Genomic DNA, 805,750 nt, shown 5'->3' with positions numbered 1-805,750 from the left:
AAGGCCCAGACCACGGCACCCTTTGAGTATGGGGCCAGGCTCACCGAGACCATATTGTTGGGCACCATTGCCGGAAGGTTCCCCGGGGAGACCCTCCACTGGGACGCACAAGCGGCTAAGTTCAAGGAGGAAAAGGCCAATGCCTACCTTTCTGGAGACTATAGGGATTTTTAGAACTCCCCTATTATGAATAGGTCCGTACTGACCCTCCTGATCCTACTACCATTACTTTCGTTTTCGCAGAAGCGTATTCGGGATTATGGTGTTGAGATTGGAGTGCTCAGACCAGGACAATACAATGCAATTACCGACGTGCCTGGGGTACGGGTGGGACATGTTACCTTGATAAAAGGCGACAGCATCCGTACCGGGGTCACGGCGATTCTTCCCCATTCAGGGAATCTCTTCCAGGAAAAAGTCCCGGCAGCCATACATGTGGGCAACGGTTTTGGAAAACTGGCCGGCAGCACCCAAGTGAAGGAATTGGGCAATTTGGAAACTCCTATCATCCTGACCAATACCTTGAGTGTTCCCACAGCGGTCAATGCCGTTATCGGGTATACTTTACATCAAGAAGGCAACGAAACAGTGCGTTCGGTAAATGCCGTAGTGGGTGAAACCAATGATGGATACTTAAACGACATTCGAGGGCGCCATGTCAGCGAAACGAATGTACGGCAAGCCATTTCAAAAGCAAAAACAGGAGTAGTTCCCGAAGGCAATGTTGGTGCAGGGACGGGTACCATTTGTTTTGGATTCAAGGGAGGGATAGGAACCTCTTCCCGTATACTTCCCCAAAAACTGGGAGGATACACCATAGGTGTATTGGTACAGACCAATTTTGGCGGTGTTTTGCAAATAGCGGGGGCGGATGTGGACAAGCAGCTCGACCGTTATTCCGAAACGTTCAAATATTCAGTTGACGGTTCTTGCATGATGGTGGTTCTGACCGATGCTCCATTGGATGCCCGCAATTTGGAGCGATTGGCCAAACGGGCCATGCTGGGCTTGGCAAAAACCGGAGGGATTGCCAGTAACGGCAGTGGGGATTACGTGATTGCCGTTTCCACAGCAGAGGAATGTAGAATCCCGTATGAGAGTGAAAATCCCGTTCAAACTGTACCGACCTTGCGCAATGAGGCCATGACCCCACTTTTCTTGGCTACCATCGAAGCCACAGAGGAGGCCATCCTTAATTCTCTTTTCGCTGCGGAAACCATGACGGGTCGTGATGGCCATACCATTGAGTCACTTCCCAAGGAAAAAGTCCTTAAAATACTCCAAGCGGCCCATAAAATGGACTGACACTTCATTCCATCCTTTTTTCTTTGCATGTGGCGTAACATTCCCCTTGAATTTTACACTAACCTAATAGAAACTCTATAGTTTTTTTATAGTTTTAAAAGCATAATACCTAAAAAACACTACCATGGATATTTTTGGAAAGATCAAGGAAAAACTCACCAACGAGTTTATTGACATTATTGAATGGCTTGACTATACCGACGACACCATTGCCTATCGGTTTGAGCGCTATCAGAATGAAATAAAAAACGGCGCAAAGTTGATCGTTCGTGAAGGACAGACCGCGGTTTTTATCAACGAAGGTCAATTGGCCGATGTCTTTGAACCGGGCACTTACGACCTTACCACACAAAACCTTCCGATTTTGGCAACCTTGAAAGGTTGGAAATACGGATTCAATTCCCCATTCAAGGCCGAAGTGTATTTTGTGAACACCCATTTGTTCACTGATGAAAAATGGGGCACCAAGAGTCCCATCACTTTAAGTGATGACCGATTTGGTCTGGTTGAAATTCGCGCTTTTGGCACCTATGCCTTTAAAATTTCGGATGCAGGCAAATTCATCAAGGATATTGTAGGTACGGACAGCAACTTCACCAACTTTGAGATCAATGAGCACCTTAAAAGTTTGATTGCCACACGATTCACGAATACCGTGGGCCAAGCCAATTTGCCTATTGAATTGTATGCTGCCAATACCACCGAACTTTCAGACACCTGCCGTGAAGTGATGTCCCCTGAGTTTGAAAGTGTGGGCATTTCCTTGGAAAAATTCTACATTGAAAATGTCTCCATGCCCGAAGATCTTAAAAAGGAAATCTTCGAGTATAGTCGTATTGACAAGCTTGATCTGGACAAATTGACCAAGTTCAAAACCGCCAAGGCTATTGAGGCCGCTGCCCAAAACGAAGGCGGGACCGCTGGAGCCGGAATGGGCATGGGTATGGGCTTTGTTTTGGCTCAACAAATGGGTGGAATGATGGGTGGAAACACCCAAGCCTCACCACAACAAACCGCCCAACCCATTGGAGGAGCTGTTCCACCTCCTATGCCAACACAAACCCTATATTATTATGCCTCCAACGGGGTACAACATGGACCAGTGACCTTTGAGCAAATGCAATCTCTTTTTGCATCGCGGGCCATCAACCGAGATAGTTTGGTATGGAAGCAGGGCATGGCCGCATGGGCTTCTCTTAAAGAAGTGGAAGAATTGAAATCGTTCTTGGGAGGCAACACACCGCCGCCGTTACCAGGGCAATAATTCTCATTTTGTCATTTCGAAATGAGTTGCAAAGCAACGACTGAGAAATCTAAATAATTACACATTGAGATTTCTCAGTCGCCAGCTCCTTCGAAATGACAGTCCTTCAATTTTGATATAGATTTCCGCCAATTCGGAAATGGACTTATGGAAGAACAAAAAATCCAAAAAACCGAGCTTAAAAAAGCCTGTGCCAATTGTGGTGCAGAGCTCAAGTACAAACCGGGCACGACTAATATCAGTTGTGAATATTGCGGTTACGAGGAAGTCATCAAAACTGGTGATTCCGGGTTTGAGGAGCTGGAGCTGTATCCCTATCTCAAGGAAATGGGGGAGCAACGGAACAGTGAGGAAATTTCCGTGTTGCACTGCAAAAATTGTGGTGCCAATCAACATGTGGAAGAAAACTATAAGTCGCTTCATTGTGTATACTGCGGCATGCCTCTGGTGATTGAAGATGCTTATAAGGAAGATTGGATCTTACCCGGCGCGGTACTCCCCTTTCAGATTGATCAAAAGAAATCCTTTATCATTTTCAAGAATTGGGTAAAACGCTTGTGGTTTGCCCCAAATAAACTGAAGAAGGCCGCTTTGGACCCCCAATTTACCAAAGGGCTCTATTTACCGTATTGGACTTTTGATGCCCAACTTGCGGCAAGCTATACAGGTCAACGGGGCGAATACTATTACGAAACCCGAAGGGTCCGGAACTCCAACGGCAAAATGGTGACCCAACAAGTTCGTAAAACCCGGTGGTATCCTGCTTCAGGAGAGATTTCTGGATTTGTGGACGACACCCTTATCAAGGCATCCCAACAAAAATCAGGGAGGATTCCCCAAAAAATCGCCCATTGGAACCTTCAAAGACTGCAACCATTCAACAGTGGTTTTCTTTCAGGCTTTGTTACCGAAAAATATACCATCCCGCTGAAGGAAGGACACCTCCATTCCAAAGATGTGGCGCGTGACATTGCCATGCGCTGGTGCCGACAGGACATCGGTGGAGACACCCAACGGGTGACCCACATGGACATGCAGCTATCCGAAGAGACGTTCAAACACATTTTATTACCCGTTTATGTAAGTGCCTATCGCTATAAAGGCAAGGAGTACAATTTCTTTATCAATGGTGAAAATGGACAGATTTCCGGTACCCGTCCGTACAGTGCTTGGAAGATTTTCTTTGCCGTCCTATTCGGGCTGACAGTCATTGCACTGCTGATTTACTTTGCAGGGTAATTTTCCTTGCTTGGCATCACGGTTACAAAATCCGTATCTTTAAATATGTCCAAGCCTATTTCGCTGATATCGATTTTTGTGCTGCTCAATATGGGCATTGGCCGTATGTTCCAAGTAAGTTTGGGGGCCACCTGTTTTTCGGAATTGACCATTTTGGCTGTGACCAGTTTTGTCTTTTGGACCTTCTCTGCCCAATACATAAAAGTTTGGGCCCAAAACTGGGAGCAAAAGCCTGTTGGCAAAGCCTTGGTCCTTCAAGGAGGGTTGGGCATCACCGCCACGGCAACGAACATTCTTGTTGGACAGGCCTTGGTAGTCTTTATGATGACTGTGGTATTTCGTTGTGCTTCCCCCAATTTCAATCTATTGCATGCCGGGCTTACCAACAATATCGCCGTTAACCTATTTTGCTATTTTGCACTCCTATTTTACTTTGTAAACAAGGAACACAACCAAAAAATTGACACTCCAATCACACCCATTTCAGGAGCGAAAATTCAAATGGAAGTGTCCAGGAACGGTTCCCATTTTTTACTGGTTCCTGAAGAGATCCGCTATATTGAAACCAGCAATAACTGTATTGTACTTCATACAGAAAAAGGTGTTTTTGTAAAATACCAAAGCCTAAGCTCATTGGAGAAAATGCTGTGTCCAAAAACCTTTAAACGGGTACACCGTTCCTATTTGGTGAATATGAATTTTATGGATTTCCATCAGAAAAACAGTAGTGGCGATGGGGTGCTCCACTTAAAAAATGGGGACAAAATTAAATTCAGCAGGACCTACCGAAAGAACTTGGTGGAGGTTTAACGGCATCAACCTGCCCTTATTTTCCCGCAGCTTACCCAGTGTTGTTACATGTCTTGCATCACTCCTGCTACATTTGGGAAAACTAAACACATGAAGACTTTTCTAAGTGTCGCTATTGGATGTTTTATCCTATGGTCCTGTACCTCCAAAACGGAAGGTGAAACAGAACAAAACCATAGCACAGGGCAAGATCGCCAACTTCTGACCCAATTGAAAGAGGTGAAATGGCCCAAAGCCTATCGGGAACAGGATACTCTCTTGCTCGATTCTATCTTAGGGGATGATTTTCAAATGATCGACGACCAAGGAAACTGGTCCGATAAAAAAGGAGAACTCGCCTGGATCAAGGAACATGCCAGTACCCATGATTCCTTTTTTTATGAAATAAAACGCTTGGACATCCTGCCCAACGGCACAGCCATGATCTGTGGTACCGGGCATATCTTCAAGGACTCCGTTAAAACCATTTATCAGTCCAGCAATGTCTTAATAAAAAGGGAAGGGCAATGGAAGGCGATTGCTTCCCATGTATCCGGCATCAAACAGGTACCCTAAACCTTAAAGTTCTGGTAATGTCTCCCTAAACAAATCCATATTTTAGTATTTTCCCTAAAAATCCTTATTCAATGAAAATGGTTATGGGGCTTTTGCTGTTGGTCTGTACCCTTGCCGGCGCGCAAGAAACCCATTCCGTTCCACTTACATTCAAAAAGGATTTGATTCCCGAAGGCATCGCCATTGACCCTTCCTCCAAAAAGGTATACCTCAACAGTTTGAAGAAGGATAAAATTGTACGCTGTAATTTGGATGGGACCCATGCCGAAGACTTTATTGGAAGCAAGGAATATGGGTACCTCTCCGGTTTTGGGATGACCATTCAAGGAGACACCCTCTTTGCCCTGGGAAACAGTTTGCCCAAAAGCAACAATTCATCCGTTCTTTTGATGATGAACAGCACCTCCGGAGAATTCATAGCCTCATACACCCTAAACTCAGAGGAGGTTATCTATCTGAATGATATAGCCACAACGCCAAATGGGAACGCCTACATCACCGATTCGGAAAGTGATACCCTCTATGCCCTAACCGGGGCCAAAAAGGCCTTGGAGGTCTTCTTTACCCATGAAGAGATCAAACATTCCAATGGCATCGCAGCATCCGATGATGGCAAATACCTTTATTTGGCCACCTATACCTCCGGCATCCGCATTTTGGACATCGCATCAAAGAAGTTGTTGAACCCACCCAATGAGTTAAAGGGAATTGATGGAATGAAATTCCATAAGAACACATTGATCGCCATAGTCAATGGGAAAAGGGACTTGTCCCAAAATGGGGTCTTTCAATTTGAGTTGAATCCGGAACGCACCGAAATCCTATCCGAAAAGAAGATCATGTCGTTTTTCAATCCATCGGATATTCCAACGACATTTGCTATCTATGATGACCACATGTACTTTGTTTCAGATTCCCAGTTGGACAACTTTGATCAGGAAAAAAATACCATTATCCATCCTGACCAATTGAAGCAGTATACCTTGGTCCGTCTAAAAATCTAAGGTCTTCTTTCCTGATTAGCCCTGTAAACCCATTAAATGGACTCTAATTCAAAAAGGCAATACAAACCGGACTGCCCAAGTTTGTCTCGCTTAAGAATTGCAAGGTTCCTTTTTCGGCATCCCTTTTGAAAACAATGATGTTATTGCTCCTTTGGTTGGCCACCAATAAAAATTCACCTGTGGGGTCCAATGAGAAATTCCTGGGCCAGTCTCCACGAACCGATTCCCTACCCACCAAGGTCAGCTTTCCGGATTCTTGGTCCACGGCAAAGATTACAATGGTGTTCTCCCCTCGGTTGGAACCATACAAAAACTTACCATCAGGCGATAAGTGGATATCGGCGCAATAGCTTTTTTCAGCATAGCCTTCGGCCAATGTAGATTCTGTTTGAATTTCCTGGTAAGCCCCTTGGCTGTCTTTTTCAAAAACGGAAACCGTGCTGTTCAACTCACTGATCACATATAGGATGTTGCCATTCTTACCAAAGGTAAAATGTCTGGGGCCAGCCCCAGCGGCCAAATCGATTGAGGTTTGGTCACCAACCACGTATTGGTCCCCTTCCCTTTTGTAACGCTTTATGCCATCCAATCCCAAATCCGCTACAAAAAGTCCGTCTTTGGTAAACTTTGCCATGTGCGCGCGGGAGGTTTTAGTGGTATCCAAAATCTTATGATCGATTACCTGGGCTTCTCCGGCAAGTGATCCATCCCCATTCAATTGATACAGGGCCACATTGCCCCCACCATAGTTGGCAGCGGCCAAATAACCATCCCCTGACAAGGAAACGTGGCAAGGGCCATTTCCATGGGTCCCTTTGCTGTTCTGGACTTCCAAAACACCTTCATTCAAGCGGAATGCAGTGACTCCTCCCCCAAGACTATCAAAATCGCCGATCTCCTGTATGGCATATAGATTGTTCTTGTCCTCGGAAATCGTCAAATAGGAAGGGCTTTTCAATTTTGCGGCCAGTTCCTGACTTCCAAGCGCACCCGTAGTGGCATCCAAGGTATATTTATAAATTCCCTCACTATCTCCATTGGTATACGTTCCAACAAATAGGGTGTGGGTGGTTTTCTCTTCTGATTTTTTCTCTGCTTTTTCCTTACAGGCAATTCCGGCCATTAGTACTAGACCGAGCAATAGTGTTTTCTTCATGGATGATTAAAATGTTTGTCCCAAATTAAGCATTCTTATGCAACTAATCCAGACAACTTTGTTTTAATCTCTCGGACCAGATAAATCCCCGTGACAATGGTGGCAAGCACATCGGCTATGGGAAAGGATAGCCACACGCCCATCTCCCCCATAAATTGGGGCAACAACAAAATAAGCGGTATAAAAAAGAAGCCCTGCCTAGTAAGCGTGAGCAATAATGCCGGAATGGCCTTCCCTACCGCTTGAAAATATGCGGCACCTATCAATTGAAGGGCGATGATCGGTGTAGCCGCGAAGACCAATCGCATGGCCAAAGGGGAATGCTGCAACACAAATACATTGGTGGCCAATTCCTCTGCAGGCATATGGGGTTTGTTGCTCAGGAAAAGTGATGCGATCTCAGCAGGAAAAACCATGAGGACCACAAAGACCAAGGTTGCCACCAAAGCGGCATACTTGATGGCCGTATAAATGGATTCCTTGACCCGGTCATATTGTGCTGCCCCATAATTGAAGCCTGCAATGGGCAAAAACCCTTGGGTAACCCCAAAAACAGGAAAAAGGGCAAACATGAGCATCCGGCCAATAATGGCATAGACCGCCACCATAGCCTCCCCTCCCAAATTAAAGAGGATGTTGTTCATGAGCAGATAGGTGATACTGGTCACGGCCTGGCGCGCCAAGGTCACAAATCCTAGGGAACTGATTTCTTGAAGAATGGATTTATCCAACCCAAAATGGGAAAGACTAATCTTTAACTCGGAGTTTTTTGATAGAAAAAAGTAGAGAATATATCCAAAACACATTAAATACCCAACGGTAGTGGCCCAAGCGGCTCCGTGCATGCCCCAATCAAACACATAGATAAAAATGTAGTCCATAAGCAGGTTCCCCACCGAAGGGATGATCATGGCCACCATGGCAAATTTGGGTTTCCCTTCGGCCCTGATCACGGTATTTCCCATCATACAAAGCGCCAAAAATGGGACCCCGTACAGGATAATGGTATAGTAAATTTTGGCCGGGGCAAAAATGGAACCCTTTCCACCAAAAGCTGGAATCAAGGCATCCACAAAATAAAGTCCCAGAGCCACCATGACCACCGTAACCAAAAGGGTCAGCGTGATTTGGTTTCCAAAAGTCTTAAGGGCTTTTTCCTTGTTGTTGGCCCCCAAGGCTCGGGACACAATACTGGAACCTCCAATACCTATGGCCATTCCCAAAGCAGCAATAAAGAAGGAAACCGGCAACACCACATTAATGGCGGCAATGGCAATGGAGCCAATCCAATTGCCCACAAAGATGGAGTCGACCAGTACGTTCAAGGACATCACCAGAATGCCTATGGATGCAGGGACGGCCTGTTTGATTAATAATTTTCCGATGGGTTCTTTCCCAAGTGCGTCAGAGGTTGCTTTGGCCATGCCAATGGTTATTCTTTGGGTATAAGGCTTTGTGTGAGTGCTAAATCTGACCCAAATCTACAATGCCTCGATCAAATTACCTTTGTTCTCCCTTAGTTTTTTGGTGATGCTGTCCCATAAAGCCACTCGATACTCCAAAGCCTTTAGGCTATACTGTGCCACATCGGTCCATTTCTGCTCATCCTGACCGCAGAGCATCTTCATCATTTTCACCGCCATGGGTCCATGTTCATCCCCATCCAGTTCAATGTGCCGTTTTAGGTAATAGGAAAGCTTTGGATACTGCTCTGGCCCTTTTTTCCCAGATTGTTCTATAATGCCCAAGAACATGTCCGGGATCAATTCTTCCCTTCCAAAGGTAAAAGCCGCAGCAATAATATGGGGTTTTTGGGTGTTGATGACTTCAAAAGTGAAGCTTAGAAAGTTCTTTTCAGCCAGATTCAAATCCGCCTTTTTGATTTGCCCTGTAATTTCTTCAAGATTCCCAAAGTTTCCAATGACCCCCTTGACCTTAGAAGTATTGGCATTGACTTCCTCCATGGCATCCAGATACATTTCAAAATGGCTTTTGGCCACTCCTTCTTCATTGAAATCGCTTTCTTCTTCCAAGACAATCTCATTGATGAACCTTGCCACTACAGTATCCGAAGCGGGTTTCCAAGGAAGGTCCGTACAGGTAAGCTCTCGTTGCAGGGCCTTTAATAGCGACATAAAATCCCAAACGGCATACACATGGCTCTCCATAAAGGTCCTGATGTCCTCAACTGAATCCAGCTGTGCGTAAAGCTCATGGTTTTTGAGTTGTTCCCGTACTTCTTTGAGACTGTGCTCCAAGTTTTCAATGCTCATACACTTGATTTTCAGTACTCCAAAAATTATTGGATGTTATATTCTGGCAGGGTTTGATTTGCTGACCAGGTATTGATCCACTGTGCCATAAGGCCTGCCCAATCATCCCTATCGTTCAAACAAGGGACATGGATGTAGTCTTTCCCGCCGGCCTCTACAAATTGTTCTTTGCCTTCCATGGCAATTTCTTCCAAAGTCTCCAGACAATCACTTACAAAAGCAGGGGTGATTACCGCCAAACGCTCAATGCCCTCCTTGCCCAATCGTTCAAATTCATGGTCGGTGAAAGGTTGTAGCCAAGGGTCGCTTCCCAATCGGGATTGGAACGAAGTACTCACTTTATCCCTGGGCAATCCCAATTGTGCTATCACCAACTCGGTGGTATCATAACATTGATGTCTATAACAGGTATGGTGGGCCACCGAATTGGCCTTGCAACAGGCCCCATTCAATTGGCAGTGGAATTTTGTGGGGTCCGATTTTTTAATGTGCCTCTCGGGAATCCCATGATAGGAGAAAAGGATATGGTCATAATCAAAACCCTTTAGACCTTCCGCTATACTATTGGACAATATTTTGATGTAATCCGGATTGCTATAAAAGGCAGGCAAGGTGGTCAACTGCATATTTGGGAAATGCTCTTGTTGCACTTCCATGGCCTTCACCACTACCGTTTCGTATGATGACATGGCATAATGGGGATACAGGGGCACCAACAACACCTCATCCACTCCTTTGTCTTTCAATTCCTGTAAAGCGCTCTTGATGGTCATGGAACCATACCGCATACCCAAGGCAATGGGCAAGCTGGTTTGTTGGCTCACCTTTTCCATAAAACGTTCCGAGATAATAATCAGAGGAGAACCTTCCTCCCACCAAATCTTGGAATAGGCTTCCGCCGAACGTTTTGGACGCGTGTTGAGGATAATTCCCCGTACAATGATGTTTCGCAGAACGGGGTTCACGTCTATGACGCGTTCGTCCATGAGAAACTCATCCAAATATGGTTTAACGTCCTTGGCGGTAGGGCTGTCCGGCGAACCCAAATTGACCAATAAAACTCCTTTTGACACAGCTTTTTGTTTTAGGCCCCAAAAATACAACTTGGTACGGACTTGTTCTTTTTAGAACCCAATTACTTTTCTATGGTCCATAACTAAATTCAATCTTCATTTAGCATTCCGGATTTTAGCCCGTGTTCTTTTCTCCCTATTTTTGTTGCCATGGACCTTTTTATTGAAACAGTTTCCAAGGAATCGCTCATTTATCTGGGGATTGCCCTGTTTGTTTTGGCTCTGGCATATTGGGTGGTTTCCATCGTCTTAAAACGGTTGGGGAAAAATCCAAAATACCTTTTGCCCAACGGTTCATTTAGGCGATTGACAAAGCCCTTACTGTTGATTTTTCTTTCCATTGTATTGCGAATGAAATCGCTGCGGGATCTTTTGAACCTGGAAGAGCTGGGGTTTTGGTTCCGAAAGGCCAGTACCTTGCTCTTTATCTTGGCCATGACCTGGTTGATCATTGCCGTGTTGAAAATTGTGAAACAGATTATCATCAAAAACTACGATGTTGGGGAGGCCGACAACCTAAAGGCTCGTAAAATTTATACCCAGTTCACCATTTTGGAACGCATAGTGATCTTTATCGTCATTATATTGGCTCTTGGACTTGCCTTGATGAGTTTTAAGGAAATCCGTGAAATTGGGATCAGTATTTTTGCATCTGCAGGGGTTGCGGGGATTATTATTGGTTTTTCCGCCCAAAAATTCATCGGAACCCTATTGGCAGGCATTCAAATTGCCATTGCACAGCCCATAAAATTGGATGATGTGGTCATTGTGGAGGGCGAGTGGGGCCGAATTGAGGAAATTACCCTTACCTATGTGGTGGTCCGTATTTGGGACAAACGCCGGTTGATTGTGCCTACCCCCTATTTTATTGATCAACCCTTCCAAAACTGGACCAAAAGCTCCGCGGATATTTTGGGAACGGTATTTTTGTATGTGGATTATATGGTTTCCTTTGATGATCTTCGTGAAGAATTGACCCGTATTCTCCAAAATACAGAACTTTGGGATGGTGAAGTGAATATCCTTCAGGTTACCGATTCCAAACCCACCCATGTAGAGGTAAGGGCCTTGATGAGCGCCAAGGATTCCTCCACAGCCTGGGATCTTCGGGTTCATGTGCGTGAGAAATTGATAGACTATTTGCAGAAAAACTACCCTGAGAGCATAGCCCGAACACGGGTCATGCTCCAGCAAACCAATGACACCATAAATGATGAAATATAAAACCTTCTTGCCCATTCTGTTTTTAGGGTTGATGGCATCTGCCCAACAAATAACTTGTTCCCCAAAAGACAAATCCCTTTTTGAAGACAAGATCGCAGCTTTACAGAAGACCCAAGCCTCCTTTTTGGGCGATACCATTGTAGCGGTTGGGAAATCCTTCTTGGACACCCCTTATGTGGAAAAAACCCTTGAAGTGGGTGAGACCGAAAGCTTGGTAGTGAACTTACAAGGGTTGGACTGTACCACTTTTGTGGAAAATGTATTTGCCTTTGGAACCATGCTCAAGTCCAAACAAAGCTCTTTTGAAGACTTTACCAAAACATTGGAGACCATTCGGTATAGGGATGGTGATTTAAAAGGTTATCCTTCTCGTTTACATTACTTTACAGAGTGGATTCGAAATAATGAAAAGAAGGGATTGGTCAAGGACATTACTTCGGATTTGGGAGGAGTTGAGCTCAACAAGCCTATCAATTTCATGGGAACGCACCGTTCCCTGTATCCGTTTTTGAGCAATGACACCAACTTTGCCATCATACAACAAGCGGAAAAAGAATTGGCCAAGGAAAATTTGTGCTACCTGCCCCAAGACCAGGTTGAAAGTAACGAACAGCAAATACAATCCGGGGATATCATTGCATTGGCCACTTCCATTAAAGGGTTGGACGTTACCCATACCGGCATAGCCATACATCAACCGGATGGGCGGTTACATTTACTACATGCTTCAAGCAAAAATGGAAAAGTTGAAATCACCCAAGAGCCTTTGGTGGATTACCTTAAAAACATCAAGAGCAACATTGGGATCATTGTGGCTAGGCCCGTTTTACTTTCGTTTTAGGCACCATTCAATGGCCCCCAGAAGGTGTTGTCTGAAATCGGGGTCGTCATAAGCGGCATCGGTATGCCCCAAACCTGTATAAAAAGCACGGCCCCCATCATATTCGTGGTACCAGGCTATGGGATGGTTGGCTCCGTTCTTGCCACCTTTATAACTGGTTTCATCCAGTTTCATCAAAACAGAAACGCTAGGGTTCAATTGCTTAAAATTGTACCATTCATCAAAATGCATCCAAACATCCTTCAGGTGGGTGGTGGAGGGATGGGATGTATCGACCACATCAATTTTGGCTTCCTGTTGTTCTGGATGGCTCTCAAAATAACCCCCTACCAACTTTCCATACCAAGGCCAGTCGTACTCGGTATCCGCAGCGGCATGGATTCCCAAATAACTGCCTCCATTTTTAATGTACCCTTCAAAAGCTTTCTGTTGGGCATCATCCAAAACCTCTTCGGTGGTGCTCAGAAAGACCACCAATCTGTAGTTCCCCAGATTTTGAGGGTTAAAGTCCGTCCCTGAATCCGTTTGCAGGGCAACAAAGCCATTCTTTCTCCCCAATTCGCGCAAGGTCTTCATCCCTTTTTCAATGGAAGCATGCCTATACCCTGTTGTTTTGGTGAACACCAGGACCAGTTCGGGCATTTTCACATTCTGGGCTTCTTCTGGGTTCGGGGCGTCCTGCGCGGAAATCTGCAACGCAAAGCCTATGGCAAAAAGGGACAGTACAAGAGTTTTCATTTTTTGATTTTTATGCGTTTGAAGTTAAGTATTTTTTGGGGGTGGTGCCATACTTCTTTTTGAAAGAAGCAATAAAATGACTGGCGGTGCTATATCCCACTTTTAAGCCTACTTCATTGACGTTGTGCTTTCCGGTTTCCAACATTTTTCGGGCATACTCCATTTTATAGTCGAACAAAAATCCGTAGACCGAATCCCCATAAATCTGTTTGAACCCTTCTTTCAGCTTTTTCAAACTCAATCCAATTTCTTGGGAAAGCTCGGCCAAGGTGGGCGGCTCGGCCATCCGTGAAATCATGATTTCCTTGGCCATTCTAATACGTCGCACATTGTCCTCATCGGCCAAAAAGGGACATTGTTCCAGATCGGCATCCTCGGTTTTATTAAAATAAAGGGATATCAGCTCATATACCTTTCCTTTGATGTACAACTGTTTGATGGAAGGATGCAGATTGTAATTCATCAACTGACTGAGTACAACAGCAATGGCAGGTGATACCATTTCTTGGGAATAGTACTTTTTCTCCTTGTTCTCACCGCTTAAAAAAGGGATGTACTCTGCCTCATTGGAAAAAAGGGAGTGGAACTTACGTATGGTCATTACCACTGACAGCAACCATGAATTGGGAGACACAATAAGATTCAAAGGCAAATCCTTTTGTGTGTTGTAGAGCAATAGGGAGTTTTCTTCCGTTACTTCCAGATGATAATTTCCTTCGTTAAAATTGAAACGCGTTTTCCCTTTCAGGCAAAAATGGAACTGGATAAACGAGCTGTCAATCTCCCGCTCCACCGTCTGTAATTCTTTTGTATCGTTCTGAATCTTAAGGATATAAAACCCATCTTCAACCAGAATTTCCTCATAGGAACCTTTAGCGATATTTTTCATGAACAGTTTTGCTTTGATAAACGTTTTCCTTCAATTTAGAATGACTCTAAATTACGTTCAGTACAATCAAATTTATCAATAAAATTAGTGCATTGGGCGGTTTTTATTGAATTTTCACCGTAAAAATTTCTCACGGGTTATTTATAGTACCTCCAGCGTTATTTTTTAAAACACAGCACTGCTATTTTTGTGCTGCGATTTTTATCCTTTATGAGGAATTACAACATTTCCAAACATAATTCCTTCTACGCCATTGGGCTGAGCTATAAGAAGGCAGATGCTGAGGTACGTGGGAAGTTTAGCCTTGATGTTCCGGCCATAGACCATATTCTGGCAAAGGCCAAGGAGCTTGGTATTGATGGCCTATTGGCCATTTCCACCTGCAACCGGACCGAACTATATGGTTTTGCCCAACATCCCTACCAACTTATAAAATTGCTTTGTGATCAAACACAGGGCACCGTGGAAGAGTTTCAAGAGGTAGCCTATGTCTACAAAAACCATGAGGCCATTTCCCATATGTTCAAGGTAGGCACAGGATTGGACAGCCAAATTTTGGGTGATTTTGAGATTATAAGTCAAATTAAGCAAGGGTTTTATCGCGCCAAAAAACAAGACATGGCCAATCCCTTTTTGGAACGGCTCTGTAATGCTGTGATCCAGGCCAGTAAACGAATCAAAACCGAAACCGAACTCTCTTCCGGAGCCACATCGGTGGCCTTTGCCTCGGTAAAGTATATTTTGGATAACGTCCCCGACATTTCCGAAAAGAACATTCTACTTTTTGGCACAGGAAAAATCGGGAGAAATACCTGTGAAAACCTCATTAAGCATTCCAACAACCACCATATTACTCTGATCAACAGGACCAGGGCAAAAGCAGAGGATATTGCTGGAAAGTTCCATTTGACGGTAAAGGATTATGGCGATCTACAGACCGAAATACGAAAAGCGGATATCCTTGTGGTGGCCACCGGGGCACAGCTACCCACCGTGTCCAAAGCCTTGATCTATCCCAAGAAACCACTTCTTATCTTGGATCTGTCCGTACCCAAAAATGTGGCGGACGATGTTTTGGAGCTGGACAATGTTTCCTTGGTGCATTTGGACCAACTTTCCCAAATCACCGATGAAGCCTTGGCGAAAAGGAAGGAATATGTGCCCAAAGCCGAAGCGATTATTGAACAGGTGAAGAAAGACTTTTTAAAGTGGTTGGAAACCCGAAAGTTTGCTCCGGTCATCAACGCGCTCAAGGAAAAATTGAAGACCATGAAGGCCGAGGAAATTGACTTTCATTCCAAAAAAATGGATGACTTCAACCAAGATCAGGCCGAAATCATATCGGATAGGATCATCCAAAAAATCACCAAACAGTTTGCCAACCACCTGAAAAGTTCCGAAGTGGATACCGAGGACAGTCTGGAACTTATCCAGAAAGTCTTTCAGCTAGAAATCGATTCAAAATGAGCAAGATCATACGAATTGGGACCCGCGATAGTGAATTGGCACTGTGGCAAGCCACCACCGTACAGCAAAAACTCGAGGAATTGGGGTACGATACCTCATTGGTCCCGATAAAGTCCACTGGGGATGAAATATTGGACAAACCCTTGTACGAATTGGGAATCACCGGCATTTTTACCAAAACTTTGGATATTGCCCTATTGAAAGGGCAAATAGATATTGCCGTACACTCCATGAAGGATGTTCCCACCCAATTGCCAAAAGGTATCGTCCAGGTTGCCGTAATGGAGCGTGCCATTACCCACGATATTTTGGTGCACAAGGGATTGAACTTTTTGGAATCCGATACCCCTGCCACCATTGCTACCGGCAGTTTGCGTAGAAAAGCCCAATGGCTGAACAAATACCCTCACCATACTGTGGTGGATTTACGGGGAAACGTGAACACCAGATTGTTGAAACTGATTGAGAACGACTGGAACGGTGCCATTTTTGCCCAGGCCGGATTGGAACGCATCAAATTGCTGCCCAAAGATGCCCTTCAATTGGATTGGATGATTCCCGCCCCCGCACAGGGAGCCATGGTGGTCGTGGCCAAAGAAGAGGACACCTTTTCAAGAGAAGCACTCACCAAACTAAATCATATGGAATCTGAAGCGGCCACAACCATTGAACGGGAGTTTTTACGGACTCTGGAAGGAGGTTGCACCGCTCCTATTGGTGCTTTGGCACAAATAAAAGAACAAACGGTACATTTTGAAGGGGTTCTTTTTTCATTGGATGGAAAACAAAAAATCACCGTCAACAAAAGTGTTCCCTTGAACCAAGCCAATGGACTGGGAGAGCAATGTGCCAAAGAGGTCTTACAGCAAGGTGGAGATAAATTGATGCAGGAAATTAGAAATGAAAACAGTGCTCTCCACTAAAAAACTAAGCTCCCCGCAAAAGGAATTGTTCCTCAATTCAGGTTTGGGGTTGGTGGAGTACGATGCACTTCAAATTGAATTTTTGGATGTAAATATTCCTTTGGAATACACCCACTATATCCTTACCAGTAAAAATTCGGTCAAGGCTTTCGTTAAAAAAATTGAAAACCGGGACACCTCCAATTTTCAGGTCTTTTGTGTTGGTGAAAAAACCAAAGCCCTTTTGCAAGAGAGTGGACTGAGGGTGGTAAAAATGACCGAATACGCCTCGGAATTGGCCCAATATATCATAAAGGAGCATCACGATGATGCCTTTTTATTTTTATCCGGAAATCAAAGAAGGGATACCCTGCCAAAAGCACTAACTGAAAATAACATTCGGTATAAAGAGGTGGTGGTGTACAGAACCCATCTAATGCCAAGGGCTTTTCAAAGGGATTTTGATGGCATTTTGTTCTTCAGTCCAAGTGGCATTAGAAGCTATCTTTTGGAGAATTCCATTGGCAGTAGTACCCTTTTCTGTATTGGTACTACTACGGCCGATGAGGCCAAAAAACATTCAGACCATATTGTAATAGCCAATAAACCGACCGTGGAAAACGTGTTGGTCCAGGCCATAAACCATTTTGCAAGACATGATTAAAAACGATTTGTTCCTAAGAGCTTTGAAGGGTGAAACTGTTGAGCGTCCACCCGTATGGATGATGCGCCAAGCTGGGCGTTACCTTCCTGAATTTATGGAACTCAAACATAAATACGATTTCTTTACCCGATGCCAGACTCCCGAGTTGGCTTCCGAAATTACCGTGCAGCCCATTCGGCGATATGGAATGGATGCGGCCATCCTTTTCAGTGATATCTTGGTGATTCCACAAGCCATGGACATTGAAGTGGAGATGAAACCGAACTTTGGTCCCTACCTCCCAAACCCCATACGCTCCAAAGAAGATTTGGAAAAGGTTATCGTTCCTGATATTCAGGATACATTGGGTTATGTGATGGAGGCCATTACCCTGACCAAGGAAAAGTTGAATGATGAAATCCCTCTTATCGGTTTTGCCGGTTCTCCTTGGACCATTCTTTGCTATTGTGTGGAAGGTCAAGGAAGCAAAAGTTTCGATAAGGCCCGGGGACTCTGCTTTTCCCAACCGGAAGTGGCCCATCAACTGCTTCAAAAGATAACAGACACCACGATTGCCTACCTTAAGGCCAAAGTAGAAGCAGGTGTGAACGCTGTCCAAGTTTTCGATTCGTGGGGCGGCATGCTCTCCCCTACCGATTACCAAGAATTCTCCTGGCCGTACATTCAACAGATCGTTGATGCATTGAAAGATTTGGCCCCGGTCATCGTTTTTGGCAAAGGGTGTTGGTTCGCATTAAAAGAAATGGCGAAATCCGGTGCTTCTGCCGTCGGTGTGGATTGGACCTGCTCGGCCCAAAATGCACGTTACCTCACCGGAGGGAACATTACCCTACAAGGAAATTTTGACCCTGCTCGTTTGCTTTCCCCTCCAGCTGAAATCAAAAAGAGGGTTACCCAAATGATCAATGAATTTGGGAAAGACAAATATATCGTCAACTTAGGGCATGGCATCCTTCCCAATATACCATTGGAAAATGCCAAAGCATTCATAGATGCCGTAAAAGAATATAAGGCGTGAACCCAATAGCGGTACTGAAACGGGTAGACTTTAAAAATATACTGAAAGTTATATTCATTGGGATGAGTCACCCGTTTTTCATTGTACCTACTATTCGAGCCACCAAGGATTGCATCCGCATATCAGCGGACAACTATGGCCGATTACATCATGAAAATGGTCCAGCCAATGCATTCAGACATGCCCTTTGGAACTATTTGATTGCCAAAAGATGTTTTCGAATACGGCACGACAAGGATTCCGTTTTGCAGTGGGCAGAAAAAATTACGGATTGGCATGAACACGTTTTTCCAAATACAGAATTGGCCAAAACTATGGATTTTCATAACAATGCCGTGGGAAGGTTGGTATTTCGGGAAAATCCCGAAAAAACGGAAAGTGAAATCATTGAACTGTTGAAATCCATGACCCTGGTTTCGGTCAAAATCGATTCTAATACCAAGCTTGCAAGCTTAAAAACACAATTCATACATATACTCGATCAATGAAGGACAAATTCTACGATTATATCCAGAAACTACAAGATACCATCACCACAAAACTTGAAGAGGTGGATGGAAAAGCCAAATTTCAACAGGACATTTGGAAACGCCCCGAAGGCGGTGGTGGAAGGACCCGTGTCATTGAAAATGGAAATGTATTTGAAAAGGGTGGGGTGAACATTTCCAAAGTATACGGTGAACTTCCCAAAAGCATGCAGCAGTATTTTGGTGTGGAAGATGCGGATTTTTTTGCCTGTGGACTCAGTTTGGTCATCCATCCCAAGAGTCCCATGGTACCTACCGTACATGCCAACTGGCGCTATTTTGAGATGTACAATAAAAATGGGGACATCGTGGACCAATGGTTTGGTGGCGGTCAGGACCTGACCCCCTATTATCTGTTTGAGGAAGATGCCCAACATTTTCACCGAACCTGTAAAAATGCCTGTGACGCCCATAATCGAGAATTTTATCCCGCTTACAAAAAGAAATGTGACGAGTATTTCTGGAATGCCCATCGCAATGAGGCAAGGGGGATTGGCGGTCTCTTTTTTGACTATTGCAAAGCAACGGAAACCATGACCATGGAAGATTGGTATAACTATGTCACCGAGGTTGGGGATAGTTTTTTGGATGCTTATGTACCAATCGTTACAAAAAGAAAAGAGCTGCCTTACTCCCAAGAACAGCGAGATTGGCAAGAGATCAGACGTGGAAGGTATGTGGAATTTAATCTGGTTCATGATAAGGGCACCCTATTCGGCTTGAGAACCAATGGCCGTATCGAGAGTATTCTGATGAGCCTCCCTCCCCATGTGCAATGGAGGTATGACCACCATCCCGAAAAAGGGAGTCCAGAAGAGCAATTAATTGAGGTGCTGCAACATCCCAAAAATTGGGTTTAATGTGTAGCTTTGTTTGAAACCAAACCCATGAAGCAGAAAATATATCAAGTCGATGCTTTTACCGATCGTCCTTTCGGTGGTAATCCTGCAGCAGTTTGCATTTTGGATGCGTGGCTTGATACCACTCTTATGCAAAGTATTGCGGAAGAAAACAATCTGGCCGAAACTGCATTTGCTGTTCGTAAAGGTAAGGGGTATAAGTTACGTTGGTTCACTCCAGAAACCGAGGTTGATTTATGTGGTCATGCCACTTTGGCCACAGCATATGTACTGTTTAACTATTACGATCACAACGAAAAAACCATTCGGTTTTATTCACCCAGAAGTGGGGAATTGAACGTGGAAAAAACGGCCAATGGCTGGATGACCTTGGATTTTCCCACCGACCCAATAGTGGCCATTCGGAACAATAGGGAATTGGACAATGCCATTGGGCTGACTCCAATAAAAACCTTTAAGGGAAAAACGGATTTTATGATGGTCTACAGCTCCCAACAAGAAGTGGAGGCCATTACCCCCAACCTGCACCTTCTGAACCAATTGGATTGTAGAGGGGTAATTGTTACGGCACCCGGCCAAGAGGTGGATTTCATCTCCCGATTCTTTGCCCCACAATGTGGCATTCCCGAAGATCCCGTTACAGGGTCGGCACACACGTCCCTTACCCCGTATTGGTACGAAGTGTTGGGCAAAAGTAAAATGACCGCCAAACAACTCTCCAAAAGAGGAGGGGACTTAATCTGTGAATATTTAGGGAGCCGGGTGAAAATTTCCAGCAAAGTGGCTCCCTACCTAACCGGTGAAATTGAAATTTAAATATCAGTATGTATCCATTGATCAGAAATAGAAGACTACGCGCTTCCGAATCCATCCGAAGATTGGTTCGGGAAACTTTGGTGACCCCAGACGACTTTCTAGTGCCCCTTTTTGTGGTGGAAGGCAAAGGTGTCAAAGAAGAGATTGCTTCCATGCCCAATTATTTTAGGTTGAGTTTGGACAATCTGGAAAAAGAAGTCAAGGAACTTTGGAAAATGGGACTTTGCTCCGTGTTGCTTTTTGTTAAGGTCGATGAAAAGCTCAAGGACAACCAAGGCACCGAGGCCATCAACCCAAATGGATTGATGCAAAGGGCAATAAAGACCGTCAAAAATGCCTGCCCACAGATGTTGGTGATGACCGATGTGGCGTTGGACCCTTTTTCATCCTATGGCCATGATGGAATTGTGGCCGAAGGGCAGATCCTCAATGACGAAACTGCAGAGGTTTTGGCCGAAATGAGCGTATCCCATGCGCAGGCCGGAGCCGATTTTGTGGCCCCCAGCGATATGATGGATGGGCGTATCCTCACCATTCGGGAAGCATTGGAAGATGAGGGGTTCCAAAATACGGGGATCATGAGCTATTCCGCCAAATATGCCAGTGCCTATTACGGTCCGTTCCGGGATGCCCTGGATTCAGCTCCTGTGGATATTGCCAACGTACCCAAGGACAAAAAAACCTATCAAATGGATTTTGCCAATAGATTGGAAGCCATCCGCGAAACTCAAATGGACATAGATGAAGGTGCCGATATTGTGATGGTAAAGCCGGGTCTACCCTATTTGGATATTGTTCGGGATATAAAAAATGAAGTGGATGTGCCCATTGCCGTTTATCAAGTATCCGGGGAATACGCCATGATCAAAGCGGCCGCGGAAAAAGGCTGGCTGGACCATGATACCGTAATGCTGGAACAATTGACTGCCATTAAACGGGCGGGAGCAAGCATCATTGCCAGTTATTTTGCTAAAGACTTTATCCGTACCTTGGGATGATTCAAAAAATACGTACAACCAACCATACTAACTAACTCATGAAAAACCTCTTTGCATTCTGTTTTTGTTTTCTTTTTGTTTCAACCAGCCTCCTTGCCCAACAAAATCTAATTCATGCCCTTCCCTCAAAATTGGGATTGGATGAAGCCTACATCAACCAAAAAGTGGATTCCATCATGGAACTTGGTATAAAAGACCAAGCCTTTCCGGGCGCCCAAGTGTTGGTCGCCAAAAATGATACCGTTGTCTTCCACAAGGCATACGGATACCACACCTATGATAGCGTGCAGCCCGTTGCCCTGAACGATCTCTACGATTTGGCATCTGTCACCAAAATTTTAGGTCCATTGCCCGCTTTGATGAAGTTGGTGGACGAGGGCAAACTTGATTTGGACGCGCCCTTTAGCAACTACTGGCCCTCATGGAAAAAACATAAGGATAAAAAAGATTTGACCCTTCGTGAAATTTTGAGTCACCAGGCCGGTTTGGTGCCCTACATTGTCTTCTTGGAGAAAGTCATGCGGAAGAACGGGAAGATAAAGCGGCGATTTGTCAGGGACACCCCAAGTGAAAAATTTCAGCAACAAGTGTATGGGAACCTATTCATCAGCGATCGCTTTGAAGCAAAAATGAACCGCATGATCGATAGGTCTAAGGTTTCCGATGAAAAAAAATACGTGTACTCAGGGCTTACCTTCCTTATCTATCCGAGATTGATAGAACAACTTACGGGTACCGATTACGAAACTTATCTGGATCAGAATTTCTATCAACCTTTGGGCTGTTACACTTTGGGTTACAACCCTAGCAAAAAGAACTATGTCAATGACATTGTCCCTACAGAAAACGACAGTGTGTTCAGAAAAACCTTCGTCAAAGGTTGGGTCCATGATGAAAACGCCTCCCTTAAAGGTGGGGTATCCGGAAATGCCGGTTTGTTTGGCAGCGCGGATGACCTGGCCAAAATCATGATGTTTTATGAAAATTATGGTGCCATAGGAGACAAGCAAATTATCTCCAAGGAAGTGGTTAAAGAGTTTGGTAGGGTCCAATATCCGGATAACGATAACCGAAGGGGACTCGGTTTCGACAAGCCATTGTTAGACAACTCCGAACGTACTTTGGAAAAAGCCTATCCCTCTCCCCTGTCCAGTCCCAACAGTTTTGGGCATTCAGGATTTACCGGAACTTTCGTTTGGGCCGATCCTGACAACAAACTGGTATATATCTTTTTGTCCAACAGAGTGTATCCTTCAAGGGAACATCGCCAATTGTACCGGTTGAATATCCGTACAGCCCTGCAGGATGTATTTTATCGCGCATCATCTGTGGAGTAAGTAGCTTTAAGGAGTCAAGACCTCTTAACAATAAAGATCCAGAGCTTTTTACACTTTTTTGAATAGTTTTTGTAAGCTTTCCCACCTAGCGCTCACTAATAAAGGGCATTCCTTCAACAAAATTGAAAAATGTCCTTTATGGGTTTTACGCGTCATTTCTTTTGGGTCATCGTTGTCTTCATTTTCTCAAGTTGTATTGGTGAAGATTATGTGGATGACTTTGTGGAACCCACCATCCGTATAAACAACCCCATAACAGGCATCCAAATTTCGGGTAGCCATCCCTACTCCGCTACATATCTGAACCATATTGGACAACCTGAAGATGCTGAAGTCATTTGGTCCAGTTCCAACCCATCCATCGTTACCATAAATGATCAAGGTGTGGCAATGGCCATTGCGGAAGGAGAGGCCACCATAAGTGTGTCCGTGGTTATAGAAGGAAATACCCTAACGGCTGAAGACACCATAAGAATATCCGTAGACCCCGTGGAGAACAACATGGAGTCCAACGGAGATGGAACCATTGCCACCACGAGTGCCTACACCCTTGAGGGGACTTTTACCATTAGGGCAGATAGAGGCAACCTCATTCTGTCTTTCAATGCAGACTACAAAGCGTCATCCAGCTTGCCCGGACTTTACCTATACCTGTCCAACAATCCCAATTCTGTTAACGGTGCATTGGAAGTGGGCGCCGTGACCATTTTTGAAGGAGCACACTCCTACGTCATTGAAGGTGTGGGACTTAATGAATACCAATATATTTTGTATTGGTGCAAACCCTTTAATGTTAAAGTTGGGGAAGGCCTTATAAATTGAACCGCACATTAAACAACCCATGAAAATATACCAATTTGTTTTATTTGGATTTTTGGTACTTGGCCAGCTGACCTATGGTCAATGGACGCGCGAACGCGGGAAAGGATATTACAAACTGTCTGCATGGTACCTTGAGGCCGACCAACATTACACCGATACAGGGGCCATAGAGCCGAACGCCACCCGAGGGCAGTTCAACCTGAACTTGTATGCGGAATATGGTATTACCGATCGCTGGAATGTGGTAGGCTATGTTCCCTTCTTCTCTCGGACCTATCAAAACGATATTTTTTCAAAGACCACTGGGGAGCTCATCACGCCGGGGGAAGCGGTGAACTCCATTGGGGATATTGACCTTGGCATTACCTATGGACTTATTCAAAATGAAAAACTGGCCCTTTCAACCACATTGCTGTTTGGCATACCTTCTGGAAACGATTCTGGAGGCAGTGACGGCAGTTATCAGACTGGGGATGGGGAATTCAACCAAATGGTTCGAATAGCCGCAGGAAAACCTTTTACCCTAGCCCAACTGCCTGCCTATGCCAAAGCGTATCTAGGTTACAACAACAGAACCCAGAACTTCTCGGACGAATTACGGGCAGGCGCTGAATTGGGCTTGCAATTTTTTAACCGCCTATGGGTCGCCGGAAAACTGGATGTGGTACAATCCATGCACAACGGCACCCTTAGTGCCCAAAATAGCCAAGGGAGCATTTTTGCCAATAATGTGGAATTTATCGGTCTTGGGGCCGAAGCTGCCTATTATATTTTACCAAAATGGGGGATATCGGCAACCTATGGTGGGGCTCTGGATGGTCGTATTATTTATGCCGACCCTTCCTTTGCCATTGGGATTTTTCTGGATATTAAGTAGTCCGTTCATAAAATGAGCGCAACCAACGCTTTGGCTGTATAGAATTTTAGCTACTTTTGAATCAACACTTAGATTCATGGGACTACTACTATTCTACGCCCTCATTTCCATTTTCTTTTCCTTTTTATGCTCCATTTTGGAGGCGGTACTACTGAGCATCACCCCAACGTTCATCAACTTAAAAAAGCAGGAAGGCAAGGAATACGCCGGTACTTTGGAGGCTTTAAAGAAAGACGTGGACAAACCGTTGATCGCCATTCTTACCCTCAACACCATAGCCCATACCGTTGGCGCCATATTGGTGGGGGTACAGGCCAAGGTGGCCTATGCCGATATTTACGGGACCACAAAACGAACTATACTTGGGTTTCAATTCACCGAAGACCTCATGGTAGGAATTGTGTCCACCCTAATGACCATCTTGATCTTGGTGGCTTCGGAAATCATTCCCAAGACCATTGGGGCCACCTATTGGAAACAATTGGCCAACTTTACCAGCAAAGCCCTTAGCACCATGGTATTTGCCCTTAAATGGACCGGATTACTATGGATATTACAACTATTCACCAAGTTAATTGGAGCCAAGGGAGAGCATGGTAGTGTACTGAGCCGCGAAGATTTTACCGCCATGACCGAAATTGCCCATGAAGAAGGCGTTTTTCATGAATCGGAATCCAAAGTCATAAAGAATCTCCTCAAGTTTGATGAGATATTGGCCAAGGATGTGATGACACCAAGGACAGTTATGAAAATAGCATCCGAGGATATGACCATCAAGGAATTTTTTGATGCGAACCGTCCTTTGCGTTTTTCAAGGATTCCGCTCTACAAAGACCGCATGGACAACATCACGGGCTTTTTCCTTAAAGATGAGCTTATGGAAGCTATCATCAATAAAAAAGGTAGTCAGACGCTTTCAGAATTAAAACGCGAAATCTTGGTTACCAATAGAACCAAGCCCATTCCTGAATTATTTGACAGGTTGGTGAAGCAACGGGAGCATGTTTCCTTGGTGGTGGACGAATATGGTTCGGTAAGTGGGTTAGTGACCATGGAGGATGTGATTGAAACGCTTCTTGGATTGGAGATCATGGATGAAAGTGACAACGTGGAAGACCTTCAATCCCTCGCCAGAAAGAATTGGCATCAACGCGCTCAACGTTTGGGCATTATTGAAGATGAAGATGAGATAGAATAATGGAAGTTGCTTATTTACAAACACCTATTGGTTACGCTGAATTTCAAGGAGATGAAAATGGGCTGGCCTCCGTGTCTGTATTTGATGACAAAAAACCCATTGGTATAATTCCTGAGGTGTTGGAAGATGCGATCTACCAATTCAAGGAATATTTTGAGGGTTCACGAAAGGAATTTGATCTAAAACTGAACCCTTCCGGCACCGATTTTCAAAAAAAGGTTTGGGATGCCCTTCTTGAAATCCCATTTGGAAAAACCATTTCTTATTTGGAACTTTCCAAAAGACTAGGCGATGTAAAAGCCATTCGTGCAGTAGCCTCGGCCAATGGCAAAAATCCTCTTTGGATTGTGGTTCCCTGTCATCGCGTTATTGGGACCAACGGAGACCTCACTGGCTATGCAGGTGGCCTGCATAGAAAAAAATGGTTATTGGAACATGAGAGTCCTGCAAAGCAGACCACTCTTTTTTAATACGCTACCATGCTTTATAAACTTAACCTAGAGAATATCCTCTTTTTGGATATCGAGACCGTACCTCAAAATCCGAGTTTCCCCAATTTGGATGAAACCACACAATTGCTCTGGGAGCAGAAAACACAATACCAGCGAAAGGACGAAATCAGTCCCGAAGACTTTTATGAACGCGCCGGCATTTGGGCCGAATTCGGAAAGATCGTTTGCATTTCGGTTGGGTATTTTGTCATTAAGGGAGAAACCCGAAGCTTTAGGGTCACTTCCTTTCATGGGGGGGAGACCCAAATCCTGAAACAGTTCAAACAATTACTGAAAGACCATTTTAGCCAAACCAAACACGTGTTGTGCGCCCATAATGGCAAGGAGTTCGACTTTCCGTACATTGCCCGCCGCATGGTCATCAACAGCATCAATCTGCCCTATAAATTGGATCTGTTCGGTAAAAAACCATGGGAAGTACCCCATCTGGACACCATGGAACTCTGGAAGTTTGGGGACTATAAGCACTACACCTCCCTAAAATTACTGGCCCATATCCTCGGCATTCCGTCTCCAAAAGAGGACATGGATGGCAGTATGGTGAAAGATGTTTACTACAAGGACAAGGACATTGATAGGATCATCTCTTATTGCGAATTGGATGTGGTGACCACGGCCCAGGTATTTCTGAGGTTACGGAACGAGAAGTTACTTTCTGAGGACGAAATCAAGAAGGTCTAACGATGAGTGTGTTTTATTCAGATATCAGAAGTCCGATGTCCGATGTCCGATGTCTGATGTCAGAATATTAAACCTTGGGGCAAATCGTATCACTTTTTATAATATTCCATTCCCATTCTGAGTGGCGCGAGGAATCCCCTAAAATTTTATTTTTTGTATTTCAGAAAAGTATAATGGGCATCAAAAAGAGTTTGATGAACCACTTTGCCTTTCTTGCTTCGGAGCCTATCACCTGTATTGGAGTGGAAATGCCCATACCGGGTTAGTTTTTGTAAAACTTCGTGCTTCTGATTCCGGCATAATCCTGTACCACCAAAACATATAGACCGGAAGCCAGTGCAGATACATTGATGGTTCCTGCCACTTTTCCCCTTTCAATAATGTTCCCCGATGTGGTCACTATGGAATATTCGGCATCCGGGGACAATTCCGATTGTAGGGCCAAATAATTTACTGCAGGATTGGGATACACCTGTATTTGAAAATCTTGCGCATAGGTCAAAGGCTCATACACCATGGCCTCGGTATCTTCTCCATTGAATTCGAACTGGAAGAGTTCCGAAAATTCGGAAACCGCATTCTCGGTACAAATGGCACGGATTCGGGACTCATAAACCGTCCCAACTTCCAAATTGGAAAGTTCAAATTGATTGTCCCAAAGAAGTTCAGTGGTCCATTCATCCTTATCAATGGCCTTGTATTGTACTTCAAAAAGAGTTTCGTTGGCATTGGACCATGAGATGGTAGACCCTGTATCCGTGGATGAAATCAATTCCACATTGGATGGCGTTTCAATGGAACACTGGGAAACCTGCGCCCCGGAAACAATCAATGAGAAATCTTGGAACCCATTGGTCAGATTACCCTTATGGGTAACCGTGATGGTGTATTGTCCGTTGGCGTTCCCAATTTCAATTCGCTCATAGGGATCTACTTTATTATCTCCTTTTGTGGCCGCGTTGTTGGCCTTGGCAGGATTCAATTTCCAAGGATAGTAGGTTTCTCCAGACTTGGTGATCCTGATGTCCAAATCGTTGGTAAGGGCAGCGGTGGTATTGTTCAACTCTCCCCTATTGATATAGTTCCCTTCGGGATCGGTCCAAGAAATGGAAGCCATTAAAGGTTCCGTCCCATTGGCTGTAACCGTAATGGAAAAGGTTTCTCCATTGGTCAAGCTTTCTTCATTGATCAAGGCAGTAAACTCTTTATTCTGTAATACCTCAGCAGCCGTCTTGGCGTTCATTACCCCCCAGCCCATTTTGTAATCGGGACCTTGATCATTTACATCATCCGCAGTATGCAAGGCAAGACCTTTTAGGGTCGCCGCTTTCATGTAAGCGCCATAGAGCTCTTCGTGGTATTGCTGCAACAACAAAAGAGATCCAGTAACCCCTGGCGCCGCCATGGAAGTACCGGCAGAAAGTTGGTAGCTGGAATTGGTTTCCGAGCTAGTGGAAAGAATATTGGACCCATCCCCGGCCAAATCAGGTTTTATGCGTCCGTCATCCACAGGACCAAAGCTACTGTACCCGGCAACTGTAGCCTCCTTCAATTCGCCTTTGCTTCCAATTTCAGTATTGGCACCTGCTATGGTGAGCCCATTTTTGGCTACCGTGAATCCCAACAATAGGTCAAAGCCGTCCGCAGTTTGTCCAAAATTTGGAGTAGCGTTGTCATACGATTTCTGATTGTTCCCCGCAGCCGTTACCATTAAATAATACGGTGCGTTGTACATGATTCGGTCCCAATCCTGGGTCACTTTAATGTAAGACCCAAAGTACCAGTCTGGCACCCGGTCTGAAAGTATTCCGTAGGAGTGGTTGCTCAACAAAAGTCCATTGGCAGCCGCTTCGGCTACTTCAATTTTGTCACGGGTCCAATCGTGGGTCATGGCCTGTGCGCCATAGGCAACCCCTTTGGCACTAGGCTCCACCCCGGATGCGATAAGGTTTCCGGTCACCAAAGTGGCATGTAGGCTAACTTCGTCCGTGTTATCTGAATTCATAGCCCTAAAATCAAACTCTTGATGGCTGGTCAATGCCACCCCGGCATCCCAAACCCCTACTTGCATTCCAGTGCCGTTCAATCCAAGGTTCATAAGGCCATCTGTATACAACGTATAGGCCCTTGCTGTCTTGGTCGATGGATCGCTCAAGGTAGTATAGTAAAGTGGTGTTCCATCAGAACCGATATCCTTAAGGGCTATGTGGCCTCCGTTGGTCGATTTTTCAGATTTTTTCAATCCTTTATTGGATTGAAGAAGTTGGTTTATTTTCAAGGTCTTGGACTGATGCTCCTGTTCCATTTCGGAAATCAGCGTCGCCATTTTTCCATGGTTGTAGGTGGCTTTTATCTGTTCCTTTGCTTTTTTGGATTGCCCCATTACAATAGAAACACCTAGAAGGGAAAAGATAAGGGGGAGAAGAATTCCTGTAGCCCGAATAGGTCTTTTGTAGTCCATGTTGATTTTATGGTAAGATTTGGACTACGAATATATTGGCGTCGGCCCATATCCTCGATAAAAACCGTGGTTTTTTCGATGAAATGCACACTCCTTTTCGTAAAGGTGTTGTGAAAATTCACTTTTGCGTTGTGTAGTATTTTTCTTCGATGAATTATAGGTTTTCCTCCAATACCACATACACTGGAAAATGGTCGCTATACCCTCCCAAATATTTCTCCCCGGCATAGGTCCTAAATGGGTTGCCCTTGTACTTCCCTTTCCATTCCTGAAGGAATTTTGGAGCAAACACTTCAGCCTTTATGAAGCTATGGGTACCTACTCCAAAGTCCAAAAAAGTGTGCGAAAGTATTACCTGATCAAAGAGGCTCCATTCCCCCCTGTAGTTCGCACTTCCGGAAAAGGGAGATAATAGCTTTTTCATTGGATTGATAAACCGGCCTGTTTCCATCAAGGTCTGTATACTTTCGGAATTGGGGTCGTCATTAAAATCCCCCATGATAATACAATTCGGATTATCTTCTTCAAGAGTTTCCAATTTATGGAGAATGGTCTCGGCCGCCTTTATCCGTTTGTAGCTGGTATCAACATCACCTGTCCTTCGAGACGGCCAATGGTTTACAAAAACATGGACTTCTTCGGTATGCAGTCTTCCATGGACGTATAATATGTCCCTTGTATAGTCGCGTTCTCCATTAGTGTTGTCCACCAAAAGGGGAATGGTCTCGGCATCCAGCACCGTAAAGTGCTTGCTGTGATAGATCAGTGCCGTATCTATGCCCCGTTCATCCGGGGAATCAAAATGCACAAAATTGTAGTCCACTCCTTGGAGTTCCTTGGTATTGAGCAGGGTTTGGATGACTTGTTTGTTCTCCACTTCGGCAATGCCCAACAGCACCGGAGGAACATCGCTATCCTCCATACCTATTTCTGATATGGCCCGGGCTATTTTATGCGCTTTGTTGTTGTACTTGGATTCGTTCCATTCCCTATCGCCGTCCGGGGTGAAATCATCATCCAGCGAATGGGGATCGTTCTTGGTGTCAAAGAAGTTTTCCAGATTGTAAAAGGCTATGCTATATCGGTTCTTATGATGATACAATGAATCTTGTTTTTCTAGTGAAGGATAGTTATAACAAAACCCAAAGTACAAAACCGCTTCCAAAACATTGATTAGATTTGCACTTTAATTCATTGCATGCTAGAAAAGAAAACCATAGACTACGAAAAAGCGATACTCATTGGGGTCATCAACCAAAGTCAAGATGAGACCAAAGTGAACGAATATCTGGACGAATTGGAATTTTTGACCTATACCGCTGGTGGTGAGGTGGAAAAACGATTCATCCAACGGGTCGAGGTGCCCAATCCCAAGACCTATATTGGAAGTGGGAAAATGGAAGAGGTGGAGCACTATGTCAAGGAACATGAAATAGGTTCCGTCATCTTTGATGACGAGCTTACCCCTGCCCAGCAGAACAACATTGAGAAAATACTCAAATGTAAAATACTGGACCGAACAGGGTTGATCTTGGACATTTTTGCACAACGCGCCAAGACCAGCTACGCCCGTACCCAAGTGGAACTGGCCCAATACGAATATCTACTCCCACGACTTACGGGGCTTTGGACGCACTTGGAACGACAACGTGGGGGTATTGGTATGCGTGGACCTGGTGAGACCGAGATTGAAACGGATAGGCGTATCGTTCGGGACCGCATTGCGCTCCTAAAGAAGAAGCTTACCAAAATAGACCGTCAGATGGAGACCCAACGAGGAAACCGTGGGGCTTTGGTACGGGTAGCTTTGGTAGGATACACCAACGTGGGTAAATCCACCTTAATGAACGTGATCAGTAAAAGCGATGTCTTTGCGGAAAACAAGCTCTTTGCCACCTTGGACACCACAGTTAGAAAAGTGGTCATTGGCAACCTCCCATTCCTGTTGAGCGATACGGTAGGGTTTATCCGAAAGCTCCCCACCCAATTGGTGGAAAGTTTCAAAAGCACCTTGGATGAGGTTCGTGAGGCCGATTTATTGTTGCATGTGGTGGACATATCCCATCCCAACTTTGAGGAACATATCGCTTCGGTAAACCAGATTCTGGATGAAATCAAAAGTTCGGACAAAAAGACCATTATGGTCTTCAATAAAATCGACCAGTACCATCCAGAGACCATTGATGAGGACGATCTGGTCACCGAGCGTACCTCTGCCCATTTCACCTTGGAGGAATGGAAGAATACCTGGTTCAACAAGATTGGGGATAGGGCCTTGTTCATCTCTGCTTTGAACAAAGAAAATCTGGATGAATTCAGAAAGCGGGTGTATGACGAAGTACGGGACATTCATGTAACCCGTTTTCCGTACAACAACTTTTTATATCCCGAGCACTTGGATGAGTACTAAATCCATCAGGACAATGTGTTGAATTTCCCCGACCAACTACTTACCAAATAGCGTTCCACCACAGATTTTGGGCAGTTCACAACAAAAGTTTAAGGGATAACCACATAAGAACTACTTTCATCCTGTTTTTAAGTCATTTAGTGTCGACCCTTGATCTTCGCATGATCTTAACCTACTTAGACCATGGTCTTAAAAACTGAAAAATCATATTAGACCCCACAAAAAAGCCCTCGTTAAGAGGGCTTTTTTTATGTTTTGCATCTATCTGATTTCCTCTAGAACTTATAGCTCAATCCCAAGGTCCAATAGGTCTGTAACTTGTTGTCAATGGTATCAAAAGTGGCATTGGGGTCAGGTGTAGGGGCATTGTTGACGACATAGTTCAAAGTTTCCTGTTTGTTGTTCCTCAAACCAAAATCAAACCCAACCCCGATCATCTTCCATAAGGTATAGCCAAAAGAGTTGGTCCATGTCCAGTTGCTCAAATCGCCGCTCTCATAACTCTGAAAAAGGGACAGGTTACTCTTAAAGTTCACCGCTCCTATTTTCTTGGTATAATCGGCCACGATCTTGGCCCCCAAGGAGGATTCAAAAATGGTATCCTCACTACTGAACACAAAGTTGTAGTTGAGCGGATGGATCACTACCACCAAATCGGTAATGGGTGTCCATGTGGCCCCGATACCCAAATCGAGATACCCAGGGTCGTTAAAATTGCTCAAAAGGGTGGTCCTATATTCCGCCAAGGTAGATATGGCAAACTTCTCGCTCAGCTTTCTTCCGTACAATGACGAAATATTGAACACGTCAGTTGCCTGTCTGAAACTATCATCATCGGTGGGATCGTCCTTATCATCCAACTTTACCCAGGCAAGGTTTACCGTGGCCGCATTTCTCCAGAAGAATTTCTCTTCTTGAAGATTGGCATAGGCATTCACCGTAAAGCCAATATTCCCGGACGAGTTATTGGGAATGCCTTGGGCATACCAATTGTCAAAGTTGGAAAAGTTTCCCCCAATGGTACCAAAGGCACCTATTTTCCAACCGGGCAGGGCATCCAACTGGGCCTGCAAGGCATTTACGCGTCCCTGGATCGCGGCAATGGAATCTTTTTTAGGGGCAATCTGGGCTTTTAGTTCCTCTTCGGTCTGGGTCTGGGCCAGAGACGTGGCCAGCACAAAAAATGCCGATAGGGTAAAAAGTAGTTTTTTCATAGTGTATGGAGTTTACTGTTTAGAACCGCAAAAGTAAGAAATGTCACCTATAAATCCGTAGGCTCAAAACCATCCCGTTCATTCAAAACCTGCATCCATCAAGTCAAATATACCATGCGTCAATTCACCCCTCCTTTTTTGATTTGAATTGGCTTCCTTGCGCTTCAATGTAAGAGCTGTTCAATGACTTACATTATACCAATTTCATACAGTAAAGGTTTTTTTAGTTTTCATTTTCTTATTTTTTTGATTAAAGAGTCCCCGTATCCGCGGGGATTCTTTGTTTCTCACCAATAGATGGCTTTAAGAAAACAAAAAAGACCATTAGGCAAACGGACTTCTTGACATTACTAAAAACGATACTGTATTACTTCTTCTTGAAGATTGGCACCGAGGAACAGGCCTCCCCGTACATGACACTTTTGGCCACTTGTTGTATTTTGGCCATGGCCATGATATAGGCATTTTCAGGGACAGGTTTGTGCGAACAACCTTTAATGATCACGGGCTTGTCCACAAATGGGGAAACATCCAGCTGGTCCAAAAGGGTTTGGTAGAGCGCAGTTTCCAAGTCTTCCAAAGAGCCTACCACCACTTTTTTTGTATAGGGATTCAATCGTGAGGCCACCAACATAAAAGCCCAACCGGGCACAATGGCATCTGTGGAACATTGTAGGGCCACATAGGCATCTTGGTAGATAGACCAATCATGCTCTTCCACATGCATCCTGAATTCCTTCTCACGCAAAATAAAGCCTTCGTGCAACCAGTCTTTGATATCCAATATCCTTCTTTCCCCGGATGGATACAGATCCTCCAGATCAAAAGTGACCAATTTACTTTGGGCAACCCTATTTACAATTTCTTTTTCCATGCTGCCATTCCTGCGGAAGCAGGAATCTATTAATTTTAAGTTTGGATTCCGCATCAAGTGCAGAATGACATTCTTAAAGGAGCCCCAGTTCCAATTTAGCCTCCTCGCTCATCAGTTCTTGGGTCCAAGGGGGATCAAAGGTAATCTCCACCTCAACATCCTTCAGTTCGTCCAAAGACTTTACCTTTTCCTCCACTTCCATCGGCAAACTTTCCGCTACCGGGCAATTGGGCGACGTTAAGGTCATGAGTATCTTCACATCGTAGTCCTCGTTCACGAACACGTCGTAAATCAGACCCAGTTCGTATATGTCCACAGGAATTTCGGGGTCATAAATGGTCTTGAGTACCCTTACGATCTTATCTCCCAAATCTTGTGTATCTATGGTGGTTTCTTCGCTCATTTTCTGCTATTTTAATTGTGTTTGATACGCAACGGCATACAGTTTCAGTTGCTTTACCATACTCACCAAACCATTGGCTCGCGTTGGCGACAAATGTTCCTTCAATCCAATTTCATCTATAAATGCTGTGTCTGCATCAATAATGTCTTGGGGCTTTTGGTTACTGAACGCTCTGATTAAAATGGCAATGATTCCCTTGGTGATAATCGCATCACTATCTGCAGTAAACACCAATTTGTCACCATCCAAATCTGCATGTACCCAAACCTTACTCTGACACCCTTTGATAAGGTTATCATCCACTTTATATTGTTCATCGATAAGAGGAAGGGATTTTCCCAATTCGATCATGTATTCATAGCGCTGCATCCAATCATCGAACATGGAGAACTCGTCTATGATCTCTTCCTGTATTTCTTGTATGGTCATGCTTTGGTTTTATTCAAAAATACAACTCGGTCCGTGGCTTATCAAGTATTTAAGATAAAGATAACTACCGGACTACTGCAGCATCCCCTTGGCCCTTTTCACTCCTGCCACCAACTTATCCACCTCATCCTGGGTATTGTAGAAGCTAAAACTGGCCCGTACCGTACCCGGTATTTTATAAAAATCCATGATGGGCTGTGCGCAATGGTGTCCTGTTCTAACGGCAATGCCCAACTTGTCCAAAATGGTGCCGATATCGTAAGGGTGTATGCCTTCAATGTTGAAGGAAATCACCGAGGTCTTGTGCGCCGCCGTCCCATAAATTTTAAGCCCTTCAATGGAAAGCAACTGTTCCGTGGCGTAGTGCATGAGTTCATCCTCATATTGGGTAATGGCATCAAAACCGAGATGATTCATATAGTCCAAGGCTGCTCCAAAGGCAATTCCTCCACAAATATTGGGTGTTCCCGCTTCAAACTTATGGGGCAAATCAGCATAAGTAGTCTTTTCAAAAGTGACTTCCGCGATCATCTCCCCACCTCCTTGATAAGGCGGTAGTTTCTTGAGCCATTCCTCCTTACCATAAAGCATCCCTACACCGGTAGGTCCACACATTTTATGGGCTGAAACGGTATAAAAATCAACATCCAAGGCCTGCAGGTCCGGTTTGATATGGGCCGCAGCCTGTGCCCCATCGATCAACACCGCGGCGCCTACCTCATGAGCCGCATCAATAATCTCTTTAATGGGATTGATGGTCCCCAACGCATTGGATACATGGTTACAGAACACCAGTTTAGTTTTCTCCGAGAGAAGTGCATGGTATTCTTCCATGACCAATTCCCCATCCAAGTTCATGGGTATCACCTTCAATTGGGCACCGGTACGCTCGCAGAGCATTTGCCACGGCACAATATTGGAATGGTGTTCCATGGCCGATACCAATACCTCATCCCCTTTCTTTAAAAAGGAAGTGAACCCGGTAGCCACTAAATTGATACCATGTGTGGTCCCTGAAGTGAAAATCACCTCATAAGAATGGGCTATGTTGAAATGTTTCTGAATCTTGTTCCGGGCAATCTCATAAGCATCCGTGGCTTCCTGTGAAAGACTGTGCACCCCACGATGAATATTGGCATTGTAGTTCTGGTAATAGTCCACAATCACATCGATCACCTGTTGAGGGGTCTGCGATGTGGCCGCATTGTCCAGATACACCAAAGGTTGTCCATTGACTTCCCGGTTTAAAATGGGAAAATCTTTTCGGATGGCCGCTATGTCCAAAGAGGTCTCTATCATGAAAATTGCCTAAAGATTGTTATGGGTTACAGCTCAAATCCAACACGAACCCCCAATTTATTGGCGATGATCTTGTTGATTCTGGTCTTCACCTCTGGAATACGCACACTTTCCAAAACGTTGTTGGCAAAAGCGTACATCAGCAAGGCCGTGGCCTCTTTCTTGGGAATCCCCCTAGAACGCAGATAGAACAGTGCTTCCTCATCCAACTGACCAATGGTACACCCGTGGGAACATTTTACGTCGTCCGCAAAAATCTCCAGCTGGGGCTTGGTGTTGATGGTGGCCTTGTCACTGATCAAAATATTGTTGTTTTGCTGAAAGGCATTGGTCTTCTGGGCAATCTGGTCCACAATGATCTTCCCGTTGAAGACTCCTGTGGATTTCTCCCCAAAGATTCCTTTATAATCTTGATGGCTCTCGCAGTTGGGCTGGGCATGGTGCACCAAGGTGTGGTGGTCCACATGTTGCTTTTCGCCCAAAATGGTGACTCCTTTCAAAGTGGAATCGATTCGTTCCCCATTCTGATAGAAGTTCAGATTGTTCCTGATCAATTTGCCTCCAAAGGAAAAGGTATGCACCCGCACCACGCTATTGTCCTTTTGGGAAATATAGGTATTGTCCACCAACGAGGCCGTATTGGCATCGTTCTGCACTTTGTAATAGTCCACATTGGCATCCTTGGCCGCAAAAATCTCGGTAACGGAATTGGTAAAGACCTCATTCTCCGTTAAACTTTGGTGCCGCTCAATGATCTGTACCTCCGCATTTTCCTCAACAACGACCAAATTTCTGGGTTGCAACATCAAAGCCGCCTCATTCCCCGTGGCCAAATGCAAAATCTGGATGGGCTTCTTGGGCATTTTGTTCTTCGGGATGTAGATATAGGCCCCTTCTTTACAAAAGGCCGTATTCAAGGTGGTCAAGGATTCATCCTTGGAGGCCACTTTGTTAAAATACACATCTATCACCTGCCTGAACATTGGTTTGCTGAACGCAGAACTCATCAAACAGACATCCACCCCGTCATGGGTGGTTTCCGAAAGGTAGGAGCTATAGACCCCGTCCACGAAGACAATCTTGTAGGTGTCTATCTCGTGAAGGAAATACTTTTTGATGTCCTTATATTCCAAGGTGCTTTCCTCCTTAGGGAAAATACTGAAGTCCACCTTCTGCAAACTATTCAGGGAGGTATATTTCCAAGCTTCTTCCTTTTTGGAAGGAAATCCTTTTTCCTCAAAGTTCTTGATGGCCTCGGAACGTAAGTCATGAACCGGGTTCTCCAAGTCCACACTGTTCTCAAAAGCCAAGAAAGAGGAAAGTAATTTATCTTTTAAATCCATTTTATCTTTTCATTGTCATTCCTGAGCAGGCAGGAATCTCATTAATTAAGGTCTTTTCTCAGAATGGATTCCCATTTTCATGGGAATGACATAAGTTGCTATACCGTAGCTTCCTGCTTGATCCAGTCGTACCCTTTCTCTTCCAACTCCAAGGCCAATTCCTTGGTTCCGGATTTTACGATCTTACCATCATGAAGTACATGGACAAAGTCGGGAACGATGTAGTCCAACAAACGCTGATAGTGTGTGATCACAATGATGGCGTTGTCCTTGCTCCGTAATTTATTGACCCCATTGGCCACAATTCGAAGGGCATCGATATCCAATCCAGAATCGGTCTCATCCAAAATGGCCAATTTGGGTTCCATCATGGCCATTTGGAAAATCTCGTTTCGTTTCTTTTCACCACCGGAAAATCCTTCGTTCAAGGAACGGGACAAAAACTTTCGGTCAATTTCCAGCAGTTCCGATTTTTCCCGGATCAACTTGAGCATCTGATTGGCCGGCATGTCTTCCAACCCCCTTGCCTTTCTGGACTCATTGATGGCCGTTTTTATGAAGTTGGTCACCGTTACCCCGGGAATCTCAACAGGGTATTGAAATGACAGGAATATGCCTTTGTGTGCCCTTTCTTCGGGGGCCAGTTCTTCCAAATCCTCACCGTTCAGGGAAATGGTCCCTTTCTTGATGTCAAATTCTTCCTTTCCGGCAATTACGGAGGCCAAGGTACTCTTCCCGGAACCGTTGGGTCCCATAATGGCATGTACCTCTCCTGCATTCACCTCAAGGTTGATCCCCTTCAGGATTTTTTTATCCTCTATGCTTGCGTGTAAATTCTTGATCTCTAGCATTCTGTTCTTCTTCAAATATTATTGTAAATAGTTGGGTGCCTGGGGCAGTTTTTCAAAATCTTCCTTGGAGTGTTGCAAATACACTTTTGCCCCTTTTTCTTCGGCAAAAGCTTCAAACTCTCCCATACTTTTCTTGGTGAGGGCCACATCGTAATTAAAAATGGGCACTCTTCGGAACTCCCGGTTCTCGTAAAAATGGTACATGTCCCCAGAAAGCATCAACGGTCCGTGCTCAACCATATCCAAGTACAACACTTGATGGCCAGGGGTATGGCCTGGCATAAATTTCATTACCACACTTCCATCCCCGAACACATCGTAATCCCCATTGATTTTCTTCACTTTGGTAAGCTCTTTAATGGAATTGTAGATGTCCGGATTGCTCTTTTGGTTGTCCTCGCTTGTCACAAAGTCGTATTCCTTTTCCTGTACCAACCACGTGGACCCTGCAAACACGTTCGCATGGCCAATATGATCAAAATGGGTATGGGACAATGCGATAAAATCAATATCATCAACAGTCATGTCGATACTTGCCAATTGGTTGGCCACGGAATCTTTTCGGGAAACGGTAAATGCCCCATCGGGTGATGTAAAGGGCTCTGGAAGACCCACCAAGCTTTCGGGAAGACCTGCATCCCACATCAAAGTGCCCTTGGGGTGAACGATGACGTAAAAAGCATCGGCAAATTCCTTGGACTGACCCGTGTACGTGGTATCCTGTGAAAAGAGCTCCAACATATTGGCATTTACGGTACCTCCGCTAAAAGCATAGAGCTTTATCTCGGGTTTTGCTGCCTCGGTCACCGCTGTTTCCGATTCTGCAGCTTCCTTTTTGGCCTGCTTGCATGAAAATGCGCCAACAACCAATAGTAGTACAAGTAGCTTTTTCATATTCATTGTGTTGTTTGATTATCCTACCGATCCTTCCAAACTGATTTCCAACAATTTCTGGGCCTCCACAGCAAACTCCATGGGCAGTTTGTTCAACACCTCTTTGCTGAATCCGTTCACGATCAAAGCGATGGCTTTTTCGGTATCGATACCCCGTTGGTTGCAATAGAAAATCTGGTCCTCGCCAATTTTGCTGGTCGTGGCCTCGTGTTCTATTTGTGCCGTCTTGTTCTTGGCCTCAATGTACGGGAAGGTATGGGCCCCACATCGATTGCCCATCAAAAGGGAATCGCATTGTGAAAAATTCCGCGCATTCTCTGCCCGGCTGTTCACCTGTACCAATCCTCGGTAGCTGTTTTGCGATTGTCCGGCCGAAATTCCTTTGGAAATAATGGTACTCTTGGTGTTCTTGCCCAAGTGGATCATCTTGGTACCCGTATCCGCTTGCTGAAAGTTATTGGTCACGGCAATGGAATAGAATTCCCCGATGGAGTTATCTCCCTTCAGCACACAGGAAGGATACTTCCAAGTGACGGCTGAACCTGTTTCCACCTGTGTCCAAGAAATTTTGGCGTTCTTTTCGCAAAGCCCACGCTTGGTCACAAAGTTGAAAACCCCTCCTTTGCCTTCCTTGTCCCCGGGAAACCAGTTTTGAACGGTTGAATATTTTATTTCGGCATCATCCATTGCTATCAGTTCCACCACAGCGGCGTGCAATTGATTCTCATCCCGTGAAGGTGCGGTACAACCTTCCAAATAACTCACATAACTCCCCTCATCGGCAATGACCAAGGTACGCTCAAACTGACCTGTACCGGCCTGGTTGATTCGGAAATAGGTAGAGAGTTCCATGGGGCATCTCACCCCTTTCGGAATGTAGCAGAAAGACCCATCGGAAAAGACCGCTGAGTTGAGCGCTGCATAGAAGTTATCCTTTTTGGGAACCACTGTGCCGATATACTTCTTCACCAACTCAGGATGTTCCTGAATGGCTTCGGAAATGGAACAGAAGATAATCCCCTTTTCGGCCAAGGTCTTCTTGAAGGTCGTGGCCACGGAAACGGAGTCCATGACAATATCCACGGCAACACCAGCCAATTTCTTTTGCTCATCCACCGATATTCCCAACTTCTTGAAGGTGTCCAGCAACTCTGGATCCACCTCATCCAAGCTGTTGTACTTGGGTTTTTTGTTGGGTGCCGAATAATAGGAAATATCCTGAAAATCGGGTTTTTTATAAGTAACATTGGCCCATTCGGGCTCTTCCATTTCCTTCCAGGCCTTGAAAGCTTCCAAGCGCCATTCCGTCATCCAATCCGGCTCTTCCTTCTTTTTGGAAATGGCAATGACGATTTCCTCGTTCAAGCCCTTGGGCAGGGTGTCCGATTCTATATCTGTGTAGAAACCATACTCATATTCCTTGGTTTCCAGCTCTTTTTTTAATTCTTCCTCTGTATACGCCATGTTCTGTCAATAAGTCAATTGGCAATGGCCAATTATCAATTCAATTATAAAGAAAAACTCTCCCCACAACCACAAGTGCGCTGGGCATTGGGGTTGTTAAAAACAAAGCCTTTCCCGTTGAGTCCTCCTGAATATTCCAAGGTGGTGCCCACCAGGTACAAAAAACTCTTTTTGTCCACAATGATGCGCACGGCATTATCCTCAAAAACTTTATCGGTGTCCGAAGCGGTTTTATCAAACTTCAATTCATAGGACAAACCGCTGCACCCTCCACTTTTTACGCCTACGCGCACAAAGTCGGTATTGGCATCAAAACCTTCCTCGGTCATGAGCGTCACGACTTTCTGCTTGGCTGTTTCCGAAACTTTGATCATCTTAACTGGATTTGTTCTAAATAGCCTACAAATATACTGTATCTGTAGGGTTTTACCATACATCCTAACATTATAATAACGAATATGCCCATAGGGGTTTTCTATGGAACCAAAAGGCTTATTTTATTTTGATGACCACAAGATCGGTCATGCCTTTGGAATCAATTCCAGAAAAGTCGTTACTAGCCGCATCACCGACCAAGATCAACCCACCATCAGTGCTTTCCACGACGCTAAAACCAAAGTCCAAATTAGACCCGCCAAAGGTTTTTTGGTAGATGAGATTTCCCTGCGCATCGGTCTTAATGATCCAAACATCATTTTCCCCTTGGTTTTCAGTAGCATCGCCATCGGTGCTTTTTGAATTTCCAGCAATCACAAAACCGCCCTCTTTTGTGACCGCCAAACCATTGGCGTCATCAAATTCGGTTCCCCCAAAGGTCTTTTCCCAAAGCAAATTCCCATTATCATCTATTTTGATGAGCCAGACATCGGAACCTCCATTGTTGCGGGAAACATCTGTATCTGTGCTAAAGGTATGCCCCACGATGGCATATGCGCCATCTGGAGTTTTGACAATATCGTTGGATACTTCAATTCCTGTTCCCCCAAAGGATTTTTCCCATAGCAAGGTGCCATTCGCATCCACTTTTATCACCCAAAAATCATAACTGCCCTTGGTGTTGGAGATATCAAAATCATCACTTTCCGAAAAGCCGGCCATGACAAATCCACCATCATTGGCCTGGACCACCCCATGGGCCCGATCGTTATTGGTTCCCCCGAAATAGCGTCGCCATTGCAGGTTGCCATCCGCATCTATTTTTGTTCCCCAAAACTCACCCACTCCATGACGGGTAAGGTAGTTGCTCCCTTTTCCGAAGTTGCCCTCGCCATTGGATTGGGTCACATCCAAAAATCCAGCAAAAAAGAAACCGCCGTCATCGGTCTGGACCACATCATAGCAATGATCATGCCCTGAAAAACCAAAACTTTGTTCCCATAAAATAGAGCCGTTGGCATCCAATCGCAAGATCCAGTTGTCATGAAAGCCTTCGTTATTGCTCCCATCGCCATCATCACTCATGGCATAGCCCACAATGGCATACCCTCCATCCGTGGTCTGGATTACCGCCTGGCCAAGGTCATCCTTGCTCCCTCCGTAGGTCTTACTCCATTGAAGGTTGCCTTCAGCGTCCAATTTCAACAGCCAATAATCATTTACCGCCAAGCTCTTGCCTTCCAAATCCCCATCCGTGCTATTGCTGTATCCCAAAATGGCATATCCCCCGTCCATGGTCTGGATGATGGAACGCCCTGTATCTTCCCCAGAGCCTCCAAAACTTTTCATCCATTGTACTTCTCCCAAGAAAGGTGGCTCCATATTTTGGTCCATGGTGTAATCATCATCCAAGCAAGACCAAAAACACAGTACAAGAAAAAAAAGTAGAATGGGTTTCTTCATGGCCTAGTTTGATTTTTGAACCACAAACAATCCAGAATTGATGTCGTTGATAAGAATTTTACCGCTTTCAAAAAAGGGATAAACACTCCACACCCCATTGAACCCAGCAGTGTTATTGGAAGGGTAGGTGTCAAAAAAGGCTTTTTCGGTAATGGTTCCAGAAGCAATGGAAGTAATATCCAACACCCGCATTCCTGCTGTATAATTGGCCAAGAAAAACTCATCGCTCATTACATACCCGTTATGATCGATGGCTCCTGTCGGGCCCAAATAGGTGGTATGCAAGACAGGATTGTCCAAATCAGAAAAATCAAAGACAAGGGTTCTGGAATCGAAGCCAAAATCCACCTCATCCAACTCGTCCCCCAAAATAAAATAGCGCTGGTCCTCAGTAAACCAACCTTGATGGGTATATCCGATGTTGGGGTAGGTCAAGGTCCCTATTTCAACGGGGTTGGATTTATCCGTAATGTCCACTAGGGCAATTTGACTTTCATTGGCCCCGATAAAGATTTCGCGTCCCGCATAATCCATATCCGGCCCATTATAGGTAACCACCTGGGCGTCATGAGTGTACCCATTGGCTCCATAGCCTCCTACGCCGTTCGGGTTTAAGGGATTCTGTATGTCAATGAAATGCACTCCCCCGTTAAAGGCATCGTTTCGAGCGGTTCCCACGGGGTAGGCAAATCCCATGGTTTCATTGATCACCACATTGTGGGCATTTCCAATTCCTGTGTATCGGGCATCAGCGGTAAATTCAACCGGAGGTTCAGTCACGTCTCGCAATCTTTTCAAATCAAAAACCTGCATGCCGTGATTACTTGCTTCGGAAACGATAAAAACAAAATCGCCATATACTTTTAAGTCCCGCCAAGAACTTGCCACGGTAGCGGTCAACAGTTTTCCCAAATACAAAGGGTTTTCAGAATCGGTGATGTCCACAAATGCCGTACCATTGTCCAGACCCACCAAGGCATATTCATTTCCCGTGGTGGTGTCGGTCCAACCCCAAATATCGTTGCCCTTGGCGGCGGCAAAAGCACCTAAATCCATCTGAAAAAGTAGGTCGTATTCTTGGCAAGGATACACATCGGCCATACCTCCCTCACAAGCCGAAAAACTGCGGGTCACCACTCCGGTCCCAATATTTGGACCATCGCCCCCGTTTCCTCCATTTTGATCATTGTTGGGAATTCCGGTTCCATTGTCGCTGGAACACCCCATAAAAAATAAAATCGCCAAAAGCGGTAAAATAGCTTTACTGGCCATAACACAGCAATTTTAAGTCTCTACTAAAGATACAATTTATAATTATCCTGTTTACTTTTGCCCCATGATAGAAGATAAGAATCCGCAGCGCACATCCTTGGAGGAAATGGGAGAGTTTGGCCTCATTGACCACCTTACCCAAAATTTTAAACTGAACCAGCCTTCATCATTAATGGGTATTGGTGATGATGCCGCTGTTCTGGATTTTGCAGATAAAAAAACTGTGGTTTCCACCGATATGTTGGTGGAGGGTGTCCATTTTGATTTAAGCTATATGCCCTTGAAGCATTTGGGATACAAATCGGTGATAGTAAATCTGTCCGATATCTATGCCATGAATGCCATGGCCACCCAAGTCACTGTTTCCATTGCGGTTTCCAATCGGTTTCCTTTGGAAGCGCTGGAGGAATTCTATGAAGGTGTGGCCACGGCCTGTAAAATTTACCATGTGGACCTTGTGGGTGGGGATACCACCTCTTCCAATAAGGGTATGATCATTAGTGTCACTGCATTGGGTGTGGCCGATGATGAGGATATTGTTTATCGAAAGGGAAGCAAGGCCAATGATCTATTGGTGGTAAGTGGCGATTTGGGAGGAGCCTATTTGGGGCTGCAAGTGTTGGAACGTGAAAAAGAAGTGTTCAAAGTGAACCCCAACAGTCAGCCCGATTTGGAGCCCTACTCCTACATTGTAGAACGACAACTAAAACCTGAAGCCAGAAAAGACGTGGTGGAGCTGCTTAAAAAATTGGAGGTGAAACCAACTTCCATGATCGACATCAGCGATGGACTTTCTTCGGAAATCCTGCATTTATGCAAAAGAGGCGAGGTGGGTTGTAACCTTTTTGAAGACCAGATTCCATTGGATCCTACCGTAATTTCAACCGCTGAGGAGTTTAAAATGGACAGCACCATGATTGCCTTGGGAGGAGGGGAGGACTACGAACTGTTGTTCACCGTGGACCAAGGGGATTATCCAAAGATCAAGGCCAACCCCAACCTGACCGTGATCGGGCATATGACCCAAAAGAGCGAAGGGGCCCATTTGGTGACCCGCGCCAAAACTAAAATTCCATTGACGGCCCAAGGCTGGAACTCCTTCAATGGATAGTACAAAAAATCCCGAAAATCAAGGGTATCCACTTCATGGTCTTGGGGCACGCAACCGATAGCCGTAGGTACTTACTTAAGTTTCCGGGATAAGCAATGTTTTCCCTAAAAGAAAAAAGGGTTATGCCACTTGGTGCACCACCCTACTTCTTCTTTTTCTGTACATATCTTCCAATGTGCTGTTGATTTCCTGCATCTGGGGCGTAAGGGCCGAAAGTTTGCCGCTTACATCGGTAGTGACCTGTTTTTGGCAATGGATACATTTGTATTCCTTAATGTGTTGGGTCACTTTTTTGGAAACCGTGTAGTGGTGTCCAAAAAGGTTGCAGAAGAATGAGGAGAATTTGTTGCCATGTTGTGAGGAGGGAGTCTTCATAGTCGGTGTTGTTTGGTGAGCACATGCGATTTGGGGAATCGAAAAAATGCCGTAATTAGTTAACTGTAATTTTTTGTTATACGTTGGTTTTTAGTTGAACGGTTTTCTTTTTGAACGAATGTTGATAACTTTTTATTTCACGGATATTACGCCAAATCGTTTTTTTCGATGAAATACACGTTAATCGGCAAAAAGTCAGCTTATTTCGTTGAATTGCGTTTTCGAAATATAATACATTAAGAAAATATTATCAACACTTTATGAACAAAAAATCGTTAACGATCACTGCCTTTGCCCTTTTCTCGCTCTTTTTTGGTGCGGGTAACCTTATCTTACCCCCACAATTGGGATTCAACTCGGGGAATCTATGGTGGTTGGTCACTTTGGGGTTTTGTCTTTCCGCAGTCATCATTCCCCTATTGGGTATTTTGGCCCATGCCCGCTTGCAGGGCACCATGTTCGATTTTGCCAAAAAAGTATCTCCCGTATTCAGTTGGGTCTACTGCTATTTGGTCTATGCCATTGCCATTGCCCTTCCTTCTCCCAGGACGGCCGCAGTTACCCATGAAATGGCCGTTCAACCTATGTGGGACACCCCCAGTTGGATTACCAGTGTTATCTACTTTGCGTTGGTTTACGTTTTTGTGGTAAACCGGTCCAAAATTTTGGATTTGGTGGGCAAACTGCTCACCCCGGGCATCTTGGCCATCCTTCTATTTATTTTTATGGTGGCCACTTTTTCATTCGATTTTAATTTTAGTGCCTCCCAGATAACACATCCATTCAGTCATGGAATTTTGGAAGGTTACCAAACTTTTGATGCCATAGGGGCCGTTGTGGTCGGAGCCGTCATTATCATTTCCATCAATCTAAAGAATGCGGATGCTTCTTTCGAATCCAAAAAAAGTCTGATCCGAAAATCCGGATTTTTAGCTGGTCTGGGGCTGTTCCTGGTCTATGCCGGACTCATTTTTACCGGGGCCGTGTTTGGAGACTCCTTTGACCCATCCATTTCAAGGACTGCGCTTTTAAGTGGTATCAGTCTACAGACATTGGGTGGCACCGCCCATTGGTTCCTAAGTCTTTTGGTGAGTCTTGCCTGTTTCACCACTGCTGTGGGGATTGTAACGGGCACTTCGGACTTTATTAAGGGTCAATTCAACGATTCTGTTTTGGCCTATCGGATTATGGCCGTCATCGGGTGTCTTTTAGGGATTCTCATGGGACAGCTCAACGTGGATTATATCATCGCCGTGGCACTTCCGGCCCTTATGCTGATTTATCCCATTACGATTATATTGATTCTACTGAACGTTGTCCCGGAAAAACTTGCCACACCTTGGGTGTTTCGTTGGGTGGTGATCACCACCATGATTTTTAGTATTCCGGATTTTTTGGGAAGTGTGGGATTAAGTTCTACAATAGGGCCATACATTGAATGGTTGCCCTTGATCAACTATCAATTGGGATGGGTACTTCCCGCTATACTGGTTTTTGTGATATCCAATCTGTTTCAGAAAAAATTGAATGGTCAAAATTTCGTTTCTTAAAACGATGCGGATAATGCCACCCCAAACATTTCGCCGGCATGGAAATCTATCTTGATGCCTTTGAAGAAATCGTTGTCCCCAAACACTATTTTTTTTACAAAGGGAGCGATTTGATAAGCCAGTTTTGTGCTTAAAATCCCAATGCCAGCTCCAGTGACCACATCGGTGAACCAATGTCGGTTGTTGTACATCCGAAGAAAGCCGGTACATGCCGCCACCAAATATCCCGATATTCCATACCAAACGGACACTTCACCGAATTCCTGATTCAAAAATTCCGCAGCCATAAAAGCGGTTGCCGTATGGCCCGAAGGAAATGCGTTATACGCGGTTCCATCCGGTCTTTGAATGGCGGTGAGTCTCTTGAGGCCTTGTACCGTGGCCCCCATGATCACATATGCGGTGCCCAAGGCGATGGTCCTATCCTTAAAATTATGCTTCCCCTTGACCCCAATTGCATTCAAGGCATATACGGACACCATGGGAACGTATTGGCTATAGTCATCTATATATGTACTCCTGTCCCGGAGTGCATCCATCTCGCTCCTCATTTGTAGATTAAAGCGTTTGATGCCGTCACTTTCAAGACCTATAAACCCATAACTTATCAAAGCGGTAGGGATAATCAGCTTTTTGTAATTGAATTCGGAATTGATGTTTTGTTCTAGGGAATCTGGCTGTATGCGTTGTGCAAACAGATTCGGACAAAACAAACAGAACAGTACTGCCAGTTTTATAAAATCTGCCATTCTTTTTTAATTGTGCACGCCTCCAAGGCATGAAGTAGGTTAAACTTATCTGCGGCCAGAACGGGACGGTTCAGGCGTTAGAGCCTCGAAGTTCAGGGTTCCCTAGATAAGTTTGTGTGCCCAATTGACGAATGGCAGGTATGGGTTTACCAATCCCATAAAGTAATTGACGGGGGATTTCTGAAAACCCTTAAAAGGGAAGGCGAATCGGTTTTACTATACGAACAGGAAATTAAAGGTGAAGATGAAATGGTGTTATATTTCCCCTTGTGTTCAGCATCCAATATATGATTCATGTGGAATCTCCCTTAAATCAGATACGGTTACAAACTCAAATTCTGTTTAGTGCACATTGTAGCGCTAGCTTATATTAAAATAATAAGAGTATATTGAAGAATCTTATACTTTATTAGCGTGGTTTGTTAGGTATTGTAGTTGTTTTTCTTCTCTCATGGCTAATTCTTTGGTTAATTTCAAAAGAACACATCACTGTTTTGGGGATACAGCCAACCAAGAGGCGCTTGAAAGGGTTTTTTATTGGTTTGATTTTCATGGCGTTGTTTTGCACTATCAATTTACTGGGCCAGTCCTATTTTAAGGACATTGGCTATGTAAGAAACCCTGATTATGGAATTTGGGAGAGCATCAATGGGATATGGTGGGCGTTTAAGGCCGCTTTGCTTGAAGAACTTATTTTTAGAGGTGCATTGTTATACCTTCTCATCAAAAGGTTAGGAGTCAATTGGGCATGCATCATCAGTGCATCGGCATTTGGAATATACCATTGGTTCAGTTATCAAATGTTTGGTAGCGGTCTCATTCCAATGGCCTATGTTTTTCTATTGACCGGAGCAGGAGGTTGGATGTTTGCCTATGCCTTTGCCAAAACGAAATCCTTGTATACGCCATTGGGATTGCATTTTGGATGGATCGTGATCAGTATAGTTGTTTTTTCCGCTGGCCCATTGGGCAATTCATTATTCGTTCCGGATGGTGAAGGTGTGGATTTAGGTGGATGGGAACAATTGTCGTTTTTTATTTTGCAGACATTGGTCGTGCCAGGAATTGTAACTTGGTATCTTATCAAAAATACCCGTAAAACTAAATTAGAGTTCCCAAATCCCCCGGAGTGATCGACGGGGTTTTCCAAAACCCCGCAAAGAAGAAGAATAAAAGCTACGGAGACTCTACCGGTGCAGTTCGGATTTTAACTTTACCAGCTCGCCCAACAATCGGGTTTCCTTTACCCGATCGGATAGGTTCATGGCCTGGGCAATTCGGTAAATTTCAAAGTTCAGGGTGTCAATTTCCGTTTCCCTTTTGTTGTTGATGTCCTGCAAGGTGGAGATAAACTGCCCGTCAGACATTCGGCTTATGGTCAACACCTGGTCTTCCAATTCCGAAGTGCCCAAATCCACCCCTTTTCTGTTGGCAATGGTCACGCATTCCGTAATCACCCGTTGCGCAATAGCCAGCACTTCCTTATTTCTGTAAAAGATGCCATTATCCACTTCCAACAACGGACAAATGGAATTGAAGACACTATTGGCAATTGCCTTTTTCCAGATGGTACGCTGGATGTTCTTTTCAGTCACAAATCTGAAATTGGGCGTATCCAATAGGCCTACTACTGTTTCCAAATTGGAGGTCCCTTGCTGGATAACCCCAATGGGCGATTCCGCAACGGGTTTGTAACTAACAGTATTGGCATCGTTATGCTGGCTGGTCATGAAAAGGACACATCGGTACAGTTCACCAAAGCCTTTCTCCAAAAAAGGTTGCTCCACACCCAGTCCATTTTGCAACAAAACCAAGGGTGAAGTTTTGGCTTTGGATTGCAGTTTTTCGGCGAGTGCCTCATTTCCGAACGACTTGTTGGTGAGGACCACCAACCCATCCAAGGTTTTGTGATGGTCCAAGGTACTGATACTGATATTCGCCTCAAGCTGAGCTTCATTCTTAAGCTGTAAGGTAATCTTTTGCTGATGGGGTTTGCCCTGACCTTCGCGACCGCGGATCAACTCTACTTCCTTTCCCTGATGATGGAGACAAACGGCCAACGTCTTCCCTACAGACCCAGCTCCGATGATGTACGTTTTCATACGACCAAAGGTACCAAGATTCCGCCAGATACTTTTTAGAGTCCGTCTTCCCTATCGGAAAGCCAATCCTTGTATTTCAATTTTAATTCGTTTCGGTTTATGGTTATACTTACTGTTGTAAAACAGTTACTTAACTATCGTTCTATATTTATCGGGGATTTGAAAATCTTCATTGGCACAAGAATCAATATTAAACTTCTTTAATCTTCCCAATTTCTCCAAACCTTCCAGGGAACGGATGTTAAATGTGTCGTCTTCTCCATCCCATTGTGGATAAACACAATGTTGAATGTTACGTCCACCTCCTTCCCATTCCAGGCTTTCTATTATATCCAACTGCTTTTCGATATCAACCTGTAGTACCCTTTTAAGGTTAAAGACATCAAAGCAATACTCAGAGAAATAAAATAATTTAGGAAGTTCAATTTTGTCCTCATTGGACAATTTATCCAAAACCGCCAATTTTACATTCATGTCAGAAAATGGTTTTGCCCAATTTTCTAGATTGAATTCTAGGTCATCCATGAGGTCCACTGTAACATTGTTTTCCCTTAATTCCCAAATAACCGACATGTTTTTATCACTAATTTCACCATGAACAAAAAGTCTTTTCAAAGACTTCATTTCCAAAGTAGGATCTAGGGAGCACAAAGCAGAAATTCCAATGGCCAATCCTTCCAAATTGTTAAATTGGGAAAGTATGGCCAAATCGTCAACCTTTGATAATGGAATGTTTAAAATCCTTAATTCTTTTTGACAATCAATCCCATCCAATGATCGAATCAATCTTTCAGTATTTCGTTGGAAATAACCGGGATACTTATCTATATCGTAAAAGCTGTAAGGGAGATGGTTGTAATCCCAGATCAATTCACCATTGCCCCACTTACCTCCAATTTTTTCATTGACATCCATTGGTATGTCTCCTTTGTAGTTGAATTGTTTTAATTCTTGTATGATTGCCTTTTCTAAATTCTTATCCATATGCTTTTGAGTTAGGATATGATTGCATGTTTAACAACTAAAAAAGGATATGAGTCATTAAACCAGATTCATGTCCTCGATACCCAAACTTCGAGAACCCTATCCTAAAATGAAAAGCAAAATTGATGAATACCCTCTCTGAAGCAACAAATGGCCAAAACCAATTGACGTAAGTTTTTGAAAAAGAAAGAAAGGTTATTCCGAACCGCGTTTTTTCTTATTATAATAATACAGGGCATAGGCAATCCCCGCCAGCACAACAAAGGGCAAATAGCTGCCAATGACCACGCCTATTTCATAGGAACTGTCCGGGGCTTCCTGTATTTTCTTTTCAATATCGGCTTGTTGGAGTATGACGAGCAGTCCCATGGTTAAGCATTCATGAGTTCTTCAATCTCTTCAATCTCAATGGGGATGTTGCGCATCAAATTGAACGGTTCCCCTTTTTCCTGGATGACCACATCATCCTCCAAACGGATACCCATTCCCTCTTTTGGGATATAGATCCCAGGTTCCACGGTAAAGACCATATTGGCCTTCATGGGTGTTTTCAATGCTCCGTAATCATGGGTGTCCAATCCAATATGGTGACTGGTACCGTGCATAAAGTATTTTTTGTAGGCAGGCCATTTGGGGTCCTCATTCTGTACATCGGCCTTGTCCAATAGACCAAGACCCAATAATTCGGAAGTCATGATCTTGCCCACCTCTTTATGGTATTCGGCCCAAAGAGTTCCGGGCACCAACATTTTTGTGGCTTGGTCCTTGACCCTGAGTACCGCACTGTACACTGCCTTTTGACGGTCGGTGAATCTTCCGTTGGCGGGTATGGTCCGGGTAAGGTCACTGGAATAGTTGGCATATTCCGCGGCCAAATCCATCAGGATCATATCCCCGTCCTTCACCTGTTGGTTGTTTTCCACATAGTGGAGCACATTGGCGTTGGCGCCTGATGCAATGATGGGGGTGTAGGCAAAGCCTTTGGAACGGTTCCGTATAAACTCATGGAGGAACTCCGCTTCCATTTCATACTCCCAAACACCGGGTTTCACAAATCCCAAAATCCTTCGGAAGCCCTTTTCGGTGATGTCGCAAGCGGTCTGCATCAATGCGATTTCCTCTGGTTCCTTCACCCCGCGAATCTGTTGTAAAATAGTATTGCTCTTCGCCCATTGGTGGGCAGGAAAATCCTGTTTACATTTTAGGATGAAACGGTCTTCCCGGGTCTGGGTCTCCACCGCTTGGCGGTAATGTTCATTGGTGTTGAAGTAAATCGTATCCGCCTCGGTCATCAAATCAAAAAATACCTTGTCAAAATCCGTGAGCCAGTAGACAGTCTCAATCCCTGATACGGCCGTGGCTTGTTCCTTGGTGAGCTTGGCCCCTTCCCAAACGGCAATATGCTCATTGGTCTCCCTCACAAAAAGAATCTCCCTGTGTTTATTGTCCATAGCGTCCGGGAAAAGTACCAAAATGGTCTCCTCTTGATCCGCTCCGCTCAGGTAAAAAATATCCCTTGCTTGCTCAAAGGGCATGGTACTGTCCGCTCCAATGGGATAAATGTCGTTGGAGTTGAACACCGCAATACTTTTGGGCTTCATCTGCGCCATAAATTTCTTGCGGTTCTTTATGAATAGGTTTCGATCTATAGGGAAGTATTTCATGTCAAAAAATGATTTGTCCAAATGTAGGTAATTGTGTTCCCGAAGACAAATTCATACCTTCCGGTTAAAATAAAATCCATGCAGCTCAACCTAAGCATCCCGGCCCTATTGTTTCCGGCCATTTCCCTGACCATGTTGGCCTACAATGCCCGATATTTGGCCATTGCGGCACTGATCCGACAGTTGCACAAACAGTTTGAGGAAACCTCGGCCCAACCCTTGAAACAACAGATAAACCAACTCAGAAAACGTTTGGGTATCATCAAAAACATGCAGGCCACGGCCATCATCAGTTTCCTATTGGCAGCGGTGACCATGTTCCTCATCTATGTGGAACTGAACGTTTGGGCCAATGTCATCTTTGGGGTTAGTCTGGTCTTCTTGGTCATTTCCTTGCTCTTGTCCCTACTGGAAGTTCAGCTTTCCACCAAAGCGTTGGGGATTCAGCTAAAGAGTATGGAAAAATGATCTCTTGTTGATAAGGAAATCCTTCCTTTCTTGAAATAAAGCAATTTTCGGGTCTTTTCATCCATGGCTTTTGTGTAATTTGGTAATGCTAATATGCACTTGTACAGAAGGTTATTCCTTTTGATAAAAAACAACCATCAACACACATCATCATGCAGACCAACCGAAAAAACCGAATCAAATCCATTGACATGCTGCGCGGGCTTGTCATGGTCATCATGGCATTGGACCATGTGCGCGATTATTTTCATTTCGATGCCTATTTCTTTGACCCAACGGACATGTCGCAAACCAATGTCCCTTTGTTCTGGACCCGGTTTGTTACCCATTTTTGTGCACCGGTCTTTGTTTTCTTGGCCGGGACCTCAGCTTTTTTTGTAGGACAACGCATCACTAAAAAAGCCCTCTCCACATGGTTGTTGAAGCGTGGACTTTGGTTGTTGATTGCTGAGTTCACCATTATAAAACTGGCGTGGATGTTCAAACTGGACTATTCCACCATCCTTCTTCAAGTAATTTGGGTGTTGGGTATAAGCATGGTCTGTTTGGCCGGATTTATCCATCTTCCCAGAAAGCTTATGATAGCACTCTCTCTTATTGCCGTTTTTGGTCATAACCTATTGGACTCCGTTGCTCCGACCGACCCGGTGACTTCAGGGATATGGACCTTATTGCATGTTTTCAATTTACTGGATTTGGGCAGTTTTCAACTCTTTGTGGGATATCCTATGATTCCTTGGATCTTTGTAATGCCCCTTGGATATTATTTTGGCGGGCTCTACTTGCCTTCCTTTGATGCCAAGCTACGCATTAAAAGGCTGTTTCAAATGGGTGCTGGGATGGTCTTGGTGTTTTTTGCGCTGAGGGCCTTCAACACCTATGGTGACCCTAACCTTTGGGCAGATCAAGATAGTATTGGGTTAACCATAGCTTCTTTTTTCAACGTGACCAAATATCCACCATCCTTGCTTTATTTATTGATCACGCTTGGTCCGTCACTAATCTTTTTGGGCTTGGTGGAAAACTGGCAAAACTACTGGACCGAAAAATTGGTGGTCATTGGTCGGGTACCCATGTTTTTTTACATCCTCCACATTTATGCGATTCATGTTTTGGCGGTGTTTGCCGCCATCTTAACAGGATTCAATTTTTCCGATATGGTCATCGATCTATGGGTCACTTTGCAACCCCAGCTAAGGGGATATGGGTTTAGCCTGTGGGTGGTTTACCTCATTTGGATCCTGCTGACCTTGGCCTTGTATCCCATTTGTAGTTGGTATAATGATTATAAGACTACCCATAGGGAAAAATGGTGGTTGACCTATCTATGAAAGGCTTTTTGGATTAAAAAGTATAGATGTTCACAAAACGGTGTCGGAATACGTCTTGGGATTGATTAATTTTACGGTCCCAGTATTTTTGGCATGCAGAAGACCGTTAAGGACATTGACTTTTTTAAGAATATCCGTGAGATTCGGGAATGCGAGTTTGGGGTTTTCTATTTCTTTGATGGGTTGGTCATTTCCGAAATCAAGGAAGGAACCGTCTTTAACTGGTACATGGCTAAAAAAATCATAGACATTGCCTACGAGATCATTGGGAGGGATGAACCCGTTGCCTACATTTCCAATCGGATCAATCATTACTCTGTTGTCCCCACGGATTGGTTGAAATTTTATAGAAATCGACATCAGCTCAAGTACTATTCCATTGTAAGCTATGACAAGGGTGGGCTATCCAGTATTGTTTTGGAGCGACTGTTCTTCAAGGAAAAAATTCGCCAGTTCCAAGACTTGGAAAGCGCCATTGCCTGGAGCCTTTCCAAAATAGAAGAAGAGAAGAAAGGCCTAGCGCCCCAGATGAAATAGGGCATCGCCTTGGTTGACCACAGCTTGGTGGTTGATACAGAGCACATAACCATCAAATGGGGCCTTGATTTTTTTGTTCTTTTTTGCGTAGGTATCCGTAACCAAGCCCAAAACCTCTCCTTTTTTAATCGATTGTCCATTGGCAATCTGTGGTATGAACATCCCTGCCCTGGGCGCCCTGACCCATCGGGTATACTCCAAGTGGACCGATGCACTTTCCTCTTTTAGTTCACTTTTGGCAAACATGTTCAGGCCATTCATTACGTTTTGTATCCCCTGCATGGCAAATGCAATGGCATTTTCATCAAACCGCATACTTTCACCCGCTTCATACACCATGGTAGGTATGCCCATTTTAAAAGTCGTCTTCCGAAAAGACCCGGTTATCAACTTGGAAGCAAAATGAAATGGCGCCCCGAAGGATTCCGCCAGCATCTTACTTTTGGGATCTTCCTGGGTATATCGGGCTTGGGGATGGTTATGGCGTTGGCTTCCCCCGGTATGCAAATCAATTCCAAAATCCACTTGTGGCAATAGCTGGGAGGCATAGGTGTGGGCAATCCTGCTGGCCAGTGACCCTGTTTTGCGCCCGGGAAAACTGCGGTTCACATCCTTCCCATCCGGTACATCCCTTGAAAAATGGATAAATCCAAAAATATTGAGGATCGGGACCACCATTACCGCCCCTTTTTTGACATTGAACTTTTTTTCCTGAAGCATTCTACGCAAGGTTTCTACCCCGTTGATCTCATCGCCATGCAGTCCGGCTTGCACCAACACGGTTGGACCGGCCTTCTTTCCATTGAACACATGTACCGGGATATCGATCAGGGTTCCCGTAGGCAAACGGGCTATGCCCAACTCAACGGATTTTTGTTCCCCGGGAGCTATACTTTCCCCGTTTATGGTGATGGTCTTGTTATCTTTTTCTGCGTCCATTTTTTTCCACATATTGGATGATGTGTTTGGCCACGTTCACATTTGTGGCGGCCTCTATCCCTTTCAATCCTGGAGAGGCATTTACCTCTATCAACAAAGGCCCCTTTTTGGAACGGATAAGGTCCACCCCGGCAACTCCAAGACCCAGATATTTTGTTGCGTTCAGGGCAATATATTTTTCCTTTGGGGTCAACTGGACCGCTTCGGTTTCCGCACCACGGTGTACATTGGACCTAAAATCATCGATATTGCTGATCCGTTTCATACTGGCCACCACCTTGTTTCCCACCACAATGATCCGAAGATCCTCCCCATGGGCTTCCTCAATATATTCCTGCAATAAAATACTCGTGTTCATATTGTAAAGCGTATCTATAATGGACTTGGCCGATTTTTTACTCTCGGCCAGCATTACCCCTTTACCTTGGGTGCCCTCCTGCAATTTTATGATGACCGGACCGCCACCCAAAAACTTGATCTGCTCCTCAACGTTGTGGGGATTGATGGAAAATACGGTTTCGGGAATGGGAATACCCTTTCTGGACATGATCTGGAGGGTCCGCACCTTGTTGCGGGCCCGGGTTATGCCCAAGGACCTGGCCGTGCTAAAGATGTCGTTCATCTCAAACTGCTTCACAATGGCGGCACCGTGACGGGTCACTGTGGTGCCAATACGGGGAATAATGGCATCGAACTCATCGGTAATATCCTCCGCATCCAAATAAATTTTGGGTTTGTCCGTGCCCAACTGTACCGAACATCGGGTATGATCGATCATTTCCACATAATGTCCGGCATTTTGGGCCTCCTGTGCTATTCTTCTGGTGGAATGTACGTTGAGGCTAACGGATAAAATGGCAATGTCCATGATTAGGTTTCGGTTGGTAATTATCGGTAATATCGGTCAAAAATCCCAAACTTGATGCCCGATAAGGTTTTGAAAATAGGATCAAGCCTTATGTATTGACCAAACCTATTTCTTCCAAGGGGCACCCAACAGCTTAAAATCAATCTAAATAAGCTGTTTTCCAATATTGAAAGCTTGTTAAAAACTCGTCCGTGCTGTAAATTTGTCTCAAAACCAGCACTAATGAGTGGATTGATAAAATCTTCAATTGCCCGAAAAGTTGTGATGGCACTTTCGGGTCTTTTTTTGGTTGTTTTTCTTACACAACATTTTACCATTAACATTGCCTCGGTCCTAGACCCTGAAACCTTTAATGCTTGGTCCCATTTCATGGGATACAATCCATTGGTACAATTTGTTCTTCAGCCCGTTCTGATTGCGGGGGTGATCATCCATTTTGTCATGGGTTTTGCTTTGGAAATCCAGAACAAGAAAGCAAGGGGTGGCAGTTATGTGAAGTACAAGGGAAGCGCCAACGCACCATGGGTGTCCAGAAACATGATCTATTCCGGATTGGTGATCTTAGCTTTTTTGGCACTCCACTTTTATGATTTTTGGGTTCATGAAATGGCCTACAAATACATAGAGGTTTCCCCAGAGGACCCAACGCGTTATTACCATGAAACCGTAGAGAAGTTTGCTCCATTCTGGAGGACCATCATCTACATTGTTTCATTTTTCCTTCTGGGTCTTCACCTGTGGCATGGCTTTGCCTCTTCTTTCCAGAGTATGGGATTGAACAACAAGTACTCTCCAGGTATCAAGACATTTGCAAAAATATTTTCGGTGGTCATTCCTTTGGGCTTTGCTTTCATCGCCCTGTATCATCACCTTAACCCAGTAACACATTAAGTATGGGCATAATGGATTCCAAAATTCCATCCGGGCCTTTGGCCGATAAATGGACCAAACATAAGAACGACATCAATCTTGTAAATCCCGCCAACAAAAGGAACATCGATGTTATTGTGGTAGGAACAGGGTTGGCTGGAGGTGCGGCTGCCGCTACCTTGGCCGAGTTGGGTTACAACGTTAAGACCTTCTGCTATCAAGATTCCCCACGTAGGGCACACTCCATTGCTGCCCAGGGAGGGATCAACGCAGCCAAAAACTATCAAGGGGATGGGGATAGTAACTACCGTCTCTTTTACGACACCATAAAAGGAGGGGACTACCGTTCCCGTGAAGCCAACGTATACCGATTGGCAGAGGTATCCGGAAACATTATTGACCAATGCGTGGCACAGGGAGTTCCTTTTGCCCGTGAGTATGGTGGTATGTTGGACAACCGTTCATTCGGTGGAGTACTCGTTTCCAGAACCTTTTATGCCAAAGGGCAAACAGGCCAACAGTTGCTTTTAGGAGCCTATTCGGCCATGAACCGACAAATCAATCGGGGTAAGATCCAAGCCTATAACCGTCATGAAATGATGGACTTGGTCCTAGTGGATGGAAAAGCGCGTGGTATCATCGCCCGGGATTTGGTAAGTGGGGAGATTGAACGACACAGTGCCCATGCCGTGGTTTTGGCCACTGGAGGGTATGGAAACGTGTTCTTCCTATCCACAAACGCCATGGGAAGTAACGTAATGGCGGCATGGAGAGCACACCGTAAAGGGGCTTTCTTCGCCAACCCATGTTTTACGCAAATCCACCCAACTTGTATCCCGGTTTCAGGAGAACATCAATCCAAATTGACCTTGATGTCCGAATCCCTGCGAAACGATGGCCGTATTTGGGTGCCCAAGAAAATGGAAGATGCCGTGGCCATCCGTGAAGGGAAATTGAAGCCCACGCAACTTGCGGAAGAAGATCGTGATTACTATTTGGAACGACGTTATCCCGCATTCGGTAACCTTGTGCCCCGTGATGTGGCTTCAAGAGCTGCCAAGGAGCGTTGCGATGCCGGATTTGGTGTGAACAAGACCGGGGAGGCCGTGTATTTGGATTTTGCTTCAGCCATTAAACGTTACGGAAAAGAAAAAGCGTTGACCTCTGGACTTAAAAATCCTGATGAGGCCACCATTATAAAATTGGGAGAAGAAGTCATTGAAGCCAAATATGGTAACCTCTTCCAGATGTATGAAAAAATTGTGGATGAGAATCCATACAAGACCCCAATGATGATCTATCCTGCGGTGCACTACACCATGGGTGGACTTTGGGTAGATTACAACCTTCAGACCACCATTCCCGGTTGCTACGCAGCAGGCGAGGCCAACTTTAGCGACCACGGTGCCAACCGATTGGGAGCTTCGGCCTTGATGCAAGGTCTGGCCGATGGCTATTTTGTGCTGCCTTATACCATTGGTGACTACCTGTCCCATGATATCAGGACCGGAAAAATCCCAACCGACTCCGCAGCGTTCGATGAGGCCGAGAAGCAAGTCCGTGACCGTATGGAAAAACTGATGGGCGGTTCTGGAATCCATTCCGTGGATTACTATCACAAAAAGTTGGGCAAGATCATGTGGAACAAATGTGGTATGGCCCGAAACGCCAAAGAATTGGAAGAGGCCGTCAAGGAGATTTCCGACTTGCGCAAGGATTTCTGGGAAAACGTAAAGGTTCCCGGAACCATCGACTCCAAAAACCAAGAATTGGAAAAAGCCGGACGAGTGGCCGATTTCTTGGAACTGGGTGAACTGTTTGCCAAGGATGCCCTGCACAGAAACGAATCCTGTGGTGGACATTTCCGTGAGGAATACCAAACCGAAGAGGGTGAGGCATTGCGTGACGACAAGAACTTTAAATATGTGGCCGCTTGGGAATTTGCCGGTGAGCCCAAAGATGCCAAATTGCACAAAGAGGATTTGGTGTATGATAATATTGAACTGAAGACACGATCCTACAAATAAGAAACTATGAAATTATATTTAAAAATATGGCGTCAAAAAGACGCGTCCTCAGCAGGAAAAATAGTGGATTATACGCTTGACGGTGTAGAAGGGGACATGTCTTTCTTGGAAATGCTGGACATCTTGAACGAGGAATTGATTTCCAAAGGTGAGGAACCCGTAGAGTTCGATCATGATTGTAGGGAAGGTATCTGCGGAACCTGCTCTTTGCAAATCAACGGGGAACCCCACGGTCCAGACCGTTTGGTGACCACTTGCCAATTGCACATGCGTAAGTTCAATGATGGCGATACCATTGTGATTGAGCCATTCCGAGCAAAAGCGTTCCCTGTGATCAAGGATTTGATCGTGGATCGTAGTGCTTTTGACCGTATCCAACAAGCTGGAGGATATATTTCTGTAAATACGTCTGGAAACACCGTGGATGCCAACTGCATTCCCATCAACAAACACGATGCGGACGAGGCGATGGATGCCGCCACCTGTATTGGTTGTGGTGCCTGTGTGGCCGCTTGTAAAAATGCAAGTGCCATGTTGTTCACCTCTGCCAAGGTTTCACAATTTGCACTCCTGCCCCAAGGAAGGGTCGAGGCTGTGGAACGTGTCCAGAACATGGTACGCCAAATGGATTTGGAAGGTTTTGGAAACTGTACCAACACCGGAGCTTGTGAAGTGGAATGCCCCAAAGGGATTTCCTTGACCAACATTGCCAGAATGAACCGAGAGTATCTATCGGCTACCCTAAAGGGATAAGTCATAGACACCGTATATAGAAAAGCCCCCCACTCTTAAGAGTGGGGGGCTTTTTGTTGCTTTGGATATTGTCAGGTCGAGCGCATTAGAGACCATACTGACAAGGTTAAAATAACACACACCACTTATGTCATTTCGAAATGAGGAATGAAATGACAATTGAGAAATCTTTAATCCTTTTTGGGATTTATCACTTCGATTTGGACCGCGCTCAACCTGACAGTTCGAAATGACGCACCCGTGTCATGCTGGACTCGTTTCAGCATCTCATATGAGTGATTGGATTTTGCATTGTGTCTCGACTACGCTCGACATGACATATTCGTGTCAAACCATTTTGTTGTCCACTAATCGATTCTTCCATTTGCTCAGAATGATATTTCAACAGTTTATTTTTGATTGAAACCTTCGTATATTCCAAGATGTCCAAAAAGTATCCCACAGAACGTATCAAAGTGCCTAGGTTCAATGAAGAGAGTGGATTCTATACCACCCCGGAGCGCTCCAAGATCATGGGCAAGATCCGCGGCAAGAACACCAAGCCAGAGCTTGCATTTAGAAAGGCTTTGTGGGCAGCGGGATACCGATACCGCATCGATTACAAAAAACTCATTGGAAAGCCGGATATCGCCTTAAAAAAGTATAGTACGGTCATCTTTATTGATGGAGAGTTCTGGCATGGCTATAACTGGGAGGAGCGCAAGCATAAAATCAAGACCAACCGTGAATTTTGGATCGCAAAAATTGAACGCAACATCCAACGGGACGAGGAGGTCAACGAAGCCTTGGAAAAAATGGGCTATACCGTGTTTCGGTTTTGGGAGACCGAAGTAAAAAAAGACTTGGAAAGTTGCTTGCAAAAAGTGCTTGACACATTAAAAGAACATCGCTCCAATGATTGAACCATCCTCCAAATTGCCGCAGGTAGGCACCACCATTTTTACCACCATTGGCCAATTGGCCCAAGAGTATAATGCCATTAATCTATCCCAGGGATTTCCCAATTTTAACCCGGACCCCAAACTGTTGGAGCTTGTGGGTGAAGCTTTCAAAAAAGGGCACAATCAATATGCCCCCATGCAGGGCGTACTTTCCCTCCGGGAAGCCCTTTCAGAAAAAATTGAACATCTCTATGGGAACTATTACCATCCCGAATCTGAAATCACCGTTACGGCGGGGGCCACGCAGGCCATTTTTACAACGATTGCCGCCTTTGTGCGCCAAAACGATGAGGTTATCGTCATAGAACCCGCCTTTGATTGCTACGAACCGGCCATAACGCTTTTTGGGGGTAAAAGTATCCCAGTGGCTCTGGAGGGAAATGATTTTAAAATGAATTGGAGTGCTTTTAAATCAGCGATAAGTCCCAAGACCAAAATGGTCATTATCAACACCCCGCACAACCCCACGGGCACCATTTGGTCCAAAAGTGATATGATGCAGCTTCAGGACATTTTAAGGGATACCGACATTATCCTGTTGAGCGATGAGGTCTATGAACACATTGTTTTTGATGGTAACCCGCATGAAAGTGTGGCCAAATATCCCGATTTGGCCGCTCGAGCCGTCATCTGCTCTTCTTTTGGAAAAACGTTTCATGCCACGGGTTGGAAAATGGGGTATTGTGTGGCCCCAAAACCCTTGATGCAGGAGTTTCAAAAAGTACATCAGTTCAATGTGTTTTCGGTCAACCATGCCCTTCAGGTTGCTTTGGCCCAATATGTAAAGGACCCACAACATTATGTAACCCTTGGTAGTTTTTATCAGGAAAAGCGGGATGTTTTCCTAAAGGGTATTGAAGGCTCCAGATTCAAAATGATTCCTTCCAGCGGCACGTATTTTCAATTATTGGAGTATTCCGATATCACGGACGAAAAAGATACGCTCTTCGCGGAACGTTTGATCAAGGAACACAAGCTTGCCAGTATTCCGGTCTCTGTTTTTTGCAAAGCAGATTATGACCAAAAATTCCTGCGGTTTTGCTTCGCCAAGACCATTGATGTTTTGGACAAGGCTTGCGAAATTTTGAATTCAATTTGAGTAGCGTAAGGTTACAGCTGCTTTTTCACGATCTTAAAAACCTGTAGCACATCATCCAAGGACAGTTCAAAATCCTGATATTCGGGGGAGGTATTCAGATTATGGCATTGAACCGTTCCCTTTTTTGAATCGTATCCTGTAAGTTGTTTACAGATAATCCTGTCCTTGCAGACCAATATGTAGGATTTGTTCCATAAGCTTTCGTCCTTCTTGGCCAGATCTTCCTTTTTAAGGGCCAGCCCCAAAACAAAGGATTTGTTGGGAATGGCCTGTATACTGGAATCGTTCATGGAATTACCCGAAACCTCAAATATATAGTAGGGTTCTTTGGCCACTGAATCTATGATAAAAGCAGATTGAAAAGGCACTTTCTCCTCCCCTTTATTCAACATATCCAGGGCTTCAATATATTTTTTGTGCCATTCCAATAAGACTAGTGGAGCCATCACCAAATATTTTCCATGCTCCAAGGGATAAAAAACACTCCCATGTTTGGTAAAGGGCTTATCCTTGACATAGGGTTCGCCCAAATCATTGATTTCCCGCAGATGCAGTTCCGCGATGGTCATCTCAAAATACTGGGCAATCTTGGTTAGATTTTTAATGGGAATATTGGCATCTTTCCGCTCGTATAGCTGAATGGTACGAAGGCTAACCCCTATTTCATCTCCCAATTGTGTTTGACTAATCTTTTTTTTGCGCCTTAATTGCTTGATTATCACCATAAGTTTACTATATTGTGTAATATTATTACGCAACACACTATAGCTGCAGCAATTTCGCTACTTTTCTGTAATTGGGTTACAAGCCAAATATAGAAAATAGGAATTAACCCCAATAAAATAATTATTAATCCTTTAATCTATTATCTATGGGGTCCCCAGATTATTTCAATTATGTCCCTAAAAGTGAGTACATTTTTACTGACGAAGATTACGGCAAACCCATCAGTGAACGTCTTTCCGAAATTTTGCGTAGAAATGCTTCCAAGGACGATTTGGCAAACATTGCCATCAAGTGCAAAGTGAGCTTTTCTACCATCAGGGATGTAGTTTACAGAACCAACAGCCTCACCAAGGCCAATGCCACGGCCATTGCCCAACTGATCTATGTTGCTTTTGAAAACTCAATTGGGTACAAGATTCGCTCTGAAACCGATGTGATTTTCTTGGAGGAGCTTTTAAACTTCTAAGCGAAGTAACCAATCGGTCTGTTCATCGGTTCCAATATAGTAGGGGTGCTCCCCAAACTTTTGGAAACCATGGCGCTGGTAAAAGCGTATGGCCTTGGGGTTGTGTTCCCACACCCCAAGCCATAGATATTCCATTTTTTGTTCCACAACCAGTTGGATGATGTATTGAAGTATTTGGGCTCCTATCTGTTTGCCTTGATGTCCTTCAAGCACATAAATCCGTTCCAGTTCCATGGCCTTTTCATCATGGACATCGGTTTGGGCAGTACCCAAGTTCACTTTAAAGTAGCCTACCAAGGTGTTGCTTTCATACACAAAATGGAAGAGCGAGTCGGGATTTTCAAGTTCCCTTTCCAACCTTTCCCTGCTAAATGCTTTGTTGATATACTCCTGAAAGTCAGTGGGGTCATTATCCTGTTCAAAAGCGGCTACAAAGGTGTCCTTTGAGATTTTCACCAAAGTATCCAAATCTGAAACACTACATTGCCTGAAAGATAGATTTGCCGAGGTCATTGCTTAAAATTATTGCAAAAAAAAGAGCCTAACAAAATGTTGGCTCCAAAATTTTCAGGGGGAAATTATACGTCTAAAGCATAAAAAGCTTTTTGATCAGTAACATAAATCCTGTAAAAAAATCGTTTCGATAAACTTGGACGTTTTCGTCCATGGTGGTGTGGTTTAATTTGGCTGCCATGGTGTCGTTTTTACGGTTGTCAATTTGGGTAAAAAATTCGATATAACCAAATATATAATCGATGAATGACAATATAAAACTAATGTTGTGTAACCATTTCTTTTTGTTGTAAAAAAGCGAATGATATTTGCTAAATGCGCATCTCGGGCACCTCTTCCCCAACCATTAATTTTCCTTCCGTAGCCTTCACTATATCCTCAACGGTGACCCCAGGGGCCCGTTCAAGGAGTTTAAAGCCTTCCGGGGTGACCTCCAGAACCGCCAGATTGGTCACGATTTTCTTTACACAGCCCACTCCGGTCAAAGGCAGAGTACAGCGTTTCAAGAGTTTGGATTCCCCCGCCTTGTTGGTGTGCATCATGGCCACGATGATGTTTTCCGCAGAAGCCACCAAATCCATGGCGCCACCCATGCCCTTAACCATTTTACCGGGAATCTTCCAATTGGCTATATCGCCGTTCTCGGCCACTTCCATGGCACCCAAAATGGTCAGGTCCACATGCTTTCCTCTGATCATTCCAAAACTCAACGCAGAATCAAAAAAAGAAGCTCCGGGCAAGGTGGTTATGGTTTGTTTTCCGGCATTGATGATATCGGCATCCTCATCTCCCTCAAATGGAAATGGACCCATGCCCAATACCCCGTTCTCGCTCTGGAATTCCACACTGATATCGTCACGAACAAAATTGGCCACCAAGGTGGGTATACCTATGCCCAGATTCACATAGTATCCATCTTTGACCTCCTGTGCAATACGTTTTGCTATTCCGTTTTTGTCCAACATATAAATAATGCTCTAATGTTTTTAATGTAGTAATGAATTAATTTTTAAGATTTCGTTTGCTTGTACTTACAATCTTATACATTATTAATCCCAACTCGTTCGCATTATCCTTTAAACTTGGTTTAAAAGGATAGTTTTCTGCCTTTTCACAAAGGGTTAACCAATACTTCACTTCTTCAAGTTCTTTTAAGGCTATTTTTACTTTGTGAATAAAATCAGCTCTGCTTTCCGCATTTTGTGCTTCATGAATATTGGCACCAATACTTGTTCCTGATTTTAGCAACTGATTGGCAACAACAAATTTCCTTTGTTTTTCTAGGGTTTCACAAAAATCAATTATCCTCAGGGCAAAATCAACGGATTTGGTAACGATTACATTTTCCCTTTTTACCATTAATTCATTATTACATTGATTTCATTTTTCGAACTGTTCTTTGCTCAATTCGTTTCTCGTATTTTTCCCCCTGGAAAATGCGTTGCACAAAAATCCCTGGGATATGGATTTCGTTCGGGTCCAGACTTCCGGCCGGAAGCAACTCCTCCACCTCCGCCACGGTAATCTTGGCCGCCCCGCACATACAAGGATTAAAGTTTCGGGCCGTACCCTTGAATATGAGATTTCCAGCTTCATCACCTTTCCATGCTTTTACAAAGGAATAATCGGCTTTAAAGGCGGGTTCCAGGACGTACATCTTCCCATCAAATTCACGGGTTTCCTTTCCTTCGGCCACTTCGGTGCCATATCCGGCTGGGGTATAAAACGCAGGGAACCCTGCTTGGGCCGCCCTACATTTTTCGGCCAATGTGCCTTGAGGGGTCAACTCCACCTCCAATTCCCCACTCAGCATTTGGCGTTCAAACTCATCGTTCTCACCCACATAGGAGGATATCATTTTTCTGATCTGGCGCTGCTGCAAAAGCAGTCCAAGGCCAAAATCGTCCACCCCAGCATTGTTGGAGATACAGGTAATGTCCTTGATGCCCAATCGTACAAGCTCGGCAATGGCATTTTCGGGAATTCCACAAAGGCCAAACCCTCCCAACATAAAGGTCATCCCATCAGTTACACCACCAAGGGCCTTATGGACATTGGAAACCGTTTTTTTGATCATGAATATTATATTTTCTGATGCTTGAAAATACGATTTTAATAAAAAAGCCCCAAGACATTCTGCTTGGGGCCAACGCTTTTTTTATGTTTTTCAAGGTTAGAAATCGATATCCTCTAGGTCGTCTTCCGTATCCAACTCATCTTGAAGGTCTTCCAAAACTTTGGTACAATCCACATTGATTGACAGATTTTCGGGTTTCTCAAAGGCTTCTTTAGAGACCCCCAATTCCTCATTTTCGTAATTCTTTTTCATATAGATTGCCCAAATAGGGAGTGCCATGGCGGCTCCTTGACCATAAAGCAATCTGGAAAAGTGGATGCTCCTGTTGTCTCCACCTACCCATACGCCGGTCACTAAATTGGGTACCATGCCCATGAACCAACCATCACTTTGATTTTGGGTAGTTCCTGTTTTACCCGCAATGGGATTCGTAAGTTCATAAGGGTATCCCGTGATAATTTCTTTATACACGGTCTGATTCTTTCCATAAGTATGCCGTAACCTACCTCCTGAACCGTATAGGGTAACCCCCTCCATAAGGTTTACCATGGCATAGGCCACATCTTTGCTCAGCACATCCTTGGTCTCCGGGGTATACTCATAAAGAACCGTACCGTTCTTGTCCTCTATCCTAGTCACCATGACCGGTTTTACATATACGCCTTGGTTGGCAAAGGTGCCATAGGCCCCTACCATTTCATAGACATTGATGTCTTGGGTTCCCAAAGCAATGGAGGGGACTTCTGGAATATCGCGGGTAATGCCCATATTCTTGGCAATGGCCACAACCGATCCCGGCCCTACCTTATCGATCAACTGGGCGGTAATGGTATTTACCGAATTGGCCAAAGCACTTTTCAAGGTCAGGTTCTTCCCGGAATACTTTCCATCAGAGTTTTTGGGGCACCATGCCTCCATATTGCCATGTTTCAATGGCTCAATACAGTATTGGTTATCGGGTAACGAGTCGCAGGGTGAATACCGCAATTGATCTATGGCCGCTGCGTACACGAAAGGTTTAAAGGTAGATCCCGCTTGTCTTGCTCCCTGATACACGTTGTCATACTGAAAGTGTTTGTAGTCCACACCCCCAACCCATGCTTTTACATGGCCCGTTTGGGGCTCCATGGACATCATGGCCGTTCTCAGGAAGGTCTTGTAGTAGCGAATGGAATCCATGGGGGTCATGATGGTGTCCTTTTCATAGGAGTCACTGTTCCAATCAAAAACGGTCATTTCCGCCTTTTCATGGAAAGTAGCTTCAATCTCCTTTTCGGACAGTCCTTCCCGCTTTAAATGTCGCCATCTCGGGGAGGTTTTCATGGCGCTACGCATGATGGTATCAATAGCACCTTTGCTAATGTCCAAGAACGGTGCCGTTGGATTTCTATCCGGTGTGTTTTGATGGAAGAATTCGGCCTGTAGGTTTTTCATGTGCGCTTCTACCGCTTCCTCTGCATTTTTTTGCATACGGGAATCAATGGTGGTATATACCTTAAGCCCATCTAGATAAATATTGTATTTCTCCCCATCTGGTTTTGGGTGGCTCTCCACCCAATTACCCAACCAGCGTTGCATGTACATCCTAAAATAGGTGGCCAAGCCTTCTCTATGCGATTCTGGATTAAAGTTGATTTTCATCTTCAAAGCCTGCAAGGAATCTTTTTCCTCTTCAGTGATGTAATCATATTTGGCCATTTGACCAAGCACTGTATTTCTTCGGTTGAACACTAATTCTTCCCTCCGGATAGGATTATATAAAGATGAATTTTTCAACATCCCCACCAAAACAGCAGATTCTTCGGTACGAAGTTCATGCGGTTCTTTTCCAAAATATATTCTTGAAGCGGAACGGATACCATCAGCAGCATAACCAAAATCATAAATGTTCAAGTACATTGCTATGATTTCTTCCTTGGTATAATTTCGCTCCAGACGGGTAGCGATTACCCATTCCTGAATTTTTTGCAAAATGGCATTGGTAGTACTTTCCTTGTCCCTTACACCAATGAACAATTGTCTGGCCAACTGTTGCGAAATAGTACTCGCTCCCCCTTTTTTACCTAAATAGGCCAAAGCTCTGATAAACCCTCTTGCATCGATACCAGAATGATCATAGTATCTAGCATCTTCTGTGGCCACTAAGGCATTGACCAAGTTTTGAGGTAGTTTGTCAAATGAAACCGGGGTACGGTTATCGTCCAAGTATAATTTCCCAAGGGTTTCCCCATCAGAAGATATAAACTCAGTGGCCAAATTGGTTTCTGGGTTTTCCAGTCGCTCGAAGGTGGGCATCTCCCCAAACTTGCCCCAGGAGGCCAAGAGGAAAATCAAGATAGCGAAGAGAACGCCGGACCCAAAAAGAATCCAAAACCATTTGATGTAGGTAAAGAAGCCTTTTTGCTCCTTTTGTTTTGCTTTTGCCATTGTTATTGGGTGCTTTTTTCTATTTCCAAACCAACATCCGTGATACCCTCCAACACATGGAGGCCCTCTACATCCCCATTTCTGCGCATGGCATGGGAAATGTTCACTTTATATACGCCTGAATCGGGAAAAACGATGTTTTCCTGAAACCAAAGTTTACTTTCCTTGACACTTCCCAAACCGGTGCCCAACCATTCTCCTGTGGGTTCGGCCATTTTGTATTCCAAGGTATCCTTGATAGTATTGCCTCCCGGAGACTCCAATTCGGCAATCAAAAAAAGGTTGCTGAACGGAAAGGAGTCATCATTTCTAATGTTGATGAACATATTATGCGTAGTGGTGGAATCCAACCCGGAAAATTCAAATGCCACGGGGCCACTCATCTCCCATTGTCCATTTTTTATGGCCTCATATTCCGAAAAGACCAATTGATCGTTACAGGATGTGGCCATCAGCACCAACGCCAACAGGGCTAAAAGATTACGCATTGGAGGATGCTTTTGGGTTAGGTTTTTTTCGACGCTTCTTATTCCTTCTCTTTTTAGGCCTGTCAAATCGCGTTAAACTGTCTTGTCCCACCACATTTTCAAAGGTCGCCTTTTCCTCATCGATATTATCTTGGGCGTATTCTTCCAAGCTATCCACTTTCTCGTTCTTCTTGTTCAGTTCCAGGATTTCCAACACCTGGTCCTTGCTCAAGGTATGCCACGTGGCGGGGTCATCTTTATAGGAAAACCATAAGGTTTCTTTAAAAATATCCGCTTTCTGGCAAAAGGCAATTCCCTTTTTGGTCAGCAATTTGCTGTCTTGGGGCGGAAAGTTTTTCAATGCCTCCAAATACATGTCCAACTCATAGTTCAGACAGCATTTCAACTTTCCACATTGACCCGCCAGCTTTTGGGGATTCAAGGCCAATTGCTGGTATCTGGCCGATGCCGTACTTACCGACCTGAAGTCTGTTAACCATGTAGAGCAACACAACTCCCGTCCACAAGAACCTACACCGCCCAAGCGCTGTGCTTCTTGCCTATACCCTATCTGACGCATCTCTATACGAATACCAAAGGCCTTGGCCATATCTTTAATAAGCTGCCTAAAATCCACTCGGTCTTCCGCTGTGTAATAGAAGGTAGCCTTGGATCCATCGCCTTGGAACTCCACATCGCTCAACTTCATCTCAAGCCGTAAGGAAATGGCAATTTCACGGGATCGTTTTTTGATTTCCTCTTCGCGATCACGGCATTTTTGCCAAATATCAATATCTCGCTGGGTAGCTTTTCTATATACTTTGGGAAGGGTTTTGTCGTCTGCCGAGACCTTTTTGCGCTTCATTTGGATGCGCACCAGTTCCCCTGTAAGGGTCACCATGCCCACATCATGACCGGATTTGGCCTGTGTGGCCACCACATCCCCTATGGATAACGGAAGATTGTCCGCATTCCTATAAAATTCTTTTCTACTGTTCTTGAAACGTACCTCAACGCAATCAAAAGGTTTTTGACCGTTGGGCAACGACATATTGGAAAGCCAATCGAAGACCGTTAGCTTGTTACAACCATCAGTGCCGCAAGTCCCGTTGTTCTTGCAACCACGCGGCTGTCCATCCTTGCCGGTTGAACAACTGCTACACGCCATATTTTGTATCTTGATTGAGGTGCACAAAAACAAGTTGTCAGTTCGAGCGCAGTCGAGAACTCCTTAAAACAAACATTGTTTAACATACATCTCGACTGCGCTCGATGTGACATACAAACATCGTTTATCCTTTTTGGACAACCTCAATAGGGTTCATAAAAATTACTCAAATGTAAATATAGCACAATTTGTTGCCATCCTGAAACATAAGTGTGTGTCCCCAGTGTTTTCTTGAAAGGCACGACCCCGTCAATTTATATGTACCATCCGTCAACCGGGTTATGCCATTGGTTAGATCGCCCCAATATCATCTGAAGATTATGCACATCTTGAAGCCTAATCTTTTAACATCCCAAATTATGAAATTGAAATTGCTACTTATTGTTAGTATTATCGCTTTTGCCCTGCATTCCTGCAGCAAAGACGATGGACCAAAAGAGGAAGCGAACAATCCACCTTCCATCAGCGACAAGACCGTCTCGGTGAGCGAGGCCATAACCCCTGGCACCACGGTGGGGACCTTAACGGCCACAGATGCCGATGATGATACCTTGACATTTTCAATTACTGGTAATCCCGGCCCATTCAAAATATCCACAGACGGAGTCTTGACCCTTGCTTCCGGACAGACCTTGGATTTTGACGTTACCAACAGCTACACCATTACCGTAAGTGTCAGTGACGGAACAGACAGTGCCACGGCCACCATCACTATAAATGTGACCAACGTAAACGAAGCACCGGAAATTGCGGACCAAGGCTTTGAGGCCAGTGAAGATTCGGAATCCGGAGCAATACTGTACACCTTGCTTGATGTGAGCGACCCCGATGGGGACCCACTGACCTTTGAAATATCTGCAAACGACAATGGGCTGTTCGCCATCAATAACGATGGCGAAATCAGTTTGGCCGAAGGCCAGAGCTTGGACTATGAAACCGCCACATCGCACCAGATCACTGTTAGTGTTAGTGACGGAACCGATGCCACGGAAGCTACGGTAACCATTACCGTGACCAATGTGATAGAATCTCTTTTTGAAGATCCTGATTCATTTATTCTTAAGCTAGAAACCAGTACGGAAAATGAAAGTATGGAGATTGGTACATATTCCGAAGACCCTGACCTTGTCTATGATTTTGAAATCGACTGGGGTGATGGCACCCTAGAGCAAATCGTTTCGGCAGGTTCTGTGAATCATATTTATGCTAGTCCGGACACATACCTAGTAGCTATAAAAGGCATGTTCCCAAGAATAATGATGCACGCCGCCTCCGAGGAGGATCGACAAAAATTAGTGGGCATAGAACAATGGGGTGCCATTGAATGGGAAAGCATGTCTTATGCCTTTTATGGATGTTATAATCTTGAATATAATGCCACTGACAATCCAAATTTGTCGAAAGTAACAGACATGTCAAGTATGTTCCGAGATGCAACTGCATTTTATGGCGATCTTAGCAATTGGGATGTAAGTACGGTCACAAATATGTCATATATGTTTGCTGGAGCCGAATCCTATAACGGATATGGAATAGATGATTGGCAAGAAGATGTGGCCAATGTTACTACAATGGCACACATGTTTGATGGCGCAACTGCCTTTGCTGGAGATATTCGCGATTGGAATGTTGTTCTTCTTTCTGATATGAGTTCAATGTTTAAAAATGCGACTTCGTTTATCTTAAACTTGAGTAGTTGGAACTTGAATGATGGGATTAATATGTCCAATGCATTTGACAACTCAGGAATCCTCCCCAATAATTATGATGACATGTTGTTTGATTGGGCATTTAATGATAATACCCCAGATAATATAACCGTGGGCGTAGAGGGGTTAATCTACTGTGATAGTAATTCCATTTATGCAAGGAATCATTTAATTAATAATAAAGGTTGGACCTTTATAGGAGATCAAGAGTGCCAGAATTAGGCTAAAAGAAATAAGAACTTCTTATAAACACCCCCCTTATGTTTTCAGGGGGGTTATTTTTTTGGAGCACTATTTTTTATACTTCAACACCTCAGAACGTCCTTTTTTAAAAATCTTGTTGCTGACTTCCTTGCCTTTGCGAAGCTTCTTCTGTTCTTCATAAGGCAATGCATGAATTTCCTGGCATTCCGTGGAGCAACAGTTGTCCATGGCCGCTGCGCATTCCTCACATTGGATGAACAGCAAGTGGCAGGCTTCATTGGCACAGTTGACATGGGTGTCGCAGGGTTTCCCGCATTGATGGCAATTGGAGATGATATCCTCCGAAATGCGCTCCCCTCTTCGGTGGTCAAAAACAAAGTTTTTACCCAAAAATTTATTTTCAAGATTGTTGGCCTTCACCTGGCGGGTATACTCAATGATGCCCCCTTCCAACTGGTACACATTTTTAAACCCTTTGTGCTTGTAATAAGCACTGGCCTTTTCGCAACGAATTCCACCGGTACAATACATCACCAATTTTTTGTCTTCTTTGTGTTCGGCCAAATCCGCTTCAATAATATCCAGGGAATCCCTGAATGTGTCCACATCTGGGGTAATGGCGTTCTTAAAATGGCCTATCTCACTTTCATAGTGGTTCCGCATGTCCACCAAAACGGTGTCAGGGTCCTCGATAAGCTCATTGAACTGCTCCGCACCTACATGGACGCCTTTGTTCGTAACATCAAAGGTGTTGTCGTTCAATCCGTCTGCCACAATTTTTTTACGGACTTTGACCTTCAGCTTCAGGAAGGATTTATTGTCTTGCTCAATGGCAATGTTCAAGCGAACATTTTCCAAGAAAGTGATGCTGTCCAAATGGGTCTTGAACGTTTCAAAATTTTCAGCAGGAACGGAAAGTTGGGCATTTACCCCTTCATAGGCTACATAAATCCTACCCAGAACGTCCATTTCGTTCCAAGCCAAAAAAAGATGGTTCCGTAAAATGTGCGGGTTCCCAATGTGCGCGTACTTGTAAAAAGAGATGGTAAGCCGATCCTGCCCGGCTTCCTCAATAAGTTTTTCCCTTTCCCTTGCGCTTAACGTATTGTACAGTTGCATGCTATACCAATAATTTAAGTTAAAGAATAGTTCAAAATAAAAACGGGGCAAAGATACAAATTTCAAGTAGGGGAAAAAGAAAAGGGCTTCCATAGTCCAGAAGCCCTTTTTAAAACCACTTTGGTCTTTTTCATAGCTATATTTTCTCCCTACCTTGAATGTCGAACCAATGTTCGCCCTATGGATATTGAGTTAGTACCCCTTAGATTCATAACTTATAAAAAGGTTGCGTGGCCTTTGTGCCATGAAGAAAGAAATGGTATTTTAGCCTTCCTAATCCTTTGAACCATGAGCAACGAGAAAGAAGCAAAATTAAAAGCCCTTAAACTAACCCTGGACAAGTTGGACAAGACCTACGGAAAGGGTGCCGTAATGAAAATGGGTGATAGTGTGGTGGAAGATGTTGAGGTAATCCCTACGGGCTCGTTGGGACTGGATGTTGCTTTGGGCGTTGGTGGATACCCACGGGGAAGAGTCATTGAAATCTACGGTCCCGAATCGTCCGGTAAGACCACGTTGACCTTGCACGCCATTGCCGAAGCCCAAAAAGCTGGGGGTATTGCTGCCTTTATCGATGCGGAACATGCCTTTGATCGTTTTTATGCCAAAAAGTTGGGCGTGGATATTGACAACCTTATCATTTCCCAACCCGATCACGGGGAACAAGCGTTGGAGATTGCTGACAACCTGATTCGTTCCGGAGCCATTGATATTGTTATTGTGGATTCTGTTGCGGCTTTGACCCCAAAAAGTGAAATCGAAGGGGAAATGGGTGATTCCAAAATGGGACTCCATGCCCGACTCATGTCGCAAGCCCTTAGGAAATTGACCTCTACCATAAGCAAGACCAAGTGTACGGTAATCTTTATCAACCAATTGCGGGAAAAGATCGGGGTGATGTTCGGTAATCCGGAAACCACTACTGGTGGTAATGCCCTTAAGTTCTACGCTTCGGTTCGGTTGGATATTAGACGTTCCACCCAAATAAAGAGTACGGATGGGGATGTACAAGGAAACAAGACCCGTGTAAAAGTGGTCAAGAACAAGGTGGCCCCACCGTTCAAAACGGCTGAGTTTGATATCATGTATGGCGAAGGGATTTCCAAAGTTGGTGAAATCATCGATTTGGGAGTGGCCTATGAAATCATCAAGAAAAGTGGTTCTTGGTTCAGTTATGGCGATACCAAATTGGGCCAAGGAAGGGATGCCGTAAAAGCACTTTTATTGGACAACCCAGAACTCTCCGAAGAACTTGAGACCAAAATCAAAGAAGCTATTTCAGCTGTGAGCGCATAAATCTGCCGAAGCAGTAATTGGACAAGATTAACTTTTCCCTGTGAAAATCTTACGCAACCCTTGGCCACACTACACATCTAGGGTGTACAAAGCAAGGATTTTAAATGAGAAAAGTATTAGTTCCCCTACTATGGTTTTTGGCGTTTTCATGGCTCAGCTCATGCAGCTTGGACGATGACACCCCTAATTTTTATTTCACTACCTTGAAAACGGTGGAGGCTGAGATGCCCGAGTCTTTTGAACTCAATGAAACTTACGACATCAAAGTCACATATGTAAGGCCCAATGGCTGTACGTACTTTGAAAAGTTTGAGGTTTACAAAACGGGAGAGACCGATAGGGAGGTGTACCTACAAGGGTCCGTACTTACTAATGATGACACGGCGTGTACGGAGGCTCTTGAAGAGGTGATTGCCACCCTTAAGTTCAATGTCATTTTCACAGGTGAATACCATTTTAAATTTTATGCCGGGCAAGATCAAAATGATAGCCCCGTGTTTTTGGAATACAGCGTCCCAGTAGCAGACGCACAAACAAATTAGAAATTTTAGACAGTAACAATCCAAAATTGACCAACATTTGGATCTTGAAGAACTGATATATAATTGTAAAAAAGGGGAAAGGCATGCGCAGGCCGAACTATACCGGAGATATTCCGGTATTCTTTTCGGTATGTGCCTCAAGTACTCCAAGAATAGAACCGAAGCGGAGGATAACCTCCATGACAGTTTTATGACCATTTTCAGCAAGATAGATCAGTACAGTTTTCAAGGGTCCTTTGAAGGTTGGATCAAACGAATTACCGTAAATACCGTACTCCAGAAATATCGAAAGGAACAATATCTGGACGTGGTATCGGAAAATATGGGAGATGATCCCGACTTGGAATTGGATATAGAACAGGCAGACATAAGCCTGTCCACCCTACTGGGGTATATCCAAGAATTACCGAACAAATATAGGTTAACATTCAACCTCTATGTTTTGGACGGCTATAGCCATAAAGAAATCAGTGAGATGTTGGGGACATCCACAGGAACCTCCAAATCCAATTTGGCCCGGGCCAAAATGATTTTGAGGGAAAAAATTGAAAAAAAGAAAATAAACATTGCTTAAAGAACTTAACAATGGGGAAAAAGAATTTAGAGCAATTGTTCAAGGAGACCTTTGAAGGGTTTCAAGAGACCCCGGACGACAGAGTCTGGGAGTCTATTGAAGTTTCCTTGGACAAGAAGAAACGAAAAAAACGGATAGTGCCCATTTGGTGGCAATTGGGTGGTGTGGCCGCATTGTTGGCCATCTTGTTCTACATCATCAATCCGTTGGGCACGGAACAAGATGATCAAATCATCATTTCAGACACCGAAACTCCTGTACAGAAGACTGGTGCAGACGAGAATTCGTCCCATCAAAACAATTCTTCCACCAATGAAAGTGCACAAGGGTTGGTAGAATCCACTTCAGCAACTGAAAAAAGCAAACAAAATGGTTCGGAAAGCAACTTCAACCAGAACCAGAGTATGGCTTCCAAAGACCAATTGGCCAATACGGATTCTCCAAACAACAAAGCTGCCAAAGTTGATCAAGGTGTTTCTATAAAAAGCCAAAATCAGAAAGGTGCCGCTTTAGCCATGAACAAAAATGTATCGGATGACGTTGAAAGTACCATAACAGACAACAATACTACAGAAGCCATTGCCCAAAACAAGGCCCCTAACCAGAGCAATAAGGAGCAAATAATTTCCGAAGGTTTGGGTCAAGAAAACCAAGAAGAGAGCATCGCCACCAACCAAAACGAACAACCTGAAAAGAAATCCATTTATGACGCCATAAAAGAGCAGGAAGATGAAGAAGCGATCGTGGCCAACACCAACTCGGGCAAATGGTCTGTAGGACCCTCCGTGGCACCGGTATACTTTAATGCCACCGGAGGCGGTTCTCCCATTCATTCCGATTTTGCCAGTAATTCCAAATCCGGGAATTTCAATTTAAGCTACGGACTTACCGTTGCCTATGAAGTAGGAAAAAAAGTAAAGGTGCGTTCTGGGGTGCATCGGGTAAATTATGGGTACGATACCAACGATGTGGTCTTTTCCTCCTCTTCAAGAGTTGCCGCAGATGAGAAGTTGGACAATATCAACTACAGCCAAAAGTCACAGACCGTGGTGGTGCAGAGCAAGAACAACCTTCCGGATAACCTCCCAACTGACGCCTTTTTGGAACTGGCTTCCAATGCAATTCCTGTTTTTGATGGAAAAATGGTCCAACAATTGGGCTATATAGAAGTTCCTTTGGAAGTTGATTATGCCTTGATAGACCGAAAATTTGGTGTTGACCTTATTGGAGGGGTAAGTTCCCTGTTCTTGGTGGACAATTCGGTATTGTTGGAAGCGGAAGGATTGGTAACCGAAATTGGAGAAGCCACCAACGCCAACGATGTTAACTTCAGTGCCAATTTTGGGATGGGGTTCAATTATAAGTTTACACCCAAAGTACAGCTTAACATAGAGCCTGTTTTTAAATATCAGATGAACACTTTTTCCAAAACCGCAGGGCAATTTCAGCCTTTTTCCGTTGGTGTGTACAGTGGTGTCAGCTTTAAGTTCTAGCTATAAAGATGTTGGTTAGGAAGATTGCCCCTTTAGGCAATCACTTAAGTGCCCCGCCCTATGGTGGGGCACTTCTATTTCGCTTCAAAAATGTAAGGGATTTCCCAATTTTTATTTTTGTGTAATTTCCTTTATAAAACCATAGGGTATGTCTGTTTCTTTAATCAGACTTCTATTGACATGCGGTTTTATCTGCCTTATAATCAGTGAGCATAAGGGTCAAAACCGACAACCAAAATCCGATGTAGGGGATGCCATCCAGTTTAAGATATTAAAAACTACTGGGGATACATTGGATTTTGACCAAGCCTACCGTTCCATAGATAAATTTTCATTTCCAGAAGACGCTTTTAACAAGACCCGCCCCGAAGACACCTATTGGATACTGCTGGATTTTAAACGTGGGGCTACTTCCAAACTAAATGATAGCATACGGTATTTAAAACTGAACTATTTTGATTTTGGTGAGATTTTCTATCAAAAACTCGATTCAATCGTAACGAGGCCCATTGGACAGTTGGATGAAAACACCATCGCCAAAAGAATTACATCATCAAAATATCATTGCGAAATCCCTTTGGATTTTAAATCCCTTATACAAAATCGATACCTGTTCTTGAGGGTAAAGCGCATAAAGTTTATTGAACCTGTTACCAATTGGTCTTTTACCTATCAACAAAACTCGGAGTCCAACAGCTACACGTGGAGTGATATAGCGAAATCCATCCCCAATTATATTTATATGGGAATTGGCTTTACCATCAGCATCATCATGCTTGTTTATTTTTTCCATTTCAGGAAAATTGAGTTTCTTCTTTATTCGTCATTTGTCTTCTTTAAAATCATCTATCTGTTCCAAGAAGAAGTGATCCTGTTGGACAAGCTGCATGTGAACAATACCCTTTTAAAAAGTTGGCTACTGGAAACCAACTCAATACTCATAGGAATAGCTTACAATTTATTTATCCTATTCTACCTGAACGTAAAAAAAGAATACCCCCGGGTTTATTACTTTCTTAAAGTAGGTGTCTACATACATGTTCTGATGCTGGTTGCCGATTTGGTTTTCTTGCTCTTTACCTATCACTTGGGACATATTTATCTTATTCTGGTTTTACGCGTGGTTTCCTTTTTGATCACGGTTTCCTTTTTGGTGTATTTGTTCTTTTACAACAAAAACCGAATAAGCAAGATCTTTCTCATTGGATCCAGTTGTTTCTTTATAAGCATTATCGTTTACTACTACTTCAATCTTAAGGCTGGCAACGACCCCATGCTCTATGGCAACTCACTGTTCTTGGCCATTGGCTCCACCCTGGAAATGCTCTTTTTTGCCTATGGATTGACCTACAAGGCTTTTGATGAACATCTCCAAGGAATTTATTTTAAGCAAGAGGCCATTATCAATAAAAACAAAGCACTGCGCGCTCAAATAAACCCACATTTTATTTTTAATGCGCTCAGCTCCATACAACATCTTATCCTAAAGAAAAAGAACACAAGTGCGCTCAATTATCTTTCCAAATTCAGCCGTATAACCAGAAATGCGCTGGAAGCGTCCATAGATGGACAGGCTACCTTGGATGAAGAGATTAAAATGTTGAACGACTATTTGGAACTGGAGTCGTTGCGTTTTGACCATGCCTTTTCCTTCAGGGTGGAGGTAGAAGAACAGCTTGTGCCTTCGGAAATGGACATCCCGTTCATGATCACGCAACCCTTTGTTGAAAATGCAATACTACATGGCCTATTGCCCAAAACGTCTGGCCAAAAAGAATTGACGGTTGCTTTTGAAGAGAAGGATGATGATTTGATCTGCACAATCGATGATACGGGGATAGGAAGAAACAACCATCAAAATGCTACCGGTCCCGACCAAGAAAAAAGAAAGTCAAGAGGGTTGGAGGTCACCCTTTCAAGATTGGCTTCCTGGCCCTACGGCTCTGGCAAAGTGGAGATCATCGACAAGGTGGACAAGAACAATGTGCCTTTGGGCACCAAGGTAGTCATCGTTGTCCCTTTGGGGTCAAAAAAGTAGGTTGTTGTGAAAATTGTACCCTTCAGACGTGAGAGCTTTGTATAGGGAGTTTCTCATAAAAATTTCAGGAAATTTCATATATTCATCTTCCATGTTAAAGCTATCCTTTTGAAAAACAGTCAATTCGAAGACATCCTGATCTATTTTTCAAAGTCCTTGATGGGCAAAGTAAACGAAGAGGATATCTTGTGGGATTTGGCCAAAAACTGCATTGCCAAACTAGGGTTTGTGGACTGTGTGGTCTACCTCGTGGACCATGAAAACAATTTGTTGGTACAAAAAGCCGCTTATGGCCCAAAAAATCCTAAAGACCGGAAATTGTACAAGCCCGTTGAGATAAACATTGGCGATGGCATTACAGGGCATGTCGCCCAAAGTGGCCTGGCAGAAATCATCAAAGACACTTCAAAAGATATTAGGTATATAGAGGACGATGCCTTGCGCCTTTCTGAAATCTGTGTGCCCATCAGCTATGAAGGTACCATTTATGGGGTCATTGATTGCGAACACCCCCAAGCCAATTTCTTCACCGACCATCATCTTAAAATGCTTTCGGCAATAGCATCAATCTGTGCCATAAAAATGAAAAGTGTCAGGGACAATCTAGCCTTGATGGCAGAAAAGGACCGATTGTTGGAAATCAAGGAAGAAATGTTGGAGCTGAAGTTGAAAACCTTGAACTCCCAACTGAATCCCCATTTTGTCTTCAACTCACTCAATTCCATCCAGTACTTCATCACCACCGAAAAAAAGAAGTTGGCCTTGGAATACCTGTCCACCTTCAGTAAACTGGTCCGGTTCTATTTAAATCAATTGGAGCGGGATACGGTATCCCTTAGGGAAGAAATTGAAATGCTGAATGCATTCCTGAAATTACAAAAGCTGCGTTATGATGGTTCGTTCAATTATGGCGTTACCATTTTGGAGGGTCCGGACAAAGTGGATGAAGCCACCATCCCTTCCCTTGTGGTACAGACTCTTTTTGAAAATGTCATAGAACGGTCCATGTCCAAGCAGCAAAAGAACCAACTTTTTAATATTGATTTTAAGGTTTTGGACAACTCGGTCATCATGGAGGTCCAGCATAAAAGCCCAAATATGGATTCTTTCACGGAAAACCATCCCGAGCATCGGGAAAGCATTCTCCAATGGGAAGATCAAATCAATCTATTAAATTCAATTAAAAATTACACGATCACTTATTCGATTACGGATGCTTCTGGTGAAAAAGGCCACGTACGAAATATCATCTTGAAACTTCCCAACCTTATTTAGCCCCGATATCCTCCATCAATTCTTTGAGCATGATTTCCCTTACTTCTTCCCTTAAGGTCGATTTATCCTCTTCTGCCAATATGCCGGTTTCAAAAAAGTGGTGTACTTTGGCCCGTACCGGTCCTGGGGAACCACTTAAAAACGTAAAGGAAAACCGTTTTTTATTATCGTAAAAAGTAATGGGCACTATAGGAATTTTATGGGCGATGGCCATTTTAAAGGCCCCATCCTTGAATTCATCCAGAACAACATGTTCCTCTGGCACTCCCCCCTCAGGAAATATGCAAATGCTCAACCCCTGGTCCAATCTTCGTTGCGCACGGCGGTATACCCCGGTCCTGCTCCTCACATCCTCTCTGTCCACAGTAATGCAGACCCTTTTATAGAAAAATCCAAAAACAGGAAGCTTCTCCAGTTCCTTTTTACCCACAAACACAAATGGGTTCTTGCTCACCACCAACATCAACATAATATCCAACATGCTGGCATGGTTGGGCACCAACATATAACTCTTTCCTTTCTCCATTTGCTGCTCCCGGATAATTCTCGGAAAGCATCCCATGCCATACAGAATGGGCTTTGCCCATAAGTTTCTAGCCAGCCAAAAAAATTGGGGATAGGTACTTTCCGAAACCGTGGCCAACAGCAAAAAGGGAAAAAAAACTAGAATGGGAACGGCCACCAGCACGTAAAACCAAATCCGGTACAGGATATGTCCTGCATTTCTGATCATAGGAAGCATGTTATAAAAGTAGAATTTTTGAATATCTTTATAGGACTAACCATTAAAACTTGTAACAATGGGATTACTTTATGCATTATTGATAGGGGCACTTGCAGGCTGGCTCGCCGGAAAAATCATGAAAGGAGGCGGCTTTGGTGTTTTGTTGAACATTATTCTTGGTATTGTAGGCGGCATTGTGGGCAACTGGCTTTTTGGCACTTTGGGTATCCACATAGGCTCTGGAGTGATTGGTGATCTGCTTACCGGGGTCATTGGGGCCATTGTCCTTCTTTTTGTGGCCAGTCTATTTAAGAAGTAGCTTTTCCAAAGAAAATAAATTAGCGGCTTTTGCCGCTTTTTTTATCCCCCTCGGATACGTATTTTTACGGGCAAAAACGTAACATGGCCCGTATCCTCACCGGAATCCAAAGTACAGGAACGCCCCATTTGGGAAATATCTTGGGGGCAATCAAGCCTGCCATTGAAATGGCGCAAGATCCCAATAACGATTCCTTTCTTTTTATTGCTGACATGCATTCGCTCACCCAGATCAAAAATGGGGAGCTGCTGCGAAACAATACCTATGCCATTGCAGCGGCATGGTTGGCGTTTGGGCTGGACATAGACAAAACTGTTTTTTATCGACAGAGCGATGTGCCACAGACCGCCGAACTAGCTTGGTACCTTAGCTGCTTTTTTCCCTACCAACGACTTACTTTGGCCCATTCGTTCAAGGATAAGGCCGATCGTTTGGAAGACGTGAACGCAGGACTCTTCACCTACCCCATGCTCATGGCCGCAGATATTTTACTGTACGATGCCAATATTGTTCCCGTAGGGAAAGACCAACTGCAGCACTTGGAAATGACCCGAGATGTGGCCTCCCGTTTCCACAATCAAATGGGAGAGACCTTTGTAATACCTGAAGGCAAAGTCCATGAAGACACCATGTACGTTCCCGGCACCGATGGGGAGAAAATGAGCAAGAGCCGCGATAACCTCATCAACCTATTTCAAACGGACAAAAAGCTGCGCAAACAGATCATGGGCATCGTAACGGACAGTACACCCATGGAAGAGCCCAAAGACCCGAGCAAGGACAATGTTTTTGGCCTCTACAAACTTTTGGCCACTCCCGAACAGATAGAAGAGATGAGTGCCAACTATCTGGCGGGCAATTATGGCTACGGACATGCCAAACAAGCCTTGTACGAACTTATTGTGGAGAAGTTTAAAGAGCCCCGTGAAAAGTTCGACTACTACATGAACCACTTGGATGAGGTGGATGAAGCCTTGGCCATTGGCGCCCAAAAGGCCCAAAAAGTGGCCAATGGGGTTTTGGAACGGGTGCGGGAGAAGTTGGGCTATTGATCATTGGTCATTGCTTATTGTCCATTGTTTATTGTCCATTGTTTATTGATTAAGTCGCTTCGAACAGTTTTCCGGGCATTGGTCGGATCAGACCTTTCATTTCCAAGTTCAAAAGTGTGGATGAGGTTGTATGGATAGGCAGATTACACTCCAAAGCCACGGTATCCAACAACTGTTTTCCGTTCAACTGCAGGTAAGAATAGACAGACCTTTCTGTTGCATCCAAATCGATGAAAAGCTGCTTCTGTACTTGGGGGTTTTCCCTTTTTCCTCCAATTCCCATCCCAAAAGATAAATCAAATCCGCTGCTGAGGTAAGTAAATGCGCCTTTTGCCGTTTGATCAGGTCATTGCAGCCCCTACTAAACTTATCGGTGCTCCTCCCCGGCACGGCAAACACTTCCCGATTATACCCGTTGGCCAAATCTGCCGTAACAAGACTCCCTCCCTTTTCAGCCGATTCCACTACCAAAGTTGCCTCGCTCATCCCTGCTATGATCCGATTCCGTTTTAAAAAGTTTTCTCGGTCTGGATTGCTACTGCTCCAAAATTCCGTGATAAACCCACCATTCCGTTCCATTTGCGCCACATACTTTTTATGCGCCTTGGGATATATTTGATTGAGGCCATGGGCCAGGCACGCCACGGTCTGCAAACCCTTCTTCATGGCCGCCTTTTGAATGGCAATGTCCACCCCATAGGCAAAGCCACTCACCAAAATCGGGTCCAATGGGGCAATCTCTTCCACAAACGCCTCGCAAAAAGCAGTACCATGGCTTGTAATGTTTCGAGTTCCCACTATGCTGATGATCCTTTTCTCCCTCAAGTTGATCTTGCCCCTTTTAAAAATTAGAATGGGACCATCCACACAATGTTTCAAATAGGTTGGATAGTCTTCCTCCATAAAATAGGACGTCTGGATGTTCTCATCGGAAATAAATCGGTATTCGCATTCGGCTTCATCCAGATACATCGCATCGTGGAGTCCCTTCAAGGTAAACCGCCCAATCCCCTCAATCTTTAAAAGATGTTGCGGTTTATCTTTAAAAATGGCTGTTGGACTACCACAATGGGAAATTAATTTCTTGGCCGTGATATCGCCAATATTGGGAATGGCCTGCAGGCGGAGCGCCGCAATAATTTCAGGTTCAGTCATTTGATTTGGGTGTGATAATTGTTCACAAAATACAGATTTTCAAATGTTAATAAAAAGTTATCCCTCCTATTTTGTTCTCCTATATTTTTTGCAATATTTGTGGCCATGCGGATTGATTCTTACATAGAAAAATTGCTGTTCGATTACAATTGTGTTGTGGTACCCGGTTTTGGGGCTTTCCTCGCTCACGGAAAATCCGCAGGAATCGATGCAACGACCAACACCTTGGTCCCTCCTTCCAAGACCATTTCCTTTAATGCCCAATTGTCCAAAAATGATGGGCTTTTGGTATCCCATATTGCCAAGGAAAAAAAGTTGGGTTACGAGGAGTTGTTGCAAGAAGTGGAAGCTGTGTCCCACTCCTGGATGAAAAAACTGGAACAAGGGGAAAGCATTGAGTTGTTCGGTATCGGAAAGCTCTGGTACAACAATGAACGCCGTATCCAATTCCAACCTGAGAACAGAACCAACTTTTTGACCTCATCTTTTGGACTGTCCGCTTTTTCGGCCACACCCATCCAGCGTGAGGTGCTAAAAGAGGAAGTTGAGGAACTCGAAGAAAAAATTCCATTCATCATCACTCCCGAAAAAAGGGAGCAAACCTCGTTCAGGCCTTGGTTAAAGTATGCGGCTGTGCTATTTTTGGCCGTTTCCTTGGGTGTTACCTCCTACCGCACTTATGGTGATCTTCAACAGAAACAGGTCGCTGTGCAACAAGAAGCTCAGGAAGAGGTATCCCGTTTGATCCAAGAAGCTACTTTCTTTGAAAGTGATCCCTTGGAACTGCCCGCGATTAGTTTGGACGTTACCAAAAGGAAATTGGGCAAGCACCACGTCATCGCTGGTGCCTTCCGAATGGAGGAAAATGCCGAAAAACGCGTGGAGCAACTCAAAAGCAAAGGTTTCAATGCGATTTATTTGGGAGTCAACAAATACGGCCTACATCAAGTGGCCTATGATAGTTTTGAGGACCCCAAAGAGGCTCTAACTTTCCTTAAAAAGGTAAAAGCCTCCGAATCGCGTGATGCTTGGCTCCTTTCCGAGAAATAAGCCCACTTTTCTTTAAAACGATACCGTACTTCAATATCTTTGCGCAAAATTCAAAGGTATGCGCGCCAAAACTCCAAGCGAATCCAGAACCGTAATGACCGATTTGGTCCTCCCCAGTGAGACCAACCCCTTGAACAATCTGTTTGGCGGGGAACTCTTGGCCCGTATGGATCGGGCGGCCAGTATTTCGGCCCGTAGGCATAGCCGCAGGATTACCGTTACGGCCTCCGTGAACCATGTGGCTTTTAACAGGGCGGTGCCCCTAGGCAGTGTGGTGACTGTGGAAGCGGCCGTTTCCCGGGCGTTCAAGACCTCCATGGAGATTTTTATTGATGTATGGATCGAAGATCGCTTTACCGGTGAACGCACCAAGGCCAATGAGGCCATTTATACCTTTGTGGCCGTGGACGATACCGGAAAACCTACCGAAGTCCCGGAACTTGCCCCTGAGACCGATTTGGAAAAGGAACGTTTTGCCGCTGCTTTGCGAAGAAAACAATTGAGTTTGGTCTTGGCTGGAAAGCTGAAGCCCTCGGATGCTACCGAACTTAAGGCCTTGTTCCTGGGTTGATTCTCGATACAGCCTTTCTGGCTTCAACAAGTTTATCTGAAGGAAAAACCACTCGATTGATGATTTCCAAGCCGAGTGAAACCACGATTTAATTTTAAGATTATTGGATTCAGTGTCAAGCAAATAATGGCATTGGGGACGGACACTAATTGCCCCAAATTTCTGTGTCATTTCGACAGAGTGAGGTACGAACGACGAGAAATCTTATGATTGGGAGATTCTTCCTCGTTTCTCGTTTGAGAAATCCATGGTTGGGTGAGATTTCTCAATCGTCACTACGTTCCTCATATCGAAATGCCAATTGCAGATTTCCCGATGGGAGTGTTTGCCACAGGGTACAATTTTGTAGTGGCAGATCTACGGAGCCTAAAGCGCCCTTTCTTCAAGATTAAAACGTATACAATTTTATCCCTATGGAGGGTGCAAAAGTTTGTGTCCTCCCAAAAAAATTTTCAAGTTCGGGCGCAGTTGTCACTTCCAAGAAATCCCAATAGCTGTCCAATTTTAGATATACCCCAATACTTTTGGTGATTCTGTATGATGATGAAAGCGTGGTCGCAAGTGAAAAGCCATCATCCCTGAATCTTTTGAATTCTTTTATATGTCTATAGTTGGCATGCCCTATGCCCATGGCCATTTCAAGAAATATGCGATTGGCACCCGTATTTATGAACGAATACCCGCCCATGACATGGAGATGTGTAATTCCACTCTTGTCAATGGCCCCAACGGCTGCTACATTGGTGACCTCTCCTTTAAAATGACTCCCTTGACCCCCAACAAACCAATTGCTGCCCATCACCACAAATGCATCAATAGTAAATCCATTTCCCAAACCATACCCTTCTGAAAGGAAATTGTTACCATGCGCAAAGGGAACAACATAACAGACCCCTATTTCTCCAAAAATGGCACTCTCCAAGGTTTCATCTTGCTCCTGTCCATAAAGAAACGGCAGTGCCAAACAGCAAACCCCCCATAAAATCCCTTTTCTAAAATTCAAACTCATATGCATTTTCTGTTTTATTATAGGGTAATACTATGGTCTGTTGTTTTTTGACCAGGTCATCATTGACCAGTTTATATTGAAGTGCTATGGAATCCCCTTCTGGGACATAAATGGTCTGTTCTTCAAAGGAATCTTCTAAAAAAAGCTCTCCATACTTGCTACATTGCCACCTTTCACCTTCTTGTTCAGCCCCCGGCTCAAAACTGATTTCCTTCATCTTGGCGTTATACAAAATCTTATACTCAAGCCTATCCATCTGGTTTGTTACCCTATGAATCTTGACTTGCACTTCTTTCAATCTTCCCATTCGAACCCTATTGGGAATAGTATATTTTGAGTCTTCCATTATCAAGAAATTAACCCCCTGTAAAGTAATGGAAGGTCTATCTCCTTGGTAGCCATAGGTTCCTTCTTTATTGATGTATACCGAAATATTCTGGGAATTCTTGGCTGAAATGGTCGTGATCGCGTAATTCCCTTTGGCATTGGATTGGTCTGTGCCTATTAAATCGGTATCCGCATATACTGAAGCATAGGCTTCAATTGGAAAGGCAGGAAGTTCCTCGTTTTCAAAACCTACAACCTTGCCACTAATCAAAAGCCTTCTGTTGTCCTCATATTCCAATTGGCAGGACGAGAAGAGCATCAACATGAATAAAATTCGAATCTTGGACATCTGTATGGAACATGTTTGGTTTGAGAGATTAAAATCTCCTATAGAGAACCTGAACAAGAAGGGTTTAATGAATTGATGCGGTCTACAAACATCATTAAGACAGATACCCTACACTTTAATTTTCTCATATCTCTCAAAATTTTAAGTATTGAGAGACAATTTCACAGTTTAGGTCCAATGTACACCCCCTGAATTGACGGATACAGGGTTTGAGTTGACGGATGAGGGATAATGCTTAAAATCAGCACCCTACCGACACTTCTTCCGTATGGCAATCTGCCTAAAAGTCAAAATTATCCGGGTCCGGACCAAAACGTTTGCCCCGATCCAAGGCATCCAACCTTTGCATATCTTCCGGGCTGAGTTCAAAGTCGAAAATAGCGGCATTGGAGATGATCCGCTCTTTTTTAGAAGATTTTGGGATGGTGACCACGCCTTTTTGAAGGTCCCAACGCAGCACGATCTGCGCAACGGTCTTGTTGTACTTGGAGGCCAGCGCTTTCATAATCTCAAGGTCGAAGATGTTGCCTTGCATCATGGGCGACCAGGCTTCGTACTGGATGCCCTTGGCACGACAGAAATCCACCAAATCCTGCTGCACCAAATACGGATGGAATTCCATTTGGTTGACCATGGGGACAATCTCGGCCGAGGTCAACAAATCCTCCAAATGGTACTGTAAAAAGTTGCTTACGCCTATAGCCCGTATGCGCTTTTCCCTGTAGAGTCGCTCAAGGGCTTTCCAGGTTTCCTTGGATAGTTCTCCCTTGGGCCAATGAATCAGGTATAGATCCAGATAATCGGTGTCCAACCGTTGTAGACTGGCTTCAAAAGCTTTGAGTGTGCTATCGTAGCCTTGATCGGTATTCCACACCTTGCTCACCAAAAACACATCCCTTCGAGGGATTCTGCTTTCTTTGATACCGATACCCACACCTTCTTCATTGTCATAGATGGCAGCGGTATCTATATGTCGATAGCCATGGTCCAAGGCATCTCTTACCGCGTTGATGACTTCAGTGCCGTCTTTGGAGAGATAGACTCCCAACCCAAAATAGGGCATTTGGACTTCGTTATGCAATGTAAAAGTCCCTTGTAAATCTGTGATTTTTTCCATGTGTTATAGCTGATATATCCAATCCTCGGGGTTGAGTCGATTGGAATCCTGAAACAAATAAAACTTCAATTTTGTGGAGCCGTCCAACCGATTGGTATAAATTTCGCCCAAGGCTTCTTTGGCGGCCACTTTGTCGCCTTTCTTCACATATAATGTGGAAAGGTTGTAGTAGGTGCTGATATAGTTTCCGTGTTTGACTGTAACTCCCTTTCCTCCTCCGGGTACCGAGATAATGGCGATGACCTCGCCCTCAAAAATGGCCCGCGCCTGGCTTCCTTTATCCGTGGTAATGGTAACGCCATTGTTCTGGTGTTTTATTCCGGGATAGATTTTGTCCGCGTAAACGCCATATCCCTGACTTTTTATCCCTTTCTCCACCGGCCAGATGAGCCGCCCCTTATTTGATGAAAAGTTATCGGCCAACAACTTGGCTTCCGGGGTCAGCGCAAACTTTGTGGTACTGGTAGATTTTCCAGAGCTCTTATTGGAACTGGCTATGGCACTGCGAATCATTCTTTCAATCTCACGATCGATTCTACGGGCCTCCTTTTGCTTTTCGGCAATAGCAGCGGTATACTTGGCCTCATTCTGGCGAACGCTTCTTAAAAGGTCTCTTTGGGACTCCACTTCGCGGGAAAGTTCATTCTTGGCCTTGGTATTCTCCGCCAAGAGTTGCTCCTTTTCTTTACGCTGTACCACCAAATCTTGGTTGAGTTGGGCCAATTCCTCTGTTTTTTGGATGATCCCTTCCCCCTGTTTCTTTCGATGCTTTGCATATTGCTGCATGTACTGCAATCTTTTAAACGCCTGAAAAAAATTCTCGGCACTCAACAAAAACATCAATCGATTGTTCTGGGATTTGTTCTGATACGTCTTTTGAATCAGCTGGGCGTAATCTTCTTTCAATACTTTAAGATCTTCCCGAAGCTTGCTAATGTTCCTTATGTTGACATTGATCTGCCTATTGAGCAAATTGGATTGCTGATTGGTGACCCTGATCAGTTCTTGGCGCACATTGATCTTATTGTCCAAGGCCTCCATCTGGTCCAAAATGGTTCCCTTTTCCTTGCGTTCAGCGAAGAGTAATCGGTTGATTTCCTTGATTTCCTGTTGAAGCCGTTCCCGTTTGGCCTCCAAAGCCTTTTGCTCGCTGGTCTGTGCCACTGTTGGAGCAACAAAAAAAATGGTAAAAACCAGAAAACAAATGCAATATGAAATTTTACCTCTCATATTACTTTAATGTGATTTTATCAAATCCCTTAGGAACTTTGTATGGGAAATTCATGGGTTTGTTCAATTCCAGATTCCTAAAATTCAAATCTATGGTTGTTTTGTCCTTTGCCTCGGCCGCCACGATCTTAATGTCCTCGGGCAACACATTTCCAGAAATATCCTGATAGGTATATTTTATCTGTAACTGTCTTGATTTCTCGGGTTGGGATATTTCCTGAGTAGCAATCTTAAAGTTTTTGGGTTCCAATTGCAACAATATCTTGAACAGCTCCCTTGCCTTTCTGGGTTTCAACTCATAGTTCTCCCCGCTTACGGAAGAGGTGAACTTTTCCTTCCTTAAATCCAAAACCGAACTGCCCAACAAAAGGTTCTGAACTTTGTCAAAGTCCAAGTCGGTTCCCAATAGATCACTTAAATAACTGAAATCGCCTTCAAAGTACTCGTTGTCCAACTTGTTGTAAAAAGACACTTTCTCTGGCGTGATATGGGCCTTGACCACCCCCAAAGGAGCACTCATCCAAATCACCTTGTCCTTTTCCATCCGCAGACTCACATTTACTCCTTGGCTTCCATCCCCGTCGGAGTAATCTATCTTGACCCTTCCGCTCAAGGTTTTGAACTTGGGTTGATGGCTATAATGGTTATCAATGATGTTTTTTGCAGACATACGGGAATCCACTTCGCCTCCCGTAACCGACTTGGTGCCTTTACAAGAAGCCCCAAACACTGACATAGACAACAGTAAGATTACCGCCCTGTTCGTAAATATGTTCCTTATTTGAGTCCTCATAGTCCGGATTTAATCTTGTTCAAATATTCATTTGCCTTTGAGGTGTTTCCTATGTTGGTATACGCCTTCGACAATTCTTTATACAAAAGGTTTGCCAAAGGATCCGTTTCGTCCAACAAATAATCCAATCCGCTTTCCAAGACTTCAATGGCCTTGTTAGCGTTGGATGTGTTGTTCAGTGCAGCCCCATAAGCATAATAAAAATACGGCTGCAATGGATAGGTATCCAATGCTTCTTTAGATATGGCCAAGGCTTCCCGATAGTTGGATCCTACCAACAAATCATCTATTTGATCCCTGTATTCGGCAATGGGATCCTCCTCATTTGTTTGAGGTTCCTCCTTGGTCACCACTACCCTGGCTGACTTTTTCCCGTGCTCCAAAGAATCCTTGATTTTGGAGGTTAGTTCCATGGCAAAATTTGAATCTCCAAGCTCCTTAAGCACGTTAAGGGCATCCAAATACTTCTGCTTTTTGAAATACCCCAAGGCCAGATTCTGTTTTAATTGTCCATTGGAATATGGGATTTGCTCCTTTATGGCATCCCATGGAACTCCTTGTTTTTCCAAAACACTTAGCAGATTGTCCAAATACCAAAAGTCCGTAGGTTCTGCATTCAAGGCCTTAATGGCATATTCCTGGGCCAGTATGTATTGTTTGTCCAACACATACGCTTTGGCCAACTCGTAATCCACCACACTGTTTGAAGGGTCCAATTGCTTGCACTTTAGGAACAGATCAACGGCCCTGTCATAATTCTGAATCCCTTTTTGTTTGAGGGCCTCAAAAAAGTTTTCTTGGAACTCATCGGTGTATTCCTCCAAATAGACTTCGGAACTTTCTTGCTCTTCTTGGGCATGGCCTGTGCTCCATGTCATCGTGGACACTGCCAAACACATCCATAAAAGAGCTGTTTTATCCATAACTATCCAGTCCCCATCGAAAATCAAAAAAAGTCTTTATTCCAAAACGGAATAGTCCCCTATACTTATTGCCTCAAAGTTACCATTAAAAACCACATGATTGCCAATCATGGCATTGTCCAAATTGGCATTGGATATTTTGGTATTGTTCTGAATGAGACTGTTCTTAATGGTTGAATTTTCCAAAACTGTATTTGCCCCAACCGACACAAATGGACCTACAGTAGTGTTTTTGAGCACTACATTTTCACCAATAAAGCAAGGCTCTATAATATTTGCATTCTCAGTTTTCACTGAATCGGCTATTAAATTTTCCCCGTCTTTTTCCAAGAAGCCCAACATACGCTGATTGGTCTCTACGGTTACATTTTTGTTGCCACAATCCATCCATTCATCCACTTGACCTGGCACAAATTTCATGCCTTTTTCCATCATGCGTTTGATGCCATCATTGATTTGGTATTCACCACCATTGGTGATGTCATTGTCCAGCACATGCTGCAGTTCGTTCTTGAGCACGCCAACATCCTTGAAATAATAGATGCCTATCACCGCTAAATCGGATACAAACTCTTGGGGTTTCTCCACCAATTCCACAATGTGGTTGTCCTTACTCAATTTAACCACGCCAAAAGCTTCAGGACGCTCCACTTGTTTCACCCAGATAACGCTGTCCGCCGACTTGTCCAAATCAAAATTGGCTCGGATAAGGGTATCCGCATACGCAATAACAGCAGGACCACTCAAGGATTCCTTGGCACTCATAATGGCGTGTCCGGTCCCTAAGGGTTCATCCTGTCGGTAAATAGATCCTTTGGCTCCCAATTCTTTGGCCAGTTCCATCAAACTCTCAACCACATCGTCCCCAAAAAAGGCTGGATCGCCCAAAATAAAGGCAACTTCCTCAATAGGTTCTCCCAGTACTTTGGCAATATCACTTACCAAACGATGTACTATGGGCTTGCCTGCCACTGGTATCAATGGTTTTGGAACGGTCAATGTGTGAGGTCTCAATCGGGAACCTCTTCCCGCCATAGGGACAATAATCTTCATGCTTTTTGTATAAGGTTGTTCGTGTTTATTTTATTTTGTGCCTGTGCTTCCGAAGCCGCCTGCGCCCCTATCGGTTTCCGAAAGGGAATCCACTTCTTCCCATTCAGCACGTTCATGCTTTGCCAATACCATTTGGGCAATCCGTTCACCATTTTCAACAACAAATGCTTCAGAGGACAGATTCACCAAAATCACCCCCACTTCCCCACGGTAATCCGCATCAATGGTTCCCGGGGCATTTAGGACAGATATCCCTTTTTTGGCCGCCAAACCACTTCGGGGCCTTACTTGGGCTTCATAACCAACGGGGAGCTCCATAAAGATCCCCGTGGGCACAATGGCCCTTTCCAAAGGTTTCAATGTGATTGGGTTTTCCAAATTTGCCCTTAGGTCCATCCCTGCGGAGGCCAATGTTTCGTAATGGGGCAGCTTATGACTTGACTTGTTGATTACTTTTATTTTCACGCTTTAAAAATATGCTTCTTAGATTATCTCCTTCCATTCTATAAATCAGCATCAAAAATAACAAAAGAAGAAGGCTGCCGGCTATTAAATTTCTATTAAAAACATAGAAGGAGAGAACGGAAAACAGCAGCGAAACCAAAAGATAGAAGATTATCTTTCGCATATTATACGGTACCGGATAGTATTTCCTGCCAAAGAAATAGGACAGGAGCATCATACTCCCATACGCGGCCAACGTAGCCAAAGCGGATGCCATATATCCCATTTTTGGAATCAATGCAACATTGATGATTAGTGTGATCAAGGCTCCTATGGAGGAGATATAGGCCCCAAACTTGGTCTGGTCCGTGACTTTGTACCAAACGGAAAGGTTGTGGTAAATGCCCAAGCAAAAACTTCCCAAAAGGATTATGGGCACCACATTTAGCGCTTCCCGATATATGGCATTCCCCAACAGAATTTTGGCCAATACATCCACATAGACCACCACCCCAAGTAGGATGATACTCCCCAAGATTACAAAGTAATTCGTAATCTGGGCATAGGTTTTTTGTGGCTTTTCCGATTTGGCATGACTGAAGAAAAAAGGTTCCACCCCCATCCGGAATGCCGTTCCGAACAAGGTCATGAACAAGGCCAATTTATAACATGCGCTATACTTTCCCACTTCGGCCTCGGCGATATCCTGGGGCAACATTTCGGTCAGCAAAATCTTATCAAAGACCTCATTGATAGTAAAAGCCACCCCGGCCAACATTACCGGTCCTGCATATTTGAGCATCTGTTTCCAAAGCACTGAATCAAAGGTGTATGGAACTTTTATATAAGTGGGCAGTAAGATCAATAGGGTAATACCGCTGGCAATGACATTTGAGATCAGTACATAATGGATTTCCCAATCTGTTTTGTAAATGGAATGGAAGAAACCACTTTCCACTTCTTGGGCCATTTGGGGCAAAATGAGCAGAAAAAAAACATTGAAGGCCAAGTTGATGGCTACGTTGATGGTTTTCAACACAGCATACCGCATGGGTTTTTCCTGCGCCCTCAACAGGGCAAAAGGAATTATGACCAAAGCATCCAAAACTAGAATAAAGGCGGTGAACTTTATATAATCCGGATTGATGTTGGTTACCCCGGACAGCCATTGTTTTACGGACAGGGCCAAAATCAAAAACAGCAGCGATGACCCCAACAGGGAGATAAGTGAGGTGGAAACCACCTTTTCCTTATTCTCATTCTTATGATAAAACCGAAAAAAAGCCGTCTCCATCCCATAGGCCAAAAACACATTGAAAATGGCAATCCAAGCATAGATATTGGTGTATTGCCCATAGCCTGATGCATTTTCAAAGACTGAGGTATACAGGGGAAGCAGTAGAAAGGAAATAACCCTCGGCAAAACTGTGGCGAGGCCGTAGATAAAAGTCTGCTTAAAAAGCCTTTTTAACGGGTTCAATAGGTGTGTTCTTTAAAACCTTTTAAATAAAGTCACAAGTTACACAAAACCCTTTAGTCCACTGGTGCCAAAATTGACCAAACAAAAAAGGCCGCTTAAAGCGGCCTTTTTATATATAATTCTTATAAAGTCTAGTTGTTCAAAGCTTCGGCTTAATTGTTCAATGCCTCCGCACCACCAACAATCTCAAGAATTTCGTTGGTAATGGCCGCCTGACGTGCTTTGTTGTACGTAAGGGTGAGTTCGTTCTTCAACTCGCCGGCATTGTCGGTCGCTTTGTGCATGGCTGTCATACGGGCACCGTGCTCACTGGCAAAGGAATCACGAATGGCCTTGTACAGTTGTGTCTTCAAGGATTTTGGAATCAGTTGTTCCACAATCTCCGCTTTGGATGGCTCAAAAATGTAATCTGAAGCCACAGGAGCGTCTCCTTCAACAGAAATGGGCAAGAACTGTTCGGTCATGACAATCTGTGTGGCCGCGTTCTTGAACTTGTTGTATACCAATTCTATCTTATCATAACTGCCCGAAGCAAACTGGTCCATCAAGAAATCAGCAATGGCAGCAACATTGTCAAAGGTCAAATCGTCATAGACATCACTGTGGTTGGCCACAATAGTGTTCTTCTTCCCAAGGATGTCGTTCCCTTTTTTTCCTATCGTAACAAAGTCCACCTGCTTGCCCGCATATTTGTCGGCCACCAAATTATTGCTCTGTTTGATGATGTTGGAATTGAAGGCACCACAAAGACCTCTGTTGGACGTAATGGACACCAACAAAACTTTGTTTACGGGCCTGCTTTCCGCGAATTTGCTTCCACCGTCACCTTCCAAACTGGCACTGAGTCCTTGAAGGAGCTCCGTAAGCTTATCGGCATAGGGACGCATTGCGGTAATGGCATCCTGGGCTTTCTTCAACTTGGCAGCAGAAACCATTTTCATGGCACTGGTAATCTGCATCGTTGATGAAATGGATGATATCCTGTTCCGTATTTCCTTTAGATTCGCCATACTATTGTTTAGTATTGAGATTCCAGTATTGGGTATTGAGTGCTTTTACGAACCCAATACTAACTACTGAATACTTTGGACTAATTTTTATACTTACTTGAAAGGTCTTTACAAACCGCTGTCAAGGTTTCGGTTACCTCATCGGTCAATTTACCGGCTTTAAGGGCATCCAAAACATTTCTGTGCTTGGCGTTCAAAAACTCCAAGAAGTCCTTTTCAAACTCTTTTACCTTATCAACAGGAACATCCCTCAACAAGTTTTTGGAACCTGCGAAGATGATAGCTACCTGATCTTCCACGGTAAAGGGATCGTTCTGACCTTGTTTCAAGATCTCCACGTTTCTACGTCCTTTTTCGATTACGTTCAAGGTAGCGGCATCCAAATCGGAACCAAACTTGGCAAAGGCTTCCAATTCACGGAACTGGGCCTGGTCCAATTTCAAGGTACCTGCTACTTTCTTCATGGATTTGATCTGCGCGGAACCACCCACACGAGATACCGAGATACCTACGTTGATCGCAGGACGTACCCCTTGGTTGAACAAGTCTTGCTCCAAGAATATCTGACCATCGGTAATGGAAATTACGTTGGTTGGGATATAGGCGGAAACGTCACCTGCCTGAGTTTCAATAATAGGAAGTGCTGTCAATGAACCACCCCCTTTTACAATCGGTTTCAACGAATCGGGTAGGTCGTTCATGTTCTTTGCGATCTCATCATCGGCAATCACCTTTGCGGCACGCTCCAACAATCTTGAGTGCAAATAGAAAACGTCACCAGGGTATGCTTCACGTCCTGGAGGTCTACGCAACAACAAGGATACCTCACGATATGCAACGGCCTGTTTTGACAAATCATCATAGATAATCAAAGCAGGGCGTCCAGTATCCCTAAAATATTCTCCAATGGCAGCGCCAGCGAAAGGGGCATATACCTGCATTGGGGCAGGGTCAGATGCATTGGCCGCAACGATAGTGGTATACGCCAAGGCTCCTTTGTCTTCCAAAGTTTTGGCGATGGCTGCAACGGTAGATGCTTTCTGACCTACGGCAACGTAAATACAGTATACCGGCTCACCGGCATCGTAAAATTCTTTTTGGTTGAGGATGGTATCGATACAAACGGTGGTCTTCCCTGTTTGCTTGTCACCAATTACCAACTCCCTCTGTCCACGACCTACAGGAATCATGGCATCGATAGCCTTGATACCGGTCTGTAGCGGCTCGTTTACAGGTTGTCTAAAAATTACACCGGGGGCTTTACGCTCCAAGGGCATTTCATAGGTTTCCCCAGCAATAGGTCCCTTACCATCGATTGGGGCTCCCAAGGTGTCAATGACACGACCAACAATTCCTTCACCAACATTGATGGATGCGATACGCTCTGTTCTTTTTACAGTGGCACCTTCCACAATCTCTTTGGATGGGCCCAACAATACCACACCAACGTTGTCTTCTTCCAGGTTCAATACGATACCTTGCATACCGCCATCAAACTCCACCAACTCCCCATACTGGGCATTGGAAAGTCCATAGACACGGGCAATACCGTCACCTACTTGTAGCACGGTACCTACTTCGTTCAACGAAGCGCCTGCTTCAAAACCTGATAATTGTTTTTTCAAAATTGCTGAGACCTCAGCGGCTTTTACTCCTGCCATTTTTATAGACTATTTGTAAATTCTCTTTTTAATCCGTTCAATTTGTTGGCAATGCTCGCATCGTATTGGGTATCGCCAACCCTAAGCACAAATCCACCAATGATGGCTTCATCCACCTTGTTTTCAATGGTGACCTTGTTGCCTGTAGCTTTTTTCACTTCAGCCAAGATTTTCTTTTCCAAATCGGCTGTCAAAGGAACCGCAGTAGTTACATAGGCCACTTCCTCTCCCTTCATTTTTTCATGAAGGATGATGTATTTATAGGCCACTTCCTGTAGCATTGCAATCCTTTTGTTGTCTACCAAGGTCTGGATAAGTCCTTTGGAGATTTCGTTGGCATCCTTGAAAATTTCCAGCAATGCACTTTTCTTGAGCTCTGATTTTACGATAGGGCTTTCCAAAACACTTTGGAGCTCCCCGTTTTCAGATATCGTTGCAGCAATGTCACGCATGTCTTTCTCCACGGCATCTGCCGCTTTCTTTTCGACTGCGTAGTCCAAGGTTGCTTTTGCGTAGCGTATGGCTGCCCTGTTTTGGTTCATGCTCTAATTAGTTCAGTTTGATATCACCCAACATGTCCTCGACCAACTTCTGTTGTTTCTTGTTGTCGGACAACTCTTCTTTGATGATTTTTTCCGCGATTTCAACGGAAAGGTTGGCCACTTGGGACTTGATGTCGGCCACTGCCGCTTTTTTCTCCGCTTCAATGGCAGCTTGTGCTTGCTTGATCATCTTGTCACCTTCAACCTGGGCCTGTTCCTTCGCTTCGGAAATGATGCTTTCCTTGATTTCCCTAGCCTCCTTCAACAACACATCTCTTTCGGCTTTGGCTTCTTTCAACAGCTTTTCACTGTCTGCAGTAACATTCTGCATTTCCTTTTTGGCAGCCTCGGCAGCTTCAAGGGCATCCTTGATTCCTTCTTCCCTTTTCTCAACCGCACCTAGAATGGGTTTCCAGGCATATTTTCTCAACAACAACAATAGGCCCACGAAGAGCAACAACTGCCAGAAAAACAATCCGAAGGAAAACTGTTCGATTAACTTATCCATGTATCTTACTATTAAATCTTTACTATATCATTTAAATCAATGAAGGGCCATAGCCAACCGCTATGGCCTTCATCAATACTGTTACGGTTATTAGGCTGCAAAAAGAGCGGCGAAACCGATACCTTCAATAAGGGCTGCTGCGATCAACATAGCAGTTTGGATCTTACCAGAAGCTTCAGGTTGACGAGCAATGGCTTCCATTGCCTGACCACCGATTCTACCGATACCCAATCCTGCTCCGATTACGATCAAACCAGCACCTACGATGTTTGGAATTGTCATGATATATGAATTTAAATATTAAACGTTCTTCTTAATGGTGATCTTCTTCCACTGCCATTCCAAAATAAAGGGCCGACAACATGGTGAAAATATAGGCTTGCAATGCGGCAACCAACAATTCCAACAAGGAAAGTGCGAATGCCAATACAAACGATAATGGACTTCCTATCCAGTTCTTAAAAATGAACATAAGTCCTATGATACTCATCAATACTACGTGACCCGCAGTAATGTTGGCGTACAAACGAATCATCAACGAAAATGGCTTGATGAAGGTTCCCAACAATTCTATCGGTGCCAATATAATTTTCATGGGAGCAGGCACGCCCGGCATCCAGAAAATGTGTTTCCAGTAGTTTTTGTTCCCTGAGAATGTAGTAATCAAATAGGTGATCAACGCCAAGGCAAAGGTCACCGCAATATTGTTGGTCACGTTTACACCAAGGGGCGTAAGTCCCAACAAGTTGATGATCCACACGAAAAAGAAAACGGTAAGCAAATAGCTCATGTACCTTTTGTATTTGTGCTCACCAATGTTCGGGATGGCAATTTCATCCCGGACAAAAAGCACCAAAGGCTCCAACACCCTTCCCATTCCTTTGGGCAGGCTGTTCTTTTTGTAATTATTGGCAACGCCACGGAACATGAAGAACATCAACAAACCGACCAACATGATGAAGACCACGTTCTTGGTTATGGAAAAATCCAACGGCTTTACATTGGTAGGATGGGCATCATCCACTACCAAATTTTCACCAAAAGCATCCTCTTCATGGGTTTCCTCTTCATGATGCGCACCAAAGTTGATGGTGCCTTCCGCATCTGTCCTGTAAATTTTATTGTGATACAAGGTGTAGTAGTTGCCATCCACTTCGGCAACGCCCTCGCCATGCTTTAGTTTGGCGGAGGAAAAAACCTTGAGGCCATTGTCCCACAAAATCACTGGCAATGGAAAACCAATGTATTCGTGCTCCCCTGCATCCGTGGTATAGGAATACAGTGTAAAGTCATGGGAATCCAGAAGGTGGTGGTCAATGTATTCCTTGATTTCGGTCTTCAAATCATGGGCTCCGGTTTCAACTTCCTGTGCCCCATGATCTTGGGCCGATAAAATCCCCGCGGCCATAAAAACCACGGCGGTCAATTTTTTACTTAATAACGAATATCGCATATGATGCAACTATGGGTCCTCAAAAATCGGTGCAAAAATACATTGCTCATTCAAAAGAAAAAAGCTTTTACAGTATTATTTACAGTATTGATTTTTTTGTTGATTTTTTGGGCTTTATCTCACAGAATTAAGCAGTTTGCCCAAAAAGAGGGTTTCCAAGGTCAGGGAATAGAGGTACGGGACAAAAAAAGCAAGGAACTCTGCGCGTTCCAAAACACCATCTGCCTTATATCCGGAATAGAACGCCACGAAGAAAACACCGAATTTTAAAAGGCTCCCTATCAAAAAAAAGAACCCTAGATAATCGCGATACTTGTTTCGGTAAAAATAAATGGCAAAAAAAATGAGACAGGCCAATATGGAATTCAACAAATAGCTTTTTATCAACTGGTTCCCATAGGGTTCATAACCATACAAGATCTGCAACTTGGCATGGCCCAAAAAAAGAAGGATCGATCCAACGACCAACCCTATTGTAAAAATGATGGGAATAGACCTATTCTTCAATTGTTGATTCTTTTCAATTGCTGGACCACCAAATATATGGAAACCGCTACGCCAAACAAGGTACATATGGGCAAGAACACCTTTTCGGTCCCGTAATGGGTGTCCAACCATCTCCCTCCTTTGACCGCCAAATAGATGATGGCACCCATTTGTATGGCCATCCCCGACAAGCGGGCCGCCTTGTTTAAGGTGTCTCTTTGCTTGTTCTTATTAGGAAGCTTTTGCTGGCTCATTGCTCTTGGTGGACTGCAATTTTGGCGCCGATCCGGACGTACTTGCAGCTCCTTTGCCCATGGTACAGGCCGCATTGAAGGTAGCTCCTGGCTCCACGGCCAATTTGGCCACGGACACGGTGCCTTCAATAATGGCGGAAGCCTTTAATGAAAGTAGTTCCGCTACCGAAAGCTCTCCATTGAACTTTCCTTCAATATCGGCATTGACACACTCAACTTTACCATTGATGTAACCGTCCTTGCCAATTACAACTTTACCGGAGGTTTTTACATTGCCTTCCAGTTTCCCGTCGATTCTAAAATCGGCTTCAGAAGTAATGTCGCCTTTAATCTTTGTGTTCTTCTCAATTCTGTTGGGCTGTCCTCCAAATTCATTCATAGGTCGTGGTTTTTTGTTGTCAGAAAACATTGTGTTCTAGGGTTTTGGGGTTTAAAATTGTGCTTTGTAAGATTCTAAATTCTTATGTACTTGTATAATTTTATAGTTATCCGATAAAATTACGAAATTCTCATCGTTGATGCGGTAGTCCCTATTGTTTTTTATGAGTTCGGCGAAGCCCAAAGCAAAGTCCCTGGAACGGAAACCATGAACCACAACAAACTCATCTTCAAGGGTGTAGATATCTTTGGAAATAGCATTCCTGTAATTTAGTTCCTTAATGGCTTCCATAAGCCTCTCCTGAAGCTTTACTGCCTTTTCATCGTCTCTTATCTTAAATGGAAAGACCACTTTCCAATTTCCTGCCCCGCTGGACCCAGTTTCCGGCGAAAAGTCCTTTTTCTCCAATTTGGGAAGCTGTTGCTCCACCATTTCCTCGGCCTTCTTTCCTTCCGGATTGTTGGGATAGGTCAACGCCACATAGTTCAGGGCTTCCTTAAACGGTTCAAAGCCTTGCAGACGACCAATGGCATTGGCTTTCAGCATTTCAAATTTGGGTACAATGGGATCTCCCGTGAATTGGTTGATATATCGCTCCGACTGGGTAATGACTTGAAGGAACTCTTGCTTCTGATATAATTTAAAAAGTGCTGCGTAGCGTGCATCCGGACTATCGGTGCTTCCCTCCAGAACGGCCTGCGGATTCAACAGAATCTCTGCATACCGGGTGTCTGGGTGATTGGCAATGATGTCCTGTTTCATGTTCTGGGCCAAGGGACTGCCGCTCTCCTCATAAATCTTGAACAGGTTGTATTTGGAAGGCAGGATCAAACGCTCCTCTGGATTGGAGGCCAGTACCTTTTCCAATTTAGCCGCGGCTAAGAGGTTGTCCTTGAATTTTTCCTTATAAATAAGCCCCAATTGGTAGTTGGCAAAGTTTCTTTCGGTCCTAAGGCTATCAATCTCACCAACATCGGTGGGAATGCGGTCCAAATAATACTCCGGTGAATATCGTTGGTCTTCCGTAAGGTTTGCTCCGGATACGTCATTGCCCTCCACCAGTTCTCCCGTAGCTTCAGATACCAAAGTCCGGGATTTATTGCTCCAGCGCCAATCGTCCTCTAAAGTCCGGTCTCCCCAACGGGTCTTAAAATCGTTTTTACCATACCCCAAGCTCGTAACATTATAAAAATAGAACTTGCCCTGGTTCTGCTTCCCTCCCTTGCTCTTGGCAAAAGTGGCAAAACCTGCAGCTGCTTGCTGCTGTTTCTTCTCTTCCTCTGCTTCCGCTTTGCGCTTTAGTTCGGCGATATAGTCCTCAAAATACGCTTTGCGCTCCGTTTCCGGCATTTCGTATAGCGTAATGATGCTGTCCGTATGCTGCACAATATCTTCGTACTTGATCACATCTTCCAGATTGTCCAGCTTCTTTTTAATGTTCCTGAACTGTCGGGTATTCTCTTTTAGATTGGTCAACGTACTATCATAATATGCTCCAGCGGTTTTGTACGCATCCTCATCAAAATAATAATCGGCCAGGCTTTGGTAGTTAAGGGCATTGAGCTTCTGTTCGCCTTGGGTAGCCTTAAGTGATTTGTTGTAATACGCCAGTGCCAAACTATCCGATTCATTGGCCAAATGGAATTGGGCCACTTCACGATAAATTTTGTCCAAAAAGGGGCGGTTCTCACGGTTCTCCTCCAATTCGGTGAGATACTCTAGGAGCTCTTCCCTATTACTATCGGTAAGTTCCGTATTCTGGATTTTCTTCAGATGCGAGTTGATCATGTACACTCGCGGAGACCTGCGATTCAATGTAATCACTTTGTCGAAGGCGTAATTGGCACTGTCTTTATGCCCCAATTGGTCGTACAACTGGCCAATGATAAACAAATACCTTCCTTTCTCCGGGTTCTTTTTGGTATAGGCTTGGGCTATCTTTAGTTTTTGAATGGCGGTATCCGGCGCATTCAAATTGATGTAGCATTGTGCCAAAACAGCATTGGCATCGGCATATTCCTGATCTTTTAGCGACTCGTACTTGAACAACCGTTTAAGGTTCTTTATCGCTACTTCCGGATTGTCCAAACGCATGTTGGTCTTTTCCCTCCAAATAGTGGCTTCATTCAACTTATCGCTCTGCACATATTTTCTGAGGATGTAATTAAAAGATTCCAATGCAGGGATATACCGTTGATCAAAGTAGCGTGCCTTGCCCAAAAGCAAAAAGGCTTCATCCGTTTGCGGATTGCGCTCTTGGTCCTTAATGTCCATGCTATGCTTTTGGATGGCCTTGGTGGCCTTTTCCTCTGCAATGATGAAATTGGGGTTGTTGTCCTCGGAATCGAGTTTTATCTCATCGGTCACCTCCAAACGTTCCACGGGAAGAATTTCCCAATAATCGTCCCGATAGCTCTCATTGAGTTCCTCGCGGCCTTGTTCAAAGGCAATATTGCCATTGTACAGGGTATTGTACTTGGTATTGAGTGCGTGCCAGTTTCGGTTGATGAACTTGTCCTTTTGGGTAGAACAGGATTCAAAAATCAACCCGGCCAAAACTATGGTGATGAAAAGTATGTGTCGAAGCTTCAAAATTATCGATGATCTTGTGTAACCTTAACTGAAAAAAAACCAGATTATTATAAGGCTCATCGATAAAGTGTTGGATTTTTTATTTGCTCCTTGGTCAAAGGTGAAATCGTCCCCTTACCATGCCGTGGTCCGTTCGGGATTCAATACCGTCATATTGTATTTGGCCTTATAGGCTACGGGCGACAGTCCCACGTATTTTTTGAACACCGTCCGGAACGCCTTTTGATCGGCATACCCTACTTGATACATCACTTCATTTACGTTTTGCTGGGTGCTTTCCAGACTACGTTTGGCAGCCTCTATTTTTACTCGCTGTATGTATTCCAAAGGGGTGTTTTGGGTGGCTTTTTTAAACCTTCGGACAAAGTTCCTGCTGCTAATGGCCGATTTTCTGGCCAGCTCTTCAACCGATATCTTATCGGTTACATTGCTCTCAATAAAATTTTGCGCTTCCTTGATCGCTATATCATTATGCTCTTTTTGTCCCTGAAAAATGACAAATTGATTTTGGTCTTGCCGATCGATCTCGATCTCAAAATATTTTGAAATATAAATGGCCGCATCCCTACCGCAATATTTTCCAACAAGGTGCAGCATAAGGTTCAAAAAGGAGTAAGCCCCACCGCTGGTATAGATTCCATCCTCCTCAGTAACTATTTTATTGGAAACAAGATTGACCTTGGGATACATCTTCTTGAACATTTCCATGGCCGCCCAGTGGGTAGAGCATTGTTTGCCATCCACCAACCCTGTCCGTGCCAGAACAAAGGCACCCATGCACATGCTGGCCACCTCGGCATTGTGTATGTTCCGTTGTTTTAGGATCCAATCCACAAAGGGGTTGTTCTGTTCCAATTCCTCCAAGAATCTATCTGTTTTTAAAGCTGGAATAAGTATGATGTCTGTTTTTTCGACCTCATCAATGATTTTATCACAGTGGATGCTAAAAAGCCCATTGTACAAGGAATGATCTCGCTCCAACCCAACCAAATGGATATCAAAAAAGTCGTCGTTCCTCACCCCACTATTCTTTAGAAAACGGTTGGTGGCGGACAAAATCTTGTAGGGTCCCACCACACTGCTCAGTATGGTATTGCCTTTGGGCACCAATATGCTTACGTGTTTCATAATCATTGATTTACAAAGGATAAATGTAAGGCTTCTGTTTGGCAGAATCAACCCTTAAAAGTGTCCCATTTGCCCATAACTGTGCCTTTTTTCCTTTTGTAGCTTTGGTTCATGGAGTTTGAAAAATTCAGTGAAATACGGGAAAAATATTGCATAACCTATGTAGAGGTCACTGAAGGCAAAATGATGAGTTCCCCTGCCATGCATTATAAAAAGAAGGTATTTGCCTTCTTCTCCAAAAGCCACACCATGGTTTTTAAATTGGGCAAGGATTTTCCTATTGAAACTCTGGACATAACACTTTTAGAATTCAGTCCCTTCAAGACCAAAAAACCGTTTAGGGGTTGGTACGAGGCCAGTTTTGAAGACCATGGACATTGGGACGCCCTAACTGAATTGGCATTGAACCATATACAACAGGACATATGATCACAAAAGAGTACACTTTGTTTTTTGAGGAACTGGCCCAAAACAACCACAAGGAATGGTTCCATGCAAACAAGAAAAGATATGAGGAAAAGGTGAAATTGCCCTTTTTGTGCCTAATGCATGGGTTGTTGCAAGAATTGACCTCATGGGATGGACGCATTCCTGCCGATGCGAAGAATGCCCTGTTCCGCATCAATAAAGATGGACGCTTTTCCAAGGACAAAACTCCTTACCACACCGTACTTAAGGCGGGATTTTCTCCCCATGGTAAAAAATCCATGTTGCCGGGCTACTATCTTGGCATTGATGCCACGACCATTCATGTGGGTGGGGGCCTGTTCACCCTTCGCCCACCGGAGCTCCATCTGGTACGGGAACATATATCCAAGAATGCTTCTGCACTTGAGGATGTGGTTAACGATTTAACCTTCATTCAAAATTTTGGTCGCCTGAAAGGGGAAAAAAGCAAACGTTTGGACAAAGATCTCCTTCCTGTGGCCGAAAAAATAGCCCTGATCTATAACAAACAGTTTTACGCCATGGCCGAATTTCCACTGGAGCCTTTTTACAATTCGGAAGAACTACTGGATGAAATCTTGCTCCATTTTAAAGCCATTAGGCCCTTGAACAGGTATCTAAACGAAGCCTTTGATTGAACCAGAGTTTATTTAGTAATCATAAAAACGAAACAAACATGAGCACACAAGAAATTGCAGACAAATTGGTAGCCTTCTGTAGGGAAGGCAAGTTCAATGAAGCCTACAGCCTTTACGCACAAGATGCCGTAAGTGTTGAAATGCCCGGAATGCCCAATGAAATGACCCAAGGCCTTGACAACATTCTGGAAGGTTTTAAACAATGGGGTGAAAGTATTCAGGAAACCCATGGAGGTTCTGTTGGTGATCCCGTAGTGGTGGGCAATCATTTTGCCGTGGCCATGACCAGCGATGTTACCTTTAAGGATGGCAACCGTATGAACATGGAAGAAATTTGCCTGTACCAGGTGGGGGATGGAAAAATAAAGAAGGTCAGTTACCATTACGATACCTCGGCCATGTGTTAGAGCTTTCATCCCAAAAACTCAAAAAGCGCCACTTCTATGGCGCTTTTTTTATGGAATGGGCTTTCAAAATAAGCTGAATGCTTAATTTTGCAGCAAAATTGGTTTTTATGAGCGATTCCCACGCATTGCAGATTACCGCAGTGGATGCATTGACCCCAAACGCAGTAGCCCTCACTTTTGAAGTTCCAGAAAATCTTAAGGATGTATATGCTTACGAAGCTGGACAATACATTACCATAAAACATCAGCTCAATGGAAAGGAACTTCGCAGGGCCTATTCCATTTCTTCGGCCCCTTCTTCTGGAAAATTAACGGTGGGCATTAAAAAAATGCCGGAAGGTACATTTTCTGTCTACGCCAATGAATCCTTGAAAGCAGGAGATGTATTGGATGTTTTGCCGCCTGATGGCCGCTTTGTATTCCATAAGGATACACAACCAAAAAATGTAGCTGCTTTTGCCGCTGGGAGTGGTATAACCCCCATCATGAGCATCGCTCAAACCGTTTTGGAAAGCCATCCGGAAAATATTTTTGTGCTGGTTTTTGGGAATCAATCCCCCGAAGAGACCATGTACTTTCAGAAAATACAGGAACTGAAAGAGGAATATACCAACAGGTTTTTTGTTCAATACATTTACAGCCGCGCCAGGGAAAATGACGCCCTTTTTGGACGAATAGATACTTCTACCATAAACTTTGTGGTAAAGAACAAATTCAAGGATACCGCTTTTGATGCCTTTTATCTGTGTGGACCGGAAGACATGATCCATGCCGTTTCGGATACTTTAAAGAATAATGGTGTTGATGGCGACCGTATTCATTTCGAATTGTTCACCAGTACCGATACCGAGGATACCATGGCCGAAAACTTGGAGGGAATGACCCAAGTGGAGGTGATTTTGGACGATGAGACCTTTTCGTTCACCATGGATAAAAAGAAATTGGTGCTCGATGCCGTCCTGAACGAAGATATTGATGCTCCTTATTCATGCCAAGGAGGCGTGTGCAGCAGTTGCATTGCCCGCATCAAGGAAGGAAGGGCAGAAATGGTGAAAAACCAGATTCTTACCGATGGTGAAGTGGCCGAAGGCTTGATCTTGACCTGTCAGGCCCACCCCTTGACCCCTAAACTTGTGGTGGATTATGACGATGTGTAGTGTCGCTAATTTATTGAGTTGACAACATTCTCTCCATGGCCCTGCTGCCATGGTCATAACCTATCGTAAAGGCATTTTCTATGCCTTTTTTGTCCAAAACCCCAATTTTGTCCAACTCCTTGGGTTCGATGGAAATGTTGCATTCGGCCAATTTTGCCCTGTTGGAGGCATAGATCATCAAACTGGTGACCCTTCCGGCCAACTGCAGGGAGTTTTTAAGATCGTTCTTGTGTACTTCGGCCGCAATGGAGACATTACTCCCAATAACATAGGTAGCATGTTCATCCACATATTCCTTTGGAAAATTGTTCATGATGCCCCCATCGGCATAGAGTACCCCATCAATGTCCACCGGACTGAAAACCGGGGTCAGGGCCGCGGAGGCCAGAAGAGGTTTGATCAATTCCCCTTGGTGGAACATGCGCTCCTCTCCTTTTAATAAATCGGTGGCCACCACATAAAGAGGTTTATCCAAGCTTTCGAACGTATTCTCGGGAAAATAGCCCTTAAATATTTTGAAATAGCGTTCGGTGTCTATAAATCCGGGTTTGTTGATGGCAAAAAAGCTATACTGGAACAAGGGGGTCTCCCTAAAAAAACTCAGCATACTATCCACCGAATTCCCATTGGCATACAACGCCCCTACCAATGCCCCAACACTGGAACCGGCCACAAGGTCTGCCTCTACCCCGTGTTCCCGCATGGCCTTGATCAGTCCAATATGGGCCATTCCACGAACACCTCCCCCGGAGAGTACCAAGCCTACTGATTTTGTCTGTGATACATCCATTTTTAGCGCATTTTGGAGGTTAGTTTTCCAGATAAACAGGCCTTCACTTACCGACCCGCCAGTCTGTTTTTGCATTCAAGCGGCCTATTTTGGGTAGCTTGTCGAGGGTTTTTCGATTTTAATCCTCAAAAAGATAATGACCTGATTATCAAAACCGACTCCTTGGTCGGTTTGTTAAATTTCAATTTTCACACAAGAAAATGTAATCAAAAATAGTATCCCTCGACCAATTTCTATGCTAAGATTATTGTAAGTTTAGGATAATTATTTGGTTGATTTGTCCCTAAGGCCCATTCAAAATACCGCCATTCTTGTTTTTGCAAATTCTGCGAAAAAGGATGGTAGTGTCAAAAAAATAAGCGGCAACACCTTGCTATTTGAAGCTTTGACTGCCCAAACCCTAGGTATTGTCAAAGCTTCCGGTCTACCGTATTATCATTTAACAGAGAAGGAACAGCATGGCAACACTTTTGGGGAACGTTTTACCCATTCCCTCCAATCGGTTTTTGATAAAGGCTATGCCCATGTGATTGCCATAGGGAACGACAGCCCTCAATTGAAAACCCAACACCTGCTCGAGGCATCCCGATTACTTCAGCAAGGGAAGTCCGTTTTGGGCCCATCCATGGATGGAGGGTTTTATCTTATTGGGTTTCATCGTAGCCAGTTCAACCCAGAGCAATTTCAGGCCTTGCCATGGCAATCGCCTTCCCTGCTCAAGAAAACGCAGACCTATTTTGCCTCCAAAGGTGAGCCCGCTGCCTTGTTGAACGTATTGATCGATGTGGATTCAAAAAGGGACATCAAGCGACTTTTCAATTTTACCAAAACCTTGGCCAAAAGATGGCTGGCGCTTTTTTCCATCATCTTTCATAAAAAAATGGCTATTGACAATATCCACAAGAAGGTATTCAAAACCAATTTTCTGGACATTCCTTTCAACAAGGGCTCTCCTTTTTTTCCTTTCCCAACACCTGTTGTCCAAGTTTAACTACTTGGACACTCCTATTACCTTACTTTTTTATATCCATCCCAATTTATGGGAGGAGTACTTTCTTAAACCACTAAAAAGCAAAACATGGCAAACTCATATTACGACCCGGCTGACCTACGCAAATTTGGCAACATCACGGAATGGAGCGAAGAACTCGGAAGCAAATTCTTTGACTACTACGGAAAAGTCTTTGAAGAAGGGGCTCTTTCCGCCCGTGAAAAATCCTTGATTGCGCTGGCCGTGGCCCACGTGGTCAAATGCCCGTATTGTATTGATGCCTACACCAAAGATGGCCTGCAACGGGGTATTACCAAGGAAGAAATGATGGAGGCCGTACACGCCGGGGCTGCCATAGAAAGTGGCGCCACACTGGTCCACGGGGTCCAGATGATGAACAAGTACAACAAATTATCCATGTAAACCTATAACCATGGCGGAAAGCATAATGCCACAGCTTAAAAAAGCAGCGAAAAAATCCCTTAAGGCCCGTGAGAACGAACTGGCCCATACCGATCGGCAAATGGAAATTCTAAATGGAGAACTATTTGCCGATGGGGAGCTGCCCTATTTTAAGGATAAAATCACGGAAATTGGCCATTTCCCCCTCCGGCCCAAAGCGTTGGAGATCCTCCAGATCAATGTGGGGTACATGTGCAACCAAGTGTGTGAGCACTGCCATGTGGATGCCGGACCGGACCGCAAGGAAATCATGACCCGTGAGACCATGGAGCAGTGTTTGGAGGTCATCCGAAATACCGGGGCGCATACGTTGGACCTTACCGGTGGTGCCCCAGAGATGAACCCCAATTTTAGATGGTTTGTGGAAGAGGCCTCCAAAGCGGGCATAAAAGATTTTATTGTACGGTCCAATCTCACCATCATCCGGGCTAATAAAAAATACCATGACCTACCGGAGTTTTTCAAAAAACACAATGTACATGTGGTGTCTTCCATGCCTCACTATACCCGGGGCAAAACGGACAAGCAACGTGGGGATGGGGTTTTTGACAAATCCATTGAGGCCCTGCAGCAGCTCAATGCCGTGGGCTATGGCATGCCGGGCAGTGATTTGCGATTGGATTTGGTCTATAATCCCTCGGGGGCGTTTTTGCCCAGTGACCAAGCGGCCATGGAGCGTGATTTTAAAAAGGCATTGAAGGAGGATTTCAATATTGAGTTCCACAACCTGTTCGCGATTACCAATCTGCCCATTTCCCGGTTTTTGGATTACCTCATCGCTTCTGACAACTATGAGGATTATATGTATTCTTTGGTGGAGGCGTATAACCCTGCGGCGGTGGAAAATGTAATGTGCACCAATACCATCTCCGTAAGTTGGGACGGTTGGCTCTACGATTGCGACTTTAACCAAATGCTGGACCTAAAAGTGGCGAGCAAGGTAAAGCACATCAAGGATTATAATGAGGAAGTGTTGAACGACCGCAACATTGTGATCTCGCAACATTGTTATGGCTGTACGGCCGGAGCGGGAAGCAGTTGCCAAGGGACGGTGGCTTAACTGCGAGAATTGCTGTTGAATTAGTTGCCTTTGTCTTTGATTAAAAACTGCATGATCTGTATCATTTCCACCGCATAATTGATTTCGATGTTCAATTCATTGTTGCCATCGTAAGCTATTTGTATTTCTTCACTTTCCTTTGCTGGGCCTATGGCCAGTTCGGTTCCATCAATGTCCCACGAATAGTTGCCTTGCCTTTCCGTAAACAGGTTTTTCAAATACGGCTTTTTTATGTACCCTTCACTTTCCCATATCTCTTGTGCAATTTTGGTGAAAACTCCAATGATTTCGATAGTGTCCATTTTGGTCAAAAGACATTTCCCTTCGTTGCAGTTGTTCAACGACACGTGTAAATGATCTCCACTCTTGAAAATGACCAAGTCTCCTTCTTTTACAAGCCAATTATAAACCTCTTTACTCATCTTTATTGTTGTAATGTTTTGTTTCGTTTTCCATTTCAAGCGATTTGAACATACACTGGAACAGGTCTAAAACTTCCAATTTTTGTTTTAACCTGAAATCCGTTTTAAGCTTAATATGGATCATTTCCGATTTTTGTTCAGTATCGTACGCAAGTTGTAAATCCAAATGGTATTGTCGTCCATCAAAACAATGTTTGGCCCACATATCTAAATCGTCATTGGTTCCGGTCAAGGCCTGTTTGATGCTTTCCATTTCGGTTTCTTCCAAGTTGTAGTTGGAAAGTTGTGCCAACATATATAGAATCCCTTTCAGTTTATGACTCCAGAACCAAAAACCATATTCAATCTCTTCTTTCACCTTTAGTAATAGGGTTTACTTTCAATGGGAACCGCTGTGTTGTTCTCTATTTTGTAATACTCATACCCATCATAGGTATTGTAGGGAGGGTACGGCAGGCACTTGATATAGACTTCATGTGTCTGAAGGTCTCTATATGCTTGAACAGACTGGAACTTGGGGGGCAAAATGGTTTTTTTCTGCCCATCAGAAATTCCCAGTCCATAAAAATCATCCGTCCGGTCCACACCACCGCCAAAGCCTATGGCCCAAATATGTTTGGAATACTTGTATTTTTTAATGAGATAAAATGTCCCCTCTTCTTGCTGGTTCAATATAGATAGCTCCTCACTGTTTTCTATGTGGTCTGTCCCCATCAAGGCTAGTCTTGGGTAGGGGTTGCCAAAAAAACAATACACATATCCAACCACAAAGAGTATGACCACTCCTACTAGTATCATCTTTATTTTAAATCTTTTATGCATTATTTGCTATCTATCATCCCTCTGCATAAGCCAAAGGGATATCTGTTCCCTTGTCCAATCTTTTGGAAAATGTGCTCCTTTTCTGTTGGTATAATGCTTTAGGCTCTCCTTTGCTTGATTAAGACAGTGGACGAAATCTTTATCATTCAGTTGGTCAAAATACTCCGTTTGGATATACCATCCATCTACCAATTCAAATATTCTGCCCATCAACTGGTTGTCTTTTCTTCGATATATCGCAGATGAAGTAAACCCATCTTCGGGACTGCCCAAAACTTGGAAATAATATGTGTCCATCTTAAATCAATAGTTTTCTATTCATAGTTTGCGTTGTCCCAAATCAGTAATCCCTCAATATTTTCGATGTTGAGTCCTTTTTCTTCATTGACTTTGTTGAGGCGTTCCCCAAAGTATTTAAGTTCTTTCTTGGCTACTTCCACTGCTTTTTTTAGTTCTTTTCCGTCAACACATAATTTCAAGTGGGGCGGATTAGGTTGGAACGGTTCATCGAGCTCCCGAACCGAAAAATCAAAAGTGATCTTGCCTTCCTTAAAAGAAACTTGCGGTGCAGGGTGTCCTTCGCAGTATGAGTTTTCCTCCATGGCAATCCGTTCCCAATACCAGATATCGCTTAGTTCTCCGCAACACTGCGGAAAAAATTGATCTTGATGGCCAACCCGTAAAACATACCCGCCAAAAAACGAACACATTTGCTCCCTTTCAAAAATTCCTTCCCGCATTTCCTGTGTATGGTCCAGTATAAGCTTGGTGAGGTTTTCCCCTGAAACATCGGAAAGCTTGTAAAAAAACAATCCTTTTTTATAGGGCTTTAACCCTGCCTTTTTATGGCACTCATTGTAATATTGTTTCCATATTTCGGGGTTCTTATCGCTAGGAATTCCTATTTCCTGATCACTGCAACCAATTTCTAGGACCGGTATCAATTCAAGTGACATCCCGCTGGTTTTTTATGATGATCCATGAACAAATGCATTAAAAATTGTTTGGGGCCAATCAGACGCATATCCAATATCGGTGTGGAAGTTCATGTTTTTTTGACCCATTGGGCTTCAACATTTGACGAATACCCCTTGACAATTGACCATTATGCCTTATCAGTTGACAAATGATATCCATATTGCTTTTCAAAGCCTCTTTTTCAACCCCAAAAACCAACCCCTGAACCGACCCACCGGTCTGGTCCGTTTTTCAAGGATTCGGTTTTTTATCGGTTTTTGAACACTTCACCGATTTTTCGCACAGCTACGTCTTTAATTCTTTGGTAGGGCACTATTCCTTAAAATCTTTGTTACCGACCAAACAGTCTAAACCCAAATCTTATGCAAATGACCCTCAAACGTAGAGAGACCATGCACCGTCTGTGTGGAAAAGGCCTCGAAATCTTTAATGAAAAAGGCTATTACAACACCAGTTTGGATGACATCCTCAACGAACTGTCCCTTTCCAAAGGGGCCTTTTACCATCATTTTAAATCCAAGGAGGACTACTTCATCAATATTGTACAAAACTTGATCGTCCAGAAGGTATATGCCCTATTGGTAGAACCCTTGAACCATTGTGAAGATCCATTGCCCGCCATTTTGGAGAGCTTGGAAAATGCCTTGGAACCCGGCAAAAAGAATGAAATGGCCTATGGTTTTATGCTGAATGATTTTTTGACGGAGTTCAACAAACGTAACGAGGAGATCAGCAATCACCTAAAAAGTATCTTGAGTGTGTGGGAAGTAAATCTGGTATCTGTCCTGAAAAGGGGAAAAGTAGATGGCCATATTGCCCGTCATGTGGATTGTGAAGGTGCCGCCACCTATATTATTGCCTCTTTCTTGGGCATGCGTTCCCTTATGATGGATTCTACCAACGGACAGTTAAAATATCAGTACATTCAGCAATTGAAGCAGTATTTTAATGCCATAGCTGCCCATAAAGTGGCTGCTTAAGCTTCTAGAATCTGCAACAGTCTATCCACCACTTTTCCCGGCGCAATTGTCTCCATTACGGATTCGTACCCTTTGGGTACCTTGTTCCCATACACCGAGGTGGGTATTTGCGGATATCGTTCCCGGTCCGGCAAAAGCGCATTTTCCATGGGTTGGTTGAAGGGGTAAAATCCGGCATAGGGATGGGTAACTCCCCAAAGCGTCACTACGGGAATACCATAATTGGTCGCCAAGTGCGCATTGCCACTGTCCATGGAGAGCATGACATCCAGATTTGAAATAAGTTCCAATTCTTCCGATAAACTCAATTTTCCGGCCATATTCAAGGTATTGGTGAATGAGTTTGCCAATTCCTGTAATTTTTGCACCTCCATGGCGCCTCCTCCAAAAAGCAATATTTTATACCTATTGGTTTTATTTAATGATTGAATGATTTCCTTCATGAGGTTCAAAGGGTACATTTTGCCTTCATGTGCTGCAAAGGGCGCAATGCCCACCCATTTCTTGGTGTCTTGCTGAACCAAACCCAAAACCTTTTCCGAAAGTTGTAGGCGCTCCTGTGGCGTTGTTTTGGATAAATCAATGGAGAATCCCAATTTTTCAAACACATCGGCATAACGTTGATGGGTTGTCCTTAATGGTTTATAGACCTTGTTTTTGGGTCGGGTGAGTGCTTTCTTTTCAGCTCGTCCTTTGTCAATTTGTACAAACGGAATCCCTTCAAGGGCAAAGTATTTTTTCAACACCCTGCTCCGCAACACATTATGCAGGTCGACCACGGCATCAAATTTCAACGGTTTCAATTCTTGGTACAACCGCCATAACCCTAAGAGCCCTTTGTGCCTGTTTTTCACATCGGCTTCATAGACTTCCACTCGTTCCAAGCCTGAGAAAATAGGCTTGAACGCCTTTTTGGTAAGCACCGTGATCTTTACTTGTGGATTTTCATCCGTTAGGAAACGAAGCACTGGAACGGTCATGGCCACATCGCCCATGGCAGACAGACGGATAACAAGGATTCGGGTGTATTTACCCTTTTTGTCCACGGAGTACGGGGTTGAGTTCCTCATCGTTGTACATCTTCATCTGTTTGTAGACTTTCATGTACTTATTTCCGGCTTCAATATCAGTCAATAGCTGATCAATGGCGGTAGATAGGTCTTTTCTTTGTTCCAGGAGCACGCCAAGCTTTTCACTGCATTTTTTGATATGCTCCGAAGAAGCATCGGTTCGGTTGGCCTCCTCCTGCATGTGATAGATCTTTAGAGCCAAAATGGACAGTCGGTCTATGGCCCATGCAGGACTTTCCGTGTTGATCGTGGCATTTTCCTTGACTTGTACCGATTGGTATTTGTCTAGAAAGTAGCTATCAATATATTCCACAAGGTCTGTGCGGTCCTGATTGCTGGCATCTATCTTGCGTTTTAGGTCCAAGGCGGCCACGGGGTCAATTCCTGGGTCCCTGATGATGTCCTCGTAATGCCATTGTACCGTATCTATCCAGTTTTTCCTATAGAGCAAATGTTCCACTTTATCCTTTGGATAAGGATTGATGAACTCTTGATAAACATCATCTTTGATATGATAGGTGTCTATACTTTCCTGAAAAATTGTAAAGGCAAAATCACTGAACATGAACCATCGTATTTTGGGCAAAGATATTGGTTTATGGCTTACAAATTCAGGTGAAAACCAAAAAGCACTATGGGAACCAGTATGCAAAGAGCCAAAATGGCTTCTTTTAATTTTGTCCTCCTGATGGACTCTATATAATTGGCCATGAAGACCGCGGCCGGGAAAATCGTAAAAAGAACAACCGAGCTATCTTCTTCAGCAAACCAGCCTATGACCAACCCTAAGACAAAAGCCAGAAACACCACCCGTAGCTGAACCAACTTTCCACCCCCCGTTTTTCTCATTTTTAAAAATACCACAAAGACCGCCAACAAAGTCAGAAGCGCATAGATAAGCGTTTTTGCGCCGATATTTCCCAATGATGAAAGAGAAATTGTTTCCAAGGAAAAACGATAATGGTCCCAAAGAAAATCCATTGAACCGGATACCCGTAATATCGCAAACACAAGAATGAAAATAGTGCCAACACCCATGAAAGGAATCAGCCAATTTTTGAAATTCTTCCGATCATATACGTTAATGACCACAAATACAATCAATAAAAAGGCTAGGGCCCACTCATAAAAAAGGCTTGCGATGCAAATCAGTAATGAAGCATCAAAAATTTTGTGCTTTACATTTTTAATGGATTTAATGGACAACAGTCTCCAGATGGCCAAAAGGATAAAAAAGTTGGCAAAAATGATATTCTCCTGTTCATAAGTATGGGGGAAGACTCCCAAAAGCAACACAAAAAAAAGCATCCCATACGAATTGGAGTCCGTAACCTTCTCCATACGAACCATCTGTCCCATGGCAAATACCATTAGCAGTAAGGAGAAAAGAATCAACAACTTAAAGGGGATTTCCTTGCTGATCGGGCCTGTATCCAAAGCGAAAAAACTGCTCAGAACGTAAAAAAGAACCAAAAAAACAGATAGGACAATGTAATTTATGGGTTTTGTTTTGCCGAAAAAGCTTGAAATCATCCTTTCTTTTGCTACTTTTGTACAGTAAATATAGCCAAGATGAGCAAGTTTTTTTACGGTATAGAAGACTTATTTGTAAACCACCTTTTTGCCCCCTACGATTTTTTTCGCTTTACGCACAGCTGGTGGGGAGCCAATTCCATTAATTGGATTTTCTTCGTCATCGGTTTTATCGCCATGATCTATTGGATGAAGCAGTTGAAAATCTTCAATGACAATGGTGAGGAAGACAAGACCATAAGCTCCCATTCTTACCTATAGATCAAATCCTAGATCTTTTCTGTAGTACATCCCATCAAAATGGAGCTTTTCCATATTTTGATAGGATTTCTGCAATGCATCCCTAAAATCGTTCCCAAAGGAAGTGATGGCAATGACACGCCCTCCATTGGTGACCACTTTTCCATTAGCTAGTTTGGTCCCTGCATGGAATACGATTGAATCATGGATGTTTTCAGCTCCAGTGATTGCCTTTCCCTTTTCATAAGCCTCCGGATAGCCCCCGGAAACAGCCATAACCGTTGTAGCGGTCCTTTCATCAATCTGTAGGTCAATCTGGTCCAACGTTCCATTGGCCATGGCCGAAAGCACTTCAACCAAATCGCTTTTAAGGCGGGGTATAACGACTTCGGTTTCTGGATCTCCCATCCGTACATTGTACTCAATGACCTTGGGTTCGGCGCCTACTTTGATCAGTCCTATGAAAATGAAGCCCACATAGGGCAAATTGTCTTTTTTAAGCCCTTCTACAGTTGGTTTTACAATTTGACGCTCAATCTTATCCATAAAGACCGAATCGGCAAATGGAACTGGGGAAATGGCGCCCATGCCTCCCGTATTCAATCCGGTGTCCCCTTCTCCAATACGCTTATAGTCTTTTGCTGTGGGAAGAATTTTGTAGTTGCTGCCATCTGTGAGCACAAAACAGCTGAGTTCTATACCATCCAAGAACTCTTCGATTACTACTGTAGCACTGGCATTGCCAAATTTGGAATCTAGCAACATGGATTTTAGTTCATCCTTGGCTTCTTGCAAATCCTGAAGAATCAACACTCCTTTTCCTGCTGCCAGACCATCTGCTTTTAGCACATAAGGAGGTTTTAGGGTTTCCAAAAAGGCATAGCCTTCCTCCAGATTGTTCCCGGTAAAACTCTGATACGCTGCGGTGGGAATGTTGTGCCGCATCATGAACTCCTTGGCAAACTCCTTACTACCCTCCAAAGCGGCGGCCGCTTTTTGCGGTCCAATAACCGGGATATGATGTAATGAAGTGTCATTTAGAAAAAAATCATGAACACCGTTTACCAACGGATCTTCAGGGCCCACTACCACTAAATCAACACTTTCTTTGATCACCAACTCCTTGATGGCATCAAAATCGTTTACACCAACCTCAACGTTGGTGGCAATATTAGCCGTGCCGGCATTCCCCGGAGCGACAAAAAGATTTCCTGTGATTGGGCTTTGTGAAATTTTAAGGGCAATGGCATGCTCTCTTCCACCAGACCCTAGGACCAAAATGTTCATGAAAATAGTTTTGGCAAAAATAACCTAATTCAAATTGAATTTACGGGTTATTGGAAAATGATCTACAACTTACTGTTCGACACGAATTTCACGAATTCCCACTACTTCAATATTGAGATAACCCCAATAGATTTCTCAGTCGCTCCTCTTCATTGAAATGACAATAAGCCAATGATATTACGGCAAAAATTCCCTGTGAGATTCCCACAGTTGATCGTGTGGAAGTGATTTAAAATAATCAAACACCTTTTTAAGTCCCTCCGAGCGATGTACTTTGGGCTCCCAATTTAGAATTTCCTTGGCCCGGGATATATCGGGCTGTCTTTGCAAGGGGTCGTCTTGTGGCAAGGGTTTGAATACGATTTTCTGATCGGTTCCGGTAAGTTTGATGATTTCCTCTGCGAATTCCAGAATGGTGGTCTCATCTGGGTTTCCTATGTTGATGGGTTCTACATAATCACTCATCAGCAAGCGATAAATCCCTTCTATCTGGTCGTCAATATAGGTGAACGAGCGAGTTTGCGAGCCATCACCAAAAACGGTAAGATCTTCACCTCGTAAAGCCTGACCCATGAAGGCAGGCACTACACGGCCATCGTTCAACCGCATACGGGAGCCATAGGTATTAAAAATCCGCACAATACGGGTGTCCAGTCCATGATGTCGATGATAGGCCATGGTAATGGACTCCATAAAGCGCTTGGCTTCATCATACACTCCTCTTGGACCAATAGGGCTAACATTACCATAATAGTCTTCGTTCTGGGGGTGTACCAAAGGATCTCCGTACACTTCCGAAGTGGAAGCCACCAAGACCCTTGCCTTATGATCCCTTGCCAAACCCAAAAGGTTCAACGTGCCCAAGGAACCTACCTTCAAGGTCTCAATAGGAATCTTTAAATAGTCAATGGGGCTTGCAGGCGAAGCAAAATGGAGGATATAGTCCATTCTTCCCGGGACATGGACAAATTTGGACACATCATGGTGAAAAAATTCAAATCGCTTCAGATGGAAGAGGTGTTCAATATTCTTCAGGTCCCCTGTGATAAGATTGTCCATTCCAATGACATGGTGGCCCTCGGCAATAAATCTATCGCAAAGGTGTGAACCAAGAAATCCGGCTGCTCCGGTGATAAGGGTTTTTTTCATGTATACTTAATATGCCTTGGCCTCTCCTTTGAAGGCATTGATAATAGTTTGAACAATGATCTTAATATCCAAGAACATGGACCAGTTCTCAATATAAAAAATGTCGAATTTAATCCGGTTTAGAATATCGGTCTCAGTTTCGATTTCTCCACGGTATCCTCTGATTTGTGCCAATCCGGTTATGCCCGGTTTAACAAAATGCCTAACCATATATTTGTCCACACTTGTGGCATATTCGTTGGTATGTTTGACCATGTGGGGTCTTGGACCAACCACCGACATTGTTCCAAACAAGACATTATAAAATTGAGGCAGTTCATCAATACTTGTTTTTCTGATGAACTTTCCAATTTTGGTGATTCTCATATCATTTTTGGTCGCCTGGATGTTGTCCGCATTATGATTGGGGGCCATGGACCTAAATTTATAACAATAAAACTCCCGGTTGTCTATCCCATTTCTTGTTTGTCTGAAAAAAACAGGACCCTTGGATTCCAAGGTTATCAAAATGGCCAAAATGGGAGTCAGCCAAGAAAGAAGTCCCAGTATGATCATAAGTGAAAACACAATGTCAAAACTTCTTTTTAAGAAGGCATTGATCGGGTGTTCAAGAGGGATGTCCCGAAGGGACAATACGGGTATATAATCGTAATATTCAAATTTGAGTTTTTTGGCAAAGATGTTTTTATTGTCCGGGATAAACTTGAGCGTTTTCAGGTTATTATCCGCAAAGTTTATGAAATGTGCAATCTCATCATTCTTCAATTCAGAGACAGAGCAATAGATTTCGTCAATATTGTTTTCAAGAATATAATCGAAACAATTATGTATGTCAAACCCGGTTTCCTTCGGGGAAAATTGTTTTAGAAAGTTATACCCAAACTCTCTTCTTTCATTGAAGACTTTTTGGAGTTGGTCGGTTTTTTTGTTCTTGCCCACAATCACTACATTTCTCAGGTTTCCTTTTACCCGCTCCCTGTACTCCATCAACAAGAAATAGCTCAACAGTTTGATCAATGAAATGGTTACCAAAACAATCAAAAAATACTCTCCCAAGGCCAAACGACTGATAATCGGTTGCTTAAAGAACCCAATGAACGCATAAAGGGTCAAAAAGAAGAAAAAGAACTGCACAAAGATGAGCTTGAGGATATAGGTTACTTTGGAAAACCTATATATTCTATAAAACTCGTTCTTAATTGAAATAACCATCCAGGAAACAATAATATAACTATGAAAAAGTAGAGGTTGTTGAAACTGGATGGGCAAGGTTGAAGCAAGCACATTGATTATGGCCAAATCCATCAACAATGAAATTGGAGTTATCAAATTAGAGTATCTGTGGTGCTTGAAAAACATATCTTTTACTGAAGAACGAAATTAATCATAAAATTCCGCAGCCTTAGCCTTAAACTTCTCAATAAAAACATCTTCCCCAAATTTTCGCGCATGACTTCTTATCCAGTTTGGGTCAAAACGGTCTTCTACTTCCTCAAACTTGTCAATACAGTCTTGTACAGATTCCACAGTTTGCTCCTTAAAAAAGAGGCCTGAAGATTTTTCAATTTCATCGCTTTCAACGATGGTTTCCAATGCCCCTCCTTTTTTATATGCCAATACGGGTATTCCATAGGCCATTACTTCCAAGGGAATCATGCCAAAATCTTCCTCTCCTGGAAATAGAAGCGCTTTTGTCCTATATAAAAAAGTTTCAATCTCTTCCCATGCAAGGGAGCCCATAAACTTAATATTGGGGCGGGCCTTCTTGAGCAGCTTTTCCTTCTCGGAACCAGCTCCAATAACCACTAACGGTTTACCGTTCTCGTTGAAAGCGTCCACCAAAAGATCTATGCGCTTATAGGGGGTAATCGCCCCAAAGCTTAGGTAAATGTCCTTATGAGCATCTGTTTTTAGGGGTTTCTCAAAAAGACCTAGGTCAATTGGGGGGTATAAAACACTGGCCTTTTCGCCATAATATCTTTCTACCCTTTGTGCAACGTTCTGGGAGTTGGCAATGTAATGTGTAACGTTGCCAATAGTTGTCTTGTCCCAGTTTCGTAGTCTTTTAAAAAAAAACTTTGCCAATGGCCTTGCCACCTTTGGCATGCTTCTTAAATATTCGTCTGTAAATCCCCAACAATACCTCATTGGTGAATGTATATAACAGAGGTGCGGTGTATTGTCCTTTATTTGTATGCCCTTGGCCGGTCCCGATTCTGAGGAAATAATCAAATCATACTTGTCCTTAAGCTTTAACGACCTTATTCCAAAAGGATAAAGCGGAAACATTTTCTGGTAATGTTTTCTAAGAAAGCCATTATTTAAAATAGATGTATAAATCCTGCTCTTTGGCAAATTATCACCATAAGTCTCCTGGTCTAGGAAGAGCGTGTAAATATCTGCTTCCGGGTATACCTTAAGTATACTTTCCACCACCTTTTCACCTCCCCTTCTAGTGATCAACCAATAATGTATAATTGCTACCTTCATCTATTCAAAGTCTTCAGGGGAAATCGTTTTCCAATGTTTTAAGGCTGTTCGAAAATCATAATTGAATTCAAATTTACTATCAATTAAATATTGTGGCCTTATATTGGTTGGGAAACCTGCTTTTTTCACACGTACTGGATGAATATCTGTTTTTTTGCCAAAAAGTTTTAGCGCGCCCTGCAAAAAAAACGCCACGATCATCAAAAGTTTTGTTGGGACATTGGGCACCCATTTTTTATATCCAAATTCATCTTTCACTATACCCACCATCTCATTAAGTGGCACCAAAGGGTTTTCGGCATAATTGTATATGACCAATCTTTTTTCCTTTTGGTCCATGACATAAAGCATGCTCTCTACCAGCCCGTACACATAACCGTAAGCCTTGATGATTTTTCCTCCATTTGGCAAAATAAAGGTCCCTCCTTTTATTCCCTTTACCATTCTGTATACGTTGCCTGGGTCTTTTGGACCAAAAATTACACTTGGCCGAACAATTATAAGTCTTCTTGTTTCATCTTCAGCCAACCACTTTTGGTGGATTTGCTCCGCTAGTGCCTTGGATATGCCATAGGCTGTTTCCGGGTATAGATTGGATTCTTCTGTACGTTCTTCCATTGATCGCCCATATGGAGCAATACTGCTTGTAAAAAGTATGTTCTTTATTCCTGTCCTTCTTGCATATTCAATCACATTTTCAGCTCCCGGAATGTTGGTGTCAAAATATTCCTTGTACTCGTGCCCAGGTTCTCTATGGATTGCGGCAAAATTGAATATAAAACTATTGTCTTTGTCCAACTTTGGAAGAGATAGCTCAATGGGAAGTCTAACATCGCATCTCATGAAGTCAACATTTTCTCTAGAATGGGCTTCCAGGCAAAATTTTGGTCCTACTATGTCACAGACCATTATCTGATCAAATATTTTTTCCTCAGTCAGCTTTTCAACTAAATGAGACCCTATATATCCAGAGCCCCCAAATATTATTGCAAGTTTCTTCAAAACATCTTATTTATTGTTTTACGAACAACCATGGTGAGATGGAGGCCGTACCAAAATAACCTTGTAAAATTTCAATAATACCCATGTCCTGAACGGTCTCCTATAAATTCAAAGACGAAAACTCATACCCCCCCTCAATCAACTAGCTTTAACCAATTCATCCAAAAGGTTTTTTTTGAAAAAGACCATTGTTCCCGAAATAACATGGCATGGAACCCTTTTTTTTAAACACATTGAGGCCAAAGCCTATTTGGACGACCTAACCCAGAACTGTTGGCAATAACGGTAATTTAACCCTCCATAGCAAGTTCCTTATCCTAAATAATAGCCAAACCATAATTTTCACAAAAAAATAGTCCCATTACTTGGTCAAAAATATCCCGGGGTTTTATCTATTTTGTTTCAATTGAATTGTTCCATTACTTTTTTGGCGGATTTATCCCATGAGAATTTCTTTAAAATAGTTTCCCGCACTTCCTGTAGTTCTGAAATGCTCTTTGGGTTGGACAAGGCATATTGGATACTGTTGGCAATGGATTCCTTTGAGGTAGGATCAAAATAGTGTACACTGTTTTCAAACAACTCAGTAAAAACGGGTATATCGGATACCGCGCACATGGTTTCCATAGAAATTGCCTCGATAATGGGTATCCCAAACCCTTCATAGAAACTCGGATATACAAACAGTTTTGCATTTTGATAGAACCTGACCAAATCCTGGTCCCCAATATTTTCCAAAAAAACCACGTTTTTAAGCCACGTATTAGGTATATCAACGTTCGAATAATTCTTGTTGAAATCCCCAATCACATAGAGTTTTAACGAAGGGTTTTCCATTAAGCTAAAGGCCTTGATCAAGTTTTTAAAGTTCTTTCTTGGGTGATGGGAAGAAACAGTCAAAATATAGGCTTCTTTCAACAAATGCCCATATTCCGTGCTGTCCAATGGTTCATCTTGGATGGTAAAACCAGTAATCCCATTATATACCACCTCTATCTTGCTTTCCTCTACCTTGATAAGATCTACTATCTCTTTTTTTGAAAACTCACTCACCGTTAAAACCCTCTTCGCCCTTTTTATGATTCTGGGCACCAAAAAGGAGTAAACAATGGAAAAGCGTTTGGAAAACCAATCCGGGTGTCTTAAAAAAGATAAATCGTGTACAGTGACTATTTGGTCCTTAATAAATAATGGAGCCGTATTGCAAAAGGAAACTAGAGTACCTCCCTTTAACTTTGTGTAAAGTTGCAAAGTGACCTGTTCCCACAAATGTCCGCGAAATGGCCCAATGATCTTCACCTCCAATTCTTTGGCAACTCCTGGGTTCTTTATGTCTTCCGGACTTACAAAAATCAGTGGGACACCCATACGCTTGAGGCGCTTTGACACCTCAATGGCGAAACGTTGGACACCGGTTACCGATTGTGTCAAAAATCGTGCGTTAACAATTATTGGCCTCTTAAGTGTCCTTTCTTCCTTCATAAAAAATTATTGGTAAGATAAATGCATAAAGCACGATTCCATTTTGTCTTATGAGTATTGTTTCTGACACCGAAACCGCCAAAAAGAACAAAAGAACATAAATGAATGCCGTTTTATTTCCCCTAATTCCGACTACCAAGAGCATCAGTTGAAGAATATAGTAGGTTAAAAATCCGAAAAGACCAAAGGCCATGAAGACATAAAGCGGTAGGTCATGGGGGTTATTTGAATAAAAAGGTGTTGCGATTCCCCTTTCCGAATATTTTTTCTCCAATTCAGAGGAAACCCCAATTGGACTTACCCCCACAAAAAAATGGTCTTTTATGATGTTCATCGATTCCGTCATCATAATCATTCTTTCGCTCCCTTCCCCATTGGAATCAAACTGTTCCATCCTCCATCGGTTGTATGGCGAATAAAGGTATACCGCACCGGCTATCCCTATAGAAAACAGGAAAACAAGTATAGCCTTCAAATTAAGATTTCGCAACACGAAAAGCAACGCCAATGCGCAGAGGGCCAACAATGCCATTCTTTTTCCCAACAAGGTCATGAATACAAACAGAACTATGGCAATCAACAAATAGTAATATGATTTGGTTCTCTTAAAACTAAAAGCGGCCAATAACACATTTATCCCCAGTTGTATAGAAAAATAAACAGAGTGGTACTTGCCCGTGATGGTGTGAGGCAAATGAATGAATGAAAAATGTTCTTCGGGTCTTGTATAGAACTCTATCGCCGTGTAGGTTCCAAAAATCATTGCGCAAAGCGAGGAAACAGTAAGTATCATTGTAATTTCTTCCATCGAAATCCTTTTCCCTGACCAGCTACTGTATGCAATGGGAATCAAGAACAACGGTAAAAGGCGGAGCAAAAACCCCAGATGCTTACCCGCATCCAAAAAAAAGCCCCTTGGATCTAGGATCGTTAACAAAAAAAAGGCGCCAACGGCAACCACCAAGATTATTTCCGGCAAGCTTTTACGGACCCTTATTCCAGAACAGAAAAATACAAACCCAGCGTATACGCCTATTGCTATTGAATTTATTCCATTAAAAAAAGGTACCGTTACCATTACCACTGATAACAGTGCCAAATGATATTTATGCAACCATTCTTTATTGCACCTTAATGTTCTTCGCTCCTTCATAAAATAAGTACATCGCATTGAAAACCATAAAAGGCACTAAAAATCTAGTCAAAAAAATAGGATTGTATCTAGCAAGTTCAATTATCCAAACGAAAAAAAATGGATATATACTCCAGGCATATAAGCTTCCTTTTTTAAGTTTAAACCATAAGACAAAGAAACTGGTAAAGTAACATACAAAAAATCCTATTCCCATCAAAAGGCCAAAGTCTGTATAAATCATGGCCAGACCGCCCTTGTTCGTAAAATCCTTCCAAACGTATTCCCCATAATCAATCTTGTCCGTTTGCTTAGTGACGTCCAATCCCACTCTTTTCAATATTCTACCTCCCCAATCCAGATAGGATGTACTTGTAAAGGACATGTCATTTTCCAGGGCATAGTAAAACTTGTTCTGGGTGTCTCCATAATAGTCAAAAAACCGCTCAACGGTCCATGAAACCTTAAAGCCCAAATCCACGGCTTCGTCCTTGTACTGGTTTCTAAATTGTCTGGTAAGCTCAAATAAGACAAAAAAGCCCAATAGGATAAAAAAGTACTTTAGTAATTTGGTTAGCAACACCTTAGTCCCCTTGATGGTAACGAAAGTTATCACTATTGGAATCAAAAGCTCCAAGGCGGCCAAACGCTCGGCCATAAAGTAGGACCTAACCATCACGGATAAAAGCAATAATCCCAAAAACAGATACCCCCATCGACGTTTATTCTGTTCTATATAGATCAAGTAGGGAACCACAAAAAATAAACATAACTGGGAAATTATATTGATGCCTCCAAAATCTTCCAGCGATTTTTTTGATGAACTAAGGTTGCCCGTATAGGACGACATGGCGTTTATGTCCATCAAGACATTCATGAAAAAGGAGGCCAAGAGGAAAAGTGTGGCTATATAGAACCATGCTTTTGACACTTTAGGGACAACTATTTTTGATGACTCAAATTTGGGCAACTTAAGATGTGGATAGTGTGCCAGAAGCCTTGCCACAAGAATAAGTGTAAAAAGCACTAGACAAACCAAGGTGTGCTCCCAAAACCCATAAACTTTTTCAAAAGGAAAATGAAATGTTGGATACAAATAAGGCACATAAACAAAGAAGAGATACGCCGCAGTGGCGATAAAAGGAGACGATATTAAGTGCCTAATCTTCAATTTCATATTTCATTCAATATCTCATTGACCAGTTGTTCCCAGGACAAAACCTCATTTTTTAAATCAAGTCTGTTCGTGTTGTAAGCAATACATTGCCCAAGGGCTTTCTCGATGGATTCTGGAAACTCTGGGGAATAATAAAATGAATTTTTTCTTTTAGTCTCCAAAAACGTTGGGGCAACAATGGGTAGGCCACAATAAGTATATTGGTGAACCTTTAAACTATCTGAAAAAGATTCTGCCCCTTCGGAATAGCTCAAGGTGTGCATTCCAATATCGGCATGTTTAACATAGGGTACGGTATCTTCAAATGGCATTTCACCATAATATATAATGTTGTCACCTTTAACCTTGGGCTCTATGGGCCCAATGATGTGAAACAAAATATCACTACGCAACACAGAAGCCTTCTCCAGAAAGCTATAGTCAAACCTGGAGACCCCAATGAAAACAGCATTAACCGTTCCCTTTTGGTAAGGATTATCGTGCTCTGCATCATATAATGCTTTTTTTATTCCGTGGTACTGAAGTTTAAGGTTTTCTTTCCCTTGGGCCAATTTTCCCAATATTTTATCATAAATGTATTGGCTTGGGACACTTATCAAACTGAATTTAGACAAGACCTCTTCCTCATAATTGATCAAAGACGGGTGCACTCCCAAAAGCTCCAGATCGTCCGATACACGATAAACGTACTTGGCGTTAGGGTTGATCTTTTTAAACTTATCCAAAAGGAACAACCCTGGAGTAGACTCAAATATGAGTATATCTCCTTGTGCTACTTTTTGCTCCAACTCTTTTGCGATGGAGAATTTTTGATATACCCCATAAAGCTTGGCCGACATTTTATTCAGCGCTTTTTTTCTAAGATTGGCTATATGAAAAGGAGTGGCGTGAACATAGGAGGATATGTTGTTCCCTTGTGGGACCAACTGGCACTTTTTTACCTGTAGCTCATTGAAATAGTGCTTCTTAAGCTTGAACAATTTGCTATACGGGGCGGTTACAAAAATCACTTCATGGCCCATCTTGCCCAAAGATTCCGCAATTAGGTGAAACCCTGCCCTTCTTTTGGATTCAAACAAATGCCCTGATACAAGTATTATTTTTTTCAATTGGCCTTAAAATGTTTAATTCGTCACTACTAACCTTTAGGCTTGACTATGTTGTTAAACTCATCTCACGAAGCATCGATATTCGGTGCTCCTTTCAAAAAGAGCAATTTCTGATATAACTCAAAGTCTTTTTTTAAATTAAATGAAGAATTGTGCCAAAGTAAGGAGAAGTCATGGCGATATTTTTCTGTAGTGTTCTTTGTCTTTTCAATAATCAAAAAAGCTTCCTCATGGCTTAAGCCCATATAGTTTAAGTTGAATACTGAAACTTCCATTGCCAATAATGGGCGTATTCTCAGCTTCATGGGTTTCCTTTCGTGTGAATCATAAAAATTATACTCTTGGCCCGTTCCGCACCTAAAACCAACTGTTTCGGCAAACCCTAAAGTCGAATCATATTCGAGGCCTACAGTTTCCCAATTTTTTTCAGTAATTCCGGTTTCCCAGCGTAGGTAATGTTGCCTTCCTCCCTTTATATCCTCGGGATTACCCCCCGCTTTTTTAAAGACCTTTCTTAAAAGTGCAACTTCTTTTCTGGTCACCTCCAAATCAGAATAGGAGTAATAGCTAGCATGATATCCTACCTCGTGACCTCTAGCTATAATATTACGCATTAATTCCAAGATCTCATCACTTTCAATATCATAATCTCCATCTATGGGCAATTTATTGTTTCGGGGTATGAAATAGAAAGCCATTTTTAAATTATTACTTTCACATACATCCATCATGAAATTAAAAGTATTGAATGGGTCTTGAGTTTTATTTTTTAAAATGGACACCGTGTAAAATAGTTTTAAGGAACCTAAGAACTGTTTAAATGATTTCCTTTTTATTAAATCCCCCCCAAGTCTGTTGATTATTCCGGGAAACCTCACTCCTCTATCCTGAATAAAATCCACATCGCAGCTAACAAAATAGTTTGGTTTAAGTGCTTTGCGCTCTAAACTTGGCCATAATTTCTTCATATAAAACCATAGTACCTCTATGTATTCATCTACAATAGGCCTATCCAAAAATCCTCCCTTATATGCTACAGACGCCCTAGCTGGGAAGCGCCCATGGGTGTCTTTTTCATTTACTACCAATTCCTCATATCTCGAAAGCATAAAAAAACATGAGCCAAAAAGGTCAATACCTATATGAAAGGATTCTCTGCTTTCATCAATTTTATCATTTCCATAAAGGATTGGGATATTCCTTCTTTCCAAGATTTTCAGGGGCAACAATGGCAAGGATTCTTGAGACAACCATCTAACCTTATTTTCAAATTGGAAGAAAAAAACATCATTTATTTCCAGCTCACCAGCTCTACCTTCCATCGAAACCTTAATGCTTCCGGACATTTCAGAATAATGTACCTGAAAAGAAACACCTAGGAATCTTCCCAGTATCTGGTCGAAAATATATTTTTTCTCGCTAGCACAGTTGGCAGAAGTATAAATATTAAGCACTAGTCCGTCCTTTTTTTGATTTCTCTTGCAGGGTTCCCAACAACAATGGCATATTCATCCACATCTTTGGTAACCACAGAACCCGCCCCAATAACAGCCCCATCACCAATTTTCACCCCCTTGAGAATGATTGCTCCAGCTCCAATCCACACATCGCTCCCTATTTCAACAGGCTTGTTTAAGTGCGTTTGCTGGTTCATTGGCATACCCATTTCCATGCCATGGTCCCTTCCCCAAATCACTACTTTTGGACCCAACATAACATTATCTCCAAAAGTGATATCACCAAGAATATGACAATTGGCATTCATATAAAAGCCATTTCCCACCACTATTTTAGGGTCCCCCACTAATCTACAATAAGGCTCTATGGTTGCTCTTCCATTGAAAACAATATTTGAAAAGACCGTGTTGTTATATATCTTGACATTCTTTAGTCTTAACAACCTCCTTTTAACAACTAATCTTATTCTGTTTTTAAAGTTTTTGGGCATACCCTGTTATTTATCTACCTAGAATTTTTTTTGCCAATTTTCTAAGCAACGTAATCAATGTATAGAACTGATCTATATAAAATGGTTTCATATCGCCTTTTTCATATAGTGCCAATCCATTGATATCTCCTTTAAAAAGGTTGTTCTTGAAAAATCTTAAATAGCCTTTTCTTAAAATCAAATTTACTACCTCATGCTTAAGGTATGAAAAATGAACCTCTTTATTTGTCTGCTCATACTTAGGCACAGTCTCGCCCAACGCATCCAGCCATTGTGTTTGTTGAAGAAAAACACCCGATAAATTGCCCACTCTATGCCACATCATTGACCTAAGGTTAATTTCCATCAACTTATAGTCGCCATCTCTGGGATCATATTTAAATTCGGGTTCGCATATGCCATGTAAATCCATTCCGTTCAATAGCCTTTGTCCTTGTTCCCTGACAATTTCCGGAGCTTCATTTGAAGCAGAGGAGAAAACCCCATAATCATCAGGATATTGAGTCAATTTCCTGCCAATCCATTCATTTAAAATAGTTTTTGTTCTGGGAGACCTATACCCCACATAAGCATAAATGTTTCCGTTTGAGCTACCAGGAACAACTTCTGAAGCCAAAAAAGAGACACCTTTCCCATAAAACTCTTCAAGGCGGAATCTATGCGACTCAATTTCTTTTTTGGAAGAAATGAGAATGGACCTAAAAAGGTCAATCTTTAGATCTTCTCTCTTGTTTGGCTTAATGATTATTGGAAAACGTAATTCTTGTTCCAATTTAGAAATATCATGACGGGCTTTTAGCTCCAACGATTTGGGGTAGGGAATTCCAAGTTTCTCACAAAAATCATATTGTACTGCCTTATTGCTACAAGCGGAAATGTTTTCAGGATTGAATGGCAAAAATGCAAAACCCTTGATTTTTTCCTTAATTTTGAACAAGTTTTCAATAAATAAATCATCTGTTGGGAACAATACCAAATAACCATATAGTTCATTCAACCGCTCTAATTCCAGGAGCAAAGAATCCGGTGATTTATTGACGGTCACCTTTTTACAAAACTTATTGCTAAATCTTGCTATCTGATTGTTATATTGAACCAATACCAGTGGCCCCGACCCCATTTCATAAAGCTCTTGAGCTATAGAATATCCATTGACGTAGCCTCCTAAAACAACAGCACAGTTTTTTCTCATTTTAAATTACCAAGATGAATCACCTTTGTAGGGTCCTAATTTCTTTATGATTTTGGCAGGCACACCACCAATGACACAGTCGCCCTCAGGGAAACTTTTATTCACAACCGCCCCGGCAGCAACCACAATATGATTTCCAAGCTCTACTCCTGGTAAAATAACCACATTTGCCGCCAACCAACAGTTGTTCCCGATTATTATTGGTTTGGCATCGTCATGTATGTCATAATTATCTACATTATGACTTGCTGATATAACTTTTACTCCCGGTCCCAACCTAACATTTTTGCCTATTACAATTCCATTTTTTGCTTGAAAATATTGCCCCGAAAGGTATCCAGGATAAGGACGCCAAAATTCTCTTTTTATTCGCTCTGGGTAGCTAACCACCGATGCATGGTGCACGGGCCAAGGAACATGTGAATTTATCCTTAATATTCGTTGGAAAAAGAAATAATAAATGCTGTTCTTAATTCCAATATATTTTATCTTCCTTATGATTTTGAATATAAATCCCATCCTAATTTGTTCCCTTACTGATTTTATAGGCCCTATACAGCAATACTAAGTAAAAAACGGAAAGTGTACCTGAATATAGATACAGAAATAATGTCATTTCCATATTACATAAATATGAAATTATCATCGCAAATATGCTTGCCGCCACCAGTATAATATTCCAAATCAAGGATTCTCTTTGCTTTTCAAAAACACTGAAAGTTACACTCAAGGCAGTCACAACCAACCTAATGGCAAACAAGGGAATCAAAATTCTAGCATACTTTCCGGAAAATCTCCATTCTTCACCAAATACTATGACAAATACCTCTTCTACAAAGAACACTCCAATGATCAAAAATAAAAGGCTGACAACGCTTAGTTTTTTCAAAACTCCCAAAAACTCCTCTTTTGCATTACCCTTTTTCCTTCTACTTTCGGAAGCTTCAACCATATAAACCTGGGAAAATGCATTTCCAACCAATGTAGATGGCAATCCCAGATAACGATAAGCCAGAGAATAGAAGCCCACTGTACTTAGTGAAAATACCCTGGAAACAAACATATTAATTACATTGGCCGACAATGAATTTAAAAAAATTCCCCACATTGAAAACTTGGGAAAATCTATATATCGTTTTGCCAAATCTTTGAGTTCTGGTATTTTACTGTCAAGAATTGTCTTTTTGTTCTCAAGGAGTGTTTTTGAGAGCCTTATGTTTCCAAAAAAATGAGATAGTGTCTGCCCTAAAATCAAGCCTCCGGAAGTCAGTTTTAACCCTCCCAAAACCAATTGCACCACACCTCCTCCAGAGGATTTATAAATGTTGGCTCTTGCAATATTTTTAAATTTTTTGACTCGCGTATTGTAGTAATTCAGTGCATTAAAGACCCCTACCATCAACACACTCACTGGCACCAGGTAGAGCCAAACATCAAGTTTAGGGTCCCCAAGTAAAACTGCCAACTCTGTATTATATACTAAAACCACAATAAGTGAAATAAAGGAAACAACAACAGTAAAAAAAATGGAAATTAATGTCAACTGAACCCCCCTTTTTTCTTCTTTGGGCAAAAGAATCGCCAATTCATACCTACCTGTTGACAAAGAGCCCAAAATTTGGATTATTGCCAAATAAAGAGCCAATCGTCCAAACTCTTCAGGGGAATATATTCTTGACAAAATGGGTGCAATCATCACAGGAATCAACTGGGCCAAAGCAGTTCCCGATGATAAAATAAAAACGTTTTTAAAAAACTCAGAGGATTTTATCTCCTCAATAAAAGTCTTTAGTTTTCCCACATCCTAATTTAGTTGTCCAAAAAACTATGGTATTCACCCTTCAAACCTATTGGTTGTACGTTTCTTATATCATGGACAATCTCAATAGCAGTCCTTGCAGCTTCAAGGCCATATCCTTTTCCTTCCAATATATCTTTATAGACCATAGTGTGCAAATCCGTGAAACCGCCACTAAATTCCAGTTCATCCCCATTAATGGTTATAGACCTAAAGGTTGTTTGCCCCTTTTCCTTGATCTCTTGAGGAAGATACTTTGAGTTAATGGAAAGAAACCACCTGACCCTTGCATTTTCAAACTCCAAATACCCAGCAGCTCTATCCTTTTCGTGAATATGGACCACATTCTCCTGCACATCACCAAATATCCAAGAGAGCATATCGTAAAAATGCACTCCTATGTTTGTGGCTATGCCTCCTGACTTACTTACATCTCCTTTCCAGCTGGTCTGGTACCAATGCCCCCTCGATGTCAAGTAAGTGAGGTCCACATCGAATTTTGTTTTTTTATCTGCTTGGGCTACTTTTTCGCGTAAGGCAATTATGCTGGGATGGACCCTTAGTTGAAGGATGTTATAAACCTTCTTACCAGTGTTCTCTTCTACTTTCTTGAGTTTATCTATGTTCCATGGGTTCAGCACCAAGGGCTTTTCACATATGGCATCCGCCCCACTCCGCAGAGCAAAACGAATATGGGCATCGTGCAGATAGTTTGGCGAGCATATACTCACATAATCCAAAAAAACATTTTTATCGTATTTGAGCTTTTCTATATGTCGATCAAAACGCTCGAACTCCACAAAAAAGTCCGCATCGGGAAAATAGGAATCAATAATACCAACACTATCTCCTTTGTCAAAGGCGGCCAATAAATTGTTTCCGGTATCCTTTATTGCCTTCATATGCCTTGGGGCTATATATCCTGCTGCTCCTACCAATGCAAAGTTCTTCATAATAGTGTATTGAGTTTTGATGTTATATATTCAACTTCTGTGTTTTCTAAATAAGGGTTCATGGGAAGGCTCATCACCTCTTCGGCACATTTTTCGGATATTGGGAAATCCCCCTTTTTATATCCTAAATAGTCAAAACATTTTTGAAGATGCATGGGGATTGGATAATGTACCGCCGTTGGTATTCCATGTTTTTGTAATTCCTGTTGGATTCTATCCCTTTCTTGCACCCGTATGGTATATTGTGCCCATACTGATGTTCTATCTTCCTTTACAAAAGGTTTGATGATCTTATCATCAATTTTTTTGGAGTAGCTCTCGGCAACCTTCTGCCTTCTCTCTATATCCTTTTCATAGGTTTTCAGCTTTACATTTAAGATTGCGGCCTGTAAATTGTCCAATCGTCCCCCCATTCCAATATAGTGGTGGGTATATCGTTTTACTTGGCCATGTACGCGCATGGCTTTAATTTTCTGATAATCCTCCTCATTCGAGGCAAAGATGGCGCCCCCGTCCCCAAAACAGCCCAAAGGCTTGGCTGGAAAAAAGCTGGTACACCCAAAGGTCGAGACATTGCAGCTTCTCTTTCCGTTGTAGGTTGCCCCAAAACTTTGGGCAGCATCTTCAATCACCGCCAAACCATACTTTTCTGCAATTCCATTGATCTCATCCATATCAGACATTTGCCCATAGAGGGATACGGGCATAATGGCTTTTGTGTGCTTGGTGATGGCCTGTTCTATCTTACCAACATCAATGTTGTACGTTTCTTCGTCTATATCGACAAAAACTGGCCTTGCACCAAGGCAAGCAATGGTCTCTGCCGTAGCTATAAAAGTAAAAGGAGTTGTTATTACCTCATCCCCTGGTTTTAGTCCCATGGCCATCATGGCCAAAAGAAGTGCGTCGGTACCCGAGGAACAGCCAAGTGCATAGGTATTCCCTGTAAATTCCGCCAAGCCTTTTTCAAATTCTTCGGTCTCCTTCCCTAAAATATAATGCGCCGATGACATGACTTCAAGGGAAACCCTCTTAAATTCCTCCTCATGTTCCTTAAAAGCCTTTGTAAGATTGGCAAAATCTATGTTCATATTTTTCTGACCTTATTGTGTTCTAGAATATATTTTTCGTTGCTTTCCGAACAAACCGCGGTCCCAGTTTCATCAAAATTTAAGCGATGACCATATTCACTTACCCAACCTATCTGCTTGGCCGGATTGCCCACCAATAGAGCATAGGGAGGGACCGCCTTTGTGACCACTGCACCAGCTCCTATCAATGCAAATTCTCCTATATCGTTTCCGCAAACCACAGTAGCGTTGGCCCCTATTGTGGCACCCTTTTTAACGGTGGTCTTCATATACTCGTTTCTTCTATTGATGGCGCTTCGTGGATTGATTACGTTGGTAAAAACCATGGAAGGACCTAAAAAAACATCATCTTCACAAACTACCCCTGTATAGATGGACACATTGTTCTGAACCTTTACGTTATTTCCCAAAACTACCTCTGGCGAAACCACAACATTCTGGCCAATATTGCAGGATTCACCTATTGTACAATTGGGCATAATGTGTGAGAAATGCCATATTTTAGTTCCCTTGCCTATTACGCAACCGTCGTCTATTACGGCAGTTTCATGCGAGAAAAAAGGAGATGTTTTATCCATTAAAATTATTTGAAGCGTATGTTCTTGGTCTTGGTTTTTTATTCATTAAACACCTTTCAACAGGGGTCATATTTTACCCATATGTACAAATCTAAAACAATTCTGTAGGATTTTGCCGTCCGAAACCCTTCGGAAAATGTTTAATCCCAAAAACTTGGATGTACCCATACGCAGTAATTAATTTTAGCATATAGCCTTTCCACTATATTATCAGGTCTTTATCGGGGGAAGTGACCTATCTCTTTCGGATAAAATAAGATGGTCCATGGAAATGCCCCAGTCAATGCCCAAGGTTTCATCATCATATCGTATTCCCTCCTCCGACTCTTTGTTATAATAATTATCGCATTTATAAAAAAAACGGGCGGTTTCACTAAGCACCAAAAACCCATGGGCAAAACCTCTTGGAACAAACAGTTGTCTTTTATTTTCACTGCTCAGCTCAATGGATATGTGCTGGCCATACGTTGGGGAGTCCTTACGAATATCCACAACCACATCCTGCACCTTGCCCTCCAACACAGAGACCAATTTGGCCTGGGCATATTCTCCTTTTTGATAGTGTAACCCCCTTAAAACGCCTTTTTTGGAAAAAGAAAAATTGTCTTGGACAAAAATTACTTCCCTTCCAATGGCTTCGCTAAAAGACTTATGGCTGTAGCTTTCATAAAAGAAGCCTCTGTCATCCTCAAAAATTTTGGGTTCAAGGACAAAACATCCTTGAAGTTGGGTCTCCGTTACTTTCATCCTCTTTCTTTGTTCAGTATGCCCAACAATCTTTTTCCATAACCGCTTTTTATCAAAGGTTGGGCCAATCCCTCAAACTGTTTTCTGTTGATATATCCCATTTCATAGGCCGCTACCTCAATGGATCCGATTATAGATCCCTGACGTTCTTCGATTACCTCGACAAATTGTGAAGCTTGCATCAAGGCCTGAAAGGTTCCTGTGTCCAGCCAAGCGGTACCCCTGTCCAAAATACTTACGCGGAGCTTACCTCGCTTAAGATATTCTTTGTTCACATCGGTAATCTCCAGTTCGCCTCTGGCACTGGGCTTGATGTTCTTGGCTATCGAAACTACTTCGTTGTCAAAAAAATAAATACCCGGAACCGCATAATTGGATTTGGGATTCTGGGGTTTTTCCTCAATACTGATGGCCTTTCCTTCCTCATCAAATTCCACTACACCATACCGTTGTGGGTCATTTACTTGGTATGCATAGATAATCCCTCCTTCTGGATCATTATTGGATTGTAATAATTTTGAAAGCCCCGTTCCATAGAAAATGTTATCGCCAAGAATCAAGGCCACCTTGTCTTCTCCAATAAAATCCTCTCCAATGATAAATGCCTCTGCCAATCCGTTGGGTTCTTCCTGTATGGCATAAGAAAAGGAGCAGCCATATCTTTTTCCATCGCCCAATAGTTCTTGAAAAAGAGGAAGGTCTTTTGGGGTTGATATGATCAATATCTCCCTAATACCGGAATACAGTAAGGTGGACAAGGGATAATAAATCATGGGCTTGTCATAAATGGGCATCAGTTGCTTGCTCACCGAAAGGGTCAATGGGTGCAATCTGGTACCTGTTCCGCCAGCCAAAACAATTCCTTTCATGCTGCCTTATTGTTGATATTGTTTTTCATAATATGCTGTGTAATCGCCCGAAGTTACATGCTCCAGCCATTCCTGGTTGTTCAAGTACCAATCTATGGTCAATGCAAGTCCTTCCTCAAAAGTAACCGAAGGTTCCCAGCCCAATTCTTCATGGATCTTGGCGGCATCTATCGCATAGCGCAGATCATGGCCCGGACGATCCTTCACAAAAGTGATGAGTTTTTCTGAACTTCCATCGGCTCGTTTCAGCTTTACATCCATCAATTGGCAAAGTAATTTTGCCAAATCAATGTTTTTCCATTCATTAAACCCGCCAATGTTATAGGTTTCCCCTTTTTTCCCTTCGTGAAAAACCAAGTCAATGGCTGCTGCATGATCTTTTACATATAACCAATCTCTAGTATAGTTGCCATCGCCATAAATAGGCAGTGGCTTATTATGGATGATATTGTTAATGAACAGGGGAATCAGTTTCTCGGGAAAGTGGTTGGGCCCATAGTTGTTGGAACAATTGGATATCACGTAAGGCAATCCGTAGGTTTCCCCATAGGCTCTCACAAAATGGTCTGAACTTGCTTTTGATGCCGAATATGGGGAATTTGGGCTATAAGGTGTGGTCTCCGTAAAGAGTCCGGTGTCGCTCAAAGCGCCATAGACCTCATCCGTGCTAATGTGATAAAACCGAAAATCAGAATTTTTTTTGGCCAAATCCAATGAGGCGTTCAACAGGTTGACCGTACCCAACACATTCGTTTTTACGAACGACAATGGGTCGGTTATGGAACGATCCACATGCGATTCCGCTGCCAAATGGATCACCCCATCAAATTTCTTCTGCGAAAATAGTTGGCTTATAAAATCAGTATCGGAAATATCTCCTTTGATAAAAGAGTAGTTGGGAGCCGTTTCAATATCCCGTAGGTTTTCAAGATTTCCCGCATAGGTCAGGGCATCAAGGTTGTGGATGTGATATTCTTTATAGGTTTCAACAAACCGTCGTACCACATGGGATCCAATAAAGCCAGCTCCTCCCGTAATCAATATGTCCTTTTGGGCATACTTTTTCATTAAAGCGTATTTAACATAAGCCTTTTTAGTGCCATAGTGCACCAAGAGCCAACCTTTGGCTAAGACAGAACACTGTTCTTTGGTCTTTTTGCGAAAGTACGATAATTCCTATCCAATACAAGGTTGGCCTTGTCACTCAACCCATTTTCGTTCAATATCTTTTGGGCAAAATCGTACCAGGTCATGGGCACACCATCAGTGCAATGATAAGTGCCATACGGCTTCTTTCCTTCTATGATTTCATCTAAGATGAATTTGGCCAACGTCTCTGTGTTTGTAGGACAGCCTTTTTGATCATCGGTCACACGAAGATCATCGCCTTCCAATGCCTTCCGCAGAATGGTCCTATAAAAATTGTGCCCGTACTTTTTGCTATAAAGCCAAGATGTCCTAACAATGAAATGGTTGGGTAAAGTCTTTCGGATATATTCTTCCCCCTTTAATTTGGACTTGCCATACACATTGATGGGGTTGGGTTCATCTTCAACGGAATAGGGGGTTTCCTTCTCACCATCAAAAACATAATCTGTTGAAATATGAATCAATGTTATGCCATAGGCATCACAGGAATATGCCAAATTTTTGACGCCCACAGAGTTTACCCGATATGCGGCATCCGGATTCTTCTCGGCCTGCTCTACATTGGTGTAAGCCGCACAGTTGATACAGTATCGGTATTCTTGATTTTTGAAAAGGTCGGAAACTAGTTGCTCATTGGTTATGTCCAGATCCGCTGAAGTCTTAAAATCAAAAAGCGTGTTTTTTGCTTTTTGTGCAAATTCCTTGAGCGTTCTCCCCAATTGCCCGTCCGAACCGGTAACAACAATATTTTTCATTTTTTTGAGGCCTCTACTCTCTTGCTTCCATTTCGGTCGCCTTTTTATTAAGGTATTGAAGAAAGGAAAACAAAAAGAAACCTACCAGCAGAATAATGGGAATAAGGATTATCTTCTTGCTAAAAAATGCTTTGCTGACCTGATGCGGGGTTCCAAAATTTATTATGCCAATTGGATTGGTAAGTTCTGAAAGTTCAATCTTTCTGTCTTCAATATCCTTTATCAACTCCGTCTTTAAACTCAAAAGAGCTGCTATATTCACCCTTTCTTCATTTTGAAACACCACCTGACCTGAACCAAGTGTACCTTGCTGTTTGGTTAGATTTGTTGAATAATTTTGAATTATGGTGTCTATTTGGGCAATCAAAACCTCATTTTTCCGAATCCTTTCCTTTGAATTGGTGGCTTGAATTACCACAAGTTCCTTGAAATAGTCATTGGAATTTATATAGTCCATTAGTTTCTTGGCAATCTTTTCGCCCCCAATGTTCTTATATTGAAAGGTTATTCTATGGTTGAATTCTGTTTGGTTGAGCACTTCTTCCCGCAGAATGTCCGATATCAAATCAGTTTTTTCAAGCTTTTGCAAGACTTCCAGATATTGTAGTTCTTTCTTGGTGTCTTTCTCAACATCTTTTTTAACCGGTTCTATTGAAATTTGAAACCCTTTTAAGTCTTCACTTGAGATTCCCAATTCTTGGAAAAAAGCTTCATTTTGCACCTTTATATTGGCCTCAATTTCCGAAACTACATCATATAAGTAGTCCTTGCTGTGCAAATTGGGTCGAACAATGACATCGACCTTGAGCTTTTCAGTTGAAATAAACTTTAGACCGTATCCTATGGCTGCCCCTAAAATAACGAGTCCAAAAAGGACTATGGCATTCTTTTTAAGATACAGAAAAAGACGTAAAAAAATGGTCCCAAGCTTATTGAAACCCCTTTCAACTAGTTGAAGCAATTGCCTCAAATCTATTTCATCCGAATTACTCTGATTTACTGGTTGGTCCGCCATGTTATGAATTGAATATTTGTTTTAAAATCCTGTCCGTTATCAAATAAGTGGGTTTCACCCCTGTTGTCCCCAAACCTCCGGAGGCCAGGGTGCTCCCTGTCTCCAAGGGGTTGTCCGATGCATAATAGGCATATCTTACTTTCACATCCTTTTTTATGCTCTTCCTAATCTGGGAAGCGGATTGGATTGCCTTTTGGTAATGTACCCCCTCCATTTCCAATCCTATTACGTTCCATGTGGATTCATGAAAAAATCGAAGGATGTCCTTGTTTTGCAGGGATGTCCCTAAAACCGTTACCATGGCTCCCTCCAAAACTTTTAGGCCGTTTCCTTCAAAATCCGAGGCGCACAACTCATTGCGAAACGGATAGTTGTCTGCCGTTCCTTCAAAAATATGTGCCGATGGAATCATCAAATCACCCTTGCCCCCTTCCAAAATACCGGCCTTGCCCATAATGGAAACCGAGTCCACGTTCAAAAACCATTTTTGATCTCCTTGTTCAAAAGGTTTTAACAGTTCATCAATGGTCTCATACGCCTGCTCGCCAAAGGCATAGTCCATCACAAATATAACTGGTTTTTGTTCTTCCAAAATACCTTCGGGCAAATCATAGCAACAAGTGCCCATACCAAATTTGGCAGTGTCGAAAATCTGTACGTCTATATTCGCTCCAGAGGTATCATCCAAAAATAGCATGCCATTTTTCTCGGCGGCCGACTTCACTTTTTTGTTAAGGCTTTTGTTTTTTGCTGCGCTCAACGCTTCAAAAACCTCCAATGATTTGGTGTTTGGAAAATCCTTTGCCAATGCTTTTTTGGCAAAAAGGGAATTCATAACACTGTGCATATTAGCACTTATGATGTGAAGGGGTCTATTTAGAAGGTTATTGTCTTTTAAGGTCTGCTTTATCATGTCTGCCCATCGCTCCCCGTGAATATGATGTCCCAATCGTTCCCTGAGCAACGGGCTAAACGTAATGGTTCGCTTGTTCCCCGTGGTTTCTTCCTCTATGGCCAATTTCCCCAGCCAATGAATCACATTCAGGAATTGGTCCGGACTCTCAGGAGTGGCCAGTTTGTTCTGGATTTCCACAACCTCATCAAAGGTTCTTCCCAAAATATTGGCTGCATGGATCAAGGCCACTTCACGTTCGTCATCCCCTTTCTCTTCACTTAAAACAAAACTGGTCAGCTTGTCCCAATCGCGAATGGTGGCGTTTCCTTCATCTACCAAGACTCTTTTACAGATTTTCCCGGATTCGATGAACAAAAAGGTAAGATGGGTAAGAATATCATAGATGTCGCTACGGCCCCGTGTAATCTCAATGTTCATCTGCTCCTCGTCAATCCGGTAGCAGTTTCTTCTCCGTTTGGGAGGGACTATAGGTTCTAAATGTGATTTGGAGTACCCCTCGTCCGAAGTAAGGTTAATGAATCTACATTCCTCAATACCGTTTGGCAATCGTTCCAGAACATAGATAAGGCCGTTCAACTCCGCTTTATCTTCCGCAACGGTACCGTATATTTCTGGTCTTAATAGTAAAAGTGCGCTTCTGAGTGCATTGCCCGAAACCCCAGAAGGTTTATAAAATCCCCTATTGAGCAAATGTCGCATGGTAATGTACAATCGCTCAATGGCATTGGTGGACTCCTGGGCCCTGGTAGTTTGTTTTATTTCGGTTGCCATAATGAATTCTGGTAAAAATACATGAATTCCCACGAAAGTTGCATGCTTCCCAGAATCTATATTTTGAAGGGTTCCAGTCCATTGGCCACTTTTCTGTCGTTGGAAAGCCGCTGAACCTTGTTCTGACCCCCAAGCTTACCAAGGGTCTTCATGTACTCCTGAAAACCTCCTTGTTGTACTCGGGCAATTTTTAAAGGCTGCAGAATATTACCTGTTATAAGGTCGTCATAGTAACTGTTCTGCTTCCTCATACTTTCTTCAATAATCTTACAAAACTTTGAGGTGTCCGAAGGTTGCCTTTCAAACTCTATGAACCATTCATGATAGGGCAGCTCACCGTTCTCCGGGTCTGTTTGGGGTGCCACCGTGAATTCATTTACCAAGGCATCGGTTTGTTCAACGGCCAACCGAAGGGCCTCTTCCACCTCCTTGGCAATCACGTGTTCCCCAAAAGCCGAAATAAAATGCTTAATGCGACCTGAAACTATCACTCGATACGGGTCTTTAGAAATAAACCGAATGGTATCCCCAAGGTTATAGGCCCATAAGCCTGCATTTGTGGAAATGACCATGGCATAATCAACATCCAACGCTACGTCTGCTATGGTCAACCGCTTGGGGCTTTCGGAGAAAAATTCATCGGCCTTTATAAATTCGTAGAAAATTCCAGAATCCAGGAGCAATAGCATACCCCTTTCTTTTTGTGAATCCTGATATGCAAAAAAACCCTCGCTGGCTGGAAACAACTCAATACTGTCCACCTTTCTCCCGATCAGATTCTCAAATTTGGCCCGGTAGGGTTCATAGTTTACCCCGCCATAAATGAACAACTGAAATGCTTTGAAGAGTTCCCCAACTTTTTTCCCGGTCTTGGTGTTCAGTTTTTCAAAATACATTTGTACCCAAGACGGAATGCCCGCAATAACGGTCATGTTCTCATTTTCGGTCTCCTCAACAATCTTGTCAACTTTCGCCTCCCAATCCTCCATACAGTTGGTTTCCCAACTGGGCAAACGGTTCTTCTGCAGATAATTGGGCACATAATGGGCGGAAATCCCAGAAAGCCTTCCCAGTTTGATCCCGTTTTTTTCCTCCAAAATGGGACTTCCTTGGAGAAATATCATTTTTCCATCCACAAAATCAGCCTTTCCAGTTTCATGGATATAGCTCAATATGGCATTACGGGAGGCTTCTACTTGGTGCTTGATGGATCCTTTGGTAATGGGGATGTACTTTGCTCCAGAAGTAGTTCCCGAAGTCTTGGCAAAATAGATGGGTTTTCCCGGCCAGAGCACATCATCTTGACCATCCAGTATTTTTTGGACATATGGTTTCAGTTCTTCGTAATCCCGAACGGGAACCTTATCCAAAAAATCTTGATGAGATATAATCGTCCCAAACCCGTGATCCTTACCAAATTGGGTCTGGGCGGCTTGGGAAACAAGCTCTTGGAACACCTTGTTCTGGGTTTGTACGGGATGCTTTGCCCATTTTGCAGTTTTACGGACAATGCGCTTGGCAAAGAGTTTTGCGGCAAATGCTTTTAAGGACATTTAATCAAAATCGATATAGTTCAAAGGGTCAACGGGCTTGCCCTTTCTCCAAAGTTCAAAATGAAGGTGGGGGCCCGTGGTCAGCTCCCCTGTATTTCCAATCGTTGCGATTACCTCACCAGCTTTGACCAAATCGCCTTGGGACTTACTCAACGAACTATTATGTTTATAGACCGACGTAATTCCATCCTGATGTTCTATTATGATTACATATCCGGTTTCAGAGGTCCATTCCGCAAAGAGAACAATTCCATCCGCAATGGATTTTATGGGGGAGTCTTTGGGACCCAATACATCAACCGCAAAATGCTTGGCCTTGGGGTCAAAGGTCTGGGACAGCGTTCCGTTCAATGGGGAAAAGAGCAACGTGCCCACATTTTCCATGTTTCGCTCAAAAAGATTGTACTTGTCTTCCAGCTCCACTTCTTCCCGAAGCAATAGATCTTGACGAATGGGTGTCAGGTCAACCGTTGAGGGATCCAACTTGTATTGCTCAAAAAGTGAATCCCTGTTGGCTTCATTGTTCTCAATGTCACCTCGCAGGACCTTGCGGACATTTTCCAAATACCCATTGGTATAATTCAGGACATTCACCAAAGAATCTGTTTTATAAGTCAGTTCCGTGGCCTGCCGCTTCAATCGGGTTGACGAATACCCCGGGATGTACTCGCGAAGGGGGGTAAAAGCAATAATGAGTGTGGTAAGGCCTATCAGGACAATGATGAACAGCATCCCGGTAACAAATACGTTCAGCCTGCTGAGCTTGAAAGAAATCTTTTCCTCAAAGGTGCTTTCATTGAGAATGACCAAGCGATACTTGTGCAGTAGCTTCCGTTTGATCTCCTTTCTTTTCTTCTTGTCTTTAGCCATGATCAACAAAGATACTCTTCCATTTTAATTTTGATGTTAAGCTTTTTAAAATACTGCAACTGCTATAATGCTAACAATATCATGCTCATTTGCTAATTTTCGTTAATCCGATGGCTCTTACAGTTCTTTTTAGTAATTTTACGTTTCACTTTAAAGGTTTTGACATTATGATTGCTCAAACTATTTTTCTTGGTATGCTAGGTCCATGGCAAATTGTGCTTATCGTGGTCGTGGTTCTTTTGCTTTTTGGAGGCAAAAAGATTCCTGAACTGATGAGAGGCCTAGGCAGTGGTATCAAAGAATTTAAGGATGCGTCCAAAGAGGAGGAGAAGTTGGAAGGAGGAAACGAATCCAAATCATAAGCCTTTCTTCCCGCTTATTTTATGGGCGTGTAAACCCTTGTATTTAAAGGGCTTTTCGATAAAGAACCACATTTTTGTCGCCTACACGCCATAAATTCACTCTTTCACAACAAAAAGTTAGCCCAGCTTAATCCTTATTCTATTTTAGCGTTTGAAAACGACGTTAGGCTCTCTTTGCTTAGCCTCCAGTTGGTCATAACAAATCAACTGCGCAGACAGAGTGGAATGAATAAACTAATACTACCTTTTCTTCTTTTACTTACTCTTGGGGTACAATCCCAGGAAGTGTCCTTCGTGCAATTTGAGGAGGATGGGGTTACTCTTGCCCAAGAAGACCCTATTTCTGACACAAAGTATTTGGATGGCCTTGACAATAGGCAACTGGCCAACTATGCCCGGAAAAAAGGTATGGCCGCAAAGCTCATAAAAAAAGGGGATGAGTTCTTCGATAAGATGTGGTATGCCGAAGCAGCCCGATTATATGATATTGTTCTTGAAAAAAGTGGCGTAAAGCACACTTTGGAACTGCTTTCAAAAGCAGGGGATTCCCATTACTACAGTGGAAATCTGGAAAAGTCATATGTTTGGTACAATGAACTCTACCAATTATATCCCAATGATATCACCGAAGACCATTTTTATAAGTATGCCCATAGCCTAAAGGGCACCGGTAAATATCGTAGGGCGGCAAAACTCACCAAATTGTTTCGTCAGAAAAGGGACGAGCCCCTTAACGAATTGGAAAGTACCGTCACCAATACATGGAAAGGTCCCGCATCCGTAGAAATCAAAAACCTGGCAATAAACTCCAGGTACTCTGATTTTGCCCCTATGTTCCACAAAGATTCTGAAGTGGTGTTCGCATCGGCCAGGGATACGTCGTTCTTGACCACCAGAAGGTACAAGTGGAACAACCAACCCTTTTTGGACCTATATGTGGCCAAAACCAATTCCAAGGGAAATGATCTATTTGGAGCCCAAAAGCTTTCAAAAACGGTCAATACCAAATACCATGAGGCTTCCGTAGCTTTTTCCCCTGACCAAGAAACCATGTACTTTACGCGGAACAACTACGGTAAAAAACTAAAGCGCGGAAAAAACGGCATCAATCATTTAAAGATATACACCTCCAAATTTGTGGACGGGGAATGGACCGAAGCCAAGGAAGTGCCCTTTAACAGTGAAAACTATTCCACAGGGCATCCATCAGTAAGTCCTGATGGCAAAAAGATATATTTTGTTTCAGATCGCCCGGGAGGATACGGACAAACCGACGTCTATGTGGCGGATATTTTGGAAAATGGTATGTTTTCCGAACCCAAAAATCTTGGAAGAACCATCAACACGGGAGGCAAAGAGATGTTTCCTTATGTCACAGAGGGCTCTCTATATTTTTCATCCGATAGGGCTATGGGGTTTGGAGGGTTGGACATTTATAAATCTGATGTTGCCCAAGACAACTTCAGTCCGGCCTATAACCTTGGCCAACCTATAAACAGCAGCAGGGACGACTTCTCCTATATTATTGACAGCAATGGTGAGAAAGGATATTTTGCCTCAAACCGAAAAGGAGGCAAAGGGGATGACGACATTTATTCCTTTAGATATACCCTAAACCGAAACGTAATTGCGGGAATGGTGAAAGATTATCAAACGCAAGAGCCTATTTCCGGAGCCAGAATTGTTTTGTTCAATCAAGAACAGAACCAAATGGCCGAAGTTATCACCGATGAAGATGGCAGCTACCAGTTCAGAAACCTTGACCCAACATCCGAATATACAATCAAGACGAGCAAAGATGGATATTTTGAAGATGTGAGAAACGCCATTACCAAGAACAATGAGACCATTGAGGTTGCCCAATCCCTGAAAAAGCTCAAAGAACTCATCGATGAGGAAAAACAACAGGTAGTCTTGGAGCCTGAGGCCATCCATTTTAATTTTGACCAGTATAGTATACGACCCCAAGCGGCCAAAGAGTTGGACAAATTAGTGGCCATACTCCGTGAATATAAGGATATGGTCATCAAGATTGAGGCGCATACCGATGCCATTGGTCCTAGAGTATACAATAAATATCTTTCGGACAAACGGGCCAAATCCACTAGGGACTATATCATATCCCAGGGCATTGATCCTTCCAGGATTGAAAGCGCCATTGGCTACGGCGAGGAACGATTACTCAATAATTGCACCGATGGAATACGGTGTACACGGGAAAGACATCAACAAAACCGGCGATCGGAATTCATCATAGTTCGTCAGTAAACCATAGCGCCCTGACCATATCGGGGCTTTTTTTGCCCTTTTTCTTCCGGTTATTACCATACATCGACAATTTCCCTCGCCAAACAACACGCCTCTTTGGGTCATTCATCGATGAATGCAGATGTTTTGTGGATTCCCAAGGCCTGCACCTCACTTTTATCTTCCTTTTTTGGCATTTCGTCCCTTAGTTTTTAAATGGAGTGTGGAAATCCAAATCTTTGCTAAGTCTTAAATCTTAAAACCTTACTTATGAAAAGATTATTACTCGTTAAAGAAATTTATTTAGAAGCTTTTCGAAACCTCGGACACTTCCTTATAGAAAAATACTTTAGAATATTTGCCTGGTTTAGCTTTGTGATGTTCTTTATTGTTCTATATGCCTTTGTATATAGGATAGCCACTGGCTTTGCTTTTGACTAAGAATTCTCCCGAGAAACAACATACAAAAAACAGGAAGGCCCGAACCAATGGTTCGGGCCTTCCTGTTTAATGGATTAAACCTTTTTAAGGTGTTGGGTTGAAGTTGACCGTTTTTAAGATGGCCTCCAACTCGAACATATAGTTTCTTTTTTCAGCTGAAGGGGCGAATGTAAAGCCTTCCAAAACCATTTTTCTTTGGTTTTCCTCATCATTGATAATGTAGGTCAGGAAAGGCCCTGCCATGGGATAGCCACTGATCTCCCAAATGCCTCGTACCTCAACTCCTTTTTTTCCGCCAATTTCAGCAGGGAAAACATAGGGTGCAAAGGCTTTTTCTGTGATCATAAAGGTGTTTTCATAGGGGCCCGGAATATACTTTTCGCCTATGGAATCCCTCATCTTCACAATATCCTCCACAAAAGTGGAGTCGTTGGAAAAACTGTTCCAGGGCATTTCATAGGCAACAATGTTCATGGTTCCCTTTGGGATTTGGATATCCATCCAAACAAAGTTCTTCTCACGCTTTCCAACTTTATATAACGAAGGAACTTCCAGACTAAGCCCAAACTCATCCTGCATCGCCCTATCCTTGCTCAGGGAGCGTCTAAATCGGTTTTGAGCCTCTTCTATTTCCAACTGCTTGAAAGCGGCAACGGCCTTGGGTGCCAATGAGTCCAGATTTTGTATCAACTCGTCATGGTTTCTTCCCGTAACCACAGCAACTTTTTGAGGAGTGGCATAAACATTTGACTTGATATGCGCCACGGAGGTAGAGTCTTGTTCCACCACCAGTACGGACCTAGAATAGGTGGTAGCTCCTTTGAATACCCTGGGAGGTAATTGTGTGATCGTGAAAATGGGCTCTCTTTGGGGCACACCCAATACTTGGGCCGCAAAGTGTTCCCTTATCTTGTCCCCGACACCGCTCTGCCAAAGTTCAGTGTCCATCACAACCATTAAAGAATTGATACCTCCTGTTGACGGAGGAAGAAATTTTTGTTTTGATCCAGAGTCTTTACAAGACCATAGCACCATAAGGAATATGGCGCAACATAGTGTTCCAATTTTTTTCATCTCGAGTTAAATTTACGAAGAACAATCGCACAATTTAAGTTTTGTGCCCGGTTTTAGGTTATTACTGCTAAGACCGTTCCATTCTCGTAAATTTTCCACAGAAACCCCAGGATATTTTTTTGAAATGGTCCAGAGGGAATCCCCTGGTTGTACCGTGTGTACCTTTGAGTTGCTCGCCACACTTCCAGAAGATTGCTTTGAAGTGCTCGTTTTGGATGCCACTGTCTTGTTGGGGATATATGGTTTTCTTGGGAAGATAGTCAATCGTTGTCCTACCCGGAGATTGTTGCTTCGCAACCCATTCCAGGACTTGATCTGACTTACCCCTACACCATAGCGCTCGGCAATCTTACCCAAATAATCCCCACTCTTTACCTTGTACCGAATTTGATCGTTGGCCGTGATCATTTGTGGAAGAGGCTTTTCCGAGGAATCCATCTCCTTCTTCACATAGGTATAGATCTGTTCCTCATTGGCCACAAACTTGCCAATCTTAGACTTAGGCAAACGAAGGGCATAGTTTTTACCCTTGACCTTGGGTATGATGTTAAGCTTATATGCTGGGTTCAGCATTTCCAATTCTTCCGTGCTGATGTCCACCAACTTGGAGATTTGATCAAAGGAGATCAGGTTCTTTACATGGATGGTATCCGTTTCAAAATAGGGCCTGTCTGCCTTTTTGTATTGCAGCCCATGTTCCTCTGCGTATTCAAAAATATACATGGTCGCCAAAAATGCAGGTAAATATCCCGCTGTTTCACGTGGAAGGAACGGACGTATGTTCCAATAGTTTTCATATCCTCCCGATCGGCGAATGGCCTTGTTCACATTTCCGGGTCCTGAATTATAGGCGGCAAGGGCCAAATCCCAATCATCAAAAATATCATAAAGCTTGGAAAGGTACTTGCTGGCCGCCTTGGTTGCCATAATGGGATCATGGCGTTCATCCACATAACTGCTTACATCCAACCCATACATTTTTCCGGTACCATACATAAACTGCCACAAGCCCTTGGCGCCAACCCTAGATCGTGCCCTTGGATTCAATGCAGATTCTATGATAGCGAGGTATTTGATCTCCAATGGGATATCATGATGATCCAATTCCTGTTCAAACAATGGAAAATAAAATTGGCTTGCCGTGATCATGCGTTGCATCAAATCCCTTCTACGTGTCAAAAAAGATTTGATCACACTTTCCAATGATGGATTGTACGAAATATTGAAAGGCGTTTTTTCATTCATCAATGCCAAACGGGCCTTCAAGGTGTCCGTGGGCAGATCCACAACAACGATGGAATCGCTTCCCGGTCCGTTTTCAACTTCCAAAAGCATATCGCTGAACAACTGTGCGCTTCCATGAAGTTCTTTAAGCCAAAGGCTGTCATACTTTCGGGCAGCTTCCAAATCCTGTAATTGGATTTTTTCCTTGGAGCCCACTTCCAACGCCACCAAATTCCCATCTAGTGTCTTTTCCGCAACCGAAATGTTTTGGAGTTCCTCTGTTTTCACCTTGGAAGTGTCCAAGGTAGAGGTTGGAATGGAATCAACTTGTTGGGCATACCCCAAGGGAGCCGCAAAAAGCAGCGCTGCGCATGCCGCTGTTTTCAAAATTTGGTTCATTTGGACAGGATTTGAGTTGTAGGGACCAACGAAAATGGCGTTTTTTTCTGAAATACTAAAGTTTTTCAGCCCAAAACACAATTTTTGGGATAAGTCCCATTAATCCATAACGTATGGACTAGTCCAATATTGCAGCGATTCCTGGCAGGGTCCGCCCTTCAAGACTCTCCAACATGGCACCTCCTCCTGTGGATACGTAGCTCACTTTGTCCTCAAAACCGAATTGTTTTACGGCAGCCACGGAGTCTCCGCCCCCAACAAGGGAAAAAGCACCTTTCTGTGTGGCCTCGTCAATATAGTTTCCAATAGCGATGGTTCCTTGGGCGAAGTTTTCCATTTCAAACACGCCAACAGGACCGTTCCAAAGTATGGTCTTGGAGTTTAAGATCACTTCCTTGAAATTCTCCAAGGTCTTTGGCCCAGCATCCAAACCTTGCCACCCATCAGGGATTTTGTCCACGTCCACAAACTGGGTGTTGGCATTGTTGTCAAAAGCATCAGCAGCCAAAACATCCACTGGGATATGCACTTTGACCCCCTTGGCCTCTGCTTGTTTTAAAATGTCCAAGGCCAAATCCATTTTGTCATCCTCACAAATGGAATCGCCTACGCTGCCTCCTTTTGCCTTGACAAACGTATAGGTCATTCCACCTCCAATGATGAGATTGTCCACCTTGTCCAATATATTTTCAATGATAGTGATCTTGGACGACACTTTTGCTCCACCCAAGATGGCCGTTACCGGTTTTTCACCGGTCTGCATCACCTTTTCGATAGCCTTGATTTCCTTGGCCAATAAATAGCCAAAACACTTGTTGCCTGGGAAGAATTGGGCCACTATGGTGGTGGATGCGTGTGCTCTGTGGGCCGTTCCGAAGGCATCGTTTATATAAATGTCACCATGTTTGGCCAAGGCTTCGGCAAAAGACGTATCACCTGCTTCCTCTTCGGCATGAAACCGAAGGTTTTCCAACAAAAGAACCTCCCCGCTTTTTAGCTCGGCTACGGCATCATCTGCCACTTTGCCTACACAGTTCCCTGCAAACTTTACCTGTACACCAATAATTTCCGATACCGTTTCACAAATATGGGAAAGGGACATGTCCGGATTCACTTTTCCTTTTGGCCGTCCCAAATGGCTCATCAAAATGGCAGATCCCCCATCTTCCAAAACCTTGAGGATGGTTGGCTTTGCCGCCTCTATCCTACTGGTATCCGTAACGTTAAAGTCGCTATCCAAAGGCACATTGAAATCTACCCTGATCAATGCTTTCTTTCCGTCAAAATTGTAATCGTCTATCGTCTTCATGTAGTGTGTCTTTATAAGAAGTCCAAAAGTAAAGATTTCCTGCCTTTTGCCTTGGCCCCTGTTGTTATTTTTTGGTTGCCTATCCAAAAAAACGTGAAAAGACCAAGCCCCTAAAAACCTTATCTTTGGTGCATGTTGTTCAAAAATGTCTTGGGCCTGGAGCACATTAAAAACCATTTGGTGACTACTGCCGATTCTGGTAGGGTGGCACACGCCCAACTTTTTGTTGGCCCGGAAGGCTCTGGGGTACTTCCCATGGCTTTGGCCTATGCCCAATATCTGCTCTGTGGCAATACCGGAGGTGAAAATGATGGTGGCGATGCTGTTTGCAACACCAAATGTGCCTCTTTATCCCATCCCGACCTGCATTTTGCATTTCCCGTAGCGAGTTCGGACAAAGTGAAATCACATGCAGTAAGTGATCACTATTTGCAGGAGTGGAGACAATTTGTAAAAGAACAGCCCTATGGCAATCTTTTTGATTGGTACAGACATATCGGCATTGAGAAAAAGCAGGGACAAATTGGGGTGGATGAAGCCCAGGATATGGTCAAAAAGCTTGCTTTGAAATCGTATGAGGGTGGGTACAAGATCCTAATCGTTTGGATGGCCGAAAAAATGAACATCTCCGCCGCCAACAAACTGCTCAAACTTATTGAGGAGCCGCCTCAAAAAACCATTTTGCTATTATTGGCCGAAGAGGAGGAACAAATCATCAACACCATTAGGTCCCGGTGTCAGATTTTACATTTTCCCCCTTTGGCGGAACAAAATATATTGGACGAGCTCGTTAACCGTGGTGTGAGTCAACCTGAAGCCCATGCCATAGCGCAAGAGGCCCATGGGAATTTCAACAAGGCCTTGGATCTGTTGAACAAAGATTCTGAGGATCTTGTTTTTGAGCGTTGGTTTGTACAATGGGTGAGGAGTGCCTTTAAGGCAAAAGGCAACAAAGCTGCCATTCAGGAGCTCATCTTATGGAGTGATGAAGTGGCCAAAACAGGCAGGGAAGTGCAAAAACAGTTCTTGAACTATTGCCTGTCGCTTATGCGTCAGGCCTTGTTGCTGAACTACAATGCCCATGAGCTTGTCTATACCAAAATCCATATGGAGGACTTTGACCTCAAGCGTTTTGCCCCCTTTGTCCACGAAAACAATATTTTGGATATTGTAGAGGAACTGGAAAAGGCCATTTTTCACGTGGAACGCAACGGAAATTCCAAGTTGATCTTTACTGACCTATCCATAAAACTAACCCGGCTTTTGCATGCGAAGGCCGCATAAAAACCAACCATGGAAAACTTTACCAACAACGCCACCGAAATTCTACTGCTCATTTTTTTGACCATTACCTTTTTGCAAAGTGGGATAGACAAAATCATAGATTGGAGGGGAAACCTCAGTTGGCTCAACGGACATTTTGCCAAAACAGCTTTTAAAGGCAGTGTGGCCATTCTATTGGGCATAGTGCTTTTTATGGAGATGGTTTCCGGGATCCTAGCGGCTGTGGCCATTTTTCAATTTGTATTTGAAGATGAAAGCTCCATTGGGTTCCATGCCGCAGCGGTTTCATCAATCACGCTATTGCTCTTACTTTTTGGACAGCGTATGGCCAAGGACTATGAAGGTGCCAAAACCATTGTGGTGTATTTGATTCCCACCGTTTTCTTGGTCTATCTGTTGCAATAAATGATCTGTTTCAATCAATCTCCTTTTTAAAACATGAAGTTTAGAATCCCCTTTTGCTTGATCACTCTTTTGGTTTGTTCCTCAATCTTTGGACAGAAGAACACAGAACAGAACCCTGTAGTGCGCGTGCTCACTTTCAATATTCTCCATGGAGCAACTACCAAAGGAGACTTTAATCTGGATCTCCTCGCCAAGGTTATACAAGATGCCAATCCAGATTTTGTGGCCTTACAGGAAGTGGACTTCAAGACCAACAGGGCCAAAAAATACGATTTGGTGACCGATTTGGGCTGGCGCTCCAAGCTCGTTCCCTTATTTGGCAAGGCCATGACTTATGATGATGGGGAATATGGCGAAGGTGTTTTGTCCAAATACTCTTTTTTGAGTACCCGAAATATTGCTTTACCACATAGTCCAAAAAATGAACCTAGGGCCGCTTTGGAAGTGGTCACTACACTTCCCTCTGGAGATACCGTGGCCTTTGTAGGGACCCATTTGGACCATTTGAAAGATGCCTCTGACCGGATTGCCCAAGTAAAACGAATCAACACTGTATTTTCCCAAAACCGTTATCCCACCATTTTGGCCGGAGACCTCAATGATGTTCCAGGAAGCATGCCCATTTCCATTTTAGAGGAGGTTTGGGCCTCTTCGTACGACTCAAAAAACATTGCTTTCACCTACCCTTCCGACAAACCTGAAAAAAAGATTGATTATGTGATGTTTCTCCCCAAGAACAGATGGAGGGTTATTGAAACCAAAGTCATTCAGGATACGGTGGCATCCGACCACTGTGCCTACTTGGTTACACTTGAATTGCTTGAGGACAATTAACGTCAAATCAAAACCACCGCTTCATTCACCTTGTCGTCATTTTAAAAATTTAAACAAAAAAGGCCCATTTAAAAATGGGCCTTTTACATTCTTGTGACAGGCTATTATTTCTTGTACTTATCATTAAGTATTTTCAGCACGGTCTCTGTAAGGTCGTTGGTGGCCTCTCCATACAATACGGCACCGCCGTCTCCACCACCCAAGATATAGGTGTATCCGTTGGCCTTACCATAATCCTTGATTTCCTTTTTCACCTTTTTCACCAACGTGTCCATTTCTGCCTGACTCGTCAACTGCAATTGTTGCTCCTCTTGTTGCAACTGCTGCCCTACAAACTGACCACGCTGTTGCAACTGGCCATATTCTTCCTGAGCATTTTTTTGTGACATTTTTTGGGCCTTGGTCTGGAATGCCTGAAGTTCCAATTGAAAAGATTGTGAAATACTGTCCCTCTTTTTGGTCATCGCATCCGCCTTGGTCTTGAATCGGGCTTCCACATCAATTTTTTCTTGATAGCCGTCCATCAACTTCACGCTGTCCACATAACCAATCTTGTTTTGTTGACAGGCCATGGTAGTCAATACCACGGCAAGCATTATAATTTTTTTCATGTTTCACTTTTTAATGATGCGCAAAAATAGAAAAGCTTTTGGAATGCTGGCCATTATCTTTTTGTGAACCAAAATTCTCAAAACCATCGATATAAGAAATATCTATGCTTTTTGACAATCGGTATTGGTTCGTTCTATTTTATTTGACTTGTAGAAATGGGGCTCTCTGCACATTTTATTAAACTTTGAGAGTGTATCGTGTGTTGAGCGCAATACGGGCTGCAGAGGCTTCGAAAACGCCTAATTTGTTCTTTTAAGGATATAGATGATCGATGAATACTCTTTATTGAAACAAGCTCTTAGGTTTGACCATAGACCTATAAAAAAAGCACTAATCAGGTACAGTGGGTTTCCTTTGTATTTTTCGGAAAGCATAGAGACATAAAATGCATCAAACCACATAGGTTTGGTTTTTACAACTTCCATATCATGCTTTTGAAAAAGTGTATTTATGGATTTTCTAGAGAAATGCCATAGGTGTCTAGGCACATCGAATCCCGCCCAAAAGGATTTATAATGTTTGGCATCAAAAGATTTGTAGTTGGGAACCGCTACGATCAAAGTTCCGTTCTCCTCCAAAAGGGAAACCATCTGTGCAATTTGCTTTTCCAAACTAGGCAGGTGCTCCAAGACATGCCACAAGGTTATCACATTAAACCGTTGCCCTCCTAGGGCATCCAAATCTTCGTGTAACTGAATCCCTTTTTTATCCGCATTGATCCGGGCAATCTCGCTGGGTTCCACTCCATCCACGACAAAACCCTGAGATTTGGCCATTACCAGAAAATCTCCCGTCCCAGCACCAATATCCAGTAGTTTTATGTTTTTATTTGATTGATTATCAATAAGTTGAGTCTTGTTTTTAAGGTTTACTCGCTTTACTTTTTGATATATCTTGTCTGTGAATGATTTTTTTGCGTCAGTATGCGAAATATAATCCTCACTTTCGTAATAACGGGCAAGATTTTCCGGAACCGGTTGGGTAACCAACATATCCCGTTCTGCATCCTTATGCAGCTCGAAAGTTTCACCGGAAACAGAAAAATCCTTAGCCTTTAAAAACAACTTCATTGCCATTTTAGAAAGTAATATCGGGGTTTTGGAATAAAAAAACAGGCGTTTTTCATGCCTGAACTATTTTCGATTTGAAGGTTTACAGGAAAGCATTTTTTGATGTTTGTTCCACGTGGAACATCAAATCCCTATCTCCCTAGGTAGACCAACAACACACTAATATCCGCTGGAGAAACCCCACTGATCCTAGATGCTTGTGATATGGTAACAGGTCTTATGGATTCCATTTTCTCCCTCGCCTCAAAAGAAAGTGATTTTAGCTTTGAATAGTCAAAGTCATTCGGGATTCTAACATTTTCCAGTCTATGTAACTTATCTGCATTGCTTTTCTCCTTTTCAATATACCCGGAATACTTTACCTCTATTTCCGCCTGCTCCAACACATCCGAATTTAGGTCGTGTTCTTCAACAAAAGTCGAAACCGAATCCAGCTGAAGCATGTGCTCCATGGTCACTTTTGGTCGAGAAAACACCTTAAAAAGTTTATCAGACTGCTTTACCACCGCTGAATCCAAGGACTCCAAAATAGGATTTATCTCTTCCGGAACAAAGCTGGTTTTCTTGAAAAACTTAATGAACTCTTTGGATTTTGTTTGTTTGAGGTCCATTTTCTTCATCCGTTCCTCTTTGGCCAACCCTATTTCATATGCTTTTGGCGTAAGTCTTAAGTCTGCATTATCCTGTCGTAACAAGGTCCGGTACTCTGCTCTTGAAGTAAACATTCTATACGGTTCCTCGGTCCCCTTGGTAATCAAATCATCAATTAAAACACCAATGTACGCTTCATCCCTTTTCAGAATAAACGGTTCTTCGCCCTTAATTTTAAGGTGCGCATTTATCCCTGCCATCAAGCCCTGTGAAGCGGCTTCTTCATACCCTGTAGTTCCATTGATCTGGCCAGCAAAGTAAAGATTGTTCACCAACTTGGTTTCAAGCGTATGTTTCAACTGGGTGGGCGGGAAATAATCATACTCTATGGCATAGCCTGGTCTAAAAAACTTAACCCTTTCAAAACCTTTTACAGACCTCAGTGCCTTAAACTGAACATCCTCTGGTAATGATGTAGAAAATCCATTTACATAAACTTCCACCGTATCCCAACCTTCAGGTTCAACAAATATCTGGTGGGCATCCTTATCCGCAAACCGATTAATCTTATCCTCAATGGAAGGACAATAGCGAGGACCCAAACTTTGAATTCTACCATTGAACATAGGGGATCGATCGAAACCCTCACGCAACAAATCATGAACCAAGGCACTCGTGTGTGTCATGTGACAATCCCTCTGAACCTTTAAAACAGGTGTGTCCAAATATGAAAATTTCTCCGGCTTGGCATCACCGGGCTGAGGTATCATCAGGTCGTAATTCAAGGAGCGGCCATCCACTCTGGGAGGTGTCCCAGTTTTCATTCTGCCGCTATCAAAACCTAAATCCACCAATTGTTCGGTAATCCCTGTGGCGGCCTTTTCGCCTGCTCTTCCTCCTCCAAACTGCTTTTCGCCAATATGGATTAGACCATTTAAGAAAGTTCCATTGGTCAGGACTACTGCTTTACTTCTTACATCAATTCCCAAAGAGGTACGTACCCCAACCACATTTTCGCCCTCTATAAGCAATCCAGAAACCATCTCCTGATAGAAGTCTACATTGGGAGTAGCCTCCAAAGACAAACGCCACTCTTCCGCAAATCGCATTCTGTCGTTCTGCGCCCTGGGACTCCACATGGCCGGTCCTTTAGATTTGTTCAACATCTTAAATTGAATGGCGGATTTATCCGTAACGATTCCACTATAACCACCTAGCGCATCTATCTCACGGACAATCTGTCCCTTTGCAATACCTCCCATTGCCGGATTACATGACATCTGCCCAATGGTCTGCAGGTTCATGGTCACCAATAACGTTTTAGAGCCCATATTAGCCGCTGCCGCAGCCGCTTCAGCACCAGCATGACCTCCTCCAACTACTATAACGTCGTATTCTTTATCAAACATATCCTATTGTTCCACGTGGAACATTTTTATTTTTTCGTCTTCCTTACTCCTCATTAATACAACCTCTTCATCCTTCTTGTCTCCATAACCCATAAGGTGTAACAGGCCGTGGGACATCACCCTTAAAAGCTCATTGTTGACATCAACATCAAATCTTTGGGCATTATCCTTCACCCTGTCCACAGAAACAAAAATATCACCGGACACAACCTCTCCATTCGTGTAATCAAAAGTAATGATGTCCGTAAGGGTATCGTGATTCAAATACTTCTTATTAATTTCAAGCAGGTACTCATCTGTACAAAAAATATAATCGATCTGGCCTGCCTCAAAGCCCTCAGAAGTCAAAATTCTATTAACCCAATCGGAATACTTGGGTTCATTTATCAATTGAAAGTCCAATTCAAAATGAAATTCAATCATTCTTAAAATACCTCTTTACGCGTTCCTTAAAATTTTGGCGCAAAGGTAGTGCTTGCCTATTTAATATTTCAACATCATTTTGATTATCCCTCAGCAGCTCCGGTTTGGTTAAGATGGGTGCCGTAAAATCGATGCTGTTGGTTTCACTTTCCCGTTCCTTCTTCTCCCCTTGCTCCATAGCCGCATTCTCTAATTTTAATAGCTGATGCTGGATGGAATTGGCCTTAGTTCTTGTTCGTTCTGTAATTCCATTCTCCAACAGGTCGTTCTCAAAGTCCTCCATCTGCTGCATCAACTTTTTGGCTAAGTTTCTATCCGATGCGTTGAGCATATCCTGCAACTGCTTCTCCAGCATCTGTCGTAACATCTGCTGTTCCTTGTATATCTCATATACCTCACTCAACCCCATTTCACTTCCTTCCAATCCCTCATTGCCGCCTTGCATTTGCTCTCCTTGGCCACGCTGCTCACCCTTATCCCCATCATTGGAGCCCTTTTCTTTCCCACCATCTTCTCCTTGTTCCTGATCCTGTCCCTCCTTGCCGGAAGGTTTACCCTCCTGTCCAGAGCCATTCATCTTTTCCTGAATACTTTGTTGTCCCTTTATAATATCCGGCAATTGAAAATCCGATCCTTCGCCACCTCCTTGCCCAGGACTCATGTTTTGCTGCATATTGTCCAAAATAGTAGCCAAAAAGTCGGCAAGAGCATTGGTAGCATTAATCACATACTGCTGGTAGGAAGCTCCCTGGTACACCTGATTCTCCGCAATACTCTCCAAAGACTTATCAATGTTATAATACACCTCCGAAATCTGCTCATTGACAAACTCAGACAATTCAGCCCTGCGCAAAGACAAAGCGAACAAGCTGTCATCCACATGTTCAAAAAGCCTTCTAAGATCCTTTTGGTCACGGACCGTTCTTGAAAACTGTGAGATGTCAACATCTGCACTTTCCATATTGTCAAACAACCCTTCTTGCTTAAATGAAAACGTAACCAGGTTATCCAATATCTGTCGTAACATTTCAGCATCTTCTGTATCATCTGCCCCTCCGCCTGAAGCACTCTGCTGCATAGCCTCACTCATTTCCTTCATCTTCTGCGCCGCAGATTTTTGCTTTCGTTTGGCATTTTCTTGCTCACTATCACTATTGCTTTCAACGGACCCATTATCCTTCATCTGTTCAAGCGCATCCAAGGCATCCTTCTGATCTCGATCTACATCGTCCTGTTGCTTTTGGGTAACATTTATGTCCATTGGCTTTTGCAAAGCATCATTATCCTTTCTCAATTCATTCAATTCATCAGAAACCTCCTCAAACTGTTTGTTCAATTCCTTTTGATTCTCACTCTGATTGTCATCCCCAACAGCTTCAGACAACCTCTCCTGTTCTTTCGCCAAATCTTCCAATTCATTCGCTAACTGAGACATCTTTTCCGTGACATAATACCTCTTGGTGAGCTCCAATATTTGCTCAAGATTTCTTGCGCTTTTAGACTGATTCTTTCCAAGCTCCTCCAACCTTTTTTGGAGCTCTTCCTTATTCATCTTGACTGTGAGTTCTTTAAGTTCATTAAGCAACCGCTCATTCTTCTTGGCCTCCAGCTCCTGACGCTCAAGCCGTTCTTGAAGCATTCTTTTTTGCTCATTGCTTTGTTCACTCCTACTAACCCCTTCCTTTAACTCATTACTGAACTTCTGCATCAATTCTTCTTGCAACTGTTGCTTCTGTAAAAAATCCTTAATCTGTCTCTTATCCTCAAAAGTCAATGACCTTTCTTCCTTCTGTTCCTTAGTCATCCCACTAAGGACCTCTTGTTGTTCTTTATAGTCCTGCAAGGATTGATTCATTTTGGTCAGTGTAGAGTTTTGAGACTCTAACTTCCTTTTTTTCAGTTGTTTGTTGTCAAAAATAGCGGTGTTAAACACTTGGCTTTTTGCAATCTTTCCTCCTCTGATGCCATCATTATCAACCACCTCAAAAAATACTTTGTATTGCTTGCCTTTATCCAGTAGCAGTCCGGAAGGAAAGGTGTAGTAAAACTGATGCACATTAGATTTTGGGGAGTCCAAAACAATTCTCTGTTCTTTCTCAACATCATCTGCAGGGAAACAAACCAGTCGGATGGAAGCAATGCCATAATCATCGGCAGCTTGTCCACTAAAAAACGACTGATTCGGGTTAAGGGAATCCAAAACCTGATTGACCTTCACCGTAGGATTGGCATCCTTAACGACATCTATTGCGTACGCTAAGCGTTCAAAATCGGCAACATGTGAGTTTGAGGTACGAAGCTCATATCGCATATCATCAAAAGGCCTCATAGTCTGTATAAATTCATTCCCTTTCTTGGAAAAAGAATAAATACTATCCAAGGTCTCCAAAGCAATCCCATCAACATTCAGCCCCACAATATTCCAAGTCACCCTGGTACCCTCGGGTACCACAGCGTTTCCGGTAGCTGTGATGACTTCAGACCCCCGATTCAAGTATGAAGGATAATCCAACTGCATCCGAAAATCAACAAGTGCGGGTGTTTTGTGGCTTTTAATGGTAAAATTTCTAGAGTTCCAACCATTGGCGCTTAAGTAAAACGAGCTTTCTTCCACAGGTGCTTCAAATCGATAGGTATACACCCCATCTTGTTCTTGCAACAATAACGGCTCCCCGTTCAGCATTAGATAAACATCGTCCGGCTTCACATTGCCTTCGGTTGTAGCTCTGATAACCAAGGGCTCACTATCCAACACCTCCAAACTTTCATTCAATATCCTAAAGGTGAATGGAGCGGGGCGCTCATAGGCCAAATCATAATTCATTACCCTTTTATTGGAATTAAAGAAAGAAGCGATGTTACCACTCAACCAAATAAAACCAAGCAGAGCCACAGGAATTAAAATGTACTTTGCATACTTATACCCCTCCCTAAAATCCACCGCCTCAGTAAATGGGACGGCCACCAGACTTTTGGCACGTTGTTCTATACTGGCCAATAGCAGGTCGGTTTTTTTCTGACTTTCGGAAAGCTCAAGAAGATTCAACAATTTATCATCCACCTCAGGGAAGTGCTTTCCAACTAATTTGGAAGCTTCCTTATGACCTATTCCCCTTCGTAAACGAAACAAATACATTAACGGGATGGCAATAAACCTATAAAGCAAAAAGCACTCAACCAGTAAAAAAACAAGGAAAAACGTCAATCGCCATTGTTGGTCCATCCATAGCAGATACTCCACAAACATAACCGCCATCCAAAACAACAAACCGAGCGTCAAAAAAAGAATACTTCCCTTGATCAATTGTTTGGTATAATACTTTTTGGTAAAGCCACCCAGCTTCTGTAATATGTCCTGATAGCTACTCAAAGCAATATATTTTATTACCAAGATACCCGATACTGGTGAAAACCACCGCAAATTTTTGTTAAAGCTTGGTGTATCAATACTTTTCCGATACATACAAGCGTCGCACCTAAACCCTTTCAGGATCGTATAAGGCAATGTATCTTTGCACAACAATATTGTATGCCATGAGTGACACCATTAGGGTGCGTTTTGCCCCAAGCCCAACCGGACCATTACATATAGGAGGTCTTCGCACTGCCCTCTTCAATTACCTTTTTGCAAAAAAACACGGCGGAGAGTTTATATTACGTATAGAGGATACGGATCAAAACCGATTTGTGGATGGTGCTGAAAACTATATCATTGAAGCCTTGAACTGGTGTGGCATTCCCTTTGATGAAGGACCAGGGAAAGAAGGTACTGTTGGTCCATATCGTCAAAGCGAGCGCAAGGCCATGTACAAAGCTTACGCCATGGAACTTATTGAAAATGGCAATGCCTATTATGCCTTTGATACCCCAGAACGATTGGACTTTCATAGAAAAGACCACGAGGAAAAGGGCAAGACCTTTATCTACAATTGGCACAACAGGTTAAAACTCAATAATTCACTTTCACTCACCCAAGAAGAGGTACAGTCCAAATTGGATGCCGGCGAAGATTACGTCATCCGTTTTAAGTCCCCACAAGATGAAGAGCTCATTCTACAAGATATCATCCGCGGTAAAATTACCATAGACACCAACATACTGGATGATAAAATCTTGTTCAAAAGTGATGGTATGCCTACCTACCACTTGGCCAACATTGTGGATGACCATTTGATGAACATCAGCCATGTGATTCGCGGCGAAGAATGGCTTCCATCCCTAGCCCTACATACTCTATTGTATAAAGCTTTCGGATGGACCGCGCCAAAATTTGCCCACTTGCCGCTCATCATGAAGCCTGTAGGCAAGGGTAAACTAAGCAAACGCGATGGCGAAAAAGGGGGTTTCCCAGTGTTTCCCTTAACGTGGAACGAATCGGAAGGCTACCGAGAAGCCGGATTCTTTCCAGAGGCCGTGGTGAACTTTTTGGCCCTTTTGGGGTGGAACCCCGGTACAGAACAAGAAATTTTCTCTTTGGATGAGCTCATCCAATCCTTTTCTTTGGAACGGGTGAACAAATCCGGTGCACGTTTTGATCCAGAAAAGAACAAATGGTATAATCAGCAGTGGTTACAGCGCAAGAGTGACGAAGATCTTGCGGATTTGTTTCTAAAAGAGCTTTCAAAAAAAGAAAATCCGATAGAAGCCTCAAAAGATTATGTCCAAAAAGTAATATACCTCATCAAGGGACGGGCAAGTTTTGTTTCAGACTTTTGGGAATTGGGCGATTACTTTTTTGAAGCCCCCACCGAATACAATGAAAAAGCAGTGAAAAAACAATGGAAGGAAGATACCCCACAGATCATGGACCAAGTTCTTTCCATCCTAGAAAATATCGATGATTTCTCTTCCGCTATTATTGAAGAAAAGGTAAAAGCTTGGATTGCAGAGCAAGAACTTTCCTTTGGAAAGGTAATGCCTCCTCTTCGATTGGTCATTGTGGGCGACATGAAGGGTCCTCACCTATTTGATATTATCGAACTTATTGGTAAAGAAGACAGTATAGGGCGAATTAAAAACGCGATTTCTGTGTTTTCGCAATAAACATTCTGTAACAAAACTTCGTGGTTGTCTACTGATATGTTACAGAGTTTTGTAAATTTCATTTCTAACATAAAATCCGATCAGCATGGGCAATTACTTATTATTACCAATTGTATTTCTTGGGCTTATTGTTCTATTTAAGTTCTTCTTTATTGTAAAGCAACAAACCGCCGTTGTGATAGAGCGGTTCGGTAAATTCCAAAGTATTCGCAATTCCGGGCTACAAATGAAAATTCCACTAGTGGACCGCATTGCAGGAAGATTGAGTTTAAAAATCCAACAGTTGGATGTTATTGTAGAGACCAAAACTTTGGACGATGTATTTGTAAAGCTCAAGGTTTCAGTGCAATATGTAGTTATAAAAGACAAAGTATATGATGCATTTTACAAATTAGAGTACCCCCATGACCAGATAACTTCCTACGTTTTTGATGTGGTCCGTGCCGAAGTGCCCAAAATGAAATTGGATGATGTCTTTGTAAAAAAGGATGATATTGCCATTGCCGTTAAATCCGAACTACAGGATGCCATGTTGGAATATGGTTATGACATCATTAAAACCTTGGTAACCGATATTGACCCAGATGCCCAAGTAAAAGCTGCCATGAACCGCATCAACGCTTCAGAGCGAGAAAAGATTGCAGCCCAATTTGAAGGAGATGCAGCCCGAATCCTTATTGTTGAAAAAGCAAAGGCAGAAGCAGAAAGCAAAAGACTCCAAGGACAGGGTATTGCCGACCAACGTCGTGAAATTGCAAGAGGTCTTGAAGAATCTGTTGAAGTCTTGAACAAAGTGGGCATCAATTCGCAAGAAGCATCTGCCCTGATTGTGGTCACACAGCACTATGACACGCTACAGGCCATTGGTGAGGAAACCAATACCAACCTGATCCTTTTGCCCAACTCACCACAAGCAGGAAGCGACATGCTCAACAACATGGTGGCCTCCTTTACGGCAAGCAACCAAATTGGTGAAGCCATGAAAAAGCAAAACAAAAAGAAAGAAGAATAAAATCATTCTTTCATGAATTGAAAAAGGGAGCTAAAAAGCTCCCTTTTTTATTGTTACCCTAAATTTTCTCCTCTTTTTGTAAAAAACTCCATATAGTACTTTTCCAAGAAGATCTTTCCAACACAAAGGGAAATGGGTTACCCTGTTTCAAAAAGCCATTAAACACGCTTAAAACAAGCCTAGTTTAATAAGAAAACCAAATGGTATTTTGTTGTAGAATAAGAAAAAACTATGTTAGTCTTTTTGCTCCAATTTGGCCCAAGTGTCCCTTAAGGTCACCGTTCGGTTAAAAACCAAATTATTCGGAGTTGAATCCTTGTCAACATTAAAATAACCCAATCGTTGAAATTGGAACACGTCACCGATTTGAGCTTCTTGCAAACTGGGCTCCAAATAACCGGTGACTTTCGTCAAGGAGTCCGGATTGATAAAATCCATAAAATCTTTATCCTTATGGGCATCCGGGGTTGCGTCATTGAAAAGACGATCATACAAGCGCACTTCGGCTTGAATGGCATGGGGAATGGAGACCCAATGCAAGGTACCTTTCACCTTGCGCAAACTTTCTTCCGTTCCAGAACCACTTTTACTTTTAGGGTCGTAGGTACATTGCACCTCTATAACATTACCCGCGGCATCCTTGGTGCAGCTTTCTGCTTTAATGATATACCCGTTCTTCAATCTCACTTCACCCCCCAACTTCAACCTAAAGAACTTACGGTTTGCTTCTTCCTTAAAGTCTTCCTGTTCAATATAAAGCTCCCGGGAAAATGGAACTTTCCTTTCTCCTGCCGATTCATCTTCCGGGTTGTTCTCGGCATCCAACCATTCCTCTTTCCCTTCTTCGTAATTGGTGATGACCAATTTTAACGGGTTAAGTACCGCCATAACACGAGGGGCAACCTTGTTCAAATGTTCACGCACATAGAATTCCAACAAGGATACGTCAACCACATTCTCGCGTTTGGCTATGCCAATGGTATCGGCAAAGTTCCGAATGGACTCAGGAGTATACCCCCTCCTTCTCAATCCAGATATTGTTGGCATCCTTGGGTCATCCCATCCAGTCACCACACCGCTCTCCACCAATTGAAGCAGCTTTCGTTTACTGACTACCGTATGACTAAGGTTTCTACGGGCAAACTCACGCTGTTTTGGACGTAATTTGTCAGAATCTACCAATTGGTCCAAAAACCAATCGTAAAGCTCTCTGTGGGGCAAAAACTCCAGTGTACACAGGGAATGCGAGACTTGCTCGATATAATCACTCTCCCCATGTGTCCAATCATACATGGGATAAATACACCAATCGGTATTTGTTCTGTGGTGGGGCTTATGCAGAATTCGATACATGACCGGATCACGCATGAGCATATTGGAGGAGGACATATCAATTTTGGCTCGCAAGACATGTTCGCCTTCCTTGAAATCACCATTTCTCATGCCTTCGAACAGCTCAAGGTTTTCCTCCACGGAACGGTTACGATATGGACTTTCCTTCCCGGCCTCCGTTGGGGTCCCCTTTTGACTTGCTATTTCTTCAGAAGATTGACTGTCAACATAAGCCCTATTGGTCCTTATCAGCTCCACGGCCCAATCATATAATTGTTGAAAATAATCAGAGGCATAACATTCCGTATCCCACTCATAACCAAGCCAAGAGACATCCTTTTTAATGGCATCCACATACTCCTTTTCCTCCTTGGCAGGATTGGTATCGTCAAAACGAAGATTTACCGGTGCATTATAGCGTAATCCCAACCCAAAATTGAGGCAAATGGAGCTTGCATGCCCAATATGAAGATACCCATTGGGTTCCGGCGGAAAACGAAAACGAAGGCTCTCAGCATTGTACCCATTTTTTAAATCTTCCTCAACAATATGTTCAATAAAATTCAGCGATTTAACATCCTCGGCCATATCCAAAATTTGAAGCGCAAATGTAGTAAAAACGTGTCTTCGTAGCTAAAAATCACGCTTTAGTGTATACAAAGTACGCCATTTCACAACACTTTTGGTGCCACCTACAACAATATATTTCCATTCGACGAAAATAAAATCATATTTGTTAGTAGAAAGCTATATGAAAATGGGGCGCTTGAGAAACGCTCTAACGAACTAAAAGACATTAAGGGGCACAAACTAACTGGGCATTGTATGCCCTCAACCTCTTAAAACTAACGGTGATGAAAAAAAGTAGTTCAACGTATGGCCTTCTGGTACTGACCCTTATGGTGGTCATTTTGGGTGCGTCTACCATGCAAGCCCAAATCCTAAACAAACCAACCGCTGCGCCCAATCCCAATTATGGCAGTAGCGACCCTTGGACAGCAGCCTGTGCTTCAAGTAGTTTCAATCAATATTATGTGAATTTCACCTGGAACCTACCCTTGGTGAACTCAAACAATGAGTTTGTCTTGGAGCTATCCGATGCCAATGGAAACTTTGGTTCTCCCATAGAACTATCAAGGGTGAGCGATAAAAACACCGTTTTTGATTTCGAATTTCAGTTTTCCGTACCCAATTATGTCCGTGGAGAAAACTACAAATTCAGGGTACGTAGCACCAGTCCTTCAAAAACCAGCCCTGCCTCTGATGCTTATCCCATGTACTATATTGACTATAATTCGCCCTTGCTTATTAGTGAAAATGGCAGTGGAAGCATTCCATCCGGCGGAACCATTCAAATATGTGATGGTGGCACGGTAACCCTAAAACCACACAACATACCCAATGCCGGTACCTATAAATATAATTGGTACCGCAGCGGCACATTACTTCCCCAGAAGACAGAGAGCATCACCGTTTCTACTTCTGGGATGTATTATGTTGAGCTGGATTATGGTTCCATCTGTTCTGGATCGGCCAACACCCTGTCCAATACCATTGAAATCAATACCGGCAGTAGTCAGGGCATCGCCATAAATGGTTCCAGCAATGTTGAGCTGTGCCCAGGAGACCCTTATACCCTTCAGGCCAACATCACCGGAATGGGCCTTACCTACACGTGGTACAAAGATGGGACAAAAGTAAGTGGACCCACCTTGGAAGGTGATTCCTTTGCGATAAACTCTAATCTTGTTGGGTTTGAAGGAAGCTACGAAGTTGAAATTGAAGGGCCAAGTGCCTGTAAAGAACGTTCCGCAGCAGTTTCCGTACAGAGTGCAGGTTCTTTTGAAGTAGCCCTTAACAATGAAGAAAATATTGTGTTGCTGCCCTCACAGAACAAAACCTTATCGGTTTCCACAACCGCAGCCTCTCCATCCTACCAATGGTTCAAAGATGGTGGTGCCATCTCAGGAGAAACCACAAACACATTAAATATCAGCGAAGTAGGGGAGTATTATGTTACGGTTACCCAAAATGGTGGGTCTTGTTCCGTTTCTCCGAAAAACTCCGCAGTAACTACGGTAGTATCTCCAAACTCGTTTGAGTTTGTCATTGCCTACGTAGGTTCCTATACCTCATGCGAAAATACTGATGCCACATTGAGTTTAACAACCATCAATGCAGTCGGCGATGGTGGGGCAAAAACTAATGTAACATCGGACCTACAATCGTCATTCAGTTATGAATGGCTTAAAGATGGTAATACTATAGGAGGGGAAACCTCCAAGACCATAACCCTATCTGACCACGGGAACAATGGAAACTACAAACTAAATGGTTCCTTGGATGGGTTCAACGCATCATCCAACACCCTAAATGTCAAGCTTGTTGTTAATCAAGCTCTTACCATTTCAACTACGGGAACCGTATTGTGTGAAGGTTCAGAACCTATAGTGCTGAACAGCGCACAAAGTCTCGAGGGTGAAACTTTTGAATGGGTTAAGGACGGCACTGTTGTAGACACCTCATCTGAAAGCTATACCGTTTCTGAGGTTGGCGTATACCAACTTGTCATCAGGACCAACGATTGTCCCTTGACATCCAATGAAGTTACAATACGAGCCTTTGATGAATCATTATTGGTCTTGGACAAGCCTCAAGAACTTATCATTATTGAGGGCGAAACCATGACCATGACCGCAAGCGGTGCAGATTCTTATGAGTGGTTCGACTACAACAGCAATTTAGTATCAACTCAGGATTTCTTTGGTTTTCAAGAGGAAGGACAATACCTGTTGGTAGCCCATTTTGGTGGGTGTACCGTAAGCCGTGTCATTACCGTGGTATATAGGGACATGTTTGCCATTCCCAATGTAATCACCGCCAATGGCGATGGCATCAATGACCTATGGATCTTGCCCAATACCTACTCTAGGGACCAAGAAGTTCTAGTGACCATATTCAATGAAAGAGGGAAGGAGGTATTCAGCCAGACCAATTATGAAAACAATTGGCCGCAATCCACCTCAACGTTCAACAAATCCAGCATGATCTTTTATTACAAGATCAGCAAAGGAGGGAAAAGCCTGAAACAGGGCACCATAACTGTTATTAAATAAACAGAAATGCACACCAAAAAACCTTTACTACTACTCGTCTATATCTTGCTACTTGCTTCATCCGGGACCTACGGACAAGAGGAGGATCCTTTTGTGCCCTATAACATCCCATCACAGAACTTGTTGAAATTCAACAGGTTCTTGTTGAACCCAACATTTTCAACAGTGCGCGAAGACAAGTCCTATATCAATTTATTTCATAGAAACCAGTCGGTATCTTTTGACGATAACAACCAGGTATACTTCTTGAGTTATAGTGGTAGGGTGAGTGACAGAAGTGGTGTGGGTCTAAGCTTATTTACCAATAGGGAAGGGGTTTTCAACAACTTTGGTGTTCACGCCAACTACGCCTATGGTGTGCGATTGGCCCCAAAAAGCACCTTTACTTTCGGAGCCAACTTTTCATATTACCAAAGTGCCTTGAACCAAGACCGTGTCAATGCCATTGAAAACGATCCTTTTCTAAACACTTTGGAAAGTAGTTCCTTGGTGAGTTTTCAACCCGGTTTCAACTTTTCCATAGGGAATTTTGACATTGGTGGTTTTGCCGAAAACCTTTTTGATTACAACCTTAAGAACAGTGAATCTGTTACCGAATTCAACGAAAAAACCTATTCCGGACACCTACAATATACCCATCAGTTTAAAAATGGTGCGGGGCTTTTGGAACGCGCCAGATTGATGCCTATGGCGCGGGTGAGGAAAGTGGGTGAGGAAAACCTCGTATTGGGAGGAAACCTTATCCTTGATCTTCCCAAGCTAGGATGGCTACAAGCGGGTTATGACGATTTCTACGGCGCATCTGCAGGACTTGGGTTTAACTTGACCAAGAACATCTCCCTGGGTTACACCATGGAAAAAGGTCTCTCCAACAACTTTGAAAACTTTGGGGTAAGTCATGAGATTTCCCTTGCCTATTCCTTTACGCCGAACCTTACCGAGGACCGCGTAATGTTGGAAAAGGAAAACGAAGCCTTGGTGGAAAACGAAAATGTTCCACAAGATAGCTTGAGTATTACCGAAAAGGACCTGGAAATAGCACAACTAAAAGACAAGTTGGCCGAAAACGATGCCATTTTAGATGAGCTCCTCATGCGACAGGATTCAATAGAAACCACCCGTAGACAAGATCTGGAGAAACGTTTTGAAACGGTCATGAAAATGGTAAAACGTGAAACAAGAGGGCAAAATCCAGCGCTTGAAGAAAAGGCCAAGCAAGTATACTTCGCCAATATGGACAGTGCCGACCTTGTAACACAAACCAAGAAACAACCTATTTCAAATCACGGGCTTACCAATACCACGGCAACCAAAAAGATTATCCGTATCAACGAATCCAAAACCAATAACGCGGTAGCACATACCTCTTCGGTAAAAAGGGACAAAACCTCCAACACCAAGAAGATCAAATCTGCTCGTTTCAAATCAAATGCTATTCCCAATGTTCAAAGCGGACATTACTTAATCGCCAACGTTTTTAAAAATCCAGAAAACGTGGACGCCTTTATCCAACAACTCCATGAACAAGGTATTCTTGATGCCGGCTACTTTGAAAATCCAAAGAACGGTCTCAATTATGTGTATTTGGACGGATACAAGGACAAAAAAGAAGCTTTGGAGGCATACCATTCCAAACTCAATGGTTCATATAATGGTGATGCATGGGTGATGAATGTCAACGATGGTACTGCCACCATCCAAGGATTTGTAAAGAGCTCTACAACAACTCCTTCTAAATATGGAAACAACTCCTTACACAAGAATGTTAACAAAAGTAGTGCAGGCTCAGGCCGGGTAACCTACAAAACCATAAACGCAAACGGATTGCCAGAAGGCTTCTACATCATAGCCAGCGTATTCGACAATTCAACCAGTGCCAAGCAATTTGTAAAAGCACTGAATTCCAGAGGTTTAAATGCCAGTTATTTCATAAACCCAGAGGACAACCATAGATATGTGTACCTCAAAAAACATGAAACCTGGAACAACGCCCTAACCTCTTACTATTCCAAACTAAACGCTTCGTATGATGACCAAATGTGGATCATGCGCGTGAAACCAAACTACAATAGCTAACCATGGCCAAACCTTTACATAAAATATTGCTGTTCTTAGGGATGGCACTCATTTCTTGGGTGGGTACTTCCCAGGTCAAGAACACCTTTGACGTACGTTATGAAAACGAACTTAGGGGGGATCTTACCTTTATTGCCAACAATATAGTAAACAGGGATTCCGGAAGTACAGATCCTGAAGACCCTTACAATGCAACCGGTTCAAGCTCATCATATAATGATGACCTTAACATGCAATATATTGATATAGACGGGGATGGTTCCACCTTTAGTTCCAGTAGTGCCACCTTGGCCGTACCGGACCCTTCCTGTTCATTGATACGATATGCCGGGCTATACTGGTCCGCTGTGTACAAAGGCAGTGACAGGAGCGATTTTAACCAGGTCAAGTTTAGGGTCCCGGGAGGTTCCTACGTAGACCTGACCGCAGATGAAATCCTGTTTGATGGATATAACGATTCCGACTTTGGGAGCTATAGCCCCTATGCTTGTTATAAGGATGTAACTTCCATGGTATCCTCATTGGCCAACCCCGATGGGGAATACTTTGTGGCCAACGTCAGGGCCAGTTCCGGAAGCTCCATTACCGGAGGTATTTCTGGAGGTTGGACCTTGGTCGTAGTTTATGAAAACCCAACCCTTCCCGGCAAGTACATTACCACTTTTGATGGGTATGCCGGTATCAAATCAGGACAAACGGTTGATGTTCCCTTTAGTGGTTTTACCACATTACCCGCGCCCTTTCCCGTGCGTGCAAAATTGGGTGTGGCCACTTTGGAAGGAGACAACCGAATCTCTGGGGACAGGCTTGCCATTCGTGCGGACAGCAACGCCGGATTTACAACACTTGGAAACACAGTCAACCCTACCACCAACTTTTTCAATAGTAACATTACCATTGAAGACAATATTATCACCACTAGAAACCCCAACAGTGTAAACACTTTAGGTTGGGATGTGGATTTGTTTACCATACCTAACCCCAACCAGACGGTTATTCCAAACAGTGAGACCGGGGCGACTTTAAGAGCATCCTCAACCCAGGATAAATACGACATTTTCTTCACCTCTCTGGATGTGGAAATCATTGAGCCTAACATTGAGTTGACCAAAACCGTTGAGGATATCGGCGGTAACGATATTACAGGTCAAGGGGTTAACTTGGGACAATACTTGGATTATGTGCTCTCTTTTGAGAATGTGGGGAATGATGATGCCACCGGGGTTGATCCTGCCAGTTCAGACCCTTTTCAAAGATATTATACCATTCGAGATGTGTTGCCCATCAACGTAACCTTGGATGAAAGCAGCATTACCATGCCTGCAGGAGCTACTTACTCCTACGATCCGGCCTCACGAACCATATTCTTCAGTATTCCAGATGGTTTGGTAGAAGAAGGTGATCCCATGGCCTCCATCCGGATGCGGGTACAAGTGGCGGAAAACTGTTTTGACTTTATCGATGCCTGTACGGATATCATCCAAAACTTGGCCTATTCCACCTATAGTGGTGTCATTAACAATGCACAGATTACGGACGACCCCAGTGTGTCCGAATTTGACGGTTGTGGTTTCCCCACCCCCGGGGCCACCAACTTCCTATTGGATGACCTAAGTGCCTGTAACTTTAGCAGAACGGTACAACTTTGTGGTGATACCGTGCTTTTGGATGCCGGTGACAATTTTGACAACTATATCTGGTACCGTGATGAAAATGGCAACAACCAGATTGATCTTGGTACAGATACCGTTATTACCGATGCCGATGCCGACAACGACCCAAGCACTATTTTGGTAGGTGATACCGGAACTTATCTAGTAGACAAGCAAGTTGCCGATCCCTGTAAGGATTTTATGGAAATCATAGTGGTTGAATTGTTCGGTTCGGTTCAAAGCAACCCTATCACGGCGTTGATCAACAACACTTCAAATACCATTGATGGCGAGATTCAAATCTGCCCCAATGACGGTAGCGAATTGCCCGAAATCTTCTTGTGTGGTCTTAACGACACAGAACTTATACAAGTAAACATCCCTGATGCGCAGAGCATTGTCTGGGAACAATTGGACGAAGCTAGCTGTGGATCAGCTGTTTCAGGCTGTGCCAATACCAATGCAAGCTGTACTTGGAACACCGTGGATACCGGGAACGACTTCTTGGCTTCGGATTCAGGACAGTACCGATTGATCATCAACTATCAGAACGGATGTTTTAGCCGGTTCTATTTTAATATTTACAAGAACCCGCTCAACCCACAATACACCTCTAGCGATATCATTTGTGACACGGATGGAAACATTACCGTGACCAATATGCCTATTGATTACGAATATCAACTTTTGGATCAAACCACAGGAAACGTATTGGTTCCCTTTGGACCAAGTCCAAGCTTTGATATTACCACCAACGGTGCTTATGCTGTTGAAATGAGACAACAAGGCGTTACCGATGGTTGTGTTTTTCTTCTAGAGAATATTGGGATTCTGGAAAGAAATTTCCAAGTAGACATCACTCCACAAGACACCAACTGTTCTGGTTTGGGCGAGATTGCCATCTCTGTGCTCAATGTAGAGCCCCAATACTATTATGAAATATCCCAAGGTGGTACCGTAGTGGACACCCACGGACCATCCACAGACAATAATTACACCTTTGAGAACTTGAACGATGGGGTATACGATGTTACCGTAACTACCGATGACGGATGTACCTACACCGAACAAGTGACCATTCTTGACCTGGCAGACCTGGAGCTCACCGCAAGGGTTTCCCAACACATTACCTGTAAGGAAGGTAATATACTTATGGAATCTACAGGGGGTAAAACACCTCACTTGTACGCCATTTGGTCCTATACCGATGACTTGGGCAATCCTGTAATTTCATATCCAACGGTACAGGATATCCCTCCTTCAGAATTTCAGACCAGTCAGATTTTCGACATCTATGATCCAGGAGAGTACCTGTTCGTGGTTGTGGATAGGTTCAACTGTTATGATATCTCCAATCCGGTTACCATTGAATTCAGGCCAGCAGCGGACTATGATTTTAATACGATTGTTGATGTCCTTTGTTTTGGGGAATCAACAGGTTCCATTACCAAAAACCTTACGAACAGCAATGGGTATCAACTTACTTATTACCTGTTTGATGCCACTGGTTTTGATGAGGACAACTATGATTATGTAAACGCATTGGCCACCAATGAAACAGGTTTTTTCTCTGGTTTGCCTAGTGGGGATTATGTGATTGTCATCAACCAACGCAAGGGCAGTGCCTCTTGTGATTACTACGACTATGTTACCGTTGATGGACCTCCACAAGCCTTGGAAGCCGATTCCGCATTGGTTCAGAATTATACCTGTTTGCAAGATGGCATCATTGAAGCCCAAAATGTTTCTGGAGGTACTGCTCCCTATGAATACAGTATTGATGGGGTAAACTTTGTAAGTGGTCCCGGTGCTGAAACTTTCTCTGGATTGACAGAGGGAACCTATACTGTAACGGTTAGGGATGCCAATGGGTGTCTTATAGCAACGGACCCTATCACCATAGATCCCTTGAACCCACCAACAGATTTGGATTTTTCAGCCACAAATCCCATCTGTCCCGTATTTACTTCTGATGTAACCTTATCCGCAACAGGAGGAACCCCTAATTTAACCTATGAGATCATTGCCCCTGCCGGCAGCGTGGTCAATAATGGAAACAATGCCACTTTTGCTGGATTGGCTCCAGGAACTTATTTGTTCAGGGTTACCGACAGTTTGGGTTGTTCGTATGATGAAAGCTATACCATAGACCCCATTACCGAAATTTCCGTGACAGGCCAATTGTTGAGCAATATTACTTGTTTTGGTGATACCGACGGGGAGCTTCAGTTTAACGTAGCCAACTTCAATACAGATTATGATTATTCGGTTACAGGTCCTGCTACTTTCAACGGAAGTGCACAGACCAATGGAACCATTTCTTTGTCAGGATTGGCCGAAGGAACCTATACCATTACCGTTACCGACAACTACACCAGCTGTACCGATACGGCCAGTGTTACCATAAATGCACCACCTTCAGCATTGACCGCTTCCCACGTGGTTGCCCAGCCAAGCTGTATTGCAGACGGTTCGGTTACCATTACTCCAACCGGAGGATGGGGTGGCAACAGTTTTGAAATCACTGCAGGGCCTGTTGGATATGTACTTCCTGCCCCGCAATCAAATGGCTTATTTGCCAATCTTACCATAGGAGGAACCTATACGTACACCGTTACGGATTCCAATGGATGTGTTTTTACGGATACCTTTGATATTATTGAAGCCGTGGCCCCTGTTTTGGCCATTGTACCCAACGACATTTGTTATGATGATGCCGTAGGCCTCACCCTTACCGCCAACGTAACTTCTGGAGGGGATGGCAACTACGAATATAGCCTTAATGGTGGTCCGTTTGTAAGCGGCAATGTGTTCTCGGGTCTAGCTCCGGGAACCTACACCATTGATGTTAGAGACGGGAACAGCTGTACAGATTCAGCTTCCATTACTATTGATCCAGAGTTGAGTGTGATTGCTTCCGCCCCAAACATTATTGCTTGTGGAACGGATACCGATATTACCATTACCGCTGCTGGTGGCGATGGTAACTATGTATACGCTGTTGTGGGCAATGGGGTTACTCCTGCTGATGGGGATTTTTCAACCACCAACCCAGTTACCGTAACTAGTGCTGGTGATTACGATGTGTATGTTCGAGATAATAATGGTGCCGCAGGATACTGTGAGGCTTCCTATGATATTACGATAGCCCAAGATCCACCATTGGCCATTTCAGTGACCGACACAGGAATTTTGTGTAGTGGAGAGGCACAAGCCACCATTACCATTAACGCTTCAGGTGGTGAAGCCCCATATCAATATAGTATCAACAATGGTGCTACCTATCAAACTTCAAACACATTTGTGAACCAAGCTGCGGGCAGTTACAACATCCGCGTTAGGGATGCCAACAACTGTACCGTTGATGAAATTTATACCATAACCGAACCTTTGACCCTTTCCGCTTCTGCCGCCGTAACCCAATTGGCAGAATGTAACCCAGGGTTGGGTGCTGAGGTGCGTATTACCAATGCATTGGGAGGTACCGCTCCTTACGAGTACAGTTTTGATGGTGGGTCCACATATGGATCAAGCTCTATTGGGTATCTATTCCCAGGAACACATACACTTTACATCAGGGATGCCAATCTTTGTACCTATCCCATGACCGTGACCATTGATCCTGTTCCCACCCCACCCAATGTTACGCCAGCCATAGACTACGAATGTGATGGGGAAGGTATCATTACCTTGACCCCGGACAGCGCAGATTTTGATTACACCTATGAAATCGATGGTAATCCAAACTCTCCTGCTGACTCAAATATCTTTAACAATGTTCCTGTTGGATCACATACCATTACGGTAAACTATACCAGCAATTCCGCTCCAACTCCAAGTGTGTTGCTGTTGGAAACTTTTGGAGCCGGACCCAATACCAGCATTCCCGAGGTGGATCCTGCGTACTGTTACGAGCCTCAAAACGGAGCAGTGAACTCCTGCGGTTGGGCCATTGACACCCATATCCAAGACGGGGAATATTCGGTTACACAAACCATTGTAAACCCCTATGGTACATGGAGAAACCCCAATGATCACTCCGCCTTGGCCAATGGTAGATTTTTGGCCATGAATGTAGGTGGTGCCGTAGGGCCCAATGGGATTATCTATGCCAAAAGAGATATTGAAGTGGTCCCCAATCGGGATATCACCATTTCATTATGGGCTTTCAACTTGTTGAGAGTTGGTACCGGTGGTGCCGACCCTGATATCGATATTCAATTGGTTGACGGTGTAGGTACTGTTATTGCCAGTACCACAACAGGACAGGTTCCTAAAAACAATGATGCTGATGATTGGCAGAACTATACGGTTACCCTAAATCCAGGGGCCAATACCAATTTAGATATTGTAATTCGTACCAACTCTGCTGTTACGGGTGGAAATGACATCGCCATTGACGATATTCAGGCGTTCCAAACCCCTGAAGTTTGTTCCGGTTCATTGACCGTTGATGTCAATGTTGAGGATGGTCATGCCTTTGACGCGGCCATTACTGCCTTCACTGATATTTCTTGTAATGGTAGTGCCGACGGTTCCATTACTTTTGAAACGGAAAACTTTGACCTGGCCACAGGATTTACCTACCAAGTGGATGGTGGAGCGGTTTCTGCCCCTCAATTTGCAAGCCCTGTTACTGTTAACGGACTAACAGCAGGCAACCATACCATTACCATTGTAGACTTAAGAGACCCTGCGTGTTCAGTAATCTTGAATCAAACTTTAACAGAGCCTGATGCACTGGTTGCTTCTGCCTCTGTGACCAGTGTGATGACCTGTACAAACGGAGGGGCTACCATTACGGCTTCGGCCACAGGCGGAACCCCTGCCTACCAATATCAATTGGAAGACAATGTAGGGGGTGTGCTTGTTGCTTATCAATCTTCCAACATATTTACCGGTCTTTCCGATGGTGATTATATTATTAGGGTTATCGACACAAATCTTTGCGAAGACCCTGTTGATACGGCCATTACCATTGCACCTCCTTCCGATATCCTATTTGATGTTACACCCACTGCATGTTATAGTGGAAACAATGACGGTACTATCCAAGTGGATGTGACCAGTGGAAATGGCGATTATCAATTCAGTTTAAATGGTGGTCCTTGGATTACTCCAAGTCCTGCCTCGGCCACAACGCACACTTTCTCAGGATTGGCCGCTGGAAACTATACCATCAATGTAAGGGATGGTTTTGGTTGTACGGGTACCCTTCAAAATGTAACCATTGTAGATGCCCTGATCGCCAGTGTGGCTGTTGAGGACATTACCACATGTGCCGACGGTAGCATTACCGTTACTGCTTCAGGTGGTTCACCTACCTTGGAATATGCTTTTGTGCCCACAACTACTGATCCAACCGGATCTTTCTCTACAACCAATACCTATACTGTAACTGCTGGTAATGAAGGTACTTATGATGTATACGTTAGGGACAATTCCGCAACAGCTCCTTTCTGTGAGTTTATGGAAACCGTGACCGTTGACCCGGCCACTCCGTTGACCATGACGGCCACTCCAACAGACCCTGAATGTCATGATGGAACTGGCTCCATTTTGGTGGATATCACTTCCGGGCTTGCCCCATACACCATTCAAATCATTGATTTGGACAATGGAGGTGCCTCAGACCAAACCGATACCAACGTACTTTCTACAAGCAGAACGTATTATAACCTAATGCCTGGGGATTATACCATCAATATCACCGATGCCACAGGTTGTACCATTACCGATACGCAGACCATAAACAATCCAGATGAATTGACTGGTGTTGTATCTGGGGTTACACCAGCAACTTGTACGGGCGACATCAATGATTTTGGCTTTGAATTCTCTGGATATCCTACTACTTTGGGAACCATTCAATTCAGTGCCGATGGTGGTGCCACTTGGATTGGTGACAACTCCAACCCTGGAACTTCAGATCAGTTTACGGGTTATACTTCTGGTCAAACCGTTTATCCTTCCATGAGAACCGTGGATGGGTCCAACAATACCATTTGTCAGACAGACCTTCCTCCCTTCATCATACCATACCCATTGGATGACTTGGACATTACCATATTACCAATAATTGTCAATTGTAATGAACTACAAGTTACGGTGAGAGGACAAAACGGTACGGCGCCTTACGAATATGCCTATTCGGACGACCCAGCCAATTTTAACCCGGCTACTGCAGCATGGACCGCTCCTTTGCCTTTGGGAACAACCCATACCTTTGTCGGATTGGTCCCTGGTAGAACCTATACCTTCTACGTTAGGGATAGCGCAGGTTGTGTTCGTCAAAGTAACGTGAACGTGAACGATATCATCACGGTTCCTTTGGAAATTACATCAAGCATTACTCCAAGCTGTGATGGTGCCAACAACGGAAGCATTACCTACACAGTAACTGACAACCAAGCTCCTTTTGAAACACAGTTCAGATGGACCTTGTATGATATGAGTTCCGGTTCTGCTGTTTTTGTAACAGATAGTGGGGGAATAGTTCCCTTCTCTACTCCACAACAGGACATTACCATCAATAATTTGGCTCCTGGAAACTACTTCATCGAAGTTGTTGAAGTAGATGGTTCAAACAACGATAGTTGTGTTGGAGCCACAGAGAATGAATTATTGATAGAACTGGACCCGTTGAGTGGAACCCCTGTTGTCCTACAAGACATAAGTTGTAATGCCCCTGGACTCATTGAGGTTCAAAACCCTCTTGGTGGAGGCGGAATCTATACGTATACTGTTACTGGACCAGTTCCGTTTGTAACCATTACAACAACATCTGATAATCCTATTGAGATTCCGGCCAATTCACCTGCTGGAACCTATGCTGTCGAAATTCAGGATCAATTTGGTTGTTCCATGCCTTTAGGCACGGTGGACCTTGATTTGACACCAAACCCAACCATTACAGGCATCGCTGTGGATAACTGTACCGATCCTGCTACAGTGACCATTACAGCGACCACTACGGCCGCACAAATATTCTATTCATTGGATGGCGGTACCACCTATGTGGATAATGGTGGGGTATTTAACAATATCGCAGCAGGAACATATAATGTGTCCATCATTGATAGCAACGGCTGTATTGATACAGATACCGTTACCGTACATCCTGTGCTTCAGGCCAACGTAGCCCTTACCAAGCTTTTGGATTGTTCCATTAGCCCAGATGCTGAAATTACCCTTGAGGTACTTCAAGGCTCTGGAAGCTATGATTATGAAATTTCCGATGGTTCCGGAATTGTGGTCAGCAGAACAGGCTTGTCCACCAATCCGTTGGTGTTCAGTACCACAACGGTAGAGGACTACATTATCACCATTTATGACAACAATACAGCATCACCAGAATGTTCCAGGGTATTCAATGTCTCGGTTCCTCCGGCCATTATGCCTTCGTTCAGCATTACATCTTTCTCAGATGTAACCTGTAATGGCGATGCTGATGGTACTATCTCGGTAAGCGCCGTGGACAACGGTACCGGACCTTATACTTTTGAAATTATTTCTGGACCTGGAAGTTCTGCTTCCTTCCCAATTGCTCCAACGTCAAGCAATGCCACTACGGCTACCTTTACAGGACTTGAAGGAAGTATTGCCGGAATCACCTATACCATTGAAGTTACCGCGGCCAATGGTTGTACCACAACCTTGACCCAGATTATAAGTCAGCCAGACCCTATTGCCAACATCAATACCAGTGTTGTGGAATTTGGTTGTACCACAGGCAACAACATGAACAATGCCACTATTACAGTGGATACAGCTTCGATTACTGGTGGAAGTGGTACCTATGTGATTTATGAGTTCATCAACGACCAGGGTACGCCAGCCACTGGAGACGATGTTGTGGTTCAGTCCGGATCGAACAATGTGTACATTGAAACCAATACCGCAGGCGGAAGCTATATCATCAATGTGTATGACAACAATGGCTGTGTGGGAACCGCTACGGAGACCATCGCCCCATTTGATGAATTATTGTCAGCCTCTGTGGCCATTGATGCCGTTGCAACTTGTGTTACCGGTGAAAACATCACCATTACCGCCACAGGTTCCATCACCAATTCCATAACAGACCCTGCCAACTACGAGTTTAGGTTGTTGCCTTCCGGTCCATTCCAAGCTTCTGGAAGCTTTACCGGACTGGCCGTAGGCATCCATAACTTTGAAGTTAGAAATACCGTTACGGGATGTATCATCTCCGTTTCCCATACCGTGGCCAGTCCCGAAGTATTGGATTTGGATGTGGTAAGCACCACCAATATCACTTGCTTTGGTGGCACAGATGGCGAAGTGGAATTGAACTTAGTGGATGCATCTAGTATAACCTATGCCAGTGCAACAAGCTATACCCTATATTATGACATAAACAACACGCCCACCAACTTGGCCGATGATGTGATTACCACCGGTTCTGATGCCGATGGAAGTTTTACCATCACAGGTCTTGCTGCTGGAACGTATTATATTGAGGTTACCGATACCAATCCTCCTGGAGCGGCTTGTGTATATACCCAATCTTTCAATATTGCTGGTCCAGCTGCAGCTATTACCGCAGCTACGGCCATAACCGATATTACCTGTAACCCAGGGAATGACGGTATCATTGAAATTACCAATGCCCAAGGAGGATGGGGAGGCTATCTGTACTATGTGAGTACTGTGGCCAATCCTGATCCAAATGACCCATCAAACTACGTAGCCAACCCAAGATTTGAAAACCTTGTGGCCGGCACGTATGAAATCTGGGTAATCGATCAATTTGGTTGCGCCGTACAATTACCGGATGAAACCTTGGCCGATCCGCTGCCCATAGTGGCAGACCTTCAGGTCAACAATGAAAACTGTGTTAACCTACAAGGCGAAATCGAGGTTGTGGGCATCCCGGCCACTAACCCCATAACAGGTGGTCAGGGCAGCAACTATATGTATCAATTGATCCGTAATGGAGGCAATGTAGGTTCTCCACAGACCAGCACCATTTTCTCTGGCCTAGGAGCAGGTTCCTACGAGGTATATATTATTGACCAATGGGGTTGTGATACCACCGTTGGGCCCGTAGTCTTGAGCGAAGCCATGTCTGCAACTGCAACCGTGGTTAAACCAATAGATTGTACGGTAGATCCGGGAGGGCAGATAACCATCAATGTTTCTGGTGGTTCGTCCAACTTGTTCTTTGAGGTGGTTTTCCCTGACGGATTGACCACAGACAACAATACCACAGGGGTCTTTACCGGACTTACACAGCCTGGAACGTATACATTTACAGTTACAGATAGTGATACCACTACACCTTGTACGTTTACATTGACCCAAGAATTGGATGATAAGGTTGATCCTTCACTATTGGCTTCAACCATACAAAATGTAAGTTGTTTTGGTGGCAGTGATGGTAGTATCTTGGCCAATTTAGATCCTGCAACAGCTGCGAACCCAATATATAGATATGAACTTATCGGAATAAGTGTTGGGGCTCCAAGCAGACCATTGCAAGACACGCCATTGTTTGAAAACCTTCCTGCTGGGGACTACGAAGTACGTGTAGTTTCATCAAGGGGTTGTGAAGACACCAGACCGGAAACCATCACCGAACCAACGGCTTTAACGGCTTCTGCAACGGCTTCTGCCTTTGTGTGTAGTCCAAGCAATTCGGTCAATGAGTCTACTGTTACCGTAACGGCAAATGGCGGAACAGGCACTTACTATTATAGCTTCAATGGTAATGGCTTTACCCAAGATGCCACATTTGGTGTAACCGATAATGGTTCCGTACAGACCATCAATTACATTGTAAGGGATGTCAATGGCTGTGAGTATGTGGACAGTGTTGATGTTCAACCTTTGAACACCTTCTCATTGAATACAGCACAGGACATAGCCATTACTTGTAATAATCCTGAAAGGGTTACCATCACTGTTGTTGAAAGTATTGGTGGTGATAGCTATACCTTTGCATTGCTGCCCGTAGGAAACCCTTATGGAAGTGTGGTTTCCAGCACATCAACAACGGCTACTTTTGATTTGTCCATTCCTGGAAACTATACATTCCGTGCCACAAACGATACCACAGGATGTTATGAGGAAATCACCTATACGATAGCTCCTTATGATACCATTGATGTAGTAGCATCGGTTGTATCCCATGCCATGTGCTATGGTGAGGCAGGAACCTTGGAAATAGATGTTACAGGATATACCGGTGCCTACGATTATGAAGTGTTCCGTGCCGATGGTAGTTCATTAGGACTTACTGGAAGCGGAAACACCTCTGTGAATCCTTTCGAGATTCCTGATCCAACAAACCTTTTGGTGGGTGGAAGCTATTATATCCGAGTTACGGAAACCGGTGCCCCATTCTGTGTGGAAGATTCCAATACGGTACAGATCATCTCTCCAAGTGCGGCTTTGGATGCTACGCCAGTTGAAGTGGCCAATGTTACCTGTACCAATGACCAAGGACAGATTTATGTGGCCCCAACAGGTGGTACCGCTCCCTACAATATTGTATTGACCAATACGGATAGCGGTCAAGTGTACAATGCCAATAATGTGGCCAGCTTCCTGTTCACAGGATTGTCCGCTGGTGACTTTGATGTGGAAATCACCGATGCCAATGGTTGTCCTTTGACCAGAACCATAACCTTGGTTCGTCCAGATGACATTACAGCAAGCATCAGTGCTTCAACCACCATGTTGGATTGCTATGGTCAAGATGATGCCTCCATTACCGCTATTAATGTTTTGGGTGGTCAAGGCGTATATCAATACCAATTGAATGTGTATGATGCAACCGGAACAAACATTGTATTTACTTCCGGGGTACAAAGCAGCGCAACCTTTACCGGTTTGGGTGCAGGGTACTATGGCATCACCATATCTGACGACTGGAATTGTGGTGTAAATATTGGTCCTATTCAAATCCAAGAACCCGATGAAGTAGAGAGCAATTTGGTGCAGACTGCCGAAATGACCTGTACCATGGACGGTAGTATGCGTTTGTCTGCCACCGGAGGAAGTGGTTCCTATGAATATTACGATGTGAATACATCTACATGGCAAAGCTTCAACAATGGAAGTTACCATGATTTCCCTAACATGTTGGCCGATGCCTATCAATTCATGGTAAGGGACAGCAATGGTTGTACCGCTATGGTATCCAACCAAGTAACCATTGATGAGGTTCCTGAGCTTATCCTTACCATTGATGATTCCGCAGCGTTTATCAACTGTTTCGGAGAGCCTACTGGTACCATCATTGCACATGCAACGGGCGGTCTGGGCAATTATAACTATGAATTGTTCAGCGATGCTGCCCTGACCAACTTGGTGGCAGGACCAAATACCAATGGAGTCTTCAACGGTCTTTATGCTGGGGACTATTACGTAAGGGTCACCAGTCAAGATTGTGTTGAGGTATCCCCTGTTATCCCAATTGTGGACCCTGCACCATTGCAAGTGGATCGTGAGGAATCTACAGATGCGACCTGTTCTGGTATGAACGATGGTACCATCACCGTGGAAGTTTCTGGAGGAACGGGGCAAATTCTATATGCTATTTCACCTAACCTCGATCAGTTTGATACCGTAAATACATTTACCGATCTGGCACCTGGTACTTATGATGTCATTGCCCAAGATATAAATGGATGTTTCATGACCTTCCAGTTTACTATTGAACAACCTGAGCCTATTGAGGCAGAGGCCATCAATATTATGCACGAGGTTTGTTTTGATAGTGCCGATGGTTCCTTCGAACTTCAGATTACTGGAGGTACTGCGCCATACGAAACAGCTTTGGATTCCAATGCGGATGCCGATTTTGTTCCTGGACAGACCGTCTTCCAAAATCTAAGTGCCGGAACCCATGTGGTATTCATTAGAGATGCCGAAGGTTGTGATACCAACGTTTTTGTGGAAATTGAGCCTGGAGTAAACCTAGGGGCCACGGTAACCCCAATGTACGAGTGTACCGGAAATATCCCTAGCAACTCTTTGGACATCATCTTTGAAGATCCAACCGTATCTGCCGATGTATTGTACGCTTTGGATTCTACCGATCCAGCCGATATGCAGTTAAGTGCGGATTTCACCAACATGACTCCTGGCGATCACTACATCACCATTGCCCATGCCAATGGATGTATGACCACTTATGATTTCACCATAGAGGGTTATGAGCCGTTGACCTTGATTTTGGAAAACAACACCATTAACCAGATAACGGCCGTTGCCGAAGGTGGTGTGGCTCCGTATACCTTCTATTTTGATGATGTGGACAACGGTAGTGAAAACACCTTCTATATCAATAGAACAGATACCTATACCGTTACAGTGATCGATCAAAACGGTTGTCAGGCCACCGCAGAGATATTCATGGAGTTCATTGACATTGAAATGCCCAACTTCTTCACACCTGATGGTGATGGTCTTAACGATACCTGGATTCCTGACAACATTGAAGGCTTCCCAGACGTACTAATTAAGATTTACGATCGTTATGGTAGAGTAGTGGAAGAGATGACCCGAAATACCCAAGGTTGGGATGGAAATTATGACGGTAAACCTTTACCAACCGGTGATTACTGGTACGTAGTTCGTCTACAAGGCGAACAGGACAACCGTGAGTTTGTGGGCCACTTTACCCTATATCGACAATAAATGCTTAACCTACGCAACCCCATGCTAAAGAAAATATATCCCTCTGTCTTTCTGTTCCTCATGGCCTTTATGGCCAGAGGGCAGGAATTGACTATACCCCAGTTATCTCAATATATAGCTGACAACCCCTTTATCATGTCCCCAACCTATGCTGGGATTGGGGACCACATAAAGGTTCGGTTGAACGGGTTGACCCAGTGGGTGGGGATTGAGGATGCTCCGGATACCCAGACCTTGGCAGCGGATGCCCGAATAGGAAACCGATCGGGACTTGGAATGCTGTTGTACAATGATAGCAATGGTGAGACCAAACAAAGGGGGGCCAGGGTATCGTTTGCCCACCACCTTACCCTAGATCGTTATGATGATATTTTTCTCTCTTTTGGAATCTCCTACAACTTTAACCAGTTTCGGATAGATGTGGAGAACTTTACGGCAAACAATGGACAGCTTCCTACGGATGACAAAGCCACTACCAACCACAATTTTGATCTTGGGGTACTTTACCGGTATGATAAGTTCTATTTGAGTCTTAACGCATCCAACATCCTTAACAAGAATTTGGAACAGTTCAATCCGGTATTTGAGCCCAATACCTTGAGAAACTATTACCTATACACTGGTTATAGCATTTCCAAAAACAAAAACAGCAAATTGGAATTGGAACCCTCTGTTTTCTTTCAGTGGTTTGAAAGTGATAACCGTTCCGTAACAGACCTTAACGCCAAGTTCAGATTCCATGATTTTGAAGACTACTACTATGTAGGTCTCACCTATCGTTTTTTGAACGATCAATTCGGTTCTCCACTGTACATAGCTCCAATAGCAGGATTCAAAAAAAGCAATTTCTATTTTGGATATTCCTATCAGGTCATTACCAACGAAATTTTGGGATATAGTACTGGAACACATGTGCTTACCGTAGGTATGGATCTCTTCCAAGGGATAAGCAATTGTAGGTGTATGTATTGATTTAGCTTGTTTTGATTTACTTTTGCCCCTTAATCCAGTTCTTGTGGGAAAAATTAGGGTAAAAAATATCAGGATACATTCCAATCATGGATGTTTAAAGGAAGAAATGCTTATCGGTAGCGATTATCGCGTGGATTTGGAAATCACCGCTGATCTATCCTTACCTTCAGAATCCGACAAACTCAGTGAAACGGTGGACTATGTTCATCTGAACAATATTGTAAAGGAAGAAATGGGTATCCGTTCCAATCTTTTGGAACATGTGGCCAAACGCATTATCGATCGCATCTTTAAAGAAATCATTGAAGTAACCCATGTAATTGTAGAAGTCTCAAAAATTAACCCTCCAATTGGTGGTGATGTGGAAAGCGTTTCGGTGAAACTCGAATATAATCGATAAACCACTGTTTCCTAGCTTATCACAATGAATTACTTTTTTTAAATTTGTCCTTATTGATTACGGCATTGTGGTCGAAATGGATAGACAAAATCCCGCAAGGATTTTTATGGTGGTTCGAGTCCACCCGATGCCTCTAAGCTTTTTTTAGAAAACGCTGTTCACATTTGGTTTATATCAAACCAAAAATTCATAAAATATTTATAGCTTTGCGATCCAATTGGCATCGTGGCCGAGTGGCTAGGCACAGCTCTGCAAAAGCTTGTACAGCGGTTCGAATCCGCTCGATGCCTCAAAAAACCCAACAAATGTTGGGTTTTTTTATTCACTTATCCGTTCTATTTCCTGTTTTATATTGAACTCATCCTTGGGAAGAAACCCTTTGGTAATGAGTACAATACCACATATGACCAATACCAGTCCCAGTCCCTTTTTAATAAGGACAATCCTTTCTTGGGTCAAGTACTTTTTAAGTTGTTTAGCCAGTATGATCTTTAGTAAATCGGTACCAAAATATACCGCTATCACTGTTCCGAAGAAAACCAATATTCTGTTGGGATCATTGTCCAAACTTGGACCCACCACAATGAGCAGCCCCAACCAGAATGCCAATACCCCAATATTTATAAAATTCAATAAAAAACCTTTTGCCATAAGCACCAGATAGTTTCCTTTGGTGGCTTTTACATTGGCTTTTTTTCCATCCTTCTTCATAAAGAGTACAATGCCATACACCAACAAGATCATACCTCCAAAAACAAAAAGTCCCGGCTGGTTGCTCAAGTTTTCTAGCAATTTGAAACTACTGAAATAGGCAATGACCAAAAACACGATATCGGCAATAATCACCCCTACATCAAAACTTACTCCTGCCCTAAATCCCTTTGTGGCGCTGGTTTCCAACAGAACAAAGAAAACCGGCCCGATCATAAAGCTCAGTAAAAATCCCAAGGGTATCGCTGCTTGGATATCGTCAATCATATTGTATTATTCCACTCTCTTTATTTTTCCACCAAAAACGGTGGATTCATCCATTTTTACTGGATCACCGTACACAAGGACTTCACCTCCGGCCTTAACATTGGCCTTAACATAATCTGTGGCATGAATCTCGGCATTTCCACCTGCATTCACACGAATGGTAGTAAATTTTGTCTTAAAGGCTTTGGCATAATATTCCCCTCCTGTATTGATGATAATGTCCTGATTATTGGAAAAACCGGAAACCAATATTTCGCCTCCAGATACGGCCTTTATCAATAATTGGTCTACTTGACAAGCAATTTCAAGTTCTCCTCCCTCCTGTGCTTTCAATTCCAAAACATCCTGTATATAGGTTTCGTCAGAATACATTCTGGCTTCTTCATTCACATCAATCACATTTAGGGTTTCGGTATGGTACAAATCGATATAAGTTCTGTACCCACTAAAAATTTTATCGATTTCCATGCGAATTTTCAATACCCCTTCATTGTTCACAATAGCCACTTTATCGGTATTGGCACCAGTAATGACTGCTTTGTTTTCAGTGGATTTGATAAGATGTATGGATAGCCCATCGAAACCCTTGACCTCTGTAAACTTTTGAAGATCTTTTACAATCTCCCGGTCTTGCGCATTCAAGAACTGCAAGGAAAACAACAGTAAAACAATCGTAATTGGTTTCATGTGTCAAAAATTTGGTTCTCAATAGGATAACAAATTTTATTCCAAAATAGTATTATTCCTTTTTACCGATCAACGAAAAGTCCAAATGCCTTTTCATCAAATCGGTATCCTTGACCATTACATAGACCTCATCGCCCAGCTGATACATTCGTTTGGTCCGCTCCCCGATAATGGCATACTGGCGGTCGTCAAAAACATAGTAATCGTCCTTGATGTCCCTAATCCTCACCATTCCTTCGCACTTGTTTTCCACAATTTCAACGTAAATGCCCCATTCGGTAACCCCAGAAATCACACCCAAGAACTCTTGGTCTTTATGGTCTTCCATGAACTTGATCTGCATGTACTTCACAGAATCCCTTTCTGCATTGGCTGCCAAGAGTTCCATATCCGAAGAATGCTTACATTTTTCTTCATAAACCACGGATTTTGCCGACTTGCCCCCATCCAAATAATACTGCAACAATCGGTGGACCATCACATCTGGGTATCGTCTAATGGGCGAGGTAAAATGGGTATAGTAGTCAAACCCCAATCCGTAGTGGCCAATGTTCTCCGTGGTATAAATGGCCTTGCTCATACTACGAATGGCCAGGGTATCTACCAAATTCTGTTCCTTACTTCCCTTTACATCCTCCAAAAGCTGGTTTAGGGACTTGTTGACACTCTTTTTATCCTTAAGGTTTATACTATGTCCAAATCTGGAAATAACCCCGTTCAGGGCCATTAATTTTTCCTGATCCGGTTCATCGTGTACTCGGTATACAAAGGTTTTCTTTTGTTTGCCTATAAACTCGGCCACTTTCCGGTTGGCCAAAAGCATAAACTCCTCAATGAGCTTATTGGCATCCTTGGCCTCTTTGAAATAAACACTTTCCGGCTCATTCTTTTCATTCAGATTGAATCGTACCTCAATCTTATCAAATGAAATAGCGCCGGCATCCATCCGCGCGGTTCGCATGATCTTTGCCAATCTATCAAAGGTTAAAATAGCCTCTACGATCTCATCGGAAACCGTATACTCCTTTCCACGAATAGAAATATCTTCTGGAATTTGTGCTTCTCCGGTCTCAATAACATGCTGCGCCTCTTCATAGGCAAACCGTTCGTTGGAATTGATTGCCGTTCTACCGAACCACTGGTCAACCAACCGGGCCTTATCGTCCATTTCAAAAACGGCTGAGAAGGTATATTTTTCCTCATTGGGCCGTAGTGAACAGGCGTTGTTGGACAATACCTCTGGCAACATGGGAACCACCCGATCCACCAAATACACCGAAGTGGCCCTATTATAGGCCTCTTCTTCTAAAATGGTATCCGGGAGTACGTAATGGGATACATCTGCAATATGGATTCCAATCTCATAGTTTCCGTTCTCCAATTTTTGGAACGATAGGGCATCATCAAAATCCTTGGCATCCTTGGGATCTATGGTAAAGGTAAGTACCTCACGCATATCCCTTCGTTTGGATATCTCTGATTCCTTTATGGAAGTATCCAAGGTATTGGCAAACTGTTCCACCTCATACGGAAACTCGTACGGCAGCCCATATTCCGCTAAAATGGCATGGATCTCTGTATTGTGCTCGCCTGGTTTTCCCAAAACCTCAATTATTTCACCATAAGGTGAATCGGCATCACTGGGCCAGTCTCCTATTTGTACCAGTACCTTGTCCCCATCATTGGCCTTTTTCATCTTTTCCTGGGGAATAAAAATATCGGTATACATCCTAGAATCGGTAGGACGGACAAAGGCAAAGGTTTTCTGTTTGTCCAAAATGCCCACAAAGGAAGTTTTTTTGCGCTCCAACACTTTGGATATTTCCCCTTCCTGCTTTTTTCCTTTCCTTCTCGGTTTTAAAAACACTTCAACCGTATCGCCATGAAACGCTTTGTTCAATCGGTTGTAGGGTACAAAAATGTCATCTTCCAAATCATCAACGATAACATAACCGTTACCACTGGAGGTCAAATCCATTTTTCCCTTGAAATAGGTATGTACCGATGGTTTCTTTTTGTATTTTCCGCGTTCTTCCTCAACAATCCGATCACTGGACTTGAGCTGGCCCAATCGTTTAATGAGTTCATTACGGTCTTGGGTGTCCGTAATGCCAAGTTTGGAAGCTATTTGCTTGTAATTAAAGCTTTTGGATGGTTCTTTCTCCAGTACTGTGAAAATGCCTCTTGTAATCTCATTCTTCCGCTGACTTCTGGCCCTCTTCTTTTTCTTTGACATTTACATCTCTATTTTTTTGAAAAGTACAAATTATAATCCTTGAGGCACTATGATCTATGAACTAATCATAGTACTCAACCGCTTTTATCAACAATAATCAATATAATCTCTTTTCTTTCTTTTTTTAAAAATTAAAAATGGTGATTATGATAGTATGTTGAAATGTGGAATAATATTTCCGAAAAAAAATTGCTTTGAACAAGAAGAGAATTTTATTGACAATTTTTCAGTTATGAATATTTATAGAAATCAAAAGGTTATGTTTTTTATGAACGATTTTTAATAACCGTTTTCAACATGAATTTATTGAAAACTTAATATGTCTTTAATGTTAATTACGGTGAAATAATGTTTCCAATTGGTTGATTAATTTTTAATTGATTAGTGGTCGAACCAAAGGAAATTCTTCTATTGCAAGTATTTTTTAGAATTACAAAATTTAATTGCTCCAAGTTTTCTTAAAACGATCAACAAAATGGGTGAAATCGTAATTCCTTGTAAAACAATAAAATGCAAGAAGTGCGTGTTTTTTATCAACACACGCACTCAAAAAGAATCGTACCTTTGCAATCCACCATCTTAATACATGCACTATGAAAATTGCCATTGGAAACGATCACGCTGGAACCGACTATAAATTGGCCATTATAGGACTATTGAAATCCAAAGGTATTGATGTTGTCAATTATGGTACCGATGGTACAGACAGCGTGGATTATCCTGACTTTGCCCATCCTGTTGCGTCAGATGTTGAAGAAGGTAAGGTTGATATGGGAATAGTAATCTGTGGAAGCGGTAATGGTGCCGCCATGACCATAAACAAACATCAAAAGGTTAGGGGTGCCCTTTGTTGGAACAAGGAAATCACGGCCCTTGCGCGCGAGCACAACAATGCCAATATCCTAAGTCTACCTGCACGATTTATTGCCTTGCCACAAGCCTTGGACATGGTAGAAACCTTTTTGAACACAAAGTTTGATGGTGGTAGGCATGAACGAAGAATAGATAAGATTCCTTGCAGTTAAGAATTAAGGAAGTACCATTCGCATTGGTGCCGATCATTCCAAAATAGTATGGTCCAACATTCATGGAAATAGTTACCAAGACTTTTGACGAACTATCCAACATGGAACTCTACCAAATCATGCGTTTGCGAAGCGAGGTATTTGTAGTAGAGCAAGATTGTGTATACCAAGATTTGGACAACAAGGACCAAAAAGCGCTTCATGTGGTTGGATCAAAGGAAAATAAAGTGGTGGCCTATACCCGGATTTTTAAGCCTGGCGACTATTTTATAAATACCAGCATAGGTAGGGTAGTGGTAGCTGCCGATCAGCGTAAATATGGGTATGGCAAACAGATTATGGAGGCTTCTTTGGAGGTAATCACAGAAAGATTTCCCAACACCATTGTTGAAATATCGGCCCAAACCTATCTTTTAAAATTTTATACTGAATTGGGTTTTGAACGCATTGGGGACGAATACTTGGAAGATGGCATTCCCCATGTGAAAATGATAAAAAATTAGATCATACCAACCTTTTTGCAACCCCGATTTCAACTAAAAACTCCAGTCTTAGAACAAGATTTATAGGTTTTTCCACTTTGTTTGACGTAGAAAAAAAAAGAAATCCCTCTTTTTTGGGATGAAGGCTTTCCAAAATCAATTTTCCATTAGTTTGCGCGTTGTTTCGGATAACTTTGGTGAAATGCTCCTCTGTCAGATTTAAATCAACCAGATGGCCAATCAATTTTTTTCGGTTTACAAAGGTGATGTTGCATGAAGTGAACATCTTTTCTTCATCAGAAAAAATACTGGTGACCAAAGCATAAAAATGCGTTTTTTTGGAAGCATCGAACAGCCAACCTCGCTTTTGATCTCCATTTTTAAGATAAGAAAGCTCAAAAGCAAAAGTGGGCAAACTCTCGTTTACATAATCCAATTGGGCTTTCTCATCCACATAGAACAAATTTTTTGAGACTTTGTGCTCAAGGATAAGATCTATGCCCTGTCGCTGTTGTTTTAGATTTGAAACCCGCTTAAATGTATACTGCTTTAAGTGTTTTTCGTAATAGAAATCCAGTAATGGGGCCAGTTGTTTTTCTTTGGATAGATCGGATAGGAAATTACTTTTCAAGTTGGGATATTTTGTGGAACAGAGCAGAACCTATTTGTTCCACAATACCTACAACAAGGGCGTTACCCATAAAAAATGCCCGTTTGGCATCTGGGATTCCATCCAGTAAGGTGTGATTGTCGGGAAACATGTTCAACCGTTCCAGTTCAATGGGGGAGAGTCTTCGTAGTCCCTTGGAGGTTTGGACCACGTGCTTAAACCGGGAGGGCGACTTGCCCCCTTCTCCGGTTATAATGGTTCTGGAAGGTTGATCGAGTGCATCGGGAAACACCATGCTTCCCTCGCTATAATTGTATTCAAAACCTGTACTGGTCTTGCGTATTTCTTTTTTGGCCCCTTTTAAATATGTCCATTTTTCAAGATCATTTGTATTGATATACAAACTTGGGTCAGCCGACCCGTTCTCCAAAATATCTGAAAGCAATGTGCGATTCCCATCAAAGGAAGGAGCAGTTTTTTGGGTATATACCTTTCCATCAATACATAAACCAGTATTTAAAAAAGGAGATAATTTTTGCTCTGTGTTAAACTGTTGGGACAACGAAACCAAATCTTCATCCAAATCAAAAGAGACGAGGGGTTGATTTATATTTTCAATTGGAAAAGCGCTACAAACTACACCATCTTTGAACATCCAATCCTTTGGATTTGTCTTTTTGAGTGTGGAATAAAGAGGGGTGGATGTATGATAGGCTAGAAAAAAAACGCGCCTTCGGCGCTGTGGCATCCCGTAATCTGCGGCATTGATCACACGCCATTCCACAGCATAACCCAAATCGGATAAGCTGCGGAGCATAACCGCAAAATCACGCCCTCTTTGCGATGATGGAGACTTTAAAAGCCGATCCACATTTTCCAAAAAAAGGTATTTGGGCTTGGTCTTTTTTTCGGTCAGAATACGATGGATGGACCACCACAAGACCCCTTTTTTACCTAGCAGTCCTTTGGAATTTTTAAGTGAGGTGGCCACGGAATAGTCCTGGCACGGAAAACCGCCTACCAAAATGTCATGGTCGGGAATTTCTGTGGTGGGAACTTCCTCAATGTTGGTGTTGGAATGGTTTTCTGGACCAAAACGGGCCTCGTAGACCTTGGATGCATGCTGGGTCTTGGTCGAGGGTTCCCATTGATTGCTAAAAACTACTTTATAGTGTCCGGTTTTTTCCAGACCCAATCGAAAACCGCCCACCCCGGCAAAAAGTTCACAGACCTTGAGTTGTTGCATGCCCAAAAATAGGATTTATTCTATTTTTTTAAGGTCTGCATCGTATAATCCCACCAAAATACTGTTGCCCTTTTTATCCACTTTTACAGCGCCATATTCCGCAGATTCATATTTTTCCGCCTCTCCTTCTTGAAAAAAATAGGATTCCGCACCAATATTGATGTTCGATCGATTTTGGGAAGTGTATTCAATAAGATATTCGTTTTGGCCAAGCGGGGTCCTATCTTTTTGAAACCTTTTTTTCTGGGCAACCCCATGGGTATCCAAGTCCACTACGCAAAACCCGCGTTTGGGAATGCTGTCGCTGTTGATATCCTCTGAAAGGGTGTACCGCAACCGCATATAATCTCCCTGCATCAAGGACCGTGGGTCCACTGGGGCCAACTTCAAAAGAATCAGTTCACCCTGCTCCAAAAGTTGTTCTTTTTTGACAATGGAGTGATTGAAAAAGAAAAAAAAGGCCACGAGGTTGACCACAATGATGATTGTACTATACTTTTTCATTCCCACGGGACTTTTTGGTTAAAAACATATAAAACAGAAGAAAGACCACTCCAGATGAAAAAAGCAGCATGGATTTGACCAAGAGGGTCAAGTTAAGATCATAGTAATATTGTATGACGAAATAGATCAAGGCCACTACACCAATACCCAAACCTGTTTTGTGATGCACCCTAAAACTGAGTAATACAATTAAAAGCGCTCCCGAAATCGATGGGGCAAAAAGTGTGGGCAAAAGGGTTAGACCCGTGAGGGTATATATCCAAATCTTTGTGGTTTTGGAATCTACGCCAAGCGTTTTTGTAATAGGCCCAACCAGATATAATATGATTAAAATATGGACAAGGGAAGAAATCCAATTTAAGTTTTGGGATAGCGGGGCAAGTTGGTTGATACCCACAGCAACAAGACCAAACAGCAATGAAAAAATCAATCCTACGCGAAGCGGGCCATATACTTTGGACATCTTGGTCCCGGAAGTCAAGAATAGGGACTCATTAAAAGAACAATATGCCAAGGCCAGAGCGTAAAAGGCCAAGTAAAAATGGAGCAAATCAAACAAATCGTTGGAAAAAATCAAAACCAAAAAGCAAGAGGCAATGACCAATACCGATATAAAGGAGACGATATAATTTTGAACAATGAACAGGGAGCATAGGGCAATACTGATGACCAGAAGGGTTATAAGGTCTTCATGTAGATCAAATGAAGCCAAACCAAATGTTACCAGAACAATGCCAAGCACATAGATGGATGCCCCGAAGGTATCAATGAAAAGGGTGTCAAATTTTACATTCAATAGCAAGGACAGTGTAATAAGAATGCTTCCCAAAAGCAGCATTCCCAGTTCAGACTCATAGATGCCCAAAAGGGCCAAAAACCTAAAAAAAGCGAATGTGGCAAATAGGATTCCAAAAACAGAAAGCACCTTGATGACCAGATTGGACCTTCTTCTGTGCTGTTTGGTATATTCCTCTTTGATGGCATTTTCATCATATGAAAAAGAGGGGCCTTCATTAGCACCGATAGTATCCAAAAATCGTTTGATGTCTTTTACCTTGTCCATTTGCGCTGAATTTCCATTAAGGTTTTGATCAATACGGTGACACTGCCAATGATAAATAGGCCAATAATGAAAAACATTCCTGCCCCTTCCGAAGCATGTAAAAGCAAGTCGCAGATAATGAGGATTACACTAAAGCATATAATGGCCAAATAAAAGGTGTTATGAGCCTTTAATCCATACCAAACACCCAATCCATAAGAAATTCCTACCAATACAAACAGCATCCAAAACAAAGGTTCAGGATCTTCAAAAATACCCATTGAGACACCTATGGTCCCAATTACGGTTATGGCCAACGCAAGTAAGTGTGTGGACCACACTGGAAACCTTCGATCAGGCTTAAACTTTGAAATCAACAAAAAACCGATCAAGAAGAAAAGGTTGACGACAAACAGGAAGTTGATCACAAAAAGTTCTGACCAATCTTGGGCCACTTGGTCTGCATACAGAAAGATAGTGGTGTTGATCAGTGCAATATAGATGACCCACAAAGCGGCAAAGCGGGATATAATGACCCATAGCGAAATGAACAGGACCCAAGCCAAAAAGAAATCATACGCATTGGCCCCAGTTTGATAAACTTGGCCAAAAACAGCCAATGAGGCACCTACAAGTATTGCTGTTGCAGCAAGTAATACTTTTTTGACCAAAGGGTTTGTTTTGAAAAAAAGAACCCCAAGAGAAACCAAGAGCACCAAGCCCTCCAGTAACCCAAGCTTTATAAATTTATTGAGGTCGGCCCAATTGTAGGCAAAGAAAAAAATGATACCTGCAACCGTAAATGAAGCTCCAATGCCTAGGAACAAAATCCTTAAAAACGCAAGCCATGAGGATTTATCGGCATAAACAGTATCCGCCAAAGTTTTGGAAACATCATTTTCCGACCAATTGCTGCAACGGCCAATGATTTGAATATCTTCCCGTGTAATTTTAGACATATCTACTACAATATATTAAAAAAGGGATATGGACCATACATATGAGAGCCTATCATTTTTGGAATATATCCAGACAAAAAAAGGACACAACAATTACCGAAAAGACAAATAGACCTAATTTCATATAAAAACCTATAGTCTTCTGAGTGCCATGGTCGCCTAGATTTTCCAACATTCGAGAAATGGATGGATCATCGGGCAAATACATGATTTCCTTATCGCTCATCATGGATAGCTTGGCATTTTTCAATTTTTCCACCACTTTTTGATCTTTTCCCTTAACAATTTGTCCAGAATAATCCATAAAAGTGTAAAGAAACTCAACCTTCGGATTCTCATTGATCAATATTCCCGTATCCCTATATTCCTTGACTATTGCTGTGGTACCCAAACCTTTATAAAACAGGTCCCAATTTTGCAATTTGGTAGATTCTTTTACAAATAGGCCCATTCGTGTCAGAAGCCACCGAAGAACAATGGAAATGACCACAAAGGCAAGACCCAATTGCCAGACAGCTGAAGTAGCAAAAACCCGTTCGTATGTTTTGGGTAAAAGATAGATTCTTGAAAGGGCTTCGCCCACAAGAAAATAGCACCCAGCAATATATCCAATGGTGAGCAAACTGCAGAAGAGTACAAAAACCACGGAGGTCGGTTGCTTGATATACATGGGCAGAACTGGGTCGTGGGGTCGTTTGGTAAGGTCTAAGCCTACGTGGATTACTTTATCAGGCACAAACCGCTCCAATTGGGGCTGGTTGTCCCTAAACCTAATGGTCCTATGAATGGTATGACCCACGAAATTCTCCAAGACTATCTGGATTTCCAGCCAAGGATGTTTTCCGGGTTTTATGGTTTTTGCGGAGAGAATAGTGGCCTGCATTACAGGAACCAAACCGTTCTTTTGTGCGTTAAAAAATGAAAAATGTGTTCGAAAGCAATTTGATACCAAAACATAGAGCCAATAGAAAAGTATGAGGCCCACAAAAGCCAAGGTTATAAAGGTGTAGGTCATTGGGGTAAGATTTTGGGAAAAATACGGAAACAAGAACAAGAATACCCCCTGATCTGACCGTTGCGGGTTTTGAGTTGATGAAAAGGCCATTCTATTTGGCCTGTCGATGCGATATTACATCAAAAACAAAAACTTACCTCAGGATTTCCGAGTACTTGGAAGCATTGGAAAGAAGCTCCTTGGCGGTTAAAATGGCATCATCGTGCTGAAGATAGTAGGCATAAAGTCCGTCCTTGTAAAAATAACGGGTGATGATTTCATCTTCCAGATTCTTTTGGATTTCATTCTGATAGGTGTCCAAGGCCGATATTTTTCCGCGGTTTACAGCAAGGAGAAGGTCTTTGTATTTTTCCTGAACATCGGGACCTAGTAGGGTGTCATCAGCGTTGATGGATTGTTCCAATATGGACTCGGTTTCGGTTTGGAAGGAAAAATTCTGTTCCTGGGCGTATTTTTTGAAAGCAGTGTAATCTGAATCGGAGAAAGTAAAATCGTCTACCGAATCAAAAGAATGGTCGTAATAATAGTCCGTGGCAAAGTCAAAAACAATATTGTTTTGCTCCAAGGCATCTATAAGGGAATTGGTTCGTAGGGAATTGATGACCACATCGGGCATTACCCCGCCACCATCTTGGACCTTACGCCCGTTTCGGGTGGAAAACTCCTTAAAATTGGTGTTTCGCACGGCATTTCCTTCCTCATCCCTGTGCCAGTAATCCAAGGCTTGGATGCATCTGCCTGAAGGTGTAAAATAACGGGATATGGTGACTTTTAATTGGGTTCCATAGGTAAGCTTCAAAGGACGTTGAACCAGTCCTTTTCCAAAACTTCGGGCCCCCATGACCACGGCGCGGTCCAAGTCCTGTAATCCACCGGATACAATTTCACTGGCCGATGCGCTGCTACCATCCACCAAGACCACCAATGGAATATCTTCATCCTCAGGTTGATTTTTGGTACGGTATTCCTGATTGAACTTCTTGACTTTGGATTTAGTGGTGACAATGAGCTCACCCTTTGGGACAAAGAGATTCGTTACATTGATGGCTTCTGAGAGCAACCCGCCAGGGTTTCCACGCAAATCCAGCACCAATCTTTCGGCACCGCGGCCCTTTAGATCCTGCAGGGCAGATTTGGTCTGGCTGGAAGCCTTTCGGTTAAAACGGGAAAGTACAATATATCCGGTTTTCTCATCGATCATGTCGTAAAAGGGAACAGCATCCACTTCAACGCCTTCACGGGTAATGGTGGCTGTTTTGGTTTCCCCTTGCCTCACAAAGGTTACTTCCACACTTGTATTTGCCGCCCCTTTGAGAAGTTCTCCGGCATCATCGTCAAAATCGGAAACCCTGGTCTCCCCAATTTTTATAATTTCATCCCCGGCCTTTAGGCCGGCCTTGTCCGCGGCATACCCCTTATACGGTTCCACAATGAGCAGTTTGCTTTCATAGGACCGTACCACGGCCCCAATTCCTGAATATTCCCCAGCGTTATTGATTTTGTAGGCCTCTACATCCTGTTCGTTCAAAAACTGTGTGTAGGGGTCCAATTCGCCCAACATGTTCTTGATGGCAGAATCCATGAGTTCCGCGGGATTGGTCTCATCCACGTAGTTCATGTTCAGTTCCTTGAAAAGCGTGGTGAAGATTTCAATCTGTTTTGCGATTTCAAAAAAGTCACTCTTTACGGCAAAACCACTTGCCCCCACCAAAACGATTGCCGCCAAAATGGGAATGAGGAGCTTTTTTTTAGTTGTTGCTTTCATGGGATTCTTTTTTTAGAAAGGCTGCCAAAAGTTGTTTCATGGCGATGTCCAGCTCATCAAACGTGGGCTGTCTCTTGCCAAGGTATAAAAATAAGAACGCAAAGTTTCCCTCAATGTTGTTAAAAATGAGGGCTTTGTTAAGCCGGTAAGCCTCCCGTAAAAGTCGCTTTATACGGTTGCGATCAACGGCATGCCTAAACTTTTTCTTTGGTGCGACCACACCGACCTTGATTGATGCACCATCCTTAAAATTGGTGTTTCGGTAGATGAGCTTTATAGGAAATTCACTGATGTTTTTTCCATCCATAAAGAGGTCTTCAAAAACCTTTTTGCTTTTAAGTTTCTCTTTTCGTGGGAAAGTGTGCATCAGTATTTATCTAGAGCTTGGTCCAACAAAACAAATTGCCCTACCAAATTACTCAAATATACATTGGGAAAACCTATGGATTGGCTTGATATATATTGTTTTCAATATTTACATCGGCCATAAGCTGAGATGGATCTATGACCATGGCTTGGACATTTTCCACCGGCATGTCCAAAGTGAACTCATAGGTTGGATACGCCCAAGGCCAATCTTCCAAGGTTGTTCTTTTTAAATTTTGATAAGGGTTGTCCTTTTCACCGTACATCATTCGCAAGGGAATGTAATACGTGGTCTGGGAGCCGTCTGCCCCAACGACCAAAATATCCAAGGGCATGGGCATTTCACCAATGCGTTCCAAAGTGACCTTGGTTTTATCACCATCGGCCTCAACACTCTTGATGCCGTAATCGATGGTGTTGGTGGTCTGGGTCCAATCGGTGAGGTACCAACCCAATTGCATGCCCGATACTTTTTCGGCGGTTCGGATCACATCATTGGGCACGGGGTGCTTAAACTTGAAATCATCAAAATACTTGTGGATGGTCTCCATCAATTTATCCTGTCCGATGATATAGCCCAACTGCGAAAGAAAAACAGCACCTTTGCTATAGGCCGAAATACCATAGGCAAAATTGGTGGTATAGCGGTCGGCATGGGTGGATTGTGGCATTTCCAGACCAGAGTTCACCAAGGCGTAATACCCTTCATAGGAGCCCTTGAAAGGGTTTTCCGTGCTCTGGTCCATGATTTCACTCTTGCACAAACTACTGATAAAAGTAGTAAAGCCTTCATCCATCCACTCGTGTTTGGACTCATTGTTGGCCAATACATGTTGAAACCAAGAATGGGCCATTTCATGAACCATGACACTGACAAGGCCTCCAAAGTCCCTGCCCCCTGTGATCAAGGTACTCATGGCATATTCCATGCCACCATCGCCACCTTGAACCACGGAATATTGTTCGTAGGGATATTTACCGATGTTGTTACTGAAGAAACGCATCGCCTCTTCGGTTTTGGGTTGTAGTTTTTTCCAGTTTTCAATGATTTCTGGGTCATTTTTGTAAAAGAAATGAAGCATGGGCCCATCCTGCATTTTTAAAGTATCATGAATATATTCTGGGTCCGCGGCCCACATAAAATCATGTACGTTTGGCGCCACAAAATGCCAAGTGAGCGTTTTGCCCTTGGTCTTTACCTTGGTTCCGGGAGTTTCATATCCGTGCCCCACCTCATCAGGGTTTTGCAAATACCCCGATCCTCCTACGGTATAGGTTTTGTCCAAGGTGAGCTTTACGTCAAAATTGCCCCAGACTCCATGGAATTCCCGGGCAATGTACGGAGTGGGATGCCAGCCTTCAAAATCATATTCTGAAAGTTTGGGATACCATTGGCTCATGGAAAGGGCCACGCCTTCTTTGCTGTTTCTACCGGCTCTCCTGATTTGAAGGGGAACCTGACCTTTAAAGGTCATCTCCAAGGTGGTTTTTCCACCAGATGGTATAGGTTGGGCCAAATCTACCACCAATATGGTACCTTCCTCAACAAAGGAAACCGCTTGTCCGTCTTGGGTAAGACGTTCCACATGTAAATAACCCATTTCACTTTCCGAAAGGGAAGCAATGCGGCTTTTTCCGTTTTCCATCATTCGGTTATCGGGATCCTTTATGCTCTGCAGCCTCATATCCATTTCGCTCCCAGGTTGGAAAGCGTTATAATACAAATGATAAAAGACACGGTTCAATGCATCGGGAGAATTATTGGTGTAGACCAGTTTCTGTGTTCCGGTGTATTGATAGGTCTTTACATCCATGTTTACATCCATGGTGTAATCCACATGCTGTTGCCAATAGGCAGTATTCTGTGCAGAAAGGGTTGTAAGTGTCGTTACAACGGCAAAAAGAAATACGAGTAATTGTTTCATTTTATTTTGAATTGCTTTCCAGGGTCATTTTGCCTGTTGCAATGTTATCTGCCAAAAGTAGGGCATTGTAGGCATTGACCATTTTTCCAGATTTTGAAATATTGTTGAATGTGTCTGATTTTGAGGCATCACCGGCCAAGATTACGGAGGTTTTTGATCGAAGACCGGATTGCATGATGATATGCTTCACTTGTGTAGCTGAAAGATCGGGATAATACGAACGGATCAATGCGGCAACTCCGGCCACTGCGGGAGCGGCCATGGAAGTACCTCCCTGAAACTCATACGTGCCGTTGGGCATGGTGGAATAAATATCGTCCCCAGGGGCAAAAACATCTACGTTTTGTGCGCCATAATTGGAGAAAGTGGCCACCATTTTGGAACCATAACTGCTGGTAAGGGCCCCAACGGTGATGACGTTGTCAACGAATTCGGTAGCACCAAATCTATGGTCATTGGGGTAGTTGGGGTTTTCAGCGTTGTCCAGATTGTGCCCGTCATTGCCTGCGGCATGCACAATTAAAACATCCCTTGATGCAGCATATTGAATGGCATTGTACACCCATTCCGCTTTTGGGGAAAACGATTTTCCAAAGCTGCAATTGATAACCTTGGCCCCATTGTCAACGGCATATCGGATGGCCAAGGCAATATCTTTGTCATATTCATCCCCATTGGGAACGGCACGAACGCTCATAATCTCTACATTCTGTGCCACCCCATTGATTCCTTTTCCATTATTGCGTTCGGCGGCAATGATTCCCGCTACGTGGGTGCCATGGCTTTCGGAATCTACTTGGTTTTTTGGATTGCCATTGCCATAAGGCACATCGGCAATGTCATAAGGGTCATCGCCAACGGGAGCCCTACCATCAAAATCTTTGTTGAGGTTATAATTGACTTGATCGGCAAAATAGGTAATGCCTTCCTCAAGCTCATCCAAAACACTGGGAATGCTTTCACCATAGGTGAACATTTGGGACAAAATGGCAACACTCTGCTGCATTTGTTCAGTCTTGGCCTCTATGGCCAACAGCTCCTCTTTGGTATAGGTTTCTTTGCCAAGAGCTTCCTTAACGGTATCGTCCGCATTTTTAACCACTTGGAAAATCTGTTCGTACTGTTGTTTGTTCTGCAGGGCCTCTGGGTATTCACCATCCAAAAGAATGCGCGCCTTTGCCCTTTCGGAAGCATCACCCACATTCAACCGAAGCATTCTAACATACTCCAATTGCTCATTGTAGGCATTGCCAAGAAAGTTGTACCCGTGAATGTCGTCCACATATCCATTGCCATCGTCATCTTTACCGTTGTTGGGCTTTTCTCCCTTGTTGGTCCAGAGTACGCCACTCAGGTCTTCATGATCCAAATCGATTCCAGAATCCACCACGGCAACAATAACGGTCTTTCCTTTTTTGTTTTTGATGATTTCGTTGTAGGCCTTGTCCACGCTCATTCCGGGAATGGTATCCGTGATGAGGTCGGCATGGCCCCAGCTCTTTTTCTCTGCATCCGAAAGCTCAGAGATTTTTAAGGGGACGGTATCGATATTCTCCACAGGAGTGGAAACCAAGGTGGTGGTTGCACCACAACCCATCAAAAACAATGATGCGGAAAAGGAAGCAAGCGAAAGGATACGATAGGTACGGTTCATATATAAAAGTAAACAGTTATTGTTTGTTAAATATTTCATTGAAAGAGAACACTTCGTCCAATCGGACACCTTTCTCTGTCTGTTTTAAGGAGCAAAGCTGATTATGGGCATCGTGCTCAAAGAACAACAGCCAACCGTTCTCGGCAGCAGCATTTAAAAAGGCTGACTTTTCTTCAAGTGTCAACAATGGGCGGGTGTCATAACCCATCACATAGGGTAACGGAATATGCCCGATGGTGGGCACCAAGTCTGCCACAAAAACAAGGGTCTTGCCCTTATAGTTGATGTGAGGGAGCATTTGCTTTTCGGTATGACCGTCCACAAAGTGGATGCCAAATCCCAATTCCGATTTTTCCTGAAAGGATGCACTTGTCTTCTCTAGAAATTTAAGATGACCACTTTCTTCCATAGGAAGTAGGTTTTCCTTTAGAAAGGAAGCTTTCTCCCTTGCATTGGGTTCGGTGGCCCATTTCCAATGGGATTGGTTGGTCCAAAAAGAGGCATTTTTAAAAGCGGGCTCGTATCCTGTTCGGTCTTTGTTCCATTGTATGCTGCCGCCACAGTGGTCAAAATGAAGATGGGTCATAAACACATCGGTGATGTCATCCCTATGAAACCCCAATTTTTTCAAGGAGCCATCCAAGGAATGGTCTCCCCATAAATAATAATAGCTGAAAAACTTTTCAGATTGTTTGTTTCCCAGACCAGTATCGATCAAGATGAGTTTGTCACCGTCCTCAACCAAAAGGCAGCGAGCCCCCAAATCTATCATGTTGTTGGCATCGGCAGGATTGGTACGGTTCCAAATGGATTTTGGGACCACTCCGAACATGGCGCCGCCGTCCAATTTAAAATTACCGGTCTCTACAGGATATATCGTCATTCAGAAAACAAATGGCATGCAAAATAAGAAAAGCGCAATGCATATGGTTAAAAAATGCGGTTTTATTGGCCCTATTTTAACAAATCAGTGGAATTCAAGGGTTGTGCGAAATATACGCGAACAACAAAAAATTTATCCCATATGACAAATGGGATAAATTCTAAAAGAAAAGCAGTAAATTTCAAAAAAAACTAAGACCCATGCTTGAACTTGCGGGAATCATTATTCTTGGCATCATTGCACAGTGGGTGGCATGGCGGTTTAAACTTCCGGCCATTTTGCCCCTGATACTCATAGGATTGCTGGTAGGACCGGTATCCACCCTGTATACCGAAGACGGATCTAAGCTCATTGAACCTATATGGAATGGTGAAAAAGGGCTTTTCCCTGGAGACGGGCTCTATTATTTTGTCTCCTTGGCCATTAGTGTAATTCTGTTTGAAGGGGGTCTTACCCTAAAACGGGCCGAAATATCCAATGTGGGCCCGGTAATCACCAAATTGATCACCATCGGTACCATTGTGACATTTTTTGGAGCGGGAGTGGCCACCCATTATATTTTTGGACTTACATGGCAGATTTCGTTTCTTTTTTCCGCATTGATCATTGTTACGGGCCCTACCGTGATTACCCCAATTCTTAGGAACATACCTTTAAAAAAAGATGTCTCCGCCGTGTTGAAATGGGAAGGAATTTTGATCGACCCAATCGGAGCGTTGGTTGCGGTTTTGGTATTTGAGTTTATTAGTGTGGGTGAAGGGCATACTTTTACGCAAACAGCTTTGATAGAGTTTGGTAAGATTTTGTTGTTCGGAACCACCTTTGGGTTCACGTTTGCCCACGCACTGGCCTTTGCCATAAAGAAAGACTTTATCCCGCATTATTTGTTGAACGTGGTTTCCCTGTCCGCCGTTTTACTGGTGTATGTAGAGTCGGATATTTTTGCCCACGAATCGGGATTGTTGGCAGTGGTGGTCATGGGAATGGTGATGGGGAACATGAACTTGCCCAATCTTAAGGAGCTGTTGTATTTCAAGGAATCGTTGAGCGTACTGCTCATATCCATACTTTTTATACTGTTGTCCGCTAATATCAACATTGCAGATATGGAACTGATCATGAACTGGAACACGGTCGCTCTTTTTGCGGTGGTGGTATTTATCATACGGCCGTTGGGGGTTTTCCTGAGTTCACAGGGATCTAATTTAAAGCTCAATGAGAAACTCTTCATTGGTTGGGTGGGCCCAAGGGGTATTGTGGCCGCGGGCATTGCCTCCCTGTTTGGATCAAAGTTGTTGGCCAAAGGGGAACCCGGTGCGGAATACATCACCCCGTTGGTCTTTATGATTGTTTTGGGAACGGTATTGTTGAATGCCACTACGGCAAGGCTATTTGCCAAATTGGTGGGCGTATTCTTGAAAAAATCCGAAGGCATTTTGATTATTGGCGCCTCCAGGTTATCCAGGATTATTGGAAACTATCTGCGAAAGAACAACAGGCATGTAGTGCTGATAGACAACAACCAAACCAATGTGGACAAGGCACAAAAACTGGGACTGGATGCCATTACCGCCAATATATTTTCGGACACCCTAACCGATAACATTGAGTTGAACGACATGGGATATCTTATGGCCCTGACAGGAAACTCGGATATTAACGAGTTTGCGATATCCAAGTTCCAAAAACAGTTTGGGGAAAATGGTGCTTTCCGGTTGGTGAATACCGAAGAGGTGAACAACCCCGATGTCAACCCCAAGGAAGGATTGTTTTCGCATACGGATGATTTCATCAAACTCATGGACACGGTGCGAAAGTATCCTGCCATTCATGAAATTGATTTGAAGGACAAAGCGCATTACGACAGTTTGATAGACATTACCCAACAGGAAAATGATATCATCCCGGTATTTACCAAATCACCCAATGGAAGCATTGAGATCATCCCTGCCAACAGCAAAGACTTTGAACCCAAGGGAGAGGGGTACAAACTGGTGTATTTGGGGAAACGCTTTTCCACGGAAAAAGAACCGTCCTAAAAACTCATTTTAGGACATAAATACGGGCGAAATCCTTAAATTTTGCCCATCCGTCAATTCAAACGGGCCATCCGTCAATTCATAGACCTATTCTACGGCGGCTATGGATACCTTCCTCTTTGATTGTTAACCAATTAACAGGAACAATATGAAAACGGCACTATTTTCTGGTATTGTATTATGGGTTTTTGCATCTTGCTCTTTTGATGCAGAACGATTTATTGAAGAAAATTCAATTTTGGAAGAAGCTCCGGAAGTGAACAAGAATTTGGAGTGTTACTCCTGTATGGCCAAAGATGGTATTGAATTGGAGATTTGTGACCATCTGGACGGTACGTACACTCTATACCATGGCGACCTTGAAAAACCCCTTACCGAGGACGATTTGGAAGGACATTCCGCCAAGGACTTTGTGGGCATCGGATGCCAATTGGAAAACTTGGAACTATAGCATTGAACCTACTGAACATCAATTTTGAATATTTCTAAAGAATTATTTATTGACGGCACATGAAAATCAATGAAGCCTTAAAGGAGAAGAACAATCTTGTGAAAAAGCTCTTGGAGCTACAGAACAGGATAACCACGTATAATTGTATCATTGAAGGAAACCCGAGGGCTTATGACCCCAAAGAGGTGATGGAGGAGCTTAACAGCACCATGGAAAAGTTGGTGAACCTTAAAACAAGCATCACCCGGGCAAATCAACCGGTGCAGGATAAAATTTACCGCTTGTCCGAACTCAAAAGCCAAATACGCTTCCTGAAAAACATTCCGGTTACAGAAGGTAAGGCCCAGTCTGGAAAAAGTTATTATTCCCAACCCGAAACCTATGTCTGGGAATCAGCAATAAAAGCAAAAGAGCGGGACCAGCATATTTTGGAATTGGAAAAAGAAAAAGAAATTCTTCAAAAAGAATTAGACATTCATAATTATAATACCAGTATACAATAAAGTGTAGCATGGAAATGATACTGATATTCTATTCAAATCGAGTCAAATCAATATGAAATGATTGGGATATAAGGCAGATACGATTATGTTTCAAAATTTAATTATCAAGATTGCCGTCGTCATTGCTCAAAAGACATCAATCAAACTTCAGGATGCGAGTGATTGCTCGAACAAAATATAATGTTAATTCAAAGTACGTGCTACACCCCTTTTCTATGATATGCTTGCCCCTTAATCATTCAACTTTAAAACGGCCATAAACGCCTGTTGTGGAATTTCCACGTTCCCTACTTGGCGCATACGTTTTTTACCCTTTTTCTGCTTTTCCAACAGCTTTCGCTTTCGGGAGATGTCCCCACCATAACATTTGGCGGTCACATCTTTTCGCAATGCCTTGATGGTTTCCCTGGAAATGATTTTGGAGCCAATGGCGGCTTGGATTGGAATATCAAACTGCTGTCTTGGGATAAGCTCCTTCAGCTTTTCGCACATTTTCTTACCAATGGTATGGGCATTGTCAAAATGCACCAAAGCCGACAAGGCATCAACAGGCTGTGCGTTCAACAGGATATCTACCCGCACCAGCTTGGACACCCGCATACCAATAGGCGAATAATCAAAAGAGGCATACCCTTTTGAAACGGTCTTTAAACGGTCGTAAAAGTCAAAAACGATTTCGGCCAAAGGCATATCAAAAATAAGTTCCACCCGTTCCGTGGTCAAATAGGTCTGGTTAACAATCTGCCCACGCTTTTCAATACAGAGCGACATGACATTCCCCACAAAATCGGATTTGGTAATGATCGTGGCCTTGATGTACGGCTCTTCCACACGGTCCACGGTGGAAGGATCGGGCAAGTCCGAAGGGTTGTTCACAATTACAGCGGTTTCCCTGTCCTTGGTGGTAAAGGCATGGTAGCTTACGTTGGGTACCGTGGTGATCACGGTCATATCGAACTCACGCTCCAGACGTTCCTGGATGATTTCCATATGCAACATGCCCAAGAATCCACATCGGAAGCCAAAGCCCAAAGCGGCACTGCTTTCCGGGGTAAATACCAAGGAAGCATCATTGAGCTGCAGTTTCTCCATGGAGGAGCGCAGTTCTTCAAAATCTTCGGTGTCCACCGGATAGATTCCAGCAAAAACCATAGGTTTTACATCCTCAAAACCCTCAATGGCATTTTTGGTGGGGTTGGCGGCATCGGTAATGGTATCGCCCACTTTTACCTCTCGGGCATCCTTGATACCGGTGATCAAATAGCCCACATCCCCCGCGGAAATTTTATTTTTGGGCAACTGGCGCAATTTCAAGGTGCCAATTTCATCGGCCTCGTAGGATTTACCAGTGGCCACAAACTTAATTTTCTGTCCCTTTTTGATTTCTCCATTGATGACCCTAAAATAGGTCTCAACACCTCGGAATGGATTATAGACCGAATCAAAGACCAAGGCTTGCAAAGGCTCATCTATGTTACCTTTTGGAGCTGGAATACGCTCAATAATGGCATTTAGAATCTCCTCGATACCTATCCCTGTCTTGGCACTGGCCGGAATCACCTCTTCGGGTTTGCAGCCCAAAAGGTCTACAATATCATCGGTCACTTCTTCCGGATTGGCACTGGGCAAGTCCACTTTGTTGAGAACAGGAATGATTTCCAGATCGTTTTCCAGAGCCAAATACAGGTTGGAAATGGTCTGAGCTTGGATGCTCTGTGCGGCGTCCACCACCAAAAGGGCCCCTTCGCAGGCCGCAATGGAACGGGAGACCTCGTAGGAGAAATCCACGTGGCCGGGAGTGTCTATCAAGTTCAGGACATAGGTTTCCCCATTGTGCACATACTCCATTTGTATGGCATGGCTTTTAATGGTGATGCCACGCTCGCGCTCCAAATCCATATTGTCCAGCAATTGGTCTTGTTTTTCGCGTTCGGTGACCGATCCTGTAAAGTCCAATAAACGGTCGGCCAGGGTACTCTTACCATGGTCTATATGTGCAATGATGCAAAAATTCCTAATCTTCTCCATATCCATCGGTTGTCAATCCAAAAGCAGATTGATAGCAACTGCAAATATAGCTGTTTTAGCTGCCTGCAAATGCTTTTTTAAAAATAAGAAAATGTGGGCTGCGCAACGCTCTGAAATTATTTCTTAGATTTGAGGTTCAACCCCATCTGTAAATGAAGCACGTAACCTCTATTTTGTTATTGGTGTTTTTGGCGTCCAACCATCTCGTTGGGCAGACCTATCAGATTACGGGAAAGGTAGTGGACGAACAAAATCAGACCATTCCCTTTGCCAATATCTTGCTGCTACAAGCAACCGATACCACTTTTGTTAAGGGGACCTCGGCAGATGACAACGGTGCATTTGTACTTGAAGGGGTTGAACCGGACTTATATCTGCTACAGGCGAGCTATGTGGGAAGAGGTTCGGAGCCCAGGGCCTTGGACATTACCAAAGACATTTCCCTCGGTGCGTTGATTATACCACTGGAGACCAATTCCCTTGACGAAGTGGTAGTTACGGCCCAACGCCCAAAGCTTCAAAGATTGCCAGACAGACTGGTCTTTTCGGTGGAAAATACGGTTGTTTCCCAAGGAACGTCATGGGATATCCTAAAAAGTACACCGGGTGTAATCGTCAATCAAGACGAGTTATTGATCCGTGGACAAAACGCAACAGTTTACTTGAATGACAGAAAGGTACAATTGTCCGGACAGGAGGTTCAGGACTTGTTACAGGGCCTTTCGGGAACCAATATCAAGTCGGTGGAGGTCATTGCCAATCCTCCGGCACGGTATGATGCGGAAGGTGGTCCTATTTTGAACATTGTTACCAACAAGAATATTGTTCCCGGGTACAAGGGAAGCATCAATGGAACCTACACCCAAGCGGTATTCCCAAAGTTCAGTTTGGGAACGAGTCACTACTATAAAACAGACAAACTCCATTTGTTTGCCAATTACAGCATCAACCCCCAAAAGGAAGTACGAAAAACGGACAAGGACATCCATTTCATGGACGGTACCAATACCGTTTTTTCGCAATGGGATACCAAATACAACCAGACCAAAAAGACACAGTCGCACAATGCGAGTCTTATTTTGGATTATGATTTGGATGACCGCAACAGCTTAAATCTGACCTCCAACTTGGTGTTCAATCCCAACCAAGATCAGCAGACCCGGTTGGTAAATGATATGCGTAATGGAACGGGACAACTGGATTCCACGTTCACCACCCACAACAATGCCCTATTGGACAACACCAACTTGGCCTTTGACCTGACCTATGTACATAAGTTGAAAAAAGAAGGGGCCAGACTCAATGCCAACGGCCATTACACCAATTATAACGGAACTTCCTTTCAAAATTTGGCTTCGGACTATTATGATGCCAGCGGCACGTTTTTGCGCAGTTTTGGGTTTGATTCCGATTCGCGGCAGGACATTGAGATTTTTACCGGGCAGATGGATTATTCCACACCCATTGGCAATGCATCCTTGGAGACCGGAGCTAAAATTTCTTCCATTGCTTCGGAGAGCCAAGTGGATTTTTTCAACTTTTTGGGGAGCAGTAATACGGTGGACGCCACCTTGTCCGACCGATATCTGTATGATGAAAATGTATATGCGGCCTATTTGAGCTTTGTGAAGAACTGGGAAAAATGGTCCATGAAACTTGGGTTGCGCGGTGAGCTTACCGAAGCGGAGGGAAGGTCCCTGACCTTGAACCAGACCAACACCCAGGATTTTTTTGAACCGTTTCCGTCCTTGTACGTGTTGTATAGTCCTTCTGTGAACCATAGTTTTTCTTTTGATTACGGTAGAAATGTCAACCGGCCTAAATACAACGACCTGAACCCTTTCCGGTTTTTCTTCAATGAAAATGACTACGAAGAGGGGAATCCAAGGCTTACCCCAAGCTTCAGCAACAACTTTAACCTCAACTATACCCTCAACAGTGAATATTTCTTCGATATCTATTACCGGGACAACGGGAGCAATATTGCCGACCTTGTATTTCAGGACAATAACAACCAGACGTTAGTGGAATTAAAGCAGAATGTGTTGGAAAGCACCTCCTACGGATTGGACTTTACGCTGAGCAAGACCATTTTGCCCCCGTGGTTCATCTATGCCTACACCTCTTTTTTTCATGAGGAAGAGACTTTTTTGGCCGTGGAGAGCAACAATGCTGAATACACCAACGAAGTGGATGGGGTTTATGGGTACTTGGCCAACTACCTCACCCTCTCTAAGGACGGAACCTTCACGGGCGAGGTGACCTTTACCTATATCTCACAATTTTTGTTCGGGTCCTATATTTCCGATGAGCAGATGAACCTTACCCTTGGGCTTCGCAAGTCACTTTTCAACAACAGGGCCACCATTTCCATAGCGGCAGAGGATATTTTGGAGCAGTATGTGCCCACCTACCGATCACAGTATCTAAATCAGGACAATTTCTACCGAAGAAGACCCGAAACCCAGTTCATCCGAGTGGGCTTTACCTATAATTTTGGGAACTTCAGGTTGGAGGACAACCAGCGTGGAATCGATAAAAAGGAGCGCGATAGGCTCCAAGCCACGGAATAATACGTTGATTTTCGGGTATTTTGTACTTTTGCAGTCCAAAAAAGATAGGATTTGCCAAAAATTGGAAACATAGAACTGCCTGATTTTCCGTTGCTTCTTGCCCCCATGGAAGATGTGAGCGACCCTCCATTCCGAGCTTTATGCAAGGAACAAGGAGCCGATGTGGTGTACACCGAGTTCATTTCATCGGAAGGCTTGATCAGGGATGCCGCCAAAAGTGTCATCAAACTGGACATTTATGAAAAGGAGCGCCCGGTGGGCATCCAGATATTTGGCGCAGAGCTGGATTCCATGTTGCAAGCAGTGGATATCGTTGAAAAATCCAACCCGGATATCATCGACATCAATTTTGGCTGTCCCGTAAAGAAGGTGGTCTGCAAAAATGCAGGGGCCGGTATTTTGCGGGACATTCCGCTTATGGTAAAACTGACAGAGGAAATCGTAAAGCGCACAAAACTGCCGGTTACCGTGAAGACACGTTTGGGGTGGGACGCCAATTCCATAAAAATCGTTGAGGTTGCGGAGCGACTCCAGGATGTGGGCACCCAGGCCATATCCATCCATGGGCGTACCCGGGTACAGATGTACAAAGGTGAGGCCGATTGGAAACCCATTGCCGAAGTCAAGAACAACCCCAGAATGCATATTCCCGTTTTTGGAAATGGCGATGTGGACACCCCGGAGGCCGCGGTAAGAATGCGGGATGAATATGGACTGGACGGCGCTATGATCGGCAGGGCCAGCATAGGCTATCCTTGGTTCTTTAAAGAAGTGAAACACTATTTCAAGACGGGTACCCATCTACCGCCCCCAACCATGGAGGAACGTGTGGAAGCCGCCCGTAGGCATCTTCAAATGTCCATTGACTGGAAGGGTGAAAAATTGGGGGTTTTTGAAACCCGTAGGCATTATACCAATTACTTTAAGGGTATTCCACACTTCAAGGAATATCGGATGAAGATGGTCACCAGTGACGAATCTGCCGATGTGTTTGCCGCATTTGATGAAGTATTGGAGAAGTTTGGCGACTTTCAGTTTGCCTAGGCCGTTATCAATTTCTTGGTAATCCGGCTACTTGCAATTTTTGATGAGACAAACCCCAGAACCACAATCGTGGCCAGTACCAGGAACACATTCATGATGTTATATTCCACAGGATAGGCCAGGGAAGGGGTAATCTTCAGCCAACTGAAGGTCAGTTGCGAAGCAATCAACAAGGAACCAATCAACACCCCAATAAACCCACCCAAGGACGTTACCAACAACCCTTGTACAAAGTATATTTTACGGAGTTCACTTATAGTAGTTCCCAAACTGAACAGCGTTTTGGAGTTTTGCTGCTTATCCAAAATCATCATGATGATGGCCCCTACCACATTAAAAAGGGCAATAATGAGGACCAAGGTAAAAATAAGGTATGTGGCCAGGTTTTCGGTATTGAGCATGCGGTGCAGGGTGCTGTTCTGTTCTTGTCGGGTACGAATAAGCACAGCATCGCCCAAAACTGCCTTAATGGAGTTCTTCACGTCATCCACAGGAATACTGCCATCCAACTTAAAATTGATTCCAGAGATTTCCGTACTGTCCTTTTCCAATAATTTTTGAACCAAAGGAAGTTGCGCAAACACGTATTTCTTGTCCAAATGTTCCTCCACGGCATACACCCCGCTGAGCACCAAGGAAAGTTGGTTATAAGGTTTGGGATTGAACCCCTGCTGTGAAAAAGACCCTTTGCCCGGTTTAGGGGCCAACACGGTCATGGGATTTCGGTAATTGTCAATGGGCACCCCTAGTTGATTATAGATGCCAATACCCATAACGGTGCTATATTCCATATCGCCCCATGTGCCAAAATAAAGGGTGCTGTCCACGCCGGTAACCGCCCTATAATTGGCATCAATACCTTTAATGAAAGGAAAGAAACTCTTCTCCTTATAGGTAAGATAGACTTTTTCTTCCAACTCTTTGGAGTATTGCGTCAGTCCGGCAATATCCGTTAGGGCACTTTCTTGATCCGGGGTAAGGGAAAAATGTTTTCCAACGGCAGCTGAGGCCTTTAGATCGGGATCGAAGGTGTTGGAAAAGGAAAGACTGAAGGTTTTGAGTCCCGCAAAGGCCGAAAGCACGACAAAAAGGGCCGCCGAACCAATGACAATCACCAAGAATGTAATGAAATTGATAATGTTTACCGCATTTTGGCTGCTTCTGGATCGTAAGTAACGCTTTGCGATATAGAGAGGAAAATTCAAAATCAGGATTTCTTTCGTTTATCGAGTAGATCCCTGTTTTCAATGGGATTTTCTTCGCCCTTGAGCGATTTTTCAATTTTATCGATGTATTCCAAGGAATCATCAAGGTAAAAATTAAGCTCAGGAACCTTCCTCAATTGGTTTTTGGTCCGTTGGGCCAGTTCATAGCGTATGGCCACTTGGTTGGCCTTGATGCCCTCCAACAGCTTCTGGGCTTCCGTGTTGGGAAAAATGCTTACATATGCCTTTGCAATGGACAGGTCGGTGGTGACGGATACCTTGGAAACAGAGATCAAGATTCCCTTTAGGCCACCATCTGTTGCTGCTCTTTGTAGGATATCGGCCAAGTCTTTTTGGATGATTCCCGCTATTTTCTTTTGCCTTTGTGTTTCCTCCATGGTGCAAAAATAAGCGAATTAATGACCAACCGCACGAAAGCATAGGATAACAGTGTGTATTTTTGGGGAATAGGACTATGTTTTTAATTAAAAAGAAGAGCCTATGGACAAGATTGAGCATATTGGCATTGCCGTAAAAAATTTGGAAGCTTCCAATATTTTGTTCGAGAAGCTTTTGGGTGTTTCACACTACAAGATGGAGGAAGTGGCTTCTGAAGGGGTTAAAACATCATTTTTTAAATCGGGACCCAATAAGGTGGAATTATTGGAGGCCACAACGCCGGACAGTCCCATTGCCAAGTTTTTGGAAAAAAGAGGGGAAGGGGTACACCATATCGCTTTTGCAGTCGACGACATTGTTGCTGAAATAGAACGATTAAAAGGCGAAGGTTTTGTAATTTTAAATGAAACTCCAAAGAAAGGTGCTGATAACAAACTGGTTGCGTTTTTGCATCCAAAGGGCACCAACGGGGTATTGGTAGAGCTGTGCCAAGAAATAAAAGAAGAGTAGGGGCGTTAAAACCTTGCGGTGAAGCAAAATAAACACTAATATTGCATCCGCAAAAATGCGGGTCCTATAGCTCAGTTGGTTAGAGCACCTGACTCATAATCAGGTGGTCCCTGGTTCGAGCCCAGGTGGGACCACTTCCACAAAGATGAACCTCCCAAGCAATTGGGAGGTTTTTCTTTTTTTATTGGTACCACTTCGTGGTTGTTAAATCAAACTACGAACGAACAACTACCATCTATAACGGTTGACGGTTTTCAGTTTGTTGGACTCTCAATGATTTCTCTAAACTTTGGAATTTCAAATCTTTCTTTGTCAACGGCTATTTCTTTATGATCGACCATGATTTGTACGATGTGGCTCATAAACTTTTTTTGCTCCATTTTTAATGGAAGACATCCAATTTTGGCAAGTATCCGGTCCCAATGCCCGTATCTATGTTTTTTGTAATAGGATGGATCCATCTTAAAATAATCGGGATTGTACCACAGGGTCATTTCTCCCATATTGGATTTTACAACAATGCTTTTGCATGGAATCCCCATTATGGTATCCGTTTGCTCAGCGTCATATATCTCGATCAATGTATCGGTTTCCTTTTTTGTGTTTACCATGATGGCGGTATCCGAATCTTTTTGCCAAGAATATAGCAGCCCTTTTTTAGGGTCATAGGACTGAAAACCAGTTTCTTCCCCTGCATCAATTTCGGAAATATAGTTGGCATGCTTGTAGTGGTATTTCTGGAGCATATAGCCTCTGTCCCCAAATTGTGATTTGACTCCTTGTTGCCAAATACTATCGGGAATCATGGTTGGTTCGGGATTCAGGGCCATTATTTTGTAGGTGATGGAGCCTTCAAAGGTTTGACTGCTTACCGCATCGCCAAAAACCATCATCATAAGGATGAGGAGGTATCGTGTCATAGTTTTATGGGATAATATTAAAAGGTCTTTTTGAGGAGATAGAGTTTTCTCTATTGCCGGATCAAAGAAGCGAGGTTTATTCTGTTAAATCGACCCATTGGAAGCAGTGGCACCTATTTGGGTTTTGATTCCAACAAGGCTTTGGATTTTTATTTTGGGAGTGAAGCCCAGTTTTTTATCATTCCCTTGAAAGGAGAAGGAGAGGTATACTGCGGCACAAATTTTGGAGCTTTAGATCTTAAAACCAAGTTTAATTAACCTAGGTCTTAGGTTCGGCAAATCCGAAAAGGTAAGATACCAACGTTCAATTTAAAAACTGCATAAAAAATTTTTAGCCAAATGAGATTTATACATTTGTAGTTGATTTAGGATGTTTGTGGTTGTAAGATGAACCGGAACATTCCATGGAGTAGCCCAAACGGTCCATTTCTTGACCGACAAAACATAATTGCCGGACCCAGATGAAACTATTGGTCGATTTTATATTGGTAAGTGGTATTGTATTGACACTTATCATACTTTTTCTTTTGTTCAAGAAGAACCAAAAGGAGCAACTGCCCAATACCATATTGGTGGTGTTCTTTTTTCTGCTTTTGTTCGTTTCGTTGAGCTATTATGGGCAATTACATAGAATAAAATGGCTGTATGTCGTGAGCTTCTTGCCAGAGGATACCATCGTCTGGTTTGTGGGCCCTTTGCTGATGCTCTATATTAAATCGCTTTTTTTAAGACCCAAGGGATTGGTGAAAAGACACATTCTTCAATTTATTCCCTTTCTCATCTATACGCTCTCCATTTCTGTACCCTTGTGGCTATCCGTGATCAAAGGGGAGTATGTGTTTAAGAACTTGGGATATATGGAGGATCATATTGTTCTTCCTGTATTGATGGTTGGGAATATTTACCTTCTAGGCTATATGGTATTTTGCCTAAAACTTGTAAATCGCTACCAAAGTTTGATAAAGCACAACTATTCCACATTTACGGAACATGATTTTTCCTGGATCAAAAACCTTTTGATAGGTTCAATGGCCGTAATAAGTATTGATTTATTTACTGGCCTATATTATTTTATCACCGAAAAAGAACTTGTGATACTGGGCAGTTCGGATGGCCATCTTACCATTTTGGCCATGGTGATTTTGGTTGCCTATTTAGGGTATCATGGCGTAGGTCAGTCCAGAATGTTGCTCCCAGAATTTTTATTGGCCCAAAACGAAGAGCCATTGGAGAAGATGGTAAAAGAGGAGAAGAAATCAAACACACACCCTTTGCTTTCCGACGAAGAACTTAAAAACTTGGAAGGAAGGTTCCATACGGTCTTGGTGGAACAAAAGCTCTATTTGGATGAAAACCTGACGTTGGGGAAAATAGCAAGTTTAATGGATACCACTGATAAAAAGCTGTCCTTTTTCATCAACCACCATCTCCATACCACCTTTTATGACCTTATCAATAAAGAGCGGGTTGCTATGGTAAAGACCCAGTTACATGAAAAAGCACTCCAACAATACACCCTTTTGGGCATTGCCCATAATAGTGGCTTTAAATCAAAAACAAGCTTTAACCGTATCTTCAAAAAGGAGACCGGACTCTCTCCTTCCGAATATGTAAAGCAGTTTAAATTGAAGCACTGATGGTATGGGAACAACCCATGCCGTATTAAGATTCTCCAAATAAGTACCACTGCTTCCAATGGGTCGATTTAAGAAAACCGAGTCCGTTCCTTTGCGGAAAAAATAAAGCATGCACAAAAAACTTCGCCCCAAATTGGTACTGGCACTTGCCCTTATATTCAATTTATGGAGCTGTGATCCCCAGGATATTCCTCCTACCAGTACGGTTGACGAATTGGGTGAAAAAATAACCCAGTTGTTCAAAAGCTCCCGTCTGCCTGGAGTTTCCATGGTGGTATTGGACAACACGAAAATTCTGTACCAAAAATCCTTGGGATATTCAGATGTGGAATCGCAAAGGCCCTACGATGCGGAAACGGTACAGACCATAGGGTCCGTCTCCAAGACGTTGATTGCCTTTGCCATCATGAAGGCCCAGGAATTGGGTAAACTGGATATGGATGACCCCATAAACGATTACCTTCCCTTTGAGATCATCCATCCGGAATACCCAAATACCCCGATCACCATCAGGCATCTGGCCCAGCATACCTCTGGTATCAGTGATGAGGCCTCCTATTTAAAGGCGTACGTTCTGAAATACCCCGACCAGGATTATTCCCGTCTGCCAGAAACTGCCCAAGAATACATTGAGGTCATTAAAGAAAACACGGATATCCCATATTCCGAATATCTTGAGAACGTATTGTCTACAAATGGCAAATGGTATACTGGGGAGAATTTTACAAAAGACAAGCCAGGAACCCGTTATGCCTATAGTAACATCGGCGCCACATTGGCAGCCTTGGTTGTTGAAAACGCAACGGGCGCCTCTTTTTCAGATTTCACGGCACAGTTTGCCTTTTCTCCCTTGGGCATGAACATGACCAGTTGGGAAAAGAGCGAAGCCAACAAGACCCATTTTGCAACAAGATATTTCCCAGAGGGGACTGCCGTACCGGATTACCATCTCATAACCACCCCCGATGGTGGATTGGCAACCAACACCTCCGATTTTGCCCTATATCTTATGGAGATGCTCAACGGCGCCCAAGGTACGGGCAAATTGCTTACCCAAGCTTCGTACGAAGAAATGTACACAAGGACCAAAATTGGAAAAAGTTCGAGTGGCGTATTCTGGTCGGTTTCTGAAAAAGGAGTGCTTAGCCATACAGGTAGTGACCTTGGTATCCTGAGCTTGGCCGCCATCAATCCCAAAAAAAACGTCGCAGCCTTTTTAATGACCAATGTCTCCGCCGAGGATGACGATAATCTCCTTGAAAGCATAGAAGAATTATGGAATACGCTCAAGCGCCATCAATGGCCCAATGATCAAGTGTATTCTGCACATCAAAAACACCCTAACTAAAATTTATATTATATGAAAGTTCCCTTTTTGAACCCCTACCTACTTGGCCTTGTATTATTGCTCTTCTGTGGTTGTAGCTCCAGCTCAGGAGAAGATCCGGAGGTCATTGAAGAAATTGAAACCACGCAGGTAAAGATCCAATCTTTTTCTGGGGAATATGTTTATGTTGATAACGAAGCCACCCTTTTGGGAGAAAACTTTGGCTCGGACAAGAGCAAGATAAAAATCCAGTTGGATGGCGTTGCTGTGGAGATACAAACGGTGGCACCGAATAGGATCACGTTTAAGATACCTACGGGAACAAGCACTTTTCCCGAACTTAAAATGGAAATTCCAAATGCGTCCATTTTATTTGAGGAGACCTATGAAGGCATTACTGTATTGGAAAATGACAAAAACCAATGGATTGCGATGGAACATTCCTTTGGAGCCATTGAAAGCATCAAGGATTTCAAGGGAGTGTCAAAAGAACACATCTATTTTGCCATAAAGAGCAGTACATCCGACCCAAGTTCTTCGGCTCCTTATGAAGTAAAAAAGTCTTCAAACGGTGGAGCCAATATCTATGTGTTAAACCAAGACTATAATTTTTTTAGCGGGGGGGTCCATATAACGCCCGGTAATAAAGAATATTCCTTTAGGGGCGGGCATCTGTATCGCTATGCACAAGGAAACCCAGGCGATTGGCAACTACTTGACGATTTTTCGGGGAATTCTTCCTGGCCGCTTGATTTTTATGTGGACGATGAGGAGAAAAACACTGTTGTCGCCACTTCGGAAGGAAGGATTTATAGAAGTACAAACAATGGTGCCTTTGAAAAGGAATATGAAAAAATGCCAACTGGCAGGTATGAGTTTGATTCTTTCTTTGCCTTGTCCCCAAACCATATTTGGCTAGGCGGCTTTACGTTTCAAGAATCTACCTATGACTATAGCCCAGCCAAGATATTGCAGTTGAAACAAGATGGAAACTGGTATGGGAACACGGTGGAAGTGGAAATAAAGGACGGCAATTTTGAGTCCATCAAAAATATCCTTTTTGTAAACGAAGCCATTGGTTTTGGTATCGTAAAAATCACCAATTATATAGAGGAGAGCCAAAAATATGTCATCATCAGATCTGGAAGCAGTGGTGACTTTTGGAATATTGTTCACGAACATGATGGAAAAATAGAAGGGTTCACCTTCAAGGACGAAAACACAGGTTGGTTCATTGCCGGAAGGGACATTTATCAAACCGTTGATGGTGGCACTACATGGGAAGTGATGCATACGAGCAATACCGATTGTAAAGGGATCTTATATCATGAGGAGACCCTTTGGGTCATGGCCAATAATCAACTGTTGAAGTACTATTTCTAGTTGTGAACTAGAATGGATCACGACGGATTTATGGATCAAAAAAAGGAACAGATGAAATCAAAGATCATCATTGTTATCAGTCTTTTGTGTCTATTGAATGGAATGGGTATGGTTGCCCAAGAAGGCATTACAGGATATACCTTAAAAAAAGGGGAAGTTCTAGATGTACTTTTTCTGACCCAAAAACAAGAAAAAGATTCGCTGTTCAAAGACTATGTGAGGGTAGCTTTTCCCATTGCCATACAGATGGGCTACAAAAATTTAACAGGCCGGCAAATAGTTAAATCGACCCAAGGCAATATTGAACCGCAAAACGTAGTATTTGCAAAATGGGACAATAGGAACATTCGGGAGCGGTTTATTCAGGAAATAGAGACCCATGTGCCCGATTTTCATCAACAAAGGAGGAATATTTGGTCCATTTTCAACCTTACGTATTATGAGATGTCCAAGGATGTGTCTTTTGCAATGGACAAGGATAAGTATTATACCATAACGGCCTACTGGAAGAAAGATGAGGATAAGTTCAATGCGTTCGTAAACACCTTTGACAAAGTTGTAAAAAGGTTTGGGGGCACACACATTTTGGAGCTCCGGGATGGTATTTCACCCTTTATGTACCATTATCGGCCCGATTATTTTGTGATGACCGAGTGGGAAGACAAAAAGCAATTTGAGTTATTCTATCAAGAAAATCTCAAAATGGATACGGAAGGACTGTTGAACGTCAATCAATTTGTGATTGAATGAGTTGGCCAGGCCATAATTGCACAACCTTCAAATTACTATGACAACATAAAATTCCAAACAATGATTTTAACAAGAATCTGTATTGTGGCACTGCTCCTTTGCATCCCCAAAAGTAATCATGCACAACTTCAAATACCGGATATGAGTCCTCGGGCGGAACTATTGCAAACCATAGGCTATACCCAAATAAGGGTGGATTATTCAAGACCTTCCCTGCGCGGGCGAACACTCTTGGGAAATGATGGTATCCTGCCCTATGGACAGCTGTGGAGAACCGGTGCCAATGGGACCACGATGATTTCTTTCAGTTCAGAGGTTATCCTTGGAGATCAAAAGGTGAGTGGAGGCCAATATGCGGTGTTGAGTGTTCCGGACAAAGGCCGTTGGACCATCAACCTCTATCCATATTCCAGCTCCAACTGGACAGATTACGTGGATCGGGAGCCCTTGATTAGAATCAGCCAAGGGATTTCTGCCATTTCGGTTCCTGTGGAAAGTTTTGAGTTTTCGTTTCAGAATATTGGCATGGAAAAAATGGACTTGGTCATGGAATGGGGTACCATTTCAGTTTCTTTACCCATTATGGTCAATGCAAAGGAAGAGGCTTTAAATAAGATAGACAAAGCCTTGGCCGGCCCCAGTGATTTTGACTATTTTCTCGCAGGGCTGTATCTGCATGAGGCCAATCATGATCTTGAAAGAGCATTGGACTATGTACAAAAGGCCAGTAAAAAGGATAATGCACTCTTTTTTCAAGTGCACAGGGAAGCCCTTATTTTAAAGGATCTGGGTAGAAATTCAGAGGCATTGGTAGCTGCCAGAAAATCCTTGGAACTTTCCAGGAAAATTGAGAATCAAGATTTTATTCGGTTGAATGAAAAAATGATAGGCGAACTAATGAACTGATGCCTCATCGTTGTGCAATATATTACAATTGTGTAAAGACTTTTGTTCCGGTGTAGAGAAGATTTCATTTATTGTTGCCTATTTGATTTTCGGTATTTTTGAGGTTTTAACGTCTTTATGAAATATACTACACTCCTATTTGCATTGGCCATAAACCTTGGATACGCTCAGGTTGGAAACACCTATGAAGAAGGGGCCGAACTTCAAACGGGTACGATAAGCAACCCATTTTTAAGGGCAAGCACAAATTCTACTGGCGAGGTTGAGGGATCGGAATTCTTGAATGAAGAATGGGAACAAGCCACAGTCATTGACTTGAACATCAACAAAAAGGTGAGACTTTTGGCGCGCTTTAATGCCTATACCAAGGAAATAGAGCTCCTCAAGGAAAAAAGCATCATAGCGCTAATTCCAGCCAAAGGGGTATCGGTAATGTTGGGGGGAAAGACTTTTATTCCCGCCAAGTTGAAAAATTCCACCCATCCCATATTCGTGGAACAATTGGTTGCAGGACCCAACGGACTGTATAAATATTATGATGCCAAAATAGTACAAGCAGCTTCGGACGCCACTTTACTTAATCTTGAAAACAAGGACAAGATTGTTATCACGGAGAAACTCTACTATGGCGATACAGATGGGATTCAAAAATTACCTTCAAAGAGAAAATCAATGGAGAGCATTTTAGCTCCAGAGATTTTAAAAGCCGCAAAAAAGGAAAAGCTTTCCTTTAAAAAGGAAGCTGACTTAATACGTGTTTTTGGGATGCAATAGTCAACCATAATCTTTAACTTGTTAAAGATTATGGCTTTAAAGGCTATTTTGCTCAATAGGCATGCTTTTCAATATAATCGTCCAAATTGGAATGTTCGGGACCGCGATAATGGAAAGCTTCGGCATATTCGCAATTAAATTGACTGCCCAATTCTTTGTCCGAAGGAGTGCCCCTCAATCGCTTGGAGTCAATATCCAGCACAAAATGCTTGATATAATTTCGATTGGCGGTTTCTGCATCATTTCCAAGAATATCCAGCTTCTTTCCTTCCTTGAGAAGGCGCTCCCTTAATCTTGAACCGTTTTCCCCGGCAGGCCCTTGTGTAATGTTTACCCTATTGGCGGCCACCTTGGTATCTATATGATCGGAAATATCCACAATCCGATTTACAAGTTGGGGCCCACGGGCAAAATAGTAGAGTTCCTTGACCAAGTGCGGTTGGATTCCTGCATCCAGATGCTCAGGATAATCCCTGCCTCCTCCTGCCATCCACCTTGCAGCCTCAACCGCTCTGGCTGTAACATAATGGTCCGGGTTTTCCTCATAGTGGCCCCAAGGGTCATAGGTGATAATGGTATCGATTTTTAGCATTCTGATCAAAAAAACCAGTCTTGCCCTGAGTTCAACGGGGCTAATATTATCCATTCTGTGGTTTCGATAATGCAGGTCGTATGTCTTTTTCAGGCCCAAAGCTTTGGCAACGGCTTCGTTATCACGCTCATTGTTGCCGATAAGCTCGCCAAAGGTATCTCCCTTTCCTGCATGGTCATCATTGGTGGTTCGTATGAGATAGCCCGTATACCCCTCGTTGATGAGCTTTGCCACGGTGCCGCCGGCAAAGATGGGAACATCATCGGAATGGGGTTGGATTGCGGCCAATACTTTGCCCTCATGGGGGCGTCCTTTTTGGGACTTTTCAACGACCATGGTCTCGTCATCCACAAAAGTCCTACCCCCTAGACCCACATGAAGAAAGGGTAAGGCCATGCTACTGTTAAGAAAAGATCTTCGTTTCATAATTTTGGTTTGGTTATTACCTAAAAATAAGGAAATAACCAGCTCAGGTCAATAAATGACCTACGCAATTTATAACGCTATCCGGCATTTTTGTGGATTGTTGGGAACAACCCCGTAATGGGCAAACCTTTTCTAATTCATGGATTTGTATACCTATGGGAGGATACTGGAATTCCAGGGGACGATTTCTTGTTTGTGTAACGCATCCAATCCCATTTGGACGCATATGGCTGCCTTGGCCCCGCTAATTGCATTGGATTTTGGCATGGTGTTGTCCATAATGTTTGTTCTAAAGTCGAGCAAAGCCTGTTTGCTGGGGTCCAAATGTTCCACTTCAATGGGAATACCCTTGCTTTGATCCCATTTGATGGTGGCCCCTGAAACTCCATCAACCTCCCCAACTTCTCTGTATTCCTCCTTTTTTTCGGGATAAAACCAAGCTTTGGTGTAGTCAATAGTGATGGTACCTTTATCTCCCATTACTTTGATGAGATAATCGTCCTTGGAGTTGCTCGTGAGACAGGTATACTTGGCCCGGACTCCATTGGGGTACGTATAGATCATATGAACGTTGTCGAAGATATCCCGACCATCCTTCCAATAATCAATACCCCCGTCCCCCATAACCTTGATGGGTTCAGCATCCAGTAGCCAGTTGGCAAAATCGAGTTGATGGGAGCACAATTCGGCCAATAACCCTCCGGAAAACTCTTGGTACATGCGCCAATTTATAGCTCTTTCGTACTCAGGGCTTGGCACGGGTCTTCGCCAATTGCCATTTCGGTTCCATTGGCATTCAATGGCAGCAATTTCCCCAATTTTCCCGTTTTTTATTAAGTCCACCACATGGGTATATAGCCGGGAGCTGTGGTATTGGTGACCGGTTTGGAAAATCGTTTTTGATTCCGATGCTTTTTTTACCACGTTTTGTATGGCGGTATATCCTTTTACCATGGTCTTTTCACAATACACATGTTTTCCGGCATCAAGAGCATCAATGGCAATATGGGCATGTTCACTCAAGGGAGTGGCGATCAAGACGGCATCAATAGAGGGATTATCCAAAAGGGCCCTGTAATCGGAATATGGTTTTGCTTTGCCTTCAACTTTGGCCATGCCGCTTTCCAGTCTAAAGGGCAACACATCGCAACACGCGGCCACCTCAAGACCTTGAATGTCGTTGATGTGCGGAATGAGACCTCCGCCCCTAGAGCCCGTTCCAATAACACCAATGCGGACCACATCATTTTTTGAAGGATATAAGGGAGACGCTTGTATTGCGGATATTCCCGCTACGGCCATTCCGGTCTTTGCTACAAAATCTCTTCGTTTCATAGGTTACAATTTAGGTTCCCATCCTTTTGCATATTCCCGTTTCCAGCTTTTCTCCATAATGGCGTTGTCATTGAGTACTTTTCCTGTTTTGGTATCGATTTCCAAGGTACGCCCTGCATCTTGCGCCATATTGCCTAAATGGCAAAGCATGGTGGAAACACTGGCATCGTTGATGTCAGAGTTTAAAGACCCATCTTTTCTGATGGCATTGAAAAAATTGGCCACATGATCCACATCCAAGCCCCCGATGCCTTGTGTATTGGTGGTGGCACTTTGCGAACGTTCGTACTCAAGTTTTACGGGATTTCCTGCCAAATCGAATAGCTTATAGAAATTTCTGTCGAGCTGGATGGTTCCTTTGCTTCCGTAAATGGTTGCGCCTCTTCCTGGGCGTTCCGGTTTCATAATGCCTCGACTGTGTCCTGTCCAAGTGATAAACTTATTTCCGGGAAAGGTATAGGTCACTTGTTGATTATCGACAAACTCCCAGTCATCATCATAAGTATATTTTCCTCCAAAAGAGGTTACGGTCGAGGGTAGGTCCACTCCCAAGGCCCAACGGCAGATATCTATTTCATGGGTGCCATTGTTGTGTATTTCACCTGTTCCCCAAGTCCTGAACCAGTGCCAATTATACGGATGTACGTTGTCCCGATAGTCTTCTTTTGGGGCTGGGCCTTGCCACAATCCCCAATCCAAGGTAGTAGGGACACTGATTTTGTTCCCTTTTCCAATGGATCCCCGGTTATTGGAATAATAGGCTTCTCCTTTGTAGACCTCTCCGATGACCCCATTGCGGATATCCGTAATTGCTGATGCCGAAGTTTTGGCAGAGCGCTGCTGGTTACCCATCTGCACTTTCTTCCCGTACTTTTTCTGGGCAGCCACCAAAAGGTCATTTTCATAAGGATTATGGCTACAGGGCTTTTCCACATAAACGTGTTTTCCGGCTTGTAGGGCCATGATGGCCATAGGGGCATGCCAGTGTTCCGGGGTGGCAATGAACACGGCATCCACATCCTTGTCCTCCAATACTTTTCTAAAATCCTTTTCCACTTTGGGGATATAGCCAATGTTTTGCTGGCACCATGCATTGTGTTCCTCAATAATGGTGTCATCTACATCGCAATTGTACAGGATCCTTGCATTGGCATCTTGGTGGATGGCAATGACATGAGCCTTGGCCCTACTACGTACTCCGATTACAGCTACACCCAAGCGGTCATTGGCCCCTAGAATACTGGAAAAACCAGAGTTGGGCATCAAAATTCCAGCAAAGGCCAAACCTGTTGTCCCTGCTGTTGTTTTTTTGATAAAGTTTCTTCTCGTTCCCATACTGTTATGTTTAGAGTTGTCTGATTTTTATATTTCTGAACGATACTCGATCTCCGTGGTCCTGCAATAAGATATTTCCTTTGCCTGCTTCCCCAAATTGGGGCCAAGTAACATATTTGCTTTCGGAGACCAATTTTCTATAGGCATCGCTTTTGCGCTCATACTCCAAAACCTTCATTCCATTGAGCCAATGCTCCACATGGTTGTTGTTGGATTTGATGAGGGCTGTGTTCCACTCCCCAATGGGTTTTACGTATTTGTTGGGGTCGGCTTGGATCAGATCATAAAGGGAGGCCAGGGTTCGACTGCCTTCATGGTTTCCGAGTTTGGCATCTGGGTGACGTGCATCGTCCAAAATTTGGAATTCCAATCCAATGGAGGAACCTTCTCCCTTGTTCAAATCCGTATTCACATAATATTTGATGCCGCTATTGGCCCCTTCGGTAATCTTGAATTCCAGTTTTAGCTCAAAATTGTCATATTGCTTCTCTGTGACAATGTCCCCACCGGCTTCAGATTCACCTCCCCCTGTGGAAAGTACGGTCAATTCCCCATTTTCAATGATCCATCCCTTCTCGGGAAAATGGTCCAATTTTGCTCCACGCCATCCATTCGTGGTCTCTCCGTCCCAAAGCATTTCCCAATTGCTCTTCTTGTCCTCGGCAATAAGTTGATTTTTGGTAATGATGGGGGGTATGGGCGATTCCGTTGCGTATTTTTCAGGGTTTTCGGTTACGATCCGGATGTTTTTCCATTGTATCTCCGTGCCCGCTTTTTGGTTTTCACCAATACTGTGCACCTGAAGGGCGATAAATCCCGTGGCGGTGGCATCATCAATAAGATGGGCCGCAGGAACCCCATTGATCCATGTTTTTAGGGTATCGCCTATGGCCTCAATACGATAGTGGTTCCATTCATTCTGTTTGAAAGCTTTTTGTGCAGCCTCGTTTTCCGTAAGGGGGTTTAACCATCCTCTTCGGCCCTCATCATAGATACCTGCGCTCCAAGCTCGGTCGGAAGGATCAATCTCGATTTGATATCCATGGACACGTCCGTTCTGATACTCTGGAATGCTGTTACTGCGTATCTGGATGCCAGAGTTCATGGTAGAATCTACCAAATAGTCCAACTCCAAGATAAAGTCACCATATAAGGCATCCGTGGTGAGGAATGTATTGGGCGTGTTGTGTTTGGTCGTGCCCACAACGGCACCATTTTCCACCGAATACTCGGCAGTTCCTCCCTTTACGGTCCACCCTTCGAGGTTTTCTCCATCAAACAGGGGTACCCAGGGGGTATCATCCTTGGGTTTTTGGTTGCAACTGGCCATTAAGGCCAAGGTCAGCAGTACGGTTATCCTACTCAGGATTTTTTGGCTATTCTTCACTTTTCTAGAGTTTAAATGATTCATTTTTTCTTTTTTATACATCGAATAGGCTAGGCAACCACAAGGTCAGTTGAGAGACATAGGTAATCAACAACAGCGCGGCAATCATGGCCAAAAACAAGGGTAAAAGGGGCTTTATGACTTTTTGGATCGAGGTTTTGGCCACGCCTACGCCCACAAAGAGGACGGAACCTACGGGAGGCGTGCAGAGACCAATACATAGATTGAATATCATGATGATACCAAAATGGATGGGATCGATGCCCAATTTGGTAACAACAGGCAAAAAGATAGGGGTGAAAATGAGGACGGCCGGGGTAATGTCCATAAAGATGCCCACAAACAATAAAATGGCATTGATGATCAGTAGGACCACGACCACATTATCACTGATTCCCAAGAGCACATCGCTGGTGGCCTGGGGGATATTTTCATAGGAAATGGCCCATGACATGCCAATGGAAGCCGCTATCAACAACAACACCATAGCCGTGGTCACGGAGGAATCCAATAAAATATTGGGTAGGTTTTTAAAGGAAATTTCCTTGTAAACAAACCCGAGAATCAACGAGTAGAGCACGGCAATGGCCGATGCTTCCGTGGCCGTGAATATGCCTGCCACAATACCTCCGATAACGATGACCAATAACAATAGACTTGGAAAAGCATCCACAAAGGTCTTTACGACTGCCAGAATGCCTGAATCTCCTTTTTTGGCGTGTCCGGTATATCCTTTTCTTTTGGCCCAGATCATGGCCACGATCATCAAAAACACTCCAGCAAGAATGCCTGGGATGTAGCCTGCCAAAAACAAGGCCGCAATGGAAACGCCTCCACTGGCTAAGGAATACACAATCAGGATATTGCTAGGGGGGATAATCAGGCCCGTAGTGGCCGAAGTGATGTTCACTGCGGCACCAAATTCTTTGGAATAGCCCTCTTTTTCCATCTCAGGACCCAAAATACTGCCCATGGCAGAGGCTGATGCCATGGCAGAACCTGCTATGGCACCCATAAGCATGGCGGCGGTTATGTTGATCAAGGCAAGTCCGCCGGGAAGCGCACCTACCAAGGTTTTGGCAAAAGCAATCAAACGATGCGCCATGCCCCCTTTGTTCATTAAGTTTCCGGCAAGGATAAAGAAAGGGATGGCCAAAAGCGCAAAACTATCCAAGCCCACGCCCATCCGTTGGGCCAAGGTGGTCGTTGCCGGTAAAAAAGGAATGCTGACCAACATGGTCAGTAAAGCAGAAATGGAAATGCTCCAAGCCACGGGAACGCCTATGGCCAAAAGACCAATAAAGCTTATCAACAACACCAAGATGGGCAGATATTCCATTATTCGCTTTTATTTAAAATGTCCGTAATCTTATAGTAGACAATCAGCAGGCCGCTTATGGGAATGACCAAATACACGTAGGCCAATGGTATTTGAAGGGCGGGCGACAACTGTTCCAATACAAAAGTGATGTACACCAAACGAATGCCTCCAATCACCATTACCGATAACGCAAAAAGGATTACCGCAACTTTAACTGCAGCCGACAGTCTCTTCTGAATGGATTTGTTAAACTTTTGGGGCAGTACATCAATGGCTACGTGCATATCTTTCCCTGCCACATAGGCCGCTCCCAATATTCCGGCCCAGATCATGAGGTATCGTGCCAATTCATCCGTAAACGAGCTTGGCGTTCCCATTACAAAGCGGGTGAAAACTTGCCAAAGCACATTGAGGACCATGGCAGACATGATGATGATCAATGCACCGCCCAATACGTTATCTATGGTTTTCTTGGCATTCATGGTCATTCAACGGCTTTTATTTGTTGTATCAATTTAGACAGCGTCTCGTCTGCCTTATATTTTTCATACACCCTTTCCGTCTCTTTTGAAAAAAGGGACTTGTCTGGTTTAATGATTTTTACCCCTGCCTTTTGAACAGCATCCAGCGCTTCAGCCTCGGCTTTTGCCCACAACTCTCTTTGATATACTACGGATGCATCCACAGCCTGTTGCAGCCAGCTTTGTTCCTGTTCCGAAAGCTTGTCCCAGAAATGGGTGGCCACCAAAATGATATCCGGGGAAAAGGTGTGTTCGTTCAGGGAATAGTATTTGCATATTTCGTAGTGTTTGGAGAGGTAGAAACTGGGAGGGTTGTTTTCCGCCCCGTCCACAACGCCCTGTTGCAAGGAAGTATACAGTTCTCCCCATGAAATGGGTGTGGGTGATCCCCCAAACCCGCGAACCATCTCCATGGCGGTGACACTGGGCATTACCCTGATTTTTTGCCCTTTTAGGTCATCGGGACTTTCAATTGCTTTTTCCTTGGTGTAGAAACTACGGCTGCCCGCATCGTAAAAACCAAGTCCCTTTAGCCAGTATTTTTTACCATCGTTCAGTAATTCCTCGCCAATAGGGCCATCAAACACCTTAAAGGAATGTTCCCTGCTCCTAAATAGGTAGGGAAGTCCCAAAACCCGGGTCTTTGGTGCAAAATTTTCAAGCGTGGCGGCAGAGACCTTGGTCATATCCAAACTTCCAATCTGCAATAATTCAACAATTTGACGTTCGGTGCCCAATTGCTGGTTAGGATAGATTTCAACCGTCATTTTACCCTTGGAAATCTCTTCAAGGTCTTCACCCATCTTTACCAAGGCTTTGTGAACGGAATGATTGACATCCAAGCCGTGTGCCAGTTTTATGGTTTTGACCCCATTGTCTGCCTGACATCCCATCAGAAATAGCATAAGGCCTACCCAAAGCAATATGGAAGTGTAGAATCTCATTGTGTTTTCAATCCTTTCATATGGTATCAAAATTGAAATAGTCCTTGGCGTTGTTGTAGCAGATATCCTGCACAATACTGCCCAAATGCGATAGGTCTGCAGGCAATAATCCTTTTTGGATGTCATTCCCCAAAATATTGCAGAGCAACCGTCTGAAATACTCATGCCTTGGGAAGGACAACAAGCTTCTCGAATCGGTCAGCATACCTATAAAGGTGCTGAGCACGCCTAAATTGGATAGGGTGTTGATTTGTTTTTCCATCCCATCCAATTGGTCCAAATACCACCAGCCAGAACCGTACTGAATCTTTCCCTTGATTCCACCTCTGTTGAAGTTTCCGGCCATGGTGGCAAAAACCTCATTCTGTGATGGATTCAAGTTATATAAAATAGTCTTTGCCAGTTGATCAGTGCTCTCCAAAAGGTTCAAAAACTTACCTAAGGGATACGCTTGTTCCTTATCGCCAATGGAATCAAAGCCCGTGTCTGGACCCAATTTGTCCAGCATGCTTTGGTTGACATTGCGCAAAGGGCCCAAATGAAACTGTTGTGCCCAGCCCAGGGAGTGATATTCCCTACACAGAAAAACCAAAGTTTGAAACTTATAATAATGGAGTTCTCCTGTTCCCAAGCGTTGCCCTAAACCTATTTTTTTGAAAATGGCCTCAATATCATAGGTTCCTTCCTCAAAAAAATACAACTGTTCCAAACCATGGTCTGCCAATCGGCACCCGTTTTCATGGAAATGAGCAATCCGATTTTTTAGGGCTTCCAGCACATCGGAATAAGAAGATATGGTTATACCGGAAGCATCGGACAGTTGCTCCAAATAGCTTTTATACGCGGTAAGGTTCTCAATGGCATAAGCCTTATCCGGACGAAAGGCCGGCAACATTTTTGGGTGATGACCTGCTTTTCTGGATTTTTGGTGAAATCGCAAATCATCTATGGGGTCATCAGTGGTGCAGACCACCTCAACATTCATTTTTTGTAGCATTCCCAAAGCTGAACACGACTTCTCCTGTAGCTTGGCAGAAGTGGTTTGATAGATTTCAAGGGCGTTGTCCTTGGACAGTAAATCCGTGATTCCAAAAAAGCGTTGCAGCTCCAAATGGGTCCAATGGTAGAGAGGGTTCCGCACCAAATAGGGTACGGCTTCGGCCCATTTTAAAAACTTGTCTTGATCGGATGCATTGCCGGTGATGTATTTCTCCTCGATTCCCAAGGCACGCATGGCCCTCCATTTGTAATGATCACCGTCCAACCAGGCCCGGGCCATATTTGGATAGTGACCATCATTGGCCAAAAGCTCTGGAGTCAAATGGTTGTGATAATCAATAATGGGCATATTCTTGGCATAGCTGTGGTACAGCTCTTGGGCATATGGGGTCTGTAACAGAAAATCTTCGTGGATAAAACTCATATTCCCGATTTTTCAATGCCCAACATCAACCCCCGTAATTCGGCCAATCCCCGTAAACGACCTATGGCAGAATATCCAGGGTTGGTTTTTTTGCCCAAATCGTCCAACATCTGGTGCCCATGATCGGGCCGCATGGGCATACGCCGGTCGGGCCGGTTGGTCTGTGTTCTTTTGGCCTGCTCCGTCAATAGTTCTTTTAGCACACCGTACATGTCCACGTCACCATCCAAATGGTCTGCTTCGTAAAAATTTCCTTGGTCATCCCGTTTGGTGCTTCTTAGGTGGATAAAGTTGATTCGGTCAGCCAATTGGTTGGCCATGTTGACCAAATCATTGTCTTCACGAACCCCAAATGAACCCGTACAGAAACAAATTCCATTGTGCGGACTGTTGTGGGCGTTGATGAGATCTTTGGCATCTTGTAAAGTACTCATGACCCTGGGCAATCCCAAAATTGGGAAAGGAGGATCATCAGGGTGAATGGTCAGGAATACCCCGGCCTCTTCAGCAGTTGGGGCTATGGCTTTGACAAAAGCGTGCAGGTTTTCCCGTAATTGTTCTGGTCCGATGTGCTTGTAGGCGTCCAACACATTTTGGAATTGCTCCAAAGTATAGCCCTCTTCCGCACCGGGCAAGCCAGCAATGATATTACGGATGAGTTTCTCCTTGGAAGCTCCGTCCATTTTTTCGTAGGCTTCTTGTGCCAGTTTAATTTCCTCTTGGGTATAGTCTTCTTCCGCACCCGGTCTTTTAAGAAGAAACAGTTCAAATGCGGCAAAGGCAGCTTTGTCAAACCGAAGAGCCGATGATCCATCAGGCATTTGATGGGCCAAATCGGTACGGGTCCAGTCCAGTACGGGCATAAAATTGTAGCAGACGGTGTCCACTCCACATTGCCCCAGATTTTTGATGCTCTCTTTATAATTTTCAATATAGCGTTCAAAGTCTCCAGTGCGCTTTTTAATATCCTCGTGTACAGGGATGCTTTCCACCACGGACCACGTAAACCCATACGCTTGGAGCTGCTTCTTGCGTTCCTCTATTTCTGAAACGGGCCACACCTCCCCATTGGGAATATGGTGCAATGCCGTGACAATTCCTGTGGCACCTGCCATTTTTATATCCGCGAGGGTAACCGGGTCATTGGGCCCGTACCACCTCCATGTTTGTTCCAATCCCATATCTTATACGCCGCTATATGCACTGAAGCCCCCATCAATGGGCACCACAATTCCGGTTACAAATTTTGATCCATTGCCCATCAACCAAAGTACGGTTCCCACCAAATCGTCCGGTTCTCCAAACCGGTTCATGGGAGTATGTTTCAAGATGGTATTTCCACGGGGGGTAAGCGACCCGTCTTTTTGGGTCAATAAACTTCTGTTTTGATCGGTTAAAAAGAAACCGGGGGCTATGGCATTTACCCGAACCCCAACGGGAGCCAAATGCACGGCCAACCACTGCGTAAAATTGCTTACTGCGGCTTTGGCCGCACTGTAGGCCGGTATCTTGGTCAAGGGTCTAAAGGCATTCATGGAAGAGATGTTCAAAACCACCGTGTCTTTTTTCCCAACCATATCCTCTGCAAATACTTGGGTAGGTAAAAGGGTCCCAATAAAGTTAAGGTCAAACACAAACTGGATGCCTTTGGGGTCCAAGGTAAAGAAGGTCGTCAAGTCTTCAGGTGGATTTATATCCTCTTCAAAAAAATGGGTCTTTGTGGTAGTGCCCTTGGGGTGGTTACCTCCGGCCCCGTTAATGAGGATATCACAACTTCCCCATTGCTCTTTTATGATGTCCCTTGCTTTGATGAGGGATTCCTTTTCAAGCACATTGGCACCAACTCCGATTGCCGTACCGCCATTGGCGTTTATTTTTTTTGCGATTTCCTGAGCAGCCTCTTCCTTTAGGTCAAGGATGGCCACTTTGGTTCCCTGATCTGCAATGGATAGGGCCAAAGCACTGCCGAGGACGCCTCCTCCTCCCGTAATGACAACTACTTTGCCGTCTAATTCTCTATATTTAGGTTGATTCATGGGCCTTTTCTGTAATTTTAAGGTTTGATAGTGACCAAAACAATTTCTGTGTCATTTATACACAGTTACTAAATTAGAATTTTTTGGCGAAAAAAAAAATGAAAGAAGATTTATCGGAAGCAACACTCAATGGGCTCAATGATTATCAAGTAAACGAAGATTCCTATGAATGTTCCATGACCACGGACATTGCTGTTTTTGGATATGTGGACAACCGATTGAAGATTTTACTGACCAAAAGATCCGTGGGCAACTTTACCGATCATTGGATGTTGCCCGGAGGGGCCCTACAGGCCAATGAAACCCTAAAAGATTGCGCCCAAAAGATATTGTTTGCCCTAACTGGATTTGAAAATATCCATTTTGAACAGGTAAGAGCGTATTCTGATATAGAGCGCCACCCCACAAAAAGAGTGATCACCATATCCTTTTATGCTTTGGTAAAACCGGAGAACCATCCCTTGACCTTAAAACGGGGTGTGGAGCAGATTGATTGGTTTGATTTGGACAAAATCCCGGCCAATCTTGGGTTTGATCACAACCAAATTATCCGTGATGCGCATCAATTCTTTAAAAAGAACTTAAAGGATACCCTTGTGGTTGGCGAATTGCTTCCACAGAAATTTACACTGCCAGAACTGCAGAATCTTTATGAGAACATTTTGGGTCTGGAATTGGACAAACGCAATTTTAGAAAGCGCATTTTCCAAATGGATATTCTTAAAAATACAGGCGAAAAAAAACCTGGAGTAAAGGGGGGACCCATGTTATATTCGTATAAAGACCATGAGTAAGGTCATTTCCGTCTCCATTTCATAACAAAGACAACAATATATGTTGATTTTGCAACGGATTGAAAGAAAATTCAAGGCCAAATACGGGTAGTGAAACGAACCATTTTGGATTATACCAGTATCCGTATCTTTAGACAAAATTGTAATGTTTCAACTGATTTAATACACCAAAACCCATGAGAAAACTTAAAACTTCGGTCCGTTGGGCCAGCCTGTTTACCCTAACCATTCTTTTCAGTATGTGTAGTCTTGCACAAAAGAGCCCCTATAAAAGTGTTAAGGGAAAGGTAGCTGATGCGTCAATCGAGATTACCTATAACAGTCCTTCCATGCGAGGACGTGAAATTTTTGGAGGTCTTGTTACCTATGATAAAGTCTGGCGGGCAGGAGCTAATATGGCGACAACCTTTACCACGGACAAGGACATTACGGTTGGAGGGGAAAAGCTTTCCGCCGGCACTTATGCCTTGTTCTTTGTGCCCAGCAAAGGGGATTGGACCGTAATTTTTAATTCTAATCATGGACGCAGCGGCTCTTCTGTTGAAGGGTTGACTTTGACCGAATATGATAAGGAAAACAAGTCGACCGATGTGCTTCGGGTTAAAGCATCACCAAAGAAAGCTTCCCAAGCCAAGGAACAATTGACCTATACCATTACCAATGATGGATTTACCATGGAGTGGGCCAATGTGGCACTTCCCGTTGCCATTGATTAAATACAACAGAGTTTAAAAACATGGACCCATCTTCTTAAAAAAGAAGGTGGGTTTTTTGTTAAAATTTATCGGAACAATAAAAGCAAGGCCCCCAAGGCCGTAAGCACGAGAATCATTTTCCGGAAAAACCCCTCACGGATGATTTTTACCAGTCGAATTCCCACATAAATGCCCGCTAAAATGGCCGGGATGAGTTTTACATCTACCCACAAAGTTTCCATGGTAACGGTCTTCCACACAAAAATGTGAAAGGGAAGTTTAAAAAGATTGGTAATGAAAAAGAGCCATGCCGCGGTACCCACAAACTGGTTTTTGGGCAATCGCATAGCCAGGAAGAAGATGTTGGTGAAAGCCCCTGCCAAGTTTCCGATCATGGTACATATCCCCGCCATGATTCCCATGGAACCGGCGAACATCCAATGGGTGGGAACATGGGTGGATTTTCTTCGGTCCCACCAATATAAAAGGCCCAAACTGATAAAAATAACGGTGACCATGCCCCATTTGAACTCCACTTCCGGCAAGTCTTTTCCAACAAGAACACCAACAAGGATGCCCAACACCATCCACGGAATAAACTTGAGAATGTATTTCCACTGGGTATGTCTATTATAATAGATAACAGCAATAATATCACCAACAATCAATAAAGGCATGAATATTCCTGTAGAAGCCTTGGAGCCAAAGGCTAAGGCCATGAGGGTAACATTGAGTATGGACATGCCCTTGAGACCGGCTTTGGAAGCTCCCATTAAAAAAACTGCCGTGGCGGCCATGGCCCATGCCATTATAGAGATTTCGGAGGGAAGGGAGAGAAACATCCAAAACATTTGGTGGAGTACAAAAGTAACCTAAAAAAACTATCTTTGGTTCTTACCAAAACCAAACCAATGGATATACAAACCTTAGATTATGCCATAATCTTTACATTTTTCGCTATTGTCCTTTTCATAGGAATTTATGTTTCCAAGAAATCAGGAAAAAGCTCATCAGAATACTTTTTATCAGGAAGAACCATGCCATGGTGGTTATTGGGACTTTCCATGGTAGCAACCACATTTTCCACGGATACGCCCAATTTGGTGACCGATTTGGTCCGTTCCAATGGTGTTTCCGGAAACTGGGGATGGTGGTGTTTTCTGTTGACGGGAATGCTCACCGTGTTTGTATATGCCAAGTTATGGCGGAAATCCAACGTAAATACGGATTTGGAGTTTTATGAAATCAGATATGGCGGAAAGGCGGCAAGTTTTTTAAGGAAGTTCCGGGCCATTTACCTAGGGGTGTTTTTTAATGTGATCACCATGGCCTCCGTTACCTTGGCGGCCATTAAGATTGGTGGAGTTATGCTGGGGCTGGACCCTTGGGTAACCGTTGTCAGTGCTGGTCTTATAACGGTTATTTTTAGCGCCCTTGGAGGATTTAAGGGAGTGGTTTACAGTGATTTTCTACTCTTTTTTGTGGCCATGGGTGGTGCCATTGGGGCTGCCGTGTATCTGGTGAATCTTCCAGAGGTTGGTGGAATTCAATCCATTTTGGAAAATGAAAATGTACAAGGAAAGCTAAGTATCCTTCCCGATTTTAGTGACAAGAAAGCGTTGATAACGGCCTTGATCATTCCATTGGCGGTACAATGGTGGAGTTCGTGGTATCCTGGAGGGGAACCCGGTGGTGGTGGTTACATTGCACAACGGATGTTGGCAGCAAAAGATGAGAACCATGCCATTGGAGCCACATTCTTCTTCAATATCATGCACTATGCCTTGCGTCCTTGGCCATGGATTTTGGTAGCACTGGCCTCTTTGGTGGTATATCCGGACATTGCCAGTATCCATGAAGCTTTTCCAAATGTAACAGAAGATAAACTGGGACACGATTTGGCCTATTCAGCCATGATGACCAAATTGCCCACGGGTCTTTTGGGAATTGTTTTGGCTTCTTTGGTGGCGGCTTATATGAGTACCATCTCCACACAGTTGAACTGGGGCTCTTCCTATATTGTGTATGATTTTTACAAACAGCAGATAAACCCGAACGCTACGGAGAAACAAATGGTAAATGTGGGAAGACTATCCACGGTAATATTGATGGTGTTAAGTGCATTTTTGGCTTTGGCACTACAAGATGCCATGGGCGTGTTCAACCTATTGCTGTCTTTTGGAGCAGGAACGGGGCTTATCTTTATTCTACGATGGTTTTGGTGGCGTATCAATGCTTGGAGTGAAATCACGGCGATGTTTTCCTCAGGGATTTTAGCTGTTCTTTTGGAGACCACATCGTTGCGAGAAATCCTTTTTGCGCCTGAAACCGGGGTGTTCCCAGAATGGGCAGACTTACCATTTATTATGGTGGTCACATCAATCATTTGGTTAACGGCTACGTTTGTGACACAACCGGAAAGCAAAGAAGTTTTACGTAGTTTCTACCTCAAGATTCAGCCTGGAGGACCGGGTTGGAAAAAGATTGTGGATGAAGCAGACGCTGAGAATGTAGAAATCGTCAAGAGCAATGAAAAATGGAGTGTTCCTGCGGGAATCACGGCCATGCTGTTGGGTGTGGTTTTAATCTACTCCATTATGTTCGCAACGGGATATTGGATTTATCAAGAAACCCAATTGGCTCTCATTTTGACCGGTGTTGCCCTTGTTTCCGGATTTTTCCTGATTAAGGCTTGGGGTAGGATCAAGGATAACATCTTATAACAACAGCACTATGAAAAACAGGGTTTTATCCGTAGATATTTTTAGGGGAATGACCATCGTATTGATGATATTGGTGAATACCCCGGGAACATGGGGGCATGTGTATGCCCCATTATTGCATGCACAATGGCATGGGTACACACCAACGGATTTGGTGTTCCCTTTTTTCCTTTTTATTGTGGGAACCTCCATTGCGTTGGCCTATCAAAATAAAAAGACAGATTCCAGCACCTACAAGAAAATCACGATTCGAAGCTTAAAATTGATCGGGCTGGGTATATTCTTGGGAGCCTTTACTTTGAGCTTCCCTTTCTTCAAGGATTTTGAAAACATTAGGTTCCCTGGGGTTTTGCAACGGATTGGGGTAGTGTTTTTCTTTGCCTCCATCCTATTTATCAATTTGGACTGGAAAAAACTTGTTGCCGTTTCTGGAATCTTGTTGATCGGGTATTGGTTGCTCATGGTTTTTGTCCCGGTTCAAGGGGTGGCATCCACTTTGGAAAGGGCACCGAACAACTTGGCTAACTATGTGGACTTAAACGTGTTTGGCTCTCATATGTGGAAAACAGATTACGACCCCGAAGGACTTTTAAGCACCCTTCCGGCCATAGTGAGTTCATTGTTGGGGATTTTTACTGGATTGATATTGACGTCAAAACAAGAGAAGAAAACCACCATTTTATTCGGTTTGGGAGGCGCATTTTTGGTTCTGGGCCACGTTTGGGATTTGGTATTCCCCATCAACAAGGCATTATGGACCAGTAGCTTTGTGTTGGTAACGGCAGGATGGGCCAACATCGTATTGGCGATTATTTATCACCTCACCGACGTTAAAGGAATAAAATTCGGAAGTATCTTTAAATACGCCGGAGCCAATGCCATTGTGGTGTATTTCTTGTCCAGTTTCATCAGTAAACTGTTCGGGTTGATTAAGGTGGATGGTGAAAACTCCTTGCACGGATGGCTGTTCCAGACCATTTATGTGCACGATTTTATGTCCATGAAACTCTCATCCCTGTTGTATGGTTTGACGGTAGTTTCATTTTACTGCCTTTTAGCCTACGTATTGTACAAGCGGAAGATTTTTATAAAAGTATAAGGCGAGGATTTTTCAACATTATTGTCGAAGTTCCATCAAGCGGGCCACATATTTTCCAACCACATCGAACTCCAAGTTGACCGATGTACCTATTATATAGGTATTGAAACGGGTATGTTCAAAAGTATATGGAATGATGGCTACGCTAAAGCCGTCTTTTTTGGAATCAACCACGGTCAAACTTACACCGTCCACGGTTATGGAACCTTTTTCAATGGTTACATTGTTCAAGCTGGAATCGTACTGAAACCCAAAGACCCAGCTACCATCTTTTTGTTCCATGGAAGTGCATTGGGCAGTTTGGTCCACATGTCCCTGTACAATATGGCCATCCAATCGAGCCCCTAAGACCATGGCACGTTCCAAATTTACCACATCACCAGTCTTTAAGTCCCCTATATTGCTCTTGATCAAGGTCTCTTCAATGGCGGTCACGGTGTATAAGTTATCTTTTATGGCCACAACGGTAAGGCATACCCCATTGTGTGAAACGCTTTGGTCTATCTTCAGTTCCGATGTAATATTGGAGGACAGGGTAATATGCAAATTGCCCCCTTCTTTTTCAAGCTTTTCAACTTTCCCCAAAGTCTCTATGATACCTGTGAACATGTGTCTTATTAATTGACTAGTTTTGTAATGCAAAAGTAGCCATAACGGCAGTGATTATATGAAGGAAAATCAAAAAATAAAACTGGGGATTTCCATTGGGGACATAAATGGAATTGGGTGTGAAGTTGCCCTAAAAACATTTGAAGACCCACGGATGTTGGACTTCTGCACCCCAATTATTTTTGCATCGAACAAAACCGTTTCCCAGCAGAAATCGGATTTGGGAATCGAGATGACATTCAACGGGGTTAGGGATGCATCCCAAGCCGTGGAAGGAAAGATCAACATTGTGAATGTTTGGAAAGAAGTACCGAAAATTGAATTCGGACAGGCCACACAGGAAGGAGGCACCTATGCCATTAGATCACTTCGGGCGGCGGTTTCCGCTTTAAAGGATGGAAGTATTGACGTTCTGGTAACGGCACCCATCAACAAAAACAATATACAGTCCGACGATTTTAAATTTCCCGGGCATACCGATTATCTGGCCCAAGAATTGAACGGGGAAAGCCTTATGTTCATGGTGGCAGACACCCTTCGCGTAGGGTTGCTCACGGACCATATTGCCGTTAAGGATGTGGCTCAGGCCATAACTCCAAGTTTGGTGAGGCACAAGATAGCCACCATGGAAAAATCCCTAAAAATGGATTTTGGAATCCGTAAACCAAAGATTGCTCTGTTGGGCATAAATCCGCATAGCGGGGATAACGGTACCATTGGGGAGGAGGACGACAAAATTTTGAAGCCGGTGATCAAAGAGCTGTTCAATAAGGGAACGTTGGTGTATGGACCGTATTCCGCAGACAGCTTTTTTGGTTCGGACAACCATAAGAATTTTGATGCCATTTTAGCGGCCTATCATGATCAAGGACTTATTCCCTTTAAAACCCTTTCCTTTGGAAAAGGGGTGAACTATACCGCTGGACTTGACAAGGTTAGGACATCACCGGACCATGGCACGGCCTATGAAATTGCCGGAAAAGGGCAAGCGGACAACAGCTCTTTTAAAGAAGCGGTTTTTATGGCCATTGAAGTGTTCAAGAACCGTACAGAGTATATCGAATTGAGCAAAAACCCACTGAAAAAACAAAAGACCAAGCGTGCGAGCTAAAAAAGTTCCACAAAGATGGATATTTGTTGGTGTTGGAATTGCAGTTTTGTAAATAAGTAGTATCTTTGCACCCGCCTTTAGAGGCTGGTACACAAACCTTAAGTGTAGAAACAATGAAGCTGAAGGAGTTTTTTATCCCATTTTCAGGCTTGAAGTTGGGAAAACACGAATTTGTGTACGAGATTGACAATGCGTTCTTTGAATCTTTTGAATACCAAGAATTTAACGGAGCTTCCGTAAAGGTGACCGCCATATTGGAAAAGATGAGCAATATGATGGAATTGGGAATCGAGGCCAAGGGAACGGTGAATGTGGATTGCGACATGACCGGCGAACCTTTTGACCAACCCATCCATTCAGATTTGCACTTGGTCATCAAGTTTGGGGAAGAGTACAATGATGAAGATGATGAAATTTTGATCATTCCCCATGGTGAGTACCAAATCAACATTGCACAGTACATCTATGAGATGTTGGTGTTGGCCGTCCCTCAAAAAAGAGTACACCCCGGTGTATTGGACGGAACGTTGAAATCGGAAATCTTGGACAAGCTGGAAGAATTGCAGCCAAAAGAAGAAAAGAAACCATCAGAAAAAACAGATCCCAGATGGGATGATTTAAAAAAGTTACTAACGGACAAATAGGTTTATAATGGCACATCCTAAAAGAAAGACATCAAAGACCAGAAGGGACAAAAGAAGAACCCACTACAAAGCGGTAGCCCCTACAATTGCCAAGGATTCCGTAACAGGAGAAATGCACTTGTACCACAGAGCACACTGGCATGAAGGCAAACTGTACTACAGAGGTCAAGTATTGATTGACAAAACAGAGGAAGAAACTGCTGCCTAATGGCAAATCCCTCAAAATAAACCAACTCCCGTTCCAAACTAGCGGGAGTTTTTTTATGGACTGAAGTTAATTTCAAAAACGGCCCCGTTTTGATAAAAAAGTCATATAAAATGACTAATTTTCACCTCTTCTGGGTCAAATTTCAATGTTTTTGACAAAAAGAGACGCTAAAATGAATAAAACAACAGCAGCCATCACAGCTGTGGGAGGATATGTTCCCGATTTCGTACTATCCAACAAAGTGTTGGAAACCATGGTAGATACCAATGATGAATGGATAACCTCGAGGACCGGAATCAAAGAGCGGAGAATATTGAAGGAAGAGAACGCCGGAACTTCGTACATGGCCATAAGGGCGGCCCAAGATCTTATTAAAAAAGGAAATGTAGACCCTTCGGAGATTGATTTTGTGTTGGTGGCCACGGCCACTCCCGATCTTCCCGTTGCGTCGACCGCGGCATATGTGGCTTCGGAAATTGGGGCGGTCAATGCCTTTGCCTATGACTTACAGGCTGCATGCTCCAGTTTTCTGTATGGAATGTCAACTGCGGCCAGTTATATTGAATCAGGAAAATACAAGAAAGTTTTGGTGATCGGGGCCGATAAGATGTCGTCGATCTTAGATTATACCGATCGTACCACCTGCATTATCTTTGGTGATGGTGCCGGTGCCGTACTCTTTGAACCCAATGAGGAAGGACTTGGGGTACAGGACGAGTATTTACGATCGGATGGAATTGGACGCCAATTCTTGAAAATTGATGCAGGAGGCTCTATCTTGCCTGCGTCCGAAGAAACGGTGAAGAACAAACAACATTATGTATACCAAGATGGGAAATCCGTTTTTAAATTTGCGGTTTCCAACATGGCTGAGGTGTCCGCACTGATCATGGAGCGGAACAATCTTTCCCATGAGGATGTACAGTGGTTGGTACCCCATCAGGCCAATAAACGTATCATTGACGCCACAGCCAACAGGATGGGAGTGGATTCGGAAAAAGTGATGATCAATATTGACCGTTACGGAAACACCACATCGGCAACCTTGCCCTTGTTGTTGTTCGATTATGAAAAACAACTGAAAAAAGGAGACAACTTAATATTTGCCGCCTTTGGAGGAGGCTTCACATGGGGTTCCATTTATTTAAAATGGGCCTATAATTCTTAAACAGCACAACTAACAAAATCATATTCCATGGACATTAAGGAAATTCAAAGTTTAATCAAGTTTGTGGCCAAATCGGGTGCCAGCGAGGTGAAGTTGGAGATGGAAGACATTAAGATCACCATCCGAACCGGTAGTACAAGCTCAAGTACCCCAGAGACAACCATTGTACAGCAAATTCCCATGGCCCAAGCACCTGCCGCTCCTGTGGCTGCGGCTCCAGCCGCTCAAGAAACCGCGGCACCTGCAACGGAATCTGCTTCAAAATCCGATGACTCCAAATACATCACCATTAAATCACCCATTATAGGAACTTTCTACAGAAAGCCTTCTCCTGATAAACCCGCTTTTGTTGAGGTGGGTAGTACCATTAATCAAGGAGATGTGCTTTGTGTGATCGAAGCCATGAAATTGTTCAACGATATCGAATCTGAAGTTTCCGGAAAAATCGTCAAGGTATTGGTTGATGACTCTTCTCCAGTGGAATTTGATCAGCCATTGTTCTTGGTAGATCCATCGTAGTGAATTTTAAATGATAAATTTTAAGCAGCGATTCCTGTTGTTTAAAACCATTTAAGATTTAGAATTCAGAATTTAAGATTGTGTTCTATGTTTAAAAAAATATTGATTGCAAATAGGGGCGAAATCGCACTGCGAATTATTCGTACCTGTAAGGAAATGGGGATAAAGACCGTTGCCGTATATTCCAAGGCGGACGAGGAAAGTCTCCATGTGCGTTTTGCAGATGAAGCCGTTTGTATTGGTCCGGCCCCTAGCCACGAATCCTATTTAAAGATTCCGAACATCATTGCTGCGGCGGAAATCACCAATGCAGATGCCATTCACCCCGGATATGGGTTTCTTTCCGAAAATGCCAAGTTCTCGAAAATCTGTGCGGAGCACGACATCAAGTTTATTGGTGCTTCGGGGGAACAGATTGAAAAAATGGGGGACAAGGCTACGGCCAAGGAAACCATGAAAAAAGCAGGGGTTCCCACCGTTCCGGGATCGGATGGACTACTTAAGGATGTGGACCACGCCAGAAAGGAAGCCAAAAAAATGGGCTATCCCGTTATGATCAAGGCGACTGCCGGTGGTGGTGGAAAGGGAATGCGCGCCATTTGGTCCGAGGACGAAATGGAAAAGAATTTCGAAAGTGCCGTCAAAGAAGCCACAGCTGCTTTTGGCAATGGCGGAATGTACATGGAAAAGCTCATCGAGGAGCCACGACATATTGAGATTCAAGTTGTGGGCGATCAATATGGAAAGGCATGTCACCTTTCAGAAAGGGATTGCTCCGTACAACGCAGACACCAAAAATTGACCGAGGAGACGCCGTCACCCTTTATGACGGATTCCCTTAGGGAAGATATGGGTAAAGCCGCTGTAAAAGCCGCTGAATATATCAAATACGAAGGCGCGGGAACCGTGGAGTTTTTGGTGGACAAGCACCGCAACTTCTACTTCATGGAGATGAACACCCGTATCCAGGTGGAGCACCCCATTACAGAACAGGTGGTGGATTATGATTTGATCCGGGAGCAGATTCTGGTTGCCGGAGGTGTGCCCATCTCAGGGAAGAACTATTATCCAAAACTGCACTCCATTGAATGTAGGATCAATGCGGAAGATCCGTACAATGATTTTAGACCTTCACCAGGAAAGATCACGACCCTTCATACGCCCGGTGGGCATGGGGTCCGATTAGATACCCATGTGTACAGTGGGTACATGATTCCACCCAACTACGACTCCATGATCGCCAAGTTGATCACCACGGCCCAGACCCGGGAAGAGGCCATCAACAAAATGCGCAGGGCGTTGGATGAGTTTGTGATCGAAGGTGTAAAAACCACAATTCCGTTTCACAGACAGTTGATGGATCACCCAGACTATTTGGCCGGGAACTATACCACCAAATTCATGGAAGGGTTCAAAATGGATTCCAAATATCAAGACTAAATATAGCCCCGATTTTTTATCGGGGTTTTTGTTTTATGGAGCTAAGCTATTGGGAATATAAGACTTGGTTGTCCCATGTGGATTTTACCATCATTGGTAGCGGTATTGTAGGGCTTAACTGTGCACTCCGATTAAGGGAAAAATATCCCAGCAGCAGGATTCTGGTCTTGGAAAGGGGCAGTCTCCCTCAAGGGGCCAGCACCAAGAATGCTGGCTTTGCCTGTTTTGGGAGCGTTTCTGAAATTTTGGCTGATGTAAAGGCGCATACCGAGGAAGAAGTGGTGCAGCTGGTCCAAAAGCGATATAACGGCATTCAGGTACTGCGCACGCTTTTGGGGGACAAGGCCATCGGGTTTGAACAGCATGGAGGCCATGAACTTTTCTTGGGGGATGATTCCGAATTGTTTGCGTCTTGTTCGGACAGTATGGAGCACTTGAACCAATTGTTGCTTCCTGTTTTTGGAGCCCCACCTTTTGTGAAAACCAAGAATGAATTTGGGTTTTCCGGGATTCGTGACACCTATATTACCCATCAATTTGAAGGTCAATTGGATACCGGAAAAATGATGCAGGCCCTGCTCCAAAAATGCCATGAGAACCAGATTCCCATTTTAAATGGGGTTGAAGTCAAGGACATTGAAGATTCAGGAAGTAAAGTGATCATCCATGCAGAAGGCTTTGGATTTGATTCCAAAAAGGTGTTTGTGGCGACGAACGGTTTTGCCTCAAAACTGGTACAATCTGAAACGGTAAAGCCAGCAAGGGCACAGGTGTTGATCACAAAGCCCATCAAAAACCTAAAAATAAAGGGAACGTTCCATTTGGACGAAGGTTATTACTATTTTAGGAATATAGACGACCGGATTTTGTTTGGCGGCGGCCGAAACCTCGATTTTCAAACCGAAGAGACCATGGAATTTGGGGAAACCCATACCATTCAAGATGCATTGGAAAAATTGCTCAAAAAGGTAATCCTTCCCGATCAAGACTTCGAAATTGACCAAAGATGGAGCGGGATTATGGGTGTGGGTACCCAAAAAACCCCCATCGTAAAACAAATTTCCAATTCCGTATACTGTGGTGTGCGGCTCGGCGGAATGGGCGTTGCCTTGGGTAGCTTGGTGGGACAGGAGCTTGCAGATTTGATTTAGAAAGCTCAAGAACAAGCTCAAATACCAATGATCACTATCGTATTGGTTTCTTGAATACTTTTTTGAACTTGATGCTTGGGTTTGGACTTAATTAAATCATCCGCCCATCCAACAGATTGATGATTCGGGAACCATAAGCCGCATTTTTCTCTGAATGTGTCACTTGGATAATAGTGACGCCTTCGTCATTCAACTGTTTAAAAAGTTCCATGATTTCCTCCCCTTGCTTAGAGTTGAGGTTTCCCGTGGGCTCATCGGCCAAAATCAGTTTTGGATTGGAGATTAGGGCACGGGCTATGCCCACCAATTGCTGTTGCCCACCACTGAGTTGAGCAGGGAAAAGGTCTTTTTTGCCCACAATATTGAAACGATCCAACATATCGGCCACCATGGCCTTGCGTTCGGCACCTTTATATTTTTTGTAGAGTAAGGGCATTTCCAGATTTTCCTTTACCGTAAGTTCATCCAACAAGTGGTAAGATTGGAATACAAAACCAATGTACTCTTTGTACAGATTGGACCGGTGTTTTTCTTTGATGGAGTGCACGGGTTCATCCAAAAATTGATATTCCCCTTCGTCAAACCCGTCCAACATCCCGATGACATTCAACAAAGTGGATTTTCCGGAACCCGAAGGCCCCATAATGGAGATAAATTCACCTTCCTTTACTTCAAAATTGATGTCCTTTAATAAAAAAATACGCTGGCCTCCAGAGTTGACCCATTTAAAAATGTTGTTGAGTTGTAGTAGCATGATTGATATTTTTATTCTTCCCGCAAGGTTTCAACAGGATTGGCCGAAGCCGCCCGTACACTTTGAAAACTCACGGTAAGCAATGTAAGGAAAAGGGTTAAAAATCCGGTAAGTGCAAAAATCCACCAACTTATGGTGGTCTTATAGGCAAAGCCTTCAAGCCATCTGTTCATGGCGAACCAGGAAATGGGAACGGCAAAGATGAAGGCAAGTCCAATCCATTTTACAAAATCTTGGTTCAGCAAGGAAAGAATTTGTCCCACGGTGGCGCCGTTTACCTTTCGTATGCCAATTTCTTTTCTGCGTTGTAGAATGGTATAGGAAGTAAGCCCAAACAATCCCATCAAGGCAATCAGTATGGCAAGAAAGGTAAAGAAGCCGAATGCCTCACCAAATTTTTTATCATCGTTGTATTGGGCCTCAAAATTCTTGTCCAAAAAAGTATAGCCAAATGTACTCTCGGGGAAGACAGACTTCCATTTGCTTTGCAAAGATGCCATGGCCGACTCCAATTGGGTTGGGTTTAAGGCCGAATCATCTAATTTTACCAAAAGGGAACTGGTTGCAGTGCCTGGCCGAATAAGCATTGGTTGAATAACGGTTTTTAGCCCAAAGTGGTGATAGTTTTCCATTACCCCGACGATCTTCCAGGTCTGCCCCCAATACTTCACCTCTTTTTCCAAGGCTTCCGAAGCATTGGAGAACCCCATCTTTCTTGCAAATTGTTCATTGACAACAATGTCGTTCCCACCACCATTGGCATTGGCATGGAACACATCACCGGCCAAAAATGATATGCCCATTACTTTGAAAAACTCGGGTTCCACCTGATACTGATAATATACGGTCTGTTCTTCAAAAGAACCATCCGGTTTGGTTATTCCCATAAAAGAAGGAAGGTTGTTATAGCCGCCCCCGGGATAGGTTTGCGCGGTTGAAACGGCATTCACAAAACTTAGGTTGCCCAATTCCTTCTTCAGCACCTGAAAATCCTTGTTCTTTATAGAGTCCGAGGGTTGGTCCAATATTTGGCCCCTTAGGGCGACCACACCATTGAGCTGTGCCCCTATGGGTTGATCTTTTAGGAATCGAATCTGCTTGCCCACGACCAAGGTCCCTATCAAAAGTACAATGGTGGCCAAAAACTGAAGGGTTATCAATCCTTTCCGAAGCAGCAAGCCTTGGGAGGATCCTTGAATTTTTCCTTTCAATGTTTTTGCAGGACGGTAACCACTCAAGATAAATGCAGGATATAGGTTTGAGATGAACGTTCCCAATAAGATGAAAGCAAAAAACGGCCAAAGGGAATATAGGTTGGGGAGGGCAACCATCAATTCTTGTCCCATATAGCCATTGAACCAAGGCAATGTCAAGGCTACGAGGGTAAGGGCTATGATCAAGGCCAAGCCATTGATTAAGATTGATTCTGAAAAGATTTGCCAAACCAAATGGAGCCTTTGTGCACCAGCCACCTTACGGATTCCAATTTCCTTGGCTCTTTCCAAGGATTTTGCCGTGGCAAGATTTACATAGTTGAGCCATGAGAGCAACAATACGATCAAGGCTATGGCAGATAAAAAGTTGACCCGGTTTGCACTCCCGTTGGCTTCGGCCTCATACGGTTTGTTGGAGTGTAAATGAATACGTTCCAAAGCTTCAATGTCATGCCTTTCATCCACTTTTCCATCGGCATTGTTTTCTTGGATTTTTTTTCTGAGCGCAGCAATGTTGGAATTTTCAGCAACTTTCAAATAGGTGAAAAAGTTGTTGTTGGCCCAGTTCAATTCTTGTTGCCCCTCGAACATCTCCCACGTCCAGAGGGTATCAAATGAAATCAGAAAACTGTTTTTCATATGGGTATTCTGGGAGACGTCTTTCATGACCCCAGTAACGGTCATTGGAACGTCGTTTCCCCAAAAGGTGGACACTGTTTTTCCCAAAGGGTTTTCATCCCCGAACAGTTTATGCGCAAGAGATTCTGTCAATATAATGGAATAGGGCTCCACCAAAGCGGTGTTTTTGTCCCCCTTGATCAAGGGATAGGGAAAAATGTCAAAATAGGATGGGTCTGCCAAAGAACCTACATTTTCTCCCAATACGGTCTCTTTGTTTACCAAGGTAACGCCACCCATATGAAACAGGCGAACCTGCTCAAGTACTTCGGGAAATTCTTGCTTAATGGTGGGGCCGGATAAATTATAGACTTGGGCATCCCCTGGGGCAAAAACATCTCCCGTCTTATAATCCATATACACACGATACACATGCTCCGAACCGCTAAATGTGTCATAGCTGCGTTCATAGTTTACGTAGAGCATAATGAGAACAAAGGAAGCAATGCCCACCGTTAGCCCTAAGATGTTGATAAAGGAATAGAGCCTGTTTTTTAGGAGATATCGTAGGGCAATTTTTAGGAATATAGGATTCATCTTGACATCTTTAATGGGTTTTATTCTGTTCGTAAACTTTTTACGGGATTGGCCGATGCTGCCCTTACGGTTCTTGCCCCCACCGTCAAGAAAGCGATTAGCATTGCCAAAAAACCGGCCACTATGAAATACAGAGGATTCAAGGTGATGCGAAAGGGATAAGACTCCAACCAATTGTTCAAAAAGAACCAAGCCAAGGGTACGGCTATGATAAAAGCAAAGCCTACCAATTTCAAGAAATCTTTGGTCAATAATAAGGTAATGGAGGATACGCTTGCCCCGATTACTTTCCTAACACCAATTTCCTTGGTACGCTGGGTCACTACCAGTATGGACATGGCAAAAAGCCCAATACAGCTCAAGAGAATTCCCAGGACGCTACCGCTTGTGATAATGGTGGCCATGGTTTTTTCCCGTCGAAATGTACGATCTACATTTTCATCCAAAAACGACCCCAAAAACTCGGCTTGCGGCTCTACTTTTCCCCAAACAGCCTTTATGGCATCATAAGATTCGGCGATGGCCGCGGGACTCACTTTGACGTAGGCATAGTAGAGGTCCCTTTCTTGGTTCATGAAAAGGGTCAGTGGTTCAATTTCCCTGTTAATATTCTGAAAATGATAATCTTTCAATACTCCAATGACGGTATAAGGGCCTTCGTCTTCCTGGATTTTGACGGATAGGGGGTCTTTCTCGTTCAATTCCTTTGCCATGGCCTCATTGATCACTATACTGAGACTGTCTGCGCCGTATTCTTTGCTAAAAGACCTACCCGAAACCAAGGGAATATCCAAGGTTTTTAAATAATCGTGGTCAACAGTGAGGACATTGGTACCTATACTACGCTCTTTATAATCAAATCGCCATTTACTGGTGGACGAACTACCGTCCCTTCCCCGCCCCAAATTATTATCGGCACCGGTTACACTAAGTATGTTTGGGTTGTTTTTAAGTTCTTCCCGTAGGAGTTGTACCACTCGATAGCTATCCGTTTTGCCATTGAGTGGAATGGAAATCACCTGCTCCTTGTTATAGCCCAAGTCCTTGTTTCTCATATACTGGATTTGTCCATGAAGAACTATGGTGCCGCTAATGAGAACAATGGCAATGACAAATTGAAGCACAATAAGGCCGTTACGCAATCGGTTCTTCCCCATTTCCCATTTGCCCTTTAGGGCCCTAATGGCGTTGAGCTTGCTTAATATGAGAGCCGGATATCCGCCGGCAATGAGTGTAATGAACAATAGGGAAAGAAAAAGACCTACCAATATAGCCGGCTTGGATAGATTGGAAAGGGTTGCCTGTGTGTTAAAAAGAGACTTGAAAGGATCCAATAGCAAATGAGCGACTACCAGTCCCAATACAATGGAAACCACAAAAATCAAGATACTCTCCAACCAAAATTGTCCAAAAAGTTGGCGCTTAACTGCTCCAAGGGTTTTTCGCATACCAATTTCCTTGAGCCGTTTTTCTCCCAAAGCAATGTTCATGTTGATAAAATTGGCACAAGCGATGAAAATGATGAGCAAGGCAATCCCCATAATTAAATAGGGGAAGGTACGGTTGACTATGGCGATACCGGTTGCATAGGAGACAAAGGCAACGTCGGAATAGGGAAGGAGGTGAAATTGTTTGTATTGTCCGTTGGTATCGGGCAATGCTCCATCGCGAATCATATTTTGTATCTGATTTTCATAGTGTAGGTTGGCAAAGGAGCGAGTATTTTCTTCAAACCGGGATAGGGAAACACCTTCTTCCAACTCTAAGTAAACCAAATGGTTGTAAGAGTCCCATGTGTCGAGGTTTGGAAGATACTCCGTGTGGCTTTCAAATGGAATTACAATATCAAAGTCCACACTACTGTTCACGGGAGTGTCCTTCAGTATTGAGGCAACCGTGTAGGGAAGCTGCTCCCTGCCTTGTTGTAACAGGATAGTTTCTCCAACGGCATTCCCATCTCCAAATATCCTTTTGGCAGCACTTTCAGTCAGTGCGATGGAATTTTTGTTAGGAATAGGTTTTTGAGTGTTGCCCATTACCACAGGGTAACTGAAAAGAGTAAAAAAATCGTTGTCCACATATTCGGCATCCAGGTCAAAGTCTTTGTTTTGGTACGTGGCCAAAGCATCTTGGCTAAGGGAGCGGGAAATATGCTTTATTCCGGGCACTTCCTCCTTTAATGCCGGGGCCAAAGGAATAGGATTTACCACACTTATGGTTGTTCCTTTTGGGGTTTGATTGGACAGATATAGTTGATAGACCGAGTCCTTTTTTTTGTGGAATTGGTCAAAGGATAACTCAAACATGGCTGTCATGCCCAAAAGAATTGCTATTGCAAAAGCAGTGGACAATCCAATCAAATTGGCTGTTGTGAAGACTTTGTTTTTGAGAAGATTTCTCCAGGCTATTTTAATATAGTTTTTGAACATGGCTTTCCTCTATTATTGATGAATTACTCCGTCCGTAAACTTTTTACGGGATTGGCCTTTGCAGCCCTAATGGCTTGGAAGCTGACTGTAACTACGGTCACGAACATTGCCCCAAGCATAGCCAGGGCAAAAATCCACCATTTCAAAATCACACGATACGGGTACTCCTGTAACCATCCATTCATAACGTAATAGGCTATAGGCACAGCTATAAAACAGGAAATGATGACCAGTTTTAAAAAGTCTTTGGATAACATGTTCCACACGTTGAACACGGTAGCCCCCAACACCTTGCGAACTCCAATTTCCTTGGTTCGCTGTTCCGCTACAAAGGAAGTCAATCCAAAAAGTCCCAAACAGCTGATCAGGATAGCCAAGGCAGTAAAGATTCCCGAAAGACGACCAATACGCTCCTCGGCGGCAAATTTCTCACCGTATTCTTCATCCACAAAGTCGTACTGGAACGGGATATTGGGAAAGTGCTCCTTGAAGACCCGTTCAATTATGGCCAGATTTTGTCCGGCACTTTGTTTGGGATTCAACCGTAGGTTGTAAAAGGAAGCATTGCCGTATTTATCAAAGGTGTACATCCCTTGTTTTACAGGCTCATATGGGGATTGTGCGATCATATCCTGAACCACGCCAATAACCTTTAAAGGCTCACTCGGATTTTCAGTGTCCTTATCCTTTAAAAGTTTGCCAACAGGGTCTTTAAGCCCCATATATTTTACGGCAGTTTCGTTGAGCAGAACAGCATTGGAATCCGAAGGAAATTCCCTTGAAAAATCCCTGCCCTCCACAATTTTTAAATTGAGCGATTTGGCGTACTCGGGGGAAACCTCGGTATAGGCCAAATCTTCTTGGAACCCTTCAGGTTTGCCTTCCCAGGTCCACCCACTTCGATTGGACCAAATGTTGGTGGTTGGGCTACTGGAGGATGACATTTCCACAACCGCCCCGGAGCCGATGAACTCATCTCGCATCAACTCGTATTTTCCGGCAAAATCCTGACTCATGACCGGAACCTGCACCAAACCTTCACGATCGTACCCAATAGGTCGGTTTTTAGCATGGTTAATTTGTTGCATTACGATGACAGTTCCGATGATAAATGCCACCGAAACGGTGAACTGTAGCACGACCAAGATTTTTCTGGGCAATCCGGAATGCTTCCCTGCCTTGAAGGTGCCCTTTAGTACATCAATGGGCCTGAAGGAGGAAAGGTATAGAGCAGGATAACTGCCGGCCAATAGGGCTGTAGCCAGAATAAATAGAAGGGAGGCCGCCCAAAAACCGGGAAGTGTCCACGGAAAATCCATTTCCTTTCTGGCCAACTCATTGAATCCATTTAAGGATATGGCCACAATAAGAACAGCAATGATAAAGGCCAATAGGACCACCAAAAAAGATTCTCCCAAAAATTGGTTGATCAATTGCCCACGCTGGGAGCCAATGGACTTTCGGATCCCTACTTCCTTGGCCCTTTTTTCGGAACGGGCCGTGCTGAGGTTCATAAAATTGATACAGGCCAAAAGCAACACAAAGACCCCAATGATGCCAAACAACCAAACGTATTTGATACGTCCGCCCACCTGCTTTCCATTTTCAAAAAAATTGCGAAGGTGCCAGTCTTTCATGGGCAACAACATAAGCTGGGGGTTAAATTCAACGGTATCTTCGTTCAAATCTTTTTTTACATCCTTTATGGCCGATGTAACCCCTTCCATGGTGGTGTTGTCTGCAATTTGAACAAACATTTGGAAAGAATTGTTCCCCCATTGGTCCTCGGATTTCTGAAGCCATTCCGCTGTGGTGATATATTTGTCCCAGGGCATGAGATAATGCATATCATTAAAGGAGGCATTAAAAGGAATGTCCTCATAGACTGCGGTGACCATCATATCATACTGACTGTTGACCTTGATGACCTTCCCAATGGGTTCCTCATTGCCAAAAAGGGCATTGGCCGTAGAAACGGAAATCATAACGGAATTGATTTCCCTTAAGCCGTCCTTTTCTCCCTTTATAATATTTAGGTCAAGCATTTCAGGAGCCTCCTGTTGCATAAAGTTTCCGGTTCTTGAAATACTGGTTTCCTTATATTTTAAATATTGGGAATTGTTCCACGAGGCCATTACCAAGCGCTTGAAATTGTCCATATATCCATCGCGGAACGCTTTTTCCAAAGGACGGGGAATGGCAGGACCTGTACCGGTTTCACCATTAAAGGTCTGTGATTGGAATATTTGGGCAATACGGTCTTTATTGGAGAAATAATCATTGTGGGTGAGCTCATCCTGCATCCACAGGCCAATGATGAGGGCAACCGCCATGCCCAAGGCCAATCCACCCACGTTTATGATGGTGTACGCTTTGTGCTTAGTCAGGTTTCTCCAGGCAATTTTTAAATAGTTCTTTAACATGATGGTTTTGTTTTTTGATGTGATTTATTCGGCCCTCAAACTTTTTGCCGGGTTGACCAAACCTGCTTTTATGGCTTGGTAGCTGACCGTTAAAAATGCGACCGCCAAGGCCAAAAGACCGGACAGTAAAAAGACCCACCAAGAAATATTGATCCTATACGCAAAATCTTCCAGCCAACGGCTCATCAAGTACCAGCCAATAGGGGTTGCAATGAGTATCGATATCAAAATCAACTTTACAAAATCAAAAGTGAGCAATTGATATATACTTTTAAAAGGGGCTCCAAGAACCATGCGGATGCTTATTTCCTTTTTGCGTTGTTCAACCAAAAATGCGGAAAGGGCAAAGAGGCCCAAACAGGCCACAAGAATGGCAAATAGGGCAAAGCTGTTGAATATTTTTCCCATACGCTGGACATCATCATGCATTTGCGCAAACTCCTGATCTAAAAAGGTATACTCAAATGCTTGTTGGGGTACATAGTCCTGCCATATGGCTTCAATGGCATGGATTGCCCTAGTGGTTTCCCCCTTGTTCAGTTTTACGGAGACCATGCTTGGACTGTTGCCAATGACCAATGAGACCGGGCTAATTTCTTCTTTGAGATTTTTATAGTGGAAATCCTCAAGGACACCGATTATGGTCCAATCTTCACCATTATTGATCCGTTTGCCTATGGGGTTATCAAAGCCTAATTCCTTCGCCATGGATGAATTAATGACTATGGTAGACGAATCACTGGCATAATCCTCGGAAAACCCCCTTCCATTTTTAACCTGTAGCCCTAGGGTTTGTATATAATCATGGTCTACCCGCCATACTTGTGCGGGAACGGAAATTTCTTGCCCTTCATTACCAATCAAACCAAAAGTGTTCCCATTTCGTTTTGTGCCCTCTATGGGAAGGTAATCACTTATGGTCACCGATTTTACATTGGATGATTCAAGAAGCCTTTCCTTAAAGGACTCAGTATTGTTTTTTAATAAGTTGGTTCCCTTGATGACCAATACCTGTTCCTTGTTGAACCCCAGTTTCTTGTCCAAAATGAAGTTCATTTGCTTATAAATGATCAAGGTGCCAATAATCAACACTACCGAAGTGGTAAACTGAAAAACAACCAATCCACTGCGGAGTTTTCCACTTTTGCTTCCCGTACTCAGGGAACCCTTGAGCACGTTCACCGGTTTAAAAGCGGATAGGTAAAAGGCAGGATATAGCCCTGCAATGATTCCTATGATCAAGGCGGCCACCCCTATTATGGGTAGGAACCACCATGTTCCCCATGGCATTCCAATGTTTTTGGCGGCAATGGAGTTAAAGGTAGGGAGCAGCCCCCAAGCCAATAAGACCCCAATAACAAAGGAGATGATGCTAAAGATGATGGACTCGGTTAAAAACTGGCTCACTAAATCGCTCCGAAAGGCTCCTACCGTCTTTTTCAACCCCACCTCTTTGGCCCTATTGGCAGACTTGGCGGTAGACAAATTGATGAAATTTATTACTGCCAGCAATAAAACAAACCCCGCAATGGCAGCAAACAACCAAACAAAGCGAATGTCGCCATGTTTTAGCCCATCACCCATCTTTAAATCCGATTTTAGGTGAATGTCCCCAATGGGTTGTAGTTTGTACTCCAGGGTTTGTAACACTTCCATGAAGTTCTCTCCGCGCATTCTTTCGCGATAGGCGGGAATGACAAAATTATCTAGAATGGAGTGCATTTTCTTTTCCAAAGAGAAAACATCAACATTGTCATCAAGCAACACATAGGTAAAGTAATTGTTGTTGGACCAACTCATATTGGTGTCCTCAATCGCCAGAAGGAAATCAAAGTCCATATGCGATTTTTTCGAAAGATCTTCCTTGATGATTCCTGTCACCGTGTAGGGTCTACTGGAATTGTCGTCAAGAAAAACCGTTTTGCCCACGGCATTGCCGTCAGGGAAATATTTGGCCGCCTTGGAGGCCGTCAATACAATGCTACCGGGATTAACCAATAGATTTTCAGGATTGCCCTGTTCCAGTTCCAATTCCAATAGGTCAAAAACGGGCTGGTCCGCATATATAAAACCTTCTTCAAAGTTGTTTTGGGTGGTTCCTTCTGCCCGCAACGCCCTTCTTCCCGCACCAAAAAGTTCACTGGTGTTTATCTTTCCCGCTTTTTGGATTTCCGGAAAGGTAGATGCCAATGTTTCGGCAAAAGGAAGTTGAAAATGAACGCTTTTAAGCTGTTCGCCATTCATCATACCTTGCATGACCACGCGGTAGAGGCGATCTTTGTTCTTGTAATGGGTATCGTAGCCCAGTTCATTTTTTATAAAAAGGGCTATCAAAAGACAAGCGGCAATGCCTACGGCAAAACCACCGATTTTAATGGATGTAAACAGTTTGTCCTTTTTGATGTTGCGCCAGGCAATCTTTATATAGTTTTTGAACATGGCTTTTCGTTTTTTGATGATGATTATTCTGTTCTTAGGCTTTTTATGGGATTCACAATGGCCGCTTTTATGCTCTGATAGCCCACGGTAAGCACCGCCACGCCAATGGCCAAAAGGGCCGCCAAGGCAAACACCCACCATCCTATCTCTATCCGATAGGAAAAATCTTCCAACCACTTGTCCATGGCAAACCAGCCAATGGGCAAGGAGATAAGGATGGAAATCCCGACCATTTTTAGGAAGTCGGTGGTCAATCGGTAGGTAATCTGTTGTACACTGGCACCCAATACTTTTCGGATTCCGATTTCCTTGGTTCGCTTTTGTGCGTTGAAGGCGGCAAGCCCGAACAAGCCCAAGCAAGCAATCAAAATGGACAGTACCGTGAAGACCATGAATATTTTGCCCAAACGTTGTTCTGCATCATAGGTGGTATTGAAGGAATCGTCCATAAATCGATAGTTGAAAGGCTGCCCTGGAGCAAACCTGTTCCAAATTCCTTCGATTTTGGCAATGGCCGATGAAAAGTCACCAGCATTCAATCGTACTGCCAACATACCCGACGGTTGTCGGTCCAAAAAGAGACCCAATGCCCCAATATTTTCCCGCAAGGACTCGTAATGGAAGTTTTTGACCACCCCGATAATGGTGCTGAACCTGAGTTCTTCAACGGCTAGGTCATCGGTCATTTTAAGGCCCAATGCTTCTTCAGCGCTAAGACCAAGAATTTTTAGGGCAGCTTCATTGATGATCATCCCAGTGGAGTCGGTCCCAAATTCGTTGCTGAAATTGCGTCCGGCAATGAGCTCCATGTCCATCGTATTTATGTAATCTTCATCAACGGCCCATGTTTGCATTTGAACGGCATTTTCTTGACTCAAAGCCCCTTCTTTGACAAAGGATCCGTTGGAACGGGATGAAGGTGTGGGGAAATAAGAGCTTAGGGTGGCATTTTTGGTCTGACTTAGTTTGAGAACTTCTTCTTTAAGGGCCTCTACCTGCGATCCGGCGGAAAAAACATCGTCTATCAGAACCACTTGATCTTTGGTAAAGCCCAAGTCTTTGTTTTGAATGAATGTCAGCTGCTGAAAAACAACAATCGTACTGACAATCAGAAATACCGAAATGGCAAACTGGAACACCACCAATGCATTGCGTACATTGCCACCTCCCACATCACTTTGCCCTCCGCCCTTAAGGGTTTTCACGGGCATAAACCGCGACATGAAAAAGGCAGGATAGCTTCCAGAAAATATCCCCAAGATAATAGTGGCCAATAGTAGAATTCCCCAAAATATTGGATTTGTATAGGGTATGGCAATCGACTTTCCGGCAAGTTCATTGAAAAAGGGAAGTACTGCTGAGGCAATGATCAGCGCTACCAAGAGTGAAATGAATGAGATAAGCCCCGATTCGATCAAAAACTGGCGTACCAAGTCTATTTTATTGGACCCCAAGGTTCTTCTTATCCCCACTTCTTTGGCCCTTTTCAAGGAATAGGCCGTGGAGAGGTTCATGAAGTTCACACAGGCAAGAACAATCAAAAACAAGCTTATAAAAGAAAGGATGTACACATTTTGCATGGTACTGTTGGAGCTCATTTCGGATTGCCTATTTGAATGGAGGTGAATGTCCGTCAAGGGCATGGTATGATAGTTGACGAAGTTCCCCGAAGCAAGGAAGGATTCCTTGGTGATGCCCGGAAAATAATTTTGCGCCCAAGGCAGTAAATAGTTGTCGAAGAGCGTATTCAATGGAACTTGGAAATCTGCCACGTTCGCCGAGGGAATGAGTTTGACGAACGTATAGTAATTGTGACTGCCCCAATCGGGTGACCGGGAATCCGCAAAACCGCTCATGGCCATAAAAACGGAATGGTCCCTCAAGAACGAATTTTTTGGAAGGTCATCAATGATTCCCGTAACGGTATAAGTGTCCGTATTGTTCAGCAATAGACTTTGCCCCAAAGCGTCTTTGATCCCAAAATGCTTTTCAGCGGCAGTTTTTGTCAGGATCAAAGTGTTGGGTTGGGTCAGGGCTGTTTCGGAATCGCCCACCAAGAGGGTTATCCCAAAGAAGTCAAAGAAGGTAGAATCGGCAAAAGCAACTCTGGGCTCCTTGGTGTTCGCAGAGGTTCCACTTTTTCTCAAGAGCAGGCTGCCCCGGTCCCGAAACCGCATGGCAGATTCCACCTGTGGAAAATCCCTGAGTATGACTTCGGCCATGGGGGCTGCAGACTCGGAAGCTTTGATTTCGGCTCCGCCGAATTTAATGTCCGTGTCAATCCGGTAGATGCGTTCGGCATCCGCGAACATTTTGTCATAGCTCAATTCGTCATGGATAAAAAGACAGATAAGCAAGGCACCCGCCATTCCAATGGCAAGGCCAAAAGTGTTGAGAAACGTAAAAAAGGGTTGCTTTTTCAGATTCCTCCAGGCAATTTTTATGTTGTTCTTAAACATGACGTGTTGTTTTATTGATTTAGCTTATTCGGTTCGCAGGCTTTTTACAGGGCTCGCCAAAGCCACTTTTAGGGTCTGGTAGCTTATAGTGATAAGGGTGATTGCCATGATGGATATGATGGCGAGGGCAAAAATCCACCAATGTATTTGGGTTCTATAGGTATAGCCTCGGAGCCATTGCTCCATAAGATACCAAGCAATTGGAGTGGCCAAGACCCCGGCAATAAGAATAAGTTTGAAAAAATCCATGGAGAAAAGGGTCAAAATGTTGGCCACATTGCTTCCCAATACTTTTCTGATTCCGATTTCCTTGGTGCGTTGCCCAACAAAGAAGAGGATAAGCCCATATAGACCAAGACAGCCAATCAATATGGCCAATGCCGAGAAGACTTTGGATAGGGACAGATAGCTTTGTTCCGCTTCATATTGTTCCGCAACCCTTTCATCCAAAAAGTGGGGTTCAAAAACGTACCCTTCAAAGGTGTTGGACCATTTTTCATTGATTTGGTCCAGAGTGGACCGTGTATTCTGTGTACGTAGTTTCAGGGCGATTTGCGAAAACCAATAGGGGTGATAGGCTACAAAAATAGGGCTGATGTCCTGCGTGAAATCACTGTCATGGAAGTTGGCCATAACCCCAACAATGGTGGCCTTGGTTCTTCCACCATTAACCTCAATGCGTTTGCCCAATAGTTCCTCCGAAGAGGCCAGCCCGAGTTTTTCTCCCAGTTTTTCATTTACGAGGACTTCGGTAATGGAGTCATGCTCAAAAAAGTTTCTGCCGGCCACCAATGGAATATCAAAGGTTTCAAGGTAATCCTTGTCGGCAAGTTTGGCCTGAATGCTGAACTCCTCATCTTCTGGGCGATTATGGAATTTTATATTGGTACCCCAATTGCTGTGCGCTGCCCCAGGGCTGTCCAGGCAATTGGAAATATGCTCTACCCCGGAAATTCGGCTCAATTGGTCTTTTAGGGACAACAATTGTACGGGTTCTACTTCTGTGGGAATGTCGACCATGACAATGGATTCCCGATCAAACCCCAAATCGGTGTTAACGGCATAATCAATCTGTCTGGAAATGATAAGCGTTGCAGCGATCAAGGTGATGGAAATGGCAAATTGCGCCACGACCAAAACCTTACGGGTCGTTGTACCACCGGTATCGTTATGGCTAAGCTTGCCCTTAAGGGCAAGTACAGGGACAATGCGGGACATCAATATTCCAGGATAGCTTCCGGATAGGAAAGAGACAAAAAGCAAGACCGCGGTCAGAAATGCGAAAAACCGAACATTCCAAAGGTTGGTCATGGAAAGCTCCAGTTCAAACAGATGATTGAACGAGGGAAGAAACAATACGGCCAATAATATGCCCAATCCAATGGCAAAAAGACTGATTACAAAGGTTTCCGACAAAAATTGCCAGAACAAATGGTGCCTAAAGCTTCCCAACACCTTTCTAACCCCAATTTCTTTTGACCGGTAGAATGCCTGCGCCGTGGAAATGTTGATGAAATTTATACAGGCAATCAAGACCAAGAACAAGCCAATAATGGCAAAAACCCACATCAGGGTCGGGTTGGCACCCCCGTACTGTGGATTGAAATGGATATCGGAAAGCGGCTGTAACTTATATATGTGCTTGTTTTTGCTGTCCGGGCGATGCTTTTTTGGAAGTTCCAACAGCGCATTTTCAATGTCGGCGATATTCTGGTTGGGGTACAAAAGAACAAAGCACTGCAGATGGGAACTGATGCCCCCCCAAGTTTCCTCCGCCACAAACTCATCGGAATTTTCCAAGGTCTTGAATGAAATGAACAATCCTTGGCCGATCAACGAGGTTTTGGGCAGATCTTTGAGAACACCTATGATCTCGATGGCCTCACTATTATCATACAAGAGGGTTTTGCCCAATGCATCCGGGGAGCCAAACAATTTCTCTGCCATCTTTTGGGTAATGTAAGCCGTATGGGGTTCCTCCAAGGAGCGATTTCCGGCAGCTTCTACCAAGGGGAAGGTCATGATGCCAAAGAAATCCGGTTCCACAAAGGCAACATCCTCTTTGTAAGGTTGCCCCTGCTGTCTATTTTCCACTTTCAGGGTTACCTCGTCCCAACTCACTACCTTGGCTACCTTTTCCGCATATTGGTAATCTTCACGGAACACTTTTGCAAAAGCTGGGGGTACGGATGCATTGTAACCTATTTCGTCTTGATGACTTTCGGTAACGGCCCTGTAGATCCTATCCGAGTTCTCATGAAAATTGTCAAAGGAAAGATGAAATGTCAAAAACAGATATATCAAAATACTGCTACCAAAGCCTATGGCCAGACCAAGGATATTTATAGTGGTGAACACCTTTCTTTTGACAAGGTTCCTCCAAGCGATTCGGATATAGTTTTTGAACATGATGGTTGTTTTTGATGATGATTGATGAATAAACCCTTATACCATTGCCTTCATGGGTTTGTTTTGACTTTCAGTGACAATTTGCCCATCGAATAGGTTAATGACTCTGTGTGCATAATGCGAATCACGGTCCGAGTGGGTCACCATGACAATGGTGGTGCCTTCTTGGTTCAGTTCGGTCAATAGGTTCATGACCTCGATACCATTTTTGGAATCCAGGTTCCCCGTAGGCTCATCCGCCAGAATCAGTTTGGGGTTGGTAACAACGGCACGGGCAATGGCTACCCTTTGTTGTTGACCCCCTGACAATTGCTGTGGAAAGTGCTTTTCCCGATGCGCAATTTTCATGCGTTCCAAGACTGCCTTTACTTTTTCACGACGCTCAGATTTGTTCATTTTTAGATAGATGAGGGGTAGCTCCACATTTTCGAAAACCGTAAGCTCATCAATAAGGTTAAAGCTTTGGAAGACAAAGCCTAGGTTTCCTTTTCGCAATTGGGTGCGTTGGCTTTCCTTGAGCCCCCCCACTTGATGGCCGGCAAATTCATAGCTTCCCTCGGTAGGGTTGTCCAACATTCCAATAATATTCAGGAGGGTGGATTTTCCACATCCGGAAGGACCCATGATGGCCACAAACTCTCCCTCGGCAACCTTTAGGTTTACCCCGTTCAGGGCCAAGGTTTCCACTTCTTCGGTTCTGAAGCTTTTTTTAAGATTCTGTATCTGTATCATTTTTATGGTTGTTTCGCTGTTAGTATATAGACTTCTTTAAATCAATAGGTGTTACAGGTTGGAGGATTATTTTAACACAATCCGTTCTGCGGTTCCAAAACTGTCATAGTTACTGGTAATCACTTCTTCACCAGGTTGTAGGCCCTCAAGGACCTCGTAATACCTTGAATTCTGTTTGCCCAGACGCACATTACGTTTTAGGGCCTCGCCCCCATCAGGGTTCACCACAAATACCCACTGGCCTCCGGTACTCTGGAAGAACCCGCCTTTGGGCAACAAAAGGGCTTCGTTGGATTCACCTAACTGTAGACGAATGTTGTAGCTCTGTCCTGCACGGATGGTCTCGGGCTTTTCATCGGTAAATACCAAATCTACCTTAAAGCGACCGTTCCGTACTTCGGGATACACCTTGCGCAGTCGTAGGCCATATTCCTTTTCATTACGCTCCAAGGTTGCGGACAGGTCCCGTTTTACCCGATCAATGTAGTGCTCGTCTATTTCGGCCTCGATTTTAAAATCGGTGAGTACATTGATTTGACCGATACGTTCCCCTTGGGCAATGTTCTGTCCGATTTCGGCATCCAAAAACCCAAGCTGGCCATCTGCAGGGGCACGGACGTTGAGGTGGTCCAAACGCTCGTAGACCATGGATAGGGTCTTGTGCATCCGGGCCAAATCGGCATCCAGACCGGTCAAGGAAGTTTCCCTCAACTCATCATCCTGCTCGGTTTGCAGTTTTACAATGTCATGTTGTTTTTTGGCGAGCTCGTAATTTTCCTTGGAAAGAAGGTAGGTTTCTTTGGAAATCAGTTCGTCCTTGAACAGCTCTTCATTCTGCTCGTAGTTTCGCTTTAGGCGTTGAAGGTCATACTCGGCGGTGGCCAAGTTCCGTTTGCCCTCCACTTGTCTTGAATCGAAGGTAAGTTTGGTGGACCGAAGATCGTTCTGTTTGAGGGCCAAGTTACTCTCGCTCGCCAAGATCTGTTCGTAGAGACCCATGTTTTCGAGCTTGAGAATGATGTCTCCCTTTTTTACCATGGACCCTTCCTCAATCAACTTTTCCGAAACCCTTCCGCCTTCATAGGCATCCATATAAATGGTGGCTATTGGGGCCACAGTACCGTTGATGGTAATATAGTCATCAAACTTGCCGGCGGTGACCTGTGCTATGGAAAGGCGTTCCTTTTCGGTCCTGAAGGTGGAAACGGAACTGGCAAAAAGCAGCTTCCATCCCACGAACAATAAAAGTACGCCCAAGGCTATATAGCCGTAATGTTTGGGTTTAAGTCCTTTCTTTTTCTCTAATTGTATATCCATGGTTCTGATTAGTTGATATTAAAAATGGGTAGGCCGCTATAAAAATCTATGGTGCTCTTGTTCACTCTCAACCGGAGACCTACCTGTAAGTTTTCGTTTTGTGCCACGCCGTACAAATTCTTGGCCTGGAAAAGGTCCAAGGCATTGATGAGTCCTTTTTCGTAGCGTTTTTGGGCAATGGTGAACGCCAATTGTTGGGCCTCCACCTTTTGGTTGCTTTGCTCGTATTCTGCGATCAATGCCTGATTGGTCTGTACGAGCTGTTGCAATAACTGAAAAAGTTCCTGCTCTTGGATCTTAAGATTGTTCTGTGCCTGCAAATAGGCAATTTTTTGCTGTTTCACCCGGGAATGGTTGGACCATCCATTACTGATGGGGATGCTCAGTTCGGCCCCAACAAACTTGGAAGTGTTATCGTTGAACTGGGTTTTAAAAGGAATGATGTTCCCATTCTCATCCACATTGGTCTCAAAATAACTGGTCCCGTATCCGGCGACCAAGGAAAGGGAAGGATAAAGTGTACCCCTTGCGGCCTGAAGTTGTTTTTTGGCAGCACTTACCCGGTATTCCTGTGATTTCACCAAGGGCACAAACCCTCTTGCAGTTTCATATAAGGAATCCAAGGGAGCGCTTTCAATTTCATTGGGAAGGGGCTCTAAAGTTTCCTGTAGGGTAATATCCGTTATTTCGTTGAGGTTCATTTCTTGAAGCAAGACCAACTTGGCATTGGTGAGCAGGTTTCTGTTCTGGGTCACCAATAATTTATCGCCCAACAGATTGGATTCGGCCTCGTAGAGGTCGGCACCCGCCATGATGCCCAGTTCTACTTGCTTTGCAACCAAGTCGTAATTGGCTTGGGAGATTTCCTGTTGCTCCAAGGAATTGGCCACAAGCCCTTCGTAAAACTTGATATCGTAAAAAGCGCTCATCACCCTGAAGGCCAAGAGGAATTTTTCTTGTAACACATCTTCCTGTGTGGCCTTCAAAATGAATTTTGAGGCTTTTATCGAGTTCAATTTTTGAAACCCCTGAAATAGTCCCATGTTGGCACTTAGGGAGTAATTGTTGCTAAAGAATTCCGTGTTCACATAATCGTTGGTGTTCGGGTCGGCCGATCTACCGTAGCGAATCCTATAATCGGTATAGCCGCCCACAGAGGGCAACAAATCACGGATTGACTGGCGATAGGTCTCTTTGCTTGAGTCGCGGTTATAGTTGGTGTTCTTTACCTGAAGGTTGTGCTCAATGGCGTAGGCCACACATTCGTCCAAGGTCCAGGTCTCTTGTGAAAACCCGGAGATTGCAACGAAAAATAAAAGGCCGGTAATGTATGTTCTAAGGTTCATAATGTATTCCTGTGCCAAAACTATGTCCATTCTTGTGCCAAAAACATAATAGTCTAATTATCAATTAATTAAAATATTTTCTAAAAAGAAAGTTAAGCATAGGTGTAAAATATTTATACAAAAAATGTCAAATTATTTTACACATCGATGGCTTGCATTGTACCAATTCGTAGTTTTAGAATTGAAAAGGAATTATAGGAGTTATGACCGACGCCAAGATTTTAGTGGTAGATGACAACAAGAGCGTATTGAGCGCTTTGGAGATTTTACTCCAGTTTGAATACAAAAGCGTTCAGACCTTGTTCAACCCCAACCAGATTTCTTCCTTTCCCAATATGGAGGAAATGGACATTGTGCTGTTGGACATGAACTTTTCCGCTGGGGTGAACACAGGGAACGAAGGATTGTTTTGGCTCAACGAGATCAAAAAGAAATCCCCCAACACCTCTGTCATCATGATGACGGCCTACGGTGCGGTGGACTTGGCGGTAAAGGCCTTGAAGCAGGGCGCATCCGATTTTGTTCTGAAGCCTTGGAACAACGAACGGCTCATGACCACGGTGCAATCGGCCTACGAGTTGCGGAAATCCAAACAAGAGATCCACAACCTGAAGAAAAAGGAAAGCAACCTAAAACAGGTCATCAATGAGGACAAGAACTTTATCATTGGCCAATCCAAGGCGCTCTCCTCGGTTTTGAACTTGGTCGCCAAGGTGGCCAAGACCGATGTCAATGTCCTTATCACCGGCGAAAATGGAACGGGGAAAGAACTCATCGCTCGGGAATTGCACCGATTATCCGCAAGAAAAAATGAGGTGTTCATTGGGGTGGACATGGGGTCCATTGCCGAGAACCTTTTTGAAAGTGAACTGTTCGGGCATGTAAAAGGATCCTTCACCGATGCCAAGGAAGATCGGGCGGGAAAATTTGAGGCCGCCCACCAAGGCACCCTGTTTCTGGACGAAATCGGGAACCTTTCTTTGCAGATGCAGGCCAAGTTGCTCTCTTCCATTCAAAATAGGGCTGTGGTCCGGGTAGGGTCCAACACCTCCAGTCAGGTGGATATTCGGTTGGTCTGTGCCACCAATTGCAATCTGGAACAAATGGTAGCGGATGGACTGTTTCGGGAGGATTTGCTCTACCGCATCAACACCATCCATATTGAAGTGCCGCCCTTGCGCGAGCGCGAAGGCGATGTTTTGGTGCTGGCTGACTTTTTCCTGAAAAAATTTGCCCATAAATATGATAAACCCGGACTTCGGATCAACAATGTGGCCCAAGAAAAATTAATGGAATATCCATGGCCGGGCAATGTCAGGGAGTTGCAGCACACCATGGAGCGGGCCGTGATCCTTTCGGATGGAAATGTGCTCAAGCCCACCGATTTTCTGTTGCACGCCAAACCCATGCAGTCTTTGGACCATCAGCCGTTGACGCTGAACGAGATGGAACAGCAGATGATCTTGCGGGCCTTGGACCAGCACGATGGCAATTACAGCGCCGCGGCGGAACAATTGGGCATTTCCAGACAGACCCTCTACAATAAATTGAAGAAAAAGCACGAATAATGGCCAGTCGACATTTTTATATCCAGTTGATTGTTCGGGTGATATTGATCACGCTCACGGCCTTGGCCCTCGCTTTTGCAATCTCTAAAATGTGGTATTTCACCTTGGCATTTTCGGTGATTTTTTTAGTGTCCCAAGTGTATGCATTGATCATATTCATCAACAGGACCAACCGCAAGATTGCCTATTTTTTCGATGCCATCCGCAATGAGGATTTTACCCTTCGTTTTCCCGAACGGGTGGCCATTAAATCCTTCAAGGAACTCAACCAAAGCCTGAACCGGGTCAATGGGCTGATCCAGGAAGTACACCTGCAACTGCAGATCAGGGAACAATACTATCAGGAAATCCTGAAACAGGCCAGTATTGGCATCATGACCTATAACGAGAAGGGCCACATCCTGTTTTCCAACCCCACCATGGAAAAGTTGTTGGACTATTCCCCGCTGAACCACATCAAACAATTGGCCCAAGTGGATGAAAACCTGTTCAAGATCTTTGAAACCTTTGAGCCTTTTGAGCGCAAACAGTTTCAATTGACCAATGAGCGGGAACAGATTCATCTGGCCATCAAGTCCACCCCTTTTACTTTGGATGGCAAATCGCTCCTGTTAGTGGTGATACAGGACATCCACAAAGAACTGGACGAAAAGGAGACCGAATCCTGGGTGCGCCTTATTCGGGTGTTGACGCATGAGATCATGAACACCATCACCCCCATCGCCTCCATTTCAGATTCCATCATCAAATACTATCGGAACAACGGAAAGATCACCCCCATGGAGGAGTTGGAGGAACATCAGATCAAGAACACCCTGAAAGGGTTGGAGGTGATCAAGGAACAGGGGGGCAACCTCATGGACTTTGTACAATCTTACCGAAGCCTTTTGCACGTGCCGGAACCCAACAGGACCATTGTGCAGGGGAAGGCCCTTTTGGGCAAGATCGATGTGCTCATGTCCGCGCGGCTGCATGAGGGCGAAACCGATTTTCAGGTGCTGTGCGACCCGGAGGATTTGGAGCTGTTCATAGATGAAAAGCAGATTGTTCAGGTATTGATCAATCTGGGTAAGAACGCGCTTCAGTCCGTGGGGGATACCAAGAACGGAAAGGTGCAGATGGTGGCCGGGATGGACCGCAACGGGAAAAAATATATCGAAATAAGGGACAATGGCCCGGGCATTCAACCTGAAGTGCTGGAAGAGATTTTTGTGCCCTTCTTCACCACCAAGAGCGAGGGAACGGGGATTGGCCTGAGCCTGAGCAAACGGGTGATGCAACTGCACGGCGGGGGCATACAGGTACACTCCGTACCCGACCAAGAGACCGTTTTTAGATTGACGTTTGCCTAAACCACAATTGAAAATGCAGAAGAAAGAACAGCTATTAAAGTTCTGTTGGGACTATGTGGACACCCGAACGGAGCGCCTGAAAAAAAGTGCCGCGGCCCTACAGGAATCTTTAAATTCCGAAACCAAGAGTAGCGCCGGGGACAAGCACGAGACCGGGCGGGCCATGGTGCAATTGGAGCAAGAAAAACTGGCCCAGCAATTGGTGGAACTTGACCGGCTCAAGGAAATATTACGAAAAATCAATGTTGAAAATGCACAGGGCAAAATCCGTTTAGGAAGTTGGGTAAAGACCAGTACGGCCCAGTATTTTTTGGCCATTTCCTGCGGGGCCGCCCCATGGGAAGGCCAAATGGTCTACTGCATATCGGCGGGATCGCCCATTGCGCAATTCCTCATGGGAAAAGAGGCGGGCCAGACCTTTGACTTTAATGGAAACACCCATACCATTTTGGAGGTGGGTTAAACTATTCCAGACCCAATTTTAATTGGATTTCTTTTTAGCTTGATAACGCCGGTATAACCAAACAGCAATTAAGGCTATTATGGTCAAAGCGGCACTGGTAATTACTGAGATTGTTTCTTTTTCGGCTTGCATAACTGGGGTTTATATCCTCTAATTTACGGTTTTAAGGGTATCAATCTGAACCAGTGCGGATTATCGTCCGCGCTTTTCTCATTTAGATTCTTTTCCTTTGGTTAAATGAACTCAAATCTTTAACCATGGAAAACAACCAGACCGCCTTTTTAAAGGGCGTTACAATTTTGGCCGAGGAACATTTTAGGTCGTTGCGGCCCTACAGATCGGGTTTTGAGGTGGAGCACTTGTATATTAAAGGCTATCAGGACCTGTTGTTCCATCTGGAGTCCTTGATCAATGTCTGCATCTTGGCCTTGGACAATCCCCATGTGGGGGAGCATACGCAGATCAGGGAACCGCAGGTGCACATCCAGAAAGTTCTGGAGCTCACCGCCCAACTTATCCCGTTTGAGGAAGCCGGGTTTTTGGACCAGATGCGGGAACTCATTTCTACTTTGGAAAAGGAAGACTAGCTACTCCAGACCCGGTTTTTTGCGTTGGGACTTCTTTTCCGCAGCTTGTTTTTTGGATTTCAACCGTTTTTCCACGGAAGATCGGGTGGGTTTGGTGGGTTTCCGTTTTTTGGGAACGGTCAAGGCATTTTTCAGCAGGTCAAAAAGGCGCTTTACCACAAGGTCACGGTTTTTGTGTTGGCTTCGGGATTCGTCGCAGTGCAATTGCAGGACCCCATCCTTGGTAAGCCTGGATTTCAGTTTCAGGAGCAGGCGTTCCTTTTCCACAGCGGACAACCCTTGGGATGCGGCCACATCAAAGGCCAGTTCCACTTTAGTGGAAACCTTGTTCACGTGCTGCCCGCCCGCGCCGCTGCTTCGGACGGCTTTACATTGTAGTTCGCTATGGATTTGTTTTTTGTCCACCTTGGAGACGCCTGTTTATGGTCCCCAAAGATACATTAAGGAAAACGGTATCGCCTACCTTCAGTTTTTTTGGCGTGTTGAAATAAAGCATGGGTCCATCTTCCACCTGCCCCTCGTTGAGGTAATGGCTTCCTTTAAAAAAGGAATGGGTCACCCCTACCTTCAATCCCGAAGTGGTGGACACCTTGAACTCATCAGGGTACACCAACACCGATTTATCGATTTGCGAGTACGATTTCAGCAATTTTATGGGCAGTTCGTTCACCTCACCAAAAAGGCTGGCCGTATAGTAGTTGGGTGGATTGCGATACAGTTTTTTGGTCTTCTGGTTGGCAATGATGTGCCCTTTTTCCAAAATCAAGGTCCGCTCCGCAAACGGAAGGACATCACTGGGATCGTGGCTTGCGGTAAGGACGGTTATTCCCTTTTTCTTGAGATGGGCAAAAAGGTTCCTGCGAAGGGAGTTCCGTTTAAAGTTGTCGATATGCCCAAAAGGTTCGTCCAACAAGAGGATCTCGGGCTCTTGGGCCAGTACCCGGGCCAGGGCTACCCGCTGTTGTTGTCCGCCACTCAGATTTTTCACCTTGGTCTTGGCATAGGCCTCCAGTTCTATTAGGGCCAACAGTTCCGCGATGCGCTCTTGGTGGGTTTCCCGCTCAAATACCGAAAGATATTGCCCAATGTTCTCTTCCACCGTGGTGAAGGGCATCAGGTCGAAATCTTGGGAGAGGTATTTCATGTACGGCTCGCCGGGCACCAGATTAAAATTGGGTCCCAAGGCTTGCCTATCGCCCCAAAAAATGGAACCGCCTTCCACATGCAAAAACCCATAAATGATTTTTAGGAGGGTGCTTTTTCCCGAACCACTTTCGCCCATCAGGGCCACATGTTGGCCGGGGGCAACTTCAAACGAAATATCCTTGAGAATCGACTTGTCTTGGTATCCAAAGGAATCAATCTGTACTTTAAGCATAAATGGATAAAAGCAGTTTAGAAAGAAATACGTCAACCTGAACTTGTTTCAGGTTCTCATAAAACCCTTCAATAAAGCACATGGGATTCTGAAATAAATTCAGAATGACGCATTATCTAATTTTCTGAACAGCTATAATTAATTAATCTTTAAACTCCTTGAGCACCGCTTGGTTGGGAAGCTGGTCGTATCCCATGTTGTAAAAGGTGAACCCAAAGATATCCGCATATTGTTCTATGGTCTTGCTTACCGGTGTTCCGGCCCCGTGCCCTGCATTGGTCTCTATCCGAATGAGGGTGGGGTTGGTCCCGGTCTGTTTTTCCTGTAGTTCTGCCGCAAACTTGAAGCTATGGGCAGGCACCACACGATCGTCATGGTCTCCCGTGGTGATCAAGGTGGCCGGATATTCGGTGCCTTCCTTTACGTTATGCACGGGCGAATACCCTTTCAGGTAATTGAACATTTCTTCATTGTCCTCCGAAGTGCCATAATCGTAGGCCCAGCCCGCGCCGGCGGTAAAGGTGTGGTAGCGGAGCATGTCCAAGACCCCAACGGCCGGAAGCGCCACTTGCATCAAATCGGGTCTTTGGGTCATGGTGGCCCCTACCAAAAGTCCGCCATTGGACCCCCCACGAACGGCCAAATATGCCTTGGAGGTATATTGGTTGTCGATGAGGTATTCCGCTGCGGCGATAAAATCGTCAAACACATTCTGCTTTTGGAGCTTGGTGCCCGCAATGTGCCATTCCTTGCCATATTCGCCACCCCCTCTGAGGTTGGGTACAGCATAGATGCCCCCTTGCTCCATCCAAACGGCATTTACAATGCTGAAGGCGGGTGTCAGGCTAATGTTGAACCCTCCATACCCATACAGGATGGTGGGGTTTTTACCGTTGCGCTCCAATCCTTTTTTATAAGTGATGATCATGGGAACCTTGGTGCCGTCCTTGGAGGTGTAGAACACTTGCTCGGATTCGTAGTCTTCTGGGTTGAAATCGATTTGTGGTTTCCAATACTGCTCGTATTCCCCGGTTTCCACATTGAATTTATAGGATGAGCCGGGCGTGTTGTAATTGGTGAACGAAAAATAGAATTCCTTTTCCTCCTTTTTGCCCCCAAAACCACTGGCACTTCCCACACCGGGAAGGTTCACCTCCCGAACCAGGTTTCCATCGTAACCGTATTGTAACACTTTGGAAATGGCATCCACCATATATTCGGCAAAAAAGTAGCCGCCTCCGGTGCCTACTGTTAGTACGTTTTCTGTTTCTGGGATCAAATCCGTCCAATGTTCCGGAGTGGGGTTGGATGCATCGGTCACCACCACTTTTTTATTGGGTGCCTTCCGGTTGGTGATCAAAAACAGTTTGGAACCTTCGTTGTCGATGACAGAGGTGTCGGAATCGGTATCGCCCAGAATGGTGACCAATTTTGCATTGGGGTCGGTGAGGTCCAAAAGGAACAATTTGTTCCCCGATGTGGAAACGGCTGCTGAGATGAACAGGTATTTTTCGTCTTCGGAAACGTACCCGCCCACATAGCGATGTTTTTCCTCAGCAGTGCCCCCAAAGATGATTTTGTCCTCGGATTGGGGTGTGCCCAAAGCATGATAGTATAGTTTGTGCTGATCGGTCTTTCCCGAAAGCTCGCTGCCATCCGGCTTGTCGTAGCTGGAATAGAAGAAACCTTCGTTCCCCTTCCATGAAAGGTCGCTGAATTTGATATCGACCAGAGTGTCTTCCACGACTTCGCGCGATTCGGCATCGATTACAATGCCCTTGCGCCAATCGCTGCCCCCTTCGGAAATAAGATAGGCAGCTTTGGAGCCATCCTTGGTGAAGCTTAGCCCCATCAAGGAGGTAGTTCCATCTTCCGAAAAGGTATTGGGATCTAGGAACACTTCCTCTGGTCCGTCACCCTTTTTTCTGTAGACCACATTTTGGTTCTGCAGTCCGTTATTTTTTGTGAAATAGGTATAGGCCCCTTCGTTGACGGGAGAACCCACTTTTTCGTAGTTCCAGAGTTTTTCCAGCCGGTTTTTAAGGTCTTCCCGGAACGGGATCTTGTCCAAATACCCAAAAGTGGAGGCATTTTGTTGTTTTACCCAAGCCTCGGTTTCTGGGCTACGGTCGTCCTCCAACCAGCGGTAAGGGTCTTTGACCTCGGTTCCGAAATACGTGTCTACGGTATCGACTTTTTGAGTGGTGGGGTAGTTCACAACGATGGGTTCTTTTTTGGGAGTGGTCTGGCAGGCGGCGCATAAAACCACAACAGCTAGGAGATTTTGGTTTCGCATTTTTTCAGATTGATGCTGATAAAAATACCATAAAAACCGACAATCCCTAGCTGCTGCTATGGCTTTAACGTATTTTATGAAATTGCCTCGGAGGTGTTGGAAACCAGCTTGTTCTCCACCAAATATTCGGCAATCTGAACGGCATTGGTGGCCGCTCCTTTACGAAGGTTGTCCGCCACAATCCACATGTTCAAGGTGTTGGGTTGGGTCTCGTCCCTACGGATACGCCCCACGAACACATCGTCCTTGCCATGGGCAAACATGGGCATAGGGTAGGTGTTGGTGTCCGTGTTGTCCTGTACCACAACACCGGGAGTCTCGCTCAACAGTTGTCGCACATCGGCAAGTTCAAAATCGTTTAGGAACTCAATGTTCACCGATTCTGAATGTCCACCAGCGGTTGGGATACGCACTGCGGTGGCCGTAACCGAAAATGTACGGTCGTCCAATATTTTTTGGGGTTCGCGTGCCAATTTCATTTCTTCCTTGGTGTAGCCATTTTCCAAGAACACATCGCAATGGGGCAATGCATTTCGGTTGATGGGGTAGGGATATGCCATGTCACTCTCTATGCCGGCAGCTTCGTTCTCCATTTGTTGAACAGCTTTTAACCCGGTCCCGGAAACGGATTGGTAGGTAGAAACCACCACACGTTTCATCCCATATTTTTTATGTAGCGGGTCCAACACCATCACCAATTGAATGGTGGAACAGTTAGGATTGGCTATGATTTTGTCCTCGGCGGTCAGTTCATTGGCGTTGATTTCCGGCACCACCAATTTTTTGGTGGGGTCCATTCGCCAAGCGGAAGAATTATCGATGACGGTGGTGCCAACTTCGGCAAATTTTGGAGCCCACTCCAAAGACGTGTCCCCTCCTGCTGAGAAGATGGCAATATCGGGTTGGGCGGCAACGGCATCGGCAAGCCCAATAACGGTATGCTCCTCCCCCTTATAAGTCAACGTTTTGCCTACGGAGCGCTCCGAGGCAACCAATAACAATTCTGAAATGGGGAAATCGCGTTCCGCCAAAACTTGCAACATCACTTCGCCAACCATTCCTGTGGCACCTACAACTGCTACTTTCATGCTTACTTAAATTTGAACCGCAAAGGTACGCCAGTTAGCGATCTAAACAAGTATCCCAAAGAAGAATAATCAAAAAATAACAAAAAGTTACAAATAAAACAACCATCAACCTGCTTGCGGGGCAAATTGATGGTTTTTAAAGGGTTAATTGTGATGTAGCGGCGGCCCTAAAAAAGGGCCAACGATTTTATTTCTTCAACAAATCCCGGATTTCGGCCAGCAACTCTTCTTGGGTCGGGCCTTTTGGAGCCTCTGGTGCGGGCTCTTCTTTCTTTTTCATCCTGTTTACGCCTTTAACGATCATGAACATGACAAAGGCCACAATGGTGAAATCGATCACGTTGGTGAGGAACGCTCCATATAGGACCGCAATTTCCCCTACGGTTTCCCCTGCGTCGTTCACGGTTCCTTCCGTAATTACGTATTTCAAGTCGTTGAAATCCGAATTGAACAATAGACCGACCAAAGGTGAAACAATGCCCCCGGTGAAGGAGGATACCACTTTGTTGAACGCTGCGCCCATTACGAAACCTACGGCAATATCCACTAGGTTTCCTTTCATGGCGAAGTCCTTAAACTCTTTTAAAAATCCCATGTTATAGTTAAGTATTGGTTAATCAAGAAACAAAATAATCAAAAAAAGGCATTGATTCCACAAACATTTGGGAAAAATCAGTCTTCCACGATTACGCGTTTTATCCGTTGGGATAGGGCCGTAAGGATTTCGTAGGAGATGGTCTTTGCCCCGGAAGCGAATTCCTCGGCCGATTTTTGGGGTCCAAAGACCGTGACCTCATCACCTTCCTTGCAATCGATATCCGTAACATCCACCATGATCATATCCATGCAGACATTGCCGATGATCGGGGCCTTTTTTCCATGGATGAGCACGTGGGCCTTTCCATTGCCATAGGGACGCCCAATACCGTCCGCATGACCCAAGGGAAGCGTAGCGGTTTTTCGTGGGCCATCGGATTTGAAGGCCCGATTATACCCTACCGTTTCATTAGGTTCCAATTGATGTATTTGTGAAATGATGGTCTTCAAGGTGGCCACCGGTCTTAATTGGGCATCAACCTCCTTATGGTTTCCATAGCCATACAGACCGATTCCACTCCGGACCATTTCAAATTGGGCCTCGGGATAATTTAGGATGCCCGAAGTGTTGAGCATGTGTCTCATGGGCGTATAGCCCAATTTTTGACTGAGTGTTTCGGCAATTTTTTTGAAGGTGTTGATTTGATTCTCGCTAAAATCCCTTTCGTTTGGATCTTCCGATGCAGCCAAATGAGAAAACAGGGAGGCTACCTTTACCTCTGGTGCATCCTTGACCTGTTCCGAAATAAAGTCAACATCATTTTCTCCAAAGCCCAAACGGTTGAGCCCCGTATTGAACTTAAGGTGGATGGGATATTGCACTTGTTCCATTGTTTTGGCCGTCCCTATAAACGCTTTGAGGATTTTTGGGGAGTATATATTGGGTTCCAAGCGATGTTCAATGATCTCCTCAAAATTCACCGGAAGCGGGTGCAATACCAAAATAGGTTTGGTAATCCCGGCTTCCCTCAACAAGATGCCTTCACGGGCATAGGCTACCGCAAAGTAATCTGCACCCAAGGCCTCCATTTTTTGTGCAATGGCAATCATGTCACTGCCATAGGCAAAAGCCTTGACCACGGCCAGAAATTTGGTGCCCGGTGCTATTTTTGAACGGAGAAACCTGTAGTTGTGCGCTAGGGCGGACAGGTTTATTTCCAGAGTGGTTTCCCCTACTTTACGCATTGCCATTTTTCTTTTTTGCATCCACCTCCTCCGCGTCCACGTCCATTTGGCTTATTTTTTCCTTGAGCATGGCCTTATAAAAAGCGGCTCGGCTAAGTGGCTCGTATTCTTCGGTCTCGCCCAAAAGCACCAATTTATCATTGCTGGATTTCCGAAAACTATAATTGGCCAAATTTCCTGTGCGTGTACAAACGGCATGTACTTTGGTCACATACTCCGCTGTGGCCATCAAGGCAGGCATGGGGCCAAAAGGATTGCCCTTGAAGTCCATATCCAACCCGGCCACCACCACACGTACCCCTCGGTTGGCCAAATCGTTGCATACCGTTACAATCTCATCATCAAAAAATTGTGCCTCATCAATTCCCACTACATCACAACCATCTGCAAGAATGCGGATATTGGCCGCAGCTGGAACAGGAGTGGAACGGATTTCGTTGGCATCATGGGATACCACCATATCCTCATGGTAGCGGGTATCCACCATGGGTTTAAAAATCTCTACTTTTTGTTTGGCAAACTGTGCCCGCTTCAATCGGCGGATGAGTTCCTCGGTCTTTCCAGAAAACATGGAACCGCAGATGACCTCTATCCATCCGAACTGTTCTTTGGGGTTTACCGTGTTTTCAAGAAACATAGCGTATTTTTGAACGAAACTGTATGTTTTTTTCGTTGTATTGGGACGAAGCACAAAGCTACTAAAAAAATGTACCCCCGACCTTAGGTTAAAATTTAACCTTTTGTTCGCAGCGGTAAATATAAAATGATTATATTTTTATACTAAAGAAGTTGGCTATGATACAGAAACTAAGGGAAGAACTGATAAAATTATCCACCGAGATCATCACCACAAGGGAAGATCAGGATTTGGTGGTTTTGTATGAGAAGGCAAGAAGTATCTATGAAAGACTGGCCGTACTCAAATTCATCGATGAGAAATTGAGTGATGTGGAGGTTGATGTCTCCAAGAATGTGGTCGCTTCACGTTTTGAGAAAGTGGCCAATGCCGTCCTCAGCGGAAATATTGCCGTACCGGAAAGCAACCCCCACGAGGAAGATATCATGACACCAGGTATGGAAACCATCAAAGGGATGGTCTCCGAAATGCCATCTGAAATGGTCTTGGAACAGGTGTTTGCCGAATTCGTGGCCAAACCTGAATTTGTAAAAAACGATAAAGAAGATGTGACTTCTGTTGAAAGGCAGATAAAGGCAGAACAGAGCAACAAGCCCAAATCCTTGAACGATACTCTGGGCAAGGATATGCAGGTAGGGCTCAATGATAGATTGGCCTTCGTGAAGCACTTGTTCAACAATAATATGGAGGATTATACCCGAGTATTGTCCCAATTGAACACCATTGATACCGAGGAACGCTCCGTTGCCTTCATCAACAATATGGTAAAACCCGAATACAATAATTGGGAAGGCAAAGAAGAATACGAAACCCGTTTGATGGCCCTCATTGAACGCAGATTTGCTTAACAAACATCTTTTCAATTACTTTTCCAAACAAGACCGTAACTTTGGGACATGGGAAAACTGTATTTGGTTCCGACCCCAATTGGAAATCTTGAAGATATGACCCTTCGGGCCATCAAGGTCTTGAAGGAAGTGGATTTGGTTTTGGCGGAGGATACCCGTACCAGCGGAAAACTGCTCAAACATTTTGAAATAGCTACTCCCCTGCGGAGCCATCACATGCACAATGAGCACAAACAAGTTGATGCATTGGTGCAAAAGTTAAACGGCGGGGCCACGTTGGCGCTGATTTCGGATGCAGGGACCCCAGCTATTTCGGACCCTGGTTTTTTGCTCACCCGTGCTTGCGTGGAAAACCACATTGAAGTGGAATGCCTGCCCGGGGCAACGGCCTTTGTGCCAGCCTTGGTGAACAGTGGCCTTCCCAATGACCGTTTTGTATTTGAAGGCTTTCTACCCATAAAAAAAGGCCGTCAAACCCGGATGCAACAGTTGGCCGAAGAACACCGTACCATGGTGTTTTATGAATCTCCCCATAAATTGATAAAGACCTTGACCCAATTTGTGGACTATTTTGGGACGGACAGACCCGTTTCAGTTTCTCGGGAACTTACCAAATTGTATGAAGAAACGGTTCGGGGGACATTAGTTGAGGTACTCTCACATTTTACGGAAAACCCCCCCAAGGGCGAATTTGTTATCGTGGTGGGCGGGAAGAAATAAAGACTATATTTATTTCTCAAATTCCAAGGGCATGAAAATCAGGATTTTATTGGGTTTCTTAATAATGACCTCAATATGTGGGTGGAGTCAAGTGGTATCAGTTCCCACACTGGATAGTCTGGTCCTATCAAGTTTTGAGGAGGGAAAAATTCATAAAGTATGGCTTTCCCTTGGAGATGACGGCTTCGCCAACCCCATACAAGTTCCTGTTCTTATTGCCAAAGGAAGCAATGAAGGCAAAGTACTTGGACTAACGGCGGCCATCCATGGAAACGAACTCAATGGCATTGCAATTATCCAGAAGGTTTTCGCCTCCCTTGATGCTGCTCAAATGAAAGGTACCATCATAGCCATTCCAGGTTTGAATTCCTTGGCCATTGCCAATCAGCGGCGTGAATTTGTGGACCAACAAGACCTTAACCGCCTGTTCCCAGGGAAGGAGAATGGCAATCGTTCCCAACAAATGGCCTTTCAGATAGGGAAAAAAATCATTCCACTTTTCGATTATCACATTGATTTGCACACGGCCAGTTTTGGTCGGGAAAATACGCTTTACGGACGTGGTGATATGCAAGACGAAACCCTATCGATCATGATTCGCATTTTGGAACCCGACATCATTGTTTCCAACAAGGGCGAGGCCAGTTTTGGGGAAGCCAGCGGACTTACCCTACGAGCTTTTGCCATGAAGAAAGGAGTAAAGAGCATTACGGTGGAATACGGCAATCCACAGGTCTTTCAGAAAGAAATGATAGATCGTGGAGTCGTAGGAATCCAGAATCTTCTAAAGTGGTTGGATTTTGTCAAAGGCGAAGCCAAGATTCCACCCGCCAAGAATGTTTGTTCAAGATCGTATTGGCTCTTCACCAAAAAAGGGGGGTATTTGGAGGTACATGTGTCGTTGAACCAAGTGGTTAAAAAAGGAGAACTTTTGGCAACGCTTCGCAATCCATTTGGGGAAGTGGTTGAGGAATATTTTGCCCCAGAATCCGGGATTGTCATTGGCAAGAGTACCAATCCAGTGAATATTTCGGGTGGACGGATCATCCATCTGGGCGTTTTAGAATCTCGGCCATGAGTTGGCTTCCTTGGGGCATAACTCTTTTTACGGTAACATCGGTCTATTTTTTGGATCGCTGGGAACACAGAACAGTTAAGTCAATTTTTGATTGGGTTCCCGCCATTCTTTTGTCCTACATTATCCCGGCCCTGATATGCTATGCTTTCGGATGGGACTTTTCCCAGGACGGCATTCATGACCTGAGCAAAACTTTTTTCATCCCATTGACCATAGTTGCGGCAATGGCTAGCCTTTCATTAGGGCAGTTGAGGGCCATTGGGGTTAAACCCATTCTTCTTTTTGTTTCAGGGTCTTTTTTTATTGCGCTGTTTCCAGTAGTGTTCGTAGCGGTTTTTTCCCATACGGATTTGGTGACCGAGACCTTTTCCAACAAGGGTTTTTGGAAAGGGGTGCCTCCCATTGTGGGAAGCTGGATTGGAGGAAGTACCAGTCAGTTGGTGCTCAAGGAATTGGTAGAGTGTCCTGAGGGTGTTTTTCTCTCCGTTTTGGTGATGGACAATATTTTGGTCAACATTTGGACCATTCTGATGTTCCAGATCATCAAAAAAAGCAATAGGCTGAATTCGTTCTTGGGAATTAAGGATGCCATGCTTCCCGAAGGCATACGGGAAGAAGATTCAAAGCGATGGCCCATTTGGAGTACACTTCTCGTCTTGGTGGCGGTCGTTCTTCTTTTGAATGCGGTGATGGAATCCTTTGTGGGAAAAGTGGTCACACTTTCGTTGGTGGGATTGGTTCTGGGCAATTTTATCCGTGGATGGAATTTTAGGTTCTCCCTCAAATTGGGGGGAATCCTTATCCTTACTGTCATGTCCATATTGGGGCTAAAGCTGCATTTTGATCTATTTGGGTTTGATCTACACTTTTTTTGGTTCCTTTTGGTTTGGCTTTTGGGACATTTTCTGTTCATGGTGCTCATTGCCAAACTCCTCAACGTGAACATGGCTTGGGTGCCCATTGCCAGCATGGCGAATGTTGGGGGTATTGCCACGGCCCCTGCAGTAACCGCCGCCTATAAAAAACAGTGGATGCCCCACGCCATTATCTTGGCCATTTTGAGTATGGCTACGGGTACATTTTGGGGAATGATCACTATTTATATGCTACAACGGTTCATGGCGTAGAAGTCCCATTTTATATAAAAAAGTGTTAGTAAGAACAGTATTTATCGACAAAAGCAGGAAGTATGGACCAACTTCTTTCTGAAATTCGAAATTGCTCCGTTTGCAAAACGCATTTGCCCTTGGGTCCCAGACCCATAGTTTCGGCCCATCCAGAATCCAGGATTGTGATCATTGGGCAGGCGCCGGGCACCAAAGTACACCAAACCGGAGTGCCTTGGGATGACCCAAGCGGTAAGCAGCTCCGAAAATGGTTGAATGTGACAGATGAGCAGTTCTATGATGAAAAATTGTTCGCTCTGATCCCCATGGGTTTCTGCTATCCCGGAAAAGGAAAATCGGGCGATTTACCCCCGAGAGCGGAATGTGCCCCGTTGTGGCATCAACCATTGTTAAATCAAATGCCGCAGCTAAAACTGACCATCCTTATTGGGCAATATGCGCAAAACCATTACTTGGGAGATGCCAGAAAGAAAACCTTGACCGAAACGGTAAAAAACTATCAAGACTACGGGCCGGATTTTTTTGTGTTACCCCATCCATCACCCAGAAACCGTTTTTGGTTAAGCAAAAACCCTTGGTTCGAGAAGGAGGTATTACCTATGTTACGAGAGAGAGTATCCAGTTGTCTATGACTACAATCTAATACATGGACCCATCATGCTTCCCCTTTTCCCAACCGTGTTTTCCCAAATATTGGTGCGCACTTTCCACAGCTCCATTCTCAATGGAAGTGCCCATGGAATCGTTCCATCGGTTGAGGTAACCAAATAAGGAAATCACGCCTAACATCTCCACAATTTCACCTTCATCCCAATATTCATATAAGCGTTCCTTGATTTCCAAACTGACCACATTGGGCACTTGAGAAGCGGCCAACGAAAAATCCAAAGCGGCCCGTTCCGCTTCGGAAAAGGCGGGATGGGTGCGGTACTCCCAGATATGGTCCAACTGTTCCTGTTCGGCCCCGTAGCGTTCCGCTGCCCTTATGGCGTGGGCCTGGCAATATCTACACCCGGTGGCATTGCTGCTTACCCAGGCAATCATACGTTTCAGTGCCGAGGTTACCCTTCCCTCGTTCGCCATCACTGCTTTGTTGAGGTTGATAAACGCCTTGGAAATGGCAGGACGGTGCTGCATGGTCAATACCGAATTGGGACAAAATCCTAAAGTTTCATTAAAGAACTCGGCAAGTTGTTTGGTTTCCAGATCATGATTGGGATCAAGCGGGTTCACTAAGGCCATGGATGCGATTTTAAATTGTATTTTTGAATTCTACAAGAAACAAAATTTTTTGACTTCATGACAAATCACATCACTACCAAATGGTTGGGCGGAATGGCCTTTGAAAGCAATAACCCATCGGGACACAATTTAAGGATAGATGCAGGGCCGGACGATGGAGGTGAAGGCTCAGGCTTGCGCCCCAAGGCGTTAATGTTGTCCGGATTGGCCGGTTGCTCAGGATTGGATGTGGCTTCATTGATCAAGAAAATGAAACTGGAGGTAGACGATTTTACCATTGAAACCATCGCCAACCTCACGGATGAGCATCCCAAATATTATGATTCCGTGGTCATTGAATACCACTTTTACGGTTCCAACCTAAAAGAGGACAAACTTCAAAGAGCGGTAGATCTTTCCGTGGAAAAATACTGCGGTGTCATGGAAATGTTCAGACGGTTTGCGCAATTGGAGATCAAGACGGTTTTCCATGAGCAGTAAGTTGCGTCACTTCGAGTGGTTCTGGTGAAACCAGAATTGTATCGAGAAGTGGCATATTAGATGAAGTTATCTTATGTTTACATTCTAAAATGTTCAGACGGAACATTTTACACAGGCGTAACCTCCAACCTTGAAAAGAGATTTCAAGAACATAGCTCGGGAAAACACCCTCGAAGTTACACCTTTTCAAGAAGGCCGATAGAGTTGGTTTATTTTGAGCAGTTTACCAATATTGCTTTTGCCATTCAACGAGAGAAACAAGTGAAAAAATGGTCAAGGGCCAAAAAAGAAGCTTTAATTCAAGAAAGGCAAAACACATTACCAAATCTTGCTAAAAAGAAGTTTCAATAGTCGGTTCTCGATACATTTCGAGGCAAGCCCGAAACACTCGAACTGACGACATCTAAAAACCAAGATTATGCGTTGGACCATAAAACCAAAACCTACCGAAGAAGCTATACAACAGCTCTCCCATGAGCTGAATGTTGACCCTCTGGTTTCCCATTTACTGATTCAAAGGGGGATTACGAATTACGGGGAGGCCAAACACTTTTTCCGTCCGAAATTGTCCCATCTGCACGACCCTTTTTTGATGAAAGATATGGATAAGGCGGTGGCCCGTATTGAGTTGGCCATGGCCAACCAAGAGAATATTTTGGTGTATGGCGATTATGATGTGGACGGAACAACCGCCGTGGCCCTGATGAACTCCTTCCTATTGGAAAGTTACCCCAATGTGGCCACCTATATCCCCGATCGGTATTTGGAGGGGTATGGCGTGTCCTTGCAGGGAATCGATTTTGCTGAGGACAATGACATTTCACTCATAATTGCCTTGGATTGCGGGGTAAAAGCCATTGAACAGGTGCAGTATGCCAAGGAAAAAGGTATCGACTTTATCATCTGTGATCACCACAGACCGGGGAATTCTCTTCCAGATGCCATAGCCATTCTCGACCCAAAACAGGACGATTGCAACTATCCTTACAAAGAGCTCTGTGGATGCGGAGTGGGCTTTAAGTTGATTCAGGCTTTGGGCTCCCGGCAAGGGAAAACCGTGGAAGACCTTATCCCATATCTGGATTTGGCCGCAACGGCCATAGCGGCAGATATTGTCCAGATTACAGGAGAAAACAGGGTATTGGCTCATTTTGGACTTCAAGTAATTAACTCCAACCCACGAATGGGCATCAAGGCCATCATTGATCAGGTCAGGAAAACAACCTTGACCATTACTGATGTGGTGTTCATCATTGCGCCGCGGATCAACGCCGCAGGTCGGATGAAACATGGGCAGCACGCCGTGGAACTATTGACCGAGACGGATTTCAACATAGCCCAAAAGTTTGCTGGAGAGATAGAATCCTTTAATACTGAGCGAAGGAGTTTGGACCAAGAGATTACTGAGGAAGCTTTGCTGCAGATTCAAGAAAACGCGGAAGAGAATCGATTCACCTCCGTGGTATACAATGAAAATTGGCATAAGGGTGTCATAGGTATTGTGGCTTCCAGACTTACCGAAACCTATTACCGACCCACCTTGGTCTTCACCAAAAGTGGGGATAAATTGGCTGCATCGGCCCGATCTGTGAAAGGGTTCGATATTTACAATGCATTGGAAGGCTGCGTAGACTGTTTGGAGCAGTTTGGCGGGCATAAATACGCCGCAGGCCTGACCCTTTTGGAAGAAAAGTACCCAACCTTTAAAGACCGCTTCGAAAAAGTGGTGGCAGAGAGTATAGACCCTGCCATGCTCAACCCGGAATTGAGTATTGATGCCATGATTGAATTGGGTGATATCTCCCCAAAACTGATGCGCATCCTAAAACAATTTGCCCCTTTTGGCCCGGGCAACATGACCCCGGTTTTTATGGCCGAAGGCATACAAGACACAGGCTATGCCAAGGGCGTCGGCGAAGGGGAAAAACATTTGAAAGCTTCTTTGACCCAAAACGACTCACCTCCCATTGGAGCCATAGGCTTCAACCTTGGAAATAAATTGAACCAAATCAAGGATAAAAAACCTTTTGATGCCGTATTTTCGCTGGATGAAAATGAATGGAACGGAACGGTGAGCCTTCAATTGAAACTAAGAGACATTCGCTAGACATTTATGGATCCCTACGCTGCGCTTCGTTATAAGGAGTTCAACATATTTTTGCTGGTCAGATTTGCCATGGTCTTTGCTTGGTCCATGCAGTTCATCGTTATCGAATGGCAAGTGTATTCCTTGACCAAAGACCCCCTTTCTTTGGGAATCATTGGGCTGATGGAAGTGATACCCGCCGTTGGGATGGCTCTGTTTGCGGGGCATGTGGTGGATCAGCGGGAAAAAAGAAACCTTTTGGTGACCTGCATCATCGGTTTTTCCGTAATCAGTTTGGGCCTGTTTCTATTGAGTTGGCCCGGCCTTGAGGATTCTTGGTCGTCCAAGCAGATTCTGTACTCGATTTACGCGTTGGTGTTCATGGGCGGATTGGTACGGTCGTTTTTGGGACCTACCATTTTTTCATTGATTGCCCTGATAGTTCCCAAGAAAATCTATCCCAATGCTGCTACCTGGAGTAGTTCCACTTGGCAGTTGGCCTCTGTTTTAGGGCCTGCTTTGGCGGGATTTTCCATCAGTTGGATAGGGGTGCATTGGTCCATGTGTGTCATTTTTATGTTTTCCCTGATAGCACTTTTGTTCTTGTTTCAAATTCCCAAGAAACCTATTCTCAACCCAAAAATTGGAGAGCCTGTGATGCAGAGCTTAAAGGATGGACTCAAATTTGTCTTTGGGAACAAGGCCATTTTTGGCGCCTTGACCCTGGATATGATCGCAGTATTGTTTGGTGGGGCGGTGGCACTTTTGCCCATCTATGCCCAGGATATCTTGCATGTGGGTTCCGAGGGCTTTGGTATTTTGCGTGCCGCCCCTGCGGTAGGCGCGTCCTTGACCATGTTGGGGTCCACGCGTTTTCCGTTGCATAGACAAGCAGGGAAAAAACTCCTGTGGGCGGTATTTGCCTTTGGGGTGTGTATCATCGTGTTTGGAGTCTCGGAATTCTTTTGGCTGTCCGTGGTGGCGTTGTTTTTGAGTGGTGCCGTGGACGGGGTTTCCATGATCATACGCCAGACCATTCTACAATTGAAGACTCCGGACAACATGCGGGGCAGGGTGGCTTCGGTGAATTCCATTTTTGTGGGATCGTCCAATGAGCTGGGCGCTTTTGAAAGTGGCTTGGCTGCCAAACTTCTAGGTACCGTGACCGCTGTGGTGTTTGGAGGGTGCATGACCTTATTGACAGCAGGAACCACTGCCTTGGTTTCCCCTACGTTTAGGAGACTGGACCTTCAAAAAGACATTGATGAGCATGAAAAGGACTAGCCTTCCAGCTTTTCCAGAGTGAGTCTTTCCCCATCAAAAACAGCATAGGTAAAATACGAAATCCAATCCCCTAGATTGGTATAGGTCGATTTTTCGTTGAGCTTGATTTCCATGGGAAGGTGCCTATGTCCAAAAATGAAATGGTCATAGTGTTGCTGTTCCAATTTTCGTTTGGCATAAAGAATGAGCCATTCCTTGTCCTCACCCAAAAAAGTGGCATCGGCATCACCTGAAATCACCTTGTTGTTCACAGAAAGATGCTGTCCCAAGCGAACACCCAGATCAGGGTGCAACCATTTGAAGAACCATTTGGCAACGGGATTTGTAAACACTTTCTTCATCCGTTTGAACCCTTTGTCATGAGGACCCAGGCCATCACCATGGCCAATAAAGAACGAAGTGTCGTTGATGAGGTATTGTTGGGGTTTGTGATAGACGGGAATGTTGAGTTCCTCTTCAAAATAGCCGTTCATCCACAGATCATGGTTGCCCACAAAATAGGTAATCTGGATGCCCATGTCCGAGAGTTCGGCGAGTTTCCCAAGCGTTCGGGTAAACCCTTTGGGCACAACGGTTTTATACTCAAACCAAAAATCAAAAAGATCGCCCATCAAAAAAATGGTATGGGCGTCATGCTTGATGGAATCCAGCCAGGCCACGAACTTTTTTTCCCGGGGCAGGCTGTCCTTTCGGGTAGGTGCCCCAAGATGGTTGTCGCTGGCGAAATAGACCTTCTTGTTTTTGGGTAGACTGATGTTCTTCATCTATCTTTTGAACTTCCTGTTGTTTCGGAATCTGTTGACCACGTAGACCACTACGACGAACAGAACCAATATGGGGAATACACTTCTCATGATATATTTATTTTTTGAATTTTTCCAAAGCTGTTTTGGTATCGGGGGAAAGGGCCAATTTTCCTGAAATTTCGGCGCGTTCCGCCAATAAGTCGTCCCAATGTCCGGTTCCTTCCCAAAGTATGCGTTTCATTTCGGCCAAGGCACTGGGATTATAGGTTGCCAATTTCTGGATATGGAAGTCCAACTCTTTATCCATTTCCGAAATGGAGTCGAACACCTTGGCAAACAACCCTTTTTCCATGGCCCAATAGGCATTTTTCCATTCGGTAGGGTTAAAACTGAGTTCGGCCAGGGCCGCCTTTCCCATTTTTCGTTCCACGGCCGGGGCAATGACAAAGGGTCCGATACCGATGGAAATCTCCGATAATTTAATGGCGGCATCCACCGTGGCATATACATAGTCGCATGCAGCAGCCAACCCTACACCTCCGCCAACCGTTTTTCCTTGTACCCTCCCGATGATGGGCTTGGGGCATTTGCGCATGGCATTGATCACGTTGGCAAAGCCACTGAAAAAAGCCTTCCCTTCTTCCAAATTGGAAATGGCCACCAGTTCGTCAAAGGAAGCACCGGCACAAAAAGCACGCTCCCCTTCCGATTTAAGGACAATCAATGAAACCGAATCATTCCCGGAAAGTTTGTCAAACTCCTTGGTCAATCGCTCCAAAAGTTCAGAAACAAAGGAATTGCTGGCAGGATGGCCAAATTCGACCGTTGCAACACCGTTATCGATCTTGGTATATAGGCTTCCGTTGGGTCTGTCTGTGGGCATTATCTTCAATTATCAATTATCAATTATCAATTATCAGTTATCAGTTATCAGTTATTTGTGTTTGAACTTGAACTTGAACTTTTCAATCACTAAATTAAACGTTTTGCACCAAGGGCCTGAATTTTTGCCTGAATTTCCAAATCAAGGCAAATCCTCTGATCATCATCCATACTACAAAGGCGATCCAAATGGCATGGAATCCCCATCCGAGGTATTTTCCAAGATATAGCGCCGGAATAAAGCCCAAAAAGGTGGCCGAGAGCAGCACATTCCGCAAATATTTCATTTCACCCAGACCTTTAAAAAGCCCATCAAAAACAAAAGCCAAAGTGTTCATGGGCAGCCCTAGGATAACGATATAAAAAATGCCATAAAAGGTTTCCAGAACCACAATCTCGTTGGAAAAAAGGTGCCCAATGGGCCTGTAGAACAGAAAACCTATCAGCATAAGGACCACGCTTACCGTCAGTCCATAAAAAATAATTTTCTTGGCAAGTTCCCACAAACCATCATAGTTTTTGGCGCCCAGCAATTTTCCGCCCATGCTGTTTCCGGCGGCGCCATATCCATCAATAAAAAAGGCGGCGAAGAGCCACAGGTTTATGGCAATGGTGTGTGCCCCAATATACCTATCGCCAAGGGCGGTGGCTTCCCTAACCGCGATGATCAATGCAGCATTCAGTGCCAAGGCCCGCACAAAAAGGTTCAGGCTCATGAAGACCAATCGGGTGAGTTCCTTGTTCAGCGGGAGTACCAGTCTAAGGCTGATGTGGGTCTTTTTCAACAAAAGGACAAACGCAATCAGGGCCATAATGGCCTGTGATATCAAACTGGCCCAAGCGGCCCCATCCAGATAGAGGGCGGGGATGTAGCCGTCCACTCCATAGACCAACAAAAAATCGAGACCAATGTTGAGCACGGCACCGATCAAGGCAATCACCATGGGGTAAAAAGTGTTCTGCAACCCCCTAAAAATGCCAAAAATGGCAAAGGTGAACAGGGTAAGCGGAAAGCCCCAGACCCTAATGGAATAGTAAGAAATGCAATACTGCAAAATTTTTCCGGTGGCATTGAAAAGGCTAAAAATATCCTCAATGATAAAAACGGTGGACAACAGCACCACGATGCTCAACAAAATATTGAAAAAGATGGCCTGTGCGGGCAGATGTTTCACCTCGTCCAACCTACCGGCACCCAGATATTGGGAGATGATTGCAGAAATGGAGCTTCGGGTTTGGCCCAGCACCCAAATGAGCATGGACAAAAATGACCCCACAATCCCGGCTGCGGCCAAGGACTCCAACCCATCAACGGGGATATTGCCCACAATGGCGGTATCCGTTATGGAAAGAATGGGTTCCGCAATGCCCGAAATGGTGGCGGGAACCGCCAGTTGGTTAATGCTTTTAAAATTGATCTGCGTGCTCAAGACGCTGCAAGTTACAGCACTAATTCATAACAATGAAAAGGATGCCCACTTTGTTTGGGAAAGAAGATATCGCCCAACTTTTGGTACCCCCGTTGCTCGTAAAAATGCTGGTTCCGTTTGTTTTGCGAGAACGTATCCAACCGCACCGATGCAAACCCCTGTGTTTTGGAATGTTCCTCGGCAAAATCCATAAGTTCTTGTGCAAAGCCCTTGCCCTGACAGCTTGGGTCCACACAAAGTCGGTGGATGTAGGTACTGTTTCCATTGGGGGTGAGCCATTCAATGGGCACATACTCCTCATCCATATAGGTGGAAACCACAATGGCCCCCACAACGTTACCTTCGTGCTCCTTCACATAGAGCTCGTTTCGGTCAAGGTCATTGATAAAAGCGGCCTTGTTGGGATAGTGCTCGTTCCATTGAAAAATACCATTGGACTGCATTTTTAGGGCACAGGCCTTGGTAATGGTCAGGATATGGTCAATTTCAGATATCTTTGCATGCCGTATCATGGATTCATTTCAATTTAATTGTAAATTTAGGGTTAAATCATAACAGCCAAATAAATGAACAACATTCTTGTACCCATTGGAACATCACCGGATTCTTCACAAACCTTGCAGTATGCCGTAGACTTTGCATCGAACTTTGGTGCCAAGATCTTTGTCATGGATGTGTTTCACGTGGCCACTGGGATCGGGAGCTTGGCCAATGTGGAAGAGAAGGTTTCGCAGAGTGGCAAAGAGCATTTAAAGGAGGTGATCGACCAAGTGGACACCAAAGGTGTGGAGATCAAGATGGCCACATACAATGGTGATATTGTGGATGGCCTGAACAGCATAAACAAGGAGTTGGGCATAGACCTGATCATTATAGCACCACGGAGCAACGACATTATGGAGGAGCTTTACCTGGGGAACACTTCGGGGAGGATCATTAAACAGACCGATATCCCCACTTTGATCGTGCCCAAGGGCACCGAGTTCAAGCCCATCAAGAAGGTTTTGACGGCCTTTGGGTCCGGAATCTTGAAACGCAGCAGCATTTTGAGCCCCTTGGTGACCATAAAGAACAAATTCAGGGCAGAGGTGAGCCTGTTGTTGGTAAAACGCCCTGGGTATTCAGAGGACGACCTTAAGGTGAACACCGCCCTTATGGACCTGAGCAAGCAGTTGACCATTACCGAAAACGCCACCACCTATCTGGGGGTAACGGAGCATTTTAGGAACGAACATCCGGACATGCTTTGCGTGTTCCGAAGAAAACGCGGGTTCTTTAAAAAACTGTGGGAAAAGAACACCATTAGAAAGTCCGAGTTCTTTGTACCCATCCCCGTATTGGTGCTCAGCGTTAAAAAAGACTAAGCAGGCGCACTATTTTTGATAGTTTCGGAAAAAAGTATTTCCTTTGCGCTCTCTTTGGGGGATTAGCTCAGTTGGCTAGAGCGCTTGCCTGGCAGGCAAGAGGTCACCGGTTCGAATCCGGTATTCTCCACGATCAAGCGAAAGCACTCCACCGGGGTGCTTTTTTTATGGAGTTGTTTGCCACAAGATGGAATCTTGCGGCAGCGGGGATTTTATTTAGTTTCATACCAATTCTTATGATCTAAATATTTATCATATTCCTCATCATTCATTTTGAATAGAATCTTTGAGAGATTCCTAATCCCAATGACTTTTTTCTTTTCTAAAAAATCTGTTATCAAAAAATTAATCGAATGCTGCTCAACATCCTCCATCTTTAAGGTTGAATATCTTTTCCTTGATTTTGGATACTGCTTCCAGAATCGTTTGTAATCGCTATAAATGTTGTCAGTTACCCTCGCGATGATTTCATTCAATAATTCAACCGGAACTTGGTTGTTGGAAACACCAATGTAGTAATCCCTAATTTTCGAGTGAAAATCTCGTTTTGGAGCAATTCTATTTTCAGTTTTCCAGAATAGCATATACCTTAAAATATCACTTTCACCCCTCCCCAATCTCCTTAATTTTTTCAAGGCAGATTTCCTCAGTCAATTGTTGTAGCTCTGCCACGCGGGCCGACAAATACTCCAGATCACCTTTGGTGATGTGGTACTCCTCCATTTTATAGCGGGCATCTATATAGGCGCGCTTCAACAGCTCAAAGAGCCGCTTTTCTTCCTCGGTCTGGATGGGGAAGACCGCAAAACGCTTGTCGCACATTTCCACTTTAATGCCCAAGGTCTCCAGATTGTGATCCTTGGGGCGGTAGTCCGTGAACACCAATAATATGGTGGTGTAGTAACGCTCCGTGGCCTGATGGAGCAAAAATGCAGCTTGATGCAGTTTGTTTCTGCCAAAATCAAACTGAAAAGTTTCTAGAAAATCATTCGCACTCGTAAACCACTGGTCAAAATGGTCCTGTGCCTTTTGTTGGCTTTCTTGGGGGGTAAGGAGTTTGGGCGTGGCCAGTTTGCACTTTTCCGAGTCGTACAGTACAATGCCCTCTTTTTTAATGTCCTTAAAAAAGTAATTGCCCAGTCGCAGGGCCTGGTTCAGGTGTTTTATGCCATGGAAGATGAGGTTCACGGGAGTGCGCACGTGGCCCGTGCCGGTAAGCTCGGCCTTTACCTTGTCCTCTATCCGGAACTTTTGTTGCAGATCTTCGTGGGTCAAGACCACCAGCAGGTCATAATCGCTGCGGTATTCGTAGGTGATGCCCTTTTCCACATAGGTGTCCTCTACCCAGTTGCCGCGAGCGTAGCTGCCAAAGAGCAGTACCATTTCCACCTCTTTAAAGGCGGAGAGCAGGGTGGTGAGGCGGCCCAGCTCATCTTGCTTGGTCTTGGGTAGATGGTTTAAAGATTTGTTCACCTACGCAAAGTAAGAAATTATTTGGTGTGGGGGTTGGGGGGCTATCTGAACAAGTTGATGTATTCATCGAACCAATATTGTTTTCCTCTCTTGGCTCCTGTAATCTCTTTTAAAATGCCCAGCTTTTCTAGTTCATCCACCAATTTGTAAGCTGATGGTAGGGAGAGTTGGGTCTGGTCAGCGACCTTCTGAGCATTGGTCAAGGGCTTTATATAAAGTTGATTGATGACTTTTCGGGCATTACTGGCCCGGGCACCCAAACCTTGGATTTTGGCATCCACATCTTTTTGCAGTTTCATGATGTTGTCCAAAGTGGTAATACTTCCTTTTGCAGTTTCAATTATGCCCACCAGAAAAAATTTGAACCATTGTCTAATATCATCTGCGTTCCTGACCTTCATAAGGTTGTCATAGTATAATTGTCGGTTTCGTTCAAGAAAATCGGAAAGATAAAGAATGGGTTTCTTCAATATTCCTTGCTCCACTAGGTAAAGCGTTATTAAAAGACGGCCAACTCTTCCATTACCATCCAAAAAAGGGTGAATGGTTTCAAACTGATAATGGATAAGTGCTATTTTCAATAAATGGGGCAATCTAATTTCTGTATTATGGGAAAATTTTTCAAGATCACCCATTAAACGGGGTACTTCTTGGTGAGGTGGGGGAATGAAGGTGGCGTCTGAAATTGAGGCTCCTCCAATCCAATTTTGGCTTGTTCTGAACTGTCCGGGGATTTTGTGTTTTCCTCGAACACCTTTGAGAAGGACTTTGTGTGCCATTTTTATGAGTCGCGATGATAAGGGTAATTCGTCCAAGGATTTAATTGCCGATTTCAAGGCGCTGATATAGTTTTGGACCTCTTCCCAGTCATCGCGCTGTTCTTCCTCTAGTTCCTCCCTGTCTTGTAGTGCTTCTTCGATATTGGTCTTGGTGCCTTCAATTTTGCTGGATTTGGTGGCCTCCTTCAAAACATGCATGGAAATGAACAGATCTAGGTTTGGGGTATGCTCGGAGTACATGTCAAGTCTACCCAATTGCCTGTCCGCTTGGCTCAATAGTTCTATGACCTCCATATCATCCAGCGTCCAATCCCTGTTTATCTCTTCGGGAATGAAGCTCTTGAAAGTTCTTTGATTAATATAATTACCTGCTTTAAAATTTTTCATGGCCTTTTTACTAACCCTACAGCTAATTTAAGAAAATTAGTGAAAATTTAAATAAGAGAAGACGGTTTTTAAAACATCAAGGATTTTCTTAAAAAAGGAAATGTCTTTTTAAAGTCTATGAAACAGGGGTTTTCATTTTTCCAAAAAAGAAGTTTAACCTCTTTTTCACACGGTCTTTTTCTTTTGCCCAGATCTTTTCCCGAACTTTAATTCTCAAAAAATCAATATGGACTTAGAAGGAAAAGTGGCCTACATCACGGGAGGCACCAAAGGAATAGGATACGGCATTGCCGAAAGTTTGTTGGAACAGGGCATGAAGGTGGCCGTTAGTGGTAGAAGCCAAGAAGGGGTGGATTGGGCCGTAAAGAACCTAGGCGACGGCGGACGTGTGCTGGGTCTGGTCTCCGATGTCTCCAAATTGGAGGACGAGAAACAGGCCGTGGATCAAATTCTGGCCGCTTGGGGACGATTGGATGTGGTCATGGCCAATGCCGGGGTGGGAATCTTTGCCCCAATAGACCAACTTTCGGACAAGGATTGGCACCGTATGATCGACACCAATCTAAGTGGAGTGTTCCACACTTTAAAAGCTTCAGTGGAGGCCTTAAAAGAGTCCGAAGGCTATTACATGACCTTGGCCAGTTTGGCCGGGACCAACTTTTTTGCCACGGCAGCGGGCTACAATGCCACCAAATTTGGCGTAGTGGGCTTTACGCAGGCCGCCATGTTGGATTTGAGACAGTACAACATCAAGGTGACCACGATCATGCCGGGGTCGGTGGCGAGTCATTTCAACGACCATGAACCCTCGGAAAAGGACGCTTGGAAGATCCAACCGGAAGATATTGGGAAATTGGTGGTAGATCTACTCACCATGCATCCACGAACACTGCCCAGCAAGATAGAGGTGCGGCCCACCCGCCCCGATCTGAAGTAATTAGACGGGCTTTTCGGTCAGCGGGGTCTGTGTGGAGCAGATTTCCTTGATGAGTTGTTCCAGATAGCTTGTAAATGTTTCCAGTACCTTGGCATCGATCAAGGGGTTTTTGTCCTCGGTAAAGGGGAAAAATCCCTGTCCCAGGTTTTTAAAGGAATAGATGCCTGCGTGCAGGGGCTGTTCCCCGTGTTTTTTGGTGTACAGCAGGGCGTAGCACAGCAATTGGAATGCCTTGCTCTTGTCGTAATTGGTGATGAGTTCCTCCCAATCCGTAATCTTTACGTTTTTGGGTTCCACCTTTCCGGTCTTGTAATCCACCACCCGGGTAATGCCGTCTATTTGGTCCACGCGATCCAAGGTGCCCTTCAATTTTATGGGGAAGTCCAGACCGGGAATGTCCAGTTGGCACTCGTATCGTTCTTCAAGGGCTAGGAGCTTTACCTCATGCCGCTGGAGCTGTTGCAGTTCCAAACCGATGAAGTTTTCCAGATATTTTACGATGACGTTGTAGACTAGAAGATATTTTCCTTTGGAAACATCGACCCCTGATAGGTTTTTATTGAAATGTTGCTGCACCGTTTGGGCAATCTGAGGTTTTACTGTGGATACGTTCTCCTTGGTGAGCACTTGCCCCAATAAAGGTTGGTAGAGGTCCTCCAGACTGTCGTGCACAATGGTCCCGAAGGTGTTGGCGGCGATGTTCTCCTCCACTTCCTCCACATCGTTGATCTTTAAAATATTACGGGTGTAAAAGTCGATGGGATTTCTAATGTAATTGGTCAGGGAGGTGGGGGAAAAACCGTTTTCGGCAAAAGCCACGATATCCCTGCGGAGTTGTTCGCCCTTGGTGATCTGCAAGAGGGTTTCTGCCGTGATCTGGGTCTGTGGCGTGCTGATGGTATGGGTCACGAAAGGGGCCACGTCCTTGTCGGTGAGCAATTGCGAGACCAGTCTACTTTTTTCTCCACCCTCCAAGACGTCGGGTTCGGTGTTGTAGATGACGAACACGTTTTTGGCGCGTTGGATGAGTCGGTAGAAGTGGTAGGTGTAAATGGCGTCTTTTTCCTTGTAGGTAGGAAGGCCGTAGTCGCGTTTTACATCGAAGGGAACAAAGGAATTGTTGGATTTCCCGGAAGGTAGGATTCCCTCATTGACCGAGGTAATGATGACGGTTTCATAATCCAGGTTTCGACTTTCCAGCATCCCCATGATCTGCAGGCCTGTCAACGGTTCGCCCACAAAATCCAGGTTTTCCATGTTGGCCAACTGTCTGAACAGACTTTTTATGGACCGGAGTTCCTTAATATGACCCAATTTGTCCAAGTGCTGCTTCAATTGGTTGAAGAGCGTGTAAAAGCGGTATAGTTGCTCCAGTTCCAGCGCATTTTCCTCTTTTTGGAACAGCGCTTTTAAGCGCAGGGTGAGCAAAAGACAGTAATCTACCCACTGGGATGGGGAAATGCTCGTGCCGGGGAAAATAATCTTTAGGATTTTGGATGTATCGGAGTAGTTGGATAAGGTGGTTGAATCCAAGTACAGCCAATTGTTCTGTTTGATGTCGTTGGAGATTACCTTAGCAAAATCCAATGGTTGGTCTTTGGCCAATACTGAAGTGTAGGGGTTGGAGAGGAATTCCAAAACATTTTTATAGAGCCATCCCCGTTCCGAAGCGGTGCTACTTAGGTCCAAAAAACTCAGGTAAAAGGAGTGGAGCACGGTTTTGTCCAGCGGTAGGCCCATGGTAATGTTGGTGCTTTCAATAGAGGCAGGCACGGCCTTGAGCATGGGTGTGAGCAAAGTCTCATCGGCCAGTACCACGGCGGTCTTTGCGAGATCGATTTCCTTGCTATCGTTTAAATTCTGCAACAACTGTCCCACATATTTGGTCTGTGAGATACTTTTTGGAACCCCGGTTATTTCGATTCTTTTGGTAGCGAGGAAATGATCCTGTGCTTCTATGGTGCCTTTATTCTTGTAATAGGGCCACTCCCGTTGGTATTTTCTGATGAAAAGTCCGGCATCATGGATAGGGTCGTTCAAGAAATGGGTGTCAATATCCCAAAAAATGAGTCCGTTTCCTTGCTCCAAAAAATATTGGACAATGGTGGATTCTCCATTGTTCAGGGCGTTGAAGCCCACAAAAACGATTGGATGGTTCTTGGTTTGGTTCCCATAGGCCTCCAGATGGTCAACGGCAATTCTGGACATGAGTCCTTGGTAGCCTCGTTTCTGTTCCAACAAGGTTTTGGTAAAGCCATTATAAAGAGACTCCAAATTATTCCACAGTTGTAGATAGTTTTTAACGAGCTCGGTTTTCTCTTTTTGTAGGGACCAGTGGTTGAGCTCCTTGATGGCGGACAGACAGTTGAGGATATCCTTGGGTGGAATTAGGTACCCATCTATTTCATCAAAATCCTGTAAGAGCACTTGTCCCCATTTCATAAAGGTGGGAAAGTCATCATGTTCTTCCAGGTTGGACTTTTGGTAAACTTCAAAGAGAGTCAGGAGTAGCTCTAGGTTTGGAGCCTTGTCCATTCCGGAAATGTCCGCGATAAAATCCTGAATGGAAAAAATCTTTGGGGCGAAGGTGTTTTGCTGCAGCCTTTTGGAAATGAACTTTTTTAAAAAAGTCCCCGATCGTTTACTTGGGAGTACAAAGGTACATTGGGAAGGATTGATTTCCTTCTCTTGCAAACGGTCCAATACGTGTTCCAGAAAACTTTGATACATGGACTAAAAATAAAAAAGGCTCCCGAATTATCGAGAGCCTTTTCGAAAAGAAAACTGAGTTTCTATTTCATTATTTTACCAAGTTGATCTCAACTCGTCTGTTTTGTGCTCTACCAGCTCTTGTGTTGTTAGTGGCGATAGGCTTAGCCTCACCGTAACCGATAGCAGTCAATCTAGAAGAAGAGATTCCTTTGTCGATCAAGAAGTCACGAACAGAGTTAGCTCTTTTCTCAGAAAGCTCTTGGTTCAATTTCTCGCTACCTACGCTGTCAGTGTGACCTTCAACAGTAAACTTAGCGTTAGGATACTCGTTCAAGATTTGGATGATGTCAACCATTACAGAAGTAGACTCTGCTTTGATGGAAGATTTACCAGTATCGAACAAGATAGTTCTAGCGTAGTCGTTCAATTGCTTCTGAACTTCTTCAGTTACTTCTGGACAACCGTTGTTAGCTACAGTACCAGCGATTTCAGGACATTGATCGTCTTTGTCAAGTACACCGTCACCGTCAGTATCAGGCCATGGGCATCCTTTGTTGGCAGCAGGACCAGCTTCGTTAGGACAAGCATCATCTTTGTCGGCAATACCGTCACCATCAGCATCAGGACATCCAGCTAGAGCAGGAAGACCAGGAGTGCTGGGACAAGCATCGTCTTTATCGGCAACACCGTCACCGTCAGAATCAGGACATCCGTTCATTTCTTTGGAACCAGCTTCGTTAGGACAAGCATCTTTGGAATCTTCGATACCGTCACCGTCAGAATCAGGACAACCGTTGAAAGCTTCCAAACCAGCTACTTCTGGACAAGCATCGTCTTTGTCATAGATACCATCACCGTCAGTGTCAGTACCACCAAATTTGATGCTAAGACCTGCCATGTGTTGGAAGTGCTTTACCAAGTAATCTTCGAAAGCGTGCTTGTATTGCGTCTGCAAAGTAAGACCGATGTTCTCAGAGAACCAGATGTTAAGACCAATACCACCGTTAACAGTACCGGCACCGATTTCATCAACCCAAGTATAACCACCACCAATCTCAGCAAAAGGATCGATTGTAGTATTTTTTAGGAAGTTGTACTTAATGGTACCGTCCACAGCGTAGTGAGAAAGGTCATCAACAGATACATCACCGATTTTCTCGATTCTGTTCAAGGAACCACGTGCACCAATAGAGAAACCATCACCGATGTACTTGGATACTCCTACATAGGAAACGGAAGGCAAAATGTTCCAGTGGTCTGAAACGTTAAAGTACTGATCAAACAAAGTAGTACTTGAGAATGGGTTATTTTCGTCATTGGTTGGATAAGCGTCGATAGCATTTACTCCAAAGCTGATCTGCCATGGATTATTCTCGTCTTGCGCTTGTATGTTGTTAATCCCTACAAACACAAGGGCAACAACCAATAATTTGCTAAGATGTTTCATGCTCAAAATTTTTAAGTTTAAGTGTTTATCAGCTGCAAATGTAAGTTGTTAAGAACTATTAACAAAATCAATTTTTCTTTTTTTTTAACGCATTACATGGAACTTTTTGTACCGTTAAACGATTTTTAAAGCCTTGCCAACCTTGATGAATGCGTTTATGGCACTATCCAAATGATGCTTTTCATGGGCTGCGGAAAGCTGCACCCTGATCCTTGCCTTTTCCTTGGGAACCACTGGGTAGAAAAAGCCAATCACATAAATACCCTCTTCTAGGAGCATATCGGCCATTTTTTGGGAAAGTTTGGCGTCGTATAGCATAACGGGCACAATGGCTGAATCTCCATCTATGATATCAAAGCCTGCTGCTTTCATTCCTTTTTTGAAATATTCCGTATTGTCTTGAAGCTTGTCCCTAAGGGATGTATCCTTGTCCAACATATCAAAAACCTTGATGGACGCCCCTACTATGGCAGGTGCCAAAGAGTTGGAGAACAAATAAGGTCTAGAGCGTTGGCGCAACATTTCAATGATTTCTTTCTTTCCGGTGGTGTAGCCGCCCATGGCCCCACCAAGCGCCTTGCCCAAGGTTCCAGTAATGATATCGATACGGTCCATGACCCCTTTTTCCTCCAAGGTTCCCCTGCCTGTTTCCCCAATGAAACCGGCCGCATGGCACTCATCTATCATCACCATGGCATCGTACTTATCGGCCAAATCACATATGTTGTCCAAAGGCGCCAAAAGGCCATCCATGGAAAAAACCCCGTCTGTGACAATGATCTTGAATCGGGCACCATCCTCGATGCTTTGCTTTAATTGTTGCTCCAGGTCTGCCATATCACTATTGGCATAGCGGTACCGTTTGGCTTTGCAAAGACGTACACCGTCTATAATGGAAGCATGGTTGAGGGAATCGGATATGATGGCATCCTCTGCGGTGAGCAAAGGTTCAAACACCCCTCCATTGGCATCAAACGCAGCGGCATATAATATGGTGTCCTCCGTGCCATAAAAATCTGCGATTTTTTGTTCCAACTCCTTATGAATGTCCTGAGTGCCGCAGATGAACCGTACGGACGACATTCCAAATCCATGGGTGTCCATGGCATCCTTTGCGGCTTGGATCACATCGGGGTGGGAAGAAAGGCCCAAATAATTGTTGGCGCAAAAGTTTATGACCTCCTGCCCTGTGGAAATTTTAATGACAGCTCCTTGGGCCGAAGTGATAATACGTTCCTTTTTAAACAGCCCAGCTTCTTTTATGGTTTCCAGTTCTTGGGCCAAGTGTTCTTTTATGTTTCCGTACATGACTGTATGATTAAATGTAAATGGGGTTTATTTTTTGATCAATATAAACAATAATCGTATGTTCAATTTTGTAGCCCATTGCGTTAAGGGCATCTGCATATTGGATGATCTGTTCTTTGTGTGACGGTGAAGGCTTCCCTGTCTTGTAATCAAGGACCGTTGCGCTACCATTCGAAACAACAATACGATCCGGTCGTAGAGACCAACCATTCGTGGTCAGGACTTCCTGTTCGTTCAAAATTTCAAATGCGTTGGAAAAGTAAGTCTTTAGATCGGGATGCGTTACTACATCCATCAATTTTTGTTGAATTTCCCCAGATGCGTCTTTTTGAAAGTGTCCCGCCAATCGAAGCTTCTCCACCACTTGGGGAATGTCTTCGGCAGTATGTATCTGGCTTAATGCATAATGGATAAGATTTCCCATTTCAATGGCCTCTAAACGCCCATCGTCGTCCCATAAACGACCCGAAGTGGTTGAGATCACAAAGCCTTGATCATTCTTGGGCCGTGTAACATAGGCAATGGGGGCTTCGGTTTTTGGTGGTATGGCAGCACTGTCGTTCTCGGGGAAGGTACCAAACGTATACTGCCCCGTTTCATTCTTTGGAATACCCTGATCATGAAGATACCATTGGAAAAGGTCCGCATAGGTAGAAACGCTTTCCAAGGAACCCAGTTCCTTTCCAGCTTCAGTGAAAACATATAAACCTTTCACGGGCCTGGTAAGGGCTACGTACAGAACGTTCATGGCATCCAAAATGGACTTTTGTTCCTCATCCGAATAAATTTGTGCCGATTCCTCATTGTATTCCAGCATGTCCTTGTTGGTGTTGATGAGAAATTCGTTCAACCCAAGTTCCATTTCAGAGGCGGTCGCTGGGACCCAAGACTTCTTACCCATCTTGTTCAGTTTAGCATTGGCAAAGGGAAAGATTACAAAGGGGAACTCCAGCCCCTTGGCTTTGTGGATGGTCATGATCCGTACGGCGTTCACATTGTCCGGAGCGGCAATGGACAGGGAATTCTTTTTCTGCTCCCAGTACTGCAAAAAGGAATGGATACTAGACCCCATTCGTTTCTCAACCAACAAGGCCTCATCCATTAAAAAGGTAAGGTAAGCGGTGGAATCATGGGCGAGCTCAAACTGTACAATGGCATTTTCCAGGATGGTAAATACGGATTCTCCCCGTAATCCTTCCATATCAAAACCATAGTGGTCCAACAGATAGGTTATTGCGCAGTCCAGATGCTTTGCGATGATCTCATGTTTGTCCGTTTCATCCTTTGCCAAAAACAGCAATGCCATATAAGCCGCTTCCCGGTCCTGGGGATTTTGCATCATCCGCAACAGGGCCATTAGGAAAGTGACCTTGTTGTTGTTGTTGAGCAGTAGGGCATCTGAAGAGATGATGGGCACGTGGTTCTGGGTCAGAAAATCGGCCAACAGCATTCCGTTTTTGTTGTCGCGCACCAAGATGCAGATATCCGAATAGGGATATCCTTCGGAAATTAGGTGTTGGATGGTCTCAAAGGTCTTGGCGCAGTAGGCCTCTTCTCTATTTTCAATGCCGTTTTCCAAAAACGACAGCTGTACAAAACCGCCTGGTCGGTTATTGGTTTTTTGATGGCTGTCCTGCAAAAAGAGATTTCTGTACGCATCGTTTTGGAGGACCGGGGCCACAGTGGTAAAAAAACGATTGTTGAACTGGACAATTTCGTCACAGCTCCGCCAGTTGGTGTCCAACGAATGGATACTGGGTTCTACCACAAAGGGTTTTGCTGTGCCATTCAAAAGATCCAAAAATTGTTCGGCCCGTCCGCCCCGCCAACGGTAAATGGCCTGTTTAACATCGCCCACCAAGAAAAGGGAGCCTCGCTGGTTTTTTTCGTCTTCACTTTCCAAGGCATTGCCAATGAGGGGAACCAGATTCTCCCACTGCATCTGGGAGGTGTCCTGAAACTCATCAATAAAGTAGTGGCGGTATTTTTCACCCATCCGTTCATAGATGAAGGGAACGGGCTGATCCTTGATTTCCTTGGACAGAATGGCATTGAGGGATGAAATGGGGATGATGTCCCGGTCCAGCTCAATATTTCTGATTTCCTTGGCAATCTCGTTGAGCAAGGTCAAGGGAACCATGTTGCCATAAATGTTCTTGAGATAAGCCCTGTGATAGGTCTGTTGTTTGAGGGTCAAAAAAGTGTTGAGAAGCGTCATGGACAGTTCCGAAACATCCCTTTTGTCGCTGGCTTTTAAAATCTTTCCCTCAACCAGATTGGGTTCCAGAGTTTTGCTCGTATAGATTTTTTTTGGGTCGAATTCCCCTCCCACCATTTTTTTAAAATGGTTGGGCAAGGTCTGTCTGGGGAAATCTGAAGCATCAAAACCTTGGCGGTCTATTTCTTGAAGTGCTTTTTCGGCCAACTCAACAATTTTGGCCTCCATAAGAGCCACGCATTCTGCAAGCTTTTTTTGAATTTCCTTGAAATCACCAATGGATTTGGAACGCAATGGATCCACATGTATGGCATGGTTTTCTTGGAAGAGTAGTTTCCCAATTTCCAAAAGATCGTAGGCAATGTTCCAACTTTTGTCGTCATCAATTTTTTCAAGGGAAAAGGCAATGAGCACTTCGGTGAGTTCTTCATCGCTGCCGGCGCGTTCCAACAAACGACCCACGGCTTCTTCCAAGAGTAGTTCAATATCCAGCTCCACCTCAAAATTTTGGGACAGGTGCAGATCGCGCGCAAAGGTCTTTATGATCTTATGGTTGAACTTGTCAATGGTGGAAATCTCAAAAAAGGAATAGTTGTGCAGGATTCGCTTTAGTGCCCTTTGTGAGCGTTGCCGTAATTCCATTTCGCTTAATGCCAGTTCTTGGCATAGAGTATGGAAAAGGGATTGCTGTTTTTTCGGGATGGTTTCCTGACCAAAGGCGAACAGGTTGTCCAAGATTCGGGTCTTCATTTCATCCACAGCCTTATTGGTAAAGGTAATGGCCAAAATCTGCCTGAACTTGGCAGGGGAATCGTTGGCCAACAAGAGCTTCAAGTATTCCTTGGTCAGGGCATAGGTCTTGCCCGAACCTGCCGAAGCACTATATATTTTAAAGTTGGTGTCGCCCAAGAAAACTTTTATTGCAAAATACGGATTATCGATCTGAACTTAACATGGTTTTAAATGAATATGTTTGTTAAAACCCTTATTTTTACATGAATTAAGTACTAACACAAAAACAAAGAATTATGGCTTTTGAATTACCAAAATTACCGTATGCATACGATGCATTGGAACCCCATATAGATGCTAGGACCATGGAGATCCACCATACCAAGCACCACAACGGCTACACCAACAATTTGAACAACGCCATTGCGGGAACAGATTTGGAAGGCAAGGGAATCGAGGACATCCTTACCAATTTGGATATGAACAACGGTGCGGTACGGAACAACGGAGGAGGATTTTACAACCACTCCCTTTTCTGGGAAGTAATGTCTCCCAATGGTGGTGGCGCCCCTAGTGGCGATTTGGCTGCTGCCATCGATGCTGCTTTTGGATCGTTTGATGGGTTTAAGGAAAAGTTTGCTGCTGCAGCGGCAACCCGCTTTGGATCTGGATGGGCTTGGTTGTGTGTGCACAAAGGTGGGAAACTGGAAGTATGCTCCACCCCTAACCAGGACAACCCCATTATGCCCGGAACAGGTTGTGACGGACAGCCCATTTTAGGATTGGATGTATGGGAGCATGCCTACTACTTGAACTACCAAAACAGAAGGCCCGATTATATCTCGGCATTCTTTAATGTGATCAATTGGGACAAAGTATCCAAAAATTACGAAGCGGGAAAATAAGACCGCATTCATAATATATATGGGAAAGCCGCGCATTTTGTGCGGTTTTTTTATTGAATGAACTTTGATGAACAGTGTAAATAGAAAACGGCAGGAAAGCTCCTGCCGTTTTCGTCCCAAATCTTACCATAAACTTAACCTACTTATGCTATGGCGAGACTAAAATACTGGTATTGTGTAAAATAACAAAGGGTTTTGGCTAAATTTTTGTTTTTATCGGAAAAAAGAAAATGTGCAGTTCGTCGATAAAATGGATAAATCCTTGGTTGTCAAACATAAAGAAGGCGGAGCATGCTCCGCCTTCTTTCCCCAAATCTTACCATGAACTTAACCTACTTATGCTATGGTCCTCCAAATGTACGCCAAGGGGTCTTTTGGTCAACAAGCTTTTAGATGAAACCCACTTTAATTGGTTAAAGTGTACAACAGGGGTGCTGGATTGATAAATGTCAAGAAATTAAGGTGGATTTTTTCTGATTTGGGATAGATGGAAAATAAAAAAGGTGGAATGATTTCCACCTTTTTTGCCCCAAATCTTACCATGAACTTAACCTACTTATGCTATGGCAACACTAAAGTAGGTTTGCAGCTTGCCTATCGTATAAAAACCCGCTAATCTACTCATTTCATCGATGAAATGCATAGCTAGGTAGGGCTTCCAAACCAATAGGTCAATAGGCACGTTCGTTTTTCCCTTCGTAGAAATTGATAAAGGCCCTGTTCACTACCCTGTTTCCTCCTGGAGTGGGGTAATCCCCGGTAAAATACCAATCACCCAAATTCTTGGGACAGGCCTCATGTAAGTTTTCCACGGTTTGGTAAATAATGTCCACTTCTGCCTTTATACCCTCTGGACTGAGGATTTCGGCAATCTTTTTCGAAACCTGCTCATTGGTGAAGGGCGCATAAAATTCCTTGACGTAGTTGACCACATCCTTGTCCTTGTTCTTGGTCTGGGTCAAGCACTTTTCATAAATTTCTTTCACCTTGTCCATGGTGCCATGGTCTTGATGCAGGGCCAAGGCAGCTTTAAAGGCCACAAAATCCTCCAATTTGGCCATGTCAATACCATAACAATCCGGATAACGTATCTGCGGTGCGGAGGAGACCACAATGATTTTTTTGGGAGAAAGTCGGTCCAAGATTTTTAGGATACTGCGCTTTAAGGTAGTTCCCCTAACGATACTATCGTCTATGATGACCAGGTTGTCATTTATCTTGACCGAGCCATAGGAAATATCATAAACGTGGGCCACAAGATCATCCCGGCTACTGTCTTGGGTGATAAAGGTCCGTAGCTTGGCATCCTTGATGGCCACTTTTTCAATACGTGGACGCACATCCAAAATTTCATGAAGTTCCTCTCCTGTTATATTGGGGCCCAAAGCAAGGATTTGTTGTTCTTTTTTCTTGTTGAGGTAGCTCTGCGCTTCCTTTACCATTCCAAAGAAAGAGGTCTCGGCTGTATTGGGAATATAAGAAAAGACCGTGTTGGTCAGATCATCATCAATGGATTTAAGGATTTGTGGAAATACGAGTTTCCCCAACATCTTTCGTTCTTGATAAATTTCCTTGTCGCTTCCTCTTGAAAAATAGATGCGTTCAAAAGAGCAGGCCTTACGTTCGGTGGGTTCCAAGATTTCTTTGAGATCAACCGTGCCTCCTTTTTTTACAATGATGGCATGTCCGGGATTTAACTCGTGCACATCATCATAGGATACGTTGAAAACGGTTTGGATCACTGGACGTTCCGAGGCCACTACAACAATCTCATCGTCCTTGTAGTAGTAGGCAGGGCGTATACCTGCGGGATCACGCACCACAAAGGCATCCCCATGGCCCAATAATCCGCCCATGGTATATCCCCCATCCCAGTTTTTGGATGCTTTTCGCAATATTTTGGCCACGTTCAATCGCTCTGCGATCAATGGGGAAGCTTCCCGTTTGCTATACCCTTCTTTTTTGATCTGTTTGTAGAGCTTGGCCACGGCATCATCCAAAAAGTGACCGATTTTTTCCATTACGGTGACCGTATCCGCCATTTCCTTGGGATGCTGCCCCAATTCCACCAAGTTGCCAAAGAGTTCGTCAACATTGGTCAGGTTAAAGTTCCCGGCCACAATAAGGTTTCGGTGCATCCAGTTGTTCTGCCGCAAAAAGGGATGTACACTCTCTATGCTATTTTTCCCAAAAGTGCCATAGCGTACGTGCCCCATAAGCAACTCACCAATGTAGGGGATATGCTGTTTTTGAAGCTGTACGTCATTTTCGTATTCAGGATGTTCAGCGAAGGCGGTATTGATACGGGAATTGATCTGCTCAAAGATATCCTGTATGGGCTGCTGTTGCGCGGATCGTACCCGACTCATGTAGCGTTCCCCAGCTTTCATGTCCAGCTTTATGCTCGCAAAACCGGCGCCATCCTGCCCCCGGTTGTGCTGCTTCTCCATCATTAAGTACATTTTGTTTACTCCGTAAAAGGCTGTACCGTACTTTTCCTTGTAGTACTCCAGAGGTTTAAGCAAGCGGATCAGTGATATTCCGCATTCGTGCTTAATGGCATCACTCATAATAAACCAAATAAAAAGCCCCGAAAAACTTTCAGGGCGGGTATTTATGTTAATTCAATATTGAACTGTGTCAATTCCTTAAACTGCATCAACCGGGCATCTACCTCATGTTTCTCCAGTTTTGCCATCCGTTCCGTTCCAAAACGCTCCACACAAAACGAAGCCAGATTGGATCCTTGGATGATGGCGTTCTTCATGTTTTCAAAAGAGATGTTCCCGGTTTGGGCCAAATATCCTGAAAAACCACCTGCAAAGGTATCCCCGGCCCCGGTGGGGTCAAAAACTTCCTCCAAAGGTAATGCGGGGGCAAAGAAAATATCTTCCTTATGAAACAACAGTGCGCCGTGCTCCCCTTTTTTGATAACCACATATTTAGGTCCCATTTCCTGAATCTTGGCAGCAGCCTTTACCAATGAATACTCATTGGTCATCTGTCTTGCCTCTTCATCATTTATGGTGATCACATCAATTTGTGAAACAACTTCCATCAACTCATCCCAAGTGTTGTCCATCCAAAAATTCATGGTGTCCAGAACTATAAGTTTTGGTCGTTCTTGCATCTGATTAATTACACTCAATTGGGTGCTGGGGTGTAAATTACCCAACATGACCACATCGGCATTCTTGAAATTTTCGGGAACAACTGGGCTGAAGGTGCCTAAGGTGTTGAGTTCAGTGACCAAGGTATCCCTTGAATTGAGGTCGTTGTGGTATCGGCCCTCCCAGTAAAAGGTCTTGCCTCCCTGTACCACCTCTATGGCTGAAATATCGATGTCACGATCCTTGAGCAAATCCAGATAGGTTTGAGGGAAATCGTCCCCAACCACCGAAACTATGGCAGCGTCCACGTTGAACTGTGATGCGGCCAATCCAATAAAAGGTGCGGCGCCTCCCAAAATCCTGCCCGTTTTTCCAAACGGGGTCTCAATAGCATCAAAGGCCACACTTCCAACAATCAGTAATTTGCCCATCCAGTGAATTTTGGTGCAAATATACGGTATAGCAATTCCATTTTAAACTATGGTAAGCGCAATTTTAAAAAATGGGGGATTTGATGTTTTTTGAACCTATTTCCTGCCAAAATCCGCTGGGATTTCACCCCAAGCCTTGGTTTCCCATTTTACGATGGGCGTGGCGTAACGGTTTTTTTTGAGCCAATCCTCTGCCCGCTCAATAAGTTCAAAAAGAATGGCGTTTTTTGGACCTTTTTTGAGTTTGGTGCCGCATTTCTTTTTTCGTACCCAACCTATGGCAATGCGGGAATCGGAATACAGGATTCGGTCACTGTTTTGTTTTTTAAGGAAAGCAAGTCCATGCACGAGGGCCAAAAACTCTCCCACATTGCTGGTACCTTCCGCAAAGGGACCTTGGTGGAACAATACCCTTTTGCTTTTGGTGTCCACTCCGCGGTATTCCATTTTTCCCGGATTTCCGCTGGAAGCGGCGTCCACGGCAATGGAGTTGTAGTTGGGGTCCCCGATTTTTAAAAGCTCTTCCGGCGAAAGTTCCGACTTCCCTTTGGATGTGCCCTTGTACTCCAAATAGTTCCCGTTAAAGGCCTTTTTTGCCTCGGCAAAGGTTGCGAACGATTTGTATTGGGCGCCCTTAAAACCTTCAATTTGGGCTTTGCAATCGTCCCAAGATTCAAAAATGCCCGGACGCTTTCCTTTCCAGACCACATAAAACTTTGCCTTCTTCGCCATTACAAAAGGAGTTTTTCAATCACCTTTGGAAAGTGTTCGTACTCCAATTGGTGCACTTTTTGGGCAATGGTTGCTGTGTCATCCTCTTTGGATATGGAGGTTTTTGCCTGAAAAATAATGGCGCCCTCATCGTAATGTTCGTTCACATAATGGATGGTGATGCCCGTTTCAGGATCCAGATTGTCTTTGACGGCCTGGTGTACTTTTTCGCCATACATGCCTTTTCCACCATATTTGGGCAACAAGGCTGGGTGTATGTTGATGATTTTATTAGGGAAGGCATCAATGATATTTGAAGGAATTTTCCATAAAAATCCCGCAAGAACAATTAAATCGACCTCCAGCCCCTTAATAAATTGGACCACGGTATCGGAATTTGTGAAGGCGGCCCTGTTAAAGTAGAATCCGGGGATGTTCAACCTGTCACATCGCTCCAATACTTTGGCCGTATGCTTATTGGTCAGCACCGCTGAAACCTCCACATTGGGGCTTTCCTTGAAGTAATTGATGATATTTTCTGCATTTGACCCACTGCCCGAGGCCAGGATAACTATTCGTTTCATCCAGTAAGGAATGGAAGGGATTTTCGATTAACTTTACAGGGCTAAAGTAATGTACTGAAGCTAAAGATGTTTAATTTAGGGCACATTTTATCGACAAATGGTGTATTTAATCCAAAGTTTTTTATTTTTGCCAACGATTAAATTTTTAAAACCACTATAATTATGTCAGACATTGCATCAAGAGTAAAGGCTATCATCGTTGATAAACTGGGTGTTGATGAGAATGAAGTTGTAGCAGAAGCTAGCTTTACCAACGATTTAGGAGCGGATTCCTTGGACACTGTTGAGCTTATCATGGAGTTTGAGAAAGAATTTGACATCCAAATTCCTGATGATCAAGCAGAAAACATTGCAACTGTTGGTCAAGCCATTAGCTACATAGAAGAAGCGAAGTAATTACATGATATATTACTAGAGAGTATAAATTATCCATGTGGTGTTTGATCGCATGGATAATTTTTTTATAATTTAGGTTTCAAAGGGTAAAAAATAGTTCAATGCAGTTAAAGCGAGTAGTGGTTACGGGAATGGGAGCGTTGACCCCCATTGGTAACAATTTGGGAGCTTATTGGGAAGGACTACGGACCGGTAAGAGCGGTTCTGCCCCCATAACATATTTCGATACGGAGAAGTTCAAGACCAACTTCGCCTGTGAGCTCAAAGGGTACGATCCAGGAGATTTCTTTGATAGAAAGGAAGCCCGAAAACTGGATAGGTTTGCCCAATATGCCCTTGTCTCATCCGATGAGGCCATCGCTGATTCAGGGATAGATTTGGACAATGTGGACAAATTTAGGGTCGGTGTTGTTTGGGGTGCTGGGATCGGTGGCTTGGAAACCTTCCAAAACGAAGTGATTGGCTATGCCAATGGCGATGGAACCCCAAGGTTCAATCCGTTCTTTATTCCAAAGATGATTGCGGACATTGCTCCGGGCAATATCTCTATAAAGCATGGGTTCATGGGTCCCAACTATACTACGGTATCTGCATGTGCCTCTTCGGCCAATGCCATGATCGATGCGCTGAACTATATTCGTTTGGGACATTGTGATGTCATTGTTACTGGAGGAAGTGAAGCTGCGGTGACCATTGCCGGTATGGGAGGGTTCAATGCCATGCACGCCCTATCCACAAGAAACGATAGTCCTGAGACTGCTTCCAGACCATTTGATGCCACTCGTGACGGATTTGTACTCGGCGAAGGTGCTGGTGCTCTTATTTTGGAGGAGTACGAGCATGCCAAGGCCAGAGGTGCTAAAATCTATGCAGAGGTATTGGGTGGCGGACTTTCCAGTGATGCCTACCACATGACTGCACCACATCCTGAGGGGATCGGAGTGGTCAAGGTTATGGAGAACTGTTTGCAGAATGCCGGCCTGAAACCGGAAGATGTGGATGCCATAAATACCCACGGAACCTCTACACCTTTGGGTGATGTGGCCGAGTTAAAGGCCATATCCAAAGTGTTTGGGGACCATGCACCAAAGATCAACATCAACTCCACCAAGTCCATGACCGGACACCTGCTGGGAGCTGCTGGAGCCATTGAGGCCATTGCCTCCATTTTGGCCATGGAACACAGTTTGGTTCCTCCAACCATCAACCATAGTGTGGTAGATGATCAAATAGATCCTTCGTTGAACCTTACCTTGAACAAGGCTCAAGAACGTGAGGTTAAAGTGGCCATGAGCAACACCTTCGGGTTTGGAGGTCACAACGCATGTGTTTTGTTTAAAAAATTAGGGTAGTTTCAAGATGAAATTCACCTCCAAAATATTCAATTCCCATCCAGATACGGATGGGGATTTTTTTTTGGGGATCAAAAAAATACTAGGGTTTAAGCCTAGGGACATTGAGATCTACAAAAGGGCGTTCTTACATCGGTCCGTGAACAAAAAGGACCCCGATGGGAACCCCATGAATTATGAGCGGTTGGAGTTTTTGGGCGATTCCATGTTGGGAACTATCATCTCAAAGCATCTCTACAATGAAGTTCCCGAAGGGGACGAAGGTTACCTAACCAAAATGCGCTCCAAAGTAGTGAGCAGAAAACACTTGAACGAACTGGGAAAGGATTTGGAACTTTTACAGTTTGTGGAAAGCCGAATCCCAAAGTCCCATTTTGGGGAGAATATTCACGGTAATGTTTTTGAAGCACTGGTAGGGGCCATTTATCTGGACCGCGGTTACCCCTATTGCGAAAAGTTCATCAATGAGCGGGTCATAGAGCCCTATGTGGACATTGATCAGTTGGAAGGTAAAGTGATCAGCTACAAGAGTTTGGTCATAGAATGGTGCCAAAAACAAAAAAAGTCGTTCCACTACAACGTATATGAAGATACTGGGAATGATGAGTTGAAACACTTCGCCGTAAAGTTGACCATTGGCGACCGAATTTTGGCAAAGGCAAGAGCCACATCCAAAAAGAAGGCAGAAGAGAAGGCTTCCAAAAGAGCCTATTTTGCCCTTCAGAACAAAATTGAAAATCAACAAGATTAAATAAAGGTAAATTCAAACGTTTTCGTTTGGTTTCTGAACGTATTGTACCGTTTCAGCTAGGCAATCAAAGGGATTAAGAGTATATTTACATTTCGTGTTAAAGGCATGTTGACAACGCATAGGATATCGGCAGACTTTTTTGATGACAGTTTTGGGCTTATCGCCATCCACAGCAATTTGGAGGATTATGCCTTGGCTTATGGTATCAATTCCAATTGTTCCCTCTACCTGAAAAGGATGGAAAACGACCTCCATTTGGACGGAAGTTTCTTTTTTTCCGTATTTGATTGGGAGGATGAGATAAACGATGTGTATTGGACCTTGATTTCCAATGCCTGCACGATTGAGGAAACCGTTCCATCCGATGGTCTGTTTGGAGGCACTTCCTCCTTTAGGACCAATCACTTGGTCAAGGAACGTAAGGAAATAGACTATTTTTTAAAGGTCGACGGTGCCGATGAAATTGCCTTGCAAGAGAAAGTAAAGGCCATCAACAAAATTTCCAAGGTGGTAACAGCATACCCGTTGGAAACACACACATTAAAATCAAAAAGAAATTTAATCTTTTAAAAATGCCAACTAGAAAGAAGACGAAAATTGTAGCAACGTTGGGACCTGCAACCAGCACTAAGGAAACCCTTAAAGCAATGATAGAGGCAGGGGTGGATGTTTTTAGGATAAACTTTTCCCATGCTTCCTATGACGATGTTACGGAGCGTATCAACATGATACGTGAGTTGAATGAGGAATTGGAGGTACACACATCTATACTAGCAGATTTGCAAGGCCCTAAGCTTAGGGTCGGGGTAATGGGCGGTGAGGCCGTGGTGGTCCCTGGGGACGAGGTCACTTTTGCCACTGGTGAGCCCTTTGAAGGAACAGCACAACGGGTATATATGAACTATCAAAGCTTTCCTCAGGATGTTAAACCGGGAGAGCGTATCCTTTTGGATGATGGAAAGTTGATTTTTGAAGTAAAATCCACCAACGGAAAGGATGAAGTCACAGCCACGGTGATACAAGGAGGACCATTGAAATCCAAAAAAGGGGTAAATCTTCCCAATACCAATATTTCATTGCCGGCCCTGACCAAAAAGGATATCAAGGATGCCATATATGCCATTGAGCACAAAGTGGATTGGATTGCCTTGTCTTTTGTGCGCCATAGCCAAGATTTGATAGACCTACAGGACTTGATCAGCAAGCATACGGATCACAAAATTCCAATCGTTGCCAAAATAGAAAAGCCAGAGGCCGTTGAAAACATCGATAAGATTGTGGCCTATTGTGATGGACTTATGGTGGCCCGTGGCGATTTGGGGGTTGAGGTTCCGGCCCAGGAAGTTCCCTTGATCCAGAAAAAATTGGTGCTTCAGGCCAAAAAGGCCAGAATCCCTGTGATCATTGCAACACAGATGATGGAAACCATGATCACCAGCTTAACGCCAACACGCGCTGAAGTGAACGATGTGGCCAACTCCGTTATGGATGGAGCGGATGCAGTGATGCTGTCCGGTGAAACATCGGTTGGAAATTATCCTGTTCAGGTGATTGAGAAAATGGCCAGTATTTTGACCAGTGTTGAAAACTCGGAATTGATAAAGGTACCGCAAACACCTCCCCATATTCGCACCAAGCGATATATTACCAAATCGGTATGTTATCATGCGGCATTGATGGCCAATGAGATTCAGGCCAAGGCGATTTCAACCTTGACCAATAGTGGGTATACCGCTTTTCAAATATCGGCATGGAGACCTAGTGCCCATATTTTGGTATTTACCTCCAACAAAAGAATACTCACGCAGTTGAACCTTTTGTGGGGCGTGAAGGCATTTTATTATGATCGTTTTGTTTCCACGGACGAAACCATTGAGGATGTAAACCGAATTGCCTGCAAAAAAGGATTTTTGGATGTAGGGGATATGCTCATTAGTTTGGCGGCCATGCCCATTAAGGACAAGGGAATGGTGAACACCCTTCGGGTGAGCGAGATTGAAAAATGCTTGTTTTAGTACAAGTTCCTATACCTCAGTAAAAAGTTATTGAAGCCATCCCGGATTCCATGAAGCCCATGGAATCCGGGATTTTTGCTTTATGCCCTGTAAGCATGGGCCAAAATGGGGGACTAACGGGAACATAAGCTCATTTTAGTCCAATATTTCCCATGGTATACGAATTCAAGGATACAAGATTAGGGGCCATGCTCCGGCTGGTGGAAGACATTAAAAACGATTGCCCAAGACACTCCCCCATACCCAACAACATTAAATTCCTATGGAACCGAAATGAGGCCCCCCTCACCATTATGGTAGATGGAATGGCATTGAAGCTAATGCCCAACCAAATGGTAACGGTAACATACCTGCAACATGTTTCTTACACCGAAACCGAGTTACCGCTCGCCGCCATTTTTTTTAATAGGGAATTCTATTGTGTCTTTGACCATGACAGTGAGGTTTCGTGTAATGGAATATTGTTTTTTGGCACCCAGGATTTGCCCATTGTTACCATTCAAAAAGAAGAGCTTCGCAAGTTCAATCTGTTGTACGATATGTTTGTGGAGGAGTTTTCAACTCCGGATAACATCCAAGGAGAGATGTTACAGATGCTTTTGAAGCGACTGATCATTATGACCACCCGCTTGGCCAAGGAACAACTCATTGTAAAAACTTTGGGCAACGATCAAATAGATATTATCCGAAGGTTCAATTATCTGGTGGATTTAAATTTTAAGACCAAAAGAAAGGTGAGTGAGTATGCCGAAATGTTGTACAAGTCTCCCAAAACACTTTCCAATCTCTTTTCCATCTATAACCAAAAATCCCCCCAACAGATTATTTTGGACCGTATTGTCTTGGAGGCGAAGCGTCTCATAAACTATACGGATAAACAGAATCAGGAGATTGCCTATGACCTTGGCTTCAATGATCCTGCCCATTTCAGCCGATTCTTCAAGAAAATGACCCAAATGACCCCTTCGGAGTATAGGGAAAACCAACTGGTCCCCGCCTAAGGGAAAAATGGGCAAGTCCTCGGGAAATTCCTCCTAACACCTACCTTCCTTTTCGCAACATCTTTGCACTGTAATTTAAAACAAACCAAAGATGAAGCATACAGGAAAAACCCTTTTCAATCTTATCGAAATTTTTAGGACACCACAAAGAAGAGTGGTCCAGACTGTCATTGCCAACGATCATTGTGAGCAAAACCACCATCACGATTTCTATTGTGATACGGAAAGACCATTTGTACAAAATAGATAATCAAAATAATAATTCATTTAAAATTTTTAGATCATGAGCACATTTAATGTACCCAAAAGAGAAGAAGTAAGCGGAGCCAATCAGGCCATTTTTGACAACTTGGAAAAGGCGTTGGGCTTTGTTCCCAACCTATATGCCACCTATGCGCATTCCGAAAATGCACTGGGCAATTATTTAACCTTTGCCAATGGCAAAACCTCCTTGAAAGCCAAAGAAAAGGAAGTGGTAAACTTGGCCGTAAGCGAAGTGAACAACTGTCTGTATTGTCTATCGGCCCATACGGCCATAGGAAAAATGAACGGTTTCTCAGAGGCCCAAATTTTGGAACTGAGAGCGGGAAAAGCTTCTTTTGATGCCAAGTTGGATGCTTTGGCGAGATTGGCCAAAAACATTACTGAGAACAAAGGGACTACCGATGCCAATGTTTTGGATAATTTCTTTGCCGCCGGATGGACCAAGGAAAACTTGATCGACACTATTTTGTTGGTGGGAGATAAGACCATTTCCAACTTTATCAACAATACGTTTGACGCCCCTATCGATTTTCCTGTGGCACAGCCTTTGGAAGAAGTGGAAGCTTAAGCTTAAAACTAGTTTTAGGAACAAGACCCTTTCAAATTTTTGGAAGGGTTTTTTTATTCCACTTCCAAATCGGCAAAAAGGGAGGGTGCTATACTTTTGGCCATAAAAATGGGCCAGTCGTTCTTAAAAAGATGGCTTTCGGTTATGGCACTGTCGTACAAAAGATAAAGTCCACTGGATATTCTTTCAATTTCGGCCTTGGAGAGATTGGCGATATTGGCCCCAACCACTTCACCTAAAAAAAGCAACAGCTCCTTTTTTTGTTTTTGGATTACTTCGAGTATTTTTTTCTCCTTAGGGGACAGCTCCCCTAAGGTCTTGATTCCCCAACAACCATTAAAATGGTCTTCCCGGTATAGGTCTTGTAGAAAGTCAAAGATGGCTAAAAGCTGGTTCTTTCCTTTTTTTCTTCGTCCCACGAACTCTTCAAGGGATTTCATGAAGCCATCGTGCCTGTGGTTCAAATAAGCGATGCAAATATCTTCCTTGGATTTAAAATGACCATAGAGTGTGGCTTTGGCAATGCCGCTTTTAGCAATGATCTCATTGATTCCGGTGGAATGGTACCCATGGATATAAAACAGATTGCTCGCCGTATCAATGATCTTCTCGTGGATGGATGTCTTCATCCCATAAAAATATACAAAAGACCGGTCTGTCTACTGTTTTTTTAATCATTTTTTAGCATAAAGGAGTATACTACAACCCAATTTCAGCAGTAATTTTGCGATTTACTGGAATTACATGATTTTCGATTTAATAGTAGCCATGTTTTGGAGCCTGTCTCCCTTTGGGGAGTCCAAGGTTGGAATTCCGTACGGGATAGGTAAGGGAGTGAACAGTTATGTGGTTTTTGTGGCCTGTTTCCTGTCCAACTTGCTCGTGTTCCCTATGATGATGTTTTTCTTGGAGAACGTTAATAAGCATTTGACGAAATGGAGGCCTTATAAAAAATCGGCACTTTTCGTGGCCCGAAGGGCGAAGACGGGTACAGCGGACAAAGTCCAAAAGTATGGCTTTTTCGGATTGGTTCTTTTTGTCATGATTCCCTTGCCGGGTACAGGCGTTTATGCGGGAAGTATAGCCTCCTATCTACTGAAGATTGAAAAGAAAAAAGCCTTCTTGGCAAATGCCTTGGGGATATTTTTGTCATCACTGATCATTTATGGGGTCACCGTTGTTTCGGTGAGGTAGAAGCTAAAAATCGAACCTGAGCTGAACGGAAACCGCTTCTTTTTCTGGTGCCTCCTTTTGTTTTTCAGTATTGAGGTTGGCCAATGAGATGCCCAATAACCGCACTGAATTTTCTAGGGAGGATTGATACAGGAGTTCTCTGGCCGTTTCAAGAATAAGGTCCTTGCTTGCAATATAATAGGGTAGGGTCTTACTTCTGGTTTGGAGGGTAAAGTCACTGTATTTGATTTTCAGGGTCACGGTTTTCCCGGCAATTTTGGATTTTTGAAGTCTTCTTTCCAGCTCACCTGCAATGTTGTCCAATTTTTCCAACATAAAGATTTCACTGCTCAAGTTTTCAAAAAAAGTACGCTCTGCCCCGACCGATTTTGGGATTCGATGGGGTTTTACGGCACTGTGGTGTATGCCCCGGACCACGTGGTAATAGTATTTGCCACTTTTCCCGAACTTCTCATCCAAAAATTCCAGGGATCTTTGCTTTAGGTCCTTCCCTGTAAAAATGCCCAAGCGGTACATTTTTTCCGCGGTTACCTTGCCCACGCCATAGAATTTACGAATGTCCAGGTCTTCCAAAAACTGGATGACTTCTTCGGGGTTCACCGTTTTTTGGCCGTTGGGTTTGTTGTAATCACTGGCTACTTTGGCAATGAATTTATTGATGGAAATTCCCGCCGATGCCGTAAGTCCGGTTTTCTCCAGGATTTTTTGACGGATTTCCTTGGCAATCAAGGTAGCGGAAGGGTTTCCCTTTTTATTCTCAGTAACGTCCAAATACGCTTCGTCCAAAGAAAGGGGTTCCACAAGATCTGTATATTCAAAGAATATGCTTCGAATTTCATAGGAAACCTCTTTGTAGCGCTCAAATCTGGGTTTTACAAAGATCAGATCCGGACAGTTCCTTTGGGCAATGGATCCGGCCATGGCACTGCGCACTCCAAATTTACGCGCCTCATAGCTGGCAGCGGAGACTACTCCCCGCTTTGAGCCACCTCCCACCGCAATGGGTTTTCCCTTTAGCTCGGGATTATCATGCTGTTCCACGGAGGCATAGAACGCATCCATGTCCACATGAATGATTTTTCTTAAGGGAAAATCAAAATCCATACTCAAATTTAGGGTATATTTAGTTTGATGGAACACTTGGAAATTGAGCGAAAGTTTTTGGTAACTTCCGATGCCTACCAGCAAGAAGCCGCATCAAGCATTCGCATAGCACAGGGTTTTTTGAGTACGGACCCCCAAAGAACGGTACGGGTACGAATCATGGGAAACCAAGGTTTTTTGACCGTGAAAGGAGCCAGTAATGCGTCCGGCACCTCACGATTTGAATGGGAAACCGAAATCAGCGCTGCTGAAGCCACCAATCTGATAGATCTGTGCAAGGATGTCATCTTGGAAAAAGTGCGTTTCATGGTGCCATTGGGCGACCATGTGTTTGAGGTGGATGAATTTTTGGGAGAAAATAAAGGGTTGGTAGTTGCCGAGGTGGAACTTCAGCATGAAGATGAGTTTTTTGAGAGACCCAGTTGGTTGGGCGAAGAGGTCACCGGCCAGAAAGAATATTACAATTCGCAACTCAGTCAAAAACCATTTACCGAATGGTAGACCATAAAAGACAAAATACAATTAATCTGATTAGCTTGGTATTGGCCTTGGCAGCCATATGTACTGAGTATTTGGGGTATAAGATGGTCTATATGTTCTTGAAACCATTGACCACCATTTCCATACTATCACTCCTGTTTTTTATCCCGAAGGGATTATCCGAAAAGTTTACCAAGCTTATCCTTGTGGCTTTGGCGTTTTGTTTGCTGGGCGATGTGCTTTTGCTTGATTCAGGTTATTTTGTCTTTGGATTGGTCGCTTTTTTGCTGGCACACCTCCTCTTCATTGTGGCATTTATCCAACACAAGGGTTTTTGGTTCCATTGGGCTTCGTTTGTAGTTCTTTTCTTGATAGGAGGAGCCATTTTCTTTTGGTTAAAACCGGATTTAGGGGATTTTATGGTACCCGTTCTGTTCTATGTTTTGGTGATCACTGCAATGGCATGGCAAGGAATAGGCCTATATCTAAGGGAAAAGGCAAAGGCATACGCATGGATGGCGTTGGCTGTGCTATTTTTTATGCTTTCGGATACCTTGCTGGCCATTAATAAATTCAAAGCACCTTTTGACAATGCCAGTGTTCTTATTTTGGTAACGTATTGGCTTAGTATTGGGTTGATTGCCAATGCTGCCTACAAAATAGCTTTGGAGAAAAAACCATAGTTTGGATCAATCCAATTTTTTGTCCAGCACCAAAATCGTATTGAGCAAAACATTGGCACCATTGGCTATGTCTTGGGCTGAGGTAAACTCTTTTGGGGAATGGCTGATTCCCCCCTTACTGGGCACAAAAATCATCCCGGTTGGGGCAATCCGTGCCATGTCTTGGGCATCGTGACCTGCGCCGCTGGGCATATATTTAAAAGTAAGTCCCAAGTTTTTGGTGGAGTTCTCTATTTCTTTTTGAATGCCTAGGTCTGTTAGGGCAGGATCAGCGGTGGTATCCAAGGGATGGAACTCAATCGCCACACCGGAATTGGTTGAAATTTCCTTGGCCTTGGCCTTAATGGCCTGAAAAACGTTTTCAATGACTTCGGAAGAGAGGTCCCTAATCTCCAAACTGGCCACTACTTTTCCAGGAATGACATTGGGCGCCCCGGGTTCAGCCTTTATACGTCCAACCGTGCCTACTTGGGCACCTTCAAAACTATTGGTGACCTCATTTACCGCAATAATGAATTTGGCGGCAGCCAAGAGTGCATCTTGCCGAGCATTCATTGGGGTGGTACCCGCATGGTTGGCAAAGCCGGTAAAGGTCACATCCCACCATTTCAGCCCCACAATACCTTCCACAACGCCAATGTTAAGACCTTCTTTTTCCAAGACACCACCCTGTTCAATATGAAGTTCCAGAAAGGCCGCCATACTTCCTTTTTTGCGGATGGCTTCCGTAATCCTTGTGGTGTCTCCCCCCAAACGCATAATGCCCTCTCCCATGGAAAACCCAGTGGAATTGACCACATCAAAAGCTGCTTTGCTCAAGTTTCCAGACATGGCCCTACTCCCCATGACTCCTCCTTCTTCATTTGGGAAAATAATGACTTCCAAGGGATGCTTTGTTTTTATGTTATTTTCTTTAAGCACCTCCATAACCTCCAAAGCGGCCATAGAACCTACACAACCATCATAATTTCCACCATGGGGTACCCGGTCTATATGGGACCCAAAGGAAATGGGCTTCTTTGAGGCATGGGAGCCTTCCCGTTTGCCAATGATGTTACCAGCAACATCCACGGTGACGGTCAAGTCCAAATCTTTCATGGTCTGAATGACCCATTCTCTGGCGGCAATATCGGCATCGCTGAAAGCAACACGCTCCGTTTCCCCATTTTCCTGTATTCCAAAATCGGCCAAATCAAAAATTCGTTTTTCAAGTCGGTCTTGGTTTACCGTAAAGGATTTTTTCTGTGCATTGCTGGGGATACCGACCAACAATACCACAAAAAGTACTGTGGTTAAGTGTTTAAAATGCATGGCTTTCTGTTTTTTAGAAAGGTACACATTTATATGAAGAAGTGTTTTCAGGGTTGGTTAGAGAAAAGCTATGGACTAATAGCTTTCGTAGGGGCAATTTTGAAGATATTCCAGGGTAAGAACGCCCCTTAGATTGTTTATAATAACATGATCCAGCAATTCTTGGGCGCTATATTCGTCAAACAGATTGGCTTTGGAATATACCGTGTCTTCCAATCTCAACAGAAAAAGTTTACAGACCAATTCCACATTGACGTTGGGGCGTATTTGCCCCAGTTTTTGGGCCTTCAGCAGTAAAGGGTGTACTACATTCCAAACGAGATCTTCCCTAAATTCGGAATAAACCTGAGCAGCCTTGTAGTAGTATTTGTTTAGGCCATAAAAGAAAGCTGGGCTTATACCTTGCAGATGGTCAAGCCCCAACTTATATATGTACACAATGGTAAGCAAGGGCTGGTCTTCATTGGGGCTCTCCTGCATGTGATCATCAATGGTGCTTCGTACTTTGCGTAAAAAGCATTGAAGACTCTCCATGACCAGCTCTTCCTTACTTTGAAAATGTTTGTATATGGTTTTTTTTGAAATGCCCAGATCATGGGCCAACTCGTCCATGGAAAAGCGTTTGCTCCCAAATTTTGAAAAATTGGAAAAGGCACATTCCAGTAACTCTTTTTTATTTTCCATGGTCCTGTTTTTACTGCCAACCTCCTCCCAGGGCCCTATATAGTTCCACTATGGCGTTCAATTGTCCATATTGGGAATCCACATAGTTCAATTCTGAGTTCAGCGCATTTTGCCGGGCAGTCAATACTTCCAGATAGTTGGCCAGACCATTGTTCAGCAATTCTTCCGAATAGTCCTCTGCAACGGTATAGGCTTCCAGTTCCTTGGCACGGGCTTCCAATTTTTGGGTCTCGGCATCGTAAGTGTATAAAGCATCGCTTACTTCCCTACCAGCGGTAAGCAGAGCTTGTTTATAGGTTAGCAGGGCCTGTTCTTGTTGGGCTTTGGCCACTTCCATTTGGGTGCGTAGTCGTCTTCCGTTAAAAATGGGTTGGGTCAAGGACCCCACCAAAGAGGAAAATAGGGAACTGGCATCCAACCAATTATCAAACTCCAAACTTTGAAAACCTCCATTGGCGGATAAACTTAAAGAAGGGTACAGACTGCTTTTGGCCACATTGGTCAATTCAAAAGCATTGATAAGACCGTATTCTGCCTGCATCACATCGGGGCGATTGGCAAGTAACAAATGGGGTACGCCGGTCTTCAATTCGGTATCAATGCTCTGATGATCCAAACTACCACGTTGAATTTTCTGTGGCACTTCACCCAATAGAATACTGAAAGCGTTTTCCAAAAGTTTGATATTGTTCTCAAGGTCGATCACAATAATTTCAGTGGTATGGACTTGTGCTTCCGTCTGTTTTACGGCAACTTCGGTCACTTGGCCTGCATCCTTCAATGCCACAGTGGTCTCCAAACTGTACTTTCTGGCTTCCAATGTTTGTTTGGATACTTCCAATTGTTTATCAAGGGCCATTAACTGATAGTAGGTGCTGGCAATGCTCGCCACTAAATTTGTTTTAACAGCTTGATGCGCGGCCACACTCTGCAGATAAGAGGCTCCGGCTGCTCTTTTATTGCTCCTTATCTTGCCCCAGACATCGGCTTCCCACGAAAGGCTCCCGGATAATTCGTATTGCTCCAAAGCACTGGTAAAAAAGCTACCGAACTGACTGTTTCGGGAGTTTTTGGTCCTCGTAAAACTGGCGGTCCCTGAAAGCGTAGGGTAGTAACCAGCCTTACCTTGTTTTACATATGCTTCGGCGGCCACAATGTTCTGAAGTGCAATCCGAATATCTATGTTGTTCTCCAGACCTTGTTCAATATAGGACTTTAGTTGCCCATCGTTGAACAAGTTTCTCCAAGATACGTCGGCCATGGAAATACTGTCCTGAGGCAAATTATCGGTTCGATAGAGATTTTCTGTCCCTACTTCTGGTCTTGAGTAGTTTTTGGCCACAAAGCACGATTGCAATAAAAGAGGCGCCGTAAGAACCAAGAGCAGTTTATATGTCGATTTTATTTTCATGGATGATATACTTTGTTCGATCAAAGGATAATTAGGCATTGTTTTCATTTTGAATTACTTCGGGCTTTCCTGAAATACGTTCCTGGAGTGCCTGGAACACCACAAAAAGTACTGGTATGACAAATACTCCCAAAATGGTTCCGACCAGCATTCCACCTACGGCACTTACACCAATGGATTGGTTTCCTATCGCACCAATACCAGATGAAAGAGCCAAAGGCAATAGACCGAAGATGAAGGCAAAAGACGTCATCAAAATTGGACGTAACCTTGCCCGTGCACCGTCCGCGGCGGCATCAAACAATGAGAGTCCCGCCCGTCTACGTTGTAGGGCAAACTCCACGATCAAAATGGCATTTTTAGCCAAGAGACCAATAAGCATGATCAATGCAATCTGGAAATAGATGTTGTTCTGTAAACCAGCTACGTTGATGAAAAGAATCGCTCCTGCGATACCAAACGGTAGCGACAACAATATGGAAAATGGTAAAATGTAACTTTCATATTGTGCACTCAACAAGAAGTATACGAACACCAAGCTCAAAATAAAAATAAGGATGGTCTGTGAGCCCGCATTGCTTTCTTCCCGGGTCAACCCAGAATAATCGTAGGTATAGGAGTTGGGCAATACTTGTTCTGCCACTTCCTCAATCGCAGTAATGGCATCACCTGTAGAGTATCCCGGATTAGGAACCCCTGTAATGCTTACCGAACTCAAAAGGTTGAAACGCGATACAACTTCCGGACCATAGATTTTCTTTAAGTCCACAAACTGACTTACCGCAACAGATTCACCGCTGGCGTTCCTAACAAAAATATGGTTCAACGAGTTTTCGTTGGCACGGTCTTCAGGTTTGGCCTGGATCATTACACGATATTGCTTACCAAATTTGTTGAAGTCGGTAGCATAAATGCCTCCAAAATAACCCTGGAGTGCGTTGAATATATCAGTGGCGGTCAACCCGGCCATTTTTACTTTTTCCATATCAATATCCAAGTCGTACTGAGGGAAACCGGGATCGAACTGTGAAATGGCATATTGAATTTCGGGTCTGGCATTTAAGGCTCCCAAAAATTGATTTTTCACATCGTTGATGGAATTCCAGTCTTCGCCAGTTTTGCTCTGAAGCTGAACATCAAAACCTGAACTGGTACCAAATCCTTGGATACTGGGAGGGGTAAAGTATATGATTTGTGCATCATTGAAACCTGCTGTGATGCCATATAAACGCTGCATAGTGGCACTTACCGATAGGGAATCGGCATCCCTTTCGCTCCAGTCTTTCAATTTCATGATGGAGAATGCATAAGACCCAGCACTCACCCGGTTCAACAAACTGAAACCTGCCACACTCATCCGGGCATCGATTACATCCATGGACTCATAAATGGAATCCAACTTCATGATAGTCTCCTCTGTTTTTTCAATGGTTGTACCAGGAGGCATGCTCACGTTGGCAAAGATCATCCCACGGTCCTCATCGGGCACAAAGCCTGATGGGGTGGAGCGGAAAAGGAAAATGGCAATCACACTAAAGCCCACTAGAAGGGCAAGGGTTATCCATTTACGTTTTACCAAGGTGCCAATGGTGTTGGTGTACTTATTGGTCATGGCGGTAAAGCCAACGTTGAAAGCTCTAAAGAATCGGGCCAAGAAATTCGACTTTTCCCCCTTTTCATGGTCGTGCGGCTTTAAGAACAATGCCGCTAGCGCAGGACTCAGTGTTAAAGCGTTCACGGCCGAAATTAAAATGGCCACCGCTAGGGTAATACCAAATTGTTGATAGAAAACCCCCGAGGAACCTTGGATAAAGGAAACAGGGATAAATACCGCTGACATCACCAGGGTAATGGAGATAATGGCTCCCGAAATTTCGCTCATGGCGTTCTTGGTGGCGGTTTTAGCCGAATCTGCCCCTTCTTCCAATTTAGCATGTACAGCCTCGACCACCACAATGGCATCATCCACCACAATACCAATGGCCAAGATCATGGCGAAAAGGGTCAACATGTTGATGGAATACCCGAACAATTGCAGGAAGAAAAAAGTACCCACAATGGCCACAGGAACCGCAATGGCTGGAATTAAAGTGGACCTGAAATCCTGAAGGAACAGGAACACTACTATAAATACCAAAATGAATGCCTCAATCAAAGTCTTTACAACGTGATCAATGGAAGCATCCAAAAAGTCTTTGGAGTTAAATGGAATTACATAATCCAAACCTTTGGGGAAATCCACTTTTGATTCCTCCAGAATGGTTTCAATCTCGTCAATGATATCCTTGGCATTGGAACCAGAAGTTTGGTAAACACCCACAGCAACACCAGGGTTTCCCATACCGGAGTTTTTCCTTACGTAGCTCAAGGCACCAAGCTCTATTTCAGCCACATCTTTTAGGCGAAGGAAACCACCATCGTCCGTAGTCCTAAGAATAATGTTCTCGTATTCCTTTACTTCTGACAAACGTCCTTTGTACTTCATTACATATTCAAAAATACCATCGGCGTTCTCCCCGATCTTACCTGTTGCCGCCTCGGTATTCTGCTCACGTAGTGCGGTTTGAATATCGGAGGGCACCAAATTATAGGCGGCCATTTTATCGGGAGAAATCCAGATACGCATGGAATAATCCTTGGATCCAAACACGTTTACGTTACCTACCCCTTTGATCCGTTGTAATTGGGGCACAAGGTTAATTTTGGCGTAGTTCTCCACAAAAGTGGCATCGTAATCCTTATTTTCGGAATAAATGGAGAAGAACAGCAAGGCACTGTTCTGGGCTTTTTGGGTGGTAACCCCTGTGTTTATAACTTCTTGTGGCAATAAACTATTGGCCCTTGCCACCCGGTTCTGTACGTTTACTGCCGCGATATCCGGGTCAACCCCTAATTCGAAAAACACACTGATGTTGGCCGTACCATCGTTACTGGCGGAGGAGGTCATGTAGGTCATGCCCTCCACACCGTTGATTTGCTCTTCCAATGGAATAACCACACTTTTGAGTACCGTTTCAGCATTGGCGCCGGTATAGTTGGCGTTTACCTGTACCGTTGGAGGGGCAATCTCCGGATATTGTTCTACGGGTAATGTACTCAACCCAAGAATACCCAAGATCACAATGATCACGGATATTACTGTAGAGAGTACAGGACGATCTATAAATTTTTGGAACATATATAATTCGTTCTATAAATGATTGATGGTAATTATTGTTTTACTGGATTGATGGTCTGTCCATCCTTAAGTTTGGATACACCTTCGGTAACGATGGTACTTCCTTCTTCCAAACCTTCCTCTACGATAAACTCCTTGTCCGTTTGGGCCACGATGTTCAAGGGAACGGTTTTCACCGTATTGTCATCATTCAACACATACACCATTTTGGTGCCCTGTAGATCCACGGTAACAAATTGGGAGATGACAAAGACATCTTCGTAGGTCGATGGAACCTTGATGGTTCCGGTACTTCCTGAACTCAACAACAAACTGGGATTGTCAAAATCAGCCCGTAGGGTTACGCTTCCGGTAGTTGGGTTGATGATATTGTTCACCATTGCAATCTTTCCTTTTTGTGGATAGGTCTCGCCATTGATCATCACCAATTCCACTTCGGGCGTATTTTTGGCCGAAACTTGTGAGCCGTCATCTGTCATCTCGCTTTTCATCTCCAACAGTTCCTTTTCGGTCATGGAAAAATAGGCGCGAATACCGCTTATATCAGAAACCACGGTCAATGGTTCGCCCATGGTGCTGCTGACCAAAGCCCCTACTTTGTATGGAATCTCGCCAATGTAACCATTTACGGGACTCACAATATTGGAGTAACCAATATTGGCGGCAATGCTGCTGTAGTTGCTTTTTGCCTGCTCCAATTGGGCTTTGGCAGTTTCCAATTGTACTTGGCTGATAATGTTTTTCTCAACCAACGGAACCAGTTTATCCACTTCTACTTGGGCCACATTTACTGCAGCTTTGGCTGCTTGCGCATCTTGGGAAAGCGTTTGTGTTTCCAATTTGAACAATAACTGTCCTTTCTTTACCTGTTGTCCTTCTTCCACATAAATGTTTTGTACGAACCCGGAAACCTTAGGCCAGATCTCAACATTTTGCTTACCTTCCATGGAAGTGGCATAGACCTTATAAATGGTAATGTCTTGTTTTTTAAGATTGCCCACCTTTAAGGTTGGTGGAGGTGGCGCGGTTCGTTGCTGGGCTTTTTCCCCACAAGAGGACAGGATCAAAGCAGTCACTAGGGTTAAGGCTATATGCGTTGTTTTCATGACTTTATTTCTGGTGTTAAGGTTTTTGAATAGTTGGGTAAACATTTTTAGTCTAAAATTTTTTTAAGCTTTTCAATGGACTCTGTTAGAAGCGCTTCATTTTTGTTCATATAGTCCAAATAGATATGGGTTCTTTCCTGTCCCTCCTTGAATTTCTTTGGGCTACTTTTTTTGTGATAATCCAAGACCAGGGTGATGATGGCCTTTTCCTTCTCTACCCGCTTAAGGTTTTCCTGGAGTTTGGCAAGAAAAAAGGTTTTCTGTTTGGCAATGGAGAAATAACGCCTTCTATCGCCAGGCTTTGTAAAGTAGGTGATGATCCCCATGTTAAGGAGAAGGTTCAACGAGGTTGAGGTTGAGCTTTTACTGGCCCCTCTTTTTTCCAGACAATCTTCAAAAGTAAGTCCGTCTTCATCCGTTAAAATAAGTATGGCATAGATTCTAGCAGCTAGAGGAGGTAAATTGTACTCCCCTTCCAGATGAACCCCTAATGTTTCTATAAGTTGTTGATTTGCAGTTACCATAAAATGGATTTGAAGCCGCAAAATTACAGTTGGTTCGGAAGTTACCAAACTAAACGAACTTAAACTTGTGTTAAAAAACCATCAAAAGATGAGTTAAATGGTTAACACATTGAAAATAAAAGGGTTAAAGAGCGCTTTTGAACTGCTCCAAAAATCGTACATCGTTCTCACTTAACAACCGAATGTCCGAGATTTGATGCAATAAAAGGGCAATCCGATCTATTCCCATACCAAAGGCAAATCCAGAATATACTTCGGGATCTATACCGCAATTGCGCAGTACATTGGGGTCTACCATGCCACACCCCATGATTTCCAACCAGCCGGTACCCTTGGTCATCCGGTAATCCGTTTCTGTTTCAAGCCCCCAGTATACATCCACCTCGGCACTGGGTTCAGTGAATGGGAAATAAGAGGGTCTGAGTCGGATTTTGGATTTTCCGAACATCTCCGAAGTAAAGTACTGCAAGGTTTGTTTCAAATCGGCAAAGGATACATTTTTGTCTACATACAATCCTTCCACCTGATGGAAAAAACAGTGCGAACGGGCAGAAATGGCCTCATTTCGATATACCCTGCCGGGGGAAATGGTACGGATGGGCGGTTGGTTGCTTTCCATATACCTAACCTGTACGGATGAGGTATGGGTACGCAACAGAATATCCGGGTCGGTCTGGATAAAGAAGGTATCCTGCATGTCCCTGGCAGGATGGTACTCTGGCAGGTTCAATGCCGTAAAGTTGTGCCAATCATCCTCTATTTCAGGGCCTTCCGAAACATTAAAACCAATTCTGGAAAAAATGTCGATGATTTGGTTTTTTACTATGGAAATAGGATGTCTGGCCCCAATTTCTATGGGCTCCCCAGGACGGGTCAAATCCCCAAACTTGCCAACTGTCTCGGCTTGGTTCTCAAGGGCGGACTTAAGCTCGTTGACTTTTTCCGTCGCTGAATTTTTCAATTGATTGATGACCTGCCCAAACTCTTTCTTTTCCTCATTGGGAACATTTTTGAACTCGGCGAAGAAACTGTTCAAAAGGCCTTTTTTTCCCAAATACTTGATTCGGAAATTCTCTATCTCTTCTGTTGAGGTTGAAGTGAATTTTTCTACTTCAGCCAAGTGTTCCTTTATGGTCTCAATCATTTTTACTGGCAGTATTGGCCGACAAATTTAGCAAATTGTCCTTGAATATGTAGGCAATAAGGAAATGTACTGCAATACCACCAAAAAAATGCCATAGCCAATGCGTGCCCATTGGAAAAAAAGATTGACTCTTGTCTATGCTCCTGAATGAAATGGCGACTGCAAAAATGGCAAAGGCTGTAATGACCAAAATGACATTTTTACCTTGGGTTTTAATGAGGTAGCCAACCAAAGGTAATAGAATGGTGCCTGCTGTGATCACGTAGCCCAATGAAATCCGCCATCCATTGGGAATGGGCAGAATACGCAGCATATAAGAGGTTCCCAAGAGCAGAAAAATAAGCAGAAGTCGTTGCCACCAGGCCCGGACCACTTTGAAGATAAAGTAGATGACCAAGGCAGCACACAGAAGCATAATGGGCATCCAGTCCAACCGAAGCCAGAATTCATGACTCCTTGTAGCGTGGTAGATGGTACCTCCAATATAACTGATGGCGATTACCGGAAGCACCCCGGCCAAAAAGAGGTGTGCCTTGGGATGTCTGTAGACCCGTATGCCCCAGTATAGAATAATGAATAAGAAGATCAAATTGCTATAGGTGTTGAAGGGCTCCACAGGCCATCTACCATCCAAGGTTTCCAAGTAAATGGGGCCGGAATCGTTTGGAAATTTTAGAAAAAGCATGGGTTTATCAAAAATTCAGGATTACGGATTGCTGTTTTTGGAGCTTTGCCCCACCCAATTCATACACGATTTAAAGGATTCAAAAATATGTTCCTGAGGGATGAGTCCGGGGATGATATCAATCCGTTCCATCATATATTTGGGTTGGTCCAGTATTCCCACCAAGAGCACCATAACATTCTTTCGTTTCAAATCCTGTAGGACATCTTCCATGGCATATAGGCCGGATTGGTCCATATACTGCATACGTCCCATTCTAATGACCACGGTAGAGGCGGTATCCGGAATTTGTGAGGCCAATTGTTGAAACTCAGTGGTTGAACCAAAAAAGAGAGGACCTTTTATATGTTTGATAAAGATTTCTTCCTTAATATTCTCAGGCAGATTTTTTTCATCGGACCATGTTTCTTCCCGAAGGGGTTTCACATCGGACCTTTGGGCGGTTATATCGCCGATTTTTTTCATGAACATCAATGATGCGATTACTAAACCAATACCCACGGCATATACCAAGTTCCAAATGGAGGAGAGGACCATCACCACCAACATAATGATTACCTCCGAACTCAATTTCAATGGTCCCAACTTGATATCCTTGGGAAGATGGGGAATAGCTTTTAGACCTCTATAATCCATTACGCCGATACCTACAGTGACCAAGATACCTGCCAATACTGCTGCCGGTATTTGCGAGGCCACCGGCCCAAGCGCAAGCAAGACAATAAGTAAGAGCACTCCGGCAACCATACCTGAAAGTCTGGTCTTACCGCCAGAATTGATATTGACCACGGTCCGGATGGTTGCTCCGGCACCGGGAATTCCTCCAAATAGGGCCGCAATACTATTGCCAATGCCTTGCCCTACCAATTCTTTGTTGGGCTTGTGCTTGGTTTGGGTCATATTATCGGCCACCACAGAGGTCAGCAAAGAATCTATCGCCCCAAGCAAAGCAAGGGTCAATGCTGTGAATATATAGGGCGTGATGGTACTTAAATTGAAGTTGGTAAATATTTCTAGATTGGGAATGGGGAGGCCACTAGGGATTTGCTCAATGGGACGATAATCCAATCCAAAACCAAATGCAACCCCTGAAACTGTCACCAAGGCTACCAAAGTGCTGGGAATTGCAGTGGTAATACGTTTAAAACCGTAAATGATGAAAATGGTGACCAAGGCCAGCCCCAATTCCATCCAGTTGATGTTGCGAACAGCTCTGGGCAACACCTTGAAAGTTCCCAACACCCCTGAAGCGTCCTTGGCGGCTAGGGTACGGGCTTCCTTCAGCATATCTGCCTCGGTGATGGCGTGTGCCCTTTTTATGGTTTCTTCAAAATCTTCCAGGACCAAAATACCTTCACCAGCCTCTTCCCGGAGTATGTTCTCCAATATTTTTTCCTCGGCTTCAGCTACATATTGGTTCACATACTGCTCGTCCTCTTTGGGATAGTAGCCCACCGCAGGCAATATTTGTGTGACCAATATAATCACCCCAATGGCGGTCATAAAGCCCGAGACCACGGGATAGGGAATGTATTTGATATATTTTCCCAGACCAACGAGTCCCAATCCAATCTGTATGATGCCTGCCAAAAGAAAAATGGTCAGTATGGCCGGTAGCGCTTTGTTGATATCTCCGTCATTAACAGCCACTATACCGGCAATGACCACCATGCTCACTGCGGTCATTGGAGCTGTTGGACCGGAAATTTGGGTGTTGGTTCCACCAAAGAGGGCGGCAAAAAAGCTTATGAAAATGGCACCGTACAATCCGGCACTTGGGCCAAGCCCGGAACTTACTCCAAAGGCAAGGGCCAAGGGGAGTGCCACAATTCCCGCGGTAATTCCACCAAAAAGGTCTCCTCTTAGATGTTTGAACATATAACGGCGGGATTAGATTATACAGCATTAAGATAGTAATTTTGGAAAACAAAAAAGCCGATGATTGGAAGATCACCGGCCTTTTAACTATCTGGTTCAAATCTTGTTATAAGAAGGAGACTTTTCCATCTGAAAGATCATACATGGCACCTACAATGGCGATTTCTCCCTTTTCCTCCATCTCTTTTAAGATGGGGCTTTGTTGTCTGATGTTATCCAAAGTCAACTCCACATTCTTAACGGCAACGGCGTCCACAAAATCCAAGTTTTTGGAGTTTCTCAAAGATTCATCTTTTGGTTCTGAAACGGCTTCGACCGCAGGTTCAATTTTATTGATCAACGTGGTGAGGTTCCCCAAGCGCGCATGATCACAAGCGCCTTTTACCGCTCCGCAGCTAGTATGTCCAAGAACAACAAGGAGTTTGGTGCCAGCCAGTTTACAGGCGAACTCCATACTTCCAAGAATATCCTCATTGACAAAATTCCCAGCGATTCTAACGCTGAAGATATCTCCAAGACCCTGGTCAAAGACCAATTCCGCAGAGACTCTCGAGTCAATACAGCTAAGGATAGTGGCAAAAGGGAATTGTCCATCCTTGGTTTCGTTTACTTGTTGGAGAAGGTTTCTATTGGCCTTTAGGTTTTTTTGAAAACGCTCATTTCCCTCTTGTAGGAATTCCAGTGCTTTCTTGGGCGTCATGGTGGCCTGTGTTTCTTTTGTGTGTGCTTTCATAGTACTATGGCTATGCCGTTTTTTTCGGTCTTAGATTAAAAAATTCAATATAACTTTTTGGGTTTTCAACAACCCCTCTCTCGGAAATGATCTTAATGTCTATTTTCCGCGTTTTTGCCTTACTCGAGAAGTCTTCCAAGATCTCAACAATGTCATTGTCCAAGAACCGTGTTTTTCTAACATCCAATTCAAGATAGGAATTTTCAGGAAGTCGATCCAACTCTTTTAAAATGGCTCCTTTATTGATAAAGGTAACTTCTTCGGCCAAGGTCATTTTTATTTTGTGGACCCCATTGCTCTTATCCTCTATATGAAGGAAATGGGAGTTTTGGTAACTCTTTATGAGGATGACCACAATTCCAACCCCCAAACCTAGTGAAATTCCGATCAATAGATCGGTGAAAACAATTCCAACCACGGTTACCACGAAGGGAACAAACTGCTTCCATCCAGAATTGTACATGGTCTTGAAAAGGCTTGGTTTTGCCAATTTATATCCTACAACAAAGAGGATGGCTGCCAAGACAGACAAAGGAATCATGTTGAGAAGTTTGGGAATCAGGATTACAGAGGCCAACAATAAAAACCCATGGATAATGGCCGAAGCCTTTGTTCTACCGCCAGATTGAATATTGGCCGAACTACGAACAATTACTTGGGTCACGGGAAGTCCACCGACCAGACCGGCAAGACTGTTCCCTACCCCTTGGGCAAGCAATTCCCTATTGGTTGGGGTTACCCGTTTGTGTGGATCTAGCTTATCCGTGGCTTCAACACAAAGCAAAGTTTCCAGACTGGCCACCAATGCAATGGTAAAGGCTGTGATCCATACTTCGGGATTGGTTATGGCCGAGAAATTGGGAAAACTGAACAAGCCTGCAAAAGACTCCAAGCCATCTGGAATTGGAACACTTACCAAATGCTCAGCGGAAATGCCCCATTGGGCATCGCCTGAGGTAAATGAAAAATAAAGGATTCCCAAAACCACGGCTACAAGAGGTCCTTGGACCAATTGGAAAACTTTGGATTTTTTACTTAGGACCCTATCCCAAAGAATAAGGATGGCCAGGGCCACTATGGCAATCAAGGTGGCACCGGGACTGATAAAGTTAATCGCGTTGAGAATTTCACTGAATGTATTTTCCCCATCCACTTGAAAGAACGCCCAATCCCCTTCGGGATCGGCATCGTATCCAAAAAAGTGTGGAATCTGTTTTAAAATGATGATGATTCCGATTCCCGTCAGCATTCCTTTGATCACGGATGATGGAAAATAATAGGCAATGACCCCTGCTTTTAGCATTCCAAATACCATTTGGATGATACCTCCCAAAACTACGGCCACCAAGAAATTTTCGTAACCTCCCAGGGTGCCTATGGCGGTCAATACAATAGCCGCAAGACCTGCTGCAGGACCACTCACGCCAATGTGTGAGCCACTGAGGGCCCCCACAACAATACCTCCGATAATTCCAGCAATAAGACCTGAAAAAAGAGGAGCGCCACTGGCCAGTGCAATTCCCAAACAAAGGGGAAGTGCCACAAAAAAGACCACAATACTGGCTGGCAAGTCATTTTTAATATACTTGAACATAATAATAAAGATAAAGTTGCCTTCAGGATTTAAGGCATGCTGAAGACAGTTAGAAATTGATTGTTGATGTGTTTTCCGGAGAATTAAACCAATGTTCTGGGAGGGGGGTCAAGAATTTCAACGGTATAATCCAATACGGGAAACATATACCCTAGAGAATTATAGTCTTGTTCTTGATTAAAGGAAGTGTCCACAGGAAAAAAATTTCGAAGCAAAAAATACTTGCTTTCAAAACTCTTGCTGCCTGTTGTTTCGTTGCTGTTGTTTTCTTCCTCGGAAGAACCAAGAATTATTGCGGTACAGTACTCCTTTCCCAAAAGGGGAACAAGGGGAGAGGTCATGAGAATCATGACCAACATCACCGAGACAAAAGGAAAAGCCAACAGTCTTAGCACTATACTCTTTTTTGCAAAAATAAAAGGATGGGGGATATTTTTTGTTAAATAATGTTTAAAAGTCCTTCAACAGCTTAATGTCGTTGCCCAACAACCATCCTGTCTGCCCATCTGAAATCCGGATTTTCTTCCAATCGTCCAATTGGTCCAGAACATTCACTTTGGTACCTTCGTGAAGGGTAAAGACTATTTCACTGTTGTTATTGGGTTCAGAGGACACCCTAACTTCTTTACTGAAAACAATGGCAGGGTTATCCTTTTTGAATTCCTGGCGTTGCAGGTAGGCCATAAGAACCGACAGGACTCCTAGGGCCAATGCAAAGATGCCCACAATGAAGGCCAATCGTTTTTGATTGGCAAAGCGAAGAAAAAAATAGGCTAAATAACCCAGAACGAAAAGGATGATGAAAGCAATGGCCAAATAGGCCCATTGATCAAAGGAAAATAAGCTTACCACACTTTCGTAGAATTGGGCTATTTCTGTTTTGGGCATATTTTCTATGGCGTCCAACCTCATGTTTTGGGCATAGCCCAAATTGTTCAGGATTTCATCGTCATTGGGATCCAGCAACAAGGCTTTTTCATAATAATAGATGCTAGGTCCAATGGCGTTGAGCTTGTAATAGCAATTGCCCATATTAAAGTAAAGTTGGGCGGAATGCTCCCCGTTCTTTAGGATTTGATCGTAATTTTCAATGGCCTTGGAGTATTCCCCTTTGTTGTACAGTTCGGTGGCCTGCTCAAACAGGGCCTTACTTTGGGAGAACCCAAAGGAAAATGAAAGGAAACAGAGGTAAAGAACGAACTTTTTTATACTCATAACTGTTTGTCCAAATTAGAGATTACCGTACTGGCTTTTTCATAATCATTCTGCATCTGCACATCTGAAAAGGGACTGTAACGGGCCATTTCACAACTTTTAAGTAAATCAATAAACCCATCAACATCTACAGGGGCCACTTTTTTGTCCAACAGGATGGAAGTGATTTTTTCCTTACTGAATTCAGAGGTCTCGATTTTTAGTTTGGCCTTTAGATAGTTATGTAATCCTTTTTCCAAAGCCACATAAAAGGCTTCTTTGTTGCCCAGTTCCTTTTTGGCCGTGGAGAGGTATTTTCTGGCCAATTTATTGGCCTTCTTGATTTTGTTTCCAACCACATCCTGTGCAATGGCCTCTCTTTTCTTAAAGGAAAAGATGGCAATCGGAATCAACAACAAAGGACCGAACAGCAAGAGATAAAACGTATTGGAGCCAAAAAAATAGTTGATTCCAATGGGACTGAGGTTGGGATTGATCTTTATAAAATGGAACTGTTTTCCCGTTGGCACCACCAATTGCTTACTGGTGTTGGTTCCTGCGGCATCGTTTGCCGAAGCACTGGTAGGTCCTTCCAAGACCTCAATATTGATTTCTTCCGAATTAAGGGTGACGTACTTTGCCGTACTTGGGTTGAAATAGCTGAAAGAAATGCTGGGGATTGGATATTTTCCCCGAAATGAGGGAACAATGGTGTAATTATTGGAAACCTTCCCTTCCATTCCGGAACTATAGGTCTGTATATTTTCTTCGTGCTCAGGGTCATAGACTTCAAGAGCACTTGGCAGCTCGGGCTCAGGAAGTTGAAAGAGTTTCAGGTTGCCCTTGCCCGAAACTTCTACGATGGCCTGTAGCGACTCGGAGGCGTTGAGTTGTTTTTTGGTGGCGGTCACTGAAAACTCGAAATCACCCACAGCACCTCCAAAATTCGCCGGTTTTCCCGCCTCAGGCAACGATTTTACAGTGATAGTTCTTTTTCCGGCAGAAACCGTTTTACTGGTCTGGGTGTAGATGCGTCCCCCAAAGAAATCCCTTCGGTTGGTGGGCACGTCCACAAAGATTTCCAAGGAAAGAGGCTCAATATCCAATTTCCCTGCTTTTTGGGGATATAGTACCACTCTTTTCAACACTACGTAGCGATAGGGCTTTCCTTCATAAGTGCCGTTCTGGGCCGTGTGTCGGGTCACGGGAATGTCCTGACTCCAAAAATTGTTGTACGTAGGATTGTCCAAAGGGCGATAGTTGGTAACACTGATATCCGGACTTACATAGAGCTTGTAAATCACGGTCACCGCCTCATTGAGATAAGGGTTTCCTTTGGAAACCTCTGCCACCAAGTGTAGACTCTCGTCGGCAACGTCATCCACGTTTTTTTGGTCACTGGGTTTGTCCACGGCAGCGGTAACCTCAACAGTTTTGGGAAGGGTTTTGTAGGTCTCTCCCCCAATATCAATAGTGGCCTGCTTGATGGTAAAGTTTCCCCTTGCCGTAGGGACCAAAATATAGGAATAGGTTTTTGAAAAGCTTCGCTTTCCATTGACCCATGATGAACTTATGGATTGTGAAGGACCCATGACCACCTTGAAGCCTTCAAAGGGAGGCGGACTGAAATTATCCCCGTCCTTGTTCATACTGAACTCTACCCTAAGTCGCTCGTTGATACCCAACTTTTCCTTGCTGAGGTTCATTTGAAACGTAACCTCTTCATCTTGGGCATAGGAAGATATCCCTACAAAAAGGGAGATGATGGTAAAAAGTAAAATTTTGCCCCTCAACCTATACATTACCAGTCTTTTTCGTTTTTGATTTTCTTGCCCCTTACTTTTCTTTCCTCCATCTTCTCCTGCACCTTTTTCTCCTCGTTCTGCATGGCCTCTAAAAGGTTTTGAATCTGTTGTTCGGATAGCTGATTGGGTCGTGGTTGTTGTTTTTGGTCCTCAGGCTGATCTCCTTGATTGGGTTTTTTCTCCTGCTCCTTTTTCTTGTCGCCGTCCCCCTCTTGATTTTCCTCAGGCTTGTCATTACCATTATCGCCTTGATCGCCCTCGTCCTTGTCCTCGTCTTCGTTCTGTTTTCCTTCGTCCTGCTTATCGTTGTCCCCTTCGTTGTTTTGGTCTTGGTTCTGATCCTGGTTTTGGTCTTGCTGATCCTGCTTGTCCTGATTATCCTCGTTCTGGTCGTTTTGTTGTTCGTCTTGCTGTTTCTCCAACATCTTTTTGGCCAAGGCCAAATTGTAACGGGTCTCATCGTCATTCGGATTACTCCGCAAGGCTTCCTTGTAGGCTTCGACGGCCTTTTCGTATTCCTTGTTCTTCATGAACACATTGCCCATGTTGTGAAAGGCCTTATGCTTTTCAGGTTTGTCTTCCGCAGTTTCGCCAGCTTGCTTATAACGGCCAAAAGCTTCTCCAAAGCTTTCCCGATTGTAATAGGCATTTCCCAAATTGAAGGGAGCGGCTACATTCTTTTCGCTCTTTGAAATGGCCCTTCGGTAATTGGCTTCCGCAGTTACAAAATCATTGGAAGAAAGCTCCTCATTGGCCTCATAAGTAAGGTTGGTTGAGCTCTTCAGTGCCTTTTCGGCAACTTTTTCCGCTTCTATTCCGTCCTGGGCCAAGGCAATGCCTGTGCAAAGTACCAGGGCAAACGTCCATCTCATCTTATTCATCATCGTGCTCATTGAAAAGATTTAGTTTTTTTAACCATTGTGTTTTTCTATCCAGAATGAAGATGTCCAAAAATAGAAATAAAAAGGCCGCCCCAAGGAACCATTGGAATTGGTCTTGGTATTCGGCAAACTGAGTGGCCTCAAATTCTGTTTTATCCATCTGGTTCAAGAGTTCCTTGATGTACTCCACGGCTTGTTCCGTGTTGGAACCATCAATATATTCCCCATTACCACGATCCGCAACTTCCGCCAAGATGGCTTCATTAAGTTTGGTAATGACCACTTCACCTTGATTGTCTTTTTTTAAGCTTTCCACCACACCATTTCTTTTGATGGGAATGGGAGCGCCTTTGGGTTTTCCTACCCCAATAGTGAATACACGGATGCCATTTTGAACGGCACTTTCCACCGCGTTGGTGGTATTTCCTTCTGAATGGTCTTCCCCATCGGAAACAATAAAGAGCACCCGGTTGGTCTGCTCCGAATCATCATAGTACGTGGTGGCCAAGTCGATGGCTGCATCGATGGCGGTTCCTTGGGACGACAGCATATCTGTGTTCATGCTCTGCAAGAACATTTTGGCGGCTCCATAATCCGTGGTGATGGGTAACTGTGGATAGGCTTGCCCAGCGTAGGCAATGATACCGATACGGTCACTTGCCAATTGGTTGATGATTTCCGAGACCAAACGCTTTGCCTTTTCCAATCGGTTGGGGGCTATGTCCTCTGCCAGCATACTTTTGGATACATCCACTGCGAAAACAATGTCCACCCCTTCCCTTTTCACGGTTTCCATTTTGGTTCCGATTTTGGGGTTTACCAATCCCAAAACGAGCAAGGATAAACCGGCCAGAAGGAAAACCAATTTCACCGCCGATTTAAAACTCGATTTATTGGGGGCCAATCGCCTTAGCAATTTGTTGTCCGCAAAACTACGTTGGGTCCGTTTTTTCCAAATTTGAAGAAAAAAGAACGCCAGGACCATTACGGGAATAATGCCCAAGAGATAGAAGTATGTTTTTTCATCAAACTGAACCATATGCTAGATAAAGCTTTTAAATATGGAATTACGCAAGGCCCATTCCAATAGGAGCAAAACACCTGCCAAAAAAATCAATGGCCGGAACTTTTCCTCGTACTTGTAATATTTGAACTCCTCTATTTCGGTTTTTTCCAACTTATTGATCTCATCATAGATCTCTTCCAACTTCTCGTTATCCGTTGCCCTAAAATATTGTCCACCGGTCACCTGTGCGATTTCCTTGAGCAACTCCTCATCAATTTCCACTTGGCGCATTCCATAGCGAAAAGTGCCATCAGGGTTATAGGCCACGGGAGAAAGGGCATTTCCATTGGTTCCCAGACCAATGGTGTAGGTCTTGATGCCAAATTCAACAGCCAGATCAGCCGCGGTTTGGGGTTCAATAAAACCAGAATTGTTGACGCCGTCGGTCAGTAGGATGATGACCTTACTGATGGCCTTGCTCTCCTTCAATCGATTTACAGAGGTGGCCAATCCCATGCCAATGGCCGTTCCGTCTTCCAATTCACCATAGGTGATTTCCCTTAAGGCGTTGAGCACAATGGCTTTGTCACTGGTAATGGGCGTTTTGGTATAACTTTCACCGGCATAGCCCACCAGACCAATGCGATCGTTGGGACGTTGTTTTATGAAATCCGCAGCCACTTCTTTCAAGGCCGAAAGCCTGTTGGGTTTTAAGTCCCGGGCCAACATACTGGAAGAAACGTCTATGGCCATTACAATGTCTATACCTTTGGTGGTCTTGGTGCGGGTGGAAATATCCTCGGTTTGTGGCCGTGCCAAAGCGGTAATAATGGCAGCCAAGGCCAAAAGTCGCATTACAAATAGGGTAGGTCTCAATTTAGACGTCAAGCTGCCAACGGAAAACCCTTTAATGCTTGAAATCCTCAAGGCCGCAGTTTGGTTTCTGTGCTTGAAAACATACCATAGCAAAGCCAGTGGAAGCAATAAAAGCAACCAGAAAAACTGTGGATTTGCAAATTCTATATTCTCAAACATCTATGCCTGTGTTTTTACGTCCAATGTGTTTAATATTCGGTCCACGATCTGCTCTGCATAGTCATCCCCATCTTCCCATGTGATCACTACCTGCTGCATAAAGCCTTTTCCACCAAAGGAAAGGATGGTGTACTTGGCCTTTTTGGATTGATCTTCACTTGGGCCCATAACAGTTCCGGTGCCAAAGGTCTTTAAGCCTTTTACCCCGGATTTTGTAGTGAACTCTTCTTGTTTGGTGATGATATTTTTAAGTCCAAGCCCTTCAAATGTGGCCAAGGTAGCACCAACGGCTGCTGAAAAGTCAGGGTCTTTTTCTTCTTTATAAATGGCGGAACTGGCCGAGACGGAGAAGATACCAACATAACTTCCGTAGGAAAACGATTGAAGTTCCTTGACCAATTCTTCAGCCTCAGGGGGCAATTTCACTTCTTGGCGCACCAGTACATCCGGTGTTTCCAGTTCAACTGGAGGAAAACCGTACGAACTGGACACCCATTCCCCTTCCAAAAGGTCTTTGGTGGGATAGCCAAAAACAGTATCCCTTACTTGTTTAAAACCGTAATAGGCAATGGAGGCCCCTGCCCCCAAAAAGACGAGTCCTGCAAAAATGGCTGCGGCCCAATAGATGCGTTTGCGTTGTTTTTTCTTGGCAAGCTCCTCCAAGTATTCTTCATTGAGCAACAACTCTTCCTCGGTAGGCTCGGGAAGGGCGTCGTGGGTCTTGACCACAATTTGCTCCACTATTTTTCGGTCTTGTTCCGCGGTTGCGGGTCTGGATTTGGCGAATTTCACCAAATCGGCAGTCTGTAATATATTTTGGAACTGTTGCAGGGTCTCATCGTCCAATTTGAGCTCCCCGGCATCCTTCAACATTTCCAGTTTGGTCATCAACTGTCCGGTGGTACTTTCCATGGCCGAAACATGTATTTCGTCCTCCAAATACAACCGAACGATATCCGTCAGTTCGGAATAGTATTTCTTGTATTCATCCTGGATGAGGTATCGCGAATTTTCCAATTTTTTCAGTTCCAACAAGGCACGATCATAGGGGGGCAAAAGGGCCACTATCTCTTCTTCGGTGAGGGGTTTCTTCCTTAGGAAGAACCAGTATACCAAGCCACCAACAATAAGCAGTCCCAATAGAACCCACAGCAAGGTTTTCCAGAGCTCGGCGTTGCTGCGTTCCACCTGCATCAAAGGTTTGATGTCGTACATTTTCTGTTTGGTGGTGTCCACGGCCACATCGGCCACTTTTATATTGAAAGAGTCCGTGAAAAAAGGCTGTTCGTTGATCGCGATACGTTGCGGGGGGATGGTGTAGGCCCCACTGTCAAACTGGGTGAGGGCATATATCCGCTGGAGGATAACCCTATTGTTGTTTTTAATGGTATCCCCAATAATGGCTTCCACGGTTTCCAAAGGAGAAAACGTCTGTCCCTCTGGAAAATGGACCACATCAGTGGAATCGGTTTCCACGGTGATGGTGTATTTTATCTGCTCTCCAATTTTTATGGAAAGGGTATCCACATCAGTGGAAATTTTGGAATCGGTTTGCGACCACCCCACAAAGGGCAATAGAAAAAGGCAAAGGAGGGTCATCAACACCATTGGTGCTGTAGAACTTTGACCTTTCAATTTTAACCTTTTCATTCGCATTTATCCTCTTCGTTTAAAGTAACCCAACAATTTTCGTACATAACTTTCATCCACCCTGCAATGGATTACGCCACACCCACTTTTGGTAAAGGAATCCATGAAATAGGAGACTTTGTCTTTATGGAATTGGCCATAGGCATTTCGCACTTTTTTGGATTGGGTGTTCACCAACTGCATGGTTCCGGTCTCTGCATCCATCATTTGGACCATGCCCAGATTGGGAATGGTTTCTTCCCGTTCATCAAAGACGCGGATGCCGGTAACATCGTGTTTGTTCCCCACTATGCGAAGGGTATTGTTATAATCATCGGCAATAAAGTCGGACAGCACAAAAACAATGGCCTTTTTCTTCATTACGTTGGTGAGAAATTTTAAGGCTTCGGCAATATTGGTCTCGCTACTTTTTGGAGTGAATTCCAACAATTCACGTATAATACGCAACACATGACTTTTGCCTTTCTTGGGAGGGATAAATAGTTCCACTTCATCGGAGAACAAAATCACCCCCACTTTATCGTTGTTCTGCAGGGCCGAGAAGGCCAACGTTGCAGAAATTTCGGTAATGATCTCTTTTTTGAACTGATTGGTAGTTCCAAAAAGTTCCGATCCACTCACATCCACCATTAGCATCATGGTGAGCTCGCGTTCTTCCTCAAAGACTTTTACAAAGGGTTCGTTGTAACGGGCGGTCACGTTCCAGTCAATGGCCCTGACATCATCCCCAAATTGGTACTGACGCACTTCACTGAAGGTCATACCCCTACCTTTAAAGGTAGAATGGTACTCCCCACCAAAAATATGGTCGGAAAGACGCCGGGTCTTTATCTCAATTTTACGTACCTTCTTAAGTAATTCCTTTGTGTCCATTGGGTTCAAGAAATAGGTTTTCGGGTTGGTTAAAAGTAGGGCTACTTTGACCGAGAAACATTGAACCGTTACGGTACTTCTACCTCGTTTACAATTTTATTTATGATTTCTTCCGAGGTAATGTTTTCTGCCTCTGCTTCGTAGGTTATGCCTATACGGTGACGAAGTACGTCATGCACAACGGCCCTTACATCTTCTGGGACCACGTAACCGCGTCTTTTGATAAAGGCATAGCATTTGGAAGCGTTGGCCAAGTTGATGCTTCCCCTTGGGGAGGCACCAAAACTTATCAGGGGTTTTAGGCTTTCAAGGTTATATTTTTCAGGGTATCGGGTGGCGAACACCAGATCCAGAATATACTTTTCAATTTTTTCATCCATATAAACCTCCCGTACCGCCTGTTGGGCACTTAGGATTTGCTTGATGCTAACCACAGGTTTTACTTCCTCATAGGAACCCTTGAGGTTTTGGCGGATGATCAGTTGTTCTTCGTTGAGCTTGGGGTAATCTATAACCGTTTTCAGCATAAAACGGTCTACCTGCGCTTCGGGAAGTGGGTAGGTTCCTTCTTGCTCCACAGGGTTTTGGGTGGCCATTACCAAAAAGGGAGCATCCAGTTTAAAGGTTTCATCCCCAATGGTCACTTGTTTTTCCTGCATGGCCTCCAGCAAAGCGGATTGCACTTTGGCCGGCGCCCTGTTGATTTCATCCGCAAGGACAAAATTGGCAAAGATGGGTCCTTTTTTAATGGAGAAATCGTTTTCCTTTATGTTGTAAATGAGTGTCCCTATTACATCGGCAGGCAATAAGTCCGGAGTAAACTGAATACGGCTAAAACTACCTTTAACGGCCTTGGCCAAGGTGTTGATGGCCAAAGTCTTTGCGAGCCCGGGAACTCCTTCCAAAAGAATGTGGCCCTGGCCCAAAAGACCAATGAGCAACCGCTCCACCATATGTTTTTGGCCCACAATGGCCTTGTTCATTTCATTGGTAAGCAGGTCAATAAAAGCACTTTCTTGGGCAATTTTCTCATTCACAGCACTAATATCTATAGTAGTGTTTTCTTCCATATAAACCTTTATTGTTATGTGTTTAAGTCAGTCTGAATGCTAAGAGGTGCAAAATGAAAATTTATTTAAAATTGGCCTGTTAATTAATGGTTAAAAAAAACGGTAAACCCCTAGTTTTATGAAGGATTTAAGGGTTTAATTTTATACTTTCATCCCATATGAAAGAGAGAGATACGTATTCCAGGATCATTGCTGGAACCATGACATGGGGAAGTTGGGGCAAAAAACTTTCCAAAAGCGAAATGATTGATTTGATGCAGCATTGCATTGAATTGGGGCTTACCACCTTTGACCATGCCGACATTTATGGTAGCTATTCCACCGAGGCCGATTTTGGCCAGGCCTATGCCGAAAGTGGCATCAAACGGGAGGATATCCAATTGATTTCCAAGTGTGGCATACAGATTACCCGTGGCAGGGACAATCGCATCAACCATTACGAATACAGTAAGGATTACATCATTTGGTCTGCCGAGCAATCGCTTAAAAAGTTGAATACAGAATATCTGGATTTGCTTTTACTGCATCGTCCCAGTCCGTTGATGGAACCCCATGAAATAGCGGAGGCCATTGATCATTTATTGCAAAGTGGTAAGATTAAACAGTTTGGGGTTTCCAACTTTACCCCATCGCAAGTGGCCATGTTGGAAAAGACAATCCCTGTTTCCGGAAACCAAGTGGAATTTTCCTTGACGTATGACTCTCCCATATACGATGGAACATTTGATGATTGCATCGCAAATAATAGGATGGCCATGGCTTGGAGCCCCTTGGGGAGTTTGTTCCGGGAAGAAACGGAACAGACCCAACGAATCAAAAAGGCTATGGTGCCTTTGATGGAAAAATATGGAGCGGATGAAAGTCAATTGCTTTTGGCGTGGCTCCTCAAACATCCGGCGATTGTATATCCCGTTATAGGTACTACGAACAAAGACAGAATAACCTTGGCCAAAAAGGCCCTAAACATAGATTTGGAACTACAGGATTGGTTTGTTCTTTTGGAAGCAAGCCAAGGTCATGGCGTTCCGTAAACCATAATACAGAATGAAGAAAACAGCATTGATCACTGGAGCTACCAGTGGTATTGGAAAGGCAACGGCGGAGATTTTTGCAAAGCAAGGATTTAATTTGGTCTTATGTGGACGTAGACAAGATCGTTTGGAGGAGCTTAAGGAGAAGCTTGGGCAAAGTGTTGAAATCCATACGTTGAACTTTGATGTGAGGGACAGGGACGCTGTTTTTGCAGCTGTTGAAAGTTTACCCAAAGCTTTCGCCCAAATTGATATTTTGGTCAATAATGCTGGAAATGCACACGGGCTTGATCCTATTGACAAAGGAAGCATTGATGACTGGGAGGCCATGTTGGACATTAATGTAAAGGGCTTGTTGTACATGTCCAAAGCTATATTGCCTCAAATGGTGGAACGCAAGGCCGGGCATATCATCAATATTGGGTCAACGGCAGGAAAGGAAGTATACCCCAATGGGAATGTGTATTGCGCCAGCAAGCATGCGGTGGATGCCATCAATCAAGGAATGCGGATAGATCTCAATGCCTATGGTATTCGGGTTGGAGCGGTGAATCCTGGTTTGGTGCAGACGGAATTCAGTGATGTGCGGTTTAAGGGAGATACCGATAAGGCCTCTAAAGTCTATCAAGGATTTCAACCTTTGAAACCTGAAGATATTGCGGATATCATCCTTTTTGTGGTCACCCGGCCCTATCACGTGAACATCGCAGATTTGGTGGTGATGCCCACGGCCCAAGCGAGCAGCACCATCGTGAAGAAGGAGCTATGATCAATAAACGCCTACTGGTAAAGAATCTTTTAGCGCATAACGACGAAAACAGTTTTTACGACAAAAAGCGTTTTATATCCATAGGCGAAAAAGAAGGCAAGGCCAAATTTTTAAAGCATGTTTGTGCGTTGGCCAACAGTAATCCCAAGAACAATTCTTTTATTGTGGTTGGAGTGGAGGATGCCGACAATGAGATTGTGGGGGTCGATTTTTTTGATGACAGCAAGATCCAGAACTTGGTGAATGCCTATTTGGACAATCCACCCATCATTTCTTATGAGAACATTCCATTTCCCCATTTGCCCGAAGGTAAGGTGGTAGGTTTGGTCACCATCCGATCTAATGGGAAGGTCTGTGCCCTTCGAAAGAATATTTGGAAGTATTATGGTGGAGCCGTTTTCTTTAGGGAAGGGAGCATTAGTCTGCCTAAAGCTTTTGATATTGAGTTGAAGGACATCAATTCCGAGGTAGTGGCCACCATAGAACAACATGCTCGTAACAATATTGAATTGACCTTGGATGCCGTCATCAATTTTATGAACACCAGACATCCCGATCTGACGAGCAATTATAAAGTCTTCAAGGAACAGTTTGTGGTCTGTTGGGCGGGGAACAAGAAAAAAGTAAAGAACAAGACATACTATTCCCGAGTGGATATAGAATTGATCAACGAGCAGGTAAAACTATTCTATTCGGCTTTGGATGAGATTACCATTGCGTATGATGATGATTCGTTCAGTACCTTGGAGTTTGTGCAGTTGGGATTGGGCGTACAACAGAAGTACTATCCCTTGGAAGAAGTGGTGATTACATTTTCTGAAAATGGCAAATACACCATCAACAGCAAATTGATTTTTGAGCCCCCACAATACGACAAAAAAACCTTGTACCACGTGTACAATTCCAACAACGCACTCTTACAAAAACTGGAAAAGAAAATAGCACTGACCCAGGCTGAACAAATTGACTTGACCCATTTACCGGCCACCTACCTTATTTGCTACCTCAATGGTTTTGAAGAGGCTAAAGAACAAATGGATCAGGCCCGTTCCCTGTTGAAGGAGTATGATCAGAGTGTGTATCTATCCCTGAAAGAATCCCAAAGAATCCTTAGAAAAGTACGGTACAATTAATCTTTTTTCAACCAGATGATTTGGTAGGGCATTACTTCCAGCAGGCCACTATTCACCTTGACTTTTAAGCCGGACACCAAATCTTTGGGCTCTCCTTGGGCAAAATACCCCAATTTCTTTACCCAACTGGTCTCCATGACTTGCGGGCTTTCATCAAAATTGCAGATGACCAGCAGTCCTTCTTTTTTGTTGGTCCGTTCAAAAACCAGGATGTGTTCGTTTCCGGTATGGTAGAGGGCAACATCATTGTGGTCTGCAAAAACCACATTTTCCTTTCGGATGGCAATCATTCGTTGAAGCTCTTGGAATACTTGGGAAGAGGGCAGTTGATTATTTTCCAGTTTTGAAATGGTTTCCCAATCCTGTAGAGGACGGTTTAACCAGCGGCTATCGTCTTTCTTGGAAGGGTCATTTTGGAAGCTGTAGTCATTCAAGGTGGCAATCTCATCCCCAGCGTAGATGAGTGGAATTCCGCCAAATGCCAAGATAATGCCATGCATCATGATGATTTTGGATATGGACCGATCGATCAGGGAATCGTTTTTTTGGGAAAGACCTTTTTCCAGGCCTAGGAGTGATGCAGCACTTCCAGTGATCCTACCATCCCCGGTCTTTGGGTTGTACATAAAGAGACGCCCCGTTGCAGGGGACCAATCCAACCGTTGACAATAGTAATCCAGTAAAAATTTTCGGTGCTGCGATGGGTTCCATCCCAGTTCTTGGATCAAATGGTTTTCATACCCCAAACCAATATCGTCATGACAACGGATGTAATTGATCCATGTACAATCCTTGGGTTTTGGAGGAACATGGGCCAAACTTTTATACAGCAAGGAAGTTTTTTTGGTAGCAATGGAATTCCACAAAAGGGCCATTAGGGAGGCATTATAGGCAACCTCGCATTCGTTCCCTTTTGTAGGTCCTTCACCAAAATATTTAATGATGTCCGTTGGAGCCACAATGGCTTCGGCCAGTAGAATGGTGCCGGGAGCCACCACCTGTAGGCACATTCTAAAAAGTGAAATAAGGTTATGTGCCTCTGGTAGGTTTTGTGAAATGGTTCCCATTTTTTTCCAAAGGAACGCGAGGGCATCGAACCGAACCACATCCACCCCCATGTCTGCCAGTTTGACCAAATTGGTGAGCATTTCCAGAAATACTTCAGGGTTGGTATAGTTGAGGTCCCATTGGTAGCTATTGAAAACGGTCATCACCCATTTTTCCATTTCTGGGACATAGGTAAAGTTCCCCGGGGAGGTCTCTGGAAATACTTCCGGCAAGTTTTTTTCAAACTCCAATGGAATGGTATCATCCTCAAAAATGTAATAGTAACCTTGATATTTCTTATCGCCCTGAACAGCTTTTTTGGCCCAAGGGAATTCATTGGAGGTGTGGTTTACCACAAAATCCAACATTAGGAATATCCCTTGCTTTCTGAATTCAGTGGTCAAGGCCAACAAATCTTTCTTGGTGCCGTATCGTTTATCCACCTCATGGTAGCTGTTTACGGCGTATCCCCCATCATTTTCTCCTTTGGGCCTTGTGGTGATGGGCATGATATGGATAAAGTTGATGCCCAATTCTTTGAAATAGGGTATTTTTTCTTGAAGCCCTTTCAGGTCTTTGTTGAAATGTTCTACGTAGAGTTGCATGCCAACCATTTGCTCGGACTGATACCAGTTTCCGGCTTTTAAACGCTGTAGATCCTGTTTTTGTAACGCATCTGGACGGGAAGCGAATAATTTGGGAAGCAGTTTCAACAACTTTTCAAAATGCTTTGGATGGGCTTCCTTGGGGTACAGGGAAAAGAAAAGCTGTTGGATCAAACTTAAATTTGTGGCCAATCTTAGGTCGAACAAGACCTTTGGGTCATTTTCCTTCAATTGGGAACGCAGAAGTTGATGTAATTGGGCTTGGGTCATTTTTAGGGTTCCAACTGTTCCTTGGTGGGCAATGCCGCAATGGCCCCATATTGGGTGGTGGTCAGGGCACCGGCCTTGTTGGCTTTGGCAACCATTTTTTCCAATAGGTCAAACTGTTCAAAAACAGGATCAAAATTACCCAAGTCCGAAATTTGGTGGAGAAGGCATCCTATGAACGCATCTCCTGCACCCGTAGTATCCACGGGCTGTACGGCAATGCTCGGAATAATTTTTTTGATGCCCAGGGCACTGAGTAAAGTACCTTCTGCACCAAGGGTTATGGTTATGATCTTCGCACCTGCTTCGTGCATAAAATCACAAGCTTGTTCAGGGTCTGCTATGCCCGATATAAGTTGGGCTTCCTCCAAACTGAACTTGCACAAATGGGATTTTTCCACAAAAGGCATGCATTTTTTAATGAAGGTTTCTTCTTCATCTTTCCACAGATCTACCCTAAAATTGGGGTCAAAGGAGATGAACATTTCCTTGGTGAGGGCATCAAACAAGTATTTGCTATAAGTCTTTTCCAAAGGACCGCCCAATAATGCCGTTGCCGCGCCTAAATGCAAAATATTGTCCTTAAAGCTTTTTCGCAATAGGGGGTCATAATCCAATTCCCGATCGGCACCCCTGCTGAACACAAAATCGCGTTCACCATCTTCTGCCAAGGAGACAAAGGCCAATGTGGTGAACGTATCGGAGAGTTGGGTCAATGAGATATCTACATTTTCTGCTTTGAGCACATCCAATAAAAAATGCCCAAAGGGATCTTCGCCAACGCAGCCTATAAAAATACCCCTTCCGCCAAGTTTGGAGATGGCACAGGCAACATTGGCCGGGGCACCGCCAGCCTTTTTGGTAAATTTTATAGCCTTGGAAAGATCGCTTCCCTGGTTTTCAGCCACAAAATCTATCAGTAGTTCCCCAACACAAAATACTTTTTTCATTTCTCCTTGTACTATCCCAATGTACATATAAAAAAGCGCCTTGGCCAAAAATTATAACGGTTTTGTGGAGATCTGTGGCAGATGCGCCCCAAAACTTTACCTTAATTTAGTACGAACCGTACCTTTTGTGTGTAATATTGCCAAAAGTTTTGTGTATGCGGACATTGGTTGTGGGGGATATCCATTCAGGAGTAAGGGCATTGGAACAACTTCTTCAACGTGCCAAAGTTTCCCCAACGGACCATCTTATCTTTTTGGGGGATTATGTGGATTCATGGAGTACTGCAGTGGAAACTGTGGATTTTCTCTTGGTATTGAAAGAGAAATATAAGTGTACGTTTATCAGGGGCAATCATGATGAACTCTGTAGGGAATGGCTTTTGACCCAAAAAGAGAACCCACAATGGTTGGCCCATGGAGGAACCGCCACAAGAGATTCGTATTTGGGGGATGATCGAGATAATTGGGACACCCACCTTGAGTTTTACGCCACCTTGGAGAATTATTATTTGGCTGAGGATAATAGGCTCTATCTCCATGCAGGGTATACCAACCTTAAAGGGGTGGATTTCGAATATTTTGAACAATCGTTCTATTGGGATCGCACGTTGTGGGAGCTTGCCATGGCCGTAGACCCAAAACTTACTCCAGACGATTCAAATTTCCCCAAACGCTTGAACCATTACAAAGAAGTCTTCATTGGCCACACGCCTATTTCAAAGAAAGAGGAAGTGGTGCCCAAAAATGGGGGGAATGTATGGAATGTTGATACCGGGGCGGCGTTCATGGGAGCCCTGACCATTATGGATGTGGAAACCAAGGAGTTTTGGCAAAGTGATCCCGTACATACATTTTATCCTGGGGAAAGAGGAAGAAATTAAAACTATTCCATCCGTTTTTAAATTTTAATGGAGATCTTTGTAAAAATTTAGTTTATGCCAGAAAAGAATATTCGGTTGGAGGTGATGCAAGCCATCGAACCGAAAGTGGAAGGATTTATGAAGGAGTTTCTCATTCCTACGGAAGAAATATGGCAACCCACAGATTTCTTGCCAGATTCCCAAAGTGACAAATTTTTTGATGAGGTGGAGGCAATCCGTGGTGAGGCCAAAGAATTGGGATACGATTTTTGGGTGACTTTGGTTGCGGATACCATTACCGAAGAAGCGCTGCCCACTTATGAGTCTTGGTTGATGGATGTAGAAGGGATCGATCAACACAACGGAAAGGAAAATGGATGGAGTAAATGGGTAAGGGCATGGACTGCGGAAGAGAACAGGCATGGCGATTTGCTCAACAAGTACTTGTACCTATCTGGCCGCGTGAACATGCGGGAAGTGGAAATTACTACCCAACATTTGATATCCGACGGATTTGATATAGGGACAGACAGAGACCCTTACAAGAATTTTGTATATACCTCGTTTCAAGAGCTGGCCACCAACATTTCCCACAAACGGGTAGCGAAGTTGGCCCGTCAAAAGGGCAATAAATCCTTGGCTAAAATGTGCAATATTATTGCGGGTGATGAAATGCGACACCACTTGGCCTATAGGGAATTTGTGAAAATTATATTGGAGCATGATCCCAACAATATGGTTTTGGCCTTTGCCGATATGATGAAACGAAAAATAGTGATGCCCGCACACTTTTTGCGAGAATCCGGTGGAAGTATTGGCTTGGCATTTGAGCAGTTTTCAGATTGTGCCCAACGATTGGGTGTGTATACCGCCCAGGATTACATCGACATTCTACAAAAGTTGAACGATTATTGGCAATTGGGAAGCTTGCAGTCCCTTTCGGATACAGCAGAAAAAGCTCGGGACTATCTTATGAAACTTCCGGAACGGTTGCAGCGTATCTCCGAACGGATGAAATTTTCCGAAGAGCAGCACACCTTCAAATGGGTCACGGCCAACGGAATGCTTTAAAACAATATCAGGTAGCTTAAAATTTTCCGGCCCTATGTTTTTCTTGCCATTGGGCAAGCTGTTCCCAGTGTCCTTCGTGGGCCATTTTGGCTTGCATGGGCCAAGATGCCGGGTCGTGGATTCTGTATCGTTTTCCACCGGAATCGAGTACCTTTTGACAGGTGTCAGCCGATGTTTCGGAAAGCGCCTTCCATGTCTTAATATCAAAATTATGGAAGAGTCCCTCTATTTTAGGGCCAATACCCTCAACAATTTTGAGGTCGTCCAAACTTACTTTTTTACCCAATGCGGTCTTTGCAGAAACAGGATTGAACGATTCAGAAATGATTTTTTCCGGTTTAACCAGTGATTTTGAGTTTGGCTTTGGAGTACTGAAAGATGACAAACGTTCCTTGCAGGTCTTCAAGTCGGCCCTGAGCTTGGCGTTTTCAATATCCAGACTGTTCAGTTCATTATAATTATCGGGGGCAGATGGAATATCTGACTTTCCAAACATGTATCCCAAAATACCTGAGATAATCGCCGTTAGCGCCAAGATAATCCAGTACCAGGTGTTTGAGTCTTGGAAATCCATTTTTTGAGGTTGTATAGTTTGCAAACGTCCTATCCAAAATATTAAAAAAATCTTAATTTTTTTAGGATAATGACAAGAATTTGAGCTTTTTGGAAGCTATCTGTAAGAAGTTGACAAAATCAGGAAACTGAAAACAGGTCTAAAGGAACCAATCACACATTTTTTTCTACCACTGATACGATAGCTTGAAAAGGATAGGCTGAATAGTTGGAAATTTGCAACAAATATTAGGTAAGGAACCCTATTTCTCCCGACAAAGCTCCGGCATTGAAATAGGGTTTAATCAAACTAAGTTTGAGTTAGTTAAGTTGGTTTTTTAAGATCGCCCGTTTAGTGTTCATCCTAAATGGGCGACTTTGTTTATACCCCTTGTAAGAAGGGTCTTTCAGCAACATTAAAAAAATGTTAATCAAAAGTTAAGAATATGTTAATAGTATCTGATTTTTAGTACATTAAAAGGTTAACCTTAAAAACTAAACAAGATGAGAAGAACACTATTAACATGCATTGCATTGGTTGTTGCAATCTGTTCTTATGGACAAGTGGCCTATTTTCAGTATAGGGTGGTTCCTCAGGACAGGGAGGCTGATTTTGTTGAAAAAGAAACCAAGTATTGGGCAAAAGTGGCCCAAGCTGCGGTAGACAAGGGTAAAATGGCCAGTTGGTCGCTTTGGAGAAAGGTAGGGGTAACCGAGGAAGGTGCTCCCAATTATGTTTTTGTAAACGTGTACGACAGTTTTGAGGCCGCCGATCCGAGCCAGATCTGGAACAGTGAAAATCTAAAGACCATGGGGGTGGCACCTGGTATGGTAGAGACCAATTCTTTTACCAAGATCCCTTTTGATTATTGGTTGCAGATGGAGGATATGATACCTGGGGATTATAAATATGCTTTGGTAAACTATGCCATGCCCAAAAGCAGAAACGGGTTTATCCAAGAGAACAAGGAACTCTGGAAGCCCCTTCATCAGAAGAATATTAAAAGTGGAAATTTGGGTATGAAATCATGGGGATTGATGTCCGTGGTTTATCCCACCGGGAGACTTGCCAGATTTTCAGTCTTGACTTGGGATGGATTTGACAAGATCTCCGATGCCATGAACTACCTTCGTTACAATCCCAGTGGAATGGATGGGGATTTCCAAGAAGTGGTTTCCAAATCCAAAATGGGAGAAATAATGCCCGAAGGAGGCTTTGAGTACAGTATTCTTTATGAATTGGTGCATAGGATTGCACCAAAAGAGTGATGACTTACTAAAAAAGAAAAGCCCGGATATCCTCCGGGCTTTTTTATGGGTTGAACTGCCAACGCATTACAAGTCAAATTTAATGCCTTGCGCCAAAGGAAGTTCAGTGGTATAGTTAATGGTATTGGTCTGACGTCTCATGTAGACTTTCCAGGCATCTGAGCCGCTTTCACGACCTCCGCCGGTTTCTTTCTCCCCTCCAAAGGCGCCACCGATTTCCGCACCGGAGGTTCCAATATTCACATTGGCAATTCCACAATCTGAACCTTCCACGGAAAGGAAACGTTCGGCTTCACGTAGATTATTGGTCATAATAGCCGAGGATAACCCTTGTCTGACCCCATTTTGCATTTCCAAGGCGTTTTCAAGGTCGCCACTATATTTTAGAAGGTACAGAACTGGACCAAAGGTTTCGTGCTGGACAATTTCAAAGTGGTTTTTGGCCTCGGCGATTGCGGGTTTTACATAGCATCCACTTTCATAACCTTCGCCATCGAGTACTCCGCCTTCCACCAAAACTTTTCCGCCTTCTTCCGTTACTTTCTCCAAGGCATTGAGATAGTTCTTTACGGCATCTTTGTCGATAAGGGGTCCCACATGGTTGTTTTCATCCAAGGGGTTTCCAATCCGTATTTGTTTATAGGCATCCACAATGGCATTTTTCACCTTGTCGTATACATCTTCATGCACAATCAGTCTACGTGTGGAGGTACAACGTTGCCCGCAGGTTCCCACGGCACCAAATACGGCACCGATCACGGTATTTTTTATGTTGGCATCGGGGGTAACGATAATGGCATTGTTTCCACCCAGTTCCAATAGGGTTTTTCCCAATCGTTCCCCAACGGTTTTTGCCACTATTTTCCCCATACGGGTAGAACCGGTAGCGGAAATCAATGGAATGCGCTCGTCCTTGGTCATCAATTCACCCACAGTGTAATCGCCGGTAATCAGGCAGGAAATACCTTCCGGAACCCCATTTTTGGCAAATACCCGTGCGGCAATGTTCTGACACGCAACAGAAGTCATTGGGGTTTTCTCGGAACCTTTCCAAATGCAGCCGTCACCACAGACCCATGCCAAGGCAGTATTCCAAGACCAAACGGCAACCGGGAAGTTGAATGCTGAAATAATTCCAACTACACCAAGAGGATGGTATTGTTCGTACATGCGGTGACCTGGGCGTTCACTGTGCATGGTAAGGCCATGCAATTGTCTGGATAGGCCCACGGCAAAATCACAGATGTCTATCATTTCCTGAACCTCACCCAAACCTTCTTGGTAGCTTTTTCCCATTTCGTAGGAAACCAACTTGCCCAAGGGTTCTTTTAAACGTCTAAGCTCATCATTGAACTGGCGCACCACCTCACCACGTTGGGGAGCAGGCATTGTTCTCCAGACTTTGAACCCTTTTTGTGCAGTACTGATTACTTTTTCATAATCCTCTGGTGTTGTGGATTTCACCTTTCCGATAAGGGCGCCATCCACTGGTGAATAGGACTCGATGACCGGTCCGTTGGAAAACCAATCTTTTCCTGTGGAAGTCCCATTATTTATTTCGTTTAGACCCAGTTCCTTTAGGGCTTCGTCCATTCCAAAAGCAGTTGCTACGTTTGACATTTATAACTTTTTAATCGTGAATTGTTATATTTTTCAAAAATACGAATAATCTAGAAGGGAAAACGAAGATTTTCAAAGGAAAAGATGCAGCAGGAATAAAGCAATTCCCAATAGGGCGGGAAATCCCTGTACCACCAATATTTTCTTGGAAGCCGTAAGGGCGCCATAGATGCCGGCAACGGCAACGCAAACCAAAAAGAAAAGAGCAACATTTATCTGCCAGATGGGGTCTTGGATGAATAAGGACCATAAAAGTCCTGCTGCCAAAAACCCATTGTACAGTCCTTGGTTGGCGGCCAGAGTTTTGGTGGGTTCGAACAAATCTTCAGGGAACTGGCGAAAAACCTTTTTTGCCTTTGTGGTCCAAGCGAACATCTCCAACCATAAAAAATAGATGTGGAGCAAAGCCACAATGACCACTACGATTTTAGCGAATAGGAGTATCATTCTTCTTGGGCAATAAAGCGTTCGTCAACGGGCATGACCGTTCCGCATTGGTCACAGGTACGCAGTTCCTCGGAACTGTAGAAGTGCTTAAAATGGGCCAAAAAGTCTTTTTCAATATCATTCAGGGTAAAGTAGACTTCATACAGTTTGTTGTTGCAGTGGTCACAGAACCAAAGCAATCCATCATCTACTTTCATGTCTTTCCTTTTTCGCTCCACGACCAGTCCAATGGACCCTTCATGGCGCACCGGGGAATGGGGGACTTTGGCGGGATGCAAGTACATATCACCTGGCCCCAGTTTCATGGTCTTTTTTTGGCCATCCTCCTGAATATGGACTTCAATTTGGCCTTCCAATTGATAGAAAAGCTCCTCGGTTTCGTTATAATGGTAGTCCTTTCGGGCGTTGGGCCCAGCCACGATCATTACAATATAATCGTCAGCTTCCTTATAAAGATTTCTGTTGCCAACCGGAGGTTTTAAGGTATCCCTATTTTCCTCAATCCATTTGTTCAGGTTGAAAGGAGCCTGTATTGCCATATCTCAAGATTTTAGGAAAGGTAAAAAAAACCTGAGTGGGAACATAGTGTTTCACAAAAAAGACCTGCTTGGCAAACAGGTCTTCAGCACTAATATAAATGTATGTGGAAAAATGCTAATCCACTTTAATGAAAATCTGGGTGTAATAAGGTCTACCCTCTTTGTCCAACTGCACGCTCAACGTGGTGTGCGTATAGTCTCCCTCCATGGCTTTTTTGTGGGAATCACTGTCTAACCAAGCCTCTATGGTCTGCTCGGCGGAGGTATAGTATCGGGCCACATTTTCGGAAACCCCGGTAGCGTGGGTTTCTTCCGCTATCTTTTCGGCCCTGGATTCAAAATTATCATGGCTCAGTTTGTTTTTTGCAATCATGTAATCGTTATGCTCCTCGGCATACTTGTAGGAAGATGGACTGTCTTGAAGGGTGTTCTTTCCAACGGAAGCCCGGTGGTCGTTGACCATATCAATGAGCTTACTTTCAATGCCATTGGGATCTATGGAAATTTTGTCATTTCCAATGGAAGCCTCGGTGTATTCTATCTCATCTTCAATTGATGTGGAGTTGCACATAGTCAACAAGGCAACTGTTGCAAGAAGCAACATTGCGCTATACAATTTTTTCATCCTCGGGGTACTTTCGGGGACCGGTTCTACAATCCCTAGTGTTCTGTAAGCTAATCTAATGGAGCAGGTGGCTTTGGCCATAAATTCTCCACAGATGGCAGATTCTTACGTTGAATTGCAAAAAGTACGTAAGAAAGGAGTAAAAAAGTAAGGTTTGGACGTTTAAATGGTCTGTCCGTTGAACTCCGGTTCTTGCTCAGGTTTTTCATCCGGCAGGACCAAGGCAAATACAAATGCCCCGATTTCCTTTATGGAGCTATAAAAAACAGATTCTTTTTTGGTGTCCTCATTGATCAGGTTCAAGGGCGTGGCAAGTCGTTCAAAGAAGATGAGCATCGCTCCTAAGATAACAGCGACCTTGAGCGCCCCAAAAATGCCTCCTGCAAGCTTGTTCAGAAAGCCCAACATGGCAAAATCCGCAATTTTGGTCAGAAACTTACCCGCAAAATTGACCAATAGGATAATGGCAAAAAAAGTGATCAAAAATGCTGCAATGTTCATGTATTGTTCACTCCAGTTCATGTGCTGGGCCAAATAATTCCCAGTAATGTAAGAGAAATGGATGGCCCCATAAATTCCGGCAATCAATGCTACCAAAGAGGCAATCTCCACAAAAAGGCCATTTTTAAGACCCTTGTAGAGGCCCCAAACCAATAAAATCCCAATAACAATATCCAAAAAGCTCATACGAGGGTTTTAACAAATATAGAATATTGATTTGTACCTTTGGAATTCACACAAATGATATGTCCAGGGACGAGAAATTAAAGGAACGATGGGAGCTTCTGGTAGAACGATTGTCACGGCAATTTTCCGATGGTGACCCTTTGGAAATCGATGGGATGATTTACCTCGTCGGGGTACAGGAATTGGGTAGTTTCCACCGGGGTTTCAAAAAGGATGAAAAGATCAATCTTATGCATATTGCCATTTGCAGATTGTTGGAACCCTATGGTTACTACGATTTTGATTTTTTTGATGATGAGGGATGGCCCCACTATAAGGTCAAGGAACAACTACCTCCCTTAAAATCTGGGGAACAGGCCATTTTAATGAAAGAGGCTTTGGTGAACTATTTTTTGGAAAAGGAATATATTGATTGACCCCGATATGGAACTACAGAAACCTTATTATGCGGTTATCTTCACAAGTTTGCGCACCGATGGCGACAATGGTTATGGGGAAATGGCCGTGGCCATGGAGGAAATGGCCCGAAAGCAACCCGGTTTTTTAGACTTTGAAAGTGCCCGTGACGGATTGGGCGTGACCATCAGTTATTGGGAAAGTTTGGAGGCCATTGCCCATTGGAAGGCCCAAATGGAACATCGCGAAGCCCAAAAGAAAGGAATCAGAACTTGGTATTCTTGGTATAAAGTCCGAATTTGTAAGGTGGAGCGCGAATATGAATTCACCAAGTAAGATATGGAGGGAAACATTGCTTTTTCAAATCTGGACCGGGATAAGATTTTAAAGAAATTGGCCAAAGAGCCTTATGATCTGGTGGTGATCGGTGGAGGTATCACCGGGGCGGGAATCGCTTTGGACGCTTCTTCCCGCGGATTGAAAACAGTTCTGGTGGAAAAGGGAGACTTTGCCTCGGGCACCAGCAGCAAATCCACCAAGTTGATCCACGGGGGACTTCGTTACTTGAAGCAATTCGATTTTTGGTTGGTGAAGGAAGTAGGTTCCGAAAGGGCCATTGTCCATAAACTGGCACCCCACTTGGTCATTCCCGAGAAAATGTTGTTGCCCTTGATCGAGGGTGGCTCCTATGGAAAGTGGTTGACTTCCATCGGCCTGAAAGTCTACGACATCTTGGCCCAAGTCTCTGGAGATGACAAGCGGCAAATGTTGGAAAAGAAGGAAGCCCTGAAGCTGGAACCCCTGTTGCCCAAAAAGATACTGAACGGGGCAGGGTATTATGCCGAATACCGAACCGATGATGCCAGACTTACTTTGGAAAACATCAAGACCAGCCTTCATTATGGGACGCAGGTACTGAACTATGCCAGGGTAACCGATTTCATCTATGAAGATGAAAGAGTGGCCGGGGTAACCCTAAAGGATGAAGTGGGAGGAAAGGAAATCAGCATAAAATCCAAATATGTGATCAATGCGGCGGGGCCTTGGGTAGACGAATTAAGGGGCATGAACCACTCCAAAAAAGGAAAACGATTGCATTTGACCAAAGGGGTCCATTTGGTGTTTCCCCAAGAAAAACTTCCCGTAAAGCAATCCGTGTATTTTGACATCCCGGATGGTAGGATGATGTTCGCCATTCCAAGGGGAAAAGTAACCTACATTGGCACTACGGATACCAATTATAACTCGGACAAAGACCATGTGACCACGGATATTGCCGACGCCATTTATTTGATTTCTGCCGTAAACCATATGTTTCCGGACATCAATCTGGAGTTGGACGATATCATTTCGTCATGGGCTGGGTTGCGGCCTTTGATTCATGAAGAAGGAAAATCGGCCTCGGAACTTTCCCGGAAAGATGAGATTTTCACCTCTAATACAGGCTTGGTGAGCATTGCAGGAGGTAAACTCACCGGGTATCGGAAAATGGCGGAACGAACGGTGAACCGCATCGCCAAGCAAATGGAAGAGGATCATGGGGTTTTGTTGGACCCTTGTATGACGGATAAAATTCCGCTTTGCGGGAGCGATTTTAAAAAGTTCAAACACGTAAAAAAGTATATCAATCAGATTTTTGACCGTATCCAAGACAGCGGATTTTCCGAATATGATGCCTGGTATCTGGTCACTACCTATGGCAAACAGACCGAGACCGTTCTGGAGCACTACGCGTCCCTCACCAATCCTGATGTGCATGAACGGATGATCAGGGCAGAGGCCCAGTTTGCCATTGCCCATGAAATGGCCCTGAATCCCATGGATTTTTTCATCAGACGAACCGGGCGGTTGTATTTTGATATTGAAAGTGTGCGCCAATATAGGGATGCGGTATTGGATGAATTCCAAAAGGCTTTTGGATACACGGATGACCAAATGGCGACATTCCACAAAACCTTGGGAGAAGAATTGGAAGAACATTCCAACTTTTCGTTGGATCGGGATTAATCCAACTTCTCGGTTAATTTCTCAAATACCTTTTTCGGATTCTTTTCCTTGTAAAGCACTTGATAGACCGCGTTAATGATGGGGGTTTTGGATTTCTTCTCCAACTTGTCCATGAGCAAGTGTGCACTTTTGGTGGCATAGTACCCTTCGGCCACCATGTTCATTTCCATCATGGCACTTTTAACGGTATAGCCCTTCCCGATCATATTGCCGAACAGGCGATTTCGGCTAAAGGTGGAATATCCAGTTACCAACAGATCACCCAGATAGGCGGAGTTGTTGATGTTCCGTTTCATTTTGTACACCCGGTCAATAAACCGTTTCATCTCCCGGATGGCATTGCTCATCAGAACGCTCTGGAAATTATCGCCATAGCCCAGTCCATGCGCAATACCGGCGGCAATGGCGTAAATGTTCTTGAGCATGGCGGCGTATTCCGTTCCAATGATGTCATCGGATATCTTGGTACGGATATAGTCACTTTTCAATCCTTGTGCCACCAGTTTGGCATTGTTGGCATCGGCGCAGGCAATGGTTAGGTACGAAAGGCGTTCCAAGGCCACCTCTTCGGCATGGCAGGGTCCTGTGATTACTCCAATGTTCTCGAATGGAATGTTGTATTGGTTATGAAAATGCTCACCAACAATATGACCACTTTCAGGGACAATCCCCTTTATGGCCGAAAAGATAATCCTATCCTTTAAATCAACAGTGAGATTCTTGAGTTCCCCGTTCAAAAACGCAGAGGGGATGGCAAAAATAAGCACATCGCAAACTTTGGCAATTTCATTGATATCGTGGCTCAGAACAAGTTGGTCCACATCGAATTCCACGGAGCTGATGTAGTTGGGGTTGTGGCCTTCTTTCCGAATATGTCTTATGGCCGCTTCGTTCCGCATGTACCAACCTACCTTTTCGTGGTTTTCCGATAACATCTTAACCAAGGCGGTTCCCCAGCTTCCTCCACCAAAAACCCCAAATTTCAATCTACTATCCATGGATACCATTTATGGGGCAAAGCTAAAAAATATATCAGAGCATACATTAACCACTGATTATCAATTTATTATAATTTTGGCACAGTGCTTGGTCTGTATAGGTTGAATCTTAAAACCTCGACTATGAAAATTGGAAAACTACTTTTTGGAATTTTATTGATAGGCCTTTTGGCCAGTTCTTGCTATACCGAGGTTATTGTGGAAGATGATTATATCGCGGAATCTCCCATCAATACGGCCTTGGTCCTGGAAAGCTACGATTTGTGGTACGTAGATATAAACGCAACCAAGGGTAGCGGGGAAGTTCCCTTTTTACAGCGTGCCTTTACCATTTCCTTTGACAGGGGAGTTGTATATGCCAATAATAATTTGGTAGGGATTGGCAAGACCGGAAATGGATTGGGGATCGATGTGGGTTCCTATGGGACACTTTCCGGAGCGGTTGAGATAAACCATGATGTGGACGGGCTTTGGTTGTTGGAAGTGTATGCCTTGAACAGCAATACCCTGGAACTTTACAACCCCTATTCCGATACTTCTTATGTGGTACGGGGATACCAAAGCAGGAATTTTGATTATGATCAGGTGTTTTATGACAACATCCACTATTTTCTACAGGAATATCAGGTATGGGAAAAAACGTATACCAGTGAGGTAGGAGCCATCAATGAGTTTGATGAGGAAAACTACCTACAGTTTCCAGCAAACTACGATGGGTCTTTTAGATCTTCCATTGATGCTTCCGGGATTCCTTTGAACAATTTGGAATGGGATTATCAAGGAAACTATGAAGTCTATGACGTACAAGATGATGCCATGCTCAAGACCTTAACGTTGGATTATGACTATTTGGGCAATGATTACTTTGAACTTTACGTTATTGATGATAGCACCATTGAGTTGTACCATGTGTCCAGTGGAACGATTTATGAATTCTCCGGAAGGGGATATATGCAGTACTTGAAATCGGGGAATGACACTGGAAAAAAACGAACAAAAGTTAAAAATCCCATAATGGATGTGGTTCGTCAAAGAAAAATGTAAGGACTAAACATAGTCTTCGACTATAGAGAAAAGTTTTTTGGTTGGTTATTTAGTTAAGGACCGCCTCTAGCAAACTAAACTAGGGGCGGTTTTTTTATGCATGTTTTACTGTTTTGCCACCAGTAATATGGCATTTGCCACAGGTCGTTCCCCTGTTTTGTCCGTAGGATAGTTCACAATTCCCTTTTCTTTGCTCCAGAGTGTGGTTGAGCCGCCACCGTCCAGATTTATGGCATCTGTGCAGCCCAATTGCAATAGGAAATCTTGGACTTCGTTAAAGTTCATTCCATCGGCCTCTTCGGAACGTCCGTTAATGGCAATCAGTAAAACCGAATTCTTGGTTTTGCCCAAACAGCTTCGCGGATGGCGTTTTTCGGAAAACGGGCTTTCTGGAACATATTTTTTCGAGTCCTGTATCAAAAAAGGACCAGACCTTAAAACAAAAGATTCCTTATTAGAGTCTTGGTAATACGTTTCCGATTTAAAAGGCTCAAGGATCAATTGGTTGTCCTTGGTAAATACAATGGCGCCATTGATCATGGCTTCTGGCATGCACCATTTAACCTCTGGCGGGCAGGTTAAACTGACAATGCTGTCATTCCGTTCCGAATAGGTCACCGAACCACCTTTTTCAACATTAAAAAACCCTCCGTTGATGGCTGCTTTGGCGTTTGCCCTTTGTGCAAGGAAACTAGTATTTTTATTTCCTTTCTCCGTATAGGCCATTTGGAGTTCGTAGTCCTTGAACATCCTATCAGGAATTTCCAATATATTGATTACCTGTTTGCTGTTAAAGAGGGTGTCGGTCCGGATTTCAGTAAAGATTATGTTGTCTCTCGAGGTATTTACCACCGATTCCTTTGGCTTACATCCAAGAATTAGTACAATTGCCAAAGCTGCTCCGGTGGGCCATCGTTTCATCGAGATAAGCTTAAGGTTGGTCTTCATGGTTGATTACTGGGTTGTTATTAAAAATCAAGATAGCTCAAATATCGGCTTTTCCCAAGGCTAACCCATGTAAGTAAGACGCCTACAATGCATGGAAAATGGGAACAGACCAAAAAAGATACCGCAAAATTAGACCTATGGACTGAAAAGGTCTTTGGGTGAACCAACGGGAAATCATCAAATCCTTAAAAATAAGGACCTTATTAGGGTCTTGCGTTTAATAATGCTACTTTTGCCCGCTTCAAGAAAGAAGCCATGAAAAAGTATCTCAACCTTTTTGATTTTTCCCAAAAAGTAAACTATCGCACGGAAATTTTATCGGGCTTGACCGTTGCTCTTGCCTTGGTGCCCGAAGCCATTGCCTTTGCTTTTATTGCTGGATTATCGCCATTGACCGGATTGTATGCCGCATTTGTAATGGGCTTGGTCACTTCCATTTTGGGGGGTAGACCAGGAATGATCTCTGGTGCAACAGGTGCTGTTGCCGTGGTGATAGTGAGCTTGGCCAAACAATATGGGGTTGAATACGTTTTTGCAACGGTGGTTCTTGCGGGAATTTTACAGATGACTGCAGGCTTGCTCCGACTGGGAAAATTGATGCGTTTGGTGCCCCATCCCGTAATCTTTGGGTTTGTGAACGGCCTGGCCGTCATCATTTTTATGTCGCAAATGAGTCAGTTTAAAACTACGGATGGCGAATGGCTCACAGGAAGCACCTTGTTCATTTTTCTTGGATTGGTACTGTTGACCATGGTGGTTATCTGGGGACTCCCCAAATTGACCAAGGCGATTCCAGCGTCTCTGGCAGCGATTCTTTTGGTGTTTGGCATTGTGTTCTTCTTGGGTCTGGATACCCGGACGATTGGGGATATTGCTTCCATTGAAGGAACTTTCCCCCCTTTTCATATTCCTGATCTGCCCTTTACGTTGGAAACCTTGCAGATCATATTTCCCTATGCAGCGATTGTGGCAGGGGTTGGGTTGATTGAGAGTCTCCTCACTTTGAATATTGTGGATGAAATTACGGAAACGCGTGGTAGGGGCAACAAGGAGGCCGTAGCCCAAGGTACGGCAAACATTCTTTCAGGTTTGTTTTCCGGGATGGGGGGTTGTGCCATGATTGGGCAGAGTTTGATCAATACTTCCAATGGTGCCAGGGCAAGATTATCTGGGATAGTTGCCGCGTTGATGTTGTTGGTGTTCATCATGTTCGGTTCCAGTCTTATTGAAAAAGTGCCCATGGCCGCATTGACGGGGCTTATGATCATGGTGGCATTGGGAACCTTTGAATGGGCGAGCTTAAAGACCTTCCGCCGTATGCCAAAATCGGATGTGTTGGTCATGGTCTTGGTAACTCTGGTGACCGTCTTTCTGCACAATTTAGCGCTGGCCGTTTTGGTAGGGGTCATTATTTCGGCCTTGGTATTTGCCTGGGACAATGCAAAACGCATTCGTGCCAGAAAATATATCGATGAAGAAGGAGTGAAGCATTATGAAATCTATGGCCCTCTTTTCTTTGGGAGCACCACCTTGTTTGCTGAAAAATTTGATGTACTCAATGACCCCGATGAGGTGGTTATTGATTTTGCGGAAAGCCGTTTGGTGGACATGTCAGCCATTGAGGCAGTGAACAAGATCACCGAACGCTACAACAAGGTGGGAAAGAAACTTCACTTGAAACACCTCAGCCGGGACTGTAGAAGATTGTTGGCCAACGCCGATGATATTATCGAGGTAAATGTGCTGGAAGACCCAACCTATAAGGTTGTGGTGGATAAATAGGGCAAAGGGTTCTTTCCAAATTAGTTGAAGAACCAAAAATAAATTCCTATAATAATTGCGCAGAGAATGAAAAGACTGATAAAGTAAATTTTAATTTCTTCCCATCTATCCCTTTTTGCCTGCTCAATGATTTTATCCCTAATCTTCTTTTGCTCGAAAGGGGTAAGCTCCTTAAAATGAAGTTGAGTTTCATTAAGGTAGCCGTCATAGGCTTTGCGAACATCTTTGTAGCTGGGGCGCTTTCGTAACAGTGCCCGGTTGGCTTTGACCACCAACATTGGTTGACTTGCGGAACCCATAGTAATTGTTGTTTACTAATAGGTAGTCAAAAAAAGAACTTTGTTACAAGATTGGTATGGCTTATTCCCTGGTTTTCCCCAGAAACACATTCACCTTTGGGTTTTGGGGATTGCCACTTGCCCTTCGCATCAGTACAATTTGACCGGTGTGGTAAATACAATCGGAAAGCATTCCATTGATCATATTCCAATATGGATATTCAGACTGTTTATCCCCTTGCTTAAAGATGACTTTAAAATTTTCCATGTCTTCGGAGCTTTTCCCCAAGACCTTATTGCTCGCCATTTGTAGGTTTTTAAGGGTGAGTTCACGAAGCTCTTCGTAGGAATATTTTGTAGGGGTCTTAGGCCTCTCATAGGGTTTTGCGTCTGGGGCCAACACAATATTATTGGACATCACGTAAATGTGTTCCATGGTTTCCATAAGGCTCCGCCCATCTTCGGAAGGCTTGTATTGTAAATCCTTTTCGGTCAATCCTTCCGTGGCCCAATAATAGCGGTAGCCCAAACCATCGATCATTCTTGACACTATATTTCCGGCACTGTACGTTTCAGCATGATCGGGAATTTGATGGTAGGGTAGTTCCATGTCCTGGGCTTGTAGTTTCAATGCGAAAATAAAAAAGAAGGCGCAACCAACGAATTGGGCAAAAGAAAGGTTTTTCATGATCAAAAAAGGTTAATCCATAATGGATTTTTTGGCCAAGGTAAGGCCAATTTGGTTCACTTCCATAAGGGCAGCAGAACCGTACCATTCCTTGAGGTCCATGATTAAACTGCCGGCCTGTATGGCAGGATCTGTTTCGGTAAGTTTTTTGGCCTCTTCCAAGGAAGAGACGTTAAAAATATAGATACCCCGCAGGTCATCATTGCCAAAAAATGGTCCGGCTAGCACCAACTTGCCCTCTTGGGCCATTCTTCCAATGTTTTGAAGATGGGCCATCTGCAATGCATCGGCTTCCTCTTTGGGGAGGGAGCGGTTGGGACCTCGCTTTAGGAAGGCAAAAACGTATTTTTTCATTCCGTAGTCATCAGCTCCATATTTTTCCGCTTTTTCGGCATCAAAAAGAACCTCTCCTTTTTTGGGAAGCGTTGTTGCTGAGTTTACGATTCGGAACACTTGGCCCCCCGGAGCATGAAAATAGTAGAAGTGATCATGGTCTTGATATTTTTCCACTTCGGGCAGCATGGGAGGAGCATCAGAATCCTTGATGATGGATTGAACGGCTTCATATTCCGTGGAAGGCACCAATAGCCCCAATTGCATGGATTTGATGAATTCAGTCGTATCCAAGACCATATTTTCGTCTGAATGGTAGGCAAATTTCACAAAGCCACCTCCGTCAAAATATACCCAATCGGAATCAGCTTTGGCATCTATTCTTCTGCCTAAGGCGGTTCCAAAAAACGAATTGACCGCTTCCCTTTTATTTTCATGGATATTGACCTTTGCCTGAGCCGTAAAGACAATGGTGTAATCTGATGGGGTTTGTGCGGTCAGCAAAAAACTGGAGAACAGGGCAAAGAGGAGAAAGACTTTTGTTTTCATGACACAGAAATTAATGGTCTCCCATAAAGTTAACCGTTTATTGATTAAAAACAGATTTGTGCTTTTGCCAAAAAATAGGTGTAAATGGGTAGAAAAAGAAAAAACCAATCCCTTTAATTATTCCAGACACCCCCTGTAAAAAGGGAGAAAGGGATGCACTTCTACCGTGAAAAGTCCATTTTGAATAGCGACGTCTTGGTGTAGCAAGGCTTTGGCAGATTGCAAATCAGTCGCTTTTAGAACAATCATTCCTGTATCGCTAAATCTTGCGCCCAAAGTAATCGTTTCCTCTTTTCTAAGCTTAGATAAAAAAGCTGAATGTTCCTTAAAATAAGGTTGATTCTGGGGTTCTTTGTCTTTGTCCCAAAGATTTCCAACAGTATACAAGGCCACGAACTGTGATTTGTTTTCTGCATTATCTTGTGCGGAGATAAGAAAGGGAAACAGCAATAGTAATATTAATTTTCTCATGTCACTATACCTTGCATTGGGATTTTTAAGGTTCTGTATCGCACTCTGTTTTACTCAAGGGCATGGATGAGCTGAAACTAAGAACGGTCACATCCTTGAATGCCGTTCCGGTACTGTCCAATTCTCCAAACCCTTCAATGAGTTGGGCATCCTCTACCAAAAAAGCCACCTCGCGGGTGCTTTCCTTCCCTTCAGATATAAAGGTATACTTGCCCAAAAGCACACTGTCGTTCATGACTCCGGCAAAGGTTCCCTTGTTGCCATCTTTTTCCTTTAAGGCATAGCTGAGATTACCAAGAACAGTTGTGGAGACATCGGTAATGTCAAAAACAATGCGGTTTCCGTTGGCATCATAGACATAACATCCTACTTCTAAAGATGGAGCCGACTTCTCCTCAACGACCGTAGTAGTCTCTGGCTGGCCATTGTTGTTTTCCTTTTCCGTTTTGGTTTTACAGCCAAAAACCAAAAGAGCGGTAAAAACGATATATACAATTGTTTTCATGGTCAGTCTATTTTTTTGAAAATGAGAAGGTTTTCCTGACTGCCATTGGACAGGTATAATCGATTGTTTTCAATCTTATAGGTAGTAGTACTTTGAAGGTTTTTAAGGAAGGTAGACTCCGCATCCATATTGGGGCAGGCCATTTTTGTGGACGCCGCATTGGTAAATCGGAGCAGATCTTTTTCAAAGAAAAGCCCCCCGGTCATCCTATTGCAACCGGCAAAGCCCGAAAAGCGATTGGTTTTAATATCGATTTCCATATTGGGAACATCCCTTCCATTAAAGTCATCTTTGGTTACGGCTTGTCCATCCATTTCTTCCAAAACCCAAATATCATGAAGTCGATAGTCTGTAATATAGGAACCACAACCCTCAAGGGCATGGGTTTCCTCTTCCCCGGTATATTTATAGGCAATGGTGACGGTATAGGGTGATTTTTCGCCGGACATGGCATTGGTACATTCCTTATGGGCAATGATCACATCCATGGAAACGGCTTCGGTTTGTATACGGTACATACTTATGTTGGCATCTTGGGCCTTGATTGGTGTGGTATGCGGTGTGATGATGGTATCTTCCATCATGTTCAGTTCCACTCGGTTCTCTTTTACCTTAAGGCCCCAAAAGGGTTCTGTGCCAGTCGCCTTAAAATAACTGTCATCCATTTTTAGGGCAACGGGTTCAACGGTTTTTACTTGCAAGGTATCTTCCTGTGTGATTTCTTCCTTACTGGTGTTGTCCTCTTTTTTCTTCTCCACACAGCTTGAAAGGAGCAGGGCAAAACAAAGTGATGTCATTATTTTTTTCATGGCTCAACTTTTATAAAACGCATCATGGGAACTTCACCTATCAATAGATTGAGTTTTCCTTCCTCCAAGGCGAACCCATCTATTTTTTGCATCATAGTTAGAAACTGTCTTTCACCACCACCACAGAACATCATGGTAGTAGGTCCGGGTTCCCCAAAGGAAATGGTATTCGCGTCCAAGGTATAATCTGCCGAATACCCATTACAGCTATCGTTTCCCATGACTTTGCTAGATTCTTGATCAAAGCTGATCTGTGGTTTTTTGTTGGGAAAGAGTCCGTCAAAGGCAATGCGGGGGCCGGACATGTACTCCAATTCCCATGTGGGACCGAACAATTCAGAAGAGCCATCCGACTTTGGATTACAGGAAAGGGTCAAAATCAAAACAAGGGAACAAAGAATACTTGAGTGTTTCATTTGTGGGAAATTAATGGTTAATGCAAAGAAAAGTACTAAAAAAATGCCTTAAACACCCCTAACCCATGGGTTAATTAAATGATAAGAAGTGTTGTTACTCTTTTCGGATGCTCCAAACTTCGTAGATGGGTTGCCCTTTGCTGCTCAACCCGGAGTGGTGCCAATCCCCGTCCTTCAGCTCATAGTTAAACCCTAAACTTGCTCCTACGCGTGAGTCGTCCCTAGAGAAAAACCCAATGTTTTCCGTGTATTTACCATCAACCGTGGTATAGGTGCCCCCTCCGGTTCCCATAAAAGCTTTGGTCTCCGTGTTATAGGCAATCCATTGAAATCTGGTGCCGGATAAAATTTTCATGGTCTTTCTGGGTCCCGAGGTATCACGTTTTGTAATTTCTCCATCCTGCTTACGGCCGGAAATCAACCATGCACCCTGTAAATCACCGGGAGTGCCGTCATCCAAACGGCTCCAGATTTTTTCCCCAACATGAAGTTTTCCGTCTTTGTAGGTGTAGGGGAAGGAATTTGTTGAACCGACCATCTGCGGGTCAAAAGAGGCAAACTCCAAGGTATAGGTCAGCGTGTCATCGTTAGAAGAAAATTGACCTCCCTTGGTGCCGAGGAACTTTCCATTCTCTTTTTCGAAGAAAGCTTCAGAAAAAAATCCATGGGTAATAATGGCTACATATTGCACCTCCACACCATCATTGTTGATAAGGGTGGCCTGCCAAGCCCCGTTGAGATTTTGGGCCTTGATGGTGAACAAAGCAGAAAAAACAAGAAACAGGAATACTATTTTTTTCTTCATGATGGATGTATTTTATATAAAGCTAACACATTGTTTGGTTTGCAGGGGAATCCACATGGCCATAAACAAAAAATGCTGTTGTCTTAGGAATAAAACAACAGCATTTCAAAGATGTATGTTGGAGGATTACAGCGTCCTAAGATACTCTGCAACGTCCCTTGCTTCGTCTTCCGTAAGGTTTTGGTTAAGCATGATGGCATTGTTGTTTTCCTTCATCAATGCCTTGGCGATGGGATCTTCCTTAAGCATTCCATCAGGATTCAAGATCATGTTCATGACCCACTCTGGGCTTCTGCGATCGTAAATGCCTTTCATGGCAGGGCCGATCATCTTTTGATCAACCATATGGCAAGCAACGCAAATGGACTCGAACGTGGCTTTCCCGCGCGCAGCCATTTCTTCGTTGATGGCATCTGCAAAATCAACATTCTTTATAGGTCCAACCCCTTTGTTGTCCATATCTACTGGAACACCTTCACTGGCTTGTACTTTTTTCTCTTCGGTCTTGGTTCTGCTTACTTCAAAACCATCCTTTTTTTCTTCCTTTTTGCCACCGCAGCTTGCCACAAAGGCACCCAATGCTAGAAATACAAGTATTTTTTTCATTCTGAACGTAATTGTAGTTTGTGTAAATGCAGCTACTAAGATAGGCATTTAAGGTCTAATTTTTATGGGTTTTTGGAGTTACCGCTACAATCTTTCCCAAGAATGTGATTTATCTAGTGGGAATTGAAAAAATCCAAGCTTCTTTTTTCCGTGTACGTACAATTATTCTTACCCCAAAAACCAACATGCCCTCCGTATTTTGGGATTTCCAAGAACAGATTTTCATTTTGTCCCGCCTCGAAAATGGGATAACATTCCTCCCCTAAAAAGGAATCGTTTTTTGCATTGATGATGAGACTGGGAACCGTAATATCTGGCAGAAATTGAAGCGAACTGCATTGGGTATAGTAATCCAATGCATCTTTAAAATGGTGCGCTCGACTCGTGTAGATGTCATCGAAATCCTTTAGTGTGTTGATGTTTTTGATATCCGAATCTGTAATCAACTCAGGGAAAAGGTGTTGTTTCTGCCTTAGTTTGGCAATCAAATGCTTTTTGAATCGTTGGGCGTAAAGTACATTTTTTGGGGTGAGCAATTGTTCACAGGAGCTCTGTAGGTTACAAGGTACCGATATAGCCGCCGCTCCCTTGATTTCTTTCGGAACTGTATTGCGTTCCCCCAAATATTTGAGCAAAAGATTGCCCCCCAAGCTAAATCCATTCAGATAAATTTCCGAGTAGGGATAGGTATTGAGGATATGGGAGATGACTTCCTCCAGATCTTCAGTGGCACCCGAATGATAGGAACGGTACAACCTATTGGGCTCACCGCTGCATCCCCTAAAATTCACGGCACAGGCATCGAATCCATTTTGGTTGAACAGTTTGGCGCTACCGGTAATATAAGGGCGTTGCCCATCTCCTTCGAGGCCATGCAACAGGATAACCAATTTTCTTGTTGAAGTGGTGGATTGACTCCAATCCAAATCCAAAAAATCCCCATCGGCTAAGCGGAGGCGCTCCCTTTTCTGGGTTACACCGTTTACCCTACGGACCAGACCACAATAAATGGTGGACAAATGCCCGCTCTTAAAGAATATGGAAGGGGAATAGTTGGCAGTAACCTCAGGCATTGACAATATGATCGGTTTAGTTTTTTGGAAACACCTCCAAGAGCTTGTATTGTTCTTCTATGGCATTTTTGAACCCGGTTTTTAGGGTTTTCACCAATTCAGAGACAGGAAGTACATCATCAATGGTGGTAACCCCTTGTCCTGCGGACCAAATGGTCTTCCAGGCCTTGGCCTCGGTATTCAGTTCCTTGCCAAAATCTATTTTTCGGTCTTTTTTCAAATCTTCTTCTGAAACTCCGGCAGCCTTTAGGCTGGCCGCCAAAAAATTGGCATGTACCCCGGAAATGGCGGCAGTGTAGATAACATCGCTGGCCCCGGCCTCAATGATCATTTTTCGATACTCCTCGGGAGCCTTGCTCTCTTCGGTATTGATAAATCGGGTGCCCATATAGGCCATATCGGCTCCCATTTGAAGGGCTGTGGCGATATCCTGTCCAGTGCTGATGCACCCTGAGAGGATGATGGTTTTGTGAAAGAATTTCTTGACCTCGTGCACCAAGCTCATCGGGTTTAGATTCCCCGCATGTCCTCCCGCTCCGGCAGATACCAAGATAAGTCCGTCCACACCGGCCTCGGCCGCTTTTTCGGCATGTCGTTTTTTAATGATGTCGTGGAACACCAAACCACCATAACTGTGGATGGCATTGACTACTTGGCTCACGGCACCCAAGGAGGTGATGACCAAGGGTACTTTGTGTTTCATGCATAGTTTTACATCGGCTTCCAATCTGGGGTTGGTGGGGTGTACAATAAGGTTCACACCAAAAGGAGCCGGTTTTTTACCGGTCTCTTTCTCAAATTGTTCGAGTTCCGATTTTATCTGGATGAGCCATTCCTCAAAACCCTCACTAGTACGTTGGTTCAAGGCCGGGAATGTTCCCACGATACCATTTTTACAACACTCCACCACCAATTTTGGACCGGAAATAAGAAACATGGGGGCAGCTATTACGGGCAAGGAAAGATCTTTGATGAATTCTGCTTTTTCACTCATGAGGTTTGTGTTAAACTATGTTTAAAAATAGGATTAATAATCGCACTTTATGGGACTCAGTTCTGAAAACTATGGTAATTTTACAATTATTATGCATGCATAACAAAATAACCCACTATGTTTTTTAAGGAATTTGATATTAGATGGAGCGATTTGGATGCCAACCGCCATTTGGCCAATTCGGCGTACATCAATTTTATGAGCCATACCCGGATGGCCTACTTGGGCCAATTGGGATTTGACCAAAAAGGGATGGCCGAGCACAATATAGGTCCGGTGGTCTTTTACGAGCACATGTACTATTTCAAGGAAGTGTTTGCTGGAAAACCCGTAAAGGTCTCATTGGGATTTGAAGGGATGAGCGAAGATGGGATGTTCTTTGAATTCAACCACGATTTTTATGACAGTAAGGGAAGAAATTTTGCCCGATGCCAGATGATGGGTGCGTGGATCGACCTTAAGGAACGAAGATTGATAGGATTGCCCCAACATTTCTTGGATGCATTTAACCAAATGGAAAAATCCGAAGGGTTCAAGACCTTGACCAAAGAGGACACCCGAAAGTTTGTACAACTGCCCAAGGACTTAGGTTGATTTTTTTTGTAAAATCTTTGTTTCAAGCCTCGTTTTTCCTTGATAGGTTTTCATGGGAACCTCTTTTGTTGGGTGATTTCCATTTGGATTTTTTGAATCCGAAGACGTAGATCAAGTAACCGACGAGACACATATAAAAAACACATAAAATCAAATCAAGAAGAGACATTTTAGGTTCTTTTAGATGAAAGAAGAATCCCAATGTGCCTTGCATTTGAAAAGGAGCGTCAATTTGTTTTGTCGTTAAAAACTGGGGAAGGTACTGATGTGCTTTTTCCGTTACCATGTAGAATGCAAAATAAACTCCCCCTAACCCCAACAAGGGGTTCAATCTATAAAGTTGGGTAAGCTTTCTATTCCCCCAAAGAAATAGTACAAAAAGAAGTGTCCCAACGATAATGCCCAGTAGTAAATTCATGACTGTTCCTATTTTTCACATCCATTACAAAAAAAGGTCTAAACTTTTGTTTGGGAGGTTCCCGATTGACGGATGATAGGAACGAGTTGATGAATGGGATGTTTAGGGAAAAACTAAGCATGCTTAGGACGCATACTGGCCAAATATACCCCCACCAATACCAATCCCGTGGCAAGAAGTTTGATCCACGACAAATGGTCTTTACCGGAAAAAAGTGCAAATACAATTCCAATCAAGGGTTGTACGTAAATGAAGGCCCCAACGGTAGATGCCTTGAGCTGCGTCAATGCAAATACATTGAACAGATAGGTGAGGAACGTGGTTCCCACTACCACAAAAGCAATGGAACCATACGCCCATAGGGGCATAGTGGACCATTCAATCTCCAGAAATTCCGGTAAGGTAATGGGTAGGTTGATGATCACGGCCAGAGAAAAGAGCCACTTCATCAAGGTAAAGGGATGGTATTTTTCTATAAGGGTCTTTACCACAATGAGGTAGGCACCATAGAAAGTAGCGTTTACAATAAATAGGAAATTCCCTAAGGGAATGTTGGGGGCATCCTGCCGTATTTCAGTCCCAAAAAGAATAAGCCCCACGGCACCAATGAACCCTAAAAAGATACCCAATCCTTTATTCAAGGTGATTTTCTCGTTTAAAAAGAGGGCAGATAAAATGACCACGATAATTGGGGTTATGGTCACCAATACCGCACTATTGATAGGCGTGGAAAGCTGTAAACCCTTAAAAAAGGACAACATGTTCACGGCCATGCCCAAGATGGTACACACCAAAATCCTGCCCCAATCCCGTTTCTGGATTTTTTCCTTGGGACCAAAAAAGGAGATGGCCCAAAACAAGATGGCCGCCCCACCAACACGTAGCATAATAAACCCAAAGGGTTTAACGTGCATGGGCATTACCCCTTTGGCCAGGGTATGGTTGATTCCGTAAATGGTGGTCGCCGCCAGGGCGCCCAAAATGGCTAGGGTTCTTTTACTCATGGATGCAGGGCCTCTTTTGCGGCCTGGACCACTTTCTTGGAGTTGCCAACAAAGATTTGCCCATCAACGAGGACAACAGGTCTTTTTAAAAAGGTATAATGTTCAAGGATTAGATTTTTGTAATCGTCTTCAGAAAGTTGTTTTTCATGCAGCCCCTTTTCACGATAGAGCATGGCCCTTTTGCTAAAAAGAGACTCATAGTTTCCGGATAAGGCGGCCATTTCCTCCACCTGCTCAGAGGTCATGGGCTCCGACTTTATTTCTTGGAGTGCTACGCCTTGTAGAGGCTCCAATTCTTTTAAAATACGTTTACAGGTTGAGCAGCTGCCCAAATGGTAAATTTTTTTCATGCTATAGGTCTCTATGAGTGCAAAGGAACCGATTTTTGATCAAACCGGTATTAAGCCAATGCAAATTCAATGGCTTTTTGGACATGGATCTTGGCGGTGTCAAATGTAGGTATCGAGGCTTCATGATCCGGAACGAGGATGGGCAACTCGGTACAGCCCAAAATAGCCCCTTCGGCACCCTGCGCTTCCATTTTTTTGATAATCTCCAAACAAATGGTCTTGGCGGCATCGGTAAAAATTCCTTTGACCAGCTCATTGTAGATCATGGATTGAAGAAGCTCCCTGTCCGTTTCATTGGGAATCAAAACCTCAAGACCGTAGTCTTCCTGTAGTTTTTTGGTATAAAAATCCTTTTCCATGGTGAATTTTGTGCCCAATAGCGCCACTTTTTTCATTCCTTTCTCGCGGATGGCCTCCCCAGTGGCATCGGCAATGTGTAAAAAGGGCACGTCAATGGCTTGGGTAATGGCATTACTTACCAAATGGATGGTATTTGTGCAAAGTAGTACGATATCTGATCCGGCAGTTTCCAATTTTTTGGCATGAAGGGCCATGATATCACCAATTTTATCCCAGTCGTCCGAAAAGGAATACCGTTCAATTTCATCGAAATCAACAGAAGAGAGTATGGTTTTGGCGGAATGTGAACCCCCCAGTTTTTCACGAACGATTTCATTGGCGAATTGATAGTACATTTTTGAGGATTCCCAGCTCATTCCTCCGATCATTCCAATAGTTTTCATGTGTCTGTTATTTGATTTTTGACATATTCTCGGCCCCTTCCACTCGAATGGAGGTAAGCCATTTCTGTATTCTTTTGACGATGGTTTGTGATAGGCCCACAGAAAATTGGGTTTCAGGACAGCAGTTATAGTTGATGCAGTTTTCCATGATATTTACATTTCGCTAAATCTCAATATGAATTTCAAAAAATTACAATTCATTTTTCAAGGCTTCAATATAGGCCTGGATCACCGCTTCGTTCCTTCTGTAGTAGGTCCATTTCCCATGGCGGGTAGGGATGACCAAATCTGCATTTTGCATGCTGTTCAAATAGGTTGAAACGGTGGATTGCGACAATCCTGTCTTGTCTTGAATGTACCCTACACATACCCCGTCATCAAAATGGTCAATATCTTGGTGGGGCGGAAAATTTACCTCGGGATTTTTCAGCCATTTCAAAATATTAACCCTAGTTTTATTGGATAAAACTTTGCTGATTTCAATCACATTCATAATACAAAAATAAACAAAATATCTACATATCTAAAAAAATAGATATGTTATTTAATTTTAACCAAATCCGGGAATGGAAAAACTATTCGACCTTATTTTAAAGAACAGAAGTATACTTCACAACCATTTGCAAAACACCCCAAAAGAAAAGCTTTTTGAAATCCCTGAAGGCTTTAACAATAACATTTGGTGGAACATTGCCCATATTGTGGTCTCCGAGCAATTATTGGTCTATGGACTTAGCGGCCAACCGTTGATAGCGCCTGAAGACCTGGTTGAAAAATATAGGAAAGGTACCAAACCCAATGGCATTCCAAGTGATGCTGAAATCGAACTGGTTTCCGAATTAATGTTCTCACTGCCCAAAAAGACTGCGGAAGACTACAAAGCGGGCGTCTTTGGTTCGTTTAAACCCTATGCGACATCGCTCAAGATTGAACTCAATTCGGTGGAAGACGCCGTTACCTATGATCTGCTTCATGAAGGCATCCATTTGGGTACCATCACAGCGTTGAAAAAGGTATTGGAAAGAGATTCCTAGGACTTCACTTTTCGTTTGAGATAAAGATTGATCTCGTTGTACGGCAACACCAATACAATGGGACCATCCGCATAAGAGGCCACCTCATACTGATTGTAGATGAGTTGAAGGCCATCCTTTGTGTATCCCATATTGTTGGGTAAATGGAAGACGTCCGCATCGAACATAAACCCTGTGGCATTGATGTTTTCGTCTTGGGGAATATCCTCTTGTATCCTGAACTTGGTCTCCGCAAACTTTTGAAATCCTTCCTGATCGTCAAAAAGTTCCCAGTTTTCCAGTTCAGTGCCACTCTGCTTGTCAAAATTAAGGTAGGAGGTTGAACCATAGCCATGGGCTCCCCCGGTATAGGTATACGATTCAACCTCAATGGTGATCATTTGAGGGTCTTCGTACACAATGGTTCCTTGGATCTTGGCTTCCCAGCCTGGGGTTTCGTCGGGAAACCTTTCGTTCAATTCCTTGAAGCTATCGGTAAAGGACGTCATGGCCGATTGGATTCCGGTAATCTCCTCCTCCCCATCACCAAAGGAAAGTAGGGATATCATTTCCTCTTCCAAGGACCGATTGATGGTTTTGGCCACAGCGGTATCATCCAAGGCCTTGGGTACATTGATTTCAATAGTGGGGCAATCCTTGCAGTTTTCGCCTTGGAGTTCCAGAGGCTCAAAAGTAAGGTTGCTTTCATTTTCGCAACCAAGGGCTATAAGAAGTAGGAATATCAGGTATGGGGTCTTTTTCATAAAAAGGGGTGTTATGCTTTGCCAAAAATAAGACTTCATTGACTACTCCAAAAGATAACGATACATTTGTGTATCAATATTAACAAAATGAGCAAGAAAGATTTACGATTCAATAGCAAGACCATTCACGGGGGGCAGTTTCCCGATGAGGCCTATGGTGCCGTAATGCCACCTATTTATCAAACCTCCACCTATGCCCAGACCACTCCTGGAGGGCATAAGGGTTTTGAGTATTCCAGAAGTGCCAACCCTACCCGGACCGCTTTGGAAAATGCCTTGGCGAGTATAGAAAACGGGAACTACGGTTTGGCCTTTGCCAGTGGTCTTTCGGCCATAGATGCGGTCATTAAGCTGCTTTCCCCTGGGGATGAAGTGGTTTCCACCAATGATTTGTATGGGGGAAGCTACAGGCTCTTCAAGCAGATTTTTGAAAAGTATGGAATCACTTTTCGTTTTGTGGGGATGCAAGAGGCAGATGCCATTGAGAAGCACATCAATGACAAAACCAAGTTGGTCTGGGTGGAGACCCCTACCAATCCCATGATGAACATTATTGATATAAAGGCAGTATCCACATTGGCCAAAAAACATGGACTGTTATTGGCCGTGGACAATACCTTTGCCACCCCTTATCTACAACGCCCGTTGGATTTGGGTGCGGATATTGTGATGCATTCCGCCACCAAATATCTGGGAGGTCATAGCGATGTGGTGGTCGGGGCCTTGGTGGTCAAGGACAAGGAATTGGCGGATAAACTATACTTCATACAAAATGCCAGTGGAGCGGTTTGTGGTCCCATGGATAGTTTCTTGACGCTTCGTGGGATAAAAACTTTGCACGTACGCATGCAAAGGCATTGTGAGAACGGCAAAGCCATCGCGGAATATTTGGCCACCCACCCAAAGATTGAGAAGGTCTATTGGCCCGGGTTTGAGTCCCATCCCAACCATGATGTGGCCAAGGCCCAAATGGATGATTTTGGCGGAATGATCTCATTTGTTCCCAAAGGGGCAAGTTATGCCGATGCGATTCAAATTGTGGAAAAACTTGAAGTCTTCACCTTGGCCGAATCGTTGGGAGGCGTGGAGAGCTTGGCAGGACATCCGGCCAGTATGACCCATGCCAGTATTCCAAAAGAGGAACGGGAAAAAAGTGGAGTAGTGGATGCCTTGGTCCGTTTGAGTGTGGGCATAGAGGATGTGAACGACCTTATAGCCGACTTGGAGCAGGCCATTGATTGACCAATAATTGAAAAATTTTTAAAAAAACGTATTTCAAATTATTGAAAAACAATAATTTTGCCTTCAAATTACAAATTCACTAAAAAACAACCCTGAGACAATTCTAAGGGACAACAAATTTTAATCCGTTATATGGAAGCAAAAATCAAAGCATTTATGGATGAGGTCATTGCCAGAAATGGCCATGAGCCGGAGTTCATCCAAGCGGTCCAAGAAGTTGCCGAAACCGTAATTCCCTACATTGTTCAACACGATATTTATCATGGAAAGAACATCCTTTTGCGTATGGTGGAGCCGGAGCGATTGATTTCTTTTCGCGTAGCTTGGGTAGATGACGAGGGGGAGATCCATGTGAACCGTGGGTACCGTATCCAGATGAATTCCGCCATCGGACCGTACAAGGGAGGACTGCGTTTTCACCCAACCGTTAATGCGAGTGTGTTAAAGTTTTTGGCCTTTGAGCAGGTGTTCAAGAACAGTCTGACCACCTTGCCCATGGGAGGTGGAAAAGGAGGATCGGATTTTGACCCCAAAGGGAAATCCGATGATGAGGTCATGCGTTTTTGCCATGCTTTTATGACCGAGTTGTGTAGGCATATCGGTCCCAACACAGATGTTCCAGCAGGGGACATTGGGGTAGGTTCCCGTGAAATTGGGTTCCTTTTTGGGATGTATAAAAAAATACGCAACGAGTTCACAGGGGTACTTACTGGAAAAGGACGTTCCTGGGGAGGTTCCCTCATCCGTCCGGAGGCTACCGGATATGGTACCGTGTACTTTGCCGATAGCATGCTCAAGACCCGCAACCAATCTTTTGAAGGTAAAGATGTGGTGATTTCAGGCTCAGGAAATGTGGCGCAGTTTGCAGCGGAAAAAGTATTGCAACTGGGAGGTAAGGTACTTACCCTTTCCGATTCTGGGGGATATATTTATGACAAGGATGGTATTGATACTGAAAAGCTGGCCTTTGTCATGGATTTGAAAAACAACAAGAGAGGTCGAATTTCCGAATATGTGGACAAATACCCATCAGCGGAGTTCCATAAAGGAGAAACCCCATGGAACGTAAAATGTGATGTAGCCCTTCCGTGTGCTACCCAAAACGAATTGGATGGGGATGATGCTGTTGTGCTCATCAAGAATGGATGTATTGCCGTGGCCGAGGGAGCCAATATGCCCTCAACCCCAGAAGCCATCCACGCATTTCACGATGCGCAGATTTTGTTTGCGCCAGGGAAGGCTTCCAACGCAGGAGGGGTGGCCACTTCAGGATTGGAGATGTCACAGAACTCTTTGCGTATTAGCTGGACCCGAGAGGAAGTTGATGAAAGACTTAAAGGAATCATGGCCGACATCCACAATGCTTGCATTGAATATGGAAAAGAGGAAAACGGGTATTGCAACTATGTAAAAGGCGCCAATATTGCCGGTTTTGTAAAAGTTGCGGATGCCATGTTGGCCCAAGGGGTGATATAGTCCGTACGATCGACTATAGTTTTTGGTTGGCAGTTACCGGAGGGAGTACTTATTTTTATACTTTCGGTAACTGCCTCTTTTTTATAGCCCATGCAAGTGACCACCAAGGCCATAGTTCTTTCATCCCTAAAATATGGGGACACCAGTCTTATAGTTCGGGCATTTACCGAATCCGATGGTCTTAAATCCTATTTGCTGAAAGGAGTACTGTCCTCTAAAAGAGGAAAGTTGAAACCGGCCTACTTTCAGCCATTGATGCCTTTGGAAATGGTGGCCTACCATAAGAACAAGGGAACGCTGGAAAGCATCAGGGAGGTAAAGGTGGCCATGCCCTACAAGACCTTGCATACGGATATTTTGAAGAACAGTGTGGTGCTTTTCTTGGCGGAAATGCTGGGCAACAGTATTCAGGAGCAGGAACAGGACCAAGGGCTTTTCAATTATCTGGAGTATGCACTGCATTGGTTGGACGAACACCCGCTTTCCCCCAATTTCCATATCCTTTTTTTAATCAACCTTACCAAATATTTGGGCTTTTATCCGGACACTGCGTATGGCAATGAACCGTATTTTGATCTTTTGGAAGGGAGTTTTTGTTTGGAGCCTTCGCTTAATCCTTTGATTCACAGTGATAAAATAGTAGATTTTAAGAAATTTTTAGGCACGAATTTTGATGCATTACACGGAATACAACTAACTAAGTCCAACAGGCGGGAACTCTTAAAAACGGTCATCCTCTATTTCCAGTTGCACGTGCATGGATTTAGGGAACCCAAGTCTCTTGCCGTATTAAATGCAGTTTTTCAATAATATGGGGAAACCAACCTTGATTCTACTTTTTGTATTGTTTTCCATTACATTTTATGCCCAAGAAGTCACCGTTTTGGATGCGGATACCGGAGTGCCGGTGGACAATATCGCCATCTTCAACAAAGACCGATCAAAGGCAACAGTTTCAGATTCCAATGGCAAGTGCGATTTGGGGATTTTCTCCAAAACCGAAAAAATCACCTTTCAGCATATCAGCTATGAGCGGTATGTAACCACAAAGTCCCAGATTGCCAAAAAAGGGAATCGGGTGTATTTATATCTCAAGTCCGAAGAATTGCAGGAAGTGATCTTGTCCGTTTCCAAGTGGGAACAGCAGAAGAAGAACGTCCCCCAAAAAATCGAGACTTTGGATGCCCGAAGCATTGCGTTTACCACGCCGCAAACCTCTGCGGATCTATTACAGAACAGTGGAAAGGTCTTTGTGCAGAAAAGCCAGCTTGGCGGCGGAAGTCCTATGATCAGGGGGTTTGCCACCAACAGGCTTTTATTGTCCGTGGACGGTGTACGAATGAACAACGCCATATTTAGAGGGGGCAATCTTCAAAATGTAATATCCATTGACCCATTCACCATAAAAAGGACCGAAGTAGTATTTGGCCCAGGTTCGGTAATTTATGGTAGTGATGCCATAGGGGGCGTAATGAACTTTTATACCCAGAACCCCCACTTTTCATATACGGACAGTCTGGCTTTTTCGGGAGGGGCCCAATATCGGTTCGCATCGGCAAACAATGAAAATACGGCCCATGTGGACTTCAATCTGGGACAGCGCAAATGGGCATCCTATACCAGTATCAGTTATAATAGTTTCGGCGACCTTAAGATGGGAGAACATGGCCCGGACTCCTATGTACGCAACAACTATGTGGTGCGCCGTAACGGAACTGATGTTTTGATGGTCAATGAGGACCCCAAGAAACAGATTGTTTCAGGATATGATCAGATCAACATATTGCAAAAATTCACCTATAAACCTAGCAATAGTTGGAACTACGATTTGGGACTATATTATTCGGAAACTTCAGATTATTCGCGTTACGATAGGTTGATCCGTCCCACTGGGGATGGACTGGGTCTACGCTCCGCGGAATGGTACTACGGTCCACAGAAATGGTTCATGGGAAATTTTCAGGTCACCAAAAAGGGGAACAACAAATTCTATGATGGGGTAAAGCTCACTGCGGCCTACCAATTTTTTGAGGAGAGCAGGCACGATAGAGGTTTTGGGGATGTGGAGCTGTTTTCAACCAAGGAGAAAGTGGATGCCCTTTCGATGAACTTGGATTTTGAGAACAAAAAAATGGGGAAACTACACCTATATTATGGTGGCGAATATGTGCTCAACAAGGTAAATTCCAAGGGAAGCCAGAGGAATATCGAGACGGATGAGGTGGAACGTACGGCATCCCGATATCCGGACGGGGCCACATGGCAGACCGCTGCCGGGTATGTCAATGGGGAGTATCAGTTAAAGCCCAATGTCACGATATTGTCGGGAATCAGGTATAGTCAGGTCTGGGTGGATGCCCAGTTCGAAAAAACCTTCTACCCTTTTCCGTTTGATGAGGCCGATTTGATCACAGGAGCCCTTACCGGAAGTTTGGGAATCAGCTGGTTTCCCAAGGCCGATTTGCAGGTGACCCTCAATGGCTCCACTGGCTTTAGGGCCCCGAACATAGATGATATTGGGAAAATATTTGACTCGGAACCTGGTTCCGTGGTGGTGCCCAACCCCGATTTGGAACCCGAATATGCCTATAATGGGGAGATAGGCATCCGAAAGAATTTTCAGGATAAATTGGTATTGAAGGGCGCTGCCTACTATACCTATTTGGTGGATGCTTTGGTCCGAAGGGATTTTACCTTCAATGGGCAAACTGAAATTGACTATAACGGGGAGCCCAGCAATGTACAGGCTATCCAAAATGCCGCTAAGGCCTATGTGTACGGTTTTGAATTTGGCGTGGAAGCCTACTTGGATGACCATTGGTCATTGGTATCCAATCTTACCCTTACCGAGGGAATCGAGGAAGATGATGATGGCACCGATAGTCCGGCGAGGCATGCCGCCCCTACTTTTGGGGACGTACATGTGGTTTGGCAGAACCAAAAACTAAAAGCGGATGTCTTCTTAAATTATAATGGCGAGGTGAGCCATGAAGATCTGGCCCTTTCCGAACAGGGTAAAACCTATATCTACGACAGTGATGCCAATGGGAATCCGTATGCTCCCTCATGGTACACCTTGAATTTTAAATCGCAATATCAAATATCCAATGCGTTCAAGGCGACATTGGGCTTGGAAAACATGACCAACCAGCGGTATCGAATGTATTCCTCAGGCATTGTGGCCCCAGGGACCAATCTTATCTTGGGGTTGGGGTATGTATTCTAAAATAAAAAAGGCACGGAATTTCCGTGCCTTTTTCAGAAGTATTGCTGTTGACTAGATTTTTACACTGTCAATGGCTTTTTTAGCCGCTTCCTTGGTCTTGTCCATGGCATCCTCTCCAGCTTTCTTGATGCTGTCCAGGGCTTTTTCACCCAGTTCTTGGACTTCTTCTCCAGCGTTCTTGATGGCGTCGCCTGCATCTTTGGCGGCATCCTCAAGACTTTCGCCAGCATCTTCCAGTGCTTCAGTGGCTTCTTCAGAAGCATCTTTTGCCTTTTCGGAAGCATCTTTACAAGAAGTCAAAACGGACATCGATAAGGACAGGGCCATAACGGTAATAAAGACTTTTTTCATATTTAAATGGTTTAGTGTTAATCTGGTTAAGATATGGAATTTGGCATAAATGGGTATTTAAACCATATCATATTTACATTAAGGATATTAAGGAAATACTAATGCTCCTCGGGAAGGGTGTAATTCCATCTAAATTCATAATTTTGCAAACTTGGAATTCTAGAAGAGTAGCAGTAGATATGAAGTTTGCGGAATATAAGGGATTGGATTTGCCTAAAGTATCGGAAAAAGTTCTGGACTTTTGGAAAGACGAACAGATTTTTGAAAAGAGTGTTTCCACAAGGGAGGGCAAGGAAAGCTATGTGTTTTATGAAGGACCTCCTTCCGCAAACGGTATGCCGGGCATTCACCACGTAATGGCCCGTACCATCAAAGATATTTTCCCAAGGTACAAGACCATGAAAGGCTTTCAGGTAAAACGTAAAGCTGGATGGGATACCCACGGTCTCCCCATAGAGATCGGAGTGGAAAAAGAACTCGGGATCACCAAGGAGGATATCGGAAAGAAAATCTCAGTGGAAGAATATAATGCTGCTTGTAAAAAAGCGGTAATGCGTTATACGGATGTCTGGAACGAGATGACCGAGAAAATTGGGTATTGGGTGGATATGGACGACCCGTACATCACCTACAAGCCCAAATATATGGAGTCCGTTTGGTGGTTGTTAAAGCAAATCTATGACAAGGGACTGTTGTACAAAGGTTACACCATTCAGCCCTATTCGCCAAAGGCGGGTACCGGATTGAGCTCCCATGAGCTCAACCAACCGGGGACCTATCAAGATGTTACGGATACCACGGTTACGGCCCAGTTTAAAGTGAAGAAAGAAACACTTCCCGATTTTCTGAAAGGCATTGAGGGTGACCTGTATTTCTTGGCTTGGACGACCACGCCTTGGACGTTGCCTTCCAACACCGCATTGACCGTAGGTCCGAAAATTGAATATGTTACCGTAAAGACGTTCAACCAATATACATTTGAACCCATGACCGTGGGATTGGCCAAAGGTTTGGTAGGAAAACAATTTGCCGGGAAGTTCACCCCAGTGGAAACCGAAGCGGAATTGGCCAGTTTTACACAGAGCGATAAAAAGATTCCATATTGGGTCGGGGAAAGTTTTGTGGGCAAGGATTTGGTCGGTATCCAATACGAACAACTATTGCCGTATGCACTTCCCTACCAAAATCCTGAAAATGCATTCCGTGTAATTTCCGGGGATTTTGTGACCACGGAAGATGGTACCGGGATAGTGCACACCGCGCCCACCTTTGGTGCTGATGATGCCTTGGTGGCCAAACAGGCCCAACCGGAGGTACCTCCCATGCTTGTCCTGGATGAAAACAACAACCCGGTTCCCTTGGTGGATCTACAGGGAAGGTTCAGACCGGAGATGAAGGAGTTTGGAGGTAAGTACGTCAAAAATGAATATTACGAAGATGGTGAGGCTCCGGATAAGTCAGTTGATGTTGAGATCGCCATTAAACTAAAAGAAGAGAACAAAGCCTTCAAGGTGGAAAAATACGTCCACAGCTACCCCAACTGCTGGCGTACGGACAAACCCATTTTATATTACCCGCTCAATTCCTGGTTCATCAAGGTCACCGATGTCAAGGATCGTATGTTCGAATTGAACCAGACCATCAACTGGAAGCCCAAGGCAACCGGGGAAGGGCGTTTTGGCAACTGGTTGGCCAATGCCAACGATTGGAACTTGTCCCGATCTAGATATTGGGGCATTCCGTTGCCCATCTGGAGAACCGAGGATGGCAAGGAAGAACTGATCATTGGTTCGGTGGAAGAGCTCAAGGCCGAGATGGCCAAAGCCGTTGAAGCTGGGGTGCTGGACAAAGATGTGTTTGCCGATTTTGTGGTGGGCGATATGAGCGAAGCGAACTATGACAAGATCGACCTTCATAAAAATATTGTGGACGGGATAACCTTGGTGTCTTCGTCTGGGCAACCCATGAAACGGGAATCGGACCTTATTGACGTTTGGTTTGACAGTGGCTCCATGCCTTATGCCCAATGGCACTACCCCTTTGAAAACAAGGAATTGATAGATGATGGTGTGGCGTTCCCGGCCAATTTTATCGCTGAGGGAGTGGATCAGACCCGAGGGTGGTTCTATACCCTGCACGCTATTGCCACAATGGTTTTTGATACGGTTTCCTACAAGAATGTGGTTTCCAACGGACTGGTGCTGGACAAGGAGGGCAAGAAAATGTCCAAACGTTTGGGCAATGCCGTAGATCCCTTTGAAGTGCTACCGGAACATGGCCCCGATGCCACGCGCTGGTACATGATTTCCAATGCCAACCCATGGGACAACCTAAAATTTGATATTGATGGGATCGTTGAGGTGAAGCGAAAGTTCTTCGGAACGCTTTACAACACCTATTCCTTTATGGCATTGTACGCCAATATTGATGGGTTCACTTATGCCGAGGCTGATGTTCCTTTGAAGGACAGGCCAGAGATCGATCAGTGGATCTTGTCCGAACTGCATACCTTGATCCAAAATGTGGATGAGGCTTATGCGGATTATGAGGCTACAAGAGCAACCCGAATGATTTCGGATTTTGTACAGGAAAACCTGAGCAATTGGTATGTGCGTTTGAGCAGAAGGCGGTTCTGGAAAGGAGATTACCAGCAAGATAAGATCTCTGCCTATCAGACCCTGTACACTTGTTTAAATACCGTGGCCAAGCTATCGGCTCCCGTGGCGCCATTTTTTATGGAACAGTTGTACAAGGATTTGAACGCAACAACGCAAAAAGAAGGGTTTGAAAGTGTGCATTTGGCAGAATTTCCAGTGCATGATCCCGCCATGGTGAACAAAAAACTGGAGCGTAAGATGCAATTGGCCCAGAAGGTTTCATCCTTGGTGTTGTCCATCCGACAAAAGGAAAAGATAAAGGTGCGACAGCCCCTGCAAAAAATAATGATCCCGGTTCTTGACCATACCCAAAAGGAGGATATTGAGGCGGTATCGACCTTGATCAAATCCGAGGTGAATGTCAAGGAAATTGAACTGTTGGATGATGCTTCGGACATCTTGGTAAAGCAAATAAAACCCAATTTTAAGGTTTTAGGTCCTAGATTTGGCAAGGACATGAAAGCTATTGCCGCAGCAGTTGGGCAGTTGGGCCAAGAGGATATCCAAAAAATAGAAAGAGAGGGAGAATTAATGCTGGAGTTGGATAATAAAAGCGTTACTTTACAGTTGACAGATGTAGAAATAACCTCTCAAGATATTGAAGGTTGGTTGGTGGCAAGTTCGGGTCCATTGACGGTGGCCTTGGACATTACCATAGATGAGGCCCTTAAAAAAGAGGGGATTGCAAGGGAATTGGTGAATAGGATCCAGAACATACGCAAGGAGTCTGGATTTGAGGTGACCGACAAGATCAGTATTAAAATACTGAAAGACGGTTTTGTGGAAAATGCGGTTTCCAGTAATGAGGATTACATCAAAACGGAGACCTTGACCGCAGAACTCAATTTAGAGGAACAACTAGACGAAGGTGTTGCTATAGCCTTTGACGAAGTGAATACAAAATTGTTTATCCAAAAGCATTAGAAAATGGCAGAAGAACTTAAAGTACGTTATTCGGATAAAGACCTTGAGGAGTTTAGAACTTTGATCGAGGAAAAAATAGAAAAGGCCAAGAGCCATCTGGAGCTTTTGAAGAGTTCCTATATGAATGATGGAAACAATGGTACTGATGACACCTCTCCTACCTTCAAAGCGTTTGAGGAGGGCTCAGAGACCATGAGCAAAGAGGCCAATACCCAACTGGCCATCCGTCAGGAGAAATTTATCCGGGATCTTAAGAATGCCCTTTTAAGGATAGAGAACAAGACCTATGGCATTTGCAGGGTCACAGGAAAGCTCATCAACAAGGAGCGCTTGAAACTGGTTCCGCATGCCACATTGAGCATTGAGGCAAAGAACATGCAGAAATAATAAAACGCCTTAGGGCGTTTTTTGTTTATGAGGGCAACGGTATTTTTGTTGGGCTTCTTTATCCTTGCGCAGCTTCAAGGACAGAAATTGGTAAAGAAGGCCTTTATCGGACCTCGAACGGAGTACATCCAGATAGATGCTGCCAATTGCTATACCATTACCCTGAACACGGCGCCAACCAAAGAGGTCGAAGTAAGTGCCAGTATTGAAGGAGAGTATGCCAAGGATCTCTTGGTTTCAATTGAGGAAGAAGGGGCCACGGTACGGATCAGTGCAGGCTTTCACCCCAACTTCATAAGTCCAAATGATAAATTGAGTGCGCATAAGGTCATTTCCATTGCTTTGGAAATCACTATCCCACAATATAAAAATGTGTCGGTTTTTGGAACCCATTGCGAGGTACAGGTGGAGGGTAAGTATAGCGATTTGAACATAAAGTTGTCCGATGGGCGGTGCATTCTGAAAAATGTCTCGGAGGTTGTGGAGGTCAATACACAAAATGGTGATATTTGGTTGACGGCCCTTAGCGGGAATGTGATGGCGGAAAGCGCTTATGGTGAAGTGGAACAAAACCAGATTCCCAAAGGGAACAACCAATATATGTTAAAGACGGTGGAAGGGAACATCCATCTTAGGAAAACAAAATAATATCCATATTTTTGCAACTTCGTTAAAAGATATGAGTTTAAAAAAATCCTTGTTCATCATTGTTTTGATCCTGCTCGTGGATCAAATAAGCAAAATCTACATCAAGACCAGTTTTGTTTTGGGGGAATCGGTGGACGTGCTGGGATGGTTCAAAATACTTTTTATTGAAAACGAAGGAGCGGCTTGGGGAACCAAGTTGAGTGATTTGTTGCCCATTTCTGAATCTGCCGGAAAATTGGTTCTGACGGTTTTCAGGATTTTCGCTGTTTTTGGAATTGGCTATTGGCTTTGGGACATCACCCAAAAACAATCCCCAAGGACTTTGATTTTGGCCGTATCCCTGATTTTTGCAGGGGCCTTGGGCAATATCATCGATTCTGTTTTTTACGGGGTGATTTTTGACCATAGCAGCGGACAGGTGGCCACATTGTTTTCTGACCAACCCTATGGAAGTTTATTGCACGGAAAGGTGGTGGATATGCTTTACTTTCCCATGATAGATACTACATGGCCCAATTGGGTTCCGTCCATAGGGGGAAATAGGTTCCGGTTTTTTGAGCCTGTTTTTAATATTGCCGATACCGCAATCAGCACGGGAGTCGGTATTTTGATTGTCTTCAACAAAAAAGCATTTCCAAAACAGGAAGAGACAGGCGAATAAGTTACCGGTTAAATGTATAGACCTTTCCTGGGGTAACACAATAGTCGAGCGTTACGTCATTTTCATGCACATCAGTAATCAAGGTTTCCTCGGCCTTAAAGAAAGAAAGTCCAATCTTGATGGTTTCTTTTGGACATTTATGCAAAAAAGTATCGTAGTACCCTTTTCCATAGCCTACACGATGGCCATGTTCGTCAAAAGCCAACAGGGGTAAAAAAACCACATCGATTTTGTCCTCGGGAACGATAATTCCATCTACGGGCTCTGGAATGTGCCATTTATTTTTTCGAAATACCGTATTATCGGTCAATAGGTAGTTTTCCATGGAATTTTCTCCACTTACCTTGGGAATCACTACGTTTTTATCTTTTCCCTGCAAGAGGGTAATCAGGGGTAGGGTATCTACCTCTTTGTTTTCCTCTATACCCAAAAACGTATGGAAATAAAAAAAATCCCAAATAGGGATTTGTAGTACATGATTTGCTAAAAGTATACTAAAATCAGAGGCCGATACATCAGATAGTTCGGCCCTCATTTGTTTGTATTTTTTTCTTAGTTCATGTTTCAACATCTAGATGCTGAAAATTTGGGGTAGTGTTCTGGGGCAATACATTCCTACTCTCCTCTGGTCGAAACCGAGAAGAAGATTTTGAAGAAAAGCATCAAAATCAAGTACATTCCCAAAACGATTACATAGTTTTCCATAGGATTGTATTTATACCGTTAAATGTAGGTAAAAGAATTGATAAGTTCACCACGAAATGCACTTTTTATCGATGAAATGCATTCTTTTTTGTAACAGTTTAACATTTTTCAGAATTCCTTAACCAAAGTATTGTAGATTTCCCATAGTCATTTTACGGGAAAACCATAGTTGGGCACCTGGGAAATAAAGTGAACCAAATCCGTTGTGTTTTTTATTTCCATGGGATGAAAATACGTATCGATCAATGCAGAACAGGAAATGATCAAGTTTAACAACAAACACTATAATTAAAATATAACTTTGTTGGTAAGATCAGTTAAGGGCCAATTTTCCAGAACTCTATGTCCAACCCATCCATAAGTGTACAAATAAGTGTGCTGCCCAATAATCCGGGAGTGTACCAGTTTTATGATGCCGACGGTAAGATTTTATATGTGGGAAAGGCCAAAAGCCTAAAAAAAAGGGTTTCCTCCTATTTCAATAAAAAGCAAGAGTATGGCAAGACACGCGTCTTGGTGAAAAAAATCCACTCCATAAAACATATTGTTGTTGCTACGGAGTCCGACGCCCTGTTGCTGGAGAACAACCTGATCAAAAAACTGCTCCCTAGGTACAATGTACTGCTCAAGGATGATAAATCGTACCCTTGGATTTGTATCAAGAATGAACGCTTCCCAAGGGTTTTTTCCACTCGGAAGTTGATTAAGGACGGCTCGGAATATTATGGTCCGTACACCAGCATGAAAACCGTTAGGACATTATTGGATTTGATCAAGGGGCTTTACCCTTTACGAACCTGTAATTACGATTTGTCAAGGGAAAAGGTCGAATCAGGAAAATACAAGGTGTGTCTGGAATACCATTTGGGAAATTGTCTTGGACCCTGTGAGGGTTTGCAGAGTGAAACGGAGTATCACGGGCAAATTGCGGATATCAGGGAAATCATCAAGGGGAACTTCAAGGATTCGATCCAGACCTTTAAGCAGCAGATGAAGGACTTTGCGGAAAATATGGAGTTTGAAAAGGCACAGCGGTTCAAGGACAAAATAGACATCCTGGAAAACTATCAGGCCAAATCCACGGTGGTCAACCCCAAGATCAACAATGTGGATGTATTTTCCATAATTTCGGACGAGACCTATGCCTATGTGAATTTTCTACAGCTTTCCCACGGGGCCATTGTGCGCTCGCATACCCTGGAGATCAAAAAGAAATTGGATGAAACGGACGAAGAATTGCTGCAATTGGCCATAACGGAGATTCGGCAGCGGTTCAACTCAACATCCAAAGAGATTTACCTTCCGTTTCCGGTGATGGTGGAAGAAAACCTAAAGGTGGTCTTACCCAAATTGGGGGATAAACGTAGGATTTTGGAGTTGTCCGAACGCAATGCACGTTTTTTCAGGCAAGACAAGCTAAAGCAGATAAAGATCACGGACCCCGATCGCCACACCAAACGGATCATGGCCCAGATGAAGGCCGATTTACGTCTGTCCGAAGAACCTGTCCATATAGAGTGTTTTGACAATTCCAACATCCAGGGAAGCAACCCTGTGGCTGCTTGTGTTGTCTTTAAGCATGGGAAGCCCTCCAAAAAGGATTATCGGCATTTCAATATTAAGACCGTGGAAGGCCCTGATGATTTCGCCAGTATGGAAGAAGTGGTGTTCAGAAGATATAAAAGACTGCTCAATGAAGAAGAGCCTTTACCGCAGCTTATTGTGATCGATGGGGGTAAAGGACAGTTGTCGTCGGCCCTGAAGAGTTTGGAATTGTTGGGACTTCGGGGTAAGATTGCCATTGTTGGCATAGCCAAGCGCTTGGAGGAAATCTATTTTCCCGATGACCCGGTACCTTTGTATTTGGATAAAAGGTCCGAAAGCCTCAAGATCATACAGCAATTGAGGAACGAGGCCCACCGATTTGGTATTACCCATCACAGGAACAAAAGGAGCAAAGGCGCCATAGGGACCGAATTGGAAAGCATAGAAGGAATTGGAAAAAAAACGGCAGAACAACTATTGAAGAGCTTTAAGTCGGTAAAACGGATCAAGGAAGCCTCTGTTGAGAGTCTTGCGGAATCCGTTGGAATGGCCAAAGCACAGAAAATCTATAAATCCTTTCACTAGTGAGCGCAGTAAGAAAGAGCATAACGGTTACCCTGGTATTTATCTTGATCGGAGTTTTGGGTTGGTCCCAGACCGATGACAGAAAAGTGCCTCCCAAGGTTGGCCTCGTACTCAGTGGGGGCGGCGCCAAGGGATTGGCCCATATCGGGGCATTGAAAGTATTGGAGGAAGCAGGGGTCAAGGTAGACTATATAGGCGGCACCAGTATGGGGGCCATTGTTGGGGCTTTATATGCTTCCGGGTATTCGGCCAAAGAACTGGATTCCATTTTCAGGGTCACCGATTTTACAAAACTCATTCAAGATAATGTTCCCAGAGGAGCCAAAACATTTTACGAGAAAGAAGATTCGGAGCGGTACGCACTGACCTTGCCCTTTACCAATTTCAGTGTGACCTTCCCACAGGCCATTTCTGGCGGACAGAATATTTATAATGAACTCGTGCGGTTGCTTTTTCATGTCAAAGATGTGCATGACTTTCAAAAGTTGCCCATTCCTTTTCTGTGTATTGGGACCAATGTGGAAACGGGTGAAGAGATTCTTTTGGATCACGGGTATCTTCCAGAGGCCATTATGGCCAGTGGAACCTTTCCTTCCTTGTTTGAGCCCTCGGAGATTGATGGGGATATTTTAATTGATGGTGGGGTGGTCAACAATTACCCCATTGACAAGGTCAAGGCCTTGGGGGCCGATGTGATTATTGGGGTGGATGTACAGCACAACCTTTCCACTAGGGAATCCCTGTCCTCGGCCACGGAGATTTTACTTCAGATCAACAACTACCGAACGGTCAATGATATGAAGAAGAAATCTGAAGAGACAGACATTTATATAAGACCGGATATTGACGAGTTCTCTGTAATTGATTTTGGGCGGAGCAAGGAAATTGTGGCCAGTGGTGAAGCTGCAGCAAGGATAAAAATGGATGCTTTACAGGCCTTGGCCTCGGAACAAAACCATGGGCCTGCGCCAAAGAAAGAGCGGATTCATGCCATGGATAGCCTTACTGTGAACAGGCTGATCATACGGGGAAATGATAAGTACACAAGAGGGTATATAAAAGGGAAGCTCAGATTCAATCTGGCCGAAAAGATTGCATTTGACAAACTCAAACAGGGAATCAATAACCTTTCTGCCACTGGAAACTTTAAGGCTATTCGTTATGAGTTGATTTCCAATGGATTGGGAACGGATTTGGTCTTGAAGCTAAAAGAGGATCCTACCAAAATGTTCATAAAGATGTCCGCCCACTATGACGATCTGTACAAAAGCGCGGCATTGATCAACCTTACCAAGAAGAATTTTTTGATGCGGGACGATGTGGCTTCTTTCGATTTTATACTTGGGGACCATATCCGCTATAATATGCAGTACTATCTGGACAAGGGCTATTATTGGAGCTTTGGCATCAATTCCAAGTTTACCGATTTTGATGAGGAAATCAACTTTGCGTTGATCCGCTCCAATTTTGATGTGCCGGATGCCTCGAACATCCGCGAAATCAGTTTGGATGTCTCGGATTTGACCAACCAGATATACCTGCAAACCGTTTTACAGGAAGAATTTGCCGGGACATTGGGAGTGGAACATCGTTTTTTAAGGCTCAGTACCCGTACCATCAACCAAGTGGAAGCGGATAATTCGGAAGATTTGTTGGCTTCTCCGGAAAGGACCTATTTTGAGGATTCCCATTATTTCAGTGCATTTGGAAAGTTAACGCTGGATACCTATGATGACAAGTACTTCCCGACCAAAGGGCTTTTGTTCGATAGTGACTTTCACCTGTATCTTTTTTCTTCCGATTTCAACAACAATTTCAGGGAATTTTCCGTGGGCAAGGCACGATTGGGGACTGTAATCCCCTTGACCCACAATCTGAGTTTTAATGTTGAGGCCGAAGGAGGTCTCAAACTGGGAACCTCGGCGGTAACCTCCTTTGATTTTGTATTGGGGGGCTTTGGAAATGACTTTGTGAATAATTTTATCCCCTTTTTGGGATATGATTTTCTAAGTCTCATTGGAAACAGTTTTGTGAAGGCGCATGGAAGGTTGGATTACAGGTTTGCCCCTAAGAACCACTTGCTCCTCTCTGCAAATTTTGCCAATGTGGAGGATGATCTTTTTAGAACGGGAAACTGGTTTACCGAACCTTCATTTTCCGGATATGGGGTAGGGTACGGTTTTGAATCTTTTATTGGTCCCATCCAGATTTATTATTCATGGAGTCCAGAGATAAATAATGACAGTATTTTCTTTAGTGTGGGCTATTGGTTCTGATGAAGGAAGATGTATGAAAACCAGCATTTTTCTTAAGAATTTGCAAAAAAACATGCGTTTGGGCACCATTCTGATGCAGGTATAGTTAAAGTCCGTTAAAAACCGATTTTCCTACAAAGGCTTGATGTATCTTTACACCCAATAAGGGGTGGTTCCCTTATAACTTTAAGTATTGGTTTTTCATAATTTAAAGTTTGGTTGGTTATTTAGGAAAAGCCCAGTTTTAAGACTGGGCTTTTTTTTACATACTATTTTGGAACAAGTTTTGTTTAAGTAATTGTAAAGATATTAGCCTCGATGACGTTTTTAGTAATTTTACATTGAACCAACTGCTTATGAAAAAGATACTTATTATACTTTTCGCACTATATGCACTCCCTGGAATTTCCCAAAAACCGGTGCCGGCATACAAGCCTGGGGAATGGTTGAAGTTTCGCATACACTACGGCTTTCTCAATGCCAGTTATGCCACCTTGCATTTGACTTCAGAAACCCTGAACAATGTTCCGGTCTACCATGTGGTGGGAGAGGGAAAGACCACAGGGTTTGCCAGTATATTTTTTAAGGTGGACGATACCTATGAAAGCTATTTTGGTCGTAAGGATGGAAAACCCCACAGATTTGTCCGGAAAATAGATGAAGGAGGCTATACAAAGGATATTGAAATAGACTTTGATTATGAAAAAAAGAAAGCCATTCTAAAGGACAACAAGAATGGTACACAAAAAGATATCCCTGTCCATAACGATATACAGGACCTTATATCGGCATCCTACTTTTTAAGAAGTGCCTATGATCTTGATCATTTTAAGGAGGGAGAATCCATTGATTTGGACCTTTTGTTCGATGATGACGGGGTTTTTCAGTTTAAACTGAAATATTTGGGGAAAGAAATCATCCGAACCAAGTTTGGGAAGGTGGAATGTCTTAAATTTAGACCATTGGTTCAGTCAGGTCGTGTCTTTAAGGAAAAAGAGAGTCTTACCCTTTGGGTATCCAATGACCTGAACAAAATTCCCATACGGATTAAGGCCGATTTGGCCGTAGGCTCCTTAAAAGCAGATTTGGATGGGTACAATGGACTACGAAACCAGTTTAAAATTATAATGGACTAGCATTGATGAAGAATGATGAGCTAATTCAGTCCCAGATCAACAAGCTTGAGGAAAAGTATAAAAACTCGGGGCAGGACCTGAGCTCTTATTTGGATGGACTTCTCTATCAACGATATCTTACGTATTGGGATTACATTCACTTGGATACCTTATTGAGCATCCAGGTGCCACGGACCCATTTCCCCGATGAAGAGATCTTCATCATGTACCACCAAATTACCGAGCTCTATTTTAAGCTCATCCTCCACGAACAAAAGCAGATTACGGAAGATAAGTCCCAAGACCTTAAGTTCTTTATTGAAAAGGTCAACCGGATGAACAATTATTTTAAGGCCTTGATTTCATCTTTCAGTATCATGATCAAGGGGATGGAGCGGGAACAGTTCCTTCGGTATCGTATGGCATTGCTTCCTGCCAGTGGATTCCAATCGGCACAATACAGGATGATAGAGATTTATGCCACCCCATTGGAATATTTGGTACACCATACCGAGAGGGATTCCTTTTCGTCCGAGGATGGCATAGAGGAACTCTTTGAGCATATCTATTGGAAAAAAGGGGCCACCGACAAGGCCACGGGAGAAAAAACCTTGACCTTGAAACAATTTGAGATACGGTATACCCCAAGACTGCTTAGGATTGCCAACCAAGTAAAGGATAGCACTATATACCAAAAATACCTTCAACTGCCGGAAGCATCAAGGAACAATGAAGCGTTGATCAAGGCGTTGAAAGACTTGGACGTCAATGCCAATGTAAACTGGCCCTTGATGCATATGGGCTCTGCATACCGGTATTTGGGGAAGGAAAACCAAGAAGTGGATGCCACGGGAGGCACCAATTGGAAGCAGTTTTTACCACCCAGTTTTCAAAAAATAATATTTTTCCCAACTTTGTATTCAGAAAATGAGTTGGATGCATGGGGAAAACAATGGGTGGATCATATTTTTAACCCTGCAAACAAAGAATACAAGGAAATATAAAATGCAAAAGTTTTTTGGGGCAATCTTGACACTGATGATAGTCTTGGTGTCATGCAAACAGGATAAAGTTTTGGTGGATGAGTTGGTAAGGGTTGAAACCATTGAAAAACCACCGGTAACACATTTTGGATTCAATCTTGAGGAATTCAATGTGGTTCATGATACGGTGAAGCGTGGGGACAGTTTTGGGGAACTCATGCTTCGGAACAAGGTGGACTACCCTAAGATTGCCGCAATTTCAGAAAATTTCAGGGACACTTTTGATGTTCGTAAAATCAAAGTGGGTAAACCCTACACTATCCTTAAATCAAAAGACACTTCGGAAGTAGCGGAGATTTTCATCTATCAGAATGACAAGATCAATTATACCGTGGTGGACCTCCGCGACAGTGTAACCGCCTATAAAAGTCGGAAAAAGGTAAAATTGATGGAGCGCGAGGTTGGAGGTGTGATCACCAATAACCTTTCTGAAACCTTGGACAACCTTGGAGTGGACTACAACGTCACCATAGACCTTTCTGAAATCTATGCATGGACCATAGACTTCTTTCGATTGGAGAAAGGGGATAAATTCAAGGTCATTTATGACGAACGGTACATCAACGACAGTATTTATGCCGGCCGTGGCCCCATAAAGGCCGCTTTGTTTGAGCACAAAGGAAGGACCATTTATGCATTTCCATACGTGACCGATTCCTTGAAGAATATTTTGGATTACTATGATCAAGAAGCGAATAACCTCAGAAGTACTTTCTTGAGGGCTCCCATCAAGTTTGGGTACCGCCTTTCGTCCCGTTATAACCTAAAGCGAAGGATTGCGTATTACGGATATAAAGTGAGGCCGCACAAGGGTACCGATTATGCAGCTCCTATTGGAACCCCTATCATTGCCACTGCAGATGGTACCGTGACCGAATCTACCCGAAGGGGAGGTAACGGGAAGTACGTGAAGGTCAAACACAATAGTGTTTATAGCACCCAGTACCTCCACATGAAGAACCAAAAAGTAAGGAAAGGGGATTTTGTTCGCCAGGGTGATGTAATTGGATGGGTCGGAATGACCGGAAACACCGGTGGCCCCCATGTATGTTATCGCTTTTGGAAAAACGGAAGACAGGTAGACCCCTTGCGTGAAAAATTACCCACCGCAGAGCCCATTGCAGATTCCTTGCGTACCGATTATATGGCGCACATAGGACCATTGAAAGAGCAGTTGGACTGTATAGAATTTGTGAACCCCAACCCAGAACCCGAAGAAACCCTAATCTCATACAACCCGTAATGGCACTGCCCAAAATCGACCCGACAACGACCAAATCCTGGAAAAAACTTTTAGCCCACTACCAAGAAAACAAGGACACGCATCTTAGAGAACTTTTTGCCCAAGATGGCAATCGAGGGAAGAAGTTTTCCTTGTTGTGGAACGATTTTTTGGTGGACTATTCCAAAAATAGGGTGACTGAGGAAACCCTATCGCTTTTGCAGGAATTGGCCGAGGAAGTTAAACTCAAAGAGGCCATGGATGCTTATTTTGGGGGAGAACTGATCAACCAGACCGAAGGTAGGGCCGTGTTACATACCGCCCTCAGGGCCAAGAAAGGAGATGAGGTCTTTGTGGATGGCGAAAACATTGTTGAGGAAGTCCAAGAGGTAAAGGAAAAGATCAAATTGTTTTCCGAATCCGTGATTTCTGGGGACAGAAAAGGATATACGGGCAAGGCATTCACCGATGTGGTCAATATTGGTATCGGTGGCTCGGATTTGGGACCGGTAATGGTCACCGAGGCCCTAAAATTCTACAAGAACCATCTAAAAACGCATTTTGTAAGCAATGTGGATGGGGACCATGTGTATGAAGTGCTAAAGGAACTGGATCCAGAGACCACACTTTTTGTCATTGTTTCCAAAACGTTCACCACACAGGAAACCTTGAGCAATGCCCTCACTATCAAAAAATGGTTTTTAAAGAAAGCTTCGGAAAAGGATATTGTGCAACATTTTGTGGCCGTATCCACCAACCTTGAAAAAATCAAGGAATTTGGTATTGCAGACGATAATGTATTCCCTATGTGGGACTGGGTAGGGGGAAGATTTTCCCTTTGGAGTGCCGTAGGACTGTCCATTGCCCTTTCGGTAGGATACCAAAACTTTGATGATCTTTTGTCCGGGGCCCATGAAATGGACATGCATTTTAAGGAAACCCCCTTTTCAGAAAATATACCTGTGGTCCTAGCCCTGTTAAGTGTCTGGTACAATAATTTCTTTGGTGCCGAGACCGAGGCAATCATCCCCTACACCCAATACCTAAGTCGTTTTTCGGCCTATCTGCAACAGGGGATTATGGAAAGCAACGGGAAGAGCATGGATAGGACCGGAAAAAGGGTAGATCACGAAACCGGGACCATTATCTGGGGAGAACCCGGGACCAACTCACAGCACGCCTTTTTTCAATTGATGCACCAGGGCACAAAACTTATCCCAACGGATTTTATTGGGTTTAAGAAATCGTTGCATGGCGATGTAGATCACCACAACAAGCTTATGGCCAATTTCTTTGCCCAAACCGAGGCATTGATGAACGGTAAAACGGCCGATGAGGTGAAAAATGAACTGCAGGCCCAAGGATTGTCCGATCAAGAACTAGGGCTTTTACTCCCGTTCAAGATCTTTGAGGGCAATAAACCTACCAACACCATTTTAATACAGAAGCTTACCCCTAAAAGCTTGGGGGCCCTAATTGCTCTTTACGAACATAAGATCTTTGTTCAGGGAATCATCTGGAACATATACAGTTACGATCAATGGGGTGTTGAATTGGGGAAACAATTGGCCAAAACCATCTTAAGTGATATCGAAAATTTGGAAATTGGCAAACATGACAGCTCAACACTAAATCTTCTACAGTTTTTTAAGGGATAAATTAGAGAGTTAACATTTATTAAAAATTCCTCTAACCATTTGCTTTTCAATAGATTTTGCTTGTTAATTTTGTGTTAACTATATTAGCTTCATTTAACCTTGACTTAATCGTGATGTTTTAAAAATACATCACTTTTGCAGGGCAAATTAAACACTAAAACACTGAAAAAATGAGAAAAATCTACTTCGCTTTTGTGGCGCTTTTTATGTCCGCAATGGCTTTTTCACAAGGAACTATTACTGGTACCGTGGTGGATGGCGAGCTTGGAGGCCCGCTTCCAGGAGCCAGCGTTATGGTAAAGGGAACCTCTATTGGGACTTCAACGGATTTTGATGGAAACTTTACTTTGGAAGTCAACCAAGCCTCTGGAACATTGGTGGTTTCCTACATTGGATTTGTTACTAAAAATGTTGCGTTCAGCGCTACCGGAAGTGTAGGTTCAATTTCCCTATTGCCAGATGCAGAGGAATTGGAAGGGGTTGTTGTTGTTGGTACAGGGATTATTGACCTTGCTGCTGACAGAAAGACTCCCATCGCGGTTTCTTCCATTCCAGTAAAAATTATTCAGGAAAAGATAGGAACCCAAGATGTCACCATGACTTTGGTGAACACTCCATCTGTATATGTGTCCGGTCAAGCTGGAGGTTTTGGAGACACCAATATGAGGGTGCGTGGTTTTGATCAAGATAACACGGCCTTCCTTTTGAACGGTCAGCCTATCAACGGAATGGAAGATGGATTGATGTATTGGTCCAACTGGTCCGGTCTTAACGATATTGCTTCCGGGGTTCAGATTCAAAGGGGTCTAGGTTCATCCAAATTGGCTATTTCCTCAGTTGGGGGTACTGTGAACTTTGTGACCAAAGCTACCGAAATGGACGCAGGCGGATTTGGGTACGCCACTGTGGCCAACAACAACTACATAAAAACTTCTGCGGGATACAATACAGGTGTCTCCGACAAGGGATGGGGATTGAGCGTTATGCTTTCCCACTGGCAAGGTGATGGGTATAATGAAGGAATGTTCGGAGAGGGACAGACCTACTTTATCTCTTTGGGTTACCGACCCAACACCAACCACAACTTCAACTTTTTGATTACTGGTGCTCCCCAGTTCCACGATCAGAACTTTACCAAGCCCATCGAGGATTACTTGCAATACGGTATGCGTTACAACAACAACTGGGGAACCTACGGTGGCCAGTACATCACCGAAAGAAGGAACTTTTATCACAAGCCAGTGGCCAACCTAAACTGGGACTGGACCATTGATGACACTTCAAGCTTATCTACAGTTTTGTATGCCTCTTGGGGTAATGGTGGTGGTACAGGTGATCGCGGTAGCCGTATCAGAACAGCTGAAGGCCGTATAGATTACGATGCCATTTATGCCTTTAACAACAGTGTTCCCAATGGTGCAGGAGGGTATTTTGCTGCTGGTGGCGGTTATGTTACCCGGGCATCCATGAACTTGCACAACTGGTATGGATTGATTTCCAACTTTGAAAAGCAACTTTCCGACAATCTTAGCTGGAATGTTGGTTTCGACTTAAGAACCTACTACGGAAAACACTTTAGGGTAGTTTCAGATTTCCATGGACTTAAGTCTTGGCAAGAAGATATCAGGCTACGTGATCAAAACAACAATCATGAAATCTATGGTACTTATGGGACCTATAAAAGAGTGATTGCAACCGAGTCTTTCAGACCTTCCGGATGGGCAGCAGCTTTTGATAGTTACCCAAATGACCAAAGAATTGCCTATAGCAATGATGAGCGAATCTCCTACGGAGGATTGTTCACCCAATTGGAGTATTCCACAGATCAGTTTTCCGCATTCTTCCAAGGATCGGTATCCAACCAATACCACCAAAGGTTTGACCCCTACCAATATGCAGATCAGGCATTGATCAACGGGACTTCTTCCCAAGGAACGGATGAGCCAATACCAGCGGGGATAACCGATGGGGTGGATTCCGAGAAGGTGAATAACTTTGGTTACAATGCCAAAGCAGGTTTCAGCTATAACCCAACTGTAGAGCATAGCTTCTACTTTAACACAGGCTACTACAACCGTCAACCGTACCACGATAACATTTATCTGAACTTTACCAACCAGGTAAACCCATTGACCGAAAATGAAAAGATTTTTGGTCTTGAGGCGGGATATAGCTACTCTAGTTCTATATTCTCCGGTAGTGTCAACTTGTACAGAACCTCTTGGAAGGATCGTGTGGAAACCACTTCTGATGTTGTTGATGATGTGGTTACCTATACCTCTAACTTTGGTACAGAGCAGTTACACACTGGGGTAGAGTTGGATGCTAAAGTAAGACCAACTAGAGGACTTACCTTCAATGGATTTGCTTCCATAGGGGATTGGCAGTATAAAGGTGAAGTGGTTACCCAAGTCACTGATGAGGATCGCAATGTAATCGGTACGGAGAATGAGGATGTTGATGGAGGAAAAGTAGGTGGTGCCGCGCAACTCTCTGGTGGATTAGGGGTTGCTTACAGGATTACGGATATGATTTCAGTGGATTCCGATTTCAGATATTACGATAATCTGTATGCTGATGTTGGTGCCATCAAGGAAAACTTGGAATTACCATCCTTTCACCTATTGGATGCTGGGGTTACCTTTAACTTCCCTGTGGGTATTGACAAAACCAAAAACCTAAAGATCAGGGCCAACGTGAACAATGTTTTGGACAAGGAATATATTTCTAGGTTGACCACCGCCAATTTTGTTGAGGCCGGTGACGTAACCTATGAGGGTATTGCCGTTTCCAACCAAGGATATTTTGGATTGGGAAGAACATGGAACGTTACCCTTCGCTATGATTTTTAATCAAAGCTGAAAAATAGATGGAAGACCCTGCCAATCGGCAGGGTTTTTTATTTCCAAAATCCGTATTTTTAGGCACCAAAACAAAAACTATGGACAACTCAGGACTCGCCTATCAATGGATTCAAGCATTACACTCTTACCTCGCCTATTTTGTATTGGCGATGCTCATTTTTGCAGTGGCCAACGCCCTAATGGGTTGGATGGGCAAAAAAGATTTTACCATGCACAAAGACCTTCGCATAAGTCTCTTTGCCTTGATTTTGAGCCATATTCAGTTGTTGGTGGGGCTTCTCCTGTATTTTATCTCGGGCAGTGGCTTTAAGGCCATCCAGACCTTGGGTATGGGTGGGTTGAACTCCGCAGCACGCCTTTTGGCCGTGGAGCACCCCTTTACCAATATTATAGCCATTGTATTGATCACCATTGGCTGGTCCCGTCATAAAAAGTTCATGGAAAGCGAAAAGAAGTTCAAGAGCATTGCCATTTTCTACGGTATTGGTCTTGTGCTCATCTTAAGCCGTATTCCCTGGGGGCAGTGGTTCGGATAATACTGTAAGGTGCCATTACCGCGCAGGCGGGAATCTCATTCTTTCTACTTAAATAAAATACTTTTTCTCAAATGGTCACGTAGTTCATCTCCGTGATGATAATGTGGTCCAGCACCTCAATTTCCATGAGGGCTGCGGCAAGTTTCATCTTTTCGGTGAATTCAAGGTCCGCTTCGCTGGGTTCCAATTTTCCGGAAGGGTGGTTGTGGCAAAGTATGATTTTTGTGCATTTTTTGGACACGGGCAAGCTTAGGACCTCCACGGGTTTTATAATATTTCGGTTGCTCGTGCCAATGGTCACCAGTTCAATATATTCAATATCGTTCCCAGTGCTCAGACCAATAGTCCAGAAGTACTCCTTTTTTCGGTGAAGTTTGTTCTGCCGCCACAATACTTTTTGCATGATACGGGCAATATCAGCGGTGCCTGAAATATGTTTTTCTTCGTCTTTTGGGAGTCTTACGGTCATAAGTTAAAGATAGAAAAGTTACTAGTATATTTTATGTAATGTTTGTATTTGCTACTGATGTGGCTGTTTTATCAAAAAAATATATGCCGGAAAATGGTCGCTGTACCCACCGGTATAGCTCCCACCGGAATAGGTCCGTAGGGGATAGCCTTTATATTTCCCCTTTTGGGTACGGATAAAGGCTGGGGCATAAATGCCCGCTTTCCAAAAGGACAATTTTGTTTTGTTCGTATCGATGAGGTTTGAGGTCATAAAGAATTGGTCAAAGAGGTTCCATTTGTCCCGATAGGCTAGGGAACCAATTCCTTTTCGATACAATTTTTCCATGGGATTGTACAGGTCAATACTATCCAGTTGTTGGGATTTCCCTTTGGTCTTTAGGATTTTTTTCAAGCTGTTGTCCGTGGGGTCATCATTGAGGTCGCCCATGGAAATGATCTTCGCTTCCCTGTTCAGCTTTTGTATGGAGTCGATAATGCGCTTGTTCAACAATGCGGCCCGTACCCGCTTGGGACCGCTTATGGCCTCCCCACCCCTTCGGGAGGGCCAATGGTTCACAATGAAATATACTTCTTCTTGGTCCAAAAGTCCCCCTACCACCAATTGGTCTCGGGTATAGACTCGCTCCCCCAATTCATCAAACAATAGGAGTCTATGGCTTTTAAAAGACGTTGGTAGGTAAGATTCTTTTTTAAAGAGGAGGGCCACGTCAATGCCCCGGGCATCAGGAGAATCAAAATGAATGATTCCGTAATCTTTATCTACAAGATTGGGATGATGGGCAAGGTCCACCACCACCTGTCTGTTCTCCACCTCGCAGAGGCCAATGACATCCGGAGAAGTCTTGGAGGTTTCTTTTCCTATTTTGGAAAGCACATTGGAAATGTGTTCAATCTTTATTTTGTAACGTTCCTGGGTCCAATGGTAACTGCCTTCGGGAGTACGGTCGTCATCAAAGATGAGCGAATCATTTTTGGTGTCAAAAAGATTCTCAACATTGTAGAACGCAATGGTTCTTAGGGTATAGGTGTTGGACTTTTGTCCATGGAGTGAGGTCGATATCAATACAAGTAGGCATATTAATGATCGCATGGGTATGATTTTTGTTGACTTGGGGTCTAGGTAAAAAACAAAGGCAATTTCACCATGGCTAAATGTAATGAACCTTTTCTAAATATTGGTTTGAAACAGGCGTAAATGGACCAAAACCTATTCTTTTATAGAGGCTTAGGTCAATTTTCCCATTGTCCAAGAATTAAAATTTCACTATTATTGTAAAGTATTGTACAAATAGCCTCTGCGAAATCGCATGGGCTATTTGTGTTTTTAGGCCATAGAAACAAACCTCCCTTTTGCCAGAAAGGAAAAGGTCTAAATAGTAATCCCAACCTCACTTGTATGGAATAACAGGCCCAATTGGGACATACAAGAGCTAAATCTATATTTAATTTAAATACTTAACCATGAAGTCATTTTCTTATGCATATATTATCGTTTTATTCCTTTCCTATGGATGTTCGAACAATTCGAGAAAGGATATTTCAAAATCCTCTTTTTACTGGGTACCCAAAGAGGTGGACAAGAACAATCTGCTGAACAAGGAATTTTTTAGTGAAATCCATGAAAACAATCTGGGAAAATATGTCTTTGCCAATGAGACTATCGAGAGAAGTTGGGAAGATGTGGATGAATTTGTTACTTCATATGATATGTCCAAGTTGGATGAGGAAGGTCTCTTTTGCCGTTTGTTCGTAAATCAGAATGCAGGGCCGGACAAAATCTATGAAAGTTTGCAAAATACCCCAAGTCCAAAAAAAAGTTGCATTTGCGAAATGATTATTACATAGATAGCATATATGCGGGATCGTATTATGATGATAAACCTACCGATGAGGAAATAACGTGGGAGTCCTCTAGATATCCCATTTTTCAGCCCGAGGTTATCCCAAAGGGAGACGATTTGGGAGCTGAGATGAGTTTAAACCAGGAAAAGGTGATAGAAAGTTTGTTAAAACATCAGAAGTATATAGATGGGAAAGGAGACAACGAAGTGTTGGTGGGTTTAAAATTCTATTTGGTTGACGGTGGTTCTCCTGGAAGGGAGGAAGAAAAAAAGGCCTATGAGTTGGCTTCGGGCCAGTTTTTATTGACCAATATTGATGAAGGTTTGGAATTGGTCAACAAGCATATCCCAAAATATGGTATTCCAGAACCTTTTATGAAGAACGAAAAATTGGAAAAAGAAGCTCTAAAGCTTATGCGAAACTATGCCCGAAACCAAGGCTGGAAAGAAAAATACCATAAAGCGATTATTACCAGCGATTATAACGTAAAACGGAGTTTTGCTGGGTTGATAACGGGCAGGACAATCATTTTTGCCTTGGTTGGGGAATGGCCCGATGGGAGGTGGACAAGCCAGTTCTTTAAAACGTACCAAACGTATAAGGGAAATGATAAATATGGTCCACTTAGATACGATGGGACGGGAAAGCAACGGGATGTCTGGGGAGGGGCGCTTGAATGATCGGGGAGTAAACCTTCTTATGTAAAGCCATGTGTTTCATATACATGGCTTTTTTTATGAATAATTTATACAGGCTCTTTGATTTTACATAGGAATTGGATAAAATTGTGTAATTGTCTTACAACCCTGAGCGAAGTATAGCCCCAATTTTGTTTAATTAACCTACCAATAGCTATGAGGACAACTTTGCTCTTGGCTGTAATTTGTTGTGTCAATCTCCAATACGGCCAACAAATAACAATCATTTCGGGAAGTGTTCAAGCAATGGGTCTTAATACCCCTGTTAAAAATGCTTCCATTGCCATTGAAACCCTTTCACAAACCTTTTTTACGGATTCAAACGGACACTTTAAAATCCATATTTTTGAAAATGGAGAATACGTTTTGGCGATTTCTTCCCCGGAATTTTTACCGAAACGCTTTGCCATCATTTGTGATGGGGAACCCATAGATTTGGGGACTATCTTTTTGGAGAAGGACATTTCCCAGGAAAAATCGGACAATCTTATCACACTTACCGATGGGGACCTTTTGGATGACGGGGAAACCGTATCGGGTGCTTTGGGGTTGCTGCAATCTACCAAGGATGTTTTTTTAAACCGCGCTGCCTTTGATTTTGGCCAGGCCTTTTTTAAGGTAAGGGGATACGATTCCCGAAACGGCATGGTGATGATCAATGGCATTCCCATGAACAAATTCTTTGACGGTAGACCTCAATGGAACAATTGGGGAGGGCTCAATGATGTGCAGCGCAATCAGGAGTATACCAACGGACTGGAGATGAATCCCTACACCTTTGGGAGAATTTTGGGGAATACCCAAATCAATGTGCGTCCTTCGGCTATGCGGCCCGGTATTCGTTTGTCCAGTTCAGTGTCCAACCGAACCTACCGAAGAAGGGTTATGGGGACCTACAGTTCGGGACTGTCCAAAAAAGGATGGGCCTATACCGTTTCATCTTCCCGCAGATGGGCCCATGAAGGATATGTGGAAGGCACCTTGTACGATGCCTATTCTTTTTTTGGTGCTTTGGAGTATCAACCCAACACCAAAAATAGTCTTGCACTTACTGCTATTTTGGCCCGTAACCGGAGAGGACGATCGGCAGCCTTGACCGAAGAGGTATTTGACCTCATGGGAAACCAGTACAATCCTTATTGGGGAATCCAAGATGGAGAAATGAGAAATTCCAGGGAGCGGGAAATCTTTGAGCCCATTGTTATGTTGAATTATGGGCTACAACTGGACAAATTCAACTGGAGTGTGGGCGTAGCCCATCAATTTGGGACCAACACCAGAAGTCGTTTGGGGTATTATAATGCACCAAACCCGGACCCTACCTACTATCGGTATCTGCCCAGTTATTTTATCAACAGTTCCATTGGTGCCGATTTTATAAATGCCGATTTGGCCCGTGAAGCCTTTTTGAAGAACCCGCAACTTTCATGGGAACAACTTTACGCCGCCAATTTGAATCCCAATGAAGGGGGGAAGACCGCTTATATGCTTTACAATGATGTTGCTGAGGATAACTACACAACAGTTGCAAGCAGTTTGGAGTATCGTCTCCATGAAAATGTAAGGTTAGGTTTTGGGGGTAATTTTAAGACGCTGTCTTCGGAGAACTTTGCCAAAATCTTGGATGTATTGGGAGCCGATTTTCACGAGGACGAGGATTCCTTTTCCAATACCTTGAATGATGCCCATGGAAAACTGCAAAAAACAACAGGAGAAAAATTCAATTACCATTACCTATTGAATGCCTCCCAATTTGAAGCCTTTGGCCAGTTATCCACCACCTTTGGAAAATGGAGCGGCTTTGCTTCCATATCACTGTCCAATTTTAGTGCGCAGCGGAACGGATTGTTCACCAATGAACGCTTTATGGAAAACTCGTTTGGAAAGAGCAAAAAAGTGGGTTTTTCCAACGTGGGATATAAAGGGGGCCTCACCTATTTTCTTACAGGGCGGCATTGGTTCACGGCAAACGCTGCAAAACTGGACCGGTCCCCTGTACTTCAGAATATTTTTATAAACCCACGGGAAAACAATGAGGTGGTCCCTGAAATCCAAAAAGAGACCATTGCCACGATAGATGTAAACTATTTCATGCGGTTACCCTCCCTGATTGGTCGCTTAAGTGCCTTTTACACCCGGGTTATGAATACTACGGACATCAATTTCTTTTTTGTCGATTCTGGCCTCGGTTCGGATTTTGTCCAAGAGGTCGTTACGGGGCTGGACAGGTTGCACAAAGGCTTGGAATTTGGATTGGAGTATGAGGCATCGTCCAGCGTAAAAGTATCTGCGGTTGGGAATTGGGGACATTATGTTTATGCCAGTGACCCTTCCGTACAGATCAATTTTGACACGGCAGGGACCGAAGAGGATCTTATTGCCCCAGAAGGGAACATAGACCTGGGGATTACTAAGGTAAAGGACTTAAAACTGGCCCAAGGACCGCAAAGAGCCTTTGCCTTGGGTGTGGAGTACCGCAATCCAAAATATTGGTGGTTTGGTGCCACGGCCAACTACCTTACCCATAACTATATCAATATTTCAACCATTGCGCGTACCTCCAGTTTTTTGCTGGACCCGGAAACTGGGGAACGTTTTCCCGATGCTACCGATGAAAATGTGGCCAAACTGTTGGATCAACAAAAACTGGAGGATATCTATTTGCTTAATCTCATTGGCGGAAAATCTTGGTTGGTTAACAAAAAATACATCAGTCTGTTCGCCAGTGTCAGTAATCTTTTTGATGGTGTTTTCAGAACAGGGGGATACGAACAAAGCCGAAATGGCAATTTCGGACAGATGCAGCAAGACAACCTCAGTGGTAGCCCATCCTTTGGGCCCAAATACTGGTACAGCTACGGCAGGACCTATTTCTTGAATCTCGCCATAAGCTTCTAAATCAAAAAGCATGAAAAATTCGAACAAAATAAATGGGTTGTTCCTATTGATATTGATGGTGGCCTGTGTCAAGAATGTCAATTTTAGTGAACCGCAAACCGCTTGCACTACAGAACTGAAAGCGAACATCAGCTTTGCTGATTTGGAGGAACTATTGGGCGATGGGGCTATACAAATTCACGAAGATTTGGTCTTGGAGGGCTATGTGATTTCCTCGGATAGGGCCGGGAACTTTTTTGGAGTGCTCTACATACAGGACAAGATGGCAAACCCGACCCAAGGACTTCAAATAGAGATGGATTTTAGGGAATCCCATCTGTTTTATAATGCGGGAAGCAAAATTTTGGTAAAGTTGAAAGGCCTGTATCTCGGTAAAAGTGGTGAGACCCTTAAATTGGGAGGCACTTTCACTTCCTTCGGAAATGTTTCGGTGGGGAGATTGCCAAGTTTGCAGGTCAGGGAACATATTTTTCTGTCCTGTGATGGAGGTACTGTACAACCCCTACAAGTTGCCCTTCCTGAGATTGAAAATACTCCCCTGAACACTTTGGTGGAATTCAAGGATGTAGAGTTTGTGGAAGAAGAATTGGGACTGTCCTTTGCAATTCCTGAAGAAGAAACCATACGCACGCTGACCGATTGTGCCGAAAATGAAATGGCATTGCTCAATAGCGGGTATGCCGATTTTCAGGCCGAAACCCTCCCTGAAGACAATGGCTCCATTACGGGGATTCTTGTAAAAGATGGAAAACAGTTGCAGTTGATTATCCGGGATTTGGAGGATATTGATTTTACCCAAGAACGCTGTCCGGAGATCATTACGGAATTTACCTCGACCCAAATTTTCATTTCAGAACTGGCAGACCCGGACAACAATGCTGGAGCACGTTTTGCGGAACTCTATAATTCTGCATCGGAACCTTTGGATTTAAATCTGTGGACCTTACGCCGATACACCAATGAGAATACGGAAATCAGTTCCAGCATTGACTTGTCAGGACTGGTCATTGATGCGGAAAGTACCTTGGTCATTTCGCCAAACGCCGCGGAGTTTGAATTGGTCTATGGTTTTGCTCCCGACCTAGCGGTTTCCACCAATAGTCCGGCAGATTCCAATGGGGACGATAATCTGGAGCTGGTGGATCCTTTTGGAACGGTCATAGATGTTTTTGGTGTGATTGGGGAAGATGGCTCGGGTACCAACCACGAGTTTGAGGACGGCCGGGCAGTGCGTAACCCAGATGTTTTGGAAGGCAACCCCAGTTACACCTTTGGTGAGTGGACCATTTTTAATGATACGGGAGATTCAGGTACCACCCAAATGCCCCAAAACGCCCCAGAGGACTTTACGCCTGGAATAAGGGATTGACCTACAACTGCACACAGAATTTTCCACAGATCAATTGAGAAGGGGTATCCACCAATCCAAATGGGTCACCCATCAATTTGGCGTCTACGTGCATGTCCCATTATAGTACCTTATCCAAGATAGAGCCGCATGCCCCAATACCATTTAAATCTTCTTATTATGGACCAAAGAAAAATGTATTGGGCTATTGTTAAAATGGCCATTTTGTTGCTTGTATTGACTTCCTGTGAAAAGGAAGTTGTACAGACCAATGATTCCCAACCCATTGCCAAGGAGCAACCGGACACACTTAGGATGATCAAGCTGGGCAAAAAACTGGAAAACCCCTATTCCGTCAAAAATATGAGGAAGGCTTGGCAAATCTTGAAGGAAAAATCCAAGGTTTCAAAAGAAGGGGAAATCGAGACGACACATTGGTATGTAAAGTTCAAACCTAAAACGGAAGAGGAGCTTTCTATACTTAAGGCAGATTCTACTTTGACACTCTATGATACCCCATTGGATTTTGAAATTGATGAATCTGGGGATTTTTATCATGACCCTGAAGTATCCATTGATCAACCTACTTATCAATACGCTTCTGTTCGTTTTGGCTATTCCCTTCCAAAAGATATTGAATATGAACTTTTGGAAGAACTTTTTATACCTGATGAAGAGGCTGATTTAGAAGGTGGAATGAAGACAAATTTTGCTTCTAAACAGGTAATCTATCAACTTGTTGATGAATCGCTGCGATTGACAGGTAATTTGGATGATGAGGAAATTGAGAACCCATTGGCTTCAAAAAGCAGGTGGAGGCCTTCGGGAACCATAAAGGTATATGATCATGTGGTAAATGATCATGTAGGAGTTTCCGGGGTAAAGGTTTGGGCGCGTAGATGGTTTACCACCTATAGAGGATTTACCAATAGAAAAGGAAAGTATACCTGTAATGGAAGGTTTAGAAGAAAAGCCAATTACAGTATCAAATGGGATAGATATGAGTTCAGTATACGGTCAGGGACTTATGGACAAGCTATGCTAATTGGACCAAAGAAGCGAGGTGATTGGAACGTAAATTTGGGAAGGTCATCAAGCAAGGTGGTAAATGATAGACAACAGTACTATGCTTTGATCCATCAAGGTGCCATGGATTATTATTATGGAAATAGATTTGGCCTAACTTCCCCGCCCCGCAACAGCTTTTTTAAAAGACAATTGAAAATTGCTACCCAACTAAAAAATGATAGATCATCTTATGTAAAGGCCCGAAGGATTTGGTTTGGAAACGATATTTCCTTGATGGAATGGGGCTCAAAATCGGATAAAGTTTATGGAACCATAGTCCATGAACTTGCCCATGCGGCGCATAGGGAAGTGGACAAAAATGCCTATAACGCTGTGGTCTGGGATGCTTGGTCAGGACCTTGTACTTCTTTCAACGGCTGCTCAAATCCTGGGCCAACGGGTAAGAACCGGCGCCGACTGTTAGAGACATGGGCCTCGACTGTAGAGGTTACCTTCGTGCTTCACAGATATAGAAGCTATTTTAAAAAACCAAACTATAATTATGATAGCGAAATAAACCTGCAATTTCAAAAAACCTTGGACAAGCCTTATTATACCTCCGCAGGTTACGATATGATCGATGATGTTAACCAAAGAAATATTTATGGATCTCATTACCCTATTGATAGGGTTCAAGGATATACCATAAAACAATTGGAAGGTGCATTGGTTGGAGCCAAGTCATGGAACCAATGGCGGGACAATATCAAGAACAGATACAACAATACGACCGAAAAATACTTGGATGAACTTTTTAACAATTGGAAGGATTAAATCTAAAAAGATGAAAAATATAAGCTTACTATTGGCCTTTTTACTTTATGCATGTGGCGAAAATTTTGGCGAGGTGGATGTCTATCACTATTCCATGGAAAACAAAAGTGGCAGATCTATGGTGATCAAAAGCTACAGATCTGATTTTCCAGAAGTAACACCCGAAATCACTAGTCTGGCTATCGATGAGAAACTGGAAAAAGTATTCAAGGACGGATTGCCACCTAGTGGGTATGATTTCAAGGTTTTTCTGGCCGGGAGTCGGTTTTATGACTCACTGATAATCATTTACGCGAATGAGAGAATGACCATCTTCAAAGCGGAATGCAACCAAAACCAAAGGAACCCTATTGATTATTGTATTCATTCGGATGATTTCGATGAGGATTTTGTATTCACCGAAGAGGATTACAACATTGCCACGGAGTGTGGTGGCCCATGTGACTAACGTATGCTTGGTACAGCCCCTTAAGGGGCTGTTTTCACAAACTATTATGATAATACCATGAAAAATATACTCTATTGCACTATGGGCCTATGGTGTTCCCTATGCCTTAATGCCCAAGACTTTTCTCCCAAGCAACAACAACGGTTGGATCATTTGGGTTTAAACCATACCTACCTTATGGAACAAAGTGAGGCCAATGAACGGCAGCTGCGGAAAATCTTGGGCCAAGACCGTAAACGAAAGAACAATCTGGTCATGGGAGGTTCTTTTGCAGGATTGGGCCTTTTAACCATTGCTGGGGGCAGTTTGATTGCAAACGGAGGCCCATGTGGAGAGGATGAGTTTTGCGAGAATATAGGTGGTGCATTTATTGGGGTTTTAATGATTGCAACGGGCATACTTGAGATGGGGATATCCATACCTCTGGTCACCAACTCATTTCTCAAGAAAAGAAAACGGAATAAAATGATCAAAAACCTAAAGGCGCAATACCCAAACCAACCAGAGTTGACGCCCTTTGATTCCAATTAAACAAATGGTTGTCAGGTAATTGGTTTTTAAGATTGTCCCAAAAAATTGTAAATTGAACAACAACCTTAAAAACTATAACTATGAGAACACTGGTACTGACCTTGTTATTAGTATTTGCCCTTGGAGTACACTGTGAGGCACAGCGTATATCCAAAAATGCCCTTGGGGTGCGGATTGGCGATGATGATGGCTTTGATTCCTTTGGGGCGGAAATCAGTTATCAACGGGCCCTTTTTGAAAACAATAGGCTTGAGTTGGACCTTGGAATCCGAGGTGAAAAAGATGTGTACGACGCGTTCAAGGTGGTCGGTCTTTTTCAATGGGTGATGCCTTTGGATGAATCCTTTCACTGGTACGTTGGTGCAGGAGGAGGCTTGGGCAATGTGGACTATGATGGTGGAGGTTCTGCCTCGTTTGGCCTGTTGGCAGGGAACCTGGGCCTGGAATATGATTTTAAGATTCCTCTAATTCTATCGTTGGACGTAAGACCGGAAATTGGTTTTGGCGAAGAGGATGCCTATGGGGATGGCTTCGATTTTGATCTGGGACTGGGGGTTCGATATCAGTTTTAAGACGTAAAATAAAAACGCCCCTTTAAAGGGGCGTTGCTTTTTAAAAGGGCTTATAACCAAACTTCTGTCCCCCAACCGAGGCATCGGCCATAAGACCTGCTTTGGGAAGTGCAAATACGGCCACACCATCTTTATATTTGGCATTAAAGGCGATTCCCGATTTCAAGGCCACTGCCGAGGTTTCGGCGGCAAACTGGAACTTACCTTCCTTAAAACGGGCCAAATCCGTTTCGGTCTCAAAAAAGATGACTTCGATGATGGCTTGTCCACCGGCCTGTAGGCCAATGTTCAATTTTTTAAGATCGGCCATGCCCACGGCATCGCCATTTTCATAGACCACCCCGTTACCGGATGCCCCACCAATAATAAAGCCGCCCTTTCCCACATTGGGAAAGATCACATATCCAGCAGAATGGTTGAAGAAACCATTAAGACCGGAATCTGTGTCCACGAGGGTTTGTTTGGCCTTTTGGGCATCGGCCATGATTTTTTCATCCTTTTTATTTTGCGCGAACACACTGGTGCCAACAATCAGAAAGGCAACCAGTGCAATTGATTTTAAAGTTTTCATAGGTACATTTTATAGTGTTTCCCCAAAGTTAAAAAACAAACCCCCTCCATTTTGGAAAGGGTTTGCCAATTAATGTTAAGGAAAACCTATAATAAAATGCTATTCTGGAAAGTCAACATGCTGCATGACCTCTTCCATTTGCAGCACATGGCGTTCGGTGTGTCCGGCAGCAAAGACCAAGAACTGTACGCCATCAACAACACCAAATGGCAGGTCTTTATTAAAGGAGTTTCTTAGGTCGTCATCCGTGGTCTTCACATATTCGATCAATTCACTTCGCTTGTCCAAAAAGGCTTGTAGCGCATTCTCAAGGGAGTCAAATTGGCCACTGGGTTCAAACGGCTGGGACGTCTTTACTTTGTTGCTTCGGTCCGTTACAACGGTCATGATTTGTTCATCCTTGAAGACCAAGGAATCTTTTAAGGCGGGATTGGAATCTGCCGCTACCATTTTATGGGCCATCCCTCCAAAAACACTTTCCACCACGGCCAGATGCTCCACACATTCGGCAATGGACCAACTATTTTCGCTGGGTTTAAAGTTGAGCTGTTTCTTGGTGAGTCCATCCAAAACTTTGGTCATGTGGTCACGGGTTTCGGTGAGATGCTTAAGCATGAACTCACGATCTTGTTCGGTAAGTTTTTCGGAATCCGCAGCAAAACTGAAAAGGATCAATGCCGCAAAGGGTAGAATCAACTTTTTCATCATCTATAGGGTTTAAATTATAGTTATAATGTTCTTAAGGCATGTGGCTATGGAGCCCGTAAGAAGCCATAGTATAAAGATAAGGGATGGTAACGCCCCTAAAAGGGGGTGGATATGCCAAATCAAGGGGTTGTTTCCGTAAAAACAGACGGCAAGATAAGAATGGCTATAAATAGATAATGTTTATGTTTTAATAGTATTTTAATATTAATTATCTATACTGTTGAAGGGCATTTTCGTAAATTTATGAAGGATAAAAATAACGTAAACAACATACTATCATGAGTAAAGAAATGGCAAACGGGGCAGATGCAAGTCAGTGCCCTTTTTTGAGTGAAGTGGCCGGTGGGGGTACACAAAATGAAGATTGGTGGCCCAACCGACTTAAGTTGGAACTTTTGAGCCAACATTCGGAAAAATCAAATCCGCTAGGAGAAGATTTCAACTACGCCGAAGAATTCAAAAAACTGGATTATTCAGCATTGAAGAAGGATCTCTTGGATGTTATGACGGATTCACAGGATTGGTGGCCTGCGGATTTTGGTAGTTATGCCGGACTGTTCATCCGTATGGCATGGCACAGTGCAGGAACGTATCGTGTTAAAGATGGCCGTGGAGGCGGTGGCCGTGGTCAGCAACGTTTTGCACCTTTAAATTCTTGGCCTGACAACGTAAGTTTGGATAAGGCCCGTCGCTTGTTATGGCCCATCAAACAAAAATACGGTCAGAAAATATCTTGGGCAGACCTTATGATTTTGGCCGGAAACGTTGCCTTGGAGTCAGCAGGGTTCAAAACCTTTGGCTTTGCTGGGGGCCGTGAAGACGTGTGGGAACCGGACCAAGATGTATATTGGGGTAACGAAACTGAATGGTTGGCCACGAGTGACACGCCAAACAGCCGTTACTCACATAATAAGGAAGAGCGTGAAATCGAAAATCCATTGGCTGCAGTGCAAATGGGATTGATTTACGTAAACCCTGAAGGCCCGGACGGTAATCCCGATCCTGTGGCGGCTGCACATGACATTCGCGAAACTTTTGAGCGTATGGCCATGGACGATGAAGAAACCGTGGCATTGATTGCGGGAGGACACACCATCGGAAAAACCCACGGTAATGGAGTTGGCGAAAAAGTAATGATGGACGCTGATCCGGAAGCAGCAGATTTGGCATTGCAGGGCTTTGGATGGGAAAATAAAAATGGTACAGGAAAAGGTTCAGATGCCTTTACTTCTGGATTGGAAGTGATTTGGACATCAACCCCGGTACAATGGAGCAACGATTTTTTTAAGTTCTTGTTTGAATATGAGTGGGAATTGACCAAGTCTCCAGCGGGAGCACACCAATGGGTGGCTTCAAATGCTGAGGCCATTATCCCAGATCCTTTTGGCGGACCCAACAGAAAACCAACCATGTTGACTACGGACCTTTCATTGCGTTTTGATCCTGCCTACGAGAAAATTTCACGTAAATTCTATGAGGACCCAGCAGCTTTTGCTGATGCCTATGCTCGTGCTTGGTTTAAGTTGACACACCGTGATATGGGTCCTGTTTCCCGTTATTTGGGACCAGAAGTGCCAAAAGAAGAATTGATCTGGCAAGATCCCATTCCGGCAGTGGATTATACGTTGGTGGATGCTTCGGACGTAAAAGCCTTGAAAGCAAAAGTATTGGATTCCGGTGTTTCCGTTTCAGATTTGGTGTATACCGCTTGGTCATCTGCCGCTACTTTCCGAGGTGGGGATAAGCGTGGTGGTGCCAACGGCGCCCGAATCAATCTGGAGCCCATGAAAAGTTGGGAAGTGAACAAAGGAACCGATAAGACCATAACTGTTCTTGAAGGGATTAAAGATGAGTTCAATAGCAATGCCGGTGGAGGTAAGAAAATCTCCTTGGCCGATATGATTGTTTTGGCGGGTAGTGCCGCTGTTGAAAAAGCAGCCAGTGATGCAGGGGTTCCAACTGAAGTTCCATTTGCCCCTGGACGTAATGACGCGACTCAAGAGCAAACTGAGGTTGATTCTGTCGATTATTTGAACACGCCTTATGATGGATTCAGGAATTATGTGGTGAAAGGCGTAAAAGTTCCCGCAGAGCATTTATTGGTGGATAAGGCACAATTATTAACGCTTACTACCCCAGAAATGACTGCTCTTGTAGGTGGTTTACGGGTACTAGGTGCCAACTTTGATGGTTCAAGGCATGGGGTGTTCACCGATAAGATCGGGGTGTTGAGCAACGACTTCTTTGTGAACTTACTCGATATGTCCACCGAATGGAAGGCTGCCAATGAGGAGAAATCACTTTATGAAGGAGTTGATCGCAAAACAGGCGATTTTAAATGGTCTGGTACACGGGTTGATCTGGTATTTGGTTCCAACTCTATCTTGCGTGCCCTTTCAGAAGTATATGCAGAGTCTGGGTCAGAAGCAAAATTTGTAAAGGATTTTGTGGCAGCATGGACCAAGGTTATGAACCTAGATCGTTTTGATCTGGTGTAACAAAATTGGAAGAAAAAGAAAATTAATTGCCAAAGCTGCCATGACCCTCACGGTTGTGGCAGTTTTTTTATAAATTTCATTCACGTATGGATCAAGTGGAATCTTTTTTCAATCACATCAGAATTGGTGATGCCAAAGCAGTCGCAAAGCTTCTTGCCTCCAACCCCAAATTGTTGGAAGTAAAGGACCAAAGAGGCTCTACCCCATTATTGCTCGCCACCTATTATGGCCATGGTGAGCTGTCCCAATTTCTTTTGGAAAAGGGCGCTCAGGTAGATGCCAAGGACGGTTCAGGAAATACAGCTTTGATGGGGGTATGTTTTAAAGGATATGTGGATATTGCCAAGCAGTTGATTGAGGCTGGGGCCAATGTCAATCAGAAAAATGCCATGGGTGCCACCTGCCTCATTTATGCCGTTACCTTTAACAGGCCGGAGATTGCGGGGTTGCTTATGGAACATGGTGCGGACATTTCTGTGAAGGATGCCAAGGGAAATACCGCGTTAGACCTTGCCAAGGAGCAGGGAAATCAACCATTGGTGACCCTATTGCAAGAAAACACATAGATGTTATATGGATTCCAAAGAGCAGCTCAATCTCGTTAAACGCATCAAGGCCATTTCAGAAACGGGATTGGTGTATGCCCAGGACCCCTATGATCGTGAACGGTACGAAGAACTAAAAGACATCAGCCTGCAATTGATGGCACAGTTGGGCAATGTGCCCATGGAAGTCCTGAAGGATTTTTTTCTGCCCCAAGACGACTACCCTACCCCTAAAGTGGATGTACGTGCTTTTGTGCTGAATGAAAAGGATGAAATCTTGATGGCACGGGAGAGTATTGATGGCAAATGGACCATTCCCGGAGGTTGGGCAGATATTGGCAGTACACCCTCGGAAACCGCAGTAAAAGAAGTTAAGGAGGAAACCGGGATTGAGGTCGATGCGATGCGCTTATTGGCCGTTTATGATAAACAAGCGCATCCGCACCCACCGGCTCCCATATATGTGTACAAACTGATTTTTCTCTGTCAGATGAAAGGAGGTGAACTCCAAGCAGGGTTTGATATGCTGGATGCTGGCTTTTTTCCTTTGGATCAACTTCCCGAACTTTCTGAGGAACGGATTTTGGAAGAGCAGATAATAGCATTGTTTAAAAACTCAAAGTCCACGGAATCCAAAGTGTATTTCGATTAAAAAACAAACCAATGTCGCAACAGCTTACAATTGCTTTGATTCAATCCCAACTGCATTGGGAAGCTCCACAACAGAACCGAACTATGTTCGAGGAGAAAATTGATTCCATTTCCAATGATGTGGATGTCATTGTGCTGCCTGAGATGTTCACTTCTGGATTTACCATGAATCCCGGCAATTTGGATGCATCAGAGGGCATCAAAACAGTGGAGTGGATGCAAAATCAGGCCAAAAAGAAGAATGCAGCTATTGTGGGCAGTATGGTATTTCAGGAAGACAGCAAGTTTTTCAATCGGTTGTGGTTTGTTCAGCCAGATGGAGGTCTTTCAACCTATGACAAAAAACACACCTTTACCTTAGCGGGAGAAGATAAGGTCTATACCGCAGGCAATATAAGGGCGCTCATTGATTTTCGGGGATTCAAGATATGTCCATTGATCTGTTATGACCTTCGATTTCCGGTATGGGCCCGCAATGTTGAAAATTATGATGTCCTGATTTATGTGGCCAATTGGCCCAAACCCCGGATTGGGGCTTGGGATACACTACTGAAAGCAAGGGCCATAGAAAATATGGCTTACACTATAGGGGTGAACAGGATTGGACAGGACAACTTGGGACATGAATACTCGGGGCATTCTGCAGTTTATGATGCACTGGGAAATCCTATTGCGTATTCAGAAAAAGAAGAGATTATTTATGCCACCTTGGATAAAGGGCATATAGAATCCAACAGGGAGAAACTTAAATTTTTAGAGGATAGGGACGACTTTACTCTGAAATAATGAAATTCTGCTCCAATTCCCAGTTGGCCCGTACTTCAATGACATCGGGATAATAACTGATCCGTTCGGGTTGCCTTTTTTTGAGATAACTCCCTGTGTCCCATTTCCCGTTGCCATTGTCATCAAAAATGACCCGTACCACATAATTTCCGGGGTCAAGGTTGCTAAACTCAAAAATCTTTGATTCGGGAGCAATGATTTCACGTTGAATCTCTCCCTGCTCATTGGTCAATTGCAATACAAGTGGATATTGGACGGCCCCGCCCAGGGTCATTCTTAGGTTACCATAATCGGCATAACCGCTCGTTGAAATAGCGTAATCCAGGGTGTCGTTCTGCATACCGAAGAAATCCGAAATGGCCCCCGGGAGTAGTGATAATCGGTATTTCTGGTTAGGCTCTATCTCAAAATCAAACTCAACCTTGTTTTCCAACGTATCCAAAACATGACTAAAGGGAGCCAACAGGGAATCACTCACCACCAAGCCAATTTTTGTGGTGTCCACATTGGCAATTGGGGTATTGGCAAGTATGCTAAAAGTATCCTCAAAATTGAATTTACCACGAATGCCAGAGGTCAGGGTCAAGGAATCCAAGGGCAGTTTTCTGGTCTTTACGGTAAACGTGTCAATACGTTCCAATTTTTCATTGGTAACCGTGAAAATGATGGAGTCCAAATCCGTAGGCGTGATCCAATAATTCAAGGTGTCTTTTTCGCGGTCTTTCAATATTTTGGTTTGCACTGAATCAGGCAATTGGGTCAAGGTTTCTATTTGCATGTCCTCATGGTCGCCTTGATACCCAAAAATGATGCGGTTCTTGGCCGTATAGCTGGGAACGGAAACACTATAATCCGGTTCTTCCAAAAACAGGTTCAGCAAATAGGTGGAATCCGTTGGAATGGTGATGGTGTCCTCAAGAAATCCAATTTTGTCCTGCTTTTGGTTGAACATATTGTTTTTGTTCACATCCTTTAGGGCAAAGAGAGCATATTTCCCGGCCCTCAAATTTTTAAGCTCAAACAGGGGAAGGCTGTCTCCCGTACTGGCAATATAATTGGGTGGATTTTTATAAATGGTGGAATCGGTATAAGCAGTATCAATTTCATACAGCATTACACTGATGAACTGATCGGCCTTTTTGTTGAAAGCATCCTTTACCGCTCCAGATAAAGTCAAAGAGTCTATATACGTCCCTGTGGAGAAAACATAGGTAAGAAAGCTGTTGGGGTTGCCCTCATTGTTATCAACTATACTCTGCCCGAAATTGAGGGTATAGGTGGTATTTTCACGCAGGGTATCCTTGATAAGGATCTCGATATATTTTCTGGGGCCGCCTTGTGGCGTTATTTCCGGGGGATACTTCAAGGGAGGGGAAACCACCAGTTGGTTTTGAACGTCCTGAAGTTTTATGAGCTCATCAAAGTAGAGTCGGATTTTTTGGGCCTCAAAATTGATACTGAAGTTATCCGGTTCCGTACGTACAAGCTTTGGTGGGGTAACATCCTCAGGTCCACCGGAAGGAGAACCTCTTCTGGCGCATTGCCATAAGGCAAGGCCCATCAGGGCGAAAAAAAGAAAACCCAACAATTTTTTTACGTACGCCATGCCAAAATCCATGTGGGGCAAAGAAACAACTAATTTAAAAATTGAAGGTACGCATTAATAAAATTTAACCCTAGGGAACCACAGCCATGCTCAGGACTGAGATATCCTTGGGCTTGAGCAGCAGAAGGGCTTTGGCGCAAGATTCTATGGTGGCTCCGGTGGTGATGACATCGTCCACCAGCAGCACATGCCCAAAATGCACTTTTGCCATAGGATTTACCTGAAAAGCTTCTTTTGAATTTTCCCAGCGTAGCAATCTATCCTTTTTTGTCTGGGTTTTGGTGTTTAAGGTCTTTAGGAGTAAGTCGTCCCTGTATTCTGCGCCAATGGCCTCGGCAATTTTTTGTGCAAAAAGGGCTACTTGGTTATACCCTCTCTTTTTCAATTTTTTTGGATGCAACGGTACCGGGATGACAACATCAATTTTTCCGAGACCCATTTCTTTTTTCAAATGGGCACCATACCAATCCCCAAAAAAGCCGCCAATTTGTTCTTGATTTTTGTATTTTAACGAATGCAGCAAATTTTTTACAATCCCATTTTTGGTGAAAAAAACAAAGGAAGCTGCTTTTTTTATGGCAATTCGTCCATAAAATATACGATCTACGGTGTTTTCATCCAAGAAGTTATGATCGGTGAGTGGCATCTCATGTCGACAAACGGCACACAAAATGCTTTCTCCTCTGAATAATTGGGCATTACATCCAAAACATACCTGTGGCAATAGGATGTTGTTAATCTCGTTTATTATCTTAGCCAACCTTTTTGGTATCAAATCTTATACGCGTTAGAGTAGTCTGTCAACCCATGAGCCCCCAAGATAATCATTTCAACTACAAGATCATATTTGCCGCGCTGGTTGCGGTCATTGTGGGGATTCTCATTGCTTTTTACTATAGTTATGCCCAATCTAGGAACCAGATGTCGTTCTTGGAGCAGGAAAAATCACTTCTGGTAAAAGATCTTACCCTCATGAAGGCTGAGGTGGATCGTCTTTCGGGGCTTAATGAAGTGAACGATATTGAACTGCAGACATCAAGGTTTAGGGTGCAACAGCTCTTGGATTCTGTGGGCAGACTCAATTTCAGCATTACCAAACTCAAGGAAACCCGAAAGGAGCTTCGCAAATTGGAGGTACGTTTTGACAGTCTTAAATTGAAGAACAACTTTCTGCGGTACAACAATAGCCTGTTGGCCAGCAAGTATGAGGAGACCCGTAAGCAACTCGAAGATTTAAGGGGAAAGGCCAATTCCATGGAGCAGACCGAATCCTTGCTTAGGGAAACCAATCGGGAGCTTACCCGGGAATTGCGCATTAAAAGCTATCTGAAATTGCAGGATGCCGAGGGAAGCGGGTTCCGATTACGGGCTGGAAGGCCCATAAAGACCAATAAGGCCTCCACCATTGAAAAATTGAGAGGATGTGTTACCATTCTGAGCAATGCTGGCGAGCGAGGTGATGTAAAGGTGCTCTATCTACAATTTTTGGACCCCAACATGGCCGTTGTCGAGGACAATGCCAATACCATATCCGTCAGCGGAAACATCTACAGCAAAAAAGTGGAGATTGTTTACACAGGAAAGGAAATCAGTATTTGTGACGCCATTACCGTCCCCGAAGGTTCCTTGACCGAGGGAATTTATACCCTAAATGTTTTTGAGGACGAAAGATTGCTTGCCTCCACCGAATTTCAGCTAAAATAGCATACTTCTTTTTGGGTAAAATTCTATTTTTGCCCAATGGCAAATCAGGAAGACATTTTTAAGAAGGTTATCTCCCATGCAAAGGAATACGGGTATGTGTTCCAATCCAGTGAGATTTATGATGGACTTAGCGCAGTTTACGATTACGGTCAGAACGGTGCCGAGCTAAAGAAGAATATTCGTGAATATTGGTGGAAGGCCATGGTGCAGCTCAATGAGAACATTGTGGGCATAGATGCCGCCATCTTTATGCACCCCACTACATGGAAGGCCTCTGGCCACGTGGATGCCTTCAACGATCCGTTGATCGACAATAAAGATTCCAAGAAACGATATAGGGCCGATGTTTTGATCGAAGATCATGTGGCCAAAATAGAAGCCAAGATAGAGAAGGAGGTCGCCAAGGCCGCCAAACGTTTTGGGGATAGTTTTGACAAGGAGCAGTTCCTGTCCACCAACCAACGTGTAGTGGACTATCAGGCCAAGGCCGATGCGATTCTAAAGCGTATGGGAAAATCCCTCGAAAATGAAGATCTGGCCGATGTCAAGGCACTTATTGAGGAATTGGAGATTGTTTGCCCACTTTCGGGATCTAAAAACTGGACCGATGTAAAACAGTTCAACCTGATGTTCGGCACCAAGTTGGGAGCTTCCGCCGAGAGTGCCATGGACCTTTATTTGAGACCTGAAACGGCACAGGGTATTTTTGTCAACTTTTTGAACGTGCAAAAAACCGGAAGGATGAAGATTCCGTTTGGGATTGCCCAAACCGGTAAGGCTTTCCGTAATGAGATTGTAGCCCGTCAGTTTATCTTCCGTATGAGGGAATTTGAACAGATGGAAATGCAGTATTTCATCAAACCAGGTACCCAAAAGGAATGGTACGAAGCTTGGAAGGAAAAACGTATGAAATGGCACCTTTCCTTGGGAATGGGCGCTGACAATTACCGTTTCCACGACCATGAAAAGTTGGCCCACTACGCCGATGCGGCCGCCGATATCGAATTCAAGTTCCCATTCGGGTTCAAGGAGTTGGAAGGTATACACTCCCGAACCGACTTTGACTTGGCGAACCACGAGAAATATTCAGGCAAAAAACTACAATATTTCGACCCGGAGGAAAACAAGAGCTATGTGCCCTATGTGTTGGAAACCTCAATAGGGTTGGACCGTATGTTCTTGGCAGTTTTCTCCAACTCATTGCAGGAGGAAGAGCTTGAAAATGGATCTACCCGGACCGTATTGAAGATTCCAGCGGTATTGGCCCCCAACAAAGTGGCTGTTTTGCCATTGCTCAAACGGGATGGTCTACCCGAGGTGGCCCAAAACCTAGTTGATGAGCTAAAATGGGACTTCAATGTGGACTATGATGAAAAAGACGCTGTAGGGCGCCGTTACCGTCGTCAGGATGCTGCGGGGACACCGTTCTGTGTTACTGTGGATCACCAAACTCTGGAAGACGATACCGTGACCATTCGTCATAGGGACACCATGGAGCAAAAACGTGTAAAGCTTTCCGAGGTCAAGGACATCATCTCCAAGGAAGTGGATATGAGGTATTGGTTGCAAAAAATTTAGGCAGCTATTTATAGCTGCCCAATTTTATTATTTATCTGCAAGTTCTTGGAATATAATGCTGACCTGACATTCCAAAAACCTCTATGGAGCCGTTTGGATATTTATAAAACATGGCTGAAATGACGCCATAGGATTTTCGGCCATCTTCCAGAGGATATTCCGTTCTAAATATTGCTGAACATTTGGAGTGGGTATACCTGTTGAAAACATCGTATACTTTGGTCCATGGAGTTTTGTTGCTCACCGTATTGGTAAAGGTTTCTGGCCAACCTTGTGCTTTGGCATACTTTCTTAAAACGGTTAACAGCGTTTTTGTTTCACTGTCATTGTTTATGGCTCCTTTAGGTGGTCCAAAATCTGTGGCGCAAAGTTTGCTCAATCCATCGTCCGTGATGTTGAATGTGATCGGGCCTGTAGTGGCCACAAAAACTTTGTCATCTTCATCGTAATTGGAATCTGCCGAGTGTACATACTTTTTAAGCTCAAATTCATATTTTTTTGAAGGCAGGTTGTTTTTTAATACATACTCCATGAATTTTTCCTCCATGCTATCATCAGTAAGGAGAAAAATAGGTTTCCTCACCGAGGTCCAACTATTTACCTCCTTTTTCTGTTCATCGTAGAAAGGACCCTCTTCATATGTGGCCACCAATTGGCCATCCAAATAGAACTCATTTACGACCCTGACATCATGATTGTTTTTTTTTGGCCCAATATCCCTCAACTTGTAAAATTTCTACGAGAGGTTTTATTTGTTTGTAAAAGGTCCGGGAATATAACTTGTCGCCTATGGTGAATTCGTTTAGGTCAAATGGTCCTTTGTTATCATGAACAAGGTTGTCGGTTTTTGAAAGTACAATCCGTCCCGCCTCTTTTTGCTGCACCTCGCCCAAGTACATGCCATTGCTTTCAGAACCTGGGATTTCAAAATCCAGTACTTCTTTCCTTAATGTATTTTTATCCTTGTTGCCAATAAATATCACACCTGCAAAATCCCCACTGTAATAAAACTCAATAATAATGTTGTCCTCTTGCTTATAGGCAGTTAACTTCAGGCCATTTACGGCATTGATTTTTCCTTCTATTTTTTCTGGCGTAGGGGAGGTGGAGCCTGGATAGCTGATGATACCTTTGTATATCTTTCCTTTAAGTGTCTTAAAACTGATATCCATAGTATTGGCTAGGCCATTGGAGTCAAAATTATCTAAGGTTACTTCTGTAAAATAAGATGAGGAAGTTTGATAGCTTCCAGGTTTGAACGGACTGAGTGAACCTACGAACTCGCTAATAAATTTTTCAGCATTTACTATACGGGTGTTAATGTCACTCATGTCACATTCTGGATAAGATTTGGCGATTTTGTCCCTTTCATCTTTGGCAAGTTTAAGGGTGTATCTTAATCTGTCAGGTTTAAGGGTGGCCTTATCATTGATGGCCTCCTCTACTTTCTGTATTTTTTGATCAATGCTTTTTACGTAGGAAGCTACGGCTTTACAACCATCATTATTTGTTGTTGGGTCTTGGTTTTTACTTTTTTGTGGCATAGTATCTATACTTTTTTGATGAATGTCTGTTTGGGTGTCTGTTTGGGTGTCTGTTTGGGTGTCTGGTTTACTGTCAATGGCCTTTTCGACCTTTTTTTCAGCCTTTTTTTTTAATTTATTGAGCAATTGTGCTTCAATGGATTGTACGGTTCCTAGAGCAAGAACCATGAAAAATGTTACTTTGAGTATTGCTTTCATAACGGTCGTGTTTGGATATAACAAAATCCAATATCCAAACATCTTCCAATGTTATAGTGCTTCAATTGATGGATGCCCTGTTTCAGTTTATGAATACACTGTTTGAGTTCACGACACAAAAAAAAAATCCACTCTTTATGGGAATGGAATGATGCAATCTCTATAAAGGTTTTATAAAGGAAAATTATATGGGTAGGATTACTCCACTCGAATGCCCTTGGTGGTAAATGACAGCCCCTGCTGCCCTGATGTGGAGATCATGACCCCTTCAAAATAGGGTTCGTGTGAGGTGGGTTTTATGCTCCAATCAAACAGGAAATTGGCCCCTGTTCCCCCGGCTGGGTCCTTTTCGTCTATGACGATCTCCACCGTTTCCATGGGTTTTATGTAAATGGGGGCATCAAAATAGGTGCGGATGGCATTGCCGTGGGTGTCAAAATACTCCGCCTTGCGGATGTAAATGGTATCCTTGAGGTTGGTGTTGCGCATGCTTATGGTCGCCGTGAGGTTGTGTGTGCGGTGCTCCGTTTCGCTATAAACTTGGGAATAGACCGAAAGATAACTGCTCCCGTTCACCAAAGAATCACTGGCGGACAGGGCCACGGTACGGGCACTCCAGTTTATGGGGTCCACGGAACTGACCTCTTCCGGCGCCTTTTCGGCACAGGAGAGGACAAGCAAGGACAATAAGATCACGACCAACTTGGGCATACAGAATATTCTAGTTTGACTAAGATACGGAATAGTGAAGGTTAAAAAATTGGTTCTCGATACTTTTCCTTCGGAAAAACTTGAACTGACGGGTTTTCTATGTCACATTGAGCGCAGTCGAAATGTAGACACTGCCAGCCCCCCCTTTTTTTACATCCCATTATTTTTGACCATGTTTATGAGACCCTGAAACAAGTTCAGGGTGACGGTTCTTGTGTTCAATCAAAACCCTCACTGAAAAATTCCTCTAGGGTCATGTCAAAAGCTTGGGCAATTTTAAGAAGGCTGGTGTATTGCATATCTGTACCCGTTTCATAACGACCATATTGGGCACGGGGAATGTCTTTATCAAAGGCGAAATTCTCATAGCTTGAATATCCTTTTTGAAGTCGTAAGGATTTGATACGCTTGGCTAGCTTCTTAAGCTCTTTGGATTTGTCCATAAAGTAAAGAAATCAAGTGTGCTATTAATTAATTACCACTAATTAGTGGCTTTTTATTGGTAATTTTTTTATCTTTAGATATAAATGTCCCAAATATGAACCAAATACAAATGGCCCAGCTCAACGCATGGATCACCGACACCTACGGCAGCCCGGCGATCTTGGCCCACTATCTGGATCTGGCCGTGGAAATGTTGTTTTACTTGGAAAGGGATTCCTTTGAGCAAATGGAGATACAGAACGTGGTCACTGCCTTAAAGGGGATGGAGCGGGTGATACGGTGACCCCAACCAAGCTACTTTTTCAACACCACCGTCTTGCCCTTTTTGGCACTTTGGCGGGCAGCATCCAAGATTTCTATGACCACCATATTGTTCTCCAATGCGGTAAGATCGGAGGGTTGCAGGCTCATTTTGCCCCTTACCACGGCGGCCAGCACGGAAAAAGGGTCGTTGTTGGGTGCAGGGCGCTCCTCCAAGCTCATCTTTTCTTCTTGGTAGCCATCGTATCCCTCGGCCATACGTATGCGAAGGTCGTTTCGGTTATCGGCATAAATGGCCCCGGTAAGGCCGTAGAGCTCCATGTCCTTTCGCCCAATGGGCCAGTTCCACGAAGGTTCCAAAATGGCCTGGCAATCGTCATAGGTAAGGATAATGGTGGCATCATCGTCTACCTTGGGGTTGTTCCCCGGCTGAAACTGTTGGGTCACGGCCGTCACGGTATTGGGCCTTGCCCCTTTTTTGATCCAGGTCATAAGGTTGGCCCCGTAGCAGCCAAAATCCGTAATGGCACCCCCACCGTTAAGGATAGGATCTTGCAACCAATCCAAAAACTCTTTGTTGACCCCTATTTTCACGGGCCCTTTGTGGCCATCGCGCACGATTACTTTTCGTAGATCGCCGATCTTTCCTTTGTCCAACAATTCCTTGGCCTTATGATTGGTAGGGTACCACGTGGTCTCGTAATTGGTAAGCAGGTGGATGTTGTGCTTTTGGGCCAATGCCTTCATTTTTTTGGCATGGTCCAAGCTCACGGCAAGGGGTTTTTCCACCATCACATGGATGCCCTTGGGCGCACAGGTCTCTACCACACTCAGATGTTCAAAAATGGACCCGAAAGCGGTAACGGCCTCGGGTTGGGTGGCCGCAATCATTTCTTCCAGCGTATTGTACACCAGATCCATGGAAAAACCATGTTGTTTTGCATAGCGTTGGGCCAGTTCCCGGTTGGGTTCGGCGATGCCCACAAGTTCAATATCACCCAGATCTTCACGGCCCAAGATCCAATGCACGTGGGCATGGGAGAGTCCGGCCACCCCGATCCGCACCGGTTTTTCTTGGGCGAAGATGGGAACAGCGTTCAAAACAAGACACAATAACAAAAGAAATCCGGAACGTAACATAAGGCAATAAAAAAGGGTTCAGCCTTAAAAATAAGAACTAATCCGGTAGCTTTTCCAATAAAGTGGCTGTGCTTACTACTTCGGCGAACTCGTCCTTAAGGACGGCCAAGTTGGTCTGGTGGATGGTTTCGGCGGAATACCGTTTTCCGTCCGCCCCAATTTTGTCAAAGGCAGCGGTGGCATCGGCAATCAAAGTAACATTGAAGCCCAAATTGGCGGCCATCCGTACCGAAGTGGACACGCAATGCTCCGTGGTAAGCCCTACAATGACCAAATCTAAAATGTTCTGGGCCTTGAGGAGGGATTCAAGCTCGGTGCCGATAAAGGCGCTGTTCACATTTTTTTGGATGATAGGCTCCCCTTCCATGGGTGTCACCAAGGGATGGAGGGCATGCCCCTTTTTGGAAGGGTGCAAGGGCGAATCCGGGTTTATGGAACAATGCTGTACATGGAAAATGGGCCAATTTTTCCTTCGGAAGGCATCCAGGATGTTTTGGGCATTGCTTTCTGCCTCGGGATTGTTGCGCTCGGTGCCGTAAAATTCAATTTCCTGAAGTCCTGTTTGTATATCGATCAAGAGCAAGGCTGTCATACCCAAAAGTTTTAGGGTGAAATTACGGATAAGTAGCCTATTTATGAGGCAATTCTTTTCCTCAATGGGGATATTGATAAATTCAATTTTAAGGAGCCAACCACAATGGCTATTTTTAAGGAAAATTTAAAGATGAAGATAGTTTCGTACAACGTGAACGGTATTAGGGCGGCCATGAGCAAGGGTTTTGTGGATTGGCTCAAGACCGCAAACCCGGATGTGGTGTGCCTGCAGGAGACCAAGGCCATGGAAGAGCAGGTGGAGACATCGCTCCTGGAGGAAGCCGGATACCCCTTCCACTATTGGTATAGTGCCCAAAAGAAAGGCTATAGTGGGGTGGCCTTGCTTTGCAAGAAGGAGCCGGACCATGTGGAGTACGGAACGGGCATTGATTATATGGACCATGAAGGTCGCAACCTCAGGGTAGATTATGGCGATGTTTCCATTATGAGCATGTATTTGCCTTCCGGGACCAATATGGATCGTTTGGATTTTAAATTGACCTATATGGCTGATTTTCAAAAATATGCGGACCAACTTCGAAAAGAACGTCCCAATTTGGTGGTTTGTGGGGATTACAATATCTGTCATGAGGCCATCGATATCCATGATCCCATACGCAACAAGAACGTATCCGGGTTCCTGCCCGTGGAGCGCGAATGGATCGGCAATTTTATCAAGAGTGGTTTTATAGACAGTTTCCGGCATTTCAACAAGGAACCGGACAATTATACATGGTGGAGCTACCGTGCCAACGCGAGGGCCAATAATAAAGGTTGGCGCTTGGATTATGGTATGGTGAACGAATCGTTGGCAGACCGTTTAAAACGTTCGGTGATTTTGGCCGATGCCAAGCACAGCGATCATTGCCCCATTCTATTGGAGTTGGAAACATAACAATTCCCTTAAAAGCTTAAAACACGGATTACGTACCTTAGACCTTTAAATAATTAGTTTGATGAAATACACGAGAATTCCACATACCGATATTCGTATCAGTAAGATTTGTTTGGGGACCATGACCTGGGGAAGACAAAACGATGAAGACGAAGCCCATGAACAAATGGATTATGCCCTGGACCAAGGGGTCAATTTTTTTGATACGGCCGAGATGTATCCTGTTCCGCCCAAAAAGGAACTGTATGCCGTGACCGAGGAACTTATTGGAAATTGGTTCAAGAAAACCGGGAACCGTGATAAGGTGGTGTTGGCCACCAAGATTGCCGGCCCGGGGTATGCAGCGAAAGAAATCAGGGATACCGGTTTTAGTAGAGATTCCATCATAGGAGCCGTGGAAGGAAGCTTAAAGCGATTGCAAACGGATCATATTGATCTGTACCAATTGCACTGGCCGGAACGGAACACCAATTTTTTTGGGCAGCGTGGGTTTAATGCCCATGCCATTGATGGTTGGGAGGACAATATCCATCAGGTATTGGAAACCCTTCGCGATTTGAAGGCGGAAGGAAAAATAAGACACGTTGGTATCTCCAACGAGACCCCTTGGGGCACCATGCGGTATTTGGAAGAGAGCAAAGTGCACCAAAGCTTGCCCCGTATGCTTACCATCCAGAATCCATACAGTTTGCTGAACCGATTGTTTGAGGTTGGACTTTCCGAAATTTCCATGCGGGAACAAATAGGGCTTTTGGCCTATTCGCCCATGGCATTTGGAGTATTGAGCGGTAAGTATCTAGGGGATGTGCCCCCCAGAAAGGCTAGGGTGACCCTTTTTCCCCAATACGACCGATATAGCAGCCCTTCTGCGGTTGAGGCAACCAAAAAATATGCCGAGTTGGCCAAGGAACACAATTTGAACATGGCACAAATGGCCTTGGCGTTCGTGAATTCAAGACCTTTTGTAACGAGCAATATCATTGGGGCCACCACCATGGAACAACTCAAGGAAAATATTGAAAGTATAGAGGTGAACCTTTCGGATGAGGTATTGAAGGGGATTGATGAGATTCACAATTCCATTCCCAACCCTTCACCATAAAATCAACCGAACAAAGAGCTGACAATATCCTCGATCTTGGATACTTTATGTATTTGGATCGAGGTATTTTTTAGCCCAATTTTATTGCTTTTGGAGACAAAAATGGTTGAGAAACCTAATTTTTCGGCCTCCAAAATTCGCTGGTCCACCCGCTGTACGGGTCTAATTTCGCCGGCCAGGCCTACTTCAGCTGCAAAGCAGATGCCTTTTTCAATGGGAATATCGGCATTGCTGGATAAAATGGCGGCCAACACGGCCAAGTCAATGGCGGGATCATCCACTGAAATCCCCCCGGTAATGTTCAAAAACACATCTTTGGCGGCCAGTTTAAATCCAGCCCGTTTTTCCAATACGGCCAAGAGCATGTTCAGGCGTTTGGCGTTGAATCCGGTGGCGGAGCGTTGAGGTGTTCCATAAACGGCTGTGCTTACCAAGGCTTGGATTTCTATGAGTAGGGGTCGCATACCCTCCACGGTAGCGGCGATGGCCGTTCCGCTGAGGTCTTCGTCATTTTTGGAAATGAGCACTTCCGATGGGTTGTTCACTTCGCGCAAACCGCTGCCCTGCATTTCATAAATGCCCAGCTCCGCGGTAGAGCCAAAACGGTTCTTGAGTGAACGGAGTATACGATATACATAGTTTCGATCTCCTTCAAACTGTAGGACCGTGTCCACCATATGTTCCAAGATTTTGGGTCCTGCAATGGTGCCATCTTTAGTGATGTGTCCCACCAAAATGACAGGGGTATGGCTTTCCTTGGCAAATTTAATGAGTTCCGCGGTACACTCCCGGATTTGTGAAATGCTTCCTGCGGCTGATTCTATATAGTCGGTATGTAGGGTTTGGATGGAGTCGATGACCACTAGATCCGGTTCCAACGAAGCAATTTGCTGGAAGATGTTCTGGGTCTTGGTTTCGGTGAGGATATAGCAGTTTTCACTGTTGGGTTGGATACGGTCTGCCCGCATTTTGATCTGCCGTTGACTTTCCTCCCCGGAAACATAAAGGGTTTTAAAGGGGAGTTTCAAGGCAATCTGGAGCAAAAGTGTGCTTTTTCCAATACCGGGTTCACCACCCAACAAGGTCAAGGAACCTGGGACCAGACCTCCGCCCAACACCCGGTTGAATTCTTGGTCCTTGGTATCCAAGCGAAGCTCGCTTTCATGGGTAATCTCAGAAACACGAAGGGGTTTGTTGGCCTTTTTGTCCGAAACATTGCTGGTTTTCCAGCTTCTTTTGTCCTCTTTTTGGACCACCTCTTCCACAATGGTGTTCCATTCCTTACAGGCGGAACATTGTCCTACCCATTTTGCATATTGGGTGCCACAGTTTTGGCAAAAAAAAGCAGTTTTGGTCTTGGCCATTCCAACTAAATGAGGGGCCTAAAGATAGGGATTTAGATGGATGGGTTTATTGGATTGTTGGAATTATGGATTTTTGGACAACTGGATTTTTGGATGGATGGCGTCCATCAATCTAATAATCCAACAATCTACAAATCTAATACCCAAAGTCGGCCTTGAGGGCATCGATTTTTTCGAGGGCCATATCCTTGGTCAAAAAGTCGATTTCCTCCATTTGGAACGCCTTTTCAAAGGTCTTGAAGGCTTTTTTGGGTTCACCGAGCTCTTCGTAATATTCGCCCTCAAAGTAGAAACCCATCATGGTTTCCGGATATTGCTTTTTGCAAAGTTCGGCCAAGGGTTTCAAGGATTCAATATCCTCCTTTTTTCGGCAGGCCGCATAAATGGCCATAATGTCGTTGAGCTCCACTGGTTTTTCAAAACCGAACAATTGCTCGATCATGGTGTATCGGTCCTCAAGATACGTAAAGACAGGATCCGTGGATGTAAGTATTTCCGTCTTGTATTCCTTAGGACTGATGGGGCGGAATATTTTAAAGACATTGTCAAACGCTTTCCCAATACCATACGGAATGATGGAGACATGGTCGGCATTGTCATATTCATCAAAGAAATAGTGCAGGGATTCCTTGGTAATGGAATTGATGCTGTGGTTCATTTGCAGGATACGCTGTCTGTCGTCCGAAGCTTCTTTCTCCACAATGACATTATAAAAAATCACTTGGTCCAAGGCGGATAGCCGTTCAGGGACTCGGTTTTCCATTTCGGGGGCCAATACGGGTGAAATGCTTATATAGGAATTGAAAAGCGAACGATCCTTGAAAAGGAAATAATTCCCAAAATTGGCAGTGATGTCATAGCCAATGAACATTTTAAAGGGGGCAATTTTGTATGTGGTCGCCAAATAAGGTATGATCTCGGTGCCCAAAAATTCGTAGAACATCTTTCCTTTTTCCGATGGTAGACCTGAGACTTCGTCATAGTCACAGTCTTCCCAACGGATGTCATTTTCCCCTTGGCCAATACCTACTACAATGGCCTGCGGCATGCGTCCCAATCGGCTTTGGAACTTTACATTGGATACCACTAGGTCGAACAGGTATTCGGCATCCAACACTACTATCAAGGGATACTTTTTGTCTTCGGTATAATCTTCGGGAAAATAATAGGAGACGTTTCTTCTTTCCTGTAGTTTGAAGGATTCGAAAATCTCGTGTTTTACCTGAGCGCCAAGGTTCAGGCAAACGAGGCCTATCAACACAAATAGTAGACGGTTTTTCATGAAAAACGAATTTGGTGGCTGGGGTTTACCGATTCCTATTCAATAACGGTAATACAATAAAGGATATTGTACCAAAAGCCACCACCATGAGGGTCTGTGCGATCCACATGATCCACCCAAAGGCATCGCCCGATACGGAGCTGATTCCATAAATGCCCAAAGCCGCACTTACGGCAATGGGATATAGGCCAATTCCACCATTGGTTGTGGACATGGCAAAGGCGCCACCCACAAAAGCCACCAACAATTGTCCCAAGCTTAGGGACATGGTCTCTTCAACGGTGTGTTTTATGACCCAGAACATGCCAAAATAGGCTGCCCAAATAAAAAGGGTGTGAAAGATGAACGGCCACTTGTTCTTCATTTTGAAGACACTGAGTACCCCGTCCTGTAGCCCGTTGAGAAACCCCTTCAGCTTTATGGCAAAAGGAGATTTGGATTTGCGTATGATGTAGGTTCCCACGAACAATCCCACGATTCCCACCAATAAAATTCCTGCGGCGCCAATAATATTGACCCCCTTTTCTTCCAAAAAGCCCAAGATAAAATTGGTCTGAAGCACCAAAGTGATCAAGATGATGAGCAATAGCATCAGTAAATCGATTACCCGTTCGGTGACAATGGTGCCAAATCCTTTTTCAAAAGGGACTTTCTCGTAGGTAGTCAATGCAGTGGCCCTAAGAAATTCCCCTGATCTGGGAATGCCCAAGTTGGCGAAATAGGAAATGAGCACGATCAAAACACTATTGATGAACTTTGGGTTGTATCCCATGGGTTGCAGTAGATACTTCCACCGGATAGCTCTTGAAATATGGCTGAGAATTCCAATAAGAACCGAAATGAAAACCCAAAAAGGATTGGCATTGGAGATATAATGAATGATTTGCTTACGCTCTTCCGGTGAAGTGGAATTATAGGAATACCAAACCAAAAAGAGCCCAAAGGCAATGGGAACAAAAATCTTAAGGAATTTTTTCAGGGAGGTGCCCAAAACTAGTTCAGTAGATTGGTGGCTTCATTGGGGAAGACCAATGCTGGATTGAAGGATTTTGCTTCCTCAATATCCATCCATGCATAGGTGATCAAAATCAACACGTCACCTACAGCTACTTTTCTGGCCGCGGCGCCGTTTAGGGTCAGTTCCCCTGAGTTTCTTGGTCCAGGGATGGCATAGGTTTCCAATCGCTCGCCATTATTGTTGTTCACAATCTGGACTTTTTCACCTCGAATGATATTTGCGGCATCCATAAGATCTTCATCAATGGTGATGCTGCCAATATAATTGAGATCGGCCCCGGTTACTTTTACCCTGTGAATTTTAGACTTTACAACTTGTACTTGCATGGTGCAAATGTATCAATTCAATCTTAGATTATCTATTAGGCGAACATCATCGGCATAAACGGCTATGAACGCCCTATATTTTTTGTTTTCCTGTTTTTTTAGGATGGGTGTCAGGGTGTCTTCGTCCGCTATTTGAAAATACTCCAGTTCAAACAGGGGATTTTTTTTAAACTCATCCTTTACCCAGCCCGCAATACTTGATGCACTTTCCGTGCCAAATTTGGATTTGGCAGTTTGGAGGGTTTCATAAATGAAACTGGCTTCTTTTCTAGTCGGTTTTGACAGGCGTTCATTACGGGAGCTCATGGCCAGACCGTGGGGTTCACGCTCTATGGGACAGCCAATGATCTGAAAGGGCAATTTTCTCAATTCCACCATTTTGCGAATGATCTGCAATTGCTGAAAATCCTTTTCCCCAAAATAAGCCTTGTCCGGGGAGACCGTTCTTAAAAAGGTTTCCACAATGGTACCCACGCCATTGAAATGACCTTCCCTGAATTCACCTTCCATGACCTTGTCCAAGCCATCAAATTCATAGTGCTTGGATGCTATATTGGAGCCATAGATTTCATCAACCGAAGGAACAAATACAATGATTTTTTCCGAAACATCCTTTAAGATGCTTATATCCTGGTCAAGATTTCTGGGATACTTGTCAAGATCGTCTTTTTTGTCAAATTGGGTTGGATTTACAAAGATGCTCACCACCACCAAATCGTTCTCCAAAAGTGCCTTTTTAACCAAGGAAATATGGCCTTGGTGCAGGGCGCCCATAGTGGGTACCAGACCAACGGTGTGGTTTTTGTCGCGTTCTTCCTGTAAAAAGGAAATCAGTTCTTTTTTGCGGTCAAATAGGTGCATCACATGGATCAAAAGCGTGCAAAAATACTATAAATACTGGTAATCAGCATAATTTTTGTACTTTTGCAGCTACGTTTTTCGGATAAACAAAAGAAAGTGTTTATGAATGGCAAAAAGATATTGTTCGTATCTTCTGAATTAGTTCCTTACCTCCCAGAGAATCCAGTTTCCTCAATGTCGTACGAAGCGCCCCGCATGGTCAACAGCAATGGCGGGCAAATACGCATTTTTATGCCGAGATATGGAAACATCAACGAGAGAAGGCATCAATTGCATGAGGTGATACGCTTATCTGGGATGAATCTGGTGATCAATGATATGGATATGCCCTTGATCATTAAAGTGGCATCCATTCCAAGGGAGCGGATACAGGTATATTTTATCGACAACGAAGAATACTTTAAAAGAAAGGCGACTTTCACGGATGCTGATGGAAATTTGTTCCCGGACAACGATGAGCGGGCCATCTTTTTTGCCAAAGGCGTTGTGGAAACCGTTAAAAAATTAAACTGGAGCCCGGATATTATCCACGTGCACGGTTGGATGGCCTCTATGGTTCCATTGTACCTCAGGGAGTACTACGCAGATGAACCTTTATTTGCGGACAGTAAAATAATAACCTCCATTTATAACAAAGGATTTGAAGGGGAGTTGGACAGCGAAATGATCAACAAAGTTGCCTTTGATGGTATAGACAAAGAAACCGTTTCTGCCTTGGCCAAACCCGACTATAATAATTTGTTAAAGGTTGCCGTAGATCATTCCGATGCCATTATTTTAGCCGCGGAAGAGGTGTCTGAGGAGATAAAAGACCACATTGCCAATCTTTCCAAACCCGTATTGCCCTACGTTTCGCTTCAGGAAGCGGAGGAAGCATACACAAATTTCTATAAAACAGAAGTTTTAAAATAAATTGCATGAGATTTTCCAAGATCGTAAAAGTTTCAGCTTGGGTTGGAACTTTGTTTCTGCTGATTGCTTCTTGTGAAGACGAACTGGACACCATAGGTGAAGGTGTTGTTGGTGGGGAGCCCTTTACAACGGGCAGGAAGACCTATGAGGTTTTTGCTTTCAATAAAAGTATCACAGCGGTGCAGACCAATAGGTTGCCGCTGTACCAGTTGGGAACCTTTAATGATCCCGTATATGGAAAAAGAAATGCCAGCATTCTTTCGCAGCTATCTTTGCCCAACAGAGTTGGTGATCCAGTTTTTGGGGATTCGTCCCAAGCCACTGAAGACACTGCCGATTCTGATAGCAGTGCTTCCACTGTTCCCGAGGAAGAAACCGTAAAAGAGGTATATCTGAACATCCCGTTCCAGATTCCGCCTTCATCTACAAAGGATTCTGATGCAGATGGGGTAGATGATGAATTTGATGCAGATCCTGACGATCCAACTTCCGACACAGATGGAGATGGTGTCACAGACGTTGCCGAAACCAATATCGGCTCCAATCCCCTTGACCCCAATGAAGATGGAACGGCAGATGATTTTATACCCAATGTCTTCAGCAGGACTTTTGATTTGGATAGTATTTATGGGGACAGGGACGCAAGTTTTGAGATTTCGGTATACCGATCCAATTATTTTTTAAGGGATTTGGATCCCAATACCGGTTTTCAAGAGGCCCAGGAGTATTTTTCCAATCAGGATTTTTCCAGTTTTATAGGGGAAGAACTGACCATGGCAGATAACAAGACCATAACCATTGATAATAAAGAGGTGCTCATTTTTGCCGAAGATGATCCGGATACTGAGGATGTGGATGAGTCCAAAACAGTGGTTGCCTCGCGACGCCCCCCCGGCATACGCGTGCCGCTCAATCCGACCTTTTTCCAAGAGAACATATTGGATAAAGAAGGACAGTCCGAACTCTTGAGCCAATCCAACTTCAATGACTTTTTAAGGGGCATATATATTACGGGTACGGGAATGGATGAACTCATGTTCCTTTTGGACCTTACCGAAGCCAATATTACCATAACCTACGAATATCAGGATTATGACAGTGAAGCTGAAGAAGTGGTCCCTGCGGAAAGGGATTTTGTATTGGGTTTATTATTGAGCAGCAACGGGATAACACTGGGCAATGCGGTCAATGTTTTTCAGGATGAGGAACTTACGCCGGAAATTGCTGGGGCACTTGACAATGGTGAAAACGCTTCAAGGATCTATGTGAAAGGAGCAAAGACCCTTACCGAAATACGACTTTTTGATGATGTTGTAAATGGTGGGGCGAGCGTCATTAACGAAATCAAGGCAAATAATTGGATTATCAACGAAGCCAATCTGGTCTTTTATGTAGATAGAGAAACATTGGGAGACGATGCAGTGGAACCACCAAGATTGTATTTGTACAATGCGGAGACCAAACAGCCCATATTGGACCCCAATACGGAGAGGAACGCCATTAATGTAGTGGATGCCAACAGTGCTCCATTGGGATTGTTCCTTAATTACGACGGAATCCTCAAAAAGGAGAACAGCAAGGGAGTACAGTATACAGTTAGGATAACCGAACATTTAAATGATATCATCGTCAGGGATTCCACCAATGCCGTTTTGGCCTTGACCACAACCTCGAATATATTCTTCACTGGAATACAAGAGGGAATAGGAGAAGGCGGGCAAGCAATAGAGGTTCCTATCAGGGCGAGTATAAGCCCCTTGGGAACAGTGCTTTATGGAAGCAACGTAGCGGATTCCGATAGCGATAAAAGGTTAAAATTGGAGATTTTCTACACCGAGGCCAATTAAAAACAACTTCTTGTGGCTTATTTTGGGTCGTTCATCGGTTTACCGATGTCGTTTTGTCTATTTTTAGGCAATAGATTATAATTTTATGGGCCTAAACCCAAAATGATCATTAACCCAAAAAGAATCTTATGTGTGGAATAGTTGGATATATAGGCCATAGAGATGCCTATCCTGTATTGATAAAAGGTCTGCAAAGACTTGAATATAGAGGGTACGATAGTGCCGGTGTAGTGCTTTTCGACGGTGAAAACCTAAGTCTTTCCAAAACCAAAGGAAAGGTTGAAGACCTTAAGAACAGAACGGAAGCCACCATTCCAACAAAAGGAAAATTGGGATTGGGCCATACAAGGTGGGCCACCCACGGTGTTCCAAACGATGTAAACTCCCATCCCCATTGTTCAAATTCCGGAGATTTAGTGATTATCCATAACGGAATCATTGAAAACTACGAATCCATAAAAACAGCACTTACCAAAAGGGGTTACACTTTTTCATCGGATACTGATACCGAAGTGTTGGTAAACCTAATAGAGGAGGTTAAGAAGAAAGAAGGGGTAAAGCTTGGAAAAGCAGTGCAGATAGCTTTGAATCAAGTGGTGGGAGCTTATGCCATTGCCGTATTTGATCGGACAAAGCCCGATGAAATCGTTGTGGCCAAACTGGGAAGCCCCTTGGCAATCGGAATCGGGGAAAATGAATACTTCATTGCATCTGATGCCTCTCCATTTATAGAGTTTACCAATAACGCAGTGTATTTGGAGGATGAAGAAATGGCAATTGTACGTATCGGAAAGGAAATCAAGATGCGGAAAATCAAAGACGATGCCATTGCCTATCCCAATATCCTTGAACTTCAATTGAATCTTGAAGAGATTGAAAAAGGCGGGTACGAGCATTTCATGCTTAAGGAAATTTATGAACAGCCTAGAGCCATTATGGATACCTATAGAGGTAGATTATTGGCGGATAAGGGTATTATAAAGATGGCAGGAATTGACCAGAATCTGGAAAAATTCCTCAATGCCAATAGAATCATTATAGTGGCCTGTGGAACTTCGTGGCATGCCGGTCTGGTGGCCGAGTATATTTTTGAGGATATGGCCCGTATTCCTGTTGAGGTAGAATACGCTTCGGAGTTTAGGTATAGAAACCCTGTAATTACTGACAAGGACGTATTGATAGCCATTTCCCAATCCGGGGAAACGGCTGATACCTTAGCCGCGATTAAATTGGCCAAGGAAAAAGGAGCTTTTGTCTTTGGAGTCTGTAATGTGGTAGGTTCATCCATTGCAAGGGAAACCCATGCAGGGGCCTATACCCATGCGGGACCGGAAATCGGGGTGGCCTCAACAAAGGCATTTACTACCCAAATTACGGTTTTGACCCTATTGGCCATGAGATTGGCCCAAGAAAAAGGAACATTCTCGCAATCCAAGTTCCATGAGTACCTTACGGAGTTGGAATCCGTTCCTGCCAAGGTAGAGAAAACCCTGAAATCCAATGCCTTGGTAAAGGAGATTTCGGAAATTTATAAAGACTCGGCCAATTGTTTGTACTTGGGAAGAGGTTATAATTTTCCAGTGGCCTTGGAAGGTGCATTAAAGCTAAAGGAAATCAGTTATATCCATGCAGAAGGATATCCGGCGGCCGAAATGAAACACGGACCTATTGCCCTCATTGATGAGCAAATGCCCGTAGTGGTCATTGCCACCAAAAAAGGCCATTACGAAAAAGTGGTCAGTAACATTCAGGAAATCAAGTCAAGAAAAGGAAGAATTATTGCCATTGTTACCGAGGGGGACAAAAGTGTGAAGCAATTGGCCGACCACGTTATTGAGATTCCAGAAACGTCTGAAAGTCTTTCTCCGTTGTTGACTACCATACCATTACAATTGCTCTCCTATCATATTGCGGTAATGCGGGGATGTAATGTGGACCAACCCAGAAACTTGGCAAAATCGGTTACCGTAGAGTAACTTTCCAAATTCATAATTTACTATTAAAGGGCGCCGTAATTGGCGCCTTTTTTATGAAATACGTAGTCTTTCGAGGTGTTTTTTGATAAATAAGTATTATGCATGCATAATTTTTTTCATATTTGTGGAATGCAAATAAAAAAAAATGTATCTTCCACATTACATTATTTAATATGCACTTAAAACTTATCTAACTCTAATTCAAAACCAATGAGAAGACTATTCAGTATTTCCCTCATGCTCTTTGGAATTGTCACATACGCGCAGACAACGGTCCAAGGAAAGGTGGTTGATGAAAATAATGAGCCTATCCCAGGAGCCAATGTGGTGTTGATGGGAAAGGCGGAAGGAACCACTACCGATTTTGATGGAAACTTTACTTTTAATACATCAGAAGAGCCCCCGTTCAGACTTCGGGTCAGTAGTATTGGTTTTTCTGAATTTATAGCCAATGTTACGGCCAATAACCAAACACTTTCAATTGTATTGGGGGAGGTTTCTACCCTTTTGGACGAGATAGTGGTCTCGGCTTCCCGTACCCCGGAGCGGATTTTTGAATCCCCGGTTTCCGTGGAGCGATTTGGTTTGAAGGAAATAAAGAATACAACGGCAGAGTCTTTCTATGGCGGATTACAAAATTTGAAAGGAGTGGACATCAATACCAATAGTTTGACCTTTCAATCCATAAATACCAGAGGGTTTGCCACGTTTGCCAACAATAGGTTCCTCCAGCTGGTGGATGGAATGGACAACACTGCACCGGGCCTAAACTTTGTATTGGGGAACTTGGTCGGGATGTCCGAATTGGATGTGCAAAGCGTGGAAATCTTGCCAGGAGCCTCTTCAGCCTTGTACGGGGCAGGGGCTTTTAATGGTATCCTGTTCATGAGGAGTAAAAATCCATTTGACTTTCAAGGAATCAGTGCCTATGCTAAAGGAGGGGTCACAGTACAAGATGCCGCTGGCAGTAACTTTTATAAGGACTTTGGTATTAGGGCGGCCCATGCCTTTAGTGATAAAGTGGCCGTTAAGGCAAATCTTTCCGTTTTGACAGGTGAGGATTGGCATGCCAATCGAACCATAGATTTGAATAACCCCGGAGCAGATCGTTCCAATCCGGCTTATGATGGTTTGAATGTTTATGGAGACGAGGTCTCAACCACCTTGAACTTTGATGCCGCCGCAGGCTTGCCTACAGGGACTGTTGGTTCTGCCTTGATTTCCCGAACAGGCTATGATGAAGCGGATTTGGCCAATTACAATGCGGAAAGTGTGAAGGCGGATTTTGCATTCCATTATAGACCTTTCGGTAACGACCTAGAGGTTATTTTGAACAGCAGGATTGGGCGTGGCACCACTATTTATCAAGGAGCTAACCGTTATGCTGTTGCAGGATTTACCATGCAACAACATCGTTTGGAAATAAAGAACGATAACTTCTTCCTAAGGGGTTATATCGTTTCCGAAAATTCAGGGGATGCGTATGATACCCGTTTCGCCGCAATCAACGTGAATAGGTCATGGAAATCAGATACGCAATGGTTCACGGATTATGCCACCGCATACATCCCCACCTATCTGGGAGGAATACAACAGGGCGGACTTACGCCTGAGCAGTCTTCCGCCCAAGCACATATTGCTGGCCGTCAAGCGGCCGATCAAGGAAGGTTGATTCCGGGAACTCCTGCTTTTGAAAATGCATTCAATAAAGTAATTAATGATGGGGATTTGAGCACGGGTGCCAAGTTTGTGGACGAAACCAAATTCCGTCACGTGAACGGAAACTATAATTTGGCCCATTTGATAGATGATTGGGCCGACCTTCAAATTGGAGGCTCGTTCCGGGAATATGAATTGAACTCCAACGGGACCATTTTTACAGATATTGATGGACCAATTACCTATAATGAATATGGGGCTTACTTGCAGCTGCAGAAGAAGTTTATGGATGAACGTCTAAAGTTCACAGGTTCTGCACGCTATGATAAAAACGAATTTTTTGACGGTTTCCTTTCGCCAAGAATCTCATTGGCTTATACGGCAGGTGAAAACAGAAACCACAATTTTAGGGTGTCGGTACAACAAGGTTTCAGAAACCCGACTACACAGGATTTGTTCATTGGACTGAATGCCGGTCGTGCCATCTTGGTAGGTTCAGCTCCAGCTAACCTGGACAGGGATGTGAGAACATTCGATGTAAGTCAAGCCGCTCAAGATAATCTTGGGATGCCTGCCACAGTGGAAATTGTGGGTCGTGCTGCCTATGAAAATGCCTATTCTACCGCTTCCCTACAAGCTGGGGCGCCCGAAGCCGTCAACACACCTTTGGTGCAGCCCGAGGAAATTACCGCGTATGAAGCAGGGTATAGGGCCCAAATTGGGAAGTTCACCATTGATTTGAGTGGGTACTACAACAAGTACAAAAACTTCTTGGCCAATACTACTACAGCCGTTCCGTTCTATGGTGAAGCCGGGGATGGAGGATTGTCCTTGTTGGCGCTTCAAAATGGAGACTATCAAGTGTATCAAACCTATACCAACTCCGATCAGGATATTAACTCCTACGGGGCAACGGTAGGAGTAGACACCAAACTGGGTAACTTTGATCTAGGGGTAAACTATACCTTTGCCGAATTGGATATTGATGAAGGGAAGTTCCCGGATCTTAGAACAAACTTCAACACTCCAAAACATAAGGTGAAGGCATCTTTTGGAAACCAAGAGCTTTTCACAAATTTTGGATTTAATGTGAACTACAGGTGGAGCGACAGCTATTTCTGGGAAGCATCTTTCGCGGATGGCGACATTCCTTCCTTTACAGTATTGGATGCGCAGTTGAACTACGCCGTTCCAAGTATAAAATCCATTTTCAAGGTTGGAGGCTCCAATATATTGGGAGATGAGTACTTTACCGCTGTGGGTACAGGAAACATTGGTTCCATCTACTATGTTTCATGGACCATCAATCCATAGAGCATTACCAAAAAAAATATTCAAGGGCGCTGATTTTTTCAGTGCCTTTTTTATTGTTAAAAAAGAAGATTTTTAGTTTCTGATTACAAAGGGAAAAGTATATCTTTGCAGCCGGAAAAAAAACGGTTTTTTCCTCGTATTCAATTAAAAATAAACACAGTAATGTCTAAAGTTACAGGTAAGGTTGCCCAGATTATTGGCCCGGTCATTGATGTTGAGTTTGAGTCGGGAACTGAGATTCCCAAGATTTATGATTCCCTTGAAATTGCCAAAGCGGATGGTTCCAAATTGGTATTGGAGGTACAATCCCACATTGGTGAGAATACCGTAAGGACCATTTCCATGGACTCTACCGATGGTTTGAGTAGAGGTGTTGAAGTAGTGGCCACGGGTGCTCCAATTCAAATGCCGATCGGAGAAGATGTGTACGGTCGCCTATTCAACGTGATCGGTGATGCCATTGACGGTATGGAAAACCTTCCTAAAGCTGGAGACAATGGATTGCCCATTCACAGGGAAGCGCCAAAATTTGAGGACCTTTCCACTTCAACAGAAGTACTTTTTACTGGGATCAAGGTAATCGATTTGATCGAGCCTTATGCCAAAGGTGGTAAAATTGGATTGTTCGGAGGTGCGGGTGTTGGAAAAACCGTATTGATCCAAGAGTTGATCAACAACATTGCAAAAGGTCACGGTGGACTTTCCGTGTTTGCTGGTGTTGGGGAACGTACCCGTGAAGGAAACGACTTGCTTCGTGAGATGTTGGAGTCGGGAATTATAAAATATGGTGATGCTTTCTTGCATTCTATGGAAGAAGGCGGATGGGACTTGTCCAAAGTGGACAAGAAGGCCATGAAAGAATCCAAGGCAACCTTTGTGTTCGGTCAGATGAACGAACCTCCCGGTGCCCGTGCCCGTGTGGCCCTATCTGGATTGACCATTGCCGAGTATTTCCGTGATGGTGCCGGAGACGGACAAGGGAAGGATGTATTGTTCTTTGTGGATAATATTTTCCGTTTCACCCAAGCTGGTTCTGAGGTATCCGCACTTTTGGGTCGTATGCCATCTGCGGTAGGTTACCAACCTACATTGGCTACCGAAATGGGTGCCATGCAGGAAAGGATTACATCAACCAAAAGAGGCTCCATTACTTCTGTACAGGCGGTTTACGTTCCTGCGGATGACTTGACGGATCCTGCTCCTGCAACAACATTTGCCCACTTGGATGCAACTACCGTACTTTCCCGTAAAATTGCGGAATTGGGTATCTACCCTGCTGTGGATCCTTTGGATTCTACTTCTAGGATTTTGACTCCGGATATTTTGGGTAAAGAACACTACGGATGTGCGCAACGTGTAAAAGAGTTGTTGCAACGATATAAAGAACTTCAGGATATTATTGCCATCTTGGGTATGGAAGAGCTTTCTGAAGAAGATAAATTGGCCGTAGGTAGAGCAAGACGTGTACAACGTTTCTTGTCACAGCCTTTCCACGTAGCGGAGCAGTTTACTGGTATCCCTGGGGTATTGGTAGACATTAAGGATACCATTAAAGGATTTAACATGATCATGGACGGTGAATTGGATCACTTGCCAGAATCTGCCTTCAACCTTAAAGGTACCATCGAAGAAGCTATCGAGGCCGGAGAAAAAATGTTGGCGGAAGCGTAATGTCATTCCTGCGAAAGCAGGAATCTCATTATTAATTGAGTCAAATTGAAAAAGATTCCTGCTTTCGCAGGAATGACAATAGAAAATATGTATTTAGAAATAGTATCACCCGAAGCGACTTTATTCTCAGGCGATGTAACCTCGGTTACGGTACCTGGTGTAAATGGAGAGTTTCAAATGTTGGAAAATCACGCCCCGATTGTTTCTTTGTTGCAAGCTGGAAACGTCAGGGTAAAAGGGGACATCAAAATTGATGAAGCTTTTAAGGATAAATTTTCCGCAGGGAAAAACGGCGAAACTGTACTGTCCATTACCAGTGGAACAATAGAGATGAAAGACAACAAAATAATTGTCTTGGCCGATTAACAAACAAATTCACGAAAAAAAAAGCCGCCCAATTGGGCGGCTTTTTTTTATTTTAGAATTTAGATGAAAACGGAAGGGGTTATTATTTCTGAGGGAAATAGATCAATCTTACAATTGATTTTGGCATCTTTTTTCTTTACCATTGGCATAGTCCTATTGCTATTGTATTTTTTTGGAATTAATCTTTTTGACCTTGACAATAACTATAAAAAGTGGATTGTCGGAAATTTTGAAATAGGGGTGTTCGCTCTGGTGTAAGGAATTATTTTTTCTATGGTGAAGAGTGTTCATTTCGATTTAAAGTCTAAAAAATATAAGATGGAATATTCTGTCGGGCCAATACACATAGGCAGATGGAAAAAGTTGCCGGAAGTCAAATATGTTTCTGTATTTAAGCAGCCAAAAACCAACGGTGAATTTACATATGATGTTAATCTTTGGTATGCTAATAATAGGCATTTCAACGTTTATGAGAATTCTTTTATGGAACCCTCATATAATATGGGACTTCATATAGCAAAGTCGCTAAGAGTTGACCTTTTGGACGCAACAGACCCATATGATAAAAAATGGGTCGAAACCAAACCCCAGTAAATTATTCCATTAGTATTATTCTCCATTTCTGTCCATTGCTCATATGACTTTTTAAATTCTTAAAGCCAATCGCTAAATGGGCCTGTAATGAACGCTGATTTTTTTCATCAACTTCGGTAATAATGGTGTCAAAACCTTCGGGAAGCTTATTTTTCATGGTAAGGTATAGATTTCTAAAAATACCTTTTCCCCTATGGCTCTTGGAAACGCAGATTTGCCCCATGACCATATAGTTGCTTTTGCCTGCCACTGCCTTGTTGATTTCAACAAACATGGGTTGTAAAACTTCAATGGAGTCGGCAAATTTGGGATGCATGCAAAGGGCATATCCAATGACCTCACCATCTTCCAAAGCAATGATGTGCCCACATTCCTCATTCATGGCCTGTAGGATCTCCATGGAATGTTCCACGGTGAGAAAGCCTTCGTTTTCCAGCTCGTCCGTGGTTAGGCTTTTGGCCAAGTTTTTTTGCTGAAGGGAAAGGATCTGTTCCAGTTCTTGTGTGGAACTTGCCTGTTTATAGTAAATCATCTATTCCTGTTTTAACCAACTTTTCCGCTGTTGAAGCATTGGGGTTGATGGAGTTTGCTCCTTGTCCTCCATAAGATGGATGGAATAATCGGGACTCGGGCGTAAGATCAACGAGGCAGTTTTTGGCACACCATAACGGCTAAAGCTCACTTTTAAGGAATCTCCTATATTGAATTGCTTCAGGTAATCCAAAAAGTCTTGATCTTCGGAAAAAGAAGTGCCATTGATGTTAAGGATTACATCGCCATTGTCCAATCCGGCAAGGTAGGCAGGGCTGCCCATAATGGGATTTCTCAATATTTTATACCCTGAATTATCAGGATTCATGGACGTATAGGCCCCAAAATAAGGTTCTGTTTTAGGCTGTTGCAGATTCACCCCAACAGAGTTCAGCAAAGAAACATAATCGGGCATCCCACTTGCATAGATATAGGTATTGAAGAAATCATCCCCAAACTTTTCCCCCGCAAATGCGTTGAGGGCATCATGAAGGTTTTCTAGGGTATAGGGAACTTCAGGTTTTCCGTATTGTTGCCAAACGAACTTCATAAAATCATCGAGGGTAAGACCATTTTCACGCAAAGAAAGGTCCAGGGCCAAACCTAGGACACTGCCATAGGAATAGTAAGAGATAAAGGTATTGTCCCTGTTCACGGGATCTACCGAAGTGGCTGCATCAACAAAGGGAGCTTGATAGCTCATCTCAATAGGGTTGAAAAACTGCCGTGCCGGAGAATTCCATACATAATTAAAGGTACCGGTAATGCCCTCCACATATTCTTTTGGGGATATCAGGCCCGCCCTGCACAAGATAAGATTGGTATAATAACTGGTAAAGCCTTCAGCGAACCAAAGCGCACCACTCATATCGGCAGCTTCAAAATCAAAAGGTTCCAAGGACTTTGGACGGATACGTTCCACGTTCCACGCATGGAAAAACTCGTGGGACACCGTACCGATGTTGCGCTCCATTCCTCCATTGGCCAAACTACGGGTGCTGGTTACAATGGTAGAATTTCGGTGTTCCATACCATCCCCGGAAGCATTGGGAATGTAACAGGCCAAAAAGGTATAGGTGCCATGATCAAATTTGGGAAGCTCACCAAAAACATCCTTTTCCGCCAAGACCACCTTTTTTACTTTTTCAAAATAGGTGTCGGCCTCCGCTTCGGTTCCATTGTGATGAAGGGCTAGCTGAATGGTCTTGCCATCAACCTCAAAAGACCGAAGCATAAAGTCACTGATCTCGGTAGGACTGTCCATAAAATAGTAAAGGTTGGGCGCAGAATAGGTGGTACCAGAAACCAGGGGTAATTGGGTGGCCACTTTCCAGTTTAGATCCTCTCGGACATCAAAGGTTACTTCAATGTTGCGTTCGCTGAGGGAAGGAGCATACATAAAGGTAGCGGGAATGTTCAAATGGGCATGGGTCTCATCAATTTGGGAATAGGTCCCATCACCGCGATTGGCAAACAAGGTATACTGAACCTGAATAGAGCCATCATGACCGGTAACTTGCCATTCATAAGGATTGGGCCGATGAACCGATAATGCGTTTCCCTTACTGTCAAAAGCCTTAAATCCATAGACATTCTTGGCGAATTCGTGCAAGGCATATCGCCCTGGAGAAGTACGGCTCATCCGAAAGGAAATGGTATCTCCCTCCAAATCAGGAAAAGTTGCATTTATGGATGCCTCGTGGTGTACGGCATTCCCAAACGAAATAGTATAGGAATTGGTCTGTGCCATGGACCACAAACCGGAAAGTATTGCAAAAAAGGAGAGAACAAGTTTCATTTTCAATAGGTTTATGACGCCCTAAGATAGGGCTTAAAAACAGGAAGAACTACATTTGTGTTATGGAGAAATTTTTCGGCAGCTATTTTAAAATATCGACTATTTTAACAAGAAATTGAGCGATTGCGATTTTGTTTGCAGGCCTTCAATACAAAAGGAGAAATTTCAAACGTTTTGCAAACCCTCAAAATTTTTGAAAGGATGAAAACTGAATTTTACACTTTGGGAAGCTTTGAGTTTCCAGCGGATGCCGTAGTTATTAAGGGCAAATTGGAAGCGGAGGGTATCCCTGTTTTTTTAAGGGATGAAGCCACCATTAATTCAGACCCCTTGATTAGTGCAGCTTTGGGAGGAGTTAAGCTTCAAGTATACTCGAGAGACAAGGAACGGGCCAAGGAAATTTTTGATGAAGTTCGTAACTATGCAACCGATGATTTTGGCAATCCTGTTGTCTGCCCCAATTGCAAGGCCACAAAATCCGAAATTTATTACTCAAGAAGTAACGTCTTCTATAAGCTGTTTCCGTTCTTTGAACCGAGAAAGTACCAATGCATGCAATGCAATTTTATTACCAAGCCTGCTGGATGAAATTATTTTTTACTGGAATTATTCTAGGCGCTGGTAAATAAGACCACGATCCACAGTGGCAAGTAGGAAGTAGTGTTGGGTCAAATAGGCATCAATATATTCATTGTACTCCACCAATTTTTTATCGAATATTTTTTTGCCTTTTCGTGCTACTATAGTCTTGGGCTTCAGGACGTCCATGATATATTGTAATTCCTCCATGCCCATTTTTCTGGGGTTTTCCATGTAGGGATATAGTTCCTCCCGGGCAATATTACTTGGATGGGTCACGGCTTTGGTGGGAGGATTGACCCCCAATACCCAATACCCAATATGGTACTCGGTAAAAAAGATGTTTTTGGTGTCCAGATCATGGGCTTCAATATACTTGGGAACGTCTATCCCCTCCCCGTTGAAAAAAGATCCTTTTTGCATCTTGTTCCCAACAATGTTTACGAATTCCAAATAGGCCTCCATTGGGAGTAATAGCAGAAGTACTATGGCCAATGGCTTAAAAATTTTCTTTTCAGGGAGGAGCTTACCAATCATAATTCCAAAAGGAATCAAGACAAAAGGGTAAAGCTGGATCATATAGTGGCCGTTCACCTTACCGGTTTGCATGAACGAGATAAGGATGGCAATGACAATAACCGTCAATATTTGTAAAGACCTTGACTTAATGTCAATCTTTTTTGAGGCAAACCCTGCTGCAAGCAGGCCAAGAATAGCAACCACAAAAGGCAATACTTTCAATGGGGAATGGAATTTGGAATCGGAATAGGCCAAAGGCGCCTCAAAAATGGATTGCCACCACACTTGTAAATGACCTTCAAGATAATACGGCAATGCTGTGAGGACCAGTACAAACAAAAAACCTGTTCCCATGAAAACCATTTTTTTTAGGATAGTCCCAAATTGCTTTATGGCAAATCCTTCCCACAAAAAATAGATTCCAACTCCCAAAACAGGATATACCATGTTCAATTTGGACATTACGGACAATCCAAAAAGGATTCCAATTAAAAAATACCATTTTATAGAGTCCTTGGTCAATAAAAGATATATCCCGGCCACAAAGAAAAAGGTACAGATATGTTCAGACATTACCCCTTGTAGGCTCCCAAACAAGCTTTGGAAGAACACACAGAACATAGCGACCCAAAAAGCCACTTTTTTGGATGTAATCGTATTGGCCATTCCGTAAGTGAACAATGCGGTGAGGGCTACCAATAAGGTCCCAAACAACCGAATGGCCAAAAAACTCTTGCCGAATATTTTAATAATGACTGCAAAGAACAAAAAGGTAATGGGTGGTTTCAGGTCCCAAAGTTGGGTGTAGGGCAGATGTCCGTTTACCCATGACTGCGCCATGATGATGAACGTACTTTCATCCCGATCCACATAATCTCGGAAGAAAAAGGGAAACCGTATAAAAAAGGCGACAAGGAACAAAATCAGAAGAACCGTTTTCCAATCCAGGGTTTTGTAATTGGGCGAGGTAAGGTTGGTAATTTTTTTGAGCACGGTCCCGATTAAGTTTTTTGGCTATTGATTGTCATCTTTGCAAGATAGATAAATTTGAATGTTTAAGGAGACCATTTTTAAATGGTCTCTTTTTATTTTAAGCAGCTACTAACTGTAGGTATGCTTGTTGTAACTTTTCAATTACGATTTTAAGTTCCTCCTCATTTAAATGCCCATACCCAAAACGTATGGCGCAGGTATTTTTATCTTGATAGAGAATGGTTTTTGGTAGGAACACATCCAGTTTTTCAGCTTCTTCGGCTAGTTTCAACAAGGATATGTGGTTTTTAAATTGCAACCACAAGGCAAGCCCTCCAGTAGGTATTTGCCAATCAAGTGCGTGGTTAAAATATTCTTTTAAAAGACCGCATAGAGTATCCCTACGTTGTTTGTAGGTTACTATATTTTTTTTCTTGAGCCGGTATATTTCACCTTCCGATATTAGTTCAGAAAGCATTTGTTCCTGTATGAGGTCTCCTTGGGTGTCCAATAGTTGCAAGTAATTATTGGCTTCGGTAATTACCTGATCTGGCGCCACCACAAACCCTGTATGAAAACTTGGAAATAAAGATTGTCCCAGTTTACCCAAATAAATAATATTCCCATTGGCATCTGCACTTGCCATGGGCAACATAGAAGACCCTTCAAACTGAAAATCATGGTCAAAATCGTCCTCAATTATGGCAAAACCATGCGTTTTGGCCAATTCCAATAATTGCAGTCTTCTTTTGGTGCTCAATGTTGTCGTTGTAGGATAGTCCCTGTTGGAGCAAACATAGATACAGCGAATGTGCTCCTGTATAAAATGCTTCTTTATATAACCAATATCCAATCCCTCATCATCCACAGGCACTGTTTTTATCTTTGCCCCAGCTTGTTGAAATATCATGTTGGCCACATAATTACTAAGTTGTCCAACCAGGACCAAATCCCCTGGATGTATTAATACCTGTGAAACAATATATAGGCTCATTTCCGTACTGCGGGTATTTAATAAATGGGTTGGTTTTATATGGAAGCCCCTGGTGGCATTTAAGTAGTTGCAAAGTTGGGTGCTAAAAACAGAAGGTATCAATGCACTGGTTCTATTCCATTTGTTGATCAAAGGTTTTCGTTTCATTGCAGCGCTATACCATTTAGAAAATTGGTGCACGGGATGTAATCTTAAATCGGGCTTACCATCATTTATGGAATATTTCGCAGAGGTCTCCTCTTTGGTAGATGCCAAATTAAAGGATTGTTGGAATGGGAATCCTGGAGTTTTTGGATACTCATAAACTTGATTGATATGCTGAATGGTCGCTTTGATCTTTACTTTGGAATCTTCTGGTACTACCACAAAAGTTCCCTTGTTGGGTATGATGTCTACCCAACCTTGCGAGGACAATTCATCATAGATGGCTACTGCTGTATTGCGATGAACGTTCAATAACTCACTTAAAGCCCGTGTTCCGGGCAACTTACTTCCTTTTTCCAGATAACCACGTTGAATGGCGTTGGTAATCTGTTGTGCCACCTGAACGTATACAGGTTGTACCATAGACTTGTCTATAGTTATTAGTTTTACCAATACATCAAAAACCGGACTATTCATTGTTTTAAAACTGGACTAGTTTAATCGTCCGGAAAGTTAAGACTTTTGCAGCATAAAATTAATTGACGTAAAAACTTACCATACAAGCGTACATAATGAAGAAATCAATTTTATTTTCTGTGATATTACTGGCAGTTGCTTTTCAGCTAAAAGCGCAACAAGACGATGCTAGTGTAAAGGTAGATTCGTTAAGTGAAGTTGTGGTGACCGCAAACCGAATTAACCTTCCTTTCAAGGAAAATTCAAGAACCATTAATATCATTTCTTCCAATGATATTAAAAATAGTGCTGCTGTAAATGTGGCGGATTTGTTACAACAAGTAGCGGGTGTAGATATAAGAAGACGTGGTACTGGTGGTAGTCAAGCAGATTTGTATATAAGAGGTGGTGGTTTTGACCAAACTTTATTATTGATAGATGGCGTTAAAATGGACGATGCGCAAACGGGTCACCATACCATGAATGCAGCCTTGCCATTGGAGGTTATTGAAAGAATAGAAATTATAAAGGGTCCGGCAGCTCGGGTTTTTGGGCAAAATGCATTTGCTGGTGCGATCAATATCATAACCAAGAAGAGTTTGGATAATGCGGTTTCCTTAAATGTGGAAGCGGGTTCTTTTGGGCAATTGAATGGCAGTGCAACTGCTGGTGTGGATAAGGAAAACTCGACGCATATACTACATGTGGGAAGAATGACATCCGAGGGGTATAGAAATAACTCAGATTATGATAATGGCAATTACTATTTAAAGAGTATTTTCAATAAAAATGCACAGCCTATAGAAATGACGGCTACTTTCTTGGAGCGTAATTTTGGAGCTGAAAATTTTTATACTGCCAATCCTACATTTCATGAGTACGAAGAAACCCAAAACAGCCTGTTGGTGTTTTCTACCACCTTTAAGAAAAACAAGCTAAAAATACAGCCAAGAATCTATTGGAAGCGTAACCAAGACTTGTTTCTTTTGAGACGAAATGAGCCTGGTTTTTATAGGAACATGCATATTTCTAACAAGGTTGGGGTAGAAACCAATGCCTCTTATGCCTCTAAATTGGGAATTACAGGATTTGGGGTAGAGTTTTCTAAAATCCATTTAAGAAGTAATAGCCTAGGTAGCCGAAATCGTTTCATGTCCAATGTGTTTTTAGAGCACCGTTTTAGTATAGCAGATAGCAAGTTGGATATTACGCCAGGTGTGGCGATAACGTATTTTTCTGACTTTAAGGTTAAAGCATTCCCTGGTTTGGATATAGGGTATAACCTTACCAATACGTTTAAAGTATATGGTAATATTGGTTATACCTACCGTATACCAACGTATACAGATTTATTCTACAATGACCCAGTTACTAGTGGTAACGAAGATTTGGAGCCGGAAGAAGCCTTTGCGCAAGAAGTAGGCTTAAAGTACACCTCTCCTAAATTTAATGCCAGCGTTGCCGTTTTTAATAGAGACGCAGACAATCTAATAGATTATATTAGAAACGATGCTTCTGAGGATGTGTTTGTAGCTACAAACATTACGGAAGTAAATACCAAAGGTCTAGAGCTGGATGCTGCTTATAATTTTAAGTTCAAAGACTTTGCGCAAACCTTAAGTATGGGCTATGCGTTTTTAGATGACAATATTTTTGATCAAAACGAAGAACTGTCCCGTTACTCCTTAAACACTCTAAAACACCAATATACCACGCGCTTAAGCACGCAATTGTTCAAAAATGTTCGTCAAAACATAATTTACAAGTATGCAGAACGTACTACCGGACAAACCTATAATGTTTGGGATGCATCATTGGCGGTTAGAGTAAAACAGGCGGAGTTTACCATTACAGCAAGTAATATTTTCGATGCAGATTACATAGAGTCTGGTTTTGTACCTATGCCACCAAGTAATGTTTTGTTTGGTTTGCGATATAGTTTTAAATAGAACGGAAACGAAGTTGCTAAGCAAAAAGTAACTTGGCTTCCAAGGAATAAGGTTTAGGTAAGCATTTCAAAACCTTTTATTAATTTAGTGGTTTCAAACTCCTTGAAATCTTGAAGCTAAATCTTGAACAGATACCTCGGGAAAAGACCCTGACCAAAAGGGAGTTTCTCAAAAAATATTTCAAGCCCCAGAAGCCTGTAGTCATTGAGCGCTTTATTGAGGATTGGCCTGCGTATTCCAAATGGAATCTGGATTATATGAAAGAGGTGGCGGGTGAAAAGACGGTTCCCCTCTATGATGATCGCCCCGTAAAGCACGATGAGGGCTTCAACGAACCACATGCAAAAATGAAGATGGCCGAGTACGTGGATCTTTTAAAAAGGGAACCGACCAAGTACCGCATTTTTCTTTGGAACGTCTTAAAGGAAGTGCCCCAGTTGCAAAAAGACTTTTCGTATCCCGATTTTGGACTTCGGTTGATGAAAGGATTGCCCATGTTGTTTTTTGGGGGAAGTGATTCGCACACCTTTATGCACTACGATATAGACTTGGCCAATATCTTCCATTTTCATTTTGAAGGGAAGAAGCAATGTATCCTATACGCGCAATCCGAAACCAAGTTTTTGTACAAAATCCCACATTCCCTGATTACAAGGGAGGATATTGATTTTGCGGACCCCGATTTGGAAAAATGGCCTGCATTGCAACAAGCCAAAGGACATGTGGCCCAATTGGAGCACGGCAATGTACTGTATATACCCGAAGGGTATTGGCACCATATGAAGTACATAACCCCAGGATTTTCCATGAGTCTACGAGCCATTGCTCGAAAGCCAAAAAACTTTGGCAAGGCCGTGTACAATATTTTCTTTATGCGTCATTTTGACAATTTTATGCGCAAAATGAAAGGGCAAAAATGGATTGATTGGAAAAACGAGAAGGCCGTGACAAGAACACAGCGATTGGTTGCGCAGAAATAGGGCCTAGATCAGCTCATGCAGCTTTTCATAGACCAGGTGGCTTTCCCATCCACGGTAAAATAGGTAGTCGGCCAACTTCTTTTTTCTTTTTTGAAGGTTACTTTCCTTGATTTGGTCCAAACGTTTTTTGGCAAGCTCATCCAAAGTGGTAAGGTAGTCTTCCTCATTGATTTCCGCGAGGGCACTTTTAATGTTGAATATGGAGATTTCACGTTGCTGCAATTCCCTTACAATGCGTTTTCTGCCCCATTTTTTGATATTGAACTTCCCCCGGGCAAAACTCTTGGCAAATCGTTCCTCGTTTAAGTAGTTTTCTTGGATAAGGTGGGCAACAATATGATCAATGGCCTCTGGAATCATGCGCATCCCTTTTAATTTCTCCACAACCTCGTAATGACAGCGCTCTTGGTAGGCGCAATAACGTTCCAATTTTTTTGTGGCCTCAGGGAGGGTATAGCTTTTGGTATGATGCATTTGCCAAATGTACATAAAACAAAAAAGCGGCCCCATTGCGGAGCCGCTTCTTATTTATATATGTAATGTTTTACCGTCTTTGTCCTTAAAACGGTATTCAAGGTATTTGTAAGCATCCCTTGGCTGGATTTTTATCCATTTTTTGTTGTCCATAAACCATTTGGAACGTATGGACGGGAATCCCTTGGTCAGGTAAGCGGCAATGAACGGATGTATGTTCAAGACAATGCCATTGTTCGCTTGCTTGCTTTTTAGGATTCGCTCAAGATCTACTTGGATTTTGTCTATCAAGACAATGGGGGCTTCCACCTCGGCACCACTGCCATTGGGATTTTCCTCGCTGGTCTTGATGTTCATTTCGGGACGTACCCTTTGTCTGGTAATCTGGATGAGACCAAATTTACTGGGGGGCAAAATTTTGTGTTTTGCCCTATCGTCCTTCATTTCTTCCCGTAGGTGATCAAATAACTTTCTTCTGTGTTCACCTCGGGTCATATCTATGAAGTCCACAACGATAATTCCTCCCATGTCACGCAGGCGTAATTGTCTTGCAATTTCGGATGCGGCCAGTAGGTTTACCTCCAAAGCGGTATCTTCTTGGTTCTTGGCCTTGTTGGAACGGTTACCACTGTTCACGTCTATGACGTGGAGCGCTTCGGTATGTTCTATGACCAGATATGCCCCACGGCTCATGGAGGCCGTTTTTCCAAAAGAGGTCTTGATCTGACGTTCAATTCCAAATTTTTCAAAAATGGGGGCGGAACCGGAATACTGCTTTACAATGGATTCCTTTTCGGGTGCGATCTCGTGTACATAATCTTTGATCTGATTATAAAGAGTTTCGTCATCAACATGGATTCCGGTAAAGGAATCGTTGAAAACATCCCTCAATATGGATGAGGCCCTATTGACCTCTACCAAAACCTTTGAGGGGTGCGGTGCTCTTGGCAATTTCTTGCACATTGCTATCCATTTGGATACCAAGTTCTGAAGATCTTTGTCCAGTTCTGCAACCTTTTTGCCTTCTGCAACGGTACGGATGATAACACCAAATCCTTTGGGCTTAATACTCTTTACAAGACGTATGAGCCTGTCCTTTTCTTCCTTGCTCGCTATCTTTTGCGATACCGAGACACGATCGGAAAATGGAACCATGACCAAATAGCGACCGGCAATGGAAAGCTCTGAGCTTATCCTGGGTCCTTTGGTGGAAATGGGTTCTTTTACAATTTGTACCAATAATGACTGATTGGCTTTGATCACATCATTGATGCTGCCATTCTTGTCGATGTCTTTTTCAAATGGAAAATCTTTCAGGGTATAATCCTTTACCTTCCCTGTTCTTGCTTTTTTGATGAATTTCAACATGGAAGAGAGTTGCGGGCCAAGGTCATGATAATGCAGGAATGCATCTTTTTCATAACCTACATTGACAAATGCCGCATTGAGGCCGGTAACGGGTTTTCTGATCTTGGCTAGAAAGATATCCCCTACGGAAAAGTTGTTGTTGTCCTCCTCTTTGTGTAATTCTATAAGTTTTCCATCCTTTAGTAAGGCAAAATCGACTGCTTCGGGACTAGATCGAACAATTAATTCTCTATTCACCTGAATCGATTTTAAATTTATCCCGATAGTTAGTGTTTATGGGATAAATGATTAAACAATATATATGGTATCGGTTCTATTTCAAACCGATTGAAATTCGTTTCTTGAATCTCTATGTCAAAGAACGTGTTTTTGTAAAATGAAAAAGTAGTTGCAACAACTACTTTTTCTTGTGTCTGTTAGCTCTTCTACGCTTCTTGCGCTTGTGTGTAGCTACCTTATGTCTTTTTCTTTTTTTACCACTCGGCATAGGGCTCTTGCTTTAGTGTTAGTTATATTATTTTACTTGTACATTACTTTTTACGCCTTCTACAAAAACCTTTGCAGGTTTGAAGGCAGGAATATTGTGTGCAGGAATTTTGATGGTAGTGTTCTTTGAAATGTTTCTACCAGTTTTTTCCGCTCTTGTCTTGATGATAAAGCTTCCGAAACCTCTTAAATACACATTGTCTCCATTCTCCAAGGACGATTTTACCTCCTCCATAAATGATTCAACTGTTGCCTGAACGTCTCCTTTCTCAATACCTAACTTCTCTGAGATTCTAGTTACAATATCTGCTTTCGTCATTTCTCTTGATTATTTTTCTTATTTTTTTGGCTTGCAAATATAAACATTAAAATTAATCTTTCGTTTAAAGCCTTTAATTTTAAGTATATAAACTAACACATTCCCACAATCGTATTTTTCTACATGTCTTTTTCCCAGGAAATTTTAAAATGGTACCACCAAAACAAACGCGAATTACCTTGGAGAAACACCAAGGATCCCTATAAAATCTGGCTGTCCGAAATCATACTTCAACAGACTAGGGTGGTACAGGGAACTCCATATTACCACAAATTTTTGGAGGCTTTTCCAACGGTTCATGATTTGGCAAGTGCGCCAGAGGAAAAAGTATTGAAGCTATGGCAGGGGTTGGGGTACTATTCCAGGGCTAGAAATTTGCATGCAACCGCCCAAATGGTGGTCAATGAATGGAATGGGGAATTCCCCCAAACCTACAAAGGTCTAAAATCCTTGAAAGGGATAGGGGATTATACCGCCAGTGCCATAGCTTCCATATGTTTCAATATACCCGAACCTGTTGTAGATGGTAATGTATACCGAGTTTTGGCCAGGTATTATGGCGTGGATATGCCCATCAATAGTTCTGAAGGGATCAAACATTTTAAGGAATTGGCACGAAAGGTAATGGATGTTGATGATGCCAGGGATTACAATCAAGGCATCATGGAGTTTGGCGCCATGCAATGCGCACCCAAAAAACCGTATTGCATGCTATGTCCCTTGCAAGAGAGTTGTGTGGCCCTGAAAGACAATAAAGTGGATATCCTGCCCATAAAGCTGAACAAGACCAAGACCAGAACACGATACTTTAATTATATGGTCTTTTTGGATAGTAATAAAAACACCTTGTTGGAACAACGGACGGGGAAGGGCATTTGGCAGAACTTATATCAGTTTCCTTTATTGGAATCTGAAAAGGAGATCCACGAAAAGGAACTGACCCAACATTTGGATGATGGTTTTCCATCAAGGGTTTCTTTGTCCGTTTATAATGAAACACCCGTTGTCCACAAACTGTCGCATCAGCATTTATATACCAGATTCTGGATCATTGAAACCAAGGAGCTTTTATCTGATGGAATTTCATGGGAACAACTAGTGGAATTTCCTGTGCCAGTTTTGATCGCGGATTTCATCCAAACATTTAAAATTTAGTACTTTTGACTAATTAAAGAGATATGAGCGGAACATTGAATAAAGTAATGCTGATCGGGCATTTGGGAGACGAAGTGAAAATCCACTATTTTGAAGGAGGAAATTGCATTGGTCGGTTCCCCTTGGCCACCAATGAAACCTATACCAATAGGCAGACCGGTGAAAAAGTGACCAATACGGATTGGCATAATATTGTGGTACGGAACAAGGCTGCCGAAATCTGTGAAAAATATTTGAGCAAAGGGGATAAGGTATATGTTGAGGGAAGGCTCAAGAATAGACAGTGGCAGGGAGAGGATGGAAACACTAGGTATTCCACTGAAGTACATGTCCAGGATTTTACCTTCTTGACCACCAAGAAAGAGAGTATGGCCAATGCCCAGCAGATGCCGGACAATTCTCCCAGACAAGAAACGCAGAAGGTCTCTGGGCCTGCGGCACCTATGGATGAGACCGAAGAGGATGATGACCTGCCATTCTAAGAATATAAGTTAAAGCAATACAATTTGGATCCCGAGCCCCATTGTTTGGCGTTTTTCTTTACTACCCTTAATGGTATTTTCACCATAAAAGTTATCGTGCTTTTGTTTTTGTTGGGAGGATCGGCCTTGATTTCAGCTGCCGAAGTGGCTCTTTTTGGTCTGTCTCAGACCGATCTGAACGAAATGCAGGAAAAAGATAGCTCCAAGGGCAAGATAGTTGCACAATTGTTGGACAAACCTAAAAAGCTCTTGGCCACGATATTGATTGCCAACAATGCCATCAATATAGGGATTGTCCTCCTGTTCAGTTCCATTGGGGAGACCATTTTTGCAGGGATAGATGGTACCCTCCGTTTTTTGTTGGAAGTGGTAGTGGCCACCTTTCTCATTTTGATGTTCGGGGAGATCTTACCCAAGATCTATGCCAATAGGAACCGGGTACAGTTTTCCTATTTTATGGCAATACCCCTAAAGGTTTTGAGTACGTTGTTTACACCCTTGAGCGCTCCAATGCGTTCCAGTACACTATACTTGGAGGATAAATTGGGAAAACAAAAATCCAATCTCAGCATAAACCATTTATCGCAGGCATTGGAACTCGCTTCAGAAGGGGATACCACCAAAGAGGAACAGAAAATATTGGAAGGTATCGTGACCTTTGGCAATACGGATACCAAGCAGGTGATGCGGCCCCGTATCGATATTTTTGCCCTGAACGAGAAGATGAAATTTCCTGAGGTTCTTGCGGAAATCAAAAAAAACGGCTATTCCAGAGTTCCCGTGTTTTCGGAAAATATGGACAATGTGTTGGGGGTTCTATATGTAAAGGACCTGTTGCCGTACATTGAGAGAAAAAGTTTCAGTTGGATGTCCTTGGTCAGGGAACCCTATTTTGTTCCTGAGAACAAAAAACTGGATGATCTTTTGTTGGAATTTCAGGAGAAAAAGAACCATTTGGCCGTAGTGGTGGATGAGTATGGAGGTACCTCAGGGATTGTTACTTTGGAGGATATCATCGAGGAAATTGTTGGGGATATCAGTGATGAGTTTGATGACGAGGACCTTATTTTTTCAAAACTGGATGACCTCAACTATGTCTTTGATGGCAAAACGGCATTGAAAGATTTCTATCGGGTGACCAAAATAGATGATGAGGAAGAGTTCGAGGCCAAAAAGGGGGAGTCCGAGACCATTGCCGGGTTTGTTTTGGAAATTTCAGGAAGCTTTCCCAAACAAGGAGAGAAAGTACTCTTTAATAAGTATCAATTCATCGTGGAAAGTCTGGATAAAAAAAGATTGAAACGTATAAAAGTCACACTGCCCCATGAAGTATAGTCCTTTGGTTTGTTTTCTGATTGCAATGGTTTTTGTGGGATGCAAGGAAGATGTGCTGCCCAAGCCTAAAGCGATGCTGCGTTTGGAATACCCCAAAGCGGCCTACACCAATGCAAATACGGACTGTGCCTATACCTTTGATCAAAATACTCTTTCTTCCTTAAAGGAAAACAAGGATTGTTCCTTGGAACTGGACTACCCCATGATGAAGGGGTCTATTTTTTTGACCTATAAAAAGGTGGACGGAAATATCAGGGAATTGCTCATTGATGCGCAGAAACTCACTTATGAGCATGTGGTAAAAGCGGACAATATTGCCCCTAAGGAATATGTGGACTCGGAAGCTAAGGTTTACGGGATGTTTTACGAAGTGAGTGGCAATGCCGCTTCCCAATCTCAGTTTTATGTGACCGATAGCACCGATCATTTTGTAACGGGCTCATTGTACTTTTATGCCAAGCCCAATTACGATTCCATCTTGCCAGCGGCTATGTATCTCCAAAACGATATCCGAAGAATCATGGAGAGCCTCAGATGGAAAGAATGATCACTATTGGGCCAAAAGTGCTTCTGCCCGTTCTATACTGCCATTGATCTGCTCTTTAAGGGCTTCTACCTTTTCTTCTTCCTCATTGAGCCATAGTTGTTTCTGTTCGGTAAGCTCCTTTCCATTCAAGATTTCATCGGAATCAAATCGATCCCCAAAACCTTTCATCCAGTCCATCATGGCCTTGTTGGCCTCTTGAAGGTCTTTCATGGCTTTTTCATATTTCTGGCCTGCTTCCGTGGTATCCACTTTTGCCTTGAGTTCACCCACAAGCTTTCCCAGGGTTCCCATTTTGGGCATTACCTCGTCATGTACGGCCATGACCTGTTGCATTTGCGTTGGACCTTCAGGGGTCTTTTTTTCTTGTTTACAAGAAATGCCCATGAACAAGATGGCACATACAATAATGGAAACTACTTTTCTCATGATTTTTTGTTTACCCACAAAAATAAACATATGTCAAACACCATCATATAACTATTGTCTAAGAAAAAATTAATAGATGATTATTCTCATGTAAAAAAAGGGAGTAGGGTCTTATCTTTGCATTTCAAACAGATTTTGTTGCTACGAATACGGTCCATAGTTGATTTAAAAGGAGTTTTTGCTTGTCTTTTTGCTTTGTTGATATTGATGAGCAACCTCCGTTTTTCGTCCATGTATGTGTATTACAGCTTGGATCGGGAGGACTTTATTGAGCGACTTTGCGAGAATAAGGATAAACCGGAGCTTAATTGCGATGGTAAATGTATGTTGGCCAAAATGCTCCAGGCACAAACCAATGAGGACGAGCAGCCCATGCCCGTAATAGGTTGGGAGCAGGTTTTGGTCTTTTTTATGGATTTTCCTGCATACGATGTGCAACTGGGCAACACAGAAAAAAGAAGCGCATTTTTCTACAGCAATTCTTACTCCTATTGCTTCAGTGAGATGCCCATTAAGCCACCCATGGTTTAAGATTTTACCAAAAAACGGCAAAACACCCTTTGTCGTACTTGTATAAATCTTAAACATAAAATCAAAAATGAGTAAAAGTGCAATGGCAAAACTCTGTGTTTTGCTTTTTGGGACCGGTGTGTCCTTTGCGCAGGTTTCAACTGTGCAAGACTCCCTGACCAAACAACCCATACAGTTGAATGAGGTTCTGGTTGAGGGGAAAAGTATGTCCGATCCCGTTTTTTCAACCTTTAAAAGTGAACCTGAGAAGAAGATCGTCCAATCCAAGAATGTGGCCGACCTTTTTAAGGACATCAATGGGTTTGCGTTGATCAAAAGAGGGAATTATGCTATAGACCCCTCGTTCAGGGCTTCACAATATGAGCAACTCAATGTCCAGTTCAATGGTGGTACCAAGGTGATGCATGCCTGTCCCAATAGAATGGACCCGATCACCACCCATGTGATTCCTGAAGAGATAGAACGTGTGGAAGTGGTCAAAGGACCCTATACCTTCAGGTATGGACCCACTTTTGGTGGCATTGTTAACTTGGTGACCCAAGAGGTGGAAAAACAGGAAAAAGGATATCACGGCAAAGTGAACTTTGGGGGTGAAAATAACGGCAATGCCATTACCAGTTTTGCCAATGTCAAGTATGTTGGGGAACAATTTGATGCCAATTTCAATTTCGGGTTCCGGGATTTTGGAAATTATGAAGATGGGGATGGAAATGAGGTGCCGTCGTCCTTCAAAAGCACCGATTATGGCATTCAGGTGGGGTATAACCCAACGGAAAACCAACGGATACAGTTGGGATTTAGACAATCTTTCGGACGGGATGTGCTGCATGCCGGATTACCCATGGACACCGAAATAGACGATAGCAATGTACTTTCCTTGGATTATAAATTGGACAATATTTCCAATGGATTAAAGACGTTGAACGCAAAAGTGTACCGTTCCAAGGTGGATCACGTTATGACCAATGAACTAAGGCCAACATTTATGATGATGGAAGCCGTATCTGAGGTGGATGCAACCACCTTGGGTGGTAGAATTGAATTGGAATGGAGACCCATGGAAAACTTTAAACTATATACTGGGGTAGATGCATTTTCCGTAGGGAGAACCGGGAATAGGACCCGCTTGGTAAAACGGAATATGATGACCGGGGAATTACTGCCAATGCCCGTGACGTTTACGGATGAGGTATGGCAAGATTCCCAAATAGATGACTATGGGGCATTTGTGGAGGGAAAATATCCCCTGTCCGAAAAGTTTTTGCTGAATATTGGGGCAAGGTATGATAGGGTACATTCCAAAATAGACGCGCCAGCAGATGATTTTGTCGCGGAATATCCCAATTTGGGAAGCCGTACGGAGCATAATGTAAGCACAACGGCTTCCGTGAAATATATGGCAACCTCCAATCTTTTGTTTGAATTGGCCTATGGCAGAGGGGTGCGTTCCGCGAACATGATTGAAAGATTCATCAATCATTTTACGGTAGGTCAGGATCCATACGAGTATGTGGGCAATCCCTATTTGGATGCCGAGGTGAACAATCAGTTTGAATTGGGAATGAAGGCGAAGACCAATTTCGATGGTTTTGCTTTCAACGGATTGGATTATGGCGCCTCGATCTATTATTCGATTTACGACAATTATATTGTTGCCGTGATAGATCCTACATTGGACAAGAAGTACATGCCCATGCAGGAACCCACCGAAGTGAAAAGGTTCAGTAATTTGGACAAAGCGTATAAAACAGGATTTGAGATTTACGGCGAATTGGCTTTTTTGAATGACTTTGCATTTAAGACAGAATTGTCCTATGTGTATGCCAAGAATCAAGATTTGGACGAGTCCCTTCCATTGACACCGCCTTTGGTGACGCGTATGAACCTTAGTTTTGAAAGGGAAAAAATATGGGCCAGGGCTACCTATACCTTAACCTCCAAACAAACGGATATTGCCTCCTCCTTCGGAGAGCGTACAACGGATGGTTACGGTGTTGTGGATTTAAGTTTTGGGGTGAAACCTTTTGAACACCTATCTATTGGTGTGGCCGCCTCTAACATTTTTGACGAGACCTATAATAACCACTTGAACTTTTCCTTTGTGAACCAAGCGGATTATGGTAGAGTGCCCATTAATGATCCAGGGAGAAACCTATCTGCATTTGTTCAATACAGCTTTTAGGTTGTAAAGTGAAAAAGGCGCCTTATAAGGCGCCTTTTTTAATGATTTGTCAGGATTATTTAAAGTCCTCGGGTGTCACCCCTTCATTGACTTTGATTTCCTTGACCAAGAACTCAAAATTCTGGGGACCCATTTCTTGGGTCAGTTTAAATGGAAACTTGATTCCGGATACATCTTGGTAATTGTCGTATCCCACGGTGTTCTGCATTTCTTGGCCCTGAACCTCCTCTATGGAGACTTCTTGGAGCTTAAGCCCGGTTTCCGTATCGTAAAAGGCCGATTTCTTATCGGTAATCTTTAATCGGTATGCTTTTCGGTCACCTACACGCTCTATCCCTTCCAAGTCAATGTTGCCAGCGGCCAGATAGTTCAGTTCTGGAAATGCCGCGGATTCTTCCTTGATCTTTTCCAATTCATTAGGGGATAGGTCTTTTCGTTGCCCTTGTACCACCATGTACCCTTTGTCTCCATCCAAAACCTGCTTCTGCATGGAATTGCCCATTACCTTTACATCTTGCATGAATTGGTCCTTGGTGGTTTTCTTCATTTCCAGTTCCAACACCATACCTTGCATTACGGCTTCGGCTACCATGGCATAGGATTCCACACCTTCCAATTTGGTCTTTCCTCCTATGGCGTCAATGTATTTCTCCAAGATGGTTTCAGCAGTTACTCCTTCCGGAACAGCTTCGTTATAATTGGGTTTTTCCACTTTGTTGGCATACTTGTCATAGTAAAGTACTGGGACATCTTTGCCCTTAAAGGAGACCTTTTCCAAGTTTTCCAGGACATCACTTCCTTTTCCAGTGACCACCACTCGGGCATTGGAGGTGGAAAAGTGTTTCTTGGCCGCATTTTGTATATCGGCAATGGAAACCGCATCAATGCGTTCCAGGTAGGTTTTGTAAAAATCTGAAGGGAGATCTTCGGTTTCAATGTTGAGGGCGTAGTTGGCAATGGTCGCCGGATTTTCCAATGCCATTACAAAGTTTCCAGCATAGAGAGCCTTGGTATTCGTCAATTCTTCTTGGGTTACCGGCTCCTGGATCATTTTATCGATTTCTTCCAAGATCTGGACCACCGAACTGTCCGTCACCGCATTACGGACTTGGGCATAGGCATCAAAACGCATGGGGCTGTATTTGTTGTCCCTGATGCCAGAATACGATCCGTACGTGTATCCTTTGTCTTCCCGCAGATTTTGGTACAGTCTGGCCTGGGACCCCCCGCCTAAGATCCTATTGGCCAAAAGCGAGGCCAGATAATCATCATCCTTCATTTTCAAGTGGGTGATGTTCTCCACGGCCACTTCAGATTGTACAGCGTTAGGAGTGTCCACAAAATTGATTTGGGTGTATTGCACATCCGTAGGGTCTGTATAGCTAAAGGATGGCGGCACCGCCTTGGACCATGGGGTAAAATACTGGGTAACGAGTTCTTTTACATTGTCAAACTCAACATCACCAATGACCACCAAATACGCATTGGCGGGCACAAAATAATTGCGATAGAACTGTTCCACATCGACCAAGGATACATTATTGACCGTCTCTTCGCTGGTGATTTCGCCAAAAGGATGGTTTTTGCCATAGGCAAGGGCCAGTTGAACCTGATTGGCTATCGCCGAAACATCTTTTTCCTGGGATTTGAGTCCGGTTAGGATACGATCTTTTTCTTTATCAAATTCCTCTTGCGTAAAGTTGGGGTTCAGTGATGCATCGGCCATAAGCTCCAGTATTCTGGGGAAATATTTGGAAAGGGAACTCGCAGAGGCACTTTGACTGCCCACACTGATGGAGGCTCCCAAGAAATCCACTTCTTCATAGAAATCATCCTTTGAAATGGTTTTGGACCCTTTTCCCATTAGGCTTGAAGTCAAATCGGAGACCCCGGCCTTGTCCCCTTGCAAAATAGGTGGATTGTCTATGGTCAGGTGGATGGATACTCGTGGTAATTTATGGTTTTCCACCACCATTACCTTAAGTCCGTTCATAAGCTCAAACCGGGCTGGTTCCTTCAAATTTATTTCAGGAGCGGGCCCTCTTTGAGGTTGTTTGGTGCGATCTATCTGTGCATGGGATACTGCCATAAAGAGGGACAGTACCGTTAATACGATATACTTTTTCATCTTAATTGGCGTCTTTTTGTTCTGGTAAATATTCAAGTTCCACCCGTTGGTTCACTTTCAGGTATTTTTTGGCAGCTTCCCTGATTTCTTCCCGGGTAATGGATCGGTAAATGTCAATTTCAGTGTTGATGAGGTTGGTGTTGCCACGCAACAAGTGATTTTCCGCCAGGGAATTGGCAATCCCTTCAACACTACTGTTGGCACTCACAAAATTGTTCTCGAACTTGTTCTGGAGTTTTTGATAGTCTTTTTCGGAAATCAAATCCGTTTGGATTTTCAAGATTTCGGCATCAATTCCATCCTTGATGTCTTGTATGGTGTTCTCCCCAACGGGCAATCCACCTACAAGGTAGGCGCCATAATCTTCGGCGTCAATGGGAAAGGAAAAAATCTGAAGGGCTTTTTTCTCCTCGTCCACCAATTTTTTGTAAAGTTTGGAACTTTCCCCGTCACTGAGGTAAGTGGATATCATGTTGATGACATAGGCATCCCTTTTAGCTTGCCCTGGAGTTCTATAGGCCAAGAATATGGCCGGAATTTGAATGTTCGGGTCATGATAGGTCGCCTGAATGGTAGTGGTGATAGGAGTATCCTCTATGTGCTTTCGTTGAATTTCGGCTCCTTTTGGGATAGGTCCAAAATAATCGGAGACCATTTTTTTGGTCTTGTTGATGTCGATATCACCAGCAATGACCAGTACGGCGTTGTTGGGCACATAAAAGGTTTTGTTGAAGTTCTTGAAATCGTCCAAGGTGGCACTCGCCAAGTGATCCAAGGACCCAATGACGCCCCAACGATACGGGTGTTCCACATAAAGATTTTTAAGCATCTGCTCAAAAAACGCCCCATAAGGGGAATTGTCCACGCGGAGGCGCCGTTCTTCCTGGACCACCTCCTTTTGGGTATCCACGCCTACTTGCCCTATGATGGGGTGCATCATCCGTTCGGATTCCAACCATAATCCAACTTCCAAGCTGTTGGAGGGGAAGGTCTCATAATAATAGGTGCGGTCCAAAAAAGTGTTCGCATTTCCCCGACCCCCATTGCTGGTCACAATTTTGTCCCATTCACCCTTAGGAATGTTTTGGGTACCTTCAAACAAAAGATGCTCGAAAAAATGGGCAAATCCTGTTTTTTGTGGGTCTTCGTCCTTAGATCCCACATGGTACATGACCGAAGTGGTCACCACCGGGGCAGTGTTGTCCTGATGTAGGATCACATGCAATCCGTTGTTTAGATCATACTCTTCAAAAGCTACCTCTTGCGCTGAAATGAAGTGGCCACTGACAAGTATGAAAAGTGCTGACAGCAGAAATCTTTCCATAATGTTTTATTTTATGTTGATGTAATCGATGAGGTTGGTATGGATTTTTTGATTGATGTTACGCTAAATATAGGATAAAATTTGAAAGTCAGATAAATATGACAGAAGTCTTTGGGGATAACAGTGGCATATGTCGTAAACATTCAGTAAATTAAACATCATTTCAAAACTAAAATGAGATGAAAAATTTAACACTTCCTATCCGTTATGGGATTGTCACCAGCGCCATCCTCATCGCCTATTTTTTGATTTTGTCCCTTATGGGGAAACATACCAATGTCTTTTATAGTCTCTTCAATGGTATTATTACCGGATTTGGCATTTATGAGACCATCAAATACACCAGGATAAGACAGGGTAAGGGTTTTAGCTATGGGAGTGGTTTCACGGCGGGCATAACCACAGGGTTTGTTGCATCGCTATTGTTTACCATTTTCTTTGCGTTCTACGCGACTGAACTCAACAGTCATTTTTTGGATGAGCTCTCCAAGGTCTGGGCCAAGGATTATAAAAATTTCCAAGGAATTGTTTTCTTCACGGTGGCCGTAATGGGTTTTGCCACCACCTTGGTTTTGACGCTGTCTTTCATGCAGCTCTTCAAATCTTCCAACAATCCCAAAAAATAATAGGGGAAAAGCTTTGGATTATACTTGTGGATTAAGGATTTAGCAGTATATTTGCACCCGCTAATTTAACAAAGCGAACCTAAATTAATTTTAATTAACGCATTATGTACGCAATAGTAGAGATGGCAGGGCAGCAATTTAAAGTTGCAAAAGACCAGAAAGTGTACGTTCACCGTTTGCAGGAAGAAGAAGGGAACAAAGTCGTTTTTGACAAAGTTCTTCTTTTGGAAGATGGAGGTAACGTTACCATTGGCGCCCCAGTCATAGAAGGTGCGGCTGTTGAGGCCAAAGTTGTAAAACACCTTAAAGGTGATAAAGTGATCGTCTTTAAAAAGAAAAGACGTAAAGGATACCAAAAGAAAAATGGTCACAGACAATATTTGACCGAGATCGTTGTTGAAGGTATCGTGGCCAAAGGTGCCAAGAAAGCTGCTCCTGCCAAGGCCAAGGCTGATGAAAAACCAGCTGCCGAGCCCAAGAAAGTAGAGGCTAAAAAAGCAGCAGCTCCCAAAAAGGAAGCTCCAAAGGCAACCGAGGATTTAAGCTCCAAAACAGTAGCTGAATTGAGGGATTTGGCAAAAGCCAAAGACATTACCGGATATTCTTCCATGAAGAAAGCCGAGTTGATCGAAGCGTTAAGCAAATAAAAGAATAGAACTAAAATTTAGATATCATGGCTCACAAGAAAGGTGTAGGTAGTTCAAAAAACGGTAGAGAATCAGAATCGAAACGCTTAGGGGTTAAGATTTTTGGTGGTCAGGCCGCTGTAGCCGGTAACATCATTGTAAGACAACGTGGTACCAAGCACAACCCTGGTGACAATGTTTATGCCGGAAAAGATCATACCTTGCATGCCAAGGTAGACGGCATTGTTAAGTTTGAAAAGAAAACTGGAGGAAAATCTTTTGTTTCCATAGAGCCTTTTCAAGCATAAGAACCACCGTTTTAAACGATTAAAATAAGGCCCCGCAAAGCGGGGCCTTATTTTTTTACCCTTCCTTCAACTTATTTTTTAATGGTTTAATAACCTAATGGTGATATGTGACCAACAGTAATTGATTTTATTGTCCCTTCTTAATTTGGGTCACGTTCCATGAAAGCAAATTTTGGCGCCTTTTGTACATTGGTCTTGGGGATAGCTCTTATCCACACAAAAGGTCTGGGGCAAGAATTCCAAACCGATTTCAGCCCAACACAAACCTCCGACTCCATTTTTCTGGTACTTCAAAAAAGGTTGGAAGCTTCCAAAAAACGTCCCGATCAACCTAGGGAAATTGTACAAAGCCACATTGGATTGGGAGAGTATTACCATACTTTAGGATTGTATTCAGAGGCCATGGATCAATACAATGGTGCTTTGGAACAAATGGGGACCGCCCTTTCGGACACGCTCTATATCACACTGAATAACAACATTGGAAGGGTCTATCTTTCCCTAAACAATTTTGAACTGGCCGAGCAACATTTCACGGATACCATGAACCGCTCCTTGGAGCTTAATTATAGCATAGGCCAGGCCAATTCCATGGCCCTTTTGGGTGCTTGCTATGAAAAGCAGGGAGAATATGACAAGGCCTTGGCCTACCAAAAAGAAAGCCTTTTGCTGTTTGAACAGCTAGGGGATAGGCATGGCGTCGCTATCACCAATGAGAATATCGGCAGCATTTATGAGGATTTGGAACAGTTTGATGTGGCCCATCAATATTTTGATAAGTCATACGGCTATGTGAAGGGTTCCGAAACGATGGAGGAGGTAAACGTACTCAATAATCTGGGGGATTCATTTCGGAAAACGGGGGACTATGATTCGGCATTGATACATACCCAAAAAGCCTTGGAGATTGCGCAAAAGCTCAACGACCTCCATCAGTTGGAAAGTGCCCATAAAGATCTTTCCAAGACCTATGCACTCATGGGGAATTTTGAAAAGGCCCACGCGGAACTGATACAATCGGAAAGGTACAGCAGTGCCATGCTCATGGCGCAAAACACCAATCAGCTCAATGTGCTGCAAACCATTTACGAGACCAATAAAAAAGAGGCCGAAATACAGTTGTTGAAGGAGCAGAACAAGGTAAGTGCGGCCAATCAGAACCTATTATGGGTGGCCTTGTTTGCCATTGCCGCCATTCTAACAATCCTATACAACTATCTGGGCAGAAAGCGAAAGGCGAAAATAAAGATACAGGAGTATAAGCAGCGGATGCTCAAGGCAGAACTGGATAAAAAGGCCATAGAGGAAAGGAATTTGCAACGCGAAGTACAGCTAAAGACCGCATCCCTGTCCCGGTACAGTCTTCACCTATCTCAGAAGAACAAAATCTTACTTGATTTGGCCAATACGTTGAGAAACATTGCTTCACGAAGGAATATGGACACTTCGGAAAAAATAAAAAGCTTGGTCAAGGAAATCGATTTTAACCTGCAACAGGAGCACGAGTGGGATGAGTTCATGAATTTTTTCAAGGAGATTCACCCAGAGTTTATCAAAAAACTCTCAACCATGTCCCAAGACAACCTTTCCCCGGCGGAGCTACGGTTGGGGATGCTGCTGAGATTGAACCTGACCTCCAAGGAAATTGCATCCATCTTGCGGGTTACCCCGGACAGTGTTCGGGTGGCTCGCCATAGACTTCGGAAAAAACTTCCCATAGACCAAAAAGAGGAACTGGTAAACTTTATGATAGAACTTTGACCTCTTTTGGACCCCACTTTTTAGAAAAGGTTAGCCCCATGTAAAAAAAATGTAATTGTTGCCCTGTTGTTTATGCCTGTTTTCCTTTTTGTTTCCCTTTTGTTTCCCTTTAATTTAAATCATAATGAGTTGATATACATAGTTTTGGACAACAAATCAATGTAATTCAAAAATCAACTGATGAACCTAACAAAACTCTTTTTTGTAACGCTGTTTTTGGCCTTTGGAGCTCTTTCGGCACAAGCACAAACAGGTAATATTCAGGGAACTATTACCGACGAAAATGGTATTTATGTTCCCGGCGCCAATGTTTATATAGCTTCCATTTCTAAAGGAGCTATTTCCAATTTTGATGGAAAATTTACCCTTGTTGGCATTGCTGAAGGGACGTATACCCTATCCATTACTTATATGGGATATTCCGATGTGGAACAACAAGTGACTGTGACTGCCGGGCAAACGAGTACGGCAAGCATTGTATTGAACCCTTCCAATGTGGAGTTGGATGAAGTACAAGTGAGTGCCTACGGATTAAGTGGACAGTCCAAAGCCTTGAATACCCAAAAGAACAATATGAACATTACCAACGTGGTCTCCACGGACCAAATTGGAAAATTTCCCGATGCCAATATCGGTGATGCCGTAAAGCGGATCCCTGGAATTACCATGCAGGTGGACCAAGGGGAAGCCCGTAACATTATTGTTCGTGGTCTGTCACCACAATTGAACTCCGTGACCTTGAACGGTAGCCGGATTCCTTCCGCGGAAGCGGATAACCGAAATATTCAGATGGACTTGATTCCTTCGGATATGATCCAAACCATTGAGGTGAACAAGGCGGTTACCCCGGATATGGATGCCGATGCCTTGGGGGGTTCGGTAAACTTGGTTACCAGAACCGCTCCACAAGGGTTTCGGGTTTCAGCTACGGCCGGATCGGGAGTCAACTTTATTACCGATAAAAGAATTTGGAACGGATCTATCTTGGTAGGGGACCGTACCAACGACGGAAAATTTGGATGGATGCTTTCTGCCACCATCAACGATAACGACTTTGGCTCCGATAATATTGAAGCGGAGTGGGACAACGAATTTGAGTACAATACCGGTGCTGAAGATGAAGAGGGAGAGCCTATTTTGGAAGAAATGGAAGTAAACCCCTATACCAATGTTACCGAGCAGCGTACTTACTTGGTGCAACGGGTAAGAAGAAGTTTCTCTGCCAATTTGGACTATCAAATCAATGCAAACCACAACATCTTCCTAAAAACCATGTACAACTGGCGCGATGATCGGGAGAACCGTTTCCGATTGGAGCATGAGATTTTGGATGGAGAAGATATCGAAGTAGGTGATTTTACCTTGAACAATGGAACATTGACCCGTTTCCCAGTGGAAGTCAAGAGGCAGTCCAAAGGTGGAGTTGCCGGGGGTAGGAACAACAATGCCCGTTTGGAAGATCAGCGTATGCAAAATTATACTTTGGGAGGTAACCACTTGTTTGGAGTGCTCAAAGTGGATTGGATGGCAGCTTATGCCAAGGCCTCCGAGGAACGTTTGAACGAGCGATATGCCGAATATGAGACCGAGTATATCATCAATAATGACAATAGCAACCCAAAATATCCCGTTATGACGGCCGCTGACCCGAATGACTTCAACAACTTGGGCGGGTTTGAATTTGGAGAGATTACTAACGAAAACCAATATACCGAAGAGGAAGATGTAAACTTCTTTGCGAATTTTGAGCTTCCGGCTGATTTCTTTGGGAATGGGGGAACATTGAAATTTGGTGCAAGGGGTAGATTTAAATCAAAATTGAGGAACAACGATTTCTTTGAATATGATTTGGAAGATCTATACCCGACCTTGGCCGATGTTCCGGTAAAATCTTATACCAATGCCGACTTTTTGGCGGGAGAAAAATACCAAGCGGGTACTTTTGCCAGCGAGGAGTGGTTGGGTTCTTTGGATTTGAACAGCTCCAATGGAGAAGCGGTTCAGGATGAATACCTTCCGGGAAATTTTGACATCAAGGAAGATGTTTGGGCAGGTTATGCCATGGTGAACCAAAAATTGACCGATAAGTTGAGCGTTCTAGCGGGACTTAGGATAGAAAACACCAAACTGGAAACCCAAGGTAACCGAGTGGTTTATATTGAAGAGGACGAGGATGCCGGAATCGAGGAAGGGATCGAGGTACAAGCCGTTTCTGATGAGAACTCTTATACAAACCTATTGCCAGGGGTCCACTTTAAGTACGATTTGGACAACAGTATGGTACTGCGATTTGCTTGGACCAACACTTTGGCACGTCCTAATTACCAGGACATGATTCCAAGGGCCGAAATCATTTATGAAGATAGTGAGGTGGTAGTGGGGAACCCCGATTTGGACCCAACGACCTCCATGAACTTCGACTTAAATGCGGAGCATTATTTTGAAAGTGTCGGGATAATATCCGGAGGTGTTTTCTATAAAGAAATCAAGGACTTTATCTATACTTTCATTACTGAAGCACCAAACGATGCATACGGTGCAGGAACGGCAGGATATGATGTGTTCCAGCCGTTGAATGGGGATTCTGCTTCCATTTTTGGGGCCGAGGTATCTTTCCAGAGACAGTTGGATTTCTTGCCCGGGTTTGCACGCAATTTCAGTATTTATCTGAACTATACCTACTTGACCTCCAGTGCGGATGGTATCCGTAACGAAGATGGGGACGAGCGTACCGATTTGGATCTGCCCAATACTGCTCCAAACATGTTCAATGGTTCTTTGGGGTATGCCGACAAGCGTTTTAGTGCAAGATTGTCCGCTAACTTCTCCGATTCTTACATAGATGAGATAGGAGGCAACGCCTTTGAAGACAGGTATTATGATACCCAGTTCTTCTTGGATTTTAATGCCAGCTACGCCATCAACAGTAATTTGAGATTGTACGCCGACGTAAATAACATCACCAATCAGCCTTTGCGCTATTTCCAAGGCGTAAAGGATAGAACCCAACAAATGGAGTTCTACGATATTCGATTCACTTTTGGATTGAAGTACGATTTGTTCAAAAAATAATTTCAGCAGCTAGTATTATTTTGAACAATGTCATGGCGAGTGCCTGTCCTACATTTGGGCAGGCGCTCCAAATGACGAATTTTTTTAAATTATTCTTATGAAAAAAATCTATATACCCTTTCTACTGGTATTGGGCATGGTTTCCTGTAAACAAGGGAGTAAGCTCCCAGCCATAGCGCCGGACATTATCACAGAAAAGACCCCGAACGATACCGATGACCCCGCCATTTGGGTCAATCCCGATGATGCTTCAAAAAGTATTGTTTTTGGAACGGATAAAGAGACCAACGGAGGCATTTACGCCTTTGACCTCAATGGAAAGATCATTGAAGAAAAGTCCATCAAAAATATCCAAAGACCCAACAATGTGGATTTGGAATACGGCTTTCAGTTGAACGATTCCGTTGCTGTGGACGTAATTGCTTTCACGGAAAGGGAAAAACAACAAATAAGATTGTTTTCCGTACCGGATATGAAGCCACTTGATGGTGGAGGTTTCCCCGTTTTTGAAGACGAATCAAATATGGAACAACGTCTGGCTATGGGTATCAGTTTGTACAAATCACCAAAAGATTCATCCGTATATGCCATTGTTGGGAGAAAGACAGGGCCAAGCGGCACGTACTTGTACCAATATAAATTTGAATCGGATAGCACGGGAGTTTCAGCCCAATTGGTGCGCAAGTTCGGGAGCTTTACAGGAGGAAAGGAAATTGAGGCCATTGCCGTGGACAACGAAATGGGCTACGTATATTATTCCGATGAGGGCGAATGCGTTAAAAAGTATTACGCAGAACCCAGTATGGGCAATGAAGAATTGGCCTGCTTTGGCGGAGAACATTTTTTGGAAGATATCGAGGGGATTGCCATTGCAAGGTACCCCAACGGGGAGGGGTATATTATTGTATCTGACCAGCAACGTGGACAGTTCAATATCTTCTCCAGAAAGGACAATAGCTTTATCAAGGCCATAAACCTATCCACCACAGAGACCGATGGTTGTGATGTGGTTACCGTGCCGTTGAACGATACCTTTCCAAATGGTCTTTTTGCTGCAATGAACGACCAAAAGGACTTCTATTTTTACGATTTGGACAAAGCGTTGGACCTGGAATAAAATTCAAATGGTAAGTCTTCTTTTTCGAGCGGTAATCTCCCAAGTGTCGATTTTTTTGCCGTTTTGGATCACGGAAACTTCATCATGAAGGTTAACGGTAGGACAGATGTGGTAGGGGATGCCGTAAAGGACATCGCCGATGTTTAGGGCTCCCCAATCCGCTACTTTGATAACACCATGCTCCTCACTTTGTGAAAGCAGTTGGTAATCCTCAAGATTGAGGAATTGTATCCGTTTGTCAATGGGGTTTTCCGCGGCCACGGATTTATGCCCCATATCCACAGTAACAATGCCTTCGGTGGGTTTGGAGATGACCCGGGTCACCACTAGGGCCGCGTGCTTAAAGTTTTGTTCTGTTAATTTTTCTCCGTATCCCCAATCCCACAGCACGCAGGTGCCCGGACTGGTAATCCTTTTTTCCTCCATCCGGTGCGAAGTAAAGGAGGGCGTTCCTCCACAAATCATTCTTAGGTTTGGATGGGTGTTTTTCAAGGTATCGAAGTAGTCGGTGACAGATTCCAGCCCCTGTTCAATTTTTTGATTCCTTTCTGAAAACTCAGGGTCGCGAAGATGCCCATCGTACACATGGAATCCTTCAAACTGTAGGGATTTGCATTCATCCAAAAAGGCTATCAAGGTATCGAGCTCTTCTCCTATTTTGATTCCGGAGCGGTTCATCCCGTTATTGATGTCAATATAAATTGGAGTGGTCAAACCTTTGGCCTTGGCCTTTTCATTCAACAATTTGGCCGAGGTAATCGCATCAATCAGGGTGGCAAAACGGGTGGACGGAAAATGGGCGGTCAATTCAAGGAAACGGTCCACTTTAGGTCCTACCAGTTGATGGGCGATCAGTACAAAATCGGCACCCGCCTCTGCAGCAATTTCCGCTTCCGCAATGGTGGAAGCCTTGAAGTTGGAAATACCGGCATCCAACAATCGCTCCATGACCTTGGGCATTTTATTGGTCTTGATGTGGGGCATCAAACGATTGGTATCCCCATGGACCAGGGAAAGCATTTCTTTGATATTGAATTGTAAATGATCTATATACAGGGCAATGGAAGGGGAATCTACCGTATCCACATTTTTGATTTCATACCATTTTTGGGCCATGATTCTTTTTAGTTTGAATTGGGAAACAAGGTACTGATTTATGACTGAAGGGAAGTTGAATTCTTTTTGTAGCTTTAAATACATTAACCATAAATCTTCATATCATGAGAAAAGTTATCAGTTGTTTGTTATTGTCCTCTGCCATTTTGTTTTCAAGCTGTTTGGGGTCGTTCAAGGCCTTCAATAATTTGAAAGATTGGAACCAAGGAGCCACAGATAGTAAGTTTGTGGACAATTTAATTTTTTGGGGACTGTGGATTGTTCCCGTTTATGAACTGTTCCTTCTCGGGGATGCCATAATCTTCAACGTGATCGAGTTTTGGTCCGGATCCAACCCCATTGCCATGAAAGAAGGGGAATCTGAGACCCAAATGGTGGAACATGATGGCAATACCTTTAAAATGGTTGCAACAAAGAACCGGGTTCAGGTGAGTGTGGTCGCAGGACCCAAACAAGGTAAAAAAATCGATTTGGTGTACAAGCCCGATGAAAAATCTTGGAATGCAGTTCGGCCGAATGGAGAAATCATAAAACTATCTTCCTTCGAAGAAGGGTTCTACATTGTGTATATGCCCAATGGGGAGCAAATCAAGATCAATCCCATGAGCACCAGAGAGGAAGGGTTGGCCATTCTACAAGAAAGCAAGACTTGCTATTATTCGGAAAGCCTATTGGCAGATTAATAACACTACACTTTATCAAAAGCCATGGTCGTTGCCATGGCTTTTTTGTTGCAATACACTTTCAAAATACTCTAAAACAAGGATTCTTTGTCAGGGAAGTGTCTTTGTCTGTAACAAATCAACTATTTGTGTGACCTATTGTCGTTGGAAATATTTTAACCATATATTAGTCGGCATAATCAAAAACAGATAGTAAATCATGATAAAAAAATTAGCCTTACATGCTTTGGTGCTCGCAACGGTTTTTTCTTGCGGTGTCAAAAATCAAACCAATGACCTAGCCACGGATACCCCCATAATGACGTCCTTGGATTTGGTCAATATTCAAGATGACAAAGTAAATGTAGTGATCAATCCAGGGAGGTTTATCCAGGATACGGTTACCTATAGATTGCCTAGAGTGGTTCAGGGAACCTATGCCGTATCCGACTTTGGTAGATACATAGAAAACATCAGGGCCTTTGATTATGAAGGCAATGCTATGCCAATCAACCAAGTGGATACCAATACTTGGACCTTTGCCAACGCCAAGAATTTGGACAGGATAGAATATGCCGTGAATGATACTTTTGATCAGGAAGAGCAAGGAGGAATCGGCGACGAAGTTCCTTTTTCACCTTCGGGAACCAACATAGAGCCCAAGCAAGTGATGTTAAACCTTCACGGGTTCGTAGGGTATTTTGATGCCCTAAAACAGAATGCCTACCAGATTGACATCAAATCCCCTTCGAGTTTCAAGTATACTTCCCCCCTCACGGAGATAAAATCGACCCAGAGCGAGGATGGTGCCATCAAACATTCAGTGTTCCTCGCCAATCGATATTTTGAAGTAACGGACAATCCCATGATGTATGGTGAGACCGAGGTTGAAGAGTTCATGGTAGGCAATATCAAGATCGTATTGAGTGTTTTCTCGCCCAATGGAGTACACAAAGCTTCGGAAATCAAAGAAATTATGGCGGAGATGATGCAGGCCCAAAAACAATACCTGGGAGATTTGAACAGCACCCCGAGGTATGACATCCTACTGTATTTGTCCGATACGCAGAAACCAGATTCCCCAAAAGGTTTTGGGGCTTTGGAACACCATACTTCCACGGTGGTAGTATTGCCGGAACAAATGGATCCAGAAGCATTGGCAGAATCTATGATCGATGTGGTGGCCCACGAATTCTTCCATATAGTCACACCACTTTCGGTACATTCTGAAGATGTGCATTATTTTGACTACAACAACCCAACGTTCAGCAAGCACTTATGGCTTTACGAAGGGGTCACCGAATATTTTGCACAGCATTTTCAGGTGTATGAAGGCTTGATAGACCCGGCTGAGTTTTATGTGAGGACCACTGAAAAGATAAATACTTCAAGGTCCAATTACGATGACGCTATGAGTTTTACCCAAATGAGTGAGAACATTTTGGAGGACCCATATAAAGACAACTACGCAAATGTGTATATGAAAGGGGCGTTGATCGGTATGTGTGTGGACATTTTAATGCGTGAAAATAGCGATGGACAGCGTAGCCTAAGGTCATTATTGGGAGAGTTGTCCGTTAAATACGGTAAGGACAAACCGTTTGAAGATGATGCCCTGATTGCCGAAATTACCGCAATGACCTATCCTGCGGTAGGGGAGTTTTTAAACACGCATGTAGTGGGAAACACTCCTATAGATTATGGTCAAATATTGGATAAGGTTGGATTGTATTTCGCTGAGGCGGAAGTGGAGACCAACTACATTCAAAATGCAGGCGAACTGATCTTATCCGCAGACCCTGCAAGGGGAGGCGTCAAGTTCAATGACCTTGTGATGAACAACAGTTTTTGGAAAGATAACGGGGTACAGCCCAATGACTTTATAAAATCCATCAATGGAACGGAAGTTACCTTGGCCAATGCCAACCAGATTTTAGCGGAAGTATATGCATGGAGCTCTGGCAAAGCCATACAAGTGGAATTATTACGGGGAGATGGGGAAATTCTCATTGATACCACAACAACACCCACATATACCAAAGCTGTTACCCTATTGGAAAACCCGGAGGCAACAGAAGCCCAAAAAGAATTGCGAAAAGCTTGGCTGAAAGGCTAGGTCTAAGTTTTACCAAATAAAAAGGCCCCGATCATGATCGGGGCCTTTTTATTTATAGATTGTTCAGAAAATTAATACCTGTAATAATCGGGTTTAAATGGGCCTTCCACCTTCACACCGATGTATTCCGCTTGATCTTCCTTCAATTCGGTCAATTCGGCGCCCAAACGTGCCAAATGCAGTTGGGCCACTTTCTCATCCAAATGCTTGGGAAGCATATAAACTTCGTTTTCGTATTTGTCACTGTGGTTCCAAAGCTCTATCTGCGCCAAGGTTTGGTTGGTAAATGAGTTGCTCATCACAAAACTGGGATGCCCTGTGGCACAACCTAAGTTTACCAATCTGCCTTCGGCCAAGATGATAAGGTCTTTGCCATCAATGGTATACTTGTCCACTTGGGGTTTGATCTCGTCCTTGGTGTTGCCATAGGTTCGGTTTAGCCAAGCCATGTCGATCTCATTATCAAAGTGGCCAATATTACAGACAATGGCCTTGTCCTTCAGGGCACGGAAATGCTCTTCCCGGATGATGTCCTTATTGCCCGTAGTGGTAATTACAATATCTGCATTGGAAACAACGGTTTCCAGTTTTTTCACTTCATAACCATCCATACAGGCCTGAAGGGCGCAGATAGGGTCAATTTCGGTTACGGTAACAATGGAGCCCGCACCACGGAAGGAGGCTGCAGTACCTTTTCCCACATCACCATATCCGGCCACAACAACACGCTTTCCGGCCAACATGGTATCCGTGGCCCTACGGATGGCATCCACGGCACTTTCACGGCATCCATATTTGTTGTCGAATTTGGATTTGGTCACGGAATCGTTCACGTTGATGGCAGGCATGGGCAAGGTGCCTTTCTTCATGCGCTCGTACAAACGGTGTACCCCAGTGGTGGTCTCTTCGGAAAGGCCTTTCACACCTGAAGCCAACTCAGGGTATTTGTCCAATACCATATTGGTAAGGTCACCACCATCGTCCAAGATCATGTTCAAGGGTTGTCTGTCCTCGCCAAAGAACAAGGTCTGCTCAATGCACCAGTCAAACTCCTCCTCATTCATTCCTTTCCAAGCGTAGACGGGGATTCCGGAAGCGGCAATGGCAGCAGCAGCATGGTCTTGGGTGGAAAAGATATTACAGGAGCTCCAGGTCACTTCGGCACCAAGGGCCACCAAAGTCTCGATCAATACCGCTGTCTGAATGGTCATATGCAGACAACCGGCGATACGGGCTCCTTTCAAAGGCTGCTCTTTTCCGTACTCCTCGCGCAATGCCATCAGTCCTGGCATTTCGGCCTCGGCAAGCTCAATCTCTTTTCTTCCCCAGTTGGCTAGGGAAATATCTTTCACCTTATAGGGTACATGGGGAATTGTCTTTGTGCTCATACGTATATAAATTTACTTTCGTAGCTTAGCTTTTATAGTGCAGCAAAGATACAAAAACACCTAACTACTAGTCGTGCCCATTTACAAAACCATAACAGTTTCCCCAACCACTTCGGTATATATATGGAAAGTTACCGAGGCAGAAGAAGAATTGTCCAATGGGATAGAGCTTACCCCACACTGCCAGAATAGAATGGATGGGATGAAATCCGAAGCTCACCGGAGGGCTTTTTTGAGTATCAGGCACTTAATGGCCAAAGCTGGGTATGTGGACAGCGACCTGTACTATGATGATTTTGGAAAACCCCATTTGAAGGATGGCAACCATATTTCTATTACGCATTCGCACGATTTCACGGGAATCATTGTCAGTGAAACGGATGAAGTGGGTATAGACATTGAAATGCAGCGCGATAAAATCCTGAGAATTGCACACAAGTTCACTCCCATTGAAGAGTACAAGACCTTGGCCAATGTGGAGGCCATCATCAGAAAGCTCACCATTGTTTGGGGCGCCAAGGAATCACTCTATAAGATCTATGCGCAACAGGGGTTGAGTTTTTTACGGCATATCGATGTGATGGACTTTACCTTTCAAGATGCTCGCACCGTGGCCGAGATCCTGTACAAAGGCAAAAAATCCCATTATGATATTGAGTTTTTGGAGTTTGAGGGATTCACCTGCGTATATGCCCTTAAAATGATGGGGGGATGACAGGTACTTTTTACTAGATTTGTTTCGGAATACAAAAGTGCCCCCATGAAGATATCCGTTGAACTTACCTTGACCCCCTTGCAAGATAATTTTGAACCCCCGATCATCAATTTCATTAAAAAGTTGAGGTCTTCGGGGCTTACGGTGCTGGAGAATCCTTTAAGCACACAAGTCTTTGGGGAGTATGATAGGGTTATGGGGTTGTTGACGGATGAAATTAAGGTGGCCTTTGAAAATATTGATCACGTGGTATTGGGGATGAAGATTGTAAAATCCGACAGGAGCGACTATGAGCCCCATTTTTGATTTTTTTATTGGTCCGTACGAAGACAGGGAACTTTCCTTGGTCATTCTTGAGGCTACTGCCTTTTTCTTTGGAATAGCCAGTGTGGTCTATGCCAAGATGGAGGACATTATGGTCTATCCAACAGGTCTGGTGGCCACGGCCATTACTACTTACATTTTTTTCGTAGATCGATTGCTGGGCGACATGATGATGAACTTCTACTTTTCCATCATGAGTATTTATGGATGGTGGAACTGGGCCCGAAGAAAGCAGGACAGGGAATTTATTGTAAAGATTTCCCGAACCAATACCAAGGAAAAATGGATAGGGGTTGCACTGTTCTCCATTACTTTGCTGGTTACTTTCGGAGTATACAAGGCTTTTGGGGCCGAAATAAAGACGACCAACTACGTGGATATCGTCACCTCGGGCATTTTCTTTACCGCTATGTGGTATATGGCCAACAAAAAATTGGAAAGCTGGACCCTTTGGATTCTGGGAGACTTAATAACCGTACCTTTGTACGCCTATAGGGGATGGGGCATGTTCTCATTGCAATACCTCATTTTCACCGTATTGGCCATTCAGGGATATGTAGCATGGAAGAAAGACTTGGGCAGGAGCCCTCAAACCTCATAAAAGTAGTTCTATTTGGGCCGGAATCTACAGGAAAGACCACCTTGGCCCAACAGTTGGCCCAACATTATCAAACCGAGTGGGTGCCGGAATACGCCCGGGAATATCTTCAAGATAAATGGGACCGGGAACAAACCACCTGCGAGCCTAAAGATCTTGTACCCATAGCGTATGGGCAGATGCGCTTGGAGAACCACTTGGCCAAAAAAGCGAACAAGATTCTCGTTTGTGATACGGATCTTTTGGAGACCAAGGTATATTCAGAAGCATATTATACAGGAAGTTGTGATCCCGTTTTGGAAAAATATGCCCTCCAAAACAAGTACGATCTATATCTACTGACCTATGTTGATACCCCTTGGGAAGCGGACGACCTTAGGGACAAACCTGACGAACGTGAGGAAATGTTCCAGTATTTCAAGCAAGCTTTGGAAAAATATGATCGAAATTTTGTTATTTTAAAGGGGGACAAAGCGTTCCGGCTTTCAACAGCCATACAAGAAATCGATAAACTTTTTAAGACGCATGATTGATTTAAGTTCAAAAGACTTGGAACAATTGGAAAACAAAGGGATTTCCAAAGAAAAAGTAGCAAATCAGATAGAAACTTTCAAGGCAGGGATACCCTTTGTGGATTTGGTCAAGGCTGCAGTGGTCTCCAACGGAATCCTGAGGTTCTCGGACAAGGAGCAAGAAGAACTTGTACAATATTTTGAAGAGAACCGAGGTCATTTGGATCTGTTGAAATTTGTTCCAGCCTCTGGGGCCGCTTCTCGCATGTTCAAGGCGATGTTCAACTTTTTGGATGCCTTTGACCCCAAAAAGGAGACCCTTTCCAAATATTTGGACCGAACAGGCGATTCCGATGCAAAAAAGTTTACCGACCAAATGCATAAGCTGCCCTTTTACGTGTTGATTATGGACCGTATTAAGGATAATGCGTCCAATAAGAGTGAAGAAGCCTACCTTTTTGTAAAGGAGATGTTGGGAGAAGATAGGTTGAACTATGGATTCTACCCCAAAGGATTATTGCCTTTTCATTCTTACGATTCAGGTAGCGCAACCCCCTTTGAGGAGCATTTGAAAGAGGCTGCGTTATATGCCAAAACAGAAGGCAAGGCCCATCTGCATTTTACCGTTTCCCCGCAACATGACGAGATGTTCAAGGACGAAGAGTCCAAAGTAGGCCCTAAAATATCCGAAGCAACCGATACAGAGTTTTTAATTTCGTATTCCAATCAAAAACCATCCACGGATACCATAGCGGTGGATATGGAGAACAAACCTTTCAAAAACGGGGATGGTTCCATACTGTTCCGTCCCGGAGGACACGGAGCCCTCATTGAAAACCTGAATGAACAGGACGCTGATATCATTTTTATCAAGAACATAGACAATGTGGTGGTCAACAAGAACTTGGAAAAAGTGGCCAACAGCAAAAAAATGTTGGCTGGAGTATTGAGAAAGGTACAGGCCAAGGCTTTTGATTATGCAAGACTTTTGGAAGAGGATAAAGTGTCTCCGGAAAAATCGGATGAAATAAAATCCTTTTTGGAAAAGGAACTGAATGTTCGGATGCCCAAGAATTATGATGATTTGGATGTTAACGAGCAGCTATCCATTCTAAAGGACAAATTAAATCGTCCCATACGTATCTGTGGAATGGTAAAAAATGAAGGCGAGCCCGGAGGAGGTCCGTTTTGGGTGAAAGATGCCGAAGGGAATATTTCCCTTCAAATCATAGAATCGGCCCAGATTGATCTTTCCGATCAGGAACAGGAGGGCATACTCAAAAATTCAACCCACTTCAATCCGGTAGATTTGGTATGTGGGGTAAGGAATCACAAGGGAGAGAAATATGACCTTTTGGATTTTGTGGACCCAAAACAAGGGTTTATCACCGGAAAGACCCAAGAGGGCAAAGAATTAAAGGCATTGGAACTTCCAGGACTTTGGAATGGGGCCATGGCATTTTGGAATACTTTGTTTGTTGAAGTTCCCCTGATAACATTTAATCCCGTAAAAACAGTGAATGATCTTTTAAAACCTACGCATCAAGCTTAGTGTAAAGGAAATACAATATCTAAAATCCGTTTCAGATCCTTGAAGCGGATTTTTTTTTTTGCCCTTTATGTGACCCCCCAAAAAAAACAGTGTCAAAAAGATATAATGGAAAACGGATACATTGTTAAAAGAATTAAATGTTACTAAAATCATGGTAAGATCCTTGCGGGAACCTAGATTTTAGGTTGGTTGATTTGGTTGGAAGGCCGTACACTATGTACGGCTTTCTTTTAAAACTCTTCAAGGCAATGTTTACTGTGGAAACGAGAAGATTATGTTATTTGGAATAGTTCTGTTCTTCAATATAGTTTCACTGGCCATGGTCATATACCTTTTGGTGTCATATTTAAAAAGTAGAAAGAGAATAATGCATAAAAAAAATCAGGATGATGCTATATAAACACTATCCATTGTATTATCCGTTGTTGCCAACCTATTCATAATTTTCTTCCTTGGGATTATGATTTTGGCACTTTTGAAAGGCTGCTTCGGCGGCCTTTCTTTGTATAAAAAAGACACGTTTTTTACTTCAGGTAAACAGATTTACACAATGTCTTTTGACAGTTGTTATTTTTAAGTGACAGTTTCTCAGAGGATTGGGTAAATATGGCAGTAAAAGCGAATCTTGGCATTGGATTTTCATGGTATTAAGTGAGTTTAACATTATAAAATCATATACCATGAAAAATTTAGTTATCGCAACCGCATTATCATTTGTAGGACTTACAGCTATCGCCAATGAGAACACCCCAGAACTTAAAATGGATGAAGCAACGGTATTCGTTGTTCAGGACTTTGAGGAAATCAGTGTTTCCGATCTTCCTGAAGCCGTTACGGCAGCAGTGAAAAAGAACTACCCAACGGCCAAAGTGGACAAGGCCTATAAGAATGAGAAGGACCAATTTAAATTGGAACTGTCTTTGGAAGATGGGACCAAGGGAACCGTTTATGCCGATTCTGAAGGAAATTGGATAGAACTATAAATAGTTTATGAGACCGTGTTAGGTTAGTTGGTTTGATGAAAAGGGGTTGCTATGGCAACCCTTTTTTTGTGATAATTTTACCAAATTCCCATCATCTTCATGGCAACGGGCATCGTATATACTATTGAGATATGCCCAAAATCTTGATCATCGAGGACGATACTGCTTTTTGTCAAATGCTATCCAAGTTTTTGACCAAGCACGGCTATGCCGTTTCTTCAAGCTATACTGTAAAGGAGGCCCAAGAAAAGCTCAGCGCTTCCAATTTTGATGTGATTCTATCTGATGTTAGACTCCCAAAAGGTAACGGGCTGGCTCTCTTGTCCACTGTTAAGAAAGCTTCGCCAAATACCCAAGTGATTCTGATGACGGGATATGCCGAGGTGAAAACAGCGGTAAATGCCATGAAAAAAGGGGCGTATGATTATATCTCCAAACCCTTTACGCCAGATGAAATTCTGTCGGTCATCACCAATGCGCTGAAAACTCAAACTTCCGGCAATACACAAAAGTCAAATGAAAGTTCAATCAAAAAAAAGGATGCGCCGAATCAATTTTTGGTAGGTAAGAGTGAAAGCTCCCAAAAACTGCAACAGTATATCAATTTGGTTGCTCCTACCAATATGTCGGTTTTGCTGATCGGGGAAAGTGGAACGGGAAAGGAAGTGACCGCAAAATCCATCCATGATGCCAGTAAAAGAAGGGAGAAAAATTTTGTGGCCGTTGACTGTGGTGCCATTCCCAAGGAGATTGCTACCAGCGAGTTTTTTGGGCATGTAAAAGGAAGTTTTACCGGGGCCATTGAAGATAAAATGGGACATTTTGAGGCCGCCAACGAAGGGACCCTTTTTTTGGACGAGATCGGGAACCTTTCCTATGAGCATCAGATACAATTGCTTAGGGCCATTCAAGAACGAAAGATAAAACGAGTGGGAAGCACCAAAGAAATCCATTTGGATTTAAGGATCATTGCCGCCACCAATGAAGATTTGGCCCAAGCTGTAGAGGAAGGAAGCTTTAGGGAAGATCTTTACCATAGATTGAACGAATTTTCCATGACCATTCCTCCACTTCGGGAGCGGTTAGGGGATATCATGCTTTTTGCCGATTATTTTTTGGATAGAGCCAATGAGGAACTGGGGAAGAACGTTTCCCGTTTTACAGCGGAGGCCCAAGAATATGTTGAAACCTACTCTTGGCCGGGAAATCTTAGGGAAATGAAGAACATGATAAAACGGGCAGTTCTTTTTACCGAAGGGGATTCCGTAATGTCAAGTGCTTTTCCCGATCATATGATCCATGGCACTGAAAAAAGAAGCACTTCAAAGTTTTCAAAATCCGAGTATGAAAAGGAACGGATTTTGAATGCCTTGAAACAGACCAACTTCAACAAGAGCAAGGCGGCCAAGTTGTTGCAAATGACCAGAAAAACTCTCTACAACAAGATTAATCAGTATCAAATGGAGGTGTAGCCAAGTATTGGCAAACTGCCTTTTCAAGTTGGTCAATACTGGTTTTTAAATCCGAAAGCGTTTCAAACACTTTTTTTCCATGGGTTTCATCGGGTAGATGTTCCAACCCTTCCAAGATTTCTATGGATTCCTGAGCCTCCAATTGCCGGAACATGGGCAACATTTTATGGGAAATGGACCGAATACGGAAAAAATCCACATCCCCAATGGCCGAAAAAAGCAATTCCAAATTCTTTTGGGTATTCTCCATAAAGACCTCCAACACCTCCCGTACAGCAGTTGGACTGTCCAAAAAGGCTGAAATCTGGGCAATCTGGAACAAGGGAGAATGGGATTCCGGTATCGTATCCGTTCTGGACAAAGGAATTGGAGATTCTAGATTGATTTTGGATACAGCTCCAACTGCTTTTAGCAATACATGACTGGAAAAAGGTTTCTGTAGCACGTTGGTGAAACCCGCTTTGGTATAGATTTTCTTGTCCATTATTTTTTGCCCTGTCATGGCAATTATCGGTTGACCTGAGTAAAGTTGACCACCCCTTTCCCGTAATTTCTGGAGTACGGTAAATCCATCGGTATCCGGCATTTGTATATCGGTAAGAAGAAGGTCATAGTTTGGATTTTCAGTTCGTGCAAGATCGTGATAACTTGAAAAGGTTTTAACATGGATATGGTTCCTCTGGCAGATTTCACGCAAGAGTTCCAACAGGGTTTCATCATCATCCAAAATATAAACCGTTAAACCTTCCTGATAAGTAAAGTTCTCTGCTGCCTGGGTCAATGGCTCCTTCAAAAACTCAAAGGGGAGCTGTAGGGTAAATGTGCTCCCTTCACTTTTTTTGCTGGCCAGGGTCAGGGTTCCACCCAACAGTTCGGTCAGTTTTTTGGAGATGGTGAGTCCCAAGCCATATCCGCCATAGTGTTTTTCGGTGGTATCTTCGGCTTGGGCAAATTCCTTGAAGATGATTTCCTGTTTCCGGGGCTCAATGCCGATGCCAGTATCCGTTACACGAATGGTCAAATAGGAATTGTCCTTGCTTTTCTTGGTGCCCGCTTCCACTTTCACATAACCTGAATGGGTAAACTTAAAGGCGTTTCCAACAAGGTTGGTCAAGATTTGACGTACACGAAATGCATCACCAGTGATGGGATTTTTAAGTTCCTCGGCGATGTCCAAATGTAGCTCAACCCCTTTTTTGGACTGTGTTTCCTGAAAATGGGATGTCGTTTCAACAATGAGGTCGAAAAGAACAAATGGAACCTTTTCAATATGTACCTTCCCTGCTTCCAATTTAGAGAAATCCAACAAGTCGTTCGCGAGGTTCTCCACATAGTTGGATGCGGATTTCACATTGCCGAGGTATTTTGATTGCTTCTTGTTGAGACCGCTTTGTTCCATGAGTTCTGTATAACCACTGATGGTATTCAAGGGGGTCCTTAAGTCATGACTTACGGTGGAAATCAATTGTTCCCTGCTTTTTAAGAGCGATTCCGAGTATTTTTTCTCCTCTTCCAATCGATCCCGGTATTGCTGCACCTTCCAAAAATCCTTGGAGATGAAAAAAGTGAACAAAATTATGCCCAAGAGGCCCAAAGCAATGGCTGCGGCCGCCAAGCGAATACTTCTTTGCAACACCCTCTTTTGTTTGAGGTTATCCAAATAGGTATTTTGGATGATTTCACGTTCAAACGAGGAGATGATACTGCGCATCTTTTGGGATAGTTCCAGATCTGTTCTATAGATCTGGAGTTCTTTTTGGGATACCGAGCGTTCAGCAGCGGCGGTTTCTGTTTTGGCTCTCTGTAAAATCGATTTGGAAACCTCAAGGATGGAATCTATATTTTTGGCATCGGTGTTTCCATTGGGGTCTGGAATGTTTTTGTTGAGAATCGCCACATATTCCCTAATGGATTTTTGGGTTGCTAGAGACAACTGGTCAAAGTTGGGAGCAAAAGTCTCCGGAGTAATTCGGCCCATGTCCACCTCCATTTTGTGGAACGCCCGTAAGATGGAATCTATGGGCGCGGTGTTCTTGTTTTCAACCTTTAGTTTTCGGAGTTCGGCACTATTGTACATTTTTTGCTGAAGCAGTTTTTGTACGCTGTCCAATTTGGAAACTTGGTTGACGTTCCGTGCAGAAACCATAGGCTTTAAGGAATCTATCAGTGTATTTATGGAATCCACTTTTTGTGTATAGACCTTTAGGTTCTTTACACTTTTGGTCTGTAGGGCAAGTTTGGACAGATTCTCGGCCTCATAAAGGCCAGTGAGCAATCTGTTGGTCTTTAAAAGCTTAAGGTTGTCCTCATTTTTGTCCTGGGATGCGGTATAGCTTTTAAATTCAGTATAGATAAAAAAAGCGGCCAATATCCCCAAAGCCCCCAAGGTCAAATAACTGAAGATGATTTTTAAAGTGAATCTGTTCTCGGATTTCCGGCCCATACATCATTCTTTGATATGATATATACGTATTCAGGTATACCACATAGTTGTTATCAAAAGTTAATTTCCAGGGTTTCTTATGAAAAAAGAACGCGACATAGTACATTTGCGGCCATCTCAAAGGGGTGCTTTGCATGGCAAGGCTGAGATTATACCCAATGAACCTGGGCGGGTAATGCTGCCAAGGGATTGCGCAAGGCGCATCTTGGAATTTCATCGTTTCTATAGAGAAACAAAATCTAGTACTAACAAGAATAATGGCCCCTTTTATTCGTAACATTTTTTACGAATGAAAACTTTATTCACAACATTGGCCGTTTCCGGGCTGGCGCTGAGTATGAGCGCGCAACAGGAACCAACAGATTCTTTGGAAGGTAAAAAGGTGGTATTGGACGAGGTCCTGGTCCAAGCCGTACGGGTAACCAAAGAGTTTCCCATTACCTTTTCCAACCTGGACAAAGAGGAGCTGACCTCTAGAAACTTAGGGCAGGACGTGCCAATTTTAATGAACTTTTTGCCGGCCGTGGTCACCACTTCCGATGCAGGTGCAGGAGTGGGATACACCAGTTTCCGTGTGAGGGGGACCGACTCAAGAGGCGTAAATGTCACCATCAATGGTGTGCCCTACAATGATGCGGAGTCCCATGGGACCTTTTGGGTGAACATGCCCGATTTTGCTTCCTCGACCCAGAGCTTGCAGTTGCAACGTGGGGTAGGTACCTCCACCAATGGTGCGGGGGCGTTTGGTGCAAGCCTCAATGTATTGACCGATGCATTTTCTGAAGAGGGCTACGCGAAGGTTTCTTCTTCCGTGGGGAGTTTTAATACCCTGCGGAACAATGTAAAGTTCAGTACCGGTATGCTGAACAACCATTTTGAATTTTCAGGAAGGTTGTCGCGCATTACCTCTGATGGCTATGTGGACCGAGCCAGCTCTGAGCTGGATAGCTATTTTATGCAAGGAACATATCGTAGTGACAATACTTTGCTAAAGGCATTGCTTTTTGGAGGGCATGAAGTTACCTATCAAGCTTGGAACGGGATTACCGCTGAAGAATTGGAAGAAAATAGGACATACAATTCTGCAGGAAGGTATACCGATGAGAATGGAAATGTGCAGTTTTATGATCGGGAAGAGGACAATTACAAGCAAAACCATGTGCAATTGCATTGGAACCAGACCCTAAGTCCGGAATGGAGTACCAATTTGGCTTTGCACTATACCCGTGGTAGAGGCTATTTTGAGCAATATAGGGAAGATGATGATTTTTCGGATTATGGCTTGGACCCCATTAGCTTGGGTGGAGAGACCATCAACACCACAGACCTGATTCGAAGAAGATGGTTGGACAACCATTTTTATGGCACCGTTTTTTCGGCTACCTATAATAAGGAAAACCTGAAATTGATTTTGGGAGGAGGATACAATGAGTACAAGGGAGACCATTTTGGGGAAATCATATGGGCACGCTATGCAAGTGGTAGCGAAATTAGGGACAAGTACTATGATGACAATTCCACCAAAACGGATTTCAATACCTATGCAAAGGCCAATTATCAGTTGGATGGCCAATGGTCGGTTTTTGGGGATATGCAATACCGAAGAGTAGGCTATGAAGCCAATGGGGATGATACGGGGTTGGTGGATGATACCTTCAATTTCTTCAATCCAAAGGCAGGGATTACGTTCAATTTGAACCCCAACAACAATTTTTATCTGTCCTACGCAAGGGCCAATAGGGAACCCAATCGTAATGATTATGAAAACGGAAGTCCCAAACCCGAGCAGTTGAACGATTATGAATTGGGATGGCGTTTTGTGTCCCCTGACATCCAGTTGAACACCAATGTGTACTACATGCGCTATAAAGATCAGTTGGTGCTCACTGGGGAACTCAATGATGTGGGAGCGCCACTACGGGCCAATGTGGGAGATAGTTACCGCTTGGGATTGGAAGTGGATGCCAATATCCGATTGGGACGCAAATTCAGGATTCAACCCAATGTGGCCTTGAGCGATAACCGGAATGTTGATTTCTTCTTCCAACGGGACGGGGAACTACAAAACTTGGGGAACACCAAAATTGCGTATTCACCACAAGTGATTGCTGGAAACATCCTTGCGTTTCAACCCAATACAAATCTTCAGGTATCGTTGCTTTCAAAGTTTGTGGGCAAGCAGTATATGGGAAACATCGATTCCGAAAATTCAACTTTGGATAGCTATACCCAAACTGATTTCAATGTGCAATACGTGATCGAGGCCAATTCGTTTGTGAAAAGTATTGTGCTTTCAGGACTGGTGAACAATATTTTTGATGCCGATATTGTTTCCAACGGGTATTTCTACACCTTTGATGATGACTACTCCAACCCGGGAACTGTCACTACTATTGAGGGAGCAGGATATTACCCTCAGGCAGGAATCAACTTTCTGGTAGGGGCTACCATCAATTTTTAATGATCAAATAGTAAATGGGATTCTGTACTTTTATGCACCATGACAGAATCCCATTTTCATTTTTCTAAAGAAAAGCCCCTCCGATGGGGCATTATTGGTTGCGGTAGCGTGGCCGAAAAGAAGAGCGTTCCAGCGTACCAACTCATCCAAGAGTTTAAAGTACATATGGTAATGCGCCGTGATACCGAAAAAGTCCAAGATTATGCCCAAAGGCACCAAATAGCGCATTGGACCACCCATGCGGAAGAGGTAATCCAGAACCCGGAAATCGATGCCATTTACATCGCCACACCTCCGGACACCCATAAACTGTATGCTCTTCAAGTAGCGAAAGCAGGAAAACCCTGTTGTATTGAAAAGCCCATGGCACCCAATTATCAGGACAGTTTGGCCATTTATGAGGCATTCAATGCCAAGAACATACCGCTTTTCATTGCGTATTACCGTCGTTCCTTGCCTAGATTCCTTAAAGTGAAGCAATGGTTGGATGAGGGGTTGATAGGCACGGTAAGGCACGTAAATTGGCAAAAATCCGCACCGCCCAATGAGGTCGATTTAAATGGAAGGTATAATTGGAGGACCGATAAAAAAGTGGCTCCCGGTGGCTATTTTGATGATTTGGCCAGTCACGGTCTGGATTTGTTCAACTTTCTTTTTGGGGAGATTAAAAAAGCAAACGGAGTGGCCTTAAACCAACAAGGGTTGTATACGGGCTATGACGCTGTTGCGGGGAGTTGGTTGCACGAAAATGGGGTGACAGGAGCTGGCTTTTGGAATTTTGGTACCCATCATCGGGTGGATAAGGTAGAGATTTTTGGTTCCGAAGGAAGTATACGCTTTGCGGTGCTGGACGAAGCGCCTATTGAACTGGAAAATGCCTCAGGCCATCAGATTTTGGAAGTCCCACATCCAGAACATGTGCAACAATTTCATGTAGAAAACATCAAAAACCATGTATTGGGAAAGGGGGAACATCCTTCAACAGGAAAAACAGGTTTGCACACCAGTTGGGTCATGGATGCTATCTTGGGCAACCTTTAATTGGAAATGACAACAGTGTTTCCGCTTTGCGTGGCCCTGTAAAAAAGTAGATCGTAATACCGCCCCCCATCATCGGGTCTGTCCAATTGCTGTCCCGTAAATAAATTATAGGTATATCCCTCACAATCACAGACCACGTTCTGTCCATCAATAGCCATGGTGGAACAGCTATTGGGGGCATGGTTGGGGCAACTGGCCTCCCACGCCACGAATTGGGCACCGCTCAATCCGGCACGCATTACAAAAACGCCTCGGGTACCCACTCCATCATTGTCTACAAGAACAGGATTGCCAATGTTACTGAGCCTATTATAGTATGGTAAATTTAGGTTTAGATCAAACCTGAAACTCACTTCTTGAAGGTATGGATTTCGATTGGTACTGTCTGAACTACAGGATATTATGAAAATAAGAAAGGCATAACCCAAAAAGCGCCTCATAGTATGGAATTCAAAATGTTAGCGCAACAAAGTTGAGCAAAATTTACCTATATTTGCGTTAAATCCTCGCAAAAAACCATGCAGGGGCATGGAATTCGTTGGGGATTTTTGTATTTGTAGAGAAGAGACCATTGGGGAAATTTTTTATTTTCTTCGATGTCCTTATGCATTAAAACGTGACGATATGAGTAAAGTATCTTATTATACAGCCGAGGGATTAAAAAAATTGAGGGATGAACTCAACCAATTAAAAGACGTTGAACGTCCCAAAGCCTCCCAAGCCATTGCTGAAGCGAGGGATAAGGGAGATTTGTCTGAAAATGCCGAGTATGATGCTGCCAAGGAGGCCCAAGGTCTTTTGGAAATGAAGATTTCCAAGATGGAAGAAACCCTGGCCAATGCAAGGTTGATAGACGAATCGCAACTGGATACCTCAAAGATTTTGGTGCTTTCCACCGTAAAACTGAAAAACCAGGCCAATGGCATGGAAATGAAATACACCTTGGTGGCCGAAAGTGAGGCAGACCTTAAGTCGGGCAAAATATCGGTGACCTCTCCCATTGGAAAAGGATTGCTGGGAAAATCCGTTGGTGATGTGGCCGAGATCAAAGTGCCCAACGGAACGTTAAAGTTGGAGGTTTTGGAAATCACCAGACAATAAAAGACACTAAAATCCCTATATTTAATCCCATCCCTCGATGGGATTTTTTTTAAACCAAAATCAACATGGCCAGTATTTTCACCAAGATCATCAATGGGGAAATTCCCTGTTATAAAATCGCAGAGGACGCGGACAACTTTGCTTTTTTGGACATCAACCCCAATGCCAAGGGGCATACCTTATGTGTGCCCAAAAAGGAGGTGGATAAGCTACTGGACTTGGATGAGGAAGCCTATATGAAACTTATGGCCTTTTCCAGAAAAGTAGGCAAGGCTCTTGAAGCCGTTGTTCCCTGTAAGCGAGTGGGTATGTCCGTAATAGGCCTGGAGGTGCCCCATGTGCACGTACATCTCATTCCTCTTCAAAGTATGAAAAATGCCACATTTCAGCACAAGGAAAGCCTTAGTGCCGAAGAGTTTGAAGCCTTGGCAGAGAAAATCGGTGATGCTTTAGATAAGTCCTTCTAGATATAAATATATCGTTGCCGCCACTACGCCAATGGCTGCTATCACAACTACAAAGAACAAAGTGGTAAAGCGGATGGATGACCTTTTGGGGGTCACCAATTTATTGTAGTAATCAAAAACGCGCTCAATGTCCGGCGTCCAACTTACCGGATAAATAATGGATTGGCATTTTTTGCATTTTATTTCGTGGGTCACTTCGTTGGTAGTGACGTGGAAAAATGTGCCAAAGGTGTGTTTTTGGTAGAAAGTGAGCATCAGCTCTTGATTAAAGCACTCCGGGCAGTTGTTTGTGATTTCGGCTTCCTTTAGTATGACCTTTTTTTCCTTTGACATGACTCACGATGCATTGGTTCGTAGTGAAATTTGCATGATTGTTCCTTCCTTACTGGACGAAAATACTTTAATTTTTCCTTTATGGTACTCCTCAACGATTCTTTTCACCAAGGAAAGCCCCAATCCCCAACCTCTTTTTTTGGTAGTAACCCCAGGATTGAAAATATTCTGAAAATCGCTTTTGGGGATGCCTAGTCCTGTATCCGAGACCAGAATATGCACGTTTTGCCCCTTTTTTTCAATTTGGATACCAATGTTTCCCTTGCCCTTCATGGCATCGATGCCATTTTTCACCAAATTTTCAATACTCCAGTTGTACAAAGGGGGGTTCAAAGGCACAATGAGCTCATCAATGTTGGTGCTGAATGAAAAATGTACCAGTTTGGAACTGCGCTGTTTTAGATAGTCGTATGCTTTTTTGGTTTCGGCCACGATATCATGGTTGCCCAATTCAGGGATGGACCCAATTTTGGAAAACCGTTCCGTAATGGTATGCAACCGATCAATATCCTTGGCAATCTCCTTGGTGATATCCGGGTTGATGTCCTCTGATTTCAACAGTTCGTTCCATCCTAAAAGGGACGTCAGTGGTGTGCCTATCTGGTGTGCTGTTTCCTTGGCCATCCCGGCCCATAGCTTATTCTGTTCCGAGGCTTTATTGGTCCTAAAGAAAAAGAAGATTACGGCGCCAAACAGGAAAATGATCAACAACAGGGCCAGGGGATAATATTTGAGTTTGTTGAGGACTTCGGAATTCCCGTAGTAGAGCGTCTCTAAAAGCTCCCCATCCTGAATGATTTGGATGGGCTCATTTTCACTTTCAAACTGTCTGATTTTTTTTTGGATATACACACTGTCCATCACCCTTTCCTTTGGAATGTTATGGGTTTTGAACGAACCCTCTTCGTTCACCAAAATCATTGGGGTAGAGGTATTGTTGCCCATGACCTTAAGGGTCAGGTTACCCAGTTCCTGGTCTACGGAAGATTGGATGAGTTCCAACTGGGCCGTGGCCCATATCTCCATTTTCAATCGCTCTTCCTCCTTGAACTTTTTAAAGAAACTATTGGTGTTCCAAAGGATAAGGCTCACAATCACAAATGCCGATATCAGCAAAGTAATGTTGGAAGCTTTCCGTTTGGGATTGAAGTTCATTTTTAGGCTGAATTGTGATTAAAGATAGCGGAAAAGAAAAAATATGTTGATAGTTAGTTGAAATAACGGGTTTCTTATGGGTTTCATTTTATGTACATTTGAATTTCATTGAAAATTAACATACATGGAAGTTCAGGGAAGAATCAAAATGATCGAAGAGACCAAGACTTTTGGGAACAATGGGTTCCGAAAAAGGGAAATGGTCATTACCACGGAAGAACAATATCCCCAACATATTTTGGTGGAGTTTATACAGGATAAGTGCGATTTGCTGAACAACTATTCCGTAGGACAGCCGGTGAAAGTGAGTATTAACCTTCGCGGTCGTGAATGGACAAACCCTCAAGGGGAAACCAAATACTTTAACTCCATACAAGGATGGAGGATAGAAAACCTACAGTCTGAGGCCCAAGGGGATAACATGCCCCCGGTCCCACCCATGGAAGCCTTTGAACCTGCGGATGACCTCAATGAGGAGGACCACGACGACCTCCCATTCTAATCCAAATTGGGCCTTACCAAGGTCATAGAACATATTTTTAGGAGGTACTTTCCCTCCCCTTTTACCATTGCGGTTTTGCTTACCCTCCTGACCATGGGGCTGGCTTTGGTCTTCACGGAGAACACTACAGGGGAAAACCATTTTTTTGCCATCCTATCGTACTGGGAAAATGGCATTTGGAACAATGCACTCTTGGTGTTTGCCTACCAGATGATGCTTATTCTGGTGTTGGGCCATGTTTTGGTCCTGAGCAAGCCCATGGAACAATTGATCCTGCGGATAACGGGATGGGTGACCAATACATCCAGCGCCACGGTTTTGGTGGTCTTGCCCACGTTGTTGGTTTCTTTTTTCAATTGGGGGTTGGGATTGATTTTTGGTGCCATTTTGGCCCGAAAAGTAGGGGAATATGCCCAATTAAAGAACATAGCTATCAATTATCCATTAATCGGGGCGTGTGGGTATTCCGGTTTAATGGTGTGGCATGGAGGAATCAGTGCTTCCGCTCCCCTTAAAGTAGCCGAAGCCGGACACCTCAAAGGCCTGTTGGAAGGAGTGGCCGATGCCAAAATCCTGCAAACACTGCCGGAGACGCTATCCACAGCCTACACCATTTTCAGTTATTGGAACTTGATTGTATTTGTATTGGTGACCCTATGTATAGTGATTTTAGCCTATTACTTAAGCAAAAGAACGGAACCTACTCCACTAGACCTGAAACGATATGAATTTGCGTCACTGGAGCGAGAAAATAGCGAAGGCGCCGAGAGATTGGATCATTCCCCTTGGGTTTCCATCCTGTTTGGGATATTGGTTTTGGCAGCCTTTTTTGTCCAGTACCTCCCCGCCCTCAAAACATTGAACCTTACACCCAATATGCTCAATTTTTTTATGTTGGGGTTGGCCATTCTGCTACACGGGAGCTTTAAGCGTTTTTTAATGGCAGTAGAGGAGGCTATTGGGGATACCGCAGGTATTCTGATTCAATTTCCACTCTATTTTGGGATTATGGGAATCATGGCCGGAAGTGGTATGATCAATGAGGTTTCCAACTTTTTTGCTTCTGTAAGTACCACCACTACCTTGCCCATTTTTACATTTTTCAGTGCCGGATTGGTCAATATTTTTGTGCCCAGTGGAGGGGGGCAATGGGCCATTCAAGGACCTTTGGTGCTTCAGTCTGCCATACAATTGAATGTTCCGTTGCCAAAAGTGATCATGGCCTTGGCCTATGGAGATCAAGTAACCAATATGTTACAACCTTTTTGGGCTTTGCCTCTACTGGGGATTACTAAACTCAAAGCCAAGGAAATACTACCCTATACCTTATTGTTCATGGTAATTGGTAGTCTTATCTATATAGCCGGACTTCTTATTTTTTAACCTATTGCGTATCTTAGTAAAAAGAGCGCTTTGGAAAATAACGGAAACAACTTTCCCCTAGCATTTCTGGGAGACCGTTTGGAGTTCCCCCCTGTGCATATGGCAAACGAAGATGGACTTTTGGCCGTGGGCGGTGACTTGTCCATTGAACGATTGCTGCTTGCCTATAAAAGCGGAATTTTCCCATGGTTCAATGATGATGCCCTTATTCTGTGGTGGAGCCCAGATCCCCGTATGGTCCTTTTTCCCAATAAAATCAAAGTATCCAAAAGTATGCGCAAGGTGTTACGGGATGGGAAGTTGCAATTGACCCAGAATACTTGTTTTTCAGAGGTGTTGGAGTACTGTGCCAACATGGAGAGAAAAGGTCAGGACGGTACGTGGATCACTCCCAAAATGAAATCGGCCTATATCGATTTACATAAAAAGGGATGGGCCAAATCCTATGAGGTATGGGAAGACGGTGTTCTTGTAGGGGGACTGTATGGTCTGGATTTAGGGCATGTGTTCTGTGGTGAAAGCATGTTCAGCTTAAAACCAAACGCCTCCAAGTTTGCCTTTGTGAAAATGGCGCAAGAGCTTCAGGAAAAAAATTATCATCTCATTGATTGCCAAGTCCATACCGATCATCTGGAAAGTTTGGGCGCGGAATTGATCCCGAGAAAACAATTTGTGGAAATCTTAAAGGGACAGCTGGGCAGTGGTTAGTAAAAAGACCACATTTTGAGGCAAGCCCGAGGTATATTCTTCCAATCGGTATTCCACACCAAATTGAAGCTTTAGATTCGCATCCAATTGCCACCCTATAAAACCGGTAAGTCGGGTGTCGTACTGGGGAGAGGCACTTCTAGCGACACTCAATAAATTTTCAAGCGTTCCCACAAAATAAGGTTCCCCTATATCCAGCTTTTCACCCTTCAAGGGAAAATCAACGGCAAATCTGTATCGAAATCGATGCACGGTGGCAGATTTTGTTATGCGCTGTTCCGAACGTATCCGGTGTCCAAAACGAACCACATAGGGTTTTGAAGTAAGATTGAATTGCTGTGTGAGGCGCAGTTCATTTTCAGAATCCTCAAAAGCTTCCCTGAACCTGTATAAGATACCCAATGCAACACTCTGGTTGTTTTGCACATTTATTTTGGAAAAATGGACCACATCCAAGTGACGGGTTTTGATTTTGGACTCACCCTCCTGCACCACATAATTTCTGTTGATCACGGAAAAATTATGGGAGTAGAGTGGGGTTACATCATAATCTATGGCAAACTGGGGCTGCCAATATCCTGTAAGGTTATCTTGGGCACTCACCACTGCCAATCCAAAGAAAAAGAATAGGGAAAGCCACTTAGTACTGGATGTGGTCATAACTTGGGGGAAATGATTTTTGGAGTTTGACCAATTTGCCCTCTGAATTGAACAAGGCCTCATAGGTTTGAAAACGGTTTTCTTTTTTAGCGGAAAAAACCAGTTCGTAATTAACGTGGGGCAGGATTAAATTTTGAAAGGCATCATGAAGGGTCTTTTTGGGATCCTGATGGACCAAGGGATGTTGCTGTTGAATTTTTCTAAGTCGAAATTTTGGAAAATGCGTATCAAGATGAGTTAGGATATTATGCCATGTTTCTTCTGGCACATCATCTTTTTTGATGATAAACTCTACATCTTCCAAAGTGCCGTCAATGTCAAACTCAACACTGTACCTCAGTCTGCCCTTTTTGAATTTGGCCTCATAACTTTCCTTGGTACTGTCTATTTCCTTGTAAAAACGTATCCGTTTTGCTCGATCTAAATATTCTGACAGAAGTGCATAGGCCTTCTGGGGAAATAGTTCTTGCGTTATCCTATATTCCTGTTCGTATTTGCTCTGCTGTCCCCAACCCAAATGGGAAAGGCACAAAAAAAACAATATGATCGGACTATACTTCATGATACCTAAAACAAGCGGTTTCATGATCGTTCACCATGCCTGTGGCCTGCATATGGGCATAAATCACCGTGCTGCCCACAAACTTGAACCCTCGTTTTTTTAAATCTTTACTGATGGTGTCCGATAAAGGTGTGGTGGCCGGGGCCATTTTGTAATTTTCCAAGCTGTTTTTAACAGGCTTACCATCCACAAACCCCCAAATGTAGTCGCTAAAGCTTCCAAATTCTTTTTGGATATCCATAAATGCTTTTGCGTTGGAAACAGTGGCATGCACTTTCAATTTGTTTCTAATAATACCAGGGTTGTCCAAAAGCTCATCGATTTTATCCTGACCATACTTGGCAATCTTTTTATAATCAAAATGGTCAAAGGCTTCCCTAAAATTGTCCCGCTTTCGCAATACGGTAATCCAACTTAGGCCAGCTTGGAAAGTCTCCAATATCAAAAATTCAAAAAGAGTGGCGTCATCCTTTACGGGAACGCCCCATTCCTGATCGTGGTAGGCTTCATACAAAGGGTCGCCCAAGCACCAACCGCATCGATGTTTGTCCATGGTGGAAAGTTTTGGATAAAGGTAAAGAACCCGCGAAACATCTGGTAACGAAAACAGCAGGATTCAATAATTAAGTTGATAAGGGAATACGTGTAAGGTTTTGACATGGGATACAACCAATGACAAAAATCAGAAAACGCCCAGATTGTGGAGCGTACTTTTGTAAAAAGTATTTGAGATGGAACTATTGGAAAAAAAGATTGAAGAGGATAGGATTACCTTGGTGAGACAGGGGATTTCAATGGGAATGGATTATGAAAAGTATCGGGATTTGGTCCATCACTTGGTGGACACCAAACAAACCACTGGTTTGCCCCAATCCGAAGCGAACATTGAATATACCCAGCTCAACGACCGCCGAATGAAGCGATGGGACAAGACTTTCAGACTACCTGAAACCGTAGCGCAAAAGGTCTCCAATATTCCCTCTAGATTGAAGTTTTTGGTTTTGACCGAAAGCTGGTGTGGGGATGCTGCGCACAGTATGCCCATAATGAACAAGATGGCCGAAACGAATCCAAATATGGAGTTCAAAGTTTTGCTTAGGGATGAAAATCCCGAGCTTATGGATGCCTTCTTGACCAATGGCAGTCGTTCCATACCCAAATTGGTGGTATTTGATGCGGATTTGAATGAAATTATAGCGGAATGGGGACCAAGGCCAAGCATTGCCACACAAATGGCAAATGATTTTAAAGCAACGCATGGAACATTTACCCCAGAGTTCAAACAGGACCTTCAGGTTTGGTACAATAAAAACAAGGGAGAAGATATTTTAAATGACTTGGTGGGACTACTTCCTTTGGAATAGATAGGTAATAGTGCCTATTTGCGAGGCTTTGGAATCTGTACTGAAACGTGCCTTTAGGGCATATGCGATGGCATTGTCCACCAAGCACCCGTTGCTGGTGCCCGAGCTTTTATCATTAAAATCGGCCTCGGTAACATACCCGTTACCATCCACTTTAATGTTGATGACCACCTTGCCTCCTTCAATACAGGTGTATATAGGTGGTGGAAGATAATAGGCGTTTCTGTCTACCAAGGAAAAGGAAATGGAAGTACGTCTATCTTTTAAGTAATTGGTAAATTCTTCTTTTTGGGCGTCCCGCTCCCCTAGTTTTTGTTTTTTTTCGTCCCGTTTGGCGGCCAGTTCTTTCAATTGATTGGCGAAATCGGCGTCGTTTCCGGAAAATTCCCCCTCCTCGCTGCTCATGGCACGTTCTTCCAAAAGTTCTTCCAGTGTTTTTAAAGGCTCGGGGTTTCCAATGGTGGGCTTTGCGGTTTGGTTGAAGGCCATATGGCTTTTAATGGGGTCGTTGTTGGCCAATTCCTCCATACGCTCTTCCTCCTCTTTCAGCAATTCCTCGATATCCTCATCGGCCAAACTCATCTCAATGACATATTCATCTTCTTGCATGCTCCCTAAGTGAATGTTGAACAACAACAAAATCACCAAGGCCATGGAGAAGAAGGTTATGATAAGGGATAACTGGCTTCTGTTCAAGTTCATGGTTCTAGTATAACCGCTTTTTTTTAAAATTATTTTACCCAATAGCCTTCATAAACCTATTGCAGTGATGGCCACAGAGCCATTTTTGCTACAGATTTTCCTTGAAGACCAAGGGGGTTGTGGCATTATTTACGTTGAAATCCCCTATTTTGGTTCTTCTCAAGGCTGATAAATGGGCTCCGGAATTCAGGGCCTTGCCAAAATCATAGGCCAAGGAACGGATATAGGTCCCTTTACTACACACTACCTTAAAATCCACCTCGGGCAGTTGAATTCGGGTGATTTCGAACGCTGCAATCGTAATTTTCCTTGATTTGATTTCCACTTCCTTTCCCTCACGGGCCAGTTCGTAGAGTCTCTTGCCATCTTTTTTCAGGGCAGAGAATACAGGAGGCACTTGCTCAATCTCCCCTAAAAATTCCTTGGTGGCCTCTTTTATGGAGGCTTCCGAAAGGTGCTCCGTAGGGTAGGTTTGGTTTACTTCGGTCTCCAAATCGTAGGAAGGGGTGGTAGCCCCAAGCGTGAAGGTTCCGGTATATTCCTTGATCTGTCCTTGCAGCTCCGGGATTTTTTTGGTGAACTTTCCCGTGCAGATAATCAAAAGCCCAGTGGCCAATGGGTCTAAGGTGCCGGCGTGGCCTATTTTTATTTTCTTAAGGTCGAATTTTTTTCGGATGGCCCATTTTAGGGCATTCACCGCCTGAAAGGAACTCCATTCCAAAGGTTTGTCGATCAAAAGAATTTGACCGTTTAAAAAATCTTCCTTGGTTTTCAAAGGTTTCGGGATTTGGATAAAGGTAACAATCTATCCCCAAATGCTCCAAGCAACGGCGATAAGTCCCACAACAAGACAATATATGGCAAAATAGGTAAGCTTGCTCTGGCGTACGAGTTTGATCATCCAGGTACAAGCAGCAAGACCGGCAATGAAGGCTGCAATAAACCCAGCACCCATGGCCACGGCTTGATCACCATGAAAATTAATTTCACCTCCCATAAGGTCTTTGGCCACTTTTCCCAAAATCAGGGGAACGACCATCAAGAATGAAAAACGGGCCGATTTGGCCTTGTCCACCCCTAAAAGAACAGCTGCCGAAATGGTGGCCCCACTTCTGGAAATCCCTGGTAAAATGGCCACGGCCTGTGCCATTCCAATGACAAACGCACTTCTGAACGAAACCCCCTTGTCCGTAGTCTTGGCCAAATCGGCCAAATAGAGTAGCACTGCAGTAATGATGAGCATAATGCCCACTATGATGATGGCGCCATCAAAAAACACTTCAATAAAATCATTCAAAAACAGTCCGACCAAAGCCGCAGGGATCATGGAAATGACAATCTTGAGTGAAAACTGGGTCTCCTCATTCCATTTGAACTGGAAAAGGCCTTTCAAAATTTCAAAAACGTCCTTCCTGAACACGACCAAGGTGCTCAGTGCGGTGGCAAAATGTAAGATTACCGTGAAGAGTAAGCTTTCCTCGGGAAGGGCATGTGCGCCCAAAATGGCTTTCCCCAATTCCAAATGTCCGCTGGACGATACAGGCAAAAATTCGGTCAACCCTTGGATGATTCCAAGGATAATGGCATCAATAAGCTCCAATTATTCTTTGTTTTTGTTAGGGTTCAACAAAATGGCATAAATCTGTATGCCCAAGCCGATCAGTACCAAAGTGGGTGCCAAACGAATTCTCCTAAAACTGTAGATATCTGGATTGAAGACCTCGGGGTCATCACTGCCACCCCCAGCCATCAAAATAAAACCCAATGCAATAAAAGCCAGTCCTATGAAGAGGAACAGGTAGTTCTTTTTTTGAAAAATAAACTCCTTGGTGGGTTTTTGAACATTCTTGTTTTTCTTGCTCATGCAGCAAATTTAAGGAAAAGTTTCCCAGAATATTTTCTGAACCAACAATATGGGAAGTTATGAGTCCCAAATCTATCAGCGTAGCGGTCCAATATCTAGAATCTAATAGTAAAGATCGTCTGTTCTTAGATTTAAGAAACGTTGGGTGGCAAAATGGGTGCTTGCCCATGAAATGACAACCCCAAGTCCAAAGACCCCGACGAACAAAAAGATCAATACCAAATAATCCTGTAGCAGGTTCAATTCGGGAAAATTTTTGTTGATGTAATAAATAAGGATGCTCAAGGAGGCCAACGCCACGGCCGCGCCTATCATGCCCAGTTTTATGTTGGCCCAGATAAAGGGTCGTCTGATAAAGGTTTTGGTGGCACCTACCATCTGCATAGTCTTGATGATAAACCGTTTGGAATAGATGGAAAGTCGGATGGAACTATTGATGAGTAGTACGGCTATGGCGGTAAAAACGGCACTGGCCACCAATATCCATAAACTTATCTTTCGAGCGTTGTCGTTAAGCAGGGAGATCAACGGCTTGTCATAGCTTACCTCGTCCACGTAGGTTTTTGTGGCAAGATCATCGGCAATTTCCGCGATTTGCTCGGGAGAGACAAAATCGGCCTTTAAATGCACGTCAATGGAATTCTTTAGTGGATTGTAGCCCAAAAACTCCACAAAATTCTCTCCAATGTCCTCACTGTACTGCTCTGCGGCATCCTCTTTGGAAATGTACTCGGCAGATTTGGTGTATTCGGCCAAAGCAAGGCTTTTTTGCAATTGGTCAATCTCTACCGGTTTGGCATTGTCCTTCAAAAAGACCGAAATGGTGATTTGTTCCTTAAAGTGGTCTGCCAGTTTTTTGGTGTTCAGGACCAAAAGCCCCAAAACACCCAACAGGAAAAGCACCAATGCGATGCTCAAAACCACGGAGAAGTAGGAGGAAATCAACTTTCTTCGCTGATATCGTTCAATATATTGGCTCATAGAGTGGAATCAGTACGTAAAAATAGAAAAGTAAATTGTATTTAGGGGATTAAACCTATTTTTGCAACTCGAAAAGAGATACAGTTTTTTGTCATTTCGAGGCTGGATGTAATCTTGGCGAGAAATCTCTTCCCTTATACTTGGGGCATCTAACGGAGTTTATCCTGAGCAAAGGTGAAGGGCTCGATGTGGCAAAGTGAACATAAAGAAGTATGATGAACTACGATTTCCGTGACATTGAAGCCAAATGGCAGAAGTATTGGGCAGAAAATGAAACCTTTAAGGCAATCAACGATTCCGACAAGCCTAAATTTTATGCCTTGTCCATGTTTCCCTACCCTTCTGGGGCAGGATTGCACGTTGGGCATCCACTGGGGTACATTGCCACGGACATCTATTCCCGTTATAAAAGACATAAAGGGTTCAATGTGCTGCACCCCATGGGGTACGATTCCTTTGGATTGCCTGCGGAGCAGTACGCCATTCAAACCGGACAGCATCCTGCAATCACTACCGAAAATAATATCAATAGGTATCGTGAGCAGTTGGACAGGTTGGGCTTTTCGTTCGATTGGAGCAGGGAAGTGCGCACTTCCAATCCCGGATATTACAAATGGACACAATGGATCTTTATCCAATTGTTCAACTCGTGGTACAATAAAAAATCCGATAAGGCTGAGGCCATTGAGAGCTTGATCTCCGTTTTTGAAAAAGAAGGAAATACAACGGTGGAAGCTGTTTGCGATGAGGATACACCCAGTTTTGGTGCAGCGGAATGGAACGCATTTTCTGAAAAAGAAAAACAAGGGATTCTTTTAAAATACAGACTGACCTATTTGGCTGATACCGAAGTGAACTGGTGTCCGGCCTTGGGTACGGTTTTGGCCAATGATGAAATTGTAAATGGCGTATCCGAGCGTGGAGGCCATCCCGTCATCCGAAAAAAAATGACACAATGGAGCATGCGTATCACGGCTTATGCCCAACGCTTGCTCGATGGATTGAACAAGATTGATTGGCCACAGCCGCTAAAAGATTCCCAGACCAATTGGATTGGTCGTTCCGAAGGCGCTTCGGTGACTTTCAATGTCATTCCAAATGAAGGTGTCACTTCGAGCGCAGTCGAGAAGCCGGACACGATTGAGGTCTTCACCACCCGCCCCGATACCATTTTTGGGGTAAGTTTTATGACCTTGGCCCCTGAGCACGATTTGGTGGGGAAAATCACCACCCCGGAACAAAAAGCGGAGGTGGAAGCCTATGTGGAGGCCACGGCAAAGCGTTCCGAGCGGGATCGTATGGCCGATGTAAAGACCATTTCAGGGGTGTTTACCGGTGCGTATGCAGAGCATCCATTTACCAAGGAGCCTGTTCCCGTTTGGATTGGCGATTACGTTTTGGCCAGTTATGGAACTGGGGCGGTGATGGCGGTACCTTGTGGTGACCAACGGGATTACGATTTTGCGAAACATTACCATATAGCGATCCCCAACATTTTTGAAGGGGTGGATATTTCTGAAGAGGCTTTTGCCGATAAAGCGACCACCATCATAGCTAATTCCGACTTTTTGAATGGGCTTTCCTATAAAGAAGCGACCAAAAAGGTGATTGCCGAGTTGGAAAAAATTGGACATGGAGTGGGTAAGATCAACTATCGCCTTCGTGATGCCGTGTTCAGTAGGCAACGCTATTGGGGAGAACCCTTCCCAGTGTATTATGTGGATGGTATGCCCCAAATGATCGCTTTGGAACACTTGCCTTTAGAATTGCCCGAAGTGGAGAAATACCTTCCCACCGAAACCGGCGAACCGCCCTTGGGCAATGCCACCACTTGGGCTTGGGACGCCAAGAACAATAAAGTAGTTTCCAATGAGATGCTGAAACAAGTTCAGCATGACGGTCATTCCGAACTTGATTCGGAATCTCACGAAGGAGTGTATCCTTTGGAATTGAACACGATGCCGGGTTGGGCAGGAAGCTCGCAATACTTTAATCGATATATGGACCCACGCAACGATGAGGCCATCTTTTCTCCGGAGGCCATTGGATATTGGCAGGATGTGGACCTATATATTGGTGGTAGTGAACATGCTACGGGCCACCTGTTGTATTCCCGTTTTTGGCAGAAGTTTATGTTTGATAGGGGTTATGTCCCCAAGGACGAGTATGCCCAAAAATTGATCAACCAAGGGATGATCACGGGAACGAGTGCATTTGTTTACCGTTGGACCAAAAAGCATAATGGGCAACCAGTATTTATTTCTAAAGGAATAATTGAAAAAGCTATAAAAGAAAAAGGCTTTATTTATGATTATTCAAGTGTATTAGATGAGATGTTTTCTGATTTGCTTTCAAAAAAAGGCGGTAGAAAGATTACTGAAACTTCTTGGAAGCAATTTGATGCAATTCACGCCGATGTTTCTTTGGTGAATGCATCTGATGAGTTGGATGTGGAAGCCTTCAAAAAATGGCAACCTGAATACAAGGATGCGGAGTTCATCTTGGAAGATGGAAAGTATATTGTTGGGCGTGAGGTGGAAAAAATGTCCAAATCCAAATACAATGTCGTCAACCCAGATGCCATTTGTGAGGAGTATGGGGCAGATTCACTACGTCTGTATGAAATGTTCTTGGGGCCCTTGGAGCAATCCAAACCGTGGAACACTGCAGGAATTACGGGGGTGCATTCCTTCCTTAAAAAACTATGGCGCCTTTTTGGGGTCATTGAGGACAAAGAACCCACGGCCGATAATCTAAAAACGCTGCACAAGACCATCAAAAAAGTGGAGGAAGATATCGAGAACTTCTCGTTCAACACTTCGGTGTCCACCTTTATGATTTGTGTGAACGAACTTACCGCTCAAAAATGTACCAGCAAGGCTATTTTTGAACAGTTGGCCATTTTGGTGTCGCCCTACGCGCCCCATATTGCGGAGGAGCTTTGGGAGCGACTGGGACATGCCGAGTCCATTGCCGAAGCGCCTTTCCCAAAGTTTGAGCAGAAATATCTAGTGGAGAGCAGCAAGGAATATCCCATTTCTTTCAATGGAAAAATGCGTTTCAAATTGGAATTGCCTTTGGATATGGGCAAAGAAGAGATAGAGGCTGCAGTTCTGGCTCACGAAAAAACCCAGGAACAGTTGCAGGGGCGTACTCCCAAAAAAGTCATTGTGGTGCCCGGTAAGATTGTGAATATCGTTGGGTAAAAGGGCATCTATTCCAGATGATGGAATAGTGCTTATAAGGCGGCTTATTTTTGTTTTTCAAAACAGTAAAGCCCTACATTTAGGGTAAATAACCTACCATGGACACTATTGAGATCATTGGCCTTGTTGCGGCCACCCTTACCACCAGTGCTTTTATCCCGCAAGTATATAAGACATGGCGACATAAATCCACACGGGATATTTCCCTTACCATGTATTTGGCTTTCTTCATTGGAACCATGCTGTGGCTGTATTACGGTTACGTGCATGGGAGTCTGGCCATCATATTGGCCAATGGTTTGACAGGACTACTGGTCATAGTAATGCTGTTTTTAAAACTAAAGCACAAGTAACCCCTATTTTTAATGGGTATAACATGTCATTTTGTATAATAATTATTATTTACCCCCTAAAAAAGTAGGGTATAATGTGGTTTTTATATAAAATTTAACTGACAACCCCTACATTTTATCGATTTCATTTCGTTGATTCCGGTTTTTATAACAACTTTGGGTGTAGTAACCATAAAACACAACAAAATGATTGTAGGGGTGCCTAAAGAAATCAAAAGCAGTGAAGGCCGGGTTGGCATGACGCCAGCTGGGGTTTTTGAATTGGTGAAGAACTACCATACCGTTTATGTGCAATCGGGTGCAGGTGAGGGCAGTGGGTTTTTTGATAAAGATTACCAACAGGCCGGAGCCACTATTTTGGATACCATTGAGCAGGTGTATGCCAAGAGCGATATGATCGTGAAGGTCAAGGAGCCCATTGCCAAGGAGTACGATTTGATCCAGGAAGGGCAGATTGTTTTTACCTACTTTCATTTTGCTTCGAGTGAGTCGTTGACGCAGGCCATGATCAAGAGCAAGGGTGTTTGCATTGCCTATGAAACTGTGGAGGATGAGGAGGGCACCCTGCCTTTGTTGACCCCTATGTCTGAAGTGGCGGGAAGGATGGCCATTCAGCAAGGAGCTAAATATTTGGAAAAACCAGTGAAAGGTCGTGGAGTGCTTTTGGGAGGTGTTCCCGGGGTAGCCCCAGGTCGTGTCTTGATTCTAGGGGCGGGCACTGTAGGCATTCAGGCTGCAAAAATGGCAGCTGGGCTTGGCGCACATGTTACCATTCTGGATGTCAATATGAAACGGCTTCGCTATGTAAATGATATCATGCCCAGTCATGTGGTCACGGAGTTTTCCAATGAGTTCAATATCAGAAAACATATACAATCCCATGATCTTATTATAGGAGGGGTGTTGTTGAAGGGAGCCAAGGCGCCCAATCTGATCACAAGGGATATGTTAAAGGAAATGCGTCCTGGAACGGTTATCGTTGATGTGGCCGTGGACCAAGGAGGGTGTGTGGAAACCACCAAACCCACTACCCATGGCAACCCCACATATATTATTGATGATGTGGTCCATTACTGTGTGGCCAACATGCCCGGAGCCGTGCCGTACACCTCAACGGTGGCCTTGACCAACGTTACCTTGCCCTATGTGCTTAAATTGGCCAATATGGGTTGGCGAAGCGCCTGTAATTTGGACAAGACCTTGGCCAAAGGATTGAATATTGTTGAGGGGGAAGTGGTATACGAAGAAATCATTAAGACGTTTCATTGGGAATCTGCCGTGGCGTAAAAGCATACATTTTGTCAGTAGAAAGACCCCGTCAAAGCTTGGCGGGGTTTTTGTTGTAATATGGTATATTTATAAGAGCAAAAATCGAATAATTATGATGACATATTATATATTGATTGGTGGGATTGCACTGGTCAGTTGGTTGGTGAGCAATAAACTTAAAAGTAAGTTCAAGAAATACTCCCAGGTACATCTAAGAAATGGTATGAGTGGTGCAGAGATTGCCCAAAAAATGCTGGATGACCATGGTATTCGGGATGTGAAAGTCATTTCTACCCCCGGAATGCTTACGGACCACTACAATCCAAAGAACAAGACCGTTAACCTTAGTGAAGGCGTATACAGTCAGCGTAATGCAGCCGCAGCTGCGGTGGCGGCCCACGAATGTGGACACGCGGTGCAACACGCTCAAGCGTATGAATGGTTGACCATGCGGTCCAAATTGGTGCCTGTGGTGAGTGTGACTTCTGGGATGTCCACTTGGGTCGTATTTGGAGGTATTGCCTTGATGGCGGCAACAGGAGTGGCAGGCGGAATTGGCTTCTACATTGCAGTGGCCGGTCTGGTCATGATGGGAATGGCGACCTTGTTCAGCTTTGTTACCCTTCCCGTGGAATACGATGCCAGCAAACGCGCCTTGGTGTGGTTGAAGCAGAAGAACATGGTAAGCCAGCAAGAATATGCCGGGGCCGAAGACGCTTTAAAATGGGCGGCCAGAACCTATCTCGTAGCAGCATTGGGTGCTTTGGCTTCCTTGCTCTACTGGGCAGTACAGGTGTTTGGAAGCAGGGATTAAGAATCAAGATCTACAATATTTACAAACCTGTTCAACTAAGATTGAGCAGGTTTTTTTTGTGGTCTTTTATGGGATAAAAACATATCTGCTATTATTTTAGTAGCTTTGCTATTAAAATAATAGCTTCATGAATATACCTAAACCAGGACTACCTGTTCGGGGGTCAAAAACCGGACAACCTATCATGGCCTTATTGGATTTATTAGGGAGGAGTTGGGCTATGGGAATCATTTGGCACCTGTACAATGGGCCTAGCACGTTTAGGGGGTTACAGGATTATTGCGAATCCATCTCTCCCAATACACTCAATACCCGGATCAAGGAATTAAGGGATTGTAACCTGATCAAAAGAACTATGGAGGGTTATGCCTTAACAGAGTACGGGGAAGAATTGTTTGAGCTATTGCAGCCCATGGGTCCATGGGCCAGGAACAGGTGGACCGAGAGCTTCAAAACCGAGGACCCAAATTCATTATGAAGTAGCATAAATAAGATTATACAAATTAAAAACGGGGCCATCGGCCCCGTTATGTTTTATAGGATATGGAAAGATAATTTATTCTATCCAATTGCCTACTTGATTGTCGATCATCTGAAGTCCTACACCTTCCGTTCCGGTCACTTCGATCATATCCAGAATGTCCCGGATGGTGTTCTCTTCCTCAACCTGTTCCAATACAAACCAATCCAAGAAGCGTTCTGTGGCAATATCACCCAGTTCACGTGCTTTTTTCACAATATTGTGAATGGATTTGGTAACGGCCACCTCATGTTCCAAAGTGCTCTCGAACACATCAACAATGGATGAGTAGTCATGGTTGATACCGGTGATTTCAGGAGATAAGGGGTTTCCTCCCGTATCGATCAAAAATTCAAAAATCTTCATCATATGGCCGCGTTCTTCCTCGGATTGCTTGTAGAAGAATTTGGCACTGGTAAAAAACCCATTCTGCTCGCACCAAGACGCCATGGCCAAATAGGTGGCAGAAGCATGGGCTTCCATTTTTATCTGTCCGTTGAGCAAATCCATGGACTCCACTTTAATGCTCATACTTTGTCTTGCTATATCTTTCATGTATACAGGGTTTATCGTGTTAGTATATCAAAAATAAGGAATTTGATTCCGTTTTGGAAGTAACTTCCTTGTTTTAAGGCAGTTTTAGATTGAATAAAAATAGATGGAAGAAAGGGGTCTAAACGGTGACGGCTTCACGTTCTTCGGAAAGCCCCATGGCCACAAAACCTTGTTCAACCATGTGTTTTAGGTCTAGGATTTCCAAGGTGTTCAGGACCAAGAGGTGTTCTTTGTTGCAAAGCATCAATACCTCAAAGCCATGTTTGTTCAAATCCCCGTCAAAATGATCTTCAATGGAGATGGACAATACCTTGTGTCGAAGGGAAAGCAATTGGCAAAGCGACATTCGGACCAATTTTTGGCCAAAATCCACATAGAAGCAACGTTCCTTCATGGATTGGTATAAGGTGTAATATGTAGATTGATAAACTACATTCATGGGCACAAATGTAAAGTTTATTTAGATTGAATACAAATATCAGATTTGAATTTGTCGATCTATTTGCTGATCCAATGAAATGAAGGTTTCTGTTCTTGAAACCCCTTCGATTTGTTGGATTTTTTTATTGAGCACCTGCATCAGGTGTTCGTTGTCCCGGCATAGGACTTTAATGAGGATGGACCAGTTTCCCGTGGTATAATGGCATTCCAGCACTTCAGGGATTTTCTCAAGTTCGCGTACAGCCTGCGGATTGGCCATGGCCTTGTCCAAAAAGATACCGATATAGGCCATGGTGGTATACCCCAGCACCTTGGGGTTGATGATGAATTTTGAACCGGACAAGAGACCTGAACTTTCCAATTTCCTCAATCTCTGGTGAATGGCTGCTCCGGAAATACCAATGTTACGGGCGATTTCCAAAATGGGCCTTCTGGCATCTTCCATCAAGAACCTTAGGATTTTCTTGTCTATGCCATCAATTTTAACCGAACTGTTATGGTTTTTCACAGAAAAGATTTAAAACTGAAGCTAAAGATATTGAAAAAATGCATAAGACTAACTGGCTACGGAATCTGGATTGTAGCCCAGATAGGGTACTTCGTATTCCTTAAAATGCATTCCGTAGGATTTGAGTTCGTCAAGTATGGGTTGGTATACTTCCATACTAATGGGAATCTGAACCCCTGGGGTCGTGATTTTTTTGTTCAATATCTGTAAAGTGGCTATGGCCACGGGCAGGCCAACGGTTTTGGCCATAGCGGTATAGGTTCTATTTTCCCCTAGGACCACCATATTGGCATCAATCTGCTTTTTAATACCGTTTAACTCGTAGCCAAATTTGTGGTACATCACGATCATATCCTTTTCGTCTTCTTTCAAAGTCCAACTATCCTCAAGGATATATTGAAGAATCTGTGCAGGCGAAGCATTCTTCAAGGGTATTTTTTTGGTAGCGTCAAAGAGATTCAACTCCAATAATTTACCCCAACGGATATCATCCTGATCTATTTTAAGGTAGTACCGCAATTTCAATTCCACCGAGTCTGTAGGGGAATAGGGCAAGAAAAGGTTTATGAACTCCCGGTAAGACATGCCTTCCGAGTTTTCAATGGTGTAGCTGTCGTCCGTCATTCCCAAAACGACAAACATCTGCCATGCTTTGGAAAAACCAACCCTCCGCATAGTGCCCCTAAAGAGGGTAAGGGCATCTTGGAGGCCATAGGCCTTTCTATATTTTAAGGAATCGCGGTTGGCATAGGCCTCAAACTTTCCATGACCCTCCACATCCAAAAACTCGGTTCTCCTAAACAGTTTTTGGTAGGGGATGTATTTATAGGTGCCCTCTTGGATGAATTTGGCAACTCCACCTTGACCGGCAAGGACCACGTTTCTCGGATTCCAGGTGAATTTATAGTTCCAGAGATTGGAGTCGCTTTCAGGGGCCACCAATCCGCCGGTAAACGACTCGAACAACAACATTTTTCCACCCTTGGCCCGGATACGATCGATCACTTCCATGGCACTCATATGGTCAATTCCGGGGTCAAGCCCAATCTCGTTCATAAAAATGAGACCGTTCTTTTTCACCTCCTCGTTCAAGCCTTCCATTTCTTTACTTACATACGATGCGGTGACCAAATGCTTTTTAAACTGAATGCAATCTTCTGCAATCTTGATGTGCAAACTGGCCGGAAGCATTGAAATGACAATCGATGCGGACGATACGGCTTTTTTGCGGTCATCATCATTAAAAATGTCCAACGTGATCACATCACAATTGGGATGTGAGGAAAATTGCTCTGGAATGTTCTTGGGTTGTAGGTCGCCAATGACCAAACGGAGGTTTTCACTATCTGAATTTTTAAGCAGATAGTCTAATAGATAGGAGGTTGATTTTCCTGCCCCCACAACTAAAATAGTGCGGACCATAGGTTTTGATTACTTTTGATTAAAACGGACACTAAGGTATCAAATTGTTATATTTCTAAAAAAATTAGTAAATAAAGTTATGAACAGAACAATACTGTTAACGGGAATCCTATTCGGTTTATTGGCCATTGTGTTGGGTGCCTTTGGGGCGCATGGCTTGGAAAAATTGGTGGATTCAGAATCAATTGAGATGTTCGAGACCGGAGTGAGGTATCAAATGTACCATGCGTTGTTCCTGCTTTTTTTGGGGATTTGGCAAGGTTTGGACAAGAAGCATAAAAAAGTGATTTATACAATGGTGCTGATGGGTGTTGTGCTGTTTTCTTTCTCAATTTATGCCTTGGCCCTGAACAGTCTTACGAGCTTTGATTTTAAAGTCATTGGATTTTTAACACCAATTGGAGGTGTTTTTTTGATTTTGGGATGGTTTCTTTTAGGATACCGCATTTTAATCCATAAGCGAGCTTAAATAAACCACAAACAGAGGTTTAAAAGTTATATTTTTCTAGTTTTGTAGTATATAAAAAACGAACCAATGAAAGCTTCCACACCAGCTTCGAAAACGATTTCGCTTCAATCTTATGGAATTGACCATAACAATTTCCATTATCAACTTTCCCCAGAGGAGTTGCATGATATTACCTTGGAAATGGGTATGGGAAAAGAAGCCTCTTCTGGGGCTTTGGCCGTAAACACTGGGGAATTTACCGGAAGGTCGCCCAAGGACCGCTTTATTGTCAAGGATGCCATTACCGAAGATAAGGTTTGGTGGGGCAATATCAACATCCCTTTTGAGAGTGAAAAGTTCGACCAACTCTATGATAAGGTCATCGCGTATCTAAACGAAAAGGAATTGTTTGTAAGGGATTCCTATGCTTGCGCGGACCCAGCATATAAAATGAACCTAAGAGTCATTAATGAGTATCCGTGGTCCAATATGTTTGCTTACAATATGTTCTTACGGCCAACCGATGAGGAGTTGGATGGTTTTGAGCCCGAATGGACCGTGGTTAATGCACCTGGTTTTATGGCCAATCCCGAAGTGGATGGAACACGCCAACATAATTTTGCCATCTTAAACTTTACCAGAAAGATTGCCCTGATAGGAGGAACCGGATATACGGGAGAAATCAAGAAGGGTATTTTCTCTGCCCTGAATTTTATACTTCCAGTATATAAGAACACACTACCCATGCACTGTTCCGCAAATGTTGGGGAAGAGGGTGACACGGCTATTTTCTTTGGACTTTCGGGTACGGGAAAAACAACCTTGTCCACGGATCCCCATAGAAAACTTATTGGAGATGATGAACACGGATGGACCGAGGCCAATACGGTTTTCAATTTTGAGGGAGGTTGCTACGCCAAGGTGATTGATCTTTCCGAAGAGAGTGAGCCCGAGATCTATGGAGCGATCAAAAAAGGGGCCATTTTGGAAAATGTGATCATGGATGATGCTGGAGTGGTCGATTTTTCAGATACCTCCATCACACAGAATACCAGGGTAAGCTACCCTATTTATCATATAGACAATATACAGGAGCCATCGATTGGGGAAAATGTAAAGAACATCTTTTTCCTTACTGCTGATGCCTTTGGGGTGTTGCCTCCCATTTCAAAGTTGACACCTGCCCAAGCGGCCTATCACTTTATATCAGGGTATACTGCAAAAGTGGCCGGTACCGAGGCTGGGGTGGTTGAGCCCCAACCTTCCTTTTCAGCGTGTTTCGGTGCGCCGTTTATGCCATTGCATCCTACCAAATATGCCGAAATGTTGAGCAAGAAAATGAAAGAATCCGGAGTGGACGTATGGTTGATCAATACGGGGTGGACCGGTGGACCTTATGGAGTAGGTACACGAATGAAGTTGAAATATACCCGGGCCATGATTCATGCGGCCTTGAACGGGGAACTTGGCCTCTATTGCTATGACAGATACCATATCCACTCGGTATTTGGTGTGGCACAACCCAGGGAATGCCCAGGGGTTCCCACCAAGGTGTTGAGTCCAAGGGCTACTTGGAACAATGATGAGGCGTACTACAAAACGGCCTTTAAATTGAGCAATGCGTTTAGGGAGAACTTCAAGAAGTTTGAAGCTTATGCCAACGAAGAGATCAGAAGGGGCGGTCCCCAACGCTACGCATTCTAATGATAACAAAAAGCCCGGTATTGACCGGGCTTTTTAATAATATGTTCCAATAAAATCTTACTTATTTACGCTGGTAATGTATTTCTGTAGCGCCATGGTCATGGATGGTGTTTCCGGGGTTGGAGCTTGAATGTCAATTCGAAGACCGGCGTCGGTAGCAGCTTTTACAGTGCTATTGCCAAAAACGGCAATGCGGGTGTTGTTCTGCTCAAAATCCGGGAAGTTCTTCAGAAGGGATTCAATTCCAGATGGGCTAAAGAAAACCAAAACATCGTAATATACGTTTCTAAGGTCTGAAAGGTCACTGATGACGGTCTTATAGAAAATGCCGCGTTTCCAATCTACGCCCAACTCGTCCAAAGCTTGGGGCACTGCTGCCTTAAGGGCATCGGAGGAAGGTAAAAGGAATTTTTCATCCTTGTATTTTTTGATAAGCGGCACCAATTCATTGAAGGTACGCTTGCCAACGTAGATCTTGCGCTTTCTATAGACCACATATTTCTGCAGATAGTAGGCCACTGCCTCTGACTGACAGAAATATTTCATGGTGTCAGGAACCTTAAAACGCATTTCCTCGGCAATCCTGAAAAAATGGTCGACAGAGTTTCTACTCGTCAAGATGATTGCCGTAAAATTGTTCAGATCGATTTTTTGCTGCCGTACATTTTTGGCTTCAACTCCCTCTACATGGATAAAAGGCCTAAAGTCTACTTTAACCTTTTCTTTCTCGATCAATCGTGAGTAAGGAGAGTTTTCGATTTTGGGTTCTGGTTGGGAAACCAAAATTGTTTTTACTTTCATAAGCTTTTCAATCTTTTAGATAGCTTCCAATTATCACCAAGGGCGCAATTTCGAGTGCGCAAAGGTACAAAATAAAATAGACAAAATACGGAAACACAGCTTTTTGATAGTTCTTCAACAGCTTTACGATTCCTATGCCATTTATAAGAAGAATTAAGACTATGGCGGTATAAACTACGGTTTTTGAGTCTTTTAGAATATATATTAATATGGTATTGGCCACACACAATATAAGGCTTCCATAATTGAAATAGGAAGTTTTGCTAAAAATCAAACCTGATACAAGTTCTTGTGTGTTAAAAGCGTATGCCTTTAGAAATTGGACGGCGAATTTTAGCAATTGGAACAAGGCCAAGAAACCCATAAGCACAAAGAAGACTGTCAGTGGGTTGCCTTCGGGCATGGCATTGAAGATGCTTAGAGCAATAAACACAAACAAGGAAAGATTCACCAATTGGAATAGGGTAAGCAATATGTGGAACCAGTTTAAGAGTTGCCCTTTTTTGTTGTGCAAAAGCACATATTTGTCATTGAACGGTAAAATCACAAAATTAAAAAACTTGCTGTGGTACAAGTACTTTCCCAAGGCAAGGATCAGTAGACCAACGAATAGTACAATCGTCATCCAATCCAAAGAATTTATAGTCTTCTCAACGGGAATCATTCTTGTATTTTTATGGGTTTTCCATTTAAACCGGGAGGCAAACCATGTTCTGATATGCCAACCCTAAAATACACCGGGTTGTCCATTGTTTTTGGCAAAGGAAGTTCAAACGTGTAAAAAACGGTATCCTTTGTTTTTAATATGGCACGGTCCGGGGATAGGTTGCCCACTTTTAAAGGGAGCATTTCCTTGACCTGCTTGTATGCGTTGGAATACGAAATGGTATATTCTAACTCTTCAAGGGGAATATCAAATGAATAAGGGTTGTAGACTTTTAAGGTGTGCTCTATTCCTATTTCCGGCTTTTCAACAATGCACTCCAATTTTCGATACGGTTGGAAGTTTTCCATGAATACCCCATAAAAAACCGTACTGTCAGGTTGCCTGTATTGGAGGTCACCACTTTTTCGGTATTTACTTACATAGACCACTTTTTTTCCTCTTACCTTTTCTTCGGAGTCGTCTATGGAATATTGGTTCTTTCGATACATGAAATTGTTCAGTGAAATGGCTGGTACCCCAGTATTGAACTGGTATATGGGCGCAAGCCGGTATGAATTTTCAAAAATTATGGGAGCATCACCTGCCTTGGCATGGAGCTCTTCCACCCAACCTTCATTGGCATGGGTCTCATATAACATGGGAAACAGGGGCTTGTACACTAGCCAGGCCCTGGCATAAAGCAATAAAACCACACTCGCCAAGCCTATTCTGTACATCCATTTTCTGCTTTTGGCATTTTCTATCAAGTAATTAAAGGCAATGATCGCCAAAGGGATGGAAATGACAATGGCCCATTGGGCCTGTACCCGCCTGTTAAAGCTCGATATGAAAAAGAAAATTACAATTCCGTAGACGAGGTATACCAAAGCCTTGGAAAAGGCATCTGTGGCCTTGAATTTAAAAAAGGAGGTGTACACCCAATAAAACAACAGACCAATAATAACGATGAGGTTTAAGAAATATCCCAAGGTAAACCCTTCAAAGGAATAGGCTTGATTGGGGCGCTCATACAAATGAAAAGTAATCGATACAAAATCGTTTTGATACAACCAAACAAAATGCGGGGTGTAACAGATCAACGCCAAAGCCACGGCCAGCCAAGCTTTTGGATTAAAAATAAGCTTGACATTGGAAAGGAATACGAACAGAATCACCAAGACCGCATGGTACTTGCTATACATTAAGGCCGCCATGACCAGACCCAGAAGAACCGTGGTCAAAATGGAAGGGTCTTTCAGAAAACGTTTGTACAACCAGAGAAACAGGGCCGTGAAAAACAAGAGAGGGGTATCCGGAAGGGTCAAAAAGCCATAGGCGTTCATCAAGGTAAAGGAGAACACCAATAGAAAAAAGTGAACCACATAATCCTTCTTTTTGGGATTGTCAATTAGGAGCCATAACAAGATATATGTGCCAACCGATAGAATACAGCTCATAAAACGGACTCCAAGTTCCCCATCAAAAAACAGACTACCCATCTTTATTAAAAAAGCCACCATGGGCGGATGGTCAAAATATCCCCACGACAGGTTTTGGGCGTAGTACCAATAGTAGGCCTCATCATAAATAAGTTCCGTAAAATATCCTTGAACAAGATTTAGGACAAAAACTATGGACAGTAGTACAAGAAAAAGTTTAGGAAACTTTTGGGTCATTAAATGGATTTTTGATGGCCAAAGTTACAAATATTGGTGAACAGGCTATCTAGGCATGGGTGGAACAAGTTGTTTTGGCAAACAAGAAAACCGTATTTTTGAGCTTTAATTGATATCGAATGGCGGACGGCTTGGTGATTATACCCACTTTCAACGAGATTGAGAATATTGAGGCCATTGCAAAAACGGTTTTTGACCTTAAGAAGGATTTCCATGTTCTAGTGGTGGATGATAATTCTCCCGATGGTACGGCCCAAGCGGTCAGGTCTTTGCAGGAAGAATACCCCGATAGGTTGTTCTTGGAGGTTCGTAAGGAAAAATCGGGCCTGGGAACGGCGTATATCCATGGGTTTAAATGGGCTTTGGAGCGGGATTATGAATATATTTTTGAGATGGATGCCGATTTTTCGCACCGTCCAGCAGACTTGTCCCGCCTTCACCGCGCTTGTCTTAACGGAGCCGATGTGGCCGTGGGTTCCCGATATAAAAAGGGGGTGAATGTGGTCAACTGGCCACTTTTTAGGATTCTGTTGTCCTATGGGGCATCATTCTATGTGAAATTCATTACCGGGATGAAGGTGCATGATCCTACGGCAGGGTTCATATGTTACAAACGCGAAGTTTTGGAAAAAATCAAGTTGGACAATGTCAGGTTTATAGGATATGCCTTTCAGATTGAAATGAAATACAGGGCTTACCTCCAAAAGTTCAAGATAGAAGAAGTGTCCATCATTTTTACCGATAGGGTCAACGGGAAATCAAAAATGAACTCGGCCATCATCCGGGAAGCCATATTCGGGGTCATTGCCATGAAATTTAGAAGCCTTTTTTTCAGAAAGAACTTTTAGGAATGTCAAAAACACTATTGAAGAATGCCAAGGTGGTCAATGAGAACCACATTTTTGAAACCGATCTGCTGTTGGAAGGGGACTTCATTGCACGAATCGATTCAGACATTTCAGATGCCAATGCGCAAGTCGTGGATTTGAACGGAGATCTATTGTTGCCGGGCATCATAGACGATCAAGTGCATTTCAGGGAACCCGGGCTTACCCATAAGGGGACCATTGCCACGGAGAGCAGGGCGGCCATAGCAGGAGGTATCACCACCTTTATGGAGCAGCCCAATACCAATCCACAGACCACTACCCTCGAAAAATTGGAGGAGAAGTTTGCCATTGCCTCCACGGACGCTTATGCCAACTATTCGTTTCTGTTTGGGGGCACCAATGATAATTTGGAGGAACTCAAACGACTGGATAAAAATGCCTGTTCCGGAGTGAAACTGTTCTTGGGGTCTTCCACGGGAAATATGTTGGTGGACGATGAGGCGGTTTTGGAAAAGATTTTCAGTAACACGGAGATGGTGATTTCGGCACATTGCGAGGATGAGGGAACCATTAGGGCCAATATGGCCAAATATCAAGATATGTATGGGGACAATATCCCTGTGGAGCTCCATCCCATAATTCGAAGTGCCGAGGCCTGCTATCTATCGTCTTCCAAAGCCATAGCCTTGGCAAAACGAACCGGTGCCCGTTTGCATGTTTTCCATGTTTCCACGGGAATTGAAACGGATTTGTTCACGAATGCCATTCCCCTCGAAGAAAAGAAGATCACTGCGGAGGTTTGTATCCACCATTTATGGTTTTCTGATGAGGACTATGCCAAGAAAGGTACCCTGATCAAATGGAATCCTGCGGTGAAGACCAAAAACGATCGGGAAAAACTCTGGGAAGCTCTGTTGGATGATAGGATAGATGTTGTGGCCACCGATCACGCTCCCCATACCTTGGAAGAAAAACAAAACCCCTACACCAAGGCCCCATCTGGAGGTCCTTTGGTGCAACATGCCTTGTTGGCCATGCTACAAAAGGAACAAGAAGGCAAGATCAGCTTGGAGAAACTGGCGGAAAAAATGTGCCATAACCCCGCAAAACTCTTCGATATTGATAGGAGGGGCTTTGTGCGTGAAGGCTATTATGCCGATTTGGTGCAGGTGACCCGTAATTCACAAAACGAGGTTAAAAAAGCCAATATTTTCTATAAATGTGGTTGGTCTCCCTTTGAAGGGGTTACTTTTGGTTCCGAAGTGGCACGTACCTTTGTGAATGGGCACTTGGCTTATGATCATGGGATTTTTTCCGAAAAGAAAAACGCCAAAAGAATCACGTTTAACCGATAGGGCATGAGAAAGCTTGTTTTGTTCTTGATGGGAATCTTAATCCTTTCGTGCGGCGAGAAGGTGGTGGAAAAACCGGAAAACCTTATTCCAAAGGAGAAAATGGCCGATATTCTGCATGACTTGGCCCTTATGAACGCCGCTAAATCAGCCTTTAGCAAAACATTTGATGAAAATGGGATTGAGATCATGGATTTTATCTACAAAAAGTATCAAATAGATAGTGTGCAATTTGTGGAGAGCGACCTGTATTATGCCTCAATTCCTTTGGAATACCAATCCATCTATGAAGATGTGGAAGCTAGAATTGATGAACGCAAGAACATGATGGATAGAATGACCAAAAAAAGAAATGATAGTATTAGAAGGGCCCAAGAAAAACGGAGGGATTCCATTAGGAGTGTAAAGGACAGCCTTGTAGACCCCTAATCAGGAAACTTGGAGCAACAAAAATCAATTGCGGTATCCAAGTCCTCAAAGTCAAAATCAAGTACTTTCTTCAATTTTTGATGGCTGTAGATGTCTTGGTGTCGTAGCCCCTTGACCATAGCTTTGGTGAGTCTCCGCCTTTTTCCCAATAAGGAGCTTCGCAGTCCGTCCAAACGCCACATAAGTTCCAACATCCAAAAGGATACTTTTTTTGTGGGGGATGATACCCCCAATTTTGGGGCAATTTTATGGAACAGTTCCCCATACGTTAAATTATCACTGACCAAGATGAACCGTTCTCCATTGATATTGGATTCCATTAGGGTTTGCATAGCCTTGACCACATCATTGATGGATACAAAACCGGTACCACCAGGGATATAATTGGTTTTGCCTTTGGCAGCATAGGTGAAAAAACTTCCACTTCCAGATTTCCAAAATCCAGGCCCAATCACCACACCAGGGTTCACAATAACTACTTTTAGCCCTTCCTGTGAGGCTCGCCAGACCTCCAGCTCTGCATCGTGTTTGGTAATTCCGTATACCGAAGCATTGGTATTGTTCCATTCATTGTCCTCAGTCACTTCTTTGTCCATTTTGGGAGAACCTATGGCGGCTATGGAACTTACATGGCAAAGTTTTTTTACGCCATGCTTGAGGCTTAGGTTTACGATGTTGGCCGTTCCCTCTACATTGGTCGCGACCAAGGTTTTGTACATTTTGGGATCAAAGGAAATCAGGGCAGCACAATGGTACACCTGTTCAATTCCGTGAAACAGCTGGTCCAAGTCGCCAATATGGGTGATGTCTGCCTGTACCCATTGTATTTTTTCAAGTAACGTATCAGGTTGGTCTGTGTAATAGCCAAAGACCTTGGCCACTTTTTGGAGTGCATCCTTGCTTCTATAGTTGGCTCTCACCGCTTTTCCATTTTTTATCAAGCGGAAGAGTAAGTGCGAACCTATCAATCCAGTGCCTCCTGTTACCAATATCATATGATAAAAGTACCTATTTGTACTGAATTTATTGAGGTAAGTGGCAACTTCATTTTATATTTGCAGCTATTCAAAAAGTCGACCATGGAGAAGAATTTTGTTCAGGAACTGCAGTGGAGAGGAATGATACACGATGTAATGCCCGGTGCCGAGGAGCATCTTATGGAAGCCATGCGTGCTGCTTATGTTGGGATTGATCCCACAGCGGATTCGTTGCATATTGGGCATTTGGTGGGAGTGATGATGCTGAAACATTTTCAATTGGCCGGCCATAAGCCTTATGCCCTAGTGGGCGGTGCTACGGGAATGATCGGGGACCCCTCTGGAAAATCGGCCGAACGGAATTTGTTGGATGAAGAAACCCTTAGACACAACCAAGAAGCCATAAAAGGGCAGTTGAGTCGTTTTTTGGATTTTGAAAGTGATGTGCCCAATGCAGCGGTATTGGTGAACAATTACGATTGGATGAAGGATTTCTCATTCTTGGAGTTTATACGCGATGTGGGAAAGCACATTACTGTCAACTACATGATGGCCAAGGATTCGGTTAAAAAACGACTTTCGGCAGATGCCAAGGAAGGGATGTCCTTTACGGAGTTTACCTATCAATTGGTGCAGGGTTATGATTTTTTACACCTATATCAAGCGTATGACTGTACCCTTCAAATGGGTGGAAGTGACCAGTGGGGCAACATTACCACGGGCACGGAACTGATCAGGCGAATAGGGAACGGAAAAGGCTACGCCCTAACCTGTCCGTTGATCACCAAGGCAGATGGAACCAAATTTGGGAAGACGGAAGGAGGAAACGTTTGGTTGGATGCTGAGCGAACCTCGCCCTACAAGTTTTACCAGTATTGGCTGAACACTTCGGATGAGGATGCCGAAAAGTATATCAAAATATTCACGTTCCTGAGCCAACAGGAAATTGAAGACTTGGTGACAAAACACAAAGAAGTGCCCCATTTAAGGGAACTTCAACGGAAATTGGCGGAAGAGGTCACTACCATGGTGCATTCCAAGGAAGATTTGGAAAATGCCATAAAGGCCAGTGCTATTCTCTTTGGAAAATCCACTTCCGAGGATTTAAAGCAATTGAACGAAAAGACCTTTTTGGATGTCTTTGAAGGGGTTCCCCAAGCGCAAATAGCAAGGGAGGAGATAGCTTCTGGCTTGGATATGATTGGAGCCTTAGCAGCAAAGACCGAGTTTTTGTCATCCAATGGCGAAGCACGTAGGGAGTTAAAGCAGAATTCCATTTCGGTGAATAAGGAAAAGGTAAAGGAAGATTACTTGATCACGGATGCCGATTTGATCAACAACAAGTTTGTCCTGTTACAGCGGGGCAAAAAGAACTACTTTGTTCTGGTAGTGGAATAAATGATAAGGGCCATCTTTTAAGATGGCCCTTATTTTTAGGCGATGAAGGAAATTCCGTAACGGCCACAGATTTCGCTTACTTTGGCGAAGTCTGGTGGACCTGGGGGCAGATTCCCCAACTCTTCGAACATGTGCTCCAATCCTGCAGGGAAAACACTTAAAATGGTTCGGCAATCTTGATCACCCACTACTTTCCATGTATGAGGGACATTTTTAGGGGCAAAGGCAAGGTCTCCCGCTTTTAAAACAGTAGTTTCACTTCCAACGGTAACTTCAAGCTCACCTTCGAGAACTTTGAATATTTCATCCTCTTTGGTGTGTACATGGGGAGGGATCATGGTGCCGGGAGGATTCACTTCCTCAATCAATGTGAACATGCCATTGGTGTCCTCTCCGGTAAGTTTAAAGGTTTGTTGGTCTCCAATAACGTTTACCTTCTTGCCTTCGCCCTTGCGTACTATTTTAGGGGTCAATGGATTGCCTCCTTTTTCGGAAGGTGAGGAAAAATGAGCAAATGAGGGCAAAGATGCAAGTGCGGCCGCTGAAAGGGCACTTCTTTTTAAGAATGCATTTCTATCCATAATTGTTGGTTTGTTTGATTATGCTTATCAAATTACATAAAACTTTGAAACCAAGGATAATGGATATATAAGGTGGTTGTATTTATGTGTGGATTGATGGAATCCGTTGATTTTCCCGTCAAAGGGCCAGAAGGTTACAGCCTCGGATGTCCGAATTGTCAAACCTGCCCAGAACCTCAAAAGTTCCATTGGCATAGGTTTTTCCCAAGTCCTGTGTGGCAATAAAAGAGCAGGAATGGATGTTGGCCAGATCAATGACGTTTATACCACCTGTTTTTCCATCGGATTGAAGGCTCAACGGATCTTCTGTGTCGCGGGTCAGGATTTTCATCCATGGTGGGGTCTTAAAAATACCATTGCCTTGTGAATAGGCTTGGGACAGAAGTTCCGTCATGCCATATTCGGAATGTATGTTGGGAACCTCAAAGGCATCCTTTAAGATGTCATGGAGTTCGGTACGAATCAATTCTTTACGACGCCCTTTCATTCCACCAGTTTCCATGATGGTGGTAAATTTTAAGGGTGTGGGAAATTGCTCGGCCAAATCCAGAAGGGCAAAGGAGACACCGATTAATAAGGTCTTGGAACCAGAAGCCTCCTGTGCTTTCAGTTTTTGATGAAGGTCTTGAAGATTGTACAGATAAAATCCACTATCGGGATGTTGCGAACGGGTTACCAGCTCATTCACCATATAGACCAGAGATGACCCGGAGCGCTCCAAATAGGAAGGTAATAGGGCTAGAACACATAATTCTTCCACAGGTCCATAAAACAATGTAAAGGCTTCCATAAAGCTACGTTCATACAAGCTTAGGTCGGCTACATAATGTTTACTTGTTGTATTTTGGGTAGTACCACTGCTCTCAAAAATGGCTTCCGGTTTGTTTGGGGAGGAGACGACGGTTTTCGACTTAAAAAACTCGATGGGCAAAAAAGGGATTTCCGAAGGGTGGAGAACATTGGAAGGACTTTTTCCCAAGTGATTGCAATACGTGCCATAAACGGCGTTGGCACTGTACTGGAAACGGAATATTTCCATGGCCAAGGAATCAAATTCATTGGAATTTTGGATGGAAAATAGTTGTTGAAGGTCCGTGTTGTCCATTGGGCCGTAAAAGTACCCAAAAATAAAAAGCCCCACGGTTAGAGTGGGGCTTTTAAGATATGTTTTTTACTTCACGACCAGCTTTCGGGTCATGGTTTTTTTCTGTTCGGTTACTTGGAGGACGTAGACTCCAGGTACCAGTCGCGAGATGTCCAAGGTATTGGTGGAAATGCGATCGGTAAGGACAACCTCACCAAAAACATCATACACTTTTATCTGCTTGGTCCCGTTGGATTCTGTGGTAATGTACACTTCTTCGCCATAAGCAGGATTGGGGTACATTTTAAAACCCGTGAGTTCTTGTAGGGGCTCAGTGTTTACACTGACCAACTCTTGACCGTAGGTGAATATAGGTAAAGCCATAATGAGAACAAAGTAGAGTTTCTTCATGAATGCTGATTTGGGGTCTATGCAATGTAAAAGTATGTAAATCAGCAGGGAAGGGCTACAAAATGTTGTGAAATGGGAGTTTCTGTAGGTGAAAAGGCAAAAGTTGTGGTGTGTGGTGCTTGTAATGTGGTGAAAAAGCCCGAATTACTTGACAATAAGCTTTCTGGTGGCCACTTTGTTGTTTTCCAAAACCCGTAAAATGTATACGCCTTTGACCAAACGGGAAAGGTTGAGTTCCTTACCCAAAATGGTGGTTTGGAGCACTTGGGTTCCCAATACGTCAAAAATAAGAATCTGTTTTGGGGCGTTATCCTTTGTCTCAATAAAAACTTTGCCCTGGGTCACGGGGTTTGGATACAGCTTAAACCCATCAATATCGGAACTAGAGGTAGTTTCTTGTGAAAAACCAAGAGTACAGACAAAAAAGAAAATGATTAGGTAAAAGTGCTTCATAAAGTATTGATAACAAAGGCTGTGCCACAAATATAAAAAAATATGTCCGCGATGCTGGAGCCGTTCAACGAATTGTATTTCTTTTTTCGATGAAATGCAAAAAAAGAGCCCCACGATCGTGGGGCTCTCAATATAATGTAGAAAATCTATGTGATTATTCAATACCTACAGTCCAACCGGCAGCCCAATCGGGTTCGCCAGCACCGTTACCGGCCCCTGTGTTGTCCCCTACGGTCAAGAAATCTTGATTAAGTCCAGCATAGTTGGTATTCACAAATCCCAAGGCAGGAGATGCAAACTGGATTGGGGTGATGGAAAGGGCATCTGCCTCAATACGAGCAGCTGCGGCTGTATCCGTTCCAGTTACATTTACACCCAAATCAACACCACTGGTATAGAAGTTGGTAATGGTAAAGTTACCACCACCTTCTTTAAAGAAAAGAGCACCTTCAGTAACAGGACCAACCACAGTGATGTTGCTCAAAGTAGTAGTGGTCACAGGAGTGGCATCGCCATCATCACCGTTGTTGGAGCCTTCGATACCAGCTTTGGCACCACCGGCAATATACCAGTTGCTACCGTTACCGGTCCATCCATCGGCAAAGTCAATGGAATCATCACCACTGCCAATGGACACCAAGTAGTTTCCGTTCACGGTTCCACCGAAGAACTCAATACCATCATCACCACCTTTGTAAGACTGAACATACTCAAAAGTGGTCCCGGAACCAACACCGAACAAAGAAACCCCGTTGAATTCTTTTTCGTTGGAGAAGGTGGCACCCGTATATTCCACTCTAAGATAGGTAATGGAACCAGAGTCATCATCGGCGGTGTTTCCACCATAGGTAAGGTCACCTACTTCAGAAAGGACGTTGACCCCTTTGTTGGTAGGGGCGTCACCGGCAATTACCAATCCACCCCAATTGCCTTGCTCAGGAGTTTCGCTGGAAGAAGTCATTACTACGGGAGCAGCCGCAGTACCGTTGATGAAGATCTGTGCACCTCTTTCAACACCGATAAAGGCAGCAGTTCCTCCGGAAGCTTTAATGGTTGTGCCGGCAGGAATGGTCAAGGAACCACCAGCTTTAACAATCAATCCACTGGTCAAGAAGTATTCCACGGAAGCACTCAATTCCACATCACCAGTGATTTCACCGGCCAAGTTTTCGCTTGAGGAAGCGCTATTCTCCAAACCTGTGGTCCAGCCGGCAGCCCAATCAGGGGATGCGGCACCGTTACCGGCACCTGTGGCAATACCTTCCGTGTAGAATGCTTGGTTAAGACCTGTATAATCTGTAGCCTCAAAACCAGTTGCGGGATCTGCAAACTGAATGTTGGTGATAACCAAATCGCCATTTTCTATACGCGTGGCTGCTGGAGTATCGCCATCGGTTACATGAACGGCTAGGTCAATGTCAGAAGCATAAAAGTTATCGATGGTAAAGTTACCTCCACCTTCTTTAAAGAAGAGGGCACCTTCGGTAACAGGACCAACCACGGTAATATTGCTCAAGGTAGTTGTGGTCACAGGAGTGGCATTACCGTTGTCCCCGTTGTTGGAACCTTCAATACCAGCTTTGGCACCACCGGCAATGTACCAGTTGCTACCGGAACCTGTCCATCCATCGGCAAAGTCGATGGAATCATCTCCACTCCCAATGGATACCAGGTAGTTACCATCTACAGTACCACCGAAGAACTCGATACCGTCATCACCACCGTTGAAAGACTGAACATACTCGAAAGTAGTCCCGGAACCAACACCGAACAAAGAAACTCCGTTGAATTCTTTGTCATTGGAAAATGTGGCACCAGTATATTCTACACGTAGGTAGGTAATGGAACCAGAATCGTCATCGGCAGTAGAACCACCATAGGTAAGGTCACCTACTTCGGAAAGTACATTCTCTCCTTTGTTGGTAGGGGCATCCCCAGCGATTACCAATCCACCCCAGTCACCAGCATCAGGAGTTGGATCATTTGAGGTCATGATGACAGGAGCGGCAGCAGTACCGTTGATGAAAATCTGGGCACCCCTCTCAACACCGACGAAGGCAGCGGTACCTCCGGAAGCCTTGATGGTAGTCCCGGCAGGAATGGTCAATGCAGCACCAGCTTTTACAATATAGGATCCTGTTAGAAGATATTCTTTGGAAGCATCCAATTCAGTGTCTTCGGTTACTTCGCCTGAAAGTTCAACGGGCGGCTCAACGCAAGCAGTACATGATCCCCCGCAGTCAACTCCGGTTTCATCCCCGTTCTGAATGTTATCTGAACACGTGGCTACTGGGTCTGGATCAGGAGCAGGGCCATTGTCGTCGCTCATACAAGAGACTACCAAGGCCGCTGAAGCGAAGCTTAGGACAAATTTTAAAAGTGATTTTTTCATTGTTATAGTTTTAGATTTAAATATTTGGATTAATATTCATTTACTGGTTGATATTCAATATGCTTAGAATTTATAGGTCAAGGATAGACTAAAGTCGACCCCCTTTTTATAGGACAAAGCGGTCACCGGGCCATCTGTCAAAAATCCTGGAATAGCAGGGTTTTCGGTGTCCAAATCCCCTTTTGCATTTTCATTGATCCTTTCAATGGTTGGGTTTAAGAGGTTTCTCATGTTCAGCCCAATGCCAAAATGGTCTCCCAATTCCACTGCGGTAATCCAATCAAGGGTAACAAAACCTTTGTCTACCAAATGCCCTCTACCGGTACTTCCCAAAGCGTAAATACGGTCAGAGAAATAGTTGGCCGCAACCGTAGATCTCAGGTTTCTGTTCTCGGAAAACTCCGTGTAGTAACTGGCATCGAGATTGAAAATAAAGTCAGATGCCCCCTGCAGTGGCGCTTTGGTATTGGTGAACGCAGCTGCAAACATGGTTTCATCCGAAACTTTTTGGTAGTCCAATTCTTGATTGGTGTTCAAGTAGGAAACGTTACCGCCAATGGACAGTCTGTCGGTCAATATGCTTTCGGCGGTTTCCCTTTCGTTTTCTATCACGTCCAGTTTCACTTCCAACTCAGCACCAAAGGCCGTGGCATGGTCGCCGGTATTGGCATAACTTAAATTGTTGGCGGCCGATACGATCAAGAAAGTGTTGATGGGGTTTTCAATATACTTCCCAAATACGGCAAAGGATACCAATTCGCTTGAAGAAGGGAACAATTCCCATCGTAGGTCAAAATTGTAATTGGTGGAGTTCTGTAAAGCGGGGTTACCTTGGGTATCTTGGTTGATCTCTTCTTGGAACAGGAAGGGTGCCCGTTCCTTGAATTGTGGCAACGTATAGGTTTTACTGGCCGCAAACCTTAGGTTTTGCTTTTCGTTCAACTCATATTTGAAGGCTAGCGAAGGCAAGAACTCAAAGGTGTCCAATTCACTACTGTCATCGCCTTGGATAACGGTACTCCAGTCAATGTTCTGGGTGATTTGCTCACCCCTTGCACCGGCAAACAAAGTGAATTTGGGAGAAAATTTGTATTCCAAGGTCAAATATCCTGCATGGATCTGCTGCTCTCCACCGTAGGTCTGTGGGTCAAGGGCGCCTTCCGTGGAAGCAGTTCCCCTAAAAGTCCGTATTTGCCAAAAACCGGAGTTGGGACCATATTCATCAAAATACGCATCAATGTTGTATGGGTCAACAAAAGGTTGGTTGGCCACGTTCAAAATTTGGTAGTTGAACTGTGTGGCGTCAAAAGCAACATTTTTTAAACGACCGTTGTATCCCACGGTAAGTTTTCCGTCAAATCCATCCTCCTCGTTTTTCTTGAATTTGAAAGAAGTTGATAGGTTGGCAGAGACTTCCTCCTCTTGTAGCTCTTGGAAAAACCTATGGTTTGCCGAGGCAGCGGAAACCAATCTAAAGGATTTAGGTCCTTCGGGGTCGTTGTTGGAGTACGGCAAAAGAATATTTTGACGACGGTCTGGAATCAAGTTCTGTACATAGTTGTATCCCAAGCCCCAGTTCACTTCAAATTTTTCACTTACATCGTGGCTTCCCAACAATTGGTTAACCGCAAGCAAGGTCTTCTCAAAAGTATTCCGTTGGATGAAACCTCCTCCGTTGGGGGCATCATCTTCCCTATCCAAAATACCGTTGAACTCCTCATGTTTTTGCTCGGTATTGTTGAGCAATAAATAGTTGTATCGGATATCATGGGCACTACCTAAACGAAGTCCCACGTTACCCATAAGGGTAGTGGCCGTTTTGTAGCTGTATTTTTGATAATCAAAGTCAGAATTGGGCAATCCGGTTCCCAAGTTGGGGGCACCTCGGTTCACACCTTCCCTATAAGAGTTTCCATTGCTGAACGAACCAACGGCAAAGAAGCTCAATTTGGAGTTTTCACCAATATTGAAGGAATCCCCTCCCTTAAGCGAAATGTTGGAATTGATGGGCGTGCTCTTGCTTTCGCGGTCCCAACTGGTATCAAAACTATTGTTGAAGGCCCCACTAGGGATGGATTTGTCATAAAACCCGGTGAAATTGGGCCCGTCGAACAAGTAAAAATCATCAACACCAATAGCTTCGGTGTTGACTCCTGAACCTACGCCAAGCTCCATAAAACCGGAACCGGTATAGTTGCGGGATACAATATTGATGTTCGCCCCACCAAAGTCACCATAGTTTTGTGCATTATAGGTCTTGTCTATTCCTATGGATTCAATAATGCTGGTGCCAAACAAGCTCAAGTCAATGTTCTTTTTGGCGGTGTTGTTGGAGGGTAATGGAAGCCCATTGAGGGTGGTAATGTTGAATCGGTCTCCCAAACCTCTTACATAAACATTGTTGGAACCTTCTTCGCGGGAAATCCCAGTAACTTTGGTAACGGCCGTAGCGGCATCACTGGCCCCTTTTCTGGCCAATTCCTGGGCTCCAATGGAGGTTTCCAAGGTAATGGCTCTCTTTTGGTCCAAAAGCAATGCAATTTCTGAATCCTTCCGGGCAACGGTGGTCACTACAACTTCGTCCAAGGCCAATCCAGAAGATGCGCTCATGGGAACGTTTACACTGGTTACCTTACCGGCGATTACTTCCACATTTGGAATTTCAACAGTTTCATAGCCCAAATAGCTATAGGTCAACGTGTAGATTCCAGGCTCAACGCTTGGAATCTCATAGAGACCATCAAAATCTGAAGTGGTACCCATTGTGGTACCTTTAATAAGTACATTTGCAAAGGCTAAAGGCTCATCATTGAGCTCTTTGTCGGTCAGCTTACCCACGATACTTCCTGTGGTTTGCTGTGCTACTACTTGCATGGTGCATGCAAGGGTAAAAATCATTAAAAAATATTTCATTATCAGCTAAGTATTTGGCGCAAAGAACGCCACGGCCTGTAAAAGCGATGTTAGCTGTATGTTAAGTGTTTATTGGAAAACTGTTACAATAATGTTAGGGGATTAAATCAACGTTAAGCATTTATGGCATTATAGTATTATCTTTACATTTGGGCGATTAACTTAGAAATACCATCCCATGAAAACTAAGGATATTAAGATTTTACTTGTTGATGATGAGCCTGATATTCTGGAGATTGTAAGCTACAATCTTTCTTCTGAAGGCTATGAGGTCTTTACTGCCAAAAACGGTGTGGAGGCAGTTGCAAAGGCGAAGAAGAAGAACCCGCATTTGATCATCATGGACGTTATGATGCCAGAAATGGACGGCATTGAAGCCTGCGAGGTGATCCGTAACACCCCAGGATTGGAAAATACCATCATCACATTCCTTACTGCCCGAGGGGAAGACTATTCCCAAGTAGCCGGTTTTGATGCGGGTGCCGATGATTACATTACCAAGCCCATAAAACCAAAGGTCTTGGTGAGCAAGGTGAAAGCCTTGTTGCGAAGGTTGAAGGAAGAAAAGAAAGATCTTGAGGAAATTGTCAAGGTGGGTAATATTGTCATCAATAGGGAAGAGTACAAGATCATCAATGATGGTGAGGAAATTGTACTGCCCAGAAAAGAGTTTGAATTGTTGTCACTTTTGACATCCAAGCCCAGCAAGGTTTTCAAAAGAGAGGTCATTTTGGATAAGGTTTGGGGCAATGAGGTGGTCGTTGGAGGACGTACCATAGACGTGCACATCAGAAAACTTCGTGAAAAAATAGGCGATCATCACTTTAAAACCGTTAAGGGTGTAGGGTATAAGTTTGTTCTATAATGGCCATTCAGATACGGAAATCCTATAAGTTTGCCTTAAGGTCATCCCTTCTTATCACCCTATTTACCACAGCCTCCATTATTGCCTTCCAGTTTGTAAAAGGGCAAGTGGAGTGGTTGTATACCATATTCTATGCCGCGGGCTGCTTTGTGATTTGTTTTGCGGTTCTCCAAATACGGGTGGAGCGTTTTATCTACAGACGTATCAAGAAAATCTACGATGATGTCTCTTTGCTGGAATCTTCTTCTTTTTCCTCAAAGCCGGTCACTACGGATATGAAGACCCTTACCGAGGAGATAGAAAAGTTCGCCGAGGGCAAAAAAATAGAGATAGATACCTTAAAGATCAGGGAGGAATACCGAAAGGATTTTTTAGGCAACGTATCCCATGAACTAAAAACCCCCCTTTTTACCGTGCAAGGCTACATCCTTACGCTACTGGATGGTGCCATGAAAGACAAAAAAATCAGGGAAAAATACCTGCAACGCGCCAATAAGGGTGTAGAGCGTTTGATCTATATCGTGAAAGACTTGGACCTGATCACCAAATTGGAAGTAGGAGAGCTAAAACTGGATCGCGAGAATTTTGACATTATTGAGCTTATCCAAAATGTATTTGACCTTTTGGAGATGAAAGCGGCCCAAAAAGAGATCACCTTAACGTTTGATATGGAATATCCTAACCCAATCTATGTCAATGCCGATCGGGAAAAGATACAACAAGTGATCAGCAACCTATTGGTGAACTCCATCAAGTATGGTTCCCCCAAGGGAACCACAGAGGTAAGTGTGGAAAACCTGATCAAGAACAAAGTCATCATAAGGGTAACGGATAATGGCGGAGGTATCCCCAAACAACATATCCCCAGACTTTTTGAGCGGTTTTATCGAGTGGACCAAAGCGGTAGCCGAAGCGAGGGAGGCTCAGGCTTGGGTCTTTCCATTGTAAAGCACATCATAGAGGCCCATGGAGAGAAAATCTATGTGGAAAGTGAAGAGGGTATCGGGTCCGAATTTTCATTTACCCTAGAGAAAAAGACCGAAAACAAATCCGAATAATCCAGTTCCGACTCGAATTGGGTCAAGCCTTTAAAATCATCCATCCGGCTTAAGTCTTCCAAAGTAAAATCCTCTTGATGGCTGTAGGGGACCAATCCATGTTTCTCCAATCGTTTGGCCAAATATTCTTGCTCGTATTGACCCGGGGTTGGAATAAAAAAAGCCTTTTTTTCCAGTTTGGCCAAGTCCATCACCGTGGTGTACCCCGATCGGCACAATACCTTTGCACTTTGGTTTAAGGCCGTTTGAAGTTCTTGCGACTGCATAAAATTATACAGCAAGATGGAGCCTTTTGGGATTGATAGCTCTTCTTGGGTCTGGGTTTCTTCTATTTTCCCCTTCACAAAAAGTATGTTCCCTTCAAAACCTTGGAGTTCGGACAGTAGTTTTTCTTCCAAAAAGGTTCTTTGCGGCTCCGGACCGGATAGCAAGACCATAAGATCATGGGCTATGGGAGAATCCCTTTTTTCAAATCGACTCAAAGGACCCAAATACCGAATGTTCAATTTGGATTTCTTTAGATGTCCCAATTTTCCGGTAAGGTTGGGTTTGTCCTTCACATCGGGTACCCAACAGGCATTGAATTTCTTTATGATTTTTTGATGGGCCTTGGAACTCATCCATGTGGTGTTTCCAGAAAGCACATTGAGTTGGTGGGTAATAAAAACACAGGGCACCTTTTTATAGAACACCCCCAATCGGTTATCGGAAATGATACCGTCCAACCCATACTCCTTCACCAACTGCTTCACGGCCTTCTTTTCATCGGCCATGGCCTTGAGAACTTTGGGTGAATCCCAGATCATTTTGATCTTAAAGTTCTTTCCTTTTTCGGCATAGGTGATTTTGTAGGATGGCAATTCGAACGAAGGCAATTCCGGAAATTCCTTTTGTAAAAGGGATAGGGCAACCCCATCCGAAGCAATAAAAGGCTGATGGCCGTGGTCCAATAAAGCCTGTATAATGGGGATGCAACGTGTGGCATGACCCAATCCCCAATTCAATGGGGCTACCAAAATGCGTTTGGAACTTTGCATAAATGCAAAAAAACAAAATCCATATTGCTTGTGGATTTCCTTAGTTTTGCCAAAACATTAAATTATTGCTCAATCTGTAAGCGGTGGGAAGTAAGAACAAACTAAAACGGTTCAGGGAAAACGAAACTTTTACCAATGTGGTACAACCTACAAGGGATGAGGTTTTGGAAGGATTTGAATGGAAAGGCAAGTGGAACACTTTTTTCAAGAACAATAACCCCATTGTCCTGGAACTGGGCTGTGGAAAAGGGGAGTACACAGTGGGTCTGGCCCAACGCAACCCGGACAAAAATTATATTGGGGTCGATATCAAAGGAGCCCGGTTCTGGCGGGGAGCCAAGTCCGCCTTGGAACATGGATTGGACCATGTGGCATTTTTGCGCACCCAAATTGAGTTGGTAGATCAACTTTTTGGCGAAAACGAAGTGGATGAAATCTGGATTACATTCCCAGACCCACAGATCAAGTACAAACGCACCAAGCACCGTCTTACCAACCCCGTGTTTCTCCAAAAGTACAAGCAGATTCTTAAACCCAAGGGAGTTGTCCACCTAAAGACCGATAGTGAATACATGCATGGGTACACCTTGGGACTTTTGCAAGGATTGGGGCATGAAATTTGCTATGCCAACCATGATGTGTACCGAAATGAGGGTAGTCCATCCGAAGTTTTGGAAATACAGACATTCTATGAAAATCAGTATCTTGAGGCAGGAAAACCGATTACCTATATTCAGTTTAGGATCAACTAACCAATGACCCATATTATCATCCTCTTTTTTGCCACGTTTTCGGCAGCCTTCATGGCTACCGTACCACCGGGGTTGCTTAACATGAATGCGGCCAAGACCAGCGTGGAAAAAGGAAAGATAAACGGCATAATTTTTAGTTTGGGCGTTTCCTCAATGATCATGGTACAGGCGTATGTGGCCGTGCTCATTTCCAAGTTTTTGTATAGAAATCCAGAGGTAATAGACCTGCTGTTAAAAATTGCCCTTGTGGTGTTTGCATTTTTTGCGGTCTTCTTTTTTGTTACGGCAAAGCGAGATAAAACACAGAAAATCAAACAGGTCAACGTCAGTAAAAAGAACAGTTTTTACAAAGGTGTATTATTGGCGGCTTTGAATTTACTGACCATACCTTACTACAGCGGGCTCAATGCCATGTGGAACGAAGCCGGATGGATAAAATTTGAGGCCAAGGACATCACCACATTTGTAGTGGCTGCCGGTGCCGGAACCTTTTCGGTACTGTATTTGTACACCTTCTATTTTGATAAGTTGGAGACCAAGACCAACCGATTCTCAAAAAACTCGAACTACATTTTAAGTGCGCTCATGCTCGTGTTGTTGGTGATCACCCTGATTCGGATTTTTTATCGCTGATATGAAAGAAGAGAGCTTTTTTGATAAAGTCTATCAAGTGGCCCAACAGATTCCGTATGGCAGGGTCACTTCGTATGGGGCTATTGCCAAGTATTTGGGAGCGGCTCGAAGTGCCCGCATGGTAGGCTGGGCCATGAACAATTCCTCCGCAAAGGATGTGCCTGCGCACAGGGTGGTAAACCGGGTGGGAGTGTTAACGGGGAAACACCATTTTGGTGGGACCAATCTCATGCAGCAGCTTTTGGAAAACGAAGGCATCCAGGTCAAGGACAACCAGATTGTGGATTTCCAAAAATACTTCTGGGATCCCATGAAAGAATTGGGCTAAAAACTTGCATAAGCAGTACCAATCACACCATCTTCATTTTCAATGGGCAAACTTCCAATAATCCATGCCTAAGGCGTATCTTTGTAATTTAGAATCAATACAAACGACTGCAGAAAAAATAAGATTGATGAAGCTGAAAAAAGCAGATATCCTAAAAGCGTTGGAAAAAATATCCGCACCGGGTGAAGGTCAGAATATTGTGGAAAGCGGTGGGGTGACCAATGTCCAAGTGTTTGGTGATGAGGTGGAAGTGGACGTGACCATAAAAAATCCAAGTCTTCAGGCCAAAAAGAAGACTGAAGTGGAGATTTTAAAGATCATCCATAGCGAAGTCTATGAAAAGGCCAAAATCAAAGTCAACCTAAAGGTTGATGCCCCTGCCAAGCCCAAGGTGAACCAGATAAAGGGCAACCCTATTCCTGGCATCCAGAATATTATCGCCGTGGCCTCCGGAAAAGGCGGTGTGGGAAAATCCACGGTAACGGCAAACTTAGCGGTTACCTTGGCCAAAATGGGCTTTAAGGTTGGGCTTTTGGATACGGACATCTACGGACCGTCCATGCCCATTATGTTCGATGTGGCCACAGAAAAACCTCTCTCCATCAATGTAAACGGCAAGGCCAAAATGAAACCCATTGAAAATTATGGGGTCAAATTATTGTCCATTGGTTTTTTCACAGAACCTAACCAAGCCGTGATTTGGAGAGGACCCATGGCCGCAAAGGCATTGAACCAGATGATTTTTGATGCCCATTGGGGCGAGTTGGACTTTTTGTTGTTGGATTTGCCTCCCGGGACTGGGGATATTCATTTGAGTATCATGCAATCCATGCCTGTAACAGGGGCCGTAGTGGTGAGTACCCCACAGGAAATCGCATTGGCCGATGCCCGAAAAGGGGTGGCCATGTTCCAGCAGGAAGCCATCAACGTACCTGTTCTGGGAATCGTGGAAAATATGGCCTATTTCACTCCAGCAGAGCTGCCTAACAACAAATACCATATCTTTGGGGAAAACGGGGCCAAAAATTTGGCCGAGGATTTAGGGGTTCCCTTTTTGGGAGAAATTCCGTTGGTCCAGAGTATTCGGGAAGCAGGGGATGTAGGGAGACCGGCTGCATTGCAAACGGCAACCCCAACAGAAGAGGCTTTTGAAGAACTTACAAAAAGTGTGGTGCAGGAGTTGGTTAAGAGAAACACGGACCTTCCTCCCACCGAGGCAATAAAAATTACAACAATGGCTGGTTGTGCCGCCGTTAAAAAGAAATGAGCATGACATCAGAAGAGATTAAAACCAATGTAGAAAAGGCGTTGGATGAAATCCGACCTTTCCTTCAGAGTGATGGCGGGGACATTACATTGATTTCAATAGATAACGACAGTTCCGTAAAGGTACGTTTGGAAGGAAACTGCATTGGATGCAGTGTCAACCAAATGACCCTCAAGAGCGGTGTGGAGATGACCATCAAAAAATATGTTCCACAAATAGAGGAGGTCATCAACATAAGTTAGATGACAAAAATCATGAATCCTTTCCAAAGCAAGTGGTAAGTTGCATCCCTCAAAATTTTTGTTGAATGATTAAGACCGATATACTGATTATTGGAGCAGGACCTACGGGTCTTTTTGCTGTTTTTGAAGCGGGCCTATTGCAACTCAAATGCCATTTGATCGATGCCTTGCCACAACCCGGAGGACAATGTGCCGAGATATACCCAAAGAAGCCCATTTATGACATTCCTGGTTATCCCGAAGTATTGGCTGGGGAATTAGTGGACAATCTCATGGAACAGATCAAACCCTTTCAACCCGGATTTACCTTGGGAGAACGGGCAGAAACCATAGAAAAGCAAGAAGATGGCTCTTTTGTGGTCACTACCAATAAAGGAACCCAACACCAAGCTCCTGTGGTTGCCATTGCCGGTGGACTGGGTAGTTTTGAGCCTAGAAAACCGTTGTTGGAGAACTTGTCCAAATATGAGGACAACGGGGTGGCCTACATGATCAAAGAACCCGAAATGTATCGGAACAAAAAGGTGTTGATTGCCGGCGGAGGAGATTCCGCATTGGACTGGTCCATCTTTTTGGCCGAGGTGGCCGATGAGGTCACTTTGGTACACCGCCGAAACGAATTTAGAGGGGCTTTGGATTCTGTGGAAAAAGTGCAGCATCTCAAAAACCAAGGGAAAATCAACCTGATCACCCCTGGCGAGGTAGTGGCCTTGCATGGTACGGACCAACTGGATAAAGTAACGGTCAAGAATACGGATACGGACCAAGATATGGATGTTGAGGTAGACCATTTTATCCCGCTCTTTGGACTTTCACCAAAATTGGGACCCATTGCCAACTGGGGACTCGAAATTGAGAAAAATGCCATTAAGGTGGACAACACATTGGATTATCAGACCAATATTCCAGGGATTTATGCCATTGGAGATGTCAATACCTATCCAGGGAAATTAAAACTGATTCTATGTGGGTTCCATGAGGCCACATTGATGTGCCAAAGTGCCTATCAACGTATCCACCCTGATAAAAAATATGTGATGAAATATACAACGGTCGGAGGGGTCACCGGTTTTGACGGAAGTAAGAAGGAAGCCCCCAAAGCCGTGGTCAAAGCAATAGATTAGCTTTCAGGAATTAGGAGCTAGGATCTAGGTATGGCGGTTCAAAGATTTGAAGATTTAATTGTTTGGCAAAAAGCCCAAGAACTTGGTGTGATGATTTATACCGAGTTTCAAAATTGCAATGATTTTGGATTTAGGGACCAAATAAGAAGAGCTGCTGTATCCATTTCCAATAATATTGCTGAAGGGTTCGAAAGAAGTTCAAATTCAGATTTTTCCAAATTTTTGTTTTATTCCCTTGGTTCCAATAGTGAAGTTAGATCAATGCTCTATCTTGCCATAAAATTGAAATTAATTGAGAAGAAAAAGGCAGATTTGCTAATTGATGCGACCAATGAAGTTTCAAAACTATTATACGGATTGATAAAATCCATGAAAACCAATTCCTAACCCCTAATCACTTTTTCCTTTACGAATGAGCGATATTAAGATTACAATTACTGACAGAGAAGGTGTGGCACACGAAGTGGATGCACCAACAGACATGAACATGAACCTTATGGAAGTGGTCCGTTCCTATGAATTGGCCCCTGAGGGCACCATCGGGATTTGCGGTGGAATGGCCATGTGTGCCTCCTGCCAGTGCTATGTGCAGTCGGACCATCAGCTTCCAGAAAAGTCGGATGATGAGGACGCTATGTTGGCCGAGGCCTTTTTTGTGAAGGATAATAGTCGTTTGGGCTGTCAAATCCATATTACCGAAGATTTGGACGGTCTTAAAGTGGAGCTTGCCCCTGCGGAAGATTAGTTCTGTAGCAGACCCGATTCTGAAAAGCAACAAAACCCTATCTTTAGTCTTTCTTGTACCACAACATGAGAAAGGCGCTACTTTTCCATTTTTTTCTTTTGATGTCGGTTTTGGGTTTTGCCCAACAATCGTATCCGGACTTGAGGGCCATTGTTACCGATAGTGCGCAAATCTTTACACCGGAACAGCTTAGCTCATTAACGACCAAACTCAACCGTTTTGAATCGGAGACCACCAACCAATTGGTGATTCTTACCATCACCGAATTGGGTGATGAAACTATTGAGGAATATGCCAATGGCACCTTCAACCAAAACCGATTGGGACAAGAGGAAAAAGACAATGGCATTTTGATACTTTTCTCCCAAAATGACCGGGAAGTACGCATTGAGGTGGGATATGGTTTGGAACCCCATATCACGGATGCCGTGGCATCTCGGATCATCAGAAACACCATGATCCCCAAATTCAAGGAGGAAGACTATTTTGGAGGGCTGGATTTGGCCACGGATCAGATTATTGAATTTCTCCTTGACCCCGAAGCCCTCGACGAGTTTAACGCAGCAATAGAGGCCGAGAATGAAATGCCATGGTGGGCTATGGTGATCATCACTGTATTCCTTTCGGTTTTTATAGCGGGAGGGGGATTTGTCTTTTACAAGGCATATACCGGATTTTTGGAAATGTTCAGGGGCATGTTTATTGGGAAGTTGGGACTGTTCCCCGGTATTTTCATGATGGTTTTTTCACTGATGCAGATTGCTTTCGGATTGGTATTTATTCTAATGCCCTTATTTTTTCTATCCATGTTTTATGGATTGGATTTTGATCTGGAACAATGGTCGGGAGACCTTTCATGGCTCTATTACGCAATAGGCGGATTTATATTGTTCACCATTCTTCTAGCCATTTTGAAAATCAAGTTAAAGGGAGAAGAAGACTTCAAGTTATCTTGGGTGAAATCGGATAGCAGTTACATGAGCAAGACCTTTTCCTCATCGGGTACCCACTCCTTTGGTTCGAGCTCGGGAGGCAGTTCCAGCAGTTTTTCAGGTGGTGGGGGAAGCTCTGGAGGAGGCGGTGCCAGCGGCAGTTGGTAAATCAATGGGAATTCCTGTATTTTCACAACATAAACAAACTACCTCAAAATGAGAGCATTCCTTCTATCTGCTTTTTTAGTACTGGCTTCCTGCACGCCCAAGCCATCATCAGAAATTGAAAAATGGGAAGCACAGGCCAATGATATCACTATTATCCGAGATGACTTTGGGGTGCCCCATATTTATGGAAAAACGGATGCGGATGCTGTTTTTGGATTGCTATATGCCCAATGTGAGGACGATTTTAACCGTGTGGAGCAGAATTACATCTGGGCCACAGGTCGTTTGGCGGAAGTTGAAGGGGAAGAAGCATTGTACAGCGACCTAAGGGCCAAGTTGTTCATGACCGAGGAAGAGGCCAAGGCAAAATATGGGGAAAGCCCGGAATGGTTAAAAGAATTGTGCAATGCCTTTGCGGATGGCATCAACTATTATCTATATACCCATCCTGAAGTAAAACCGAGATTGTTGACCCGTTTTGAGCCATGGATGCCCATGTATTTCAGTGAGGGGTCCATTGGGGGAGATATTGAACGTATTTCCATCCCAAAGATCAAGGCATTTTATGAAAGCGGGATGGAAATCCCCGAAATGGAATTGATCAAACAGCAACAAAAAGAGGAGATGGCAGAACCCCAAGGATCTAACGGGATTGCCATTTCTGGGGAACTGACGCAATCGGGTAACGCGATGCTTTTGATCAACCCACATACCTCATTCTATTTTAGGGGAGAGGTGCATGTGGTGAGCGAAGAGGGGTTGAATGCCTACGGTGCCGTTACTTGGGGTCAATTTTTTGTATACCAGGGCTTCAATGAAAAAACAGGATGGATGCACACATCAACCTATACCGATGTGATGGATGAATTCAAGGAAACTGTGGTCAAAAATAACAACAAGTTGTTCTATGCCTACGGAGATGAATTGCGCCCCGTGGATTCTTTGGAGGTGACCTTAAAATACAAGGAGGGCGATAGCATGAAAGAGAAAATCTTTCCGATGTACCGCACCCATCACGGACCCATAACCCATATGGTGGATGGCCAATGGACGGCAAGCGCCATGATGTGGGAACCGGTCAAAGCCTTGGAGCAATCCTATATCCGAACCAAACAGGAGGGGTATGATGGGTTTCGGGAGATGATGGACATCCGTACCAACTCATCCAACAATACGGTCTATGCGGATGCCGAGGGGAATATTGCCTATTTCCATGGGAACTTTGTTCCCAAACGGGATACGATTTTTGACTTTACGCAACCCGTGGATGGGAGCAATCCAAAAACCGATTGGCAAGGTTTGCACACGGTTGATGAAAATATTCTGGTGTTGAACCCAGAAAATGGCTGGATCCAGAATTGCAACTCAACTCCCTATACTTCGGCGTTGGAATTCAGCCCCAAGCGGGAAGATTACCCCAAGTACATGTCCCGGGACCAAGAAAATTTTAGGGGAATCCATGCCATTGAACTCTTGACAGGAAGAAGTGGTTATACGTTGGACAGTCTTATCCATTTGGCCCATGACCCCTATTTGCCAGCCTTTAAGGCATTGATTCCAGGATTGGTACAAGCGTATGATACCTATCCATCACTCGAATTAAAAGATGCCATTGACGAATTGCGCAATTGGGATTTTGCCACTTCCAAAGAATCTGTGGCCATGACCTTGGCCCATTATTATGGGATGGCATGCTATAGCAAAGCGGAGCGGCCAGAAGGTATGTATTCTATGCAATGGGTCGAATATTGGGGAAGTGATTGGCCAGATGAGAAAAAACTGGAAGTTTTTAAAGAGGTGGTAGAAACACTCGAAAATGATTTTGGTACTTGGAACATGCCGTGGGGCGAGGTGAACCGATATCAAAGGTTAAATGGGGATATCCGACAACCTTTTGACGATGCCAAACCCAGTATTCCCATTGGTTTTGCCAGTGGCACTTGGGGAGCTTTGGCGGCCTATGGGGCACGATACGACAACAACACCAAAAAAATCTATGGCACTCGGGGCAACAGTTTTGTGGCTGCGGTGGAATTTGGGGACAAGGTAAAGGCAAAGACCATGTTGGCCGGAGGGCAGAGTGGAGACCCAGATTCACCCCATTTCAATGATCAAGCGCAACGATACGCCGATATGGAATTCAAAGATGCCGCTTACTATAAGGAAGATGTGTTAAAAAGGGCCAAACGGACTTACAGGCCGGGGGAATGATCATTCGTCTTCCTTGACGATGATTAAACTGGCCCGAGAACCGGTTGAAAGGTTCCAGCGGTTATTGTGGATTACCTCGCCATTCTCATCGGCCACCACCACTTGGGCCGTATTGGGGCCCGAAGATCCTTGGTTGAGGGCTTCAAATTCAATGCGGTTGAATCCTTTTACCAAATCAATATTGATGCCTTTAAAAGAACCGGTGAGCAAAAGATTGTATTCCACTACATCACCATTGAGGTAGATTTTGATACGGTCTCCATCCACATATTCGTGATCTCGGCAAACAATGCCCACAAATTTTGATGTGGTCTTGAAATCTCCCAAATATTGGTCCCCAAAATGCTCATTGGAGCTCTTTTTTTCCTTTTCCCCTACTTTGGGATCAATGACCATATCATGACCCGCTTGTAAAAGTTCTCTGTCCGGCAGCATTTTAACTCCTGGCTTGTCATTTTTGTCCGAAAGGTTTTCATCAAGAACGGAAGGCATGCGTAGGAGTGTCCCTTGATTGCTGGACTTAATGTCCAAATCATTCCGTTCACCAATTTTTAGGGGACGGGTAGTGGGAAGATCGGATTGCGCTTTCAAAACACTGATTCCCAATAAAAAACCCAGAAGAACAAAAACCAGCTTTTTCATAACAACTTGGTCGATTGATACTTGTAAATGTAGCAAATACCTTGCCATGAAGATGATAAAGCGGCGTTAAATCGTTAAGCTGCAAGCAATTCTTTTCGTTTTGCTTTTAGTCCGAACAGTGGATGTAGCCAAGGAATCCTGAGAATGATCATATCATAGATCAGCCAACTGATACCAAAAGTACCCACTACCAAAATGCTGGCTTTTGGGAGAAACCCCCAATCCAAATCCATTAAATAGTAAGCAATGGTAATGGTCACCGTTTGGTGTAAGATATAAAAGGGATACACTGCTTGGTTGGCATAGGCCAATGTCTTGCTAGGTCGATTCAAGTATTTTGCAGCATAGGCAAACAGGACCAGTATCCAACTCCAAAGATTGGTCACCTTTAAAAAGGCTTCGATAAAATGTCTAATGTACCCATCCTCAAATTGCCAGCAAATGATGAGCCCCGAAAAGCATATTAGCCCAATGATGAGGGCTTGTTTTTTTAGCTTTTCCACACTTTTCCAAAAAGTATCGCCCAGTGCAACCAAGATAAAGCCGTAAAAGAAAAGCGTGCTGTAGTTGATCACAGCAAACCAATCGTGGATAAGATTATGGGTAATGTCAAAAAAAGGTTCCACCAAAGCTTCCCATAGATATAGCGGCAAAATAAACCAATATAAACCCAAAGGTTTTGCCACAAGGTGTTTTATCCATCGTACAAATGTGCCCGGACTTTTTCGAATCCGTTGGAAAAATGGGGACAACACCCACGAAAAGGCGAGTAAGTAAGGTAAGAACCATAGGTGGTGCCATGAGAAATTTCCTTTTGGATATACCCCATTGCGGGCCACCGTGGTAAAAAACTCCCAGTACGAACCCGTGAATTGGGCATTGGTCAAGCGCTCAAAATACACCTGTGGTGGAACAATGAAGAACATGCCAAAAATGAGAGGAATGCCCAATCGTTTGAGGCGTTCCCTATTAAACTGCAAAAGAGTGCGTTTTCCAAAAGCGTAATAGGTGCCCATACCCGAAATGACAAAAAGAATGGGCAAACGCCATTGGTTCAAAAAAAGCATGGGCCATTTCAGCCAGTCATAGATGACATTGTTTTTTACGTGCCAGCCCCATGGTACAAAGAACATGCCCACATGGTAAAAAATAAGGAGCCCAAATACAATGACCCGTAACCAATCCAAATCGTAACGTCTGATGTTTGCCTGCATGATTGATGCGTTTTGTCCAAAGATGCAATAGACTACCGGAACGTGGCAGTTTTAGGGATTGCAAAACGTCCAGAATTACAATTTGGGAGAAATTACAGGTATTTTTGCCCCTTTTTCTGCTTCATATAGTTCGAAGGAGAACTGCCAACATGTTTTTTAAAGGCATTGTAAAAGGCAGATTTGGACCTGAAACCAACACTGTGCCCAATGGCCTCTACGGTTAAATGGAGAAATTCGTCATCCAACAGACGGGTTTTGGCCAGTTGGATTCTTTTTTGGTTGATAAAGTCATTGAAATTCATGCCGGTCTTGGAGTTGATCAGCTTGGAAATGGTATTGGCGTTGGTGTTGAGTTCCCCCGCCAAGTTTTTTAGGGATGCATCCTGGTTGCAATAATAGGCCTGATCGTCCAAAAACCGATCCACTTCTTCAAATTGAAGTGAATTGGATGAAAGGGTATCATATTTATCCGCAATCCATGATTTTTCGAAGAAACGGGATTCCGAAAGAATCAAAAAAGAAGTGATAAAGATGGTAATGGTACCAAAAATAGCAAGATAATGGTCGCCGCTGTCATCGTCGTAGTTGAGGAAGGTCAAGAAAATGAATACCAATAAGAACAGTAAGAATGAAACCAGGCTTCTGGAAAAAGTGTATTTGTCCACTTTGCTGTTCTTTGAAGAAAACTCCTTTGTTCGCCAGGAGCGAAGCACCAATCGGACCGAGAGAAAGAGGTAGAATGCGAAACTGAAGAGCAATATCCACCGAAATTCATCTTTGATGATATGGTACGAATAACTCACATCACCTGGGACTTCCACAAAACCCAGATCACGATGGTAGGCCCCAATGTAGGCATTGAGTTTTACCTCCATCGGACTTATGGAATAGGGTATTTGGGACACTGTATACGCTAAGGGAAGGATAAAATGGAACCAGTTCTTTTTTAAGGTAAAGGGTTGGCGCCTCAGCAAAGAATGCAAGAAAAAATAAAGCGTGGGCGCAATGAGCAATACCAGAGGTTCGGTGGAATCGTTCAGGAACAGTACATGTTTCATGAGCCCGGTATAGCAGAGGTATATATCGGCAAATACCAAGCATTGGACGAGCATGGCCCAACCAAAAAGTTGAATTGCAGACCTTTTTTTGGTTCTTAAAAAGATGACCAAGCTTAAAAATAGTCCTTGCACAATTCCGAGCAGTATGATGTGCGAAGCCAGATCAAACTGAATGGGAATTTGTTCCAATACGGTGTTCGCTTGATTCATATTGATTTAATGATCCATATAATCGACCAACCTTTCCGGTCCTTCCAATAGTACCCTTACAATTTGCAATGTACCATCTGCCTTGGTGTCTATATGCCATTTGATGAGGGAAATTTTCCCATTCTCAAGTTCAATTCCGGTAATGCTTCTGGGGTGCACACAGCTTCCGTCATTAAAAAATGGAATTTGACCCGGTTCTGGAAATCGTGGTCGATGTGTATGCCCCGCAATGGTGATTTGTAGATGATTGCGCAGAATCCATCGTTTTATGCGTTTTTCGATGCGGATGAGTTCCTTGTAATTTTTAGCAGGACTTGTGGGGTCTGCAATACCTACCACCTGGAGTGGTTTCCAAAGGATACGCACCAAAAATCGTCCAATGCGCCAACACACATAGTTCCACCAATCCGCTTGATGGCCATGTACACAGAACAGTTTTTGACCTGTTCCGGTATGTTTTAGGATAAGGGCTTCATGAAAGGTGATGCCTTGAAAAAGGGCTTTGTCCGATCCGTCAATCGGCTCAAAATAGTGGGAAAGGTGTTTGTCCACATATTTTTTGTCGCTATAGACCATGTCATGGTTTCCCCAGAGCATATGCAATCGTTTTTCCAGATGGAAGCGGCGAAGCAATTGGTACACATTTTTGTGAGCCTCAAAAATGGAATCGAACCCCATGTTTTCCCAAAGCTCGTCACCATCCCCAAGTTCGCAATAATGGAACCCCTGACGATAATAATGACTAAGGGCATGGAAGTATATGTTCCTGTTATTGGCAAAATCATCGGCAAAACTATTGTCCCCCCTATGGCAATCGCTGAAAAAAATGAATTTGGAGTCGTCATCAAAAGGGATGACCTTGGCATTTGCATAGGCCCGATCTAATCTGGCATTGGAGGACATGGGATAATTTTTACTAAATATCCTTAAAAATGGCGATTAATCCATAAAAATCTCCTTTATGGAAAGAACAGTGTCGGTTTTTGTAACTTTACCTGTTCAATCTCGACCAATATGGGTATGGTGCCACATTACAATGCCGAAAGTCCAATGGTGCAGTTGGTTAGTTTCAACAAACTATTGGAACATTATGACAAACAGCTCAATAGCAAGGACAAATATCTTGCTGAACGGGCGAGGTATGTCTTGGATGCACAGGCTCCTTACCCGGAACTCAGGGATGGATTCAAGGATTTGGACCTACTGGAAAAGCACAAGGAGGTCATAGGCATTATTTTGGCCGATACGTTTTCGCCGGTACTTACCCAAAATGAGATAAAGACTGCTTCCACTCCTTTTGAGAACCTGACTTTTAACTCTTCCGAACGGTTTAAGAGGATATTGAAGGATGCAGGGGAAGATTTTGAGCTGGAAATCCGCAATATCCCCGATGAGCTGAGCTACATTATGAAATGTACGGTGATCCTCAGCTTTTATTACGGGTTTAAACTGGATTTTAAACGGCCCTTTTTCTATGATATTCCCGATGCGAACGGGGTAATGCACCATTATCGTATCCTATATAATGCGGATTTCATGGAAATCATCCCAACGGAACATTCCAAGGAACTTACACAAGATGATGTGGATGAACTTTTGGAGAACTTTGAGAATATGGAACTTTGGAAAGAAAAGATTCCGCCCAATAGTTTCATTGCCAAAGGTTTTGTGATTTCCAATATGTTCGACGTTACGGCAGAGCACTCCATTTCAGAAATCAAATCTACCCTCATAGGAAGGCACAAGCATGTGCAAAAGGATTTCATGGAGAGTTTTCAGGATACGTTTAGGTCGCTGTTCAGGCTCAAGGAGATCAAGGTTGGATTTGCGGGTTATGATTCCAATGCCAACCATTTCTTCAAAATATATGGGAAAGGCATGGAGAGTTTTATCCTTCATGGAAAGGACTCCGAGCCCTGTGATTCTATGCTGTGTGATTATTCCCATGGAAAGCTTTTTAGGGAAAGTAAATATTTCGCCATCTCCAATGTAGAAAAATCATTGGTGAGATCTCATGAAAGCCAACCGTACAAAAGTTTGCACGAGCAGGGGATAAAGAGTGCCATATTGGCGCCCATATCCAATGATGGGGAGTTATTGGGGGTTTTGGAGCTGGTTTCCAATACAGTGAATGAGCTCAATAGTGTCAATGCCAATAAGTTGGACGATGTAATGCCGTTTATCATCTCGGCGGTACTGCGATCTATTGAGGAAGAGGAAAACCTGATTGATGCTATTATCCAACATGAGTGTACTACGGTGCATCCATCTGTATATTGGAAGTTTCAGGAGGAAGCCAAGCGGTTTATGGCCGATGAACTTGCGGGACATCAACCCTTGTTCAAGGAAATTGTGTTCAAGGACGTGTATCCATTGTACGGCCAGATTGATATCAAGGATTCCTCGAAAGAACGCAATCTGTCCATTCAGCGCGATTTAATGATCCAACTTTCCGAAATCAATGAGGTTCTCGGAAGAGCGACCCAAAAATATCAACTGCCCATATACGAAGAGTTGATGTATAGGGTGGATACCTACCTCAGTGAAGTCAGAGAAGCGTTGTATACCCACACGGAGCAGGCCGTATTTGACTTTGTGAAAGAGGAGGTCGATCCCATTTTCAAACACTTGAAAAAGGAGGACAAAGAACTCAAAGGCCTTATCCAGAAATACGAATCCAAGATAGACGAAACCACCGAATCGTATTATGACCACCGGCGCAATTATGATGATAGCGTTATGGAGGCCAACATGCAATTGGCGGCTTTGTTGGATAAAAAACAATTGGAAGCCCAAGAGATGTTCCCTCACTATTTTGAACGGTACAAAACCGATGGGGTTGAGCATAACATGTACATAGGTAGCTCTATTGCACGCGATAGAAAATTCAACAAGCTGTATTTGAGCAATTTGAGGTTGTGGCAGCTTCAGGTGATGTGCGATATGGAGAATAAATACTATGCCATGAAACCGCATTTGCCCGTAAAGTTGGATGTGGCTTCGTTGATTTTGGTGTACAGCACCTCCTTGGCCATCCGTTTTAGGATGGACGAAAAACGTTTTGATGTGGATGGCACCTATAATGCCAGATATGAAGTGATCAAAAAACGTATTGATAAATCCTATATCAAGGGCACCAATGAGAGGTTGACCCAAAAAGGAAAACTGGCCATCGTATATTCCCAACGTAAGGACGAAAGGGAATACATGCGTTACATACACTTTTTAAAGGCAAAAGGATACTTTACCAACAACATAGAAATTGTGGAGTTGGAAGGACTTCAGGGGGTAACCGGCCTTAAGGCCATCCGCGCAGAGATTCTGTACAAAAAGGACAAGAAATCGGAGCAGACCTATACGTATGATGATTTGATGGAAGAGCTGAAATCTTGATTAAAACGTAAGCCTTTCAGGACCAAAGAAGCGAAAAGCAATTCCAAAAGCCAGTACCGAGATGATCATACCCAACATAAAAATGTTGTAGGTAATCCTTAGAATTTTATACTTCTTGTTCAACACTAGTCCCAAGTAATATAGGTCCTTGGTCAGTGAGGAATATACGTACTCCTTGTCCTTGACCAGTTCTTGAAGGGCCCATTCATATTCCTCCAGTTTCATTTTATGGAAATTGCCAAAGAACAAAAGGTTCACCCTTTTTTGCTCCACGTCTTCCTTGGTGAATTTTCCAGTAGTGACATTGGGTCTTGTGGCCAAAACCGATAAAATCATGGAAGCCACACTGAACAGGATCAAGATGAACGTTGGATAAATGAGATAGGTATTGGAGGGATTGTCCAGTTTGGTGAGCAAATTGGCCAAGACCAAGGAAATGATAATGGCATTTACCGACAATAGAATGTTGGCCTTGGTATCGGCAATATCACTCAGTTTCAAGTGGTTTTTTAGGGTAACACGATATAAGGTCTGCACGCTCCTGTCCGGGCTCTCTTGTTTGTATTGGGCCTTTAAGGCTTCTTTCTTGGCAATGTCCTTTTCGGTTTTTTTCTCCTTTACCAGCTGTTTTAGGTTGCGTTCCTTGCCCTCTTGCCAATTTTCTTTGGCATAGTCGGTATAAAAGCGATGCTCATTTCGGAACATTCTAATGTTTTCATCCCGCCATTCTTTTGGGGAATAATCGGCCACATCCAGTTCTTTCAATTCTTCCCGTAAAAAATCGGTGGTTTCCCAGTAGCTTTTTTTGGCAAAGTGTGAAGAATCCGCATCACGGATGATCTGTTCGGAAAGTGTTTGGGGTTCATGGTGCCTTTTGGTGGCCATAATCAAGCGGCATACCTCTTCAATATCAGCGGCTTTATATCCATTTTCCTTTAGGAAATCGGAAGCGGTCTTGCAACTGGCTTCCTCATGGTTCAGTCTTCCGTTTACATAGCCGGTATCATGCAGCCAAGCCGTCAACAGTAGCTTTTCTTGCTCCGCTTCCGTTAAGTCATAGAAATTGAGCAATTCTTTAGTACTTTTAACTACACGTTGCGTATGTCGTAAGTTGTGGTATAAGAATCTGGGATCAAGATCATTTTTCAAAAGTTTCGAAGCGAAAAGTTCAGCTTTTTCAACAATTTCCGACATAACTACATATTTGAACATCCAAAGTACAAAATTTTGGAGTCAACCTCATGGATATGAAGAAACATTACTTGCTCGCATGTTTATTGATCTTGGCTTATGGCTGCGCCACTTATGAGGCAAAATATGCAGCCTCGATAGGGAGTGATACGTCGTTGGGAAAAGAGGTTGACCATACGTTTTATTTGATTGGGGATGCGGGAAAATCGCCCATGGGAGAGATGAATCCCACCCTAAAACGCTTCAAGTCTGTTTTGGACAATGCTAATGCCAATAGTACCGTACTATTTTTAGGGGACAATATCTATCCGGCCGGATTTCCTGATAAAGATGAGGATCCCATGGGTCATGAAATGGCCAAGAACCATTTGGACGCCCAATTGGAGGCAGTGAAATCCTTCAAGGGAAACACGGTGTTTGTTCCAGGGAACCATGATTGGTACAGCAAGGGATTGGAGGGTTTGGAACGGGAAGAGAAGTACATTCAAAAAGTATTGGATAGCAAGGAAGTGTTCCTTCCGGACAACGGTTGCCCCATTGAAAAGGTGGAGGTAAGCGAACAAACCATGATCATTGCCATTGATACGGAGTGGTACCTTACCAATTGGGACAAACATCCTACCATGAATGATAATTGTGAGATCAAAGATCGCACTAGGTTCTTGGAAGAACTGGAAAGTCTCATCAAGAAAAATTTGGACAAGACCATCGTAATTGCCTTGCACCACCCCATGTTCACCTATGGGGCGCACGGCGGACAATTTTCTTTTGCCCAACACTTGTATCCCAGTGGTGGAAAGGTCCCACTTCCCGTTCTTGGAACGGCGGTGAACTTTTTGCGCAGAACTTCCGGGGCCACTGTGGAAGATCTTAGTAACAAAGTCTACAATGATTTGAAAAAACGTATTGTGACCCTGTCCCAATATTCTGATAAGGTCATTTTTGTATCAGGCCATGAGCACACCCTTCAATATATTGAAGAGTTCGGAAAACCTCAGATTGTGAGTGGAGCAGGAGCTAAGACCGGGGCCACGCGATTGTTGAACGGCAGCAAGTTTTCCACCGGACGAAATGGGTATGCCATCCTCAAAGTATACAAGGACGGCTCGAGCAGTGTCAATTTTTTTGGTGCGGACGAAACTTCGGAAGAGCTTTTGTTCCATGCCCAAGTATTACCTCCAGACCGATCCACGGAGCGAGTATCCCTTCCTGAGGATTTCCCTCCATTTATGGAGAGCTCGGTCTATACCGATGAAGAAATCGATAAAAGTGGATTCCATAAGTTTTTATGGGGAGAACGCTACCGAAAATATTATGCTGCTAAGGTGAAGGCCCCAACAGTGAGGCTGGATACCCTTTTTGGGGGACTTAAAGTGGTTCGTAAGGGAGGAGGTAACCAATCCAATTCCTTGCGTTTGGAAGATAGTCAGGGCAGGCAATATGTAATGCGTGACCTTCGGAAAAGTGCGGAACGCTATCTACAGGCCATAGCTTTTAGGGATCAATATGTTATTGGGCAATTTGAGGGCACCTATACCGAGGACTTGCTCTTGGATCTTTACACCGGCGCCCATCCCTATGCGCCTTTTGTGATTGGTAAGCTATCTGACGCGGTGGGGCTTTACCATACCAATCCTACACTATACTATGTGCCCAAGCAGTCTGTTTTGGGCGATTTCAATACCGATTTTGGCAATGGACTCTATATGATCGAGGAACACGTATCCGATGGGCACGACAACTTGGAGAGCTTTGGAAAGACCAAAAAGATTGAAAGCACTTACGATTTCATCAACAAACTTCGGGAAGATGAAGAATATCGTCTGGATCATAAGGAATATGTAAAAGCGCGCTTGTTCGATATCCTTATTGGGGATTGGGACAGGCACGTTGACCAATGGCGATGGGCTCAGTTCAAAGAGGGTGGTGACAAGGTGTTCAGGCCCATACCTAGGGATAGGGATCAGGCTTTTTCGCGTTGGGGCGATGGATTGATTATGGGTTTTGGCTCAAGAGCGGTTCCGGGGCTGCAAATTTTTGAGGGGTTCAACGAAGAAATCAGGAGCGTGAAAGGATTTACTTCGTCCCCACGAACGTTTGCCTTGGATATGGCGCTTCTCTCCGAGTCTGATTTGGATATGTGGATAGAACAGGCGGAATTTATTCAAAAACACATTGATGGGGCGGTAGTGGACCATGCTTTTCTGGATTTCCCCGAAGCGGTCAGGGATTCATCCCTCATAAAAATAAAGAAGACCTTAATGGCCAGAAAAGATAACTTGGTGGATACGGCCAAGGAATATTTTGAGGTTCTTAACAAGTACAGCGTAGTGACCGGTACCGATAAGGACGATTATTTCACTATTGCCGCCTTGCCCAATGGGGGTGTTGAGGTTTTTGCCCATCGCATCAAGGGAGGGAAAAAAGAAGATCTGTTCTTTACAAAACAATACGACCCAGCTTTTACCAAGGAGATTTGGATTTATGGATTGGATGATGATGATGTGTTTGATGTGAACACCCCTGCATCCAAAATTAAAGTAAGACTGGTTGGAGGGCAGAACAATGATGTGTACAAGATTTCGGAAAATTCAAGAAAAGTACATGCCTACGATTTTAAGACCAAGAAAAATACCTATGACGAGGCGTTTGGGGGGCAAGTCCACCGGTTGAATGATTATGAAACCAACACCTATGACTTTTTGAAAGTCAAGGCGAGTAATAATCAAATTTTACCCACTTTGGGTTTCAACCCAGATGATGGGATGCGGATTGGGTTCACCGATACCTATACCTTCAACGGGTTTAAGCAGAACCCATTTACCCAACAGCATGTGGTGAATGCCGCTTATTATTTTGCGACAAATGGGTTCGATTTGGGGTATACCGGGGAATTTGCCAATGTGTTCAACAATGTGAACTTTGAGATGAAGGTACGATTTACCAGCCCTAATTTTACCCTCAACTTTTTCGGCTTTGGCAATGAAACCGTAAACAATGATGACGAGGAGCCTTTGGGGTTGGATTATAACCGGGTAAAGCTACGGACCTTACGATTTACTCCATCCTTGGTGTGGAGAGGATATCTGGGTTCCGAGGTGCGGTTGGGGGTCACATATGAAAGCATTGAGGTGGAAGAAACCGATGACAGGTACATCAATGAGTTTTATCTGGAAAATGGAGAGGAAAGCCATCAAAATTTTGTTGGGGTCGATGGCGAATACCAATATTCCAATACCGATAATGAGGCATATCCAACTTTAGGGATGAGTTTTTCCTTGCGCGGTGGCTATAGGACCAATATCGAGGAATCCGGCAGGTCTTTTGGATTTGTGGTTCCCGGTCTGTCCATGGACCATAGAATCTCTTCCGATGGCAGATTGGTATTGGCCACCAAAGTGCAGGGACACTTTACCATAGGGGATGATTTTGAGTTCTATCAAGGCGCCAGCATTGGAGGGAACAATGGCCTTCGAGGTTTCCGCTTTCAGCGGTTTACGGGTAAAACGGCCTTTTACCAAAATACGGATATCCGATATAGTTTTAGGAGTAGGCAAACGGGATTGCTTCCGGTGACTCCCGGAATCTATGGCGGATTTGACTATGGTAGGGTATGGTTTCCCGGGGATGCTTCAGGCAAATGGCATAATTCCTATGGAGGTGGTTTCTTTGTAAACGGTGTGGATATCGTTACCGCCAATTTTGGATTGTTCAATAGTACCGATGGGCTTCGGTTTGCCTTTGGAGTGGGATTTGGTTTCTGATTTAAAAGTCAATTGAGTCTTAACCGATACAGATTACGACCTGTTTTTTTCCTTTCCTCATCAGCGAGCAATAATGTGCCATTGTCCAAAAATCCGATGGATTCTATTTGGGTATCACAATTGAGGTCTATAGTCTTGGATTGGGCCTTTGACAAATCCAGAAAATCAAAATCGGTCAGCAAAAAAACAAAGCCATAGGTCAGAAGGGCAATGGATTTTCCATCTGGTGAAATGTCGGCCCCTGTTACCGAGCAATGGTCTTGGTCCATGCAAAGGAACAGACTTCCTAAAAATTCAGCATCATAATCCCCCTCCGTGTCGGGAACCCTATATACCAAAGTTTCTCCAGTATAGGGACGGGTTCTGTTCTTTGTGAAGATGTACAGAAAACCTTGCCAGTGAAAAAAACCCTCCGTATCAAATAGCAGTTTGTTTTTTTTGGGGGGAAACCGTTTTTGTTCTGGATAGTTGAACCGTATCTTTTTGGCGTTGGGTTCCTTCTTGTCCAACTCCGTATGGGATACTTTGTAGATGGTCAAATCTTTCCGCTCATTGGTATTGTTGCCAAAGTCGCCAATGTAGAGGTTGCCTTGTGAATCCATGGCCAAATCTTCCCAATCCTTGTTTTTGGCATGGTCAATTTTATAGGTTTCAAGAAGCTGGGCGGTGGTATCCACTTTGTGGATTTCATCCTTGTTGCCACTATCTTGGATTACCCAAATATCGCCATGTGAATTGGTTTCCAATCCGGATACCTCGGTAAGTTTTGAAGGGAATTCCCCTAACCATTCCAATTGACCATAATAGGTTCTTTGGGCACAAGCTTGAAGGGCGCAGAAAGCCAATATGAATGAAATTCGGATCATTCAGACTCTTTAAGGGGCATATACACTTCGGTTTTCCACATCAGTTCATTTCCACCCATGTTGGGGTTGTTGAAAAAGACCTCGATAGGTTTTTCCTCCACCGGAATGTTTCGGGCTTGGGCATAATTCAAAAGGGTATACCAAGCTCTGTCCGAAGTGATGTAATTGCCATTATAAATGGCTTTCAGTGCTTTTTTTGGAAAAATGCGTTTATAAATGATATTGGGGTTTTTAGGCAGTCTTTCTGAACGGATGATAGGGTAGCAAAAGTTATAGGATAAATGATCCTTTTCCACACTCCAATCCACAACCTCAATAAAGGGAGATCCATTGACCGTAACTTCATTGTCGGCCAAAGTGTTGCTGATGAAGGTGTAGTTGGCCATCATGCCAGAGGCTTTTTCGTTTTGGGCACTTTCCAAAGGAACGCAGGCACAGAAGGTGGAAAATAGTTCATCCTCTCCCAATACGGTGACCTTGATGCTATTGAGATGGTTGCTTAGGTATTCGTTAAAGCTCAACAGGGTTTTACGGGATCCTTTTTCAAAATCCGTATCTGTAAAAGGAATCTTGATCTTGTTCATGAGGGAGTGGTCCAAGTCCTTGATGCTTACATCGACCTGACTGAGGGAATCATGGATTGGTGTAATGTCCCAAACGTATTCATGGATGGAGTCTTTCACAATAATGGTCTGCTCAAAATGGTCTACACTTTGATACCTGACGGGGATGTTGCTATCCAGAGTTTTGTTCCATGCCCGTACCGTTTCATAGATGATTCCCGGGACGGTCTTTGCCTTAAAACTAACCTGATAATCCTGAGGTTTCAGGAATAGGTACCATGCCAGTAAAAGCACTACAAGGGCAAGAGCAGTGATATAAACTTTCCTCATAATTACGGATAAAGATAGGGAATCAACCTTTGGTCATATCCAATTTGTCCACTATATATTTCCCTAGACTCCTACCTTGTTTGATTCCGACCTCAATGGCTGCACGATAATGTATTCCTCCATACATTCGGCTTAAAGCGGCTTCATCGGATGCTTGGTTAAAAGAGGAAAAGGAACGTACAGGTAGGCCGTAAGCTACTTCGGTATCGTCATCAAAAGCAAAGTTGTCTCCAAAAATGTCCGTAAGTGCTATGGCTGCCGCACCGGATACTACGCTATGTCCACTGGTATATTCAGGGAACGGGGGTGTTTGGAGTACGGGCTCCCAACTGTCATCGATATATTCATTGATCACCGTTTCAGGACGAATCAGATTACTTCTATATTTTTCGTCCCAGCAACTTATAAAGCCGTCAGCAATTGCAATGGATGTCTTGGTATAGGCATATACTGTTTTGGCAAAATCGGCATCCGATTTTCTGGCGGCTATCTTGGTAATACCGATCCAATGGGCCCCAGGAGTTATTTTTTTGGTAGCGAACATGAGGTGACCACGGGTTACGGAAACATAGGGGTTACAGTCCCAAAACTGGGCAATGGCTATTTCATCCGATTTATCCCCTTTGCCGATCATGCTCTTGCGCACTTCGTAGACCTCCATTACTTCTTCATAAAATTTGGAACCTTCTTCCATGGAAAAATCTGGTGGGGGAGCGGGCTTAAATTGATCCGCGGAATCAATGGCAAACGGGCGAATTTTACTCCAGTGGGGCTCCAGGCCATTCATATAGGCCGGAGGTGTGGGCTGCCAACGTGAAGGGTCTTCCGAATTTACCGAGAACTTGGGCATGGTCCGCGTTTGCTTGTAATTGTCCTTGTTCATCCAGGCGGCAATATGTTCGGCGACTTCAAGGCCGTAGGCCTTGGAGGCGTTGAAAACAGGTTCATTCTTATCGGCCCAAACAGCATACAGGCTATCCCGGTAGCTTACAATACGGTCTTCGGAAAAAATAAGGTTTTTGTCGAGTTGCATATGCGCAACGAGGGCGGCGACTTCAAAATTGATGCTATCCCTTGTCTTGGGCTCTGGAATTGGGGTTAAATCGTGTATCTGCCCTGCCAAGGATTTGTAGCGATCATCTTTTTGGGCAATGATCTCATAGGCGGCAATGTTGGGATAGGCAAATATTCTACTGGCCACAGGCGGGGAGAAGATATCATGGATCATCACTTCGATGACCTTATCCACAGATTTGTGGTATTCTTCCGGAGTGATGATAATGGCTTCATGCTTTTTTTGACAGCTGGTGAAGACCATCAACACTACCGCAAGTAAACTTAATCTTTCTTTCATGGTTCCTTGTTAATTATTGATTTTATAGACTTGTGTTTTGTCATTATTGAATATGGCCAATAAATACTTTTGTCCGTTCAGGGATATTGTTCTCAAATGTCTCATGGATTTTTTGGTAAAGTCCAAGCCCAATTGATTTCCTAAAATTATGTCATTTTCACTGTTGAGCAAAGCCCCTGGAAAAGAATCCAAACGACCATGGTAGGGCTTTATCCCAAAGTAATTGCCTGCAATCAGTACCTCCGCTTTGCCGTCACCATCAAAATCGGCGGTAGTGAAGGCCATAATCGGGGAGACTTGTAGTTCATTGGTAAAGGGGACAAAACTGAATGTCCCGTTTTCGTTTCTCAGAAAACCGGATGCAAGGGTATTGACTTCCCAAAGGGTGGATTTGTCCAATAACTCCTTTCCAAAAAGTTCCTCCATGGTCTTTCCGGCGAAGGAACGGTAATTGGTGTACTTTTTCTTTAAAAAAACCAGTTGCGAAGCAAGTCCGTCCAAGGATTCCAAGGGATAGTACTCTCCATTTTTTTCGAGGGCGGTAACCGTTTCGGTTTGGCCGTTGTCATCAAAATCGTTGAAGAACAACTTCATGGGATATTCCTTGGTGGCGTGGAACTTGGAGTTGGTTCCCCAGTTCCCCAGAAGATAATCCGTATCCCCATCGCCATCAATATCAAAAGGCTGGATACGTTGCCAGAGCCCTTTTACATCCATGGGATTGGACTCTACAAAAGCCCCGTTTTCGTATTTCAGAAATTTGGGTGACATCCATTCCCCAACCAGAATAAGATCCGTGGAGCCATCCCCGTTGAAATCGTCCCATACCGCATCGGTGACCATGCCCTCAAGGTTGAAATCTTTAAAAACCGTGAACACTCCATTGTTGTTTTCAAGAAGGTATGAAGCAACCGGAGTTCCAAAGTGTGCGGTAAGGGTGTGCCCGCCTACAAACACGTCCAAGTCACCATCCCCGTCAAAATCGAAAGGGCGTACCACCGATGAGTTTTGGAAAAACTTGGGTATCTCCATAGTGGTGAAACTGGAATCGGTCTGAACGTAATAGGCATCCAAAAGAGCTTCGGATTCGCCAAAAAAATCACCACCACCAGAGCCGACAAACATATCGTTCTTGTTGTCATTGTTGAAATCTGCAATGGTTGCTGAAATGGTCTCCTTGATGGAGTCATTGGCAATTTCATCATAACGTTTTGCCACAAATATGGAATCTTGTTGGAGATAGACCTGGGGAGCGATAAATTTTGAACCGCCCAAAAAGATGTCCGTTTTGCCATCTTGGTTCAGATCTCCCATGGCAAAGGCAGGTCCTCTGTCCGATACTTGGTAGGGAATCAGCTTTTCCCGGTTAAAATCCGTGTAGTTGTCTTCCACATGGGTGAAATCCAACCCTAGGCTGTTGTTGACGGGGGTGAACAATTCCTTGTCCTTTTTGCGCAAGGTACCGTAGTCGAAAGGCTTGGTATTTTCTGGTTTCAGAATAAGGGTTTGGTTCACGGGAACGTTGGTGAGTACCTGATAGGTTTTGTTGGGCCATACCACCTTAAGGGAATCCACTTGTTGGATGTCTTTTTGGTATCCGAAGTGGATCATGGGTTCCGAAGAGGCCTGAAATCCTCTTGTAGGGAACAATTCCTTGAACTGGAGTCCCCCATTTTGATAAGAATATACCTTGGTGCCTATCCCGAAGGTATTTTTTGGGGTGAACTGGAGCTTTATTTTTAGGTAGTTGCCCTTGCCCGAAGCTTTGCCGATATACAGGGAGGCGGGTTGGTTGATGTTGTTGGTCACCAAATCCAAGTCGCCATCATTGTCCAAATCGCCCATGGCGGTTGCCCCGGAAATCAAGGTGTCCTTGGTGATCCAATTACTGGACATATCCTGGAACATGAGGTCTTCACCGCCCCTAAAAACATAATTGTGCACATTGCCCGAAGGCATTAAGTTCAAAGCTTCTTGGTCCACAAGTTTGGTGTTGTCCAGTTTTTTCTGAATTTGGTCATTGGAGACAAACTTGATGAAATCCAAATCGTTTGGTCGCTTGGGAATCCCATTGGAAATAAAGATATCTTGATGTCCGTCCAGATCATAATCGCCAAAAAGGGCACTCCAGCTCCAATCCGTGGCGGCGACACCGCTCATCAAGGCGGTTTCCATATAGTTGCCATCAGGCTGGTTCACAAACAACATATTGCGGGTAAACTGGTAGTGGTATCCATACCGATCCACGCGGAGTTTTTGGGTCTGGATGTTGTCATCCCCTTCCGATGATTTCAAGGCCACTTCATCTTCAGGCAGCATGTCCAAGGACATGAAGTCGGGCCTACCATCATTGTTGATGTCACCCACATCATTTCCCATGGAGAATCGACTGGTGTGTCCAAAATATTTTTTTAGGCTTTCGGTAAATGTGCCATCCCCATTGTTCAAATAGTAGTAATCGTCTTCATGGAAGTCGTTGCCCACGTAGATGTCCGGATACCCATCTTGATTAAAATCGGCAATGGCCAGACCCAAGCCATATCCGTTCACTCCGCCATAGATTCCGGCTTCTTCACTGACATCGACAAATTGGCCATCATCGTTCCGAAGGAGTTTGTCCCCGGTTTCATAGCGGCGCTCAAAGCGCAGGTCGAAACGCCCGAAGGAATTCTGCGTATGCACGGCATGGTTGAGGAGATATAGGTCAAGGTCGCCATCCAGGTCGTAATCAAAGAAAGTGGCATTGGAGCTGTACGAGTCAAAATCCAACCCATATTGGGCGGCACTTTCGGTAAAGGTATTGTCCCCATTGTTAATGTAAAGCTCGTTAAAGCCGTTGAACCCATTGATGCCCACCACGGCACAGACGTAAATGTCCAGAAGGCCATCCCCATTCACATCGGCCATGGTAACCCCGGTATTCCAACTGCTGTTACCTTCAATACCTGCGGTATTCGAAATATCCTCAAACTTGAGATTGCCCTTGTTCAGGTACAGTTTGTTCTTTACTTGGTTTCCGGTGAAGAAAATATCAGGGAGCCCATCATTATTGATGTCCCCAATGGATACCCCACCACCATTGTAAAAATAGAGGTAGTCCAAAATGCTGAGGTTGTCCGTGGAAGTAAGGGTGTTGGTAAAAGTAATTCCAGTGGCCTTTGGGTCGGGATTGTCAAAAAGGTCCCCTCCTTTTTTACATCCTCCCCATATCAGGGCCGTTAGAAATATGACCAACAGTTTATTCATTGATGGCAAATATCTTGGGTTTATTGTTATTGATGGCGGCAATGACAAAAGTTTTTCCATTTTTATCCTTGAACTGCTTCAAATATTTCACTTCGTCCTTGATTTTAAAGCCGCTCATGTCATAATTCTGCCATTCAAAGCCCATTTGGCCATCACCCAGTAGAAGGTTTCCGTAGCTGGCATCCAGCCTTGAAAATTGGGGTTTGAATTCATAATTGTTCCCAGCCATGATGAGATCTAGGTTGCCATCGTTGTTCACGTCTGCGCAGGTAATGTCACAAACACAGGACAATTGCACCCTTGGAGGAAGGTTCTTAATGGTGAATTTTCCACCCCCTTCATTTATGGCAATGACGGATGCTGAGGTTTCCACTTTCTTTACAATGGATTTGTTCAATACCTCTTCTGGAAAAAGTTGATGTATGGTCCGATGCGCATAATCCGATGCCTTTAGGTTTTGTTTCTTAAGCGGGGGCAGTTGTTCCGTGAGCTCTCTTTTTTGATGGATGGGATAATCTCCCCCATCTTTTTGCAAGGTGAAAATCTGCTCAATGGTGCCGTTGTTGTCATAGTCGTTGATCCACATTTTCATGGGTTGCCCATGGGAAGGCTTGTAGTGTAGATTGAGCCCTTGGTTGCCCAGAATAAGGTCTAGGTCTCCATCTCCATCCAAATCTGCGGTTTCGGCCGTGTTCCACCATCCATAAAGGCTGTCCAGTGAAGAGGGCATTTTAGTAAGTCTTCGCCCAGTATTTTTATAAATTTTTGGGGTGTCCCATTCCGCCGTTACAATGAGGTCGTCCTTACCATCCCCGTCCATATCCGCCCATTTGGAATCGGTGACCATACCGGCATCCTTAAGGTCAAACGCCAATCGTTCGGTTACATTGGCAAACGTGCCATCTCCCATATTCTCAAGGAAAAGATGGTCTGGGGAAAGGCCATAAACACCCACCACACTCCGAGAGCCAATAAAGACATCCATGTCTCCATCGTTATCAAAATCGTAAGGGGAAATGGTTGAAATATTCTTGAAGGTAGAAGGCAGTTCGGTTTCAGACCTTGTAAAATTACCCTTACCATCGTTAAGGTACAAACGCGGTCTGTAGCTTCTTTGTAGATCCAGATTGTTGCCCCCGGAACCTACCATAAGGTCTAGGTCGTTGTCCCCATCCGCATCAAAGAAGGCAGCAGCGACGTCTTCAAAATCCCTGTCCTCCTGAAAAGCTTTTATTGTTTTTTGTTGGACTTTTCCGTTTCCAGTATGCAGGTATAGGATGCCTGGCTGTCCATGGGCACCTCCAATAAAGAAATCTTCATTACCATCACCATTGATGTCCGCTACGGCCAATGAAGGTCCTTCCTGCGATAATTTTTGGTAAATAAGGCCTTCGTAGTCAAAATCATTATAGCCATCCTCTTCATGGGCGGCAATGCTACTGGAATCCAATTCGTTGAGGAAGGATTTCGTGGTTTCTTTTTTCGGCAGGACATACATTTCCGAAGCTTGGGCGTGTTCCAAAGTCATTACCTTATTGACCGCTACATTTTCCAGCTTTTGGGTTCGATTGTCAGGCCAAACGATGCGAATGGAATCCAAGGTTTCGGTTTTGCCCAGTCCAATGTTCATTTCATAGCCCATGGAAGATTGGAAGCCGCGGGATGGGATCAGTTCTTGGTTGACAATGTTTCCATCAAAATAGAACTTGGCCAGGGTGCCCACCGCAAAAGGGTTGTTCTTGGGCCCTTTGAACTTTAGCTGGAGGTAGTTGTTGTTCAGTTGTGATTCCGAATTGTTCCGGTACAAAAAGGTCTCGGTATTTACGTTGTTGATAACAAGGTCCAAATCCCCATCATTGTCCAAATCCCCATAAGCGGCACCATTGGATCGTGATGGTAGATCAAATCCCCATTCTTGATTGGCGTTCGTAAAGCTGATGTCGCCATTGTTTCTATAGGCATAATTGGGCTGCGGTTTGATTGGCATTTTGCTGATGATGGAATCAATGGACTGTTTTTTTCCGGTCAATGCCATTTTTTGCACAATTTCATTGGCAAAAAAGTCCACAAAATCCAGATCGGTCAGGTCATGGTTGATCCCGTTGGTCACGAAAATGTCCTTTAGGCCATCATTGTCCATATCGAACATAAGTCCGGCCCAGCTCCAATCCGTGGCATCAATACCACTGTAATAGGCCACTTCCGAGAATGTACCGTTCCCATTGTTGAGCTGTAGGGTGTTCTGGATGTATTGCTGGTAGAAGTCCTTGCTCTGTTTTAAGTTGAAGACGTTGTAGCCTTCAAACTCCATGACCGATTTTACCCGGTGCTCTTCCTCGGGGAGCATGTCAGTGATAAAGATATCGTTGTGTCCGTCGTTGTTGATATCGGCAATGTCTATTCCCATTGCGGAAAGACTCAAATGCGAGGTCCAATCCTTGATTTCTTCCTTAAAAGTACCATCTTGTTGGTTGATGTAGAGATAATCCCTTTCGTAAAAATCATTGGAAACATAAATGTCTGGGTAGAGATCTCCGTTAAAATCGGAAACCAGTACCCCCAACCCAAAACCGATAAGACTTCCATAGATGCCCGCTTCTTCACTGACATCCACAAACTTGCCGTTATCGTTGCGTAAGAGCATATCGCCAACCCCCCTAAAGATATCAGGGACATTTTCCCAGTCTTGGGCGCGTACTTCGCGTTGTTCCGCATACCCCAAACTGCTCACGGGAATGTTGCTGTTGTTGAGGATATAGGCATCCAAATCCCCATCCTTGTCATAGTCAAAAAAAGAGGCATGGGTAGTGAAGCCGGTCTTGGCCAAATTGTATTCATTGGCTTTTTCCGTAAAGGTGAGGTCTCCATTATTGATGTAAAGGTCGTTGTCATGGTTGTTGCCTTCCATGTTTCCCGCATTGCAGACATAAATATCCAGGAGGCCGTCTTGGTTTACATCTACCATGACCACACCGGTGGACCAAGGTTTGTTGCCCATGACCCCGGCACTTTCCGAGATATCCTCAAATTTAAAATCACCTTTGTTCAGATAAAGGCGATTGGGAACCATGTTCCCGGTGAGATAGATGTCCGATAGCCCATCATTGTTGATGTCTCCAATGGCAACACCACCACCATTATAAAAATTTCTATACTTGAAAATATTGAAGTTCTTCTGATTTTCAACGGCATTGACAAAGGTAACCCCGGTTTCATCCTGTGGCATTAAGGTGAAAAGGGTCTCTTTTACGTCATCTTTTGGATTGGATTTTTTTTCTCCGCAGGACGCCAGTGAAATCAATACAAGGCATAGGGTCGCATATCTGAGTTTCATTCCGTGTTCTGTTTTTTGATTAGGAAAATGGGAGAATCGTTGTTTAGAGTGATGATGAATTCCTCGTTCCCATTTCGTGTAATTTTCTCAATTTTCCGGGCTGGTCCGGAAACGTTCAAGTTTTGTTTCCAGGTTATATTTCCTTGTGCATCATTTTGTAACAAAAGCCCATGCGAAGCATCTAATCTACCAAGTTGGGTGCTTATCTCAAAATTATTCCCGACCATTAATATTTCATTAATCGTTTCTTTATCAATCTTTTCAATATAAATATCATTAACCGTTGAGGATTGTGCCAAAAGAGGCAATTCCTTAATCGAAAAATGACCGTTCCCCTCATTTTGAAAGTAGGAGGTATTCAATAGATACACCTTTCGTTGCATGGCGGCATCCAAACTTTCTTTTCCAAAAAGTGATTCCAGGGATGCTTTGGCAAAATCTTCATAAAAGAGAAACTTCTTGTTCAGGAAGGGCATTTGCTTTGCGAGTTCATCCTTTGAGGAAAAAACGGTTTCCTTGTCCCCATGAAAATAGGTTGCTACGGTTTCTATGGAGCCGTTCCCATCGAAATCACGGATGTAAAGCGTGATAGGTTTTTCCTTTGAGGCCCTAAACTTGGTGTTAAGGCCCCAGTTGCCGGCCAAAATATCCAAATCGCCATCCTTGTCCAAATCTGCCAATGCAATGCAGTTCCACCAACCGTGGGTGTATTCCAATCCGTTGTTTTCTTGTTGGGTAAGTTGTTTTCCATCGTTGAGGAAAATGGTGATGGGCGTCCAATGCCCTGCAACAATCAAATCGGGAAAGCTGTTTCCATCAAGGTCTGCCCAAACAAAATCCTTTACGTTGCCCACCGATCCAAAATCGGGGGCAAAGGAAGATGTGATTTCGGTGAACGTTCCCTGGCCATCATTTTGAAAAAGGTATTGTTGTGATGTTTCGCCAAATTGTGTAGGCAGGGTGTTTGAGGTGATACAAAGGTCCAGGTCCCCGTCTTGATCAAAATCCACGGCATCCACTTTTGAGGCATTGGTCTGTATTTGGGTAAACTGCCCATCATCTTTGATAAATGTTCCTTTATCATTCCGATACAATCGGGGTTGCAGGGGTCTACCACTTGTAAATTCATTGCCGCCGCTCACCACCAATAGATCAAGGTCGCTATCACCATCGGCATCAAAAAAGACATGGTCAATATCTTCGTTGATGGCATCCATTTCAAAAAGTTCGGATTGATGTGAAGTGAAAGTACCATCACTGTTTTGGAGGTAGAGTACGGAAGCCTGTGTTTTGGCCCCGCTGATGAAAAGGTCTTCCAATCCATCATCATTAACGTCGGCCACCGATACGGAAGGCCCTTCATTGGCATAGGAAAAAGGAACCAATGGGTTCCGGTCAAAGTCCAAGGAGGGCTGTTCTTTATGTACAAAGTCCAAAGGTTGGGTGGCACTTAAAACAGGAGTGTCAGGCCGGTTGGACTTCTCCTCATAATAGTTGCCAGAGGCATTATTTATGGACACCTTCAAGGTTTGATTGGGCTCAATATTGCGTAAGGTTTGATGTGTACCACCGGGCCACACGATTTGGATGGAGTCAATGATACTATCGTTACCTACCCCGAAATTAAGACTGTTGTCCTTTGCGGAGAGGAAGCCGCGTGTGGCGATGTTCTCTTGAACGGCTCTATTGTTTTTGTGAAACACGATGGCCTTTGCACCCATCCCAAATTTGTTTTGTGGGGAACCTTCAAATGCAATCTTGATGGAATTTCCTTTGGTGAGCGTATTTTCAAGGATAAAGGCCTCCTCGTTGACGTTATTGACCACTAGATCCAAATCCCCATCGTTGTCCAGATCGGCATAGGCACATCCGTTACTGTACGAATCTTTTTTAATGCTCCAGTCATCGGTGACATTGCTGAAGGTGACCCCATCCCTGTTTTTATAGAAGTAGTTGGGCACTTTCTTTTTGGGCAAGCGATCAATGAGATCCATGTCCTCATCCGATAATCCCGAAGTAATATTTTTTTGAATTTCCTCGTTGGAGATATAGTTGATATAGTCCATATCATTGGTAACCCCCACAATTCCATTGGAAATGAACAGGTCCTTGAAACCATCATTGTCAAAATCGGCAAATAGGGCGCCCCAAGACCATTCGGTGGCTTCGATACCACTTAGATTGGCGATTTCCCCAAAGCGCTCCCCATCCAAATTTAGGTGGAGTGCATTTTGCATAAATTGGGGTGCAAATCCATTTTTTAGGTATTGTTGATATACCGGATAGGGATACTCCGCACCGGAAGTTTTAAAGGTTTCCAGATTTTCGGGAAGCATATCCAAAGAGAGAATATCTGCCAAACCATCGTTGTTCACGTCGGCGATGTCGTTGCCCATGGAGAAGTGGGTGGTATGCCCCATTTTGTTGGGGTCTTGTGATATGACTTCTTGGAAAGTACCATCCTTCTGATTGATGTAGAGGTAGTCGTTCTCAAAAAAATCATTGCCCACGTAGATGTCCGGGTATCCATCATTGTTGATGTCGCTTATGGCCAACCCAAGTCCATAGCCAATACTCCCTTGAAATATCCCGGCTTCTTTGGAGACATTTACAAAAGAACCTTCGTCATTCCGAAAAAGAATATCGCCGGACATGGAATCCACCAGTTTTCGCTTGGCACCTTTTCCATATGAGCGATTGGGGTTCACGGAATGGTTCAGTAGGTACATGTCCAGATCTCCATCGAGGTCATAGTCAAAAAAAGCAGCTTGGGTGGAGTATCCAATAAAATTCAATCCGTAATCGGCGGCGGCTTCCTTAAAAGAGGGAACCCCATCCGCATTTACCCCTTGATTGATGTAGAGTAGGTTTTCGCCCCGAATTGGGCCATGGTCCCCAACTTTACAGATATAAATATCCAATAGACCATCATTGTTGATGTCCACATGGGTCACGCCAGTGGTCCAACCTGTATCATTTTTGATTTGAGCAGCTTCGGTGATGTCTTGAAACTTGAAATCTCCTTTATTGAGATACAGTTTATCTGCACCTTGATTGGAAGTAAAATATAGGTCCACCATTCCATCCCCGTTAAAATCTCCAGCAGCTACCCCCGCACCATTGTAGAAATAGAGGTAGTTAAGGATATTGAGTTCTGGAGTCTGGTGGAGCGTATTGGAAAATGTAATGCCTGTTTGGGATGATTTTTTTTGGACAAAAAGGGAATTGGGGTCAGACGTTGTACAGCCAATGACCAACAAAAGTCCTAGCAAAACCAGCCTGTATGTTTTTATGATTCGGTTCATGGAGGTAGACAGTAAGGTAACCATTTCCGTAGGAAATTGGAAGAGGGAAAGGGTTAACAATCGCCTAATATTTGGTAAATAATTGTATAATGTAAGGGTTGACCTAATAGGAAAAGAGGCCGCCAATTGGCGGCCTCTTTATATATAAACAACTCAAACTTTGAATCGCTGAGCTTAGTAACCTGGGTTTTGCACCAAATTTGGATTGGACAACAAAGCGTTGGTTGGAATTGGGAAATAGTTCTTGGTGTCATCACCTACAGAACCTGGGTCCTTAAATTCCCAATCTTTGGTATACTGTCCAAAACGAACCAAATCGTTTCTTCTCCAAAACTCTTTATAAAGTTCCCTTCCTCTTTCATCGATCAAATCTTGAGCGGTAACAGAACCAAGTGGTGTTGCTTGTCTGATTGTTCTGAGTTCATTGACCAATGCAGTGGGATCTCCACCGCCTCTCAAGATGGCTTCCGCTTTCAAAAGATGGGCATCGGCATATCTGAAGACAATCTCATGACTGTTAAAGGAACGGTCGCCTGCAGGGTGGTACTTTATGGTACGGATACCTGTACGTTCATTGTTACCGGCCAATCCGGGGATTTCCTTGGTGAAAACCAATGGATTTCCTGGACGGTCTTTCAGGGCAACACCATTTGCATCATACATTTGGCCAATCAAGAACCCGTATCCAATACCGAGGTTTACATCATCGGCATTGCTGGCATCAGGAACCCAGCCTCTTCTTTCCTCTTGTCCATCGCCAACATAGTTGCTATTGGGGTCTCCTTCAAATAGGTCGTAGAATTCGGCAAGGGTACTGAACCCGTTCCATCCGCCACCGGTATTGTCCGGTGCCACGATATGGTAGTGCATTCCATTCCAAATCCTGTTTCCAACGGAGGTACTGGCCCACCAAATGGTTTCGGTATCGGCCTCTTCTGTAAACATTTCGAAGTAACCATCCTCTAGGGCATATCCCTCGGCAGCGATGGCATCGATCAAATCAATTACGGCATCGTAATCTGCGGCAGTGCCAGTATAGCGTTCCCCATTCATCATGACCTTGGCCAATAAGAATCGACCAGCCGCTTGGGAGGCCTTGCTCAAACCTTCTGCTCCAGCTGCTATGGGAGGTAGGTTAGGGATGGCTTCCGTTAAATCGGAAACAATGAAGTCGTAAGCTTCCTGTTTGGTCATTACTGCAGGATTGATGTTTGGTCCGTCGTCCAGTCCCCTGAATGGCACCTGACCGTATAGATCCAACACAAAGAACATACTGAAAGCTCTTAAGAACTGCGCTTCGGCTTTTTGCTGTGCCGAAGGGGAGCTTCTACTGTCAATAATTTCCGAAGCCCTGTACACATTCTGGTTCAGGTTGTTCCAAACGTTTAGAATGTAGAGGTGCTGTGGATCCCAAGTGTGGGTATGCAGGGTACGCCAAATTCCATTGTCGCCCCAGTCCGTACCACGGGTCGGTACCAACATCTCATCTGTGGATACTTCATTGAGGGCAAAGAAATTCGCCTGATCCCCCAATTGTCCATAAACATCATTGTACAGGTTATTGAGGTTACTCTGTGCGTTAACGCCACCAAACCCTCCTGTGTCCGCTTCGTTAAAAACGGAATCCGTAGGTTCAACTTCCAAATTTGTACATGCAAGCACAAGGACAGTCGAAACAAGAATCGATAGATTAATCTTGATTATTCTTCTTTTCATGATCTTTTCAATTTTTTATTAAAAGGTAGCATTTAGTCCAATGGTGAAAGTTCTTGGCCTAGGGAACGCCGTGTAATCGATACCTGCAATTGGAATACCGTTCAATAGGTCCGTGGAACCGTTGGAGTTACCTGGGGTAACACTTACCTCGGGATCTAGACCGCTGTAATCGGTAATCAAGAATAGGTTTTGTCCTGTAACGGATAACCTCAAACTTTTCAGGACGTTATCACCGCTCAGCGGAACATTGTATCCAAGGGTCAGGTTTTGGAGGCGAACAAAATCCGCACTTTCCAAAAACCTGGTGGACACGGATGCTTCAGCCAAACCGGATTCGTTACTGGCAGGTACATCAGGAGTCACGTTACGGGCATTTTGAATGGCCCCTGCGGTGAAGAACGCGTTGGCAGTGTTGTTGTACACCGCTGCTCCAAACTGACCACTCAAATAAGCGGATAGATCCCAGTTTTTGTAGCTAAGATTTGTGGAAAACCCTCCGGTGATATCTGGCAGTGCAGTTTCGCCAACGTAAACTTGGTTATCGATACCTCCTGTGAAAATGGGTTGTCCATCGCCATCGTATCCTTCAAACTGTCTCAAGAAGAATGCGAACAAAGGTTGTCCTTCTTCCAAGCGCTGTGAAAAAGCGTTGGATAGCCCTTGACCACGAATCTGCCCGGATGGGATGATTACCTGTCCTCCGAGTGGGTTTCTAAGTTTTTTGATCTGGTTGTCGTTATAGGCGACGTTAAGACCGGCACTCCAATTGAAATCGGCACTCTGTACCAAATCATAGTTTATGGAGAATTCCACCCCTTGGTTTATGATGGAAGAGTCAAAGTTTCCAAAAAAGAACTGTTGGGGGGCGGGTTGTGCAGAATTTACACGTAAAAGTACATCCTGGGTGTCTTTACGGTAAAAGTCAACCGAACCATTCAACCTGTCATTTCCAAAACCGAAATCAATACCAACACCATATTGGACGGTTTCCTCCCATTTCAAATCATCATTGGGGAAGGCCACGGTTTCCGTTCCAGGAATGTTGATGTCACCACCATCTGAAATTACCTGATCTGGAACAGCGTATCGTGATCTAAAGATATAGTTGGCATGACCCAAACCATCCTGGTTTCCTGTGATACCAAAACTCAACCTAAGTTTAAGGGTTGACACGGAATCACCAATAAAATCTTCTTCGTTCAATTTCCAGGCAAAGGCGGCAGAAGGGAAGTACCCATACTGGTTGTTTCCACCAAATCTTGAAGAACCATCCGCCCTGACCGTTGCTGTGAACAAATACTTGTCTGCGATGGTGTAATTGACCCTTGCAAAGAAGGATTGAAGCTCGTCTGTAGTGTCAAAAGTATCCACAAACAAGGAATTCACCCTTGTTCCGGTTACCGTTCCAAGGTTGTCGGTGACGATATCGGGAACCAATCTATTGACAAATACCCCATTGGTGTTGGGAGCATATCCGTATTGTTGGTATCTACCATCTATATTTTGTTCGATAACGTTGACCGTTTTATTAAGGTGGTCCGACATTTCATTTAAATCAGTGGTAGCAAATCCGAAACCTCTTGCATTTCTACCGGAATTGGCAAAGTCTTGGAAGGAGAAACCTACTATCGCATCAAGGTTTGAGTTTTCAAATTCCTTTTTATAGTTTAGGGTGGCCTCGATCAATCTATTCTCAATATCCAAATTGTTGATGGCACCACGCCCATTTCCGAAGGTTCCCCTATCAAGGTTTCGTCCCAAGGAAGAAGCGACTGCATTTCTGGTGGCTTCGGACTTATCGTATCCCAAGTTGATTTTACCTGTAAGTTCCGGAGTGAAATCATATTCGGCAGAGAAGTTGATCAATGCCCTATTGGTATTGCTCAAAGATTGGATGTAATCCGTAAGTACTCGTGGGTTCAATTGTCCGCCCGAGTTGTATTCAGGGTTGCTGGGCCAAGTAGGATTTGCAGAGTATGCAGCTCCCAATAGGTCTCCTCTAAATCCGGCACTACCACTAAGCGCTGGAGATTCATCGTTTACACGGGACATGGTTCCCTGAAGATTGAGTCTTAATTTGTCGTCCAAGAACCGATGACCCCAGTTCACTCTTCCCGTGATTCGCTCCATGGAGGAGTTTTGTACAATACCAAATTGCTTTCCGTAACCAAAAGTGGCCCGGATATTACCTTTTCCGTAGTTGTTTGAGTAAGTTATGTTTTGATTTTGCGAAACCGCCCTTCTTGTCACAACATCTTGCCAATTGGTGCTGTAACCTGCATCTTGGGCTACTCTATCCCCGCCAAACTGTTCCACGGCATCAAGAAAAGCTTCTCTGCCTAAAAGAGGCAAATCATTGGCCGGGTTTGAAATACTTAAAGTGGAATTGAATTCGAATACGCCACCTTGGCTACCCTTACCACTCTTTGTGGTTATGATAACGACACCGTTGGCACCCCTAGATCCATAAATTGCGGTTGCAGAAGCATCTTTAAGGATACTCATGCTCTCAATGTCGGATGGGTTCAAGAAAGCCAATGGGTTTTTTGAACCACTGGTACCAAAACCGATGTTCCCGGATTCGGGTGCCGTGTCACTGGTAAGAGGAATACCATCCACAACAAAAAGTGGGTTGTTATTGGAACGGACCGATGTTGTACCCCTGATACGGAGTGCGATTCCAGCTCCGGGTTCACCACTGGCCTGGGTAATCTGTACACCAGCCGTTTTACCTTGGATCAATTGTTCAGGAGATGAGATGATACCTCCATTGAAATCCTCCGAGGTAACAGCGGCAACCGCTCCGGTTGCATCCTTGATCGTGGTTTGTCCATAACCGATGATAACTACTTCATCCAAGGCTTGTGCATCCTCTTCCAAAGTTACATTTACCGTAGATCGCCCATTGACACCAACCTCAACGGTCTTATAACCTATGTAGCTAAATACCAAAACAGAGGAATCCTCAATGCCATCCAAGGTATAATTACCGTCAAAATCGGTCTGGGTACCATTGGTAGTACCTTTTACAAGTACGCTTGCCCCGGGCAACGGTCCAGTTGCATCCGAAACAGTACCTGACACTGTCTGAGCTTTTGCCAAGCCAAAGCATAAAAATGCCCCAAGCATCAAAAAGCTTTTTAGTAGCGTAATCTTCATAAATAATTAATTTTAAGTTTAGTTAATTTTAATTCAAGTGTTAAACATATATAAAAAATATGTTAATTAAAATCTAAGCATATCCGCAATATCAAACGAAAACGGTTTCGTGTTAATAACTTTGGATATGTGTAAGGTTGACAAAACTTAATGGGTTGGTTTATGCATATTACAAAATAAGATAAGAAAAATAAGAATTCTGTAATATGTCGCTAATATAGTATTTTTTATTTTTACAACGCTTTAACATTTCTATAAGAGTTTTTAAGAGAGTTCAAAAGTTTTTTGTTAAAAAACATATTTTGGTCAGCCCCCTTTTCTATAATGAGTAATTTCCAATTTATTATTAAATCAAATCCCTGATTGTTGAAAGCAAAAATTACCCTAAAAGATATAGCAAGAGAACTTGAAGTGTCCATTTCAACGGTTTCAAAGGCGCTGAAGAACAGTGAGGAAATTAGCCGGGATACCAAAGAAAAAGTCCAGGCATTTGCCAGACTGTACAATTACAAGCCCAATAATATAGCCATTAGCCTCAAGAACAAGAGGACCAAGAACATTGGGGTGGTCATTCCTGATATTGTGCACCATTTCTTTACCACGGTGATCAGGGGCATTGAAAAGTATGCCAATGCCAGGGGGTATAATGTAATTGTATGCTTGTCGGAGGAGTCCTTTGATAAGGAAGTGATCAATATGGAGATGCTGGCCAATGGCAGTATCGATGGATTTATCATGTCCTTGTCTTCCGAAACACAGCAAAAAGGGGATTATAACCACCTAAAGGAAGTAACGGAACAAGGTATTCCCGTAGTACTGTTTGATCGTATCACCAATGAGATTGAATGCGACAAAGTTGTCATTGATGATGAATTGGGAGCTTATATGGCCACCAAAAAACTGATTGAACAAGGAAGAAAGAAAATAGCGCTCATCACAACCGATGATTACCTCAGTGTGAGCAAGGCCCGAACAGTTGGATACAAAAAGGCCCTCACCGAAATGGGAATTGGGGTGGATGAATCCAAAATTCTAAAATTACCCACCATGGAAATGGATGAGGCTGGTATTAAAACCTTTTTGGAGACCCAAGAATTGGACGCCGTACTGTGTGTCAATGAAATATTTGCCGTCTACAGTATGCGATTGGCCCAAAAGAGTGGTCTACGAATCCCTGAGGATATATCCTTTATTGGTTTTACGGACGGAGTTTTATCCAAATATGCCAACCCAAGCTTAACGGTGGTGGCACAGCATGGGGAAAAAATGGGGGAGATGTCTGCCCAAATGTTGATCGATAAGGTAGAAAGTGAGGAAGATGAAGAGACCTACCAGACCAAAATCCTTGAACCCACCTTGGTAATTCGGGATTCCATAGTCCATTAACATAGGATTTATGGTATAAGTATCTTTGCCATTACATTTATCTAAAGCAATGAATCAAGAATACATAACAGCACACCCTTGGTCCATTATCGAAGAAGGATTTGACCAAGAATTGGTGCAATCTTCGGAAAGTTTGTTCAGTCTTGGGAACGGGGCCATGGGACAACGGGCCAATTTTGAGGAACACTATTCCGGGGAAACCTTCCAGGGCAGTTATATTGCAGGGGTCTATTATCCTGATAAAACCCGTGTGGGATGGTGGAAAAATGGTTACCCAGAGTACTTTGCCAAAGTGCTCAACGCTCCCAACTGGATTGCTATTGATATTTCACTGAATGGTCAACCCTTGGATTTGGCCCAATGCAAGAAAGTGGATCACTTTCGTAGGGAGCTCAATATGAGGGAAGGGTGGTACAAACGCAGTTTTGTGGCCATCCTGCCCAATGATTTGGAAATTGCGGTTGAAGTGACCCGTTTTTTAAGTCTGGACCTGGATGAAGTGGGCGCCATACAATATACTATACAACCGCTTAATGGAGGTGCTGATGTTATGGTAACACCCTATCTGGATGGAGGAATAAAAAACAGGGATAGCAATTGGGACGACAAATTCTGGAACATCACTGGAGTAACCTCCGAAGAAAATCGAGCTTTTGTGGAGTCCCATACCATGAAGACCCATTTTAAGGTCTGTACCTTCATGCAGAGTGAATTGTATGTGGATGGGGTCAAGGTTGATGAAAATCTGGCTGGAAAGAAAGATGAAACTTCCGTGGGCCATACCTATTCCGTAAGTATTAAAAAAGATGAAACCCTTACCCTCATAAAATACGGAGGCTATACAGTGGACAGGAACCATCCGGCAGACCAACTTCAGGAAGCCGCCAACAAGGTTTTGGACCAAGCATCCAAACTCGGTTTTGAAACCTTGCTGCAAATGCAAAAAGAAGCATGGGCCCAGATTTGGGAAATGAGCGACATTGCCATTGAGGGCGATGTAAAGGCGCAACAAGGAATCCGGTTCAATATATTTCAACTCAACCAAACCTATCTCGGTAGGGATTCCAGATTGAATATTGGTCCCAAGGGGTTTACCGGTGAAAAATATGGGGGAAGCACCTATTGGGACACCGAGGCCTACTGCTTGCCATTTTATATGGCCACCAAAAACCAAGAAGTGGCATGGAACCTGTTGGAATACCGTTACAACCATTTGCAAAAGGCCATTGAGAATGCGGAAAAATTGGGGTTCAAGAATGGCGCGGCCCTATATCCCATGGTTACCATGAATGGAGAGGAATGCCATAACGAATGGGAAATCACCTTTGAGGAAATCCATAGAAACGGGGCCATTGCTTTTGCCATTTATAATTATCACCGTTTCACTGGAGATTACAGCTACATCCCCAAAATGGGCATGGAAGTCTTGATAGGGATAGCCCGATTTTGGCGCCAACGGGTCAATTTTTCAGAAGAGAAGCAACAGTATGTGATGCTGGGCGTAACCGGACCCAACGAGTACGAGAACAATGTCAACAACAACTGGTACACCAATTATTTGGCCAAATGGTGTATGGAATATGCCGCGGAACAGTTCCAAATAGTTTCCAAAGCCTATCCGGAGGATTACCAACGCATAGTTTCCAAGGTCAAGTTGACTTCGACTGAAGTTGAAGACTGGAAGCAAGTGGCGGGTAACATGTATTTTCCTTTTTCTGAAAAACACCAAGTGTTTTTGCAGCAAGATGGGTTTTTGGATAAGGAATTGGTTCGGGTGCAAGATTTGGACAAGTCCGAAAGGCCCATCAACCAAAAATGGAGTTGGGACCGTATCCTTCGGTCTCCCTATATAAAACAAGCCGATGTGCTCCAAGGCTTCTACTTTTTCGAAGACCATTTCAGTCAAGAAGAGTTGGAGCGTCATTTCGATTTCTATGAACCGTTCACGGTGCATGAATCTTCCCTTTCACCTTGTGTGCATAGTATTCAGGCTGCAAAATTGGGAAGAATGGAACAGGCCTACACCTTTTACTTGAGAACATCCCGATTGGATCTGGACGATTACAACAAGGAAGTGGAAGAAGGACTGCACATTACCTCTATGGCCGGCACTTGGATGAGCATTGTGGAAGGTTTTGGTGGAATGCGGGTCATGGATAACGTACTGAATTTTACGCCTCGAATTCCAGAACAATGGGAATCGTACGCCTTCAAAATCAATTTTAGGGACCAAATAGTGACCATGACGGTTTCGACCCAAGGAACGGCCTTTACAGTTTCCGGGGATAAAGCCATGACCATTCAGGTAGATGGGAAACCCCTACAGTTGATGCCTGGGGAAACGGTACATGCCTAAAAGTTCCTTTATTTTGCGGTTGGAAAAACCATGAGAGACCCCATGAAGCAAAAAGCCATAGTATATCAGGTCTTTACCCGACTTTTTGGAAACACCAATACCCATAACATTCCATGGGGGACCATTGCAGAAAATGGACTGGGGAAGTTTGCGGATTTTACTGAAAAAGCTTTGGGGGAAATCCAAGCTTTGGGGGTCACCCATGTCTGGTATACCGGAGTGCTGCACCATGCATTGGTCAATGATTATACTGCTTATGGCATTTCCAATGACGATTATAATGTAGTCAAGGGACGTGCGGGCTCACCTTATGCAGTAAAGGACTACTACAATGTGAATCCTGATTTGGCTTTGGATCCTGCCAAGCGACTCGATGAATTCAACGAACTTGTCCAAAGGACCCATAAATTGGGAATGAAGGTGATCATAGATATAGTTCCCAACCATGTGGCCCGCAAATATGAAGGGACCAATAACCCTGAAGGAGTGGTGGACTTGGGCGCCCATGACGATGTTACGAAGGAATACGATGTCAACAATAATTTTTATTACATCCCTGGTCAGCCGTTTCAGTTGCCCCATTGGGAACATGGATATGTGCCTCTAGGCGGAAAAAACGTTCCGTTATCAAACCAAAAACTTGAGGAAAACCCCGCCAAATGGACCGGAAATGGTTCCCGAATGGCCCAACCCCATTTCAACGATTGGTATGAAACCGTAAAGATCAACTACGGGGTACGACCGGATGGCATCAAGGATTTTGATGAATTGCCTTGGGATTTCAAGGGCAAGGATTATACGGAACACTTTCAGTTTTGGGAAGATAAGACCGTGCCCGATTCTTGGGCAAAGTTCAGGGATATTGCACGGTACTGGTTGGATTTTGGTGTGGATGGGTTTCGCTATGACATGGCGGAAATGGTGCCGGTGGAGTTTTGGAGCTACCTGAATTCCAACATCAAAATGAAGAAACCGGACGCCTTTTTAATGGCTGAGGTATACAATCCAGACCTGTATCGGGACTATATCCAACGGGGGAAAATGGACTACCTGTACGATAAAGTGGATTTGTATGATGGTTTAAAACATATCATGAAGGGGTATGGCTGGACAGACCATATTCCCGTGGTGCAACAAAAAGTGCTGGATATTGAGCACCACATGCTCCATTTTTTGGAAAACCACGACGAGCAAAGAATCGCCAGTCCGGAATTTGTGGGTAAAGCAGAAATTGGAAAGCCGGCCATGGTTGTTTCGGCCACTATTGGGACATCGCCAACCATGATTTATTTTGGACAGGAGGTAGGCGAGCCCGCTGCAGAGGATGCGGGTTTTGGAAAGCCCACACGTACCTCGATTTTCGATTATATTGGAGTGCCCCACCATCAACGTTGGATGAACCATAAAGCATTTGATGGAGGTCAATTGTCACAAGAAGAAAAGGAGCTCCGGGATTTTTATGCCCGCCTTTTGAACTTTACCAAACAAAGCTCTGCTTTGATGGGCGAATACCAAGAAATCCATTTTTATAACAAGGAACGTACCGAGAACTATGATCATAGGGTCCTTTCCTTTGCGAGATGGACCGATGGTGAAAAACTACTGGTCGTTTCCAATTTCGATGCCCATAAAAACTATGCTTTTGAACTTAAGGTTCCGGAAGATCTCATAGCCAAATGGCAATTGAAAGATGCGGTTTACGACCTTTCCGAAGAACTATATGGAAAAGTGGAATCGACCTTATTGGTGGAGAATGGGCAGGGAAAAGTGTGGGTGGAACTACAGCCTTTGGAATCCTACATTTTTAAATTGGGCCAATAAAAAAGCGGATTGCTTTGCAATCCGCTCCAGTTTAAGGTTGGTTAGTTGCCTTACGATTTTGCAGCTGTTTTTTGGTAGATCAGTGCAATGATGGCTCCTATAATTCCGTAAAAAACAATGTCCAGAACGGCTTCAACAATATGGCCGGTCATATCCATCAAACTCATGGTGGCATAGGCAATGAGCCCTGAGCCCAATCCAACAAGAGCACCTATCCATGCCCCGAACTCAAATCCTTGGCCTAAGGAGTGATGGCCCCGGGCCCATTTGCTGTACAAGGTGCTGAGGATAAAGGAGGCGATAAGATTGGCTAGAGCTATAATCCCAAGATCGGGAACTTCTTTCATGGCGTTGACAATGGTATGTTCAGTAAAAAAGTCTACGGTGGCGAGACCCCAAATGAGGTATCCCAGAAAAAACATGACAATCGTTGCGACCAAGGTGGCCAGCAAATTGGATTTTGAAAACATGGTTGTAGTTTTTTATTGGTTACGAATATGATAAATGTATTAAATAAAATTTAACAAATCGATAAAAATCAGCGCTTTAAAAAATTAATATCATTCTTTTTGATGGACTAATTCGTGAATTTTTCATTTTTAAATGTAGTTCCCAGATTCAATTTTCATGTTGTATTTTTAACTACCATAAAATCGGAAAAATGAAAAAAAATCTACTTTGGATATCAATTGTCATAATACTCTCTAATAGCTGCGGAATGAAAGAATCAAAACCATTGGTCATTGGACATAGAGGTGCCATGGGCCACGAAACCGAAAACACATTGGCGTCCGTTCAAAAGGCAATGGACTTGGGAGTGGACATGATAGAGATAGACGTTTTTCAAATAGAAAGTGGCGAAACTGTGGTGTTTCATGATGATACTGTGGATAGATTGACCAATGGAGGCGGTAAAATAGAAGAGTTCAATGTGTTTGACATGAAGCAGCTTATTTTAGATGGGGGACATTCAATTCCTTTGTTGCAGGATGTACTGAAACTCATTGACAACCAAGTAGGATTGAATATAGAGTTGAAGGGAGCGGGAACATCGGAGAGAGTGGACTTTATTGTGAAAAGTTATATTGAAAATAGGGGCTGGTCACCGGACAATATTGTCATTTCCAGTTTCAATTGGGACGAGCTCAAGGAAATGCGAAAGCTCAACAAGGATATCAAGATAGCGGTACTTACCGGCGAGGATCCCGTAAAAGCCATTGAAGTGGCCAAAGAATTGAATGCTGTGGCCATAAACCCAAGATACACCACCTTGACCGCGGAGAATGTGGAACAAATGCAGGACGAAGGATTGAAAGTCTATACATGGACCGTCAATGAACCTGGGGATATCCAACGAATGAAAGATTTTGGGGTGGACGGTATCATTACCGATTATCCTGAACGTGCCCATTAATGTTCGATGTAATTATCGTTGGCGGAGGTGCTGCCGGTTTTTATGCCGGAATCCATATTGCGGAGCGGGCACCCCATGCCAAGATTGCCATTTTTGAACGAGGGAAGACTGTACTGTCCAAAGTAAAGGTTTCGGGAGGTGGCCGGTGCAATGTGACCCATGGCGAATTTTCCCCTCGGGAACTTTCCACCAACTATCCACGTGGGGAAAGAGAGCTTCTGGGGCCTTTCCACAATTATGCCCCCATGGATGTCATGGCCTTTTTTGAAGAACGGGGAGTGCCCCTCAAGATTGAGGAGGATGGACGCGTATTTCCCGAAAGCGATTCTTCACAATCCATCATAGACTGCCTTGTGGGTGAGGCCGAACGATTGGGCATCACAATTTTGCGGAACAGCTCTGTAAAACAGTTTGAAAAAAACGGGGAGGAATGGCAGGTGACCACCATGAACAAGCACTACCATGCCAAAAAGCTACTGCTTACTACAGGGAGTAACCCCAAAATATGGGAGCAGTTGAAAGCAATGGGGCATACCATTGTCTCTCCCGTACCATCCCTTTTCACGTTCAATATCAATGATGAACGAATCAACGGAATCCAAGGAATAAGTGCCTATGTTTCTGCTGAAATCCCTCCAAAGAGAACTTTCTCTTCCGATAAAGTCCAACTGAACCTAAAAAGTGCTAAAAAGGAGGAACCCGTTTTACAGTCCGAAGGCCCTTTGTTGATTACCCACTGGGGATTGAGTGGCCCGGCCATCTTAAAACTGTCCGCATGGGGGGCCAATATTTTGAACAAATACAACTATGCATTCCGGTTGAACATCAATTGGACACCGGAGTATACAACTGCTTCCATGGAACGACTACTCCGGAAAATAAAGGAAGTGGAACCCAAAAAAACGGTTTTGAGAACCCATGCCGTTGAACTACCCCGCCGACTTTGGGCAAAATTGGTCCATGCGGCACGCATCAAAAAAGATGAAAAATGGGCTGACCTTACCAAAGAGAAACTTCAAAATTTGGCCGAACAACTCACGGCTTCCTCTTTTAAGGTGGAAGGAAAAAGCACCTTTAAGGAAGAGTTCGTTACTGCGGGAGGGGTGGATTTGAAGGAAGTCGATTTTAGAACGTTCGAAAGTAAAATCATTCCCAATCTTTATTTCGCTGGGGAAATCATTAACGTGGATGCCATTACGGGCGGATTCAACTTTCAAAATGCATGGACAGGAGCTTATTTGGCCGCACAGGCCATAGCCTCATCCGAATGATTATTGTAGGAGCATGGCAATTCCGGCAGCCAATGCCGCACCCAATATTGGGCCTATGACTGGAATCCAGGAATAACCCCATCCGTTGGACCCCTTATTTTTTATGGGAACTAAGGCATGGATGATTCGAGGCCCCATATCCCTGGCCGGATTGATGGCATAGCCTGTGGTGCCTCCCAAAGACAGACCAATGCCCCAAACAATCAAGGCTACGGGCAAGGCGCCCAATGAACCCAGACCAATAATGGTATTGTCCGAGGACATCATGGCATCGGTAAAATACAGTACGGCAAACACCAAAACAAAAGTGCCCAAGATTTCGGTCAAAAGGTTTAAAAAGGTATTGGGAATGGCCGGAGCATTGCAAAAGACGGCCCGCTTTGTGTTTCCATCGGCAGTGGCATCAAAATGGTCTTTGTTGATCAGCCACACCAAAAAAGCTCCCAACATGGCCCCTATGAACTGCGCTGTAACATAGCTTAGGATAGCGTCCATGGGGAATTCCCCTGCCACAGCCAGACCAATGGTAACGGCCGGATTGAGATGTGCACCGCTGTAAGGTCCGGCAACTACGACCCCGGTATAAACCGCAAAGGCCCATCCGGTGGTGATCACGATCCACCCAGAACCATTTCCATAGGTTTTTTGTAGAGAGACATTGGCATTGACACCGCACCCTAAGAGAATCAAAAGGAAGGTGCCCACAATTTCGGAAATGAAGGGAGTCATATGGATTTTGGTTTAGTGTTTACAGTCGGTTAATTTATGGGTTTTCCGTCCAATGTTCCAAAGCTTTTATGGCCCGGTACCATCCTTGTATGCCTTTATCTATGTTTTCCCGTTCCTCGGCAGGCTGAAAATGTACATCGGCCTGCCAAATATCCTGTATTTCCGAGGTGCTTTTCCAATACCCAACGGCCAACCCCGCCAGATAGGCAGCACCCATGACCGTGGTTTCCACGATTTTTGGTCTAACCGTAACGGTGTTCAGAACATCGGCCTGAAACTGCATGAGCATATCATTGATGGTAGCACCGCCATCTACCCGAAGTTCCTTGATGGAAATACCAGAATCAGCTTCCATGGCTTTAAGGATATCCATGGTCTGGTAAGCAATGGATTCCAAAGCGGCCCGCGCAATATGGGCGTCGGTGCTTCCGCGCGTCAACCCAAAAATGGTACCTTGGGCATGTTGATTCCAGTGCGGGGCACCCAAACCGGCAAAGGCAGGGACAAAATAGACTCCATCCGAACTGTTGACCCCTCCAGCCAGTTGTTCAACTTCCGAGGAGGTTTTAATGATTTTTAAACTATCCCGAAGCCATTGTACCACTGCTCCGGCAATAAAAATGCTCCCTTCCAGGGCATATTGGGTCTTTCCGTTGATTTTCCATGCCACGGTGGTCAATAGATTGTTTTGGGACACTACCGGGGTCTCCCCAATGTTCATGAGCATAAAGCAGCCTGTGCCATAGGTGTTTTTGACCATACCTTTTTTAGTGCACATTTGACCAAAAAGTGCAGCTTGCTGGTCTCCGGCAATTCCAGCAATGGGAATTTTGGAAGCAAAGAAATTAGGACTGGTGAAGCCATATACTTCACTGGATTGATGTACTTCCGGGAGCATGCTCTTCGGAATGGTGAGCAACTCCAGCAGCTCATCATCCCATTGCATGGTGTTGATATTGAAAAGAAGGGTGCGCGAGGCATTGGTAACATCTGTGATATGCAACTTGCCCTCTGTCATTTTCCAGATAAGCCAGGTGTCAATGGTACCCATGATCAAATCACCGGCTTCGGCCTTTTCCCGGGCACCTTCCACATGGTCTAAAATCCATTTTACCTTGGTTCCGGAGAAATAGGAATCAATGACCAATCCTGTTTTTTTACGGATCATTTCTGATTTCCCCTGCTTTTTCAGTACATCACAATAGTCGGCTGTGCGCTTGTCTTGCCATACGATGGCATTGTAGACCGGTTCCCCCGTGTTTCGGTCCCAAACCACTACGGTTTCACGCTGATTGGTGATGCCAATAGCAGCCATTTGTTCCCCTTTCAATCCTTTTTTGCTAACGGCTTCGGCGGCCATTCCCGCTTGGGTGGCCCAAATTTCATTGGGGTCGTGCTCTACCCATCCCGGTTTTGGGAAAATTTGGGTGAATTCTTTCTGGGCCACTGAGATAATGGTTCCCCTTTGATCAAAGATCACGGCCCTGGAACTGGTGGTGCCTTGATCCAAAGCAAGGATGTATTGGTTCATTTTAGTTAATTTAATGCGATTGAATTTACTAAAATTAATTTGGGTAGCTTTTTAACATGATGTATAACTACATAGCACTTTTAAGGGGAATCAATGTGGGTGGCCAAAAGAAGATAAAAATGGCAGACCTAAGGGAAACCCTGATCAAAACAGGATTGAACCATGTGGAGACTTACATTCAGAGTGGCAATGTGGTTTTTGGCAGTGAGGAATTGAACAAGGGAGTGCTTGAAGACCAAATCCAGAAGGCTATTTTGGTGGATTTTGGATTTGAAGTGCCCATTTTGATAGTGTTGGAAGAAGAGATCAAGAAAATTTTGGAGAACAATCCATTCGCGCAAGAAGCTGAGGAAAACAAACTCTATTTTGTGTTGCTTAAAGATCCTCCAAAGAAAGAACCTGTTCGTGAATTCAATGAACTCCATTTTGATCATGAAGATTTTCACATCACGGATACCTGCGTTTACCTATTGTGCAAAAACGGTTATGGAAATGCCAAGCTCAACAACAACCTCTTGGAACGTAAGCTTAAGGTGGAAGCCACAACCCGCAACTTAAAAACCATGCAAAAACTACTGGATATGGTCCAAAAAAGTAGGTGAAACAGCCTCGCGGCCCACGTTTAATATTGCACTTGAACTTGCACTTGGATTTGAGCTTGAACTAACCCTAAGGGTTAAGTTCCCAGACCTTATAGTTGAGAACGGCGGCAAAACAAACCCATAGTAGATAGGGTATCATTAAAATGGCGGCAGCTTTGCTCACCACCTTGAACCATTTGATTGTCAACATGATCAAGGTGAGCAATACCAAAATCACCACAAGGCCCAATAAAGGATTCTTCAACCCAAAAAAAACAATGCTCCACAAAGCGTTGAAAAGCAGTTGGAAAACAAAATGATATAAGGCTGTTTTCACCCAAATGTGGTGGTACCCCTTGGACCAGACTACCCCGGCTGCAACCCCCATCAACACATAGAGTACGGTCCAGACGGGAGCAAAAAGCTCATTGGGTGGGGTAAATGAGGGTTTGTTTAAAGTGGTATACCATTCATTTACAGAGCTTTGCGTTGCAAAACCTGAAAGGAAGCCGATGAGTAGACAAACGGCAACACTGATGGCAATGTAAATGATTCTTTTTTTCATGGCTGGCACTAGGTCAACTAAAATAAGAATTTATTTGAATCCCCTTTTCGGTAAGAGACACGCTATCTTATATTTGTCCAAATATTTCCCATGACTGAAAAAGACTTTTCCCAAAGTACCTATTCCCGTTTTCCAGAGAAGGGAAAGGTATCCTATAAGGCTCCCAGCAATATTGCCTTGGTAAAGTATTGGGGGAAATTGGCCCGTCAGATACCGGCCAATCCATCCATAAGTTTTACGTTGGATGCGTGTGCCACCACCACATCAATGAAATTCGAGAAAAAAGGGGAAAGCTCGGACACGTTTTCTTTTGACCTTCTTTTTGAGGGGAAACCCAAGGAAGATTTCAAACCCAAGATTCAAACCTTTTTTGAACGCATTGAGGCATATGTTCCTTTTTTAAAGGAGTACCACTTGGTTATTGAAACCTCCAATTCCTTCCCGCACAGTAGTGGAATTGCTTCCTCCGCAAGCGGTATGGCGGCACTGTCTTTGTGCATCATGGACATTGAAAAGCAAATGAGCCCTGATATGGACAAGGCCTTTTTTAATAAGAAAGCATCCTTTTTGGCCCGTTTGGGTTCCGGAAGTGCCTGTAGGAGTATAGAAGGTGATTTGATTCAATGGGGAAAACATGAAAACATACCAGAAAGCTCCAATCTATACGGGATTAAATATCCTTTTGAGGTACATCCGGTATTCAAGAACTATCACGATACCATTTTGTTGGTCCACAAAGGACAAAAACAGGTCAGTAGCACCGTAGGGCACGAATTGATGCATGGACATCCTTTTGCCGAGAACAGGTTTCGGCAAGCCCATGAAAATTTGGATGCGCTAAAGTCGGTCTTTGCCCATGGAGATGTGGAGGAATTCATCAAGATTGTGGAAAGTGAGGCGCTTACCCTACATGCCATGATGATGACCAGTATGCCCTATTTCATTTTAATGAAACCGGATACTTTGGAGATCATCAACAAGATTTGGGCCTACCGTTCGGAAACCCATGTTCCCATTTGTTTTACTTTGGATGCAGGGGCCAATGTGCATGTACTCTACCCAGAGTCGGTCAAGGAAAAAGCCATTCAATTTATTCAGGATGAATTGGTTGAACATTGTGAGAATGGCCACTACATTTGTGACCGAATTGGTCAAGGAGCACGAAAAATACTGTAAAACCAACCCAAGGAAACCGTTTTTTTGCGTTCTTTGCCCCAAATTTTGATGGTGACACAAGATTTTGAAGGGAAAACAGTTTTGTTCATCGGATTGGTTTAATAATCAAACAGATAGTTTGTATCTTAGCGGTAGTATATGAAAGGCCCTTTATTTTATTCCAAGATTCTACTTTTCGGAGAGTACGGTATCATTAAAGATTCCAAAGGTCTTTCCATTCCCTATAATTTTTTCAAAGGAGCTTTAAAAAGCGGTAAAGATTTATCTGGGCAAGCCCTTAAATCCAACGAAAGCCTTAAGGCTTTTGCAGGCTATTTGCAGCAGCTCCAAGATCAGGAAGAAGGTCTGGTGTCTTTTGATTTACAAGCCTTGGAAGAGGATATTGCCAACGGGATGTATTTTGACAGCTCTATTCCTCAAGGCTACGGCATTGGAAGTAGTGGTGCCTTAGTGGCGGCCATTTATGATAAATATGCGAAGGACAAAATCACGGTGCTTGAAAACCTGACCCGGGACAAATTATTGAAATTGAAAGAGATTTTTGGAAAGATGGAGTCGTTTTTTCATGGAAAATCTTCCGGTCTTGATCCTTTGAACAGCTACTTGAGCCTACCCATCCTGATCAACTCCAAGGATAATATTGAATCCACCAGCATACCCTCCCAAAACACCAATGGCAAAGGCGCCGTATTCCTGTTGGATAGTGGAATCACGGGAGAAACTGCCCCAATGGTGCAGATTTTTATGGAGAAGATGAAACAGGAAGGATTCCGGAATATGGTCAAGAACCAATTTGTAAAACATACCGATGCCTGTGTGGAGGACTTTTTGAACGGGAACATCAAATCGCTTTTTGGAAACCTGAAGCAACTTTCCCACGTGGTCTTTGATCACTTCAAACCCATGATTCCGTCCAAGTTCCACCAATTATGGAAACAAGGCATTGAAACCAACGATTACTACCTAAAACTTTGTGGGTCTGGTGGTGGTGGATACATTCTGGGCTTCACCCAAGATTTGGAGAAGGCCAAAAAGGCACTCAAAGACTACAATTTAGAGGTGGTGTACAACTTCTAAAATCATCCCATGTTACTCAGTCGAAAGAACAAACTCTTGCTTTTTAAGCTGTTGAGTCTGTTTTCTGTGGTGCGTGGATATAACATTTTGGTGATTACCTTGGCCCAATATCTGGCCTCCATCTACATACTTTCACCAGATGTCCCGCTTCGGCAGGTGGTGCTTGATCTTAATCTTTTTTTGATTGTTACCGCTTCTGCCTTGGTCATTGCCAGCGGATATATCATCAACAATTTTTATGATGCCGAAAAGGATTTGATCAATAAGCCCACCAAAAGCATGTTGGATCGGTTGGTGAGCCAGCGGTTTAAGCTGACCACCTATTTTATCCTGAATTTCGTGGCAGTATTTGCGGCAAGTTATATTTCGTTTAAGGCGGTATTGTTCTTTTCGGCTTACATTTTTGGTATTTGGTTCTATTCCCATAAGTTGAAACGCATTCCCTTTTTGGGTAATCTGGTATCGGCTACTTTGGCCATTGCTCCCTTCTTTGTGGTATTCGTGTACTATCAGAATTTTAAGACCGTGATTTTTGTACATGCCCTGTTTCTATTTCTTTTGATTTTGGCCCGTGAAATGATCAAGGATTTGGAAAATATGGCTGGCGATATGGCGCAGAACTATAAGACCATTCCCATTATTTATGGCCCAAAGGTTTCCAAATTTTTGATTGGTCTGCTCATCGTCCTGACCTTGGTACCAGCCCTTTTGCTGATCAAGACTTTTGATGTGGGCTACATGTACCTTTATTTTATGGCCTGTATTGCACTGCTTTTGCTGTTTTTGGTGCTTTTATGGAAATCACAAGGGAAGCGGGATTATGTTTGGCTGCATAACATCCTGAAGTTTATCATCGTAGCAGGCGTTTTTAGCATTCTTCTGATTGATGTGGACCTCGTTCTGAACCGAATCCTGTAATTGTTTGCCCTAGAGGTTTTTCGGGAGGTAAAAACACTACATTTGCAAAAAATTGATGACTGATGACGAGATCGGACAATAGCGGGAACAGGAGAAATCCAAAAGGCGGCAACAGGAGAGGAAACGACCGAAAGCCCTTTGCCAAAAAGTACAATACCCGTGAAAAAGGAAATACACCACAGAAAAAATCCAACCCGGATGAGATTCGGTTGAACCGCTATATTGCCAATGCGGGCATCTGCTCCCGTAGGGAGGCCGACACCTATATTGCCGCCGGAAATGTATCCGTGAACGGAAAGGTGGTCACCGAAATGGGCTATAAGGTGAAACGCTCTGATGACGTCCGGTTTGATGGGAAGCGATTGAGTCTCGAAAAGAAAGAATACATCCTTTTGAACAAGCCGAAGAACTTTATCACCACGACCAGTGATGAGAAAGGAAGACGTACCGTAATGGAGTTGGTTTCGAGTGCCTCCAAGTCCAGATTACTTCCCGTAGGACGGTTGGACCGTAACACCACAGGACTTTTGCTCTTTACCAATGATGGGGACCTTACCAAAAAACTTACCCATCCCAAGCACGGGGTCCGTAAGATATACCATGTGCATTTGGATAAAAGCTTGAGTTTATCCGATCTGCATAAGATTGAGGAAGGCTTGGAACTGGAAGATGGGCCTATTGATGTGGATAGCATCAGTTTTATCCAAGGGGCGCCCAAACGCGAAATAGGGGTGGAAATCCATAGCGGAAGAAACCGTATTGTGCGCCGTATTTTTGAACATTTGGGATATGAGGTGACCAAATTGGACCGCGTCATCTTTGCCGGACTTACCAAAAAGGATTTACCCCGAGGTCATTGGAGGCATTTGACCGAGCAAGAGATTATTAATCTACGAATGATCAAATAAGGTTTGGAAAAAGCAAAGCTCTACCATATCCGGTTTTGGTTATTGGCACTTTGTTTCTTTACACTTGCGGGTGTTTTCGAGTTTTTCCTCGGCAGATCGTACTTCGACATTAATATCCATGATACCTATTTTGTCATGGCCCAAGCGGATTTATTCATATTGGCCGGACTATGGTTTGGCCTCTGCGGATTGGGGTATTGGATTCTTTTCAGGTTAAAGATAAGGGTGTTTCCATGGATGCATTGGGTGCACTTTGTACTGAGCCTTTTGCCTTTTTTGTTGATGTCCCTTACCAATTATATTTCCCCGGAACCCAGCTTTGAAAATTTGGCTTTGCTAAAGCAAATCGATTATGCGTGGTTTGTGTTGGTATTAGGGTTTTTGGTGGGTCAAACCCTGTATTTCCTTAATATTTTTGTCTCCACCTTGTTGGCAAAACGGTAATCCACTCTTATAGTTTTCCCATATCTTCAAACAAGGTCCACTGGTTGGGGTCCAATACAATGGAATCCGGTTGGTCTTTGGACTTGATCTTGAAACTTTTGGAACGCTCGTCCATTTGAATGGTTTCATTGGTGGTAATGCCATCTTTGACCAAACCAATTTCCAAAGGAAACAGAAAGGTGTGGTGTTCCTGCATTTGCGAAATGTTCATAATAACCTCACCTTTTTTATACTCCCACTTCCATTTGAGTTGGGGATGCCCCTTGGTGAACAGCCATTGCTGAAAAAAGTTTTCTAAATCTTGACCTGAAATAGCTTCCATCACCTGTTGGAAATCGCCTGTCAAGGCATTGCTGTTTTGATAGGTGGCGTAGTACTTGCGGATGCCCTTCCAGAAGGTTTCATCACCCAACGTGTGCCGAAGCATGTTCAAGACCCAACCGCCCTTTTGGTAGGTGTTGGTGCTTAGCACTCGCATGGGATCTTTAATGGTAAGGTCTATAATGGGTGAGGGATTATTGCGATAGTAGTCAAAAATCTCTTTTTTGTCGATGGCCAGTTCTTCCTTTCTTCGGTCATCGCCATACACGCTTTCCAGATAAAGAATACAGAAATAAGTGGCAAAACCTTCGCTGAGCCACACATGGTTCCAACTTTTCTCGGTAGCCGAATTCCCAAACCATTGGTGCGCGATCTCATGGGCGATCAAAGGTTCCACCGTCTTGTTTCCGGTCACCGAATTCTCAAAATAGGCGATGGTCCCGGCATTCTCAAGACCACCCCATTGGGTTTTGGCCTGCATATTGGCCAGTTTGGCATAAGAATAGGGTCCAATGGTATTGATAAAATAGTCCAGCACGTTGGTAGCGACCGAATAATCGCCAAAACCATCCAAGCGGTTTTGCGGGTACACCCATGCAGACACCTCAATGTCATGGACATCGCCTAGTAACCTAGAAGCAAATTCAGTCACCCCGATGGTCATCACCTTGGTGGCCACAGGAGCAGGTTCTTGGTATATGGTGAGTTTGTAACCATTCTCAAGATTACTTTCTTCGAGTTTTTTGCCAGTCGCCACCACATCATATTGGTCTGGTGCGGTGATTTGGAATTCCACACTGGCCTTATCATACGGATGATCTACGGAAGGAAGCCAATGCCGGGCCAAATTGGGCCAGTTGTCCCCAAAAAAGGAACGGTTCCCATACTTGGTGGTGGAAATCACCAAACCCCGCTCAGGAATACCATGGTACTTTACGGTATAGGTCTGGGTCTTGCTTTCGGATGTAGTAGGAACGATGTTGATTTTGTTCTCGGAATAGGAATACTTCGCAGGCGATGTCCCTTCCAGAACCTCGGTGACTTCCATGCCAAATTCCCCCGACTTTTCAATGAGATCCAAAGCAAATGGAACAGTTTCGGATTTAAAGGAAACCACAATTTGAGCCTCTCCCTGTATCTCATTGTTTTCGTCGTTCAAGTGAAGCCCAAAAACATAGTTTTGCACATCTACAACCTCATTTTTTTGATAAACGTCTTGGGCATTTCCAGTAAGGCAAACAAAGATAAAAGCCAATAATGCGGTAACAGTTCGAAGTTGCATAAATAAACCATTTTGGTTGATGGCTCAAGATACAATTTTGGGAAGTGCCTTGGTAACTTTTTAAAGGGAAGGGAAAAATTAAAAAAGGAGTTTTTGGAATGGCACTTATCGTTTAGGAGTTGTTATGCACTGCTTTATTTTCCCAATCATCTGGTACGCCCAACCAAATTGCTGGTGTTAACCAATCTGACTTTTTAAATTGAACAGTTTCATGAGAAAATTGAATTGATTTATTTTGAATTAGATCAATTACCTTATTAATTGACTCTTCAATGTTTAATTCTTGTAATTCAATGTCATCCACTTTAGTTGGTATTTCGGCAAACCAACCATTATAATAATTACTTCTAGGCCCGCCTAAACCGTAATTACATTCATTCTCGCCTTCACACCATTCCCACCAAGAAACACCTTTAATTTCAAATCCCGTTTCAATTAGGTCTTGAATAAACAATTGGTATTTATCTTGCTTGATAATAATATCTATGTATCCAGTTCCAACAGGTTGGGCTTTGTGTTTTAGAAGAATTCTGTCCAGATGTTCTTTGGGCATTATTATTGTGCATAACTATTAAGCTAAACGTTGTTTTAATTACGCTTTAGCGACAGATAAGTGAAGTTAGGGTTTGTCTTGTATAAATTCTACTCTAATTGACGGATGCCCTATTTGAATTGATGAATCAGAAAAAAAGATTCCCGCTTTCGCGGGAATGACAAATTTGTATTATGAAAATCAGGGATAAATTTCAGTCAAAAAGAGCATTCATTTTCTTTTTAATCTCACTCAAACACAAATTCCCCAAACTACCTTCATGGGAGTGTTCAATGTCTCGTTTGGGTTTAAAATTGCCATTCTCTATGGCCTTGCCCATGGTCTTGTAGGCATCCCGGAACGGCATGCCACTTTTTACCAATTCGTTCAAGGTGTCCACACTGAAGAGGTAATCGTATTTAGGGTCCTCCAGAATGTTTGCGTTTACCTTGATTTCCTTGAGGCTGAAGATCATCAGTTCCAAACAGGCCTCCATGTCCTGCAAAGCGGGAACGATCACTTCCTTCACCAACTGAAGGTCCCGGTGATAGCCGCTGGGCAGATTGTTCATGATCAAGATAAGCTGATTGGGCACCGATTGGATTCTGTTACACTTGGCTCGGATCAGTTCAAACACATCCGGGTTTTTCTTGTGCGGCATAATGCTGCTTCCGGTGGTCAACTCATTGGGAAAAGAGATGAAATCAAAATTCTGGCTCATGTACAGACAGATGTCCATGGCCATTTTAGAAAGGGTGGCGGCTACACTGGAAATTCCAAAAGCCGTGGCTTTTTCCACTTTTCCACGGCCCATTTGGGCGGCCACCACATTGTATTTTAGGGTGTCAAAGCCCATTTCTTGAGTGGTAAAGTTTCGGTCTATGGGAAAGGAACTTCCATATCCGGCGGCACTTCCCAAAGGGTTTTGATCGGCGACCTTATGGGCGGCCTCTATAAAATAGAGATCATCCACCAAACTTTCGGCATAGGCCGAAAACCAAAGCCCGAAGGAAGAGGGCATGGCAATTTGTAGGTGTGTATACCCGGGCAACAAAACATTTTTGTGTTTTTCGGCAAGGTTCAACAATAGGTCAAAAAATGTTTTTACCTGAGCTTTGATGTCGTTCAACTCATCCTTGAGGTACAATTGCATGGCCACCAGAACTTGATCGTTCCTGGATCGGGCCGTATGGATCTTTTTTCCGGTATCACCCAATTTCTCCGTTAACAAAAACTCGATTTTGGAGTGCATGTCCTCAAAATCGTTCTCAATGGTAAATTTTCCTTTTTCGATATCCTTGGCGATATCTCCCAGTGCCTTTACCAAATCCTTGGTTTCCTCTTCGGTGATCAATCCCACTTTTCCCAGCATCTTGGCATGTGCAGTTGAAGCGATTACGTCATATTTGGCCAAAACCAAATCGAGTTCACGGTCGTTGCCTACGGTAAAGTGGTCTATTTTTTTATCGGTACTAAAACCTTTGTCCCAGAGTTTCATACTATTCAATTGTCAGTTGTCAATGTGCAATAAGCAATGGTTAATTGTAAACTGCTAATTGCTCATTGTGATTTGTTTATTGCAAAAATCCCGTTAGGATTTTGATGTAAAGGTCAATCCCCTCTACAATTTCGTTTACAAAGATAAATTCGTCGGCCGAATGGGAACGGGTGCTGTCCCCAGGCCCCAATTTCACCGATTGGCAGCTCAAGGCCGCTTGATCGGATAAGGTCGGGGAGCCATAAGTGCCCCTGCCCAATGCCAATCCACTTTTTACCAGATCATGTCCTGGATCAATGGAGGAGGAGTTCAAACGTAGGGAACGGGGTGTCATTTCACAAGGGGCTTCTTTCTGTAAAAGGTCTGCAATTTCTTGATTGGAATAGCAATCGTTCACCCGGACATCCACGACCATATCCACTTGGGCCGGCACCACATTGTGCTGTTTGCCCGCATTGATTTGGGTCACGGTCAATTTTACTTCGCCCAATGCTTCGGAAACTTTATCAAAGGAACAGTCCTTGAACCATTGCAATACATCAATGGTATTGTATATGGCATTGTTGTTATTGGGATGTGCGGCGTGGGATGGGGTTCCCTTGACCACCGCATCGAAGACCACCAATCCTTTTTCGGCAATGGCCAAATCCATCAAGGTGGGTTCTCCCACAACGGCAACATCAATGTTGGGAAGAATGGGCAATAGGGAACGAATGCTCTTTTCCCCGGCATCTTCCTCTTCGCCGGTTGCCGCCATGATGATATTGTGACTTAATCCTTCGGCTTCATAAAAATTAACAAAGGTAGCAAGAAGGGAAACCAAACATCCACCGGCATCATTACTGCCCAAACCGAACAGTTTTCCATCTTCGATATGAGGGTGGAAAGGGTCTTTGGTATAGGCATTGTTGGGCTTTACCGTATCGTGGTGTGAGTTCAGTAACAGAGTGGGTTTGGACTCATCAAAATATTTGTTGAAGGCATAGATATTGTTATACTGTCTGTGTACCTCAATGCCAAACCCTTCAAGGAATGCAGCAATGGCATCCCCCGTTTTGTCTTCCTCCCCAGAAAATGAAGGAATGGAAATCAACTGCTTTAACAGTTCAATGGCTTTTTGGGTCAATTGGTCTTGGGAAATTTTCATAGCGTTAGTGTGGTGAAATTTGAATTGCCTTCTTCGAGCATACCCGAATCCCCTATGCAGACTTTGGATACTTGGTTGCGAAGGGCGTAAAAGCAATTGTGCATTTTGGGCAACATACCATCGGAGATGATACCATAGGCCAAAAGCTCATCATACGTTTTGGTGTCGATATGTTGAATGACGGAGTTTTCATCCTCTACGTCTTGTAAGACCCCTTTCTTTTCAAAGCAGTAGTACAGTGTGGTGTCAAATTGATCGGACATGGCAATGGCAATTTCTGCCGCGATGGTATCTGCATTGGTGTTGAGCAATTGGCCTTTGCCATCATGTGTCAACGCACAGAAAATAGGGGTGAAACCTGCCTGTAGCAGCTTAAAGATACCATAGGAATTAACAATGTCCACATCGCCCACATAGCCAAAATCAACCTTTTTTATGGGTCTTTTATGCGCTCTAATGGCATCGGCATCGGCCCCACTCATTCCAATGGCATTGGTGCCAAAAGCTTGCAATTGGGCCACAATGTTTTTACTGACCAAACCTCCATACACCATAATGGCAATGTCCAGACTGGCGGCATCCGTGATTCGTCTACCGTTGATCATTTTGGTCTTGATGCCTAATTTACCTCCCATTTCCGTGGCCTTTTTACCACCTCCATGTACCATTATCTTGTTTCCCGGCATTTTGGAAAATAGTCCCAAAATGTGGTAAAACCCTTTCTCGTCCTCAATCAAATTGCTTCCTACTTTTACTATGGAAAGTGCTTGTTTCATACTATACATTTAAAATTCCTCCATCTATGGTTATTGCGGTACCAGTGATCCATGAACTATCTTCTGAGACCATAAAAAGTGCAAGTTTTGCTATATCTTCAGGAGTTCCCAGCCGTTTCAGCAAAGTGGCTTCCTTTGCCTTTTCCACGGCCGTCTCCGGGTTGTTGAAAGCTTTTGCGGAATCCCATAGCAGAGGCGTGTCCACCGGCCCCGGACAAATGGCATTTACCCTTACTTTTGGGGCATAGTCCACGGCCATTTGCTTCATCAATGCCAAGGCTGCGGCCTTTGAAGCACAATAGGCGGGGTGGTTGGGAAAACTCTTGAATGCTGCTATGGATGCGTTGATCAAAATATGGCCCTGTTCCCCGTTTTGCAAATGGGGCACTGCATATTTCGATAGGTAAAAAATTGAACTCAAATTGGTGTTGATGGTTTTGTGCCATTCAGAAATGGGAAGTTCCTTGACATTTCCAAGGCCCAGGATACCGGCGTTCAGGGAAAGCATATCCAATTTCCCGAAGCGCTCCATTGCCGTTGACACCAATTGTTCGTTATAGGATGGGTCGGTAATGTCACCAGCCAAGAACACTGCTTTCGCGAGTTCTTTTTCCAAGGCTTGGCCACGTTCCTGATTACGACCGGACAGCACCAATTTGGCGCCCTCCATGGAGAAGGCTCGAGCTATGGCTTTTCCCATACCACTGGTGGCTCCGGTAACAATACAGACCTTGTCCTTTAGTTTCATGATAGGGTTTCCAATAGTTTTTTGAATACAAGTTGTACAGCGAACACCCTGTTATGGGCCTGTTCCACGACCAAAGACTGATCGCTATCCAGCACGGCATCGTCCACAACCATATTTCTTCTTACGGGAAGGCAATGCATAAACTTGGCCTTTCCCAATTTCTGTTCTGTCATGGTCCAGTCAAGGTCCTTGCTCAACACTTGACCATAATCCGAGTAACTGCTCCAGTTCTTTACATAGACAAAATCGGCGTCTTCCAAGGCCTTGTCCTGATCATACTCTATATGACACCCTTTTGTAATATCCGGATTGAGTTCATATCCCTTTGGATGTGTGATTACAAAATCGGCATCTTGGAGTTTCATCATATCCACAAATGAATTGGCCACGGCATGGGGCAATGCCTTGGGATGCGGAGCCCACGACAAAACCACTTTGGGTTTTGGTTTTTCATTGTGTTCAGCTAGGGTAATGGCATCAGCCAAAGCCTGCAAAGGGTGTCCCACGGAACTTTCCATGTTTACCACCGGAATGGAAGCGTACTGGGCAAATCCATTGATGACCTCTTCGGCTTCATCCTTGGCTTTGTCCACCAATCCGGCAAAGGCCCTAATGGCCACAATGTCACAATATTGGGAAACCACCCGTGCAGCTTCCTTGATATGTTCCGATGTGCCTTGATCCATAACGGTTCCATCTCCATACTCCAGGGCCCAGCTCTCATTGCCAAAATTCATGATCATCACCTCCATTCCCAATTGCATGGCCGCTTTCTGTGTGCTCAAACGCGTACGTAGACTGTTGTTGAAAAAAAGAAGACATACGGTCTTCTGCTTGCCCAAATCCTGAAATTGATACGGGTCTTTCTTTAAAGTAATCGCTTCATCTACCCATACGGGGAGAGAATCTATATCGTTTATGGAAAGGTAGTTTTTCATTTCAATACAGTTTTGAGGGCTTCAAAAAATAGGTCGATGTGCTCTTTGGTAATGTTCAATGCCGGTAAAAACCGAAGCAATTTTTTGTTTTTGGCACTTCCCGTGAAAACATGTTGGTCATAGATCATTTTCTTGCGTAACTCGGCCACTTCGAAGTCAAATTCCAGTCCAATCATCAACCCTCTGCCCTTTATGCTTTTTATTTGAGGGATTTCGGAAGCTTTTTCCTTAAAATAAGCACCCAAACTAGCCGCGTTGGCAATCAAATCTTCATTTTCAACGACATCCAGGACTGCCAAACAGGCCGCACAGGCCAAGTGGTTTCCACCAAAGGTAGTGCCTAAAAGTCCATATGAAGGCTTAAATGTTTCATGGAGCAGCACACCGCCCACAGGAAAGCCATTTCCCATGCCCTTGGCAATGGTTATGATATCGGGTTGGATATTGTGGTGTTGAAAGGCGAAGAACTTCCCACTTCGGCCATACCCAGACTGTACTTCATCCGCAATCAGGACCACATGGTTTTCCTTGCATTTTTGGGCAATGAACCGATAGAATTCCGTGGAAGGTTCATCCAATCCACCAACTCCTTGTATGGCTTCCAGAATCACCGCGCAATACGCATCGGAGGTGATGGCTTGCTCAAAAGCATCAAAATCATTCAAGGGAAGAAAGGTCACTTCCTGTTGCTGGTTGATGGGGGCATTGATGCTGGGATTGTCCGTAGCGGCCACTGCTGCCGAGGTCCTGCCGTGGAAACTGTTCTTGAACGAAATCACTTTGGCCTTCCCGGTATGGAAAGAGGCCATTTTTAGCGCATTTTCATTGGCTTCGGCTCCTGAATTGCACATGAACAGGTCATAATCCGTGCAATCGGACAATTTTCCCAATTTTTCTGCGAGTTCCTCTTGAAGTGGGTTTTGCACGGAATTGCTGTAAAACGCCATCTTATCAAGTTGGTCCTTGATCTTTGCCACATAATGTGGATGCGTGTGCCCAATGGAGATTACGGCATGACCCCCGTAAAAATCCAAATATTTTTGCCCCTTATCGTCCCATACCTCAATGCCTTTGGCAGATACAGGGGTAACATCATAAAGAGGATATACGTCAAATAATTTCATAATCTTTTTACTGGTCACCTCGAACGGATTCGAGAGATGGTTTTTTATGGTTGAAGGTCAATACTACGCTCGACCTCATATTGTTTTATCCTTTTTTAATCTGGCTTATCTTCTCATATGAGCTCACGATTCCGCGAATCAGGGAAGAGCTCAATCCTTGGTGCTCCATTTCATTCAAGCCTTCAATAGTACACCCTTTGGGGGTGGTTACCCTATCAATTTCTTCTTCGGGGTGGCTTCCGGACTCGATCAAAAGGCTTGCGGCACCGTTGCAGGTGTGCATGGCCAACTCTTGTGCTTCCTTGGCATCAAACCCCAACTGAATGGCTCCTTGGGTAGTGGCGCGTATCAAGCGCATCCAAAAGGCAATACCGCTTGCGCAAATAACCGTAGCGGCCTGCATTTGTTCCTCGGGAATTTGCATGGTGTGTCCCATACGGTTAAAAATGGCCTTGGCCAAATCAACCCGTTTTTTACCCAACTCATTGCTACAGATACAGGTCATGGATTTGCCTACAGAAATGGCCGTATTGGGCATGCTACGGATGATGAATTTGTCCGCGCCTATAATCTCTTCAATTTTTGGAATGCTAAATCCTGTGATGGTACTGATTACCACATGTTTTTCTGAGAGCAGGCCCTTGACGTCCTTGAGAATAGTGGCAAAATGACCGGGTTGTACAGCAAAAATCAAGATATCGGAATTTTTTACCGCTTCTTGGTTATCCGAAGTCACCGTGACGTTTCCGTACTTTTCAAATTCTTGGATGGATTTGGTATTTCTCTTGGTGAGGTACATGGTGGTGGCCCCATTGCTGTGCAAAATGCCCTTGGCAATGGACAATCCCAAATTTCCTGTTCCTATGATGGCTATTTTCATTTTTTCTTAATTAGGGGTCTCGTATCTCGATTACGCTCGATATGACAGCTCGACCAAAATTACTTTTAAAATACTCCTGCTTTTAACAATAGACCTTCGGTTTCTGGGAAACCGAACATCAGGTTCATATTTTGCACTGCCTGACCGGATGCGCCTTTCAATAAATTGTCGATGGCAGAAGTGATCAGGATCAAATCCTCATGCTGGTGCAGGTGGATATGACACTGATTGGTATTCACCACTTGCTTTAGGTGGATGGGTTCATCGGAGACATGCGTGAAAACCGCGCCTGCATAAAATGCTTTGAACAAGGCTTTGGCGTCTTCCAAACTTCCGTCAAAGGCGGTATAGGCCGTGGCCAATATTCCCCTTGTGAAGTTTCCGCGGTTTGGCAAGAACAAGAGTTTACCCACAGGATTTCCGTAGGAGTCCAGGCTCTCCCCAATTTCCCCCAAATGTTGGTGCGAAAAGGGTTTGTACCAGGATACATTGTTGTTTCTCCAGCTAAAATGGGAGGTGGACGATAACCCTACCCCTGCACCGGTACTTCCCGTTACGGCATTGATGTGCACCTCATTTTTCAACAGCCCTGCTTTGGCCAAGGGCAACAATCCCAATTGGATCGCAGTGGCAAAACATCCAGGATTGGCAATGGCGTCAGCGGATATTATGGCCTCCTTGTTCAGTTCGGGAAGTCCGTACACAAACTCTTTTCCATTAAAATGGGCATCGGCCTTTAGCCTAAAGTCGTTGCTGAGGTCTATGATCTTGGTGTCTTTTGAAAAGGTGTTCTCCTGTAAAAAAGAGGTGGAATTGCCATGTCCAAGGCATAGAAAAACCACATCCACATTTGGATTCACCTCGCCGGTAAAGGCCAAATCCGTCAGTCCCAAAAGGTCTTGATGGGCCGAGGCAATGGGTTTTCCGGCCCTAGTGGTGCTGAACACAAAGTCAATTTCGGCTTGGGGATGGTTCAATAGGATTCGGATAAGTTCCCCACCAGTGTATCCGGACCCGCCTATGATGCCTGCTTTAATCATTGTTTTGGTTTACGTGGTTCGCAATTTTACCGGAATTGGATAAAATTTTAATGAATCCTTTGGCATCATCGGCCGTCCAGCCCTTGTTCATTTCCCCATAACTTCCAAAGGAAGCGTTCATAAGGTCATGGTCTGAAGCAATTCCGTTGAGTTCAAATCGGTATGGGTGAAGCGTGACAAAAACGTCGCCGGATACATTCTTTTGGGTATCTGTCAAGAACGCTTCGATGTTTCGCATCACTTCATCCAAATAGTTTCCTTCATGCAACAACATGCCATAAAAATTGCCCAATTGCTCTTTTTGGTATTGTTGCCATTTGCTCAAGGTGTGTTTTTCCAAAAGATGGTGCGCTTTGATGATAATCAAAGGTGCGGCCGCCTCAAAACCAACCCGCCCCTTGATGCCAATAATGGTATCACCCACGTGGATGTCCCTGCCAATGGCATATTTGGATGCAATGGCCGAAAGCTTTTCAATATTGGCCACGGGAGTATCCTTTTCCCCATCCAAAGCCACAAGCTCTCCTTTATTAAAGGTTAATTTTAGTTCTTTGGCCAGCTCTTTTTCCAGTTGACTGGGGTAGGCGCTATCCGGGAGGGGCAAATGGGATGTCAAGGTTTCCTCGCCTCCCACGGAAGTTCCCCATAAACCTCGGTTGATGGAGTATTTTGCCTTTTGCCAAGAATAATCAATACCATTTTGTTGTAGGTAGTTGATTTCCTCTTCCCGGGCCAATTTTTTATCCCTGATCGGAGTGATGATTTCAATCTCAGGGGCCAAAATTTGAAAGATCATATCAAATCGCACTTGATCGTTTCCGGCACCGGTACTACCATGGGCAATATATTGTGCCCCTACTTTTTTGGCATGGTTTACAATTTCGATGGCCTGTACAATCCGTTCCGCACTTACCGAAAGGGGATAGGTATTGTTCTTAAGGACATTTCCGAAGATGAGGTACTTGACCACTTTTTCATAAAATGTGGCAATGGCGTTGATGGAGGTATAGGAACTTGCGCCAAGGGCCAGGGCCTTCTCCTCGATTTCCTTGATTTCTTCCTTGCTGAAGCCACCTGTGTTCACACTTACGGCGTGTACTTCAAAACCTTGGTCCTGTGAAAGATATTTTGCGCAATATGAGGTGTCCAATCCACCGCTATAGGCCAAAACTAATTTTTTCATGTTGTATTTCTTCTATTAATTGATGTTACGAAGGCAGTGGAAAGTATACCATTCTCGACTGCGCTCGAACTGACATTTATTTTTGTTTCTTTTTTAGGAAGAGGGCTTCTTTGATTTTTTTCAATCTTTGAAAGGCCTTTTCGTTCCATTTTTTGGTTTCCGGTTTTTTGGAATTTGGATCGTACAGCATGCCGGTGCACAGGCACATTTTTTGTTCTGTGCGGGTAAGAATGTCAAAATTCTTACAGGTCTGACAGCCTTTCCAAAATTCAGGGTCATCGGTCAGCTCAGAAAATGTAACGGGTTTATAACCCAGTTCATAATTCATTTTCATCACGGCCAACCCTGTGGTGATGCCAAATATTTTTGCTTCGGGGAATTTTTTTCGGGACAGGTCAAAAATGGCTTTTTTAATTTCCTTGGCCAATCCTTGGTTTCGGTAATCTGGATGTACGATCAATCCAGAGTTGGCCACAAAGTCCTTGTTGCCCCATACCTCTATATAACAGAACCCTGCGAACTTGTCTCCGTCCAGGGCAATTATCGCGTTCCCATTTTGTAAGCGCTTCATGATGTACTCTGGGGTACGTCTGGCAATACCGGTACCTCTGACCTTGGCAGATTCCGTAATGGTATCACTTATGATAGGAGCGTATTTAAAATGTGATTCGTTAGCAACTACAATTTCCATTGCAAGCGTTTAAACTGATAAAAAAATTAGTGAAAGATGTTGGTTGTTTTTGCGGAAATGGACTCACCTATTTCCATAAATCATGCTGCACCCTTACGGGCGACGGCGGGGAGAAAATGGACGTACTGGAGCAGGGATGCTCAACGTGTTTGCTATGTATTGTTGTCCTTTCATTTCGGGGTTAAAAGTACGAATTAATTCCAATTGACCTAAAAACCGATTTAATTTTTAGGGAAATATAACTTTTTTGAACCTTTAGTTGTCATTTCATAAATAAAAATGCCCATCACCAGAATGTATTCAAAAGCCAATAACCAAAGATTCTCCTTGTAATCGGGGTTGGAATAAGCCTGATAGCTCAGTACAATGGCAAAAGACCACACCAGAGGAAAGCGGTATTCGGTGAGGATTGCAATGCCCAAAAGAAATACAATATACCAAGGATGCACCGTGCTGGACATAAAGTAATACAAGGAAAGCGCAAGTAGTATGGAGGTTATTAGGGTCTGTAGGTTTTGGTTTTTCCTAAGGAACGTGAGCAGAAGGATAACAATGGCCATTATTTTGATAACCACTGTACCGTATGATTTGATTAACTCCCAAGGTTTTGCCTCATAAAAATGCACCGCTATTTTTTTGATTCCGTTGTAGATTCCGGCATTGAATTCAAAATTGGAAAACCATAGTCCAACAGTATCGGAATAATTTTCTAGAAAAGATGGGGAGTAAAAGGGAAGGAGCAATACTATGCAACCCAACCCCACCAAAACATAGAAGGTTGCACTTTTTTTGAGCCCCAAGTATTTCAACAAAATGGGCAAGAAGAGTATGGGGACCAATTTCACCATTATGGAGATGGCGTACAGCGGAGCTGCCCACCACCATTTGTTGCAAGAAAACAGGTATAGGGCCCACAGAAAGAAGAAGAGCATGGTGCCTTCAAAGTGAAGGTTTCCAGTAAGCTCAATAATGACCAATGGATTCAGAAAATACCAGAAAGCCATGTGACCTGGCCTGTTGAGCTTTTGGAGTAGTTTCCTCCCAAAATAGAGGGCACCCAAATCGCCCAAAATACTGATCAAACGTAGGGCAATGATGGAGCCGAGCATGCTGCCACCGCCCAAAATGGATGCCAAGGCAAAGAAAAGTTGGTTTACCGGGGGGTAATTGCTATAATGTTTGGCGTGAATGCTTCCCATGCCAGCATAAAGTTCATCTGCATTTGCAATGCTGAAGTTGGATTGCTCCATAAGCTGGTTCGGGGTATGCAAATAGGGGTTAATGCCATTTTTGATAAGCTCCCCATCCCAAATGAACCGGTAGAAATCTTGGGAAAGATTGGGTTCGGCAATAAAGAAAATCAACCTAAAAAGAATTCCCGCCACCAAAAGGAACTTAAAGTTCCATTTTTCAAATTGGATGATCTTGTAGCAGAAAAAGAACAGCCCGCAGAAGAGGGTCAGCAGTTTTATATAGTCGGTACGATGCAGGTCATAGGCGAAACTGGCATAGAACAACATACTCCCGATGACAAGGAGTATCGGGTATTTATGCAGACGCCAGTAAGATAGCATGGCTTATGCCTTGGAGGTCAATGATTTGAAGAATACAAAGCCAAAGCCTAGGAACAACATCAAATGGAATGGGAAAAGTCCATAATCATTCAATGGGATGGCGCTGTACATGCCAAACAGGAAATAGACCATTAGGGCAAATTCCAAAATCATGTTGGGCGATAGTTTCTTGGCCAAATATTTGTTGCCCTTCCATGTATCGGTAAGGTTGTTGATGTTGAACTTGGGCGTACGCACAAATTCACTGCGCTTGCCCAAATGCCCTTCCAAAACGGCAACCGTGTTGTGCAAAGAGAAGCCCAATGCTACCGAAAAGAAGGTGAAAAAGAGTTTGATGTAGTCCACAAAATTATCAAAGCTACTGCCTTGGATACTCTTGTAGGTGAACCAATAGCAGACAAACAGGATAATGGTACTGACGATAAAGAAACTGGTCACCTCAAAGATCCAACCCAAATGCCCATACATGTTTTTGATGTACAGCATGGGGATGCTCAATAGGGCAACGATGAACACGCAGAGGAACATGGAACTGTTCAACAGGTGCATGACCCCATGGAATTTGGTTTTAAAAGAAATATTTTTGGCAGTGATCACGCTCCAGACTGTTTTTCTGAAGTTTTCCGCGCCACCTTTGTTCCAACGGAACTGTTGCGAACGTGCAGCACTGATCACTACGGGAAGCTCGGCAGGGGTCTCAACATCCTCCAAATATTTGAACTTCCAGTTTTTCAATTGGGCACGGTAGCTAAGATCCAAATCCTCGGTCAAGGTGTCACCTTCCCAGTTGCCGGCATCCAAAATGCACTGTTTTCTCCAGATGCCCGCGGTACCGTTAAAATTGATGAAATGTCCTTTGGAGTTTCGTCCCACTTGTTCCAAGGTAAAGTGTGCATCCAAAGCAAAGGCCTGGATACGGGTAAGGGTAGAATAATCACGGTTGATATGCCCCCAACGGGTCTGTACCACACCGATTTCCTCATCCTTAAAGTAGGGAACGGTTTTTTTGAGCCAGTCGCTTTCTGGAAGGAAGTCCGCATCAAAAATGGCAATGAACTCTCCTTTGGCTATGGCCAAACCTTCTTTTAAGGCACCGGCCTTATAGCCTTTTCGGTTTTCCCTTCGGATATGTTGGATGTCCAATCCGGTTTTTTGGAGTTCCTCTATGCGTTTTGCGGTTTCAATGACCGAGTCATCGGTGGAATCGTCCAAGACTTGAATTTCCAGCTTGCTTTTGGGGTATTCTATTTTGGCAATGTTGTCCAACAAGCGCTCCATTACGTATTCTTCGTTGTAGATGGGTAGCTGTATGGTAACAAAGGGAATTTCCTTTGGATCTAGCAGGTTGAACTTTGGGGCCTCTTCGTTTCTTTTTTTGTAGCCGAGGTAATTGATCAAGAGATTCAATTGGGCCAAGCTGTAGAAGAAAATCAAAATCAAGGCGGTACTATAAATGGCAATGATGATAAGAGCGATAGTAAGTCCCATGTTATTTTATGCTGTATTTAAAGATCCAACCCAAGATTTTTATGCCTGCAAATATAGTACCTTTTACCGTTCCTGAAACTTTTGACACGCCTATTCGTTGTTTGTAACGTACTGGTACTTCGATATATGTCATTTTTTTTCTCAAAATTTTTAGCTGCATTTCCACGGTCCATCCATAAGTCGTGTCCTGCATCCCCAATTCTTTGAGTTTTTCGTATTTAATTGCCCTAAAAGGACCCAAATCCGTAAATCTGGACTTAAATAACAATCGCATTAAAAAAGTGGCCAACCCATTGCCAAAAACCTGTTGCGGGGTCATGGAACCTGGCTCCCGAAGCGCTTTTTTTCGCGCACCTACCACAAAATCAATATTATTCTCCAGAATTGGGGCAACTACGATATCCAGCTCTTCTGGATAATCAGAGTAGTCTCCATCAATAAATACGATGATATCGGGTGCTTTGGATTGTTTGGATATGTAATCTATTCCTTTTAGGCAGGCAGAGCCATATCCTTTGCGGGTTTCGGTGATAACGGTGGCCCCAGCTTTTTGGGCATTTACTATGGTATTGTCGATAGATCCATTGTCCACCACAATGATTTCAGAAACATGTTTCGGCAATTCGGAAACCACCTTGCCTATGGAATCTCCTTCATTGATTGCGGGAATGATCACCTTGATGTTGGCCATAGGCATTCTTTGGATTTATCTTGAGGTTGCCAAAACTACACTATTCCACCGATTTTTGACTTGATGGATATAATCCAATGGAAATTATTTTTGGTTCACCAAGTCCATGAGGTCAACGTCGTTCCCCAACAACACTTGGTTGCTGTCAATACGCCCTTTCTGTGGACCATTTTCCAATTTTAGCACCCCTCTTGGGCAGACCGCTGAGCAGATGCCACATCCCACACAGCTGGAACGGACAATGTTCTCCCCTTTCTGGGCATAGGCACGGACATCAATTCCCATTTCGCAATAGGTGGAGCAGTTTCCGCAGGATATGCATTGGCCTCCGTTGGTGGTGATGCGGAAACGGGAGAACAAGCGTTGTTGAAAACCCAGTATGGCGGCCATGGGACAGCCAAATCTACACCAGACCCGGTTTCCAAAAATGGGGTAAAACCCGGTTCCGATCACTCCGGAAAAAATACTGCCGATCAAAAAGGAATAGGATTTACGGAGGGTTTCGGATTTGAACAGGAACACATGTCCCTCCCCACTAAAAAAATGGAATCCGATCAAGGCCATAATAATGACAAAATAACCAATGGCCCCATATTGTGCATCTTTTTGAAGCTGCTCCCTTTTGAAGAGCATTACCCAACCAAAGACCAAGGTCAATAAGGTAGCTACACCTATTAAAAAGGTGCTTTTGGTAAGCCAATATTTGTTTGTGTCCGTTCCCAAATAGGAGTAGATGACTGCAGTGGTCATGAGGGTCACAAAAACCACTACGCTGTGTACCACCCATCGTTCAATTCGCCATGCCTTTACAGATTTGTCGCTGAGTTGTCGGAAGGAATCCCCGGCAGTTTCGGCCAATCCACCACATCCGCAGACCCAGGAACAGTACCAACGTTTCCCGTATTTGTAGGTGAGGATGGGCGTAATCACAAAGATGGAAAGAATGCCAAAAATCAACAGGGCAAAGCCAATATCCCCAGAACTTAAAAATCCTTTGATGCGATACCCTTCAAAATTATAGTAATTGAGGGGCCAGACATTTTTAAGGTCGTAGTAGGGCAGACTGCCACCATTTAATAGTTTATCACCGTTCAAACGGGCCATCAATTCTGGAATGATAAAGGCAAAGGCGGTTTGAAAGAGCATCACACTGAACGTTCGTAAGCGTTCGTAGCGATTGTGACGATATTTCCACAAAAACTTCACCCCAAAGGCCAAAATGGCCACCGTGTATAGGGTTCCATACACAAACCATTGGCTGGCCGGGTTCCCGCTCAAGGCCTTGCTGAGGGGGTCGAACAGGGCAATGACCCCTTTGTTGTCGCCTTTACTGACCAACCCCAAATATTCTGGATAAAAATAAAGTATGATATAAAATCCAGTGAGGGCAATTCCCGCTATCCAGCCCCAAAGCCCTTTACTGGAAATGGATTTGAACCAAACCCCATCATTCTTAATACCAGGAAGTTTTTGGGAATAGGCTTCCCATGAAAACCAGAGGATACCCGAGAACAGCGCGGATAACGAAATGGTCAACCAGAGTGTCTTGTTGGGGAAGGAGACATTAAAGGAGGCCAATAGCATCACGGCCAAACCGAACATTCCCACCACGGTGGCCAATTTTTGGTTCTGGGTAATAGTTTTAGGCGGTTGGCCGGTAAGGGCCATACTTCTGTCGTACGTGCTCATACTATGGGCTTAGGCAATTTGGAATATGCGTTTTAAACTTTTCTTTTTGGGTTTGATGGAGGTTCCGAAATCAACATTGTACTTGGAAACAATATCAACTTCATATTTTCTATAGAATTCTGGGTCGAAATTGGCATCGGCCAAGTGTTCCAGGACAAAATCCACGGTACGCTCTTCATTGAGCCAACGGTCAAATAGCTCATGCCGCATTCGGATACCAAAGGTATTGATGCCCAAAAACTGCTTGGAATCTTGGTGAAAGGCAACCGTGATACAGATTTTTTCCTCTGGATGTCGCCAGTGGAAATGCATTTCATGGGCTTCCTTTCTCCGCTCGGAAAATACCCAGCCATAAGTTTGGTACTCAATGTCCAAAAACTTGGCGGAGTTGAACCAGTGACCGGGATTATAGGCCATCCGGTTCCCGCATATGGTCTGGGCCAAGGTTTCGCCCATCATACGACCGGTGTACCAAACCGCTTCAATGGGTCTGCGGTTGCCAATGGCCTCATGTTGCTCGGCACAATCGCCAATGGCATAAATATCTTTGATGTTGGTTTCGAGGAAACGGTTCACCTTGACACCGCGTCCCAGTTCAATGCCGGAGTCTTTTAGGAAATCAATATTGGGCGTGACCCCCGCGGTAAGGCCCACCAAATTGCATGGGATTTCTTCATTGGTGTCGGCAATGATCACGGACTTTACCCGTCCATTTTCATCCGAGACAATTTCTTTGAGGTTGGTGCCCAATCGTAAATCAATATGGTGCTCCAAGATATGTTCGTTGATCATTTGGGATTCTCCGGAAGGCAGCACCCCGTTCCAAAAACTGGTCTCGCGTACCAAAAAGGTAACGGGAATATCCCTACTTTGGAGCATTTCTGCCAATTCAATACCGATCAATCCCCCGCCCACGATCACAGCCCTTTTACAAGCTTCCTTGTTGGGCGCATTCACTTCCAAAAGATCTAAGTCTTGCTTGGAATACAGGCCCTGGGCTCCGTGAAGGTCCTGTCCGGGCCAACCAAATTTATTGGGTTTGGAGCCTGTGGCAATGATGAGCTTATCATAATGTAGGGAGCTTACGTTGTCTATGGTGAGTTTCTTTTCTTCTGGATTGATATGGGTAACGTAGCCCCGTACCAATTCTATCCGATTCTTTTCCCAAAACCAATCTTCATAGGGTTGAATGTGCTCGAACTTCATATGGCCCATATACACATACATGAGGGCCGTTCTGGAAAAGAAATGGTCGGTTTCCGCAGAAATGATGATGATGCGCTTATTGGATAGTTTGCGGATATGCCGCGCTGCCGTGACGCCGGCTATCCCATTCCCAATAATGACAATGTTCTCCATAGGATTAGATTGATTGTGGCTATTGTGTCGTTTTTAAAGATAGGAACTTAACCCTTTGGGTTAATTTAGAAAGGTTTTAATTAACAGGAACCTAACCAATAATGGATTATTTTAGGGAAGTACATTTCAAAATTATGGTGCGATTTACATTTTTATGGTGCCTTATCCTTTTTTCCTGTAGTGGGCAAAAGCAGGAGAAAATCAATGGGATTAGTTTTGTGGGATCTCGCGAAGAAGTATTGCAGGACCATGTGAACCCTGTTCTGGATATCCATGCCAATTATGCAGCGGTAATGCCCTTTGGTTTTATAAGGGATGTGCAATCTCCCGAGTTGGTTTTTGATACGGAGCGCCAATGGTATGGAGAGACCAAGCGCGGGGCCAAGCAATACATAGATATGTTGCACCATAATGGGATCAAGGTAATGTTGAAGCCCCAAATATGGATTTGGCGTGGAGAGTTTACAGGGAATATGGTCATGCAGTCCGAGGAGGACTGGCAGGCTTTGGAGAATGCGTATGCCAAATTCATTCTGGCGTATGCCCAACTGGCCCAGGAAGCACAATGTGATATGTATTGTATTGGTACCGAACTGGAGGAGTTTGTAAAGAACCGGCCCGAGTTTTGGCAAGATTTGATTCTAAAAGTGAAAAAGATCTATAAGGGCAAACTAACCTATGCGGCCAATTGGGACGAATATACGCGTACCCCGTTTTGGGACCAGTTGGATTTTATTGGAGTGGATGCGTATTTTCCATTGTCTGAGGATCGGGAGCCTTCCCAGGAGCAATTGCGAAAGGGTTGGCAGCCTTGGAAAGAACAATTGAAGGCGCTGTCCGAAGAGTTTGAAAAACCCATCCTTTTTACGGAGTTTGGATACAGGAGTATGGATTATACCGGGAAGAAACCCTGGTTGGTGGACCGGAACCAAATGGAGGTGAATCTGGAAGCCCAAGCAGCGGCCACCCAAATGATTTTTGATGAGTTTTGGGATGAGGATTGGTTTGCCGGGGGCTTTGTCTGGAAATGGTTTATACATCATGAGAGGGCAGGGGGGCATGCCGACAACAGATTTACACCCCAGAACAAACCTGCAGAATCGGTGATACGAAAACACTACGCCCGGATTAAGAAATTGAGGCCCCAAGGTTAAGGAAAGGAATTGTTAAGAATTTTCCCATAATCAGGCACGAGCATAGCTATTTTTTTGCCATATTTGTAGAGCACCCTCCCCAAAAAAAATATAATAATGAGATTACTGCAAACCCTTTTTTTAGGGGTCTGTGCTTGCTCTGTTATTTTGGCGCAAGAGGACCATTATACGGTAGTTGCCGAACAGGGTGACGGGATTTTCTCGCTTTTGAGAAAGCAGGGGTTGGACCCCGCGAAGCACTATGGCGAGTTCCTTGAATTGAATTCTGAAAAAATAAAAAATGGAACCCAGTTGCAGGTAGGGGTTGGTTATGAAGTGCCAAGGGCCAAGGATTCCTTTAAGAACACAGGGGTTACGGTACAGACCCAAGATGGCGTGGAGGCCCCAATTTTTGATACTGAGTTGGGTCAGATGTCCCTGAAGAGCGAGACCTTGAAAAATGCAGTGTATTACCTGATTGTCGAAAATGCGGAGCATACGGATACCTACGCTAAGGAAGTTACGGAAAATTTGGCGGCTGATTTGATGGTTCACGGTGCCCAAGTCTATGTTTTGGGACAAGAAACCACTGACGCCATTGGTTCAGACAAACCTCTGACCCAAATGGAGAAGATGGGGAATTACATTGCGGCCATAAACAAAAGATACATTCAGAATAGTGGAAAGTACCAAAGAGTGTTGGTGATACGGGCAACGGGCGTCAATGCAGGGAACAACATGGATGTGGCGGTATACCATTACAACAAAAGTGAGTTGGGGCAACGTTTTGCCAATAACATCCAAAATGTTTTTAAGGAGAACAGTGTGTCCAATCATACCTACAAGGATGTGGATATGATCTTTGATGATAAGAGCAGTCTTTATTTGGCACGAAACATTCTTCCTGCCATTAGCCTTATCACTTTGGAGAACACGACGAAAAAATCAAACGAAAAAATTGCGGTGCAGTTGGACCGAAAACGGTTTGCCAACCTCCTTACCAATGGCATTATGAATGATTATGCCGACTTGGAGATTGAGGAATGAACCTTGGTCGTGATGTGTTCGGTATAGTAGCGATATAATTCTTCGGGCCCTGCCCCAGTGAAATGCTTTAGATGGATCATGGCAAAATGAAACTGCAGCCGCAGCCATCCCACTTCATTGTATTTTCTTGCAGAGGTAACTACGTCATGGGGCAATACCTGGAAACGGGTATGGCGGTACAACCTTTGGATAAGCTCGGTATCCTCATAAATTGTATAGGTTTCATTGAATCCACCCATCTTTTCAAAAAGACTCGATTTTATAAAAAGGGATTGATCTCCGCCCCTGCACAGGATATGGTTGATACGGGAAAACCAGGCACAGCATTGTAAAAATGGATTTTGGGTGTCAAATTTCATCCGAAAACACCCAGTTTTATGGCCGTTTTTAATCGCGTTCAAGATCAATTGGTCGAAGTCCTTGGGAGGAAAGGTATCCGCATGCAAAAAGTAAAGCACATCACTTTGCGCATGTTGGGCCCCAAGGTTCATCTGTTTGGCCCGTCCTTTTTCCGAATGCACTACCCTTGCACCATGTTTTTTTGCAATGTCCACGGTGTGGTCCGAGCTGCCCCCATCCACGCAGATAATTTCCCGAACCAGATCGGGTGAGGATGACTGCCGGATAAATTGGAGCAAAGCTCCAAGATGGCGCTCTTCATTGAGCACAGGGATAATGATGCTTATGGACAGGGGCTTAACGGGCATCGTTCAAGCTCCAATCATAGTCCAAGTAGTCTATTTTAACATCTTCGGGAAGTGAACGATTTACATAAGGGTTGATGTACTCCCGAAGCGATTCTTTTTCCGTGAAATCGCCCTTGTACCACTTGAAAATTTTGGATAAGTAAGCGGTATTGCCTTCAAAGCGGTTTCGTTTGGGGTCATTGATAAAATCCAAAGCCGCTTGGTGAAGTTGGGCTTCCATGTCCTCAGCGGTAAAGGCGGAATTGAGCAATTTTGGACAGGAGTAAGATGCGCAATTGATGGCAAAATGGATGCGGGCTTCGTTCATTTTCCGAAGGATCTTGTGCTCAATGTCATTTAAGGATAGAACATCGCTCCCCACCTTGACCCATTCCTTGTCCCAGCGGTTGGGAATGTCCTTGATGCTTTCCACTGGGTAATGGTCCACGATCAGTTTAACCGTACCCGCATTGTACAGGTTGATGTAATAGGCCAATTTTTGGTTCTTGGACCAAGATGTAGCCGGTGGATTTGTGGAAAGGTCCTCCAAATACGCATCCAATCGGGACACCTCTTTTTTCAGTCCACTGTAATCCACATTCCCATCTTGATCCACATACTGTTGTGCCAAAGTATTCCAAAGGGTGTGTGATGGCAGGATTGAGGTTTCTTGATGCTCAATTTTTACGTTCTTTCCGCCGCAACAAATCAGAATCAACCCGAAAACGATGTGCAAAACACTGTTCATGGCCCACAATCATCTTAACAGCACCCGCCACCGTTATAGTGCCAGGTACTTTCACTGATATGGATTTCATCTGATGCGCTGCCCAGGGCTGCCGCGGTTTTATCACATACCGCCAAGGGTTGGTTCTGGAGGAGCACATGCCCTTTGCCATCGTCAAAATATTCTTGGTCCCCATAATAAATGGCCGTTTTTCCGGTGAACATGCAGGGTCCATCTTCTGGCATGGGATCTTTTATGGCCGCTATTTCAATGGATTCAATATGGATGAGCTCATCAGTGGGGTAGTGGTTGGGCGAGAGTACCCTGTAAGATCTTCGTCCTCTAATTTCAATGGTACCAAAACCGGCATCGGTCAACACTTTTACATAATCCTTCAAAGGGATGCTGCCACTGAGGCATTGCGCACGAAGCCTGTCATCATTTCGTAATTCATCGTTCATGGGCTGTTCGCAGATAGGGTCGCTCATAACCAAACGACCATGGGGTTTAAGGACCCGGTACATTTCGGCAACGGCCTTTTTCAAGTCCTCCATTTTAAAGATGTTGAACAGACAGTTTTGCGCTGCAACGTCAATACTTTCATCGGCAACGTGCAAGTTTAATGCATCTCCTTTTACGAGATCTACAAACTCACTTTTGAACCAATCATTTTCCGATTCGGCCACCTTGAAGTTTTTTCGGGAAGCCTCCAGCATTTCATCCACGGAGTCCACTCCAATGACGCCGCCTTTTTGTCTGGAAAAATAGGAGAACTGCAGCAGTTCCATTCCACCCCCTACGCCTACGTAGAGAATCTTGGGGTCGTTCACCAAATCTTGCGCGGAAACGGTACTTCCGCATCCGTAGTTCATCTCCTGCATAATCTTGGGAATGGACAGTCCGGGGAACTGCCAAATGGGGTTGGTGGTACAGCAAAGTCCAACATCCGGGGTCAGTGCAGCCTCTTTGTAGAGGTCTTGGGTGGCATCTAAGTAACTCATATTTCCAGTATCAATTCTTTAAACAGTTGTATCATTTTGGGTTCGGTCTTGTTGGCAATGGCTATTATTTCCTGAATATCAACGGGTTGAAGATTGTCAGGGTCGCATTCATCGGTCAAGACGGAAACCGCTACAATGGGTAGTCGTAAATGATTGGCAACAATTACTTCGGGTACGGTGCTCATTCCAACGGCATCGGCTCCCAGTATCTTCAACATGCGGTATTCGGCCTTGGTTTCCAATTGTGGACCTACCACGGAGGCATAGACCCCTTTCTGAAGTGATATCCCATTTTTCTGGGCGATGTGCTCAATTTTTTTGCGCATGTCCACATCATAAGGCTCGCTCATATCCACAAAGCGTTCCCCAAATCCGGAAACCCCTTTAAAAGCCAGGGGAGACCCTCCTTGTAGGTTGATATGGTCCTCAATGAGCATCATATCGCCTTTTTTGAAGTTGAGGTTGATGGCCCCTGCCGCGTTGGACACGAACAGTTTTTTTATGCCCAGTTGGTGCATGACGCGGATGGGATAGGTGACATCCACAAAATCATACCCTTCATAGAGGTGGAACCGCCCTTGCATGACCACCACTTTTTTTCCGGAGATGGTCCCGTAGATCAGTTTCCCTGAATGGAACTCCACGGTAGCCAATGGAAAATGGGGAATGTGGTTGTAATGGGCCTCAACAGGGTCTTCAATGTTGTCTACCAACTGTCCAAGGCCGGTGCCCAGGACAATGCCAATTTCCGGGGCTTCAAAGCCCCGTTTGTTGAGGTAATCGACGGATTCGTCAAGTTGTGTTTGGGTCATTCTTTCATATGTTTTAAAAAAGGCTGAAACGCCTCTATATCCTTAATGTCTTCGTAGTGATCTACATCATTCTTTTCCGGGAGCATAAAAACCGATTCGGATCTTAAATCCTGCAGGGTGTTGGACAGCACCGTGTCCGTTCCCCATGTTTTGTTCTGGAAGACTTCCTTTTTCAAGGCCGTCATCCCCAGAAGATAGTACCCCCCGTCTTCTGCCGGCCCCAAGACCACATCATGGTCGTCCAATCTGGAAAAAGCCTCTTCCATATCGGTTTGGGACAGTTGGAACATATCACTCCCAATAATAATGATTTTTTCAAAGCCTGCCTTGAACCCTTGTTCAAAAGCATTCAGCATACGCATTCCCAGATCAGGACCTTGCTGTACCTTTTTTGTGTAGGTGTAGTTGTCCCAAATATCGTTTTCCCAAATGTCCTCCGAGTAGAAAACCCATTTTTCAACAGCCAGGTTTTTGGTGAACGAAACGGTATGTTGGAGCAGGAATTCGTAAATGCGAAGTGCGGCCGTATCCCCCACCTTGGCTGCCAAGCGGGTCTTGCACTTGCCCAGTTCCGGGTTTCGGGTGAAAATCAACAGGAGGCTATTGCCCATTGGTCTTGGTTTTGGAGGTATATACTTTATCGGCATTGGTCAAAAAGCGTCCCCAATACTTACTAAAAGCATGTACTTTTTCGGTCTGCTGTTGATTTTGGTCATAAACGGGATGGCCTTGGTTTTTCCATTCAAAAATGCCCCCATATAGATTTTTCACGTTGGTATATCCGGCCTTTTCCAGTTGCTCCCCAATCTCTTCGGACCGAACGCCCAGGGAACAGTAGACCACAAGGGGCGTTTCTTTGTCAGGGACCATTTTTTGGACGGTTTCCACATCGAAATCCGAATAACCCACCCATAGGGCATGGTCCAAATGGCTTACCTCAAACTCTTCCCGTTCCCGGGCATCCAGTAGCAAGGGAGTGTTCAGGGTATCTAGTGACGCCACCGTTATGTATTCAACCGTATGGTCGTTGTACTTTTCAAGCACATCGGGAATGGACTGTGCACAGGAAACCACGCCGAGGACCAAAAAAAGGAGAAGATGTAGGTGTCGCTTCATGGATTTTGGATGTAATCAAAGATACTCCTTTCTAATGTTGATTCATAGTGAAGCGATAAACGTCAAGAAGGTAATCGACCTCGATGCAATAAAAAAGGGCGTCCTAAAAAAAGACACCCTTTGGAGAGACTACGGTATTACTAATTGGGAATTTTCGTGAATGGTGTTTAGTATAGCTTAGCTGATATAATTGTACAGACTGCTGATAAAGGAAACTACGGAAATGGCAATGACAACATACCAGAAAAGGTAACCCAGTTTTACTTCTACAGTGTTCATTTTGCAATAGTGTTTGTGTTCGGTTGTGATGTTCTGTCACCGAAATTACTAAAAGCATGGTCCTGTCAATCCACAATTTTATTTATGGCAGTAAATGGGATATAATTGGTACAAATTGTTTTGTAAATGGAAAAAACCACATTTTTTAAATGTGTGCCCGTAGAAGGGAATGGATCCTATTTTATTTTTATGTCGCTAAAAATCAAATAGTTGATGTGGTTTTGTGGCGGGGAAGGCCCCATATAAAAAAGGAATGGGGCCATAAGCATACGTGCTCACGGCCCCATTCCTTCCTTTGCGGAAACCTTGCTCTACACTAGAGGGGTCCCTTTAAGGCGTTTTTCAATCTTCTGCTTTTTTAGGGTCAAATTTTTCATGACATCCATCAATTTGGAATCCTTTGTTTTCTTATAGATCTCATTAATGGAAAGTATCAGTTGTTTGGCTTCCCTTGAAGCTTCAACCCTATCGCTGGTAGACATGTGGCTCAGAGGTCTGCTTTCAAACTCTTGGGCCTTTGTAAGTAACTCTTGAGTCATTTTTGTTTAAAATTAATCTGAATTGGCTAAATATAAGGGTTTGTTTTATAGTTTATGCTTATAATGCCATTCGATTTTTGTATTTATGAAAACCTTAAGAGAAAAAAGTCGTTTTAACTTTTTTTTCTAAGTTTCAAAAACGTGGACGGGTGAAAAACAGCCCTTTAAAGTCACTTGGCCCGAGTTTGGGTAGGCGCCAAGCGCTCCTGCTCCCTACGGATTTTGGAACTCCACCCCTTCTATTTTCACCACCACCGGGTTGGGCCACGTCTGGTCGTTGTACAGGCGTTGCGATCGCATCACGCTTATGGTAAGGCCCCCTTCCGTGGACAAGATCTTGGGTGATGGGTCCGTGTTCGGGGCGTACTCCAACACCTTTCCATTCTGTCCCAAAACGCTGATCTTGGTATTGGGACCCGCTTTTACGGAATTTAGGGTAAACGCCTTCCGTTTTCCAAAGGGCATGGCCTCTTTGGTAATAAAGGCATAAACGGTATTCTGGTTCTTCTTTTTGGTGAACCAGATGTTCCCTTCGCGGATCACGCCCCAAGATTCCACCTCATGGATGGACTCCCCGTTCACAAACTGCCAAAGGGCCACTTCGCGAAGGCGCTCTTCCTGTTCAATGGGCAATGAGCCATCCGGTTTTGGACCCACGTTCAGCAACCAGTTGCCGCCTTTTGCCCTGATCTCAATAAGTTGCTCAATAATATCCTTGCCACTTTTATAGGTCTCGTTGGTGGGTTTGTACTGCCATTGGGTACCCATGGTGTAGCAGGCCTCCCAAGGGGCGGGCATGGGTTCGTTGGGGGTGTTCTGTTCCGGGGTGTGCATTACGCCTCGGGTCACCACAATGTCCGGGTCCATGGACCAGGCTACCTTGGCCAGTTCGGTCTCGGCATATTGCTCCATGCCGTCCAGAAAGATCAGGTCTACCTTGCCGTAGTTCTTCAACAGTTCGCGCAACTGCTTTTTGGCAAAAGCATTGAGTTGTGGGTTGCCGGAAGCCTTGGCTTTGGGATCTACCCGACTGATGGTAACGCCCTGCTCATATAAAAAATGAAAATCGTCCGGGGAAAAATATACGCCAATGGCAATGCCTTCTTTTCGGAACGCATCGAACACCTCGCGGGTGGCGTCCCGCCCAAAGGGCGTGTTCATGATGTTGTAGTCCGTGGTCTTGGTATCGTACATACAGAAGCCGTTATGGTGCTTGGTGGTGAACATTACGTACCGCATCCCGGCCAGTTTGGCCAGTTTGGCCCAATTTTCGGGGTCAAATGCCTTGGGGTTGAAGGTCTTTGGTAGCTCTTCAAAATAGCGTTTGGTGTAATCTTCCGATGCCCCAACAAGGGAGTGGCTAATCACGGAGCCCAGTTCCACATCCACACTCCAGTGGATGAACATGCCAAAACCTTGCTCGGAAAACCAAGCTTCCCTTTCCGGTTTGTTCAGGTTAAGGACTTCTTCTTGGGCGTGTAGGGAAACAGGCAGCATCAACAATATACAGCCTAAGATCTGGATAAAACGGGTTGTAACGTATTTCATTTGGGTATTAAGGTTTGGTATGGGCCGCTAAGATACGCACTTGAAAGGAAACGAAAGAAACTAATACCAATGTTGCCCCACAGCTTACCCGCAACATGGGGCGCAGCAGTGGTTGCGCACCAGTATGCCTTGATACACGTGGGTAACCTGTAGCCGTAGAAAAGGGTCCGGGGGGTCTATGAAAAAGGAGAGCTGCAGTTTATCATGGTCCACGTACCAACTGCCTTGGTGCAGGGGGCGGGGCAGCTGCAGCATGTGGCCCTCATGGTGCCCTTGGGCACGGGGCATGGCAAATTGAAAGGAGAAGGGAAACACCATATAGTCCAGCACCGTTATTTGGGCCATGCCCTCTTGTGCGGTTTTCTGAAGGATCACATGGCCCTGCGGCCTATGTACCCGTTGCAGCAATTGCCCGTTTTGGTGGTTGCCTATTTCCAAGCTGGCAAAGCTAAGGTGCAAGGGGACAGGGGAGTTTTGGTGGAGAAAATCATTAATGGTTTGTAGGGGGCTTGGATTTGGCTTCCGCCAGTTTTTAGATAAAAATTCTGAATGTTCCATGATTATAAAGTTGACATATGTGTTTACCCTTTCAGCGAATATAGAAACTAATATTGACATCTATGTCAATAACCGACGAAATATTAATCGCCTACCAAAAGAAATTAGGTCAACGCATTAAAGAGGTCAGAGAGGGTAAGGAATTATCTCAATTGGATGTAGCTTCTATTTGTGATTATGATAAGACTACCATATCAAGAATAGAGAATGGAAGAACCAATATAACTTTAAAAACATTGGTGACTTTGACTCTGGCATTGGAAGTAGACATTGCACAGCTTTTTGAGTTTAAGGATTGATTTGGAAAATAAGCTAGGCTGATTATCAGGGTATTTATGCTTATTTTGGGGTTATATAGATGTATTTTACATCCATATAAACAAGTTGTGGTGCATTGTCGCACATCATCCAAAAAAATCCTTAACTTCATAATCAACTGTTAACCAATTAAATATAGTATTATGAAAACAAAATTGACGTTTCTATTGATTATGATTTTTGGAACCATAATTACTGGTTGCAAAAAAAGAGAAGAAGCAAAGATCGAAGTTGAGGAAGTAAAAATAGACTTATTGAATGACGAATTCCCAGAAGCTAAAGCGGAAGTTATGGCTTTGATGGAGGAATTAAAACAGACTATAAAGGATGGAAATGTTGACAAATTGATTGCTGGACATGGTTACGGACCAAAATTCACTGAATTCAAAGATGGGGAGCGCAGAAATGGTGATAAAGAAAACGAAGAGTATGAGCGTGGAATTTTTAGTAATGTGACCGAAGTGGTAAAATTTGAATATGATGATATGAAAATAGCAGTATTTGGTGATGTGGCCAATGTAACCCTTCATACCGATTTTCATTTCAGGTTTGGAGAAACTGATGCGATTGTAAAGGACCAAATGACATTACTTTTAGTTAAGACGGCAGATGGATGGAAGTGTGTTCATGAACATCACTCACCATTGAACAAAACGGAGGAATAAAAACGTGCTACAACACTGGCTATAATTCATTGCCCCGCCCCAGCAATATGGCATCTTGAAATAAACGATAAGTTGAGAATGCCTTTGTTAAGTGGTTAGTGAAGGGAGCCATAGCTTGTAGGGCTATGATTATTGTAGATACTCTTTCAGGAGATCACATTTTGAAGATTTTTTTAAACGGGTCAGTGCCCTTATTTTAATTTGTCTCACCCTTTCCGTTGTGAGGTCCAGGTCATAGGCAATCTGATGCACTGAAAGGGCTTCTTCCGTTCCAATTCCAAATAGCATCCTAATGATATAAGCCTCACGGAGTGTGAGAATTTCCAATAATTCACTTATTTCTTCCTTTAAAGAATCCTCAATTAGATTTGACTCGGGATTGTTCTGGTCACTCGACGTCAATCTGTCATAAAGAGTTGCGCTTCCTTCTTCTGGTCTAAGGGTCTGATCCATAGATAGTGGCCAAGACGAATGTTTCATACAGACTTTGATTTCGGACAAGGTAATATCGGTCATCTCGGAAACTTCTTCGGCGAAGGGAGGTCTTTGGTGAACCTGTTCAAAATAAGCCGTGACCGTTTTTATTTTATTGATCACATTTATTTTGTTAAGGGGCAACCGTACCATTCTTGAGTTTTCCGACAAAGCCTGTAATATCCCTTGACGAATCCACCATACGGCATAAGAAATAAATTTGAATCCCCTGGTCTCATCAAATTTCATTGCCGCCCTTACCAATCCAACGTTGCCTTCATTGATGAGATCATGTAGGCTCATTCCCCTTTGTTGATATTGTTTTGCCACGGATATGACAAACCGAAGGTTGGCCGTCACCAATTTTTCCAATGCCTGGGAATCCCCATTCCTGATACGGATTGCCAAACCTACTTCCTCATCCTCAGTGATCATGGGAATACGGCTCACATCTTTTAAATATCGGGATAGAGCCGGGCTTTCCCGGTCTGTCAACTGCTTGGATATGGTAAGTGGTCTCATATGTGTTTATCTTTGACTTAGGACAGGGCCCTCACGTAAACAAGATTTCCATTGCCTTTTGGGTTGTTCCTTTGGCCTATCTCTATTTTATCTATGGATTTGACCAATGGCATCAATTTTCTGAAACCATAGTTCCTTGCATCGAAATTGGGCTGCTTTTTCTGTAAAAGAGCGCCCACTTCCCCCAGAAATGCCCATCCGTCCTCGTCCTCGACATCGGCAATGGTGGCAAGGATCAGGTTTATGACCTTTGGGGTAACTCTATCGATTTTGGTTTTGGTTTCTTTTGATGAAGAGGCTGATGCTCCAGCATCGGTCTTTTGTAAAATCTCCAAGTATATGAACTTGTCACAAGCTACAATGAATGGATTGGGGGTCTTTCTTTCCCCAATTCCAAAGACGGTCATTCCCGCTTCCCTCAATCGTATTGCCAATCTTGTAAAGTCGCTATCACTTGAAACCAATGAAAACCCATCTACCTTTCCTGAATAAAGAATATCCATGGCATCTATGATCATTGCACTGTCCGTTGCATTTTTACCTGTGGTATAACCATACTGTTGTACGGGGGTAATGGCGTATTTAAGCAGTACATCTTTCCATTTTGCCAAACTTGGCTTTGTCCAATCACCGTATATTCTCTTGACACTCGGGTTTCCGTACTTTGCAATTTCTTCCAACATTTCCTTTACATACTTGGAAGGTATATTGTCGCCGTCTATCAAAACGGCAAGGTTTAAATCTTTGTCCATAAAATTACTCCTCCATCTTTTTCAAGTATTCGTTCCGATATTTGGCCTTGGCAATCTTTTCCCTGTTCATTTTGGACTTCTTTGTGAATTCTTGATTGTCTCTTATCCGCTGTAACTGTCGGGTGTTCTTTACTTTGCGCTTGTACCTTTTCAGGGCTCTTTCTATATTCTCTCCTGGAACTATTTTTATTTTCAACATATATTAAGTTTTTATCTATTCCATACAGACATTTGAGGGGAAGTATCCACAATGACCACCGTGAATTTTGAAATGAAACTGATGACAATTGCAATCTTTGGTTTTGGCCTAAAAAGGCCGTCAAAACCCAAACATTGGTACTAGTAAAAAATAATTAAGAAGTGGCCTCGGGGGTAATGGAGAATATAAGTTAGGAGGGCTGTCTTTTTTATTTAAGGACTGGTATTATCTTCGTCCAAAGTCTGTAACGTGCAGTAAAGGAACACATTTTAATCGGAAATAAATCCTTAAATGTCATTTATTTAACTTAACCGGACCTCGAAAGTGTGTCAATGGTCTTTTTCTTCTCCTTTTTGCTTTGATAGTAAACCGATTTAGCTGCTAACTGGATTATCGACCAATAAACAAAACCCTGGGCGCCATTATGAAGTTGAGATTTTGTGGTAGAAGCTCTAGGTTATTGTTTCTCCAAAAAACTATGTTTTTTCCAGCATGAACTTCGATTCCGTTTTGTTCCAAAACAAAAGCCCATCCAAATTGGATGGGCTTTTTGTAGTTGCCACTTTGTGGTACCTCCAGGAATCGAACCAGGGACACACGGATTTTCAGTCCGTTGCTCTACCAACTGAGCTAAGGTACCATGCCGTTAAGCGGGTGCAAATATAATTTCAAAATTAGGATTTACAAACAAAATCTGGAAAAAGGCGGTGGTTTTTTTTCAATTCTCGATCTTTGTGTCATGAATTTGGTCGTCGATGTTGGGAATACCCTTGTGAAATATGCTGTTTTTGAAAACGGTAGGATACTCCATGACCAAAGTTCGGAGTCTGGCTTGTTCCTTTCCCAGATCAAGGAGCTTTTTGAACAATACCCCAGAATTGGTCAGGCATTGATCAGCTCCGTAGGGAAAATGGACAAAAAAGAACATGATGTTTTGTCCCTGTTCTGTAAGGTGCATGTACTTTCCAATAGCTCAAAGGTGCCTTTTAAGAACAGCTACGCCACGCCCCACACCCTTGGGGTGGACAGGTTGGCCTTGGCCACTGCGGCCTTTTATCAAAACCCAAGGGGCAATACTTTGGTAATCGATGCCGGCACCTGCATTACCTATGATATGGTGAACAATGTGGGGGAATATGTGGGAGGGGCCATATCGCCGGGAGTTCGGATGCGCTACCGGGCCATGCACGAGCAAACCGCGGGATTGCCCTTGCTGGAACCGGAGGAGGTTTTGGACTTTATAGGGAATTCTACCCAGACTTCCATGCACAGTGGGGTGATCAATGGGGTGTCGCGGGAGGTAGATGGCATAATAGACCAGTATGGTGCCCGCTTTGAACATTTAACAGTTATTTTAACAGGCGGTGACTCCCATTTTTTTGCCAAAAGGCTAAAAAACACCATATTTGCGAACCCTAAATTTCTCTTGGAGGGACTAAATTACTTGCTGGAATACAACAAAAGCTAGATGGTTAGGAAATTTTTGATTGCTTTTTTTTGCGTGGTTGCCCATGGCATTTTTGCGCAAAACGGTACAATATCACCGTACTCATACTTTGGAATAGGTGACCTAAGGAACAATGGGACGGTAGATAACCAAATGATGGGAGGAGTTAGCATGTATGGGGACAGTATCCACATAAACCTAACCAATCCGGCAGCATATTCAAAGCTGAAACTTACTGCATATACAGCGGGGATTTCCCATGCCGAGTACCGGTTGAAGGACTGGTCCGAACAACAGAACACTTCTGTGACCAACCTGGATTATTTGTCCATTGGTTTTCCATTGGCCAAAAATGTGGGTATGGGCTTTGGGTTGATGCCACTTTCTTCCGTGGGATATAGCCTAAGGGATGAAAGGACTACCACAGGGGGTGCTTCCGTTACCAATGTTTTCTCAGGGGATGGAGGCCTTAACCGAATATATGCCTCAGTTGGGTTTGAGTTGATAAAAAACTTGAGTCTTGGGGTCACGGCGAGCTACAATTTTGGTACACTCGAGTACAGGAGGATCCAAAGCGTGGAAGATGTGCAATTTGGAACCTTGGAGGATCGTGAGTCCCGCATCAATGGGTACGATTTTAAATATGCCCTGAACTATACCCCCACCATAAAAGATAAATATACCTTATATACTTCGGTCTTGGTGAGCACACAAGGCAACCTCGTTTCCAAGAACTCGGCCAAGCTGGGGTCGTTCTCGTTGGTCACAGGGGAGGAGATAGAAGTGTTGGATGTTAATTTGGATGCGGACAACCTTAGGAACACCGAATTGAAAATACCGACCCGTGCCACGGTAGGTCTGGGTTTTGGCGAGGATAAAAAATGGTTTTTAGGGGGAGAGTACAGTTTTCAGCAGTTCGGTGATTTTGAAAACACCTTCCTAGGCTTGGAGAATGTAACCTATAATGATGCCGCTACCTATTCTTTCGGAGGGTATTTTGTTCCGGACTACCGTTCCATCACCAGCTATTTTAAAAGAGTTACCTATAGGGCAGGTTTGCGATACGATGTAAGCGGCTTGGTAGTGAACAATAAAGAGATAAACAACTTTGGCATAACTTTTGGACTTGGATTACCGCTGGGTAATTCCTTCTCCAATCTTAACCTCGGTTTTGAGCTGGGAAGAAGAGGAACCACGGATGCGAACCTTATCGAAGAAAGTTATTTTAAGGTCAATGTTGGGTTATCCTTAAATGACCGATGGTTTGTTAAGAGAAAAATAAATTGATACCATTTTTTTAGAGAATTCATAAATAACCACCCATATAAGTCCCTTTAACAGGATTTTTTAATGAAAATTTGTACTTTAACCACTTTAAAATTAGTAAGATGAAGAAGAAACACTACTTAACGATGATAGCGGTCATTATGACGACGGGATTAAGTATGGCTCAAGCACAAAATCCCGAGTGCATGACCAATCTTTCCATTTACGCAGAACACGCTAAAGTAAAAAACTATGATGCCGCTTACGAACCATGGAAAATGGTTTACGAAAGCTGCCCAGACATCAACAAAGCCAATTTCTCCTATGGTGAGAAAATCTTGGCACACAAAATTGACAACTCTACTGGGGCCGATAAGGACGGGTACATCCAGGAATTGTTGTCCCTGTATGATAACAGTGGAAAATATTTCCCAAAAAATTACCCTACAGCCGTAACTGAAATTGATAAGGCCCTTTTGCTGTATGATAACAAAATGGCATCCGATGAGCAATTGTTCGAAATGTTGGATAAAGCCTTTAAGGAAGATCGTGACAATTTCAAGAACCCCAAAGCCCTATATCTATATTTCTCAGCTTTGGTGAACTTGCATGATTCTGGTAAAAAAGACCTTCAGGATGTTTTTGATACCTATGATGATGTAACCGAAAAGGTAGAAGAGGAAAACAAAAAGTTGACCGATGTAGTTACCAAATTGCTTCCCAAGGATTCTGCAAACACCATTACTTCCAAAGAGAAGAGAATGCTAAGAGTGGCCAGTACAAACTCAGAGTCTTATGGAAAGGTAGGAGCTAGTATCGATTCCAAATTGGGAGCCTTGGCTGACTGTGACAACCTTATCCCTCTATACGAAAAGAGTTATGAGGAAAAGAAAGGAGACGTAACATGGGTGAAACGTGCCGTGGGAAGAATGTTCTCCAAAGAGTGTACAGATGACCCCATGTTCCGAAAATTGTTCGAGGCCCAGTTGGCCCTTGACCCTTCAGCCGATGCCTATATGTATGGTGGGGTGTTGAAGCAAAAGTCGGGAGACAACAAAGGAGCTATCGCAGACTTTAACAAGGCGGTGGAATTGGAAACGGATTCATATAAAAAATCCAATATCCTATACAAGATTGCCACTATTGTTCGCAGAAGCAGTAAATCACAAGCTAGGAGCTATGCCCTAAAAGCTATTGATGCCAATGCAGCCAATGGAAAAGCGTATTTGTTGATCGCCAACCTATATGCAGGTAGTGCCAACGATTGTGGAACCACTGCATTCGAGAAAAGAGCCATCTATTGGAAGGCCGCTGATATGGCAAGAAAGGCTGGAAGGGTAGATCCCTCTTTGAGTGGTCATGCTAGTCAGACTGCAGCCAGCTACAATGCCAAAGCCCCAACCAAAGAGATGATCTTTAGTTCTGGAATGGCAGGTAAGACCATTACGTTCAGCTGCTGGGTAGGAGGTAGTGTTACCGTACCTAATCTGTAATGTGAAACAGACATCCAAAAATATTTTAAAGTGTTTTGCCACGGTTTTTACCGTGGCAATCCTTTTTATGTCCTGTGAGGATAACTACGAACGCGTAGGGGAAGAGGCCATTAAGCCGGTCTTTCCACAAAGGGTTGCCCAAAACTTTACCTTTACCTATACCGAGACTGTGGAGGCCATGAGCTCACAGGATTCGGCCAAATCCAAAGTCGTTGCGGTGCTGACCAGCCCATTGTCCGAGGATTTTGACAATCAAAACTTTAAGTTCCAGACCTTTCCAGAGGGACTTCAGGTGGAGTTTTTTGATGATAAAAACCAAAAAAGTGTGGTCACAGCAGATTACGGAATTGTGTATTTGCAGACCAATTTGTACGATTTACAGGGCAATGTGGTCATTGAAACCCATGATGGGAAGAAGCTGGAAACGCCACAATTGTTTTTTGATAGAAAAAATAATTGGATCTTTACCGAGGAAGCCTTTACCTATACCAACCCCGAGGATGGTACCGTAATGGATGGCGAAGGGATGGATTTCAATCGGGATTTTAGTTTCTTCAAGGCCCACAAAACATATGGTCTCATGACCATCAAGGAAAAAGAAATAGAAGAGTAGACATGATAAGAATTTTACGATACACCGAATACCTCTACTTGGCCGTGGCCGTGGTATCCATCTATAAGATCATTACCCTTTGGAGCGTAGCCCAACAGGAAACCTATATCTTTATCTTCTTTGCGGTAGTCTCCATAGCCATGTTTTTGTTCAGGAGGAGATATCGCAAACGTTTTGAACAACGACAAAAGGACAATCAGCAATAGCTTTGGACTTCTCTTTTACCATAATAGCCCTGTCGCTGTTATTTTCAGCATTCTTTTCGGGAATGGAGATTGCTTTCATTTCCGCAAACAAAATCCATATTGAAATTGAGAAAAAGCAAGAAGGCTTTTTGGCCAAAGTATTGACCTTGCTTACCCATAAACCTTCAAAGTTTATTGCCACCATGCTTATTGGAAACAATATTGCCTTGGTGGTATACGGACTTTTTATGGGTGATGTGCTCATGAATTGGTTCCAAAGCCTGTTGCCCACGTCCTCTGACTTTTTAAATGCCTTGTTGACGGATTTCAGCCTGCTGTCACAGACCGTGATTTCCACCTTGATCATTTTGCTCACCGCAGAGTTTTTGCCCAAGGTGCTCTTTCAGATTTATTCCAACACCTTGTTGAAGTTCTTTGCGGTACCGGCCTATGTCTTTTATGTGCTGTTCTCGTTTATTTCGAGCTTTGTGATCAAGATTTCGGACATTATCCTCAAGGTGTTTTTTAAGACCGATGGTGATGAGGTGCAGTTGTCCTTCACCAAATTGGAATTGGGGGACTACATTACCGAGCAGATGGAGACCGTGGAGGAAGAGGACGAGGTGGATTCGGAGATCCAGATATTTCAGAATGCATTGGAATTTTCAACGGTCAAGGCAAGGGAAGTCATGGTGCCAAGAACGGAAATCACGGCTGTTGAGCTTGGTGAAACCCCAAAGAACCTTGCAAAATTGTTCTCCGAAACAGGCTATTCCAAGATTTTGGTCTACAAGGAAAACATAGATGAGATCATAGGGTATGTGCATTCGTACGAGCTCTTTAAAAAGCCCAAGACCATTAAGAGCATTCTGTTGCCCGTGGAGTTTGTCCCTGAGACCATGCTCATCCAAGATATCTTGAACGTGCTCATCAAAAAAAGGAAGAGTATGGCCGTGGTATTGGATGAATATGGCGGTACGGCTGGAATACTCACCGTGGAGGATATTATAGAGGAATTGTTCGGTGAAATTGAGGACGAACATGATAGTACGGACCTTCACGAAGAGCAGCTCAGTGAGAATGTCTATAAGTTTTCCGCGCGATTGGAAGTGGACTACATCAACGAGAATTATAAGTTGGAACTTCCCGAAGGAGAAGAGTACGAAACATTGGGTGGATTGATCATGAACGAGACGGGCGAGATTCCCGAACAGGACTCCGAGGTGAAAATTGAAAATTTCACTTTTCACATTTTAGAGGTGTCCAACACCAAAATTGATTTGGTCATGGTGCGCGTTCATACTGAGGATTAATAAATTCCACGCTTTTTTAAGCTTTCCTATTTGAAAAGAAAGTGGTATTTTCGCCCACCGTAAATAAAGAAAACAAGCAGTAAAATGGCAATATTAGAGAATATTAGAAAACGGACGACCGTACTGATCTTGATCATTGGTTTGGCGTTGTTCGCCTTTGTAATATCTGGGGTCTTTTCCAGCAACAATTTTGCAGGAGGGGGCAAAGTAGGTTCCGCAGTGGCTGAGGTAAATGGAGAAAGTATTTCCATTGATGATTTTAGAAGACAGGTGGAAACCGCCTCTAGACAATTTGGCCCCAATTTCTCCTCTACCCAGTTGGTAAACACGGTATACGACCGGGAAGTGAGAAAAACCATCCTGAACCAACAGTTCGAGGATTTGGGCATTGATGTGGAAAGTGACCAGATCATTGAGTTTGTAAAAACCTCGGGCTATGCCCAGATTCCCGATTTCTTGGATGAGAACGGTATCTTCAACGAGGAGGTCTTTAAAAGTGCCATTGCCGATTGGAAAGTGAACGATCCCCTACGCTACGAAGCTTGGTTGCAAGATGAGCAGGCCATTATTGAAGCCGCCAAGGAGCGTTTGTACTTTAACCTGATCAAGGGGGGCGTTGGTGCCACCCTTACCGAAGGGGAATTCGATTACAAATTGGCCAACGAGAAGGTGGATATCCAGTATGTTCGGGTACCTTATACCTCCATTGCCGACAGCACCATTGAAGTTTCCAAAAGTGAGATTCAGGCATACATCAGCAATCATCAAAAAGAGTTCGAACAAGAAAGGGCTCGGGATGTGCGTTTCATCTATTTTGAGGAAAAACCATCCGCTGAAGATGAAAATGCCGTAAAAGAAGCCATTACTTCACTACTTGGCGATACGGTTGAATACAACGAAGATAACGACACCACGGATACTATTCCCGGATTCAGGAGCACCACGGATATGGCTGCTTTCTTGGATAGGAATTCCGATACCAAATACGATACGATTTATAAAAGGAAGAACGAACTGCCCGCTATTGCCGCAGATACCCTTATGGCCATGAATGTTGGTGAGGTCTATGGTCCTTACAAGGATGGGAATTTCTTTAAGGTTTCCAAGGTTATGGACAGAAAGGCCAATGGAACGGTAAAGGCAAGTCATATTCTATTTACATGGGAAGGGGCCGAGCGTGCCAACCCAAGCATTACAAGGACCAAGGAAGAAGCGGAAGCCAAAGCCAAGGAGATTTTGGCAGAGGCAAAAAAAGAAGGCGCTATCTTCACTTCTTTGGCAAGGGAACATTCAGACGGACCTTCTGCACCTAGAGGAGGTGACCTAGGGTATTTTGAGGAAGGTGTAATGGCCGATGAGTTCAATGATTTTTGTTTTGGAAATCCTGTTGGGACCATTGGTTTGGTAGAGACCCAGTTTGGGTTCCATATCATCAAAGTGGATGACAAGCAAGATGTGCTTAGAGTGGCCACCCTGTCCAGGGAAATAGAACCTTCTGAAGAGACGATCAATACGCTATTTACCAATGCCACCAAGTTTGAAATGTCGGCTTTGGATGCCGAACCAGAGAACTTTGGGGACATCGCGAGGGAAAGTAGCTATACGGTACGACCTGTGAACAAGATCAAGGAAATGGATGAGAACCTTCCTGGTTTGGGCTCACAACGTAGTATTGTACAATGGGCCTTCAACGAAGAGACCAGTGTGGGCGATATCAGACGTTTTAATGTCAACAACGGCTATGCCGTGGTACAGTTGACCAAAAAGTACAAAAAAGGTCTTATGACCCCTGAAGATGCCTCGGCAACGGCTTTGCCAGAAATCAGAAAGGAACTGAAAGCAGAAAGGATTATGGCAGCCAACCAAGGAAAGGCCATGGATGCCATAGCCTCCGATAACAACGTTAGCTTGAGCAGTGCTACGTCAGTGACCCTTAAAGCACCCACGTTGGCCGGAGCGGGAAGAGAGCCTTTGGTAGTGGGGACGGCTTTTGCCCTCAACCAAGACCAGACCTCTGGATTGATTAAGGGAGAGTCTGGGGTTTATATGGTAAAGGTGACCAAAAAAGAGGATGCCCCTGCCATGGAAAACTTTAGTACCTATGCCAACAGTTTGCGAACCAGTGCCGCCAACCGTGTTAATACTGGTGTGTACAATGCCCTTAAAGACAAGGCGGAAATTGAAGACAACAGAGCTGTGTTCTACTAGGACACAGTTTTGAACCCTATAAAAAAAGGCGCCCCGTTTAACGGGGCGCCTTTTTTATAATCGGTCCGGGACATCCCATTTCATTTTGTAGCGCATGTCCGTGATTTTTCCTTCGGCGTCTACCTGTATTTCAAAACCTTGTTTAGATCTCATATAGGCATCACGTAGAAAGTACCACTTCCCGTCTTTGAAGAAGAACTCCCTTTTGTCCAGTTTCCATCCCTCCACGGGATATAGAATGTCCAAAAGATCTTGAAATAGGGGAGCGGTCGCAGAGGTCAGGGTAAAATCCTCATGGAGGTGATCTAGAAAGAAATCCATGGAGGTGTTTTTCCTGAACTTCTGACAACTTTGTACATCCGTTCCATCATCAATTACAATAAACTCATCCAAGTCCTTTCCGGAATCGTCATAGATATTGGTGGTCTCCAAGGCAATACAATATACTTTGTGTCTTAAGATCTGTTCGGTGGCATCGGACACCAATGGCGTAAAGGTAATGTTGGAATTTTCCTTTAGGAACCGATCAAGTCTTGCGGAAGCACTTTCACTCACTTGGGAATATCCATTGAAAATGGAGATGAACAGTCCCATTAAGAGATAAAGTACAGAGAGTTTACTGAACCGTGACATGGTATTGGGTTTTGGTTTATTGATTTAAACCTAGCACAAACTTCCATGTTTTAGGTGTGCCAATTGACGGATGAGTGGTTTGGGTTTATGGATGAGCACTTTGGAATACTCTTACTGTTTTGAACAAGAAAAAGCCCCACCAAATATAGTAGGGCTTGATATTGACAGTTATGTTTTTTAAGTAAACTAGTTTTGGCTTGATATATGAGGGTTATTTTGGATTTCGGATTGCGGAATCTCAAAAGTTAACCTTTCATCATCAAATGTGATGGCTTCACCAACAAAAGAAAGATGATTGGACCCTCTAAAAACGGTGCCTTGATTCCTTTTGAGTGATAGGTAGCTCTTACCCTCTCCCCACAATTCAATACGGGTTTGAAGGTATATTTCATCCAAAAGCTGTTGACTTGTTAGAGTATCCACATAAGCCGTATTGGGTACCCGCTTATCCAACAATGCTTTCAACATTATTTGGGCTTTTGCAATATCCCCGGATTTGGCAGCCGCCTCAGCATTCAATAAATACATTTCGGCAACTCTCATGTAGATATAATCGGTTGTAATATTACTTTGCCCCCCAATAATTTTATCCGGGGCATAGAACTTGTTCAAGGGCATTAGGTCTTGATATTCACCCAATGGCTCAGCAAACTGTCCTTTGCGGACGTCGTCCACAGGAATGGCGTCGTAGAGCCCTGCATCTATTGCCTTGGCATCTCCTGCCCAAGCATAACTGTAGGTATAGCGGTCCATTTGCCCCCACCATGAAATCAAACCAAGACCATTGTCAACGGTCAAGTCTACACCCCACATCCAGCCAGGGGTATTTAAATCGTTGAAACCGCCCAAGACTTCGGTCTCATCCATTAGGGTATACCCGCCATTATTGATGATATCCTCGGTGAGCTCCATTACTTGTTGATGGCTATCTCCTTTTGATGCCAATACATAGGCCAAAATACCTTGTGCCACGGATTTATCCACTTGACTTTTCGAGGTTCTGGAAAAATTGTCCATGAGAGATATGGCTTCATTGAGGTCTTTTTCCATTAATGCATAGATTTCCGAAGTGATCACTTTTGGCCCGTTCAGGTCATCAGCACTATCGTAAATGGGTAAAATCTCAGCAGTTGGTTCATAAGAATTGGCAAAATATTGGGTCAAATAGAAATAGGAATGTGCACGGATGGCTTTGGCTTGACCCATCAAGTATTTATTCTCTTCCAGTTCAGGGATAAAATCATTGCCACCCAACGCATCTATCACCAAGTTGGTTGATCTAATGATTCTATAATAATATCTCCATACGATATAATTTCTGGTTCTGGTAAAGTCTTGGGTTGCTTGGAACTCCGTAATATCGGCCCTGTACCATCCATAAGTACTTACCGAGAGCGCCATATCCCCGGAGAGGAAGTCGCTATAAATATCATACCCCTTATGTCCAAAGTCATCATGCCCGGTTGTCCCTCCGGTCCCGGTCTCGAACATTGTGGAATAAATACCGGAAATGGTTCCTTCGATTACAGCAGGATTAAATGTGGCTGCTTCCCCAACCTGTTCTTGTGTCAAAAATTCTGAAGGGGTTTCGTTCAAATAGTCTTTGGTACATCCTACGGACACAACGAACAAGACTAAAGCTGAAAGTTTATATATATGTTTCATAACGTTTTTATTCTAAAATTTAACTCTAACACCCATGGTTACCGTAGTCAAAGGCGCATAAATCCTTCTTTGTGAGCTACCATCCTCCCTAACAGATGGGTTGAAGCCCTGTCTAGCAGTTTTGATGGCCAAATTGTCCCCAGATACCCAAATGTTGACATTTTTCAATCCCATTCTTTCAATTTCTTTTTTGGGAAATGTATACCCAACTTTAGCATTGTTGAAGGCTAAATAGTCAGTACTGATGAGCCAGCGGGTGGTATTCACCCTTTGGTCTTGGCCTGTAGCATCATCCAAACGGGGAACATCTGTTTCATCACCTGGGTTTTGCCATCGTTGGGAAATATCTTTGTGAAAATTTGTCGAAGCGGCGCCAAAGTTGTCGCTCATCAGTTCGGAGTATTGGTTGTCCATGGCCCATCCTCCAATGCTATATGTGAATTGAGCGGAAAAATCCAAATTTTTTATTTGTGCTGCCAATCTAAAAGCACCCATTAAATCTGGGATACCCGATTTATCAACATATTTTTGAGTAGCATCTGCATATGTCTTTGTAGTCTGGCGCTCAACGTTGGCCTCAGGATTTTCATCCAAATAGGCAAGCATGTCGTCAATGCTGTCCTCACCATCATCTAAGGTGCCGTTTCCATTGGCATCATTGAAATATTGGTAGTACATTCCAACGCCGTCTTCTGGATCTACCCCGGCCCATTCTCGAATGTAGAAGTCATATATGGAACTTCCTTTGGAATATCCGTATGGGGCAGCGGAAGTGTCCAAGATTCTGGGCTCACCGGTTGATGGCTCAATGGGCATGGTCAAGATTTCATTGTTTACTCGGGATCCATTGATGGACAAATCCAATTTAAAATCTTCTTTGTTGAAAATATGTGTGGTAAGGTCAAATTCAAGTCCTTGGTTTAACAACTCACCATCGTTTACCGTAACAATGGCAATTCCTTGGGAAGGTCCTACCCTTCTTGAAAAGATCAGATTGTCTGTTTTCTTGCTATAAAAATCTACAACCCCGTCCAAAAACCTTCCAAGGCCGAATTCGATTCCAGTCTGAAACATTTTAGACGTCTCCCATGAAAGCTCTGGATTTCCATTGTCCCTGATAGAAAGAGAGATTTGATCATTAAGGTTGGCAATATTGTAGGTGTCATACGCCACATAATAATCATCATCAACAGCTTGGTCACCCGTTAATCCATAAGACGCCTTAATTTTTAAAAACTTGAAGAAATCACTGTTGGACATAAAATCCTCATTGGAGATGGCCCAGGCCGCACCAACGGAGCCAAATGTTCCCCATTTTTCATTGATGAACCGGGAAGAGCCGTCCCTACGCACCGATGCGGTCAAAAAATATTTTTTGTCATAGTCATAATTGAACTGCCCAAAATAAGACTCAATACTGTATCCTTCTGAAAAGCCAGAGGGAGGCCCTTGTGAAACCACAAAGTTGTTCAGTTCCAAAATTCGCGGATGTACCGCCAATCTTTTGGAGGCAATGGTTTCCTGCATTTCGTACTGATTGTTCTCATGTGCTGCAAGAATCTCAAGGGAATGGTCGTTAAACTCGTTTTGATAGCGCAAGAGCTTCAAAAAGTTAATCGTTAAGAAATCCCTGTCTCTTTGGTATAGGTCACCGCCTGTAGAGATACCCCCACCATAAAATGGGTTGGAGAATGACTTGTATCGTTCTGTAGCGAACTGGGAACCAAAACGGGTTTCAAAGGTCAACCCTTTTGCCAAGTTCACATGAACAGAAAAGTTGCCATTTATTTCATGCCTGTTCGTTCCCACATGATCGTACAGGGCTGATGCTATGGGATTCAGTTGGTCTGCATTGGGCCTAGACCTGAACCCGGAAGCACTACCATAATCATATTGGTATCCTCCAAAAATGGGATCTTCAACCAATTGATAGTTATCATCCCTTAGAAATACGGGAAAAATGGGCGCCATCTTATCCGCAAATTCGAACAGGTTTTCTGAACCTACGGTTTGCCCGTTGTTGGTGCTCTTTGAGTAGGCATATCCTGCATTAACACCAACTTTCAGCCATTTTTTCACTTGGGAATCGGCATTGAGCCTTGCCGTATACCTTTTGTAACCTGTGTTGATGGCGTATCCATTGTCGTCCAAATATCCTATGGAAGTAAAATATTTGCTTTTGTCATTGCCTCCGCCCATTCTTAAGTTGGTCTCGGTCCTAATGGCAGCATCGAAAGCCAAGTCTGCATAGCGTTGTGGAGTATACCTTCTAGCGACCCCGGGCCTTACCATCCTAGTGACGGGATCTATCAATTCTCCGCCATCTGCAGCCTTCCACATGTTATAGCCAGTAGGAATATAATTATCCGTAAATAGGTTGGCATTCGCAAAGGCAACTGGATCGGGGTCTTCTTCAATAGATGCTCTGTTGAAGATTCCTTCCCAGACATAACCCACATATTCTTCGGGTGAAGTAATCACATCATATCTTGGGATTAATTGCATATTGAATCCTGATTTGACATCAATTTCAACAAAGGATTCATTGGCCAAACCAGATTTTGTTGTTATCAATACTACACCATTGGCACCACGAGAACCGTAAATAGCGGTGGCGGTGGCATCCTTTAAGATTGTTGTACTCTGAATATCGGCGGGGTTAATGGAATTTATACTTCCAGAAAAAGGCACTCCATCCACAACATATAAGGGGTCTCGGTTTCCGTTAACTGATCCATATCCTCTGATTCGTATGGTTGAAGACGTACCCGGCTGTCCGGATTGATTGATTACCGTTACACCAGCAACCTCACCAGCCAATGCTTGGGAAACATTTGAAAAGGATTTAACTTCCAAAGCTTCAGCTTTTACCACTGATGCTGTACCGGCAAATGCTTGTTTAGTCGTTGTTCCATAACCTACCACCACCACTTCCTCCAAAGCTTGGGCATCTTCCTGCATTTGTACATTGATGACATTGCGGGCCCCAACGGCCATACGGACATCTTGCTGCCCTAAATAGGTGAACAATAAGGTTTTACCTTGGCTGGCATTGATGGCATAGTTCCCATCAAAGTCGGTTTGGGTGCCTGTATTGGTTCCCGAAACAACAATATTAACGCCGGGCAGGGGCAATCCATTTTGGTCGGTAACCGTTCCGGTAACCGTTTTTTCCTGTGCAAGTGCTATGGTACAAGTACATATGAACAGCACTAGCATCATCCATTTTTTTGCTCTCATTAAAGAATTTTTAGTTAATAGTTAGTTAGAGCAATCCATCAAAGCAGGAGATAGAACATCATCTTAAATCAAGCTAATTCAGCACACTTGTAAGAACAAAACCTGTTGTTGTATGGGAAGGTTTTTGGTACTCCCGCCCTGAAGATTGCCGAGCAAAAAAAATGAAAGAAAACAGGGGTCTTGTTAAGGTTTAAGAACCTTTACTAAGTCGCCGAAGGAGATTAACATTAACAGATGCCAGATTAAAAAAGCGCATTGGAAATGGGACAGGGGTATCATCCATGGGCATTCATTACCATTTCATCCAAAAATTCGGTTGGGGTGGTGTGGGTAAACTTTTTAAAGGCTTTGTAGAACGATACCCTATTGTTGAAACCGCATAGGTAGGCAATGTCGGAGATGGATTGGGAAGAGGTTTCAAAACCAGAGGAACACAGCTTGTTTTTTGCTTCTTCTATTCTGTGGGCGTTGATGTAGTCATAAAACCCCATATTAAAATGTGCGTTGATGACTTGTGAGGCATGATGCCTGGAAACATCAAGTAAATCTGCAATGTCATCCAACCTTAGTTCGTGGTTTAGATAGGGTTTTTTGGTGACCATCATCTCCTCCAGTTTCTGTTTCAATTCCAAGGAAAAGGTTTCGGAGAGGCCTGTTTTTTCATATTTGTTCCTTGGATTGGCAAATAAGTTTTCTTCTTTGGTTTTTGCAATATCAATGGTTCCGTTCAAATGACCATAAATCATAATGGTATAAAACATCAAAGGGATGAATTGGACATAACTCAGAAGTACAAATAGCCCATCATTAAATTTGGTCCAACTGTAAAGGGTCAATAAAATATTGTAGAGTACAAAGGAGAAGAATAGGAAGAACAACTTTTTGGACTTTTTTTTCCGTTCTTTCAGAAGGAGTGTCATGGCCAACAAGAGGGTCAGCAGCGAAAACAACAATAAGGTATATTCCCAGAATAACATAACGGCTTCTTTTTATAGAATTAATGGGCAACAGCTATGTATGGGGATTCGATTCCAAGATGTGAAAAAACCTTCAATCTTATGGTCGCCAATTGACGGATACCCTGTTTGAGTTCACGAAATGGCCAAAACGGGAGGTTTTATGTAAAAATGTATCGGGAGTACAAAAGTTTAATCCATAAAGAGAGCCGCGGTAAAATCAAGTAAGTCGGCATTGCCGGGTTTTCCATGCCCCGGAATAATGGTACTTGCCTTGGGATATTTGGATTTTAGGTTCTGAATGGTCTGCGGCCACGCGGCTGTATTGGCATCTTCCAGATTGCCTTTTCCTGCTCCCAGTGATTTTACCAAACATCCGCCAAACAGTACTTCTTCACTGGGAAAATAACCAATACTGTTGTCCTGGGTATGGCCTTCGCCCACATAGTCCAGGATTACTTTTTTGTCCCCAAGATTCAGTTCTTTGGTGCCGATAAATCCAACTTGAGGTACGGGATGCCCCTTTGCAGTGGCCAATTCTATGGTTTTTTCAGTAGCGTATGAGGGAATGTTTTTCTTGTGAAAGGCTTGCAATCCTCCCAGACAATCGGTGTGAAAATGGGTGGTAACGACTCCCTTTATTGTACAGCCCAGTTCTTCTTCGACCCATTGGATAAGTTCTTCGGATTCCACATCGGTGTTGGGGGTGTCAAAAATAATGGCTTCGCCCTGATCTATTACAATCATACCGTTGCAGGCCACTTTCCCAAAATCTTGGGTATTCAGATAGGTAATGTGCTGAAAGGTATGCTCGGTCAGTTGCTCTACCACAAGTTGGTCACTTTCATATCGGATGGGAGTTTTTTTCGACGTGCAGCCCAATAGGACTAAAAAGAAAATAGCGTATAGATGAAATCTCTTCATGATGGAGTCTTTAAGGAAAGGGTAGGTCACAATACCATTTTGGAAAAAGGGACAATCGTTTGGAATCCTTTGCCCCTAAAATAATCCAAAGTGTTCTCATTTCCCACGGCCAATACAAAATCTCCGCCCCAAGCTCCCAGACTTTTTAGGGCATTTGGGTAATCCGGGAAGAGTCTTGATTTTACCGTTGGGATTTGGAGCGTATGGGATAGGATGGCCTCATGTTCATCCATCAGGCCTTCAAATTTGGTCAAATCGTTTTCCGAGACCATTTTTTGGGTAATCGTGGAAATGCTGTCCAGCAAATCATTCTTGTTGAATTGCTGTTTCCTATAGTTGGCAATGGCCTCTTTGCTGCTTTGCTTTTGGTTGAGGTGCACAAAATAAAGGGACTCCTTAAAAATGGGATCAAAGGCTACTTCGTTGATTACCGGTTTGCCATCTTTCAATTGGTAGGTGATGGGCAAATCGTGTTGGGCGCAAGCAACATCATACCCACTACCCCCAAAGGCATTCCGCAGCAATGTATAGGCATCTACTTTTGCCCATTGTGCCATATTGTTGATCAATGTTGATGAAGTGCCCAGCCCCCAAGACCTTGGAAAATCAAGTTTTGTGTTCACTTGTGCTCCTTTACTTGTCGATAAAAAATCAGGGTTCTGTGTCCTAACTTCATTGAGTAGGGCCGTCAAGGTTGTTGCAATTTTCCCGTCTGAAGCGGAAATGGTTTTAAAACCATCCAAACCCAACACCGCCTGAAACCAGATTTCGCCTTTTTCATTATAACTGTTCCATTCCAGCAGACCTGTTTCTGTAGCCAATACTTCCAGGGATTGACCATATTGGGTAGGGACGGCCAGACCCAAGGCCCCATCCAAAATGGCGTACTCGCCCGAGAGCAACAACTTGCCATTGCTATGGAATTTGGTCTGCATTATTGAGACTGTATCTTTTCCAACGCTTCTTTTACCGAAGCATTGGTCACGGTTCGGTCCTTGAAATACTGGACCAATTGTTGTTTTTCACTTTCTGAGGCCCCCATTTGGTTGAGCATGTTCATCAAGTGCATTTTCATATGCCCTTTTTGGATGCCCGTAGTGACCAGTGATCGCAGTGCGGCAAAATTCTGTGCCAATCCGGCAACGGCCACAATCTGCATCAGTTCTTTGGCTGTCGGGTTTTGGAGGATTTCCAGTCCCAGTTTTACCAAGGGGTGCAAGGAGGTAAGTCCGCCTACAGTGCCCAATGCCAAGGGCAGCTCAATCCAAAAGGTAAAGGTTCCATCTTTGATGGAAGCATGGGTAAGGCTGGAATATTGCCCATCTTTGGAAGCATAGGCATGTACCCCGGCTTCCACGGCCCTAAAATCGTTTCCTGTGGCCAAAACCACAGCGTCCACCCCGTTCATAATTCCTTTGTTATGGGTCACGGCACGGTACGGTTCTACCTTGGCGATGTTCACGGCCTGCACAAATTTTTCCGCGGATATCCCGCCCTCTTCAAACTGGGCTACGGGGCAGCTTACTTCGGCCCGGACCAAGCAATGTGGCACGTAGTTGGAAAGAATGCTCATCACCACTTCAATCTGCTGTTCCTCTGGGGTGAAGTTGGCATACGAAGCTGCTTCATCTTTCAGGGTCTTGGCAAACTGCTCCAAACACGAATTGATGAAGTTGGCCCCCATGGCATCCAAGGTCTCAAACGTACAATGCAATTGATGGTAGCCTTCTATTTTATCGTTGAGGTCCCGTAATTCTATGTTCTTGATACCCCCGCCACGTTTTTCCATGTTTTGGGTAATGGAAGACACACTCTGGATGAGCTTCTGTTTTAACGCCTCAAAAAAGTGTTGGAGTTTTTGTGCATCTCCTCTATATATAAAATGTACCTGCCCTACCTTTTCAGTGTCAATGACTTTGGCCTTGAACCCGCCCCGGTCCAACCAGAATTTGGCGGCCTTGCTGGCAGCGGCCACTACGGAACTTTCCTCAATGGCCATGGGAATGACGTACAGTTTTTCGTTGATCAAAAAATTGGGTGCTATGGCAAAAGGGAGGTAATAATTGGAAATGGTGTTCTCTATGAACTCGTCATGCAGCTTCTGGACCGCAGGGTCCGGATTCCAATACTGCTCCAGTAATTTTTTGGAGGCTTTGGGGTCTTTGGTGAAGTGCTCGGCAATATAGGCTATCTTTTCGGCCTTGGAGCGTTTGGAAAAACCTTCAACAGGGGTGTCCATAGTGTTTGGTTAAAGGGTTCAAATATAAAGATAATTGTACTTTGTCGATATCCAGATTGTACTGGGGATGGTCTAAAAAGGGCTTTTTGGGGAAATCAATTCTTGTTGCAAATGCAACATTTAAGTTTATTTTTCCGATAAATATTAGTAAACTTGACGGTTTTAAATAATTTTTTCTTCACATGAATAAACAGTTCCTCCTGATCCTGTCCCTTTTAGGATTTTTGACTTTTTCAACTGCCCAAAAGAAAAAAATCACCCTCGAAGAAATTTGGGGAGGTGAATTTAGGACTGAGCAAATGGATGTACTCCGTTCCATGAAAAATGGAAAACAGTACACCATATTGAATTTTATGCGTTCTCCCTGGACCAGTAGTTTGGATAAATATGATTATGAAACCTTGCAAAAGGTAGAAGCCATAGTGACTTCGGGAGGTGCGGTTCCCTTCTTTACGTCGTATGCTTTTAGTGAGGATGAATCAAAAATTTTGTTGGCCACGGAGATGGAGCCCATTTTTAGGAGGTCAACATTGGGAATTTATTATGTGTACGATATCGCCACCAAAAGTTTGACGAAGGTCAGCGATACCAAAATTCAAGAGCCCATGTTGTCTCCGGATGGATCCCAAGTGGCCTATGTGGATAACAACAACCTATATATATTCAATGTAGCGTCCAAGACGGTACAACAAATAACCACGGATGGGAACAAAGGAACCATCATCAATGGGGTGACGGATTGGGTATATGAAGAGGAATTTGCCTTTGTCCGTGCCTTTGAGTGGAACAGTGATGGTTCCAAGATTGCCTTTTTACGGTTTGATGAAACCGAAGTCCCCACGTTTTCCATGGATATTTATGGTCAGGGACTCTATCCTTTTCCTTACGAATTTAAATACCCCAAGGCGGGAGAGAGCAATTCCACAGTAACCTTGCACATGCTGGATGTAACGTCAGGTTCCATATCCAAAGTGGATTTGGGCAATCCCTACTATATTCCCCGGATCAAGTGGATGAACAGTCCCGATCACTTGAGCGTACAGACCCTCAACCGACACCAAAACGACCTCAAGCTACTCGATGTGAACGCCAAGGACAACTCAGTTGCCATTTTGTTGGAAGAAAAGGACAAAGCTTATGTGGATATCGATGATGACCTTACTTTTTTACCAAATGATAGTTTTATTTGGACCAGTGAAGGGGATGGATATAACCATCTGTACCTGCACCATAAGGATGGCAAGCTGAAGAACCGTATAACCGAGGGACCTTGGGAGGTGACCCGGTATTATGGATACGATGGGGCCAAGGATAAGATCTACTATCAATCCGTGGAGAACGGTTCCATTAACCGGGATGTGTACAGTATCTCGAGCAAGGGAAAGAAAAAGAAAAGACTGAGCACCAAAGAAGGAACAAATGCTGCGGCCTTTAGTACGGATTTCACCTATTTCATCAATACGTTTTCCAGTTCCGAAACGCCTTATGAATTTACGCTTCATACCGCATCCGACGGAAAATTGGTGAAGGCCATCAAGGACAATTCAAAACTTGGGGACAAACTTGAGGGTTACGAAATCGCCCCAAAGGAATTTTCCACCATCAATATCAATGGAAATGACCTGAACATGTGGATGATAAAACCAGCCGACTTTGACCCGAATAAAAAATACCCCTTGTTCATGTTCCAATACAGTGGTCCAGGTTCCCAAGAAGTTGCCAATAGATGGTTGCGCGATAAGGATTATTGGCATCAAATGTTGGCCAGTGAAGGGTATATTGTGGCCTGTGTGGATGGAAGAGGTACTGGCCTAAAAGGGAGTGATTTTAAAAAGATTACCCAAAAGGAGCTTGGTAAATATGAGGTGGAAGACCAAATTGCAGCGGCCAAAAAATTGAGCGAGCTCCCCTATATCGATGCGAATAGAACTGGGATTTGGGGCTGGAGTTATGGTGGATTCATGTCTACCAACTGTATCTTAAAGGGCAATGATGTATTTGAAATGGCGATTGCCGTGGCCCCGGTAACTTCGTGGCGTTTCTACGATACCATTTACACCGAACGTTATATGCAGACCCCGCAGGAAAACCCAACCGGCTACGACGATAATTCCCCATTCAATTATCCAGAATTGTTGAAAGGGAAATATTTATTGGTGCATGGCTCCGGGGATGACAATGTACACGTGCAAAACACCATGCGAATGATAGAAGCCTTGGTACAGGCCAACAAACCTTTTGATTGGGCCATTTACCCCGATAAAAACCATGGCATCCATGGAGGAAATACCCGATTGCACCTGTACACCAAAATGACCAATTTCATCAAGGAAAATTTGTAACCAAACGTAAAAGTATATGTCAGATATTGTAAAACCAGCCAGTGAGAAGACCCTTTTTGGGCACCCGCAAGGGCTTTTCTATCTATTCTTTGCTGAACTGTGGGAGCGGTTTAGTTTTTATGGGATGCGGGCCCTGCTTACGTTATACATGGTCAATGTTATTTTTGAGGCCTTGTCTACCCGTGATTATGCAGCGGCAGCGGTATATGCTTCCTACGGTTCCTTGGTCTATGCCTCTACGGTAATCGGAGGAAAGATTTCAGATTCTATTTTGGGGATGCGGGCATCTATTTTCTTGGGGGGTATTTTAATGGCCTTGGGTCATTTTGTGCTGGCTATCGAGAATAATGCAGCTTTCTTTTTGGCCTTGGCCTTTATTATTGTGGGCAATGGATTTTTCAAGCCCAATATCTCAACCTTTGTGGGAACGTTGTACAAGGATGGTGATACCCGAAAAGATTCAGGTTTCACCATTTTTTATATGGGAATAAACATTGGAGGGTTTATTTCTCCTTTGCTCTGCGGTTGGTTGGGGCAGACTTACGGTTGGCATTACGGATTTGGTCTTGCAGGAATAGGCATGTTGACCGGATTATTGTTTTTCTGGAGTGGAATCAAGAAAAATGTATTTGGGGATGGAGGCAAGCCGCCCAGCATGGAAGTCTATGAAAAGAAAGTTTGGGGAATTCCACAAAAACATCTGATTCCCATCATAGCCTTTTTGTCGGCACCTTTGATTGCTTTTTTACTACATTCTTACAAGTCCCTTGGAGGAGAAGGTTCGTTTTTTGAAGACCAAAACATTGTCAATGTATTGTTTAAGCTTATAGGTGTCGGTATTCTGATATATATGATCAGTATTATGCTCAAAGCTACTTTGGATGAACGCAAAAAGCTCTTTATGGCCATTTTGATCACCTTCTTTATGACCATATTCTGGGGGTTCCATGAGCTTCATGGTAGTGTAATCACCCTTTTTGCGGCAAGAAATGTGAACCTTTCTTTGATCAATGCGAGCCAGACGAATGCCTTGAATTCCATGTTCATTGTTATACTTTCCATACCCATATCGGTGATGTGGACCTATTTGGCCAAGAAAAAACTCAATCCAAGGACACCATACAAATTTGGAATGGGATTGGTATTGGCCGGGTTGGCTTTCTATGCAGTTTCTTTGAGCGGGGCCAGCGCGGATGAAAATGGGATGGTTCCCTTCTCGTATTTGCTTGCCCTATACTTTTTGATTTCAGTAGGGGAGCTGTTCATGTCACCCGTAGGACTTTCCAAAATAACCGACCTTTCGCCAAAACGTATTGTGGCATTTATGATGGGGATATGGTTCTTGTCATCGGCCTATGCGTTCCAAATAGTAGGGTTCATCTCCAAGCAATTGGCCATTGAGAGTACCGATAGCAATGTGGGAGGTTTCGATACCTTGAATGTCTATTTGGATGGTTTCAGTCTTATTGCCAAATATTCCTTGGTAGCGGGTGTCGTGGTGCTGATTTTTGCACCATTAATGAAACGTTTGATGGGGAACGTGCACTAGTCCGTATCAAAATCAAAAACATAATGTCCCTTTTCACCGGTATGGTGGAAAGGGATTTCTTTTTGGGCACATGTTCTTTTCCAGCGAGATACATAGCTGGGATAATTACTGCCATCGGCCAGTACCATTTTGGGACGAACGGAGTCCAATAAACGCTCCAGATTGATTTTTGGGGACTGGGTAAGCAGGACAAAATCTTGGTTTTTGTTTTCTGGATAAATCCCCAAACTATCCATGATGTACAACTTTTTTTGTCCGATGGAATAGCTGTTCTTGAGCGGTGTGTTGTCAATGGTCTTGATTCGCTCTGCTACCGAATAATCCCGAACAATGCTGCCTACATTAAGGCTGTCCTGTGCATATATCTGCAAAGCGTTGCCCGACTGGTAGAGCAATATGGTGTTTCGGGACCTGTGGACCAAGACAAAGGCTTCTTTCTGTCGGAGTTGTATGTGGTTCCAAATGCTCCAAGTTTGAAAGGCAATGATGCCACTGCATAATAGTAAAGCAGGTTTTCGCTTAGGGTAGGATAGGAATACAACCACGAAAATGACCAGGGCATAGCCCAAAATCAACTGCACACCATCAAACGGAATATCTTTGATTACAAATTCTTCTTGTTGGGCCACCCAACCCACAATGGAATTCATGGTTTGTATGACCCAATTATAGGAGACCACCAAAAAAGTGGGAAGTTGATTCAGTAGGGCCAAAGCCATGATTAAAATGCCAAGGCCCAAAATCAAACCCAAAAAGGGAATGATCAAAAGATTGGATACAAAAAACAAGGCCGGAAATTGATGGAAATAGAACAAACTGACCGGAAGTACTCCCAATTGGGCGGCCAAGCTCACGGATAACAACTGCCATGTTTTGCGGACGATGATGTGCTCCGGGAACCAAAATCGCTGCAATTTTGGATAGATCCAAACAATGGCAAAAACAGCCGCATAACTCATTTGAAACCCTACTTGAAATAAGAAAAGAGGCTTTATCAACAAAATAAACCACATGGAAAGTGCAATGATGTTGAAGGCGTTGGTAGGCCGGTTCAAATAGAGGGCATAGGCCACAAAGGAAAACATGGTAACGGCCCGTACGATGGATGGGGAGAGTCCGGCCACAAAGGCATATGACCACAATAGTATGACCACGCCGACCAGTTTCAAGGTTTTTCCCTTTGGGAAACGCTCCAGAGGCGATAAAAGAAATTGGAAGATAAAAAGGAGGATACCCACATGGAGTCCGGATACCGCCAAGATGTGTATGGCCCCTGCTTTGGAATAGTTGTTATAGGTTTCCTCTGAAATGTCGTCTCGTTGGCCTAATAATAAGGCTTGGATTACGGCCAGTTCGTCTTTGCCAAAAGGATACTCTTTCAGTTTTGCAATGAGGTGTTCCCTGAAATTCGAGGCCAATCCAGCCATGGTCGAAGAGGATGTTTCTTGCACGACAATAGATTCATGATTCGTCCGTATCTGATGAAAGATGCCCTGCTTTTTCAGATAGCCCTTGTAATTGAACTGATGAGGATTCAGGGGAGGTTGAATGGCTTCTGCCTTGGAGAACACAAAAAGTTCATCATCAATTTTAAAGCTCTTTTTGATGGAATCTACAGGAAGGCTGAGCAATAGTTTGCCTGTTGCCTCCTTTTGTTCCAGACCTTCCACTTCAACCACATAACGTTGTGTATAGGGATTGGGCTTTAACACCTCCTTTACCTGAAGCTCCCATGATTGGTCTTTGGTAAGATTGTAATGTGAATAGTGGTTCTCCAAATTATTGGAGAGCGATAGACCAACCACCAACATACCTAAGGATGTGGTTATAAGCAGGGTGGTCAACTCAAAAAAGGGAATACCATCCCTTGCCTGTCTTTTATAGGTAAAGTACAGGACGGGGAACAGGATACAAATCACAATGAACGGGATGCGAGGTGCGATATCCAGATAAAAGCCCAAAACAATTCCCACAATGAGAAACACCGTGAGTTTGATGGACACAAAATTAAACGAACGCACTACAAGATACGCATGGCCTTTACAAAGGCATAGTTCCAATATCCCTCCCGTAATGAGGATACCAGAACGCCTCTTGAGGTCGTGGCATGAATGAATTTAATGTCGTCTCCATCCACATCCACTACAAGGCCCACATGGTTGATGCGTTTTCCTGTTTTACTTGTCTTAAAAAAGAGCAAATCGCCCTTTTCTACGTCTTCCACCCGAATTTTTTCGCCCTCTAGGGCCATTTGGTACGAAGTTCTTGGGAATAGGATTTCGTTTTCCTTTAAGGAAATATAGACCAATCCAGAACAATCCATACCTTTTTTGGTGGTGCCCCCGTATTTGTAGCGTGTTCCAGAAAAGCCCATAGCGGTGGAAATGATGGCCTCGGCCTTGGCATTTTCACGTTCTTCCTTTTCTGGTTTTTCTTTGGGGGATGTCTCTTCGGTGGACCCCTCTACCGTAACGGTTCGGGTCTTGCTGTAGGTTCGTTTTCTCTTGCCTGGGCCGCAGCCGATTAGGGCAAAAAGAAACAGTAAGAAAATGGTTTTGCGTAACATCCAAGAAATTGTATTGCTTTCTTGGACGTTAAATCTAAGCATTTTCAACGATTAATCGGGCGGCTAATTGACTGGCACCTTTTCCGCCTAATTTTTCGCGTAGTAATTCATAGTCTTCTAAAATGCGTTCCCGCTCTGGGCCGACCACTATTTTTGAAAGCTCTTTTTTGAGGTTTTTGGTGGTCAGGTCATTTTGGATGAGTTCTTTGACCACCTCTCTTCCCATAATCAGATTGACCAGTGAAATAAAGTCGAGTGTGATGATGCGTTTGGCAATTTGGTACGAAATCCAATTGCCCTTGTAGCACACCACTTGGGGGATGCCAAAAAGGGCCGTTTCCAAAGTGGCCGTTCCACTGGTGACCAATGCCGCATGGGAATGTTTGAGTAAGGAATAGGTTTTGTTGGATACATAACCTACCCTGTTTTCCTTTAGGAAAGGAGCGTAAAATTCGTCGGGTAGGCTTGGGGCCCCGGCAATCACGAATTGATATTCGGAAAAATTGCTTCTTACGGACAGCATCACGTCCAACATCTTTTGGATCTCCTGTTTTCTGCTTCCGGGAAGCAAGGCAATGATAGGTTTCTGGGCCTCCAATCCATTTTCTTTTCTGAAAGTGGCCTCGTCCACCAAAGGGGTGTTCTCTATGGCATCGATAAGGGGGTGACCCACAAACTGTACAGGGTATCCATGCTTTTTTTCATAAAACTCCTTTTCAAAAGGAAGGATAACGTACATGGCATCAATATCACGCTTGATTTTTTGGATACGGCCCTCCCGTGAGGCCCATATTTGAGGGGAAATGTAGTAGTTGGTTTTAAAACCGTTTTGTTTGGCCCATTGGGCTATCCGAAGGTTGAAGCCGGAAAAATCAATAAAAATGACCACATCCGGATTGAATTTTTTGATGTCTTCCTTGCAAAAAGCGATGTTTTTAAAAATAGTGGGGATGTTCATGATTACCTCAAGAAATCCCATAAAGGCCATGTCTTTGTAATGCTTGGCCAGCTGTCCTCCGGCCTGCTGCATCAAATCACCGCCCCAACAACGGATATCCGCGTCATGATCTTCTTGCTTCAGTGCCTTGATGAGGTTGGAGCCGTGCAAATCGCCGGAAGCCTCACCTGCTATGATATAATACTTCATCGTATAATGCTCAAGTTCAATTAGAACAAAACTTTGTAGGCCAAAATTACCAAGGCGGTCAACAATGTGGCGATCATGACCCCTCTTGCCCTCAAATCCCTTTTGATGCGGAGAAACCCGAAGAATGCAATCAGGTTCAAAATGGCACCCAAGGCCAATAAACTGCCAATATGGCCTTGTTCCACGGCAGCATTGAAGGTATCCACAATACCGATATCGGAAAACAAAAGAATGTATAGTAAAGTGCCAAAAGTGTTTGCTATGATGCCCACAGCAAAACCGATAATGATTTCCTTTTTAGTGTCCATTCAAGTTCCAGTTGTTTATGTTCGAAATGGCGTGGTGGGCCGTAAGGTCAAATTGGGTGGGAACCACCGAAATATAACCATTGGCCAACGCCCATTCATCCGTATCCTCCCCTTTGTCCAAAAGTTCAAATTCGCCTGTTAACCAGTAGTAATCCTTTCCAGATGGACTGGTACGCTTGTCAAACTCCTCCTTCCAATTCCCTCTTGCCTGTCTACAAACCTTGATGCCTTTGGGCTCTTCCGAGGTTTTGGGAATGTTCACATTGAGTACGGTTCCCTTTGGAATTCCATTGGCCAAGGCCTCGACCACAATCTTTTTGATGGGTTTTAAGGAAGGCTCAAAATTGGCCTCCCATGAATAATCGCATAGGGAAAACCCAATGGCAGGAATACCTTCGATACCTGCCTCTATGGCAGCACTCATGGTGCCGGAATAGATGACGTTGATGGAAGAGTTGGAGCCGTGGTTGATGCCACTCACACAAATATCCGGTTTTCGGTCCAGGATCACCCGAAGGGCCAATTTTACACAATCCGCAGGGGTCCCGCTACAGCTGTATTCAAACGGAGCGCCCTCTTTGTGGTCCACGACCACCTTTTTGGAGAACAGGGTGCTATCCACCGTAATGGCATGTCCCATGCCCGATTGGGGGCTGTCCGGGGCCACAACAATAACGTCCCCTATTTCTTTCATGGTCCGTATCAAGGCCCTAAGGCCCGGAGCGGTAATTCCATCATCATTGGTGACCAGGATAAGTGGTTTTTCCATTTCGTATAATTAATGGCATAAAAATACGTTTTTCATAAGGATATGATGCCCCGACCGTTTAACAAAAAATTAAGCGGACCCATAAAGAACTGGCACGGTTTTTTCAGTATCTTAGGGAATTCATACAATTAAAAACGACGGAAACCGCAACCTAAATCCAGCCTCTTGGGGCAGATAGTTTCGGTCCGATAAAAACATATTATGAAGAAGAACTTCGTTTTGGCACTTTTGGTGATCCTTGTAGCGGTCGCCTCTTGTAGCTTTACCAATAAGTCCTTTGAGAACGATGATAAGGACAAATTACTGTTGGATTTGATTACCTATGTCTTGGAGCGGGGCCATTATGAACCCAAAGATTTGGACGACACTTTTAGCTCCAATGTTTTTGATGACTTTATTGATATCCTAGACCCTACAAAAAGATATTTCTTGGAAAGTGATGTCAGGGAATTTGAAAAGTACCGATTCATGATTGATGATGAGATCAGGAATACGGACATTACTTTTTTCAATGTGGTGTACCAACGTTTGATGGTACGGATGAACGAGGCCAAGGAGATTTATAAGGAAGTGCTTGCCGAACCTTTCGATTACACCCTTGATGAGGTCATTGATATTGATTATGACAATCAAGAGTTTGCCGCCAATAAAAAACAGCTCAAGGAACGTTGGAGAAAACAACTCAAATACAACACTTTGGCCGTTTTTGAAAACAAAGTCGAGAATCGTATTTCAGATGCCACACAGGGGGATGGCCCCCAGGCTTCTGCAGATGTTTTGGTGAAATACAACGAAATCCCAACTTCTGTGGATAGGGCATTGACTGAGGAAGAGGCCCGTGAAAATACCAAGAACACTTTGGATGAGTTCTTCGATTTTGTGGGGGATTTGGAAAGAAAGGATTGGTTTGTACAGTACATCAACACCATAGTGGAGGAATTCGACCCGCATACGTTTTATTTTGCTCCAGAAGAAAAAGAGCGTTTTGACATTGGGATGTCCGGTAAGTTTGAAGGTATCGGGGCCCGTTTGCAAAAAAGACCAGAAGGTGCAAAAATTGTGGAAATCATTTCAGGAGGTCCGGTTTGGAGAGACCAGACTTTGGAAGTAGGGGATGAAATCCTAAAAGTAGGACAAGATGGCGAAGAGCCTATTGATATTGTGGGAATGCGCCTTGATGATGCTATTAAATTGATCAAAGGCCCCAAAGGTACTATTGTGGACCTTACTGTGAGAAGGGTCGATGGGACCATTGAAGTGGTCTCCATTGTCAGGGATGTGGTGGAGCTGGAAGAGTCCTATGCCAAATCGGCGACCATAAAGACAGATGATGCCCACAAGTTTGGATTGATCAACTTGCCGAAGTTTTATATCGATTTTGAGGACTATACCGAAAGAAATGCCGCCACCGATGTGGCCAAGGAAGTGGAGCGTCTCAAGGAGGCAGGAGCAGAAGGTATTGTTCTAGATCTAAGGGACAATGGCGGTGGATCACTGAAAACCGTCGTGGAAATGGCCGGATTGTTCATCAAGGACGGCCCTATAGTCCAAGTGCGTTCCTCAGGACAACGCAAGGAGGTACATGAAGACAAGGACGAGCGTATACAGTGGGATGGTCCATTGGTGATTCTTGTCAATGAACTGTCCGCATCGGCATCCGAAATTTTGGCCGCGGCCATGCAGGATTACAAGCGTGCCGTAATCATTGGAAGCAAGCAGACCTTTGGTAAGGGAACCGTTCAAAATGTAATTCCTTTGGACAACATTGTTCGAAGCAACGAGCATGGGGATTTGGGAGCGATAAAATTGACCACCCAAAAGTTCTATCGCATCAATGGAGGCTCTACCCAGTTGGAAGGGGTAAAGAGTGACATTGTGGTTCCCGATAGATACAGCTATATTGATTTGGGAGAAAGAGATCAGGAAAACCCATTGGGTTGGGATAAGATTACCCCGGCCGACTACAAGGTATGGGATGGTTATATCGATTTTGAGACCACCGTGGCCAATAGTAAGAAACGGATGGAAAACAATGCCCAGATAAAGCTTATCGATGAAAATGCCAAGTGGTTGAAAGAACAACAGGACGAAACCGTAATATCTTTGAATTATGATACCTATATCGGTAGGGAAAATGAAGCAAAGAAACGCTCCGAAAGCTTTAAGACCTTAAGGGATTATGATTCTAAATTGGCTTTTGAGTCTTTGGAGTATGAAACCGAACTGTTTACCCAAGACTCCGTATTGCGTGAGAAAAGGGATAGATGGCACAAGAGTCTGGCCAAGGATATCTATGTGGAAGAGGCCGTTAATGTGCTCAAAGACCTTAAAATGAACAACATCAAGAACAATGAACGTAAATTGGCCAGCGTAAAAGGATAATAAGAATTATAGAAAGATATTAAAAGCCGACCCAACTGGGTCGGCTTTTATCTTTTAGGGTATGCTGTGGAATGTAAAAATCCCGATAATCAAAATAAACCTCAATGGAAGGGCTCTTCTTTATTTTTTTGGATGATAAATTATTGTTCAACTTTGTAGTGAAACCAATAGAATGAAAAACAAGACCGTTTATGCCCTCCTTTTGGCCGTTTGTGTGATAGGATTTTGGGTATTTGAAAATTTTTATACCCAGGCCACCTACACGGACCCCAACACAAATGATGAGAAAACCAATGGCGTCCTTTTACCAAGCTCAACTACGGGAGAGGTGGTCCATCACCAGTATTTCTCCCTTTCCTATAGCGAGGCCCATGAGCAGGCCGAATGGGTGGCTTACGAGCTTAAAAAGGAGCACCTGACCTATGATGACAGAAAACGACCTTATTTTATAGAAGACCCTGAGGTCCGGACCAAGTCGGCCGATTGGAAAAATTACAGGGGGTCTGGATATGACCGTGGACACCTATGCCCAGCAGGGGACAGACGCTTTTCCGAGTATGCGTATAACGAGACTTTTTATACCAGCAATATAAGTCCGCAAGACAGGGATTTTAACGCGGGGGTTTGGAACCGTTTGGAGCAAAAGGTAAGGAGGTGGTGCAAAAAACATGGGGATTTATTTGTGGTCACAGGAGGTGTTTTGGAGCAGGGTCTGGAGGAAATCGGGGAAGAAGATGTTGATGTGCCTAAGGCATTCTATAAAATCGTGTTCAATACAAAGAATGATTCTAGGGGAGTGTTGGCCTTTTTGATTCCCAATAAGGAGAGCAACGCGCCCTTGCATACCTTTTTGGTCCCTATTGATGTATTGGAGGAAAAAACGGGACTGGATTTTTTTGAACAACAACCCAAAACATGGCAAGATGCCCGTGAGCATGAGGTGGATGCAGAGGGGTGGGACTTTTAAATACCGTCCTTTAAGCGGTTGGAATCCAATTTCAAAAAGATAAAAAGCAGCATTGTAAAGAAAATGAGTCCGGAACCTCCATAACTAAAAAAGGGCAGAGGTACCCCAATGGTGGGCAAGAGTCCGATTACCATGCCAATGTTAATAAAATAGTGGAACACCAAAATGGAAATGACCCCATACCCGTACATGCGGCTAAAATCACTTTTTTGTCGCTCCGCGATATAGATCAATCGTAAAAAGAAAACGGAAAACAACAATATTACGGTTGCAGTTCCCAAAAACCCCCATTCCTCGCCTACGGAGCTAAAAATATAATCCGTATGTTGCTCGGGGACAAAATCACCTTTGGTCCGGGTACCTTCCAAAAAGCCCTTGCCAAAGAACCCTCCGGATTCAATGGCCTTTTCAGATTGATAGGTGTTGTAGCCAATGGTCTTTCTGATTTCCTCCAGCTTTTTCTCATCCTTTTCCAGACCCAACCATAGCGTGAAACGATCGCGATGGCGCTGTTCAAACACATTTTCGTATACAAAGTTCACCGAAAGGGAAAACAATGTGGATATGATAATGACCCCCAGCACCGGTAGCAATGGAATCTTGAGAGATGCCTTTTTAAATGTAAATACCAATAAGGCGATGACTACCATGCCGATAGTGACCCATACCGTTCCAAACATGAGGGTGGAAACAAAGAGTGCCACGATGAACAACAAAATACCGAGATAGTAGAGGGGAAACCCTTCACGAAAAAGCACAAAAAAGAAGGCAAAATAAATCAAGGCACTTCCGGGATCGGGTTGGGGTAATATGAGAAAAGCCGGCAGCAATATAATGACCAAGGCATACATTTGGTGTTTGCGGGTCCTGATGTCGGTCTGTATATCACTCAAGAATTTGGCCAATGCCAATGCGGTTGCCACCTTTCCCAACTCCGAAGGTTGGAGGTTGAAAAATCCAAGGTTGTACCATGATGTGGCCCCGGCTATGGTCTTCCCAAAAACAAAGAGTCCTGCCAACAGCAATAAGGATACCACATAGAAAATGGAGGAAAAGCGTTCAAAAAAGTTGGATTCCACAAAAAGGACCAAAATTATCCCTAAAAGGGATACCCCGATAAAAAAAAGTTGCTTCCCATAAAGCGTGGAAAAATCAAAAATGGAAGTGCTTTGGTCGGTTAAGGAGGTGGAATAAATATTGATCCATCCTATAAAGACCAAAAGGGCATAAAGAATAATGGTGATCCAGTCTATCCTTCCAAAAACCCCTCTACCAAACATATTCGTTTATCTTGAAAGGTTCTCCACTATACGGCTTTGCATATTCGTGTTCCAGGGTCTTTTCCAGCATGCGCTTCTCCAAATCTGTTCGTGTGATTTCGCCCTTGATATATTTTTCAATAAGTAGCGAAGCGATATGCCCGGCGTAGCGAGCGCCATAATACCCATTTTCAATATATACCGCCAAGGCAATCTGAGGGTTTTCCACTGGGGCAAAGGCTACAAATACGGAGTGGTCTGTGAGTTGCATGCGTTCACCATCAATGCGGATAAAGTTTTCTACCGTCCCTGTTTTTCCGGCTATTTCAATGTCGGGAATCTGTATCCATCTGGCTGTTCCATACTTGTACACATTGGCCATGCCTTCAATAACAGGGTCAAAATATTTCCGATCTATGGTAGTGTAATGAGGTTCCGTGTATTTGGGGTCTATGGCTCCCGAATTACCAATGTTTTTGATGACATGGGGAGTGTAGAAATAACCGCGGTTGGCAATAGCGGCGGTCATATTGGCCAATTGTAAGGGTGTGGCGGCAATCTCACCTTGCCCTATGGAATTGGAAATGATGGTGGATGCAGCCCATCGGCCATCACCATACCATTTGTCATAATAATCTTTGTCGGGTATTCGGCCGGGCGCGCCAGTGGGTAAGTCGGTTCCCAGATAGTTGCCCAGACCAAAGCTCTTCATATGTTTTTCCCAGGCATCCATGCCTTCATCCGTGGTGCGATATTTATCGTAGATTTTTCTAAAAACCCCGGCAAAATAGGCATTGCAGGATTGTTGGATTCCTGAATTTAAATCGCGTACCCCACCACCGCAGTGACAGCCTCGGAGTGTGTTGCCCACATAAAAACCATGGTAACACCGAAATTTGGTCTCAGGTTGTATGACCCCTTCTTGCAATCCGATCAGGGCATTCAAGGTTTTAAAGGGAGACCCAGGCGAGGGTTGTGCCAAAATGGAACGGTCCCATGTGGGTTTGGAAATAGTGTCAAAGTGAAGCTTACTGTAATTTTTGGAACGCTGTCTTCCCACCAAAAGAGCAGGGTCATAGGTGGGACCAGAGATCATGGCCAGGATTTCGCCGGATTTTGGTTCTATGGCAACAATACCACCATGCTTACCGTGCATAAGTCTTTCTCCGTATTCCTGAAGCTTTTTGTCCAAGGTGATATGGATTTCCTTGCCTTGTTCAGGAAGGGTATCCAGTTTTCCGCTTTTATAAGGGCCGATATCTCGGTTAAAGCGGTCTTTCTGAATATGTTTTACTCCTTTTCGACCTCTTAATACCTCTTCATATTGTTTCTCAACACCTGTATGTCCTTTTAGTTCTCCAGCCACATAGTTGGGATTATTCTTGAGTTCCCATTCATTTACCTCACTAATGTACCCTAATACATTGGCGGCACTATTGGTGGCGTAATAGCGCAGGGAGCGTTTTTGGATATAGAACCCGGCATAATGCCTCATTTTTTCCTGTAATTTGGCATAGTCCTCTTTGGAAAGCTGGGGGACCATTACCGAAGGAAGTCTTGGGGAATAGGTTCTTGCTTTTTCCATTTTATCCAAAAAAGCGTCTTTTTCAATACCCAAAAGATCGCAAAATTCCAAAGTGTCCAAAGGCGTTACTTCCCGAGGTATTACCATGACATCATAGGCAGGTTGATTGCCCACCATGAGTTCCCCATTGCGGTCATAGATATATCCCCGTTCGGGATAGTCGTAGATTTTTTTGATGGCGGGATCATCCAATATTTGATCGGGAGAAAAACGAAAAAGCTGCAAATAGGAAAGTCTACCTATAAAGGTGAATCCTATTAAGACGACCACGGAAGATAGCAGCAGTTTTTTCATGGACAAAATGGTTTAAGGTCTAAACCTCTATAGTTCAACGTGACATTGTCTTTTTTATTCGCTTGTTGGGCTAAAAAGAGAACTAAAGAGCGTACATAGCACCAAAGTTACAAGACCTGTGGCAAAAACTTTTTTCAAAATTAAAAGGATGTGGGCAAAACTTAAAATTTCCAACGAAAAGAAAACAAGTTGATGGATCAATATCAACAAAGCCATAAAGGTAATGCGCTGGACTTTGGTGGTATTTTTAAAGCTGAAGTTTTGGAATTCATAGTTTACCCCAAAACAAAAACGCATGATTACGGGTCTGGCATAGGCAACGGTCAAGGAGGCAATGGCGTTCAGGGCCATGGTGTCCGAAAAAATGTCGATGATTAATCCCAACAAAAAAGAAATGAGCATGAATAAGGTACGGTTTCCCTTGATGGGATACCAATAAAAGAAAATGACATAGACCAAGGGATTGATGCTGTCCATAAAGTTCATGGCATTGAAAATCAATACTTGCGCCAATATCAGCAGTACAAACCGAAGACTATTTAAAAATACGGTGTTATTCATTTAAGGTTCTTGCCTCCAATGCTTTTATTTCTTCCTTGTTTTTGTTTTCTATTAGGTACACATTCTTTATGTTGGCCATATCATTGAACAGCTCAACATCAATATTATAAAAACTCCCTGCCGCATTAAGATCGTATTTTTTGATGGTGCCAATAGGGATGTTTTCCGGAAATATGCTGGACATGCCACCGGTGACAATGGTATCGCCAACCACTAATGGGACCAATCGGGGGATATCCACCAATTGGGCAATGGTATAATCCTCAGCGGTCCAGACCAATGACCCAAAATATTCAGAGTGCTTGATCTTGGCATTGATGTTGGATTTGGTGTTGAGCACGCTCTGTACCGTGGCAAAATTTGAGGATACGTTTTCAACAATACCCAAAATGCCTTTGGTGGTAATGACTCCCATGTCCTGTTTTACCCCTTGGTTTTCTCCTTTATCAATGGTGATATAGTTTCTTGGGGAGGTAAAACTGTTCTTGATCAGTCGGGCACTGAGAACTTCGTAAGCGGTCAAAGTAGAATCCAAGGGCTGTACACTGTCAACTTTCAGATTAAACAGCATTTTTCGCAACTGTTCGTTTTCCCTGACCAGCCTATTATTCTCTTCCCGAAGTCCGAAATAGGATGAAATATCAGCAGCTGAGCCATACACGTTGCCCGTCAACCATTTGGAGGAATTAAAAAATTTGGATTGATGGTAGGAATGCGATCTAATGGTGATCACCAATGAAATAAGCAGGAGAAAACCATATAGGAAGGCATTTCTATTGCGTAAAACAAAGTTGATGATCCGTTGCATGCAATCGTATCGTTATGAGAGTTTAAACGCCCTTAAGCGAATTGAAAACTACTAAGCCCCGATTATTTGATCAGGATGCTTTTGTAGCGTTCCAAATTTTTCAGTGCAATGCCCGTTCCGCGAACCACAGCTCGCAATGGGTCTTCCGCAATATATACGGGAAGGTCTGTTTTTTGGGAAAGTCTTCTGTCCAATCCACGGAGCATGGAGCCACCCCCGGCCAAATAAATACCAGTGTTATAGATATCGGCGGCAAGTTCTGGAGGGGTTTGCGATAGTGTTTCCATTACAGCATCTTCAACTCGTAAAATACTTTTGTCCAAGGCTTTGGCAATTTCACGATAAGACACCTGCACCTGTTTTGGCTTCCCGGTCAACAAGTCCCGTCCTTGGATGGATTTATCCTCTGGGGGCGACTTGAGGTCCTCAGTGGCCGATCCAATCTCTATTTTAATGGCTTCAGCGGTAGTTTCCCCTACATAAAGGTTGTGTTGGGTGCGCATGTAATAGATAATGTCGTTGGTGAACACGTCACCTGCAATTTTCACTGATTTATCACAGACAATACCCCCTAATGCAATTACCGCGATTTCGGTGGTACCCCCACCAATATCCACGATCATGTTTCCTTTGGGCTGCATAATATCCAATCCAATACCAATGGCTGCGGCCATGGGCTCATGGATGAGGTATACTTCCTTGCCGTTTACCCTTTCCGCAGATTCCCGGACCGCACGCATTTCCACTTCGGTGATACCGGAAGGGATACAAATGACCATTCGCAATGCTGGTGGGAACCACTTTTTCTTTAGGGCCGGAATGTTCTTGATGAACATATTGATCATCTTTTCCGAAGCATCAAAATCGGCGATAACCCCGTCCTTCAACGGCCGTATGGTCTTTATATTTTCATGGGTCTTTCCCTGCATCATGTTAGCTTCGCGCCCCACCGCGATGATTTTTCCGGACACGCGATCCCTTGCCACAATGGAAGGGCTGTCCACCACCACTTTATCCAAGTGGATGATCAGGGTATTTGCAGTACCAAGGTCAATGGCAATTTCCTCGGTCATGAAATCAAAAAATCCCATAAAAAGCGTTTATTTTCGGATTAACGGTAAAAAATTACCGGCTAATGTACTAAAATTAATGTTTAAAATGCCGTGTGCCTGTCATTACCATGGCCATTCCGTTTTCGTTGCAATAATCAATGCTCAATTGATCTTTGATGGACCCTCCCGGTTGGATGACACTTTTGATGCCTGCCTTGTCTGCAATCTCAACACAATCCGGAAAAGGGAAAAAGGCATCACTGGCCATTACGGCACCGTTTAAATCGAAATTGAACGACCCTGCTTTATGGATGGCTTGGTTCAAAGCGTCCACTCGAGAAGTCTGACCTGTTCCACTGGCGCATAGTTGTTTGTTCTTGGCCAAAACAATAGTATTGCTTTTGGTGTGCTTGCACAATTTGGAAGCGAAAATCAAATCTTCGATTTCCTCTGAAGTCGGTTTTTTATCTGTAACAGGATTCAAGTCCTCTTTTGCATCGGTTTTGGAATCTTTGTCCTGAACCAAGAATCCGTTCAAACAAGTGCGGACCAAAGTCTCAGGTAGGCTTACTTGGTTTTGAACAAGGATGATACGGTTCTTTTTTCCTTTTAGGGTTTCCAGGGCTTCATCGGAATAGCTCGGTGCAATGACCACTTCGCAGAACAGGTTGTGGATCTCCGCTGCGGTTTCAGCATCAATTTCAACGTTGGAAATCAAAATCCCGCCAAAAGCAGATACCGGGTCACCGGCCAAGGCATCCACATAAGCTTGTTTGATGGTGCTTCGGGTGGCAAGGCCACAGGCATTGTTGTGTTTTAAAATGGCGAAAGTTGGATCGTCGTTCACAAATTCTCCCATCAGGTTCACCGCTGCATCCACATCCAACAAATTGTTATAGGAAAGCTCCTTACCGTGCAATTTGGTGAACATGGCATCAAAATCCCCAAAGAAGAATCCTTTTTGGTGGGGGTTTTCACCATAACGCAACACTTGGCCTTTGGTTTCACTGATCTTGAGTACGGTTTCTTCTTTTTCCGCATTGAAATAGTTGAAAATGGCCGTGTCATAGTGTGAGGAAACGTTGAATGCCTTGGCGGCAAAACGCTTACGGTCTTCCAAGGTGGTGGTGCCGTTTCCTTCGGAAATGACGTTGAGGAAGTCTTCGTAATCCTCCATGGAAGAAACACAAAGTACATCCTTGAAATTTTTGGCAGCGGCCCTGATTAGGGAAATACCACCGATATCGATTTTCTCGATAATATCTTGTTCCGAGGCGCCACTGGCCACGGTTTTTTCAAAAGGGTAGAGGTCTACGATGACGATGTCCAATTGGGGAATGTCAAATTCCTGCATTTGGGCCACGTCACTTTCGTTGTCTTGTCTATTTAAAATGCCGCCGAACACTTTGGGGTGCAATGTCTTTACCCGTCCACCTAGAATGGAGGGGTAGCTGGTAACATCTTCCACAGGTACCACATCGATACCGAGATTGCGGATAAATGTCTCGGTTCCTCCTGTGGAATAGAGGGTTACGCCGAGTTCATCCAGTTTTTTTACGATGGGCTCCAAACCATCTTTATGGAATACGGAAATCAGTGCAGCGGAGGCTTTTTTGGCAGTCTTCATGGGTATCTTAAAAATCAATTTCTTAAGCCCACAAAAGTACTTGTTTTGTTGCTAAAAAGTAGAATGGGTTATCAACAAAATGGAGGAGTTTTACAGAATTCCGGCCACTTTTTCGTTGATGAATTCCAAAAACCGCTCATCCTCCTCGGAAAAGGGGTCCGGGGTATTGGAATCGATATCGATTTGCCCCACATTTTCCCCATTCACGAACAAGGGAACGACAATTTCCGCTTTAACGGTAATGCTACAGGCAATATAGTTGTCCTGTGCAGCCACATCGGGAACCACAAAATTCTGGTTGCTCACTGCCACCTGTCCGCAAATGCCTTTTCCAAAAGGGATAATGGTATGGTCCGTGGGTGCACCTGCGTAAGGACCCAATTTTAATTCTTCTTTATCCCCGTTTCTGAAGTAAAACCCCACCCAATCGTAATAGGATACTTCGCTGCGTAATAGTTCACAGATTTCACCCAAACGGGTGTCAACAGTTTTCGAATCATCGGCAATGATGGAAAGTACTTTGGGTTGAAGGGTTGCCAGCATACATCTATTTTTTGCAAAGGTATGGAATAGGGGATTTGTTCGATATAAAGCGACAAACTTACGGGTCCGTATTTTTAAACTTCTGTTAAACAAAACAATAAATCGCTAAATTTTGTAGTTTTGTAGGGAAATGAAACAGGTTTTTCATCAAATTATGTCGTCTGTAATGGCCCTTTTGGTCTTGGCCTCAACAGTTTCTTGGACCGTAGACAAGCATATTTGTATGGGTAAGGTTCAGGATATTTCCTTTTTTGCCCATGCGGATGATTGCGGTATGGACATGGAGATGGAAAAATCTTGTTGTGATGATGAGTCCTTCACCGTTCAAGGTCAGGATGACCTAAAAATCTCTTTTGATGATTTTAGTGTGGGACAACAGCTGTTTTTAGTAAGCTTCGTCCATTCCTATTTTTATCTTTTCGAAAACAATGTGGAGGAGGTCAGTGCCTTTAGGGACTACGCTCCACCCCCACTGATACAGGACGTGCAAGTGCTGCATCAGACTTTCCTCATTTGATTTAACATTGGTTGATTGTACCCGGCCCCTTGTGGTTGGGCGTGCCCTTTTATGCACTTTTTTCTTGATCCAATTGTTTAAATCAAACCTTTATGCTGAACAAGAGCATCAAATTTCTCATAGAGAACAAATTAGTGGCCGTTTTACTCCTAGTCCTTTTTGTAGGTTGGGGTACGGTGAACATTCCATTTGACTGGGGCACTGGCTTTTTGCCCAAAAACCCTGTTGCAGTGGATGCCATCCCCGATATTGGAGAAAACCAACAGATTGTATTTACCCAGTGGCCCGGAAGGTCACCCCAAGACATGGAAGATCAGGTCACCTATCCGTTGACCACTTCGTTGTTGGGTATCCCTGGAGTAAAGACCATACGGAGTTCTTCCATGTTCGGACTGTCCAGTATCTACATCATTTTTGAGGAAGATGTGGAATTTTATTGGAGCCGAAGCCGTATTCTTGAAAAACTGAATTCCTTACCCAATAACGTATTGCCCAGTGGGGTAAATCCGGCATTGGGCCCCGATGCCACTGCCTTGGGGCAAATCTTCTGGTACACTTTGGAAGGACGGGACGAAGAAGGCAATGTTACCGGCGGATGGGATTTGCAGGAACTGCGGAGCGTTCAAGATTACTATGTAAAGTATGCCCTGTCCTCGGCCAGTGGGGTTTCTGAAGTCGCCTCCATAGGTGGATTTGTGCAGGAATACCAAATTGATGTAAATCCAGAATTGCTCAAACAGTACAATATTGGATTGGATCAAGTGGTAAAGGCCATAAAGCAGAGCAATCGGGATATTGGCGCTCAGACCTTGGAAATCAACAAGGCAGAATATTTGGTCCGTGGACTGGGGTACATCAAATCCTTGGAAGATATTAAAAATGCTGTGGTCACTTCAACGGATTATACTGCTATAAGAGTACAGGATGTGGCCCATGTTTCCTTGGGGCCGGCGGTTCGAAGGGGTATTTTGGACAAGGAAGGTGCCGAGGTGGTCGGTGGGGCCGTTGTGGCACGATATGGGGCCAATCCCTTGGAGGTGATCAACAATGTAAAGGAAAAAATAAAGGAGCTCAGCGCCGGATTACCGTCCAAGGAATTAAAGGACGGTACTACATCGCAGTTGACCATCGTTCCATTTTATGACCGCACGGAACTCATTCAAGAAACCTTGGGCACTTTAAATGAAGCATTGACCTTGGAAATACTGATCACCATTTTGGTGATTGTGGTAATGGTCTTCAACCTGAGGGCTTCGTTATTGATATCGGGATTGCTCCCAGTGGCCGTGCTCATGGTCTTCATTTCCATGAAACTGTTTGGGGTGGATGCCAATATTGTGGCCCTTTCCGGAATTGCCATCGCCATTGGTACCATGGTGGATGTTGGTGTAATCCTTTCCGAAAACATTATCCGGCATCGGGATGAAAACACCCAAAATCTACCCATAAACGCAGTGGTCTACAATGCCACATCAGAAGTTTCTGGAGCCATATTGACAGCGGTTCTTACCACTATCATCAGTTTTATCCCGGTATTTACCATGGTAGGGGCCGAAGGGAAGCTGTTCCGTCCATTGGCATTTACCAAGACCATGGCCTTGGCAGCTTCGGTAATTGTGGCCCTCTTCCTCATTCCGCCGTTTGCGGCCATCATTTTCAAAAGAAAATCGCAGGGTCCTCTCCTAAAATACATTTGGAATGGAGTGCTTGTGGCTTTGGGGGTAACAGCCATCGTTTTTGGGCATTGGCTTGGTCTGACTTTGGTGGCTTTTGGAGTTTTAGGCATTTTAAGGTTGAAAGAGTTGGTATCTGAAAAGGAGGTTACGTGGCTCAATGTAGCCCTTTGTATCACCACCATTCTGTTTTTATTGGCAACCTATTGGAGACCTCTCGGGTTTGATCGCAGCATAGCCATCAACCTAATTTTTGTGGGGTTGATTTGTGGGGTACTGTTGGGAGTGTTCTATCTGTTCCGAAAATATTACCATCGGATTTTGTTGTGGGCTTTGGAGAACAAACTACTGTTTCTTTCAGTCCCAACTGTGATTGTGGTCTTCGGGTTTTTGATCATGCGTAACACAGGTCAAGAATTTATGCCCTCCCTTAACGAAGGCTCATTTCTGTTGATGCCCACCTCGCTCCCACATGCCGGGGTAGAGGAAAACAAAAGGGTGCTGCAGCAGCTGGATATGGCTGTGGCCACCATCCCTGAAATTGAAACCGTGGTGGGGAAATCTGGAAGGACCGAATCGGCCTTGGACCCCGCTCCGCTTTCCATGTATGAAAATGTGATCCAATATCGCTCCGAATACGAGAAAAATGAATCAGGATCACCACAACGTTTTAAGGTAAATGAAGATGGGTATTTTGTGTTGAAGAACGGAAAAGTGGCCGCCAATCCCAATCTCAAAGTTCAGAATGAAGGGAATTACACAAATTCCCATGTAAGTGAACCATTGCGGATTGACAGAAAGCTGCTGACTCCAGATTCCGATGGGGAATATTTTAGGAATTGGCGTCCCGAGATCAAAAGCCCGGATGACATTTGGGATGAAATTGTGAAGGTGACCCGATTGCCTGGAATTACCTCTGCCCCCAAATTACAACCCATTGAGACCCGTTTGGTGATGCTTCAGACCGGGATGCGCGCTCCCATGGGAATTAAGGTCAAAGGGCAGGATTTAAAGGAAATCGAGGCGTTTGGGATGCAGTTGGAGTCCATCCTCAAAGAAGCTGATGGGGTAAAGGACGAGGCAGTCTTCGCCGATCGTATTGTGGGTAAACCCTATTTGCTGATTGATATTGACCGTGAAAGGTTGGTGCGATACGGTGTGGTCATCGAAGATGTGCAACAAATCCTTGAGGTGGCCATTGGCGGCATGACCTTGACCCAGACCGTTGAAGGAAGGGAACGCTATGGGGTTCGGGTGCGCTATCCCCGGGAACTCAGGGAAAACCCAACGGATATCGGCAATATTTATGTGCCCGTGGAAAAGGGTAACCCGGTTCCGTTGAGCGAATTGGTCACCATAAAATACGAACAAGGTCCGCAGGTCATCAAAAGTGAGGATACCTTTTTGGTAGGCTATGTACTTTTTGATAAGCTGGATGGTTTTGCCGAAGTAGATGTGGTTGAAAATGCCCAAGCCAAGATTTTGGAAAAAATTGATAGCGGTGCGTTGGTGGTGCCCAAGGGAATCAGCTATCAGTTCACGGGGACCTATGAAAACCAACTCCGGGCAGAAAAGACATTGTCCGTAGTGGTGCCCTTGGCGCTATTGATCATTTTCCTCATCCTATATTTTCAATTTCGGTCCGTGGCCACCTCCTTGATGGTGTTCACAGGAATTGCCGTAGCCTTTGCCGGAGGATTTTTAATGATATGGCTGTATGGTCAGGATTGGTTCTTGAACTTCAGTTTTTTTGGCGAAAACCTACGGGACCTGTTCCAAATGCATCCTATCAATCTGAGTGTTGCGGTCTGGGTAGGGTTCATAGCCCTTTTCGGAATTGCCACGGATGACGGAGTGGTCATGGCCACCTATTTAACGCAGACCTTTCGGAAAAATACTCCTACCTCCATGGAAGCCATCAGGGAATCGGTTTTGGAAGCGGGGGAGAAGCGCATCAGACCGTGTTTAATGACCACGGCGACCACCATTTTGGCCCTTTTACCCGTGTTGACGAGTACCGGACGGGGAAGCGATATTATGATTCCCATGGCCATTCCCAGTTTTGGAGGAATGCTGATCGCATTGATCACCCTGTTTGTAGTGCCTGTATTGTTCAGTTGGAAAAGCGAGTGGCAACTTAAAATGCAAAATCGATGAAAAAGAATCTCATTTTTATGGCATTTGCCCTTTTGACGGTTGGAATGAATGCCCAGACATTGGAACTGTATCTTCAGGAGGCGGAGCAGAACAATCCATTGATCCAGGCTTTGGAGCTACGGTACAACATCGCCAAGGAAAAGGTGGATGAGGTAAATACCTTACCCAACACGACCATAGGTGCGGGTTATTTTGTGAGCGAACCTGAAACACGGACCGGTCCACAGAGAGCCCGATTTTCAGTATCACAGATGCTGCCCTGGTTTGGGACCATTACAGCCCGTGAAAACTACGCCAGTTCCATGGCCGAGGCCGAGTATGTGGAAATTGTCATAGCCAAACGCAAATTGGCATTGTCCGTAGCCCAATCCTATTACCGATTGTATGCACTGCGGGCAACCCAGGACAAGCTCGAGGAGAACATTGCCTTGCTCAAAACCTATGAACGCTTGGCCCTTACTTCAGTGGAAGTGGGAAAGGCTTCGGCAGTGGATGTGCTCAAACTCCAGATCAGACAGAACGAACTTCAACAACAAAAAGAAGTATTGCAGCAACAATACCTAGCGGAACAGGCCGTGTTCAATAACCTATTGAATCGGGGTGAGAGCATTTCGATTGAGGTGGTAGATGAAATGGGTATTCCGGAGGAAGACCCCATTCTTGAAAAGGAAGCATTGACCCTGAACCCTGAACTTCTCAAGTATGACCAATTGTACGAATCCGTGGTGCAGTCTGAGCTGCTCAACCAAAAGGAGAATGCTCCAAGTCTTGGATTTGGATTGGACTATGTAACCGTTTCGGAACGACCCGATATGAGCTTTAGTGATAATGGAAAGGATATTGTAATGCCCATGGTAACCCTTTCCATTCCCATTTTTAACAATAAGTTCAAGTCTGTGACCAAACAAAACCAAATGCGTCAGCAAGAGATCGAACTGCAAAAACAGGAACGTTTGAATGTGTTGGAAAACACATTTGCCAAAGCCCTTTCACAGCGTAACGAGGCCCGGATTGCCTATACGATTCAGGCTAAAAATCTGGATCAGGCCAAGGATGCCGAGGAAATCCTCATCAAAAACTATGAAACAGGCACCATTGATTTCAATGATGTACTGGACATTCAGGAGTTGCAATTAAAATTTCAACTCAATCAAATACAATCTGTGCAGATGTACTATGTGCAATCTGCCTTGATCAATTATGTAATCAACAAGTAATTTAATTTCAACAAAAATGAGAACAAACATCAGAACAATTATCGGAATCGCATTTGCATCAGCATTGGTATTGACCATATCTTGTAAGGGAAAAACAGAGGAAGCAAAGGAAGCTTCCACCGAAGCGACCATGGAGCATGAAGGGCATGATATGGACAACATGAACCATGAAAATCATAACATGGGCGATATGGAAACCAAGGATATGCAAGGCAAGGAGTATACATCCACGTATGTATGTCCCATGCACTGCGAAGGCAGTGGTAGTGATACAGAAGGGAAATGTCCGGTTTGTGGCATGACCTATGTTTTGAATACGGAGCATATGAAGGACGGGCATACCCATAATTAAGCTTCAAGAACTTTACCCATCCATTATGATCATTAAAGTCAAAAATATGGTGTGCGACCGCTGCAAGAGCGTTTTGAAAGACGAGTTTCAAAAGGCGGACATTGCCGTGGTGAAAATGGATTTGGGTGAGATCCAGTTCTTGGCTGATGCATCGCATCGCATGGACGATATTCGGGAGATTTTGGTCAGCAATGGGTTTGAGCTGATCGAGAATCCAAACGACACCCGCATTGCTGAAATCAAAAAGCATGTGCTCATGGCTTTGAACCATGGGGTGGACCGGAATCTCTCGGAGTATCTGTCCGACAAAATGAAAAAGGAATATTCGGTGCTAAGCAAACTTTTCAGCGCCACCGAGGGGATGACCATTGAAAAGTTTTTCATCAGGCTTAAAATTGAAAAGGCCAAGGAACAGATCCAAATGGGAAACAAAACCTTTTCAGAGATTGCCTATGATCTAAACTATGCCAGTGGGAGCCATTTGGCCAAGCAGTTCAAGGCCATCACCGGAATGTCCATGGGGGAATATCAAAAACTTCAGCAGTGGGACAGAAAGGCTTGGGACCAAATTGTATAACAATTAACCAAAATTGTAAAAGTAGTTGACCGGAGGATGCGGTAGTTTCGACATAAAAACAAAAACAATGAAGCACACCTATCACATACACGGAATGACCTGTAACGGATGCAGGGGCCACGTGGAGAAAACCCTTTCTGAGGTTGACGGGGTAATTTCCGCAGAGGTCAATTTGGAAAAGGCCGAAGCCGTGATCACCATGGAGGAACATATTCCCTTGGAACGGTTTCAACAAGCTTTGGAAAAGGATGGTGGAAGATATAGCATCCATATGCCGGGCCATCACCATCCACCTAAACCCAAGGAAAAGCAAACGGTAAAAAATGGAACCGGGGTCTTTTATTGCCCCATGCATTGCGAAGGGGACAAAACTTATGACCAGCCTGGTGATTGTCCGGTCTGTGGAATGGATTTGGTAGAGGAACAGAATTTGTCCGCTTCCTCCTCAGAACAATGGACCTGCCCCATGCACCCGGAAATTGTTCGGGACGAACCCGGTAGCTGCCCTATCTGTGGGATGGATTTGGTCCCCAAAAAGTCAGATCTTTCAGCAGAGGAGAAAACGTATAAAAAATTGATCAAAAAATTCTGGCTGGCCTTGGCATTTACCTTGCCCATTTTTTTGATTGCCATGAGTGAAATGGTGTCCAACAACCCATTGTACACCATTTTGTCACAAAAATATTGGAACTGGGTGCAGTTTGCCCTGTCCCTGCCCGTGGTCTTTTATGCCACTTGGATGTTTTTTGAGCGCGCCTACAGAAGTATAAAGACCTGGAACCTGAATATGTTCACCCTCATCGGTATTGGTGCCGGAGTGGCATGGACTTTCAGTGTTTTTGGGATGCTTTTTCCGGATTTCTTCCCGGAACAGTTCAAGACAGAAGCGGGTACGGTACACGTGTATTTTGAGGCCGCAACAGTCATCCTTACCTTGGTGCTTTTGGGTCAGGTATTGGAAGCTAGGGCCCACAGCAAGACCAATTCCGCCGTAAAGGAGCTATTGAAGCTTGCCCCGAACAAAGCGGTCAGGGTGGTCAATGGGGAAGAGGAGGAAGTGCATATTGATGACATCCAGTTAGGGGATATTTTGCGGGTAAAGCCCGGGGAAAAGATTCCTGTGGATGGTGTGGTGATGGAAGGTCAGACAGCCATAGATGAGTCTATGATCACGGGCGAACCCATTCCTGTGAACAAGGAAAAAGGAGATAAGGTCAGCAGTGGTACCATCAATGGGAATACCTCGTTCTTGATGAAAACTGAAAAAGTGGGGTCGGACACCCTATTGTCCCAAATCATTAAAATGGTGAACGATGCCAGTCGCAGTAGGGCGCCTATTCAAAAATTGGCGGATACCGTATCTGGATATTTTGTGCCCATTGTGGTGGCCATAGCCGTGGTCACGTTTGGTGTTTGGGCCATTTGGGGACCTGAGCCCGCCTATGTATATGCGCTGGTCAATGCCATCGCTGTATTGATCATTGCCTGTCCCTGTGCCCTTGGATTGGCCACGCCCATGTCCGTTATGGTAGGGGTGGGTAAAGGGGCCCAACATGGGGTGCTGATCAAAAACGCCGAAGCATTGGAAAAGATGAACAAGGTGGATACGCTTATTGTGGACAAGACCGGTACCATTACCGAAGGGAAACCCACCGTTGAAAAAGTGGGAACATTCGGTGACAATGATGAGAACACGGTTCAGCAATACATGGTTTCCTTGAACAACCTTAGCGAGCATCCCTTGGCTCAGGCCACTGTGAACTTCGGAAAGGAAAAGAATATTGATTTTTTAAAGGCTGATGGCTTTGAAGCTGTTACCGGAAAAGGGGTCCAAGGAACCGTAAATGGGAAGAAGACGGCTTTGGGTAACCACAAGATGATGCAGCAAATGGACATAGAGGTGTCCGAAAAGATGGAAGCTGAGGTAAAAACCTATCAACAGCAAGGAAAGACCGTTTCCTATTTGGCCATCGATGGAAAAGCAGCGGGTTATGTGGTCATTGGAGATCGCATCAAGAAAACCAGTGCAAAGGCCATCAAGGCGTTGCAGGATAAAGGGGTGAGTGTGATCATGCTTACTGGCGACAATCGGGATACGGCCCAAGCTGTGGCCAATGAACTTCACTTGTCTGATTTTGAAGCGGGGATGCTGCCCGAGGACAAGCTTAAAAAAGTATCGAAATTGCAGTCCCAAGGTAGGGTGGTGGCCATGGCCGGAGATGGGATCAATGATGCCCCCGCATTGGCCAAAAGTGATGTTGGGATTGCCATGGGAACAGGAACCGATGTGGCCATGGAAAGTGCCTCCATTACCTTGGTGAAGGGAGATTTGCATGGTATTGTCAAGGCATTCAACCTGAGTGGTGCCGTTATGGGCAATATCAAGCAAAACCTATTCTTTGCCTTGGTGTACAACACTTTGGGGGTTCCTATCGCCGCGGGGGTGCTCTATCCGTTTTTTGGATTGTTGCTCTCTCCCATGATAGCCGCCTTGGCCATGAGCTTTAGCTCCGTATCGGTCATTGCCAATGCACTCAGACTTCGAACTAAATCAATCGACTAAATAATGGTAAAACGACAAACAGCAATCAAAATTCGAAAAACCCACAGGTACTTGGGTATCTTTTTGGGGGTTCAATTCCTGATGTGGACCATCAGTGGGATGTATTTCAGTTGGACGGATATTGATGAAATCCATGGAGACCATTTCAAACAAATGCCGCCCAAGGCCACATCGTTTTCCAATCTTTTGGGAACGGATAGCCTAAACGGTGTTGAAGAGATAGCGTCCATGGAGCTTTTGGAGATTGCTGGTCAACCCTATTATTGGATCAATGGGGCACAGTTGTTCAATGCCAAAACCGGGGAACAAAAGAAAAGTGTAAGTGAAGAAGAGGCCTTACAAGTGGCGGCCGATCATATGCGCCCTGACCTTAAGGTCAGTTCCATTGTCCAGATCAATGAAGTAGGGCCACATCACGAGTATCGAGGAAGACCCTTGCCTGCGTATGAAATTTCGTATGCAACTTCTGAAGAATTAAAGGCATATGTGGCACTGAACAATGGGGCCTTTCAAACGGTACGGCATAGGGATTGGCGTTGGTTTGATTTTTTATGGATGACACATACGATGGACTATCAAGGACGTGACGATTTTAATACCCTGTTGCTCAGGGGGTTTTCTTTATTGGGACTGGTTACGGTATTGAGTGGTTTCTTACTTTGGTTCACGTCTTCCCCATCCGTTCGAAAAGTGGTTAAACAAAAAAATAAATAGCATGAAAAAGAATAATGTATTTGTTGCAGTTGCAGCCGTGGTTGGGCTTCTTTTAGGATATCTGATTTTTGGTTCAAACGCTAGCGATGAAGGTTCTACCGAGGTACATGATCATAGCGAGGAAATGGCATCCGGTCAAATGTGGACCTGTTCCATGCATCCACAGATCATGCAGCCGGAACCTGGCGATTGTCCTATCTGTGGTATGGATTTGATTCCGGCCAGCTCTTCAGATGAAGGTCTTGCCATGGGACAGATCAAAATGTCCAACAATGCCATGGCGCTCGCTGGTGTGGAAACGGTGACCGTGGGGGCTGGGATGACAGGGGAAGGCAGTGTGAAACTCTCTGGAAAAGTGGCCATAAACCAAGAGGCGGACGCGGTGCAATCGGCCTACTTTAATGGGAGGATAGAAAGGCTCAACATCAATTTTGAAGGCGAAGAGGTGAGAAAGGGGCAACAACTGGCCACTATTTACTCTCCCGAGCTGGTCGCTGCACAACAAGAATTGATTACGGCGGCCAATTTAAAGGCTTCCCAACCGGCGCTTTATGCCGCGGTTCGAAACAAGCTTTCATTTTGGAAACTTTCTGAAAATCAAATCAATGAAATTGAAAGTTCCGGAAAGGTACGTGAGAATTTCCCGGTATATGCCAATGTTTCGGGAGTGGTTTCGGAAATCATGGTCGAAGAAGGGGATTATGTAAGCACCGGCTCACCTTTGGTGAAAGTGGCCAACTTAAATTCGGTTTGGGCCGTTTTCGATGCCTACGAGAACCAATTGTCACTGCTTAAGAAAGGACAAAGCCTTGAGGTGCGGACAAAGTCGTACCCCAATGAAACTTTTAGCGCAAAGATTTCCTTTGTAGACCCCTTGCTCAATAGTTCCACTAGGACCCTTGAGGTGCGTGCGAATCTGGATAACAGAAAAGGAATGCTGAAGCCCGGGATGTTTGTTACGGCCGAAATCCAATTGGAGAACGATACCGAAACCAAAGCCCTAACCGTTCCGGAAAGTGCGGTTCTTTGGACGGGGGAACGTTCGGTGGTTTATGTAAAGCCAAATTCTGAAGAAGGGATTTTTGAGATGCGCGAAGTGACCTTGGGAAATTTGGTCAATGGCAATTATGTGATAGCCGCTGGATTGAGTTCAGGGGAGGAGGTTGTCGCCAAGGGTGCCTTCACCGTGGATGCGGCTGCACAGCTCCAAGGGAAAAAATCTATGATGAACCAAGAGGGAAAAACCATGGGAATGAATCATGATTATCATTCAAGCATGGGAGGTGATATGAAAATGGAGTTTTCCGAAGAGGCACAAAATAAGTTTGGAGATTTATTGCAGGTATATTTGGAGCTAAAGGATGCTCTGGTTGCTTCGGATCCGGAGCAGACCCAAAAACTTGCCCAAAAAGGAGTGGGCATGGCCTCAACCATTTCGGGCTTGCCAATGGATGGTATGGGGAAGAGCCATATGTCACAATTGGCCATACAATTTAAGGATATGGCTTCAAAAAGTGATTTGGAAGGTCAACGGGATGCATTTGTTCTTCTTTCCCAAAATATGATTCAAGTTGGGCAACAAATGCAAGGTTTGAATGTAAAACTATATGTGCAACAATGTCCCATGGCCAATCAAAACAATGGGGCAAATTGGCTGAGTTTGGATGCCGAAATCAAAAATCCTTATTACGGTGAAGCTATGCTGAAATGCGGAAGTGTTGTAAGTGTAATTAATTGATAATCAAATATTAAAAAATATTTTTCAGTAAGTTTAGTTAATATTTAGCCAATAAAAATCATGGAATTGAAAACTGATATACATTTACTTCAGTTTTTAATTTATTGACTCATGAAACAAGCGAAGTCAACTGGAAAGTCATCTCCTGCCAAAGCTGTAAAAAGCAATGCCAAGAAGACTACCCAAGCTACTGGTAAGAAGAAGTAACTTGTGGTTTTTTGGCCCAAAGGGCCATAACTGAAAAGAAAGAAAAACGCCCTGATGAAAATCAGGGCGTTCCTATTTTAAATCCTATTGGATATTACATCATTCCTGGCATTCCGCCGCCACCCATTGGAGGTCCGGCAGGAGTATCTTCCTTGATGTCGGTCAATGCACACTCAGTGGTCAAGATCATACCTGCAACCGAAGCGGCATTTTCCAAAGCGATACGGGTCACTTTCTTAGGGTCGATGATTCCAGCTTTCAACATGTCAACATATTGATCGGCCTTGGCATCGTAACCAAAGTCTTTCTTACCTTCCAAAACCTTGGAGATTACAACAGAACCTTCGCCTCCAGCGTTTTCAACGATGGTACGCAATGGAGCTTCAATGGCCTTGGCCACAATCTGTACCCCCGTGGTTTCGTCCAAAGATTCTGTTTCCAATTTCTCAAGGACTTTCTTGGCACGAACCAAAGCAACACCACCTCCGGCAACGATGCCTTCTTCAACGGCGGCGCGGGTAGCATGCAAAGCATCGTCCACACGGTCTTTCTTCTCTTTCATTTCCACTTCAGAGGCAGCACCTACGTACAATACCGCAACACCACCAGCCAATTTGGCCAAACGCTCTTGCAATTTTTCCTTGTCGTAATCTGAGGTTGTAGTCTCAATTTGCGCCTTGATTTGGTTTACTCTAGCTTTGATGTCAGTCGCTTTTCCTGAACCATTTACGATAGTGGTATTGTCCTTATCGATGGTTACGGTCTCGGCAGTACCCAACATATCCAAAGAAGCATTTTCCAAAGAGAAACCTCTTTCCTCAGAGATAACGGTACCTCCGGTCAAGATGGCGATGTCTTCCAACATGGCTTTTCTTCTGTCACCGAATCCAGGAGCCTTCACAGCGGCAATTTTAAGACCACCTCTCAATTTGTTCACTACCAAAGTGGCCAAAGCTTGTCCTTCAACATCCTCGGCGATGATCAACAACGGTCTTCCTGATTGCGCAACAGGCTCAAGAATAGGAAGGATTTCCTGTAGGTTGGAGATTTTTTTGTCGAAAAGAAGAATGTAAGGACTCTCCAAATCGGCAATCATTTTGTCAGTGTCGGTCACGAAGTAAGGAGAAAGATAACCTCTGTCAAACTGCATTCCCTCCACAACATCTACGTAAGTGTCGGTACCTTTGGCTTCTTCTACAGTAATAACACCTTCTTTACCTACTTTTTCAAAAGCAGTGGCGATAAGATCACCAATGGTATCGTCATTGTTGGAAGAAATAGCGGCAACCTGCTTTATTTTGTCAGTATCGCTACCTACTTTTTTGGCTTGTTTTTCCAAATCGGCCACCAAAGCCTCAACAGCTTTGTCAATACCGCGTTTCAAATCCATAGGATTGGCACCTGCGGCAACGTTTTTCAAACCTTCTTTTACAATCGCTTGGGCCAAAACCGTGGCAGTAGTGGTACCATCACCGGCCTGGTCATTGGTTTTGGAAGCAACTTCCTTCACCATTTGGGCACCCATATCTTCTAGGGCGTCCTCCAATTCAATTTCTTTTGCAACGGATACACCATCCTTGGTCACTTGGGGAGCGCCAAAGGATTTGCTGATGATCACGTTTCTTCCCTTGGGACCCAAGGTTACTTTTACGGCTTCGGCCAATTTATCAACGCCTCGTTTCAGGCCGTCCCGTGCATCTATATCAAACTTAATGTCTTTTGCCATTTTATATTTTGTTTTGTCATTCCTGCGGAGGCAGGAATCGTTTGGGTTATACTTTTTGGTTTCTAGATGGATTCCCGCTTTTGCGGGAATGACATGTTGGTTACACTATTGCCAAAATATCACTCTCGCGCATGATCAAATAATCCGTTCCGTCCAATTTAAGTTCGGTTCCGGCATATTTTCCATAGAGTACGGTATCTCCAACCTTTACGGTCACTTTTTCATCCTTGGTACCAGGGCCAACGGCAACTACATTGCCTTTTTGGGGTTTTTCCTTTGCGTTGTCTGGAATGATGATACCGGAGGCAGTTTTGGTCTCAGCCTGAAGAGGCTCGATCAAGACCCGATCCGCCAATGGTTTGATGCTTACTTTAGCCATATTTTTACTTTTTAGGTATTTGTTTTTAAAATTCTCGAAATATTGGGGCAGAAATTATGCCATTGCCCAAAAACTGACATTATGGAAAACAAAAATGCCAGCTTGTCATTCAAGCTGGCATTTTTGTATCTGTTGTCATTGTTCTTAGTTGATCGTGTCAGCGGGATTTGTGGTATCTGCCGCAGGAACCTGCTCTGGAACTTCTTCAGGAAGCGCTTCCGGAACAGCTGTTTCCGTACCATCACCTTGCAACAATTTGGAATCTGCTTGGCTATAGCTTCCCTTTAGGGAAACATTGGAAAGCAAAATCAAAACAATCAACAAAGTGGCCAGGGTCCAAGTACTTTTATCCAAAAAGTCCCCTGTCTTTTTTACACCACCAACAACTTGGTTTCCGCCACCTCCGAAAGAGGAAGACAACCCACCACCTTTAGGGTTTTGGACCATGATGACCAAGACCAACAAAAGGCACACGATAATGATCAATATCAAAAAAATGGAAAACGTGCTCATTGTATATTATTCTTTTTCTTTCTGCAGCTTCTTCACCGCCCGAATTTGGTCTGCAAAGAAACCACTTTTTTCTGGATATTTCAAACTCAATATTTTAAAGGACTGAATGGCCTTTTTGTACTTCTTTTGTTCCAGATATACCTTGGCCAAAGTCTCTGTCATAAGCTCGTTTTTATCGAACTTGGTGGACTCTTTGATATTCACCTTGGCATTGGCATTTTCTGTGGGGACAATTTTGGGATTGTTCTCGATAAACTTGTCCAAGAGCTCAAATTTTTTCTTTTTCTCCAGCTCCTCCATGACCTCCTGTGCCTCTTGGGGCTCCTCCGCTTCATGTTTGGAAGTGAGTTTGAGCCATTCGGTAAAGGAATGCTTCTCTTTTTTGGTAAAGGGAATGGGCTTGCCCAATTGCAGTTCGGCTTCTGGAGTGGGTTCTTCTTCCTTGGTTTCTTCCGAAACAGGTTCTTCGGGGGTTTTGGATTTGAACAGGGCCGGATTCAATATTTGTTCGGCATCCTGAAGGTTTTGGGGCAAAGCCACTTCTTCGGCATCCACCAGCATGGCTTTTACGGTCTCACTGGGTTCAATTTCCTCTGAAACGGCATTTTGATCTTCCAGTTTACTTCCTCTTCCGGCAATGGTGTCGGCAATATTGTTCTGTACAAATTCTTGGGATGTGATATAATCGAACAATACCTCACGGTCCGCCGTGTGGGCCGCGGCCACTTTTAGGGCCCCATTGTATTTGTAGCTGTCCAGATTTTTAAGCCCCTTCAAGTGCAGTGCCCGTGCGGCTTGAAAATAGGGATACTCCTCAATAATGTCTTCCAACTCCCTGGTCTGCTTTGGGGACAGGATCGTGTTCGATTTTTGAAGAATATGTATAAAATCCGATACATTCATAATCATTACCAATTTCCTAAGGACGCGTTGAAAATGTCCTGGGTAAGGCGTTCAAAAATTTCCTCGTGTGCTGCCGCTTGGATCGACGTCAAAGAAGCCGCTGCATCAAAATCATAGAAAAAGGAAAACCGGCGTTCAAAATCTGAGTCATCCTTTGTGGTATTGTAAAACCGAACATTCACGCTCATGGTCAATCGGTTTTGGGCCGTTCTTTGGTCCGAGGTTGCCGTCATGGGGATGACCTTGTATTCCACAATTTCACCTTCGTATAATAAATCTCCATTACTTCCCGTGAGCGATAGACTGGTAAGGTTGTTGATCATGTCCTGTAGGGCCAGTGTAAAATCACGATCTAGTCCGGGCACAATGGTGGAACCAGGGCTTTGGTCGGCATAGTTCTGGAAAAAGTTGACCTGAAAGCTGGTGGCCGTTCCTATGTCCGCTCCTGAAAAATTATAGGCCCCACAACTATAAAAGCTGATGATCAACCCTAAAAGCCCAACTTTAAAACCATTTTTTTTCATAAATCCCATTACAGATCGTATTGTTTTATTTTTCGATACAAAGTCCGTTCCGAAATGCCCAATTCGGTTGCGGCGGCCTTGCGTTTTCCGCGATTGCGTTCCAAGGATTTTTTGATCAGCTCTATTTCCTTTTCCTGTAAAGATAGGGTTTCTTCCTCTTGGATTTCCTCGGCAAAATGGTACCGGTCTTCTTGGGGCTGGGACACGACCACCGGGTTTTCCACTACGGGTTCCGGCAAGTGCAGTACCTCGGCCATGGACTCTTCTTCCTGCTCAAACTCTTCTTCCTTGCCTCCGTAAATTTTACGGATCAAGGTCTCATTTTCCTCCTGTACCTTTTCGGAATTATCATGTTTTAGTAATTCCAAGGTCAGTTTTTTCAAATCGTTGAGGTCACTTTTCATATCGAACAGAACCTTGTACAGGATTTCCCGTTCGTTGCTGAAATCGCTTTCCTTTTTGGTCTGCCCCACCACTGCTGGTAAATTGGAACCGCTGGAACTGGGCAGGTAGCTGTTCAAGGTTGCCGCAGAAATGTTCCTGTCTTCCTCAAGCACCGAAATCTGTTCCGCTATGTTCCGCAATTGCCTAATGTTGCCCGGCCAACGGTATTTCAATAATAATTGAACCGCATCGTCTTCCAGTCGGATGGTGGGCATTTTGTACTTCTGTCCAAAATCCGAAGCAAACTTCCTGAACAGCAAATGGATGTCCTCCCTGCGTTCCCGAAGGGGGGGGATGCCAATTTCCACAGTACTCAATCTATAGTAAAGGTCCTCCCGAAACTTTTCCTTTTTAATGGCCTCGAACATATTGATGTTGGTGGCGGCCACAATTCTAACATCCGTTTTTTGGACTTGGGAAGATCCCACTTTTAAAAACTCACCATTTTCCAAAACGCGGAGCAATCTCACCTGAGTGGTAAGGGGAAGTTCACCCACCTCGTCCAAGAAAATGGTTCCACCATCGGCTACCTCAAAATATCCGCTTCGGGTCTGGGTGGCTCCGGTAAAGGCCCCTTTCTCGTGGCCAAACAATTCACTGTCTATGGTCCCTTCCGGGATGGCCCCACAGTTTACGGCAATATATTTGGCGTGTTTGCGGTGCGATAGGGAATGGATGATCTTGGGAATGGCCTCTTTTCCCACCCCACTTTCGCCGGTCACCAAAACCGAGATGTCCGTGGGGGCTACTTGGATGGCCTTTTCTATGGCACGGTTGAGCTTGACATCATTGCCAATGAGCTCAAACCGTTGTTTAATGGATTGAACATTCTCCATATATTAGTTGTTCTTTGAGTATTCCAAAGCCTCTCCGAGGAGTGTGGCAGAGGTACAATCATTGATTTTTACGTTCACAAAATCACCCACTTGGTAGTTTTCCTTTGGAAAGACCACCACCGTGTTTTGCGAATTCCGGCCCATCCAGTGGGCATCGGATTTTTTGGAGGGCCCTTCAATAAGGACTTCCTCTATTTTGCCCACATGTTGCTGGGTGCGGTACAGACTGTGTTTTTGTTGTATTTCGATGATTTCCGTAAGGCGTCTTTTCTTGACGGCTTCAGGAATATCGTCCTCCATCTTTCTCTCGGCCAAGGTTCCGGGCCGTTCAGAATAGGCAAACATGAACCCAAAGTCATATTTCACATACTCCATGAGGCTCAAGGTATCTTGATGATCCTCTTCGGTCTCTGTAGGGAAACCAGTGATCATATCCTGACTGATGGCACAATCGGGGATAATTTTTTTGATATTGTCAATAAGCTCAAAATATTCCTCCCGGGTGTGTAGGCGGTTCATCTCCTTTAAAATGCGGTTGCTGCCACTCTGTACAGGTAGATGGATATACTTGCAGATATTTTCATATTTGGCCATGGCCTCAATCACATCCAAGGTCATATCCTGCGGATTGGATGTGGAAAAACGGATGCGCATTTTGGGTTGGGCCAAGGCCACAAGCTCCAAAAGCTTGGCAAAATTCACCGAAGTGGCCTTCTGCATCTCGGAAGCCTTGTCAAAATCTTTTTTGAGTCCGCCACCGTACCAAAGGTAACTGTCCACATTTTGGCCCAAAAGGGTAATTTCCCTAAAGCCTCTTTCCCAAAGGTCGTTCACTTCCTCCAAAATGGATTGGGGGTCACGACTGCGTTCCCGTCCGCGGGTAAAGGGAACCACACAGAAGGTGCACATATTGTCGCAGCCTCGGGTAATGGATACAAAGGCACTGATACCATTGGAGTTCAACCGGACCGGCGCCACATCGCCATAGGTTTCATCCTTGGATAGGATAACGTTTACGGCATTTCGACCTTCGTCAATTTCTTGGATAAGGTTGGGAAGATCCTTGTAGGCATCGGGTCCCACTACCATATCCACAATTTTTTCCTCTTCAAGGAACTTGCTCTTCAAACGTTCGGCCATACAGCCCAAAACCCCTACTTTCATTCCGGGGTTGGTCCTTTTTACGGCATTGAACTTTTCCAGTCTTTTGCGCACGGTCTGTTCTGCCTTTTCACGGATGGAACAGGTGTTCACGAGCACCAAGTCGGCTTCCTCAAGCTTCTGGGTGGTATTGAAACCTTCCTTGGCCAAAATAGAGGCCACGATTTCACTATCCGAAAAGTTCATCTGGCACCCATAACTTTCTATATAAAGTTTACGGGAGTTTTTATCGTTGTTCTCTAGGGCCAGGGTACTTCCCTGTTGGCTTTCGTCTATTATTTTCTCTACGCTTTCGTCCTTGATCATAGTTCTGCAATGGGCAGCAAAGATAATGCTTATTCCATTTTAGTGACAATTTGGCAGTATTTTTTAGTGATCCATTAAGGTTTTTTGGTTAATGTTGATGTAGGGTTTGCCCAAATCATTTGTATTATGAACTTTACTGATCTATCCCAACGCATCGAACAAAGTAATTCCTTGGATTTTGGAAGCATATTCAATGCAACCATTGAACTCTTTAAAAAGGTATGGCTTCAAGGATTTATTACCTTGCTCTTGACTTTTGTTTCCATCCTACCCTTTTATATTGTTCTGTACAGTCCCTTGATTGCCTATGGCATAACCGATCCCGCATCTTTTGAAAATGGACAGGCACCTCCAGGGGCCTTGATTTTTATGTTTTTGTTGATGCCTTTTTTCTTCCTTGCGGTAATGACCATAGGTCTTTGCTTGAATGCGGCCTTTCTGCGGATATGCAAGCAGAACGATTTTGGGGACGTAGAAAAGGACGCCTACTTTTTCTATTTGAAAAAACCATATTTGGGAAAGGCACTGATGCTATCCCTTATCATGTTGGGGTTGGTTTTTTTGGCGATGCTCACCTGCGGATTGGGAATCATTTATTTGATTGTTCCCATGTCACTCTTCCCCGCTTTCTTGGCCTTTGGTGAAGATTTAACAGGAATGGAGATGGCAAAGGGAGGATTTGCCTTGGGAAATAAAAACTGGGGAATCATCATTGCCTTGCTCCTGGTAACAAGTTTGGTAGCCCAGTTGGGAGTGATACTGTGCTTCGTGGGAGTATTTTTCACTGCCATGTTGAGTAAGATACCTGTCTATTTCATCTATAAGAATACCGTTGGTTTTCAGGATGATATGGAAGTTTAAGGTAAAATTTGCGCAACTTTCTTTTTAGGGTTTCATCTAGGGTAATAAAAAACAATACCCATGAAAAAGAAAATCCCATTCCTATTTTCCTTGACCCTATTGCTTTTTGTTTCCTGTGACGACGATGAACCTAAAGGCGAGTATACCGAGTACTTGGTGGCCAAACCCATTGTGATGAGCCAGGCCGAATTTTCGGAAAGTGTGGATGTGATAGCACCACGCCCCATTGAAGAATCTGGAAAGATATATACCTATAAAGACTACATTTTTGTCAATGACAAGTATCAGGGCATTCATGTAATCAACAATGCCAATCCACAGCAACCCGTAAAAATTGGTTTCATCAGAATTATTGGAAATGTGGATATCTCCATCAAGGACGATTATCTGTATGCGGACAGTCTTATGGATTTGGTGGTTCTTGATATCTCGGACATCAATACTATCAATCAGGTGGCCCGATTGAAAAATGTACTGAACAACAATCAGGGTTTCTTTCCATTTGAAGCGGATGTAGTGGAATATGATGAGTTTAACAATATTGGGGATGGAATTCTTGTTGGCTGGGAAGTGGTTTCAGAGCGCCTTACCGAAAAGGAATACCAGACCCGTTTCGGAAATTATATGATTGCCTTCGCTGAAGATGCCAACATGGCCACTGATGCAGGGGTTGGAACTGGACAAGGCGGTTCTTTGGCCCGGTTTAAGATTGTGGACGATTACCTCTATGCGGTGGACAGCCATAACATCAATATTTTTAATATTTCCGATTTGGACAATCCGGAAGAGAAGGAAGATGTCTATGCCGGATTCGATATTGAGACCATTTTCAACAAGGGCAACCATCTGTTTTTGGGCAGTATGCGGGGGATGTACATTTATGACATCACCAATCCTGCCGAACCTACTTTCGTTTCTGAATTTGAGCATGGTACCGCTTGCGACCCAGTAGTGGTGGACGGGGACTACGCCTATGTTACCCTAAGGGGTGGCAATTGGTGTGGAGCTACGGAAAGCGGATTGTACATAGTGGATATTTCCAATATTGAAAACCCCGAGTTGGCCATTATCTATTCCATGGATGGACCTTATGGATTGGGAATCAAGGATGAAAAACTTTTTATCTGTGATGGGGATTCAGGTCTTAAGGTATATGACAAGACCGATATCAATGACCTTCAGGAGTTAAATCATTTTGAAGATATTGTTACGTTTGATGTTATTCCCTTGGAAGATCATTTGATCATGGTGGGGGATGAGGTCCTGTATCAATATGAGTATTTGGAGGATGGAATAAAGCTCATCAGCCAGATAGGGCTTAACTAAAAAACACATCATGTTACACTTGAATATCCCGTTTTTCACGGGATATTTTTTTGCCCAAAAGTTTGGAAAAAATTCAAAATCGAAATTTTGATATACTTTTGTTACCACAAAACCCAGTGCATGCCAAAGAATTTAGTGATTGTTGAGTCCCCCGCAAAGGCTAAGACCATAGAACGTTTTTTAGGAAAAGAGTTTCAAGTTGAATCCAGTTTTGGGCATATTGCCGATTTGCCCTCCAAGGAACTAGGTGTAGACGTAGAAAACGATTTTAAGCCAAAATATACCGTGGACAAGGAGAAGAGGGCCTTGGTAAAAAAGCTGAGGGACTTGGCTAAAAAGGCCGAAACCATCTGGTTGGCCAGTGATGAGGACCGAGAGGGAGAGGCCATTTCATGGCACTTGGCAGAAGAGCTGAAATTGGACAAGGAAAAGACTAAGCGCATTGTTTTCAATTCCATAACCAAATCGGCCATCCAAAAGGCCATTGAAAATCCCCGGGACATCAACTATAATTTGGTAAATGCACAACAGGCCCGTAGGGTCTTGGACCGTTTGGTGGGTTATGAGCTTTCCCCGGTACTTTGGAAAAAAATAAAACCGGGCCTTTCTGCAGGACGGGTACAATCCGTGGCCGTTCGTTTGATTGTGGAAAGGGAACGGGAAATTGAAGGGTTCACCCCGGAAGCATCGTTCAGGATCAGGGCCGATTTTAAGACTGCAAATGGGAGTGTATTTTCTTCCAAACTCAACAAAACCTTTCCCACCAAAGAGGCTGCGGCCATTTTTCTAGAGCAAAACATAGGAGCCGATTTTTCGGTGGCGAATCTGGATAAAAAACCGGCGAAAAAATCCCCGGCACCCCCATTCACCACTTCCACACTTCAGCAGGAAGCATCCAGAAAACTCTACTTTTCGGTGAGTAGGACCATGCAAGTGGCCCAACGTCTGTATGAGGCCGGACTTATTACCTATATGAGAACGGACAGTGTGAACCTATCCAACGAAGCATTGAGTGCCGCCAAGGAGGCCATCGTTCAGAACTATGGGGAGAACTACAGTCAGGTACGGAACTTTACCGGGAAATCCAAAGGGGCACAGGAAGCGCACGAAGCCGTTCGCCCCACAGATATGAAATTACAGTCGCCCTCCTTGGAAAGGGATCAGGCCAAACTATACGAACTTATTTGGAAACGTACCTTGGCCTCCCAAATGAGCGATGCCCAATTGGAGCGTACCAATGTAAAGATCAAGGCCAATTCGCATAGCGAAGAATTCACGGCCAATGGAGAAGTGGTCAAATTTGATGGATTCCTAAAAGTATACTTGGAAAGTACCGATGAAGAGGATTTGACCGAGGAACAGGAAGGCATGCTTCCGGCCATGCAGGTCGGTGAGGCCCTTCAGAATGTTTTTATATCGGCCACAGAGCGTTTTACACGGGCGCCTTATCGCTATACGGAAGCCTCATTGGTGAAGAAACTAGAAGAATTGGGTATAGGAAGACCATCAACCTATGCCCCTACCATTTCCACCATACAGAATAGGGGTTATGTGGAAAAAGGAACCGTGGAAGGTTCAGAACGCAAATATGTACAGTTGGTCCTTGAGGAAGGGGATATTTCCGAAAAAGGACTATCTGAAATGGTTGGCTCTGATAAGGGAAAATTGGTGCCAACGGATATAGGAATGATCGTAAATGATTTCTTGGTGGACCATTTTACCAAGATTCTCGACTATAATTTTACCGCCCAAGTAGAGGAGGATTTTGATGAGATCGCCGCAGGGGAAGAAGATTGGCAAGAAATGATGAAAACCTTCTACAAGGATTTTCATCCCAATGTACTTGAGGTTGAGGAAAATGCGGAACGTGCCAGTGGGGAACGTGTTTTGGGTACCGACCCAAAAACAGGACGGCAAGTAGCTGCCAGATTGGGACGTTTTGGCCCCATGGTCCAAATTGGAACCGTGGATGAGGAAGAGAAGCCCTTGTTCGCAAGCCTTTTGCCGGACCAGTCCATAGGCACCATTACTTTTGAGGAAGCCATGGAGCTTTTTGAATTACCGCGAAAATTAGGGGAATATAAAGGAGAGGAAATTGAAGCCAATGTAGGTAGATATGGACCATATGTGCGTTTTGGTAAAAAATTCATCTCATTGGCCCAAGGTGAAAGTGCTTTTGATGTGGATTTGGACCGCGCCATAGAACTGATCAAGGAAAAGGAAAAAGCCGATGCCCCGATTGCCAACTATGAAGGTAAAGAGGTGACCAAAGGCACGGGAAGGTTTGGACCTTTCATCAAATGGGATGGGATGTTCATCAATGTGAACAAAAAATACGATTTTGACAATCTTTCCCAATCCGATATTGAACAACTCATCGAGGATAAAAAGAAAAAGGAGGCCGAAAAGCTGGTACAAGAATGGCCAGAGGAAAAAATACGGATAGAAAAGGCCAGATGGGGAAGGCATAATATCATAAAGGGAAGAATCAAGGTGGAACTCGCCAAGGATGTGGATGCCACAAAGATTTCCTTGGAAGAGGCCCAAGCCCTTTTGGAAAAGAAGTCACCTAAGAAAAAAGCCAAAGCAAAAGCAAAAGCGAAAAAATAATATGGCATTCGATTTTTTGGTCCCCGTCAAGGACAAGGTATTGGCATTTTCCGAATTGTTGCCGCCGCAGGCACTGGGAAAGAATATCCATATGCATACCGAAAAGGACGGGCTTCCCGTCTTTGCCCACGCCGATGTGGCCATTTTCGGCGTAAAGGAATCCAGAAATGCCTTTGAGAAGAAAACGGAAAAATTGGATTTGGAGGAAATCCGGATTCAATTGTACCGGCTCATGATGGGCAATTGGAACTCCACCATCATCGATATCGGTGACGTGGAGGAAGGTGAGACGGTTGAGGATACCTATTTTGTGGTCAAGGAAATCGCCGCCGGACTGCTGGAAGAAAACATCATACCTATTATAATAGGATATACCCAAGATATTACCCTGCCCACCTATAGGGCGTTTGACAAGATCAGGGATATGGTGAACCTGGTCTCCATAGATAGCCGTTTTGATTTTGGGGAGGATGAGGAATTGATTTCCTCCCATTCCTATATGAGCCGTATCATCACGGACAAACCCAATAATCTCTTCAATTTTTCCAACATAGGATACCAAAGCTATTTCAATGCCCAAGAGGAAATAGATCTTATGGAGCGCTTGTTCTTTGATGCCTATCGGTTGGGGGAAATAGCCTCTGACATAGAATTGGCCGAACCTGTTTTACGAAGCAGTGACATTGTAAGTTTGGATTTGCGCGCCATTAGGGCGGCCGAGATGGGCTCGCACAGAAACTTTTCCCCCAATGGTTTTACAGGAAGGGAAATCTGTGCCATTGCCCGATATGCCGGTATCAGTGATCGCGTATCCCTGTTCGGTATCTACGAAGGGGAAAACTCGTACCAGGCCTTTCAAATGATCGCCCAGATCATATGGTACTTTATAGAGGGGTTGAGTTTTAGGATTCAGGAAAAACCCACATCCAAGAGTGAGGACTTCACTAAGTTTACCGTGCCCACGGATACCGAGGAACTGGTCTTTTACAAAAGCCACGTTACCGAACGTTGGTGGGTGGAAGTTCCATCAATTTTACCCCAACATAATAAAACAAATTCGGTGGCGTTATTACCTTGCACCGAAGGGGACTATTTGGATGCTTGCAACCAGAACATTCCAGAAAGGTGGTTCAAGGCCTATAGAAAGGGCCTTAACTAAACAAATTAATTTTTAAGCATTGATTTTCTTACACAATAAATTATTCAAAAAATAGTTTTGAGAGTAATGAATTTGTGTTGCACCGTTTATAATCTTGAATCGAAAATTTAACCTAAAGTATGAGAAAGCTATTCATTTCATCTATAGCACTTGTTTTTTTGCTTAGCAGTTGCGGCTCTAAATCGAGGTCGAAAGGTGAACTAGTTGGGGCCCCTGGAAAGAAATGGCATCCCGAGAAACCCTATGGAATGGAACTGATTCCACGAGGTGCCTTTGTTATGGGTAAGGCCGAGGAAGACCAGGCCAAAGTATTGAATGCTCCCACAAGAACGGTTACCGTACGTTCTTTTTATATGGACGATACGGAGATCACCAATAGTGAGTACCGTCAGTTTGTGGAGTGGGTAAAGGATTCCATTGTACGGACCAGATTGGCCATCTTGGCAGATGAGTTGGGGATTAGCCCAGAAGATGAAGGTATTGGAGAGTATGCTTTTAAGGATACGGATACTACTGAACTTTCGGTCTATGACAAGTATATGTTGGACAACTACGCTGGTCTGGGGGAAACCGGATACGAGGGACGTGGTTTGAACAAAGATGTGGATTTGGTATGGGATACTTCTGAGTATCCAGATGAATACTATGCCGAGGTAATGGATTCCATTTATCTTTCAGAAGAAGAAAGCTACAATGGTCTACGATCTATTGATGTTACCAAACTAAAATACAAGTATAGCTGGATGGATATTGAGGCTGCAGCACGAGCCCGTGCTGGTAGCAGAAAAGAGTTTATCAAGCATGAGGAGTTGGAGATCTATCCGGATACCACAGTGTGGATCAGGGATTTTGAATATTCCTATAATGAGCCCATGCATAACGATTACTTCTGGCACGATGCCTATAGTGATTACCCTGTGGTTGGGGTAAACTGGATGCAGGCCAAAGCGTTCTGTAACTGGAGGACCAAATTCAAGAACGATGATCAAAAGTCTCGTGGGAGACAATTTGTGAACCAGTTCAGATTGCCTACCGAAGCCGAGTGGGAATATGCTGCCCGTGGTGGCATTGAAGGAGGTACCTACCCTTGGGGTGGTCCTTATGTGATCAGTGATACCGGTTGTTTTATGGCTAACTTTAAGCCACAGCGTGGAGATTATGCAGCAGATGCCGCTTTGTACACCGTAGAGGCCAAATCATTTGAGCCCAACGAGTACAATCTATACAATATGGCGGGTAACGTATCGGAATGGACCAGCTCCAGCTTTGATCAGGGAGCTTATGAATACCTGTCCACCATGAACCCCAACGTAGGTTCAGGACAAAACCAAAGAAAAGTGATCCGCGGTGGATCTTGGAAGGATGTGGCATACTTCCTTCAGGTGAGTACCAGGGATTATGAATATCAGGATTCCGCCAGAAGTTACATCGGTTTCAGAACCGTACAGGACTATATGGGTGAAGAGGATTCCACCAACGGAAGCAGAAGCGGATTATAACAATTAAGAATTAGAGAGAACATTATATAAATAAACCAGTAACCAAATACTTATTTATATAACTTAATTAAAACTAGAATTATGGCACAGTCAAAATCAACAAAAAAGCTGTTTAACATGGCCTACGGGCTTGGAGCATCGGTGGTAATCATTGGTGCATTGTTCAAGATCCTTCACTGGGAGTTTGGACCCCTTACAGGTGGACTTCTTCTTGCGGTAGGTCTTATTACTGAAGCATTGATCTTCGCTATCAGTGCATTTGAACCTGTGGACGACGAATACGATTGGTCCTTGGTATACCCAGAATTGGCCGGTGGTCAGCAGAGTGCTTCTAAAAAGCAGGACGCCAAAGAGGCCCAGGAAGCTGAAGGACTTCTTTCCAGAAAATTGGATGACCTTCTTAAGGAGGCCAAGATTGATTCTGAGCTTTTCTCCAACTTGGGTGAGAGCATCAAGAGTTTTGAAGGTGCTGCCAAGAATATCACTCCAACTACGGATGCTATTCAACACACTAAAAAGTATTCTGAGGAATTGTCCCACGCCGCTGCCCAAATGGAGTCTTTGAACAGCTTGTACAAAGTACAGTTGGAAAGCGCTAGCAGACAAGCTTCCATCAACGAGGAAGTTGTACAGAATGCAGGAGCCTTGAAAGACCAAATGGAGTCTTTGGCCACGAACCTTTCCTCCTTGAATGGAGTTTATGGAGGTATGCTTTCCGCCATGGGTAGCAAGAACTAATTAGGATATCGATTAAATGATATCAAACCCCAAATCAAATTAATTTATAATTCTAATTAGATAAACATGGCATCAGGAAAACAAACACCACGTCAGAAGATGATCAACCTTATGTACTTGATCTTCATCGCGATGTTGGCACTTAATATGAGCAAGGAAGTACTTGCCGCTTTCGGACTAATGAACGAAAAGCTGGAAACTTCCAACACTAGAATGGACTCCAGTAACTCCGATTTCTTGGCAAGCTTGGGAACCAAAGCTGAAGAGAATGAGGCAGAGTACGGAACATTGTACCAAAATGCTCAGCAAATCAAAGAACTTTCCGATAAGTATTATACCTATCTGGAAGGATTGAAACAAGAAATGACCAAGGATCTTGAAGATCCCAAAGACTATGTGGTCATGGACAAATCTGACTATTTGGACCAGAAGTTTTTCCAGGGAGATAACCTAGGCCCTGAAGGAAAAGAGTTCATGAAGCAGATCAATGATTACCGTGAAGGTGTTGTCAACACATTGCCCGAAGGGAAGTTTACCGCTGTTAAGGAAGCTGTAAAGACCCGTTTTGCAACTGGTGACGCCGATGGTAAGGTAGAGAAAAGGGACGGTACACGTCAAGATTGGATCAACTATCACTACGAAGGGTTCCCATTGGTGGCCTCTTTGACCAAGTTGACCCAATTGCAGGCCGATATCAAGACTACTGAGCAAGAGGTGTTGAAAAACCTTTTGGAAGGTAACTTGACCGCTGCCGTATCCTTGACCAATTTTGCCAGTTCTTTGGCGGCCCCTAAAACGGCCTACTACTCTGGTGAAAAGTATGATGGTAAAATCATTGTAAGTAAAACCGATAAGACATCCACTCCTGTGAAAGCAGAGTTGACGTTGGATGGTAGAACTTTGGCCGAAGGTAAAGACTACGCTTTGGAAGCTGGAGGTATTAAAATGTTGATCAGTGCCGGTACCCCAGGTGACCACACCATTAAAGGAACCATGTACTTCATGCAGGATGGAAAAGAAGTGCCCGTTGAGGTGAACAATACCTTTGCGACCATTTCCATGCCTAATGCTGCGGTAATTTCTGCAGATAAGATGAACGTGGTGTACCGTGGTGTTGCCAACCCAATGACCATCTCCATTCCTGGTATTCCAGACAATAAGGTATCTGCATCCGCTACCGGTTTGACCAGAAGAAGTGGTAGCCAGTATGTGATGAACCCAGGTACAGGTAGGTCCGTTACCATTACCGCTTCAGGAACATTGCCTGATGGTAAAGGTATCTCTACCAAGTCTGAGTTCCGTATCAAGGATATTCCAAGACCCGGTGGTACGGTTCGTGGAGAGTCTGGTAGCGTTAAGATGCCAAGAAAGAATCTTGAGATTTCTACCATTGGTGCCATGTTGGAAGACTTCGATTTTGATTTGAACCTTGCCGTTGGGCAGTTCAAGTTCAAAGTGCCTGGTCAGCCTACCGTGGTTGTTAATGGAAACAAATTGGACAACCGTGCCAAGTCTGCCTTGCAAAGGGCACAACGAGGCGATGCGGTTCAGATTTTCGATATCCAAGCCTATATCACCAACAACAAGAGCTACAAGTTGAAGAAAGTATCTCCGGTTGTGGTTGAGCTTACAAACTAATAAAGTATAGAAGTGATCATGAATTGGAAAAATGTATTTATAATCGGATTGTTGGGCGTATTGCCCGTATCAATGATGGGACAGGCGAACATTTTGAACGCCAAGTTACCAGACGATATTGGCAAAAAGACCGAAGCTCAGATTGAGCAGGACAATGACGCTCCCCTCGAGTACGGTTATGTGGATGATAGGGACATCCTATGGTCCAAGACCGTTTGGGAAACCATTGACTTGGATGAGCGTGTCAACTTTCCGTTGTACTATCCCACCGATACCATAGGTATTGGGGCAGACCGAAGGTCTTTGTACCACGTGCTGATGAAAAACATCAGGAACGGGAAACTGACCGAGGTGTACACGGATTCGTACTTTACCGAAAAAAGGAGCTTGAGCGATCTTTCCGCCACCTTGAGTAAAGTGGATACCACCGATTTGGGATACGAGCAATTGAACGCCGGTGAGCGTATTTCCCCTGAGTTTATCAACCAAAGGGATTTGACCGCGGCCGATATTGAAGAGTATCGCATAAAGGGAATCTGGTACTTTGACAAGCGCCAAGGGGAACTCAAGTACCGTCTATTGGGGATTGCCCCAGTGGCTCCGGACGTAAACTTTATAGACGATGAGTCCATAGACCCGGGAGAGAACAAAGTAGAACTGTTCTGGGTTTGGTATCCTGCCGCACGACAAGTGTTGCACGAAGCCAAAGTGTACAACCAACGGAACTCCGCAAGACCCATCTCGTATGACATGCTATTGAACGCAAGACGTTTCAATGGGGTGATCTACAAGGAGGACAACGTCCACGGAGATCGTAAGATAGACGATTACATTTTTGACAATGCCCTGTTCCAATTGCTGGAAGCACAACGAATCAAAGAAACGATTCGCGACCGGGAGCAGGATATGTGGGCTTATTAATGAAACCCAGCTTTGAAAACTGCATAGGTAGTATTCAAAGGTAATGGTTGAATTATTCCGAACTTGTTTCGGAATCCACACAACATAAATTTTCCAATTCAATAGAAACCAAACGCCGCACATTTGTGCGGCGTTTTTGCTTGTTTAGGTATGCTATACCATGATTGCGTTTTAAGGGTTTGACTCTTTTCAGCCAATGGTCCCTGACCTTTTTTCAGCTTATTTTGTTGTCGAATCTTTTCTCTTGTATCATTCCTGAAGGCTTGTTGCTTTGCTTGATCTTTTTCTTTGGCCATTCCTGAAAGCTTGTTGCTTTGCCTGATCTTTTCTTTTGTCATTCCTGAAAACTTGTTGCTTTGCTTGATCTTTTCTTTTGTCATTCCTGAAGGCTTGTTGCTTTGCTTGATCTTTTCTTTTGTCATTCCTGCGGAGGCAGGAATCCATTATTAAAACCACCCCTTGGCCAAATCAACCCAATGAGGATTTTGTTCCTCAATAAGCCGTATTTTCCATGAACGCTTCCATTTTTTGAGTTGCTTTTCCCTAAGAATGGCATTGGAAACGTATTGATGAAATTCATAGTAGACGAGTATATGAAGACCATATCGCTGTGTAAAACCCTTTAACTTTCCGCTCTTATGTTCTTGGACCCGCCGTTGTAAGTTGTTGGTCATGCCAATGTATAGAGTGCCGTTTTTGTGGTTGGTAAGGATATAAACGTAGTATTGGTGAATATTGTGGGGCATGTTTGGATGGGATGTGGTTTCCTGCCTTCGCAGGAAGGACATAAAGTATGTTTTGGTTTTTGAGCCAGTAGAACAGACGGTAAACAGCTGGCCTTCCAGAACAATACAATAAGAACGCCGCACTTAAGTGCGGCGTTCTTATTAGAAAGACGTTAACTTTTAATTGTCAAAGGCAGGAGTATATTCCCAAAATTGTTCATATTCTGCTCCAATGATAGCTCCAAAAATAAAGTAAGCTTTGTTGTCAGTTGCAACTGCGGAGGAGTACTGGCGATTGCCATCGGGAAGATCTGTCTTTTGGGTCCAAGACCCTGAAGCCCCATCTGTGGGATCAAATTGCCATAGGTCTTTGTGGTCATTGTTGTTTTGGTCAATTCCCATACCGGCATATCCCATGCCATTCATGGAATACCCAAGATGATATTGTCTTTTTCCGCCCCCAAAGTCGGCTTTTTGGGTCCAAGTGTCATTGTTTGGATCATATTCCCAAGTTTCTTCAGAATAAACACCGGGAATACCTCCGCCCACAATGTATCCCTTGCCATTAATGGCAAAACCTGCAGCATACAGAAATCCACTAATGGATGACGGTCCTAAGTCCTTTTTTCTCTCCCATATGTTATTAATGGGATCGTATTCATAAAGACCGATACGCTTAAAGTTGTTTTGGTCATCGGCTACTCCAAACACATACCCTTTGCCATTGATGGTAAATGTTGTCAAACTATATCCAAGTGCAACAGGGGGGGTATCCAGTCCGGTCCATGAATCGGCAATGGGGTCGTAGACCCAAAAATCATTTACAGTTTCGGGCACATTATTTATACCTCCTCCTACGTACCACTTGTTGTCCAAAACAAAGGAAAATGCGTTCTTTCTAGCTCCACCGGGAAAATCCGTTTTCTGCTCCCAGCTGTTGGTATTGATATCATAAGACCAAATATCTTTTTGACCATTAGTGCCGAAAGAACCATTTTCACCAAGGCCAGCAAAGATTTTGGGATTACTTTGATTGTCCATCAAGCTTGCCATAATCCCATCTCTTCTATAAGAATTTCCCAGATTGCCTGCAAAATCGGCTATGCGCCTCCAAGGGCCGGTTACGGTAAAGTCCTCATCGCTTACCGCGGTTTCCCCACCAACTTCTATACTTATTTTTCCAGTGGTGGCAAAAGTTGGCACATAAACGATTACCGAGGAAGATGATTTTTGGTTTACAGACGTTTGGATGCCATTGAATTTTACAACAACCTCGTTAAAAGCATAGTCTGATAAAGAGATACCTGTAACATTAATGGTCACAGACGTACCAATTGGCCCCTGCATAGGGCTGAAATCTTGAATGGCTAGACTGTTGCCAGAGGGCTCGGTCACGGTAAAATCGGTGCCACTCTGGGCCGTTTCCCCATTTACGGTTACTGATATGGGTCCGGTCTCGGCTCCATTGGGCACTTCAACAGTGAGCATTGTAGCCGTGGCATTGCTCACATTTGCGCTGGTTCCATTGAACTTTACCGCATTCTCGGTCTTTACCGTACTAAAGTTGGTCCCTAAGATTTCCACAATGGTGCCGGGTGTTCCTTCTTGTGGAGAAAAGCTATCAATGGTGGGCGCATTGGCCGAAGGCTCGGTCACGGTAAAATCGGTACTGCTCTGGGCGGTCTGCCCGTCTACCGTAACAGTAATTTTCCCGGATGTGGCCCCATTGGGGACTACAACAGTGAGTAGGGTGGCATCTGCAATGCTCACCGTGGCCTCGGTTCCATTGAACTTGACCGTGTTTTCAGTTTTTACGGTACTGAAGTTGGTTCCTATGATCACCACAATGGCGCCGGGTGTTCCTTCTTGCGGAGTAAAGCTGTCAATGGTGGGCGGGTTGGAGGTCGGGTCATCGGGCGGGTTGGGATCATCCTTTCCGCAAGCGGCAAGGACTAGGGCGAGGCCCAAGCATAAGTAGTGTAATTTTTTCATAATAGATTATTTTGTTTATAGACAAGGTATTGGTAATCAATGGGTCTTTAGATGTGCAATTAACGGATGGGCACTTTGGATTGATGGATGATCATTTTGGGTTGATGATGAAATCCAGTTATAAGTCTAAACTCAAATGGAAGAATAACGCCGCACATATGTGCGGCGTTATTTACTGTAAAAAGGCTTGTTCTTAATTATCAAGGGCTGGGGTGTATCGCCAGAAGGTCTTCAGTTCTTCTTGTAAGGCATTCCCAACACCACCTAGAATGTAAATATGTTCTCCATGCGCAACGGCGGCGGCGCCTTGTCTTCCTCCTCCCGGGAAATTGGACTTTTGGGTCCAAGAATTCGAGCCTTGATCATATTCCCAAATATCATCTACACTTATAAGGTTTTCGCTTAATCCAAGACCTACGTATGCTTTAGTTCCCATGCCGATACCTATGGCTTCAGTTCTGAGGGTAAAGGGGACTGCGCCCAATTGTCCCGATGAACTAGTTACCATGCTGTACCTAAATAGTGAACTTGCGTAATTCACACCTTTTCCTGTAACCACATAGCCCTGGCTACCAATTCTGAACCCTACGGCATCCAAGATACTTTTGTTGGATTCCGTTAGGATATCTTTGTCAGTCCATGTATTGCCATCATAACTCTTTAGTTTGCCTTCTACAAAGTTTTCCTTTATACCATATACAAAACATGCAATGTCTCCACAAAAAGAGGATAGCCCACTACCATAGGCAGTTGCCCCAAGGCTTTCCCAGGTTTCTGTGGCAGGGTCATAGAACCAACTATCGTCAATATCCCCATTGCCATTCTTTCCGGTTATGATGTGCCACTTATTGTTCAGTACAAATGAAGCTGCATTATATCTGCCTGTTACCGGGGGTTCGCTGGCACTTTCCCATGTGTCGCTGGCAATGTCATAGACATGAACTTCGTTTGAATAGACAAAAGGCCCATTACCATATCGGCCAAACCCAAAATAGATTTCGTCCTCGTCATTGTCGTTTTTTAATACGGCCATATTACCGCCTCGTATGGGATAATCCATCCATGATGGGGTTGTTAGCTGTCTCCACGGTCCTACGGTAAATTCTGTTGCACTTTCTGCGGTCTGTTCCCCAACGGTCACGGTGATGGTCCCTGTGGTGGCCCCTTCAGGCACGGTCACGGTTAGGTTTGTTGCGGTGGCTGCAGTCACTTCGGCGGCTACACCATTGAACTTAACGGTGTTATTGGCAGAGTTGGGATCAAAGTTTTCGCCTTCTATAACCACTTGGGCACCCACATTTTCTTGGTCTGGGGCAAACCCACTTATGGAAACGCTTGGATCCAGCACGGTAAAGTCGGTACTGCTCTGGGCGGTCTGCCCACCCACGGTGACCGTAATTTTCCCGGATGTGGCCCCATTGGGGACTACAACAGTGAGTAGGGTGGCACCTGCAATGCTCACCGTGGCCTCGGTTCCATTGAATTCGACCGTATTTTCAGTTTTTATGGTACTGAAGTTGGTTCCTATGATCACCACAATGGTGCCGGGTGTTCCTTCTTGCGGAGAAAAGCTGTCAATGGTGGGCGCATTGGCCGAGGGCTCGGTCACGGTGAAGGTTCCGGAGCTTTGTGCGGTCTCTCCATCCACGGTCACGGCGATTTTTCCGGATGTGGCACCATTGGGAACGCTCACGGTTAGCTTGGTGGCCGTGGCAATGCCCACAGAAGCGCTGGTCCCATTGAACTTTACCGCATTCTCGGTCTTTACCGTACTAAAGTTGGTTCCTATGATCTCCACAGTGGAGCCGGGAGTACCTTCCGTTGGGGAAAAACTTGCAATGGTAGGTGGGTTGGAGGTCGGGTCATCGGGCGGGTTGGGATCATCCTTTCCACAAGAGGTAAGGACAAGGGCGAGGCCCAAGCATAAGTAGTGTATTTTTTTCATGATAAATTTATGTTTGTAAACCAATGTATTGGAAATCAACGGGCTTTCAGGAGCGCAATTAACGGATGGGTGTTTTGGATTGATGGATGCCCATTTTGGGTTGATGATGAAATCCAGTTATAAGTCTAATCTTAAATGGAGGAAAAACGCCGCACATATGTGCGGCGTTTTTTATTAAGAATAGGGTATTCTTAATTATCAAGAGCTGGGGTGTATTCCCAAAAATCATTGTTGTCGCTGCCATCACCCTCGCCAAATACAATGTAGGCTTTGCCGTCTATCGTGGTCGCAGAAGCCCCATATCGCCCAGAACCTGGATAGGATGTTTTGGCAGTCCATGTGTCGGTGCCAGGGTTGTATTCCCAAATATCATTGAAATAGGTGGAAGTAGTAAAGTTGACACCTGTACTTAGATACCCTTTTCCGTTTATGGCAAAACCTATGGCTCCATATCTTTCCAATCCACTATCAAGGGATTTTTTATCAGTCCAAGAATTAAGGTTAAAGTCGTACTGGTGCAAATCATTAAAATAAGTCCCATCATAGCTTCCTGTAGCTATATATCCTTTTCCATTGATAGCAAATCCACAAGGACTGACCCTCGGATTTACCTCAAAAGGATTCTTGGCAAACCACATGTTTTGATCTGTGTCATATGCATAAAAGGCTGAAAAATCAGAAGTCCTTCCATATATAAACCCAGTATTTCCATATACAAATGAAGGGCTGTTTGTTCCTAAATATGGTGCATTGGCGATAGCAGTCCATTCGGGATCGAACTTGTAAAAATCGTTTAGCTCTATACCATCATATCCGCCTCCCAGATACCATATATTATTGATTACAAAGGAGAAAGCCCCATTTCTTTTTGAATAGCTATTGGGGTCACCTGTCCAATCATTGGATTGCGGGTTATAGGTCCAGAAATCATCCAATTGACCAGAATTAAGCCCATATCCAAAACCAGCCATGATTATGGGATTTCCATTCCCATCTTCCAAAGTAGCGATAATCGCATCTCTTCGGGCTTCACCTGGAAAATCGGCCAATCTCCGCCACGGCCCCACAGTAAACTCCGTTGTACTTTCCACGGTCTGTTCCCCAACGGTAACGGTGATGGTCCCAGTGGTGGTCCCTTCGGGCACGGTCACGGTTAGGTATGTGCCGTTGGCAGCGGTTACTTGCGCGGCTACGCCATTGAATTCAACGGTGTTATTAGCAGGGTCGGGGTCAAAGTTCTCTCCTTCGATAACAACTTGGGCGCCCACATTTTCTTGATCCGGAGTAAAACCGCTTATGGAAATTGTTGGAGGATCTAGAATGGTGAAATCGGTGCTGCTCTGTGCGGTCTCTCCATCCACGGTCACGGCGATTTTTCCGGATGTGGCCCCATTGGGAACACTCACGGTAAGTTTGGTGGCCGTGGCAATGCCCACGGAAGCGCTGGTCCCATTGAACTTTACCATATTTTCGGTCTTTACCGTACTAAAGTTGGTTCCTATGATCTCCACAGTGGTGCCGGGAGTACCTTCCGTTGGGGAAAAACTTGCAATGGTAGGTGGGTTGGTGGTCGGGTCATCGGGCGGGTTGGGGTCGTCCTTCCCACAAGCGGCAAGGACAAGGGCGAGACCCAAGCATAAGTAGTGTATTTTTTTCATGATAAAATTTGTTTATCAACAAGGTATTGGTAATCAACGGGCTTTCAGGAGCGCAATTAACGGATGGGTGTTTTGGATTGATGGATGCCCATTTTGGGTTGATGGCACAAATCGTAGGGTTGTGGTTAAAAAATCAACAAAGATCAATACCTTGGCCCTATGGTAGATTATATCGTAGTAGGTCTGGGCTTGGCGGGAATCTCTTTTTGTGAGGTTCTGGAGAAGGAAGGGAAATCCTTTACGGTAATTTCCGATACATCACAACAAGCCTCCCAAGTTGCGGGCGGACTGTACAATCCAGTGATTTTAAAGCGGTTTACCCTCGCTTGGAAAGCTAAGGAACAAATGGAATTGGCTCAACCTTTTTATGCCGGATTGGAGCGGAAATTAGGGGTCCAATTGGATTATAAAGTTCCGGTATTGCGCCGTTTTGCTTCTGTTGAGGAGCAGAATAGCTGGTTTGAAGCTGCTGATAAACCGGGATTGGACCATTTTTTATCGACCACTATCTTACCCAACTCTAACACCTGTTTGGATGCTCCCCATGGTTTTGGGGAAGTCAATTACACCGGAAGAATAGATACGGGCACCTTGGTGGAGTTCTACTCGACCTATCTGGATCAGAAAGGAATTCTGGAACGGGAATCTTTTAATTTTTCTGACCTAACTATTGAAGAGGGACGGATTTCGTACAAATCCCTACACGCCAAACAGATGGTCTTTGCCTGTGGTTATGGCCTTCAAGACAATCCTTTTTTCAACTATTTGCCCTTGAACGGGACCAAAGGGGAGCTTTTGACCATCAAAGCGCCAGCGTATAAAGAAGACCGAGTGATCAAGTCTTCCGTATTCACCATTCCGTTGGGTGAAGATTTATATCGGGTGGGGGCCACTTACAAGTGGAAGGATAAGACCAATGAGCCCACCGAAGCATCCAAAAAAGAACTTCTGGACAAGCTCACCACTTTTTTACGATGTGATTTTGAGGTGGTGGACCACGTGGCAGGCATTAGGCCAACAGTGGTAGATCGCAGGCCTTTGGTAGGTCGGCATCCAGCACATAAAAACCTGTATGTGCTCAACGGCTTCGGGTCTAGGGGCGTGCTTATTGCACCCTATGCCTCGGCCCAATTGTACCAATGCATTGAACACCAAAACCGGATTGACCCTGAAATGGATATCCAACGGTTTACCAAAAAATACTATCGGGATTAACCCTTAGCCACGGTATGTTTGTGCGAAGCCGCGTTGGGGTCGTATTTAAAAAAGAAATTTACCCAGATGTTGCGCGATAGCCGTATGATCACCGGCATAAAAACAATCATGGTACCCACAATGGCAATAAACGTAGTCACCAAGGAAGCTCCGAAAAACAAAAAGGCAATTACAAAGGCAGCCACGGCAAAGGCAATGCCCACAGCATAGCTCACGTACATGGCGCCATAGAAAAACGAGGGCTCTATCTTGTACTTGGTGCCACAATGCGAACAGCGCTCGTTCATGTTGAAAATTTGGGAAATCGCGTACGGATTGGTGTTTTCGTACATGCTCTCTTCATGGCATTTAGGACAACTTCCTGTTAAAATGCTGTACAGTTTGGTTCCTTTTTTTAACATTTGCACCGATTTTTATACAAAAATACGCAATCAGGTAGTTTTGTTTTGTAATTCAGGTCACATAAAATGCTAAATGTCCATAATCTTTCAGTAGCCTTTGGAGGTGAATATCTTTTTGAAGAAATCGCGTTTCGTTTGAATGGAGGGGACCGTGTAGGTCTTATTGGTAAGAACGGAGCGGGTAAGTCCACCATGCTCAAGCTTTTGTCCAAGGATATGGCACCCGATGAGGGGACCATCGCCATGGAAAAGGACATAAAGATTGGCTTTTTAAGACAGGATATCGATTTTGAACAGGGCCGAACCGTATTGGAGGAATCCTATCAGGCATTTTCGGATATCAAATCCTTGGAGCAACAGCTGGAGGAAATCAATACGGCATTGGCAGAGCGTACCGATTATGAAAGTGACGGTTATCACCAATTGATGGTGGATTTGAGCGAAGTCACCCACAGATATGAAATCTTGGGCGGATACAACTACCAAGGCGATACCGAGAAAGTGTTGTTGGGGTTGGGGTTCAAGCGCGATGATTTTGATAAGCTCACGGATACCTTTTCAGGGGGATGGCGTATGCGTATAGAGTTGGCCAAACTCCTATTGCAGAACAACGATGTATTGCTGTTGGATGAGCCTACCAACCACTTGGATATTGAATCCATTATCTGGTTGGAACAGTTCTTGAAAACCTATGCAGGTGCGGTGGTGATCGTTTCGCATGATAAAATGTTCCTGGACAATGTCACCAATAGGACCATCGAGATTTCCTTGGGTCGTATCTATGACCACAACAAGCCGTACACCAAGTTTTTGGCGTATCGAAAAGAAATCAAGGAACAGCAACTGAGCGCCCAAAAAAACCAAGAAAAGCAGATTCAGCAGACCGAACGCTTGATTGAGAAGTTTCGGGCCAAATCCAGTAAGGCGTCCATGGCGCAGTCCCTTATTAAGAAGCTGGATAAAATAGAGCGTATAGAGGTGGATGATGAGGACAATAGTGTAATGAACCTTCGTTTTCCCGTTTCCATAAACCCTGGGAAGGTAGTTGCCGAACTGGAAAATCTCTCCAAAAGCTATGGCAAAAAAGAAGTTCTAAAAGATATTGATCTTTTGGTGGAGCGTGGTACCAAGACCGCTTTTGTGGGTCAGAACGGACAAGGAAAAACCACCTTGGCCAAAATCATGGTGGGGGAGTTGGACCATACCGGAAACCTAAAGACCGGACACAATGTACAACTGGGTTATTTTGCCCAGAACCAAGCAGAATATCTGGATGGTGAGAAAACCATTTTGGACACCATGATTGATGCTGCCAATGAGAAAAATAGAAGCAAGGTCAGGGATATTTTGGGCTCTTTCCTATTCCGTGGCGATGAGGTGGAAAAATATGTAAAGGTACTCTCTGGAGGGGAGCGAAACCGATTGGCCTTGGCCAAAATGTTGCTTCAGCCGTTCAATGTGTTGGTGATGGACGAACCTACCAACCACTTGGACATTAAATCCAAGAATGTGTTGAAAAGTGCACTACAGAATTTTGAAGGAACCTTGGTCTTGGTGTCCCACGACAGGGATTTTCTCCAGGGACTCACAGATAGGGTCTATGAGTTCAAGGATGGTGGCATCAAAGAATATTTGGGAGATATCGATTTTTATCTGGAACAGCGCAAGGCAGAAGATTTCAGAAAAATTGAAAAAGGGGAGAAAAAAGTAGCCAAGAAGGTGGAGATGGTTTCCAAGGAGAACGACTACCAATTCCAAAAGAAACAAAAATCGCTCAAGAACAAATTGAGTGGGGTGGAAAAGAGGATTTCACAATTGGAAAAGGAGATTGCCGACATAGACCATGACCTTTTAATGGATTATGACAGTACCATTGCCCGCCCTAATTTTTTTGATACCTATCAGGGCAAGAAGAAAAAACTGGAGACCTTGATGGGGGACTGGGAAGACCTTTCCCACGAATTGGAGGCCCTGAACTAACCAAAAGTCCATTTACATACCACATATTTGGCCTAGTTCACAACAAATTACCGTCGGTTCGCCGATTATATTTGTAGGTTTTTTCGTATTTTGATTACTTTGTAGGTAAATTCTTTAGGATAAAATAAGTAATCAATGATTCGATTGGCCGTTTTCTTCTTATGTATACTGGTTTCCGTGTGTAGGGTACACGCCAACCAGGAAATCCCCCAAGAGGAGAGGAATGCCCTTGTAGACCTATACAACAACACTAAAGGAGACCAATGGAAGGTTTCGTGGGATTTGGAATCTCCGATCCATACTTGGAAAGGTGTTGAGGTAAAGGACAATCATGTGGTGGGATTAACCTTGTTCATGAACAATTTGGACGGAGTGCTTCCCGAAAGTATGGGAAAACTCAAATACTTGACCCAATTGAATTTGGCTTTCAATAGTCTTACAGGTGTTCTTCCCAAGGATATTGTAAAGTTGAAAAACCTAAAGGTGCTCCGTTTGGAAATGAATCGCATCAAGGGATCTTTGCCAGAAGGTATTGGTGGAATGAAGCGGTTGGAGGTACTCTCCATGTTCAATAACTTTCTAAGCGGCCCCATACCGGATTCGTTCGGAAACCTCACTAACTTAAAAGAACTCAACCTTTCCAGTAATAACCTGAAAGGCATCATACCAAAATCCATTGGAAATCTGACCCAATTGGAAGCTTTGGGCCTTTTTGAGAACAACTTGGAAGGGAATATCCCCTCCGAAATGGGGAACTTGACCCACCTAAAGGAATTGGTGTTGGCCAACAACCAGTTGGGCGGTGAGATTCCCACAGAGTTTGGTCAATTGGCAAGCTTGCAGGTGCTGCAATTACAAAACAACCGATTTGATTCCTATACCGGACTCAAATTGATGGACACAAAACAGTTTTTGGTCTTTGACACCGATGACAAGACCTTGACACCACGATTCAATGACATCCATTTTGAACGTTCGCGTATGGCGGACACAAAATTTGAGGATGACAACGAAAATGAGTAGTTAGTTATTACTTTAGTTTGTTTGGTTTGGGGATACAGGCGTGTATCCCCTTTTTTTATGCGTTTTACGAACAGAAAGGAAAGAGTTTGTCCCTTACGGATATTGGGAAAGGTTCTGCCTTTTGTGTAACTTCACCTTGATCCATTGATTATCGTAAACCAACAGACGTATTGTGCTTTCTTTTGCCTTTAATATTTTTCGATTTGCCAAAGCTATCCTCAAAGGAATCCGAAATGATGATGAGTTTAAATTCCTGTGCTTCTTTTTGATGTTTTTGTTGATAGGTTCTACCCTTTTTTATTCCCAAACCGAACATTGGTCCGTTATTGATTCATTATACTTTTCGGTGATGACCATGGCTACTGTGGGGTATGGCGATTTTGTTCCCACTACGGATTTGGGCAAGGTCTTCACTATAATTTATGCCTTTCTATCTATTGGAACCTTTGTGGCATTCACTGCAAAAATTGTGCGGTTGATTTTGGAAGATGGGAAGCATAAGCGGTTCTTTGGAAAAGACAGGCATAACGACCAGCGTCAAGAAATCAAATAGGACTTAGTATAACCCCAAACATCCACTGTTCGATTCCTCAATAAATGATGGAATCCGAAGCAATTTGTGGTAGGGTATACCCACCATAATCCACATGCAATCCTTTGCGGATTTCTTTTGGACCATCCGATGGCAATGAAGTTCCAAAAACATATACTTTTTGCAGGGATGGGAAATCCTCCAATTTTTTAAACACGTTTGAAGTGATTCCGGTACGGGTCAGGTTGAGGTGTTTCAAATGTGAAAGCTGGGATAATTCCTCAATGCCTTGGTCCGTGACTTCGGTTTGTCCCAAGTTCAACACGGTCAAGTAGGGTAAATGGCCCAAATACGGATAAATGGAATCATTGATGGCCGTATGGGACAAATCCAATTCCACGATAAAATCGTTTATGGGGGTCAAGGCCAATGTATCCATCAACGAAAATTCTGGTTTATTGATTGCAGTGACCCGTAACCAAGGGGAATCCTTGCTGAGGTACTCCACATGCAATCCTGTTTCCTTCACGGAACGTAGACTGTCCAAGGGTAAGGGAGGCAAAGTGGCCTCGGGATAAAAATCTTCCACATCCTTGGGAAAGAAGGGCTCAAATAGGCTTTCATCCAATCCATGCGATGCGATACTGCCGTCAAAAGGGTGTCCAGCCTCTATCCAGGCTTTTAGCACGGCAATCTCTTCTTTGGTCAGTTGCTCTTTTTCCTTGGGCGGCATATGGCCATCGGTATCTTTGGGAGAAATAACCCGGGTGAAAAGTTCACTGCCATCGGGGTTTTGGGCCATGATCACCTCACCGTTTTCGCCGCCGGAAAGTATACCATCTTCCAAATGGAGCCGTAATTCTCCTTTGGCCTGTTTGGGACCATGGCAGCTTACACATTTATTGTTGAGGATGGGATGCACCACTTCAGCATATAGATTGGCATTCTCCCAAGAATCTTCGGTCAATGCTATAGGGAGTTCTTCAAAAACTGGAATGCCCAGTGCTTTTTTTACCCCTCGGGGAAGGGGTTCGGTAAGATATCCTTCACCATGGGTGATATTGCCTCCTTTATGCCCTGTGATGGAAATCAACACCAACCCTAAAACAACCATGACCGGAAAGGACACTTTTTGCAACACCGCTACGGAATCCGACTTCCATTTTAAATACAATGCAAAGCAAAACACGGCCGTGATGATTCCAAACCACAGGTGACCCTTGACGGTATCAAACCCATAGCCCTCATTTTGGTATAGCAGAAATCCACTTATGCAAGCCAAGACCGAGACCAACCCAGCCCAAAGGAACAAGGTGGCCAATAGCCCGGTGTACTGTTTTGTCTTACGGTCGGTCCAATATAAAAGTACGCCCAGTACCAAGAAACCTATGGGCAGGTGTACGATCAAAGGATGCAGCCGCCCCAATAGCTGTGAAAGAATATCCATTTAATCTATGCCGAGTCTTTGTTTTATAATGTCCATCATATAAACATTGGCCTCCCATTGGTCCGATACGGGAAGTTGGGTATACGGAAGAGCAGGCATATAGTAAGGTGGGCCAAATTCTGAGGTAACCGTCATGGGGCGGTCATTTTCCGCCCAGAATTTTCTGATGACCTTTTCCCAGATGTCCAAATGGCGATCAACGGCCCTTTTCCACTCTGGAGCTTTGGGGTCGTTTACTTGGGGGCTTTCGGCATGGCCTACGCGAGCATGGATATGGTCGGTCTTTGCAATCACTTCGGAAAGCATGGCGTCCCTACCTTCCAATAAGGATTCATGGACCACCATCCAATGGCTGATGTCGGCAGTAAGGCGTAAATCGGATATCTTTTTTAAATAGTCCAATGTAATGGGCAAGGTGTAACTGAACCGTCCCCGATGGGTTTCATGATAAATGGGAATGCCCGTTTCCTTGCTGATGGCATTGGCCGCTTTTATGAAAGCCGTATTCTGCTCCATGGAGAAAAAGTCACTACCGGTTTGACTGTTGATCACCACAGGCTTCCACGATACCAATACATGCAGTTTCTTTGTATAGGCCTCCAAACTTTCCTCAAAAGGAAGACTGTTATCGGTCCCATGCATCAAATTGAGCTTTAGATCGTGTTTTTTCAATGCAGCTTTCAGTTGCTGTTGACTTTCTACCTCATTGGGAAGCCAAACATCAATACCATCAAAACCTGAGGTTTTGGCCCGTTCGCAAAATGCATCCCAGCTCAGGGTGTTTCCCCAGTTGGTCTGAAAAAATAGGATTTCCCCTTTTTGGGGATAGAGGGTAGTGGCAAAAAGAATCATTACTAGATAAAGGTGTTTTTTCATGAGTATATTAAAGTTTGGTTGCGATTACGCCAATATTTCTTTGATGACTTCTCCGTGTACGTCGGTCAACCTAAAAGGTCTTCCCTGGAAATCGAAGGTGAACTGTTCATGGTTGAAGCCGAGCAAGTGGAGCATGGTGGCATGGACGTCGTGTACGGAGACCGCCCCATCCACTGCGGAGAACCCGATTTCATCGGTTTCCCCATGGCAGGCACCTTTTTTGATGCCCCCACCGGCCATCCACATGGTAAAGGCATCACCATGGTGATCTCGGCCCATAAAGCCCATTTCCTTGCCTTCACGGTTTTCCTTCATGGGAGTACGGCCAAATTCACCGCCCCAAACCACCAAGGTGTCATCCAAAAGACCACGTTGTTTTAAATCCAATAGGAGAGCGGTCATGGGTCGGTCTATTTGTCGACATTTGTTCCGAAGTCCCAAATCCACGGCAGTACTGTGGTCCGTTCCGTGGCTGTCCCAGCCCCAATCGAACAATTGTACATAGCGTACCCCTTGTTCCACCAGTTTTCGGGCAAGCAGACAGTTGTTGGCAAAGGACTCTTTTCCAGGTTCCACCCCGTACATTTCCTTGATATTATCCGGTTCATTGTTGATGTTCATCACTTCTGGAACGGCAATCTGCATGCGATAGGCCATTTCATATTGATTGATACGGGCCAGAATCTCCGGGTCCGCATACTGGGCGTATTCGGCTTTATTGATTTTGTTGATGGCATCAATAGTACTCTTTTTTAGGTCACGGGACATGCCTTTGGGGTCATCAATATAGAGTACGGGGTCTCCTTTGGATCGACACTGAACCCCTTGATAAACCGAAGGCAAAAATCCACTTCCCCAAACACTTTTTCCAGCACTGGGTGCCTGTCCACCAGAGGTGAGTACCACAAAACCGGGTAAATTCTGATTTTCCGAACCAAGGCCATAGGTAACCCATGATCCAACACTGGGTCTTCCCAAACGAGGTGTTCCTGTATGCATGAACAATTGGGCAGGTCCATGGTTGAACTGGTCCGTATTCACCGCTTTTAGGAAAGCCACTTCATCCACTACTTTTTTGAAATGGGGCAGGTTTTCGGAAACCCAATTGCCACTTTCGCCGACCCGTTCAAATTCGGCTTGGGGTCCAAGAAGTTTTGGGGTACCCCGGATAAACGCGAATTTTTTGCCCTGCAAAAGCGATTGTGGGCAATCTTGGTTGTGCAATTTGGCCAATTCGGGCTTATAATCGAACATTTCCAATTGCGAAGGCGATCCAGCCATGTGCAGATAGATCACTGATTTTACCTTGGGGGCAAAAGGGGGTGGCAATGTGGCCAAGGGGTTTAGGTCCCTTTCCGTTAACTGGAAGCCTTTTTTTAGGGCAGCTGTAGGGTCATTATTTTGAAAATTACAGGAAGCCAAGAAACCGCTCAATGCCAAGCCACCCATTCCCGTGGCGCACTGTTTCATAAAATGTCGACGGGTCTGCGCCTGTACTTCACGCATCAGTTTTTCGTGGATCAATCGGTCCAAAGAATCTTTGCTCATGACTTTGTAATAAATTCATCAAGGTTCATAATGGCGTTGGCCACAACGGTCAACGCGGCCAATTCTGCATCAGCGGTTCCCAAAAAGTCATCCATGGCCTTCGTGTCCATTTTAAAGGTGGCCAAGGATTCTTCATACAATTCGGACAACGCCTGTTTTTTATCTGGGCTCAATTCCCTAAAGACGGCCTTTTCATAGCCCCGGGCAATGGCAGTTTCAATATTTTCCGCTTTTTGCATATCCTTGGCCAGTTGGTGGGCCGCCTCAAGATATACTGGGTCGTTCAGGGTCACCAAGGCCTGTAAAGGGGTGTTGGTCACGGTTCTTCGGATGGTACATACCTCACGACTACTAGCATCAAAACTCATAAAGCTGGGATATGGACTAGTGCGTTTGATATAGGTATAAAGACCCCGTCTATAACGATCCTCTCCTTTGCTTTCCACCCAAGTCTCACTGCTGTAGACGGTCTGCCAGACCCCATCAGGTTGTGGGGGCATAACACTGGGACCATACATTTTTGAACTCAACAGTCCCGAAACGGCCAAGGCCTGGTCCCTAACCTGTTCCGCAGTCAAACGCAATCTTGGGCCACGGGCATAGAGTCTGTTCTCTGGGTCTATTTGGTGCAAGGTTGGATTGCCTTCAGAACTTTGACGATAGGTGCCGGACATCACGATATCCTTGATGAGCGACTTCAACTGCCACTCATTTTCATTCATTAACCGGAGTGACAACCAATCCAGCAAAGCTGGATGTGAAGGCGGTTCGGATTGTGACCCCATATCTTCAAGCGAAGCCACAAAACCATTCCCGAACAATTGATGCCAAACCCGGTTTACCAAGGTGCGTGCGGTCAAGGGGTTCTCCTTGCTCACTAACCATTGCGCCAGACCTAATCTGTTTTTGGGCCACTCCTGTTTCCATGGGTTCAATATCGCCGGTGTGGCCGGGGTGACGGTATCGGTTAGGGTAAGCCAATTTCCCCGTTCAAAAACTCGGGTTGTACGGGTCATATGATCAGGATTCTCGATCATAATGGGCACAGTTGGCGTAGCCGTGTTCAAGAGATCCAGGAATTTTTTCTGGATTTGATCGTGGCCAGGTTGTCCTTCGCCGGGAAGGTCGGGCAAAAAGGCAAACCAAGATATAAAACTGGTCCCTGTCTGTTGGGGCAGCGTTGTGTTTTCAGCTTCAAAAAACAAGCGAATCGAATCTTGTACCTGGACAAATGGCACTTTACGGATAATCTCTCGAGGAGTCTTATCAATATTGAAACGCGCCAAGACTTCGCCCGTATCATTGTCTTTTCGAAGTGTCATGACCGTACCATTGTCATTGGCCCAATACTTAAAATAAAGGTTGGGCGCACCTTGGGTATAAATGTCGTCATAGTAACAGGAACCATTGGGCCAAAGGGAGAGATATTTGGTGTCGGCCAGTTCGCCATTGACAAAGTTCTTCGCGTGGTGGACCTGATAAAAAGGCTCGTTGTATATTAAAAATTTATTGAATTTATCGGCTACTTCCTGGTTTCCATGCTTTAGATTCCATTGAAAGATTTCGTTCAAGGTCTTTTGGTCATCTTCGCTGTAGAATTTCAATACAGGATCCTCGTGGGGGGTGTCCTCGTCCATGGCATTGTTGAAAAAAGCCATCATATTATAGTATTCCTCATGCCTAAAAGGATCGTACGTATGACTATGGCACTGAACACACTCCATGGTGGTACTTTGCCAAACTTGGAAAGTAGTATTGACGCGATCCAGTACGGAAGCTACCCTGAATTCTTCATCTTCTGTACCTCCTTCATCGTTGTTCATGGTATTTCGGTGGAAGGCTGTGGCAATAAGTTGGTCCATGGAAGGCTGTGGCAATAAGTCGCCGGCAAGTTGTTCTGTGGTGAACTGGTCGTAGGGCATATTTTCATTAAGGGCTTTTATGACCCAATCCCGATATTTCCACATGGTTCTGCCTTGATCTTTTTCATACCCTTTGCTATCCGCGTAGCGTGCAAGATCTAGCCACCAACTGGCCCATTTTTCACCAAAGGAAGGTTGTGCCAAAAGGCTGTCCACCAAAGTTTCATATTCCATTTCCCCTTGGATATAGGCATCAAACCAGGTTGCTTTGGGAGGTAGCCCGGTTAAATCAAAGGCCAATCGTCTGGCAATGATACCTTTTGGGGCGGGTGCATTGGGAGACAACTCATTTTCTTCAAGACGGGCCATGATAAAATGGTCAATGTCGCTTTGGATGAAATCATTGTTCTCCGGTAAAAAACCTGCCTCTTGGTCTGGTTGTGGAACCTCAATATCTTGGGGAGAGGTATAGGCCCAATGCTTGCCCCATTGGGCACCTTGGTTGATCCACCGCTCCAGTAAATCGATTTCTTCTTGGTTCAATGCCGGTTTTTCATAGGGCATCCTCAATTCTGGATCATCTTCGTGCAAACGGCGGATAAACTCACTGGCACTCGCATTACCTGGAATTATGGCCCTTTTCCCCGATTCGCCTTCGGCTAAGGCCTCTTCTTCAAAAAGGAAGCTAATGCCACCACTTTTTTTGACCCCTCCATGACAGGTAATGCAATGTTTGTTCAGAATAGGTCTTACCTCACTGGCAAAATCAACTTTTTCACCAGTGTTACAACCCATGAGCATAGCGGACAAAATCGATGCTCCAAGAAATATGAGAAAATGTCGAATCGGCATTTTTTTTGAGTATTTGTAAATATTATATAGAATTATTATGGAAATCTACATTAAATGATGCAAAAAATAGTACTTTTTTTGCTGTTTTGTAAATGTATGTAATCGTTGGTGTTTCTTAAGACTGTACGAAAACTTTTTTGTGGTTTGTTTTTTGAACTTTTGAAAGATTTGTGCTTTTTCGAAACAAGGAAAATTGCACAGTGCTAAACTTGAGGTGCACATAAGTTTTAGGTTGGTAATCTACAAAACAGTGATTCTGGGATTACTTTTTTCGAAGCGAGGATTCCCGGATTACTAAATCCGTTTTAAGGGTGATGGTTTCAAAGTCGATGGCATTGTCTTCATCCTCGATTTGTCGTATCAATAATTTAGCGGCGGCCTCTCCCATTTGGTATGCCCGGTCATTTACCGTGGTAAGGTTGGGTTGGATTACCTGTGATATAGGGTAATTACTGAACCCTACCACCGCTATTTGTTCGGGAACCTTAAATCCGGCTTTTTGGAAAACTTGAACTGCGCTGATGGCCGTATAGTCGTTGGAGCAGAAAATCCCATCGGGTATTTGGGGCAGGGCAATGAATTTATGGGCGCAGGAAGCCCCTTCTTCATAACTGAGGTTTTGGGTCTCAAGGACCAAATTGGGGTCATAAGGAATATCATGCGCCTGTAATGCAGCTTTGTACCCCTCAAAACGATGCTTAAATATTGAGGCGCCTTGATTCCCTGCTATATGCCCTATTCTTTGACACCCTTGTTCGATAAGATGTTCCGTGGCCTTGAAAGCAGAGCCAAAATCATCTATGACCACTTTATTGGCCTGAAAATCCAAAGGGACCCGATCGTAGAATATGATGGGAATCCCAAGTTTGACCAACTTTTTAAAATGGGTATAGCTCTTGGTTTCATTGGAAAGACATACAATAATGCCTTCCACCAATCTATTCTGTAGGATCTTGGCAATTTCCTTTTCCCTTTCAATGGAATCCTTGGATTGGAATATGGTAATGTTGTAGCCTTCCCTGTAGGCAAGATCTTCTATGCCGCTGATGACCAATGAGTGAAAATGGACATCTATTTGAGGAACGATGACCCCAATGGAGTGGGTTCTTTTTTTTCGGAAGCCTGCTGCAATCGAATTGGGCACAAAACCAAGTTCCTCGGCTTTTTTCCGTACCTTTTTCTTGGTGGATTCACTTATGGCAGGATGCCCTGCAATGGCCCTCGAAATGGTGGATGGGGATAGTTGGAGCTCCTTGGCCAAATCTTTAAGGGTTATTCTTGGGCGGGACATTATAGCGAATTACAAACGTTTGCGTTTATTTTAAATGTTGGAATTGTTCATTAATCGAACACTGGACATTTTTTCCAATTTTACAGACAAATTTAGCGGATTTTTAATGCTAGGGGATTCTTTGGTCCATTTTGATTCGAAATTATTTATGCAAACGTTTGCATAAATATTGCGCTAACTCTATATTTGGGTCCTAATCATTTTCTAGTTAGGGAAGAATGGGGGAAAACCACGATAATATAAATGTGTATGCTTCACGAATGGAAGCAGGGGAGGCAGCAGGAAGAGCAGTTGAAGAGCACCTTGTTAAACTTCAGCAGTGGCAAGACGATATCCGGATTATTTTCGCAGCAGCACCCTCACAAGATGCCATGTTGGATTACTTGTCGGCCTCAAAACGTATTGAGTGGAGCAAGGTAACGGCTTTTCATATGGATGAGTATTTGGGACTGCCCAAAGGAGCTAAACAACATTTTTCGGAATACTTAAAAAGCAGACTTTTTTCAAAGGTTCCCTTGAAGAAGCAAATCTTGATCGACCCATTTGGCGAAGTGGAAAGTGAGCTTTCCCGATATTCAGCTTTGATCAATGAAAAACCAATTGATGTGGTTTGTTTGGGTATCGGTGAAAATGGACACATTGCTTTCAATGACCCTCCTGTGGCAGATTTTAACGATTCCAAGACCATTAAGGTGGTGAAATTGGATGAAGCTTGTAGGATTCAACAGGTAAATGACCAATGTTTTGAGAGATTGGAAGATGTGCCCAAAAAAGCCTTGACATTGACCGTACCCGCTTTGGTCCGTGGAAAAAGAATGTTCTGTGTTGTTTTGGGAACAAATAAAAGTGAGGCGGTAAAAAATACATTGACGGGGCCGGTTGCCGAAAGTTGCCCGGCATCCATCTTGACTACACACCCGGATTGTACCTTTTACTTTGATGAGGATGCGTATCAAAAAGTTATGGAAATTTCAATTTAAAACAAGAAATATGATTTCAAATCACTTATTAAGGACCTTGTTGATTCTGGTTTTATGTCTCAAGGCTACTCTGACCTTGCGGGGACAGGATAACCCGGATTTTAAGGTAAGAGGGTTTCATATTGACCTAAGGATACAGGTCATGACGCCAGAGGCCTTGAAAAATTTTGCCAAGGAGCTGGCAGATTTTGGGATGAATACTTTGGTCATGGAATGGGAAGGGACCTATCCGTTTAAGAACCACCCTGCCATTTCCAATAAATATTCATATACCCGTGAGGAAATTGATGATTTTATCTCCTACTGCGACAGCTTGGGCATAAAGGTGATTCCTTTACAACAGAGTTTGGGACATGTGGAATATATTCTAAGGAATCCTAGATATAGTCAACTGAAAGAAGACCAAAAGGATATTTCCCAACTCTGTCCCATGGAAGACGAAGCGAGCAAAGCTCTATTTACGGAGTTGTTTTCAGATTTGGCGGAAACACATAATTCGGATTACATCCATATTGGTGGGGACGAGACCTATTTGTTGGGGCATTGCCCAAGATGTAAAGAGAAATCGGAAAAGTATGGCAAGTCCAAACTGTTTGTGGACCATATGAAAATGATATCTGAAATCGTGATCGGATTGGGAAAAATTCCCGTAATGTGGGCCGATATTATCTTGGAACACCCCGAAGCAGCTGCTGATTTACCAGCGGAAACCATTTTTGTGGATTGGAATTATGGATGGAAAATAAGTCACTTTGGCGACATTCCTTCCCTTCAGAAAATTGGGTTTACCTTTTGGGGCTCTCCGTCCATACGGTCCCATCCGGATAATTGGTATGTGACCAAATGGCCAAAGCATTTTCAAAATCAGAGCGATTTTATTCCTTATGCCAGACAAGCGGGCTACAAAGGTATGGTCATGACTTCTTGGTCCACTTCCGGTGTATATGGTTTTACTTGGGATTCTGGATATGACGTGTTGGATATGGTACAGATAAGGAACAACTATCCCATGTCCGGTTTCCGAATTTTGATCGCAAGCTATGCCCAGGCCTTGGAACAGGATGCCCCCATTGATGGGCAATCCTTTGCTTTGCAATATGGGAAAGAACGGTTTGGTTTAAGCCATAAGGACAGTCAGGTGCTATGGAAATTCCTTTCGGCGGATTCAGAGTTGATTGCGAACGGAAAACCTGAAAAAAGCGCCAGTATTGATGAAGTAAAGGCCAAATATGACCCAATTCGGAAAGAAATCAACCAGGTTGAGCCCCGTAGAAACCAAAAGGAATTTGAGCATTTTAAGCTAATGGCCGATTTGCGGATGCACTATTTGGATTTCAAAGCAGTGGAGGCCCGGTACAATTCCAAAGATTTTTCAGTAGTGGAAACTCCAGCTTTGCTTGCAAAATTGGACGCTATTCTAACTGAAGCCGAAACGCTCAACAAGCGTTTTATGGCACTCAACAAAGGGTTTCTTTATGATGCGGAACTGCAAGAGCAGAACAACATACGGGTTCAGCAGGTCAAAGGTCTTTATGACCGACTTGCAAAGGCCAAATAACCAATGACAGGGATAACCCCACTTTAAATCATGCAGATACTTGACTGGATTGTTTTGTCTATCTATTTCCTAATGCTCTTGGGCATAGGTCTCTGGGCCTATTTTCGGGTAAAGAATTCAGCCGACTTTTATACCGCTGGCGGAAAGCTCCCTTGGTGGTTGTCGGGTATCTCACACCATGTTTCAGGGTATAGTGGAGCCGTTTTTGTCGCCTATGCGGGTATCGCCTACACCCATGGCTTCAGTTTGTATGTTTGGTGGGCCTTTACCGTTGCCTTGGCTACTTTGATGGCGGCATTCTTTATTGCCCCACGATGGTCCCGTCTCCGTATTTTTTCTGGGGTGCAGTCCCCAACAGAATATTTGCTGAAACGATATGACCTGAAAACCCAACAACTGATTGCATGGACAGGGGCCATTATAAAGGTTTTTGATACTGGAGGGAAATTGGCCGCCATTGCAGTTTTGTTGAATGTTTTCAGTGGAGCTTCCATTAGTTTTGGTATCATCTTGGTGGGAATGATCTCACTTATATACATTACCATTGGCGGTCTTTGGGCGGATGTTTGGAATGATTTTGGACAATTTATGGTGCAACTTCTTGCAGGTATCACCATGTTTGTGGTGATCATCTTAAAACTTGATGATGGTCTCGATGGAATCTTTACCGTATGGGATAGATTACCAGAAGGGCATTCCAACTTATTCAATGAACCCTATACCTTTGGTTTTGTCTGTGTGATATTGATCATTAATTTTTTCAGCTATAGTGGAGGCACCTGGAATTTGGCTACGCGGTTCATTTCTTCCAAATCGGGAAAGATGGCCAAAAAGGCTGCCATATTATCTTCCATACTTTATTTTGTTTGGCCCTTGGTGCTTTTTTATCCCATGTTCAGTGCGCCCTTGTTCTTTGAAAACCTTTCGGACCCCACTCTTTCCTACGGAATGCTGGTCAAAGAGTTTTTGCCCTCCGGCTTGGTGGGCCTTGTGTTGGCTTCGTTGTTTGCCAATACCCTTTCCATGACCGCTTCGGATTCCAATACGGTATCGGCAGTGATCAGTAGGGACATACTTCCTGTGTTGTTTCCTAAAATAAGAACGTTTACGGATAAAAAATTGCTCCGCCTTGCTAGGGTCACTACTTTCTGTTTTACCCTGTGTACCATTATTACAGCGCTGAATTCCAGTTATTTTGGAGGAGTGTTTGGATTGATTGTCAGCTGGTTTGCGGCGTTGTTAGGGCCTATTTCCATTCCCATGATCTTGGGATTGTTGCCCGCTTTTGCCAAAAGTGATGGAAGGGCGGCATTGATTTCCATAGTTGGAGGGCTGTTGGCTTTTATGGGATTGAAACTTGTTCCAACGAATTCCCTTGCCTTGGAAATTGGGGGCCAACCTTGGTATCATTTTTTCTTTTTGTGCTATGGGGATGGTTGAATAATAAACCTGTACCTGCTGAAGTAAAGGATTTACATCTTAAATTGGAGAGCAAGTCAAAAGAATAATATGATGCAAGCCCCATTGAGAGGTATACATTTTGAAAGTGGGAAGGGTGTTGAAATCCATATTGAAAATGGGACCATATCCAAGCTGGTGGATATACCTTCGGAAGGATTGAGTCATCGGATAGCTCCAGGATTGGTAGATCTTCAGGTAAACGGGTACAAGGGAATCGATTTCAACAGTGGGGACATCACCAAGGAAGAGGTAGCGAAAGTTGTCCAATGCTTATGGGAAGTGGGGGTCACCACGTTCTATCCCACTTTGATTACCAATTCGGACGATACTATATCCCGTGCCATAGAAACCATAGTGGCAGCCTGTGAGGAAGATAAGCTTGTGAATGATTCCATTGGGGGTATCCATTTGGAAGGTCCGTTCCTTTCCGCGGAAGAAGGCCCGCGTGGAGCACATCCGCTTGAACATATCAAAAATCCAGATTGGGAGCTTTTTAAAGCATGGCAAGAATGTGCCAAAGGCCGGATAAAACTGATGACCCTTGCTCCAGAGAGGGAGGGGGCATATGATTTTATAAAGAAATGCACTGCTTCAGGAGTGTTGGTTTCCCTTGGACATACCGCAGCGACTCCTGAACAGATAAAGAATGCGGTGGTAGCGGGTGCTCGCATGTCCACCCATTTGGGGAATGCCGCCCACCTTAACTTGCCCCGTCACCCCAATTATATTTGGGAACAATTGGCTTCGGATGATTTGTGGATTTCCCTTATCGCCGATGGGTTTCATCTTCCAGAATCCGTGTTGAAGGTTTTTATGAAGGTAAAGCCCGGGAAGAGCGTTTTGGTAAGTGACTGCACCCAATTTGCAGGATTACCTCCGGGAACCTATACTTCGCATATTGGAGGTGCCATTGAACTGGGCAAGGAAGGAAGGCTCTTCATGAAGAAAAGTCCAAGCCTTTTGGCAGGTTCTGCGCAATCACTGGTCCATTGTGTCGATCATTTGGTAAACTCAGACTTGGTTCCCCTGTCAGTGGCATGGCGTATGGCATCCATCAAACCAATGGAAGTAATGAACATCGAGGGATACGGTATCAGCGAAAATGGAAAGGTCGATCTTGTGGTTTTTGAACGTAGATCAAATAAGATTCAAATTGTTCAGACCATAAAATCAGGAAAAGTGGTCTACCCATCAAGTAGTTAGAATTGGTTTTCTTTAAAAGGACCTAAGGTAAAATAAAGTGCATCTGTTGCGTCCATACGATAACGGGGTTTTATTCGTTCCACTAAAGACCTAGTCTACAAAAATTCATTTTAAACAGATTAACCGAAAAGGGAAAATATGAAGAAACTATTATTGGTCGTATTCCTGGTAATTGGTATACGTGCAAATGCCCAAGAGCACAAAACCTATTATGATACCGGAGAACTGGATGAGGTTGGCGTTTTGGAAAATGGTATGCCAACGGGTACTTGGAAAAAATATTATAGAAGTGGTCAGTTGGCGGCCATAGCCACTATGGAAGCGGGTATGCCGATTGGCGAGGCAAAGGTTTACCATGAGAACGGGCAGTTGGCCGAGGTAAGGGTATATCAGAAAGGAAGGATCCATGGGACATACAAAGAGTATTCGGAGAACGGCCAATTGATTAAAATTGGAAGTTATTCAAATGGCGATCAGCAAGGCAATTGGAAGGAATATTACAAGAATGGGCAACTTAAGGAAACAGGAGCTTACAAAAATGACAGACGTGACGGACAATGGGAAATGTACTATGAAGACGGTAAACTCTCGGAGCTGATAAACTATAAAGATCAGGTGCGTGAAGGAATCTATGAGAAATATTATAAGGATGGAACCTTGGAGAAAACTGGGGCATATGAGGACGGGGATGGTTTTGGAGAGTGGAAATATTACCACGGGAATGGAAAGTTGGCAGAGATAGGCAATTATGAAAAAGGATCAAAGGATGGAGAATGGAAACATTATCACGATAACGGTCAACTATATCATGTGCTTTTGCATGATAAAGGTAGACTTATGGACGTAATTTCTTGTTTTGATGGAAAAGGAAACCGCTTGGAAAAAGGAAGCTTGGTGAATGGGGATGGCACGGTGAATTACTATGACAGTAATGGGAAGTTACTGGAAACCATCGATTATTTGGACGGATACCTGCCCATTTTCTAGGGATTTTAAAAATATGGTTCGTGCAACAAGAAAGGCCGGGATTTTAAATCCCGGCCTTTCTTGTTAATGTCATCTTGATGTTTGGGAATCAACTTGGGATTAAGAATTTCAATATTGATCTTTATACGTACAATTCATCTCCTATTTTCGAAAAACAGGAAGGAATCCTGGAGACTACCCTATAAGTTTATCGTCAAAACTCCGATAAACATGATATCACTTCACATCAATGGTAAGTACTACACAATTGAAGATGACCCCGCAACACCTTTACTTTGGGTATTAAGGGACAGTCTGGGTCTTAAGGGGACAAAGTATGGTTGTGGAATCGGACAATGTGGTGCATGTTCCGTCATGGTGGATGGTGTCTCGATCCGGTCCTGCGCATTGCCCGTTGAAACAGTTACAGATAAAACCATTGTAACCATTGAAGGAATAGGAACGGAAGATAGACTGCACCCTGTACAAGAAGCTTGGATAGCGGAAGATGTTCCCCAATGTGGATACTGCCAGAGTGGTCAAATCATCAGTGCCGTCTCCTTATTGGACCAAAACCCTGATCCTTCCCTTCAGCAAATCAAAAAGGCCATGGATGGGAATCTCTGTCGATGCGGTACCTACAACCGGATTGAAAAAGCCATCTTAAGAGTCAAAAGCATATAGTATATTGATATGGAGCGCAGATTTTTTTTGAAATCAACGAGTTTTGGGGCTGGAGGGTTGTTAATCAGTTCCTGTATTGGTTTTATGGGCTGTGAGACAGAACCCGTGGAGCCATGGGAACCTAACTTCTTTCTAAGGATAATGCCAGATGGTACTGTGGAATTCAGTTGCCCCCAATCTGAAATAGGCCAAGGAACTTCTACCGGCCTCACCCAAATTTTGGCCGATGAACTGGGGGCGGATTGGGACAAGATCAAGATCCAATTGGCAGATGGAAGCTTTGAAAAATTTCCCGGAACCCAAGGGACAGGAGGAAGCAATGGCATCAGAAAGTTATGGGAACCCCTACGAAAAGCTGCTGCCATGGCTCGGGAAATGCTGATTCTGGCCGCATCCAAAAAATGGGATGTTCTTCCTGTTGATTGTTATGCCAAAGATGGATTTGTACATTCAACCAAGACCCAGCTAAAAATAGCATTTGAAGAATTACTGTCTTTGGTCAAAGACGAATACCCATCGGAAGACATTGCTTACAAAAAGGAATCGGACTACCAATATATTGGAAAGTCCATTTCGGGCCACAAAAACAAAAAAATCGTTACCGGGAGTTTGGAATATTCCATGGATGTGACCCTTCCCAATATGATATATGCCCGCATTGTCCGATGTCCGGTATTTGGCGGTGTGGTGAAGCATTTCAATGCAGATGCCGCTAAAAAGATGCCGGGTGTTATCAAAATAGTTCAGATTGAGCCCATTCCTGTTTTTGAAAATGACTTTGTTGGTGGGGTGCGTTCGGGAATTGCCGTATTGGCCGATTCGTCATGGAGGGCAATCAAAGCCAGTGAATTGCTGGAGATCACATGGGATTATGGGGCCAATGCATCTTTGGATGAAAATGCCATCTATAATGAATTTGAGGAAAATGAAAAGGCAGTAAAACCTATTGAAGGTGGAGCGTTCAGTGATTTTCCCAATGCGCCGATAGAAGAGACCATTTCGGCAAGATATACAATTCCATATCAGGCAAACGCGTGTATGGAACCCTTGAACTCGGTTGCTTTTCATAAAGGGTATGAGGTTGAGGTTTGGGCCGGGACCCAATCCCCACAAATGACCCGGGAAAGAATAGCGGAGCTTACAGGCCTTCCTCTGGCATCGGTCATTATCCATAATAAATTTGCAGGAGGAGGTTTCGGAAGAAGGTTTTTTACGGATTTTGTAGAGGAGGCCGTAATACTGTCAGGGAAGGTAAGGAGGCCGGTAAAATTGATTTGGACCAGGGAAGATACCATATCAGTATCCAAATATCATCCGTACGCGGTGGAATATTGGTCGGCCCATTTGGGAAAGAACAATATCTTTTTGGGCTTTTCCAACAAAGGATATTTTACACGGGCATCCAATTATCCATCTTACTTATATGGCAAACCCATACGATTCCATGAAAGCATACAGAACTCGGCAAAGCAACTGCTTCCAAGAGCTTCATGGAGGAGTGTAATGGCCTATCCATGGGGTTTTGGTATGGAATCTTTTATGGATGAGGTGGCCCATAAACTTGGAAAGGACCCCCTTGCATTTCGGTTGGAATTGTTGGGGGGAGCAGATGTTTCCAGCTTGAATAGAAACCCGGAATCGCCCTACCAACTGGAAGCAATACGGTTAAGAAAGACCCTGGAAACGGCATCCCAGAAGTCTGGATATACAAAAACTACGAAAGAGGGTCGTGCCTTTGGGGTTTCGGCCATAATGTACAACTACTCCTATTGTGCCCATATTGCTGAGGTTTCGGTAAAGGAAGGCCAGTTGAAAGTCCATAAGTTCACCTCTGTTGTGGATTGCGGCAAGGTAATCAACCCCAGTCAGGTGAAATCCCAAATTGAGGGGAGCATTGTTTGGGGATTGACGGCATTGCTCAAAGGGTGCATTACTGTAAAAGAAGGCAGGGTGGAGCAGTCTAATTTCCATGACTATCCCTTGTTGAGATATAGTGAAACGCCAGAAATTGAAGTCCATTTGATGGCATCCGATCATATGCCGACGGGGGTCGGCGAGCCAGGGGTTCCTGGAGTGGCCCCGGCAGTTCTGAATGCTATTTACAATGCTACGGGAATACGGTTACGGGATGCACCGGTTTTGGAAATCCCCTGAATATTGGAAGCTCAAGGATAACAGACCCATTATTTTTGTTGTTTCTTTTTTCCCAGCAACAATCGCAACTGTGACCCCCATCCTCCAATGAGGGCATCATCAATGCCGTCACCGTTTACATCGCCAATGGCAATGTCCCAGCTTCTGCCAAAAGTGTTTTTTGGGATAATCTCTTGGGTCTTGTCTATAAAATTCCCGTTCCCGTCATTTTCATAGGCATGCATTTGCATAGGGGCAAAAGGAGGGATTTCTATGGCACTCATCAGAAGGTCCATGTCACCATCTTGATCAAAATCTATAGGGCTGCCGGCATAGGTTGAAAAGGTATTGGAAGGCATTTTTTCGGTTTGGTCCTTGAAATGGGCGTTCCCATCATTGATAAGAAGACGGGTTCGGGGGTCTTTTTCCCATTGTCCCCCATTATTGGTGAGGTTGGCAAATACAATGTCTAAATCGCCATCATTTTCGGCATCTACCAAAATAACCTTTCTAGTGTGCAAAGGGACAGAAAGTTCCAATTGGTCGGCCACTTCCTTAAATGTTCCCATGCCATCGTTGAGAAACAGCCTGTTCGGGGGGATTTCGTTGCCCACGACCATATCCAAATCCCCATCGCCATCCAAATCGGCCAGTGCGATGCTTTGGGACCCATCATTGATTTGGGGCAATCCCTGTGCGGTATAATCAATAAAGTAACCCGGGTTGTTTTTGTCATTGAGCCAAAGGAAGTTTTGACCGGAAACTCCTGAATTTCCAATCAAGATGTCAGGTAGCTCGTCTCCATTTACATCACCTACGTCCAATCCATTGCCTTCACTTTGACCAAGCATTCTGTCGCTGACATTTTGGAAGGAGGCATCACCATTGCCCAAATAATATTCATGGTATTGGTCATCTTCGGCAACAAAGATGATATCCATGATTCCATCATCGTTGAAATCAGCAATACGTACATGTTCCGTGTCATGTGACCCACCTCCAAACACTCCTTTTTTCCATGTGAACTTTCCCTTGCCATCGTTGAGGTACAGTCGGTTGATGTCTGATTCCAACGCCAGTATGGCATCCAAATCCCCATCTGCGTCCACATCCAACAAGGCAACATCCAAAGCATGGGCTTCTGGATCATGGGGAATGTGGGTTTCCGTGACATCCATAAAATAGGAGGTTTCATTGGATTGTGAACTTGCACCGGTAGAGATACCCAATAGTGCTATGAAAATGTAATGGTGTGGCTGTACGTTTTGCATGTGCTATGTTTTAAAGTTTTGAATGCTTTTTAGCCATATCAAAAAAAAGGTATTGCCGATAATTGGTCCAACTCAATTGATTTAATTCCCTTTAAACCTTACGGATTTATCGAGGTAGATATTTAAATTGTTTTCGTAAGGTGATGACTCCCTCGCTGGGAAAATCATTGGGTACTCTTTGGGTGACCTTTCCCGAAGCGGCCCATTCCGCCCCCCGAAGCAAGGTGACCTGAAACCCCGTACATTCTGTAGAATACCGAAGTTCAGGATCGTTCCCTGCATGCCCCATGGCTGTAACAAACACACGTCCTTTTCCATATTTTACGGTCCATAGCATAGGCTCATTTCTACCTGTACCATCCAACTCGGGATCATCATAAGCGGTGGCCAGTACTTCCATATGTTGGGCGGGACCACGGGTTCTCCCATAAAGCTCGTCCTTGAAATGTTCCCATACGGGCGGAAGACCTTTTAAAATTGGGTGGTCTGGCTTTCTGTGGACCACGGTAAATGGATGCTGTAAAGCATGGTGCCCAGCACTTCCAGGAGAATAATCGTAGACAATCCGGTCATTTTTCCAATAAACATAAGGTCCATCTTTCTCATTGCGCCCGTTCCATGCACCCAATCCGATCATTTTGTTGTATTCGGCCCAGTCGTCCATGGCCACAATGGAAGAGTGCATGACCACGACGCCTCCTCCTTGGGCAACGTATTCCTCGAACTTCTTTTGGGTAGGTTCGGCCCAAGTGGTTCCCCCATAATTGATCACTACCAGATCATACTGGTCAAAGTTGGGGTTGAACAAGGCAATATCCCCATCCCAATTGGGCGTGGTTTCTATATCGACCGAGAACAGACCGCTGTTCTCCAAAGTCTGTTTTAAGGCATCACTACTGCCTTTCCACCAATGGTTTCCATCTTGTCCGGTCACGATCATCGTTTTGATTGTCTTTTGTGCCTGCATCTGGGAAACACCTCCCAACAATGTAATTAGGCCAAGCAGGGCCATATTTAGTTTTTTCATGGCTTTTGGGTTCTTAAGATGTTATAAATGGTTTTTATCATGGCTCCTTCCTCGTCGTCGGATTCATAGGACCAGTACATACCTCCCCGCAGTCCCCTGTTCAATATGAATTGGCATTTTAATGCTATGGATTCTGGGGTTTCAAACGTATAGATCATCTGGCCCCGTGAGTTGACCAAATAAGAAACCTTGGCGTCTTCATCCCATTTTACCTCATATTTGGTCTGCCGCAGCAGGCTCTTGTAATCCACATCCCCGACTTTGTCCCGATCCCCTTTTCCATAAAGGGGCATCCCCATGACCAGTTTATCCAATGGTACACCAGCTTTTAAATGGGCATCCACGGCTTCCTCGGAGGTTATATTTCCGGTTCGTTTAGATCTGTAGAGAGCTGAATGGTGGTTTGGGGGCATTCCCATATCATAGGCCATGATGTTCACAAAATCAGTATAAGGCATGATGTCCCTAAAATTGATGTATTCCCCAGAGGCCACAGTGGCCAAGGTCAACAGTTTGTAGGGGCCAATGGCATCCCTGATGTCTTTCATCAACAATGTAAAGTTGGCGGTATCGTCAGGAGAGGCGGAAATTTTGGCCAAGTTGCTTGTGGGATACTCCCAGTCGATATCTATTCCATCAAGGCCAAATTCCTCCACTACGCGTTGGCAGTCGGCTGCAAATCGCTCCCGATTCCCTTTATCGGCGGCCATTTCACTAAAACGTCCGCTTCCCCAGCCTCCAATGGACAGCATTACCTTCAGGGAAGGAAATTGTTTCTTGAGGTCCACAATGGTCTGTAAACGTTCCTCGTTGTCAATACGCACCCCATCAAAACTATCGGTAACATGTCCAAACGCATAATTGATATGGGTCACATACGATGGGTCTGGCAGCCCTTCTTTCCATGAGGTCACATAGGCCACGACCACTTTTTTGTCGAATTCAATCGTATCATAAAACCACTCCACATCCAGATGGTTGCCTTCTTCATCCACAGTAAATGCATCATCCTTGAAATACTTGCGATAGAGTTCGTATTTGCCATCCTTGTCACGGTCTTCCAATAGGATATCCCGTTCCGTGGAAATGGTAACCGATGAGGTGTACTGCACTTCCTTGGAGTAGTGATCTAGAATTACATAGTAATTTTTAAAAAGATCGAAGTAGGGGTAATGCCCATTATGCGCACTGAACAACAGTACATCCTCCAAGCCTGGGTCACTGTCCATCTGCACCAATTGTGACGCATGGAGTCCGAATCCCCTTTTTTGGATTCCCGAAGGATAGTGGTCCCAAGTTTTGGGAAGGCTTGTAGTGGCGAATTGTCCCCATCCTGAAAAAGATAGGAGCAATGCGGCGAAACAAAATAGTAGTCTCCTCATTTGTTTTGATTTTATCGATTCATTTATTTGGCCTTTATGATCAACCTAAGCGATCATTACAGTTTTCTTACGAGATTTTATCTTTGATACGGGATGCAGCGGCAGCATCCAACAATACCTCACAATTGGGGTGTAATTGCACCACCGAAGCAGGAATATCAGTGGTTACGGGTCCCAATACGGCCTTTTCCACCATTTCGGCCTTGTGCTCTCCCTTTACGATCAGGATCAGTTTTCGGGTGAGCATAATATTTTTGATGCCCCGGGTAAGACCACCCAGTTCATGATCGGCGGACACATTGGTTTCCCTACGCACCCGTGCCTCAAAATCGGGATCCATGGGGGAAACCCAAGTCTCACTTTCAAACGGAGTTCCTGGCTGATTGATCCCAATATGGCCGTTGGTGCCGAGCCCCAACATCTGTAGGTCGGCCCCGCCCCGTTCGGCCAAACGCTCCTCAAAAAGCTTTGCTTCGGCCTCAAAATCATCGGACATGGTAGGGGGCATGATGAAATTCTCCTCTGGAATCCCTAGCGGACCGGCAATCTGGTTTTTGATCATGGTATAGCAGCTACCGGCATACTCACGGGGGAGATTGGTCAATTCATCCACATTGAACAGGGTGAGCTGATCTACGGCAAAAGGGTATTTTTCATGGATTTGGGAAACAATGGCGTGCATGTTGATCGTGGTCTGTCCCGTTGAAAGCCCGATTACGGAATCTGGTTTTTCCAAGATCTGTGCAATGATCCGCCATGCAGCGGTGATGTCAAAATCCGATTCGTCCTTGGTAATGGTAATTTTCATGTATCGTTGTTATGGTTTACTCAATTCGTTTTGAAAAAAATCTTCTATGGCTTGGGCAGCTTCCAATTCGTCCTCACCCTCTATGGTCAGCATTATGGAATCGCCCCCTTTTGCCCCCAACGTCATCAACCCGATCATACTGTTGAGTTCAATGGGGTCCTTATCTTTTTTGATTTGTATGGTCGATTGAAATTTTCGTCCAATTTTGATCAGATTTGCCGCTGGTCGGGCATGGATTCCATCTGGATCCGTGATGATGTATTCTTTTGAAATCATATATGTTTTTCGAGATAGTCGGTTATACTTTTTGAATGGTCCATGTTCATGACATGATTCCATATTTCTTTGGCTTTCTTGATATTGTGTTTGCGAATGATATCCTTTACCTCTGGAATGGAGGTACTGCTCATTGAAAATTCCCTCAGTCCCATTCCCATTAAAAGGAGGGTTGCCCTGGTATCAGAGGCAAGCTCTCCGCACACGCTTACTGATATGTTATGGTCATGGGCCCGCTCAATACTCTGATGAACAAGCCTCAACACGGCGGGATCAAATGGGTCGTACAGCTGTTTGATGTTTTCGTTCCCGCGATCTACGGCAAGGGTATATTGGCAAAGATCATTTGTACCAATGCTGAAAAAATCCACTTCCTTGGCGAGTACATCTGCCATGATTGCGGCTGAAGGAACCTCAATCATGATTCCCACGGGGATGTTCGGAGCAAATACAATGCCTTCGGAGAACAGCTCTTCCTTGACTTGGTCCAAAATTTCCTTGGCTTTCCGAAGCTCCATGACACTGGAGATCATGGGGAACATGATTTTAAGGTTTCCATGTACACCCGCTCTGAGAATGGCCCGAAGTTGGGTGGTAAATATTTCCTGGCGGTCCAGGGAAATTCGAATGGCCCGGTATCCCAAAAAGGGATTCTCCTCTTTGGGAAGGTCAAAATACCCCAAGGGTTTATCACCACCTATATCAAGTGTTCTTACAGTAACGGGAGTGCCTTGGGCATGGATGGCCACCGATTTATAGAATTGGTATTGCTCCTCTTCAGTTGGGAAGGATTCCTTTTCCATATACATCATCTCGGTACGCAAAAGACCTGCTCCCTTGGCGCCAAATTCCAAGGCCTTCGTCATGTCTTTGTCATTGGAGATATTGGCCAATAGGGTTATACCAACCCCATCATTGGTAATGGCAGGCACCTCTTTCAACGAGTTTAGATAGGCCTTGTGTTTGATAAAATCCACCTGCTTTTGTCGGTATTCTTCCTTCACATTTTCGCTTGGGTTTACAATCACCGTTCCTTGGGTTCCATCCACAATGATATGATCTCCATGGATTACGGTTTCCAATAGTTCACCACAGCCCAATACTGCGGGTACATTATTGGATTTGGCCAAGATCGCGGTATGCGAAACGGCTCCCCCAGTTTCCGTGGCGAAGCCCAAAACCTTTTCCAAATCCATGGATATGGTGTCCGAAGGGGAGAGTTCCTTGGCCAATACGATGGAATTGGGGCCAAGAGGAGTTATTACTTTGTGATTTCCCTGTAGATTTCCCGCAATACGATCTCCAATATCCCGAATATCTGCCGATCGAGCACGTAAATAGGCATCATCCAATCCTTCAAAGAGCTGTACCATTTTGTTGACCACCAAGGTCACCGCGTCCATTGCATTCTTTCTTTCCTCGGTAATATGGTTTATGACTTCATCATTGATCTGTGGGTCCTGCAACAATTCAATATGTGATTCCAGAATGTCAAATTCTTCTGGGTTTGATTTTGCTTTGTCCTTCAACAGCTCAAGTTGCCCCATTGACTTACGGATGGCATCCTCAAACTTTTCAAGTTCGATGGGAATCGATTGGTCGTCGATCAAAATTCCAGATAAAGTTGGTCTGGTCTTGATGATAAGATGGGCGTACCCTATGGAAATGCCTGGGGATGCGGCCACCCCCATAAATCGTTTTTCTATTTTTTCTTCTTTATCCACTTTTACAAGTCTAGATGAATATGTGGAACATGCTTCCCAAGAATCCTAGTACAAGCAGTCCCAATAACAATAGGGTGACCTTCACGTTCTTCTTTAAAAAGAAGTAGGTTAAAAAGGTCAATAACAATGGAATGATCCCTGGCGCCAATTGATCCAAAATTCCCTGCAATGCAACCGTGGAATCTCCTGTCCCAATCTCTATTGGGGTGTTTACCGACATGAGCAGGGAGGGCATGGCCCCAACAACCATAAGGCCAACAATGGAAGACCCAAACGTAAGGTTGTCCATTAGCTTACTCCCTGACAGTCGTTGTAAAAAGCGGTTCCCTTGGGTATATCCAATAAAGGTAAGCTTGTATCTGAGCCAAAGGTGCGGACCATTGTATATGATGATAAATAGAACCGGACCTATAATGTTCCCTTGAAGGGCCAGTGATGCTCCAACACCTGCGGCCACTACTTTTAGTGTTCCCCAGAACAAGGAATCGAATATTCCGGCAATAGGCCCCATAAGACCCACCTTTACGGCATTGATGGATTCCGGGTTGAAATCCTTGGTCTTTGCATTTTGCTCTTCCATGGCCGCGGCCACACCCAAAATCAATGTGGAACCATATGGACTTGTATTGAAAAACTGTAAATGACGTTTAAGGGCGGCTGAAATGTCTTCCTTGGTCTTGTATAGCTTCTTCAGTACATGGATGATTGAAAATGCAAACCCTGTATTTTGACATGTCTCAAAATTGAAATTGGCTTCCAAGGCAAGAGATCGATAGAAAATACCCCTGACCTCCTTTTTGGACAGTGAAAACATGGCTTCGTCACTATCTGCGGTTTCGTCCCCATCATCGGAATCAAAATTTTGTTCTGTAAACTTGGTGATGACGAGCGCTATGATAATCCCAATTCCGCCAATGGCGATCATGGGCAATTTTAAGTAACTGCTCAGAATGAAGCCCAAGAAGAAATAGTGGGCCACTTTTTTGTTGAACATTACATGCATGAGCAAAGCAAACCCCAAAGCGGGAAGCATGTTGCCGGCCACTTTCAACCCATCGTTTACCCAATGGGGGATCATATCCAAGAACACTTTCATGGCATCCGCACCAAGAAAAAGTGCCAAAAAGACAATCAGCCCCATTAAAAGGGGTTTTAGCAGACCTGAAATAATGTGCAGTCGCTGAAATTTTTGAATATCACCTGCTTCAGCATACTGTTCAAACTTTTTATTGAACACGGCACGGAAAATAAAGAGTCCACTCAAGATCATTTCCGCCAAAATTGAGATGGGTACTGCCAATCCCAATGCTATGGACGTTCCCTTGCCGGACATGATGGCAAAGGCGGTTCCCAGAACACCTCCGGTAATGACATCAGGGGGGATGGCCGCCCCAACTTTGATGTTTCCCATAAATATCAGCTCCAAAGTGGCGCCCATGATGATGCCTTGGGTAACATCACCCAGTACCAGACCCACGAGAGGGCCCAGCACCAAAGGTCTGCTGAGCAAGGTGGTGCCCAAAAAGTCCTCAAAATGACCGAACACCGCTATTAAGGTTATTAGAATATTGGTTATCATCTAAAAGAAGGGTGTTATAATAGAGTTTCGATCATTTGCTTTTTGTCCGTGGGAACTTGACGAACCTCCAATTCCACCCCTTTTTCCAGCAGGGTGTGTATAAGTGTGCTATCCTCTTCCGATATGGCCACCGATTTGGAAATCAGTCGCTTTCCTTCCCCAGAACGGATACCTCCGAAATTGATTGATTTGATTTCTTTGACCCCATCTACCATGGCAAAAGCATCCATAACCGAGTTAATCAGGATGAGCACTTTCAAGGACTTGTTTTTCTCATCGTTCAAAAACTGAATGGATTCTTCAAGGGAACGGATTACCAATTTTACCCCGGCCGGTTTGGCCAGGCCCAAGGTCATTTTTTGGAAGTCGTCTTGGGCAACCTTGTCGTTGGCCACCAAAAGGCAGTCCACTCCAAGGGATGGCACCCATGTGAATGCGACCTGACCGTGCACTAGTCGATCGTCTATTCTAGTTAATTTAATCATTTTGAGTTTGTTTAGTTATCAATTTGCTCACGTAAACGATTTGCGTTTTTGCATTTTCAATGGCATCATTCAAGACCTTTTGAAGATCTTCGTTAGGGTCTGAAAGGATTACTTCGATCAATAAGGGTAGATTTACCCCTGAGACAATATGTGCATTGCCAGAGTTGATCCGTTGTATGATTTGATTCGTAATACTTCCTCCCATGATGTCCGTGAACACGACCAGCTCATCACCTATTTCGATTTCTTTTAGAATGTCATCCAAATGGTCCTGTATGGGACTATCGTTATCGGTATAGGCATCCAGGACAAAAATGTTGTCCTGTGCCCCGATGATCATATCCAAAGATGATTTTATACCGGAGGCAAACCTGCCGTGTGTTGCTATCAAAAATTTTCTCATCAATCTTTTTTTAGGGCCCATTGAAGGGTGTTTTCAAAGAGTGTGGTGAACTCTTGTATCTCAAACAATCCGCCGTGGTGACCAAACAGAAAGTATACGTTTTTGGCTTTCTTGGTGGGATTGGTCCAAATGACCGGATGGTCTCCCATGGTTATATCGGATGGTGGGTTGTAGCTATTTTCATCCACGGTGGCCAAAACCTTTGCGCCATCCCTTGGATTGCGGTCAAAGGTGTACCATTCTTCCCTTGGGAGGTTAAAGTGGTCGGGAAGCGACTTGAAAATTGGGTGGCCCTTCTCCTCAATATGTACTTCTCCATCCACTCTTTTAGCAACATAATCCTTGAACCGGATGCCTCCCAAAAAGTTGGAAAACCAACCCCACATTTCATAACCGTCGAACTCGCCCAAGAGTGCTGCATGGTGGAATCCTATCCATGCTCCCTTACCATTGTCAATGTAGTCTTCAAAGGCGGCCTTTGATGCATCCGACCAGCGATAAGGCGGGAAATTTAACTGAAGGAACAAATCATACCGGGCCAAAAAATCGGTGGAAATGGAATCGGTTTCCGTAATAAGGTCGTATTCCAGGTGGTTCGCGGCGCTATAGCCATCCAGCCATTCCAAAGCAGCGGCCACAAAGCTTTCATGGATTTCACCCCGCTCGGCAATCACGATCATTCGTTTTTTGGTTTGGGAAAATGCTGAGGTGGTCATCACTAAACCGAGCAAGGCGGTAAACAGTATAGAAATCGTTTTCATTTGATTGATCTTTTTAAGTTGTCATATCGGGAAACAAACCCTTTTTTATTTTGATTCCAAGGCGGTCAACGCTTGTAAAAACCATGCGGTATGGGGAATCCATTGCTCACTCCATCGCCATTCATTACCAGAATCCTCATATCTGAAATCAATTCCGCTGCCATCCGGTTTTTCCTTGAAACCGGTAATCCCGTTGGAAATGCCCCCTATGCCCGACCCGTGCCCATACATGGAGGCCATATAGGGTACATTGACCTGCCCATAACCGTACATCATGCATACCTGATAGGGATTGGTGCCCAAAATCCAGTTCAGATAGGCACTAATGGATTGCTCCAATTCTGGGCTCACTCCCAAATGGGTGGGTGCGGGATATACCAATCGACCCCCTTTCAACAATGCAGTGGCCAACGAACCGATTCTGGCATTTTCCCCTTGCCACCACCAGCCACTTTCATTTTCATGCGGGATAAAGAAACCATTCATGATAGTGCCTTCATATTTGAAGGTCTGTCTGGGATACTGGAACGGATTGGCGGTCTCTGCCGAAATCTGTAGTTGATAATCAATGAATTTTTTAAGGGTACTTAGGGTCTGGCTTCTCAACTCGCTGTCTTTTTCGGCATCCAAATATCGGATCAAGGCTATCAAGGGAAGTCCGGCATCCGAGGCATGCCAAAAGGGTCTTGTCTTTGCATCATCACTCCAGAAGAAGCCTTCCTCGGACTGTCTTTGGACAAGCTTTTCCGCCCTTGTCCTGGCATCTTTTTGGTATTTGGGTTTTCCTGTGGCCAACCATAGTTCGGTACTGGCCATTAAAGCCGAATAATCATCCAAGATGTTTTCCGTATGGTCATCAATGTACTTGGTGCTGTTTTCTAGCAAATGTGCATAAGCCTTCTCGGCCGCTTTCAGATATTCGCTGGGCCTATACTTACTTTTCCATTTCCATGTGGAGATGCGGGCCAATGCGGCCACACCCATGCCCCCTCCTTCGCGAAAGCCACTTTGATAATCCGATGTGGTTTTACTATTGGCCAACAATCCCACTACACGTCTTTCCTTGGGATCTTTTTTAAAGTACGAGAAGAGGGTCATGTAGAAATAGCCTTCGGGGGATAGCGATTTCATGATGTAATCTGCCCCGTAGAACGTTTCTTGGATGAGGGAGTCCTTGATTCCAGAGGCCTCCAAAAGATTTGGAATGGATTCTACGGTTTCCATCATGGACCAATCCACCAATGGGGTCTGTTGCGGATTCATGTAGTTGGTATACGCCAAATGCGAAAAGTATTTGCTCACGTCCCCTGAAGCATCACACCAGCCGCCGCGAAGATCAACGGTGGTTTCGCTGCCAAAAAGTTTTACGTTGCTGTCCCCAATAAGCTCTTCTTCGGAATCTGCCCTTTGTCCATAAAAAAATTTGGTGATGGCAGGAATCAGGCTTTTGGATATCAATTGGTGGTTGATTTCAAAATCAAAAGATTGGAGATTATTACCGTCAAACGCTATTTGAATGTTATAAAAGCCCGGGGTGTTGAATTGGGAGAAATTGATGGTGGTATACCAATCATCCGACCAATCCATGACCTGTTCCGATTTTCCAATGGAACCGGTAAATACTTTTTCTCCTGTCCTGGTATCAACCAAGGCGAAAGCTTTACCGGAGGGAATGGGAGCTTTGGTTTTAAGAACGGCCTCTTTCGGAAGATTGCTGTCATAACCCACCTGATTGACCAAAATAGTGGCTTGGCTTTCCAGAAAGCTATCCATCTGTCTTTCTTCTTTTCCATGTTGGTCTGCTGCCCAGTTGATGGCATTTCCTACCAGGGTCCTATAGTCTGGATTGTCGCACGAACTGGTGTGGTGGCCAATACTGATGTATACCGCTTTGTCATAACTAGGGTTGGTCCAGACCACGGGGTGGTAGCCCATAGGTTTTCGGGGTTCGTATGTGCTTTCGTCCGCTATGGCAAGGATGTTCACGGGTGGGGACGGAAGCCGGTCAAACTCATACCACTCATCGCGCAGGGTAAAGCTGGCGGATAGCCCCTTGGTAATTGGGTGTTCTGAATTCACAATTCGAACCAAACCGTCTTGGAGCGGAGGATGGGGGGAATAGATTACACCACCCAAGAGATTTTCATACCATTTCCAATATTCTTTTCCCTTTTGGTCAAATTGGGTGCCTGTGAGTCCGGCAGCATGGATTCCGATCCAACCCTTGCCTTTCTCCATAAACTGTTGAATGGCATATTGCTGGGCAGCGGAAAGGTCAAAAGGAGCTACGTGCAGTTGAACGAACACATCGTATTGGGCCAGATTCAATGGATTTATCTCTGAGGTATCCCGCGTAAAATGCAGTTCAAAATTATTTTTGTTGGCCAGTTGGGCAAACATGCTCTCGGATTTGTCCGCCATGGGCGAATGATATTGGTCCACGGCCCCGATGACAAACACCTTGTTTTTTTTGGTGTCATGCTCTTGAGCATGCAAGGTTCCAAGGCCGATCAAGGTGAAGACCCATAGAGCAGAGATAAAAAACTGGCGACTTTTCATGGTTTGATCAATTGGTGGGTTTAGTATGAGATACCATCCTGCAATGCGGTTTCGTATTTCTCAACATCTATTTTATATAGGTTTGGGGGCTTGTTGGCCCCTCCTTTTCTCTTCTCGGGAAGCTTGATAAGAAATTCATAGCGCATCAGCAGTTTGTGAAAATTCCGCCGGTCAAATTCCCGGTCTAGGATGGTTTCATAGAGGTTTTGCATATCGCGTAGCGTAAACTTTTCCGGTAAAAGCTTGGCGATGGGCAAATAGCGCAAATCCTTTCTTAGGGAAACAAGGGCCATATCCACAAAATCGTTGTGGTCGAACAAAAGGTTTGGAATTTCTGAAATGGCACACCATTGATATTCTTTAAAAGGAGGGGCGATTTTTTCAAAATCAACCAAAGCATAGTAGCCTATTGAAATGGTGCTCTGATAGGAAAGGCTCTCGGTCGCCTCTTTTTTAGAGGATTCCAATACCGCTTTGGTCTGCTCTTTTGAGTAGTGTTTATAGCGATCTACGGCGCCAAAGGTTTGAAACTGCTGTAGAAAAACATTTCCAATACCCGTTGTTTCCTTCAGTACCCTTGATGCGGCCATGCCGAGGGACTCTTTTCGCGAAACCGCACCTCTAGGCAAACTCCAATATTCTGAATCATCGACTTTTAGCAACAAGACTTTGAGGTCTGTTGCATGAAAACCGAAAATGACACAATCCACTGAGACTTCTGGAATATTGATGTTTTGATCTGACATGTTCCTTGGTTGGTGAAAACAAATATAATAGTTAGCGTAAATTTTACACATTAATTAGCGTATTTTTTACGCATTAATATTTTTGAAGAGTTTTGAGTTGTGTAATATGGGTGGCATAAAACCCAGTATTTAGGGATTTTTAGATGCATTCAAGAATTGATTTCTGATTTCATCCTTGTCTGAATCACAGGAGAATTATGGGGAAAGTAGGTTGGGAAACGAAAGGATAGGACATAAAAAAGAGCTTACATTGCTGTAAACTCTTTCTTAGTAGCGGGGACTGTACTACAACCTTGAACCTTTGGAAACCTAGATAAACTAATTGTTTATATTAAATATCAGTTTATCAATAAATTAAATAAAAATTTATTCCTACTCATTTCGATATATTTCTACAAGTTTCGTAGATTTCGGGAAAATATCGGGATAAATGGCCAATGTGAAATTAATAGTAAAAAGTACTAAAAACCCATCCGAAATATATGTAAGATTCTACAGGGGCAAAGAATTGGATATAACTTCTAAATCAGGTTTTTTAATCAACCCTAAGTTTTGGCATAAAAAAGGTTATGTGAAAAATATGGTTGACAGCCAATCCTCTCGTTTCTTAAATGAGAAGCTACCGAGATTAAAAGAGCATATCATCAATACGTTTAACGAATCTTATAATCAAGGTAAGATAATTAATAAAAAGTGGTTGGATTCAACTGTTATGAGTTTTCACTCTCAGCCTTTAAAAGATGAGGAGAATGAAAAATTTTACTTTACGCCCTTTTTTGAAGTTTTTGTGGATGACAAAGAGAAGGAGGTAAGTATAAAAACTGGGAAAAAGTTGTCAGATAGAACAATAAAAAAGTACAAAGGAACTCTGAATGTTGTTAAAGCATTCGAATCTGAGAGGGACGTTAATTTAAGGTGGCGTGAGTTAGACAGTGAATTTCATAAGTCTTTTTTGGATTACATGACCAATGATTTACTATACAATAGAACCAATGCAAGTAAGCACCTTTCAATTATTAATCAGGTATGCTCCTATGCGAAATCAAAAGGGATTGAACTCAATCCGTATGCAGCCAATAATAAGTTTTCCTTGCCTAGGGATAAAACTTATGACCCTTATTTGAACATTCAGGAAATAAAGAACATTAGTTCATTGGATTTCTCAGATAACCCAAGATTAGATAATGCACGTGATTGGTTGTTAATTGGTGTTTGGACAGGTCTTAGAATATCAGATATTTTAGAGTTGAATAGTTTGCAAATCCAAACTGGAAGATTTCAAATCATGACCGAAAAGGTTAGTGATAAGGTAGTTATTCCTATTCACCCAGATGTTCAAACCATACTTGACAAAAGAGGCGGCAATTTTCCAAAAAAGATTAGTGACCAAAAGTTTAATGATTATATAAAAGAGATAGGTGAGTTGGCAGGTTTGACAGAAAGTATCCTTGGAGGCAAAAAAGTCAAAGTGACCTTGCCCAATGGAGAAGAAACATTCCGTAAGCGAATCGACTATTATCCAAAATACGAGTTAATTTCCAGTCATATTTGTAGAAGGTCATTTGCAACAAACCACTATGGTAAGATACCCAACAAGACCATCAGAGCCATTACGGGCCATAGCTCTGATAGTATGTTGGAACGGTATCTTAAACAAAGCCACCTTGAACATGTTATTGAACTAGAGGAATATTGGGCTAAGCAATTTTCTGAACTTTAGTGCTTTCCTCAGTAACTTGAAACCATGGTTCAAAAACTATATTTGGTGCAATGCCAAGCATTCCGATAAAAATATCCATCATCGTATCATGAACATATTTCATATTATCAACAGTACAAATTATACTATCATGAATAGTTAGCATAAATAAGTCAGGTCTTTCTTCTGCGATTGTTTTGGTGATTATATCAATAATGAAGTAGGCCTCAATATTCTGTAGGATAAGTGCAAAATCATTTCTGTTGAATTTCTTCTCTTCGTCCTTGAATTTTAGCATGTTAACTATTCTATTTACGCTATCTGGAAAAATTCTACGTATCTCCTTGATTCTCTTTTCATGAGAGTTTGGAGAGCAGTATAAGTACTCTAAAACAGCTTTTTTACAATAATCTCTAAGTGTTTTAAACTGTTTACGTTGCTTATAACCCTTGCTTAAAACATAGAATTTATCCTGTATATGGCCGTTCGGTCCTTGGATTTCTTCCAAAAATTCTTCCGAAAAATTGTTGCCTACATGCTCATATATATCATTAGTGAGTACTAAATCAATGAACTTGCTAAGTTCTTCGTAAACAGTGTTTTGCGGCGTTGACAGAATCGTAACAGTATACACTTCACTTATCTTCTCTCTAAACCTTCTCTTCAACCCACCAAACACTAACCCTTCTCCACTTGTGTTTATCAACTCACTTATCAACCCACAGAGAAAATATGGTTGTGATGATTTTAGGTCAAGTGACACTAACTTGTCTCCTTTAAAACTTAAGAATGGCCTTAATTCTTTAGGCAAGCTGGTAATTGTTGTATGAAGTCTTCTGTCTTTTGCCAATCTCCTATAGTATATAAGGCCGTGACTGAGCTTTTCACATATTAACATTCTCTGATACTTCTGACGAATACTTAGGTCTGTACTGTTAGTAATAAACTTCATTGCTGACTCGTAATCGAAACTGATTTGATTTGTGTTTAGCCACTTGGTCAGATGCTCTGTGGTCTCATCGGTAATTTCACATGTCCTGTTTTCGAAATCAACAAGGTTTTTCGTGAATTCTGTTTGTGAACATAAGTGCTTTACAATTTTAAGTTTTTGATTAACGGGGTAAATTACCTTATATCCATGAGATAGGTTCTTGTTAATTATATAAGGACGTTTACTTATGAAGTCATTGGATTCTAGAAAATCAATGTGCCTTTTATAATTCCAAAAGTACTTTTTGAGATAGCTCGCTTTTAAACGTACATGTCCTTTAGTAAGGTTATCTTTATGTTCAATTGATTTTTGCTCTATTAAATCAATTACAAAGACTAAATAATCAATGTTTAGATGATTTCGGCCTTTTGGATATTTCCTGTTATTTGTGTTCACAAGCTTCTTCATTTTCTTATATAAACCTTGTTCAATAAGCATGAAATATTCTCTGTTAGCTAGATTAACTCTCATAATCATTCTTTTTTAAATAGTTCAACAATTCACTTTTAAGGAACACGGTTTTCGTGTTTAATCGCCTTACAGGAATAGCCCCTTTTTTGCTAAGCCTCCATAAAGTGGTTTTGGAAATCCTAAGAAGCTCACAGGCTTCTTTTGTACTTAATACTTCGTCACCCTCGTTTTGAGTCTTAAATTCATACTTAGGTAGAGCATCTTGTAGCTCTTTGGCGACTACCTGCCCGATGATTGATACAAGACTATCTTGCTCAATTCCGATAACTTTTAGGTCATTTTCCCTCATAATTACTTTTCGATTCTGGTTTGGTTTGCAGAATCATTCGCAAGCTGATGAAAGGGAAAACAGGGGAGAAAAAGGGAAGAATAAAAATGAAAAAAGCCACTTTTTATAATGTAAGTGGCTGTCTGTAAGCTATATAATTAATGTTAAAATTATCTTTTCAAAATAGGCTTTAATTTTTCCCTTTTAATTTGAAGTTGGTTTTCTATTTTATTTAATAGAATATCTGCTTTTTTAAATGGATAATCAGTGGATTCTACTTCATATTTGTTGGAATAGTACTTTTTGAATTGATTTTTCCATCTTTTCAAATTTGTTGGTGGAGAAGAAAGGCTTAGATACAGAAAGTCATTTTCAGTTTCGAAGGACAAAGATTTATCCTCTTCGTAAAAATCAAAAATGTAAAATAGATAACAGAGCCTAAAAAATTCAACAGAGTTGAAGTCAATGTATCTTATGTTCAGATTATTAAAATCGTTAAAAGATAACAGGTTAATTACTATGTAAATTTCATTATTGTCGAACCCTTTATCTTTAAGATAGTTTACTAGAGGTTTGTTGCGTTCAATTTGTTCGTAGAAGCTTTCAGAAAGCGAGGACTCTTCACTTTCATTTTCTCCGAGAAGAGCTTTATGATACTTATATAGCATTAAGCTACAGTCAGATGGAACTTTCAATAACAATATGTCATAACTTAATTTAAAACGCTTACTTAATTCAATCCATAAGGTTACGGTTTTCTCTAGGTCAATAAAGTATCCCTTTGAATCGAAAAAGCCATCAAACTGGAACGGTTTTTCTTCAACTACATTGAAGTATTTGTTTTTGGATTTCAGTAGACGGTTTTTTTGGAAATCTTCTTTAATGTTACTGGGAATAAGTTGCCTGCTTAGAAGAACATCATTAAAACGAGTAATGTTTTCTTCCAATGCCCGATGTTGTATTTGCCACTGGTGAACGAAAATTTGATGTACGTAAGAAATGTAAATGCTGGGATTAATCTTCGATAAGGCCAAGTAAAGTTGAAAGGTTTCGTCCAATTCAAAGGGAGATATGTTTAGATTGTAGCTCCCATCTAAAGGATTCCCTTCTTCGTCACAATCTGTTGGGAATCCGAATTTGAAATTTTCATTGATAGTTTTTAGTAATGATTGTTGTTCATTTTTGGAGAGTAGGTCATCCAAGCTTTCGATTGTAGGCTTTAACTGAGGGTTTATTTTCAACTTTTCTAAAAATCCCAGTTCTTGTCTTATGTAGTCTAGGTAATTAGTTTTTTCTTTCCCATCAAATAGCATAACCATATTCTCCTGATTGAAGAAATATCCAATAGGTGACAATAGCTCATCCTCTTGCAGTAATAGAAAGACAACAAAATCCTCTAGGATTTCTGTAGGGGATAATCTGTTCATACCATCCATCTTTCTAGCTTATCTTTAGTTTCCTTCCAATCTGGATATACCTTTTCCAGAAGCTCATAAAAAGCTGAACTGTGATTCAGGTACTTTAAATGACATAGTTCATGTATGATAACATATTCAATGCATTTTTTGGAAGTTTTAATCAATTCCAGATTTAAATGAATCTTTCCATCCTTATCACAACTGCCCCACCGTTTCTTCATCCATCTGTAAGCTAATATTGCATCACCGTCGAAAAGACTCTTTGCTAATGGGCGTTGTTCTTCAAAAAGTTCTTTAAAGTGTATTTCGGCTTTGTCCTTGTACCAACCTTTAATTAACTCTTCTACAGTTTTCTTATTTTCAGGATTCTGGCAATATACCTGTAAATATCCTCCCGAAAGCTTTACTGCTGCTTTTTTAGATTCGTGAAGTTTTAATCTATATTGTTTGCCTAGATATAGATGGGTTTCACCATTTACAAACCTTCGAGGTGGAGTAATTGGTTGAAATGAAAGAAAAAAGTCCTGCTGCCTAACTATCCAAGCAGCCTTCTTTCTTACTTTGTCACGGACTTTCAGTAAATCGCTATCTTTTGGAGCGGTTACTCTAACCGATTTATCTGGATAGACTTTAATTCCAAGCGTTTTACGTTGGGAGAATTCCAAATCGTAGACTATAAGGGTCGTTCCATATTGGATTTCATCTCTCATAGGGCTACTTGTATTTTATTATCGCCACCTTCAGACAATCCTCGATTAGCTGGTCTATTTTGTCCCAGTTCGTATCCTGTCCGTATTTCTTAAGGAGATCATAGACAATATCACCTAGAGCAATATTTATTTTGCCTGTAATGTCTTTGTTTTTATCCCATTCTACAATCTTATTTCCATTCAGATAAATATGCTCTTTTACTGTTTTATCAATATCCAAACTAGTTTCAATGTGAAATCGGGTCTTAAGCAATTCCACATCATCAAATGTTGTCTTGCTAAAATTGTAAAAAGCCAACCCTGCATCGTTGTTTGCTAATTCTTTTGGAGCATCTTCTGACCGTCCGTGTAAAAACTTATCCTCTAACTCCTTTGCCTTTTTCAAAAACTCGGCTTCTGAAATACGCTTTTGGTAATATTCTTCAATGGTCTCTTTTATAAGTTCGGCCAGCTTTTTGTAATATACTGGGTCTTCCTGCATTTTTACATTGATAGCCTTAATTGTTCTACTGGCAATATGGTCAGCCTGTGCAGCCTTACCAGTAATTTTTTCGATTTCGACTTCACGTTGTTCTTTGTCAAAGATGTCAACCAATTCAGTTACCTTCATTATTTCACCTTCAGTTGAAATATGCTGGTTAATCAGTTTCTGAATTTTAGGCTCAAACTCTTTATAGGATAAATCGTCATTGTACCTACGCTTCACATCTACACGTAGCTTAAGAAAGAACTTTGCGTCTTTTTTGTATTGGGCTATCTTCTTTTCATCCGTATTGTTGGCGAAATCGACTGAAGATAAGGCCATCTTAAGTAATCTAGCGAATTGACTGAGCTTTTCGTAAAACTTATTTCGGATGTCCTCTGGTTTTAGCAGCTCCTCATAAGCGGTTGGTTCAAGGTTTTTGTCTTTTAGCTCTTTGAAAATGTCCCAGACTTCCGAGTAAGCCTGTGGAAGCTTCTTTATTTCATCATCCAATTTGGTCAAAGTGCCTTCAAGTTCCTCTTCGTCAAAATCAGAAAGACCTGAATAAGTGGCCAATGCATTATCTAAGTTTTCAAGATTGCCATAGTAATCCACGATATAACCATAATCTTTGCCTGGGTATACTCGATTTACTCTCGCAATGGCTTGTAATAGGGTATGTTCTTTTAATGCCCTGCACAAATAAAGTATGGTGTTGTTTGGAGCATCAAAACCAGTTAATAATTTAGCGACTACAATCAATATTTCTGGATGTTCCCTTTTCTTGAATTGGGTTATAATGCTCTTTTCAAACTTTTTTAAATCTCCATACTTATCAATTCTAGAGTTAAAATATTCGTCTTCGATTCGTTTCTCTTCATTTGTGTTGTAAAACCCATCTTCGACACCTTCACGTTGGTCAGATTGAGTAACAATGACCTCTGAAGTAACCATTCCTATGTCATCCAAAAACCGTTTGTAAAGTAAGGCAGCCTTGATAGTTGGTGCAACCAATTGTCCTTTCGGTTTGTACTTGTCACCCTCAGTTTGAAAAAAGTTCTTATAGTGTTCCGAAATGTCCCATGCTCTGGCGTAAATAACCTTTTCAGTTTTATTAAGTTCATTAATGGTGTTGAACTTTCTTTTCAGGTTTGCTTTACCATATTCGGATAGGGGTTCAGAAAGTTTGTCAAAATATCTATTTACAGGGTCTTCATCAACTGTAATTAGGTTGTGTCTGCCTTCGTACAAAAGAGGTACTACTGCACCATCGTCAACAGCGTCTTTAACGGTATACGGGAGGCCTATATAGCCACCAAACTTGTGAGCGGTACTCTTTTCCCTTTTCATTAAAGGTGTGCCTGTAAACGCAAGAAAACAAGCGTTAGGAAAAACCTGTTGCATACTAACATTAAAGCTACCGTATTGCGTTCTATGTCCTTCATCAATCATGACAAAAATATCTGATGAAAGAAAGGGGTTCTTTGTTTGTTTAACGGCTGCTTCGAATTTGTTTATGATTGTAGTGATTATAGCATCACTTTTATCATTCAACAGTTCTGTTAGATGTGTGCCAGTTTTTGCTTGCTTCACCTCTTTTTGGCACTTTTTAAAGGTGTCTGAGATTTGGTCATCCAAATCAATTCTGTCTGTGACAAGAATTATTTTTGGGTTACTTATTTCAGGATTTGAAGCAATCATTTGAGCCAACATAACCATGGTGAGAGATTTGCCACTACCTTGTGTGTGCCATATTACACCACCTTGCCTTTTCCCTAGGTTGTCAAAATGGGTAACTCGTTTTATTGTATCCTGTATGGCAAAAAATTGTTGGTATCGAGCTACTTTTTTAATGCCTTCATCATAAACTGTAAAGTTCCTGATGATTTCCAGTAAACGTTCTTTTCGACAAAGAGAATACAACAATTCATCTTGGTTGGTTGTTTCTCTTTTTTCCTTTTCCAGTCCATCAAAATAGGACTTCACATATTTAAATCTTCCTGAGAACAAATCGTTCTTTTGAACCTCTTTTAATGGTTTGTTTTTAATGCTGGAAAGCTCATTGGCAAAATCCTCCTTATCCTGCTTGCTTGAAAACTGCTCTTTCCATTTAGACCAAAACTCCTTACTCGTTCCTGTAGTGCCATAACTGCCATCGTTTGTAGCAATACTTAACAAAAGATTGGAGTACATATACAAAGAGCGGATGCCAGTTTTACTAAAATTGCGAATATGCTGTTCTATGGCCAATTCTGTTGGAGACTTAGTACCTTTTAGAGAGGGACTTTTACACTCAATAATTACCATTGGAATTCCATTTACAAATAGCACTATATCTGGACGGTAAGTATCTGTTCTGGCAGTTCTTAAAACACTGTATTCCTCAGTAACGTGAAAAATGTTGTTTTCTGGGTTTTCCCAATCTATGTATTGTAGCGTATGACTTTTTTTATCTCCATCGATACTTTGCTCCATAGCTTTGCCCAAAGTGATAAGGTCATAAAATGCAGCATTGGCATTTAGAAAGCCATCCTGAATAGGTAAATCTTTTAGAGCTAAAATGGCCGAATTAAGGTTTGCTTCTGAAAAAGGGTACTCTTTACCTTTGCGATGAATAGTATTTATTTCATGCAATTGCGTTTTGAGAATATTTTCGAAGAGAACCTGTGATTTTTTACCTCCTCGCCAATCCAATGCTTTTTCGGGTGTAACATAATTATATCCCATATTAATAAATAGCTGCAAAGCAGGGATTTGGGATATATGGTCTTCTAAAAAGGAAGGAGTCTTCATAATTTATTTATTGTGGTTATAAAGCCATAGAATAAATGCCACGACTGGGCTTGCATAGGCTATTACTGTAATCCATACGGCCACTAGGAAAAGGCTGTATTTGGTGCTAGCAACTTTTGCCAATGATTGTATCTGATTGGCCAAATCTTTATCAATTTCTGTGAAGGTGTCACTTGCTCCTTTTTCGGTAAGACACTTTAGAATTTTTTCCTCAGACATATCCTTTAAATTTTCAAAAAAGAAAATGTTGTCTTCCATTTTTTCTGGAACAATACTGAGGTATAGAAATCGTAGTCTTGGAACAAAAGAGGTTAAACAGGTAATGGTGGATACAACGAGAAAAAGAATGACAGCGGTTAAATAAACTGTCCAAAATTTCGACTCATCAAAAAAGTCAATATCAAATAGTTGTGCTACTCCATAAATAGAAGCTCCATTAAATGCAATTAGCATTGCGTTTTTGGCTTCAGCAAACTTCAGCCAATCTTTTGTGTTGTAGAAAATTTCAAGTAATGTACTGTTCATATAGAAAATTTTTAATCGATGTCCCAAATAATATTACCCCCAAACACATCGCCGTTAACATCATTAACAGTATACTTTTCTTTTTCCCAATACTTATTTAATAATGAATTATCAGTTGAACTTTCTTTTTTATATCCCTTATAAACAGTATCTGAAAGTAAGATAGGAGGGTAATTTTTTTTTCTTGATTTCTTTTCGAAGCTAATGAATTTGCCTAGAGAGATTCCTATTTTGCCCTGTTCATGGTTCGTTAATGAATTGGCAAACTCTTCGGGTGTCATTTCGACAGTTTCAACCCGATTTTGATAAGGTTCATCATTTTGTAGATTACCAGTGCCTAAAAATGGCGATGGTCTAAGCATTCCTAAAAGTCCACCAAAACCGTATAATGGATTGATTGGATTCCTTTTTACTTCATAGTAGGTTTCCTCCATAGTCTTGTTAGCAACATCTGTTAATCTTGAAGCGATGTTGGCAGGGTAACCAGTCCATACTAATCCTCTATTTTCAGCTGCTTCGTCTCCTTGTTTTGGTGTGCCAACCTTAATGATTTTCAATTCTCCATAATCCACGCCAATACCACATTTGAAATCCATGCCGTTGAAATTCTTATCAATAATTTTATTGCATACATGATTTATGGTAATTGCACATTCAACTGCATTTACAAAGCAATTGGCAGAAGGAAATACTATCATTACTCTATCTCCAATAATATTCCTTACATATCCACCATGATGATGAGCAGCTTTTAAGCATACTTTTGCAAAAGCAGAATAAAGTCTTCCCATAGTTTTTGTATGATGCTTTTTTGTCAAAGCAACGGAAGACCTTATGTCTGCGAATAAAACACATGTTTTTAATTCTTTTGCTTTCTTTTCTTCTCCATTACCAAAAGTTAAAGAGGTATCGGTAACACTTGGAACATTAACTGTTGTGATATATGAAAATTCTGTCTGAATTATGTCTTCAATATCTTCTGTCAGTTCTTCTATTTTTCTCTTCATTTTGGCCATTTTTTTGTTTTATGAGTTGATGGGATATTTTGCTAATTCAAATTTTTCTCAGCAGCAACAGCAGCTTCATAAGCCAGTTTGTTCGGATATTTGGACAATTGAGTAATTCTTCCCTTTCCGTTAACTCCGAAGTTCGGGTCAAATTCAAAGGTTACTTTTAGAAACACTTCACCTTCTAAACGCAAATTAGTAGTTACGTCTATTAACTTTTGAAGCTCACCTTTTGTTTGGTTATAACAATAAGCATACAACTGTTGAATATCATTTTCAAATTCCTGTTTTTGAGCTTCTGTCAGGTTTTGTAACACTTCAAATTCCTTATTCATATTTTGAGTTTACTCTTATTTTTCCAGTTAACAATTGCTGCATCAACCCTTTTTTTTGCTTTTGTAATTGTTCTAAATATTCTTGTTGCTTCTTAATTTCTATATCCGAAATCAATAGAATATTTGCTATTGCTTTTTGTTCGTTTAGACTAGGGATGCTAATTTTCAATGAAGAGAATTCTTTATAGCTGATTTGCTTTCCATCTCTGATTCCGTAGATTATAGAGTTTAAACGGTTAATGAAATTTTGGGTTTTGAAATACTCTCTAAAATATTCCTTGGAGATTGGAATCATTTCCTTTAAAACAGTGTATGCAGGACTAACTAAACCCTCATAGTTGGAATATTCAATTCCTCCCTGAAATGACCTGAGACTAATCACAAAATCCCCGATGTCTATTTTTTTGTAGTTTTTTAAAGAGGCCTTATCGTATTTAATGTCTATTCCTGTTTCGCTTCTTGGGATTACTCCATTCTCCTGAGTTGCCGAAAGAACTTCAAGTTTTCCATTGTGATTTTTGTTGGTGTGATTTACAAAAATATCTCCCGCTTTTATTTTTTGCCATTCGTCAGTAAACCCTGTCAACCTCTTTTTGCCAATCAATAGCTCTTGACACAAACCTTTTTTACGAAGTTTTAATTTCTCAATGAGGTTTGTGGTGGTTTCAATGGCCTTGTCCCAATCTGAGAGAAAAGAAGCTATCTTTTTCTGTTCGTGTAGTGAAGGCAAAGGAATAGCAAATTTTAATATGTTTTCTTGTGATAATGTTGGAATTGCACCACCAACCACAACCGAAAATATTTGTCTTTGAATAATTTCATCAGAAATTAAGTAACTTAAATATTTGACATTGCAGTTGATATTTTTGATGATTACCAACTGTGGGTTTATTGTGGCTTTTTCTTTTAATTCTTTAACTAAAGCAGACTTACCAAATGTAGAACCAGTTTTAACCAATAATATATCGTCGGATTGGAGCTGAATTTCTTTAGATTCTTCATATTTATACCAAGATATATAGGTTGAATCATCGAAACTCAATGAAGTTCCTTTAATATTTGATGGACTTATGGTTATTGCTCCTTCTCCTTTTGGAACAATATCATTTACTGTATAGCCTCTATACCCTATGCGACCCTTAACTTCACATACATCCTTCAGGGTTTTTAGATTCCAATCGATTGGAATCCAGCCTATTTTAGTTTCCTTAAACCCATGTTTTATGTACTCGGTTAGTTCCATATTATAAACCTAGTTCAGTTAAATGAGCTTCTAACTTCTTTTCTACATCAGCTATCTGTTGTTTAAGGGAAAGGATTTCCATTTGTGTAGCTTTTATGTCTACTGGTTCTTCCTCTACAAAGGTGTCAACATATCGAGGGATATTTAAATTGTAATCGTTTTCAAGTAGCTCTTCCCTAGTTGCTACATGACTATATTTATCAATTGTCTCCCAATTTTTATATGTAGCTATAATTTTTTCAATATTCTTCTCATTTAGAATATTTTGATTTTTACCAGAATCATACTCATTGCTGGCATCAATGAATAGAACATCACTATTGTCCCCTTTGTTCTTATCGAAAATTAAGATTGTGGCTGGAATGCCTGTTCCGTAGAATAGATTGGCAGGTAAACCGATTACAGCTTTTAATAAATTTTCGTCTATAAGTTGTTTTCTTATTTTCCCTTCAGAACTACCCCTAAACAAAACCCCATGTGGTAGGACCACGCCAGCTTTCCCATGTTCATTTAAGGTTTCAATCATGTGGGTAATAAAGGCATAGTCGCCCTTACTCTTTGGTGGTGTTCCTCTATGAAACCTATTGTATTTATCGGAACTTGCATTCTCTGCACCCCATTTATCCAAAGAAAAAGGAGGATTGGCAACTACCACATCAAACTTCATTAATGCATCACCTTCTCTGAGTAATGGATTATTCAATGTGTCACCCCATTCAATACGAGCATTGTCCATTTCATGCAAAAACATATTCATTCGTGCTAATGCCCATGTGCTACCATTTACTTCTTGCCCATTTAAGGAAACGTTCTTACTTCCTATTTCGTTGGCAACTTTGAGAAGCAATGAGCCAGAGCCACAAGTTGGGTCGGATATTCTGTCACCTGCTTTAGCTTCAACTAATTTTGCCAACAAAATGGAGACATTTTTAGGGGTGTAAAATTCACCAGCTTTTTTGCCTGCATCCGAAGCAAATTTTTCAATAAGGTATTCGTAAGCATCACCGATAATGTCGTTTCCTTCTAAATTTGAAGGTCTAAGATTCAGCCCAACAAAGTCGCCCAAAAGATTTTTTAAACGACGATTACGGTCTTTGGTCTGGCCAAGGTTGGGTTCTGAATTGTAGTCGATATTTCGAAACACCTTTTCAAGCTTTCCTCTATTTGCATCTTCGATGTTTTCCAATGCGATATTGATAAGCTCTCCTAGATTCGGTTCATTTCGGTTTTCATATAGGAAGTCAAATGAGCTTTCTTTGGGTATCTTAAAACGTTCATGCTTCATGGCACGTTCCACTCGTTCAACATCACCATCATATTTTTTTAAATAATCCTCCCGTTTTTCATTACTTACATCAGTAATATACTTTATAAAGAGCATGGTAAGGATATAATCTTTGTACTGTGTGGCATCTATTGTACCTCTGAAAGTGTCGCATGCAGCCCAGACCTTTTCATTGATTTCACTTTGTGTTAATTTATTACTCATGATTATTTTATTTCTTGATTCATTATTCTGTTCACTAACCCTCGCTTCAGTGTTGTTCGTTTTTCCAATAGGTCTTTGGTTAGTTCTATATTCTCATCCAAAACCCGTATTAGTTCAATAATCTCCTGTTGTTTTTTGATAGGGGGTAGGGTAATGGTTATTTGCCCCAATTCTTTTTTAGGAATCGATGTGATTGTAGCGCCAGCTCCAATAAGTTTTAATTCGTATTGAATTTTTTCTGAATTTAGGTAATAGGCTAAATATTCTCCTAAGACATAGTCGGTGTTAGGTCGTATGATGTAGAAAAGAGAAGAAGGGATGGCTTTACCAAAATTAGGGTCGTATGGCCATGCGAAAATACGATGTCCCTTACCAGCTAAAATTAAATCATTTGGCTGCAACAGGAATTTATCGTTTTTCCCATCAAGTTCAATATAGCTATCTTTAAAATCGGTTGGATTATAAAGTTTGTCAAAATGACCAGCATGCAAGTACTTAATGCTACCTGTATGATGAGGCTTTTCGTATAACCCAAACTGGATGTTGGCGATATTTTGGAGCTTTTGCTTAATCAACGTATATTTATTTGAAACTTTCTACAACGAAAATAGTAAAATAATTTTGTAGGATGTTTCAAAATACACCAACATCGATGAAATGTGTTTAAATATCGATGAAATGCGGTATTATCTTGCATTTACACGTTTAACTGTCCATCTTGCTTCTGGTTCAAGCAAAAAATCTTCCCCATATTGCATAAAATGAAGCTGAACAGTGTGATTTCCAATGCTGCAAATTCTTAATAAGGTTAATCCATTCACTAGTTTGTTATGGACATTGGTGCTTGAAACTTTTAGTTTGTGAAATGCAACACCAGAATCCTCCGTACCCTTCACTTCATATTCTAGCCTATCATTTGGAGAGTATACAATTAAATCTACCCCATCAATATTATACTCAAATTTTGGGTTTTCGTATATACTATTAAAATAGTATTTGGCAATCTGAACTGCTTTCTTGCCAATATCAGCATTATTGCCTTTTTTGGGATATGCTTTTTCAAGGTGTTCAAATTGGTCGGTGGTTAGAATGAAATCAATTGTTTTCATTGAAAGCCTTTTCTTTTATTCTGTCAGTTATGGTTTTCCAAATTTCATTCCTAGCATCTGACGAAATTCTTGCTTGTGGGTGGGGAACGGCTCCTAACGGATATTTTGAGAATAGTATTCCTGTGTAACCGTAAACTGTTTTTTTGTTTACATCATCCCAAACAGAAAATTCTTGTTTGCTGGATATATGTTGAGAAAGAGCATAATTTGACTTGCCTAGCATCAATGTCCATGGAGGGTTTATAAAGTCCACATATTCTTTGAACAATGGATAAGCAAGTTCCCAGTCAGTGTTTTCTAGTTGGTGTGCTTTTGGTGTTCTGAAGAAACAAAAGTTGGAATAATTTAAATCCTCTATTTCTGAGTTTAGATATTCTCTGAAGTACTTTCTGCTATGGGATATAAATTGCCAGTCCCTTTTACGATGCTTTTCGGGATACGTGGTCTGTTGGCCTATATTGTTCCCTCCCCAATTCAAACCGAAAAACAAGCCTTTGCTTATTTGAATAGGTGTTTCGCATATAGCTGAATTCCAATTTTTGTCTTGATGCTTTTCAAATGTCTTGCTTTTCAGAAATAATGCTCTGGTCTTCCCCATAAGCTGATGAAAGAATCGTTCTTCGCTGGTCATAAAAAGAAATTATATTTTTTGTGGGGGAATGTAATCCACGTATAATGGTGGGATTTCTGGTAAGAAAAATAGTCATAAAATTTCAGACTTCATACTACGCACCATTGCAATATCGCAATTTAGGTTACCCCCTCCTTGCTTGAACGCCCATGTTCAACCCCCGCCCTTTGGTTTGATGATTGGGGGCTACCCCCTCTAAGTTTGTTGTATGGACTGATTGTTTTTGGATATTTCTGAGTGAAGTTAAAATGTCGGGAAAATATCGGGCATAAAAAAAGCCATTCGACTGATTTTCAAGTGAATGGCTTCAAGTTTAGTAGCGGGGACTGGACTCGAACCAGCGACCTTCGGGTTATGAGCCCGACGAGCTACCTACTGCTCTACCCCGCGATGTGGACGGCAAATATACAACCGTTTTTCGGTTATTTCCAAACAAAACCCAATATTCCTAAATCATTTGGGGCTATACTGCTGAAAATCCCTAAATTCGGAGTTTTTGACCCTATGAAAGCAATCAATGATTTTCTGTCCTCTATACTACCATACACTGAATGGCCCATGCTTCTATTACTGATAGGAGGAGGGGTTTTCCTGATTTTTTACTCCAAATTTACGCCCTATCGCTATTTCGGGCATGCCATTGCTGTAGTTTCAGGAAAGTATGATGATAAGAATGCCAAAGGGGATGTGAGTTCATTTCAGGCATTGTCAGCAGCAGTAGCGGCCACTGTAGGCTTGGGGAATATATCCGGTGTGGCCATTGCCATCCATGATGGGGGGCCAGGGGTTGTTTTTTGGATTTGGATGACTGCACTTTTGGGCATGGGTATAAAATTCTATTCCGGTAGTTTGGCCATTATGTTCCGGGATACCGATGTCGATGGAAAATTACAGGGAGGCCCTATGTTCTATATTACCAAGGGAATGGGAAAATGGGCAAAGCCCATGGCCATTTTTTTCAGTATTTGCGGATTGTTCGGTTTTCTGGGCGTGTTTACCGCCAACCAGTTTACCGAGGCCTTTATGGGGGTGATAAAGCCCCATGAAACTATATTGATGACCAGTGAATTTAACTGGAAACTGGGTATTGGATTCGTTTTGGCCATAGTTACCTCCATCGTTATCTTTGGGGGGCTCTCCAAAATCGCCAAGGTGGCATCGGCCATTGTGCCCTTTATGGTAGGGGTATACCTCTTGGCCGTGATTTTTGTGATGGCAAATAATGCTGGGGAAGTATTGCCGGCCCTTAAGATGATTTTTGTGGAAGCTTGGAATTTTGATACCATAGTCACGGGTGGATTCTGGGGCCTGGTGATAGTAGGGGTACGCCGTGCCATGTTTTCCAATGAAGCCGGTCTGGGTAGTGCACCCATGTACCACGGACAATCCCGTAACGATGAACCTACCAAGGAAGGATTGGTGGCCATGTTGGGCCCATTTATAGATACCATAATGGTTTGTACCTTTACCGCCGTGGTCATTATTTTGAGCGGGGCTTATCTGGAGGATGGCAGCGGAATTACCATGACCATGACCGCTTTTGAAACAACGCTTTATGGGGTTGGGGACATTTTGTTAATGGTGATAGTAACGGCATTTGCCCTTTCCACACTGTTTACCTATTCCTATTACGGGGTAAAATGCCTTTCATTCCTAACAAACCCCAAAGTGGGTAAGTGGTACAACGTATTTTTTATAGTGATGGTGGTTTTTGCCACGATTGCATCGTTGGATTTAGTGAAAAATCTCATAGATTTATCCTATGCCCTAATGGTAATTCCCAACATGATTGCCGTACTGTATTTATCACCCAAAGTAAATGAGTCGGCCAAAAACTATTTTAAAAAATTGAAGCAAGGTGGCGCATAGATCAGGTTTTGTAAATATCATTGGAAATCCCAACGTAGGGAAGTCTACCCTAATGAACGCCTTTGTAGGGGAGAAACTTTCCATTATCACCTCCAAGGCCCAGACGACCCGTCATCGGATTTTGGGTATTGTCAACGGGGACGATTTTCAGGTAATCCTTTCCGATACCCCGGGGATCATCAAACCTGCTTATGAACTCCAATCTTCCATGATGGATTTTGTGAAATCGGCCTTTGAGGATGCCGACGTCTTGCTCTACATGGTGGAAATCGGTGAAAAAGCACTCAAGGATGAGGCTTTTTTCAAGAAAATACAGAACAGTAAGATTCCGGTGTTGCTATTGCTTAACAAGATAGATACGTCAGACCAAGCAGCTTTGGAGGAACAGATGCAACATTGGCAGAATGTGCTTCCCAATGCGGAGATCCATCCCATATCAGCCTTGGAGAACTTCAATGTAAAGGAAGTCTTTGAACGTATTTTGGAATTGCTGCCCGAAGCCCCTCCTTACTACCCCAAAGACCAATTGACCGACAAACCCGAACGTTTTTTTGTCAATGAGACCATCAGGGAAAAAATATTACTGCACTATAAAAAAGAGATTCCCTATTCGGTAGAAGTGGAGACCGAGGAGTTTTTGGAAGACGAAGATATCATCCGAATCCGTTCCGTGATCATGGTGGAGCGCGATACCCAAAAAGGAATCATCATCGGCCACAAGGGGAGTGCCTTAAAAAGAGTGGGTGTGGAAGCTCGTAAAGACTTGGAAAAATTCTTTGCAAAGCAAGTACATATCGAACTCTATGTGAAGGTCAACAAAAATTGGCGCAGCAACAGCCAACAACTTAAGCGCTTTGGGTACAACAACTAGACCGATTCTCGGGGGAATCCAGAGACCATTTTCCTAAAAAAATCCTTGAGTTGCTCCATTTGGGGTTTTCCCTTGGATTTTCCCATACGGCCAAAAGCATATAGCCCAAACCAAATCAATACCAAGAAGAACATGCCCACGAGCAATAGGGTCACATCCTTTCCCAACGAATGGTTGGAATAGGCAAATACACCCAAAATCACAAAGAGGGTGCCCACACCAAAATGCAGGAACATAAAAAAGGTCCAAAGTGTGGGGTTGGGGCCAAAGACCCCATGAATTTGGCTCTCTCCTTCCTCAAAGGAAATGAGTTCCAGGTGAAGTTGCGGGGACCAAAAGGTGATTTCAGAGGGTTGGAACCGGATGTAGATATGCTCATCCAAACGTTTTACCACAAATTGTCCGTCCCCAACCGAATCAAAAACCTGCTTTATGTGGTCCAAATCGGTTTTCAAGGCCAACTGAAATCGGGGCCTAAGGACAATCTCATTGGTGAAATCACTCATAACATATTGAAATAGATAAAAGAAGGTATCATTTTTTCTTCATAATAAATGGTACTTTTGCCAAAATTTAATGCTGATGGGAGCTATAGTAGCCATCGTAGGGCGACCCAATGTAGGGAAATCCACTTTTTTCAACCGATTGATACAACGCCGTGAGGCCATAGTGGATGCCGTGAGCGGGGTAACCCGTGACCGTCATTACGGGAAGAGCGACTGGAACGGTCGTGAATTTTCCTTGATCGATACGGGAGGATATGTGTTGGGGAGCGATGATGTTTTTGAAAAGGAAATCGACCGGCAGGTGGAACTCGCCATAGGCGAGGCCGATGCAATCATCTTTATGGTCGATGTGGAATCCGGGATTACCGGCATGGATGAGGATGTGGCCAAATTGCTCCGTAAGGTTGATAAGCCTGTTTTCTTGGCTGTGAACAAGGTGGATAATGCACAACGAATGGCAGACGCCGTGGAATTCTATGCCTTGGGATTGGGGGAGTACTATACCCTTTCCAGCATCAATGGAAGTGGAACTGGGGAGTTGCTGGATGCTTTGGTGGAAGTATTGCCCGATGTAAAGGAAGAAGAAAGTGAATTGCCCCGTTTTGCCGTAGTAGGGCGACCCAATGCAGGAAAATCATCCTTTATAAACGCCCTAATCGGGGAAGACCGTTACATTGTTACCGATATTGCCGGGACTACCCGGGACAGCATCGATACCAAATACAACCAGTTCGGGTTTGAGTTCAATTTAGTGGATACTGCCGGAATCCGAAGAAAATCCAAGGTCAAGGAAGACTTGGAGTTTTATTCCGTAATGCGTTCCGTGCGGGCCATTGAGCATTGCGATGTCTGTATTTTAATGTTGGATGCCACCCGTGGTTTCGATGGACAGGTGGAAAACATTTTCTGGTTGGCCCAACGGAACAACAAGGGAATCGTGATATTGGTGAATAAATGGGATTTGGTGGAAAAGGAGACCAATTCCGTGAAAGAATATACCGCTAAAATTAAGCAGGCCATCGCACCTTTTGAGGATGTGCCCATTCTCTTTATTTCGGTAATGACCAAGCAACGGATTTACAAAGCCATCGAAACGGCAGTGGATGTTTTCAAAAACCGTTCAAAGAAAATCGTGACCCGCAAATTGAACGATATTATGCTTCCTATCATTGAGCATACCCCTCCACCGGCCTACAAGGGCAAATATGTGAAGATCAAGTTCTGTACCCAATTGCCCACGCCCTATCCGCAGTTTGCTTTTTTCTGTAACCTGCCGCAATATGTGCGCGACCCGTACAAGCGATTTTTGGAAAACAAGCTTAGGGAGCATTTTGATTTTACAGGAGTTCCCATCACCATTTTTATGCGGAAGAAATAGGCTCAATTTTCTGAAGCCAACCGAACCTGGATGGATTGTTCAAGGCGATTGCCCAAATGATCCGTGGCGGAAAGCACATAATCCCCCGGTTTGATGTCCAGAATAAGTTCGTGGAAATTTTCGGTCTTGCCCAAATAGGTCTTATCCAAATACCAGTACACAATGGCATTGGATTGCTGATGCGCCAATTTTAAAACAATATCGGAAGTGGTATTGCCCAAATCCTTGGGGAGCAAAATGGTCTCATTCCGCTTCGGGTAAAGAAAATCCATAGGTTGGCTTTCCATGGAAGAACATCCGTCCAGATACGGAGGTAGCGGTGCGTAATTGGGGTGCGATGTGGTATAATAGTACTCCAGCACGGGGGGGAGCACAAACCAGTTTTGGGCCACCATGTCTTCCAAAGGGTAGCAGTTGGAATGCACCCGAAATTGTTCCGAGGCATCCAGAAATACCTGCTGATGATAGGGGCAGGGACCACTTCGTGTACCGTGGGTGGGCACATGCTCCTTTTGGGTTTCGCTACAGTAGACCGAAGCACGGTAACCACTTTGGGTGCACACCTCCAACTCGATCAGGTCATCAAAAGGTTCTTGAAACCAATTGCTGTAGGGCAGGGCGTCCAGTACATCAAAAAGAATAGGGGCTGCTGCGGTGATTCCAGTTAAGCCGGGTCTGCCTTCGCCATCGGCATTGCCCACCCAGACCCCAATGGTATATTTGGGAGTGGTACCCACGGCCCAGGCATCCTTAAATCCAAAACTAGTGCCCGTTTTCCAAGCAATGGGCTGGGAGGAATCAAAAAATTGCCAATTCTCACTCCCTTCCGGACGGTTCACCTCCATCATGGATTGAAAGGTGTCATAAATGGCTCCTGCCCCAAAAATGGGTGGGTCAAATTGTTGTTCCCCAAAATCCGGTTTATCCTCTAGAAGATAAGAAGGTTCCAAAAACTCGGTTGGGCGGTAGGTGCTCGAGTGGTCCACAAAATAATTCAAGGTGGAGGCCAAGGCAGCATACGTTTGGGTCACTTCCCATAAAGAGCTTTCGGCTCCCCCGAGAATCAAGGACAATCCATAATACGAAGAGGGTCGGTCCAGTGATTCCAAATTCATTTTCTTGAGCTTGTTGTAGAATTTTTGCAACCCATACTCCCTAAGCAATCGTACTGCGGGGACATTCAAAGAGCGGGAAAGTGCCCTGCTGGCCGGTACCGCGCCCACATGTTTTTTGTCGAAATTCTGAGGATGGTATCCATTGATGACCGTGGGAACATCCTCGACCAAACTATGGGGCAACACAAGCCCTTCATCCAGCAAGGAAGCAAAAAGAAAGGGTTTTAGGGTACTTCCAGTACTTCTGTTCTTGGTGATGACATCCACGTAATTGGCATGGTCTTTCCCCGAAGGGGAATTCCCCACATAGCCCAACACTTTGCGCGATTCCACATCCAGGGCCAAAACGGCCAGATTATGGATTTCGTTACTTTTTAATTGCTGATAGTGTCTTTCGGCCAAAAGGTTGAGTCGATTTTGTAGGGGGCGGTCAATGGACGTTGTGATGCGTTGTCCAGGATGTTCATTTCTAATCCGTTCCGTGAGATGGGGCGCCACATCTGGGAGAGGCATGGGTTTTTGGGGCAAGGGCTCCTCCAAGGCCAATTCATAGGTGGTTTCGTCTATCACACCCTTATCCCGTAGCTTTTGCAGCAATCGGTTACGTTTGTCCAAAAGCACCTGTTCATTTCTGCCGGGAAAGATAAGGGAGGGTGCATTGGGCAAAATCGCCAATGCCGCCGATTGCCCCCAACTCAATTCATGGGCGGGTAGGCCAAAGTAGCGCCATGCAGCCGTTTCCAACCCCACCACGTTGCCTCCATAAGGGGTATGCGAAGCGTACAAATTTAAAATCTCCTCTTTGGAATATCCCAACTCCAAGCGGGTGGCCATAAAAATCTCAATACACTTTTCCCAATAGGTGCGACCCCTGTTTTTCCGACTTAGGCGAATCACCTGTTGGGTAATGGTGCTTCCACCCCTACGGGTTTTTTTGGTAAGGTTGTGTCCAATCGCCTTGACGATGGAGATGGGATTGAAGCCGGGATGTCTGTAAAAATATTCATCCTCAAATAATAGGATACACTCCTCGAAACGCTTGGGAACGGAGTCCAACTGGGGAAAACGCCATTGCCCATCATCGGCGATCCTAGCCCCGATCAGAATCCCATCGGAACTGTTGACGACCGTGGAGGTAGGGTCTTGGAACAGTTTTTTGGGCAGACAGAACAACCATAAAATCAAGACAGCGCCAAGGACACTTATCTTGATTTTATGCTTGGTAAGCGTTTTTCGTAGGGGCGATATGTTTTTTATCCACGCCACATCACTGAACCACTTTAATCCATTGTCCTTTGTTTCGGGCTTGGTAGTTATTGTCGTACATGGCTTCGGCTTGGGCTCCGGGCAGATAGTAATCGCCTAGGAACGAAGCATTCAGTTTTATGGTGAAGCTTTTTGATTTTTTCGGACCAAGATCAAAATATAGATGGGTACGGTCGTCCCTTGTATCCACATAATCCGCTTTGGAAGCATTGCCATTGTCACCACCCGCATAGGAAGTATCCACAATCTCCCATCCGCTGGGCACAATATGGGTCAGGGCCACATTGTCCACATAATCATTGGAACTGTTGTAGACCGTGATTTTTGCCTGGAATTCGCTTCCTTGCCGAAGCTCGTTCACATTGATTGCGTTTCCAATGGCATCCAGATAGGCCACAGACAGATTCAGGTTTTGCTGTTGCGCCAATTCTTCACCAACGGGAAGTTTCCCGGTTTGTGTGAGGGTGGCATATATGGTATTGCCCTGTTTGTTGTTTATCTGCAATTCATTGCTGAAAGACGTAATGGCAAGGCCTCTTTGTGCAATGGCTCTATCGGTTTTTACCGCTGTTTCTTTTCCATTTTGGGTAAAAGTCAAATCAATGGACTTACCGCCGTTCTTCAGCACCATTTTAGATAGGGAGAGTAGGGCATAGGCCGTTTCCTGGGTGCTGTACCAACGTTGTGATGATAGGTTTTTGGCCAAGGAAATTGCCAGCTCCCGTTGTTGGGCATCCCCCAAAATGACCAAGGTTTCCAAGGCCATGGCCCGGTTTCGGAACACAGAACCATAGGTTCTGTAATTGTAATTGTTGGGAGTGAAGTCGATGTTCGCCTTTTGTGCAATCTCTTGTGCCACTTCTTTCTTTCCAGCCAAGGCGTAAGCCGCTGCCAAACGCCATTTGGCCTCGTTGCTCAGGTTTTTGGATTCTCGTAGTCGGTTCATGGCTGCCAGTTCCGGTTGTTGAGCCAAGGCCAAGGTGTAGAGGCGGTAAGCCTGTGCAACATCAGTGTTGTATCCCGTAGCTTGATTGCTCCATTGGCGGGCCGTATTCTTTTGGTATCGCAACCAATTGCTCAAGAAGGTCAATGGCAGTTGATAGCCTTGTTGTTTGGCCTCCAACATAAAATGACCGGCGTATGAAGTGCCCCAATCATCGGCATTGCCATAACCTGCCCAGTAGCTGAGTCCGCCAGATGGGGTTTGAAAATCACCCAATCTGCGGATGGCTGCCTTCACATTTTTCTCGATGTCTTTTTTTCGTTCAAAAGTAACATCCAAGACATCGGCCAAATATAATTGCGGGAATGCAGCGGATGTGGTCTGTTCCACACAACCATGGGGGTAGCGCAGCAGATAATCCATTCGTTTTGAAAAATCCATGGGGGGGAGGGTAGAAAACTCCACAAACGCCTCATTGGTTCCCGAAGTACCGAAGGTTTCAAAGGATAGGGTCTGCGAACCATTGGCATCAATAGTGTACAGTTCACTTTTTGTGGTGATCGGGTTGGGGTTTTCTACATCAATCTCGGTTTCACTACTGGCATTTTCCCCAGCACTCGAAGCCGTAACCTTTATGGTTTGGTAGGAGGTTGTGGGGTTGACTTTAAAATCAAAATTCACGATCTGTTCCCCAACCGAGCTGAACGTAATACTTTTAGAGGTGCCTTCAATGGGTTCTAAGGCTTTGCCTGCATCAATGGAAACTGTTACGTTTTTCACTTTGGGCTCCATGGCAAAGACCGTCACAGGAATAGTCACTTTTTCGCCGGGGGACAATTTTCTGGGAATGGAGGTCAATACCATCAGAGGTTTGCGTACCGGAGTGGTTTTTTCGGTATTCCCATAAGCGCTGTTGCCATTTCCGGCCACCACCATGGTTCGAACGGCACCCACGTAGTTGGGCATGTCAATGGTATGGGATGCTTTTTCGCCAGCTTTCAAGGTGAAAGGCCCCAGATAGGTGACCACAGGTTTAAAGCGCTGTGCCTTACGGTTTTTGGCCCCGGCACCGATTCCACCCCCACCAATGGCGTAGATATTGTCCACACTGATGGAGTAGGCACCCATGACATCATCAAAAATATCAAAGGTCTTTACCCCCAATGCCTGTCTTGCATAGAACGAACTGTGGATGTCAGGGGTCTTGAAACGGGTCAGGTCCAATAGACCTTCATCTACCACGGCCAAGGAATAGGTCATAGGTTTTTTATTGGCTTCGGAAACGGTTACCGTATAGGATTTCTCAGGTTGAAGCACCTCGGGCATGGAAAGCTGTGGTTCCAAAAAGGTGGCCGGGTTTTCAACCAAAAGGGGCACCACGCCATACAGACGGATGGGCAGATCATTCTTTACCTGTCCATGGGGCTGCAACAAGGAGATATTAATATAGGCATTGGGTGCCATTTCGGCCGTGATGGGTATGGTGGCCTTGGTTTCTTGGGCCGAGGTCTCGATCCATTGTTGGGAAAGGACCTCGGTTCCATTTTCAATACTGATCAATGCGCGTCCACCCCTATCCGAAGGGAAGGTGACTACAGCTTCTTCTCCCAATTGGTATTTTTCCTTATCAGCAGAGAAGACCAGGATTTTGGAACTTTCGGTATCCCCGGAAGCGGGTCTTTTCCACCAATTGCGGTAGAAATAGGCTGTTCGGCCTGTGGCGTGGCCAGAGGCTTCATCAATCACCCGAATCAAGAAACGCCCACCTTCCTCGTCGGGAACTTTGATGTTGAAGTTGGCTTTTCCATCGGCACCCGTGGTTATTTCCATTTCCTTGAAGGGACGGTGTACCGTGGCATTCTCGTATCGCGAGAGATTGTCATACCCTCGATTCCACCACCAGCGCCATTCAATTTTGAACACTTGAACCTTTAATTTTCGATTCCCTGATGGTTTTCCCTGATCATTGACCGAGACCACATCAAAAGAGGTGTTCTCATCGGTCAGGAAGGAGCCATAGCGTTTGGCTTCTGGTGAGCGAAGCCCGACAAAATGTGAAAATGGGGCCAGTTTTTTGGAAAAGACATCGATGGAGAAATCCCCACCGCCTTCAAACACTTTTGTGGTAAAAGTAGCCTGCAGCATGCCGGGAGCATTGCCATTGATGCTGATTTTTTCGTTGATGTCCAAAACCCCATTGGCATCCAATTTTGAGGTGATCCATTGTAGCTCGGTCTGGTTGAAACTCCGCACGGGATCTTGGAAAACATATCCCTTGAAGTTGGGGAATGCGCTACTGCTTTGTTCCAAGGAGGCATTGATATCGATTTTAAGGTTTCGGGCAGGTGCTCCGTGCAACCATTGAACGGTTGCTTTCCCTTTATTGTTGGTGTTGGCCTTAAGGACTTCATCGTCAAAGGTAAAGTCTACTTTGAGTCTGTTGGGCTTTACGGTGGCTACTTTTAAGCTCTTATTGAACTGGGCCCCACCCACAATGATTTTGGCATTCCAGGTCCCGGTCGGTGAATTGGGTTGGGTGGGAATGGGGAAATAGTGGAACTTTTCCTCTTTTTTGGCATAAAGTCCTTCAGATATGGGAGCGGCTTCCCCACTGAGCACATTGCGCTGCACCAATTTGCCACGGGCATCGCTGACTTCCAAGGTTACCGGATGATCTTTGGGCAAGGGATTGCCCTTGTCGTCCAAGACAAAGGTAAGGTGGATGACATCGCCAGGGCGGTGCACTCCTCTCTCGGTATAGATAAAGCCTTGGAGTCCCTTTTGAAGTTCCTCCCCAGAGACATCGAACTTGCTCAAGGAAAGGGCGTTGCCATCCGCTAGTTTGGCATAGGCAAAGTTGTTGTTCTTTTGGGCCACGGCAAAAGCAATGGATTTATCACTGTCAAAAACAGCGAAGCCAGAAGCATCCGTGGTTACTTCACCCACCAGTTGTTGTTGGAAATTGTACAGTTTTATGGGAGTATCGGCTTCAGGTTTGGTAGTCAGTAGATTGGTCACTGCAAAATGATGGGAGCGATTGTTTCCCTTTTTTACAATAAGTCCAAGGTCACTGCCCAATAAATTGGTTGAGGCAATGCGGTCGTAATTGTAATAGGCTTGGTGACATGGATTGTCGCGCTTTTCCCAATTGTAGCTGTAATTTCTCCAGTAGTAGATTTCATTGTCCCAGTATTGTTCCTCCAACGATTCATCGCTGGAGCTTTGGGAGACGTATTCCTCGATTTCTTCAGGATTGTCCGTATTGCCACAATCATAGGTGGTGTGTTCTTTTTTGAAGCTGAACTCTACCCGATACAAGGAACCCGGGTGAATCTTTATCAACTCGGATAAATCCAACGCATGTGCCTTCCAATAGCTGGTATTTTCAGCACCTTTTTTCGCCAAAGGAATCACTTTGTGGGCCACCCTTCGACCCACAGGTCTTAAATCGGGGTCGTAATCTTGGGTGAGGTCATTGTTCTGCAGGTATTGCAGCATGTTGTTCTCATACACCTGGATGACCCTTACTTCAACGGCGGAAAGGTTTACGGTTTCAAAATAAATGGGAGTGGATGCGGCATTGGGCAGGATGGTTCCTTTGGAAATGAGCCGAACGGCAGGCTTTAATTGCTCAAATGAAACCAGTTCAGAAAATGTGTTTTTTAAGGTAAAGCCATACTCGCTTTTAATGCCTTCAAATGCATTGACGCGGACTTCCCCTAGGATTCGGTTGGATGGATATACTTTTAGAAGGTTTCCATCGATTTCATAACGGAGACTTTCGGCATTTTCAATGGTGACCAGACCCTTTAGGTTTTGATTGGGTTTAAGGGGTTCCGAAAAGTTTAGGGTCAACACTGCATTGGGAGCCGAAGTGGTCTTGGCATCCACGATCACAAATTTGTTCAAGCCTGGAATCGGATAGGTCTCGGAGCCTTGGTTGTCCACACCCAATGCTTTTCCATTCCAATTGATGAGTAGCTCACTGTCTTCTGTTTTGCGTGAAATACTGTCAATTCGAAAACTGAAATATTGGGCATTTTCCGTGGTTTCGTCCCATGTGATCGGTACGTTGTTGCCATTTTGTTGTACAGAAAGTACTTGAATGGCTTTTGAGGTTTCCAAGATATCGGAAGCATCCAAGGTCCCTGTCAAATATTGCCAATCCTTGCTATAGGATTGCAGGGTGCCCAAATTGATCTTGAAGTTTGGGGCAATGGTCTTAAAGCTGAAGGTATATTTTTTAAAATCTCCCTCAATACCCTCAAAAAGCTTGTTGAGGGCCACTGTGACGGTGTATTCCGTGTCAGGTTTTAGGTATTCCGAAGGTTGGAAGGTAAGTTCCCGGCCATTTTCTATGATCAGTTTTCCATCGACTTTGGGAGAAATCTTGAAATATTCATTGGGGAGTTCCTGGGTAAGTTCATATTGGTCCAATTGCTGTGCCAAGGCAAGGGTGATGGGGGTGGAAATACTTTGGTTTCCATGGGTATGGTAACTGATATACTCCTTGAACTTGAAGAGGTTGTCCGTTGCGGTTTCATCAGATTTTTTCTTACAGGAAACAGCTAAAACAAGTAGGGATACGAAAAGAAATTTACAAAAATGGGACATGCCAAACGGGAATTGATTAAACTAAGACTTTTGCCAGAACCAAGATAGTTAAAATTGGATACAAGGCCTTTACTAGTTTACGGATGGCGTCTATGGATTTACGAATGGATCTTTTGGCAGGGATGTCTCATTATGAAATATTTATGATTTTGAGGACATTCGATACCAAAATTTCGTTAAACCGAATGGTTCGCTTTATATAAAATAATATTTTTCTGTAGGAATTACCTCAAAACCAGAAAATAGACAACCATTTGACCAAGTCGTTCATAGTATCTGCTCTCTTTTTTTTATCGTGTTTATCCGTTTCGGCGCAAGATTTTCTTGTGAAGGGAAAAATGGTGGATTCTACCAATGAAACTCCTTTGGAGGGGGCCACTATATATGCAGAGTCCGCCCAAGATAGTACCCTTATTTCATACACTATTACCAATGCCAATGGAAGCTTTGTTTTGGAGGGTAAAACTTCGGTCAAAAGGGTTAGGGTAAATTTTTCTTATAATGGTTTTGAGTCAAAGAGCATTGAAGTACCGCTTAAGCCCACGGTGGATCTTGGTACGATAAAGATGGAGGAACGTTTACAACAGCTGCAAGGCGTGGATGTAATCGCCGAAAGAGTTCCCATAGCCATACGAAAGGATACTTTGGAGTTCAATGCCGATTCCTTTACGGCCCGACCCGATGCCACGGTGGAAGAATTATTGAAACAACTGCCCGGTGTGGAGGTGGATAGCGAGGGCAAGATCACAGTGAACGGCAAAGAGGTCAATCAGGTTTTGGTGAATGATCAGGTGTTTTTCAGTAAAGATCCCAAGGTGGTCACCAAGAGCCTTTCCAAGGATGTGATCAGCAAAATCCAAATCACCAATACCAAGACCAAACAACAGCGGTTTATGGGTGAAGAAGGGGATGGGGAAACCAAGACCATCAACCTTACCCTCAAAGAGAACATGAATAAGGGGTATATGGGGCGCCTTTCCGCGGGATATGGTACAGATGATCGATACCAGGCCAATGGCTTGGTGAACTACTTTAACGATACCCAAAGGGTAAGCCTGTTGGGAAGTTCCAATAATGTGAACAATCCGGGTTTTTCATTCGATGAGATTTATGATATGGTAGGAAGGGCAAGAGGGAATGGGATGCGATTTGGGCAGAATGGGTCCTTTGCCGTAGGAAACACCTCTTTTGGATTTGGCCAGGGAATTGCGACTTCTTCTACCGTTGGGGCCAGTTATGCCAATCAGGAGAAGGACCGCTACAGGACAGACGGTAACTATTTCTATTCCTATAGCGATTCCTACAACGATGAGAAAATATCAAGGGAGAACATATTGCCCACCGGTAATTTCTTTACCGATACTGAAACCAATTTTGTGGGAACCACCAATTCGAATCAAGCTACGGCCAATATGGAATTTGATATCGATAAGACTACCCGCGTTAGTCTGGAACCTTCCCTAAGTGTAAACCGGACCAACTCAACCGATACGGAAAATACCATATCCAGGAACGAAGCTGGGGATTTGATCAACAGCAATACCTCCCTTAGGACCAGTGATGGGATGCAGCGCAATTTTTCCAATAGGCTCGATATCATGAAGAAACTGGATACTTTGGGGAGATTTGTCCGGGTCTATTTCAATAATAACAACAGAATAAATGACACCGAGTCGGCATTGAACTCGGAACGTACTATTTATGGGGATGACCCCAGTGAGCAGATTCTGGACCAGCAGACCATAATAGACAATGCCGAGGATTCCTATGAAATGGGAATGGTATATAGGCAGCCATTGAAAAAGGACCTTTTTCTGGATTTTGAGTATCAGTACAGTGATAGTGACCAAAAAAACAGCCGGTCGGTCATGGATTTTAGTGAGGCAACCGGAGATTATGTCTTTAATCCCACCTTGAGTTCGGATTTTGATTTTAGTACCCGAAAACATGTCCCTGAAGTGGGGATTGTGTCCAATGGGCAAAAAATTAGATTCAACCTTAAGGCAAGGTATGAGGGTATTGACCTTGAAAATGAAGATCGTATACAGTCCATTTCGTTTTCCAAGGATTATTCCAAGTTCCTGCTCAGTTCGTATCTCAACTACAACTTGGGAAACAACAAAAGAATCAGTGCCAACTACAATACCAATGTCAATGTGCCTTCCGTGAACCAATTGCAGCCTGTGCCCAATGTGAACAATCCCTTGAACATTGTGGTTGGAAATCCGGATTTGGCGCCTCAGGTCACGCATAACATCTATCTCAACTTCAATGATTATAATTGGAAGGAGCGCACCGGAATATTTTTGTATTCCGGGATGAGTTTTGAAAAGGACAAGGTAGTTGCCAGCACAACCACCGATGCCAACTTTATACGGACCACCACCTATCAAAACGTTGAGGGCAATTACCGTGGATGGGCGGGAATCAACTATTCAAAACAGATTAAAAAAGACAGTCTGTACACGCTGGGGATTACGTTCAACCCCAATGCCAACTTTAGAAAAGAGGTGGGTTTTACCAATGGCAATAAATTGGAGGCCAGTAATATAAACCTGAACCCGAGGATAGGTTTAAGGTTCAATTATATGGAAATGGTGGAGCTGGAGCCCAATTACACCTTGGGTATGAATGCTACCCGTTATAATTTGGATATGGTGGATGATATTGATTTTATAACACACAGCCTATCGGTTAAAATGACCACTTTCTGGCCCGAAAATGTGGTGTGGGGCAATGATATTGTGTACAGCTACAACGGAAACTTGGGAAGTGGTTTTGATAAAGATGCCCTCTTTTGGAATATGAGTTTGGGCGTACAAATGTTCAAGAAGACGGCAACCCTTAAAGTGTTGGCGTATGACTTGCTCAACCAAAATATCAATACGCGAAGGACCACAGGGCAGGATTTTGTGCAGGATTTTCAAGGAACGGCATTAAAACGCTATTTTATGGGAAGTCTCACCATCAAATTCAATTCCTTTGGTGAAGGAGGAGGTCCCCAAAGAAGAGGAGGTCCTCGTTTTATGAGGCTTTAATGGATTTTTTTACCATCCGCCGGAAGCACCGCCTCCGCCGAATCCACCTCCACCGAATCCGCCACCAAAACCGCCTCCGCTAAAGCCACCGCCACTGCCAAAACCGCCGGAGGAACCAGAACTGCGGCCCATATTGCTGAGGATGATCATATCCCAAATGTCCAGACCGCTGCCACGGCGTCCACCACCTCTACCATTGTTGTTGTTCTTGCGATTCCAAAGGATGATCGTAATGATGATGAAAATGATAAAAGGGAACAGGGCCTTGAAAGGAAACCCTGGGTTGTTGCCAAAGGTGCGGTCTTCCGTAAACTCCCCGTTCAGGACCTGAAAAATGGCATCGGCCCCTTTGTCCAGACCACTGTAATAGTCCCCTCGCTTAAATTCGGGGATAATGACGGATTCAATAATGCGTTTTGACATTAGATCTGTCAAGGAACCTTCCACGCCATATCCGGTATTAATGGCGATTCTTCGGTCGTCCCGGGCCAAAAGTACCAACACGCCATTATCCTTGTCCGCTTGTCCAATGCCCCATTTCTGTCCCCATTGGGCGCCCAAATAGTTGATATTCTCCCCTTCCGTGGAACTGATAATGGCGATGACAATCTGTGTGGAAGTACTATCCGAGTATCGAATGAGCTTTTGCTCCAAAGCTTGGCTTTGAGGCGCGGAAAGCAGATTTACATAGTCGTATACGCTGGTCTGTTTTTGGGGTTTTTCGGGTATGGTGAATTGACCCCAGGATAGGGTAAAACTTAAAAAAGCAAGTATAAGAAGGCTACCCTTTGGATATGGCATCGCTCAATTCGTTCGTGTCGTTATGGTCCCATGGAAAATGGGCCTCCAATTCCTTTCCGGCCGATAATACTCCCTCAACGATTCCCTGTTTGAAGTTTCCGTTTTTAAAGTGGGAGGCCATAGTGTCTTTGGTACTGTCCCAAAATCCTTTCGGTACAGCACGATCAATGCCTTGATCCCCATAGATCACAAACTTTTTGTCATCCACGGCCACATAGATGAGTACGCCGTTGCCATCCTTTGTATTATCCATTTTTAGGAAATGGAATAGCTGTTGGGCCCTGCTGAAATGATCTATTTTGGAAGTGGCTTCAATATGCACACGGACTTCACCAGAGGTGTTTTTCTCGGCTTCAACAATGGCATTGATAATCTCTTGCTCCTCCTCTGCTGTTAAAAATTCCTCTACATGCGACATGTCTATTCAAAATCGAAGTTGACGTCCGGAGCATTTTCAGCTCCCGGATTGGAAGCAAACAAGGCCATTTCATCAAAATTGGCCAAGCTGGCTATAATATTGGTGGGAATCTGCTTGATCTTGATATTGTATTCCCCGGCCAAATCGTTGAATCGGTTCCGTTCCACATTGATCCGGTTCTCCGTCCCCTCAAGCTGTGATTGTAGTTCCAAAAAGTTTTGGTTGGCCTTGAGTTCCGGATAGCGCTCCACGGTCACCAAAAGTCGGGACAAAGCAGAGGAAAGACCGGTTTGGGCCTGTTGGAATTCGGCCAATTGTGCTGCGGTCAAATTATTCGCATCTATGGTGGTCGAAGTGGCCTTGGCCCTGGCCTCGATAACATCGGTAAGGGTCTCGCGCTCAAAATCGGCAGCACCCTGGACCGTTTTTACCAAGTTGCCTATAAGATCACTTCTCCGTTGGTAGGAACTTTCCACATTGGCCCATTGCTTAGTGGCCTGTCCTTTCATATCCACCAACATATTATTGGTTCGGATATACCAGCCTCCTATGATTACCCCCAATACGATTAGGATGATAATGGCGATGATACCTTTTTTCATTTTCTATGGTTTTGTGTTATAGTTGTTCTTTGATCTTGATAAGTTCGGCTTTGACCTTTTGCAACTTTTGGATGACCTCAAAGGTGGAAAGGGTCTTTTGCTTCTCTTCCTTCAAATGTGTTTTGGCACCTTCAAGGGTAAAACCACGCTCCTTGACCAAATGATAGATCAATTGCAAATTGTGGATATCCTGGGGCGTGAACTTGCGGTTGCCCTTGGCATTTTTTTTGGGTTGGAGTACATCAAACTCTTTTTCCCAAAAACGAATCAAGGAAGTGTTCACCCCAAAGGCTTTGGCCACTTCGCCAATGCCATAGTACCGTTTTTCGGGAAGGTCTACGTACATTAATCCAAGGATTGGTTCTCTTGATTGGCGAACTTGAGCATGTTTTCAAACTCTTCCGCCGTTAAACTTCCATAATAGAAGTTGATGGGGTTGATGCGCTCACCGTCCTTAAAGACTTCGTAGTGAAGGTGAGGGGCTTCGGAGCGTCCTGTATTTCCCACAAAACCGATAAGATCGCCCCGTTTTACCTTTTGGCCTACGGTGACATTGTATTTGCTCAAATGGCCATACAATGATAAATATCCGTATCCATGGTCTATTCTTATATGTTTTCCGTAACCGGAAGACCGGTTGTCCGCACGGGTTACCTTTCCATCTCCCGATGCATAGATCGGGGTTCCGCGTGGTGCGGTAAAATCCATTCCCCAGTGCATTTTACGGGCTTTGGTAAAAGGGTCGGAACGCCAACCATAACCGGAGGCCATTCGGGTTAGGTCTTTGTTGCTCACAGGCTGGATGGCAGGGATGGCCGCCAGTAATTTTTCCTTCTCTTCGGCCAGTTTGGCAATTTCATCCAGCGATTTGGACTGGATCACCATCTGTTTCTGGATGATGTCCAAACGTTTTGTGGCGTTGGTAATGATCTCCGAGTTGTTGAAACCTTCCAAGGACTTATAGCGATTGATTCCCCCAAAACCGGCCCTGCGCTGTTCTTCAGGGATAGGATTGGCCTCAAAATAAAGGCGGTAGATATTGTTGTCGCGATCTTCAATATTGGCCAATACCTGCTCCATTTGCTCCATCTTCTTGCCCAAAATCTCAAATTGAAGCTCGTAGTTCCGCACTTCGCGTTCCAATGAAAGCTCTTTGGGAGTGTTCACCCATCGGGTGTTCAATAGAATGATAAGGCCAAGAAAGCCGAACAAGGCAGAACCCAATAGAAATAGGAAGAGATTCCTATATTTCTTGGATTTCTTCGGTTCGATCTTTCTATAGGAAAGCGTATCCGGGTCGTAATAGTACTTAACTTTAGACATGAATGGATTTTATCCTATTTTTGCTCACTCTTTTTATCAAAACAAGCAAATATAAAAATTGTTTTGCTTAAAGTGTTAAATTTAAGAAAACCCTAGCAATCGCAATGACATCCCAAGAAGTTAGAAACCAGTTTTTAAACTTTTTCAAAGAGAAAAACCACAAAATAGTGCCTTCCGCACCCATGGTGATGAAGAACGACCCCACATTGATGTTCACCAATGCGGGCATGAACCAATTTAAGGAGTTTTTCTTGGGAAACACCGTCCCAAAGTCAAAACGGGTCACGGATACCCAAAAGTGTCTTCGGGTAAGCGGTAAACACAACGATTTGGAGGAAGTGGGCAAGGATACCTACCACCATACCATGTTTGAGATGTTGGGCAACTGGAGTTTTGGCGATTACTTCAAAAAAGAAGCTATCCAATGGGCTTGGGAACTCTTGACTGAGGTATACAAAATTGATAAGGACAGTCTGTACGTCTCCGTTTTTGAAGGCAGTAAGGATGCCGATCAATTGGAAATGGACAAGGAAGCCTATGATTTGTGGAAGGCCATAGTGCCCGAGGATCGCATCATCATGGGGAATAAAAAGGACAATTTCTGGGAAATGGGAGATCAAGGTCCCTGTGGCCCCTGTTCCGAAATCCATGTGGACCTTCGTTCCAAAGAAGAGAAAGAAAAAGTTCCGGGAGCATCACTGGTCAACCAAGATGACCCACTTGTGGTTGAAATCTGGAACTTGGTATTCATACAGTACAACAGAAAGGCCAATGGGGATTTGGAGGACCTCCCCGAAAAGCATATTGATACCGGAATGGGCTTTGAACGCCTGTGTATGGCATTGCAAGGAGTGAAATCCAATTACGATACCGATGTATTTACCCCCCTTATTCGTGAAATTGATACGATTACCGGGCAAAAATATGGGAAGAATGAAGAGACGGACATAGCCATTAGGGTAGTGGCGGACCACATCCGTGCCGTGGCCTTTGCCATTGCCGATGGTCAATTACCAAGCAATACCGGAGCAGGCTATGTTATCCGAAGGATACTTCGTAGGGCCATCCGTTATGGCTTTACCTTCTTGGGAACCAAGCAACCTTTTATCTACCGATTGGTGAATGTTTTGGTGGAAAGTATGGGGAAAGCCTTTCCCGAGCTTTCCAAACATCGCCAATTAATCGAGAATGTGATCAAGGAGGAGGAAAATTCCTTTTTGGGTACGTTGGAGCAAGGATTGGTACTGTTGGATTCGGTCATCAAATCCTCAAAAAACAAAACGGTTTCCGGGGAAAAGGCTTTTGAATTGTACGATACCTTCGGATTCCCCATTGACCTTACTTCCTTGATCTTGGAGGAGAAAGGCTATCAATTGGATGTGGAAGGATTTGAAAAGGCCTTGAAAGCCCAAAAAGACCGTTCCCGTGCAGCATCTGAGGTCTCCAAGGATGATTGGACAGTACTGATGCAGGATTCCGAACAGGAATTTATTGGTTATGATAGCCTTGAGGCAACCGTAAAGTTGGTAAAATATAGAAAGGTGACCAGCAAAAAGGAAGGGGATCAATACCAACTCGTGTTCAACCTTACCCCGTTCTATGCCGAAGGAGGGGGGCAGGTAGGCGACAAAGGATATCTGGAGGCTTCCAATGGAGACGTCACCTATATCGTCGACACCAAAAGAGAGAACAATGAAATTGTCCATTTTGCCGATGGTCTTCCCAAAGATGTTTCGGGAAGCTTTAAGGCCGTAGTGGATAAAAAACAGCGCTGGCGTACCGCAAGCAACCATACCGCAACGCATTTGTTGCACCAAGCCCTTCGTGAGGTTTTGGGTGACCATGTGGAACAAAAAGGATCTGCCGTCCACTCCAAATACCTTCGATTTGATTTCTCCCACTTCTCAAAGTTGACTACCAAGGAACTGCGTGATGTGGAAAACTTTGTGAATGCCCGTATTGAAGGCCAATTGCCCTTTGAGGAAAACAGGAATATACCCATCAAGGAGGCCATGGAGCAAGGGGCTATGGCACTTTTCGGGGAAAAATATGGCGATACCGTCCGTACGGTGCGTTTTGGTCAATCCATAGAACTGTGTGGCGGGACCCACGTAAAAAATACGGGTGACATCTGGCATTTCAAAATTGTTTCCGAAGGAGCCGTTGCGGCAGGAATTCGTAGGATAGAGGCCATCACCTCCGATGCGGCCAAGGATTTCTACTTCCAGAACAATCGCATGCTCTATGAAATAAAAGATCTGTTGAGCAATGCCCAGGACCCTGTGAAGGCGGTTGCCGGGTTGCAGGAAGAAAATACAGCTCTTAAAAAGCAGGTGGAGCAGTTGTTGAAAGACAAGGCCAAAGGACTCAAAAACGAATTGATTTCCGAGTTGAAGGACATCAATGGTGTTCAGTTTTTGGCCAAAAAGGTGGACTTGGATGCGGCTGGTATCAAAGATTTGTCCTTTGAGATAGGAGGGCAAGTTTCGGATGTATTCTTGTTGCTCGCTGCTGAAAATGACGGAAAAGCGTTGCTTTCGTGTTACATTTCCAAGGATTTGGCGTCCAACAAGGGACTGAATGCCGGGAGCATAGTCCGCGAACTGGGCAAGCACATCCAAGGAGGCGGGGGCGGACAGCCGTTCTTTGCCACTGCCGGAGGTAAAAATCCCGAAGGCATTCCGGTCGCTTTGGCAAATGCCGAAGAGATGATCAGGACAACAACGTAAGCATGGGCTTCTTCAACATAAAAAACATCAATTGGAAATACATCTTCGGAGAGATTTTCCTGTTGTTTGTGGGTATCAATCTGGCCATTTGGTTCAACAATTGGAATACGTCCAAGAGTATGGAAAAGGACAAGGTGGTGGCCTTGGAAAAGATTGAGGGGGAGATCAAGGCTAATTTGGACCAATTGGTTAAAGACCATGAGGTGAATCAAAAAATCCCTTCCTTTTTTTCTGATTTTGATGCCCTAGAGGCTGAAGATGGACGGTTTATTGCCTCTCCGGAGACCATGGGGAAACTTCGAGAAAAATATCCTGAGTATATCCGGGAAGTGGACTCCACCGAAGTCAGTGACGGCCAGTATGCGTATCGAATTGACTCCTACATCAATCTGGAAATCACCGATTTGAGCAGTATTGCCTGGGAAATCTCTAAATCCACCGGGATATTCCATGAGTTTGGCTATGATTGCCTGTACGACCTGCAATCCCTGTACAATACCCAAGATTTGGTGAAAAACGAGTTGAACAAGGCAACGGAAGCCTTGCGCAATACATCCATGAAGGATTTGGTGCGTACCCTAGGCATTTTGAAACAGCTGGAGGAACAGTTGGAAAAGCAGTACCGGGACATGCTCCAAAATATCAAGGATTGCAGATAAAAAACCCTTTCCCATGAAGTTACAGACCATTGTTCCACTTCAAAAAGCAGAACACCCTATCGATTATTCGAGTAAAATGCTGCTTTTGGGTTCCTGTTTTGTGGAAAATATGGGGAGCAAATTGGATTACTTCAAATTCCAACAACTGCAAAACCCTTTTGGAATCCTATTTCACCCGCTTGCATTGGAGAATTTGGTGGAACGGGCCCTGGCAGGTAAAACCTATCATGTGGATGAGGTGTTTGAACAAAACGGGATTTGGCATTGCTTTGATGCCCATTCCGATTTGAATGCGCTTTCAAAGGAGGACTTGCTTAACCATCTCAATCAGGGTTTGAAAGAAACCAAATCGGAGCTGGAAAATGCCACCCATGTAGTCATAACTTTGGGAACAGCTTGGGTATATGAACATCGATCATTGGGCAAGACCGTGGCGAATTGTCATAAAGTGCCCCAAAAGGTGTTCGAAAAAAGATTGCTTTCCCCTGAGGAAATACAATCAAGTCTGTACCGTTTGGTGGATTTGGTCGCAAAAGTGAATCCAAAGGTGAATTTCATTTTTACCGTCTCACCTGTTCGGCATCTGAAAGATGGTTTTGTGGAAAATCAACAGAGCAAGGCACACCTAATCACTTCGCTTCATTCTGTTTTGTCATCTCGAGCGCAGTCGAGAGGTATGTCCTATTTTCCGGCCTATGAAATCATGATGGACGAGCTGCGTGACTACCGTTTTTACGGAAAGGATTTGGTACATCCCAATGCATTGGCGGTGGAATACATTTGGGGAAAGTTCAAGTCCGTATGGATTTCGCCCGATTGTTATACGGTAATGGATGAGGTGGATGGTGTGCAAAAAGGATTGCAACACCGTCCTTTCAATCCCGATTCCGAGGCCCATCAAACGTTCAGGAAATCGCTTCGCACAAAAATTACGTATCTTCAAGAAAGGTATCCTTTCATGAAATTCGAATAGATGAAGAAAATACTTATAGGAGCTGTCATTGCACTGGCCTCCGTATTGATCTACAAATCCTGCGCTGATGAACGGGAGCGGAAAACGGTATTGCAGGAGCATTCCATGCTCATCCAACAGGAACTCAAAAATGTCTCCAAGCTTATCGTGACCGAAGGCCACTTTGTGGAAGTCTATAACTATAAGGATTCCAGGGAATTGTTCGGTTCCTTGGTCACGGCGAATAAAAAAGCTTTGGTGGTGGTAAATGCTGAGGTGACCATTGGTTATGACCTGTCCAAGATTGGGTATGAAATGGATGAGGCTAGTAAGACCATTCGCATTACGGAGATTCCCCAACCAGAGGTGAAGATCAATCCGGATTTTGAGTATTACGATGTCACGGCGGATTACTTTAATCCATTCAATGCGCAAGATTATAACGCCATCAAACGAAATGTGAATGTGTCCCTTTCCAAGAAAGTGGAAGCCTCTTCCTTGCGCAAAAATGCCGAAAACCGGCTGTTGAGCGAACTTTCCCGAATCTATGTGCTCACCAACTCACTGGGATGGACCTTGGTCTATGGCGATGAAGGTGTTGATTCTCCCGAAAAACTAATCGACCTTCAAAAAACTGTGGTCGATTAAGCGAATGCCGTCATCGATCAAATGCCCCACTTTGGGATTGTTCCGTTTGATATCCTCCAAATGGGATAGGATTTCTTCCTGAAATCCAACATTGTTTCCTTTTTTGGCCAATTCGTACAGCTCAACGGGCAACAACCAATCATGGGGGTGGTTTTCCTTGAGTTCCTGGAATACCTTGTTACGGGAGATGGTCGTATTTTTTCCTTCCCTGAACTCCCGGATTTGTTGGTAGTAGAGTTCCAGTTGTTGGCGTTCGGGACTTTTCTTGGGTTTGATGGTGGTTTCGGTAATCTCGTGGGTAATGAGGTCAAAGCTGGCTAAATCGGCCGGCCCGTTAAAAGCGGAGACCACGTGCTGCCCCACGGCCATATGGTAAAGGCCCCATTCCGGAGCGAACAGCACTTTGCCGTTATGGGTCACCGTACAGTTCTCAAAGGTCACCAAGAGAATTTTCCCCCTGAGGTTTCTAGTTCCGGTGATGATCGTCCCTTCAACTTTTACACCACCTTCAAATTCCAAAGAGACTTCTTCGCCTTCGTAGATTTTATACGCTTTTAGATCACGGGGTCCCATGTCCTCTATGGCGATGTTGATGCCTTTCAGTTTGCCCACGGGCATGCCAAAACCATCAGGATGTTGCGCCGTACTGTGCCCTACCAATTCCTTTTCGCGATAGGCCAGAGCCGTTGCGCCTTTGGTCTGGATGTATATGGGTTTGCCATCCTGTTCGAGGACATCATGGAACTGTCCCGAAACCTGAAGCCCGGTACTCAGTTCAATGGTGCCCAATGCTTGGGATTCAATCAATTTTTGAACCCCCGATAGTCCACCCTTCCGCAAGGCCATGGTGTTGGCGAAATCCTCCAAAACCTGACTCAAAAAGGCAAAGTCGGGCGTGACGAACAATTGGGGTTGTGGTTTGGTAATATCGAACTCGGTATGCGCCGCCTCATTGGAATAGGGTATTTTTTTTACTTGGTCCGTCATGCACCATGCACTTTCCCCGATGGAGGAAAGCAATCCCGCCCCATAAATTTTAGGCATGTCCACCGTGCCAATAAGGCCGTATTCCACCGTCCACCAATGCAGGTTCCGGATCAAAGCCATTTCACTGGGCTTGCCCATGTTTTTTTGAAGGTGTTCTATGTGTTTTTCCGCTTCCTCGATTTCCTTTTCCGGGGTGCCATGGGCCTCCTTGATGATGCTCAGGTGCCGCACCGCATTGTACAGTTCGTAATCCTTGGCACTGGAAATGGCCTTGCAGCCTATTTCCCCAAAACGGCGGAGGTACTCTGCGTATTCGGGATTGGCAATGATAGGGGCGTGTCCCGCACCCTCATGGATGATGTCCGGCGCCGGGGTGTACTCAATATTTTCCAATTGTCGGATATCCGAAGCAATGACCAGCACATTGTACGCTTGGAATTCCATAAAGGCCGATGGGGGGATAAACCCATCCACGGCCACGGCGGCCCAACCGATTTCCTTGAGGATTCGGTTCATCCCATACATGTTGGGAATGTGGTCTATGGAAATCCCGGTTTTTTTCAATCCATCCACATACGAACTATGGGCCACACGGCTTAAATAGTCCACGTTTTTGCGCATCACATAACGCCAAACCGCTTGGTCAATAGCGGTATAGTCCCCATAATTTTGCGGTTTTATGAACTGCTTGAGGTGTTTGGGCAATTTGTCCAGTATAGGATTGGATTCGTAACTCATACGTGCAATTTTGTGCTGCCTAAAGATACGAAATCGTTATCGCAAACCAGAAAATTTGGAAGAGGGACAATAAAAAACCGCCCTTGGGCGGCTTGTATTTTTAGTTGACGGCAACTGCCGTGGTAGGCGGATATTCCTGTAGGATCTGCGACACAAATTCTTTGATGCGTGCTTCCTTTTTCTCAATATCCTTGGTATTGCTCAAGGTGCCCACACCGCGACCTTGCCATACCAATTCCTTTTTGTTGGCGTCAATGACATCAATATATAGGGAGCCTTCGGTTCGGGTGCTCACATTATTGTTGTTCCAGCCCCATCCCCAGCCTGGACCCCAGACCCATGGGTTGTAGAATGCGCCATAACCCCAACCAAAGTTGTTGTTGTAGACATCCACACGTTCCCGTTCCTTGGTGAAAATGCTGATCAAAACATCAGGATTGTCGGATTTCACAAAACCACGGGAACCCAATTCGGCCTCAATGGCCCGTAAAATACGTTTCTTGTCCAAGTCTGAAATCTGAGCCTTGTCAATCCCAGTTTTGTAAAAAGCATAGCTTCTGTACGTATTGAAGTCCGCTTGCTTGTCGTAGTCGGAAACCACCCTAACGGAACTGCAGGAGGCCAACAGAACCACCGAAAGTGCAGTCAAAATGTATAGTTTAAAATTTTTCATAGTACTTTTTTTGAAGTGTTGAGATTATAATAAAAACCACAAAGATTATGCCGAAAACCGGTTTCAGCGCCTTGTGTTCGTTTTCGTACTATAGCCATACGGACAGTGACGGCAGCCACTTTCGCAACAATACCCCCTTTTTAGATGGTATTGGGCTGTAAATACCTTATATCCCTCCTCTGAAAAGTAAAAATCACCCTCTTCCAAGGGAATACGCTCTTTCATACACTACGGCACCGATTCGTTACTTAAAAGTAAGGCTTTCATGGCAAAACCGCTAGGATTTTAAGATTTCCGAAACAGGTTATTCACCGAAAATGTTAATGGTATTGTCGATAAGGTCCATTTTTCTTCTTCGTAAGCTGTTATATTTGTGAGGAACCCTTGAACGTTTTCAAGTGATATTGATCTTTAAACATTTCTTCTACAAAAATTATGTCGGGCTATCGCTCTGGCCTTTCATCATCCTGAAGGAAGGTGCCCTGCGAACCGATGATGTGCTCATCAACCACGAGCGCATCCATCTCCGACAGCAGCGGGAATTGTTGCTTGTACCTTTTTATTTCCTCTATTTTTCAGAATGGATTTTGCGTACCGTCCTATATTTGGATAGCTACCGCGCTTACCAGAACATCAGTTTTGAGCGTGAGGCCTATGCCAATGAAAGGGATATGGAGTATCTTTCCAAGCGGAAACGGTTTGGTTTTATGCAGTACCTGACGCGATAAGCATTCACTTTGAACATTCCCAATCAGCATATTGATGTGCCCTTGCTTCGAGAAAAGGGCGTGACGCTCCATATCAAAAGGGAAGATACCATCCATCCGCAGATTTCCGGAAACAAATACCGAAAGCTGAAATACAATCTGCTCGAAGCCCAAAAATTGGGACACGAGACCCTGCTCACCTTTGGTGGGGCCTTTTCCAACCATATTGCGGCAGTGGCCTGTGCAGGGCACGAACAGGGATTTAATACTGTTGGCGTGATCAGGGGCGAGGAGTTGCAGGATAAGTGGCAGGACAATCCTACTCTGGCCTTGGCCCATGACCACGGCATGCGGTTCCATTTTGTATCGCGAAGCGATTATCGACAAAAAAGCGAAGCGGGTTTTCTCCTGATTTTGAAAGAAGCATTTGGAGATTTCTACCTACTGCCCGAAGGCGGTACCAATGCCCTTGCCGTAAAAGGTTGCGAGGAAATTGTAACGGAGGCCGATTCCAACTTCGACTATATCTGCAGTAGTGTGGGAACGGGAGGGACCTTGGCCGGACTCATCAACTCGGCGAAACCCCACCAGACCGTTTTGGGCTTTCCCGCATTGAAGGGTGATTTTTTGAAACAGGATATTCATACATTTGTACGGAACGATCAATGGAAATTGATGACCGATTTTCATTTTGGGGGATATGCCAAAGTGAGTGAAGAATTGATTCATTTCATCAATATCTTTAAAGAAGAAACCGGGGTTCCGTTGGATCCCATCTACACAGGTAAACTGCTTTTTGGTATTTTTGAACTGGCAAAACAGGATTTTTTCCCAAAGGGAACCCATATTTTGGCCATCCATACGGGTGGTCTGCAAGGGATAGCGGGAATGAACACTGTGTTGAAAAAGAAAAATTTACCCTTATTGGATATATGATCAGGCGAATTGGATATGTACTTGTTGTGACACTGCTGTTGACTTCTTGTGGTGCCAAAAAACGGACCTCGACCCATAAAAAGGGCGCTCCCATTGTCAGGAATACCGAAAACAAGGACGAAAGGCCTGTCGCTGTGGATGAAAACGCGGAAGGTTCCGATCTGTATCCCATGCCTGCGGACCCAGGAAGGTTCAAACATTTCCCCATTACCAACACTGAGGAATATATTGAAACCTTTGCCGAAATTGCCCAGTACGAAATGCGTGCCTTTGGCATTCCGGCCAGTATCACCTTGGCCCAGGGTATTTTGGAGAGTGGTTCCGGAAGAGGGGAGCTGACCAAAAAGACCAACAACCACTTTGGGATCAAATGCCATACCGGATGGCAGGGCGAATACGATTTTCATGACGATGACGCCAAAGGGGAGTGTTTTAGAAAGTACAACCACCCCATGTTTTCGTTCCGGGACCATAGTATCTTCCTTTCGTCCCGTTCCCGATATGCCTTTTTGTTCAATTACCGGAAGGACGACTATAAAAAATGGGCCCACGGCCTCCGTCAGGCGGGTTATGCCACGGACCGTGCGTATCCCCAAAAGCTCATCGCTTTGATCGAGCGGTACGATCTGCACCAATATGATGAGGATGTGGTTCGAGGCGGGCTGGAAGTGGTCCGGGAACCCAAAAGCTTTGAAGTACTTACCCATGTGGTGGAAAAGGGAGAGACCCTGTATGCCATTTCCAGAAAATATGCCATCTCCGTGGACGAGATAAGAAGGCTCAACAATCTCAATGACAATATCATTTCCATTGGGCAGGTATTGAACATCCGAAAAGAAAAATCAAAATAATTTTTCCTTTGTTATATCGAGCTGTCATCCCGAGCGCAGTCGAGGGATGCTTATTGATGTTGTTCTCGGCTGCGCTCGAATTGACATTTTCAATTTCCATGAAAGTATGAGGTTACTTACCTTTGCGGGGAGCTGTTCGAATAGCACGTTTCTGTCATCCCGAGCGCAGTCGAGGGGTGCTTATTGATGTTGTTCTCGACTGCGCTCGAACTGACAATTATGGATTAAAAAGATTCCCGCATTCACGGGAATGACATGGATATTTAAATTTATGATCTACCAACGAAGCAGTGCCTTGTTTGCCGAGGCGAAAAAATACATCCCCGGAGGGGTCAATTCACCCGTACGGGCGTTTAAAGCGGTGGGCGGCGACCCTATTTTTGTAAAGGAAGCCAAAGGCGCCTACCTCTATGATGTGGACGGCAACCAGCTTATCGATTACATTGCCTCCTGGGGCCCGCTGATCTTGGGCCACGCCTTTGAACCCGTGATCAATGCCGTGGTGGAAAAGGCCAAAAAAGGCACTTCCTTCGGGATGCCCACCGAGATTGAGACCGAACTGGCCCAACTGGCCGTTTCCATGGTGCCCAATATTGACAAAATCCGTTTTGTGAACAGTGGTACCGAAGCCTGTATGAGTGCCGTTCGCCTCGCGCGCGGGTACACGGGCAAGGACAAGATCATCAAGTTTGCAGGTTGCTACCACGGCCATTCCGACTCGTTTTTGATCCAAGCAGGGAGTGGTGCCGTTACGTTCGGGAGCCCCAACAGTCCCGGGGTCACCCAAGGTACGGCCAAGGACACCCTTTTGGCCACCTATAACGATTTGGCCAGTGTAAAGGCGTTGACGGAGGCCAATAAAGGCGAGATAGCCGCCATTATTTTGGAACCCGTGGCCGGGAACATGGGCTGTATCATCCCCACCGATGAATTTATTCATGGACTTCGAAAACTCTGCACCGAGGAAGGTATTTTATTGCTGTTCGATGAGGTGATGACCGGTTTCCGTTTGGGGAAAGGCGGTGCACAGGAAGCCTTGGGTGTGGATGCCGATATGGTGATGTTCGGAAAGGTGATCGGGGGCGGACTGCCCGTAGGGGCCTTTGCCGCACGAGCCGAGATTATGGCACATTTGGCCCCCGAAGGGCCGGTGTACCAAGCAGGGACCCTCAGTGGGAACCCCTTGGCCATGAGTGCCGGACTGGCCATGCTCACCGAACTCAACAATTGCCCTGAGGTGTTTACCAGCTTGGCGGAAAAAACCGAACACCTGCACAAGGGCATTGCCGAGGTGCTCACCGAAAAAGGGGTGGTGCACCAGATCAACCGCTATGGAAGCATGATCTCCGTACATTTTACGGACGAACCTGTGGTGGATTTTGCCTCCTCGGCCAAAGGGAACAACGATACCTTTAAGAAATACTTCCACGGCATGTTGGAGAACGGGGTATACTTACCGCCCTCTGCCTTTGAAAGTTACTTTTTGAACGATGCCCTCAGCTACGACGATCTGGACAGGACCATTGAGGCGGTCCGTAAAGTGTTTTAGTCCATTTTAGGCCTACTCACAAACCGTGTTCAGTTCTTGGTAATCCGATTTTGATACGGTGGGAATCTCCTGCCCGGACCCAATTTTGATACAGCTCAAGGTCGGATTCCTATCGGCACGTAGATCGATAAGTTCGTGGTTGCTGCTCACATCGAGACTGGTCAGCGTATTGCTCGAAATATACAGATGCGTCAGGTTGCTGTTGCGTGAAAGGTCAATGGTTTGGATCGCATTGTCCGAAAGTAAAATAGTCTCCACCAAAGTGTTCTGGCTAAGGTCCACCGTGGTGAGTGCATTGCTGATCAAGAAGATGTTCTTGAGGTTCACCGCCCCGCTGATATCTATGGATGTTAACAGGTTCTGGCCCATATGCAACAACTCCAAAGCGGGATTGTCCAACTGCAGATCTTCCACGTTGTTAAAGGACAGGTACAATTTTTTCAATTGGGTGGCCTCGGACAGACCTTCAATGGAAGTCAGTTCGTTGGACTCCGCGTTCACCAATAAAAGGTTGGGGTTGTTGGCCAGATCAATATGGGTAAGGTAATTGGCCTGCAGGTACAGGGTGTCCAACTGGGTGTTGGCACTTAAATCGATTTCCTCCAATTTTTGCCCGCTGGCGGCCAGGAACTTTAGGTTTACAAAACCCTCAATACCGGTAAGGTCGGCAATATCGCCAAACTGGCCCGGAGGGCTGAGGTCCAAATAGGTTAGCTTTTCCGCATCGGTGCGCAGCATTTGTTGGTCCACAGTGCCGTCCGTGTCTATGCCCTGTTCCACCAGAACGGTCTCAAAATGGGGGTCCGGAATATATAGGTAGGCATCTTCGTTGGGATTGGGTTGCTCATCGCTTTTGGAGCATGCGGCAAGGAAAAATAAAGAGAGTGCTACGATAGCGTAGGCTTTTTTCATGTTTAGGTTTTTTGATGATTGCCTACAAGACGGGATTATGCCCCATGCGTTACAGCATAGGTAGGCTTTAGCATTTTATTAACTTTTGTCATTTCGAAGAAGCATAACGACTGAGAAATCCATCGGGGAAACATGTCATTTCGAAATGAGGAACGCAGTGACGATTGAGAAATCTATTGGAGGTTTTGTATTTGATAATAGTTTGAGATTTCTCACGCTCCCTTCGGTCAGTTCGAAATGACCAAGAAAAGGACTAAGTCATTTCGAAGAAGCGAAGCGACTGGGAAATCCATCGGGAAAACATGTCATTTCGAAATGAGGAGCGCAGTGACGATTGAGAAATCTATTGCAGGTTTTGTTTTGATAGTTTTGAGATTTCTCACATTCCCTTCGGTCAGTTCGAAATGACCCTTGAAGTGGATTCTGTCATTTCGAAGAAGCGTAGCGACTGAGAAATCTATTTTTTCTTTTGGTTGGTAACTGTGAGATTTCTCACGCTCCTTAGCTCCCTCGCAAGCTCGGGACAGGGGTTCGAAATGACAACAGGGTTACTCTTTGGACGGCACCAACAGTTCACGGACATCCACGTCCAAGACCTTGGCCATCTCATATAAAATGGGAATACTGGGCTGGGTTTTGTTGTTGCAGTAATTGGTGACCACCACATAGCTTTTGCCAATTTGCTCGGCCAGCCAAGTTTGGGTCCTGCCTTGTTGTTTTAATACGGCTTTAATTCTATTCATACGCAGATGCGATACCACAGCATATTACTTTGTAATATGAAATTGTACCATATCACAAGCTGATTTTTTATCATATAGCAAAATACAATACAAAAAAATGTTGTGAAATAATATATTATAATATATATTTATATTGAAAAATGATATAAAATGGACAACAGAGAACTTGTGGTGCAGCTTATACAGCAAGATTTAAAGCACAGCCAACTTACCGAAACCCTACGCCATATGGGTTTGGACGATGGCGGATTGTACGCTTTGGAGCTGATCACTATTGTAGCCCGACTCATGGACGTGCCGCCCTACCAAATGGATGACTTTGCCGAAGTGTATGGTACCTTTTTGGACGAGGCTCCACAATACCCCACTACCTATTTGGGAGAAGCCTTGTTGCCCGTTGCAGAGGAATGTTATGCAGCCTTGCAAAAGTGTTAGTAATGGCCTTTACTCTTCAAAAAAGAATTCGTGATTTTTGATTAAATCGCCAAGGCCAATTTGAATTAGATTCATTGTTTCTTTTAGGTAAATTCCCAATAATCGTTCATTGTAAATAAACCTAAACCATAATTTTACTGACTTTGCCAGTTAGCTGTATAAATTGTCATACTACACTTTTTTCTTCCCAAATTTTATTCCTTGCTATTATCATCAGAAACAAGATTAATAGACCTATAAAAGTTATGGCGCCTGCTGGTATTTTAAGATAATAGAGCATAAGGCATATTAAAACTGTATTAGCTACGCTTAAAATCCAAAAATATGACTCACATACAATTTTAAGGTTTTTAATTCTTGTGGTAATGCGAACTTTGATTTGATTAAAAATCGTAAGCTCATCGGGAAACTTGATGAAAAAATTATTGTTCTTTATTGATTGAAAATCTTTTTCGGAAAGCTGGTCAACATATTTTAAGTCTCTGAAATTCATCCGCAACAATAGGATTAAATAAATTGTTGTGACAAGAATGACAAATGCTAAAATCCACAGAAAAATTTCATTGGACTTAACTTTCTCTATTGCAAAAAGTGTTGAAGCAGCTACTATAGGAAAACCAATAATTTGTTGAGAAACTTTTTTTAAAATATCAGAAACTTCAGAAAAATACTTGGATTTATAGTCATCATAATCCTTTCTTATTTTGTCTATTGACAAGTTGTTAATGTATATTTCAAAATTCATTTTTGCATCATCTACAATTTCTCTTAAATTTTGAAAGACTAAATTTAATCTGTTGTCATAATCATAACGAGATGCAAATTTAATCAAGCTACTTTTCAAGAACTTTGGCAAGTTGAAATTGTCTTGCAAAAAACAATTTTTAAACAGATTTAGACCTTTTGAAAAATCTTTGTCGTTAGGTATGTCTTGTATTTCTTTAAAAAATTTTAAAATTATTCGGCTTTTTTCAGTGATGCTAGTAAGCACGATTTTTCTATTCACACCATTTGCATAGTCTATGAAATGAAATGCATCTTCAGTTTCTTGGTCTTTAGATTCTAGAAAGTCTATAAACTCAACATAATGTTTTGCGTTTGAGAAGAAGTAAAATTTTTTATTTTGCTCAAAATTCAAATACGTTTGATTTGAAATAAAACTAAGAGGAACATCGTCAGAAGAAAGTATTAGAATATCGAGCTCTTTTCTAACATTGGGAATTGTAAGATATCCAACGGGTTTTTGAAAAATTAAAAATCCAAGGTCTTGATATGTAATTTGAATACTCTGGTCTCTAATCGTCTCAAATGAAATCCCATTGTTTTGAAGATATTTAATTAGACCATCATTGTATCGGAATTCAATATAATCGCCCCTTAAATCGAAACTAAGTTCATTACAAAATTCATATATATGTTTATGAGTCTCTAACATTAGTTGTTAGAATTATTTATCTCATTCCTTAGAGCATTTGCAAAAATTGTGGATTCAATTATTACGAGACTTTCATCTTCAGCTGAAAATCGAACCTTATCATCAAATGCACCTCTTGATATTTTGAAATTTATACCATCTCGATTAACTTCTAATTTGATGAATCTTTTTAATTGTCGTCGATGGTATCTAAATTCGGTATCGATGGTAATGCCGTTTTCGAGTGCATAGTCTGAAATTATATTTCGATCGCCGTAAAAGTGTTGACTCATATCCCTAATGTTAATTGTACGATTTGGACTACTTGACGCATAACTGTAAACACGATTTCTAAAGTCTTCGATATTATATTCGGTTTCAGTTTCAGGGTCGATAGGCCTTTCTATCTGTGATATAATGTCATATAGTTGCTTTGTGAATTCGCTACTCGTCTCAATTTGCTCGATAGAAATCCAATTCTTAAAATACTCTGAGATGTCTTGCTGCCTCAATTGAGTTAATGATAGATAGTTTCCTTGGTCTATTTCATATTTATCATTATTAATTCGGCAAGCCATTGCTAAATTTGAGGTGTCAACATACTCGATGCTATCAATTGAGAATGAATTTTCAGTTTTGCTTAATGTTTTACCTTCTGTATCTCGAATTATGAAAATACCTAAGAAATTGTTGTCGTTGCTGACATATTCTGCAAATACAAAATAGCCACCAGTTGCGAGTGTTACGGGCTGGATTAATGATTCTAAATTGCCAATTATATTTCTGGTAAAAGAGATGAAATCATCATTGCTACATTCAGAATCCTTGTACTCTTGAAATTTTTCAGGAAAGTATTTGCCTTCAGATTTATCGAATACTGCATATAAAATTTTGTCACTGTTATAACTGCCATTTAGTGCAGTTACTAATCCTATAGAATTTTCATCGACTTCTACAAGTTCTTCCGAACGGATTAGCTCCGTTTCATTTGTGCCGCTTTCCTTCTTTAGTTCGTGAATAATTATTTTGTTTAATTCCATGGTTTAATGGTTGGTTCAAAAGTGTCGCATAATTATTTATAGAGATATATTTTTTACATCGCTAAATATCTTAATCGGGGATAATCAATGTATTCTTGTTCCAAATATTTTGCTGTTAATGGGGGAGGTACCGTACAAAATACCACTTTTTCCAAACTGGCGATTGCACCAAAACCTTAAAAAAACTAGGGTTTTTCCATAAGTCCAAAACAAAAGCCGAGACAGATTACCTGCCCCGGCCTTCACACAAACTAACTCAAAAACTAAACCGTTACATTCGAAAACGATAACAAAAGGGGGCAACGGTCCAGCCCAGAGCATCCAAATAAAAATCGTTCGGCTACAAGAGTTCAAACTCAAAGGCCGGGTAGCCCCGTACACCGCTTTCGTTGGTCAGCGCCGTGAACCTGATCTTGTACAGATTGCCATCGGTATCCTTGAGCACAAAGAACACATCGTTCTTCAAAGAGGGCAAGGTACCGGGCCCTCCACCGTTTCTCCATTGGCTGCCAATACCGCGTTGGTCGTCCTCAAAAGAGGCTTCGTCCACATCGGCCAAGGCAAAATCGACATAGGCCATTGTGGCGGTTTCCACTGGGTAGGCCAAGGCGCCACTTAAGCTATTGGTGGTGATAAAATCGGCATAGCCGTAAGAACCATAACCTTCAATCTCGTTGGTGAACACGGTAAAATTAAGGTCCCAACGGTCGGCTTGTGGCTGTACGTCCACCACCTCTTCGGTATCAAAACTAAAGAAGGTAAAGTGGTGTCCCGCAGTTTTTGAAAGGGTCACTTCCTCATGGTCGGTGGCGTCCAAATCGGCATATTGGAGTACGTAGTCCTCCCCACTGCGCAGGATGCGTATTTTCTTCCATCCCCTAGCATCGCCTTTGGCGGCCTCGCTACCGACCTCTGGCTCCGTGGTGCCCACGGCAAAGCCGAGGTTTACCAAGTATACGGGGTTATCGGCAGCGGTTTCCGAAATGGCGGCAATGGCGGTTCCGTCCAAGCTGCCGGTAACATCATCCACATAGGCGGTATTGGCGGCATCAAAAGTACCCACGGCCACTTGGGGCTGAAGGGTCTCCACATCGGCTTCGGTAACGGCATCGATATCGGTGCTCTCCAAAGCGGCCACGGCCATAAAAATGGAACCGTTGATGGCTACCCTAAAGTCATTTCCGCTATAAAACCCAAGGTCCCAGCTATCGCGCTTGGCAGTGGTCTGGGTCAGGGAGCTCAGGTCCACGTACACTTGGTTGTCCTCATTGGGACCGCCCACTTCGGGGGATACACTCCCGGATGGGGCCGCCGTTTCGGTAAAGCTCACGGCCAATTGGGTGTTCCCTTGGATCTTAGCATTGGCCACACTCACGGCGGATAAGGTAAAGTTCACGGCCTTGGTGGTACCTTCAATGGCATCCTGCAACTTATTGAAGGTAAATGCAGTTCCTGTGGCACCGCCCGTGAAATCAACGGTCAGTTGGCCGGAAGCCGCAGCGGGTTCGGTGGTAAAATCGGTATCGTATTCCGCATTCTCCGTGGTGAACGAAACGGTAACGGACCCATCCTCCGGGGCCGTGGTGGAAAATACAAGGTTGATCTGCTTTTCGCTGTCCACCGTATCAAAGCTCAGGGACGGATTTTGAAAGGCGACCACAAATTCCGCAGGGGTGGAGTCTCCACCGTCATCGCTGCTACAACTTGCGCCGAAGAGCGTTACGGCCAATGCGGCTACATATAGAAAATGATTTTTCATAAAAATTGGTTTTGGATTAAGATTAAATTTTGAGGTTGTACAAAAGTTTTACAAAATAGGACCGGCCATAGCCCAACAGCAGCCCCGTATTGGCGGTGGCATGCGTGCCCCCTCCGGACATCGATGAGGTGTTGATGCGGGTGATGTCCAGTAGATTTCGGGCGCCAAGGGTCAGTTGGAGCTTGTCTTCCATAAAGGTTTTTTTGATGGAGGCGTCCATCCACCCATAGCCCTCCCGCTTGGAGCGCATAAAGGTGGGGTCGTCCTGTTCAGGGTCCAATACAAACTGGTACTCGGGCCCATTGTATTTGAAGAACAGGGAGAAAGTGGTGTTGATCTTGGGGATTTGATAGCCCACGTTGGAACTCACTTGCAGGGCATAGAGGTAATCGTCATTGAAGGAGTCCTCGCTGTTCAATACCTTGCTTTCACCTGAGAGGGACAGGCCCAGGTCAAATTGAAAATCGCCATGGACCAATTTGTTGGTAAAGGAAGTACCCCAGTTGCGGTATTCATCTATGTTGTTGTACTGGAAGGCCAGGGGAGTCTCATTGACAATGGTGAGCTCTATACGGTCGTCCACGGTTAGGTACCAGGCCGATATTTTGGAGCTCAGGCGCCATTTTAGGTCTTTTTGGAAAAAGTTCTTTTTGAGGTGCAGGAAGGTGGACACCCCACGTTCCGGTTCTAGGTTGCTATTGCCCTGTACATCGTGGTTGACATCCACAAAATAAGTGAAGAGCTCATCAAAATTGGGATTTCGTGGCGATGTTCCCACCACGGCCCGAAGCTGGTACCCGTTGTCAAAGGCATATTTGGCACTCAACGAATGGGCCATTTGGGTCTTGAACTGGGACGAGAACATGGCCCGTGTGCCCGGTCGGAACGAAAAGCGCTCCCCCAAGGTAAACTCGGCCGTGGCAAAGGCATCATAGGACTCCAACCTACGTGCAATGTTGTTGCCACTGAAAGCGATGGCGGCCGAAGAGGAATACCCGTTGATGTTGCTCAGTTCGTATCCCAGTTGAAGGCTTGTTTTTTCGGAAGTGAAGAAATTGCTGAACGTGCCGCGGGAGTAGAACCCTTTTCGGGATTCGTATTCTTGCGATTCCACATCGAACTTTTCACGGCTGTTGATGCGATAGGTAAATTGTTCCACATCCCGTTTTTGTTGTTGGTAGGAGGCGGAGATATCGTAGTTTACTTTTTGGAAGAGCTGCCCGGCAACATTAAGGTGGTTAAAGAACCGTCGGGAAGTAAAAATATCGTCGGAAGCCGTGGGGTTGCTCGTCTGGGTAGAGGGGTTGAAGTTTTCCCGAACCACGGAATCATACCGATCTACCTGTTCGTTGAAGTATTCCATCCGATAGAAGGAACGGAAATTGTCCCTGGTATAGCTTACCAGTCCCTTGCCCGAGTACTGGAGTTTGGGGAGCCATTCGTAGCCCCTTCGGCCATCATTTAGGGCATGGAACTCACCCTCGCGATTGTTCTGATGTCCGGTAAAATCATTGTGGGTCACATTGCCGTTCACATACCATTGGTCCGAGAACCGATGCCCCACTTTTAAAGATTGGATGTGCCTGCCCTGATCAAAAAAACCATATTCATTGCCAATGGTCTCTTCCTGTACATACGGAGTGATTTCCCACTGGTAATCGGAATCTTTTCGGGTGATGATGTTGATGATGCCCGAAACGGCGTTGGAGCCATATTGGACCCCCATGGACCCTTCCACGATTTCAACCTGTTCAATATCATCCAAATTGATTTGGGTGAGGTCCGTGTTGTTGCCCAGTCCTTCGTCATTGATCAGCGGGATGTTGTCCACCAAAATTTTAAAGTACTGCCCGTCCAACCCAAACAGTTCCACACTGCTCTTTCCAGAGGAGGGGTTGGGCTGTATGCTGATGTTGAGGGATTGGTTGAGTACATCGGCCAAGGTGTTGCCTGCCAAGCGGTCCAAGGTTTCCCGTGGGATCACTTTGACCTCAAAAACGGACTTGTCCACACTTTGTTTGTTGATCTGTCCGGTGACCACAACCTCATTCAGGTTTTGCATGGCCATTGAGTCTTTTTCCACGGAAGCGGGTTCTTGGGCCAAGATTCCCACGCTGAAGAAAAATGAAAAATAAATGAACAACTTATTTTTATTTAGACTCATTCTATTTAGATTTACAGCAAATATATATTTTATTTTTATTCAATCTAAATAAGTTTAATATTTTTGTTTCACAATTTTTAACCGTCTAACTGAAAACTATTATGAAAAAATCATTGCTGCTTTCCATGGCCCTCATGGGTGTCTTTACTGTTTTAAAGGCCCAAGAGAAGAAAGAATTGGACCGAGAGGCCATCATGGATATGTGCGGGTGCTACGAGATCACGTTTAAGTATACCGAGACCTTCGCCCCTGAAATCGATTATGAGAAAAAATTGGATTATACGGCCAAGGCGTTGGAATTGGCCCTTCCCATTATAGATGAGGAGAACAAAATTTCCATCCAGCATTTGTTGGTGATCCATGACAGTACCATCATCAAACACTGGAGACAGGATTGGTTGTACGAAAACCAAGAGGTCTTCCACTACGACAAGGACAACAATTGGACTTTTTCAACCTTACCTGCGGATGCCGTGAAAGGGCAGTGGACCCAGAAAGTGTACCAAGTGGATGACAGCCCGCGATATTCCGGTTCGGCCACATGGGTGCACTATGATGGAAAACATTATTGGGAAAACACTTCGGATTCGCCCCTACCACGAAGGGAGTATAGCAAAAGGAGCGATTACAATGTCATGAAGCGTGGTAATCGACAGGAAATTACTTCATACGGATGGGTACACGAACAAGATAACGACAAGATCATTCGTGAGGAAGGCGCTGAGGATGTGTTATTGGCCCAAGAAAAGGGAATGAACATCTATACCAAGATTGCCGATGAAAAATGCAAGATAGCACAAGAGTGGTGGGCCCAGCACAAGGATTTTTGGGCCAATGCCCGGGCATCTTGGGATAAGGTGTACAATAGACAGGGAGACCTTACCTTGTTGAAAAGCGTGGATAAAAAGCCGTTGTTCATGCATTTTTATGAATTGGAAAAGGCCAACGCCAAAAAGAAGGAAATATCCAAGACCATAGAAAAATTCATCACCGAAAAAACAAGTAAAAATGCTGAGGGTAAATAAGTTTAAGGTTCTCAGCGGGGTCGCCTTTTTGGCGGCCCTTTTACTTTTTGGGTTTGGGACCCAACAGATTTCACCGAAACTCCAAGAGAAGATTGACAATGCGGTGCAAACGACCTACGAGGTCTCGGATTTTGGTTTGGAGCATATTTCTGTCAGCAGCGAACTGAATGGACAGACTCCCTCGGAATTGGGTGGGGAAAACCTGTTCAAAATTACCGTGGATGGTTCCATTCTGGGTTATGTGTATGTGGGCCAGGCACCCAGCATGAAGAAAATTTTTGATTATGTGGTGCTGCTCAATCCCGATCGGAGCATAAAAAAATCCAAGATCCTTATCTATCGTGAAGACTATGGACGACAAGTGGGAAGCCAACGGTGGTTAAAACAGTTTATTGGCAAAAAATCTGGGGAAAGTTTGGTATATGGCGAGGATATCGATGCCATTTCCGGGGCTACCATTTCGGCTAAATCCATGACCTTGGCCGTGGGCCAAGTTCTGGAAAGCATGCAGATATTGGATGAGAACCAAGTTTTTTAATTGAAAAATCACATATCAATCAGTAAGAGGCCACCTTAAGGTGGCTTTTTTGTTGAAGGGAATCCACATTCTGGTTACATTTGAAAAAAGCCAGTTGTATGACCCGGGACATTTTGGATATCAACGACTTTACCATCTTGGTGGAAGAGGCACGGGTGGGTCAAGTGACCAAGGATGTCTGCACCTTTGATGAGCCCGTCATAGCGGTGGCTTTTTATGGTTCCGGTAATGTGGACCTTTCTGTGAGGTATGGGGCCAAGCAAAAAGATTTTCAGAATACCAAAGGCTTGGCATTGTCCTTCTACGCCGATGAACATGTGCAATTTGAGCATACCGTCCATGCGGACAAACCGCTGGAGTGTATTGTAATCGCCACTTCGCCCAGAAACCTTGAAAAGCTGCCCAATCAGGAGGGGGAACTGTTCTCGAGTATGTTGAACGAACTGGTTGATCCCAGTGACCATTATGTGGAGGGTCCCGATTTTTTGATGACCCCTGCCATGCAGTCCATTGTGGATGGGGTTTTTCACAACACCTACGAAGGAAAGACCAAAATGATGTTCTTTCGAAGCCAGATGACGGCCCTGCTGTCCCATTTTTTTGGGCAATTGGCCCAAATGGACCGGCCTTCCATCAAAAAAACTGAACAGGAAAAACTTTTTCAGGCCAAGGAAATCCTTTCTGCCCATTTGGAGAATCCTCCATCCCTCACCGAACTTTCCCGGGAAATAGGACTCAATAGTTTTAAGTTGAAGAAAAATTTCAAGGAACTCTTTGGCGTACCCGTGTTCAAATACCTTCAAAACCAGCGCATGGAAAAGGCACATGAGCTCCTTCGCAACCAAGAAGCCACAGTACAGGAAGCTGCATGGCAGGTGGGCTATGATAGCCTGAGTTCCTTTTCCAATGCATTTTCCAAAAAATATGGATTTCGGCCCAGCGAGATTCGTAAATAGTAGGCAATACCGCTAAAACACACCTCTTTTCATCATAATCCTTTTCAAACAAATCATACTGCTTTTGGAACAAATGGGCCATAAGGTACTGCTCTAGTTTTGTCCCGTAATCAAAAAGCATAGCAAGATGAAATTTTTTAGAGCAGTATTGATCGGACTTATCATTTGGGTTTTAGGGGTAAGCATTTTTTTGCTTTCCTATTTCTTTCCCATCATGAAGGATTTGGATTTCCAGGCCAACCTGGTTCTTTCATTGGTTGTTCTGCCCTTGGTTTGGGCTGGAGCCTGGATGTACTACCAAAAGAGAGACACTATCCATGGCCTTAAGTTGGGCATGGTGTTATTTGCGACCAGCGCCTTGATGGATGCCTTGGTTACCGTGCCTTATTTAATGGTTCCGTTTGGAGGTTCATATTACAGTTTTTTTACGGCACCCGGCTTCTGGCTGATAGGGACTGAATTTATTATCACCACAGTACTGTTTTGGTATTTCAGGGTGAAATCCGAATCAGGAACAATCATCAACACATAAACATTGAAATCAAATCATAAACCATAGGATCATGACAAGTAACATTTTAGTTTTAGGAGGAAAAGGAAAAACAGGACGTAAGGTTGTTGAACGGCTTACAAAGCGGCAACAAAATGTCCGTGTGGGGTCGCGCAGTGAGGCCATCCCTTTCGATTGGGAAAATAGGGCCACTTGGGCAGATGCATTGGACGGTATGGACAAGGTGTACATTGCCTTTCAGCCCGACCTTGCCGTGCCCGGCGCTTTAAAAGCCATTGAGGAATTGGTGAAAGTGGCCCAACAGAAAAACATAAAAAAGTTGGTGCTTTTATCCGGAAAGGGAGAGCGGGAAGCAGAGCTTTGTGAGCAGGTGGTGGTCCATTCCGGAATAGATTATACCATAGTCCGGGCGAGTTGGTTCAATCAGAATTTTAGCGAGAGTTTCTTTTTAGATCCCATTTTGGCCGGACATGTAGCCTTGCCCATGGCACAGGCAAAAATACCTTTTGTGGATACGGATGACATTGCCGATGTGGTGGTTGAGGTATTGATGAACGAGGGGCATGATGGCAAGACCTATGAATTGACCGGGGCCCGTTTCTTGACCTTTGAGGAAGTGGTGGCCGATATTGCAAAAGCAACCGGAAGAGACATTGCTTTCACCCCGATTTCGCTTCCAGCCTATACCAAGATGATGGAAGAGGTTGGCGTGCCTTCAGACTACGTCTGGTTGATCAATTATTTGTTTTCTGAAGTGTTGGGGAACAAGGAAAATGAGGTAATTGCCCATGGTATTGAGAAGGTGTTGGGAAGAGCCCCGAAGGATTTTTCGGAATACGTACGGGAAACCGCCGCTACCGGGGTTTGGACTCCAACTACCTAGGTTTGTGGATGGAAAGATAAAAGGACAGGCCCAAAGGGCCTGTTTTCTGATCAGAGCAATTCTTTTAAATGACTATAAGCCAATCCAGATAGTATGGCCAACCCAAAACTCAATAGTGTACCAATGAGGACATATTCGGTAAGTTTTCTATTTTTTCCTTTGTTGAGGTCGCCAAAACGGAACACGGACTTGGCCGCAATCAACAGGCCTATGGCAGCCCACTGTTGCAATAGGATGAATCCGAACACAAAAAGGCGCTCCAGCATGCCAATGTATTTTCCGGCATTTTTTAGGGAACCTCCTTCTTCCGATTCATCATCGCGGGCGATTTCATCAATGTAGGGCGCCAAGAGCATCCGCATAAGTATACCGCACACAAAAGTGACAAACACCAAAAAAGTGGCCAGTAGGAGATGTTGCTCCGTGATGATGGAGTGGACATCCACCTCAAAAGGGCTTATCCAATGTGCCACGATTCCAAGGACCACCAGATGTAGAATTTGGTCCGCTGCAAAGAGCCATCGGAAGTTTTTTTCGTTGGTCAGGGCCAATTTTCCGATATCGATGAGGTAATGGGTAACGATAATGATGGCTACGGCTCCCAAATGCTGAAACTGTAGGAGAACCAGTAACGTGATTAAATGCACCCCAATATGCCAATAGAGGTATTTGGATTTCCATTTGTGCTGGAGCTTGTCATCTACCCAATGGGCGGGTTGCAGAACAAAATCCCCAATAAAATGGGCGAGCATGAGTTTTAGGGCCAGTATCATAGTTGTGCGAGTTGGGTTCTATAAAAATGGATCATTTTTTGCACTTCGTCAAATCCGGCCTTGTTGAGTTCCTCGCTGATGTTCCCTTGTGACTTGTTCAATATGGAGGCCAGTTCCTTTTGGTTCATTTTGGGGTTTTCAATCGCCTTTTGTACTGTTTTGGATATGGCCGGGGTCCAGTTGTCCATGGTCAAAAGGGCCAATTCCAGCAATAGATTGATGTGATCATCAAACTGGGCATTCGCTGTTTTGATGGCCAGATTTTGTTTTTTGAGATTTTCAAAACACTTTCCCGAATATACAAAAGCAGGTCCGTTGGATTCCGTAATTTTTTGTGCCTCATAGGTTTTTTCGCCCAATCCAATGGCTATCCTTACATCCATATGGCGAATCTGTTTTATACAGGCCTTGAGGTATACTGCAGCTTCCAAGGCCTGCTCTGGAATGGTCTGTAGTTGAAAACTGTCCCCACGATAGATTTCCCATTGCAAGGGTTCATGTCCATATTGGTCCAAGGCCTGCTTTAAAAGGGGCAACCACTTCGCTGTCTTATGGTCTGTGGAGTTTTTGATATCTCCCGTAAGAATACCTACCATTTTAATCTTTGTTTATGTAAAAATATCTGTTTATTGGCAGATAAACAAAAATATCTGTAAAATAGCAGATAATTGTAAATATCTGTTTATGGGCAGATAACGGGAGATATCTGTACAACGACCCCGATCATGGATTGGGAACCTTCTTGTTGTACTTGGGAATCAGTTTACCATCCACCCAACTTAGCTCACGGGTTTCCACGGCAGTCTGTATCCAATTGGAGGAAGCATCCAAGTTTTTCCCTTGCTCTTTCTTATAGAAGATTTTATCAGGGATGCCACCGTGATCATCCGGAAAGATGAGGTTTTCGGAATGATAGTAGTTCCCGGCTTCTGAAACTTGGGAAAGTTGTACCACTTCGGTGAGCATATGGTTGTGGGGAAACAAATAAATGCCCCCATTTTCCCTATCCTCGGTATTGGACAGATAATCAACAAAAAGGATCCCATCCAAATTGGGTACCCCTTTATCGCCCAAGACCGTAATCTTAAAATCGGTGTGGACCAATCGGGTCTTTTTCTCCCAATAGGTGCCGTCCTGTACATGTCTGATGTTCAAAAACACGGTATTTCCCTGTTTGGAAAGTGCAAAATAGTAATGGGTGCCCTTTAAGGTTTTCCTTTGGATGGATAGCAGTCCACCAAGGATGTACCCGGTCATTTCATTGTACTTTACTTTGTAAAACGGAGATTCAAAACCGTTGTAAGGCCAAGAATTGGGTGTTTTTTCAATGATTTTGACCCATTCCCCGATTTTCAGTTTTTGTAAAACGTCCGAGGAGGTATCCGGGGCTGTTCTCAGCTGTACCTCATTGCCAAAGACATAAACTTGCTGTCCGGGCTGAAATTCGCCAAAACCGGCCTGCTCTGGGTTGTGCTGGGAAAAAATGGAAGAAAATGCAAATATGCAAACGAGTAGTGTGGTATAAAAACGTGCCTTCATGATTATAAATTTTAAAGATTAGACTAAGGCAGTTCTTAGGGAGGTCTTTATATATACGGCCAGAAATAGGGGAATGGTTCACAGCTTATGCGAAAAGGGCCCTGAACAGGTTTATAAAACAGAGAAGCCGCGTCCATGGCAGGCGCGGCTTCTAAAAAATCAACAAAAAACACTATCCTCTTCTTCCTCTCTCCTGCATTTTCTTTTTGCCATGCATGGCTTTATGCTTTCTCATTTTCTTCCAGGTTTGGTATTGTTCATCATTCAATACCTCTTTCATTTTTTCCTGATGGGCGATTTGGTGGTCCAATCTGGCATTTTCCATTTCAAATCGTTCCTCGGAAGTGGGTTTTGTCCATTCGCCACTTTCTTTCTTGGCTTTCATTTCATCCCACTTGGCTTTTCTGGACTGCGCCTCATCCAGATGTATTTTCATGACCTTTTTTTGTTGGGCATCGGTCAAATCAAGGGCCAACGTCATTTTTTTGGTCTGGAGCGTGGCCATCTGTTCTGGGGTCATATCCATTTTAGGGCCTTTGTGCATTTTATGACCATCTTGCTTTTGCGCCATGGCACCAAGGCTTACCAATAGTGCCATCAATACTGCGAATCGTTTCATATGTTTAAATTTTAATGATTTGTTCCTAGGACAAGGGTTTTGTTCCATGGTTTAATCACTAAGACAACAATTGTGAAGCTTTTAACAGTAGTGGGTCAAAGGGAAATCACTTTTGATCTTCCTCAAAATCAAGTTGTGGGTTTTCAGGTTCCATTTCATCTTGGAACTCTGCCTCTACGAAGGTTTCGGAATCCATGTGCTCTTGGAGCTCGTCCTGTTGCTCAATTTGGTAATACACCAAAGAGGCAACCACAAAGCACGAAAAGTAGATAAGGCTTTTTGTTTTGTAGGTCATGATTTTGAGATTTGGGACTACTAAAGTAGGTAATCCAAATATCAAACTCCACGATATGTTGTGAAACACCTCGATGTAGATGTGAACGGGATAAAAAGCATGGTATAACCGATAAAATGCACGGTTTACCCCTCAAGACCCAATTTCCAAAGTAAATTCTTACAAAGGCTTTGTGGCTATTTTGGCTCCAAAATCAGGTCAATACGCTCCAAGGCATCTTGAAGGTGGTACCGGCTCATGGTATCGGAAATTCTACCCAGACCACTTCGGATATCGCTTTTCAAATTGTTGAGCTCGGCCCTGGCCACAGAGCGAATATCGGACTGGCTGGTATTGACCACTGTCGATTTTTGATACCCCCCAAAATCAGGAAGCTTACCCAAATTATCCGCGGTCATCAAGTATTCCAAACGATCTATATGGGCTTTCTGGAGGTTCCTTCTATACGTATCAATGGCCTTTCCATTTCGGGTTTCGGACCAAATGCCCCTACGAAGGTCACGCATCATTTCCAAGAGACCGTAGGCATTTTTGCCATTGATGGTCTCATTTTCGATGATCCGGGCCAGTTTACCCAAATGTAAAATGGTGTTCAGGTAACGTTCCTGCATGGCACGGATACGATCCACCGAACCTGAATATTGGATTTTATTGATAATGTTTTGGTCCAACAACCATTCAGGGGTTTCAAAGAGTTGCTCTTGCAGAAAGCCCATGCAGTTTTTTTGGTGTTCGCGATCTACATGGGTATACACGGCGCCTTCTTGATCGGCAGTTTTGTGGTATTCATATACTCCACCGATATTATTGGATACATGTCCCATATAACGTTGGAATTGCGCAATGATCTGTCCGTACATGGTTTTCAGGTCTTCATAATCCTTGCCATCCTCCGTGGTCCATTCCATAAGATTGGGCATAATGCGCTTAAGATTGGCAATACCATATAAACTGGCTTTTATGGCATCGTCCCCTAAATCCTCCGTTTGAGAGCTTGGGTCATGGATATCCCCAACTTGTTGATGTCCAAATCGGTACATGGGATCGTTCTCATGTACTCTGATCCAGCTGTTCAGGATGGGTTTTTCTTCTTCGGCAGATGTATCCAAAATGGGTTTATAGCCCCATCGAATGGCATACTTGTCATATATGCCGATATTGGGCATAAGGGCCACACCTTCATCACCGGGCTGGGCCACGTAGTTGAAACGGGCATAGTCCATAATGGCAGGTGCGGTACCATATTTTTGGGTAAAGCTTGCCGAACGTAGCGAATCCACGGGATAGGCCACACTGCTTCCCATATTGTGTGGAAGTCCTAAGGTATGTCCCACTTCGTGGGAAGATACAAACCGTATCAACCTACCCATAATATCTTCTTTGAACTGTACGCTTCGGGCATTGGGATTGATGGCTGCCGTTTGGACAAAGAACCAATTGCGCAACAAGCTCATGACGTTGTGGTACCAGTTGATGTCGGATTCCAAAATCTCTCCACTTCTTGGGTCGCTTACGTGCGGACCATTGGCATTGGGGATGGGGGAAGCCAAATACCGGACCACCGAATAGCGAACATCCTCGGGGGACCACTCAGGGTCTTCCTCCTTGGTGGGAGGGTCTTTGGCAATGATGGCATTTTTAAACCCAGCTTCCTCAAAGGCTACCTGCCAATCTTCAATACCCTTTTTAATATAAGGGACCCACTCTTTTGGGGTGGCACGGTCCACATAATAGACAATGGGTTTTTTGGGCTCTACCAATTCGCCCGCTTTGTATTTTTCAATATCCTCATCTTTCACCTCCAAGCGCCACCGATCCAAATATCGAACGGTTTTGCTCTCTTGGGCGTCCAGACCATAATCCACTTGGCCTCTGGCAAACCAGCCCACACGCTCATCAAAATACCGGCGTTTCATGGGTTCTTTGGGCAATAGGATCATGGAGTTGTTGATTTCTATGGAAATAGAACCTGTACTTTGATTGCTGGGAGGTTCCCCGGCCGCATACGTTTTTACGTGGCGCGCTTCTATGTTCAAGGGGTAACTTTTAATGGATTCGATAAAACTACGATCACCATCCACACGACTTACCTTATACTGCTTGCGATATGCGTCAGGCATGCCCAAGGCATTTACATCCTTGGTGAAAAGGGGGTCCACCTCGATCACCGTTGCCGGGTTCAAGGAGTCTTTTTTGTTGAATGCCTTGATATCGAATGCAAAGAGTACGGGTTCAAAATTGGAGTTGACCACCGCCTCATGTACGGGAAGTGAATCCGCGGCAACATTTCCGTAGGAAACCACACGGAGCAATACTTTTTTGGGTTTTTTCTCCCAACGGAGCACCTGGGTGTTGATTTTTCCCCCACCAAAACCTATTCCAGTGGCAGTTTTGGAAATACGGCTCACCATCAGCATCTCCCTGTTGAAAAGCGAATCTGGGATTTCATAAAAATATTTGTCCTCTACTTCGTGTACACTAAAAAGTCCCGCATCGGTCTTGGCCTCTTTGGTAATGACTTTGTCATACGGTTGAATGTCACCAGGTTTCGGCTTATCCTCTTTTTTTTGTTCGGTGTTCTTTTTTTTCTTTTTGAAAAGTTGCGCTTCAGCAGATTGAAAAGCACCCAATAAAACAAATGCAATGAATAGTTGAGGGAGTAGTTTTTTGATCATTTTCTCGTCGGTTTGAAAAATGCGATGGGGTCAAAGAACTAAAAAATGGACAAAATGAACTGTTAAATAAATATTAATGATTGTTTTTTTTGTGAAATGATGTAATTCATGGGAGTCCTGCGTTTTACTGATACTTCGCGTTAAAATCCTACCTATGACTGGGCTGAACGGCCATTCGGTTTTTGTGAAAAATTTCAAAAGACTGTAACAATCTAGAATATGAACAGTCTTATAAGCATATCATCAATCAAAAAATTCAATCAAAAAATGAACAAGTTATTATTAATGTATGGTTGTGTACTTTTAAGTAGTTCCGCCATAGCCGCTGACCAGCAACCCGGTATGGTCCAACAATCGAAACCGGAGACCAAAAGCACTTTTGAAAACAGTTTTACAGCATTGAATCTAAGTGCTGATTGGAACGAAACAACCTTTGATTTTTCCGATGGGACAAATGCATGGTTCTATGAACTGAATTTGGACGAAATAGAGTTTATGGAGGAAGAGATGGATATGGACCTTGGGTTCAACACCTCAGAGTATCTCCCCAAGGGTTTTAATCCCTATGAAACCTATTTTGATTTGAATTCCATTATATACCTAGAAAGCGAAGTTGAACTGGATTTGGGGTTTGACACCCAGAACTACCTTCCCAATGGGTTTGACCCTTACACCGAAGTAGTGGATGTCCATGGAATCAACTTTTTGGAGGAAGAAGATATGGAATTGGGTTTCAATACCTGGGATTATCTTCCCGAAGGATTCTCTCCTTATGAGATCTATGTGGATTTGAACGCCATTGCCTACATCGAGGATGATGTGGAACTGGAACTAGGTCTGGATACCGAGTACATGCTTCCTGAGGATTTTGATCCTTATACCAATGTGATTGAAATCGCATCGGTGAACTATATGGAAGATGACGAAGTGGAATTGGGTTTTGATACGTCCAAGTATCTACCCGAAAACTTTGATCCCTACGCGGATCAGACGAGGTAAAATGAGTTGGTTTTCATTTTACAATTTTTTTGAATTAGGAAGGCCCTCTTTTTGAGGGTCTTTCACCTTCAAAAGGCTGATTAACAAAAATATAACACAAAAATCAGCAAAGCGCAGAAAGCAAAGAAACGTAGGTAATTTTGTCAATCCATTAAATTTTGAAAACAAAGGACGCAGGTCTTTCAACAGATGAGGGACAAGTTTGACGATGTTGCTTTCGTGTTGCTTTTCCTACTACGTTAACAAAAAACTAATTATAATAATCTTCACTATTTAGGGTTATATCTTTGTAGTGTTATTAAAAATAGACGGCACGATGGTGAACAGGTGACGTCGCTTTTAAATCTTTCCGAAGTACTCTGAAAAGGTGAAAAAATGGATAAGTTGAACCGAGGGGGATTTAAAAAGTATGGATTAGAATAGAGTTGAGTTAGTTTCTACTATTTTTTTGAGTTAGTTAGTTTGTCAATGCCCTTCCTATCGGAGGGGCATTGTTGTTTAGAACAATACGGGAATCACAAACTGGAACACCAAAATCAACAAGACCACTGCTATCAGGTTTAAAATAACACCCACTCGGGCCATTTGGGCAATTTTTACGTGTCCGCTGGCGAATACAATAGCATTGGGCGGTGTGGCCATGGGTAGCATAAAGGCGCAGCTACTGGCAATGGTAACCGGGATCAATAGGTAGAGTAGGGGAACATCCAATCCTATGGCAATACCGGCCACAACTGGGGCCAAGACGGCCACAAGGGCCACATTGCTCATCAGTTCCGTCATAAACAGCATCAGGAAAATCAATAAGGATGCGGTGAGAAGAATACTTATCTCGCTTTGGGCAATGGCGTTGGCCACCATATCCACAATGCCGCTGCTGGACATGCCTTGTGCCAGGGCTAGTCCACCCCCAAACAAAATCAATATACCCCAGGCCAATTTGCTGGTGTCCTTCCATTCAATGATAAAGTCTCCCTTTTTTAGACTGTACGGAACGGAAAACAAGGCAAGGGCCGCAAAAATGCTGATCATGGTATCGGTAAGGCCCAAACTGGGGAAAATACTGTTGATCAAGGTTCGGAAGATCCATAGGAACACGGTGACCCCAAATATGGCCAACACCAGTTTTTCTTTTCCGGAAGTTGGACCCAATTTCTCCAACTCCGATTGTATGACCTCTTTGGAGGCATTGAACTTCAAATCCCTGTTGGGATACATCCATTTCACCAAGACCAAGTAGCAAATACCGATCATAACAATGGAAAAAGGGAGCCCTATGGTCATCCATTTTAAAAAGGATATTTCGGTGTTGTATTCATTTTCCAAGAGCCCAATGAGTACCGAGTTGGGTGGGGTGCCGATTACGGTAGCAATTCCTCCTGCATTGGCCGAAAAAGCAATCCCGAGCATAACGCTAAGAGCAAAATTCTGGTCGTTTTTGGTAAAACCATCCTCATCATTGATCAACAAATTGATTACGGAAAGGGCAATGGGTAGCATGACCACGGTACTGGCCGTATTGCTGATCCACATACTCAGTGAGCCCGTGGCGATCATAAAGCCCAAAATTACCTTGTTGGGTGTGGTTCCCGTCAGTTTTATGATGTTGAGCGCGATACGCCGATGCAGATTTACCTTTTCCAAGGCCAAGGCCATCACAAATCCCCCAAAGAAGAGGAACACAATGGGACTGCCATAATTGGCGCCCACCTCGGCAATGGGTAATATTTTAAGTATGGGCAACAACAGTAGGGGAAGAAGTGCTGTGACTGAAATGGAAACCGCTTCGGTGATCCACCAGATCAACATCCATACCGCAACGGAAATTACGGCATCCCCTTTTTCGGAAACCAGTTCCATGGGCAAATTAACCAGAATAAGAAAGGCGATAGGCCCAAGAAAGAGCCCTAGTTTTTTGCTTAGTTCCATTGAGGTCCTAAGCTATGCTTTTTTAGGAAAACTTAAAAATCCAGTTTTCATTTCAAATAAAAGCCCCAACAAACGTGGGGCTTTATATGCATTGCGATATAACAATTATCTTATTTTGAATGTGAGCCTTCCAAAAACATGTCGCCCATTTGTACCGAACTGCACGGATCGTCTGGAGTAAATGAACCTTCCATCGGATCTAAAGGCTGGGTCATTTTCATCGGGATAAACATCAAGTAGGTTGTTGGCTCCAACGGTAAGCCTTAGATTGCTTGAAAAATCATAGCCTACAGTAAGGTCGGTAATGACCTTTCCGCCAAAGGTGGTGTCTATGGTTGGGTCATCGTTATTGGTAGCTTCCTCTACTTCACCAAAATATCCATTTCGCAAAAAGAAGTTCCAGTGGTCCCCTACCTTTAGGTTATGGGAAAGATTTCCTTTGGTGGTAGGGACGGCAGATTCCAGATAAATTCGACTGGTGGGGTCGAAATATGTATCGCTCAATCCCGCATTGGCAATGGCCTCGGGAACCTTTACTTCTTCTACCGTAGTTTCTGAAAAGGTGAAGGCCAAGGTATTGGTCAATGAAATATCGTCTGAAAGGGTTGCCTTGTGGTCAATTACAAGGTCTATCCCCTTGGTTTGGGTATCTACAGAATTCGCAAAGAATGCTGCTTGGGTTGCGTTGGCCTGTTGAAACAAGTTGGCCAGTTCCGCATTTCCATTGTCATCAAATTGCCCGGTCAATATGACACGATCATCTATGTTGACCAAGTACCCATCCAGGGTGATTTTAAGGTTGGCACTGGGCACTCTGGCCGTGAAACCAACTGTTCCCCCAAAAGAAGTCTCTTCCTTAAGCGTTTCTATGCCCAAAAGGCGGGCCACCCTTGATGTGTTTGAGAAAATCCCCACTTCATTGGGAATACCATCAACAAACAATGTGGATGTGGAGCTATAGTGAATCTGGTGTAGGGAAGGTGCCCTGAACCCAGTTTGCAGTCCACCTCTAATATTGAAATTTTCTGACGCTTTTATCCGGGAAGCCAACTTAAAATTTAAAGTTCCTCCAAAATCGGAGAAATTCTCATAACGGACGGCTCCGCTCACCAAAATACTTTCCGTGAAATCCGCCTCTACATCAAAATAACCAGCAATGGCATTTCTGAAAGCATCCACTTCATTATCCGGTTTAAAACCGGGGAACACCTGTATACCACCAGGACGGGAAGAACCAAAAAAGTCAGCAGGAACCATAGAATCGGGGTCCGTGGGATCATGCACGTTGCCCAAGGTATTGTATTGTGCATAGGACACTTCTTCCCCTGCCACAATGGAATAGTTCTCTACCCGATATTCTGCACCAAAGGCAATGTTGAGACCGGCTAAAATATCATCGAAAAACTGGCTCATATCAAAATTGGTGGTGTTTTCACTGTAGTTGAAACCTCCCGAATCTGCTTCAAAAGGTGTGGAGTTGGCCAAAGAGGCGTTGTTGGAGTTGGTAATGCGATACAGAAATTCGTTCCTGCCGTAGGAGTTGCTAAAATCAACATTCCAATCGCCCAACATACCTTTTATCCCAAACGCCACTGATTGATCGGAGATGTTTGAGTTGATCTCTGGTAGAAATCCGTTGAGATAGGCAGGGGTATAGGTTCTGGATTGGTTGGGTAACCGGTAAAACCCTGCGGCAGTACCAGTTTTAAAGCTAAGCCCACCAAAACTGTACAGTTCCAGGTTTTCACCCAAGGGGATGGACAGGTTGGCGAAGAATTGTGCCCCGCGTATTTCGGACTGCCCTACCTGCATATTGAAATCGCTTCGTTGGAGACCTCTCGCAGAAAGTTCGGAATCCGTGGCATCAGCACTGAGGATATCCTGAAGTTCCTCTTTGGTCTCATCGCCGTTAAGGGTAATTCCTGCACTTCCGGCATACTGGAAAATATCATCCAAATCGTCATCCAAAAGCAAGGAAATGTCATAATTATCATTGGAAGCAACCCTTTCAATGCTGTTGTATGCATTAAAAATGGTACCCTCCCATTCCTGCATACGGTTGGTGGAACCTCTGTAATTAAAGTTTCCTGTGAAATTGATGTACCCACCATCCTTGCCAATGGGGAGACCGTAGTTGAGTCCGAGGTTGACCTTTTCGCCATCCACATTTTTGTCCGGACCGTGTTCACTGGTAAAGTTGGCCCCAGTGGTCAGGTCTACCTGCAGTTCGTTCACGCTTTTTTTGAGTACAATGTTGATGACCCCTGCTATGGCATCGGAACCGTATTGTGCGGCTGCACCGTCCCGTAATATCTCTATACGGGATATGGAGTTGGATGGGATGGTTGTCATATCGGTTCCCACGCTACCGCGACCAAAGGTCCCATTTACATTGACAAGGCCGGTTTTGTGCCTTCTTTTTCCATTGATGAGCACCAATACTTGATCAGGTCCAAGTCCACGTAACGAGGCAGGAGCGATGTGGTCGGTACCATCTGAGATACTTTGTGGATTGGATGAAAATGAAGGTGCCGCATAGTTCAGGATTTCCGTAACGGATACTTGTGGGGCGGATTGCACCAATTCGGTGACATCCAAAACATCCACAGGTACCGGTGTGTCCGTGGCGGTTCTATTGGCATTCCGTGATCCCACCACCACTACATTTTCCAATTCGAGCCCTGCTTGTAGTGTAACGTCCAATGTGCTGCCTGTAACGGTTGCTTCTTGGGTATTGAAGCCAACGTAAGAAAAAACCAAGATATCCCCGGTATTCGCTTCAATAGTGTAGTTTCCGTCAAAGTCGGTAATGGCTCCTGTGGTAGTTCCTTTTACTTGGACCGAGGCTCCCGGTAAGGGCACATTTTGGTCATCATAGACCGTTCCTGTGACTTCTTGTGCCATGCTTGTTAAGGTAGCCAAGAAGGCCAGAAAAAATGGTAGTTTCAATTTTTTCATGTTGTTAGTTTTTAAGTTAGATATTATGATGGGGGCTGCCGAAATTCCTTTCATATTCCGAAGGAATTATTCCTTAAGGTAAAGGTTTTTTTTAATATAGGTGTTGAAGCACAGGGCTTTAATGAAAAAAGAAAGGCCCCGAAGGGCCTTTTATTCATAAAATATGTAGCTGGGAAGTAGTATCAATTTTTGGCCACTCGGAATCGATTTTTTAGTTCAATCCAGTGTGATGGAATAGCACTTATCCCGTAAATTTGGCCGTAAGAGTATCGTCTACTTTTTCAATTTTTAAGAGCCCATGCTTGGATAGGCCTTTGGTGCCCTTGTCCCATTTTTTTCCACTAAGACCTGCTTTTTCCTTAAGTTCGGCCAAGGGCATTTCCCCTACAGGTTTCAGGATATCCATGATGATTTTTTCCTCCTCGGTAAGCTCCACTTTTTTCTTTTCGGGTCGCATTTGTGGGAAGAACAGCACTTCTTGGATAGAAGAGTTGTTGGTCATCAACATGACCAAGCGGTCTATCCCGATCCCAATTCCAGAGGTTGGGGGCATACCATATTCCAAGGCACGGAGAAAATCTTGGTCTATAAACATGGCCTCATCATCCCCTTTTTCAGAAAGTTTGAGCTGATCTTCAAAACGCTCCCGTTGATCAATGGGGTCATTGAGCTCCGAGTAGGCATTGGCAAGTTCCTTCCCGTTCACCATGAGCTCAAAGCGCTCGGTTAGCGCTGGATTGCTTCGATGTTCCTTGGTCAAAGGACTCATCTCCTTGGGGTAATCAATAATGAATGTAGGCTGTATGTAATGGTGCTCACATTTTTCCCCGAAGATTTCATCAATGAGTTTGCCCACACCCATGGTCTCGTCCACTTCAATGCCCAGTTTTTTAGCCACTTCGCGAAGTTCATCTTCACCCATGCCCGCTACATCATAGCCGGTATGGATTTTTATGGCCTCCAAAATGGGGACCCTAGGATAGGGGGCCTTAAATTCAATATCGTTTTCACCTACTTTTACCTTGGTGCTTCCCGTGGCATCCATGGCCACTTTTTCCAATAGTTTTTCGGTGGTGTCCATCATCCAGTTGTAATCCTTGTAGGCCACATAAAGCTCCATTACGGTAAACTCTGGATTGTGGGTACGGTCCATTCCTTCATTACGGAAATCCTTCGCAAACTCATATACCCCATCAAAACCACCTACGATCAATCGTTTTAGATACAGTTCGTTGGCAATCCGTAGGTACAACGGAATGTTCAATGCGTTGTGATGGGTCAAAAATGGACGTGCGGCCGCTCCCCCTGGAATAGGTTGCAAAATGGGGGTTTCCACTTCCAAATACCCCTTTTCGTTATAAAATTCACGGATACTATTGGTAATCTTGGTCCTTTTGATGAACGTATCCTTCACCTGTGGGTTCACCACCAAATCCACATAACGTTGGCGGTACCTCAGTTCCGGGTCATTGAAGGCATCGTATACCTTTCCTTCGTCATTTACCTTTGGTAAAGGCAAGGGTCGCAAGGCCTTGCTTAGCAAGCTGAAGTTTTTTACCATCACGGTTTTTTCACCTACTTGGGTCTTGAACAGTTCACCTTCAACCCCTATGATATCACCAATGTCCAACAGTTTTTTATAGACTTCGTTGTAAAGGGTCTTGTCGTCATCGGGGCATATTTCATCCCGATTGAAGTAGACCTGGATACGGCCATCGCTATCCTGAAGTTCGGCAAACGAGGCTTTCCCTTGGATTCTGCGCGACATCAATCTACCGGAAATCACTACCTTCTTCCCTTCTTCAAAATCGTTCTTGATGCTCTTGGAAGTGGCATCAACAGGATACAATGCTGCAGGATAGGGGTTGATTCCCATTTCCTTGAGTTTGGTCAATTTTTCCCTTCGAACGATTTCTTGTTCCGATAGTTGCATAGTCTATAAAAAATTAAAGCGCAAAATTACACTTTTGCGCTTTAATATCTTGCCTTGTCCCTGTCTTAATGTGCATAATTGGGGATGTAGGGTCTTTCGTGGACGATTTGGGCGATGTCTTCCTCCAAATTTTCCATAGGTCGTTCCACGATGCGGTTTACCTCCTTGCCATTTTTATAGAAGACCATGGTGGGGACTTTGATGATGTTGAGCCCTTTTTCATCACCGGTCGGGCTTTTCTTGTAATGCCCCTTCCTTCGGTCCAAGGCAATGAGCTGCAATTGGTCCATGGGAAACTCCGCAGCCTCCAAAATTTTAACGAACCGGGGTGTTTCCCTTTTGCTGTCGCCACACCAGGTGCCCAAGAATAATGTGATGGTGTAATCGGAGAGTTTCTCCTTGAAAAGGTTCACCATGGTACTGTCCACACTATAGCTCTGATGCCCTTGAAGGTACCATTGTTGGTAGGGTTGGCTGCGTAGGCCATCCAAATTGATTTTACCGACCAGAAACCGTTTTCCGTCCTCTTGGACAATTTCCTGATTGAATTCTTGGGCAAAAACCATTGCGGTACAGAGTAGCGTGCATGTTGTAAGAATGATGTTTTTCATAGTTCTTTCGATTACGGATTGGAGTCGAAAATTCTATAAAAACAACGCCCATGGCAGATTTTCTGGGATGGAAATAGGGACTAGACCCCCGGTTGAAATTTTATTTCTTGAGGAGATGCGAAATCTCTTCACGGGTGGAGACCCCCAATTTTTTGTAGAGGTTGTTGATGTGGGTTTTCACCGTACTGAGGCTTATGAACAGCTCCATGGCAATCTCCTTATTGCTCTTATCCTGTAGAATGCCCTGTGCAATTTTTCGCTCTTGGGGGGTGAGTTGTTGATAATGGGATTGCGTTTTTTTTTGCATCTGCATTTTTCGTGAGGCCAAAAAGTACACATTGGCCAATAGCGATAGGATCAAAAGGGACCATACAACCCATTTCCATGGCCAAAATTGGGATGTATCGGCACTGACCCATTGGCTGTCCATTTCAATTTCGGTTGCGAATTCCTCAGTGAACTCTGTATTGGGATAGGTGGCCTGTAGCCGTTGCGAAAGTGCATTGTAGTATGGGTTTGTGGCAAGGTCCTTAAGATAGTGGGGATAGGTTTCATTTCTTTTGTCGGAAAGAAAATCATAAATAAAGAGTTCCACCAAAGGCTCGTTGGAGTTTTGTCCGAAGGTGTGCAAGGTCTTGAACCATTTTTTGGTATTGAGGTTCTGGTTGGTGGCACTGGGATAGGTCATAAAATCATAGGCCATTTCATCTTTTAAAGCCTTTACTTCCAACAACAGACTGGATTTTGGATTGGTGGAGGTAATGGAGCAAAGCGGTTGGTCATCAAACGAAGAGGGGAAATATAGGGTGTCCTGGTTATTGGCGATAAAGACCACACTTTGACTGTTGTTGCATTCGCCCAAATAATGAAGGGCTTCACCTTCATTGGTACAGCCATCCATATGAATTCGATAGATCCTATTTTTTATGGGCAGATTATCCCCTTCAAATTGAAAATGCCCCAGTGAGTCCACCTGGGTCTTTTTGATGATCTGATCCAAATAAATCCGGGATGACTTCCTGTAATTCTCTACCAACGATAAATAGACCGTCTGGCCAGAGTGGTTTTGGGAAAGCTCGCCCGAAAACTGGTACTGTCCCCTTAGCATGGGGGAGGCCAACAAGACCAGTAAGAATACCAAAAGCCGCATATCAAAATCAATAAGGTTTAAAAGTAAGGGTTTTGTGTAACAAATACTCCCATTTGTATACTAATAGGTATCATCAATCAAAATCAAGATCATGAGTTTTTGGAGAGTACTATTGGCTATTTTTTTTCCACCCCTTTCCGTAATCGGGAAAGGTTGTGGCTCTTTTTTAATTGTGTTACTTTTGACCCTATGTGGCTGGGTTCCGGGAGTTATTGGGGCCTTGGTCATTCTTAATAACACTAACTAAAATCAGTATGAAACGTACCCAAGTCTTGGCTTGTGCCCTTGTGGCTATTTTTACCTATTCCTGTAATTTTACCGAAGAGATCCATATCAAGGAAGATGGATCGGGTAAACTGTCCATTAATTTTGATGGTTCCGAACTCATGCAAATGGCAGGGGATGAAATGGCACAGAGTGATGAGAAACCTATGGATTCCATTATATCCTTCAAAGATCTTTTGGCTGAAAAGAAAGACAGTATTGCCCAGCTTTCGCCGGAAGAGCAGGCCAAACTGAAACGGTTGGAGCCTTTTAACCTCCATATGGTGATGAAGCCTGAGGAAAAAATAATGAAGTTCGACCTGTTCAGCGAGTTCAAAAATGTCAGCGAGGTCAACGATGCTTTCAATTCGTTTAAGGAGGCCGGTATGCTCGGTCCAGGCCAAAGTAAACAACAACCCACACCCTTGTCAGGTTCTGAACAGGCCACGGAAGTCAATTATACCTTTAAGGGAAATACTTTCTCACGAAAGGCCAAAATAGTGGACGAAGAATTGTTCCAACAAGGTTTGGACAGTTTGGCGGGAGCCGAGATGTTCCTTTCGGGGTCTACCTATACCATTAAATACCATTTCCCAAGAAAGGTGAAATCCACCAATTTGGAAGAGGCCACGTTCAGTGCCGATGGCAAGACCCTCATTTATGAGGTCCCCTTTTTGGACCTAATGAGAGATCCTACCGCATTGGACCTTCAGGTAAAGCTGGAAAAATAGATTTCCGCCCAAGCCTTCGTATCTTTGTGCCATGAACAAGAAAGTAAGGGTTCAGGACCTTGGACATAGGGATTACAAGGAAACATGGGATTATCAAGAAGCGCTTTTCAAGGATATTGTTGACCTAAAGGTCAAGAATAGGAGGGAAGGTACCGAGGTGGATACCCCTAACCATTTTTTGTTTGTGGAACACCCCCATGTCTACACCTTGGGCAAAAGCGGGGATATAGGCAATCTGTTGGTGGATGAACAGGTGCTGAAGGCAAAAGGGGCCACTTTTTACAAGATCAATCGGGGAGGGGACATCACCTATCACGGCCCGGGACAAGTAGTGGGCTATCCCATTTTGGATTTGGACAATTTCTTTACAGATATCCACAAATACCTCCGGTTTTTGGAAGAAATGGTGATTTTAACCTTGGCCGAATATGGCCTAAGAGCCGAACGCTCCGAAGGGGAGACCGGTGTTTGGTTGGATGTGGGCACTCCCTTTGCCCGAAAAATCTGTGCCATGGGTGTACGGGCCAGTAGATGGGTGACCATGCATGGGTTTGCCCTGAACGTCAATGCCGATCTGGGCTATTTTGACCTAATGATCCCATGTGGGATAAAAGATAAGGCCGTGACTTCCCTTAATGTGGAACTCGGGAAAAAAGAAGTGGATATTGAGGAAGTTAAAGCAAAGCTCCTCAAACATTTTACTGCATTATTTGAGGCGGAGTTGGTTTCTTCGGAATCCATCGTATAAACAAACACTGCTTTTTATCTTCATCCGTCAATTAAAGTGGGCCATTCGTCAATTGGCCCATGGATTTTCATAGAACTTCATTTAGCTTGACCATCAGTAGTGAAAATTGAGTAATGGATGTCAAAGTTGATTTAACCCACACCAAGCAAAATAGGCAAATAAATGACCTTCGGAATCGATTGGAAGGTGTGGGTTGGAAAATAGGTAATGAAGTTGAAAGGGTGTTTAAGGGAAAGCCAAAATGGCGGACAAATGATAAAACCCCGAATTTAATTTATTCATGGTCAATTCGAAGAAATCCCAGTTATAATTCAATTTGGTTGGATTTTATTGCATGGTGGAATTATAGGACCTATGAAATTGATATCCACAATTGTTCGCATTGTCAAATTAGGGGGCAAGGGATTCAGTTGGATTTTCCCAAGGACAAAAGTTTAGGGAATGATAGAGGAATGCTGGATTGGAAAAATAAATTGGATGATTTTCTTAATCGCTTAAATGAAATTGAAGTACAGTATATGAAACCATAGTTCTTTTGAACTGAAAAAACCGGGGCCATGCCCCGGTTTTTATTTTATAGATGTGATTTTTACTACTGGTTGTAGGCCGTCAGCTCCATACTTGCGATGAGCGTTCCCTTTTTGTTGTAGGATTCCTGTTTTACCATCCCCACGCCTTTGGCAAGCCATACCCGTGAGGGCATGGTCTGGTTGGCCATCATCATTTTGGTTCGGGTCTCACTATAAATCACGTAACACTCAAAGGTGCCGGCCGGGATGGTCACGGTTTCTTCTTTTTCCACTTTTCGGTTGATGGTCTCCACGTTCATGTTCATGTTCATGGCCCCGCCCATTTTCATCTGTACGCTCACATTGCCATCGGGGAGTTCCTGCCCCACACCAAGATTGCCAGGGAGTTCCACATCCGTTCCGGAAACTTCCACTTCCATATCGCCCATTTGCCGCAACATCTGCTCGTTCATCAGGGATTTAAAATCGATTTTGACCTTATCGCCGTCACAGGTGACTTGGTATTCCGAGTCGTAGGTGTTTCCTTTTTTATCCTCCAATTGCATGACCATGGTTGCGCTGACATTGTCCCCTGAACCATTTACTTGGGTGACCTTGTAGCTCGTCTTTCCATCTTCATTGCCTTTTCTGTCATAACTGGTGTATTGGAAATTGGCCCCGTCCACCAAAGGATAATAATGGCTGCAGTTGGATTGCCCCAAGGCAATACCCAAGGAAAACATTGCGGTGAGCAATGCGAAAAAATAGTGTTTCATATATTGTATTTTGTTCTTATTGTTTGATGAATTCAACCCTTCTGTTCTGTGCCTTGCCGTCTGGGGTGTTGTTGTCCCCCACGGGCTCGCTTTCCCCTTTTCCTTCCGAGGTCAATCGGTCTGCAGATACCCCATAAACGGATACCAAGGCGTTTCTTACGGCTTCTGCCCGGTCCTTGGAAAGCTTTTGATTACTCTCATCGGAACCGTCAGCATCGGTATGGCCTACAATCTTCAGCTTCATGGAAGCTTCTTGGGCGAGCACTTGTGATATTTGGCGGATAATTCCCATGGACTGCGGCTGTATGTTGGCCGAGCCCACATCAAAAAGAATCCCATTGGTGGATACCTTGCCATCGGAAAGGAGTTTTCTGCGAAGGTCTACGCCTCCTTCGGCCACTTTAAGATTGGAGATGAAGATTTTTTCCTTCCCATCTTTAAGTCCGTTGACATTGAACTTAAGGGTGGTTAACTTGTTCATGGGTACCATCTGCGGAATGTCCACATATTTTTCCTCGTTCACCCAAAGGCGAAAGCGGGCCTTGTTCACCGCAATGGAGATATGGGGCTGGTTGAGCACGGCCTGTCGTATATCGGCTCTGACCTCACTATTGATGGTAACCCCCTCACCACGGGTGTGATTCCTTGCACGTATTCCAAAAGCGGCATATTGACCAACGGGAAGCCAAGCCTCCGCATAATTGTTGCCGGCATTGAAATTTGGGTCATCACTTAGGCTGATTTCAATCCCCGCTGTGGATGATGTTTGGTTGTCCATACCGTAGGTCAACAAGTCGAACTCTATGGTATATTCCTCGGGCAGTTCGGGCATGTTGGGAATGTAATGGATACCGTATCCGGGAACAAGCTCCATCCAACGCTGTGGGGAATCATCTATGGTAACGACTTCGCCACTGCCATTGGTGTTCCATTTGGCAGGGAAGTCTCCTATAAAATCTTTGGAATAGTCGTCAAAGAACATGAGTTTGTCCCCCGGGACGTAATCGAACTTACTGTATACGGTAATGCTCTTTGCCTGTGGAGCCGTGATTCCACCGCTATTGGTATTGTTGCCGGAATCGTTTCCGGTATTTGTGGGCAAATCGTTTCCTTGTGGAGTGTTGGGACCTTGCTTTTGGCCAGAACCGGGTTCCAAAATGCTATCCAAAGCCTGGTCGGTCTTTTCGCTGGTTTCTTTGTCAACCCTTCGTTCAATGGTTCGCTGTGCCGCTTGTTCGGCTTTTTTGCCCAGTTTTTTCAGGAATTGGGCGTTGATGCTGGAGCCAATCATCAGAACAATCAATAAACTGAAGACGGTTTTGTTGGAGGTTTTCATTATTGTGTACTTTACTTATGGTTTTTGATGAAAAATAATTCCATCCAAAGTACAAAACACTACTCCTCATAGCTGGTTAAAATGTGTAACTCGTGCAAACCAATGTATAAGCCGCAATGAAGGTCTTCTTAATTCATTTTGTACACGATCAATGAATTTTCTTGGTCCTTGGCCACCAGCTCCAACTTTCGGTCGTTGTCCATATCGGTTAGATCAATAAGGGAGTTTCCAAATACGGGAAAATTGGGAATGGGCTCCGCTTGACTATCGAACAGGTATATTTTTTGGTTTTGGATATCGGTCACACTCACATAGATCTTATCGTAGATGTAGAAAATCTTAGGTTTTGAATATACACCAAGGTCCAACTCCACTTTCTTGCCTTTAATGCTAAGGATGTTGTCATCCATGAACACCAAAGTGTTGCTTGTGGCATACATGCCATGGTCTTTGTTGAGGTTGAAATTGGTAGCGGTGAGTTTGCCATTGGTGTCTATTTGGTGGAGCACCCCTTTTTTGTTGGTCATGGAAAACTTGTTCTTGTATAGGAACACTTCATTGTTGGAGAAATCTATCTTTTCCGCAACCTTTATACGGTCCTTTCCGGTCCTATGCAGGATTTTGAGGGTCTGGTCCTCCAATTGGAACACTAGATAATCCCTATTGCCCATCCTAAAATGCTTTGGGGCGGCAATGATCGGGCTGGAAGCTTCGGTAAACGTGAATCCACCCACAACCTTTGCCTTGTTATTGTACATATGGACCTTTCTACCCTGGGTGATCACAAACCGATAGTCTTTTCTTCCATCGTAATCAAAGACGGCCAATGGATTTAGGTTTCCTCCTTCAAAATTGATCTTGAACGGAGGAACATCCTCGCCATTGCGATCTAGAATCATGAACTGATTGCTGGTGCAAAAGGCCAACTGCAGCCTTCCGTTTTTGTAAATATCAACCTGCTGGATGGGACCACGGATCCTACTGTCCAGTTGTTTGGTCCATAGTACTTTGCCTTCCGTGGAAATCAAGTAAAGCACATTGTTGCGGTCCTGTACCACGATTTCCTGCTTATTGGTCCTGTGGTTTTTCACAAATTGGGGGTCAATGGCCAGATCGGTATCCAATTCCAAGGTAAACAAAGGGGTCACGGTGTTGGAGGTTACCTTCTTTCCTACTTTGGAGACCAGTAGATTGAGATGGGCAAAATCACTGTCGCCCACAATCTGCGAAGCAAAGGCATATTCGTCCAAATCCGTTTTTTGGATAGGCTCAAAAAGCTTGGGGGCCAGTTCCTGTTCGGCAAAGAAATCAATTCCGGAATCCGTTGATACGAACAACATGCTGGATTCGTTGGCCAAAGGAGCCTTTGCGGTTTGGAATATGGGACTGTTGCTAAACGAGGTGCCACTGCTATGGTTGTTGATGATGGTCTGCAAGGCCTCTTTGCTTTCGGAAAAAACAAAGCTGTTTTCCAGAATGGTGCAATAGTTGGCCTCAAAACCGGAAACCAAAGGGGCAAATCCCTCTGTCAATAAATTTTTCTTTTGTAGTTCAATGATTTCACTGCCTTGGTAGGATTGTGAAGAAGCCTTGTCCCGATCCAAAAAGTCCGAGAGGCTTTCAGTGCCATAGGAGTTCAAGAGCACCACCTTTTGGTTGTTCAAATAAATAATGCCCACCTCCTCTATGGTATTAAAAAGGGAATCCACAGGTTTTACGCGGTCCAGATATATGTTCTGGTTCTTGGCAAAAACCTGGTAATCGTCAAAGGTATATGAAAGAATGGCCTGCGCGTTCAAAGGAGCATACTGTGGGGTTTTATTGGCAAGTGGCGCCGTGCCCTTGAACAGATTGATGAAATTTTTGGTGGAATCCGGGGCCATGGCAATGCCGTTGAGGCTCACCTCGTCCGAGTTGGCCGTAAAATCAAGGGAGACCCATTCCGAAAAAGGCTTACTACTTTTGTTCTTGTCGTTCAAGGACAGAAGCGATGGGTTTCCGTCCAAATTCATTAACAATGTGGCCGATTTATTGATGCCCGCAGTTTCATAAAGTTTCTCCAAGGTGGGATTGATGGGAGTACTGCCCTTGGCCCGTATCATATTTTCCATGAGCATTTGGGAAGAAGCGAGAATCATATCACCATTATGGGACATGGCGAATATCTCATAATCGTCCAAGCTGTATTTTGTTAGGTCTTTGCCTTCATAGGAAAGGGTCTCAACGGTTTTGTTGCTCACCTCTTGTACGTTGAAGAGGTTTGGATTTTTATTGGATATTAGGACAAAATCATAGTTGTCCTTGCCCATTTCATAAAAAGCAAGAACGCAAGGCTGGTCCGTGGATACATGATTCATACCATCCAGTTGGTTCATAAGTTCGTCATGGATGGAAAAGCCTTTGGTCTTGGCCAAGAAGGAATTGTTCTTGAGTTCACTCTTGAAATTGGCCAGATTGTTGATCTTTATGATCAAAGCGGCGTTGGGAGGCAGGTGGTCCAATAACGAATCTTTGGTCTTTACCTCGGTTTTGCAGGCTAGGATGAAAAGTGGGAGCAAGCAAAAAAGTACCTTACGTCTCATTTTTGAAGTTTGGAACAAAGTTAGAATTTTTAAATATCCAGAGTCAATTGTTCGGGCAGCTGTCTGAAGCTTTTTCTGTGATATGGCGTCAATCCGTATTTTTTTATGGCCTCTCGGTGTTCTTTGGTGGGGTATCCTTTGTTCTTTTTCCAATTGTACATGGGGAATTCTTCATGGATTTGCGCCATGTATTCGTCCCGGTATGTTTTTGCCAATACCGAAGCGGCGGCAATGCTCATGTATTTGCCATCTCCTTTGATGATGCATTCATGGGCAATGGCAGGGTAGGGTTTGAACCGATTTCCGTCCACCAAAATAAAGCTGGGTCTATGGGACATGGTGTCCAGTGCCCTGTGCATGGCCAGGAAGGATGCATTGAGAATATTGATTTCATCAATTTCATCCTGAAAAACATGGCATACCGAGAAAGAAACGGCTTCTTGCTCCAAAATGGGGCGTAGGGCATCCCTTTTGGTTTCGGTAAGCTGTTTGGAATCGTTTAGGACGTTGTTGGTGAAACCTTCGGGAAGAATAATGGCGGCCGCGGTCACCGGTCCGGCCAAACAGCCTCTTCCCGCTTCATCGGTTCCCGCTTCGTTCGGATGTTTATATAGTGCCTGTAGCATGTTGGTCAATGAAGGTGAAAGATAAGGGCTCATTTGTTCAACACCAAATATTGGCTTCTCAGGGTGTGCCGCTATAGCTTGCCGGGAAATTTTTCACATTTCTTTAGAAACAAAACGTATACCTTTGCCAGACCAATACCATGGAATGAGATTTCTATTTTTTGCCCTACTCTTTTTTTTGGGACAGGTTCTTTTTGCACAGCAGGATTCCATACCCCCGCAAAAAGAGACAGACTCTTTAAAAATTGCCGAGAAGGATTCCTTGCTGATACAGCAGATGGATTCTATAAAAGTGGCAAAGAAGGGTCCTCCAAAAACAAAACAAAAAGATTCTTCGTCACAGGTTGATCCTGAAAAAAGGAGCAGGTTTATACGTATGGAGAAAAAAATAGTGGAGGCCGACTCTGTTTCCATTGCGGATTATAAGATTATTTCCTACGCTAGGGATACCACCATTCTGGATACGACCCTTACCATATATAAGGAGTATAAATACAATTATATAAGGGAGGATGATTTTGAGTTGATGCCTTTTGCCAATATGGGGCAACCTTATAATGAATTGGGAAAAACCTTTTCCAAAGGATCCTACTATCCGCGTATGGGCGCAACCGCGAAGCACGCCAGATATTTTGAGGTGGAGGATGTTGACTACTACAATGTGGCAACGCCCATGACAGAACTGATGTTCAAGACATCCATGGAGCAAGGGCAGTTTTTGGATGCCATGCTCACCTTTAATACATCAAAGCGGTTCAATGCTTCGTTGGCGTTCAATGGATTTAGGTCTTTGGGGAAATATAGGTATGAGCAGGCCCGATCGGGAAATTTCAGGACCACCTTTAATTATATCACCCAAAATGGCAGGTATGCGGTTCGAGGCCATATTGCGGCGCAAGAATTGGAAGGACAGGAAAACGGGGGATTGTTGAACCGAAATCAGTTTGAAGGGGATTTGCCCGATTTTCAAGATAGATCCAAAATAGATGTGCGGTATACCAATGCCAACAATCGGGTTTTGGGGAAGCGGTATTTCTTTGACCAGCGTTACAAATTGGTCAACCATAAAAAGGATTCCACCGATACCAACCCGACTACCTTGACCATTGGCCACGAATTTACCTATGAAACCAAACTGTACGATTTTGAACAATCAGCACAGAATGATGCCTTTGGGGATGACCCTTATGAAGTTCCCATTGTGGACAGGGCCAGATTGAAGACCATGTTCAATAAAGGGAGTGTGGAGTTTTCCAACAGGACCTTGGGTAAGCTTACGGGAAGCGCCAGCTTGTACAATTACAACTATTACTTTAACAGAATCATAATAACCGAAGAAGGAACCATCCAAAATAAATTGGATGGACAGGAAATTGCCATAGGTGGGGCGTATTCAAAGCGTATAGGTCCGCTGTCTTTGTATGGCGATTTAAACTATACGGTGGTGGGTGATCTTACGGGGAATATTTTAAATGCTGGAGTCCGTTATCAATTGAACAAAAATAATGCAGTGTTTGGGGGGATCCACATGTCATCCCGAATGCCAGATTTCAATTATCTATTGTATCAGAGTGATTACAGGAACTATAATTGGCAGAACTCGGATACTTTCGAAAAGCAGCAAGTGCAAAGTATAAAGGCTGGGTTTGATTCAAAGTTGTTCGGAAGGCTCGAAGCTGAATTCAGCGCCATAGACAACTACACCTATTTCATGTCGACCGCCACGCAGGAACAAATAGATAATGCGCAGGAGACTGCTTTTGTGAAACCTTTTCAAGAGTCCTCCACCATAAACCATCTGAGGGCAAAATATACCAAGGAGTTCAAATGGAGAAAGTGGGCGTTGGCCAATACAATACTGTATCAAGAGGTTACGCAGGACAATCAGGTTTTGAACCTTCCCCAGCTATTGACCAGAAACAGCCTGTATTTTTCAAGTGATGTTTTTAAAAAGGCAATGTATATACAGACCGGGGTTACCTTCAAATACTTTACTTCATACAACATGAATGCATATAATCCTCTTTTGGGGGAGTTCTATATACAGAACAATGAGGAGTTGGGGGGCTATCCTTTGTTGGACTTTTTTATAAATGCCAAGGTAAGACAGACACGCATATATCTAAAAGCGGAACACCTTAACTCAATGTTTTCAGAGCCCAATTATTATTCGGCCCCTAACTACCCGTACAGGGATTTTGTTATCCGTTTTGGGCTGGTTTGGAATTTCTTTTCATAAAAGAAAAAGTAAATTGAAAACAATGGTATCTGAAAAACAGTGGCTTACATTTTTAATGCATTTTTTTGAAAAAAAATACCTCAAAACATTTTGTGGAAAGAAAATAACGTGCGTATATTTGCACCCGCTTAGCTGATAAGGCAGGGCGTTAACGAAAGAGGAACGGGAGTAAAATCCGGTTCAATTTGAGTTAGAAGAAACAAGAAGTTCATATACATATTGTAACGACAGCGTAAAGAGAATTAAGAACCATTTTGATGCGG

General features: G+C 43.9%; 718 protein-coding genes, 5 tRNA genes and 1 pseudogene. 310 read left to right on the top strand and 414 right to left on the bottom strand.

Features of this window, described 5'->3' with window-relative positions; genetic code table 11:
• Positions 1–186 precede the first annotated feature (186 nt).
• From DN53_RS08905 to DN53_RS08880, 6 genes are all read left to right on the top strand, one after another.
• Entirely contained in the window at positions 187–1,305 is a 1,119-nt protein-coding gene (locus tag DN53_RS08905) for a DmpA family aminopeptidase (protein ID WP_129654027.1), read from the top strand.
• A gap of 124 nt (positions 1,306–1,429) precedes the next feature.
• Entirely contained in the window at positions 1,430–2,569 is a 1,140-nt protein-coding gene (locus tag DN53_RS08900; protein ID WP_129654026.1) for an SPFH domain-containing protein, read from the top strand.
• A 147-nt stretch (positions 2,570–2,716) separates the two neighbouring features.
• Entirely contained in the window at positions 2,717–3,808 is a 1,092-nt protein-coding gene (locus DN53_RS08895) for a TFIIB-type zinc ribbon-containing protein (protein ID WP_129654025.1), read from the top strand.
• Positions 3,809–3,853: 45 nt separating this feature from the next.
• Positions 3,854–4,618, top strand: a complete 765-nt coding sequence (locus tag DN53_RS08890; RefSeq protein ID WP_129654024.1) for a LytR/AlgR family response regulator transcription factor — start codon at positions 3,854–3,856, stop codon at positions 4,616–4,618.
• A 90-nt stretch (positions 4,619–4,708) separates the two neighbouring features.
• Entirely contained in the window at positions 4,709–5,173 is a 465-nt protein-coding gene (locus DN53_RS08885; protein ID WP_165357330.1) for a DUF4440 domain-containing protein, read from the top strand.
• Between the two features lie 71 nt (positions 5,174–5,244).
• Positions 5,245–6,177 carry an SMP-30/gluconolactonase/LRE family protein gene (locus DN53_RS08880; protein ID WP_129654022.1) on the top strand — a complete coding sequence of 311 codons (933 nt, stop codon included), beginning with the start codon at positions 5,245–5,247 and terminating at the stop codon, positions 6,175–6,177.
• A gap of 43 nt (positions 6,178–6,220) precedes the next feature.
• Here DN53_RS08880 and DN53_RS08875 read toward each other — a convergent pair whose 3' ends face one another.
• The 4 genes from DN53_RS08875 to hemH are packed head-to-tail and all read right to left on the bottom strand — an operon-like array spanning position 6,221 to position 10,679.
• Positions 6,221–7,333: a lactonase family protein gene (locus DN53_RS08875; protein ID WP_129654021.1), complete on the bottom strand. Its 1,113-nt coding sequence runs from the start codon at positions 7,331–7,333 to the stop codon at positions 6,221–6,223.
• A 35-nt stretch (positions 7,334–7,368) separates the two neighbouring features.
• Entirely contained in the window at positions 7,369–8,757 is a 1,389-nt protein-coding gene (locus DN53_RS08870) for an MATE family efflux transporter (RefSeq protein ID WP_129654020.1), read from the bottom strand.
• A 57-nt stretch (positions 8,758–8,814) separates the two neighbouring features.
• A complete protein-coding gene (locus DN53_RS08865; protein WP_129654019.1) occupies positions 8,815–9,606 on the bottom strand; it encodes a DUF3050 domain-containing protein in 792 nt (263 codons plus the stop codon).
• A gap of 26 nt (positions 9,607–9,632) precedes the next feature.
• Positions 9,633–10,679, bottom strand: coding sequence for a ferrochelatase (gene hemH / locus DN53_RS08860; RefSeq protein ID WP_129654018.1), 1,047 nt, complete (start codon positions 10,677–10,679; stop codon positions 9,633–9,635).
• Positions 10,680–10,829: 150 nt separating this feature from the next.
• Between hemH and DN53_RS08855 the strand changes: the two genes are divergently transcribed.
• Both DN53_RS08855 and DN53_RS08850 read left to right on the top strand, forming a co-directional pair.
• A complete protein-coding gene (locus tag DN53_RS08855; protein WP_129654017.1) occupies positions 10,830–11,903 on the top strand; it encodes a mechanosensitive ion channel family protein in 1,074 nt (357 codons plus the stop codon).
• The gene (locus tag DN53_RS08850; protein WP_242502100.1) at positions 11,890–12,744 is read left to right on the top strand and encodes an N-acetylmuramoyl-L-alanine amidase-like domain-containing protein; all 855 of its coding nucleotides are present in this window, start codon (positions 11,890–11,892) and stop codon (positions 12,742–12,744) included. Before DN53_RS08855 ends, DN53_RS08850 begins: the two co-directional genes overlap by 14 nt.
• Here DN53_RS08850 and DN53_RS08845 read toward each other — a convergent pair.
• Together DN53_RS08845 and DN53_RS08840 are read right to left on the bottom strand one after the other, a co-directional pair.
• The gene (locus DN53_RS08845; RefSeq protein ID WP_129654016.1) at positions 12,730–13,482 is read right to left on the bottom strand and encodes a ThuA domain-containing protein; all 753 of its coding nucleotides are present in this window, start codon (positions 13,480–13,482) and stop codon (positions 12,730–12,732) included. The genes DN53_RS08850 and DN53_RS08845 overlap by 15 nt on opposite strands.
• Positions 13,483–13,492: 10 nt before the next feature.
• Positions 13,493–14,371: a helix-turn-helix domain-containing protein gene (locus tag DN53_RS08840; protein WP_129654015.1), complete on the bottom strand. Its 879-nt coding sequence runs from the start codon at positions 14,369–14,371 to the stop codon at positions 13,493–13,495.
• Between the two features lie 210 nt (positions 14,372–14,581).
• On the opposite strand from DN53_RS08840, the gene hemA reads away from it, so the two are divergent.
• The 14 genes from hemA (at position 14,582) to DN53_RS08770 (ending at position 27,050) form a co-directional block, all read left to right on the top strand.
• Entirely contained in the window at positions 14,582–15,838 is a 1,257-nt protein-coding gene (gene hemA, locus DN53_RS08835; protein ID WP_129654014.1) for a glutamyl-tRNA reductase, read from the top strand.
• Positions 15,835–16,761, top strand: coding sequence for a hydroxymethylbilane synthase (hemC, locus tag DN53_RS08830; protein ID WP_129654013.1), 927 nt, complete (start codon positions 15,835–15,837; stop codon positions 16,759–16,761). Before hemA ends, hemC begins: the two co-directional genes overlap by 4 nt.
• On the top strand, positions 16,739–17,404 hold the full coding sequence (locus tag DN53_RS08825) for a uroporphyrinogen-III synthase (RefSeq protein ID WP_129654012.1): 666 nt from the start codon (positions 16,739–16,741) through the stop codon (positions 17,402–17,404). Before hemC ends, DN53_RS08825 begins: the two co-directional genes overlap by 23 nt.
• Positions 17,397–18,422 carry a uroporphyrinogen decarboxylase gene (gene hemE / locus DN53_RS08820; protein ID WP_129654011.1) on the top strand — a complete coding sequence of 342 codons (1,026 nt, stop codon included), beginning with the start codon at positions 17,397–17,399 and terminating at the stop codon, positions 18,420–18,422. The genes DN53_RS08825 and hemE overlap by 8 nt, the downstream gene beginning before the upstream one ends.
• 62 nt (positions 18,423–18,484) lie before the next feature.
• Positions 18,485–18,910, top strand: coding sequence for a DUF6973 domain-containing protein (locus tag DN53_RS08815; protein WP_129654010.1), 426 nt, complete (start codon positions 18,485–18,487; stop codon positions 18,908–18,910).
• Positions 18,907–19,809, top strand: a complete 903-nt coding sequence (gene hemF / locus DN53_RS08810) for an oxygen-dependent coproporphyrinogen oxidase (RefSeq protein WP_129654009.1) — start codon at positions 18,907–18,909, stop codon at positions 19,807–19,809. Before DN53_RS08815 ends, hemF begins: the two co-directional genes overlap by 4 nt.
• 27 nt (positions 19,810–19,836) lie before the next feature.
• Positions 19,837–20,625: a PhzF family phenazine biosynthesis protein gene (locus DN53_RS08805; RefSeq protein WP_129654008.1), complete on the top strand. Its 789-nt coding sequence runs from the start codon at positions 19,837–19,839 to the stop codon at positions 20,623–20,625.
• A gap of 8 nt (positions 20,626–20,633) precedes the next feature.
• Positions 20,634–21,623, top strand: a complete 990-nt coding sequence (hemB, locus tag DN53_RS08800; protein ID WP_129654007.1) for a porphobilinogen synthase — start codon at positions 20,634–20,636, stop codon at positions 21,621–21,623.
• A 38-nt stretch (positions 21,624–21,661) separates the two neighbouring features.
• On the top strand, positions 21,662–22,960 hold the full coding sequence (locus DN53_RS08795) for a serine hydrolase domain-containing protein (RefSeq protein WP_129654006.1): 1,299 nt from the start codon (positions 21,662–21,664) through the stop codon (positions 22,958–22,960).
• A 138-nt stretch (positions 22,961–23,098) separates the two neighbouring features.
• A complete protein-coding gene (locus DN53_RS08790; protein WP_165357328.1) occupies positions 23,099–23,782 on the top strand; it encodes an Ig-like domain-containing protein in 684 nt (227 codons plus the stop codon).
• A gap of 19 nt (positions 23,783–23,801) precedes the next feature.
• Positions 23,802–24,659: a hypothetical protein gene (locus DN53_RS08785; protein WP_129654004.1), complete on the top strand. Its 858-nt coding sequence runs from the start codon at positions 23,802–23,804 to the stop codon at positions 24,657–24,659.
• Positions 24,660–24,735: 76 nt separating this feature from the next.
• Entirely contained in the window at positions 24,736–25,857 is a 1,122-nt protein-coding gene (locus DN53_RS08780) for a CNNM domain-containing protein (protein ID WP_129654003.1), read from the top strand.
• Positions 25,857–26,327, top strand: a complete 471-nt coding sequence (locus DN53_RS08775) for a methylated-DNA--[protein]-cysteine S-methyltransferase (protein WP_129654002.1) — start codon at positions 25,857–25,859, stop codon at positions 26,325–26,327. Before DN53_RS08780 ends, DN53_RS08775 begins: the two co-directional genes overlap by 1 nt.
• A 9-nt stretch (positions 26,328–26,336) precedes the next feature.
• Entirely contained in the window at positions 26,337–27,050 is a 714-nt protein-coding gene (locus tag DN53_RS08770) for a 3'-5' exonuclease (RefSeq protein ID WP_129654001.1), read from the top strand.
• A gap of 262 nt (positions 27,051–27,312) precedes the next feature.
• Here the strand turns inward: DN53_RS08770 and DN53_RS08765 are convergent, their stop codons facing one another.
• Together DN53_RS08765 and DN53_RS08760 are read right to left on the bottom strand one after the other, a co-directional pair.
• On the bottom strand, positions 27,313–29,511 hold the full coding sequence (locus tag DN53_RS08765) for a S8 family serine peptidase (RefSeq protein ID WP_129654000.1): 2,199 nt from the start codon (positions 29,509–29,511) through the stop codon (positions 27,313–27,315).
• A 154-nt stretch (positions 29,512–29,665) separates the two neighbouring features.
• The gene (locus tag DN53_RS08760) at positions 29,666–30,613 is read right to left on the bottom strand and encodes an endonuclease/exonuclease/phosphatase family protein (protein ID WP_129653999.1); all 948 of its coding nucleotides are present in this window, start codon (positions 30,611–30,613) and stop codon (positions 29,666–29,668) included.
• Positions 30,614–30,709: 96 nt separating this feature from the next.
• On the opposite strand from DN53_RS08760, the gene hflX reads away from it, so the two are divergent.
• Positions 30,710–31,921, top strand: coding sequence for a GTPase HflX (hflX, locus tag DN53_RS08755; RefSeq protein ID WP_129653998.1), 1,212 nt, complete (start codon positions 30,710–30,712; stop codon positions 31,919–31,921).
• A gap of 275 nt (positions 31,922–32,196) precedes the next feature.
• Here the strand turns inward: hflX and DN53_RS08750 are convergent, their stop codons facing one another.
• The 12 genes from DN53_RS08750 to DN53_RS08695 all read right to left on the bottom strand — a co-directional run bounded on the left by DN53_RS08750 (position 32,197) and on the right by DN53_RS08695 (position 43,803).
• On the bottom strand, positions 32,197–33,135 hold the full coding sequence (locus DN53_RS08750; RefSeq protein ID WP_129653997.1) for a DUF3078 domain-containing protein: 939 nt from the start codon (positions 33,133–33,135) through the stop codon (positions 32,197–32,199).
• Positions 33,136–33,502: 367 nt separating this feature from the next.
• The gene (locus DN53_RS08745) at positions 33,503–34,009 is read right to left on the bottom strand and encodes a DUF2480 family protein (protein ID WP_129653996.1); all 507 of its coding nucleotides are present in this window, start codon (positions 34,007–34,009) and stop codon (positions 33,503–33,505) included.
• A 73-nt stretch (positions 34,010–34,082) separates the two neighbouring features.
• Positions 34,083–34,412 carry a DUF59 domain-containing protein gene (locus DN53_RS08740; protein ID WP_129653995.1) on the bottom strand — a complete coding sequence of 110 codons (330 nt, stop codon included), beginning with the start codon at positions 34,410–34,412 and terminating at the stop codon, positions 34,083–34,085.
• Between the two features lie 6 nt (positions 34,413–34,418).
• Entirely contained in the window at positions 34,419–34,841 is a 423-nt protein-coding gene (locus tag DN53_RS08735) for a SufE family protein (RefSeq protein ID WP_129653994.1), read from the bottom strand.
• 72 nt (positions 34,842–34,913) lie between these two features.
• Complete coding sequence (locus DN53_RS08730; RefSeq protein ID WP_129653993.1) at positions 34,914–36,140, bottom strand: aminotransferase class V-fold PLP-dependent enzyme; 1,227 nt, start codon at positions 36,138–36,140, stop codon at positions 34,914–34,916.
• Between the two features lie 26 nt (positions 36,141–36,166).
• Positions 36,167–37,483: a Fe-S cluster assembly protein SufD gene (gene sufD, locus DN53_RS08725; protein ID WP_129653992.1), complete on the bottom strand. Its 1,317-nt coding sequence runs from the start codon at positions 37,481–37,483 to the stop codon at positions 36,167–36,169.
• Positions 37,484–37,581: 98 nt separating this feature from the next.
• Positions 37,582–38,334, bottom strand: a complete 753-nt coding sequence (gene sufC, locus DN53_RS08720) for a Fe-S cluster assembly ATPase SufC (RefSeq protein WP_129653991.1) — start codon at positions 38,332–38,334, stop codon at positions 37,582–37,584.
• 18 nt (positions 38,335–38,352) lie between these two features.
• Positions 38,353–39,228, bottom strand: a complete 876-nt coding sequence (locus DN53_RS08715) for an N-acyl homoserine lactonase family protein (RefSeq protein ID WP_129653990.1) — start codon at positions 39,226–39,228, stop codon at positions 38,353–38,355.
• 18 nt (positions 39,229–39,246) lie between these two features.
• Positions 39,247–40,692 (bottom strand): Fe-S cluster assembly protein SufB, encoded by a 1,446-nt coding sequence (sufB, locus tag DN53_RS08710; RefSeq protein WP_129653989.1) that lies wholly within the window; start codon positions 40,690–40,692, stop codon positions 39,247–39,249.
• Between the two features lie 44 nt (positions 40,693–40,736).
• Positions 40,737–41,066: a HesB/IscA family protein gene (locus DN53_RS08705; RefSeq protein WP_129653988.1), complete on the bottom strand. Its 330-nt coding sequence runs from the start codon at positions 41,064–41,066 to the stop codon at positions 40,737–40,739.
• 118 nt (positions 41,067–41,184) lie between these two features.
• Positions 41,185–42,531: a hypothetical protein gene (locus DN53_RS08700; protein ID WP_129653987.1), complete on the bottom strand. Its 1,347-nt coding sequence runs from the start codon at positions 42,529–42,531 to the stop codon at positions 41,185–41,187.
• 3 nt (positions 42,532–42,534) lie between these two features.
• Positions 42,535–43,803, bottom strand: coding sequence for a choice-of-anchor B family protein (locus tag DN53_RS08695; protein WP_165357326.1), 1,269 nt, complete (start codon positions 43,801–43,803; stop codon positions 42,535–42,537).
• Between the two features lie 64 nt (positions 43,804–43,867).
• Between DN53_RS08695 and thiL the strand changes: the two genes are divergently transcribed.
• Complete coding sequence (thiL, locus tag DN53_RS08690; protein WP_129653986.1) at positions 43,868–44,914, top strand: thiamine-phosphate kinase; 1,047 nt, start codon at positions 43,868–43,870, stop codon at positions 44,912–44,914.
• 120 nt (positions 44,915–45,034) lie between these two features.
• Here thiL and DN53_RS08685 read toward each other — a convergent pair whose 3' ends face one another.
• The gene (locus tag DN53_RS08685; RefSeq protein ID WP_129653985.1) at positions 45,035–45,289 is read right to left on the bottom strand and encodes a hypothetical protein; all 255 of its coding nucleotides are present in this window, start codon (positions 45,287–45,289) and stop codon (positions 45,035–45,037) included.
• A 260-nt stretch (positions 45,290–45,549) separates the two neighbouring features.
• On the opposite strand from DN53_RS08685, the gene brnQ reads away from it, so the two are divergent.
• Positions 45,550–46,839, top strand: coding sequence for a branched-chain amino acid transport system II carrier protein (gene brnQ, locus DN53_RS08680; protein ID WP_129653984.1), 1,290 nt, complete (start codon positions 45,550–45,552; stop codon positions 46,837–46,839).
• On the opposite strand, the gene DN53_RS08675 is transcribed toward brnQ, so the two are convergent.
• Positions 46,836–47,588 (bottom strand): phosphatase PAP2 family protein, encoded by a 753-nt coding sequence (locus tag DN53_RS08675; protein ID WP_129653983.1) that lies wholly within the window; start codon positions 47,586–47,588, stop codon positions 46,836–46,838. The two genes, brnQ and DN53_RS08675, sit on opposite strands and share 4 nt — an antisense overlap.
• A gap of 521 nt (positions 47,589–48,109) precedes the next feature.
• Here DN53_RS08675 and DN53_RS08670 point away from each other — a divergent pair.
• Entirely contained in the window at positions 48,110–48,721 is a 612-nt protein-coding gene (locus DN53_RS08670) for a CPBP family intramembrane glutamic endopeptidase (RefSeq protein ID WP_129653982.1), read from the top strand.
• Between the two features lie 54 nt (positions 48,722–48,775).
• Here the strand turns inward: DN53_RS08670 and DN53_RS08665 are convergent, their stop codons facing one another.
• From DN53_RS08665 to DN53_RS08655, 4 genes are all read right to left on the bottom strand, one after another.
• Positions 48,776–49,690 (bottom strand): ketopantoate reductase family protein, encoded by a 915-nt coding sequence (locus tag DN53_RS08665; RefSeq protein WP_129653981.1) that lies wholly within the window; start codon positions 49,688–49,690, stop codon positions 48,776–48,778.
• A gap of 126 nt (positions 49,691–49,816) precedes the next feature.
• Complete coding sequence (locus DN53_RS08660; protein ID WP_129653980.1) at positions 49,817–50,674, bottom strand: DUF6892 domain-containing protein; 858 nt, start codon at positions 50,672–50,674, stop codon at positions 49,817–49,819.
• 195 nt (positions 50,675–50,869) lie between these two features.
• Positions 50,870–51,043 carry a DUF4448 domain-containing protein gene (locus tag DN53_RS17905; RefSeq protein WP_165357324.1) on the bottom strand — a complete coding sequence of 58 codons (174 nt, stop codon included), beginning with the start codon at positions 51,041–51,043 and terminating at the stop codon, positions 50,870–50,872.
• A gap of 2 nt (positions 51,044–51,045) precedes the next feature.
• The gene (locus DN53_RS08655) at positions 51,046–52,338 is read right to left on the bottom strand and encodes an aminopeptidase P family protein (RefSeq protein WP_129653979.1); all 1,293 of its coding nucleotides are present in this window, start codon (positions 52,336–52,338) and stop codon (positions 51,046–51,048) included.
• Positions 52,339–52,416: 78 nt separating this feature from the next.
• Between DN53_RS08655 and DN53_RS08650 the strand changes: the two genes are divergently transcribed.
• From DN53_RS08650 to DN53_RS08640, 3 genes are all read left to right on the top strand, one after another.
• A complete protein-coding gene (locus DN53_RS08650; RefSeq protein WP_116217617.1) occupies positions 52,417–52,806 on the top strand; it encodes a DUF2721 domain-containing protein in 390 nt (129 codons plus the stop codon).
• Positions 52,807–52,958: 152 nt separating this feature from the next.
• Positions 52,959–54,137 carry an acetyltransferase domain-containing protein gene (locus DN53_RS08645; protein WP_129653978.1) on the top strand — a complete coding sequence of 393 codons (1,179 nt, stop codon included), beginning with the start codon at positions 52,959–52,961 and terminating at the stop codon, positions 54,135–54,137.
• Positions 54,138–54,230: 93 nt separating this feature from the next.
• Positions 54,231–54,674 (top strand): hypothetical protein, encoded by a 444-nt coding sequence (locus DN53_RS08640; RefSeq protein WP_129653977.1) that lies wholly within the window; start codon positions 54,231–54,233, stop codon positions 54,672–54,674.
• Here the strand turns inward: DN53_RS08640 and DN53_RS08635 are convergent.
• Positions 54,654–55,613, bottom strand: coding sequence for a succinylglutamate desuccinylase/aspartoacylase family protein (locus tag DN53_RS08635; RefSeq protein ID WP_129653976.1), 960 nt, complete (start codon positions 55,611–55,613; stop codon positions 54,654–54,656). The two genes, DN53_RS08640 and DN53_RS08635, sit on opposite strands and share 21 nt — an antisense overlap.
• Positions 55,594–56,481: a RimK family alpha-L-glutamate ligase gene (locus DN53_RS08630; RefSeq protein ID WP_116216759.1), complete on the bottom strand. Its 888-nt coding sequence runs from the start codon at positions 56,479–56,481 to the stop codon at positions 55,594–55,596. The genes DN53_RS08635 and DN53_RS08630 overlap by 20 nt, the downstream gene beginning before the upstream one ends.
• A gap of 222 nt (positions 56,482–56,703) precedes the next feature.
• On the opposite strand from DN53_RS08630, the gene DN53_RS08625 reads away from it, so the two are divergent.
• From DN53_RS08625 to DN53_RS08605, 5 genes are all read left to right on the top strand, one after another.
• Positions 56,704–57,372, top strand: coding sequence for a succinate dehydrogenase cytochrome b subunit (locus DN53_RS08625; RefSeq protein ID WP_129653975.1), 669 nt, complete (start codon positions 56,704–56,706; stop codon positions 57,370–57,372).
• A 2-nt stretch (positions 57,373–57,374) separates the two neighbouring features.
• On the top strand, positions 57,375–59,378 hold the full coding sequence (locus DN53_RS08620; protein WP_129653974.1) for a fumarate reductase/succinate dehydrogenase flavoprotein subunit: 2,004 nt from the start codon (positions 57,375–57,377) through the stop codon (positions 59,376–59,378).
• A gap of 6 nt (positions 59,379–59,384) precedes the next feature.
• Positions 59,385–60,131 (top strand): succinate dehydrogenase/fumarate reductase iron-sulfur subunit, encoded by a 747-nt coding sequence (locus tag DN53_RS08615; protein WP_129653973.1) that lies wholly within the window; start codon positions 59,385–59,387, stop codon positions 60,129–60,131.
• Positions 60,132–60,526: 395 nt separating this feature from the next.
• Complete coding sequence (locus DN53_RS08610) at positions 60,527–61,033, top strand: very short patch repair endonuclease (protein WP_313790132.1); 507 nt, start codon at positions 60,527–60,529, stop codon at positions 61,031–61,033.
• Complete coding sequence (locus tag DN53_RS08605; RefSeq protein WP_129653972.1) at positions 61,026–62,171, top strand: methionine aminotransferase; 1,146 nt, start codon at positions 61,026–61,028, stop codon at positions 62,169–62,171. Before DN53_RS08610 ends, DN53_RS08605 begins: the two co-directional genes overlap by 8 nt.
• Before the next feature lie 11 nt (positions 62,172–62,182).
• On the opposite strand, the gene DN53_RS08600 is transcribed toward DN53_RS08605, so the two are convergent.
• Complete coding sequence (locus DN53_RS08600) at positions 62,183–62,896, bottom strand: helix-turn-helix domain-containing protein (RefSeq protein ID WP_129653971.1); 714 nt, start codon at positions 62,894–62,896, stop codon at positions 62,183–62,185.
• 146 nt (positions 62,897–63,042) lie between these two features.
• On the opposite strand from DN53_RS08600, the gene DN53_RS08595 reads away from it, so the two are divergent.
• Positions 63,043–63,363: a hypothetical protein gene (locus DN53_RS08595; RefSeq protein WP_129653970.1), complete on the top strand. Its 321-nt coding sequence runs from the start codon at positions 63,043–63,045 to the stop codon at positions 63,361–63,363.
• Here the strand turns inward: DN53_RS08595 and DN53_RS08590 are convergent.
• The 7 genes from DN53_RS08590 to DN53_RS08560 all read right to left on the bottom strand — a co-directional run bounded on the left by DN53_RS08590 (position 63,352) and on the right by DN53_RS08560 (position 70,015).
• A complete protein-coding gene (locus DN53_RS08590) occupies positions 63,352–63,876 on the bottom strand; it encodes a GNAT family N-acetyltransferase (RefSeq protein ID WP_129653969.1) in 525 nt (174 codons plus the stop codon). The two genes, DN53_RS08595 and DN53_RS08590, sit on opposite strands and share 12 nt — an antisense overlap.
• 311 nt (positions 63,877–64,187) lie before the next feature.
• Positions 64,188–64,841 (bottom strand): 3-oxoacid CoA-transferase subunit B, encoded by a 654-nt coding sequence (locus DN53_RS08585; RefSeq protein WP_129653968.1) that lies wholly within the window; start codon positions 64,839–64,841, stop codon positions 64,188–64,190.
• Positions 64,842–64,878: 37 nt separating this feature from the next.
• Positions 64,879–65,235 (bottom strand): four helix bundle protein, encoded by a 357-nt coding sequence (locus DN53_RS08580; RefSeq protein WP_129653967.1) that lies wholly within the window; start codon positions 65,233–65,235, stop codon positions 64,879–64,881.
• A 10-nt stretch (positions 65,236–65,245) separates the two neighbouring features.
• Positions 65,246–65,953 (bottom strand): CoA transferase subunit A, encoded by a 708-nt coding sequence (locus tag DN53_RS08575; RefSeq protein ID WP_129653966.1) that lies wholly within the window; start codon positions 65,951–65,953, stop codon positions 65,246–65,248.
• A gap of 96 nt (positions 65,954–66,049) precedes the next feature.
• On the bottom strand, positions 66,050–68,380 hold the full coding sequence (locus tag DN53_RS08570) for a penicillin-binding protein 1A (protein ID WP_129653965.1): 2,331 nt from the start codon (positions 68,378–68,380) through the stop codon (positions 66,050–66,052).
• 2 nt (positions 68,381–68,382) lie between these two features.
• The gene (locus DN53_RS08565; RefSeq protein ID WP_129653964.1) at positions 68,383–68,868 is read right to left on the bottom strand and encodes a gliding motility lipoprotein GldH; all 486 of its coding nucleotides are present in this window, start codon (positions 68,866–68,868) and stop codon (positions 68,383–68,385) included.
• Positions 68,861–70,015: a PSP1 domain-containing protein gene (locus tag DN53_RS08560; protein WP_129653963.1), complete on the bottom strand. Its 1,155-nt coding sequence runs from the start codon at positions 70,013–70,015 to the stop codon at positions 68,861–68,863. The genes DN53_RS08565 and DN53_RS08560 overlap by 8 nt, the downstream gene beginning before the upstream one ends.
• Positions 70,016–70,374: 359 nt before the next feature.
• On the opposite strand from DN53_RS08560, the gene DN53_RS08555 reads away from it, so the two are divergent.
• A complete protein-coding gene (locus tag DN53_RS08555; protein WP_165357322.1) occupies positions 70,375–71,946 on the top strand; it encodes a BspA family leucine-rich repeat surface protein in 1,572 nt (523 codons plus the stop codon).
• 69 nt (positions 71,947–72,015) lie between these two features.
• On the opposite strand, the gene trhO is transcribed toward DN53_RS08555, so the two are convergent.
• Complete coding sequence (trhO, locus tag DN53_RS08550) at positions 72,016–73,047, bottom strand: oxygen-dependent tRNA uridine(34) hydroxylase TrhO (RefSeq protein ID WP_129653961.1); 1,032 nt, start codon at positions 73,045–73,047, stop codon at positions 72,016–72,018.
• A gap of 288 nt (positions 73,048–73,335) precedes the next feature.
• On the opposite strand from trhO, the gene recA reads away from it, so the two are divergent.
• The 6 genes from recA to DN53_RS08520 all read left to right on the top strand — a co-directional run bounded on the left by recA (position 73,336) and on the right by DN53_RS08520 (position 80,265).
• Positions 73,336–74,343 carry a recombinase RecA gene (gene recA / locus DN53_RS08545; RefSeq protein ID WP_129653960.1) on the top strand — a complete coding sequence of 336 codons (1,008 nt, stop codon included), beginning with the start codon at positions 73,336–73,338 and terminating at the stop codon, positions 74,341–74,343.
• Positions 74,344–74,447: 104 nt separating this feature from the next.
• Positions 74,448–74,885: a hypothetical protein gene (locus tag DN53_RS08540; RefSeq protein ID WP_129653959.1), complete on the top strand. Its 438-nt coding sequence runs from the start codon at positions 74,448–74,450 to the stop codon at positions 74,883–74,885.
• Positions 74,886–74,922: 37 nt separating this feature from the next.
• Positions 74,923–75,459 (top strand): RNA polymerase sigma factor, encoded by a 537-nt coding sequence (locus tag DN53_RS08535; RefSeq protein ID WP_129653958.1) that lies wholly within the window; start codon positions 74,923–74,925, stop codon positions 75,457–75,459.
• A gap of 11 nt (positions 75,460–75,470) precedes the next feature.
• Positions 75,471–76,952 (top strand): hypothetical protein, encoded by a 1,482-nt coding sequence (locus tag DN53_RS08530; RefSeq protein WP_129653957.1) that lies wholly within the window; start codon positions 75,471–75,473, stop codon positions 76,950–76,952.
• Between the two features lie 148 nt (positions 76,953–77,100).
• Positions 77,101–78,990 (top strand): sensor histidine kinase, encoded by a 1,890-nt coding sequence (locus tag DN53_RS08525; RefSeq protein WP_129653956.1) that lies wholly within the window; start codon positions 77,101–77,103, stop codon positions 78,988–78,990.
• A gap of 108 nt (positions 78,991–79,098) precedes the next feature.
• Positions 79,099–80,265 (top strand): histidine kinase, encoded by a 1,167-nt coding sequence (locus tag DN53_RS08520; protein ID WP_242502099.1) that lies wholly within the window; start codon positions 79,099–79,101, stop codon positions 80,263–80,265.
• On the opposite strand, the gene DN53_RS08515 is transcribed toward DN53_RS08520, so the two are convergent.
• Complete coding sequence (locus tag DN53_RS08515) at positions 80,258–81,007, bottom strand: lysophospholipid acyltransferase family protein (protein WP_129653955.1); 750 nt, start codon at positions 81,005–81,007, stop codon at positions 80,258–80,260. The genes DN53_RS08520 and DN53_RS08515 overlap by 8 nt on opposite strands.
• 58 nt (positions 81,008–81,065) lie before the next feature.
• On the opposite strand from DN53_RS08515, the gene DN53_RS08510 reads away from it, so the two are divergent.
• Together DN53_RS08510 and trpS are read left to right on the top strand one after the other, a co-directional pair.
• Entirely contained in the window at positions 81,066–81,308 is a 243-nt protein-coding gene (locus tag DN53_RS08510) for a GlsB/YeaQ/YmgE family stress response membrane protein (RefSeq protein WP_129653954.1), read from the top strand.
• An 83-nt stretch (positions 81,309–81,391) separates the two neighbouring features.
• Positions 81,392–82,360 carry a tryptophan--tRNA ligase gene (gene trpS, locus DN53_RS08505; protein ID WP_129653953.1) on the top strand — a complete coding sequence of 323 codons (969 nt, stop codon included), beginning with the start codon at positions 81,392–81,394 and terminating at the stop codon, positions 82,358–82,360.
• A 49-nt stretch (positions 82,361–82,409) separates the two neighbouring features.
• On the opposite strand, the pseudogene dprA reads toward trpS, so the two are convergent.
• Positions 82,410–83,515 (bottom strand): annotated as a pseudogene (gene dprA / locus DN53_RS08500) (DNA-processing protein DprA).
• Positions 83,516–83,620: 105 nt separating this feature from the next.
• Between dprA and DN53_RS08495 the strand changes: the two are divergent.
• Together DN53_RS08495 and DN53_RS08490 are read left to right on the top strand one after the other, a co-directional pair.
• Positions 83,621–84,565 carry an HU domain-containing protein gene (locus tag DN53_RS08495; RefSeq protein WP_129653952.1) on the top strand — a complete coding sequence of 315 codons (945 nt, stop codon included), beginning with the start codon at positions 83,621–83,623 and terminating at the stop codon, positions 84,563–84,565.
• Positions 84,566–84,623: 58 nt separating this feature from the next.
• Entirely contained in the window at positions 84,624–85,136 is a 513-nt protein-coding gene (locus DN53_RS08490) for an acyl-CoA thioesterase (RefSeq protein ID WP_129653951.1), read from the top strand.
• A gap of 388 nt (positions 85,137–85,524) precedes the next feature.
• On the opposite strand, the gene DN53_RS08485 is transcribed toward DN53_RS08490, so the two are convergent.
• The 20 genes from DN53_RS08485 to DN53_RS08390 form a co-directional block, all read right to left on the bottom strand.
• On the bottom strand, positions 85,525–86,145 hold the full coding sequence (locus tag DN53_RS08485) for a hypothetical protein (RefSeq protein ID WP_129653950.1): 621 nt from the start codon (positions 86,143–86,145) through the stop codon (positions 85,525–85,527).
• Positions 86,129–86,821, bottom strand: a complete 693-nt coding sequence (locus DN53_RS08480; RefSeq protein ID WP_129653949.1) for a hypothetical protein — start codon at positions 86,819–86,821, stop codon at positions 86,129–86,131. Before DN53_RS08480 ends, DN53_RS08485 begins: the two co-directional genes overlap by 17 nt.
• Positions 86,822–87,101: 280 nt before the next feature.
• Positions 87,102–87,938: an aldo/keto reductase gene (locus DN53_RS08475; protein ID WP_129653948.1), complete on the bottom strand. Its 837-nt coding sequence runs from the start codon at positions 87,936–87,938 to the stop codon at positions 87,102–87,104.
• 3 nt (positions 87,939–87,941) lie between these two features.
• On the bottom strand, positions 87,942–89,168 hold the full coding sequence (locus tag DN53_RS08470) for a murein hydrolase activator EnvC family protein (RefSeq protein WP_129653947.1): 1,227 nt from the start codon (positions 89,166–89,168) through the stop codon (positions 87,942–87,944).
• A 1-nt stretch (position 89,169) separates the two neighbouring features.
• Complete coding sequence (gene lolB1 / locus DN53_RS08465) at positions 89,170–89,961, bottom strand: lipoprotein insertase outer membrane protein LolB1 (protein ID WP_129653946.1); 792 nt, start codon at positions 89,959–89,961, stop codon at positions 89,170–89,172.
• Positions 89,958–90,860, bottom strand: coding sequence for a tetratricopeptide repeat protein (locus tag DN53_RS08460; RefSeq protein WP_129653945.1), 903 nt, complete (start codon positions 90,858–90,860; stop codon positions 89,958–89,960). The genes lolB1 and DN53_RS08460 overlap by 4 nt, the downstream gene beginning before the upstream one ends.
• A 60-nt stretch (positions 90,861–90,920) precedes the next feature.
• Positions 90,921–91,937: a sugar phosphate nucleotidyltransferase gene (locus DN53_RS08455; protein WP_129653944.1), complete on the bottom strand. Its 1,017-nt coding sequence runs from the start codon at positions 91,935–91,937 to the stop codon at positions 90,921–90,923.
• A 30-nt stretch (positions 91,938–91,967) separates the two neighbouring features.
• Entirely contained in the window at positions 91,968–92,402 is a 435-nt protein-coding gene (gene dut, locus DN53_RS08450) for a dUTP diphosphatase (protein WP_129653943.1), read from the bottom strand.
• Positions 92,368–93,861, bottom strand: a complete 1,494-nt coding sequence (locus tag DN53_RS08445; RefSeq protein ID WP_129653942.1) for a lipopolysaccharide biosynthesis protein — start codon at positions 93,859–93,861, stop codon at positions 92,368–92,370. The genes dut and DN53_RS08445 overlap by 35 nt, the downstream gene beginning before the upstream one ends.
• Positions 93,862–94,013: 152 nt before the next feature.
• On the bottom strand, positions 94,014–94,871 hold the full coding sequence (atpG, locus tag DN53_RS08440; RefSeq protein WP_129653941.1) for an ATP synthase F1 subunit gamma: 858 nt from the start codon (positions 94,869–94,871) through the stop codon (positions 94,014–94,016).
• 80 nt (positions 94,872–94,951) lie between these two features.
• Positions 94,952–96,532: a F0F1 ATP synthase subunit alpha gene (atpA, locus tag DN53_RS08435; RefSeq protein WP_129653940.1), complete on the bottom strand. Its 1,581-nt coding sequence runs from the start codon at positions 96,530–96,532 to the stop codon at positions 94,952–94,954.
• A 2-nt stretch (positions 96,533–96,534) separates the two neighbouring features.
• Entirely contained in the window at positions 96,535–97,074 is a 540-nt protein-coding gene (gene atpH, locus DN53_RS08430) for an ATP synthase F1 subunit delta (protein WP_129653939.1), read from the bottom strand.
• A gap of 7 nt (positions 97,075–97,081) precedes the next feature.
• Positions 97,082–97,582, bottom strand: coding sequence for a F0F1 ATP synthase subunit B (locus DN53_RS08425; protein WP_129653938.1), 501 nt, complete (start codon positions 97,580–97,582; stop codon positions 97,082–97,084).
• Positions 97,583–97,672: 90 nt separating this feature from the next.
• Entirely contained in the window at positions 97,673–97,864 is a 192-nt protein-coding gene (gene atpE, locus DN53_RS08420) for an ATP synthase F0 subunit C (protein ID WP_053970734.1), read from the bottom strand.
• 31 nt (positions 97,865–97,895) lie between these two features.
• Complete coding sequence (gene atpB, locus DN53_RS08415; protein ID WP_129653937.1) at positions 97,896–99,035, bottom strand: F0F1 ATP synthase subunit A; 1,140 nt, start codon at positions 99,033–99,035, stop codon at positions 97,896–97,898.
• Between the two features lie 114 nt (positions 99,036–99,149).
• Positions 99,150–99,542, bottom strand: coding sequence for a hypothetical protein (locus DN53_RS08410; RefSeq protein ID WP_129653936.1), 393 nt, complete (start codon positions 99,540–99,542; stop codon positions 99,150–99,152).
• On the bottom strand, positions 99,539–99,775 hold the full coding sequence (locus DN53_RS08405; protein ID WP_129653935.1) for an AtpZ/AtpI family protein: 237 nt from the start codon (positions 99,773–99,775) through the stop codon (positions 99,539–99,541). The genes DN53_RS08410 and DN53_RS08405 overlap by 4 nt, the downstream gene beginning before the upstream one ends.
• A complete protein-coding gene (locus DN53_RS08400; protein WP_129653934.1) occupies positions 99,753–100,184 on the bottom strand; it encodes a bactofilin family protein in 432 nt (143 codons plus the stop codon). Before DN53_RS08400 ends, DN53_RS08405 begins: the two co-directional genes overlap by 23 nt.
• 21 nt (positions 100,185–100,205) lie before the next feature.
• The gene (porW, locus tag DN53_RS08395) at positions 100,206–102,746 is read right to left on the bottom strand and encodes a type IX secretion system periplasmic lipoprotein PorW/SprE (protein WP_165357318.1); all 2,541 of its coding nucleotides are present in this window, start codon (positions 102,744–102,746) and stop codon (positions 100,206–100,208) included.
• Between the two features lie 114 nt (positions 102,747–102,860).
• Positions 102,861–103,874, bottom strand: coding sequence for a GlxA family transcriptional regulator (locus tag DN53_RS08390; RefSeq protein ID WP_129653933.1), 1,014 nt, complete (start codon positions 103,872–103,874; stop codon positions 102,861–102,863).
• Positions 103,875–103,985: 111 nt separating this feature from the next.
• On the opposite strand from DN53_RS08390, the gene DN53_RS08385 reads away from it, so the two are divergent.
• From DN53_RS08385 to DN53_RS08370, 4 genes are all read left to right on the top strand, one after another.
• Positions 103,986–104,303: a hypothetical protein gene (locus DN53_RS08385; protein ID WP_129653932.1), complete on the top strand. Its 318-nt coding sequence runs from the start codon at positions 103,986–103,988 to the stop codon at positions 104,301–104,303.
• Entirely contained in the window at positions 104,300–104,959 is a 660-nt protein-coding gene (locus DN53_RS08380) for a DUF2461 domain-containing protein (protein ID WP_129653931.1), read from the top strand. Before DN53_RS08385 ends, DN53_RS08380 begins: the two co-directional genes overlap by 4 nt.
• 38 nt (positions 104,960–104,997) lie before the next feature.
• The gene (locus tag DN53_RS08375) at positions 104,998–105,366 is read left to right on the top strand and encodes a SnoaL-like domain-containing protein (protein WP_129653930.1); all 369 of its coding nucleotides are present in this window, start codon (positions 104,998–105,000) and stop codon (positions 105,364–105,366) included.
• 107 nt (positions 105,367–105,473) lie between these two features.
• Positions 105,474–106,523, top strand: a complete 1,050-nt coding sequence (locus DN53_RS08370) for a ferredoxin--NADP reductase (protein WP_129653929.1) — start codon at positions 105,474–105,476, stop codon at positions 106,521–106,523.
• A 10-nt stretch (positions 106,524–106,533) separates the two neighbouring features.
• On the opposite strand, the gene DN53_RS08365 is transcribed toward DN53_RS08370, so the two are convergent.
• Positions 106,534–107,388: a patatin-like phospholipase family protein gene (locus DN53_RS08365; protein WP_313790131.1), complete on the bottom strand. Its 855-nt coding sequence runs from the start codon at positions 107,386–107,388 to the stop codon at positions 106,534–106,536.
• Between the two features lie 202 nt (positions 107,389–107,590).
• Here DN53_RS08365 and DN53_RS08360 point away from each other — a divergent pair, with 202 nt between their 5' ends.
• The 3 genes from DN53_RS08360 (at position 107,591) to arsS (ending at position 109,826) form a co-directional block, all read left to right on the top strand.
• Positions 107,591–108,304 carry a TIGR04282 family arsenosugar biosynthesis glycosyltransferase gene (locus DN53_RS08360; protein WP_165357316.1) on the top strand — a complete coding sequence of 238 codons (714 nt, stop codon included), beginning with the start codon at positions 107,591–107,593 and terminating at the stop codon, positions 108,302–108,304.
• Between the two features lie 87 nt (positions 108,305–108,391).
• Positions 108,392–108,727: an arsenosugar biosynthesis-associated peroxidase-like protein gene (locus DN53_RS08355; protein WP_116216706.1), complete on the top strand. Its 336-nt coding sequence runs from the start codon at positions 108,392–108,394 to the stop codon at positions 108,725–108,727.
• Between the two features lie 10 nt (positions 108,728–108,737).
• The gene (gene arsS / locus DN53_RS08350; protein ID WP_207211099.1) at positions 108,738–109,826 is read left to right on the top strand and encodes an arsenosugar biosynthesis radical SAM (seleno)protein ArsS; all 1,089 of its coding nucleotides are present in this window, start codon (positions 108,738–108,740) and stop codon (positions 109,824–109,826) included.
• 20 nt (positions 109,827–109,846) lie between these two features.
• Here arsS and DN53_RS08345 read toward each other — a convergent pair whose 3' ends face one another.
• The 5 genes from DN53_RS08345 to DN53_RS08325 are packed head-to-tail and all read right to left on the bottom strand — an operon-like array spanning position 109,847 to position 112,026.
• The gene (locus tag DN53_RS08345; protein WP_129653927.1) at positions 109,847–110,248 is read right to left on the bottom strand and encodes a hypothetical protein; all 402 of its coding nucleotides are present in this window, start codon (positions 110,246–110,248) and stop codon (positions 109,847–109,849) included.
• Entirely contained in the window at positions 110,241–110,606 is a 366-nt protein-coding gene (locus DN53_RS08340; RefSeq protein ID WP_129653926.1) for a hypothetical protein, read from the bottom strand. The genes DN53_RS08345 and DN53_RS08340 overlap by 8 nt, the downstream gene beginning before the upstream one ends.
• Positions 110,607–110,608: 2 nt before the next feature.
• On the bottom strand, positions 110,609–111,046 hold the full coding sequence (locus tag DN53_RS08335; protein ID WP_129653925.1) for a hypothetical protein: 438 nt from the start codon (positions 111,044–111,046) through the stop codon (positions 110,609–110,611).
• 30 nt (positions 111,047–111,076) lie between these two features.
• Positions 111,077–111,367, bottom strand: a complete 291-nt coding sequence (locus DN53_RS08330) for a hypothetical protein (protein ID WP_129653924.1) — start codon at positions 111,365–111,367, stop codon at positions 111,077–111,079.
• 17 nt (positions 111,368–111,384) lie between these two features.
• Positions 111,385–112,026: a hypothetical protein gene (locus tag DN53_RS08325; RefSeq protein ID WP_129653923.1), complete on the bottom strand. Its 642-nt coding sequence runs from the start codon at positions 112,024–112,026 to the stop codon at positions 111,385–111,387.
• 390 nt (positions 112,027–112,416) lie between these two features.
• Here DN53_RS08325 and DN53_RS08320 point away from each other — a divergent pair, with 390 nt between their 5' ends.
• Positions 112,417–113,028 (top strand): TetR/AcrR family transcriptional regulator, encoded by a 612-nt coding sequence (locus DN53_RS08320; RefSeq protein WP_242502098.1) that lies wholly within the window; start codon positions 112,417–112,419, stop codon positions 113,026–113,028.
• Here the strand turns inward: DN53_RS08320 and DN53_RS08315 are convergent.
• From DN53_RS08315 to DN53_RS08305, 3 genes are read right to left on the bottom strand one after another with little or no spacing between them, the layout of a single operon-like run.
• The gene (locus tag DN53_RS08315; RefSeq protein ID WP_242502097.1) at positions 113,025–114,098 is read right to left on the bottom strand and encodes a glycosyltransferase family 9 protein; all 1,074 of its coding nucleotides are present in this window, start codon (positions 114,096–114,098) and stop codon (positions 113,025–113,027) included. The genes DN53_RS08320 and DN53_RS08315 overlap by 4 nt on opposite strands.
• Complete coding sequence (locus DN53_RS08310; RefSeq protein ID WP_129654054.1) at positions 114,058–114,663, bottom strand: DUF4254 domain-containing protein; 606 nt, start codon at positions 114,661–114,663, stop codon at positions 114,058–114,060. The genes DN53_RS08315 and DN53_RS08310 overlap by 41 nt, the downstream gene beginning before the upstream one ends.
• 38 nt (positions 114,664–114,701) lie before the next feature.
• Positions 114,702–115,631: a DUF6427 family protein gene (locus DN53_RS08305; protein WP_242502096.1), complete on the bottom strand. Its 930-nt coding sequence runs from the start codon at positions 115,629–115,631 to the stop codon at positions 114,702–114,704.
• 39 nt (positions 115,632–115,670) lie between these two features.
• Here DN53_RS08305 and DN53_RS08300 point away from each other — a divergent pair, with 39 nt between their 5' ends.
• Complete coding sequence (locus DN53_RS08300; protein ID WP_129653920.1) at positions 115,671–115,892, top strand: DUF6341 family protein; 222 nt, start codon at positions 115,671–115,673, stop codon at positions 115,890–115,892.
• Here the strand turns inward: DN53_RS08300 and purD are convergent.
• The 25 genes from purD to DN53_RS08175 all read right to left on the bottom strand — a co-directional run bounded on the left by purD (position 115,887) and on the right by DN53_RS08175 (position 142,904).
• Positions 115,887–117,158, bottom strand: coding sequence for a phosphoribosylamine--glycine ligase (purD, locus tag DN53_RS08295; RefSeq protein WP_129653919.1), 1,272 nt, complete (start codon positions 117,156–117,158; stop codon positions 115,887–115,889). The two genes, DN53_RS08300 and purD, sit on opposite strands and share 6 nt — an antisense overlap.
• A 177-nt stretch (positions 117,159–117,335) precedes the next feature.
• Entirely contained in the window at positions 117,336–118,307 is a 972-nt protein-coding gene (locus DN53_RS08290) for a UDP-glucuronic acid decarboxylase family protein (protein WP_129653918.1), read from the bottom strand.
• 6 nt (positions 118,308–118,313) lie between these two features.
• On the bottom strand, positions 118,314–119,666 hold the full coding sequence (locus DN53_RS08285) for an undecaprenyl-phosphate glucose phosphotransferase (protein ID WP_129653917.1): 1,353 nt from the start codon (positions 119,664–119,666) through the stop codon (positions 118,314–118,316).
• A gap of 21 nt (positions 119,667–119,687) precedes the next feature.
• Positions 119,688–120,797, bottom strand: coding sequence for a glycosyltransferase (locus DN53_RS08280; protein WP_129653916.1), 1,110 nt, complete (start codon positions 120,795–120,797; stop codon positions 119,688–119,690).
• On the bottom strand, positions 120,798–121,799 hold the full coding sequence (locus DN53_RS08275) for an NAD-dependent epimerase/dehydratase family protein (RefSeq protein ID WP_129653915.1): 1,002 nt from the start codon (positions 121,797–121,799) through the stop codon (positions 120,798–120,800).
• A gap of 402 nt (positions 121,800–122,201) precedes the next feature.
• Positions 122,202–123,230: a glycosyltransferase family 4 protein gene (locus tag DN53_RS08270; protein ID WP_165357314.1), complete on the bottom strand. Its 1,029-nt coding sequence runs from the start codon at positions 123,228–123,230 to the stop codon at positions 122,202–122,204.
• A gap of 28 nt (positions 123,231–123,258) precedes the next feature.
• Positions 123,259–124,089 (bottom strand): O-antigen ligase family protein, encoded by an 831-nt coding sequence (locus tag DN53_RS08265; protein ID WP_165357312.1) that lies wholly within the window; start codon positions 124,087–124,089, stop codon positions 123,259–123,261.
• Between the two features lie 313 nt (positions 124,090–124,402).
• The gene (locus tag DN53_RS08260) at positions 124,403–125,344 is read right to left on the bottom strand and encodes a hypothetical protein (RefSeq protein WP_129653912.1); all 942 of its coding nucleotides are present in this window, start codon (positions 125,342–125,344) and stop codon (positions 124,403–124,405) included.
• 242 nt (positions 125,345–125,586) lie between these two features.
• Positions 125,587–126,699, bottom strand: a complete 1,113-nt coding sequence (locus tag DN53_RS08255; protein ID WP_129653911.1) for a GumK N-terminal domain-containing glycosyltransferase — start codon at positions 126,697–126,699, stop codon at positions 125,587–125,589.
• Positions 126,700–126,764: 65 nt separating this feature from the next.
• The gene (locus tag DN53_RS08250; protein WP_129653910.1) at positions 126,765–128,153 is read right to left on the bottom strand and encodes a polysaccharide deacetylase family protein; all 1,389 of its coding nucleotides are present in this window, start codon (positions 128,151–128,153) and stop codon (positions 126,765–126,767) included.
• Complete coding sequence (locus DN53_RS18170; RefSeq protein WP_129653909.1) at positions 128,153–128,647, bottom strand: acyltransferase; 495 nt, start codon at positions 128,645–128,647, stop codon at positions 128,153–128,155. The genes DN53_RS08250 and DN53_RS18170 overlap by 1 nt, the downstream gene beginning before the upstream one ends.
• 10 nt (positions 128,648–128,657) lie before the next feature.
• On the bottom strand, positions 128,658–129,839 hold the full coding sequence (locus DN53_RS08240; protein WP_129653908.1) for a hypothetical protein: 1,182 nt from the start codon (positions 129,837–129,839) through the stop codon (positions 128,658–128,660).
• Between the two features lie 6 nt (positions 129,840–129,845).
• Complete coding sequence (locus tag DN53_RS08235) at positions 129,846–130,358, bottom strand: acyltransferase (protein ID WP_129653907.1); 513 nt, start codon at positions 130,356–130,358, stop codon at positions 129,846–129,848.
• Between the two features lies 1 nt (position 130,359).
• Positions 130,360–131,640, bottom strand: a complete 1,281-nt coding sequence (locus DN53_RS08230; RefSeq protein ID WP_129653906.1) for a lipopolysaccharide biosynthesis protein — start codon at positions 131,638–131,640, stop codon at positions 130,360–130,362.
• An 8-nt stretch (positions 131,641–131,648) separates the two neighbouring features.
• Positions 131,649–132,590 (bottom strand): Gfo/Idh/MocA family protein, encoded by a 942-nt coding sequence (locus DN53_RS08225; RefSeq protein ID WP_129653905.1) that lies wholly within the window; start codon positions 132,588–132,590, stop codon positions 131,649–131,651.
• A complete protein-coding gene (locus DN53_RS08220) occupies positions 132,587–133,681 on the bottom strand; it encodes a DegT/DnrJ/EryC1/StrS family aminotransferase (RefSeq protein ID WP_129653904.1) in 1,095 nt (364 codons plus the stop codon). The genes DN53_RS08225 and DN53_RS08220 overlap by 4 nt, the downstream gene beginning before the upstream one ends.
• Positions 133,678–134,259, bottom strand: a complete 582-nt coding sequence (locus DN53_RS08215) for an acyltransferase (protein WP_129653903.1) — start codon at positions 134,257–134,259, stop codon at positions 133,678–133,680. Before DN53_RS08215 ends, DN53_RS08220 begins: the two co-directional genes overlap by 4 nt.
• Positions 134,260–134,469: 210 nt before the next feature.
• Entirely contained in the window at positions 134,470–135,006 is a 537-nt protein-coding gene (gene rfbC, locus DN53_RS08210) for a dTDP-4-dehydrorhamnose 3,5-epimerase (RefSeq protein WP_129653902.1), read from the bottom strand.
• On the bottom strand, positions 135,003–135,875 hold the full coding sequence (gene rfbA / locus DN53_RS08205; RefSeq protein ID WP_129653901.1) for a glucose-1-phosphate thymidylyltransferase RfbA: 873 nt from the start codon (positions 135,873–135,875) through the stop codon (positions 135,003–135,005). Before rfbA ends, rfbC begins: the two co-directional genes overlap by 4 nt.
• A 6-nt stretch (positions 135,876–135,881) precedes the next feature.
• Positions 135,882–136,943: a dTDP-glucose 4,6-dehydratase gene (gene rfbB / locus DN53_RS08200; protein ID WP_129653900.1), complete on the bottom strand. Its 1,062-nt coding sequence runs from the start codon at positions 136,941–136,943 to the stop codon at positions 135,882–135,884.
• A gap of 59 nt (positions 136,944–137,002) precedes the next feature.
• Positions 137,003–137,779, bottom strand: coding sequence for a dTDP-4-dehydrorhamnose reductase (gene rfbD, locus DN53_RS08195; protein WP_129653899.1), 777 nt, complete (start codon positions 137,777–137,779; stop codon positions 137,003–137,005).
• A gap of 13 nt (positions 137,780–137,792) precedes the next feature.
• Positions 137,793–138,794 (bottom strand): hypothetical protein, encoded by a 1,002-nt coding sequence (locus DN53_RS08190; RefSeq protein WP_129653898.1) that lies wholly within the window; start codon positions 138,792–138,794, stop codon positions 137,793–137,795.
• A gap of 1 nt (position 138,795) precedes the next feature.
• A complete protein-coding gene (locus tag DN53_RS08185; RefSeq protein WP_129653897.1) occupies positions 138,796–140,481 on the bottom strand; it encodes a DUF6909 family protein in 1,686 nt (561 codons plus the stop codon).
• A 56-nt stretch (positions 140,482–140,537) separates the two neighbouring features.
• Entirely contained in the window at positions 140,538–142,034 is a 1,497-nt protein-coding gene (locus DN53_RS08180) for a GH3 auxin-responsive promoter family protein (protein ID WP_129653896.1), read from the bottom strand.
• A complete protein-coding gene (locus DN53_RS08175; protein WP_116216671.1) occupies positions 142,035–142,904 on the bottom strand; it encodes a M23 family metallopeptidase in 870 nt (289 codons plus the stop codon).
• A 167-nt stretch (positions 142,905–143,071) separates the two neighbouring features.
• Here DN53_RS08175 and tatA point away from each other — a divergent pair, with 167 nt between their 5' ends.
• The 3 genes from tatA (at position 143,072) to DN53_RS18165 (ending at position 145,954) form a co-directional block, all read left to right on the top strand.
• Positions 143,072–143,266 (top strand): twin-arginine translocase TatA/TatE family subunit, encoded by a 195-nt coding sequence (gene tatA / locus DN53_RS08170; RefSeq protein WP_116217611.1) that lies wholly within the window; start codon positions 143,072–143,074, stop codon positions 143,264–143,266.
• Positions 143,267–143,491: 225 nt separating this feature from the next.
• Positions 143,492–145,534, top strand: a complete 2,043-nt coding sequence (locus DN53_RS08165) for an OmpA family protein (protein WP_129653895.1) — start codon at positions 143,492–143,494, stop codon at positions 145,532–145,534.
• Between the two features lie 249 nt (positions 145,535–145,783).
• Positions 145,784–145,954, top strand: coding sequence for a DUF6747 family protein (locus tag DN53_RS18165; RefSeq protein WP_313790130.1), 171 nt, complete (start codon positions 145,784–145,786; stop codon positions 145,952–145,954).
• A gap of 84 nt (positions 145,955–146,038) precedes the next feature.
• On the opposite strand, the gene DN53_RS08160 is transcribed toward DN53_RS18165, so the two are convergent.
• The 3 genes from DN53_RS08160 to DN53_RS08150 form a co-directional block, all read right to left on the bottom strand.
• Positions 146,039–146,989 carry a DUF4837 family protein gene (locus DN53_RS08160; RefSeq protein ID WP_313790134.1) on the bottom strand — a complete coding sequence of 317 codons (951 nt, stop codon included), beginning with the start codon at positions 146,987–146,989 and terminating at the stop codon, positions 146,039–146,041.
• Positions 146,990–147,040: 51 nt separating this feature from the next.
• On the bottom strand, positions 147,041–148,651 hold the full coding sequence (locus DN53_RS08155) for a lytic transglycosylase domain-containing protein (RefSeq protein ID WP_129653893.1): 1,611 nt from the start codon (positions 148,649–148,651) through the stop codon (positions 147,041–147,043).
• Positions 148,652–148,769: 118 nt separating this feature from the next.
• Positions 148,770–149,960, bottom strand: coding sequence for a phosphoglycerate kinase (locus tag DN53_RS08150; protein WP_129653892.1), 1,191 nt, complete (start codon positions 149,958–149,960; stop codon positions 148,770–148,772).
• Between the two features lie 132 nt (positions 149,961–150,092).
• On the opposite strand from DN53_RS08150, the gene DN53_RS08145 reads away from it, so the two are divergent.
• The 3 genes from DN53_RS08145 to DN53_RS08135 are packed head-to-tail and all read left to right on the top strand — an operon-like array spanning position 150,093 to position 152,483.
• Positions 150,093–151,244, top strand: coding sequence for a DNA polymerase III subunit (locus DN53_RS08145; protein ID WP_129653891.1), 1,152 nt, complete (start codon positions 150,093–150,095; stop codon positions 151,242–151,244).
• 9 nt (positions 151,245–151,253) lie between these two features.
• The gene (locus DN53_RS08140) at positions 151,254–151,649 is read left to right on the top strand and encodes a DoxX family protein (protein WP_129653890.1); all 396 of its coding nucleotides are present in this window, start codon (positions 151,254–151,256) and stop codon (positions 151,647–151,649) included.
• Between the two features lie 33 nt (positions 151,650–151,682).
• Positions 151,683–152,483, top strand: coding sequence for an endonuclease/exonuclease/phosphatase family protein (locus DN53_RS08135; protein ID WP_129653889.1), 801 nt, complete (start codon positions 151,683–151,685; stop codon positions 152,481–152,483).
• 104 nt (positions 152,484–152,587) lie between these two features.
• Here DN53_RS08135 and DN53_RS08130 read toward each other — a convergent pair whose 3' ends face one another.
• From DN53_RS08130 to DN53_RS08110, 5 genes are all read right to left on the bottom strand, one after another.
• Complete coding sequence (locus tag DN53_RS08130; protein WP_129653888.1) at positions 152,588–153,094, bottom strand: OmpH/Skp family outer membrane protein; 507 nt, start codon at positions 153,092–153,094, stop codon at positions 152,588–152,590.
• 240 nt (positions 153,095–153,334) lie between these two features.
• Positions 153,335–154,165, bottom strand: a complete 831-nt coding sequence (locus DN53_RS08125) for a class I SAM-dependent methyltransferase (RefSeq protein WP_129653887.1) — start codon at positions 154,163–154,165, stop codon at positions 153,335–153,337.
• Between the two features lie 131 nt (positions 154,166–154,296).
• Positions 154,297–156,165 carry a tRNA uridine-5-carboxymethylaminomethyl(34) synthesis enzyme MnmG gene (gene mnmG / locus DN53_RS08120; RefSeq protein WP_129653886.1) on the bottom strand — a complete coding sequence of 623 codons (1,869 nt, stop codon included), beginning with the start codon at positions 156,163–156,165 and terminating at the stop codon, positions 154,297–154,299.
• A 3-nt stretch (positions 156,166–156,168) separates the two neighbouring features.
• A complete protein-coding gene (gene ybeY / locus DN53_RS08115) occupies positions 156,169–156,588 on the bottom strand; it encodes an rRNA maturation RNase YbeY (RefSeq protein ID WP_129653885.1) in 420 nt (139 codons plus the stop codon).
• Entirely contained in the window at positions 156,581–159,958 is a 3,378-nt protein-coding gene (locus DN53_RS08110; RefSeq protein ID WP_129653884.1) for a hypothetical protein, read from the bottom strand. Before DN53_RS08110 ends, ybeY begins: the two co-directional genes overlap by 8 nt.
• A gap of 164 nt (positions 159,959–160,122) precedes the next feature.
• Here DN53_RS08110 and gltX point away from each other — a divergent pair, with 164 nt between their 5' ends.
• Together gltX and DN53_RS08100 are read left to right on the top strand one after the other, a co-directional pair.
• Positions 160,123–161,631: a glutamate--tRNA ligase gene (gene gltX / locus DN53_RS08105; RefSeq protein WP_129653883.1), complete on the top strand. Its 1,509-nt coding sequence runs from the start codon at positions 160,123–160,125 to the stop codon at positions 161,629–161,631.
• Between the two features lie 85 nt (positions 161,632–161,716).
• A complete protein-coding gene (locus tag DN53_RS08100; RefSeq protein WP_129653882.1) occupies positions 161,717–162,643 on the top strand; it encodes an SPFH domain-containing protein in 927 nt (308 codons plus the stop codon).
• A 234-nt stretch (positions 162,644–162,877) separates the two neighbouring features.
• On the opposite strand, the gene DN53_RS08095 is transcribed toward DN53_RS08100, so the two are convergent.
• Positions 162,878–164,563 carry a glutamine--tRNA ligase/YqeY domain fusion protein gene (locus tag DN53_RS08095; protein WP_129653881.1) on the bottom strand — a complete coding sequence of 562 codons (1,686 nt, stop codon included), beginning with the start codon at positions 164,561–164,563 and terminating at the stop codon, positions 162,878–162,880.
• A gap of 266 nt (positions 164,564–164,829) precedes the next feature.
• Here DN53_RS08095 and DN53_RS08090 point away from each other — a divergent pair, with 266 nt between their 5' ends.
• From DN53_RS08090 to DN53_RS08065, 6 genes are all read left to right on the top strand, one after another.
• Positions 164,830–167,091: a T9SS type B sorting domain-containing protein gene (locus tag DN53_RS08090; RefSeq protein ID WP_129653880.1), complete on the top strand. Its 2,262-nt coding sequence runs from the start codon at positions 164,830–164,832 to the stop codon at positions 167,089–167,091.
• A gap of 6 nt (positions 167,092–167,097) precedes the next feature.
• Entirely contained in the window at positions 167,098–169,167 is a 2,070-nt protein-coding gene (locus DN53_RS08085; protein WP_129653879.1) for a PorP/SprF family type IX secretion system membrane protein, read from the top strand.
• Positions 169,168–169,169: 2 nt separating this feature from the next.
• The gene (locus DN53_RS08080) at positions 169,170–183,485 is read left to right on the top strand and encodes a T9SS type B sorting domain-containing protein (protein WP_129653878.1); all 14,316 of its coding nucleotides are present in this window, start codon (positions 169,170–169,172) and stop codon (positions 183,483–183,485) included.
• A gap of 21 nt (positions 183,486–183,506) precedes the next feature.
• Positions 183,507–184,457, top strand: a complete 951-nt coding sequence (locus DN53_RS08075; RefSeq protein WP_129653877.1) for a PorP/SprF family type IX secretion system membrane protein — start codon at positions 183,507–183,509, stop codon at positions 184,455–184,457.
• Between the two features lie 43 nt (positions 184,458–184,500).
• Positions 184,501–184,857 (top strand): dihydroneopterin aldolase, encoded by a 357-nt coding sequence (gene folB / locus DN53_RS08070; RefSeq protein WP_129653876.1) that lies wholly within the window; start codon positions 184,501–184,503, stop codon positions 184,855–184,857.
• Positions 184,858–185,076: 219 nt separating this feature from the next.
• A tRNA-Cys gene (locus DN53_RS08065) sits at positions 185,077–185,147 on the top strand.
• Positions 185,148–185,175: 28 nt separating this feature from the next.
• Here the strand turns inward: DN53_RS08065 and DN53_RS08060 are convergent.
• Genes DN53_RS08060 through rnr form a run of 3 tightly spaced genes read right to left on the bottom strand, consistent with a single transcriptional unit; the run spans position 185,176 to position 188,758 of the window.
• Positions 185,176–185,835: a LysE family translocator gene (locus tag DN53_RS08060; RefSeq protein ID WP_129653875.1), complete on the bottom strand. Its 660-nt coding sequence runs from the start codon at positions 185,833–185,835 to the stop codon at positions 185,176–185,178.
• Between the two features lie 6 nt (positions 185,836–185,841).
• Entirely contained in the window at positions 185,842–186,522 is a 681-nt protein-coding gene (locus tag DN53_RS08055; RefSeq protein ID WP_129653874.1) for a head GIN domain-containing protein, read from the bottom strand.
• A 52-nt stretch (positions 186,523–186,574) separates the two neighbouring features.
• Positions 186,575–188,758 (bottom strand): ribonuclease R, encoded by a 2,184-nt coding sequence (rnr, locus tag DN53_RS08050; protein ID WP_129653873.1) that lies wholly within the window; start codon positions 188,756–188,758, stop codon positions 186,575–186,577.
• Between the two features lie 593 nt (positions 188,759–189,351).
• Here rnr and DN53_RS08045 point away from each other — a divergent pair.
• Positions 189,352–189,783, top strand: coding sequence for an RpiB/LacA/LacB family sugar-phosphate isomerase (locus DN53_RS08045; RefSeq protein ID WP_129653872.1), 432 nt, complete (start codon positions 189,352–189,354; stop codon positions 189,781–189,783).
• Between the two features lie 62 nt (positions 189,784–189,845).
• On the top strand, positions 189,846–190,286 hold the full coding sequence (locus tag DN53_RS08040) for a GNAT family N-acetyltransferase (RefSeq protein ID WP_129653871.1): 441 nt from the start codon (positions 189,846–189,848) through the stop codon (positions 190,284–190,286).
• Position 190,287: 1 nt separating this feature from the next.
• Here DN53_RS08040 and DN53_RS08035 read toward each other — a convergent pair whose 3' ends face one another.
• The 11 genes from DN53_RS08035 to DN53_RS07985 form a co-directional block, all read right to left on the bottom strand.
• Positions 190,288–190,896: a hypothetical protein gene (locus DN53_RS08035; protein ID WP_129653870.1), complete on the bottom strand. Its 609-nt coding sequence runs from the start codon at positions 190,894–190,896 to the stop codon at positions 190,288–190,290.
• Positions 190,886–192,121 (bottom strand): DNA (cytosine-5-)-methyltransferase, encoded by a 1,236-nt coding sequence (dcm, locus tag DN53_RS08030; protein WP_129653869.1) that lies wholly within the window; start codon positions 192,119–192,121, stop codon positions 190,886–190,888. The genes DN53_RS08035 and dcm overlap by 11 nt, the downstream gene beginning before the upstream one ends.
• A gap of 15 nt (positions 192,122–192,136) precedes the next feature.
• A complete protein-coding gene (locus DN53_RS08025; RefSeq protein ID WP_129653868.1) occupies positions 192,137–192,625 on the bottom strand; it encodes a GDYXXLXY domain-containing protein in 489 nt (162 codons plus the stop codon).
• Positions 192,612–193,688, bottom strand: a complete 1,077-nt coding sequence (locus DN53_RS08020) for a DUF4401 domain-containing protein (protein ID WP_129653867.1) — start codon at positions 193,686–193,688, stop codon at positions 192,612–192,614. The genes DN53_RS08025 and DN53_RS08020 overlap by 14 nt, the downstream gene beginning before the upstream one ends.
• The gene (locus DN53_RS08015) at positions 193,676–194,626 is read right to left on the bottom strand and encodes a DUF2157 domain-containing protein (protein WP_129653866.1); all 951 of its coding nucleotides are present in this window, start codon (positions 194,624–194,626) and stop codon (positions 193,676–193,678) included. Before DN53_RS08015 ends, DN53_RS08020 begins: the two co-directional genes overlap by 13 nt.
• A gap of 52 nt (positions 194,627–194,678) precedes the next feature.
• The gene (locus tag DN53_RS08010; RefSeq protein WP_129653865.1) at positions 194,679–195,641 is read right to left on the bottom strand and encodes a hypothetical protein; all 963 of its coding nucleotides are present in this window, start codon (positions 195,639–195,641) and stop codon (positions 194,679–194,681) included.
• A 133-nt stretch (positions 195,642–195,774) separates the two neighbouring features.
• On the bottom strand, positions 195,775–197,406 hold the full coding sequence (locus DN53_RS08005; RefSeq protein ID WP_129653864.1) for a S41 family peptidase: 1,632 nt from the start codon (positions 197,404–197,406) through the stop codon (positions 195,775–195,777).
• Positions 197,390–197,773, bottom strand: coding sequence for a ribonuclease P protein component (gene rnpA, locus DN53_RS08000; protein ID WP_129653863.1), 384 nt, complete (start codon positions 197,771–197,773; stop codon positions 197,390–197,392). The genes DN53_RS08005 and rnpA overlap by 17 nt, the downstream gene beginning before the upstream one ends.
• Before the next feature lie 73 nt (positions 197,774–197,846).
• Complete coding sequence (locus DN53_RS07995) at positions 197,847–199,697, bottom strand: M1 family metallopeptidase (RefSeq protein ID WP_129653862.1); 1,851 nt, start codon at positions 199,695–199,697, stop codon at positions 197,847–197,849.
• 1 nt (position 199,698) lies between these two features.
• Entirely contained in the window at positions 199,699–201,351 is a 1,653-nt protein-coding gene (locus DN53_RS07990; RefSeq protein WP_129653861.1) for a S8 family peptidase, read from the bottom strand.
• Between the two features lie 16 nt (positions 201,352–201,367).
• Entirely contained in the window at positions 201,368–202,234 is an 867-nt protein-coding gene (locus tag DN53_RS07985) for an MBL fold metallo-hydrolase (protein WP_129653860.1), read from the bottom strand.
• 200 nt (positions 202,235–202,434) lie between these two features.
• Between DN53_RS07985 and DN53_RS07980 the strand changes: the two genes are divergently transcribed.
• The 3 genes from DN53_RS07980 to DN53_RS07970 all read left to right on the top strand — a co-directional run bounded on the left by DN53_RS07980 (position 202,435) and on the right by DN53_RS07970 (position 205,227).
• Positions 202,435–204,273, top strand: coding sequence for a cation:proton antiporter (locus DN53_RS07980; RefSeq protein WP_129653859.1), 1,839 nt, complete (start codon positions 202,435–202,437; stop codon positions 204,271–204,273).
• Between the two features lie 148 nt (positions 204,274–204,421).
• Entirely contained in the window at positions 204,422–204,724 is a 303-nt protein-coding gene (locus DN53_RS07975; RefSeq protein WP_129653858.1) for a hypothetical protein, read from the top strand.
• A 59-nt stretch (positions 204,725–204,783) separates the two neighbouring features.
• Positions 204,784–205,227 (top strand): DIP1984 family protein, encoded by a 444-nt coding sequence (locus DN53_RS07970; protein ID WP_129653857.1) that lies wholly within the window; start codon positions 204,784–204,786, stop codon positions 205,225–205,227.
• A gap of 231 nt (positions 205,228–205,458) precedes the next feature.
• Here the strand turns inward: DN53_RS07970 and lepA are convergent, their stop codons facing one another.
• Positions 205,459–207,255 (bottom strand): translation elongation factor 4, encoded by a 1,797-nt coding sequence (gene lepA / locus DN53_RS07965; protein ID WP_129653856.1) that lies wholly within the window; start codon positions 207,253–207,255, stop codon positions 205,459–205,461.
• A 152-nt stretch (positions 207,256–207,407) separates the two neighbouring features.
• Between lepA and DN53_RS07960 the strand changes: the two genes are divergently transcribed.
• Positions 207,408–209,828, top strand: coding sequence for an outer membrane beta-barrel family protein (locus tag DN53_RS07960; protein ID WP_129653855.1), 2,421 nt, complete (start codon positions 207,408–207,410; stop codon positions 209,826–209,828).
• 51 nt (positions 209,829–209,879) lie between these two features.
• Entirely contained in the window at positions 209,880–210,872 is a 993-nt protein-coding gene (gene dusB / locus DN53_RS07955) for a tRNA dihydrouridine synthase DusB (protein WP_129653854.1), read from the top strand.
• Here dusB and DN53_RS07950 read toward each other — a convergent pair.
• A complete protein-coding gene (locus DN53_RS07950) occupies positions 210,869–212,077 on the bottom strand; it encodes an ABC transporter permease (protein ID WP_129653853.1) in 1,209 nt (402 codons plus the stop codon). The two genes, dusB and DN53_RS07950, sit on opposite strands and share 4 nt — an antisense overlap.
• A 2-nt stretch (positions 212,078–212,079) precedes the next feature.
• Complete coding sequence (rbfA, locus tag DN53_RS07945; protein ID WP_129653852.1) at positions 212,080–212,475, bottom strand: 30S ribosome-binding factor RbfA; 396 nt, start codon at positions 212,473–212,475, stop codon at positions 212,080–212,082.
• A 103-nt stretch (positions 212,476–212,578) separates the two neighbouring features.
• Here rbfA and mce point away from each other — a divergent pair, with 103 nt between their 5' ends.
• Both mce and DN53_RS07935 read left to right on the top strand, forming a co-directional pair.
• Positions 212,579–212,986: a methylmalonyl-CoA epimerase gene (gene mce / locus DN53_RS07940; protein ID WP_129653851.1), complete on the top strand. Its 408-nt coding sequence runs from the start codon at positions 212,579–212,581 to the stop codon at positions 212,984–212,986.
• A 60-nt stretch (positions 212,987–213,046) separates the two neighbouring features.
• Positions 213,047–213,120, top strand: a tRNA-Ile gene (locus DN53_RS07935).
• 120 nt (positions 213,121–213,240) lie between these two features.
• Here DN53_RS07935 and DN53_RS07930 read toward each other — a convergent pair.
• Positions 213,241–213,906 (bottom strand): hypothetical protein, encoded by a 666-nt coding sequence (locus tag DN53_RS07930; RefSeq protein ID WP_129653850.1) that lies wholly within the window; start codon positions 213,904–213,906, stop codon positions 213,241–213,243.
• A gap of 461 nt (positions 213,907–214,367) precedes the next feature.
• Here DN53_RS07930 and DN53_RS07925 point away from each other — a divergent pair, with 461 nt between their 5' ends.
• The 6 genes from DN53_RS07925 to DN53_RS07900 all read left to right on the top strand — a co-directional run bounded on the left by DN53_RS07925 (position 214,368) and on the right by DN53_RS07900 (position 220,683).
• Entirely contained in the window at positions 214,368–215,543 is a 1,176-nt protein-coding gene (locus tag DN53_RS07925) for a helix-turn-helix domain-containing protein (protein WP_129653849.1), read from the top strand.
• 109 nt (positions 215,544–215,652) lie between these two features.
• Positions 215,653–216,891, top strand: a complete 1,239-nt coding sequence (locus tag DN53_RS07920) for a serine hydrolase domain-containing protein (RefSeq protein ID WP_129653848.1) — start codon at positions 215,653–215,655, stop codon at positions 216,889–216,891.
• A 12-nt stretch (positions 216,892–216,903) separates the two neighbouring features.
• Positions 216,904–218,253, top strand: a complete 1,350-nt coding sequence (locus DN53_RS07915; protein ID WP_129653847.1) for an IPT/TIG domain-containing protein — start codon at positions 216,904–216,906, stop codon at positions 218,251–218,253.
• Positions 218,254–218,304: 51 nt separating this feature from the next.
• Positions 218,305–219,003, top strand: coding sequence for a hypothetical protein (locus DN53_RS07910; protein WP_129653846.1), 699 nt, complete (start codon positions 218,305–218,307; stop codon positions 219,001–219,003).
• Between the two features lie 60 nt (positions 219,004–219,063).
• Entirely contained in the window at positions 219,064–219,909 is an 846-nt protein-coding gene (locus tag DN53_RS07905) for a DUF2911 domain-containing protein (RefSeq protein ID WP_129653845.1), read from the top strand.
• A gap of 117 nt (positions 219,910–220,026) precedes the next feature.
• Positions 220,027–220,683 (top strand): hypothetical protein, encoded by a 657-nt coding sequence (locus tag DN53_RS07900; RefSeq protein ID WP_129653844.1) that lies wholly within the window; start codon positions 220,027–220,029, stop codon positions 220,681–220,683.
• 52 nt (positions 220,684–220,735) lie between these two features.
• Here DN53_RS07900 and DN53_RS07895 read toward each other — a convergent pair whose 3' ends face one another.
• The 10 genes from DN53_RS07895 to DN53_RS07850 all read right to left on the bottom strand — a co-directional run bounded on the left by DN53_RS07895 (position 220,736) and on the right by DN53_RS07850 (position 232,003).
• On the bottom strand, positions 220,736–221,701 hold the full coding sequence (locus DN53_RS07895) for a PIG-L deacetylase family protein (RefSeq protein WP_129653843.1): 966 nt from the start codon (positions 221,699–221,701) through the stop codon (positions 220,736–220,738).
• Positions 221,702–221,854: 153 nt separating this feature from the next.
• Complete coding sequence (locus DN53_RS07890) at positions 221,855–223,036, bottom strand: Gfo/Idh/MocA family protein (RefSeq protein ID WP_129653842.1); 1,182 nt, start codon at positions 223,034–223,036, stop codon at positions 221,855–221,857.
• 3 nt (positions 223,037–223,039) lie between these two features.
• Positions 223,040–224,371, bottom strand: coding sequence for a Gfo/Idh/MocA family protein (locus tag DN53_RS07885; RefSeq protein WP_129653841.1), 1,332 nt, complete (start codon positions 224,369–224,371; stop codon positions 223,040–223,042).
• A 10-nt stretch (positions 224,372–224,381) separates the two neighbouring features.
• Positions 224,382–225,701: a 3-keto-disaccharide hydrolase gene (locus DN53_RS07880; RefSeq protein WP_242502103.1), complete on the bottom strand. Its 1,320-nt coding sequence runs from the start codon at positions 225,699–225,701 to the stop codon at positions 224,382–224,384.
• A 91-nt stretch (positions 225,702–225,792) separates the two neighbouring features.
• The gene (locus tag DN53_RS07875; RefSeq protein ID WP_129653839.1) at positions 225,793–227,097 is read right to left on the bottom strand and encodes a TRAP transporter large permease; all 1,305 of its coding nucleotides are present in this window, start codon (positions 227,095–227,097) and stop codon (positions 225,793–225,795) included.
• Positions 227,097–227,561: a TRAP transporter small permease gene (locus DN53_RS07870; protein WP_129653838.1), complete on the bottom strand. Its 465-nt coding sequence runs from the start codon at positions 227,559–227,561 to the stop codon at positions 227,097–227,099. Before DN53_RS07870 ends, DN53_RS07875 begins: the two co-directional genes overlap by 1 nt.
• A gap of 2 nt (positions 227,562–227,563) precedes the next feature.
• On the bottom strand, positions 227,564–228,544 hold the full coding sequence (locus tag DN53_RS07865; RefSeq protein WP_129653837.1) for a TRAP transporter substrate-binding protein: 981 nt from the start codon (positions 228,542–228,544) through the stop codon (positions 227,564–227,566).
• Positions 228,545–228,560: 16 nt separating this feature from the next.
• A complete protein-coding gene (uxaC, locus tag DN53_RS07860; RefSeq protein WP_129653836.1) occupies positions 228,561–229,967 on the bottom strand; it encodes a glucuronate isomerase in 1,407 nt (468 codons plus the stop codon).
• On the bottom strand, positions 229,964–231,142 hold the full coding sequence (uxuA, locus tag DN53_RS07855; protein ID WP_207211104.1) for a mannonate dehydratase: 1,179 nt from the start codon (positions 231,140–231,142) through the stop codon (positions 229,964–229,966). Before uxuA ends, uxaC begins: the two co-directional genes overlap by 4 nt.
• 9 nt (positions 231,143–231,151) lie before the next feature.
• A complete protein-coding gene (locus DN53_RS07850; RefSeq protein ID WP_129653834.1) occupies positions 231,152–232,003 on the bottom strand; it encodes an SDR family oxidoreductase in 852 nt (283 codons plus the stop codon).
• 98 nt (positions 232,004–232,101) lie between these two features.
• Between DN53_RS07850 and DN53_RS07845 the strand changes: the two genes are divergently transcribed.
• Together DN53_RS07845 and DN53_RS07840 are read left to right on the top strand one after the other, a co-directional pair.
• Complete coding sequence (locus DN53_RS07845; protein WP_129653833.1) at positions 232,102–232,797, top strand: NUDIX hydrolase; 696 nt, start codon at positions 232,102–232,104, stop codon at positions 232,795–232,797.
• A 176-nt stretch (positions 232,798–232,973) separates the two neighbouring features.
• Positions 232,974–233,513: a DUF2911 domain-containing protein gene (locus tag DN53_RS07840; RefSeq protein WP_129653832.1), complete on the top strand. Its 540-nt coding sequence runs from the start codon at positions 232,974–232,976 to the stop codon at positions 233,511–233,513.
• 65 nt (positions 233,514–233,578) lie between these two features.
• Here DN53_RS07840 and DN53_RS07835 read toward each other — a convergent pair whose 3' ends face one another.
• Positions 233,579–234,334 carry a sulfite exporter TauE/SafE family protein gene (locus tag DN53_RS07835; protein WP_129653831.1) on the bottom strand — a complete coding sequence of 252 codons (756 nt, stop codon included), beginning with the start codon at positions 234,332–234,334 and terminating at the stop codon, positions 233,579–233,581.
• 69 nt (positions 234,335–234,403) lie between these two features.
• On the opposite strand from DN53_RS07835, the gene DN53_RS07830 reads away from it, so the two are divergent.
• The gene (locus DN53_RS07830) at positions 234,404–236,215 is read left to right on the top strand and encodes a sodium:solute symporter family protein (protein WP_129653830.1); all 1,812 of its coding nucleotides are present in this window, start codon (positions 234,404–234,406) and stop codon (positions 236,213–236,215) included.
• 10 nt (positions 236,216–236,225) lie between these two features.
• Complete coding sequence (locus DN53_RS07825) at positions 236,226–237,314, top strand: acyltransferase family protein (protein WP_129653829.1); 1,089 nt, start codon at positions 236,226–236,228, stop codon at positions 237,312–237,314.
• An 18-nt stretch (positions 237,315–237,332) separates the two neighbouring features.
• Here the strand turns inward: DN53_RS07825 and DN53_RS07820 are convergent, their stop codons facing one another.
• On the bottom strand, positions 237,333–237,923 hold the full coding sequence (locus tag DN53_RS07820; RefSeq protein WP_129653828.1) for a riboflavin synthase: 591 nt from the start codon (positions 237,921–237,923) through the stop codon (positions 237,333–237,335).
• Between the two features lie 58 nt (positions 237,924–237,981).
• Between DN53_RS07820 and pdxA the strand changes: the two genes are divergently transcribed.
• The 7 genes from pdxA to DN53_RS07785 all read left to right on the top strand — a co-directional run bounded on the left by pdxA (position 237,982) and on the right by DN53_RS07785 (position 244,164).
• Positions 237,982–239,034, top strand: coding sequence for a 4-hydroxythreonine-4-phosphate dehydrogenase PdxA (gene pdxA / locus DN53_RS07815; RefSeq protein WP_129653827.1), 1,053 nt, complete (start codon positions 237,982–237,984; stop codon positions 239,032–239,034).
• Positions 239,035–239,147: 113 nt separating this feature from the next.
• The gene (locus DN53_RS07810) at positions 239,148–239,678 is read left to right on the top strand and encodes a YceD family protein (RefSeq protein WP_129653826.1); all 531 of its coding nucleotides are present in this window, start codon (positions 239,148–239,150) and stop codon (positions 239,676–239,678) included.
• Between the two features lie 7 nt (positions 239,679–239,685).
• Positions 239,686–239,886, top strand: a complete 201-nt coding sequence (rpmF, locus tag DN53_RS07805) for a 50S ribosomal protein L32 (protein WP_072876398.1) — start codon at positions 239,686–239,688, stop codon at positions 239,884–239,886.
• A gap of 172 nt (positions 239,887–240,058) precedes the next feature.
• Complete coding sequence (locus DN53_RS07800) at positions 240,059–241,054, top strand: beta-ketoacyl-ACP synthase III (RefSeq protein ID WP_129653825.1); 996 nt, start codon at positions 240,059–240,061, stop codon at positions 241,052–241,054.
• Between the two features lie 27 nt (positions 241,055–241,081).
• Positions 241,082–241,573, top strand: a complete 492-nt coding sequence (accB, locus tag DN53_RS07795; protein WP_129653824.1) for an acetyl-CoA carboxylase biotin carboxyl carrier protein — start codon at positions 241,082–241,084, stop codon at positions 241,571–241,573.
• A gap of 87 nt (positions 241,574–241,660) precedes the next feature.
• Positions 241,661–243,013, top strand: coding sequence for an acetyl-CoA carboxylase biotin carboxylase subunit (gene accC / locus DN53_RS07790; protein WP_129653823.1), 1,353 nt, complete (start codon positions 241,661–241,663; stop codon positions 243,011–243,013).
• Positions 243,014–243,048: 35 nt separating this feature from the next.
• A complete protein-coding gene (locus DN53_RS07785) occupies positions 243,049–244,164 on the top strand; it encodes an NAD(P)/FAD-dependent oxidoreductase (protein WP_129653822.1) in 1,116 nt (371 codons plus the stop codon).
• 91 nt (positions 244,165–244,255) lie between these two features.
• On the opposite strand, the gene DN53_RS07780 is transcribed toward DN53_RS07785, so the two are convergent.
• The 10 genes from DN53_RS07780 to DN53_RS07735 all read right to left on the bottom strand — a co-directional run bounded on the left by DN53_RS07780 (position 244,256) and on the right by DN53_RS07735 (position 262,931).
• Positions 244,256–244,918 carry an ABC transporter ATP-binding protein gene (locus DN53_RS07780; RefSeq protein WP_129653821.1) on the bottom strand — a complete coding sequence of 221 codons (663 nt, stop codon included), beginning with the start codon at positions 244,916–244,918 and terminating at the stop codon, positions 244,256–244,258.
• A gap of 11 nt (positions 244,919–244,929) precedes the next feature.
• Positions 244,930–247,347 carry an ABC transporter permease gene (locus tag DN53_RS07775; RefSeq protein ID WP_129653820.1) on the bottom strand — a complete coding sequence of 806 codons (2,418 nt, stop codon included), beginning with the start codon at positions 247,345–247,347 and terminating at the stop codon, positions 244,930–244,932.
• 20 nt (positions 247,348–247,367) lie between these two features.
• On the bottom strand, positions 247,368–249,776 hold the full coding sequence (locus DN53_RS07770) for an ABC transporter permease (protein ID WP_129653819.1): 2,409 nt from the start codon (positions 249,774–249,776) through the stop codon (positions 247,368–247,370).
• 23 nt (positions 249,777–249,799) lie between these two features.
• Positions 249,800–252,199: an ABC transporter permease gene (locus DN53_RS07765; protein ID WP_129653818.1), complete on the bottom strand. Its 2,400-nt coding sequence runs from the start codon at positions 252,197–252,199 to the stop codon at positions 249,800–249,802.
• A gap of 24 nt (positions 252,200–252,223) precedes the next feature.
• Positions 252,224–254,638 (bottom strand): ABC transporter permease, encoded by a 2,415-nt coding sequence (locus DN53_RS07760; RefSeq protein ID WP_129653817.1) that lies wholly within the window; start codon positions 254,636–254,638, stop codon positions 252,224–252,226.
• A gap of 23 nt (positions 254,639–254,661) precedes the next feature.
• Positions 254,662–257,097, bottom strand: coding sequence for an ABC transporter permease (locus DN53_RS07755; RefSeq protein WP_129653816.1), 2,436 nt, complete (start codon positions 257,095–257,097; stop codon positions 254,662–254,664).
• 24 nt (positions 257,098–257,121) lie between these two features.
• The gene (locus tag DN53_RS07750; protein ID WP_129653815.1) at positions 257,122–259,506 is read right to left on the bottom strand and encodes an ABC transporter permease; all 2,385 of its coding nucleotides are present in this window, start codon (positions 259,504–259,506) and stop codon (positions 257,122–257,124) included.
• A 36-nt stretch (positions 259,507–259,542) separates the two neighbouring features.
• Positions 259,543–260,238: an ABC transporter ATP-binding protein gene (locus DN53_RS07745; RefSeq protein ID WP_129653814.1), complete on the bottom strand. Its 696-nt coding sequence runs from the start codon at positions 260,236–260,238 to the stop codon at positions 259,543–259,545.
• Positions 260,239–260,304: 66 nt separating this feature from the next.
• Positions 260,305–261,555 (bottom strand): efflux RND transporter periplasmic adaptor subunit, encoded by a 1,251-nt coding sequence (locus DN53_RS07740; RefSeq protein WP_129653813.1) that lies wholly within the window; start codon positions 261,553–261,555, stop codon positions 260,305–260,307.
• 8 nt (positions 261,556–261,563) lie between these two features.
• The gene (locus tag DN53_RS07735) at positions 261,564–262,931 is read right to left on the bottom strand and encodes a TolC family protein (protein ID WP_242502095.1); all 1,368 of its coding nucleotides are present in this window, start codon (positions 262,929–262,931) and stop codon (positions 261,564–261,566) included.
• Positions 262,932–263,104: 173 nt separating this feature from the next.
• On the opposite strand from DN53_RS07735, the gene DN53_RS07730 reads away from it, so the two are divergent.
• The 4 genes from DN53_RS07730 (at position 263,105) to DN53_RS07715 (ending at position 266,871) form a co-directional block, all read left to right on the top strand.
• Positions 263,105–264,469 carry a sigma-54-dependent transcriptional regulator gene (locus DN53_RS07730; RefSeq protein WP_129653812.1) on the top strand — a complete coding sequence of 455 codons (1,365 nt, stop codon included), beginning with the start codon at positions 263,105–263,107 and terminating at the stop codon, positions 264,467–264,469.
• The gene (locus tag DN53_RS07725) at positions 264,469–265,821 is read left to right on the top strand and encodes a sensor histidine kinase (RefSeq protein WP_129653811.1); all 1,353 of its coding nucleotides are present in this window, start codon (positions 264,469–264,471) and stop codon (positions 265,819–265,821) included. The genes DN53_RS07730 and DN53_RS07725 overlap by 1 nt, the downstream gene beginning before the upstream one ends.
• A 13-nt stretch (positions 265,822–265,834) precedes the next feature.
• Positions 265,835–266,284 carry a GreA/GreB family elongation factor gene (locus tag DN53_RS07720; protein ID WP_129653810.1) on the top strand — a complete coding sequence of 150 codons (450 nt, stop codon included), beginning with the start codon at positions 265,835–265,837 and terminating at the stop codon, positions 266,282–266,284.
• Positions 266,285–266,541: 257 nt separating this feature from the next.
• Positions 266,542–266,871: a hypothetical protein gene (locus tag DN53_RS07715; RefSeq protein ID WP_116216578.1), complete on the top strand. Its 330-nt coding sequence runs from the start codon at positions 266,542–266,544 to the stop codon at positions 266,869–266,871.
• Here the strand turns inward: DN53_RS07715 and arfB are convergent, their stop codons facing one another.
• The 7 genes from arfB to DN53_RS07680 form a co-directional block, all read right to left on the bottom strand.
• The gene (gene arfB / locus DN53_RS07710) at positions 266,872–267,276 is read right to left on the bottom strand and encodes an alternative ribosome rescue aminoacyl-tRNA hydrolase ArfB (protein ID WP_129653809.1); all 405 of its coding nucleotides are present in this window, start codon (positions 267,274–267,276) and stop codon (positions 266,872–266,874) included. It lies immediately after the preceding gene.
• Positions 267,254–268,249 (bottom strand): ABC transporter ATP-binding protein, encoded by a 996-nt coding sequence (locus tag DN53_RS07705; protein WP_129653808.1) that lies wholly within the window; start codon positions 268,247–268,249, stop codon positions 267,254–267,256. The genes arfB and DN53_RS07705 overlap by 23 nt, the downstream gene beginning before the upstream one ends.
• Before the next feature lie 142 nt (positions 268,250–268,391).
• Positions 268,392–270,545 (bottom strand): prolyl oligopeptidase family serine peptidase, encoded by a 2,154-nt coding sequence (locus DN53_RS07700; RefSeq protein ID WP_129653807.1) that lies wholly within the window; start codon positions 270,543–270,545, stop codon positions 268,392–268,394.
• Positions 270,546–270,619: 74 nt separating this feature from the next.
• Positions 270,620–271,633, bottom strand: coding sequence for an aspartate-semialdehyde dehydrogenase (locus tag DN53_RS07695; RefSeq protein ID WP_129653806.1), 1,014 nt, complete (start codon positions 271,631–271,633; stop codon positions 270,620–270,622).
• A gap of 187 nt (positions 271,634–271,820) precedes the next feature.
• A complete protein-coding gene (gene mscL / locus DN53_RS07690) occupies positions 271,821–272,228 on the bottom strand; it encodes a large-conductance mechanosensitive channel protein MscL (protein ID WP_129653805.1) in 408 nt (135 codons plus the stop codon).
• 77 nt (positions 272,229–272,305) lie between these two features.
• Positions 272,306–273,415, bottom strand: a complete 1,110-nt coding sequence (gene alr / locus DN53_RS07685; protein WP_129654052.1) for an alanine racemase — start codon at positions 273,413–273,415, stop codon at positions 272,306–272,308.
• Positions 273,408–274,052, bottom strand: a complete 645-nt coding sequence (locus tag DN53_RS07680; RefSeq protein WP_129653804.1) for a thymidine kinase — start codon at positions 274,050–274,052, stop codon at positions 273,408–273,410. The genes alr and DN53_RS07680 overlap by 8 nt, the downstream gene beginning before the upstream one ends.
• Before the next feature lie 158 nt (positions 274,053–274,210).
• On the opposite strand from DN53_RS07680, the gene DN53_RS07675 reads away from it, so the two are divergent.
• The 5 genes from DN53_RS07675 to DN53_RS07655 all read left to right on the top strand — a co-directional run bounded on the left by DN53_RS07675 (position 274,211) and on the right by DN53_RS07655 (position 278,457).
• The gene (locus tag DN53_RS07675) at positions 274,211–274,900 is read left to right on the top strand and encodes a hypothetical protein (RefSeq protein ID WP_129653803.1); all 690 of its coding nucleotides are present in this window, start codon (positions 274,211–274,213) and stop codon (positions 274,898–274,900) included.
• Between the two features lie 48 nt (positions 274,901–274,948).
• Positions 274,949–275,620: a 16S rRNA (cytidine(1402)-2'-O)-methyltransferase gene (rsmI, locus tag DN53_RS07670; RefSeq protein WP_129653802.1), complete on the top strand. Its 672-nt coding sequence runs from the start codon at positions 274,949–274,951 to the stop codon at positions 275,618–275,620.
• Positions 275,621–275,684: 64 nt separating this feature from the next.
• Positions 275,685–276,698 carry a succinylglutamate desuccinylase/aspartoacylase family protein gene (locus DN53_RS07665; protein ID WP_242502094.1) on the top strand — a complete coding sequence of 338 codons (1,014 nt, stop codon included), beginning with the start codon at positions 275,685–275,687 and terminating at the stop codon, positions 276,696–276,698.
• Entirely contained in the window at positions 276,695–277,825 is a 1,131-nt protein-coding gene (locus tag DN53_RS07660; protein ID WP_129653800.1) for a DUF819 family protein, read from the top strand. The genes DN53_RS07665 and DN53_RS07660 overlap by 4 nt, the downstream gene beginning before the upstream one ends.
• 62 nt (positions 277,826–277,887) lie before the next feature.
• Positions 277,888–278,457, top strand: coding sequence for a uracil-DNA glycosylase family protein (locus DN53_RS07655; RefSeq protein WP_129653799.1), 570 nt, complete (start codon positions 277,888–277,890; stop codon positions 278,455–278,457).
• A 7-nt stretch (positions 278,458–278,464) separates the two neighbouring features.
• Here the strand turns inward: DN53_RS07655 and DN53_RS07650 are convergent, their stop codons facing one another.
• The gene (locus tag DN53_RS07650; RefSeq protein ID WP_129653798.1) at positions 278,465–279,067 is read right to left on the bottom strand and encodes a carboxymuconolactone decarboxylase family protein; all 603 of its coding nucleotides are present in this window, start codon (positions 279,065–279,067) and stop codon (positions 278,465–278,467) included.
• 57 nt (positions 279,068–279,124) lie between these two features.
• Between DN53_RS07650 and DN53_RS07645 the strand changes: the two genes are divergently transcribed.
• The 4 genes from DN53_RS07645 (at position 279,125) to DN53_RS07630 (ending at position 282,917) form a co-directional block, all read left to right on the top strand.
• Entirely contained in the window at positions 279,125–279,547 is a 423-nt protein-coding gene (locus DN53_RS07645; RefSeq protein ID WP_129653797.1) for an OsmC family protein, read from the top strand.
• A 60-nt stretch (positions 279,548–279,607) separates the two neighbouring features.
• The gene (locus tag DN53_RS07640; protein ID WP_129653796.1) at positions 279,608–279,898 is read left to right on the top strand and encodes a GIY-YIG nuclease family protein; all 291 of its coding nucleotides are present in this window, start codon (positions 279,608–279,610) and stop codon (positions 279,896–279,898) included.
• 67 nt (positions 279,899–279,965) lie between these two features.
• Complete coding sequence (recJ, locus tag DN53_RS07635) at positions 279,966–281,654, top strand: single-stranded-DNA-specific exonuclease RecJ (RefSeq protein ID WP_129653795.1); 1,689 nt, start codon at positions 279,966–279,968, stop codon at positions 281,652–281,654.
• A gap of 6 nt (positions 281,655–281,660) precedes the next feature.
• Positions 281,661–282,917, top strand: coding sequence for an MFS transporter (locus tag DN53_RS07630; protein WP_129653794.1), 1,257 nt, complete (start codon positions 281,661–281,663; stop codon positions 282,915–282,917).
• On the opposite strand, the gene DN53_RS07625 is transcribed toward DN53_RS07630, so the two are convergent.
• The 4 genes from DN53_RS07625 to DN53_RS07610 form a co-directional block, all read right to left on the bottom strand.
• On the bottom strand, positions 282,914–283,681 hold the full coding sequence (locus DN53_RS07625) for a UDP-2,3-diacylglucosamine diphosphatase (RefSeq protein WP_129653793.1): 768 nt from the start codon (positions 283,679–283,681) through the stop codon (positions 282,914–282,916). The two genes, DN53_RS07630 and DN53_RS07625, sit on opposite strands and share 4 nt — an antisense overlap.
• 97 nt (positions 283,682–283,778) lie before the next feature.
• On the bottom strand, positions 283,779–284,546 hold the full coding sequence (locus DN53_RS07620; protein ID WP_129653792.1) for an enoyl-CoA hydratase/isomerase family protein: 768 nt from the start codon (positions 284,544–284,546) through the stop codon (positions 283,779–283,781).
• A gap of 94 nt (positions 284,547–284,640) precedes the next feature.
• The gene (locus DN53_RS07615) at positions 284,641–285,975 is read right to left on the bottom strand and encodes an MATE family efflux transporter (RefSeq protein ID WP_129653791.1); all 1,335 of its coding nucleotides are present in this window, start codon (positions 285,973–285,975) and stop codon (positions 284,641–284,643) included.
• An 11-nt stretch (positions 285,976–285,986) separates the two neighbouring features.
• Complete coding sequence (locus DN53_RS07610; protein WP_129653790.1) at positions 285,987–286,487, bottom strand: GNAT family N-acetyltransferase; 501 nt, start codon at positions 286,485–286,487, stop codon at positions 285,987–285,989.
• 54 nt (positions 286,488–286,541) lie between these two features.
• Between DN53_RS07610 and DN53_RS07605 the strand changes: the two genes are divergently transcribed.
• Both DN53_RS07605 and DN53_RS07600 read left to right on the top strand, forming a co-directional pair.
• On the top strand, positions 286,542–287,339 hold the full coding sequence (locus DN53_RS07605) for a universal stress protein (protein WP_129653789.1): 798 nt from the start codon (positions 286,542–286,544) through the stop codon (positions 287,337–287,339).
• Positions 287,340–287,395: 56 nt separating this feature from the next.
• Positions 287,396–287,469: transfer RNA gene (locus tag DN53_RS07600), tRNA-Ala, on the top strand.
• Between the two features lie 82 nt (positions 287,470–287,551).
• Here DN53_RS07600 and DN53_RS07595 read toward each other — a convergent pair.
• The 3 genes from DN53_RS07595 to DN53_RS07585 are packed head-to-tail and all read right to left on the bottom strand — an operon-like array spanning position 287,552 to position 289,978.
• Positions 287,552–287,974, bottom strand: coding sequence for a hypothetical protein (locus DN53_RS07595; protein WP_129653788.1), 423 nt, complete (start codon positions 287,972–287,974; stop codon positions 287,552–287,554).
• Entirely contained in the window at positions 287,943–288,812 is an 870-nt protein-coding gene (locus tag DN53_RS07590) for a HEPN domain-containing protein (RefSeq protein WP_207211098.1), read from the bottom strand. Before DN53_RS07590 ends, DN53_RS07595 begins: the two co-directional genes overlap by 32 nt.
• A 41-nt stretch (positions 288,813–288,853) precedes the next feature.
• Complete coding sequence (locus tag DN53_RS07585; protein ID WP_129653787.1) at positions 288,854–289,978, bottom strand: Fic family protein; 1,125 nt, start codon at positions 289,976–289,978, stop codon at positions 288,854–288,856.
• 226 nt (positions 289,979–290,204) lie between these two features.
• Here DN53_RS07585 and DN53_RS07580 point away from each other — a divergent pair, with 226 nt between their 5' ends.
• Positions 290,205–290,915, top strand: a complete 711-nt coding sequence (locus DN53_RS07580; protein WP_129653786.1) for an SDR family oxidoreductase — start codon at positions 290,205–290,207, stop codon at positions 290,913–290,915.
• Here DN53_RS07580 and DN53_RS07575 read toward each other — a convergent pair whose 3' ends face one another.
• The 4 genes from DN53_RS07575 to DN53_RS07560 form a co-directional block, all read right to left on the bottom strand.
• Positions 290,916–293,645, bottom strand: coding sequence for a PD-(D/E)XK nuclease family protein (locus DN53_RS07575; protein ID WP_129653785.1), 2,730 nt, complete (start codon positions 293,643–293,645; stop codon positions 290,916–290,918).
• Between the two features lie 70 nt (positions 293,646–293,715).
• Positions 293,716–295,074, bottom strand: a complete 1,359-nt coding sequence (locus tag DN53_RS07570; protein ID WP_129653784.1) for an OmpA family protein — start codon at positions 295,072–295,074, stop codon at positions 293,716–293,718.
• 114 nt (positions 295,075–295,188) lie between these two features.
• The gene (gene kbl / locus DN53_RS07565) at positions 295,189–296,382 is read right to left on the bottom strand and encodes a glycine C-acetyltransferase (protein WP_129653783.1); all 1,194 of its coding nucleotides are present in this window, start codon (positions 296,380–296,382) and stop codon (positions 295,189–295,191) included.
• 10 nt (positions 296,383–296,392) lie between these two features.
• Complete coding sequence (locus DN53_RS07560; protein WP_129653782.1) at positions 296,393–299,509, bottom strand: UvrD-helicase domain-containing protein; 3,117 nt, start codon at positions 299,507–299,509, stop codon at positions 296,393–296,395.
• A 119-nt stretch (positions 299,510–299,628) separates the two neighbouring features.
• On the opposite strand from DN53_RS07560, the gene DN53_RS07555 reads away from it, so the two are divergent.
• Positions 299,629–300,237 carry a superoxide dismutase gene (locus DN53_RS07555; protein ID WP_129653781.1) on the top strand — a complete coding sequence of 203 codons (609 nt, stop codon included), beginning with the start codon at positions 299,629–299,631 and terminating at the stop codon, positions 300,235–300,237.
• 671 nt (positions 300,238–300,908) lie between these two features.
• Here the strand turns inward: DN53_RS07555 and DN53_RS07550 are convergent.
• The 4 genes from DN53_RS07550 to purN all read right to left on the bottom strand — a co-directional run bounded on the left by DN53_RS07550 (position 300,909) and on the right by purN (position 305,073).
• A complete protein-coding gene (locus DN53_RS07550; RefSeq protein ID WP_129653780.1) occupies positions 300,909–302,807 on the bottom strand; it encodes an amidophosphoribosyltransferase in 1,899 nt (632 codons plus the stop codon).
• A 44-nt stretch (positions 302,808–302,851) separates the two neighbouring features.
• The gene (locus tag DN53_RS07545; protein ID WP_129653779.1) at positions 302,852–303,778 is read right to left on the bottom strand and encodes a PfkB family carbohydrate kinase; all 927 of its coding nucleotides are present in this window, start codon (positions 303,776–303,778) and stop codon (positions 302,852–302,854) included.
• Between the two features lie 96 nt (positions 303,779–303,874).
• Entirely contained in the window at positions 303,875–304,510 is a 636-nt protein-coding gene (locus DN53_RS07540) for a ribonuclease H1 domain-containing protein (RefSeq protein ID WP_129653778.1), read from the bottom strand.
• On the bottom strand, positions 304,510–305,073 hold the full coding sequence (purN, locus tag DN53_RS07535; RefSeq protein WP_129653777.1) for a phosphoribosylglycinamide formyltransferase: 564 nt from the start codon (positions 305,071–305,073) through the stop codon (positions 304,510–304,512). Before purN ends, DN53_RS07540 begins: the two co-directional genes overlap by 1 nt.
• A gap of 162 nt (positions 305,074–305,235) precedes the next feature.
• Between purN and DN53_RS07530 the strand changes: the two genes are divergently transcribed.
• From DN53_RS07530 to DN53_RS07500, 8 genes are all read left to right on the top strand, one after another.
• A complete protein-coding gene (locus DN53_RS07530; protein WP_009778413.1) occupies positions 305,236–305,469 on the top strand; it encodes an acyl carrier protein in 234 nt (77 codons plus the stop codon).
• Between the two features lie 101 nt (positions 305,470–305,570).
• On the top strand, positions 305,571–306,821 hold the full coding sequence (gene fabF, locus DN53_RS07525) for a beta-ketoacyl-ACP synthase II (protein ID WP_129653776.1): 1,251 nt from the start codon (positions 305,571–305,573) through the stop codon (positions 306,819–306,821).
• A gap of 7 nt (positions 306,822–306,828) precedes the next feature.
• Entirely contained in the window at positions 306,829–307,572 is a 744-nt protein-coding gene (rnc, locus tag DN53_RS07520) for a ribonuclease III (protein ID WP_129653775.1), read from the top strand.
• Between the two features lie 105 nt (positions 307,573–307,677).
• The gene (locus tag DN53_RS07515; RefSeq protein WP_129653774.1) at positions 307,678–308,142 is read left to right on the top strand and encodes an IPExxxVDY family protein; all 465 of its coding nucleotides are present in this window, start codon (positions 307,678–307,680) and stop codon (positions 308,140–308,142) included.
• Positions 308,143–308,144: 2 nt separating this feature from the next.
• Entirely contained in the window at positions 308,145–309,587 is a 1,443-nt protein-coding gene (pyk, locus tag DN53_RS07510; protein ID WP_129653773.1) for a pyruvate kinase, read from the top strand.
• Positions 309,588–309,739: 152 nt separating this feature from the next.
• Positions 309,740–310,588: a helix-turn-helix domain-containing protein gene (locus DN53_RS07505; protein WP_129653772.1), complete on the top strand. Its 849-nt coding sequence runs from the start codon at positions 309,740–309,742 to the stop codon at positions 310,586–310,588.
• 91 nt (positions 310,589–310,679) lie between these two features.
• Positions 310,680–310,838, top strand: a complete 159-nt coding sequence (locus tag DN53_RS17900) for a hypothetical protein (RefSeq protein ID WP_165357310.1) — start codon at positions 310,680–310,682, stop codon at positions 310,836–310,838.
• Between the two features lie 33 nt (positions 310,839–310,871).
• Positions 310,872–311,420, top strand: a complete 549-nt coding sequence (locus tag DN53_RS07500; protein WP_129653771.1) for a carboxymuconolactone decarboxylase family protein — start codon at positions 310,872–310,874, stop codon at positions 311,418–311,420.
• A 53-nt stretch (positions 311,421–311,473) separates the two neighbouring features.
• On the opposite strand, the gene DN53_RS07495 is transcribed toward DN53_RS07500, so the two are convergent.
• The gene (locus DN53_RS07495) at positions 311,474–312,049 is read right to left on the bottom strand and encodes a TetR/AcrR family transcriptional regulator (RefSeq protein WP_129653770.1); all 576 of its coding nucleotides are present in this window, start codon (positions 312,047–312,049) and stop codon (positions 311,474–311,476) included.
• A 115-nt stretch (positions 312,050–312,164) separates the two neighbouring features.
• On the opposite strand from DN53_RS07495, the gene DN53_RS07490 reads away from it, so the two are divergent.
• Complete coding sequence (locus DN53_RS07490; protein ID WP_129653769.1) at positions 312,165–312,614, top strand: COG2426 family protein; 450 nt, start codon at positions 312,165–312,167, stop codon at positions 312,612–312,614.
• A 3-nt stretch (positions 312,615–312,617) separates the two neighbouring features.
• Here DN53_RS07490 and dinB read toward each other — a convergent pair whose 3' ends face one another.
• Positions 312,618–313,718, bottom strand: a complete 1,101-nt coding sequence (dinB, locus tag DN53_RS07485) for a DNA polymerase IV (RefSeq protein ID WP_129653768.1) — start codon at positions 313,716–313,718, stop codon at positions 312,618–312,620.
• 27 nt (positions 313,719–313,745) lie between these two features.
• Here dinB and DN53_RS07480 point away from each other — a divergent pair, with 27 nt between their 5' ends.
• Both DN53_RS07480 and DN53_RS07475 read left to right on the top strand, forming a co-directional pair.
• Positions 313,746–314,219, top strand: a complete 474-nt coding sequence (locus tag DN53_RS07480; protein WP_129653767.1) for a CYTH domain-containing protein — start codon at positions 313,746–313,748, stop codon at positions 314,217–314,219.
• Positions 314,213–314,881, top strand: coding sequence for a lysoplasmalogenase (locus tag DN53_RS07475; protein WP_129653766.1), 669 nt, complete (start codon positions 314,213–314,215; stop codon positions 314,879–314,881). The genes DN53_RS07480 and DN53_RS07475 overlap by 7 nt, the downstream gene beginning before the upstream one ends.
• A gap of 6 nt (positions 314,882–314,887) precedes the next feature.
• Here the strand turns inward: DN53_RS07475 and DN53_RS07470 are convergent, their stop codons facing one another.
• The 20 genes from DN53_RS07470 to DN53_RS07375 form a co-directional block, all read right to left on the bottom strand.
• Positions 314,888–316,192 (bottom strand): Zn-dependent hydrolase, encoded by a 1,305-nt coding sequence (locus tag DN53_RS07470; protein ID WP_129653765.1) that lies wholly within the window; start codon positions 316,190–316,192, stop codon positions 314,888–314,890.
• A gap of 75 nt (positions 316,193–316,267) precedes the next feature.
• A complete protein-coding gene (locus DN53_RS07465) occupies positions 316,268–316,876 on the bottom strand; it encodes a TetR/AcrR family transcriptional regulator (protein WP_129653764.1) in 609 nt (202 codons plus the stop codon).
• A gap of 10 nt (positions 316,877–316,886) precedes the next feature.
• Positions 316,887–318,287, bottom strand: coding sequence for an efflux transporter outer membrane subunit (locus tag DN53_RS07460; protein ID WP_129653763.1), 1,401 nt, complete (start codon positions 318,285–318,287; stop codon positions 316,887–316,889).
• A gap of 31 nt (positions 318,288–318,318) precedes the next feature.
• Positions 318,319–321,465, bottom strand: coding sequence for an efflux RND transporter permease subunit (locus DN53_RS07455; protein ID WP_129653762.1), 3,147 nt, complete (start codon positions 321,463–321,465; stop codon positions 318,319–318,321).
• A 32-nt stretch (positions 321,466–321,497) separates the two neighbouring features.
• Entirely contained in the window at positions 321,498–322,571 is a 1,074-nt protein-coding gene (locus DN53_RS07450; protein WP_165357308.1) for an efflux RND transporter periplasmic adaptor subunit, read from the bottom strand.
• A 47-nt stretch (positions 322,572–322,618) separates the two neighbouring features.
• Positions 322,619–323,095 carry a GbsR/MarR family transcriptional regulator gene (locus DN53_RS07445; RefSeq protein ID WP_129653760.1) on the bottom strand — a complete coding sequence of 159 codons (477 nt, stop codon included), beginning with the start codon at positions 323,093–323,095 and terminating at the stop codon, positions 322,619–322,621.
• 124 nt (positions 323,096–323,219) lie between these two features.
• On the bottom strand, positions 323,220–324,239 hold the full coding sequence (gene pheS / locus DN53_RS07440; RefSeq protein WP_129653759.1) for a phenylalanine--tRNA ligase subunit alpha: 1,020 nt from the start codon (positions 324,237–324,239) through the stop codon (positions 323,220–323,222).
• A complete protein-coding gene (locus DN53_RS07435) occupies positions 324,232–324,924 on the bottom strand; it encodes a hypothetical protein (RefSeq protein WP_129653758.1) in 693 nt (230 codons plus the stop codon). Before DN53_RS07435 ends, pheS begins: the two co-directional genes overlap by 8 nt.
• Positions 324,925–324,945: 21 nt before the next feature.
• Positions 324,946–326,802: a SulP family inorganic anion transporter gene (locus DN53_RS07430; RefSeq protein WP_129653757.1), complete on the bottom strand. Its 1,857-nt coding sequence runs from the start codon at positions 326,800–326,802 to the stop codon at positions 324,946–324,948.
• Between the two features lie 106 nt (positions 326,803–326,908).
• A complete protein-coding gene (locus tag DN53_RS07425; RefSeq protein WP_129653756.1) occupies positions 326,909–327,535 on the bottom strand; it encodes a carbonic anhydrase family protein in 627 nt (208 codons plus the stop codon).
• Positions 327,536–327,545: 10 nt separating this feature from the next.
• Positions 327,546–329,129, bottom strand: coding sequence for a SulP family inorganic anion transporter (locus tag DN53_RS07420; RefSeq protein ID WP_129653755.1), 1,584 nt, complete (start codon positions 329,127–329,129; stop codon positions 327,546–327,548).
• A gap of 83 nt (positions 329,130–329,212) precedes the next feature.
• The gene (locus DN53_RS07415; protein WP_129653754.1) at positions 329,213–329,524 is read right to left on the bottom strand and encodes a hypothetical protein; all 312 of its coding nucleotides are present in this window, start codon (positions 329,522–329,524) and stop codon (positions 329,213–329,215) included.
• A 55-nt stretch (positions 329,525–329,579) separates the two neighbouring features.
• Positions 329,580–330,344, bottom strand: coding sequence for a tetratricopeptide repeat protein (locus DN53_RS07410; protein WP_129653753.1), 765 nt, complete (start codon positions 330,342–330,344; stop codon positions 329,580–329,582).
• Positions 330,341–332,125, bottom strand: coding sequence for a BatD family protein (locus DN53_RS07405; RefSeq protein ID WP_129653752.1), 1,785 nt, complete (start codon positions 332,123–332,125; stop codon positions 330,341–330,343). Before DN53_RS07405 ends, DN53_RS07410 begins: the two co-directional genes overlap by 4 nt.
• Positions 332,125–333,021: a tetratricopeptide repeat protein gene (locus tag DN53_RS07400; RefSeq protein WP_242502093.1), complete on the bottom strand. Its 897-nt coding sequence runs from the start codon at positions 333,019–333,021 to the stop codon at positions 332,125–332,127. The genes DN53_RS07405 and DN53_RS07400 overlap by 1 nt, the downstream gene beginning before the upstream one ends.
• Positions 333,002–334,048: a VWA domain-containing protein gene (locus tag DN53_RS07395; protein WP_129653751.1), complete on the bottom strand. Its 1,047-nt coding sequence runs from the start codon at positions 334,046–334,048 to the stop codon at positions 333,002–333,004. The genes DN53_RS07400 and DN53_RS07395 overlap by 20 nt, the downstream gene beginning before the upstream one ends.
• A gap of 3 nt (positions 334,049–334,051) precedes the next feature.
• Positions 334,052–335,050 carry a vWA domain-containing protein gene (locus tag DN53_RS07390; RefSeq protein WP_129653750.1) on the bottom strand — a complete coding sequence of 333 codons (999 nt, stop codon included), beginning with the start codon at positions 335,048–335,050 and terminating at the stop codon, positions 334,052–334,054.
• Complete coding sequence (locus DN53_RS07385) at positions 335,051–336,706, bottom strand: BatD family protein (RefSeq protein ID WP_417935915.1); 1,656 nt, start codon at positions 336,704–336,706, stop codon at positions 335,051–335,053.
• Complete coding sequence (locus tag DN53_RS07380; protein WP_129653749.1) at positions 336,707–337,573, bottom strand: DUF58 domain-containing protein; 867 nt, start codon at positions 337,571–337,573, stop codon at positions 336,707–336,709.
• A gap of 68 nt (positions 337,574–337,641) precedes the next feature.
• A complete protein-coding gene (locus DN53_RS07375; RefSeq protein ID WP_129653748.1) occupies positions 337,642–338,643 on the bottom strand; it encodes an AAA family ATPase in 1,002 nt (333 codons plus the stop codon).
• 158 nt (positions 338,644–338,801) lie between these two features.
• Between DN53_RS07375 and DN53_RS07370 the strand changes: the two genes are divergently transcribed.
• The 3 genes from DN53_RS07370 to DN53_RS07360 are packed head-to-tail and all read left to right on the top strand — an operon-like array spanning position 338,802 to position 341,576.
• Positions 338,802–339,674, top strand: a complete 873-nt coding sequence (locus DN53_RS07370) for an aldo/keto reductase (protein WP_129653747.1) — start codon at positions 338,802–338,804, stop codon at positions 339,672–339,674.
• 13 nt (positions 339,675–339,687) lie between these two features.
• The gene (locus tag DN53_RS07365; protein ID WP_129653746.1) at positions 339,688–340,443 is read left to right on the top strand and encodes an SDR family NAD(P)-dependent oxidoreductase; all 756 of its coding nucleotides are present in this window, start codon (positions 339,688–339,690) and stop codon (positions 340,441–340,443) included.
• Positions 340,440–341,576, top strand: a complete 1,137-nt coding sequence (locus DN53_RS07360; protein ID WP_129653745.1) for an ATP-binding protein — start codon at positions 340,440–340,442, stop codon at positions 341,574–341,576. Before DN53_RS07365 ends, DN53_RS07360 begins: the two co-directional genes overlap by 4 nt.
• Here DN53_RS07360 and DN53_RS07355 read toward each other — a convergent pair.
• Both DN53_RS07355 and DN53_RS07350 read right to left on the bottom strand, forming a co-directional pair.
• On the bottom strand, positions 341,573–343,498 hold the full coding sequence (locus DN53_RS07355) for an alpha-amylase family glycosyl hydrolase (RefSeq protein ID WP_129653744.1): 1,926 nt from the start codon (positions 343,496–343,498) through the stop codon (positions 341,573–341,575). The two genes, DN53_RS07360 and DN53_RS07355, sit on opposite strands and share 4 nt — an antisense overlap.
• Positions 343,499–343,500: 2 nt before the next feature.
• Positions 343,501–344,445 (bottom strand): carbohydrate kinase family protein, encoded by a 945-nt coding sequence (locus DN53_RS07350; RefSeq protein ID WP_129653743.1) that lies wholly within the window; start codon positions 344,443–344,445, stop codon positions 343,501–343,503.
• Between the two features lie 155 nt (positions 344,446–344,600).
• Between DN53_RS07350 and DN53_RS07345 the strand changes: the two genes are divergently transcribed.
• On the top strand, positions 344,601–345,326 hold the full coding sequence (locus tag DN53_RS07345; protein WP_129653742.1) for a metallophosphoesterase family protein: 726 nt from the start codon (positions 344,601–344,603) through the stop codon (positions 345,324–345,326).
• 54 nt (positions 345,327–345,380) lie between these two features.
• The gene (locus DN53_RS07340; RefSeq protein ID WP_129653741.1) at positions 345,381–346,376 is read left to right on the top strand and encodes an acyl-ACP desaturase; all 996 of its coding nucleotides are present in this window, start codon (positions 345,381–345,383) and stop codon (positions 346,374–346,376) included.
• Between the two features lie 16 nt (positions 346,377–346,392).
• Here the strand turns inward: DN53_RS07340 and DN53_RS07335 are convergent, their stop codons facing one another.
• Complete coding sequence (locus DN53_RS07335; protein ID WP_129653740.1) at positions 346,393–346,950, bottom strand: hypothetical protein; 558 nt, start codon at positions 346,948–346,950, stop codon at positions 346,393–346,395.
• 482 nt (positions 346,951–347,432) lie between these two features.
• On the opposite strand from DN53_RS07335, the gene DN53_RS07330 reads away from it, so the two are divergent.
• Complete coding sequence (locus DN53_RS07330; protein ID WP_129653739.1) at positions 347,433–348,197, top strand: hypothetical protein; 765 nt, start codon at positions 347,433–347,435, stop codon at positions 348,195–348,197.
• Between the two features lie 66 nt (positions 348,198–348,263).
• Here DN53_RS07330 and amaB read toward each other — a convergent pair whose 3' ends face one another.
• The 5 genes from amaB to DN53_RS07305 form a co-directional block, all read right to left on the bottom strand.
• A complete protein-coding gene (amaB, locus tag DN53_RS07325) occupies positions 348,264–349,817 on the bottom strand; it encodes an L-piperidine-6-carboxylate dehydrogenase (RefSeq protein WP_129653738.1) in 1,554 nt (517 codons plus the stop codon).
• A 72-nt stretch (positions 349,818–349,889) separates the two neighbouring features.
• A complete protein-coding gene (locus DN53_RS07320; RefSeq protein WP_129653737.1) occupies positions 349,890–350,264 on the bottom strand; it encodes a DUF1304 domain-containing protein in 375 nt (124 codons plus the stop codon).
• Entirely contained in the window at positions 350,261–350,803 is a 543-nt protein-coding gene (locus DN53_RS07315; RefSeq protein ID WP_129653736.1) for a 3-hydroxyanthranilate 3,4-dioxygenase, read from the bottom strand. The genes DN53_RS07320 and DN53_RS07315 overlap by 4 nt, the downstream gene beginning before the upstream one ends.
• Before the next feature lie 115 nt (positions 350,804–350,918).
• Positions 350,919–351,407 carry a CAP domain-containing protein gene (locus DN53_RS07310; protein WP_165357306.1) on the bottom strand — a complete coding sequence of 163 codons (489 nt, stop codon included), beginning with the start codon at positions 351,405–351,407 and terminating at the stop codon, positions 350,919–350,921.
• A gap of 183 nt (positions 351,408–351,590) precedes the next feature.
• Positions 351,591–352,115 carry a CvpA family protein gene (locus DN53_RS07305; protein ID WP_129653734.1) on the bottom strand — a complete coding sequence of 175 codons (525 nt, stop codon included), beginning with the start codon at positions 352,113–352,115 and terminating at the stop codon, positions 351,591–351,593.
• Between the two features lie 59 nt (positions 352,116–352,174).
• Here DN53_RS07305 and DN53_RS07300 point away from each other — a divergent pair, with 59 nt between their 5' ends.
• Genes DN53_RS07300 through DN53_RS07290 form a run of 3 tightly spaced genes read left to right on the top strand, consistent with a single transcriptional unit; the run spans position 352,175 to position 354,518 of the window.
• Complete coding sequence (locus DN53_RS07300; protein ID WP_129653733.1) at positions 352,175–352,531, top strand: hypothetical protein; 357 nt, start codon at positions 352,175–352,177, stop codon at positions 352,529–352,531.
• Between the two features lie 7 nt (positions 352,532–352,538).
• Positions 352,539–352,847, top strand: a complete 309-nt coding sequence (locus DN53_RS07295) for an antibiotic biosynthesis monooxygenase family protein (RefSeq protein ID WP_129653732.1) — start codon at positions 352,539–352,541, stop codon at positions 352,845–352,847.
• Between the two features lie 3 nt (positions 352,848–352,850).
• A complete protein-coding gene (locus tag DN53_RS07290) occupies positions 352,851–354,518 on the top strand; it encodes a glycerol-3-phosphate dehydrogenase/oxidase (RefSeq protein WP_129653731.1) in 1,668 nt (555 codons plus the stop codon).
• On the opposite strand, the gene DN53_RS07285 is transcribed toward DN53_RS07290, so the two are convergent.
• The gene (locus DN53_RS07285; RefSeq protein WP_129653730.1) at positions 354,515–355,516 is read right to left on the bottom strand and encodes an NAD(P)H-dependent glycerol-3-phosphate dehydrogenase; all 1,002 of its coding nucleotides are present in this window, start codon (positions 355,514–355,516) and stop codon (positions 354,515–354,517) included. The two genes, DN53_RS07290 and DN53_RS07285, sit on opposite strands and share 4 nt — an antisense overlap.
• A gap of 123 nt (positions 355,517–355,639) precedes the next feature.
• Here DN53_RS07285 and DN53_RS07280 point away from each other — a divergent pair, with 123 nt between their 5' ends.
• Positions 355,640–356,560, top strand: coding sequence for a nicotinic acid mononucleotide adenyltransferase (locus DN53_RS07280; RefSeq protein ID WP_129653729.1), 921 nt, complete (start codon positions 355,640–355,642; stop codon positions 356,558–356,560).
• A gap of 105 nt (positions 356,561–356,665) precedes the next feature.
• On the opposite strand, the gene DN53_RS07275 is transcribed toward DN53_RS07280, so the two are convergent.
• Positions 356,666–357,508 carry a phosphodiester glycosidase family protein gene (locus DN53_RS07275; protein ID WP_129653728.1) on the bottom strand — a complete coding sequence of 281 codons (843 nt, stop codon included), beginning with the start codon at positions 357,506–357,508 and terminating at the stop codon, positions 356,666–356,668.
• Positions 357,509–357,763: 255 nt separating this feature from the next.
• Between DN53_RS07275 and DN53_RS07270 the strand changes: the two genes are divergently transcribed.
• Positions 357,764–359,290 carry a SulP family inorganic anion transporter gene (locus tag DN53_RS07270; protein WP_129653727.1) on the top strand — a complete coding sequence of 509 codons (1,527 nt, stop codon included), beginning with the start codon at positions 357,764–357,766 and terminating at the stop codon, positions 359,288–359,290.
• 20 nt (positions 359,291–359,310) lie between these two features.
• On the opposite strand, the gene DN53_RS07265 is transcribed toward DN53_RS07270, so the two are convergent.
• From DN53_RS07265 to DN53_RS07215, 11 genes are all read right to left on the bottom strand, one after another.
• Positions 359,311–359,589, bottom strand: a complete 279-nt coding sequence (locus DN53_RS07265) for a hypothetical protein (protein ID WP_129653726.1) — start codon at positions 359,587–359,589, stop codon at positions 359,311–359,313.
• Positions 359,590–359,650: 61 nt separating this feature from the next.
• Complete coding sequence (locus DN53_RS07260; protein WP_242502091.1) at positions 359,651–360,256, bottom strand: DinB family protein; 606 nt, start codon at positions 360,254–360,256, stop codon at positions 359,651–359,653.
• Between the two features lie 12 nt (positions 360,257–360,268).
• Positions 360,269–361,138, bottom strand: a complete 870-nt coding sequence (locus DN53_RS18060; protein WP_242502090.1) for a YciI family protein — start codon at positions 361,136–361,138, stop codon at positions 360,269–360,271.
• Positions 361,139–361,255: 117 nt separating this feature from the next.
• A complete protein-coding gene (locus DN53_RS07250) occupies positions 361,256–361,609 on the bottom strand; it encodes a YciI family protein (RefSeq protein ID WP_129653725.1) in 354 nt (117 codons plus the stop codon).
• A 25-nt stretch (positions 361,610–361,634) separates the two neighbouring features.
• On the bottom strand, positions 361,635–362,114 hold the full coding sequence (locus DN53_RS07245; RefSeq protein WP_129653724.1) for a hypothetical protein: 480 nt from the start codon (positions 362,112–362,114) through the stop codon (positions 361,635–361,637).
• A 2-nt stretch (positions 362,115–362,116) separates the two neighbouring features.
• The gene (locus tag DN53_RS07240) at positions 362,117–362,923 is read right to left on the bottom strand and encodes an META domain-containing protein (protein ID WP_129653723.1); all 807 of its coding nucleotides are present in this window, start codon (positions 362,921–362,923) and stop codon (positions 362,117–362,119) included.
• Complete coding sequence (locus DN53_RS07235) at positions 362,920–363,339, bottom strand: META domain-containing protein (RefSeq protein WP_129653722.1); 420 nt, start codon at positions 363,337–363,339, stop codon at positions 362,920–362,922. Before DN53_RS07235 ends, DN53_RS07240 begins: the two co-directional genes overlap by 4 nt.
• 94 nt (positions 363,340–363,433) lie before the next feature.
• A complete protein-coding gene (locus DN53_RS07230) occupies positions 363,434–364,144 on the bottom strand; it encodes a membrane or secreted protein (protein WP_129653721.1) in 711 nt (236 codons plus the stop codon).
• Between the two features lie 126 nt (positions 364,145–364,270).
• Positions 364,271–364,750, bottom strand: coding sequence for a c-type cytochrome (locus tag DN53_RS07225; protein ID WP_129653720.1), 480 nt, complete (start codon positions 364,748–364,750; stop codon positions 364,271–364,273).
• Between the two features lie 113 nt (positions 364,751–364,863).
• On the bottom strand, positions 364,864–365,823 hold the full coding sequence (locus tag DN53_RS07220; RefSeq protein WP_129653719.1) for a YheT family hydrolase: 960 nt from the start codon (positions 365,821–365,823) through the stop codon (positions 364,864–364,866).
• Positions 365,824–365,839: 16 nt separating this feature from the next.
• Positions 365,840–366,817: an NAD(P)H-dependent flavin oxidoreductase gene (locus DN53_RS07215; protein ID WP_129653718.1), complete on the bottom strand. Its 978-nt coding sequence runs from the start codon at positions 366,815–366,817 to the stop codon at positions 365,840–365,842.
• A 117-nt stretch (positions 366,818–366,934) separates the two neighbouring features.
• Here DN53_RS07215 and DN53_RS07210 point away from each other — a divergent pair, with 117 nt between their 5' ends.
• Positions 366,935–367,411, top strand: a complete 477-nt coding sequence (locus tag DN53_RS07210) for an acyl-CoA thioesterase (protein ID WP_129653717.1) — start codon at positions 366,935–366,937, stop codon at positions 367,409–367,411.
• Between the two features lie 531 nt (positions 367,412–367,942).
• Here the strand turns inward: DN53_RS07210 and DN53_RS07205 are convergent.
• From DN53_RS07205 to DN53_RS07190, 5 genes are read right to left on the bottom strand one after another with little or no spacing between them, the layout of a single operon-like run.
• Positions 367,943–368,833, bottom strand: a complete 891-nt coding sequence (locus DN53_RS07205) for a DMT family transporter (protein WP_129653716.1) — start codon at positions 368,831–368,833, stop codon at positions 367,943–367,945.
• On the bottom strand, positions 368,830–369,183 hold the full coding sequence (locus DN53_RS07200) for an arsenate reductase family protein (RefSeq protein ID WP_129653715.1): 354 nt from the start codon (positions 369,181–369,183) through the stop codon (positions 368,830–368,832). The genes DN53_RS07205 and DN53_RS07200 overlap by 4 nt, the downstream gene beginning before the upstream one ends.
• A gap of 50 nt (positions 369,184–369,233) precedes the next feature.
• Complete coding sequence (locus tag DN53_RS07195; protein WP_129653714.1) at positions 369,234–369,926, bottom strand: aspartate/glutamate racemase family protein; 693 nt, start codon at positions 369,924–369,926, stop codon at positions 369,234–369,236.
• A gap of 7 nt (positions 369,927–369,933) precedes the next feature.
• On the bottom strand, positions 369,934–370,074 hold the full coding sequence (locus tag DN53_RS17895) for a hypothetical protein (RefSeq protein WP_165357303.1): 141 nt from the start codon (positions 370,072–370,074) through the stop codon (positions 369,934–369,936).
• Between the two features lie 42 nt (positions 370,075–370,116).
• A complete protein-coding gene (locus DN53_RS07190) occupies positions 370,117–370,365 on the bottom strand; it encodes an ArsR/SmtB family transcription factor (RefSeq protein ID WP_335341260.1) in 249 nt (82 codons plus the stop codon).
• A gap of 127 nt (positions 370,366–370,492) precedes the next feature.
• On the opposite strand from DN53_RS07190, the gene DN53_RS07185 reads away from it, so the two are divergent.
• Positions 370,493–370,960 (top strand): DinB family protein, encoded by a 468-nt coding sequence (locus tag DN53_RS07185; protein WP_129653712.1) that lies wholly within the window; start codon positions 370,493–370,495, stop codon positions 370,958–370,960.
• Here the strand turns inward: DN53_RS07185 and DN53_RS07180 are convergent.
• Positions 370,957–371,703, bottom strand: a complete 747-nt coding sequence (locus DN53_RS07180; protein WP_129653711.1) for a DUF3298 and DUF4163 domain-containing protein — start codon at positions 371,701–371,703, stop codon at positions 370,957–370,959. The genes DN53_RS07185 and DN53_RS07180 overlap by 4 nt on opposite strands.
• A gap of 87 nt (positions 371,704–371,790) precedes the next feature.
• Between DN53_RS07180 and DN53_RS07175 the strand changes: the two genes are divergently transcribed.
• The 4 genes from DN53_RS07175 to DN53_RS07160 all read left to right on the top strand — a co-directional run bounded on the left by DN53_RS07175 (position 371,791) and on the right by DN53_RS07160 (position 377,647).
• Entirely contained in the window at positions 371,791–372,945 is a 1,155-nt protein-coding gene (locus DN53_RS07175) for a cystathionine gamma-synthase (RefSeq protein ID WP_129653710.1), read from the top strand.
• A gap of 132 nt (positions 372,946–373,077) precedes the next feature.
• Positions 373,078–374,421 carry an NADP-specific glutamate dehydrogenase gene (gdhA, locus tag DN53_RS07170; protein WP_129653709.1) on the top strand — a complete coding sequence of 448 codons (1,344 nt, stop codon included), beginning with the start codon at positions 373,078–373,080 and terminating at the stop codon, positions 374,419–374,421.
• A 90-nt stretch (positions 374,422–374,511) separates the two neighbouring features.
• Positions 374,512–375,231 (top strand): DNA repair protein RecO, encoded by a 720-nt coding sequence (gene recO, locus DN53_RS07165; protein WP_129653708.1) that lies wholly within the window; start codon positions 374,512–374,514, stop codon positions 375,229–375,231.
• A gap of 1 nt (position 375,232) precedes the next feature.
• Positions 375,233–377,647, top strand: a complete 2,415-nt coding sequence (locus DN53_RS07160) for a TonB-dependent receptor (RefSeq protein WP_242502089.1) — start codon at positions 375,233–375,235, stop codon at positions 377,645–377,647.
• Between the two features lie 51 nt (positions 377,648–377,698).
• On the opposite strand, the gene DN53_RS07155 is transcribed toward DN53_RS07160, so the two are convergent.
• Entirely contained in the window at positions 377,699–377,998 is a 300-nt protein-coding gene (locus DN53_RS07155) for a hypothetical protein (protein WP_129653706.1), read from the bottom strand.
• 179 nt (positions 377,999–378,177) lie between these two features.
• Here DN53_RS07155 and ileS point away from each other — a divergent pair, with 179 nt between their 5' ends.
• Genes ileS through DN53_RS07135 form a run of 4 tightly spaced genes read left to right on the top strand, consistent with a single transcriptional unit; the run spans position 378,178 to position 383,275 of the window.
• Positions 378,178–381,579: an isoleucine--tRNA ligase gene (gene ileS, locus DN53_RS07150; protein ID WP_129653705.1), complete on the top strand. Its 3,402-nt coding sequence runs from the start codon at positions 378,178–378,180 to the stop codon at positions 381,577–381,579.
• 3 nt (positions 381,580–381,582) lie between these two features.
• The gene (locus tag DN53_RS07145) at positions 381,583–381,966 is read left to right on the top strand and encodes a TraR/DksA family transcriptional regulator (protein ID WP_116216456.1); all 384 of its coding nucleotides are present in this window, start codon (positions 381,583–381,585) and stop codon (positions 381,964–381,966) included.
• Positions 381,967–381,993: 27 nt separating this feature from the next.
• Positions 381,994–382,614, top strand: coding sequence for a DUF4097 family beta strand repeat-containing protein (locus DN53_RS07140; protein ID WP_129653704.1), 621 nt, complete (start codon positions 381,994–381,996; stop codon positions 382,612–382,614).
• Positions 382,615–382,645: 31 nt separating this feature from the next.
• Positions 382,646–383,275, top strand: a complete 630-nt coding sequence (locus DN53_RS07135) for a lipoprotein signal peptidase (protein WP_129653703.1) — start codon at positions 382,646–382,648, stop codon at positions 383,273–383,275.
• Between the two features lies 1 nt (position 383,276).
• Here the strand turns inward: DN53_RS07135 and DN53_RS07130 are convergent, their stop codons facing one another.
• The gene (locus DN53_RS07130) at positions 383,277–383,846 is read right to left on the bottom strand and encodes a 5-formyltetrahydrofolate cyclo-ligase (protein ID WP_129653702.1); all 570 of its coding nucleotides are present in this window, start codon (positions 383,844–383,846) and stop codon (positions 383,277–383,279) included.
• 476 nt (positions 383,847–384,322) lie between these two features.
• On the opposite strand from DN53_RS07130, the gene uvrC reads away from it, so the two are divergent.
• The 8 genes from uvrC to DN53_RS07090 all read left to right on the top strand — a co-directional run bounded on the left by uvrC (position 384,323) and on the right by DN53_RS07090 (position 396,803).
• Positions 384,323–386,110, top strand: coding sequence for an excinuclease ABC subunit UvrC (gene uvrC, locus DN53_RS07125; RefSeq protein ID WP_129653701.1), 1,788 nt, complete (start codon positions 384,323–384,325; stop codon positions 386,108–386,110).
• Entirely contained in the window at positions 386,110–388,386 is a 2,277-nt protein-coding gene (locus DN53_RS07120; protein ID WP_129653700.1) for a patatin-like phospholipase family protein, read from the top strand. Before uvrC ends, DN53_RS07120 begins: the two co-directional genes overlap by 1 nt.
• A 335-nt stretch (positions 388,387–388,721) precedes the next feature.
• Entirely contained in the window at positions 388,722–389,501 is a 780-nt protein-coding gene (locus DN53_RS07115; protein ID WP_129653699.1) for a DUF3108 domain-containing protein, read from the top strand.
• A 5-nt stretch (positions 389,502–389,506) separates the two neighbouring features.
• The gene (locus DN53_RS07110) at positions 389,507–390,484 is read left to right on the top strand and encodes a tryptophan 2,3-dioxygenase family protein (RefSeq protein WP_129653698.1); all 978 of its coding nucleotides are present in this window, start codon (positions 389,507–389,509) and stop codon (positions 390,482–390,484) included.
• A gap of 1 nt (position 390,485) precedes the next feature.
• Positions 390,486–391,766 carry a peptidoglycan DD-metalloendopeptidase family protein gene (locus tag DN53_RS07105; protein WP_129653697.1) on the top strand — a complete coding sequence of 427 codons (1,281 nt, stop codon included), beginning with the start codon at positions 390,486–390,488 and terminating at the stop codon, positions 391,764–391,766.
• Positions 391,766–393,403 (top strand): glucose-6-phosphate isomerase, encoded by a 1,638-nt coding sequence (gene pgi / locus DN53_RS07100; RefSeq protein WP_129653696.1) that lies wholly within the window; start codon positions 391,766–391,768, stop codon positions 393,401–393,403. Before DN53_RS07105 ends, pgi begins: the two co-directional genes overlap by 1 nt.
• 170 nt (positions 393,404–393,573) lie before the next feature.
• Positions 393,574–396,255, top strand: a complete 2,682-nt coding sequence (locus tag DN53_RS07095; protein ID WP_129653695.1) for a TonB-dependent receptor — start codon at positions 393,574–393,576, stop codon at positions 396,253–396,255.
• Positions 396,256–396,344: 89 nt separating this feature from the next.
• Complete coding sequence (locus DN53_RS07090; RefSeq protein ID WP_129653694.1) at positions 396,345–396,803, top strand: hypothetical protein; 459 nt, start codon at positions 396,345–396,347, stop codon at positions 396,801–396,803.
• A 67-nt stretch (positions 396,804–396,870) separates the two neighbouring features.
• On the opposite strand, the gene DN53_RS07085 is transcribed toward DN53_RS07090, so the two are convergent.
• Together DN53_RS07085 and DN53_RS07080 are read right to left on the bottom strand one after the other, a co-directional pair.
• Complete coding sequence (locus DN53_RS07085) at positions 396,871–397,272, bottom strand: JAB domain-containing protein (RefSeq protein WP_129653693.1); 402 nt, start codon at positions 397,270–397,272, stop codon at positions 396,871–396,873.
• Between the two features lie 51 nt (positions 397,273–397,323).
• A complete protein-coding gene (locus DN53_RS07080) occupies positions 397,324–398,364 on the bottom strand; it encodes an endonuclease/exonuclease/phosphatase family protein (RefSeq protein WP_129653692.1) in 1,041 nt (346 codons plus the stop codon).
• A gap of 371 nt (positions 398,365–398,735) precedes the next feature.
• Between DN53_RS07080 and DN53_RS07075 the strand changes: the two genes are divergently transcribed.
• The 8 genes from DN53_RS07075 (at position 398,736) to DN53_RS07040 (ending at position 407,453) form a co-directional block, all read left to right on the top strand.
• On the top strand, positions 398,736–399,119 hold the full coding sequence (locus tag DN53_RS07075; protein WP_129653691.1) for a hypothetical protein: 384 nt from the start codon (positions 398,736–398,738) through the stop codon (positions 399,117–399,119).
• Positions 399,098–399,796: a hypothetical protein gene (locus DN53_RS07070; RefSeq protein ID WP_129653690.1), complete on the top strand. Its 699-nt coding sequence runs from the start codon at positions 399,098–399,100 to the stop codon at positions 399,794–399,796. The genes DN53_RS07075 and DN53_RS07070 overlap by 22 nt, the downstream gene beginning before the upstream one ends.
• A 264-nt stretch (positions 399,797–400,060) precedes the next feature.
• Positions 400,061–402,712 (top strand): TonB-dependent receptor, encoded by a 2,652-nt coding sequence (locus DN53_RS07065; RefSeq protein ID WP_242502088.1) that lies wholly within the window; start codon positions 400,061–400,063, stop codon positions 402,710–402,712.
• A gap of 10 nt (positions 402,713–402,722) precedes the next feature.
• On the top strand, positions 402,723–404,081 hold the full coding sequence (locus tag DN53_RS07060; protein ID WP_129653688.1) for a DUF5689 domain-containing protein: 1,359 nt from the start codon (positions 402,723–402,725) through the stop codon (positions 404,079–404,081).
• A gap of 159 nt (positions 404,082–404,240) precedes the next feature.
• Positions 404,241–405,902, top strand: coding sequence for a hypothetical protein (locus DN53_RS07055; RefSeq protein ID WP_129653687.1), 1,662 nt, complete (start codon positions 404,241–404,243; stop codon positions 405,900–405,902).
• 10 nt (positions 405,903–405,912) lie between these two features.
• Entirely contained in the window at positions 405,913–406,350 is a 438-nt protein-coding gene (locus tag DN53_RS07050; RefSeq protein ID WP_129653686.1) for a hypothetical protein, read from the top strand.
• Between the two features lie 57 nt (positions 406,351–406,407).
• A complete protein-coding gene (locus tag DN53_RS07045; RefSeq protein ID WP_129653685.1) occupies positions 406,408–406,881 on the top strand; it encodes a hypothetical protein in 474 nt (157 codons plus the stop codon).
• A gap of 80 nt (positions 406,882–406,961) precedes the next feature.
• Complete coding sequence (locus DN53_RS07040) at positions 406,962–407,453, top strand: hypothetical protein (RefSeq protein WP_129653684.1); 492 nt, start codon at positions 406,962–406,964, stop codon at positions 407,451–407,453.
• A 40-nt stretch (positions 407,454–407,493) separates the two neighbouring features.
• Here DN53_RS07040 and DN53_RS07035 read toward each other — a convergent pair whose 3' ends face one another.
• Together DN53_RS07035 and DN53_RS07030 are read right to left on the bottom strand one after the other, a co-directional pair.
• Entirely contained in the window at positions 407,494–408,024 is a 531-nt protein-coding gene (locus DN53_RS07035) for a lipid-binding SYLF domain-containing protein (RefSeq protein ID WP_129653683.1), read from the bottom strand.
• Positions 408,025–408,123: 99 nt separating this feature from the next.
• On the bottom strand, positions 408,124–408,732 hold the full coding sequence (locus DN53_RS07030) for a DinB family protein (protein WP_129653682.1): 609 nt from the start codon (positions 408,730–408,732) through the stop codon (positions 408,124–408,126).
• A gap of 278 nt (positions 408,733–409,010) precedes the next feature.
• Here DN53_RS07030 and katG point away from each other — a divergent pair, with 278 nt between their 5' ends.
• The 4 genes from katG (at position 409,011) to DN53_RS07010 (ending at position 413,212) form a co-directional block, all read left to right on the top strand.
• Positions 409,011–411,230, top strand: coding sequence for a catalase/peroxidase HPI (katG, locus tag DN53_RS07025; protein WP_417935914.1), 2,220 nt, complete (start codon positions 409,011–409,013; stop codon positions 411,228–411,230).
• Positions 411,231–411,316: 86 nt separating this feature from the next.
• Positions 411,317–411,796, top strand: a complete 480-nt coding sequence (locus DN53_RS07020; protein WP_129653681.1) for an ankyrin repeat domain-containing protein — start codon at positions 411,317–411,319, stop codon at positions 411,794–411,796.
• Between the two features lie 7 nt (positions 411,797–411,803).
• Positions 411,804–412,427, top strand: coding sequence for an NUDIX hydrolase (locus tag DN53_RS07015; protein ID WP_129653680.1), 624 nt, complete (start codon positions 411,804–411,806; stop codon positions 412,425–412,427).
• Positions 412,428–412,438: 11 nt separating this feature from the next.
• Positions 412,439–413,212: an amidohydrolase gene (locus DN53_RS07010; protein ID WP_129653679.1), complete on the top strand. Its 774-nt coding sequence runs from the start codon at positions 412,439–412,441 to the stop codon at positions 413,210–413,212.
• Here the strand turns inward: DN53_RS07010 and DN53_RS07005 are convergent.
• Together DN53_RS07005 and DN53_RS07000 are read right to left on the bottom strand one after the other, a co-directional pair.
• Entirely contained in the window at positions 413,199–414,818 is a 1,620-nt protein-coding gene (locus DN53_RS07005) for an Ig-like domain-containing protein (protein ID WP_129653678.1), read from the bottom strand. The two genes, DN53_RS07010 and DN53_RS07005, sit on opposite strands and share 14 nt — an antisense overlap.
• Before the next feature lie 70 nt (positions 414,819–414,888).
• A complete protein-coding gene (locus DN53_RS07000; RefSeq protein ID WP_242502087.1) occupies positions 414,889–415,464 on the bottom strand; it encodes a ComF family protein in 576 nt (191 codons plus the stop codon).
• Positions 415,465–415,625: 161 nt separating this feature from the next.
• Here DN53_RS07000 and DN53_RS06995 point away from each other — a divergent pair, with 161 nt between their 5' ends.
• A complete protein-coding gene (locus tag DN53_RS06995) occupies positions 415,626–416,522 on the top strand; it encodes a coiled-coil domain-containing protein (RefSeq protein WP_129653676.1) in 897 nt (298 codons plus the stop codon).
• Positions 416,523–416,558: 36 nt separating this feature from the next.
• Positions 416,559–418,100 (top strand): glycine--tRNA ligase, encoded by a 1,542-nt coding sequence (locus tag DN53_RS06990; protein ID WP_129653675.1) that lies wholly within the window; start codon positions 416,559–416,561, stop codon positions 418,098–418,100.
• 31 nt (positions 418,101–418,131) lie between these two features.
• Here the strand turns inward: DN53_RS06990 and DN53_RS06985 are convergent, their stop codons facing one another.
• The 4 genes from DN53_RS06985 to DN53_RS06970 all read right to left on the bottom strand — a co-directional run bounded on the left by DN53_RS06985 (position 418,132) and on the right by DN53_RS06970 (position 420,996).
• The gene (locus DN53_RS06985) at positions 418,132–418,824 is read right to left on the bottom strand and encodes a hypothetical protein (protein ID WP_129653674.1); all 693 of its coding nucleotides are present in this window, start codon (positions 418,822–418,824) and stop codon (positions 418,132–418,134) included.
• On the bottom strand, positions 418,790–419,884 hold the full coding sequence (locus tag DN53_RS06980) for a hypothetical protein (protein WP_129653673.1): 1,095 nt from the start codon (positions 419,882–419,884) through the stop codon (positions 418,790–418,792). The genes DN53_RS06985 and DN53_RS06980 overlap by 35 nt, the downstream gene beginning before the upstream one ends.
• 156 nt (positions 419,885–420,040) lie before the next feature.
• The gene (locus DN53_RS06975; protein WP_129653672.1) at positions 420,041–420,553 is read right to left on the bottom strand and encodes a DUF3124 domain-containing protein; all 513 of its coding nucleotides are present in this window, start codon (positions 420,551–420,553) and stop codon (positions 420,041–420,043) included.
• A gap of 218 nt (positions 420,554–420,771) precedes the next feature.
• Entirely contained in the window at positions 420,772–420,996 is a 225-nt protein-coding gene (locus tag DN53_RS06970; protein WP_129653671.1) for a helix-turn-helix domain-containing protein, read from the bottom strand.
• Positions 420,997–421,091: 95 nt separating this feature from the next.
• On the opposite strand from DN53_RS06970, the gene DN53_RS06965 reads away from it, so the two are divergent.
• Positions 421,092–421,280: a hypothetical protein gene (locus tag DN53_RS06965; RefSeq protein ID WP_129653670.1), complete on the top strand. Its 189-nt coding sequence runs from the start codon at positions 421,092–421,094 to the stop codon at positions 421,278–421,280.
• 11 nt (positions 421,281–421,291) lie between these two features.
• Here the strand turns inward: DN53_RS06965 and DN53_RS06960 are convergent, their stop codons facing one another.
• Together DN53_RS06960 and DN53_RS06955 are read right to left on the bottom strand one after the other, a co-directional pair.
• Complete coding sequence (locus DN53_RS06960) at positions 421,292–422,398, bottom strand: Gfo/Idh/MocA family protein (protein ID WP_129653669.1); 1,107 nt, start codon at positions 422,396–422,398, stop codon at positions 421,292–421,294.
• A 37-nt stretch (positions 422,399–422,435) separates the two neighbouring features.
• Positions 422,436–422,990 carry a cysteine hydrolase family protein gene (locus tag DN53_RS06955; protein WP_129653668.1) on the bottom strand — a complete coding sequence of 185 codons (555 nt, stop codon included), beginning with the start codon at positions 422,988–422,990 and terminating at the stop codon, positions 422,436–422,438.
• Positions 422,991–423,122: 132 nt separating this feature from the next.
• Here DN53_RS06955 and DN53_RS06950 point away from each other — a divergent pair, with 132 nt between their 5' ends.
• The gene (locus tag DN53_RS06950; protein WP_129653667.1) at positions 423,123–423,887 is read left to right on the top strand and encodes an exodeoxyribonuclease III; all 765 of its coding nucleotides are present in this window, start codon (positions 423,123–423,125) and stop codon (positions 423,885–423,887) included.
• Positions 423,888–423,948: 61 nt separating this feature from the next.
• A complete protein-coding gene (locus DN53_RS06945; RefSeq protein ID WP_129653666.1) occupies positions 423,949–424,989 on the top strand; it encodes an NADP(H)-dependent aldo-keto reductase in 1,041 nt (346 codons plus the stop codon).
• Positions 424,990–424,991: 2 nt separating this feature from the next.
• Here the strand turns inward: DN53_RS06945 and radA are convergent, their stop codons facing one another.
• The 5 genes from radA to panC all read right to left on the bottom strand — a co-directional run bounded on the left by radA (position 424,992) and on the right by panC (position 429,840).
• Positions 424,992–426,353 (bottom strand): DNA repair protein RadA, encoded by a 1,362-nt coding sequence (gene radA / locus DN53_RS06940; RefSeq protein ID WP_129653665.1) that lies wholly within the window; start codon positions 426,351–426,353, stop codon positions 424,992–424,994.
• A gap of 136 nt (positions 426,354–426,489) precedes the next feature.
• Positions 426,490–427,635, bottom strand: a complete 1,146-nt coding sequence (locus DN53_RS06935) for an alpha/beta hydrolase (RefSeq protein ID WP_129653664.1) — start codon at positions 427,633–427,635, stop codon at positions 426,490–426,492.
• A 25-nt stretch (positions 427,636–427,660) separates the two neighbouring features.
• On the bottom strand, positions 427,661–428,626 hold the full coding sequence (locus tag DN53_RS06930; RefSeq protein WP_129653663.1) for a lysylphosphatidylglycerol synthase transmembrane domain-containing protein: 966 nt from the start codon (positions 428,624–428,626) through the stop codon (positions 427,661–427,663).
• Between the two features lie 2 nt (positions 428,627–428,628).
• Entirely contained in the window at positions 428,629–428,979 is a 351-nt protein-coding gene (gene panD / locus DN53_RS06925) for an aspartate 1-decarboxylase (protein ID WP_129653662.1), read from the bottom strand.
• 12 nt (positions 428,980–428,991) lie between these two features.
• On the bottom strand, positions 428,992–429,840 hold the full coding sequence (gene panC / locus DN53_RS06920; protein WP_129653661.1) for a pantoate--beta-alanine ligase: 849 nt from the start codon (positions 429,838–429,840) through the stop codon (positions 428,992–428,994).
• A 102-nt stretch (positions 429,841–429,942) separates the two neighbouring features.
• Here panC and DN53_RS06915 point away from each other — a divergent pair, with 102 nt between their 5' ends.
• The 7 genes from DN53_RS06915 (at position 429,943) to DN53_RS06885 (ending at position 440,179) form a co-directional block, all read left to right on the top strand.
• Positions 429,943–430,752, top strand: a complete 810-nt coding sequence (locus DN53_RS06915; protein ID WP_129653660.1) for a glycogen/starch synthase — start codon at positions 429,943–429,945, stop codon at positions 430,750–430,752.
• 5 nt (positions 430,753–430,757) lie between these two features.
• Positions 430,758–432,599 (top strand): DUF4270 domain-containing protein, encoded by a 1,842-nt coding sequence (locus DN53_RS06910; RefSeq protein ID WP_129653659.1) that lies wholly within the window; start codon positions 430,758–430,760, stop codon positions 432,597–432,599.
• 128 nt (positions 432,600–432,727) lie between these two features.
• Positions 432,728–434,575 (top strand): glutamine--fructose-6-phosphate transaminase (isomerizing), encoded by a 1,848-nt coding sequence (glmS, locus tag DN53_RS06905; RefSeq protein ID WP_129653658.1) that lies wholly within the window; start codon positions 432,728–432,730, stop codon positions 434,573–434,575.
• 210 nt (positions 434,576–434,785) lie between these two features.
• A complete protein-coding gene (locus tag DN53_RS06900) occupies positions 434,786–437,548 on the top strand; it encodes a TonB-dependent receptor (protein WP_129653657.1) in 2,763 nt (920 codons plus the stop codon).
• Positions 437,549–437,710: 162 nt separating this feature from the next.
• Complete coding sequence (gene atpD / locus DN53_RS06895; protein WP_129653656.1) at positions 437,711–439,219, top strand: F0F1 ATP synthase subunit beta; 1,509 nt, start codon at positions 437,711–437,713, stop codon at positions 439,217–439,219.
• 87 nt (positions 439,220–439,306) lie between these two features.
• Positions 439,307–439,585 carry a F0F1 ATP synthase subunit delta/epsilon gene (locus tag DN53_RS06890; protein WP_129654045.1) on the top strand — a complete coding sequence of 93 codons (279 nt, stop codon included), beginning with the start codon at positions 439,307–439,309 and terminating at the stop codon, positions 439,583–439,585.
• Between the two features lie 318 nt (positions 439,586–439,903).
• Positions 439,904–440,179, top strand: coding sequence for a hypothetical protein (locus DN53_RS06885; RefSeq protein ID WP_129653655.1), 276 nt, complete (start codon positions 439,904–439,906; stop codon positions 440,177–440,179).
• Position 440,180: 1 nt separating this feature from the next.
• On the opposite strand, the gene DN53_RS06880 is transcribed toward DN53_RS06885, so the two are convergent.
• Positions 440,181–440,711 (bottom strand): GNAT family N-acetyltransferase, encoded by a 531-nt coding sequence (locus tag DN53_RS06880; RefSeq protein WP_129653654.1) that lies wholly within the window; start codon positions 440,709–440,711, stop codon positions 440,181–440,183.
• Complete coding sequence (locus tag DN53_RS06875; RefSeq protein WP_129653653.1) at positions 440,712–442,508, bottom strand: M61 family metallopeptidase; 1,797 nt, start codon at positions 442,506–442,508, stop codon at positions 440,712–440,714.
• A gap of 201 nt (positions 442,509–442,709) precedes the next feature.
• Here DN53_RS06875 and DN53_RS06870 point away from each other — a divergent pair, with 201 nt between their 5' ends.
• A complete protein-coding gene (locus tag DN53_RS06870) occupies positions 442,710–443,096 on the top strand; it encodes a putative signal transducing protein (RefSeq protein ID WP_129653652.1) in 387 nt (128 codons plus the stop codon).
• An 18-nt stretch (positions 443,097–443,114) separates the two neighbouring features.
• Here the strand turns inward: DN53_RS06870 and DN53_RS06865 are convergent, their stop codons facing one another.
• Both DN53_RS06865 and DN53_RS06860 read right to left on the bottom strand, forming a co-directional pair.
• On the bottom strand, positions 443,115–444,599 hold the full coding sequence (locus DN53_RS06865; RefSeq protein ID WP_242502086.1) for an ArnT family glycosyltransferase: 1,485 nt from the start codon (positions 444,597–444,599) through the stop codon (positions 443,115–443,117).
• A gap of 97 nt (positions 444,600–444,696) precedes the next feature.
• The gene (locus DN53_RS06860; RefSeq protein WP_129653650.1) at positions 444,697–446,193 is read right to left on the bottom strand and encodes an aminotransferase-like domain-containing protein; all 1,497 of its coding nucleotides are present in this window, start codon (positions 446,191–446,193) and stop codon (positions 444,697–444,699) included.
• Between the two features lie 95 nt (positions 446,194–446,288).
• Between DN53_RS06860 and DN53_RS06855 the strand changes: the two genes are divergently transcribed.
• Together DN53_RS06855 and DN53_RS06850 are read left to right on the top strand one after the other, a co-directional pair.
• Positions 446,289–448,121 carry a TonB-dependent receptor plug domain-containing protein gene (locus tag DN53_RS06855; RefSeq protein ID WP_129653649.1) on the top strand — a complete coding sequence of 611 codons (1,833 nt, stop codon included), beginning with the start codon at positions 446,289–446,291 and terminating at the stop codon, positions 448,119–448,121.
• A gap of 110 nt (positions 448,122–448,231) precedes the next feature.
• Positions 448,232–449,101, top strand: a complete 870-nt coding sequence (locus DN53_RS06850; RefSeq protein ID WP_129653648.1) for a cupin-like domain-containing protein — start codon at positions 448,232–448,234, stop codon at positions 449,099–449,101.
• A gap of 3 nt (positions 449,102–449,104) precedes the next feature.
• On the opposite strand, the gene DN53_RS06845 is transcribed toward DN53_RS06850, so the two are convergent.
• From DN53_RS06845 to DN53_RS06835, 3 genes are all read right to left on the bottom strand, one after another.
• On the bottom strand, positions 449,105–449,575 hold the full coding sequence (locus tag DN53_RS06845; protein ID WP_129653647.1) for a regulatory protein RecX: 471 nt from the start codon (positions 449,573–449,575) through the stop codon (positions 449,105–449,107).
• Between the two features lie 54 nt (positions 449,576–449,629).
• A complete protein-coding gene (locus tag DN53_RS06840; protein ID WP_129653646.1) occupies positions 449,630–451,180 on the bottom strand; it encodes an Rne/Rng family ribonuclease in 1,551 nt (516 codons plus the stop codon).
• A 277-nt stretch (positions 451,181–451,457) separates the two neighbouring features.
• Positions 451,458–451,748 (bottom strand): HU family DNA-binding protein, encoded by a 291-nt coding sequence (locus DN53_RS06835; RefSeq protein WP_036380395.1) that lies wholly within the window; start codon positions 451,746–451,748, stop codon positions 451,458–451,460.
• A gap of 123 nt (positions 451,749–451,871) precedes the next feature.
• On the opposite strand from DN53_RS06835, the gene mutY reads away from it, so the two are divergent.
• From mutY to gldD, 4 genes are read left to right on the top strand one after another with little or no spacing between them, the layout of a single operon-like run.
• Positions 451,872–452,903, top strand: a complete 1,032-nt coding sequence (mutY, locus tag DN53_RS06830; RefSeq protein ID WP_129653645.1) for an A/G-specific adenine glycosylase — start codon at positions 451,872–451,874, stop codon at positions 452,901–452,903.
• A 23-nt stretch (positions 452,904–452,926) separates the two neighbouring features.
• Positions 452,927–453,385: a single-stranded DNA-binding protein gene (locus DN53_RS06825; RefSeq protein WP_129653644.1), complete on the top strand. Its 459-nt coding sequence runs from the start codon at positions 452,927–452,929 to the stop codon at positions 453,383–453,385.
• Between the two features lie 24 nt (positions 453,386–453,409).
• Positions 453,410–454,720: a gliding motility-associated protein GldE gene (locus DN53_RS06820; RefSeq protein ID WP_129653643.1), complete on the top strand. Its 1,311-nt coding sequence runs from the start codon at positions 453,410–453,412 to the stop codon at positions 454,718–454,720.
• Complete coding sequence (gene gldD / locus DN53_RS06815; RefSeq protein WP_129653642.1) at positions 454,710–455,267, top strand: gliding motility lipoprotein GldD; 558 nt, start codon at positions 454,710–454,712, stop codon at positions 455,265–455,267. The genes DN53_RS06820 and gldD overlap by 11 nt, the downstream gene beginning before the upstream one ends.
• A 3-nt stretch (positions 455,268–455,270) precedes the next feature.
• Here gldD and DN53_RS06810 read toward each other — a convergent pair whose 3' ends face one another.
• Positions 455,271–455,693: a hypothetical protein gene (locus DN53_RS06810; protein ID WP_129653641.1), complete on the bottom strand. Its 423-nt coding sequence runs from the start codon at positions 455,691–455,693 to the stop codon at positions 455,271–455,273.
• 138 nt (positions 455,694–455,831) lie between these two features.
• Here DN53_RS06810 and DN53_RS06805 point away from each other — a divergent pair, with 138 nt between their 5' ends.
• On the top strand, positions 455,832–456,224 hold the full coding sequence (locus DN53_RS06805; protein ID WP_129653640.1) for a hypothetical protein: 393 nt from the start codon (positions 455,832–455,834) through the stop codon (positions 456,222–456,224).
• A 67-nt stretch (positions 456,225–456,291) separates the two neighbouring features.
• On the top strand, positions 456,292–458,406 hold the full coding sequence (locus DN53_RS06800) for a TonB-dependent receptor domain-containing protein (RefSeq protein WP_242502085.1): 2,115 nt from the start codon (positions 456,292–456,294) through the stop codon (positions 458,404–458,406).
• A 55-nt stretch (positions 458,407–458,461) separates the two neighbouring features.
• Here the strand turns inward: DN53_RS06800 and DN53_RS06795 are convergent, their stop codons facing one another.
• Entirely contained in the window at positions 458,462–460,534 is a 2,073-nt protein-coding gene (locus DN53_RS06795; RefSeq protein WP_129653639.1) for a M16 family metallopeptidase, read from the bottom strand.
• Position 460,535: 1 nt separating this feature from the next.
• Positions 460,536–461,858: a M16 family metallopeptidase gene (locus tag DN53_RS06790; protein ID WP_129653638.1), complete on the bottom strand. Its 1,323-nt coding sequence runs from the start codon at positions 461,856–461,858 to the stop codon at positions 460,536–460,538.
• Positions 461,859–462,037: 179 nt separating this feature from the next.
• Here DN53_RS06790 and DN53_RS06785 point away from each other — a divergent pair, with 179 nt between their 5' ends.
• The 6 genes from DN53_RS06785 (at position 462,038) to DN53_RS06760 (ending at position 469,368) form a co-directional block, all read left to right on the top strand.
• Positions 462,038–462,484 (top strand): DUF4199 domain-containing protein, encoded by a 447-nt coding sequence (locus DN53_RS06785; RefSeq protein ID WP_129653637.1) that lies wholly within the window; start codon positions 462,038–462,040, stop codon positions 462,482–462,484.
• Positions 462,485–462,588: 104 nt separating this feature from the next.
• Positions 462,589–463,131 carry a 50S ribosomal protein L21 gene (rplU, locus tag DN53_RS06780; RefSeq protein ID WP_129653636.1) on the top strand — a complete coding sequence of 181 codons (543 nt, stop codon included), beginning with the start codon at positions 462,589–462,591 and terminating at the stop codon, positions 463,129–463,131.
• Between the two features lie 26 nt (positions 463,132–463,157).
• On the top strand, positions 463,158–463,418 hold the full coding sequence (rpmA, locus tag DN53_RS06775; protein ID WP_090291918.1) for a 50S ribosomal protein L27: 261 nt from the start codon (positions 463,158–463,160) through the stop codon (positions 463,416–463,418).
• A gap of 159 nt (positions 463,419–463,577) precedes the next feature.
• Positions 463,578–465,179 (top strand): tetratricopeptide repeat protein, encoded by a 1,602-nt coding sequence (locus DN53_RS06770; protein ID WP_129653635.1) that lies wholly within the window; start codon positions 463,578–463,580, stop codon positions 465,177–465,179.
• Positions 465,180–465,359: 180 nt separating this feature from the next.
• Positions 465,360–468,251 (top strand): TonB-dependent receptor, encoded by a 2,892-nt coding sequence (locus DN53_RS06765; protein WP_129653634.1) that lies wholly within the window; start codon positions 465,360–465,362, stop codon positions 468,249–468,251.
• Between the two features lie 97 nt (positions 468,252–468,348).
• Complete coding sequence (locus tag DN53_RS06760) at positions 468,349–469,368, top strand: phytase (RefSeq protein ID WP_129653633.1); 1,020 nt, start codon at positions 468,349–468,351, stop codon at positions 469,366–469,368.
• 3 nt (positions 469,369–469,371) lie between these two features.
• Here the strand turns inward: DN53_RS06760 and DN53_RS06755 are convergent, their stop codons facing one another.
• Positions 469,372–470,484 (bottom strand): D-TA family PLP-dependent enzyme, encoded by a 1,113-nt coding sequence (locus tag DN53_RS06755; RefSeq protein WP_129653632.1) that lies wholly within the window; start codon positions 470,482–470,484, stop codon positions 469,372–469,374.
• A gap of 104 nt (positions 470,485–470,588) precedes the next feature.
• Here DN53_RS06755 and DN53_RS06750 point away from each other — a divergent pair, with 104 nt between their 5' ends.
• Positions 470,589–471,167, top strand: coding sequence for a DUF3332 domain-containing protein (locus tag DN53_RS06750; RefSeq protein WP_129653631.1), 579 nt, complete (start codon positions 470,589–470,591; stop codon positions 471,165–471,167).
• A gap of 199 nt (positions 471,168–471,366) precedes the next feature.
• On the top strand, positions 471,367–473,262 hold the full coding sequence (locus DN53_RS06745; protein WP_129653630.1) for a M61 family metallopeptidase: 1,896 nt from the start codon (positions 471,367–471,369) through the stop codon (positions 473,260–473,262).
• Between the two features lie 71 nt (positions 473,263–473,333).
• On the opposite strand, the gene ahcY is transcribed toward DN53_RS06745, so the two are convergent.
• The gene (gene ahcY, locus DN53_RS06740; RefSeq protein ID WP_129653629.1) at positions 473,334–474,650 is read right to left on the bottom strand and encodes an adenosylhomocysteinase; all 1,317 of its coding nucleotides are present in this window, start codon (positions 474,648–474,650) and stop codon (positions 473,334–473,336) included.
• A 73-nt stretch (positions 474,651–474,723) separates the two neighbouring features.
• On the opposite strand from ahcY, the gene DN53_RS06735 reads away from it, so the two are divergent.
• From DN53_RS06735 to DN53_RS06705, 7 genes are all read left to right on the top strand, one after another.
• Positions 474,724–475,365 (top strand): 4'-phosphopantetheinyl transferase family protein, encoded by a 642-nt coding sequence (locus DN53_RS06735; protein ID WP_129653628.1) that lies wholly within the window; start codon positions 474,724–474,726, stop codon positions 475,363–475,365.
• 45 nt (positions 475,366–475,410) lie between these two features.
• Positions 475,411–475,671 carry a YkoF family thiamine-binding protein gene (locus DN53_RS06730; protein WP_129653627.1) on the top strand — a complete coding sequence of 87 codons (261 nt, stop codon included), beginning with the start codon at positions 475,411–475,413 and terminating at the stop codon, positions 475,669–475,671.
• On the top strand, positions 475,655–476,290 hold the full coding sequence (gene pnuC, locus DN53_RS06725) for a nicotinamide riboside transporter PnuC (protein WP_129653626.1): 636 nt from the start codon (positions 475,655–475,657) through the stop codon (positions 476,288–476,290). The genes DN53_RS06730 and pnuC overlap by 17 nt, the downstream gene beginning before the upstream one ends.
• On the top strand, positions 476,251–476,820 hold the full coding sequence (locus DN53_RS06720) for an AAA family ATPase (RefSeq protein WP_129653625.1): 570 nt from the start codon (positions 476,251–476,253) through the stop codon (positions 476,818–476,820). The genes pnuC and DN53_RS06720 overlap by 40 nt, the downstream gene beginning before the upstream one ends.
• Positions 476,813–478,351, top strand: a complete 1,539-nt coding sequence (locus DN53_RS06715) for a DUF4301 family protein (protein ID WP_129653624.1) — start codon at positions 476,813–476,815, stop codon at positions 478,349–478,351. Before DN53_RS06720 ends, DN53_RS06715 begins: the two co-directional genes overlap by 8 nt.
• A 680-nt stretch (positions 478,352–479,031) precedes the next feature.
• Positions 479,032–479,334 carry a hypothetical protein gene (locus tag DN53_RS06710; RefSeq protein ID WP_129653623.1) on the top strand — a complete coding sequence of 101 codons (303 nt, stop codon included), beginning with the start codon at positions 479,032–479,034 and terminating at the stop codon, positions 479,332–479,334.
• Positions 479,335–479,465: 131 nt separating this feature from the next.
• A complete protein-coding gene (locus DN53_RS06705; protein WP_129653622.1) occupies positions 479,466–480,806 on the top strand; it encodes a sigma-54-dependent transcriptional regulator in 1,341 nt (446 codons plus the stop codon).
• Here DN53_RS06705 and DN53_RS06700 read toward each other — a convergent pair.
• Positions 480,781–483,249, bottom strand: a complete 2,469-nt coding sequence (locus DN53_RS06700; RefSeq protein WP_129653621.1) for a hybrid sensor histidine kinase/response regulator — start codon at positions 483,247–483,249, stop codon at positions 480,781–480,783. The two genes, DN53_RS06705 and DN53_RS06700, sit on opposite strands and share 26 nt — an antisense overlap.
• A 289-nt stretch (positions 483,250–483,538) precedes the next feature.
• Here DN53_RS06700 and DN53_RS06695 point away from each other — a divergent pair, with 289 nt between their 5' ends.
• Positions 483,539–485,710 carry a TonB-dependent receptor gene (locus tag DN53_RS06695; RefSeq protein ID WP_129653620.1) on the top strand — a complete coding sequence of 724 codons (2,172 nt, stop codon included), beginning with the start codon at positions 483,539–483,541 and terminating at the stop codon, positions 485,708–485,710.
• 39 nt (positions 485,711–485,749) lie between these two features.
• Positions 485,750–486,751 carry a Gfo/Idh/MocA family protein gene (locus tag DN53_RS06690; RefSeq protein ID WP_129653619.1) on the top strand — a complete coding sequence of 334 codons (1,002 nt, stop codon included), beginning with the start codon at positions 485,750–485,752 and terminating at the stop codon, positions 486,749–486,751.
• On the opposite strand, the gene DN53_RS06685 is transcribed toward DN53_RS06690, so the two are convergent.
• Positions 486,748–487,191 carry a Rieske (2Fe-2S) protein gene (locus tag DN53_RS06685; protein WP_129653618.1) on the bottom strand — a complete coding sequence of 148 codons (444 nt, stop codon included), beginning with the start codon at positions 487,189–487,191 and terminating at the stop codon, positions 486,748–486,750. The two genes, DN53_RS06690 and DN53_RS06685, sit on opposite strands and share 4 nt — an antisense overlap.
• Positions 487,192–487,375: 184 nt before the next feature.
• On the opposite strand from DN53_RS06685, the gene greA reads away from it, so the two are divergent.
• The gene (gene greA / locus DN53_RS06680; RefSeq protein ID WP_129653617.1) at positions 487,376–487,852 is read left to right on the top strand and encodes a transcription elongation factor GreA; all 477 of its coding nucleotides are present in this window, start codon (positions 487,376–487,378) and stop codon (positions 487,850–487,852) included.
• A gap of 65 nt (positions 487,853–487,917) precedes the next feature.
• Positions 487,918–488,319 carry an HIT family protein gene (locus tag DN53_RS06675; protein WP_129653616.1) on the top strand — a complete coding sequence of 134 codons (402 nt, stop codon included), beginning with the start codon at positions 487,918–487,920 and terminating at the stop codon, positions 488,317–488,319.
• Here the strand turns inward: DN53_RS06675 and DN53_RS06670 are convergent.
• Complete coding sequence (locus DN53_RS06670) at positions 488,302–488,652, bottom strand: hypothetical protein (protein WP_129653615.1); 351 nt, start codon at positions 488,650–488,652, stop codon at positions 488,302–488,304. The two genes, DN53_RS06675 and DN53_RS06670, sit on opposite strands and share 18 nt — an antisense overlap.
• Before the next feature lie 3 nt (positions 488,653–488,655).
• Positions 488,656–489,807 (bottom strand): sensor histidine kinase, encoded by a 1,152-nt coding sequence (locus DN53_RS06665; RefSeq protein ID WP_129653614.1) that lies wholly within the window; start codon positions 489,805–489,807, stop codon positions 488,656–488,658.
• 124 nt (positions 489,808–489,931) lie between these two features.
• Here DN53_RS06665 and DN53_RS06660 point away from each other — a divergent pair, with 124 nt between their 5' ends.
• The 3 genes from DN53_RS06660 to aat are packed head-to-tail and all read left to right on the top strand — an operon-like array spanning position 489,932 to position 492,400.
• Complete coding sequence (locus DN53_RS06660) at positions 489,932–490,309, top strand: DUF3127 domain-containing protein (RefSeq protein WP_129653613.1); 378 nt, start codon at positions 489,932–489,934, stop codon at positions 490,307–490,309.
• A gap of 6 nt (positions 490,310–490,315) precedes the next feature.
• Positions 490,316–491,692 (top strand): short-chain fatty acid transporter, encoded by a 1,377-nt coding sequence (locus DN53_RS06655; protein ID WP_129653612.1) that lies wholly within the window; start codon positions 490,316–490,318, stop codon positions 491,690–491,692.
• A 30-nt stretch (positions 491,693–491,722) separates the two neighbouring features.
• Complete coding sequence (aat, locus tag DN53_RS06650) at positions 491,723–492,400, top strand: leucyl/phenylalanyl-tRNA--protein transferase (RefSeq protein ID WP_129653611.1); 678 nt, start codon at positions 491,723–491,725, stop codon at positions 492,398–492,400.
• Here the strand turns inward: aat and DN53_RS06645 are convergent.
• From DN53_RS06645 to DN53_RS06635, 3 genes are read right to left on the bottom strand one after another with little or no spacing between them, the layout of a single operon-like run.
• A complete protein-coding gene (locus tag DN53_RS06645) occupies positions 492,374–493,060 on the bottom strand; it encodes a DUF2490 domain-containing protein (protein WP_129653610.1) in 687 nt (228 codons plus the stop codon). The genes aat and DN53_RS06645 overlap by 27 nt on opposite strands.
• Positions 493,041–493,622: a hypothetical protein gene (locus DN53_RS06640; protein ID WP_129653609.1), complete on the bottom strand. Its 582-nt coding sequence runs from the start codon at positions 493,620–493,622 to the stop codon at positions 493,041–493,043. The genes DN53_RS06645 and DN53_RS06640 overlap by 20 nt, the downstream gene beginning before the upstream one ends.
• On the bottom strand, positions 493,612–494,175 hold the full coding sequence (locus DN53_RS06635; RefSeq protein ID WP_129653608.1) for a DNA-3-methyladenine glycosylase I: 564 nt from the start codon (positions 494,173–494,175) through the stop codon (positions 493,612–493,614). Before DN53_RS06635 ends, DN53_RS06640 begins: the two co-directional genes overlap by 11 nt.
• A gap of 178 nt (positions 494,176–494,353) precedes the next feature.
• Between DN53_RS06635 and DN53_RS06630 the strand changes: the two genes are divergently transcribed.
• Entirely contained in the window at positions 494,354–494,986 is a 633-nt protein-coding gene (locus DN53_RS06630; RefSeq protein ID WP_129653607.1) for a thioredoxin family protein, read from the top strand.
• On the opposite strand, the gene DN53_RS06625 is transcribed toward DN53_RS06630, so the two are convergent.
• The 5 genes from DN53_RS06625 to DN53_RS06605 form a co-directional block, all read right to left on the bottom strand.
• Complete coding sequence (locus tag DN53_RS06625; protein ID WP_129653606.1) at positions 494,969–495,688, bottom strand: hypothetical protein; 720 nt, start codon at positions 495,686–495,688, stop codon at positions 494,969–494,971. The genes DN53_RS06630 and DN53_RS06625 overlap by 18 nt on opposite strands.
• Positions 495,689–495,776: 88 nt before the next feature.
• Positions 495,777–496,463 (bottom strand): tRNA pseudouridine(55) synthase TruB, encoded by a 687-nt coding sequence (truB, locus tag DN53_RS06620; protein ID WP_129653605.1) that lies wholly within the window; start codon positions 496,461–496,463, stop codon positions 495,777–495,779.
• 30 nt (positions 496,464–496,493) lie between these two features.
• Entirely contained in the window at positions 496,494–497,288 is a 795-nt protein-coding gene (locus tag DN53_RS06615) for an undecaprenyl-diphosphate phosphatase (RefSeq protein ID WP_129653604.1), read from the bottom strand.
• Complete coding sequence (locus tag DN53_RS06610) at positions 497,289–497,552, bottom strand: DUF3098 domain-containing protein (protein ID WP_129653603.1); 264 nt, start codon at positions 497,550–497,552, stop codon at positions 497,289–497,291.
• 102 nt (positions 497,553–497,654) lie between these two features.
• On the bottom strand, positions 497,655–498,533 hold the full coding sequence (locus tag DN53_RS06605; RefSeq protein ID WP_129653602.1) for a cell division protein FtsX: 879 nt from the start codon (positions 498,531–498,533) through the stop codon (positions 497,655–497,657).
• Positions 498,534–498,748: 215 nt separating this feature from the next.
• Between DN53_RS06605 and DN53_RS06600 the strand changes: the two genes are divergently transcribed.
• The 5 genes from DN53_RS06600 to DN53_RS06580 all read left to right on the top strand — a co-directional run bounded on the left by DN53_RS06600 (position 498,749) and on the right by DN53_RS06580 (position 504,653).
• Entirely contained in the window at positions 498,749–501,739 is a 2,991-nt protein-coding gene (locus tag DN53_RS06600) for a leucine--tRNA ligase (RefSeq protein WP_129654043.1), read from the top strand.
• 98 nt (positions 501,740–501,837) lie between these two features.
• A complete protein-coding gene (locus DN53_RS06595; RefSeq protein ID WP_129653601.1) occupies positions 501,838–502,092 on the top strand; it encodes a SemiSWEET family sugar transporter in 255 nt (84 codons plus the stop codon).
• Positions 502,093–502,278: 186 nt separating this feature from the next.
• Positions 502,279–503,379: an alanine dehydrogenase gene (gene ald / locus DN53_RS06590; RefSeq protein WP_129653600.1), complete on the top strand. Its 1,101-nt coding sequence runs from the start codon at positions 502,279–502,281 to the stop codon at positions 503,377–503,379.
• A 94-nt stretch (positions 503,380–503,473) separates the two neighbouring features.
• Positions 503,474–504,175 (top strand): zinc metallopeptidase, encoded by a 702-nt coding sequence (locus DN53_RS06585; RefSeq protein ID WP_129653599.1) that lies wholly within the window; start codon positions 503,474–503,476, stop codon positions 504,173–504,175.
• Between the two features lie 127 nt (positions 504,176–504,302).
• A complete protein-coding gene (locus DN53_RS06580; RefSeq protein WP_129653598.1) occupies positions 504,303–504,653 on the top strand; it encodes a winged helix-turn-helix transcriptional regulator in 351 nt (116 codons plus the stop codon).
• A 78-nt stretch (positions 504,654–504,731) separates the two neighbouring features.
• Here the strand turns inward: DN53_RS06580 and DN53_RS06575 are convergent, their stop codons facing one another.
• The 4 genes from DN53_RS06575 to DN53_RS06560 form a co-directional block, all read right to left on the bottom strand.
• On the bottom strand, positions 504,732–505,250 hold the full coding sequence (locus tag DN53_RS06575; protein ID WP_129653597.1) for a ferritin: 519 nt from the start codon (positions 505,248–505,250) through the stop codon (positions 504,732–504,734).
• A 118-nt stretch (positions 505,251–505,368) separates the two neighbouring features.
• A complete protein-coding gene (locus DN53_RS06570; protein WP_129653596.1) occupies positions 505,369–505,689 on the bottom strand; it encodes a hypothetical protein in 321 nt (106 codons plus the stop codon).
• 39 nt (positions 505,690–505,728) lie between these two features.
• Positions 505,729–506,199: an Lrp/AsnC ligand binding domain-containing protein gene (locus tag DN53_RS06565; RefSeq protein ID WP_116216353.1), complete on the bottom strand. Its 471-nt coding sequence runs from the start codon at positions 506,197–506,199 to the stop codon at positions 505,729–505,731.
• A gap of 48 nt (positions 506,200–506,247) precedes the next feature.
• On the bottom strand, positions 506,248–507,621 hold the full coding sequence (locus tag DN53_RS06560) for a saccharopine dehydrogenase family protein (RefSeq protein ID WP_129653595.1): 1,374 nt from the start codon (positions 507,619–507,621) through the stop codon (positions 506,248–506,250).
• Between the two features lie 79 nt (positions 507,622–507,700).
• Between DN53_RS06560 and DN53_RS06555 the strand changes: the two genes are divergently transcribed.
• Together DN53_RS06555 and pckA are read left to right on the top strand one after the other, a co-directional pair.
• A complete protein-coding gene (locus DN53_RS06555; protein WP_129653594.1) occupies positions 507,701–508,090 on the top strand; it encodes a DUF423 domain-containing protein in 390 nt (129 codons plus the stop codon).
• A 66-nt stretch (positions 508,091–508,156) separates the two neighbouring features.
• A complete protein-coding gene (gene pckA / locus DN53_RS06550; RefSeq protein WP_129653593.1) occupies positions 508,157–509,773 on the top strand; it encodes a phosphoenolpyruvate carboxykinase (ATP) in 1,617 nt (538 codons plus the stop codon).
• A gap of 57 nt (positions 509,774–509,830) precedes the next feature.
• Here pckA and DN53_RS06545 read toward each other — a convergent pair whose 3' ends face one another.
• The 3 genes from DN53_RS06545 to DN53_RS06535 are packed head-to-tail and all read right to left on the bottom strand — an operon-like array spanning position 509,831 to position 512,896.
• Complete coding sequence (locus tag DN53_RS06545; RefSeq protein ID WP_116216349.1) at positions 509,831–510,574, bottom strand: uroporphyrinogen-III synthase; 744 nt, start codon at positions 510,572–510,574, stop codon at positions 509,831–509,833.
• Between the two features lie 7 nt (positions 510,575–510,581).
• Positions 510,582–511,199, bottom strand: a complete 618-nt coding sequence (locus tag DN53_RS06540) for a DUF4271 domain-containing protein (protein ID WP_242502084.1) — start codon at positions 511,197–511,199, stop codon at positions 510,582–510,584.
• 35 nt (positions 511,200–511,234) lie between these two features.
• Positions 511,235–512,896, bottom strand: coding sequence for a glycosyltransferase family 39 protein (locus tag DN53_RS06535; RefSeq protein ID WP_129653591.1), 1,662 nt, complete (start codon positions 512,894–512,896; stop codon positions 511,235–511,237).
• A gap of 119 nt (positions 512,897–513,015) precedes the next feature.
• Here DN53_RS06535 and DN53_RS06530 point away from each other — a divergent pair, with 119 nt between their 5' ends.
• From DN53_RS06530 to DN53_RS06520, 3 genes are read left to right on the top strand one after another with little or no spacing between them, the layout of a single operon-like run.
• Complete coding sequence (locus DN53_RS06530) at positions 513,016–513,744, top strand: polyprenol monophosphomannose synthase (RefSeq protein ID WP_129653590.1); 729 nt, start codon at positions 513,016–513,018, stop codon at positions 513,742–513,744.
• Positions 513,745–513,746: 2 nt separating this feature from the next.
• The gene (locus DN53_RS06525; RefSeq protein ID WP_129653589.1) at positions 513,747–515,081 is read left to right on the top strand and encodes a dihydroorotase; all 1,335 of its coding nucleotides are present in this window, start codon (positions 513,747–513,749) and stop codon (positions 515,079–515,081) included.
• 3 nt (positions 515,082–515,084) lie between these two features.
• Entirely contained in the window at positions 515,085–515,507 is a 423-nt protein-coding gene (locus DN53_RS06520; RefSeq protein WP_129653588.1) for a DUF4296 domain-containing protein, read from the top strand.
• On the opposite strand, the gene DN53_RS06515 is transcribed toward DN53_RS06520, so the two are convergent.
• Positions 515,504–516,502, bottom strand: a complete 999-nt coding sequence (locus DN53_RS06515) for an NAD-dependent epimerase/dehydratase family protein (RefSeq protein WP_129653587.1) — start codon at positions 516,500–516,502, stop codon at positions 515,504–515,506. The genes DN53_RS06520 and DN53_RS06515 overlap by 4 nt on opposite strands.
• 84 nt (positions 516,503–516,586) lie before the next feature.
• On the opposite strand from DN53_RS06515, the gene tyrS reads away from it, so the two are divergent.
• Entirely contained in the window at positions 516,587–517,882 is a 1,296-nt protein-coding gene (tyrS, locus tag DN53_RS06510) for a tyrosine--tRNA ligase (RefSeq protein ID WP_129653586.1), read from the top strand.
• A 35-nt stretch (positions 517,883–517,917) separates the two neighbouring features.
• Here the strand turns inward: tyrS and DN53_RS06505 are convergent, their stop codons facing one another.
• The 6 genes from DN53_RS06505 to DN53_RS06480 form a co-directional block, all read right to left on the bottom strand.
• Positions 517,918–518,463 (bottom strand): quercetin 2,3-dioxygenase, encoded by a 546-nt coding sequence (locus DN53_RS06505; protein ID WP_129653585.1) that lies wholly within the window; start codon positions 518,461–518,463, stop codon positions 517,918–517,920.
• Positions 518,464–518,581: 118 nt separating this feature from the next.
• Positions 518,582–519,568 (bottom strand): long-chain-fatty-acid--protein ligase, encoded by a 987-nt coding sequence (locus DN53_RS06500; protein ID WP_129654042.1) that lies wholly within the window; start codon positions 519,566–519,568, stop codon positions 518,582–518,584.
• Positions 519,569–519,634: 66 nt separating this feature from the next.
• Complete coding sequence (locus tag DN53_RS06495; RefSeq protein WP_129653584.1) at positions 519,635–519,958, bottom strand: T9SS type A sorting domain-containing protein; 324 nt, start codon at positions 519,956–519,958, stop codon at positions 519,635–519,637.
• A gap of 144 nt (positions 519,959–520,102) precedes the next feature.
• A complete protein-coding gene (locus DN53_RS06490; RefSeq protein WP_129653583.1) occupies positions 520,103–520,411 on the bottom strand; it encodes a T9SS type A sorting domain-containing protein in 309 nt (102 codons plus the stop codon).
• A gap of 154 nt (positions 520,412–520,565) precedes the next feature.
• Entirely contained in the window at positions 520,566–522,803 is a 2,238-nt protein-coding gene (locus DN53_RS18000; RefSeq protein ID WP_207211097.1) for a hypothetical protein, read from the bottom strand.
• A gap of 63 nt (positions 522,804–522,866) precedes the next feature.
• Positions 522,867–525,701 (bottom strand): TonB-dependent receptor, encoded by a 2,835-nt coding sequence (locus DN53_RS06480; RefSeq protein ID WP_242502083.1) that lies wholly within the window; start codon positions 525,699–525,701, stop codon positions 522,867–522,869.
• A gap of 193 nt (positions 525,702–525,894) precedes the next feature.
• Between DN53_RS06480 and DN53_RS06475 the strand changes: the two genes are divergently transcribed.
• Positions 525,895–526,581, top strand: a complete 687-nt coding sequence (locus DN53_RS06475) for a response regulator transcription factor (RefSeq protein ID WP_129653581.1) — start codon at positions 525,895–525,897, stop codon at positions 526,579–526,581.
• The gene (locus DN53_RS06470; RefSeq protein WP_129653580.1) at positions 526,581–527,639 is read left to right on the top strand and encodes a sensor histidine kinase; all 1,059 of its coding nucleotides are present in this window, start codon (positions 526,581–526,583) and stop codon (positions 527,637–527,639) included. The genes DN53_RS06475 and DN53_RS06470 overlap by 1 nt, the downstream gene beginning before the upstream one ends.
• On the opposite strand, the gene DN53_RS06465 is transcribed toward DN53_RS06470, so the two are convergent.
• Positions 527,561–528,676: a glycosyltransferase gene (locus DN53_RS06465; protein ID WP_129653579.1), complete on the bottom strand. Its 1,116-nt coding sequence runs from the start codon at positions 528,674–528,676 to the stop codon at positions 527,561–527,563. The genes DN53_RS06470 and DN53_RS06465 overlap by 79 nt on opposite strands.
• 83 nt (positions 528,677–528,759) lie before the next feature.
• Here DN53_RS06465 and trmB point away from each other — a divergent pair, with 83 nt between their 5' ends.
• The 10 genes from trmB (at position 528,760) to DN53_RS06415 (ending at position 537,078) form a co-directional block, all read left to right on the top strand.
• Entirely contained in the window at positions 528,760–529,428 is a 669-nt protein-coding gene (gene trmB / locus DN53_RS06460) for a tRNA (guanosine(46)-N7)-methyltransferase TrmB (RefSeq protein ID WP_129653578.1), read from the top strand.
• A gap of 3 nt (positions 529,429–529,431) precedes the next feature.
• Positions 529,432–530,061: a LysE family transporter gene (locus DN53_RS06455; protein WP_129653577.1), complete on the top strand. Its 630-nt coding sequence runs from the start codon at positions 529,432–529,434 to the stop codon at positions 530,059–530,061.
• 1 nt (position 530,062) lies between these two features.
• Positions 530,063–530,389, top strand: a complete 327-nt coding sequence (locus DN53_RS06450; protein ID WP_129653576.1) for an MGMT family protein — start codon at positions 530,063–530,065, stop codon at positions 530,387–530,389.
• A gap of 127 nt (positions 530,390–530,516) precedes the next feature.
• Entirely contained in the window at positions 530,517–531,656 is a 1,140-nt protein-coding gene (locus DN53_RS06445) for an Mrp/NBP35 family ATP-binding protein (protein WP_129653575.1), read from the top strand.
• A 2-nt stretch (positions 531,657–531,658) separates the two neighbouring features.
• Positions 531,659–531,898: a NifU family protein gene (locus DN53_RS06440; protein WP_129653574.1), complete on the top strand. Its 240-nt coding sequence runs from the start codon at positions 531,659–531,661 to the stop codon at positions 531,896–531,898.
• Positions 531,899–531,963: 65 nt separating this feature from the next.
• Positions 531,964–533,022, top strand: coding sequence for an NAD(P)/FAD-dependent oxidoreductase (locus DN53_RS06435; RefSeq protein ID WP_129653573.1), 1,059 nt, complete (start codon positions 531,964–531,966; stop codon positions 533,020–533,022).
• A gap of 30 nt (positions 533,023–533,052) precedes the next feature.
• Complete coding sequence (locus tag DN53_RS06430; protein WP_129653572.1) at positions 533,053–533,409, top strand: four helix bundle protein; 357 nt, start codon at positions 533,053–533,055, stop codon at positions 533,407–533,409.
• Between the two features lie 25 nt (positions 533,410–533,434).
• A complete protein-coding gene (locus DN53_RS06425) occupies positions 533,435–533,767 on the top strand; it encodes a 2Fe-2S iron-sulfur cluster-binding protein (RefSeq protein ID WP_129653571.1) in 333 nt (110 codons plus the stop codon).
• Between the two features lie 65 nt (positions 533,768–533,832).
• Complete coding sequence (locus DN53_RS06420) at positions 533,833–534,867, top strand: TPM domain-containing protein (RefSeq protein WP_129653570.1); 1,035 nt, start codon at positions 533,833–533,835, stop codon at positions 534,865–534,867.
• 48 nt (positions 534,868–534,915) lie between these two features.
• Complete coding sequence (locus tag DN53_RS06415; RefSeq protein WP_129653569.1) at positions 534,916–537,078, top strand: acylase; 2,163 nt, start codon at positions 534,916–534,918, stop codon at positions 537,076–537,078.
• Here the strand turns inward: DN53_RS06415 and DN53_RS06410 are convergent, their stop codons facing one another.
• The 4 genes from DN53_RS06410 to DN53_RS06395 all read right to left on the bottom strand — a co-directional run bounded on the left by DN53_RS06410 (position 537,079) and on the right by DN53_RS06395 (position 541,105).
• Positions 537,079–537,720 (bottom strand): hypothetical protein, encoded by a 642-nt coding sequence (locus tag DN53_RS06410; RefSeq protein ID WP_129653568.1) that lies wholly within the window; start codon positions 537,718–537,720, stop codon positions 537,079–537,081. It lies immediately after the preceding gene.
• A 74-nt stretch (positions 537,721–537,794) separates the two neighbouring features.
• Positions 537,795–538,934, bottom strand: a complete 1,140-nt coding sequence (locus DN53_RS06405) for an acyltransferase family protein (protein WP_207211096.1) — start codon at positions 538,932–538,934, stop codon at positions 537,795–537,797.
• 92 nt (positions 538,935–539,026) lie between these two features.
• Complete coding sequence (locus DN53_RS06400) at positions 539,027–540,202, bottom strand: helix-turn-helix domain-containing protein (RefSeq protein WP_129653567.1); 1,176 nt, start codon at positions 540,200–540,202, stop codon at positions 539,027–539,029.
• 6 nt (positions 540,203–540,208) lie between these two features.
• Positions 540,209–541,105, bottom strand: coding sequence for a metallophosphoesterase (locus DN53_RS06395; RefSeq protein ID WP_129653566.1), 897 nt, complete (start codon positions 541,103–541,105; stop codon positions 540,209–540,211).
• 117 nt (positions 541,106–541,222) lie between these two features.
• Between DN53_RS06395 and DN53_RS06390 the strand changes: the two genes are divergently transcribed.
• Positions 541,223–543,595, top strand: a complete 2,373-nt coding sequence (locus DN53_RS06390) for a GAF domain-containing protein (RefSeq protein ID WP_129654040.1) — start codon at positions 541,223–541,225, stop codon at positions 543,593–543,595.
• On the opposite strand, the gene DN53_RS06385 is transcribed toward DN53_RS06390, so the two are convergent.
• Positions 543,596–544,789: a Pycsar system effector family protein gene (locus DN53_RS06385; RefSeq protein ID WP_129653565.1), complete on the bottom strand. Its 1,194-nt coding sequence runs from the start codon at positions 544,787–544,789 to the stop codon at positions 543,596–543,598.
• Positions 544,790–544,842: 53 nt separating this feature from the next.
• Between DN53_RS06385 and DN53_RS06380 the strand changes: the two genes are divergently transcribed.
• Entirely contained in the window at positions 544,843–548,550 is a 3,708-nt protein-coding gene (locus tag DN53_RS06380) for a metallophosphoesterase (protein WP_165357301.1), read from the top strand.
• An 8-nt stretch (positions 548,551–548,558) separates the two neighbouring features.
• On the opposite strand, the gene DN53_RS06375 is transcribed toward DN53_RS06380, so the two are convergent.
• The 8 genes from DN53_RS06375 to DN53_RS06340 all read right to left on the bottom strand — a co-directional run bounded on the left by DN53_RS06375 (position 548,559) and on the right by DN53_RS06340 (position 566,423).
• The gene (locus DN53_RS06375) at positions 548,559–549,416 is read right to left on the bottom strand and encodes an NHL repeat-containing protein (protein WP_129653563.1); all 858 of its coding nucleotides are present in this window, start codon (positions 549,414–549,416) and stop codon (positions 548,559–548,561) included.
• Positions 549,413–550,309, bottom strand: coding sequence for a GyrI-like domain-containing protein (locus DN53_RS06370; protein ID WP_129653562.1), 897 nt, complete (start codon positions 550,307–550,309; stop codon positions 549,413–549,415). The genes DN53_RS06375 and DN53_RS06370 overlap by 4 nt, the downstream gene beginning before the upstream one ends.
• A 22-nt stretch (positions 550,310–550,331) precedes the next feature.
• Complete coding sequence (locus tag DN53_RS06365) at positions 550,332–551,663, bottom strand: vanadium-dependent haloperoxidase (RefSeq protein ID WP_129653561.1); 1,332 nt, start codon at positions 551,661–551,663, stop codon at positions 550,332–550,334.
• A gap of 9 nt (positions 551,664–551,672) precedes the next feature.
• Entirely contained in the window at positions 551,673–554,909 is a 3,237-nt protein-coding gene (locus tag DN53_RS06360; RefSeq protein ID WP_129653560.1) for a VCBS repeat-containing protein, read from the bottom strand.
• On the bottom strand, positions 554,902–558,243 hold the full coding sequence (locus tag DN53_RS06355; RefSeq protein ID WP_129653559.1) for a VCBS repeat-containing protein: 3,342 nt from the start codon (positions 558,241–558,243) through the stop codon (positions 554,902–554,904). The genes DN53_RS06360 and DN53_RS06355 overlap by 8 nt, the downstream gene beginning before the upstream one ends.
• Entirely contained in the window at positions 558,240–561,572 is a 3,333-nt protein-coding gene (locus DN53_RS06350) for a VCBS repeat-containing protein (RefSeq protein WP_242502082.1), read from the bottom strand. Before DN53_RS06350 ends, DN53_RS06355 begins: the two co-directional genes overlap by 4 nt.
• Before the next feature lie 150 nt (positions 561,573–561,722).
• Positions 561,723–563,264, bottom strand: a complete 1,542-nt coding sequence (locus DN53_RS06345; RefSeq protein WP_129653557.1) for a RagB/SusD family nutrient uptake outer membrane protein — start codon at positions 563,262–563,264, stop codon at positions 561,723–561,725.
• Between the two features lie 18 nt (positions 563,265–563,282).
• Positions 563,283–566,423 carry a SusC/RagA family TonB-linked outer membrane protein gene (locus tag DN53_RS06340; RefSeq protein ID WP_129653556.1) on the bottom strand — a complete coding sequence of 1,047 codons (3,141 nt, stop codon included), beginning with the start codon at positions 566,421–566,423 and terminating at the stop codon, positions 563,283–563,285.
• Between the two features lie 366 nt (positions 566,424–566,789).
• Between DN53_RS06340 and DN53_RS06335 the strand changes: the two genes are divergently transcribed.
• Genes DN53_RS06335 through DN53_RS06325 form a run of 3 tightly spaced genes read left to right on the top strand, consistent with a single transcriptional unit; the run spans position 566,790 to position 571,986 of the window.
• Positions 566,790–567,809 (top strand): LacI family DNA-binding transcriptional regulator, encoded by a 1,020-nt coding sequence (locus DN53_RS06335; RefSeq protein ID WP_129653555.1) that lies wholly within the window; start codon positions 566,790–566,792, stop codon positions 567,807–567,809.
• Positions 567,810–567,858: 49 nt separating this feature from the next.
• Positions 567,859–570,165 carry a glycoside hydrolase family 65 protein gene (locus tag DN53_RS06330; RefSeq protein ID WP_129653554.1) on the top strand — a complete coding sequence of 769 codons (2,307 nt, stop codon included), beginning with the start codon at positions 567,859–567,861 and terminating at the stop codon, positions 570,163–570,165.
• A 30-nt stretch (positions 570,166–570,195) separates the two neighbouring features.
• Complete coding sequence (locus DN53_RS06325; protein ID WP_129653553.1) at positions 570,196–571,986, top strand: alpha-amylase family glycosyl hydrolase; 1,791 nt, start codon at positions 570,196–570,198, stop codon at positions 571,984–571,986.
• A gap of 50 nt (positions 571,987–572,036) precedes the next feature.
• On the opposite strand, the gene DN53_RS06320 is transcribed toward DN53_RS06325, so the two are convergent.
• Complete coding sequence (locus DN53_RS06320; protein WP_129653552.1) at positions 572,037–572,456, bottom strand: hypothetical protein; 420 nt, start codon at positions 572,454–572,456, stop codon at positions 572,037–572,039.
• Positions 572,457–572,704: 248 nt separating this feature from the next.
• Between DN53_RS06320 and DN53_RS06315 the strand changes: the two genes are divergently transcribed.
• Both DN53_RS06315 and DN53_RS06310 read left to right on the top strand, forming a co-directional pair.
• Positions 572,705–573,400 (top strand): glycerophosphodiester phosphodiesterase, encoded by a 696-nt coding sequence (locus tag DN53_RS06315; protein ID WP_129653551.1) that lies wholly within the window; start codon positions 572,705–572,707, stop codon positions 573,398–573,400.
• Positions 573,400–574,671, top strand: coding sequence for a BaiN/RdsA family NAD(P)/FAD-dependent oxidoreductase (locus DN53_RS06310; protein ID WP_129653550.1), 1,272 nt, complete (start codon positions 573,400–573,402; stop codon positions 574,669–574,671). Before DN53_RS06315 ends, DN53_RS06310 begins: the two co-directional genes overlap by 1 nt.
• On the opposite strand, the gene DN53_RS06305 is transcribed toward DN53_RS06310, so the two are convergent.
• Entirely contained in the window at positions 574,672–575,400 is a 729-nt protein-coding gene (locus tag DN53_RS06305) for an MIP/aquaporin family protein (protein WP_129653549.1), read from the bottom strand.
• A 34-nt stretch (positions 575,401–575,434) separates the two neighbouring features.
• The gene (gene glpK, locus DN53_RS06300) at positions 575,435–576,931 is read right to left on the bottom strand and encodes a glycerol kinase GlpK (RefSeq protein WP_129653548.1); all 1,497 of its coding nucleotides are present in this window, start codon (positions 576,929–576,931) and stop codon (positions 575,435–575,437) included.
• A 56-nt stretch (positions 576,932–576,987) separates the two neighbouring features.
• Here glpK and DN53_RS06295 point away from each other — a divergent pair, with 56 nt between their 5' ends.
• Complete coding sequence (locus DN53_RS06295) at positions 576,988–577,533, top strand: DUF1697 domain-containing protein (protein ID WP_242502081.1); 546 nt, start codon at positions 576,988–576,990, stop codon at positions 577,531–577,533.
• 67 nt (positions 577,534–577,600) lie between these two features.
• On the opposite strand, the gene DN53_RS06290 is transcribed toward DN53_RS06295, so the two are convergent.
• Positions 577,601–578,077 carry a TspO/MBR family protein gene (locus DN53_RS06290; RefSeq protein WP_129653547.1) on the bottom strand — a complete coding sequence of 159 codons (477 nt, stop codon included), beginning with the start codon at positions 578,075–578,077 and terminating at the stop codon, positions 577,601–577,603.
• 90 nt (positions 578,078–578,167) lie between these two features.
• Between DN53_RS06290 and DN53_RS06285 the strand changes: the two genes are divergently transcribed.
• The 5 genes from DN53_RS06285 (at position 578,168) to DN53_RS06265 (ending at position 582,600) form a co-directional block, all read left to right on the top strand.
• Positions 578,168–579,253: a diphosphomevalonate decarboxylase gene (locus tag DN53_RS06285; RefSeq protein WP_129653546.1), complete on the top strand. Its 1,086-nt coding sequence runs from the start codon at positions 578,168–578,170 to the stop codon at positions 579,251–579,253.
• Between the two features lie 138 nt (positions 579,254–579,391).
• Positions 579,392–580,330, top strand: coding sequence for a mevalonate kinase family protein (locus DN53_RS06280; RefSeq protein ID WP_129653545.1), 939 nt, complete (start codon positions 579,392–579,394; stop codon positions 580,328–580,330).
• 9 nt (positions 580,331–580,339) lie between these two features.
• Complete coding sequence (locus DN53_RS06275; RefSeq protein WP_129653544.1) at positions 580,340–581,248, top strand: geranylgeranylglycerol-phosphate geranylgeranyltransferase; 909 nt, start codon at positions 580,340–580,342, stop codon at positions 581,246–581,248.
• 62 nt (positions 581,249–581,310) lie between these two features.
• Positions 581,311–582,156, top strand: a complete 846-nt coding sequence (locus DN53_RS06270) for a pseudouridine synthase (RefSeq protein ID WP_129653543.1) — start codon at positions 581,311–581,313, stop codon at positions 582,154–582,156.
• Positions 582,157–582,159: 3 nt separating this feature from the next.
• Positions 582,160–582,600: a heme-copper oxidase family protein gene (locus DN53_RS06265; protein ID WP_129653542.1), complete on the top strand. Its 441-nt coding sequence runs from the start codon at positions 582,160–582,162 to the stop codon at positions 582,598–582,600.
• Between the two features lie 7 nt (positions 582,601–582,607).
• Here DN53_RS06265 and DN53_RS06260 read toward each other — a convergent pair whose 3' ends face one another.
• The 17 genes from DN53_RS06260 to DN53_RS06180 form a co-directional block, all read right to left on the bottom strand.
• Complete coding sequence (locus DN53_RS06260) at positions 582,608–584,203, bottom strand: M1 family metallopeptidase (protein ID WP_129653541.1); 1,596 nt, start codon at positions 584,201–584,203, stop codon at positions 582,608–582,610.
• Between the two features lie 112 nt (positions 584,204–584,315).
• A complete protein-coding gene (locus DN53_RS06255; protein ID WP_129653540.1) occupies positions 584,316–584,756 on the bottom strand; it encodes a hypothetical protein in 441 nt (146 codons plus the stop codon).
• A 193-nt stretch (positions 584,757–584,949) separates the two neighbouring features.
• Positions 584,950–586,233, bottom strand: a complete 1,284-nt coding sequence (gene argH / locus DN53_RS06250) for an argininosuccinate lyase (RefSeq protein ID WP_129653539.1) — start codon at positions 586,231–586,233, stop codon at positions 584,950–584,952.
• 76 nt (positions 586,234–586,309) lie between these two features.
• Positions 586,310–587,380 carry a M20 family metallo-hydrolase gene (locus DN53_RS06245; RefSeq protein WP_129653538.1) on the bottom strand — a complete coding sequence of 357 codons (1,071 nt, stop codon included), beginning with the start codon at positions 587,378–587,380 and terminating at the stop codon, positions 586,310–586,312.
• Complete coding sequence (gene argB, locus DN53_RS06240) at positions 587,377–588,156, bottom strand: acetylglutamate kinase (protein ID WP_129653537.1); 780 nt, start codon at positions 588,154–588,156, stop codon at positions 587,377–587,379. Before argB ends, DN53_RS06245 begins: the two co-directional genes overlap by 4 nt.
• A gap of 1 nt (position 588,157) precedes the next feature.
• Positions 588,158–588,904 (bottom strand): SDR family NAD(P)-dependent oxidoreductase, encoded by a 747-nt coding sequence (locus DN53_RS06235; protein WP_129653536.1) that lies wholly within the window; start codon positions 588,902–588,904, stop codon positions 588,158–588,160.
• Positions 588,901–589,842, bottom strand: coding sequence for a Rossmann-fold NAD(P)-binding domain-containing protein (locus DN53_RS06230; RefSeq protein ID WP_129653535.1), 942 nt, complete (start codon positions 589,840–589,842; stop codon positions 588,901–588,903). Before DN53_RS06230 ends, DN53_RS06235 begins: the two co-directional genes overlap by 4 nt.
• Positions 589,839–590,966 carry an aspartate aminotransferase family protein gene (locus DN53_RS06225; RefSeq protein WP_129653534.1) on the bottom strand — a complete coding sequence of 376 codons (1,128 nt, stop codon included), beginning with the start codon at positions 590,964–590,966 and terminating at the stop codon, positions 589,839–589,841. Before DN53_RS06225 ends, DN53_RS06230 begins: the two co-directional genes overlap by 4 nt.
• Before the next feature lie 85 nt (positions 590,967–591,051).
• Positions 591,052–591,846, bottom strand: a complete 795-nt coding sequence (proC, locus tag DN53_RS06220) for a pyrroline-5-carboxylate reductase (RefSeq protein WP_129653533.1) — start codon at positions 591,844–591,846, stop codon at positions 591,052–591,054.
• A 65-nt stretch (positions 591,847–591,911) separates the two neighbouring features.
• Positions 591,912–592,886 (bottom strand): N-acetyl-gamma-glutamyl-phosphate reductase, encoded by a 975-nt coding sequence (gene argC / locus DN53_RS06215; RefSeq protein WP_129653532.1) that lies wholly within the window; start codon positions 592,884–592,886, stop codon positions 591,912–591,914.
• Positions 592,879–594,069 carry an argininosuccinate synthase gene (locus DN53_RS06210; RefSeq protein WP_129653531.1) on the bottom strand — a complete coding sequence of 397 codons (1,191 nt, stop codon included), beginning with the start codon at positions 594,067–594,069 and terminating at the stop codon, positions 592,879–592,881. The genes argC and DN53_RS06210 overlap by 8 nt, the downstream gene beginning before the upstream one ends.
• A gap of 76 nt (positions 594,070–594,145) precedes the next feature.
• Entirely contained in the window at positions 594,146–594,760 is a 615-nt protein-coding gene (locus DN53_RS06205; protein WP_116216291.1) for a GNAT family N-acetyltransferase, read from the bottom strand.
• A gap of 221 nt (positions 594,761–594,981) precedes the next feature.
• Complete coding sequence (mptB, locus tag DN53_RS06200) at positions 594,982–596,334, bottom strand: polyprenol phosphomannose-dependent alpha 1,6 mannosyltransferase MptB (RefSeq protein ID WP_129653530.1); 1,353 nt, start codon at positions 596,332–596,334, stop codon at positions 594,982–594,984.
• A 3-nt stretch (positions 596,335–596,337) separates the two neighbouring features.
• The gene (locus tag DN53_RS06195; protein WP_129653529.1) at positions 596,338–597,822 is read right to left on the bottom strand and encodes a cellulose synthase family protein; all 1,485 of its coding nucleotides are present in this window, start codon (positions 597,820–597,822) and stop codon (positions 596,338–596,340) included.
• A gap of 1 nt (position 597,823) precedes the next feature.
• The gene (locus DN53_RS06190; RefSeq protein ID WP_129653528.1) at positions 597,824–598,513 is read right to left on the bottom strand and encodes a glycosyltransferase family 2 protein; all 690 of its coding nucleotides are present in this window, start codon (positions 598,511–598,513) and stop codon (positions 597,824–597,826) included.
• An 84-nt stretch (positions 598,514–598,597) separates the two neighbouring features.
• Complete coding sequence (locus tag DN53_RS06185) at positions 598,598–600,202, bottom strand: 4Fe-4S binding protein (protein ID WP_129653527.1); 1,605 nt, start codon at positions 600,200–600,202, stop codon at positions 598,598–598,600.
• Between the two features lie 9 nt (positions 600,203–600,211).
• Positions 600,212–601,561 (bottom strand): NAD(P)/FAD-dependent oxidoreductase, encoded by a 1,350-nt coding sequence (locus DN53_RS06180; protein WP_129653526.1) that lies wholly within the window; start codon positions 601,559–601,561, stop codon positions 600,212–600,214.
• 134 nt (positions 601,562–601,695) lie between these two features.
• Here DN53_RS06180 and DN53_RS06175 point away from each other — a divergent pair, with 134 nt between their 5' ends.
• Positions 601,696–602,715: a glycoside hydrolase family 113 gene (locus DN53_RS06175; RefSeq protein WP_129653525.1), complete on the top strand. Its 1,020-nt coding sequence runs from the start codon at positions 601,696–601,698 to the stop codon at positions 602,713–602,715.
• 96 nt (positions 602,716–602,811) lie between these two features.
• The gene (locus tag DN53_RS06170; protein WP_129653524.1) at positions 602,812–603,741 is read left to right on the top strand and encodes an N-acetylmuramoyl-L-alanine amidase; all 930 of its coding nucleotides are present in this window, start codon (positions 602,812–602,814) and stop codon (positions 603,739–603,741) included.
• Here the strand turns inward: DN53_RS06170 and DN53_RS06165 are convergent.
• From DN53_RS06165 to DN53_RS06125, 9 genes are all read right to left on the bottom strand, one after another.
• On the bottom strand, positions 603,714–604,448 hold the full coding sequence (locus tag DN53_RS06165; protein ID WP_129653523.1) for a TIGR04283 family arsenosugar biosynthesis glycosyltransferase: 735 nt from the start codon (positions 604,446–604,448) through the stop codon (positions 603,714–603,716). The genes DN53_RS06170 and DN53_RS06165 overlap by 28 nt on opposite strands.
• Complete coding sequence (locus tag DN53_RS06160; RefSeq protein WP_129653522.1) at positions 604,438–605,175, bottom strand: DUF547 domain-containing protein; 738 nt, start codon at positions 605,173–605,175, stop codon at positions 604,438–604,440. The genes DN53_RS06165 and DN53_RS06160 overlap by 11 nt, the downstream gene beginning before the upstream one ends.
• A 14-nt stretch (positions 605,176–605,189) precedes the next feature.
• Positions 605,190–606,155 carry an arsenosugar biosynthesis arsenite methyltransferase ArsM gene (gene arsM / locus DN53_RS06155; RefSeq protein WP_129653521.1) on the bottom strand — a complete coding sequence of 322 codons (966 nt, stop codon included), beginning with the start codon at positions 606,153–606,155 and terminating at the stop codon, positions 605,190–605,192.
• A complete protein-coding gene (locus DN53_RS06150; RefSeq protein WP_129653520.1) occupies positions 606,152–606,967 on the bottom strand; it encodes a purine-nucleoside phosphorylase in 816 nt (271 codons plus the stop codon). The genes arsM and DN53_RS06150 overlap by 4 nt, the downstream gene beginning before the upstream one ends.
• Positions 606,964–607,578, bottom strand: a complete 615-nt coding sequence (locus DN53_RS06145; RefSeq protein WP_129653519.1) for a TIGR04282 family arsenosugar biosynthesis glycosyltransferase — start codon at positions 607,576–607,578, stop codon at positions 606,964–606,966. The genes DN53_RS06150 and DN53_RS06145 overlap by 4 nt, the downstream gene beginning before the upstream one ends.
• Entirely contained in the window at positions 607,568–608,083 is a 516-nt protein-coding gene (locus DN53_RS06140) for a rhodanese-like domain-containing protein (RefSeq protein ID WP_129653518.1), read from the bottom strand. The genes DN53_RS06145 and DN53_RS06140 overlap by 11 nt, the downstream gene beginning before the upstream one ends.
• A 590-nt stretch (positions 608,084–608,673) precedes the next feature.
• Positions 608,674–608,901 carry a hypothetical protein gene (locus tag DN53_RS06135; RefSeq protein WP_129653517.1) on the bottom strand — a complete coding sequence of 76 codons (228 nt, stop codon included), beginning with the start codon at positions 608,899–608,901 and terminating at the stop codon, positions 608,674–608,676.
• 213 nt (positions 608,902–609,114) lie between these two features.
• Positions 609,115–610,449, bottom strand: coding sequence for an alpha-L-fucosidase (locus DN53_RS06130; protein ID WP_129653516.1), 1,335 nt, complete (start codon positions 610,447–610,449; stop codon positions 609,115–609,117).
• Between the two features lie 84 nt (positions 610,450–610,533).
• A complete protein-coding gene (locus DN53_RS06125; protein ID WP_129653515.1) occupies positions 610,534–611,007 on the bottom strand; it encodes a hypothetical protein in 474 nt (157 codons plus the stop codon).
• A gap of 62 nt (positions 611,008–611,069) precedes the next feature.
• Between DN53_RS06125 and DN53_RS06120 the strand changes: the two genes are divergently transcribed.
• Together DN53_RS06120 and DN53_RS06115 are read left to right on the top strand one after the other, a co-directional pair.
• Positions 611,070–611,306 carry a helix-turn-helix domain-containing protein gene (locus DN53_RS06120; RefSeq protein WP_129653514.1) on the top strand — a complete coding sequence of 79 codons (237 nt, stop codon included), beginning with the start codon at positions 611,070–611,072 and terminating at the stop codon, positions 611,304–611,306.
• Positions 611,307–611,468: 162 nt separating this feature from the next.
• A complete protein-coding gene (locus DN53_RS06115; protein ID WP_129653513.1) occupies positions 611,469–611,990 on the top strand; it encodes a nuclear transport factor 2 family protein in 522 nt (173 codons plus the stop codon).
• A 129-nt stretch (positions 611,991–612,119) separates the two neighbouring features.
• On the opposite strand, the gene DN53_RS06110 is transcribed toward DN53_RS06115, so the two are convergent.
• The 4 genes from DN53_RS06110 to DN53_RS06095 form a co-directional block, all read right to left on the bottom strand.
• Complete coding sequence (locus tag DN53_RS06110; protein ID WP_129653512.1) at positions 612,120–612,986, bottom strand: sigma-70 family RNA polymerase sigma factor; 867 nt, start codon at positions 612,984–612,986, stop codon at positions 612,120–612,122.
• A gap of 17 nt (positions 612,987–613,003) precedes the next feature.
• A complete protein-coding gene (locus DN53_RS06105) occupies positions 613,004–613,738 on the bottom strand; it encodes an NYN domain-containing protein (protein WP_129653511.1) in 735 nt (244 codons plus the stop codon).
• A gap of 4 nt (positions 613,739–613,742) precedes the next feature.
• On the bottom strand, positions 613,743–613,937 hold the full coding sequence (locus DN53_RS06100; RefSeq protein ID WP_129653510.1) for a small ribosomal subunit protein bS21: 195 nt from the start codon (positions 613,935–613,937) through the stop codon (positions 613,743–613,745).
• A gap of 567 nt (positions 613,938–614,504) precedes the next feature.
• Positions 614,505–614,577: transfer RNA gene (locus tag DN53_RS06095), tRNA-Phe, on the bottom strand.
• Between the two features lie 99 nt (positions 614,578–614,676).
• Between DN53_RS06095 and DN53_RS06090 the strand changes: the two genes are divergently transcribed.
• The 7 genes from DN53_RS06090 (at position 614,677) to DN53_RS06060 (ending at position 622,462) form a co-directional block, all read left to right on the top strand.
• Entirely contained in the window at positions 614,677–615,405 is a 729-nt protein-coding gene (locus DN53_RS06090) for a type III pantothenate kinase (protein WP_129653509.1), read from the top strand.
• Positions 615,406–616,671 (top strand): BamG family beta-barrel-assembly machinery protein, encoded by a 1,266-nt coding sequence (locus DN53_RS06085; RefSeq protein WP_129653508.1) that lies wholly within the window; start codon positions 615,406–615,408, stop codon positions 616,669–616,671.
• 101 nt (positions 616,672–616,772) lie between these two features.
• Positions 616,773–618,143 (top strand): hypothetical protein, encoded by a 1,371-nt coding sequence (locus tag DN53_RS06080; RefSeq protein ID WP_129653507.1) that lies wholly within the window; start codon positions 616,773–616,775, stop codon positions 618,141–618,143.
• A gap of 1 nt (position 618,144) precedes the next feature.
• Complete coding sequence (gene lptC, locus DN53_RS06075) at positions 618,145–618,756, top strand: LPS export ABC transporter periplasmic protein LptC (RefSeq protein ID WP_129653506.1); 612 nt, start codon at positions 618,145–618,147, stop codon at positions 618,754–618,756.
• Between the two features lie 2 nt (positions 618,757–618,758).
• Positions 618,759–618,962, top strand: coding sequence for a hypothetical protein (locus DN53_RS06070; RefSeq protein ID WP_129653505.1), 204 nt, complete (start codon positions 618,759–618,761; stop codon positions 618,960–618,962).
• 2 nt (positions 618,963–618,964) lie between these two features.
• Entirely contained in the window at positions 618,965–620,254 is a 1,290-nt protein-coding gene (locus DN53_RS06065) for a hemolysin family protein (RefSeq protein WP_129653504.1), read from the top strand.
• Between the two features lie 84 nt (positions 620,255–620,338).
• Positions 620,339–622,462: a peptidylprolyl isomerase gene (locus DN53_RS06060; RefSeq protein WP_129653503.1), complete on the top strand. Its 2,124-nt coding sequence runs from the start codon at positions 620,339–620,341 to the stop codon at positions 622,460–622,462.
• A 54-nt stretch (positions 622,463–622,516) separates the two neighbouring features.
• On the opposite strand, the gene DN53_RS06055 is transcribed toward DN53_RS06060, so the two are convergent.
• The 7 genes from DN53_RS06055 to DN53_RS06025 all read right to left on the bottom strand — a co-directional run bounded on the left by DN53_RS06055 (position 622,517) and on the right by DN53_RS06025 (position 632,119).
• The gene (locus DN53_RS06055; RefSeq protein WP_129653502.1) at positions 622,517–623,095 is read right to left on the bottom strand and encodes a hypothetical protein; all 579 of its coding nucleotides are present in this window, start codon (positions 623,093–623,095) and stop codon (positions 622,517–622,519) included.
• 186 nt (positions 623,096–623,281) lie between these two features.
• Complete coding sequence (locus DN53_RS06050) at positions 623,282–624,760, bottom strand: RagB/SusD family nutrient uptake outer membrane protein (protein WP_129653501.1); 1,479 nt, start codon at positions 624,758–624,760, stop codon at positions 623,282–623,284.
• Positions 624,761–624,772: 12 nt separating this feature from the next.
• Complete coding sequence (locus DN53_RS06045) at positions 624,773–628,000, bottom strand: SusC/RagA family TonB-linked outer membrane protein (protein ID WP_129653500.1); 3,228 nt, start codon at positions 627,998–628,000, stop codon at positions 624,773–624,775.
• Between the two features lie 275 nt (positions 628,001–628,275).
• Entirely contained in the window at positions 628,276–628,977 is a 702-nt protein-coding gene (locus DN53_RS06040; protein WP_129653499.1) for a helix-turn-helix domain-containing protein, read from the bottom strand.
• 171 nt (positions 628,978–629,148) lie between these two features.
• Complete coding sequence (gene bla / locus DN53_RS06035; protein WP_129653498.1) at positions 629,149–629,880, bottom strand: subclass B1 metallo-beta-lactamase; 732 nt, start codon at positions 629,878–629,880, stop codon at positions 629,149–629,151.
• Positions 629,881–629,906: 26 nt separating this feature from the next.
• Positions 629,907–630,815, bottom strand: coding sequence for a GYDIA family GHMP kinase (locus DN53_RS06030; RefSeq protein ID WP_129653497.1), 909 nt, complete (start codon positions 630,813–630,815; stop codon positions 629,907–629,909).
• On the bottom strand, positions 630,815–632,119 hold the full coding sequence (locus DN53_RS06025) for a hydroxymethylglutaryl-CoA reductase, degradative (protein ID WP_129653496.1): 1,305 nt from the start codon (positions 632,117–632,119) through the stop codon (positions 630,815–630,817). Before DN53_RS06025 ends, DN53_RS06030 begins: the two co-directional genes overlap by 1 nt.
• A gap of 182 nt (positions 632,120–632,301) precedes the next feature.
• On the opposite strand from DN53_RS06025, the gene DN53_RS06020 reads away from it, so the two are divergent.
• Complete coding sequence (locus DN53_RS06020) at positions 632,302–634,461, top strand: S9 family peptidase (RefSeq protein ID WP_129653495.1); 2,160 nt, start codon at positions 632,302–632,304, stop codon at positions 634,459–634,461.
• Between the two features lie 16 nt (positions 634,462–634,477).
• Positions 634,478–636,010 (top strand): peptide MFS transporter, encoded by a 1,533-nt coding sequence (locus DN53_RS06015; protein WP_129653494.1) that lies wholly within the window; start codon positions 634,478–634,480, stop codon positions 636,008–636,010.
• Here the strand turns inward: DN53_RS06015 and DN53_RS06010 are convergent.
• Genes DN53_RS06010 through surE form a run of 5 tightly spaced genes read right to left on the bottom strand, consistent with a single transcriptional unit; the run spans position 636,007 to position 640,800 of the window.
• Positions 636,007–638,013 (bottom strand): ComEC/Rec2 family competence protein, encoded by a 2,007-nt coding sequence (locus DN53_RS06010; protein WP_129653493.1) that lies wholly within the window; start codon positions 638,011–638,013, stop codon positions 636,007–636,009. The genes DN53_RS06015 and DN53_RS06010 overlap by 4 nt on opposite strands.
• Positions 638,014–638,030: 17 nt before the next feature.
• Complete coding sequence (locus DN53_RS06005) at positions 638,031–638,576, bottom strand: C40 family peptidase (RefSeq protein ID WP_129654038.1); 546 nt, start codon at positions 638,574–638,576, stop codon at positions 638,031–638,033.
• Positions 638,577–638,610: 34 nt separating this feature from the next.
• Positions 638,611–639,723, bottom strand: coding sequence for a lipid-A-disaccharide synthase (gene lpxB, locus DN53_RS06000; protein WP_129653492.1), 1,113 nt, complete (start codon positions 639,721–639,723; stop codon positions 638,611–638,613).
• 20 nt (positions 639,724–639,743) lie between these two features.
• Positions 639,744–640,031, bottom strand: coding sequence for a hypothetical protein (locus DN53_RS05995; protein WP_129653491.1), 288 nt, complete (start codon positions 640,029–640,031; stop codon positions 639,744–639,746).
• Positions 640,021–640,800: a 5'/3'-nucleotidase SurE gene (gene surE / locus DN53_RS05990; RefSeq protein ID WP_129653490.1), complete on the bottom strand. Its 780-nt coding sequence runs from the start codon at positions 640,798–640,800 to the stop codon at positions 640,021–640,023. The genes DN53_RS05995 and surE overlap by 11 nt, the downstream gene beginning before the upstream one ends.
• A 201-nt stretch (positions 640,801–641,001) precedes the next feature.
• On the opposite strand from surE, the gene DN53_RS05985 reads away from it, so the two are divergent.
• Both DN53_RS05985 and DN53_RS05980 read left to right on the top strand, forming a co-directional pair.
• A complete protein-coding gene (locus DN53_RS05985) occupies positions 641,002–643,182 on the top strand; it encodes a carboxy terminal-processing peptidase (RefSeq protein WP_129653489.1) in 2,181 nt (726 codons plus the stop codon).
• A gap of 172 nt (positions 643,183–643,354) precedes the next feature.
• A complete protein-coding gene (locus DN53_RS05980) occupies positions 643,355–644,149 on the top strand; it encodes a DNA/RNA non-specific endonuclease (protein ID WP_129653488.1) in 795 nt (264 codons plus the stop codon).
• Here the strand turns inward: DN53_RS05980 and rodA are convergent.
• The 7 genes from rodA to DN53_RS05945 all read right to left on the bottom strand — a co-directional run bounded on the left by rodA (position 644,146) and on the right by DN53_RS05945 (position 651,878).
• The gene (rodA, locus tag DN53_RS05975; protein WP_129653487.1) at positions 644,146–645,429 is read right to left on the bottom strand and encodes a rod shape-determining protein RodA; all 1,284 of its coding nucleotides are present in this window, start codon (positions 645,427–645,429) and stop codon (positions 644,146–644,148) included. The genes DN53_RS05980 and rodA overlap by 4 nt on opposite strands.
• Positions 645,419–647,287 (bottom strand): peptidoglycan D,D-transpeptidase FtsI family protein, encoded by a 1,869-nt coding sequence (locus DN53_RS05970; protein ID WP_129653486.1) that lies wholly within the window; start codon positions 647,285–647,287, stop codon positions 645,419–645,421. Before DN53_RS05970 ends, rodA begins: the two co-directional genes overlap by 11 nt.
• A gap of 54 nt (positions 647,288–647,341) precedes the next feature.
• On the bottom strand, positions 647,342–647,848 hold the full coding sequence (locus DN53_RS05965) for a rod shape-determining protein MreD (RefSeq protein WP_129653485.1): 507 nt from the start codon (positions 647,846–647,848) through the stop codon (positions 647,342–647,344).
• Positions 647,841–648,656 carry a rod shape-determining protein MreC gene (gene mreC, locus DN53_RS05960; RefSeq protein ID WP_129653484.1) on the bottom strand — a complete coding sequence of 272 codons (816 nt, stop codon included), beginning with the start codon at positions 648,654–648,656 and terminating at the stop codon, positions 647,841–647,843. The genes DN53_RS05965 and mreC overlap by 8 nt, the downstream gene beginning before the upstream one ends.
• Positions 648,657–648,718: 62 nt before the next feature.
• Positions 648,719–649,747: a rod shape-determining protein gene (locus tag DN53_RS05955; protein WP_116216229.1), complete on the bottom strand. Its 1,029-nt coding sequence runs from the start codon at positions 649,745–649,747 to the stop codon at positions 648,719–648,721.
• A 55-nt stretch (positions 649,748–649,802) separates the two neighbouring features.
• A complete protein-coding gene (gene purH / locus DN53_RS05950) occupies positions 649,803–651,335 on the bottom strand; it encodes a bifunctional phosphoribosylaminoimidazolecarboxamide formyltransferase/IMP cyclohydrolase (RefSeq protein WP_129653483.1) in 1,533 nt (510 codons plus the stop codon).
• Positions 651,336–651,425: 90 nt separating this feature from the next.
• The gene (locus DN53_RS05945; protein ID WP_129653482.1) at positions 651,426–651,878 is read right to left on the bottom strand and encodes a GAF domain-containing protein; all 453 of its coding nucleotides are present in this window, start codon (positions 651,876–651,878) and stop codon (positions 651,426–651,428) included.
• Between the two features lie 154 nt (positions 651,879–652,032).
• Here DN53_RS05945 and DN53_RS05940 point away from each other — a divergent pair, with 154 nt between their 5' ends.
• The 8 genes from DN53_RS05940 to DN53_RS05905 all read left to right on the top strand — a co-directional run bounded on the left by DN53_RS05940 (position 652,033) and on the right by DN53_RS05905 (position 663,386).
• The gene (locus DN53_RS05940; protein WP_242502079.1) at positions 652,033–652,395 is read left to right on the top strand and encodes an HYC_CC_PP family protein; all 363 of its coding nucleotides are present in this window, start codon (positions 652,033–652,035) and stop codon (positions 652,393–652,395) included.
• Between the two features lie 92 nt (positions 652,396–652,487).
• A complete protein-coding gene (locus DN53_RS05935; protein ID WP_129653480.1) occupies positions 652,488–656,225 on the top strand; it encodes an efflux RND transporter permease subunit in 3,738 nt (1,245 codons plus the stop codon).
• Positions 656,222–657,442 (top strand): TolC family protein, encoded by a 1,221-nt coding sequence (locus DN53_RS05930; RefSeq protein WP_129653479.1) that lies wholly within the window; start codon positions 656,222–656,224, stop codon positions 657,440–657,442. The genes DN53_RS05935 and DN53_RS05930 overlap by 4 nt, the downstream gene beginning before the upstream one ends.
• 16 nt (positions 657,443–657,458) lie before the next feature.
• The gene (locus tag DN53_RS05925) at positions 657,459–657,794 is read left to right on the top strand and encodes a heavy metal-binding domain-containing protein (RefSeq protein ID WP_129653478.1); all 336 of its coding nucleotides are present in this window, start codon (positions 657,459–657,461) and stop codon (positions 657,792–657,794) included.
• A gap of 25 nt (positions 657,795–657,819) precedes the next feature.
• Positions 657,820–658,371, top strand: coding sequence for a helix-turn-helix domain-containing protein (locus tag DN53_RS05920; protein WP_129653477.1), 552 nt, complete (start codon positions 657,820–657,822; stop codon positions 658,369–658,371).
• Positions 658,372–658,438: 67 nt separating this feature from the next.
• Positions 658,439–660,934: a heavy metal translocating P-type ATPase gene (locus DN53_RS05915; RefSeq protein WP_129653476.1), complete on the top strand. Its 2,496-nt coding sequence runs from the start codon at positions 658,439–658,441 to the stop codon at positions 660,932–660,934.
• A 3-nt stretch (positions 660,935–660,937) separates the two neighbouring features.
• Complete coding sequence (locus tag DN53_RS05910) at positions 660,938–661,648, top strand: PepSY domain-containing protein (protein WP_129653475.1); 711 nt, start codon at positions 660,938–660,940, stop codon at positions 661,646–661,648.
• Between the two features lies 1 nt (position 661,649).
• A complete protein-coding gene (locus DN53_RS05905; protein WP_129653474.1) occupies positions 661,650–663,386 on the top strand; it encodes an efflux RND transporter periplasmic adaptor subunit in 1,737 nt (578 codons plus the stop codon).
• A gap of 301 nt (positions 663,387–663,687) precedes the next feature.
• On the opposite strand, the gene groL is transcribed toward DN53_RS05905, so the two are convergent.
• The 7 genes from groL to miaB form a co-directional block, all read right to left on the bottom strand.
• Positions 663,688–665,319 (bottom strand): chaperonin GroEL, encoded by a 1,632-nt coding sequence (gene groL / locus DN53_RS05900; protein ID WP_129653473.1) that lies wholly within the window; start codon positions 665,317–665,319, stop codon positions 663,688–663,690.
• A 100-nt stretch (positions 665,320–665,419) separates the two neighbouring features.
• Entirely contained in the window at positions 665,420–665,698 is a 279-nt protein-coding gene (locus tag DN53_RS05895; protein WP_116216218.1) for a co-chaperone GroES, read from the bottom strand.
• Positions 665,699–665,842: 144 nt separating this feature from the next.
• Positions 665,843–666,211, bottom strand: coding sequence for a preprotein translocase subunit SecG (secG, locus tag DN53_RS05890; RefSeq protein WP_129653472.1), 369 nt, complete (start codon positions 666,209–666,211; stop codon positions 665,843–665,845).
• 6 nt (positions 666,212–666,217) lie between these two features.
• Positions 666,218–667,114 carry a hypothetical protein gene (locus DN53_RS05885; protein WP_129653471.1) on the bottom strand — a complete coding sequence of 299 codons (897 nt, stop codon included), beginning with the start codon at positions 667,112–667,114 and terminating at the stop codon, positions 666,218–666,220.
• A 5-nt stretch (positions 667,115–667,119) separates the two neighbouring features.
• Complete coding sequence (locus tag DN53_RS05880; RefSeq protein ID WP_129653470.1) at positions 667,120–667,647, bottom strand: LptE family protein; 528 nt, start codon at positions 667,645–667,647, stop codon at positions 667,120–667,122.
• Complete coding sequence (locus DN53_RS05875; RefSeq protein WP_129653469.1) at positions 667,647–668,918, bottom strand: sigma-54 interaction domain-containing protein; 1,272 nt, start codon at positions 668,916–668,918, stop codon at positions 667,647–667,649. Before DN53_RS05875 ends, DN53_RS05880 begins: the two co-directional genes overlap by 1 nt.
• 3 nt (positions 668,919–668,921) lie before the next feature.
• Positions 668,922–670,385 carry a tRNA (N6-isopentenyl adenosine(37)-C2)-methylthiotransferase MiaB gene (miaB, locus tag DN53_RS05870; RefSeq protein WP_129653468.1) on the bottom strand — a complete coding sequence of 488 codons (1,464 nt, stop codon included), beginning with the start codon at positions 670,383–670,385 and terminating at the stop codon, positions 668,922–668,924.
• 126 nt (positions 670,386–670,511) lie between these two features.
• Here miaB and DN53_RS05865 point away from each other — a divergent pair, with 126 nt between their 5' ends.
• The 8 genes from DN53_RS05865 (at position 670,512) to porN (ending at position 681,137) form a co-directional block, all read left to right on the top strand.
• Entirely contained in the window at positions 670,512–671,246 is a 735-nt protein-coding gene (locus DN53_RS05865; RefSeq protein WP_129653467.1) for a hypothetical protein, read from the top strand.
• Between the two features lie 60 nt (positions 671,247–671,306).
• Entirely contained in the window at positions 671,307–672,572 is a 1,266-nt protein-coding gene (locus DN53_RS05860) for an LVIVD repeat-containing protein (RefSeq protein ID WP_129653466.1), read from the top strand.
• A 120-nt stretch (positions 672,573–672,692) separates the two neighbouring features.
• Positions 672,693–675,182 carry a type I DNA topoisomerase gene (gene topA / locus DN53_RS05855; protein WP_129653465.1) on the top strand — a complete coding sequence of 830 codons (2,490 nt, stop codon included), beginning with the start codon at positions 672,693–672,695 and terminating at the stop codon, positions 675,180–675,182.
• Position 675,183: 1 nt separating this feature from the next.
• Entirely contained in the window at positions 675,184–676,341 is a 1,158-nt protein-coding gene (locus tag DN53_RS05850; RefSeq protein ID WP_129653464.1) for a formimidoylglutamase, read from the top strand.
• Positions 676,342–676,460: 119 nt separating this feature from the next.
• Positions 676,461–677,840: a T9SS ring complex lipoprotein PorK/GldK gene (gene porK / locus DN53_RS05845; protein ID WP_129653463.1), complete on the top strand. Its 1,380-nt coding sequence runs from the start codon at positions 676,461–676,463 to the stop codon at positions 677,838–677,840.
• Between the two features lie 81 nt (positions 677,841–677,921).
• Positions 677,922–678,578 carry a type IX secretion system motor protein PorL/GldL gene (porL, locus tag DN53_RS05840; RefSeq protein ID WP_129653462.1) on the top strand — a complete coding sequence of 219 codons (657 nt, stop codon included), beginning with the start codon at positions 677,922–677,924 and terminating at the stop codon, positions 678,576–678,578.
• Between the two features lie 66 nt (positions 678,579–678,644).
• The gene (gene porM / locus DN53_RS05835) at positions 678,645–680,216 is read left to right on the top strand and encodes a type IX secretion system motor protein PorM/GldM (protein WP_129653461.1); all 1,572 of its coding nucleotides are present in this window, start codon (positions 678,645–678,647) and stop codon (positions 680,214–680,216) included.
• 18 nt (positions 680,217–680,234) lie between these two features.
• Complete coding sequence (porN, locus tag DN53_RS05830; RefSeq protein WP_129653460.1) at positions 680,235–681,137, top strand: type IX secretion system ring subunit PorN/GldN; 903 nt, start codon at positions 680,235–680,237, stop codon at positions 681,135–681,137.
• A 98-nt stretch (positions 681,138–681,235) separates the two neighbouring features.
• On the opposite strand, the gene DN53_RS05825 is transcribed toward porN, so the two are convergent.
• From DN53_RS05825 to DN53_RS05805, 5 genes are all read right to left on the bottom strand, one after another.
• Positions 681,236–681,559 (bottom strand): hypothetical protein, encoded by a 324-nt coding sequence (locus DN53_RS05825; RefSeq protein WP_129653459.1) that lies wholly within the window; start codon positions 681,557–681,559, stop codon positions 681,236–681,238.
• Between the two features lie 24 nt (positions 681,560–681,583).
• Positions 681,584–681,925, bottom strand: coding sequence for a GIY-YIG nuclease family protein (locus DN53_RS05820; RefSeq protein ID WP_313790129.1), 342 nt, complete (start codon positions 681,923–681,925; stop codon positions 681,584–681,586).
• A 117-nt stretch (positions 681,926–682,042) separates the two neighbouring features.
• Positions 682,043–683,854, bottom strand: coding sequence for an IPT/TIG domain-containing protein (locus DN53_RS05815; RefSeq protein WP_129653458.1), 1,812 nt, complete (start codon positions 683,852–683,854; stop codon positions 682,043–682,045).
• Positions 683,855–684,047: 193 nt separating this feature from the next.
• Positions 684,048–685,799 (bottom strand): IPT/TIG domain-containing protein, encoded by a 1,752-nt coding sequence (locus DN53_RS05810; protein WP_129653457.1) that lies wholly within the window; start codon positions 685,797–685,799, stop codon positions 684,048–684,050.
• Positions 685,800–685,990: 191 nt separating this feature from the next.
• Complete coding sequence (locus DN53_RS05805) at positions 685,991–687,457, bottom strand: Kelch repeat-containing protein (protein ID WP_129653456.1); 1,467 nt, start codon at positions 687,455–687,457, stop codon at positions 685,991–685,993.
• A gap of 159 nt (positions 687,458–687,616) precedes the next feature.
• Here DN53_RS05805 and DN53_RS05800 point away from each other — a divergent pair, with 159 nt between their 5' ends.
• A complete protein-coding gene (locus DN53_RS05800) occupies positions 687,617–688,672 on the top strand; it encodes an NAD(P)/FAD-dependent oxidoreductase (protein WP_129653455.1) in 1,056 nt (351 codons plus the stop codon).
• Here the strand turns inward: DN53_RS05800 and DN53_RS05795 are convergent.
• Positions 688,669–689,073, bottom strand: coding sequence for a DUF983 domain-containing protein (locus tag DN53_RS05795; protein WP_129653454.1), 405 nt, complete (start codon positions 689,071–689,073; stop codon positions 688,669–688,671). The genes DN53_RS05800 and DN53_RS05795 overlap by 4 nt on opposite strands.
• A gap of 66 nt (positions 689,074–689,139) precedes the next feature.
• Here DN53_RS05795 and DN53_RS05790 point away from each other — a divergent pair, with 66 nt between their 5' ends.
• The 3 genes from DN53_RS05790 (at position 689,140) to DN53_RS05780 (ending at position 692,629) form a co-directional block, all read left to right on the top strand.
• Positions 689,140–691,053 (top strand): ABC-F family ATP-binding cassette domain-containing protein, encoded by a 1,914-nt coding sequence (locus DN53_RS05790; protein ID WP_129653453.1) that lies wholly within the window; start codon positions 689,140–689,142, stop codon positions 691,051–691,053.
• A gap of 135 nt (positions 691,054–691,188) precedes the next feature.
• Complete coding sequence (locus DN53_RS05785; protein WP_129653452.1) at positions 691,189–692,076, top strand: leucine-rich repeat domain-containing protein; 888 nt, start codon at positions 691,189–691,191, stop codon at positions 692,074–692,076.
• 172 nt (positions 692,077–692,248) lie between these two features.
• Positions 692,249–692,629, top strand: a complete 381-nt coding sequence (locus DN53_RS05780; RefSeq protein WP_207211095.1) for a potassium channel family protein — start codon at positions 692,249–692,251, stop codon at positions 692,627–692,629.
• 37 nt (positions 692,630–692,666) lie between these two features.
• On the opposite strand, the gene DN53_RS05775 is transcribed toward DN53_RS05780, so the two are convergent.
• From DN53_RS05775 to DN53_RS05755, 5 genes are all read right to left on the bottom strand, one after another.
• Positions 692,667–694,055, bottom strand: a complete 1,389-nt coding sequence (locus DN53_RS05775) for a c-type cytochrome domain-containing protein (RefSeq protein ID WP_129653451.1) — start codon at positions 694,053–694,055, stop codon at positions 692,667–692,669.
• A complete protein-coding gene (locus DN53_RS05770; protein WP_242502078.1) occupies positions 694,056–694,931 on the bottom strand; it encodes a sugar phosphate isomerase/epimerase family protein in 876 nt (291 codons plus the stop codon).
• Between the two features lie 24 nt (positions 694,932–694,955).
• Positions 694,956–696,479: a DUF1501 domain-containing protein gene (locus tag DN53_RS05765; RefSeq protein ID WP_129653450.1), complete on the bottom strand. Its 1,524-nt coding sequence runs from the start codon at positions 696,477–696,479 to the stop codon at positions 694,956–694,958.
• Positions 696,476–699,136: a PSD1 and planctomycete cytochrome C domain-containing protein gene (locus DN53_RS05760; RefSeq protein WP_242502077.1), complete on the bottom strand. Its 2,661-nt coding sequence runs from the start codon at positions 699,134–699,136 to the stop codon at positions 696,476–696,478. Before DN53_RS05760 ends, DN53_RS05765 begins: the two co-directional genes overlap by 4 nt.
• A gap of 319 nt (positions 699,137–699,455) precedes the next feature.
• Complete coding sequence (locus tag DN53_RS05755) at positions 699,456–700,484, bottom strand: LacI family DNA-binding transcriptional regulator (protein WP_129653449.1); 1,029 nt, start codon at positions 700,482–700,484, stop codon at positions 699,456–699,458.
• 218 nt (positions 700,485–700,702) lie between these two features.
• On the opposite strand from DN53_RS05755, the gene DN53_RS05750 reads away from it, so the two are divergent.
• From DN53_RS05750 to DN53_RS05720, 7 genes are all read left to right on the top strand, one after another.
• Positions 700,703–701,464, top strand: a complete 762-nt coding sequence (locus DN53_RS05750; RefSeq protein ID WP_129653448.1) for a 6-phosphogluconolactonase — start codon at positions 700,703–700,705, stop codon at positions 701,462–701,464.
• Between the two features lie 10 nt (positions 701,465–701,474).
• Positions 701,475–703,022, top strand: a complete 1,548-nt coding sequence (locus DN53_RS05745; protein ID WP_129653447.1) for a DUF4838 domain-containing protein — start codon at positions 701,475–701,477, stop codon at positions 703,020–703,022.
• Between the two features lie 30 nt (positions 703,023–703,052).
• A complete protein-coding gene (locus DN53_RS05740; RefSeq protein ID WP_207211094.1) occupies positions 703,053–704,462 on the top strand; it encodes a sodium:solute symporter family protein in 1,410 nt (469 codons plus the stop codon).
• Positions 704,463–704,531: 69 nt separating this feature from the next.
• Positions 704,532–705,686: an N-acetylglucosamine-6-phosphate deacetylase gene (locus tag DN53_RS05735; protein WP_207211093.1), complete on the top strand. Its 1,155-nt coding sequence runs from the start codon at positions 704,532–704,534 to the stop codon at positions 705,684–705,686.
• A 138-nt stretch (positions 705,687–705,824) separates the two neighbouring features.
• Positions 705,825–706,673, top strand: a complete 849-nt coding sequence (locus DN53_RS05730; protein WP_129653446.1) for a toxin-antitoxin system YwqK family antitoxin — start codon at positions 705,825–705,827, stop codon at positions 706,671–706,673.
• A gap of 204 nt (positions 706,674–706,877) precedes the next feature.
• On the top strand, positions 706,878–707,336 hold the full coding sequence (locus tag DN53_RS05725; protein ID WP_313790133.1) for a (2Fe-2S)-binding protein: 459 nt from the start codon (positions 706,878–706,880) through the stop codon (positions 707,334–707,336).
• Between the two features lie 9 nt (positions 707,337–707,345).
• Positions 707,346–709,490 carry a xanthine dehydrogenase family protein molybdopterin-binding subunit gene (locus DN53_RS05720; RefSeq protein ID WP_129653444.1) on the top strand — a complete coding sequence of 715 codons (2,145 nt, stop codon included), beginning with the start codon at positions 707,346–707,348 and terminating at the stop codon, positions 709,488–709,490.
• A 29-nt stretch (positions 709,491–709,519) separates the two neighbouring features.
• On the opposite strand, the gene DN53_RS05715 is transcribed toward DN53_RS05720, so the two are convergent.
• The 12 genes from DN53_RS05715 to DN53_RS05660 form a co-directional block, all read right to left on the bottom strand.
• Positions 709,520–710,740 carry an FG-GAP repeat domain-containing protein gene (locus DN53_RS05715; protein WP_129653443.1) on the bottom strand — a complete coding sequence of 407 codons (1,221 nt, stop codon included), beginning with the start codon at positions 710,738–710,740 and terminating at the stop codon, positions 709,520–709,522.
• Positions 710,741–710,846: 106 nt separating this feature from the next.
• Positions 710,847–711,767, bottom strand: coding sequence for a ThuA domain-containing protein (locus DN53_RS05710; protein ID WP_129653442.1), 921 nt, complete (start codon positions 711,765–711,767; stop codon positions 710,847–710,849).
• Positions 711,764–713,149, bottom strand: a complete 1,386-nt coding sequence (locus DN53_RS05705; RefSeq protein WP_207211092.1) for a glycoside hydrolase family 18 protein — start codon at positions 713,147–713,149, stop codon at positions 711,764–711,766. Before DN53_RS05705 ends, DN53_RS05710 begins: the two co-directional genes overlap by 4 nt.
• A 67-nt stretch (positions 713,150–713,216) precedes the next feature.
• Complete coding sequence (locus DN53_RS05700) at positions 713,217–713,957, bottom strand: 6-phosphogluconolactonase (protein WP_129653441.1); 741 nt, start codon at positions 713,955–713,957, stop codon at positions 713,217–713,219.
• Between the two features lie 9 nt (positions 713,958–713,966).
• The gene (locus tag DN53_RS05695) at positions 713,967–714,233 is read right to left on the bottom strand and encodes an HPr family phosphocarrier protein (RefSeq protein WP_165357298.1); all 267 of its coding nucleotides are present in this window, start codon (positions 714,231–714,233) and stop codon (positions 713,967–713,969) included.
• On the bottom strand, positions 714,230–715,957 hold the full coding sequence (ptsP, locus tag DN53_RS05690; protein WP_207211091.1) for a phosphoenolpyruvate--protein phosphotransferase: 1,728 nt from the start codon (positions 715,955–715,957) through the stop codon (positions 714,230–714,232). Before ptsP ends, DN53_RS05695 begins: the two co-directional genes overlap by 4 nt.
• A 10-nt stretch (positions 715,958–715,967) precedes the next feature.
• Positions 715,968–717,536, bottom strand: a complete 1,569-nt coding sequence (locus tag DN53_RS05685; protein ID WP_129653439.1) for a PTS system mannose/fructose/sorbose family transporter subunit IID — start codon at positions 717,534–717,536, stop codon at positions 715,968–715,970.
• 14 nt (positions 717,537–717,550) lie between these two features.
• Positions 717,551–718,021, bottom strand: coding sequence for a PTS sugar transporter subunit IIB (locus DN53_RS05680; protein ID WP_129653438.1), 471 nt, complete (start codon positions 718,019–718,021; stop codon positions 717,551–717,553).
• Positions 718,014–718,424 (bottom strand): PTS sugar transporter subunit IIA, encoded by a 411-nt coding sequence (locus DN53_RS05675; RefSeq protein WP_165357295.1) that lies wholly within the window; start codon positions 718,422–718,424, stop codon positions 718,014–718,016. The genes DN53_RS05680 and DN53_RS05675 overlap by 8 nt, the downstream gene beginning before the upstream one ends.
• A complete protein-coding gene (locus DN53_RS05670) occupies positions 718,424–719,185 on the bottom strand; it encodes a ThuA domain-containing protein (RefSeq protein ID WP_207211090.1) in 762 nt (253 codons plus the stop codon). Before DN53_RS05670 ends, DN53_RS05675 begins: the two co-directional genes overlap by 1 nt.
• A gap of 45 nt (positions 719,186–719,230) precedes the next feature.
• Positions 719,231–721,744, bottom strand: a complete 2,514-nt coding sequence (locus DN53_RS05665) for a ThuA domain-containing protein (RefSeq protein WP_129653436.1) — start codon at positions 721,742–721,744, stop codon at positions 719,231–719,233.
• Positions 721,745–721,764: 20 nt separating this feature from the next.
• Positions 721,765–722,490 carry an NUDIX hydrolase gene (locus DN53_RS05660; RefSeq protein ID WP_129653435.1) on the bottom strand — a complete coding sequence of 242 codons (726 nt, stop codon included), beginning with the start codon at positions 722,488–722,490 and terminating at the stop codon, positions 721,765–721,767.
• A gap of 430 nt (positions 722,491–722,920) precedes the next feature.
• Between DN53_RS05660 and DN53_RS05655 the strand changes: the two genes are divergently transcribed.
• Positions 722,921–724,210 carry a tyrosine-type recombinase/integrase gene (locus DN53_RS05655; protein ID WP_129653434.1) on the top strand — a complete coding sequence of 430 codons (1,290 nt, stop codon included), beginning with the start codon at positions 722,921–722,923 and terminating at the stop codon, positions 724,208–724,210.
• Here the strand turns inward: DN53_RS05655 and DN53_RS05650 are convergent.
• The 14 genes from DN53_RS05650 to DN53_RS05585 form a co-directional block, all read right to left on the bottom strand.
• Positions 724,188–725,651, bottom strand: coding sequence for a hypothetical protein (locus DN53_RS05650; protein ID WP_129653433.1), 1,464 nt, complete (start codon positions 725,649–725,651; stop codon positions 724,188–724,190). The two genes, DN53_RS05655 and DN53_RS05650, sit on opposite strands and share 23 nt — an antisense overlap.
• Positions 725,641–725,940, bottom strand: coding sequence for a helix-turn-helix domain-containing protein (locus tag DN53_RS05645; RefSeq protein WP_129653432.1), 300 nt, complete (start codon positions 725,938–725,940; stop codon positions 725,641–725,643). The genes DN53_RS05650 and DN53_RS05645 overlap by 11 nt, the downstream gene beginning before the upstream one ends.
• Before the next feature lie 149 nt (positions 725,941–726,089).
• Positions 726,090–727,346, bottom strand: coding sequence for a hypothetical protein (locus DN53_RS05640; protein ID WP_129653431.1), 1,257 nt, complete (start codon positions 727,344–727,346; stop codon positions 726,090–726,092).
• Positions 727,343–728,047, bottom strand: a complete 705-nt coding sequence (locus DN53_RS05635; RefSeq protein WP_129653430.1) for a M48 family metallopeptidase — start codon at positions 728,045–728,047, stop codon at positions 727,343–727,345. The genes DN53_RS05640 and DN53_RS05635 overlap by 4 nt, the downstream gene beginning before the upstream one ends.
• A gap of 4 nt (positions 728,048–728,051) precedes the next feature.
• On the bottom strand, positions 728,052–731,303 hold the full coding sequence (locus tag DN53_RS05630) for a type I restriction endonuclease subunit R (protein ID WP_129653429.1): 3,252 nt from the start codon (positions 731,301–731,303) through the stop codon (positions 728,052–728,054).
• Between the two features lie 3 nt (positions 731,304–731,306).
• Entirely contained in the window at positions 731,307–731,828 is a 522-nt protein-coding gene (locus DN53_RS05625) for a Pycsar system effector family protein (protein WP_129653428.1), read from the bottom strand.
• A gap of 11 nt (positions 731,829–731,839) precedes the next feature.
• On the bottom strand, positions 731,840–732,835 hold the full coding sequence (locus DN53_RS05620; protein WP_165357293.1) for an adenylate/guanylate cyclase domain-containing protein: 996 nt from the start codon (positions 732,833–732,835) through the stop codon (positions 731,840–731,842).
• A gap of 41 nt (positions 732,836–732,876) precedes the next feature.
• The gene (locus DN53_RS05615) at positions 732,877–733,170 is read right to left on the bottom strand and encodes a hypothetical protein (RefSeq protein WP_129653426.1); all 294 of its coding nucleotides are present in this window, start codon (positions 733,168–733,170) and stop codon (positions 732,877–732,879) included.
• A complete protein-coding gene (locus tag DN53_RS05610) occupies positions 733,163–734,413 on the bottom strand; it encodes a restriction endonuclease subunit S (RefSeq protein ID WP_129653425.1) in 1,251 nt (416 codons plus the stop codon). Before DN53_RS05610 ends, DN53_RS05615 begins: the two co-directional genes overlap by 8 nt.
• 1 nt (position 734,414) lies before the next feature.
• Positions 734,415–735,902, bottom strand: a complete 1,488-nt coding sequence (locus DN53_RS05605) for a type I restriction-modification system subunit M (protein WP_129653424.1) — start codon at positions 735,900–735,902, stop codon at positions 734,415–734,417.
• 2 nt (positions 735,903–735,904) lie between these two features.
• The gene (locus DN53_RS05600; RefSeq protein WP_129653423.1) at positions 735,905–736,477 is read right to left on the bottom strand and encodes a restriction endonuclease subunit S; all 573 of its coding nucleotides are present in this window, start codon (positions 736,475–736,477) and stop codon (positions 735,905–735,907) included.
• Between the two features lie 111 nt (positions 736,478–736,588).
• The gene (locus DN53_RS05595; protein ID WP_129653422.1) at positions 736,589–737,011 is read right to left on the bottom strand and encodes a hypothetical protein; all 423 of its coding nucleotides are present in this window, start codon (positions 737,009–737,011) and stop codon (positions 736,589–736,591) included.
• Positions 736,998–737,642, bottom strand: coding sequence for a hypothetical protein (locus DN53_RS05590; protein ID WP_129653421.1), 645 nt, complete (start codon positions 737,640–737,642; stop codon positions 736,998–737,000). Before DN53_RS05590 ends, DN53_RS05595 begins: the two co-directional genes overlap by 14 nt.
• A 317-nt stretch (positions 737,643–737,959) precedes the next feature.
• Positions 737,960–738,032: transfer RNA gene (locus tag DN53_RS05585), tRNA-Met, on the bottom strand.
• 114 nt (positions 738,033–738,146) lie between these two features.
• On the opposite strand from DN53_RS05585, the gene DN53_RS05580 reads away from it, so the two are divergent.
• Complete coding sequence (locus tag DN53_RS05580) at positions 738,147–739,511, top strand: alanine/glycine:cation symporter family protein (protein ID WP_129653420.1); 1,365 nt, start codon at positions 738,147–738,149, stop codon at positions 739,509–739,511.
• Positions 739,501–740,382 (top strand): GTPase Era, encoded by an 882-nt coding sequence (gene era / locus DN53_RS05575; protein ID WP_129653419.1) that lies wholly within the window; start codon positions 739,501–739,503, stop codon positions 740,380–740,382. Before DN53_RS05580 ends, era begins: the two co-directional genes overlap by 11 nt.
• Here the strand turns inward: era and DN53_RS05570 are convergent.
• A complete protein-coding gene (locus DN53_RS05570; RefSeq protein ID WP_129653418.1) occupies positions 740,379–740,888 on the bottom strand; it encodes a GTP-binding protein in 510 nt (169 codons plus the stop codon). The genes era and DN53_RS05570 overlap by 4 nt on opposite strands.
• 76 nt (positions 740,889–740,964) lie before the next feature.
• Between DN53_RS05570 and der the strand changes: the two genes are divergently transcribed.
• Positions 740,965–742,266 (top strand): ribosome biogenesis GTPase Der, encoded by a 1,302-nt coding sequence (gene der / locus DN53_RS05565; RefSeq protein ID WP_129653417.1) that lies wholly within the window; start codon positions 740,965–740,967, stop codon positions 742,264–742,266.
• A gap of 2 nt (positions 742,267–742,268) precedes the next feature.
• On the opposite strand, the gene pbpC is transcribed toward der, so the two are convergent.
• Positions 742,269–744,647: a penicillin-binding protein 1C gene (pbpC, locus tag DN53_RS05560; RefSeq protein ID WP_242502076.1), complete on the bottom strand. Its 2,379-nt coding sequence runs from the start codon at positions 744,645–744,647 to the stop codon at positions 742,269–742,271.
• A gap of 1 nt (position 744,648) precedes the next feature.
• Positions 744,649–750,204: an alpha-2-macroglobulin family protein gene (locus tag DN53_RS05555; RefSeq protein ID WP_129653416.1), complete on the bottom strand. Its 5,556-nt coding sequence runs from the start codon at positions 750,202–750,204 to the stop codon at positions 744,649–744,651.
• A gap of 326 nt (positions 750,205–750,530) precedes the next feature.
• Between DN53_RS05555 and DN53_RS05550 the strand changes: the two genes are divergently transcribed.
• Positions 750,531–753,242, top strand: a complete 2,712-nt coding sequence (locus DN53_RS05550) for an outer membrane beta-barrel protein (RefSeq protein ID WP_242502075.1) — start codon at positions 750,531–750,533, stop codon at positions 753,240–753,242.
• A 9-nt stretch (positions 753,243–753,251) separates the two neighbouring features.
• Here the strand turns inward: DN53_RS05550 and DN53_RS05545 are convergent, their stop codons facing one another.
• Genes DN53_RS05545 through DN53_RS05525 form a run of 5 tightly spaced genes read right to left on the bottom strand, consistent with a single transcriptional unit; the run spans position 753,252 to position 756,386 of the window.
• Positions 753,252–754,043 (bottom strand): TPM domain-containing protein, encoded by a 792-nt coding sequence (locus DN53_RS05545; RefSeq protein WP_129653415.1) that lies wholly within the window; start codon positions 754,041–754,043, stop codon positions 753,252–753,254.
• Positions 754,024–754,461 carry a TPM domain-containing protein gene (locus DN53_RS05540; RefSeq protein WP_129653414.1) on the bottom strand — a complete coding sequence of 146 codons (438 nt, stop codon included), beginning with the start codon at positions 754,459–754,461 and terminating at the stop codon, positions 754,024–754,026. Before DN53_RS05540 ends, DN53_RS05545 begins: the two co-directional genes overlap by 20 nt.
• A 2-nt stretch (positions 754,462–754,463) precedes the next feature.
• Positions 754,464–755,063 (bottom strand): LemA family protein, encoded by a 600-nt coding sequence (locus tag DN53_RS05535; RefSeq protein ID WP_129653413.1) that lies wholly within the window; start codon positions 755,061–755,063, stop codon positions 754,464–754,466.
• A gap of 16 nt (positions 755,064–755,079) precedes the next feature.
• Positions 755,080–755,409 carry a MerR family transcriptional regulator gene (locus tag DN53_RS05530; protein WP_129653412.1) on the bottom strand — a complete coding sequence of 110 codons (330 nt, stop codon included), beginning with the start codon at positions 755,407–755,409 and terminating at the stop codon, positions 755,080–755,082.
• A complete protein-coding gene (locus DN53_RS05525) occupies positions 755,409–756,386 on the bottom strand; it encodes a M23 family metallopeptidase (protein ID WP_129653411.1) in 978 nt (325 codons plus the stop codon). The genes DN53_RS05530 and DN53_RS05525 overlap by 1 nt, the downstream gene beginning before the upstream one ends.
• A gap of 104 nt (positions 756,387–756,490) precedes the next feature.
• On the opposite strand from DN53_RS05525, the gene alaS reads away from it, so the two are divergent.
• The 4 genes from alaS to DN53_RS05505 are packed head-to-tail and all read left to right on the top strand — an operon-like array spanning position 756,491 to position 761,374.
• Entirely contained in the window at positions 756,491–759,115 is a 2,625-nt protein-coding gene (alaS, locus tag DN53_RS05520; protein WP_129653410.1) for an alanine--tRNA ligase, read from the top strand.
• 2 nt (positions 759,116–759,117) lie between these two features.
• Complete coding sequence (locus DN53_RS05515) at positions 759,118–759,774, top strand: hypothetical protein (RefSeq protein WP_129653409.1); 657 nt, start codon at positions 759,118–759,120, stop codon at positions 759,772–759,774.
• 13 nt (positions 759,775–759,787) lie between these two features.
• Entirely contained in the window at positions 759,788–760,747 is a 960-nt protein-coding gene (locus DN53_RS05510) for a GSCFA domain-containing protein (protein ID WP_129653408.1), read from the top strand.
• The gene (locus tag DN53_RS05505) at positions 760,748–761,374 is read left to right on the top strand and encodes a DUF4230 domain-containing protein (protein ID WP_129653407.1); all 627 of its coding nucleotides are present in this window, start codon (positions 760,748–760,750) and stop codon (positions 761,372–761,374) included.
• On the opposite strand, the gene DN53_RS05500 is transcribed toward DN53_RS05505, so the two are convergent.
• From DN53_RS05500 to DN53_RS17890, 3 genes are all read right to left on the bottom strand, one after another.
• Positions 761,342–763,099, bottom strand: a complete 1,758-nt coding sequence (locus DN53_RS05500; RefSeq protein ID WP_129653406.1) for an aromatic amino acid hydroxylase — start codon at positions 763,097–763,099, stop codon at positions 761,342–761,344. The genes DN53_RS05505 and DN53_RS05500 overlap by 33 nt on opposite strands.
• 100 nt (positions 763,100–763,199) lie before the next feature.
• Positions 763,200–763,772 carry a DUF4136 domain-containing protein gene (locus DN53_RS05495; RefSeq protein WP_129653405.1) on the bottom strand — a complete coding sequence of 191 codons (573 nt, stop codon included), beginning with the start codon at positions 763,770–763,772 and terminating at the stop codon, positions 763,200–763,202.
• Between the two features lie 63 nt (positions 763,773–763,835).
• The gene (locus tag DN53_RS17890) at positions 763,836–763,997 is read right to left on the bottom strand and encodes a C1orf53 family protein (protein WP_165357291.1); all 162 of its coding nucleotides are present in this window, start codon (positions 763,995–763,997) and stop codon (positions 763,836–763,838) included.
• A gap of 173 nt (positions 763,998–764,170) precedes the next feature.
• Between DN53_RS17890 and DN53_RS05490 the strand changes: the two genes are divergently transcribed.
• From DN53_RS05490 to hemL, 4 genes are all read left to right on the top strand, one after another.
• A complete protein-coding gene (locus DN53_RS05490; RefSeq protein ID WP_116216163.1) occupies positions 764,171–764,500 on the top strand; it encodes a hypothetical protein in 330 nt (109 codons plus the stop codon).
• A gap of 9 nt (positions 764,501–764,509) precedes the next feature.
• Complete coding sequence (locus DN53_RS05485; RefSeq protein ID WP_129653404.1) at positions 764,510–765,415, top strand: 1-aminocyclopropane-1-carboxylate deaminase/D-cysteine desulfhydrase; 906 nt, start codon at positions 764,510–764,512, stop codon at positions 765,413–765,415.
• Positions 765,412–766,266 carry a glucosaminidase domain-containing protein gene (locus DN53_RS05480; protein ID WP_129653403.1) on the top strand — a complete coding sequence of 285 codons (855 nt, stop codon included), beginning with the start codon at positions 765,412–765,414 and terminating at the stop codon, positions 766,264–766,266. Before DN53_RS05485 ends, DN53_RS05480 begins: the two co-directional genes overlap by 4 nt.
• A gap of 271 nt (positions 766,267–766,537) precedes the next feature.
• A complete protein-coding gene (gene hemL, locus DN53_RS05475) occupies positions 766,538–767,815 on the top strand; it encodes a glutamate-1-semialdehyde 2,1-aminomutase (protein WP_129653402.1) in 1,278 nt (425 codons plus the stop codon).
• 12 nt (positions 767,816–767,827) lie between these two features.
• Here the strand turns inward: hemL and DN53_RS05470 are convergent, their stop codons facing one another.
• On the bottom strand, positions 767,828–768,727 hold the full coding sequence (locus tag DN53_RS05470; protein WP_129653401.1) for a leucine-rich repeat domain-containing protein: 900 nt from the start codon (positions 768,725–768,727) through the stop codon (positions 767,828–767,830).
• Positions 768,728–769,275: 548 nt separating this feature from the next.
• Entirely contained in the window at positions 769,276–769,470 is a 195-nt protein-coding gene (locus DN53_RS05465) for a helix-turn-helix transcriptional regulator (protein ID WP_129653400.1), read from the bottom strand.
• 150 nt (positions 769,471–769,620) lie between these two features.
• Here DN53_RS05465 and DN53_RS05460 point away from each other — a divergent pair, with 150 nt between their 5' ends.
• Positions 769,621–769,905, top strand: a complete 285-nt coding sequence (locus tag DN53_RS05460) for a hypothetical protein (RefSeq protein ID WP_129653399.1) — start codon at positions 769,621–769,623, stop codon at positions 769,903–769,905.
• Positions 769,906–770,071: 166 nt separating this feature from the next.
• On the opposite strand, the gene DN53_RS05455 is transcribed toward DN53_RS05460, so the two are convergent.
• The 4 genes from DN53_RS05455 to DN53_RS05440 form a co-directional block, all read right to left on the bottom strand.
• The gene (locus DN53_RS05455; protein WP_129653398.1) at positions 770,072–771,340 is read right to left on the bottom strand and encodes a hypothetical protein; all 1,269 of its coding nucleotides are present in this window, start codon (positions 771,338–771,340) and stop codon (positions 770,072–770,074) included.
• A complete protein-coding gene (locus DN53_RS05450) occupies positions 771,340–772,359 on the bottom strand; it encodes a nucleoid-associated protein (RefSeq protein ID WP_129653397.1) in 1,020 nt (339 codons plus the stop codon). Before DN53_RS05450 ends, DN53_RS05455 begins: the two co-directional genes overlap by 1 nt.
• A gap of 340 nt (positions 772,360–772,699) precedes the next feature.
• Complete coding sequence (locus tag DN53_RS05445) at positions 772,700–774,118, bottom strand: HmuY family protein (RefSeq protein ID WP_129653396.1); 1,419 nt, start codon at positions 774,116–774,118, stop codon at positions 772,700–772,702.
• A 22-nt stretch (positions 774,119–774,140) separates the two neighbouring features.
• Positions 774,141–776,282, bottom strand: coding sequence for a TonB-dependent receptor plug domain-containing protein (locus tag DN53_RS05440; RefSeq protein ID WP_129653395.1), 2,142 nt, complete (start codon positions 776,280–776,282; stop codon positions 774,141–774,143).
• A 101-nt stretch (positions 776,283–776,383) separates the two neighbouring features.
• On the opposite strand from DN53_RS05440, the gene DN53_RS05435 reads away from it, so the two are divergent.
• From DN53_RS05435 to DN53_RS05415, 5 genes are all read left to right on the top strand, one after another.
• Positions 776,384–777,307, top strand: coding sequence for a DUF6607 family protein (locus DN53_RS05435; RefSeq protein ID WP_129653394.1), 924 nt, complete (start codon positions 776,384–776,386; stop codon positions 777,305–777,307).
• Entirely contained in the window at positions 777,291–777,845 is a 555-nt protein-coding gene (locus tag DN53_RS05430) for an FMN-binding protein (protein WP_129653393.1), read from the top strand. Before DN53_RS05435 ends, DN53_RS05430 begins: the two co-directional genes overlap by 17 nt.
• Positions 777,846–777,943: 98 nt before the next feature.
• Complete coding sequence (locus DN53_RS05425) at positions 777,944–778,801, top strand: helix-turn-helix domain-containing protein (RefSeq protein WP_129653392.1); 858 nt, start codon at positions 777,944–777,946, stop codon at positions 778,799–778,801.
• 127 nt (positions 778,802–778,928) lie between these two features.
• Positions 778,929–779,333 carry a DUF5367 family protein gene (locus tag DN53_RS05420; RefSeq protein WP_129653391.1) on the top strand — a complete coding sequence of 135 codons (405 nt, stop codon included), beginning with the start codon at positions 778,929–778,931 and terminating at the stop codon, positions 779,331–779,333.
• Between the two features lie 31 nt (positions 779,334–779,364).
• The gene (locus DN53_RS05415; protein ID WP_129653390.1) at positions 779,365–780,195 is read left to right on the top strand and encodes an NAD(P)H-binding protein; all 831 of its coding nucleotides are present in this window, start codon (positions 779,365–779,367) and stop codon (positions 780,193–780,195) included.
• A 50-nt stretch (positions 780,196–780,245) separates the two neighbouring features.
• Here the strand turns inward: DN53_RS05415 and DN53_RS05410 are convergent, their stop codons facing one another.
• From DN53_RS05410 to DN53_RS05385, 6 genes are all read right to left on the bottom strand, one after another.
• Complete coding sequence (locus DN53_RS05410) at positions 780,246–780,968, bottom strand: DUF3307 domain-containing protein (protein ID WP_129653389.1); 723 nt, start codon at positions 780,966–780,968, stop codon at positions 780,246–780,248.
• Positions 780,965–781,564 carry a transcriptional regulator gene (locus DN53_RS05405; protein WP_129653388.1) on the bottom strand — a complete coding sequence of 200 codons (600 nt, stop codon included), beginning with the start codon at positions 781,562–781,564 and terminating at the stop codon, positions 780,965–780,967. The genes DN53_RS05410 and DN53_RS05405 overlap by 4 nt, the downstream gene beginning before the upstream one ends.
• Positions 781,565–781,691: 127 nt before the next feature.
• Positions 781,692–782,507, bottom strand: coding sequence for an SH3 domain-containing protein (locus DN53_RS05400; RefSeq protein WP_129653387.1), 816 nt, complete (start codon positions 782,505–782,507; stop codon positions 781,692–781,694).
• A 172-nt stretch (positions 782,508–782,679) separates the two neighbouring features.
• Positions 782,680–783,126 (bottom strand): hypothetical protein, encoded by a 447-nt coding sequence (locus tag DN53_RS05395; RefSeq protein WP_129653386.1) that lies wholly within the window; start codon positions 783,124–783,126, stop codon positions 782,680–782,682.
• Between the two features lie 106 nt (positions 783,127–783,232).
• The gene (locus DN53_RS05390) at positions 783,233–783,421 is read right to left on the bottom strand and encodes a hypothetical protein (RefSeq protein WP_129653385.1); all 189 of its coding nucleotides are present in this window, start codon (positions 783,419–783,421) and stop codon (positions 783,233–783,235) included.
• A 176-nt stretch (positions 783,422–783,597) separates the two neighbouring features.
• Complete coding sequence (locus DN53_RS05385; RefSeq protein WP_129653384.1) at positions 783,598–786,096, bottom strand: zinc-dependent metalloprotease; 2,499 nt, start codon at positions 786,094–786,096, stop codon at positions 783,598–783,600.
• Positions 786,097–786,363: 267 nt separating this feature from the next.
• On the opposite strand from DN53_RS05385, the gene DN53_RS05380 reads away from it, so the two are divergent.
• The gene (locus DN53_RS05380) at positions 786,364–787,095 is read left to right on the top strand and encodes a hypothetical protein (RefSeq protein ID WP_129653383.1); all 732 of its coding nucleotides are present in this window, start codon (positions 786,364–786,366) and stop codon (positions 787,093–787,095) included.
• Between the two features lie 498 nt (positions 787,096–787,593).
• On the opposite strand, the gene DN53_RS05375 is transcribed toward DN53_RS05380, so the two are convergent.
• From DN53_RS05375 to DN53_RS05355, 5 genes are all read right to left on the bottom strand, one after another.
• A complete protein-coding gene (locus tag DN53_RS05375; protein WP_129653382.1) occupies positions 787,594–789,024 on the bottom strand; it encodes an SLC13 family permease in 1,431 nt (476 codons plus the stop codon).
• 105 nt (positions 789,025–789,129) lie between these two features.
• A complete protein-coding gene (locus DN53_RS05370) occupies positions 789,130–791,982 on the bottom strand; it encodes a TonB-dependent receptor (RefSeq protein WP_129653381.1) in 2,853 nt (950 codons plus the stop codon).
• A gap of 241 nt (positions 791,983–792,223) precedes the next feature.
• A complete protein-coding gene (gene lysS, locus DN53_RS05365; RefSeq protein ID WP_129653380.1) occupies positions 792,224–793,915 on the bottom strand; it encodes a lysine--tRNA ligase in 1,692 nt (563 codons plus the stop codon).
• Between the two features lie 65 nt (positions 793,916–793,980).
• The gene (locus DN53_RS05360) at positions 793,981–794,526 is read right to left on the bottom strand and encodes a thioredoxin family protein (RefSeq protein ID WP_129653379.1); all 546 of its coding nucleotides are present in this window, start codon (positions 794,524–794,526) and stop codon (positions 793,981–793,983) included.
• Between the two features lie 100 nt (positions 794,527–794,626).
• Positions 794,627–795,676: a helix-turn-helix domain-containing protein gene (locus tag DN53_RS05355; RefSeq protein ID WP_129653378.1), complete on the bottom strand. Its 1,050-nt coding sequence runs from the start codon at positions 795,674–795,676 to the stop codon at positions 794,627–794,629.
• Between the two features lie 91 nt (positions 795,677–795,767).
• Here DN53_RS05355 and DN53_RS05350 point away from each other — a divergent pair, with 91 nt between their 5' ends.
• The 3 genes from DN53_RS05350 to lipB are packed head-to-tail and all read left to right on the top strand — an operon-like array spanning position 795,768 to position 797,419.
• Positions 795,768–795,923, top strand: coding sequence for a YqaE/Pmp3 family membrane protein (locus tag DN53_RS05350; protein ID WP_129653377.1), 156 nt, complete (start codon positions 795,768–795,770; stop codon positions 795,921–795,923).
• Between the two features lie 7 nt (positions 795,924–795,930).
• The gene (locus DN53_RS05345) at positions 795,931–796,671 is read left to right on the top strand and encodes a hypothetical protein (RefSeq protein ID WP_129653376.1); all 741 of its coding nucleotides are present in this window, start codon (positions 795,931–795,933) and stop codon (positions 796,669–796,671) included.
• A 31-nt stretch (positions 796,672–796,702) separates the two neighbouring features.
• Positions 796,703–797,419: a lipoyl(octanoyl) transferase LipB gene (lipB, locus tag DN53_RS05340; protein WP_129653375.1), complete on the top strand. Its 717-nt coding sequence runs from the start codon at positions 796,703–796,705 to the stop codon at positions 797,417–797,419.
• 592 nt (positions 797,420–798,011) lie between these two features.
• Here the strand turns inward: lipB and DN53_RS05335 are convergent.
• The 4 genes from DN53_RS05335 to DN53_RS05320 form a co-directional block, all read right to left on the bottom strand.
• Positions 798,012–798,704: a TapB family protein gene (locus DN53_RS05335; RefSeq protein WP_129653374.1), complete on the bottom strand. Its 693-nt coding sequence runs from the start codon at positions 798,702–798,704 to the stop codon at positions 798,012–798,014.
• A gap of 16 nt (positions 798,705–798,720) precedes the next feature.
• Positions 798,721–800,040: an OmpA family protein gene (locus tag DN53_RS05330; RefSeq protein WP_129653373.1), complete on the bottom strand. Its 1,320-nt coding sequence runs from the start codon at positions 800,038–800,040 to the stop codon at positions 798,721–798,723.
• Between the two features lie 128 nt (positions 800,041–800,168).
• The gene (locus DN53_RS05325) at positions 800,169–802,622 is read right to left on the bottom strand and encodes a ribonuclease HII (protein ID WP_129653372.1); all 2,454 of its coding nucleotides are present in this window, start codon (positions 802,620–802,622) and stop codon (positions 800,169–800,171) included.
• 29 nt (positions 802,623–802,651) lie between these two features.
• Positions 802,652–803,248: a ribonuclease HII gene (locus DN53_RS05320; RefSeq protein ID WP_129653371.1), complete on the bottom strand. Its 597-nt coding sequence runs from the start codon at positions 803,246–803,248 to the stop codon at positions 802,652–802,654.
• A gap of 145 nt (positions 803,249–803,393) precedes the next feature.
• Here DN53_RS05320 and DN53_RS05315 point away from each other — a divergent pair, with 145 nt between their 5' ends.
• Positions 803,394–805,487, top strand: a complete 2,094-nt coding sequence (locus DN53_RS05315) for a putative porin (RefSeq protein WP_165357289.1) — start codon at positions 803,394–803,396, stop codon at positions 805,485–805,487.
• The last annotated feature ends 263 nt before the right edge of the window (positions 805,488–805,750 follow it).

This window comes from Flagellimonas olearia (genome assembly GCF_004150225.1).
GTDB classification, from domain to species: Bacteria; Bacteroidota; Bacteroidia; order Flavobacteriales; family Flavobacteriaceae; genus Flagellimonas; species Flagellimonas olearia.
This window is presented reverse-complemented; position numbering and strand designations above follow the sequence as displayed.

Bases quoted from the DNA above. Each gene is read 5' to 3' on its own strand.
- DN53_RS05860 (WP_129653466.1), top strand. From the start codon at position 671,307: ATGAAAAAGAAAATCCCATTCCTATTTTCCTTGACCCTATTGCTTTTT.
- DN53_RS18170 (WP_129653909.1), bottom strand. From the start codon at position 128,647: ATGCCCAAAAACTTTAAAAACAGAATAAGATTAGTTGTTAAAAGGAGG.
- DN53_RS06255 (WP_129653540.1), bottom strand. From the start codon at position 584,756: ATGCCCAAAGAACATCTGGACAGAATTCTTCTAAAACACAAAGCCCAA.
- DN53_RS05325 (WP_129653372.1), bottom strand. From the start codon at position 802,622: ATGAGACGTAAGGTACTTTTTTGCTTGCTCCCACTTTTCATCCTAGCC.
- DN53_RS05630 (WP_129653429.1), bottom strand. From the start codon at position 731,303: ATGAAGACTCCTTCCTTTTTAGAAGACCATATATCCCAAATCCCTGCT.
- DN53_RS08640 (WP_129653977.1), top strand. From the start codon at position 54,231: ATGCAGAAGACCGTTAAGGACATTGACTTTTTTAAGAATATCCGTGAG.
- DN53_RS08085 (WP_129653879.1), top strand. From the start codon at position 167,098: ATGCACACCAAAAAACCTTTACTACTACTCGTCTATATCTTGCTACTT.
- DN53_RS07140 (WP_129653704.1), top strand. From the start codon at position 381,994: ATGAGGGCAACGGTATTTTTGTTGGGCTTCTTTATCCTTGCGCAGCTT.
- DN53_RS05510 (WP_129653408.1), top strand. From the start codon at position 759,788: ATGAAGTTACAGACCATTGTTCCACTTCAAAAAGCAGAACACCCTATC.
- DN53_RS07080 (WP_129653692.1), bottom strand. From the start codon at position 398,364: ATGCGATCATTAATATGCCTACTTGTATTGATATCGACCTCACTCCAT.
- DN53_RS06545 (WP_116216349.1), bottom strand. From the start codon at position 510,574: ATGAAAGTAAAAACAATTTTGGTTTCCCAACCAGAACCCAAAATCGAA.
- DN53_RS06340 (WP_129653556.1), bottom strand. From the start codon at position 566,423: ATGAAGATTACGCTACTAAAAAGCTTTTTGATGCTTGGGGCATTTTTA.
- rnr (WP_129653873.1), bottom strand. From the start codon at position 188,758: ATGTCAAAGAAAAAGAAGAGGGCCAGAAGTCAGCGGAAGAATGAGATT.
- DN53_RS06100 (WP_129653510.1), bottom strand. From the start codon at position 613,937: ATGTTGAAAATAAAAATAGTTCCAGGAGAGAATATAGAAAGAGCCCTG.
- DN53_RS06050 (WP_129653501.1), bottom strand. From the start codon at position 624,760: ATGAAACATATATATAAACTTTCAGCTTTAGTCTTGTTCGTTGTGTCC.
- DN53_RS07010 (WP_129653679.1), top strand. From the start codon at position 412,439: ATGTCGCAACAGCTTACAATTGCTTTGATTCAATCCCAACTGCATTGG.
- DN53_RS05680 (WP_129653438.1), bottom strand. From the start codon at position 718,021: ATGATTAAATTAACTAGAATAGACGATCGACTAGTGCACGGTCAGGTC.
- DN53_RS06990 (WP_129653675.1), top strand. From the start codon at position 416,559: ATGGCAAATCAGGAAGACATTTTTAAGAAGGTTATCTCCCATGCAAAG.
- DN53_RS07580 (WP_129653786.1), top strand. From the start codon at position 290,205: ATGGACTTAGAAGGAAAAGTGGCCTACATCACGGGAGGCACCAAAGGA.
- DN53_RS08345 (WP_129653927.1), bottom strand. From the start codon at position 110,248: ATGAGTAAAGAGGTTTATAATTGGCTTGTAAAAGAAGGAGACTTGGTC.
- DN53_RS05885 (WP_129653471.1), bottom strand. From the start codon at position 667,114: ATGAATGTATCGGATTTTATACATATTCTTCAAAAATCGAACACGATC.
- DN53_RS08140 (WP_129653890.1), top strand. From the start codon at position 151,254: ATGGAAAACTTTACCAACAACGCCACCGAAATTCTACTGCTCATTTTT.
- pyk (WP_129653773.1), top strand. From the start codon at position 308,145: ATGCCAACTAGAAAGAAGACGAAAATTGTAGCAACGTTGGGACCTGCA.
- DN53_RS07105 (WP_129653697.1), top strand. From the start codon at position 390,486: ATGCAAAAGTTTTTTGGGGCAATCTTGACACTGATGATAGTCTTGGTG.
- DN53_RS06625 (WP_129653606.1), bottom strand. From the start codon at position 495,688: ATGAACTTGAACAGAAGCCAGTTATCCCTTATCATAACCTTCTTCTCC.
- DN53_RS06145 (WP_129653519.1), bottom strand. From the start codon at position 607,578: ATGGGCAATAGCCTCCTGTTGATTTTCACCCGAAACCCGGAACTGGGC.
- DN53_RS06900 (WP_129653657.1), top strand. From the start codon at position 434,786: ATGAGAAGACTATTCAGTATTTCCCTCATGCTCTTTGGAATTGTCACA.
- DN53_RS05760 (WP_242502077.1), bottom strand. From the start codon at position 699,136: ATGGGTTGTAACACTGGTGAAAAAGTTGATTTTGCCAGTGAGGTAAGA.
- DN53_RS07750 (WP_129653815.1), bottom strand. From the start codon at position 259,506: ATGTTCAAAAACTATATCCGAATCGCTTGGAGGAACCTTGTCAAAAGA.
- DN53_RS07835 (WP_129653831.1), bottom strand. From the start codon at position 234,334: ATGTTTCTCTCCCTTCCCTCCGAAATCTCTATAATGGCATGGGCCATG.
- DN53_RS08575 (WP_129653966.1), bottom strand. From the start codon at position 65,953: ATGATCAAAAAAACGGTTTCCAATGTCCATAAGGCCCTTGGTGGTGTA.
- DN53_RS05505 (WP_129653407.1), top strand. From the start codon at position 760,748: ATGAAGAAAATACTTATAGGAGCTGTCATTGCACTGGCCTCCGTATTG.
- DN53_RS06130 (WP_129653516.1), bottom strand. From the start codon at position 610,449: ATGAAATACGTTACAACCCGTTTTATCCAGATCTTAGGCTGTATATTG.
- DN53_RS07995 (WP_129653862.1), bottom strand. From the start codon at position 199,697: ATGAAACAATTACTCGTATTTCTTTTTGCCGTTGTAACGACACTTACA.
- DN53_RS08300 (WP_129653920.1), top strand. From the start codon at position 115,671: ATGAGCAAGTTTTTTTACGGTATAGAAGACTTATTTGTAAACCACCTT.
- ileS (WP_129653705.1), top strand. From the start codon at position 378,178: ATGAAGTTTGCGGAATATAAGGGATTGGATTTGCCTAAAGTATCGGAA.
- DN53_RS08665 (WP_129653981.1), bottom strand. From the start codon at position 49,690: ATGAAAACGTACATCATCGGAGCTGGGTCTGTAGGGAAGACGTTGGCC.
- DN53_RS08005 (WP_129653864.1), bottom strand. From the start codon at position 197,406: ATGAAAGCAACAACTAAAAAAAAGCTCCTCATTCCCATTTTGGCGGCA.
- DN53_RS08750 (WP_129653997.1), bottom strand. From the start codon at position 33,135: ATGAAAAAACTACTTTTTACCCTATCGGCATTTTTTGTGCTGGCCACG.
- DN53_RS06875 (WP_129653653.1), bottom strand. From the start codon at position 442,508: ATGAAACTTGTTCTCTCCTTTTTTGCAATACTTTCCGGTTTGTGGTCC.
- purN (WP_129653777.1), bottom strand. From the start codon at position 305,073: ATGAAACGAATAGTTATCCTGGCCTCGGGCAGTGGGTCAAATGCAGAA.
- DN53_RS08240 (WP_129653908.1), bottom strand. From the start codon at position 129,839: ATGAGAAAAAACTGTGCTGTTGTTTTAGGAGGCTACGTCAATGGATAT.
- DN53_RS08790 (WP_165357328.1), top strand. From the start codon at position 23,099: ATGGGTTTTACGCGTCATTTCTTTTGGGTCATCGTTGTCTTCATTTTC.
- DN53_RS06355 (WP_129653559.1), bottom strand. From the start codon at position 558,243: ATGAAACTCAGATATGCGACCCTATGCCTTGTATTGATTTCACTGGCG.
- DN53_RS06275 (WP_129653544.1), top strand. From the start codon at position 580,340: ATGTTACTCAGTCGAAAGAACAAACTCTTGCTTTTTAAGCTGTTGAGT.
- DN53_RS08235 (WP_129653907.1), bottom strand. From the start codon at position 130,358: ATGGGATTTATATTCAAAATCATAAGGAAGATAAAATATATTGGAATT.
- DN53_RS06420 (WP_129653570.1), top strand. From the start codon at position 533,833: ATGAGAAAGGCGCTACTTTTCCATTTTTTTCTTTTGATGTCGGTTTTG.
- DN53_RS05555 (WP_129653416.1), bottom strand. From the start codon at position 750,204: ATGTCCCATTTTTGTAAATTTCTTTTCGTATCCCTACTTGTTTTAGCT.
- atpE (WP_053970734.1), bottom strand. From the start codon at position 97,864: ATGACAATTCCAAACATCGTAGGTGCTGGTTTGATCGTAATCGGAGCA.
- DN53_RS08660 (WP_129653980.1), bottom strand. From the start codon at position 50,674: ATGGATAAGAATTTAGAAAAGGCAATCATACAAGAATTAAAACAATTC.
- DN53_RS06500 (WP_129654042.1), bottom strand. From the start codon at position 519,568: ATGGACAACACGGACCTTCAACAACTATTTTCCATCCAAAATTCCAAT.
- atpG (WP_129653941.1), bottom strand. From the start codon at position 94,871: ATGGCGAATCTAAAGGAAATACGGAACAGGATATCATCCATTTCATCA.
- DN53_RS07310 (WP_165357306.1), bottom strand. From the start codon at position 351,407: ATGTTGCTTCTTGCAACAGTTGCCTTGTTGACTATGTGCAACTCCACA.
- DN53_RS07640 (WP_129653796.1), top strand. From the start codon at position 279,608: ATGAAGTTATCTTATGTTTACATTCTAAAATGTTCAGACGGAACATTT.
- DN53_RS07830 (WP_129653830.1), top strand. From the start codon at position 234,404: ATGGATATACAAACCTTAGATTATGCCATAATCTTTACATTTTTCGCT.
- DN53_RS07660 (WP_129653800.1), top strand. From the start codon at position 276,695: ATGAGTTGGCTTCCTTGGGGCATAACTCTTTTTACGGTAACATCGGTC.
- DN53_RS08045 (WP_129653872.1), top strand. From the start codon at position 189,352: ATGAAAATTGCCATTGGAAACGATCACGCTGGAACCGACTATAAATTG.
- DN53_RS07545 (WP_129653779.1), bottom strand. From the start codon at position 303,778: ATGGGCAAATTACTGATTGTTGGAAGTGTGGCCTTTGATGCTATTGAG.
- DN53_RS07885 (WP_129653841.1), bottom strand. From the start codon at position 224,371: ATGGGAACGAGAAGAAACTTTATCAAAAAAACAACAGCAGGGACAACA.
- der (WP_129653417.1), top strand. From the start codon at position 740,965: ATGGGAGCTATAGTAGCCATCGTAGGGCGACCCAATGTAGGGAAATCC.
- DN53_RS06435 (WP_129653573.1), top strand. From the start codon at position 531,964: ATGATTAAGACCGATATACTGATTATTGGAGCAGGACCTACGGGTCTT.
- surE (WP_129653490.1), bottom strand. From the start codon at position 640,800: ATGGAAAAACCACTTATCCTGGTCACCAATGATGATGGAATTACCGCT.
- DN53_RS05790 (WP_129653453.1), top strand. From the start codon at position 689,140: ATGCTAAATGTCCATAATCTTTCAGTAGCCTTTGGAGGTGAATATCTT.
- DN53_RS05615 (WP_129653426.1), bottom strand. From the start codon at position 733,170: ATGAATAAGGAATTTGAAGTGTTACAAAACCTGACAGAAGCTCAAAAA.
- greA (WP_129653617.1), top strand. From the start codon at position 487,376: ATGAGTAAAGTATCTTATTATACAGCCGAGGGATTAAAAAAATTGAGG.
- DN53_RS08825 (WP_129654012.1), top strand. From the start codon at position 16,739: ATGAAAACAGTGCTCTCCACTAAAAAACTAAGCTCCCCGCAAAAGGAA.
- rnc (WP_129653775.1), top strand. From the start codon at position 306,829: ATGAAATTCACCTCCAAAATATTCAATTCCCATCCAGATACGGATGGG.
- DN53_RS05825 (WP_129653459.1), bottom strand. From the start codon at position 681,559: ATGACAAAAGAAAAGATCAAGCAAAGCAACAAGCCTTCAGGAATGACA.
- DN53_RS07280 (WP_129653729.1), top strand. From the start codon at position 355,640: ATGAAAATTGGAAAACTACTTTTTGGAATTTTATTGATAGGCCTTTTG.
- hflX (WP_129653998.1), top strand. From the start codon at position 30,710: ATGCTAGAAAAGAAAACCATAGACTACGAAAAAGCGATACTCATTGGG.
- rsmI (WP_129653802.1), top strand. From the start codon at position 274,949: ATGGGAAAACTGTATTTGGTTCCGACCCCAATTGGAAATCTTGAAGAT.
- DN53_RS08900 (WP_129654026.1), top strand. From the start codon at position 1,430: ATGGATATTTTTGGAAAGATCAAGGAAAAACTCACCAACGAGTTTATT.
- DN53_RS05470 (WP_129653401.1), bottom strand. From the start codon at position 768,727: ATGAAAAAAGCCTACGCTATCGTAGCACTCTCTTTATTTTTCCTTGCC.
- DN53_RS07720 (WP_129653810.1), top strand. From the start codon at position 265,835: ATGCAGAAGAAAGAACAGCTATTAAAGTTCTGTTGGGACTATGTGGAC.
- DN53_RS07030 (WP_129653682.1), bottom strand. From the start codon at position 408,732: ATGATGAAAAAGTTGATTCTACCCTTTGCGGCATTGATCCTTTTCAGT.
- DN53_RS05335 (WP_129653374.1), bottom strand. From the start codon at position 798,704: ATGAAACACTATTTTTTCGCATTGCTCACCGCAATGTTTTCCTTGGGT.
- DN53_RS05595 (WP_129653422.1), bottom strand. From the start codon at position 737,011: ATGAAAACAATTGATTTCATTCTAACCACCGACCAATTTGAACACCTT.
- DN53_RS05650 (WP_129653433.1), bottom strand. From the start codon at position 725,651: ATGAGAGTTAATCTAGCTAACAGAGAATATTTCATGCTTATTGAACAA.
- DN53_RS05985 (WP_129653489.1), top strand. From the start codon at position 641,002: ATGAAGAAGAACTTCGTTTTGGCACTTTTGGTGATCCTTGTAGCGGTC.
- DN53_RS05620 (WP_165357293.1), bottom strand. From the start codon at position 732,835: ATGAAGAGAAAAATAGAAGAACTGACAGAAGATATTGAAGACATAATT.
- DN53_RS05745 (WP_129653447.1), top strand. From the start codon at position 701,475: ATGATTTCAAATCACTTATTAAGGACCTTGTTGATTCTGGTTTTATGT.
- DN53_RS08530 (WP_129653957.1), top strand. From the start codon at position 75,471: ATGGGGAAAAAGAATTTAGAGCAATTGTTCAAGGAGACCTTTGAAGGG.
- DN53_RS08400 (WP_129653934.1), bottom strand. From the start codon at position 100,184: ATGTTTTCTGACAACAAAAAACCACGACCTATGAATGAATTTGGAGGA.
- DN53_RS05370 (WP_129653381.1), bottom strand. From the start codon at position 791,982: ATGAAAAAATTGAAACTACCATTTTTTCTGGCCTTCTTGGCTACCTTA.
- DN53_RS07220 (WP_129653719.1), bottom strand. From the start codon at position 365,823: ATGCCTGAGGTTACTGCCAACTATTCCCCTTCCATATTCTTTAAGAGC.
- purD (WP_129653919.1), bottom strand. From the start codon at position 117,158: ATGAACATTTTGGTCCTAGGGTCTGGTGGAAGAGAGCATGCCATTGCC.
- DN53_RS06660 (WP_129653613.1), top strand. From the start codon at position 489,932: ATGGAAGTTCAGGGAAGAATCAAAATGATCGAAGAGACCAAGACTTTT.
- DN53_RS08470 (WP_129653947.1), bottom strand. From the start codon at position 89,168: ATGAGAGGTAAAATTTCATATTGCATTTGTTTTCTGGTTTTTACCATT.
- pdxA (WP_129653827.1), top strand. From the start codon at position 237,982: ATGAAGGAAAATCAAAAAATAAAACTGGGGATTTCCATTGGGGACATA.
- DN53_RS05405 (WP_129653388.1), bottom strand. From the start codon at position 781,564: ATGGTAGGTATTCTTACGGGAGATATCAAAAACTCCACAGACCATAAG.
- DN53_RS08845 (WP_129654016.1), bottom strand. From the start codon at position 13,482: ATGAAAACTCTTGTACTGTCCCTTTTTGCCATAGGCTTTGCGTTGCAG.
- DN53_RS06890 (WP_129654045.1), top strand. From the start codon at position 439,307: ATGTATTTAGAAATAGTATCACCCGAAGCGACTTTATTCTCAGGCGAT.
- DN53_RS07445 (WP_129653760.1), bottom strand. From the start codon at position 323,095: ATGGTAACTGCAAATCAACAACTTATAGAAACATTAGGGGTTCATCTG.
- DN53_RS07240 (WP_129653723.1), bottom strand. From the start codon at position 362,923: ATGAAAAAAATAATGACATCACTTTGTTTTGCCCTGCTCCTTTCAAGC.
- recO (WP_129653708.1), top strand. From the start codon at position 374,512: ATGCAAGTGACCACCAAGGCCATAGTTCTTTCATCCCTAAAATATGGG.
- DN53_RS08020 (WP_129653867.1), bottom strand. From the start codon at position 193,688: ATGGACAAGGTAAAAGACATCAAACGATTTTTGGATACTATCGGTGCT.
- DN53_RS07625 (WP_129653793.1), bottom strand. From the start codon at position 283,681: ATGAAGAACATCAGTCTACCCAAAAACAAGAAGGTCTATTTCGCCAGC.
- DN53_RS07045 (WP_129653685.1), top strand. From the start codon at position 406,408: ATGAAAAATATACTCTATTGCACTATGGGCCTATGGTGTTCCCTATGC.
- DN53_RS07410 (WP_129653753.1), bottom strand. From the start codon at position 330,344: ATGAGTATAAAAAAGTTCGTTCTTTACCTCTGTTTCCTTTCATTTTCC.
- DN53_RS06685 (WP_129653618.1), bottom strand. From the start codon at position 487,191: ATGAGGCGCTTTTTGGGTTATGCCTTTCTTATTTTCATAATATCCTGT.
- DN53_RS07985 (WP_129653860.1), bottom strand. From the start codon at position 202,234: ATGACGATATATCCTGTAGAGACCGGTAATTTTAAATTGGACGGCGGC.
- DN53_RS07770 (WP_129653819.1), bottom strand. From the start codon at position 249,776: ATGTTCAAAAACTATATTAAAATAGCCTGGAGAAATCTTCTCAAAAAC.
- DN53_RS06785 (WP_129653637.1), top strand. From the start codon at position 462,038: ATGAAAAATTTAACACTTCCTATCCGTTATGGGATTGTCACCAGCGCC.
- DN53_RS07495 (WP_129653770.1), bottom strand. From the start codon at position 312,049: ATGAAGACATCCATCCACGAGAAGATCATTGATACGGCGAGCAATCTG.
- DN53_RS05850 (WP_129653464.1), top strand. From the start codon at position 675,184: ATGGCATTCGATTTTTTGGTCCCCGTCAAGGACAAGGTATTGGCATTT.
- DN53_RS06465 (WP_129653579.1), bottom strand. From the start codon at position 528,676: ATGCAAAGTTCCAAACGCATTTTGGTAGCCCCATTGAATTGGGGATTG.
- DN53_RS07265 (WP_129653726.1), bottom strand. From the start codon at position 359,589: ATGGGTTCCGCAAGTCAACCAATGTTGGTGGTCAAAGCCAACCGGGCA.
- DN53_RS06935 (WP_129653664.1), bottom strand. From the start codon at position 427,635: ATGAAAAACCGTCTACTATTTGTGTTGATAGGCCTCGTTTGCCTGAAC.
- DN53_RS06150 (WP_129653520.1), bottom strand. From the start codon at position 606,967: ATGACCCAAACACAACTTGACGAATCCGTCGATTACCTCAACAAACGG.
- DN53_RS07645 (WP_129653797.1), top strand. From the start codon at position 279,125: ATGACAAATCACATCACTACCAAATGGTTGGGCGGAATGGCCTTTGAA.
- DN53_RS06260 (WP_129653541.1), bottom strand. From the start codon at position 584,203: ATGCAACTTCGAACTGTTACCGCATTATTGGCTTTTATCTTTGTTTGC.
- DN53_RS06285 (WP_129653546.1), top strand. From the start codon at position 578,168: ATGACTGAAAAAGACTTTTCCCAAAGTACCTATTCCCGTTTTCCAGAG.
- porM (WP_129653461.1), top strand. From the start codon at position 678,645: ATGGCATCAGGAAAACAAACACCACGTCAGAAGATGATCAACCTTATG.
- DN53_RS08600 (WP_129653971.1), bottom strand. From the start codon at position 62,896: ATGGTGATAATCAAGCAATTAAGGCGCAAAAAAAAGATTAGTCAAACA.
- DN53_RS08875 (WP_129654021.1), bottom strand. From the start codon at position 7,333: ATGAAGAAAACACTATTGCTCGGTCTAGTACTAATGGCCGGAATTGCC.
- DN53_RS05440 (WP_129653395.1), bottom strand. From the start codon at position 776,282: ATGAGTCTAAATAAAAATAAGTTGTTCATTTATTTTTCATTTTTCTTC.
- DN53_RS07085 (WP_129653693.1), bottom strand. From the start codon at position 397,272: ATGACCGTAAGACTCCCAAAAGACGAAGAAAAACATATTTCAGGCACC.
- DN53_RS08795 (WP_129654006.1), top strand. From the start codon at position 21,662: ATGAAAAACCTCTTTGCATTCTGTTTTTGTTTTCTTTTTGTTTCAACC.
- DN53_RS07300 (WP_129653733.1), top strand. From the start codon at position 352,175: ATGTCCAGGGACGAGAAATTAAAGGAACGATGGGAGCTTCTGGTAGAA.
- DN53_RS07760 (WP_129653817.1), bottom strand. From the start codon at position 254,638: ATGTTCAAAAACTATATAAAGATTGCCTGGCGCAACATCAAAAAGGAC.
- DN53_RS08265 (WP_165357312.1), bottom strand. From the start codon at position 124,089: ATGGAAGAAATTACAATGATACTTACTGTTTCCTCGCTTTGCGCAATG.
- DN53_RS07235 (WP_129653722.1), bottom strand. From the start codon at position 363,339: ATGAAACACTCAAGTATTCTTTGTTCCCTTGTTTTGATTTTGACCCTT.
- DN53_RS05425 (WP_129653392.1), top strand. From the start codon at position 777,944: ATGACCCGGGACATTTTGGATATCAACGACTTTACCATCTTGGTGGAA.
- DN53_RS08320 (WP_242502098.1), top strand. From the start codon at position 112,417: ATGACCCTCAAACGTAGAGAGACCATGCACCGTCTGTGTGGAAAAGGC.
- DN53_RS07820 (WP_129653828.1), bottom strand. From the start codon at position 237,923: ATGTTCACAGGTATCATAGAGACTTTGGGGAAAGTTGAAAAGCTTGAA.
- DN53_RS08160 (WP_313790134.1), bottom strand. From the start codon at position 146,989: ATGGTGCTATGGTCTTGTAAAGACTCTGGATCAAAACAAAAATTTCTT.
- DN53_RS08870 (WP_129654020.1), bottom strand. From the start codon at position 8,757: ATGGCCAAAGCAACCTCTGACGCACTTGGGAAAGAACCCATCGGAAAA.
- DN53_RS05315 (WP_165357289.1), top strand. From the start codon at position 803,394: ATGAGATTTCTATTTTTTGCCCTACTCTTTTTTTTGGGACAGGTTCTT.
- DN53_RS07500 (WP_129653771.1), top strand. From the start codon at position 310,872: ATGAGCACATTTAATGTACCCAAAAGAGAAGAAGTAAGCGGAGCCAAT.
- DN53_RS07200 (WP_129653715.1), bottom strand. From the start codon at position 369,183: ATGAAAAAAATTTACCATTTGGGCAGCTGCTCAACCTGTAAACGTATT.
- DN53_RS08605 (WP_129653972.1), top strand. From the start codon at position 61,026: ATGATTGAACCATCCTCCAAATTGCCGCAGGTAGGCACCACCATTTTT.
- DN53_RS08015 (WP_129653866.1), bottom strand. From the start codon at position 194,626: ATGTCTAAAATTACACGGGAAGATATTCAAATCATTGGCCGTTGCAGC.
- sufC (WP_129653991.1), bottom strand. From the start codon at position 38,334: ATGCTAGAGATCAAGAATTTACACGCAAGCATAGAGGATAAAAAAATC.
- DN53_RS06225 (WP_129653534.1), bottom strand. From the start codon at position 590,966: ATGAAATTATTTGACGTATATCCTCTTTATGATGTTACCCCTGTATCT.
- sufB (WP_129653989.1), bottom strand. From the start codon at position 40,692: ATGGCGTATACAGAGGAAGAATTAAAAAAAGAGCTGGAAACCAAGGAA.
- DN53_RS06140 (WP_129653518.1), bottom strand. From the start codon at position 608,083: ATGAAGCGACACCTACATCTTCTCCTTTTTTTGGTCCTCGGCGTGGTT.
- DN53_RS07015 (WP_129653680.1), top strand. From the start codon at position 411,804: ATGGATTCCAAAGAGCAGCTCAATCTCGTTAAACGCATCAAGGCCATT.
- DN53_RS07250 (WP_129653725.1), bottom strand. From the start codon at position 361,609: ATGAGAAAATTAATATTACTATTGCTGTTTCCCTTTCTTATCTCCGCA.
- rbfA (WP_129653852.1), bottom strand. From the start codon at position 212,475: ATGGAGGAAACACAAAGGCAAAAGAAAATAGCGGGAATCATCCAAAAA.
- DN53_RS06795 (WP_129653639.1), bottom strand. From the start codon at position 460,534: ATGAAAAAGTATATCGTATTAACGGTACTGTCCCTCTTTATGGCAGTA.
- DN53_RS08405 (WP_129653935.1), bottom strand. From the start codon at position 99,775: ATGAGCCAGCAAAAGCTTCCTAATAAGAACAAGCAAAGAGACACCTTA.
- DN53_RS05410 (WP_129653389.1), bottom strand. From the start codon at position 780,968: ATGATACTGGCCCTAAAACTCATGCTCGCCCATTTTATTGGGGATTTT.
- amaB (WP_129653738.1), bottom strand. From the start codon at position 349,817: ATGTCAAACGTAGCAACTGCTTTTGGAATGGACGAAGCCCTAAAGGAA.
- DN53_RS07395 (WP_129653751.1), bottom strand. From the start codon at position 334,048: ATGGTTCAGTTTGATGAAAAAACATACTTCTATCTCTTGGGCATTATT.
- DN53_RS06765 (WP_129653634.1), top strand. From the start codon at position 465,360: ATGAACCTAACAAAACTCTTTTTTGTAACGCTGTTTTTGGCCTTTGGA.
- kbl (WP_129653783.1), bottom strand. From the start codon at position 296,382: ATGTACGGAAACATAAAAGAACACTTGGCCCAAGAACTGGAAACCATA.
- DN53_RS08560 (WP_129653963.1), bottom strand. From the start codon at position 70,015: ATGGCGTGTAGCAGTTGTTCAACCGGCAAGGATGGACAGCCGCGTGGT.
- DN53_RS05655 (WP_129653434.1), top strand. From the start codon at position 722,921: ATGGCCAATGTGAAATTAATAGTAAAAAGTACTAAAAACCCATCCGAA.
- DN53_RS06910 (WP_129653659.1), top strand. From the start codon at position 430,758: ATGAGATTTTCCAAGATCGTAAAAGTTTCAGCTTGGGTTGGAACTTTG.
- DN53_RS08485 (WP_129653950.1), bottom strand. From the start codon at position 86,145: ATGAGTTTGAATTTTAGAAAAGGGATTTTATGGGGGGTTTGCTGTTTG.
- DN53_RS06235 (WP_129653536.1), bottom strand. From the start codon at position 588,904: ATGAAACTAAAGGACAAGGTCTGTATTGTTACCGGAGCCACCAGTGGT.
- DN53_RS07845 (WP_129653833.1), top strand. From the start codon at position 232,102: ATGAAAGAAGATTTATCGGAAGCAACACTCAATGGGCTCAATGATTAT.
- DN53_RS06030 (WP_129653497.1), bottom strand. From the start codon at position 630,815: ATGCAGACCAAATTCCATAGCAATGGCAAGTTGTTGCTCTCGGGCGAG.
- DN53_RS08280 (WP_129653916.1), bottom strand. From the start codon at position 120,797: ATGAAGGTAGCAATTATACATTATTGGTTGATCACTAGAAGGGGAGGT.
- DN53_RS08460 (WP_129653945.1), bottom strand. From the start codon at position 90,860: ATGTGTTTGGCAGTGTCCACGATGACATGGAGCACAGGCCATGCCCAA.
- DN53_RS07365 (WP_129653746.1), top strand. From the start codon at position 339,688: ATGAAGAAAACAGCATTGATCACTGGAGCTACCAGTGGTATTGGAAAG.
- DN53_RS06330 (WP_129653554.1), top strand. From the start codon at position 567,859: ATGAATCAAGAATACATAACAGCACACCCTTGGTCCATTATCGAAGAA.
- DN53_RS06105 (WP_129653511.1), bottom strand. From the start codon at position 613,738: ATGGACAAAGATTTAAACCTTGCCGTTTTGATAGACGGCGACAATATA.
- DN53_RS08745 (WP_129653996.1), bottom strand. From the start codon at position 34,009: ATGGAAAAAGAAATTGTAAATAGGGTTGCCCAAAGTAAATTGGTCACT.
- dinB (WP_129653768.1), bottom strand. From the start codon at position 313,718: ATGGATTTTGATTTTCCCTTAAGAAAAATCATTCATGTGGACATGGAT.
- DN53_RS06750 (WP_129653631.1), top strand. From the start codon at position 470,589: ATGAGAAAAGTTATCAGTTGTTTGTTATTGTCCTCTGCCATTTTGTTT.
- panC (WP_129653661.1), bottom strand. From the start codon at position 429,840: ATGCACCTATTTGACCGCAAAAAAGAACTGATTTCCTTTTTACAGGAA.
- DN53_RS18060 (WP_242502090.1), bottom strand. From the start codon at position 361,138: ATGAAAACAAAAGTCTTTCTCCTCTTTGCCCTGTTCTCCAGTTTTTTG.
- DN53_RS08080 (WP_129653878.1), top strand. From the start codon at position 169,170: ATGGCCAAACCTTTACATAAAATATTGCTGTTCTTAGGGATGGCACTC.
- DN53_RS05465 (WP_129653400.1), bottom strand. From the start codon at position 769,470: ATGAATAGAATTAAAGCCGTATTAAAACAACAAGGCAGGACCCAAACT.
- DN53_RS07930 (WP_129653850.1), bottom strand. From the start codon at position 213,906: ATGACACGATACCTCCTCATCCTTATGATGATGGTTTTTGGCGATGCG.
- DN53_RS07450 (WP_165357308.1), bottom strand. From the start codon at position 322,571: ATGAAAACAACGCATATAGCCTTAACCCTAGTGACTGCTTTGATCCTG.
- proC (WP_129653533.1), bottom strand. From the start codon at position 591,846: ATGAAAATAGCCATCATAGGAACAGGAAATTTGGGATTGTCCATTGCC.
- DN53_RS05545 (WP_129653415.1), bottom strand. From the start codon at position 754,043: ATGCCATATCCAAAGGGTAGCCTTCTTATACTTGCTTTTTTAAGTTTT.
- DN53_RS07840 (WP_129653832.1), top strand. From the start codon at position 232,974: ATGAGAAAACTTAAAACTTCGGTCCGTTGGGCCAGCCTGTTTACCCTA.
- accC (WP_129653823.1), top strand. From the start codon at position 241,661: ATGTTTAAAAAAATATTGATTGCAAATAGGGGCGAAATCGCACTGCGA.
- DN53_RS05995 (WP_129653491.1), bottom strand. From the start codon at position 640,031: ATGGACACTAAAAAGGAAATCATTATCGGTTTTGCTGTGGGCATCATA.
- DN53_RS08865 (WP_129654019.1), bottom strand. From the start codon at position 9,606: ATGAGCATTGAAAACTTGGAGCACAGTCTCAAAGAAGTACGGGAACAA.
- DN53_RS05765 (WP_129653450.1), bottom strand. From the start codon at position 696,479: ATGAGCAAAGATTCTTTGGACCGATTGATCCACGAAAAACTGATGCGT.
- DN53_RS07040 (WP_129653684.1), top strand. From the start codon at position 406,962: ATGAGAACACTGGTACTGACCTTGTTATTAGTATTTGCCCTTGGAGTA.
- DN53_RS07285 (WP_129653730.1), bottom strand. From the start codon at position 355,516: ATGGATAGTAGATTGAAATTTGGGGTTTTTGGTGGAGGAAGCTGGGGA.
- DN53_RS08595 (WP_129653970.1), top strand. From the start codon at position 63,043: ATGGGGTCCCCAGATTATTTCAATTATGTCCCTAAAAGTGAGTACATT.
- DN53_RS06120 (WP_129653514.1), top strand. From the start codon at position 611,070: ATGTCAATAACCGACGAAATATTAATCGCCTACCAAAAGAAATTAGGT.
- DN53_RS08025 (WP_129653868.1), bottom strand. From the start codon at position 192,625: ATGAAAAAGTATAGTACAATCATCATTGTGGTCAACCTCGTGGCCTTT.
- DN53_RS07110 (WP_129653698.1), top strand. From the start codon at position 389,507: ATGAAGAATGATGAGCTAATTCAGTCCCAGATCAACAAGCTTGAGGAA.
- DN53_RS18165 (WP_313790130.1), top strand. From the start codon at position 145,784: ATGAAAAGATTATTACTCGTTAAAGAAATTTATTTAGAAGCTTTTCGA.
- mce (WP_129653851.1), top strand. From the start codon at position 212,579: ATGGACAAGATTGAGCATATTGGCATTGCCGTAAAAAATTTGGAAGCT.
- DN53_RS05660 (WP_129653435.1), bottom strand. From the start codon at position 722,490: ATGTCAGATCAAAACATCAATATTCCAGAAGTCTCAGTGGATTGTGTC.
- DN53_RS06045 (WP_129653500.1), bottom strand. From the start codon at position 628,000: ATGAGAGCAAAAAAATGGATGATGCTAGTGCTGTTCATATGTACTTGT.
- DN53_RS05495 (WP_129653405.1), bottom strand. From the start codon at position 763,772: ATGAAAAATTTTAAACTATACATTTTGACTGCACTTTCGGTGGTTCTG.
- DN53_RS08355 (WP_116216706.1), top strand. From the start codon at position 108,392: ATGGCAAACTCATATTACGACCCGGCTGACCTACGCAAATTTGGCAAC.
- DN53_RS05515 (WP_129653409.1), top strand. From the start codon at position 759,118: ATGGGCTTCTTCAACATAAAAAACATCAATTGGAAATACATCTTCGGA.
- DN53_RS07020 (WP_129653681.1), top strand. From the start codon at position 411,317: ATGGATCAAGTGGAATCTTTTTTCAATCACATCAGAATTGGTGATGCC.
- DN53_RS08890 (WP_129654024.1), top strand. From the start codon at position 3,854: ATGTCCAAGCCTATTTCGCTGATATCGATTTTTGTGCTGCTCAATATG.
- DN53_RS08510 (WP_129653954.1), top strand. From the start codon at position 81,066: ATGGGATTACTTTATGCATTATTGATAGGGGCACTTGCAGGCTGGCTC.
- DN53_RS08425 (WP_129653938.1), bottom strand. From the start codon at position 97,582: ATGGATAAGTTAATCGAACAGTTTTCCTTCGGATTGTTTTTCTGGCAG.
- DN53_RS06555 (WP_129653594.1), top strand. From the start codon at position 507,701: ATGAACAGAACAATACTGTTAACGGGAATCCTATTCGGTTTATTGGCC.
- DN53_RS07405 (WP_129653752.1), bottom strand. From the start codon at position 332,125: ATGTATAGGTTGAGGGGCAAAATTTTACTTTTTACCATCATCTCCCTT.
- DN53_RS07210 (WP_129653717.1), top strand. From the start codon at position 366,935: ATGTTTTTTAAGGAATTTGATATTAGATGGAGCGATTTGGATGCCAAC.
- DN53_RS05880 (WP_129653470.1), bottom strand. From the start codon at position 667,647: ATGGGATTTATGAAAAAAAATGGTTTTAAAGTTGGGCTTTTAGGGTTG.
- DN53_RS05810 (WP_129653457.1), bottom strand. From the start codon at position 685,799: ATGAAAAAAATACACTACTTATGCTTGGGCCTCGCCCTTGTCCTTACC.
- DN53_RS08315 (WP_242502097.1), bottom strand. From the start codon at position 114,098: ATGAGGAACTCAACCCCGTACTCCGTGGACAAAAAGGGTAAATACACC.
- DN53_RS07915 (WP_129653847.1), top strand. From the start codon at position 216,904: ATGAAAGTTCCCTTTTTGAACCCCTACCTACTTGGCCTTGTATTATTG.
- DN53_RS06570 (WP_129653596.1), bottom strand. From the start codon at position 505,689: ATGAATGTAGTTTATCAATCTACATATTACACCTTATACCAATCCATG.
- panD (WP_129653662.1), bottom strand. From the start codon at position 428,979: ATGCAAGTACAAGTTGTAAAGTCTAAAATTCACAGGGTAAAAGTAACC.
- DN53_RS06915 (WP_129653660.1), top strand. From the start codon at position 429,943: ATGAATGGCAAAAAGATATTGTTCGTATCTTCTGAATTAGTTCCTTAC.
- DN53_RS06695 (WP_129653620.1), top strand. From the start codon at position 483,539: ATGAAAACTTTATTCACAACATTGGCCGTTTCCGGGCTGGCGCTGAGT.
- DN53_RS07245 (WP_129653724.1), bottom strand. From the start codon at position 362,114: ATGAAAACAATTGTATATATCGTTTTTACCGCTCTTTTGGTTTTTGGC.
- DN53_RS06090 (WP_129653509.1), top strand. From the start codon at position 614,677: ATGAATTTGGTCGTCGATGTTGGGAATACCCTTGTGAAATATGCTGTT.
- DN53_RS05535 (WP_129653413.1), bottom strand. From the start codon at position 755,063: ATGAAAAAAGGTATCATCGCCATTATCATCCTAATCGTATTGGGGGTA.
- DN53_RS07850 (WP_129653834.1), bottom strand. From the start codon at position 232,003: ATGAATCAACCTAAATATAGAGAATTAGACGGCAAAGTAGTTGTCATT.
- DN53_RS06395 (WP_129653566.1), bottom strand. From the start codon at position 541,105: ATGTCCTCCAATGCCAGATTAGATCGGGCCTATGCAAATGCCAAGGTC.
- DN53_RS06540 (WP_242502084.1), bottom strand. From the start codon at position 511,199: ATGACGATTGTACTATTCGTTGGTCTACTGATCCTTGCCTTGGGAAAG.
- DN53_RS07555 (WP_129653781.1), top strand. From the start codon at position 299,629: ATGGCTTTTGAATTACCAAAATTACCGTATGCATACGATGCATTGGAA.
- porL (WP_129653462.1), top strand. From the start codon at position 677,922: ATGGCACAGTCAAAATCAACAAAAAAGCTGTTTAACATGGCCTACGGG.
- DN53_RS07700 (WP_129653807.1), bottom strand. From the start codon at position 270,545: ATGCGAAACCAAAATCTCCTAGCTGTTGTGGTTTTATGCGCCGCCTGC.
- DN53_RS07665 (WP_242502094.1), top strand. From the start codon at position 275,685: ATGACCTCAATATGTGGGTGGAGTCAAGTGGTATCAGTTCCCACACTG.
- DN53_RS08285 (WP_129653917.1), bottom strand. From the start codon at position 119,666: ATGTTTTTCAAGCACCACAGATACTCTAATTTGATAACTCCAATTTCA.
- DN53_RS08090 (WP_129653880.1), top strand. From the start codon at position 164,830: ATGAAAAAAAGTAGTTCAACGTATGGCCTTCTGGTACTGACCCTTATG.
- DN53_RS06980 (WP_129653673.1), bottom strand. From the start codon at position 419,884: ATGTTTGGATATTGGATTTTGTTATATCCAAACACGACCGTTATGAAA.
- DN53_RS07900 (WP_129653844.1), top strand. From the start codon at position 220,027: ATGAAATATACTACACTCCTATTTGCATTGGCCATAAACCTTGGATAC.
- DN53_RS05390 (WP_129653385.1), bottom strand. From the start codon at position 783,421: ATGACCTACAAAACAAAAAGCCTTATCTACTTTTCGTGCTTTGTGGTT.
- DN53_RS07260 (WP_242502091.1), bottom strand. From the start codon at position 360,256: ATGAAAAACCTTTCTTTTGCCCAATTCGTTGGTTGCGCCTTCTTTTTT.
- DN53_RS07425 (WP_129653756.1), bottom strand. From the start codon at position 327,535: ATGAAAGCACACACAAAAGAAACACAGGCCACCATGACGCCCAAGAAA.
- rplU (WP_129653636.1), top strand. From the start codon at position 462,589: ATGTACGCAATAGTAGAGATGGCAGGGCAGCAATTTAAAGTTGCAAAA.
- DN53_RS08385 (WP_129653932.1), top strand. From the start codon at position 103,986: ATGGAGTTTGAAAAATTCAGTGAAATACGGGAAAAATATTGCATAACC.
- DN53_RS07465 (WP_129653764.1), bottom strand. From the start codon at position 316,876: ATGGAAAATAAAAAAGAGTTACTGGAATGTGCCTTTTCCAATTTTTCA.
- DN53_RS08805 (WP_129654008.1), top strand. From the start codon at position 19,837: ATGAAGCAGAAAATATATCAAGTCGATGCTTTTACCGATCGTCCTTTC.
- DN53_RS06535 (WP_129653591.1), bottom strand. From the start codon at position 512,896: ATGACCCAAAAGTTTCCTAAACTTTTTCTTGTACTACTGTCCATAGTT.
- DN53_RS06270 (WP_129653543.1), top strand. From the start codon at position 581,311: ATGACGAGATCGGACAATAGCGGGAACAGGAGAAATCCAAAAGGCGGC.
- DN53_RS05705 (WP_207211092.1), bottom strand. From the start codon at position 713,149: ATGAGGAGACTACTATTTTGTTTCGCCGCATTGCTCCTATCTTTTTCA.
- DN53_RS05920 (WP_129653477.1), top strand. From the start codon at position 657,820: ATGATCATTAAAGTCAAAAATATGGTGTGCGACCGCTGCAAGAGCGTT.
- DN53_RS06185 (WP_129653527.1), bottom strand. From the start codon at position 600,202: ATGAGCACGTACGACAGAAGTATGGCCCTTACCGGCCAACCGCCTAAA.
- DN53_RS07675 (WP_129653803.1), top strand. From the start codon at position 274,211: ATGATACAGAAACTAAGGGAAGAACTGATAAAATTATCCACCGAGATC.
- DN53_RS06160 (WP_129653522.1), bottom strand. From the start codon at position 605,175: ATGAACAGTGTTTTGCACATCGTTTTCGGGTTGATTCTGATTTGTTGC.
- pnuC (WP_129653626.1), top strand. From the start codon at position 475,655: ATGAGCCCCATTTTTGATTTTTTTATTGGTCCGTACGAAGACAGGGAA.
- DN53_RS05320 (WP_129653371.1), bottom strand. From the start codon at position 803,248: ATGCTACAGGCACTATATAAACATCCGAACGAAGCGGGAACCGATGAA.
- DN53_RS05570 (WP_129653418.1), bottom strand. From the start codon at position 740,888: ATGAGTGATTTCACCAATGAGATTGTCCTTAGGCCCCGATTTCAGTTG.
- DN53_RS05795 (WP_129653454.1), bottom strand. From the start codon at position 689,073: ATGTTAAAAAAAGGAACCAAACTGTACAGCATTTTAACAGGAAGTTGT.
- DN53_RS08175 (WP_116216671.1), bottom strand. From the start codon at position 142,904: ATGGCTAAAGACAAGAAGAAAAGAAAGGAGATCAAACGGAAGCTACTG.
- DN53_RS17890 (WP_165357291.1), bottom strand. From the start codon at position 763,997: ATGAAAGAGCGTATTCCCTTGGAAGAGGGTGATTTTTACTTTTCAGAG.
- lepA (WP_129653856.1), bottom strand. From the start codon at position 207,255: ATGGAGAAGATTAGGAATTTTTGCATCATTGCACATATAGACCATGGT.
- DN53_RS06345 (WP_129653557.1), bottom strand. From the start codon at position 563,264: ATGAAAAGAAGAATAATCAAGATTAATCTATCGATTCTTGTTTCGACT.
- DN53_RS06585 (WP_129653599.1), top strand. From the start codon at position 503,474: ATGATGACATATTATATATTGATTGGTGGGATTGCACTGGTCAGTTGG.
- DN53_RS05755 (WP_129653449.1), bottom strand. From the start codon at position 700,484: ATGTCCCGCCCAAGAATAACCCTTAAAGATTTGGCCAAGGAGCTCCAA.
- DN53_RS07825 (WP_129653829.1), top strand. From the start codon at position 236,226: ATGAAAAACAGGGTTTTATCCGTAGATATTTTTAGGGGAATGACCATC.
- DN53_RS06365 (WP_129653561.1), bottom strand. From the start codon at position 551,663: ATGAAAGAAAGATTAAGTTTACTTGCGGTAGTGTTGATGGTCTTCACC.
- DN53_RS07865 (WP_129653837.1), bottom strand. From the start codon at position 228,544: ATGAGATTCTACACTTCCATATTGCTTTGGGTAGGCCTTATGCTATTT.
- bla (WP_129653498.1), bottom strand. From the start codon at position 629,880: ATGAAGAGATTTCATCTATACGCTATTTTCTTTTTAGTCCTATTGGGC.
- DN53_RS07380 (WP_129653749.1), bottom strand. From the start codon at position 337,573: ATGGACACAAAGGAATTACTTAAGAAGGTACGTAAAATTGAGATAAAG.
- DN53_RS07800 (WP_129653825.1), top strand. From the start codon at position 240,059: ATGAATAAAACAACAGCAGCCATCACAGCTGTGGGAGGATATGTTCCC.
- mnmG (WP_129653886.1), bottom strand. From the start codon at position 156,165: ATGTTTGATAAAGAATACGACGTTATAGTAGTTGGAGGAGGTCATGCT.
- DN53_RS07460 (WP_129653763.1), bottom strand. From the start codon at position 318,287: ATGAAAATAAAATCGACATATAAACTGCTCTTGGTTCTTACGGCGCCT.
- DN53_RS06745 (WP_129653630.1), top strand. From the start codon at position 471,367: ATGATAAAAAAATTAGCCTTACATGCTTTGGTGCTCGCAACGGTTTTT.
- DN53_RS05345 (WP_129653376.1), top strand. From the start codon at position 795,931: ATGAAACGTACCCAAGTCTTGGCTTGTGCCCTTGTGGCTATTTTTACC.
- uxaC (WP_129653836.1), bottom strand. From the start codon at position 229,967: ATGAGTTTTATCCACGAAGATTTTCTGTTACAGACCCCATATGCCCAA.
- DN53_RS07135 (WP_129653703.1), top strand. From the start codon at position 382,646: ATGAGTTTAAAAAAATCCTTGTTCATCATTGTTTTGATCCTGCTCGTG.
- DN53_RS05610 (WP_129653425.1), bottom strand. From the start codon at position 734,413: ATGGAACTAACCGAGTACATAAAACATGGGTTTAAGGAAACTAAAATA.
- DN53_RS08905 (WP_129654027.1), top strand. From the start codon at position 187: ATGAATAGGTCCGTACTGACCCTCCTGATCCTACTACCATTACTTTCG.
- DN53_RS07890 (WP_129653842.1), bottom strand. From the start codon at position 223,036: ATGAAACGAAGAGATTTTGTAGCAAAGACCGGAATGGCCGTAGCGGGA.
- hemF (WP_129654009.1), top strand. From the start codon at position 18,907: ATGAAGGACAAATTCTACGATTATATCCAGAAACTACAAGATACCATC.
- DN53_RS07340 (WP_129653741.1), top strand. From the start codon at position 345,381: ATGCCAGAAAAGAATATTCGGTTGGAGGTGATGCAAGCCATCGAACCG.
- DN53_RS08740 (WP_129653995.1), bottom strand. From the start codon at position 34,412: ATGAGCGAAGAAACCACCATAGATACACAAGATTTGGGAGATAAGATC.
- rfbC (WP_129653902.1), bottom strand. From the start codon at position 135,006: ATGAAAGTAACGGAGACCCAACTTCAAGGATGTTTTGTCCTTGAACCC.
- DN53_RS08040 (WP_129653871.1), top strand. From the start codon at position 189,846: ATGGAAATAGTTACCAAGACTTTTGACGAACTATCCAACATGGAACTC.
- DN53_RS07730 (WP_129653812.1), top strand. From the start codon at position 263,105: ATGACCGACGCCAAGATTTTAGTGGTAGATGACAACAAGAGCGTATTG.
- DN53_RS07540 (WP_129653778.1), bottom strand. From the start codon at position 304,510: ATGGCGAAGAAGGCAAAGTTTTATGTGGTCTGGAAAGGAAAGCGTCCG.
- DN53_RS08645 (WP_129653978.1), top strand. From the start codon at position 52,959: ATGCAGACCAACCGAAAAAACCGAATCAAATCCATTGACATGCTGCGC.
- DN53_RS08490 (WP_129653951.1), top strand. From the start codon at position 84,624: ATGCGCGCCAAAACTCCAAGCGAATCCAGAACCGTAATGACCGATTTG.
- DN53_RS07570 (WP_129653784.1), bottom strand. From the start codon at position 295,074: ATGAAACATCTTAGCAAATTATTGGTTGTTGCCCTTGTGTTTGTAGGG.
- DN53_RS08650 (WP_116217617.1), top strand. From the start codon at position 52,417: ATGCAGCTCAACCTAAGCATCCCGGCCCTATTGTTTCCGGCCATTTCC.
- DN53_RS08555 (WP_165357322.1), top strand. From the start codon at position 70,375: ATGAAATTGAAATTGCTACTTATTGTTAGTATTATCGCTTTTGCCCTG.
- DN53_RS06970 (WP_129653671.1), bottom strand. From the start codon at position 420,996: ATGGACAAATCCAAAGAGCTTAAGAAGCTAGCCAAGCGTATCAAATCC.
- DN53_RS07320 (WP_129653737.1), bottom strand. From the start codon at position 350,264: ATGATACTCCTATTCGCTAAAATCGTAGTGGTCATTGTGGCTTTGCTC.
- DN53_RS05675 (WP_165357295.1), bottom strand. From the start codon at position 718,424: ATGAGAAAATTTTTGATAGCAACACACGGCAGGTTTGCCTCCGGTATA.
- DN53_RS07065 (WP_242502088.1), top strand. From the start codon at position 400,061: ATGGGTCTTAATACCCCTGTTAAAAATGCTTCCATTGCCATTGAAACC.
- DN53_RS06005 (WP_129654038.1), bottom strand. From the start codon at position 638,576: ATGTTACGCAAAACCATTTTCTTACTGTTTCTTTTTGCCCTAATCGGC.
- DN53_RS07515 (WP_129653774.1), top strand. From the start codon at position 307,678: ATGTTGACAACGCATAGGATATCGGCAGACTTTTTTGATGACAGTTTT.
- DN53_RS05500 (WP_129653406.1), bottom strand. From the start codon at position 763,099: ATGAGTTACGAATCCAATCCTATACTGGACAAATTGCCCAAACACCTC.
- DN53_RS07975 (WP_129653858.1), top strand. From the start codon at position 204,422: ATGAAAACGGCACTATTTTCTGGTATTGTATTATGGGTTTTTGCATCT.
- DN53_RS05645 (WP_129653432.1), bottom strand. From the start codon at position 725,940: ATGAGGGAAAATGACCTAAAAGTTATCGGAATTGAGCAAGATAGTCTT.
- DN53_RS06975 (WP_129653672.1), bottom strand. From the start codon at position 420,553: ATGCCCAAGTTGGTCGTGATCTTATTGTCCTTGCTTGTCCTCTCCTGT.
- rodA (WP_129653487.1), bottom strand. From the start codon at position 645,429: ATGTTTGGTAGAGGGGTTTTTGGAAGGATAGACTGGATCACCATTATT.
- DN53_RS06210 (WP_129653531.1), bottom strand. From the start codon at position 594,069: ATGAAAAAATTAGTTTTGGCCTATAGCGGTGGATTGGACACCTCATAT.
- DN53_RS08700 (WP_129653987.1), bottom strand. From the start codon at position 42,531: ATGAAGAAACCCATTCTACTTTTTTTTCTTGTACTGTGTTTTTGGTCT.
- DN53_RS05665 (WP_129653436.1), bottom strand. From the start codon at position 721,744: ATGAAAAGTCGCCAGTTTTTTATCTCTGCTCTATGGGTCTTCACCTTG.
- DN53_RS05360 (WP_129653379.1), bottom strand. From the start codon at position 794,526: ATGAAAAACATCATTCTTACAACATGCACGCTACTCTGTACCGCAATG.
- DN53_RS06760 (WP_129653633.1), top strand. From the start codon at position 468,349: ATGAAAAAAATCTATATACCCTTTCTACTGGTATTGGGCATGGTTTCC.
- DN53_RS06950 (WP_129653667.1), top strand. From the start codon at position 423,123: ATGAAGATAGTTTCGTACAACGTGAACGGTATTAGGGCGGCCATGAGC.
- DN53_RS08540 (WP_129653959.1), top strand. From the start codon at position 74,448: ATGAGAAAAGTATTAGTTCCCCTACTATGGTTTTTGGCGTTTTCATGG.
- DN53_RS08590 (WP_129653969.1), bottom strand. From the start codon at position 63,876: ATGACCTCGGCAAATCTATCTTTCAGGCAATGTAGTGTTTCAGATTTG.
- DN53_RS07870 (WP_129653838.1), bottom strand. From the start codon at position 227,561: ATGAATGCCAAGAAAACCATAGATAACGTATTGGGCGGTGCATTGATC.
- lipB (WP_129653375.1), top strand. From the start codon at position 796,703: ATGAACAAGAAAGTAAGGGTTCAGGACCTTGGACATAGGGATTACAAG.
- DN53_RS07420 (WP_129653755.1), bottom strand. From the start codon at position 329,129: ATGTTCAAGTATATTAAAAATGACTTGCCAGCCAGTATTGTGGTCTTT.
- DN53_RS08215 (WP_129653903.1), bottom strand. From the start codon at position 134,259: ATGGATAAAACATCTCCTTTTTTCTCGCATGAAACTGCCGTAATAGAC.
- DN53_RS05450 (WP_129653397.1), bottom strand. From the start codon at position 772,359: ATGGAATTAAACAAAATAATTATTCACGAACTAAAGAAGGAAAGCGGC.
- DN53_RS06480 (WP_242502083.1), bottom strand. From the start codon at position 525,701: ATGATTTTTACCCTTGCATGCACCATGCAAGTAGTAGCACAGCAAACC.
- DN53_RS07880 (WP_242502103.1), bottom strand. From the start codon at position 225,701: ATGGCCAGTTGCAACCAAAAACCCAAGGATGATACCCCCTGGGTACCC.
- DN53_RS08880 (WP_129654022.1), top strand. From the start codon at position 5,245: ATGAAAATGGTTATGGGGCTTTTGCTGTTGGTCTGTACCCTTGCCGGC.
- DN53_RS06530 (WP_129653590.1), top strand. From the start codon at position 513,016: ATGGCGGACGGCTTGGTGATTATACCCACTTTCAACGAGATTGAGAAT.
- DN53_RS06180 (WP_129653526.1), bottom strand. From the start codon at position 601,561: ATGGAGAACATTGTCATTATTGGGAATGGGATAGCCGGCGTCACGGCA.
- DN53_RS06495 (WP_129653584.1), bottom strand. From the start codon at position 519,958: ATGAAGAAACTCTACTTTGTTCTCATTATGGCTTTACCTATATTCACC.
- DN53_RS06015 (WP_129653494.1), top strand. From the start codon at position 634,478: ATGTCAGATATTGTAAAACCAGCCAGTGAGAAGACCCTTTTTGGGCAC.
- DN53_RS07385 (WP_417935915.1), bottom strand. From the start codon at position 336,706: ATGCGAATGAAAAGGTTAAAATTGAAAGGTCAAAGTTCTACAGCACCA.
- DN53_RS08225 (WP_129653905.1), bottom strand. From the start codon at position 132,590: ATGAAGAACTTTGCATTGGTAGGAGCAGCAGGATATATAGCCCCAAGG.
- DN53_RS06040 (WP_129653499.1), bottom strand. From the start codon at position 628,977: ATGTTATTCTGGGAATATACCTTATTGTTGTTTTCGCTGCTGACCCTC.
- DN53_RS05330 (WP_129653373.1), bottom strand. From the start codon at position 800,040: ATGAAAACCTCCAACAAAACCGTCTTCAGTTTATTGATTGTTCTGATG.
- DN53_RS05740 (WP_207211094.1), top strand. From the start codon at position 703,053: ATGCAGATACTTGACTGGATTGTTTTGTCTATCTATTTCCTAATGCTC.
- DN53_RS08075 (WP_129653877.1), top strand. From the start codon at position 183,507: ATGCTAAAGAAAATATATCCCTCTGTCTTTCTGTTCCTCATGGCCTTT.
- recA (WP_129653960.1), top strand. From the start codon at position 73,336: ATGAGCAACGAGAAAGAAGCAAAATTAAAAGCCCTTAAACTAACCCTG.
- mreC (WP_129653484.1), bottom strand. From the start codon at position 648,656: ATGCAACGGATCATCAACTTTGTTTTACGCAATAGAAATGCCTTCCTA.
- DN53_RS07475 (WP_129653766.1), top strand. From the start codon at position 314,213: ATGGTAGACCATAAAAGACAAAATACAATTAATCTGATTAGCTTGGTA.
- DN53_RS08010 (WP_129653865.1), bottom strand. From the start codon at position 195,641: ATGACCTACACCTTTATAACCTTGGCTTTTGTGGGCCTCATACTTTTC.
- DN53_RS08625 (WP_129653975.1), top strand. From the start codon at position 56,704: ATGAGTGGATTGATAAAATCTTCAATTGCCCGAAAAGTTGTGATGGCA.
- DN53_RS05530 (WP_129653412.1), bottom strand. From the start codon at position 755,409: ATGTACGTAGACCTTCCCGAAAAACGGTACTATGGCATTGGCGAAGTG.
- DN53_RS06310 (WP_129653550.1), top strand. From the start codon at position 573,400: ATGTTCGATGTAATTATCGTTGGCGGAGGTGCTGCCGGTTTTTATGCC.
- DN53_RS07705 (WP_129653808.1), bottom strand. From the start codon at position 268,249: ATGCTTAAAGTACAGATTGATTCCTTTGGATACCAAGACAAGTCGATT.
- DN53_RS06665 (WP_129653614.1), bottom strand. From the start codon at position 489,807: ATGAACTTCAATCCCAAACGGAAAGCTTCCAACATTACTTTGCTGATA.
- DN53_RS07970 (WP_129653857.1), top strand. From the start codon at position 204,784: ATGAAAATCAATGAAGCCTTAAAGGAGAAGAACAATCTTGTGAAAAAG.
- DN53_RS06690 (WP_129653619.1), top strand. From the start codon at position 485,750: ATGACAGAATCCCATTTTCATTTTTCTAAAGAAAAGCCCCTCCGATGG.
- pgi (WP_129653696.1), top strand. From the start codon at position 391,766: ATGGCACTGCCCAAAATCGACCCGACAACGACCAAATCCTGGAAAAAA.
- DN53_RS08100 (WP_129653882.1), top strand. From the start codon at position 161,717: ATGGGCAATTACTTATTATTACCAATTGTATTTCTTGGGCTTATTGTT.
- DN53_RS08480 (WP_129653949.1), bottom strand. From the start codon at position 86,821: ATGTCCAAGATTCGAATTTTATTCATGTTGATGCTCTTCTCGTCCTGC.
- DN53_RS06710 (WP_129653623.1), top strand. From the start codon at position 479,032: ATGAAAAATTTAGTTATCGCAACCGCATTATCATTTGTAGGACTTACA.
- rnpA (WP_129653863.1), bottom strand. From the start codon at position 197,773: ATGCACACTTTCCCACGAAAAGAGAAACTTAAAAGCAAAAAGGTTTTT.
- DN53_RS06790 (WP_129653638.1), bottom strand. From the start codon at position 461,858: ATGGAAAGATTTCTGCTGTCAGCACTTTTCATACTTGTCAGTGGCCAC.
- DN53_RS07055 (WP_129653687.1), top strand. From the start codon at position 404,241: ATGGACCAAAGAAAAATGTATTGGGCTATTGTTAAAATGGCCATTTTG.
- DN53_RS06810 (WP_129653641.1), bottom strand. From the start codon at position 455,693: ATGAGAAAAGTAGTTTCCATTATTGTATGTGCCATCTTGTTCATGGGC.
- DN53_RS05685 (WP_129653439.1), bottom strand. From the start codon at position 717,536: ATGATAACCAATATTCTAATAACCTTAATAGCGGTGTTCGGTCATTTT.
- DN53_RS05355 (WP_129653378.1), bottom strand. From the start codon at position 795,676: ATGCGGCTTTTGGTATTCTTACTGGTCTTGTTGGCCTCCCCCATGCTA.
- DN53_RS06370 (WP_129653562.1), bottom strand. From the start codon at position 550,309: ATGAGGAAAGTTTATATCACTGCTCTTGCCCTTGTAGTGCTTTTACTG.
- DN53_RS18000 (WP_207211097.1), bottom strand. From the start codon at position 522,803: ATGAAAAAATCACTTTTAAAATTTGTCCTAAGCTTCGCTTCAGCGGCC.
- DN53_RS17905 (WP_165357324.1), bottom strand. From the start codon at position 51,043: ATGGGACTGCTCGTCATACTCCAACAAGCCGATATTGAAAAGAAAATA.
- DN53_RS08770 (WP_129654001.1), top strand. From the start codon at position 26,337: ATGCTTTATAAACTTAACCTAGAGAATATCCTCTTTTTGGATATCGAG.
- DN53_RS06375 (WP_129653563.1), bottom strand. From the start codon at position 549,416: ATGATCCGAATTTCATTCATATTGGCTTTCTGCGCCCTTCAAGCTTGT.
- DN53_RS06705 (WP_129653622.1), top strand. From the start codon at position 479,466: ATGCCCAAAATCTTGATCATCGAGGACGATACTGCTTTTTGTCAAATG.
- DN53_RS08135 (WP_129653889.1), top strand. From the start codon at position 151,683: ATGAAGTTTAGAATCCCCTTTTGCTTGATCACTCTTTTGGTTTGTTCC.
- DN53_RS07035 (WP_129653683.1), bottom strand. From the start codon at position 408,024: ATGAAAACTTTAAAATCAATTGCACTGGTTGCCTTTCTGATTGTTGGC.
- lpxB (WP_129653492.1), bottom strand. From the start codon at position 639,723: ATGAAGTATTATATCATAGCAGGTGAGGCTTCCGGCGATTTGCACGGC.
- DN53_RS07000 (WP_242502087.1), bottom strand. From the start codon at position 415,464: ATGCCACTCACCGATCATAACTTCTTGGATGAAAACACCGTAGATCGT.
- DN53_RS06245 (WP_129653538.1), bottom strand. From the start codon at position 587,380: ATGAAAATTTCCCAAGACCAATTGACCCAAAAAGCCATTGAACTGTTA.
- DN53_RS08375 (WP_129653930.1), top strand. From the start codon at position 104,998: ATGAGCACACAAGAAATTGCAGACAAATTGGTAGCCTTCTGTAGGGAA.
- DN53_RS05895 (WP_116216218.1), bottom strand. From the start codon at position 665,698: ATGGCTAAAGTAAGCATCAAACCATTGGCGGATCGGGTCTTGATCGAG.
- DN53_RS05770 (WP_242502078.1), bottom strand. From the start codon at position 694,931: ATGAAAAAACACCTTTATCTAGTAATGATTCTTTTTGCCACTACCCTC.
- rpmF (WP_072876398.1), top strand. From the start codon at position 239,686: ATGGCACATCCTAAAAGAAAGACATCAAAGACCAGAAGGGACAAAAGA.
- dcm (WP_129653869.1), bottom strand. From the start codon at position 192,121: ATGCAACAACTCAAGGTCTGTGAACTTTTTGCCGGGGTGGGCGGTTTT.
- DN53_RS08850 (WP_242502100.1), top strand. From the start codon at position 11,890: ATGATGAAATATAAAACCTTCTTGCCCATTCTGTTTTTAGGGTTGATG.
- DN53_RS05730 (WP_129653446.1), top strand. From the start codon at position 705,825: ATGAAGAAACTATTATTGGTCGTATTCCTGGTAATTGGTATACGTGCA.
- DN53_RS08290 (WP_129653918.1), bottom strand. From the start codon at position 118,307: ATGAAAAAAACCCTTATCACCGGAGCAGCCGGATTTCTTGGTTCACAC.
- DN53_RS08635 (WP_129653976.1), bottom strand. From the start codon at position 55,613: ATGGACGCAGAAAAAGATAACAAGACCATCACCATAAACGGGGAAAGT.
- sufD (WP_129653992.1), bottom strand. From the start codon at position 37,483: ATGGATTTAAAAGATAAATTACTTTCCTCTTTCTTGGCTTTTGAGAAC.
- DN53_RS07680 (WP_129653804.1), bottom strand. From the start codon at position 274,052: ATGTTTCTTGAAAACACGGTAAACCCCAAAGAACAGTTCGGATGGATA.
- DN53_RS05525 (WP_129653411.1), bottom strand. From the start codon at position 756,386: ATGTCTAAAGTTAAGTACTATTACGACCCGGATACGCTTTCCTATAGA.
- DN53_RS05710 (WP_129653442.1), bottom strand. From the start codon at position 711,767: ATGAAAAAACTAAATATGGCCCTGCTTGGCCTAATTACATTGTTGGGA.
- DN53_RS08895 (WP_129654025.1), top strand. From the start codon at position 2,717: ATGGAAGAACAAAAAATCCAAAAAACCGAGCTTAAAAAAGCCTGTGCC.
- DN53_RS07605 (WP_129653789.1), top strand. From the start codon at position 286,542: ATGAACAACATTCTTGTACCCATTGGAACATCACCGGATTCTTCACAA.
- DN53_RS07610 (WP_129653790.1), bottom strand. From the start codon at position 286,487: ATGATACGGCATGCAAAGATATCTGAAATTGACCATATCCTGACCATT.
- DN53_RS07175 (WP_129653710.1), top strand. From the start codon at position 371,791: ATGAGCAAGAAAGATTTACGATTCAATAGCAAGACCATTCACGGGGGG.
- DN53_RS06520 (WP_129653588.1), top strand. From the start codon at position 515,085: ATGAGAAAGCTTGTTTTGTTCTTGATGGGAATCTTAATCCTTTCGTGC.
- DN53_RS05435 (WP_129653394.1), top strand. From the start codon at position 776,384: ATGAAAAAATCATTGCTGCTTTCCATGGCCCTCATGGGTGTCTTTACT.
- DN53_RS07740 (WP_129653813.1), bottom strand. From the start codon at position 261,555: ATGGATATACAATTAGAGAAAAAGAAAGGACTTAAACCCAAACATTAC.
- DN53_RS07550 (WP_129653780.1), bottom strand. From the start codon at position 302,807: ATGAGTGATGCCATTAAGCACGAATGCGGAATATCACTGATCCGCTTG.
- DN53_RS06290 (WP_129653547.1), bottom strand. From the start codon at position 578,077: ATGAAAAAAAGAATCATTTACATTGCCATCAGTGTTGCCGTTTGTCTA.
- DN53_RS08370 (WP_129653929.1), top strand. From the start codon at position 105,474: ATGAGCGATTCCCACGCATTGCAGATTACCGCAGTGGATGCATTGACC.
- atpB (WP_129653937.1), bottom strand. From the start codon at position 99,035: ATGCGATATTCGTTATTAAGTAAAAAATTGACCGCCGTGGTTTTTATG.
- trhO (WP_129653961.1), bottom strand. From the start codon at position 73,047: ATGCAACTGTACAATACGTTAAGCGCAAGGGAAAGGGAAAAACTTATT.
- DN53_RS07330 (WP_129653739.1), top strand. From the start codon at position 347,433: ATGAGAAGAACACTATTAACATGCATTGCATTGGTTGTTGCAATCTGT.
- DN53_RS07270 (WP_129653727.1), top strand. From the start codon at position 357,764: ATGAAAAAGTATCTCAACCTTTTTGATTTTTCCCAAAAAGTAAACTAT.
- DN53_RS06475 (WP_129653581.1), top strand. From the start codon at position 525,895: ATGAAAACTAAGGATATTAAGATTTTACTTGTTGATGATGAGCCTGAT.
- mutY (WP_129653645.1), top strand. From the start codon at position 451,872: ATGTCTTTTTCCCAGGAAATTTTAAAATGGTACCACCAAAACAAACGC.
- DN53_RS06415 (WP_129653569.1), top strand. From the start codon at position 534,916: ATGAGAGCATTCCTTCTATCTGCTTTTTTAGTACTGGCTTCCTGCACG.
- DN53_RS05375 (WP_129653382.1), bottom strand. From the start codon at position 789,024: ATGGAACTAAGCAAAAAACTAGGGCTCTTTCTTGGGCCTATCGCCTTT.
- DN53_RS07575 (WP_129653785.1), bottom strand. From the start codon at position 293,645: ATGTATCAAAGTTTTCTGGAACACGTATTGGACCGTTTGCAAGAGAAG.
- DN53_RS07430 (WP_129653757.1), bottom strand. From the start codon at position 326,802: ATGTTCAAACATCTAAGAGGAGACCTTTTTGGTGGAATTACCGCGGGA.
- DN53_RS08475 (WP_129653948.1), bottom strand. From the start codon at position 87,938: ATGGAAAAAATCACAGATTTACAAGGGACTTTTACATTGCATAACGAA.
- DN53_RS08705 (WP_129653988.1), bottom strand. From the start codon at position 41,066: ATGATCAAAGTTTCGGAAACAGCCAAGCAGAAAGTCGTGACGCTCATG.
- DN53_RS05785 (WP_129653452.1), top strand. From the start codon at position 691,189: ATGATTCGATTGGCCGTTTTCTTCTTATGTATACTGGTTTCCGTGTGT.
- rfbB (WP_129653900.1), bottom strand. From the start codon at position 136,943: ATGAAAAAGTATGCCCAAAAGGACATATTGATTACGGGAGGAGCTGGC.
- DN53_RS07205 (WP_129653716.1), bottom strand. From the start codon at position 368,833: ATGAGTAAAAGAACCCTAGCCATTTTGGGCGCCCTGGCGGCGACCACC.
- DN53_RS07230 (WP_129653721.1), bottom strand. From the start codon at position 364,144: ATGAAGAAAAAAATAGTATTCCTGTTTCTTGTTTTTTCTGCTTTGTTC.
- DN53_RS05445 (WP_129653396.1), bottom strand. From the start codon at position 774,118: ATGAAAAATCATTTTCTATATGTAGCCGCATTGGCCGTAACGCTCTTC.
- DN53_RS06445 (WP_129653575.1), top strand. From the start codon at position 530,517: ATGAAGCTGAAAAAAGCAGATATCCTAAAAGCGTTGGAAAAAATATCC.
- DN53_RS06085 (WP_129653508.1), top strand. From the start codon at position 615,406: ATGGTTAGGAAATTTTTGATTGCTTTTTTTTGCGTGGTTGCCCATGGC.
- DN53_RS06315 (WP_129653551.1), top strand. From the start codon at position 572,705: ATGAAAGAATCAAAACCATTGGTCATTGGACATAGAGGTGCCATGGGC.
- DN53_RS06515 (WP_129653587.1), bottom strand. From the start codon at position 516,502: ATGATATTGGTAACAGGAGGCACTGGATTGATAGGTTCGCACTTACTC.
- DN53_RS05945 (WP_129653482.1), bottom strand. From the start codon at position 651,878: ATGCTGGCAACCCTTCAACCCAAAGTACTTTCCATCATTGCCGATGAT.
- arsS (WP_207211099.1), top strand. From the start codon at position 108,738: ATGGCGGAAAGCATAATGCCACAGCTTAAAAAAGCAGCGAAAAAATCC.
- DN53_RS06605 (WP_129653602.1), bottom strand. From the start codon at position 498,533: ATGAGCCAATATATTGAACGATATCAGCGAAGAAAGTTGATTTCCTCC.
- DN53_RS06055 (WP_129653502.1), bottom strand. From the start codon at position 623,095: ATGTCACGGTTCAGTAAACTCTCTGTACTTTATCTCTTAATGGGACTG.
- DN53_RS07095 (WP_129653695.1), top strand. From the start codon at position 393,574: ATGAGAAAAATCTACTTCGCTTTTGTGGCGCTTTTTATGTCCGCAATG.
- DN53_RS06885 (WP_129653655.1), top strand. From the start codon at position 439,904: ATGGAATATTCTGTCGGGCCAATACACATAGGCAGATGGAAAAAGTTG.
- DN53_RS08220 (WP_129653904.1), bottom strand. From the start codon at position 133,681: ATGAACATAGATTTTGCCAATCTTACAAAGGCTTTTAAGGAACATGAG.
- DN53_RS05775 (WP_129653451.1), bottom strand. From the start codon at position 694,055: ATGGATATTCTTTCACAGCTATTGGGGCGGCTGCATCCTTTGATCGTA.
- DN53_RS05625 (WP_129653428.1), bottom strand. From the start codon at position 731,828: ATGAACAGTACATTACTTGAAATTTTCTACAACACAAAAGATTGGCTG.
- DN53_RS06190 (WP_129653528.1), bottom strand. From the start codon at position 598,513: ATGGCCAACATCAAGGTGATCATTCCCGCAATCAATGAAGGAGATTCC.
- DN53_RS05905 (WP_129653474.1), top strand. From the start codon at position 661,650: ATGAAAAAGAATAATGTATTTGTTGCAGTTGCAGCCGTGGTTGGGCTT.
- DN53_RS06870 (WP_129653652.1), top strand. From the start codon at position 442,710: ATGAAAACTGAATTTTACACTTTGGGAAGCTTTGAGTTTCCAGCGGAT.
- DN53_RS05385 (WP_129653384.1), bottom strand. From the start codon at position 786,096: ATGATCAAAAAACTACTCCCTCAACTATTCATTGCATTTGTTTTATTG.
- DN53_RS07305 (WP_129653734.1), bottom strand. From the start codon at position 352,115: ATGAGCTTTTTGGATATTGTTATTGGGATTTTATTGGTTTGGGGCCTC.
- ald (WP_129653600.1), top strand. From the start codon at position 502,279: ATGATTGTAGGGGTGCCTAAAGAAATCAAAAGCAGTGAAGGCCGGGTT.
- DN53_RS08585 (WP_129653968.1), bottom strand. From the start codon at position 64,841: ATGTTGGACAAAAACGGAATAGCAAAACGTATTGCACAGGAGGTCAAA.
- DN53_RS06770 (WP_129653635.1), top strand. From the start codon at position 463,578: ATGAAAGCAAATTTTGGCGCCTTTTGTACATTGGTCTTGGGGATAGCT.
- DN53_RS05700 (WP_129653441.1), bottom strand. From the start codon at position 713,957: ATGAAAATTACCATTACCAAGGACGAATCGGATTTTGACATCACCGCT.
- DN53_RS08620 (WP_129653974.1), top strand. From the start codon at position 57,375: ATGGGCATAATGGATTCCAAAATTCCATCCGGGCCTTTGGCCGATAAA.
- DN53_RS08785 (WP_129654004.1), top strand. From the start codon at position 23,802: ATGAAAATATACCAATTTGTTTTATTTGGATTTTTGGTACTTGGCCAG.
- katG (WP_417935914.1), top strand. From the start codon at position 409,011: ATGAGTAAAGAAATGGCAAACGGGGCAGATGCAAGTCAGTGCCCTTTT.
- DN53_RS07895 (WP_129653843.1), bottom strand. From the start codon at position 221,701: ATGAAACGAAGATCTTTTCTTAACAGTAGCATGGCCTTACCCTTTCTT.
- pheS (WP_129653759.1), bottom strand. From the start codon at position 324,239: ATGATTGAGACCATAAAGGAACACTTGGCTGAAGTAGAAAAATTCACT.
- DN53_RS08130 (WP_129653888.1), bottom strand. From the start codon at position 153,094: ATGAAAAAAATTATAATGCTTGCCGTGGTATTGACTACCATGGCCTGT.
- atpH (WP_129653939.1), bottom strand. From the start codon at position 97,074: ATGAACCAAAACAGGGCAGCCATACGCTACGCAAAAGCAACCTTGGAC.
- DN53_RS06325 (WP_129653553.1), top strand. From the start codon at position 570,196: ATGAGAGACCCCATGAAGCAAAAAGCCATAGTATATCAGGTCTTTACC.
- DN53_RS08565 (WP_129653964.1), bottom strand. From the start codon at position 68,868: ATGCGTAATCTTTTAGCCCTGTTGGCGTTGGTGCTGATGGCCACATCC.
- DN53_RS08055 (WP_129653874.1), bottom strand. From the start codon at position 186,522: ATGAAACCAATTACGATTGTTTTACTGTTGTTTTCCTTGCAGTTCTTG.
- DN53_RS05635 (WP_129653430.1), bottom strand. From the start codon at position 728,047: ATGAGAGATGAAATCCAATATGGAACGACCCTTATAGTCTACGATTTG.
- DN53_RS06230 (WP_129653535.1), bottom strand. From the start codon at position 589,842: ATGAAAAACTACCTTTCCATAAACGATATAGATTCTCTCCCCGTATGG.
- DN53_RS07765 (WP_129653818.1), bottom strand. From the start codon at position 252,199: ATGTTAAAGAACTATTTAAAAATTGCCTGGAGAAACCTGACTAAGCAC.
- gltX (WP_129653883.1), top strand. From the start codon at position 160,123: ATGAGTGACACCATTAGGGTGCGTTTTGCCCCAAGCCCAACCGGACCA.
- DN53_RS05580 (WP_129653420.1), top strand. From the start codon at position 738,147: ATGAAAGCAATCAATGATTTTCTGTCCTCTATACTACCATACACTGAA.
- DN53_RS08455 (WP_129653944.1), bottom strand. From the start codon at position 91,937: ATGAAGATTATTGTCCCTATGGCGGGAAGAGGTTCCCGATTGAGACCT.
- DN53_RS08380 (WP_129653931.1), top strand. From the start codon at position 104,300: ATGATCACAAAAGAGTACACTTTGTTTTTTGAGGAACTGGCCCAAAAC.
- DN53_RS05865 (WP_129653467.1), top strand. From the start codon at position 670,512: ATGAACTTTACTGATCTATCCCAACGCATCGAACAAAGTAATTCCTTG.
- DN53_RS08580 (WP_129653967.1), bottom strand. From the start codon at position 65,235: ATGGTAAAAAGGGAAAATGTAATCGTTACCAAATCCGTTGATTTTGCC.
- argH (WP_129653539.1), bottom strand. From the start codon at position 586,233: ATGAAACTCTGGGACAAAGGTTTTAGTACCGATAAAAAAATAGACCAC.
- DN53_RS05720 (WP_129653444.1), top strand. From the start codon at position 707,346: ATGGAGCGCAGATTTTTTTTGAAATCAACGAGTTTTGGGGCTGGAGGG.
- porN (WP_129653460.1), top strand. From the start codon at position 680,235: ATGAATTGGAAAAATGTATTTATAATCGGATTGTTGGGCGTATTGCCC.
- DN53_RS07075 (WP_129653691.1), top strand. From the start codon at position 398,736: ATGAAGTCATTTTCTTATGCATATATTATCGTTTTATTCCTTTCCTAT.
- DN53_RS07695 (WP_129653806.1), bottom strand. From the start codon at position 271,633: ATGAAAGTAGCAGTTGTAGGTGCCACAGGAATGGTTGGCGAAGTGATG.
- DN53_RS07090 (WP_129653694.1), top strand. From the start codon at position 396,345: ATGGACAACTCAGGACTCGCCTATCAATGGATTCAAGCATTACACTCT.
- atpD (WP_129653656.1), top strand. From the start codon at position 437,711: ATGTCTAAAGTTACAGGTAAGGTTGCCCAGATTATTGGCCCGGTCATT.
- hemL (WP_129653402.1), top strand. From the start codon at position 766,538: ATGATCTACCAACGAAGCAGTGCCTTGTTTGCCGAGGCGAAAAAATAC.
- DN53_RS06170 (WP_129653524.1), top strand. From the start codon at position 602,812: ATGAGATTACTGCAAACCCTTTTTTTAGGGGTCTGTGCTTGCTCTGTT.
- DN53_RS06350 (WP_242502082.1), bottom strand. From the start codon at position 561,572: ATGGTTACCTTACTGTCTACCTCCATGAACCGAATCATAAAAACATAC.
- DN53_RS07745 (WP_129653814.1), bottom strand. From the start codon at position 260,238: ATGATACAGATACAGAATCTTAAAAAAAGCTTCAGAACCGAAGAAGTG.
- DN53_RS06385 (WP_129653565.1), bottom strand. From the start codon at position 544,789: ATGTCGGAAATTGTTGAAAAAGCTGAACTTTTCGCTTCGAAACTTTTG.
- DN53_RS06960 (WP_129653669.1), bottom strand. From the start codon at position 422,398: ATGTTACGTTCCGGATTTCTTTTGTTATTGTGTCTTGTTTTGAACGCT.
- DN53_RS06175 (WP_129653525.1), top strand. From the start codon at position 601,696: ATGGTGCGATTTACATTTTTATGGTGCCTTATCCTTTTTTCCTGTAGT.
- DN53_RS06490 (WP_129653583.1), bottom strand. From the start codon at position 520,411: ATGAAGCACTTTTACCTAATCATTTTCTTTTTTGTCTGTACTCTTGGT.
- DN53_RS07050 (WP_129653686.1), top strand. From the start codon at position 405,913: ATGAAAAATATAAGCTTACTATTGGCCTTTTTACTTTATGCATGTGGC.
- DN53_RS17900 (WP_165357310.1), top strand. From the start codon at position 310,680: ATGAAGCATACAGGAAAAACCCTTTTCAATCTTATCGAAATTTTTAGG.
- hemB (WP_129654007.1), top strand. From the start codon at position 20,634: ATGTATCCATTGATCAGAAATAGAAGACTACGCGCTTCCGAATCCATC.
- DN53_RS06855 (WP_129653649.1), top strand. From the start codon at position 446,289: ATGAAGAAATCAATTTTATTTTCTGTGATATTACTGGCAGTTGCTTTT.
- DN53_RS07990 (WP_129653861.1), bottom strand. From the start codon at position 201,351: ATGAACCGTACCTATCGTATCCTTTCGCTTGCTTCCTTTTCCGCATCA.
- DN53_RS08840 (WP_129654015.1), bottom strand. From the start codon at position 14,371: ATGAAAAATATCGCTAAAGGTTCCTATGAGGAAATTCTGGTTGAAGAT.
- DN53_RS08145 (WP_129653891.1), top strand. From the start codon at position 150,093: ATGTTGTTCAAAAATGTCTTGGGCCTGGAGCACATTAAAAACCATTTG.
- DN53_RS06060 (WP_129653503.1), top strand. From the start codon at position 620,339: ATGGCAATATTAGAGAATATTAGAAAACGGACGACCGTACTGATCTTG.
- DN53_RS06670 (WP_129653615.1), bottom strand. From the start codon at position 488,652: ATGTCAAAGGAAAAAAAGGTCATACTAAAGGAAGCCGAAATCACAAAC.
- alaS (WP_129653410.1), top strand. From the start codon at position 756,491: ATGACATCCCAAGAAGTTAGAAACCAGTTTTTAAACTTTTTCAAAGAG.
- DN53_RS05695 (WP_165357298.1), bottom strand. From the start codon at position 714,233: ATGATTTCAAAAGAATACATCATCACGGATCCAGATGGAATCCATGCC.
- DN53_RS08570 (WP_129653965.1), bottom strand. From the start codon at position 68,380: ATGGCAAAAGCAAAACAAAAGGAGCAAAAAGGCTTCTTTACCTACATC.
- glmS (WP_129653658.1), top strand. From the start codon at position 432,728: ATGTGTGGAATAGTTGGATATATAGGCCATAGAGATGCCTATCCTGTA.
- DN53_RS05930 (WP_129653479.1), top strand. From the start codon at position 656,222: ATGAAAAAGAATCTCATTTTTATGGCATTTGCCCTTTTGACGGTTGGA.
- DN53_RS05605 (WP_129653424.1), bottom strand. From the start codon at position 735,902: ATGAGTAATAAATTAACACAAAGTGAAATCAATGAAAAGGTCTGGGCT.
- tyrS (WP_129653586.1), top strand. From the start codon at position 516,587: ATGGAGAAGAATTTTGTTCAGGAACTGCAGTGGAGAGGAATGATACAC.
- DN53_RS05980 (WP_129653488.1), top strand. From the start codon at position 643,355: ATGAAAAACAAGACCGTTTATGCCCTCCTTTTGGCCGTTTGTGTGATA.
- DN53_RS06600 (WP_129654043.1), top strand. From the start codon at position 498,749: ATGAACTACGATTTCCGTGACATTGAAGCCAAATGGCAGAAGTATTGG.
- rpmA (WP_090291918.1), top strand. From the start codon at position 463,158: ATGGCTCACAAGAAAGGTGTAGGTAGTTCAAAAAACGGTAGAGAATCA.
- DN53_RS07620 (WP_129653792.1), bottom strand. From the start codon at position 284,546: ATGCCCACAGACAGACCCAACGGAAGCCTATATACCAAGATCGATAAC.
- DN53_RS05415 (WP_129653390.1), top strand. From the start codon at position 779,365: ATGACAAGTAACATTTTAGTTTTAGGAGGAAAAGGAAAAACAGGACGT.
- DN53_RS08185 (WP_129653897.1), bottom strand. From the start codon at position 140,481: ATGGCAACCGAAATAAAACAAACTACCAGGGCCCAGGAGTCCACCAAT.
- DN53_RS07370 (WP_129653747.1), top strand. From the start codon at position 338,802: ATGAAAGAGAGAGATACGTATTCCAGGATCATTGCTGGAACCATGACA.
- DN53_RS05965 (WP_129653485.1), bottom strand. From the start codon at position 647,848: ATGAATAACACCGTATTTTTAAATAGTCTTCGGTTTGTACTGCTGATA.
- accB (WP_129653824.1), top strand. From the start codon at position 241,082: ATGGACATTAAGGAAATTCAAAGTTTAATCAAGTTTGTGGCCAAATCG.
- lolB1 (WP_129653946.1), bottom strand. From the start codon at position 89,961: ATGAGGACTCAAATAAGGAACATATTTACGAACAGGGCGGTAATCTTA.
- DN53_RS07470 (WP_129653765.1), bottom strand. From the start codon at position 316,192: ATGCATTTTAAACACTTAACCACAGTACTTTTTGTGGTATTGTTGGTC.
- DN53_RS06635 (WP_129653608.1), bottom strand. From the start codon at position 494,175: ATGGACAAACATCGATGCGGTTGGTGCTTGGGCGACCCTTTGTATGAA.
- DN53_RS06410 (WP_129653568.1), bottom strand. From the start codon at position 537,720: ATGAAAAAGCTGGTTTTTGTTCTTCTGGGTTTTTTATTGGGAATCAGT.
- radA (WP_129653665.1), bottom strand. From the start codon at position 426,353: ATGGCCAAGACCAAAACTGCTTTTTTTTGCCAAAACTGTGGCACCCAA.
- DN53_RS06280 (WP_129653545.1), top strand. From the start codon at position 579,392: ATGAAAGGCCCTTTATTTTATTCCAAGATTCTACTTTTCGGAGAGTAC.
- DN53_RS05915 (WP_129653476.1), top strand. From the start codon at position 658,439: ATGAAGCACACCTATCACATACACGGAATGACCTGTAACGGATGCAGG.
- mscL (WP_129653805.1), bottom strand. From the start codon at position 272,228: ATGGGATTTTTAAAAGAGTTTAAGGACTTCGCCATGAAAGGAAACCTA.
- DN53_RS05820 (WP_313790129.1), bottom strand. From the start codon at position 681,925: ATGTCCTTCCTGCGAAGGCAGGAAACCACATCCCATCCAAACATGCCC.
- DN53_RS06390 (WP_129654040.1), top strand. From the start codon at position 541,223: ATGGTGCCACATTACAATGCCGAAAGTCCAATGGTGCAGTTGGTTAGT.
- DN53_RS08695 (WP_165357326.1), bottom strand. From the start codon at position 43,803: ATGGCCAGTAAAGCTATTTTACCGCTTTTGGCGATTTTATTTTTTATG.
- DN53_RS07905 (WP_129653845.1), top strand. From the start codon at position 219,064: ATGATTTTAACAAGAATCTGTATTGTGGCACTGCTCCTTTGCATCCCC.
- DN53_RS06675 (WP_129653616.1), top strand. From the start codon at position 487,918: ATGGCCAGTATTTTCACCAAGATCATCAATGGGGAAATTCCCTGTTAT.
- DN53_RS07355 (WP_129653744.1), bottom strand. From the start codon at position 343,498: ATGACCCAAGCCCAATTACATCAACTTCTGCGTTCCCAATTGAAGGAA.
- DN53_RS05955 (WP_116216229.1), bottom strand. From the start codon at position 649,747: ATGGGATTTTTTGATTTCATGACCGAGGAAATTGCCATTGACCTTGGT.
- DN53_RS08885 (WP_165357330.1), top strand. From the start codon at position 4,709: ATGAAGACTTTTCTAAGTGTCGCTATTGGATGTTTTATCCTATGGTCC.
- DN53_RS08310 (WP_129654054.1), bottom strand. From the start codon at position 114,663: ATGTTCAGTGATTTTGCCTTTACAATTTTTCAGGAAAGTATAGACACC.
- DN53_RS06115 (WP_129653513.1), top strand. From the start codon at position 611,469: ATGAAAACAAAATTGACGTTTCTATTGATTATGATTTTTGGAACCATA.
- DN53_RS06995 (WP_129653676.1), top strand. From the start codon at position 415,626: ATGAGCCCCCAAGATAATCATTTCAACTACAAGATCATATTTGCCGCG.
- DN53_RS07130 (WP_129653702.1), bottom strand. From the start codon at position 383,846: ATGTTGAAACATGAACTAAGAAAAAAATACAAACAAATGAGGGCCGAA.
- trpS (WP_129653953.1), top strand. From the start codon at position 81,392: ATGGCCCGTATCCTCACCGGAATCCAAAGTACAGGAACGCCCCATTTG.
- DN53_RS07335 (WP_129653740.1), bottom strand. From the start codon at position 346,950: ATGGATTTCCAAGACTCAAACACCTGGTACTGGATTATCTTGGCGCTA.
- DN53_RS05400 (WP_129653387.1), bottom strand. From the start codon at position 782,507: ATGAAGGCACGTTTTTATACCACACTACTCGTTTGCATATTTGCATTT.
- DN53_RS08305 (WP_242502096.1), bottom strand. From the start codon at position 115,631: ATGATTTCAAGCTTTTTCGGCAAAACAAAACCCATAAATTACATTGTC.
- porK (WP_129653463.1), top strand. From the start codon at position 676,461: ATGAGAAAGCTATTCATTTCATCTATAGCACTTGTTTTTTTGCTTAGC.
- DN53_RS08330 (WP_129653924.1), bottom strand. From the start codon at position 111,367: ATGGACACATATTATTTCCAAGTTTTGGGCAGTCCCGAAGATGGGTTT.
- DN53_RS05460 (WP_129653399.1), top strand. From the start codon at position 769,621: ATGGACAACAGAGAACTTGTGGTGCAGCTTATACAGCAAGATTTAAAG.
- DN53_RS06580 (WP_129653598.1), top strand. From the start codon at position 504,303: ATGAATATACCTAAACCAGGACTACCTGTTCGGGGGTCAAAAACCGGA.
- DN53_RS07115 (WP_129653699.1), top strand. From the start codon at position 388,722: ATGAAAAAGATACTTATTATACTTTTCGCACTATATGCACTCCCTGGA.
- DN53_RS06020 (WP_129653495.1), top strand. From the start codon at position 632,302: ATGAATAAACAGTTCCTCCTGATCCTGTCCCTTTTAGGATTTTTGACT.
- DN53_RS07910 (WP_129653846.1), top strand. From the start codon at position 218,305: ATGAAATCAAAGATCATCATTGTTATCAGTCTTTTGTGTCTATTGAAT.
- secG (WP_129653472.1), bottom strand. From the start codon at position 666,211: ATGAGCACGTTTTCCATTTTTTTGATATTGATCATTATCGTGTGCCTT.
- DN53_RS06610 (WP_129653603.1), bottom strand. From the start codon at position 497,552: ATGAGCAAGAAAAACAAGAATGTTCAAAAACCCACCAAGGAGTTTATT.
- DN53_RS08365 (WP_313790131.1), bottom strand. From the start codon at position 107,388: ATGCAAAAACAGACTGGCGGGTCGGTAAGTGAAGGCCTGTTTATCTGG.
- DN53_RS06405 (WP_207211096.1), bottom strand. From the start codon at position 538,934: ATGCAGGCAAACATCAGACGTTACGATTTGGATTGGTTACGGGTCATT.
- DN53_RS07185 (WP_129653712.1), top strand. From the start codon at position 370,493: ATGGAAAAACTATTCGACCTTATTTTAAAGAACAGAAGTATACTTCAC.
- DN53_RS07160 (WP_242502089.1), top strand. From the start codon at position 375,233: ATGGGGAAACCAACCTTGATTCTACTTTTTGTATTGTTTTCCATTACA.
- DN53_RS06755 (WP_129653632.1), bottom strand. From the start codon at position 470,484: ATGGCCCAAAAATGGTATGAAATCAAAAATGTGGATACGGTAGATTCC.
- DN53_RS06080 (WP_129653507.1), top strand. From the start codon at position 616,773: ATGAAGAAGAAACACTACTTAACGATGATAGCGGTCATTATGACGACG.
- hemE (WP_129654011.1), top strand. From the start codon at position 17,397: ATGATTAAAAACGATTTGTTCCTAAGAGCTTTGAAGGGTGAAACTGTT.
- DN53_RS07875 (WP_129653839.1), bottom strand. From the start codon at position 227,097: ATGGAATATCTGCCCATCTTGGTGTTGTTGATAAGCTTTATTGGTCTT.
- DN53_RS08190 (WP_129653898.1), bottom strand. From the start codon at position 138,794: ATGGCGGACCAACCAGTAAATCAGAGTAATTCGGATGAAATAGATTTG.
- DN53_RS05800 (WP_129653455.1), top strand. From the start codon at position 687,617: ATGGTAGATTATATCGTAGTAGGTCTGGGCTTGGCGGGAATCTCTTTT.
- DN53_RS07295 (WP_129653732.1), top strand. From the start codon at position 352,539: ATGGAACTACAGAAACCTTATTATGCGGTTATCTTCACAAGTTTGCGC.
- DN53_RS08180 (WP_129653896.1), bottom strand. From the start codon at position 142,034: ATGTCCTTAAAAGCATTTGCCGCAAAACTCTTTGCCAAGCGCATTGTC.
- DN53_RS05590 (WP_129653421.1), bottom strand. From the start codon at position 737,642: ATGACCAGCGAAGAACGATTCTTTCATCAGCTTATGGGGAAGACCAGA.
- DN53_RS07225 (WP_129653720.1), bottom strand. From the start codon at position 364,750: ATGAAAAAAATACTTGTATTTCTAGCATTGGGTGCCTTTGTGGCAAGC.
- DN53_RS07145 (WP_116216456.1), top strand. From the start codon at position 381,583: ATGGCAGAAGAACTTAAAGTACGTTATTCGGATAAAGACCTTGAGGAG.
- DN53_RS05715 (WP_129653443.1), bottom strand. From the start codon at position 710,740: ATGCAAAACGTACAGCCACACCATTACATTTTCATAGCACTATTGGGT.
- DN53_RS06945 (WP_129653666.1), top strand. From the start codon at position 423,949: ATGAAATACACGAGAATTCCACATACCGATATTCGTATCAGTAAGATT.
- thiL (WP_129653986.1), top strand. From the start codon at position 43,868: ATGATAGAAGATAAGAATCCGCAGCGCACATCCTTGGAGGAAATGGGA.
- brnQ (WP_129653984.1), top strand. From the start codon at position 45,550: ATGAACAAAAAATCGTTAACGATCACTGCCTTTGCCCTTTTCTCGCTC.
- DN53_RS07490 (WP_129653769.1), top strand. From the start codon at position 312,165: ATGATTTTCGATTTAATAGTAGCCATGTTTTGGAGCCTGTCTCCCTTT.
- DN53_RS05735 (WP_207211093.1), top strand. From the start codon at position 704,532: ATGATGCAAGCCCCATTGAGAGGTATACATTTTGAAAGTGGGAAGGGT.
- DN53_RS06730 (WP_129653627.1), top strand. From the start codon at position 475,411: ATGAAGATATCCGTTGAACTTACCTTGACCCCCTTGCAAGATAATTTT.
- DN53_RS05970 (WP_129653486.1), bottom strand. From the start codon at position 647,287: ATGAAAAAACTGCTGCTATCTTCCGTGGTCGTCTTAATAGGATTCACC.
- DN53_RS08630 (WP_116216759.1), bottom strand. From the start codon at position 56,481: ATGGACATTGCCATTTTATCCGTTAGCCTCAACGTACATTCCACCAGA.
- alr (WP_129654052.1), bottom strand. From the start codon at position 273,415: ATGCGTAAAGTAGGGGAAACCACTCTGGAAATAAACCTGTCCGCCCTA.
- ahcY (WP_129653629.1), bottom strand. From the start codon at position 474,650: ATGAGCACAAAGACAATTCCCCATGTACCCTATAAGGTGAAAGATATT.
- DN53_RS06400 (WP_129653567.1), bottom strand. From the start codon at position 540,202: ATGAATCAAGCGAACACCGTATTGGAACAAATTCCCATTCAGTTTGAT.
- groL (WP_129653473.1), bottom strand. From the start codon at position 665,319: ATGGCAAAAGACATTAAGTTTGATATAGATGCACGGGACGGCCTGAAA.
- DN53_RS07630 (WP_129653794.1), top strand. From the start codon at position 281,661: ATGGATCCCTACGCTGCGCTTCGTTATAAGGAGTTCAACATATTTTTG.
- DN53_RS08655 (WP_129653979.1), bottom strand. From the start codon at position 52,338: ATGAAATACTTCCCTATAGATCGAAACCTATTCATAAAGAACCGCAAG.
- recJ (WP_129653795.1), top strand. From the start codon at position 279,966: ATGCGTTGGACCATAAAACCAAAACCTACCGAAGAAGCTATACAACAG.
- miaB (WP_129653468.1), bottom strand. From the start codon at position 670,385: ATGATCAAGGACGAAAGCGTAGAGAAAATAATAGACGAAAGCCAACAG.
- DN53_RS07925 (WP_129653849.1), top strand. From the start codon at position 214,368: ATGAAACTATTGGTCGATTTTATATTGGTAAGTGGTATTGTATTGACA.
- argB (WP_129653537.1), bottom strand. From the start codon at position 588,156: ATGAAACAAGCACTTTCCATAGTAAAAGTAGGAAGCAATTTGATTGAG.
- DN53_RS06110 (WP_129653512.1), bottom strand. From the start codon at position 612,986: ATGAGACCACTTACCATATCCAAGCAGTTGACAGACCGGGAAAGCCCG.
- pckA (WP_129653593.1), top strand. From the start codon at position 508,157: ATGAAAGCTTCCACACCAGCTTCGAAAACGATTTCGCTTCAATCTTAT.
- DN53_RS07195 (WP_129653714.1), bottom strand. From the start codon at position 369,926: ATGAAAACTATTGGAATGATCGGAGGAATGAGCTGGGAATCCTCAAAA.
- DN53_RS06575 (WP_129653597.1), bottom strand. From the start codon at position 505,250: ATGAAAGATATAGCAAGACAAAGTATGAGCATTAAAGTGGAGTCCATG.
- DN53_RS07435 (WP_129653758.1), bottom strand. From the start codon at position 324,924: ATGCTTTTTCTAAAATTTCCAAACGATTCCGGCCCCATTTACTTGGAA.
- DN53_RS05670 (WP_207211090.1), bottom strand. From the start codon at position 719,185: ATGAAAACGATTTCTATACTGTTTACCGCCTTGCTCGGTTTAGTGATG.
- arsM (WP_129653521.1), bottom strand. From the start codon at position 606,155: ATGAGTTACTTAGATGCCACCCAAGACCTCTACAAAGAGGCTGCACTG.
- DN53_RS05380 (WP_129653383.1), top strand. From the start codon at position 786,364: ATGAACAAGTTATTATTAATGTATGGTTGTGTACTTTTAAGTAGTTCC.
- DN53_RS08165 (WP_129653895.1), top strand. From the start codon at position 143,492: ATGAATAAACTAATACTACCTTTTCTTCTTTTACTTACTCTTGGGGTA.
- DN53_RS07785 (WP_129653822.1), top strand. From the start codon at position 243,049: ATGGAGCTAAGCTATTGGGAATATAAGACTTGGTTGTCCCATGTGGAT.
- DN53_RS07350 (WP_129653743.1), bottom strand. From the start codon at position 344,445: ATGAAAAAAGTATTTTGTGTTGGGGAACTACTGATAGATTTTGTGGCT.
- DN53_RS08685 (WP_129653985.1), bottom strand. From the start codon at position 45,289: ATGAAGACTCCCTCCTCACAACATGGCAACAAATTCTCCTCATTCTTC.
- fabF (WP_129653776.1), top strand. From the start codon at position 305,571: ATGCAGTTAAAGCGAGTAGTGGTTACGGGAATGGGAGCGTTGACCCCC.
- DN53_RS06630 (WP_129653607.1), top strand. From the start codon at position 494,354: ATGGAACTATTGGAAAAAAAGATTGAAGAGGATAGGATTACCTTGGTG.
- DN53_RS07215 (WP_129653718.1), bottom strand. From the start codon at position 366,817: ATGAGTGAAAAAGCAGAATTCATCAAAGATCTTTCCTTGCCCGTAATA.
- DN53_RS06470 (WP_129653580.1), top strand. From the start codon at position 526,581: ATGGCCATTCAGATACGGAAATCCTATAAGTTTGCCTTAAGGTCATCC.
- DN53_RS05395 (WP_129653386.1), bottom strand. From the start codon at position 783,126: ATGAAACGATTCGCAGTATTGATGGCACTATTGGTAAGCCTTGGTGCC.
- tatA (WP_116217611.1), top strand. From the start codon at position 143,072: ATGATTGCTCAAACTATTTTTCTTGGTATGCTAGGTCCATGGCAAATT.
- DN53_RS05815 (WP_129653458.1), bottom strand. From the start codon at position 683,854: ATGAAAAAATTACACTACTTATGCTTGGGCCTCGCCCTAGTCCTTGCC.
- DN53_RS08730 (WP_129653993.1), bottom strand. From the start codon at position 36,140: ATGATAGAGACCTCTTTGGACATAGCGGCCATCCGAAAAGATTTTCCC.
- ybeY (WP_129653885.1), bottom strand. From the start codon at position 156,588: ATGATTGAATTTCATTTTGAATTGGACTTTCAATTGATAAATGAACCC.
- argC (WP_129653532.1), bottom strand. From the start codon at position 592,886: ATGATTAAAGCAGGCATCATAGGCGGGTCCGGATACACTGGTGGGGAA.
- DN53_RS06165 (WP_129653523.1), bottom strand. From the start codon at position 604,448: ATGCCCGTTAAGCCCCTGTCCATAAGCATCATTATCCCTGTGCTCAAT.
- DN53_RS06135 (WP_129653517.1), bottom strand. From the start codon at position 608,901: ATGACTCAAGAGTTACTTACAAAGGCCCAAGAGTTTGAAAGCAGACCT.
- DN53_RS06205 (WP_116216291.1), bottom strand. From the start codon at position 594,760: ATGGAAATTGTAGTTGCTAACGAATCACATTTTAAATACGCTCCTATC.
- DN53_RS08765 (WP_129654000.1), bottom strand. From the start codon at position 29,511: ATGGACTACAAAAGACCTATTCGGGCTACAGGAATTCTTCTCCCCCTT.
- DN53_RS06025 (WP_129653496.1), bottom strand. From the start codon at position 632,119: ATGGACACCCCTGTTGAAGGTTTTTCCAAACGCTCCAAGGCCGAAAAG.
- DN53_RS08390 (WP_129653933.1), bottom strand. From the start codon at position 103,874: ATGAAACACGTAAGCATATTGGTGCCCAAAGGCAATACCATACTGAGC.
- DN53_RS07530 (WP_009778413.1), top strand. From the start codon at position 305,236: ATGTCAGACATTGCATCAAGAGTAAAGGCTATCATCGTTGATAAACTG.
- DN53_RS07755 (WP_129653816.1), bottom strand. From the start codon at position 257,097: ATGTTTAAGAACAACATAAAAATTGCCTGGAGGAATCTGAAAAAGCAA.
- DN53_RS07585 (WP_129653787.1), bottom strand. From the start codon at position 289,978: ATGAAAAATTTTAAAGCAGGTAATTATATTAATCAAAGAACTTTCAAG.
- DN53_RS07315 (WP_129653736.1), bottom strand. From the start codon at position 350,803: ATGGCAATACAGGCTCCTTTCAACCTGAACAAATGGATTGAGGAAAAT.
- DN53_RS07655 (WP_129653799.1), top strand. From the start codon at position 277,888: ATGGACCAACTTCTTTCTGAAATTCGAAATTGCTCCGTTTGCAAAACG.
- DN53_RS08495 (WP_129653952.1), top strand. From the start codon at position 83,621: ATGCGGATTGATTCTTACATAGAAAAATTGCTGTTCGATTACAATTGT.
- DN53_RS06645 (WP_129653610.1), bottom strand. From the start codon at position 493,060: ATGACCACATCCAGTACTAAGTGGCTTTCCCTATTCTTTTTCTTTGGA.
- DN53_RS05430 (WP_129653393.1), top strand. From the start codon at position 777,291: ATGCTGAGGGTAAATAAGTTTAAGGTTCTCAGCGGGGTCGCCTTTTTG.
- DN53_RS08675 (WP_129653983.1), bottom strand. From the start codon at position 47,588: ATGGCAGATTTTATAAAACTGGCAGTACTGTTCTGTTTGTTTTGTCCG.
- DN53_RS06880 (WP_129653654.1), bottom strand. From the start codon at position 440,711: ATGATTTACTATAAACAGGCAAGTTCCACACAAGAACTGGAACAGATC.
- DN53_RS07775 (WP_129653820.1), bottom strand. From the start codon at position 247,347: ATGAATCCTATATTCCTAAAAATTGCCCTACGATATCTCCTAAAAAAC.
- DN53_RS08780 (WP_129654003.1), top strand. From the start codon at position 24,736: ATGGGACTACTACTATTCTACGCCCTCATTTCCATTTTCTTTTCCTTT.
- DN53_RS07275 (WP_129653728.1), bottom strand. From the start codon at position 357,508: ATGAAGACCAACCTTAAGCTTATCTCGATGAAACGATGGCCCACCGGA.
- DN53_RS06800 (WP_242502085.1), top strand. From the start codon at position 456,292: ATGAGTAAAAGTGCAATGGCAAAACTCTGTGTTTTGCTTTTTGGGACC.
- DN53_RS06720 (WP_129653625.1), top strand. From the start codon at position 476,251: ATGGAAGAAAGACTTGGGCAGGAGCCCTCAAACCTCATAAAAGTAGTT.
- DN53_RS07960 (WP_129653855.1), top strand. From the start codon at position 207,408: ATGAAGCACGTAACCTCTATTTTGTTATTGGTGTTTTTGGCGTCCAAC.
- gldD (WP_129653642.1), top strand. From the start codon at position 454,710: ATGAAGTATAGTCCTTTGGTTTGTTTTCTGATTGCAATGGTTTTTGTG.
- DN53_RS07780 (WP_129653821.1), bottom strand. From the start codon at position 244,918: ATGCTACTACAACTCAACAACATTTTTAAATGGGTCAACTCTGGAGGC.
- DN53_RS08515 (WP_129653955.1), bottom strand. From the start codon at position 81,007: ATGCTTCCTATGATCAGAAATGCAGGACATATCCTGTACCGGATTTGG.
- DN53_RS05480 (WP_129653403.1), top strand. From the start codon at position 765,412: ATGATCAGGCGAATTGGATATGTACTTGTTGTGACACTGCTGTTGACT.
- DN53_RS05455 (WP_129653398.1), bottom strand. From the start codon at position 771,340: ATGTTAGAGACTCATAAACATATATATGAATTTTGTAATGAACTTAGT.
- gdhA (WP_129653709.1), top strand. From the start codon at position 373,078: ATGGAAGCAAAAATCAAAGCATTTATGGATGAGGTCATTGCCAGAAAT.
- DN53_RS06430 (WP_129653572.1), top strand. From the start codon at position 533,053: ATGGCGGTTCAAAGATTTGAAGATTTAATTGTTTGGCAAAAAGCCCAA.
- DN53_RS05940 (WP_242502079.1), top strand. From the start codon at position 652,033: ATGTCGTCTGTAATGGCCCTTTTGGTCTTGGCCTCAACAGTTTCTTGG.
- DN53_RS08715 (WP_129653990.1), bottom strand. From the start codon at position 39,228: ATGAAAAAGCTACTTGTACTACTATTGGTTGTTGGCGCATTTTCATGC.
- DN53_RS07180 (WP_129653711.1), bottom strand. From the start codon at position 371,703: ATGAAAAAGACCCCATACCTGATATTCCTACTTCTTATAGCCCTTGGT.
- DN53_RS07505 (WP_129653772.1), top strand. From the start codon at position 309,740: ATGGTATACGAATTCAAGGATACAAGATTAGGGGCCATGCTCCGGCTG.
- DN53_RS06360 (WP_129653560.1), bottom strand. From the start codon at position 554,909: ATGAATAAACTGTTGGTCATATTTCTAACGGCCCTGATATGGGGAGGA.
- rfbD (WP_129653899.1), bottom strand. From the start codon at position 137,779: ATGAAAAATATTGTTGTTACCGGTTCGGACGGGCAATTGGGGAGAACG.
- DN53_RS07980 (WP_129653859.1), top strand. From the start codon at position 202,435: ATGCTTGAACTTGCGGGAATCATTATTCTTGGCATCATTGCACAGTGG.
- DN53_RS08095 (WP_129653881.1), bottom strand. From the start codon at position 164,563: ATGGCCGAGGATGTTAAATCGCTGAATTTTATTGAACATATTGTTGAG.
- hemC (WP_129654013.1), top strand. From the start codon at position 15,835: ATGAGCAAGATCATACGAATTGGGACCCGCGATAGTGAATTGGCACTG.
- purH (WP_129653483.1), bottom strand. From the start codon at position 651,335: ATGAAGACTGCCAAAAAAGCCTCCGCTGCACTGATTTCCGTATTCCAT.
- DN53_RS05910 (WP_129653475.1), top strand. From the start codon at position 660,938: ATGGTAAAACGACAAACAGCAATCAAAATTCGAAAAACCCACAGGTAC.
- DN53_RS05875 (WP_129653469.1), bottom strand. From the start codon at position 668,918: ATGGAGAATGTTCAATCCATTAAACAACGGTTTGAGCTCATTGGCAAT.
- uvrC (WP_129653701.1), top strand. From the start codon at position 384,323: ATGTCCAACCCATCCATAAGTGTACAAATAAGTGTGCTGCCCAATAAT.
- lysS (WP_129653380.1), bottom strand. From the start codon at position 793,915: ATGCAACTATCGGAACAAGAAATCGTTCGAAGGGAAAAATTGACCAAA.
- topA (WP_129653465.1), top strand. From the start codon at position 672,693: ATGCCAAAGAATTTAGTGATTGTTGAGTCCCCCGCAAAGGCTAAGACC.
- DN53_RS07360 (WP_129653745.1), top strand. From the start codon at position 340,440: ATGATCAATAAACGCCTACTGGTAAAGAATCTTTTAGCGCATAACGAC.
- DN53_RS06195 (WP_129653529.1), bottom strand. From the start codon at position 597,822: ATGGGACTTACTATCGCTCTTATCATCATTGCCATTTATAGTACCGCC.
- DN53_RS08155 (WP_129653893.1), bottom strand. From the start codon at position 148,651: ATGAACCAAATTTTGAAAACAGCGGCATGCGCAGCGCTGCTTTTTGCG.
- DN53_RS07725 (WP_129653811.1), top strand. From the start codon at position 264,469: ATGGCCAGTCGACATTTTTATATCCAGTTGATTGTTCGGGTGATATTG.
- DN53_RS05925 (WP_129653478.1), top strand. From the start codon at position 657,459: ATGAGAACAAACATCAGAACAATTATCGGAATCGCATTTGCATCAGCA.
- DN53_RS07060 (WP_129653688.1), top strand. From the start codon at position 402,723: ATGAAAAATTCGAACAAAATAAATGGGTTGTTCCTATTGATATTGATG.
- DN53_RS06955 (WP_129653668.1), bottom strand. From the start codon at position 422,990: ATGACAGCCTTGCTCTTGATCGATATACAAACAGGACTTCAGGAAATT.
- DN53_RS17895 (WP_165357303.1), bottom strand. From the start codon at position 370,074: ATGGAAAACTGCATCAACTATAACTGCTGTCCTGAAACCCAATTTTCT.
- DN53_RS07400 (WP_242502093.1), bottom strand. From the start codon at position 333,021: ATGAGCACGATGATGAATAAGATGAGATGGACGTTTGCCCTGGTACTT.
- DN53_RS06835 (WP_036380395.1), bottom strand. From the start codon at position 451,748: ATGACGAAAGCAGATATTGTAACTAGAATCTCAGAGAAGTTAGGTATT.
- DN53_RS06440 (WP_129653574.1), top strand. From the start codon at position 531,659: ATGACATCAGAAGAGATTAAAACCAATGTAGAAAAGGCGTTGGATGAA.
- DN53_RS06450 (WP_129653576.1), top strand. From the start codon at position 530,063: ATGAAAGAAGAGAGCTTTTTTGATAAAGTCTATCAAGTGGCCCAACAG.
- DN53_RS05640 (WP_129653431.1), bottom strand. From the start codon at position 727,346: ATGAACAGATTATCCCCTACAGAAATCCTAGAGGATTTTGTTGTCTTT.
- DN53_RS06070 (WP_129653505.1), top strand. From the start codon at position 618,759: ATGATAAGAATTTTACGATACACCGAATACCTCTACTTGGCCGTGGCC.
- DN53_RS08325 (WP_129653923.1), bottom strand. From the start codon at position 112,026: ATGTCACTTGAATTGATACCGGTCCTAGAAATTGGTTGCAGTGATCAG.
- DN53_RS08525 (WP_129653956.1), top strand. From the start codon at position 77,101: ATGTCTGTTTCTTTAATCAGACTTCTATTGACATGCGGTTTTATCTGC.
- glpK (WP_129653548.1), bottom strand. From the start codon at position 576,931: ATGAACCAATACATCCTTGCTTTGGATCAAGGCACCACCAGTTCCAGG.
- DN53_RS06455 (WP_129653577.1), top strand. From the start codon at position 529,432: ATGACCCATATTATCATCCTCTTTTTTGCCACGTTTTCGGCAGCCTTC.
- DN53_RS06845 (WP_129653647.1), bottom strand. From the start codon at position 449,575: ATGCATCATACCAAAAGCTATACCCTCCCTGAGGCCACAAAAAAATTG.
- DN53_RS07920 (WP_129653848.1), top strand. From the start codon at position 215,653: ATGCACAAAAAACTTCGCCCCAAATTGGTACTGGCACTTGCCCTTATA.
- DN53_RS07005 (WP_129653678.1), bottom strand. From the start codon at position 414,818: ATGGCGTACGTAAAAAAATTGTTGGGTTTTCTTTTTTTCGCCCTGATG.
- DN53_RS06700 (WP_129653621.1), bottom strand. From the start codon at position 483,249: ATGGGCCGGAAATCCGAGAACAGATTCACTTTAAAAATCATCTTCAGT.
- DN53_RS06295 (WP_242502081.1), top strand. From the start codon at position 576,988: ATGATGTATAACTACATAGCACTTTTAAGGGGAATCAATGTGGGTGGC.
- DN53_RS06525 (WP_129653589.1), top strand. From the start codon at position 513,747: ATGTCAAAAACACTATTGAAGAATGCCAAGGTGGTCAATGAGAACCAC.
- DN53_RS08615 (WP_129653973.1), top strand. From the start codon at position 59,385: ATGAAATTATATTTAAAAATATGGCGTCAAAAAGACGCGTCCTCAGCA.
- DN53_RS08335 (WP_129653925.1), bottom strand. From the start codon at position 111,046: ATGATACTAGTAGGAGTGGTCATACTCTTTGTGGTTGGATATGTGTAT.
- DN53_RS07155 (WP_129653706.1), bottom strand. From the start codon at position 377,998: ATGAAAAAAGTCTTTATTACCGTTATGGCCCTGTCCTTATCGATGTCC.
- atpA (WP_129653940.1), bottom strand. From the start codon at position 96,532: ATGGCAGGAGTAAAAGCCGCTGAGGTCTCAGCAATTTTGAAAAAACAA.
- DN53_RS06505 (WP_129653585.1), bottom strand. From the start codon at position 518,463: ATGGATAGAAATGCATTCTTAAAAAGAAGTGCCCTTTCAGCGGCCGCA.
- DN53_RS07345 (WP_129653742.1), top strand. From the start codon at position 344,601: ATGCGGACATTGGTTGTGGGGGATATCCATTCAGGAGTAAGGGCATTG.
- DN53_RS06125 (WP_129653515.1), bottom strand. From the start codon at position 611,007: ATGGAACATTCAGAATTTTTATCTAAAAACTGGCGGAAGCCAAATCCA.
- DN53_RS05805 (WP_129653456.1), bottom strand. From the start codon at position 687,457: ATGAAAAAAATACACTACTTATGCTTGGGTCTCGCCCTTGTCCTTGCC.
- DN53_RS07390 (WP_129653750.1), bottom strand. From the start codon at position 335,050: ATGTTTGAGAATATAGAATTTGCAAATCCACAGTTTTTCTGGTTGCTT.
- DN53_RS06425 (WP_129653571.1), top strand. From the start codon at position 533,435: ATGAGCGATATTAAGATTACAATTACTGACAGAGAAGGTGTGGCACAC.
- hemA (WP_129654014.1), top strand. From the start codon at position 14,582: ATGAGGAATTACAACATTTCCAAACATAATTCCTTCTACGCCATTGGG.
- DN53_RS05935 (WP_129653480.1), top strand. From the start codon at position 652,488: ATGCTGAACAAGAGCATCAAATTTCTCATAGAGAACAAATTAGTGGCC.
- DN53_RS05350 (WP_129653377.1), top strand. From the start codon at position 795,768: ATGAGTTTTTGGAGAGTACTATTGGCTATTTTTTTTCCACCCCTTTCC.
- DN53_RS07455 (WP_129653762.1), bottom strand. From the start codon at position 321,465: ATGTTCCAAAAATTTATAGATCGTCCTGTACTCTCTACAGTAATATCC.
- DN53_RS06640 (WP_129653609.1), bottom strand. From the start codon at position 493,622: ATGAAGTATAGTCCGATCATATTGTTTTTTTTGTGCCTTTCCCATTTG.
- DN53_RS07735 (WP_242502095.1), bottom strand. From the start codon at position 262,931: ATGGACATAGTTTTGGCACAGGAATACATTATGAACCTTAGAACATAC.
- DN53_RS07715 (WP_116216578.1), top strand. From the start codon at position 266,542: ATGGAAAACAACCAGACCGCCTTTTTAAAGGGCGTTACAATTTTGGCC.
- DN53_RS08150 (WP_129653892.1), bottom strand. From the start codon at position 149,960: ATGAAGACGATAGACGATTACAATTTTGACGGAAAGAAAGCATTGATC.
- DN53_RS07375 (WP_129653748.1), bottom strand. From the start codon at position 338,643: ATGGAAGAAAACACTACTATAGATATTAGTGCTGTGAATGAGAAAATT.
- DN53_RS06380 (WP_165357301.1), top strand. From the start codon at position 544,843: ATGAAGAAACATTACTTGCTCGCATGTTTATTGATCTTGGCTTATGGC.
- DN53_RS08735 (WP_129653994.1), bottom strand. From the start codon at position 34,841: ATGACCATACAAGAAATACAGGAAGAGATCATAGACGAGTTCTCCATG.
- DN53_RS06825 (WP_129653644.1), top strand. From the start codon at position 452,927: ATGAGCGGAACATTGAATAAAGTAATGCTGATCGGGCATTTGGGAGAC.
- rfbA (WP_129653901.1), bottom strand. From the start codon at position 135,875: ATGAAAGGAATTGTTTTGGCTGGCGGAACAGGTACCAGATTGCACCCA.
- DN53_RS08775 (WP_129654002.1), top strand. From the start codon at position 25,857: ATGGAAGTTGCTTATTTACAAACACCTATTGGTTACGCTGAATTTCAA.
- DN53_RS07650 (WP_129653798.1), bottom strand. From the start codon at position 279,067: ATGGCCTTAGTGAACCCGCTTGATCCCAATCATGATCTGGAAACCAAA.
- DN53_RS05420 (WP_129653391.1), top strand. From the start codon at position 778,929: ATGAAATTTTTTAGAGCAGTATTGATCGGACTTATCATTTGGGTTTTA.
- DN53_RS06595 (WP_129653601.1), top strand. From the start codon at position 501,838: ATGGACACTATTGAGATCATTGGCCTTGTTGCGGCCACCCTTACCACC.
- DN53_RS05540 (WP_129653414.1), bottom strand. From the start codon at position 754,461: ATGTCGCATGTAGAGGAATTTTTAACAGCAGAGGAGGAGCAAGAGATT.
- DN53_RS08855 (WP_129654017.1), top strand. From the start codon at position 10,830: ATGGACCTTTTTATTGAAACAGTTTCCAAGGAATCGCTCATTTATCTG.
- DN53_RS07290 (WP_129653731.1), top strand. From the start codon at position 352,851: ATGGAGGGAAACATTGCTTTTTCAAATCTGGACCGGGATAAGATTTTA.
- DN53_RS06305 (WP_129653549.1), bottom strand. From the start codon at position 575,400: ATGACTCCCTTCATTTCCGAAATTGTGGGCACCTTCCTTTTGATTCTC.
- DN53_RS06715 (WP_129653624.1), top strand. From the start codon at position 476,813: ATGATTGATTTAAGTTCAAAAGACTTGGAACAATTGGAAAACAAAGGG.
- DN53_RS06560 (WP_129653595.1), bottom strand. From the start codon at position 507,621: ATGGTCCGCACTATTTTAGTTGTGGGGGCAGGAAAATCAACCTCCTAT.
- DN53_RS06965 (WP_129653670.1), top strand. From the start codon at position 421,092: ATGAACCAAATACAAATGGCCCAGCTCAACGCATGGATCACCGACACC.
- DN53_RS07480 (WP_129653767.1), top strand. From the start codon at position 313,746: ATGGAACACTTGGAAATTGAGCGAAAGTTTTTGGTAACTTCCGATGCC.
- DN53_RS07810 (WP_129653826.1), top strand. From the start codon at position 239,148: ATGAAGCTGAAGGAGTTTTTTATCCCATTTTCAGGCTTGAAGTTGGGA.
- DN53_RS06320 (WP_129653552.1), bottom strand. From the start codon at position 572,456: ATGTTTTCAAAATCCAATTTGCTGGCCACCTTGGTCGCAACGATTGTC.
- DN53_RS08125 (WP_129653887.1), bottom strand. From the start codon at position 154,165: ATGAAGTTGTTTTTAAAGGCTAAGGATTTTTCTGTTTCCGGTGAAACT.
- mptB (WP_129653530.1), bottom strand. From the start codon at position 596,334: ATGCTATCTTACTGGCGTCTGCATAAATACCCGATACTCCTTGTCATC.
- DN53_RS06860 (WP_129653650.1), bottom strand. From the start codon at position 446,193: ATGAATAGTCCGGTTTTTGATGTATTGGTAAAACTAATAACTATAGAC.
- DN53_RS05750 (WP_129653448.1), top strand. From the start codon at position 700,703: ATGGGGGAAAACCACGATAATATAAATGTGTATGCTTCACGAATGGAA.
- DN53_RS08815 (WP_129654010.1), top strand. From the start codon at position 18,485: ATGAGTCACCCGTTTTTCATTGTACCTACTATTCGAGCCACCAAGGAT.
- DN53_RS08060 (WP_129653875.1), bottom strand. From the start codon at position 185,835: ATGATTGACGATATCCAAGCAGCGATACCCTTGGGATTTTTACTGAGC.